Source organism: Nonomuraea fuscirosea, assembly GCF_035917475.1.
Lineage (GTDB): Bacteria > Actinomycetota > Actinomycetes > Streptosporangiales > Streptosporangiaceae > Nonomuraea > Nonomuraea fuscirosea.
This window is the reverse complement of the sequence record NZ_CP109074.1, coordinates 10,520,215-11,426,013: the sequence shown is the minus strand read 5'-3', so window position 1 is coordinate 11,426,013 and position 905,799 is coordinate 10,520,215. Positions and strand designations below refer to the sequence as shown.

General features: G+C 70.4%; 851 protein-coding genes, 9 tRNA genes, 3 rRNA genes, 6 pseudogenes and 2 riboswitches (2 of these 871 cut by a window edge). Of the genes and pseudogenes, 471 read left to right on the top strand and 398 right to left on the bottom strand.

Annotated elements, in window-relative coordinates; translation table 11 throughout:
- From OIE67_RS52745 to OIE67_RS52735, 3 genes are all read right to left on the bottom strand, one after another.
- Positions 1-1,090 carry the 5' portion of a DUF418 domain-containing protein gene (locus OIE67_RS52745; protein ID WP_326634730.1) on the bottom strand. 26 nt of this gene lie to the left of the window's left edge, so only the first 1,090 of its 1,116 coding nucleotides appear in the window; it begins with the start codon at positions 1,088-1,090; the stop codon falls past the left edge of the window.
- Positions 1,091-1,189: 99 nt separating this feature from the next.
- Complete coding sequence (locus OIE67_RS52740) at positions 1,190-4,462, bottom strand: BTAD domain-containing putative transcriptional regulator (protein ID WP_326634729.1); 3,273 nt, start codon at positions 4,460-4,462, stop codon at positions 1,190-1,192.
- A 12-nt stretch (positions 4,463-4,474) separates the two neighbouring features.
- Entirely contained in the window at positions 4,475-5,338 is an 864-nt protein-coding gene (locus OIE67_RS52735; protein ID WP_326634728.1) for a ketopantoate reductase family protein, read from the bottom strand.
- A gap of 67 nt (positions 5,339-5,405) precedes the next feature.
- Here OIE67_RS52735 and OIE67_RS52730 point away from each other — a divergent pair, with 67 nt between their 5' ends.
- Positions 5,406-6,029 carry a TetR/AcrR family transcriptional regulator gene (locus OIE67_RS52730; protein WP_326634727.1) on the top strand — a complete coding sequence of 208 codons (624 nt, stop codon included), beginning with the start codon at positions 5,406-5,408 and terminating at the stop codon, positions 6,027-6,029.
- Positions 6,030-6,056: 27 nt separating this feature from the next.
- Here OIE67_RS52730 and OIE67_RS52725 read toward each other — a convergent pair whose 3' ends face one another.
- The 3 genes from OIE67_RS52725 to OIE67_RS52715 form a co-directional block, all read right to left on the bottom strand.
- Positions 6,057-10,070, bottom strand: coding sequence for a DddA-like double-stranded DNA deaminase toxin (locus tag OIE67_RS52725; RefSeq protein ID WP_326634726.1), 4,014 nt, complete (start codon positions 10,068-10,070; stop codon positions 6,057-6,059).
- Positions 10,071-10,198: 128 nt separating this feature from the next.
- Positions 10,199-12,517: a S1 family peptidase gene (locus tag OIE67_RS52720; protein WP_326634725.1), complete on the bottom strand. Its 2,319-nt coding sequence runs from the start codon at positions 12,515-12,517 to the stop codon at positions 10,199-10,201.
- Between the two features lie 158 nt (positions 12,518-12,675).
- The gene (locus OIE67_RS52715) at positions 12,676-13,062 is read right to left on the bottom strand and encodes a VOC family protein (protein WP_326634724.1); all 387 of its coding nucleotides are present in this window, start codon (positions 13,060-13,062) and stop codon (positions 12,676-12,678) included.
- A gap of 109 nt (positions 13,063-13,171) precedes the next feature.
- Here OIE67_RS52715 and OIE67_RS52710 point away from each other — a divergent pair, with 109 nt between their 5' ends.
- The 3 genes from OIE67_RS52710 (at position 13,172) to OIE67_RS52700 (ending at position 19,826) form a co-directional block, all read left to right on the top strand.
- Complete coding sequence (locus OIE67_RS52710; RefSeq protein ID WP_326634723.1) at positions 13,172-15,385, top strand: hypothetical protein; 2,214 nt, start codon at positions 13,172-13,174, stop codon at positions 15,383-15,385.
- A gap of 26 nt (positions 15,386-15,411) precedes the next feature.
- Positions 15,412-17,595 (top strand): hypothetical protein, encoded by a 2,184-nt coding sequence (locus OIE67_RS52705; protein ID WP_326634722.1) that lies wholly within the window; start codon positions 15,412-15,414, stop codon positions 17,593-17,595.
- 110 nt (positions 17,596-17,705) lie between these two features.
- Positions 17,706-19,826 (top strand): hypothetical protein, encoded by a 2,121-nt coding sequence (locus tag OIE67_RS52700; RefSeq protein WP_326634721.1) that lies wholly within the window; start codon positions 17,706-17,708, stop codon positions 19,824-19,826.
- Positions 19,827-19,838: 12 nt separating this feature from the next.
- Here OIE67_RS52700 and sigJ read toward each other — a convergent pair whose 3' ends face one another.
- On the bottom strand, positions 19,839-20,753 hold the full coding sequence (gene sigJ, locus OIE67_RS52695; RefSeq protein WP_326634720.1) for an RNA polymerase sigma factor SigJ: 915 nt from the start codon (positions 20,751-20,753) through the stop codon (positions 19,839-19,841).
- A 93-nt stretch (positions 20,754-20,846) separates the two neighbouring features.
- On the opposite strand from sigJ, the gene OIE67_RS52690 reads away from it, so the two are divergent.
- Positions 20,847-21,239, top strand: a complete 393-nt coding sequence (locus OIE67_RS52690; RefSeq protein WP_326634719.1) for a hypothetical protein — start codon at positions 20,847-20,849, stop codon at positions 21,237-21,239.
- Here OIE67_RS52690 and OIE67_RS52685 read toward each other — a convergent pair.
- Both OIE67_RS52685 and OIE67_RS52680 read right to left on the bottom strand, forming a co-directional pair.
- On the bottom strand, positions 21,233-21,634 hold the full coding sequence (locus OIE67_RS52685; protein ID WP_326631886.1) for a hypothetical protein: 402 nt from the start codon (positions 21,632-21,634) through the stop codon (positions 21,233-21,235). The two genes, OIE67_RS52690 and OIE67_RS52685, sit on opposite strands and share 7 nt — an antisense overlap.
- Positions 21,635-21,765: 131 nt before the next feature.
- Positions 21,766-22,689 carry an AraC family transcriptional regulator gene (locus tag OIE67_RS52680; RefSeq protein WP_326634718.1) on the bottom strand — a complete coding sequence of 308 codons (924 nt, stop codon included), beginning with the start codon at positions 22,687-22,689 and terminating at the stop codon, positions 21,766-21,768.
- 87 nt (positions 22,690-22,776) lie between these two features.
- Between OIE67_RS52680 and OIE67_RS52675 the strand changes: the two genes are divergently transcribed.
- Positions 22,777-23,856, top strand: coding sequence for an acyl-CoA dehydrogenase family protein (locus OIE67_RS52675; protein ID WP_326634717.1), 1,080 nt, complete (start codon positions 22,777-22,779; stop codon positions 23,854-23,856).
- Positions 23,857-23,898: 42 nt separating this feature from the next.
- Here OIE67_RS52675 and OIE67_RS52670 read toward each other — a convergent pair whose 3' ends face one another.
- Complete coding sequence (locus tag OIE67_RS52670; RefSeq protein WP_326634716.1) at positions 23,899-25,032, bottom strand: FAD-dependent oxidoreductase; 1,134 nt, start codon at positions 25,030-25,032, stop codon at positions 23,899-23,901.
- 82 nt (positions 25,033-25,114) lie between these two features.
- On the opposite strand from OIE67_RS52670, the gene OIE67_RS52665 reads away from it, so the two are divergent.
- Positions 25,115-25,870 carry a TetR/AcrR family transcriptional regulator gene (locus OIE67_RS52665; protein WP_326634715.1) on the top strand — a complete coding sequence of 252 codons (756 nt, stop codon included), beginning with the start codon at positions 25,115-25,117 and terminating at the stop codon, positions 25,868-25,870.
- Between the two features lie 213 nt (positions 25,871-26,083).
- Here the strand turns inward: OIE67_RS52665 and OIE67_RS52660 are convergent, their stop codons facing one another.
- Positions 26,084-28,858 carry an AfsR/SARP family transcriptional regulator gene (locus tag OIE67_RS52660; RefSeq protein ID WP_326634714.1) on the bottom strand — a complete coding sequence of 925 codons (2,775 nt, stop codon included), beginning with the start codon at positions 28,856-28,858 and terminating at the stop codon, positions 26,084-26,086.
- Between the two features lie 133 nt (positions 28,859-28,991).
- Here OIE67_RS52660 and OIE67_RS52655 point away from each other — a divergent pair, with 133 nt between their 5' ends.
- The 4 genes from OIE67_RS52655 to OIE67_RS52640 all read left to right on the top strand — a co-directional run bounded on the left by OIE67_RS52655 (position 28,992) and on the right by OIE67_RS52640 (position 32,314).
- Positions 28,992-29,429, top strand: a complete 438-nt coding sequence (locus OIE67_RS52655) for a hypothetical protein (RefSeq protein ID WP_326634713.1) — start codon at positions 28,992-28,994, stop codon at positions 29,427-29,429.
- Between the two features lie 34 nt (positions 29,430-29,463).
- Entirely contained in the window at positions 29,464-29,778 is a 315-nt protein-coding gene (locus OIE67_RS52650) for a transcriptional regulator (RefSeq protein ID WP_326634712.1), read from the top strand.
- A 247-nt stretch (positions 29,779-30,025) separates the two neighbouring features.
- Positions 30,026-31,087, top strand: a complete 1,062-nt coding sequence (locus OIE67_RS52645; protein ID WP_326634711.1) for a pyridoxamine 5'-phosphate oxidase family protein — start codon at positions 30,026-30,028, stop codon at positions 31,085-31,087.
- A 57-nt stretch (positions 31,088-31,144) separates the two neighbouring features.
- On the top strand, positions 31,145-32,314 hold the full coding sequence (locus OIE67_RS52640; protein ID WP_326634710.1) for a GDSL-type esterase/lipase family protein: 1,170 nt from the start codon (positions 31,145-31,147) through the stop codon (positions 32,312-32,314).
- 54 nt (positions 32,315-32,368) lie between these two features.
- Here the strand turns inward: OIE67_RS52640 and OIE67_RS52635 are convergent, their stop codons facing one another.
- Entirely contained in the window at positions 32,369-33,022 is a 654-nt protein-coding gene (locus OIE67_RS52635; RefSeq protein WP_326634709.1) for an HNH endonuclease family protein, read from the bottom strand.
- 129 nt (positions 33,023-33,151) lie between these two features.
- On the opposite strand from OIE67_RS52635, the gene OIE67_RS52630 reads away from it, so the two are divergent.
- From OIE67_RS52630 to OIE67_RS52620, 3 genes are all read left to right on the top strand, one after another.
- A complete protein-coding gene (locus OIE67_RS52630; protein WP_326634708.1) occupies positions 33,152-33,556 on the top strand; it encodes an RNA-binding S4 domain-containing protein in 405 nt (134 codons plus the stop codon).
- Between the two features lie 83 nt (positions 33,557-33,639).
- Positions 33,640-34,329 carry a DUF899 domain-containing protein gene (locus tag OIE67_RS52625; protein WP_326634707.1) on the top strand — a complete coding sequence of 230 codons (690 nt, stop codon included), beginning with the start codon at positions 33,640-33,642 and terminating at the stop codon, positions 34,327-34,329.
- 91 nt (positions 34,330-34,420) lie between these two features.
- The gene (locus tag OIE67_RS52620) at positions 34,421-34,855 is read left to right on the top strand and encodes a GNAT family N-acetyltransferase (protein WP_326634706.1); all 435 of its coding nucleotides are present in this window, start codon (positions 34,421-34,423) and stop codon (positions 34,853-34,855) included.
- A 2-nt stretch (positions 34,856-34,857) separates the two neighbouring features.
- Here the strand turns inward: OIE67_RS52620 and OIE67_RS52615 are convergent, their stop codons facing one another.
- A complete protein-coding gene (locus tag OIE67_RS52615; protein WP_106253155.1) occupies positions 34,858-35,262 on the bottom strand; it encodes a DUF7144 family membrane protein in 405 nt (134 codons plus the stop codon).
- Between the two features lie 207 nt (positions 35,263-35,469).
- Between OIE67_RS52615 and OIE67_RS52610 the strand changes: the two genes are divergently transcribed.
- From OIE67_RS52610 to OIE67_RS52595, 4 genes are all read left to right on the top strand, one after another.
- On the top strand, positions 35,470-36,387 hold the full coding sequence (locus tag OIE67_RS52610; RefSeq protein WP_326634705.1) for an NAD-dependent epimerase/dehydratase family protein: 918 nt from the start codon (positions 35,470-35,472) through the stop codon (positions 36,385-36,387).
- Positions 36,388-36,641: 254 nt separating this feature from the next.
- A complete protein-coding gene (locus OIE67_RS52605; RefSeq protein ID WP_326634704.1) occupies positions 36,642-37,325 on the top strand; it encodes an RNA polymerase sigma factor in 684 nt (227 codons plus the stop codon).
- Entirely contained in the window at positions 37,322-37,642 is a 321-nt protein-coding gene (locus OIE67_RS52600) for a hypothetical protein (RefSeq protein WP_326634703.1), read from the top strand. The genes OIE67_RS52605 and OIE67_RS52600 overlap by 4 nt, the downstream gene beginning before the upstream one ends.
- Before the next feature lie 3 nt (positions 37,643-37,645).
- Positions 37,646-38,206, top strand: a complete 561-nt coding sequence (locus OIE67_RS52595) for a TIR domain-containing protein (protein WP_326634702.1) — start codon at positions 37,646-37,648, stop codon at positions 38,204-38,206.
- 46 nt (positions 38,207-38,252) lie between these two features.
- Here the strand turns inward: OIE67_RS52595 and OIE67_RS52590 are convergent, their stop codons facing one another.
- The 5 genes from OIE67_RS52590 to OIE67_RS52570 form a co-directional block, all read right to left on the bottom strand.
- Positions 38,253-38,546, bottom strand: coding sequence for a hypothetical protein (locus OIE67_RS52590; protein ID WP_326634701.1), 294 nt, complete (start codon positions 38,544-38,546; stop codon positions 38,253-38,255).
- 204 nt (positions 38,547-38,750) lie between these two features.
- Positions 38,751-39,221, bottom strand: a complete 471-nt coding sequence (locus OIE67_RS52585) for a phospholipase (RefSeq protein WP_326634700.1) — start codon at positions 39,219-39,221, stop codon at positions 38,751-38,753.
- Between the two features lie 171 nt (positions 39,222-39,392).
- Positions 39,393-39,743: a YdeI/OmpD-associated family protein gene (locus OIE67_RS52580; RefSeq protein ID WP_326634699.1), complete on the bottom strand. Its 351-nt coding sequence runs from the start codon at positions 39,741-39,743 to the stop codon at positions 39,393-39,395.
- An 86-nt stretch (positions 39,744-39,829) separates the two neighbouring features.
- Entirely contained in the window at positions 39,830-42,343 is a 2,514-nt protein-coding gene (locus OIE67_RS52575; RefSeq protein ID WP_326645764.1) for a polysaccharide lyase family 8 super-sandwich domain-containing protein, read from the bottom strand.
- Positions 42,344-42,436: 93 nt separating this feature from the next.
- Positions 42,437-42,844, bottom strand: a complete 408-nt coding sequence (locus OIE67_RS52570; RefSeq protein ID WP_326634698.1) for a hypothetical protein — start codon at positions 42,842-42,844, stop codon at positions 42,437-42,439.
- 74 nt (positions 42,845-42,918) lie between these two features.
- Here OIE67_RS52570 and OIE67_RS52565 point away from each other — a divergent pair, with 74 nt between their 5' ends.
- The gene (locus tag OIE67_RS52565) at positions 42,919-44,208 is read left to right on the top strand and encodes a cytochrome P450 (protein ID WP_326634697.1); all 1,290 of its coding nucleotides are present in this window, start codon (positions 42,919-42,921) and stop codon (positions 44,206-44,208) included.
- On the opposite strand, the gene OIE67_RS52560 is transcribed toward OIE67_RS52565, so the two are convergent.
- The gene (locus OIE67_RS52560) at positions 44,192-44,656 is read right to left on the bottom strand and encodes a MarR family winged helix-turn-helix transcriptional regulator (RefSeq protein ID WP_326634696.1); all 465 of its coding nucleotides are present in this window, start codon (positions 44,654-44,656) and stop codon (positions 44,192-44,194) included. The two genes, OIE67_RS52565 and OIE67_RS52560, sit on opposite strands and share 17 nt — an antisense overlap.
- Positions 44,657-44,746: 90 nt before the next feature.
- On the opposite strand from OIE67_RS52560, the gene OIE67_RS52555 reads away from it, so the two are divergent.
- The 3 genes from OIE67_RS52555 (at position 44,747) to OIE67_RS52545 (ending at position 47,605) form a co-directional block, all read left to right on the top strand.
- The gene (locus OIE67_RS52555) at positions 44,747-46,237 is read left to right on the top strand and encodes an MFS transporter (protein ID WP_326634695.1); all 1,491 of its coding nucleotides are present in this window, start codon (positions 44,747-44,749) and stop codon (positions 46,235-46,237) included.
- A gap of 15 nt (positions 46,238-46,252) precedes the next feature.
- A complete protein-coding gene (locus OIE67_RS52550) occupies positions 46,253-47,074 on the top strand; it encodes an SDR family oxidoreductase (RefSeq protein WP_326634694.1) in 822 nt (273 codons plus the stop codon).
- Positions 47,075-47,173: 99 nt separating this feature from the next.
- Entirely contained in the window at positions 47,174-47,605 is a 432-nt protein-coding gene (locus OIE67_RS52545; protein ID WP_326634693.1) for an anthrone oxygenase family protein, read from the top strand.
- Here the strand turns inward: OIE67_RS52545 and OIE67_RS52540 are convergent.
- Together OIE67_RS52540 and OIE67_RS52535 are read right to left on the bottom strand one after the other, a co-directional pair.
- Positions 47,599-48,012: a hypothetical protein gene (locus OIE67_RS52540; RefSeq protein ID WP_326634692.1), complete on the bottom strand. Its 414-nt coding sequence runs from the start codon at positions 48,010-48,012 to the stop codon at positions 47,599-47,601. The two genes, OIE67_RS52545 and OIE67_RS52540, sit on opposite strands and share 7 nt — an antisense overlap.
- 130 nt (positions 48,013-48,142) lie before the next feature.
- Positions 48,143-49,462, bottom strand: a complete 1,320-nt coding sequence (locus tag OIE67_RS52535; RefSeq protein ID WP_326634691.1) for an acetamidase/formamidase family protein — start codon at positions 49,460-49,462, stop codon at positions 48,143-48,145.
- A gap of 139 nt (positions 49,463-49,601) precedes the next feature.
- Here OIE67_RS52535 and OIE67_RS52530 point away from each other — a divergent pair, with 139 nt between their 5' ends.
- Positions 49,602-50,072, top strand: coding sequence for a PPOX class F420-dependent oxidoreductase (locus OIE67_RS52530; RefSeq protein ID WP_106250829.1), 471 nt, complete (start codon positions 49,602-49,604; stop codon positions 50,070-50,072).
- Between the two features lie 19 nt (positions 50,073-50,091).
- Here the strand turns inward: OIE67_RS52530 and OIE67_RS52525 are convergent, their stop codons facing one another.
- From OIE67_RS52525 to OIE67_RS52500, 6 genes are all read right to left on the bottom strand, one after another.
- On the bottom strand, positions 50,092-51,156 hold the full coding sequence (locus OIE67_RS52525; protein ID WP_326634690.1) for a VWA domain-containing protein: 1,065 nt from the start codon (positions 51,154-51,156) through the stop codon (positions 50,092-50,094).
- Between the two features lies 1 nt (position 51,157).
- Entirely contained in the window at positions 51,158-52,111 is a 954-nt protein-coding gene (locus OIE67_RS52520; protein WP_326634689.1) for a VWA domain-containing protein, read from the bottom strand.
- Between the two features lie 31 nt (positions 52,112-52,142).
- A complete protein-coding gene (locus tag OIE67_RS52515; protein ID WP_326634688.1) occupies positions 52,143-53,027 on the bottom strand; it encodes a DUF58 domain-containing protein in 885 nt (294 codons plus the stop codon).
- Between the two features lie 6 nt (positions 53,028-53,033).
- Positions 53,034-54,017 (bottom strand): AAA family ATPase, encoded by a 984-nt coding sequence (locus OIE67_RS52510; protein WP_106250821.1) that lies wholly within the window; start codon positions 54,015-54,017, stop codon positions 53,034-53,036.
- 34 nt (positions 54,018-54,051) lie between these two features.
- Entirely contained in the window at positions 54,052-54,873 is an 822-nt protein-coding gene (locus OIE67_RS52505; RefSeq protein ID WP_326634687.1) for a S1C family serine protease, read from the bottom strand.
- A 93-nt stretch (positions 54,874-54,966) separates the two neighbouring features.
- Positions 54,967-56,346 carry an FAD-dependent monooxygenase gene (locus OIE67_RS52500; protein ID WP_326634686.1) on the bottom strand — a complete coding sequence of 460 codons (1,380 nt, stop codon included), beginning with the start codon at positions 56,344-56,346 and terminating at the stop codon, positions 54,967-54,969.
- A gap of 186 nt (positions 56,347-56,532) precedes the next feature.
- Between OIE67_RS52500 and OIE67_RS52495 the strand changes: the two genes are divergently transcribed.
- Complete coding sequence (locus OIE67_RS52495) at positions 56,533-58,149, top strand: SMI1/KNR4 family protein (RefSeq protein WP_326634685.1); 1,617 nt, start codon at positions 56,533-56,535, stop codon at positions 58,147-58,149.
- 147 nt (positions 58,150-58,296) lie between these two features.
- Positions 58,297-59,745 carry an ankyrin repeat domain-containing protein gene (locus OIE67_RS52490; RefSeq protein WP_326634684.1) on the top strand — a complete coding sequence of 483 codons (1,449 nt, stop codon included), beginning with the start codon at positions 58,297-58,299 and terminating at the stop codon, positions 59,743-59,745.
- Between the two features lie 19 nt (positions 59,746-59,764).
- Here the strand turns inward: OIE67_RS52490 and OIE67_RS52485 are convergent, their stop codons facing one another.
- Together OIE67_RS52485 and OIE67_RS52480 are read right to left on the bottom strand one after the other, a co-directional pair.
- The gene (locus OIE67_RS52485) at positions 59,765-60,526 is read right to left on the bottom strand and encodes an MBL fold metallo-hydrolase (protein ID WP_326634683.1); all 762 of its coding nucleotides are present in this window, start codon (positions 60,524-60,526) and stop codon (positions 59,765-59,767) included.
- A 22-nt stretch (positions 60,527-60,548) separates the two neighbouring features.
- Positions 60,549-61,826 (bottom strand): NAD(P)/FAD-dependent oxidoreductase, encoded by a 1,278-nt coding sequence (locus OIE67_RS52480; protein WP_326634682.1) that lies wholly within the window; start codon positions 61,824-61,826, stop codon positions 60,549-60,551.
- Positions 61,827-61,978: 152 nt separating this feature from the next.
- Between OIE67_RS52480 and ligA the strand changes: the two genes are divergently transcribed.
- The gene (gene ligA / locus OIE67_RS52475; protein ID WP_326634681.1) at positions 61,979-64,066 is read left to right on the top strand and encodes an NAD-dependent DNA ligase LigA; all 2,088 of its coding nucleotides are present in this window, start codon (positions 61,979-61,981) and stop codon (positions 64,064-64,066) included.
- 51 nt (positions 64,067-64,117) lie between these two features.
- Here the strand turns inward: ligA and OIE67_RS52470 are convergent, their stop codons facing one another.
- Positions 64,118-64,537 carry a winged helix-turn-helix transcriptional regulator gene (locus tag OIE67_RS52470; protein ID WP_326634680.1) on the bottom strand — a complete coding sequence of 140 codons (420 nt, stop codon included), beginning with the start codon at positions 64,535-64,537 and terminating at the stop codon, positions 64,118-64,120.
- Positions 64,538-64,817: 280 nt separating this feature from the next.
- Here OIE67_RS52470 and OIE67_RS52465 point away from each other — a divergent pair, with 280 nt between their 5' ends.
- The 4 genes from OIE67_RS52465 (at position 64,818) to OIE67_RS52450 (ending at position 69,693) form a co-directional block, all read left to right on the top strand.
- A complete protein-coding gene (locus OIE67_RS52465) occupies positions 64,818-65,555 on the top strand; it encodes an MBL fold metallo-hydrolase (RefSeq protein ID WP_326634679.1) in 738 nt (245 codons plus the stop codon).
- Between the two features lie 170 nt (positions 65,556-65,725).
- A complete protein-coding gene (locus tag OIE67_RS52460) occupies positions 65,726-66,418 on the top strand; it encodes a restriction endonuclease (protein ID WP_326634678.1) in 693 nt (230 codons plus the stop codon).
- A 225-nt stretch (positions 66,419-66,643) separates the two neighbouring features.
- Positions 66,644-68,899, top strand: coding sequence for a hypothetical protein (locus tag OIE67_RS52455; RefSeq protein WP_326634677.1), 2,256 nt, complete (start codon positions 66,644-66,646; stop codon positions 68,897-68,899).
- A 110-nt stretch (positions 68,900-69,009) separates the two neighbouring features.
- On the top strand, positions 69,010-69,693 hold the full coding sequence (locus tag OIE67_RS52450; RefSeq protein WP_326634676.1) for a tetratricopeptide repeat protein: 684 nt from the start codon (positions 69,010-69,012) through the stop codon (positions 69,691-69,693).
- Between the two features lie 160 nt (positions 69,694-69,853).
- Here the strand turns inward: OIE67_RS52450 and OIE67_RS52445 are convergent, their stop codons facing one another.
- From OIE67_RS52445 to OIE67_RS52430, 4 genes are all read right to left on the bottom strand, one after another.
- Positions 69,854-70,972, bottom strand: a complete 1,119-nt coding sequence (locus OIE67_RS52445) for a serine hydrolase domain-containing protein (RefSeq protein ID WP_326634675.1) — start codon at positions 70,970-70,972, stop codon at positions 69,854-69,856.
- 69 nt (positions 70,973-71,041) lie between these two features.
- Positions 71,042-72,091 (bottom strand): tartrate dehydrogenase, encoded by a 1,050-nt coding sequence (locus OIE67_RS52440; RefSeq protein ID WP_326634674.1) that lies wholly within the window; start codon positions 72,089-72,091, stop codon positions 71,042-71,044.
- A gap of 56 nt (positions 72,092-72,147) precedes the next feature.
- Complete coding sequence (locus OIE67_RS52435; protein WP_326634673.1) at positions 72,148-73,035, bottom strand: LysR family transcriptional regulator; 888 nt, start codon at positions 73,033-73,035, stop codon at positions 72,148-72,150.
- A gap of 115 nt (positions 73,036-73,150) precedes the next feature.
- Entirely contained in the window at positions 73,151-73,948 is a 798-nt protein-coding gene (locus tag OIE67_RS52430) for a Clp protease N-terminal domain-containing protein (protein WP_326634672.1), read from the bottom strand.
- A 63-nt stretch (positions 73,949-74,011) separates the two neighbouring features.
- On the opposite strand from OIE67_RS52430, the gene OIE67_RS52425 reads away from it, so the two are divergent.
- From OIE67_RS52425 to OIE67_RS52410, 4 genes are read left to right on the top strand one after another with little or no spacing between them, the layout of a single operon-like run.
- Complete coding sequence (locus OIE67_RS52425; protein WP_326634671.1) at positions 74,012-75,493, top strand: serine hydrolase domain-containing protein; 1,482 nt, start codon at positions 74,012-74,014, stop codon at positions 75,491-75,493.
- Positions 75,483-76,682, top strand: a complete 1,200-nt coding sequence (locus OIE67_RS52420) for an AAA family ATPase (protein WP_326634670.1) — start codon at positions 75,483-75,485, stop codon at positions 76,680-76,682. The genes OIE67_RS52425 and OIE67_RS52420 overlap by 11 nt, the downstream gene beginning before the upstream one ends.
- A complete protein-coding gene (locus OIE67_RS52415; protein WP_326634669.1) occupies positions 76,675-77,868 on the top strand; it encodes a vWA domain-containing protein in 1,194 nt (397 codons plus the stop codon). The genes OIE67_RS52420 and OIE67_RS52415 overlap by 8 nt, the downstream gene beginning before the upstream one ends.
- A complete protein-coding gene (locus OIE67_RS52410) occupies positions 77,865-78,626 on the top strand; it encodes a hypothetical protein (protein WP_326634668.1) in 762 nt (253 codons plus the stop codon). The genes OIE67_RS52415 and OIE67_RS52410 overlap by 4 nt, the downstream gene beginning before the upstream one ends.
- Positions 78,627-78,682: 56 nt before the next feature.
- Here OIE67_RS52410 and OIE67_RS52405 read toward each other — a convergent pair whose 3' ends face one another.
- Positions 78,683-79,597 carry a LysR family transcriptional regulator gene (locus OIE67_RS52405; protein WP_326634667.1) on the bottom strand — a complete coding sequence of 305 codons (915 nt, stop codon included), beginning with the start codon at positions 79,595-79,597 and terminating at the stop codon, positions 78,683-78,685.
- Positions 79,598-79,700: 103 nt separating this feature from the next.
- On the opposite strand from OIE67_RS52405, the gene OIE67_RS52400 reads away from it, so the two are divergent.
- Together OIE67_RS52400 and OIE67_RS52395 are read left to right on the top strand one after the other, a co-directional pair.
- Positions 79,701-80,201 carry a cysteine dioxygenase family protein gene (locus OIE67_RS52400; RefSeq protein WP_326634666.1) on the top strand — a complete coding sequence of 167 codons (501 nt, stop codon included), beginning with the start codon at positions 79,701-79,703 and terminating at the stop codon, positions 80,199-80,201.
- A gap of 11 nt (positions 80,202-80,212) precedes the next feature.
- Complete coding sequence (locus OIE67_RS52395) at positions 80,213-80,710, top strand: pyridoxamine 5'-phosphate oxidase family protein (RefSeq protein ID WP_326634665.1); 498 nt, start codon at positions 80,213-80,215, stop codon at positions 80,708-80,710.
- 174 nt (positions 80,711-80,884) lie between these two features.
- Here OIE67_RS52395 and OIE67_RS52390 read toward each other — a convergent pair whose 3' ends face one another.
- The 3 genes from OIE67_RS52390 to OIE67_RS52380 all read right to left on the bottom strand — a co-directional run bounded on the left by OIE67_RS52390 (position 80,885) and on the right by OIE67_RS52380 (position 85,673).
- A complete protein-coding gene (locus OIE67_RS52390) occupies positions 80,885-82,708 on the bottom strand; it encodes an ABC transporter ATP-binding protein (RefSeq protein WP_326634664.1) in 1,824 nt (607 codons plus the stop codon).
- On the bottom strand, positions 82,708-84,540 hold the full coding sequence (locus OIE67_RS52385; protein WP_326634663.1) for an ABC transporter ATP-binding protein: 1,833 nt from the start codon (positions 84,538-84,540) through the stop codon (positions 82,708-82,710). The genes OIE67_RS52390 and OIE67_RS52385 overlap by 1 nt, the downstream gene beginning before the upstream one ends.
- Positions 84,541-84,815: 275 nt before the next feature.
- A complete protein-coding gene (locus OIE67_RS52380) occupies positions 84,816-85,673 on the bottom strand; it encodes a dioxygenase family protein (protein ID WP_326634662.1) in 858 nt (285 codons plus the stop codon).
- A gap of 350 nt (positions 85,674-86,023) precedes the next feature.
- Here OIE67_RS52380 and OIE67_RS52375 point away from each other — a divergent pair, with 350 nt between their 5' ends.
- From OIE67_RS52375 to OIE67_RS52365, 3 genes are read left to right on the top strand one after another with little or no spacing between them, the layout of a single operon-like run.
- The gene (locus OIE67_RS52375) at positions 86,024-87,949 is read left to right on the top strand and encodes a hypothetical protein (RefSeq protein WP_326634661.1); all 1,926 of its coding nucleotides are present in this window, start codon (positions 86,024-86,026) and stop codon (positions 87,947-87,949) included.
- A 3-nt stretch (positions 87,950-87,952) separates the two neighbouring features.
- The gene (locus OIE67_RS52370) at positions 87,953-88,531 is read left to right on the top strand and encodes a hypothetical protein (RefSeq protein WP_326634660.1); all 579 of its coding nucleotides are present in this window, start codon (positions 87,953-87,955) and stop codon (positions 88,529-88,531) included.
- A 4-nt stretch (positions 88,532-88,535) separates the two neighbouring features.
- A complete protein-coding gene (locus OIE67_RS52365; RefSeq protein ID WP_326634659.1) occupies positions 88,536-88,835 on the top strand; it encodes a hypothetical protein in 300 nt (99 codons plus the stop codon).
- A gap of 61 nt (positions 88,836-88,896) precedes the next feature.
- On the opposite strand, the gene OIE67_RS52360 is transcribed toward OIE67_RS52365, so the two are convergent.
- A complete protein-coding gene (locus OIE67_RS52360; protein WP_326634658.1) occupies positions 88,897-89,439 on the bottom strand; it encodes a hypothetical protein in 543 nt (180 codons plus the stop codon).
- Positions 89,440-89,910: 471 nt separating this feature from the next.
- On the opposite strand from OIE67_RS52360, the gene OIE67_RS52355 reads away from it, so the two are divergent.
- The 4 genes from OIE67_RS52355 to OIE67_RS52340 all read left to right on the top strand — a co-directional run bounded on the left by OIE67_RS52355 (position 89,911) and on the right by OIE67_RS52340 (position 95,006).
- Positions 89,911-90,549 (top strand): hypothetical protein, encoded by a 639-nt coding sequence (locus OIE67_RS52355; RefSeq protein ID WP_326634657.1) that lies wholly within the window; start codon positions 89,911-89,913, stop codon positions 90,547-90,549.
- Between the two features lie 88 nt (positions 90,550-90,637).
- A complete protein-coding gene (locus OIE67_RS52350; protein ID WP_326634656.1) occupies positions 90,638-92,053 on the top strand; it encodes a ParB N-terminal domain-containing protein in 1,416 nt (471 codons plus the stop codon).
- On the top strand, positions 92,050-93,870 hold the full coding sequence (locus OIE67_RS52345) for a DEAD/DEAH box helicase (RefSeq protein WP_326634655.1): 1,821 nt from the start codon (positions 92,050-92,052) through the stop codon (positions 93,868-93,870). Before OIE67_RS52350 ends, OIE67_RS52345 begins: the two co-directional genes overlap by 4 nt.
- A 209-nt stretch (positions 93,871-94,079) precedes the next feature.
- Entirely contained in the window at positions 94,080-95,006 is a 927-nt protein-coding gene (locus OIE67_RS52340; RefSeq protein ID WP_326634654.1) for a NaeI family type II restriction endonuclease, read from the top strand.
- 47 nt (positions 95,007-95,053) lie between these two features.
- Here OIE67_RS52340 and OIE67_RS52335 read toward each other — a convergent pair whose 3' ends face one another.
- Complete coding sequence (locus OIE67_RS52335; RefSeq protein ID WP_326634653.1) at positions 95,054-96,505, bottom strand: DNA cytosine methyltransferase; 1,452 nt, start codon at positions 96,503-96,505, stop codon at positions 95,054-95,056.
- 94 nt (positions 96,506-96,599) lie between these two features.
- Here OIE67_RS52335 and OIE67_RS52330 point away from each other — a divergent pair, with 94 nt between their 5' ends.
- The 6 genes from OIE67_RS52330 to OIE67_RS52305 all read left to right on the top strand — a co-directional run bounded on the left by OIE67_RS52330 (position 96,600) and on the right by OIE67_RS52305 (position 99,918).
- The gene (locus OIE67_RS52330) at positions 96,600-97,103 is read left to right on the top strand and encodes a very short patch repair endonuclease (RefSeq protein ID WP_326634652.1); all 504 of its coding nucleotides are present in this window, start codon (positions 96,600-96,602) and stop codon (positions 97,101-97,103) included.
- Positions 97,104-97,292: 189 nt separating this feature from the next.
- Positions 97,293-98,471: a helix-turn-helix domain-containing protein gene (locus OIE67_RS52325; protein WP_326634651.1), complete on the top strand. Its 1,179-nt coding sequence runs from the start codon at positions 97,293-97,295 to the stop codon at positions 98,469-98,471.
- A 148-nt stretch (positions 98,472-98,619) separates the two neighbouring features.
- Complete coding sequence (locus tag OIE67_RS52320) at positions 98,620-98,856, top strand: hypothetical protein (protein ID WP_326634650.1); 237 nt, start codon at positions 98,620-98,622, stop codon at positions 98,854-98,856.
- A complete protein-coding gene (locus tag OIE67_RS52315) occupies positions 98,853-99,107 on the top strand; it encodes a hypothetical protein (protein ID WP_326634649.1) in 255 nt (84 codons plus the stop codon). Before OIE67_RS52320 ends, OIE67_RS52315 begins: the two co-directional genes overlap by 4 nt.
- A 341-nt stretch (positions 99,108-99,448) precedes the next feature.
- The gene (locus tag OIE67_RS52310) at positions 99,449-99,631 is read left to right on the top strand and encodes a hypothetical protein (protein WP_326634648.1); all 183 of its coding nucleotides are present in this window, start codon (positions 99,449-99,451) and stop codon (positions 99,629-99,631) included.
- The gene (locus tag OIE67_RS52305; RefSeq protein WP_326634647.1) at positions 99,628-99,918 is read left to right on the top strand and encodes a hypothetical protein; all 291 of its coding nucleotides are present in this window, start codon (positions 99,628-99,630) and stop codon (positions 99,916-99,918) included. The genes OIE67_RS52310 and OIE67_RS52305 overlap by 4 nt, the downstream gene beginning before the upstream one ends.
- Before the next feature lie 142 nt (positions 99,919-100,060).
- Here the strand turns inward: OIE67_RS52305 and OIE67_RS52300 are convergent, their stop codons facing one another.
- Both OIE67_RS52300 and OIE67_RS52295 read right to left on the bottom strand, forming a co-directional pair.
- Positions 100,061-100,639, bottom strand: coding sequence for a DUF6461 domain-containing protein (locus tag OIE67_RS52300; RefSeq protein ID WP_326634646.1), 579 nt, complete (start codon positions 100,637-100,639; stop codon positions 100,061-100,063).
- 41 nt (positions 100,640-100,680) lie between these two features.
- A complete protein-coding gene (locus tag OIE67_RS52295) occupies positions 100,681-101,424 on the bottom strand; it encodes a DUF429 domain-containing protein (RefSeq protein WP_326634645.1) in 744 nt (247 codons plus the stop codon).
- Positions 101,425-101,865: 441 nt separating this feature from the next.
- Here OIE67_RS52295 and OIE67_RS52290 point away from each other — a divergent pair, with 441 nt between their 5' ends.
- The 3 genes from OIE67_RS52290 to OIE67_RS52280 all read left to right on the top strand — a co-directional run bounded on the left by OIE67_RS52290 (position 101,866) and on the right by OIE67_RS52280 (position 104,600).
- Positions 101,866-102,465, top strand: coding sequence for a DsbA family protein (locus OIE67_RS52290; protein WP_326634644.1), 600 nt, complete (start codon positions 101,866-101,868; stop codon positions 102,463-102,465).
- A 222-nt stretch (positions 102,466-102,687) separates the two neighbouring features.
- Positions 102,688-103,245, top strand: coding sequence for a hypothetical protein (locus tag OIE67_RS52285; RefSeq protein ID WP_326634643.1), 558 nt, complete (start codon positions 102,688-102,690; stop codon positions 103,243-103,245).
- Positions 103,246-103,307: 62 nt separating this feature from the next.
- The gene (locus tag OIE67_RS52280; protein WP_326634642.1) at positions 103,308-104,600 is read left to right on the top strand and encodes an ArsB/NhaD family transporter; all 1,293 of its coding nucleotides are present in this window, start codon (positions 103,308-103,310) and stop codon (positions 104,598-104,600) included.
- A 24-nt stretch (positions 104,601-104,624) separates the two neighbouring features.
- Here the strand turns inward: OIE67_RS52280 and OIE67_RS52275 are convergent, their stop codons facing one another.
- From OIE67_RS52275 to OIE67_RS52260, 4 genes are read right to left on the bottom strand one after another with little or no spacing between them, the layout of a single operon-like run.
- A complete protein-coding gene (locus OIE67_RS52275; RefSeq protein WP_326634641.1) occupies positions 104,625-105,083 on the bottom strand; it encodes a nuclear transport factor 2 family protein in 459 nt (152 codons plus the stop codon).
- 42 nt (positions 105,084-105,125) lie between these two features.
- A complete protein-coding gene (locus tag OIE67_RS52270) occupies positions 105,126-107,399 on the bottom strand; it encodes a xanthine dehydrogenase family protein molybdopterin-binding subunit (protein ID WP_326634640.1) in 2,274 nt (757 codons plus the stop codon).
- Positions 107,396-108,385 carry an FAD binding domain-containing protein gene (locus OIE67_RS52265; protein ID WP_326634639.1) on the bottom strand — a complete coding sequence of 330 codons (990 nt, stop codon included), beginning with the start codon at positions 108,383-108,385 and terminating at the stop codon, positions 107,396-107,398. The genes OIE67_RS52270 and OIE67_RS52265 overlap by 4 nt, the downstream gene beginning before the upstream one ends.
- Complete coding sequence (locus OIE67_RS52260; protein ID WP_326645762.1) at positions 108,382-108,840, bottom strand: (2Fe-2S)-binding protein; 459 nt, start codon at positions 108,838-108,840, stop codon at positions 108,382-108,384. The genes OIE67_RS52265 and OIE67_RS52260 overlap by 4 nt, the downstream gene beginning before the upstream one ends.
- Positions 108,841-108,960: 120 nt before the next feature.
- On the opposite strand from OIE67_RS52260, the gene OIE67_RS52255 reads away from it, so the two are divergent.
- Positions 108,961-109,689, top strand: a complete 729-nt coding sequence (locus OIE67_RS52255) for a TetR/AcrR family transcriptional regulator (protein ID WP_326634638.1) — start codon at positions 108,961-108,963, stop codon at positions 109,687-109,689.
- A gap of 125 nt (positions 109,690-109,814) precedes the next feature.
- Positions 109,815-111,416 carry a cellulase family glycosylhydrolase gene (locus tag OIE67_RS52250; protein ID WP_326634637.1) on the top strand — a complete coding sequence of 534 codons (1,602 nt, stop codon included), beginning with the start codon at positions 109,815-109,817 and terminating at the stop codon, positions 111,414-111,416.
- A 47-nt stretch (positions 111,417-111,463) separates the two neighbouring features.
- On the opposite strand, the gene OIE67_RS52245 is transcribed toward OIE67_RS52250, so the two are convergent.
- The gene (locus OIE67_RS52245; protein WP_326634636.1) at positions 111,464-112,477 is read right to left on the bottom strand and encodes a LacI family DNA-binding transcriptional regulator; all 1,014 of its coding nucleotides are present in this window, start codon (positions 112,475-112,477) and stop codon (positions 111,464-111,466) included.
- 219 nt (positions 112,478-112,696) lie between these two features.
- Here OIE67_RS52245 and OIE67_RS52240 point away from each other — a divergent pair, with 219 nt between their 5' ends.
- From OIE67_RS52240 to OIE67_RS52160, 17 genes are all read left to right on the top strand, one after another.
- Entirely contained in the window at positions 112,697-113,857 is a 1,161-nt protein-coding gene (locus OIE67_RS52240; RefSeq protein WP_326634635.1) for an ABC transporter substrate-binding protein, read from the top strand.
- Entirely contained in the window at positions 113,854-114,765 is a 912-nt protein-coding gene (locus OIE67_RS52235; RefSeq protein ID WP_106250741.1) for a carbohydrate ABC transporter permease, read from the top strand. The genes OIE67_RS52240 and OIE67_RS52235 overlap by 4 nt, the downstream gene beginning before the upstream one ends.
- Positions 114,762-115,526 (top strand): carbohydrate ABC transporter permease, encoded by a 765-nt coding sequence (locus OIE67_RS52230; protein ID WP_326634634.1) that lies wholly within the window; start codon positions 114,762-114,764, stop codon positions 115,524-115,526. The genes OIE67_RS52235 and OIE67_RS52230 overlap by 4 nt, the downstream gene beginning before the upstream one ends.
- Entirely contained in the window at positions 115,519-117,366 is a 1,848-nt protein-coding gene (locus OIE67_RS52225; protein WP_326634633.1) for a glycoside hydrolase family 127 protein, read from the top strand. The genes OIE67_RS52230 and OIE67_RS52225 overlap by 8 nt, the downstream gene beginning before the upstream one ends.
- 264 nt (positions 117,367-117,630) lie before the next feature.
- Positions 117,631-119,637 carry a sensor histidine kinase gene (locus OIE67_RS52220; RefSeq protein ID WP_326634632.1) on the top strand — a complete coding sequence of 669 codons (2,007 nt, stop codon included), beginning with the start codon at positions 117,631-117,633 and terminating at the stop codon, positions 119,635-119,637.
- A 99-nt stretch (positions 119,638-119,736) separates the two neighbouring features.
- Entirely contained in the window at positions 119,737-120,753 is a 1,017-nt protein-coding gene (locus tag OIE67_RS52215) for a LacI family DNA-binding transcriptional regulator (protein WP_106250737.1), read from the top strand.
- 11 nt (positions 120,754-120,764) lie between these two features.
- Positions 120,765-122,372 (top strand): FAD-dependent oxidoreductase, encoded by a 1,608-nt coding sequence (locus tag OIE67_RS52210; protein WP_326634631.1) that lies wholly within the window; start codon positions 120,765-120,767, stop codon positions 122,370-122,372.
- Between the two features lie 23 nt (positions 122,373-122,395).
- Positions 122,396-123,634, top strand: a complete 1,239-nt coding sequence (locus tag OIE67_RS52205; RefSeq protein ID WP_326634630.1) for an ABC transporter substrate-binding protein — start codon at positions 122,396-122,398, stop codon at positions 123,632-123,634.
- Positions 123,634-124,533, top strand: coding sequence for a carbohydrate ABC transporter permease (locus OIE67_RS52200; protein ID WP_106250732.1), 900 nt, complete (start codon positions 123,634-123,636; stop codon positions 124,531-124,533). Before OIE67_RS52205 ends, OIE67_RS52200 begins: the two co-directional genes overlap by 1 nt.
- The gene (locus OIE67_RS52195; RefSeq protein ID WP_219912357.1) at positions 124,523-125,347 is read left to right on the top strand and encodes a carbohydrate ABC transporter permease; all 825 of its coding nucleotides are present in this window, start codon (positions 124,523-124,525) and stop codon (positions 125,345-125,347) included. The genes OIE67_RS52200 and OIE67_RS52195 overlap by 11 nt, the downstream gene beginning before the upstream one ends.
- 12 nt (positions 125,348-125,359) lie before the next feature.
- Positions 125,360-125,629 carry a sulfurtransferase TusA family protein gene (locus OIE67_RS52190; protein WP_326634629.1) on the top strand — a complete coding sequence of 90 codons (270 nt, stop codon included), beginning with the start codon at positions 125,360-125,362 and terminating at the stop codon, positions 125,627-125,629.
- Between the two features lie 17 nt (positions 125,630-125,646).
- Complete coding sequence (locus OIE67_RS52185) at positions 125,647-126,675, top strand: LacI family DNA-binding transcriptional regulator (RefSeq protein ID WP_326634628.1); 1,029 nt, start codon at positions 125,647-125,649, stop codon at positions 126,673-126,675.
- Positions 126,676-126,947: 272 nt separating this feature from the next.
- On the top strand, positions 126,948-127,751 hold the full coding sequence (locus OIE67_RS52180) for an alpha/beta fold hydrolase (RefSeq protein WP_326634627.1): 804 nt from the start codon (positions 126,948-126,950) through the stop codon (positions 127,749-127,751).
- Positions 127,748-128,194, top strand: coding sequence for a YdeI/OmpD-associated family protein (locus tag OIE67_RS52175; RefSeq protein WP_326634626.1), 447 nt, complete (start codon positions 127,748-127,750; stop codon positions 128,192-128,194). Before OIE67_RS52180 ends, OIE67_RS52175 begins: the two co-directional genes overlap by 4 nt.
- A gap of 130 nt (positions 128,195-128,324) precedes the next feature.
- A complete protein-coding gene (locus OIE67_RS52170) occupies positions 128,325-128,651 on the top strand; it encodes a DUF3140 domain-containing protein (protein WP_326634625.1) in 327 nt (108 codons plus the stop codon).
- A 4-nt stretch (positions 128,652-128,655) separates the two neighbouring features.
- Positions 128,656-129,006, top strand: a complete 351-nt coding sequence (locus OIE67_RS52165; RefSeq protein WP_106250722.1) for a nuclear transport factor 2 family protein — start codon at positions 128,656-128,658, stop codon at positions 129,004-129,006.
- Between the two features lie 37 nt (positions 129,007-129,043).
- On the top strand, positions 129,044-129,256 hold the full coding sequence (locus OIE67_RS52160; RefSeq protein WP_106250720.1) for a hypothetical protein: 213 nt from the start codon (positions 129,044-129,046) through the stop codon (positions 129,254-129,256).
- Positions 129,257-129,453: 197 nt separating this feature from the next.
- Here OIE67_RS52160 and OIE67_RS52155 read toward each other — a convergent pair whose 3' ends face one another.
- Positions 129,454-129,903, bottom strand: coding sequence for a DUF6228 family protein (locus OIE67_RS52155; RefSeq protein ID WP_326634624.1), 450 nt, complete (start codon positions 129,901-129,903; stop codon positions 129,454-129,456).
- Between the two features lie 20 nt (positions 129,904-129,923).
- Entirely contained in the window at positions 129,924-130,535 is a 612-nt protein-coding gene (locus tag OIE67_RS52150; RefSeq protein WP_326634623.1) for a TetR/AcrR family transcriptional regulator, read from the bottom strand.
- A 125-nt stretch (positions 130,536-130,660) separates the two neighbouring features.
- On the opposite strand from OIE67_RS52150, the gene OIE67_RS52145 reads away from it, so the two are divergent.
- On the top strand, positions 130,661-131,608 hold the full coding sequence (locus OIE67_RS52145; protein ID WP_326634622.1) for a beta-ketoacyl-ACP synthase III: 948 nt from the start codon (positions 130,661-130,663) through the stop codon (positions 131,606-131,608).
- Between the two features lie 52 nt (positions 131,609-131,660).
- Here the strand turns inward: OIE67_RS52145 and OIE67_RS52140 are convergent, their stop codons facing one another.
- The gene (locus tag OIE67_RS52140; protein WP_326634621.1) at positions 131,661-132,344 is read right to left on the bottom strand and encodes a TetR family transcriptional regulator; all 684 of its coding nucleotides are present in this window, start codon (positions 132,342-132,344) and stop codon (positions 131,661-131,663) included.
- A gap of 65 nt (positions 132,345-132,409) precedes the next feature.
- On the opposite strand from OIE67_RS52140, the gene OIE67_RS52135 reads away from it, so the two are divergent.
- Positions 132,410-133,684 (top strand): FAD-dependent oxidoreductase, encoded by a 1,275-nt coding sequence (locus OIE67_RS52135; RefSeq protein WP_326634620.1) that lies wholly within the window; start codon positions 132,410-132,412, stop codon positions 133,682-133,684.
- Positions 133,685-133,705: 21 nt separating this feature from the next.
- Here the strand turns inward: OIE67_RS52135 and OIE67_RS52130 are convergent, their stop codons facing one another.
- Positions 133,706-134,935 carry an IS701 family transposase gene (locus OIE67_RS52130; RefSeq protein ID WP_326645176.1) on the bottom strand — a complete coding sequence of 410 codons (1,230 nt, stop codon included), beginning with the start codon at positions 134,933-134,935 and terminating at the stop codon, positions 133,706-133,708.
- A 204-nt stretch (positions 134,936-135,139) separates the two neighbouring features.
- On the opposite strand from OIE67_RS52130, the gene OIE67_RS52125 reads away from it, so the two are divergent.
- Complete coding sequence (locus OIE67_RS52125) at positions 135,140-135,877, top strand: hypothetical protein (RefSeq protein ID WP_326634619.1); 738 nt, start codon at positions 135,140-135,142, stop codon at positions 135,875-135,877.
- Between the two features lie 79 nt (positions 135,878-135,956).
- Here OIE67_RS52125 and OIE67_RS52120 read toward each other — a convergent pair whose 3' ends face one another.
- Entirely contained in the window at positions 135,957-136,511 is a 555-nt protein-coding gene (locus OIE67_RS52120; RefSeq protein WP_326634618.1) for a TetR/AcrR family transcriptional regulator, read from the bottom strand.
- A 97-nt stretch (positions 136,512-136,608) separates the two neighbouring features.
- On the opposite strand from OIE67_RS52120, the gene OIE67_RS52115 reads away from it, so the two are divergent.
- The 3 genes from OIE67_RS52115 to OIE67_RS52105 all read left to right on the top strand — a co-directional run bounded on the left by OIE67_RS52115 (position 136,609) and on the right by OIE67_RS52105 (position 141,774).
- Positions 136,609-137,187, top strand: coding sequence for a cupin domain-containing protein (locus OIE67_RS52115; RefSeq protein WP_326634617.1), 579 nt, complete (start codon positions 136,609-136,611; stop codon positions 137,185-137,187).
- Positions 137,188-137,542: 355 nt separating this feature from the next.
- Complete coding sequence (locus OIE67_RS52110; RefSeq protein WP_326634616.1) at positions 137,543-140,644, top strand: AfsR/SARP family transcriptional regulator; 3,102 nt, start codon at positions 137,543-137,545, stop codon at positions 140,642-140,644.
- Between the two features lie 110 nt (positions 140,645-140,754).
- Positions 140,755-141,774, top strand: coding sequence for a fatty acid desaturase family protein (locus OIE67_RS52105; protein ID WP_407674814.1), 1,020 nt, complete (start codon positions 140,755-140,757; stop codon positions 141,772-141,774).
- A gap of 63 nt (positions 141,775-141,837) precedes the next feature.
- Here the strand turns inward: OIE67_RS52105 and OIE67_RS52100 are convergent, their stop codons facing one another.
- Positions 141,838-142,059 (bottom strand): hypothetical protein, encoded by a 222-nt coding sequence (locus tag OIE67_RS52100; protein WP_326634615.1) that lies wholly within the window; start codon positions 142,057-142,059, stop codon positions 141,838-141,840.
- Between the two features lie 70 nt (positions 142,060-142,129).
- Here OIE67_RS52100 and OIE67_RS52095 point away from each other — a divergent pair, with 70 nt between their 5' ends.
- The 4 genes from OIE67_RS52095 to OIE67_RS52080 all read left to right on the top strand — a co-directional run bounded on the left by OIE67_RS52095 (position 142,130) and on the right by OIE67_RS52080 (position 146,105).
- A complete protein-coding gene (locus tag OIE67_RS52095) occupies positions 142,130-143,305 on the top strand; it encodes a sensor histidine kinase (protein ID WP_326634614.1) in 1,176 nt (391 codons plus the stop codon).
- On the top strand, positions 143,302-143,976 hold the full coding sequence (locus tag OIE67_RS52090) for a response regulator (protein ID WP_106250700.1): 675 nt from the start codon (positions 143,302-143,304) through the stop codon (positions 143,974-143,976). Before OIE67_RS52095 ends, OIE67_RS52090 begins: the two co-directional genes overlap by 4 nt.
- Positions 143,977-144,099: 123 nt before the next feature.
- Complete coding sequence (locus OIE67_RS52085) at positions 144,100-145,350, top strand: cytochrome ubiquinol oxidase subunit I (protein ID WP_326634613.1); 1,251 nt, start codon at positions 144,100-144,102, stop codon at positions 145,348-145,350.
- Between the two features lie 14 nt (positions 145,351-145,364).
- The gene (locus OIE67_RS52080) at positions 145,365-146,105 is read left to right on the top strand and encodes a cytochrome d ubiquinol oxidase subunit II (protein ID WP_326634612.1); all 741 of its coding nucleotides are present in this window, start codon (positions 145,365-145,367) and stop codon (positions 146,103-146,105) included.
- Here the strand turns inward: OIE67_RS52080 and OIE67_RS52075 are convergent.
- The 6 genes from OIE67_RS52075 to OIE67_RS52050 form a co-directional block, all read right to left on the bottom strand.
- Positions 146,102-147,856: a bifunctional metallophosphatase/5'-nucleotidase gene (locus tag OIE67_RS52075; protein ID WP_326634611.1), complete on the bottom strand. Its 1,755-nt coding sequence runs from the start codon at positions 147,854-147,856 to the stop codon at positions 146,102-146,104. The genes OIE67_RS52080 and OIE67_RS52075 overlap by 4 nt on opposite strands.
- A gap of 128 nt (positions 147,857-147,984) precedes the next feature.
- Positions 147,985-149,646, bottom strand: coding sequence for an alpha-amylase family protein (locus OIE67_RS52070; RefSeq protein WP_326634610.1), 1,662 nt, complete (start codon positions 149,644-149,646; stop codon positions 147,985-147,987).
- 28 nt (positions 149,647-149,674) lie between these two features.
- Positions 149,675-150,607 (bottom strand): nucleoside hydrolase, encoded by a 933-nt coding sequence (locus tag OIE67_RS52065; protein ID WP_326634609.1) that lies wholly within the window; start codon positions 150,605-150,607, stop codon positions 149,675-149,677.
- A 79-nt stretch (positions 150,608-150,686) separates the two neighbouring features.
- Complete coding sequence (locus OIE67_RS52060; protein ID WP_245956551.1) at positions 150,687-151,865, bottom strand: PucR family transcriptional regulator; 1,179 nt, start codon at positions 151,863-151,865, stop codon at positions 150,687-150,689.
- Between the two features lie 64 nt (positions 151,866-151,929).
- Entirely contained in the window at positions 151,930-152,130 is a 201-nt protein-coding gene (locus tag OIE67_RS52055) for an EF-hand domain-containing protein (protein WP_106250689.1), read from the bottom strand.
- A 31-nt stretch (positions 152,131-152,161) separates the two neighbouring features.
- On the bottom strand, positions 152,162-153,046 hold the full coding sequence (locus OIE67_RS52050; protein ID WP_326634608.1) for a LysR family transcriptional regulator: 885 nt from the start codon (positions 153,044-153,046) through the stop codon (positions 152,162-152,164).
- A 56-nt stretch (positions 153,047-153,102) separates the two neighbouring features.
- On the opposite strand from OIE67_RS52050, the gene OIE67_RS52045 reads away from it, so the two are divergent.
- Positions 153,103-154,083, top strand: a complete 981-nt coding sequence (locus tag OIE67_RS52045) for an aldo/keto reductase (protein ID WP_326634607.1) — start codon at positions 153,103-153,105, stop codon at positions 154,081-154,083.
- Between the two features lie 66 nt (positions 154,084-154,149).
- Here the strand turns inward: OIE67_RS52045 and OIE67_RS52040 are convergent, their stop codons facing one another.
- The 4 genes from OIE67_RS52040 to OIE67_RS52025 all read right to left on the bottom strand — a co-directional run bounded on the left by OIE67_RS52040 (position 154,150) and on the right by OIE67_RS52025 (position 159,594).
- Positions 154,150-155,340: a tetratricopeptide repeat protein gene (locus tag OIE67_RS52040; protein WP_326634606.1), complete on the bottom strand. Its 1,191-nt coding sequence runs from the start codon at positions 155,338-155,340 to the stop codon at positions 154,150-154,152.
- 52 nt (positions 155,341-155,392) lie between these two features.
- A complete protein-coding gene (locus OIE67_RS52035) occupies positions 155,393-156,778 on the bottom strand; it encodes an ATP-binding protein (RefSeq protein WP_326634605.1) in 1,386 nt (461 codons plus the stop codon).
- A gap of 189 nt (positions 156,779-156,967) precedes the next feature.
- On the bottom strand, positions 156,968-157,300 hold the full coding sequence (locus OIE67_RS52030; RefSeq protein ID WP_326634604.1) for a hypothetical protein: 333 nt from the start codon (positions 157,298-157,300) through the stop codon (positions 156,968-156,970).
- Between the two features lie 170 nt (positions 157,301-157,470).
- Entirely contained in the window at positions 157,471-159,594 is a 2,124-nt protein-coding gene (locus OIE67_RS52025) for an alpha-galactosidase (protein WP_326634603.1), read from the bottom strand.
- Positions 159,595-159,761: 167 nt separating this feature from the next.
- Between OIE67_RS52025 and OIE67_RS52020 the strand changes: the two genes are divergently transcribed.
- Genes OIE67_RS52020 through OIE67_RS52005 form a run of 4 tightly spaced genes read left to right on the top strand, consistent with a single transcriptional unit; the run spans position 159,762 to position 164,155 of the window.
- On the top strand, positions 159,762-160,913 hold the full coding sequence (locus OIE67_RS52020; protein WP_326634602.1) for an ROK family transcriptional regulator: 1,152 nt from the start codon (positions 159,762-159,764) through the stop codon (positions 160,911-160,913).
- Positions 160,914-160,942: 29 nt separating this feature from the next.
- A complete protein-coding gene (locus OIE67_RS52015) occupies positions 160,943-161,893 on the top strand; it encodes a carbohydrate ABC transporter permease (protein WP_326634601.1) in 951 nt (316 codons plus the stop codon).
- On the top strand, positions 161,893-162,771 hold the full coding sequence (locus OIE67_RS52010) for a carbohydrate ABC transporter permease (RefSeq protein ID WP_326634600.1): 879 nt from the start codon (positions 161,893-161,895) through the stop codon (positions 162,769-162,771). Before OIE67_RS52015 ends, OIE67_RS52010 begins: the two co-directional genes overlap by 1 nt.
- Positions 162,772-162,808: 37 nt before the next feature.
- The gene (locus OIE67_RS52005; protein ID WP_326634599.1) at positions 162,809-164,155 is read left to right on the top strand and encodes an ABC transporter substrate-binding protein; all 1,347 of its coding nucleotides are present in this window, start codon (positions 162,809-162,811) and stop codon (positions 164,153-164,155) included.
- A 108-nt stretch (positions 164,156-164,263) separates the two neighbouring features.
- On the opposite strand, the gene OIE67_RS52000 is transcribed toward OIE67_RS52005, so the two are convergent.
- Together OIE67_RS52000 and OIE67_RS51995 are read right to left on the bottom strand one after the other, a co-directional pair.
- Complete coding sequence (locus OIE67_RS52000; protein WP_326634598.1) at positions 164,264-165,550, bottom strand: hypothetical protein; 1,287 nt, start codon at positions 165,548-165,550, stop codon at positions 164,264-164,266.
- 185 nt (positions 165,551-165,735) lie between these two features.
- The gene (locus OIE67_RS51995) at positions 165,736-168,036 is read right to left on the bottom strand and encodes an MMPL family transporter (protein ID WP_326634597.1); all 2,301 of its coding nucleotides are present in this window, start codon (positions 168,034-168,036) and stop codon (positions 165,736-165,738) included.
- A gap of 190 nt (positions 168,037-168,226) precedes the next feature.
- On the opposite strand from OIE67_RS51995, the gene OIE67_RS51990 reads away from it, so the two are divergent.
- Positions 168,227-169,477: an MFS transporter gene (locus tag OIE67_RS51990; RefSeq protein WP_326634596.1), complete on the top strand. Its 1,251-nt coding sequence runs from the start codon at positions 168,227-168,229 to the stop codon at positions 169,475-169,477.
- Here OIE67_RS51990 and OIE67_RS51985 read toward each other — a convergent pair.
- The 3 genes from OIE67_RS51985 to OIE67_RS51975 all read right to left on the bottom strand — a co-directional run bounded on the left by OIE67_RS51985 (position 169,459) and on the right by OIE67_RS51975 (position 171,763).
- On the bottom strand, positions 169,459-169,944 hold the full coding sequence (locus tag OIE67_RS51985) for a hypothetical protein (RefSeq protein WP_326634595.1): 486 nt from the start codon (positions 169,942-169,944) through the stop codon (positions 169,459-169,461). The two genes, OIE67_RS51990 and OIE67_RS51985, sit on opposite strands and share 19 nt — an antisense overlap.
- 71 nt (positions 169,945-170,015) lie before the next feature.
- Positions 170,016-171,149, bottom strand: coding sequence for an NAD(P)/FAD-dependent oxidoreductase (locus tag OIE67_RS51980; protein WP_326634594.1), 1,134 nt, complete (start codon positions 171,147-171,149; stop codon positions 170,016-170,018).
- Positions 171,150-171,205: 56 nt separating this feature from the next.
- Positions 171,206-171,763, bottom strand: coding sequence for a hypothetical protein (locus OIE67_RS51975; RefSeq protein WP_326634593.1), 558 nt, complete (start codon positions 171,761-171,763; stop codon positions 171,206-171,208).
- Between the two features lie 131 nt (positions 171,764-171,894).
- Here OIE67_RS51975 and OIE67_RS51970 point away from each other — a divergent pair, with 131 nt between their 5' ends.
- The 12 genes from OIE67_RS51970 to OIE67_RS51915 all read left to right on the top strand — a co-directional run bounded on the left by OIE67_RS51970 (position 171,895) and on the right by OIE67_RS51915 (position 183,407).
- Entirely contained in the window at positions 171,895-172,524 is a 630-nt protein-coding gene (locus OIE67_RS51970; protein ID WP_326634592.1) for an IclR family transcriptional regulator, read from the top strand.
- A gap of 83 nt (positions 172,525-172,607) precedes the next feature.
- A complete protein-coding gene (locus OIE67_RS51965) occupies positions 172,608-173,780 on the top strand; it encodes a homogentisate 1,2-dioxygenase (RefSeq protein ID WP_326634591.1) in 1,173 nt (390 codons plus the stop codon).
- On the top strand, positions 173,759-174,544 hold the full coding sequence (locus OIE67_RS51960; protein WP_326634590.1) for a hypothetical protein: 786 nt from the start codon (positions 173,759-173,761) through the stop codon (positions 174,542-174,544). The genes OIE67_RS51965 and OIE67_RS51960 overlap by 22 nt, the downstream gene beginning before the upstream one ends.
- On the top strand, positions 174,541-175,644 hold the full coding sequence (gene fahA, locus OIE67_RS51955) for a fumarylacetoacetase (RefSeq protein WP_326634589.1): 1,104 nt from the start codon (positions 174,541-174,543) through the stop codon (positions 175,642-175,644). Before OIE67_RS51960 ends, fahA begins: the two co-directional genes overlap by 4 nt.
- A gap of 166 nt (positions 175,645-175,810) precedes the next feature.
- Positions 175,811-176,890 carry a L,D-transpeptidase gene (locus tag OIE67_RS51950; RefSeq protein ID WP_326634588.1) on the top strand — a complete coding sequence of 360 codons (1,080 nt, stop codon included), beginning with the start codon at positions 175,811-175,813 and terminating at the stop codon, positions 176,888-176,890.
- Positions 176,891-176,964: 74 nt separating this feature from the next.
- Entirely contained in the window at positions 176,965-177,396 is a 432-nt protein-coding gene (locus OIE67_RS51945; RefSeq protein WP_106250654.1) for an NfeD family protein, read from the top strand.
- Between the two features lie 3 nt (positions 177,397-177,399).
- On the top strand, positions 177,400-178,476 hold the full coding sequence (locus tag OIE67_RS51940) for an SPFH domain-containing protein (protein WP_326634587.1): 1,077 nt from the start codon (positions 177,400-177,402) through the stop codon (positions 178,474-178,476).
- Between the two features lie 211 nt (positions 178,477-178,687).
- Positions 178,688-179,776: an L-threonine 3-dehydrogenase gene (tdh, locus tag OIE67_RS51935; RefSeq protein ID WP_326634586.1), complete on the top strand. Its 1,089-nt coding sequence runs from the start codon at positions 178,688-178,690 to the stop codon at positions 179,774-179,776.
- Positions 179,776-180,945, top strand: a complete 1,170-nt coding sequence (locus OIE67_RS51930; RefSeq protein ID WP_326634585.1) for a glycine C-acetyltransferase — start codon at positions 179,776-179,778, stop codon at positions 180,943-180,945. Before tdh ends, OIE67_RS51930 begins: the two co-directional genes overlap by 1 nt.
- A 97-nt stretch (positions 180,946-181,042) precedes the next feature.
- Positions 181,043-181,945, top strand: a complete 903-nt coding sequence (locus OIE67_RS51925) for a LysR family transcriptional regulator (protein ID WP_326634584.1) — start codon at positions 181,043-181,045, stop codon at positions 181,943-181,945.
- 93 nt (positions 181,946-182,038) lie between these two features.
- Positions 182,039-182,185 (top strand): hypothetical protein, encoded by a 147-nt coding sequence (locus OIE67_RS51920; protein WP_326634583.1) that lies wholly within the window; start codon positions 182,039-182,041, stop codon positions 182,183-182,185.
- A gap of 22 nt (positions 182,186-182,207) precedes the next feature.
- Positions 182,208-183,407: an MFS transporter gene (locus OIE67_RS51915; RefSeq protein WP_326634582.1), complete on the top strand. Its 1,200-nt coding sequence runs from the start codon at positions 182,208-182,210 to the stop codon at positions 183,405-183,407.
- Positions 183,408-183,475: 68 nt separating this feature from the next.
- On the opposite strand, the gene OIE67_RS51910 is transcribed toward OIE67_RS51915, so the two are convergent.
- The 8 genes from OIE67_RS51910 to OIE67_RS51875 form a co-directional block, all read right to left on the bottom strand.
- A complete protein-coding gene (locus OIE67_RS51910; protein ID WP_326634581.1) occupies positions 183,476-185,152 on the bottom strand; it encodes a GTPase in 1,677 nt (558 codons plus the stop codon).
- Positions 185,149-187,023 carry a GTPase domain-containing protein gene (locus tag OIE67_RS51905; protein WP_326634580.1) on the bottom strand — a complete coding sequence of 625 codons (1,875 nt, stop codon included), beginning with the start codon at positions 187,021-187,023 and terminating at the stop codon, positions 185,149-185,151. The genes OIE67_RS51910 and OIE67_RS51905 overlap by 4 nt, the downstream gene beginning before the upstream one ends.
- A gap of 9 nt (positions 187,024-187,032) precedes the next feature.
- Positions 187,033-187,689, bottom strand: a complete 657-nt coding sequence (locus OIE67_RS51900) for a response regulator transcription factor (protein WP_106250847.1) — start codon at positions 187,687-187,689, stop codon at positions 187,033-187,035.
- 65 nt (positions 187,690-187,754) lie between these two features.
- A complete protein-coding gene (locus OIE67_RS51895) occupies positions 187,755-189,167 on the bottom strand; it encodes a sensor histidine kinase (protein ID WP_326634579.1) in 1,413 nt (470 codons plus the stop codon).
- Positions 189,167-189,859 carry a response regulator transcription factor gene (locus OIE67_RS51890; RefSeq protein WP_106250846.1) on the bottom strand — a complete coding sequence of 231 codons (693 nt, stop codon included), beginning with the start codon at positions 189,857-189,859 and terminating at the stop codon, positions 189,167-189,169. Before OIE67_RS51890 ends, OIE67_RS51895 begins: the two co-directional genes overlap by 1 nt.
- Positions 189,860-189,876: 17 nt before the next feature.
- Positions 189,877-191,067 carry an L-2-hydroxyglutarate oxidase gene (gene lhgO / locus OIE67_RS51885; RefSeq protein ID WP_326634578.1) on the bottom strand — a complete coding sequence of 397 codons (1,191 nt, stop codon included), beginning with the start codon at positions 191,065-191,067 and terminating at the stop codon, positions 189,877-189,879.
- A gap of 63 nt (positions 191,068-191,130) precedes the next feature.
- Positions 191,131-191,775 (bottom strand): HAD family hydrolase, encoded by a 645-nt coding sequence (locus OIE67_RS51880; protein WP_326634577.1) that lies wholly within the window; start codon positions 191,773-191,775, stop codon positions 191,131-191,133.
- A 62-nt stretch (positions 191,776-191,837) separates the two neighbouring features.
- A complete protein-coding gene (locus OIE67_RS51875) occupies positions 191,838-192,602 on the bottom strand; it encodes a glycoside hydrolase family 16 protein (RefSeq protein WP_326634576.1) in 765 nt (254 codons plus the stop codon).
- A gap of 288 nt (positions 192,603-192,890) precedes the next feature.
- Here OIE67_RS51875 and OIE67_RS51870 point away from each other — a divergent pair, with 288 nt between their 5' ends.
- Entirely contained in the window at positions 192,891-193,262 is a 372-nt protein-coding gene (locus tag OIE67_RS51870; protein WP_326634575.1) for a hypothetical protein, read from the top strand.
- Positions 193,263-193,323: 61 nt separating this feature from the next.
- Here the strand turns inward: OIE67_RS51870 and OIE67_RS51865 are convergent, their stop codons facing one another.
- The 4 genes from OIE67_RS51865 to OIE67_RS51850 form a co-directional block, all read right to left on the bottom strand.
- Positions 193,324-194,355 carry a hypothetical protein gene (locus OIE67_RS51865; protein ID WP_326634574.1) on the bottom strand — a complete coding sequence of 344 codons (1,032 nt, stop codon included), beginning with the start codon at positions 194,353-194,355 and terminating at the stop codon, positions 193,324-193,326.
- Positions 194,356-194,461: 106 nt separating this feature from the next.
- The gene (locus OIE67_RS51860) at positions 194,462-195,313 is read right to left on the bottom strand and encodes a helix-turn-helix domain-containing protein (RefSeq protein ID WP_326634573.1); all 852 of its coding nucleotides are present in this window, start codon (positions 195,311-195,313) and stop codon (positions 194,462-194,464) included.
- 11 nt (positions 195,314-195,324) lie between these two features.
- Positions 195,325-195,843 carry a DUF6879 family protein gene (locus tag OIE67_RS51855; RefSeq protein ID WP_326634572.1) on the bottom strand — a complete coding sequence of 173 codons (519 nt, stop codon included), beginning with the start codon at positions 195,841-195,843 and terminating at the stop codon, positions 195,325-195,327.
- Positions 195,840-196,052 carry a hypothetical protein gene (locus OIE67_RS51850; RefSeq protein ID WP_326634571.1) on the bottom strand — a complete coding sequence of 71 codons (213 nt, stop codon included), beginning with the start codon at positions 196,050-196,052 and terminating at the stop codon, positions 195,840-195,842. The genes OIE67_RS51855 and OIE67_RS51850 overlap by 4 nt, the downstream gene beginning before the upstream one ends.
- A 214-nt stretch (positions 196,053-196,266) precedes the next feature.
- Here OIE67_RS51850 and OIE67_RS51845 point away from each other — a divergent pair, with 214 nt between their 5' ends.
- Positions 196,267-196,404 carry a hypothetical protein gene (locus OIE67_RS51845; protein ID WP_326634570.1) on the top strand — a complete coding sequence of 46 codons (138 nt, stop codon included), beginning with the start codon at positions 196,267-196,269 and terminating at the stop codon, positions 196,402-196,404.
- A complete protein-coding gene (locus OIE67_RS51840; RefSeq protein ID WP_326634569.1) occupies positions 196,401-197,561 on the top strand; it encodes a methyltransferase domain-containing protein in 1,161 nt (386 codons plus the stop codon). The genes OIE67_RS51845 and OIE67_RS51840 overlap by 4 nt, the downstream gene beginning before the upstream one ends.
- 134 nt (positions 197,562-197,695) lie before the next feature.
- Here the strand turns inward: OIE67_RS51840 and OIE67_RS51835 are convergent, their stop codons facing one another.
- Entirely contained in the window at positions 197,696-199,030 is a 1,335-nt protein-coding gene (locus OIE67_RS51835) for an MATE family efflux transporter (RefSeq protein WP_326634568.1), read from the bottom strand.
- Between the two features lie 96 nt (positions 199,031-199,126).
- On the opposite strand from OIE67_RS51835, the gene OIE67_RS51830 reads away from it, so the two are divergent.
- Positions 199,127-200,095 (top strand): aldo/keto reductase, encoded by a 969-nt coding sequence (locus tag OIE67_RS51830; protein WP_106250633.1) that lies wholly within the window; start codon positions 199,127-199,129, stop codon positions 200,093-200,095.
- A gap of 433 nt (positions 200,096-200,528) precedes the next feature.
- Here the strand turns inward: OIE67_RS51830 and thpR are convergent, their stop codons facing one another.
- The 4 genes from thpR to OIE67_RS51810 all read right to left on the bottom strand — a co-directional run bounded on the left by thpR (position 200,529) and on the right by OIE67_RS51810 (position 204,625).
- Positions 200,529-201,086: an RNA 2',3'-cyclic phosphodiesterase gene (thpR, locus tag OIE67_RS51825; protein WP_326634567.1), complete on the bottom strand. Its 558-nt coding sequence runs from the start codon at positions 201,084-201,086 to the stop codon at positions 200,529-200,531.
- Positions 201,087-201,303: 217 nt separating this feature from the next.
- Complete coding sequence (locus tag OIE67_RS51820; protein ID WP_326634566.1) at positions 201,304-202,527, bottom strand: MFS transporter; 1,224 nt, start codon at positions 202,525-202,527, stop codon at positions 201,304-201,306.
- Positions 202,528-202,550: 23 nt separating this feature from the next.
- Positions 202,551-203,003 (bottom strand): MarR family winged helix-turn-helix transcriptional regulator, encoded by a 453-nt coding sequence (locus tag OIE67_RS51815; protein ID WP_326634565.1) that lies wholly within the window; start codon positions 203,001-203,003, stop codon positions 202,551-202,553.
- Positions 203,004-203,185: 182 nt separating this feature from the next.
- Positions 203,186-204,625, bottom strand: a complete 1,440-nt coding sequence (locus tag OIE67_RS51810) for an NCS2 family permease (RefSeq protein WP_326634564.1) — start codon at positions 204,623-204,625, stop codon at positions 203,186-203,188.
- Positions 204,626-204,709: 84 nt separating this feature from the next.
- Here OIE67_RS51810 and OIE67_RS51805 point away from each other — a divergent pair, with 84 nt between their 5' ends.
- Both OIE67_RS51805 and OIE67_RS51800 read left to right on the top strand, forming a co-directional pair.
- A complete protein-coding gene (locus OIE67_RS51805; RefSeq protein ID WP_326634563.1) occupies positions 204,710-204,922 on the top strand; it encodes a DUF2530 domain-containing protein in 213 nt (70 codons plus the stop codon).
- Between the two features lie 133 nt (positions 204,923-205,055).
- Entirely contained in the window at positions 205,056-206,546 is a 1,491-nt protein-coding gene (locus tag OIE67_RS51800) for an alpha/beta hydrolase (protein ID WP_326634562.1), read from the top strand.
- Between the two features lie 57 nt (positions 206,547-206,603).
- On the opposite strand, the gene OIE67_RS51795 is transcribed toward OIE67_RS51800, so the two are convergent.
- Entirely contained in the window at positions 206,604-209,639 is a 3,036-nt protein-coding gene (locus OIE67_RS51795) for a sacsin N-terminal ATP-binding-like domain-containing protein (protein WP_326634561.1), read from the bottom strand.
- Positions 209,640-209,704: 65 nt separating this feature from the next.
- Positions 209,705-210,505: a DUF3027 domain-containing protein gene (locus OIE67_RS51790; protein ID WP_106250621.1), complete on the bottom strand. Its 801-nt coding sequence runs from the start codon at positions 210,503-210,505 to the stop codon at positions 209,705-209,707.
- Positions 210,506-210,631: 126 nt separating this feature from the next.
- Here OIE67_RS51790 and OIE67_RS51785 point away from each other — a divergent pair, with 126 nt between their 5' ends.
- The gene (locus OIE67_RS51785) at positions 210,632-212,272 is read left to right on the top strand and encodes an MFS transporter (RefSeq protein WP_326634560.1); all 1,641 of its coding nucleotides are present in this window, start codon (positions 210,632-210,634) and stop codon (positions 212,270-212,272) included.
- A 14-nt stretch (positions 212,273-212,286) separates the two neighbouring features.
- On the opposite strand, the gene OIE67_RS51780 is transcribed toward OIE67_RS51785, so the two are convergent.
- Positions 212,287-212,682: a cold-shock protein gene (locus tag OIE67_RS51780; RefSeq protein WP_326634559.1), complete on the bottom strand. Its 396-nt coding sequence runs from the start codon at positions 212,680-212,682 to the stop codon at positions 212,287-212,289.
- A gap of 92 nt (positions 212,683-212,774) precedes the next feature.
- Positions 212,775-213,392 carry an HAD family hydrolase gene (locus OIE67_RS51775; protein ID WP_106250842.1) on the bottom strand — a complete coding sequence of 206 codons (618 nt, stop codon included), beginning with the start codon at positions 213,390-213,392 and terminating at the stop codon, positions 212,775-212,777.
- Positions 213,393-213,495: 103 nt separating this feature from the next.
- Here OIE67_RS51775 and OIE67_RS51770 point away from each other — a divergent pair, with 103 nt between their 5' ends.
- Positions 213,496-213,927, top strand: coding sequence for a hypothetical protein (locus tag OIE67_RS51770; RefSeq protein WP_326634558.1), 432 nt, complete (start codon positions 213,496-213,498; stop codon positions 213,925-213,927).
- A gap of 34 nt (positions 213,928-213,961) precedes the next feature.
- Positions 213,962-214,585, top strand: coding sequence for a TetR/AcrR family transcriptional regulator (locus tag OIE67_RS51765; RefSeq protein WP_326634557.1), 624 nt, complete (start codon positions 213,962-213,964; stop codon positions 214,583-214,585).
- On the opposite strand, the gene OIE67_RS51760 is transcribed toward OIE67_RS51765, so the two are convergent.
- Complete coding sequence (locus tag OIE67_RS51760) at positions 214,578-215,597, bottom strand: hypothetical protein (protein WP_326634556.1); 1,020 nt, start codon at positions 215,595-215,597, stop codon at positions 214,578-214,580. The two genes, OIE67_RS51765 and OIE67_RS51760, sit on opposite strands and share 8 nt — an antisense overlap.
- 45 nt (positions 215,598-215,642) lie before the next feature.
- Here OIE67_RS51760 and OIE67_RS51755 point away from each other — a divergent pair, with 45 nt between their 5' ends.
- Complete coding sequence (locus OIE67_RS51755; RefSeq protein WP_326634555.1) at positions 215,643-218,015, top strand: helicase C-terminal domain-containing protein; 2,373 nt, start codon at positions 215,643-215,645, stop codon at positions 218,013-218,015.
- A gap of 62 nt (positions 218,016-218,077) precedes the next feature.
- On the opposite strand, the gene OIE67_RS51750 is transcribed toward OIE67_RS51755, so the two are convergent.
- The gene (locus tag OIE67_RS51750) at positions 218,078-219,442 is read right to left on the bottom strand and encodes a hypothetical protein (protein WP_326634554.1); all 1,365 of its coding nucleotides are present in this window, start codon (positions 219,440-219,442) and stop codon (positions 218,078-218,080) included.
- Positions 219,443-219,792: 350 nt separating this feature from the next.
- Here OIE67_RS51750 and OIE67_RS51745 point away from each other — a divergent pair, with 350 nt between their 5' ends.
- The 3 genes from OIE67_RS51745 (at position 219,793) to OIE67_RS51735 (ending at position 223,572) form a co-directional block, all read left to right on the top strand.
- Positions 219,793-221,271 carry a class I adenylate-forming enzyme family protein gene (locus tag OIE67_RS51745; RefSeq protein ID WP_326634553.1) on the top strand — a complete coding sequence of 493 codons (1,479 nt, stop codon included), beginning with the start codon at positions 219,793-219,795 and terminating at the stop codon, positions 221,269-221,271.
- Between the two features lie 150 nt (positions 221,272-221,421).
- The gene (locus OIE67_RS51740; protein WP_326634552.1) at positions 221,422-221,781 is read left to right on the top strand and encodes a hypothetical protein; all 360 of its coding nucleotides are present in this window, start codon (positions 221,422-221,424) and stop codon (positions 221,779-221,781) included.
- A 138-nt stretch (positions 221,782-221,919) separates the two neighbouring features.
- Positions 221,920-223,572, top strand: a complete 1,653-nt coding sequence (locus OIE67_RS51735; RefSeq protein ID WP_106250604.1) for a DNA repair helicase XPB — start codon at positions 221,920-221,922, stop codon at positions 223,570-223,572.
- A 262-nt stretch (positions 223,573-223,834) separates the two neighbouring features.
- Here OIE67_RS51735 and OIE67_RS51730 read toward each other — a convergent pair whose 3' ends face one another.
- Positions 223,835-224,167, bottom strand: a complete 333-nt coding sequence (locus tag OIE67_RS51730) for a hypothetical protein (protein ID WP_146178559.1) — start codon at positions 224,165-224,167, stop codon at positions 223,835-223,837.
- Between the two features lie 122 nt (positions 224,168-224,289).
- Here OIE67_RS51730 and OIE67_RS51725 point away from each other — a divergent pair, with 122 nt between their 5' ends.
- Both OIE67_RS51725 and OIE67_RS51720 read left to right on the top strand, forming a co-directional pair.
- Positions 224,290-226,323, top strand: coding sequence for a HelD family protein (locus tag OIE67_RS51725; protein WP_326634551.1), 2,034 nt, complete (start codon positions 224,290-224,292; stop codon positions 226,321-226,323).
- Between the two features lie 63 nt (positions 226,324-226,386).
- Entirely contained in the window at positions 226,387-226,917 is a 531-nt protein-coding gene (locus tag OIE67_RS51720; RefSeq protein ID WP_106250599.1) for a YbhB/YbcL family Raf kinase inhibitor-like protein, read from the top strand.
- 64 nt (positions 226,918-226,981) lie between these two features.
- Here the strand turns inward: OIE67_RS51720 and OIE67_RS51715 are convergent, their stop codons facing one another.
- The 6 genes from OIE67_RS51715 to OIE67_RS51690 form a co-directional block, all read right to left on the bottom strand.
- Positions 226,982-227,218: a hypothetical protein gene (locus OIE67_RS51715; protein ID WP_326634550.1), complete on the bottom strand. Its 237-nt coding sequence runs from the start codon at positions 227,216-227,218 to the stop codon at positions 226,982-226,984.
- A gap of 149 nt (positions 227,219-227,367) precedes the next feature.
- On the bottom strand, positions 227,368-228,996 hold the full coding sequence (groL, locus tag OIE67_RS51710; RefSeq protein ID WP_106250596.1) for a chaperonin GroEL: 1,629 nt from the start codon (positions 228,994-228,996) through the stop codon (positions 227,368-227,370).
- 329 nt (positions 228,997-229,325) lie between these two features.
- Positions 229,326-229,526, bottom strand: a complete 201-nt coding sequence (locus tag OIE67_RS51705; RefSeq protein WP_106250594.1) for a cold-shock protein — start codon at positions 229,524-229,526, stop codon at positions 229,326-229,328.
- Between the two features lie 248 nt (positions 229,527-229,774).
- Positions 229,775-230,050, bottom strand: a complete 276-nt coding sequence (locus tag OIE67_RS51700; RefSeq protein WP_132331077.1) for a MoaD/ThiS family protein — start codon at positions 230,048-230,050, stop codon at positions 229,775-229,777.
- Positions 230,051-230,074: 24 nt separating this feature from the next.
- Positions 230,075-231,307: a threonine synthase gene (gene thrC, locus OIE67_RS51695; protein ID WP_326634549.1), complete on the bottom strand. Its 1,233-nt coding sequence runs from the start codon at positions 231,305-231,307 to the stop codon at positions 230,075-230,077.
- A 13-nt stretch (positions 231,308-231,320) separates the two neighbouring features.
- Positions 231,321-231,462: riboswitch (SAM riboswitch) on the bottom strand.
- A gap of 79 nt (positions 231,463-231,541) precedes the next feature.
- On the bottom strand, positions 231,542-231,997 hold the full coding sequence (locus tag OIE67_RS51690) for an RNA polymerase sigma factor (protein WP_245956561.1): 456 nt from the start codon (positions 231,995-231,997) through the stop codon (positions 231,542-231,544).
- A 206-nt stretch (positions 231,998-232,203) separates the two neighbouring features.
- On the opposite strand from OIE67_RS51690, the gene OIE67_RS51685 reads away from it, so the two are divergent.
- Both OIE67_RS51685 and OIE67_RS51680 read left to right on the top strand, forming a co-directional pair.
- A complete protein-coding gene (locus tag OIE67_RS51685) occupies positions 232,204-233,634 on the top strand; it encodes an alpha,alpha-trehalose-phosphate synthase (UDP-forming) (protein ID WP_407674813.1) in 1,431 nt (476 codons plus the stop codon).
- Between the two features lie 121 nt (positions 233,635-233,755).
- Positions 233,756-234,997, top strand: a complete 1,242-nt coding sequence (locus tag OIE67_RS51680; protein WP_326645754.1) for an MFS transporter — start codon at positions 233,756-233,758, stop codon at positions 234,995-234,997.
- On the opposite strand, the gene OIE67_RS51675 is transcribed toward OIE67_RS51680, so the two are convergent.
- From OIE67_RS51675 to OIE67_RS51665, 3 genes are read right to left on the bottom strand one after another with little or no spacing between them, the layout of a single operon-like run.
- Positions 234,975-235,595, bottom strand: coding sequence for a hypothetical protein (locus OIE67_RS51675; protein WP_326634548.1), 621 nt, complete (start codon positions 235,593-235,595; stop codon positions 234,975-234,977). The genes OIE67_RS51680 and OIE67_RS51675 overlap by 23 nt on opposite strands.
- Positions 235,596-235,630: 35 nt before the next feature.
- A complete protein-coding gene (gene otsB / locus OIE67_RS51670) occupies positions 235,631-236,419 on the bottom strand; it encodes a trehalose-phosphatase (protein WP_326634547.1) in 789 nt (262 codons plus the stop codon).
- A 21-nt stretch (positions 236,420-236,440) separates the two neighbouring features.
- Complete coding sequence (locus OIE67_RS51665; protein ID WP_106250585.1) at positions 236,441-236,740, bottom strand: DUF3263 domain-containing protein; 300 nt, start codon at positions 236,738-236,740, stop codon at positions 236,441-236,443.
- 137 nt (positions 236,741-236,877) lie between these two features.
- Between OIE67_RS51665 and OIE67_RS51660 the strand changes: the two genes are divergently transcribed.
- From OIE67_RS51660 to OIE67_RS51640, 5 genes are all read left to right on the top strand, one after another.
- Positions 236,878-237,684 carry an SAM hydrolase/SAM-dependent halogenase family protein gene (locus tag OIE67_RS51660; RefSeq protein ID WP_326634545.1) on the top strand — a complete coding sequence of 269 codons (807 nt, stop codon included), beginning with the start codon at positions 236,878-236,880 and terminating at the stop codon, positions 237,682-237,684.
- A 136-nt stretch (positions 237,685-237,820) separates the two neighbouring features.
- Complete coding sequence (locus OIE67_RS51655) at positions 237,821-238,552, top strand: hypothetical protein (protein WP_407674812.1); 732 nt, start codon at positions 237,821-237,823, stop codon at positions 238,550-238,552.
- Complete coding sequence (locus OIE67_RS51650; RefSeq protein ID WP_326634542.1) at positions 238,549-239,778, top strand: S8 family serine peptidase; 1,230 nt, start codon at positions 238,549-238,551, stop codon at positions 239,776-239,778. Before OIE67_RS51655 ends, OIE67_RS51650 begins: the two co-directional genes overlap by 4 nt.
- A 25-nt stretch (positions 239,779-239,803) precedes the next feature.
- Positions 239,804-240,208: a Zn-ribbon domain-containing OB-fold protein gene (locus OIE67_RS51645; RefSeq protein WP_326634540.1), complete on the top strand. Its 405-nt coding sequence runs from the start codon at positions 239,804-239,806 to the stop codon at positions 240,206-240,208.
- 97 nt (positions 240,209-240,305) lie between these two features.
- Positions 240,306-241,490, top strand: a complete 1,185-nt coding sequence (locus OIE67_RS51640) for a lipid-transfer protein (RefSeq protein WP_245956537.1) — start codon at positions 240,306-240,308, stop codon at positions 241,488-241,490.
- A gap of 171 nt (positions 241,491-241,661) precedes the next feature.
- On the opposite strand, the gene OIE67_RS51635 is transcribed toward OIE67_RS51640, so the two are convergent.
- From OIE67_RS51635 to OIE67_RS51615, 5 genes are all read right to left on the bottom strand, one after another.
- Positions 241,662-242,678 carry an ABC transporter ATP-binding protein gene (locus OIE67_RS51635; protein WP_326634535.1) on the bottom strand — a complete coding sequence of 339 codons (1,017 nt, stop codon included), beginning with the start codon at positions 242,676-242,678 and terminating at the stop codon, positions 241,662-241,664.
- The gene (locus OIE67_RS51630; protein ID WP_326634533.1) at positions 242,662-243,699 is read right to left on the bottom strand and encodes an ABC transporter ATP-binding protein; all 1,038 of its coding nucleotides are present in this window, start codon (positions 243,697-243,699) and stop codon (positions 242,662-242,664) included. Before OIE67_RS51630 ends, OIE67_RS51635 begins: the two co-directional genes overlap by 17 nt.
- A 14-nt stretch (positions 243,700-243,713) precedes the next feature.
- Positions 243,714-244,694: an ABC transporter permease gene (locus OIE67_RS51625; protein WP_326634531.1), complete on the bottom strand. Its 981-nt coding sequence runs from the start codon at positions 244,692-244,694 to the stop codon at positions 243,714-243,716.
- On the bottom strand, positions 244,687-245,631 hold the full coding sequence (locus OIE67_RS51620; RefSeq protein ID WP_326634529.1) for an ABC transporter permease: 945 nt from the start codon (positions 245,629-245,631) through the stop codon (positions 244,687-244,689). The genes OIE67_RS51625 and OIE67_RS51620 overlap by 8 nt, the downstream gene beginning before the upstream one ends.
- Before the next feature lie 129 nt (positions 245,632-245,760).
- Positions 245,761-247,398 (bottom strand): peptide ABC transporter substrate-binding protein, encoded by a 1,638-nt coding sequence (locus OIE67_RS51615; protein WP_326634527.1) that lies wholly within the window; start codon positions 247,396-247,398, stop codon positions 245,761-245,763.
- Positions 247,399-247,871: 473 nt separating this feature from the next.
- On the opposite strand from OIE67_RS51615, the gene OIE67_RS51610 reads away from it, so the two are divergent.
- Together OIE67_RS51610 and OIE67_RS51605 are read left to right on the top strand one after the other, a co-directional pair.
- On the top strand, positions 247,872-248,807 hold the full coding sequence (locus OIE67_RS51610) for an ABC transporter permease (protein WP_326634525.1): 936 nt from the start codon (positions 247,872-247,874) through the stop codon (positions 248,805-248,807).
- Entirely contained in the window at positions 248,800-249,666 is an 867-nt protein-coding gene (locus tag OIE67_RS51605; RefSeq protein ID WP_181308528.1) for an ABC transporter ATP-binding protein, read from the top strand. Before OIE67_RS51610 ends, OIE67_RS51605 begins: the two co-directional genes overlap by 8 nt.
- Positions 249,667-249,758: 92 nt before the next feature.
- On the opposite strand, the gene OIE67_RS51600 is transcribed toward OIE67_RS51605, so the two are convergent.
- Positions 249,759-250,994, bottom strand: a complete 1,236-nt coding sequence (locus OIE67_RS51600; protein ID WP_326634522.1) for a glycosyltransferase — start codon at positions 250,992-250,994, stop codon at positions 249,759-249,761.
- 46 nt (positions 250,995-251,040) lie between these two features.
- Between OIE67_RS51600 and OIE67_RS51595 the strand changes: the two genes are divergently transcribed.
- A complete protein-coding gene (locus OIE67_RS51595) occupies positions 251,041-251,649 on the top strand; it encodes a TetR/AcrR family transcriptional regulator (protein ID WP_326634520.1) in 609 nt (202 codons plus the stop codon).
- Between the two features lie 170 nt (positions 251,650-251,819).
- The gene (locus tag OIE67_RS51590; RefSeq protein WP_181308554.1) at positions 251,820-251,975 is read left to right on the top strand and encodes a hypothetical protein; all 156 of its coding nucleotides are present in this window, start codon (positions 251,820-251,822) and stop codon (positions 251,973-251,975) included.
- Between the two features lie 539 nt (positions 251,976-252,514).
- Here OIE67_RS51590 and OIE67_RS51585 read toward each other — a convergent pair.
- Together OIE67_RS51585 and OIE67_RS51580 are read right to left on the bottom strand one after the other, a co-directional pair.
- Positions 252,515-253,453 (bottom strand): hypothetical protein, encoded by a 939-nt coding sequence (locus tag OIE67_RS51585; RefSeq protein ID WP_106250565.1) that lies wholly within the window; start codon positions 253,451-253,453, stop codon positions 252,515-252,517.
- A 422-nt stretch (positions 253,454-253,875) separates the two neighbouring features.
- Entirely contained in the window at positions 253,876-255,192 is a 1,317-nt protein-coding gene (locus tag OIE67_RS51580; protein WP_326634513.1) for a KamA family radical SAM protein, read from the bottom strand.
- A gap of 177 nt (positions 255,193-255,369) precedes the next feature.
- Between OIE67_RS51580 and OIE67_RS51575 the strand changes: the two genes are divergently transcribed.
- The 5 genes from OIE67_RS51575 to OIE67_RS51555 all read left to right on the top strand — a co-directional run bounded on the left by OIE67_RS51575 (position 255,370) and on the right by OIE67_RS51555 (position 262,799).
- Complete coding sequence (locus tag OIE67_RS51575; protein ID WP_326634511.1) at positions 255,370-255,927, top strand: DUF1707 SHOCT-like domain-containing protein; 558 nt, start codon at positions 255,370-255,372, stop codon at positions 255,925-255,927.
- 219 nt (positions 255,928-256,146) lie between these two features.
- Positions 256,147-257,166 carry a phosphate acyltransferase PlsX gene (plsX, locus tag OIE67_RS51570; RefSeq protein ID WP_326634509.1) on the top strand — a complete coding sequence of 340 codons (1,020 nt, stop codon included), beginning with the start codon at positions 256,147-256,149 and terminating at the stop codon, positions 257,164-257,166.
- 42 nt (positions 257,167-257,208) lie between these two features.
- Complete coding sequence (locus OIE67_RS51565) at positions 257,209-259,620, top strand: HAD-IC family P-type ATPase (protein ID WP_326634507.1); 2,412 nt, start codon at positions 257,209-257,211, stop codon at positions 259,618-259,620.
- A complete protein-coding gene (gene argS, locus OIE67_RS51560) occupies positions 259,617-261,344 on the top strand; it encodes an arginine--tRNA ligase (RefSeq protein ID WP_326634505.1) in 1,728 nt (575 codons plus the stop codon). Before OIE67_RS51565 ends, argS begins: the two co-directional genes overlap by 4 nt.
- Before the next feature lie 162 nt (positions 261,345-261,506).
- Positions 261,507-262,799 carry a hypothetical protein gene (locus tag OIE67_RS51555; RefSeq protein WP_326634503.1) on the top strand — a complete coding sequence of 431 codons (1,293 nt, stop codon included), beginning with the start codon at positions 261,507-261,509 and terminating at the stop codon, positions 262,797-262,799.
- Positions 262,800-263,125: 326 nt separating this feature from the next.
- On the opposite strand, the gene OIE67_RS51550 is transcribed toward OIE67_RS51555, so the two are convergent.
- Positions 263,126-263,509: a cell division protein SepF gene (locus OIE67_RS51550; RefSeq protein WP_043633494.1), complete on the bottom strand. Its 384-nt coding sequence runs from the start codon at positions 263,507-263,509 to the stop codon at positions 263,126-263,128.
- Between the two features lie 168 nt (positions 263,510-263,677).
- Between OIE67_RS51550 and OIE67_RS51545 the strand changes: the two genes are divergently transcribed.
- On the top strand, positions 263,678-264,442 hold the full coding sequence (locus OIE67_RS51545; protein ID WP_326634497.1) for a PhzF family phenazine biosynthesis protein: 765 nt from the start codon (positions 263,678-263,680) through the stop codon (positions 264,440-264,442).
- A 2,349-nt stretch (positions 264,443-266,791) separates the two neighbouring features.
- Here the strand turns inward: OIE67_RS51545 and rrf are convergent.
- The 3 genes from rrf to OIE67_RS51530 all read right to left on the bottom strand — a co-directional run bounded on the left by rrf (position 266,792) and on the right by OIE67_RS51530 (position 272,020).
- Positions 266,792-266,908, bottom strand: a 5S ribosomal RNA gene (rrf, locus tag OIE67_RS51540).
- Between the two features lie 161 nt (positions 266,909-267,069).
- Positions 267,070-270,180 (bottom strand): 23S ribosomal RNA (locus OIE67_RS51535).
- Between the two features lie 318 nt (positions 270,181-270,498).
- Positions 270,499-272,020: ribosomal RNA gene (locus OIE67_RS51530) — 16S ribosomal RNA — on the bottom strand.
- The 16S, 23S and 5S rRNA genes sit together here, the layout of an rRNA operon.
- Positions 272,021-272,527: 507 nt before the next feature.
- On the opposite strand from OIE67_RS51530, the gene OIE67_RS51525 reads away from it, so the two are divergent.
- Entirely contained in the window at positions 272,528-274,618 is a 2,091-nt protein-coding gene (locus OIE67_RS51525) for a S9 family peptidase (RefSeq protein ID WP_326634495.1), read from the top strand.
- A complete protein-coding gene (gene mgrA / locus OIE67_RS51520) occupies positions 274,615-275,598 on the top strand; it encodes an L-glyceraldehyde 3-phosphate reductase (RefSeq protein WP_326634493.1) in 984 nt (327 codons plus the stop codon). Before OIE67_RS51525 ends, mgrA begins: the two co-directional genes overlap by 4 nt.
- 14 nt (positions 275,599-275,612) lie before the next feature.
- Here mgrA and OIE67_RS51515 read toward each other — a convergent pair whose 3' ends face one another.
- Positions 275,613-277,988, bottom strand: coding sequence for a lysylphosphatidylglycerol synthase transmembrane domain-containing protein (locus OIE67_RS51515; protein ID WP_106241951.1), 2,376 nt, complete (start codon positions 277,986-277,988; stop codon positions 275,613-275,615).
- 216 nt (positions 277,989-278,204) lie between these two features.
- Between OIE67_RS51515 and OIE67_RS51510 the strand changes: the two genes are divergently transcribed.
- Positions 278,205-280,211: a molybdopterin-containing oxidoreductase family protein gene (locus OIE67_RS51510; protein ID WP_326634491.1), complete on the top strand. Its 2,007-nt coding sequence runs from the start codon at positions 278,205-278,207 to the stop codon at positions 280,209-280,211.
- Here the strand turns inward: OIE67_RS51510 and OIE67_RS51505 are convergent.
- Positions 280,198-281,121 carry a GNAT family N-acetyltransferase gene (locus OIE67_RS51505; protein WP_326634489.1) on the bottom strand — a complete coding sequence of 308 codons (924 nt, stop codon included), beginning with the start codon at positions 281,119-281,121 and terminating at the stop codon, positions 280,198-280,200. The genes OIE67_RS51510 and OIE67_RS51505 overlap by 14 nt on opposite strands.
- A 77-nt stretch (positions 281,122-281,198) precedes the next feature.
- On the opposite strand from OIE67_RS51505, the gene OIE67_RS51500 reads away from it, so the two are divergent.
- On the top strand, positions 281,199-281,648 hold the full coding sequence (locus OIE67_RS51500) for a hypothetical protein (RefSeq protein WP_181307606.1): 450 nt from the start codon (positions 281,199-281,201) through the stop codon (positions 281,646-281,648).
- An 8-nt stretch (positions 281,649-281,656) separates the two neighbouring features.
- Here OIE67_RS51500 and OIE67_RS51495 read toward each other — a convergent pair whose 3' ends face one another.
- The 3 genes from OIE67_RS51495 to OIE67_RS51485 form a co-directional block, all read right to left on the bottom strand.
- Complete coding sequence (locus tag OIE67_RS51495) at positions 281,657-282,043, bottom strand: VOC family protein (RefSeq protein WP_326634486.1); 387 nt, start codon at positions 282,041-282,043, stop codon at positions 281,657-281,659.
- 31 nt (positions 282,044-282,074) lie between these two features.
- Positions 282,075-282,389, bottom strand: a complete 315-nt coding sequence (locus OIE67_RS51490) for a DMT family transporter (protein ID WP_106241944.1) — start codon at positions 282,387-282,389, stop codon at positions 282,075-282,077.
- 32 nt (positions 282,390-282,421) lie between these two features.
- Positions 282,422-282,483, bottom strand: a riboswitch (guanidine-III (ykkC-III) riboswitch).
- A 25-nt stretch (positions 282,484-282,508) separates the two neighbouring features.
- Positions 282,509-283,306 carry a class I SAM-dependent methyltransferase gene (locus OIE67_RS51485; protein ID WP_245955936.1) on the bottom strand — a complete coding sequence of 266 codons (798 nt, stop codon included), beginning with the start codon at positions 283,304-283,306 and terminating at the stop codon, positions 282,509-282,511.
- Between the two features lie 102 nt (positions 283,307-283,408).
- On the opposite strand from OIE67_RS51485, the gene OIE67_RS51480 reads away from it, so the two are divergent.
- From OIE67_RS51480 to OIE67_RS51470, 3 genes are all read left to right on the top strand, one after another.
- On the top strand, positions 283,409-285,214 hold the full coding sequence (locus OIE67_RS51480; protein WP_326634482.1) for an acyl-CoA dehydrogenase: 1,806 nt from the start codon (positions 283,409-283,411) through the stop codon (positions 285,212-285,214).
- A 95-nt stretch (positions 285,215-285,309) separates the two neighbouring features.
- Positions 285,310-286,260: an MBL fold metallo-hydrolase gene (locus tag OIE67_RS51475; RefSeq protein ID WP_326634480.1), complete on the top strand. Its 951-nt coding sequence runs from the start codon at positions 285,310-285,312 to the stop codon at positions 286,258-286,260.
- A gap of 38 nt (positions 286,261-286,298) precedes the next feature.
- Positions 286,299-286,556, top strand: a complete 258-nt coding sequence (locus tag OIE67_RS51470; RefSeq protein ID WP_326634478.1) for a hypothetical protein — start codon at positions 286,299-286,301, stop codon at positions 286,554-286,556.
- A gap of 34 nt (positions 286,557-286,590) precedes the next feature.
- Here the strand turns inward: OIE67_RS51470 and OIE67_RS51465 are convergent, their stop codons facing one another.
- The 4 genes from OIE67_RS51465 to pdhA all read right to left on the bottom strand — a co-directional run bounded on the left by OIE67_RS51465 (position 286,591) and on the right by pdhA (position 290,653).
- A complete protein-coding gene (locus OIE67_RS51465; protein WP_106241818.1) occupies positions 286,591-286,884 on the bottom strand; it encodes a Dabb family protein in 294 nt (97 codons plus the stop codon).
- A 143-nt stretch (positions 286,885-287,027) separates the two neighbouring features.
- A complete protein-coding gene (locus tag OIE67_RS51460; protein ID WP_326634474.1) occupies positions 287,028-288,527 on the bottom strand; it encodes a dihydrolipoamide acetyltransferase family protein in 1,500 nt (499 codons plus the stop codon).
- Between the two features lie 11 nt (positions 288,528-288,538).
- Positions 288,539-289,519: an alpha-ketoacid dehydrogenase subunit beta gene (locus OIE67_RS51455; protein WP_326634472.1), complete on the bottom strand. Its 981-nt coding sequence runs from the start codon at positions 289,517-289,519 to the stop codon at positions 288,539-288,541.
- Positions 289,520-289,561: 42 nt separating this feature from the next.
- A complete protein-coding gene (gene pdhA, locus OIE67_RS51450; protein ID WP_326634470.1) occupies positions 289,562-290,653 on the bottom strand; it encodes a pyruvate dehydrogenase (acetyl-transferring) E1 component subunit alpha in 1,092 nt (363 codons plus the stop codon).
- Between the two features lie 224 nt (positions 290,654-290,877).
- Here pdhA and purS point away from each other — a divergent pair, with 224 nt between their 5' ends.
- From purS to purL, 4 genes are all read left to right on the top strand, one after another.
- Positions 290,878-291,123, top strand: coding sequence for a phosphoribosylformylglycinamidine synthase subunit PurS (gene purS, locus OIE67_RS51445; RefSeq protein ID WP_106241811.1), 246 nt, complete (start codon positions 290,878-290,880; stop codon positions 291,121-291,123).
- A gap of 233 nt (positions 291,124-291,356) precedes the next feature.
- On the top strand, positions 291,357-291,743 hold the full coding sequence (locus tag OIE67_RS51440) for an ATP-binding protein (RefSeq protein WP_326645750.1): 387 nt from the start codon (positions 291,357-291,359) through the stop codon (positions 291,741-291,743).
- Between the two features lie 166 nt (positions 291,744-291,909).
- Entirely contained in the window at positions 291,910-292,593 is a 684-nt protein-coding gene (gene purQ, locus OIE67_RS51435) for a phosphoribosylformylglycinamidine synthase subunit PurQ (protein WP_326634466.1), read from the top strand.
- A 20-nt stretch (positions 292,594-292,613) separates the two neighbouring features.
- Positions 292,614-294,938: a phosphoribosylformylglycinamidine synthase subunit PurL gene (gene purL / locus OIE67_RS51430; protein WP_326634464.1), complete on the top strand. Its 2,325-nt coding sequence runs from the start codon at positions 292,614-292,616 to the stop codon at positions 294,936-294,938.
- Between the two features lie 305 nt (positions 294,939-295,243).
- Here the strand turns inward: purL and OIE67_RS51425 are convergent, their stop codons facing one another.
- A complete protein-coding gene (locus OIE67_RS51425; protein ID WP_326634462.1) occupies positions 295,244-296,125 on the bottom strand; it encodes a collagen-like domain-containing protein in 882 nt (293 codons plus the stop codon).
- A 195-nt stretch (positions 296,126-296,320) separates the two neighbouring features.
- Between OIE67_RS51425 and OIE67_RS51420 the strand changes: the two genes are divergently transcribed.
- Genes OIE67_RS51420 through OIE67_RS51400 form a run of 5 tightly spaced genes read left to right on the top strand, consistent with a single transcriptional unit; the run spans position 296,321 to position 301,100 of the window.
- Positions 296,321-298,345, top strand: a complete 2,025-nt coding sequence (locus OIE67_RS51420) for an adenylate/guanylate cyclase domain-containing protein (RefSeq protein WP_326634460.1) — start codon at positions 296,321-296,323, stop codon at positions 298,343-298,345.
- Between the two features lie 33 nt (positions 298,346-298,378).
- A complete protein-coding gene (locus OIE67_RS51415; RefSeq protein ID WP_326634458.1) occupies positions 298,379-299,041 on the top strand; it encodes a Crp/Fnr family transcriptional regulator in 663 nt (220 codons plus the stop codon).
- A 45-nt stretch (positions 299,042-299,086) separates the two neighbouring features.
- Positions 299,087-300,529 carry an MFS transporter gene (locus OIE67_RS51410; protein ID WP_326634456.1) on the top strand — a complete coding sequence of 481 codons (1,443 nt, stop codon included), beginning with the start codon at positions 299,087-299,089 and terminating at the stop codon, positions 300,527-300,529.
- Positions 300,530-300,558: 29 nt separating this feature from the next.
- A complete protein-coding gene (locus tag OIE67_RS51405; protein WP_326634454.1) occupies positions 300,559-300,783 on the top strand; it encodes a hypothetical protein in 225 nt (74 codons plus the stop codon).
- Positions 300,780-301,100: a type II toxin-antitoxin system PemK/MazF family toxin gene (locus OIE67_RS51400; RefSeq protein WP_326634452.1), complete on the top strand. Its 321-nt coding sequence runs from the start codon at positions 300,780-300,782 to the stop codon at positions 301,098-301,100. Before OIE67_RS51405 ends, OIE67_RS51400 begins: the two co-directional genes overlap by 4 nt.
- Here the strand turns inward: OIE67_RS51400 and OIE67_RS51395 are convergent.
- A complete protein-coding gene (locus tag OIE67_RS51395; RefSeq protein ID WP_326634450.1) occupies positions 301,093-301,842 on the bottom strand; it encodes a methylenetetrahydrofolate reductase in 750 nt (249 codons plus the stop codon). The genes OIE67_RS51400 and OIE67_RS51395 overlap by 8 nt on opposite strands.
- Before the next feature lie 10 nt (positions 301,843-301,852).
- Entirely contained in the window at positions 301,853-302,497 is a 645-nt protein-coding gene (locus OIE67_RS51390) for a TetR/AcrR family transcriptional regulator (protein WP_326645748.1), read from the bottom strand.
- A gap of 72 nt (positions 302,498-302,569) precedes the next feature.
- Between OIE67_RS51390 and OIE67_RS51385 the strand changes: the two genes are divergently transcribed.
- Positions 302,570-303,982, top strand: a complete 1,413-nt coding sequence (locus OIE67_RS51385; protein WP_326634448.1) for a DHA2 family efflux MFS transporter permease subunit — start codon at positions 302,570-302,572, stop codon at positions 303,980-303,982.
- On the opposite strand, the gene OIE67_RS51380 is transcribed toward OIE67_RS51385, so the two are convergent.
- Together OIE67_RS51380 and OIE67_RS51375 are read right to left on the bottom strand one after the other, a co-directional pair.
- Positions 303,943-305,823 carry an ABC transporter ATP-binding protein gene (locus OIE67_RS51380; protein WP_326634446.1) on the bottom strand — a complete coding sequence of 627 codons (1,881 nt, stop codon included), beginning with the start codon at positions 305,821-305,823 and terminating at the stop codon, positions 303,943-303,945. The two genes, OIE67_RS51385 and OIE67_RS51380, sit on opposite strands and share 40 nt — an antisense overlap.
- A gap of 34 nt (positions 305,824-305,857) precedes the next feature.
- Positions 305,858-307,933, bottom strand: coding sequence for a PhoX family protein (locus OIE67_RS51375; protein WP_326634444.1), 2,076 nt, complete (start codon positions 307,931-307,933; stop codon positions 305,858-305,860).
- 129 nt (positions 307,934-308,062) lie between these two features.
- Here OIE67_RS51375 and OIE67_RS51370 point away from each other — a divergent pair, with 129 nt between their 5' ends.
- Positions 308,063-308,485, top strand: a complete 423-nt coding sequence (locus OIE67_RS51370; RefSeq protein WP_326645746.1) for a sterol carrier family protein — start codon at positions 308,063-308,065, stop codon at positions 308,483-308,485.
- Positions 308,486-308,519: 34 nt separating this feature from the next.
- On the opposite strand, the gene OIE67_RS51365 is transcribed toward OIE67_RS51370, so the two are convergent.
- A complete protein-coding gene (locus tag OIE67_RS51365; RefSeq protein ID WP_326634441.1) occupies positions 308,520-309,569 on the bottom strand; it encodes a hypothetical protein in 1,050 nt (349 codons plus the stop codon).
- Positions 309,570-309,767: 198 nt separating this feature from the next.
- Here OIE67_RS51365 and purF point away from each other — a divergent pair, with 198 nt between their 5' ends.
- From purF to OIE67_RS51340, 5 genes are all read left to right on the top strand, one after another.
- A complete protein-coding gene (gene purF, locus OIE67_RS51360) occupies positions 309,768-311,204 on the top strand; it encodes an amidophosphoribosyltransferase (protein ID WP_106241782.1) in 1,437 nt (478 codons plus the stop codon).
- Positions 311,201-312,226 (top strand): phosphoribosylformylglycinamidine cyclo-ligase, encoded by a 1,026-nt coding sequence (gene purM / locus OIE67_RS51355; RefSeq protein WP_106241779.1) that lies wholly within the window; start codon positions 311,201-311,203, stop codon positions 312,224-312,226. The genes purF and purM overlap by 4 nt, the downstream gene beginning before the upstream one ends.
- Positions 312,227-312,724: 498 nt before the next feature.
- Positions 312,725-313,861 (top strand): serine hydrolase domain-containing protein, encoded by a 1,137-nt coding sequence (locus OIE67_RS51350; protein WP_326634438.1) that lies wholly within the window; start codon positions 312,725-312,727, stop codon positions 313,859-313,861.
- Positions 313,862-314,067: 206 nt separating this feature from the next.
- A complete protein-coding gene (locus tag OIE67_RS51345) occupies positions 314,068-314,499 on the top strand; it encodes a transposase (RefSeq protein WP_407674811.1) in 432 nt (143 codons plus the stop codon).
- Positions 314,500-314,590: 91 nt separating this feature from the next.
- The gene (locus tag OIE67_RS51340; protein WP_326634436.1) at positions 314,591-315,862 is read left to right on the top strand and encodes a sensor histidine kinase; all 1,272 of its coding nucleotides are present in this window, start codon (positions 314,591-314,593) and stop codon (positions 315,860-315,862) included.
- 530 nt (positions 315,863-316,392) lie between these two features.
- Here OIE67_RS51340 and OIE67_RS51335 read toward each other — a convergent pair.
- The 3 genes from OIE67_RS51335 to OIE67_RS51325 all read right to left on the bottom strand — a co-directional run bounded on the left by OIE67_RS51335 (position 316,393) and on the right by OIE67_RS51325 (position 318,805).
- Positions 316,393-316,824, bottom strand: coding sequence for a BP74-related protein (locus OIE67_RS51335; protein WP_326634434.1), 432 nt, complete (start codon positions 316,822-316,824; stop codon positions 316,393-316,395).
- Positions 316,825-317,349: 525 nt separating this feature from the next.
- Complete coding sequence (locus tag OIE67_RS51330) at positions 317,350-317,574, bottom strand: DUF3073 domain-containing protein (protein ID WP_326634432.1); 225 nt, start codon at positions 317,572-317,574, stop codon at positions 317,350-317,352.
- 151 nt (positions 317,575-317,725) lie between these two features.
- Complete coding sequence (locus tag OIE67_RS51325) at positions 317,726-318,805, bottom strand: Glu/Leu/Phe/Val family dehydrogenase (protein ID WP_326634429.1); 1,080 nt, start codon at positions 318,803-318,805, stop codon at positions 317,726-317,728.
- A 107-nt stretch (positions 318,806-318,912) separates the two neighbouring features.
- Here OIE67_RS51325 and OIE67_RS51320 point away from each other — a divergent pair, with 107 nt between their 5' ends.
- Entirely contained in the window at positions 318,913-319,776 is an 864-nt protein-coding gene (locus tag OIE67_RS51320; RefSeq protein ID WP_106241777.1) for a hypothetical protein, read from the top strand.
- Positions 319,777-320,098: 322 nt separating this feature from the next.
- Positions 320,099-320,302 carry a developmental transcriptional regulator BldC gene (gene bldC, locus OIE67_RS51315; protein WP_013133571.1) on the top strand — a complete coding sequence of 68 codons (204 nt, stop codon included), beginning with the start codon at positions 320,099-320,101 and terminating at the stop codon, positions 320,300-320,302.
- Between the two features lie 280 nt (positions 320,303-320,582).
- Here bldC and OIE67_RS51310 read toward each other — a convergent pair whose 3' ends face one another.
- The gene (locus OIE67_RS51310) at positions 320,583-321,233 is read right to left on the bottom strand and encodes a TetR/AcrR family transcriptional regulator (protein WP_245955933.1); all 651 of its coding nucleotides are present in this window, start codon (positions 321,231-321,233) and stop codon (positions 320,583-320,585) included.
- Positions 321,234-321,401: 168 nt separating this feature from the next.
- Here OIE67_RS51310 and OIE67_RS51305 point away from each other — a divergent pair, with 168 nt between their 5' ends.
- The 4 genes from OIE67_RS51305 to OIE67_RS51290 all read left to right on the top strand — a co-directional run bounded on the left by OIE67_RS51305 (position 321,402) and on the right by OIE67_RS51290 (position 325,387).
- Complete coding sequence (locus OIE67_RS51305) at positions 321,402-322,451, top strand: LacI family DNA-binding transcriptional regulator (protein WP_407674810.1); 1,050 nt, start codon at positions 321,402-321,404, stop codon at positions 322,449-322,451.
- Between the two features lie 121 nt (positions 322,452-322,572).
- On the top strand, positions 322,573-322,821 hold the full coding sequence (locus OIE67_RS51300) for a hypothetical protein (RefSeq protein WP_106241771.1): 249 nt from the start codon (positions 322,573-322,575) through the stop codon (positions 322,819-322,821).
- A gap of 149 nt (positions 322,822-322,970) precedes the next feature.
- A complete protein-coding gene (locus tag OIE67_RS51295; RefSeq protein ID WP_326634371.1) occupies positions 322,971-323,798 on the top strand; it encodes an N-acetylmuramoyl-L-alanine amidase in 828 nt (275 codons plus the stop codon).
- Positions 323,795-325,387: a beta-N-acetylhexosaminidase gene (locus tag OIE67_RS51290; protein ID WP_326634369.1), complete on the top strand. Its 1,593-nt coding sequence runs from the start codon at positions 323,795-323,797 to the stop codon at positions 325,385-325,387. Before OIE67_RS51295 ends, OIE67_RS51290 begins: the two co-directional genes overlap by 4 nt.
- Positions 325,388-325,396: 9 nt before the next feature.
- On the opposite strand, the gene OIE67_RS51285 is transcribed toward OIE67_RS51290, so the two are convergent.
- From OIE67_RS51285 to OIE67_RS51275, 3 genes are read right to left on the bottom strand one after another with little or no spacing between them, the layout of a single operon-like run.
- Positions 325,397-325,951: a GNAT family N-acetyltransferase gene (locus tag OIE67_RS51285; RefSeq protein WP_326634367.1), complete on the bottom strand. Its 555-nt coding sequence runs from the start codon at positions 325,949-325,951 to the stop codon at positions 325,397-325,399.
- 25 nt (positions 325,952-325,976) lie between these two features.
- Positions 325,977-327,029 (bottom strand): quinone-dependent dihydroorotate dehydrogenase, encoded by a 1,053-nt coding sequence (locus tag OIE67_RS51280; RefSeq protein WP_326634365.1) that lies wholly within the window; start codon positions 327,027-327,029, stop codon positions 325,977-325,979.
- A gap of 6 nt (positions 327,030-327,035) precedes the next feature.
- Positions 327,036-327,686, bottom strand: a complete 651-nt coding sequence (locus OIE67_RS51275; RefSeq protein WP_326634363.1) for a response regulator transcription factor — start codon at positions 327,684-327,686, stop codon at positions 327,036-327,038.
- A gap of 19 nt (positions 327,687-327,705) precedes the next feature.
- Here OIE67_RS51275 and OIE67_RS51270 point away from each other — a divergent pair, with 19 nt between their 5' ends.
- Together OIE67_RS51270 and lpdA are read left to right on the top strand one after the other, a co-directional pair.
- On the top strand, positions 327,706-328,080 hold the full coding sequence (locus OIE67_RS51270; RefSeq protein ID WP_326634361.1) for a tautomerase family protein: 375 nt from the start codon (positions 327,706-327,708) through the stop codon (positions 328,078-328,080).
- Between the two features lie 39 nt (positions 328,081-328,119).
- Entirely contained in the window at positions 328,120-329,499 is a 1,380-nt protein-coding gene (lpdA, locus tag OIE67_RS51265; protein ID WP_326634360.1) for a dihydrolipoyl dehydrogenase, read from the top strand.
- On the opposite strand, the gene OIE67_RS51260 is transcribed toward lpdA, so the two are convergent.
- Positions 329,489-330,370: a hypothetical protein gene (locus OIE67_RS51260; RefSeq protein WP_326634358.1), complete on the bottom strand. Its 882-nt coding sequence runs from the start codon at positions 330,368-330,370 to the stop codon at positions 329,489-329,491. The genes lpdA and OIE67_RS51260 overlap by 11 nt on opposite strands.
- On the bottom strand, positions 330,354-330,551 hold the full coding sequence (locus OIE67_RS51255) for a hypothetical protein (RefSeq protein WP_326634356.1): 198 nt from the start codon (positions 330,549-330,551) through the stop codon (positions 330,354-330,356). The genes OIE67_RS51260 and OIE67_RS51255 overlap by 17 nt, the downstream gene beginning before the upstream one ends.
- Before the next feature lie 249 nt (positions 330,552-330,800).
- Here OIE67_RS51255 and OIE67_RS51250 point away from each other — a divergent pair, with 249 nt between their 5' ends.
- From OIE67_RS51250 to OIE67_RS51240, 3 genes are all read left to right on the top strand, one after another.
- Positions 330,801-331,295 carry a hypothetical protein gene (locus OIE67_RS51250; RefSeq protein ID WP_326634354.1) on the top strand — a complete coding sequence of 165 codons (495 nt, stop codon included), beginning with the start codon at positions 330,801-330,803 and terminating at the stop codon, positions 331,293-331,295.
- A gap of 199 nt (positions 331,296-331,494) precedes the next feature.
- Complete coding sequence (locus OIE67_RS51245; RefSeq protein ID WP_326634352.1) at positions 331,495-332,301, top strand: hypothetical protein; 807 nt, start codon at positions 331,495-331,497, stop codon at positions 332,299-332,301.
- 153 nt (positions 332,302-332,454) lie between these two features.
- Positions 332,455-336,051 (top strand): S8 family peptidase, encoded by a 3,597-nt coding sequence (locus OIE67_RS51240; RefSeq protein ID WP_326634350.1) that lies wholly within the window; start codon positions 332,455-332,457, stop codon positions 336,049-336,051.
- 9 nt (positions 336,052-336,060) lie between these two features.
- On the opposite strand, the gene OIE67_RS51235 is transcribed toward OIE67_RS51240, so the two are convergent.
- Positions 336,061-337,038, bottom strand: coding sequence for a helix-turn-helix domain-containing protein (locus OIE67_RS51235; protein WP_326634348.1), 978 nt, complete (start codon positions 337,036-337,038; stop codon positions 336,061-336,063).
- A gap of 132 nt (positions 337,039-337,170) precedes the next feature.
- On the opposite strand from OIE67_RS51235, the gene OIE67_RS51230 reads away from it, so the two are divergent.
- The 4 genes from OIE67_RS51230 to OIE67_RS51215 all read left to right on the top strand — a co-directional run bounded on the left by OIE67_RS51230 (position 337,171) and on the right by OIE67_RS51215 (position 341,601).
- The gene (locus OIE67_RS51230) at positions 337,171-339,198 is read left to right on the top strand and encodes a cellulose binding domain-containing protein (RefSeq protein ID WP_326634347.1); all 2,028 of its coding nucleotides are present in this window, start codon (positions 337,171-337,173) and stop codon (positions 339,196-339,198) included.
- A gap of 119 nt (positions 339,199-339,317) precedes the next feature.
- Positions 339,318-339,557, top strand: coding sequence for a type II toxin-antitoxin system VapB family antitoxin (locus tag OIE67_RS51225; RefSeq protein ID WP_326634345.1), 240 nt, complete (start codon positions 339,318-339,320; stop codon positions 339,555-339,557).
- Positions 339,558-339,721: 164 nt separating this feature from the next.
- Positions 339,722-340,873 (top strand): sensor histidine kinase, encoded by a 1,152-nt coding sequence (locus OIE67_RS51220; RefSeq protein WP_326634343.1) that lies wholly within the window; start codon positions 339,722-339,724, stop codon positions 340,871-340,873.
- A gap of 95 nt (positions 340,874-340,968) precedes the next feature.
- Positions 340,969-341,601: a response regulator transcription factor gene (locus tag OIE67_RS51215; RefSeq protein ID WP_326634341.1), complete on the top strand. Its 633-nt coding sequence runs from the start codon at positions 340,969-340,971 to the stop codon at positions 341,599-341,601.
- Between the two features lie 32 nt (positions 341,602-341,633).
- Here OIE67_RS51215 and OIE67_RS51210 read toward each other — a convergent pair whose 3' ends face one another.
- On the bottom strand, positions 341,634-342,206 hold the full coding sequence (locus tag OIE67_RS51210) for a TetR/AcrR family transcriptional regulator (protein WP_326634338.1): 573 nt from the start codon (positions 342,204-342,206) through the stop codon (positions 341,634-341,636).
- Between the two features lie 92 nt (positions 342,207-342,298).
- Here OIE67_RS51210 and OIE67_RS51205 point away from each other — a divergent pair, with 92 nt between their 5' ends.
- Entirely contained in the window at positions 342,299-343,237 is a 939-nt protein-coding gene (locus OIE67_RS51205) for an SDR family NAD(P)-dependent oxidoreductase (RefSeq protein WP_326634336.1), read from the top strand.
- A 37-nt stretch (positions 343,238-343,274) separates the two neighbouring features.
- On the opposite strand, the gene OIE67_RS51200 is transcribed toward OIE67_RS51205, so the two are convergent.
- Positions 343,275-343,718, bottom strand: coding sequence for a hypothetical protein (locus OIE67_RS51200; protein WP_326634334.1), 444 nt, complete (start codon positions 343,716-343,718; stop codon positions 343,275-343,277).
- A 288-nt stretch (positions 343,719-344,006) separates the two neighbouring features.
- Here OIE67_RS51200 and OIE67_RS51195 point away from each other — a divergent pair, with 288 nt between their 5' ends.
- The 4 genes from OIE67_RS51195 (at position 344,007) to OIE67_RS51185 (ending at position 347,501) form a co-directional block, all read left to right on the top strand.
- A complete protein-coding gene (locus OIE67_RS51195; RefSeq protein WP_326634332.1) occupies positions 344,007-344,516 on the top strand; it encodes a DUF3885 domain-containing protein in 510 nt (169 codons plus the stop codon).
- An 81-nt stretch (positions 344,517-344,597) separates the two neighbouring features.
- A complete protein-coding gene (locus OIE67_RS51190; RefSeq protein WP_326634330.1) occupies positions 344,598-345,263 on the top strand; it encodes a DUF6000 family protein in 666 nt (221 codons plus the stop codon).
- Positions 345,169-345,552, top strand: coding sequence for a ClpX C4-type zinc finger protein (locus tag OIE67_RS55700; RefSeq protein ID WP_407674809.1), 384 nt, complete (start codon positions 345,169-345,171; stop codon positions 345,550-345,552). Before OIE67_RS51190 ends, OIE67_RS55700 begins: the two co-directional genes overlap by 95 nt.
- Positions 345,553-345,794: 242 nt before the next feature.
- Positions 345,795-347,501: an ATP-binding protein gene (locus OIE67_RS51185; protein WP_326634328.1), complete on the top strand. Its 1,707-nt coding sequence runs from the start codon at positions 345,795-345,797 to the stop codon at positions 347,499-347,501.
- 373 nt (positions 347,502-347,874) lie between these two features.
- Here OIE67_RS51185 and OIE67_RS51180 read toward each other — a convergent pair whose 3' ends face one another.
- The 4 genes from OIE67_RS51180 to OIE67_RS51165 all read right to left on the bottom strand — a co-directional run bounded on the left by OIE67_RS51180 (position 347,875) and on the right by OIE67_RS51165 (position 350,555).
- On the bottom strand, positions 347,875-348,303 hold the full coding sequence (locus OIE67_RS51180; RefSeq protein ID WP_326634326.1) for a hypothetical protein: 429 nt from the start codon (positions 348,301-348,303) through the stop codon (positions 347,875-347,877).
- A gap of 75 nt (positions 348,304-348,378) precedes the next feature.
- Entirely contained in the window at positions 348,379-348,714 is a 336-nt protein-coding gene (locus OIE67_RS51175) for a hypothetical protein (protein ID WP_326634324.1), read from the bottom strand.
- A gap of 164 nt (positions 348,715-348,878) precedes the next feature.
- A complete protein-coding gene (locus OIE67_RS51170; RefSeq protein WP_326634322.1) occupies positions 348,879-349,673 on the bottom strand; it encodes a barstar family protein in 795 nt (264 codons plus the stop codon).
- Between the two features lie 219 nt (positions 349,674-349,892).
- Complete coding sequence (locus OIE67_RS51165) at positions 349,893-350,555, bottom strand: TetR/AcrR family transcriptional regulator (protein ID WP_326634320.1); 663 nt, start codon at positions 350,553-350,555, stop codon at positions 349,893-349,895.
- 127 nt (positions 350,556-350,682) lie between these two features.
- On the opposite strand from OIE67_RS51165, the gene OIE67_RS51160 reads away from it, so the two are divergent.
- From OIE67_RS51160 to OIE67_RS51150, 3 genes are read left to right on the top strand one after another with little or no spacing between them, the layout of a single operon-like run.
- Complete coding sequence (locus tag OIE67_RS51160) at positions 350,683-352,119, top strand: aldehyde dehydrogenase (protein WP_326634318.1); 1,437 nt, start codon at positions 350,683-350,685, stop codon at positions 352,117-352,119.
- A gap of 15 nt (positions 352,120-352,134) precedes the next feature.
- Positions 352,135-353,157: an aldo/keto reductase gene (locus OIE67_RS51155; protein ID WP_326634315.1), complete on the top strand. Its 1,023-nt coding sequence runs from the start codon at positions 352,135-352,137 to the stop codon at positions 353,155-353,157.
- 16 nt (positions 353,158-353,173) lie between these two features.
- A complete protein-coding gene (locus OIE67_RS51150; RefSeq protein ID WP_326634313.1) occupies positions 353,174-353,575 on the top strand; it encodes a carboxymuconolactone decarboxylase family protein in 402 nt (133 codons plus the stop codon).
- Between the two features lie 397 nt (positions 353,576-353,972).
- On the opposite strand, the gene OIE67_RS51145 is transcribed toward OIE67_RS51150, so the two are convergent.
- From OIE67_RS51145 to OIE67_RS51130, 4 genes are all read right to left on the bottom strand, one after another.
- Positions 353,973-354,049: transfer RNA gene (locus tag OIE67_RS51145), tRNA-Phe, on the bottom strand.
- A gap of 5 nt (positions 354,050-354,054) precedes the next feature.
- A tRNA-Asp gene (locus tag OIE67_RS51140) sits at positions 354,055-354,129 on the bottom strand.
- A gap of 100 nt (positions 354,130-354,229) precedes the next feature.
- A tRNA-Glu gene (locus OIE67_RS51135) sits at positions 354,230-354,302 on the bottom strand.
- Positions 354,303-355,802 carry a metallophosphoesterase family protein gene (locus OIE67_RS51130; RefSeq protein ID WP_326634312.1) on the bottom strand — a complete coding sequence of 500 codons (1,500 nt, stop codon included), beginning with the start codon at positions 355,800-355,802 and terminating at the stop codon, positions 354,303-354,305.
- Positions 355,803-355,907: 105 nt separating this feature from the next.
- On the opposite strand from OIE67_RS51130, the gene OIE67_RS51125 reads away from it, so the two are divergent.
- Positions 355,908-356,258 carry a metallopeptidase family protein gene (locus OIE67_RS51125; RefSeq protein ID WP_393274861.1) on the top strand — a complete coding sequence of 117 codons (351 nt, stop codon included), beginning with the start codon at positions 355,908-355,910 and terminating at the stop codon, positions 356,256-356,258.
- Between the two features lie 109 nt (positions 356,259-356,367).
- A complete protein-coding gene (locus OIE67_RS51120) occupies positions 356,368-357,651 on the top strand; it encodes an MFS transporter (protein WP_326634309.1) in 1,284 nt (427 codons plus the stop codon).
- Here the strand turns inward: OIE67_RS51120 and OIE67_RS51115 are convergent, their stop codons facing one another.
- Positions 357,652-357,939, bottom strand: a complete 288-nt coding sequence (locus OIE67_RS51115) for a PspC domain-containing protein (RefSeq protein ID WP_326634306.1) — start codon at positions 357,937-357,939, stop codon at positions 357,652-357,654.
- 96 nt (positions 357,940-358,035) lie between these two features.
- Here OIE67_RS51115 and OIE67_RS51110 point away from each other — a divergent pair, with 96 nt between their 5' ends.
- A complete protein-coding gene (locus tag OIE67_RS51110; RefSeq protein ID WP_106241703.1) occupies positions 358,036-359,190 on the top strand; it encodes an acyl-CoA dehydrogenase family protein in 1,155 nt (384 codons plus the stop codon).
- Positions 359,191-359,239: 49 nt separating this feature from the next.
- Positions 359,240-359,312, top strand: a tRNA-Lys gene (locus OIE67_RS51105).
- 72 nt (positions 359,313-359,384) lie between these two features.
- On the opposite strand, the gene OIE67_RS51100 is transcribed toward OIE67_RS51105, so the two are convergent.
- From OIE67_RS51100 to OIE67_RS51065, 8 genes are all read right to left on the bottom strand, one after another.
- A complete protein-coding gene (locus tag OIE67_RS51100; protein WP_326634303.1) occupies positions 359,385-360,704 on the bottom strand; it encodes a tyrosine-type recombinase/integrase in 1,320 nt (439 codons plus the stop codon).
- Entirely contained in the window at positions 360,701-360,874 is a 174-nt protein-coding gene (locus tag OIE67_RS51095; RefSeq protein ID WP_326634301.1) for a helix-turn-helix domain-containing protein, read from the bottom strand. Before OIE67_RS51095 ends, OIE67_RS51100 begins: the two co-directional genes overlap by 4 nt.
- A complete protein-coding gene (locus OIE67_RS51090; RefSeq protein ID WP_326634299.1) occupies positions 360,874-362,481 on the bottom strand; it encodes a replication initiator in 1,608 nt (535 codons plus the stop codon). The genes OIE67_RS51095 and OIE67_RS51090 overlap by 1 nt, the downstream gene beginning before the upstream one ends.
- Positions 362,478-362,627 carry a hypothetical protein gene (locus tag OIE67_RS51085; RefSeq protein WP_326634297.1) on the bottom strand — a complete coding sequence of 50 codons (150 nt, stop codon included), beginning with the start codon at positions 362,625-362,627 and terminating at the stop codon, positions 362,478-362,480. The genes OIE67_RS51090 and OIE67_RS51085 overlap by 4 nt, the downstream gene beginning before the upstream one ends.
- Positions 362,624-364,042 carry an FtsK/SpoIIIE domain-containing protein gene (locus OIE67_RS51080; protein WP_326634295.1) on the bottom strand — a complete coding sequence of 473 codons (1,419 nt, stop codon included), beginning with the start codon at positions 364,040-364,042 and terminating at the stop codon, positions 362,624-362,626. The genes OIE67_RS51085 and OIE67_RS51080 overlap by 4 nt, the downstream gene beginning before the upstream one ends.
- Positions 364,043-364,128: 86 nt before the next feature.
- Positions 364,129-364,443: a hypothetical protein gene (locus tag OIE67_RS51075; protein WP_326634292.1), complete on the bottom strand. Its 315-nt coding sequence runs from the start codon at positions 364,441-364,443 to the stop codon at positions 364,129-364,131.
- Entirely contained in the window at positions 364,440-364,706 is a 267-nt protein-coding gene (locus OIE67_RS51070) for a hypothetical protein (protein ID WP_326634290.1), read from the bottom strand. Before OIE67_RS51070 ends, OIE67_RS51075 begins: the two co-directional genes overlap by 4 nt.
- Entirely contained in the window at positions 364,706-365,131 is a 426-nt protein-coding gene (locus OIE67_RS51065) for a plasmid replication, integration and excision activator (protein ID WP_326634288.1), read from the bottom strand. Before OIE67_RS51065 ends, OIE67_RS51070 begins: the two co-directional genes overlap by 1 nt.
- Positions 365,132-365,296: 165 nt before the next feature.
- On the opposite strand from OIE67_RS51065, the gene OIE67_RS51060 reads away from it, so the two are divergent.
- A complete protein-coding gene (locus OIE67_RS51060; protein ID WP_326634287.1) occupies positions 365,297-365,710 on the top strand; it encodes a hypothetical protein in 414 nt (137 codons plus the stop codon).
- 12 nt (positions 365,711-365,722) lie between these two features.
- Here OIE67_RS51060 and OIE67_RS51055 read toward each other — a convergent pair whose 3' ends face one another.
- Positions 365,723-366,454, bottom strand: coding sequence for a GntR family transcriptional regulator (locus OIE67_RS51055; RefSeq protein WP_326645742.1), 732 nt, complete (start codon positions 366,452-366,454; stop codon positions 365,723-365,725).
- A 254-nt stretch (positions 366,455-366,708) separates the two neighbouring features.
- On the bottom strand, positions 366,709-366,993 hold the full coding sequence (locus tag OIE67_RS51050) for a hypothetical protein (RefSeq protein ID WP_326634286.1): 285 nt from the start codon (positions 366,991-366,993) through the stop codon (positions 366,709-366,711).
- Positions 366,994-367,339: 346 nt separating this feature from the next.
- On the opposite strand from OIE67_RS51050, the gene OIE67_RS51045 reads away from it, so the two are divergent.
- Positions 367,340-368,635 (top strand): XRE family transcriptional regulator, encoded by a 1,296-nt coding sequence (locus tag OIE67_RS51045; protein ID WP_326634284.1) that lies wholly within the window; start codon positions 367,340-367,342, stop codon positions 368,633-368,635.
- A 112-nt stretch (positions 368,636-368,747) separates the two neighbouring features.
- Here OIE67_RS51045 and OIE67_RS51040 read toward each other — a convergent pair whose 3' ends face one another.
- A complete protein-coding gene (locus OIE67_RS51040) occupies positions 368,748-370,073 on the bottom strand; it encodes a hypothetical protein (protein ID WP_326634282.1) in 1,326 nt (441 codons plus the stop codon).
- 465 nt (positions 370,074-370,538) lie between these two features.
- On the opposite strand from OIE67_RS51040, the gene OIE67_RS51035 reads away from it, so the two are divergent.
- From OIE67_RS51035 to OIE67_RS55695, 7 genes are all read left to right on the top strand, one after another.
- Positions 370,539-371,168 carry an HAD-IA family hydrolase gene (locus tag OIE67_RS51035; RefSeq protein ID WP_326634280.1) on the top strand — a complete coding sequence of 210 codons (630 nt, stop codon included), beginning with the start codon at positions 370,539-370,541 and terminating at the stop codon, positions 371,166-371,168.
- Positions 371,169-371,176: 8 nt separating this feature from the next.
- The gene (locus OIE67_RS51030) at positions 371,177-371,728 is read left to right on the top strand and encodes a DUF6461 domain-containing protein (RefSeq protein WP_326634278.1); all 552 of its coding nucleotides are present in this window, start codon (positions 371,177-371,179) and stop codon (positions 371,726-371,728) included.
- A gap of 639 nt (positions 371,729-372,367) precedes the next feature.
- Entirely contained in the window at positions 372,368-373,120 is a 753-nt protein-coding gene (locus tag OIE67_RS51025; protein WP_326634277.1) for a zinc ribbon domain-containing protein, read from the top strand.
- A 695-nt stretch (positions 373,121-373,815) separates the two neighbouring features.
- Positions 373,816-374,871: an ArsR/SmtB family transcription factor gene (locus OIE67_RS51020; protein WP_326634275.1), complete on the top strand. Its 1,056-nt coding sequence runs from the start codon at positions 373,816-373,818 to the stop codon at positions 374,869-374,871.
- Positions 374,872-375,355: 484 nt separating this feature from the next.
- Positions 375,356-375,817, top strand: a complete 462-nt coding sequence (locus OIE67_RS51015; protein ID WP_326634273.1) for an RICIN domain-containing protein — start codon at positions 375,356-375,358, stop codon at positions 375,815-375,817.
- A 157-nt stretch (positions 375,818-375,974) separates the two neighbouring features.
- A complete protein-coding gene (locus OIE67_RS51010; protein ID WP_326645176.1) occupies positions 375,975-377,204 on the top strand; it encodes an IS701 family transposase in 1,230 nt (409 codons plus the stop codon).
- A gap of 389 nt (positions 377,205-377,593) precedes the next feature.
- Entirely contained in the window at positions 377,594-377,854 is a 261-nt protein-coding gene (locus OIE67_RS55695) for a JmjC domain-containing protein (RefSeq protein ID WP_407674939.1), read from the top strand.
- Here the strand turns inward: OIE67_RS55695 and OIE67_RS51005 are convergent.
- A complete protein-coding gene (locus OIE67_RS51005; RefSeq protein ID WP_326634271.1) occupies positions 377,830-378,930 on the bottom strand; it encodes an integrase core domain-containing protein in 1,101 nt (366 codons plus the stop codon). The two genes, OIE67_RS55695 and OIE67_RS51005, sit on opposite strands and share 25 nt — an antisense overlap.
- Before the next feature lie 866 nt (positions 378,931-379,796).
- On the opposite strand from OIE67_RS51005, the gene OIE67_RS51000 reads away from it, so the two are divergent.
- The gene (locus OIE67_RS51000) at positions 379,797-381,740 is read left to right on the top strand and encodes a hypothetical protein (RefSeq protein ID WP_326634269.1); all 1,944 of its coding nucleotides are present in this window, start codon (positions 379,797-379,799) and stop codon (positions 381,738-381,740) included.
- 129 nt (positions 381,741-381,869) lie between these two features.
- Here OIE67_RS51000 and OIE67_RS50995 read toward each other — a convergent pair whose 3' ends face one another.
- The 5 genes and pseudogenes from OIE67_RS50995 to OIE67_RS50975 form a co-directional block, all read right to left on the bottom strand.
- Positions 381,870-382,148: a hypothetical protein gene (locus OIE67_RS50995; protein WP_326634267.1), complete on the bottom strand. Its 279-nt coding sequence runs from the start codon at positions 382,146-382,148 to the stop codon at positions 381,870-381,872.
- The gene (locus OIE67_RS50990) at positions 382,138-383,238 is read right to left on the bottom strand and encodes an integrase core domain-containing protein (protein ID WP_326634265.1); all 1,101 of its coding nucleotides are present in this window, start codon (positions 383,236-383,238) and stop codon (positions 382,138-382,140) included. Before OIE67_RS50990 ends, OIE67_RS50995 begins: the two co-directional genes overlap by 11 nt.
- Complete coding sequence (locus tag OIE67_RS50985; protein ID WP_326645832.1) at positions 383,168-383,527, bottom strand: hypothetical protein; 360 nt, start codon at positions 383,525-383,527, stop codon at positions 383,168-383,170. Before OIE67_RS50985 ends, OIE67_RS50990 begins: the two co-directional genes overlap by 71 nt.
- A 202-nt stretch (positions 383,528-383,729) precedes the next feature.
- Positions 383,730-383,957: pseudogene (locus OIE67_RS50980) on the bottom strand (response regulator transcription factor); the annotation flags it as partial.
- Entirely contained in the window at positions 383,921-385,096 is a 1,176-nt protein-coding gene (locus OIE67_RS50975) for a sensor histidine kinase (RefSeq protein ID WP_326634264.1), read from the bottom strand. The gene OIE67_RS50975 and the pseudogene OIE67_RS50980, both read right to left, overlap by 37 nt.
- A 324-nt stretch (positions 385,097-385,420) precedes the next feature.
- Here OIE67_RS50975 and OIE67_RS50970 point away from each other — a divergent pair, with 324 nt between their 5' ends.
- From OIE67_RS50970 to OIE67_RS50960, 3 genes and pseudogenes are all read left to right on the top strand, one after another.
- The gene (locus OIE67_RS50970) at positions 385,421-386,734 is read left to right on the top strand and encodes an alpha/beta fold hydrolase (protein WP_326634262.1); all 1,314 of its coding nucleotides are present in this window, start codon (positions 385,421-385,423) and stop codon (positions 386,732-386,734) included.
- Positions 386,735-386,829: 95 nt separating this feature from the next.
- Positions 386,830-387,470, top strand: a pseudogene (locus tag OIE67_RS50965) (transposase); the annotation flags it as partial.
- A 1,130-nt stretch (positions 387,471-388,600) separates the two neighbouring features.
- Entirely contained in the window at positions 388,601-389,056 is a 456-nt protein-coding gene (locus tag OIE67_RS50960; protein ID WP_326634260.1) for a DUF4383 domain-containing protein, read from the top strand.
- Between the two features lie 79 nt (positions 389,057-389,135).
- Here OIE67_RS50960 and OIE67_RS50955 read toward each other — a convergent pair whose 3' ends face one another.
- The gene (locus OIE67_RS50955) at positions 389,136-390,212 is read right to left on the bottom strand and encodes an IS701 family transposase (RefSeq protein ID WP_326634258.1); all 1,077 of its coding nucleotides are present in this window, start codon (positions 390,210-390,212) and stop codon (positions 389,136-389,138) included.
- Entirely contained in the window at positions 390,209-390,532 is a 324-nt protein-coding gene (locus OIE67_RS50950; protein ID WP_326634257.1) for a transposase, read from the bottom strand. The genes OIE67_RS50955 and OIE67_RS50950 overlap by 4 nt, the downstream gene beginning before the upstream one ends.
- A 225-nt stretch (positions 390,533-390,757) precedes the next feature.
- Between OIE67_RS50950 and OIE67_RS50945 the strand changes: the two genes are divergently transcribed.
- Both OIE67_RS50945 and OIE67_RS50940 read left to right on the top strand, forming a co-directional pair.
- Positions 390,758-391,165, top strand: coding sequence for a family 20 glycosylhydrolase (locus OIE67_RS50945; RefSeq protein ID WP_326634255.1), 408 nt, complete (start codon positions 390,758-390,760; stop codon positions 391,163-391,165).
- A gap of 222 nt (positions 391,166-391,387) precedes the next feature.
- Positions 391,388-391,876 carry a tyrosine-protein phosphatase gene (locus tag OIE67_RS50940; protein WP_326645740.1) on the top strand — a complete coding sequence of 163 codons (489 nt, stop codon included), beginning with the start codon at positions 391,388-391,390 and terminating at the stop codon, positions 391,874-391,876.
- Between the two features lie 62 nt (positions 391,877-391,938).
- Here the strand turns inward: OIE67_RS50940 and OIE67_RS50935 are convergent, their stop codons facing one another.
- The 3 genes from OIE67_RS50935 to OIE67_RS50925 all read right to left on the bottom strand — a co-directional run bounded on the left by OIE67_RS50935 (position 391,939) and on the right by OIE67_RS50925 (position 394,460).
- The gene (locus OIE67_RS50935) at positions 391,939-392,088 is read right to left on the bottom strand and encodes a hypothetical protein (protein ID WP_326634252.1); all 150 of its coding nucleotides are present in this window, start codon (positions 392,086-392,088) and stop codon (positions 391,939-391,941) included.
- A 444-nt stretch (positions 392,089-392,532) separates the two neighbouring features.
- A complete protein-coding gene (locus tag OIE67_RS50930) occupies positions 392,533-393,264 on the bottom strand; it encodes a response regulator transcription factor (RefSeq protein WP_326634250.1) in 732 nt (243 codons plus the stop codon).
- Complete coding sequence (locus OIE67_RS50925) at positions 393,261-394,460, bottom strand: sensor histidine kinase (RefSeq protein WP_326634248.1); 1,200 nt, start codon at positions 394,458-394,460, stop codon at positions 393,261-393,263. Before OIE67_RS50925 ends, OIE67_RS50930 begins: the two co-directional genes overlap by 4 nt.
- A gap of 256 nt (positions 394,461-394,716) precedes the next feature.
- On the opposite strand from OIE67_RS50925, the gene OIE67_RS50920 reads away from it, so the two are divergent.
- The 4 genes from OIE67_RS50920 to OIE67_RS50905 all read left to right on the top strand — a co-directional run bounded on the left by OIE67_RS50920 (position 394,717) and on the right by OIE67_RS50905 (position 398,560).
- Positions 394,717-396,261 carry a hypothetical protein gene (locus tag OIE67_RS50920; RefSeq protein ID WP_326634246.1) on the top strand — a complete coding sequence of 515 codons (1,545 nt, stop codon included), beginning with the start codon at positions 394,717-394,719 and terminating at the stop codon, positions 396,259-396,261.
- On the top strand, positions 396,258-396,716 hold the full coding sequence (locus tag OIE67_RS50915; RefSeq protein ID WP_326634245.1) for a hypothetical protein: 459 nt from the start codon (positions 396,258-396,260) through the stop codon (positions 396,714-396,716). Before OIE67_RS50920 ends, OIE67_RS50915 begins: the two co-directional genes overlap by 4 nt.
- Before the next feature lie 25 nt (positions 396,717-396,741).
- The gene (locus tag OIE67_RS50910; RefSeq protein WP_326634243.1) at positions 396,742-397,911 is read left to right on the top strand and encodes a hypothetical protein; all 1,170 of its coding nucleotides are present in this window, start codon (positions 396,742-396,744) and stop codon (positions 397,909-397,911) included.
- Positions 397,912-398,026: 115 nt separating this feature from the next.
- On the top strand, positions 398,027-398,560 hold the full coding sequence (locus tag OIE67_RS50905) for a hypothetical protein (RefSeq protein ID WP_326634241.1): 534 nt from the start codon (positions 398,027-398,029) through the stop codon (positions 398,558-398,560).
- A 291-nt stretch (positions 398,561-398,851) separates the two neighbouring features.
- Here OIE67_RS50905 and OIE67_RS50900 read toward each other — a convergent pair whose 3' ends face one another.
- Positions 398,852-399,772: a hypothetical protein gene (locus OIE67_RS50900; RefSeq protein WP_326634239.1), complete on the bottom strand. Its 921-nt coding sequence runs from the start codon at positions 399,770-399,772 to the stop codon at positions 398,852-398,854.
- 400 nt (positions 399,773-400,172) lie between these two features.
- Between OIE67_RS50900 and OIE67_RS50895 the strand changes: the two genes are divergently transcribed.
- A complete protein-coding gene (locus tag OIE67_RS50895; RefSeq protein ID WP_326634237.1) occupies positions 400,173-401,165 on the top strand; it encodes a hypothetical protein in 993 nt (330 codons plus the stop codon).
- A 5-nt stretch (positions 401,166-401,170) separates the two neighbouring features.
- On the opposite strand, the gene OIE67_RS50890 is transcribed toward OIE67_RS50895, so the two are convergent.
- From OIE67_RS50890 to OIE67_RS50880, 3 genes are all read right to left on the bottom strand, one after another.
- Complete coding sequence (locus tag OIE67_RS50890; RefSeq protein WP_326634235.1) at positions 401,171-401,506, bottom strand: hypothetical protein; 336 nt, start codon at positions 401,504-401,506, stop codon at positions 401,171-401,173.
- A 74-nt stretch (positions 401,507-401,580) separates the two neighbouring features.
- Complete coding sequence (locus OIE67_RS50885; RefSeq protein WP_326634233.1) at positions 401,581-402,648, bottom strand: epoxide hydrolase family protein; 1,068 nt, start codon at positions 402,646-402,648, stop codon at positions 401,581-401,583.
- Complete coding sequence (locus OIE67_RS50880; protein ID WP_326634231.1) at positions 402,645-403,343, bottom strand: alpha/beta fold hydrolase; 699 nt, start codon at positions 403,341-403,343, stop codon at positions 402,645-402,647. The genes OIE67_RS50885 and OIE67_RS50880 overlap by 4 nt, the downstream gene beginning before the upstream one ends.
- Positions 403,344-403,429: 86 nt before the next feature.
- Here OIE67_RS50880 and OIE67_RS50875 point away from each other — a divergent pair, with 86 nt between their 5' ends.
- Positions 403,430-404,377 (top strand): helix-turn-helix transcriptional regulator, encoded by a 948-nt coding sequence (locus OIE67_RS50875; RefSeq protein ID WP_326634229.1) that lies wholly within the window; start codon positions 403,430-403,432, stop codon positions 404,375-404,377.
- Between the two features lie 51 nt (positions 404,378-404,428).
- On the opposite strand, the gene OIE67_RS50870 is transcribed toward OIE67_RS50875, so the two are convergent.
- Positions 404,429-405,250, bottom strand: coding sequence for an isocitrate lyase/PEP mutase family protein (locus tag OIE67_RS50870; RefSeq protein WP_326634227.1), 822 nt, complete (start codon positions 405,248-405,250; stop codon positions 404,429-404,431).
- A gap of 9 nt (positions 405,251-405,259) precedes the next feature.
- Positions 405,260-405,640, bottom strand: coding sequence for a nuclear transport factor 2 family protein (locus tag OIE67_RS50865; RefSeq protein WP_326634225.1), 381 nt, complete (start codon positions 405,638-405,640; stop codon positions 405,260-405,262).
- Between the two features lie 256 nt (positions 405,641-405,896).
- Here OIE67_RS50865 and OIE67_RS50860 point away from each other — a divergent pair, with 256 nt between their 5' ends.
- Positions 405,897-406,439 (top strand): GNAT family N-acetyltransferase, encoded by a 543-nt coding sequence (locus OIE67_RS50860; RefSeq protein WP_326634222.1) that lies wholly within the window; start codon positions 405,897-405,899, stop codon positions 406,437-406,439.
- Between the two features lie 24 nt (positions 406,440-406,463).
- Here the strand turns inward: OIE67_RS50860 and OIE67_RS50855 are convergent, their stop codons facing one another.
- The 6 genes from OIE67_RS50855 to OIE67_RS50830 all read right to left on the bottom strand — a co-directional run bounded on the left by OIE67_RS50855 (position 406,464) and on the right by OIE67_RS50830 (position 411,110).
- On the bottom strand, positions 406,464-407,102 hold the full coding sequence (locus OIE67_RS50855; protein ID WP_326634220.1) for a sigma-70 family RNA polymerase sigma factor: 639 nt from the start codon (positions 407,100-407,102) through the stop codon (positions 406,464-406,466).
- A gap of 344 nt (positions 407,103-407,446) precedes the next feature.
- On the bottom strand, positions 407,447-408,325 hold the full coding sequence (locus OIE67_RS50850) for an SDR family oxidoreductase (protein WP_326634218.1): 879 nt from the start codon (positions 408,323-408,325) through the stop codon (positions 407,447-407,449).
- Between the two features lie 557 nt (positions 408,326-408,882).
- The gene (locus OIE67_RS50845; protein WP_326634216.1) at positions 408,883-409,188 is read right to left on the bottom strand and encodes a DUF427 domain-containing protein; all 306 of its coding nucleotides are present in this window, start codon (positions 409,186-409,188) and stop codon (positions 408,883-408,885) included.
- Positions 409,189-409,388: 200 nt separating this feature from the next.
- Positions 409,389-409,703, bottom strand: coding sequence for a DUF6510 family protein (locus OIE67_RS50840; protein ID WP_326634214.1), 315 nt, complete (start codon positions 409,701-409,703; stop codon positions 409,389-409,391).
- Positions 409,700-410,521: an FAD-binding oxidoreductase gene (locus OIE67_RS50835; RefSeq protein WP_326634212.1), complete on the bottom strand. Its 822-nt coding sequence runs from the start codon at positions 410,519-410,521 to the stop codon at positions 409,700-409,702. The genes OIE67_RS50840 and OIE67_RS50835 overlap by 4 nt, the downstream gene beginning before the upstream one ends.
- Positions 410,514-411,110: a molybdopterin-dependent oxidoreductase gene (locus OIE67_RS50830; protein WP_326634210.1), complete on the bottom strand. Its 597-nt coding sequence runs from the start codon at positions 411,108-411,110 to the stop codon at positions 410,514-410,516. The genes OIE67_RS50835 and OIE67_RS50830 overlap by 8 nt, the downstream gene beginning before the upstream one ends.
- Positions 411,111-411,691: 581 nt before the next feature.
- On the opposite strand from OIE67_RS50830, the gene OIE67_RS50825 reads away from it, so the two are divergent.
- The 5 genes from OIE67_RS50825 (at position 411,692) to OIE67_RS50805 (ending at position 415,608) form a co-directional block, all read left to right on the top strand.
- Positions 411,692-412,609 (top strand): NADP-dependent oxidoreductase, encoded by a 918-nt coding sequence (locus OIE67_RS50825; RefSeq protein WP_326634207.1) that lies wholly within the window; start codon positions 411,692-411,694, stop codon positions 412,607-412,609.
- A gap of 73 nt (positions 412,610-412,682) precedes the next feature.
- Positions 412,683-413,108, top strand: a complete 426-nt coding sequence (locus tag OIE67_RS50820) for a GNAT family N-acetyltransferase (RefSeq protein WP_326634204.1) — start codon at positions 412,683-412,685, stop codon at positions 413,106-413,108.
- Between the two features lie 333 nt (positions 413,109-413,441).
- Positions 413,442-413,891: a hypothetical protein gene (locus OIE67_RS50815; protein WP_326634202.1), complete on the top strand. Its 450-nt coding sequence runs from the start codon at positions 413,442-413,444 to the stop codon at positions 413,889-413,891.
- A gap of 26 nt (positions 413,892-413,917) precedes the next feature.
- Positions 413,918-414,544 carry a TetR/AcrR family transcriptional regulator gene (locus tag OIE67_RS50810; protein WP_326645738.1) on the top strand — a complete coding sequence of 209 codons (627 nt, stop codon included), beginning with the start codon at positions 413,918-413,920 and terminating at the stop codon, positions 414,542-414,544.
- Between the two features lie 638 nt (positions 414,545-415,182).
- Positions 415,183-415,608: a DUF5709 domain-containing protein gene (locus OIE67_RS50805; protein ID WP_326634200.1), complete on the top strand. Its 426-nt coding sequence runs from the start codon at positions 415,183-415,185 to the stop codon at positions 415,606-415,608.
- A 381-nt stretch (positions 415,609-415,989) separates the two neighbouring features.
- Here OIE67_RS50805 and OIE67_RS50800 read toward each other — a convergent pair whose 3' ends face one another.
- Positions 415,990-416,934 (bottom strand): NADP-dependent oxidoreductase, encoded by a 945-nt coding sequence (locus OIE67_RS50800; RefSeq protein WP_326634198.1) that lies wholly within the window; start codon positions 416,932-416,934, stop codon positions 415,990-415,992.
- 625 nt (positions 416,935-417,559) lie between these two features.
- A complete protein-coding gene (locus tag OIE67_RS50795; RefSeq protein ID WP_326634196.1) occupies positions 417,560-417,934 on the bottom strand; it encodes a DUF4333 domain-containing protein in 375 nt (124 codons plus the stop codon).
- A gap of 446 nt (positions 417,935-418,380) precedes the next feature.
- On the opposite strand from OIE67_RS50795, the gene OIE67_RS50790 reads away from it, so the two are divergent.
- A complete protein-coding gene (locus OIE67_RS50790) occupies positions 418,381-419,349 on the top strand; it encodes an AraC-like ligand-binding domain-containing protein (protein ID WP_326634194.1) in 969 nt (322 codons plus the stop codon).
- An 83-nt stretch (positions 419,350-419,432) separates the two neighbouring features.
- Here the strand turns inward: OIE67_RS50790 and OIE67_RS50785 are convergent, their stop codons facing one another.
- The 8 genes from OIE67_RS50785 to OIE67_RS50750 form a co-directional block, all read right to left on the bottom strand.
- On the bottom strand, positions 419,433-420,860 hold the full coding sequence (locus OIE67_RS50785) for a DEAD/DEAH box helicase (RefSeq protein WP_326634192.1): 1,428 nt from the start codon (positions 420,858-420,860) through the stop codon (positions 419,433-419,435).
- Between the two features lie 357 nt (positions 420,861-421,217).
- Positions 421,218-421,424 carry a cold-shock protein gene (locus OIE67_RS50780; protein WP_106241661.1) on the bottom strand — a complete coding sequence of 69 codons (207 nt, stop codon included), beginning with the start codon at positions 421,422-421,424 and terminating at the stop codon, positions 421,218-421,220.
- A gap of 449 nt (positions 421,425-421,873) precedes the next feature.
- Positions 421,874-422,290 (bottom strand): hypothetical protein, encoded by a 417-nt coding sequence (locus OIE67_RS50775; RefSeq protein WP_326634190.1) that lies wholly within the window; start codon positions 422,288-422,290, stop codon positions 421,874-421,876.
- Positions 422,291-422,378: 88 nt separating this feature from the next.
- Positions 422,379-423,578: a fumarylacetoacetate hydrolase family protein gene (locus tag OIE67_RS50770; RefSeq protein WP_326634188.1), complete on the bottom strand. Its 1,200-nt coding sequence runs from the start codon at positions 423,576-423,578 to the stop codon at positions 422,379-422,381.
- Positions 423,575-424,756, bottom strand: a complete 1,182-nt coding sequence (locus OIE67_RS50765; RefSeq protein ID WP_326634186.1) for a mandelate racemase/muconate lactonizing enzyme family protein — start codon at positions 424,754-424,756, stop codon at positions 423,575-423,577. Before OIE67_RS50765 ends, OIE67_RS50770 begins: the two co-directional genes overlap by 4 nt.
- Positions 424,757-424,763: 7 nt before the next feature.
- Positions 424,764-425,594 (bottom strand): carbohydrate ABC transporter permease, encoded by an 831-nt coding sequence (locus OIE67_RS50760; protein ID WP_326634183.1) that lies wholly within the window; start codon positions 425,592-425,594, stop codon positions 424,764-424,766.
- Positions 425,594-426,538 carry a carbohydrate ABC transporter permease gene (locus OIE67_RS50755; protein ID WP_326634181.1) on the bottom strand — a complete coding sequence of 315 codons (945 nt, stop codon included), beginning with the start codon at positions 426,536-426,538 and terminating at the stop codon, positions 425,594-425,596. The genes OIE67_RS50760 and OIE67_RS50755 overlap by 1 nt, the downstream gene beginning before the upstream one ends.
- Positions 426,539-426,602: 64 nt before the next feature.
- Positions 426,603-427,853 (bottom strand): ABC transporter substrate-binding protein, encoded by a 1,251-nt coding sequence (locus OIE67_RS50750; RefSeq protein WP_326634179.1) that lies wholly within the window; start codon positions 427,851-427,853, stop codon positions 426,603-426,605.
- 135 nt (positions 427,854-427,988) lie between these two features.
- On the opposite strand from OIE67_RS50750, the gene OIE67_RS50745 reads away from it, so the two are divergent.
- The 4 genes from OIE67_RS50745 (at position 427,989) to OIE67_RS50730 (ending at position 432,940) form a co-directional block, all read left to right on the top strand.
- Positions 427,989-428,762, top strand: a complete 774-nt coding sequence (locus tag OIE67_RS50745; protein ID WP_326634177.1) for an IclR family transcriptional regulator — start codon at positions 427,989-427,991, stop codon at positions 428,760-428,762.
- Positions 428,763-428,986: 224 nt separating this feature from the next.
- Positions 428,987-430,399, top strand: a complete 1,413-nt coding sequence (locus OIE67_RS50740; RefSeq protein WP_326634175.1) for a glutamate decarboxylase — start codon at positions 428,987-428,989, stop codon at positions 430,397-430,399.
- Positions 430,400-430,404: 5 nt separating this feature from the next.
- Complete coding sequence (locus OIE67_RS50735; protein ID WP_326634173.1) at positions 430,405-431,589, top strand: cytochrome P450; 1,185 nt, start codon at positions 430,405-430,407, stop codon at positions 431,587-431,589.
- A 184-nt stretch (positions 431,590-431,773) separates the two neighbouring features.
- A complete protein-coding gene (locus OIE67_RS50730) occupies positions 431,774-432,940 on the top strand; it encodes an epoxide hydrolase family protein (protein ID WP_326634170.1) in 1,167 nt (388 codons plus the stop codon).
- Positions 432,941-433,027: 87 nt separating this feature from the next.
- Here the strand turns inward: OIE67_RS50730 and OIE67_RS50725 are convergent, their stop codons facing one another.
- The 3 genes from OIE67_RS50725 to OIE67_RS50715 form a co-directional block, all read right to left on the bottom strand.
- Positions 433,028-433,969 carry an SDR family oxidoreductase gene (locus OIE67_RS50725; RefSeq protein WP_326634168.1) on the bottom strand — a complete coding sequence of 314 codons (942 nt, stop codon included), beginning with the start codon at positions 433,967-433,969 and terminating at the stop codon, positions 433,028-433,030.
- Between the two features lie 70 nt (positions 433,970-434,039).
- Complete coding sequence (locus tag OIE67_RS50720; RefSeq protein WP_326634166.1) at positions 434,040-434,867, bottom strand: CPBP family intramembrane glutamic endopeptidase; 828 nt, start codon at positions 434,865-434,867, stop codon at positions 434,040-434,042.
- Between the two features lie 59 nt (positions 434,868-434,926).
- Positions 434,927-435,550 (bottom strand): NADPH-dependent F420 reductase, encoded by a 624-nt coding sequence (locus OIE67_RS50715; RefSeq protein ID WP_326634164.1) that lies wholly within the window; start codon positions 435,548-435,550, stop codon positions 434,927-434,929.
- Between the two features lie 149 nt (positions 435,551-435,699).
- Here OIE67_RS50715 and OIE67_RS50710 point away from each other — a divergent pair, with 149 nt between their 5' ends.
- Positions 435,700-436,170, top strand: coding sequence for a MarR family winged helix-turn-helix transcriptional regulator (locus OIE67_RS50710; protein ID WP_326634163.1), 471 nt, complete (start codon positions 435,700-435,702; stop codon positions 436,168-436,170).
- A gap of 66 nt (positions 436,171-436,236) precedes the next feature.
- On the opposite strand, the gene OIE67_RS50705 is transcribed toward OIE67_RS50710, so the two are convergent.
- Positions 436,237-436,821: a TetR/AcrR family transcriptional regulator gene (locus OIE67_RS50705; protein WP_326634161.1), complete on the bottom strand. Its 585-nt coding sequence runs from the start codon at positions 436,819-436,821 to the stop codon at positions 436,237-436,239.
- 145 nt (positions 436,822-436,966) lie between these two features.
- Between OIE67_RS50705 and OIE67_RS50700 the strand changes: the two genes are divergently transcribed.
- Together OIE67_RS50700 and OIE67_RS50695 are read left to right on the top strand one after the other, a co-directional pair.
- Positions 436,967-437,701 (top strand): SDR family NAD(P)-dependent oxidoreductase, encoded by a 735-nt coding sequence (locus tag OIE67_RS50700; protein WP_326634159.1) that lies wholly within the window; start codon positions 436,967-436,969, stop codon positions 437,699-437,701.
- A gap of 33 nt (positions 437,702-437,734) precedes the next feature.
- Positions 437,735-438,358, top strand: a complete 624-nt coding sequence (locus tag OIE67_RS50695; RefSeq protein WP_326634157.1) for an NADPH-dependent F420 reductase — start codon at positions 437,735-437,737, stop codon at positions 438,356-438,358.
- Between the two features lie 97 nt (positions 438,359-438,455).
- On the opposite strand, the gene OIE67_RS50690 is transcribed toward OIE67_RS50695, so the two are convergent.
- A complete protein-coding gene (locus OIE67_RS50690) occupies positions 438,456-439,109 on the bottom strand; it encodes a TetR/AcrR family transcriptional regulator (protein WP_326634155.1) in 654 nt (217 codons plus the stop codon).
- Between the two features lie 240 nt (positions 439,110-439,349).
- On the opposite strand from OIE67_RS50690, the gene OIE67_RS50685 reads away from it, so the two are divergent.
- The 3 genes from OIE67_RS50685 (at position 439,350) to OIE67_RS50675 (ending at position 441,626) form a co-directional block, all read left to right on the top strand.
- Positions 439,350-440,144 carry an alpha/beta fold hydrolase gene (locus tag OIE67_RS50685; RefSeq protein WP_326634153.1) on the top strand — a complete coding sequence of 265 codons (795 nt, stop codon included), beginning with the start codon at positions 439,350-439,352 and terminating at the stop codon, positions 440,142-440,144.
- A gap of 80 nt (positions 440,145-440,224) precedes the next feature.
- On the top strand, positions 440,225-440,806 hold the full coding sequence (locus tag OIE67_RS50680; protein WP_326634151.1) for a hypothetical protein: 582 nt from the start codon (positions 440,225-440,227) through the stop codon (positions 440,804-440,806).
- 124 nt (positions 440,807-440,930) lie between these two features.
- Positions 440,931-441,626 carry a CTP synthase C-terminal region-related (seleno)protein gene (locus OIE67_RS50675; protein WP_326634150.1) on the top strand — a complete coding sequence of 232 codons (696 nt, stop codon included), beginning with the start codon at positions 440,931-440,933 and terminating at the stop codon, positions 441,624-441,626.
- Positions 441,627-441,691: 65 nt separating this feature from the next.
- Here OIE67_RS50675 and OIE67_RS50670 read toward each other — a convergent pair whose 3' ends face one another.
- Positions 441,692-442,537 carry a helix-turn-helix transcriptional regulator gene (locus OIE67_RS50670; RefSeq protein WP_326634148.1) on the bottom strand — a complete coding sequence of 282 codons (846 nt, stop codon included), beginning with the start codon at positions 442,535-442,537 and terminating at the stop codon, positions 441,692-441,694.
- Between the two features lie 103 nt (positions 442,538-442,640).
- Here OIE67_RS50670 and OIE67_RS50665 point away from each other — a divergent pair, with 103 nt between their 5' ends.
- The 6 genes from OIE67_RS50665 (at position 442,641) to OIE67_RS50640 (ending at position 447,122) form a co-directional block, all read left to right on the top strand.
- A complete protein-coding gene (locus tag OIE67_RS50665) occupies positions 442,641-443,582 on the top strand; it encodes an SDR family NAD(P)-dependent oxidoreductase (RefSeq protein WP_326634146.1) in 942 nt (313 codons plus the stop codon).
- A 139-nt stretch (positions 443,583-443,721) separates the two neighbouring features.
- Complete coding sequence (locus OIE67_RS50660) at positions 443,722-444,222, top strand: hypothetical protein (RefSeq protein WP_326634144.1); 501 nt, start codon at positions 443,722-443,724, stop codon at positions 444,220-444,222.
- A gap of 72 nt (positions 444,223-444,294) precedes the next feature.
- Positions 444,295-444,483, top strand: a complete 189-nt coding sequence (locus tag OIE67_RS50655) for a hypothetical protein (protein WP_326634141.1) — start codon at positions 444,295-444,297, stop codon at positions 444,481-444,483.
- Positions 444,471-444,848, top strand: a complete 378-nt coding sequence (locus tag OIE67_RS50650) for a hypothetical protein (RefSeq protein WP_326634138.1) — start codon at positions 444,471-444,473, stop codon at positions 444,846-444,848. The genes OIE67_RS50655 and OIE67_RS50650 overlap by 13 nt, the downstream gene beginning before the upstream one ends.
- A gap of 94 nt (positions 444,849-444,942) precedes the next feature.
- Positions 444,943-446,115: a hypothetical protein gene (locus OIE67_RS50645; protein ID WP_326634136.1), complete on the top strand. Its 1,173-nt coding sequence runs from the start codon at positions 444,943-444,945 to the stop codon at positions 446,113-446,115.
- Positions 446,116-446,189: 74 nt separating this feature from the next.
- Positions 446,190-447,122, top strand: coding sequence for a LysR family transcriptional regulator (locus OIE67_RS50640; RefSeq protein WP_407674802.1), 933 nt, complete (start codon positions 446,190-446,192; stop codon positions 447,120-447,122).
- On the opposite strand, the gene fdhD is transcribed toward OIE67_RS50640, so the two are convergent.
- Entirely contained in the window at positions 447,119-448,033 is a 915-nt protein-coding gene (gene fdhD / locus OIE67_RS50635; RefSeq protein WP_326634133.1) for a formate dehydrogenase accessory sulfurtransferase FdhD, read from the bottom strand. The two genes, OIE67_RS50640 and fdhD, sit on opposite strands and share 4 nt — an antisense overlap.
- 288 nt (positions 448,034-448,321) lie before the next feature.
- Between fdhD and OIE67_RS50630 the strand changes: the two genes are divergently transcribed.
- Genes OIE67_RS50630 through OIE67_RS50615 form a run of 4 tightly spaced genes read left to right on the top strand, consistent with a single transcriptional unit; the run spans position 448,322 to position 453,378 of the window.
- Positions 448,322-448,792 (top strand): formate dehydrogenase subunit gamma, encoded by a 471-nt coding sequence (locus tag OIE67_RS50630; protein WP_326634131.1) that lies wholly within the window; start codon positions 448,322-448,324, stop codon positions 448,790-448,792.
- Entirely contained in the window at positions 448,789-450,339 is a 1,551-nt protein-coding gene (locus tag OIE67_RS50625; RefSeq protein ID WP_326634129.1) for a formate dehydrogenase beta subunit, read from the top strand. Before OIE67_RS50630 ends, OIE67_RS50625 begins: the two co-directional genes overlap by 4 nt.
- Positions 450,336-453,116, top strand: coding sequence for a formate dehydrogenase subunit alpha (gene fdhF / locus OIE67_RS50620; protein ID WP_326634127.1), 2,781 nt, complete (start codon positions 450,336-450,338; stop codon positions 453,114-453,116). The genes OIE67_RS50625 and fdhF overlap by 4 nt, the downstream gene beginning before the upstream one ends.
- Before the next feature lie 10 nt (positions 453,117-453,126).
- On the top strand, positions 453,127-453,378 hold the full coding sequence (locus tag OIE67_RS50615; RefSeq protein WP_326645736.1) for a formate dehydrogenase subunit delta: 252 nt from the start codon (positions 453,127-453,129) through the stop codon (positions 453,376-453,378).
- On the opposite strand, the gene OIE67_RS50610 is transcribed toward OIE67_RS50615, so the two are convergent.
- Positions 453,355-453,942, bottom strand: a complete 588-nt coding sequence (locus OIE67_RS50610) for a maleylpyruvate isomerase family mycothiol-dependent enzyme (RefSeq protein WP_326634126.1) — start codon at positions 453,940-453,942, stop codon at positions 453,355-453,357. The genes OIE67_RS50615 and OIE67_RS50610 overlap by 24 nt on opposite strands.
- Positions 453,918-454,997: an RNA polymerase subunit sigma-70 gene (locus OIE67_RS50605; RefSeq protein WP_326634124.1), complete on the bottom strand. Its 1,080-nt coding sequence runs from the start codon at positions 454,995-454,997 to the stop codon at positions 453,918-453,920. The genes OIE67_RS50610 and OIE67_RS50605 overlap by 25 nt, the downstream gene beginning before the upstream one ends.
- Before the next feature lie 395 nt (positions 454,998-455,392).
- Here OIE67_RS50605 and OIE67_RS50600 point away from each other — a divergent pair, with 395 nt between their 5' ends.
- Complete coding sequence (locus OIE67_RS50600) at positions 455,393-456,106, top strand: serine hydrolase domain-containing protein (protein WP_326645735.1); 714 nt, start codon at positions 455,393-455,395, stop codon at positions 456,104-456,106.
- Here the strand turns inward: OIE67_RS50600 and OIE67_RS50595 are convergent.
- Positions 456,023-456,607, bottom strand: a complete 585-nt coding sequence (locus OIE67_RS50595; RefSeq protein ID WP_326634122.1) for a hypothetical protein — start codon at positions 456,605-456,607, stop codon at positions 456,023-456,025. The genes OIE67_RS50600 and OIE67_RS50595 overlap by 84 nt on opposite strands.
- Before the next feature lie 74 nt (positions 456,608-456,681).
- Between OIE67_RS50595 and OIE67_RS50590 the strand changes: the two genes are divergently transcribed.
- Positions 456,682-457,482: a LytR/AlgR family response regulator transcription factor gene (locus OIE67_RS50590; protein ID WP_326634120.1), complete on the top strand. Its 801-nt coding sequence runs from the start codon at positions 456,682-456,684 to the stop codon at positions 457,480-457,482.
- Here the strand turns inward: OIE67_RS50590 and OIE67_RS50585 are convergent.
- The 5 genes from OIE67_RS50585 to OIE67_RS50565 all read right to left on the bottom strand — a co-directional run bounded on the left by OIE67_RS50585 (position 457,460) and on the right by OIE67_RS50565 (position 464,992).
- Positions 457,460-458,281 carry an ABC transporter permease gene (locus OIE67_RS50585; RefSeq protein WP_326634118.1) on the bottom strand — a complete coding sequence of 274 codons (822 nt, stop codon included), beginning with the start codon at positions 458,279-458,281 and terminating at the stop codon, positions 457,460-457,462. The genes OIE67_RS50590 and OIE67_RS50585 overlap by 23 nt on opposite strands.
- Before the next feature lie 336 nt (positions 458,282-458,617).
- Positions 458,618-459,595 (bottom strand): ATP-binding cassette domain-containing protein, encoded by a 978-nt coding sequence (locus OIE67_RS50580; RefSeq protein WP_326634115.1) that lies wholly within the window; start codon positions 459,593-459,595, stop codon positions 458,618-458,620.
- A 17-nt stretch (positions 459,596-459,612) separates the two neighbouring features.
- A complete protein-coding gene (locus tag OIE67_RS50575; protein ID WP_326634113.1) occupies positions 459,613-460,485 on the bottom strand; it encodes a hypothetical protein in 873 nt (290 codons plus the stop codon).
- Between the two features lie 43 nt (positions 460,486-460,528).
- Positions 460,529-461,713: a ThiF family adenylyltransferase gene (locus OIE67_RS50570; RefSeq protein WP_326634111.1), complete on the bottom strand. Its 1,185-nt coding sequence runs from the start codon at positions 461,711-461,713 to the stop codon at positions 460,529-460,531.
- 345 nt (positions 461,714-462,058) lie between these two features.
- Positions 462,059-464,992 (bottom strand): AfsR/SARP family transcriptional regulator, encoded by a 2,934-nt coding sequence (locus OIE67_RS50565; RefSeq protein ID WP_326634109.1) that lies wholly within the window; start codon positions 464,990-464,992, stop codon positions 462,059-462,061.
- 124 nt (positions 464,993-465,116) lie between these two features.
- On the opposite strand from OIE67_RS50565, the gene OIE67_RS50560 reads away from it, so the two are divergent.
- Positions 465,117-465,254 (top strand): hypothetical protein, encoded by a 138-nt coding sequence (locus OIE67_RS50560; protein ID WP_181307583.1) that lies wholly within the window; start codon positions 465,117-465,119, stop codon positions 465,252-465,254.
- A gap of 57 nt (positions 465,255-465,311) precedes the next feature.
- Positions 465,312-466,097 (top strand): AfsR/SARP family transcriptional regulator, encoded by a 786-nt coding sequence (locus OIE67_RS50555; protein ID WP_326634107.1) that lies wholly within the window; start codon positions 465,312-465,314, stop codon positions 466,095-466,097.
- Positions 466,098-466,106: 9 nt separating this feature from the next.
- Here OIE67_RS50555 and OIE67_RS50550 read toward each other — a convergent pair whose 3' ends face one another.
- Positions 466,107-467,507 (bottom strand): NAD(P)/FAD-dependent oxidoreductase, encoded by a 1,401-nt coding sequence (locus OIE67_RS50550; RefSeq protein WP_326634105.1) that lies wholly within the window; start codon positions 467,505-467,507, stop codon positions 466,107-466,109.
- Between the two features lie 171 nt (positions 467,508-467,678).
- Between OIE67_RS50550 and OIE67_RS50545 the strand changes: the two genes are divergently transcribed.
- Entirely contained in the window at positions 467,679-468,305 is a 627-nt protein-coding gene (locus OIE67_RS50545) for a TetR/AcrR family transcriptional regulator (protein ID WP_326634103.1), read from the top strand.
- Positions 468,306-468,362: 57 nt separating this feature from the next.
- Positions 468,363-468,827, top strand: coding sequence for a DUF3592 domain-containing protein (locus OIE67_RS50540; RefSeq protein WP_326634102.1), 465 nt, complete (start codon positions 468,363-468,365; stop codon positions 468,825-468,827).
- Between the two features lie 53 nt (positions 468,828-468,880).
- On the opposite strand, the gene OIE67_RS50535 is transcribed toward OIE67_RS50540, so the two are convergent.
- Complete coding sequence (locus OIE67_RS50535; protein ID WP_326634101.1) at positions 468,881-469,516, bottom strand: TetR/AcrR family transcriptional regulator; 636 nt, start codon at positions 469,514-469,516, stop codon at positions 468,881-468,883.
- Positions 469,517-469,599: 83 nt separating this feature from the next.
- Between OIE67_RS50535 and OIE67_RS50530 the strand changes: the two genes are divergently transcribed.
- The gene (locus OIE67_RS50530) at positions 469,600-470,301 is read left to right on the top strand and encodes an alpha/beta fold hydrolase (protein ID WP_326634099.1); all 702 of its coding nucleotides are present in this window, start codon (positions 469,600-469,602) and stop codon (positions 470,299-470,301) included.
- Here the strand turns inward: OIE67_RS50530 and OIE67_RS50525 are convergent.
- Genes OIE67_RS50525 through OIE67_RS50515 form a run of 3 tightly spaced genes read right to left on the bottom strand, consistent with a single transcriptional unit; the run spans position 470,298 to position 472,698 of the window.
- The gene (locus tag OIE67_RS50525; protein ID WP_326634097.1) at positions 470,298-471,353 is read right to left on the bottom strand and encodes a LacI family DNA-binding transcriptional regulator; all 1,056 of its coding nucleotides are present in this window, start codon (positions 471,351-471,353) and stop codon (positions 470,298-470,300) included. The two genes, OIE67_RS50530 and OIE67_RS50525, sit on opposite strands and share 4 nt — an antisense overlap.
- A gap of 41 nt (positions 471,354-471,394) precedes the next feature.
- Positions 471,395-471,730 carry a hypothetical protein gene (locus tag OIE67_RS50520; RefSeq protein WP_106241886.1) on the bottom strand — a complete coding sequence of 112 codons (336 nt, stop codon included), beginning with the start codon at positions 471,728-471,730 and terminating at the stop codon, positions 471,395-471,397.
- A 5-nt stretch (positions 471,731-471,735) separates the two neighbouring features.
- Entirely contained in the window at positions 471,736-472,698 is a 963-nt protein-coding gene (locus OIE67_RS50515; protein WP_326634093.1) for a DUF6772 family protein, read from the bottom strand.
- Between the two features lie 502 nt (positions 472,699-473,200).
- On the opposite strand from OIE67_RS50515, the gene nikB reads away from it, so the two are divergent.
- From nikB to OIE67_RS50430, 17 genes are all read left to right on the top strand, one after another.
- Positions 473,201-474,124, top strand: a complete 924-nt coding sequence (gene nikB / locus OIE67_RS50510; protein WP_106241553.1) for a nickel ABC transporter permease — start codon at positions 473,201-473,203, stop codon at positions 474,122-474,124.
- 2 nt (positions 474,125-474,126) lie between these two features.
- On the top strand, positions 474,127-475,050 hold the full coding sequence (locus tag OIE67_RS50505; RefSeq protein ID WP_326634089.1) for an ABC transporter permease: 924 nt from the start codon (positions 474,127-474,129) through the stop codon (positions 475,048-475,050).
- Positions 475,050-476,054, top strand: coding sequence for an ABC transporter ATP-binding protein (locus tag OIE67_RS50500; protein ID WP_326634087.1), 1,005 nt, complete (start codon positions 475,050-475,052; stop codon positions 476,052-476,054). The genes OIE67_RS50505 and OIE67_RS50500 overlap by 1 nt, the downstream gene beginning before the upstream one ends.
- Positions 476,038-477,051 (top strand): ABC transporter ATP-binding protein, encoded by a 1,014-nt coding sequence (locus tag OIE67_RS50495; protein WP_326634085.1) that lies wholly within the window; start codon positions 476,038-476,040, stop codon positions 477,049-477,051. The genes OIE67_RS50500 and OIE67_RS50495 overlap by 17 nt, the downstream gene beginning before the upstream one ends.
- Positions 477,048-477,698: a histidine phosphatase family protein gene (locus OIE67_RS50490; protein WP_326634084.1), complete on the top strand. Its 651-nt coding sequence runs from the start codon at positions 477,048-477,050 to the stop codon at positions 477,696-477,698. Before OIE67_RS50495 ends, OIE67_RS50490 begins: the two co-directional genes overlap by 4 nt.
- Before the next feature lie 15 nt (positions 477,699-477,713).
- On the top strand, positions 477,714-478,508 hold the full coding sequence (locus OIE67_RS50485) for an endonuclease/exonuclease/phosphatase family protein (RefSeq protein WP_326634081.1): 795 nt from the start codon (positions 477,714-477,716) through the stop codon (positions 478,506-478,508).
- Between the two features lie 21 nt (positions 478,509-478,529).
- Complete coding sequence (locus OIE67_RS50480; RefSeq protein WP_106241540.1) at positions 478,530-480,044, top strand: ABC transporter substrate-binding protein; 1,515 nt, start codon at positions 478,530-478,532, stop codon at positions 480,042-480,044.
- Between the two features lie 150 nt (positions 480,045-480,194).
- Complete coding sequence (locus tag OIE67_RS50475) at positions 480,195-481,388, top strand: phospholipase D-like domain-containing protein (RefSeq protein WP_326634077.1); 1,194 nt, start codon at positions 480,195-480,197, stop codon at positions 481,386-481,388.
- Between the two features lie 219 nt (positions 481,389-481,607).
- Positions 481,608-482,324, top strand: a complete 717-nt coding sequence (locus OIE67_RS50470; protein WP_326634075.1) for an SDR family oxidoreductase — start codon at positions 481,608-481,610, stop codon at positions 482,322-482,324.
- A gap of 49 nt (positions 482,325-482,373) precedes the next feature.
- On the top strand, positions 482,374-483,219 hold the full coding sequence (locus OIE67_RS50465) for an MBL fold metallo-hydrolase (protein WP_326634073.1): 846 nt from the start codon (positions 482,374-482,376) through the stop codon (positions 483,217-483,219).
- Positions 483,216-484,052, top strand: coding sequence for an alpha/beta fold hydrolase (locus OIE67_RS50460; protein ID WP_326634071.1), 837 nt, complete (start codon positions 483,216-483,218; stop codon positions 484,050-484,052). Before OIE67_RS50465 ends, OIE67_RS50460 begins: the two co-directional genes overlap by 4 nt.
- A gap of 109 nt (positions 484,053-484,161) precedes the next feature.
- A complete protein-coding gene (locus tag OIE67_RS50455) occupies positions 484,162-485,037 on the top strand; it encodes an alpha/beta fold hydrolase (protein ID WP_326634069.1) in 876 nt (291 codons plus the stop codon).
- A 37-nt stretch (positions 485,038-485,074) separates the two neighbouring features.
- On the top strand, positions 485,075-485,548 hold the full coding sequence (locus OIE67_RS50450) for a MarR family winged helix-turn-helix transcriptional regulator (RefSeq protein ID WP_106241532.1): 474 nt from the start codon (positions 485,075-485,077) through the stop codon (positions 485,546-485,548).
- Between the two features lie 206 nt (positions 485,549-485,754).
- Positions 485,755-486,831: an MBL fold metallo-hydrolase gene (locus OIE67_RS50445; protein ID WP_326634064.1), complete on the top strand. Its 1,077-nt coding sequence runs from the start codon at positions 485,755-485,757 to the stop codon at positions 486,829-486,831.
- A 46-nt stretch (positions 486,832-486,877) separates the two neighbouring features.
- The gene (locus OIE67_RS50440; RefSeq protein WP_326634063.1) at positions 486,878-487,354 is read left to right on the top strand and encodes a winged helix-turn-helix transcriptional regulator; all 477 of its coding nucleotides are present in this window, start codon (positions 486,878-486,880) and stop codon (positions 487,352-487,354) included.
- Between the two features lie 155 nt (positions 487,355-487,509).
- Positions 487,510-488,082 (top strand): RNA polymerase sigma factor, encoded by a 573-nt coding sequence (locus OIE67_RS50435; protein ID WP_326634062.1) that lies wholly within the window; start codon positions 487,510-487,512, stop codon positions 488,080-488,082.
- On the top strand, positions 488,075-488,929 hold the full coding sequence (locus tag OIE67_RS50430; protein ID WP_326634061.1) for a CU044_5270 family protein: 855 nt from the start codon (positions 488,075-488,077) through the stop codon (positions 488,927-488,929). Before OIE67_RS50435 ends, OIE67_RS50430 begins: the two co-directional genes overlap by 8 nt.
- A gap of 57 nt (positions 488,930-488,986) precedes the next feature.
- On the opposite strand, the gene OIE67_RS50425 is transcribed toward OIE67_RS50430, so the two are convergent.
- Positions 488,987-489,517 (bottom strand): TetR/AcrR family transcriptional regulator, encoded by a 531-nt coding sequence (locus tag OIE67_RS50425; protein WP_326634060.1) that lies wholly within the window; start codon positions 489,515-489,517, stop codon positions 488,987-488,989.
- Between the two features lie 92 nt (positions 489,518-489,609).
- Between OIE67_RS50425 and OIE67_RS50420 the strand changes: the two genes are divergently transcribed.
- Both OIE67_RS50420 and OIE67_RS55690 read left to right on the top strand, forming a co-directional pair.
- On the top strand, positions 489,610-490,317 hold the full coding sequence (locus OIE67_RS50420) for an MBL fold metallo-hydrolase (protein WP_326634059.1): 708 nt from the start codon (positions 489,610-489,612) through the stop codon (positions 490,315-490,317).
- Between the two features lie 26 nt (positions 490,318-490,343).
- Positions 490,344-490,852, top strand: a pseudogene (locus tag OIE67_RS55690) (universal stress protein).
- A gap of 52 nt (positions 490,853-490,904) precedes the next feature.
- Here the strand turns inward: OIE67_RS55690 and OIE67_RS50405 are convergent.
- From OIE67_RS50405 to OIE67_RS50355, 11 genes are all read right to left on the bottom strand, one after another.
- Entirely contained in the window at positions 490,905-491,909 is a 1,005-nt protein-coding gene (locus OIE67_RS50405) for a C-terminal binding protein (protein ID WP_326634053.1), read from the bottom strand.
- Positions 491,896-493,665: an IlvD/Edd family dehydratase gene (locus OIE67_RS50400; RefSeq protein ID WP_326634051.1), complete on the bottom strand. Its 1,770-nt coding sequence runs from the start codon at positions 493,663-493,665 to the stop codon at positions 491,896-491,898. Before OIE67_RS50400 ends, OIE67_RS50405 begins: the two co-directional genes overlap by 14 nt.
- Entirely contained in the window at positions 493,665-495,035 is a 1,371-nt protein-coding gene (locus tag OIE67_RS50395; protein ID WP_326634049.1) for a glucose-6-phosphate dehydrogenase, read from the bottom strand. Before OIE67_RS50395 ends, OIE67_RS50400 begins: the two co-directional genes overlap by 1 nt.
- Positions 495,032-496,861 carry a glycoside hydrolase family 15 protein gene (locus tag OIE67_RS50390; RefSeq protein ID WP_326634047.1) on the bottom strand — a complete coding sequence of 610 codons (1,830 nt, stop codon included), beginning with the start codon at positions 496,859-496,861 and terminating at the stop codon, positions 495,032-495,034. The genes OIE67_RS50395 and OIE67_RS50390 overlap by 4 nt, the downstream gene beginning before the upstream one ends.
- A gap of 405 nt (positions 496,862-497,266) precedes the next feature.
- Positions 497,267-498,493 carry a riboflavin synthase gene (locus tag OIE67_RS50385; protein ID WP_326634045.1) on the bottom strand — a complete coding sequence of 409 codons (1,227 nt, stop codon included), beginning with the start codon at positions 498,491-498,493 and terminating at the stop codon, positions 497,267-497,269.
- A gap of 248 nt (positions 498,494-498,741) precedes the next feature.
- Entirely contained in the window at positions 498,742-498,954 is a 213-nt protein-coding gene (locus tag OIE67_RS50380; protein WP_326634044.1) for a hypothetical protein, read from the bottom strand.
- Between the two features lie 346 nt (positions 498,955-499,300).
- The gene (locus tag OIE67_RS50375) at positions 499,301-499,579 is read right to left on the bottom strand and encodes a hypothetical protein (protein ID WP_326634043.1); all 279 of its coding nucleotides are present in this window, start codon (positions 499,577-499,579) and stop codon (positions 499,301-499,303) included.
- A 40-nt stretch (positions 499,580-499,619) separates the two neighbouring features.
- Positions 499,620-499,994: a VOC family protein gene (locus OIE67_RS50370; RefSeq protein WP_326634042.1), complete on the bottom strand. Its 375-nt coding sequence runs from the start codon at positions 499,992-499,994 to the stop codon at positions 499,620-499,622.
- Positions 499,991-500,284 (bottom strand): DUF1905 domain-containing protein, encoded by a 294-nt coding sequence (locus tag OIE67_RS50365; protein ID WP_326634041.1) that lies wholly within the window; start codon positions 500,282-500,284, stop codon positions 499,991-499,993. The genes OIE67_RS50370 and OIE67_RS50365 overlap by 4 nt, the downstream gene beginning before the upstream one ends.
- Entirely contained in the window at positions 500,281-501,042 is a 762-nt protein-coding gene (locus OIE67_RS50360; RefSeq protein WP_326634039.1) for an ArsR/SmtB family transcription factor, read from the bottom strand. Before OIE67_RS50360 ends, OIE67_RS50365 begins: the two co-directional genes overlap by 4 nt.
- Positions 501,043-501,082: 40 nt before the next feature.
- A complete protein-coding gene (locus tag OIE67_RS50355; protein ID WP_326634037.1) occupies positions 501,083-503,161 on the bottom strand; it encodes an alpha-N-acetylglucosaminidase in 2,079 nt (692 codons plus the stop codon).
- A gap of 109 nt (positions 503,162-503,270) precedes the next feature.
- Here OIE67_RS50355 and OIE67_RS50350 point away from each other — a divergent pair, with 109 nt between their 5' ends.
- Together OIE67_RS50350 and OIE67_RS50345 are read left to right on the top strand one after the other, a co-directional pair.
- Positions 503,271-503,900 carry a TetR family transcriptional regulator gene (locus tag OIE67_RS50350; protein ID WP_326634036.1) on the top strand — a complete coding sequence of 210 codons (630 nt, stop codon included), beginning with the start codon at positions 503,271-503,273 and terminating at the stop codon, positions 503,898-503,900.
- A gap of 2 nt (positions 503,901-503,902) precedes the next feature.
- Positions 503,903-505,168, top strand: coding sequence for an MFS transporter (locus tag OIE67_RS50345; protein WP_326634035.1), 1,266 nt, complete (start codon positions 503,903-503,905; stop codon positions 505,166-505,168).
- A gap of 50 nt (positions 505,169-505,218) precedes the next feature.
- Here OIE67_RS50345 and OIE67_RS50340 read toward each other — a convergent pair whose 3' ends face one another.
- The 7 genes from OIE67_RS50340 to OIE67_RS50310 all read right to left on the bottom strand — a co-directional run bounded on the left by OIE67_RS50340 (position 505,219) and on the right by OIE67_RS50310 (position 512,103).
- Positions 505,219-506,439, bottom strand: coding sequence for a cytochrome P450 family protein (locus OIE67_RS50340; RefSeq protein ID WP_326634033.1), 1,221 nt, complete (start codon positions 506,437-506,439; stop codon positions 505,219-505,221).
- Entirely contained in the window at positions 506,343-507,668 is a 1,326-nt protein-coding gene (locus tag OIE67_RS50335) for a cytochrome P450 family protein (RefSeq protein ID WP_326634032.1), read from the bottom strand. The genes OIE67_RS50340 and OIE67_RS50335 overlap by 97 nt, the downstream gene beginning before the upstream one ends.
- Entirely contained in the window at positions 507,665-508,243 is a 579-nt protein-coding gene (locus OIE67_RS50330) for a GTP-binding protein (protein ID WP_326634031.1), read from the bottom strand. Before OIE67_RS50330 ends, OIE67_RS50335 begins: the two co-directional genes overlap by 4 nt.
- Positions 508,224-508,574: a DUF742 domain-containing protein gene (locus OIE67_RS50325; RefSeq protein WP_106241491.1), complete on the bottom strand. Its 351-nt coding sequence runs from the start codon at positions 508,572-508,574 to the stop codon at positions 508,224-508,226. Before OIE67_RS50325 ends, OIE67_RS50330 begins: the two co-directional genes overlap by 20 nt.
- Positions 508,571-509,026 carry a roadblock/LC7 domain-containing protein gene (locus OIE67_RS50320; RefSeq protein ID WP_106241488.1) on the bottom strand — a complete coding sequence of 152 codons (456 nt, stop codon included), beginning with the start codon at positions 509,024-509,026 and terminating at the stop codon, positions 508,571-508,573. The genes OIE67_RS50325 and OIE67_RS50320 overlap by 4 nt, the downstream gene beginning before the upstream one ends.
- Before the next feature lie 7 nt (positions 509,027-509,033).
- Positions 509,034-510,695: a histidine kinase gene (locus OIE67_RS50315; RefSeq protein WP_326634028.1), complete on the bottom strand. Its 1,662-nt coding sequence runs from the start codon at positions 510,693-510,695 to the stop codon at positions 509,034-509,036.
- A 466-nt stretch (positions 510,696-511,161) separates the two neighbouring features.
- Positions 511,162-512,103, bottom strand: a complete 942-nt coding sequence (locus OIE67_RS50310) for a hypothetical protein (protein WP_326634026.1) — start codon at positions 512,101-512,103, stop codon at positions 511,162-511,164.
- 301 nt (positions 512,104-512,404) lie between these two features.
- Here OIE67_RS50310 and OIE67_RS50305 point away from each other — a divergent pair, with 301 nt between their 5' ends.
- The 3 genes from OIE67_RS50305 (at position 512,405) to OIE67_RS50295 (ending at position 515,281) form a co-directional block, all read left to right on the top strand.
- On the top strand, positions 512,405-513,253 hold the full coding sequence (locus tag OIE67_RS50305) for a peptidoglycan-binding protein (protein ID WP_326634023.1): 849 nt from the start codon (positions 512,405-512,407) through the stop codon (positions 513,251-513,253).
- Between the two features lie 74 nt (positions 513,254-513,327).
- Positions 513,328-514,230 (top strand): peptidase inhibitor family I36 protein, encoded by a 903-nt coding sequence (locus OIE67_RS50300; RefSeq protein WP_219911904.1) that lies wholly within the window; start codon positions 513,328-513,330, stop codon positions 514,228-514,230.
- Between the two features lie 103 nt (positions 514,231-514,333).
- On the top strand, positions 514,334-515,281 hold the full coding sequence (locus OIE67_RS50295; protein WP_326634019.1) for a SpoIID/LytB domain-containing protein: 948 nt from the start codon (positions 514,334-514,336) through the stop codon (positions 515,279-515,281).
- Between the two features lie 59 nt (positions 515,282-515,340).
- Here the strand turns inward: OIE67_RS50295 and OIE67_RS50290 are convergent, their stop codons facing one another.
- The 3 genes from OIE67_RS50290 to vanY-N form a co-directional block, all read right to left on the bottom strand.
- Positions 515,341-516,495 carry an NBR1-Ig-like domain-containing protein gene (locus OIE67_RS50290; protein ID WP_326634017.1) on the bottom strand — a complete coding sequence of 385 codons (1,155 nt, stop codon included), beginning with the start codon at positions 516,493-516,495 and terminating at the stop codon, positions 515,341-515,343.
- Between the two features lie 66 nt (positions 516,496-516,561).
- The gene (locus OIE67_RS50285; protein WP_326634015.1) at positions 516,562-516,927 is read right to left on the bottom strand and encodes a DUF4267 domain-containing protein; all 366 of its coding nucleotides are present in this window, start codon (positions 516,925-516,927) and stop codon (positions 516,562-516,564) included.
- A 90-nt stretch (positions 516,928-517,017) separates the two neighbouring features.
- The gene (gene vanY-N / locus OIE67_RS50280) at positions 517,018-517,575 is read right to left on the bottom strand and encodes a D,D-peptidase/D,D-carboxypeptidase VanY-N (protein WP_326634013.1); all 558 of its coding nucleotides are present in this window, start codon (positions 517,573-517,575) and stop codon (positions 517,018-517,020) included.
- A 236-nt stretch (positions 517,576-517,811) separates the two neighbouring features.
- On the opposite strand from vanY-N, the gene OIE67_RS50275 reads away from it, so the two are divergent.
- Genes OIE67_RS50275 through OIE67_RS50265 form a run of 3 tightly spaced genes read left to right on the top strand, consistent with a single transcriptional unit; the run spans position 517,812 to position 520,772 of the window.
- Positions 517,812-518,486 (top strand): response regulator transcription factor, encoded by a 675-nt coding sequence (locus OIE67_RS50275; protein ID WP_326634011.1) that lies wholly within the window; start codon positions 517,812-517,814, stop codon positions 518,484-518,486.
- A 7-nt stretch (positions 518,487-518,493) separates the two neighbouring features.
- Entirely contained in the window at positions 518,494-520,293 is a 1,800-nt protein-coding gene (locus OIE67_RS50270; protein WP_326634009.1) for a HAMP domain-containing sensor histidine kinase, read from the top strand.
- Positions 520,290-520,772 (top strand): GerMN domain-containing protein, encoded by a 483-nt coding sequence (locus OIE67_RS50265; protein ID WP_326634007.1) that lies wholly within the window; start codon positions 520,290-520,292, stop codon positions 520,770-520,772. The genes OIE67_RS50270 and OIE67_RS50265 overlap by 4 nt, the downstream gene beginning before the upstream one ends.
- Before the next feature lie 106 nt (positions 520,773-520,878).
- Here the strand turns inward: OIE67_RS50265 and OIE67_RS50260 are convergent, their stop codons facing one another.
- The 3 genes from OIE67_RS50260 to OIE67_RS50250 all read right to left on the bottom strand — a co-directional run bounded on the left by OIE67_RS50260 (position 520,879) and on the right by OIE67_RS50250 (position 523,486).
- Complete coding sequence (locus tag OIE67_RS50260; protein WP_326634006.1) at positions 520,879-521,514, bottom strand: hypothetical protein; 636 nt, start codon at positions 521,512-521,514, stop codon at positions 520,879-520,881.
- Between the two features lie 122 nt (positions 521,515-521,636).
- The gene (locus OIE67_RS50255) at positions 521,637-522,293 is read right to left on the bottom strand and encodes a response regulator transcription factor (RefSeq protein ID WP_326634003.1); all 657 of its coding nucleotides are present in this window, start codon (positions 522,291-522,293) and stop codon (positions 521,637-521,639) included.
- Entirely contained in the window at positions 522,290-523,486 is a 1,197-nt protein-coding gene (locus OIE67_RS50250) for a sensor histidine kinase (RefSeq protein ID WP_326634000.1), read from the bottom strand. The genes OIE67_RS50255 and OIE67_RS50250 overlap by 4 nt, the downstream gene beginning before the upstream one ends.
- A gap of 110 nt (positions 523,487-523,596) precedes the next feature.
- Between OIE67_RS50250 and OIE67_RS50245 the strand changes: the two genes are divergently transcribed.
- Positions 523,597-525,183: a DUF1349 domain-containing protein gene (locus OIE67_RS50245; protein ID WP_326633998.1), complete on the top strand. Its 1,587-nt coding sequence runs from the start codon at positions 523,597-523,599 to the stop codon at positions 525,181-525,183.
- On the opposite strand, the gene OIE67_RS50240 is transcribed toward OIE67_RS50245, so the two are convergent.
- The gene (locus OIE67_RS50240; protein WP_326633995.1) at positions 525,140-525,955 is read right to left on the bottom strand and encodes an SDR family NAD(P)-dependent oxidoreductase; all 816 of its coding nucleotides are present in this window, start codon (positions 525,953-525,955) and stop codon (positions 525,140-525,142) included. The two genes, OIE67_RS50245 and OIE67_RS50240, sit on opposite strands and share 44 nt — an antisense overlap.
- A gap of 78 nt (positions 525,956-526,033) precedes the next feature.
- On the opposite strand from OIE67_RS50240, the gene OIE67_RS50235 reads away from it, so the two are divergent.
- Positions 526,034-526,468, top strand: a complete 435-nt coding sequence (locus OIE67_RS50235) for a MarR family winged helix-turn-helix transcriptional regulator (RefSeq protein WP_326633993.1) — start codon at positions 526,034-526,036, stop codon at positions 526,466-526,468.
- 199 nt (positions 526,469-526,667) lie between these two features.
- Here OIE67_RS50235 and OIE67_RS50230 read toward each other — a convergent pair whose 3' ends face one another.
- From OIE67_RS50230 to OIE67_RS50215, 4 genes are all read right to left on the bottom strand, one after another.
- Positions 526,668-527,111, bottom strand: coding sequence for a hypothetical protein (locus OIE67_RS50230; RefSeq protein WP_106241451.1), 444 nt, complete (start codon positions 527,109-527,111; stop codon positions 526,668-526,670).
- A gap of 523 nt (positions 527,112-527,634) precedes the next feature.
- A complete protein-coding gene (locus tag OIE67_RS50225) occupies positions 527,635-529,812 on the bottom strand; it encodes a DUF6351 family protein (RefSeq protein WP_326633989.1) in 2,178 nt (725 codons plus the stop codon).
- Between the two features lie 81 nt (positions 529,813-529,893).
- A complete protein-coding gene (locus tag OIE67_RS50220) occupies positions 529,894-530,238 on the bottom strand; it encodes a hypothetical protein (RefSeq protein WP_326633987.1) in 345 nt (114 codons plus the stop codon).
- Positions 530,239-530,445: 207 nt separating this feature from the next.
- Positions 530,446-531,219, bottom strand: coding sequence for a glucose 1-dehydrogenase (locus tag OIE67_RS50215; RefSeq protein ID WP_326633985.1), 774 nt, complete (start codon positions 531,217-531,219; stop codon positions 530,446-530,448).
- A 227-nt stretch (positions 531,220-531,446) separates the two neighbouring features.
- Between OIE67_RS50215 and OIE67_RS50210 the strand changes: the two genes are divergently transcribed.
- The 5 genes from OIE67_RS50210 to OIE67_RS50190 are packed head-to-tail and all read left to right on the top strand — an operon-like array spanning position 531,447 to position 535,467.
- Positions 531,447-532,850 carry an ATP-binding protein gene (locus tag OIE67_RS50210; RefSeq protein WP_326633982.1) on the top strand — a complete coding sequence of 468 codons (1,404 nt, stop codon included), beginning with the start codon at positions 531,447-531,449 and terminating at the stop codon, positions 532,848-532,850.
- Positions 532,847-533,263, top strand: coding sequence for a roadblock/LC7 domain-containing protein (locus OIE67_RS50205; protein ID WP_326633980.1), 417 nt, complete (start codon positions 532,847-532,849; stop codon positions 533,261-533,263). Before OIE67_RS50210 ends, OIE67_RS50205 begins: the two co-directional genes overlap by 4 nt.
- Positions 533,263-533,619, top strand: coding sequence for a DUF742 domain-containing protein (locus tag OIE67_RS50200; RefSeq protein WP_326633978.1), 357 nt, complete (start codon positions 533,263-533,265; stop codon positions 533,617-533,619). Before OIE67_RS50205 ends, OIE67_RS50200 begins: the two co-directional genes overlap by 1 nt.
- Positions 533,600-534,196, top strand: coding sequence for a GTP-binding protein (locus OIE67_RS50195; protein WP_106241437.1), 597 nt, complete (start codon positions 533,600-533,602; stop codon positions 534,194-534,196). The genes OIE67_RS50200 and OIE67_RS50195 overlap by 20 nt, the downstream gene beginning before the upstream one ends.
- Positions 534,197-534,204: 8 nt before the next feature.
- Complete coding sequence (locus tag OIE67_RS50190; RefSeq protein WP_326633976.1) at positions 534,205-535,467, top strand: cytochrome P450; 1,263 nt, start codon at positions 534,205-534,207, stop codon at positions 535,465-535,467.
- A gap of 26 nt (positions 535,468-535,493) precedes the next feature.
- Here OIE67_RS50190 and OIE67_RS50185 read toward each other — a convergent pair whose 3' ends face one another.
- From OIE67_RS50185 to OIE67_RS50175, 3 genes are all read right to left on the bottom strand, one after another.
- Complete coding sequence (locus tag OIE67_RS50185) at positions 535,494-536,240, bottom strand: hypothetical protein (protein ID WP_326633974.1); 747 nt, start codon at positions 536,238-536,240, stop codon at positions 535,494-535,496.
- A gap of 152 nt (positions 536,241-536,392) precedes the next feature.
- Positions 536,393-537,412 carry an NADPH:quinone reductase gene (locus OIE67_RS50180; protein WP_326633973.1) on the bottom strand — a complete coding sequence of 340 codons (1,020 nt, stop codon included), beginning with the start codon at positions 537,410-537,412 and terminating at the stop codon, positions 536,393-536,395.
- A gap of 95 nt (positions 537,413-537,507) precedes the next feature.
- Positions 537,508-538,446 carry an aldo/keto reductase gene (locus tag OIE67_RS50175; RefSeq protein ID WP_326633971.1) on the bottom strand — a complete coding sequence of 313 codons (939 nt, stop codon included), beginning with the start codon at positions 538,444-538,446 and terminating at the stop codon, positions 537,508-537,510.
- Between the two features lie 93 nt (positions 538,447-538,539).
- Between OIE67_RS50175 and OIE67_RS50170 the strand changes: the two genes are divergently transcribed.
- Positions 538,540-539,133: a TetR/AcrR family transcriptional regulator gene (locus OIE67_RS50170; RefSeq protein WP_326633969.1), complete on the top strand. Its 594-nt coding sequence runs from the start codon at positions 538,540-538,542 to the stop codon at positions 539,131-539,133.
- A gap of 82 nt (positions 539,134-539,215) precedes the next feature.
- Here OIE67_RS50170 and OIE67_RS50165 read toward each other — a convergent pair whose 3' ends face one another.
- The gene (locus OIE67_RS50165) at positions 539,216-539,629 is read right to left on the bottom strand and encodes a hypothetical protein (RefSeq protein ID WP_326633967.1); all 414 of its coding nucleotides are present in this window, start codon (positions 539,627-539,629) and stop codon (positions 539,216-539,218) included.
- Positions 539,626-540,765 carry a molybdopterin-dependent oxidoreductase gene (locus OIE67_RS50160; RefSeq protein WP_326633965.1) on the bottom strand — a complete coding sequence of 380 codons (1,140 nt, stop codon included), beginning with the start codon at positions 540,763-540,765 and terminating at the stop codon, positions 539,626-539,628. Before OIE67_RS50160 ends, OIE67_RS50165 begins: the two co-directional genes overlap by 4 nt.
- Before the next feature lie 181 nt (positions 540,766-540,946).
- Here OIE67_RS50160 and OIE67_RS50155 point away from each other — a divergent pair, with 181 nt between their 5' ends.
- Positions 540,947-542,701 (top strand): MOSC and FAD-binding oxidoreductase domain-containing protein, encoded by a 1,755-nt coding sequence (locus OIE67_RS50155; protein ID WP_326633963.1) that lies wholly within the window; start codon positions 540,947-540,949, stop codon positions 542,699-542,701.
- 28 nt (positions 542,702-542,729) lie between these two features.
- Here OIE67_RS50155 and OIE67_RS50150 read toward each other — a convergent pair whose 3' ends face one another.
- From OIE67_RS50150 to OIE67_RS50135, 4 genes are all read right to left on the bottom strand, one after another.
- Complete coding sequence (locus tag OIE67_RS50150) at positions 542,730-543,245, bottom strand: peroxiredoxin family protein (RefSeq protein ID WP_326633961.1); 516 nt, start codon at positions 543,243-543,245, stop codon at positions 542,730-542,732.
- Between the two features lie 95 nt (positions 543,246-543,340).
- Entirely contained in the window at positions 543,341-543,562 is a 222-nt protein-coding gene (locus OIE67_RS50145; protein WP_106241409.1) for a hypothetical protein, read from the bottom strand.
- Positions 543,559-544,230: an RNA polymerase sigma factor gene (locus tag OIE67_RS50140; RefSeq protein WP_326633958.1), complete on the bottom strand. Its 672-nt coding sequence runs from the start codon at positions 544,228-544,230 to the stop codon at positions 543,559-543,561. Before OIE67_RS50140 ends, OIE67_RS50145 begins: the two co-directional genes overlap by 4 nt.
- Before the next feature lie 24 nt (positions 544,231-544,254).
- Positions 544,255-545,136, bottom strand: coding sequence for an SDR family oxidoreductase (locus OIE67_RS50135; protein ID WP_326633956.1), 882 nt, complete (start codon positions 545,134-545,136; stop codon positions 544,255-544,257).
- A gap of 87 nt (positions 545,137-545,223) precedes the next feature.
- On the opposite strand from OIE67_RS50135, the gene OIE67_RS50130 reads away from it, so the two are divergent.
- The gene (locus OIE67_RS50130) at positions 545,224-545,802 is read left to right on the top strand and encodes a TetR/AcrR family transcriptional regulator (protein ID WP_106241857.1); all 579 of its coding nucleotides are present in this window, start codon (positions 545,224-545,226) and stop codon (positions 545,800-545,802) included.
- A 58-nt stretch (positions 545,803-545,860) separates the two neighbouring features.
- On the opposite strand, the gene OIE67_RS50125 is transcribed toward OIE67_RS50130, so the two are convergent.
- The 4 genes from OIE67_RS50125 to OIE67_RS50110 all read right to left on the bottom strand — a co-directional run bounded on the left by OIE67_RS50125 (position 545,861) and on the right by OIE67_RS50110 (position 549,770).
- Positions 545,861-547,093: a sensor histidine kinase gene (locus tag OIE67_RS50125; RefSeq protein WP_326633952.1), complete on the bottom strand. Its 1,233-nt coding sequence runs from the start codon at positions 547,091-547,093 to the stop codon at positions 545,861-545,863.
- A 119-nt stretch (positions 547,094-547,212) separates the two neighbouring features.
- Positions 547,213-547,641, bottom strand: a complete 429-nt coding sequence (locus OIE67_RS50120; RefSeq protein ID WP_326633950.1) for a DUF5980 family protein — start codon at positions 547,639-547,641, stop codon at positions 547,213-547,215.
- A gap of 101 nt (positions 547,642-547,742) precedes the next feature.
- Complete coding sequence (locus OIE67_RS50115) at positions 547,743-548,654, bottom strand: alpha/beta fold hydrolase (protein ID WP_326633948.1); 912 nt, start codon at positions 548,652-548,654, stop codon at positions 547,743-547,745.
- Positions 548,655-548,819: 165 nt separating this feature from the next.
- Entirely contained in the window at positions 548,820-549,770 is a 951-nt protein-coding gene (locus OIE67_RS50110) for a GlxA family transcriptional regulator (protein WP_326633946.1), read from the bottom strand.
- A gap of 70 nt (positions 549,771-549,840) precedes the next feature.
- Between OIE67_RS50110 and OIE67_RS50105 the strand changes: the two genes are divergently transcribed.
- Positions 549,841-550,170 carry a cupin domain-containing protein gene (locus OIE67_RS50105; protein WP_326633944.1) on the top strand — a complete coding sequence of 110 codons (330 nt, stop codon included), beginning with the start codon at positions 549,841-549,843 and terminating at the stop codon, positions 550,168-550,170.
- A 6-nt stretch (positions 550,171-550,176) separates the two neighbouring features.
- Here the strand turns inward: OIE67_RS50105 and OIE67_RS50100 are convergent, their stop codons facing one another.
- Positions 550,177-550,500: an STAS domain-containing protein gene (locus tag OIE67_RS50100; protein ID WP_326633942.1), complete on the bottom strand. Its 324-nt coding sequence runs from the start codon at positions 550,498-550,500 to the stop codon at positions 550,177-550,179.
- 313 nt (positions 550,501-550,813) lie between these two features.
- Positions 550,814-551,203, bottom strand: coding sequence for a hypothetical protein (locus OIE67_RS50095; protein ID WP_106241391.1), 390 nt, complete (start codon positions 551,201-551,203; stop codon positions 550,814-550,816).
- Positions 551,204-551,696: 493 nt separating this feature from the next.
- On the opposite strand from OIE67_RS50095, the gene OIE67_RS50090 reads away from it, so the two are divergent.
- Positions 551,697-553,226 (top strand): PQQ-dependent sugar dehydrogenase, encoded by a 1,530-nt coding sequence (locus tag OIE67_RS50090; RefSeq protein ID WP_326633939.1) that lies wholly within the window; start codon positions 551,697-551,699, stop codon positions 553,224-553,226.
- A gap of 17 nt (positions 553,227-553,243) precedes the next feature.
- Here OIE67_RS50090 and OIE67_RS50085 read toward each other — a convergent pair whose 3' ends face one another.
- Positions 553,244-554,698, bottom strand: a complete 1,455-nt coding sequence (locus OIE67_RS50085) for a serine/threonine-protein kinase (RefSeq protein ID WP_326633937.1) — start codon at positions 554,696-554,698, stop codon at positions 553,244-553,246.
- A 257-nt stretch (positions 554,699-554,955) separates the two neighbouring features.
- On the opposite strand from OIE67_RS50085, the gene OIE67_RS50080 reads away from it, so the two are divergent.
- The 4 genes from OIE67_RS50080 to OIE67_RS50065 all read left to right on the top strand — a co-directional run bounded on the left by OIE67_RS50080 (position 554,956) and on the right by OIE67_RS50065 (position 558,758).
- Positions 554,956-555,861 carry a carbohydrate ABC transporter permease gene (locus OIE67_RS50080; RefSeq protein ID WP_245955939.1) on the top strand — a complete coding sequence of 302 codons (906 nt, stop codon included), beginning with the start codon at positions 554,956-554,958 and terminating at the stop codon, positions 555,859-555,861.
- Complete coding sequence (locus OIE67_RS50075; RefSeq protein ID WP_106241382.1) at positions 555,858-556,700, top strand: carbohydrate ABC transporter permease; 843 nt, start codon at positions 555,858-555,860, stop codon at positions 556,698-556,700. Before OIE67_RS50080 ends, OIE67_RS50075 begins: the two co-directional genes overlap by 4 nt.
- 26 nt (positions 556,701-556,726) lie before the next feature.
- Positions 556,727-558,121: an ABC transporter substrate-binding protein gene (locus OIE67_RS50070; protein WP_106241380.1), complete on the top strand. Its 1,395-nt coding sequence runs from the start codon at positions 556,727-556,729 to the stop codon at positions 558,119-558,121.
- 88 nt (positions 558,122-558,209) lie between these two features.
- The gene (locus tag OIE67_RS50065; RefSeq protein ID WP_326633933.1) at positions 558,210-558,758 is read left to right on the top strand and encodes a YciI family protein; all 549 of its coding nucleotides are present in this window, start codon (positions 558,210-558,212) and stop codon (positions 558,756-558,758) included.
- A 55-nt stretch (positions 558,759-558,813) separates the two neighbouring features.
- Here the strand turns inward: OIE67_RS50065 and OIE67_RS50060 are convergent, their stop codons facing one another.
- On the bottom strand, positions 558,814-559,581 hold the full coding sequence (locus tag OIE67_RS50060; protein ID WP_326633931.1) for an SDR family NAD(P)-dependent oxidoreductase: 768 nt from the start codon (positions 559,579-559,581) through the stop codon (positions 558,814-558,816).
- A 53-nt stretch (positions 559,582-559,634) separates the two neighbouring features.
- On the opposite strand from OIE67_RS50060, the gene OIE67_RS50055 reads away from it, so the two are divergent.
- The 5 genes from OIE67_RS50055 (at position 559,635) to OIE67_RS50035 (ending at position 562,455) form a co-directional block, all read left to right on the top strand.
- A complete protein-coding gene (locus OIE67_RS50055; RefSeq protein ID WP_326633929.1) occupies positions 559,635-559,994 on the top strand; it encodes an ArsR/SmtB family transcription factor in 360 nt (119 codons plus the stop codon).
- A gap of 130 nt (positions 559,995-560,124) precedes the next feature.
- Entirely contained in the window at positions 560,125-560,880 is a 756-nt protein-coding gene (locus tag OIE67_RS50050) for an SDR family oxidoreductase (RefSeq protein ID WP_326633927.1), read from the top strand.
- Positions 560,881-560,986: 106 nt separating this feature from the next.
- Positions 560,987-561,418 carry a cupin domain-containing protein gene (locus OIE67_RS50045; protein WP_326633925.1) on the top strand — a complete coding sequence of 144 codons (432 nt, stop codon included), beginning with the start codon at positions 560,987-560,989 and terminating at the stop codon, positions 561,416-561,418.
- Positions 561,419-561,440: 22 nt separating this feature from the next.
- Positions 561,441-562,199 carry a class I SAM-dependent methyltransferase gene (locus OIE67_RS50040; protein WP_326633923.1) on the top strand — a complete coding sequence of 253 codons (759 nt, stop codon included), beginning with the start codon at positions 561,441-561,443 and terminating at the stop codon, positions 562,197-562,199.
- 37 nt (positions 562,200-562,236) lie between these two features.
- Entirely contained in the window at positions 562,237-562,455 is a 219-nt protein-coding gene (locus tag OIE67_RS50035) for a hypothetical protein (protein WP_326633921.1), read from the top strand.
- Positions 562,456-562,512: 57 nt separating this feature from the next.
- Here OIE67_RS50035 and OIE67_RS50030 read toward each other — a convergent pair whose 3' ends face one another.
- Together OIE67_RS50030 and OIE67_RS50025 are read right to left on the bottom strand one after the other, a co-directional pair.
- The gene (locus OIE67_RS50030) at positions 562,513-563,106 is read right to left on the bottom strand and encodes a hypothetical protein (protein ID WP_326633919.1); all 594 of its coding nucleotides are present in this window, start codon (positions 563,104-563,106) and stop codon (positions 562,513-562,515) included.
- 71 nt (positions 563,107-563,177) lie between these two features.
- Positions 563,178-563,966 carry an FHA domain-containing protein gene (locus OIE67_RS50025; RefSeq protein ID WP_326633917.1) on the bottom strand — a complete coding sequence of 263 codons (789 nt, stop codon included), beginning with the start codon at positions 563,964-563,966 and terminating at the stop codon, positions 563,178-563,180.
- 194 nt (positions 563,967-564,160) lie between these two features.
- Here OIE67_RS50025 and OIE67_RS50020 point away from each other — a divergent pair, with 194 nt between their 5' ends.
- On the top strand, positions 564,161-565,495 hold the full coding sequence (locus OIE67_RS50020; protein ID WP_326633915.1) for an acyltransferase family protein: 1,335 nt from the start codon (positions 564,161-564,163) through the stop codon (positions 565,493-565,495).
- Here the strand turns inward: OIE67_RS50020 and OIE67_RS50015 are convergent.
- Entirely contained in the window at positions 565,383-566,489 is a 1,107-nt protein-coding gene (locus OIE67_RS50015) for a helix-turn-helix transcriptional regulator (RefSeq protein ID WP_326633913.1), read from the bottom strand. The genes OIE67_RS50020 and OIE67_RS50015 overlap by 113 nt on opposite strands.
- Positions 566,490-566,594: 105 nt before the next feature.
- On the opposite strand from OIE67_RS50015, the gene OIE67_RS50010 reads away from it, so the two are divergent.
- Entirely contained in the window at positions 566,595-567,017 is a 423-nt protein-coding gene (locus OIE67_RS50010) for a VOC family protein (protein ID WP_326633911.1), read from the top strand.
- 62 nt (positions 567,018-567,079) lie between these two features.
- Complete coding sequence (locus OIE67_RS50005) at positions 567,080-568,177, top strand: winged helix DNA-binding domain-containing protein (RefSeq protein ID WP_326633910.1); 1,098 nt, start codon at positions 567,080-567,082, stop codon at positions 568,175-568,177.
- 63 nt (positions 568,178-568,240) lie between these two features.
- On the opposite strand, the gene OIE67_RS50000 is transcribed toward OIE67_RS50005, so the two are convergent.
- A complete protein-coding gene (locus OIE67_RS50000; RefSeq protein ID WP_106241347.1) occupies positions 568,241-569,224 on the bottom strand; it encodes a helix-turn-helix domain-containing protein in 984 nt (327 codons plus the stop codon).
- Positions 569,225-569,351: 127 nt separating this feature from the next.
- Here OIE67_RS50000 and OIE67_RS49995 point away from each other — a divergent pair, with 127 nt between their 5' ends.
- The gene (locus OIE67_RS49995) at positions 569,352-570,485 is read left to right on the top strand and encodes a sialidase family protein (protein ID WP_326633907.1); all 1,134 of its coding nucleotides are present in this window, start codon (positions 569,352-569,354) and stop codon (positions 570,483-570,485) included.
- Positions 570,486-570,509: 24 nt separating this feature from the next.
- On the opposite strand, the gene OIE67_RS49990 is transcribed toward OIE67_RS49995, so the two are convergent.
- Both OIE67_RS49990 and OIE67_RS49985 read right to left on the bottom strand, forming a co-directional pair.
- On the bottom strand, positions 570,510-572,573 hold the full coding sequence (locus tag OIE67_RS49990) for a serine/threonine protein kinase (protein ID WP_326633905.1): 2,064 nt from the start codon (positions 572,571-572,573) through the stop codon (positions 570,510-570,512).
- Positions 572,574-572,673: 100 nt separating this feature from the next.
- Positions 572,674-573,243 carry a CGNR zinc finger domain-containing protein gene (locus tag OIE67_RS49985; RefSeq protein ID WP_326645733.1) on the bottom strand — a complete coding sequence of 190 codons (570 nt, stop codon included), beginning with the start codon at positions 573,241-573,243 and terminating at the stop codon, positions 572,674-572,676.
- Positions 573,244-573,320: 77 nt separating this feature from the next.
- On the opposite strand from OIE67_RS49985, the gene OIE67_RS49980 reads away from it, so the two are divergent.
- A complete protein-coding gene (locus OIE67_RS49980; protein ID WP_326633903.1) occupies positions 573,321-574,601 on the top strand; it encodes an MFS transporter in 1,281 nt (426 codons plus the stop codon).
- 10 nt (positions 574,602-574,611) lie between these two features.
- Here OIE67_RS49980 and OIE67_RS49975 read toward each other — a convergent pair whose 3' ends face one another.
- From OIE67_RS49975 to OIE67_RS49965, 3 genes are all read right to left on the bottom strand, one after another.
- Positions 574,612-576,453, bottom strand: coding sequence for a zinc metalloprotease (locus OIE67_RS49975; RefSeq protein WP_326633901.1), 1,842 nt, complete (start codon positions 576,451-576,453; stop codon positions 574,612-574,614).
- Between the two features lie 78 nt (positions 576,454-576,531).
- On the bottom strand, positions 576,532-577,134 hold the full coding sequence (locus tag OIE67_RS49970; protein WP_326633899.1) for a TetR/AcrR family transcriptional regulator: 603 nt from the start codon (positions 577,132-577,134) through the stop codon (positions 576,532-576,534).
- A gap of 29 nt (positions 577,135-577,163) precedes the next feature.
- On the bottom strand, positions 577,164-578,003 hold the full coding sequence (locus OIE67_RS49965) for an oxidoreductase (protein ID WP_326633897.1): 840 nt from the start codon (positions 578,001-578,003) through the stop codon (positions 577,164-577,166).
- A gap of 99 nt (positions 578,004-578,102) precedes the next feature.
- Here OIE67_RS49965 and OIE67_RS49960 point away from each other — a divergent pair, with 99 nt between their 5' ends.
- The 14 genes from OIE67_RS49960 (at position 578,103) to OIE67_RS49895 (ending at position 594,331) form a co-directional block, all read left to right on the top strand.
- Positions 578,103-578,681, top strand: a complete 579-nt coding sequence (locus OIE67_RS49960) for a TetR family transcriptional regulator (RefSeq protein ID WP_326633895.1) — start codon at positions 578,103-578,105, stop codon at positions 578,679-578,681.
- Between the two features lie 76 nt (positions 578,682-578,757).
- The gene (locus OIE67_RS49955) at positions 578,758-579,867 is read left to right on the top strand and encodes an aldo/keto reductase (RefSeq protein WP_326633893.1); all 1,110 of its coding nucleotides are present in this window, start codon (positions 578,758-578,760) and stop codon (positions 579,865-579,867) included.
- A gap of 97 nt (positions 579,868-579,964) precedes the next feature.
- Positions 579,965-581,098 (top strand): zinc-binding dehydrogenase, encoded by a 1,134-nt coding sequence (locus OIE67_RS49950; protein WP_326633891.1) that lies wholly within the window; start codon positions 579,965-579,967, stop codon positions 581,096-581,098.
- A 66-nt stretch (positions 581,099-581,164) separates the two neighbouring features.
- Complete coding sequence (locus tag OIE67_RS49945; protein WP_326633889.1) at positions 581,165-582,526, top strand: ABC transporter substrate-binding protein; 1,362 nt, start codon at positions 581,165-581,167, stop codon at positions 582,524-582,526.
- Entirely contained in the window at positions 582,523-583,407 is an 885-nt protein-coding gene (locus tag OIE67_RS49940) for a carbohydrate ABC transporter permease (protein ID WP_326633887.1), read from the top strand. Before OIE67_RS49945 ends, OIE67_RS49940 begins: the two co-directional genes overlap by 4 nt.
- Positions 583,401-584,231 (top strand): carbohydrate ABC transporter permease, encoded by an 831-nt coding sequence (locus OIE67_RS49935; protein WP_326633885.1) that lies wholly within the window; start codon positions 583,401-583,403, stop codon positions 584,229-584,231. The genes OIE67_RS49940 and OIE67_RS49935 overlap by 7 nt, the downstream gene beginning before the upstream one ends.
- 5 nt (positions 584,232-584,236) lie before the next feature.
- Positions 584,237-585,397 (top strand): mandelate racemase/muconate lactonizing enzyme family protein, encoded by a 1,161-nt coding sequence (locus tag OIE67_RS49930; protein ID WP_326633883.1) that lies wholly within the window; start codon positions 584,237-584,239, stop codon positions 585,395-585,397.
- A 13-nt stretch (positions 585,398-585,410) separates the two neighbouring features.
- Complete coding sequence (locus OIE67_RS49925; protein ID WP_326633881.1) at positions 585,411-586,082, top strand: GntR family transcriptional regulator; 672 nt, start codon at positions 585,411-585,413, stop codon at positions 586,080-586,082.
- Positions 586,069-587,487 (top strand): NAD-dependent succinate-semialdehyde dehydrogenase, encoded by a 1,419-nt coding sequence (locus tag OIE67_RS49920; RefSeq protein ID WP_326633879.1) that lies wholly within the window; start codon positions 586,069-586,071, stop codon positions 587,485-587,487. The genes OIE67_RS49925 and OIE67_RS49920 overlap by 14 nt, the downstream gene beginning before the upstream one ends.
- A gap of 32 nt (positions 587,488-587,519) precedes the next feature.
- The gene (locus OIE67_RS49915) at positions 587,520-588,509 is read left to right on the top strand and encodes a DUF2804 domain-containing protein (protein WP_326633877.1); all 990 of its coding nucleotides are present in this window, start codon (positions 587,520-587,522) and stop codon (positions 588,507-588,509) included.
- 100 nt (positions 588,510-588,609) lie between these two features.
- The gene (locus OIE67_RS49910; RefSeq protein ID WP_326633874.1) at positions 588,610-588,993 is read left to right on the top strand and encodes a YbaB/EbfC family nucleoid-associated protein; all 384 of its coding nucleotides are present in this window, start codon (positions 588,610-588,612) and stop codon (positions 588,991-588,993) included.
- Positions 588,990-589,289 carry a hypothetical protein gene (locus tag OIE67_RS49905; RefSeq protein WP_326633872.1) on the top strand — a complete coding sequence of 100 codons (300 nt, stop codon included), beginning with the start codon at positions 588,990-588,992 and terminating at the stop codon, positions 589,287-589,289. The genes OIE67_RS49910 and OIE67_RS49905 overlap by 4 nt, the downstream gene beginning before the upstream one ends.
- Before the next feature lie 7 nt (positions 589,290-589,296).
- A complete protein-coding gene (locus OIE67_RS49900; protein WP_326633870.1) occupies positions 589,297-593,628 on the top strand; it encodes a WXG100-like domain-containing protein in 4,332 nt (1,443 codons plus the stop codon).
- Position 593,629: 1 nt separating this feature from the next.
- Positions 593,630-594,331, top strand: a complete 702-nt coding sequence (locus tag OIE67_RS49895) for a hypothetical protein (RefSeq protein ID WP_326633869.1) — start codon at positions 593,630-593,632, stop codon at positions 594,329-594,331.
- A gap of 7 nt (positions 594,332-594,338) precedes the next feature.
- Here OIE67_RS49895 and OIE67_RS49890 read toward each other — a convergent pair whose 3' ends face one another.
- On the bottom strand, positions 594,339-595,400 hold the full coding sequence (locus tag OIE67_RS49890) for a 3-deoxy-7-phosphoheptulonate synthase (RefSeq protein WP_326633867.1): 1,062 nt from the start codon (positions 595,398-595,400) through the stop codon (positions 594,339-594,341).
- 291 nt (positions 595,401-595,691) lie between these two features.
- Between OIE67_RS49890 and OIE67_RS49885 the strand changes: the two genes are divergently transcribed.
- The 3 genes from OIE67_RS49885 (at position 595,692) to OIE67_RS49875 (ending at position 598,150) form a co-directional block, all read left to right on the top strand.
- Positions 595,692-596,645 (top strand): phage baseplate protein, encoded by a 954-nt coding sequence (locus tag OIE67_RS49885; protein WP_326633865.1) that lies wholly within the window; start codon positions 595,692-595,694, stop codon positions 596,643-596,645.
- Positions 596,646-596,747: 102 nt separating this feature from the next.
- Complete coding sequence (locus tag OIE67_RS49880) at positions 596,748-597,473, top strand: helix-turn-helix transcriptional regulator (RefSeq protein ID WP_326633863.1); 726 nt, start codon at positions 596,748-596,750, stop codon at positions 597,471-597,473.
- Positions 597,474-597,592: 119 nt separating this feature from the next.
- Complete coding sequence (locus tag OIE67_RS49875) at positions 597,593-598,150, top strand: hypothetical protein (protein ID WP_326633861.1); 558 nt, start codon at positions 597,593-597,595, stop codon at positions 598,148-598,150.
- On the opposite strand, the gene OIE67_RS49870 is transcribed toward OIE67_RS49875, so the two are convergent.
- From OIE67_RS49870 to OIE67_RS49840, 7 genes are all read right to left on the bottom strand, one after another.
- Positions 598,110-599,042 carry a glycerophosphodiester phosphodiesterase gene (locus OIE67_RS49870; RefSeq protein WP_326633858.1) on the bottom strand — a complete coding sequence of 311 codons (933 nt, stop codon included), beginning with the start codon at positions 599,040-599,042 and terminating at the stop codon, positions 598,110-598,112. The two genes, OIE67_RS49875 and OIE67_RS49870, sit on opposite strands and share 41 nt — an antisense overlap.
- A 233-nt stretch (positions 599,043-599,275) precedes the next feature.
- Complete coding sequence (locus tag OIE67_RS49865; protein WP_326633856.1) at positions 599,276-600,181, bottom strand: sugar phosphate isomerase/epimerase family protein; 906 nt, start codon at positions 600,179-600,181, stop codon at positions 599,276-599,278.
- Positions 600,182-600,190: 9 nt separating this feature from the next.
- Positions 600,191-602,302, bottom strand: coding sequence for a PQQ-dependent sugar dehydrogenase (locus tag OIE67_RS49860; protein ID WP_326633854.1), 2,112 nt, complete (start codon positions 602,300-602,302; stop codon positions 600,191-600,193).
- A gap of 197 nt (positions 602,303-602,499) precedes the next feature.
- On the bottom strand, positions 602,500-603,735 hold the full coding sequence (locus OIE67_RS49855) for a S1C family serine protease (protein ID WP_326633852.1): 1,236 nt from the start codon (positions 603,733-603,735) through the stop codon (positions 602,500-602,502).
- Between the two features lie 140 nt (positions 603,736-603,875).
- A complete protein-coding gene (locus tag OIE67_RS49850) occupies positions 603,876-604,172 on the bottom strand; it encodes a hypothetical protein (RefSeq protein ID WP_326633850.1) in 297 nt (98 codons plus the stop codon).
- A gap of 208 nt (positions 604,173-604,380) precedes the next feature.
- The gene (locus tag OIE67_RS49845) at positions 604,381-605,046 is read right to left on the bottom strand and encodes a response regulator transcription factor (protein WP_326633848.1); all 666 of its coding nucleotides are present in this window, start codon (positions 605,044-605,046) and stop codon (positions 604,381-604,383) included.
- Positions 605,043-606,215: a sensor histidine kinase gene (locus OIE67_RS49840; protein ID WP_326633846.1), complete on the bottom strand. Its 1,173-nt coding sequence runs from the start codon at positions 606,213-606,215 to the stop codon at positions 605,043-605,045. The genes OIE67_RS49845 and OIE67_RS49840 overlap by 4 nt, the downstream gene beginning before the upstream one ends.
- A gap of 207 nt (positions 606,216-606,422) precedes the next feature.
- Here OIE67_RS49840 and OIE67_RS49835 point away from each other — a divergent pair, with 207 nt between their 5' ends.
- The gene (locus tag OIE67_RS49835) at positions 606,423-607,670 is read left to right on the top strand and encodes a serine hydrolase domain-containing protein (protein WP_326633844.1); all 1,248 of its coding nucleotides are present in this window, start codon (positions 606,423-606,425) and stop codon (positions 607,668-607,670) included.
- A gap of 376 nt (positions 607,671-608,046) precedes the next feature.
- On the opposite strand, the gene OIE67_RS49830 is transcribed toward OIE67_RS49835, so the two are convergent.
- A complete protein-coding gene (locus tag OIE67_RS49830) occupies positions 608,047-608,703 on the bottom strand; it encodes a hypothetical protein (RefSeq protein WP_106241298.1) in 657 nt (218 codons plus the stop codon).
- Positions 608,704-609,014: 311 nt separating this feature from the next.
- On the opposite strand from OIE67_RS49830, the gene OIE67_RS49825 reads away from it, so the two are divergent.
- The 5 genes from OIE67_RS49825 (at position 609,015) to OIE67_RS49805 (ending at position 613,289) form a co-directional block, all read left to right on the top strand.
- Positions 609,015-610,004, top strand: coding sequence for a trypsin-like serine peptidase (locus OIE67_RS49825; RefSeq protein ID WP_326633840.1), 990 nt, complete (start codon positions 609,015-609,017; stop codon positions 610,002-610,004).
- Positions 610,005-610,067: 63 nt separating this feature from the next.
- Positions 610,068-611,312: a M20/M25/M40 family metallo-hydrolase gene (locus tag OIE67_RS49820; protein ID WP_326633838.1), complete on the top strand. Its 1,245-nt coding sequence runs from the start codon at positions 610,068-610,070 to the stop codon at positions 611,310-611,312.
- Positions 611,313-611,418: 106 nt separating this feature from the next.
- Positions 611,419-611,868 carry an RlpA-like double-psi beta-barrel domain-containing protein gene (locus OIE67_RS49815; RefSeq protein ID WP_106241291.1) on the top strand — a complete coding sequence of 150 codons (450 nt, stop codon included), beginning with the start codon at positions 611,419-611,421 and terminating at the stop codon, positions 611,866-611,868.
- Positions 611,869-611,881: 13 nt separating this feature from the next.
- Complete coding sequence (locus tag OIE67_RS49810; RefSeq protein ID WP_106241288.1) at positions 611,882-612,490, top strand: cell wall protein; 609 nt, start codon at positions 611,882-611,884, stop codon at positions 612,488-612,490.
- A gap of 10 nt (positions 612,491-612,500) precedes the next feature.
- Positions 612,501-613,289 carry a MauE/DoxX family redox-associated membrane protein gene (locus OIE67_RS49805; RefSeq protein ID WP_326633835.1) on the top strand — a complete coding sequence of 263 codons (789 nt, stop codon included), beginning with the start codon at positions 612,501-612,503 and terminating at the stop codon, positions 613,287-613,289.
- 208 nt (positions 613,290-613,497) lie between these two features.
- Here OIE67_RS49805 and OIE67_RS49800 read toward each other — a convergent pair whose 3' ends face one another.
- From OIE67_RS49800 to OIE67_RS49790, 3 genes are all read right to left on the bottom strand, one after another.
- On the bottom strand, positions 613,498-613,839 hold the full coding sequence (locus tag OIE67_RS49800; RefSeq protein ID WP_326633833.1) for a chorismate mutase: 342 nt from the start codon (positions 613,837-613,839) through the stop codon (positions 613,498-613,500).
- A gap of 43 nt (positions 613,840-613,882) precedes the next feature.
- Positions 613,883-615,055, bottom strand: a complete 1,173-nt coding sequence (locus OIE67_RS49795; RefSeq protein ID WP_326633831.1) for a 4-hydroxybenzoate 3-monooxygenase — start codon at positions 615,053-615,055, stop codon at positions 613,883-613,885.
- Between the two features lie 72 nt (positions 615,056-615,127).
- Positions 615,128-615,352: a hypothetical protein gene (locus OIE67_RS49790; protein WP_326633829.1), complete on the bottom strand. Its 225-nt coding sequence runs from the start codon at positions 615,350-615,352 to the stop codon at positions 615,128-615,130.
- Positions 615,353-615,518: 166 nt separating this feature from the next.
- Here OIE67_RS49790 and OIE67_RS49785 point away from each other — a divergent pair, with 166 nt between their 5' ends.
- Together OIE67_RS49785 and OIE67_RS49780 are read left to right on the top strand one after the other, a co-directional pair.
- Complete coding sequence (locus OIE67_RS49785; RefSeq protein WP_326633827.1) at positions 615,519-616,787, top strand: sensor histidine kinase; 1,269 nt, start codon at positions 615,519-615,521, stop codon at positions 616,785-616,787.
- Positions 616,778-617,425 (top strand): response regulator, encoded by a 648-nt coding sequence (locus OIE67_RS49780; RefSeq protein ID WP_106241276.1) that lies wholly within the window; start codon positions 616,778-616,780, stop codon positions 617,423-617,425. Before OIE67_RS49785 ends, OIE67_RS49780 begins: the two co-directional genes overlap by 10 nt.
- Before the next feature lie 41 nt (positions 617,426-617,466).
- Here the strand turns inward: OIE67_RS49780 and OIE67_RS49775 are convergent, their stop codons facing one another.
- Complete coding sequence (locus tag OIE67_RS49775; protein WP_106241274.1) at positions 617,467-617,724, bottom strand: hypothetical protein; 258 nt, start codon at positions 617,722-617,724, stop codon at positions 617,467-617,469.
- Positions 617,725-617,949: 225 nt separating this feature from the next.
- Here OIE67_RS49775 and OIE67_RS49770 point away from each other — a divergent pair, with 225 nt between their 5' ends.
- Positions 617,950-619,281, top strand: coding sequence for a hypothetical protein (locus tag OIE67_RS49770; protein ID WP_326633821.1), 1,332 nt, complete (start codon positions 617,950-617,952; stop codon positions 619,279-619,281).
- 48 nt (positions 619,282-619,329) lie between these two features.
- Here the strand turns inward: OIE67_RS49770 and OIE67_RS49765 are convergent, their stop codons facing one another.
- Positions 619,330-620,733 carry a hypothetical protein gene (locus OIE67_RS49765; RefSeq protein ID WP_326633819.1) on the bottom strand — a complete coding sequence of 468 codons (1,404 nt, stop codon included), beginning with the start codon at positions 620,731-620,733 and terminating at the stop codon, positions 619,330-619,332.
- A gap of 204 nt (positions 620,734-620,937) precedes the next feature.
- Between OIE67_RS49765 and OIE67_RS49760 the strand changes: the two genes are divergently transcribed.
- Entirely contained in the window at positions 620,938-621,636 is a 699-nt protein-coding gene (locus OIE67_RS49760) for a response regulator transcription factor (RefSeq protein WP_326633817.1), read from the top strand.
- Between the two features lie 17 nt (positions 621,637-621,653).
- Here the strand turns inward: OIE67_RS49760 and OIE67_RS49755 are convergent, their stop codons facing one another.
- Both OIE67_RS49755 and OIE67_RS49750 read right to left on the bottom strand, forming a co-directional pair.
- The gene (locus OIE67_RS49755) at positions 621,654-622,397 is read right to left on the bottom strand and encodes a hypothetical protein (RefSeq protein ID WP_326633815.1); all 744 of its coding nucleotides are present in this window, start codon (positions 622,395-622,397) and stop codon (positions 621,654-621,656) included.
- An 87-nt stretch (positions 622,398-622,484) separates the two neighbouring features.
- The gene (locus OIE67_RS49750) at positions 622,485-623,681 is read right to left on the bottom strand and encodes a cytochrome P450 (RefSeq protein ID WP_326633813.1); all 1,197 of its coding nucleotides are present in this window, start codon (positions 623,679-623,681) and stop codon (positions 622,485-622,487) included.
- Between the two features lie 170 nt (positions 623,682-623,851).
- On the opposite strand from OIE67_RS49750, the gene OIE67_RS49745 reads away from it, so the two are divergent.
- Positions 623,852-625,366, top strand: a complete 1,515-nt coding sequence (locus OIE67_RS49745; RefSeq protein WP_326633811.1) for an FAD-dependent monooxygenase — start codon at positions 623,852-623,854, stop codon at positions 625,364-625,366.
- Between the two features lie 149 nt (positions 625,367-625,515).
- On the top strand, positions 625,516-626,469 hold the full coding sequence (locus OIE67_RS49740; protein ID WP_326633809.1) for an NAD-dependent epimerase/dehydratase family protein: 954 nt from the start codon (positions 625,516-625,518) through the stop codon (positions 626,467-626,469).
- Between the two features lie 4 nt (positions 626,470-626,473).
- Here the strand turns inward: OIE67_RS49740 and OIE67_RS49735 are convergent, their stop codons facing one another.
- From OIE67_RS49735 to OIE67_RS49715, 5 genes are read right to left on the bottom strand one after another with little or no spacing between them, the layout of a single operon-like run.
- Positions 626,474-627,748, bottom strand: a complete 1,275-nt coding sequence (locus OIE67_RS49735; RefSeq protein ID WP_326633807.1) for an ABC transporter substrate-binding protein — start codon at positions 627,746-627,748, stop codon at positions 626,474-626,476.
- Positions 627,749-627,753: 5 nt separating this feature from the next.
- Positions 627,754-628,767, bottom strand: a complete 1,014-nt coding sequence (locus tag OIE67_RS49730) for a branched-chain amino acid ABC transporter permease (RefSeq protein ID WP_326633806.1) — start codon at positions 628,765-628,767, stop codon at positions 627,754-627,756.
- Complete coding sequence (locus tag OIE67_RS49725; protein ID WP_106241247.1) at positions 628,764-629,645, bottom strand: branched-chain amino acid ABC transporter permease; 882 nt, start codon at positions 629,643-629,645, stop codon at positions 628,764-628,766. The genes OIE67_RS49730 and OIE67_RS49725 overlap by 4 nt, the downstream gene beginning before the upstream one ends.
- Positions 629,646-629,649: 4 nt before the next feature.
- On the bottom strand, positions 629,650-630,366 hold the full coding sequence (locus OIE67_RS49720) for an ABC transporter ATP-binding protein (RefSeq protein ID WP_326633804.1): 717 nt from the start codon (positions 630,364-630,366) through the stop codon (positions 629,650-629,652).
- Positions 630,363-631,121, bottom strand: coding sequence for an ABC transporter ATP-binding protein (locus OIE67_RS49715; protein WP_326633801.1), 759 nt, complete (start codon positions 631,119-631,121; stop codon positions 630,363-630,365). The genes OIE67_RS49720 and OIE67_RS49715 overlap by 4 nt, the downstream gene beginning before the upstream one ends.
- 178 nt (positions 631,122-631,299) lie before the next feature.
- Between OIE67_RS49715 and OIE67_RS49710 the strand changes: the two genes are divergently transcribed.
- From OIE67_RS49710 to OIE67_RS49695, 4 genes are all read left to right on the top strand, one after another.
- Positions 631,300-632,664, top strand: a complete 1,365-nt coding sequence (locus OIE67_RS49710; RefSeq protein ID WP_326633799.1) for a PucR family transcriptional regulator — start codon at positions 631,300-631,302, stop codon at positions 632,662-632,664.
- On the top strand, positions 632,651-634,141 hold the full coding sequence (locus OIE67_RS49705; RefSeq protein WP_326633798.1) for a long-chain-fatty-acid--CoA ligase: 1,491 nt from the start codon (positions 632,651-632,653) through the stop codon (positions 634,139-634,141). The genes OIE67_RS49710 and OIE67_RS49705 overlap by 14 nt, the downstream gene beginning before the upstream one ends.
- 75 nt (positions 634,142-634,216) lie before the next feature.
- A complete protein-coding gene (locus tag OIE67_RS49700) occupies positions 634,217-634,966 on the top strand; it encodes a sulfite exporter TauE/SafE family protein (protein ID WP_326633797.1) in 750 nt (249 codons plus the stop codon).
- Positions 634,967-635,129: 163 nt separating this feature from the next.
- Positions 635,130-635,996: a hypothetical protein gene (locus OIE67_RS49695; RefSeq protein ID WP_326633795.1), complete on the top strand. Its 867-nt coding sequence runs from the start codon at positions 635,130-635,132 to the stop codon at positions 635,994-635,996.
- On the opposite strand, the gene rarD is transcribed toward OIE67_RS49695, so the two are convergent.
- Both rarD and OIE67_RS49685 read right to left on the bottom strand, forming a co-directional pair.
- The gene (gene rarD / locus OIE67_RS49690) at positions 635,890-636,852 is read right to left on the bottom strand and encodes an EamA family transporter RarD (protein ID WP_326633793.1); all 963 of its coding nucleotides are present in this window, start codon (positions 636,850-636,852) and stop codon (positions 635,890-635,892) included. The genes OIE67_RS49695 and rarD overlap by 107 nt on opposite strands.
- A gap of 17 nt (positions 636,853-636,869) precedes the next feature.
- Positions 636,870-637,898 (bottom strand): LacI family DNA-binding transcriptional regulator, encoded by a 1,029-nt coding sequence (locus OIE67_RS49685; RefSeq protein ID WP_106241230.1) that lies wholly within the window; start codon positions 637,896-637,898, stop codon positions 636,870-636,872.
- A 138-nt stretch (positions 637,899-638,036) separates the two neighbouring features.
- On the opposite strand from OIE67_RS49685, the gene OIE67_RS49680 reads away from it, so the two are divergent.
- The 5 genes from OIE67_RS49680 to OIE67_RS49660 are packed head-to-tail and all read left to right on the top strand — an operon-like array spanning position 638,037 to position 644,851.
- Complete coding sequence (locus OIE67_RS49680) at positions 638,037-639,401, top strand: ABC transporter substrate-binding protein (RefSeq protein WP_326633790.1); 1,365 nt, start codon at positions 638,037-638,039, stop codon at positions 639,399-639,401.
- A complete protein-coding gene (locus OIE67_RS49675) occupies positions 639,398-640,264 on the top strand; it encodes a carbohydrate ABC transporter permease (protein WP_326633788.1) in 867 nt (288 codons plus the stop codon). Before OIE67_RS49680 ends, OIE67_RS49675 begins: the two co-directional genes overlap by 4 nt.
- On the top strand, positions 640,261-641,103 hold the full coding sequence (locus OIE67_RS49670; RefSeq protein ID WP_326633786.1) for a carbohydrate ABC transporter permease: 843 nt from the start codon (positions 640,261-640,263) through the stop codon (positions 641,101-641,103). The genes OIE67_RS49675 and OIE67_RS49670 overlap by 4 nt, the downstream gene beginning before the upstream one ends.
- Positions 641,104-641,126: 23 nt before the next feature.
- A complete protein-coding gene (locus OIE67_RS49665) occupies positions 641,127-643,163 on the top strand; it encodes a glycoside hydrolase family 2 protein (RefSeq protein WP_326633783.1) in 2,037 nt (678 codons plus the stop codon).
- Positions 643,164-643,198: 35 nt separating this feature from the next.
- Entirely contained in the window at positions 643,199-644,851 is a 1,653-nt protein-coding gene (locus OIE67_RS49660) for a ricin-type beta-trefoil lectin domain protein (RefSeq protein WP_326633781.1), read from the top strand.
- Between the two features lie 59 nt (positions 644,852-644,910).
- On the opposite strand, the gene OIE67_RS49655 is transcribed toward OIE67_RS49660, so the two are convergent.
- A complete protein-coding gene (locus OIE67_RS49655; RefSeq protein ID WP_326633779.1) occupies positions 644,911-645,489 on the bottom strand; it encodes a TetR/AcrR family transcriptional regulator in 579 nt (192 codons plus the stop codon).
- A gap of 91 nt (positions 645,490-645,580) precedes the next feature.
- Between OIE67_RS49655 and OIE67_RS49650 the strand changes: the two genes are divergently transcribed.
- The 3 genes from OIE67_RS49650 (at position 645,581) to OIE67_RS49640 (ending at position 650,862) form a co-directional block, all read left to right on the top strand.
- Complete coding sequence (locus OIE67_RS49650) at positions 645,581-648,970, top strand: BTAD domain-containing putative transcriptional regulator (protein ID WP_326633777.1); 3,390 nt, start codon at positions 645,581-645,583, stop codon at positions 648,968-648,970.
- 141 nt (positions 648,971-649,111) lie between these two features.
- Entirely contained in the window at positions 649,112-650,254 is a 1,143-nt protein-coding gene (locus OIE67_RS49645; RefSeq protein ID WP_326633775.1) for an FAD-dependent monooxygenase, read from the top strand.
- A 32-nt stretch (positions 650,255-650,286) separates the two neighbouring features.
- Entirely contained in the window at positions 650,287-650,862 is a 576-nt protein-coding gene (locus OIE67_RS49640) for a hypothetical protein (protein WP_326633773.1), read from the top strand.
- Here the strand turns inward: OIE67_RS49640 and OIE67_RS49635 are convergent.
- Positions 650,852-651,670: an SAM-dependent methyltransferase gene (locus OIE67_RS49635; RefSeq protein WP_326633771.1), complete on the bottom strand. Its 819-nt coding sequence runs from the start codon at positions 651,668-651,670 to the stop codon at positions 650,852-650,854. The genes OIE67_RS49640 and OIE67_RS49635 overlap by 11 nt on opposite strands.
- A 266-nt stretch (positions 651,671-651,936) precedes the next feature.
- Here OIE67_RS49635 and OIE67_RS49630 point away from each other — a divergent pair, with 266 nt between their 5' ends.
- Entirely contained in the window at positions 651,937-652,122 is a 186-nt protein-coding gene (locus OIE67_RS49630) for a hypothetical protein (protein WP_106241211.1), read from the top strand.
- A 22-nt stretch (positions 652,123-652,144) separates the two neighbouring features.
- Here the strand turns inward: OIE67_RS49630 and OIE67_RS49625 are convergent, their stop codons facing one another.
- Positions 652,145-653,248 carry a serine hydrolase domain-containing protein gene (locus OIE67_RS49625; RefSeq protein WP_326633768.1) on the bottom strand — a complete coding sequence of 368 codons (1,104 nt, stop codon included), beginning with the start codon at positions 653,246-653,248 and terminating at the stop codon, positions 652,145-652,147.
- A 103-nt stretch (positions 653,249-653,351) separates the two neighbouring features.
- Between OIE67_RS49625 and OIE67_RS49620 the strand changes: the two genes are divergently transcribed.
- The gene (locus tag OIE67_RS49620; RefSeq protein ID WP_106241206.1) at positions 653,352-653,990 is read left to right on the top strand and encodes a TetR/AcrR family transcriptional regulator; all 639 of its coding nucleotides are present in this window, start codon (positions 653,352-653,354) and stop codon (positions 653,988-653,990) included.
- Here the strand turns inward: OIE67_RS49620 and OIE67_RS49615 are convergent.
- Complete coding sequence (locus OIE67_RS49615; RefSeq protein ID WP_326633765.1) at positions 653,971-654,774, bottom strand: N-acetylmuramoyl-L-alanine amidase; 804 nt, start codon at positions 654,772-654,774, stop codon at positions 653,971-653,973. The two genes, OIE67_RS49620 and OIE67_RS49615, sit on opposite strands and share 20 nt — an antisense overlap.
- Before the next feature lie 82 nt (positions 654,775-654,856).
- A complete protein-coding gene (locus OIE67_RS49610; protein WP_326633763.1) occupies positions 654,857-656,548 on the bottom strand; it encodes a carbamoyltransferase C-terminal domain-containing protein in 1,692 nt (563 codons plus the stop codon).
- A 325-nt stretch (positions 656,549-656,873) separates the two neighbouring features.
- Between OIE67_RS49610 and OIE67_RS49605 the strand changes: the two genes are divergently transcribed.
- The 3 genes from OIE67_RS49605 (at position 656,874) to OIE67_RS49595 (ending at position 659,803) form a co-directional block, all read left to right on the top strand.
- The gene (locus OIE67_RS49605; protein ID WP_326633760.1) at positions 656,874-657,512 is read left to right on the top strand and encodes a GNAT family N-acetyltransferase; all 639 of its coding nucleotides are present in this window, start codon (positions 656,874-656,876) and stop codon (positions 657,510-657,512) included.
- Positions 657,513-657,706: 194 nt separating this feature from the next.
- Positions 657,707-658,843: an alkaline phosphatase PhoX gene (locus tag OIE67_RS49600; RefSeq protein WP_326633758.1), complete on the top strand. Its 1,137-nt coding sequence runs from the start codon at positions 657,707-657,709 to the stop codon at positions 658,841-658,843.
- Positions 658,844-658,891: 48 nt separating this feature from the next.
- A complete protein-coding gene (locus OIE67_RS49595) occupies positions 658,892-659,803 on the top strand; it encodes an SGNH/GDSL hydrolase family protein (RefSeq protein ID WP_326633756.1) in 912 nt (303 codons plus the stop codon).
- A 68-nt stretch (positions 659,804-659,871) separates the two neighbouring features.
- Here OIE67_RS49595 and OIE67_RS49590 read toward each other — a convergent pair whose 3' ends face one another.
- Positions 659,872-661,062, bottom strand: coding sequence for a PucR family transcriptional regulator (locus OIE67_RS49590; protein WP_146178227.1), 1,191 nt, complete (start codon positions 661,060-661,062; stop codon positions 659,872-659,874).
- Between the two features lie 27 nt (positions 661,063-661,089).
- Positions 661,090-661,224, bottom strand: a complete 135-nt coding sequence (locus OIE67_RS49585) for a hypothetical protein (RefSeq protein ID WP_326633753.1) — start codon at positions 661,222-661,224, stop codon at positions 661,090-661,092.
- A 43-nt stretch (positions 661,225-661,267) separates the two neighbouring features.
- On the opposite strand from OIE67_RS49585, the gene OIE67_RS49580 reads away from it, so the two are divergent.
- Positions 661,268-661,507, top strand: a complete 240-nt coding sequence (locus OIE67_RS49580) for a hypothetical protein (protein WP_326633750.1) — start codon at positions 661,268-661,270, stop codon at positions 661,505-661,507.
- A gap of 46 nt (positions 661,508-661,553) precedes the next feature.
- On the opposite strand, the gene OIE67_RS49575 is transcribed toward OIE67_RS49580, so the two are convergent.
- Positions 661,554-662,021: a hypothetical protein gene (locus OIE67_RS49575; protein ID WP_326633748.1), complete on the bottom strand. Its 468-nt coding sequence runs from the start codon at positions 662,019-662,021 to the stop codon at positions 661,554-661,556.
- Between the two features lie 171 nt (positions 662,022-662,192).
- On the opposite strand from OIE67_RS49575, the gene OIE67_RS49570 reads away from it, so the two are divergent.
- The 8 genes from OIE67_RS49570 to OIE67_RS49535 all read left to right on the top strand — a co-directional run bounded on the left by OIE67_RS49570 (position 662,193) and on the right by OIE67_RS49535 (position 673,553).
- Positions 662,193-665,675 (top strand): ATP-binding protein, encoded by a 3,483-nt coding sequence (locus tag OIE67_RS49570; protein ID WP_326633746.1) that lies wholly within the window; start codon positions 662,193-662,195, stop codon positions 665,673-665,675.
- A 71-nt stretch (positions 665,676-665,746) separates the two neighbouring features.
- Complete coding sequence (locus OIE67_RS49565; protein ID WP_326633743.1) at positions 665,747-668,269, top strand: glycoside hydrolase family 9 protein; 2,523 nt, start codon at positions 665,747-665,749, stop codon at positions 668,267-668,269.
- A 94-nt stretch (positions 668,270-668,363) separates the two neighbouring features.
- Positions 668,364-668,783 carry a hypothetical protein gene (locus tag OIE67_RS49560; RefSeq protein WP_326633742.1) on the top strand — a complete coding sequence of 140 codons (420 nt, stop codon included), beginning with the start codon at positions 668,364-668,366 and terminating at the stop codon, positions 668,781-668,783.
- 81 nt (positions 668,784-668,864) lie between these two features.
- Entirely contained in the window at positions 668,865-669,548 is a 684-nt protein-coding gene (locus OIE67_RS49555; protein WP_326633740.1) for a TetR/AcrR family transcriptional regulator, read from the top strand.
- 4 nt (positions 669,549-669,552) lie between these two features.
- Positions 669,553-670,041, top strand: coding sequence for a cupin domain-containing protein (locus OIE67_RS49550; RefSeq protein ID WP_326633738.1), 489 nt, complete (start codon positions 669,553-669,555; stop codon positions 670,039-670,041).
- A gap of 53 nt (positions 670,042-670,094) precedes the next feature.
- Entirely contained in the window at positions 670,095-670,727 is a 633-nt protein-coding gene (locus OIE67_RS49545) for a TetR/AcrR family transcriptional regulator (protein WP_326633736.1), read from the top strand.
- A gap of 88 nt (positions 670,728-670,815) precedes the next feature.
- Complete coding sequence (locus OIE67_RS49540) at positions 670,816-672,135, top strand: MFS transporter (RefSeq protein WP_326633735.1); 1,320 nt, start codon at positions 670,816-670,818, stop codon at positions 672,133-672,135.
- On the top strand, positions 672,132-673,553 hold the full coding sequence (locus OIE67_RS49535) for a pyridoxal phosphate-dependent decarboxylase family protein (protein WP_326633733.1): 1,422 nt from the start codon (positions 672,132-672,134) through the stop codon (positions 673,551-673,553). Before OIE67_RS49540 ends, OIE67_RS49535 begins: the two co-directional genes overlap by 4 nt.
- A gap of 40 nt (positions 673,554-673,593) precedes the next feature.
- On the opposite strand, the gene OIE67_RS49530 is transcribed toward OIE67_RS49535, so the two are convergent.
- Positions 673,594-674,676, bottom strand: a complete 1,083-nt coding sequence (locus OIE67_RS49530) for a sensor histidine kinase (RefSeq protein ID WP_326633731.1) — start codon at positions 674,674-674,676, stop codon at positions 673,594-673,596.
- 54 nt (positions 674,677-674,730) lie between these two features.
- A complete protein-coding gene (locus OIE67_RS49525; RefSeq protein ID WP_326633729.1) occupies positions 674,731-676,692 on the bottom strand; it encodes a family 10 glycosylhydrolase in 1,962 nt (653 codons plus the stop codon).
- A 185-nt stretch (positions 676,693-676,877) separates the two neighbouring features.
- Between OIE67_RS49525 and OIE67_RS49520 the strand changes: the two genes are divergently transcribed.
- The 4 genes and pseudogenes from OIE67_RS49520 (at position 676,878) to OIE67_RS49505 (ending at position 682,676) form a co-directional block, all read left to right on the top strand.
- The gene (locus tag OIE67_RS49520) at positions 676,878-678,410 is read left to right on the top strand and encodes a golvesin C-terminal-like domain-containing protein (protein WP_326633727.1); all 1,533 of its coding nucleotides are present in this window, start codon (positions 676,878-676,880) and stop codon (positions 678,408-678,410) included.
- 91 nt (positions 678,411-678,501) lie between these two features.
- The gene (locus OIE67_RS49515) at positions 678,502-680,007 is read left to right on the top strand and encodes a sugar ABC transporter ATP-binding protein (RefSeq protein WP_326633725.1); all 1,506 of its coding nucleotides are present in this window, start codon (positions 678,502-678,504) and stop codon (positions 680,005-680,007) included.
- A gap of 272 nt (positions 680,008-680,279) precedes the next feature.
- A pseudogene (locus tag OIE67_RS49510) lies at positions 680,280-681,239 on the top strand (ABC transporter permease); the annotation flags it as partial.
- A 492-nt stretch (positions 681,240-681,731) separates the two neighbouring features.
- Positions 681,732-682,676: a D-ribose ABC transporter substrate-binding protein gene (locus OIE67_RS49505; protein WP_326633723.1), complete on the top strand. Its 945-nt coding sequence runs from the start codon at positions 681,732-681,734 to the stop codon at positions 682,674-682,676.
- Between the two features lie 272 nt (positions 682,677-682,948).
- Here OIE67_RS49505 and OIE67_RS49500 read toward each other — a convergent pair whose 3' ends face one another.
- Complete coding sequence (locus tag OIE67_RS49500) at positions 682,949-683,554, bottom strand: recombinase family protein (RefSeq protein ID WP_326645731.1); 606 nt, start codon at positions 683,552-683,554, stop codon at positions 682,949-682,951.
- A 356-nt stretch (positions 683,555-683,910) separates the two neighbouring features.
- Between OIE67_RS49500 and OIE67_RS49495 the strand changes: the two genes are divergently transcribed.
- The 6 genes from OIE67_RS49495 to OIE67_RS49470 all read left to right on the top strand — a co-directional run bounded on the left by OIE67_RS49495 (position 683,911) and on the right by OIE67_RS49470 (position 692,326).
- Positions 683,911-684,144: a hypothetical protein gene (locus OIE67_RS49495; RefSeq protein ID WP_326633721.1), complete on the top strand. Its 234-nt coding sequence runs from the start codon at positions 683,911-683,913 to the stop codon at positions 684,142-684,144.
- A gap of 108 nt (positions 684,145-684,252) precedes the next feature.
- The gene (locus OIE67_RS49490; protein WP_326628174.1) at positions 684,253-685,905 is read left to right on the top strand and encodes an IS4 family transposase; all 1,653 of its coding nucleotides are present in this window, start codon (positions 684,253-684,255) and stop codon (positions 685,903-685,905) included.
- Between the two features lie 81 nt (positions 685,906-685,986).
- Positions 685,987-687,212 (top strand): IS3 family transposase gene (locus tag OIE67_RS49485; RefSeq protein WP_326645367.1). Its coding sequence is split into 2 segments (ribosomal slippage): positions 685,987-686,299 and positions 686,299-687,212, totalling 1,227 coding nucleotides; the frame shifts between segments, so codons are not numbered across the junction.
- Positions 687,213-687,243: 31 nt separating this feature from the next.
- The gene (locus OIE67_RS49480) at positions 687,244-687,357 is read left to right on the top strand and encodes a CU044_2847 family protein (protein WP_326633719.1); all 114 of its coding nucleotides are present in this window, start codon (positions 687,244-687,246) and stop codon (positions 687,355-687,357) included.
- 16 nt (positions 687,358-687,373) lie between these two features.
- Positions 687,374-691,042, top strand: a complete 3,669-nt coding sequence (locus OIE67_RS49475) for an nSTAND1 domain-containing NTPase (protein ID WP_326633718.1) — start codon at positions 687,374-687,376, stop codon at positions 691,040-691,042.
- Between the two features lie 363 nt (positions 691,043-691,405).
- Positions 691,406-692,326 carry a transposase gene (locus OIE67_RS49470; RefSeq protein ID WP_326633716.1) on the top strand — a complete coding sequence of 307 codons (921 nt, stop codon included), beginning with the start codon at positions 691,406-691,408 and terminating at the stop codon, positions 692,324-692,326.
- A gap of 1,264 nt (positions 692,327-693,590) precedes the next feature.
- Here the strand turns inward: OIE67_RS49470 and OIE67_RS49465 are convergent.
- Positions 693,591-694,010, bottom strand: a complete 420-nt coding sequence (locus OIE67_RS49465) for an ATP-binding protein (RefSeq protein WP_326633714.1) — start codon at positions 694,008-694,010, stop codon at positions 693,591-693,593.
- 1 nt (position 694,011) lies between these two features.
- Positions 694,012-694,362, bottom strand: a complete 351-nt coding sequence (locus OIE67_RS49460; protein WP_043629845.1) for an STAS domain-containing protein — start codon at positions 694,360-694,362, stop codon at positions 694,012-694,014.
- 409 nt (positions 694,363-694,771) lie between these two features.
- On the opposite strand from OIE67_RS49460, the gene OIE67_RS49455 reads away from it, so the two are divergent.
- Positions 694,772-697,288, top strand: coding sequence for a DEAD/DEAH box helicase (locus OIE67_RS49455; RefSeq protein WP_326633705.1), 2,517 nt, complete (start codon positions 694,772-694,774; stop codon positions 697,286-697,288).
- A gap of 288 nt (positions 697,289-697,576) precedes the next feature.
- Here OIE67_RS49455 and OIE67_RS49450 read toward each other — a convergent pair whose 3' ends face one another.
- The 4 genes from OIE67_RS49450 to OIE67_RS49435 all read right to left on the bottom strand — a co-directional run bounded on the left by OIE67_RS49450 (position 697,577) and on the right by OIE67_RS49435 (position 702,501).
- Positions 697,577-700,153, bottom strand: a complete 2,577-nt coding sequence (locus OIE67_RS49450) for a hypothetical protein (RefSeq protein WP_326633703.1) — start codon at positions 700,151-700,153, stop codon at positions 697,577-697,579.
- A gap of 829 nt (positions 700,154-700,982) precedes the next feature.
- Complete coding sequence (locus tag OIE67_RS49445; RefSeq protein ID WP_326645728.1) at positions 700,983-701,342, bottom strand: Rv3654c family TadE-like protein; 360 nt, start codon at positions 701,340-701,342, stop codon at positions 700,983-700,985.
- Positions 701,343-701,344: 2 nt separating this feature from the next.
- Positions 701,345-701,761: a TadE family type IV pilus minor pilin gene (locus OIE67_RS49440; protein WP_326633701.1), complete on the bottom strand. Its 417-nt coding sequence runs from the start codon at positions 701,759-701,761 to the stop codon at positions 701,345-701,347.
- A 23-nt stretch (positions 701,762-701,784) separates the two neighbouring features.
- Entirely contained in the window at positions 701,785-702,501 is a 717-nt protein-coding gene (locus tag OIE67_RS49435; RefSeq protein ID WP_326633699.1) for a DUF4244 domain-containing protein, read from the bottom strand.
- Positions 702,502-702,994: 493 nt separating this feature from the next.
- Between OIE67_RS49435 and OIE67_RS49430 the strand changes: the two genes are divergently transcribed.
- Positions 702,995-703,753: a tyrosine-protein phosphatase gene (locus OIE67_RS49430; protein WP_326633697.1), complete on the top strand. Its 759-nt coding sequence runs from the start codon at positions 702,995-702,997 to the stop codon at positions 703,751-703,753.
- Positions 703,754-703,884: 131 nt separating this feature from the next.
- On the opposite strand, the gene OIE67_RS49425 is transcribed toward OIE67_RS49430, so the two are convergent.
- From OIE67_RS49425 to OIE67_RS49405, 5 genes are all read right to left on the bottom strand, one after another.
- Positions 703,885-704,712 (bottom strand): type II secretion system F family protein, encoded by an 828-nt coding sequence (locus tag OIE67_RS49425; RefSeq protein WP_326633695.1) that lies wholly within the window; start codon positions 704,710-704,712, stop codon positions 703,885-703,887.
- A 261-nt stretch (positions 704,713-704,973) separates the two neighbouring features.
- Positions 704,974-705,693 (bottom strand): type II secretion system F family protein, encoded by a 720-nt coding sequence (locus tag OIE67_RS49420; protein ID WP_326633693.1) that lies wholly within the window; start codon positions 705,691-705,693, stop codon positions 704,974-704,976.
- Positions 705,690-707,030: a TadA family conjugal transfer-associated ATPase gene (locus tag OIE67_RS49415; RefSeq protein ID WP_326633690.1), complete on the bottom strand. Its 1,341-nt coding sequence runs from the start codon at positions 707,028-707,030 to the stop codon at positions 705,690-705,692. The genes OIE67_RS49420 and OIE67_RS49415 overlap by 4 nt, the downstream gene beginning before the upstream one ends.
- A complete protein-coding gene (gene ssd / locus OIE67_RS49410) occupies positions 707,027-708,070 on the bottom strand; it encodes a septum site-determining protein Ssd (protein ID WP_326633688.1) in 1,044 nt (347 codons plus the stop codon). Before ssd ends, OIE67_RS49415 begins: the two co-directional genes overlap by 4 nt.
- Positions 708,071-710,128: 2,058 nt before the next feature.
- A complete protein-coding gene (locus OIE67_RS49405; protein ID WP_181307556.1) occupies positions 710,129-710,908 on the bottom strand; it encodes a Fic family protein in 780 nt (259 codons plus the stop codon).
- Between the two features lie 543 nt (positions 710,909-711,451).
- Here OIE67_RS49405 and acs point away from each other — a divergent pair.
- The 4 genes from acs (at position 711,452) to OIE67_RS49385 (ending at position 715,535) form a co-directional block, all read left to right on the top strand.
- Entirely contained in the window at positions 711,452-713,425 is a 1,974-nt protein-coding gene (acs, locus tag OIE67_RS49400; RefSeq protein WP_326633685.1) for an acetate--CoA ligase, read from the top strand.
- A gap of 307 nt (positions 713,426-713,732) precedes the next feature.
- Positions 713,733-714,176 (top strand): phage holin family protein, encoded by a 444-nt coding sequence (locus tag OIE67_RS49395; protein WP_326633683.1) that lies wholly within the window; start codon positions 713,733-713,735, stop codon positions 714,174-714,176.
- Positions 714,166-715,086: an alpha/beta fold hydrolase gene (locus tag OIE67_RS49390; RefSeq protein ID WP_106241121.1), complete on the top strand. Its 921-nt coding sequence runs from the start codon at positions 714,166-714,168 to the stop codon at positions 715,084-715,086. The genes OIE67_RS49395 and OIE67_RS49390 overlap by 11 nt, the downstream gene beginning before the upstream one ends.
- Positions 715,083-715,535 carry a DUF309 domain-containing protein gene (locus OIE67_RS49385; RefSeq protein WP_326633681.1) on the top strand — a complete coding sequence of 151 codons (453 nt, stop codon included), beginning with the start codon at positions 715,083-715,085 and terminating at the stop codon, positions 715,533-715,535. The genes OIE67_RS49390 and OIE67_RS49385 overlap by 4 nt, the downstream gene beginning before the upstream one ends.
- On the opposite strand, the gene OIE67_RS49380 is transcribed toward OIE67_RS49385, so the two are convergent.
- Positions 715,532-716,722, bottom strand: a complete 1,191-nt coding sequence (locus OIE67_RS49380) for a MarP family serine protease (protein WP_326633679.1) — start codon at positions 716,720-716,722, stop codon at positions 715,532-715,534. The genes OIE67_RS49385 and OIE67_RS49380 overlap by 4 nt on opposite strands.
- A gap of 82 nt (positions 716,723-716,804) precedes the next feature.
- Here OIE67_RS49380 and OIE67_RS49375 point away from each other — a divergent pair, with 82 nt between their 5' ends.
- Complete coding sequence (locus OIE67_RS49375) at positions 716,805-717,317, top strand: hypothetical protein (RefSeq protein WP_326633677.1); 513 nt, start codon at positions 716,805-716,807, stop codon at positions 717,315-717,317.
- 44 nt (positions 717,318-717,361) lie between these two features.
- On the opposite strand, the gene OIE67_RS49370 is transcribed toward OIE67_RS49375, so the two are convergent.
- Both OIE67_RS49370 and nth read right to left on the bottom strand, forming a co-directional pair.
- Positions 717,362-718,009, bottom strand: coding sequence for an NUDIX hydrolase (locus OIE67_RS49370; RefSeq protein ID WP_326633675.1), 648 nt, complete (start codon positions 718,007-718,009; stop codon positions 717,362-717,364).
- A 40-nt stretch (positions 718,010-718,049) separates the two neighbouring features.
- A complete protein-coding gene (nth, locus tag OIE67_RS49365; protein WP_106241112.1) occupies positions 718,050-718,772 on the bottom strand; it encodes an endonuclease III in 723 nt (240 codons plus the stop codon).
- An 85-nt stretch (positions 718,773-718,857) separates the two neighbouring features.
- Here nth and OIE67_RS49360 point away from each other — a divergent pair, with 85 nt between their 5' ends.
- Both OIE67_RS49360 and OIE67_RS49355 read left to right on the top strand, forming a co-directional pair.
- On the top strand, positions 718,858-719,313 hold the full coding sequence (locus tag OIE67_RS49360; RefSeq protein WP_326633673.1) for a protein kinase family protein: 456 nt from the start codon (positions 718,858-718,860) through the stop codon (positions 719,311-719,313).
- A gap of 202 nt (positions 719,314-719,515) precedes the next feature.
- Positions 719,516-720,196 carry a Crp/Fnr family transcriptional regulator gene (locus tag OIE67_RS49355; protein ID WP_106241107.1) on the top strand — a complete coding sequence of 227 codons (681 nt, stop codon included), beginning with the start codon at positions 719,516-719,518 and terminating at the stop codon, positions 720,194-720,196.
- Here OIE67_RS49355 and OIE67_RS49350 read toward each other — a convergent pair.
- The 4 genes from OIE67_RS49350 to OIE67_RS49335 form a co-directional block, all read right to left on the bottom strand.
- On the bottom strand, positions 720,178-720,969 hold the full coding sequence (locus tag OIE67_RS49350) for an MBL fold metallo-hydrolase (RefSeq protein WP_326633671.1): 792 nt from the start codon (positions 720,967-720,969) through the stop codon (positions 720,178-720,180). The genes OIE67_RS49355 and OIE67_RS49350 overlap by 19 nt on opposite strands.
- A 64-nt stretch (positions 720,970-721,033) precedes the next feature.
- On the bottom strand, positions 721,034-721,828 hold the full coding sequence (locus OIE67_RS49345) for an NUDIX hydrolase (protein ID WP_326645724.1): 795 nt from the start codon (positions 721,826-721,828) through the stop codon (positions 721,034-721,036).
- A gap of 56 nt (positions 721,829-721,884) precedes the next feature.
- Positions 721,885-722,343 (bottom strand): RidA family protein, encoded by a 459-nt coding sequence (locus OIE67_RS49340; RefSeq protein ID WP_326633669.1) that lies wholly within the window; start codon positions 722,341-722,343, stop codon positions 721,885-721,887.
- The gene (locus OIE67_RS49335; RefSeq protein ID WP_157549052.1) at positions 722,340-722,495 is read right to left on the bottom strand and encodes a DUF4177 domain-containing protein; all 156 of its coding nucleotides are present in this window, start codon (positions 722,493-722,495) and stop codon (positions 722,340-722,342) included. The genes OIE67_RS49340 and OIE67_RS49335 overlap by 4 nt, the downstream gene beginning before the upstream one ends.
- Positions 722,496-722,572: 77 nt before the next feature.
- Between OIE67_RS49335 and OIE67_RS49330 the strand changes: the two genes are divergently transcribed.
- Together OIE67_RS49330 and OIE67_RS49325 are read left to right on the top strand one after the other, a co-directional pair.
- On the top strand, positions 722,573-723,574 hold the full coding sequence (locus tag OIE67_RS49330) for an ArsA-related P-loop ATPase (protein ID WP_326633662.1): 1,002 nt from the start codon (positions 722,573-722,575) through the stop codon (positions 723,572-723,574).
- Complete coding sequence (locus tag OIE67_RS49325) at positions 723,571-724,698, top strand: ArsA family ATPase (protein WP_106241093.1); 1,128 nt, start codon at positions 723,571-723,573, stop codon at positions 724,696-724,698. Before OIE67_RS49330 ends, OIE67_RS49325 begins: the two co-directional genes overlap by 4 nt.
- Positions 724,699-724,748: 50 nt before the next feature.
- On the opposite strand, the gene OIE67_RS49320 is transcribed toward OIE67_RS49325, so the two are convergent.
- Positions 724,749-725,045, bottom strand: coding sequence for a WhiB family transcriptional regulator (locus OIE67_RS49320; protein WP_020542548.1), 297 nt, complete (start codon positions 725,043-725,045; stop codon positions 724,749-724,751).
- Positions 725,046-725,410: 365 nt separating this feature from the next.
- Here OIE67_RS49320 and OIE67_RS49315 point away from each other — a divergent pair, with 365 nt between their 5' ends.
- Positions 725,411-727,576 carry a transglycosylase domain-containing protein gene (locus OIE67_RS49315; RefSeq protein ID WP_326633650.1) on the top strand — a complete coding sequence of 722 codons (2,166 nt, stop codon included), beginning with the start codon at positions 725,411-725,413 and terminating at the stop codon, positions 727,574-727,576.
- Positions 727,577-727,930: 354 nt separating this feature from the next.
- Here OIE67_RS49315 and OIE67_RS49310 read toward each other — a convergent pair whose 3' ends face one another.
- Positions 727,931-728,389 (bottom strand): GatB/YqeY domain-containing protein, encoded by a 459-nt coding sequence (locus OIE67_RS49310; RefSeq protein WP_326633648.1) that lies wholly within the window; start codon positions 728,387-728,389, stop codon positions 727,931-727,933.
- A 68-nt stretch (positions 728,390-728,457) separates the two neighbouring features.
- On the opposite strand from OIE67_RS49310, the gene OIE67_RS49305 reads away from it, so the two are divergent.
- Both OIE67_RS49305 and OIE67_RS49300 read left to right on the top strand, forming a co-directional pair.
- A complete protein-coding gene (locus tag OIE67_RS49305) occupies positions 728,458-729,351 on the top strand; it encodes a metallophosphoesterase (protein WP_326633646.1) in 894 nt (297 codons plus the stop codon).
- A gap of 64 nt (positions 729,352-729,415) precedes the next feature.
- A tRNA-Pro gene (locus OIE67_RS49300) sits at positions 729,416-729,489 on the top strand.
- Positions 729,490-729,692: 203 nt separating this feature from the next.
- On the opposite strand, the gene OIE67_RS49295 is transcribed toward OIE67_RS49300, so the two are convergent.
- The 3 genes from OIE67_RS49295 to OIE67_RS49285 form a co-directional block, all read right to left on the bottom strand.
- The gene (locus tag OIE67_RS49295) at positions 729,693-730,727 is read right to left on the bottom strand and encodes a hypothetical protein (RefSeq protein WP_326633645.1); all 1,035 of its coding nucleotides are present in this window, start codon (positions 730,725-730,727) and stop codon (positions 729,693-729,695) included.
- 439 nt (positions 730,728-731,166) lie between these two features.
- The gene (gene selA, locus OIE67_RS49290; RefSeq protein ID WP_326633643.1) at positions 731,167-732,477 is read right to left on the bottom strand and encodes an L-seryl-tRNA(Sec) selenium transferase; all 1,311 of its coding nucleotides are present in this window, start codon (positions 732,475-732,477) and stop codon (positions 731,167-731,169) included.
- A gap of 45 nt (positions 732,478-732,522) precedes the next feature.
- On the bottom strand, positions 732,523-733,698 hold the full coding sequence (locus OIE67_RS49285; RefSeq protein ID WP_326633640.1) for a cysteine desulfurase family protein: 1,176 nt from the start codon (positions 733,696-733,698) through the stop codon (positions 732,523-732,525).
- A 43-nt stretch (positions 733,699-733,741) separates the two neighbouring features.
- Between OIE67_RS49285 and selD the strand changes: the two genes are divergently transcribed.
- The 9 genes from selD to OIE67_RS49240 all read left to right on the top strand — a co-directional run bounded on the left by selD (position 733,742) and on the right by OIE67_RS49240 (position 743,764).
- Positions 733,742-734,734, top strand: a complete 993-nt coding sequence (selD, locus tag OIE67_RS49280; RefSeq protein WP_326633638.1) for a selenide, water dikinase SelD — start codon at positions 733,742-733,744, stop codon at positions 734,732-734,734.
- Positions 734,735-734,803: 69 nt separating this feature from the next.
- Positions 734,804-734,897: transfer RNA gene (locus tag OIE67_RS49275), tRNA-Sec, on the top strand.
- A 79-nt stretch (positions 734,898-734,976) separates the two neighbouring features.
- A complete protein-coding gene (gene selB / locus OIE67_RS49270) occupies positions 734,977-736,713 on the top strand; it encodes a selenocysteine-specific translation elongation factor (RefSeq protein WP_326633636.1) in 1,737 nt (578 codons plus the stop codon).
- Positions 736,652-737,119, top strand: coding sequence for a rhodanese-like domain-containing protein (locus OIE67_RS49265; protein ID WP_326633634.1), 468 nt, complete (start codon positions 736,652-736,654; stop codon positions 737,117-737,119). The genes selB and OIE67_RS49265 overlap by 62 nt, the downstream gene beginning before the upstream one ends.
- Before the next feature lie 8 nt (positions 737,120-737,127).
- On the top strand, positions 737,128-738,972 hold the full coding sequence (locus OIE67_RS49260) for an AfsR/SARP family transcriptional regulator (protein ID WP_326633632.1): 1,845 nt from the start codon (positions 737,128-737,130) through the stop codon (positions 738,970-738,972).
- A 239-nt stretch (positions 738,973-739,211) separates the two neighbouring features.
- Positions 739,212-739,721, top strand: coding sequence for a thioredoxin domain-containing protein (locus OIE67_RS49255; protein WP_326633630.1), 510 nt, complete (start codon positions 739,212-739,214; stop codon positions 739,719-739,721).
- Complete coding sequence (locus tag OIE67_RS49250) at positions 739,718-741,571, top strand: ABC transporter ATP-binding protein (protein ID WP_326633628.1); 1,854 nt, start codon at positions 739,718-739,720, stop codon at positions 741,569-741,571. The genes OIE67_RS49255 and OIE67_RS49250 overlap by 4 nt, the downstream gene beginning before the upstream one ends.
- A 70-nt stretch (positions 741,572-741,641) precedes the next feature.
- Positions 741,642-743,438, top strand: a complete 1,797-nt coding sequence (locus OIE67_RS49245) for an AfsR/SARP family transcriptional regulator (protein ID WP_326633625.1) — start codon at positions 741,642-741,644, stop codon at positions 743,436-743,438.
- Positions 743,439-743,569: 131 nt separating this feature from the next.
- The gene (locus OIE67_RS49240; protein WP_326633623.1) at positions 743,570-743,764 is read left to right on the top strand and encodes a hypothetical protein; all 195 of its coding nucleotides are present in this window, start codon (positions 743,570-743,572) and stop codon (positions 743,762-743,764) included.
- On the opposite strand, the gene OIE67_RS49235 is transcribed toward OIE67_RS49240, so the two are convergent.
- A complete protein-coding gene (locus OIE67_RS49235; RefSeq protein ID WP_326633621.1) occupies positions 743,761-744,111 on the bottom strand; it encodes a hypothetical protein in 351 nt (116 codons plus the stop codon). The two genes, OIE67_RS49240 and OIE67_RS49235, sit on opposite strands and share 4 nt — an antisense overlap.
- A gap of 209 nt (positions 744,112-744,320) precedes the next feature.
- Here OIE67_RS49235 and OIE67_RS49230 point away from each other — a divergent pair, with 209 nt between their 5' ends.
- From OIE67_RS49230 to OIE67_RS49200, 7 genes are read left to right on the top strand one after another with little or no spacing between them, the layout of a single operon-like run.
- Entirely contained in the window at positions 744,321-744,836 is a 516-nt protein-coding gene (locus OIE67_RS49230; protein WP_326633619.1) for a MauE/DoxX family redox-associated membrane protein, read from the top strand.
- Positions 744,837-744,846: 10 nt separating this feature from the next.
- Positions 744,847-745,410, top strand: a complete 564-nt coding sequence (locus tag OIE67_RS49225) for a hypothetical protein (RefSeq protein WP_326633617.1) — start codon at positions 744,847-744,849, stop codon at positions 745,408-745,410.
- A 10-nt stretch (positions 745,411-745,420) separates the two neighbouring features.
- A complete protein-coding gene (locus OIE67_RS49220; protein ID WP_181308190.1) occupies positions 745,421-745,579 on the top strand; it encodes a hypothetical protein in 159 nt (52 codons plus the stop codon).
- A gap of 18 nt (positions 745,580-745,597) precedes the next feature.
- Complete coding sequence (locus OIE67_RS49215; RefSeq protein ID WP_326633615.1) at positions 745,598-746,140, top strand: hypothetical protein; 543 nt, start codon at positions 745,598-745,600, stop codon at positions 746,138-746,140.
- Positions 746,141-746,187: 47 nt separating this feature from the next.
- Complete coding sequence (locus OIE67_RS49210; protein WP_106247653.1) at positions 746,188-746,706, top strand: hypothetical protein; 519 nt, start codon at positions 746,188-746,190, stop codon at positions 746,704-746,706.
- Complete coding sequence (locus OIE67_RS49205; RefSeq protein WP_326633612.1) at positions 746,706-747,233, top strand: hypothetical protein; 528 nt, start codon at positions 746,706-746,708, stop codon at positions 747,231-747,233. The genes OIE67_RS49210 and OIE67_RS49205 overlap by 1 nt, the downstream gene beginning before the upstream one ends.
- Positions 747,230-747,562, top strand: coding sequence for a hypothetical protein (locus tag OIE67_RS49200; RefSeq protein WP_106247649.1), 333 nt, complete (start codon positions 747,230-747,232; stop codon positions 747,560-747,562). Before OIE67_RS49205 ends, OIE67_RS49200 begins: the two co-directional genes overlap by 4 nt.
- A 66-nt stretch (positions 747,563-747,628) precedes the next feature.
- On the opposite strand, the gene OIE67_RS49195 is transcribed toward OIE67_RS49200, so the two are convergent.
- Both OIE67_RS49195 and OIE67_RS49190 read right to left on the bottom strand, forming a co-directional pair.
- Complete coding sequence (locus OIE67_RS49195) at positions 747,629-748,405, bottom strand: maleylpyruvate isomerase family mycothiol-dependent enzyme (RefSeq protein WP_326633609.1); 777 nt, start codon at positions 748,403-748,405, stop codon at positions 747,629-747,631.
- A 157-nt stretch (positions 748,406-748,562) separates the two neighbouring features.
- Positions 748,563-748,754: a response regulator transcription factor gene (locus OIE67_RS49190; RefSeq protein ID WP_326633607.1), complete on the bottom strand. Its 192-nt coding sequence runs from the start codon at positions 748,752-748,754 to the stop codon at positions 748,563-748,565.
- On the opposite strand from OIE67_RS49190, the gene OIE67_RS49185 reads away from it, so the two are divergent.
- Complete coding sequence (locus OIE67_RS49185; protein ID WP_326633605.1) at positions 748,714-749,289, top strand: hypothetical protein; 576 nt, start codon at positions 748,714-748,716, stop codon at positions 749,287-749,289. The two genes, OIE67_RS49190 and OIE67_RS49185, sit on opposite strands and share 41 nt — an antisense overlap.
- Here OIE67_RS49185 and OIE67_RS49180 read toward each other — a convergent pair.
- The 3 genes from OIE67_RS49180 to OIE67_RS49170 all read right to left on the bottom strand — a co-directional run bounded on the left by OIE67_RS49180 (position 749,273) and on the right by OIE67_RS49170 (position 752,749).
- Positions 749,273-750,907 (bottom strand): hypothetical protein, encoded by a 1,635-nt coding sequence (locus OIE67_RS49180; protein WP_326633603.1) that lies wholly within the window; start codon positions 750,905-750,907, stop codon positions 749,273-749,275. The two genes, OIE67_RS49185 and OIE67_RS49180, sit on opposite strands and share 17 nt — an antisense overlap.
- Before the next feature lie 211 nt (positions 750,908-751,118).
- Complete coding sequence (locus OIE67_RS49175; protein WP_326633601.1) at positions 751,119-751,772, bottom strand: class I SAM-dependent methyltransferase; 654 nt, start codon at positions 751,770-751,772, stop codon at positions 751,119-751,121.
- Between the two features lie 29 nt (positions 751,773-751,801).
- Positions 751,802-752,749 (bottom strand): acyltransferase domain-containing protein, encoded by a 948-nt coding sequence (locus OIE67_RS49170; protein ID WP_326633599.1) that lies wholly within the window; start codon positions 752,747-752,749, stop codon positions 751,802-751,804.
- Between the two features lie 127 nt (positions 752,750-752,876).
- Here OIE67_RS49170 and OIE67_RS49165 point away from each other — a divergent pair, with 127 nt between their 5' ends.
- Positions 752,877-753,719 (top strand): aminoglycoside phosphotransferase family protein, encoded by an 843-nt coding sequence (locus tag OIE67_RS49165; RefSeq protein WP_326633597.1) that lies wholly within the window; start codon positions 752,877-752,879, stop codon positions 753,717-753,719.
- A 21-nt stretch (positions 753,720-753,740) separates the two neighbouring features.
- On the opposite strand, the gene OIE67_RS49160 is transcribed toward OIE67_RS49165, so the two are convergent.
- Entirely contained in the window at positions 753,741-754,634 is an 894-nt protein-coding gene (locus tag OIE67_RS49160; protein WP_326633594.1) for an NmrA family NAD(P)-binding protein, read from the bottom strand.
- A gap of 82 nt (positions 754,635-754,716) precedes the next feature.
- On the opposite strand from OIE67_RS49160, the gene OIE67_RS49155 reads away from it, so the two are divergent.
- The 3 genes from OIE67_RS49155 (at position 754,717) to OIE67_RS49145 (ending at position 759,316) form a co-directional block, all read left to right on the top strand.
- A complete protein-coding gene (locus OIE67_RS49155; RefSeq protein ID WP_326633592.1) occupies positions 754,717-755,496 on the top strand; it encodes a helix-turn-helix domain-containing protein in 780 nt (259 codons plus the stop codon).
- Positions 755,497-755,626: 130 nt separating this feature from the next.
- Positions 755,627-756,139: a DUF3592 domain-containing protein gene (locus tag OIE67_RS49150; RefSeq protein ID WP_326633590.1), complete on the top strand. Its 513-nt coding sequence runs from the start codon at positions 755,627-755,629 to the stop codon at positions 756,137-756,139.
- Between the two features lie 147 nt (positions 756,140-756,286).
- Positions 756,287-759,316 carry a GH92 family glycosyl hydrolase gene (locus tag OIE67_RS49145; RefSeq protein WP_326633588.1) on the top strand — a complete coding sequence of 1,010 codons (3,030 nt, stop codon included), beginning with the start codon at positions 756,287-756,289 and terminating at the stop codon, positions 759,314-759,316.
- Positions 759,317-759,402: 86 nt separating this feature from the next.
- On the opposite strand, the gene OIE67_RS49140 is transcribed toward OIE67_RS49145, so the two are convergent.
- Positions 759,403-760,587: an ROK family transcriptional regulator gene (locus tag OIE67_RS49140; RefSeq protein ID WP_326633586.1), complete on the bottom strand. Its 1,185-nt coding sequence runs from the start codon at positions 760,585-760,587 to the stop codon at positions 759,403-759,405.
- Positions 760,588-760,675: 88 nt separating this feature from the next.
- On the opposite strand from OIE67_RS49140, the gene xylA (OIE67_RS49135) reads away from it, so the two are divergent.
- The 8 genes from xylA (OIE67_RS49135) to OIE67_RS49100 all read left to right on the top strand — a co-directional run bounded on the left by xylA (OIE67_RS49135) (position 760,676) and on the right by OIE67_RS49100 (position 769,269).
- Positions 760,676-761,827 (top strand): xylose isomerase, encoded by a 1,152-nt coding sequence (gene xylA, locus OIE67_RS49135; RefSeq protein ID WP_326633584.1) that lies wholly within the window; start codon positions 760,676-760,678, stop codon positions 761,825-761,827.
- Positions 761,824-762,567, top strand: coding sequence for a sugar phosphate isomerase/epimerase family protein (locus tag OIE67_RS49130; protein WP_326633582.1), 744 nt, complete (start codon positions 761,824-761,826; stop codon positions 762,565-762,567). Before xylA (OIE67_RS49135) ends, OIE67_RS49130 begins: the two co-directional genes overlap by 4 nt.
- Positions 762,564-763,667 carry a Gfo/Idh/MocA family protein gene (locus tag OIE67_RS49125; RefSeq protein WP_106247621.1) on the top strand — a complete coding sequence of 368 codons (1,104 nt, stop codon included), beginning with the start codon at positions 762,564-762,566 and terminating at the stop codon, positions 763,665-763,667. The genes OIE67_RS49130 and OIE67_RS49125 overlap by 4 nt, the downstream gene beginning before the upstream one ends.
- 144 nt (positions 763,668-763,811) lie before the next feature.
- Positions 763,812-765,161, top strand: coding sequence for a S8 family serine peptidase (locus OIE67_RS49120; RefSeq protein WP_326633580.1), 1,350 nt, complete (start codon positions 763,812-763,814; stop codon positions 765,159-765,161).
- A gap of 46 nt (positions 765,162-765,207) precedes the next feature.
- Positions 765,208-766,830 carry a lysine--tRNA ligase gene (gene lysS, locus OIE67_RS49115; protein ID WP_326633578.1) on the top strand — a complete coding sequence of 541 codons (1,623 nt, stop codon included), beginning with the start codon at positions 765,208-765,210 and terminating at the stop codon, positions 766,828-766,830.
- On the top strand, positions 766,827-767,402 hold the full coding sequence (locus OIE67_RS49110; RefSeq protein ID WP_326633576.1) for an AAA family ATPase: 576 nt from the start codon (positions 766,827-766,829) through the stop codon (positions 767,400-767,402). Before lysS ends, OIE67_RS49110 begins: the two co-directional genes overlap by 4 nt.
- A 54-nt stretch (positions 767,403-767,456) precedes the next feature.
- Complete coding sequence (locus tag OIE67_RS49105) at positions 767,457-768,188, top strand: glycosyltransferase family 2 protein (protein WP_326633574.1); 732 nt, start codon at positions 767,457-767,459, stop codon at positions 768,186-768,188.
- A 118-nt stretch (positions 768,189-768,306) separates the two neighbouring features.
- On the top strand, positions 768,307-769,269 hold the full coding sequence (locus tag OIE67_RS49100; protein WP_326633571.1) for a ketopantoate reductase family protein: 963 nt from the start codon (positions 768,307-768,309) through the stop codon (positions 769,267-769,269).
- Between the two features lie 6 nt (positions 769,270-769,275).
- Here OIE67_RS49100 and OIE67_RS49095 read toward each other — a convergent pair whose 3' ends face one another.
- Positions 769,276-769,815: a DUF6886 family protein gene (locus tag OIE67_RS49095; protein WP_106247612.1), complete on the bottom strand. Its 540-nt coding sequence runs from the start codon at positions 769,813-769,815 to the stop codon at positions 769,276-769,278.
- 73 nt (positions 769,816-769,888) lie between these two features.
- Between OIE67_RS49095 and OIE67_RS49090 the strand changes: the two genes are divergently transcribed.
- A complete protein-coding gene (locus OIE67_RS49090) occupies positions 769,889-770,248 on the top strand; it encodes a hypothetical protein (protein ID WP_326633568.1) in 360 nt (119 codons plus the stop codon).
- 10 nt (positions 770,249-770,258) lie between these two features.
- Here the strand turns inward: OIE67_RS49090 and OIE67_RS49085 are convergent, their stop codons facing one another.
- Positions 770,259-770,684 (bottom strand): hypothetical protein, encoded by a 426-nt coding sequence (locus OIE67_RS49085; protein ID WP_326633566.1) that lies wholly within the window; start codon positions 770,682-770,684, stop codon positions 770,259-770,261.
- 62 nt (positions 770,685-770,746) lie between these two features.
- Here OIE67_RS49085 and OIE67_RS49080 point away from each other — a divergent pair, with 62 nt between their 5' ends.
- Positions 770,747-772,648, top strand: coding sequence for a sensor histidine kinase (locus OIE67_RS49080; protein WP_326633565.1), 1,902 nt, complete (start codon positions 770,747-770,749; stop codon positions 772,646-772,648).
- Here OIE67_RS49080 and OIE67_RS49075 read toward each other — a convergent pair.
- The 3 genes from OIE67_RS49075 to OIE67_RS49065 all read right to left on the bottom strand — a co-directional run bounded on the left by OIE67_RS49075 (position 772,607) and on the right by OIE67_RS49065 (position 774,084).
- Complete coding sequence (locus tag OIE67_RS49075) at positions 772,607-773,092, bottom strand: NUDIX hydrolase (RefSeq protein ID WP_326633562.1); 486 nt, start codon at positions 773,090-773,092, stop codon at positions 772,607-772,609. The genes OIE67_RS49080 and OIE67_RS49075 overlap by 42 nt on opposite strands.
- 101 nt (positions 773,093-773,193) lie before the next feature.
- On the bottom strand, positions 773,194-773,868 hold the full coding sequence (locus OIE67_RS49070; protein WP_326633560.1) for an MBL fold metallo-hydrolase: 675 nt from the start codon (positions 773,866-773,868) through the stop codon (positions 773,194-773,196).
- A gap of 75 nt (positions 773,869-773,943) precedes the next feature.
- A complete protein-coding gene (locus tag OIE67_RS49065) occupies positions 773,944-774,084 on the bottom strand; it encodes a hypothetical protein (protein WP_181308181.1) in 141 nt (46 codons plus the stop codon).
- A 401-nt stretch (positions 774,085-774,485) separates the two neighbouring features.
- On the opposite strand from OIE67_RS49065, the gene rho reads away from it, so the two are divergent.
- From rho to OIE67_RS49050, 3 genes are all read left to right on the top strand, one after another.
- Complete coding sequence (gene rho / locus OIE67_RS49060; protein WP_326633558.1) at positions 774,486-775,592, top strand: transcription termination factor Rho; 1,107 nt, start codon at positions 774,486-774,488, stop codon at positions 775,590-775,592.
- A gap of 61 nt (positions 775,593-775,653) precedes the next feature.
- Complete coding sequence (locus OIE67_RS49055) at positions 775,654-776,706, top strand: putative RNA methyltransferase (protein ID WP_326633556.1); 1,053 nt, start codon at positions 775,654-775,656, stop codon at positions 776,704-776,706.
- 144 nt (positions 776,707-776,850) lie between these two features.
- Positions 776,851-778,629 (top strand): S9 family peptidase, encoded by a 1,779-nt coding sequence (locus tag OIE67_RS49050; RefSeq protein ID WP_326633554.1) that lies wholly within the window; start codon positions 776,851-776,853, stop codon positions 778,627-778,629.
- Between the two features lie 277 nt (positions 778,630-778,906).
- On the opposite strand, the gene OIE67_RS49045 is transcribed toward OIE67_RS49050, so the two are convergent.
- Positions 778,907-779,998, bottom strand: a complete 1,092-nt coding sequence (locus OIE67_RS49045; RefSeq protein ID WP_326633552.1) for a PP2C family protein-serine/threonine phosphatase — start codon at positions 779,996-779,998, stop codon at positions 778,907-778,909.
- A gap of 570 nt (positions 779,999-780,568) precedes the next feature.
- Here OIE67_RS49045 and OIE67_RS49040 point away from each other — a divergent pair.
- The gene (locus tag OIE67_RS49040) at positions 780,569-784,762 is read left to right on the top strand and encodes a HAMP domain-containing protein (RefSeq protein WP_326633550.1); all 4,194 of its coding nucleotides are present in this window, start codon (positions 780,569-780,571) and stop codon (positions 784,760-784,762) included.
- A 3-nt stretch (positions 784,763-784,765) separates the two neighbouring features.
- A complete protein-coding gene (locus OIE67_RS49035) occupies positions 784,766-785,395 on the top strand; it encodes a response regulator (protein ID WP_106247597.1) in 630 nt (209 codons plus the stop codon).
- 154 nt (positions 785,396-785,549) lie between these two features.
- Here the strand turns inward: OIE67_RS49035 and OIE67_RS49030 are convergent, their stop codons facing one another.
- Positions 785,550-786,851: an NYN domain-containing protein gene (locus OIE67_RS49030; protein WP_407674792.1), complete on the bottom strand. Its 1,302-nt coding sequence runs from the start codon at positions 786,849-786,851 to the stop codon at positions 785,550-785,552.
- Positions 786,852-787,031: 180 nt separating this feature from the next.
- Positions 787,032-789,398 (bottom strand): sigma-70 family RNA polymerase sigma factor, encoded by a 2,367-nt coding sequence (locus OIE67_RS49025; RefSeq protein WP_326633547.1) that lies wholly within the window; start codon positions 789,396-789,398, stop codon positions 787,032-787,034.
- A 163-nt stretch (positions 789,399-789,561) separates the two neighbouring features.
- Here OIE67_RS49025 and pyrE point away from each other — a divergent pair, with 163 nt between their 5' ends.
- The gene (gene pyrE / locus OIE67_RS49020; protein ID WP_106247592.1) at positions 789,562-790,095 is read left to right on the top strand and encodes an orotate phosphoribosyltransferase; all 534 of its coding nucleotides are present in this window, start codon (positions 789,562-789,564) and stop codon (positions 790,093-790,095) included.
- Positions 790,096-790,175: 80 nt separating this feature from the next.
- Here the strand turns inward: pyrE and OIE67_RS49015 are convergent, their stop codons facing one another.
- The 3 genes from OIE67_RS49015 to OIE67_RS49005 form a co-directional block, all read right to left on the bottom strand.
- Complete coding sequence (locus tag OIE67_RS49015) at positions 790,176-790,661, bottom strand: hypothetical protein (protein ID WP_326633544.1); 486 nt, start codon at positions 790,659-790,661, stop codon at positions 790,176-790,178.
- 53 nt (positions 790,662-790,714) lie between these two features.
- A complete protein-coding gene (locus tag OIE67_RS49010; RefSeq protein WP_245956243.1) occupies positions 790,715-791,428 on the bottom strand; it encodes a DedA family protein in 714 nt (237 codons plus the stop codon).
- A gap of 67 nt (positions 791,429-791,495) precedes the next feature.
- Positions 791,496-792,695, bottom strand: coding sequence for an RNA-guided endonuclease InsQ/TnpB family protein (locus OIE67_RS49005; RefSeq protein WP_326633540.1), 1,200 nt, complete (start codon positions 792,693-792,695; stop codon positions 791,496-791,498).
- A 357-nt stretch (positions 792,696-793,052) separates the two neighbouring features.
- Between OIE67_RS49005 and fbaA the strand changes: the two genes are divergently transcribed.
- The 3 genes from fbaA to OIE67_RS48990 all read left to right on the top strand — a co-directional run bounded on the left by fbaA (position 793,053) and on the right by OIE67_RS48990 (position 795,903).
- Positions 793,053-794,075 (top strand): class II fructose-bisphosphate aldolase, encoded by a 1,023-nt coding sequence (gene fbaA / locus OIE67_RS49000; protein WP_106247585.1) that lies wholly within the window; start codon positions 793,053-793,055, stop codon positions 794,073-794,075.
- A gap of 34 nt (positions 794,076-794,109) precedes the next feature.
- Complete coding sequence (locus tag OIE67_RS48995; protein WP_219912189.1) at positions 794,110-794,520, top strand: DUF3151 domain-containing protein; 411 nt, start codon at positions 794,110-794,112, stop codon at positions 794,518-794,520.
- 99 nt (positions 794,521-794,619) lie between these two features.
- Positions 794,620-795,903 (top strand): adenylosuccinate synthase, encoded by a 1,284-nt coding sequence (locus OIE67_RS48990; protein WP_106247582.1) that lies wholly within the window; start codon positions 794,620-794,622, stop codon positions 795,901-795,903.
- Positions 795,904-795,946: 43 nt separating this feature from the next.
- On the opposite strand, the gene OIE67_RS48985 is transcribed toward OIE67_RS48990, so the two are convergent.
- On the bottom strand, positions 795,947-796,591 hold the full coding sequence (locus OIE67_RS48985) for a GNAT family N-acetyltransferase (protein ID WP_326633534.1): 645 nt from the start codon (positions 796,589-796,591) through the stop codon (positions 795,947-795,949).
- Positions 796,592-796,700: 109 nt separating this feature from the next.
- On the opposite strand from OIE67_RS48985, the gene OIE67_RS48980 reads away from it, so the two are divergent.
- Positions 796,701-797,606, top strand: coding sequence for a glycerophosphodiester phosphodiesterase family protein (locus OIE67_RS48980; protein ID WP_326633532.1), 906 nt, complete (start codon positions 796,701-796,703; stop codon positions 797,604-797,606).
- Positions 797,607-797,647: 41 nt separating this feature from the next.
- Here the strand turns inward: OIE67_RS48980 and corA are convergent, their stop codons facing one another.
- A complete protein-coding gene (gene corA, locus OIE67_RS48975; protein WP_106247576.1) occupies positions 797,648-798,757 on the bottom strand; it encodes a magnesium/cobalt transporter CorA in 1,110 nt (369 codons plus the stop codon).
- A gap of 383 nt (positions 798,758-799,140) precedes the next feature.
- On the opposite strand from corA, the gene purD reads away from it, so the two are divergent.
- The 5 genes from purD to OIE67_RS48950 all read left to right on the top strand — a co-directional run bounded on the left by purD (position 799,141) and on the right by OIE67_RS48950 (position 805,471).
- Positions 799,141-800,355 carry a phosphoribosylamine--glycine ligase gene (gene purD / locus OIE67_RS48970; RefSeq protein ID WP_326633528.1) on the top strand — a complete coding sequence of 405 codons (1,215 nt, stop codon included), beginning with the start codon at positions 799,141-799,143 and terminating at the stop codon, positions 800,353-800,355.
- Positions 800,352-801,188, top strand: a complete 837-nt coding sequence (locus OIE67_RS48965) for a phosphoribosylaminoimidazolesuccinocarboxamide synthase (protein ID WP_326633527.1) — start codon at positions 800,352-800,354, stop codon at positions 801,186-801,188. The genes purD and OIE67_RS48965 overlap by 4 nt, the downstream gene beginning before the upstream one ends.
- Before the next feature lie 78 nt (positions 801,189-801,266).
- Positions 801,267-802,532, top strand: coding sequence for a UDP-N-acetylglucosamine 1-carboxyvinyltransferase (murA, locus tag OIE67_RS48960; protein ID WP_106247573.1), 1,266 nt, complete (start codon positions 801,267-801,269; stop codon positions 802,530-802,532).
- Positions 802,533-802,733: 201 nt separating this feature from the next.
- Entirely contained in the window at positions 802,734-804,023 is a 1,290-nt protein-coding gene (locus OIE67_RS48955) for a GTP cyclohydrolase IIa (protein WP_106247572.1), read from the top strand.
- Positions 804,024-804,505: 482 nt separating this feature from the next.
- Positions 804,506-805,471 (top strand): EamA family transporter, encoded by a 966-nt coding sequence (locus OIE67_RS48950; protein WP_326633523.1) that lies wholly within the window; start codon positions 804,506-804,508, stop codon positions 805,469-805,471.
- Positions 805,472-805,575: 104 nt separating this feature from the next.
- Here OIE67_RS48950 and hisC read toward each other — a convergent pair whose 3' ends face one another.
- From hisC to OIE67_RS48920, 6 genes are all read right to left on the bottom strand, one after another.
- Positions 805,576-806,634 carry a histidinol-phosphate transaminase gene (hisC, locus tag OIE67_RS48945; RefSeq protein WP_326633521.1) on the bottom strand — a complete coding sequence of 353 codons (1,059 nt, stop codon included), beginning with the start codon at positions 806,632-806,634 and terminating at the stop codon, positions 805,576-805,578.
- A gap of 50 nt (positions 806,635-806,684) precedes the next feature.
- Positions 806,685-807,350, bottom strand: a complete 666-nt coding sequence (locus OIE67_RS48940; protein WP_106247568.1) for an NUDIX hydrolase — start codon at positions 807,348-807,350, stop codon at positions 806,685-806,687.
- Positions 807,351-807,507: 157 nt separating this feature from the next.
- Positions 807,508-809,310: a DUF4434 domain-containing protein gene (locus tag OIE67_RS48935; protein WP_326633518.1), complete on the bottom strand. Its 1,803-nt coding sequence runs from the start codon at positions 809,308-809,310 to the stop codon at positions 807,508-807,510.
- A gap of 37 nt (positions 809,311-809,347) precedes the next feature.
- Entirely contained in the window at positions 809,348-810,436 is a 1,089-nt protein-coding gene (locus tag OIE67_RS48930; protein ID WP_106247565.1) for a glycosyltransferase, read from the bottom strand.
- A 19-nt stretch (positions 810,437-810,455) separates the two neighbouring features.
- Positions 810,456-811,703, bottom strand: coding sequence for a nucleotide sugar dehydrogenase (locus OIE67_RS48925; RefSeq protein WP_326633517.1), 1,248 nt, complete (start codon positions 811,701-811,703; stop codon positions 810,456-810,458).
- A 133-nt stretch (positions 811,704-811,836) separates the two neighbouring features.
- Positions 811,837-813,519 carry a glycosyltransferase family 4 protein gene (locus tag OIE67_RS48920; protein WP_326633515.1) on the bottom strand — a complete coding sequence of 561 codons (1,683 nt, stop codon included), beginning with the start codon at positions 813,517-813,519 and terminating at the stop codon, positions 811,837-811,839.
- 56 nt (positions 813,520-813,575) lie between these two features.
- Between OIE67_RS48920 and wecB the strand changes: the two genes are divergently transcribed.
- Together wecB and OIE67_RS48910 are read left to right on the top strand one after the other, a co-directional pair.
- Complete coding sequence (gene wecB / locus OIE67_RS48915) at positions 813,576-814,706, top strand: non-hydrolyzing UDP-N-acetylglucosamine 2-epimerase (protein WP_106247560.1); 1,131 nt, start codon at positions 813,576-813,578, stop codon at positions 814,704-814,706.
- A gap of 54 nt (positions 814,707-814,760) precedes the next feature.
- On the top strand, positions 814,761-816,797 hold the full coding sequence (locus tag OIE67_RS48910; RefSeq protein ID WP_326633512.1) for a glycosyltransferase family protein: 2,037 nt from the start codon (positions 814,761-814,763) through the stop codon (positions 816,795-816,797).
- A 63-nt stretch (positions 816,798-816,860) separates the two neighbouring features.
- Here OIE67_RS48910 and OIE67_RS48905 read toward each other — a convergent pair whose 3' ends face one another.
- Complete coding sequence (locus OIE67_RS48905) at positions 816,861-817,541, bottom strand: hypothetical protein (protein WP_326633510.1); 681 nt, start codon at positions 817,539-817,541, stop codon at positions 816,861-816,863.
- A 348-nt stretch (positions 817,542-817,889) separates the two neighbouring features.
- Here OIE67_RS48905 and OIE67_RS48900 point away from each other — a divergent pair, with 348 nt between their 5' ends.
- From OIE67_RS48900 to OIE67_RS48875, 6 genes are all read left to right on the top strand, one after another.
- Entirely contained in the window at positions 817,890-819,416 is a 1,527-nt protein-coding gene (locus OIE67_RS48900) for an FAD-dependent oxidoreductase (RefSeq protein ID WP_326633508.1), read from the top strand.
- The gene (locus OIE67_RS48895) at positions 819,413-820,276 is read left to right on the top strand and encodes a PrsW family intramembrane metalloprotease (protein WP_326633506.1); all 864 of its coding nucleotides are present in this window, start codon (positions 819,413-819,415) and stop codon (positions 820,274-820,276) included. The genes OIE67_RS48900 and OIE67_RS48895 overlap by 4 nt, the downstream gene beginning before the upstream one ends.
- A 164-nt stretch (positions 820,277-820,440) precedes the next feature.
- A complete protein-coding gene (locus OIE67_RS48890) occupies positions 820,441-822,534 on the top strand; it encodes a sensor histidine kinase (protein WP_326633503.1) in 2,094 nt (697 codons plus the stop codon).
- A 13-nt stretch (positions 822,535-822,547) separates the two neighbouring features.
- The gene (locus OIE67_RS48885; protein WP_106247552.1) at positions 822,548-822,955 is read left to right on the top strand and encodes a roadblock/LC7 domain-containing protein; all 408 of its coding nucleotides are present in this window, start codon (positions 822,548-822,550) and stop codon (positions 822,953-822,955) included.
- A complete protein-coding gene (locus OIE67_RS48880; protein ID WP_106247551.1) occupies positions 822,952-823,314 on the top strand; it encodes a DUF742 domain-containing protein in 363 nt (120 codons plus the stop codon). Before OIE67_RS48885 ends, OIE67_RS48880 begins: the two co-directional genes overlap by 4 nt.
- Positions 823,295-823,867: a GTP-binding protein gene (locus tag OIE67_RS48875; protein WP_106247550.1), complete on the top strand. Its 573-nt coding sequence runs from the start codon at positions 823,295-823,297 to the stop codon at positions 823,865-823,867. The genes OIE67_RS48880 and OIE67_RS48875 overlap by 20 nt, the downstream gene beginning before the upstream one ends.
- 17 nt (positions 823,868-823,884) lie before the next feature.
- Here OIE67_RS48875 and OIE67_RS48870 read toward each other — a convergent pair whose 3' ends face one another.
- The 6 genes from OIE67_RS48870 to OIE67_RS48845 form a co-directional block, all read right to left on the bottom strand.
- On the bottom strand, positions 823,885-824,259 hold the full coding sequence (locus OIE67_RS48870) for a DUF742 domain-containing protein (protein ID WP_106247549.1): 375 nt from the start codon (positions 824,257-824,259) through the stop codon (positions 823,885-823,887).
- Positions 824,256-826,628: a sensor histidine kinase gene (locus tag OIE67_RS48865; protein WP_326633499.1), complete on the bottom strand. Its 2,373-nt coding sequence runs from the start codon at positions 826,626-826,628 to the stop codon at positions 824,256-824,258. Before OIE67_RS48865 ends, OIE67_RS48870 begins: the two co-directional genes overlap by 4 nt.
- Positions 826,629-826,685: 57 nt before the next feature.
- The gene (locus OIE67_RS48860; protein ID WP_326633496.1) at positions 826,686-827,360 is read right to left on the bottom strand and encodes a DUF998 domain-containing protein; all 675 of its coding nucleotides are present in this window, start codon (positions 827,358-827,360) and stop codon (positions 826,686-826,688) included.
- Between the two features lie 166 nt (positions 827,361-827,526).
- Entirely contained in the window at positions 827,527-828,951 is a 1,425-nt protein-coding gene (locus tag OIE67_RS48855; RefSeq protein ID WP_106247546.1) for a xylulokinase, read from the bottom strand.
- Positions 828,948-830,093 carry a xylose isomerase gene (gene xylA / locus OIE67_RS48850; protein WP_326633493.1) on the bottom strand — a complete coding sequence of 382 codons (1,146 nt, stop codon included), beginning with the start codon at positions 830,091-830,093 and terminating at the stop codon, positions 828,948-828,950. The genes OIE67_RS48855 and xylA (OIE67_RS48850) overlap by 4 nt, the downstream gene beginning before the upstream one ends.
- Before the next feature lie 57 nt (positions 830,094-830,150).
- Entirely contained in the window at positions 830,151-830,339 is a 189-nt protein-coding gene (locus tag OIE67_RS48845; RefSeq protein WP_326633491.1) for a hypothetical protein, read from the bottom strand.
- A gap of 167 nt (positions 830,340-830,506) precedes the next feature.
- Between OIE67_RS48845 and OIE67_RS48840 the strand changes: the two genes are divergently transcribed.
- The gene (locus OIE67_RS48840; RefSeq protein ID WP_326633489.1) at positions 830,507-831,016 is read left to right on the top strand and encodes a VOC family protein; all 510 of its coding nucleotides are present in this window, start codon (positions 830,507-830,509) and stop codon (positions 831,014-831,016) included.
- Positions 831,017-831,084: 68 nt separating this feature from the next.
- A complete protein-coding gene (locus OIE67_RS48835; protein ID WP_326633487.1) occupies positions 831,085-831,327 on the top strand; it encodes a hypothetical protein in 243 nt (80 codons plus the stop codon).
- A gap of 6 nt (positions 831,328-831,333) precedes the next feature.
- Here the strand turns inward: OIE67_RS48835 and OIE67_RS48830 are convergent, their stop codons facing one another.
- Both OIE67_RS48830 and OIE67_RS48825 read right to left on the bottom strand, forming a co-directional pair.
- Entirely contained in the window at positions 831,334-832,254 is a 921-nt protein-coding gene (locus OIE67_RS48830; protein ID WP_326633485.1) for a radical SAM protein, read from the bottom strand.
- A gap of 56 nt (positions 832,255-832,310) precedes the next feature.
- Positions 832,311-832,889: an NADPH-dependent FMN reductase gene (locus tag OIE67_RS48825; protein WP_326633483.1), complete on the bottom strand. Its 579-nt coding sequence runs from the start codon at positions 832,887-832,889 to the stop codon at positions 832,311-832,313.
- A gap of 86 nt (positions 832,890-832,975) precedes the next feature.
- Here OIE67_RS48825 and OIE67_RS48820 point away from each other — a divergent pair, with 86 nt between their 5' ends.
- Complete coding sequence (locus OIE67_RS48820) at positions 832,976-833,311, top strand: winged helix-turn-helix transcriptional regulator (RefSeq protein WP_106247537.1); 336 nt, start codon at positions 832,976-832,978, stop codon at positions 833,309-833,311.
- Between the two features lie 176 nt (positions 833,312-833,487).
- Positions 833,488-834,621 (top strand): MFS transporter, encoded by a 1,134-nt coding sequence (locus tag OIE67_RS48815; protein ID WP_326633479.1) that lies wholly within the window; start codon positions 833,488-833,490, stop codon positions 834,619-834,621.
- Here the strand turns inward: OIE67_RS48815 and OIE67_RS48810 are convergent.
- Entirely contained in the window at positions 834,615-835,070 is a 456-nt protein-coding gene (locus OIE67_RS48810) for a hypothetical protein (protein WP_326633477.1), read from the bottom strand. The two genes, OIE67_RS48815 and OIE67_RS48810, sit on opposite strands and share 7 nt — an antisense overlap.
- 205 nt (positions 835,071-835,275) lie before the next feature.
- Here OIE67_RS48810 and OIE67_RS48805 point away from each other — a divergent pair, with 205 nt between their 5' ends.
- From OIE67_RS48805 to OIE67_RS48780, 6 genes are all read left to right on the top strand, one after another.
- The gene (locus tag OIE67_RS48805; protein ID WP_326633475.1) at positions 835,276-836,388 is read left to right on the top strand and encodes a S1 family peptidase; all 1,113 of its coding nucleotides are present in this window, start codon (positions 835,276-835,278) and stop codon (positions 836,386-836,388) included.
- 307 nt (positions 836,389-836,695) lie between these two features.
- The gene (locus tag OIE67_RS48800; protein ID WP_326633473.1) at positions 836,696-837,100 is read left to right on the top strand and encodes an ATP-binding protein; all 405 of its coding nucleotides are present in this window, start codon (positions 836,696-836,698) and stop codon (positions 837,098-837,100) included.
- 61 nt (positions 837,101-837,161) lie between these two features.
- Positions 837,162-839,333 carry an NACHT domain-containing protein gene (locus OIE67_RS48795; protein ID WP_326633471.1) on the top strand — a complete coding sequence of 724 codons (2,172 nt, stop codon included), beginning with the start codon at positions 837,162-837,164 and terminating at the stop codon, positions 839,331-839,333.
- 144 nt (positions 839,334-839,477) lie between these two features.
- Complete coding sequence (locus tag OIE67_RS48790) at positions 839,478-839,840, top strand: hypothetical protein (RefSeq protein ID WP_326633469.1); 363 nt, start codon at positions 839,478-839,480, stop codon at positions 839,838-839,840.
- 204 nt (positions 839,841-840,044) lie between these two features.
- Positions 840,045-840,617, top strand: coding sequence for a TetR/AcrR family transcriptional regulator (locus tag OIE67_RS48785; RefSeq protein WP_326633467.1), 573 nt, complete (start codon positions 840,045-840,047; stop codon positions 840,615-840,617).
- A gap of 131 nt (positions 840,618-840,748) precedes the next feature.
- A complete protein-coding gene (locus OIE67_RS48780) occupies positions 840,749-841,318 on the top strand; it encodes a dihydrofolate reductase family protein (protein WP_326633465.1) in 570 nt (189 codons plus the stop codon).
- A 12-nt stretch (positions 841,319-841,330) separates the two neighbouring features.
- On the opposite strand, the gene OIE67_RS48775 is transcribed toward OIE67_RS48780, so the two are convergent.
- From OIE67_RS48775 to OIE67_RS48765, 3 genes are all read right to left on the bottom strand, one after another.
- On the bottom strand, positions 841,331-841,843 hold the full coding sequence (locus tag OIE67_RS48775) for a hypothetical protein (protein WP_326633463.1): 513 nt from the start codon (positions 841,841-841,843) through the stop codon (positions 841,331-841,333).
- Positions 841,844-841,932: 89 nt separating this feature from the next.
- On the bottom strand, positions 841,933-842,763 hold the full coding sequence (locus tag OIE67_RS48770) for a class I SAM-dependent methyltransferase (protein WP_326633461.1): 831 nt from the start codon (positions 842,761-842,763) through the stop codon (positions 841,933-841,935).
- Between the two features lie 16 nt (positions 842,764-842,779).
- Positions 842,780-843,589, bottom strand: a complete 810-nt coding sequence (locus OIE67_RS48765; protein ID WP_326633459.1) for a helix-turn-helix domain-containing protein — start codon at positions 843,587-843,589, stop codon at positions 842,780-842,782.
- A 118-nt stretch (positions 843,590-843,707) separates the two neighbouring features.
- On the opposite strand from OIE67_RS48765, the gene OIE67_RS48760 reads away from it, so the two are divergent.
- Together OIE67_RS48760 and OIE67_RS48755 are read left to right on the top strand one after the other, a co-directional pair.
- Positions 843,708-844,121: a hypothetical protein gene (locus OIE67_RS48760; RefSeq protein WP_326633457.1), complete on the top strand. Its 414-nt coding sequence runs from the start codon at positions 843,708-843,710 to the stop codon at positions 844,119-844,121.
- 44 nt (positions 844,122-844,165) lie between these two features.
- Complete coding sequence (locus OIE67_RS48755) at positions 844,166-845,170, top strand: zinc-dependent alcohol dehydrogenase family protein (RefSeq protein ID WP_326633455.1); 1,005 nt, start codon at positions 844,166-844,168, stop codon at positions 845,168-845,170.
- Positions 845,171-845,237: 67 nt separating this feature from the next.
- Here OIE67_RS48755 and OIE67_RS48750 read toward each other — a convergent pair whose 3' ends face one another.
- On the bottom strand, positions 845,238-845,630 hold the full coding sequence (locus tag OIE67_RS48750; RefSeq protein WP_326633453.1) for a hypothetical protein: 393 nt from the start codon (positions 845,628-845,630) through the stop codon (positions 845,238-845,240).
- A gap of 246 nt (positions 845,631-845,876) precedes the next feature.
- On the opposite strand from OIE67_RS48750, the gene OIE67_RS48745 reads away from it, so the two are divergent.
- Both OIE67_RS48745 and OIE67_RS48740 read left to right on the top strand, forming a co-directional pair.
- Entirely contained in the window at positions 845,877-846,350 is a 474-nt protein-coding gene (locus OIE67_RS48745) for a DUF4279 domain-containing protein (RefSeq protein WP_326633451.1), read from the top strand.
- A gap of 296 nt (positions 846,351-846,646) precedes the next feature.
- Positions 846,647-847,219, top strand: coding sequence for a DUF6461 domain-containing protein (locus OIE67_RS48740; RefSeq protein ID WP_326633449.1), 573 nt, complete (start codon positions 846,647-846,649; stop codon positions 847,217-847,219).
- Positions 847,220-847,337: 118 nt separating this feature from the next.
- Here OIE67_RS48740 and OIE67_RS48735 read toward each other — a convergent pair whose 3' ends face one another.
- Complete coding sequence (locus OIE67_RS48735) at positions 847,338-848,009, bottom strand: hypothetical protein (RefSeq protein ID WP_326633446.1); 672 nt, start codon at positions 848,007-848,009, stop codon at positions 847,338-847,340.
- 358 nt (positions 848,010-848,367) lie between these two features.
- Between OIE67_RS48735 and OIE67_RS48730 the strand changes: the two are divergent.
- A pseudogene (locus OIE67_RS48730) lies at positions 848,368-848,676 on the top strand (helix-turn-helix domain-containing protein); the annotation flags it as partial.
- Positions 848,677-848,678: 2 nt separating this feature from the next.
- Here the strand turns inward: OIE67_RS48730 and OIE67_RS48725 are convergent.
- From OIE67_RS48725 to OIE67_RS48715, 3 genes are all read right to left on the bottom strand, one after another.
- On the bottom strand, positions 848,679-849,242 hold the full coding sequence (locus OIE67_RS48725; protein ID WP_326633444.1) for a hypothetical protein: 564 nt from the start codon (positions 849,240-849,242) through the stop codon (positions 848,679-848,681).
- A gap of 166 nt (positions 849,243-849,408) precedes the next feature.
- A tRNA-Ser gene (locus tag OIE67_RS48720) sits at positions 849,409-849,497 on the bottom strand.
- 171 nt (positions 849,498-849,668) lie between these two features.
- The gene (locus OIE67_RS48715; RefSeq protein WP_326633442.1) at positions 849,669-850,232 is read right to left on the bottom strand and encodes a YceI family protein; all 564 of its coding nucleotides are present in this window, start codon (positions 850,230-850,232) and stop codon (positions 849,669-849,671) included.
- A 94-nt stretch (positions 850,233-850,326) separates the two neighbouring features.
- Here OIE67_RS48715 and OIE67_RS48710 point away from each other — a divergent pair, with 94 nt between their 5' ends.
- Complete coding sequence (locus tag OIE67_RS48710) at positions 850,327-850,860, top strand: MarR family winged helix-turn-helix transcriptional regulator (RefSeq protein ID WP_326633441.1); 534 nt, start codon at positions 850,327-850,329, stop codon at positions 850,858-850,860.
- Between the two features lie 17 nt (positions 850,861-850,877).
- On the opposite strand, the gene OIE67_RS48705 is transcribed toward OIE67_RS48710, so the two are convergent.
- The gene (locus OIE67_RS48705) at positions 850,878-851,369 is read right to left on the bottom strand and encodes a SigE family RNA polymerase sigma factor (RefSeq protein WP_106247503.1); all 492 of its coding nucleotides are present in this window, start codon (positions 851,367-851,369) and stop codon (positions 850,878-850,880) included.
- 217 nt (positions 851,370-851,586) lie between these two features.
- Between OIE67_RS48705 and OIE67_RS48700 the strand changes: the two genes are divergently transcribed.
- Both OIE67_RS48700 and OIE67_RS48695 read left to right on the top strand, forming a co-directional pair.
- Positions 851,587-852,534, top strand: a complete 948-nt coding sequence (locus OIE67_RS48700) for a hypothetical protein (protein ID WP_326633438.1) — start codon at positions 851,587-851,589, stop codon at positions 852,532-852,534.
- 5 nt (positions 852,535-852,539) lie between these two features.
- Positions 852,540-853,349, top strand: a complete 810-nt coding sequence (locus OIE67_RS48695) for a MauE/DoxX family redox-associated membrane protein (protein ID WP_326633436.1) — start codon at positions 852,540-852,542, stop codon at positions 853,347-853,349.
- A 103-nt stretch (positions 853,350-853,452) separates the two neighbouring features.
- On the opposite strand, the gene OIE67_RS48690 is transcribed toward OIE67_RS48695, so the two are convergent.
- Complete coding sequence (locus OIE67_RS48690) at positions 853,453-854,634, bottom strand: ATP-binding protein (protein WP_106247498.1); 1,182 nt, start codon at positions 854,632-854,634, stop codon at positions 853,453-853,455.
- Positions 854,635-854,899: 265 nt separating this feature from the next.
- On the opposite strand from OIE67_RS48690, the gene OIE67_RS48685 reads away from it, so the two are divergent.
- From OIE67_RS48685 to OIE67_RS48675, 3 genes are read left to right on the top strand one after another with little or no spacing between them, the layout of a single operon-like run.
- Positions 854,900-855,358 carry a MaoC family dehydratase gene (locus OIE67_RS48685; protein WP_326633433.1) on the top strand — a complete coding sequence of 153 codons (459 nt, stop codon included), beginning with the start codon at positions 854,900-854,902 and terminating at the stop codon, positions 855,356-855,358.
- Between the two features lie 34 nt (positions 855,359-855,392).
- Positions 855,393-855,884 (top strand): SigE family RNA polymerase sigma factor, encoded by a 492-nt coding sequence (locus OIE67_RS48680; RefSeq protein WP_326633431.1) that lies wholly within the window; start codon positions 855,393-855,395, stop codon positions 855,882-855,884.
- Positions 855,881-857,017 carry a TolB-like translocation protein gene (locus tag OIE67_RS48675; RefSeq protein ID WP_326633429.1) on the top strand — a complete coding sequence of 379 codons (1,137 nt, stop codon included), beginning with the start codon at positions 855,881-855,883 and terminating at the stop codon, positions 857,015-857,017. The genes OIE67_RS48680 and OIE67_RS48675 overlap by 4 nt, the downstream gene beginning before the upstream one ends.
- Before the next feature lie 7 nt (positions 857,018-857,024).
- Here the strand turns inward: OIE67_RS48675 and OIE67_RS48670 are convergent, their stop codons facing one another.
- From OIE67_RS48670 to OIE67_RS48650, 5 genes are all read right to left on the bottom strand, one after another.
- Entirely contained in the window at positions 857,025-857,312 is a 288-nt protein-coding gene (locus tag OIE67_RS48670; protein ID WP_106247493.1) for a hypothetical protein, read from the bottom strand.
- Positions 857,309-858,856 carry a radical SAM protein gene (locus OIE67_RS48665; protein WP_326633427.1) on the bottom strand — a complete coding sequence of 516 codons (1,548 nt, stop codon included), beginning with the start codon at positions 858,854-858,856 and terminating at the stop codon, positions 857,309-857,311. The genes OIE67_RS48670 and OIE67_RS48665 overlap by 4 nt, the downstream gene beginning before the upstream one ends.
- Positions 858,853-859,584, bottom strand: coding sequence for a prolipoprotein diacylglyceryl transferase (locus tag OIE67_RS48660; protein ID WP_326633425.1), 732 nt, complete (start codon positions 859,582-859,584; stop codon positions 858,853-858,855). The genes OIE67_RS48665 and OIE67_RS48660 overlap by 4 nt, the downstream gene beginning before the upstream one ends.
- A gap of 1 nt (position 859,585) precedes the next feature.
- Positions 859,586-859,792 (bottom strand): hypothetical protein, encoded by a 207-nt coding sequence (locus OIE67_RS48655; RefSeq protein ID WP_326633424.1) that lies wholly within the window; start codon positions 859,790-859,792, stop codon positions 859,586-859,588.
- A 1,217-nt stretch (positions 859,793-861,009) separates the two neighbouring features.
- Positions 861,010-861,360 carry a hypothetical protein gene (locus tag OIE67_RS48650; RefSeq protein ID WP_326633421.1) on the bottom strand — a complete coding sequence of 117 codons (351 nt, stop codon included), beginning with the start codon at positions 861,358-861,360 and terminating at the stop codon, positions 861,010-861,012.
- Between the two features lie 537 nt (positions 861,361-861,897).
- On the opposite strand from OIE67_RS48650, the gene OIE67_RS48645 reads away from it, so the two are divergent.
- From OIE67_RS48645 to OIE67_RS48630, 4 genes are all read left to right on the top strand, one after another.
- Positions 861,898-863,088 carry a sensor histidine kinase gene (locus OIE67_RS48645; RefSeq protein ID WP_326633419.1) on the top strand — a complete coding sequence of 397 codons (1,191 nt, stop codon included), beginning with the start codon at positions 861,898-861,900 and terminating at the stop codon, positions 863,086-863,088.
- Positions 863,085-863,717 carry a response regulator transcription factor gene (locus OIE67_RS48640; RefSeq protein WP_326633417.1) on the top strand — a complete coding sequence of 211 codons (633 nt, stop codon included), beginning with the start codon at positions 863,085-863,087 and terminating at the stop codon, positions 863,715-863,717. The genes OIE67_RS48645 and OIE67_RS48640 overlap by 4 nt, the downstream gene beginning before the upstream one ends.
- 278 nt (positions 863,718-863,995) lie before the next feature.
- The gene (locus tag OIE67_RS48635) at positions 863,996-864,355 is read left to right on the top strand and encodes a hypothetical protein (RefSeq protein WP_326633415.1); all 360 of its coding nucleotides are present in this window, start codon (positions 863,996-863,998) and stop codon (positions 864,353-864,355) included.
- A gap of 147 nt (positions 864,356-864,502) precedes the next feature.
- Positions 864,503-864,575: transfer RNA gene (locus tag OIE67_RS48630), tRNA-Arg, on the top strand.
- Positions 864,576-864,753: 178 nt separating this feature from the next.
- Here the strand turns inward: OIE67_RS48630 and OIE67_RS48625 are convergent.
- Together OIE67_RS48625 and OIE67_RS48620 are read right to left on the bottom strand one after the other, a co-directional pair.
- Positions 864,754-864,912, bottom strand: coding sequence for a hypothetical protein (locus OIE67_RS48625; protein ID WP_326633413.1), 159 nt, complete (start codon positions 864,910-864,912; stop codon positions 864,754-864,756).
- 278 nt (positions 864,913-865,190) lie between these two features.
- Positions 865,191-865,643 carry a hypothetical protein gene (locus tag OIE67_RS48620; RefSeq protein WP_326633411.1) on the bottom strand — a complete coding sequence of 151 codons (453 nt, stop codon included), beginning with the start codon at positions 865,641-865,643 and terminating at the stop codon, positions 865,191-865,193.
- 194 nt (positions 865,644-865,837) lie between these two features.
- Here OIE67_RS48620 and OIE67_RS48615 point away from each other — a divergent pair, with 194 nt between their 5' ends.
- A complete protein-coding gene (locus OIE67_RS48615) occupies positions 865,838-866,881 on the top strand; it encodes a questin oxidase family protein (protein ID WP_326633410.1) in 1,044 nt (347 codons plus the stop codon).
- On the opposite strand, the gene OIE67_RS48610 is transcribed toward OIE67_RS48615, so the two are convergent.
- Entirely contained in the window at positions 866,865-867,719 is an 855-nt protein-coding gene (locus OIE67_RS48610; protein ID WP_326633407.1) for a TIGR03564 family F420-dependent LLM class oxidoreductase, read from the bottom strand. The genes OIE67_RS48615 and OIE67_RS48610 overlap by 17 nt on opposite strands.
- 89 nt (positions 867,720-867,808) lie before the next feature.
- Here OIE67_RS48610 and OIE67_RS48605 point away from each other — a divergent pair, with 89 nt between their 5' ends.
- Complete coding sequence (locus OIE67_RS48605) at positions 867,809-868,684, top strand: LysR family transcriptional regulator (RefSeq protein ID WP_326633405.1); 876 nt, start codon at positions 867,809-867,811, stop codon at positions 868,682-868,684.
- A gap of 7 nt (positions 868,685-868,691) precedes the next feature.
- Here OIE67_RS48605 and OIE67_RS48600 read toward each other — a convergent pair whose 3' ends face one another.
- Positions 868,692-869,021: a winged helix-turn-helix transcriptional regulator gene (locus tag OIE67_RS48600; RefSeq protein ID WP_326633403.1), complete on the bottom strand. Its 330-nt coding sequence runs from the start codon at positions 869,019-869,021 to the stop codon at positions 868,692-868,694.
- 86 nt (positions 869,022-869,107) lie between these two features.
- On the opposite strand from OIE67_RS48600, the gene OIE67_RS48595 reads away from it, so the two are divergent.
- Entirely contained in the window at positions 869,108-869,986 is an 879-nt protein-coding gene (locus OIE67_RS48595) for a pirin family protein (protein ID WP_326633401.1), read from the top strand.
- 666 nt (positions 869,987-870,652) lie between these two features.
- Here the strand turns inward: OIE67_RS48595 and OIE67_RS48590 are convergent.
- Positions 870,653-871,189, bottom strand: coding sequence for a MauE/DoxX family redox-associated membrane protein (locus OIE67_RS48590; protein WP_326645719.1), 537 nt, complete (start codon positions 871,187-871,189; stop codon positions 870,653-870,655).
- 175 nt (positions 871,190-871,364) lie between these two features.
- Here OIE67_RS48590 and OIE67_RS48585 point away from each other — a divergent pair, with 175 nt between their 5' ends.
- From OIE67_RS48585 to OIE67_RS48570, 4 genes and pseudogenes are all read left to right on the top strand, one after another.
- Positions 871,365-871,724, top strand: coding sequence for a hypothetical protein (locus tag OIE67_RS48585; RefSeq protein WP_326633398.1), 360 nt, complete (start codon positions 871,365-871,367; stop codon positions 871,722-871,724).
- A 111-nt stretch (positions 871,725-871,835) separates the two neighbouring features.
- A complete protein-coding gene (locus OIE67_RS48580; RefSeq protein WP_245956236.1) occupies positions 871,836-872,219 on the top strand; it encodes a VOC family protein in 384 nt (127 codons plus the stop codon).
- A 136-nt stretch (positions 872,220-872,355) separates the two neighbouring features.
- On the top strand, positions 872,356-872,826 hold the full coding sequence (locus OIE67_RS48575; RefSeq protein ID WP_326633395.1) for a hypothetical protein: 471 nt from the start codon (positions 872,356-872,358) through the stop codon (positions 872,824-872,826).
- Between the two features lie 62 nt (positions 872,827-872,888).
- Positions 872,889-874,352: pseudogene (locus OIE67_RS48570) on the top strand (BTAD domain-containing putative transcriptional regulator); the annotation flags it as partial.
- 1,701 nt (positions 874,353-876,053) lie between these two features.
- Here the strand turns inward: OIE67_RS48570 and OIE67_RS48565 are convergent.
- Positions 876,054-876,890, bottom strand: coding sequence for an ABC transporter permease (locus OIE67_RS48565; RefSeq protein WP_326633393.1), 837 nt, complete (start codon positions 876,888-876,890; stop codon positions 876,054-876,056).
- Positions 876,887-877,897, bottom strand: a complete 1,011-nt coding sequence (locus OIE67_RS48560) for an ATP-binding cassette domain-containing protein (RefSeq protein ID WP_326633391.1) — start codon at positions 877,895-877,897, stop codon at positions 876,887-876,889. The genes OIE67_RS48565 and OIE67_RS48560 overlap by 4 nt, the downstream gene beginning before the upstream one ends.
- A gap of 227 nt (positions 877,898-878,124) precedes the next feature.
- Here OIE67_RS48560 and OIE67_RS48555 point away from each other — a divergent pair, with 227 nt between their 5' ends.
- Positions 878,125-879,309 (top strand): PucR family transcriptional regulator, encoded by a 1,185-nt coding sequence (locus OIE67_RS48555; RefSeq protein ID WP_326633389.1) that lies wholly within the window; start codon positions 878,125-878,127, stop codon positions 879,307-879,309.
- Positions 879,310-879,481: 172 nt separating this feature from the next.
- Entirely contained in the window at positions 879,482-879,871 is a 390-nt protein-coding gene (locus OIE67_RS48550; protein WP_326633386.1) for a hypothetical protein, read from the top strand.
- 68 nt (positions 879,872-879,939) lie between these two features.
- Here the strand turns inward: OIE67_RS48550 and OIE67_RS48545 are convergent, their stop codons facing one another.
- From OIE67_RS48545 to OIE67_RS48535, 3 genes are all read right to left on the bottom strand, one after another.
- Positions 879,940-880,752: an alpha/beta fold hydrolase gene (locus OIE67_RS48545; protein WP_326633384.1), complete on the bottom strand. Its 813-nt coding sequence runs from the start codon at positions 880,750-880,752 to the stop codon at positions 879,940-879,942.
- Positions 880,749-881,333: a TetR/AcrR family transcriptional regulator gene (locus tag OIE67_RS48540; RefSeq protein ID WP_326633383.1), complete on the bottom strand. Its 585-nt coding sequence runs from the start codon at positions 881,331-881,333 to the stop codon at positions 880,749-880,751. The genes OIE67_RS48545 and OIE67_RS48540 overlap by 4 nt, the downstream gene beginning before the upstream one ends.
- Positions 881,334-881,436: 103 nt before the next feature.
- Positions 881,437-881,652, bottom strand: a complete 216-nt coding sequence (locus OIE67_RS48535; protein WP_245956235.1) for a hypothetical protein — start codon at positions 881,650-881,652, stop codon at positions 881,437-881,439.
- A 236-nt stretch (positions 881,653-881,888) separates the two neighbouring features.
- Here OIE67_RS48535 and OIE67_RS48530 point away from each other — a divergent pair, with 236 nt between their 5' ends.
- From OIE67_RS48530 to OIE67_RS48515, 4 genes are all read left to right on the top strand, one after another.
- Positions 881,889-882,581 carry a PAS domain S-box protein gene (locus tag OIE67_RS48530; RefSeq protein WP_326633380.1) on the top strand — a complete coding sequence of 231 codons (693 nt, stop codon included), beginning with the start codon at positions 881,889-881,891 and terminating at the stop codon, positions 882,579-882,581.
- Positions 882,565-883,020: a hypothetical protein gene (locus OIE67_RS48525; RefSeq protein ID WP_326633378.1), complete on the top strand. Its 456-nt coding sequence runs from the start codon at positions 882,565-882,567 to the stop codon at positions 883,018-883,020. Before OIE67_RS48530 ends, OIE67_RS48525 begins: the two co-directional genes overlap by 17 nt.
- A 104-nt stretch (positions 883,021-883,124) precedes the next feature.
- Positions 883,125-884,195, top strand: a complete 1,071-nt coding sequence (locus tag OIE67_RS48520) for a DUF6745 domain-containing protein (protein WP_326633376.1) — start codon at positions 883,125-883,127, stop codon at positions 884,193-884,195.
- Positions 884,196-884,204: 9 nt separating this feature from the next.
- Complete coding sequence (locus tag OIE67_RS48515; protein ID WP_326633374.1) at positions 884,205-884,642, top strand: hypothetical protein; 438 nt, start codon at positions 884,205-884,207, stop codon at positions 884,640-884,642.
- A 3-nt stretch (positions 884,643-884,645) separates the two neighbouring features.
- On the opposite strand, the gene OIE67_RS48510 is transcribed toward OIE67_RS48515, so the two are convergent.
- The 3 genes from OIE67_RS48510 to OIE67_RS48500 all read right to left on the bottom strand — a co-directional run bounded on the left by OIE67_RS48510 (position 884,646) and on the right by OIE67_RS48500 (position 887,764).
- The gene (locus OIE67_RS48510; RefSeq protein WP_326633372.1) at positions 884,646-885,626 is read right to left on the bottom strand and encodes an LLM class flavin-dependent oxidoreductase; all 981 of its coding nucleotides are present in this window, start codon (positions 885,624-885,626) and stop codon (positions 884,646-884,648) included.
- 122 nt (positions 885,627-885,748) lie between these two features.
- Entirely contained in the window at positions 885,749-887,065 is a 1,317-nt protein-coding gene (locus OIE67_RS48505) for a glycoside hydrolase family 6 protein (RefSeq protein ID WP_326633370.1), read from the bottom strand.
- A 138-nt stretch (positions 887,066-887,203) separates the two neighbouring features.
- A complete protein-coding gene (locus OIE67_RS48500) occupies positions 887,204-887,764 on the bottom strand; it encodes a TetR/AcrR family transcriptional regulator (protein WP_326633368.1) in 561 nt (186 codons plus the stop codon).
- Positions 887,765-887,862: 98 nt separating this feature from the next.
- Between OIE67_RS48500 and OIE67_RS48495 the strand changes: the two genes are divergently transcribed.
- The 6 genes from OIE67_RS48495 to OIE67_RS48470 are packed head-to-tail and all read left to right on the top strand — an operon-like array spanning position 887,863 to position 892,450.
- Positions 887,863-889,674, top strand: a complete 1,812-nt coding sequence (locus OIE67_RS48495) for an MDR family MFS transporter (protein ID WP_407674938.1) — start codon at positions 887,863-887,865, stop codon at positions 889,672-889,674.
- A complete protein-coding gene (locus OIE67_RS48490) occupies positions 889,671-890,108 on the top strand; it encodes a hypothetical protein (RefSeq protein WP_326633365.1) in 438 nt (145 codons plus the stop codon). The genes OIE67_RS48495 and OIE67_RS48490 overlap by 4 nt, the downstream gene beginning before the upstream one ends.
- Positions 890,105-890,341, top strand: a complete 237-nt coding sequence (locus OIE67_RS48485) for a hypothetical protein (protein WP_106247439.1) — start codon at positions 890,105-890,107, stop codon at positions 890,339-890,341. The genes OIE67_RS48490 and OIE67_RS48485 overlap by 4 nt, the downstream gene beginning before the upstream one ends.
- Positions 890,342-890,354: 13 nt before the next feature.
- Positions 890,355-890,834, top strand: coding sequence for a universal stress protein (locus tag OIE67_RS48480; RefSeq protein ID WP_326633362.1), 480 nt, complete (start codon positions 890,355-890,357; stop codon positions 890,832-890,834).
- A 29-nt stretch (positions 890,835-890,863) separates the two neighbouring features.
- Positions 890,864-891,592, top strand: a complete 729-nt coding sequence (locus OIE67_RS48475) for a M15 family metallopeptidase (RefSeq protein WP_326633359.1) — start codon at positions 890,864-890,866, stop codon at positions 891,590-891,592.
- 12 nt (positions 891,593-891,604) lie between these two features.
- Positions 891,605-892,450: an NUDIX domain-containing protein gene (locus OIE67_RS48470; RefSeq protein WP_326633358.1), complete on the top strand. Its 846-nt coding sequence runs from the start codon at positions 891,605-891,607 to the stop codon at positions 892,448-892,450.
- A 96-nt stretch (positions 892,451-892,546) separates the two neighbouring features.
- Here OIE67_RS48470 and OIE67_RS48465 read toward each other — a convergent pair whose 3' ends face one another.
- Positions 892,547-892,873 carry an STAS domain-containing protein gene (locus OIE67_RS48465; RefSeq protein WP_326633356.1) on the bottom strand — a complete coding sequence of 109 codons (327 nt, stop codon included), beginning with the start codon at positions 892,871-892,873 and terminating at the stop codon, positions 892,547-892,549.
- 51 nt (positions 892,874-892,924) lie between these two features.
- Here OIE67_RS48465 and OIE67_RS48460 point away from each other — a divergent pair.
- Positions 892,925-893,011, top strand: a tRNA-Ser gene (locus OIE67_RS48460).
- A 1-nt stretch (position 893,012) separates the two neighbouring features.
- On the opposite strand, the gene OIE67_RS48455 is transcribed toward OIE67_RS48460, so the two are convergent.
- Positions 893,013-895,364 (bottom strand): nucleotide-binding protein, encoded by a 2,352-nt coding sequence (locus tag OIE67_RS48455; protein WP_326633354.1) that lies wholly within the window; start codon positions 895,362-895,364, stop codon positions 893,013-893,015.
- Positions 895,365-895,478: 114 nt separating this feature from the next.
- On the opposite strand from OIE67_RS48455, the gene OIE67_RS48450 reads away from it, so the two are divergent.
- Together OIE67_RS48450 and OIE67_RS48445 are read left to right on the top strand one after the other, a co-directional pair.
- A complete protein-coding gene (locus OIE67_RS48450; RefSeq protein ID WP_326633352.1) occupies positions 895,479-896,435 on the top strand; it encodes an NAD(P)H-quinone oxidoreductase in 957 nt (318 codons plus the stop codon).
- A 5-nt stretch (positions 896,436-896,440) separates the two neighbouring features.
- Positions 896,441-896,962, top strand: coding sequence for a bacterial proteasome activator family protein (locus tag OIE67_RS48445; RefSeq protein WP_106247429.1), 522 nt, complete (start codon positions 896,441-896,443; stop codon positions 896,960-896,962).
- Between the two features lie 15 nt (positions 896,963-896,977).
- Here the strand turns inward: OIE67_RS48445 and OIE67_RS48440 are convergent, their stop codons facing one another.
- Entirely contained in the window at positions 896,978-897,748 is a 771-nt protein-coding gene (locus OIE67_RS48440; RefSeq protein WP_326633349.1) for an HAD family hydrolase, read from the bottom strand.
- Positions 897,749-897,998: 250 nt separating this feature from the next.
- Here OIE67_RS48440 and OIE67_RS48435 point away from each other — a divergent pair, with 250 nt between their 5' ends.
- Together OIE67_RS48435 and OIE67_RS48430 are read left to right on the top strand one after the other, a co-directional pair.
- Positions 897,999-898,202 carry a cold-shock protein gene (locus tag OIE67_RS48435; protein ID WP_043619750.1) on the top strand — a complete coding sequence of 68 codons (204 nt, stop codon included), beginning with the start codon at positions 897,999-898,001 and terminating at the stop codon, positions 898,200-898,202.
- Between the two features lie 1,094 nt (positions 898,203-899,296).
- A complete protein-coding gene (locus OIE67_RS48430) occupies positions 899,297-900,631 on the top strand; it encodes a hypothetical protein (protein WP_326633331.1) in 1,335 nt (444 codons plus the stop codon).
- 589 nt (positions 900,632-901,220) lie between these two features.
- Here OIE67_RS48430 and serS read toward each other — a convergent pair.
- The 4 genes from serS to OIE67_RS48410 form a co-directional block, all read right to left on the bottom strand.
- On the bottom strand, positions 901,221-902,483 hold the full coding sequence (gene serS, locus OIE67_RS48425) for a serine--tRNA ligase (RefSeq protein ID WP_106247426.1): 1,263 nt from the start codon (positions 902,481-902,483) through the stop codon (positions 901,221-901,223).
- A gap of 854 nt (positions 902,484-903,337) precedes the next feature.
- Entirely contained in the window at positions 903,338-904,258 is a 921-nt protein-coding gene (gene pheA, locus OIE67_RS48420; protein ID WP_326633327.1) for a prephenate dehydratase, read from the bottom strand.
- A 151-nt stretch (positions 904,259-904,409) separates the two neighbouring features.
- Positions 904,410-904,829, bottom strand: coding sequence for a DUF4446 family protein (locus tag OIE67_RS48415; RefSeq protein ID WP_245956233.1), 420 nt, complete (start codon positions 904,827-904,829; stop codon positions 904,410-904,412).
- A gap of 22 nt (positions 904,830-904,851) precedes the next feature.
- Positions 904,852-905,799: the 3' portion of a glycosyltransferase 87 family protein gene (locus tag OIE67_RS48410; protein ID WP_326633324.1), read on the bottom strand. 258 nt of this gene lie beyond the right edge of the window; 948 of the gene's 1,206 nt are visible here — the last part of the coding sequence; the start codon falls outside the window, past its right edge — the gene reads right to left on this strand; it ends in the stop codon at positions 904,852-904,854.

Here is a 905,799-nt window from a genome sequence, read left to right as displayed (position 1 = left end):
GGATCTCGGCGGGCCCGCGGTGGCCCGTCCTGCGCATCACGTCGGCCAGCAGGATCGACGCGCCCCAGACCGCGACCGCGACGCCGAAGGTGGCCGGCAGGCTCAGGTCGTCGCTCAGGTCGAGCGTGAACGGGTAGAACAGCGCCACCCACACCACCGACTGGAAGAGGTAGAAGGTCAGCGACCGCTGCCCGAGCGCCGACAGCGCCAGCGTGACGGGCCCGCGGTCGTCGCCGATCCGGTACGCGACGAGCCCGACGAGGGCGGCCAGGCCGATGCCGCCGGCGTAGCCGGTCAGATCGTGCGCGAAGGCGGCCAGCCAGGCCACGGGGGCGGAGGTCACCGGCCACGCCCCGGCCAGCATCAGCGCGGCGGGGATCCGGGCCGCGGCGGCGACGCCCAGGCAGATCAGGGCGACGCGGCGGAGCAGTGTCAGGTGCCGCTCCGGCTCGTCGAGGATCCTGCGCCGGGCGGCCCAGAGGCCGGCCAGCATGCCAGGCACCACCATGATCGTGGGCACCGCGGTCTCGACCGGCCAGGTCGGGATGGCGGCGACCAGGTGCAGGCCCAGGCTCGGCTCCATGTACGCGGCCAGGGTGACCGGCGTGCCGGCCGCCGCCGCGATCAGCGCGTTCGCGCTCTGCCAGGTCAGCAGCAGGGTCGCCGGGAGCAGGGTCGCGCCGGCCGTCCACAGCAGCACCGAGTCCCTGGCCCGGACGATCGGCGCGAGGGCGAGCAGCGTCAGTCCGTACACCGCGACGATGTCGATCGGCACCAGGATGACCGTGTTCGCGAACCCGATGACGGTCAGCCAGAGCCCCCGGCGCCGCAGCAGCCCCTTGAACGAGCTCCACTCGGTCTGCCGCCTGGCGAGCTGCCCCAGCCCGTAGCCGAACAGGAAGACGAACATCGCGCGCGCCTGGTTGTCCGCGACCAGCGACTTGACGAACTTGAAGACGCCGTTCAGCCAGGCGGGCCCGGCGTCCCAGTCGGCGACGAGGGCCGGTGCGTGCGCCAGCGCGATCAGCAGCAGCATGAAACCGCGGGCGAGATCCGGTGCCAGCGACCGGGCGCTCACATTGACGGACATGGTGGACATGGGAGTCCTTCCGGGGGTGAGGGTTCTTCCGAACGCACCCACGATGTCCGCGGCGCCTGACAGCGACCTGATGAGCCGGCCTCGCGGCTGTCAGGTCAGCTCGGCCAGCCGGTTCAGCGCCTCCTGCCTGGGCATCTCCGCACCCCTCCGATACGCCGCACGATAATCCTGCTCGCCGAGGCGCGCGGTGAGCTCCGCCACCAGGTCGCGCAGTTCCGGCTCGCCCCGGTCGAACACGCCGCGAATGGCCTGGCTCGTCCCGAGCGCGGTCGCCGCGCCGGCCGGATCGCCCTCCAGCAGGAGCAGGCGGGCCAGGTGCTCCGCCGCCGACGCCGGGTCCCGTGCGGCGAAGGCCGCCAGGATCGCGGCGGGCAGCAGGTCGCGGGCCCACCCGGCCGCTCCGTCCGCCAGCCGGTCGGCCAGCCGGGCCGCGGCCACCCGCCCCGCGGCGGCCTCCGCGGGGATCGACATCTCCCGCGCGAACGCCTCCAGCCGGTCGAGCGTCCGCTCGGCCCGGTCCACCTCGCCGCCGCGGCGGTGCAGGTCGGCCAGGCGCAGCAGCAACTCGATCTCCGAGTACGGCTGCGCCCGCCGCACCACCCGCCGCCGCGCGGCCGCCACGTCCGCCGCCGCCCCCTCCTGGTCACCGCCCCGCATGCGCAGCCCGGCCAGCCAGGAGCGGTACATGACCTCCTCGCCGGCGCTGAACTCGGCGGCCAGGGCTACGGCGCGCTCGGCCATGGCGACGGCCGTGCCGTAGTCGCCCTCGACGGAGTGCACGCGCGCCAGGCTCATCAGCGTCATAGCCAGCCCGTACCGGTCGCCCACGCTTTCGAACAGGGCCAGCGTGACGGCCAGCCGCTCGGCTCCGCCGCGCCAGTCGCCGCGGTCGGTCAGGACGAAGGCGTCCACCCAGTGGGCCGCCGCCCTGGCCCACGGGTGCGGGTGCCGCATCGCCCGGGGCAGCTCGCGTTCGAGCAGGTCGTCGAAGCCGAGGAAGTACGCGGGCGCGATCGCGATCACGGCCAGCATCGGATAGCGGTCGATCGCGCCGGTGCGGTGGACGTCCTCGATCACCGCCCGCGCCTCGGCCGGATCGGGCAGCGACCCGCTGTTGTTGGCCAGCCGGTGCATCGCGGTGAAGGCGGCCAGGACCTGGCCGGGCAGCGCGTCGCCGAACTCCAGCACCTCGGCCAGGAAGGCCTCGGCGCGGGCGTCGAACCGGGCGTTCCAGTAGAGCCAGAGCGGGCCGAGCAGCCGCCAGGCGGAATCGGCGTCGCCGTCGTCGATGGACACGCGCAGCGCGGAGACCAGGTTGTCGTATTCGCCCTCGATGACGTCCTTGGCGCCTACCTGGGCGCCGGTGAGCAGCACCGGCTCCTGCTCCTCCATCAGGTTCCGGAAGAACGCGACGAACCGGGCGGAGGTCGCCGTCCGCTCGCCGGCCTGGCGCAGCCGTTCCGCCGCGAAGACCCGTACGGTCTCCAGCATCCGGTAGCGTCCGTCGCCCTGCACGATCGACTTCTCGACCAGCGAGCCGAGCACGTAGACGACGTCCTCGGCCGGCAGCGGCCCGTCGCCGTCCGGGTCGGCGCAGACGGCTTCCACGGCGGCGACCCCGGCCTCGTCCGGGAAGATCGACATGCGCCGGGCCAGCGCCTGCTCCGGCTCGCTCAGCAGCTCCCAGCTCCATTCGACCACCGCGGCCAGCGTGCGCTGGCGCGGCAGCGCGGCCCTGTCGCCGGACGTGAGCAGCCGGAAGCGGTCGTCGAGCCGCCGGGCGATCTGCCCGACCGGCATCGAGCGCAGCCTGGCCGCCGCCAGCTCCAGCGCGAGCGGCAGGCCGTCCAGCCGGCGGCAGATCTCCGCCACCGGCCCCGACGTGTCCGCGTCCAGCTCGAAGTCCGGCCGCACCGCCCTCGCCCGGTCCACGAACAGCCGCACCGCCGCCGGCTCCGCCAGCGGCGCCAGCCGGCACAGCGTCTCGCCGGTGACCGCCAGCGCCTCCCTGCTGGTCGCCAGGATCGTCAGGTACGGCAGGCGGTCCAGCAGCCGCCGCCCGAACCCGGCCGCGGCGTCCAGCAGGTGCTCGCAGTTGTCCAGCACCAGCACCGCCTCGTCCGCGCCGAGCAGGTCGGCCACCCGCTCCACCGGATCCGCCGCCCGCCCGGCCGCCCGCTGCCCGGGCGGGCCGGGGTCACGGGAGCTGACCGCGCCGAGCACCGCCTCAGCCAGCCGCTCCGACGCGCCGTGCATCGAGTCGGCCGGCCGCTCTGACGCGCCGAGCACCGCCTCAACCGGCCGTTCGGACCCACCGAGCACCGCCTCAGCCGGCCGTTCGGACCCGCCGAGCACTGCGTCGGCCGCCCGGCCCGGCGCGCCGGGACTTCGTTCCGGCGCTGCCACGCCGGCCAGTGGTACGAACCAGACCCGGCCGCGCTCGTACGCCCGGTGCCGGGTCGCCGCCTCCAGGGCCAGCCGGGTCTTGCCGGCCCCGCCGGGACCGACGACGGTGACCAGCCGGGCCGTCTCCAGCAGCCCGGCCAGCAGGTCGAGCTCCTCTTCGCGCCCGACGAAGCTGGTCAGCCGCGCGGGCAGCCGTCCGCGCGCCGCCCGCCCCGGCGGCGCGAACTCGCCGCGGAGCATCGCGAGGTGGGTCTCCCGCAGCTCGGCCGACGGGTCGACGCCCAGCTCCTCGGCCAGCGCCGTCCGGGTCCGCTCGTACGCGGCCAGCGCGTCGGCCTGCCTGCCGGCCGCGTACAGGGCCCGCATCCGCAGGCCGGCCAGCCGTTCCCGCAGCGGATGCCGCGTTCCCGCGTCCTCCAGCTCGGCCAGGACCTCGGTGTGCCGGCTCAGCCGCAGTGCCGCGTCGAACCGGTCCTCGGCGGCGTGGATCCGCAGGTCGGCCAGCCGCCGCGCGGCGGCGCCGGCGAACGGCAGGTCGGGCAGGTCGGCCAGCGCCTGGCCCGACCACAGGTCGAGCGCCTCGCCGAGCAGGCGGGCGGCGGCCTCCGCCCGCCCGGCCGCCAGTTCGCGCCCGCCGCCGGCGGCCAGTTCCTCGAAGCGGAGCGCGTCCACGTCCGCCGCCAGGACCGCCAGCCGGTAACCGCCGGGGACCGACTCCACGACGGCCACCCCGCGCAATGCCTTGCGCAGCCGCGACACCAGGGCCTGCAGCGCGTTGGCCGCGTCGGCGGGCGGCGCGCCGTCCCACAGGTCGTCGATGAGCGCGTCGGAGGTCACCGCCCGGCCGGCGTCCAGCGCCAGCCGGGCCACGAGCGCGCGCGACCGCGCCCCGCCCAGCATGACCCGGCGCGCGTCGTCGTCGAGGACGCGCACCGGCCCGAGCAGCGCGATCCGCACCGGCTCACCCTCTCAGACATCGGCCCCCAGTTGCTCGGCCAGGCGGTCGAGTTCGGCGGTCGTCGCGGGCGAGGCGGTGCTGAGCCCGCTGTGCACGGCCGTCGGGCTGCGCAGGAAACGCCGCAGCACGGCCACGAGCAGCCCTTCCGGCAGGGTCAGCAGCGCGGCGATCGCGCGGGGCACCGGCGGCCCCTGCAGGGCCGCCATGTTCCGCCGCATGAGGCCGATCATGCCGCGGATCGCGTCCGGATCGGTGGCCAGCGCCTGGGGGCCGCCCGCCGCGTCCACCGCCTGGCCGAGGGGCGCCGAGAACGCGGCGTGCGTCTTCAGCCAGGCGTCCATCCGCGGCTCGGCCTTGACGCCGACCCCGGCGGAGCGGAACGTGCGCACGATCCGGTCCAGTCGTGGGGTGGTCCGGCCGCCGGGTTCGCCGATCGGCATCGTGACCAGGCGGGTCAGCAGGCCGGCCGCACGGTAGCGGACCACGTCGCCGTCCATCGTGCCGCCGGAGGTGGGGAAGCCGAGCAGCACCCGCTCGTGGCCGATCACCGCGCCCAGCGGCCGCGCGCCGGCCGCCCAGTTGAGCATGAACAGCACGTCGCCGTCGACGTCCGCGAGTGACTCCAGCACCGCGTCCACCTGGTGGGTGCGGACGACGACGGCGATCAGGTCGTAGCCGCCGGCGGGGCGGTCGACCACCGGCACCTCCACCCGCCTGACGTCCTGGCTGTCCTGCTCGGCGATCCGTACGCCATGCCGGCGCAGGTCGGCCAGGCGCTCGCCCCTGGCGAGCAGCGCGACGTCGTGCCCGGCCTCGTGCATGCGGACGGCGAGCAGGGTGCCGCAGACCCCGGCGCCGTAGACGAGCAGTTTCATGGCGGTCCTCTTCCATGCGGTTCAGTCAAACGTTCGTTTCATTCAAACGACTGTATGCTACGTCCTCATGGCGTCACCCGACACCCGCACTCAGCTTCTCGACGCGGCCGAGCGCCTCTTCGCCGAACGCGGCTACCGCGGCACCTCGGTCCGCGCGATCACCGACCTCGCCGGGGCGAACCTGGCCGCCGTCGCCTACCACTTCGGCTCGAAGGCGGAGCTGCTGGCCGCGGTCGCCCGCCGCGTGATCGAGCCGATCAACGCCGCACAGTGCGCCGGGCTCGACCGGCTGCTCGCCAGGACCCCTGACCCGCCGGTCGCCGAGCTGGTGGCGGCGTTCGTGGGGCCGATGTACGACGAGATGCGGGCCGGGGACGAGGGCGGCGCGCGGACGTCCCGGCTGATCGTGACGATCCTCAGCGACCCGGCCGAGGAGGTGCGCTCATGGACCGGCCCGGCCGAGGACGCGGTCCGCGAGCGTTTCCTGGAGGCGTTCACCCGCGCCCTGCCCGACCTGCCCCCGCAGGAGCTGTGGTTCCGGATCCGGGGCATTCTCGCCGTGACGGCCGTGGACCGCGTCGAGGTGCACAACCGGCCGGCCGGGCTGCCACCGGTGGCGGGCGAGGCGGCCAAGCAGTGGGCGATCACGTTCCTGGCGGCGGCGATGAGCGCGCCACCGACCGGAACCTGACGATTCCGGCCGGCAGCGCAAGACCCCTCAGTCGAGCCAGCGGCCGACGCCCCGCACGGTGACTTCGAGGAGTTCGGCCGGATTGTCCGGGTCGGGATAGTAGATGATCATGGTCGTTCCGGCCGGCAGCAACATCTTGACCGCCTGCACGCAGCCGGCCACGGCCTGCCGCTGCCGATCGGGCCCCGTGCCCTCAGGCGGCACCGCGTCGCAGAATCCGCCCGGATTGTTCATGACGAGCCGGAGCGTGTCGTCCCGCAGCTTCACCTCCCGGGTGGCGACGCGGTAGGCGAGCTGCGTCTCAAGGTGCCAGGCCGGGGGCGCGATCGGCAGCCCGAACGCCTGCCCGTACAGCAGGGCGAGACGCTTCTCCAGGGCCGCCAGGTCGTCGTGCAGCCCGCTTTCGACCGTGTAGCGCGCCCACTTGTCCAGGTCGTCGATCGGCGGCAGGTTCGCGATGGGCAGGCCGCTCGCGTCGAGCAGCCGTCCCGACCCGTCGACGATGTAACCCTGGTTGTTCGTCTGCTTGAGCGACTCGCTCACGTTCCGCAGCTGCTGCGCGGTGTCCGCGAACGGGCACTCCCCGCCCTCCAGGACACAGCCGACCGGCAACGTCCGGCGCAGCGACGTCGCCAGGCTCGACTCGTAGAGGGCCGACAGGATGGTCCGGTCGGACAGGTGCCCGTGCAGGTACATCGGGCCCAGGACCGAGTTGTACTCGGCGAACCTGAGCTCCTCGGGGACGAGGGACTCGACGAAGGTCCCCTTCCACTGGCGCGAGTACTGGTTCCAGTCGGGATCGTCGGTCAGCTCCATGATCCCGGTGAAGCAGTCCGTGAAGTTCCAGGCCGTCCCCTTCCAATGGCTGCCGAAGCCGTTCTTGCACGCGCTGGCCGTCCCGTACTGGGACATGGCGTTGACCAGGTCCAGCGCGGTCAGGGTCATGTACTCCTCGCCGAGCCGGTGGGCCTCGCTCTCCTGGTCGGCGATCCCCCGCGCGGCGAAGTAGAACAGCGGGCTGAGGACGAGGGACATGCAGGCGTCCTGCGCCTTGCCGACGAACTGCCGCTTGCAGTATTCGACGCGTTCCTTCGCGTAGCCCTCCGGGTCGTGCAGCGGGCCCTTGGGGTCGTTGAGGATCTCCTCCACGTACGCGTTGCAGTCGTTGTAGCCGGGCAGGCCGTCCTCGGGGCCCCACTTGCAGTGGCCGTACCACTCGCCCTTGACCGAGTTCAGATACTTCTCCGCCTCATCGCGGTAGTGCTCGAACACCTCGGCGGCGATCTGGGCCGCTTCCGCCGCGCTCTTGTTCGCCCGCAGCGCCGAGGCGTACGCGGCGTCGTAGGCGGCGAAGGCGCTGCTCGCGTCCTTGGCCGCCGCGACGGCCGAGGCGCGGGCCCAGCGTGCCGAGAGAGACGCCTCCCTGGCCGACCGCTGCGCCTGCTTGGCCGCCGCGGCGGCGGTGCGGACCGCCTGCGCGGCCTTCTCCGCGGACGCGGCGGCGTCGCGGGCGTGGGCGACGGCCTGGGTGGCGAACGTCCGTGCCTGGTCGGCCGCCTTGCCGGCGTCGTTCGCGTAACCGACAGCCGCCTCCGCCGCGCCGCGCGCCTCCGCCGCCGCGGCCTGCGCGGTGCGGGCGAACTCGACGGCCTGCTGCGCGATCTGCGAGGTCTCGATCATCAGCGACGTGGCGATGTAGTTGTGCGTCGCGGTCGCGTGGTCGCGTTCCGCCGCGCGGTGCCGGTCCACCTCCAGGAACTCCGCCTGCATCGCCGTCGGGCCGGCCAGGGCCACCCGGGCGCCGTTACGGACCTCGGTCCCGTACTGGTCGTCCCCGGCTATCGCGGTGACCTGCGCCCTGACGTCGATCGCGTACGCGGTGTTGTGCGTGACCTCCAGGAACTTGGTCAGGTCGGCCGGGTCGTCGGAGCGCAGCGCGAGATTGGCCGCCGCCTCGGTCTCCGCGTGGCCGGCCCGGCGGGCCTCGGCCAGGATCCGGCCGACCTCCTCGCGTTCCTCACCGGCCCGCTCGGGATAGGCCGGGTCGTCGAGGAACGCGATGACGTCCTGCCACGAGCCGTCGAGCGCCCGCTGGCCGGCCGCTCTCCTGGCCGGGCTGCCGGTGACCAGGAGCCCGGTCAGGGTCGTCCGGTCGTCCTGCTCCTCGGCGGCGGCGAGCCCGCTTCTGACGAACTCGATCGCGAGGACGCGGTCGTCCGCACCGAGCGCGGCCATGGCGGCGGAGCTGGTCCACGTGCCGGGGATGGTCGCGAAGTAGCGCGCCACCTGCCGTACCTTGCCGGCCGCCACGGCGGGGTCGGCCTGAGGGTCGGCGGCCTGGGCGATCAGGGCGTCGATCTCGGGAGTGTGGTAGCGCCGCATCGACGCGCCGAAGCCGCGTGCCTCCCCCAGCCGGCCCTCGGCGGCCTGCTGGCCGATGTGGCGGGCGAAGGACAGTTCGAGCTCGTACTCGTTCTTGAGCCGTTCGTCGTCGGCCGCGCGCGCCGCCGTGTAGACGGCCTGCGCCGTCTCGGCCGCCCGTAACGCGTCCTCGGCCGCGCGATAGGCGTTGTTCGCGTGCTCCGTCGCCAGTTCGGCCGCGTTGACGGCGCCGCCCGCGTGACTCGCCGCGCTCGCCGCGGCGGCGGCCGCCTGCTCGGCGTAGGACACCGCGCGGGTGGCGGCGTCGCGTGCCTTGCCGGCCGCGTCCTTGGCGATGTCCGCGTGCCGGACCGTCTCCGCGACCGCGCGCTTCGCCCGCTCCGCGCTCGCTCCCGCGCGCGTGGCCGCGGCGAACGCCGCCCGCGCCTCGGCGCTGGACACGCCCGCGTAGTGGCCGGCGGCCTCGGCCGCGCGCCCCGCGGCCTCGGTGTTGGCCCGCGCCGCGTCGGCGGCGGCGATCGCGGTGTACGCCTTCTGGGTCACGTCGTTGATCTGGTTGATGGGCGAGAACCAGGCGGTGATCTGCGGGCCTATCTGCTGCATGGTCCGGTTGTGCGCCGCGGCCTCGTCGGCGGCGTTCGCGTTCAGCTCCGCCCGGGCCGCGGCCGCCCACGCCTCGTCGGACTTCGTGTGCGCCCGCGCCGCCGCGGTCGCCGCGCGTCCCGCCGCCCCGGCGGCGGCCCGTGCGGCGTCGGCCGCCGCCCGCGCGGCCTGTACGGCGACGCGGGAGGCCGCCGCGGCCCGGTCGGCGGCCTCGGCGGCGCGCTGGGCCTGCCGTCTGGCCTCCGCCGATTCCTGTCCGGCCAGCCCCGCGAGGCGCTGCGCCTCCTGCGCGTCCCGCAGGGCCGCTTCGGACTCCACCTTCGCCCGCTCGGACTGCGCCACCGCGGAGATCGCCTCGAAGGCCGCCCGGCGCGTCGCCTCGGCGGCGCTCGCCCGCAGGTCGTCCAGCGTCTGGTTCTCGTTGTCCCTGGCCTGGGCCACCCCCCAGTCGATGGCGACGAACCGCTCCTGCATCTCCTGGCTGCCGTCCTGGAGCGCCCGGTTCGCCGCGGCCTGCACCTCGGGGCCGCCGTCCGCCATCGCGCGGTTGACGACCGCGCGCAGATCCAGCCGGTACGGCACCCGCCACCCCGACTCGATGAACTTCCCGAGCTCCGCCGCGGACCCGTTGCGCAACACCGCGTTCGCGGCGGCCTTGACCTCCGGCCCACCGGCCGCCTTCATCTCGTTCACGCTGGCGCGCAGGTCGATCTCCCTGGCCCGGGCCCAGCCGCCGTCCAGGAACTCCGCCACGGCATCGGGGGCGTCCGAGATCAGCGCGGCGTTGGCGGCGGCGGACACCTCGGGTCCCCCGCGGGCCTTGATCCGGCCGGCCTGCTCGCGCTCGTCCTGCGCCGTGAGACGGGGCAACTGGGTGAGGAAGGCGCAGATCGCCGCCTCGTCCCCGAGCAGCGCCTGCTCGGCGGCCGGGCGGACGTTCACGCCGCCCGTGACCCAGGCCTCCAGGACCACCTGGCGTTCGCAGGCCGGCGGGTCCGCCGTCGTCGCGGCCCGTACCCCGCCGATCGGGGCGCCCATGAGGAGCAACGAGAGCACTACTCCGACGACGCCGGCCTTCTGCCGGCGAGCCCTGTTACATAACGCATTCATCGCCGTCGTTCCCGCCATTTCGGTCGATACTTAAGCAAGGAAAAGGCCGGCCGGGCGAGCCGACCGGCCGGTGATCAGCTGACGACCCGCAGCTCCAGCAGGGTCTCCCGGCAGTTGTCCGGATAGTCGGGATGGCCCTCGTCACAGGTCGTATCCGTACGTCCGAACTGCTCGCTCTCGTCCCGCTCGACGCGCTTGGTCCGCTCGGCGCCGGAGGCCACGTTCACCACGGTCGCGTCCACGTCGTGACCGGCTCCCGGTGAACGGCTGTCGCCCTGGACCTCGTAGACGTTCGGGATGCGGATCTTCACGTAGCCCGTGGGCGCGAGGACCTTGAAGCACACCGCCGTCACGCCGAGATGTGGCTCGCCGATCTCGGTCTCGCCGTTCAGCAGGCCGGGGAACACCTTGATCACGCCGATCCCGTTCTCCGGGGATGCGGTGCACGAGACCCAGATGATCCCGCCGTTCCCGGAGACCAGCTCGAAGTTCTTCGCCTCGGCCGCCTGGGTGCCCCAGTCGGCCTGCCCGGAGGTGCCGGCGTACTCGTGCCGGTAGGTCACGGGATAGGCGAACTTCTCCAGGATGGAGTCAGGGCGGACGACGGGCCGCATGGTGACCCTGGCCGGCACCGCGGGCCCGTAGTAGCGGCCCAGCACCCACGCGATCTGGCTGCCCGGCCGGTAGAGGAACAGGAAGCCCTGCCCGCCGGAGCTGCGGTGGTCCCAGGCGATGATGCGGTCGGCCGCCCTCTTCAGGTCGTAGCCGCCGATGCCGGCCGAGCTGTGGAACACCGCGCTGAACGAGTTCCCCGTGCCGTGCTTGAGGATCCAGGCGGTCGCCGCGCCCGGACGGTACAGCAGCAGGTGATCCAGCTTCCCCGTGTGCTCGTAGTCGTAGGCGACCACCTGGTCCCGCACGTCCTCCAGGTTGTAGCCGCCGATCCCGGCCGAGCTGTGGAACACCGCGCTGAACGAGTTCCCCGTGCCGTGCTTGAGGATCCAGACGGTTCCCGTGCCCGGGCGGTAGGCCACCAGGTGATCCGGCTTGCCCGAACCGTCGTAGTCGTAGGCGATGATCCGGTCGGCGGCGCTCTTCAGGTCGTAGCCGCCGATTCCGGTCGTCCTGTTCAGCACCGCGCTGAACGAGTTCCCCGCGCCGTGCTTGAGGATCCAGACCGTCTCCGCGCCCGGACGGTACAGCAGCAGATGGTCGAGCTTCCCCGTGTGCTCGTAGTCGAAGGCCACCACCTGATCCCGGGTGTCCCTCATGTTGTAGCCGCCGATCCCGGCGTCGGTCGAGGCGTAGACCGGCGTGAACGTGTTCCCGCTGCCGTGCTTGAGTATGTGCACCGTCCCGACCCCCGGGCGGTACAGCAGCAGATGGTCCAGCTTGCCGGAACTCTCGTAGTCGAAGGCGATGATCCGGTCGGCCGCCCTCTTCAGGTCGTAGCCGCCGATCCCCGTGGTCGAGGAGAAGACCGGGACGTAGGTACCGTCCGGGCCACGCTTGACGATGGAGACGCGCTGCCCGCCCGGGCGGTACAGCAGCAGATGGTCCAGCTTGCCGGAATGCTCATAGTCGAAGGCCACCACCTGATCCCGGGCATCCTTCAGGTCATAGCCGCCGATCCCCTCCACCTGGGACCCGTACGTGGCGAAGTCCGCGGTGGGCTCCCCCGCGACCACACGGACCCAGTCCGCCAGGTCGTCCACGCGCACCGCGTCGGCGCCGCGCGGCCCGTCGTCGGCCGCGCCGAGACAGCCGCCCTGCCCGGCGCCGATGCCGAGCCCGACGAGCTCGGGGCCGCTGCCACCCGTACGGAAGACCGGCGCGCCCGCGTCGCCCTGGCAGGCGCTCACGTCACTCGCGTCGGCGCCAGTCCAGCCGAACGAACCGGCGCTCACGGTCCCGGCCACGACCGGCGCGGCGTGCAGCCGGCGCGGCGCCCACTCCTGCGCGGTCCTGCCGAAGCCGGCGACCTGCAACGCGTCCCCCTCGGCCGGGGCGGTGGCGCTGACCCTGACCGGGGCGACGTCGATCACCCGCAAGGCCAGCCGGACCAGCGCCACGTCCCGGTCGCGGTGCGGGTGGATCCAGTCCACGGGCAGCACGCGCCCGCCCGTACCGAGCAGGTCCGTCCTGCCGACCGTCACGGTCGTCGCCAGCGTCGGCGCGCCGGTCGAGACGGACTGCCCCGCGGCGGCGAGGCAGCTGGCGGCGGTGAGCACGTACTGCGAGCTGACCAGGGCGCCGGTGCACCCGTGCAGCTCACCGACGGTCACCTTCGCCACGAAACCCCACGTGCCGTCGGCGACCTGGGTTCCGCCCCGCACCGCCTGGGCCGGGGTCGCCCCGGCCCAGAGCACGATCGACGAGACAGCCAGGGACAACGCAAGAGTGATGACGGATAAGAAGCGGAATGTTCGCTGGAGGTTCACGGCATGATTCTGGGAGCCGATCTTCGAGCGAACCAGGACAGCAACCGGTCACTCAGCGGGCACTTCGCGGGAAATGTCCGGGTCGTCGCGGTGGGCTCGGGTCTACGGGCTCAGGGCCAGGTCCTGGCCTCCGCGTCGAACAACGCGGCGTCGCTCTCCACGGGCAGCACGCACAGGAGATGGCCGCCGGGTGCGCGCAGCGTGCGGCACTCCTGCCACCGCCCCACCTCGCTCGCGCCCAGGTCGATCAGGCGCCTGGTCTCCGCCTCGACGTCGTCGGTCTCGAAGTCCACGTGGATGCGGGGCGCGTCGTCGACCGACTGCACGGCCACCAGCGGGGCGACCTCGGGCAGGGCGCCGTGCAGGGAGATGAACTGCTCCTCCGAAGGCAGCGGGCGGGCGGTGGCCCCCAGCGCCGCGGCCCAGAAGGCGGCGGCCGCCTCGGCCTCGGGTGCGGGGGTGTCGATCAGGAGGGCGTACACACGACTGCGATGCATGTGAATCATGCTAGGCACACGGCACGCTCCGGCCGGTACGGGATCCTGCCCAGACCTTTTCCGTCAGGTGAACGGCGGGCCTGATCGGACCCCTGCCACAGTCGGGCGGGTGGAAAGCGACGAGCTCATGGAGCGGCTGGCGCGCTTCGGGGTGCTGCGCCGCAGCTACGGCGACGCCGCCCGCCATCTGGTGCCCCTGCTCGCGCCGTGCGTGCTCGTGCTCGTGCCGCTGGGCCTGCTCGCCACGCCGGTCCTGATCCTCACGGTGAACGGCCAGGTCATCGTGGTCAACCAGGAGCCGGAACTGACGGCGGTGCCGGCCGGCGCCCTGGCGGCGTGGGCGGCGGTGGTGCTGGTCACCTGGCTCGTCCTGGCGGTGCTGGTCTTCCCCGCGGTCGTGATCGTCGCCGCGGGACGGCTGCTCGGCCGGCGGGTGCCGCCGGTGGCCGCGCTGCGGGCGGCGGCACGGCGGGCGCCCGCCCTGCTCGTCCTGGCCGGGGTCGCCGTCCTGCTGCTGTCGGTCGTCGTGGCGGTCGCGTTCGGGGTGCTGCTGGTCACCGGGCCGGTGTGGATGGGGATCGCCGGTACGGTGCTGGTCCTGGCCGCCATGCCCACGCTGATGGCCGTGCCGAGCGTCGTGCTGGAGGGCCGCTCGCCCTGGGCCGCCGTCGTGCGCGCGTACCGGCTGAGCGCCCGGTGGATGCACGTGACCGCGTTCACACTGCTGATCGGCACGGTCGCGGTGCCGGCGCTGGCCACGTGGGCGCTCGACCGGGGGGTGGACGGTCTGACCGGTTCCGCCCTGACGATCGTGTCCGGTACGGCGGGATTCGCCCTGTCACTGCTGATCGTGCCGTTCCAGGCCATGCTGGTCGCCCGCCAGTTCCTGTACCACCTGGCCGCGCCCCGCGACGCCGGCGCGTTCGGCGACCTCGCCGAACGACTGCCCGCCGGGCCGCCCGGTCCGGCCCGGCCCGTGCCCGTCCTGGTGGCGCTGCTCCTGCCCGGGCTGGCGTTCGGCGCCACCGTGCTGGTCAACCCGCTGGGCTGGCCGGAGGTGGCCGAGACGTACGCGCAGGAGGTGCTCGCCCGCGATCCCGCCTACTTCGACGAAGGCTCGGCGCACGTGTCCACGACGGAGCTGCGGGCCGCGTTCGCCGGGCCCGGCGAGGGCGTGACGGTGCTGACCGACTCCGGTTTCGACTCCGCCTCCAAGCTGCTGACCTGCTCCGACGCCCGGTGCACGCGCCTGTCGAACCGCTGGACCGGCCCGAATGAGGAGCTGCGCCAGGGCATCCGCCCGCCGGCGGCCGCCACCCGGCTGCCCGACGGGCGGCTCCTGCTGGTGCGGTGGGAGCCGACGGTGCGCGGGCGCGGGTGGCGGGCCCGGCTGCTGATCTGCGACGGGCGCGGCTGCGCGGAGGCGCCGGGCGGCCGGTACGTCACTCAGGTGCGGGATCCGTACCCGCGCATGAACCTGGCCCTGGCCGCGCGTCCCGGCGGCGGTGTGGTGCTCGCCCAGGCCGCCGAGGTGCCGTCCGGCGACCTCGGGCCGTCGACGACGGAGACGTTCTCGCTCGTCGTGTGCGACGACGTCGCCTGCACGCGGCCACGGACGAAAGCGGTCGCGCAGGTGGATTCCCGGGCGTTCGTCCGGGCTCCGCACAGCCTGGCCGTCGCCATGGGGCCGGACGGACGCGCGGTCGCCGTGCGCCTGGACAGCCTGACCGGCGCCCTGCACGTGATCTCCTGCGCGGACCCGGCCTGTGAGCGGGTACGGGTAAGGCGGCCGGTCCCCCCGATCCTGCCGGACCTGGACGCGGCGGAGCCGGGCGAGGTCAACCGGCTTTTCGACGAGTCCCGCGAGCACGGTGATCGGGCCGGGGCGTCGCTGGTCGTACGGGCGGACGGCCGGCCGCTGATCGCCTACCGCAGTACGGCCGGCGGCGCGGTGCTGCTGCTGGACTGCCGTACCCCGGACTGCGCGGCGGCCGGCTCGCGCACGCTCGCCCCCGCCGGAGCCGAGCACGCCGCCCCCGCGCTGGTCCTGGACCGGTCGGGGCGGGCGCTGGTCGCCTACCAGGACCTCGAAGGCCGCCGCCTCATGCTCGCCACCTGCGCGGGACTCGACTGCGCCACCACCCCGGTACGGAACATGCGCCACGGACCCGGCCCGGCCCTGGCCATGACGCTGGACGCCCGGGGACGACCCGCGATCGTGTGGACGGACGCCGGCGGGAGCACCGGCGCGGAAGTGGTCGTCACCGTACCGCTCAACCTGCCCTGGCCCCACCAGACCCGATCGTCGCGCGCCGCGCGGTGATCCCGGCGAACAGCCCGAGAGGGACGATGAGCCGACCGACCGATGAGAGACCCGCCGTCACGGCGGATCACGAGGACGCCCGGTACGACATGCGGCGGTTGGGCGTGCTCTGGCTCGCCTACGCCGCCGCCGCGCGGCACCTGGTGCGGCTGCTCCCACCCGTGCTGCTGATCTTTCCGCCGCTCGTCCTGCTCGCGGTGCCGGCGCTGCTCCTCGTCGTGGACGAGTCCTCGATGGCGGTGGTCAACGGCAGTTTCGCCCTGATCGGCCCGCCAGGACCGCCGGTGCTGGTGTGGTCGGCGGCGGTGCTGGTCGCCTCGACGGCCGGGCTGGTGGTGGCGCTGCCCGCGACGGTGCTGCTCGCCGCCGGGCGGCTCACCGGCAAACACGTCTCCACCTCGGACGCGCTGCGGATCACGGTCCGGCGCCTGCCCGCGATGGCGGCGCTGCTCCTGCGGAGCGCGGTCGTGGTCGCGGCGATCATGGCGGTCTGGTACGCCCTCTTCGTGGGGATGCGGGCGCAGATCGCGGCCTACGTCGTGATGACGGTGCTGTTCCTGCTGGCGATGCCGTGCCTGCTGGCCGTGGCGGTCGTGATGCTGGAGGGCCGGTCCGCGACGGGGCCGATCCTGCGCGCGTACCGGCTGGCGGGCGGCGCCACCTGGGGGACCGCGTTCACCCTGGCGTTCGGCGTCGTGCTCTTCCCCGTGCTGGCCACGCAGGCGGTGAGCTGGGCGGCGGCCGGCACTCCGCTGCTGCTGGCTGGTGCGGCCTCCGTCGTGGCGCTCGTCGGCGTGCCGTTCCAGGCGACCGTGATCGCCCGCCTGTTCCTGCACCGCCTGACCGAGAGGGGGGCGCCCGCCGAGTTCGACGCGATCGTGGACGGCCTGCCCGGGAGCGCGCCGCGCCCCATCAGGCCCGTGCCGCTCCTCGCCGGGCTGCTGCTGCCCGGCCTGCTGTACGGCGGCGCCGTACTCGTCAATCCGCTGGATCTGCTGGAGGTCTCCGAGACGGTCATCACCGTGAGCAGGTCGGGCGACCCCGACGTCACGGTGTCCACGGAGGGCGGGCGCTCGAAACCGACGCTCGAATGGTCCGAACTGCACGCCATGTACGCCGGCCAGGGCGGGCGCATGGTCATGCTCATGGACGGCTCCCGTGCGGTGAAGCTGCTGACCTGCGCGGACAGCCGCTGCGCCCGGGCCCGGCTCACCTGGGCCGAGCCGGAGGCCGTGGAAGGTGAGTACCCGGTGGCCGGCGCCCGGCTGGCGGACGGCCGCCTCGCCCTGACGACCTGGGCGATCGACGACATGTACCAGTGGGTGTGGGACGAGAACTGGAACGCCCGGCTCAGGCTGATGCTCTGCGACTCCGAGGCGTGCGCCCCGGCGGCCGGCGACCCGCCCCTCGCGAAGGTGACGCGGGCCGCCAGGAGCAGGGTGCTCGCCCTGGCGGCCCGGCCCGGCGGCGGCCTGCTGCTCGCCCAGCTCCGTCCGATTCCCACGTGGAAGGAGGAGGACGGCTTCACGGAGGTGCTCTCGGTCACCACGTGCGACGATCCGGCCTGCGCCCGGCGGCGCACCCAGGAGGTCGCCCGGCTGCCCGGCAACGAGGAGACGGAGTTCATGCGCCAACTCGTCGCCGCGGTGGGCCCGGACGACCGGCCCGTCGTCCTCGCCTTCGACCGCCACACCGGCTCCATGGTGGTGATCTCCTGCGACGACCCCGCCTGCACCCGTACCAGGACGGGCCGGCCGTTGCCGGACGAGTCGCTCCCCCGCTACCCCGACCGGGAGAAGCGGGCGCACGCCGCCCTGGCGATCCGGGCCGACGGCCGCCCGCTGATCGTCTACCGGGACGTGCAGAACGACGCCGTGAAGCTGCTCGACTGCCACGACCGCGCGTGCGCGAAGGCCGGCACGGCGACGCTCACCGAACCCGGCGACCACCACTCGAAGCCGGTGCTGGCGCTGAGCCGGGACGGACGCGCGTTCGTGGCCTACCAGAACCTCGACCGCGCCCAGGTCGTCATCGCCACCTGCACGGGAACGCGCTGCGCACGGACCCCGGTCGCGCGGATCCGGCACGACGGCGACCACGGCCTGACCATGGCACTGGACGACCGCGAGCGGCCGGTGCTCGGCTGGATCGACGCCACCGAGGAGAACGAGTGGGTCCTGGTCGTGACCACCCCGCTCACGCTGCGGTAGAGCACGCGACGTCGGTCATGCGTGATCGCCGGTCGCGCGGCCACCTCGGGCCAGACCATTTCCGGCAAGTGACAAGAAAACCCACGACATGCCCTGTCACCGTTCAACAGGTGACCTCGATGCAGCACGTCGAACGGTTACGCGCCGACCGCGTGCCGTTTCTGAGCCACCTGGACGCCGGACGCCACCTGGTACGGCTCGCGCTGCCCGGCGTGCTGGTGCACGTGCCGCTCGCCACGCTGACCCTGCTGGCGCTGACGGCGACGGCCGGCGGCTCGGCGACGGTGGTCGACCAGCGGCTTCAGCTGGTCGGGACCTCCGACGCCGCGCTGACGACCTGGATCGTCGTGGCGGCGGTGGTCGCGCTCGCGGGGCAGCTCGTGGTGTTCCCCGCCACGGTGGTCATCGCCGCGGGTCACCTGCTCGACCGGCAGGTGGCGCCGGTCGAGGCGCTGCGGGCGACGGTGCGGCGGCTGCCGTCCCTGCTCGTGCTGCTCGGCGTGGCCGTCCTGGCGTCCGGGGCGATCTGGGCGGCGAGGGCGGGCGTGCTGACGGCGACCGATGAGCGGTGGCAGGCCGAGGTGCTGCTGGTGGTGACCGTGTTCGCGGCGCTGCCCGGCCTGCTCGCCGTACCCGGCGTACTGCTGCACGGCTGCGGCGGGCTGGGCTCGATCGGCCGCGCGTATCGGCTGACCAGGCTGCGGTTCCTGCGGACCGCGTCGACGCTGGCCGTCGGCGTCGTGCTCGTTCCCGGCGCGGCGGCGTGGGCCCTGTCTCACGGGCTGTCCCTGCTCCCCGGCCCGCTCACGACCCTCGGATGGGGCCTGGCCGGAACCGTGTCAGCCCTGGCCGTCACGCCTTTCCAGGCCGCCGTGGTCGCGCGCCAGTTCCTGCACTGCATGGCCTGGCGTACCGAGGTGGACGACTCGGACCTGGCGCACGGCCTGCCCGACGGCGCTCCGCCGGGCCCGGTCAGGCCCGGCCTCGTCCCGGTGGCGCTGCTGCCGGGGCTGCTGTTCAGCGGAATCGTCCTGATCAACCCGTTCGGGTGGCCGGAGGTCGCCGAGAAGAACGTGACGGAATCCTGGGTACGCCAGGAGTTTCCCGTCCCCGCCCACGAGCGGCGGCCGGAGCTACGCCCCTTCGACCTGCAAGCCCTGCACACCGGACGCGGCGCGGGCCTGATCGTGGTGATGGACGGCTTCATGGACGACTCCAGCCTGCTGGCCTGCGCCGACCCCTCGTGCGTGCGGACGAGTTTCGAGTGGGCCGAACCACGCGGTTCCGGCACCCGCTGGGAGCCCGGCACGGCCAGCACCCGACTGCCCGACGGACGCCTCCTGCTGACCACCTGGACCTCCACCAGGCTCGAACTGCTCACGTGCGAGGCGACCGGGTGCGTACGGAGCAGCGGAGCCGTCGCGACGACGCGCTCACGGCCGGAGCGGGTGGGGGTGGCGCTGGCCGTGCGGCAGGGCGGCGGCCCGGTCGTGGCCTACGCCGAGGCGGATCCGGCGGGCGGTGACAGGCCGGCCCACGACGTCCTCTCCTTCATCTTCTGCGCGGACCCGAGCTGCGCGCACCCGGAGCGCAGGCGGATCGCCCAGCTGGAGACGACCCTGTATTCGGCCACGGACGACACCCTGGCCGTCGCCGTCGGCCCGGGGGACCGTCCGGTCGCCGCCCGGATCGACGCCGTCGACGGCCAGATCCATGTCATCTCCTGCCTGGACGCCGCCTGCCACCGGCCGACCGTGATCAGGCCCGTGCCACCCGCGCCGTCGAGCCTCGACGACCTGCCCTGGACGTTCGGCCTGGCCCTGGCGGTGCGCCCGGACGGCCGCCCGGTCATCGCCTACCGGGACCCGCGTGACCAGGCGAACAAGCTGCTCGACTGCCGCACCCCCGACTGCGCCCAGGCCGACGTGCGCACCCTGGGCGCCGGCGACGAGTACCACGCGATCCCGGCGCTGGCCCTGGACCGCTCGGGGCGGCCGCTGGTGGCGTACGAGAGCCGCGAGCACCAGCGGCTCATGCTCGCCGTCTGCACCGGCGGCCGCTGCGACAGCATCCCCGTGGCCGAGAACAGGAACGGCTTCGGCGAGCGACTGGCCATGACGATCAACGCCGACGGGAACCCCACGATCGCCTGGATCGACCACAACGCCGAGCCGACCGGCCTCGACTGGAACCTGCACGTCACCACCCCGCTCAACCTCACCCCGAGGTAGCGGGCGACCCTGTCACCCGTCCCCGGCGGCTACGTGCCGAGTCCAGGGGCGGAGTTTGCCGGGGTTGCGGACGGCCCAGATGCGGGTGACGCGGCCGTCGGCGACGTCGAACGAGGCCACGGTCGTGACCGTGCCGGCGACCTGGGCCACCAGGCCGGGCGTACCGTTGACGGATCGCTCCAGGAGTTCGATGCCCGGGCTTCGCTCGGCGATGGCGAGCAGGTACCGGGCGACGCGCGTGCCGCCTTCGACCGGGTGCAGGACCGTGCCGGCCAGGCCGCCGCCGTCGGCGGTCAGCACGGCGGCCGGGTCGAGGAGGTCGATCAGGGCCGCGATGTCCTTGGCCTCCCAGGCCCGCTTCACCTGCCGTACCGTCTCGGCCCGCGTGGCCGGCGGCACCGGGGTCCTGGTGACGCCCACCCGCCTGCGGGCGGAGGAGGCCAGTTGCTTGCAGGAGGCGGGGGTGCGGCCGAGGACGCCGGCGATCTCGGCGAAGGGGTAACGGAAGACGTCGTGCAGCACGAACGCCACCCGTTCCGCGGGCGTCATCGACTCCAGGACGACGAGGAAGGCCGTCGTCACCGATTCGTTCATGACCAGCTGGTCGGCGGGGTCGGCTCCGTGGCCGTGGTCCCGCTCGGCGGGGTCGGGCAGCGGCTCGGGCAGCCACGCGCCGACATAGCGTTCCCGCCGCGCCCGCGCCGAGCCGAGCACGTCCAGGCAGATGCGGCTGGTCACCGTCGTCAGCCAGGCGCCGGGGTTCGTGATCTCCTGCCGCCGGTCCTGCGGCAGCGCGTACCAGCGCGTGTACGCCTCCTGCACGGCGTCCTCGGCCTCGGCCGCCGAACCGAGCAGCCGGTAGGCGACGTTGATCAGGTGGCGCCGCTCGTCGGCTGTCTCGTCGGCGCTGGTCCCAGCCGTCCCCATGCCGTCGCCTTACCTTTCGCGGGCCCACGTCGTCAGGCAGGTGAGACCCTATCCACCGACGGCCCCACGGGGCGGAACAGGGGGGACCCTGACATGGCCACCCGCACGACGGCACAGCGCCGTTTCTCTCTCCTGCGGATCGCGATCGCGCTGCAGACTCTGACGATCTTCCTGCAGGCCGTCTCCGCCGGGCTGCTGCTGACCGCGCCCTACGGGGAGACGCTGCACAGCGCCGGAGCTCGCGTGATGTGGGGGTCGTCGCTGCTGTACGTGCTCGCCGCGGTGCTGGCGTGGAAGCCGGGCGGCGGCTCGCTCCGGCCGGTCTGGCCCGCGGCCGGATTCCTCGTCCTCGCCTCCGCCCAGGTCGTGCTCGGCATCGCGCACGTGCCGTCGGTGCATCTTCCCCTGGGTGTGCTGATGTTCGGGCTGAGCGTGCTGGCACTGGTCAGGCCGCCGGCATCCGGCCTCGTGCGGGCGGATCAGTAGATGCGGTACTTCTTGCCGCAGTTGTCGAACTTCCCGGCCCAGCAGGTGAAGGTGTAGACCTTCTTGACACCCTTGCCGCTCCAGGCGCCGACGACCTCGCCGTCCCAGGACTTGTTGAACCGCTTCCAGTGACCACCCTGGTACACCTCGAACCAGACCCAGCCCTTCTCACCACCGACCTTGTCCACCCCGTACCACTTCGTGAACACCTTGCCGTGCGACTCCCACGTCTTACCGAACGTGTACGCCTTGTGATCACTGGAGAAGAACTTCCCCCAGCTCGTCCCCGTATGAGCAGTCGTGGCGGTGCTCGCCTGAGCCGCAGCCGGGCTCAACGCCAGACCGGCCAGAGCCATCGAACCAGCCAGCGCCGCGATCGCGAAGGTCTTACGCATCTCGGGATCCTCCCCTTGTCCGTTCCGCCGGGGTGCTCCGGCAAGACAGACACTACGGAGACGCCACCCGACCATCTGTGGACGAATCCACACACCACATGTGATCGCCGCCACACAGCCGGCAGCCCCGGTCAGCCGGTGCCGGACGCGGCCTCCTGACCGCGGACGGCGGCCTGGCCGGCGCGGAAGCGGCTGGGTGAGACGCCGTACTCGCGGCTGAAGGCGCCCGAGAAGGCGAACTCGTTCGCGTAGCCGACCTGCCGCGCGATCGACGACAGCGGCGCGTCGGTCTCGCGCAGGAGCCGGGCGCCGCGGCTCAGCCGCCAGCCGATCAGGTAGCTCATCGGCGGCCGGCCGACCTCGGTGGTGAACCGCCTGGTGAACGCCGTTCTGGGCAGGCCCGCGACCTCACTGAGGCGCTCGACCGTCCACGGCTGCTCCGGGTGCTCGTGGATCTCCCGCAGCGCGGCGGCGATGGCCGGGTCGTGGGTGTCCGGCCAGCCGGCGGCACCCTGCTGCTCGTGCCACTGGCGCAGGACGTGGACCAGGACGAGGTCAAGCAGCGCGGGCAGGGTCGCCCCTGCGCCCATCTGAGCGCCGCCCGACCTGTCCGCTTTGAGGAGTTCGACCAGCGCCCGCAGTTCGGGGTGGGCGGCGTAGTCGGGTGACACCGCGATGAGGTCGGGCAGCACACGGAGGTACTGGGGCGCATGGCCGTGCTGGAGCTGGTAGCAGCCGCACAGGAACTCGAAGTCGAACGGCCCGGGCGCGGGCGGGAGCGGCCTCATGTCGACGAGCGGCAGGCCGGCGAGCGGATGCGGCACGCGGCTCAGCCCGTGGGCGGCGCCGGAGGAGGTGAGCACGACATCGCCGGGCCGCAACGCGACCGGCTCCTCGTCCTCGGTGATCAGCCAGCAGGAGCCGCGCAGCAGGATGTGGATCCCGCTGCCGTCGAAGGCGGGGAAGCGGATCCCCGTGGGGCCCGACTGCCTGATCACGCGGCCGGTCGCGCTGCCGACGCGTACGGTGCGAATCACCTCGCTGAGCAGGTCCACCCTGACGATGCTATCCGCACAAACGGGTATGGCCCGGCACGGTTCACGTATGGTCCCGCGCACGGGGACGGTGGTGGGATCGATGCCGTGATCGATGACTTCTCGCAGAGTGAGACCAGCGGCATCCTGCGCGCCCACGCCGGGAAGACGGAGCAGGACGACCGTCCCGCCGCGGAGAGCCTGGACGCCGTGCGCGAGCTCGGAGCTCTCAGACTGCGGACACCACCGAAGTACGGAGGCACCTGGGCGGGCGCGGAGGCCCTCGCCCGTGGCCTGAGCGACCTGGGCCGGGCCTGCCCGTCCACGGCCTGGGTCGCCGGCACCTGTGCGACGTCGAAGAACATCGTCGCCGGGGTCTTCTCCGGCGACGCGGTGCTGAGCGAGGTCTTCGCCGATCCGGACGCGCTGTTCTGCGGGAGCGGCGTTCCCGCCGCCACGGGCGAGCGGGTGCCCGAGGGGGTACGCGTCAACGGCCGCTGGCCGAACATCTCCGGGTGCGAGGACGCGACGTGGACCGTGCTCGCCCTCATGGTGGACGGCCGGTACTCCTTCGCCGTCCTGCCGGTGGCCGACCTGGTCATCGAGCGGAACTGGCACATGGCCGGCATGCGCGGCACGGGCAGCCACACCCTGGTCGCCGAGAACGTGCTGGTGCCGGCCGAGCGGGTGGCGGCGTCGGGCCCGTTCGGGAGCGGCGATCTGATCTTCTACACCATGACGGTGCTCGGCCCGGTCGTGGGCGCCGCGAAGGGTGCGCTCGACACGATCGACGCGATGTTCGCCTCGGACCGCAAGCCGTTCATGACCTCGTACACCAGGATGAGCGAATCTCCCGGCGCCCGGCACTGGCTGGCGGAGGCGACGCACCTGGTGCGGCGCGCGGAGAGCACCATGCTCGCGGTGGCCCGCGCGGCGGATGCGGACGGGGTGCCCGACGCCGACTTCCCCCGCCTGCGCATGGAGCTGGCCGGCGCCGGCCAGGACTGCCGCGCCGCGCTCGACCGGATGCTCGATCTGCACGGTTCGAGCGGATTCAACACGGCGAACGCGCTGCAGCGGTACTGGCGGGACGTCGCCGTGGGCAGCCGCCACCCGCACCTGAACCTGTACCTGGCGCTGGAGAACTACGGCTCGGCGCTGGCGGGGCCGCAGCCGACCGCCGGGTGAAGGGGTGGCCACTCAGGGCGGCGGCTCAGGCTCGATGGGGGCTCACGCCGAAGCCTGTTCGCCTTCGGCCATGTGGGCGAGCAGGCTGTGCGGCGCGTCGTCGCCGAGCATGACCGCGTACATGTCGTCCCCCGAGTCCGCGGCGGCGGCGCGGGCGAACATGTCCTGTTCGTACGCGGCGAGCGCGGCCTCCACGTCACCGGGATGCGCGGCGAGGGCCTGCCCGAGCCTGGCGCCGTCCTGCATGGCCAGGTTGGCGCCTTCGCCGTCCGGCGGCCTGAGGTGGGCGGCGTCGCCGAGCAGGGTCACCCCCGGCACACGGTCCCAGCGGTGCCCGGCCGGCAGCGCGTGCAGGCGGCGCAGGATCGGCGGGGTGTCGCTCTCCGCGATCAGCGCGGCGAGCTCGGGGGCCCAGCCGTCGTACTCCGCGACGACCCGCGCGGTCACGGCGGCGGCATCGTCGAGGTCGAGGTCGGCCAGCCAGTCCCGCGGCCTGCCGAGCTGCGCGTAGACGTGCAGCGTGCCACCGCCCTCGCGGTGGGCCAGCAGTCCCCTGCCCGGCGCGAGCGCGAACAGCGACCCGGCGCCGACCGCCTTCGCGGCGGCGGGATGGCGGGTGTCGCCGTCGAGGAGGAACGTCTCCACGACGCAGACGCCGATGTACCGCGGGAGGGCGGGCGACAGCACCGGCCGCACGCGTGACCAGGCGCCGTCGGCGCCGACGAGCAGGGACGTGACCAGCGTGGCCCCGCCGGCGAAGGCGACCTCGTGCCGTCCGCCGCCCAGGGCGCGCACGCCCGTGACCTTGTGCCCCCAGCGGACGGTGCCTTCGGGCAGCGCGTCGAGCAGCGTCTGCCGCAGCGCGCCGCGCGGCACCTCGGGGCGCGCGCCGGTGCCGTCGTCGGGCCGGTCGAGCAGCACGTTCCCGGTCCTGTCCATGATCCGGTACGCCTCGCGGCCGGGCAGGACGAGCCGGCGGAACTCCTCGGCGAGACCGGCCGCCTCCAGTGCCGGCTCGCCGTTCCACGGATGGATGTCGAGCAGCCCGCCCTGGCGGCGCGCGTCCGCCGAGGGCTCCGCCTCGTAGACCGCGGCCGGGATGCCGTGCACGTGCAGCACGCGGGCCAGGAGCAGGCCGCCCAGCCCCGCTCCGATGATCGTGATCGGTGTCGTCATGTCGAACTCCCAAGATTGGATCGTCAATCCAAGAAGCTAGCACGACTTTGGAGCGGCAATCCATCCGTGCCAGACTGGGCTCATGGTGAAGCGAACGGCGAAGCGGGCCCCACGGCGGACCGACGGGCTCTCCAGGGAGGTGATCGTCCAGGCCGCGACCGACCTGCTGGACGAAGGCGGCGAGAGCGCGCTGACGTTGCGTGCGCTCACCCTCCGCCTGCGCACCGGCTACGGGGCGATCTATCATCACGTCACCGACAAGAACGACCTGCTCGCGGCGGCCGCCGACGACGTGATCGCCCGCGTGCTGGCCGGCGCGGTCGTCGCCGCCGACCCGCGGGAAGCGCTGCGCGGTGTCGCGCTGGGCCTGTTCGACGCGATCGACGCCCACCCGTGGGTCGGCGCCGAGCTGTCCAGGCAACCGTGGCGGCCCGCGCTGCTCGACTTCTACGAGAGCGTCGGCAGGCTGCTGCACGCGCTCGCCGTCCCCGAGCGAGCGCGCTTCGACGCGGCCGGCGCCCTGGTGAACTACGTCCTCGGCGTCGCCGCCCAGAACGCCGCACGCCCAGGCCGGGGCCCGAAGGACACAGAGCGCGGCACAGGGCGGGGCACAGACCAGGAGACGGGCCGGGCGGACTTCCTGGCCGGCGTCGCCGAGCAGTGGTCAGAGCTGGACCCCGGCCGCTACCCCTTCGTGCACGAGGCGGCGACGCGCCTGCGCGAGCACGACGACCGCGACCAGTTCCTCGCCGGCGTCGACATCTTCCTGGCCGGCATCGCCTCACTGACCGTCTCACCGTTCGAACGCAGAGTTGATCATGATGCGGATCCTCCCTAGGGTTCCTGGCCGACCAGGCCGTCTCTCGCTGGAGGATCGCTGAAGACCCGCACTCTGGGTGCCGCGCTTCCGGTGAAGGCCCGAATCGTATGGAAATACACCACCGGAGCTGGCGCCCAGGCGCCTGGAGGAAGGACACCGGACACTCACTGCGTCAACACCACGACTCGCTACAACCAGTACGTCCACCCGGGGCGCTGACGCGCGGGCGGGTCAGAGCATGTTTCCGATCGGCCCGGGCATCTCGGGGACGGGCTGATCGAGCAGGTCGTCCACCTCCGCGCGGGTCAGGAGGCGGGCCTCCAGCAGGCTCGTGAAGCAGTCGCGCCAGACCCGGCGCGCCTCTGCGGACCGGCCCAGCTCGTGCAGGGTGTGGCCGCACCACCAGGCGGCCACCGCATGGCCGATGCGGTATCCGGCTTCGCGGAGGAGGGTCAGCGCGACCTGGAAGGTGTCGGCCGCCTCGACGAGGCGGCCCGCGTGCAGGTAGGCGCGGGCCAGGGTCTCGTGGGACGCGCCCTCCACGTACAGACTGCCGGTCCACTCCACGACGGCGGTCTTCGCCTGGGCGATGGCCTCCTCGAACCGGCCCTGCCGGTAGAGCAGGTGCACGCCGTTGTTGTGGATCGCGCTCCGCGCGTAGACGTCGCCCGTCTTCTCGGCGATCTCCGTGGCGCGGGCGAAGTTGATCCGGGCCAGGTCGAGCTGCCCCTGCAGGGTGTGGATGATGCCGAGGTTGTTGAAGGCGCCGATCCTCCGGTGCGGCAGACCGGCCTTCCCCCAGTACACGACGGCCTCTTTCAGCTGCTCGACGGCCTGCTCGTGACGTCCCTGGTCGCGGTAGACCCAGCCGAGGAAGGTCGCCGCCTGCGCCTGGCCGGCCCAGTCTCCGCACCGCGCCGCCACCGCGATCGCGTTCAGGTGGACGTCGGCCAGGTGGGTGACCCAGCCGCGGTAGTTGAACGGCCAGTGCAGGCTCAGCGCCAGCCCGATGGCGGTGTCCGGGTCGGCGGACTCGGCCGCCTGGTGCGCCACGGCGAGCAGGTTGTCGCGCTCGGCCTCGGTCCACTCACGGACCTCGTGCGCGCCGGTGAAGGCGACACCGGGCTGCTCCGCCGCGTAGTAGGGCTCCTGGACCTGGGAGTGCACGCGTTGCGTGGCGGTGTTGGCCGAGGCCAGGTAGTGGTGCAGCCCCCGGCGGAGGGCGGCGGCGCCGTCCTGGCCGGGCAGTTCGCCGGCCTGCTCGCGGGCGTACAGGCGGATGAGGTCGTGGAAGCGGTACCGGCCGGGCCCCGCGGACTCCAGCAGCCGGGCGTCGTGGAGCCGTTCGAGCGCCGCCTCCGCGCGGGCCTCGGGCCAGCCGGCCAGGGCGGCCGTGGCGGCCGGCGTGTGGGTGGGCGTGTCGAGCAGGCCCAGCAGCGGCAGTACGTGCGCGGCGTCGTGGCCGCCGCTCTCCTCGCGCAGGTGCTGGTGACTCACCGCGATGCCGGCGCGTACGGCCAGGTCGGCGTACTGCAGGGTGTCCAGGCGGTGGGTGGCGTCGGCCAGGCGATCGGCGAGGTCGGCGAGCCGCCGGCCAGGCCGCGCCGCCAGCCGGGCGCCCGCGATCCGGATGGCCAGGGGGAAGCCGCCGCACAGCTCGGCGATCCTGGCGGCGGCCTCCGGTTCGCGCTCGACGGGCTCCTGACCCGCGATCCTGGCCAGCAGCGTGACGGCGTCGCGGTCGCCGAGCCCGGAAAGGTGCAGGTGACGGGCTCGGTCGAGGGTGCTCAGCGCGGCGCGGGAGGTGATGAGGGCCCGGCAGTCGGCGCCCGCCGGGATGAGCGGCCGCACCTGGCCGGCGTCGAGCGCGTTGTCGAGGATGACGAGCAGCTCGCTCGCCTGGGTGAGCGATCGGTAACGGGCTGTCGCTCCGTCCAGATCGGCCGGTACGGCGGTGCCGTCCAGCCCCAGTGAACGCAGCAGGTGACCCAGCGCGTCGAGCACGGAGAGCGGCTGAACGCCGGGGGTCGCGCCGTTGAGGTCGACGTAGACGACGCCATCGCCGAATCGCCCGGCCATCGTGTGCGCGACGTGGACGGCGAGCGCCGACTTGCCCACGCCGCCGGGCCCGTCCACGACCGCCACGCCCGTGCTCAGCAGCGCCTCCCGCAACCACTCCGCCTCCTCCTGCCGGGCGGTGAAAGACTGGATGCCGGCGGGCAGCTCGGCGGGGACGATCGTGGCGGACTGCTCGGGTGTGCCGAGTTCGAGCGCGGGGTCGCCGTCGAGGACGGCCTGCCGCAGCCGGCGCAGCCGCGCGCCCGGTTCGAGGCCGAGCTCCTCCACCATGGCAACGTGCCCCTCCTGGTACACCGCGAGCGCCTCGGACATCCGGTCCGCCCTGTAGAGCGCCAGCATGAGCTGGGCCCGCGGCCCCTCCCGCAGCGGATGAGCCAGGACGTACGGGGTCAGGTCGGCCACCACCGCCTTCTGGTCTCCTCTGGCCAGCCGCAGCTCGATGTGGTCCTCGAAGGCGGCCATGCGCTCCTCCTCCAGGCGCTTGGCCTCGATCCGCGCCCACGGGTCGGCCAGTTCGGCCAGGGCGCTCCCCCGCCACAGGGCCAGCGCCCGCCGGAACAACGCGTCGGCCGTACCCGGCTCACGCTGATGGCGCGCCGCCCGCGCCTGGCCGGCCAGCCGGGTGAAGAGGTGCGCGTCGACCCGGTCGCGGGGCAGGTCCAGCAGGTAGCCGCCGGGCACGGTCGCGATGGTGTCGGGGGTGAGCGCGTCGCGCAGCTTCGACACCACGATGTGGAGCTGCTTGCCGGCCGTGGCGGTCGAGCTCTGTCCCCAGACGTCGGTGACGAGCTGCTGCATGGTGACGGGCCGGGCGGCGTCCAAGGCCAGACGCGTCAGTACGGCGACACGGCGCCGGCCCACCAGCCCCACCCGTCGCCCGCCCAGCGTGACCTGCCAGGGCCCGAGGTAACCGATCTCCATTGTCATCAACGGGGAGCCTACGAAGCGGCGGTATATCCCCGGTATGTCCAGGGGCTGCCCGGGCTCGTCACGCTGCGGAGGAACCGGAGACTTTCCCTCCCATTGACTTTCCAAGACGGAAAGTGATTGACTTTCCACCATGGAAAGTCATGACGGCCTGTCCGCCATCGCCGAGGTGCGCGCGGCTCTCGCCGACCGGCTGACCCCTCCCTGGTGGTATCACCCGAGCTTCGGGCTGCTGCTCGCGGGCTGCGTTCTCGCCGTCGGACTCGGCGGCACCCCGGTCAGGATCGGCGGCGTGGTGCTGCTCCTCGCCGGCTGCGCCGCGATCGCCGCCGCCTATCGCCGCCTGACCGGCTTCTGGGTGTCCGGGTTCCACGCGGGCCCCGCCGGGCGATGGATCGGCGCGACCGGCCTGCTGACGATCCTGTCGAACGTCGCGGCCTTCGGCGTCGGCTCCTTCACCGACCTGCGGTGGCCGGTGTGGTGCCTGGCCGTGGTGGCGTTCGCGGCCGTCATCTCGCTGGGGCGGCGGTTCGACGTCGCCCTGCGGGCCCAGTTGCGGGCCGGCGCGTGAACGGGCGGCTCGACGTGACCGCACGGGCGGGCGCATGAGTGCCGGCTTCGACGAGGTGATCCACGCGCCGAACCGGTTGCGCATCTGCGCGCTGCTCGCTGCCTCCTCCGTCGCCGAGTTCGCCGCGCTGCGCGAAGTGCTCGGCGTGGCCGACTCCGTGCTGAGCAAGCACGTGAAGGTGCTGCAGGACGCCGGCTACGTCACGGTCTCCAAGCCGACCGGGCGGGGCCGGGTGAAGACCTGGGTGAGCCTGACCGCCGAGGGACGGCGCGCCTACGCCGGGCACGTCCAGGCACTCAAGGCCCTGCTCGACACTCCCGGCCTGCCCGCTGGCGCGCCGCACGAGTGAGAACGCATTCTGACGGGTCCGCGCGAACGTGAGCCGACGCGGATCCGGGCTCTCCCCTGTCCCGATACCGCCGGCGAAAGGCTTCATCACCATGCACACAGCGCCCCGCCCCTCACCCTCGCCTGCGCCTGCGCCTGCGCCTGCGACGAGCGAATCAGGACCGCGCGACAACACCGCCGCGCGCCACCGGATCACGACCGCCGCCCAGCTCGAAACGATCATCGGACGGCCGGCGCCGCTCGTGCTGATGAAGGAACTGGCGGAGCTGGACGACGCCGCCAGGCGCATGCTCGACCTCGCGCCGCTGGCCGGCTTCGGTTACCGCGACGCCGACGGGCGTCCCCGGTCGACGGTGGTCGGCGGTGAGCCCGGATTCGCCGTGGTCGAGTCACCGACGCGGTTCGCCTTCGCCTGCGACGCGGACGCCTCCGGCCCGGTCTCCTTCGTCTTCCTCCTGCCCGGCGTCGGCGAGACGCTCCGGGTCAACGGCTCGGTCGCCGAACGCTCCAACGGCCGCATCGTCGTCGCCGTCAGCCAGGCCTACGTCCATTGCGCGCGAGCGATACTCCGTTCCCGCCTCTGGAAGCCGTCCGTCACCAGCAACCCATCGCCCGCCACAGGAACGCCGCTCAACGCCGAAGGACCACTGTCCGCTACGGGGAACGCCGAGGGAACGCCGGCCCGCGCCGACGCCACCGAAGGGCCGCTGTCCGGTACGGAGATCGCCGGGTTCCTGGCCGAATCGCCGTTCGCGGTGGTGTCCTCGTGGGACCTCGACGGCGGCAGTGACACGAGCCCGCGCGGCGACCTGCCCGGCTTCGTCCAGATGATCGACGGGCAGACACTGGTCATCCCGGACCGGCGCGGCAACAAGCGTGCCGACACCTTCCACAACCTCCTCACCGACGACGGGTTCGCCGCGGCGCTGCTGGTGCCCGGCCGTACCGACGTCCTGCACATCAACGGCACCGCCCTGGTCACCGACGACCCCGAACTGCTCGCCGGGATGGCGCTGGGCAGCGCCGTCCCGCAGGCCGCGCTCGTCGTCACCGTCGAGCGGGCCGAGGTGACGCCCAGCCGGGCCGTCGCCGCCGCGGACCTCTGGGACGACGCCGTCCGCGCCGACGCCGCCACCCGCTCCGAGCTGATGGCGCTGACGACCAAGCAGCTCGGCGCCGCGAAACCGGCCCTGCGCCGGCCGGCCCGCATGCTGGCCGTGTTCTCCAGGCTGCTCCGCCGGATCATGGATGCCTCCTACCGCCGGGCGCTCAGGAAGGAGGGGTACGGAGACGACCTTCCTAAGCACTAGACCTAATTGCCTAAACTTGTTAGGAAAGCAGACGTACCGTACGACAGGTTGAGGCGAATGAGCACCGAACCCGACTGGATCACCACCCCCGTCACCCCGGACCTCCTGCGCGGCCAGCTCGACGTGGAACCGACCGCGCACGGCCTGCTGCCGCACCGGCTGCCCGCACGGGCGCGCCGGCAGATCCCCGACGATCAGACGGCCACGGCGCAGGCGCAACCCTCCGGCGTACGGGTGGTCTTCCGCACCGCGGCCACCACCGTCGAGCTGGACACCCTGCCCACCAAGCGGGCCTACCGCGGCTTCCCCACCCCGGCGGACGGCGTCTACGACCTGGTGGCCGACGGCAAGCTGGCGGCTCAGGCCACGGTGACCGGCGGCAGGCTTCGTACGATCATCGACATGTTCACCCAGGCCGTCGAGCTGACCGAGGGGCCGCCCGGAACCGCCCGCTTCACCGGGCTGCCGGCCGGCGACAAGGACGTCGAGATCTGGCTCCCGCACACGGAGATCACCGAGCTGATCGCCCTGCGCACCGACGCCCCGATCGAGCCGGCCCGCGACAACGGGCGCCGGGTGTGGCTGCACCACGGCAGCTCCATCAGCCACGGCTCGAACGCCACCCACCCGACCGCGATCTGGCCGGTCCTGGCCGCCGCCGCGGGCGGGGTGGAGCTGGTCAACCTGGGGTTCGGCGGCAGCGCGCTGCTCGATCCCTTCACCGCCCGCGCGATCAGGGACGCCCCCGCCGACCTGATCAGCCTCAAGCTCGGCATCAACATCGTCAACGGCGACGTGATGCGGCTGCGGGCCTTCACCCCGGCGGTGCACGGCTTCCTCGACACCGTCCGCGAGGGGCATCCGGACACTCCGCTGCTGGTCGTGTCGCCCATCCTGTGCCCGGTGCAGGAGGACACCCCCGGTCCGCTGGCGCCCGACTACGACGGCACGACCCTGCGGTTCAAGGCCACGGGCGATCCGGCCGAGCGCGCCGCCGGGCGGCTGACGCTGAACGTCATCCGGGACGAGCTCGCGCGCATCGTCGAGCAGCGGGCGGCCGACGACCCGAACCTGCACTACCTCGACGGGCGTGACCTCTACGGCGAGAGCGACTACGCCGAGTTCCCCCTGCCCGACGAGGTCCACCCCGGCCCCGACGGCCACCGCCGCATCGGCGAGAACTTCGCCCGCCTCGTCTTCACCGGCAAAGGCCCCTTCACCCCCTGAACCGCCCGACCTCGTCCGACGCGTCCGACGTGAACGCCCGGAACCGTAACTCCCTCAGCAGGTGCGGAGCATGTTGAGCAGGGCGCGGCGCTCGTTCCTGGTCACGAAGAGCCGGTAGTGGTGTTTCACGCTGATCCAGGAGGTCGCGTACCGGCACCAGTAGGCGCGGCGGGACGGACGCCAGCTCTGCGGGCCCTGGCCGCCCTTGGCGATGTTGGCCGAGTGGCTGACGGTCAGCAGCTCCGCGCGGGTGAGGTCGTTGGCGAAGGCGTGCCGCTTGGCCGGGCTCCAGCGCTTGGCGCCGGAACGCCAGGCGTACGCGAGCGGCACCACGTGATCGACGTCCACCTGCCGCTCACTCTTCAGCCGCCTGCCGTCGTAAGGGCTGTACCAGGTCCCCTTGACCGGATGGCAGGCCGCGTTGCGGCGGACGCGGCGGCCGTCGCGGGCCAGGACCAGCTCGCGGGTGCTGCACGTGCCCTTGCGGTGCGGCCAGTGCGGGCGGAACTTCTGGCGGTGATAGCCCCGGATGGACAGGGCTCTGGCCACCTTGAGCTGCCCGAGCATGCGCTTGGCCAGGGCTGCTGACACCGTTTTGGGACGTTTGCGCGCCTCCGCGCCCGCCGGCGGCACGGTGAAGGCGGCGACGAGCGGAAGGAAGACCAGGGTGAGCATGGCGGCGTGGAACGCCCGCCTCAGGGGGACCATGACGGGATGCATCCCCCGCCGGGGCCGCGGTATTCCGGCCGCGTGGAACCTTCCAGCGATCGACGGCGGCGCTCCGGCCGGGCCTTCCGGCGATCGACGGCGTTCGACGGCGGTCAGTACAGTGGCAGGGTGGCAGAGGAGCAGGTGAGCGCGCGGGTCGACAGCTGGATCTGGTCGGTCCGGCTGACGAAGACCCGTTCCGTCGCGTCCGACGCCTGCCGGGGCGGTCACGTCCGGGTCAACGGGGTGCGGGTCAAGGCCGCGCACGCCGTCCGGGTCGGTGACGAGATCCGGTTGCGGCACGACGGGCGCGAACGCATCGTGGTCGTCTCCCGCATCATCGCCAAGCGGGTCGGCGCCGCCGTGGCCGCCGAGTGTTACGTGGACAAGAGCCCTCCGCCTCCGCCGCGCGAGGAGGTCGTGACGGTGGCCGTACGCGCCCGGGGCGCGGGCCGGCCCACCAAACGCGAGCGGCGCAGCCTCGACAAGCTGTTCGGGCGGCCGGGCGGGGAGGGGCGGGAGCGCCGGGAGTGATCCCGGCCGCCGCACCGATGAGTTTCCCAGTCCCGCCGGGTCTACCTCTTCGTCCGGACGACACGTACGAGGAGTGAGAACTCATGAGCACCAACGCACTACCGCCGGTCGTCGACGCCGAGACCTGGCAGAAGCAGCTCGACGAGCTGCGCGCCAGGGAGAAGGCGGCGACCCGCGAGCTCGACGCCATCGCCGCGCAGCGCCGCCGTCTGCCCATGGTGCGGATGCCGGACTACGTCCTCGACGGCGAGGACGGCCCGGTCCGGCTCGCGGACGTCTTCGCGGGCAGGAGTCAGCTGATCGTCTACAACCACATGTGGTTCCCGGGCAAGGAGTGGCAGTGCGGGGGCTGCACCGGGTACACCTCGCAGTTCACCCGGCTGGAGTTCCTCGACAACTACGACGCCCGCTTCGTCATCGTCACCCAGGGCCCGATCGACGAGGCACTCGCCTACAAGCGGCGGGTCGGGAACAAGATGACCTGGTACTCCACCGCCAACAGTCCGTTCGGCGCCGACGTCGGCGCGCCGCCCGGAGGGGGCTTCGCGGTCAACGTGTTCCTGCGCGACGGCGACACCGTGTACCGCACCTGGCACACCAGCGGGCGCGGCACCGAGCAGCTCAGTCACACGTTCGCGCTGATCGATCTGCTGCCGTACGGGCGGCAGGAGGAGTGGCAGGACTCGCCCGAGGGCTGGCCGCAGTCGGCCACCTACAGCCGGTGGCTCGAATCGGAGGGCATCGCCGCCTTCTACGGCCCGGACAGCGCCTGACCGGCCCGCACCCCTGACCCCGCCGGCCGGCCTGTCGCGGCGGGCGGGGCGGGGGCGGGCGTCGGTCCGAGGGGGCGTTAGGCTCGCCCGCATGCGGATCGTGGAACGTCCCGTCACGGACGCGGGCCTCGCCGCCCTGATCGACGCGGCCTTCGGCGAGCTGGTCGAAAAGTACGGGCCCGAGGGCCGTTCGGCCGTGCACGCCGAGGCGAGGTTCCTGGTGGCGGTGGTCGACGACCTCGCCGCCGGGTGCGGCGCCGTCCAGCCGGCCGAGGGCACGACCGGCGAGATCAAACGCATGTACGTCGCCCCCGGGCACAGGGGGCGCGGCATCGCCCGTTCGCTGCTGAAGGCGCTGGAGGGCCTGGCGGCCGAGATGGGCTACGACCGGCTGCGCCTGGCCACCGGCTTCCGCCAGCCTGAGGCCATCGCCCTCTACGAGAGCGCCGGCTACACGGCGACCGCGCCCTACGGCAAGTACGTGGGCGAGCCCCAGGTCTTCTGCTACGCCAAGGACCTCCGCTGAGCTCAGTCGAGCCTGGCCTCACGTCCGTGGACGATGAGCGCGTACAGGACGAGCACGTCGATCGCGATGACGGCGAGTGACCACCAGGGGTTCACCGCTATCCAGGTCAGCTGGGTGAGGGCGTTCAGCATCACCAGGACGACGCCGACGACCCTGGCCCAGTTCTGGCCGACCATGACGGCGACGCCGGTGGCCAGGACGAGCACGCCCAGGACGAGGTGTACCCAGCCCCAGGTGGTGACGTCGAAGATGAGCAGGCGGGCGGACGTCTGCACGTAGACGCGTTCGGCGAAGACCGCGGCCAGGCCGGTGATGACGTTGAACAGCCCGGCCATGATCATCATGGCCCCGCCGAACCAGACCCAGCCGACCCAGCCGGTCGCGCGGGGTGCGTGATGGTAGGTCATCGGAGAGTTCCCCTCTATCCGGGTTCCGCCTCGTGGAGGCGTCGTCCTTTACCTCGTCTGCCCGGGCGGGGACGAAGGAAAGCGACATATGCCCATATATAGGACGAGAGTGGCCCATCTTTTGAAATATGGGGATCCGTCGGGGTGGGGGCCGCTGATCATGGAGGTGCGCGTGTGACTAGGGTTGGCAACGAGGAGGCATCCGAAATGTCAGACCTGCACGTGGTTCTGGGCGCGACCGGCGCGATCGGCTCGGCCGTCGTCGCCGCACTCACCGCCCGCGGCCACCACGTCCGCGCCGTCAGCCGCCACGCCCCCTCGGGTGACGGCTTCGCCGCCGATGTCGCCACCGCTGAGGGCGCGGTGGCCGCCTGCCGGGATGCCGCCGTCGTCTACCAGTGCGCGCAGCCGAAGTACGAGCGCTGGGCCGAGGAGTTCCCCGCCTTCACCCGTACGGTGCTCGCCGGGGTCGAGGCCGCGGGAGCCAAGCTGGTCATGGCCGACAACCTCTACGTCTACGGACCCGTCACCGGCCCCATGACGGAAGACCTGCCCCACGCCGCCACCAACCCCCAGGGCCGCGCCCGCGCCGAGGTCGACGCGCTGATCCTCGACGCCCACCGCGCCGGCCGCGTCCGCGCCACCCTGGGGCGCGCCTCCGACTACTACGGCCCCGGCGGCACCAACACCACCATCGGCGCGACGATCTTCGCCGCCGCCCTGGCCGGCAAGACCGCCCGCTGGGTCGGCGACCTCGACCAGCCCCACACCGTCGCCTACCTGCCCGACATCGCCGCCGCCCTGGTCACCCTCGGCGAGCACGACAGCGCCGACGGCCGTGCCTGGCACCTGCCCGCCGCCGAGCCGATCACCGGCCGCGCCTTCCTCGACCTCGTCTGGGCCGAAGCCGGCGGCACCCCCAAGATCGCCGGCCTCGGGCGCGGCACACAGCGCCTCCTCGGCCTGGTCAACCCGACCGTGCGCGCGCTGGGCGAGACGTGGTACCAGCGCGACCGCCCGTTCATCGCCGACGACTCGGCCTTCCGCACGGCGTTCGGCCCGGTCGAGGTCACCCCGCACGCGACGGGCGTGGCCGCCACGCTCGACTGGTACCGCGCGCACTGAACCCACCCGCCGAATTCCGCCCGATAACGCGAAACACCCTTTTTATTGGGCGAAAAGCTTTTTTTGTAGCGTGTATTGCGGCTGGTACATGAATGCGACGCACCGAAGAAAGAAAAGTTCATCGATGCGTCACCTTCGGGTAGACGTTTCCCTGTCGCCGCGGACTCTATGGGGTGTCGGGACGATGTCGTCCCGTGGCCGAACGACCGCGGAGGGGTAACGCCCCGTACGCAAACACGCTAGGAGCGAGGAATTTGGCGGAAACAAGCGACGAGGCGACGGGCGACGACGTGGCGCCCGTCCTGCTGGCCACACCTCCCCGGGACACCGGTGGCCCGCGCCGGTCCGACGAACTCGACCTGCCGCGGACAATGGGCGCGTCGGATTCGCCGAGCGCTCATATGAGTTGTCTGCTCGGCGACTTCTCCACCTTCTTCAAGGAGACCTATCCGGCCCTGTTGGAGATCATGCGCCGGCGCACACCGGACGGCAACCTGGCCGCCGACATCTCCCAGGAGGCGATGGTGCTCGCGCTGCGCCACTGGCAGAAGGTGTGCGCCGCCGACCAACCCACGGCATACGTGATCGACATCGCCGCCAACCTCTTGCGGCGGCTCCAGTCGCGCAAGCTGGGCAAGGAGCAGGTCACCGATCTGACCCGGGAGGACGAGCCGCCCGGAGCCCGGCTCGCGCACGAGTTTCCCGACGAGCAGGTGATCGACGCGACGTTGGTCCGCAGGGCGCTGGACCGGTTGCCGCCACGCCAGGCGGAGGTGGTGATCCGCCACTACATCCTGGATCACGATGTCAAGAGCATCGCCGCGGCTCTGCGGATCAGCCAGTCGACCGTGCGCAGTCATCTGCAGAAGGCGCGGGCGAGTCTGCGCGAGCCGCTGCGGCCGCTGCGGCCGACAGGTGGAGGGAGGCACCGCGCGTGAAGAAGAAGATGAGCCCCCAGCAATTGCGTGACGCCCTGCGGCACATCTCCAACGCCGACCCCCTGGAGATGGAGATTCTGCTCAGCGTCATCGAAGCCAAGTCGAACAGCGCGACCCCCATCATCGACGACAAAGACCTGGAGGAGGCGCTCGACAAAACGGTGGACATTCTGGAGGAACGCAACAACGCGCTCTCCCAGCCGACGCCGGACTGGATCGAGGTGTTGTCGGTCAGCGAGACGAGAACGGGCGACCGAGGTGGCCCGAGCCTGAGTGAATTCATCTTTCCCGCCCAACCTCCGCGAAAAGGCCACTGACCCGTGAGATGGCGCAATCGCCGCAAGGTGTTTCTCGCGCACGGGCGCTGGTACGAAGCCGTGGACGCGATGAAGGTCTTCCTCGGGTCGTTGGGCGTCGAGGTGGTCGACTGGGACGCGGCCCGGCTGCGGGCGCGCCGGGAGGGGCAGCACGCCACGGACATCCTCGACGCGGGATTTCGGATGTCGTACGCGACCGTCGTGTTCTTCTCCCCCGACGACGTCGCCGCCCTGCATCCGGCGCTCGCGGAGGCGCCGGAGCGCCTGTCCGGCCAGCCGCGGCCGAACGTGCTGTTCGAGGCCGGGTACGCGTGGGCGCTCAACCGGCGGCGCACGCTGTTCGTCGACTTCGGGACGCTCAGGTGGCCGAGTGACCTCGCGGGGGTCGACCATGTGCTCTTCGACGGCTCCGCGAGGTCGCGCAGGCAGTTCGTCGACCGGCTGAAGAACGTCGGGGTGCCCGCCGACATCTCGGGCGCGGCCTGGCTGTCCGCCGGGCGCTTCCCGCGTCCCCTGCCGGAGGTCGGCGCCGCGCACCTCCGTACCAGAAGGAACCGCCCTTGAGCCGGCCCCCGCCGGGAGGCGGGGAGCCGGAGGACGCGGCGGCGGGTCAGCAGCTGCTGGCGCCGTCGAACGTCCTGACGCCCCGGGCGACCTTGGACCAGATCGTGCCGCCCGATTCGACGGTACGGCAGTCACCGTCGGTGCCGCGCGCCCAGATGATCTTCAGACGCAGGGTCTGGCCGCAGTCGTTGCGCGCGTATCCGGTCTTGGTGATTGTGCCGGCGGTCTGCCAGACGACCACACAGGAGGGCGCGTTGCCGGCCGGGACCGCCGCTTGGGCCGGGAGAGCCGGCGCGAGGGCGCAACAAGCGAGGGCGAGGCCGGTGAGAGCACGTCGCACGAGGTGGATCCTTCCTGCCGCGAACAATGACTCCACGATTAGTAATCGATTGACTACATAAAGTCAACATACGAGGATGGCGGGGTGCGCGGGCGGAAGGAACATGTCGCGAAACCTGTACAAAACGGACGATCGACCACTAACCTGGCATCGCTCCAGTGGGGGCAACTGGAGCACCAAACCTCCCACCGCAGGTGGCGGGGCTCAGGCGGCGGGGTCAGCCCTGAGGTCGAAGCCGCCCAGGCGGCGGACCGCCTGGTAGTACGACCAGGCGAGCCGGTCGCAGGCGGCCTTGCGGGCGCCCGCGTAGCCGGCGCACACCTGGTTCATGTCGTACAGGAACGCCTCGTCCACGTGGCCCTTGTTGGCCGGGAAGTGGTTGACGGCCTTGTAGTTGCGGTAGCCGAAGTCGTGGCGCGCGCACGGCATGCGGAAGTCGTACCCGAGCGGCTGGTCGGGGCTGCGCGAGCACAGGTCGGTGGACCAGTCGAAGCCGTAGGCCGTCCACGAGCCCGGGTCGGCCCAGGCGCCGTGCCAGGCCACGGCGCTGAGCGCGGTGGGCTGGGTGAACGCGGACAGCGCGGCGAGCCGCTGCTCCAGCGTCACCGCGTACGCGGGCGCGGGCCACGCCAGGACGCCGATCAGCGCGAAGGCGGCGGCGGATCGTCCAACCATGAGAACCTGCCTGTCTTGCCCGAGGCCGGAACCTGTCACGGCAAGCCTGGCCTCCGGCACCCGGCGACGAGCCGTCCTGCGGGGCAAGGTCGCCGCAGGACTTGGCCAAGGTTTCGCCCAGGGTCGAACGACGCTCCGGCGGCCGGGTCAGGCGGTGCTCCAGCGCCGGGGTCAGGTGGTGTGCCAGCGGCCGTCCGCCTGGGCCCGTTCGACCTCGGCGAGGCCGGCCGGGGCCATCCGGCCCTCCTGCCGCAGCCGCGCCACCCGCTCGACGTTCGTGCGCGACCAGCTGCTGCGCGGCCGGCGCGGCGTGTAGCGCTGGAGGTACGTGCCGGCGTCGCGGCGACGGGTCAGGCCGTCGATCCAGCCGAAGCAGAGCGCCTCTTCCAGCGCCTGCTCGTAGCCGAGGCTGGTCGGCTCCGTCGTGCCCTTCTTGGCCAGCACCACCCACGCCTCCGTCTCCGAGTCGTGGTGGGCGGCCAGCCAGGATCGCCAGACGGCGGCGTCGGGGAAGATGTGCATGGCTCCATCTTCACGCCGAGAAGTGCTCACCAAATGACTACTTATCCCGAGAAGTCCACGCGAAGGCCCCGGAGTCCCGTGAAACGTCAGCGCAGGGTGGCGGTGAAGGTGCGGCCGTAGGCGTGCCGGGTCGTCACCTGGATCAGCGTGCCGCCGGGCACCCGCTTCGCCGTCACCCCCTCGTCCGCCCCGTCGAGCCTGAGCGACGTGCCCAGCAGCATGACGGTGACGCGGTCGCGCTTCATCGTGGGGTCGGACACGGCGACCGTCGTACGCCCGCCGGACCTGCGCGGGTCGGACCGGACGATGACGGACGCGGGCCCGTCGATGAGCAGGCGGCCGGCATGGCGCGGGCCGCCGGTGAAGACGTTGGCGGCGACGATGCCGAGCAGCTCGTGCCTGATCGCCTGCACGTGCCGGTCGTTGGCCAGCACGGTCAGCGGCCCCCGGGCGTAGGCACGCAGGCGGGCCCCACCGGCGTTCGGCACCAGGACGTACGCGAGCGCGCTGACGCCGCCCTCCGCGGGATGCGCGACCGAGGCGGTGAAGACGTTCTTGGTCACGCTGGTGTCGGGGTTGGCGGTGCGGACGACCCTGCGGCTGCGGGTCACCGTCTCCAGCCCGGCGCTGACCGGCTGCCGGGTGAGGAAGGCGTAGCCGACGGAGGTGCCGCGGGTGCCGTTGGCGTAGCGGAGCCAGCGCGGCGGCGCGCTGTCGCCGAGCCGCCAGTCCCGGCCGGTCCACGCCTCGCCGGTGACCGTGACCGCGTCGCCGGGGGCGGCGATGCGGCTGTCCACGGTGGTGACCGCGTCGCGCCCGCCCTGCCCTGAGACGTCGGCCGCCAGCACCACGATCTCGTCGTCGAACAGGAACCACGACTTGGTGGCGCGGGCGTTGCGGTAGGCGACGAAGTCGTCCGGCAGGACGCCCTCCTGCTTGGCGGTGTAGGCGGCGTCGTCGCTCTGGACCATGCCGCTGACGCCGTACGCGCCGAGCGTGGCGCCGCCGGAGAAGGCGTTGCCCGAGACGGGGAAGTAGACGTAGGTGTTCTGGGACTCCGAGGAGGAGGTGAAGTTGAGCGGATGTCCCGGGTTCTCGTACCAGAGCCGGCCGCCGTACGACTCGGGGACCGTCTTCCGCTCCTCGACCGGCGCGGTCACCCCGGCCAGCCGGTACGGCGAGACGGTCGTGTAGTAGTCGACGCCGAAGACCTCGCGCTGGTCCTCCCCCGACAGGTAGAGGTAGTAGGCCCCGTCGCCCTGGAACCAGGGCATGAGGTTCTCGCCGCTCATGTACTCGTACTTGCTGATCCGGTCGGAGCTGCGCGCCAGCGCGAAGGCGTAGCCGGGACGGCGGTGCACGGTCCGGTCCATGGCGTTGAACGCCACGCTGCGCTCGGCCGGGTTGAGGTCGGCGGCCGGGACGGCCGCGTCGGCGCGGATGGCCGCGTAGCGGGCGATGCTGCCGGGAGAGACGAAGGCGGCCTGGTCGGCGGCCGGCAGGAACTTCAGGTACTTCTTCAGCGCGAGCGCGCCGGCGTCGTCCACGTGCTCGGTCAGGTCGGCGACGGCCTCGGCGATCACGCCGACGTCGGTGTAGCCGGTGGTGGTGCGGACGACCGCCCGGCCCTTGACGATCTCCATCATCCAGCCCTCGAAGATCAGCGGGGCGAAGCCGTCGGCGACCCAGCGGTAGACCACGCCGGGCAGGTCGTCCGAGGCGCCGCCGCTCACGCCTTCGAGCATCTTGAGCGTCTGCACCACGCGGCTCAGCAGGGCGCGGCCGTAGGAGCCGGTGTAGGCGACGCGGTGGTGCTGGATGAAGGAGCCGTCGCGGTAGTAGCCGTCGGTGACGCCGTGCTGGAGGTCGTACGGGTCGATCGTGGCGAAGACGGTGGCCTGGTCGGAGACGGCCTTGGCGACCCGGGCGTCGTCGCCGGCGAGCGCGCCCTGGAGGATCCGGTTCGCGGTGATGTCGGCCAGGTTGGCGCCGGTGTGGAAGCGGGAGTCGAGGTCGACGTCGCCGTCCTTGCCGCTGCGCAGGTAGGCGTCCATGGAGGCGATGTAGGTCGCGGTCAGGCCGTCGGGCACCTGGTCGCCGAGCAGGGCGAGAGTCCTGCTCACGTGGGTGGGGATGGCGATCTCCCAGTTGTGCCAGTTGCCGTAGTAGCCGGTGGACTGGTCGCCGAAGTAGCGCTCGTGCAGCCACACCAGGCCGTCGGCGGCCCGTCGCCGCACCGCCTCGTCGCCTTCGAGCGCGCTGCCGGGGGTGCGGGTGGCCAGCGCGATCTCGTACAGGTACTGGTACGCCTGACGCAGTTGGACGTCGTCGGTGCCGAGCCGCAGGCCCGCGAAGAGCTCGCCGTCGCCGGCCTGGTCCATGGCGGTCAGGCGCTGCCTGGCGGTGGCGAGGATCGAGGCGAGCTTGCCGGCCAGCTCGGGACGGGCGTTGACCTCGGGGGTGCCCGCGAGCATCGTCACGGTGTTGGCGAGCACGCGCGGATGGTCGACGGCCGCGGCGCGGGCGGAGGCGGAGGTGGGGGTGGCCGCGGCGACCAGGCCGGCGGCGGGGAGAAGGGAGAGAACTTGGCGGCGGGACATGTGCGGCACGGCGTGACTCCAGGCCGGTGGGGGGCTGCCCGGCTCACCTTACATGATCCCTTACGGCCCGGTCAGCAACCGCTTTCCAGCAGCTCAGTCGTCCGCGTACGACAGGATGACGGCCTCCGTCACGAGCGTCACCTGGTTCTCCGTGTAACAGTCGGCCTGGTGCACGGCCAGCTCGGCGCCGCAACCTTCGCAGACGAGGTTGGGCAGCCCGCCCTGCATGTTGATCCCGCAGCAACCCATTCGCCGGACGAGGTCGGGGTGCAGGCGCATGCCCATGGCGTCGTCGGGGTGGATGACCAGACCGGGCGGCTCGCCGGAGAACTCGCCCGGGCGGTGGTTGGCCGCGTACGTGCCGCGCGGCATCCGCGGCGCCTTGATCCGCTCGAACCACTCGGTCGCCCCCTCAGGGGACTCCTTCCACGGTGGCAGCGGGATCTTCCTGACGGATGCGGTGATCGTCCGGCGGCAGGCGAAACACAGGAAACGCGCCACGACGCGAGACTACTCCGGGGATGTGACGTGCGCGCGCCTTGCCAACGGCGCGGAGGCCGGGAGACCGTGACCTTGTGCGCGAGATTCCAGGACCCCCTGACGGCGGCGACGCCATCGGTGCCGCCGGCGGCCTGCACACCTACCAGTTGCGGCTGCACGAGCGCTACGGCCCCGTGGTCCGCTTCCAGCTCCCGGGCGGGCTGACGGCGGTCTCGGTGGCCGACCCCGTGCTGCTGGAGGCCACGGCCGCGGTCGACGAACGGCCGGACCAGCTGTTCGAGTTCCTGGCCCCGCTGTGCGAGGCGGGCAATCTGCAGACCCTGCCCGCCGCCGAGCACCGGCCGCTGCGCCGCGCCCTGCTGTCGGCGCTGGCCGGGCGGCGCTCGCACGAGGCCTGCTTCGACGGCTTCACCGCCCTGACCGTGGACCTGGCCGACCGGTGGGCGGGCCGCGCCGCCGACGGGCCCGTGGAGCTGCAGCAGGACCTGAGCGAGCTGTCGTTGCGGATGATCTGCCAGTACGCGCTCGGCGGCGGCATCGAGGACCCGGCGCGGGTGGTGAGCGCGTTCGAGACCGTGCTGACCGGCTATCTGGGCCGCCAGTACGAGCGCGGTGAGGACCTGTCGCGGGCGGAGCGGGCGCTGGCGTACCTGCGCGAGGTCGTGGACGGCGTGCTGGCCCGGGGAGACAGCGACCTGGTCGCCGCGCTGGTCAAGGAGGGGCTCGGCCCCGTCAGGGTGCGCGACACCGTACTGATGATCATGCTGGCCGCGCACCACACGACCGGGGTAGCGGTCTCCTGGACCCTGCACCTGCTGGCCGGGCATCCGGACCCGGCCGCGCGGGTGGCCGCCGAGCTGGACGAGGTCCTGTGCGACCGGGCCGCGCCCGCCTACGCCGACCTGCGCCGCCTGCGCTACCTCGACATGGCGCTGAAGGAGTCGATGCGGCTCTACCCGCCGGGCCCGTACGGCGCCCGCGAGACCACCGAGGACCTCACGCTCGGCGACCACCACGTCCCGGCCGGCACGACGATCTTCTACCCGTTCTGGGCCGTGCACCTCAACCCGCGCTACTGGCCGGACCCGCGGGCCTTCATCCCCGAGCGGTTCACCGCCGCCGAGCAGGCCAGGCGGCCCCGGTACGCGTTCATCCCCTTCGGGCTGGGCCCGCGCGGCTGCGAGGGGGCCGCGCTGGCCATGGTCGAGGCCGAGCTGGTGCTGGCGGTGCTGCTCAAGCGGTTCCGCTTCGAGCCGGTCGCGGGGCATCGCGTGGTGCCGGTCGAGCGATTCGTCCTGTGGGCCGAGAACGACATCCGCCTGCGCCTGACCGAGCGGCCGGACAGGGTCACTCCCGGGCAGTGAGGCGTTCGGCCTGGGCGCGGCCGACCTCGGCCGTGCGGCGCAGATAGTCGGCGATCAATTCCAGCTCCGCGTCGTCGTAGCGGCCCAGCACCTCGCCGAAGGCCGTGCCGGGGATGTCCCAGGCGTCGCTGATCCGCGTCCTGGCCCCGGGATCGAGGCTGACCAGGGCCCGCCTGCGGTCGTCGGGATCGGGCCGGCGGACGACGAGACCCGCCTTCTCCAGGCGGTCGACCAGGCGGGTGGCCGAGCCGGGGGTCAGGCCCGTCAGACGGGCGACGTCGCCCGAGCTCACCGGGCCGGGCTCCAGCTCCAGCAGGGCCACGCACTGCAGGTCGGTGGGGTGGAGGCCGAGCCGGTCGGCCATGGCCTGGTTGAACAGCGTGTACGCCGCGTAGTGGCGCTGGCTCTCCGCGATGACTCGCTGCAACGTCTCGGCTCGGTTTGACATGGGCGGCTCCGTGCTCCACATTAATTTGCGTCACACAATCTTTGTGCGGCGCAACCTTTGCGCGACGCCTTCATCCTATCCGGAGACTCCATGCTCATCCGCGCGTCCCCCGAGGCGCCCGCCCGGCCGTGGGCCGTGCTCGCGGTCGTCATCGCCGCCGCGGCCCTCGACCTGCTCGACGGGACCATCACCAACCTCGCCGCCCCCGCCATCGTCGCCGACCTCGGCGGCGGGCAGGCGCTCGTCCAGTGGCTCGGCGCCGGTTACGCGCTCGCCCTGGGTGTCCTGCTGGTCACCGGCGGACGCCTCGGCGACCGGTACGGCCGCCGCCGCGTCTTCCTGACCGGCCTGACCGGCTTCATCCTCGCCTCGATCGCCTGCGGCCTGGCCGCCGGCCCCGCCGTGATCATCGCCGGGCGGATCGTCCAGGGCGCCTTCGGGGCGCTGATGATCCCGCAGGGGTTCGGCATCATCGGCGCCGTCTTCCCCCGCGACCGGCTCGGCCGGGCCTACAGCCTCTTCGCCCCGGCGCTCGGCGTCTCCTCCGTCGGCGGCCCGATGCTGGCCGGGCTGCTCATCGAGGCCGACCTGCTCGGTCTGGGGTGGCGGGGCATGTTCCTGATCAACATCGTCCTCGGCGGCGGCACGCTGATCGCCGCGATCCGGCTGCTGCCCGCCGACGACGGCGAGCGGGACACCACCGTGGACGCGCCGGGCGCGGCGCTGCTCGGCGCGGCCATGCTCGGCCTGCTCTACGGCCTGATCGACGGCTCGGCCGCCGGCTGGTCGGTGCGCCCGCTGCTGTGCCTGGCCGCCGGGCTGGCCTTCGCCGCCCTGTTCTGCCTGCGCCAGGTCACGGCGCAGGCGCCGCTGATCGAGCCGTCGCTGCTGCGCCGGCGCGGGTTCACCGCCGGGCTCCTGCTGAGCGTCGTCTTCCACGCCGCCGTCGCGGGCCTGCTGTTCGTGCTGGCCCTGTTCCTCCAGTCCGGCCTGGGCTACTCCCCCGTACGGGCCGCGGCGCACCTGTCGCCCGTGGCCGTGGGCATCATCGTCGCCTCCGTGGCCTGCCACCGCCTGGTCGCCCGCCTCGGCCGCGTGCTCATCGCCGTCGGCCTGGGCATCACGCTCGCGGGGACCGCCTGGCTGCCGGTCGTCGTGTCCGGCGGGGGCTGGGCGCTCGTGCCGCCCGTGCTGGTCGTCGGCCTCGGCCTCGGCACCTGTTTCGCCACCGTCTACGACGTGACCTTGGGCGACGTGGACCAGCGCCAGGCCGGCAGCGCGGGCGGATCGCTCAGCGCCGTCCAGCAACTCGCCAACGCGGCCGGCGCCGCCGCAGTCACCACGGTCTACTTCCACACGGCCGGCCTCCACACCGCCGGCCAGGTCCCGACCACCGACCTGCACACCGCCGGCCAGCTCGCCACCACCGGCCTCCACGCCGCCGGCCAGGCACAGGCCGCGACCGCCGCCGCCGTTCACGCTCAGGCCGTCACGCACAGCCTCCTGGTCGTCATCGCGGCCACGCTCATCTGCTGCGCACTGGTGTGGCTGCTGCCACGCCGCGCGCACGCCCACCACTGAAAGGAACTCCGAAAGATGACCATCCTCGTCACCGGCGCCCGCGGCGCCGTCGCCACCGCCCTCATCGGGCTGCTGCGCGAGCGCGGCCTGCCCGTCCGCCCTGCTTCCTCCACCCCGGCCGACCCGTCGATCGTCAGGTGCGACCTGCGCGACCCGTCCACCTTCGCCGCCGCGCTCGCGGGCGCGAAATCCGTCTTCCTGTACGCCGAGCCCGCGCACGCCGGGGAGTTCGCCCGGGAGGCGGCCGACGCCGGGGTCGAGCACATAGTGCTGCTGTCGTCGTCGTCCGTGCTCACCCCGGATCCCGACGCCGACCCGCTGGCCAGATCCCACGTCGAGGCGGAGCGGGCCCTGACCGCCGCACCGGTGCCTGGCACGCTGCTGCGGCCCGGCGCCTTCTGCGGCAACGCGTTCGCCTGGGCGCGGCCGATCAAGGCCGGGGAGCCGGTCGCGCTGCCCTATCCCCAGGCGCACGTGGACGCCGTTCACGAAGCCGACCTCGCCGCCGTGGCCGCCGCCGTGCTCGCCGACCCCGGCACGCTCGGCGGACGGGCGTACACGGTGACGGGGCCGCAGTCGCTCACGTTCGCCGACCAGATCGGGGTGCTGTCCCGCGCGATCGGGCGCGAGATCGTGGTCAAGCGGATCAGCAGGCAGGAGTGGAAGGCGCAGGCGGGCCCGTACATGGAAGGCCCGGTCGGGGACGCGCTGCTCGACTACTGGGAGAGCCGCGACGGGCGGCCGGCCGAGCTGACGCCGGTGGTGGAGGAGCTGACCGGGCGGCCCGCGCGCACCTTCGCCTCATGGGTGGAGGAGCACCGGAGCGCCTTCCGCTGACCCACTCCAGGGCTCGCCGGGTGCCGGGTGGACTCTCACGTATGGGGTTGAGCGGGACGACCATGGACCGTCCCCGGCCGGCGCGGCCACGATATGACCATGCTCGCACTCGCGCTCATCACCCTCGTGCTGCACGGCGCCCTCACCGGCCTGTTCTACGCCTTCTCGATGTCCGTCATGCCCGGCCTGAACACCCTCGACCCCGCCAGGGCCGAGGAGGCGATGCGCGGCATCAACAGGAAGATCCTCAACCCGTGGCTGTACCTGGTGTTCCTCGGCTCGCCGGTGGCGGCGCTGGTGGCCGGGTTCGTGGCGTCGTCCGTCTGGTTCTTCGCCGCGGCGGCGGTCAACTTCGTCGGCTCGTTCCTGGTCACCATGGTGATCAACGTGCCGATGAACAACGCCGTCGACGCCGGGACCATGTCGTGGAAGGAGTACTCGCCGCGCTGGACCGCGTTCAACACGCTGCGGACGGTGGCCTGCGCGGCCGGACTCGTGCTGGTCGGCATCGGCCTGACCGCTCTTCAGTAGATGCGGTACTTCTTACCGCAGTTGTCGAACTTCCCGGCCCAGCAGGTGAAGGTGTAGACCTTCTTGACGCCCTTGCCGCTCCAGGCGCCGACGACCTCGCCGTCCCAGGACTTGTTGAACCGCTTCCAGTGACCACCCTGGTACACCTCGAACCAGACCCAGCCCTTCTCACCACCGACCTTGTCCACCCCGTACCACTTCGTGAACACCTTGCCGTGCGACTTCCACGTCTTGCCGAACGTGTACGCCTTGTGATCACTGGAGAAGAACTTCCCCCAGCTCACCACCGACTGAGTCGACGCCGTGGTCGTGGTGGTGGTGCTCGCCTGAGCCGCAGCCGGGCTGAGAGCCAGACCGGTGATGGCCATCGAACCAGCCAGCGCCGCGATCGCGAAGGTCTTACGCATCTCGGGATCCTCCCCTTGTCCGTTCCGCCGGGGTGCTCCGGCAAGACAGACACTACGGAGACGCCACCCGACCATCTGTGGACGAATCCACACACCACATGTGATCGGCGCCACATCGCGTAGACCCTGCTCAGAAGTGCTCCTTGCGGATGAGCCCGTGCACGCCGGTGGTGCGATCGACCACCTGAGAGATCTCGAAGTCGGTGGCGGCCGACAGGTAGGCGTAGGCGACGGCGCGGTCCATCCCCTGGTCGTGCTCCAGGAAGTCGAGGGCGTTGACGACGGCGCGGCGCATGGCCACGTCCAGGTCGTTCACCTGGCCGTTCCTGGAGCCGTCCGGGTCGGACAGGCCGATCGGCAGCCAGGCGTCCGCCGTCTCGCCGAAGGGGTAGCGGAAGGCGACAGAAGGGGCGTCCCCCGAGCCCTTCTTGCACACCGTCAAACGGAACGTGGCGCGCAGCGAGCCCTCCATCGCCGTCAGCGCCACCTCGCCGCCGCCCATCGCGTGGTGGGGGTCGCCGGTGTAGAAGAGCGCGCCCTCGGCGAAGACCGGCAGGTAGAAGGTGGCGCCCGCGCCGAGGTGGCTGATGTCGATGTTGCCGCCGCCCAGAGTGGGCGGAATGCTGTTGAGCAGCGGATCGGTCGGCCGGTCGGACTCGGCGAACGCGACGCCCATCACCCCCATGAACGGCTTCAGCGGGAACGTCACCTCCTTGCCCTGCCTGCCGCGCTTGAGCACGCCGCTGGCCACGCCCTTGCGACCGCGCCGGACCGGGGTGAAGACCGAGACGTTCCCGTACCTGAGCGGATCGCCTGTGGAGCGGCCGTCGGTGGCCACGGGCGGCATGACCTCCGCCGGCGTGATGCCGTCGGGGGCGCCGCCGTTCGCCTGCCGGGCCAGCGCGCCCTTGCCGTGGCGGCTGGACACCACCCCGTACGGGACGCGCGGCAGCATGGAGAGCATCTCGACCTTGAGCACGTCGCCCGGCCGCGCGCCGGCCACATGGATCGGGCCCGTCACGACGTGCGGGCCGTCGAGGTCGAAGTCCCTGGGCGTGCGGTCGTAGTCGCGGGCGATGGCGATGGCGTCCTGGAGCACGTCCGACCGGGATACGCCGTGCCGGGCGAAGTAGGCGACGGGGTCGCGGCCCTGGTCCTCCAGGATGCCCTCGTGCGAGACCGTGTCGACGGTGACCGTGTCACCGGACCTGACCCGCAGCACCGGCTCGCTGCCCAGTGCGGGCACGTACCCCCACGTGACCTGCTCCACCGTGGACGGGAGGTAGTGCCGGCCGTGGATCGGCCCCTTGCGGGGCTGGAGGATCTCCTTCGGCAGCGTCGGGGTGGCGGCGGCCCGCCCGGCGCCGGCCAGCGACGCGCCGCCCGCGCCGGTCAGGGCCGCCGCCACGCGCAGGAAGTTCCGTCGTCCGTACGTCTGCGACACGCTCATGACTCTCCTCGCGGGGTCGAACGGGGGCGGGGTGACACCGATCATGTAGGACGTCTGTTACGTCCCCGTTTCGGATCGGGTGTTCCTCGCGTCAGGAGTGGAAGGATCGAAGCCACGTCCGTAATGAAAGGCATGTGTCATGGCTCCCAGCATCGCGACCGCCCGCCGCGTCGAACTGCCCGAACTGCTTGACTTCCTCCGTCCCCGCCACCACGGCCTGCTGTCCACCACGCGCGCGGACGGCCGGCCGCAGCTCTCGCCGGTCTCCTGCGGCGTCGACCAGGAGGGCAGGATCGTCGTCTCGACCTATCCCGACCGGGCCAAGGCGGTCAACGCCCGCCGGGACGACCGCGCCTCGATCTGCGTCCTGTCCGACGACTGGAACGGGCCGTACGTGCAGGTGGACGCCCGTGCGGAGGTGCTGGACATGCCCGACGCGCTCGAACCGCTGGTGGACTACTACCGCTGCATCGCCGGCGAGCACCCCGACTGGGACGAGTACCGCGAGGCCATGCGCCGCCAGGACAAGTCCCTGATCCGGCTGCACATCGACCGCTGGGGCCCGATCGCGACCGGCGGCTTCCCGGCCCGCCTGGCCTCCGACGACTGACCCCTGTAATCAGCCCCGGTCAGCGGGTAGGCGTACGAGGGCGGTTCCACCAGAGGGAGAGCGACAGGGCGGCGATGACGAAGAGCGCGCCGCCGGCCGCGAAGGCGGCGGCGGTGTCGACCCGCCGGCTGACGACGCTGAAGCTGCCCGGCAGGGCTTCGAGCGCGGTCTTGAGCTCGTCGGCGTTCTCGGCGCGGTGGTAGGCGCCGCCGGTGGTCTGGGCGATCTGCTTGAGCGCGGGCTCGTCGATCATGCGGATGTTGCGTCCGCCCCGGTCGAAGCCGCCGCCACCGCCCCAGCCGCCGCCCCACCCGCCGAAGCCGCGGCCGTCGAACTGGGTGTTCTCACAGACCATGGGAGCCGGAGTCGTGGTGCCGAAGCCGATGGGGTAGACGCGGACGCGGCGCAGGGCCGCCTCCTGGGCGGCGGTCTGCGGGTCCACGCCCTGGGTGTTGGCGCCGTCGGTGAGCACGATGATCGCCGCGGCGGCGTGGCCCTCGCCCGAGCCGGGATCGGGGCTCGCGCCGGTGGGGGCGACGGACGGATCGACCTCCGCGATGGCGTCGAGCGAGGCCAGCATGGCCTGGCCGATCGCGGTGCCGCGGCCGACGGTGAGGTTGTCCAGCGCCTCGGTCAGCGCGTCGGTGTCGTCGGTGGGCGGGACGAGCAGGCCGGCGCTGCCCGAGAAGGTGACCAGGCCGATGCGCGGCCCGCCCTCCAGGGACTCGATGAAGTCGGTGGCGGCCTTCTTGGCGGCGGTCAGCCGGTTCGGGTCCACGTCCGTGGAGCACATGGAGCCCGAGGTGTCGAGCGCGAGCAGGATCGTCGCCGCCGTCTGCGGCACCGGGACCGACGCCTGCGGCCGCGCGGCCCCGACCGCGAGCAGGGCGAGCCCGGTGACGAACAACGCGGGCGGAATCTTGCGGATCCACCGGGTCCGGCCGGGCAGCGCGCTGCGGACGAGGGCGATCGAGGTGACGCGGACGGCGGCCCGCCGCCGGCGGCGCAGCGCCCACCAGCGGATGCCCAAGATCAGCGGGATGATCAGGATGGACAGCAGGGCCCACGGCCATGAGAACGTCATTTCAGATCACCCGTCCTGACCGGAGCACGGTGAGCGCCGCTCCCGCGGTGAGCAGCGCGAGGGCGAGCCCGATCAGCCCGCCGGCGAGGGGCAGCGGCTCGTCGGAGACGGTGAGCCGCAGGTCGATCGTGCCGGCGATCCCGTCGAGCCGCGCGGTGTCGGTGGCGGGGTGGTACTCGCCGCCGGTGGTCTGCGCGATCAGCGTGAGCGTGTCCTCGTCGAGCGAGGTCTGCAGGTTGTAGCCGTCCACCTTGACCGCGGTGCCCGCCGTGGTGCCGACGCCGACGGTGTGGATGTGCACGCCCGCCTGCTGGGCCAGGGTCGCGACCTGCTCTACGTCGTTGCCCTGGTTCTGGCCGTCGGAGAAGATCACGATCGTGGCGGACGGCCAGTAGCCGAGGTCGGGCGGCGGGGCGCCGTCGCGGCCGAGGGCGGCCTGCTTGCCGGTGATCGCCGTCAGCGAGGCCGTGATGGCCGCTCCCAGCGAGGTGCCGCCGGTGATCTTCAGCCGGTCGATGGCCTTGAGCGCGACGGAGTGGTCGGCGTCGGGCCTGGCGGTGGTGAGCGCGCCCCGTTCGAACGCGACGACCCCGATGTCGACGCTGTCCGGCTGCGCCGCCACGAACGCGCGGGCGGCCCGCTGCGCGCCCGCCAGCCGGGTGGGCGCGACGTCGTCGGCTCCCATGCTGTTGGAGACGTCGATGGCCAGGATGACGGTGCCCGCCGCTCGCGGGACCGGCACCATGGCCGCGGGGCCCGCGGTGGCGATGGCGAGCACGGCGACGCCGGCGATGGTCAGGCCGACTCCCAGGTACGCCCGGCGTCCGCCGGGCACGGCCAGGCCGGCCGCGGCGAGCGCGGTCCTCCTGCGGCGGGCCGAGACGACGGCGGCCCAGGCGAGCGCGGCCGTGACCAGCAGCCCGAAGATCAGCAGCAGCGGAGCCGACCACGTCATGGAGCCTCCCCCGCGAACGTGTCAGGCGCGGTCATGACGTCCGCTTTCCGGTTCTGGCGACGACCTCGACGAGCGCCTCCCCGAGGTCGCGGTCGGTGTCGATGCGGTGGACGGGCACCCCGGCCCGGCGCATGCCCGCCGTCAGCCGGGCGTCGCGGGCGTCCACGGCGGCGCGGAACCGTACCTGGAGCAAGGGGTCGGCGGAGTCGACGACGAGCTGCTCGCCCGTCTCGGCGTCCTCGACCACGATCAGCCCGGCCTCGGGCAGCACGTCGTCGGCGGTGTCCACGATGCGCAGCGCGACCACCTCGTGCCGGCGGGCCAGCCGCTGCAGGGAGCGCTCCCAGTCGCCCTCGCCGATGAAGTCCGACAGCACGACGACGAGCGCGCGCCGGCGCGCGAGCCGTCCGGCCGCGTCGATCATCTCCGCCAGGTCGGTGGTGCTGCCGCCGCGCGTCCCCGACGTGCTCTGGAGCTCGGCGGCGATCCGCAGCGCGTGCCGCCGCGAGGTGCCGGGCGGCACGACGCGCACCATCCCCGTGTCGAACAGCACGGCGCCGACACGGTTGCCACCCCGCCCGAACAGCCGGGTCAGGATGAGCGTGAGCTCGGCGAGCACGTCGTGCTTGCCGCGCCCCGGCCGGCCCGCCCCCATGGAGGCCGAGCGGTCGAGCACCAGCCACACGGTCAGCTCACGGTCCTCGGTGAACACGCGCAGGTGCGGCTCGTCCAGCCGGGCGGTGACGTTCCAGTCGATGTGGCGGGCGTCGTCGCCCTCGGTGTACGGCCGCAGCCCGGTGAAGTCGATCCCGGTGCCGCGGTACGTCGTCCTGTGGGCCCCCTGGAGCCGGCCGTCGAGCCTGCGGACGACCTTCCACTCCAGGCGGAGCAGCAGTTTCTCTGGGGCGGTGGCCATGGCGGCTCAGCGGTTCTGCAGGACGACGTCGGGCGCCCTGACGGCCCCGAGCACCCTGGTGATGATCGTGTCGGGGTCGACGTCGTCGGCCAGGGCCTCGTACGACAGCACCAGGCGGTGCCGCAGCACGTCGAGCGCGAGCTCGGCCAGGTCGTGCGGCAGGACGTAGTCGCGCCCGCGCAGGAAGGCCAGCGCGCGAGCTCCGGTGACGAGCGCGATGGAGGCCCGCGGGCTCGCCCCGTAGGTGACGTACCGCTCCAGCTCGCCGAGCCCGGCCGTCGCGGGGGAACGGGTCACGCCGACCAGCCGGACCGCGTAGTCGACGATGGCCGGATCGACGTACACCTGCCGGGCCCGCGCCCGCATGGCGATCAGGCCCTCGGGTGTCACCATCGGCTGCGGCGGCTCCGGCGGGCGCAGCGCCCTGGCCACGATCGCCTGCTCCTCGGCCTGCGCGGGGTAGTCGACGACCACCTTCATCATGAAACGGTCGACCTGCGCCTCGGGCAGCGGGTAGGTGCCCTCCGACTCGATCGGGTTCTCCGTCGCCATGACCAGGAACGGCTCCGGCACCTTGAACGTCTCGCGGCCGATCGTCACCTGGTGCTCCTGCATCACCTCCAGCAGGGCGCTCTGCACCTTGGCGGGGGCGCGGTTGATCTCGTCGGCCAGCAGCAGGTTGGCGAACACGGGACCCAGCTCGGTCCTGAACTCCCCGGAGTGCTGGTGGTAGACCCGGGTGCCGACGAGGTCGGCGGGCACCAGGTCGGGGGTGAACTGGACCCGCTGGAAGCTGCCGGACATCGCGGCGGCCAGCGACCTGACCGCGAGCGTCTTGGCCAGGCCGGGCACGCCCTCGACCAGCAGGTGGCCGTCCGCGATCAGGGCCACGGCCATGCGCTCCAGCAGCACGTCCTGTCCGACGATGGTGCGTTTGACCTCGAACAGCACCTGTTCGAGCGGGTGATCGGCCTGGTTGGTCGAGGTCATGCGGTGTTCCCTCTCGTCGGTTCCCTCTCGCCGGTCAAATCAGCGGCCCGTCGCCGGGCGGGCCGTCGCCGTCGGTGCCTCCGCCCAGGGCCACGCCGATCGGCACGGCGAACGCGATGCCGGCGAAGGCCTCGTCGCCTCCCGGGTCGGCGATCGAGACGACGATGCCGACGACCAGGCCGCGGGCGTCCAGGAGCGGGCCGCCCGAGCTGCCCGGGTTGACGGAGGCGTCGAACTGGATGAGCCCCTTGAGGTCGCCGTCCTCGGCGGTCCTGTCGGCGGTGCGGTTGAGGCCCGAGACGACGCCGGTGGAGACGCTGTAGGTGAGGCCAAGGGGGTTGCCGATGGCGACGACGGGCGCGCCCACGCTCACGCCGCCGCCGAGCGTCGCGGGGACGACGATCTCCGGCAGCTTGGCGGGTTTGAGGGTGGCGACGTCGAGCTTGGGGTTCGAGGACGAGACCGCGGCCTTGGCCTTGGTGCCGTCGGCGAACGTCAGGTTCACGTCCTTCGCGCCGTCGATGACGTGGTACGCGGTCAGGATCGTGCCGTCGTCGGCCGCGATCACCCCGGTCCCGAGCGACCGGCCGGCCTGGATGACCACCACCGACGGCCCGACCAGCTTGAACACGTCCGGCACCGTGAGCGTCGCGGTGGGCGTCGGCGTGGGGCTCGGCCTGGGCGCGGATCCCTCGACCTGCCCGCCGCGGCCGCCCAGCCAGTACGCCAGCACCGCCACGAGGACGAGCGCGGCGATCGCGGCGCCCCCGACGGCGAAGCGCCGGGCTCGCCCGGCCACGGCTCCCCGATCTGCCAGAGCCTCGGCCGCACCGGTCTCCTGCGGCGCGTGCCCCATCGCCCCATAGTCATAAATTTATGTTGAAAGTGCTACAAACTTCGCCTGAGAACTTCATGAGAACCGCGTCCGCGCAGCTCACCGGGGTCGGCGCTACACGACCATGGCCAGATAACCAGCGAGCTCGTCGGCCGAGGAGGTGGCGACGCCGACATGGCCGTCAGGCCGGATCAGCGTGTACCGCTCCCCTCCGTACGGCTCCGCCACCCGGTACGCCCGCACCTCCGCCCCCGACCCGTTCCACGGCTCGGCCGACAGCAGCGTGAAGTGCGTGCCTCTGAGCAGGTCGAACATGCGCGCCTCTGTCCCGTCCGCCAGCCGCACCCGGCCGTCGGGAACGCGGTCACCGCCGTGCCCGGCCAGGGAGCCGCCCCCGTAGGAGAGCGACAGCTGGTAGGTCTCCTCGTCCCGTTTGACCGATTTCTTGTCGTGCAGGTCCGTGCTGAGGCCGAGCATCCGGGCGGCGACGGGCCGCCGCTCCTCCTCGTAGGTGTCCAGCAGTTCCTCCGGCGCCCCCGCCAGCACCCGGGCCAGCTTCCAGCCCAGGTTGTACGCGTCCTGCACCCCGGTGTTGAGCCCCTGCCCGCCGGCCGGCGAGTGCACGTGGGCCGCGTCGCCGGCCAGGAAGACGCGGCCCGAGCGGTAGCGGTCGGCGAGGCGGATGTTCACCCGGTAGAGGGACGACCACAGCAGCTCGGTCAGCCGGACCCCGCGCAGCATCGACCGCTCGGCGAACAGCCGCTGGTACCAGGCCAGCGTGTCCTCCGGTGACACCCCGGGTTTGAGCGGGGCGAGGAGCTGGAAGGTGTCGGTGCCGGCCATCGGATACAGGGCCACGAAACCCTTGCCCGGCCGCGCCCAGGCGTGGATGTGGTCGCGGCCGAGCCCTTCCGCCCGCACGTCGGCCAGCGCGGCGCGTTCCTCCTCGCGGGTCTCGCCGGTGAAGCCGATGCCGAGCGACTTGCGTACCGGGCTCTTGCCGCCGTCCGCGGCGACCAGGTAGCGCGCCCTGACCGTCTCCCCCGTGCCCAGCGTGGCGCGCACCCCGTGGGCGTCCTGCTCGATGCCGGTCAGCGCGGTGCCGTACTCCACCTTTCCGCCGAGCTCCGCCAGGCGTTCGCGCAGCACCGCCTCCGTACGCCACTGCGGGTGCATCATCACGGTCGGGTACGGGACCGCGTCCGTCGGCCGGGCGGGCCTGTGCATACGGGTCTGCCACACGGGTACCCGGCCCAGCCGGAACCGCAGCGGCGGGTACGGCGTCGCCACGCCAAGAATGCGGCCGATCACGCCGAGGTCGTCGAAGACCTCCTGCGTACGCGGCTGCAGGCCCTTGCCCTTGGACCCTCCCGAGGGCTGCGCGGCCTGCTCGACGACGCGGCAGGAGACGCCGCGGCGGGCCAGGTCCACGGCGAGGGTGAGGCCGGTGGGACCGGCGCCGGCGACGATGACGTCCGTGGTGGGTTCGTTCATGAAAGGGACGGTGTCAGGCCGCTCTGCCGGATCGCTGTCAGCCGCTGCCGGGCGCTGTCAGCTGCGGATTCTCCCTCGGCGGCGATGGGCCTCCGGCAACCGGCTCGGGACCTCCCCGGAGCGTGTTAGAAAGGCTCATTGTCCGATGATGAGGTGTGCCGAGTGATTGACGATGTTCTCCGTGCCATGGCTGAGAAGATCACCGATGCGGCACCTCCGGGTTGGCGGCGCGCCGAGGTGCGGGGATACGCCACCGGCGACGGCGGATCCGGGCACCACGGCCTCCGGTTCGACCCGGCGGGAGACGGCGGCGACATCGACCTGCATCCGCAACTGTCCGCCGTGCACACCCACTACGGAGCCGGCGGCGACCATCTGTCGATCGAGCTGACCGTCGAGGCCAGGGGCCGGTTCGAGGCGGTGGTCAGCGAGTCGCTGGTGCGCGAGGACGACCGCGGCTTCCTGTACGTGCTGCGCCCCGGCGTCCTCCCGCCCGACCCCGGCACCTACCAGCCGGGCCCGTCGATGGCCACCCCGGCGGGCAATGCGCAGGAGGCCGTCGCCCTGCTCGGCGCGTACCTGCGCGGACGCGACCGCGCGCTGCGGGGCAAGGACACCTACGCGCCCCCGCCGGCGCTGCCCGAACACCACCGCCGGTGGCTGGAGGCGCGGCTGCAGGTCCCGCTCCCCGACGACCTCCAGGCCCTGTACGCCCACGTGGACGGCGACGGCGGCGAGGGACTGCTGGCCGACCACCACTGGTTCGGCCTCGAACGCCTCGAGAAGCTCAGCCGCCCGGAGAACCGCACGTGGGCGGCGGGCCGCGCCTGGCGGCACCACCTGCGCCGGCCGCTGGTCACCAGCACCGGCGGCCCGCCGCTGGCCGTGCGCCGCGCCGCGGACCACCCGCACTGGATCCCGTTCGCCACCGACCCCCAAGGCGACTTCCTGGCCGTGGACCTGGCGCCCGGCCCCGGCGGACGCCCGGGCCAGGTGATCCGCATGGGCAGGCACCACGACGACGGCCCCGTCTACGTCGCCGACTCGGTCACCGGCCTGCTGCGCCGACACGTCAAGGCGCTGCGGGCGGGCTCGTACGAGGTGGGGCAGGGCCGGCGGATCCGGATCGACATCGACGGCCAGGACGAGCCCGAGCCCGACAAGCCGGACGAACTCACGATCGCCGGCGCCGACGCCGCCTCCATGCGGGGCCTGCACCAGCACGTCCAGAAGCTCCACATCCGCAACGCCCCCTGGGCCGACCTCGCCCCAGTGCGCGGTGCGCCGATGTTGTGGCAGGTGAACGTCGAGAACTGCCCCGGCGCCGACCTGGCCCCGCTCCAGGACACCCCCGTGGAACTGCTCGACCTGGCCATGGACCGGATCGACCTGGCGCCGCTGGCCGAGCACGCCACGCTGCGCTTCCTGACCCTGCGCACCAGCCGTCCGGTGGACCTGGGGCCGCTGCTGTCGTGCCCGCGTCTGTACGCGCTCGACCTGTCCGAGGCGTCCGCGATCCGCGACCTCAGCGTGCTGTCCGAGCTCAAGGACCTGCTCTACCTGCGGTTGCGGCGCGGTCAGTGGGAGGAGTTGTGGGAGCGGTCCGGGCATCCGCCGGGGCTGGCGGCGGCGGGCCTCGCCGCCGAGCCGCCACGGGAGAAGGGCTGGTGGTGGTCGGGCGAGCACGCGGTCGAGCCGTCGTTGCGGACGGTCGCCGGGTGGGTGGCCGACCTGGCGGGCGACTCGACGGACGTCCGGCTCATCAAGGGCCGGCTCTCCCGGCGGCGCAGACGGTCTTTCTGACGAGGCGTATGCTGGTGGGCGGCGCTTTCAGGGCGCCCCCGGTCCGCGGGAAGGGCCAAGCCCACCTGATGATCCTCGCACCACCCGGCCCGACCTCTTTTCCGGCCTGAGCATGCGGACGGCAGGCCAGACGGAAAGGAGGCCATCGTGCCCGTCCATCGGCTGCCCGACAACCCCAGCCTCGAACGGCTCCGCAAGCAGGCCAAGACGCTCCTGCGCCAGGTGGAGGCCGGCGCCCCCGAGGCCCGCGGGCTGGTCGCCGAGTTCCATCCCCGGCCGCCGCACCCGTTCAGACTGTCGGACGCGCAGCTGGTCACGGCCCGGATGTACGGGTTCGCGAGCTGGCCCCGGCTGAAGGAGCATCTCGGCACCGTCGAGCGCTACACCCGCTCACCGCATCGCGTCACGCCTCGGGCGGAGCCGCCGGAGGAGTTCCTGCGGCTGGCCTGCCTCACGTACGGGGCCGACCATCCCAGGCGTACCGGTGAGGCGGCGCTGCTGCTGTCCCGGCAGCCCGCCATCTCCACCGCGAACGTCTTCACCATGGCCGCCACCGGCTCGGCCGACGCCCTGGCCGCGACCCTTGACGACGACCCGGGGCTCGCGCGCACGCAGGGCGGGCCGTTCGGCTGGGAGCCGTTGCTGTACCTGACCTACGCCCGCCTGCCCGCCACCCCGGGGCGGTACGTGGAGGCGGCCCGGGTGCTGCTCGGCCACGGCGCCGACCCGAACGCCGGCTTCCTGTGGGACGGTCTGACCTCCCCCTTCACCGCGCTGACCGGCGCGTTCGGCGGCGGCGAGCAGGACCAGCCGCCGCACCCCGAAGCGCTCGCCCTGGCCAGGCTGCTGCTGGAGGCCGGCGCCGACCCCAACGACAGCCAGACCCTCTACAACCTGGGCCTCGGCGGCTCCTTCACCGACGACACCGCGCACCTGCGGCTGCTGCTGGAGTTCGGGCTCGGGAAGGGCGGGAACGGGCCGTGGCACGCCCGGCTGGGGCCCACCCTGGGGTCGCCGCGCGGGCTGCTGCGGGAGGAACTGGCCACGGCGGCACTGCGCGGAGGGCCACGGCGGGTCCGGCTGCTGCTCGCGCACGGGGCCGAGGTCGACGGGATCGGCGGGCATCCGGTGTTCGGGGGGCGGACTCCGTACGAGCTGGCGCTGCTGAACGGGCACACCGAGGTGGCGGAACTCCTCGCCGCGGCGGGAGCGTCGGCGGTGCTGGAGGAGATGGACGCGTTCACCGCCGCCTGCATGCGCGCCGACGCCGCCGCGGTGGCCGCGCTCGGCCCGGACGTGCGGGCCCGGGCCCTCGCCCGGCACCCCGAACTGATCAACCGCGCCGCCGAGCAACGCAAACCCGCCGCGGTACGCCTGCTGGCCGGCCTCGGCTTCGACGTGAACCACCCGCACGGAGGCACCCCGCTGCACGCGGCCGCCTGGAACGACGACGTGGAGACCGCCAGAACCCTGCTGGACCTGGGCGCCGACCCCACGCTCAAGGACAACCGGTACGACGCCACCCCGCTCGGCTGGGCGGAGCACGGCGGCAAGGAACGCGTGGCCGCCTATCTACGCGACACGACCCTCCTCTAGTCCTCGCGGTGCGCCATCGTCATCGACTCACTGATCGCTTCTCCCCGAGCGGGACGGAGAGTCCTTCCTCGGCCGCCAGCACCTCCCCGCCGAACTCCTCCCGGGCGGCGGCCACGGAGGCGGCCCGGTCGTTGCCCGGCCAGAAGTGGGTGAGCATCAACCGGCGTGCGCACGCGCGGCGGGCCCAGTGACCGGCCTCCGTGGAGGCCAGCAGATTGCGGACGGGGCGATCGGCCTCGCCGTCGCGGTCGGTGGCCTCGACGATGAACAGGTCGGCGTCGCGCCCCAGTTCGGCGAGCGCGGGAGCCGGACCGGTGTCGCCGGTGTAGGCCAGGGCGACACCGTCGGCCTCCAGGCGGACGCCGGCGTTGGGCACGTGGTGCGGCAGCGGCAATCCGGTGACGGCGAACGGCCCCACCCGGTGACTGCCTGGCAGCGGATGCACGTCGAAGACCGCGTGGAGGTCGACGTCGGGCTCCAGCCCGCTGATCCGGTCGAGCACGCCCGGCGGGCAGTACAACGGCAGCCGTGGGCCACCGGGGTCGCCGTAGAACCGCATCCGGAACAACCCGTGCAGGTCGATGCAGTGGTCGGGGTGCTCGTGGGTGACGACGACAGCGTCCACCGCGCCGTCCGGCCAGTGCGCGAGCAGCCGCGGCAGGGTGGCGTAGCCCAGGTCGAGCAGCAGCCGGTAACCGTCCCAGTCCACCGCGAACCCGCTGCAGGCCCGGCCCGGCTCGGGAAACGCACCGCAACTGCCGAGGACGGTCACTTGGCGCATCCGTACAGGATGCCAGTTCCCCTCAGCGAATCGCCCGCTCAGCGGCCGCGCGGACGGCCTCGCGGCGCGACCTGAGGTCGGCGAGCACGGCGTCGGCGGCGCGGCGGCCGGAGACCAGGGCGCCCTGCTGCGAGCCGGTGTCGCGGTGGTCGCCGCACACGTACATCCCGCTGCTCAGACGCACGGGCCTGCGCAGCGGGTGCGGCGGGGGCATCGCGGGCAACGCCGCCGCGATCGGGTACGTGGCAATGTGCTCCCAGCCGGAGGTGTCGCCGTAGATCTCGTCCAGACGCCGCCGGACCGGCTCCTCGTCGGTGATCAGCCCCAGCACCGACGTGGACACCAGCGCCCGCCCGTCGGCCGAGTACTCGGGGGCGGCATCGGTGAGGACCAGGGTGTCGGTGATGACCCCGGTCGCGTCGATGATCTGGATCGGCTCACCGAGGGGTGAGCGCGGGGCCGCATGGTAGAAGGTGGTCACCGCACGCATCGGCGGCACCTCGATCTCGCTCAACAGCTCACCCGCCGCCCCGGGGTCCGCCGCCACGACCACGGCCCGCGCCTCGATCGTGGCCCCGTCCGCGAGCCGGACACCGTCGGCCGCGACCTCGCTCACGCGGGCGCCCAGGGTGATGGTGTCCGAGGGCAACCGGTCGGCGAGCTGGCGCGGGATCTGTCCCATGCCCAGCGCCGGCACCCCGATGGTGCCGCGCGCGAACGACCGCCAGAACAGGTGGAAGACCCGGCTGGAGGTCTCCAGGTCACGTTCGAGCAGCACGCCGGCGAGGAAGGGCCGCATCAGGCAGTCGATCATCTTCTCGGACATGCCCCAGGCGCGCAGCTCCTCGTCGGTACGCCGTTCGCGCCCGCCACGCAGCCGGGAAGCGGGCGCGGCGAGGTCGCGTGCCGTGACCGCGCCGAGCACGGCGGTGTCGCGCATCGTCCCGACCCCGGACAGCGGCCCGCTCAGCGCGTGCCTGGGGTGCCGCCAGGGCAGCATCACCCTGGCCCGGGCCGTGCTCCCCTGCACGATCATCCCTGAGGCGAACGGCCGCAGGTCGAGCGCTCCGATGTCGAGGACGTGGCGGGCCTCGGGGTAGGCGGTGTTGAACACCTGGTAACCCCGGTCGAGCCGGAACCCGTCGACCACGTCCGTACGCACCCGGCCGCCGACGTCGTCGGACGCCTCCAGCACCCGTACCGGCACACCGGCCTCGTGCAGCCGTAGCGCGCAGGCCAGCCCCGCCATGCCCGCGCCGACGACGATAGCGGGCGCACGCGTTCCCCGATCACTGTCCATGCCTGCGCCCCTACCCGCGTCCACGCAGCTCAGACGTACCCCTGCGAACCGGACGGTGGCCTGGGCAGCACCCGTCCTACGGAGATGAACCGTCGTCGCGTACCGGCGATCTGGGGGGCCGGATTGTCGGTGCGGGACGACATGATGGACCCATGACCGAGACACCCCCCATCACCACCCTGGCTGACGACACGGCCTACGCCGAGGCCGTTCAGCTGGCCGTCGACTCGGCCGCCGCCTACTACGCGGACGGCACCTCGACCCTCGACGACGACGCCTACGACCGGCTGGTCCGCGGCATCCAGGCGTACGAGGAGGAGCATCCCGAGTCGGTGCTGCCGTCGTCGCCGACCGGCAAGGTGGCCGGCGGGGCCGTGGTGGGCGACGTGCCGCACACCGTGCCCATGCTGAGCCTGGACAACGTGTTCGGCGCCGAGCAGCTGGCCGACTGGGCGGCGGGGCTGGAGCGCCGGCTCGGCCGGCCCGTCACGGTGTGGAGCGTGGAGCCGAAGCTCGACGGCCTGGCCATCTCGGCCCGCTACCGGCACGGCCGCCTGGCCCAACTGGTCACTCGCGGTGACGGCACCGCCGGCGAGGACGTCTCGCACGCCATCGGCACCATCGTCGGCCTCCCCGACCGGCTGGCCGACGCGGTCACGGTGGAGCTGCGCGGCGAGGTGATGATGACCGCGTCGCAGTTCGAGGACGCGTGCGCCAAGCGGCAGGCGCACGACGGCACCACGTTCGCCAATCCGCGCAGCGCCGCCGCCGGCACGCTGCGCGCGCAGGACCGGCCTTACGTGTGCGAGCTGACCTTCTTCGGCTACGGCGTGCTGCCGTCGCCCGGCGACGACTCCGAGCTGGCCACCCGGCTGCGCGGGCTACCGCACAGCGAGGTCATGGAGTGGGTGGCCACGCAGGGCGTGCAGACGACGGCCGTCACGCCGGTGGCGGGCATCGTGGCCGAGACGCTGGAGCGGGTGCAGGAGCGCGTCGGGGAGATCGCCGGCCTGCGGGCCACGCTGCCGTTCGGCATCGACGGCATCGTGATCAAGTGCGACCTCGCGACCGACCAGGCCGAGGCCGGGTTCAGCTCCCGCGCGCCCCGCTGGGCCATCGCCTACAAGCTGCCCGCCACCGAGAAGATCACCAAACTGCTCCGCGTGGAGTGGAACACCGGCCGCACCGGCATCATCGCGCCGCGCGCCGTGCTGGAGCCGGTCGAGCTCGACGGCAGCACCGTCACCTACGCCACTCTCCACAACGTCGCCGACATCACCCGGCGCGGCCTGATGCTCGGCGACAGCGTGACCGTCTACAAGGCCGGCGACGTGATCCCGCGGGTCGAGGCGCCGGTGGTGCACCTGCGCACGGGCGACGAGCAGCCGATCGCGATCCCGCAGGTCTGCCCGTCCTGCGGCGACGCCATCGACACCTCCCAGGAGCGGTGGCGGTGCGTGCGCGGGCGCGGCTGCCGGGCGATCGCGTCCATCACCTACGCGGTCGGCCGCGACACCCTCGACATCGAGGGTCTGGCCGAAAACCGCATCCAGCAGATGCTCGACACCGGCCTGATCGCCGACTTCGCCGACCTGTTCTTCCTGACCAAGGAGCAGCTGCTCGGGCTGGAGCGCATGGGCGAGACCAGCAGCGACAACCTGATCGCGGCCATCGAGCAGGCCAAGTCCCGCCCGCTCAGCAGGGTGTTCGCCGCGCTCGGGGTGCGCGGCACGGGCCGTTCGATGAGCCGCCGCGTCGCCCGCCACTTCGCCACCATGGACGCCATCCGGGCCTCCGACGCCGAGGCGATCCAGCAGGTGCAGGGCATGGGCCCGGAGAAGGCACCGGTCGTGGTGGACGAGCTGATCGAGCTCGCGCCGCTCATCGACAAGCTGGTCCGAGCCGGCGTCAACATGACCGAACCCGGCGCCACCCCGCCCTCGGCCGAGCCCCAGGAGCCATCGGCCGACCTCCCCCTGGTCTCGATGTCGGTGGTCGTCACCGGCACCATGACCGGCCCCCTGGCCCAGCTCTCCCGCAACGAGGTCAACGAGCTGATCGAGCGAGCCGGCGGCAAGGCCAGCTCCAGCGTCTCGGCGAAGACGTCCCTGCTGGTGGCCGGCGAGAAGGCCGGCTCCAAGCGTACGAAGGCGGAGAGCCTGGGGGTGCGCATCGTCAGCCCGGAGGAGTTCGCGGAGCAGGTGAACGCCTTCTTGTCGACCGACAACGTCAGCGCTTAATCCTCTTACGACACTTTCCGCAAGCAAGCAGCGGACAGACCACGCTCCTGGTCAGCCGCTCGTCACCGGGCCCGGGGAGTCGGCGGCGTCGTAACGCCGCTGGGCGGCCTCCAGCTCCTGGGTGTTGGCGCTGAACCAGCTCAGCAGCGCGCACAGCTGCTGCGCCAGGCTCTGCCCGAGTGGCGTCAGGCGGTAGCTGACCTGCGGCGGGACGGTCGGCTCCACCAGGCGTTCGACCAGTCCGTACCGCACCATCGACTTGAGGTGCTGCGACAGCACCTTCTGGCTGATGCCGCCGATGTGCCGGTGCAGGCCAGAGAAGCGCATCGGCCCAGGAGCCAGCGCAGCGATGATCAACGCGCCCCACCGGCCGGTCACCTGGGCCATCACCGGCCGCGTAGGGCAGTCCTTGTCGAAAGCCTCCGCCGGAAGCTGGGCGAGAACGTCCTTGAGCTGCTCACTCACCGTCATGTCATCAGCTTACAAAAAGGTACGTACTTACTAAAAGACACCGACGCTCCTAGAGTCGACCCACGGAACCACGAACAACCACGACGAAGGGACTCGGAGTGTCTACAAGCCGCATATCCCCGGCCTTCCTGGGCTGGGACCTCGGAGGCGTCGTCGTACGCCGCGTCGACGAGATCGACATGTCACCGGCGACCAGTCAATGGCTGCTGCCCGATGCCACACCGGAACAGTTGCGACACTCCTGGCTGCGACCGACTTCACGGACGGCACGGCCTTCGCGATGCACGTACACCTCTTCGCGATCGAGGCGAACGGCAGGCGCATCCTGGTCGACACCGGCATCGGCAACGACAAGCCCCGGCGGATACCCGACGCCGACAACCTGCGGACCCCGCTGCTGAACCGGCTGACCGCCGCGGGCTTCGCCCCGGACACCGTCGACCTGGTGATCACCACGCACATGCACGTCGACCACGTCGGCTGGAACACCCACCTGGTCGACGACCGCTGGACACCGACCTTCCCGAACGCCCGCTACCTCACCGACCGCAGGGAATGGGACTTCTGGACCGCCGCCGCCGAAAGCGACGAGGACGTCGCCCAGACGTACCGCGACTCCCTGCGACCCATCCGCGACCACGGCCTGTACGACCTGCTCGACATCCCCGCCTCAGGCCTTGAGGTGGCCGACGGCGTCCGCCTGCTACCGACCCGCGGTCACACGCCCGGCCACCTGTCGGTGAAGCTTATGGGCACCGGCCGCGACGCGCTGATCAGCGGCGACAGCCTGCACCATCCCGTGCAACTGGCCTACCCCGACATGGGCAGCGTCGGCGACGTCGACCCCACCGAGGCACGCACCACCCGCCACCGCCTGCTCACGGACCTGGCCGGCACCGACGACCTACTGCTGGGCACCCACTTCACCCACCCCACCGGCGGCCGCGTCCAGCAGCGGGACAGCCGATTCCGGTTGCTGACCGATTCCCCTGCTCTGCTCTCACCCGCCTCGTTCTGAACGATCGGGCTGTCCCCACCCCCAGCCTTTTCCCTTCTCTCATCGAAACACCTGAAATTTCCTCGCAAAAAGCCGGTTTGAAATACCGCCGGCCGTGTGCTCTTGGGCACGGATTCTGTCGGTGCCGTCGTTCATAATCGCCAGCGAGACCGACCTTCAGGGAGGGATTAATGGCGAGGCGACCGGGACGCTCAGGCCGTTCGGGGCGATCAGGGCACCGCAGACGCCGGCGGAAGACCGGCGGAAACGAGGGGTTGTGGCTGCTCGGCATCGGGGTCACGGCCATCGCGATCACCGCCGTGGTCAAATACGTCTCGGAAAACCCGGGCTGGGCCACGACCATCGCCCTCCTTACGGTCGCGGCCCTCTGCGGCGGCCTTTTCCTGCGATATCGGGCCATCCAAGCCCGTCGGGTGAAATTCCTGGCGGCCAACACCGAATTGGCCAAGGTCGACCTCATGACCGGCCCCCAATTCGAGCACCTGATAGCCGAACGCATGACCGCCGACGGCTTCCGCCGCGTCCAGCAGCGGGGAGGCAAGGGCGACGGCGGCGTCGACATCACCGCCACCGCCCCCGGCGGAAAGCCGTACGCCATCCAGTGCAAGCGCTACAGCGGCAACGTCGGAGCCCCGGAAGTCCGCAACTTCCTCGGCGCCCTCGCCAACACCTTCGCCGGCCACACCGGCGTCCTCGTCACCTCAGGCCGCCTCACCCGCCAGGCCCGCGAGGAGGCACTCAACGCCCGCCAGCCCCTGCTGCTCGTCGAACGCGACCGCCTCGCCGACTGGCTCCTCGGCACCCTCACCCTCCTCCCCCGCCGCCCTCTGCCGTTGGTCGAAGGCGAGGAGCCGGCCGGCTGACCCCAGCCCGCCCGGCGACGTCCCGCCGGGCGGTGGCTACCTCCGATTCGCCCGCCCTTCCCGCCGCCGCCCGAAGGAACCGGCCGAGTCGACCGGCCGAACCGAGCACCGCCCTCACCAGACGTCTGCCGGGCCAATTGATGATCGACTCGGCGAGGGCGGCTCCGTTAATCTTGGGCGTTTCGATCTTCCCCCTCTGCTCCTCCCCTGCCTCAGGAACCGCCCGTGCCCCGCCATGCCCTCGCTCGGATCGTCGTCGCCGTCTTCGCCGCTCTGGTCATCACAGCGGGTGTGGTGGCGGTGGTGTACGGCGACGCCCGGCTCCTCGTGCTGCTCGTCTACCGGGAGTTCGCCGAAGGTGCCGATGAACTCGTGGAATTCGACGCAGACCTGCTGGTGATGCTGGTGATGCTGGTCGGGATGGGGTTGGCGCAGGCCTGGGGGCTGGCGCAGATCCTGCCTGGACGGCGGAGCGGCGGGACGACGAGCAGGCACGCGCCGCCCGTCGCCGCTACCCGAGCACCCGGCGACGGCGAGGGGAGCGAGGGCGGCCGGAGTGACGAAACCCGCCGAAGCCGCGATCAGCTGCTGCTGCGGGCGGCCCTGTATGCCTTGATGGCGATCGAGCTGACCGACCATCTGCCTTGGCCCGACGACCTGCCCAAGGCCGTCGCGCGCATCGCGATCGTCGTGCTCCTCTACCGGGTGATGAGCACCGTCTCCCGGACGCTGCGACTGGTCGCGCTGGTGGTGGGGCTGTACCGGCCGATCCTGGCACTTGTCGCGATGGCGCTGGACCTGTTCGGGGTCGCGCGCGACGCCCTTCCGCCGGGCGGCAGCCTGGCGTGGGTGGTGTGGATGACGCTGATCGTGGTGGCGCAGGCCAGGGACGGCAGGTGGGGGCGGACGACGCTGTGGGCGGGGGCGGTGATGGCCGCAGGGCCGTTCCTCCTGCCGCTGGTCGCCTACCCGATCACCCAGACCTTCGTCATCTACGAGGCGAGCCGGATGCTCCTGGACGTCTTCACCGTGGTGTGGCTCGGCCGGTCCGCGATCGAGGTCGCGCGCCCGCCCAGGGCTCCGCGTCCGCGCGTGATGGGTACGTTCCGGTGGCGGCCGTGGGAAGTGGTCGCGGTCGGGCTGCCGTTGCTGCCGACCGCGGTCAACTGGACGAACGGCGTCTTCCTGTGGCTCGGACCCCAGGGGGCGATCGCGTCGTGGTTCGCGAGAACCGGGTGGTATCTGCAGGAACTCTGGCTGCTGATCTCCCTCGCCGGATGCGGCGGAGGAGCGGCCCTGGTGCTGGCTGTCGTGCTCCGGCACAGAAGGGCCGATGGCGAGGGCCGGGGCAGGCTGCGCCAGGGGGTCGTCGCGGCGTTGTCGCTGGCGGCGGTCGCTGGGGTGGTGGAGGCGGTCACCGGAAAGGACAGGCCCGCGCCGCCGTACGATGGTGTCCGGATATTTCCGGAACAGTTGCTCGACTCCGCACCAGGCATCTCCCCGCTCTGGCACAGCGCCGCCTTCACCGGATCCGCCCTCATCCTGCTCTTCCTGTACGGCGAACGACCCCGTCCACGGAAGCCGTATCAGGTGGCCATGGCGAGCCTGGCCACGGTCGCGCTGCTGGCCCTGGTGCCGGCGGCGGACCACACACCCGGCCGTACCACGACGAGAAGCGAGTGCGAGAACCCCTCGGAGGCGACCGGCGAGCGGGCCTTCGTCTGCGCCGTGCGGAGGCTGGACGCCCCGCCGTTCCGTCCGAGCATGCCCGACCAGCGGCTGATCGCGTACGGGCACCGCATGTGCGGCGTCTACACCCGCGGCGACGCCCTTGAGGCGGCGACCTTCAAGCTGACGTACGGCGTCCATCCGCGCGAGCAGAAGTACCTCCTGGAGGGCATCTGCCCGAAGGTCGCGGCGGAGTTCGACGCGGCGGTGGCCGAGGAAGAGGCCGAGATAGCGGCATGGAACGCCGAGCAGCAGGCCATGTGCGACCAGGCTCCCCGCCACCGGCCGAGGATCGAGCCGGTCCGGGCCGTCAGGGAGAAGAAGCCGGTGTGGACGGAGTTGCCGCTGGAGGCGTTCGACGAGGAGGCCGACCTGGACGACGATCTCGCGTGGCGGGCCAAGGAGGGTGACCTGGTGGTCACCGCACCCGGCCGCCTCGCCATCCTCGTCAACACCGAATTACGCATGTGCGTCACCACCGAGACCTACGACCACCGCCCGCCCGTCGAGACGAAGGGCTGGGACCACGTCGTCGAGGCCGGATACGAAAGCCGCGACGGCACACTCATCCTCGGCGACAGCCTGTCCGGCGTCACGCTCCCCGACCTGGCCGCACGTGGCAAGCGCCACTACCGCGTCCGCGTCCACTACGCCTGGCTGTCCTGGAAGGGCCAGCAGCAGGCCGGCCAGCGACTGCTCATCATGGCCTACCCGGGGCGCGGCGACGAGGTGATCGTCCACCGCAAGCCATGACCACGTCCTGGGATCGCGGCTACGTCCGGGCCGAAAGCTTGTCGAGATCGTCGGCGCACGGTCTCATGGACCGCGGACGAAGGGGTGTCGCCGAGGTGAGCGGAGCAGGCATGGACGGACCTATCGAGAGGGCCAAGCTGTCCTACGAGCGTGCTGTCTTCGCCGGTGAGGTCGGTGGGCTGGCAGCGGCGGAGCGGGAGCTGGACAAGGTCGAAGCCGATCTCGCCCTGGCCCGTGGGCGGATCCTGCACGCGCGGTTCTTCGACGACCGGCGCGAAGATCCGCGTGAGCTGGAGCTGTTCGAGCGGGCCACCCGCCTGTACCGGACGCTGGGCGAGGCGGCGGGCGAGGCGGAGTCGGTGTTCTGGGAGGGGTGCTTCCACCAGGTCGTACGGGGCGACCACGACCGCGCCGTTCCTCTCCTTGAGCAGGCGTACGAGCTGGCCACGGCGGCGGGCGACCCGTACACCCGGTCGGAAGCCCTCCGGCACTTGGGGATCGCCGACCATGCCGCTGGCCGGCTGGACTCCGCGCGAGAGCGTCTGGAGGCGGCGGCACAGCAACGCCGGGAGATCGGGTTGCCGGCCGGTGCTGCCGCCGACCAGGTAGGGCTGATCTACATCGCCGCCGCGCAGGGCCGGTGGGACGACGCGGTGGCGCTGGCCACTGAGGCGTACGCCACCGCCGAGGCGTGCGGGGCCCACCGCATCATGCGGCAGGTCGCGGAGGCGCGTGACCACGTCATGGCGCAGAAGGTCGATCATGGCGAGACCCGCGATCAGCGCGCACCTTGAGCCGCCGCGACTTCGCCGCCACCAACTCGCCGCATGGACGGCGCTGTCGCCGGTTCAACGCTCATGGTCACCGGGCAGCGGTCGGCTGCCCGGTGACGGCTCGGACCAGGAGCGGAGGGCGACGTCCGTCCCGGACGGCGGTCGGCTGCCCGGTTATGGCTCAGGACTTGGCGCAGAGGGCCGCGTCGAGGGCGGATTCGACGTGGTCGCGGGCCTCCTGGGTTTCCGGGAGATGGGTGACGGCGATGGCGGCGGCGCGGCCGTCGTCGGTGGCGGCGTTCGTCGTGTAGTAGCCGGGGATGGCGCCCCCGTGCCCCCAAGCCGTGCCCCCGCAGGACAGCTTGACGGCGCTGAGGCCGAGCCCGTATCGGCCGCCGGGGCCGAGTTCCGGCGCCTTGACCGTGGTGCGCATCTGCTTGAGCTGCGCGGGCTTGAGCAGCTTGCCGTCGAGCAGGGCGGAGAAGAAGCGGTTGAGGTCGCCGGGGGTGGAGATCATCTGCCCGGCGGTCCAGGCCTGGGACGGCTCGTACGTGGTGACGTCGGTACGCGGCTTGGCCGGGTCGTCGCGGTGGTAGCCCTTGGCGTGCGGCGTGCGCAGGGTCTGGTCGCCGACGTTCGGGAAGTAGGTGTGGGTCAGGCCGATCCGGTCGATGGTCCGCTTGGTGATCTCCTCGATCGCCGGCCGGCCGGTGACCTTCTCGATGATGAGGCCGGCGATGATGTAGTTCGTGTTGGTGTAGACCCATTTGGCGCCGGGCGCGAACTGGGCCTTGTTCTTCAGCGCCAGGTCGAGCAGTTCGCGCGGCTGGAAGTAGGTGTGCTGGTAGGGCAGGGCGCCCTTGGCCAGGAAGTCGGTGTACTCGGGCAGGCCGCTGGTGTGCTGGAGGAGCTGGCGCACGGTGATGCGGCGGCCGTCCACGCCCTTGCCGCGCAGCAGGCCCGGCAGGTACGTGTCGACCGGCCCGTCCAGCTTGACCTTGCCCTCGCCCACGAGCTGCAGCAGGGTCACGGCGGTGAAGGTCTTGGTGTTGCTGCCGATCCGCACGTACCCGTCGACCGGCACGTCGTCGCCCGCCGTGTAGTCGGTCATCTTGCCGTGGCGGTCCTGGACCGACGCCTGCACGGCGGGGAACTTGTCCTTGCCGACCAGGTCGTCCAGCACGTCCTGGAGCGGGGCCGAGGTGGCGTCGGCCTGCGCCGGGGCGATGGCCGGGCCGTAGAGGACGGCGAGGGCAAGGGCGGAGACGCCAGTCCACCGGCGAGTACGTACGGGGATCATGCGGTCAAATTTACGGAGATTCCCGGCAGGTGATCGATCCCGCTGCCGGGAGATCCTTGGTAGTGCCAGCTATACCAAGAGCGCGAGAACGGCCTGGGTGAACTCGTCCGTGCCGGCCGTCCCGCCCAGGTCGCGGGTGCGTACGTCGCCCTTGGCCAGCACGGTCGCGATGGCGGCCACGATCTGCTCCGCCGTTTCGGCGTGGCCCAGGTGGTCCAGCATCATGGCGGCCGACCAGATGGCCCCGATCGGGTTGGCCACCCCTTGTCCGGCGATGTCGGGAGCCGAGCCGTGCACGGGCTCGAACATCGACGGATATTCACGCTCCGGGTTGAGGTTGGCCGACGGCGCGATGCCGATGCTGCCCGTCACCGCCGCCGCCAGGTCGCTGAGGATGTCGCCGAACAGGTTGGAGCCCACGATCACGTCGAACCGGCCCGGCTCCAGCACCAGCTTGGCGCAGAGCGCGTCGATGTGCTCCTGGTCCCAGCGCACGTCGGGGTGCTCGGCCGCCCGTTCCTGGACCAGTTCGTCCCAGAACGGCAGCGTGTGCACGATGCCGTTGGACTTGGTGGCGGAGGTCAGGTATCCCCTGCGGCGGCCGGCGAGCCCGAAGGCGTAGTCGAGCACCCGCGTCACCCCGGCCCTGGTGAACACCGCCTCCTGCACGGCCATCTCGTCGGGGAAGCCGCGGTTCATCCGGCCGCCGATCTCGCTGTACTCGCCCTCGGTGTTCTCCCTGACGACCACGAGGTCGATGTCAGTGGCGCGTACGGGGGCCTCGATGCCGTCGAACAGGCGTACCGGGCGGAGGTTCACGTACTGCCGGAAAGCACGGCGAATCGGGATGAGCAGGCCCCAGAGAGAGACGTGGTCGGGCACGCCGGGGAAGCCGACCGCGCCGAGGAAGACGGCGTCGAAGCCGCGCAGCCGCTCCAGGCCGTCGGCGGGCATCATCGTGCCCTCGCGCAGGTAGCGCTCGCACGACCAGTCGAACTCGGTCAGCCGGAGCTCGAACCCGTGCCGCCGGCCCGCGGCCCGCGCCACCTCCAGGGCCGCCGGGGTGACTTCGAGCCCGATGCCGTCTCCGGGGATCACGGCGATGTCATGCGTCGTCATGGGTCCGATTCAAGCGGTGGACGGAGCATACGTCCAAGATGAGCCCCCGATCCGATCTATAGGCCGCGCCTATAAGCGCGAGCCGTCGCCAGGAACGCGGTGGCGGCCGGGGTGAGCCAGCTCTGCCTGCTGACCATGGCCAGGTGCAGCGAGGCCGGCGGGTCGAGGTCGAAGACGAGCGCGCCCGCCCGCTCCGCCAGCGTCCGCCACGCCTCGGCCAGCACGCCGACGCCCACGCCCTTGAGCACCAGCGGCAGGAACGACTCCCGGTGCTCCGACTCGACCGCGATCGACACCTCCACGCCCGACGCGCGGATCTCCTCCACCAGGCGGCGCAGGCCGGTGCCGTGCTCGCCGACGATCAGGCGCTGGCCGGCCAGGCGTTCGCGGGGCAGCGTGGAGGCCGGCTCGAAGGGGCCGTCCGGCGCGGCGACGAGCACGAAGCGCTGCTCCTCGACAGGGTGCAGGCGCACGTCGGAGACCATGGGCAACTCCCAGGCCGACAGCAGGCCGAGCTCCGTGACGCCCGTGCGTACCGACTCGATCACCGCCTGCGGCACCGGCGCGTCCCGCACGACGACCCGCACGTCCGGGTGCAGGCGGCGGAAGCGGTCGATCATGCTGCTCAGCGGCTCCACGGCCGGCGACGGCATCGCGGCGATGGCGACGCTGCCGCGCACCATCCCCTCGACGGCGGCCACGCTGGCCCTGGCCACCTCCATGCTGCGGACGACCTGCCTGGCCGGCTCGATCAGCGCCCGTCCCGCGTCGGTGAGCACCACGCGCCTGCCGACGCGGTGGAAGAGCAGGCTGCCCAGGTCCTTCTCCAGCGCCTTGATCGCCTGCGAGAGCGAGGGCTGCGCCATGAACAGCGCCCGCGCGCCCTTGCTGAATCCTCCGTGATCGACGACGGCGAGGAAGTATTCGAGCTGCCGGACGTCCACACGCTGCTCCGCTCCCATAGGCCCGACCTATCGATGACCCTAGCTCGTCGAACCTCCGCACCGCCTTCCGCGTCCCGACCCGACGGCGCGCGGAGAGGTCACCGTGACGATCGGATCAGGACTCCCTGGAACGCAGGAACGCCTCCAGAGCCGCGCGGACGGCCGCCCGCGTCGGCTCCAGGTCGATGCCGTGATCGCGCAGGAACGTGCTGGACCTGTCACGCAGCAGGCCCAGCAGCATGTGCTCGGTGCCGACGTAGTTGTGCCGCAGCTCGGCCGTCTCGGCCAGCGTGGCCGTCAACACGCGTCGGGTCTCGGGCCCGATGGGGATCGTCGCCTCGGAGCTCGTCCCTGTGGTCCCGGGCCCGGTGATGCTCGCGCCCGAAGCCCCGGACCCTGCGGGGCTCGTCGCCGTCGCCTCCGAGCCGGCGGTCAGGCCGCGGGCGAGTTCGACGCGGAGGGCGGACGGATCCACCCCCTGAGCGGCGATGGCGTGCACGGCCAGCGTGTCGGGGTCGTCGAGGATGCCGAGCAGCAGGTGGTCCACGCCGATGGCGGGCTGTTCCAGGCGGCGGGCGTGGGCCTCGGCGCGTTCGAGGGTCTGCTTGGCGCGGGCCGTGTAGCGGTCGAACGCTCCCGACTGCGCGAGGTCCGCGACGGTGAGGCTGGACCAGCGGCGGCCGTAACGCTGCTGGGCGGCCTGGCGGCTGATGCCGAGGTGGTCGCCGATGTCGGACCACGAGCAGCCTTCGGCCCTGGCCAGCTCGACCAGGTAGCCGAGCAGCCGGTCACCGATGCCCTGTAGATCGGACAGCACCCCTTCGGCCACGGTGAGGCGGCTGAGGGGGTCGGCGTCGGGGTCGCGCTCTTCGACGATCGACAGCAGGGCGGTGAGGTCGGGTAGCTCGGGCACCGTTCCATTATGCCGTCAAGGCTTGCCTTGACACTATCCGAGCGTCAATGCGAGCCTTGACGCATGGACATCGATGGCTTGGCCGAGGCGCTGGACGCGTTCGTGCCGGAGATCATGGATCACTGCGGCACGCCGGGGCTCTCGATCGCGGTGGGCGTCGGCACGGAGGTGGTGCTGACCAGGGCGTACGGGCACGCCGACCTGGCCACCGGCCGCCCCATGACGACGGACACGATCGGCCCCACGGGGTCGGACGCCAAGGCGTACACCGGCGTGGCCGTCCTGCAGCTCGTGGAGCGGGGCCTGATCGGGCTGGACGACCCGATCGACAAACACCTGCCGATCGTCAACCCGCACGGCCCGCGCCCGATCACGCTGCGCGACCTGCTGACCCACCGCAGCGGGCTGGGCATCAACCTGGGCAATTTCGACCGTGTGCCGCCTCCGCCGCTGGAGGAGCACTTGCGGCGGGTGTTCGCGGCCGGGCGATCCGACGCGTACGGGGGCGCGCTGACGCCGTTCTGGGCCGGGCCGGTGGGGGCCGCGTACCAGTACAGCAACGTCGGGATCGCCGTGGTCGGACGGCTCGTGGAGCTGCTGAACCCTGAGGGCGTCTCTTTTTCGGAGTACGTACGCGAGCACGTGTTCGCGCCGCTGGGCATGTCGTCGAGCGTCTTCCCCAGAGCGCAACATCCCGACTTCGTCCCGGCCGAGCTGCTCGCACGCCGTTCGACCGGGTACGCGACCCTGCCGGGCCTGCGCCTGCCGCTCCCCCAGCTCTACGCGGGCGACTACCCGGCGGGGTCCGCGCTGAGCACGCCGTCCGACCACGCCAGATTCGTGCTCGCCCTGCTCGGCGGCGGAGGCGGCGTACTGTCCGCCGGCACCGCCCGGCAGATGATCACGGCGCAGGCACCCGGCGGCACCCTCACCGGGCCGAGCCAGGACACCTCGATCGGCTTCGTCTTCAACGTCTTCGACGGCTCGGGCGGCTCGGGCGGCTTCGGACACCCTTATATCGGGCACGGCGGCGAGTACCCGTGGGGCTGGAGCCACTTCACCCGCGGCTGGACCGAGGACCGGATCGCGCTGGTGATCGCCGCGAACCAGCTGGACCTCGGCGACTTCGGCACCTCCGACCGCCCCAGTCACGCGGCCGCCCGGCTGGTCGCCGAGATCGTCACCACCTGGGTACACGGAGCCGACCCCCGCCGCCGCCACGCCCAGGACGGCCTCAGCTACCTGGCCGGACTGCTGACCGGCGACCGACTCACCACCCGGCTCGGCATCACCATCCGGCCTACCCCCGATGAGTTGGCCGGGATCGCGGAAGGCGCGGTCGTGGCTCCCGGCATTCCGTGGGATGCGCGGGCGTTCTCCGAGGCCGCCGGACAGGTACGGATGACGGATCATCCGCTGCGCGACAACGCCGAACTCGTCCGCCGCGAACTGCCCGCACACGAGCTGGAGCTGCTCAAACGGCAGTTGGGCGTGCCGGGACTCGGGGCGTTCTGGCAGGGGGAAGGCGTACGACGTGGCGTCTGACGAGCACAGCGAGCCGACGCCTGAGGAGCGGGACGAGACGACCGCTGACGAGCACAGAGGACCCGCAGCCGAGGAGTGGAGCGGGCCGGCCGTTGACGACTACGGCGGGACGGCGGCCGAGGCGTTGTCGATCGCGGTGTCGGCCGGAGTGCCCGCCCTGCTGTGGGGCAGCCCCGGCGCCGGCAAGACGTCCGCCGTCCTGTCCCTGGCCGAGTCACTGAACTGGCCGATCGAGGTCGTCATCGGCTCGATCAGGGAGCCGAGCGACTTCGCCGGCCTGCCGGTGATCGCCGACAGCACGGTACGGCTGGCCCCACCCGCGTGGGCCCAACGCCTGGCCACCGCCGGTCACGGCCTCCTCTTCCTGGACGAACTCACCACCGCGCCACCCGCCGTACAGGCGGCGATGCTCCGGGTGGTGCTGGAACGGACGGTCGGCGACCTACGCCTGCCCGACAAAGTACGCATCGTGGCAGCCGCGAACCCGCCCGAGGAGGCCGCCGACGGCTGGGACCTGGCCGCACCGCTGGCCAACCGCCTCGTCCACCTCGACTGGCCGGTGGACGGCAGGCGGATCGCCCGCGGGCTGGCCATCGGATTCCCCCGCCCGCCGCTGTCCGGCTTCGAGAGGCCGGCCTCGCCCGAAGAGGTCGCGCGGGCACGGGCGGTCGTGTCGGCGTTCCTGGAGGTACGGCCCGCGCTGGCGATCCAGGTCCCTTCGGGCGACGCCGCCGGCAAGGGCTGGCCCAGCCCCCGCTCCTGGGAGGCCGCCGCCCGCCTGCTCGCCGCCTGCCGATCCGCCGCCGTGCCGCCCGACGTGTTGGCCGTGCTCGTGGCGGGGGCCGTCGGGGAGGGAGCGGCGCTGGAGTTCCTGTCCTGGCTGGAACGCCTCGACCTGCCCGACCCGATGGCGGTGCTCGCCGACCCGGACGCGTTCGAGCTGCCCAGACGTGGCGACCGGGCCTTCGCCGTACTGACGTCGGTGGTGGCGGTCGCGGTGGCCGACGGCAGCGGCGACCTGTGGGACGCCGCCTGGCGCGTGATCGCCAAGGCCGCCAGAACCGCCCCCGACGTCGCCACCCTGGCCGCCCGCGCCCTCGCCCAACGCCGCCCGCCCGGAGCACGACTGCCGGTGGCGCTGCTGGAACTGACACCGATCCTGCGCGCGGCCGGACTGCTCCATGAGTGAGCCACTGTCCCCCGAGCTGTGGGAGAAGTGGGCAGCGGCCCGAGTATGGGCCGTGGCACGAGCACCGTACCTGAGCGGAGCACTGCTGGCCCTGGACCCGATCGTGGTGCCCGGCGAGATCAGGCGCTTCCCCGTCGACACGGCCTGGCACGTGTACGTCGGGGCAAAGGAGCTGGAACGGCGCAGCGTCCCCGAAGTGGGCTTCTGGCTGATCCACCACACCGGCCACCTGCTACGGGCCCACGCCCGCCGCTACCCGGGCACGAACGAACGCCTGGAACGCCGGAACTGGAACCTGGCAGCCGACGCGGAGATCAACGACGACCTCACCGACCTACCGCTACCACCGGACACGGTCACCCCGGCACGCCTGGAACTGCCAGAAGGCTGGACCGCCGAGCAGTACCACCAGGCTCTATCCGTACGGGTGCAGGAAGGCGACCGCCTCCGCGACGAACAGCCGGCGGACTGCGGGAGCGGCTGTGACGGTCAGCCCAGGCCGTGGGAGACCGACAGACCCGGGCTGTCCGCCACCGGCGCCCGGCTCACCGCGCTCGACACCGCCCGCCGCATCCGCGAACGCCTCGACGCCCGCGACGACGTCCCGGCCGGGTGGCTCCGCTGGGCCGACCAGGTGCTCGAACCCACCATCAACTGGCGACGCCACCTGTCCACCACCATCCGCCACGGCCTGGCCCAGGCAGCGGGCCGGGTGGACTACACCTACCGCACCCCGTCACGCAGGGCCGCCGCACTCCCCGGCATCGTGCTGCCGAGCCTGCACCGCCCGGCCCCATCGGTCACCGTGCTGATCGACACTTCAGGCTCGATCACCGAGGGCATGCTCGGACAGGCGTTGGCCGAGGTGACCGGCGTGCTGCGGGCCGTCGGCGTCGGACGGCGCAAGGTGACGGTGATCTCCTGCGACGCGCAGGCGTACCGCCCCCAGACCCTCGCCCGGATCACCGACCTACGACTCGGCGGCGGCGGAGGAACCGACCTACGGGCCGGATTCGAGGCCGCGCAAGCGTCGGGACCACCACCGGACCTGATCATCGCACTCACCGACGGACGCACCCCGTGGCCCGACCGTCCTCCCACCCGAAGCCGGGTCGTCGTCGGCCTGCTCGACAAAGGCGGGCAGGCACCTGCCTGGGCGCGAACCGTACAGATCGGAGAAGAATGACCCAGCACTTCGACCCGGCGCCCTACCGCGCGGCCGGCATCCCCGACGACGAGGGCTGTCGCTGGTGGGACTGGCGACTCACAGCGGGACAAGCCTCCGCGTGGCGACGGGCAGGGATCACCGACCCCGCACTCGCCACGCAGTGGACCACCGCCCGCATCACCCCAGAACGCATCGCCGCCTGCCGCGCCGCCGGGCTCGGCGCAGCGGAGGCACTGCTCTGGCACGAGTACGAGTTCACCCTGGACGAAGCGCTGACGTACCGGGAGAAGGGGTTCACCCCGGACCAGGCGTTCGACGTTGAACACGGCCGCGAGCCACGCCAGACGGACGACCCCACCGCGCCCGGCGACGCGTTCACCAGCCTGATGTCCTTCGGCTCCGACGACCCACGAGACCGCGTCCAGCGCTTCATCCGCCGCGCGGGCAACGCCGGGGTGCTGGTCATGTACAGCTACATCGACGCCGACTGGGTCGACGACGAAGCCATCGCCTGGGCCGGGTACGGCATCGACGCCTCCACCGCCCGCATGTGGCAGGAACTCGGCCTCCGGCCGGCCGAGGCGCGCCGCTACATCCAGCGGGGCCTCACCCCGATGGCGGTCGCCCGCGAGTGGTGGCAGGCCGGGATCCCGTACGAGGAGACCGCCTCCTGGGCAGGCGCCGGCCTCACCGCCCAGGAAGCCGTCGACCAGCGCGCCAGAGGAGTCACCGCCGAACAGGCCGAAACCCTCCGCGCCCTACGCGACGACTCCTGACCTCCGCGCCGTCAACGAGACACCACGCGCCCACCCACGCCGCCGCACTCCACGGGTCAATCCCCGTGCGGCAGTCGGGCCGCAACGGCTGGGGCCGGCTCGCCAGGCCGGATCTGCTCGACGGCGTGATGCAGCGCGCTGATGAAAGCCGTCGTCGCCGGCGGATCCGGCGGTTCGCCATAAGTAGCGAGATAGACCCGCCGCCGGAAGTCAGGCAGCACACTGACCTCGATGCCAGGCGCGTGGTGCGTACGCAACGTCAGCCCCGGCATGGTCGTCACCCCCATGCCCGCCGCGACCAGCGCCTGCTGAACGATGGTGTCGTCGGTGATGTACGCGATCGACGGAACGAACCCGACCATGGCGCACGCCTCAAGGAAGTCACGGCGGCAGTTCTCACACCCCGCGATCCAGTCGGCGTCACGATTGCCTTCCAGCGTCTGGCCAGGTTCGAGGCTGAGCAGATACATCGGGTCGTCGAACAGCAGCGTCGCGCGAACGTCGTCCGGAACCGCGTCGTCGTACCGGAAGCCGACCGCGACATCGACCTCCCCGGCCCGCAGCAGATCGAGCGCCACCCGCGGATGGGCCTCGACCAGGTGCAGCTCGATGCCGGGATGCTCACGGCGCAGGGTGCCCGCCGCATGCGGCACCAGCGCCGCGAGCGCCGACTGAAACCCGGCCACCCGGACCCGCCCGGTACGCAGACCCACCATCGCGGACAGTTCCGTAGCCGCGGTGTCCACCCGCCCGACGATCTCGGCGGCGCGACGGGCGAGGTGTTCGCCCTCGGGGGTGAGCCGGATGCCCCGGCCGACCCGCTGGACCAGCTTGGCCCCGGTCTCGGCTTCCAGCCTGGCCAGATGACGGCTGACCGCGGGCTGGGAGTAGTTCAGCTGTTTGGCGGCCTTGGTGACCGAACCCTGCGCGGCGATGGCCGCGAGCACCCTCAACCTCGGGATATCCAGCACATATACAGAGTACGCATGAATTACCACCAATATCATCATTAGACGTATAAGTCGCCGCTTGGGACCCTTAACAGGACGCACCCACTCGCAAGAGAAGGCGATCATGACCCAGACCCTGGCAACCCTCACCGATCTCGTCGCCGCCGTACGCCAAGCGGTCGACGTACGAACCGACTGGACGAAAACCGCGGAACTGGTCGCCGACGAACTCCGCACCCACCTCCCGGGCCCCGAACTCCTGACCCCCGACCAGCGCCTCGGCGAGCCCGACCGAGTCGCCGGCCACCTGCTGCACGTCGAGCCCGACGGCGCGTTCTCCATCCTCGGCCTGGTCTGGCGCCCCGGACAGACCACCCGCATCCACGACCACATCACCTGGTGCGTCGTCGGTGTGCTGGCGGGCGTCGAGCACGAGGAACTGTTCGACGAAGCCCTCAATCCCATCGGCGCGCGGGACACCCCGCCCGGCGAGGTCAGCGGCTTCGCGCCGCCCGGCGACATCCACCGCATCCGCAACATCGGCGACGAGATCGCCATCAGCCTGCACATCTACGGCACCGACATCTCGCGCGTGGGCTCCAGCGCCCGCCGCTACTACAACTGAAAGGTCAGCTCATGGACCAGCACGCCATCGACGAGGTACTGAACCGCCCGCTCAGCCAGGAACTGCTCGCCCGCGACCTGGCCAGGCTGGCGTTCGTCGCACTGGACGGCACCCCCCGGGCGATCCCGATCGGCATCTTCTGGAACGGCACGGAAATCGTCATGTGCACGGCCAAGAACGCGCGGAAACTGCCGGCGCTGCGGCGCAATCCCGCGGTCGCGCTGACGATCGACACGGAGTCACATCCGCCGAGGGTCCTGCTCCTCCGCGGCAACGCGGAGCTGGACGTCGTCGAAGGCATCCCGGAGGAGTACCTCCAGTGGAACGGCACGTACGAGATGACACCGGAGCAGCGGGCCGAGTGGGAGGTGGGCGTGCAGTCGCTCTACGACGGCATGGTCCGGATCGTGGTGAAGCCGACCTGGGCCAAGCTGATCGACTTCGAGACCACACTCCCCACCGCCATCGCGGAGCTCATGCAACGGCAGCAGGAACGCCAGAACTCCTGAACCCGCCCCCTCACGTCAACCAACCCGCACCTCGCATCCAGACGACCGAACCCGCTCCACCCCTCAACCCGAACCTGGCGCATCCTGACGACCCGACCGGCGCGGCCCCACCCCTCAACCCGAACAACCCGAACCTCGCGCATCCAGACGACCCGACCGGCCCCGCCCTGCCCCTCAACCCGAACTGACCGGAACGAACCCCGTCCCCGCCCGATAGTTGGGCGACTGGTGCCGGAAGTAGGTGTTGTAGACCTGGCAGTAGCGCCCACCCCGGGCCAGCAACGTGGCGTGATCCCCCTCCTCCACGATCTGCCCATGGTCCAGCACGATGATCCGATCGACATGCTCGATCGTGGACAACCGATGCGCGATCACAATGGAAGTCCGCCCGGCCAGCACCACGTCCAGCCCCTCCTGGATCTGCGCCTCGGTCAGCGGATCGACGCTGGCCGTAGCTTCGTCCAGCACCACGATCGCCGGATCCTGGATGAGCAGCCGAGCCAACGCGACGAGCTGCCGCTGCCCCATCGACAAGGCACGCCCGTGCTCACCGACATCGGTGGCCAGACCGTTCGGCAGCGCCTCGATCCAGTCACCACCGCCGACCGCCGACGCGGCGGCCAGCACCTCGTCATCGGTGGCCTCCGGCCGCGGATAGCGGATGTTGTCCGCGACCGTCCCGCTGAACAGGAACGGAGCCTGCGGCACCGCACCGATCTGCCGCCGGTAGGAGGCCAGGTCGAGGGTACGGATGTCGCGGCCGTCGATCAGCAGGCGGCCTTCCTGGAACTCGTAGAAGCGGGTGATCAACTTGCTCAGCGTCGACTTGCCCGCCCCGGTATGCCCGACGAGCGCGACACTCTCACCCGCCTCGATCCGCAGATCGAAGTCACGCAGAACAGAATGCGCGGCATCGTATCCGAACGTGACCCCCTCGAACTCGATCCGCCCGGCCAACTCTCCAGCCGGCTGTGAGTCGCTCTGCACCACCCGGGGCGGAGCGTCGATCAGCGCGAAGACCCGTTCCGCGGCTGACAGGCCCTGCTGGAACTGCGACCAGAACGCGGCGATGGACGTCAGCGGCATCCAGAAGAGCGCGATCCCTTGCAGGAACAGGTACCAGTCACCCGCCGACAGCCCCCGGGTCAGCACCGCCGAGCCGCCAAGATACACAAGGGCGACCGTGGCCAGCCCGGCCACGAAGAAGAGCACGGGGAAGATGCCGGAGAAGACGAACCCCTGCCGCAACGTGACCTGGTAACTCTGCTGGTTGATCGGCCGGAACTCGTCGTAGACCTGCTGCTCCTGGCGGAAGTTCTTGGCCACGGCGATGCCGCCCATGGTCTCCTGCAGATTGGCGTTGACCCGGCTCAGCGACCGCTGCGCACGCCGGGTGCTGGCCCTGGCCAGGCGCCGGAACAGCAACGCCAGACCCACCACGATCGGCACCACGAGCAACGTGAGCAGAGCCAGCTCGACACTGCGCACGAACAGCAGCACCGTCACGAACAACACCATCAGCACCTGACTGATCAAATCCATAGTCAGGCTAGATACGGTGGCGAAGTCGTCGGTGTCGGAGGTCACCCGGCTGACGATTCGCCCGGACGGCGTCTCGTCGTAGAACGACATGTCACGTTCGAGCACGGCGTCGAACGCGTCCTCGCGCAGTTGCAGCACCACGTCGCCGGTGACCCTGGAGCTGAACCACTGGCGGACGAAGTTGAACACCCATCCGAGCCCGCCGGCGAGCAGCACCCCCACCACGAACATCCAGCCGACCTGGGCGATCGTGCCATCAGCGACGGCGTCCACGACGTAGCTGACCAGCAGCGGCATCGCCGCGTTGCTCAGCGAGGCGGCCACGATCATGCCGGCGACCAGGAACATCGCCCCGGCCTTGGGCCGGAAGTAGGTGACGATCCGGCGCAGCAGGTCGCGGTCGTTGTAGGTGCGGTCGTAGTCCTCGGCGTCGAGCCCGTCCATGATGAAGCCCATCAGCGCACACCCCCCTGCTCACTCGCCAGAATCGGGGCGTCGTCTTCCTCCTGGACGCCGACCTCGTCGTAATGGGCGAAGATCCGCCGATAAAGCCGACTACGTTCGATCAGCTCGTCATGCGTACCGCAGTCGACCAGCTCGCCCCGCCGCAACAACAACACCTTGTCCGCCCACCGGATCTGGGAGAGCCGATGGGTGATCAGCAAGGTGGTGCGCCCGTCGAGGATGCGCCCGATGGCCTGCTGAATCTTGTCCTCGGTCGCGGAGTCGATGGCGCTGGTGGAGTCGTCGAGCACGAGGATCGCCGGATCGGTCAGCAACGCCCGCGCGATGGCCAGCCGCTGCCGCTGCCCGCCGGACAACGTCACGCCCCGCTCACCGATCACTGTGTCGTAGCCGTCGTCCAGCTCGCCCACGAACTCGGCGGCCTGCGCGTCCTCCGCAGCCCTGATCACCGCCTCCCGGTCGGCCCGCTGGCCGAGGCTGAAGGCGATGTTCTCGGCGACCGAGCGGGAGAAGAGCACGATGTCCTGCTCGATCGTGGAGATCTGGGAACGCAGCGAGTCGAGGTCCCAGTCGCGTACGTCGACGCCGTCGACCAGGATGCGCCCCGAGGTGACGTCGTAGATGCGCGGCACCAGCTTCGTCAGCGTGCTCTTGCCCGACCCCGTCTCCCCCACGATCGCCACCGTCTCGCCCGGTTTGACGGTGAACGACAGCCCGCGCACCGCCGGCTCGCCGCCGTCGTCGTAGCCGAACGTGACGTCGTCGAAGACGATCTCACCGGTGATCGGCGCGGCGTGACCGTCGTCGCGCTGCTGCAGCTCGGTGTCGGAGGTGACGATGTCGAGGATCCGGCGCGCGGAGGCGATGCCGATCTGGACCAGGGAGAAGGTGAAGATGGACATCTGGGTAGGGAAGCCCAGCATGACCACCAGCCCCATGAACGCCACCAGGTCACCCACCGAGATCGCCCCGGTGCTCTGCAGGTAGAGGCCGTGCCACAGCGCTCCGGCGACCGCGCCCGCGAACAGCAACGTCGGCAGATAACGAGCCTGCACCAGCCCGTTGCGGACGAACGAATCACGGTAGAGACGCGCGTACGAGCGGAAACGCCGGCGCTCCTGCCCCTCCTGCGCCATCACCTTGATCACCTCGATGCCCCGCACGGCCTGGCTGAGCCCGGCGTTGAGATCGCCGAACTGCTCACGCATGCGGGTCGCCACCGGGTTGAGCTGACGCATGTAGTGCCACAGCGCGAAGGCGAAGCAGACCGCGAAGAGGCCGGGCACCAGCAGCAGCCGCGGATCGATCGTGGCGATGAAGAAGAACGGCACGATCCCGGTCAGCCCCGAGTCGGCGATGAGGTCGATGCCCGGCGTGACCATGATCGACAGCTGCCTGATGTCGTTGGCGGCCCGCGCCATCAGATCGCCGACCCGCTGGCGGTTGTGAAAGGTCTGACTCTTGCCGAGCAGGCTCACGTAGAGCTCGTCGCGCGCGTCCCGTTCGAGCCGCTTGGCCAGCACCTCGCTCGACAGCCGCGCGACGACGTCGGTCAGCCCGCGCGCCACGATGACGACCAGCAGGATCAGCGCGATGAACCCCAGCACAGAAGCCGCGCCGCCACCCCCGCCGAGCACGGCGTCGAAGGCCGCACCGGTGAACTGCGGCACCGAGGCGTTGAGCACGGTGTTGACCAGCGTGCCACCGAGAAAGCCCAGCAGGACGACCGGATGACCGCGCATGTGAGACCAGATCCAGCGCACCGGGCCACGCCGGTTGTAACGCCGACCGGAGACGGAGAACTCCGAGCTGTTGCCGGTCACGACGGTGGCCTCCCCGATCAGGCGGTGAGTGGGCTTCGAAACTGTTTTCTATCACCGGGGTCCGACAGTTTCCCACCGCATTTCCCACGACCGGCCACCACGCCGCGCAGGCTCTCGAACCGACCTCGGGGCACGCTCTCAGCCCGCCCTCAACCGACCGATCCCCCGCCCCGCCAACCAGCCGGCGCGCGTCAACACCCACGATTCCTGTACGCCCCCGCACAGCTCCCGCAGATCACTTACCGCCACCCGTCACCCGCCAAACCCGCGAGACGTCACCCCCCGTCCTTCCACCCGACCGGCACCAGATTCACATCGAACTCGATCTCCTCGTACGGAACCTCCATCCCCCACCCCTCCGTACGCGCCCGCGGACGACGAACAAGCTCCTCCTTCACCGCGTAAGCCGCATCGGACCCCAGATAGGGATCCCCCGCTAGAAACACATGCGTGACCAACGGCCGATGCCCTTCGGCAGCGACCCGATAGTGCAGGTGAGCAGGCCGCATCGGATGCCGCCCGATACTCCGCAGCAGCACACCCCCCGTCCCATCAGTAGGAACGGGATAACTACTCGGCCGAATCGTCCGGAACCAGTACCGCCCATCGTCATCGGCCGTGAACACCCCACGCAGATTGCCGAGCTCCTGAGCGTCGTCCTGACTGTCGTACAGGCCGGCATCACTGGCCTGCCACACCTCCACGCTCGCCCCGGCGAGCGGCGTACCGTCACAGTCGAACACCCGCCCGTGCACCACGGTGGGCACCCCACGCTCCCGCTCGGGCCCATCACTGACCCAATCGCCCAACTCCCGCACAGGAGCAGGCGAGTGGAACGGCCCCTCCACAGACGACGGCGTCATGTTCGCGGGCCCGACGTGGTTGACGTCGTCCACGGCACTGGTCAGCCCGAGCATGTCGGACACCAGGATGAACTCGTTGCGATCGGCCGTGCACATCTTCCCCGTCTCGACGAGGAACGAAAGCCCCGCCAGCCACTCCTCGGGCGTCGGCCGCACCTCCTCGACGAAGGCGTGCAGATGACTGACGAGCGCGGAGACCAACTCGTTGACCCGAGGATCGGGCCCATCGATCTGATCCAGCACCTGACGCAGCAGCGGGTTCGCATCCATACCCCGGAGTCTCCCGCTGTCCACGTCCGGAGGAAACCCGCTCCTTCATCCGTCTCATGAACCAAGCCACAGCAGAGAGCGGAATCCCTCAATATGTTCAGCCATAAACCCCAATCACAACAGCCCGTATCGCCCTCACCCCGCTCCCCTATGCTTTTCGGAGAACATCCTGCCGAACCGAATAGCGGATCCACGAAACGCTGCTTGAACCGGAGCTCAGCGGTTCGCGTACTCCTGGTCGTCACTGCGATTACCATGCCGGTACCGCAGCAGTCCTCAGCCGAATGCCAAGGCGAGGTTAAGCTGATTGGCGGTCCGGACGTGTTCCCCGAAGATGCCGGAAATCCCCCATGACACAGCCGAGCGATCTACCGCAGAAGCCGTTCGACGATGAGTACTCCGGGATCCACCCGTCCTGGATGGATCAGTTCGAGAAAGCATTGAGCCGTGCCGGAGAACTGCTCCGCAGGAACGAGCCGCTGGTCCGGCGTGCGATGGAAAGAGTAGAGCTGGACGTCTCAGGACTGAGCGCCATGCGGGAGGTGGAAGGCTGGATCCGCTCGAAGAGTCCCGAGCTTCGGCGGCGGAACGATGCCATCCAGGCGATGAACGATACCTGGGGACCGCAGTCGAATGGGTTGATCCCCTTCGATGAGGAACTGCACAAGAAGGTCTCCTACGACGCCGACGCCTACGCGGCGGCGGCGCACCTCAACCGAGCCGCGGACGGCGAGAAGGTCGATGACAAGACGCTCGCTCAACTGGAGAAGCACGCGGGAGACACGGGCTTCGCGCTCAAGCTGATGAACGCCATGGGACCGGAGCGAGTCCGGCGACTGCTCGCCAAGGTCAACGGGCAGGACGACAAGCAATCCGAGCGCCTGCAAGCGGCACTGGGGAAGGCGCTGGGCAGCGCCAGCAGCCAGTTGAGCACGCAGTGGCGTAGAGACCTGACGTCCAAACTGACACGCGGCACTCAAGCGGGGATCGCCGCCGCGCTGAAACACGGCAGCTACAACACCTCTTTCCTAGTCGAGGTCGCCAAGGCTCTGGATACGTTCGAGCGAGGGCCGATGGCGCACCATGTGGTTGGGCGCCATCCCATGGCGGACGTGATGGAGGCGCTGAAGGGTAATCCCGAAGCAGCTCAAGAGTTCTTCGCGAGCGGCGACAGGCTCAAGTTCTACACCACCGTGCTCTCTTTGAAAGACGGAGGCAAGGCGGTGGGCCAGGCGCTGGAAGCGGCCACAATGAAGCTCAGGGATCGTGCGGGATCGCCTGAGCAGCCGTTCGCCGGCTATCGATCAGCTGATCTGGCGGCGAAGCTCATGGAGTTGCAGTACGAGCAGGTCAAGGCGGGCAAGCCGCAGGAGACGTTTGTCGCGCCGATTTCCATCGGGCGGATATTGGCGTCCTACATTCCGGACGTCAACCGAGCCGCTATGGGCGGAATAGAGCAACCCGGCGTCTACACGCAGGACCATCCTGGCGTTCCTGGCCAGGAGCCATGGGGTGCCAAGTTCAATCGGCAACACCTCATCAAGGTGATGCAGCATACTTTTGAGAAGGACGAGAAGGCGTTGGGAGTGGTCACGGCCGCCCAAGCGGCCTGGAGTGGCAAGCTCTACGATTTCGGTGCCGCCGAACTCGCCGCGAAACATGGCAAGGACGCGATGATCACTGCTACGCAAGAAGTCGCCGCAGGGTTCGGGTTGATCGCCTATTCCGGTGGTATCGCCAAAATAACCGAAGGGCGCGAACTCGACGAGGCTCAGAAGCGCAATATGAAGATGTTCATGGCAGTCATCAACACCGGACTGTCCTTCCCTCAGGCAGGGGCATGGCCGATCACCGCCAGCGTGGTGGGGTCCTGGGGGTCCGTGATCGAGGACAGCGTCCAGGGCACCGCCGAGAAGAACGCCGTGGAGTCGGCCAACTTCACCGCCGAATACACGCGCGAATTCGCCGGCCAGCTCGCCGCTCAGGCCATGTTCAACCACGGCCTGTTCGGCTCGCCGGATCCACCTGCCAAGTCCCATCCATGGGCGTCGCTGACCGATGTGAGACCGGGAGATGACCCACGCAAATCGCCTAACAACTTTCTCAAGGACGACGGCAAGACGCTGATGACGCTGGAAGAGATGATGAAGTCGAATCAGAACCCGTACGACGCTTATAAAGCGTGGCTACGTCGCCCGAACGACAACCCGTGGGTGGGCCTGGGAATGCAACAGACCATAGACCAGGCCTACGCCAACGGCTTCCCGAAGTTCTGAACGATGAAGAAGCCCGTCGCCGGAATGGCTGGCCTCCTCGCCTGCGCACTGATCTTGATAGCGGCATGCCAGCAAGACAGGCCGCCGGCCGTGGACACAGCTCCTCTGCCATCAGCGGCCGATCCTCCTTACCTTTGCAACCACGTACCAGAGGCTGCGGCCAGGCTGATGACAGGTGTGCGCGATCCCATCGTGGTCGGCACTCTCACGGAGCCGCGCGACGAGGCCGGCCACGGCACCTGCGGCCTGTACCAGCCGGAAGGTGAACGGGTACAGCTCCTGCGAATCACCCTCGATACCGGGGGGATCCGCGGCCAGGTCGATGAGTACCTCAAAGACGGCGGAAAGCCGCTACCTGCCATCGTGCCCGACGGCTACGGGGCCTACATCAAGGACCCCGAGCAGGAAACGCACATCGCCGCGATTCTCGTCAGGGGAAAGGCGCGCCTCTTGGTCGACCTCGGTCATGGATCCACCGGCAGGGACAACGCCGGCGACATGGTGGCATTCTTGAAGCTGATAGCTCCGAAGCTCCTCACCGGCACACCGTCATCCAGCCCTTCACAGAAGACGGGGAGCTGAGCCGATGTCCGAGATGGTGTCAAATCCGCTGCGTGAGGCGCTGCAGGACACGCTGAAGACGATCGAGCCCCTGCTCCATGAGATGAGAAACGCGCTCGATACGCCCTTCAAGAACTTCCACACCGGCAGGGTCTGGACGGGGCCGGTTGCGAAAGCCTTCGATGGCGAACTTGATCGCCACAACGGACGGGTCATGCATGCGAGCGAAACCATGCTGAATGATCTCCGCTGGCTGATCACACGCACCCCAGTCGAGGTATCCGAACAGCAGGCATTGGAGATCAACCGACGGTACGGCCTGTAGCCGCTTCGGCACTGAGCAGGCAGTGATCAGTGATCACCGAGAGCCGCAGGACCGGGACTGCCTACGCGGCCTGATTTCCTCCACGTATCTGTGCCAAGGTTCGAGCTTCTGGGAAGTTACCGGCGTCCATCAGGTGGCCGACTACTGCCAAGACGAAGTCCCCGGGCCTACTCGCGACCTTCCGAAGAAGGGTGTCCGTAGCCTCGGTAAGTCCCCGGCTGCTGCACTCTCGGATCGCGGCGGCAGCCTCTATCGCAGGTGCCTGGCCGCCGGCAAAGTCCAGCATGGCCACGACATGCTCGTAGCGGCCGCTGTCCAGGTGTCCCACGAACTCGTCGATCGGCCAGAGGACGTCGGCCGTCAAGTCGTTGCGCCGGTCCCCCTCAGCGGCGGGGACCGGCGCAACGTGCGGAGCGCCGGTCCCAGGTGCCGGAGGGAACCGGCGGACCGCGTGTGCAGGGAGATCGGCCGGCTCTTCAGCGTCGGTCTGGACCTCGTCCTCGTCCTGGGCTCGTTGCAGGAGGCACCGCAGATCCTCCTCACTCTTGGTCCCGGCAGGATTCTTGCACTCCGCGAGCTTGCGGAGTCCGAGGACCGTCCCCATGTCAGGGCTCTGTACCTGCCCCAGGAGAAGCCGACTGAGGGCGGAGCGGGAGCACGGGATCCGCGCTGCGACGCTGCGCATCGAGCCGCCAGCGCTACGGAACAGGGTGCGCATCACCAGCGTAAACTCACGCCGGGCCGGTGAAAGGGAAGCGGAAAGGGGCCTCATTTGCCCACTTGTTGGCACAGACAACTCCTTGCAATGGAGTCCCTCTGGGATAAGAGCTCCATATTGGCGGATGTCTACGACAGTTGTGAGGTTTTTCCGCACCAGCGGGACACAGCGGAACACAAACAGCAATCGGGACACGGCCGGGACAGAAAAGGCTTCCCGCGACGCATCGGCTTGCGCTTCTCTGGAGGGGTCAGCAAAACCGGCCCGCCTAGCCATCGGGCCGTCATCATCCGCAGACGAGAGGATCCGAGAAGCATGGTGGCAATACCTCCCTGGACGGACGAGAGCCTCGGCACCATGAAGCGCGTAGCCCTGTGGCTGGTGCAGGAGGTCGGAGTCGGCAACGTGTTCACCAAGGAGCAGCTGCGGACCACGTTCGACGGAGTCAGCCAGGTTGACCGCCGCATGAGGGACCTGCGCGACCACGAGTGGCAGATCGACACCAACCGGGAGGATCCCTCTCTCGACCCCAGGGAGCACCGGTTCGTGCAGCAGGGGCTACCGGTGTGGCAGCCAGGAGTGGGAAACCGCAAGACCACCGGGTCGGTGGGTGCCGTACAGCGTCGTGCTGTGCTGGTGAGGGACAACTACCTGTGCCGTACCTGCGGCATCGGGAACGGTGAGGCGTACGCCGACGACAGCGCAGCCACCTCTCAGCTGGACATCGCGCGCCGCCAGGTCAGTCTGCCCGATGGGAGCACCGAGGTGCAGTTGGTCACCGAGTGCAACCGGTGCCGCGTCGGCGGGCGAGACGCCGGCAGCGATCTGCGTGCCTTCAAGGCGGCTCTGGAGACGCTGTCGGCGTACGAGCGCAAGATGCTGTCCGCCTGGATGGAGCAGGACGCCCGGAGCTTCAACGAGGTCGAGAAGCTGTGGGGCGTCTACCGCACCCTGCCTGAGCCGGCGCGCGACCAGGCCCGCAGCATGGTTCAGTAGTCCCCTCTCCCAGTCCGCGGGTCAGGCACCGGAACTCGCACGTCGGTGCCACCCCTGACAACTTGTACCTACGTGAAGGAGCACTCACGTGTCGATCGACTTCGGCCAGCCCCGCGAGGCTGCCGGCAACCGCGAACTTGTGGCCCAGCGGCTGAAGGAGCTGCGCAACGGGCAGGGAGTGCCGGAGACGCTGACAGTCGAATGGCGGGGAAAGCCTACCCATGTCGAAGTCATCGACATGCCGGTCGAGGTCTTGCGCTACAACCCTGGCACACACCGCATCCGTGCCCAGCGAGCCTACGACCCGGCCCGTGACCGGACCTTGGCCGAGGACCCCTGGAGCCCTGAGAGCCAGGACTATCTCCACTCCCTGCTGAAGGCGTTGCCGGCTGACCCCGCAGTGATCGACAAGGCCTTCGAAGACCTGATGGAGAGTCTGCGCGAGTACCAGCAAAACGAACCCGGGCTGATCACTCGCGAGGGCATCCTCGTCAACGGCAACACCCGCCGCGCTGCCCTCAAGGAACTCGGGCGGCCCAGCATGCGGGTTGGCGTCCTGCCTGAAAGCTGCACGTGGAATGACATCCACGCTGTTGAGCTGTCCCTGCAGCTGCGCCCGGATACCCGCCGGGACTACTCCTACATCAACCACCTGCTCGCTCTGGAGGAGCAGGTGGCGCTCGGCAGGCCCCTGGCAGAAATCGCCCGGAACTTCCACACCACGACCCCGGCTTGTGACCGTGACCTGTGGATCCTGACCCAGTTGCGGGAGCTCATCAACCGCAGCACTGCTGGCACTGCCTCGCTGCGGCTCATGGACTTCGAGAACGCAAAGGAAAGGTTCTTCGAGCTCTACCGCACTTACAACACCGAATCCGCGCGTAACCGGGAGCGCGCCGACCTGATGAAGGAGGGCCGGCTGGCGGCCATCGTGCTCGAGTTCGCCAAGACGGATGTCCGCTTCATCCAGCCCGACTTTCATGAGCGTTTCCTGGATCAGCGCCTGCCAGCGGATCTCAAGCCCGCACCCGCGCAGAAGACCGCAGCTGTAACCATCCCTGGCCTCGGCCGCACTGTCCAAGCTGCCGGCGCGAGGGTCACCGCGGCCAAGGCGCTCACCGACTCCCTCCTACGAGCCAAGGCTGTCAGGGCGGCAGGCTCCGCCGTAACTGCTGAGGAGCGTAGGGCGGCGGCCGAGGTCTTCGACCGCGCACGCGTGGTCTTCAATGAGGCACTGGAATTCGCCGGCAGGGATTACCGACTCCGCAAGAAGCGCCTCGCTGCTCCCGATCGCGTCACAGATGCATGCAAGGACCTGGAGCAGTGTGTAACTGACCTCGTCCTCGCCCGCGGTAACGGAAGTCTGGATGAAGGCGCGTTCGACGACGCCCTTCTGCAGTTGCGCACCATCATGGAGCGCGTTGCTGTCGAGGCCGGCAAGAGCGTACCGCTCCCAGGCGAGGGCCTGACCTGGCTCAACGACGCTGTGGGGAGGCAGCGGTGACGGTGGCGGAGACGGAGCCGTCGCTGCGGATCGCACTCGACGTCTCGCGAACGCGCGTGGTTCTGCGCACCACACCCGGGCACGAGCAGGATTTCGCGGACCTCGCCGCGCGCATCGCGCCAGGCGGCCAGCGGGGGCCGCTGGTTGGCGAGTTCGATCTAGACGACTTCCTCGACCGCCTTATCGAGCTCGGTTCCTGGCAGCACGAGGGCGTCGAGTGGGAAGACGTCCTGCTCCAGTTGGTCAACGGCGTCCTCGATGACGCGGAGCGAGCAGAGCAGACACTCAGCGGTGGAGCAGACGCCGGTCAAAGCGCGATAGCGCCAGACGACGTGCTGGGACTGCTCGGAGAAGGCTGGATCGGAGACCTCACTCCTTTCCAGCTCCGGGACGCCGCACAACTGCTGTCGCTCGGTCACGGCGCAAATTTCAGCGTCCCCGGCGCCGGCAAGACCAGGGTCACACTCGCTGTCTACGCAGCCCTCCGCGAACAAGGGCTAGCCGAGCGGCTACTCGTTGTTGGGCCCAAGTCGGCTTACGAGGCTTGGCTGACAGAAAGCCAGCTCTGCTTTCGTACGCCACCGCGCACCGCTGTCATGAGCCGCACTCCGGACTACGGCGCCGAGGTGCTGCTGGTCAACTACGAGCGTCTTTCCCGGGCCGTGCCCAGCCTCGCTTCCTGGCTGGGGGCCGCGCCATCGATGCTCGTGCTCGACGAGGCCCACCGCATGAAGCTCGGCGCCAACGGAACCTATGGCGCGGCCTGCCTCGCGCTCGGGCCCGCCGCCGCCCGGCGGCTCATCCTCACCGGCACTCCGGCCCCTAATGGGGCCCGAGACCTGGAGAATCTGCTGTCGTTCGTCTGGCCCGGCCGTGGCAAGCGCGTGGTCTCTGATGCCGTACGCGGAGGCGACCTCGCCTACGCCAGCAGCGTCCTGCGTCCGCTGTTCACCCGTACCACCAAGAAGGAGCTGGGCCTGCCGCCGTTCGAGCCGAAAGTCCGCTACGTCAGCCTGCCGCCAATCCATCGGGAGGTGTACGAGGCGCTCAAGGGCAATTTCTCCGCGCGGGCTGAGGCATGCCGCGACGACATCGAAACTCTCGGCCGAGCAGCGTTGCGTCTGATCATGGCCGCTACCAGCCCAGCCCTGCTGATCGAAGGCAATAGCCCGTACGAACCGCTCGCCTACGGGCCTTCGCTCCTGGAGGCTGCTCCCGGAGACTCTCTATACAAACTGCTGCGCAATCTGCCCAGCTACGAACTCTCCCCCAAATACCAGGAGGCCGTTCAGATCGTCGCCGCCAATGCGGCGGCCGGTCGCAAGACGATCGTGTGGACCAGCTTCGTGCGCAACATCACCACTCTGACCGAGCTGCTCGCCCCCCACGATCCGGCCGTTGTCCACGGCGGCACGGCCGACCGGGACGAGGAGATCAGGCGCTTTCGCGAAGATCCCGACTGCATGGTGCTGATCTCGAATCCGGCCACCCTTGGTGAGGGCATCAGCCTGCACCAGGTCTGTCACGACGCCATTTACGTCGATCGCGACTTCATGGCCGGCCGGTTCCTGCAGAGTCTCGACCGCATCCATCGGCTAGGACTGGCTCCCGGGACAGAGACCAGGGTCACCGTTCTCGTCGCAGAAGGCACCATCGATGAAGTGGTGCAAATGCGGCTCCAGGCGAAGCTGGAGTTCATGGGCAGCATCCTGGATGACCCAGAGGTCCGCCAGCTCGCAGACCTCGTAGAAGAGCCCGTCGGGAGCTACGGCTTGGACCTGGCGGACATCCGCGAACTCCTCCGTCACCTGGGATAGAGCACTACTGGACCACGTAGACCCGCATGGCCATAGTGCAGCGGCCCTCATCGAGGATTATCCCGCTGAAGTCCAGCTTTCTCCTGAGCAGGTCTGGGATCGGTCATACAGTTGCCAAGGAACTACAGCTGCCTGGCCGGATGGCTGCCGCATGTCGCAACAAATCCGAAATGCTCGGCTCACTGCTGGGCGCTGAGAGGGAGCGATAGTTGACCGAACACGACTCCGCCCTTATGGCGGTCTCCTCACATCTGAGGATGCTGGACGCGGTGGGGCCGCGAATGGGTCAAGCCGTTCGCCGAACCTTCGACATGTTGCTCGACGGCCAGCACACAGGCCGGTACCGCTGGGAGCAGCTTCACAAGACTGAGAAGACACATTGTGGGACTCTGATTGAGATCAACCTGCAGCGTGAGTTCGGTTTTGCGGACGGCGAGGTGCTTGACTACTCGATCGCAGGCCACGAAGTCGATTGCAAGTATTCGCAGAAGCTTGCGGAGTGGATGATCCCGCCAGAGGCCGTCGGCCATCTGGTCCTGGGACTGTGGGCAAGCGACAAGAAGGGGCAGTGGAGCGCCGGACTGGTACGCGCGAGCGAGGAGAACCTCAACCCTGGAAGAAACAGGGATGTCAAACGAACCCTCAGCCGCACCGGCCGTGCAGCTATCCACTGGCTGTTCGAGAACGAGCCACTCAAGAAGAACATCCTCCTCGATCTCCCCACCCATGTCACGGATATCATCTTCCGATCCACGAGCGGGCAGACGAGAATAAATGAACTGTTCCGCCATGTCCAAGGGCTACCTATCAGCCGGAACACAGTAGCAACCGTGGCTATGCAGGAAGATTATATGAAGCGGGTCCGCAGCAATGGCGGCGCTCGCACGGTACTTCGCTCCGAGGGAATCGTCATCTTCGGCCAATATCAGAACCACGTCGACGCCGCCATAGCTCTCGTACTGCCTGCGTACGGCCGGGGAGATTCCATGAGCGTACGACTGGCACGGAAACGCCCGCATCATGCAGGCTTGCCATCTATCACCCTGGACGGCGAGCGATGGGTAGTGGCCGAACGAGATGATCCACCAGAGATGGCACCGCTGCTACCCGATATCGGCCCACTACCCAAGTCGTGACTGCGCTGCGACTGCCTGCGTGGCGTCAACAGCGCTCAACTGTTGCGTCAGCTGATTTTCGACCTGTACTTGCTGAACAAATCGTGCCGCTGGTGACTCTCCTGCCCAAGAAAGGCCTTGAACTCGCCAATCTTGTACGCGACATCGCCGTTGGACCGGGGGATCTCCTGGAGTTCGAAGTCGTGGCTGAGGTGATTGAGATGCCGTTCGACCTCTGACTGCTCCATCGACTCGTTCATTTCGGCGAGTTTCTCGACGATCTGCTCACCCGTCAGCGGCCGGGCACTGGCCAGGAGGACCTTGTATACCGGGTCGTGCACAACGTCAGTGTTCTCCACAAGTACCCGGCGGGGTCCGTCCTTGCGCAAGGCTTTCCTGATCGCCACGCCGAGCGCCATCGCGACGGGTGGCGGGAACGCGTTGCCGATCTGCCGGTAGCGCGAAGTCTTGCCACCGAGGAATTCCCAGTCGGCGAACTTATCGCCGTACCAGCCCTGAATACGAGCAACCATCTCAACGGTGAGCATCGGGTGGGGGGCACCCGCCACCCGGGGGTTGTTGGGTCCAGGCGGGCCATCCGCCACACCCTTGCCGTCAACCCCCATGGCTTCCCACGCGGCCTTGGCCCGGCTGGGGCCGAGGTCGGCACCACCGTGCTTCTTCGAGCCGCCGACGATGGTCGGCGCTATCTTGCTCGCCCCGCGAACCCACTCGTCGAGCTTGGCCTCGGACCAGTCTCCGTGCGCCATCAAATCCCGGAGGAGCTCACCAACCGATGGAGGCTTCTGGGCGTTCTTCTCTGGCCACTCGAAGTACTCCGCGTACTCGGACTGTAGAGCGATCAGCACGAACCGGGGCCGGAGCTGCGAAACGCCGTAGTCATCTGCTTGCAGCAACTTCCACTCGGCTATGTACCCATACTCGCTCAGCCGGTCGAGGACCCGCTGCCGGTAGGCCGTGAACCGGCTGCCAGCCAGGCCTTTGACGTTCTCCAGCAGCAGGGCCTTCGGTCTCATCCGCCCGCACAGCTCCACTGCCCACGCGAACAAGTCGCGCTCGTCTGTAGCGCCCAGCTGCTTGCCAGCGATGCTGAAGGGAGGGCACGGCACGCCACCCGCCAGCAGGTCCACGCCAACGTGTTCTTCCGGCTTCCACACCTCGGGATCGGCGACGTCACCGATCCTGACCGTCTCAGCAGCTTCCTTCTCGTCATATCCGAGCACTTTGACAAGGTTGTGACGGAGTGTCTCAGCGGCGTGCTTGTCGAGCTCTACGGCGAGCGCGTGCCGGAAGCCTGCCCGCTCCAGCCCGAGGGACTGCCCGCCGGCCCCGGCGCAGATCTCGACGACCTCAAGAACGTCCTCATCCATTGCCTCCGACCTGCTCAGAGCAGCAGCTCCAGCCGTCGGCTCAAGCTCTGAGCCGCCATCCTCCAGACCGACGGGCTGTTCGCCAGCTTCCGTGAGGTTCTCGATGACGTGAGGCTGCTTTTCGGTCACAAGGACCCCTTTCGTAGCCCGGATGAGGCAATGGACAAGCGGTCAACTGTATCTTCGCGGACGACACCATCAGTCGCACGCCTATCGGGATGACATGCGAGACAGCAAGAGAGCCCAGGCCCGGGAGCAGGCCCATGAGCGAGGCACGTATCCGGCGCCGCTCAACGCGGGCCGATCGCGCAACATGCAGGCCAACCGGCGTTCCGACACCAAACCCGAAGTCGTCCTTCGCAGCGCGCTGCACCGTATGGGGCTCCGCTACAGGAAGGACTTCCGCCTGGACCTGGGCGAGGTCAAGGTTCGCCCGGACATCGTCTTCACGGCGAAGAAGGTCGCGGTTTTCGTCGACGGCTGTTTCTGGCATGTCTGCCCGGAACATGGCCGTCAGCCCACCACGAACGAGTGGTACTGGACGCCCAAGCTTCGCCGGAACATGGAACGCGACCAGCGGGTCAACTCGGCGCTTGAGGCGGCCGGCTGGCAGGTGATCCGGCTTTGGGAACACGAGAGCCTCACCACAGCCGTGGAGACGGTGGTGGCAGCAGTGCAACCCGATGCCGAACATACGAGCGAGACTAGCGCGACCGGCCGACAGTGACCAAGCAAACGCCGCGTACCAAGGAGATGTTCCGATCTCACTGCGGAGCCGCACGCGACCATACCGGACATGCTGGTCAAGTCGCCGTCTCCTAGCGTCCCGAGCATCAAGATCTGCTCGGTTCCCATAGCTGCAGAAGACCCTGGGCCGTAGCCTGAAGGTGTCGCTGCTTCAGGGAGGTCAGGGCCCATGACCGACGCTAACTCGATCGGCGCACGACTCCGGGCCGCTCGCGGATCTCGCGGTCTCACCCAGGAGGAACTCGCTGAAGCGGCCGGCCTGTCAAGGGATCTGATAGCGAAGCTGGAACAGGGGCAGCGCAAATCCGCGAGGGTGACGTCGCTGGTCAAGCTGGCAAACGCTCTCGATGTGGAATTGAGTGCTCTCATCGGCAAGCGCGACCAACTCGGCACCGACCGAGACGGCGGCAGCGTTCTGGCCCTCCGCAACGTCCTGCTCTCACCCTCATTGCTGCCTGATCTCGACGACGGGCACGATGGCGAGCCCACGCCACTGCCGCAGATCACCACAGCGGTCCAGAACGCATGCTCCACCTACTGGAACGGCCAGTTCGCCAGCCTCATAGCGGAGTTGCCCGGCCTGATCACCGAAGCGCGGCTCACCCGCGAAGCTGTTGGCCCAGAGGCGACCTATCCGCTCGCGATGGCGTACGACCTGGCCGCCAGCCTGATGATCCACTTCGGCCGAGATGATCTGGCGGCAATCAGCGCGGAACGTGCTATCAACGTTGCCCGCGCCGGCAACGACGAGTTGCTGTGGGCCACGCTGCACGCCACCTACGCCTGGGTCTTGTTGCATCAGGCGAGACTGCCCGAAGCGGAGCAACTGGCCATCGGGATGGCATCCCGTATCGAGCCCTCCTTCAGCGCACCTGCTGAGCATGTCGCTGTCTGGGGCAATCTCCTCCTCTGCGCCTTCGCACCGACCGCAGCCGCCGGGCGCGACATCGCCGACTACGCTGCCATGGCCACCGCGGGCGCCGAACGGCTCCGGGGCACCGTGGAGATCTACAACTCCACTTTCGGGCCTGCGCGAGTCGCGGAACAGGAAACGCACGCCTACACCGTGCTGCAAGCCTCGGGGAAGGCGTTGGCCGCATCGCGCCGGGTCCGTCCCGGAGACCTCGCAGGTATTGCGTACGGCCGGCACCTGCTGGACGTGGCGCAGGCTCACCTGGATGCCCGGCACCGTAAGACCGCCACCGAGCGCCTTTTGCAGGCCCGCTCACAGTCAGCGGTGTGGTTCCGGCACCAGGCCGTCGCGCGCGACCTTGTGGAGTCCATCCGTGAGGAGGAGGCTCGGTCGTCCCCAGAGGTGAGGTCTCTGGCGACTTCGCTCGGCATCTGAGGAGTAGGACGCTGTGTCCTCATCTCCCCGCAGGGCGATTGCCCAGGTAGGACAGGGCGTCCATGTAACTCCGTCACGGACGGTAATAGCGTCGCTACATGGACATCAAGTGCCAGGAACGACCTCCAATTAGCCATGGAGTCTCGTCATGAACCGCGACGACTCCTTCTATGCCTGGGCGGCCCAGGACGCCACGCAGGGCTCCTGCGGCGTCACCGCGGAACCCGACTTGGCTCGGCACCGTATTCGGGAGGCATTGGCCAATCTTGCGCCGGACGCCGCCGGCCTGGTTGAGAAAGTGCGGCTCGACCGCTCCGCCCATCAGCCGTCGTACATCCGTCTGACGGTGCTGGGCCGGTATGGAGCGGCGAGCAGAGGCGTGTGAAGACTTTCACCGTGACCGTCGCCGGTACTGAGCGTTTCGACGGTGAGGCGCCTTACACGTGGGTTGTGGCGGCCTCCGATATCACCAGCGCGATCAGCAAGGCCACGGCATACCACGCGCTTTCTCTGGATCAACGGTTGTGCGATCTGGAGATCGACCACCTCCGCACTTATGAAGGCATTCCTCCCACCAACTGTGGCTACTACTGGAACGATCTGCGAACTGAGGAGTCTCGTGGCGTCGGTGAGTGACAGCGGTCATGTCATCACCGCGCACGCCCGGACCGCCATTTGCACCTGGGTCTGACCACATCCGAACGAGCGCGGTCATCCCTTCTCGGGCCAGACGTCCTTGGGCGCTACACAGGTCCCACGCCACTGAATCGACCACCCACCCCCTCCCCCTCAGCCCTTCCCCGGCTCTTCATACAGACCCGTCACGCGACAACACGGTAAGGACGTTCTGCCAGGACCGCACGTTGGATGCGGGACGTACGTGCTGGTCAAAGGACGTGTTCAGCGAAGCCAACGGGCCCGTCTCAGCGGGGCAAGCGCCAAGACGGGCCCTTGATCGGACGAAGGAGGTCCGACCCATGGGAAACACAACCACAGAAGTCCGGTTCACGCCCCTGCTGGTGGCAGAGGTGCGGTCCGTGTTGGAGAGGCACGGGTACCGGCTGCCGGACGAAGGCGATCACGTGCATGGGCTCGTCGTCGCGCGGGTCGACGCGGCGCTCAGGAACCTCGTCGAGGTCTTTGAGGGGAGGACCTGGTGAGCGTCTCCGACGAGGACCCGGACTATCACGGCTGGCATGTCCAGCCGCTCCAGCCTGACCACGCCCAGGTGGCCTGGTACGAGCCGCATCGGCGGGTGCCGCGGATCCGGGTTTCCGTGCACACCTGCGACTGCCAGTTGATCGTGTACGAGCTGTGTGCCGCTGGTGGGCAGGCGTTCGTCCGGCGTACGGATCGCAAGAGGAAGACCGTGCACGAGACCGCCTGGATGGCGACCGCTGCCGCGAGACGGATCTTCGAGCTGATTCTGAGCGGGAGAATCGCGTGACAGGGCGCGGCGGGCGGGCCTCCTGATTCGTCCGCCGCGTCTACGTTCTTGGTCGAGCCGTCCCCTGGGGTAGCGACCTTACGGGCTTGTACCGGAGCCCTGCTCAAGGGGATGCCGTCGTCGTAGTCCCGGTGGGCGCTGGTCACCAGGTCAGGAGGTCCTCCTCCTGGTCGGGGACGACGCCGTAGAGGTAGGCGGTCTGCTCCAGCAGGCTCGGGGTCAGTTTGATGCCGGTGAGGTGTTCGGCCAGGAGGAACATCGGGCCCTCGTGGGGGTCGGCGGAGTCGGGGTAGCGGGTGTCGAGTTCGCTCATGAGCGGTACAAGTTCGTCGGGCACCGGCTTCATATAGCCCTCCTGGGCGATGAAGCAGAAGCGGAGGTCGCCGTCTTCCAGCCAGTAGAAGTAGTCGAGGGCCTTGATGTCGAGGCAGTAGTGGGAGACGAGGCGGGTGCCGGCGGATAAGCGGGTGATGACGCTGCCCGTAAGGCCGAGCACCGTGTGCATCTCGACGATCATCGTCCAGTCGCCGATGGATGTGATGCCAAGGCTCGCTCCGGACGAGCCGGGGACTGTGTCGTACAGATCGTGGAACGGCGCCGAGGTGAAATCCTCGGGACGGCCGCCGAGTTTGATGATCACCTGCTTCGGGGTGAGGCCTCGGACGTAGGTGATGCAGCCGCCTGCTTCGGCGAGGGCTTCGTAGTCGTTGTCTGGTGTCATTTCGGCATGGTGGCAGGTGGGGCTGACAGAAGTGGCGCTGGTCAGGGAGCCTGGATGAGGCCGCTCAGGGGTGCAGTGGGGAGGGCGATCCAGCCCTCGGTGGCTGCGGTTTTTGAGTGTTCCGAGGGTGGGGTGGTTGCGAGGCCGAGGGCGGCGGCGCGGGCGGCCAGGGCGCAGATGACGGCGTCGGTGGCGTCGGCGGAGGTGCGGCAGAGGGGCTCGTGGTCGGCCAGGTCGAGCCAGGGGGCTGCTTCCTTGAGGCGGTCTACGAGCTGGCCCAGTTCGGTGGGGCGTTTGTAGCGGTTGTGCGGGAGGTCCCAGAGTTTGAGGGTGGCGGCTGGGTAGACCTCCACGGCCGCGCCCGTTCCGCGGCGGTCCACCGGGTGGCCCTGGGCGGCGAGGGTTGAGAGGAGGGCGGCGCAGCGCATCGTGGTGTGGCCGATGCGGTCGGCTGAGGCGCTCAGGGGACGGCGGCCGGTTCGGGCCTCCACCGCCTGGTCCGTGACGCGGTGGGTCAGGTCGTGGCGCCACACCAGGCCGGGTACGCCCTGGGGCACTGGGACGGCGCCTGTTCGGTGGGCGGTGATGAAGTCGATGAACTTGACCGGCCAGCCGAAGGGGCAGTCGATGCCGGTTTTGGTGGCTGTGGTGATGGCTTCGAGGAGGAGGTCGTCTTTTGCGCCGAGTTCGAGACGGGTGAGGTGGGCGCGGCCGGGTGGCCAGGTGAGCCAGGCCACGGCCGTGCGTGGGGGTTCTGCGGCGAGGTCGATGCCTGCTGTCAGCACCTCTCAAGGGTAGAGACGCCGGTTGTGGTTCAGGGGGTGACGGCCCGTCGGAGGTCGAGGTCTGAGGTACGGCGGTCGAGGGGTGCGGGCATGAGTGGGGATCTGGCCTAGCCCACGACGAGTGCGGGGCCTACACCGCAGGTCCATGGCTCAATGCCTGGGCCGCATGCCAGTAGCCGGTAAATCGAAGGTCTGGCGGTCGGAAGGGGGCCAGGGGCAGAGCCGGGGTTCCATGGCCCAGGCCGGGGGTCCGGGGGCCGGGAGGCCCCCGGCAAGGGGGTGTGGGGGAGCTCGGCTCCCCCACCAAGCGCAGCCCGCAGCCCCCAGGCGCGAAGCGCCCCCTGCGGAGGACCAAGCAGTTAGGGCTGAGGCGGGACGGGGCCCAGGTCCGGTGGCCGTTGGTTCCGGGGTGGGGAAGATCGGGGGTGGCATGCTGAGGTGATGGACGTCGCTGACTTCTGGTTCGATCCCTCCTGCCCCTACACCTGGCTGACCTCGCGCTGGTTGCTGCAGGTGCGGGAGGTGCGGCCGGTCGAGGTGCGCTGGCATCTGATGAGCCTGTCGGTGCTCAACGAAGGCCGCGACGACGATCCGGAAGGTGATCCGGAGGGCTATCTCTGGGTCCCTGTACGCGTCTGCGCGGCCACCCTGCGCGAGCACGGCCAGGAAGCGCTCGGCCGGCTGTACACCGCCCTGTGGACGACCGGCACCGGCGACTGGCTCGGCGACCTGCGGACGGCGCTGGCCGCGGCCGGGCTGCCGGTCGAGCTGGCCGAGGCGGGGATGAGCACCGATTATGACGGCGACGTGCGGGCTTCGCACGCCGAGGGCGTGGCCCTGATCGGTGGCGACCATGTGGGCACCCCGATCGTGGCGGTCACCCGTGACGGCGGCGAGCGGGTGGTGTTCTTCGGGCCGGTCGTCTCGCGCCTCCCGACCGGTGAGCAGGCGGGCCGGCTGTGGGACGGGACGCTGCTGGTGGCGGGCACTCCGGGGTTCCATGAGCTGAAGGGCAGGCCCCACGAGCAGCCGCAGATCTAGGGACCTCACTGAGGGCGATGGGTTTGCATGCATGGGTGATCGAGCCCCTTGGCGCGGAGCGCCGCCATGTGGAGGACCGAGCAGTTGGAGGTGGGGCTTCGGGTTAACGCGCTTACTCAGGGTAATGGGTTTGGGTGAATGGGTGATCTGGCGTGGTGGGGCGGGCTATCTTGGGTGCCTCGTGGCATCCGTACCGCCGGAACGAGAGCGCTGACACCCCTTATGGACGAGCATGTCATCAGCATCGGGTGGGTTGACGCACCCGACGAGATCGCCTTTCACGACTATGCCGAAGGGACCTACAACTCCTTCTCCTGCAGTTGCGGGCTGCCGCTGGCCGATCGGGACGCCGCTGCCAGGCATGCCGGTGAGTACGGGCGGTGCGTGATGTGTCTGGGCACCGGGGAGATCTCCATCAATCCTCGCGACAAGGGTGGTTGCGGGAGTTGTGGTGGGTCGGGGCAGGCCGAGCCGGGGGCCGGAGCGGAGGCGGGGAAGGGCCCGGTCATGGTGCATGCGCGGGTGACCGAGGGCTTCATCCGGGAGGTGGCGGAGTTGCTGCCTGAGGAGTTCGGGCTCACCGATGTGGTGGCGGTGCTGGAAGGGCAGATGCCGCCGGGGAGTGGCGGGGTCGAGGCGGTGCTGTCCGTGGCGGCGGGGCTGATCCGGTATCTGGAGGTCCGGGGGGAGATCGTGTTGTGTACGGCGCCCGATTTTCTGCCGGGGGATGGGGTGGAGCAGCGGTACGACGATCCCCGTTGGATTCGCGTTCCCCGATGACCTCTGAAGACGCCGTGTGGGTGGTGTGCGGGTCGCTGAGCGCTGGTTGATAGGTTGCGCGCGTGACGATCACGGCGTGGGTGGCGGTGGCCGTCTTTCTGGGCGCGTACACGCTGATCGCCACCGAAAAGGTGCACCGCGTGGCCGCGGCACTGGGCGGGGCGGGGATCATGTTGCTGATCCACGCCACCGACGCCGGCGCGGCGTTCTTCGACGAGCGGTCCGGCATCGACTGGAACGTGATCTTCCTGCTGCTCGGCATGATGGTCATCGTCGGCGTGCTGAAGCAGACCGGGGTGTTCGAGTTCCTGGCCATCTGGGCGGCCAAGCGGGCCAGAGGACGGCCGTACCGGCTGATGGTGCTGCTGGTGGTGATCACGGCCAGCGCGTCGGCACTGCTGGACAACGTGACGACCGTGCTGCTGATCGCGCCGGTGACGTTCCTGGTGTGTGAACGGCTGGCGCTGCCGGTGGCGCCGTACCTGATCGCCGAGGCGATGGCGTCGAACATCGGTGGCGCGTCCACGCTGGTCGGCGATCCGCCGAACATCATCATCGCCAGCCGCGGCGGCCTGACCTTCAACGACTTCCTCGTGCACCTGGCGCCGCTCATCGTGGTGCTGATGGTGGTGTTCGCGGTGTTGTGCCGGTGGCTGTTCAGGAAGTCGTTCCGGTACGACCCCGAGCTGGCCGCCGAGATCATGACGCTGAACGAGCGCGAGGCCATCGCGGACCGTCGGCTGCTGTGGCAGTCGCTGGCCGTGCTGGCGCTGGTGATGGCGGCGTTCGTGCTGCATCCCGTGCTGCACTACGAGCCGAGCGTGGTCGCGTTGCTGGGCGCCGGTGTGCTGGTGGCGGCGACGAAGGTGACGACCGAGGACGCCATCCGCGAGGTGGAGTGGCCGACGCTGGTGTTCTTCGCGGGGCTGTTCGTCATGGTGGGGGCGCTGGTGGAGACCGGCGTCATCGGCGAGATCTCGAAGGCGGCGGCGGAGGCGACGCACGGTCAGCTCGGGCTGGCGACGATGCTGCTGCTGTGGGCCTCGGCCGGGCTGTCCGCGGTGATCGACAACATCCCGTACGTCGCCACCATGAGCCCCATCGTCGCCGACCTCGTCCAGGCGAACGGCGGCGGCGAGCACGCCCAGGTGCTCTGGTGGGCCCTGGCGATCGGGGCCGACCTGGGCGGGAACGCTACGGCGGTGGGGGCGGCGGCCAACGTGGTGGTCATCGGCATCGCCGCCCGTAACGGCACGCACATCTCCTTCTGGCAGTTCACCCGTTATGGGCTGGTGGTCACGTTCGTCACCGTGGCGTTGTCGACGCCTTATCTGTGGCTCCGCTACCTCGCCTGAGCCTGCGAGCGCCGCAAGAACACCTCACCTGAGCGGCAGGACGTCCACACCGTGGTCCGACTCCGGGCGGGCGCCGAAGATGCGCCGCTCCGGCTCCGTGATCCGCACGTCGTTGATGCTGGCCTCCCTGCGCCGCATCAGCCCCGCCTCGTCGAACTCCCACTGCTCGTTCCCGTAGCTACGCCACCACTGCCCGGACGCGTCGTGGCACTCGTACTGGAACCGCACCGCGATGCGGTTCCCGAGCACGCCCCACAGCTCCTTCCGCAGCGCGTAGTCGAGCTCCCTGTCCCACTTGCGCCGCAGGAACGCCCTGACCGCGTCGCGGCCGGTCACGAACTCGTCGCGGTTGCGCCAGACCGTGTCCTGCGTGTACGCCATCGCGACCTTGTCGGGGTCGCGGGTGTTCCAGGCGTCCTCGGCGGCCTGGACCTTGAGCCGGGCGCTCTCCTCGGTGAACGGCGGGAACGGCGGACGTGACATGACGGGTGCCTCCTCGACGAGCCTCGACACAGCAGCCTAGAGCTACAGCAGCTTGTCGAGCGTGATCGGCAGGTCCGCCACGCGCTTGCCGGTCGCGTGCCGCACGGCGTTGGCCACGGCCGCGGCGACCCCCGTGATGCCCACCTCCCCGATCCCGCGCAGGCCCAGCGGCATGTTCGGGTCCGGCTCGTTCAGCCAGTCCACGTCGATGTGCGGGACGTCGGCGTGCACCGGCAGGTGGTACTCCGACATGCTCGGGTTGACGACGCGGCCGCTGCGCGGGTCGATCAGGGTGTGCTCCGACAGCGCCATGCCGAGGCCCATCACGATCCCGCCGCGCAGCTGGCTGGCCGCCGTCCTCGCGTTGATGATCGTGCCGGCGTCGAAGACCCCGAGCCAGCGCGACACCCGTACCTCCATGGTGTCGGGGTCGACCCGCACCTCGCAGAAGTGCGCCCCGGTCGCCGCCTTCACCCACTTCCTGCGCTCGCGCAGGAACTTGGCCATGAAGGCCAGCGTGCTCCCCTTGACCTCGGCCTCCACGTGGCCGCGGCCGGCGGCCGCGAGGATCTCCGCGTAGGTGAGGCCGCGGTCACCGGCGTAGAGGCCGCCGTCGCGGGCCCGCACGTCGGCGGGGCGGCTACCGCGCAGGGGTGAGCCGGGCGCGCGGCGCGCCAGGCCGGTCAGCGTGCGCTTCAGCTTCTCGCAGGCGGCGATCACGCTCGCCGCGACGCTCGCGGTCTGCGCCGAGCCGGCCGCCTGCGTGCCCGGCGGCAGGTCGGAGTCGCCGTACTCCACGCGTACCTTCTCCAGCGGCACGCCCAGCTCGTCGGCGGCGATCTGCGCCTGTACGGTCGCCGCCCCCATGCCCACCTCGTGCAGGCCGCTGCGCACCACCACAGTGCCGCCGGCCTCCAGCCGCACGGTCACGCTCGCCATCATCTGCAACGACGGATGGTAGGCCGTGGCCACCCCCATGCCGACCAGCCATCTGCCGTCGCGCATGGCGCCGGCCCGGGGATCGCGCGAGCGCCAGCCGAAGCGTTCCGCGCCCAGCGCGTACGCCTCCCGCAGCCGCCGTGACGAGAACGCCTGCCCGCCCAGCGGATCGCGCTCGGGCTCGTTGCGCATGCGCAGCTCGATCGGATCCATGCCCAGCTTCCAGGCCAGCTCGTCCACGGCCGACTCCATGGCGAAGGTGCCGATGGACTCGCCGGGGGCCCGCATGAACGTGTTGGCCAGCAGGTCGAGCGGGACGGTGCTCTGCTGCAGGTGGATGTTGGGCGCGGCGTAGAGGTGCCGGGAGGCGGCGGTGATCTGCTCTCCCCCGCCGCCGCTGCGGCCGATCCTGGACACGCTGGTGTGGATCAGCGCGGTCAACCGGCCGTCCGCCTCCGCGCCCAGGGCGACCCGCTGCGTGCTGGCGGTGCGCCCGCCGACCGTGTGATAGACGCTCTCACGGCTGAGCGCCAGCCGTACGGCGCGGCCGGTCACGCGTGCGGCCAGCACGGCGAGCAGCGTGCCCGCCCAGACCGAGGCCTTCCCCCCGAAACCGCCGCCGACGTAGGGCGACAGAATCCTGATCCCCTTCTCCTGGACGCCGAACCGCAGGGCCAGGTGCCGGCGCGTCCACGGGATGTTCTGCGTGCCCTCGTGCAGGGTCAGCCGGTCGCCGTCCCAGACCGCGGTGGTGGCGTGCGGCTCGATCGCGTTGTGGTTGTGCGGCGGCGTGGAGAAGGTCAGGTCCACCGCGTACGGGGCGGCGGCCAGCGCGGCCGGGGCGTCCCCCTTGTTCGCCGACGCCTCGGCGATCAGGCTGCTCTTCTGCGGGACGGCGTGCCGCTTCTCGGCCTCGAAGTCGGTCGCGGCGGGCAGCTCCTGGTACGCCGGCCGCACCAGCGAGGCCGCGTACCGGGCGGTCTCGGGCGTCTCGGCGACCACGACGGCGATCGGCTGGCCGTTCCAGTGCACCTCGTCGGTGCCCAGGTAGTTGACCGACGTGCCGGCCACCATCGAGCTGAGGTCGAGGACGCTGGGCTTGGGCGGCGGTTTCATGGCCGGGGTGCTCTCGTGGGTGAGCACGTCGATCACGCCGCGCACCGCCCGCGCCGCCGCCGTGTCGATGGCGGTGATCCGGCCCCTGGGGATGGTGGCGTGCACGAGCGCGGCGTAGGCCAGGTCGGGGTAGGAGTGCTCGGCGGCGAAGCGGGCCTCGCCCGTGGTCTTGGCGGGGCCGTCGATCCGGTCGACCGCGCGGCCGACGTACTTGGTCGCGTCGGTCGTCGCCGGCTCGGCCTCGGCGTACTTGATGCTCATCGCACGGCCCCTTCCTTGCTCAGCTCGCGCAGCGTGGCCACGATCGTGGCGGTGGCGAGGGTCGTCTTGAACGCGTTGCCGTCGCGGACGCTCGCCGCGGCCAGTTCGGCCTCGGCCGCGCGCCGGAACGCCGCCTCGTCGGCCGGGCCGCCGGTGAGCAGCCGCTCGGCCTCGCGGGCGCGCCACGGTTTGGGGGCGACGCCGCCGAGCGCCAGCCGGGCCAGCGTCACCGTGCCGTCGCTCACCTCCAGCGCGGCGGCCACCGAAACCAGGGCGAACGCGTACGAGGCCCGGTCACGGACCTTGCGGTAGCGGGAGTTCGCCGGGGCCGGCGGCAGCTCGACCGCGGTGATGAGCTCGCCGGGGGCCAGGTCGGTCTCGATCTCGGGGGTGTCGCCGGGCAGCCGGTGCAGGTCCGTCACCGGGACGCGGCGGGTGCCGCCGGTGCCGCGTACCTCGACGACGGCGTCCAGGGCGGCCAGCGCCACGCACATGTCGGAGGGGTGGGTGGCGATGCAGCTGTCGCTGACGCCCAGGATCGCGCAGCTCCGGTTGAACCCGTCGAGCGCGTCGCAGCCGCTGCCCGGCTCGCGCTTGTTGCAGGCGGAGGTGGTGTCGTAGAAGTACAGGCAGCGGGTGCGCTGGAGCAGGTTGCCGCCCACGGTGGCCATGTTGCGCAGCTGGCCGGAGGCGCCCGACAGCAGCGCCTGCGACAGCACCGGGTAGCGGTCGCGCACCCGGCGGTCGGCGGCCAGGGTGCTGTTGCGGACGAGCGCACCGATCCGCAGCCCGCCGTCCGGCAGGTCCTCCACCGTGTCGAACGGCAGCCCGGTGACGTCCACGACGGTCTGCGGCTGCTCGATGCCCTCGCGCATCAGGTCGACCAGGTTGGTGCCGCCGCCGAGGAACTTGGCGCCCGGCTCGGTGGCGGCGGCGTGCAGGGCGGCCTCGACGTCGGCCGGCTTGACGTAAGCGAACGGTTTCACCGGGCCACTTCCATGATCGCGTCCACGATGCCGTTGTAGGCGCCGCAGCGGCACAGGTTGCCGCTCATGCGCTCCCTGACCTCGTCCTCGGTCAACCCGCCCGGCTGACCGACCGCGCTGGGCATGCCCGCCGCGTGCTCGGCCAGCATGCCGATGGCCGAGCAGATCTGGCCGGAGGTGCAGTAGCCGCACTGGAGGCCGTCGTTGCGGACGAACGCCTCCTGCAGCGGATGGTCCACGCCCTCGATCGTGGTGATCTCCTGGCCGTCGTACTGGACGGCCAGGGCCAGGCAGGAGTTGATCCGCACGCCGTCGGCCAGCACCGTGCAGGCGCCGCAGGCGCCCTGGTCGCAGCCCTTCTTCGGCCCGGTCACGCCGAGGCGTTCGCGCAGCGCGTCGAGCAGGCTCACCCATGGCTCGACGTCGAGCGCGGCGACGTCGCCGTTCACCTTCATCCTGATCTCGGTCACTCGCCATCTCTTTTCTGTGCCGGTGTAGTCGGGACGCTAACAGAACACCGTACCCTTAACAAGTGAACGGTGTACCGTTAAGTACGCCAGTATGCTGGGACGGACATGACGAGGGCGGCATTTCGCCGGGCCAGGCGGCCCGAGCACAAGCAGCAGCGGCGCGAGGCGATCCTCGACGCCGCCCGCGAGCTGGCCCGCACCTCCGGCGTGCGCAACGTCAGCCTGGGCGCGGTCGCCGAGGCCGTCGGGCTGGTGAAGTCCAACATCGTGCGCTATTTCGGCACCCGCGAGGAGATCTACCTGGAGCTGGCCGGCGAGGAGTGGCGGCAGTGGGCCGAAACCGCCACTCCGCGCCTGCGCGCGGCCGTCGGAACGGGCGAGGCGGTGACCGTGCTGGCCGAGACGATCACGGACCGGCCGCTGCTCTGCGACCTGCTCGGGCACACCTCCACCAGCCTCGAACACAACGTCTCCGTCGAGGCCGCCCGCACGTTCAAGCGCGCGGTCATCACCATCGCCACCGAGCTGGGCGCCGAGGTCGCGGCCGTCACCGACCTCAATGAGCGCGAGGGCATGGAGCTGGTCGCCGCCGCGAGCAGCCTGGCCGGCACGCTCTATCCGGCGGCCAACCCGCCGCCCACGCTGATCCAGGTCTACGCCGAGGATCCCGAGCTGGCCGCCCTCTGCCCGGTGCTGCTGCCCACGCTCGTCCGCGCGCTCAGGGCTCTGGCGGCGGGCCTGCCGACGCTCAGGGACGAGCCGTCCACCCTCGGGGGCGAGCCGCCGTCCCGCAGAGGTGAGCCGCCGGCCCGCACCGACGAGCCGGTGAAGTGAAACTTTCACCCCGGTCCAGGCGTTCCTGACCGTCCTCGGCTGACTTTCTGGACGTCGCCGCCGATTCCGCAGAGCATGTGCCCGTGCAGAACCTAACCGGTTAACGGCAGTAGAAGGGCACCCTCATGACCCACCGACTCGGGCTCGCCACGGCGGCGCTCCTGTCGCTCCTGATCTCGATGCTCATCTCCCCGGCCCCCGCGCACGCCGCCGTCGGGTTGCGGGTCAGCGGCACGAGAATCGTGGAGGCCAACGGGAACGCGTTCGTCATGCGCGGCGTCAGCCACGCGCACACCTGGTACACCGGCCAGACCGGCTCGTTCGCCGACATCAAGGCCCTGCGCGCCAACACCGTGCGCGTGGTGCTGAGCGGCGGCCGGTGGCCGGCCAACGGGGCGGCCGACGTGGCCAACGTCGTCTCGCTGTGTCGGCAGAACCGGTTAATATGCGTGCTCGAAAACCACGACACCACCGGGTACGGCGAGCAGAGCGGGGCGTACCCGCTGGACCAGGCCGTCGACTATTGGAGCAGCGTCAAGAGCGCCCTCACCGGCACGGAAGACTTCATCGTGGTCAACATCGGCAACGAGCCGATCGGCAACAACAACGCCTCCTCCTGGACCGCCGCGACCACCGGCGCGATCGGCCGGATGCGCGCGCTCGGCTTCCAGCACCTGCTGATGGTGGACGCGCCCAACTGGGGCCAGGACTGGCAGTTCACCATGCGCGACGACGCCCAGACCGTCGCCGCCGCCGACCCGCAGCACAACACCGTCTTCTCCATCCACATGTACGGCGTCTTCGACACCGCCGCCGAGATCAACGCCTACCTGAACGCCTTCCAGAGCGCCGGCCTGCCGCTGGTCATCGGGGAGTTCGGGCACAACCACTCCGACGGCGACCCGGACGAGGACACGATCATGGCGCAGGCGCAGTCGCGCGGCCTCGGCTACATCGGCTGGTCGTGGAGCGGGAACGGCGGCGGCGTCGAATACCTCGACATGGTCACGAACTTCGACGCCGCCAGCCTGACCTCGTGGGGGCAGCGCATCTTCAACGGCGCGAACGGCATCGCCGCGACCTCGCGCGAGGCCACGTTCTTCGGCGGCGGCACCCCCGACACCACCGCCCCGACCACGCCCGGCACCCCCTCGGCGGCCGGCATGACCGCTACCGGGGCCACCCTGACCTGGACGGCCAGCACGGACGCGGGCGGGTCGGGACTGGCCGGGTACGACGTCTACCGCGAGCAGGGCAGCACCGACACGCTGCTCGGCCAGAGCGCCACCCCCACGATCGCCCTCACCGGGCTGAGCCCCGCCACGAGGTACGAGGTCTACGTCCGCGCCCGCGACGGAGCCGGCAACGTGTCGGGCAACTCGGCCACCACGACGTTCACCACCACGTCCGGCGGAGGTGGCGGCGGCTGCACGGCCACCGGGTCGGTGCAGAGCCAGTGGGGCGGCGGGTACGTGGTGCAGGCCACGGTCACCAACACCGGCACCGCCCCGGTCACCGGCTGGACGGTCACCTTCACGCTGCCGTCCGGGCACACGATCGCCGGCTCGTGGAACGCCACGCTGACGACCAGCGGGCAGACCGTGACGGCTCGGAACGCGGGCTACAACGGCAACCTGGGCGCGGGCGGCTCGACCGGCTTCGGCTTCCAGGTCACCCGTCCCGGCGGCACCGCCACCGTGAGCTCGTACACCTGCGCCGCCACCTGACGTACACCTGCGCCGTCTCCTGACCGGCCCATCCGCCTCCCGGAGTGTCAGGACACCCCGGGAGGTGAGGTGGAGTCGCGGATGACGAGCTGGCACGGCAGGGTGTGCACGCCCGGAGTCGCCCTGCCGTCGATGGCCGCGAACAGGTGCTGCGCCGCCGTCCGCCCCAGCACCTCCAGGTTCATGTCCACGGTCGTCAGCGCGGGCCGCGTCTCGGTGGACAGCACCTCCCAGTTGTCGTAGCCCACCACGGCGACGTCGTCGGGCACCCGCCGGCCCCGCTCGCGCACCGCCTCGACGAACCCGGCCGCGATCTGGTCGCTGCCGCAGAACACCGCGTCGATCTCCGGCTCGGCCATGAGCAGCATCTCCGCCGCGTGCCGCCCCCACCGCTGCGACCACACCCCGGACAGCGTCCGCCCCGCCTGGGCGACGCCGGCCTCGGCCAGCGCCTGGCGGAAGCCCTCCTCGCGGTCGCGGGCCGCCTTGTAGTCGCCGGGCCCGGTGACGTGGGCGATCCGCCGCCGGCCGAGTGCCAGCAGGTGGCCGACGGCCATCGCCGCCGCCCCGACGTCGTCGGGCACGAACGACACGTCGGCCGGGTCCTCCGACGGCCCGTACGCGTAGACGACCGGCACCGGCAGGTCCTTGCTGATCGACGGCCGCGGGTCGGTGCTCTCGCCCACCACGATCAGCCCGTCCACCCGCCGCGACAGCAGCGCCCTGATGTGGTGCTGCTCCCTGATCGCGTCGCCACGCGCGTCGCAGAGCAGCACGGCCATCTCCCCGGCGCCGAACGCGTCTTCCGCGCCGAGCAGCACGGGGATGCCGAACCGGCCGACGCTGTCGGAGGTGAGCAGCCCCACGGTCCGCGTCTGCCCGGACAGCAGCCCTCTGGCCAGGGCGTTCGGCTGGAAGGAGAGCTCGGCCGCGGCGGCGAGCACCCGCTCCCGCGTGGCCGCGCGCACGTCCTGGCGCCCGTTGAGCGCCTTGGAGGCCGTGGCGATCGACACCCCCGCCAGCGAGGCCACATCGTTGATGGTCGCCCGCTTAACCGCCATATGTCGAAACCCTTTTCGGTGAATGGTGAACCACAGAGCACCTTAGCACCCATTGACAGGGCCTCTTGTTTCTTCTACGTTTCCGAAAACCTTTAAGTCCAGGAGCACATCATGAGACGAAGGCTGGCCGGGATCTCCCTCCTAGGTGTGTTAGCGCTCACAGCCGCAGCTTGCGGCGGCGGAGGCGGCGCAGGCGGCGCCACGCCCGCGGACGGACCCGTGACGATCACCATGTGGACCCGCGCGGCCACCCAGACGCAGACCGAGCGCCTGGTCCAGGCCTACAACAGCAGCCACAAGAACCAGGTCAAGCTCACGGTCATCCCGACCGACAACTACCAGCCGCGCATCGCGGCGGCGGCCGGGGCCAAGCAGTTGCCCGACGTCTTCGCGGCCGACGTCATCTTCGTCCCGAACTACACCTCCCAGGGCCTGTTCATGGACGTCACCGACCGGATCGCGGCGCTGCCGTACAAGGACAAGCTCGCCCCCTCGCACATGAAGCTCGGCACGCTGGACGGCAAGCAGTACACGCTCCCGCACACCCTGGACCTGTCGGTCTGGTTCTGGAACAAGGACCTGTACGAGAAGGCCGGCCTCGACCCCGAGCAAGGGCCGAAGACGCTGAAGGAGTTCGCCCGGCACGCCACCACCATCCACGACAAGCTGGGCAAGGACGGCAAGGTCCACGGCACCTTCTTCGGCGGCAACTGCGGCGGCTGCTACGTCTTCACCTTCTGGCCGTCGGTCTGGGCCGCGGGCGCGCAGGTCATGAACGACGACGGCACGGCCTCGCTCAACGACCAGCCGGTCATGACCGAGGTGTTCCGGATCTGGCGCGAGCTGTACGAGAAGAAGGCCACCGGACCGACCGCCAAGGAGGAGCAGGGCCCGACCTGGACCGGCTTCTTCCCCAAGGGCGAGATCGGCGTCATGCCGATGCCCTCGACCACGCTCGGCCTGATGCCGAAGGAGATGAAGATCGGCGTCACCCCGATCGCGGGCCCCGACGGCGGCGAGTCCACGTTCGTCGGCGGCGACTCGGTGGGCGTCTCCGCCACCAGCGAGCACGCCGACGCCGCCTGGGAGTTCCTGTCCTGGACGGTCTCCGACGACGCCCAGATCGAGGTCATGGCCAAGAACAAGGACGTGCTCGCGCGCACCGACCTGGCCGACAACAAGTACTCCGCCGAGGACCCGCGGGTGGTGCTGATCAACTCGCTGGTGGCCAAGGGCCAGACGCCGTACGCGCTGCGCTTCGGCCAGACCTACAACGACCCGCAGGGCCCGTGGCTGCGCCTGGCCCGTGAGGCGGTGTTCGGCGACGCGGCGAAGGTCGCGCAGTTGAACGCCGAGATCACGAAGTCGCTGCAGCAATGACGCTGACGGTCACGAGATCCGGGCGGGCGGCACACGCGGCGCCGCCCGCCCGGTGGCGCGGCAGGAAGGTGCAGGGCTGGCTGTACGCGGCCCCGACGGCGGTCATCGTGGGCGTGCTGTTCCTCGCGCCCCTCGTGCTGGTCGTCTGGATGTCGCTCAACCGCTGGCCGCTGCTCGGCCCGGCCACCTTCAACGCCCCGGACAACTACCTCAAGATCGCCGACAACCCGCTGTTCGTGGACGCGGTCGTGTTCACGCTCAAGTACACGGTGATCACCACGGTCCTGCTGTCGGGCGTGGCGCTCGGGCTGGCGCTGCTGGTGCAGGAGCGCAGGCCCGGCATCGCCTTCTTCAGGACCGCGTTCTTCCTGCCCGGCGCGGTCGGCTTCGCGGCGGCGGGCCTGCTGTTCTACGGGATGCTGAACAACGACTTCGGCCCCATCGACCCCATGCTCCAGGCGCTCGGCATCACCGGCGAGCCGGTGAAGTGGATCGGCACCCCGAACATGGCGCTGTTCTCCACGATCACGCTGGTGCTGTGGCGCTTCGCCGGGTTCAACATGCTCATCCTGCTGACCGGCCTCCAGGCGATCCCCACCGAGGTGTACGAGGCCGCGAGGAGCGACGGGGCCAACCGGTGGCAGATCTTCACCAAGATCACACTGCCGCTGCTGCGCCCGACGCTGGCGCTGATGCTGATCCTCAGCGTCACCGGCTCGCTGCTGGCCTTCGACCAGTTCTTCGTCTTCACCAACGGCGGCCCGGACAACAGCACCGTCTCCATGGTCATGGTCGTCTACCGCGACGCCTTCTTCCGCTTCGACCTCGGCGGCGCGGCGGCCCTGTCGGTCGTGCTGCTCGCGGCCCTGGTCGGGCTCAACACGCTGATGATGAGGAGGCTGCGGTGAGCCGCTACCTCACCCTGTCCGCGCTGGCGGTGCTGTTCCTGTTCCCGCTGGTGTGGAGCGGCTACGCCTCGCTGGAGGAGCCGTCCAACTACCTGGAGATGGCCGGGTTCGGCGAGGGGCTGGACACGTACGCGACCAACAGCGTGCTGGTGTCCGTCATGACGGTGGGCGGCACGCTCGTCGTCTCGGCGCTCGGCGGCTACGGGTTCGCCCGGTTCGACTTCCCGGGCAAGAACCTGCTGTTCCTGGCCACGCTGGCGATCCTCATGGTGCCGTACGCGACGATCCTGATCCCGCTCTACGTCCTGCTCGGCTACCTCGGCCTGCAGAACTCCCTGGTCGGGCTGTCACTGGTGTTCGTGATGTTCCAGCTCCCGTTCGCGCTGTTCATGATGCGCAACGCGTTCGAGGCGCTGCCGCGCGAGCTGGAGGAGGCCGCGCTGGTGGACGGGTGCGGCACGTTCCGCGCCTTCTCCAGGGTGCTGCTGCACGCCGTGCGGCCGGCGCTGATCACGGTGGGGCTGTTCGCCTTCCTCGCCTCGTGGAACGACTTCTTCGCCCCGCTCATCCTGCTCAACGACGGCTCGTCGTTCACGCTGCCGGTGGCCGTGGTCAGCATGACGCAGCACACGTTCGGCGCCGTCGACTACGGCATGCTCCAGGCCGGCGTCATGGTCATGGCCCTCCCCTGCCTCATCCTCTTCATCGTGCTGCAGCGCCACTACGTGCGCGGATTCATGTCAGGAGCTCTGCGTGGCTAATCCCGTCCTGCCCTCATCGGGCGTCCTGTCCCCCATCGGCCTCGACGCGGTACGCCTCTCGCCCGGCTTCTGGGGCGACCGGGCCGCGCTCAACCGCGAGGTCACGATCGACCACTGCCGGGAATGGGAGGAACGAGAAGGCTGGATCGGCAACTTCAGGGGCGAGCGGCCTCGCAGGGGGCGGGAGTTCAGCGACTCCGAGATCTACAAGCTGCTCGAAGCCATGGCCTGGGCCGGCCATCCCGGGCTGCCCGCGCTGGCCGAGACGGTGGCGCAGGCCCAGGAGGGCGACGGTTACCTCAACACGCGCTGGTCCGGCAGCCGTTACACCGACTTCGAGTGGGGTCACGAGCTCTACTGCTACGGCCACCTCATCCAGGCGGGCGTGGCCCGGCTGCGCACCCATGGAGCGGACCTGCTGACGGAGGTGGTCGTCAAGGCCGCCGACCATGTGTGCCGCCGCTTCATGAACGGCACCGAGACCTGCGGCCACCCCGTGATCGAGATGGCGCTGGTCGAGCTCTACCGGGCCACCGGCACCGAGCGCTACCTGGAGATGGCCCGCCGCTTCGTCGACCGTCGCGGGCTGCCCGCCCTGGCCGACATCCCCTTCGGCCGCGGCTATTACCAGGACGACGTGCCGGTCAGGCAGGCGCAGGTGTTCCGCGGGCACGTTGTACGCGCGCTCTACCTGGCCTCCGGCGTGGTGGACGTGGCGGTCGAGACCGGGGACCAGGAGCTGCTCAAGGCGGTCGAGTCCCAGTGGGAGCGGACGGTCGCGCGGCGGACCCACCTGACCGGCGGCATGGGCTCGAGGCATGCCGACGAGTCGTACGGCGAGGACTACGAGCTGCCGCCGGACCGCGCCTACAACGAGACCTGCGCCAGCATCGCCTCCGTCATGCTGGCGCACCGGCTGCTGCTGGCCACCGGTGACGTCCGCTACGCCGACCTGACCGAGCGCACGCTCTACAACATGCTCGCGACCGGCGTCGCGCTGGACGGCCGCTCGTTCTTCTACGCCAACCCACTGCAGGTACGGGTGCCGGCGGTGCCGCACGACGGCGTCAACCACGCGGCGGAGGGCGGGCTGCGTTCGCCCTGGTTCGACGTGTCCTGCTGCCCGAACAACATCGCCCGCACGCTGGCGTCGCTGCCCGCCTACCTGGCCGCCGGGACCGGCGACGGGATCGTGCTGCACCACTTCACGCCGTCGGAGATCCGGCACGGGCGGCTGGCGGTGCGGGTGGAGACCGGCTACCCGTGGACCGGCTCGGTGCGGGTGCGGGTGCTGGAGGACGGCGCGGGCCGCATCGGCCTGCGCGTCCCCGCCTGGGCGGCGGACGCGACGCTGGCCCGCGTGCCCGTCTCCGCCCAGGACGCGCCGCTGCCCGAGGGGCCGGTCGTGCGGCCGGTGAGTCCCGGGTACGTGCACGCCGACGGGCCGTGGCGGGCCGGCGACGAGCTCCGTCTTGAGCTGCCGATGCGGCCGCGGTGGACGTTCCCCGACCGGCGGATCGACGCGCTGCGGGGCAGCGCGGCGGTCGAGCGGGGGCCGCTGGTCTACTGCGCGGAGTCGGTGGCCGACGAGCCGCCGCTGGGCGATCTGACGGTACGCGCCGAGCCGCCGGTCGAGCGGCCGGCGGGCGACGGGGCCGAGGGGGTGGTCGAGCTGGAGGTGGCCGCCTCGCTCGGCGGCTCCGGCTCCAAGGACGGGTGGCCGTACGGCGCGGCGGATGCTCCGGGGGACGGCGGTGACGTGCGGTTGCGGCTGGTTCCTTACCACCGGTGGGGCAACCGGGGGCCCGCCACCATGCGGGTCTGGCTGCCGACAAGGTAGTCGGGTAGCGCCTATTCTGTCCTGGCCCCGCCCGTTTCGCGGGGCCAGGATGGACGGGTACGCCGGGCTCGGGCGGGGAAGGCGGAGGGCAGCACGATGGCCGAACTCGCCGACACGACAGACGACCCCGGACCTGGCCCGGGGACCGGCCCGGACACCGACCCTGGAACCGGCCCGAAAGCCGGCATCGGAACCGCTCCGGAACCCGACACCGGCGTCGGGCCGGAAGCCGGCGTCGGAGCTGGAGCCGGGCGCGCACGGCGGATGAGCGGTGCGGCCGTGGTGGCGGCCGTCATGGCCGTGGCCTCCCCCGTGCTGGGGCTGGCCACGATCCTGGTCTGGCTCGGTCTGCCCGCCGAGTGGGCCCCCACGAAGACGGTCAGCCCGCAGTCCGCCGTCGTCTTCACCTTCCCGGCGGTCGGCGCGTTCCTCCTTTACCACCGGCCCCGCCTGAACATGGCCTGGCTCATGTGCTCGGGCGGGCTGGCCGCCGGGATCAGCGACGTGTCCAGCGCGCTGATGTTCCGCGCCGCCGCCGGCGGCGAGCTCGCCCTGGCCGGCTGGTTGCGGGTGCCGACGCAGCTCGGCTGGGCGGTGTGCGGGCTGGCGCTGACGATGGTGCTGCCGCTGTACTCGCCGGACGGCCGGCTGCCCTCCCCGCGCTGGCGGCCCGCGCTGTGGCTGGGCTGCCTGTCGATCACGGCCGCGACCGTGCACAACCTGTTCCGGATGACGCCGCCCCGCGAGGGGTACCCGTACCCGGAGGTCATCCCCAGCCCGCTCGGGATCCCCGCGCTGGCGCCGTACATGGAGAGCGTGAACGTCGTCGGCTGGGCCGGCATCTACACGGCGATGGCGCTGTCGGCGCTGTCGCTGCTGACCCGGATGCGGCGGGCCGACCCCGCCACGCGACGGCAGATCGGCTGGCCGCTGTTCGCCTTCGCCGGCTACATCGTCTTCCTGGTCCTGGCCGCGATCTGGCCGGTGTTCATGTGGCCGGCGATCGTGTGGGCGGCGGCGATCCCGTTCGCGGTGGCGTTCTCGGTCATGCGTTACCGGCTCTACGGGATCGACACCGTCGTCAGCCGGGCCCTCGTCGCGGCCGGCCTGGTGATCGTGGTCAGCGCCGTCTACTTCGGCGCGGGCGCGCTGTCCGGGCTGGTGGTCTCCGGCTACGACCAGGTGGCCGGGATCACCGCCGCGCTGTTCGCGGGCGCGTTCTTCCAGCCGCTGCGCCGCGCCCTGCAACGGGTCGTGGACCTGCTGCTGTACGGCGCGGTGGGCGACCCGGGCGTGCTGGCCGGGCGGCTGACCCAGGCCGTGCGCCGCGGCGATCCGGCCGAGGCGCTGACCTCGGTGGTCAGCGTGCTGCGTGACGGGCTCGCGGTCGAGGGCGTGGCGGTGGAGGTGGCCGACGGCGAGCCCCGCTACGTCGAGAGCGGGCGCGTCGGGCCGGCCGCGCGCGAGGTGCCGCTGGTCTGGCACGGGACCCGCGTCGGCCGCCTGCTCGTCGGCCCGCCGGGGCCGCGCCGCTTCCCCGCCGCGCACAACGAGCGCGTCCTGGCCACGCTGACCCCCTACGCGGCGGACGTGGCGCACGCCGTGCGCATGGCCGCCGACCTGCAACGTTCGCGGGAACGCATCCTGACGGCCAGGGAGGAGGAGCGCCGCCGGCTGCGCCGCGACCTGCACGACGGCCTCGGCCAGACCCTGTCGGCGATGGCCATGACCATCAACATGGCCCGCCTCAGCCTCAAGAGCTCCCCCGAGGCCGCCGACGAGCTGCTGCGCGAGCTGCACACCGGCATGGGCGCCGTCACCAGCGACATCCGCGAGCTCGTCTACGGCCTGCGCCCGCCCGCGCTCGACGACCTGGGGCTGGCCGGCGCGATCCGGGACCTGGCCGGCCGGTCGTCCTCAGGCGTCGAGGTCGAGGTGGAGATCGGCGGCGACCTGTCCGACCTGCCGGCGGCCGTGGAGGTGGCGGTCTACCGCATCGTCCAGGAGGCCCTGACCAACATCCGCAGGCACGCGGGCGCGTCGCGGGCCACGATCGCCGTGCACCGGGAGGAGGGGGTGCTGCGGATGCTGATCGGCGACGACGGCCGGGGGCTGCCCGAGTCGCACCGGGCGGGCGTGGGGCTCGGCTCGATGCGCGAGCGGGCGGCCGAGCTCGGCGGCATCTGCGTGGTGACCGGCGAGCCGGGCGCGGGCACCCGGGTCGAGGTCGCGCTCCCCCTCACCTCCACGCCACCGGTGATAATCCGCTAATCCGGATTAGCGCTGCGGGAACTCTTGACACCACGCGGCCGCGCAGCGAACAATTCCAGGCATCGCCCCGCGCTAATGCGCATTAGCTAGGATCACCGCATGCCTCCCCCAGTCCCGTCACGACGCCTGACCCAGCGCGACATCGCCCGGCTGGCCGGTGTCAGCCAGACCACCGTCTCCCTGGTGCTCAACAACCGCGCCGACGCCGAGTCCCGCATCCCGGCCGAGACCCGGGACCGCGTGCTGCGGGTGATCCAGGAGACCGGCTACGTCGCCGACCCGGCGGCCCGCAGGCTGGCGGCCGGGCGCAACCGCATCCTCGGCGTCTTCACCTACGAGCCCGTCTTCCCCAGCGCGACCGGCGACTTCTTCCACCCGTTCCTGATCGGCATCGAGGAGTGCGCGGAGCAGCGCGGCTGCGACCTGCTGCTGTTCACCAGCGCGCCCACGGTCGACGGGCGCAAGCGGGTCTACCACCAGGACCACCGGCTCCGGCTGGCCGACGGGTGCGTGCTGCTGGGCCGCGAGCTGGACCGCGAGGACCTGGCCAGGCTGGTGGCCGAGGACTACCCGTTCGTGTCAGTGGGCCGCCGCGACGACGCGGGCGGCACGGTGCCGTACGTCGGTGCCGACTATCCGGCCGCCGTCGGTGAGCTGGTCGCGCGGACGCGGGCGATGGGTCACGAGCGCGTCGCCTATCTCGGCCACGGCCGCGGCCCCGAGTCGTACGTGGACCGCTACCGCGGCTACGCCGAGTCCGTGCCCGAGCCGCTGCGGCTCGACCCGGGCGAGCCCGCGGAGATGGCCGAGCGGGTGCTGGCCGCGGGCGTGACGGCGGTGCTGGCCGAGGAGTACGCCGACGGCGTCGCCCTGACCGACGTGCTGGGCCGGCGCGGCGTCTCCGTTCCCGGCGACCTGTCGGTGCTCACGCTGGGCGATCCGACCCGGCCCGCGCCCACCGACGTCGACTTCACCGGCTTCCGCATCCCGCGCAGGGAGATGGGACGCCAGGCGGTGGAGGACCTGACCGAGCTGGTCGAGGGCGGTTCACCCGTCCAGCGGCTGCTGCCGTGCGAGTACACCGAGGGCGCCACGCTGGCGCCCGTACGCAGATGAAAGGACCGGATTTGCGCGAGTCGAGCACCGAGGTGCTGATCGTCGGGGGCGGCCTCGGAGGGGTCGCCGCGGCGCTGGCCGCCCTGCGGGCCGGCCGGAAGGTGGTGCTGACCGAGGAGTACGACTGGCTCGGCGGCCAGCTGACCAGCCAGGCCGTCCCGCCGGACGAGCACACGTGGGTGGAGCGGTTCGGCGTGACCGCGAGTTACCGGGCGCTGCGCGACGGCATCCGCGACTACTACCGGCGTCACTACCCGCTGACCGAGGCCGCCCGCGCGTGGGGTGAGCTCAATCCCGGCGCGGGCCACGTGAGCCCGCTGTGTCACGAGCCGCGGGTGGCGGTGGCGGTGCTGGAGGCCATGCTGGCTCCCTACCGGGGCGGCGGGCGGCTGACCGTGCTGCAGCCGTACCGGCCGGTCGGGGCGGAGATGGACGGCGACCGGGTGACGGCCGTGCGGCTGGCGCACCGCGACGATCCCGGCGACGAGATCTGGGTCGCCGCGCCGTACGTGCTGGACGCCACCGAGACCGGCGAGCTGCTGCCGCTCACCGGCACCGAGTACGTCACCGGCTTCGAGTCGCAGGCCGACACCGGCGAGCCCAGCGCGCCCGCCGCCGCCCAGCCGATGAACATGCAGGCCGTGTCGGTCTGTTTCGCCCTCGACCACGTGGACGGCGACCACACGATCGACCGGCCGGAGCGCTACGACTTCTGGCGGGCGTACCAGCCCGAGTTCTGGGGCGGGCCGATGCTCGGCTGGCGCAGCCCCAACCCGCGCACGCTGGAGATCTCCGAGCGTTCCTTCACCCCCAACCCCGGCGACGACGCGCTGCGGGTCCGGGCCGACCAGCGGCGCAACCCCGGCGACGGCAACCTGTGGACCTTCCGCAGGATCGCCGCCCGCGACCTGTTCGCGCCGGGCGCCTACGCCAGCGACATCACCCTGGTCAACTGGCCGATGATCGACTACATGGAGGGCCCGGTCATCGACGTGCCCGACGCGGCCGAGCATCTGGCGGCGGCGCGCGAGCTGTCCAGGTCGGTGCTCTACTGGCTGCAGACCGAGGCGCCCCGCCCCGACGGCGGCACCGGGTGGCCGGGGCTGCGGCTGCGCGGCGACGTGACGGGCTCGGCCGACGGCCTGGCCCAGGCCCCGTACGTACGGGAGTCGCGCCGGATCCTGGGCGAGTACACGATCGTCGAGCAGGACCTGTCGATGGCCGTGCGCGGCGACAAGGGCGCCGCCCGCTACGCCGACTCGGTCGGCATCGGCATGTACCGGATCGACCTGCACCCCTCGACCGGCGGCGACAACTACCTGGACGTGCCGAGCAGCCCGTTCGAGCTGCCCCTCGGCGCGCTGCTCCCCCGCCGCGTGCGCAACCTGCTGCCCGCGGGCAAGAACCTGGCCACCACCCACATCACCAACGGCTGTTACCGCCTGCACCCGGTCGAGTGGAACATCGGGGAGGCCGCGGGCGCGCTGGCCGCGTTCTGCCTCGACCGGTCCACGGCCCCGCACGCCGTGCGGGCCGACCCCGCCCTGCTCGCCGACTTCCAGGAACGCCTGGAGGAGCAGGGCGTCGAACTCCACTGGCCGGACGTGTCCGGCTACTGATCCCCCCTTTGTTAGGAGCGCCGATGCGCATCACCATGGCCGCCGCCGGGCTTGCGGGACTGCTCGTCCTGACCGCCTGTGGCTCGGGCGCCGAGCCCGCCGCCACCGGCCCCGCCACGCTGCGGATGACGATCTGGACCGGCAACGCCGAACACCTGTCCCTGCTCAACTCGATCGCCGACGAGTACAAGAAGACGCACCAGGACGTGGCGGCGATCAAGTTCGACACGCTGCCGATCGAGAACTACACGACGACCCTGACCACGCAGATCGCCGGCGGCAACGCCCCCGACCTGGCCTGGATCCTGGAGAACTCCGCGCCCGACTTCGTCGGCTCAGGCGCCCTCGCGCCGCTGGACAACCTGGTCCAGCCGGAGCAGCTCGCGCCCGCGACGACGAAGCTGTGGCAGCAGGAGGGCAAGCTCTACGCCTACCCGTTCTCCACCTCGCCCTTCGGTGTCTTCGTCAACCTCGACCTGCTGAAGCAGGCCGGGCAGAAGCCGCCCAAGGCGGGCTGGACGTGGGAGCAGGCCGTCGCGGCGGCCGCCGCCGTGAACAAGGAGAGCGGCAAGGCCGGCCTGGTGGTGCGCGACTTCGACTACAAGGGCTGGGACAACCTGGCCACCGTGTGGGGCGGCTGGGGCGCCGAGGCGTGGAGCGAGGACGGCAGGACCTGCGGCTTCGCCAAGCCGGAGATGGTCGAGGCGATGACCTTCCTGCACAAGGCGATCTTCACCGACAAGGCGCTGCCCGCGCCCGGCACCACCGCCGACTTCTTCGCCGGTGAGGCCGGGATGACGATCACCCAGATCTCGCGCGCCTCGCTGCTCAAGGACGCCACCTTCAAGTGGGACCTGATCCCGCTGCCCACCGGCCCGAAGGGCGCCTACAGCGTCATCGGCCAGGCCGGCATCGGTGTCATCAAGAAGAGCCCGAACGCCGCCAAGGCCGCCGACTTCCTGTCGTTCCTCTCCAACCCCGACAACTCCGCCAAGCTCGGCCAGTACTTCCCGCCGCCGCGCACCCAGCTGCTCACCGCGGAGAGCCTGGGCAAGAGCAACCCGCTGCTCAAGCCCGAGCAGCTCCAGCAGGTCGTCATCGACGGCATCTCCACCGGCCGGGTCAAGCCCAGCCACGCCGGGCAGGCCGAGCTGGCGCAGACCGTGCGGGCCCAGCTCGACCAGCTCTGGCAGCCGGGCGCGGACGTGACGAAGACGCTGGCCGGGGTGTGCACCGCGATCCAGCCGATGCTGGCCAAGTGATGCCCGACCGTACGACGTGGTGGACGGCGAGCCGCAGGGACCACCTGGTGGGGTACGCCTTCGTGGCCCCCCAGCTGCTCGGGAGCCTGCTGTTCGTCTTCCTCCCGCTCGGCCTGGTGCTCTACTACAGCCTGCACGAGTGGAACGTGCTGGCCGACACGTTCGAGTTCGTCGGCGGCGAGAACTACCGGCAGTTGCTCGCCGACCCCAACGTGCCCAAGGTGCTGGGCGCCACCGCGCTGTTCTCCGTCGGCCTGGTGGTGTTCAACCTGTCGCTGGCCATGCTGCTGGCGGTGCTGCTCAACCAGCGGCTGCGCGGCACGGTGGTGTTCAGGACGCTGTTCTTCTCGCCGGTGGTGGTCTCGCTGGTCGCCTGGACGATCGTGTGGGGCTTCCTGCTCCAGTCGAACGGCGGCGTCAACGCCCTGCTCCAGACCGTGGGCGTCGAGGGGCCCAACTGGCTGCGTACGGGGACGGGCGCGATGGTGTCGGTGATCGGCGTCCAGGTGTTCAAGAACGTCGGGCTCAACATGGTGCTGTTCCTGGCCGCGCTGCAGGGCGTGCCCAAGGAGCTGTACGAGGCCGCCAGGATGGACGGGGCCGGCGCGTGGACCAGGTTCGCCCGGATCACGCTGCCCATGATCAGCCCGACCGTGCTGCTCACCTCGATCATCACGGTGGCCGGGTCGCTGCAGGTGTTCGCCCAGATCGCGGTGCTCACCCAGGGCGGTCCAGGCACCTCCACGACCGTGCTGGTCTACTACCTCTACCAGCAGGCCTTCCAGTTCCACCACTTCGGTTACGGCGCCACGCTGTCGGTGCTGCTCTTCGTGATCGTGCTCGCCCTCACCGTGCTGCAGTGGCGAATGCGCAGGAGGTGGGTGTTCCTTGAGGCGTAAGACCCTCCTGTACGGCGTGCTGTGCGTCCTGTGCGTGCCCTTCGTCTTCCCGACCTGGTGGATGGTCACCTCGTCGCTGAAGCCGGTGAGCGACATCTTCGCCTTCCCGCCCTCGCTGCTGCCCGGCCGGCCGCAGCTGGAGGCGTACCGGCAGGTGTTCGAGCTGCAGCCGTTCGCCCAGCAGTACTGGAACAGCCTCTACATCGCCGCCGTCGTCACCGTCGGCACGCTGGCGGTGTCGTCGCTGGCCGGATGGGCGTTCGCGCGCATCCGCTTCCGCGGCTCGAACGCGTTGTTCCTGGTCATCCTGGTCGGCCTGCTGATCCCCAGCGAGGTCACGATCGTGCCGTTGTTCCGGCTGTTCCACTCGGCCGGGCTGACCGACACGCACTGGCCGCTGATCCTCATCCCGATCCTGGGCGCGCCGAGCGTGCTGGCCACGTTCATCATGCGGCAGTTCTTCCTGGCGCTGCCGAAGGAGCTGGACGAGGCGGCGGCGGTCGACGGGCTGGGGCGCCTGGCCACGTTCTGGCGGATCGGGCTGCCGCTGGCCAGGCCGGCGGTCGGCGCGGTGGCCATCTTCACGTTCCTGCACAGCTGGAACCTCTACCTGGAGCCGATCGTGTTCCTGTCCACGCCGGAACGGTTCACGCTGCCGCAGGCGCTGACCCAGTTCGTGGACGCCTACGGCGGGCCGATGTGGAACGTGCAGCTGGCCGCGGCCTCGCTGACCGCGCTGCCGGTGCTGGTGGTGTTCGTGGTGGCGCAGAAGCAGTTCGTGGAAGGATTGGCACATACGGGACTCAAGGGGTGATTTCCTAGAAGCATGCCTGATCTCGTGGTCGACGGCGGCGACAAGCTCTGCGTGCAGCTGCTCCTCGAACTGCGCGCCCACGTGCGCGCGGCCGGTCCCGGCGCGGTGATCCACCTGATCGCCGCCGATCCGGCCGCGCCCGTGGACCTGCCCGCGTGGTGCCACCTGACCGGGCACACCTATCTGGGCCCCGTCGAAGGGGCGGAACGGGCCACCTACGCCCTGCGCGTGGCCCCGGCCGCCAAGGAGACCCGGGAATCGAAACCCTGGCACGCGGCTTAAGCGGTTAATATCAAACGGTGAAACGCCCCACCATCGCCGACATCGCCAGCAGGGCGGGAGTGTCCAAGGTCGCGGTCTCCTACGCGCTCAACGGGCAGCCCGGGGTGTCGGAGGCGACGCGGGCCAGGATCGTCGCCATCGCCGACGAGATCGGCTGGCGTCCCAACAGCGCGGCCAGGGCGCTCAACGGCGCCCGCGCCAACTGCGTCGGCCTCGCGCTGTGCCGGCCCGCCCGCATCCTGGGCGTCGAACCGTTCTTCATGGAGCTGATCAGCGGCATCGAGGGCGTGCTCGCCGACCGCTCCTACGCGCTGCTGCTCCAGGTGGTCACCAGCCACCAGCAGGAGAGCGAGGTCTACCGGCACTGGTGGGGCGAGAGCCGCATCGACGGCGTCTTCCTCGTCGACCTGCACTACTCCGACTCCCGGGTGAGCGAGCTGGAGCGGCTCGGCATGCCGGTCGTGGTCATCGGCCATCCGTCGGAGTCGGGCTCGCTGTCGGCCGTCTGGTCCGACGACGGCGAGGCCGTCCGCGAGACCGTCGGCTACCTGGTGGCGCTCGGCCACCGGCGCATCGCCCGGGTGGCCGGGCTGCCCGAGCTGGTCCACACGACCGTCCGCGACCAGGCGTTCGCGCAGGCGTGCGCGGGCATTGGGGAGCACGCCGTCGAGCACGTCATCGTGCACACCGACTACACCGGCGAGGAGGGCGCCCGGGCCACCAGGCGGCTGCTCAGCTCGCCCGACCGGCCCACCGCCATCATCTACGACAACGACATCATGGCCGTGGCGGGCCTGTCGGTGGCCCAGGAGATGCGGGTGGACGTGCCGCGCGACCTGTCCATCGTGGCCTGGGACGACTCGCCGCTGTCGCAGGTCGTCCGGCCGCCGCTGACCGCGCTCACCCGGGACATCCCGGCGTACGGGGCGCACGCGGCGCAGCGCCTGCTCGCGCTGATCGCCGGCGAGAGCGTGCCTCCCTTCGAGGACCAGGCCGCCATCCTCACCCCTCGCGGCAGCACCGGCCCCGCCCGCCTCGCGACGTAAGCGGGGAGAACTCGCGGCGCGTGTCCGGGGCGGGGGCGGCGGCTGGCAGACCGCCGGCTCCTGGCCCGGACACGCGCCGCCCCCTCCTTCGCGGCGTCAAGCCCTTCGGGAGCCGTCCCGGCGTCCCCCGCGCGAGACGGCTCCAGATGTACCCGAGTGCCACATGCCTGCTTCGCGTACGCCCGTACCTAAATGAGATGGGAAATCCAGCGAATCGTGACCTGGCGGCCAGGTGTTGACAAATTTTTTTGTCGGCAACTACTGTCGACACCATGAGCAACGTCACGTCCGCGGACGGCACCCGCATCGCCTACACCCGCGCCGGCTCCGGCCCGGCGGTCGTCCTCGTGGACGGCGCGCTCAGCCACCGCGCCCAGAGCATCAACGCCGGCCTGGCCACCGCCCTGGCCGCGCACTTCACCGTCTACACCTACGACCGGCGCGGCCGGGGTGAGAGCGGCGACACTCCGCCCTCCATGCCCTTCGCTCCTGAGCGCGAGGTCGAGGACCTGGCCGCGCTCGTCGCCGAGGCCGGCGGCCCCGTGCGCCTCTACGGCACCTCGTCCGGCGCCGCCCTCGCCCTGGCCGCCGCCGACAGCGGGGTCCCGGTCGAGCGGCTGGCCCTGTACGAGCCGCCGTTCATCGTGGACGCCACCCGGCCACCCATTCCCGATGACTACCTGCGCACGCTGGACGACCTGGTCGCCGCCGACCGGCGCGCCGACGCGGTGCGTTACTTCATGCGCAGGGGCGTCGGGCTGCCGGGGTTCGTCGTGGTCATGATGCGCTTCATGCCCGCCTGGTCCACGCTCAAGGCGCTGGCGCACACGCTGCCCTACGACGCGGCGTTCGTCGCGCCGTACGAGCACGGCGCGCCCTATCCCGCCGCCGACTGGGCCTCGGTCAAGGCGCCCACGCTGGTCATGGACGGCGGCAAGAGCCAGGCCTGGATCAGGAACGCGGCCCGCGCGCTGGCGGAGCACCTGCCCGAGGCCACCTACCGCACGCTCGAAGGGCAGACCCACATCGTCAAGCCGGAGGCGCTGGCGCCCGTACTGGAGGGATTCTTCCGATGAGGTTCCGCACCACGGTCGAGTTGAACGGCAAGACCGCGACGGGGTTCGAGGTCCCGGCCGCCGTCGTCGAGGAGTTCGGCGCGGGCAAGCGGCCGGCCGTGACCGTCACGGTCAACGGCCACACCTACCGCAGCACGGTGGCCCCGATGGGCGGCCGGTTCCTGCTGCCGCTCAGCGCGGAGAACCGGGAGGCCGCCGGGGTGGCGGCGGGCGACGAGGTCGAGGTGGAGCTGGCCGCCGACACCGCGCCGAGGCAGGTCGAGGTGCCCGCCGACCTGGCGGACGCGCTCGACGACGCGCCGGAGGCCAAGGCGTTCTTCGAGAGCCTGTCGTACTCGGGCAAGCGGCGTTACGTGCTGGCCGTCGAGGCCGCCAAGAAGCCGGAGACCCGGCAGCGGCGCATCGCCGACACGGTCACCAAACTCACCGCCGGCCTCCGCTGAGCCACGCGCCCGGCTGACGTGAGGCGGCCGCGCGAATCCCGGCGGGCACGGGCGTACGGCGGCCGTGCGAATGCCGCTCGGGGCGGGTTTCAGGTGCGTAAGGCCCGGCCAGGCGGGTAGGCGGCCTGGCATGAGTGCAGGGTTCGAGGGTTTCGACACCGACATGTTGTGGGACGAGTTCCATCGTGTGGTCAACATGAGCTCCGAGGAACTTCGGGCCCACCTGCTCGCCGACGCGTCCGACGAGGAGGGGTTCCCTCCTGACCCGGATCTGGGCATCGACGAGCTGGGGCGCGCCGTTCTGCATGTCCTGCGCAAGCGGAAGGGCGACCTGACCAAGGTCGATCTCGACGTGATGCGGCAGGTCGTGGAGCTCGTCGAGACCATGGGCGACCATACGGACGACGGCTCGCGGCGCGAGCTGATGTCCGTCGGACACGATCCGCTGAGAGGTTAGACCGATGGTCGAGCCTCTTCCGTGGATCGAGGGATACGTGCGGGCGTGGAACTCCAACGATCCCGACGACATCGCCGCCCTGTTCACCGAGAACGCGGTCTATTACACCGAGCCGTACAGCTCGCCCTGGCAGGGGCGTGACGAGATCGTCGCGCAGTGGCTGGGACGGCAGGACAAACCTGGCGAGGCCACTTTCGAGTGGCATCCGGTGTGCGTGACGGACGACCTGAGCGTCATCCAAGGAGTCACGACATATCCGGATAAAACGTACAGCAACCTCTGGGTGATCCGCTTCGCTTCCGATGGGCGATGCCGGGAATTCACCGAATGGTGGATGCGGCACGATGCCAAGTGATGCAATGGGCCGAACCGTCTTCACCCGAGGAGATCCGTTGAGAGACAACCTCGACCTCGCCGCGAGCGCCCAGGAACTGGCCGACGCCGCCCCGACGGGATCGATCGACCGCGCCGCCGCCTCGTCGGTGGCGATCACGCTTGCCACCACCCGTGACATCTCCGACGCCAGGAAGACCCTGGACGGGCTCTCGCCCGAGGAGGTCAGGCAGGCGGCGCTGCAACTGTTCGACCGGCTCTCCTCGGCCTGACCCGCCCGACCGCTTCTCCTCGGACCGGCACCACCTGCAACCGGCCGCGCCACCAGCCCGCCGACCGGCGTCACCGGCACGGGCTCTTCCGGCGTGGGCTCTTTCAGCGCGGACCACTCAACGCTGCCCAACTGTCGCGCCGGCTATCTTCGCGCTGCCCGTTTTCGCGCTGCCCGTTTCGCGTCCCCCACCGACCTTCATGGCCGGGCGAGGAAGGCCCGGACGTCGGAGGCCAGGGTGGTCAGTTGCTGCCCGGCCTCGATCCAGGTGGTCGCGGAGACCTCCCACGTCGCGTCCTTGTCGAGGCCGGGGCGCATTCCCCAGCTCAGCTCGACGTGACCACCGGAGTGGAAGCCGGCTTCGAGCGTGAGCTGGTCGGTGTCCCAGGTCCGCGTTCCCGGCCAGCCGCGGAAGTCGTCGGCGAGCCCGCGCAGGAAGGCGGCCAGGTCACCGGCGAGGTCGTAGATCGAGACGGTCACCTCGGGGATCGTGGCATGCAGTCCATCGGCCGTGGCCTCGACGGAGAAGACGGTCTCGTCGTCGTCGATCCGCCGCCCACTGAGCCGGATCGCCACCGCGGGGTCCCGCGAACAGCGAACCAGCACATCGGACGGCACGTCCCGGCCCTCGTGACCTTCGTAGCCCACGCGAGCAGGATAGTCAGCGCTCAGCGTGTGGGGGTGCGGCCCAGGCGGGCTCGCATGGCCTGGCGGGCGTACGTGGCGGCGTGGGGGTCGCGGTGGAGCTGGACGGCGTGGTTGAGCGCCATGGCCAGGCCCAGGAGTTCGAAGGCGAGGAGGCCGGGGTCCGTGTCCTGGGGGAGATCTCCCGCGGCCACCGCTCTGCGAATCTCCTTGCCGAGACGGTCACGCCAGGCGTCGAACCGTGACTCGACCGCGTCCCGCACCGGGCCCGGGCGGCCGTCGAACTCGTGCGCGGCGGCCGTGAAGAAGCAACCGCCGGGAAAGACCTGACGTTCCAGGTAGGAGATCCACGCCTCGCAGAGCATCCGCAACCGGGTCAGGCCGGGCGCGGCCGAGCGGGCGGGCTCCCAGACCTCGGCGCGGAAGATCTCGTCGGCGCGGCCCAGGACCGCGAGCTGGAGGGCTTCTTTGGAGCCGAAGTGGCCGAGCACGCCCGACTTGCTCATGGCCAGTTCGGCGGCGAGGCGGCCGATGGTCAGCCCTTCGAGCCCGTCGTTGGAGGCGATGGCCACCGAGCGGTCGAGGATGGCCGCACGCGTGCCCATCGCCTCGGCCGCGGACCTGCGCGGGCTCATCCGAGCTCGCTTCCGGGCAGCGGTTGCCTGCCGCCGGTGTGCCGGTGGGTGAGCGGGGTCATGGGGCCAGGGTAGCGGGCCTCGATGAATTAGCGTACGAACGGTCGGTTGCTATAGTCCGCAACATGAATGGATCACGGCTTGTCGCGACTGGTCACTATCAACCGGCAAAAGTCCTGACGAATGATGATCTGGCGGCCATGGTGGACACCAGTGACGAGTGGATCACCAGACGGGTCGGGATCCGTACCAGGCACGTGGCCGCTGACGGCGAGAGCGTGGCGGATCTGGCCACGCACGCGGCCGCCAAGGCGCTGGCCGGCAGCGGGCTGGAGCCGTCCGAGATCGATCTTGTGCTGATCGCCACCTGCACCCAGACCGAGCGCGCCCCCAACGTGGCCTCCCACGTCGCGGGGCGGCTCGGCGTGCCTGAGGCCGCGCTGATGGACGTCGGCGTCTCCTGCTCGGGGTTCACGCACGCCCTCGCCCAGGCCGACCACGCCATCCGCGCGGGCGCGGCGACGAACGCGCTGGTCGTGGGGGCGGACAAGATGACCGCCGTGACCGACTGGACCGACCGGACGACGTGCGTGCTGACCGGCGACGGCGCCGGGGCCGCCGTGGTGAGCGCGGTGAGCGCGGCCGAGGAGCCGGGGATCGGGCCCGTCGTGTGGGGTTCCGCGCCGGAGCTGGGGACCGCCGTACGGATCGAGGGGACGCCCACCCGCTTCTCCCAGGACGGCCAGTCGGTCTACCGCTGGGCCACCACGCGGCTGCCCGAGCTCGCCCGGCGGGCGTGCGAGCGCGGCGGCGTGCGGCCGGAGGAACTGGCGGCGGTGGTCCTGCACCAGGCGAACCTGCGCATCATCGAGCCCATTGCCCAGAAACTCGGCGCGGTGAACGCGATCGTCGCCCGTGACGTGGTCGAGTCGGGCAACACCTCGGCCGCGAGCGTGCCGCTGGCGCTGGCCAAGCTGCTGGAGCGGGGCGAGGTGGCGAAGGGTGCGCCGATGTTGCTGTTCGGCTTCGGCGGGAACCTGTCCTACGCGGGCATGATCGTGCGCTGCCCCTGAGGATGGATTCAGGGGCCGGCGGCGGGCGGGTCGGCTGACGTGCGCGGCCGGCTCAGGGCGCGAGTTCCGGTTCCGGCGGCCCGGCTGATGGGTGCGCCTCACCCGGTCCTGCTCGGTCTGGATGGTGGCCACCATGTCGCCCGTCCGGCCCGCTCAGGTGGGCGACCAGTTTCTCGATCTGCTGGGCGTAGTGGTCGGTGAGCTCGGGCGCGGCCGGGTCCTGGTCCCAGACGGCGCGGACGAGCTGGGGAAACGAGATGCCCGCCGCCGCCATCGCGAAGAGCGCCACCAGGAGCGCGCCCGGGTCGAGGTCGGCGGGGAACTCGCCGGCCTCCTGGCGGCGGCGCAACTGCTCCAGGTCGCGCCGCACATCGGCGACGAACGCCGGGTCGGGTGCCGTGTCGTCGGTGAGGCCCTGCCAGAGCATCAGCCGGCCGTAGTCGCGGCGCTCCGCGTTGGCGCGGACGTAGGAGGCGGCCAGCTCGCCGAGTGAGGCCGACGGGTCGGCGAAGGCACTCTCCTCGGCCTGCCAGCGGGTGTTGAGGGCCTGGTAGAGCCCCTCCTTTCCACCGAAATAGTACGAAATAAGCTGCTTGTTCACCCCGGCCCTGGTCGCGATCTCGCTCACCCGCGCCCCCGCGAACCCCTTCGCCGCGAACTCCTCCAGCGCGGCCTGCAGAATCCGGGCCTTCGTGCGCTCGGGGTCGCGCTGCCTCTCCTCCGGTGCTCGCCTCATACTCGCCAGCTTATCATCCAACTGTTTGGTTGACAGTTTCATCCGATTGGTTGATAGTCGGAGGCATGACGACGCAGACGAAGCACATCGCGATCATCGGCGGCGGGGTCGGCGGGCTCTGCCTGGCCCAGGGGCTGCGCAAGGCAGGGCTCGACGTGACCGTCTACGAGCGCGACCGGACCCCGTCCGACCGGCTCCAGGGCTACCGCGTGCACATCGACCCGCACGGCGCCCGCGCCCTGCACGACTGCCTGCCCGCACCGCTGTGGCAGGCCTTCCTGGACACCACCGGACGAGGCGGGCAGGACTTCGGCTTCCTCACCGAGCGGCTGCGCACGCTGGCGCTGCTGGAGACGCCGGCCGCCGCCGACCCGGCCGACGACCACCACTCCGTCAGCCGCATCACGCTCAGGCAGGTGCTGCTGTCCGGCCTGGACGACGTCGTACGATTCGGGAAGACGTACGAGCGCTATGAACGGCTGCCCGACGGGCGGGTGCGGCTGTTCTTCGCGGACGGCACCGACGCGACGGCCGACATCGTGGTGGCCGCGGACGGCGGCAACTCCCGGGTGCGCAGGCAGTACCTGCCGCACGCAGAGCGGGTGGACACCGGGATCACCACCGTGGCGGGCAAGTTCCCGCTGACGGCGGAGACCAGGAAGCTGCTCACGCCCCGGCTGGTCGAGGGCCCCAACAACGTGATCCCGCCCCAGGGGATGGGGTTCTTCACCGCCCCGCACGACCTGGGCGCGGGCCTCGCGCGCGAGGATGGGATCGGCGGGACCGAGCAGGAGGGCGCGCTGATGGACAACGCCGGCAGCTATATCCTGTGGGCGTTCGGCGCGACGTCAGGACGGTTCCCCTCGAACCTCTCCGGGATGACGGGCGAGCAGCTCAAGGCCACCGTGGCGGGCATGATCGCGTCCTGGCACCCCGACCTGCGCAGGTTGGTCGACCTGTCCCACCCGGACACGGTCACGCTGCTGCCGATCCGTACCTCGATCCCGATCGAGCCCTGGCCGGCCGGCACGATCACCCTGCTCGGCGACGCCATCCACAGCATGACGCCGATGCGCGGCATCGGCGCCAACACCGCGCTGCGCGACGCGCGCCTGCTCTGCGCCGCTCTGACCGCCGGCCTGACCATCGGAGGCGACCCCGTCGCGGCCATCGCCCGCTACGAGGCGGAGATGCGGGAGTACGGCTTCGCCGCCGTACGCGACTCGCTGCGCTCGGCCGAGCAGTTCATCGGGGACAACCGGGCGGCGCGGGCCGGGTTCAAGACGTTCCTGCGGGTGGTGCAGCACGTCCCCGCGCTCAAGGCCAAGGTGTTCTCCTAGTACTCCAGTGACACTTCGCGATCATGGTTTGGATCTGCGCTGGTAGTGGCAGCGTCGGGCGATGGCTTGGTGCCGGCGGCGCCAGTCTGACCAGCGCAGAACATCGGTGGTTGATCGGTGCCGGGTCAGCAGCAGGGTGGCCAGTAGCCGGCGGATCTCGGGCAGTGTCAGCGGGATGCGGTCCTCTGTGGTGTCGGACGGCTGGACGGCGGCGATGGCCGCGAGTAGGGCCAGGGCGAGCATGGCCAGGGTGACGTGCCGATGCCAGGCCGTCCAGCCGCGCACCTGATAGTGATCCAGCCCGACCTGACCCTTGGCGGCTTGGAAAGACTCCTCAACCGCCCACCGAATCCCAGCGATCTTGACCAAGGCCATCAGCGGCTGCCGGGCAGGGGCGTAGCAGCGGTAGAACGCCAGCTCACCGGTGGTCAGGTTGCGCCTGATCAGCAGCCACCGATACCCCTGGGCCTCGCCTTCATCGATACGGGCCCACGCCCAGGCATACCAGCGCGGGCCCTTGGCTCCTTGACCGGCGCGGTAGCGGTGCCAGTGCCGATCGGCCACCCTGGCGGCGACCTCGGCCGCGCTCACCTGGACGCCCTCGAGTTCGATGCGCCGGTTGCCCGCGATCGCCAGTACGTATCCCATCCGGCGTTCCTCCAAGGCGGCGCGCAGGCGCGGGTCTTGGCCGTAGACCTCATCGCCGGTCAACCAGTGTGCGGGCACGCCGGCCTCCAGGGCGGCCAGCATCATCGCGGTGGCCAGGGCGGGCTTGGTGGCGAAGGCGATCTCGTCCGGGACGCCGGCCGCGCGGCACCGATCAGGATCGGCCATCCAGGTGTGCTCGGGCAGGTAGAGCCGCCGGTCCAGCAGTGCCCGCCCGGCCGGGGTGGCGTAGGCCAGGAACACGCCGATCTGGCAGTTCTCGATCCGGCCCGCGGTGCCGCTGTATTGCCGCTGCACCCCGGCCGAACCGGCGCCCTTCTTGAGGAACCCGGTCTCATCCGCGATCAGCACGCCGCCGGGGCCGAGCCGGTCGACGACGAAATCCCGGACGTCATCGCGCACCTTGTCGGCGTCCCAGCGGGCGGTGCGCAGCAGCCGCTGCAGCACCTGCGGGCCACCCAGCCCGGCGTGTTCGGCCAGGTTCCAGCAGTTCTTGCGGTCGAGGTCAGCCAGCAGCCCACGCACGTACGCGGTCACGGCGCGACGTGGCTCCACGCGGCCGAACCGGCCGGCGATCCGGGCCATCAGCTCGTTGAAGGTGACCATCCAGCCGTCAGGGTCTACGCTGTGGCTCGCGGCCACCGCATGATCTTTGGTTGTCTTCACAAACTCCGAATGATCTCGCGGTGGCCGTCGCTATGTGACCTCGCACTCCTCAAGATCGCGAAGTGTCACTGGAGTACTAGGTCGGCTGTTGCGCGGAGCGGGCCTGGCGAAGAATGTGGAGGCATGCCAGGCGTCGACACGCTGGACGGTCTGCTCAAGGCCGTCGCCGAATTCCGTACGGACGACTACGAACTGCGGGCCGAGCAGGGCGCGCTCGACCGCGCCAGGCGCTCGATCGAGGAGTCGGGGCTGCTGCTGCTCGGCGAGGTGCACGGCGTCAGGGAGAACCCGCTGATCATCCGCGCGCTCATGCGCGCGCTCGGGCTGACCCACCTGGCCCTCGAATGGCCCGGAGACCTCAAGCACCAGCTCGACGTCTATCTGAGCGAGGGTACGGGGCTGGACCACCCGCTGTGGTGGCTCGGCGACGGGCGCGTCACCGCCGGGCACCTCGCGATGCTCAAGGCCATCCCCGGGCTGTCGATCACGCTGTTCGACGGGGGCATGTTCACCGGCGACTGGTCGCAGCGGGACGCCCTGATGGCCGAGCGGGTGCTGACGGCGCACCTGGAGCCGGCGCTGGTCGTGGCCGGTCACGCCCACGCGCTCACCTCGCCGACGGAGCTGGGCCTGCCGATGGGGGCGTGCCTGGCCAGCGCGCGGCCGTCGCTGGAGAGCGTGCGGATCGACTACGGCACCGGCGGTTACTACGCCATCGAACCACGCCAGGCCAGGGGGTACTCCGCGCCCGACGGGCTGCGGGTGGTGGACGGGGAGCTGGTCGTGGGGCTGCCCGTGTTCCACGAGGCCACGGTGCCGCATCTACCGGTCGAGCTGCTGCGGGAGCGGCTCGGGCTCTGACCGTACGCCGCTGGGGCTGGCACACGCCGCGCCCGCCGGCGTGACGAGGGTCGGGGCTGACGCGACTGCGGCGGCCCGCTCACGGCAGGAAGATCGCGCTCGCCTCGTCGGCGAGCGCGGCGGCGTCGTGAGCGTCGGGGTCGGTCTGGGCGAGGTGGGACAGCCCGAGGATGGCCGCGTAGGCGACCCGCGCCCGCGACGCCGCCCGGCCGGGCGGCAGGCCGAGCTCCCGGTAGGTACGGGCCAGCAGGTCCAGCCGGGCCTGGTTCACGTGCCGGACGGCGTCCTTGACGCGGGGGTCGTTGCGATCACCGAGCAGGCTCAGGTGCACCGAGGGCGCCAGCGGCTGCACCGACTGCACCACGACGGTGAGCAACTCGCGCAGCCGCTGCGCCGGATCGGCGATCTCGGCGAACGCGGCGAGCCCCGCCTCCCCGTGGCCGCGCGCCCACTCCTCCAGGGCCGCCGTGATCAGCTCGTTCCGGTTGCGGTAGTGGGCGTAGAAGCTGCCCTTGGTCACGCCGAGCGTCCGGGCCAGCGGCTCGACCGCCACCGCGGCCAGCCCGCCGGCCGCGATCGCCTTGAGTGCGGCCAGCGCCCAGTCACGGGCCGACAGCCGGGTGTCCTTCACCACGCGCAACAGGATACGCCGACGTATTGACGATTCCACCGAAGGGAGCATACGGTGCCGTATTAATACGCAACCGTATCCATACGCCGGAGTATTGAAGATGAAGTCTGCGAAGATCCGCCGCGTGGTCACCGGGCACGACGCGGCAGGCCGGGCCCGCGTCGTCGACGATCGCGAGGTCGAGCCCATCACCACCGAACTCATGCCCGGCTGCGCGGCCTACCGGCTGTGGGGCCGCGACGAACGACCCGTCTTCCCCGACGACGGCGCGCCACGGCCCGCTGAGGCGTACTACCCGCCGCCTGACGGGTCCCGCTTCATGATCAACACGTTCCCGCCGGGCGACATCGTCCCGCCCGCCGGCCTCGACACCGCCGCCGCCCTGGACGAACTGGAGCGCCGGATGCCCGGCGCCATGGCCCGCACGGAACCCGGCGCCCCCGGCATGCACACCACCGACAGCCTGGACTACGTCCTCATCGTCTCGGGCGAGGCCACCCTGGAACTCGACGACGGCGAGCGGACGGTGCTGCGGGCGGGCGACGTAGTGGTCCAGAACGGCACCCGGCACGCCTGGCGCAACCACAGCACCCAACCCTGCACCATCGTCGGCGTCGCCATCGGCGCAGACCGGATCACTCATCACCCCCCGGTCGGGGAGCCCGCCAGAGGCAGGTAGGCGTCGGCCTCCAGCGGGCGCCGGACGGGTCTCCGCACTCCGCACGCGCCCTGAAGACATCGCCCGCCCGCCGCCCACCTGGCGGCGCCGAGTGCCCACCGGCCGTCAAGGGCGGTCGGGCGGCCCCGGGGTCGGAAGCGGCCGGAGGCGGCCGGATGGTTGGGGGTGATCGGAGCGGACGGGGTGGCCCGGGGCGGCCCTGGGTGGCCCGGATGTTCTGGGTGATCGGAGTGGACGGGGGTGGCTGTGGGCGGCCCTGGGCGGCCCTGGGCGGCCGGAGATGGTCGGGAGCGGCCGGGGGTGGGTTTGTGGGGTGGCGGTTAGGGTGGAGTGGGCGTGCGGTCGTGGAGGGCGGATGCGGGTCGGGATCCTGGGGCCCCTGCGGGTGGCGGGCGGCGAGATCGGCGGCGCCCGGGTACGCGCCCTGCTGGTACGGCTGGCGCTCGACCCCGGCCGCGTGGTGACCGCCGATCGCCTGATCGACGACCTGTGGCCGGACGACGCGCCCGCGCATCCGACGGCGGCGCTGCAGTCGCTGGTGTCCAGGGCGCGCAGGGAGGCTCCCGGGCTGATCTCCTCCCATCCGGCCGGTTACCTGCTCGACGTGCCGCCCGGCGAGGTGGACGCGTGGGTGTTCGAACGGCTGGCCCGCGACGGCGAGGCGGCACGGGCGCTGGCGCTGTGGCGGGGCCCGGCGCTGGCCGACGCGGTGGAGCTGCCGTTCGCGGCGGGGGCGGCGGCGCGGCTGGAGGAGCTGCGGCTGACGACCCTGGCCACCCGCATCGCCACCGACCTCACCGCCCTGCAGAGCACCGGCCGAAACGGCTCCCCGGACGCCGGTCTCGCTGCCCCCCGGAAGACCGGCCAGAACGGTTCTCCGGACGCCGGCCTCGACGCCGTCGGTGATCAGGGCACGGCCGAGCCGGTGACCGGCCTGGATGGGCTGGTGGCCGAGCTGGATGGGCTGGTGGCCGAGCTGGAGGGGCTGGTGGCCGAGCTGGAGGGGCTGGTGATGGCACATCCGCTGCGGGAGCCGTTCCACGCCCTGCTCATGCGCGCCCTGACCGCCGGCGGGAGGCGGGCCGGAGCCCTGACCGTGTTCGAGCGGATCAGGACGGCTCTGGCGACGGAGCTGGGCGTCGATCCCGGGCCCGAGCTGCGGGAGGCGCACCTGGCGGCACTGCGCGACGACGAGCCGGCCGCCGGCGGCAACCTGCCCGCACGGCTCACGAGCTTCGTCGGCCGCTCGGAGGACATCGCCCAGGTCACCCGGCAACTCGGCACGGCCAGACTGGTCACGCTGGTGGGCCCCGGCGGCGCCGGAAAGACACGCCTGGCCGTGGAGGTGGCCGCGTCGCTGGAAACGGGCGCGGAACTGGGTGCAGGCGCGGGACCGAGGGCGGGCGCGGAACCGGAGGCGGGTGCGGGGCTGGGCGTTGCTGGTGGTGTGTGGTTGGTCGAGTTGGCCGCTGTCACCGGGGTGCGGGCCGCGTTGGAGGCTGTGTTCAGGACCACCGACCTGGTCACGACGCTGCGCGGCCGCACGCCCCTGATCGTGCTGGACAACTGCGAGCACCTGATCGACGAGGCCGCGCGGGTGGCGCGGTGGCTGCTGTCCGAGGTGGCGGGGCTGCGGATCCTGGCCACCAGCAGGGAGCCGCTGGACATCCCCGGCGAGCGCCTGCACCAGGTCCTTCCGCTGCCCGAGGGGCCGGCCCGGGAGCTGCTCAGGGACCGGGCCGCCGCCGCCCGGCCGGGGCTGCGGCTGGACGACGCGGACGCGGCGCGGATCTGCGGCGAGCTGGACGGCATCCCGCTGGCCATCGAACTGGCCGCCGCCCGCCTGCGCACGATGCCGGTCCCGGTGCTGGTGGAGCAGCTCGGCGACCGGCTGGCCTTCCGTGGCGGGCGCACGTCGGAGCCGCGTCACCGCACGCTGCGCGCGGTCATCGACTGGAGCTGGAACCTGCTCTCGGAGCGCGAACGCGAGCTGCTGCGCGGCCTGACGGTCTTCTCCGGCGGCGCCACGTACGAGGCCGTCGCGAAGATCTGCGGCGGCGACCTCGACCTGCTCTCCTCGCTGGTGGACAAGTCGCTCATCGCGTTCACCGGCGACCGCTACACGATGCTGGAGACGATCAGGCAGTACGCCGCCGCCGACCTCCCCGGCCTGCGCCGGGCCCACGCCCGTTACTACACCGAGCTGGCCGAGACGGCGGAGCCGCACCTGCGGACCGAAGCGCAGCTCACCTGGCTGGCCGTGCTGGACGCGGAGCAGGGCAATCTGGACGCGGCGCTGCGCCACACCGACGACCCGCTGCGGGCCGTCCTGCCGCGCTTCTGGCCCTGGATCATGCGCGGCCGGCGCCGCGAGATCACCGAGCGGAGCGCCGAGGTGCTGGCCAGGGCGGGCGGCACGCCGCCGCAGGGACGGGAGCTGGCGTACGGGCTGTGCCTGGCGGCGACGGGCGGCGGGCTGAACGAGGCGGTGCGCGCGTCCGACCATCCGGCCGCGCTGAACGCGTGGGCGCTGGCCACCGTGATGGAGCCGCCCGAGGACGTGGTGGAGCTGACCGAGCGGGGCGTGACCGAGCTGCGCGGGCATCCCGACCCGTGGACCCGGTCGGCGGCGCTGCTGGTCGGCGGCATCGTCCGGTTCGAGTACGGGACGGTGGCCGGTGCGGAGGACCTGCTGGAGCCGGCGCTGGCCGGGTTCAGGGCCACCGGCGACCGGTGGGGGCAGTGGGCGGCTCTCTACTGGCTGTCGCTGGTGGCGGAGAACCGGGGCGACTTCGCGGCGGCCGTCGCGCTCGGCGAGGAACCCGAGCGGGCGGCGGCCGAGCTGTCGGGGCTGGAGACGCCGCTGGGGCCGATGACGTTCCTGCTGCGGCTCGGGCAGCTCAAGGCCAGGGCGGGCGACCACGAGGGCGCGGCGGAGACGCTGGCGCGGGCCTGGACGGCCGCCGTGCGCTCGGAGGACCAGGGCTTCATGGCCCGGGTCATGCACGCCAGGGGCGAGCTGGCCCGGCGCACCGGTGACCTCGATGAGGCGGCACGGCTGCTGGAGGCGGCGCTGGCGATGGAGGCGGAGGTGTCCACGCAGTGCCGGGCGTTCATGCACGTCGAGCTGGCCAGGGTGAGCCGTGCGCCGGCCGGGCCGCTGCGGCGGGCGCTGGAGCTGATGGCCGGCTGCTCCGACCGGACGGCGCGGGCCACCGTGCTGGAGGGCGTGGCCGAGCACCTGGAACCACGGCCGGCGGCCCGGCTGCTGGGCGCCGCGCGGGCGCTGCGCGGCATCGGCGAGTCCGCCGACCCGTACGTACGCCGCCTGACCCGCCGGTGCGAACAGGCACTGAACCCCGACGAATCGCAGGCGGCGCTACGGAAGGGACCGGCGCTGCCTGAGCCCGAGAAATACGCGCTGAGCGCGCTCGCGTCGGCGGCGGTCGAGCACTGACGTTCTCGGCCCGATCGGTGGGGTAGGTCACGCGGTCACTCGATGTTCTTCCAGTTTGGCGGCTGATACGCCATGGTTAGGGCAACTTGCACCGCGAGGTAAGGAGAGCAGTGGCCAGTCCAGGCACGATCGACACTCGAGGCAGTGACTTCGCCCGACTAGCCCATCGCATCACGGAGGCCGGTCTGCTCGACCGGCGTCCCGTCTACTACGCCGTACGCATGACCATCGCGGCCCTCGTCTACCTCGGCTGCTGGGCGTTGTTCGCCTGGGTGGGCGACTCCTGGCTGCAACTTCTCGTCGCGGTCCTGATGGCCGTGGTGTTCACGCAACTCGGCTTTCTCGCCCATGACCTGGGGCACCGGCAGGTCTTCAGGACCAGGCGGCCGAGCGACATCGCCGGCCTGATCATCGGGAACTTCGGCGTGGGGCTCGGCTGGGGCTGGTGGAACACCAAGCACAACCGCCACCACGCCAATCCCAACCACGAGGACCACGATCCCGACGTCTCCCCCGCCGTGATCGTCTGGTCCCAGGAGCAGGCGGCGAACAGCAATGGCTTGCCGCGATTTATCGCGAAATATCAAGCTTTCTGGTTCTTCCCGCTGCTCACGCTCGAAGCCTGGCACCTGCACATCGCCAGCTTCAAGGCGCTGCTCAACCCGGCCGCCAAGCGCCGCCGCCTGGAGCTGACGCTCCTGGTCACCCACTTCGTCCTCTACTTCGGCCTGATCTTCACGATCCTGCCGTTCGGCAAGGCGCTGCTCTTCCTGCTAGTGCACCAGGGACTCTTCGGGCTCTACCTCGGCTGCACGTTCGCCCCCAACCACAAGGGCATGCCGGTGCTGACCAAGGAGGACAAGCTCGACTTCCTCCGCAAGCAGGTGCTGACCTCGCGCAACGTGCGCGGCAACCTGTTCACCGACGTGGCGCTCGGCCAGCTCAACTACCAGATCGAGCACCATCTGTTCCCGCACATGCCGGCGCCGAACCTGCGCCGGGCCCAGCCGATCGTGGAGCGCTACTGCGCCGAGATCGGCGTCGACTATCTCCAGACCCGGCTGCTCACGTCGTACGGGCAGGCGTTGAGCCATCTGCACGAGGTCGGCGCGAACCTTCGGCAACGCTGAAAGGCACAACCCCGGCAACGCTGAACGCGGAACTCCGGCAACGCCGAACCACGCGGGGCGCCCCTACCGGGCGCCCTCTTCCTCCAGGCGCTGGATCAGGGCGTCGCGGCGGCGTTCGAGCCCGGCGATCAGCTCGACCTGCTCGTCCGCCTGGCTGATCACCGCCGAGATCTCCACCTGGTCGGTGGCGCCGATGTCGCGGATCTGGTCGCGGACTTCCTGATTCTCGGCGCGCAGCCGGGCCAGATCCTCTTCGACCTGCCGGAGTTCGTCCTTGGTGCTCATGCACCGGCTCTACCCAGGATGCGCGCCGCCAATTACCCCGTCATATGCGGATATGTAGACAATAGGAGTCATGAGCAGGCCGTCGACCAGCACGATCGTGACGTCCGTGACGATCGCCGTCGCGCTGATCGGCACCCTGGCGTCCTACGCCTTCTTCCCGCGCGTCAACCCGCTGAACGCGCTCGACCTCGTCCTGCCGCTGACCGCCGCCTGCGGGCTGCTGGTGCGGGAACGCTTCCCCGTCGCGGCGCTGATCGTCGCGGCGGCGTCGGTGGTCGCCTACTACCCGTGGGCCACGGTCGACGGGCCGATCCTCGTGCTGCTGTTCGTCTGCCTCTACTCCGCCGCCGACCTGGGGCACCTGACCGCGGCCATCGCCACCGGCGGCGCCTCGCTGCTGGCCATGGGGATCGGCGAGAGCGGCGGCGTCCGGCACGTGGACGACAGCCTGTTCCTGATGATCGCCGGGTGGGTGGTGGCCGCCATCGCGTTCGGCGGCGTCACCCGCAACCGCCGCGCGTACCTGGAGGAGGCCAGGCAGCACGCGCTGGACGCCGTACGCAGCAAGGAGGAGGAGGCCAGGCGGCGGGCCGGCGAGGAGCGGCTGCGGATCGCCAGGGAGCTGCACGACGTCCTGGGCCACAACATCTCCATGATCAACGTGCAGGCCGCCGCGGCGCTGCACGGGCTCAAGAAGCGGCCGGAAGAGGCCGAGACGGCGCTGCGGACGATCAAGGACACCAGCAAGGAGACGCTGCGCGAGCTGCGGACCACACTGGGCGTGCTGCGCCAGGTGGACGAGGACGCGCCGACCACTCCCCCCGACAGCCTGGCCCGGGTCGAGGCGCTGGTGCGGGACTCCGGCCTGGACGTGCGCACCGAGCTGTCCGGGCCGCTCGACGCGCTGCCCACCGAGGTGGACCTGGCCGCCGCCCGCATCGTCAGGGAGGCGCTGACGAACGTCTCGCGCCACTCCGGCACCGACCGGGCCACGCTCCGGCTCACCAACGCGTCCGGGCACGTCGAGATCGAGGTCGACGACGAGGGCCCCGGCGCCGAATACGACGAGGGCAGCGGCTTCGGCGTGCAGGGAATGCGCGAGCGCGCCGCCGCGCTCGGCGGCACCCTGGTCGCGGGCCCGCGACCCGAGGGCGGCTGGCGCGTCGCCGCCCGCCTGCCGCTGAACCCGCCCACGAACCTGCCGCTGAACCTGCCGCTGAACCTGCCGACGAACGGGGCTCGATGATCCGCGTACTGCTCGCCGACGACCAGACCCTGGTACGTGCCGGCTTCCGGTCCATCCTCAGCGACGAGGAGGACATCGAGGTGGTGGCCGAGGCCGCCAACGGCGCGCAGGCCGTCGCCGGGGCCCGCGAGCACCGGCCCGACGTGGTCCTCATGGACATCCGGATGCCCGAGCTGGACGGCCTGGAGGCCACCCGCCGCATCGCCGGGGACCCGGCGCTCGACGGCGTCCGGGTGATCATCCTGACCACGTTCGACCTGGACGACTACGTGTACGGGGCGCTGCGCGCGGGCGCGGCCGGATTCCTGGTCAAGGACACCGAGCCGGCCGAGCTGATCCACGCGGTCAGGGTCGTGGCCAGGGGCGACGCGCTGATCGCCCCGTCGATCACGCGCCGGCTGATCGCCGAGTTCGCCGGCCGGGTCAAGCGCCCCGAGCCGGGACCGCGGCTCAACGCGCTCACCGAGCGGGAGCGCGAGGTCATGACGCTGGTGGCGGCGGGCCTGTCCAACGACGAGATCGCGGCCAAGCTGGTGCTCAGCCCGGCCACGGCGAAGACGCACGTCAGCCGGATCATGACCAAGCTGTCCGTGCGTGACCGGGCGCAGCTCGTGGTCATCGCGTACGAGGCCGGCATGATCACCCCGGGCTGGCTGACCCCCGGAGCGTGATCACCCCCGGCCCCGCTTACCTCCTGAGTGGTACGCCGGGCCGGCCCATGACACCCGGGATGTACGCCGGGTGCCCGCCCGGGCATGACGCGGCGCGCGGTGTCCTGCCCGGAGGCTCGGAGCATGGACACCCTGGACCTCGCCCGCCTGCAGTTCGCCCTCACGGCGGGCGCGCACTTCCTGTTCGTGGCGCTGACGCTCGGCCTGGCGACGATCGTGGCGGTCATCCAGACCAGGGCCACGTTCGGCGGCAACCCGGTGCACCTGCGGATGACGCGGTTCTGGGGCCAGCTCTACCTGATCAACTACGCGATGGGCATCGTCACCGGGCTCGTGATGGAGTTCCAGCTCGGGCTGTCGTGGAGCGGGCTGACGAACTACGCCGGCGACGTGTTCGGCTCGGCGCTGGCGATCGAGACGCTGGCGGCGTTCTTCGTCGAGTCCACGTTCCTGGGCCTGTGGATCTTCGGCTGGAACCGGCTGAACCGGTGGGCACACCTGGCGGTGATCTGGGTGGTGACGCTGACGGCGTACGCGTCGGCGTTCTTCATCATGACCGCCAACGGCTTCCTGCAGAACCCGGTCGGCCACGTGCTGGAGGGCGACCGGCTCAGGCTGACGGACTTCGGCGCCATGGTGGCCAACCCGGCGGCGCAGCTCGGGTTCTGGCACGTGCTGGTGGGCGGGCTGATCACCGGGGCGTTCTTCGTGGCCGGGGTGAGCGCTTACCACCTGTGCCGGCGCACGTCCGAGCAGGACGTCTTCCGCAAGTCGCTGCGGATCGGGATCGGCCTGGCGCTGCCCGCCGTCTTCATGAACGCGGCGTTCGGCGGGATCTCGTTCCAGACCCTGCAGCCCGCCAAGACCGCCGCCTGGACGAACGACGCCGGCCGGCTGGCGGAGGCACAGGCCGAGATGGTGGCCCGGTTCGGGCCGGGTGACTATCTGCCGCCCGTGGGGTGGGTGCAGGCGGGCGGCATCACGATGCTGACGTTGTTCGCGGTCATGCTGGCCGTGGCCGGGCTGAGCTTCCTGCTCATGCTGTTCCGGCCGGTGGTGCGCGTGTTCCGGCTCTGGCACTGGCTGCTCGTCCTGATGATCCCGGTCCCGTTCGTGACCATGCTGAGCGGCTGGATCTTCAGGGAGATGGGCCGCCAGCCGTGGGCCGTGTACGGGCTGCTGCGCACCTCGGAGGCCATGTCACCGGTGACGCCCGGCCAGATGCTCTTCTCCCTGATCGCGTTCTGCGCGACGTTCGCCGTGCTCATCTCGGTCAACACCTGGCTGCTGGCCAGGCAGGCCCGGCGCGGGCCCGGCGCGGTGGCGCTGGGCGACCGGCCGGCCGACGCCCCCGTCCCCGTCCCTTCGTTCTAGAACCGGAGCCGATCATGGAGATCCTGATCCTGGCCTTCTTCGTCCTCGGTTACCTGGTGCTGGCCGGCGCCGACATCGGGGTGGGCATGGCGCTGCCGTACCTCGGCCGCTCGCCCGCCGAGCGGCGCGAGGTGATCGCCGCCATCGCGCCGTTCTTCCTGGGCAACGAGGTGTGGCTGGTGGCCGCGGCCGGAGTGCTGGCCGGGCTGTTCCCCCGGCTGGAGGGTGAGCTGCTGCACGGCAACTACCCGGTCGTGGTGACGCTGCTGGTGGCGTGGGTGGTGCGCGACATGGGGCTGTGGCTGCGCGGGCGGGTGCCGGGGGCGCGCTGGCAGGCGTTCTGGGACGGCGCGATCGTGGCCGGGAGCTGGGGGCTGGCGCTGAGCTGGGGCACGCTGCTGGCCCACGTGCTGCTCGGCATCCGGGGGCCGGCGGCGGCGCTGCCCGCGCTGGTGCCGGCCGCGCTGTTCGGCACGCACGGGCTGACGTTCGCGGCGCTGCGGTTGCGCGGAACGCTGCGCGAGCGGGCCGCCGTGCTGTCGGGCGGGGCCGGGGAGTGGCGCACGTACGCGCTGACGTCGGCGGCGCTCGTGGTGGTGGGGGTGCTGGCCGGGCTCCGGCTACCGCTGGAGCCCGGCTCGGCGGGGCCGCTGCTGGTGCCGGTCGTCCTCAGCCTGCTCCCGTTCCTGGTGGCCGCCCAGGCGTGGGTGTGGTGGACGTTCCGGCACCGCGTGAGCGGACCCTCCTACCTCTAGAAGAGCGGCTGGCCGTCCCTGGTCAGCTTCCAGTTGGACGCGGCGAAGTCCGCCGGGTCGATGGTGCCCTGCGCGGTGGCGTACTCGATCAGCGCCTGCCTGATCTCCACCTGGGCGTTGTAGAGGACCGGGGCCGTGGTCACGTGCGGGAAGCCGCCGCCGCCCGACTGGCGGTAGTTGTTGATCGCGACGACGAACTCCTTGTCGGCCGGGAGTGGCGCGCCCTCGTAGCTCAGGTCGGCGATGCGCTGCCCGGCCGGCTTGGCCACGTCGATGTCGTACGACACCCCGGAGAACTGGTCGTAGTTGTAGTCGGGGGTGTTGTTCGCGTTCGTCAGCGTGGCCGGGTCCACGGGGGCGCCGGGGGCGAGCTGGTTGAAGTACTTGGCGGAGTACTCCAGGTAGTCCTTGATCTGCGCGCCGGTCAGCTTCACCGCCAGCAGCGTGTTGTCGTAGACGTACAGGCCGGCCACGTCCCTGACCCGGATGTCGCCGGCCGGGAAGACGGCGCTGCGGCTGAACGGCGCGGCGATCGAGAGCACCGGCAGCGTGTTGTCCGGCAGCGCCTTCTTGACCGTCTCGACCTGGACGTGCTGGATGTAGTCGAGGATCGGCGTGTCCTTGTACGGCGACTCCGTGGCCGGCAGCTCCTGCGCCGACTGGGCGACGACCTTGTTGACGTAGCCGATCGTGGTGTCGTGCTGCGGCTTGAGCAGCCGGACGATCTTCGGGTCCTCCGCGACCGTGTTCGTGTTGAGCGTGGTGGCGGACTTGCCGGTGACCGTCCACTTTCCGCGCTGCTTGGCGAGCTGGAAGTCGAGCACCGACAGGCGCTGGCCCCACTTGCTCGGCTCGGTCAGCAGCACCTGCTCGCCGGTCGCCTTGTTGGTCACGAACCTCTGCGCGACCTCGTTGTGCGCGTGCCCGAACAGTACCGCGTCGATGCCCGGCACCTGCTCGGCCACCATCGCTGAGGCGTTCTCCACCGGCAGGTCGCCGCCGTAGGAGGACAGGCCACTGTCGCCCGCGTGCGCGGTCACGACGACCACGTCCGCGCCGAGGCCGCGGATGACCGGCACCCACTTCCTGGCCGTGTCGACCAGGTCGGTGAAGCGCAGCCTGCCCTCGACGTTGGCCTTGTCCCAGATGGCCACACCCGGGTTGGTCAGGCCGAGCACGCCCACCTTGATCGGCTTGTCGCCCTTGACCTTCATCGTCTTGATCACGAACGGCTGGTACGCCGGCAGCCCCGACCTGTCGCGGACGGCGTTCGCGCCGAGCACGGGGGCCTTCATCTGCTTGATCCAGGTGGCCAGCAGCGGCAGCCCGTAGTTGAACTCGTGGTTGCCCAGCGTCACGGCGTCGTAGCCGATGGCGTTCATCGCCTTGGCCATCGGGTGGGTCCTGCCGGTCTCGGTGATCGGCTCGACCTTGGCGTAGTAGTACGCCAGCGGGGTGCCCTGAATGGTGTCACCCGAGTCGAACAGCAGCGTACGATCCGCTCCGCGCTCGGCCCTGATCCGGTTGACCAGCGAGGACACCTTGGCCAGGCCGACGGCGTTGCCCTGGCTGTCGGTGTAGGCGCCGTCCTTGAAGTAGTCCCAGTTGAGCGCGTTCGCGTGGAGGTCGGACGTGCCCATGACCGTGACCGTGACCGTCTTGGCCGGTGGGCCGGCCTGCGCGGGGGGCGCCACCAGGGCCAGCGCGCACAGCGCGGCGGCTCCGGTGAGGGCGAGCTTCTTGGTCTGCATGCTGCTGGAGAGTAATCTCGACAAATTACTCATTGATTACGAAAGATGCTGATCAAGCTCGCCCTGACGGGGGCTCATCGCGACCGAAGCTCGCCGTGGCCGGGACTCACGGTGCCCTCACCGTGCCTTCACCGTGCCTTCACCGAGGCGTCCTCGGGGGCGACGTCCGGATGCGAGGCGCGCAGCCAGCGGCAGCCGTGCGGTTCCATCGTGATCCGCACCACGCCTCCGTCCGGCACCTCGGTGGTCCCGTCCACCAGTAGATCGGTGAGCCGGTAGCCGCCGAGGCCGTCCAGCCGCAGCTCCGCCTCCCGCGCCGTGTCGCTGAGGTTGTGCGCGACCACCACCGTGGCCCCGTCGGCGTCGCAGCGGTGCGCGAAGACGGCCGGCTCGCCCGTGTCCAGCACCGTGGACTCGCCCCACGCCAGCTCGGGGCACTCGCGGTAGCGCTCGATCAGCAACTGGAACCAGCGCAGCAGCGAGTCGGTGTCTCGTTTCTGGTCGGCCACGTTCACCCGCTCGGGGCCGAACGCGCCCTCGGGCACGGCCCGGGCCGGCTTCACCCGGCTGAACCCGCCGTCGCGCGACCACTGCATGGGGACGCGGACCGCCATCCGGCCCTCCGCCTTCAGGTTCTCCCCCAGCCCGATCTCCTCACCGTAGAAGATCACGGGCGTGCCGGGCAGCGAGAACAGCAGGCTGTAGGCCATCTTGATCCGGCGCAGGTCGCCCCCGAGCATGGTCGGCAGGCGGCGGCGCAGCCCGCGCCCGAAGATCTGCATGTCCTCGCTCGGCCCGAACGCCTGGAAGATCTCCTGCCGCTCGTCCTCGGTCAGCTTGTCCAGCGTCAGCTCGTCGTGGTTGCGCAGGAACACGGCCCACTGGGAGTCCTTGGGCGGCTTCGGCCGCTCGCGCAGGGCCTCCGACAGCGCCCCCGCGTCGCAGCGGGCCAGCGACAGCCAGGCCTTCTGCATCCCGATGAAGTCGAAGCACATCGTGATCTGGTCGCCGAGCCCGTCGCCGAAGTAGGCGACGAGGTCCTTGTAGGCCACGTTCACCTCGCCGAGCAGGATCGACCCGCCCATCCGCCGGGTCATGAACGCCCGCAGGTCCGCCAGGAACTCATGCGGCTCGGCCAGCTTCGGATCGACGTTCTCGATCAGGAACGGCACCGCGTCCACCCGGAAGCCCGACAGCCCCAGCTCCATCCAGAAGCCCAGAACCCGCGCGATCTCGTCCCTGACCGCGGGGTTGGCCACGTTCAGGTCCGGCTGGTGCCGGTAGAAGCTGTGCAGGTAGTACTGGCCCGAGCCCTTGTCGTACTCCCAGATGCTGTCCTCCTTGTCGGGGAAGACGACCTGGTCGGGGTTGTCCGGTTCGGGGGTGTCGGACCAGACGTACCAGTCGCGGAGCGGCGAGTCCTTGCTCGACCGGGCCTCCTTGAACCAGGGATGCTTGTCGGAGGTGTGATTGACCACGAGGTCGGCGATGACCCGCAGGCCGCGGTCGTGGGCGGTGCGCATGAACTCCACGAAGTCGCCCAGCGTGCCGAGCCGTGGATCGACGCTGTAGAAGTCGGTGATGTCGTAGCCGTCGTCCTTGTTGGGGGTGGGGAAGAACGGCATCAGCCACAGGCAGGTCACGCCGAGCCCGGCGAGATAGTCGATCTGCTGCGTCAGGCCCCGGAAGTCGCCCACGCCGTCGTCGTTGCCGTCCTTGAACGTCTCCACGTCCAGGCAGTAGACGACGGCATTTTTCCACCAGACGTCGGAGGTGTACGTCAGTCGCATCCACTCCCGCTACCCCCGGCGGGGCCGGTCATGACAGCGTGCGGACGGACGCTTCGAGCAGTTGCCAGAACCCCTCGACGTCCACGCCGGTGGCCACCCGCGCGTTGGGCTCGCGGCCGAGCTTGCCGAGCAGGTCGACGCTGGTCGCGCCGGCCGTCTCGGTGCCGTGCAGTTCGACGTCGATCCTGGTCTCGACCATGGTCAGCAGCTCCGGGCGGGCCACCAGGGCCATCGCGACAGGGTCGTGCAGCGGGCCGGCCGGCATGCCCTGGTCGCGCTCGTACGTGGAGTTGAAGAAGGTGAGCAGTTCGACGCCGAAGGCGGCCGTCCTGGTGCCGGCCGCGCCGATCCTGGCGACCACCTCGGGTGTGACGAGGACCTGGTGGGTGACGTTCAGGCCGATCATGGTGAATGGCAGCCCCGAGCCGAGCACGACGGCGACCGCCTCGGGGTCGGTCCAGGAGTTGAACTCCGCGTACGGGGTGATGTTGCCGCGCCCGGTCGACCCGCCCATCCAGACCACCTCCCCGACCAGGGGCAGCCGCTCGGGATGGGCCCGGACGAACAGGGCGATGTTCGTCAGCGGGCCGGTGGCCACGATCGTCACCGGTTCGCCGGCCGCGTCGAGGACGTCCCTGATCAGCTCGACCGCCGTGCGCGGATCTTCGTCCACGACCGGCTCGGGCAGCTCGGGGCCGCCGAGCGCGTTGGCCCCGTGGATCGACTCGGCCGGCGTCAGCACCCGGACCAGCGGGCGGGCGGCGCCGGGCGCGATCGGCACCCCCCTGATGCCGGCCAGCCCGGTCACCACCCTGGCGTTGTAGGTGGTGTGGCTGAGCAGGCCGTTGCCACCGACGGTGGTGATGGCGCGCAGGTCGATCTCCGGGTCGCCGGCCGCCAGCCAGATCGCGAAGACGTCGTCGTGCCCGGGGTCGCAGTCCAGGATGACCGGTTTCGGCATCCGCCCAGGTTATAGACCAGTTTGCGGTGGAACGCTGCGGGCGGTCGGCGGGCCTGTGGATCAGCCCGGCCGAGGCCGGTCAGCGGGCCAGGACCGCCTGTCGGGCGCGCAGGGCGATCTCCAGCTCGAACCTGATGTCGGGGTCGGTGAGCTGGTCGCCGTACAGCTCCTCCAGCTGGCGCAGCCGGTAACGCACGGTCTGCGGATGCACGTGCAGCTTGGCCGCCACCTCGCCCGCACCCCTGCCGTGCCGCAGCCAGGCCAGCAGCGTCTCCGCCAGCCGGTCCTGCTGCGTGGGCCGCAGGTGGGCCAGGGGCGCGAGCCGGACTTCGGCCAGCGCGCTGACCAGCTCCTCGTCCTTGAACACCACCAGCGTGGCCATGTGGTCCTCGCACCGCAGCAAGCCCCTGGGCAGCACGCCGCGCCGGGACAGCTCCAGCGCCTCGCCCGCCCACCGCAGCGAGGTCGCGGCCGAGGTCAGCGGGACGGCGGGGCCGATGGCCGCGTGGTGGCCGCGCAGGGCGTGCTCCAGCGTCTGGGCCTGGCCGGGGCCGGCCGGGTCGGGCACCAGCAGGCACGGCGCCGGCCGCTGGTGGCCGGTCAGCACGTCGGGCGGCAGCGGGGGCAGGCGGCGGGCGCCGTGCTGCTCGTCCAGCGCCACGCAGGCGACGGTCCTCGGCAGCCGCCAGCCGGCGGCCTTGGCCAGGTCGGCGATGGCCTCCTGACCGGCGGGCGGCCGGCTGAGGAGCAGGTCGAGCAGGCGGCTCCGGCGGCGTTCCATCTCGCCCGCCTCGTGCGCCCTGGCGTACTCGAAGCCCTCGGCGGCGGCGTCGGCGAGCTGGTCGAGGTAGACGAAGATGGCGTCGCCGAGGCCGTACAGGCACTGCGGCGACAGCCCGAGCGGGCCGGCCAGCTCGGTGAGCCGCCGCCAGCCGACCCGGGCGCCGAGCCGCATCGCCGCCTGGAGCGGCTCCAGGTTGCGTCCTTCCGCCGCCTCCCCCTTGCCGAGCATGCGGAACGGCTCGGGGTCCCAGGGTGCGCCGGGGTCTTCGAGGCGGTCGAGGAAGCCGTCGATGGCCTGCTCGACCGCCGTTCGCACGACTTTGACGTAGATCTCGTCCGAGGGCCGGGCGTATTCGGGGATGCGGGTCCTGATCTCCTCGATCACCTCATCGCAGACCCGGCCGATGCCCGACCTGAGCGTTCTGACGATCTCCGCGGGGATGCGGCTTTCGCTGACGTCACTCCTGATGGCCATCGTCCCTCCTGTCGCCATTGTGACCCAGGCAACAGAAGAATGTGAAGCAAGTGCTTGTTTTTTGTCACTTCTGGAGGAAGGCGCCGAACTCGTCGATGTCGATCAGCCCGTCACCGTCCTTGTCGAGCTTCTGCACACCCGCCTGCGCCGCCTCCAGCGTCACGGGCTGGCCGAGCACCTCCATCAGCCGGACGAGCTCGACCGCCGAGATGCGGCCGTCCTTGTCGGCGTCGATCAGTTCGAAGGTGGTCGCGTAGTCGCTCATGGTCACCCTTCCCGCTTGATCCGATATCGCGTCAGACCTTAGTCGTGACTTGTCGTAGCGCGTCAACGAATGCCAGTACTTGCGGGCCGGCATCCCCTTCGCGCCAGGCAATGGCGAGTTCCCCAGGAGGCAGCCCCGTAACGGGCCGGTAGGTCATTCCCGGCCGGTCGTACAACATCGCGTTCCCCTTCGCCACCAGGACGACGCCGAGTCCGCTGGTCACGGCCTCGAACACCTCCTCGGGCGTGTTGGCGGTCACCCCGATCACCGGTTCGTCCTCCCGCGCGTCGAGCGCGAGCCAGAAGTCCCGCAGCGGCCCGGCGGCCGGGGGCAGCGCGATGAACGGCTCGTCGCGCAGCTCCGCGAACGGGACCTCCGCCAGCCCGGCCAGCCGGTGATCGGCCGGCATGGCCACCCCGCGCTCCTCCCTGGCCAGCACGTACGTCCGCAGCCCCGCCGGCACCGGCAGCCAGATGAAGGCCACGTCGGAGGACCCGTCGGCCAGCCCGCCGCTGGGGTCGTCCCATCCGACCAGCCGCAGCGACACCTCCCACCCCGGCATCGCCGTACGGAAGCGCCGCAGCGCCTCCTGCTGCAGCCCCCTGCCCACGGCGGTCTGCATCCCGATCACCAGCGTGCCGGTGGGCGCCGCCGCCCGCGCCCGCTCCACCCCGGCGCCCCAGCGTTCCAGCAGGTCGCGGGCCGCCGGCAGCAGCGCCGCGCCCTGCCTGGTGAGCACCACTCCGCTCGGCACCCGGTCGAACAGCCGGAACCCGAGCTGCCGCTCCAGCACCCTGAGCTGCTTGGACAGCGCGGGCTGCGAGACGAACAGCCGCTCGGCGGCCCGCGTCACGTTCAGGTCGTCGGCCACCGCGACGAAGTACCGCAACTCCCGCAGATGCACGTCCATAGCCATCGGTTATAGCAAAAGGTCTTGGACTCGGCAGTTGTCCCGGGCGCAGGATCTAGCGCATGAAGACACGCGTACTCGGAAATCTTGAAGTCCCCGCCATCGGCTTCGGCGCGATGGTGCTCTCTCCCGGGGTGTACGGCGAGATCGACGACACCCGCGCCGAGGCCGCGCTCAAGGCGGCGCTGGACGCCGGCGGCACCCACGTGGACACCAGTGACGCCTACGGGTCTGACGGCCACAACGAACGCCTGGTCGGCCGGGCGATCAAGGGGCGCAGGGACGAGGTGGTGGTCGCGACCAAGTTCGGCCTGGCGATCCCTGAGGGCGAGCCGAGCCGGTCCTATCCTGTCGGCTACGCCTTCGGCGAATTGCGAGTGAACGCCGAGCCGCGGCTGGTGCGCGGCTACGCCGAGCGCAGCCTGCGCAATCTGGACACCGACGTGATCGACCTCTACTACGCCCACTACCCCGACCCCGGCGTCCCCATCGAGGAGACCGCCGGCGCGATGGCGGAGCTGGTCCGTGACGGGCTGGTCAGGTATCTCGGCCTGTCCAACGTCAGCGCCGCGCAACTGCGGGCGGCGCACGCCGTGCACCCGGTGACGGCCGTGCAGAACGAGTGGTCGATGTGGCGGCCCGTGGACGCCGACCTGCTGGCCACGGCCCGCGAACTGGGCGTCGGGATCGTGGCCTGGAGCCCGCTCGGCAACGGCTTCCTCACCGGTACGGTGCAGGCGCTCGGCGAGGGCGACTTCCGGCACAACGCGCCCCGCTTCTCGGCCGAGAACCTGGCGGGCAACAACGACCGCTACGCCCCGATCAGGTCCCTGGCCACGCACCTCGGCCTCACCCCGGCCCAGCTCGCCCTGGCCTGGCTGCTGCACCAGGACGAGCACGTGGTGACCATCCCGGGCAGCCGCACCCCCGCGCACATCGAGGAGAACCTGGCCGCCGCCGACCTGACCCTGCACCCGGACACGCTGGCCAGGATCGACGAGGCGCTGCGCGGGTTCGAGGTGAGCGGCGGGACGCTGCTGTAGCGGACCGGCCGGCTCACGGTCGTGAGCGCATCGACGAGTGGAAGCCGGCCGGCGACGCGCACGTGGTCAGAGACTGCCGGCCGGGCGGCCGCGGACGAGGGTGGCGAGCCAGACCGTGGCGAGGGCGGCGTACACGGCGAGCAGGGCGACCACCGGCTGCGCGACGATCACGGAGACGGCGGCGGCCAGGGCGAGCAGGCCGGTCCAGCCGTACAGGATCGTCCGCCCGCGCGGCGAGCCGGTGTGCGCGGCCTCCTGAAGCGGCGTGACCAGCGCCATCGCCGCCACGCCCGCCGTGCCGAGCGGCTCGGCGCCGAGCCCGATGCCCAGCCCGAGCAGGAGCCCGCCGGCCGCCAGCAGACCCCAGCACGCCACCGCCACCCGGGCCTCCGCGCCCTCGAACAGCAGCCTGGTCGCCTTGGCGCGGGCCAGCCGCAACGTGGTCCACGCCTCGGCGATCCAGGCCACCCAGTGCAGCACCGCGACGAGGATGAAGACCAGGATGACGGGCGGGACGGCGGGCAGCAGGAAGATCAGCCGCCGGCCGCCGGTGAACCGGCCGCGCAACCGCGAGAGCACCCGGTAGAGCGGGTTGCGCTGCTTGAGCGCCGCCACCAGGTAGTCCCTGGCGGCGCCGAAGCCGGGGTCGAGGCGGAGCACCTCACGGAACGACTCCGCCGCCCGCCTGGGCTCCCCGAACCTGAGCGCCGCCCGCCCCTGCACGAAGTGCGCGGTGGCGTCCTCGGGATCGAGCTGTACGGCGTGCGCGGCGGCGGCCGTCGCCTGCCCGCCGTCGCCCAGGTTGGTGCAGGCCAGCGAGAACAGGCTGACCAGGTCGCGGTCCTGCGGATCGATGCCGAGCCCCTGCCGGGCCGCGCCGGCCATCAGCTCCCACTCGCCGCGCAGCATGTGCACGCGGGCCAGCACCTCCCAGTTCGGGACGTGCTGGGGTTCCAGGCGCAGGGCCTCGCGGGCGGCGGTCATCGCCGGCTCCGGCAGCCGGGCGCGGTAGTAGACCTGGGCGGCGGCGTACTGGGGGAACCACTGGTCCGGCGCGAGCCGTACCGCCTCCTGGGCCGCCTCGACGGCCTCGCCCGCCTGACCCTGCTGGATCAGGGCGATGCCCAGCAGCGCGTGCCCGGAGACGTGCTCGGGCTCCTGGGCGAGCAGGCCGCGCAGCTCATGCTCGGCGTCGGCGGGGCGGCGGAGCCGGATCAGCGTGCGCGCCCGCTCGACCGGATCGGCGACCGTCACCACGTGCCTTCCCCGGCGCGGCCGAGATCGAGGCCGGGGCCGGGGCTGACCACGGTCACCACTTGCCCTTCACCCAGGGCATCAGCTCGTCCCAGGCGCCCGAGTCGTTGGCGTGCAGCACGTAGTTGCGGGCGGTCGCCATCCACTCGCGTACCGCCGTCGGGCGCAGCGTCTGGGCCGCGGCCAGCAGGTCCTGGGTGGACAGCGGGATGGGGCGGCCCGCGCTGATCGACTGCTGCAGCTTGGCCTCGACCGCCCGGTCCACCAGGCCCTTGAGGTCGGCGCCGACGAAGTGCTCGGTGACCCGCGCCACCGCGTCGAAGTCCATCTCGGCCAGCGGCTTGTCCCGGCACAGGATGCGCAGGATGGCCGCGCGGGCGGCGGCGTCCGGCGGCGGCACGAACACCGGCTGGTCGAGGCGGCCGGGGCGGCGGAAGGCGGCGTCCACGTACCAGGGGACGTTCGTGGCCGCCAGCACCAGGACGCCCTCGTTGGCGCTCTGGTCGACGCCGTCCAGCTCGGCCAGGAACTGGTTGACCAGCTGCCTGGTCTGCGCGTGACGCATGTCGGAGCGGCGGCCGGCCAGCGCGTCCACCTCGTCGAAGAACAGCACGCAGGGGCGGTTGCGGCGGGCCAGGTCGAAGGTGGCGTGCAGGTTGCGCTCGCTGGAGCCGACGTACATGTCGAGGATGTCCGCCAGGCCGACGTTGACGAACGCCGCGCCCAGCTCGCCCGCGGCCGCTCTGGCCAGGTGCGTCTTCCCCGCTCCCGGCGGGCCGTACAGCAGGACGCCGCCGCCGGCGCGCTTGCCGTACGCGGCGTAGAGCTCGGGCTGCTGGAGCGGGAGCAGGAGCTTGATCCGCAGCGCCTCCTTCACCGTCTCCATGCCGGCGACGTCGGCGAACGTCACACCGGAACGCTCGACCTCGGCCGTGGAACCGTTCGCCGGGGTGGCGGACATGGGCGGCGGGGAGCCGGACGGGGTGGCGGGCATGGGAGGCGGCGCGGCGGCAGGGGGCGGCCACGGGCTGCCGGGGCCGCCCGGGGTCAGGCGGCCGGCCAGGTCGGGATCGGCCAGGGAGGCGTCCCTGCTGATCGCCTCGAAGTACCGGTAGGCGGCCCGGCCCATGTCGCCCTCGCCCATGAGCGCCCTGGCCGCGAGGATGCCCAGCCTGGGCGGGTAGCCGGGCTCGGCCAGCAGCGGTTCGAGCGCGGCCAGCGCGGGTCCGTGCGCGCTCTGCCGGACGAACGCCTCGGCCAGGCCGGCGATGATGTCGGGGTGCTTGGGCGCGAGCACGAGTGCTGCGCGGAACTCGGCCTCGGCCTCGGCGAGGTACCCCTTGGCCAGGAGCTGCCCGGCGAGGTGCTGGCGCAGGGGGAGGTTGTCAGGAGACAGGCGCGCCGCCTCCCGGAGGGCCTGAAGGCCGGCATCGTCCGACACGCGCCGTTCCCTTCTGTCGCGATTTCGGTTCTGTCGAGTTACGCAAGATACCGAAATATCGCCTTACCTGCCGTTCCTCCGATCCACGGGCGCACCGATCCACGGGCGCACGGAGCCGCCGCACGACGGACGGGCCGGCGCCGCACGGCGGCCCCGGCCCGCGTCATCCCGCTTCGCAGGAGAAGACTCCTACGGGACGTCGAACGTCTTGCGGTTGTTCGCCCCGATGACCTCGATCCCCTTGGTGCCGAGGATGCCGTCGAGCGGCAGCGACACCGTGTAGGGAGCCGTGGCGGGCAGCCCGATGCCCGACAGCGACCCGACGACCTCGATCCCCCAGTACTCCGGCTGCTTGATGTAGATCAGCGGCGAGAGCGAGACCTTCAGGTTGAGGTAGGGCTTGGTGCCGCTGACGATCAGGATGAACGTCCTGGGCACGATGCCCGGCACGACCCTCGCCTCCTCGAAGTCGATCAGCCGCACGGACGCCGCCGGCGGGTTCTCGGCGAAGTTCTCGGTCATGGTGGATCCCCCTTCGTGAGATGGACATGAACCCCCGAAGGTCACGGCCGGAAGCTGCCTGCCGCCGTCCGTGACCTCGCGGGTTCGAAACTCTCACGCGCCTTGGGGGCGGGCAACGACCACTCCGGACGGTTACGGGACCCTGGCGGCAAAGTCATGCCCGAGGGGGTTTACACCTTCCTGAACACCACCAGTTCGCTGCGATAGTCAGGCCCGATCGGCTCCCACGCGGCGGGCCTGATGCCGGCGGCCATGAGGGTGGCGCCGTACCAGAGCGAGCCGTCCCGCTCCAGCTCGTACCGGGCCTCCGGGTCGAGCCCGGTCAGCCGCAGGCGCCGAGGGGCGCGCTTGGCGTTGCCGAGCGGGTTGTAGACGAGCACCGCCACCTGGTCGCCGTGCACGTACTGGACCGCCGACCGCTCGGCTCCCGGCGTGCCCGCCAGGCGGTACTGCCGTCCGTGCTGCACGGTCGCGCGCACGTGCTTGTACTGGGCGATCAGCTCGGCGGCCGCCTCCAGCTCGCCGGAGGTCCACTCCGCCAGGTTCCCGCCGATGCCGAGCACGCCCGCCATGGCCACGTGGAAGCGGTAGCGCAGCGGCATCGTGCGCCGGGTGGTCGGGTTGGGCGTGTCGGTGACCCAGGCGGACATGGCGCCGGCCGGGTAGAGCTGGGAGAAGCCGTGCTGGATGTGCTGCCGGTCGCGGGCGTCGGTGTTGTCGGACGGCCACACCTCGTCGGTGTAGCGCAGGATCCCGAGGTCGACCCGGCCGCCGCCGCCCGAGCAGGACTCGATCCGCAGGCCGGGGTGGCGTTCGCGGAGCCGGGCCATGACCTCGTAGACGCCGCGCGTGTGCTCGATCCAGATCCGGTCCTGCGACTGCTCCTTCTCCGGCCAGCCCGCCTGGGTGAACGGGCGGTTCATGTCCCACTTGAGGTAGTCGAGGTCGAGTTCGGTGACGAGCCCGTCGAGCCAGCCGACCGCCCACTCGCGTACGTCCTCGCGGGCGAAGTTGAGCACGAGCTGCTGGCGCTTCTCGTCCCTGCGGCGGTGCTCCAGGTGCAGGGCCCAGTCGGGATGGGCGCGGTAGAGCTCGCTCTCCTTGCTCAGCCCCTCGGGCTCGACCCACAGCCCGGTGCTCATGCCCAGGTCGCGGATGCCGTCGAACATGGAGCGCAGCCCCTCGGGGAAGCGCTCGCGGTGCGGGAACCAGTCGCCCAGCGAGGTGGTGTCGTCGTCGCGCCGGCCGAACCAGCCGTCGTCCATCACGAACAGCTCGACGCCGATCGAGGCGGCCGTCTTGGCCAGCGCCAGCTGGTGCGCCTCGGTGACGGCGAACGTGGTCGCCTCCCACGAGTTGTAGAGCACCGGCCGTTCCTCGGCGGGGGTGGGCAGCACGTGCCGGCGGGCGTACTCGTGCCAGGCCCTGCTGGCCGCGCCGAACCCGCCGTCGGTGTAGAGGCCCAGGACGGGCGGCGTGACCAGCTCCTCGCCGGGCGCGAGCGTCCAGCGCACGCCGTCGTGGCCGAAGCCGCCCGAGACGCTCACCCCGCCCTCGGGGCGGTGCGTGGTGGTCAGCCGCCAGCTTCCGCTCCAGGCCAGGGCGAGACCCCAGACCTCGCCGTGCTCCTCGGTCGTCTCCCCCGCGTCGATCATGATCCACGGGTTCGCGATGTGGCTGGTGATGCCCTGGCGGCTGGTGAAGACCAGCTCGCCGACCGGCAGCGGGCCGCGCTGGAGCTGGGACTCCTCGGCCCACGCGCCGAAGACACCGCTGTAGCGGTAGGCGTCGGCGTCGGGGACGAACCAGTTACCCGAGTCGAGCCGGGTGACGGCGGCGTCGGTGCCGGTCCGCACGGTGGTCCAGCGTTCGATGACGTCGGTGTCGGCGCGCACCCGTACGGACAGCACGACCTCGAACGGGTGGTGGGCGTCGGCCAGCACCAGGTCCAGCCGCTCGGCCCCGTCACCCTCGTCGCGGACCTCGGACCGGACGAAGCGCAGCTCCAGCGATCGCACGTGGCCGAAGGCGACCTGGAGGGACGGCGCCCCCCAGCGCTTGCCGCCGTCCACCGGCAGCAGCTCCTCGATCTCCGACGGCGTGGAGAAGCTGGAGACGTGCCGCCGCGGCGGGTCGGTCACCTGGCGGGCGGCCTCCGGTCCGAGCCGCGGCCCCCAGTAGGTCTGCCGCGGCGCGGCCTCACCGGTTTCCGGGTCGATCACCACGCCTATGACGTACGTGGAGCCGGGCGTGGTGAGCGCCCAGTGTTGATCGTCGAGCGGAATTACAGGCATCGGCGTCCCCCCGAGGCTGCTGGATCGATCAGGCCGCTGGAGACTAACCCGCTTTAGTGCACTCGGTCAATGAAAGCTGGGGACATCAACGGCCCCATACCGACTGTTCGTGATCTGTGCCACCCATTTACTTGACAGCATGAACATATAACCCCAACCATGGGGCCGTGTTCTCACACACCGAGACCGAGTCTGTGCGGCTCACCGACGCCATGCGATCGGTGTTCGTCGAGCTGCTCGTGCACGGCCCCCTGTCGAGGGCGGAGGCGGCGCGGCGGCTCGCCCTGTCGCCGTCCGCGCTCACCAAGCTGACCAAGCCGTTACTCGAAGCGGGCTACCTGCTGGAGGCGGCCGGCGAGGGTCCGGCGACCGTCGGGCGGCCCTCCCAGCCGTTGCAGGTGGACGCCTCGCGCATGTCGTTCGTCGGGATCAAGCTGACCGCCGACGAGCTGTTCGCCGTACGCACCGACCTGGCCGCCACCGTACAGGCGGAGACGTCGAGGCCGCTCGCGGACCACGAGATCGACCACGTGCTCGGCCAGATCGCCGAGGTGGTCGAGGAACTGGCCGAGCCCGGCCGGCCCCTGTCGGCCGTCGGGATAAGCCTGGCCGGCATCGCCAGTCCCAGCGACCCCGTCGTGCACACCTCCCCGTTCCTCGGCTGGAGCAAGCTCCCGCTGGCCACGCTGGTGGAGCGGGCCGTGTCCGTACCCACGGTGCTGGACAACGACGTCCGGGCGCTGACGGCCGTGCAGCAGTGGTTCGGCGAGGGCGTGGGCCACTCGTCGTTCGCGCTGGTCACGGTCGGAGCCGGGATCGGCTGCGGGCTCGTCGTCGGCGACCGGCTGGTCACCGGGCAGTCCGGCGCCACCGGGCTGGTCGGCCACCTCCAGATCGACGACCGCGGGCCCATGTGCGAGCGCGGCCACCGGGGCTGCGCCCGCGCGTACGCCACCTCCCCCTCCATCCGCCGCTCGATCGCCGCCACGCTCGACCGGCCCGAACTCACCTTCGACGACTGCCTGAGCCTGGCTGCCGACGGCCACCCCGTCGCGCGCCGCGTGATCGACGAGGCCGGGGCCGCCCTCGGCCAGGTGGTCGCCACCGTCGCCAACCTCACGGGCCCCGAGCTGGTCGTCCTGTCCGGCGAGTCGGTCCACATGTACGACGTCTGCGCCGGCGCCTTCCACGCCGCGCTGGCCCGGCACACCCACTGGACGGCCACTCCCGTACGGGTGGCCGTCAAGCCCTTCGCCTTCAACGAATGGGCCAGGGGAGCGGCCGTCACCGCTCTCCAGCATCTGCTGCTGCACCGCTGATCTACCGCCGGCGGGCACCTGGAGGTCTGATGACCAGTGATACCGTCCGCGCCGCCCCCCGCGCCACGCCCGGGACAGTGCCCGACCCTCCGCCTCGCTCACTCCGACAACGCCTGGGCGATCTGCCCGTCGCGATCATGTTCGTCCTGCCCGCGACCCTCGGTTTCGCCGTCTTCTACCTCTGGCCCGCGCTGCGCGGCGCCTACCTGAGCCTGACCAAGTTCAACGTCCTCACCCCGCCGACCTTCATCGGGCTGGAGAACTACGAGCGGCTCTTCGGCGACCGCCTGTTCTGGAACGCGCTGAAGGTCACCGCCGAGTACGTGGTGCTCAACATCGTCACCCAGACCGTGACCGCGATGCTGCTGGCCGTGCTGATGTACCGGCTGACCAAGTCGATGATCGTCCGCGGCGTCGTGCTGCTGCCGTACCTGGTCGCCAACGTGGTCGTCGCCCTCGTCTGGTACTGGATGCTCGACTTCCAGATCGGCGTGGTCAACAACGTGATCGAGTGGCTGGGCCTGGACCGGGTGGCGTTCTTCGGCTCCGACTGGGCCATCCCGACCATCGCCGGGATCAACACCTGGCGGCACACCGGCTACACGGCGCTGCTCATCTTCGCCGGCCTGCAGATGATCCCGCCCAGCGTCTACGAGGCCGCCTCCATCGACGGGGCCTCGGAGTGGAGGACGTTCTGGCGGGTCACGCTGCCGCTGCTGCGCCCGGTCATGGCGCTGGTCATGGTGCTCAGCGTCATCGGCTCGTTCCAGGTCTTCGACACCATCGCCGTCACCACGGCGGGCGGGCCGATCAACGCCACCCGGGTCATCTACTTCTACATCTACGACATGGCCTTCAACCGGTTCAACTTCGGTTACGCCGCCGCGCTGTCGTCCGTGCTGTTCGTGCTGCTCGCCGGGATCGCCTATCTCCAGTTGCGCCTCTCGCGGGCGGGCGAGTCGGATCTGAGGGGGTCGTGATGGGCTCGATCCGCTGGGGGCGGGTGGCCGGGTGGGCCGTGCTCGTCGTGGTCATGCTGGTGACGCTGTTCCCGTTCTACTGGATGTTGCGTACGTCCTTCTCCAACACCCGCGCGCTGGCCGGCGGCGCCTCCGACCTGCTGCCGGTGGACTTCACGCTCGGCGCCTACCGCCGGGTGCTGGGTCTGTCGACCACGGCCGAGGCGATCGCCGAGGGCGGGTCGAGCGGCACCGTCAGCTTCTGGCTCTACCTGCGCAACTCGATCATCGTCTCCACCGTGACCACGCTCGGTCAGGTCTTCTTCAGCTCGATGGCCGCCTACGCCTTCTCCCGGCTGCGCTGGCCCGGCAGGAACGCGCTGTTCACCGTCTTCGTCACCGCGCTCATGGTGCCGCCGATCTTCACCACGCTGCCCAACTTCGTGCTGGTCAAGGATCTGGGACTGCTCAACACCTATCTCGGCATCGTCCTGCCGCACCTGCTCATGACGCCGTTCGCGGTGTTCTTCCTGCGCCAGTTCTTCCTCGGCATCAACGCCAGCGTCGAGGAGGCCGCGCGCATCGACGGGGCCGGGCACGTGCGCACGTTCTTCCGCATCGTGCTGCCCATGAGCAAGGGCCCCATCGCCACGCTGGCCATCCTCACCTACATCACCAGCTGGAACGACTACTTCTGGCCGCTGCTGGTGGGCAAGGCGGAGAACGTCCGGGTGCTCACCGTCGCGCTGGGCATCTTCCGCTCCCAGACGCCGCAGGGCAGCCCCGACTGGGCCGGGCTCATGGCCGCCACCCTCTTCGCGGCGCTGCCGATCATGGTGCTGTTCGCCGTGCTCGGCCGCCGGGTCATCGACTCCATCGGCTACACCGGCGTCAAGTGAGCGCCGTCCCCCCACACCACGGAAGGTTGATGTTGTGATGAAGCGTTCTCTCGCCGTCGCCGGAGCGGCGGTGCTGCTGCTGACCGGCTGCGGCACCTCGGGATCGTCGGAGCCGGAGGCCGCCGGCGGCGCCGCCACGATCGACTACTGGCTCTGGGACGTCGCTCAGCAGCCCCAGTACCAGGCCTGCGCCGACGCCTTCCACCAGGCGAACCCGCAGTACACCGTCAAGATCACCCAGTACGGCTGGGACGACTACTGGAACACGCTGACCACCGCCTTCGTCTCCGGCACCGCCCCCGACGTCTTCACCGGCCACCTTTCGCGCTACCCGGAGTTCGCCGCCCAGGGCCAGCTCATGCCCCTCGACGACTTCGTCGCCAAGGACAAGGTGGACCTGTCGATCTACCAGGACGGCCTGGCCGACCTGTGGGTCACCAAGGACGGCAAGCGCTACGGGCTGCCCAAGGACTTCGACACCGTGGCCGTCATCTACAACACGGAGAAGCTCAAGGAAGCCGGCATCAAGCCGGAGGAGATGGCCGAGCTCTCCTGGAACCCGCAGGACGGCGGCACGTACGAGAAGGTCATCGCCCACCTCACCGTGGACAAGAACGGCAAGCGCGGCGACGAGCCCGGCTTCGACAAGACGAAGGTCGCCACCTACGGCATCGGCTCGAACGGCAGCGGCGCCGGCTTCGGGCAGACCGAGTGGAGCATGTACACGATGAGCAACGGCTGGCAGTACGGCGACCAGAACCCGTGGCCGACCAAGTTCAACTACGCCGACCCGAAGTTCAAGGAGACCATCAAGTGGTTCACCGGGCTCATCGACAAGGGCTACATGCCGAGCCTGGACATCGTGAACTCGGGCGTCGGGATGATCGACGCGTACGGGGCGGGCAAGTACGCCATGGTCACCGAGGGCAGCTGGAACACCAAGACCTTCTTCTCCCTCAAGGACGTCAAGTCGGCCATCGCGCCCACGCCGATCGGCCCGACCGGTAAGCGCGCGAGCCTGCTGAACGGCCTGGCCGACAACATCACGGCGGGCACCGACAACCCGGAGGCGTCCTGGGCCTGGGTGAAGTTCCTCGCCTCGCCGGCCTGCCAGGAGGAGATAGTGGCCAAGGAGGCCACCGTGTTCCCGGCCATCAAGACCGCGACGGTCAAGGCGGAGAAGGCCTTCGCCGAGGCCGGCATCGACGTCAAGCCGTTCACCATCCACGTGGACGAGAAGACCACCCACCTGGCGCCGATCGCCGAGCACTGGGCCGACATCACGGCCACGATGACCGAGACCATGGACTCGATCTTCTCCTTCAAGAGTGACGTCAACGCGCTCGACCAGGCCAACGCCACCGTCAACGGCCTGTTCGGCTGACGCGCCCACTCCCCGGGACACGCGCCGGCTCCCCGGGACAGGCGAAGGGGCCGGGCGCCGCTCTCCGAGCGGTGTCCCGGCCCCTCGCCGTGAGTCGGGTCGAGCAGGTCAGGCGGCGTGCAGGTACACCTGCCCGAAGACCTCGGAGAGGTTCTTCAGGTCGGTGGCCAGGTCCACCTCTGGGTTGGCCGGGTCGTAGACGGTGGCCAGGCGGGCCCGGATCGAGCCGAGCTTCTTAAGCTGGTCCCAGGTGGCGGTGGCGGCCCACTTCTCGCCGTAGACCCGGTTGACCTGCCCCTGGTCGTTCTGCCAGCGGCTCCACAGGGTGACCGTCTCGGCCGCGTCGTCCTGGAGCGGGGCGGCGATCCGCTCGGTGATGGCCTTGGTCGCCTGCTCCTCGGTGAGCTGCCCGGCGGTGAAGGCGGCGTCCTCGGCGGCGATCTGGGCGTAGGCGTCCCAGGCGCGGGCCCGGACCTGGATCCACTGGTTGCGCTGCGCCTCGGCGGCGTCGATCTTCCAGGTGGCGTACTCGGTGGCCAGGTGGCCGCTGTCCAGGGCGAGCTGGTCGATCGAGCCCTTGCTCAGCCAGGCGCCGATGCGCTCGGGGTCGAGCAGCGGGTACTTCTTGGTCAGCTCGGCCTTGCAGGCGTCGTTCGAGCCGCAGCCGAGCACCGGCACCACCGTGTGCGCGCTCAGCTTCTTGCCCGGCAGCAGCGTGCGCAGCGCGGCCGTGGTCTCGGCGACGAACGCGTCCAGCTCGTCGGCGGTGGCGAACGTCTGGTCGTAGCCGAGCTGGGAGGTGAACCTGACCCCCACGACGCCGGGCTGCGCGACGGCCAGCGCGGCGACCTTCTTGGCCGCCTCGTCGAGCTTGCCGGCCTTGTAGTCGTCGGCGAGCTCGGTCTCGATCCAGATCCGCATGCCCGTCGGCGCGACGACCTTCGTGGCCTTGCCGGTCGGCGTCTCCAGGGCGGAGGCCCGCTCGGCGGCGCTGATGCCGTTGCCGTCGACGAAGCACTGCTCGCCGTTCTGGCACTCGGGCGTGCCGCCGTCCTCGGCGCCGGGGACGTCGGGGTCGCCCGCCTCGTGGGCCTCGCCGTCGCCCTCCTGGCCCTCGGTCGGGCACTCGGCGCCCGGGGCGCTGCAGTCCATCGTGATCGGGTCCTGCGGGTCGGCGCCCTTCAGGTTCTCACCGTCGTTGTCGAGCCAGAAATGGGCGATCTCCAGGGCCTCTTCAGGAGTGGCCATCCAGGTGCAGACGACGTAGGCCGGGGTGTCGGCCGCCATGAGGTCGTTGCAGCTCCTGTCGTCGTCCTCCGACCACGCGGGAACGCCGATGCCGAGGAGCGAGAGGGTGAGTCCGATGATGAAGACCTGCCGTAGCCGCCGTCTCATGGCACCTTACTTCCAGGGGGTGATCGTGGGCATATGCACACTATCCGCACGATCAACAACGTTCAATGAGATCCGCCCCGTTCTTCACGCCGTCCTCGACGCGAAGTAGCCGTCTCAGTTGCGTGGCTTTTTCTCGATATTTCGCGCCATGATGAACAACAGACGTCCTTTCGGCGAACACCCATTCACTCGTCGACCCCTGCCCACGTCCATCCGCCGTCCGGATCGGGCCGCACCACCCGCGCCGGGCTCTCCTTGATCCGCACCCATCCGGGACGGGCGGCCGGACGCGCGGGCGCGGGCTGGGGCACGGGTTTCGGCGGGGCGGGGAGTGGGGTGGGTCGGCGGAGCTCGACCCGGCGGTGAAAGGGCCGCCACGACCACCAGTTCGCCCCGTCCAGCAGCCGCATCGACGCGGGCACGAGCAGCATCCTGACCAGGGTGGCGTCCACCACGATGGCCACGAACACGCCCACCCCGAGCAGCTTCACGATCGTGCTCCCAGCGGTGGACAAGGCTCCGGCCACGACGAGCGGCGGCAGCGCCGCGCCGGTGATGACGCCGCCGCTCTGCCGCAGGCCCGCCGCCACGGCCGCCGTGCTGTCCCCGGTACGCAGCCACTCGGCCCGCACCCGGGACAGCAGGAACAGCTCGTGGTTCATCGACAACCCGAACACCACGGCGAGGATCAGCACGGCCACGGTCGCCTCGACGGTCCCGGTAGGGGTGAACCCGAGCACCGAGGCCAGGTTGCCGTCCTGGAACGCCCACACGATCACCCCGAACGAGGCCCCGATGGACAGCACGCTCATCAGCAGCGCCTTGACCGGCAGCACCAGCGACCCGAACGCGGCGAACAGCAGCACCCCCACGACCGAGCCGGCCACCAGCGCCGCCCACGGCAGCCGGGCCGCCGAGCCGTCCTGGAGGTCCAGCCGCTCCGCGGTGGAGCCGCCGACCACCACCCGCCGGATGTCCGGCTCCGGCGTCATGGCCCTGATCGCCCGGACGAGGGCTCCGGCCTGGTCGGACAGGGGATCCAGGTCGTGCCGCACGGCCAGCCGCACCGCGCCGTTCGCCCGCGACACCCCGCTCACCTCGACCGCCGTGACGTGCGGCATCCGCTTCAGCCGGGCGGCGAAGGGCCGCACGTCGGCGGCACTGACCGGCGGCTGCCAGTCCGCGAGCGATTCCTGCTGATCGGGCTCGCCGGTGGAGGTGCGCGCGACCAGGACGTGCACGTCGATCGGCGTCATGACGTTCCTGGCGAAGTCCCGATCGATGGTCTCGGCGACCCGGCGTCCCTCGGAGGCGACCGGCAGCCCCCGATGGTCCGCCTCCCCGAACCTGACGTGCGCCAGCGGCAGCGCCAGCATGACCAGCACGACGCTCACCCCCACCAGGCACACCACCGGCCGCCGCGTCACGCTCGACGCCACGCCATGCCACGGCCCGCCCTCACCTCGCCCGAGGCCGGGGGCCAGGCGCAACGCGTTCACCCGCGACCCGAGCACGCCCAGCGAAGCAGGCAGCACGACCAGCGCCGCCACGGTCGCGGCCAGGGTCACGGCCGCTGCCCCGAGCCCGATCGAGCGCAGGAACGGCTGCGGGAACACCAGCAGCCCGAGCAGCGCCCCGGCCACCGTCAGCCCGGAGAGCGCGACGGCGCGCCCGGCCGTGGCCATCGTGCGGACGACGGCCCGCTCGGTGCCCGCACCGTCCGCGACGGCCTCCCTGAACGCCTTGAGCACCACCGACGAGTAGTGGACGGCCAGGACGAACCCGAGCAGCGCGACGACGCTCAGCGCGAAGACGGAGACCTCGGTCACCCCGGTGAGCAGCCGCAACACCACCAGGGCGCCGAGCTCCGCGAGCACCCACACGACCAGCGGCAGCCCGGCTGCCACCAGCCCGCCGCACACGAGCACGAGCAACACCAGCAGCACGGGCACGGCGACGGCCCCGGCGCGGACGAGGTCGGCCGCGATCCGGTCGTCCAGCTCCGCGCGCAGCGGCACCGCGCCTCCGACGGAGACGCGCAGGTTGTGGACGTCTCTGAGCTGCGCGGCGACGGCGGCGTAGGCGCGCCGCTGGTCGCCCTTGAGGGTGATCACCGCGTACGTCGCGTGCCCGTCCGCGGAGACCATCTTCTTCGACCGGCTCGTCCAGTACGTGACCATCGCACGCACGTGCCCGGCCGGCAGCGCCCGCAGCGAGTCGTGCACCGCCCGCCGGTACCGGGGGTCGCGCACCTTGACGGTGGGATGCCGGTAGAGGACCACCACGTCGGGGGTGTGGCCGCCATACCAGTCGTCGTTCCAGCGGGCGGAGGCGGTGGAGTCGGCGCGCGGGTCCTCGAACCCGCCGTCCGCCATCCGCCCGAACAGCTCCATCCCCAGCGGCACGACGAGCACGGCCACCGCCAGGGTCAGCGCGAGCAGCGTCCAGCGGCCCCGGTGGACGAAGCGGCCCGCCGTCTCGAGCATGCCTGGTCGTCCCCTCGCCGTCAGCAGCGACCTAGCAAATTACGGGAGATGCGAGTTCGATTCTTGCGAAACCCCGCACACATTCCGCAACCGGTCTTGTCGCCGGGGTGACAATAAATATGCGCACGACAAAGGGCCGGACCATGCGGCAAGATGGCGGGGTTTGGCCACTTTCAGGGGGTTTGCGCCGATGCACGACATCCTCGGCGATCTCGGGCTGCTCCGGGACCGGCGGTTCGCACTGCTGCTGACGGCGCGGACGATCTCCGTCCTCGGGTCGGCCTTCGCCCCCGTGGCGCTCGCCTTCGGCATCCTCGACCTGCCCGGGGCCACCGCCTCGACCCTGTCCGTGGTGCTCACCGCGGAGGCGGTGCCGATGATCGTGTTCATTCTGGTCGGCGGCGTGATCGCGGACCGGCTTCCGCGCCAGCGGGTGATGACGGCCGGCGAGATCCTGATGGCGGCGGCCTTCTTCGCGCTGGCGGTGATGCTGCTCACCGGCTGGACCCCGCTGCCCGCGCTGGCCACGGCGGCGGCGGTCGCGGGCGTGGCCACGGCGGTCACGTTCCCCGCGCTGACCGGGATCATCCCCGAGGTCGTCCCGCGCGACCGGCTGCAGAGCGGCAACGCGCTGCTCGGCCTGGGCGCGAACGCCTCACGGGTGGCGGGCGCGGTGCTGGGCGGCGCCACCGTGGTGCTGTTCGGCGGCGGCTGGGCGCTGATGATCAGCAGTGCGTTGTTCGCGGTGGCGGGCGCGCTGATCGCGTTGCTGCGGCTGAAGCCGGGCGAGCGGCCCCGCGCCGAGTCGCACTCCGTGCTGGCCGACCTGCGGGACGGCTGGCGGGAGTTCAGCTCGCGGCAGTGGATCTGGGTGGTGGTCGCGCAGTTCTCGCTGATGGTCATGGCCATCCAGGCCGGGCACGGCGTGCTCGGGCCGCTGATGGCGAAGGAGACCCTGGGCGGCCCCGCGGCCTGGTCGGCGTTCCTGACCGGCGAGGCCGTCGGCACGATCGTCGGCGTGCTGGTGTCGCTGCGGGTGCGGCCGCGCCGGCCGATCCTGGTGGCGGTGCTGCTCTGCCTGCCGACCGCGCTCCCGTACGTGCTGCTCGGGGTCGACGCGCCGCTCTGGGCGATCGTCGGCGGGGCGTTCGTGCTCGGCGTCTGCTTCGACGTGTTCGGCGTGCTGTGGCAGACCACGATGCAACGGGAGATCCCGGCGGAGGCGCTGTCGCGGGTCAGCTCGTACGACGTGCTGGGCTCGCTGATGTTCGGCCCGATCGGGCTGCTGCTGGCCGGACCGGCGGCGGCGCTGTTCGGCACCGAGGAGTCGCTGCTCGGCTGCGCCGTCATCGTCGTGGTGTCCACGCTGGCCGCGCTGCTCTCCCCCGGGGTGCGGAACCTGCGCGCCCCCGTGGCCCCCGCTCAGGCCGACCTGAAGTAGGCGCCGGCCCTGGGCTGGAACATCAGGGTCAGCGCCCCCAGCACGGCCACGATGTGCAGGATCCTGCTGGCCGCGAAGGCCCAGGCCATCGCGTCGGCCCCGGACACGGCCGCGGCGATCGAGCCGCCGTCCAGCAGCCACCGCACCGGCTCGATCACCAGCGAGAGCGTGCCGAAGACGCCGAGCGTGCCCGCCAGGGCCCAGCGGGCCCAGTTCGCCCCGGCCTTCAGCCGCAGCGCGAGGAAGATCGCCCCGGCGAACACGGCCAGCCGGAACCCGGCGCCCGGCAGCAGGTCCATCACCGCCGTGCCCTCGGACAGCTGCTCGCCGATCATCAGCGCGGCCTCGAACGCGCCGAACGCGACCGCCGAGAGCCAGAGCATGGCGGCGGCGTGCACGACGGGCGGCGGCGCGGGTGCGGTCGCGGGCTCGCGGGCTTCGGTGAGGGTGGTCATAGAGTGCTTCATGGGGACAAGTCTCCGCCCCGCACCTGGCCCGGATCATGCCCGCCGTCCCCCCAGTTCAGGTGAGGAGAGCCCTACCGGGGCCGGCCGCTGGTCCGCAGCTCACGTGCGGGGGTGCGCTCGTGCGGGCCGAAGCGCGGCTCCGGCTCGTACGCGCCGTCCAGCACGCCCGCCACGTAGCCGGCCAGCGCGGGGGCGTGCTTGAAGCCGTGCCCCGAGTCACCGCCCAGCAGCCACACCCCTGGCGCCGTCTCGGCCAGCAGCCATTCGGCGTCGGGGGTGAGCGCGTACTGGCCGACCTGGGTGAACAGCACCGGCGCCTGGGCCAGCGAGGGGAACCGCCGGCGCAGATAGGTCCTGGCCTGCTCGACGCCGGCCGGGTCCACGACGCGTTCGCCGTGCTCGGGCTCGTACGGCGGGCCCTCCCCGTCGGTGGTCGCCTTCATGCCCACGCCGTCCACGTCGCCGTGCCCGTAGGCCGCGGCCCCGTGGTCCACCCAGGCCGGTGTCTCGGGCAGCGACCACGCGGGCGGCACCGCGAAGTGCAGTGTGTCCTGCTTCGTCACGGTCATCGGCAGCCCGTCGAACAGCGCGGGCAACCACGCGCCGCACGCCCACACCACCCGGTCGGCATGCTGCCGCTCGCCGTCGATCTCCACCGCGCTCAGGTGGGAGCCGGTCTGCTCGTCCCGTACGGGCAGGGCCCGCGCCCTGACCAGCCGGACCCCCGCGTCGCGGGCCAGTGCGGCCGTCACCTGGGTGGCCCGGCGGGCCCTGATCACGCCCGCGTACGGCTCTCTGAGCAGGAAGCTGAGGTCGTCGCCGCGGAAGTCGGGGAAGAACCGGCCGCCGTCCGCCGGGTCCAGCACCTCACACTCGATGTCCAGATTTTTCAGGACCTGGGCGCTGGTGTGCTCCCACCCGTCCGGCGTGCCGGCGAACCAGACCATGCCCGCCTCCAGGTACAGCTCCTCCCCGGCCCGCTCCTCCAGCCGCCGCCAGCCGTCCCGCGCCTGCCAGGCGAGCCGGGTGTACCACTCGTCGCCGCCGTGCGCGCAGCGCAGCAGCCGGGTCTCGCCCGCGCTGGCCTGCCGTACGTGGCCCGGCCGGTGCTGCTCGACCAGTGTCACCCGCCATCCGTCGTCGGCCAGCCGCAGCGCCAGTGATGACCCCCAAATGCCCGCTCCGACCACGATGACCGATTTCATGGAACCACCGTGACCGGAAACCCCGCCCCACCGCAAGAGACACCAGATCAGATCTGTCACACGATGATGAGGCGGACGACGACGCCCGCGCAGTTGCCCGCCACGCAGATCCGCACCGGCACCTCGCTAATGCCCGCCTCCACCGGGACGCCGCCCACGTGGCCGTCGGGGCCGATGCTCACGCCGCCGGGCACCTTCTCGACGTCGGTCACCGTGAAGGTGGGCACCACCCCCGAGGGCCCGCCGTTGATGCCGATCTCGCCGTCGAGCGGCGTGCCCACCTTGCCGGGGAAGGTCAGCTCACGCGGCTCCCACGGCTCGTTGGCCAGCACCACGAGCGTCAGGTTGTGCGCCTGGCACGACCGGTCCATGCAGAGCTGGACCGGCGCGACGAACGTGCCGGGACGCTGCGGCCTGCCGGACAGGCGGCCGCCGGCGTCGACCCTGACCCCGACGGCGAGGTAGGCGGCGCGGAAGGTGACGCCCTTGGCGATCGGCAGCAGCTGCTGCCGCACCTCGATCCCCTGGGTGACGTAGAAGGTGTCCTCGACCAGGGCGCGCTCCGGCCGCGCGAGCGGCGTCTGGTACGCCATGGGCGTGGTGATGGAGGACATGGCAGGAGAAAAGGCGCATATTGCCACTCCGGCCAGCAGGAGCACCCACCAATGCCGCATCGTCACCCCCCGGCGGTTCTACGCCCATACGTACCCCCCTAACCGCGCGGCGTCACTACATAATCGGTCGCATGGCCGCCGAATCCGCTCAGACCCTCGAACGCGGGCTCCGCCTGCTCCGCCTGCTCGCCGACGGCAAGGGCGGCCGGACGCCGACCGAGCTGAGCGCCGAGCTGTCGCTGAGCCGGCCCGTGGTGTACCGGCTGCTGACCACGCTGCTGGAGGCGGGCTTCGTGCGTAGGGACGCCGAGGGCCGGGTGCACCTGGGGTTCGGCGTGCTGGCGCTGGCCCAGGCCGTGCAGCCGCTGTTGCGGGCGGCGGCGGTCCCGACGCTGCGGCGGCTGGCCGAGCAGGTGGGCGCGACCGCACACCTGACCGTGGCCGAGGGCGACGACGGGCTGGCCGTGGCGGTGGTGGAGCCGTCCTGGACCGACATGCACGTGGCCTACCGGGAAGGTTCGCGCCATCCGCTGGCCAGGGGCGCGGCCGGGCGGGCGATCCTGGCCCTGCGCACGGGCAGCCACGATTACTTCGTCACGGAGGGGCAGTTGCAGGAGGGTGCGCGTGGCGTCGCCGCGCCGGTCACCGGGCTGCCGTGGCTGGAGGCGTCGGTGGGGGTGGTGACGTTCGGGCCGCTGGAGGAGTCCACGGGCCCGGCGGTGGTGGCCGCCGCCGCCGAACTGGCCGCCGTGCTGGGTTGACATCTCCCGGCGGATGGCGGACGGTGGCTCACATATAGAGGACACTTCCGTCCGATAATCGGACAGATGTGGAGGGGGCCGGGATGCCGTACTACCGGGTCGTGGGAGAGGTGCCGCGCAAGCGGCACGTGCAGTTCAGACGGCCGGACGGCGGTCTCTACGCCGAGGAGCTGATGGGCGAGGAGGGCTTCTCGTCCGACTCCTCGCTGCTCTACCACCGGCACCTGCCCACGGCGATCGTCAAGGCCGAGGCGGTCACACCCCTCGGGGAGACGCGCCTTGAGCCCAACCTGCCGCTCTCCCCCCGCCACTTCCGCACCCAGGAGCTCTCCAGCGCCGGCGACCTGGTCTCCGGCCGCATGCCGCTGGCGGGCAACGCCGACGTCCGGTTGTCGTACGCCACCAGCGATCAGCCGAGCGAGCTCTACCGCAACTCCATGGGCGACGAATGCGTCTACGTCCAGCGCGGCCGGGTGCGCTTCGAGTCCACCTACGGCGTGATCGAGGCCGGCGAGGGCGACTACGTCGTCGTCCCGACCGGCACCATCCACCGGTGGGTGCCCGACGGAACCGTCAACGTGCTGGCCATCGAGGCGGCCGGGCACATCAGGCCGCCCAAGCGCTACCTGTCGCAGCACGGACAGTTCCTGGAGCACGCCCCCTACTGCGAGCGCGACCTGCGGGCGCCGGCCGAGCCGTTCACGGTCGAGGGCGAGGAGGTGCCGGTCCTGGTCCGCACGCGCGGCGGCCTGACCAGGCTCGTCTACCGTCACCATCCGTTCGACGTGGTGGGCTGGGACGGCTGCCTCTATCCGTTCGCGTTCAACATCGACGACTTCGAGCCGATCGTGAAGCGCACGCACGCGCCACCGCCGGTGCACCAGACGTTCGAGGGGCCCGGGTTCGTGGTGTGCTCCTTCTGCCCCCGGCCGCTCGACTACCATCCGGAGGCCGTGCCGATCCCGTACAACCATCACAACGTCGACTCCGACGAGTTCATGTTCTACGTGGGCGGCGACTACTCGGCCCGTCAGGGCTCCGGCATCGGCGTCGGCTCGATCTCGCTGCATCCGGCCGGGTTCACCCACGGGCCGCAGCCGGGGGCGGTGGAGGCGGTGATCGAGGCGGTGTCGCGCGGCGTCACCACGACGAGCGAGGTGGCCGTCATGGTCGACACGTTCCGCCCGCTCGACCTCGGCGGCAGCGCACTGGCCTGCGAGGATCCCGGCTACCCGTGGACGTGGGCGCGATCATGACCCTCTACGCCGCCCTGGTGGACGACGCGGGCCTGTTCCCGCCGACGTCTCTGCACATGGACGAGGCCCTGGCCCGCAACCGGCGCGACCTGGAGCAGGGCCACCCGGTGCTGACGCACCGCTTCCTGTGCCCGGCCGGCCGGCTCGACCGGCTGCGCGGCATGGACTACCTGCCTCAGCGCATCGGGCTGATCTGCGACATGGACGAGCTGCCCGACTTCGGCGACCTGCCCGTGGACTACGTCGAGACGAAGCTGCCGCCCGACATGTCGGTCGAGGAGCTGGCCGCGCGGCTGGATCTGCCGGACGGCGTGCGGCTGTGGGCCGAGGTCCCCGCGCGCAAGACGTCCATGGAGGTGCCCGAGGGCGCCGGGCTGAAGGTGCGCTGCGGCGGTGCGACGGGCGAGGAGTTTCCGCCGGTGGAGCACCTCGGGCAGTTCATCAGGTCCTGCGCGGAGAACGAGATCCCGTTCAAGGCCTCCGCCGGGCTGCACCACGCCGTACGCCACTTCGACCCCTCGCTCGGCGTGGACCGGCACGGCTTCCTCAACCTGGTGCTGGCCGTCTGCGAGGCCGTCGAGGGCCGCGACCCCGCGCCCGTCCTGCGCACCACCGACGTCGGCCACCTCGTCCGGCTGTCCACGGCCGTGCGCGAGGAGACCGCCAGGCGGGCCAGGAGGCTGCTGGTGAGTTACGGCTCGTGCAACACCACCGCGCCCCTGGACGACCTGCGCGCGCTCGGACTGGTCGAGGAGGACTCATGAGCTGGGGAGTGGACAACCTGCCCTACGGCGTCTTCTCCCGCCCAGGGCAGCGCCCCAGGGTCGGCGTGCGCTACGGCGACAAGGTGCTCGACCTGGCCGCCGCGCTGCACGACGAGGTCTTCGCCGCGCCCTCGCTCAACCCGTTCATGGCGCGGGGCCGCGCGGCCTGGCACGACACCAGGACCCTGATCCAGAACAAGCTCACCGACGACGTGTCGGTCACCGAGCGGCACCTGATCCCGCTCGACCAGGTGCGCCTGCACCTGCCGTTCGAGGTGGCCGACTACGTCGACTTCTACTGCTCTCTTGAGCACGCGAGCAACATCGGCCGGATCCTGCGCCCCGGCTCGGAGCCGCTGCAGCCGAACTGGCGCCACCTGCCCGTCGGCTACCACGGCAGGGCGGGCACGGTCGTGGTGTCGGGCACGCCGGTCAGGCGCCCCCACGGGCAGCTCGGGCCGGGCTCCTTCGGGCCGAGCGGGAAGCTCGACATCGAGGCGGAGCTGGGGTTCGTGGTGGGCGTGCCGTCCGCCATGGGGTCGCCGGCGGGGGCGTTCGAGGACCACGTGTTCGGGGTGACCCTGCTCAACGACTGGAGCGCGCGCGACATCCAGGCCTTCGAGTACGTGCCGCTGGGGCCGTTCCTGGGCAAGTCGTTCGCCACCTCGATCTCCCCGTGGATCACGCCGCTGGAGGCGCTGCCCCGGATTCCCGGCCCGGTCCAGGAGCCCGAGCCGGCCGCCTATCTGCGCCGGCGGGCGGACTGGGGGCTGGACGTCTCCCTGGAGGTGCTGCTGAACGGGGAGGTGGTGGCGCGGCCTCCGTACTCGGCCATGTACTGGACGCCGGACCAGATGCTCGCCCACCTGACGGTGAACGGCGCCTCGCTGCGTACGGGAGACCTGTTCGCCAGCGGCACGATCTCCGGCGCCGAGCCGGGCGAGCGCGGCTCGCTCATGGAGCTGACCTGGAACGGGACCGAGCCGGTGAAGCTGGCGGGCGGCGAGACCCGGGGTTTCCTGGAGGACGGCGACACGGTCGTCATCCGCGCCACCGCCGGTGACCTGACATTGGGCGAGGTGTCGGGAACTGTCGGATAAGTGACTCGACGTGCTTGCGCGATGACTCACCGCTACCCTGGGACCTCCCCTTCCCTCGGAAAGCAGGAGTCACATGCGCCGCGCCGTGATGTTCTGTGTCGCCTTTGTCCTGGCCTGTGGCGGTTGTAGTTCCGTCACGGCCGAGACCCCTTCGGCGCCTCCCGTCGTGCGGGTGTGGCCGCCGTTCGGCAGCAAGCACGCGCGGCCCGATCGCGGCCTGCTGGTCAACGCGCAGGGCGGCACGCTCAGCCAGGTCCTGGTCTACCAGGGCGGGGAGCCGGTGCCGGGGCGGCTCGACGAGTCGCGGACGACGTGGCGTACCGACTGGACGCTCAAGCCCGCCACCGAGTACACGATCACCGCCACCGCCGGGCGCGAAGGGGCGCCCGCCACCGTGGCCATGGGCCGGGTCCGCACCCGCGCCGCCGTCAGGACGTTCCAGGTGGCCGCGACCGCGCCCCTGCCGGGCGAGACCGTCGGCGCCGGCATGCCGATCGTGATCGACTTCGACACGCCCGTCGAGGACCGGGCGGCGGTCGAGCGCGCGCTGGAGGTCACCACGCAGACGCCGGTCGAAGGCGCCTGGCGGTGGATCAGCGACACGCAGGTGGTCTACCGCACCCGGCGGTTCTGGCCGGCCAGGCAGCGGGTCACGGTCAGCGCCCACCTGGCCGGCGTGCGCGCGGGCGCCGGCCTCTACGGCGCCGCCGACTCCACCTTCTCCTTCACCGTCGGCCGCCGGCAGACCAGCCTGATCGACGCGAAGACCCACCAGATGCTGGTCAGCCGCGACGGGCAGATCGTGCAGCGCATGGCCATCAGCGCCGGCATGGCCACCACCCACGAATACACCACGACCAGCGGCGTCCACCTGACCATGGACAAGGGAAACCCGGTCCGCATGGTCTCCCCCGGCCGGGAGAAAGGCGACCCCGGCTATTACGACATGATGATCGACCACGCGGTGCGCATTTCCAACAGCGGCGAATACGTGCACGCCAAGGACAACGTGTGGGCGCAGGGCCGGGCCAATGTCAGTCACGGTTGCATCAATTCCCGGCCCGACCAGGCCGCCTGGTTCTACGCCACGTCGCTGCGCGGCGACCCCGTCACCATCACCGGCACCGACCGGCCGCTCGAATGGAACAACGGGTGGGGTTTCTGGCAACTGCCGTGGGAGAAATGGCGGCTGGGAAGCGCGCTGGCGGAAACCGGGGCGGCGGGCGGCGGGGTGCCGAAGCGCTGAAATCGGCATTACGGTAGAGGAGGGGGGAACCTTCGGCGAGCTCAGGCCCGTTACCCCTTATAGGAGGGCCGGATATGGATGAATGGATCATCTGGGTAATCCTCGCAGTCGTCCTGGGCGTGGCCGAGATATTCACGCTCACGGCCTCGCTCGGCCTCCTGGGTGTCGCGGCGCTGCTGACCGCCGCCACCGCTGCCATCGGATTGCCCGTTCCCCTGCAACTGATCTTCTTCGCCGTCTCCTCGGCGGCCGGCCTGCTGGTGCTCAGGCCGATCGCGATGCGCCATATCAAACATCCGCCGCTGCAGCGGTTCGGCGTCGAAGCACTCGTGGGTAAGCCCGCTTACGTCGTGGCGGAAGTGACGGGCCGCGACGGCCGCGTGCGCATCGGGGGAGAGGAATGGTCGGCGCGCGCCTACGACGAGACCCTCGTGATCCCCACAGGGGCGACCGTCGACGTCATCGAGATCGAGGGGGCTACCGCCCTCGTGTATCCCCGGGAGTGACCCATGGATCCGCTGTTGCTGGTCGGACTGTTCGTCATACTTTTCGCCGTCATGACCCTGTTGAAGGCCGTACGCATCGTGCCGCAGGCCCGTGCCCGCAACGTCGAGCGCCTCGGCCGCTACCACCGCACGCTCAAGCCGGGCCTCAACTTCGTCATCCCCTACATCGACCGCGTCCACTCCATGATGGATCTGCGTGAGCAGGTCGTCTCCTTCCGCCCCCAGCCGGTCATCACCGAGGACAACCTGGTCGTCGAGATCGACACCGTCCTCTACTTCCAGGTCACCGACCCGCGGGCGGCGGCGTACGAGATCGCCAACTACATCACCGGTGTCGAGCAGCTGACCGTCACCACACTGCGCAACGTGGTCGGCTCCATGGACCTGGAGAAGACGCTGACCTCCCGCGACACCATCAACAGCCAGCTGCGCGGCGTCCTCGACGAGGCCACCGGCAAGTGGGGGCTGCGCGTCAACCGCGTCGAGATCAAGGCGATCGACCCCCCGAAAACGATCAAAGACGCCATGGAGAAGCAGATGAGGGCCGAGCGTGACAAGCGCGCGGCCATCCTGAACGCCGAAGGCCAGCGGCAGTCGCAGATCCTCACCGCCGAAGGCGACAAGCAGAGCCGCATCCTGCGCGCCGAGGGCCAGCGTACGGCCGCCATCCTGGAGGCCGAGGGCCAGTCGCGGGCCATCGACCAGGTCTTCCAGGCGGTGCACCGCAACGACCCCGACCCGAAGCTGCTCGCCTACCAGTACCTCCAGGTGCTGCCGCAGCTCGCGCAGGGCGACGGCAACACGTTCTGGGTGATCCCCAGCGAGGTCACCTCCGCGCTGCAGGGCGTCTCCAAGGCGTTCACCGAGGCCCTGCCGCGCTCGGCCGCCACACGGGACGAGATGCCCGAGACCTCCGCGGCGGACGAGGAGGTGGCCAAGGCCTCCGAGGCGGCGGCCGAGGCGGTCGCCGACGCCCAGGAGGCGGAGAGCCCGAACGGGCCCCGGCAGCTCACCCAGCGGAACGAGGAGCCGTCGCCGTTCCCCGGCCTGGACCGGAACCCGACGGAGGCCGATCGCTGACCGTCCTCCGGCGTTCGCCGGCCTGCCGTTCCCGGCGGGTTCCGGCCGTCTCATCGGCGGCCGGGACCCGCCGGAACGCTTTCCCGCCGCACTGTGGCGCGCTCTCCTGCCGCGTGAAGCGGAGCTGTGGGGGCACTTAAGAACTCCTCGATGGACACGTCCCGGGTCCTGCGGGCATGGTGCGTTAGGTTCTTAAGGGGGAAGTGAGGCCATGAAAGCGCTGGTCAAGGAGCGAGCCGAACCCGGGTTGTGGCTGACGGACGTGCCGGAGCCCGAGCTGGGTCCCGGCGAGGTGAAGATCCGGGTGCTGCGCACCGGGATCTGCGGCACCGACCTGCACATCCGCAAGTTCGACGACTGGGCCAGGCACACACTGGAGCTGCCGCTCGTCGTCGGGCACGAGTTCTCCGGGCACGTGGTCGAGGTGGCGCCGGGCGTCGAGGACATCTCCGTCGGCGACCTCGTCAGCGGCGAGGGTCACCTCGTGTGCGGCAAGTGCCGCAACTGCATGGCCGGCCGCCGGCACCTGTGCCGCAACACGGTCGGCCTCGGGGTCAACAGGAACGGCGCCTTCGCCGAATTCGTCACGCTGCCCGCCTCCAACGTCTGGGTGCACCGCGTGCCCGTCCACCCCGACATCGCCGCCCTGTTCGACCCGTTCGGCAACGCCGTGCACACCGCGCTGTCCTTCCCGCTGGTCGGCGAGGACGTGCTGATCACCGGCGCGGGCCCGATCGGCCTGATGGCGGCGGCCGTGGCCACCCACGTCGGCGCGCGCAACGTGATGATCACCGACGTCAGCGACGAGCGGCTCGACCTGGCCGGCAAGCTCGGCGTCTCCCTGGCCGTCAACGTCTCCAGGTCCTCCATCGCCGAAGGCATGCGGCAGCTCCATCTGCGCGAGGGCTTCGACGTGGGGCTGGAGATGTCCGGCAACCCGGCGGCCGTGCGCGACATGCTCGCCAGCATGACCCACGGCGGGAAGATCGCCATGCTGGGGCTGCCGGCCGAGGAGTTCGCCGTGGACTGGTCGACCGTGGTCACCTCCATGATCACGATCAAGGGGGTCTACGGCCGCGAGATGTACGAGACCTGGTACAACATGTCCGTCCTGCTGGAGAAGGGCCTCGACCTCTCCCCCGTGATCACCGACCGGTTCTCGTACCGGGACTTCGACGCCGCCTTCGAGACGGCGGCCGGCGGCAGGACGGGCAAGGTCATCCTCGACTGGAGCGACGCGTCCAGCTCGGGGGAAAGCGGCGGCGAGCCGGCCGGAGCCACCACGAACAGGAGCGCCTGATGTTCACGAACGTGCGCGAGCAGCTGCGTACGACGCTCGACGAGATCACCGAGGCCGGGCTGCTCAAGCCCGAGCGCGTCATCTCCACCCCGCAGAGCTCCCAGGTGAGCGTGGCCGGCCGCGAGGTGCTCAACTTCTGCGCCAACAACTACCTGGGCCTGGCCGACGACCCGACCGTGGTCGAGGCGGCCAAGCAGGCGCTCGACCGGTGGGGCTTCGGCATGGCCTCCGTACGCTTCATCTGCGGCACCCAGGAGGTGCACAAGGAGCTGGAGTCGCGCCTGTCGGACTTCCTCGGCATGGAGGACACCGTCCTCTACAGCTCCTGCTTCGACGCCAACGGCGGCGTGTTCGAGACCCTGCTCGACGCCCAGGACGCGGTGATCTCCGACGCGCTCAACCACGCCAGCATCATCGACGGCATCCGCCTGTCCAAGGCCCAGCGCTTCCGCTACGCCAACCGCGACATGGCCGAGCTGGAGGCCCGGCTGAAGGAGGCGTCGGAGGCGCGGCGGCGGCTGATCGTGACCGACGGCGTGTTCTCCATGGACGGATATCTGGCGCCGTTGCGGGAGATCTGCGACCTGGCCGACCAGTACGACGCCATGGTCATGGTCGACGACTCCCACGCCGTCGGCTTCGTCGGCCCGACCGGCCGCGGCACGCCCGAGCTGCACGGAGTCACCGACCGGATCGACATCATCACCGGCACGCTGGGCAAGGCGCTGGGCGGGGCCAGCGGCGGCTACGTCGCCGCCCGCACGGAGATCTGCGAGCTGCTGCGCCAGCGCTCGCGCCCCTACCTGTTCTCCAACTCCCTCGCCCCCGTCATCGCCTCCGCGTCGCTGCGCATCCTCGACCTGCTGGAGACCTCCAGCGAGGCCAGGGAACGGCTGCGCGCCAACACCGCCCGCTTCCGCGACGGGATGACCGCGGCCGGCTTCGACATCCTGCCCGGCGACCACCCGATCGTGCCGGTCATGATCGGTGACGCCGCCGAGGCGGGGGCCATGGCCGAACGCCTGCTCGACCTGGGCATCTACGTGATCGGCTTCTCCTACCCCGTCGTACCGCACGGCCAGGCCAGGATCAGGGTGCAACTGTCGGCCGCGCACTCCGAGCAGGACGTCGAACGCGCACTCCAGGCGTTCGCCCAAGCCAGGGGCTGAGCTCCAGGCGTTCGCGCAAGCTCGGAGGCGTTCGTGCGAGCCTGGGGCTGAGCTCCACGCGTTCGCGCGAGCCCGGGGGCTGAGTATCCTCGCTCGCGTGATAGACACGCGGCGACTGCGCACGTTGCGCGCGGTGGCCGACCACGGCACGGTCACCGCCGCCGCGGCGGCGCTGCACCTGACGCCCTCCGCCGTGTCCCAGCAGCTCGCCGCGCTGGAGCACGAGGTGGGCCACCGCCTGCTCACCCGCGACGGGCGCGGCGTGCACCTCACCGCGGTGGGCAAGATCATGGTGGCGCACGCCAACGAGGTCCTGGCCCAGCTCGAACGCGCCGGGGCCGAGGTGGCCGCGTACACGACGGGCGCGGCCGGCGAGGTGACCGTGGCCTGCTTCGCCACCGCGATCAGCGCCGTGCTCTCCCCCGCCATCGCCGCCCTCCGCCACGACGCCCCCGGCCTGCGTGTCCGCGTCCACGACGCCGAGGGCGACCACGGCCTGCTCATGCTGCTGGACGAGCGCGCCGACCTGACCATCGCGGTCGAATACCGCGGCGCCCCCGACGCCGCCGACCGCCGCCTGTCCCGCCATCCCCTGTACGCCGAGCCGTTCGACCTGGTGCTCCCCCGCGATCATCCGCTGGCCGGCTCGGCGACCCTCGTCTCACTGGCCACCGAGACCTGGATCGGCCCCCATCCCGGCAACCCGGTGCACGACGTGATCACGTTCGCCTGCCAGCAGGCCGGATTCACGCCCGACCTGGTGCACTGCTCCGACGACTTCCGCGCCGTGGTCGCCCTGGTCGGGGCGGGTGCCGGGGTGGCGCTGGTGCCACGGCTGGCGCTCCGGGACATGGCGCTGCCGGGGGTCGTGGTGCGGCACACGCCGGGTCCTGAACGCCGCGTCTTCGCCGCCGTACGCCGGGGCTCCGACGCCCACCCCCTCCTGCGCCCGCTCCTCGCGGCCCTCCGCGAAGTGGCCGGATCCCTCGGAACGGGCTGAAACACTCCGCCCGTATCCGGACATCTCCTCGGGTGTGTTCGCCGATCGGAAGGAAGGACCACTTCATGGGCCCCCTGAGCCCGAGCAACGTCGGTGCCCGGCGACTGGCACGTGGACGGCGGCTTCCTCACCGAGCCCGGCGTGGCCACCCTCTCGGTCTCGGAGACGCCGATGCCGGCGGAGGACATCACGTTCCAGAACGCGAAGTCGATGAGAACGTACGGCTGCCCGATCGGGTGATCTCCGGAGGTAGCCTGCGGCGGTGACCCGCGACGGGCCCGGCGGCCTCCCCCATCGCAGGCTGCTCGGCCTGCCCGGGGTCGCGGCGCAGGCCGTGCTCGGGTTCCTGGCGCAGCTCACGCAGCAGGTGGCGCCGGTCGGGCTGGTGCTCGTCGCGCAGCGCGCGAGCGGCTCGCTGGCTCTCGCCGGACTGACGGCGGCGGCGTTCTCCGTCGGGGCGGGCATGGGGCGGCCCGTGCTGGGACGCCTCATGGACCGCCACGGTCCCCGTCCGGTGCTGGCCGCCACGGCCCTCCTGCACGTGGCGGCGCTGCTGGCGCTGGTCGGCTACGCCCAGCCCGGCCGGCCGCAGTGGCCCATGGTGGCGCTGGCCTGGATCGTCGGGGTCGCGCTGCCGCCGATCTCCGTCAGCATGCGGCTCGAATGGGGCCGCAGGACGCCCGCCGAGGGGCGTACCGCCGCCTACAGCCTCGTCTTCCTGGTCCAGGAGCTGGCCATGCTGGCCGGGCCGCTGCTGTTCGGCCTGCTGATCGCGGTGGCCTCGGCCTCGCTGGCGCTGGGCGCGGTCGCGGCGGCGGCCGGGGCGGGCACGCTGGCCTACGCCCGGGCGCTGCGGACCGGCTCGGCCGTCTCCGCACGGGGCCGGAGACGGGTGTTCGCCCACCGCGGCATGTTCGTGCTGCTGCCGGTGGTGCTGCTGCTGGGCGGCTTCATCGGAGCGGTGCAGGTGGGGGTGCCCGCGCTGGCCGCCGCCCGCGGCCTGCCCGCCGCGACCGGGCCGCTGGTGGCGGCACTGGCGGTGGGCGGCATCATCGGCGCCATGGTGTACGGCTCCCGGCGATGGCGCTCGGCGGTCCCGGCCCGGCTCGCGGCCCTGCTGCTCGCCCTCGGCCTCCCCCTGGTGCCCCTAACCCTGCTCGACACTCCGGCGTCGGGGTCGCTGCTGTGGATGGGGCTGTTCTGGGCGGCCCTGTTCGCCGCCGGGCTGGCGCTGACCCCGGCGCTGACGACGTCCTCCCTGCTGGTGGACGTGTACGCGCCGGACGCGCAGGCGGAGGCGTTCGGCTGGGTCTCGACGGCCATCGGCACGGGCGGCGCGACCGGCGCGGCGGTCGCCGGAGTGGCCGGCGACCGGTTCGGCCCCACGGCCCCCTTCCTCACCGCCGCCGCCTTCGCCCTGATCGGAGCGGCCCTGGCCCTGGCGCTCCTCAGACGCCCTTGAACGCCGTCACGCTCCTCAGACGCCCATGAACGCCGTCACCGTCCGACGCTGACCCTGGCCGAGTGCTCTCAGGTCCTGCCGCGGGCCAGGTCCAGGGTCTCGGCGAAGCGGGCGTACGCCGCCAGCTCCGTCTCCACGGGCCCCAGCACGTACTCCCGCCCGACCTGCCCGATGGCCGTACGCAGAGCCTTGGCGGTACGGCGGGCCCGGCGCCGGCCGCCCGCCCAGGCCGCCAGCCGCGACAGCAGGGCGATCACCACGCCCGCCAGCGCCCCGCCCACCAGCAGCGCCGTCGGCCACGGCACCACGCCCACGGTCGGCAGCGGCGGCTGGGGCAAGCGCAGATAGTCCATCGCGAACAGCCCGCCCAGCCACAGAACGCCGGCCAGCATGGTCGCGAACACCAGCCACTGCAGCACGTTCACGGCCCGCCACCACCGGGGCCGCCTCGTGGCCCCGGCGGAGGTCGTGGCCACCGCCCGGTCCACCGCGTCCGTCAGCTCGCCGGCGCGCGACCTGCCCGCCTCACGCACCGACGCCGCCCACGGCCCCGGCAGCCCGGCCGCGGCCACCTCGCCGACGTCCCTGATCGCGGTCTCGACCTGCGCCCGCTGCACGGCCGAAGCCGCCGGTACGGAGGTGCGCCCGACGATCTGCCTGTCCTCCCGATCCCGCCGGTCGTGCGGGATGCCGCCGATGCGGAGTCTGCGCAGCGGGTCGGGCCGCAGCCTTCTGACCCAGCGGGTGAGCGGCCATCCGGTGGCGACCACGGCCCGATGCCGGTGCCCCTTGGCCACGGCCTGGACGACCAGCGGCACTCCGGCCGCCGTGCTGAGCGCCCCGGTGAGCGTCCGTTCCGCCCCCTGCATCCGCTTTGTGGCCGCGACGGGCTCCCCCCGCGCCTCGGGCGGGGCGAGGTGATCGGCGGCGGCCGTGATGTCGGCGGCCAGGCGGGCCGACCAGGACGCGCGTTCCGCGACCCGCTCACGCAGCAGCGAGCGCAGCTCCCGCACTCCCTGCCCCGTACGGGCCGAGACGGCGAGGACGGGGACGCCGGCCAGCCCGTCCTCGTCCAGCAGCCGGCGCAGGTCGGCCAGGCAGCGCTCCACGGCCGGGGCGGGCAGGCGGTCGATCTGGTTGAGCACGACCAGCATCACGTCCCGGTGCCCGGCCAGCGGGCGCAGGTAACGCTCGTGCAGCGCGACGTCGGCGTACTTCTGCGGGTCCACCACCCAGATCAGCAGATCGACCTGCTCCACCAGCCGATCCACCTCCAGCCGGTGCGACAGGCGGATGGAGTCGTGGTCGGGCAGATCAAGCAACACCAACCCGGACAGATCAGCCCCAGCGTCGGTGCCGGTGCGGGTGTCGGCGTGGTCCGCGTGGCCGTCGGCCGCATGACGTTTCGGGACGTCCAGCCAGTCGAGCAGCGGTCCCGCGCCGTCACCGTCCCACAGCGCCGCCTGGGCGGCCGAGGTCGTGGGCCTGGTGACACCGACATCGGCCAGATCCTGCCCGGCCAGCGCGTTGTAGAGCGAGGACTTGCCGCTGCCGGTGGCTCCGGCCAGCGCGGCGACGGTGTGCTCGATGGACAGCTCACGACGTACGCCGGCACGGTCGGCGACGGCCCGCGCGCCGGACACGACCTGCTCGGGCAGCCGCCCCTCCGCCAGCTCGGCGGCCTCCCGCAACGCGGCCAGCCGGGAGTCCAGCGACGGCCCCTCCTTACGCCGCAGCAGCTTCACGGCCTCTCCCCCGGCCCGTCCCGGTCCCCGGCCCACCGCGCGTCCGGTCCAGGTCCGGCGGGCGGCTCCGTTCCGGGCGCGTCCGGGTGGGGCGCGGGCAGTTCGGCCGTCGTGGCCGTGCCCGTGTCGCCGGCCGCGCCCGTGTCGCCGACCGTGTCCGCGTCGCCGACCGTGCTGGGGAGTTCGGCGCGGTGGTCGCGGATGCGCCGCGCCGCCGCGCGGAGCCCGTCCGCCGTGCCCCGAGCCGGCTCCATGCTCTCCAGCTGGGTCAGGAACCGCCCGGACTCCTCGTCCAGCAGCCCCCGCACCCGTTCCCGCAGATCCTCCCTGGCTCGCACGGTCAGCGTCCGTACGGCCTGGTCGCCGAAGACAGCCTCTAGGAGCTTCTGCGACAGCACGCTGGTCCCGCCCGCGATCCCCACCTCGATCCCGGTCAGCCCGCCGGTGGAGGCGAAGACGGCCAGCATGAGCAGCAGCCCGGCCCCGTTCACGCTGAAGGAGGCCACCCTGGCGGTGGTGCGCCGTTCGGCTCCTTCCTCGCGTACGAGATCGAGCACGTATTCCTGCCACCCCCGCACCGCCGCCTCGGCCCGCTTGCCCAGGTCGGCCGAGGCCCGGCCGAGGCGGGCGGACTCGACGGCGCCCAGCCGGTCGAGCAACCCTGGCCCGCCCGGCGCGGCCGACCACCCCTCAAGAGCACGCTCGGCGGCCCCGTCGGCGGCGCCCCTGATCAGCGCCTCCACCCCGCTCTCCAGCGCGTCCCTGAGCTGCGCCTCCGGCACCCGTCCGGTGAAGAAGCCGACGATGCGGTCACGCAGCCAGCCGACGCGGCTCTCCAGGGAGCGCATGAGGTCGCCGGTGCCGATGAAGTCCTGCCAGCGCGCCAGCACCTCGCCGCGCAGCAGCGAGCCGTCACGCATGCCCTCGTCGAAGTCGGCCATGCCGCCCGCGTACGCGCCCGCCACGATCGAGCGCAGCCCGTCGAAGGCGGCCTGCTGGCGTTCGACGGCATCGGCCAGCGACGGCACCCGCACGGCCAGGCTGTCGAGTGCTCCGGACAACGTCTGGCGGACGACGCGCGACCTCTCGGCGGCGTCCGAGGCCAGCCCGGTCAGCCAGGTGGAGATGGGCTCGACGGAGGAGGCGGGCAGCCGGGCCTTCTCGTCGGGCAGCGCGGCCTCGGGCACGGTGAACAGCCGGGTGCCTTCGAGACCGTTCTCGGCGAGCAGCCTGGCCAGGTCGCGGCTTACGGGCTCGACGGCCTCGGGCGGGGCGCGGTCGAGGACGACGGCCAGCGCGGTGCTGCGTTCGCGGGCCGAGCGCAGGAAACCCCACGGCACCTCGTCGGCGTAGCGGGCGGCGGTCGTGACGAACAGCCACAGATCGGCGGCTGCCAGCAGCTGGGCGGCCAGTTCCCGGTTGGCGGTCACCACGGAGTCGATGTCGGGCGCGTCGAGCAGGGCGAGCCCCGCGCCCAGCGCCGGCGAGTCCACCACGCGCAACGCGCCGGGGCCGCCGCCGGTGGCGCGGGACAGGCCCGGCAGCACGTTCTGGCCCAGGAACCAGGCGCGGTCGGCCGGGCTGACCACGAGGGTCGGCACCAGCGTGGTGGGCCGCAGCACGCCCGGCTCGGCCACGTCGGCCCCGACCAGCGAGTTGACCAGGGTGGACTTGCCCGCCCCGGTCGAACCGCCGACGACGGCGAGCAGCGGCGCGTCCAGGGCCCGCAGCCTGGGCAGCAGGTAGTCGTCGAGCTGCCCGGTCAGCTCGCGCAGCGCGCGCCTGTCGGCCTCCGCCTCGCCGACGGCCAGCGGGAACAGCTCCCGCTCCAGCGGTCGCCGCAGCGACTCCAGCGCGCCCAGCAGGTCCATGCTGTCAAACTAACCGGGCGGCGGCTCTCTAAGCACGTAACCGACGCTGCGCAGGGTGTGGATGAGCCGCGGCTCGACGTCGTCGACCTTGCGTCTGAGGTAGGAGACGTACGACTCGACCACGCCCGCGTCGCCGCCGAAGTCGTAGTTCCACACGTGGTCGAGGATCTGCGCCTTCGACAGCACGCGCCCGGCGTTGACCATGAAGTAGTGCAGCAGCTTGAACTCGGTCGGCGACAGGCGCACCTGACGGCCGCCGCGCCAGACCTCGCGGGCGTCCTCGTCCAGCTCCAGATCGGCCACCTTGAGCCGGCTGGCGGGCGCGGACTCGCCGCGCGTACGCCGCAGCACCGCCCTGATCCTGGCCTGGACCTCCTCCAGGCTGAACGGCTTGGTCACGTAGTCGTCCCCGACCCGCAGTCCGGTGATCTTGTCCTCGGTGGCCTCGCGGGCGGTCAGGAAGAGCACGGGCGCGTCGATCCGCCTGGCCACCTCGAACCCGTCCAGGTCGGGCAGCATCACGTCGAGCACCACCAGGTCGGGAGAGGTCCTTACGGCCACTTCGACGGCCTCCTCGCCGTCGGCGGCGGTCAGGACCTCGAACCCGGAGAAGCGCAGGCTGGCGGAGAGCAGATCCCTGATGCTGGGCTCGTCGTCCACCACCATGATCAACGCCTCGGGTTTCGTCACCTACTTAGAGTGACGCAGCAGCCTGAGGGTTAGCTGAAGGCTCACTCCAAGGCGAGTGGGAGTTCGACCCGGAAAGTCGAGCCGGCCTCGGGCGAGCTCTCCACGGTGACGGTGCCGTCGTGGGCCTGGACGAGGGCCTGCACGATGGCCAGGCCGAGCCCGCTGCCCCGGTCCTCGGCCGAGCGGCGGCGCGAGCGGGCGGAGTCGGCCCGGTAGAAGCGCTCGAAGACGTGCTCGATCTGCTCGGGCGTCAGGCCGGGACCGTGGTCGACGACCTCGACGAAGAGCTTGTCGCCGCTCGTCCCCGTGCGCACGATGATCGGGGAGCCGGGGTCGGTGTGCACGAGGGCGTTGGTGACGAGGTTGCTGATGACCTGGCGCAGGCGTACCTCGTCGCCGGAGACGATCAGGGCCGTGCCGCCGACCACGTCGAGCTTGATCGTCCGTTCGGGCGCGATGATCCGGGCATCCTGTACGGCGTCCGCCGCCAGCGCCAGCATGTCCACCGGCTGCATCCGCAGCGGCCGTTGCTGGTCCACCCTGGCCAGCAGCAGCAGGTCGTCCACCAGCACGCTCATCCGGCCGGCGGCCTGCTCCACGCGCTGCATCAGCTCGACGGGGTCGGCGCCCGGGTTCTGCCTGGCGTACTCGGCGAAGCCGCGGATGGAGGTCAGCGGGGTGCGCAGCTCGTGCGAGGCGTCGCCGACGAACTGGCGCATGCGGTCCTCGGAGCGCCGGGCCGCCTCCTCGGAGGCCGACCTGGCCGCGAACGCGCTCTCGATCTGGGCCAGCATCCCGTTCAGCGACCTGGCCAGGCCGCCCACCTCGGTGCGCGGGTCGCCGTCCGGCACCCGCCGGCCCAGCTCGCCGGCGGCGATGGCCTCGGCCGTACGTCCGATCTGGCCGAGCGGCCGCATGCTGTGCCGGACGATCGTGACGCCGGCCACGGCCAGGATGAGCAGGATCCCGCCGCCGCCGAGCAGCTCGATGAGCACTAACCGCCGGGTGATCGCGTCGACCTCCTCCAGGTCCACCGCGACCACCAGCGTGCGCCACCTGTCCACGGTCTCCAGCACCCGCCACTCGCCGGGGCCGCTCATGGCGGGCGCCGTATAGGCCTCGGTGCCGGGCGACGTCGACAGGACCGGCTTCGGCTTGGCGTCCACGTCCCGGTCGGTCAGCATCGGCACGAAGTCGCTGTTCGGCTCCTTGACCAGGGCGATGGCGTCGGACTCGATGAGGATCGGCCGTTCGGCCGTCTCCCTGTCCTTCCGCCAGTCGCTCCTGACCTTCTTCTCCATCCGCGCGCTGAGCAGGTGGAGCTGGCTGTCCACCCGGTCGATCAGGTAGCCGTGCAGCACGGACACGCTCACCAGGCCGATGAAGAACATGCCGAAGCCGAGCAGGGTCAGCATCGACGCGATCAGCTTGATCCGCAGCGGCAGGCCGCGCATCAGGGACTCGGTGGCAGACGCAGGACGTAGCCGACACCCCGCAGGGTGTGGATGAGCCGCGGGCTCCGGTTGTCGATCTTCCGGCGGAGCACGGACACGTACGACTCGACGATCCCCACCTCGCCGCGGAAGTCGTAATCCCAGACGTGGTCGAGGATCTGCGGCTTGGACAGGACGCGGCCGGCGTTCGTCATGAAGTAACGCAGCAACTTGAACTCGGTCGGCGACAGCGCCACGGCGTTGCCGCCGCGCCACACCTCGTGGCTCTCCTCGTCCAGTTCGATGTCGGCGAACGTGAGCCTGGGCGGCGCCGCCGGTGAGTCCCCGCTGGTCCTTCGCAGCACGGCGTGGATCCTGGCGACCACCTCCTCCAGGCTGAACGGCTTGGTCACGTAGTCGTCGCCGCCGAGCGTCAGCCCGCGGATCTTGTCCTCCGTCTCGTCACGCGCGGTGAGGAAGACCACAGGGGTGTGCACCCCGCCGCCGCGCATCCGCCTGACGATCTCGAAACCGTCGAGGTCGGGCAGCATGACGTCGAGCACGACGAGGTCGGGGCGGTGCCGTTGCACCGAGGCCACGGCGTCGAGGCCGCTCTTCGCCGTGGACACGTCGAAACCCGCGAACCTGAGGCTCGCGGCGAGGAGTTCGAGGATGTTCGGGTCGTCCTCGACTATCAGCAGGCGTGATTCCATCACCTCCAAGGATGCCCTCATCGGACGAGTGCTGGGACAATTCCGGCGATATGCCGGGCTATGGCCAGGCTTGAGGTGGCCGCGGGCGAGGGCGCGTTGCGGACGAGGACGACCTTGCCGTGCACGTCCACGACGAAGTCGTCGAGCAGGCGGCCGTCGCGGGCCACGGCCTGCGCGCGTACGCCGCCCGGAGCCCGTTCCAGGTCAGCGGCGGTGAGCTCGGGCACGTAGCGGCGAGCGTCGCCGACGAACGCGCTCTTCAAGAGCGAGCCGCGGACCTCTCTCAGGCCCGTCCGCCAGTGGGAGCGGGCCATGCGCAGGGTGCCCGGCCAGCTGAGAATTTGCCCGATATTACGGAAATTTCGCCATCTGTAGCCTTCGTAGGCGAGGGCGAGCACCGCGTTCGGCCCCACCAGCACCCGGCCGTCGACCTGCCGCGTCAGATGCACGCCGAGGAACGGGTAGCGCGGATCAGGCACCGGATAGACCAGTCCCCGCACGAGGTCTCGCGCCGCTCCCTTGAGCGCGTAGAACTCCCCCCGGAAGGGGACGATCCGCACGTCCCCTGGCGCCCCCGCCATCCTGGCCACCGCGTCGGTGCCCAGCCCGCCGCACACCACCAGCTGGTCGAAGACGTGCCTGCGCCGGCCCGCCAGCACCTCGACCCGGTCCGCCCGCTCCCTGATCGCCCTGACCGGATGCCCCAGCCGGACGGACCCGCCCAGCTCGGCCACGTCCAGCGCGAGCCGGCGCGCGACGGCGGGGAAGTCGCAGATCGCGGTGTACGGCGAGTGCACGGCGCCGACGCCGACCGCGTGCGGCTCGATCTCGCGCAGCGCCAGCGCGTCCAGCTCGGCGATGCCCGGCACGCCGTTGGCCCGCGCCCGCTCGGCCAGCGCGCTCAGCCGGGGCCGCTCGGCCCGCGTGCTGGCGATCACCAGCTTGCCCACCTCCTGGTAGGCCACCCCGTGCGCGGCGCAGTACTCCTTGAGCAGCGCCACGCCCTCCCGGCACAGCCTGGCCTTCAGCGAGCCCGGCGGGTAATAGATCCCCGCGTGCACGACGCCGCTGTTGTGCCCGGTCTGGTGGGCGCCGACGCGCCCCTCCTTCTCCAGCACGGTGACCTCGGCGCCCCTGACGCTGGCCAGCTCCCGCGCCACGGCCAGACCGACGATGCCCGCGCCCACGACTCCGATCTTCTCCCTCACACCTCCGATTTTCCGGCCATCCGCTCATGACCGCCATATCCCCGGAGACCCGGTCGAGCGGGCTCAGCCGTGTGCCGGGGAAAGTTCGCGAACCGCGGCGACCAGCTCGGGCATCGTCCCGGCGGCGCGGTGCGGTTCTCCTCCGGCGGCAGGCTCGGGGTGGGCGTCGGTGTCGTCGCTGCGGAAGAGCACCGTCCTCATCCCCAGGGAACGCGCGGGAGCGAGATTGACCGGCCGGTCGTCCACGAACACCACCTCCTCAGGAGCGAGGCCCAGCGCGCCGAGCACCGCCTCGTACGCCTTCTCGTCAGGCTTGCGGGCGCGCAGATCCGAGCTGATGAACCACCGCCGGACCTGCCGTTCCAGGCCGAAACGGCGGCGGACGAGCGCGGACCACGCCGCCGCGTCGTTGCTCAGGCAGGCGAGCTCCAGGCCGTCACCCGCCAGTTCGGCGAGAGCCTCCTCAGCGCCCTCGGTGAGCCGGTGCTCCTGGCAGTAGTCCTCGTCCCTCTCCTCCGGCAGCCCGGCCGCCGCCCAGAACTGCCCGGTCGTGATGCGCCCGAGCGTGACCGCCCGGTAGGCGGCCCGGATCTCGGCCTCGGTCCGCTCACATCCACGGGCCCGCAGGTAGGGGATCAGCACCCGGCCCTGAACATCGCCGTACCGGTAGAGGACTCCCATCGCGTCAAGGACGATCACACGGGGCATCACTCCATCATGCCTGGCCTGCTTGCGTTTCAAGGTTCCGCAGTCCCGCCAGAGAGCCGAACCTACCCAAGCGCGCCCCCCGCGGGGGGCGCTTGTGCGTAGCCGCGAACGTAGTCGACGGTGAATTCCTTCGGGTAGACGCCTCCCGGCTCGAATTCGAAGATGTTGAGCATGAGCTGCATCGGGTACGCCGGCGCCTGGTTTATGGTCCTGACGTGTTGCCCGTCAACGGAGAAGGACACCCGCCCGGGAGTCCAGTCGACGGCGTACACGTGGAACTCACGGGCGTCGATGGGCATGGTCTCCACCGTGAAGTCGTCCGCGATCGACGGATCACCGAAAGGATGCAACCCCATGCCGATCCGGGCCTCATCGGGGCCCACATCGCGGCCGAAGATCTCCGCGACGCAGATCTCGGCGGAGCGCTCCGGCTCGTCCTCGAAGCCGATCATCCACAACGCCACCATGCAGCGCGGGTCGTCGACGGCCTTGGCGCGCATCTCGATCCGGCCGTACAGCGGGGTGTAGAGCCTCAGTTCGGGATACTCCTCCTGAACTACCGCGCCGCGGCCATGCTGCCCGATGCGGCTGCCTGCCGGGCCGGAGAAGATGCCGGTCTGCAGCGACGAGACCCGCATGGCGCCTTCGGTCTCGGGATGCCAGGGCGGCTGCTCCTCTTCGATGAGCAGGCGGAGCAGGCCGTCGCCCAGCCGGTAACGGGCCGCCGCCGCTGTCCGCGTGGTCCACTGCGGCAAGTAGTAGGGGATCCACTTCGTCTCCTCGACACGATCGCCCTGGAAGGTGTCCTCGAACTCGAGCTTCCGCATGACCGTTCATCCTCCTGGACGACCAGACTGATCCCAACCCGATTGCCGAGACCGGCCCGCGACCGCTGATGGACGGTCTCGCGTGCGCGCTGCCAGGCGGTCTTGGTCCCTGTCCTGGACCGGCCTGTTCCCCGTCGGCACAACCAGCCGAAACCCTCCAAGGCCGGCCCCGGACGCCCCAAGGGCCGCACCAGCTCCACGGCACCCAGCCCTCAAGAAGGCTTCTTGATCACCTTGAAACGCAAGGCATGCTCACAGCCGGGAATCGAACGTGAGTACGATGGTCTCATGTATCTGCCGCCGGAGTGGCCGCCGGAGGTCCGGCCGCCCAGCGTGCCCGACTGGGAGACCACGGCCGTGGCCTGGCTGCTGGACGCGGTGCCGCCCGACTACCGGGCGTACGAGGTGCTCAGGCGGCACCCCGTGGCGCTGGCCGCCATGGCCCGCCACCACGTCACCTCGGCCGTCGAGGCCGCGCGCGCCGGCTACCGGGGGGCGGCCGTCGACCTCAAGGGGCATCTGCCGCCGCACGCCATCGAGGCGGTGCTCGACACCTACCGGCAGGAGGGGCCGCGACTGGTGCGGTTGTCGCGTTCGATCGAGGTGGTCGAACGCGCACTGAGAGGCGACCTCTTCACCGCCACCATGCGCCGCCCCTGACCGGGCGACATGCTCACCGCCGCCATGCGCCGCCCCTGGCCAACGCGCCCTCTCGTGCGGGTCAGCGGGTGCGGCGGGCCAGGAAGGTGATCACTCCGATGGCGGCCGCGGCGGCGGCCAGCCAGATGAGCACGTCCGTGACCGTCAGCCCGCCGCCCCCGGAGTCCGCCTGCGCGGCGACGGGCGAGCCGCTCTGCTCACGCTCCTCCGCCCCGGACGAGCTGGACGAGCTGGACGGGCTGGGCGTGGCGGTGGGACGCGCCCGGTCGGGAAGCGGCACGCGGTAGACGGGGCTGCCGGGGCCCTCCGAGCCGGTGAGCAGCGCCTTCCCGTCGGCCGTGTACGCGATCGACTCCGCCTGCTTCAGATCCGGCATCGTCACCTTGGCGATCGTCTCGCCCGACGGCTTGAACAGGGTGGCGGAGAAGTAGGTGCGCACGACGTAGGACGAGCCGTCGGGCGCGTAGGCGGCGTCCGTGGCCATGATGGGCGCGCCCCCGACCTTGCGCAGCACGTTCACCTTGTCGCTGCGCAGCTTCTTCGGCGCCGCGTAGACCGAGCCGGCGAACTCCTTGGAGACCACGTAGAGCCGCCCGGTCACCGGGTTGATCATGACGCCTTCGGCGTTGCGGGCGCCGTCGGCATACCGGAAGCGGTAGCGGATCGCGGGCAGCGTGGCGTCTCTGAGCGTACGCGGCTCCGTCACCTTGTAGACCGAGACGTTCGGCCACGCGCCGTCCAGGTTGTCGCCGATGTCGGCGAACCAGAGCACCCCCCGGCCGGTCGCCGGGTCCTTGGTGGCGGCCATGGCCTCCCAGTCGCGCGCCTCGGCCCCGCGTACCCGGAAGGTGGCCCGCGTGCGTCCCCGGCCGTCCACGGCGTAGAAGGTGGGCGCGGCGGCGCTGTCGTTGTGGGTGTAGTAGACGCCGTCGTGCGTCGGCGACACCGCGAGCCCGCTCGACTCCGTGATCCGCGGATCCTTGAAGACGAACAACTTCTCCGTGCCGTCGTCGTCCACCGCGAAGGCGGGCGCGGCGGGCAGCAGGAAAAGAGCCGCGACGGCGGCGAGCACCCTGGTCACGAAGTCCCCCACGCCGCCATCATGCCCCACGCACCGCCTCGGGCCCGCCTTCCAACGGCGTGGCGTCCATCAAGCTCGTGGCGGCGCGAACGGCCACTCATGCCCACGCGGTTGGGGACTACTCGTCGAGGGCGGCCACCGCCGCCGTTATGAGGGCGCGGGCTGCCTTGCCGTACACCGCTAGGTTCGCCAGTCTCATGAACACGTCGGCGTACATCCCGATCTCGTGAGGCCGCGTGATCGTCAGATGGCCGGAGACGAGTTCGACGGTCACCTCTGCCTCGTCGAACATGAAGAAGCCCTCGGTCGGCCAGATCGTGGACCGGTCGGCTCCCAGGGGGATGATCCCCAGGGAGATCGACGGCAGAATGCTCATGCTCAGGAGATGACCGAGCTGCGCGGCCATGATGTCCACGCCGCCAATGGGCTGGCGGAGCACGCTCTCCTCCAGAATGACCGCGATGCGCCGGCCGCCGTCGTGGATGATGTGCTGCTTGTCCACCCGGACCTGGACGGCCTCCTCGATGTCGTCAGGCAACCCCCGGCGATGCATGAGGGAGGTCAGCAATGCCTCGATGTAGGTGGCGATCTGCAGCGGGCCAGGGATGAGGTGGGAGGAGTAGATGCGGAAGTGCCGGGTCCGCTCCCAGGTGGGGATGACGGACTCCTGCGCGGCTTTCAACCCCGTGCGCTCCATCTCCTTCCACTCCACGAACATGCCCTCGATGGCCTCCAGAGAGGCCACCAGGTCTCCTGCCTGGTCGGGCACGCCGCAGCGCCCGCACCACACGCGGATGTCGGCGGTCGAGGGGGTACGGCGGGCGTTCTCGATGCGGCTGACCTTGGAGGGGTGCCAACCGGCCAGTTCCGCGAGGTCTCGGCCGGTCATTCCGGCGTCGGTCCGGACCTTGCGGAGCCTGGCTGCCAGCACATTCGCCGCGTGCTGGGCACTGGAGGACGAAAGGGGCATGGTCTATTTGATCAGGCGGGCTGGTACCGGTCGTGCGGAATGGCGCGTTGCCAGACGGCCTCGAACGCTTCGGCGCTGAATTTGATCACGTCAAGGTCGGTGACGTGCTCGACGTCCAGCCAATCCCCCTCGCCACTGAAGTGGTTGATCAGCAGCACTTCCCCGTCGAACAGCCAGAGGTCGTTGCCGGGGAGGGCGAGGTCGGAGGCTCTCCTGCGCGGCAGCCACCGGACATCCTCACCCGCCCGGATGTTGGGGAAGGTGATGTCGTACTCGTAGCGGATGTAGTCGCTGATGGGTTCGGACACGATGCGCGCCCGTCGTACCTGGACACCACGGGCGACAGCGTCGGCGATGTTCTGCAGCCACGGCCGCCACCACGATGATCGGTCTGTCTGATCGAGCCGGTGACCGGCCTGCCAGGCGTGGTAGTCGGGATCGTCGAGCATGTAGCCGTCGCGCATCTCCAGGTGGAGTGCGGAGCGACGGCACTGCCGCAGGGCCTCGTCGACGCGTTCGGCTGGGGTCACTGCTCGGCCTCTGGCAGGAATTGGAGCATCCGCAGCGGAATCCGGACCACAGCCTCCCCCGAGGGGATGTCTCCGACTTCCGCCACGGCTACGGGGTCCGTGAGGGTGTAGCCCTGCACGATGAGATCGCCCGTGTCCTGGTCCTGCCACAATGTGGGCGACCCGCCGCTCGGGCTGTCGGGATCCTTGCCAAGGAACCGGAGCATCATGGCAGTTCTCCTCCTGAGAGATCGAGTACCCGTGTGCCGTAGCTTGCGCGCAGCCGTACCCCGCCCTCAACAGGATTGCCAGAAATTGCCAAGGAGGCTCAGCACCGTCGTCCCGTGATACTGACGTGCGCAAGGCGCGGCAATGGCATTGAGCCGCGTCGCATCGGCTTCATACCTTCCCCTCATGCAGCCACAATCACGGAAGGATGACAACGTGGGCGGGAAGCACGAAGACCCCAAGAGCCCCGAGGACAAGGAGATCACCGGCAAGGAAGGCGGCACCGGCAGCACCAACGACCAGCACCAAGAGCCCAAGGGTGGCCACGCCGAGAGCAAGGGCAAGAAGAAGTGAGCGTCACGCCGCAGCGGCTGGCGCGGCTGCTCGCCGCCCTCGATCCCGAGGGCTCCGGCGACATCAGCGACCGCATCAAGTCGGCGGTACGGAGCGTGTCCCGGCACCTGTTCGTCCCTCCGATCGGCCTGGTCGTCGAGGACGGCGAGCCGTACCTGATCGACCAGGACAAGGACCCCGGCTTCTGGTGGGACACCGTCTACTCGCCCAGCGTCATCGTCACGCAGCTCGACGACGGCGCCACCGACCTGACCAACCTGAAGGGCGATTCCACGTCGTCGGCGTCCGCGCCCAGCACGGTCGCCGATCTGCTCAACCACTTGCGGGTGGAGCCCGGCCACCGGGTGCTGGAAGTCGGCACCGGCACAGGGTGGACGGCCGGGTTGCTGTCCCATCTCGTCGGAGATCAGGGGGAGGTGACCTCGATCGAGGTGGACGCGACGGTCGCTGAGCAGGCGGCGAAGAACCTGGGCGACGCCGGCTTCCATCCACGGCTGCTCGTCGGTGACGGCGCGTTCGGCTGCACGAACGGGGAACCGTACGACCGGGTGCACGTCACCTGCGGCGTGCGGAACATCCCCTACGCGTGGGTGGAGCAGACCCGGGCCGACGGCGTGATCGTGCTGCCCTGGCATCCCGGCTACGGCACCAGCCACGCGCTACGCCTTGAGGTGCAGAAGGACGGGACCGCGGTCGGGCGGGTGGTCGGGTACGCCGGGTACATGATGATGCGCTCCCAACGGCCCAAGCCGGGCGAGGACCCGCCGCCGGGCGAAGGGCGTCGGCACTACCGGACGGCGCTCGACCCTAGGGCGCTCGACCAGCTCGGCGCGGGCGCGGATCTGGCCATCGGCGCGCTGACGGGCCTGCTGTCGCACACCACCGAGGGCTCCGACGAGAACGGCCCGTACATGCGCAGGTGGGTCTACGATCCGGACGATACCCGCTCGTGGGCCGTGGCCACGTGGCGGCCGGGGAGCGTGGATCACGGAGTTCAGCAGGTGGGCGACAGGCCGGTGTGGGATGAGGTCCTCCAGGCGTACGCCCAGTGGGTGAGCTGGGGTGAGCCGCACTGGCGCCGGTACGGCCTCACCGTTGCCCCGGACGGCCAGTCGATCTGGCTGGATACACCGGAACGGATACTGACCAGCGCCTGAGCGCTGCGCGGCTCTTGCCTGCCGGGCTGATCCGGATGTCAGCCATGGTGCGGATGATCACCCGCTCGGCCGCGACGCCGGCGTCATGGCTGGCGGCTACCAGGCGCTGGGTGAGACGGTGTGCGCGGTGGGTGTCATGAGCGGCCGGGTGCGCCAGGTGGCTTCGTACGCGTGTCGGGCGTGGGCGGGGGATCTGTCTCTTCCGGGGTTCCAGGAGCGCCCAGCTTGGCGCTGTGGCGGCGGAAACCGGTGCCCTGCAGCACGACCAGGAGCCCGTTGGCCACCGCCATGGCCGCCCACAGGCCGGTGATGCCCCAGGTCCCGGCCACGGGCACGGCGGCCAGGAGCAGCAGGCCGTACCCGATCGCGAGGAACATCAGGCTGAACGACGAGCGCTTGAGCGCGGTGAGGCCCATGCCCTGCACCGCCTGCGCCGCGTCGAGCGCGGAGGCCAGCAGCATCAGCGGCAGCAGCCCGAGCACCCGGTCACGCACCGCCGCGTCGTCGCTGAACAGCACCAGAAGATTTTCCCCGAACCCGAGCAGCAGACCGGCCACCACAAGCGTCCCTGTTATGGCGAGCAGAACCGCGCCGCGATGGGCCCGCCGGGCCCCGGCGGTGTCGGTGGCGCGCGCCACATCGGGCAACGCGGCCGAGGCGATGGACAGGGAGGTCACCATCATGAAGCCGGTGAGCGTGGTCAGCACCGCGTGGGCGGCGGTGTCGCGGGTGCCGGTGGTGCTCGCGGCGAGGGTGACCACGCCGAGCACGGCGAATTTGATCAGCACGGTGCCGGCCAGCGGGATGCTGACCTTCGCCAGGGTGATGATCTCGCGGATCCTGGGCCTGGCCTGGCCGATGGCCCGGCCGAGCGCCCGGCGCAGGCTGAGGGCGGCCACCACCGCCGACACCACGCCCGCGGTCACCCAGGCCACGCCGACCCCGGTCAGCCCCAGCGCCGGCACCAGCACGGCGCTCAGCCCGCCCAGCAGCGCCGCGAACGACAGGGTCGGCCACATCACGCTCCCGCTGCGCCCGAGCGCGACCAGGATGGTGGTGGCGCCGCCGGTGGAGGCGAAGACGAGCAGATACACCGCCAGCAAATACGGCAGCGCCCCCATCTCCGCCACCACCTCGCCGGGCACCCCGGTGGCCCCGGCGAGCAGCGGCACGCAGGCGACGGCCGTGGCGCCGACCAGCCCGGTGGTCATGCTCAGCCAGCGGGCGTCCCTGATCACGGGCACCGCCGCCGCCGGATCGTCCCGGTACGGCGCGACGAACGGCCCGAGACCGCGCAGCGAGCCCTGCACGGCCGTGCTGGCAGGATTGAGCACGGCGGTCACCACCGCGAAGGCCGCCAGCGTGACCGTGGCATGGTTACCGAGCACCGAGGTGACCACGAGCGAGCCGAGCTGACCGGTGATCATGGCGAGAAAGAGCGGCACGGCGGCGCGAAGCAGGGCGATCATCGCGACCGATGATGCGCCCGTCAGGCGCCGGTGTCGACCGAGTTCACGAATCCACCCTCTGGCCTGGAGTGCACTCCAGCTATTTAGGGTGAAGTCATGGACTACGTCAATCTCGGACGCAGCGGCCTCCTGGTGAGCCCGCTCAGCCTCGGCACCATGAACTTCGGCCCGCGTACCACGGAGGAAGACTCCTTCGCGATCATGGACCGGGCTCACGAGCTGGGGCTGAACTTCTTCGACACGGCGAACGTCTATGGGGGCCAGAAGGGCGCGGGGATCACCGAGAACATCCTCGGCCGGTGGTTCGCCCAGGGCGGCGGGCGGCGTGAGAAGACGGTCCTCGCGACCAAGGTCTACGGCGACATGGGCGACTGGCCCAACGAACGCCGGCTGTCCGCCCTCAACATCCGCCGGGCCTGCGACGCTTCGCTGAAGCGGATGCAGACCGACTACATCGACATCTACCAGGCCCATCACGTCGACCGGGACACCCCGTTCGAGGAGTTCTGGGAGGCCATGGAGGTCCTGCGGCAGCAGGGCAAGATCATTTACGTGGGTTCGTCCAACTTCGCCGGCTGGCACATCGCCAAGGCCCAGGAGACGGCGGCCCGCCGCAACTTCACCGGCCTGATCAGCGAGCAGTCCCACTACAACCTGCTCACCCGGGCTCCCGAGCTCGAAGTGCTGCCCGCGTGCGAGGACTACGGCCTCGGCGTCATCCCGTGGAGCCCGCTGGCCGGCGGCCTGCTCGGCGGCGTGCTGCGCAAGATCGACAAGGGCCGCTCGGCCGCCGACAACATGGTCAAGCAGCTCGAACGACACCGCGACAAGATCGAGCAGTGGGAGAAGTTCTGCGACGAGCTCAACGAGGACCCGGCCAACGTGGCCCTGGCCTGGTTGCTCAAGCAGCGCGCCGTCGCCGCCCCGATCATCGGGCCGCGCACGATGGAACAGCTCGAAGGCAGCCTGCGCGCCCTGGAGATCGACCTCGACGAGGCCGCCCTGGCCCGCATCGACGAAATCTTCCCGGGCCACCGCACGGCCCCTGAGGACTACGCCTGGTAACACCGCATCCCGAGGCCCGGCTGCTCTTCCACCGGGCCTCGGCTTGCCCAGGGCGGTGCATGAGCGCGACCGCCACGGGGGCTGCGTAGGCGGGTTCGACACAGACGGCACGGCCGCCACCAGCGGGTGCGGCGTACCAGCGTGGTGCGTGCGGCCCGGCATAGGCGATACGGCTTTGCCAGGCTGTTGCGACCGTGGCAGGACAGTGCGTGCGGGTCCCATACAAGGGCAGCGCGGGCCTACCAGCGGGTGGCCGTACCAGGGAGTCGCGGGTGGCTCTTTCGAGCGCCGCACACCTCAGGCCACCGGATGCCGCGCACCTCAGGTTGGCCGGGCGGCTCAGCTCAGCCAGGCGCCGATGATCACGATCAGCAGGAGGAGGCCGAGCACGATGGGCAGCAGCCAGGGGCGAGGACGATCCACGACCTGGAGCCTAGCCCCGCTCGGCGGGTGCGAGCGCCCATTCGGCGAGTGACTCGTACCTCACCTGTGGCCCGGTGTGGCTCCGGACCAGGTGGACGTGCTCGGCCCGCCAGACGGAGCCGCTGAACCCGGCCAGCGACTCGACCAGGTCGCGGAGATCGAGCTCCGTCTTGGCCCTGGCCAGAGTGAGGTGCGGATGGAAACGCTTGTCGTCCGTCTCGGACGCCCCCGCCCGGCGCGCACCCGCCTTGACGGAGTCGGCCAGCCTGGTCATGGGGTCGCCGGTGACGCCCGCCCAGAAGACCCGCGCCCGGCGTACGGAGGAGAAGGCGCCGAAGCGGTCGAACGACAGCTCCGGCGCAGGGTGGCGAGCCACGGCCCGGGCCAGGCGCGTCTCCAGCTCAGGCAGCACCCCCTCGGGCACCTCGCCGAAGAACCCCAGCGTGATGTGCCAGGTCGCACGGTCAGGCCAGCGCAGGCCCGGCACCTGCCCGACGTGGGGGGCGATGGCGTGGGAGAGCTCGTCCAACACCTCATCAGGCGGAACCAAAGCCGCGAACAACCTCATGCCGGCGGTGCCGGAGGAGCCGTGAAGAGCTTCATGTCATGCGATTCTGCCCCGGCCTCGCCTCACCCGTCACACCGGCTCCCACCGCCGGTCCGCCCGGCCCCCTAGCTCCAAGCCCAGCGCCGTTCCCCATGCCCGTCGCCCTACGTCGACCGCTTCGGAGTTCGTCACCCTGTGGTCAAAGGGCGTCGCCTGGGCTTCGCGGTGTGTGAATGACTCATGCCACCGCGAGCGCCGGCCTGCCCACCCGTGAGCTGATCAGCCGTGTCACCACCACGGCCAGTCCCGTGCCGACGAGCACCAGGGCGCCGGACAGGATCACGCCCATCCGCGGCCCGCCCATTTCGGACAGCCAGCCGATCAGCGGTGCCCCGAGGGGAGCTCCGCCGGTGAAGACCAGCATGTAGATGCCCATGACCCGGCCCCGCATCTCAGGGGACGTGGCGATCTGGACGCTGGCGTTGGCCGCCGTGTTGATGGTGATCAACGCGATCCCGGTGGGGACCAGCAGCAGCAGGTAAACGGGGTAGAACGGTGCGATCCCGGTCAGGATCTGGAACAGTCCGAACCCGATCGCCCCAGAGAAGAGCACCTTCCGCGTCAGCCGCGCCCGCCGGGCCGCGAGCAGCGCGCCGCCGAACGCTCCCACCGCGAACATGCTGGAGGCCAGCCCGAACGAGGACGCCCCGGCCGCGAACACCTCGCGGGCCATGAGCGCGATCGACATCGAGAACGACTGCGAGAACATCGACACGAACGCGATCAGCAGCACCGGCATCAGCAGTTCCTCGTGCCGGAGCACGTACCGGAGCCCTTCGCGCAGTTGCCCCTTGGCCCTGGGCACCGGCTCGGAGAGGTTCAGCTCGGCCTTGCGCATGAAGACCAGGCTGGAGATGACGCCGCCGAAGGTCAGGGCGTTGATCAGGAACAGCGGCCCCGTGCCGCCCAGGACGTAGATCAGCACGCCGGCGAGCGCCGGGCCGAGCACGCGGGCGAGGTTGAAGATGGAGCTGTTCAGGGCGATCGCGTTGGGCAGGTCCTGGCGGCCGACCATCTCGACCACGAACGCCTGCCGCGTCGGCACCTCCACACAGGAGATCATGCCGAGCAGGAACGCCATGACGTACACGTGCCAGACCTGGGCGGTGCCCGTCATCGTCAGCAGGCCGATGGTCAGCGCGAGGCCGGCCATGAGCGACTGGGCGGTGATGAGGATCGGGCGCTTGGGGTAGCGGTCGGCGAGCACGCCGCCGAACATCCCGAAGAGCAGCATCGGCAGGAACTGCAGCGCGGTCGCCGTACCGAGGGCGCTCGCGCTGCCGTGGGTGAGGTCGAGGATCAGCCAGTCCTGGGCGGTGCGCTGCAACCAGGTGCCGACGTTGGACACCGCGCCGCCCGCGCTAAACATGCGGTAGTTACGAATCCTGAGCGACCGGAACATCCCGGTCTTGGGTTCTTCAGGCTCTATATCCTGCTGAGCTTCTCCAGCAGCGGTGCCGCCTGTCTGAGGATCGCCCTCTCTTCCGGAGACAGCTCCTTCAGGCGTTGCGTCAGCCACGCCTCCTTGCGGCGTCGCTCCTCCTTCAGCAACTTCTCGGCGGCCTCGGTCACCGAGACGGTCACCTGCCGCCGGTCGGTCGGATGCGGGCTGCGGGCGACCAGGCCGCGTTCCTCTAGCGCGGCGATCACGCGGGTCATCGAGGGCGGTTGCACCTTCTCGAGCTCGGCCAATTCGCCGGGGGTTATCCCGGAATGCCGTTCCACCGCGGCGAGCGTCGCGAACTGCGTGGGAGTCAGTGTGTGCGCTGCCGCCTGTCGTCGTAGGCGTCGGTTCAGCCTTGCGAGTGAAACGCGCAGGGCTGAAGCGAGACCCGCGTCGCTGCGCAGGTTCATCTTGGGCTGGGGTTTGGTTAGCATGAGTCATTACCTTTGCTAACTATACGGCATGATGGGATATTTCCGTACAGAACGTTCGTCTGATCCCTTGATACCTCGAAGCCGCCCCGCCTGCGCGGGACGGCCTCGATCGATCTCGACGGGCTTCGACCGGATCGACGTACGGGACGCGCCGACCGGATCGACGGGACTCGGGCGGATCGTCAGATGCCGAGCGCCACCCTGATCGGGCCGATCGCGAAGTAGAGCGCGAAGAGGAAGGCCACGCCCCACAGCAGCGGGTGGATCTCCCGCGCCTTACCGCGAACCACCTTGATCAGCACGTACGTGATGAAGCCCGCGCCGATGCCGTTGGAGATCGAGTACGTGAACGGCATGAGCACCACGGTGAGGAACGCCGGCACGGCGATCTCGAAGTCGGTCCAGTCGATGTCCTTGACCGCGGTCATCATCATGAACCCGACCAGCACCAGCGCCGGGGCGGCGGCCTCGTACGGGACCACCTCGACCAGCGGCGCGAAGAAGATGGCCAGCAGGAACAGCAGCCCGGTGACCACGCTGGCGAGGCCAGTGCGAGCGCCCTCGCCGACACCGGCCGCCGACTCGATGTAGGTGGTGTTCGACGAGACGGAGCCCGCGCCGCCCGCCGCCGCGCCGAGCGAGTCGATGAGCAGGATCTGCTTGGTACGCGGCAGCGTCCCGTCTTCCTGCACCAGGTCGGCCTGCCGCCCGACGCCCACGATGGTGCCCATGGTGTCGAAGAAGTCCGTGATCAGCAGTGTGAACACGAACAGTCCGGCGAGCAGCACGTCCACGCGGACGAACCCGCCGAACGGGTCGAACTCGGTGAAGAGCACGAGCGGGTTGTGGAAGCCGAGGATCTGGTCCGGCACGGTGGGCACGTTGAGCTGGAAGCCGCCGGGGTTGTCGGCCGAGGCCCGGCCCACCTTGGCCAGCAGTTCGACGATGACGGCCAGGATCGTGGTGCCGGCGATGCCGATGAGGATGGCGCCCTTGACCTTGCGCGCCACCATCGCGGCCGTGGCCAGCAGCCCGACGATGAACACGAAGATCGGCCACGACGTGAGGCTGCCGCCGATGCCCAGCTCCAGCGGCGTGCCGGCGCCCTTGCGCACGAACCCGGCGTCCACGAAGCCGATCAGCGCGATGAACAGCCCGATGCCCACGCTGATGGCGGTCTTGAGCTGGGCCGGGATGGCGTGGAACACGGCCGTCCGCAACCCGGTCAGCACCAGGATCGTGATGAGGACGCCTTCGAGGAAAACCAGACCCATGGCCTCCTCCCAGGTCATCACAGAGGCGATGCTGAAGGTGACGAAGGCGTTCAGGCCGAGCCCGGCCGCCATCGCGAAGGGCACCCTGCCGACGACCCCCATGAGGATCGACAGCACACCGGCCACGAAGGCCGTGCCCGCGGCGACGAGCGGCACGTTGGCCACCGTACCGTCACCGATGAACTCACCGGTGACATCTTTGCCGTTGGCCAGGATCAGGGGATTGAGTACCACGATGTAGGCCATCGTGAAGAACGTGGCCAAGCCTCCCCGTACCTCACGGGAGACGGTCGAACCTCGTGCGGAGATCGCGAAGAAACGATCGATTGCGTTACGTGTGTCGCTCACGACGCGAAGGGTGACAGTAGGTGGTGAACTGCGAAAAGAGCCAGTGATGAGATCGAGACCCGATTGGAAGCTAGGCTGGACAACGTGAAGCAGCAGTGGCATCCCGATCCGGAGCCCATCGAGACCAACGACACCGCCGCCGTCGCCATCGGCACGGCCGCCTGGGCCGTCGCGCTGGTCGCCCTGCTGATCTTCCGCCCCACCCCGGAGAACTCGTGGTGGATCTGGACCTGCGTGGCCGGCATCGGCTTCGGCCTGCTCGGCCTCTGGTACATCCGGCGCCCCAGAAACGGCTGATCATCAAAACCGCGTTGACTTCCGCTCCGTACGAGAGCTGACATTCGTCATCTCCAGCTGTTCGCCGAAGTCATCTACAAGTGGTGTTTCCGCCCACTACATCGGCATATGCCTGGCATCTCATCCTTGATGCATGAAGAAGCCCATAGTGACCCTCCTCCTGGGAGCCGCGGTCCTCACCGCCTGCGGCACCGGCGGCACTTCAGCACCCGCGGGCGACAGCGCGAAGCCCACGGCCACCAGCACGGGCACCGGCACCGGCACAGTGGCCTGGGGCGCGTGCACCGACCTCGTCGGACCCGACGGCAAGCCGGCCACCCCGGCCGCGGGCGTCGAGTGCGGCAAGCTCCCGGTCCCCCTCGACTACGCCAAGCCGGACGGCGACAAGATCGACCTGGCGCTCATCCGGATCAAGGCCACCGGCGAGCGCGCCGGCTCGCTCGTCTTCAACTTCGGCGGCCCCGGCGGCTCGGGCGTGGACACGCTGGCCATGGCCGCCACGGCCTTCGCCAGTCTGGGCAAGAGCTATGACCTGGTCAGCTTCGATCCCCGCGGCGTCGACCGCAGCTCGGGCGTCACGTGCGGCGACGAGATCGAGGAACTGCTCACCGCCGACCTCGACGCCGACCAGGACGCGCTGGCCAAGGAGTACGCCGACGCCTGCGCGAAGGACTCCGGCAAGGTCCTCCCGCACGTCGGCACCGTCAACGCGGCCAAGGACCTCGACGTCCTGCGGGCCGCGCTCGGCGACGAGCAGCTCAACTACTTCGGCTTGTCGTACGGCACCCACCTCGGCGCCGTCTACGCCACCCACTTCCCCAAGAACGTCGGCCGCTTCGTCCTGGACGGCGCCTTCGACCCGACCGTGACGTTCGAGGAGCGGGCCGTCATCCAGGCGACCGGCTTCGACCAGGCGTTCGCGGCGTTCGCCAAGGACTGCGTGGCCAAGGGCTGCGACCTGGGCGCCGACCCGGCGGCCGTGGAGAAGACGATCGAGGACTTCGTCGACGGGCTCAAGACCAAGCCGATCAAGGTCGGGGACCGCGAGCTCACCTACGGCCTGGGCCAGCTGGCCGTCATCACGCCGCTGTACGCGCAGCAGACGTGGCCGATGCTGGAGCAGGCGACCGCCGCCGCGATCAAGGGCAACGGCACCATCCTGCTCGCCCTGGCCGACGCCTACACCGGGCGCAGGGCGGACGGGACGTACTCGACGATGATGACGAGCCTGACGGCGATCAACTGCGCGGACAACACCGAGCGGCCGACCGCCGCCCACACCGCCCGGGTCAACGAGAAGGTGAAGAAGATCTTCCCGATCCTCTCCTTCGACGGGGCCACCGGGACGTGCGCCCACTGGCCGGTGCCCGGGGACGACGCGGCCAAGCGCATCGACGCCACCGGCTCGGCGCCCATCGTGGTCATCGGCGGCAAGGGCGACCCCGCCACGCCGTACCAGTGGGCCGGCAAGCTGATCAACCAGCTCAAGACGGGCGTCCTGGTCACCTACGAGGGCGAGGGCCACGGCGCCTATCTGACCGGCAACGGCTGCGTCATGAAGACGGTGGACGCCTACCTGGTGGAGGGCAAGGTCCCGGCGAACGGCACCACCTGCGCCGCCTGACCGGCGCCGCACGACGTACCGGGGAGGCCACACGGGGGCGCCTCCCCGGCCCCGCGCTCAGGACAGGTCGGCCTCGGCGAGCAGGAGGGGCACCGAGCTCGGGTCGCGCAGCAGCGCCGCCACCGCGAGCCGGTCGTTCCACTGCCCCGTGGCCCAGGCGAGCCCTCTGGCCAGCCCGTCGACCCCGGTGCAGTGCACGGAGCCCTCGAAGAACCGCCAGGCGCACTCCACCCCGTCGACCAGCAACTTCTCATGCTCCACGTACGTGCCCGGCGCGGTCGGCAGCAGCGACCTGACCTCGGCGGGCACGTCACGCCGGACCCCCTCTGAAGTGACCTCGCCCGAGGTGAGCTCACCGGCGAGCGGCAGGTCGAGCAGCTCGGACAGCGACTCGGCCAGGTCGTAGGAGGCCAGCACCAGCGGCCGGTCCTGGACGAGTTGCAGCAGGTCGGGCGCCTCCACCACGACGGCGTCGTCCGCGGCGGCGACCACGATGACCCCTTCGAGCACGGCCCGCACCCGCGACGGCGGCGCGACCCGCGACGGGTCCACGGCGGCCAGCGCGGTCCACAGGGCACGGAGCTGGGCCCGGTCGACCTCGATGGACTCGTCGGCCATCAGGTCGAGGAGCTCTTCCGGGCCGCCGTGGGAGGCCAGCAGCTCGGCCAGCGTCGTACGGACCCCGAGCATCGACAGCGCGGCCTCGTCGAGACCGGCGGGCGCGTCGGCGTAGAGGCCCTGCAGCAGCGGGTCGGCCCCGGGAAGGCGCAGCTCCAGCGGCTTGCGCCCGCCCAGCACGGCGTGGTTGGCCAGCCACCAGGCGGTGTAGGACGGCACCTCCACGCCCTCGACGCGCAGCGGATGGAGTGCGGCCCGCAGCGGCGGCGTGGTCAGCAGCCGGAGTGCGGCCGGCCAGTCGGCCACCAGCTCCAGGTCGCGCACCGCCAGGAACTCGGGCACCAGCGGCGGCACGTCGAGCTCGGGCAGCAGGTCGAGCACGTGGTCGAGCCAGTCGGCCTCGCCGTCGAGGTCGTGGTCGCAGTCGTCAGGGTCGAGCAGCACGTCGGGCTCGTGCACGACGGCGAACCCGTCGAGCACCCCGGCCGCCGCCAGCACCCGAGCGCCGTAAGCCTCCTCCAGCTCGGACGCGGCCACCCCGAGATGCGTGTCGGCCTCCAACAGCCCGGCCAGCGCTCCCTCGGCCAGCATGAGTTCACCGGCCGGGTAGAGCTCGCCGTCGCTGCCGCGCAGGGCCAGCTCGGCCAGCCACGGCGCCTCGCCGGGAGCCAGCCCGGACGCCTCCACCAGGGACAGCACGGCCCGCGCCACCGGCTCGGGGTCGGGGCTGTCGAGCGACTGCGCGACGGCGGCCTTGGTCAGCGGGTCGTCGAGCACGGTCCGCGGCGTGGCCTCGGCCGCGCCGAGGCGCAGCAGCGCGGGATGGGCCGCCTCGGGGTGCACGATGCGCAGCCCGAGCGGGGACAGGTCGAGCTCGGCCCCGCCGTCGGTCAGGATCAGCGTGCCGCGCGGGCCGCGGACGAGCCGGCCGTCGGTCAGCGGCACCGGCAGCGCGCCCAGCGACTCGGGGTCGTCGGCCGGCAGGACCTGATAGAGCGCGCGCCACCAGGACGGCTCGCGCGCCTCGGCGGCCTCACCGGACAGCAGGTCGACGACGTCGGACAGCTCCACCCGGCGCACGCCGAGCGCGGTCATGGCGGGGTGGCGGGCGGGCCAGCCGGCGGGCAGCAGGCCGGGTACGAAGCCGGCCACGGTGTCGAGCAGCTCGGCCGAGGCGGAGGCCACGACGGCCGCCTCGCGGCCCGGCACCACCCAGCCGTCGCCGTCGGGCTCGGGGGCGGGCTGCTCAACCTGCCACTCCGCGTCGGGCTCGTAGACCCGTTCGTCGGCGAAGGAGGGCGTCTGCACGACGGGGGCGGGCGCGGACAGGGCGGGCAGCAGCGGCGTGCCGGGCAGGCGCTGCAGCACGGCCCTGCGTACGCGGGCGTCGAGCTCGCCCTTGCCCATCAGCGAGGGCACCAGGTCGAGCAGCTTGGACGTGCGGGGCAGCTCGCGCAGCAGCCGGACGTAGGCGTCGGCGGCCCGCTCGACCAGGAAGTCGGTGAGCGGCCCCTTGGCCACGTGACGCCGGTCGGTGGCCATCGGGAACGAGGCGATGAGCAGCGCGGGCAGGTCGATGGGCTCGTCGCTGGGCGTCGGGGCGTGCACCACGGGCGGCACGGAGGCGGGCAGCGCGCCCGGCTCGCCGGTGCCGGTCACCGGAACGGCCCAGCGCAGCGACCAGAAGGGGCGGGCCCGCTCTTCCGTGGGCCGGTCGGCGAAGAGCCTGCCGACCTCCTCGGGGGTGAACACCCCGGAATCGGACACCACGTGCCAGCCGTCGGCGGCCACCGCGTGGGTGGAGCCGTCGACGTCGATCTCGATGCTCTCCAGCGCCGGCAGGCCGAGCAGCAGCGCGGGACTGGCCTCGGCCAGCATGCGCCGGACCGCCTCCACGCTCGCCTGGTCGCGCAGCGGAAGCCGGACGAGCGTGTCGAAGCCGTCGGGGATGTCGATGAGGGGCGGCTCGTCGAAGGGCAGCCGCAGCAGCGGCACGTGCCCGCCCCGGTCGGCCAGCTCGCCCGCCAGCGCGGGCAGCTCGGCCACGATGGCCGCGGTCTCCGTACGGGACCAGCGCACGGCGGGGGCCCCGCGCGAGCCGATCGAGGGCGAGTCGCAGACCGACACGACGGCCGCGAACCCGACGCCGAACCTGCCCGCCGCGCCGGCCTCGTCACGCTTGCCCGAGGCGCGCAGCGTGGACAGGCTCTCCACGCCGGTGGCGTCGAGCGGGGCGCCGGTGTTGGCGGCCGTCAGCACGTCACCGCGCAAGGTCAGCCGCAACACCCCTGGCACGCCCGCCCGCAGCGCCGCGTCGGCGGCATTCTGCGCCAGCTCGACGATCAGCCGATCGCGGTAGCCGCCGAGCGCGAAGTCCTCCTCCGCGTTGGCGTCTTCGCGGAACCGGGCGGGCGAGGCCGTCCACGCGGAGAGGACGGCTGCGCGCAACCGGTCAGTGCCGTAGGTGTCGCTCATCGATCACGATCCTGGTCGAGGGTAGGGGGCCACCGTAGGTTAGCGGCCCGCACCGACACTCAGGCTCAGGAATGCCCGAGCTCCTCGGAGGCGGATTCGTCGACCGAGCCGGCCTCCTCCTCCATCAGGTCGTAGCCCAGGTCGTCGAGGATCGGGATGGCCTGCTCCACCGGCGGCGGCAGCACCGCGGCCTCGGAATGGGCGCCGCAGCCGTGGTCGGCGGCGACGACCTTGCCGTCGTCGGGCGCGTACTCGTTGGCGCAGACCCCGAACGACAACCGGAGCTCACCCGCGAGCAACCAGTAGAAGCCGCAGGTGGAGCATTGCGCGGGAGCGGCGTGTGCGATCGGTGTGTGCGGCCCGTGCTCGCCCGCGTGCCAGCGTCTGGCAGCCCGGTCTCTGCCAATGGCCGAGAGCACACGGGCCCGGCCCAGGCCGTACTCGAAAACCATCTGTCTGTCGGTGTCGTCGTCGACTTCGGTGAAGCCCGGCGCCAGCCGGTCGTCGTCGTCCGCGGTCGGCAGCAGATCGCCCACGCCCAGGTCGCCCGGACGCAGCCGCTCGCTCCACGGCAGCCACTCGGGCGCCAGCAGCGCGCCGGTGCCGGGCAGCAGGACGGCCTCGCTGACGGTGACCTTCTTCGCCCGCGAGGCCCGGGTCACCGTGACCGCCCAGCGCCAGCCGCGATAAGCGCGGTCGAGGCAGGCGAAGTAGTGGGTGACGATCCGGTCGCCTTCGCTTTCGTAGCCGAGGTGCTCGCCGGGCTCGCCCGGCCGCGCCAGCTCCTCGGCCGCGGCGCGAGCCAGATCGACCGCGGCGACACAGGCCTGGTCGGGAGCGGAGACGCGGGCCCGGGTGCGGCTCATCGGGCCGGCTCCGCCGAAAGGTGCTGTTCGCTCACACTTCATTCTCACCCATCCCGGGACGTGCGGGGGCCCACAACGGCGGATCCGGCTCAGAGATCGCCCGCGAATCGGGTAAGACTGGTAGGCGTGGAGGGTGGCTGGGGCCGGGCACGGGAGGTCTCGCGGCGGATGGCGCGCGGCGCCGCCGACGCGGGCCGCGCCACCGTGCGCGCGGGCAGGGTCACGGCGAGCGGCACCGCGCGGGCGGGCAAGGCCACCGCGAGCGGCGCCAGGAAGGTGGGCCAGGCCACCCGCCGGCTCACATACGCCAACGGCGCCGGCCGCACCGGGCTCGGCCGGCTGATCGAGCTGTCGGCGGGCAACAGCGCCGGTGACGCGCTCGTCACGGTGGCGCTGGCCAGCACGGTCTTCTTCGGGGTGCCCGTCGGCGAGGCACGCGGCTCCGTGGCCCTCTACCTGGTCATCACGATGTTGCCGTTCGCGCTGCTGGCGCCGTTCGTGGGGCCGATCCTCGACCGGTTCAGGTCGGGGCGGCGCTACGTGATGGCGGGCACGCTGTTCGGGCGGGGGCTGCTGTGCTTCGCCATGGCGGCCGCTGTGGGGCCCGGTGACCTGCCGACGCTGTTCATCGGGGCGCTGGGCGTGCTGGTGCTGTCGAAGTCGTACAACGTGTCGCGGGCGGCGATCATGCCGAGCGTGCTGCCCGCCGACATCGGGCTCGTCTCGGCGAACGCGCGGGTGGCGCTGTTCACGCTGGTCGCGGCTGGGGTCGGGGTGCCGGTCGGCGCGGGGCTGACCGCCGTCGTCGGCAGCGCGGTGGTGCTGCGGGTGGCGATGGTGGCCTTCCTGCTGCTGGGCGTCGCCGCCGTACGCCTGCCGCGCCACATCGACTCGCCCGACCTGGAGGAGGAGGGCGCGCCGCCGCGCTGGCGCACCCTGCTCAAAGTGGGCCCGGCGGTGGCCGAGGCCGTCTGGGCGAACCTGGCGCTGCGCGTCTTCTCCGGCTTCCTGCTGTTCTTCCTGCTGTTCCTGGTGCAGGACGAGGCGGTGCCGTGGCTGGCGGTCGCCGAGCCGTGGGCGCGCGACCCGTTCTTCGACATCCCCAAGACGATCGCGCTGCTGGCGGGCGCGGCCGGGCTGGGCGGCCTGATGGGCGCCGCGGTCGCGAACTGGACCCGCAACAACTCACCGCAGCTCATCGTGCTGGTCACGCTGGCGGTGACCGCGGTGACGGCCGTCGTCACGGCCGTCTTCTTCGGGGTGTGGACCGCGCTGGCGATCGCCCTCGTCACGGCGTTCGCGCAGGAGCTGGGCAAGCTGGCGCTCGACGCGATCGTGCAGCGGGAGATCGGCGAGGAGGTGCGCTCGTCCACCTTTGGCGTGGTCGAGGCGGTGCTCCAGCTGGCCTGGGTGTTCGGCGGGCTGGTGGGCCTGGTGCTCTCGCTCACGCGGAGCAGCACGGCCGGGCTGGTCGCGCTGGCCGTCGCGCTCACCGCGGCGCTCGGCTGGCTGCTGGTCTCGCGCCGAGGCCGCGTACGCGAGACCGAACGCAAACTACGCCGCCAACGAGCCGAAGCCTCCCCCGACACTCAGCCCGACCCCCAGCCCGACACTCAGCCCGATCCCCGGCCTGACGCACAGCCCGACGAGCAGCCCGACCCGCGGCCAGATCCCCGGCCCGACCATCGGACCGACCACCGGCCCGGGCCCGGTGAGCAGCGGGGCACGGTGGATCCCACCAAGCCGCTCACCAACCCGCACGGCTGAGCGGGAACGGCGGGTCAGGCGTCGAGGTCGTCCGCGACCGCCCTGAGCACCTGCGCGATCTTCTTGGCGTGCGCCGCGTCCGGGTGCTTGCCCCGCTGGTAGGAGGTGGACACATCGTCGAGCAGCTTGATCAGGTCTTCGACGATGACCACCATCTCGTCCGGCTTCTTCCGCTTGCCCTTGGGCTTGGTCTTGGCCAGCGTCGGCGGCTGCTCCAGGATCCTGACAGAGAGCGCCTGCTGGCCCCGACGGCCCTCGGCCACGCCGAACTCGACCTTCTGGCCGGGCTTGAGCGGGCCCGCACCTGTGGGCAGCGCGGATGAATGCACGAAGACCTCACCGCCGTCGTCGCGGGTGAGGAAGCCGAATCCCTTGTCGGCGTCGTACCACTTGACCTTGCCACTCGGCACAGGAGGACCTCGTTCAAACAGTCGAAAGGAGGACGGATGGATGTAGGTTATGCCCCGCGACGCGCCAGGGCGACCGGGTAAATGCGGTGCATTTACCGGAGTTCATGATGCTCGCGCCATGTGCTGAACCAGGCGGCGAATTCGGTCAGGTCGCCCAACGTCACATCAGCTCCGTGATCACGCAGCTCTCCCACCGTGTAAGGGCCGGTCGCGACGGTCACGCTCACGGCGCCGCCGGCGCGTGCGGCCTCGATGTCGGCGACATGGTCACCAACATAAGCCGCCGCGCCGAAGCGCGCGAGTGCCGATCCCTTGGCCGCCGCGAAAAGCGAGCCGACCACTTCGTCCACGTCCAGGCCCAGCACCTTGAGGGTGCCGGCGGCGTCGCGGGGGTTCTTGCCGGTCACCACGATGACGCGGCCGCCGGCCGCGCGCACCGCTTCGACCGCCTCGTACGCGCCCGCCATCGCCGTGTGACTCGGCACCCCCATTTCCGGATATATCTCTCGATAGAGGTCGGCGGCTGCCTCGACCTCCTCAGCGGGCAGCCAGTTGGCCAGCTCCATCTCCAGCGGCGGCCCCAGTCGCCGTACGATCGCCGCGCTGTCGAATGGCACGCCCAAACGCACGGCCAGCTCGTCGAAAACGGCCGCTATGCCCGATCGCGTGTCCGCCAATGTCATGTCAAGGTCGAATCCCACCGAAGTCATCACCAGAGCAGGATCCCAAACCTCCCCCTACCCCGCGTAACGGGCCTTGTTCTGAGAGCATGGGAATGGGAAGAAAGGAATTACTTATCGGAGAGGAGTGGCCGTGACCGCCACCCCCCAGCCGCCGCACAGCGGAGACCGGCTCGTCGCCTCCTCGGCCCCACCCCAGTCGCAAGCCCAGGCACAACCCCGGCCGGAGCCCAGGCCGCACCGCCCGGCCCGCCCCGGCGGGCCCGTGCTGACGGTGTGGCAGCGCGTCGTGGGCGCGCTCGTCTACCTGGTACGGCTGGCCAGCAGGGTCGCCGCGCTGGCCCTGGTGCTCCACGCGGTCTTCACGGTGTTCAGCGCCAACCCGGCCAACGTCTGGTACCGGTTCGTCGAGACGCTCGCCACGACGCTCTCCCTCGGGCTGGCCAACCTCTTCCGGTTCGCCGATCCGCACTTGACCACCGTCGTCAACTACGGCCTGGCCGCGGTGGTCTGGTTGATCATCGGTTCCGCCCTGGCGAGCCTGATCCGGCGCGCTGCTCCCTAACGACTACTCTCCTTACGGAGGTATCAGCACAGACATGACCAGATCGACACGTGAGCGGATCATCGATGAGTCCCTGCGGCTGTTCGCCGAGCGGGGCTACGCCGCCACGTCGGTGGCCGAGATCGAAGCCGCCTCCGGGCTCTCGCCCGGAGCCGGAGGGCTCTACCGGCATTTCAAGTCCAAGTACGAGGTGCTGGCCGCGGCCATCAACGAGCACGCCAGCCGGACCCGGATCCAGGTGGCCGAGAGCCTGGCCGAGCTGAGCACCATGGAGGCCTCGGTCGACCTGGAGGAGCGGCTGTCCCACGTGTGCCGCGCCGGGCTGGCGAAGGTGCGCGAGGAGTCAGAACTGACCCGGGTCTTCTTCCGCGACCTGAGCCAGTTTCCCGAGCTGGTCACGGTCGTCCGCGAGGGGCTGCTCCAGCCCATGTTCGACGCCATCGTCACCTGGTTCAAGGCCCAGCCCGAGTACCACGACGCCCAGCTCGACTGGGCGGGCATCTCGACCGTGCTCGGGGGCTCGGTGGTGCACTACCGGCTCTTCCAGGAGACCGTGGGCGAGCTGCCGGGGCACGCGGAGAAGGACCAGTTCGTGGCCGCCTGGGTGCGGCTGGCCGTCGGGCTGCTCCCCAGCCCCAGCCCCGCGCCGGTCAGTTGACGTCGAGCAAGCGATAGGCCAGCCACAGCACGCCGGCGCCCGTACCGATCATGAACATGGTGCCGCTGACGTCGAAGAACTGCGTGACGAACGCCTCCATCCCGGCCTCGATCCCCACGCGCAGGCCGCCGATGAGCACACCGCCCACGGCGTAACCGAGCAGCGGCGCACCGGCGCCGACGAACCGGTCGCGTACGTTCCAGGCGTCGCTGAACAGCACCATCACCGCGCCCACGGCCCACACCACCAGGGGGATCTGGAAGATCGCCACCGCCGGCAGGTGGAACGGCACCAGCAGCGCCGCCAGCACCAGGATCACGAGCGCGGCAGTGTCGCGCGGGTACTCCTTGACGATGGTCCTGGCGTCCCTGCCGCCGGTGGCCATCGGGTTGGCACTGGACATGGCCGCCCTGCGCAGCCCGGCGAACGGCAGCCCCATACCCTGACGCCGGTCGAGGCTGTCCTGGGCGATCCCGCGATAGGCCCGCACGCCGGGCGGCGCCTCCTCGCCGTCCACGGCCGGCAGGGGCCGCGTGGCTCCCCCACCCGCACCAGCACCATCGGAAGGCCCACTGACCGGCCCACTGACCGACCCACCGACCGGCCTCGTGACGGCCCCGGTCCCCGCCGCCCCAGGACCCGCCGCCCCAGAGCCCGCCGTCCCAGGACCCGCCGTCCTAGGGCCCACCGTCCTAGGGCCCGCCGTTCCCGAACTCGTCCCCGCGCCACCCCCGGACGGCCTCGCGCCCACGCCGGCCGGGTCCCGCGCGGTGGCGACGCCCGCCTCGGCCAGCCGGCGCGCCTCGCGCTCGACGAGCGCGACCGGATCGCCGAACCTGGCCAGCACCTTGGCCACCTGGCGGGCGTTCTGGCTGCCGCCCCGCTCGACCTCGATCCTGGCCCGCAGCCGTCTGGCGAAGTCGAGCCGCTGGTCAGCCCTGAGCACGCCGTGGGCCGCGTCGGCGGCTTTCGAGACGTAGTTCAGCACCAATTGGTCCGCGCGCTCTATCACGCCTAGCCATGCTGCCCCAATCAGGGGGGACATACCATGGCAACGATGGAGTTCACGGAGTGGATCAGGGGACGCACCGACGCACAGCTGCGGGCGCTCGTCTCCGCGCGGCCAGAGCTGATCACTCCGGTGCCCGCGCATCTTGAAGGTCTCGCCTCACGAGCGGGCAGCCCGTCGGCGATCGGCCGCGTGCTCGACCGGCTCGACCGGTTCACGCTGGCGGTCGTGGAGACGCTGGCCGTACGCGACGGCCCGGTGACGAAGGACGAGCTGCGCGAGCTCATCCGGGCGGCGCTGGCGGGCGCCGATCCGGCGAACGCCGTGGCGACCGGCGAGGCGGGCAGCGCCGACCCCGAGCCGGCGCTGTCGGCCGCCCTCGACCGGCTGTACGACCTCGCGCTCGTCTACGGCCCCGACGACGCGCTCGACCTCGGCCCCGGCGTACGCAAGCTGCTCGACGACCCGGCCGGGCTGGGCCCGCGCGCCGTGGACGCGTTCCGGCACCACGCGCCCGAGCAGTTGGAGGAGATGGCCGACGACGTCGCGCCCGGCACCACGGGCTCCGGCAAGGAGCGGCTGGCGGCGGCGCTGGCCCGGCCGGCCGCGCTGATCGACCAGGTATCCCCGGAGGCCAGGGGCGCGCTCGACCAGCTCGTCTGGGGCCCGCCGACCGGCCGCGTGCCCAACGCCAGGCGCGAGGTGAGCGTGGCCTCGGCCCGTTCGCCCATCGAGGAGCTGCTGGCGCGCGGCCTGCTGGCGGCCACCGGCGAGGAGACCGTGGCGCTGCCCCGCGAGGTGGGCCTCCACCTGCGCGGCGGCCGGGTGCACCGCGACCTGCTGGCCGCGCCGCCGCCGCTGGAGGGGGCCGCGCGCGATCCCGAGCTGGCCGACCGTACGGCGGCCGGGCAGGCGTTCTCGTTCGTCAGGTCCGTGGAGGAGCTGTGCGAGCGGTGGAGCGTCGAGCCTCCTGGCGTGCTGCGTACCGGAGGGCTGGGCGTGCGCGACCTGAAGCGCACGGCGGGCGAGCTGGACCTGCCCGAGTGGGTGACCGCGCTGGTGATCGAGGTCGCGCACGCGGCCGGGCTGGTCGCCGCGGGCGGCGGTGTGGACGGCGAGTGGCTGCCGACCTCCGGCTACGACCTGTGGCGGGTCAGGGGCGCCGCCGACCGGTGGACGGCGCTGGCGCTCACCTGGCTGTCCATGGACCGCGTGCCCGGCCTGGTCGGAGACCGGGACGAGCGTGACAGGCCGCTGAACGCCCTGCACGCCGACCTGCGCCGCGCGTCCGCACCCGGCATCAGGGCGGCCACACTGGGCGTGCTCGCGTCGGCTCCGGGCCTGGCGCCCGCGCGGGACGCCGTGCTCGAACGGCTGGCGTGGGAGCAGCCGCGCCGCAGGGGGCCGCTGCGCGAGCAACTGACCGACTTCGCGCTGCGGGAGGCCGAGCAGGTGGGCGTGACCGGGCTGGGCGCGCTGTCCACGCACGGGCGGGCGCTCGTCGAGGGCGGCGACGCGGCCTCCGTGCTCGCCCCGCTGCTGCCGGAGCCGGTCGATCACGTACTGCTGCAGGCCGACCTGACCGCCGTCGCGCCAGGCCCGCTGACGAGCGAGCTCAACCGCTGGATGACGCTCACCGCCGACATCGAGTCGAAGGGCGGGGCCACGGTCTACCGGTTCAGCGAGGGCTCGATCCGGCGCGCGCTCGACGCGGGGCACGGCGGCGAGGAGCTGGTCTCCATGCTGGCCAGGCACTCGGCCACGCCGGTGCCGCAGGCGCTGTCCTACCTGGTGACCGACGTGGCCAGGCGGCACGGGCGGATCAGGGTGGGCACCGCGAGCGCGTACATCCGCTGCGACGATCCGGCGCTGCTCGACCAGATCACCGCCGACCGCCGCTCGTCCGCGCTGCGCCTGCGCAGGCTCGCGCCGACCGTGATCGCCTCGCGCTCGCCGCGGGCGGCGCTGGTCGACTCGCTGCGGGCCATGGGGTACGCCCCGGTGGCCGAGTCGCTGGACGGCGACGTGATCATCTCCCAGCTGGAGAGCCGCCGCACCGAGGGGCTGGCCCCGGTCCGCGCGGTCGCCTCGCCCAACGGCCTCGATCCCGAGGTCGCGGCGGCGGCCGTACGCGCGCTGCGGGCCGGCGACGCGGCGCACCTGGCCCGGCGTGAGCCCGTGGACGCGCCCGCCGGCCAGGTGCCGCGCGGGCCCGCCACCGCCACGATCTCGGCCCTCCAGGAGGCGATCAAACAGGGTGTACGGGTGTGGATCGGCTATCTCGACTCCCAGGGCAACGCCACCTCGCGCATCCTGGAGCCGGCCAGGATGGAGGGCGGCTACCTGACCGCGTACGACGAGACCAGGGCCGCCGTCCACCGCTTCGCCCTGCACCGCATCACCGGCGTCTCCGGCCTCTGACCAGCGACGGCGGGGAGGCCCGAGAGGGCCGGCGATGAGACGGGACCGGCCGAACGCCCGGGTCAGCCGTGCGGCACGGCCGTGAGCGACTGGGCCAGCGACTGGCGTGCCACCGCCGCGGCGGGCCCACCGGCCGACTCCAGCCGCCGCAGCTGCCGGTCGGAGTCGGCCGGATAGCGGACCGACAGCCCGCCGCCCAGCGCCAGGGCCGCCGTCGTGGCCCTGATGTCCGCGGGGTCCGCCGCCCAGCCCAGCGCGACCCCGAGCGCCCCGGGAGCGAGGGTGTCGTCGGCGCACATGTACGACAGCACGTTGGCCGCCGCCACCCGCTCGGCCGCGCTCCCCTGCCCCCAGACCTCCAGGAACTCCTGGCGCACCTCCTTCGGCGAGTGCCGGGCCAGCAGCGCCACCCCCTCCGCGGCGCGTACCTGGACCGCGGCCCCCTGCCCGGGCAGTGACAGCACCCAGGCGCGCAACGGCTGCCACAGCCAGAACCCGTAGCGCGTGACCAGCTCGCCCAGCACCCGCCCGCGCTGGTGGGCGGCGCGGAAGCCGGTGAGCCCGCCCTGGACGCCGATCAGCGGCCCGGAGGCGGACCGGTGGCCCTGCTCCTCGCACAGCTTCTCCAGCCGGGCGAGCTGCCGTTCGTAGACGGCCACGGTCAACCGGTGCGTGAACGCCAACGCCGCCACGGCCAGCACGTCGCGCACGGACGGCTTGGTGTCGAACCAGGCCGCCACCTCGTCACCGGCCGGCTCATCGCCCCGGGTCAGGCGCGTGGCCAGGCGCACGACCTCGGCGGGGGTGGCCAGGGTCAGGGCCAGGTCCCTGGCCCTGCTCACCTCGTCGCCGCCGAGCCCCGCGCGCCGGTCGAACGAGCTCAGGCACAGGTCGAACAGCTCACCGCGGTCCGGCACGGCCCACCGCTGCTCCACCTCGACCGCCTGGGAGAGCTCGCCGCCCCTGGTGACGACCAGGTAGGAGCCGAGTTCGGCCAGCTTGCGGGCCAGGTTGACCAGCTCGGTGCGGTCGGTGCTGGGCGTGATCCAGTCGTGCAGCAGGTAGGCCCGGCCCGGCTCGTAGTCGATGCCGCACAGCAGCTCGCCCGCCCGCGCCGCCGGGGACAGCACGGTGATCGTGCTCTCGGCCAGCGACATGCGCGACAGCAGCGCGAGCCCGCCTAATCGCCGGCCCGTCTCCTCCTCGCCGACGAGGACGAGCAGATGGCGGGTGGTCAGCCGGCGCACCGCCTCGGGGAAGCAGCCCGGCTCCAGGTAGGGGGAGAGCAGCGCGTCGGCCCGCCTCCGGCTGAGGTCTCCCGTGGCCGGACCGGCCACGGTACGCACATGGTCACCGACTGTTCTGAGACTTCCGGTGAGCGTTATGTTGTCGAGGTCGATCTCGCCCGGCTCAGGCGTTTCGGTCACGAAAGTCACCTCGGGATTAACGGGGAAGTTTTCTACAGGAAGCTTTCCTGCCCAACAAGTTTCTTCATTCACGTACAACAGGTCGCGCAGTGTCACCACGACCAGGACGACCTGCGGAAACGGTCACACAGTCAGGTCGAACCCGATACGCGGACGAACCTTTCCTCATCACTCAAGACCTCACGGTCCTCAGATCTTCCACCATTACACGATCCCGGCCAAACTGAAAACACAAATGACACTGAACGCGGATTAATACTCATTTACGGGCTACATGAAGACCGTCCACAATGACTAGTCAAGGCGGAGGAGGCTTGACTGCGCCTCATCACTCGCATCAGGTTGGGCATGTGACCGAGCAAACGCTGGGCCGTCTGGCCGAGGAGTCCTGGAACCGTTTCGACGACCACGACTCGGTGTTCTACGAGGGCGTCTGGCATCGCAGTCACACGCTCGCCGAGCGGGCGCGCCGGATGTGCGGCGGATTGGCCGAGGCGGGGATCCGGCCCGGCGACCGCGTCGCCGTGATGATGGCCAACTCCCCCGAGGTGCCGCTCATCTACCAGGCGGTGTGGGCGGCGGGCGCGGTGGTGACGCCGGTGGTGTTCCTGGTGGGTCCGGAGGAGCTGCGGCACATCCTGCTCGACAGCGGCGCCCGCGCGATCGTCACCTCGCCCGAACTGGCCGACACGGTACGAGCCGCCAACGTGGACATCCCCATATATGTGGACACGGTGGAACTGGAACAGGCGACCGGACGCGGCCCCGTGACCAGGTCTCCCGGTGACCTGGCCGCCCTGATGTACACCGGCGGCACCACGGGCCGGGCCAAGGGCGTCATGCTCAGCCACCGCGGCCTGTGGCAGGTCGCCAAGGACGCCTTCGAGCTGTCCCGCCAGGAGGGCCTGAACCGCGCGCTGATCCCCGTGCCGCTGTCGCACGCGTACGGGCTGATCGTCACCGTCGCCTCGATGCACGCCACCGAGCCGCAGCAGGCCGTGCTGATGCGCTGGTTCGACCCGAAGGCGTTCCTCGCGCTGGCAGCCGAGCACCGCGTCCAGTACGGCAGCGTCGTCCCCACCATGATCCACCTGCTGCTCGCCGAGCCGCTCGACGAGCACCCGCTGCCCGACCTGGCCTTCCTCACCTGCGGCGCGGCGCCGCTCGGCCGGGAGGCGCTGGCGGAGTTCGAGCGCAGGATGCCGGGCACGCAGATCCTGGAGGGCTACGGCCTGACGGAGACGAGCGCGGTCACCACCTTCAACCCGCCGGGCCGGCGCCGGGCCGGCAGCGTCGGCCTGCCGCTGGCCGGCTACTCGATCACCATCCGCGACGGCGACGGCGAGGCGATGGAGACGGGGGACGTCGGCGAGATCTGCGTCTCTGGCGAGTCGCTGATGCTCGGCTACTGGGGCGAGCACGAGCCCGACCCCGAGGGCACGGCGCTGGTCGGCGCGGAGCTGCGCACCGGGGACATCGGCTGCGTGGACGACGACGGCTACCTCTACATCGTGGACAGGAAGAAGGACCTGATCATCAGGGGCGGCTTCAACGTCTTCCCGCGCGACGTGGAGGACGCGCTCAACCGGCATCCGGACGTCGTGCTGTCGGGCGTCGTGGGCCGCCGCGACCCGCGTCTCGGGGAGGAGGTCGTGGCGTTCGTGCAGCTCAGGGAGGGCGCGGAGGTGACGGCCGAGGAGCTGATCGGATGGGCGCGTGAACGGGTGGGGCGGGTGAAGTATCCCCGCGAGGTGCGCTTCGTCGACTCCGTCCCGGTGACGAGCGTGCTCAAGCTGGACCGGAAGGCACTGCGGGAAAGGCTCGGCTGAGCGGCCCGCAAAAGCGACGGTGATCTCGCGCGACCGACGCCCGGAGGACCCGGCGATCCCGCACAACGTGCCCGGAGGCCCCGTGGTCTCGCACATCGGGTCAGGCCCCGGCCAATTCCGTGATAAGTGTTGACCTGTCTGGAGGTGAACATGAGTCAGGAAAACCCGTCGGGCTATCCGTACCAGCCCTATGGCGCCCCCTACGGCGACCAGCCGCCCCCGCAGTACGGCTACGGCTACGGCTACGGCACGCCTCCCCCGAGCAACAACGGTCCCAACGCCAACGCCATCGTCTCCCTCGTGCTCAACCTGCTCGCGGTCGTCTCGTGCTGCAACATCCTCGGCATTCCCGGCGCGATCCTGGCCGGCCTGGCCCTCGGCCGGGCCAACACCGACCCGCGCTCGGCCCGCAGCATGGTGATGTGGAGCTGGATCCTGTTCGGCGCGGGCTTCGTGCTCACCATCGGCGGCTTCGTCATCCTCGGGATCAGCGGCGCGTTCGACGACTGAGCCGGGCCGCCCGGCCGGCCCCGGCCGTCACCGTGGACTAATCCTGGCTCCACCGTTGTTGGAGAGGGGAAGCGGGGAAGCCGGGATCACGAGACGATGGTCCTGTCGCGCCGAGCCCCGTCTGAACCCCACGGAGAAATGCCAGTGAGCGATGGACCGCTGATCGTCCAGTCGGACAAGACGCTGCTGCTCGAGGTCGACCACGAAAGGGCTGACGCCTGCCGGAAGGCGATCGCCCCGTTCGCCGAGCTCGAACGCGCTCCAGAACACGTGCACACCTACCGCGTCACCCCGCTGGCGCTGTGGAACGCGCGCGCCGCGGGCCACGACGCCGAGCAGGTCATCGACGCGCTCATCGGCTTCAGCCGCTATCCGGTGCCCCACGCGCTGCTCGTGGACATCGCCGAGACCATGGCCCGCTACGGCCGGCTCCGGCTGGAGAAGGACCCGGTCCACGGCCTGACCCTCACCTCCACCGACCGGGCCGTGCTCGAAGAGGTGCTGCGCTCGAAGAAGATCCAGCCGATGCTGGGTGAGCGGATCGGCGCCGACTCCGTCGCCGTGCACCCGAGCGACCGCGGCAACGTCAAGCAGGCGCTGCTCAAGCTCGGCTGGCCCGCCGAAGACCTGGCCGGCTACGTCGACGGCGAGCAGCACCCGATCAAGCTGCTGCAGGACGGCTGGGAGCTGCGCCCCTACCAGCGCGAGGCGGCCGAGGCGTTCTGGAACGGCGGCTCGGGCGTGGTCGTGCTGCCCTGCGGGGCGGGCAAGACCATCGTCGGCGCGGCCGCCATGGCCCACGCCGAGGCCACCACGCTCATCATGGTCACCAACACGGTCTCGGCCCACCAGTGGAAGACCGAGCTGCTCAAGCGCACGTCCCTGACCGAGGACGAGATCGGCGAATACTCCGGCACCAAGAAGGAGATCCGCCCGGTCACCATCGCGACCTACCAGGTGATGACCACCCGGCGCAAAGGCGTCTACAGCCATCTGGAGCTGTTCGACGCCCGCGACTGGGGCCTGATCGTCTACGACGAGGTGCACCTGCTGCCCGCGCCGATCTTCCGGATGACCGCCGACCTCCAGGCGCGCCGGCGGGTCGGGCTGACCGCGACGCTGGTGCGCGAGGACGGGCGCGAGGGCGACGTGTTCTCGCTGATCGGTCCCAAGCGCTACGACGCGCCCTGGAAGGAGATGGAGAACCAGGGCTGGATCGCGCCGGCCGACTGTGTCGAGGTGCGCGTGACGCTGACGGACGAGGAACGGCTGGCGTACGCGATGGCCGAGTCCGACGAGCGCTACCGCTTCTGCGCCACCACGCCGTCCAAGACGCACGTGACCGAGGCGCTGGTCCGGCGGCACCTGGGCGAGCAGGTGCTGGTCATCGGCCAGTACATCGACCAGCTCGACGAGCTCGGTGAGCACCTCAACGCGCCGGTCATCAAGGGCGAGACCCGGGTCAAGGAGCGCGAACGCCTCTATCAGGCCTTCCGCGACAAGGAGATCCAGGTGCTGGTGGTGTCGAAGGTGGCCAACTTCTCCATCGACCTGCCGGAGGCCGCCATCGCGATCCAGGTGTCGGGCACGTTCGGCTCACGTCAGGAGGAGGCGCAGCGGCTCGGGCGGGTGCTGCGGCCCAAGGCCGACGGCGGGGGCGCGCGGTTCTACACGGTGGTCAGCAGGGACACGGTGGACCAGGAGTTCGCCGCGCACCGGCAGCGGTTCCTGGCCGAGCAGGGGTACGCGTACCAGATCATCGACGCCGACGACGTGCTCGGCGGGGTCTAGAGACAGTGATGCCCGGCCGCTCGCCCGAGCGGCCGGGCACTTCCGCGTGGTGTCATGTCCACGAGACTCCGCGGGCCGACGACATTCGAACCACCCCCCTCACCTGCGTACTATCACGCCGCCTGCGACATACCCCCATGATCCGACAAACCCACCTGAAATGCCCGATTTTTTCGGTGTTCCCAGGTTGGTTACGAACGTACGGATCTGTGGCAATTCGCGCAAGTTCAGCACGCACAACCATGCCCACTCAGCGCACCCTTCAGCGCACCAGCAGGCCCCCGAGGAAGAGCACGCCCTCCGCGACGACCCACGCCAGCACCCCGGCGCCCATCAGCCGGGCGAACGCCTGGGGATCGTGCCGGGGCCACGGGAACAGCCAGGCGGCCACCGTGCAGCAGGCGGCCAGCACGGCGAACAGCCCGGAGACGGCGGAGACCGTGGACAGGCGCTGCGAGCACAGTGAGGCGGCCTCCCCGCCCGCGCAGAACGCCTGCGCCCCCCACCCGGCGAACACCGACAGCGCCCACAGCGCGGCGAGCAGGAAGCTCGCGATCGTGGGGATGACCGGGGAGAAACGAAGCTGGACCCGCACCACCTCCTGTGCGTACCCAGACCGCCGCCGGTAAATGCTTTGGAGTCATGCCGGAGTCGCCGTTAAACTGGCCGATTCGCTGCCTTGACCACCTCCGAAAACCGACAAGGAGGCATTTCCGCATGCCCGCACACCAGCTGGCACCCGACATACCCCCCGACGCACCCGATGGCGCACCCACCGACGTGCTCGCCTCGGAGCAGGCGCACCTGGCCGAGTCCAGGGCCGCGCTGAAGGCCATGCGCGCCCACGCGCAGTCCCTGTCCGCCGACGCGGCCGGCGACTGGGTGTCGCAGCAGATCCTCCAGTCGCTGCTCGACCAGCGCGTCGCGGCCCTGGCCGACCATCCGGACACGCCGCTGTTCTTCGGCCGCCTCGACCGCGCCGGGGGCGACGACCTGCCCGGCACGATCTACGTCGGCCGCCGCCACGTCCACGACGGCGGCAGCAAGCCGCTGGTCATCGACTGGCGCGCCCCGGTGTCCCGCGCGTTCTACCAGGCCAGCCCGGCCGACCCGATGGGCGTCGTACGCCGGCGCCGCTTCGGCTACCACGGCGGCGCGCTCACCGCGTTCGAGGACGAGCCGCTCGGCGAGGGCGGCGAGATCGGCCCGTCGAAGATCCTCACCGAGGAGATCGAACGGCCGCGCACCGGCCCCATGCGCGACATCGTCGCCACCATCCAGCCCGACCAGGACGAGATCGTCCGCGCCACGCTGGCCCAGACCGTGTGCGTGCAGGGCGCGCCCGGCACCGGGAAGACCGCCGTCGGCCTGCACCGCGCCGCCTATCTGCTGTTCACCCACCGCGAGCGGCTGGCCAGGTCCGGCGTCATGATCGTCGGCCCCAACCGGGCCTTCCTGTCCTACATCTCCTCGGTGCTGCCCGCGCTCGGCGAGGTCAAGGTCGACCAGACCACGGTGGCGGGCCTGCTGGGCGAGCACGCGGCGCCCGAGGACCCGCTGGTGGCCGCGGTGAAGGGCGACGCCAGGATGGCGCCGGTGCTGGAAAGCGCGCTCTGGCTGCACATCGTGAAGCCGGAGGACGGCCTGGTGTTCACCAAGGGCGCCTACCGCCACCGGGTGGCCGACTACGAGGTCCGCGAGATCGTGGCCTCCCTGCGCGGCACCACCCGCTACAACCCCGGCCGGGCGGCCCTGGCGCAGCGGCTGGCGCACATGGTGCTGGTCAGGATGGAGCAGCGCGGCGAGTCGCCCGACGACCGGGTGCAGGACGCGGTGGCCAGGTCGAAGCCGGTCAAGCAGCTCGTGGACGCCGTCTGGCCCAAGCTGACGCCCGAGCAGGTGCTGTTCCGGCTGCTGTCCGATCCCGACTTCCTCGGCCGGGCCGTCAAGGCGGCCAAGTCGGATCTGTCGCCGGAGGAGCAGGAGCTGCTGATCTGGCGCAAGCCGTACCGGAGCTGGAAGTCGGCGAAGTGGTCCGCCGCCGACGCCGCGCTCCTCGACGAGCTGGGCGACCTCATGGAGCGCACGCCGTCGCTCGGCCACCTCGTGGTGGACGAGGCCCAGGACCTGTCCGAGATGCAGCTGCGGGCGCTCGGCCGGCGCTGCCGCAACGGCTCGGCCACCGTACTGGGCGACCTGGCCCAGGGCACGACGCCGTGGTCGACCACCTCGTGGGAGTCGGTGCTGCGGCACCTGGGGCAGCGCGAGGGCGAGGTGACGGAGCTGACGCTCGGCTTCCGCGTGCCGCGCGAGGTGCTCGACTACGCCGCCAGGCTGCTCCCGTCCATCGCCCCCGCCCTGGCCGCGCCGCGCTCGCTGCGCCCCGGCCTCGGCTCGCTCACCGTCAGTGAGGGCGGTTCCGTGGCGCGGGCCGCAGGGGAGGCGCTGGCCAAGGAGGGCTCGATCGGCGTGATCGTCCCCGACGCGCTGGTCGACGAGGTTTCGCGGGCGCTGGCGGAGCTCCCCCACGCCGTGCTCGACCCCGACGCCGCGCAGGGGCACCGCCTGCTGATCGTGCCCGCCACCCTGGCCAAGGGTCTGGAGTACGACCACGTCATCGTGGTCGAGCCGGCCGACATCGTCGCCGCCGAGCCCAGGGGCCTGGCCCGGCTGTACGTCGTGCTGACCCGCGCGGTGACCTCGCTGACGGTCCTGCACGACAAGGCGCTCCCGGCGCAGCTGACGGCGTGAGAGCGGCGGGCACGGCCGCTTCTAGGATGGCTGGGCAAGCAGCTCTCAACCTAGGAGGATGCCGTGCCCGCACCGCTTCCACACGAACACCTGCCGTCGGTTCCCGCGCTCACGGTCGAGAGTGACGACCTCCAGGACGGCGCGAGGCTCGCCGACCTCCACGTCTTCAACGACTGGGGCATGACCGGCGGGAACCAGTCGCCTCACCTGCGCTGGTCCGGCGCCCCCGAGGGCACCCTGAGCTACGCCGTCACCTGCTACGACCCCGACGCCCCCACGGGCAGCGGCTTCTGGCACTGGGTGCTGTTCGACCTGCCCGCCTCGGTGACGGAGCTGCCCGCGGGCGCGGGCAGCGCGCCCGACTTCAAGGGCCTGCCCGAGGGGGCGGCGCACGCGCGCAACGACTACGGCACGAAGGCGTACGGCGGCGCGGCCCCGCCTCCCGGCGACCCGCACCGCTACGTCTTCACGGTCCACGCGCTCGGGGTCGACCGGCTGGGCGTCGACGGTGACGCCAGCCCGGCCGTGGTGGGCTTCAACATCACCGCCAACACCCTGGCCCGCGGCCACATCGTCGCCCTCTACGGCGTCTGACCGCGTCAGGAGACGCCGAAGCGCCCCGCCGCGACGGCGGGGCGCTTCGTGTCGGCGACCGCTGTCAGTCGGACAGCGGGGTCTGGGCGCAGGCCATGAGCTGCGGCAGCAGCGCGTCCAGCACCGTGAGCCCGGTCCGCGAATTGGGCAGGCACAGCGGCCCCTTCAGCTCACGCAGCAGGGGGATGTCGGTCAGCGACAGGGAGCGCTGCTCGGCGAAGGCCGGGGCGGCCGGGGCGGTGGTGGCGGCGACGAGGGCCAGGGCGGCGATGCCGAAAATGCGCTTGCTGCGGGAAAACATCCTCATACTCCTTTGTGCAGGCGGTGTGGTGGCACCACCCTTCCTCACTTGGAGTAGCCGAGCAATTGTGAAACGTAATGGCAGTCAAACAAAACAAGAGCGGCCCGGAAAAGCCCGGACCGCTCTTCGTTCTTACGACGAGAAAAGACCTAGAAGTCCATGTCGCCGCCGCCGGGCATGCCGGCCGGCGCAGCGGGGGTCTTCTCGGGCTTCTCGGCGATGACGGCCTCGGTGGTGAGGAAGAGCGCCGCGATGGAAGCGGCGTTCTGCAGCGCGGAGCGCGTCACCTTGGCCGGGTCGAGGATGCCCACCTCGAACATGTTGACGTACTCGCCGGTCGCCGCGTTGAGGCCCTCACCCGGGGTGAGGTTGCGCACGCGCTCGACCACGACGCCGCCCTCGAGGCCGGCGTTGACCGCGATCTGCTTGAGGGGCTCCTCGAGCGCCTTCTTCACGATCGCCGCACCGGTGGCCTCGTCGCCCGCCAGCTCCAGCTTGTCGAAGGCCTTGGCGCCGGCCTGCAGCAGAGCCACACCACCGCCGGGGACGATGCCCTCCTCGACGGCCGCCTTGGCGTTGCGCACGGCGTCCTCGATGCGGTGCTTGCGCTCCTTGAGCTCGACCTCGGTCGCGGCACCGGCCTTGATCACGGCCACGCCGCCGGCCAGCTTGGCCAGGCGCTCCTGCAGCTTCTCGCGGTCGTAGTCGGAGTCGGTGCGGTCGATCTCGGCCCGGATCTCGTTGACCCGGCCCGCGATCTGCTCGGCGTCACCGGCGCCGTCGACGATCGTGGTCTCGTCCTTGGTCACGACCACCTTGCGGGCGCGGCCCAGCAGGTCGAGGGTGGCGGTCTCGAGCTTGAGGCCGACCTCCTCGGCGATGACCTGACCACCGGTCAGGATCGCGATGTCGTTGAGCATGGCCTTGCGGCGGTCGCCGAAGCCCGGGGCCTTGACCGCGACCGAGCGGAACAGGCCGCGGATCTTGTTGACGACCAGGGTGGCCAGGGCCTCGCCCTCGACGTCCTCAGCGATGATCAGCAGCGGCTTGCCGGACTGCACGACCTTGTCGAGCAGCGGCAGCAGGTCTTTGTTGGCCGAGACCTTGCTGTTGACGATCAGGATGTACGGGTCTTCGAGCACGGCCTCCATGCGGTCGGAGTCGGTCACGAAGTACATCGACGTCATGCCCTTGTCGAAGCGCATGCCCTCGGTGAGCTCGAGCTCGAGGCCGAAGGTGTTGCTCTCCTCGACGGTGATGACGCCTTCCTTGCCGACCTTGTCCATCGCCTCGGCGATGAGCGAGCCGATCTCGGGGTCGGCGGCGGAGATGGAGGCGGTGGAGGCGATCTGCTCCTTGGTCTCCACATCCTTGGCCAGCTTGGAGAGCTCCTCGCTGACGCGCTCGACGGCCGCCTCGATGCCCTTCTTCAGGGCCATCGGGTTGGCGCCGGCGGCGACATTGCGCAGACCCTCGCGCACCAGCGCCTGGGCGAGCACGGTGGCGGTGGTGGTGCCGTCACCCGCGACGTCGTCGGTCTTCTTGGCGACTTCCTTGACCAGCTCGGCGCCGATCTTCTCCCAAGGGTCCTCGAGCTCGATCTCCTTGGCGATGGACACACCGTCGTTGGTGATCGTGGGAGCGCCCCACTTCTTCTCCAGCACGACGTTGCGGCCCTTGGGACCCAAGGTCACCTTGACGGCGTCGGCGAGCTGGTTCATACCGCGCTCGAGACCGCGCCGGGCGTCCTCGTCAAACGCGATCATCTTGGCTGCCATAAGGCTAGACCTCCCAGATGCAGGGTGGCTTGTCGTGGACCGAGCCGACGCCCGCGACGGCATGGGCCCGCATCTCCGTTCGGCAGACCCCATCGTCTCGATCCGATGTTGGCACTCTGCTGCACAGAGTGCCAACGAACTGTTTAGCACTCTACCCTGCCGAGTGCAAGCGAACGCACCCGCGCCCGGTGTTCATCCCCAGGTCAGAAGTCAGTACGGCGAGCCGCCCGAAGCAGCCCGCCGTACGCGAGTCGACGATTGAGGGGGTGACGGTTCGCACGGACTGCGCTGCCGTGCGAGCCCGCCCGGTGCATACCAGTGATGTGACCTCAGACCGTGCGGACGGACTCCGCCTGCGGCCCCTTCTGGCCCTGCGTGATCTCGAACTCGACACGCTGACCCTGTTCGAGAGAGCGGTACCCGTCCATCATGATCGCTGAGTAATGGACGAATACATCCTTACCACCGTCTACCGCGATGAAGCCGTAGCCCTTGTCCGCGTTGAACCACTTGACGGTGCCCTGCGCCACTTCCGACTCCTCTTACTGGTCTCTCAGATCTCGCCCATTCCTCCGCGAGGCCTGTAATCGTCTGACATAACTTGAAAATCAGGCAGACGATCGCCCTCGACCATACCTGTGGCACGGGGTTTGGCAACAGAGTCAATCTGCAAACCAGGTATTTCTTCGCAGCGAACCTCGTACAACGTTGAATTAGCCCAGGAAAAGCAGAAGGCGCCCACAAGGGGCGCCTTCAACGGTCGGGGTTCGCGCGGCGCTCAGCCGCCGGCGACCGCGGGGATGATGGAGATCTGCGTGCCCTCTGGGGCGGGAGTGTCGAGACCCTGGGCGAAACGGACGTCCTCTTCCCCAACATAAACGTTGACGAAACGTCGAATCTTGCCCGATTCATCCAGAATTCTCGCGCCGATGCCGGGGTAGTCGGAGTCCAGCTTGGCGAGTACGTCACGAAGAGTCGCGCCTTCGCCACTCACTTCGGCGTTGCCCCCGGTGTAGGTGCGCAGAATGGTGGGAATCCGCACAGAAACGCTCATGGTAAATGTCGCCTTTCCTGGTTGTCAGACAGTCGCACGGAACGCGTCGAGGGAGGGCCGGATCACGGCCGTGGGCGCGGCGTCGTCGCTGATGGCGTCGAGCGTCTTGAGCCCGTCGCCGGTGTTCAGCACCACGGTCTCGGCCTCGGGATCGAGCCTGCCGCTCTCGGCCAGCTTCTTCAGCACGCCCACGGTCACCCCGCCCGCGGTCTCGGCGAAGATGCCCTCGGTGGAGGCGAGCAGCTTGATGGCGGCCACGATCTCGGCATCCGTGACGTCCTCGACGCCCCCTCCGGTGCGTCGTGCGATGTCCAGCACGTAGGGACCGTCGGCCGGGTTGCCGATGGCCAGCGACTTGGCGATGGTGTCGGGCTTGACCGGCTGGACGACGTCGTGCCCGGCCTTGTACGCGGCCGACACCGGCGAGCAGCCTTCGGCCTGCGCCCCGAAGATCTTGTAGGGCGTCTCCTCGACCAGCCCCAGCTGGATGAGCTCCTTGAAGCCCTTGTCGATCTTGGTGAGCTGCGAGCCCGAGGCGATGGGGATGACGATCTGCTCGGGCAGCCGCCAGCCGAGCTGCTCGGCGATCTCGTACGCGAGCGTCTTGGAGCCCTCGGCGTAGTAGGGCCGCAGGTTGACGTTGACGAAGCCCCACTTGTCGCCCATGGGGTCGCCGATCAGCTCGGAACAGAACCGGTTGACCTCGTCGTAGGTGCCGTCGATCGCGATCAGCCGCCCGCCGAACACGCGGGCCATGGCGATCTTCGCCGCTTCGAGGTCGGCCGGGATGAACACGCAGGCGTCGAGCCCGGCCCGCGCCGCGGCGGCGGTCACCGCGCCCGCGAGGTTGCCCGTGGAGGAGCAGGAAAGGGTGTGGAAGCCGAAGTTGCGAGCCGCCTCGACGGCCATCGCGACCACGCGGTCCTTGAAGGAGTGGGTGGGGTTTCCCGAGTCGTCCTTCACGTGCAGGGATTTGAGCCCGAGCGCCTTGCCGAGGTTTCCGGCCTTGACCAATTTGGTCCAGCCGGGGTTCATATTCGGCTTTTCGGTCACGTCCGTCGGAACGGGGAGGAGTGCGCGGTAACGCCAGATGTTGGCCGGACCGGACTCGATCTGCGCCCGAGTCACCGTGCCGAAGTCGTAGGCCGCCTCAAGCGGCCCGAAACACTCCAGACAGGCGAAACTGGGACCCAGGGGGTAACGGGCGCCGCACTCGCGGCAGGACAGACCGACAGCAGGACCAAAGTCGAGCGACATGAAGCGAGGCCTTCCCTCATCTTCGCCCACGGCCACCTTGACCGCGAACCGGAATTGGCACCTAGTCCCGGTCGGCCTCGCCAGGTCGCGAGTCGAAAGCCGGGAGGGTTGCCGGGGCTTCGCAGGGCCGGTCCCTCCACCCCTCTGGATGAGCAATATGAAGTTGTTGAACTGGACTCTACCCGCTCAAGTGGCCGAAACTTCCACCCGTCTCATCATGTGGGACGGGCGGTCTCAGCGATAGTCCTCGCCCAGGACGCCCTGAACGTACTTGCGCGCCTGGTGGATGCGGGACTTCGCGGTGCCGAGCGGAATGCCGAGCTGCTCGGCCACCTCGTTGTAGTCGAGCTGGACGATGTCGCGCAGCACCAGCGCCTGCGCCAGGTCGGGCTTGTCGGCCTCCAGCGCCTCCATCGCGTCGAGCAGGTCGAGCCGCGAGCCCGCGATCACGCTGACCCGCCGCACGTCCGGCTTCTGCATGGGCAGTTCGTCCGAGCTCTGCTCGGCCGCCCTGCGCTTGAGCGTCCGGTACGTCGTCCGCGCGCAGTTGGCGGTCACGATGTGCAGCCAGGTGCTGAACCTGGCCCGCCCCTCGAAACGCCCGATGTTGCGCGCCACGGCCAGCAACGTATCTTGCGAGGCCTCTTCCGCATCCTGGTGATAGGGGAGGATCCGGGCGCAGTGGCGCATCACATCAGGCTCGATCCGCGCCAGGAGCTCGCCAAGTGCGCGATGGTCTCCTCCGGCCGCGGAGCGGGCGAGTTCCTCGGTTAGCTCATCAAGCGCCATAGATGGGATCCTATGTTTGTGATCGATGGGAGCCTAGTTGACTTCCTCGCCCCTCCGCACGCGAGATGCCGCGGTCCGCGCGTCAATCCCGCGACTCGTGACCGAGGATGTCCATGAACAGCGTCCTGCTCGCCTCCAACAGAGGCCCGGTCTCCTTCACCGTCTCCGACGACGGTGAGCTGACCATGAGGCGCGGCGGCGGCGGCCTGGTCTCGGGCCTGTCGGGCGTGGCCAAGGACGACGGCGTGCTGTGGATCTGCGCCGCGCTGTCCGACGGCGACCGCAGCGCCGTGCGCCTGGCCGCCGGCGGCCGCATCGACCAGGCCGGCTACGACACGGGCCCGCTGCGGATGCTCGACATCGCGCCCGCCGTCTTCCACCGCGCCTACAACGCCGTGGCCAACTCCACCCTGTGGTTCGTCAACCATCTGCTCTACGACATCCCCAACACGCCCAATTTCGGCACCAGGTTCGAGCGCGAGTGGGAGTCCTACCGCGACTACAACGGCGCGTTCGCGCTGGCGCTGGCCGAGGAGGCCGGCCACGGCGCCCGCGTGATGGTGCAGGACTACCACCTGACGCTGACCCCCGCCATGCTCCGCGCCGAACGGCCCGACCTGCGCATCGCCCACTTCAGCCACACGCCGTGGGCGCCGCCGGAATACTTCTCCCTGCTGCCCGACGAGGTGGCGCGCGAGGTCCTGGAGGGCATCCTGGGGGCCGATCACGCCGGGTTCCTCACCGACCGATGGGCGCAGGCGTTCATGGACTGCTGTGAGCGCCTGCTGGGCGCGGAGGCCGACCGCGTCGGGCGCAGCGTCACCCACGAGGGCCGCACCACCCGCATCGGGGTGCAGAGCCTCGGCGTGGACGGCTCGGCGCTGTGGGAGCGGGCCTGCGAGCCCGACGTCGAGTCCCACATGACCGCGCTCAGGGAGCAGGTGGGCGACCGCAGGCTGATCGTCCGCATCGACCGCACCGAGCTGTCGAAGAACATCGTCCGCGGCCTGATCGCCTACCGCGAGTTCCTGGCCGCGCATCCCGAGTGGCACGGCCGGGTCGTCCACCTCGCCTTCGCCTATCCCAGCCGGCACGACCTGCCCGAATACCGCGAATACACCGCGTCGGTGCAGCGCCGCGCCCAGGAGATCGAGGACGAGTACGCCACCGACGACTGGGACCCGCTGATCCTCAACGTCAACGACGACTACCCGCGTTCGCTGGCCGCGTACCGGATGGCCGACGTGCTGCTCGTCAACCCCATCCGCGACGGCATGAACCTGGTCGCCAAGGAGGGGCCGGTCCTGTCGGAGCGGTGCGCGCTGGTGCTGTCGCGGGAGGCGGGGGCGGCGGCCGAGCTGGGCCAGCACGCGCTCCTGGTCAATCCGTACGACATCAGCGGCACGGCCGCGGCGCTGCACGACGCGCTGGTCATGCCGGAGGACGAGCGGCGCATGCGCCGCGACAAGCTGCACGCCGCCGCGACCGCCCTGCCGCCGCAGAAGTGGTTCGCCGCCCAGCTCGACGCCCTGACCTGACCCGGCTCGGTGCCCTGACCCGACCTGACCCGGCGCCGCCGCCCTGAGCCGGGCCGGTTCCGGGCGCTGACCTACTATGGGAGGGCGATCCCCTCACCGATCGGGAGGCTGCCGGGTGAGCATGGTCTTACCGCCCATCCGGCTGATCCGAGATCGCCCGACCTGGCTCATCTACCTCCAGCTCAGCGCGTTCGCCACCTACATGTACGGCCTGAGCGCCGCCCTGCCGCTGCTCCGCGCCGACCTGCGCGTCCCGGCCACCGTGGCGGGCCTGCACGGCACCGCCATGGCCGCGGGCACGATCGCGGCCGGGCTGCTGCTGCCGGCGCTCACCCGCAGGTTCGGCCGGCGCGCGACGACCTGGATCGGCCTGGCCGGGATGAACGCCGGCCTGCTCGTGATCGTCCCCGCCGACGCCCTGCCGCTGACCATGCTCGGGTACGGCGTCTCCGGCGGGTTCAGCGCGATCATGCTCTACACCGCCATGGCCGCGCTCAGCGACCACCACGGCCCGGCGGGACCGGCCGCGATCAGCGAGGCCAACGCCGTCGGCGTGGTGGTGGGCATGGGGATGACGTTCTGCCTCAGCGTGGTCGCCCAGACCGCGTTCGGCTGGCGCGCGGCGCTGCTGGTCACGCCGGTCGTGAGCGTGCTGCTGGCGCTGTTCATGGGCCGCGTCTGGCCCCCGCCGCCGCCCGGCCCGCACCAGGCCGCCGGGGCCGCCGGGGCCGGCGTGGACGCGAAGACGGTGGCCGGTCCGGGCGGGAGCCCGGGGCGAGCGGCCAGTGCGGATGGGGACGCGGAGGCGGTGGGCAGGCCGGGGTGGGGGTTCCATCTGGCGGGGCTGGTGCTGTTCTGCTGCGTGGCGATGGAGTTCACGTTCAACCTGTGGGCCGCCGACCTGTTCGCCGGCCGTACGGGACTCAGCGCGGCCGCGGCGGCCACGGGGCTGACGGCGTTCGTGGGCGGGCTGGCGGCCGGCCGGTTCGCCGGGGCGCAGCTGGCGCTGCGCCTGCCCACGGTGCCGCTGTTCGTGGGGGCGCTGGCGGTGGCGTTCGCGGGCTGGCTGCTGTTCTGGCTGAGCACCCACCCGGCACTCTCCTACGCCGGGCTGGTGGTCTGCGGGCTCGGCGCCTCGCTGCACTTCCCGCTGGCGCTGTCGGGGCTGATCGCCGGCGCGGGCGGCCGGGCCGACCTGGCGGCGGCGGCGTCGCCGATCTGGGCGGGAGCCGCCATCGCGGCCGGCCCGCTCGCGCTCGGCGCGCTCGCCGACGGCTTCGGCACCTGGAAGGCGTTCCTCCTGGTGCCGGTGCTCATCGGCCTGGCCGTGGCCGGGGTGCTCAGTTCCAGTCGGCGTTCCTGAGCGCGGCGGACAGGCCCGGCGTGCTCCACTGGTCGACGACGAGGATCCTCGTCTTCGGCAGGTACCACTCGCGCTGTGTGTAGCGCGACTTCACCTTGCCGTTCGCGTACGAGACGCAGCTCGCCCGCCACTCGCGGTAGGCCGCCTTGTGCCCGGGACCGAGCCGGCGCAGGCCCTTGACCTTGGCCGAGCCGAGGACCTGTCCCCACTTGCCGTTGCTCGGACACTGCTGCACGTCGGTCGCGGGGTAGAACGGCCTGGTCCCGTCGTAGGCGTGGAAGAGCTCATTGCCGTGCTTGATGGCCTTGGGGCCGAGCACCCAGAAGCCGCGGCAGCCGGGGGTGCCGTAACCGCCGGAGGGCTTGGCGCATCTGCCGGTGACCACGTGGATCCAGTCGGGGCTGACCCGGTGCACCGCCCATTTGATCGGCAGATGGAGCGTCAGCCCGCCCCTGAGCTTGAGGGGCTGAGTGGACGCGTCGCTGGTGGCGTTCGCGGCGTGCGTGCCGCTGGTGGCGTTCGCGGCGTACGCGGGGAAAGGTGCGGCCAGGAGGGTGATCGCGGTCAGGGTCGCGACGGCGAGATGGCGCTTGGACATGGGACCGACTCTAGGAAGTGCGACTTGCAGCCCGATCACGAACGACTGAACGCCGACCCCAGCTCACGCAGCAGCGCCACCACACCCTGCGGCCCGTCCACTACGATGTCGGCCCGTTCGGCCAGCGCCGTCACCTCGGCGGAGCCACTGCACACGGTCACCCCGGGCAGCCCGGAGGCGCGTACGGCGTCGAACGCGGCCAGATCGCCCAGGTCGTCACCCACGAACATCACCGACCTCGCCGCCTTCTCGGCCAGGAACAGGCTCAGCGCGTGTCCCTTGTCCATGCCTGGCGGCCGCAGCTCCAGCACCATGCGCCCCGGCTCGATCACCAGGTCGTGCTTCGCGGCCAGCTTGGCCAGCGGCTCGCGCAGCACGGCCAGCGCGCCCTCGGGGTCGGGGCTGCGCCTGGTGTGCACGGCCACGGCCCGGCCCTTGTCCTCGATGACGACGCCCGGCAGATCGAGCGTGCCGAGCAGCAGTTGCAGCTCCGCCTCGGCCCTGGGCACCCCTGGCGGGGGCGGGGGCGCGGAGACGCGGCCGTCCTCCCAGCGTTCGAAGCCGTAGTGCCCGAGCACGACCAGCCCCTCCACGTCGGCCAGGCCGGGGCCGAGCTCCAGCGCGGTGGCCGCGGGCCTGCCGGTCACGACGACCACCGCGAGGACGTGAGCGCCCAGGTCGGCGAGTACTTCGGGCGCTTCCGGGTGGATCACAGCCTTGGCCGGATCGGGCACGATCGGCGACAGTGTGCCGTCGAAGTCGAGCCCGATCACGGCGCCCGCCGGATCACGCAAGATCGCTTCGATTCCAGGGATGTTCTTCACGCGGCTGCCGTACCCAGCCGGTCAGGGGCGCATGCCAAACCTTCTGGCGGCGCGCTCGCGCTGGCGGGTGGAGCGTAGCCGGCGCAGCCTCTTGACCAGCATGGGGTCCTGCTCCAGTGCCTCCGGCCGGTCGATCAGTTCGCTGAGCAGCTGGTAGTAGCGCGTGGCGGAGAAACCGAAGCTCTCCTTGATGGCCTGCTCCTTCGCGCCCGCGTAGCGCCACCATTGGCGCTCGAAGGCGAGGAGCTCGATGTCGCGTTGTGAGAGGGGTTGTCGGGACGGTTCCTGGGCAGCATTGTCACCGCTGAGCGGTGCTCCCATGGTGTCCTCCTCGAAAGGGGCGAGCGTCGGTCACGTCGCTCGCACGCGGCCCGAGGCCATCGTATGTGCCGAGTGCGGCCGTTCACGGCGGATTGGCGGCTGTTCACGGTGGATTGCGGGACGTACAGTCACCAAATGTGACCTCTGTCATCACGCTCCTCACCGATTACGGGCTCGAAGACGGTTACGTGGCGGCCTGTCACGGGGTGATCGCCGGCATCGCTCCCGCGGCCCGCGTGATCGACGTGTGCCACCTGATCCCCTCCGGCGACGTACGGCGCGGAGCGGCGGTCCTGGCCCAGACGATCCCCTACCTGCCGCAGGGCATCCACATCGGCGCGGTCGATCCGGGCGCGGGCGGGGCCAGGCGGGCGGTGGCCGTGGAGGCGGGCGGCCGGGTGTTCATCGGTCCCGACAACGGGCTGCTGTCGTGGGCGGTGCACGCCAGTGGCGGGCCGGTGGCGGCGTACGAGATCAGCAACTCCGCGCACTTCCTGCATCCGGTCTCGCCCACCTTCCACGGGCGCGACGTGTTCGCGCCGGTCGCGGGGCGGCTGTTCGGCGGGCTGCGTACCGCGGACCTGGGGCCCGAGGTGCCGCTGGCCAGGCTGGTGTCGCTGCCCGAGCCGACCTCGCAGCTGCGCGAGGGCTCGGTGGAGGGCGAGGTGGTCTCGGTCGACCGGTACGGCAACACACAGCTGTCGATAGCGGCCGGCGACCTTCAGGCGCTGGGTGTGCGGGTGGGTGACACGCTGGGGGTGTGGCTGGGGCGGCGGCAGCTCGCGCTTCCCTTCCGTGAGACGTACGCGGCTGTGCCGCCGGGGGAACTGGTCGCGTTCGCGGACTCGGCCGGGCTGATCGCCATCGCGATCAACTCCGGTGACGCGGCCCAGCGCCTGGGGCTCCCGCCTGGGGCACATGTCCGACTTTCGCCCACACCGTAGGCGGAAAGCCATAGATCGGAATTACTCCGCGTATCGGTCTGTTTACCGAAGCGTCGGAATGTCTGAACGCTCTCGTGTCAGAATGCGGAACAGATCGGAGGTCCCTCCCCTCCCGTTCGAGGTTGACATGTTCCATTTGTCCCTTGTGCTGTTGTCCATCATGGCCGCGGTCTGGCCCTCATCGGCGCCGACCGTCTCAGAGCGCTGGCACGCGTGGCCGGTCGCCCGGGTCTTCCCCGACTCGGTGCCCGGCTCCAGCCCTTCGGGGGCGCGGGTCACGTACGTGCTGGCCGGAGTCGCCCCCGAGGCGCCCTGCCGGCGCGCCTTCCAGCCCGCCGCCGTACGTTCGAGTTGCCGCACGGCCTTACGCGCCACGTACGTGGACAGCACCCGCACCTTCGTCGTCACCGTCGGCATCGCCGTCCTCGCCAGCCGCACGACCACCGCCACCGATCCGGGGGCCGAGCGCACCGCCGGGTCGTCCGCCGACCTGGGATTCGGTCTCGCGGCCGGACCCTCGGCCGATCTCGCGGCCGGGTCTTGGGCCGGTGTGGTGGCCGGGTCTTGGGCCGGGACCTCGGCCGGTGTGGTGGCCGGGTCCGTGGCCGGTCCCGGAGTCGTTCTCGCCGACGCGGGGCGGCCCGCGACCGTGCGGCCGGTTGCCTTCCCCGGCGGAGCGGCCGAGCGGTTTGGCGATCGGCAGTACTTCACCGGCGTCGTGGTCGACTCCGACGAGCGCTATGTGGTGGCGACGGCCGCCGGATACGCCGACGGGCGGACGTACCGGCCGGGCGACGGCGCCGTGGCCCGGCTGCGCCACGCGGCCCGGCAACTGGCGACGGTCCTGCACCAGGCGCTGACCCGATGAGGCGGCTCATCGTCCCGACGCTGGTGACCGGCCTGGCGGCCGTCATCGCCGTCCCCGGCACCGCCGCCCACGCGACCAGCACCACCGACACGACCAGCACCGCCCACACGACCGGCATCGCAGGCGCGGCGAGCGTTGTCGGGGTGGCGGATGTGGTGGATGACGTCGGGGATCTGGGGGAGGCGGCGCGGGCCGGGCAGTGGCAGTTGGGCACGTTGCGGCTGCCCGAGGCGTGGCGGGTGAGCAAGGGCGAGGGCGTGGTGGTGGCCGTCCTGGACACCGGCGTCAACGCGCACCACCCCGACCTGCGCGGCGCCGTCATCGAGGGCCCCGACCTGACCGGCACGGGCGACCGGCCGTGGGGCCCGCACGGCACCGCCATGGCCAGCCTGATCGCGGGCCGCGGTCACGGCGACGGCAGCGGGATCATGGGCGTGGCCCCCGCCGCCACGGTGCTGTCGGTGCGGGTGACGCTGGAGAACGGCGACCCGCGGCGCGGCAGGCAGCTCTCCGGCTGGCGCGACGCGCTGGCCAAGGGCATCCGGTACGCGGCCGACCACGGCGCCGACGTCATCAGCATGTCGCTCGGCGGCGGCAGCGGCGCGTGGGAGGGGTACGCGGCGGAGGAGGAGGCCGTCCAGCACGCGATCAGCAAGGGAGCGGTGCTGGTGGCCTCCTCGGGCAACGACGGGGCCACCGCCAACAGGAAGAACTTCCCCGCCGCCTATCCGGGGGTGATCGCGGTGGGCGCGGTCGACCGGCGGATGAAGGTGGCCCGGTTCTCCAACAAGCAGGACTACGTCTCGGTGGTGGCGCCCGGCACGCAGATCGTCACGGCCGACGCGGGCACCTCGTACGTGGTCGGCGACGGTACCAGTTCGGCCGCCGCCATGGTCGCGGGCATCGCGGCGCTGATCAGGGCGGCGCATCCCGACATGTCGCCCTACCACGTGCGCCGGGCCATCGAGCTGGGCACCGGGCGGCGGCCGTCGGGCGGCTACAGCCCCGCCTACGGGCACGGCGTGGTCGACGCGCTGCTCGCCCTGCGGACGGCGGACCGGCTGGCGGTGCCGGTCACGGCCATGGCCGGCCCAGGGCCGTACTTCGGTGACGGGCCCGTGCCGGCCACCCGGATGCCGGTGGTGGGCGGCATGCTGATGCTGATGGCGGTGATGTCGGCACGGGTGGTGCTGCGCCGCCGCGGACGGCGAAGGGATGTAACCTAGCAAGCGCTTGTGTGATACTCCGGCTATGACGTACGCGATCGACGGCTGGTTCGCCATCGAGGAAGAGGGCGTCCGCCTGCTGGGCACCCGGTGCCCGGCCTGCGGGACGGTCTGCTTCCCGCCACGGCACGACTCGTGCCCCGATCCCCGGTGCACGAGCACGGACATGGAGGTGTTCCGGCTGCCCCGGCGCGGGCGCGTCTGGTCGTACACGAACGCCTGCTACCCGCCGCCGGCGCCGTACGTGGCCGCGCAGCCGTACGAGCCGGTCGCACTGGCTGCCGTCGAGCTCGACGAGGTCGGGATCGTGGTGCTCGGGCAGGTCAAGGGCCTGACGGTGGACGAGCTCACGGTCGGCATGGAACTGGAGCTGACCTCGGGCCCCCTGGCCGACGGCCCGCTCGTGTGGATGTGGGGGCGAGCGTCATGAGGGGCACACCGCTGGAGGCGAGCGTCATGAGGGGCACACCGCCGGAGGCGAACGTCATGAGGCCCGTGACAGTGCCGCACCGCTGGAGGCGAGCGTCGTGAGCGTGGTCGTGATGGGCACCGGGATGCACCCGTGGGGCAAGTGGGGCCGCCCGTTCCTCGACTACGGCGTGGCCGCCGCCCGCGAAGCGCTCAAGGACGCCGGCCTGGCCTGGACGGACGTGCAGTTCGTGGTCGGCGCGGACACCATCAGGAACGGCTACCCGGGCTTCGTCTCCGGCGCCTCCTACGCCAAGGCACTGGGCTGGTCGGGCGCCAGGGTCGCCTCCTGCTACGCGGCCTGCGCGTCGGGCGCCCAGGCGCTGGACATCGCCCGCGCCAGGATCCTGGCCGGGCTGTGCGACGTCGCCCTCGTGATCGGCGCGGACGCGACCCCGAAGGGCTTCTTCAAACCGGTCGGCGGCGACCGCCCCGACGACCCCGACTGGCTGCGCTTCCGCCTCCTGGGCGCCACGAACCCCGCCTACTTCGCCCTCTACGCCCGCCGCCGGATGGCCGTGCACGGCTCGACGCCGGCGGACTTCGCCGCCGTCAAGGTCAAGAACGCGCTCGCGGGCTCGCTCAACCCGATGGCCCGCTACCGCGAGCGGGTCACCGCCGAGCAGGTGCTGGCCTCCCCCATGGTGGCCGACCCGCTGCACCTGATGGACATCTGCGCCACCTCGGACGGCGGCGCGGCGGTGGTCCTGGCCTCGGAGGGGTATGCCCGCCGCCACGGCGGCACCCTGGTACGCCTGGCCGCCGTCTCCACGGTCACGCCCACCTTCCCGAACACGGTGCTGGAGCTGCCCGACTTCGCCACGGACTCCCGCGTCACCGAGCCCCCGCCCGGCCACCGGCCCTTCAGGGCCGCGATCGCGCACGCGGCCTACGAGGAGGCGGGCCTGGGCCCGCAGGACGTGTCGCTGGCCGAGGTCTACGACCTGTCCACGGCGCTGGAGCTGGACTGGATGGAGGACGTCGGCCTCTGCCCGCCCGGCGAGGCCGACAAGCTGCTCCGGGACGGCCAGACCGCGCTGGGCGGCCGCATCCCGGTCAACCCGTCGGGCGGCCTGGCCTCGTTCGGCGAGGCGATCCCGGCCCAGGCCATCGCCCAGCTCTGCGAGCTGACCGCCCAGCTGAGCGGCCGGGCGGGGCCGCGCCAGGTGGAGAACGCCCGCGTCGGCCTGGCGGCCAACCAGGGCCTGTTCGGCCACGGCTCAGCGATCATCGCCACCCGCTGAGCCCCGGAACGTGGTCCGGCTTTTGAACCACGTCACGGGGCCCACAGAGCGCCGTGACGGCGGCCCGCCACTGACGGGTTCAGCCGGCGTCTCCCTGGAGGGCCATCAGCCACGTACGGCGTCCGGGGCAACCCGGCGCCGCCGTAACAGATGGACCCTCCAGAAAAGAAATCAGCCTACGTGCACCACATCGTGGGTTTCGGCGAAATGGCAGGCGCTTTCGTGCGCCGTGCCCGGCCGGATCTGCAGCAGCGGCTCCTCCTCCGCGCAGATCTCCTGCGCCTTCCAGCACCGCGTGCGGAACCGGCACCCGCTCGGCGGGTTGGCGGGCGACGGCGGGTCACCCTGGAGGATGATCCGCTCCCGCTGCTCCCGGCCCTCGGGGTCGGGCACCGGCACCGCCGACAGCAGCGCCTGCGTGTACGGATGCGCCGGCCGGTCGTAGATCTCCGTGTCCTTGCCCAGCTCCACGAACTTGCCCAGGTACATCACGCCGACCCGGTCGGAGATGTGGCGCACCACCGACAGGTCGTGGGCGATGAAGATGTAGGCCAGGTTGAACTCGTTCTGCAGCCGTTCGAGCAGGTTGATGACCTGCGCCTGGATCGACACGTCGAGCGCGGAGACCGGCTCGTCGCAGACGATGATCTCCGGCTGCAGCGCCAGCCCGCGGGCGATGCCGATGCGCTGCCGCTGCCCGCCGGAGAACTGGTGCGGGTAGCGGTTGATGTGGTCGGGGTTGAGTCCGACCACCTCCAGCAGCTCCTGCACCTTCGTGCGCCGGTCACCCTTGGGGGCGACCTCGGTGTGGATCTCGTACGGCTCGCCGATGATGTCGCCGACGGTCATCCGGGGGTTCAGCGAGGTGTACGGGTCCTGCATCACCATCTGGATGTTGCGCCGCATGCGCTTGAGCTCGCTGCCCTTGGCCTTGGCGATGTCCCGGCCGTCGATCTTGACCGAGCCCGAGGTGGGCCGCTCCAGCGCCATCAGCACCTTGGCGAGGGTGGACTTGCCGCAGCCCGACTCGCCCACGATGCCCAGCGTCTCGCCCCTGTTCAGGTCGAACGAGACGCCGTCGACGGCCTTGATCGCGCCGATCTGCTTCTTGAAGAGGATGCCCTGCGTCAGCGGGAAGTGCTTGACCAGGTCGCGCACCTCGAGAATGCGCTCACTGCCGCTCGCCATCGAGGACCTCCCTCCAGTAGTGGCAGGCGCTGCTGCGCACGCCGCTGATCTCGTAGAGCGGGGGGGCGTCGGTCACGCAGTTGTCCTGCCGGTACGGGCACCGCGGGTTGAACGAGCAGCCCGACGGCAGGTCCAGCAGGTTGGGCGGCAGACCCTTGATCGCGTACAGTTCCTGGCCCTTGAGGTCGACCCTGGGGATCGAGTCCAGCAGGCCCTTCGTGTACGGATGCGCGGGCGCCTTGTAGATGTCGTACACGGGGGCGTTCTCCACGATGCGCCCCGCGTACATGACCGCGATCTTGTCGGCCACGTCGGCCACGACGCCGAGGTCGTGGGTGATGAGGATCAGGCCCATCTGGCTCTCGCGTTGCAGCTCGGCCAGCAGTTCCATGATCTGCGCCTGGACGGTCACGTCCAGCGCCGTGGTCGGCTCGTCCGCGATCAGCACCTCGGGGTCCAGCGCGATCGACATGGCGATCATGATGCGCTGGCGCATGCCCCCGGAGAACTGGTGCGGGTAGTCGTGCACGCGCTGCCTGGCGGCCGGGATGCGGACCCGGTCCATCAACTCGACGGCCTTCTTCATGCCGTCGGCCTTGGACATGCCCCGGTGCACCCGGAACATCTCGCTGATCTGCCAGCCCACGGTGAAGACCGGGTTGAGGGCGGAGAGCGCGTCCTGGAAGATCATCGCGATCCGCTGCCCGCGCACCTGCGTGCGGGCGTCCTCCGACAGCTTGAGCAGGTCGGTGCCCCTGAAGCGGATCTCCCCCTTGGGGATGACCGCCGGCGGCATGTCGAGGATGCCCATGATGGCCTGGGCCGTCACGGACTTGCCCGAGCCCGACTCGCCCAGCACGGCGAGGGTCTCACCCGCGCCGACCGTGTAGCTCACGCCGTTGACCGCGCGCACGACGCCCGCGCGGGTCTGGAACTCCACGTGCAGGTTGTCGACGGCGAGCAGCGGCCCGTCGCCCGGCCCTCCCTCGGCGGGCAACGCGTCCGGAGTCGTCTTCGTCACTTTGATCCTCCCTCCTACCTGAGCTTCGGATCGAGCGCGTCGCGCACGGCGTCGCCCATCATGATGAACGCCAGCACGGTGACGCACAGGAACACGGCCGGGAAGATCAGCGGCAGCGGCGCCTCCAGGAACCTGTTGCGCGCGTCGGCGATCATCAGGCCCCAGGAGATGTCCGGCGACTGCACGCCGACGCCCAGGAAGGACAGCGCGGCCTCGGCCGCGATGAATCCGCCCAGGTTGATCGTGGCCACGACGATGACCGGGGCCACCGAGTTGGGCAGCAGGTGACGGAACATGATCCGGCCCGCTCCCGCGCCCAGTGCCCTGGCCGCGACCACGAAGTCCTGGCTCTTCGCCGTGATCACGGCCGCCCGCATGATGCGGTACGTCATCGGCCAGCCGAGCACCGCCAGCGCGATGATGACCAGCAGGATGCTGTTGGCCCGGCCGCGGAACGTGGCCGCGATCAGCAGGGCGCCCAGGATCGGGGGGATGGCGAAGAAGACCTCGGTCAGCCGCGAGGAGACCGTGTCGACCATGCCGCTCTTGTAACCGGCGATGATGCCGAGCAGCCCGCCCACGAGCGTGGTGATGATCGTGGTCAGCACGCCGATCACGATCGAGTTGCGGGCCCCGTAGATCGTCCTGGAGTAGACGTCACAGCCGAGGCTGTCGCGTCCGAACAGGTGACCCGCGCTGGGCGTCTGCCGCGCCGTGGACAGGTCGCACGTCCTGGCGTTGAACGGGTCGACCGAGGTGAACAGCTGCGGCCAGAACGACATGACCAGCAGGATCAGGATGATGACCACCGACAGGATGAACATCGGCCGGCGCCTGAGGTCGTACCAGGCGTCGGTCCACAGGCTCGCGGGCTTGCCGCCCTTGGCCTGCTTGTGCTTGCCCTGACGGTGCGGCGCGGGCGCGGTCACCGTGTCCGAGACCATGGTCTGCGTCTCCGGGAGTCCCGGCCCGACCGGCGGGGTTGGGTTACTCATAGCGGATCCTCGGGTCTAGCACGGCGTACAACAAGTCGACGACCAGGTTGGCCAGGATGTAGACCAGCACCAGTACGGTGACGATACCGACGACGACGGGTTGTTCGCGCAGGTACACCGACGTGAAGAGCTGGTTTCCGATCCCCTGGAGATTGAAGATCGTCTCGGTGATCACCGCGCCGCCCATCAGGTTGCCGAGGTCGGCGCCCAGATAGGTGACCAGCGGGATCAGCGCGTTGCGCAGGCCGTGCCTGCCGACGACCCGGCGTCTGGACAGGCCCTTGGCCGTGGCCGTGCGGATGTAGTCCGCCCTCAGCGTCTCCGCCAGGCTCGTCCTGGTGAGCCTGGTCAGGTACGCGATGGACGTCCCCGCGAGCACGAAGCCGGGCAGCAGGTAGCTGCGCCAGCCCGCGAACGTGCCCGCCACGGGGAAGATGTCCGCTCCGGTCCACTGCTTGAGTTTCACACCCAGCAGGAGCTGCAGCACGAAACCGGTCACCAGCGTGGGCACCGAGATCAGCAGCAGCGTCGAGGCCAGGATCATGGTGTCGGTGGCCTTGCCGCGGCGCAGCGCCGCCCACAGGCCCAGGCCGACGCCGATGACGGCCTCCATGGCCAGGGCGGTCAGCGCGAGGTTCAGCGTGATCTGGAACTTGCCGGCCATGATCTGGGACACCGGGATGTCGGCGAAGTTCACGCCGAAGTCACCGCGGAAGAGGACGCCGCTGATGTAGTACCAGTACTGCAGCAGCAGCGGATCGTTGAGGTGGTACTGCTCGCGCAGCACCTCGGCGATCGCGGCGTCCGGGCGCTTGTCCCCGAACAGTGCCGCGATGGGGTCTCCGGGCAGTGCGAAGACGATGCAGAAGATGAGTAGCGTGGCGCCGAGCAGGACGGGTATCGCCTGGATCAGTCGCCTAATGACATATCGGCCCATTCAAGCCCTCCGGTACACACTTGGAGGCAGCCCCCGGAGTCCGTGGTTTACCCGGCTCGAGTGGCTGCCTCCAAGTTCAGCCATCCGACGGGTGGACGGCGGGAGCCGCCGCCCACCTGGCGAATGACGTCAGGCCTTCTCGATGTCAGCCCAGTTGATCTGGTTGAGCAGGTTGAGCTTGACGTTCTTGACCTTCGTCGAGTGCCCGAAGTTGCTCCGGTAGAAGTAGACCGGGATGTACGGAAGCTCCTTGAGCAGGATGTCGTCGGCCTGCTGGTAGAACTTCAGGCCCTCGGCCGAGTCGGTGGCCTGGTCGCCCTTGGCCACCAGCTCGTCGAAGTCCTTGTTGGAGTAGCCGCCGTAGTTGGAGCCGGTGCCGATGGCGCCGGTGCCGAAAATCGGGGTCAGGTAGTTCTCGGCCGCCGGGTAGTCGATCGCCCAGCCCATCCGGAACAGGCCCTTGTACTCCTTGGAGTCCAGAGCGTCCAGGATGCCCTGGAACTTCTCGAACGGCTTCGGAGTGACCTCGATGCCCAGGTTGGCGCGCAGGTTGTTGGCGACGGCCTCGATCCACTCCTTGTGGCCGCCGTCGTTGTTGTAGCCGAGCTCGATGGTCTTCGGACCGCCGGCGGCCTCGTACAGCTTCTTGGCCTCGGCCGGGTTGTACGTGCACGCCTCGCACGCGCCCTGGCGGTAGCCGGGGATGGCCGGGTTGATGAAGTCGTCGGCCGGCGAACGGGTGCCGGAGAAGACCGTGTCCGTGATCGTCTTGCGGTCGATGGCCATCGAGATGGCCTTGCGCACGTCGACGTTCTGGAAGTCCTTGTTGTACTTCAGCGGGGTGCCGATGTAGCCGATGGAGGCGTCGGGCTCGTCGAAGTACCGGTCACCGAGCACCTGCTTGGCCGTCGAGATGGCCGTGGCAGGCAGCGAGTCGTGGATGTCCAGGTTCTCGGCCTGCAGGTCGTTCCAGGCGGTCTCGGAGCTGGTGTAGACCTTGAACTGGAGCTTGGTCCAGCCCGTGGGCTTCTTTCCGGGGAACTTGTCGTAGACCGACAGCTCGATGGTCGGGTCGGTGCCCTTCTTGTAGGGCTTGTCCAGCTTGAACAGGCCCTGGCCGATCGGCTGCTCACCGAAGGCCTGAGTCACCTTGCCATCGGGGCCGATGGCCGACTTCGGCATGGGGTAGAAGGCGGTGTAGCCCAGCATCGTCTTGAACTGGGAGAACGGTGCAGCGAGGGTGACCTCTAGCGTGGAGTCGTCGACGACCTTGAGACCCTTCATCTCCTTGGCCGACGGCGTCTTGCCCTCACCCGGGTGCACGTCCTCGTACCCGTCGACGCGACCGAAGAAGTAGGACGAGCTCATGGCGTTGTCCTGGAGGGCGGCGAAGTTCCACGCGCGCGCGTAGTCCGCTGCGGTGACCGGCGTGCCGTCGTGCCACGTGTAGCCGGACTTCAGCTTGATCGTCCAGACCTTGCTGTCCGTCGTGGTGATCGACTCGGCGGCCTCTTCGACCGGCTGCTTGTTCTCGTCGTAACGTACGAGCGGCGAGAACACCGCGGCGAGGACCTCAGAGCCCTCGGTCTCGGTCGTGTTCTGGGGGTTCAGGAGCTCCTGGGGCTCACCGATCTCCATGCGGACCGGCGTCTCCCCGCCGCCCGCGGCAGTGCCGCCGCTGTCCGAGGCACCGCCGCCACACGCGGCAACCGCGAGGGCGAGCAGCGCGGTACCGGCGACGATCCGTGCGCCCTTAGTAACACGCATGGTGAAAGAATTCCTCCCTCTACAGGTGGGCGCCAAGCGCTGAGCTGCGGTGATCCGGAGCAGCCTGACGGGGGGTTCCTGGTATCCCCCCGGATTTGGCTGACATGGTCAAACCAGCCCGACGCCCTGCCAGTCGATCGCGACTATCCCTTACTACTTGCCACCAGGGAGTCTCTGGCGCATTGCAGTTCGGTCACACGTGTGCCTATCCACCGTCACGGGCATTCAGCCCAGAAACGTACAAACAGCCCAAACAACGATAGAGGGTAGAGCCCGGACGTGAACAGTCGATGAAAAATACCCCCTACACGACGGTGGTCGCGCCCTTGCCACCACACCCCGCCTCGCTGGGCTACGGTTGAGCAGGTCTTGACGACGCCTTGGAACCCGGCGTCGCCAAGCCCCGTCCAACAGACTGTCGCCGACCCGCGTGACAGGCACTCCACCGACCGGGATCCAATAGAGTCCTTGCCATGAGCCAGCCGGAATCCGCTGTAGCGGACGCCCAGGCGGGCGGCCGAAGCGGGCAGGAGCCGCTGGCCAAGCTCGCCAAGAGATACGGGCTTCGCCGTGCCATCGCACGGCCGAGGTTTCCTGTCTACCTGCGCCAGCTGTGGCAGCGGCGTCATTTCATCCTGACGTACGCGACCTCACGCAACGTCACGAAATACTCCAACTCCGCGCTGGGCCAGCTGTGGCAGGTGCTGACGCCCCTGCTCAACGCCGGCATCTACTTCCTGATGTTCGGCCTCATCCTGGGCGGCAACAAGAACATCGCCAACTACCCGGCCTTCCTGCTGACCGGGATGTTCATCTTCACCTTCACGCAGCGCACGGTCACCGCGGGCGCGAAGTCGATCTCCGGCAACCTGTCGATGATCAGGGCACTGCACTTCCCCAGGGCGTCGCTGCCGCTGGCCTACACGATCCAGGAGCTGCAGCAACTCGCCATCTCCATGGGCGTGCTGCTCGCGCTCGTGATCGCCACCCAGGAGTGGCCCACGTGGTATTGGCTCATGATCCCCGTGGTGCTCCTGCTGCAGACGATGTTCAACGTCGGCGCCGGACTGGTGGTCGCCCGGCTCGGCGCCACGATGCGCGACCTCAACCAGTTGCTGCCGTTCATCACCCGCACGTGGCTCTACGCCTCGGGCGTCTTCTTCTCGATCCAGGACAAGGTCGTCGACGCCGCGCAGCTGCCCCAGTGGGTGGCCAACGTGATGTATCTCAACCCGGCGGCCTCCTTCATCGAGTGGATGCGCGAGATCCTCATCGCCACCCACAACCCGGAGTACGGCCACCACCCGCCTCCGATGGTGTGGATGTCTTGCGTATTCTGGGCGGTGTTCGCACTCGGCTTCGGCTTCTGGTTCTTCTGGCGGTCCGAGGAGAGGTACGGGCGTGGCTGAACTGACCAAGGAGCTGTCACAGGTGAAGGGCGACAAGCCCGCCGTCCCCGGCAAGGATGTCAGAGTGCATCCCAACCCGGAGCCCCCGGGCAAGCGGCCCCTCGACGTACCCACGGGCACTCCCACCGTCATCGTCGACGACCTCCACATCGTCTACCGCGTCTACGGCGCCGCCTCGGACAACGAGAAGGGCAACGCGGTCAACGCCCTCACGCGCATCCTGAAGCGCCAGGGGCGGCCGCAGATGAAAGAGGTCCACGCGGTCAAGGGCGTGACCTTCGTGGCCTACCACGGCGACGCCATCGGCATCGTGGGCCGCAACGGCTCGGGCAAGTCCACGCTGCTGCGCGCCATCGCGGGCCTGCTGCCGCCGCACGAGGGCGCCGTCTACACCGACGGCCAGCCCTCGCTGCTCGGCGTCAACGCGGCCCTCATGCGCGAGCTGACCGGCGAGCGCAACATCGTCCTCGGCTGTTACGCCATGGGCATGACGCCCGCCGAGGTCAGGGAGAAATACCAGGAGATCGTCGACTTCTCCGGCATCGACGAGTTCGTCCAGCTGCCCATGTCGACCTACTCCTCCGGCATGGGCGCCCGCCTGCGCTTCGCCATCTCCTCGGCCAAGACCCACGACGTCCTGCTCATCGACGAGGCCCTGGCCACCGGCGACCGCGAGTTCCGCAAGAAGAGCGAGGGACGCATCCGCCAGATCCGCGAGTCGGCCGGCACCGTCTTCCTGGTCGCCCACGACCTGCGCGTCATCGAGGAGACCTGCAACCGGGTCATCTGGCTGCACAAGGGCAAGATCAAAATGGACGGCGACCCGAAAGAGGTCATCGCCGCCTACAACAAGGGCTGATCGACCAGCAGGCTCACGTCGGACGTCATCCGCCGCCGCCGGCCTGTCAGCAGGGCGGCTCACGTCGGACGTCACCCACCACCGCCGGCCCGTCATCCGTGCCGGCGGCCGGGCCCGTCGCCGGCCTGGAGCCGGTCCACCGCCTCGACCACGGGCGCCGCACCGTCCTCCGCCGAGACCCCGGCCGAGAGAGCCCGGGCCCGCTGCCGGTAACCCGGGTCGGTGACCGCCGCGGTGAGCGCGGCGGCCAGCCGCGCGGGCGTCAGGCGGCGGAACGGGATCGCGGCCGAGGCCACGCCGAGCGCCGTCAGCCTGGACGCCCAGAACGGCTGGTCGTTCATGACCGGCACGGCCACCGCGGGCACCCCCGCCCGCACCCCGCTCCCGGTGGTGCCGCCGCCGCAGTGGTGGGCGACGGCGGCCATCCGGGGGAACAGCCAGTCGTGCGGCACGTCGCCGACGCCCAGCACGTCGTCGGAGAGGCGCCCCCGCACGCCGGTCTGCAACACGCCGCGCAGCCCCGCCCGCCGCAACGCGTCCACGGCCAGTCCGGTGTGCTGCTCGGCCCGCGTACCGGCCAGGCTGCCGAAACCGACGAAGACCGGTGCGGGCCCCGACGCCAGGAAGTCGCGCAGCACCGGGTCCGGCTGCCAGCCCCGCGGCCGTGGCGGCCACCAGTAACCGGCGATCTCCAGCCCCGGCCGCCAGTCGGCGGGGCGCGGCAGCACCAGCGGGCTGACCCCGTGGAAGACCGGCCAGCGCGTGCTCTCCCTGCGCCGGTAGAGGGCGCGCGGGGTCATCGGGGGCAGACCCAGCCGGGCCCGCATCCTCACGCCCAGCCCGGCCAGCAGCGGGCCCGCGGCGGGCACCTCGAACGCCAGCCGCGCCGCCCTGCGGTTCCCCCACCGGCCGAGCGAGCGCTGGAGCAGGCTCATGACCGGCGGAAACTCCCCGGTGGGATCGACCGGCTGCAGGTGCACCCCCATGCTCGGCACACCCATCGCCTCGGCGACGTGACAGGCGGGCGCGCCCGCCACGCCGAGCAGGAGCACGTCGGCCTCCCGCTCGCTGAGCCCGGCCAGGCCTTCCACGAGCTGCTCGCTGTACTCCCTGAAGGCACTGATGGAGAAGCCGCCGGCCAGAGCGGTGAGCGGGTCTCCTGCAAGCGGGACGCACGCCAGGTCCGCATCGGTCACCAGCTCCGCGTAGGGTTCGTGCGCGGCGATCGTCACCTCGTGCCCGGCCTCGCGTAACCGCACCGCGAGGCCCGCGTACGGAGCCACGTCCCCACGCGTACCGATCCCGATGATCAGAACTTTTGTTGTCATACAGTCGCATGATAAAAGAACGTGCCGGTTTTTACCATGCACCCGCATGAGAAAGCGACGGAACATGCCGAAGATCGTCGACCACGACACCCGGCGGCGGCACATCGCCGAGGCCGTGCACCGCGTCATCCACGCCAGGGGCATGGAGAGCGTCAGCCTGCGGGAGGTCGCCGCCGAGGCCGGCATGTCCATGGGGGCGGTGCAGTACTACGTCACGACGAAGGACCAGATGCTGCTGCTGGCGCTGGAGCGCATCGCGATCTGGATCGGCGAACGGGTGGCGGCCGTCGCCGCGGACCGGACCACGCCGCTCGACGTGCTGCGCGCGACCATCCTGGAGCTGCTGCCGCTGGACGAGGAGCGCCGCTACCTCAACCGGATCGGGCTGGCGTTCCAGGCGAGCTCGGTCGTGTCCGAGGACCAGGCGGCCGCGATGCGGGCGGGGTACGCGGCCCTGCTGTCGTTCCTCACCGACCAGATCAGCGCCGCCCAGAGCGCCGGCCAACTCGCCGCCCACCTGGAGGCCGCCAAGGAGGCGAGCCTCCTCTACGCCTTCGCCCAGGGCATCGTCAACCCCACCCTGGTCGGCCACTACACCCCGGACGACGTCGCGGCGCTGCTCGATCACCATCTCTCGCGCCTTCGCGCGGAGTGATCCAGTGGCGCGCCGCCGCCACGCGAGCCCAGGCCCCCCGATCAGGAGTTCGATCTTGTGTACGAAACTCCCGCGACCCGAGGGGCAAAAGACTGACACCGAGCCTGCCGTTCCGATAGGATTCGAACGTCAATTCGATCCGAGGAACGGTGATGGAGTGGGGGCTCGCGATGGCAGAGCTTTCGGCCGCGATTGACCACCTGGCCACCGAGGAGGTGTCCGAGATCCCGAGGATGCAGCTCGCCGAGCAGCTTCTCGAGCTGCACTGGCAGATGGCCCGCCTGCAGGCCCAGATAGCCCGCCGCACAGGCGTCCGCCTCCCCTGACCCGCCTCCCCTGACCCGCCACGCCTTCAGAGCCGCTATGACGCCCCGGGAAGACCCCCCACGCCCCGGGGCCGAATAACCGCCCCTCGCGCCTTCCACGGCCACCACAGCCACCCTGAACCCGCGCCCAGGACGGCGAGACGAAGGGAGGGCATGTCCCCGTACAACGAAAAGCGCCGCCAACCACAAGGGGTTGGCGACGTGGGGCGGCGCCGCTGCCCTGCAGTAGCGGCGCCCGCGCCCTGGCCGTGGGCGCGTCCGCCCAGGCCCGTGATGAGGCGGCCCGCTCTCGCGGGAGCCTCGCAACCGTCGCGCGTCAGTGTCCCGGGCGCCCGGCACCTCATGGGAGCCCCGGCGACCTGCCGCGTCAGTGTGGCAGCATCCCGATGCGGGACCCGCCGTCAGGGAACAGCTGGGGCACGCGAGCGGGCCGCCACGTCGCCGGCGGGTCCGGTGCCCGGGCGTCGGCACCTAGGACGCCCGCGAACCGTACTGCCGGACTCGGGCCGGCCTCGCTCATCAGCGCCTCCGTCGCGGTCTTAGTCGCGAACCCAGCGGTCCCGCACCGAGCTCGTCAGCGCGTCGGTGGTCCAGCCGAGGGCGGTGATGACGTCGCTGTAGGAGCCGGCGGCCCTGGTCCCGCGGGCCTGGACGAAGCCCGCGCCCTCCTCGACGAGCGGGGCGAGGTCGTCCATGGCCGCGGCCTGGGAGGTCGCGGGCAGCGCCTCGACGACCGGCGCCATCTCGGCGGGCGCGACGTGCCCGATCATCGGGGCCAGCCCGCCGCCGGTGGCGTTCGGCAGGGCGCGCTGCGCGGCCTGGCCGAGACCGCCGAGGACGAGGTCGGCCGACAGGGACTGGAAGCCCTTGGTGGTGCCGGCCATGACGGTGCCGCTGTCGGAGGCCGGCAGCAGGCTGGTGGCGTGCAGCTGGGTCACCGCGCCCCCTGCGGGCGACCCGAGCAGGCCGGTGATCGCGCTCTGCGCGGACGTGCCGGTGGCCGCGGCCTCGCCGCGACCCTGCTTGCCCGCCTTGACCGACGGCGTCGCCGGCTGCGCCATGCGGGCCGCGCCCGACAGGACGGGCAGCGAGCCGGTGAGGCTGCTGCCGGTGGTGAGCGGGAAGCCGCCGACGATGGGCGACAGCTCGGGCAGCGGGCCACCGTCCTGGGTGATGTCCTCGAAGCCGTTCGCCGAGATGCCCTGCTCGGCCTGGTTCTCGGCGGCGGCGTCGAGCTCCGCCTCCGTCATCTGGGTGGGCGGCTTGGCGGCGGACTTGGCCTTGAGGCCGTCCAGCAGGCCGCCCAGCAGACCCTTGCCGGCCAGGCCGCTCAGGAGGCCGCCCAGCGGGCTGCCGGCTGCGGCGGTGCCCGCCCCCTGGCCGTCGATGGGAGCGTACCTGGCGATGCTGTATTGAACTTCGGCCTGCGCGGGCACGGCCATCGCCGCCGCGGCCAGACCGAATGCTGTGACGGCCATAGCCGTCTTGACTACTCGATTCATGATTGCCTTCCCGGCTCGTGATCGATCGCTCTCGAATGCGGTGGAAATGCGAATCGATAACCCCCGTATGCCGTGGCGTGCGCGCTATGGGCACCACACGAAGCGTGCCGCTACGGCTGAGCTACGCCAGCAGTTCTATCACTCGCATTGATCGGCCGCAGGCGCATGAATCCCCATGTAGCAGGGGTTTGCAGGCCGGTTACCGAGTAAAGGGGGAGCGTTGAGCGGAGAGACAAACCGGGAAATAGGAGGGCCTTGTTTCGATATTGTGCGCACGCGCGTGAACACGCGCGTGCGCACGGAGGACGCCCCCGCCGGCCCGCGAACAAAGGGTCGCGTAAAAAAGTCGCGGGCCGGGGGTGCGTTTCTTTCCGGTCGCGGTGGACGCGCGCGACCGGTCAGGCGGGAAGGAGCGCTTCGGCCGGCTCGAACGGAAAACGGTCGGCGAAGGCCGGGCGCAGATCCGTCAGCCAGACCGCGGACGGGTCGTAGCGCGCGAAGAACGGCCGGCCCACCAGCGACGGGTCGCGGGCCTGGATGAAGTGGAGCATGAAGACCTGCTCCCCGGCGATCTCCGTGACGCCGTCGACGCACACCTTGCCCGGCGTGGCCGACATCGAGGGCCCGCGCACCGTGCGGCACAGCCCCGATACGGACGAGTAGGCCTCCCTGAAGATCTCGTACCCGCGGGCCAGCGGCACCGCGAAGTAGTCCTGGGGCCCGGTGTCACGCTCGATGAACATGTAGTACGGGATCATCCCCATCCGGTGCTGCCGCCGCCACATGCCCGACCACACGGCCGGATCGTCGTTGATCGACCTGATCAGCGGCGCCTGGGTCCTGATCGTGGCCCCGCTGCCGAGGATGCGCTGGACGGCCGACTCGACCAGCGGCGACTCCAGTTCGCGCGGGTGGGAGAAGTGGGCCATGAACGCGAGGTTCTTGCCCGCCTCCACCACTTCCTCGAACAGGCGCAACGTGGCGTCGGCGTCGGGGTCGGTGGTGAACCGCTGCGGCCAGTAGGCCAGCGCCTTGGTGCCGATCCTGATGGATTCGAGCTGCTCCAGTTCGAGCAGCGGCTCCATGTAGCGCCTGATCACGGGCTCCCCCATGATCATCGCGTCGCCGCCGGTGATCAGCACGCTGGTGACCTCGGGATGGCGGCGGACGTAGTCGACCATCTGGCCGATGTCGTCGGAGGCGAACTTCAGGTCCGCGTCGCCGACGAACTGCGCCCACCTGAAGCAGTAGGTGCAGTAGGCGTGACAGGTCTGCCCCTGTTTAGGGAAGATCAGCACGGTCTCCGGATATTTATGCTGCAACCCGGGGACGGGCTCGTCGCCGATCCTCGGGACGTTGAGTTCCTTCTGACCCGCGGGATGCGGGTTGAGCTGGGCGCGAACGCGGTTCGCCTCGGCCTGGATCTCGGAGTTCGGGGCCTCGGCCTTCAGCAGGTCGGCCAGCCTGGCCACGTCTTCCGCGGGCAGCATGTCCGCCTGCGGGAAGACCAGCCGGTATATGGGGTCGTCGGTCGCGGCAGACCAATCTATGAGTTCATCGACGACGTAGGCGTTCGTCCGGAAGGGCAGCACCGTGGCGACCGCGCGGACCTTGAGCCGCTCGTCGTCACCCAGCCCTGCACGCCGCAGAAGCTCGTCAAGGTGCTTGGACGTGTACGCCTTGAAGCGTCGGGTGCCTGCCTGGTTCAAGATCACTAGGCCTTTCCCATCTTTTTTGTTCGATCGGGTGTAAACCTCACGACCCTGTCGCGCGTCTACGGTCCTTAATACCCGGACGCGCCCAGCGGCGTCACCGGTTCCGCTGGGCTCCAAGTTTTCCTTGAGGTTCGGGACACTCGCGACATATCGCGATCCGGCATAAACTCCTATACCGTGACCAACGATCCGCAGCTTCGCGCTTCCGACGCCGACCGCGACCGCGTGGCCGCGGTGCTCGGCGAGGCGCTCGCCACAGGAAGACTCACCAGCGTCGAGCACGCCGACCGCCTCGACGTGGCCTACACGGCCAAGACCGTCGGCGAGCTCGTCCCCCTCACCCGGGACCTGCCCGAGGTGTCCGCCTCCAGCCCGCCCGCCGGCATCGAACGGCAGGTCATCGACTCGAAGTTCAGCAAGATGGTGCGCAAGGGCCACTGGGTGGCCTCCAGGCACGTCAAGCTGTCGGCCAGGTTCGGCGCGCTCATCATCGACCTGTCCGAGGCCGTGCTGCCGGGCCGCGAGATCACCGTCGAGACGGACGCGCGGTTCAGCAAGGTGATCGTGCGCGTGCCCGACAACGCCAACGTGATCGACGAAGGCAACTCGATCTTCGGCAAGCGCAACGTGACGGGCGGGTCCCAGGGCGACGGGCCGCTGATCCGGGTGACCGGGTCCTCGAAGTTCTCCAAGGTGATCGTCACCCGCGGCAAGGATGACTGGAACCTGCACTAGCGGACGGCCGGCGCGAAGCCCCGGACCCGGCGCGCCGCCTGGACCGGACCCAGGACCGGGCCGCCGCCGGCCCGGACATGACTGGAACGTGCCCTCCAGGGAACCAACAGGGCCTACCCGCCGGTTAACCTGGCACCTGCCTCGCCTGCGATGCGGACATACCGAGCCCGCGTACCGGCCAAGCCGTGACGGCGGGCTCGATGCCGTACGAGGTGATCAGTGTCCGACAGCAGGCCCATCGCGCTCGACGCCATGGGCGGCGACCACGCACCCCACGAGATCGTGGCGGGTGCCGTGCACGCCGTACGCGAACGCGGCCTGGCCGTCGTCCTCGTCGGCTCCCCGCGCGTGCTCTACGAGGCGCTCGCCGACCACGACGCCACCAAGGAGGTCCCGATCGTCCGGGCCGAGGAGGCCCTGGCGATGGACGAGGGCGCGCTGGCCAGCCTGCGCCGCCCCCGTTCCAGCATCGCCGTCGCCTGCCACCTCGTCCGCCGCGGCGACGCCGCCGCGGTCGTGTCCGCCGGATCGACCGCGGGCATCGTGGCCACCGGCAGGCTCCGGCTCAAGGGCCAGCAGGGCGTGCTCAGACCGGCCATCGCCGTCGCGCTGCCCACGCTGCCCGCCCCCACCGTGCTCCTGGACGCCGGCGCCAACGCCGAGGTCAAGCCGGAGATGCTGGTGCAGTTCGCGCACCTCGGCGCCACGTACGCCGAGCTCGCCCACGGCATCAAGGACCCCAAGGTGGGCCTGCTCACGATCGGCAGCGAGGCGGAGAAGGGCAACAAGCTCGTCAAACGCGCCCACGAGCTGCTGCAGGGCTCCCCCGGCATCCAGTTCGCCGGCAACGTCGAGGGCCACGACCTGCTCACCGGCAAGGTCGACGTGATCACCACCGACGGCTTCACCGGCAACGTGGCGCTCAAGACCATGGAGGGCGCGGTCCGCTACGCGTTCACCGAGCTCAGGGAGAGCATCGGCGACAGCAGGGTGGCCCGGCTCGGCGCCGCCATGCAGCGCTCCCGCATCCGCGGCCTGCGCCGCCGCCTCGACGCCGAGGAGCACGGAGGAGCCGTCCTGCTCGGCCTCAACGGCACCGTCGTCATCGCCCACGGCGCCGCCAGGGCGCAGGGCATCAGCGCGGCCTGCCGCCTCGCCGCCGACCTGGCGCACGGCGGCGTGGTGCCGGCCATCGGCGAGACGGCCGCATCCCTAAGTCGCTCCCACAGATTGTGGTGAAGGCTTAGTGTGTGAGTCCGATCCACAGAAACGGGGGGTTATGTGGACGGGCTCACCTTGACCGCGCCCGGGCTGACGTCCGCACAGGTGGCGGGGGCGAAGGCCAACCACGTGCCACGCCGGTCGAGCAGGTCGCTGAGCGCGATTCTCCGGGCGAACGTCTTCACCCTGTTCAACCTGGTCATCGGCGTCCTGTGGGCACTCATCCTGATCTTCGGGGAGTGGCAGGACGGCGCGTTCGGGCTGGTCATCGTGGCCAACGCGCTGATCGGCATCATCCAGGAGGTGCGCGCCAAACGCACGCTCGACAAGCTCGCGGTGATCAACGAGGCTCCCGTACGCGTGCGCCGCGACGGCGAGGAACGTCAGGTCAGCCCCCGTGACGTGGTGCTGGGCGACCTCATCCTGCTCGGTCCCGGCGATCGGCTGCTCGTCGACGGCGAGGTCGTCCACGCGGAGGGCCTGGAGGTGGACGAGTCGCTGCTCACCGGCGAGGCCGATTCCGTGCACAAACAGCCGGGCGAGCAGGTCCTGTCGGGCAGCTTCGCGGTGGCGGGCTCGGGGGCGTTCGTCGCCACCAAGGTCGGCACCGACGCGTACGCCGTGCGCCTGGCCGAGGAGGCCAGCCGGTTCCACCTCGCCCACTCCGAGCTGCGCGCCGGGGTCGCGAACTTCATCAAGTACATCACCTGGCTGGTCATCCCCATCGGCGCGCTGCTGATCTACAGCCAGCTGCGCAACTCGGCCGACCTCGGCACCGCCATCACCGGCGCGGTCGCGGGCATCGTCACCATGATCCCCGAGGGGCTGGTGCTGACGACCTCCATCGCGTTCGCGGTCGGCGTCGTGCGCCTGGGCCGGCGCGGGTGCCTGGTCCAGGAGCTGCCCGCGATCGAGGGCCTGGCCAGGGTGGACGTGCTCTGCCTGGACAAGACCGGCACCCTCACCGCGGCCGGCATGGACCTCGACCAGGTCCTCCCCGCCCACCCCGACAGGTCCGCACCCGCTGTCCTTCCTCAGCCCGACGGCCGCCCGATCGATCCCGCGCTCGCCGCCGCCCTGGCCAAGCCCGACGGCCAGCCGATCGACGCCGCGCTCGCCGCCCTGGCCCACCTCGACAGCCGGCCGAACGCCACCGCCGAAGCCATCAGGGCCGCCCACCCCTCCGCCGACGGCTGGACGGCCGGCGCGACCGTGCCGTTCTCCTCGGCGCGCAAGTGGAGCGGGGCTGACTTCGGCGAGCACGGCACCTGGGTGCTGGGCGCGCCCGACGTGCTGCTCCAGGGCGGCGACTGCTACGACAGGGCCGCCGAGCTGGCCGCCACGGGAACCCGCGTCCTGGTGCTGTGCCGCGCCACCGGCCCGGCCGCCCTCACGGACACCGCAAGCACGCTCCCCGCCGGCCCCCTGCTCCCCGTCGCGCTCGTCACGTTCAAGCAGCGCATCAGACCGGACGCCCGCGACACCCTGCGCTACTTCGCCCAGCAGAACGTCAAGCTCAAGATCATCTCGGGTGACAACACCCAGGCGGTCTCGGCCATCGCGACCGGCCTCGGCATCCCCGGCGGCGAACGTGCCATCGACGCCAGGACACTCCCGCACGACGACCCGGACAAACTCGGCGAACTACTCGACAGCCACACCGTCTTCGGCCGGGTCACCCCGCGCCAGAAGCGGGAGTTCGTGACGGCGCTGCAGTCGCGCGGTCACACGGTCGCCATGACCGGCGACGGCGTCAACGACGTGCTCGCGCTCAAGGACGCCGACCTCGGCATCGCGATGGGCGCGGGCAGCCCGGCCACCAAGGCGGTCGCGCAGGTGGTGCTGCTCGACGACAAGTTCGCCACGCTGCCCCACGTCGTGGGCGAGGGCCGGCGGGTGCTGGCCAACATCGAACGGGTCGCCAACCTGTTCCTCACCAAGACCTTCTACGCGATCGTGCTGTCGTTGCTGGTCGGGGTGGCCGGGGTCGCGTTCCCGTTCGCGCCGCGCCACTCGACCCTGACCAACGCCCTGGTCATCGGCATCCCGGCGTTCTTCCTCGCGCTCGCCCCCACTCTTGAGCGCGCCGAGCCCGGGTTCGTGCCCCGTGTGCTGCGCTTCGCCGTACCGGCCGGAGTGCTGTGCGCGCTGGCCGTGCTGCTGTCGTTCTGGGCCGCGCACAACGGCGCCTCCTCCCTCCTGGAGGACCAGACCGCCGCCGTGATCACGCTCTTCCTCACCACCTGGTGGGTCCTCGTCCTGATCGCCAGGCCGCTCAACTGGTGGCGGGCGGCCATGGTCGCGGCCATGGCGGTGCTCTTCTGCGTCGGCCTGTCCCTGCCCTTCATCAGGGAGTTCTTCGCCCTCGAACCCGGCGACCCGAGCAACGATCTGATCGCCGTCGGCATCTCGGTCGTGGCCGCTTTTCTGATAAGCGTGTCGGTCAAGCTCGCCGGTACCCTTAGACCATGACCGACCCGCAGATTGTGCTCACCGAGCGCGTCCAGCAGGCGCTGGCCCGCGCGTTCGGCCCGGAGCACGCCGACGCAGATCCGCTGATCCGGCCCTCCCAGTTCGCCGACTTCCAGGCGAACGTCGCGATGAGCCTGGCCAAGCGTCTGCGACGGAGCCCGCGGGAGGTCGCCGAGGCGATCAGGGCGGAGCTGTCCGATTTCCCCGGCACGATCGAGGTCAGCGGCCCCGGCTTCCTCAACATCACCCTCGCCGACTCCTTCATCGAGTCCGAGGCCCGGGGGATGCTGGCCGACCCGCGCCTCGGCGTCGGCACGATCACGCCGTCGCAGACCGTCGTGATCGACTACTCCGCGCCCAACGCGGCCAAGGAGATGCACGTCGGCCACCTGCGCACGACGATCGTCGGCGACTCCCTGGCCCGCCTGCACGAGCACCTGGGCAACACCGTCATCAGGCAGAACCACCTGGGCGACTGGGGCACCCCGTTCGGCATGCTCATCGAGCACCTGCTCGACATCGGCGAGCAGGCCGCGGTCGCGCAGCTCGAAGCCGGCCAGGGCACCGAGTTCTACCAGGCGGCGCGGAGCAAGTTCGACGGCGACGAGGACTTCAAGACCCGCGCGCGGACGCGGGTCTCCACCCTGCAGTCGGGCGACCCCGACACGCTGCGGCTCTGGCACGTGTTCATGGACGCCACCGTGCGCTTCTTCAACAAGGTCTACGACCTGCTCGGCGTCACGCTGACCGACACCGACATCGCCGGCGAGAGCATGTACAACCCGATGCTCCAGAAGACCTGCGACGACCTCGAGGCGGCGGGCACGGCGGAGATGAGCGAGGGCGCGCTGTGCGTCTTCCCGCCCGGCTTCACCGGCTCCGACGACAAGCCGCTGCCGCTCATCATCAGGAAGAGCGACGGCGGCTACGGCTACGCCACCACCGACCTGGCGGCCATCCGCTACCGCGTGCACGACCTCAAGGCCGACCGCATCCTCTACGTCGTCGGCAACGAGCAGGCGCTGCACTTCCAGATGGTGTTCGCGGCGGCCCGGCTGGCCGGCTGGCTGCCCGACACGGTCGACGCCGAGCACGTGCGCATCGGCATGATGCTGGGCAAGGACGGCCGGCGGTTCAAGACCCGCTCCGGCGAGTCGGTCAAGCTGATGGACCTGCTCCAGGAGGCCGTCGACCGCGCCGCCCGGCTGATCGAGGACCGCGGCTACGACGAGGCCCTCAAGCGGGAGATCGCCCACGCCGTCGGCATGGCCGCGGTGAAATATGCCGACCTGTCCGTCAGCCACGACAGCGAATACGTCTTCGACCTCGACCGCATGGTGGCCACGACCGGCAACACCGGCCCCTACATGCAGTACGCGACGGCCCGCATCCGCTCCATCTTCCGCAAGGCGGGCATCGAGCCGGACGAGGCGAACGCCCCGATCGTGCTGGCCGCCCCGGCCGAACGCGCGCTCGGCCTCCACCTGCTGGGCTTCGGCGAGCTCGTCGCCCAGGTCACCGCCGCCTCCGAGCCACACCGGCTGTGCGCGTTCCTCTTCCAGACGGCCAGCCTGCTGAGCACGTTCTACGAGGAGTGCCCGGTCGTCAAGGAAGGCGTCGACCCCGAGACGAGAGACCAGCGGCTGGCCCTGTGCGCGCTCACGTTGCGCGTCCTGGAGACCGGGCTCGACCTTCTGGGCGTCCCTGTCCCCGAGCGCATGTAACAGGCAGTTGACTCAAAGTCTCCCGTTCCGTCATGGGCGCGCCTCCACCCGGTTGGCGCGCCCATGCGGTTACGCTTTACGCGGTCATGAACTGAGGCCGAATTGGGGGAGTTCTCTGCCTTGAGCACGGACCTGACTGCGAGCCCCCCAGCAGCGACCGAGTTGCATCGCTATGCCGAGGCGCTGCTGGCGCACCTCGCCGCCAAGGGCACCGCGCCTCCTGCCGCACCGAGCTTCCGCGACGTATCCGGCTACTGGCTGCCCCCGGCCGTCCAGGCGCTGGTCGCCATCCTGTCCGGCGACGACCCGCTGGAGCACCTGAGCAAGGCGGCCGGCCGCGACGAGCAACAGACGGCCCTCTTCCTCTGCCTGGCGCTGGCGGTGTCCGGTCAGGGCAGCCGCATCCACGCCTCCTGGCTCGGCACCGCCTTCGGCGAACTGTCCCTCGACCGCCCTGTCACCCACGGCCAGCGCTCGCTCTGGCTGGCCGCCGCCCGGGGGGCGTACGGCCCCGCCGGCAAGATCTTCGTGCTGCGCAAACTCGACGCGCTGGCCGTCCAGGACCGCGCCGACCCGCAGGAGTGGGTGCAGGCGCTCGTGCCCGGTGAGCCGGCCGTCGTCGTGCCGCCGTCGCTGGTCGACTTCCCCGAGATGGCCGAGATCCCCGCACTCGCCAGGCCCGCCGTGGCCGCAGCCCGCCTGGCCAGGCTGCGCGGCCGCTGCGCGGAGATCACCTCGGCCCGGCAGGCCGAACACGACTCCGCCGCCCCGCTCGACAACAGCTCCAACAGCCCCGCCGCCGCCTGGGCCGAGAACGAGCCGCTGGCCGTCCTGCGCTCGCTGATCGGCCTGGGCGGACCGGCCGGGCCGATGGCCTCACTCAGCACCTACCTGCTCGACGACCTGCGCCCCGGCGCCGACCCGCATCTCGCGGCCATCGCCCTGCACGTCGCCGCGCCCATCCTGCGCGCCGTGGCCGAAGAACTCGAAGCCGACAGCCGCCTCGACCCGCCGGAAACGCTGACCGTGCCGCTGCTCGGCCACCGCATCCACCTGCGCCCCGAGGGCCCCGACCAGGATTCCCTGGCGGCGGCGGAGGAGTCGATCGTCACCGACGGCATGGTGCCCCGCGGGCGCCCGTGGGCCGCCGTGGTGCTCACCGTCGCCGGCGTGGCCTGTCTCGTCGGCGCGGTCCTCGCCGCCCGTCTGCTCGCCGCGGCCGCCGTCGCCATGATCGGCCTGGCCGCCTGGCAGCTCTGGCAGCGCCGCAAACTCGCCGAGGCGGACGCCCGCTACGTGGCCTCCCAGGTCAACGAGCTGAGGGAGCTGGCGGAAGGGGCCGTCTGGGCGCTGCACGCGTACGCCCGCGAGTCGGACGCCCGAGCCAAGCAGGCCGCCGAAGACGCCGCCGAACTCACCCTCCTCATCCGCCGCGGCCCCCGCGCCGCCCACTGACGTAAGCCCGCGAAGTCCTCGGCCCGGCCACACCCAGCAAGCCGGCACCCGCCCCAACAGACCCCGCCCAGACGGAACCCGCCGAAACAGGGACGGCCCGCGCCAGAATCCGCCGGAACCAAACCGCCGGACAAACCCGCTAGGGCCGTTGCCGGCGCGCCTGACCGCCCAGCCCACGAACAGCCAGCACCATGCCGAACAGCCCTATGCCGGGCAGCCCTTGAACACGTGCTTCGATCGGAGGCCGGCCGCAGGTAGAAGACGAGCGGAGGGGGATAAGACGAGGATCATCTGGCGGTCAGCACGGCCTTCCTATATATGCGCGATCAGGTGGTCTCGATCTCCACGTGAGCCGGCGCGAGCAGGAAGACGCGCTCGGCGATGCGCTCGATCCGCCCCTCACACCCGAAAGCCAGCCCTGCGGCGAAATCGACCATCCTCGTCGCCTCGGACATCGACATGCCCGTAACGTCCATGATCACCGTTTGCCCGTCACGGAAATGCTGACCGATCAACGGCGCGTCGTTGTACTTGAGCGGCTGGACCATCACGATCCGCGACGAGTCGACGTTCGCGCGCCACCGCCGGGCGGCCCGCTCGGTCGCGGGGACGTACTCGTCCTCGTAGTGCTCGTCGTCGTCATAGCCCTCGTCGTAGTGATCGACCCCGCTCAGGCCAAGGTAGCTCACCACCTTGCGCACTGCCCCCATCGGCTTGTCCTTTCCTCAGGAACTCACCGTAATCGGCACGTCCCTACACATTGGACGGTAACCGACGATTCCGCATTCGCCACGCGACACGCCCAGCCCTAATTCCATTTTGTACGGCTTGCAGCCTGGTTGCAGCTGGATATCCGCCCCCCGTATACCCTGAGCCACATGCTCCTCTTCACCGTCGATGCCTTCACCGACACAGCTTTCAAGGGTAATCCCGCGGCGGTCTGCCTGCTGGACACTCCGGTTACTGAGCGGTGGATGCAGAGCGTAGCCAACGAGATGAGCCTCTCCGAGACCGCTTTCCTGCTCGGAGATTCGCTGCGCTGGTTCACCCCGACGGTGGAAGTCACACTCTGTGGCCATGCCACGCTGGCGACCGCACACGTCCTCTATTCGACCGGTGCGGCGACGGGACAGCTGGAATTCAGCACGGCGAGCGGGATCCTTACCGTGAATCGGCGCACCGACGGCATGATCACAATGGATTTCCCGGCCAAGCAGGTGACCCCTGTCCCCGTTCCCGAGGGCCTGGAGAAAGCGCTCGGCGCCACTCCGGTGCGGGTCGGAAAAAGCGCGCTCGACCTGCTGGTCGAGGTGGACTCGGCGGAAACCGTACGCACCCTTGGCCCCGATATCGAAGCCCTGGCCGCCGTGGACGCGAGAGGCGTCATCGTCACCGCTCCCGGCGAGGACACCGACTTCGTCTCCCGCTTCTTCGCCCCGAACGTGGGCGTCAACGAGGACCCGGTGACGGGCTCGGCCCACTGCGCCCTGGCGCCGTACTGGTCGGCCCGCCTCGGCCGCACCTCCCTGACCGGCGCCCAGCTGTCGGCGCGGGGCGGCACCGTACACGTCCGCCATGACGGCGACCGCGTCCACCTCGCCGGCCACGCCGTCACCGTGATGTCCGGCACGCTGCACCTCTGACCCTCGCCTCTCCCGGAAGTACGCACTCGTCCCTCTGCCACCAAAACCACGAAGTAGTCCCGAAACCTCACCACAACCCCCCAAACCCCAACCCACCCCAGCACCCGGCACCCCGACCCGCAGCCCCCTGCCCACACCCACCCCACACCAGGTCCCATCCCAGCGCCCCACACACCCCCTGAGCCCCACCCCCACGGGGCCAGCTCCCAGCCAGCCACCGCCACCCCTCCCACGCAACTCCCCCGGCTGCCCGCCCCTCACCCCATGCTCGGAACCTAGCCGACAGCCGCCGGCGACCCCGCCTACCCGCCAACGACGACGCGACCCGCCCCACCCCCGCAGCGGCACGACCTCCAAAAACCCGGCCACCAATCGACGCGCACAGACGGACACGAACCACCCGACGCCCGTCGCCCTCCCCCACAACGCCAAGCCTGCCACCGGCCCCGGCGATGAACGTCGACTCGCAGCAGACGCCCGTGGCATCGGCCTCCACGTCGAACGCCGACACCAGCCCTCCCACACCGAAGGCCACCGAGGCGTAACACTCCAGCCGCCCAGGCGGAGTCAACCCGCGCACACAAACACAAAGCCAGAAGCGTTCGTCAACCGACGTGATCATGAAGCCATGCTGGCAGGCCCCACCGACATATTCCCCTACGCCGAGACTGATCCCGAAATTCTCCAGAAACAGCCGCGAACAGCTCCGACCGCAACGAGGACTCCACCGAGCGAGTCGAACCATATCCGCTGGTGAACCATCGCAGAACGCCCGGTGGAGAGCGACCGCAGAAGCACCATTGTTTGTTCAGACCATCCCGAAGTCGTAGGTAGCCGTCTCGGGGAGGTGATCGTTGCAGGGCGACCAGGTCATGGAGCCGTTGAACTCGGAGGCCACAACACAGCCCATGGCGGAACGGTCGCGCTGATCAGCCGGGTCGAACGCTAACGGCCGACCACCCCGCTGCTACCACGCACCCTCGCTACTACCACTGTCGCCGCTGATGGCCGGCCGCCCCCACTGATCCTGACCGCCCCTGCTTCCACGGTTGCCAGCCAGCGAGACAATCGGCCAGTTCGGGACTCATGCAGCGGAAGCCGCGTGAACGCTATGTTCTGCGATGTGCCGTAGTGCGACTCTCCCATACGGGCAAGTGAGCATGACCGCCAGAAAGGAGTAATCATTGTCGAGCCCCGGCGAGAACACCGACGAGGCCCTCACCGGCGATGGCATCCACGCCGCTGCCCCAGGACATCGACAACCGAACTCGCCGACCACGTCGAGTTGGAGTCCCGACCGGGTCCACCCCAGCACCACTGACGCTCCCGGACAAGACCCGCAGCCGACTCGACCCAGACCACGGCACGCTTGGCTGCGCCACGACCGACGGCAACCAACAGCACATCCCCGCACAGCCCAGCAGCAAGCATCAGAGCCGACAAGCCACCGATCAGGTAAGTGCCGGCCGAGCTGACGGCCTCGACCGGGTCCCAAGCCGGTCCGGCCCCCAGACGCGACGCGCTGAGCTGTGCCGTGAGCGTGGCAAACTCCGGCGCGTCCCCGCGCTGCCCGGCGATGAGCACCAGGGGCCGTCAACCACTATTGCTGTTCATATGCCAAGTGCCGCATGGTCTACAGCCCACTGCGGGAATGCCGAGGGCATGACCGGCGCACTCAGGTCGTACAGCACACAGACCGCGGACCATATGCCGGGAGTCGTGCACCCCACCGCGGCGCTTCGCCCCAATCCTGCAGCAGAAGCCGTCTATCGGCTGACGTTTGCTCCATCGCGGTGCGGCGACTTGGACCCGCCAGCGGAAGCCGTCTCTTGGCTGACGCCTGTCCACCGGCGGGTTCGCAGACCCGGACTCGTCAGTGGATACCGTTGGTCAGCTGGTGCTTGCTCCATCGCGGTGCGCCGGCCCCGACCCGCCAGCGGATGCCCGTTCCATTGCGACGACCAACGAGGGCCTGAAGCTTACTGGTCGTAGTAGTTCCCGCCGCGCTTGCTGCGCATCGGTGACGGAGAATCGCCGCGTCACCGGTTAGGTGTTCATGAGGTCGCCGTTGTTCAAGCTCTTCTTGGTCTTTGATCCCTTTGGCGGAGACCTCTGCTTGTCCGGCTACTACACGACGTCGACCCGCACGAACCCCCACAGCAGGCCCGCCCAGGCAGGAGACCGTCCCCAGGAACGTCCTCAGCGAGGCCCACCCGAGCCCTCACAGGCCAGCAGCCCGCCAAGCTGCCCCGAAAGGCTGCCCGGCGGCAGGACCCTGAGAAAGAGTCCGGACATACAAGAAGAGGGCCCCGACGCTGTAAAGCGTCGGAACCCTCCTCGAGAAAGATTGTCCGGCGGTGACCTACTCTCCCACACCCTCCCGAGTGCAGTACCATCGGCGCAGAGAAGCTTAACTTCCGGGTTCGGAATGTAACCGGGTGTTTCCTTCCCGCCATAACCGCCGTAACCCTCTGAAACACACAAACAACACACGCTGTTTGCTGCCTCAGAATTGCTTAGTGGACGCGAGCAACACACTCCAAACCCATCGAGTGCGGCGCAGCTCTGGACCCGGCGAAGAGAACAGAACGCAGCACACACCCCACAGAGCAAAGAAGAGTTGCTTTGTGGTCAAGTCCTCGGCCTATTAGTACCGGTCAGCTCCACACGTTACCGTGCTTCCACCTCCGGCCTATCAACCCGGTCGTCTACCGGGAGCCTTACCCCTGTTACAGGTGGGAGACCTCATCTCAAGGCGAGCTTCCCGCTTAGATGCTTTCAGCGGTTATCCCTTCCGAACGTAGCCAACCAGCCGTGCACCTGGCGGTACAACTGGCACACCAGAGGTTCGTCCGTCCCGGTCCTCTCGTACTAGGGACAGCCCCTTTCAAGTCTCCTGCGCGCGCAGCGGATAGGGACCGAACTGTCTCGCGACGTTCTAAACCCAGCTCGCGTACCGCTTTAATGGGCGAACAGCCCAACCCTTGGGACCTACTCCAGCCCCAGGATGCGACGAGCCGACATCGAGGTGCCAAACCATCCCGTCGATATGGACTCTTGGGGAAGATCAGCCTGTTATCCCCGGGGTACCTTTTAGCCGTTGAGCGACACCGCTTCCACACGCCGATGCCGGATCACTAGTCCCAGCTTTCGCTCCTGCTCGACCCGTCAGTCTCACAGTCAAGCTCCCTTGTGCACTTACACTCAACACCTGATTGCCAACCAGGCTGAGGGAACCTTTGGGCGCCTCCGTTACTCTTTAGGAGGCAACCGCCCCAGTTAAACTACCCACCAGACACTGTCCCCGATCCGGATCACGGACCAGAGTTAGACGTTCAAAACGACCAGAGTGGTATTTCACCAATGACTCCACCCGAACTAGCGTCCGAGCTTCCCAGTCTCCCACCTATCCTACACAAGACGCTCCAAACGCCAATGTCAAGCTGTAGTGAAGGTCCCGGGGTCTTTCCGTCCTGCTGCGCGTAACGAGCATCTTTACTCGTAGTGCAATTTCGCCGGGTCTGCGGTTGAGACAGCGGGGAAGTCGTTACGCCATTCGTGCAGGTCGGAACTTACCCGACAAGGAATTTCGCTACCTTAGGATGGTTATAGTTACCACCGCCGTTTACCGGCGCTTAAGTTCTCACCTTCGCCCAGCCGAAGCTGAACTAAGCGGTCCCCTTAACGTTCCGGCACCGGGCAGGCGTCAGTCCGTATACATCGTCTTACGACTTCGCACGGACCTGTGTTTTTAGTAAACAGTCGCTTCCCCCTGGCCACTGCGGCCCCCACCAGCTCAGGATGCAAAACCCATCACCAGCAGAGGCCCCCCTTCTCCCGAAGTTACGGGGGCAATTTGCCGAGTTCCTTAACCACAGTTCACCCGATCGCCTTAGTATTCTCTACCTGACCACCTGAGTCGGTTTAGGGTACGGGCCGCCACAACACTCACTAGAGGCTTTTCTCGGCAGCATAGGATCATCCACTTCACCACAATCGGCTCGGCATCACATCTCAGGATACGCGTGAGGCGGATTTACCTACCTCACTCCCTACATGCTTACCCCAGGACAACCATCGCCTGGGCTGGACTACCTTCCTGCGTCACCCCATCGCTTACCTACTACCCGATCGGATCGAGCGTTCAGCCTCACACCAGTCCCGAAGGACCAGCGGACTTAAGGACTCTTAGCATCACGAGGTTCAGTATGGGCGCATTGAAGCGGGTACGGGAATATCAACCCGTTGTCCATCGACTACGCCTGTCGGCCTCGCCTTAGGTCCCGACTTACCCTGGGCGGATTAGCCTGGCCCAGGAACCCTTGGTCATCCGGCGCGAGGGTTTCTCACCCTCGATTCGCTACTCATGCCTGCATTCTCACTCGCACAGCCTCCACAACTAGATCACTCTGCTGCTTCGCCGGCTGCACGACGCTCCCCTACCCATCAACCCCCCTCGAAAGGAGGATCAATGCCACGACTTCGGCGGTGTACTTGAGCCCCGCTACATTGTCGGCGCGGAATCACTTGACCAGTGAGCTATTACGCACTCTTTCAAGGGTGGCTGCTTCTAAGCCAACCTCCTGGTTGTCTCTGCGACTCCACATCCTTTCCCACTTAGCACACGCTTAGGGGCCTTAGTCGGTGATCTGGGCTGTTTCCCTCTCGACTACGAACCTTATCGCCCGCAGTCTCACTGCCACGCTCTCACTTACCGGCATTCGGAGTTTGGCTGACGTCAGTAACCTTGTCGGGCCCATTAGCCATCCAGTGCTCTACCTCCGGCAAGAAACACGCAACGCTGCACCTAAATGCATTTCGGGGAGAACCAGCTATCACGGAGTTTGATTGGCCTTTCACCCCTACACACAGATCATCCCCCAGGTTTTCAACCCTGGTGGGTTCGGTCCTCCACCCAGTCTTACCTGAGCTTCAACCTGCCCATGCGTAGATCACTCCGCTTCGGGTCTACAGCATGCGACTCAAACGCCCTCTTCAGACTCGCTTTCGCTACGGCTCCCCCACACGGGTTAACCTCGCCACACACCATAACTCGCAGGCTCATTCTTCAAAAGGCACGCAGTCACATCACACACCAGCAAACTGATGTAAGCTCCTACGGCTTGTAGGCACACGGTTTCAGGTACTATTTCACGACCCCTCACCGGGGCACTTTTCACCTTTCCCTCACGGTACTCGTGCACTATCGGTCATCAGGGAGTATTTAGGCTTACCAGGTGGTCCTGGCAGATTCACACAGGATTTCTCGGGCCCCGTGCTACTTGGGATCCCCTCAAACAGTCGACAAGGTTTCGCCTACCCGGCTCTCACGGTCTACGGCGCCCCTTCCCAGAGGCTTCGACTACCCCACCGATTTATCACTGTTCACAGTCCCGGCAGAGACTGTAAGAAGGTCCCACGACCCCGGACATGCAACGCCCGCCGGCTATCACACACGCCCGGTTTAGCCTCATCCGCTTTCGCTCACCACTACTCACGGAATCACTCTTGTTTTCTCTTCCTACGGGTACTGAGATGTTTCACTTCCCCGCGTTACCACCAACCGCCCTATACATTCAGGCGGAGGCAACACCACATGACTGGTGCTAGGTTTCCCCATTCGGACATCCCCGGATCAACGTCTGGTTGGCGACTCCCCGAGGCTTAACGCAGCCTCCCACGTCCTTCATCGGCTCCTGATGCCAAGGCATCCACCGTGTGCCCTAAAAAACTTGGCCACAAAGATGCTCGCGTCCACTATGCAAATCTCAAACAACAAACAGCAACCGGCTCCCACCCCACAACCCGCAGGATGTTCACCGGCCCTGTACCGAGGTCAAACAAGCAAACCCAAAGGCTGCCCGTTTCCTCAGGACCCAACAGTGTGTCCAACCAGCTCACGCACCCGTGACCTCGTTCCCACTCCCAGCCCTCCCGAAGAAGAGCCAGACGGTACTAGCAGTCCAGTCACGCGAACCGGTTGAGTAGCCAGTGCTCCACTAGTGAGCTGTCACCCCACCACACATTCGGTAGTGACGGGTGAGAGTGCTCCTTAGAAAGGAGGTGATCCAGCCGCACCTTCCGGTACGGCTACCTTGTTACGACTTCGTCCCAATCGCCAGCCCCACCTTCGACCGCTCCCCCCAGCAAGCTGGTTGGGCCACGGGCTTCGGGTGTTGCCGACTTTCGTGACGTGACGGGCGGTGTGTACAAGGCCCGGGAACGTATTCACCGCAGCGTTGCTGATCTGCGATTACTAGCGACTCCGACTTCATGGGGTCGAGTTGCAGACCCCAATCCGAACTGAGACCGGCTTTTAGGGATTCGCTCCGCCTCACGGCATCGCAACCCTCTGTACCGGCCATTGTAGCATGTTTGCAGCCCAAGACATAAGGGGCATGATGACTTGACGTCATCCCCACCTTCCTCCGAGTTGACCCCGGCAGTCCCCCATGAGTCCCCAACCACCAAAACGGTGTTGCTGGCAACATGGAGCAAGGGTTGCGCTCGTTGCGGGACTTAACCCAACATCTCACGACACGAGCTGACGACAGCCATGCACCACCTGTCACCCAGTCCGAAGAAGGATCTATCTCTAGACCTGTCCGGGTGATGTCAAACCTTGGTAAGGTTCTTCGCGTTGCGTCGAATTAAGCAACATGCTCCGCCGCTTGTGCGGGCCCCCGTCAATTCCTTTGAGTTTTAGCCTTGCGGCCGTACTCCCCAGGCGGGGCGCTTAATGCGTTAGCTCCGGCACGGAACCCGTGGAAGGGTCCCACACCTAGCGCCCAACGTTTACAGCGTGGACTACCAGGGTATCTAATCCTGTTCGCTCCCCACGCTTTCGCTCCTCAGCGTCAGGTAAGGCCCAGCAAGCCGCCTTCGCCACCGGTGTTCCTCCTGATATCTGCGCATTTCACCGCTACACCAGGAATTCCACTTGCCCCTACCTACCTCTAGCCGGCCCGTATCCACCGCAGACCCGCAGTTAAGCTGCGGGCTTTCACGGCAGACGCGACCAGCCACCTACGAGCTCTTTACGCCCAATAATTCCGGACAACGCTTGCGCCCTACGTATTACCGCGGCTGCTGGCACGTAGTTAGCCGGCGCTTCTTCTGCAGGTACACGTCAACTTCGTCCCTGCTGAAAGAGGTTTACAACCCGAAGGCCGTCATCCCCCACGCGGCGTCGCTGCGTCAGGCTTCCGCCCATTGCGCAATATTCCCCACTGCTGCCTCCCGTAGGAGTCTGGGCCGTGTCTCAGTCCCAGTGTGGCCGGTCGCCCTCTCAGGCCGGCTACCCGTCGTCGCCTTGGTAGGCCACTACCCCACCAACAAGCTGATAGGCCGCGAGCCCATCCCCAACCGAAAAACTTTCCACCACCACCCGATGCCAGGGGCGGTCATATCCGGTATTAGACCCAGTTTCCCGGGCTTATCCCAGAGTCAGGGGCAGGTTGCTCACGTGTTACTCACCCGTTCGCCGCTCGAGTACCCCGAAGGGCCTTTCCGCTCGACTTGCATGTGTTAAGCACGCCGCCAGCGTTCGTCCTGAGCCAGGATCAAACTCTCCAAACAATGTCTGGAAACAATCCCAACAAAAATCCATCAAGTACAAATGACTTGACGAGGTGTTGCATGAAAATCATGCACTGGCTTTTAACACACTGTTGAGTTCTCAAGAAACGGACGCGTACATCCGCACCGAAACCACTTCCGTGATCCCCGCTCGGAGGCGTTCACTCCGTTCGTTCTTCCGTTGTGTCTTAATTCTTTCAGCCGTTCAAGTCCCTGTCAAATTGACCGGACTCGCTCGACCTGCGGGAATTAAGCTCTGCCCCCTTTCGGAGACAACCCCTCTAACTTACCAGCCGTTCGGCCGTTCTGCGAATCGATCTCCGGACCGGCGCGTCAGACGGGTTTGCCGACAAGCGTGACACAACAGACCAAAGTCACCTGAGTGAGAGAGGAGGGTTGCGCCGCACCGCGTCGGCTCCTAAAGATTAGCAGCGCTTCCGAGCCCTCGTGCCGCTTCGCCGTCTTCTCCGGCAACAGAACGATCACGACCGAACATAGACTCCCCACGTGAGCAGCAACACGCCGCCAGTGGCGAAGAAGGTTCCCACGAAGCGCATCCATCACGGCGACACCGTCATCGACGAGTACGCCTGGCTGAGCAACAAGGAAGATCCCGACACGACCGCCTATCTGGAGGCGGAGAACGATTTTCTCAAACAGCAGACCGCTCACCTCTCCGACCTCCAGGAGCAGGTGTTCCAGGAGATCAAGGGCCGCACCCAGGAGACCGACCTGTCGGTGCCGAGCCGTAAGGGCGCGTGGTGGTACTTCTCGCGCACCGAGGAGGGCAAGCAGTACGCGGTCTCCTGCCGGGTCCCGGCCGACAGCGACGCGCCCCCGAAGATCACCCCGGGCGAGCGCCTCGACCGCGAGCAGGTGATCCTCGACGGCAACGAGCTGGCCGGCGACAGCCCGTTCTTCTCGGTCGGCGCCAGCTCCGTCAGCCCCGACGGCACGATGCTGGCCTTCTCCACCGACTACAAGGGCGACGAGCGTTTCACACTCAAGTTCAAGAACCTGACGACCGGTGAGGTCCTCCCCGACGAGATCACCGACATCTTCTACGGGGGCGCCTGGTCGGCCGACGGGTCGACGTTCTTCTACACGCGGGTGGACGACGCCTGGCGCCCGTTCCAGGTCTACCGGCACGCGCTGGGCACCCAGGAGGACGTGCTCGTCTACGAGGAGTCCGACGAGCGCTACTGGGTCGGCATCGGGCTGACGCGCAGCGAGAAGTACCTGGTGCTGGGTGCGGGCAGCAAGATCACCAGCGAGGTGCGGATCCTCGACGCGAACGACCCCGCGGGCGAGTTCAGGGTGGTCCGCCCGCGGACGACGGGCGTCGAGTACGGCGTCGAGCACGCGGGCGACTTCTTCTACGTGCTGCACAACGAGAACGCCGAGAACTTCGAGCTGGCCACGGCCCCGCTCGATGACCCCGGCACCTGGACGCCGCTCATCGCGCACGGGGAGGACACCAGGCTGCTGGAGATCGACGCGTTCTCCGACCACGCCGTGGTGCACCTGCGCCGCGACGGCCTGACCGGGCTGCGCGTGCTCCCGTACGGCTCGGCCGGCGGCACCTGGCGCGAGCGGGTCGAGGCGTCGGAGCGGAACGCGTACGAGATCGACTTCCCCGAGCCGCTCTACGACGTCGGGCCGGCCGGTAACCCGGAGTTCACGACGACGCGGCTGCGGCTGGCGTACACGAGCATGATCACCCCGCCCAGCGTGTACGACTACGAGCTCGACAGCCACGAGCTGATCCTGCTCAAGCAGCGCCCGGTGCTCGGCGGCTACGACGCGGGCGACTACGAGCAGTTCCGCGAGTGGGCCACGGCCGAGGACGGCACGCGGATCCCGGTGTCGATCGTCAAGCGCAAGGACGCGGCCAAGCCCGCCCCGACCCTCCTGTACGGGTACGGCAGCTACGAGACCTCGATCGACCCCGGCTTCTCGGTCCCGAGGCTGTCGCTGCTCGACCGCGGGTTCGTCTTCGCGATCGCGCACGTGCGCGGCGGCGGTGAGATGGGCCGCCGCTGGTACGAGGAGGGCAAGCTCACCAGGAAGCGCAACACGTTCACCGATTTCGTGGACGCGGCCAGGCACATGAAGGCGTCGGGCTGGAGCGAGCGGATCATCGCGAGGGGCGGCTCCGCGGGCGGCCTGCTGATGGGCGCGGTGACGAACCTGGCTCCCGAGCTGTTCGCGGGCGTGGTGGCCGAGGTGCCGTTCGTGGACGCGCTGAACACGATCCTCGACCCGTCGCTGCCGCTCACCGTCATCGAGTGGGACGAGTGGGGCGATCCCCTGCACAACCCGGACGTGTACGCGTACATGAAGAGCTATTCGCCCTATGAGAACGTTGACGGCGGGCCGTACCCGCCGATCCTGGCGATCACGAGCCTGAACGACACGCGCGTGCTGTACCACGAGCCGGCCAAGTGGATCGCCCGGCTGCGGGCCTCCGCGAGCGGCGGGCCGTTCCTGCTGAAGACGGAGATGGGCGCCGGTCACGGCGGGCGCAGCGGGCGTTACGACGCCTGGCGGGAAGAGGCGTTCGCGCTGTCGTGGATCATCGAAAGGGGCACAGCATGACCTATCAGGCCGACGAGGGGCGTTACGAGCGCCAGCCGTACAACCGCAGCGGGCGCAGCGGGCTCAAGCTGCCCGCGGTCTCGCTGGGGTTGTGGCACAACTTCGGCGACAACCGGCCGATCGAGAACTCGCGGGCGATCCTGCGCCGCGCGTTCGACCTCGGTGTCACGCACTTCGACCTGGCCAACAACTACGGCGTGCCGTACGGCTCGGCGGAGCGGAACTTCGGCCGGATCTTCAGCGAGGACTTCGCCCCCTACCGGGACGAGCTGATCATCTCCACCAAGGCGGGCTTCGACATGTGGCCGGGCCCGTACGGTGAGTGGGGCTCGCGGAAGTACGTGCTGGCCAGCCTGGACCAGTCGCTGGGGCGCATGGGCCTCGACTACGTGGACATCTTCTACAGCCACCGTCCCGACCCGGAGACGCCGCTGGAGGAGACCATGGGGGCGCTCGACCGGGCCGTGCGCTCGGGCAAGGCCCTTTACGCCGGCATCTCCAACTACTCGGCCGAGCAGACCGCGCAGGCCGCGCGGATCATGCGGGAGCTGGGCACGCCGCTGCTGATCCACCAGCCGTCCTACTCGATGGTCAACCGGTGGGTCGAGGACGGGCTGCTGGACGCGGTGGAGGAGGCGGGCATGGGCTGCATCGCGTTCTCGCCGCTGGCGCAGGGGCTGCTGACCGACCGTTACCTCGACGGCGTTCCCGCCGACTCGCGTGCGGCGACCAGCAGGTTCCTGAACGCCGAGCAGATCGACGTGAATCTGGCGCGCGACCTCAACGAGATCGCGCGGACCCGGGGACAGACGCTGGCGCAGATGGCGCTGTCGTGGGTGCTCAGGGACTCGCGGGTGACGAGCGTGCTGATCGGCGCGAGCAGTGTCAAGCAGCTGGAGGACAACGTGGCGTGCGTGGACGGGCCCGCGTTCACGCAGGACGAGCTCCAGGCCATCGACAAGATCACCGGATCGGCGTAAGCGCGAGGCCGGGCTCAGAGGGCTTCGTGCCGCTGGAGGTAGGTGAAGGAGGCCCAGCCGGGCAGGACCGGGAGCCAGAACGTGAGCAACCGGTACAGCAGCACGGCCGAGGTGGCCAGTTCCTTCGGCACCCCGGCCAGCACCAGGCCGCCCACCAGCGCCAGTTCGACCGCGCCCAGACCACCCGGTGTGGGCGCGGCCGAGCCGATCGCGTTGGCCGTGAGGAAGACGACCGCCACGGCGGTGAAGCTGATCTCATGGCCGAAGGCGGCGATGCAGGCGTGCAGGCACAGCACGAACATCAGCGTGATCATGAGCGTGCCGACGCACGCCTCGATCATCTTGCGCGGCGACTGCAACACGTCGAGCAGCCTGGGCAGCACGTTGGAGAACAGCTTGCTCATCCGCGTGGTGAGCAGCCGGCGCAGCGGCGGGATGCCGAGCACCGCCACCACCAGCACGGCGACCGCCAGCATGACCAGGACGAGGCCGCGTGACGGCGTGAACGAGGTCGCGGTGGTGGAGCCGGTGATGTAGGCGAACAGGGCCAGCAGCGAGATGTGGAAGACGAGCATGATGAGCTGCGAGGCGCCCACGCTGGCCACCGCGCTGGCCGGCGGGATGCCGCGTTTCTGCAGGTAGCGCGTGTTGATCGCGACGCCGCCGACGGCGGCGGGCGCGACCAGCTTGACGAACGACGACGCGAACTGCACGAGCACCGTGCGCCAGAGCGGCAGGTGCTCGGGGACGAACCCGCGCAGCATGAACGCGGCGGCCACGAAGCTGGCGAAGGACGCCACCAGGGCGAGTCCCGACCAGGCCCAGTTGGCCGTGGTGACGACCTGGTAGACGTCCACCTGGCTGAGCTGGTAGAGCACGATGTAGGCGGCGATGGCGCTGGCGATGATCGTGATCAGGGTGCGTGGCCGGAACCGTTCGAGGCGGACCTCCTCGACCTTGCTCTGCGGCTTGAGCGCGACGATGTGCTCGCGGATGCCGGGCAGGACGTTCTTGGCCTTCGACAGCGCCGAGCGGGTCTCCCTGGTCAGCGCGATCTGCTGGAGCAGCGGCATGGCGGCGGCCAGCGCGTCCGGGCCCATCACGGCGGACGCGGCGCGCACGGAGCGTTCGGGGCCGACCCGCAGCGCCAGGTAGGTGAGCAGCTGGGCGACGTCGAGCCGCAGGAGCAGGTCTCCGGCGGCGACCTCGCCGCTGCGGGCGTCGGTGAGGATCACCCGGCCCGCCCCGTCGACGTGGATGCTGTCGCCGGTGAGGCGGCGGTGGGCCAGGCGCTGGATCTGCAGCAGTTCGACCTGCTCCCAGATCTGGGCGAGCAGGTCGTCGCCGATCTCCTCGTCGGGGACCTCGTCGAGCGGGCGGGTCTCGATGTGCTCGTAGGCGAGCAGCGCGGCCTCGGTGCCGATCTCGCTGGTGCCGAGCAGGCGGGGGGTGCTGGCGCCGGCCGCCTGGGCCGCGTACGCCATGAGCGCCTCGCGTTCGAGCTCGGCCCGCAGCGACCTGATCGCCCGCCGCCTGGTCTCGGAGTTGAGCCGGAAGCGGCGCCACAGCCGGTAGGGGAGCCCGGCCACCTGCCGGTCGCGGTCGAGCACGGTCACGTCGAGGCTGGAGCCGTCGCGCAGGCCGATGGCGTAGCGGCGGCTGCCCTGGTGGTCGTCCTCGATGCGGCGGGCGGAGACCGGCGAGAACGACAGCTTGCGCAGCGCGGCGACCACGGCGCTGCCGGCCGGTCTGGTGTTGGGGCTGCCGACGCCGTAGAGGGTGGCGTAGCCGATGGCCATGCCGACGAGGACGGTGACGATGGCGCTGGGGATGGTGATCTGGCGGCCGGAGAAGAAGGCCAGGATGTACAGGGCGATCGTGGTCCACATCAGCATGCGCCAGGTGGGGCGGCGGGAGATGCGGACGGCGGTGGCGTAGGCGATGACCGAGGTGAGCAGCGTGTTGAGCGGCTCCATCTCGCGCCCGCCGGTGAGCAGGACGCGCAGGTCATTGGCGTTGCCCCCGACGAGCCACTGCCCGAGCAGGAACGAGCCGGCCATGCCGACGATGGCGGCGATCAGCCCTTCGGCGACACGCAGCCCGTCGCGGTGGAAGACCCGCTCGACCGCGAAGGCGGCGGGCACGATGAGGACGGCGGCGCCGCCGAGGAAGGCGGCGATCCTGCTGAGCAGGGGGACGAGCTCCGCGCCCTCCTTGACGTCGGCCTCCAGCCCGATCAGCGTCTGCTTGGCGACCAGCGCGAGCAGGACGACGGCGGCCAGGACGAGGATCGTGGCGATGAAGCGCAGCAGGTCGGAGGGCCGGCGCAGGCGCTGGGGCAGCAGCGGCTCGACGACGTAGACGTCGTTTTCCTGGCGCGACTCAGCCACGGCTGGATCCTCCTCGGTGAGGTCCTCCGTGTTGTCTCGTTCCCTGATATCGGCCACCGAGAGAGATTCTGCCCCTTCCCGTGCCGGACCGTACGATCTCCGCCCCCCAGTGTCGTCGATCGTTCTCCAGTCGTCGCAGGGGGCAGGCTACACGCTGAAGTTCCCACCCTTCATCTCCGATTTCCCGGCGCTCCCCTGGGACGTAGGCTGTTTCTCATGCCGGGTGAATTGAGTGTTTTGGGAGCATGTCCGCTTGACTGTCCGGATACCTGCTCCTGGGTGGTCACCGTGGAGGACGGCGCGGCGGTGAAGCTGCGGGGCAACCCCGACCAGCCCTACACCAGGGGCGCGCTGTGCGTGAAGGTCAACCGTTACCTGGAGCACACCAGGGCGGACGACCGCATCCTCCATCCGATGCGCCGGGTCGGGCCGAAGGGCTCGGGACAGTTCGAGCGGATCACGTGGGAAGAGGCGCTGGACGAGATCTCCGTACGGCTGCGGGGCATCGTCGAGGAACACGGCGGCGAGGCGATCTGGCCTTATCTGGGCACCGGCTCGCTGGGCTACCTGCAAGGGTGCGAAGGCGTGGCGGGGCGGCGGTTCTGGAACATGCTGGGCGCCTCCAAGCACTGGCTCAACATCTGCTCGGCGGCCGGCAACAGCGGCCTGCGCCGGACGAACGGGACCGCGGGCGGCATGGACCCGGAGAACTTCGCGCTGTCGAAGCTCATTCTGCTCTGGGGCACCAACACCCTGACCACCGGGCACCACCTGTGGAAGTTCATCCAGGACGCGCGGGCGGACGGCGCCCACGTCGTCGCCATCGACCCGATCCGCACCAGGACCGCCGACCAGGCCGACGAGCACCTCGCGATCAGGCCGGGCACGGACGGGGCGCTCGCGCTCGGGCTGCTCAACGTCGTGCTGGCCGAGAACGCGCAGGACGAGGAGTATCTCGCCGAGCACACCGAGGGCTGGGCCGAGTTCCGCGAGGAGATCCTGCGCTACCCGGTCGAGCGGGTGGCCGAGATCACGGGGATCCCGGCCGAGGCCGTCCACAGGCTGGGGATGAGGCTCGCCCACACGCGCCCGACCGCGCTGCGCGCCACGCACGGCCTGCAGCGGCACGCCGGCGGCGGCGCGGCGCTGCGCACGATCGCCGCCATCCCCGGCGTCACCGGCGACTGGCGCCACCCCGGCGGCGGCCTGGCCTTCTCCACCAGCGACCACGTGCACCTCGACGTCGACCGGCGGGACGACCTGCTGGCCAAGCCCGTGCGCACGCTGGTGATGACCAAGCTGGCCTCCCAGCTGGAGTCGGTGAAGTGCCTGTGGGTGTACGCGGCCAACCCGGCCGGCTCCTCCCCCGACGCCAACGCGATCAGGCGCGGCCTGGCCCGCGAGGACCTGTTCACGGTGGTCATGGAGCACTTCCCGACCGACACCGTGGACTACGCCGACATCGTGCTGCCCGCGACCATGCAGACGGAGCACCACGACCTGCACGCCGGGTACGGGCACATGTACCTGCTGTGGAACGAGCAGGCCGTGCCGCCCCCGGGCGAGTGCCTGTCCACCACGGAGACGTTCCGGCGGCTGGCGGCGCACATGGGGATGACCGAGCCGTCGCTGTTCGACTCGGACCTGGAGCTGGCCGAGCAGCTGCTGAGCAGCGGGCATCCGTCGCTTGAGGGCATCACCCTGGACAGGCTGCGCAAGGAGGGCTGGATGCGGATGAGCTACCCGCGGCCCTTCACGCCGTTCGCCGAGGGCTTCCCGACGCCGTCGGGGCGGCTGCGCTTCCCTCCCCCGGGGCAGGCGTACGTGCCGTCGCACACGGCCGCCGCGGCGGGGGGCTCGCCGTACCCGCTGACGCTGATCACGCCGGCCTCGCACACGTTCCTCAACACGACCTTCGGCAACAACCCCGAGCTGCGCCGCCGGGCCAAGGACCCCGTGGTGCTGGTCAACCCGGCCGACGCGGCGGCGCGCGGGCTGGTGGACGGCCGGCGCGTGCGCGTGCACAACGACGGCGGCGAGTTCCTGGCCGACGTGGAGGTCAGCGACCGGGTGGCGGCCGGGGTGGTGGCCTCGCGGAAGGGGCACTGGCCCAAGCTAAGCCCCGGCGGCGCGGGCCCCAACGCGGTCGTGGCCGAGCGGGACGGCGACATGGGCAGGGGGCCGGCCTTCCACGACAATCTGGTCGAGATCACCCCAGTGTGAGCTTGTATCCCTCGTGGGAGGCGGTGAAGCCGAGCGAGTCGTAGAAGCGGTGCGCGCCCGTACGGGACTTGTCGGAGGTGAGCTGCACCACCGCGCACCCGCGCGCCCGCGCCCGGTCGATCGCCCACGTGATCATCTCGCGGCCGAGCCCCTGGCCGCGGGTGGAGGCGGCGACCCTGACGGCCTCGATCTGGCACCGTTCGGCGCCCAGCCGGGACAGCCCGGCCAGGTAGGTGAGCTGCATCGTCCCCACCACCTTGCCGTCCCGCTCGGCCACGATGAGCTCGTCGTGGGGGTTGGCGTCGATCCGGTCGAAGGCGGCGAGATAGCGCTCGTCGTTCGGATCGCCCTCGCGCGCGGCGCCGAGATGGTCGTCGGCCAGCATCGCCACGACGGCGGGCACGTCCTGCCTGCGGGCCTGGCGGAAGACGAGGTTCAGCACGTAGTGGGACTCCATCAGCGCGGGGTTGGACGGCAGGGCCATGATCTCACCGCTGGGGGTGAAGCCCTTGCGGGTGTAGAGGGCTCTGGCGGCGTGGTTCTCGTCCACGGCCCACAGGCCGATCCGCCCGGCTCCCGTGCCCCTGGCCCACTCCACGGCCTCGTCCACGAGCCGGGAGCCCACGCCGGCGCCTCTGGCCTCGGGGGCGACCCACATGGACAGCAGGTGCGCGCCCTGCTCCTCCAGCAGCACGCACACGAGGCCGACGTCCTGGCCGGCGCGGGTGGCCACCCACCAGCGCGACTCCGGGTTCGCCAGTCGTTCCGCCCAGGTCTCGGGCTCGAACGCGAGCTCGCGGTCGTACGAGGAGCCGAACGCGTCGGGTGAGTCGCGCAGCGCGCGTAGCCGCACCTCACGCAGCCGGGGCCCTTCGGCGGGGCCGAGCCGCACAATGTCGATGTCCTGCATGCCGGAAATCATGTCAGGGACAGCTCAGGGTCCGTCCCCGATGCCCCCAGGGTGGGACAAAAGGCAGCATTGCTGACATGAACGAAATCAGTCGACGCGATGAGGTATCGCTCTCCGGCGCCGCTCTGCGTGGCGCTCCTTGGAAGGCCGCCGCGGTCGGCGGCGGTGTCGCGGCCGCGGCCGGCTTCGGCGTGAGCCTGCTCACCGAGGGCGGCGACCCGGTGTGGGCGCTGGGGCTGGGCATCAGCCTGTTCGCCCTGATCGCCGCCATCGGCGCGGTGTCCAAGCCGGAGGTGGGCGACCGGGTCACCCGCCAGGCCCGGCTCTGGTCGCTGCAGCATCCGTGGCGCTTCTCGCTCCTGCCCGCCGCCATCGTGGCCGTACTCGACTACCCGGTGCAGCTCGTCCTGGACGGCGACGGGGTCTTCGGCTCGGCCTGGGACGCCGCGTGGCACGGCGCGCTCGTCTACCTGATCTCCGCCGTCCTGACGCTCACGATGCAGGGACGCGCGCGATCGAGCCGGTGAGCCCCGGCTCAGCCGGCGGTGGCCTCCCGCTCCGCCTGGCTCCTGCAGACGCAGAACTCGTTGCCCTCGGGGTCGAGCATGGTGACCCAGCCGGTGCCGTCCGGCTTGCGCAGGTCGTCGAAGATCGTCGCGCCCAGCTCGACCAGCCGCTCGACCTCCTGGTCACGAGTCCTGCCCTCGGTCGCGTTGACGTCGAGGTGCAGCCGGTTCTTGACCGTCTTGCCCTCGGGGACGCGGATGAACAGCACGAACGGGTCCTGCTTCGTGCGCAGCATGATTTCGTCGTCGCCGGGCTTGTCACCCTCGCCCAGAGGCAGCCCGGTGGCCTTGCTCCACCAGGTGGCGATCTCGTACGGGTCGTGGGCGTCGATGGTGACGGCATGAATTTCGATCACGCCGCCACCCAACCCGACACCACCGAAGACGTCAAGCCAGTGTTCGCAGGCCGATGACCCCGGCCAGGATCAGGGCGATGGAGACGAGCCGGGGCCACGACACCTCGTCGCCCATGGCGATCATGCCCAGGATCGCGGTGCCCGCCGCGCCGACGCCGGTCCAGACCGCGTAGGCGGTGCCGACCTCCAGCGTCCTGAGCGCGTACGAGAGCAGGCCGAAGCTGAGCACGGCGGTGAGCAGGAACGACAGCGTCCACCACAGATGGGTGAAGCCGCTGCTGAGCTTGAGTGACAGGGCCATGGCGACCTCGAAGACGCCGGCCAGCACCAGGATGATCCACGCCATGATGACGAACCCCTCCGGAACGAGACTGACTCGGTGCGTCGTCTTCGCTTTCCGGGTACGGCGCGTCTCGTCCGGGAGCCGATCGCGGCTCATCTAAGCCAACGGCGCCCGCACGGGGGTCATTCCCACCAGATCGTGACCCAGCGGTCGCGCGGCAACGGCCACATGCCCAGCTCGGCCGCCGTCTGCCCCACCTCCTCGGCCCTGGACGGATCGAGGCAGACCCGCCTGACAGCGCTGGCTGCCAGCTCGTCAAGTGAGCTGAAACGTTCCAGCGGAGCCTCCCTCTCCTCCACCCGCACCGCGAACCCGAGCGCCGCGACCAGCGCCACGCAGTCTTCCGCGATAGGCCGCACGGGCCGGTCGACGCCGTGGAAGTGCTGCCAGAGCGGCGTCATCCAGCTCATGGGGTGGCGGTGCGGCAGCTCCAGCACCACCCGCCCATGGGTGCGGGCGTCGAGCGCGCGCAGGAAGCCGGCCAGGTCGGGCACGTTGTAGACCACGTGCGCGGCCACCGTGACGTCGGCCGTCGGCACCTGGTCGGCGACGTCCGGCCAGCGGCCGTGGACCGTCGTGACGGGCACGCCCAGCTTCTCCGCCCTGGCCGCCAGCCCCTCCAGCATGGAGGCGGAGCTGTCGACCGCGTAGAGGTGGCCGATGCGCTTGTGCAGCGGCAGCGAGGCGGCGCCGGGCCCCGATCCCACGTCGAGCAGGGTGCCGTGGTCGGGCAGGGCCTCGGACAGGCGCGTCATGGTGGGGCCGTCGTCGGGCTCGGCCAGCGCCCTGTCGGTACGGGTGCCGAACCTCTCAGGCGAATGACTCCACGGGTCCACCGGAGCCTTGGCCAGGATCTCGTCCGGAATCGCCCAGGATTCGAGTCGCTCTCGCCACCTGGCGGCGAGTTCTTCGGCGTCCATGGAGACGAGCATGCCATGCATGGCGCGGGTTACCCGCGGGTAGCATTTCAGAGTAAGGTTACCCGCCAGTACAGATGTCTCGGTTCAAGGAGATCGACGCCCATGGGCCACTACAAGAGCAACCTGCGTGACCTGGAATTCAACCTCTTCGAGGTCTTCGGGAGAAGCGAGATCCTCGGCACGGGGCCGTTCGCGGAAGTGGACGAGGACGTCGCCCGCAGCGTCCTGGACGAGATGAACCGCCTGGCGACCGGCGTGCTGGCCGACTCCTTCGAGGAGGGCGACCGGCATCCGCCCGTGTTCGACCCGGCCACCGCGTCCGTGACCGTTCCCCCCGGCTTCAAGAAGTCGTACAAAGCGCTGATCGACGGCGGCTGGGCGCACCAGGACCTGCCCGCCGACCTGGGCGGCCCTGGCATCCCCAGGACGCTCGCCTGGGCCACCGCCGAGATGGTGCTGGGCGCCAACCCCGCGCTCTACATGTACGCGGCCGGCCCCAACTTCGCCTACACCCTGTGGCAGGTGGGCACGCCCGAGCAGAAGCGCTTCGCCGAACTGGCCATCGAGCGCAACTGGGGCGCCACCATGGTGCTCACCGAGCCGGACGCCGGCTCCGACGTGGGCGCCGGGCGCGCGAAGGCGGTGCGGCAGCCCGACGGCACCTGGCACATCGAGGGCGTCAAGCGCTTCATCACCAGCGGCGAGCACGACCTGACGGAGAACATCTTCCACCTCGTGCTGGCCCGCCCCGAGGGCCACGGCCCCGGCACCAAGGGCCTGTCGATGTTCCTGGTGCCGAAGTACCACGTGGACCTGGAGACCGGCGAGCTGGGCGAGCGCAACGGCGTCTACGTCACCAACGTCGAGAAGAAGATGGGCCTGAAGGTCTCCACGACCTGCGAGCTGACCTTCGGCGACAGGCACCCGGCCGTCGGCTGGCTGGTCGGCGAGGTGCACGAGGGCATCAAGCAGATGTTCATGGTGATCGAGCACGCCCGCATGATGGTCGGCACCAAGGCCATCGCCACGCTGTCCACCGGCTACCTGAACGCCCTGGAGTACGCCAAGTCCCGCAAGCAGGGCGCCGACCTGGCCAAGATGGCCGACAAGAGCTCGCCCAGGGTGAGCATCACCCACCACCCGGACGTGCGGCGCGAGCTCATGCTGCAGAAGACGTACGCGGAGGGAATGCGCGCCCTGGTGCTCTACACGGCCACGTACCAGGACACGCTGCTCATCGACCCCGCCGACCGGCACGCCCACGCGATGAACGACCTGCTGCTGCCCATCGTCAAGGGCGTGGGCTCCGAGCGGTCGTACGAGCTGCTCTCCCGCTCCCTGCAGACCCTGGGCGGCTCCGGCTACCTGCAGGACTACCCGATCGAGCAGTACATCCGCGACGCCAAGATCGACTCCCTGTACGAGGGCACGACCGCGATCCAGGGCCAGGACCTGTTCTTCAGGAAGATCCTGCGCAACCAGGGCGCGGCGGTGGGCGCGCTGCTGAGCGAGATCACCGAGTTCGCCGGCTCCGACGCGGGCAACGGCCGGCTCAAGGAGGAGCGCAAGCTGCTCCTTGAGGCCGCCGCCGAGGTCAAGGCGATGGGCGACACCATGGCGGGCTGGGCGCTCGGCTCGCTGGACAAGCCCGAGGAGATCTACAAGGTCGGCCTGAACACCACCCGGCTGCTGCTCGCGCTGGGCGACCTGATCATCGGCTGGCTGCTGCTGCGTCAGGCCGAGGTGGCGCTGGCCAGGCTGGCCGCGGGCGAGGACCCGTTCTACCTCGGCAAGGTCGCGGGCGCCTCCTTCTTCGCCAAGACCGTGCTGCCCCGGCTGTCCGCCGAGCGGCGCGTGCTCGACTCCACCGGGCAGGAGCTCATGGAGCTGCCGGAAGAGGCCTTCTAGGCCCCCTCCCGTCCAGGAACGCCCGCACCTCCGTGCGGGCGTTCTGTCGTCGGGGACACAGCCCGCCGGCCCGCCGGGCAAGTAGGTTCCCCGGCATGAGCTCATCCCCGCACGACGACCACCAACCGGCCGCCCTGCCGCCGCCGCGGGTCGAAGAGGTGTCGGACGGCGTGTACGCCTACGTGCAGCCCGACGGCAGCTGGTGGATCAACAACACCGGGTTCCTGGCCGGGCGGCACGGCGTCGTCGTCATCGACGCCTGCTCCACCGAGCGCCGCACCAGGGCCTTTCGCGAAGCGATCGGCAAGGTCAGCGACCGGCCGATCACCACGCTGGTCAACACCCACCACCACGGCGACCACACGTTCGGCAACTGGCTCTTCCCCGAGGCCACGATCGTCGGGCACGAGGGCGTGCGCGAGCAGATCATCGCCGACGGGATGCCCGCCTACCGCGCCGCCTGGTCGCCCGAGGTGGAGTGGGGCAGGCTCGAACTCGCGCCGCCGTTCCTCACCTTCACCGACCGGATCACGCTGCACTCCGACGACCTGCGCTGCGAGGTCAGGCACGTGGGGCACGCGGCGCACACCACCAACGACTCCTACGTGTGGATCCCCGGGCGGCGGCTGCTGTTCTCCGGCGACCTGGTCTTCAACGGCGGAACGCCGTTCGTGCTCATGGGCTCGGTCGCCGGGACGCTCCAGGCGCTCGAACAGCTCAGTGAGCTGGGGGCCGAGACGGTCGTGCCGGGGCACGGGGAGGTGTGCGGGCCGGAGGCGTACGAGCCCGTGGCGGCCTATCTGCGCTTCGTCCAGGAGACGGCCAGGCGCGGGCGCCAGGCGGGGCTGACGCCGCTGGAGGCGGCCAGGGAGAGCGATCTGGGCGAATGGGCGGGGCTGCTCGACTCCGAGCGGATCGTGGGCAACCTGCACCGCGCCTACGCCGAACTCGACGGACAGCCTCTCGGCGCCCCGATCGACGTGGTCACGGCCGTGCTCGACATGATCGCCTACAACGGCGGCCGGCCACTGTCGTGTCTCGCCTGACGAGTGACGGGTGTGATCGGCTATACCCGGGTATGACCGTGGCTGTACTCGCCGTTTGCCTGGAGGTCGTCATGGGTGTCGGGGTCAGCATCTTCTTCCTCACGCTTGGCGCCATCCTGAAATTCGCCATCGAGCCCGACGTGTTCGGTGAGTCCGTCCACATGGACATCATCGGCGTGATCTTCATGATCGTCGGCGGCGTGGGCGTGGTGCTGAGCATCGTGCTGGCTCCCCGGCGGGGCCAGACGTCCGACGGCAGGCTGATGCACCGCGAGAACAACCCGCCGGACCTCTGACGGGGCTTCGCCCGGCGAGAGGCCCGGGTGCGGGTCAGACGCTCATCTGCACGGCCGCGCGGCCGGCCACGATCGGCTTGATGTGCTCGGCGATCACGGCCTGGTGGCCGGGGTCGTCGCGGTAGACGAGGTAGTCGTCCACGTTGTCGAAGTCCGCCACCACGGCGAAGTCCCACGTGCCCTGGTTGACACCCACGTCGGCGCCGGCCGTGTAGGAGCGCAGCTGGGGGATCTGGCCGGGCAGTTTGCCCAGCTCGGTGACCACCCTGGCCTTCTGCTCGTCGGTCGCTTCTTCGGTCCAGGTGAACAGCACGATGTGGCGAATCATGAAAGCCACTTTAACCGTGTATCAAATCCGGGCCCCGGCCGCTCTGACGTGTTCGGGGTGCGGGCGTCCCCACCGTACGGCGATCGCCGGGAGAGGGGTCCCCCCGGCGATCGCCGTACCGGTCTCGCGGCCTGTGGGGGGGTTCAGCTCCAGGCGAGCATGCGGACGGGGTCCTCCAGCATCGCGCCGACGTCGCGCAGGAACATCGAGCCGAGCTCGCCGTCCACGATCCGGTGGTCGAACGAGAGCGACAGGGTCGCCACCTTGCGCACCGCCAGCGCGCCGTCCACCACCCACGGCATGTCTCTGACCTGACCGACGGCGAGGATGGCCGATTCGCCGGGGTTGATGATCGGGGTGCCGCCGTCCACGCCGAACACGCCGACGTTGGAGATGGTGATGGTGCCGCCGGACATCTCCGCCGGCTGCGTACGGCCCGCCCTGGCCGTCTCCGCCAGCTGGGCCAGCTCCCTGGCCAGGCCGGGGAGCGACAGCTCGTGGGCGTTCTTGACGTTGGGCACCACCAGGCCGCGCGGGGTGGCGGCGGCGATGCCCAGGTTGACGTAGTGCTTGACCACGATCTCCTGGGCCTCCTCGTCCCAGGAGGAGTTGATCATCGGGTGACGCCGCGCCGCCGTGAGCACGGCCCTGGCCACCAGGAGCAGCGGGGAGACCTTGACCTCGGCGAACTCCGCCATCGTCCGCAGCCGCTGGACCGCCTCCATGGTGAGCGTCATGTCCACCTGGAGGAACTCGGTGACGTGCGGGGCGGTGAAGGCGCTGGTGACCATGGCGCGGGCGGTCATCTTGCGGACGCCCTTGACGGGGACGCGCTCCTCGCGCTGCTCCCCAACGGGCCTCTGCCCGGGCACCTGGACGGGCGCCTGAACGGGCGCCGCCTGCTCCTCGGCACTGGCCGCCGCCTGGATGTCGTCCCTGGTGATCGAGCCCTGCGGGCCCGTGCCGGTGACGGCGGTCAGATCGACGCCCAGGTCCTTGGCGAGCTTGCGTACCGGAGGCTTGGCCAGCACGGCGACCCGGGCGGGCGTGGGGGCGGCCGGGGCCGCCTGAGGGGCGGGCTGAGGAGCCGTCTGAGGGGCGGGCTGGGCCGGTGGGGTGTCCAGCTCCACCCTGGACGGGTTGGCGACCGGGTTTGCGGGGATGCCCTTGCGCGGGCGGCGCTTGGTGGTGCCGGTCTTGACGCCGTAGCCGACCAGGACCGCCTGGCGCTCCTCCTTGGGGGCGGGGCTGCCGTGCGCGCCCGGCTCGACCGCGCCCTCGGCCGGCGGCTTCGGCACCAGGTCGTCGGCCAGCGCCTCGACCGTGCTCCTGGCCGGGGCTCCCGCACCCGTGACGGCCTTCGGCCGCGCGGCGGTCGTCTCCCCCGGGCCGCCGGCGCCGGGCTCGGACGTCTCCACGGCGATGATCGGGGCGCCCACGTCGACCGTGTCGCCCTCACCCGCCATGAGGTCCGCCACCACGCCGTCCCACGGGATCGGCAGCTCGACGATCGACTTGGCGGTCTCGATCTCGACCACGATCTGGTTGACCTTGACGTCGTCGCCGGCCTTGACGTGCCAGCGGACGATCTCCGCCTCCGTCAGCCCCTCGCCGACGTCGGGCAGCTTGAACTCGCGTCGCATCGACAACCCCCTCAGTACCCGAAGACCCGGTCGACGGCGTCGAGCACCCGGTCCAGGTCGGGCAGGTAGTGCTCCTCCAGCTTCGACGGTGGGTAGGGGGTGGAGAAGCCGCCGACCCGCAGCACGGGTGACTCCAGGTGGTAGAAGCACTCCTCGGTGATCCGCGCCGCCAGCTCGGCCCCGAGGCCGCTGTTGACCGGCGCCTCGTGGACCACCACGACCCGGCCCGTACGGCGTACGGACTCCATGATCAGCGGCTCGTCCAGCGGGTTGAGCGAGCGCAGGTCGACGACCTCAAGCGAGCGCCCGTCGTCCTCGGCCGCCGTGGCGGCCTCCAGACAGGTCTTGACCATGGGCCCGTACGCCAGCAGCGTGACGTCGGCGCCCGGCCGCACCACCTTGGCCGCGTGCAGCGGCATCCACCAGTCGGTGGCGGCGGTGTCGATGTCGGCCTTCTCCCAGTAGCGGCGCTTGGGCTCGAAGAACACCACCGGGTCGTCGCTGCGGATGGCCTGCTGGATCATGGTGTAGGCGTCGGCCGGGTTGGAGCAGGAGACGACGCGCAGGCCCGCGGTGTGGGTGAAGTACGCCTCGGGCGACTCGCTGTGGTGCTCGACCGCGCCGATGCCGCCGCCGCAGGGGATGCGGACGACGACGGGCAGCTTGATCGCGCCCAGCGAGCGCATCGGCATCTTGGCCAGCTGGGTGATGATCTGGTCGGCGGCCGGGAAGACGAACCCGTCGAACTGGATCTCGCACACCGGCCGGTAGCCGCGCAGCGCCAGCCCGATCGCGGTGCCGATGATGCCCGACTCGGCCAGCGGCGTGTCGATCACACGGTCCTCGCCGAAGTCCTTCTGCAGGCCGTCGGTGACCCGGAAGACGCCGCCCAGCTTGCCGACGTCCTCGCCCATGATGAGGACCTTGGGGTCGTCCTCCATGGCCTTGCGCATGCCCTCGTTGAGCGCCTTGGACAGGCTCAGGATCGTCACGACGCCTCCTTCGCGACCGCCACCACGGCCGGCCGGTACGACTCAGTCACGGAACCCCTCCAAGTACCCGGCGAACTGGGCGCGCTCCCGGTCGATCAGGGAGTGGGGCTCGCGGTAGACGTGGTCGAAGATGTCGAGCGGCTCCGGGTCGGGCATGGCCAGGCAGCGCCTGCGCAGGTCGGCCCCGAGCTGGTCGGCCTCGGCGTCCACGGAGTCGAAGAACGCCTGGTCGGCCAGCTCGTTCTTGAACAGGTAGGACTTGACCCGCTCGATCGGGTCCTTGAGCTTCCACGCCTCCAGCTCGCTGGCCACCCGGTAGCGGGTGGGGTCGTCGGTGGTGGTGTGGGCGCCCATCCGGTACGTGAACGCCTCGATGAGCGTCGGCCCCTGCCCCGTACGGGCGGCTTCGAGCGCCTTGCGCGTCACGGCCAGGCAGGCGAACACGTCGTTGCCGTCGACCCTGATGCCGGGGAAGCCGAAGCCCGAGGCCCGGCGGTAGAGCGGGATGCGGGTCTGCTTCTCCAGCGGCTCGGAGATGGCCCACTGGTTGTTCTGGCAGAAGAACACGATCGGCGCGTTGAACACGCTGGCCCAGATGAACGACTCGTTGACGTCGCCCTGCGAGGTGGCGCCGTCACCGAAGTAGACGATCGTGGCGGCGTTGGCGTCGTCGCGCTGGATGCCCATGGCGTAGCCGACCGCGTGCAGGGTCTGGCTGCCGATCACGATCGTGTACAGGTGGAAGTTGTGCTCCTCGGGGTCCCACCCGCCGTGGTTGACCCCCCTGAACAGCCCCAGCAGCTTCACCGGGTCCACGTCGCGGCACCAGGCGACGCCGTGCTCGCGGTAGGTGGGGAAGGCCATGTCGGAGTCGGTCAGAGCGCGGCCCGAGCCGATCTGGGCGGCCTCCTGGCCGAGCAGCGAGGCCCAGATGCCCAGCTCGCCCTGGCGCTGCAGCGCCACGGCCTCCAGGTCGATGCGCCGGACGAGCGTCAGGTCGCGGTAGAGCGACCGGACCTCCTCCGGGCTCAGGTCGATGTCGTAGTCGGGGTGCTCGACCCGCTCGCCCTCGGGGGTGAGCAGCTGGACGAGCTCCGGAGGTGCTTCGGCACCACGAGAGGCGTCGGTTGTCATGCCACTCCTGCTGGTCGGGGCTGGTGTCGATGGGGTTGCCACCTTAGGCCAGCCTTCTTCGCGGCGAACCGTTAGGTGGTGGTTCGCCCGCTGTCGGGGCCATCGTGGCAGACGTCACAGCCCTGTGCGCAAGCCCCATGTCCTCCCCGTTCCCGTTGTGTCGGCAGCCACACGCGCCGGTAGGCTGTGCTTCCCATCCACCACCCGCTTCCAGGAGGAACGCAGTGGCCCGCGTCATCGTGGACGTCATGTTGAAGCCCGAGATCCTCGACCCGCAGGGCCAGGCGATCGCCAGAGCGCTGCCGAGGCTCGGCTTCTCCGGCGTCTCCGCCGTGCGCCAGGGCAAGCGTTTCGAGGTCGAGATCGAGGGCCCGGCCGATGAGGCGGCGCTCGCGGAAGTGCGCAAGATGGCCGAGACGTTGCTGGCCAACACGGTGATCGAGGACTACGACGTCCGGGTCGAAGCCTAGGTCAGAGCCCCTGAAGGCACTTTTGCCGCCGGATTTCCCCCGCGGCGGTTAAAGCCGGGTTCGGCCGTGCCACAATGCCACGGGCTTGCCAACAGTAAATAACAACAACGTGATTTTGCGGTTAGCCCCGTTTTCTCAGGGAAACCTACTCCAGGTGACATTCCGGAGCCCGGAGGAGTCCGGTGGATATTGAGTTCTCGTTGGCCCTGCCTCGGGATGCGATCGGCATACCGATGGTCAGGCGGGTGCTAGGCGACGCCATGCGTTCACTCAACGTGAGTGAGACGTGCATCGCCGACATGCTGCTCGCCGTCTCCGAGGCGTGTTCCAACGCGGTCCGGCACGGAGGGCCGGCCAACCGCTACGAGGTGACGGCCGCGATCGGCTCGGACCACTGCGACGTACGCGTGGCCGACAACGGCGCCGGCGTGCCGTCGATGCCGCGCCAGTTCCCTCCTCCCGACACCGAGAACGGCCGCGGCCTGCTGATCATGCGCTCCGTGGTCGACGAGATCTCCTTCGGCATCACGCCAGGGCGGGGCACGACCGTCCACCTGCGCAAGCTGCTCGACAGGGACGAAGAGGCACAAGCCCGTCCGCGCGAGCTGGCCGCGGTCTGAGCCGCACGTCCGCTCGTGGCAGAGCCGGCGCGGAGCACTCCGGCCGGTGCGTCCGCTCGTGGCCGAGCCGATGCGGACCATGGGGAAGCACCCGATAACCTGGTGAGACCGCCGTCCACCCCGATCGGACGGTGGCGCGCGCATTCCTCCGGAGGGGACGACTGTCATGAGCGCTGCCCGTGTGGGCGTTGTCACGTTTCCAGGGACTCTCGACGACCAGGACGCCGCCAGAGCCGTGCGCCTCGCCGGCGCGCAGGCGGTTCCGCTGTGGCACGCCGACCACGACCTGAAGGGAGTCGACGCCGTCTTCCTGCCCGGTGGCTTCTCCTACGGCGACTACCTGCGCTGCGGGGCCATCTCGCGCTTCGCGCCGCTCATGGACGAGCTCGTTCCCGCCGCGAAGGCGGGGCTTCCGGTGATCGGCACGTGCAACGGGTTCCAGATCCTGTGCGAGGCCCATCTGCTGCCCGGCGCGCTGACCCGTAACGCCTCGCTGCACTACGTCTGCCGCGACCAGCGGGTCAGGGTCGAGCAGACCGCGACCGCGTGGACCAACTCGTTCGCGTCCGGCCAGGAGATCCTGCTGCCGGTCAAGCACGGCGAGGGCCGCTACGTGGCCTCCGACGAGACGCTCGCCGCGCTGGAGGCGGGCGGTCACGTGGTCTTCCGCTATGTGGGCGGCAACCCCAACGGCTCGCTCAACGACATCGCCGGCATCCGCAACGAGGCGGGCAATGTGGTCGGCCTCATGCCGCACCCGGAGCACGCCGTCGAAGAGCTGGTCGGGGCCCCGAGCACCGACGGTCTGGGCTTCTTCACCTCCATCCTGAAGAATCTGGTGAACACGTGAGCGAGGGAGCCGGCAGGCACATGGCCGACAGCGTGAAGCGGGCCGCGGAAACCCCCGACGAGCCGATGCCCTTCGCCGAGCTGGGGATGAAGTCCGACGAGTACGACCGGGTCAAGGCGATCCTGGGTCGCCGTCCCACCGGCTCCGAGCTGGCCATCTACAGCGTCATGTGGTCCGAGCACTGCTCGTACAAGTCCTCCAAGGTGCACCTGCGGCAGTTCGCCACCAAGGCGCCCGCGTCCGAGGCGCTGCTGGTGGGCATGGGGGAGAACGCCGGCGTGGTCGACATCGGCGACGGCTGGGCGGCCACGTTCAAGATCGAGTCGCACAACCACCCCTCCTACGTGGAGCCGCACCAAGGTGCGGCCACTGGCGTCGGCGGGATCGTGCGCGACATCATGTCGATGGGCGCGCGCCCGATCGCCGTCATGGACGCGCTGCGCTTCGGCGCCGCCGACGCCGTCGACACCCGCAGGGTGCTGCCCGGCGTGGTCGAGGGCATCAGCAGCTACGGCAACTGCCTGGGCCTGCCCAACATCGGCGGCGAGGTCGTCTTCGACCCCTGCTACCTGGGCAACCCGCTGGTCAACGCCCTGTGCGTGGGCCTGCTGCGCAAGGACCAGATCAAGCTCGCCACGGCTCCCGGGCCTGGCAACAAGGTCGTGCTGTTCGGCGCGTCCACCGGCCCCGACGGCATCGGCGGCGCCTCGGTGCTGGCGAGCGCCACGTTCGAGGACGAGTCGCAGGCCAAGCGGCCGGCCGTGCAGGTGGGCGACCCGTTCATGGAGAAGCTGCTCATCGAGTGCTGCCTTGAGCTCTACGCGGCCGACGTCGTCGTGGGCATCCAGGACCTCGGCGCGGCCGGCGTCTCCTGCGCCACCACCGAGCTGGCCGCCAAGGGCACCGGCGGCATGACCGTCGACCTCAACCTGGTCCCGCTCCGCGACCCCTCGCTCAGGCCCGAGGAGATCCTCATGAGCGAGTCGCAGGAGCGGATGATGGCCGTGGTCCGGCCCGACGACATCCCCGCGTTCATGGCGATCTGCCAGCGGTGGGACGTGCCCGCCGCCGTCATCGGCGAGGTCACCGACACCGGCCGCCTGGTCATGACCTGGGACGGCGAGGTCATCGTGGACATCCCGCCGGGCACCGCGGCCGACGATGGCCCGGTCTACGAGCGGCCCTTCCACGAGCCCGCCGGGCAGGCCGCGCTCAACGCCGACACCCCCGACCGGCTGGAGCGGCCCGGCGACCTGCGCGAGACGCTGCTCAAGCTGCTCGGCTCGCCCAACCTGGCCTCCAAGGAGTGGGTGACCAACCAGTACGACCGCTATGTCCGCTCCAACACCGTGCTGGCGCAACCGGCCGACGCGGGCATGCTGCGGATCTCCGAGGTCATCGAGCCGGAGCGCAGGAGCTCGGCAGGAGAGAGCGAGCCTGCGACGCCAGCGGATGCCGAAGCGGGCGCGACCATCGAACACGCCGAGCCGACGACGCGGGGCATCGCCCTCGCCACCGACGGCAACGGGCGTTACGCCAAGCTCGACCCGTACGCGGGGGCGCAGCTCGCGCTCGCCGAGGCCTACCGCAACGTGGCCGTGACCGGCGCCAATCCGCTGGCCGTGACCAACTGCCTCAACTTCGGCTCCCCCGAGGACCCCGAGGTCATGTGGCAGTTCGCGGAGGCCACGCGCGGGCTCGCCGACGCCTGCCGGACCCTCGGCGTGCCGGTGACCGGCGGAAACGTCTCCTTCTACAACCAGACGGGCTCGACCGCCATCCACCCGACGCCGGTCGTGGGCGTGCTCGGCGTGATCGACGACGTGGCCGCGCGGGTGCCGACGGGGTTCGTCGCCGAAGGGCTGCGGGTCGTGCTGCTGGGCGACACCCGTGACGAGTTCGGCGGCTCCGAATGGGCGCACGTCGCGCACCGCCACCTGGGCGGGCTGCCGCCCCAGGCCGACCTGGAGGCGGAGAAGGCGCTGGCCACCGTGCTGGTCGAGGCGGCCCGGCGCGGGCTGCTGGCCGGATCCCACGACCTGTCGGACGGCGGGCTGGCCGTCGCGCTGGCCGAGTCCTGCCTGGCGCGGGGCGTCGGGGCGACGGTGGAGCTGACCGGTGACGCCTTCACCGACCTGTTCAGCGAGTCGGCGTCGCGGGCGCTCGTCGCGGTGCGGCCCGAGGCCTACGCCGAGTTCGCCTCGCTGTGCGGGCGGCACGACGTGCCCTGCTACGGGCTCGGGACGACCGGCGGGAACGCGCTGGTGGTCAAGGACGTGTTCGAGGTTCCCGTCGAGGAGCTGCGGGAGACGCACACGGCGGCGCTGCCGGCGCTGTTCGGCTGAGGATCAGCTTTCAGAGCCGATCTTTCGGGGCCGGTCCTTCGGGGTGGGTCCTTCGGGGTGGGTCTTCCAGGGCCGGTACGGAGATCCGTACCGGCCCTGTCACCCACGACCGCATTCCCGCACGTGCCGGCGTCTGCCTGACGGGCGTCATGCGCCTGTCCGACGGTCACCACTTGTGCCTGCCACCGTCCGACGGCCGCCACCCACAGCACCTGGGTGCCGGCCTGTGCCCGGCGGGCGGCACGCGCACGTGCGGGCCCCTTCCTTCTGGTCGTGAGGCGCTTGGACGCCTGCCGGCGTGGTCGTTACTTCTTCTCCAGGCAGACGGCGTAGACCGTGCCACCGCCGCTGCCGCCGCCCGACATCTGCGAGCCGGACGGGCCGTCGGCCTTGACGTCAGCCTTGGTGATGGCGACCGACCAGCCGCCGCTCGTGGGCATGCTGCTGGTCACCTGGTAGCGCGAGTCCACCTGGAAGCCGCCGCCGGTCACGGCGTCACCCTTCTTGCAGGTCGCCGTGCCGGAGTTGCCGTTGAAGCGATCGGTGACGACGTAGGTGGTGTAGGCCGCGCCGCCGCCGGGCTCACCCTTCGGGCCCTGGGGTCCCTGCGGGCCGCGATCGCCCTTCGGGCCCGGGGTGCCGGGCCTGCCCGGCTCGCCCTGGGTGCCCTGCTTGCCCGGCTCGCCCTGCTCACCCTTGACGCCCTGGTCGCCCTTCGGCCCCTGCTCGCCCTTAGGGCCCTGTTCGCCCTTGGGACCCTGCTCGCCCTGCGGTCCTTGCGGGCCCTGAGGGCCTGCCACGCCCTGCTTGCCCTGCGGGCCGGGCCGTCCGGGCCGTCCGGGCATGCCCCGGTCGCCCTTGACGCCCTGCGCCCCCTGCCGGCCCGCGGGACCTTCGGGGCCCGCCGGGCCCTGGCTGCCCGTCTCGACGGTCGTGGACGTGCCACCCCCGCCGATGAGCACGCGCACCTCGGTCTTCCTGCACTTGGCCGTGGCGTTGACGATGCGGGCGTAACGCGACTTCCGGTGCACGCAGGCGACTACCGTGCCGGCCGTGGCACCCGCCGAGACGGCGGCGGAGACGGCGGACGAGGCGGTGGCGACGCCGCCCGTGGCGAGCAGCGAGGCGGCGAGCGCCCCCACGGTGGCGAGCGTGAGCGTACGTCCGCGGCGAACCTGGCTAGGCACGATTCCCTCCAGAGGGTCCGGTGATGCGCATGGGATGCATGAGATTCACGCATCAAACGTTCCAATGGATGACAGTGACTACGTAACGTATTGATCACAGAACAGAGGGTTACTGATGATATTGACGATTTGTCGGCGACCGTGGTGAGTAAAACGACGCAGTCGCGACAGCGATCGGGCGTGGATAATCGGTCTGTGCCAACCCCCGCTCCCGCGTCCTATCTCCCGCCCGCCACCCAGCCCGTGCGCGGCGTGGTGTGGGGAATCCACCTCGTCGTGCCCATGCTCGGGCTCTGGCTCCTGCTCGCCCAGCCCCACCTCAACGTCCCCTGGCAGCACAACGCCAGCCACTTCTGGATGATCATCCTGGTGGCCGGGGTCAACGTCGTGCTCGGCGCCCTCATCAGCGAGGCCTCGCGCCGGCGCCAGGACGCGCGGCTGTTCCTGGTCTCAATGGTCTTCCTGACCAGCGCCGGGTTCTTCTTCCTGCACGGGCTGTCCACCCCCAAGGTGATCCTCGAATCCGGTTCCGTCGGGTTCGACATCGGCCAGCAGGTGGGGCTGTCGATCGCGGCGCTGTTCGCGTTCGCCTCCGCGCTGCCGCTCGGCGAGCAGCAGGCCAAGACGGTGCTGGGCGCGCAGCACTTCGTGCGCGCCGCGCTCGTCGGCATCATGGCGCTCTGGGGTGTGACCTCGCTCGTGCCCGGCCTGACCTCGCTCAGCGAGCCGCCGCTGGAGTCACCGATGTCCTGGCTGGCGTGGGCGTCGGTGCCCGGGCTGCTGCTGTACGCGGCGGCCAGCGTGATGATGTTCCTGCTCCACCGCCGGCGGCCGTCGGCCATGCTGATCAGCCTGATCACCGCCTACGCGCTGCTGGCCGAGTCGATGATCGCGGGCATGTCGCAGCTCAACTGGCACCTGTCCTGGTGGGAATGGCACGTTCTGCTGGTGTTCGCCTTCGTCTTCGTGGCCTACAGCTCCTACCTGCAGTTCCGGCGGGAGGGGTCGAGCGCGGGGCTGTTCGACTCGGTGGCGCTGTCGGCGACCGTGCGGCGCATCCAGCGCGACTACGACAAGGCGCTGGAGGAGATGGTCGAGCACGTACGCAAGGGCGAGCCGCTGGCCGCGACCCGGCTGTCGGGCAAGTTCCGGCTCAACGAGGGCCAGGCGGCGGTGCTCGACCGGGCGGGCGAGGCGCTGGCCAACGAGCGGGCGCTGTCGGAGCGGCTGGCCGCGCTGGTGTCGGTGAGCGCCCAGACCAGGATCGGGCTGCCGGAGGACCAGTTGCTGACCTCCTCGCTCGAACGGGTGCGGCAGGCGTACGGCGACGTCAAGATCGCGCTGGTGGCCGACGGCAGGACCCAGATCGGCTCGCGCGACTACCAGTTCGCCGACGGCAACCCGATCAAGCGTGACCAGCTGCTGGCCTTTCCGCTGACCGTCAAGGGCAACCTGGCGGGTGTGCTGGAGGTGCCGATCGGGCGGACCAACCAGGACGAGGCGCTGGCCGCCACGCTGGCCGGGCAGTTGTCCATCTCGCTGGAGAACGCCCGCCTCTACCAGGAGCTGCACACGCTCTTCCACCAGTACATGTCGCCCGACGTGGCGCACGCGCTGCTGGCCGACCCGCGGCAGGCGGCGCTGGGCGGCGAGCTGAAGGAGCTGACCGCGCTCTTCGCCGACCTCAAGGGCTTCACCACGTTCTCGGAGAAGGTCACGCCGGGCGAGATCGTCGAGATGCTCAACCGCTACCACACGGTCGCGGTGCCGTGCATCCTCGACAACGGCGGCACGATCGTGCAGTTCGTCGGCGACGCACTGCTGGCCCTGTTCAACGCGCCGGCCACGCAGACCGGGCACGCGCGTTCCGCCTGCAAGGCCGCTCTGGCGATGCAGCGGGCCGCGTCCGAGATCGCCGAGGAGATGTCCTGGAAGCGGGAGGACGACATCGAGTGGCCGACGTTCCGGGTGGGCGTCAACACCGGTCCCGCGCTGGTCGGCAACATCGGCAGCCCGGAGCTGCGCGGCTTCAACGCGATGGGCGACTGCGTCAACGTGGCCGCCAGGCTCCAGGGCGTGGCCGAGCCCGGCACGGTCGTGATCGGCGAGACGACGCTGCGGCAACTGGGCGATGACGTTTCGGTGACGCCGCTGGGAAGGCTCAGCCTCAAGGGCAAGGAAGAGCTCGTCGAGGCCTATGTTCTGACCGAAATGACATAGAACGGTGATAGCGGTACCGACATAATCAGGCGCATGGATCCAGAGCCCGGTGAATTTCTTTCCATGCTGACCTCGGAGGAGGTCGACGCCCTGCGTTCGGCCGGCCGGCCGCGGCGCTGGGATCGGGGCACCACCATCATGACCGAGGGCGACACGTCCGACTGGGTGCTCCTGCTGATGGAGGGCCGGGTCAAGTGCTCCTCCCACACCAGCGGCGGCACCGAGGTGGTGCTGGCCGTCCGCGGTCCCGGGGCGCTGCTCGGCGAGCTCTCGGCCATCGACGGATCCCCCCGCTCGACCACCGTGACCGCGCTGGAGCCGATCTCCGGCATCGTGGTGCGCGACTTCTCCACGTTCCTGGAGGCCCACGGGCGCGTGGCCGTGCTGCTCATGAAGCTCGTCAGCGGGCGGCTGCGCGACGCCGACAGGAAGCGGATCGAGTACGGCGCGTTCGACACCACGGGGCGGGTCGCCACCCGGCTGCTCGAACTGGCGGAACGCTACGGCGAGAAGACCAACAGCGGCGTGCGCGTCGCGCTGCCCCTGTCGCAGGACGAGCTGGCCGGCTGGACCGGCGCCTCCCGCGAGGCGGTCAGCAAGGCGCTGCGGACGCTGCGCGACCGGGGCCTGATCGAGACCGGCAGGCGGCGCGTGGTGATCCACGATCTTGAGGGGTTGCGCAAGCGGGCCAGGTGACCCCTGGTACAAATCGGACGTACGTCGTACGTCATAGTGGAGGGCATGGCCGCCGTCACCCCCCAGGACGACACCCGCCTGCGTTACGCCTGGCGCGTGTGCGCGGTCACCAGCCTGGGCATCGTCCTGATCGGCGTGGCCGGCAGCACGCTCAACGTGGCGCTCCCGACGGTCGTGCGGCACTTCGGGGCGGACGCGCTGGAGTCGACCTGGATCCTGCTGGCGTTCCTGCTGGTCAACACGGCGAGCCTGGTGTTCTTCGGCCGCGTGGCGGACCTGCTCGGCCGGCGTGAGGTCTATCTGACGGGGTTCGCCCTGTTCACGCTCGCCTCGCTGCTGGCGGGGCTGTCGCCGGACGTGTGGTTCCTCATCGGGACCCGTGCCTTACAGGCGATCGGCGCGGCCATGATCCTGGCGAACGGCACCGTGATCATCACCGACGCGTTCCCGCCCGACCGGCTCAGCCAGGGCATGGGCGTCTACATCGGCACGCTGTCGGTGGCTCAGCTCGCGGGGCCCACGCTGGGCGGGCTGATCGCGGAGACGGCCGGCTGGCAGTGGATCTTCTGGCTGAACGTGCCCGCCGGGCTGATCGCGCTCGGCGTGGGGGCGGGGCTGTTGCGCAAGATGCCCAGGCGGCCGAAGGCGCCGGTGGACGCGCTGGGCAACGTGCTGGTGTTCGCGGCACTGTCGGCGCTGCTGCTGGCCCTGTCAGAGGCGGGCTCCAGCGGGGTGTCCAGCCCCGTGTTCCTGATCGGGGCGGGCCTCTTCGTGCTGCTGGTGCCGCTCGTCGTCTGGACCGGGCGGCGCTCCCCCAGTCCGGTGCTGGATCTGCGGCTCTTCGGCGGGCGGCTGCTGGCCTGCGCGAACCTGGCCTCCTTCTGCAACGCGCTGGCCCGTTCCGCGCTGATCCTGGTCGTGGCGCTGTACTTCCAGGCGGCCAAGGGTCTGGACGCGTTCGCGGCGGGGCTGAGCGTGCTGCCGGTGCCGGTCGGGATCGGGCTGGCCTCGCCCGTCGTGGGCATGCTGGGGCGGCGGGTGTCGCCGTACGCGCTGTCGATCGTGGGGGCGGCGATGAGCGCGGCCGGGCTCGGCGTGCTGGCGCTGGCGGCCGATCCGGCGACGCCGTACTGGGTGATCGGGGGCGGGCTGTTCGTGGCCGGCTGCGGCAGCGGAACGTTCCTGACCGGGAACACCACGCAGGTCATGCGGGCGCTGCCGGCCGACAGCCTGGGGGTGGTCAACGGCTTCCGGGTGATGGTGATGAACGTCGGCATCGTGATCAGCGTCGGCCTGTCCCTCAGTGTCCTGACCGCGTCGGTGGGCCCGGCCCTGCGGGCGCAGGTGTACGCGGGCACGCTGTCCACCCTCTCGCCGGTGGCGGTGGGGCAGCTGATGGAGGGGTTCCAGCGCGCGTACGGCGTCCTGTTCGCCGTAGCCCTCACCGGCACAGCCCTCGCCGCCCTGGCCCGCTCACCCCACCGCTGACGTATTACAAATCGTGTTACACTTAGGTCATGGGAACGCTCAACGTACGCACTGACGAAGCCATGGAGACGGCCCTGCGTGCGCTCGCGGGAGAGACGCGAAGCCGCTCTGAGGCGGTTCGTTATGCCCTGCTCCACACCTATAAGGAAATGCTGCTCAACCAAGCCGCGGCGGATGCGGACCGACTGCGCGACGACCTTGACGATCAGGCCGAGATGCTGGCGATCCAGCGCTTCATGGGCGTTGCCGAGTGATATTTCGGGGCGCGATCTACGAGCTCAAGGCTCTGCCGGGGGCCAGGGATCACGAGCAACAGGGACGGCGCTACGGTGTGATCATTCAGTCGGACCGCTTCACCACGAGCACGCTGACCATTGCGATGACCTCAACGAGCGCCGGGCCCGCCGTCTACCGGCCGGAGATCGATTTCAACGGCACGAAATCCCGAGTCCTGACGGATCAAATCTATTCCGTGTCCCCGTCAAGGCTCGGGGAGTTCAAGGGCGCATTGGAAGCGCATGAGTGCGCCGATCTTGATCGAGCGCTGATGTTGAAGCTCGGGCTTATTTGAGGGCCGGGGCCAGTCTGGATTCGACGTCGCGGTAGCGGGAGACCGGGATGAGGTGGACGCCGGCGAAGGCTCCTGAGTCGCGCAGGGCGAGGACCTGTTCGCAGGCCGCCTCCACGCCGGCCATGCGGTCGGCGCCCACGCGGCGCACCAGGTCTTCCGGCAGGGCGATGTCGGGGATGGCGGCGGCCAGGGTGCGGGCGTGCCGTTCGCTGGCCAGGACCATGACGCCGGCGTAGACGGGCAGGTCGGCGGGGTGTTCTTCGCGCCAGCGCACCTGCGCCTCGACCGAGTAGCTGACCTGGCTGAACAGGAAGTCGGCCGAGCGCTTCCATGCGGGCAGCGGGCGCAGCGCGGCGGCGGCGCCCACGCGGAAGCCGGGCGAGAACTCGCGCGCCTCGGCGATCATCGAGCGCACCGTCAGATCGCTGGTGCGGTTGCCGCTCGTCGGCTTGTCGCCGTAGACGAACAGGAACCGCTCGACCCCGTACGCCGCCGCCGTGAGCAGGTCGCGGCGGAAGCCGAGCAGGTTGCGGTCGCGCGAGTTGAGGCAGGCGATGCCGCGCCCGCCCATGGACTCGACCTCGTGGGCGACGGCCACGCTGGAGACCGTGGCGCGGCCGATGTGGTTGTCGGGGATGAGGAACGAGTGGGCGATCGTGCTCATCGTGCCGATCTGGTGCCTGACGTGCTTCAGATCGGGCTTGGTCGGGGGTTCGATCTCGCAGATCAGCTCGAAGGTCACGATCATGACCCTAACGCCTGGCGGCCAGCGACTCGATGCCGGACAGGACGAGGTCGACGCCGAAGGTGTCGTACAGGCCGGGAGGCGTCCCCCCGGCCAGCGCGCGGGCGCTCTGCACCAGGTGGGGGTAGCGCTGCACGGGCAGTGACGAAAGGCCCACCTGCTTGATCCGCACCTGCTCCTCCCAGTTGCAGTCGGCCCTGACGTGGACGGGCGCGTCCGCGATGGCGATGGCGCTCTGCAGCAGGTATTTGGTGATCAGGCAGCTCTCGTCCACGCTGAAGCCGGCCGCGCGGGCCAGCCCGAGTGCGCGGTCCCAGACCACCAGGAAGTGCTCCACCTCGACCGGGTCGATCTGCTCGATCACGCTCTTGGCGCAGGGGTGGGTGCGCAGCGTCCTGATCAGGCCCTCGATCAGGTCGCGGAGCTGGTCCTGCCAGGGGCGTTCGTCGGCGGGCTTGGGCGCGAAGCCGCCGATCAGGTGGTCGGCCATGCCGACGAGCAGTTGCTCCTTGTTCTTGAAGTGCCAGTAGAGGGCCATCGGGGTCACGCCGAGGTCGGTGGCCAGGCGGCGGATCGTCACGGCTTCGAGGCCCTCGGCGTCGCCGATCTCCAGGGCCCGCTCCGCGATCGCCCGCGCGGTCAGTTTTCCCATCACGGTTGACAACTATACGACGTACAAGTTCAACTATACGGCGTACAAGTACGCTGTATAGGAGGAGATCTCATGCGATGGTGGGCCCTGGCCGCGGTGACTCTGGGCACCTTCATGACCTACCTGGACAACAACGTGGGCAACGTCGCCCTGCCCACGATCCAGCGCGACCTGGGGCTGACGATCTCGGGGCTGGAGTGGATCGTCAGCTCGTACATCCTGGTCTTCGCCGGCCTCATGCTCGTCGGCGGGCGGCTGGCCGACGTGTACGGCGCCCGCCGGGTCTTCCTCGGCGGCCTGACCGTCTTCACCCTTGCCTCACTGGCGGCCGGCCTCGCCACCTCGGGCGGCATGCTGGTCGCGGCGCGAGCCGTCCAGGGAGTCGGCGCGGCCCTGCTCACCCCCACGGCGCTCGCGCTGATCAGCCAGATCTTCCCCGACCCCGCCGAGCGCGGCCGGGCCGTGGGCGTCTGGAGCATGGCGGGGGCGCTGTCGATGGCGCTCGGGCCGGTCGTGGGCGGGTTCATCAGCGAGAACCTGCACTGGGGCTGGATCTACCTGGTCAACGTCCCCATCGGCGTGGTGACGGCGGGGCTGGCGCTGTGGGCGGTCAGGCCCGCGTTCGAGCGGGTGCGCCACCACCTCGACGTGCCCGGCCTGGTCACCTCGGCGGTGGCCCTGTTCGCGCTGACGTACGCGCTCATCGAGGGCGAGAGCGCCGGCTGGACCTCCCCCGAGATCCTCGCCGCGGCAGGCGTGTTCGTGCTCGCGGCCGTGGCGTTCGTGCTGGCCGAGTCGCGCGCGGCGGAGCCGATGGTGGCGGTGTCGCTGTTCAGGTCACGGGTGTTCAGCGGCGGGCTGCTGACCAGCGGGATCTGGTCGTTCGGGGTGTTCGGGATCTACTTCTTCAGCGCCCTGTGGCTGCAGAACGTGCTCGGCTTCACCCCCACCCAGGCGGGCGCGTCGTTCGTGCCGATGGCGCTGACCATGGCCGTGGTCGCGCTCCTGTCGCAGCGGATCAGCGCCGCGCTCGGCATCGGCCGCACGGTGGCGCTCGGGATGGCGCTCATGGGAGCGGCGATCTTCCTGATCTCCCGCGTCGGCGCCGACGGCGGCTTCGCCGACGTCGCCCCCTGGTTCCTCCTGTACGGCCTCGGCGGCGGCCTGCTCGTCCCGCTGACCTCCGCCGTGCTCGGCGGCATGCCCAAGGCCCGCGCCGGGGTGGCGTCGGGCGTGCTCAACGTCTCCCGCGAGGTCTTCGGGCTGCTCGGCATCACCGTGCTGGGCGCGTTCCTCAGTTCCAGGCAGAGCGGCAGCGACCTGCCGCCGCTGCCCGCCTTCCTGGACGCCTACCAGTTCACGCTCGTCATCGCGGCCGCCGTGGTGGTGGCGGCGATCCCGATCGCGCTCTACTCGCTGCGCGACCGGGCCGAGCCGGACGAGCCTCAGGCCGCCGCCCCCGTCACCGTGGGGTCCTCGAACTGAGTGCGGTGGAGCTCCTCGTAACGGCCGCCGGCGGCGAGCAGTTCGGCGTGCGTGCCACGCTCGACCACCCGCCCGTCCTCGATGACGAGGATGACGTCGGCGGCCCTGATCGTGGAGAGCCGGTGCGCGATCACCACGGCGGTCCGGCCGGCCAGCGCCTCGCCCAGCGCCGCCTGCACGGCCGCCTCCGAGGTCGAGTCGAGCGCCGCCGTGGCCTCGTCCAGGATCACCACCCTGGGCCTGGCCAGCAGCAGCCGGGCGATCGTCAGGCGCTGGCGCTCGCCGCCCGACAGCCGGTAGCCGCGCTCGCCGACGACCGTGTCGAGCCCGTCGGGCAGCGACTCGATGAGAGCGGCCAGGCGAGCGCGGGAGAGCGCGTCCCAGATCTCCTCCTCGCTCGCCTCCGGCCTGGCCAGCAGCAGGTTGGCGCGGATGGTCTCGTGGAACAGGTGGCCGTCCTGGGTGACCATGCCGAGCGTGTCGCGGATGGAGTCGGCGCTCAGGTCGCGGACGTCCACCCCGCCGAGCCGGACCGCGCCCGAGTCGACGTCGTACAGTCGGGGCAGCAGTTGCGCGATCGTGGACTTGCCCGCTCCCGACGAGCCGACCAGCGCCACCATCTGACCGGGCTCGGCTCGGAACGAGACGCCGTGCAGCACCTCCTCGCCGCCGCGCGTGTCGAGCGTGGCGACCTCCTCCAGCGAGGCGAGCGAGACCTTGTCGGCCGAGGGGTAGGCGAAGCGCACGTCGTCGAACTCGACCGACACCGGGCCCTCCGGCACCTCGCGGGCGTCCGGCCGCTCCTGGATGAGCGGCTTGAGGTCGAGCACCTCGAAGACGCGCTCGAAGCTGACGAACGCGCTCATGACGTCCACGCGGGCGCTGGCCAGCGCGGTCAGGGGCGCGTAGAGGCGGGTGAGCAGCATGGCCATCGACACCAGGGCGCCGGGGGCGAGCTGGCCGCGCAGGGCGTAGAAGCCGCCCAGGCCGTACACGAGGGCCAGGGCCAGCGCGGACACCAGCGTCAGCGCGGTGACGAAGGCCGACTGGGTCATCGCCGAGCGCACCCCGATGTCGCGCACCCGGCGGGCCCTGCTCGCGAACTCGGCCGACTCGTGCGCGGGCCGGCCGAACAGCTTGACCAGCGTCGCGCCCGGCGCGGAGAAGCGCTCGGTCATCTGCGTGCCCATGGCCGCGTTGTGGTCGGCCGCCTCGCGCCGCAGCCGGGCGATCCTGGTGCCCATCCGCCGGGCCGGCAGCACGAAGACGGGCAGGAGCAGCAGCGCGAGCAGGGTGATCTGCCAGGAGATGCCGATCATCGCGATCAGCGTCAGCACGAGCGTCACGACGTTGCCCGCCACGCCCGACAGCGTGTCGGTGAAGGCCCGCTGGGCGCCGATCACGTCGTTGTTGAGCCGGCTGACCAGCGCGCCGGTGCGGGTCCTGGTGAAGAACGCGATCGGCATCTTCTGCACGTGGTCGAAGACGGCCGTGCGCAGGTCGAGGATGAGGCTCTCGCCCAGGCCCGCCGACAGCCACCGGTTCACCAGCCCGAGGCCGGCCTCGGCGACGGCCAGGGCGGCGATCGCCAGCGCCACCGTGACGACCACCTGGAGCGGCTCGCCGGTGAAGATGGCGTCGACCACCCGGCCCGCGAGCAGCGGCGCGCCCACCGCCAGGCCCGCCGTCACGACGCTGAGCACCAGGAACCAGGCCAGCCTGCGGCGGTGCGGGCGGGCGAAGCCGCCGATGCGCCGCAGCGTCTCCCTGGAGACGCTGCGGCGCTGCTGCTGGTTGTTCATCGAGTACAGCTGGTGCCAGGCGGTCATTTCCATGCTCATGGCATGGACCCTATGACCTCAAGTTAAGCTGAGGTCAAGCGCCGATCTTCTTGCCCTGCCCGTGCCAGACCACCGCGACCGAGGGGCGCGGCTGGTCGCCGTCCGGCCAGTGGCTGCTCGGCGCGTCCGGGCTCGCTCCGTCGGTCTCGCCCGGGTGCTGCACCGCCACGAAGACGCTGCGCTGGTCCGCCGTGACGAGCGGGCCGCAGGTCTCGGCGCCGACCGGCACGGTGAGGAACTGGCGCAGGTGGCCGCGCTCCCTGCCCTTGACCGGCATCACGAACAGGCCGTCGTTCGTGCCCAGCGCGTTGCCGTCCGTGGAGATCCAGAGGTTGCCGTCCTTGTCGAACGTGACGTTGTCCGGGCAGGAGATCGGCGAGACCTTGCTCTTGTCGTAGCCGGCGAAGTAGGTGGCGGGGTCGTCCGGATCGCCGCAGACCAGCGGGATCGACCAGGCGAACCTCTTCTCGCCGGCGTCGCCGCGCCGCTCCACGATCTCCAGGACGTGGCCGTGCTTGTTCGCCGAACGCGGGTTGGCCTCGTCGGCCTCGGCCGCGGTGCGGTTGGTGTTGTTGGTCAGGGCCACGTACACGCCGCCGGTGACCGGGTTGCGCTCGATGTCCTCGGGGCGGTCCATCTTGGTCGCGCCCACCTTGTCGGCGGCCGAACGGGTGTGAACCAGCACCTCGGCGGCGGACATGCCGTCCACGTACGACCTGTCGCCCGAGACCAGCGGGATCCACTCGCCCGAGCCGTCGAACTCGCCGTCGGCGGGCGCCTTGCCGGAGCCGTCGATCTCGGCGGCCGGGCTGTCGCCGGTGAACTTGGCCACGTACAGGGTGCCCTCGTCCAGCAGCGTGCGGTTGTGCCGGTCGAAACCGGGCTTGTAGCGCTCCTTGGAGACGAACTTGTAGACGTACTCGTAGCGCGAGTCGTCGCCCATGTAGACGACCAGGCGGCCGTCACGGGCCAGCGTGGTGTTGGCGGCCTCGTGCTTGAACCGGCCGAGCGCGGTGCGCTTGACCGGCGTGGAGTCGGGGTCGAACGGGTCGATCTCCACGATCCACCCGAACCTGTTGGCCTCGTTCGGGTGCTTGGCCAGGTCGAAGCGCTCCTCGACGCGGTCGAACCTGCGACTGCTCGACGGGACACCGGTCTGGATCGTGTAGCGGGTGATGTACGGCTTCTGCGCCGCCGGCACCTTGTCGCCGTTGACGAAGTACTGGTCGAAGTTCTCCTCGGCGGTCAGCACCGTGCCCCACGGAGTGGTGCCGCCCGAGCAGTTGTTCAGCATGCCGACGGGGCTGACGCCCTTGGGGTCGGCCGCCGTCCTGAGCAGGGCGTGCCCGGCCGCCGGGCCGCTGAAGCGCATCTTCGTCTGGGCCGTGATGCGCCGGTTGTAGCGGCGGCGGCCCCTGGTGACCAGCTTCCACTCGCCCTTGCCGCCGGAGCGCTCGATCTCCACGACCGAGCCGCCGTGCGCGGCCAGCCCGATCCTGATCTGCTCCTCGGTCGCCTCCGCGCCGCCGGTGTAGCCGCGGAACATCAGGCTCTCGTCGGTGTACTCGTGGTTCACCCAGAGCAGCGCCCGGTCCCTGCCCATGGGCAGCAGCGTCACGTAGTCGCAGTTGTAGCCGAACTGCTTGCTCTGGGCGTCGGCGCTCTGGCCGTCGAAGTCGAACTCCGGCGCTCCGGGCAGCACCGGGTCGCCCCAGCGCACCACCACGGAGGAACGGTAACCGTCCGGGATGCTCAGCTTGTCGTCCTTGTTCGGCGGCACCGGGGTGAAGCGGAGGTCGGCGCCGCCGTGCCCCCTGCCCCTGGCGGCGGCCTCCGCCGGCTCATCCGCGAAGGCCGGAACGCCCGCGCCCGCCACCCCCGCCACTCCCGCGCCGGCCACGAGGGCGCCGAGCGCACCGGCCCGCAGCACGCCGCGCCGCGACAGCGCCTCACGCACCACGTCGCCGAAGTAGGCGTTGGCGGTGGTGTTGGCCACGTCATGCGCGCACGCGTTGCCGCAGCGGAACTGACACGTCAGCGCGGATCGGCCACCTTGGTGCGGAGCGGACAGCAACGGCAGCAGCCGCCGTCCCGCGTTGGGGTTCGCCACAGGTCCTCCAAGAATGTGCGCAGTTGTACGGCGGGGACGCTACGGCCACTGTCGAAACCGGAGGTGAACGACGACCTCCGTCTCGATGAACGCTTCCCGGGAGACAATGGTGGGGTGCCACCACGGAAGATGGACCGGGAAAAGCTGAGATCGGCCCTCGACGCCCAGCTCGTCGCCCTGGACGAGCCGCCCTACGACGGCCCGGCGTCCGCCCTGCCCGGCGCGCTCGTGGCCGCCGTGCTGGCCGCCTACGACCGGGGGCTGCGGCCGGAACGTGAGGCGGCCAGGCAGGCCGTGCGCCACCTGCTCGACAGACTGGCGACGGCCGCGCCGGGCCGCACCGTCGAGGTGCGCGTGCCCCCTTACGCGGCCGTCCAGGCCGTCGCGGGGCCCCGCCACACCCGCGGCACCCCGCCGAACGTGGTCGAGACCGACGGGCGGACCTGGATCGAGCTCGCCCTCGGCCGGCTGACCTGGGACGAGGCCATGGCCAAAGGCGCGATCTCCGCCAGCGGGGCGCGCGCCGACCTGTCGGCGCACCTGCCGCTCTGACGGCGCCGGCTGACCTGCCGGCGCAGCCGCCGCTCTAGCGGCTGCCGTTCATCCAGGGGAACTTCGACTCGAAGCAGCGGTCGGCGAGCTGGCCCGGCAGGTGGGCGCACTCCTGCACCACGTTCCAGAACCAGATGGCCACGATCGCGAACAGGATCAGCGACAGGACGCTGATCACGATGCCGGCGATGGCGCGGCCCCTGCCGACGTGCCTGACCAGGGCCACGCAGCCGAAGGCGATCGACAGGATGGCCGTGATGAGGCCGGTGAAGCAGACGAAGACCAGGAACGGGCTGGCCACTCCCAGGACGAGCGAGGCGGTGGCCAGGCCGCTGCCGGGGGCCGGCTGCTGGTATCCGCCGTACGGGGACGGCTGGGCGCCGTAGGGGGATCCGGGGGGCGGGGGGTAGCCGGGCGGGCCGCCGTACGGGCTGGAGGGCATCGTGCCCGGCACGGCCTGGTCCTGCTCCCGTGCCGTCCCGCCCTGGTACGCCGGCGGGGCCTCCTGCCCGCCGTACGACGGGCCCTGAGGCGGGCCCTGGGATGGGCCCTGGGATGGGCCCTGAGATGGACTCTGCTCGTAGCGTGAGGGCGCCTGCCTGGGCGGCGGCTCCTCCTCGTGCGGCGTGCCGCTCCAGCCCGGATACGACGGGGTCGCGCCGGGCACCGGGAACACCTGGGTCGACTCGGCGTCCGCGCCCGCGGCGGGCGGCGGGGTCTCCGGCGAGGTGGGCAGATCGGGATGGGACGGCCCGTCGCCCGGCCGGGGCTCGTGCACCGGCGGCGTGTCGGGCTCCGGCGCGTCCGGCCGCGGCGTGTCCGGCCGCGGCGCCACCGGCGGCCTGGGCGCGATCGGCTCGCCGCCCGGCCGCGGCTCCTCCCCCTGCGCCGGCTCGCCGCCCCTGGACGGCTCGTCACCACGGGACGGCTCCTCCGGCGGCCTGCCCTCGCTCCGCTCACCGCCCCTGGACGGCTCCTGCGGCGGCATGCCCTCGTTCCACCACGCGGGCTCGCCCTCGTCGTGGCGGCCTTCGCGCGGGTCCTGCCCCTGGCGGGGCTCGTTCGGGTCCCCAGGTGTGCTCACGTCTGCGTCTCCCGCCGGGTCAGCATGCCGGATACTTCACCCTTTCGCGGAAGCGGTCCGCTAAACCGCGCGACACGGTAATACCGTGCCCAACCTTGGGCCACCATGTGCCAAAGTTCCAGGTCGGAGGCGGCCCGGGGGCCCCGATATCGGCCCCGGGTGTGCGAGCACGGAAGCCGCCGACCTAGACTGAGGCATGTGCTGAAGGGCGACGGCCGGCTCGGCCATGACCTGGACCCCCACGACCGCGCACCTAAAGACGCCTGTGGCGTCTTCGGCGTCTGGGCTCCGGGCGAGGAAGTTTCCAAACTCACCTACTACGGGCTGTACGCGTTGCAGCACCGCGGGCAGGAGTCCGCGGGCATCGCGGCCAGCGAGGGCAGCCGCATTCTCGTCTACAAGGACATGGGCCTGGTGGCCCAGGTCTTCGACGAGTCGGTGCTCAGCACCCTGCGCGGCCACCTGGCGATCGGTCACTGCCGCTACTCCACCACCGGATCCAGCGTGTGGGAGAACGCGCAGCCCACGCTGAGCTCGACCGACGTGGGCGGGCTCGCGCTGGCCCACAACGGCAACCTGATCAACACCCCGGAGCTGGCCCAGCGGCTTGAGCCCGGCTCCATCCGCGCGACCACCGACACCGAGGTCCTGACCACGCTGCTCGCGCAGGACCGCACCCGTTCCGTCGAAGACGCGGCCGCCGAGCTGCTCCCGCAGGTCAAGGGCGCGTACACGCTGGTCTTCATGGACGAGAAGACCCTTTACGCCGCCCGCGACCCGCAGGGCATCCGCCCGCTGGTCCTCGGCCGCCTGGAGCGCGGCTGGGTGGTGGCCTCCGAGACGGCGGCGCTCGACATCGTCGGCGCCACGTTCGTCCGCGAGGTCGAGCCGGGCGAGATGCTCACCATCGACGAGCGCGGCGTCAGGTCGCGCCGCTTCGCGCTGGCCGAGCCCAAGGGCTGCCTGTTCGAGTACGTCTACCTCGCCCGCCCCGACACCACCATCGCCGGGCGCGGCGTGCAGGTCACCCGGGTCGAGGTGGGCCGCGTGCTGGCCCGCGAGCACCCGGTCGAGGCCGACCTGGTCATCCCGACGCCCGAGTCCGGCACGCCCGCCGCCGTGGGCTACGCCGAGGAGAGCGGCATCCCCTACGGCCAGGGCCTGGTGAAGAACTCCTACGTGGGCCGCACGTTCATCCAGCCGTCGCAGACCATCCGCCAGCTCGGCATCCGGCTCAAGCTCAACCCGCTGCGCGAGGTCGTCGAGGGCAAGCGGCTGGTGGTCGTGGACGACTCGATCGTGCGCGGCAACACCCAGCGGGCCATCGTCAAGATGCTGCGCGAGGCGGGAGCGCGTGAGGTGCACGTACGCATCTCCTCCCCGCCCGTGCAGTGGCCGTGCTTCTACGGCATCGACTTCGCCACCAGGGCGGAGCTGATCGCGGGCTCGCTGTCGGTCGAGGAGATCAGGGCCTCGCTGGGGGCCGACTCGCTCGGCTACATCTCCCTGGAGGGCCTGACCAAGGCCACCACCATCCCGTCCGAGCGCCTGTGCAGGGCCTGCTTCGACGGCACCTACCCGATCCCGATCGACCAGGACAACGTGGGCAAGTTCGTGTTGGAGAGCAAGGCGTGAGCACCTACGAGGCCGCCGGGGTCGACATCGAGGCGGGCGAGCGGGCCGTGGCCCTGATGAAGGACAAGGTGGCGCGCTCGCGGCGGCCGGAGGTGGTCGACGACGCCAGCGGCTTCGCCGGGCTCTTCGACGCCTCCGCGCTGCTGCGCTACCGGCGTCCGCTGCTGGCCAGCTCGACCGACGGCGTCGGCACCAAGGTCATGATCGCTCAGCGGTACGGCAAGCACGACACGATCGGCATCGACCTGGTCGGCATGGTCCTCGACGACCTGGTGGTCTGCGGGGCCGAGCCGCTGTTCATGACCGACTACATCGCCTGCGGCAAGCTGGTGCCCGAGCGCGTCGCCGAGATCGTCGGCGGCGTGGCCGAGGGCTGCCGGCTGGCCGGGGCCGCGCTGGTGGGCGGCGAGACGGCCGAGCACCCGGGGGCGATGGGCCCGGACGAGTACGACCTGGCGGGCGCGGGCACCGGCGTCGTGGAGGCGGCGGCCATGCTCGGCCCCGACCGCGTGGCGGCCGGTGACGTGGTGCTGGCGCTGGCCTCGTCGGGCGTCCACTCCAACGGCTACTCGCTGGTGCGTCACGTGCTGCGCGAGGCTTCGCTCTCGCTCGACACCGTGCTGCCCGAGCTGGACCGGCCGCTGGGAGAGGAGCTGCTGGAGCCGACGCGGATCTACTCGCTCGACTGCCTGGAGCTGGCCCGCGCGGTCGACGTGCACGCCTACGCGCACATCACCGGCGGCGGGATCGAGAACAACCTGTCCAGGTCGCTGCCGGCCGGCCTCGACGCGCTGCTCGACCGGTCGTCCTGGACGCCGCCCGCGGTCTTCGGGGTGCTGGCCGGGCACGGGAAGATCGCCCAGCGGGACATGGACCGCACGTTCAACCTCGGGATCGGCATGGCGGCCGTCGTGGCCCCCGACGTCGCCGACGCGGCGATCAGGCTGCTGGCCGGGCGCGGGCTGGACGCCTGGGTGCTGGGCGAGATCGTGCCCGGCACCGGCCAGGCCCGCTACCGCTGACTGCAAGCCCCCCATGGGGACGCTTGACTGCAAGGTCTTCCATAGGGGGCGCTGCACGCACGGGATTTCAGGCAGCGCCTCCCAAGGGAGGCTCCGCCCCCCTTTCGAAACCCCCCGAAAAGCACGTTCGCTTGCGCTCGCCGAACCCGCCCGGGCCCCGATTACACGGTGGGCTCGGTCGCGTGGACCGACGCCGACCACCGCAGGGCGAAGGGCAACGGATCAGTGTGGTTCACCGGCAGCTGGTCCGGCACGAAGTGCCAGAACCCGGTACGGAGGCCACCGCCATGGCAGTCTGCCGGTGGAAGTACCCCGACTGCGCCTACGCCGTGGGTGAATGTCCGGCCAACCCGTTCACCCATCACTACCTGCCAGCTGTCTTGATCGGTAGCGCTAGCTGTACCGACAGACTCCAGCCCTCGGGATCGAGGAGGTGATCACCCCGGCGACATGCTTTGGGGGTCAGCGAATGACCGCCACCCCTCCTGAGGAATCCTGATGAACAAGCCCCGCCGGACCGCCCTGCTCGCCCTCGGCGCCCTCGCCTTCACCCTGACCGCACCAGCCGTCTCGGCACCCGCCCAGGCCGGGACCGTCAGGCCGCTACAGAAGGCGCTGGACGGCCTCGTCAAGAAGGACAAGTTCCCGGCCGCGCTGGCCACGGTGCGGGACGAGTACGGGCAGGAGCAGTTCTACACCGCGGGTGTGGGAGACCTGAAGACCAAGAGTGAGGTCCCACAGGACGGCCGCGTACGCATCGCCAGCAACACCAAGATGTTCACCGCCACCGTGATGCTGCAGCTCGCCGGCGAGGGCAAGATCAAACTGGACATGCCGATCGAGAAGTATCTGCCGGGACTGGTCCGCGGCAAGGGCGGCGACGGCCGCAAGATCACCGTCCGGCAGATCCTGCAGCACACCAGCGGACTGCCCGACTACGACGAGGTGGTCTTCCAGGACTTCCCGAAGTCGCTGCACACGTACTGGAAGCCGCAGCAGCTGGTGGGCTACGCGCTGAAGAAGAAGGCGCTGTTCAAGCCGGGCAAGGGCTGGAGCTACAGCAACACCAACTACGTGCTGGCCGGGCTGATCGTGGAGAAGGTCACCGGCCGCTCGATCGGCGACCAGATCACCTCGCGGATCATTACGCCCCTCGGCCTGCACGACACGTACTGGCCGGACGCCCGCGACCAGGGCATCCAGGGCCCGCACCCGCACGGCTACCTGGCGACCAGCCCCAAGCAGCCCTGGACCGACGTCACCACTTTCGATCCCTCCTCGGGCTGGGCGGCAGGGGAGCTGATCGGCACCCCCGGTGACCTCAACCGCTTCATGGTCGCGCTGGTCAACGGCGCCCTGCTCGAGCCCGAGCAGCTCGCGGAGATGAAGAAGACGGTCGCCGCGCCCACCTTCGACATCACCGGCAGCGCGCGCTACGGCCTGGGGCTGGGCACGTTCAAGCTGAGCTGTGGCGGCTTCGCCTGGACCCACGGCGGTGATGCCCCCGGCTACACCACGCGCAACGCCGTAACCAAGGACGGCAGGGCGGCCGCCGTCGCCGTCACCGGCGGGCCCCGCTCCATCAAGGCGGCCAAGAACGTGGAGAAGGCCCTCGACACCGCCCTGTGCGACTGACAGTGATGATGGAGGTGAGCGCTTCCCGCCAGGGCCTGACCCAGCGACTGACTGACCTCGAGGTCCTCAACGGGATCTGTCCGCCCTGGCAGGGAAGCGCTCATGTGCACTCACCGGACGCGGCACCTGTGAGCCCGATCGCAAAACCCGTCGCTTCCAGGGCAAGTCCGACCCGATCGACGCCATCGCCGCCGCCAAGGCCGCTCTTGCCGGCGACCGCACCGGCACCCCCCAAGCAACGCGACGGCCGCATCGAAGCGCTGCGCAACCTGCGCATCGCCCGGCGCAGCGCGATCGACCAGCGCGCCGACACCCAACGCCAGATCAAAGCCCTGATCGTCACCGCCCCCGACGCGCTCCGCCGGCGCCTGCGCGGCCTGACGAGCACGAAACTGCGCCTGACCGCCGTCCACGGCGTCGGCCCGGACACCGCCGGGCAACTCCTGGTCACCGCCGGCGAGAACTACGACCGCATCCACAGCGAGGCCGCCTTCGCCATGCTCTGCGGCGTCGCGCCGATCCCCGCCTTCTCCGGCAAGACCACCCGCCACCGCCTCAACCGCGACGGTGACCGCCAAGCCAACGCAGCTATCTACCAGCCGAGGACATCGGGATTCGCGAGTAAATCCACCTTTTGACAATAATCCTGACGAACCGACAAGTTCGGTATAGCCTGCTGTACCTCCGGTGATGATCCATAACGGCCTGTAAGCGGCCGAGGAGGTACGGATGGCGGCCGGTAATGGCCAGATCCTTCGGCGATGGCCGGCACGGTGGGACCTGCTCGCCCGTGGCCGACTCACCCTCGACGCGCTCGAACACCTCGTCAGCGGCATGGGCACGGGCGTCCTGGCGCTGGTGGCGCTGCTGTCCTTGGTCCTCACCGCCCTGATCTGCCTGGTCGGCGTCGGGCTGTTCCTGGTGCCGGCCGCGCTGCGCGGGCTGCGCGCGGTCGCCAACCGGGAACGGGCCCGGCTCTCCCGCTGGGGAACTGAGGAGATCATCGCTCCGCTCCCACCGCCGGCCGGGCTGCGCGCTGCCCTCGCCGACCCGGCTGTGCGCCGCGAGCTGGCCTGGGTCGTCACGCACGCCTCCGGAGGGCTGTTCCTCGGCGTGCTCGCCCTTACTCTCCCCATCCACGCCGTGCAGGACGCCACCTTCTCGTTGTGGTGGTGGCTGTTGCCGCCAGGCGAGGCCTCCGACGCCACCTACGGCTTGTGGGCCGTGAATGACGCGCCCAGCGCTCTCGCCGTCGCCGGGCTGGCCCCGATCGAGATCGCCCTCACCATGATCTTCGCGCCTCGCATGGCCCAGCTGCAGGCCTGGACAGGCCGCCGGCTGCTGCGGCCAGGGCCCGACGTCGATCTGACCCTCCGGGTGGCGCAGCTCACCGCGACCCGCGCCGCCGCCCTCGACGCACACGCCGCCGAACTACGACGGATCGAGCGGTCGCTGCACGACGGGACGCAGAACCGCCTCGTCGCAGTCAACGTGCTGGTCGGGGCGGCGCTCCGGGCCCTGGAACGCGATCCCGCCTCCGCCAAGGCTCCGCTGGAACGGGCGCAGACCGCCGCCGAGCAGGCACTCGGTGAGCTCCGGGGCGTCGTACGCACGATCCTGCCGCCCGTGCTGACCGACCGCAGCCTCGCCGAAGCGCTCACGGGCCTGGCCGCGGCCTGCCCAGTGCCCTGCAGGATCGACGCCGACATCCCGGTCAGGGCCGCCGCGTCCGTCGAGGCGACTGCCTACTTCGTGGTGGCCGAGGCGCTGACCAACATCGCCAAGCACAGCCAGGCCCGGCATGCCGTCGTCAACGTGCGCCGCCGGGACGGCAATCTGCACGTCCAGGTCGTGGACGACGGCCGAGGCGGGGCGAACGAGGACGGCTCCGGGATCGTCGGTGTCCGCCGGCGGATCGAGGCGCATGACGGGTCGTTCACACTGAGCAGCCCGCCCAGCGGGCCGACCATCCTCAACGTGACCCTGCCCTGCGGAACATGAGGCCCCATCCTGAAGGGCTCCTCAAAACTCGAATCACTGGCAGCCTCGTGTTTCGCAGTTTTTTTGATCGCGTGCCGATGGCGAAGGGGATGTTTCCGCGTACTCTCGCTGGTCTGCGGGGCGGAGGTGGAGAGGCGGGAGGAGCATCGGCGGTGACTGAAACACCCTGGTAGAAGGTGAATCCGCCGATGCTCCCTGATGGCACGTTACCGTCGCTGGCCGCGCTGCCGGCGGACTTCCGGTCCTGTTTGACCGCGCCAGGTCACCGCTCGTTCGCCGCTTTGGTGGTGGGGTTGATCGCGCAGACGCGGCGGCGCACGGTGTGCGGCTGGGGGCTCGCCGTTGAACGCCTTCCAGATCGCCTTCGAAGGCCGCCTCACCCCAGCCAACCTCTGAACACTTCAACAACCAAGATCAGCCGTTAAGTTGACGCTCCCGCATGGCCCGTGCTCGTGGGGCCGTCCCGGCACATGGGTCCGGCCCCCGGAGCTGGTTGTCCGGGGCCCGCGACGCAGGTTGGCGTCAGGCGGCTACGGGCTCGGGAGTTCGCGCACGAGCCTGGAAGTCCAGGGGCACCAGACGAGGCCGGGCAGGAACGCTCCGCCGGCCTCGTCCAGGTGATCTTCGACGTAGGGGATGGTGGCGTCGCAGACCTCGATGGCGACGTCGAAGAAGTCGACTGTGTCGGGGTTCAGGTTGTAGCTCCAGCGCGGGTTGTAGGGAGCGGTTCTCTTGAGGATGCGCCCGTAGACATGCGGCCTGTCCGTGGTGGTGCCGCTGAGTAGGTCGCGGGCGTGCTGGATCTTGACCGGGTCGGTGAGCTGGACGACGAATTGTTCGCGGGTGATGTCGGTCATCACGAAGTAGGCGGGGCCCGCCGCCTGGGCGGGCGCCGGGGCGGCGACGCTGAACGTCGCCATGACGGTGAGGACGGCGAGGAGCTTGGTCAGGATGCGGTGCACGGTGACCCCATTTCACTGCGCGCGATTACTTTTAGTCGCGCTTTGCAAGCGCTAAGTAATCACGGGAAGATTAGAGGAGCCCCTTACGTCATAGTGACAGCAGCGTCACCGTCAGCAGCGGACAGCCGCGCTGATCTCCCCCAACCGTGCCGCAACGACACGATTCCGCGTGACTCTCCCGAAGAGTCACCGGTGTGGGGGACTCCCGAAGCCCCAATCCGAGCGACAGCTCCCAGCAGGATCCCGCTGCCCCCCTTGCAACCAGGGCCGGACGTGGATCTTCAGATGGGCATAGGAACCGGCCCACGAGTGGGCGCTGGGCGAGCGGTAGCGAGCGGGGTTCGAAAGGGGGCGAAGCCTCCTTGGGAGACGCTGCCTGGAACCCCGACGCGCGAAGCGCCCCCCGTGGAAAGCCGTGCAGTTAAGGGCTGTCAAGGAACGCAACGAAAGCCCCACGGTTGCCCGTGGGGCCCGACGAACGTGTACGAGGAGCCGGCGCGGTGAGACGCCGGGCCCTCGGCCACATCAACCCGGAGAACGGCCGTCGTCGTCTTCTCCGGCGCCATAGTCATCGGCGTAATCGGCATAGCGATCCGCCAGCTCATCATCGCGGTCGTCGGCGTCGTCATTGCTGCCGGGGTCGCCGACCCCGAGTTCGTCGCGAAGACGGTCAAGATCCGTGCCACCGCTGTTGTACTTCAGCTGGCGAGCAACCTTGACCTGCTTGGCCTTTGCTCGGCCGCGCCCCATTGGCTCGACCCCCTCGTGTGGGGTCGTCCCCGACCCCTCGTCGCTAACGCACCACACACTGACGCCGCCTGACTTTGGGCGTCAGCCTATCGTTCGCCTATTACCGTACCTGTTTTGTGCCCAGCTCGGTACGTCGTATGGACGTGGGGCGTCAGCGGCCCAGCCAAATGCCCCTAATCCGCCCGACTTCCGACATTCTGCGCTCGGCCAGCCTATCTGCTGCCACCGCCGGCGGAACGCCCTCCTCGGCGGCGATTCCGTAGATCTTCAGAGTCGTGTCGTAGATCTGGGTCGCCTTCGACCTGGCTCGTTCCATGTCGAAACCGTCGATCTCGTCAGCGACCTGAATCACACCGCCGGAATTGACGACGTAGTCGGGCGCGTACAGGATGCCGCGTTCGGCGAGTTGTTTCTCGACGCCCGGATGGGCGAGCTGGTTGTTGGCCGCACCACAGACGATCTTCGCCTTGAGCGCGGCCACCGAGTCGTCGTCGAGCGCGCCGCCCAGCGCGCAGGGCGCGAAGACGTCGATGTCGGCCGTCGTCAGCGCACGCGCGTCGGCGACCACCTCGACCTCGGGATGACGCTGGCGCACCCGTTCGACCGCTCTCGGGTCGACGTCGCAGACCACGACGTCGGCGCCGTCCTCGCGGAGCAGCCCGACCAGGCGGTGGCCCACCTTGCCGACCCCCTCCACGCCGACCCGCCTGCCGTGCAGCGACGGCGTGCCGAAGACCCGCTCGGCCGAGGCCCGCATGCCCTGGAACACGCCGAAGGCGGTGAGGATCGAGGAGTCGCCGGCCCCGCCGTGGGCCAGGGTGCGGCCGGTGGCGAAGCGCGTCTCGCGCGCGACGATGTCCATGTCCTCGCTGTAGGTGCCCACGTCGCAGGCGGTGATGTAGCGCCCGCCGAGCGACTGGACGAACCTGCCGTAGGCGCGCAGCAGCGCCTCGCTCTTGTCGCGCGCCGGGTCGCCGATGATGACGGCCTTGCCGCCGCCCAGATCGAGGCCCGCCAGCGCGTTCTTGTACGCCATGCCCTTGGCGAGGTTGAGCACGTCGGCCAGGGCCGCCTGCTCGCTCTCGTACGGATAGAACCTGGTGCCTCCCAGTGCCGGCCCCAGCGCCGTGTTGTGGATGGCGATGATGGCACGCAGGCCGCTCTGCTCGTCGGCGCAGAACACGACCTGCTCATGGACGTCCTTGTGGGACGCTCCGAAGACGTCGGTCACGGTAGTGACTCCCTGTCCGGTCCACCGCACCTTCGCGGCGGAGATCACCTCACAGAGTAGTAAGCCTCGACGGTGCGCGCAGGATCGCTTCGTGACACGATGCCTCCGTGCTGCCCTATGCCGCCTACCTCCGTGTCTATGAGCCACTGACCGCGTTCGCCGAGTCCGAGCGCAAGGTGTGGGCCGACTACGCCGACTCACGGGACCGCCCGCGCCGCGCGAACGCGCTCAATGCGGAGCACGGCGAGTCCGTCACGCGCCTGCTCGGCATGCCCCCTCAACCCGTTCCCGCCCAGGAGAGCCCCAACGCCTATCTCCGGCGTGTCGAGGACCGGCTCTATGTGTGTCCCTGGCAGACCCGGCTGCGCTCGTGGCTGGCGTTCTCACGGCTTCGTGGCACCACGCCCGTGAAACTGATGGACCACCTCGTGCCCAAGCCGATCGCCGAGCAGACGGCCGACGACTTCGACCGCTACAAGCGGAGGGCCGGATCGTCGGCGCTGCGCACCCACATCCGCACCACGGCGTGGCATGTGCCGCCGTCGTGGTTCGTGCCGTTTGATGGGAACGAGCGCTGGCTGGTGCTCGGCTCGGCCAATCCGGGGCAGGACGTGACCACCACTACGGGGCGTAACTTGATCTACGTCACCTCCATGGCGCAGGCCAGGAGGCGGGCGGCGCGCGCGCTCAACGTCCTGCGCCGCCATCTGGGCGACGTGGCCTCCAACTTCGACGTCGAGGACATCGCCAGGTGGCTGGAGGACTTCCACCCCCACAGCCTGGTCGAACTCGACTACGGCGGGCTCGTGCACCTCATGGACGACGACGCGCTGCAGGCGGACCAGTCCGTCGCGGAGCTCTCCGCGGCCCTGACGGGCCTGGACACGGGTCAAGAAGAACTTGCCTACGCCATGTACCAGAGGGTCATCCTCCGGTGGAAGTCAATGCAACTACTGGAATCTGCCAACTGAACCCCAATACGGCCGTCTGACCTGCATGAGTAGGTCACGTCTCGCGGCTGCTCTCTTCTGCGAACTGAGTAGTTTGCCGTTTTCACTGCGATACCACGAAACGTGTCGCTAGAATCACCGAGCGTGACATGGCCACGGGGGCGGGCAGTTGGGTCAAAGAAGGGCTCGCCAATCGCTCTGCGTGGCGGTATGGTCACATCGGGTGATGCCGCATATGGCTCGGAAAAGCCGCACGCTCTGCGCCATAGGGGGACATCCGTGACACGCGCAAAGGCAGTCACAGGATCGCTAAGCCGGTCCACACGGAGGAGAGGCCGCACAAATGTCAGCTCGTACACCCGAGGCCGAGCCGCTGCTCACGCCCGCTGAGGTCGCGACCATGTTCAGGGTCGACCCCAAGACCGTTACGCGGTGGGCCAAGGCGGGCAAGTTGACGTCGATTCGTACCCTCGGCGGTCATCGGCGTTACCGGGAGACCGAGGTTCGAGCACTGCTCGCGGGGATTCCGCAGCAGCGCTCCGAGTAGCTGGAGGGGTCGTCACGGACCTCAGGGGGGTTTGAAGGGGTGGACCAGGCCGGCACCGGCCCGGTCCACCGCTGTGACGACATGACGTCGCACGGGAAGTTGGCGCCGCCCGCCCGGCGCCACCTCCCCGGGGCACGCCGTCCCGCCGTCGCGCGCTGCCGCGACGACGACACACGGTGACGAAAACGGTGACGGCACGCGGGAACGAGACCCGCGGACGCCGTCGCGGGAACGACGCCTCAGGCACGTCACCTTCAGCGAGGCAGCCGACCCGAGGCTGTCACGCCAGCCGCTCGAGCAGCCTGGCGACGTCACCGTCATGGGCGGCGGCGACGCCGAGCAGCGCGATCATGTGATCGACGAGCAGCTTCTCGAGTGTCGGCCGCTCTATGTCGCGATACTCGAGCCAGTCGAGGCCGGCCGTCTCCACGGAGGCGATCCACGACCGCAGGGTCGTGCGCAGCACCGGGCTGGGATCCTCGACGCCCATCTGCTTCTGGATCAACCGGAAGAGCCGGCGGCGCACGCCGTCGACGATCTCACCGACCTCGCCGCTCCTGTTGGCCGGGCCGCCGCGCAGCAGCGCCGCGAAGCCCGCCGCGTGTTCCTCGACGAAGTCGAAGTAGCGACTGAGCCCGGAGGCCAGCTCGTCGAGCGGCCTGCCGCCCCCGTGGGGCCGCAGCCGGGACTCCAGCTGCTCCGCCGCGCTCCGCAGCGCGGCCACGTAGAGCTCCTGCTTGCCGCCGAAGTAGTGGTAGACCAGCGCCCGCGAAGCTCCCGCCGCCGAGGCCACGTCGTCGATCGAGACGTCTTCCGCGTCGCGGGTGCTGAACAGCTCCAGCGCCGCCGCCATCAGCTCTTCCCTGCGCCGGTCCACGCTGAGCCTGCGCCGCGCCGGCCGAGCCGTCTCGGCTGCCTTCCCGGGTGTCACACCTGCACAGTATCCGACGGCCTGCCCAATAGCGGACGCGCGACCGCCCAGTCAACACCGACCTCGGGGTGAGCAAGGTTGCGCCAATCCGTAACGAAGGCCGTACCCTGCGGCTAACTCGATCGTTTGGTGAGACAGGTGCCCATATCCGCATCGCGGGGGAGACACATGTCAGGACCGCCCGTCAACTCTTCAACCATCGCCGAGCTCAGAGAGGTAGACACACTGCCTCGGCCCAGACCGACCATCCGTAACGTCGCCGAACGAGCCGGCGTCTCGAAATCGCTGGTCTCTCTCGTGCTGCGCGGATCCCCGCACGTGAGCGAGCACCGGCGCCAGGCCGTGCTGCAGGCGGCCCGCGAGCTCGGCTACCGGCCGAACGCGGTCGCGCGCAGCCTGGTCGAAGGTCGTACGCATCTGGTGGGCGCGCTCGTCGCCGACCTGCACAACCCGTTCTACGCGGAGTTCCTCGACGGACTGCAGGAGAGCCTGCACGGCGACGGCCTGCGCATGCTGATCGGGAACAGCCAGTGGGACCCGGCGTTCGAGGACGAGGCCGTGGAGGCCTTCCTCGAATTAAGGGTCGACGGGCTGGTCCTGCTCGGCATCGCGCCGACCAACGAGACGCTGATCGAGGCCACCGCGTACACCCCCACGGTCGTCGTAGGGGAACGTGACATCGAGCTCGACGGCGTCGACATCGTGGTCGACGACGACCAGCTCGGCGCCCGGTTGGCCATCGATCACCTGGTCGAACACGGCCACAAGCGGATCGCGCACATCGAGGGCCGGCGCTCGTCACGCTGCGAGGGTTATCTCGTGGCGATGCGCAGGCATTCGCTGGCGCCGTACATCATGGTCGAGGCCGCCGACTCGACGGAGGAGGGCGGCAGGGACGCGGCCGTCGCGCTGCTGACCCGCGACCCCAGGCCCACGGCGATCTTCGCCGCCAACGACGTGGTCGCTCTCGGCGTGCTGTCCGCCGCGAGCGAGCTGGGCCTGCGCGTGCCCGAGGACCTGTCGGTGGTCGGCTACGACAACACGCACCTGTCGGCCTCCCACCACATCTCGCTCACCTCGGTCGACCAGCCGCGCCGGGCCATGGGCCGTTCGGCCGCCGCGCTGCTGAGCGACCGGATCGGCGATCCGGGCAAGGTCGCGCGACTGAGGGAGGTACGCCCTGAGCTGATCGTGCGGCGCAGCACGGGCCCGGCTTAAGAGCGGGCCAAGCCTGGGTCAAGCCGTGTGGAGACGCGGCCGCACGGCGGTTTACTCGTCAGGGTCATGCTAATTGTGGCCGGATTCGGTCCGGTCACGATCTGATCCGGGGGGAACAGTCATGCGTGATCCGGAACTGGTGTCCTGCGCCCAGCGCGCCGCGGCCGAGCTAGAGCGCGCTTGGGGGCAATGGCGAGCGGGCAGGGGACGGGGCACCGATGGCGGCGCCGAGTCGGTCGCCAGCTACGTCGCCCACTCGCTGGACCATCCGTGGGGCCGCCCCCGTGTCGTTCTCGGGCTCGACGCCGAGGACGCGCGGGAGCTGGCCGCCCTGCTCGAACGGCAGGAGGTCGGAGAGCGCGTCTGGTGAGGCGCGCCCGGTGACACGCCTCTGACGGCGGCGTGTCCGATGAGACGCCTCTGACGGGGCGTGTCCGGTGAGGGCTGACGGCGTGCCGCCTTGCGCCACGCTTGGCATAAGACAGGCTTGAGCTCCTGGTTTGCCGTAAGTTGGACGGCATGCGTGCTCTACCAGCCACAGTCCTCGCCGTCTGCGGCCTGATCGCCTCCGCGTGTGGCGGCACCGGCTCCGGTGACGCCGCGGCAGGTCAGGCCGCCCCCGCGACGCCGGCGGGGCAGGCTTCCTCCTCCTCCGCGCCCGCGAAGGACGCGCCGCCGGAGGCCAAGCCGCTCGACGGCAAGGTCATCGTCATCGACCCCGGCCACAACGGCGGCAACTACCGCAATCCCACGGCGGTCAACCGCAAGGTCAACGTGCTGACCAAGTGGAAGCCCTGCGACACGACCGGCACCGCCACCAACGACGGCTACAGCGAGGCCGCCTTCACCTGGGACGTGTCCAAGCGGATGGTGAAAATCCTCAAGGGCCGGGGCGCCACGGTCAAGCTGACCCGCGGCGACAACAACAGTGTCGGGCCGTGCATCACGCAGCGGGCCGCCATCGGCAACAAGGCCAGGGCCGACGCCGCCATCTCCGTGCACGCCGATGGCTCGGGCCCGGCCAACCACGGCTTCCACGTCATCATGCCGAAGAAGATCAAGGGCCCGGTGGACAAGGTCGTGGGCGCGTCCAGCAGGCTCGGCATCGCCGTACGCGACGCCTACCGCAAGGGCACGGGCCTGCCCTACTCCACCTACATCGGCACCAAGGCGCTCGACTACCGCAACGACCTGGGCGGGCTCAACCTGTCCACGGTGCCGAAGATCTTCATCGAGACCGGAAACATGCGCAACGCCGCCGAGGCGGCCAAGTTCAAGGACCCCGCGTTCCGGCAGCGGATCGCCCTGGCGCTGGCCAACGGATTGCAGCACTATCTCGAAGCATGATTCCTCGCCCGCAGTTGTTCAGTGATCTGTCCGCCTCCTCTGTGCTGACCTCTGGCGTGACGGTGTCCGGCGACCTGGTCGACCCCGTACGCACGGCTCTGGCCGGGCTCGACCCGCTCCCGGGCGACTCCGGTGAGATCGACGTGCGCCGCGATCCCGCGCTGGGCGAGGAGGCGTACCGGCTGACGACCGGGTCGCGGGGCGTGGAGATCGTGGCGGGCGGCCCGGCGGGCGCGTTCTACGCGGCGCAGTCGCTGCGCCAGCTGCTGCCCCCGGCCTCTTTCCGGTTCTCGGCCGGCGCGTCGTGGCCCATCCCGGGGGTGCGGATCGAGGACGCGCCGCGTTTCGCCTGGCGCGGGCTGCACCTCGACGTGGCCCGGCACTTCTTCCCCAAGCGGGAGATCCTGCGGCTGATCGACCTGATGGCGCTGCACAAGCTGAACCGGCTGCACCTGCACCTGGTGGACGACCAGGGGTGGCGGGTGGAGAGCCCGGCCTATCCGCTGCTGCACGAGGTCTCCTCGCACCGGCCGCGGACGGCGACGAACTTCCACCGCGAGCCGGAGAGCTACGACGACCTCCCGCACGGCGGCTACTACACGCTCGACGACCTGGCCGAGATGGGCGCGTACGCCCGCTCGCGGCACGTCACGATCGTCCCCGAGATCGACGTACCCGGGCACGCGTCGGCGATCCTGGCCGCCTACCCGGCATTCGGCGTCACCGGTGAGCCCTACGACGTGCTCGACCGCTGGGGCATCTCCCCGGCCATCCTGTCGCCGCTGCCGCCGACCGTGGAGTTCCTGACCACGATCTTCGACGAGATCATCGGGGCGCTGGGCGAGACCCCCTTCGTGCACATCGGCGGCGACGAGGTCGTGCTCGACCACTGGGCCGAGTCGGCCGAGATCGGCGCCTACCGCGACTCGCTCGGGCTGGAGAGCGTCAACGACCTGCAGGCATGGTTCCTGCGCCGGCTGGCGGACGCGCTGGCCGAGCGGGGCGCCCGCGCCGTGGTGTGGGACGAGGCGTTCGTCAGCGGGCGGCTGCGGCAGGACACCGTGGTGATGCCGTGGCGCGGCATGGGCGTGGGCCGCCGGGCCGCCGCCGCGGGACACGACGTGGTGGCGACGCCGGTCTTCCCGCTCTACTTCGACTACGCCGAATCCTCCTCGCCCGACGAGCCGATGGCCATCGGGGACGCGACCACGGTCGAGGACGTGGCCGCCTTCGAGCCCGCCCCGGCGGACTGGACGGAGGAGGAGCGGGCCCGCGTCCTGGGGGTGCAGGCCCAGCTCTGGACCGAGCGGGTGCCCGACGCCCGTACCGTGGACTACCGCCTGTGGCCCAGGGCCTGCGCGCTGGCCGAGGTGGCCTGGTCGGGCACGGCCTCCCCCGACTTCGACGGGCGGCTGACGGAGCACCTCGCCCGGCTCGACGCGCTCGGCGTCGAATACCGGCCCGCGGCTGGGCCGCACCCGTGGCAGCGCCGCCGGAGGCACCGTCCGGGCCGGGTGCCCGTCACCGAGGTGATGGCCAGGATCGACGCCATGACGTACGACGCGGAGTCGACCCGGCCGAGCCTGTGATCAGGACCGTCAGAAGGCCGGCCGGTCGTTGAGTATGCGCTGGAACAGCCGGTGGTCCTGCCAGCGGCCGTCGATCTCCAGGTAGCGCGGGGCGGTGCCGTACGCCTCGAAGCCGGCCTTGCGCAGGACGCTCTGGGAGGCGGCGTTGTCGAGCAGCGTGCTCGCCGCCACCCGGTGCAGCCCCACCTCCTGGTCGGCCATGCGGCACACCTCGCGCACGGCCAGGGTGGCCAGGCCGCGGCCGGTGTGGCCGGCGTCGGTCCAGTAGCCGAGGTCGCCGCTTAGCCACGGGCCCCTGACGATGTTGCTGAGCGTCATGCGGCCCACCACGCTCTCGCCCTCGGCCAGCACCCACGCCACCGCCTGACCCGCGGCCTGCTGCTCCAGCAGGCTCGTGAGCCGCCTGGTCTGCCCCCGCTCGGTGAAGAACTCCTCCGGCCTGCGCGGCTCCCAGCGCCGCAGGTGCTCGCGGTTGCGCAGGTAAGCGTCCAGCAGGGGCCGCGCGTCGTGCTCGGTGACGGGGCGGAGCACGACGTCGCCGGCGAGCTTGACTTCTTCGATCACCGCTCCACGATAGGCCGACACGTCGTCACGCCGTGCGGCCGACGGCCTCCGTGACGGACTTGAGCCCGTGCCGGTGCACCCGGCGCAGCAGCTGGCGGTGGATGCGCGCGGCCCACAGCGGGCCGCCGTAGATCCAGCCCGTGTAGCCCTGGACCAGGGTCGCGCCGGCGAGGATGCGTTCCCAGACGTCGTCCACGTCCTCGACCCCGCCCGCCGACACCAGCGTCAGGCGGTCGCCGACCTTGGCGCGCAGGCGCCGCAGGACCTCCAGCGAGCGCTCCTTGAGCGGGCGGCCCGACAGGCCGCCGGTCTCGCCGCCGTGCCTGATCGTGGTGTTGGTCGCGATGATGCCGTCGAGGCCCAGCTCCAGGGCCAGCTCGGCGACCGCGTCGACGTCCTCGTCGGCCAGGTCGGGCGCGATCTTGACCAGCAGCGGGGTACGCCGCGGCGTCGCGTCGGCGACCTGCTTGACCGCCGTGAGCAGCGGGCGCAGCAGCGAGACCGCCTGCAGGTTGCGCAGCCCCGGCGTGTTGGGCGAGCTGACGTTGACCACCAGGTAGTCGGCCAGCGGGGCGAGCTTCCTGGCGCTGGCCACGTAGTCGGCGGTGGCCTCGGACTCGGGGACGACCTTGGTCTTGCCGATGTTCACCCCGACGACCACGGGGATGCCGCGAGGGCGGCGCAGCCTGCGCGCGGCGGCGTGGGCGCCGTCGTTGTTGAAGCCCATCCGGTTGATCACTGCCCGCTCGCGGACCAGCCGGAACAGGCGGGGGCGCGGGTTGCCCGGCTGGCCGTGCGCGGTGATGGTGCCGACCTCGACGTGGCCGAAGCCGAGCGCGGCGATGCCCTCGGCGCACGCGGCGTCCTTGTCGAAGCCGGCCGCCAGACCGAGCGGCCCGGGGAAGTGCACGCCGAACGCGCTCACCCGCAGGGCCGGGTCGTGCGGCGCGAACGCCCGGTGCAGCAGCCGCTTGAGCAGCGGCAGCCGCGCGAGGAGCGCGAGGGCGCTCACGGTGAGACGGTGCACGGCCTCGGCGTCGAAACGCCGCAAGACCTGCGAGAACACGAGGCGATACATCACGCGTCAGGCTATCAAGCCGGCCTCGTGGGCGATGATCGCGGCCTGTACGCGGTTGCGCACGTCGAGCCTGGTCAAGATGGCGCTCACGTACGCCTTCACGGTGCCCTCCACGATGTGCAGCCTGCGGGCGATCTCCGCGTTGGACATCCCTGCGCCGAGCAGGGCGAGCACCTCGCGCTCGCGTTCGGTGAGCGCCGCGATGCGGTCGCGGGCCGCCGCGCCCCTGGCCATCTTCCCGCCCGCGAGCTGGGTGATGACGCGCTGGGCGACCTTCGGAGACAGGTACGCCGCCCCGTCGGCCACCGCGTGGATGCCGGCGATGAGCTCGCGCGGGTCACCCGACTTGAGCAGGAACCCGCTGGCCCCCACGTCGAGCGCCTTGGCGATGTAGTCGTCCTCCCCGAACGTGGTCAGCATCACCACCGCGGTGCCCGGCGCGACCCTGCGCAGCTCGGCCGCGGCGGCCAGCCCGTCGAGCCTCGGCATGCGGATGTCGAGCAGCGCCACGTCGGGGTGGTGGCTGATGGCCAGGTCCACCGCCTGCCTGCCGTCTCCCGCCTCCGCCACGACGTCCAGCTCGGGATCGGACTGGAGGATCGCCCGGACCCCCGCTCTGATCATGGCCTCGTCGTCGGCCAGCAGTATGCGGATCACGCCCTCTATATTGGCCGACATGGCTCAGGTGAAGGTGTACGGGCGCAGGGACGTGTGGGCGGGACGGCAGCGGGAGGTCTCCGACCTCATTCAGTCGTGCCTGGTGAGCGCGTGGGGGCTGCCGGAGGACAAGCGGTTCCACCGGTTCCTGCTGATGGACGCCGACGACTTCGTCTGCCCGGCGCGCAGCGAGCGCTACCTGATCATCGAGGTGATCTGCTTCACCGGCCGCAGCGAGGCCGCCAAGCGGGCGCTGATCAGGGAGATCTACGCCACCTCCGGTTACGACCCCCAGGACGTCGAGATCACGATCATCGAGATGCCCCGGGCGAACTGGGGGATCAGGGGTGTCCCCGCCGATGAGCTCGACCTGTCGTACAAGGTAGAGGTCTGAGGTCGGGGACAGGTACGGCCGGGCGGTATGGTCCGACTCATGAGCACTCACTATGACGTCGTCGTTCTCGGCGCGGGTCCGGGAGGATACACGGCCGCGGTCCGCGCCGCCCAGCTCGGACTGCGCACCGCGGTCGTCGAGGAGAAGTACTGGGGTGGCGTCTGCCTGAACGTGGGCTGCATCCCGTCCAAGGCGCTCCTGCGCAACGCCGAGCTGGCCCACATCTTCCACAGCGAGGCCAAGACCTTCGGCATCAGCGGCGAGGTCACCTTCGACTACGGCGCGGCCTTCCAGCGCAGCCGCAAGGTGGCCGACGGGCGGGTCAAGGGCGTTCACTACCTGATGAAGAAGAACGCCATCACCGAGTACGACGGCCGGGGCACCTTCCTCGACGCCAACACGCTCCAGGTGAACGGCGAGACGATCACGTTCTCCCACTGCATCATCGCCGCGGGCGCCACCACCAGGCTGATCCCCGGCACGCAGCTGTCGGAGCGGGTGGTGACGTACGAGGAGCAGATCCTCACCGAGGAGCTGCCGTCCAGCATCATCATCGCGGGCGCCGGCGCGATCGGGGTCGAGTTCGCGTACGTGCTGCACAACTACGGCGTGAAGGTGACGATCGTCGAGTTCCTCGACCGGGTCGTGCCGCTGGAGGACGAGGAGGTGTCGGCCGAGCTGGCCAAGCGGTACAAGCGGCTCGGCATCGAGGTGCTGACCTCCACCCGCGTCGACGGCATCGAGGACACCGGCTCCTCCGTCAAGGTCACCGTCACCCGCGGCGACCAGACGCAGGTGCTGGAGGCCGACAAGGTCATGCAGGCCATCGGGTTCCAGCCGCGCGTCGACGGCTACGGGCTGGAGAAGACCGGCGTGGAGCTGACCGACCGGGGCGCCATCGCGGTCGACGGGCGGTGCCGGACGAGCGTGCCGCACATCTACGCCATCGGCGACGTCACGGCCAAGCTGATGCTGGCCCACGCGGCCGAGTCCATGGGCATCATCGCCGCCGAGACGATCGCCGACGCGGAGACCATGGAGCTCGACTACGTGATGATCCCGCGGGCGACGTACTGCCAGCCGCAGGTGGCCAGCTTCGGCTACACCGAGGCGCAGGCCCGCGAGCTGGGTTATGACGTGAAGGTGGCGAAGTTCCCGTTCACCGCGAACGGCAAGGCGCACGGCCTGGGCGACTCGGCCGGCTTCGTCAAGATCATCAGTGACAACACGCACGGTGAGCTGCTCGGGGCCCACCTGATCGGGCCCGAGGTCACCGAGCTGCTGCCGGAGCTGACCCTGGCGCAGCAGTGGGACCTGACGGTGCACGAGGTGGCGCGCAACGTGCACGCGCACCCGACGCTCGGCGAGGCGGTCAAGGAGGCCGTCCACGGGCTCGCCGGACACATGATCAACATGTAGCGGACCCTTCGATGCCGCCGTCCGGGTGCGGACCCGGGGCGTTGCCCGCGCGTAAGCCGGCCGCGCCCGGTCCTGAGGCGTCGTCCGTGTGCAGGCCGGCGGTCAGGGCGGCGGCCTCGGCCGTGAGGGCGCGCAGGTCGGAGATGTCGTCGGCGCGGGCCAGCAGGTCGAGATACCGGTCGTCGCTCCTGCGCAGGTCACCGGCGCGCAGCGCGGAGTCGGCCGCGCGCACCTGGTCCGCGTACGCCTCCAGCTCCCGCACCCGCTCGGTGACCGCGGCCACCGAGCGGCGCAGCGCCTCCTGCTGGGGACGCAGCACGGCGGCCAGGCCGGGGGTCATCACCTCGCCGAGCGCCTCGGCCTGCTCGGCCCGCAGGTCAGCGTGGACGCGGACGAGGCCGGCGATCTCCCACAGGTGCCGGGGCAGCACGACGTCGTTGGCGACGGCGTCCAGCAGGCCCAGGCGCTGCGCGCGGGAGCCGGACACGTCCCCGACGGCCCGCCTGGCCCGGGCGAGCAGGTCGAGTGCGGGGTCGTCGAGGGTGGCCGGGATGACGTAGCGGCCCGCGTACCGACGGGACAGCCGCGTCCCCTCGTGGGAGCGGGCCACGCCGGTGCAGACGATCGCGACGAACAGCAGCATCATGGCGGCCAGCATCGCGCTCCCGCGGCCGGTTCCCCCCGCCACCCCGGCCAGCGCCACGGCGGCCGTGGCCGACAGGACCGCCCCGGCGGCGAACAGACGGCGCACCCATCGGGGCGGCTCCGGATCGGGCCGGGCGAGCAGCGCCGGCAGCGCGACGGCCAGCCGCCGCCGGTCCCCCTCGGGGATCTCCGGATCGACGATCGGCTGCTCAATCCAGTTCTCCACCCGGCGTCACCCACCTCATCAAGAACGTGTAGTGATCGACCCGCCAGCCCTCCTTGTCGAGGTCCCGATGGGCCACGACCTCGGCGCCGAACCCGGCCGCGCGCGCCGGCGAGCGCAGCTGCTCCAGGTCACCCGAAGTGCCGGCGGACATCAGCGGGCGGTGACGGCTCTGCTCGGTCATGGGGTCACTCTCCCTCCGGCGAGCGTCGAGAGCACGTGACTTCCGTGGCGCGACGGCGTACGTTCCGAGCACACCGCGCACGGCCGTTCCGTTCTACCAGGCCGGTGTGCGGATGTCGTGAAGATCTCGTGCAGCCGTACGCGGGGGCGAGTTCTCACCAGATCTTCAGAATTCGCTGAGACTCCTCTGAGGATGCCTGGAGACGTTGGAGGCGGACGAAGACCCCTCGCACGGACGGTGGTCCCGCACATGACCTCTACTCCCCCTGAAACGACCGAGCGGCCGACCCGCCGCCGCGCACCGGCCGGCACCACGATGCTGCGGCTGGGGCTGCTGGCGCTGGTCGTGATCGGCGTTCTGGGCGCCGCTCTCGAACTCGCCTTCGAGCGTCACTGGCAGACCCCCACCCAGCTGATCCCCTGGGCCGCGCTGGCGCTGCTCGTGGTGGCGCTGATCCTGCTGGCGGTACGCGACTCGGGCAGCGCGTTGACCGTGGCGCGCGTGCTGGCCGCCGTCGTGCTGGTGGCGTCGGCGTACGGCGTGTTCGTGCACGTGTCGGTCAACCACGGCATGGGCGCGGTGGACGCCGGCTGGGACGCCTACTCGCCGCTCACCCAGTGGTGGTACGCGCTGACGAAGTCGGTCGGGGCGGCGCCGCCGCTCGCGCCCGGCATGCTGGCCCAGAGCGCGCTGCTTCTGCTGCTGGCCAGCGTGACCCCGAAGAGGCGGCAGAACCTCACCTGACCGCTCCGGCTCCGCGCCGGCGTCCCTCCACGGGGGCGCCGGCGTCGCCTTTTCAGCCGGCGTCCGTCCCCGGCACCCGCGTCTCTGAACACCAGCTAGACGATTTCGTACTTTTCCGAAACTTCCCGGCTGTTATCCGCGTCACATTGAGGCAAGCTTTGTGACAACTGAGGCTGGTGAAGTTGTGGCATTACGTCGCATGGTCATCGCCGCTGCCGTCATGGCAGCCACCGCGATCAGCGCCGACGGGGCCGCCGCCAAGGTGGCGGCCGGTCCGGCGATCCGGGCGGCTCCTGTGGTGCCGGCGGTCCAATCCGTCGGAACCGCTCCCCCGGCCGCGACCGGCACGCCCATCGCGGCTCCCGTGGCGGCGGCCAAGGCGGAGGCGGAGCCGGTGTGCGCGCGGCTCAAGGGGGTCGAGGCGTGCGTGGGGCCCGACAGCAGCAGCCGTCCGGGGGTCACGGTCGAGGACACCCGGGACGACCACATGCATCCGGCGGTCGAGTACTACCTGAACGGCTACCTGGGCACCAAGTACGTCATCCACAACCTGGGCCGCAAGGGCGAGGTACGCGGCAGCCGGGAGATCGGCAAGGTCGTGACCTTCCGGGCCGCCCTCTACCGGGGTGACCGCCGGGTCGGCTACGGCCGCTGGAAGACCGTACGAAATGTCGCGAAATATCCCGTCAAGCGCGACTCCCGCACCACCCCCGCGGCCGCCCGCGCCAAGTCCGAGGTGTGCACCGCCACCAAGGGCGCGGCGAGCGTGTGCTTCGCCGAGCGGCACACCTTCGTCTACGCCTGCGACACCGGCGCCGACCGCTACCAGGCCCGCGCCGAGTACTTCGTGGGCGGCGACCCGACCACCCGTTACGAGATCCACCAGCTGGCCGGCGCCGGCACGTGCGGCAAGGCCGAGCACGGCGACCTGTCCATCAGCATGTACCGGGCCTCGCTGTTCGACGAGAACCACCGCAAGGGCACGCGCCTGTACAAGTACAACTGAGCCACCGGCGGGCAGTGGGCGGGCGCATCGCCCGCCCACGAGCTGTCGTGTTCATGACATGTCGCCCTTTGACCAGGACAAAAGACTCCTCCGCGCGCGCGTGATCCCTCATTCTCATGAGCGACTGAAGCAGCACGACAGATCGGTTCGCTCATGAGATGGATCCCCCGCCTCGCCGCCGCCGGCGTGGGCCTGGCGATGCTCGCCGTCCCGGTGCCCGCGCAGGCCGCGGAGCCAGGGCCCGCGCAAGGCGGAGAGCTGCACCGGGTCACGCTGATCACCGGTGACGTGGTGACCGTACAGGAGTTCGCCGGCGGAAAGCGCGCCGCGACCGTGGAACCCGGAAAGGGAAGGGAGGCCGTCAGGTTCTTCACCAAGGAGGAGAACGGCGACCTGATGATCACGCCGGCCGACATGGTTCCGTACCTGTCGCGCGGGCTGATGGACGAGCGGCTGTTCTCGGTCGGTGAGCTGATCGAGCAGGGTTACGACGACGAGAGCAGCGACGTGCTGCCGCTCATCCTGGCCTACAAGGACCGCGGCGCCGAGGCCGTCACCCTGCACAGCGTGAACGCGCGCGCGATGCGGGCCGACAAGGACGCCCTGCCCACCCTGTGGAGCGACGGCGGCGAGCCGAAGCTGCGTGACGGGCTGGCCAAGGTGTGGCTGGACGGCAAGGTGAGCGCCTCGCTGGAGCACAGCGTGCCGCAGGTGGGCGCGCCGCAGGCGTGGCAGGACGGCTACGACGGCAAGGGCGTCAAGGTCGCGGTGCTGGACACCGGCATCGACGAGACCCACCCCGACGTCGCGGGCAAGATCACCCAGACCCGGAACTTCACCGCCGACCCGTCGGCCAAGGACGAGCACGGCCACGGCACCCACGTCGCCGCCACCGTGGCGGGCACCGGCGCGGGCTCGAACGGCCTGCGCAAAGGCGTCGCCCCCGGCGCCGAGCTGCTGATCGGCAAGGTCCTGGACAAGCAGGGCAGCGGCTCGGAGTCACAGGTGCTGGCCGGCATGGAGTGGGCGGCCCAGGAGAGCGGCGCCGACATCATCAGCATGAGCCTCGGCGGCGGCGCCACGGACGGCACCGACCCGCTCAGCGTCGCCGTGGACACGCTGACGGAGCAGACCGGCACCCTGTTCGTCATCGCGGCGGGCAACGAGGGCGACGCCTACACGGTCGGCTCCCCCGGCGCGGCCAGCTCTGCGCTGACCGTCGGCGCGGTGGACGGGAACGACGCGCTCGCGTCGTTCTCCAGCCGCGGCCCGCGCCTGGACGAGGCGATCAAACCGGACATCACCGCGCCCGGCGTCGGCATCACGGCCGCCAGGGCCGCGGGCACCGGCATCGGCACGCCCGTGGACGACTTCTACACCAAGCTCAACGGCACCTCCATGGCCACCCCGCACGTGGCGGGCGCGGCGGCCATCCTGGCCCAGCGCCACCCCGACTGGAAGGCCGGGCGACTCAAGGACGCTCTGGTGTCCACGGCGAAGACGATCGCCGGTCAGACGCCGTTCGAGCAGGGCGGCGGACGCCTCGACGTGCCGCGGGCCCTGCGCCAGGCGGTCACGGCCACCGCCTCGATCAGCATGGGCGTGCACGAGGACGGTGACACCGGCACCCCCGGCGGCACGATCACGTACACGAACTCGGGTGAGTCCCCCGTGACGCTCACGCTCGCCCCCGTGCTGACCAACCTGGACGGGACCACCCCCGGCGAGGGCGCCGTGACGCTGTCGGCGACGACGCTGACGGTCGAGCCGGGAGCGAGCGCGACCGCGCGGCTCAGCGTGGACCTGGCCAAGCTGAACCACGGCCGGCACGCCGGCTACGTCACCGCCACCACGGCCGACGGCGCGGCCGTCGCACACACCACGATCGCGCTGACGCGCCGCGGCAAGACGCGCACGGTGCACTTCACCGGTGTCGAGCGCGACGGCAACGCCGCCCGGGTGCCGCTCATCGCCCTGTACGGCGCCAGCAGCCTGGACGACGCCTACGGCTACATCCTCAAGGAGAACGAGGGCTGGACGGTGGAGGTGCCTGAGGGCACGTACCACATGCAGGCCATCATGGGGGAGACGCACGACGAGCTGCCCGTCGACTCCCTCGTCGTCGTCCCCGAGCTGCGGGTCGACAAGGACCTGGAGGTCGTCCTCGACGCCAGGACCGCCGTGCCGATCGAGATCAGGACCTCGCAGCCGGTGGCGCAGGACGGCATCGCCACCTACTTCACCCACCGCGAGTACGGCAACCGCAAGATCAGCCTCGGCGCCATGAACTTCCCCTCGGTCGAGCAGCTCGCGGTCACCCCCACCAAGCCGGTGACCAACGGCACCTTCGAGTTCGCCTCCCGCTGGCAGCTGGCCGCGCCCCGCGTGACGGCCAAGCTCGGGCGGGACGATCTGGTGGTGCGGCCGACGATCAGGTCGCCGCGGATCGAGGGCACCAAGCGCCTGCCGCTGGCGGACGGCGCGGCCGGCACCAAGCTGAAGGGCAAGGCCGCGGTCATCACCAGCGAGTCCTTCGGCGACTGGACCGGCAAGCTCGACGCGCTGGCCGCGGCCGGCGCGGCGGCGGCGGTCGTGGTCGGGCCCGACGGGCGCGCGATGTGGCAGCCCTGGCAGCCGACCGGCGACCGGGACCCGCTGCCCACGCTGATGATCACCCATGACCGTGGTCAGGAGCTGCTGAAGCAGGCGCGGGCGGGCCGCGGCACGCTGGAGGTGAAGGGCGCGTTCGACACCCCGTACCTGTACGAGGTCATGCAGGTCGCCCAGGGCCGGGTGCCCGCGCGCATCGTGCACGAGGTGAACTGGCGCAACACCGCCCTGGTGAGCTCCGGCTACCACGAGTCGGGCGGCGAGCGCTACGGCAAGGACCAGCGCTTCGGCTGGCGACCCTGGCAGGGGTACGACCTGGGCCTGCAGATGGAGACCCAGCGCATCGTGCCGACGCCGCTGAGCAGGGCCGAGTACGTCAGCTCCGGCGACACCCAGTGGCAGCACGTCGTCCAGCACATGCTCACCTGGGAGTCCAGCAGCCGGCTGCGCGGCGGCGTGACCGACGCGCCGCGGTCGTACCGGGCGGGCGAGGTCGTCAAGGAGAACTGGTTCGGCCCGGTCGTCCGCCCGGCGGCGCTCGAGTCCACCCGCATGGGCGACGTGCTCTCGCTGCACGTCCCCGAGTTCGTGGACAGGAACGGCCATTACGGCTACACCGGCGGCAGCGGCGACAAGGACACCAGCACGGCCCGCATCCTGCGTGACGGGCAGCTGGTGGAGGAGCGCGCCAACCTGCGCGGCACGTTCGAGACCGTCGCGCAGAACGCCGAGTACCGCCTGGAGCTGGCCACGACCAGGACCTCGGAGGAGTGGCGCTACGCCACCGCCACCCGGTCGGCGTGGACGTTCAGGTCGGCCCGCACCGAGGGAGCCAAGGCGCTCCCCCTGCTCGGCGTGGACTACGACGTGCCCGCCGACCTGGAAGGCAGGGTGCCCAGGACGCTGCCCGTCCCGATCGGTTTCACCGCCCGCCAGGCGCGCAAGCTGACGGCCGAGCTGTCCTACGACGACGGGAAGTCCTGGCACCGCCTGGCGCTCGTCCCGCTCGGCCAGGGCCGCTACACGACACTGGTCGCGCACCGCGCCACCTCGGCCGGGGTGTCCCTGCGGGTCACCGCGACGGGCGCGTCGGGCGAGAAGTTCGAGCAGACCGTGACCCGGGCGTACGGGGTCAAGTAGTCAGATAGGTCACAACCAGCGCTCGCGGGCCGCATGCCAGGCAAGTTGCATCCTGGTCTGCGCGCCCGCGAGCCGCATCAGGTGGTAGACGCGGCGCTGCACCGTACGGAGGCTGAGCCCGAGCTGGCTCGCGATCGTCTTCTCCGGCACGCCCGCCACCAGCAGCGACAGCAGATAGAGCTCGTCGGCGTCCAGCGGGCAGGGCGGCGCCTCCGTGACCCGGCCGTCCTCCAGGAACCTGATCGGCGTGGCTCGCTCCCACTGGGCCTCGAACAGCGCGATCAGCGCCTCCAGCAGGCTGCTGCCGCGCACGAGTGCGGCCGTGGGCTCGGTCATCCCGCCCGCGTGCTGGACCAGCGGCAGCAGCGCGGTGGCCCGGTCGGCGATCATCATCCGCACCGGCAGCACCCGTACGGCGCGGGCCTGCTCGCCTAACTGGATCCCGTAGGCGACGTTGGCCACCATCCCCGGCTGCTCCAGCAGGGCCCGCTCGTAGATGACGCGGTAGCTCACGCCCCGGCCGAGCGCCTCCAGCTCCTCGGTGTTGTCCTCCGACGGCATCACCACGTGGCCGGCCCGGCAGAAGTAGAGGACCTCCTCCTTGGCGCTGTCCTGGAGGTGCCTGACCTGCTCGCGCAGCGCCTCCCTGCTCGGCAGCACCTCCACCAGGCCGTCGGCGTCCCTCCTGCGGGCGCTGGCCCGGTATTCCTCGGCCAGCTGCTCCACGGCCTGCCTGGCCCAGTCGATCGTCTCCTGCCGGCGTACGAGTCTGGGGCCGAGCGCCACATCCGGCGCCACCGGCGCGAACCTGCCGGGCGCCACCTCGCGGGCCAGGCCCGCGCTCCGCATGCCCGTCAGCGCCGCCTCCGCCGCCTCCTTGGTCAGGCCCAGTTCCTCGGCCAGGCCCGGAGCGTCCGCCTCGCCCGCCCGTACGAGCAGCCGGTACGCCCGCTCCTCCAGCTCACCCAGTCCGGCAACCTCCAACATGCCGTCCATCATGACAGCCGGCCTTTACTTGAAAGTTTCAGGCTTGATTGACGGGTTCCTGGTGCTCCCCTCAGGATCATGGTGCTTCGCACGAATCCCCCCGTTCCTGTGCGTTCATGGTGAGGTGCGCCGATGCGTAGAACCCTCGTACGAGCCCTGTCAGCCGCCGTCCTGACACTGGCCACCCTGAGCACCCCGGCCGCGCACGCCGACGGGGACGCGCCCGTCGAGGTCACCGTCAACGCCCGCGCCGCGCTCGCCACCGTCCCCGAGACGGGCCTCGGCGCGAACCACGCGATCTGGGACGCGAACCTGGGCACGAACGACACCGCCGACCTGCTCAAAAACGCGGGCATGAAGCTGCTGCGCTATCCCGGCGGCTCCTACTCCGACATCTACCACTGGGCCGACCACACCGCTCCCGGCGGTTACGTGGCGCCCGGCACCGACTTCGACACGTTCATGAGCGGCGTACGGCGGACCGGGGCGCAGGCGATGGTGACCGCCAACTACGGCACCGGCACCGCCGCGGAGGCCGCCGCCTGGGTGCGCCAGGCCAACATCGTCAAGAAGTACGGCGTCAAGTACTGGGAGATCGGCAACGAGAACTACGGCAACGGCCACTACGGCACCGCGTGGGAGGCCGACGAGCACGCCGACAAGAGCCCGGCCGAGTACGCCCGCCACGTCGTGGCCTACGCCGACGCGATGAAGGCCGTCGACCCCACCATCAAGATCGGCGCGGTGCTGACCACCCCCGCGAACTGGCCCGACGCGATCGTCGCCGAGGGCGACAGCGGCAGCTGGAACGAGGTCGTCCTCGCCACCGCCGGCTCGAAGATCGACTTCGTCGTCCTGCACTGGTACCCCGGCGCCCTCGACCGGGCCGGCCACGTCCCCGACATGATCCAGCTCACCCGCGAGCAGATCGCCCGGCACGCCGGCCCCGGCTCGGACCGGATCGGCATCGCGATGACCGAGTTCAACACCGGGAGCAGCAGCAACGGCAGCAACACCCAGCCCGGCGCCCTGGCCGCCGCCGACGCCTACGCCACGCTGCTGGCCGCCGGCGTGTTCACCGTCGACTGGTGGAACGTGCACAACGGCATCGGCGCGGTCACCGAGGTCGAGGGTCACACCGACTACGGCGACTTCGGCCTGCTGTCGAGCGCGGCCTGCACCTCGGACGGCAGCGTCTGCGAGCCCGCGCTCAACACCCCCTTCGCGCCGTACCACGCGCTGCGGATGATGAGCCGGTTCGCCCGCCCGGGCGACCGCTTCATCCGCGCCGCGACCGACCGGCCGGAGGTCACCGCTCACGCCGTCCGCCGTCCGAACGGCGACCTGGCCGTCCTGCTGATCAACACCTCGTCCACCACCTCCCACCCCGTGGCGATCGACTACGCCGGCTTCACCCCCGCCGCCGGCGCCCCCACCGTCCTGACCCACACGAACGGCGCCACCTCGATCACCACCACGACCACCGGCACCGCGACGAGCCAGACCCTGCCGCCGCTCTCCCTCACCACCGTCCTCCTGCGCCCGGCCACCCCACCCACCGGCCTGCCCGCCACCCCCGGCAAACCGTCCGCGACCGCCGTCACGGACACGACCGCCACGATCACCTGGCCCGCATCCAGGCCAGGGATCAAGTACGAGGTCCACCGCCAGAACGGAGCCGTCACCGAGCAGCTCGGCGAGACCACCGGCACCACCCTCACGGTCCGCAACCTCAAGCCCGGCACCCGCTACACCGTCAATGTGATCGCCAGGAACGCCGCCGGCGCCCAGTCGGAGCCCTCACCCCCGCTCACCTTCACCACCGGCACCCCCGCCACCAGCTCCTGCTCCGTCCGCCTGACCATCCAGACGGACTGGGCCAGCGGCTACGTCGCCGCCCTCGACCTCACCAACCACGGCGCCCCGGTCAGCGGCTGGACCCTGACGTTCGACTGGCCGCGACCGTGGCAGAAGCTGAGCAGCGGCTGGAGCGGCGTGTGGACGCAGACGGGCGCACAGGTCAAGGTCGTCAACGAGCCCGGCAACGGCACCCTCCCCACGGGCGCCACGACCACGATCGGCTACGTGGGCGACTACACCGGCCCGAACGTCCTCCCCAAGATCTTCACCCTGAACGGCGACACCTGCACCCTCCACTGACAGCCCGCCGATGCCGGCCGTTACTCCCCGGTGACGGCCTCCCCGCGACTACTGCCCAGTAGCAGCTTCCGCTGCGAATACACTGCCCCGACTTCGTACAGACGAGTGAGGTGCCCGCCATGGCGAAAACCGTGATCGACCTCGATGACGAGGCCCTCGCCGAGGCCGCGCGTCTCCTCGGCACCGCGACCAAGAAGGACACGGTGAACACGGCCCTGCGTGAGGTCGTCGAGCGGCGGGGGCGAGCGGAGGCCGTGGCCCGCATGCGTGCCATGGTGGCGGAGGGCGAGATCCTCGTCGAGATGGGCGCCTCACCGCCCCGCACGCGGACGGAGACTTCGACACCATCGCCCGCCTGACCGGGCAGCCCGTGCGCCGGATCGGCTGACCGGCGGCGGGCAGGTCAGCCGATCGGTGGATGCCCCGATCGCCGCCCGCCGACGACGCTCGACCTGTGACGTACATCGACCCCTGTGGCCGTCCCGGCTCCCCCGGTTACGCTGGAGATCATGAGGCTCCGGTGGTGAGGCGGTGGGACCGGGTCCAGGCCGCGCTGCCGTACGCGCTCATCCTGCTGCCCGCGCTGTTCTCCCTCCTGCGCGAGTGGCGGCCCGAGGTGCTGGCGCTGGCGTTGTTCGCGGCGGCGTGGCACTGGCTGCTCGTCACCGCGCACCCCGACCGGCTCGCCCGCCCCTGGGCGCTGGCCGGCTACTTCGCCGTGCTGCTGGCCGTCGTCGCGGCGCTGGTCAGGATCGACACGGTGTTCACGGTGACCGGCGTGGGCACGTTCCTCCAGTGCTTCGCCCTGCTGCCCGGACTGTGGGCGTACGGCGGGGTGGCGGTGACGGTGGGCGTGCTGGTCGCCGCCCGTCCCGTCGCGGGCCGTACGCCGGCCGAGCTGGTGACCTCCGCCGTCGTCGGGGTGCTGATCGCGTCCATGACCGGGCTGGTCTTCCACACGATCAGCGACCAGAACCGGCGGCTGAAGGAGAACGGCGCCCGGCTGGCCGCCCTCGCCGAGGAGAACGCGAGCCTCCAGGCCCGGCTGCTCACCCAGGCCCGCGAGGCGGGAGTGCTCGGCGAACGGCAGCGGATGGCCAGGGAGATCCACGACACCATCGCCCAGAGCCTGACCGCCATCCTCACCCAGCTGGAGGCGCTCGGCGACGTGCCGCAGGCGCGCGAGCGGCTGGAGACGGTACGCGCGCTGGCCAAGGAGAGCCTGACCGAGGCCCGCCGCTCGGTGCAGGCGCTGCGCCCGGCGCCGCTGGAGGAGGCCCAGCTCGGCGCGGCGCTGTCCGGCATCGCCGAGCGATGGTCACGGGTGTCCGGGGTGCCCGCCTCCGTGTCCGTCACCGGCGAGCCGCGCCCCCTGCACGGGGAGGTGGAGAGCACGCTGCTGCGGGTGGCGCAGGAGGCGCTGGCCAACGTGGCCAAGCACGCCTCGGCCGGGCGGGTCGGCCTGACGCTGTCGTACATGGAGGACGTGGTGGCTCTGGACGTACGCGACGACGGAGCCGGCTTCACCCCGGGCGCGTCGGACGGCTTCGGCCTCGTCGGCATGCGCCAGCGCGTGACCCGGCTGGCGGGCACGTTCGAGCTCGAAACCGCCCCCGGTCAGGGCACGGGGATCTCCGCCACCGTACCCGCCATCCCCGCCGACCCGAGGCCGTGACCCATGCCGATCAGGCCGCGACCCCATGCCGACCCCTTCGCGACCCTCTGCCGATCAACGATGACGACCCCACACCCGGCGGAGGCCGTATCCCCATGCCGATCATCCGTCTGATCATCGTCGACGACCACCCCATCGTCCGCGACGGGCTGCGCGGCATCCTCGACACGGACGACTTCGAGGTCGTCGGCGAGGCGGCCGACGGCTCCGAGGCGCTGGCGGTCGCCCTCCGCACCGCCCCCGACGTGGTGCTCCTCGACCTGCGCATGCCCGGGATGAGCGGCGCCGAGGTCATCCGCCGCCTGCGCGAGCAGCAGCCCGGCGTCCACGTCCTCGTCCTGACCACCTTCGACGACGACGCCGACGTGCTGCCCGCCATCGCGGAGGGCGCGACCGGCTACCTGCTCAAGGACACGCCACGGGACGAACTGCGCCGCGCGGTGCACGCGGCGGCCCGGGGCGAGACCGTCCTGTCCCCCACGGTGGCCGGCATCCTCACCCGCAAGGCCCGCGAGCCGGAGCCGCGCACGCTGAGCCCGCGCGAGCTGGAGGTGCTGCGGCTCATCGCGCGGGGGGCGACCAATCGGGAGGTGGCGGGCAGACTGTTCATCACGGAGGCGACCGTGAAGACACACCTGCTGCACGTGTACGGCAAGCTCGCGGTCAACGACCGGGCGGCGGCCGTCGCGGCGGCGTACGACCTGGGCCTCCTCGACCGCCAGCGCTGAGCCGCCCGCGCCGGCCGAAATGAGGGCGTCCGTCACGTCGTGGGCCAGCCCGATTCGAGCAGGTCGAAGACGGCGTTCATGGCGGCGAGCGGGTCCGGCTCCGCGCCGGCGAGCTCGGGGATCTCCAGCACATAGCGGGCGAGCGCGCGAACCGTCATGTCGGAGGAGTCGCGGCCGCTCTCGGCGGCGATGGTCTCGGCCAGCGCCGCCGCGCCGGCGATCCAGAGCTTGCGCGAGTATTCCCGCAGCGCGGGCGTATTGACGATCAGGTCGCGCTTGCGGCGCTGGCCGGGCGGGAGATCGCCGGCGAAGGGCCCGCTGCCGGCCAGGCAGCGGCGCAGCGCCTCCAGCACGGACTGCCCGCTGGGCCGCTCGCGGACGGCGGCGGCCAGCCAGACGTGCCGTTCGGCGCCGTCGTCGAAGATCAGCGCCTCTTTGCCGTCCGGGACGTGCGCGAACAGGGTGGCGATCGAGACGTCCGCCTCCTCGGCGATCTGCGCCACGGTGACGCCGTCGTAGCCACGTTCGCTGAACAGCCGCAGCGCGGCATCGGACAACGCCTGCCTGGTCTGTGCCTTCTTGCGCTCGCGGCGCCCCGTCGCCATGCGCCTCATCCTAGCGAACTTGGAACGACTCTGATTCTGAAGTGACTATACTTTCAGAGTCATTCCAACTATCTCCCGACGAGGAACCGACCATGTCCTTTCGCTCCACCCACCCCTGGGACGTACGGCGCCTCCCCGCCGCCGACGGCAAGAACTTCCTCATCACCGGCGGCAACGGAGGCATCGGCTACTTCGTCGCGGAACAACTCGCCGGCACCGGCGCCACCGTCGTCCTGGGCAGCCGCGACCCCGCCAGGGCCGAGGCCGCGCGGGCCTCGATCCGGGCCCGGGTCCCCGGCGCGCGCGTCCAGCACGTCCGCCTCGACCTCGCCGACCTCTCCTCCCTCAGCACCTCGGTGCGGGCCCTGCGCCTGGACCGGCTCGACGCGGTCGTCTGCAACGCCGGGGTGCTGCTCGACCGCCCGCCCCGGCGCGAGACCCGGGACGGCCACGAGCTGATGTTCGCCACCAACCACCTCGGCCACTTCGCGCTGATCTCCCGGCTGGCGCCCCTGCTCGCGGCCACGCCCGCCGGCCGCGTCGTCACCACCGGCAGCTTCACGGCCAAGTCCGAGACCGTCGACCTGGACGACCTGCAGAGCACGCGCGACTACCGCCCGAAGCGCACGTACGCGCGCTCCAAGCTCGCGCAGATGCTCTTCGGTTTCGAACTCGACCGCCGCCTGCGCGCTGCCGGCGGCACCACGCTGAGCGTGGTGACTCATCCGGGAGGCGCGCTCGACTCCCTCACTCCGGCGCGCCCCGGAGTCCACCACCGCACCACCGCAGAACGACTGCGCGCCCTGCCCGCCGGCCTCCTCCTCCAGGGCAAACAGTCCGCCGCCTGGCCCGCCGTCCGCGCCGTCCTCGACCCTTCGGTACGGGGCGGCCAGCTCTGGGGCCCCCGCACGTTCGGCATCCGCGGCCTGCCCATCCTCGAACCCGTCCGCGGCCACCTGGCAGACGCCGACCTGGCGGCCCGCATATGGACCGCCAGCACAACCCTCACCGGCCTCGACCCCTTCGCCTGAAACTCAGTACGGCGTTCCCGGCGCGCCTAGCGAGCAGTCACGCAGGACACCGGTACCCATCGGCATCCCAGCAGTCATCAGCCGCGGAGACCCAAATGTCCACGTCCGTCGACCCCTCAAGACTCACGCCGACAATCCGCTCCCCGACCTTCTTGCTCAGCTCATACGCCCGGCACCACCCGACACAGTCCCGACTGCGCTCAGAGACCGGCCCGCCACTCCACCCCGCCCGCACAAAGGCGGCCACGACATCCTCCGGCTCCGCATTCGCCACATGGACAGAGACATACGACCCGTAGGACGACGAATCACAGTCATCCTGATCTTCCATGGACCCGCCCATCCCCATCTGGGCCAGAACCGGACTCAACGCGTCACGGACCAGCGCGTTCTCGTAATCCGCCCGTTCCTTGCATAAACCCTCACGAGCGATCACCTCCCACAGCCCTCCGCACCCCGAGCCGCAGAGCACGACGACCACCGCCACAAGCAAGGAGACACACCACCGACCCACCCAAGATCACCTCACCCCATCCTGCCGCAGCGCCTTCAGCCCGATGATCATACGAGCGCACAGTGCCATCGCCGCCGCCTCAACCGGCCCCCGCCGATCGACAAGCCTGCCGCTCCACCGAAAACAAGATCGCCACACAGACTCCTGGGCCCTACTCTGAGCCGCATGCCCGCGCACGAATTACCGGGTTCGGCCCTGCCCGAACTCTCGGCTCTGTGGCGATCCAGGTGGCCGGACTGCCCGCCCATCGGCCACATGCTGTTCGGCGACCCGGATCGCTGGGTGCGTTTCCACAGCCTGCCGAACTCCAAACGCTACGCGCATTCAGAAGCCGAATATCGGACGGTGCTCCACCGCTACAACACCGTCCTGACCGAATTGTTCGCCGGCCAAGAGGTGTACGTCACCACGATCACGTACGTCATGGACGAAGGTTTCACCGACCTCGCCCCCTTCGACGCCCACGCCCTGAATCCCGGCTCCCGCCCCTGGACCCGAGTCCGCGAAGACGACGACTCCGACCCCGGCTGCACCCTGCACATCCACATCGGACGTCACCAGTGGAAGCCAGGCCTCCTCGACCCGCTGCTACGAGCGGTCGCCGACGACGAATGCGGGGACGGCCTCATCATGGACACCGACCTACGCCGCCTCTACCACCCTTACGACGGCGGCGCCGATGTCATCCTGGCCGATTCCCAAGAACGCGACATGCTGAAAGCCGCCCACGCCGACTGGCTCTCCAAGCATCCATCCGGCCTCTGACCTCACCTTCGAACACCAAGCGGTTCAGGCCGAGCTGGGGAGTCTATGGGCAGGCCCGTACGACGCCGCCATGATGAACTCATGCGCCTGCCGCTCTCACCCGACCTCAGGCAAATGCTCCTGGCACGCCGCTACGTCGCCAAGGGCAGAGGCCCGGTACGCCGGTACCTGATGTTGCATGGCAGCGGGTTCATGGTGCTGCTGCCGGATCGGCAGGTGGTGCGCTTCGGCAGGTCTCTGGCGAGGGACGCGCGGCGGATCACCGATCATGATCTCAAGCTGCTGCTGGACTTGGAGTGGCGGTCAGGATTGACCGCGGCATGGTTGATCGGCATGGACCGGCGCACCCGCTTCCGTGACCAGCTCGGCGGGATGCTCCTGGAAAGCCAGGGCTCCTACGCGGCGGACGGCTACTGTTTCGCCCTTGCCCGATTCGGCGAGGACGAAGACGCGGCGATCCTGTCCGCCTATCTGGACCGCTACTTCGCGCGGCCGGACCACGATCACTATCAGACCGATGCGATGGGCGCGCTTCTCCACCTCGATGCCCAGCGCGGCACCGACCACGCCGCTCGCTTCCTTGTTCCAGACGGCCCTTGGGCCCGATCCCCCATGCGCGATGGGGATCCCGCCGAGCAGAAGCTGTACATGGATGAGCGTTGCGCCTTCGCCGACGCCTGCATGTCCGGCCGGACCAAGCAGTGGCTACCGCGACGACGGCATTTCATGGATCACGTCTGGGATTAGCCGACGTACAGCCGGACAGGCGCTTCCTCGTAGACCCCCATCGACAAGGCGGTGCTCGCCTGCTGATCCCACCAGCGTCGCCCTGGCCCACGAGGTCCTCCACCAGACACAGCCCGGTTCCATCTCGCGAACCCACATCGATCCGCTACCGGCAGAAAGCCCACTGCGCTGCTCCTTCTGCCACAAGCCCGCCGACCCTGGGAAGACTCTCGCGGCGGGCCCTGGAGTCCGCATCTGCGACGAGTGCGTACGGTTCTGCAGCGAAGTCCTCGCAGCACGTCCCGAGTAACCCTGAGCAGGCGCTTGGACTGTCACTCCGAGCGTTCACTGTTGCCCGAGCATGGCTATCGCGGTCGACCATCGCTCTGGGCGAGGCCGACAACCCAGGCGGCCATGCCGGGACAGCCGGAGTCGAGGGCACCGAAGGCGATCTGGAGGCACTCATGTGTCGACTGCCTGCGCTGTCGGCGGTCGCACTGAGCGTAACTGAGAAGTCTGGCAAGAAGAGCACTTCTCAGTTACGCTCAGTGCATGGATCATCGGGAAGCGTCGGCGGCGTTGGCGGCTGTGGGAAACGGCATGACAGCAGATGCCCTGGAGACGGAGACACTCGACTTCAAGCTTCCCGGCGAGTCTCACAAAGCTACCTACAACCTCCTGGCCGACGCTCTCGTGTGTTTTGCGAACGCCCATGGCGGGACGGTGGTTCTGGGCGTCGACGACAAAGCGACGAACCGCCATGACGCGCTCCGAGGGGTACCGACGGCTTACAGCTTGGATTCGATCCGAAAAGGCATCTTCGATCGCAGTAGACCCCCGATCACGCCGTTTGCCGAAGAAGTCACCGTCGACGATGTCCGACTGATCCTTGTCTCCGTGCCGCCGGGCGTCATGCCACACAGCAACGCCGCAGGGCTGTCGACCCGCCGTTTGGGGAAAGAGTGCCTGCCCTATCCGCCCGACCAGCAGCGCGAGGTGATGATCGCACGTGGTCAGGTGGACTGGTCAGCCGACGCTTCCAGTGTCGGCCTTCCGGACCTCAGCGCTGTCGAATTCGAAAGACTGCGGCAGATCCTGGACGCCGGCGGCCGCGACCACTTGACGGACCTCCCGAACCAGCCCCTTCTGGAGTCGCTCAGGTTGATAGCGCCCAATGGGAGCGTGACAAACGCGGGCGTCCTCCTGCTGGGGGACGAATCTCTTATCGGCAGGGTCGTCCCGAGCTACGGGTACTCGTATCAGTTCAGGCCTACCACCGGTAGCGAGGCGACCGGCAGGATACGCGGGAACCGTCCACTCATAGCGGCTGTCCAAATTCTGACGGAGGCCATAGAGGCACGTCGGGAGATCCACCCGCTCAACCTGGTCGGTGGGGTACAGCTCCCGCTCACCGATTATCCCAGCGAAGCCGTCAGAGAGATCATCATCAATGCGTTCATCCACCGCTCCTACGAAACCAGCGGAACGGTCGACATCGAGCACTCGCCGGAGCGTCTGGTCATCACGAGCCCAGGTGGCCTGGTAGCAGGAGTGACTCCGGCGAACATCCTCACCTACCCCTCCACCCCACGCAACAGGTTGCTGACGGAGACCGTGTCCATGCTCCAGCTGGCAGAGCGGACAGGACAAGGAGTCGACAGGGCGTACCGTGAAATGCTCCGCATAGGAAAGGAACCACCGCAGTTCGAAGACAAGGGAACCCTGGTTCGAGCGACGCTCGCCGGAGGGATCGGCAACAAGACGTTCGCGCGGTTTGTCAGCGATCTGCCGGCGAGAGCGGGCCGGGATCTGAACGTCCTTCTCACGTTGTCGCATCTACGGCACAGCAGCAGCATAAACGCCCTGAAGTTGGCGGGCATCATCCAACGAACACCGCCAGAGGCGCAAGAAGTACTCGCCGCCATGGAGGATGAATATGGCCTCGTCGAGGCAACGAGCCGTACCGTTCGGCGCCCCTACCCGACCTACCGGCTGCGATCAGAATCCCTTGCGGCGATGTCCCGGTCGGTCACTTACCGTCGACGTTCCATCGACGACATTGATCAGAAGGTCATCGAGCATGTGAAGGAGTACGGCTTCATCACCAACCAGACCGTCCGCCGCCTATTCGACCTCCACGTCTACGCTGCCCGCGACCTGATCAACAGTCTTCGCGACCGCCATGTTCTGGAGAAGATCGGGGATGCGAAAGGCGGGACGGGGGTGCGTTACGGCCCGGGAGCCAACTTCCCCAAGTGACCACCACCGTCGTCCCCGCAGTACCGACACGTCCAGCCGAGCAGGGCGGTCCGCGGTGGAGGGAGCAGCACTGAGACCCAACTGAGAAGTGCGCATGGGATGATACTTCTCAGTTGGGTCTCCGTGTGTCTACCGCCCGCATGTCCACCAGCAGCGTAAGGGCGAGCCCAAGACGTTCTCCTGAACCGACTACCGGGACCTGATCGTGGCCACTGTTCCACGACTTCCGGCAAGCGTGCCGCCACGTTTTCCAGGCAAGCCGACCGGAGGTATGGCGCGCATTTCGAATACGCGATGAACGCTTGACGCGCGCCATTCCCCAGCGTTTAACCAGCCGAGAACTCCGTCTATGGCCGGCCGCTTGTCGCTCCGGTCAGGTCCTTCCCCCGCTCTGCGTGTGGCAGACCTTCGTCGATGAGCTGGAGGTGCACACCTTCACGGAGACCGCCTTGCCTTCGTCGTAACTCCGGTCCCGGAGACCCGCGCCTTCGAACCTCGCCGTTCCCGAGCCTGACACGGTCAGGTACGCCACCACACTGTTGGGGTCGCTGCCGTGGTGGTCCTCGAGCTCCAGCGTCTCCTTGTACGCCCGGAAATACGCCCGCACCCACTCGTTGCCCTTGTGGCACTCGGCCCAGACGTCTCTGCCGCCGTTGTCCGAAGTCGAATCGGAGGAACCGCTGAGGCTGGTGCAGTTCCATGCACTCGCCGACTGAGCTGCCGCCGGCGCGGCCGTCGACAGGAGCGGCCCGGCCATCGCGACAGCCGCCAGTGCGACAGCCGTTGATCTCGACAGTTTCATGAGCTGAATTCTCCCCCGTGGTGCCGTTGCGAACTGTTTTCCTTTCGTGCGTGAACCACGGTAGCGAGCGTCGCTTTAGATCTGCTTTTGAGCCCATTTATTGCATTGAACGGCCGGCGGCTCTTCGCGTTTTTGACGCCATTCGGAGCGAACGGTCCCGCTGCCTTCTCTGTGTGGAGGCCCTGCGGGAACACCGAAGGGAGCTGCTTCACTCTTGGCATGGCCCAAGCTCTTGACCTCGTCGTCCGATTCGCCGCCGGCGGCCGACTCGGACCCCTGCACTGCGGCATGCCCTTGCAGGAGGCGGAAACCCTGATCGGGCCATTCCACGACCGCATGCACGACTCCAAGCCGCGCCGATGGCGGCCCCGTCTTCACTTCTGGGACGACCTTGAGGTCCTGATCTGCCATGGGCTTGTGATCGATATTGGAGTTCCCCCCTGTTCAGGAGACACGCGTCTGCACAAGATCTACAGGTCGGACGACCACATGGACCTGAACGATCATTCGCCGCGGCAGGGACTTGCCACTCGATGAAGCGGCGAAGTCGAACTGCCGGCGCATGAGGCTGACGCTCACCTCAACACGACGCTCACATCGTGCTCGGCGAAGATCGTCTGAATAAGGTCGAAAAGAGGCGGAGCGTCGTCCGTCTCCTCCCAGACCCCTCTCAGCGCCTTCCGCGCAACGTGGGAATCGCTCCAGATCAGAGTGAACGGCGTCCTAGCTCCGAAGCGCCCATACATACAGTCGTCCAGCGCATCGAGGTTCCAGCCGAAATAGCCACCAGGCCCGTTGATGGCTTCTCCGATCGCAAGATAGAAGGAGGTCTCATCGGTGACGTGGGTTCCATCGAGGTGATAGACGCGTCCTGCCGGACGATCGACGCCATCGGCCCTCCGGAAGCGGCTGCGACCGACGATGGTCAGCCATTCCCGCCTGCCTTCCGGCCCATACACGGCCCACTGGGCGGCCTGATCAGGTCGAGCCGAACGCCAGCGCTCCCAGACGTCCCGCGCGCCGGCCGACGGACTGTCGAATCCCCACAGAGCGACGATGTCCACCCGCTCAGGATCGAGTCGCGAGGGCCGCCACTCGATGATCTCGCCCACGCAGAAGTCCACGAGCGGCTCTGCTGCCTCGTCGAGCATCCGAAGCGATAGCGAGTCCAAGGGATTCCTCTGGCGATAGCGTTTTGAACCCGCAAGGTAGTCGCGTAAGCGCGGAGCAAGAAGGCATCCCAGGATCTCCACCGTGAGCTCCTCATCGCTCTCCGACGGCTCGATGAAAATGCCCTCAGCATCGAGACACACCCCAAGAACCTGATCATCCTCATCAATCAGAAGGAACTTCGGCTCGGCGGAATCCATGCACCCCATCCTCACCCACGATCAATGACGTTGCTGTCGCCGTTACTGTCAGGAGACATGAAAAAGCCCCGAACGATGATCCGTTCAGGGCGTTCTTGCTGGTGAAATCTTGTGGTCAGGGGCAGGGTCGAACTGCCGACCTTCCGCTTTCAGGCGGACCGACCGCCCTGGTATCCGTGGTGCCGCCCAAGGCAAGCGGTCCGCTGAACCAGGGGCGGGTCACGCTCGGGCGAGCAGACCGGCGAGGGTGGTCTGCAGGATCTCCCCGTACATGGTGGCGAAGTCCACCCGGGAGCCCGCGAGCCGGGGGTCGGACGTGGCCTCGACGATGGTCGGGGTCGGGTTGCTGAACGACCACAGGCCCACCAGCGCGACGACGGCGTACTCCGTCAGCGTGAGAGCGTCACCCGCGCCGAGGGCCGGCACCCGCTCCCTGACCAGCCCCGCCAGCCGGGTGCGGTGCTCCAGGTCGGTGAACTTGTAGGCGCGCACGGTGCCGGCGGAGACGTTCCGCTCCAGGACGGTCGGCAGCAGGCTCCACAGCTGGCACAGGACCGGCCGGGCGGCGAGCGAATCGGCCCAGGCCCGCATCACCTGGTCGGGCTCGCACGGCGCGGCCGGCCACTCATCCGCCAGCGCGTCGAGCCAGGCCAGCCGGAGCCTGGCGAGCAGCCCTAGGAAGACGCCCTCCCGGCTCTCGAAATAGCGCACCACATGCGTCTTGGACACCCCGAGCCGGCGCGCCAGCTCCCGGAGGCTGATCTCGTCGGCGGGCATCTCGGCCAGCAGTGCCTCGGCGGCGTCCAGGATCTCCTGCTTGCGGAGCTCCCGGTGCTCGGGCCGCCTGGCCCGCTGGAAGGACGGCGCCTCCATCTCGTCCATCGAACCTCCTCGCGCACCGCGGATCATGGCAGCTCCCACATTAGCGGTCCATCGGACATTTGATACGTGTCCACTGGACCGCTATAGTCATAAAGGTCCAGTGGACACGCATATGAGGAGCCTTTCCGTGATCACTTACCCGAACCTGTACGTCGGCGGCCAGTGGGTCGCCCCGGCCACCGCGGACGTCCTGGAGGTGCGTTCCCCGCACGACCGCTCGCTGGTCGGGACCGCGCCGCACGCCGCCCCCGCCGACGTCGACCGCGCGGTCGCCGCCGCCCGCCGGGCGTTCGACGAGGGCCCCTGGCCCCGGATGAGCCCGCAGGAACGGAGCGCCGTCATGGAGCGGTTCTCCAAGCTCTACGCGGTCCGCGCCGAGGAGTTCGCGGCCCTGGTCGCCGCCGAGAACGGCTCGCCGCTGTGGTTCACCCACTGGACGCACCTGCAGTCCCTCCCGGAGATGACGGAGGCGTACGTGCGCGCCGCCGCCGCTCTCGGCTGGGAGGAGGAGGTGGGCGCCGTCGGCGACGCCACGACGCGGCTGCGCCGGGAACCCGTCGGCGTGGTGGCGGCGGTGATCCCGTGGAACGCTCCACATCAGTCGGCCCTGGTCAAGCTGGTTCCCGCGCTGCTCGCCGGCTGCACGGTCGTCCTGAAGGCCTCCCCGGAGACGGCGCTGGACGCCCTGGCGCTCGCCGAGGTCTTCGACGCGGCCGGGCTGCCCGAAGGCGTGGTGAGCATCCTGCCCGCGGGCCGCGAGACCAGCGAGTACCTGGTCGCCCACCCCGGCGTCGACAAGATCGCCTTCACCGGCTCCACCGCGGCCGGCCGGCGCATCGCCTCCGTCGCCGGGGAGCAGCTCAAGCGGGTCAGCCTGGAGCTGGGCGGCAAGTCTGCCTCGATCATCCTTGAGGACGCCGACCTGACGGCGGTCGTGGCAGGCCTTAGGGCCCTGTCGCTGGGCAACAACGCCGAGAACTGCGTGGCCCACACCCGCATCCTCGCCCCGCGCAGCCGCTACGACGAGGTCGTCGCGGCGCTGGCCGCCATGATGGAGGACGTCCGGGTCGGCGACCCCTCCGACCCCGAGACCTTCATCGGGCCCATGGTCCGCGCCGACCAACTGGAGCGGGTGCGCTCCTACATCGAGCTCGGCATCGCCGAAGGCGCCCGGATGGTGACCGGCGGACTCGAGACCCCTGACGGGCTGGAGGGCGGGTACTACGTCCGCCCGACGCTGTTCGCCGACGTCGACAGCGGCATGCGGATCTCCCGTGAGGAGATCTTCGGCCCGGTCCTGGTCGTCATCCCGTTCGACGACGAGGACGACGCGGTCCGCATCGCCAACGACTCCGAGTACGGCCTCGGCGGCGGCGTCTGGGCCGCCGACCGCGAGCACGGCATCGAGGTCGCCCGCAGGGTCCGTACCGGGTGGATGATCGTCAACGGCGCCGCGCCGACCTTCGACGGCGCCTTCGGCGGCTACAAGAGCAGCGGCATCGGCCGCGAGTTCGGCGTCGCCGGCCTCGCCCAGTACGTCGAGTACAAGACCATCGCAGCCTGACGAGGAGGAACCATCATGCGGGAAGCCCGTGTCACCCTTGGACACACCGACATCTCCGTCCGGCCGATCGGCCTGGGCTGCATGGGGATGTCCCAGTTCTACGGCGACGCCGACGAGGCCGAGTCCGTCGCCACGATCCACGCCGCAGTCGAGGCCGGCATCGACTTCTTCGACACCTCCGACATCTACGGCGCCGCCGGCGCGGCCACCGGCCAGTCCCAGAAGGGCTTCGGCCACAACGAGGAACTGCTCGGCCGCGCTGTGCGCGGCCTGCGCGACCGGGTGGTGCTGGCGACCAAGTTCGGGGCGCGGCCCTTGGAGGAGGGCGGGGTGGTCTACGACGGCCGCCCGGAGTACGTGGCCGCCGCCTGCGAGGCCAGCCTGCGCCGCCTCGGCCTCGACCACATCGACCTCTACTACGTCCACCGCCACGACACCACCGTGCCGATCGAGGACACCGTTGGCGCGATGGCCGAGCTGGTGACCGCGGGCAAGGTGCGCGCGATCGGGCTCAGCGCGGTCGGTCCGGACATCCTGCACCGGGCGTCTGCCGTGGCGCCGATCTCGGCCCTCCAGAGCGAATACTCGCTCTGGGCCCGCGAGGTGGAGCAAGAGGTGCTGCCCGCCTGCCGCGAGCTGGGCATCACCTTCGTCCCGTACAGCCCCCTGGGGCGGGCCGCGCTCGCCGGGCGCTTCACTCGCGAGACCGCGTTCACCAGTGACGACTTCCGCTCGACCCTGCCCAAGTTCCAGATGGAGAACTTCGCGGACAACCTCCGCCTCGTCGAGGGGCTGAAGGCGTTCGCCGACGAGCGGGGACACGCCCCGGGCCAGGTCGCCCTGGCCTGGCTGCTCGCCCAGCCGTACGACATCGCGCCCATCCCCGGCACGAAACGGGCGGAGTACGCGCGCCAGAACGCCGCCGCCACCGCCGTGCCGCTGAGCGCGGACGACGTCGCCCACCTGTCGGGCCTGTTCGCCCCCGCGCGGGTACGCGGCGGGCAGTACGGCGAGCTCAGCGCGCGTCCCCAGCACTGATCCGGAAGGCATCACCATGACCGACACCCTGCGGGAACCCGGCTACGAGGCAGCGCTCGACACCGCCGCGCACCTGCTCGGCAGGAGACTGGAGCCGTTCCTGAACCCCGGTCCCGGCGAGCCCGCCAACGCCGCCGACTTCATGCGCCTGGCCACCCGGCACACCTTCGGCGACGCGTGGCCGCGCACCGACGTCCTCGACACCCGCACCCGCGCCCTCGTCTCCGTGACGATCGCCGCGACCCTGGGCACGCTCGAGCCGCTGCGCGGGCAGCTGCGCATCGCGCTCAACAACGGCGTCACCCCGGAGGAGATCGTGGAGGCGTTCGTGCACATCGAGGCGTACGCGGGCGCGGCCCGGGCGTTCGACAGCTATCGCGTCGCCCGTGAGGTCTTCCAGGAGGCCTGCGGAGCATGAGCCCGTTGACGGGGGCGCCTCATGATCACGCTCTACAAGTAGAGCACGGGCGAACACCCGGGCCAGTTCGGCTCTGCGTGAGCAGGTCCGATCTTGGTCCGGGGTTAGGGGTAAGTGCAGCCACTTACCCCTAACAGCAGCTGACGGCCTGTCCTGTGATCTTGAAGCTGGTCGCATTGGTCAGCTCGGCTTGTGAACCGCACTTGGAGACACGCCGCCTCCGCTGGCTCAGCGCCTGCCACAAGTCGATCTCCAACCAGGCGGGTAAGCGTGGGCCTTACTTCGGCCCTTCAGATGAAAGCCCTCAGGTGCTTCCCACGTGCTGTCACTGTTGCTGTCAGCGAAAACCAAAAGCCCCGAACGATAAGCCGTTCGGGGCATTCTTGCTGTTCAATGCTGGTGGTCAGGGGCAGGGTCGAACTGCCGACCTTCCGCTTTTCAGGCGGACGCTCGTACCAACTGAGCTACCTGACCCAGAGCGGTCCTGACGGGACTTGAACCCGCGACCTCCACCTTGACAGGGTGGCGAGCACTCCAAACTGCTCTACAGGACCTTGCGTGGTGTTGCGTTTCTTGCTGTTTGCGCTCGCTTAGCTTACCAGCTCTTCGGTGGCCTTAGACCATCCGTTTTGCGGGTGCGCCAGGCGCTCGCAGTGCCCCCAACGGGATTCGAACCCGTGCCGCCGCCTTGAAAGGGCGGTGTCCTAGGCCGCTAGACGATGGGGGCTCAGGATTCCCTGTCGCCTTCCGTCGGAGACCTCTGAAGCATAGGGGACGATCGCCCCTGATGCCAAAGCGGCGGGCCCGCGGCCGGTGACCGGGCGCCAGTGATCGTTCCCGTTGGCGACGGGGCGGTCGTTGGCTCTGGGGAAATCATACGTTGTGGGTCGGGCTCCACGTGACGTTGGATGTAGACCGACTGCTCCCCGAGCCCGCCGAGAGTGATGTCGTCCCACGCCTGCAGCCGTTTGGTCTCCTTGTCGAAGTACAGGACGGACGCCTGTACGGGGGTCGGCTGGGCGTGTTCGAGCGCGCGCAGGCCGGCTCCGCCGGTCGAGCCCTGGATGAGCATGCGGGTGCCGGTCGGGAACATGTTCGTCCGGCGTTCGTGGGTGTGTCCGGCCAGGATCATGGGGGCCGCGCCCGAGAAGCCCTTGCCGACCTCCCCGTCGTGTACGGCGATCACGTCCGCCTTCTTGACCTTGGGCACATGGGAGCGGCCGAAGCGGGCCAGCGCCTGCGGGTCGCCGGCGACGTTGACCGATTTGTCGGGGGTGAAGCGGGGGTCCCCGAGGCCGTAGATGGTCAGGCCCGCCACCTTCCTGGTCTGGTCGTCGAGGACGATGGCGTTCTTCTGCTTCTCGACGGCCTTCTGGGTCGTCATCGAGTCGTGGTTTCCGCGGATGAACACGTACGGGACCTTCAGCGTGCCGATCTCGTCGACGAACTTGTTCTCCGCCTTGGTGCCGTGGTCGGAGATGTCGCCCGTGTCGACGATCAGGTCCACGGCGAACTGGTCCTTGAGCGAGCGGATGACGTTCCAGGCGATGGGGTTGATGTGGATGTCGGAGACGTGCAGGACGCGGATGGTCTTGGGGTTGGCGTCGTACAGGGGCAGGTTCGAGACGGTGTCGTAGAGCTTGGAGACGTTCGTGACGAGTTTGGTGAGCTGCGACCGGTACGACTCGAACTTGCTGACGATCGACTCCGCGCTGCCCACGAGCGAGGGCGCGGCGGCGATCAGGCCCGAGTAGCGCGGCTCGACGAGCGAGTTCGGGCGGAACGTGAGCGCGGCGAGGGCTCCGGTGACGGCCAGGGCCACAGAAGCCGCCAGAAGGCCCATCAGCGCCACTTTCGGACGTCTGAAGACCATCAGCACGGCGAGCAGGGCTCCGGCCCCGGCACAGAGCAGCGAGCGGATGACGAGGGCGCGCACGCCGTCGAGGAGATCGTCCTCGATCACGCCGGGCAGGCGGTCGGCCAGGCGCGGGTCCTCCAGGAGCGATTTGGCACGTTCCTGGTCGATGTTCTCGAGCGTGATGCGCAGCCGCAGTGGCGCGTCATGGGTGCGGAAGGTGAGGGTGCCGAGCGGGCTGGCGTCGACGACCGTCTCGCCGCCCCAGGCCGGCCGCAGCGACATTCCGGTCTCCACCGGACCCACCTGCGTACGTACAGTGCCGCTGAGGAAGATGCCGAGCCAGGCGCCCACGGCGGCCACGAGGAGCACGGCGGCGATCCTCGCCGCCCGTGACGCCCCTCGTGAGCGAATGACTGCCTTTGCCCTGTGCGCGAACTTCATACAGATTCTTGCTTACCCCACCGGCGGGGCAGAATGGCAAGTGTGATCGAGGTTTCGCGGGAGAGATTCGAGGAACTCGTGGCCGAGGCATTGGACACGATCCCTCCGGACCTCACGCGCGCCATGAGCAACGTCGTCGTCACGGTCGTCGATGACCCGCCGGAGCCCCACCTGCTCGGCCTGTACACCGGTATCCCCCTCACCGAACGTGGCGACTGGTACTCCGCTGTCCTGCCCGACCGGATCGAGATCTACCGCAATCCGATATGCCAAATATGTGCTACCGAAGAGGACGTGATCGACGAGGTCCGCATCACGGTCGTGCATGAGGTCGGGCATCACTTCGGCATCGACGACGCCCGGCTTCACGAATTGGGCTGGTAACCCTTTGCTTTTGGTTGGCTGCTTTGGGTTGCGGCCGACCCTATGTTCGGGCACCTTAGGTGACATAGCGAGCACCCTGCGTCAGGTACAGCGGAGTCCAATGGGGGCCATGCGGGCGAGACGGCCGCCGGGACGGCATCGCCGTGCCGGACAAGAACGACAAGTCACATATCGAGAGGTCATCGCCGTCAGGGAGTTCCGGGCGCTCTGGTACGGCCAGGGCCTCTCACTCCTCGGCGACCAGCTCGCGCAGGTGGCGCTGGCCGTGCTCGTCTACGATCGCACGGGCTCACCCCTGGCCACGGCCGCCGTCTACGCGCTGACCTATCTGCCCGGCATCGTCGGCGGGCCGCTGCTGGCCGGCCTGGCCGACCGCTTCGCGCGCCGGGGCGTCATGCTGGCCTGCGACCTGCTGCGGGCCGTGCTGGTGGGCGTGATGGCGGTGCCGGGCGTGCCGTTCTGGGCGCTGTGCGCGCTCGTCTTCCTGGTGGTGCTGCTCAGCGCCCCCTTCTCGGCCGCGCGGGCGGCGCTGCTGCCGGAAGTGCTCGAAGGCGACGCGTACGTCATGGGCTCGGCCCTGCAGAACATGACCAACCAGGCCGTGCAGATGCTCGGTTTCGCGGCCGGCGGAGCGCTGATCGCCACGATGGGCCCGTACCGGGCGCTGGCCCTCGACGCGGCCACGTTCCTCGGATCGGCGCTGATCCTGGTCTCGGGCGTACGCCGCCGCCCCGCCGCCCAGCCCGATGGCGCCAAGCCGTCCATGTGGACGATGACCAAGGGCGGAGCCCGGCTGGTCTTCGGGTCGCGCAAACTGCGCACGCTGGTGCTGTTCGCCTGGCTCTGCGGCTTCTACATCCTGCCCGAGGGCCTGGCCGCCCCCTACGCCGCCGCCCTGCACACCGGCGCCCTGCCGGTGCCCGTGATCACCGGGCTGCTGATGGCGGCCATGCCGGCCGGGACGGTGGTGGGCGCGTTCCTGTTCAGCAGGTTCGTCTCGCCGCCGAGGCGGCTGCGGCTCATGGGGTGGATGGCCATGCTGAGCTGCGCGCCCCTGATCGTCACCGCGATCCGGCCGCCGCTGGCCGTGGTGCTGGCGGCGTGGGTTCTGTCCGGGATCGGTGGGGCGTACCAGCTCGCGGCCAATGCGGCTTTTGTTCAGTCCGTACCGCCTGAGCGTCGCGCTCAGGCGTTCGGCCTCGTGCAGTCGGGGCTGATGACCGTGCAGGGGATCGGCATCCTGGTGGGCGGTTTCGCGGCGGAGAGACTCGGCCCCGAGCCGGTGGTCGCGCTGGCGGGGATCGCCGGGGTGATCAGCGCGGCCGTGCTCGCCATGGTCTGGACCGAGTCTCGTGACAAGGCCGCCCGGATGAGTGCCCAGGCCACCGCCTGATCACTGCTGGGGCTTCTGCTCGCCGCTCCAGTCCGTCGCCGACCGGTTGGCCTGCTGCTTGTTGATCAGGTCCTGGACGATCGAGGTGTCGTGGTCCTCGTCCGGCATGAGGAGCCAGCCGACCGCGTAGACGCCGACGCCGAGGCCGCCGAACAGGGTCGCGATCGCCAGCGCGATCCGTACCAGGTTGGCGTCGATCCCGACGTACTCGCCGATGCCCGAGCAGACGCCCGCGATGATCCGGCCCTTGTGCGTCCGGCGCAGCTTCTTGACGTTGTATTCGCTCATGCCTCAAGACTGCCCGCCGGGCCGGTGTTCGCACATCAGGATTGCCCCTGGTACAACCCTGGTAGCCCCCTATGTACGAGGGAGAGGACCCAACCCATGGACGACCTGCTGCGCCTGGACGACCGCCTCGGCCCTGACCAGCGGCTCATCCGCGACACGGTCAGATCCTTCGTCGCCGACCGCGTCCTTCCGCACGTCGGGGACTGGTTCGAGGAAGCCGTCTTCCCCGCGCGCGAGCTGGCGCCCGAGCTCGGCTCGCTCGGCCTGCTCGGCATGCATCTCGAAGGGTACGGCTGCGCGGGGACGGACGCGGTGTCGTACGGCGTGGCCTGCCGCGAACTGGAGGCCGGCGACTCGGGCCTGCGCTCCTTCGTGTCGGTGCAGGGCTCACTGGCCATGTTCCCCATCTGGCGGTACGGCTCCGACGAGCAGAAGGACGAGTGGCTGCCCCGCATGGCCGCCGGTCAGGCCATCGGCTGCTTCGGCCTGACCGAGCCCGACCACGGCTCCGACCCGGCCGGCATGCGGACGTACGCGAAGAAGGACGGCTCCGACTGGATCCTGAACGGCGCCAAGATGTGGATCACCAACGGCTCGATCGCCGACGTCGCCGTGGTCTGGGCCCAGACCGACGAGGGCGTACGCGGCTTCGTCGTCCCCACCTCCACCCCCGGCTTCTCCGCCCCTGAGATCCACAAGAAGCTGTCCCTGAGGGCCTCGGTCACCTCCTCCCTCTACTTCGACGACGTACGCCTGCCCGCCTCCGCCGCGCTCCCCGGCGTCGTGGGCCTGCGCGGCCCGCTCTCCTGCCTCTCCGAGGCCCGTTTCGGCATCATCTGGGGCGTCGTCGGCGCCGCCCGCGCCTGCCTGGAGGCGGCCGTCGAATACTCGAAGACGCGCGTCCAGTTCGACAAGCCGATCGGGGCGTTCCAACTGACGCAGGAGAAACTCGCCTGGATGTACGTCGGCATGACCCAGGCCGGCCTCACCGCCCTGCACCTCGGCGAACTGAAGGACGCGGGCACGCTGGAGCCGCGGCAGATCAGCTTCGGCAAACTGGCCAACGTACGGGCCGCCCTCGACATCGCCCGCCAGGCCCGCTCGATCCTGGGCGGCAACGGGATCACCCTGGAGTACCCTGTGATCAGGCACATGAACAACCTGGAAAGTGTGCTGACGTACGAAGGCACCCAGGAAGTGCACACTCTGGTGCTCGGGGAGGCGCTGACGGGGCTGGCGGCCTACCGGTGATGGAGACGTCGCGGACAGGGCGGTAATCTCTGTACCCTTGCTGGTGCGAGGGGCGTTAGCTCAATTGGCAGAGCTGCGGACTTTTAATCCGTAGGTTCCGGGTTCGAGCCCCGGGCGCCCTACCCTAAATGACCTGGGCGGACTCCTCGATCTTCATGATCAAGAAGTCCGCCCGGTTGCATTTCCAGTTGCAGTTAGCCCCAGAGGGCGCGGCCCATTCGAGCTGCTGCCTCGGTTGAGAGCGTCGCCGTGATGTGGGTGTAGCGCTTGGTCGTGGTCAGTTGTGAGTGGCCGAGGATTTCCTGGACGACGCTGATGTCCACGCCCTGCTCTATGAGGAGCGTTGCGGCGGTGTGGCGAGCGTCGTGGACACGGGCGTCCTTCTCGACTCCAGCCAGGCGCAGGAGTTCCTTCCATTCGTCCCAGTCCTGGCCGGCGTCGATGGGGCGGCCGTCGGGGTGGCACCAGACGAGGTCATAGTCCTGCCACCGCTCCCCCATCGTTTCCTTCTCGGCCTGTTGGGCCTGCTGGTGGAGCTTGAGGAGCGGAATTAGCGGGGGCGGGATCATGACGGTTCGCTTGCTCTTGCCCTTGGGCTTCACGAAGATCCAGCCGCCTACGCGTTCGGGGCAGGAGGGCGCGTGCTTGGTGCAGTCCGGTGCGCAGTAGCTCTGTCCTGGCTTGTTGCACACGTGCTTGCGGCCTGAGGTGCGCTTGGCCTTGGGGCAGTCCTTGGGGCACGGGTAGCGGTGGAGGCGTTCGCCGCAGGTGTGCGGGTCCCTGCAGCCGTGGCGGTAGCGCTGGTGCTTGATCTGCCAGAAGACGCGGATGACGCCTCGCTTGAGGTCCACGTACTTCCAGCGCAGGCCCAGCGCCTCACATTGCCGAAGACCAAGCGCGAGGGCCACGGACCAACGGGTGCCGTTCCTCTGGCTGTTTGCCACGTCGAGGACATCGCGGGCCTCGTCGGCGTCGAGGGGCTCGATCTCCACGTCCTCGGCGGTAGGCGCGTCGATCAGGGTGCAGACGTTGCGGGCGACCTTCTCACGCCGTACCGCGATCTTTAGCGCGCGGGAGAGGATCCGGTGGATCTGCACAATGGTGTTCTGGGCAAGGCCCTGCTGTGCGAGGTAGGCATAGAAGGCGTCCAAGTGCTCCGGGCGCAGCCGGTCGAGGCGGTGAGCACCGAGGCGCGGGATGATCCAGTGCTCGGCCTTGGGCCGGTAAGTGCTTTCCAAGGTGCGGTCGCTGACCTTGAGAGGCGCGATCTCGTCGAGGTACGTGCGCATCCACTCGGCGACCGTGGGCGCGAGCCCCGGCTGGTCGGACTTGCCGGAGTCCCGCTTCCGCTCCAGCTCGCGGACCTTCTTGGTCACCTCGGCCTCACTGTCGCCAACCCGGTGGCGGCGGTCGGGCGTGCCGTCGTCCTTGACGCCCATGGTCACGTAGCCGTGCCACTTGCCGTCCTTGCCCAGGAAGATCGAGGAGCGGCCGTTGGGCTTGCGCGTCGTCACGCCGCCTCCAGGTCACGGGCGAAGTCAAGCAGAGCGGCAGCAGGGATCAGGCGGTATCCGTCGCGCTTGATCGATCGAAGCTCACCTGTCTTGATGAGTCGGAACACCGCCGTACGGCTCATGCCCAGGACCGTGGCTGCGTCGTTCGGTCGGTAGAAGAGTCTTTCCATTACGCCGCCCTCCCTTCAGTTGCCGAAAGTTCTTGGCCGTTCGCTCTGGCTTCCAGTTCGCGGAGGTGGGCTCGCCAGCGTTGGCGTTCGTGGACTGACCGGAGGAGTCGGACGGAGAGGGGCGGCACGTTGGCGTCTCCGGCCGGGACGGGGCGCCAGATGTAGCGGTGCGGGTTGGTGGGTTCGTCGGGTTGGCCGAGGGCTTCCAGGACCCAGGTGCGGCGGTCCTGCTTGTGCTCGGCGAGAGTCTTGTTCGACCACTTGCGCGAGACCAGGATGCGGCGTCCGGCGTAGCCGAGGTGTTCGGGCTTGTGGGCCTTGCCTCGGCATCGGCCAGGGTGCATGCCGGGCTTGGCGTCCTTGGGCTGGACGCCGTAGCGCAGCCAGTTCGGGCAGGTGGGTGAGCAGGGTTCGTAGCGAAGGGCGCCGAGCATGCGGGTGGCGTGCTCACGCTGGGCCTGGCCGCCGTCGAGAGTGTCGCCGATGGACTTGGTGAGGTACTTGGACAGGTAGCGGATGCACTGGTCAGCGTCCGGGGTGCCCGCGAGAACGCCTTGAACGTCGACCTGTTCGCCGAAGCGGATCGCGTGGAGGGGTTCGGTGTCCTCGTCGAGGGCGTCGAGGGCTTCGTCCCAGGTGGGCAGGACCTCTCCGGTAACCGGGTCGAGGTAGCCGGCCTCGTCCTGCCAGACGGGCATGTGCTCGCCCTCGAAGACGACTTCGTCGGCCTGGGGCCACCAGACCTGGTGGTAGGTGGCGGCCGCTATCTGCTTGATTTCGGCTCGTGGGAGCGTTCCACGGATGGCCATGTGTAGATGTGGCGCGAGGCGCTTCTGAGGCTCGACGGAGGCGAAGTACTGCACGTCGTAGCCTGCGACGCGGCGCAGGTTCTGTACGAAGCGATCGACGAGCTTGGAGAAGTGCAGCGCGTCCCGGGCGGCGCGCCGGTAGTCATAGGTGTCGGGGTCGATGGGTGCACCGTCGCGAACCTTGCCGTACGAGGGCAAGGTGAGCGTGATGAACAGTGACGGCCGGTAGATCTTGCCATCCGTGCCCTGGAAGGTGCGTCCAAGAGTGGTGCTGGTCATCTTGCGCTTGGGCAGGTCGGGTGCGTCCTGCCGTCGCCGGGTGGAGCGGGAGCGCTTGGACGCCGTACGGCCCAGGACGTTGCCGCGCATGCCTGCGGCGTTGATCTCCTCGTCCAGGCCGGTGATGATCGCATCCAGTTCGGTGGTGTCGTCGCCGGCCTTTTCGGCGGCGTCGCGCTGGGCTTGGTAGTCGGCGCGGAACTCCACCAGCCAGCGTTGTTCGTCGTTGGCCTTGTCGGGTGTGATGGCGGGTTCTTCGTCGAGGTGCCAGCCTTCGCGGCACTGGGCCTTGCGGAGCTGCTTGTTGCGCTTGGCACACGGCGGGCACTTGCTGTCGAGGGTGGCCCCGCAGGGTACGTCGATGATCTCGGACTTGCCGGTGACGACGTCGAGGCGCTTGAGCGGGATGGGGCGGATGCAGACGCCGTGCTGCTTGGCGACTTCTACGAGTACGTCGCGGGCCATCGGCATGGCCTGTCGGATGGCACGGGGGAGGGCGCGGTCGTGCGCTTGGGTCATGCGGTCCTCCCTTCGTCGGGGTCGGTGACGATGAGCGCGGTCTGGCCGCACTCGGAGCACTCGACCAGGCCGCGGACGGGGTCGAGCCAGAGAACGTTCAAGGCGAGACAGGTGGCGCAGCGCAGGCCGTGGAGCAGGTGAGTCATGCGGCCTGCCCGTAGTAGGTCACCATGGCGCGGATGTCGGTGTCGGAGACGTAGGCGGCGCGAACCCGGATCGGTTCGGGTGAGGTCTCCAGGCGCATGTACGCGACGCCCGCTCCCAGTTCCGGGACGGGTGAGATGTGGTCGGCGAGTGCGCCCCGGTCGCGTGCGCCGTCGCCGAGGACCATGTCCACCTGCTCGGACTCGTCGAGCCTGAGGGCGATCTTGTCGGGGAACAGGTTGCGAATGTTCATGACTTCCTTGCGTGGGTCTTGGAGGGCGGCCATGACGCCGACTCCGACCGAGCGCCCTTGAGTGGCGAGCGTGGCCAGGGCGGCGGAGATGCGCTGCCGGAGTTGCTTGTCGGGCTGGTAGGCGGTCAGGAACGCCACCTCGTCCACGAGCACCAGGACGAACGGGTCCTCAATGGTCGGGACGTGGGAGCGCTGGAGACCGGCGAAGCGAGCCGCCCGCTTCTGCATGACGGAGACGGCCTCGTCGAGCAGGTCGGCGCAGTCGGCCGGATCAGCGGCGTAGCGGCCTTGGAACAGCTCGCGTCCGAAGGACAGCTCCATCAGCTTGGGATCGAGGGCCCAGACTTCGGCCAGGCCCGCCCGCATCGCGGGGAGCAAGCCGCGGATGGTGTCCCACAGGAACGAACCCTTGCCCGCCCCGGTCGCGCCCGCGATCAGGACGTGCGTGCCGTGGACCTTGAGCCGGAGCGGTCGGCCGTCCTCTTGCTTGCCGATCTCGACCGGTCCGACCGATGGTTCGTCCGGGATGGGAAGGGCGGGCATGGGCGCGGCGAGCGGATCGCTGCGCGGGAAGGTCAGCAGCAGTCGGCCACCCTTGACGAGCGCGACCCGGCAGGAGGTTGCGCCGAAGCCTTGGGCGAGGTTGTCGATGCGGTCGGACCAGTCTTTGACCGCCTGGCCGCCGAGCATCCGGACCGTGATGCGGTCGGCCCAGCCGTCGCAGGTGACGCGGAGCAGACGCGGCATGTAGACGCGACCGTTGATGCGCTTGGCCAGTCCGGAGACGTCCATGACGCCATGCCAGTGACGCCGGTAGACCGACACCAGCCGCCACAGGGCAAGCAACCGGAAGCCGACGATGCGGGAGAAGAGATCGCCGTCGGTGCAGGCCCAGGCGAGCATGGACAGGACGACGAAGCCAAGGGTGGATGCCGCAGCAGGCCAGCCGTAGCAGGTCCACATGACGCCCAGGGCGACCGGCACGGCGACCGCGACCGGATGCCGCCAGGTGGTGCGGACGAGGGCGGCCAGGAAGCGCCAGCCGTAGACGAGGAAGGTGATGATGGCGGGTGTCTTGAGCACGGCCGGTCGGAAGACGACGGCCGTATCGGGCGTGGTGGAGACGAGGCTGCGTGCCTCATCCCCAGGCAGCCGCTTGAACATAAGCTGGGAACCTCTCGTGATGTGGAGTCAGGGGAGAACCGAGGGGCCGCCGGAAGTTGCCGCTTCCAGCGGCCCCGCCTCTTGTGTCAGGCCGCCGGGTCGGTGGCGTCCTTGGCCGACTGTTCGGCGTGCAACTGCTCGCAGTCGGCCAGGTAGCGAGCGGCAGCGTTAAAGATCTCGCGGGCGGTGGCCAGGTCGTCGTCGGTGACTGGCCCGGCCCCGGTGGTGGAGATGTGCACGTTCGCCTCGTGGGAGGCGAAGTCCAGGTACGGGCGCGGGTTGCTGAGCAGGATTCCGGCACGGACCTTGAGGCGCGGGGTGTGGAAGGAGACGCCGACGTGCGGCGCTGAGTCGGGTTGCATGGACAAGGTGACGTAGGTGTAGGGCCGGTGCTCGCTCACGCCGCCATCCCCTTGCCGTCCGGGAGGCCGTAGAAGCTGCGCTCCAGGGAGCGGGCGAAGCGGTGCGCCGCGTGGGCGAGCTGGCGCGCGAACTCCAGGTCCTCCGCCGTCACGGGACCGCTCGTGGTGACCAGGACGGAGGTGGCGCCGAAGTCGAGCGCCAGGACGGGCTCACGGCGGGCGAACGGGTGGTTCATGGTGCGGGCGGCGTGCCCGGTGGTCAGCCGGATCACACTGTTGCGCGGGGTACGGCGTCGGGTCATCAGGCGGCGTCCTTTCCGGCCGTGGCCTTGCTCTGGGCGGGCTGGATGGTCTGGCGGGGCGCGTGCATCTCGCGGACCTTGATCGAGTACGCGAGGCGACCGGCGGCGTTGACGTACGGCGTGATCGTGATGCCGTCGAACTCGACCGGTGTGAACGGCAGGCCCGGCATGGGTTGCGGGGGCACCGGCTGGACCGGAGCGAGGATCTTGACCGCGACCGTCTTCTGGGCGGGCTTGAGGGTCGGGTCACCGTCCATGACCGCGACCTGCCAGACCAGCTCGGCGGTCTGCTTGTCGCGGGCCTGCACGAACTGGCCGCCGGCGGAGGCGTCGAAGTCCTTGACGGGCTCGACCTCTCCGACGATGTAGCAGCCGTGCGGAAAGACCATGGCGAAGGTGACGGGGATGGGGCCTTGCAGAGCCATAACGTTGGTTCCTCTCTTGGATGACAGGCACTCGACCTATCAAGTAGTTAGACCGTAACCCTGCGTATCTTGCTAGGTCAAGTGACTAGGTGCGAGGTGACGGGCGTGTCACCTGTGCGATAGACAGTCGCCCAAGCTGATGGCCCGACATCTGAGGAGGATCTGGTGCGAATCCTGTGGGGCTGCTTAGCCGTGGTCGTGATCGCCCCGCTGGTCGGGCTGTTCCTGCTGATCATGATGCCGGTGTGGCGCGACGATGCCCGGCTCGACGACTTCCATGAGCGAGTGCTGGCCATCCCGCTGCCGCCTGAGACACGCAGCAATGGCGACAGCGAAGCCGAATTCGACAAGAACCCCGGTGGTAGTGGCGACTACTGCCACTACGAGATCCGACTGCCTCTCAGTACCGGACTGTCGGCGGGGGAGATCGGCGCCTACTACCGCAAGACCGCAGTCACCGGAGTGGATGACGAGGCTCACGTCGGTCTGGACTGGGGCGAGGACACCGAAGACGGCAGAGCCGTCGTTGTGGTGTTCAGCGACCTCAGCTCCAGCGATTGGGACTTCCGCTGCACATAGTCGGCAGCCTCATCAGGTGATCGGGTAGGCGTCTTCCAACTCGTGCCGGTCGGCAGGTAGCAAAACCTCGACGACAGCAAGGGGCCGGCCGGAGGCATCACGGACAGCGCCGAAGACCGCCAGGAGCGGGACGTTCTTCGGCATGCTCAGTTGCTTGGCCTCGCCGGCCGAGGGCATGCGCGCGGTGATCTGCTCCACGATGTGATCGAACCTGACGCCCTTGCGCGCTTGGAGATGCTCGCGGAAGCCCTGCCGCAACGGCTCACCGCTGGTGAGATCCGTACCGCCGGAAAGATCCAACGGCAGCCACAGCGACACCAACTCGGTCGGCTCGCCATCACGCACGATGAGCCTCCGGCGCACGAACACCTTGCTCTTGGGCTGCACGTCGAGCAGCACACCGATGCGGTTCGGGACGGCCACGGCGCCCACTTCGACGACCTCGCCGGTGGTGTCCGTCTCAGGCTTGGTCAGGTATGCCTGGCCGGGCCGCTTCTGCTCAACGGAGGCCATGGCCGGACGGCCGCGCACGAAGCGTCCCTTGCCCTGCTGGGACTCGATCCAGCCCTGCTCACGGAGCACGCGAAGGGCGGCGACCACGGTGGGACGGGAGACGCTGAACTCTTGGATGAGCTGGTTCTCGCTGGGGAGAAGGGTGCCCGGTGGGTAGTCTCCGGCCTCGATGCGCCTCTGGAGAGTCTGGACAAGCTGCGCATACTTAGGCGGCACGGACTCTAGCGACATCATGACCGTCCAACAGCCGACAGGTTGTTTTACCAAGTTTGAGCGTATCGGGAGAACTACAGCCTGTCCATGTCGTTGACGCAAGCCGCAGCCGTACGCAAGAAGACCGGCAGGCACCACAGCGGCCGGGCGGGGAAAGGACGCCGCGGGGGCCACCGCTGCCACTGCCTGCCGGGAGCGGCGCGACGAGACAAGGCGGCGGCAATCCCCACCCCCCTTTGGCAGGGAGCGCACTTGTCTCGCCGCGCCGGTCATCACCTGGCGAGGTACTCAGCCAGGACGTTCGCCGCGCCCTGCGGGTCGTTGGTGGGATGCCGCTGCTCGGCGTTCTGCCACGAGTAATAGGCCCCGCCGAACCCGACGAACACCCACACCGGCATCCCCGGCTCCCGCTTGTGCACCATGAGCGCGGTGTTGTTGTCGCGCAGCTCGGCGTTGACACCGAGGTTCGTGAGCTGGTCGCGCAGCCGGACGAGCATGTCGCCCTCTTCCTGGTTCTGCGGGAAACCGGCCATCGCCGCCTGAATGATCGAGTTCATTTCCCGTTCCCTTCGGCCTGGCCGCCTCCGAGGCAGTCGAGACACTCTCGCTCCTCACTAGGGGTCTGATCTGTGTCGCTGTCGCCGATGAGGAGCGCACGGCGCGAGTCGCGCAGCTTGATCCCGCGTCCCCGGCAACCGGGGCACGGCGACGTCTTGCTCATCTCGTCTGGCCGGATCACCGTCGCCATCTCCTCGTTCATCCGGCGTTCCCTGTGGCGGGAGGCCGCGTGACGTACCGTGGTTGACTGATGACAAGTCCACCGGCAACCGAGTCTGAGCAGGACCCCTGAACGGCCCCCCTCATTTCCCCTTTCGAGCCCCCAGCCGGGAGGAAGACCCGAAGATGCCCGACTACATCCCGAACGTGAGGCTTCGTGCATGGCGCAATGAGCGACGGCTGTCCCGCGCGGAGATGGCCGACCAGATCAACGCCACACCCATAGGCGTTGCCGAACGACTGGTATGCGACGAGGAACGGGTACGCCGCTGGGAGGCCGGCGAAGTCCGATGGCCACGCACCCCCTACCGGCTGGCACTGACCCAACTGACCGGCCGGGAGCCGGAAGCACTCGGGTTCACCCAGACCAAGCAGACCGGCAGCGGCCTCATCGAGGCCCGCGTGATCCCCGTCGACGCTCTCCGCTCCGAGGCCGACCTGTACGGAACCATGGAACTCGCCCAGCAACTCCAGGCGTCAGATGTCGGGGCCGGGACCCTGGAGGCCCTTGCCGAGGCCGTCGATCTCCTGTGCCGCGCCTATCCCGTTGTACCCGCGAGCACCCTACGAGACCGAACGCAAAAGCGCCTGGCGCAGATCAACCACCTGCTCGCCGGACGCCTCACCCTAGACCAGCACCGCGAACTGCTCGTCATCACCGGCTGGCTCACCGCCCTTCTGGGCTGTGTCCACTACGACCTGGGCGAGAGGGAAGAGGCCGAAACCGCCCGACGCGCCGCCTTCGAGATGGGCCGCCAGGTCGGACACGGCGAACTCATGGGCTGGGCACATGAGATGTCAGCCTGGTTCGCCCTCGTCGAAGGCCGGTACGAAGACGTCGTCACTGCCGCCCGCATGGGCCAAGCTGTGGCTGGCACCAGCAGCGCCATGGTCCAACTCACTCTCCAAGAAGCCCGCGGCCTTGCCCGCATCGGAGACCGCCGCGAAGCCGACCGAGCCCTGACCCGCGGAGCCGAAGTCCTCGGCAGCCTGCCCATACCCGACCACCCAGACCACCACTTCGTCTTCGACCACGCCAAATGGGTCTTCTACGCCGCCACCTGCTACACCTGGCTCGCCGACGACGACCGCGCCGAAGAACACGCCCGCGAAACCATCCAGATGCATACCCGCCCGGACGGCACCTCCAACGCCCCCATGCGCGTCGCCGACGCGCAGATAGACCTAGGCATAGTCCACGCCCGACGTGGAGACCTCGATGCAGCTGTCAACGCAGGTATGGCCGCCTTCGACATCGACCGACGATCCCTTACTGACCTTGTTAACCGTGCCGGAGATCTCGACCGTGTACTACGGCAGCGCTACCGACGAGAAGCACTAGCCGACGAATTTCATGAGCGCTTCGTTACAGCCCGACGTGCTCTTGGAGACCGTCGCCCAGAGCTACTAGATGGAGCGTGACGAGCTGCTGCGGTGTGCTGCATATGTGTTTTCGACCGAAAACATCGGCTTAATTGACGATCAGGCGGGTCTTGCATTTGGGCTGTTACCTAGTTCAGGCGCTGCGATAGGTTCAGCGACCTTGGCTTTCATGGATGACCTCCATCGCAAGAAATCTGATCAACTGTACGTCGGGGCCCAGAGAATCGGCTTCTCGGCTTTCAGGCATTAGAACCTTGGAGTCTCCGTATTTCGGCTCATCTTTCGCATGCACGATCCGATTGCGGAGCTTGTAGACACGTTCCGCCACTTGGTCGATTATGCCGGTAGTTTTATCTTTTGCATTTAAGGCTCTTACTCCGCGTATCGGTCCCTTGTTTGAAAAGTGGCCGTTCCATGAGCCGTTTTCGAGGAAATCCTTGAGGAGTTCTTCTCGGACGCCCTCCTTCAGTAGAGTTCGTAGATGTTTGGCCTCAAGTCCTAGAAGACTTTCTTCAACGATGTCGATGAGCTTCAGGACGGATGCGTCTCGCTTCTCATCGAACTTCCTGTCGAAGAGCTCGGATCGTACGTCACGTATTATCGCACGTCGTATCATGCTGAAAAGAAAGTATTCCAAGATCTGATAGTAGGAGAGAAAGGCTAGAGTAGGATTTCCAGTGGCTTGCGTGGCGAAGCCAAAAAGCGTAGCGATCTCTGGACTTATAGATGTGATTGGAAATCTCGCCGATCCGACGGCTGACCTTGCGGCACGCATTCGAGGAGGATCGACATCTGTTTGCATCGGCCAACGTATAGGGCTAAGTATCACTCCGTTTCGCGAGTTTAGCTCGTATAGAAAGGAGTGGAGTATCTCATCGCTCTGCTCTAGCAAATCTTCTTTTGGTTGACGGTTGTCAAGATATAGTTTGATTGAGAAGCGTGGCCTCTCTTGTGCGCGCATGATGAATGGCACAACAAGAGGGCTGCAATTCGATAGCTCTATGCAGGCGCTTCCATCCCGCCGCGTGAGATGAATCCGCGCCGCTATTCGAGCTTCGCGATCATCGGCATCGCGGATCCTCTGAATGATTTGCCCATCCTGCAAGATTGGAAGCCATGAATTGTCCATCGCATGCTTGCATTGCGTTTCAATGTTTCTCAGGATTCGAGAGATTTGAAGGGGGAACCCAGGAAGTCCCATTCCTCTCACAAGGCCGATCTCAACAACGCCAGGTGAGGGTGCAATGTAGCCTGCATACTGTGGATGATCGGAATGGTCCCAACCAAGCTGATCTCTCAGGGAAGCGAACATAGAACGAGGAACGGATGATTCGGTGCGAAGGTAGCTCCTGGGGCCACGCATAGCGATCGTCAGCCCTTCGTTCGCGATCGCCGCTGAATCGTACCCCTTTGACAAGAGGGCGTCCCGCAGGGCTTCATCCTCGCTCACCGCTTGGGGTTCCTTGTCTTCGGCCATCTCTGCTCCTTAGGCGGCCTGCGAGAGTTCCTGTGGTCGGGCTCATTGCTGCGGGAAACCAAGGCAAGTGCCTGATGAGTTGCCGAATTGTTCTCATACCTATCAAGCGGCGGCGCGGCGCGCCGCCGTACCCCGGCCCTCCGCCCGCCCGCCGTCCGGGCGTGCGGCCTGGGGGCCGGTCCCGGACGGCGGCGGGACACCGGGCCGGGCACCGCACGCCGCCCCCGCCGTACCGACCGAACGCACCGACCAGGGTTGCCACGCCGCCGCACAGATACAGCCCTACGATCGCCACAGCATGGCCGGCCACCGTATGTGCTTGGGGGCGATCGACGATCCGTGCTTCGTTCCTCAGCACGGCTCACCGAACAACCTGGTTGCGGTCCGCTTCCGGGCTTCCCGGTCTTCGTTGCTCAGCGTCAGCTTGGCCACATCGTCCTGACCATCCGTGACATCCTTTGGTCCATGGTAATCAAGGCTCTGCTGTTCGATGTCGATGGGGTGTTACTCGACTCCAGCGCAACGCACCGACGCATCTGGGATGCCTGGTCAGCCATGCGGGGACTGGACAAGGACCTGGTATGGAGCCTCACCCACGCCCGTCGCCCCGAAGACACCGTCCGCGAGGTCGCCCCTGGCCTCGATCCCCACGCCGAACGCAAGGTGTTGAACCAACTGATGTTCAAGGAAGGCGATGCCTTCCCGGCAGCGCGTGGGGCGATAAGCCTGCTGCGCGAACTGGACCGGCGCCCTTGGGCATTGGTCACTTCGGGCAGCCGAGCCCACGTCCACCAGCGCTTCCAGCTTGCTTCGCTTCCGCTGCCGCGAGTGCAGATCTATGGCGAGGACGTCGAACGATCGAAGCCCCATCCGGAGAGCTATCTCAAGGCGGCCGAACTTCTCTCAGTCGAGGCGGGCGACTGCATCGTGGTAGAGGATGCACCCCACGGAATCACCGCAGGGAAAGCAGCGGGATGCACAGTGATCGCTGTAGCCACGACCCACTCACCCCATGAACTGATCAAGGCGGATGCCTGCTTCTCATCGCTCGAGGCAGCAACTCCCCACCTCCTGGCGGCGATCCGGACGGCATAGGGGTGCGCATGGGTGGGGCGACAGCGGCAGACTACGCCTGGTTGAGCGAACGGTGGACCGATGGTGTCGGTACCACCGTCTTGTGCATCACCTTCGTCCGTGATCTATCCCCTGCGGACGCTCTGCGGCGGATCAAGGTCACCCCAGGTACTCTCGGCGAGTTCAACGTTGCCGCATACGCCGCTCAGGGCGGAACCGTCCTGGCCGACACCGGATGGGGGACTAGGTACGTCACCAACGTGGCCGAGCCGTTGTCATTGGATACGGCCGTGGCCACGGTGTTCGCCAATGTCGAGAACTCCGACTTCACCTTCAGGTTGAACGATCGACTGATTGCCACGTTCGGCTTGTACGGCTACCGCTACCGGGAGGGCGACGACCCCGATCGGCTCCTCGCGGATGTCCGTGACCTGGGCCTGTACGGCGACGGATACCGCGAGGACCCCATCGCCAGCGCTCTGGCTCTCGCCTCCCGCGCTACCGGCGTACACCTATCTCGCGCCCACTACGCCAGACCAGCCCTAACCGGTTCGACTGATCATCTGCAAGCCACCTGGTGAGTTGGGGAGAGGCCCCGCGATCCAGCACACAGCTGGGAGCCACCTGGGGAGCCACCCAGTCGAACGATCATGAACTGTGGCGGACTACCGCGAACGCGGTGACATCCAGCGACCAGCCCCGCGAACGCGTCCGGACGGCGGCGGAGGTCGTTTGGGGACCTTGTAAACAGAAGGTCAGGCCGTCCGTTCGTGGTCGTCAGCGAGCCGCCAGGGTTGCAGTTCGGGTTGCAATACGAGGCCGTTCACAGCCGTTCAGTGCGGACCTGGCAGGCCCTCTGACCTGCATTGAACGATCTGGAACGGCCTGAACTGGATCTTTTAATCCGTAGGTTCCGGGTTCGAGCCCCGGGCGCCCTACCACTCCACACCCCATCCGACCTGCACTTTCTCGATCTCGGACGCCTTCTGCGAGGCGAAGACGGCCGAGTTCATGCTCGTCACATGCTCTTCGGCACACGTCCGGCACATGCCTGGACACGCCGGTTCCCCATTTGACCCCAGTTCGCCAAGAGCAACCCGCAAGAAGATCAAGGGCGACCCGAACCGGAGCACCTGGCGGCCATCGCGTTCCACGTCCCACCTAGTGACGGGACAAGAACCGGTCAAGCTGCTCGCCGTGCGGGTAGGGCAGTTTTCACGATGACCAATAGGTTGGGCGTCCGCATCTACGAAGAGAGAGTCGCCCCCCAGCGGGAGTGTTGCCAGCGGATCGAAAATCTCCCACCTCACGGTTCGCCTCCCGATAGAGTGCTGTTCCCGACTTCTTCCCCTCGAAGGGCAGCCTTTCGTGATGGCAGGCGTGCCGCGGCCCCCGCCCGCAAGGGACCCGCTCTGCTCCAAGGGCTGGCCATCTGCGGAAAATGCGGCCAGAAAATGACCGTGCGCTACCACCTCCGCCACGGCATCGAACATCCCGACTATGTCTGCCAGCGCGCCAAGATCGAACATAACGAAGGGATCTGCCAGACCCTGCCCGGCACCGACCTGGACGCCCACATCAGCCAGCTGCTGCTCGACACGCTCACCCCGCTGGCCATCGAAGCCGCCCTCACCGTCGCCGCCGAACTCGCCCACCGCGCCGGCCAGGCCAACCAGCAACGCGCCGCCCTCGTCGAACGCGCCCGTTACCACGCCGACCTGGCCCGCCGCCGCTACCTGGCCGTCGATCCCGGCAACCGGCTGGTGGCCGACACCCTGGAAGCCGACTGGAACACCGCGCTGCGCGAACTGCGCCAGGCCCAAGACGCCTACGACACCGCCGCCGCCACGGCCGACGGCCCGCTCACCGACGCACAAAAGACCCGCATCAGCCGGCTGGCCGGCGACTTCCCGCTATCTGGAACGACCCGGCCACCCCGCAACGCGAACGCAAACGCATGGCCCGCCTGCTGATCAGCGACGTCACCATCATCCGAGACGACCAGGCGACCACCTGCCACGTCCGCTTCACCGGCGGGCAAGACCACACCTTCGCCCTTCCCCTCCCGAAACCCGCCTGCAGCCGCAGAACCAGGCTCGGCATCGCCGACGTCGACGTCGGCACACCGGTCAGAACAGTGCCATCTACAGCGAGATCGGCATGGGCGCGCTCCACCTCGGTCACCAGGGACACGTTCCGGTAGACGGCCCGCGCCCATGCATCGGGATCCGCGGCACCGTCGCGTACCTGCCAGACACCCCACGGCTCACCTTCGGGAGTGCACCACCAGCGCGGCACGAGCCGGTGTCTCGGGACCGCCGCAACGACCGGCCGCCACCGGGAATCCTCCGTAGTGACCTCCGCAGCGAGTCGCCTGCTGTGCTCCCGCCACCGCATGCGATCTCCCCCTCCGCAACCCGGCGTGGCCTACGTGGCCGCTTGCTGCAGCTTACCCAGTATCCCACCAGGGCCAGGGCCCCTCCTCGGGATCCGGCCGCCAGGCCTTTGTTCTTCAGCCGGCCGAGAATCATCTGGCGGTCGATCGGCACCCGAACCGAAATCAAGTCGTCAATGTCACGATATCGGTCGTGTCTTGCGGGCTTGTGTTCCTCATGCGAACGTTGATCCCCAGCCGCTTCCATGGGTGTAGCCAGTGCCGTCCCGGGAGATGTTCATGCTGCGGTTTCACCTGACGTCCGATGACCTGACCCACGTGCGCATGGCCGGACAGCCGCTCGCGCTCTGGGACATCATCTTCAGCCTGAACCTGCTGCAGAACCGGCAGGCCGCCCTGGTGTTCGATCCCTGGCGCCACGCGGTGCGCCGGCAACTGGAAAAAGCGCGGTTGACCAGCGCGGTGGCCATGCTCTCCCGGCTGTACTTCGAGGGGGGTCACGCGCCGGACTTCTTGGTCGCCACGCCGGACGTGGTCGATCTGGACAGCGCTCTCGATGCAGTGCTGTCGACCCCGCGGATGGCGCTGCGCGGCCAATTGACCGAGCTGGTCCGGCTTCGCCGCCGTCCGCTGCCCTCCTGGAGCCGCGACCTGGCCGAGGGCGATGTGAAGGCGCTGAAATCACTGGGGGCGGTGCTGCGTCGCTACTACGACATCGCCGTCGCGCCCTACACCGCCCATATGCGGGAGGCGTTCACCGCCGAACGTTCCCGCTGCGCCGAACTCGCCATGTCCGACGGCGTGGACGGCTGGCTGGCCGGCTATCCCGCACACGTCATGCGGTGGGAGCAGGGGGTCTTGGCCACGAACCATCCCTTCGAGGCGGATTACCAGCTCGAAGGGCGGCCCTTGACGTTCATTCCCTCGTTCTTCGCCGCGGATGTGCCGGTGGCGACAGGCGAGCAATGGATTCCTCCTGTGATCGCCTATCCCATCGCGCACCGGCTGGGGTGGCTCACCAGCGGCGCGCAGAGCCCTGCCGCGCAGCAGAGCGGTTCGGCCTCGCTCAGCCGTCTCATCGGACCAGCACGAGCGGTCGCGCTGGACGCGCTGGGAAACGCGATGACCACCACTCAGCTCGCCCAGGCACTGAGCTTGTCTCTGCCCATGGCCAGCAGGCACGCCACCATCTTGCGCGAAGCCGGCCTCATCGTCTCGCAGCGCCGCGGCCAGGCCGTCGTCCACACCCGTACTCCGCTGGGTGAGGCTTTGTTGAACGGCGAATCGGCTATCGCCGTTCCGCCCTCCGGTCCCTGCTGCCCTTCCTGATCTGCTCCGCGGGCCGTGTTCTGCCGGTCGGGCGAAGCGGGACCTTTGCGCCAGAGTGCAAGGGCTTCAGCCGCCGGTAGCCGCTCATCCAGAATCAGCGGTGTTCCGTCATCCACCACGAACGGGGACAAGTCATGTCACGATGGTCCATCGCCGCCACTACTTGAAGTACGTGACGCATGACCGAGGGTCACCAAAGATAGCCGCCGCCTATTCATCGGGGCGGGATATGAATTCCGTGAGCGTTCTGCCAGCTCGCCCGCAGAAAGGGCCATCGGCCTCCGTCACCGCCACCACGAAAGCACGAGGAGAAATCATGCGACGCCCAATCGGAAGGCTTCTCGCCACGCTCGCCCTGACCTCGGTCATCACCATGGGTGTTGCCGCACTGGCCAACGCGACGGCTCCAGCGTCGGCCGCCACCTGCAATCCGTGGGAATGCTGAACTATCGGATCGGTCTGCCGAGTCAACAAGGAGGTATCCATGCAAGACTCTGTCAAGAGGGTGCTTGCCGCTTTGAGCATCGCTGCGACGGGCGTAGCATCGACGCCTGCGCCTGCCGCCGCGGGAGCGGAATTCAGCCTTAAGGTTCAGGGCACGGGCCAGTGTCTGGACACGCCGGGCAACAACATGACTGTTGTCACGAAGAACTGCTCCACTGCCTCGACACAGCTGTGGTTCACGGATTCTACCGGAATTCTGAAGAATTACAAAACCGGCCTGTGTCTCGATGTCAATACCAGCAGTAAGGTCGTCTTCGCCAACACCTGCAACGGGCACCTGAATCAGAAGTGGTCGTTCAGGAATGAGGGGGACGGCGCCTACAAATACCGCATCTATAATAGAGGGCAATACCGCTATCTCTACGCCGACCGCTACGGGGCCGTGAAGGTCGACGTCGTCGGCAGCACAGCGATGGCATTTAACTGGCAGCGATTCTCCTAATACTCCAGTGACACTTCGCGATCTTGAGGAGTGCGAGGTCACATAGCGACGGCCACCGCGAGATCATTCGGAGTTTGTGAAGACAACCAAAGATCATGCGGTGGCCGCGAGCCACAGCGTAGACCCTGACGGCTGGATGGTCACCTTCAACGAGCTGATGGCCCGGATCGCCGGCCGGTTCGGCCGCGTGGAGCCACGTCGCGCCGTGACCGCGTACGTGCGTGGGCTGCTGGCTGACCTCGACCGCAAGAACTGCTGGAACCTGGCCGAACACGCCGGGCTGGGTGGCCCGCAGGTGCTGCAGCGGCTGCTGCGCACCGCCCGCTGGGACGCCGACAAGGTGCGCGATGACGTCCGGGATTTCGTCGTCGACCGGCTCGGCCCCGGCGGCGTGCTGATCGCGGATGAGACCGGGTTCCTCAAGAAGGGCGCCGGTTCGGCCGGGGTGCAGCGGCAATACAGCGGCACCGCGGGCCGGATCGAGAACTGCCAGATCGGCGTGTTCCTGGCCTACGCCACCCCGGCCGGGCGGGCACTGCTGGACCGGCGGCTCTACCTGCCCGAGCACACCTGGATGGCCGATCCTGATCGGTGCCGCGCGGCCGGCGTCCCGGACGAGATCGCCTTCGCCACCAAGCCCGCCCTGGCCACCGCGATGATGCTGGCCGCCCTGGAGGCCGGCGTGCCCGCACACTGGTTGACCGGCGATGAGGTCTACGGCCAAGACCCGCGCCTGCGCGCCGCCTTGGAGGAACGCCGGATGGGATACGTACTGGCGATCGCGGGCAACCGGCGCATCGAACTCGAGGGCGTCCAGGTGAGCGCGGCCGAGGTCGCCGCCAGGGTGGCCGATCGGCACTGGCACCGCTACCGCGCCGGTCAAGGAGCCAAGGGCCCGCGCTGGTATGCCTGGGCGTGGGCCCGTATCGATGAAGGCGAGGCCCAGGGGTATCGGTGGCTGCTGATCAGGCGCAACCTGACCACCGGTGAGCTGGCGTTCTACCGCTGCTACGCCCCTGCCCGGCAGCCGCTGATGGCCTTGGTCAAGATCGCTGGGATTCGGTGGGCGGTTGAGGAGTCTTTCCAAGCCGCCAAGGGTCAGGTCGGGCTGGATCACTATCAGGTGCGCGGCTGGACGGCCTGGCATCGGCACGTCACCCTGGCCATGCTCGCCCTGGCCCTACTCGCGGCCATCGCCGCCGTCCAGCCGTCCGACACCACAGAGGACCGCATCCCGCTGACACTGCCCGAGATCCGCCGGCTACTGGCCACCCTGCTGCTGACCCGGCACCGATCAACCACCGATGTTCTGCGCTGGTCAGACTGGCGCCGCCGGCACCAAGCCATCGCCCGACGCTGCCACTACCAGCGCAGATCCAAACCATGATCGCGAAGTGTCACTGGAGTACTAAGAGAGTTTTCGCACCAATGAGGAATGCGCTCTGCTCTGATGGGAGGAGGTGCTCTTGCCTCAGAGCAGATCCGTTCCGCCGTTACACAGGTCAATTCGTAGAGTCGGTCATGGTTTCGTCGGGGTGTCGAGGGTGAGGGCCAGGGCTCCGGCATAGTAGAAGAACATGCCGGAGTGTCCGTTTCGCCCCGACGCTCGACTGGGGTTTCGACACGGATCGTCACGGCTCTCAGCCTCAACCCCAAGCCTGACGAATCGGACAAATCTCTACTTCGCCGGAGCCCTGCTACGCCGACGACGACCAGCCGGGGATGCCCCGGCGGTGAGCGGTCCGGGCACACCTCGACAACGGCGGGACGCTCTCCCTGCGTGACCTAGAGACCTTCAAGCCGTCGATCGCTGAACTACGCGCCGCCTTGACCCACGAACTCGGCTACCGCGTCCGCACCAACACCTACCTCACCCCTGCGGGCGGCCAGGGCCTCACCTACCACTACGACCCCTACCTGACATTGATCGACCAGCTTCACGGCCGCAAAGCGTGGCCCATGCACGCCGCGTGCATCGACAGTCCGCCTGCCGATAATTCCATCCGTGCAGGTCAAGCGGCATGTGAGTACTCGTGAAGGACGCTGCCAAGCCGGTCCTGCCGGCGTATGCTCAGGTCGGTGATTCGCTCTGGATCCGTAATCGGATCGGGGACGCTGCGCAGCGGGGCGGCTTGGTTCAGGGCTTGGTGGGCCTGGTGCTGGTTGTAGAAGTGTTCGTACTCGCGCAGGGAGTGCCGCAGGTGGCGTTCGTTCCAGATCAGGCAGCGGTCGAGAAGCTCGTGACGGCAGGACTGCACCCACCGCTCCATGATGGAGTTCATCCGCGGCATCCGGATACCGGTGAGCACCGTCTTGATGCCGGCTTCGGCGAGGACCTCGTCCATGAGGGCCAGGAACTTCCCCTCTCGGTCTCGGATCAGAAAGCGCGCCCGGCAGCCCGCATCGTCCAGATCCATCACCAGATTCCTGATCGCCTGGATGACCCAGCTCGCGCTCGGGTGAGCGGTGGTGCCGAGCACACGGACACGCCTGGTGGCGTGCTCGATCACCGCCGGAATGTACTGGCGTTGCCCGCTGAGAGTGACGGTCTCGATGAAATCGCACGCCAGCACGGCGTCGGCTTGTGAGCGCAGGAAGTCGGCCCACGTGGTGGACGCTCGCTCGGGCGCCGGATCAAGCCCCGCCTGCTTGAGGATCTCCCACACCGTGGACGGCGCGACCTTGATGCCGAGTGTGGTGAGCTCACCATGCACCCGCCGGTAGCCCCAGCCGGGGTTCTCTCGAACCAGGCGCAGGATGAGAGCGCGGATGGACTGGACGGTGGGTGGGCGGCCAGGCCGCTTCAGCCTGCAGGTACGGGCGTGACGCCGTTTCATCAGATCGCGGTGCCAGCGCAGAACCGTGTCCGGGCGGATGAGGAGCCGCAGCCGGCGCAGGACCTCGCGCGGCAGCGACGTCAGGAGCGCGGCAAGGAAGGCTCGGTCCTCAGGCGCGAATCTCACTCTGATGTCGGCGCCGAGTTGGCGTTCAAGGACGGTGATTCGGTGACGCAGGACGAGAATCTCCACGTCCCTGTCCCAATCGCCCACGGGCAGCAACCGCAGCGCGGCGTAAGCGTTCGTGACGGTCAGGTAGGCCAGGCGAAGGAGCACAGCGGATCATCCTGCCGTACGCGCTTCCCTCTCCCGGGTGACCGGAGTTCGCGTACGCCACGCGAAGCCCTCGCAGAGTCATGACCTGGGTGGATGTAATTATCGGCAGGCGCAGGCTTGGCCGTAGTGCAGCTTGTGCCCGGAGCAGCCGCGTAACACAGGACGACATTCATCGAGACGATGCGCTGTACAAGGCGGCAGGGGCTACCTTAGAAAGGACTTCCAAGACACGAGGATTCCACCAGCGTTCCGACGGTTGAGCGCCTATCCAGTCGTAGACGAAGAGGAGTCGCGTGGAGCCCCGCAGTGCAGGCGCCTTAGGCCGAGATTTCCCCTACAACCTTAAGACCGTGTGCTATATCGAGGTATTTGAGGATGGCACGGTATCTCACGGTCGAGATACGGGGACATACGAGCGTGCGCGGAGCGGAAAATCTCGATTGTTCGCTGTATGGCCGGGTGAGTGGTCCAGTCACCTCTTTGTGATTGACGATCTCGATGAGTACGCCAGAGCCCACGGTCTTGTTCACGATGAGGAACGCACCGGGCTCGCCGATCATGTGCACGTGGTTCGCTGGGAGCTGGATCCCAGCGAGGACAAGCCCATGGGGACCTACATCACGATCCGGGTCCAGCTGGACTGTGGATGCTCGATCCGTGACCGGCGGGTGTTCGCGCAGCAAATGCGTGAGCAGCGAGGTGGGAGATCAACACGTCCGGGGGCTGGGGTGGGAGCAGCGGCCATGGCTACCATTTGCGCGTGCGCCGCAAAAGCCTGACCACCGGCTAGATCGGTTGTCTTCGTCCACCCAGCGGAACTTTCGTGGTGTGCAGGTGGAGAGTGGAACGATGTAAGGGGAGACTGCGTGCCGCACCTCGGAAAGATCACGATTTCCAGCCCCGACCCAGGAACGATAGATACAGATCGTTTAATGGATGCGGTCGGCGCGGCCATCCAGGCAGGCTGGGAATCGCCGCGGGTCCTATCAGAGGATGAGGGTGACGACGAGCATCAGGGAGGAGGCTCGGTTGAGGATTACCGAGTCCTAGGCTACCCCGGCGGTGCGATCGTCTATGTGCTGCTGGTGGGGGGTGAGCTCGAACAGGTTGCACTCGCAGTAACTGCGCTGGGCCGTCACCTGACTACGTGGAGCCCTGACCTGCTGGCCTATTCGGTCGATGAGGTCGGCGTCTCCCGATACGACGAGCCGTACGATGCCGACAACTGGCTACCACTCTTGGATCACGATGAGCAGCCGCAGCCGCACTGGTCTCCCGAGGAACTCCTAGACCAGAACCTCATGGCGCTCAATGCCCGATATATTCTCGCCGGCGCCGTTAGGTCACTATGGGAACCAGGTCGACGCGTGGGCAGTCCGGCGGTCGATCCATACGATGTCGCTGCCGGCGCCGCCGAACATCCGTGGGGAGGCGCATTCGTCCGAGCACTGGGAACCTTGCTGATCCGCGCCGCGCGACTCGACGCTCAGGCAGGCGCTCAGTCCAAGCTGACCGCCCAGGGAGCCGGCGACCCCGCGTTGACGGCCGATCTATTGCAACGGGCTCGTGCCACAGCCCAGCAGAGTGAGACTGAAGGCTGGACGGACGACAAGATGCGCGGTCACGTGCTCGTCACGAGATTCACAGAAGATCATGGACTCGACTGGAATCAAGTCCGTGACGGGGAGTCCACCGAGCAGACCGACACGCGAAGCGCCGACCAACTGTGGCAGTTGCTGTGGGCCGGCCTCAAGACGCTGGCAACCCTCGCTGCCCCTCTCGCTCATGTCAGCAGTGCCTGGCAACTGTTGGATGATCTCGGCGATGACGAGGTCGTGGCGCTCATAGCCGAGCGGGAGAATGAACGTATCGACGCGGTCACTGAACACGATCGGCAGGAGGTGGATGCCGCAGCGGCAGCACACGCCGCGCTCTGGCTCGCGATCAACAGGCCAGAACTGTTGGCCACAGGCCAGTGCCGGTGGCTCATCTCCGTCGTCGCGAGCGACGTCGACACTTTCCACCAACTCGTCTACTCGGCCATGGTGATGGCCGGAACAGGCCCTGTCCGGGCTGCGGTCGACGACGTCGAGATGCCCGCGACGATGCATGCGGCAATGACGGAGTTCGTCGAGGCGCAAGCCCTGACTGACCCGGACGGCATCAGCCCGCGTCCCGGCGATGAGGAGGTTGGCGATGCATACGATGACATGCACCATGCACTTGAAGCGGCTCTCACCGACAATGGCGACCTATCCAGGCGAGTACGAGGACTTTTGACTGTCGTCGGCCGGGCGGCTGAGTTGACAGCGACGGACGTGAACACCCATCTCGGCCAGGAACGCCACATCTGCGCCCCACGCGAGTTGACCAGAGAACTGCTTGAACGCGCAGCAGAGCATGCTGCCGTCATCATCAGCGATGAGGAGCCTGATGATGACGGCAGTGTCCGGCTCAACGCTCTGTCCATGCTCGCCCAGATTGCTCCTGACGCGGCGGGCGCGATGGCGGCAGACTTTCCCGACCTCAGCAGCGATGATCCTCGTGATGAGCCCGCGGCCCGGACACGAGCACGCCAGTGGGTTGCAGATGCAATGCGAGTCGTGCGCGAACATCAGGAAAGCGATCAACTGGTGCCGGGGATGGCCAGCCCAGACGCCGAACTGGTACTTGGCGCCGTCGCGGCTGAGCAGGAACTGCCCCAATGGCCGATTCAACGGGTCGTGGCCGCTTCAGCCGAAGCAGCGGCAACCTTGCTTCACACCGCCTCCCTCACCACGTTGGCAGCGGATGTCTTTACGAGAACCTGACGCCTCACGACCGCTTGTAGCAACCGAGCCGAAGGATAACCCTGTAGCAAACGCCATCACCCACTGGCAAGAAAAGGCAAATAGGGTACTCCCCTCCGCCGCTGTCCGAATTCGGCACAGATCGAACCGTCAAGAGCGCACAATGGTGGCCGCATCGCGGGGCCGCGTGCTCATTACGTGCTCTTCGGCCATCGGTACCCACGGATACGCGCCGACATTTTCAGACATTTCAAATGCGGTAAAATTCGACAGAGCGACATAATTGAATACGGGGAGACACCGCTCGGCATAGAAACTGTCGACTTTTAATCCGTAGGTTCCGGGTTCGAGCCCCGGGCGCCCTACCACTCCATACCCCATCCGACCTTGCGCCTGCCGATAATTCCATCCATGCAGGTCAAGCGGCATGTGAGTATTCGTGGAGGACGCTGCCGAGCCGGTCTCGTCGGCGCACGTTCAGATCGGTGATTCGCCCGGGATCGGTGATCGGGGCCGGGGCGGGACGCCGCGGCGCTGCTTGGTCCAGGGCTTGATGGGCTCGGTGCCGGTTGTAGAAGTGTTCGTACTCGCGCAGGGCGTGCCGCAGATGGTGTTCGTTCCATACGAGGCAGCGGTCGAGGAGCTCTCGCCGGCACGACTGCACCCATCGCTCCATGATCGAGTTCATCCGCGGCATCCGGGCACCGGTGAGCACCGTCTTGATGCCGGCCTCGGCGAGGATCTCGTCCATGAGGGCGGGGAACTTCCGATCCCGATCTCGGAGCAGAAAGCGAGCCCGGCAGCCCGCATCCTCCAGGTCCATCGCTAAATTCCTGATCGCCTGGGTGACCCAGTTCGCACTCGGGTGCGCGGTGGTGCCGAGCACTCGGACGCGCCTGGTGGCATGCTCGATGACCGCAAGGATGTACTGGCGTTGCCCGCTGAGAGTGACGGTCTCGATGAAATCACAGGCCAGTAGGGCGTCGGCTTGCGAGCGCAGGAAGTCGGCCCACGTGGTGGAAGCCCGCTCGGGCGCCGGATCAACACCTGCCTGCTTGAGGATCTCCCAGACCGTGGACGGCGCGATCTCGATGCCGAGCGTGGTGAGCTCTCCGTGGACCCGCCGATAACCCCAGCCAGGGTTCTCCCGGACCAGACGCAGGATGAGGACACGGATGGAGCGGACCGTGGCCGGGCGCCCACGCCGCTTCGGCCGGCAGATACGGGCATGACGCCGTTTCATCAGATCGCGGTGCCACCGTAGGACGGTGTCCGGCCGGACGAGCAGCCGTAGCCGGCGCAGAACCTCGCGGGGTAGCGAGGTCAGCAGAGCCGCAAGCAAGGCCCGGTCCTCGGGCGCGAATCTGACTCTGATGTTGGCATCGAGTTGACGTTCAAGGACGGTGAACTGGTGACCCAGGATGAGAATCTCCACATCCTTGTCCCGATCACTCATGGGCAGCAACCGCAGCGCGGCGAACGCGTTCGTGACGGTCAGGTAGGCCAGGCGAAGGAACACAGCGGATCATCCTGCCGTACGCGGTCCCGCCTCCCGGGCGACCGGAACTCGCGTAGGCCACGCGAAGCCTTGGCAGAGTCATGACCTGGGTGGATGTAATTATCGACAGGCGCACCCACTCGGTGCGGGTGCTGGTGGAGTAAGGGTTCGCCCAGGTGCTGCGGGAGTTTACCGACACCACCCGGTACGGCAGCCGTTCCGGCCGCAGGCCGGTGACGAGCAGATGGTCGTAGGGCGCCTCGCCCAGCAGGGTGTCTCCCTGATAGAGCTTCAGGAAGTTGGACACCATGCTGTTGAGGAAGGTGCCGCCTACGTACCCGGCTCCCGTGCAGGACGACCTCGGGGCCGGGCTTGGCGTCGTCCAGGCGGCCGAGCACGGCGCGGGCCTGCCAGCGCAGCACCCGCACATGATCCAGGCCCAGCGTGGCCGCCGCCCGGCGGGGCGACCAGCCGCCTGCCGTGCCGCGACCTCGACGAGGTCCAGCAGATCGGCCTTGACGCTCCCGTCTAGCCTGGATGACCGCGCGCAACCCGTCGTCGGTGAACGTCGGCGGCAGCCGTACGTCGACGACGGCGACGTCGGGCCGGTGCCGCAGCAGAGAGTCCAGCAGCAGCGGGCCGGTGGCCACAGCCTCCACGACCTCGAAGCCGTGCGCGGTCAGCAGCCGGATCAGGCCGTCTCTCAGGAGAGTGTGATCTTCGGCGACGACAACCCGCACGGCACCTCCACCAGGATCTCTGTCGGCCCGCCCGCCGGGCTGCTCACGGTGAGGGCGCCGTCGAAGACAGATAGGCGGCGCCACACCCCGGCCAGGCCGGTGCCACGGTCAGGGCAGGCGCCACCCGTGCCGTCGTCACCGACGACCAGGCTCAGCACTCCCGCTTCGTGCGACAGCCGCAGCCAGGCCGTCGTCGCCGAGCTGTGCTTGGCGATGTTGGTCAGGGCCTCGACAGCGGCGAAGTACATCGCCGACTCCACCGGCGGCGAGGGGCGGCCGGGAATGCCCACCGCGACCCGCACCGGGATGGGGCACAGCAGCGCGGCGGCCTCCAGGGCACCGGGCAGGCCGCGATCGGCGAGGACGGGCGGCATGACGCCACGGACCAGATCACGCAGCTCGGCCAGCGCCGTGGTCGCCGACTCCCTGGCCTCCACGACGAGCTTGCGCGCCTGCTCCGGGTCGCCGGCGATCGAGTCCTCGGCCATTCCCAGGCTCATCGTGAGCGCGACCAGCCTCGCCTGCGCGCCATCGTGCAGGTCACGCTCGATCCGGCGCAGCTCGGCGGACTGCGCGTCGACGGCCGTCGAGCGAGAGACGGTCAGCTGGGCCACCCGTGCGGCCAGGTCGGCACGATCGGGCTCAGCCAGCAGCCGGAACGTGACCAGGGCCTGCATGCGGGCCAGCCAGGGCAGCAGCAGCCACGCGACCCCGATGAGCAAGAGGCCCGCCAGCCCCTCTGCTACCCGGCCGGCCGGGTCTTTCGGCTTGCTCGCGATCGCCACGGCGGCGAGGACGAACCCGGCGGGCACCAGCGTAGTGACGGCCACGATCGGCACGAGGACGGCCAGCCACCGCAACTCACGCCCCCTTTTGTGCAGGTCCGTGGGTAGGGCGATGCCGTACCCTGGCACGAAGCGCTCGCCGAGCACGCGCCCCGCCCAGTCGCCGTGCGAGCGGGCCAGCAGCCGGACAGCAGCCAGCGCCTGCGCCAGGATCGGCAGGCCGAGACCGGCGATGGGCACCAGGATCAGCCCCGCCAGCAGGATCGCCACCAGGAGCAGTGCTGCGGCGGCGGTGAGGAGGCCGCGTCCAAGGCTGGCTGCGGCCTCCACCCGGTGCCGGGTATCCGCGCGCAAGCGCTCAACGATCACTTCGTCCCCTTTCGTGACGGCCCATTCTCCCAAGCCCGGCCTGCGGGCGCAGTGGACCTAGATCCCCAACACGTTCGACGGTCCAGGCCCATGGCCGCCTCCCCCTCGCGCCGGAGACCATGTGAGGCCCGACGAAGGAGGTCAATTGTGATCACGAAGATGGTGGCGATCGCCGCCGTATCAGTCCTCACGGCGGTGTCCTGTCCGGCGATGCCCGTCTCCGCAGCGACACTGCGCTGGGGGCCGTGTCCAGCCGATGGCGCGCCAACCGGCGGGTGGCCGGCCAAGGCTGAGTGCGCGACCCTGCAGGTGCCCCTGGACTACGCGAAGCCGCGAGGACGGACGCTCGGCATCGCCATCTCCCGGGTGCCCGCCACCGGTCCCGCAAGGCGGGGCGTCATGCTGTCCAACCCCGGTGGCCCCGGTGGCCCGGGCCTGGGCAGCACGGTGGGCTTCTCGCGGATCGGCCCGCCGCCGGTGAAGGAGGCGTTCGCGCAGTACGACCTGGTCGGCTTCGACCCGCGCGGAACCGGCCGCAGCAACCCGATCTCCTGCGGCCTGACCGACGAGCAGATCATCGCCGCGCAGGTGCCGTTCCCGTTCCCCGGCGACGCCGCCATGGCCAGATCGATCGCGGCCTCCTGCGGCCGCAACGCCGGAGACCTGCTCCGCCACCTGACCACCGCGAACGTCGCCCGGGACATGAACCTGCTGCGCCGGGCGCTGGGCGAGGAGAAGATCTCCTTCTACGGCAACTCCTACGGCACCTACGTGGGCATCGCCTATGCCGGGATGTTCGCCCGCCACACCGACCGCGTCACGTTGGACTCCAACGTCGACAGCGAGCACGGCTGGTATCACCAGAATCGGCTGATCGGGCGGGCCACGGAACGGCGTTTCGACGACTTCGCCGCCTGGGCCGCGGCCAGGGGGTTCAGCGGTGCCCGCGCCCGCTTCCTGGCACTGGGCGCGCGGCTGGACAAGCGACCCGAGCGCGTCGGCGCTCTGACGGTCGACGGGCGCCGGCTGCGGATGGCCACCTACGCGCTTCTGCGTTCCGACGCCACCTTCCCCTCCCTCGCCGGTCTGATCCAGTTCCTCGACCGGCTCCCCGGGGCACCCGCCGAACACGCCATGGAGACGCTCCTGAACACGCTGTCGAAGGCCGCTACCGCAGAGGGCGACCGGGAGGCATCGGCGTACCTGGCGGTCCAGTGCGCCGACACCCCCTGGCCGAGCGACCTGGCGATCTATCAGCGCAACACCCGCATGGACGCCAGGCGATACCCCATCACCCAGGGTGGCTTCGCCAACGCCAACGCCTGCACCTTCTGGACGGGCGCGCCCAACGACCGGCCAGTCACAGCCGACCCTCGTGGCCCCCGCAACATCCTTATGCTGAACAACACCCGTGACCGGATCTCCGACCTCGGCGGAGCTTTGGCCACACGGCGCGCACTGGGACCGCGGGCAGCGTTCGTCACCGTGGAGGGCTGGAACCATGGCATCCTCGGCAACGGCAACACCTGCGCCGACACGTTCATCGCCGAGTGGCTCGGCAAGGGTGTCCTGCCGGACAAGGACACCTATTGCCCACCGCCCACGCTCAACAGCCTGCACTAACCTGCGGCTTTCACGGCGAATATGAGCCAGCTTGATCGTTCACATAGGAAAAGTGCCCTTGAGCTGGGAGGATCGGATGGCTCACCCGCCCCGGACGATGGCTGAAGTACTCCATCGGCTTCACCATCACCGACGACATCGCCGCCGCCATCGGCAAGCTCCCGGCCACCGCCTGGACCCCCGCCTACAACGCCGACCGCCAACCGCGGCCGGGTGCCTGGGTCGCCGAGCCCACCGGCCTGCTGAAGCCAGCCGGCCGGCCCAGGGGCATGCGCGTCATCGTCCGCAAAGAACGCCCGCACCCCGGCGCCCAGCTGCGCTTCACCGATCTGGACGGACACCGCTTTCACCTGCTTCGTCACCGGCACCCCCGGCGGCCAGCTTGCCGACCTGGAACTGCGCCCCCGCCGCGGCGCCCGCGCCGAAGACCGCATTTGCACCGCCAAGGACACCGGCCTGCGCAACCTCCCCCTGCACGACTTCACCCAGAACCAGATCTGGCTCGAAATCGTCGCCCTGGCCTGCGAACTACTCGCCTGGACGCAGATGCTCGCCCTGGACGACACCGACGCCCGCCGCTACGAGCCCAAACGCCTGCGACTGCGCCTGTTCGCCGTGGCCGGCCGGCTGGTACACGGCGGCCGCCGCCTGCATCTCCGTATCCCGACACGATGGCCCTGGGCCCACCAGATCATCACCCCTGACCCGTCTGCACGCTCTGCCGGCACCGACCTGACCAGCACCAACCCGACCCACGATCAGGAAAGGAGACCCGCGGGCCCGTGGAATCCCGCCCACCCGGCGCGACAGCCGGGCACCCACGCTGACCACAACGAGGAAATCGACCTCCGGCCGGACCCTTCAGCCGACCGGCTCAAGGTCGAGGAAGATCGAGGTTAGAGGATCTGCGCTGGTATCTGGAGGACTATCTGCGCTACCCGTTCGCGGTGTATTCCGACCGCGGTGGCGATATCGCCGCGAAACTACCCGGCTGGGGGGAAGTGTTTTCGAGGCGATATTCGGTGCGGCGCCGGTACGGGCCGCGTACGCGACAGTGCGGGCGCGTGGCCATCCGGTTGAGGTGGTGCTGCAGTCGACGACCGCGCAGCGGCTGGGGTTGCCGTGGGAGCGGATGCGAGATCCCGCGGGGCCGGCCGCTGGTGCTGGATCAGGTGGCGCTGACCCGCAGCCTGCCCGCGGCCGACTTGAGCGAGGCCTTCCCCACGGGCGGCAGCCGGCTGCGGGTGTTGATGGTGATCTCCCGGCCGGCCGGTGAGTGTGATGTGGGCTATCAGATGATCGCCCGGCCGCTGCTGGAGCGGCTTGAGGCGGTCCGCGGCAACGTCGATCTGCTCGTTGCGGCCGCCCACTCTGGACCGGCTGCAGCAGGTCCTGGACGAGGCGGTCGCGGCGGGTGGGCCGTTCCAGATCGTGCACTTCGACGGGCACGGCGCCTTCGGCGGCGGGCACGCCCCGGTTCCGGGGTGGGCCATCAGCGTGCGCAGATCGCACTCCATGCGGGAGGCCGGATCCACCTTGAGCAGCCGCGCCATCTCCTCCTGGTCGTCGCTCTCGACCCAGAGGGCACAGCAGACTCCTTCTTCCGGGAACCAGGCTTCCCCAGAGATCAGGTGTCCACCAAACCGGGGCAGCTCCAGGCGATCGACGAACACGACTCCGTCCCCTTTGCGCGTGTTGACCAATTCGACGGAAGGATGACCAAGGGGTTGGGGTGCCCTGAACTTACGTGTCATATGCCGCCACACCACAAGGATCCTTGCCTGACCTCCTGTAAGTCACCGTGCGTGAGGGCCGCCCTGGGGGGTAGGCGCAGATGACTATCACCAGTACGACAAGGGAGGCGCCATGAGCGGCGTTCTTTCCTCCGCCACCAAGACCCCCGTTCAGCTGGCGGCGCTCATCGTCGGCGCCGTGTTCCTGCTGATCGGCATTCTCGGGTTCATCCCCGGCATCACCACCAATTACGGTCAGATGCAGTTCGCCGGCCACGAGTCGGGCGCCATGCTGCTGGGCCTGTTCCAAGTGTCGGTCCTGCACAACATCGTCCACCTGGTGTTCGGGGTCGCCGGCGTCCTGCTGGCCAGGACGTGGGCGGGGGCACGCGGGTTCCTGCTCATCGGCGGCATCATCTACCTGGTGCTCTGGCTCTACGGTCTGTTCGTCCCGCACGGCGGCGGGGCCAACTTCGTCCCGTTCAACACGGCCGACAACTGGCTGCACCTGGTGCTGGGGGTCGTGATGATCGCGCTCGGGGCGATGGCGACGCGTGCCCGGCTCCAGCACCGCCTGGACACTCACTAGCGGTAGTCCGTTGAATCAAGGTGGGGTGTAGAGGTAGAGGCCATGACCTGCGGTGACAGCGTCGATCATCGCCTGGAGTTCAGGTGGTGGGGGCGCGGTGGACCAGGCTTTCCACCAGCGTGACAGCGCGATGGCCGGGGTCAGCCAGCTGCGGACGGCGCGTAGCGTGTGGGGCCGGCTGGGTGCCGATGGGACGGGTAAGACGGAGAGCTGTGGATGGGATCGGGCCTGGCCGCCCCCTCTCGAGCTCGGTGTCAGACGCCGGCCCAGGTGGAGCGGAGCCTGAGGTTGGGTCGTTGAACCAGGTGGTCCAGCAGAAGCTGAACGCGCAGTGCACCAGGCTCTGGTGGCGGCGGATGGCGATGTCGGAGCGGACCTGGAAGTCGGCCCAGCCCAGTTCGTCCTTGACCTGTTTGTAGCCCTGCTCGACCCAGTGCCGCAGGCCGTAGAGGCGCACGATCTCGGCCAGGCCGACGGGTGGATGCGGGCTGTCGCCGCCGCAGGCGGGGTCGTGCGGGCCGCCGGGGCGGGGCAGGTTGGTGGCCAGGTACCAGGTGGCCTTGTCCGGCAGGACGACCGGATCGGTGGTGACGACCACCAGCCGGGTGAGCCCGTCGGGTCCCCAAAAGCCCAGCGACGCCTCGGCCGCCCACCACATCTCGGTGTGCCCGTCCCGGAAGCGGCGCTCGACTGGCTGCCAGTCGGCGGGTTTCTCCGGCCCGCGCCACCTCAGCCGGGCGGCGGCGTCGCGGGGAGTATGCGCATCGGTGCCGTAGGCCCAGGTGCCCCGCTTGGGGCGGACCGCCACCACCCAGCCCGCGCCCGCCCGCCGCAGCTCACCCCGGAAATCGTCCAGGTCGCCGTAGGCGCAATCGGCCACCACCGCGCGGAAGGCCACCCCGGCCGCCACCGCCTGAACGGCCAGCTCGACGGCGATCCGCCACTTGGTCCGAAAAGCCGGGTCACTCTTGCCCCGGGCGAAATGATGAGCCGGGGTGTAGGGCCGGGCATGCAGCGGATAGTAGATCCGCTCATCGGCCCACAGCGTGCTCACCGTGACGATGCCGTTGTCGGTCTTACCCAGGCGGCCCAGCCACTGGCGGCCCACATGCGCGGTGGCCCTGCCGTCCTTGCGATCCCCGCTGTCATCGATCACCAGCACCCCTCCGGATGGGGCGCGGTCGCGGCCTCGGCCAGCAGCAACTCCAGCCGCCGGGCGTTGACCCGCTCGGGATCCCAGCACGACTCGGACAAGAAGTACTGCACTCGCTGCGCGGCCGCGCTCTTGGACCCGGCCCCCGGCTCGGCCCCGGCCAGCGCCGCGGCCGTCTTGTTCCGTTCCCGCGGCGTCAGCAACCCCGTCACATACTCCCGGAACCCGCGTCGCTGCCCCAGATGCGTGAACAGATCATCGAACCCGGCCGCGTACCCCTCCAGCGCCCCTGGCGCGGGCGGAACCGGTTTGAGCTTGGTCATCGCCTGGCCTCCTCATCGGAAGCCCCGCGACACCATCCCTGCCCAGCCAGAATCTTGATCTAACGGACTACCGCTAGTGCTGCGACCGGAAACGATCACCGGGTTGGGTGAGGTTCAGGCCGCGGGTTCGAGAGGGTCGCCCTCCCCCAACGGATCCCCTTTTCACTGCGGACGCGGGCTCGTTCGCGGCGTTGGGCGGCCAGCACGTCGGGATGGCGGGCATGAGTGTTGTGCCCGTTCGGCACGGTGCTGACGCTGGACGACGTCTACGCCTTCGAGCCGATCCCGGCCGATCTGCGGGGCGACCCGGCGGCCCGGCACATCCTGGGCGCGCAGTGCGGGGTCTGGACCGAGTTGATCGACAACGGCCGGCACGTCGACTACATGACCTTCCCCCGGCTCGCTGCCTTTGCCGAGACGGTCTGGAGCCCGGCCAAACGGGACCTCGCCGACTTCAGTGCCCGCCTCGCGGTGCACCTGCGGCGGCTGGAGGCGGTGGGCGTGGAGTACCGGCGCGAGGAGGGGCCGCTTCCCTGGCAGACGCGGCCAGGCGTGTCGGGGCGTCCTGAGGACCCGGTGGAGTGGCAGGCCCAACTCGCCGCCTGGACCAGCAATTTGCGGGGCCTGGCGTGAACAGCGTGGAACGTATGCTGCGCTGGCCCGGGTGCGCCAACGTGCGGGACCTGGGCGGGCTGCCCGTCGCCGGGGGCGGCCGGATCCGGCGGGCGTCCTGGTACGGGGCGACCGGCCGCGGCAGGCGAGCGTGCCCGCGATGTACGGGCACGGCGTACGGCTCGTCGTCGACCAGCGTTCACAGGCCGAACGCGCCGCCGACCCGGGCCGTCCGAGCCGCGCATCGCCTGGCACCACCTGCCGGTCCTGCGGGAAGAGGACGCCGTGCTGGAGGAGATGGCCGACACGCTGACCGGCATCTACCGACGCATCCTCGACCACGGCGCCCGCAGCCTGGCCGCCGTCGTCTCCGCGATCGCCCACGCGCCGCCGGGCGCCACCCTGGTGCACTGCCACTCCGGCAAGGACAGGACCGGCCTGGCGATCGCGCTGACGCTCACCCTGGCCGGGGTGGCGTCGGCCGACGTCGCCGCGGACTACGCCGAGACCGCCGCCCGCATGAGCCTCGACGCCCACCTGGCCGCCCTGCCCGGCGAGGCGGAGCGGGCCAGATCCCGCCGGCTGTTCACCGAGGTCCGCGCCGACACGATGCTCGCCACTCTCGCCCACCTGGACGACCGGTACGGCGGAGCCGACGCGTACCTGCGGGAGGGCGGCCTGCCCCCCCGCGGACCTGGCCCTGCTCCGTACCGCCTGACAACCGACGCCTGACGCCACGGCCGCCCGCCCGCTGCCCTTCTGGTTCGCCGATCAGCATCGGCGCGGTTGACTCTTCACCCTGCCCCATCCGCAAGCGCGCGGCTGGTGAGCGCCTCGGTGATGGCGTAGGCGGTGTCGACGAAGGACTCCGCCTGCTGCTCCGTCAGGTTCCGCACGGAGGTCTCCTCCAGGGTCTGCCACAGGGCTGCGATGGGTTCGCGCATGGAACGGCCCTTGTCCGGGGGTCGGTAAGACTGCTGCCAGTGCGCCATGGAAAGCGCTGTTTGTCCGAATGGAAGGGAAAGGCCACCGTCGCCCGGCCGTCGTAGCGGTGGGGTGAAGCTGGAGGCAGCCTGATCCGGGGATCTGCGCCTGCCGAAAACTAGGTCCGTGCACGTCAAGCGGCATGTGAGTATTCGTGGAGGACGCCGCCGAGCCGGTGTGTCGGCCGGGCAGGACATCGATCCGCTCGCTGGTCTCGGCGTCGGTGAGGATGGTGGCATCCCGGTGCCGGCGTTTGAGTGCGAAGTCATCGACGCCTGGCACGCGCGGGATCCGCGGCGCGCAACGGTAGCCCGCATCAGCAGGCGCAGTTGCCGTGGGGGCCGGTGCGCCCGCCCGTCCCCCCGGAGGAGACGTTGGCGGACGAATTCGGGTCCTGTCCGGGATCAAGGATCGTGGCGGGTTCTCTCTCTGCCGCGCCTGCCCCGGCCGGCCTGGTCCTCGCCGGGATCGGGATGAGCAGGGGCCTGACCGATGAGGCCATTGAGGTGGGCGTAGGCCACCGCGTGCACCCGGTCCCGCAAATTCAGCTTGGTCAGGATGCGCGACACGTGCGTCTTGACGGTCTCATCGCCGATCCCGAGACGGTCGGCGATCTCGGCGTTGCTGTGCGCCCCGGCGAGCAGCAGCAGTACCTCGCGTTCCCGCGCGGTGAGGAGATCCAGGTCGGTCGGGAGCGGAGGAGGGGCAATGCCGTTGGCGAGACGGGTGCTGAGGCGGCGTGTCACTGAGGGGTCGATGAGGGCGTCGCCGCGGGCGGCGACCCGGACTGCCGCGATCAGTTCCTCCGGCGGGAGGCTCTTCAACAGGAATCCGCTGGCTCCTGCCCGAAGGGCGCGGTGGACATAGGCGTCGTGGTCGTAGGTGGTCAGCAGGATGACCTTGGTGGCGTTGGCCGGGTCTGCGAGGATGTCCTCCGTGGCGTGCAGGCCGTCGAGCCCAGGCATGCGGATGTCGATGATGGCGACGTCGGGACGCAGTCGGAGCACCTCGCTCACCGCAGCCCGGCCATCCGACGCCTCGCCTACACAGGTGAGGTCGGGCTGGGTGCCCAGGACGGCGCGCAGACCGGAGCGGAACATCGCATGGTCATCGGCGATCAGGACGCGCAAGGTCATAAGGGGCTCACGGGGAACGTCGCGGTAGTGGTCCAGGTCTTGCCGTCGGGGGCGGGTCCGTAGCTGGTGGAACCGGAGAACACGGCGGCACGGCTGCGGATCCCCTGCAGCCCCCGGTGCGGCGAGTCTGACCAGGCGCGCGCCCGCGGGCCGAGAAGGTTGGAGGTGGTCACGGTGAGGCTGGAGGGAGCGTGGCGCAGTTCGACCTCCGCGGCACCGTCGGCGCCGTGCCGCAGGGCGTTGGTGAGCATCTCCTGCACCACCCGGTATACGGCGATGTCCAGTGACTCCGGTAGCGGAGACGGGACGCCGTGGACGGTCACCCGCGCCCGCAGGCCGACGACGCGGAGGCTGTCGAGGAGTTCGGGGAGGTTGTCCAGCCCGGGCTGGCTGTCCTCTCCGGACGGGTGGCCGTGCAGGACGTCCAGCAGCCGCCGCAGGTCGAGCATCGCCGCCCGGCTGGAGGTCTCCACGGCGGTCAGCGAGTCCGCCAGGTCGGAAGCGCTCGGCGCCGCCGCGGCCCGCAACCGGGCCACCCCGGCGTGGACGCCGATGGCGCTCACGTGGTGGGAGATCACGTCGTGCAGGTCGCGGGCGATGCCGGTGCGCTCCTCTGCGATGGCCGCGGCCAGGGCCTGCCGCGCCTCTGACTTCTCCCGCTCGGAGCGCTGTTCCAGCTCGGCGATGTAGGCGCGTCGGGCGGTGGTGTACCGACCAACGAGCCAGGGCAGCAGTGCGCTGGCCGTTGGAGCGAGCAGGAGGAGCTCCGGCGCGAAGTTCGCCTCGCTGAGGACCGGACTCGCGAGAGTCCCCGCCACCAGGAAGAGCAGGGACACCACCGCGGGCCACCGGTCCAGCCAGGCACCCGCCCGGTAGGCGGAGATGAGCATGCCCGCGCTGTTCAGCGCGGGCGGCAGTTCGGTCTGGGGGCATGACAACGTGCCCGCTACCCGGACCGCCGCCTGAGCGACGGCCACCACTCCCGACAGCCGCGGTGCGCTGGCCAGGCCGGCGTCCACCATGATGATCGCCGCCAGCATGGCCCAGCGCCATCCCGCCGGAAATGCGGGGGAACCGGTGGAGTGGGCGAAAGTGAAGGCGTCCACCACCAAGGTGACCGCGGCGATCACGATCGCCTGACGGGTCAGCGGCCCGTTGACGTCGCGGAGCCCGTCATGTTCCTCCCTGCCGGGCACCGGCACCCCCTTTCTCGTTCACGACCTCCCATAATGCCCGGCCGGCGCCGGGGCGGAGTCCCCCGTCCGGGGGACCCTTGTCCCCTGGCGCCGTGACGACAGCGGCGGGCGGCCTGCCTAGGCTGCCCGCACGATGAACGATTCCGCCGCTCCAACGAGGGAGTGGGACACGTTTCCGCGCACGGCTCCTGATCCCCGGCACCGCCTCGGTGCCGCGCTCGCCGTCGTGCTGACCGCCGGAGCCCTGATACTCGCCATGAGTTCACCGGCAGGGGCGGACTCCAACGACGGCGGCGACGTGCAGGTCGCCCAGACGCTCGGCGACCGGGAGCTGACCGTCATCCTGCGACGGGTCACCGGGGTGCCCGGACCGCTGCACGTAGATGTGTTCACCCACGCGGGCACGCCCGCCGGCACCTTGCACCTCGCGGTGACGCCCACCGGGGTCTCCACCTCCGCCTCCGCCGCCTCGGCTTCCGGCACGGTCGCCGACACCGCCGTCGTCATCTTGGGTGTCCGGCCGCGGACCTACTCCGCCCAGTTGAACGTCACCCAGGTCGGCCCGTGGGAGCTGTCGCTCGGCGACGGGGAGAGAACCGCGACGATTCCCTTCATCGTCCCCGAACAGACCACCTCACCGGCGGAGACCGCCGCCTACCTGGGCTTCTCGGGCGCTGGGGCGCTGATCCTCGTCACCGTCCTGGTCGCCGTACGGGCGCGGCGCGGCTGGTGGACGCTGGTGCCGGGCGGCGGGCTGGTGGCCTGCCTGACCGTGGCCGTCACCGGCGCGCTCCTGTCGTCCCAGCTGCCGCTCCCGCCGTCTCAGGGCGGCCAGGTGGACGCCACCATCGACGGCGTCAAGGATCCCTACGCCTCCGTCGGGCAGCGCACCGGCGACTACTCGCGCCCGCCCGCCACCCTGCTGCTGTCGTCCTCCACGGAGCGGGCGGGTGAGGTCGCCGAGCTGCGGCTGACCCTGTCGGACGCCGCCACCGGACTGCCCCTGGACGACGTCGTCGTGCACGACGGGGCGCTCATGCACCTGCTGGCCATCGGCCCCTCGGGACAATTGTGGCACCTGCACCCCGTACGGACCGGACCCGGCGCATTCGAGGTCCCCTTGTCGCTGCCCGAGGCAGGCCACTACGCGGTCTCCGCCGAGTTCGCCCGCCGGGGCGGCGGCGTCCAGCAACTGCGCTCCGCCACCGGCATCGACGCGGTGTCCCGATCCGGCGCGCAGAGCACGGCCGGTGACGCTCCGGCGCAGGCGGGGACCGGTTCGCGGACCGTGGCCGGGGTCGAGGTGCGGCTGACCGCGTCGTCGCTGGTGGCGGGCAGGGCCACCGTCCTGACCGCCCGCGTGGGGGACACGGCGACCTTGCAGCCCTGGCTAGGCATGCTGGGCCACCTGATCGTCGTCGGTCCGCTCTCGCCCACGGCGGCGGTGGGGGCGGAGACGCAGAAGGCCCAGCTGTGGGCCCACTCCCACTCCATGGGCGCGGTGCCGGACAGCGCTCACGAGGCGAGCGGCACGCAGGAGACGCCGCACAGGGGGCCGCACTCGCCGCCGCCGACGTCGTCGGCCTCCTCCTCGCAGCTGCATTCGATGAGCGGGCTGACCTCCGTCAATGGCGATGGCATCGCCGATGAGACCGTCGCCGCCTACGGCCCCGACGTCGCCTTCGTCTACACCTTCCCGGCCGCCGGCCATTACCGGGTGTGGGTCCAGGCCGAGCGCGACAACACGATCCTGACCGTCCCCTACCTGCTCCACGTCACCGGCACGGAGAAGACTCCGTGAGCCCATCCGGTCGGCGGTTCCTGGTAGCCGCGGTGCTCGTTGCGGCGATCCTGCTCACCGGACTGTCGGTTCATGCCCTGTGGGCGCCGTGGTCAGGTGGGGCGCGGCCCGCGTCCGACTCCGTCCCGCGGGGCGCGGTGACCCTCACAGGTGGCACCGCCCACGATGTGGTGACCCTGACGGTTTCCGCGCCCGTCACCGGAGTCACCGCGGTCGATGTCCGGGTGGTGGCGCGTGACGCGGCCGTCCGGTCAGCACCGGTCGTCACGGTCTCCGCAGTGCTGCCCACCGCGGGACACGCGGTACCCGACCTCCCCGCCACACGCGTCTCCGACAACAGCTACCACGTGGCCGGCGTTCCGCTGATGATGCCCGGCCGGTGGGAGTTCCTGGTCGCCATGGACGGCGACGGCCATCGCGACCGGCTCGTCTTCCCGCTCACGGTCTCCCCCTAGCTTCTTCCCGAGAAAGGCATGTCCGATGGATCCTGTTCCCGCATCCGCGCCGATCGGCCCAGGCGGGCCCACTTCGTCCGACCGGCCGGCGACCGGCCTGGTCGGCGCGTACACCGTGCTGGCCGGAACGCTGATGTCCACGGCGGGCGTCAGCTGGGACGTACAGTGGCACATCGAGGTCGGTCCGGACACCTTCTTCACCCTGCCCCACCTGATCCTGTACTCCGGCAGCGCCATCGCCGGCATCGCCAGCCTGGTGATGGTGCTCCGCGCCACCTTCGCCCAACGGGCCGGGCGCCCCTCCGACCCCGCGGTCGGCGGCAGTCCGGTCCGGGTTCTCGGCGGCACGTTCACCGCGCCCCTGGGATACCTCGTCGCCGGGACCGGCGGCGCGTTGTTCCTGCTCTACGGCCTGCTCGACCTGTGGTGGCACTCGCTGTACGGCTTCGACGCCGTGCTGGACTCCCCGCCACACGTCGCCCTGTTCATCTCCATCAGCCTGACCATGGTCGGCAGCGTCATCGTCTTCGCCGCCGCCCGCGCGCAACGCGGGGGGCGGATCGGGCTCATCGTCAGCATCCCCGTGCTGATGACGTTCGCCCCGATCACCACGTACGCCTTCCAGAGGATGCCTCTTCCTCTCGACCCCAAGCTCGCGGGCACCGTCTTCTTCGCCGTCTGCTTCGTGCTCATGGGAGCGATCACCCTGCGGCACCGACAGGTGACTCTGTCCATCGCGGTCGTCCTCGGCGCCATGCAGCTGTTTCTCTGGTGGTTCTCCCCGTGGGCCTCGAGGGCATACGCCGACTACGTCGAGCTGCCTCTGCGGGACAACCTCATGGGCGTGGCGCCTCAGCTTCCGGCCGGCATACCGATGTTCATGCTAGCCGCGGCCCTGGTGATCGAGGGGCTGCTCCGGCTGGGGCGCGGGCGGGGCTGGTCGGCCCGCTGGCTGCCGCAGCTCGTCGGCGCCGCCGGCGGCGGCGTGGTGAGCCTGTCCATGCTCGTGCAGACGTCGATGCTGCGCGCAGGGGCGGGGAGAGGGCCGATGGGCCAGACCACCACATCGGCGACCACAGTGCTGATCGACGTGCTCCTTGGGCTGGCGTTCGGTGCCCTGGCCGGGTACCTCGCCGCCCGCTTCGCCGTACTGCTGCGCCTCAACACCCCCGCCGCCGATCTGGAAGGCCGCTGACCCGATGCACGTCCGAACGTACCTGCTGCCACGGCCGCGACCGGCCCGCGCCACGCGCCACGCGCCGAAGCACCGCGCCCGCAGTCTGCTTCTCGCCGTGTGCATCATGGCGGCTGTGATCCCGGTCTCTGCCCCGTCCGCCCAGGCCTACGCGCCGGCGGAGCCCGAGCAGGCGTACGCGCCGGTCGAGGTTGTGCACACCGAGCAGGTGCAGGCCGGCCCGTACCACCTGACCGTGGGCTTCTCCACGTGGCCGCTGCGCGCCATGCAGTCGCTGGACTTCACCTTCGCCCCTGACGGGGGACTGACCGGCAAATCCGGCACCCTCAGCATGACCGGCCCCGGCATGAAAGGGAGCAGGCGCGGGGCAGGCCCGCTGTCTCGCCATCCACGCAAACGCGACGTCTGGGGCTTGGACATCCAATCGCTGTCCACGGCCGGAAAGTGGAGCTTCACCTTCGCCATCAACGGACCCAAGGGGCAGGGAACAGGCACTCTGGACAACGTCACGGTCCTCGACCAGCCCGGCCCGCCGCTGGCACTGAGCTGGGCCCTCTGCACCCTGCCCGTCCTCGGCCTGATCGCCTTCCTGGCCATCGCCTGGCGACGCCATCGTCCCTCCCGCCACCTCGCTGCGCTGGGCATCTGACGAGGCGGCTCTTTTGATCCGTAGGTTCCGGGTTCGAGCCCCGGGCGCCCTACCACCCAGACCTGCAGATTTGTCCACCTCTTGATCAACGAATCAAGCGGTGGGTCATACCTGGGTCAGGTCAACGCCACGGGAGCTTCCAGCTCGCGCTTAGCGTGATGCCTGGTTCGTGGGGCGACGCCGGAGTGTCCGTTTCCACAGCTGGTGACCTGTTCTTCGTGCTGTGGTGAGTACCAGGCGTCTCCATCAAGGCGGTCACTTCGCCGACCGCCGGGGGATGATCGCGCCGGCTCACCGAAAGAAGTCGGTGATGTCGTCCCCAAAGGGCACCCGCTTGACCCGCATTGCGGTCGGCGCCGTGACAGCGGCCTTGGCGTCCCAGCCGTACCGGGTCGCCGAGACCACATTCCCGATCTCGAGATCCGTGTCTTCCTTGCCCGTCCTCAGAACTGTCTGGACGACGATCGGACGTCCGCTCAGGTCGGCGGAGATTCCCCACATGAGGCTGAGGTTCCGCATCCTCGGGTGGAGCGGGCCACCAACCATCTCGCGGAAGGCAGGCGACAGCTTGAACAACTCAGTCAGTGTGATCGTCCCCCGGATGGTCCAGGACTTCTTGACCACCGCTCGGTTGTCGACACCGACAATCGCGCCGGAGGGCCTGTTGATGGTGGCCTTGGCGATCAGGGCCTTCAGCGTGGGCTGTTCGAAGATGTCGATGACCTGGTCACCGTGCAGCCCGGCTCCGCCTGGTGCCTTGCCCAGATTCACCCACCCCTTCTGTCCATACGCCGGCCCGTTGGCATACTGCACGCCGCCGACCGTCCGCAGCCGCTGCGGACGGGTGAACACCTTCACCAGGTCCGCGTCCCGTCGATCACCGTTGGCGGCATCCTCCTTGAGGAAATGCACGTGCCAATAGTTCGCTTTGACCTCCCGCCGTAGGTCGGAACTCACGATGCCCGAGCGGCCAAGCCGCAAGATGCCCCTGGTGTGGACGTGGAACGAGGTGCTCGGGAACGAACCGCGCGGCAGATCGTCCATTCTGGGATCATGCGGCATCGCCGCACTCGCGAACTGCCAGACCCGCCCTGCGGCCCCGGCGGCGACCAGCTTCTCGACCGCCCTCACCACATCCACCGATGCCGCCTGGGCTGGGGCAGCCGGGATGATCACGACAGCCGCCATCACGGCCGTCAAAGATTTCTTCATGGGAAAGATTATCGAGGCACCAACCGACAGAACATTTCAACGTCGGCCGGCATCTTGCGGCAGTCTGGCGATGCGTTCGGCCGATTCCGCGCTGTCCCGATCCCATGGGCGACGGCGACCGGGTAGAGGGCGTGCTGCTTGCGCATGGTCGTCTCTGTGATGCCGGGCGGCAACTGCATGAGACGAAGCAGCCTGCTGACGCGTTCGAGCGCGGCGCGTACGTCGTCGGCGGAGACAGTGCTCCCCGTCGGCGTCGAAGGCGTGAAAGTCAGCTCCACACACCGCCTGGTCGGCCCGGAGATCTTCACGACCGCCGACGTGGACCGCCTGACTATGGCGTTCGCAGCTTGGTTGGGCGTCGACTCTCAAAAAGTGACATTCGGTGGCGAACATATGTTGGATGTTGCTTGTGAAGGCCATCAAGGCCGGTGTGTTCGTCCTGGAGAAGACCGCGGGCATGCAGATAGGCAAGGCGTGGGACGACCCCGCACTGGGCGCGATTCTGCGCAAAGTACGCTCGGGACGGCTCGAACCAGGCCTTGAGCTCATCAGGCAGGCCCGCGAGGACCACCAGCTACGCGCGCTCCGCGTGGACAAGCTGGCCGATGCGGCCAAGTCGCACACTGAGGCGCTGGCCAGGCTTGCGGGAGGTGACCCCGATGGCCTGCTCTGGCTCGGCGCCGCGCGCATCCAAGAGGCCTGGGCGATCCGCGGCGGCTCGTACGCCAAATACGTGGGCGAAGAGCGTTTCACTCGGTTCTTGCAGGTTCTGGGTACGGCTGAGGAGCCGCTACGGCGCGCAGCCGACCTGCTGCCCGCCGATCCCGTGCCGTGGAATGTACTCCAGTGGCATGCCATCGGCATGGGCAGCGGCAGGACTGAGCTGGATCGTCTCTGGAAGGAGCTGATCGCCAGGAACCCTGGCCTGTACGCCGGCCATCACAGCCGCACCCAGGCCCTGTGCGAGAAGTGGTACGGCTCTCACGCGGAGTTGCTGGCCTTCGCCGCCGAGACGGTGGCGGCAGCCGAGCCGGGTGACCCGGTGGTCTCGGTACTGCCCATGGCGCACATCGAGATCGTCATCGCCCAGCAGCGTGACAGGGAAGGCCTATTCGACGAGAAGCTCGTAATGGCCCACTTCAGCGACCCGGCAGTGGCCGAGCCGCTGATCGAGGCGTCGGACAAGTGGCTGTCCAGGCTCCAGCCGCACCCGCTGGCCCTTGAGGCCAGGCATCTGTTCGGTGCGGCGTTCTATTACGGCGGTCATCTCTCGCGCGCTCAAGGCCTGCTCGCAGGGGCGGGCAGGCGCATGCCCGACAACCAGCCCTGGACGGTGGCCTCGCTCACCCCGGCCCGCCGTTATGCCAAGGCCCGGCGTGAGCTCGGCCTGTGAGGGATTCAGCCGCCCTGGGGTGCCCGGCGGCGCGGACCGCGTCGCGAGACGTTTCGACCGGCAAGCCGAGCGCGATCGCGTTGATGCGATGGGCAGCCTCCGCCACCGGTCGCGGTACGTGGAAGGGCCGCCTGCAGAACGCCCTCAGCCACCGCCGCCGGAGCCTGCCGCAGGTGGTGTTCGTTCCACAGCAGGCAGCGGTCGAGAAGATCGCGGCTGCATTCGCCGGTGTCCTCTTGGAAGACCGAGGGGAGACCGCCAATTCGGGAGACCGCCCTCGGAACGATCGCGGCGCTCGCCTCGGTCATGTTCCGGTAGAAGACAACGAACACGGTCGGCATGCGCTGTGTTCCCCATTTGTGTTCCCCATCGGGTGAAGACCACCGGTCCCGGGCCGGCGCGCTTGCCGGCGACGTCATCGGCAGAGGGTGAAGAACATGCGGAGGTCGTCGGCGAGGAGTTGGGGTTCTTCTTGCGCGGCATGGTGCCCGCCTTTGTCGTAGGTGTTCCAGTGCACGATGGCGCTGTGGTCGCGTTCGGCGAGCGGGCGGATGGAGGGGAAGAAGTCATCGGCGAAGCAGGCAAGACCCAGCGGGATCGATGACGGCCCGGCAGGCGGCCTGTTGCCGTGATAACCGACCAGGGCCGAGCTGCCGGCGGTGTCGGTCAGCCAGTAGATGGCGGCGTTGGTGAGGATGTAGTCGTCGCTCACCGCGCCGCCGAACAGCTGCAGGTTCCAGGCCAGCTGGCCGGCCGGGGAGTCGGCGAGCGCGTGCGCCAGGGTCTGCGGCTGGGTGGACTGGAGGGCGAGGTAGGCGCTCCGGTCGGCCATGAAGCGCTCCAGGGCGGCCAGCTTCGCCCGATCGTCCGGTTCCAGCAGGGCCCGCTCCGCCGGATCGCCCGAGGGCAGGGAGAAGATCTGGGTGACGTGCACCCCGACGACGCGGTGCGGATCCAGGCGTCCGAGCTCGATGGAAATCAGGGAGCCGACGTCGTTGCCGTGCGCGCCGTAACGTTCGTAACCGAGCCGGCGCATCAACTCCGCCCACGCCGTGGCGACGCGGCGGCGGTTCCAGCCCGGCTCCCGCGGTACGCCGGAGAACCCGAAGCCGAGCACCGAGGGGATGACGAGGTGGAAGGCATCGCTCAGCCGGTCGATCAGCGGGAGGAACTCTACGACCGACATGGGCCAGCCGTGGGTGAGGATGAGCGGCAGGGCGTCATGCCGGGCCGAACGGATGTGCAGGAAGTGCACGTCAAGCCCGTCGATCTCGGTGATGAACTGCGGATGGACGTTGATCCGCCGCTCCCAGGCGCGCCAGTCATAGCCGTCGCGCCAGTACTCGACCAGGTGCCGGACGCGGTCGGCGGGCACGCCGAGCCCATGGCCGGGCAGCGGGCGGGTGAAGCGGGTCGCGGCCAGCCGGGCGGCCAGGTCGTCCAGCGCCTCTTGCGGAATCTTCACCCGGTATGGCCGCATCATGACCGGACCACCTGGTCCAGCACTCGGGCCAGCTCCGCCGGTTCAGTGATCATCGGCCAGTGCCCGGCGTCCAGCGTGATCACCTCCAGACCCGGCAGGCGCGGTGGGCCGCCCCGGTCGGCCGCGCAGGCGATGTAGGTACGGGGCAGTCGTTGTGCCGCGCTGAGGTCGGCCGGTGCCGGGTCCTGGTAGGTGCCGACGGGCTGGCCGACGCCGCGTGCCCGCAGCCAGGCCCGGTCCTCGGGGGTGAGCCCGTGCTCGCCGAAGTTGGCGTCGATGACCTCGTCTGTCATCACCGGGATTCGCCCGTCCTGAACGGTTTCCATGATCGCTTCGACGACGGGCGCGGGTGTGATGTCGAACAGGCTCTTGCCGGGCTCGGGCAAGAGCGCGGCGAGGTAGACCAAGCGGGCGATCCGCCCGGGAATCGTGGTGGCGGCGATCGTGGCCGGGGCTCCGCCGTAGGAGTGCGCCACGAGCACCACCTCGCGCAGCCCGGCGTACTCGATCGCCGCCGTGATGTCGCGGGCATGCGTGGTGAGCGTCGTGTCCGGCGAGCCCAGATGCGCGCGGTCGCCGAAACCGGTGAGCGTCAACAGATGCACCTGGTGACCATAGGCGGTCAGCAGCGGCGTGACGCGCTCCCAGGCCCATGCCCCCAGGAACGAACCGCCGACAAGAACGATGGTCGACACCGGGTCGACTCCTTTCTATCGCCTTCTTACCGGGGCAAGGCTAGGGAGGATTGTGGACGCTTTCTGCCCTCATTAAAATCGCTACCGTGTCCCGTCCCGCGACCCGCGTCCTGGCACTGCTGGAGCTCCTGCAGGACCGCGGCCTGGTGTCGGCCGACGAGCTCGCCCGGCGCTTGGACGTCGACGCCCGCGCCGTTCGCCGCTACATCACCGCCCTGCGTGACATGGACATCCCCGTCGAGTCCGTCCGCGGACGCTACGGCGGCTACCGGCTGGCCCGCGGCGTACGCCTGCCGCCCCTGATGCTCGCCGATGACGAAGCGGTCGCCGTCGCCGTCGCGCTGGCCACCGGCAAGCAGCACGAACAAGCGGGAGAGCCCGGCTCGACCGACCGGGCGCTGGTCAAACTCAACCGCGTCCTGCCCGCGCCGCTGCGCCGACGCGTCACCGCGTTGATCGCCGCCACCTCGGCGACGGCAGGCCCGCTGACCCCTGAACCTCACCTGACGCTGACGCTGGCCGCGGCCGTCCATGCGCGGCACACCGTCCGGATCGAGCACACCCGCGGCGCACGCGAGGTGGACCCGTACGGGCTCGTCGTGCACGCACGCCGTTGGTACCTGGTCGGACACGACCATCTCCGCGCCGCCATCCGCATGTACCGCCTGGACCGGATCAGCGACGCCACCGAACTCTCCGGCACATTCACCCCACCCGACGGTTTCGACCCCGTCACCCACGTCCTGGACATGTTGACGCTCGGTGCCTGGACCCACCGCACCGAGGTGTGGCTCGATACGGACCTGGACATCGCCCGCGACCATCTGCCGGCCACCTTCGGCGATCTGCACGCCTGCCGCGACGGCGGCGTGCTCCTGGTCGGCGGCGCGGAGAACCTGCCCGCCATGGCGCGCATCCTCACCGGCCTGCCCTGGCCCTTCACCGTCCGCAATCCGCCCGCGCTGGTCGCGGCGCTCGCCGAGCACGTCACCGCGCTCACCCTGGCCGTCGCCCGCTCCCGCCCCGCACCGTAGCCGTCGGCGTCGGCGTCGGCGTCTCTCACCCGCTGTGCGGCGGCGCAGGTGTCAGCCCGTGATGAGGTCGATGATGTGGCCGAAGTCGAGATCTGATGCGAGTGCGGTCAGGTCTCCCTTCGCGAGCTTCGCCGCAGCTGCCTGTGTCGCTCCGAGAGCGTGCGTGTAGGGGTCGACCCCGAGGCTGATCCGGCGGACACCGATCGTCTGGAGGCCCGCGAGGGTAACCGCGTCTTGGGGACCGACCAGGACGTTGACCGGCTTGGGGGCGACAGCCCTGACGACTGCGCCGATGGAGACCAGGTCCGGCAGGCCCGGCGCGTAGAGGACGTCGGCTCCTGCCTCCGCGTAGGCGCAGAGGCGGCGGACGGTGTCATCGAGGTCGGAAATCCCCCACAGGAAGTTGTCCGTCCGTCCGGTCAGAACGATCCGTCCGTGCGCAGCCGCGGCGGCGGCCTCCATGCGACGGACCGCGTCGTTGAAGTCGCGAATCGGATTGGAGGGGTCACCAGTGGTGTCCTCGACGCCGATGCCGGCGAGACCGCGGCCGACGGCAGCGTCGACAGTGGCGCGGACCTCTACGTGAGTCTCGCCGTAGCCGTCCTCGAAGTCGCCGTTGATCGGCAGGCCGCTCACGAACGTGAGCAGGGCGGCATGGTTCAGGTGCTCATCACGGCTGACGGCGTGGATGCCGTCGAGCCGGCCCAGGGTAGCGGCGAGAACCGCTGAAGAGGTCGCGATGGACCTGAACCCGGCCTCCTTGAAAAGCAGGGCCGAGGGGCCGTCCCATGCGTTGGGCATGATGAACGTGCCAGGGCCACGGTGGAGTTCGGCGAACTGTTCGTAGCGCGCCTGGGCCGCAACGTCGGACATGGCGGCGGGTCAGGCGCCCGGGGCGATCGCGCAGGCGGAGACGCAGAGCCAGACGCCCTCACGCTTCTGGTACACGTCCGTGTACAGCGCGTCGTGCTCCACCCCATCGGCGATCGTGGTGTACGTCACCCTGCCGTGGATCAGCGCGACATCGCCGAGGATTCGGATCTTGGCTCCGTGCAGCACTTGATCCTTGAAAGGCCGGGGCTTGGCGATGTCTTCGAGGTACTCCTCACGGTTGCGGGTGACACCCGGCGTCTGCACGATGAAATCCTCAGCGAGGAATTCACCGAGGCGCTTGGCATCGCCGGCCTGGTCCGAACGGTTGTAGTCAAGGTTGAGCTGCTCGAGGATCGCCAGATCTTCGGCCGACGACTTGGTGTCGTTCATCTCTCGCTCCTTCTTCATGCGGTTCGGCGTTCACCGCGGCTGGGTCGTCGTCTACGCGGTACTAGCCTGACCGATATCCACTTAGGACTATATAGTCCAAGCTAGATTACCGCTCCACCGCTAGGCAAGCGCTGAAGCCAGGTGCTGAAGAAGCTTGACTCACAGTTTAAGTGGACGACTTCGTCCGATTGTGCGTAGTGTCATCAGCCCCTGGCCGCCCCGCTGGGCGTGCTCCGTCCCCCGTCGAGGAGCAGCGTTGTCTCACGAGGTCACCATCGTTGGCTCGACCATCAGCACACCACGGTTGCGGCTGCGTCCGTGGCATCAAGCAGACGCAGCGGAGGCGCTCGACATCTACGGCAGCTCGGAGGTCTCCCGGTGGCCGGCTCCGGCCATGGATCGTGTCGACGATCTCGACCAGATGCGGGCGGTGATCACCGGATGGATCGCCGCACCCCCGGGATCCGATGGACGCCCGAGTGGCCGGTGGGTGATCGAAGAGGCCGAGAGCGAGCGTGTCGCCGGCTCGGGACAGATCCTTCCGCTGCCGCCGGAGGGTGAAGACCTGGAGCTGGGCTACCAACTCGCTCCCTGGGCGTGGGGCCGCGGGCTGGCGGCCGAGGCGGGTCACGCTCTGGCCCACTATGCCTTCAGCAACGGCGAGGAAGAGGTCTTCGCCGTCGTACGGCCCAAGAACGACCGCGGTACACGCGCCGCCCGTCGCATCGGGATGGAGTGTCGGAGAAACGGAGAAGTACTACGAGCTGCGCCTTCAGGTCTTCCGGCTCCGCAAGGGTGACTTGGACACCTCCGCGCTCGACCCTCAGGCCGACCGAATCGCAGGTGCCTCAGGCAGGTAGCCATCGGCCACCAGCGCGATACGGAGCTTCTTCCTGGCGTCGAAGAGCACCTTGTACAGCGCATTGTGGGTCGAGCCCAGTTCGTCGGCCAGAACATCCATCGGCATGCCGTTGAGAACCGTCGCAACGAACACAAGTCGCTGGCGATCGGACAGGTTCTCGTCCACCGCGGCCGAGACGGCGGCCGCGAATTCCCGGACCTGTGCCTCACCCTCAGGGCCGGCGTCGAACCGACAAGCGAGCTTGGACCAATCCTCTTGCTCGTAGGGGATCTCGTGGCGACGCCAGAAGTGGCGATTCATCTTCGTGGCCACGTTGAGGATCGCGAACTTGCTCGCCCATGTGGTGAACCGGGCCTCACCCCGAAACTTGTCCAACCGGTCGGTGATGGCCATCAGCGCGTCGGCGGCGGCCTGGTGGGCGATGTCCTCGAGTTCCGGGCCGTCCAGCTTGAGGAGGGAGGCGCGTCGACGAGCCTCAGAATGCGCGACGCGGAGCAGCAAGGGATACAACTCGGCGCATGTCGCCTCTCTCCGTGGGCCTGCGGCGCCGAGATCCCGTACCCATCGGCGATTCTCCTGATCGATCTCCGCGTCGTCCACCGCAAACCTCTTTCGTCAGAGCGGCACAAACCGTGTACGCGCTGGTCGAGTCGCTCCCGACATCACCTCTACGCCCACCACATACTGGACTATAAGGTCTCTACAAACGCTCGTTCACCTGTGGGAGCGCGGTGATTTTCGGACTTTATAGTACGATTTGTTGAGCTACGGCCAGGCCGAGATGAGGCCGGCCCTGTGAGCGCCGACAGCAGGCCGTCCAAGTCCCGGGCGCATGGACCGCAGGCCAGAAGGTGCGCATGGATGCCCGGAAACCGCTCGCTCGGTCGTTGCGCACTGCAGGCAGCTCCGCGTAGACGTCCAGCCTCGCCGCGGCGGCGATTCGGTCAGATGGCCAAGCCTGCGCCTCCGGACACGACGATCTCTTGCCCGGTGACGTACGCGGCATCGTCCGAAGCCAGAAAAGCGACCGTCCCAGCAACGTCTTCCGGCGTCCCGAGGCGGCCGAACGGGTTGCGCTCGGCCATCGCCGTCATCGTCCCTGCGACGTCTTCGGTTTCCGTCCGGATCGAGGCCCGGGTCATCGGGGTGTCGGTCATTCCCGGGCTGACCGCGTTGATGCGGATGCGGCGCGGCGCGAGCTCGAGGGCCAGAGTCGGGATCATGGCCAGCATCGCGCCGTGGGACCCGGCAGCGACGCTGCTACCCGTCAGGCTGCGCGTTGCTCCGATCCCCACGGTGACAATGACCGAAGCACCGTCGGACAGCAGCGGCAACGCCTTGACGAGGGTGAAGAACACCCCTTTGGTGTTGACGGCGAACACATCGTCGTACGCGGATTCGTCCCAAGCCTCCAGCGTCATCGGATGGTTCACGCCGGCGTTCAGGAACAGCGTGGTCAGATTGCCGAATCGCGCTCCGACTTCGGACACGACCCGGTCAGTGTCCGAGAGCGACCGTGCGTCAGCTTGGAGGACCAGGACATCGTCGGGCAACTCCTCCCGCGCCCGAGCGACGCTCTCCTGACGATGTCCGGTGACAGCGACGCGGTAACCGCGCTCGTGCAGAGTCCGCGCGGCCGCCTTCCCGATTCCGCTGGTGCCGCCCGTGATCAGGACTGTACGTGTCGACATGACCATCATTCCATCCTCGTTGTCGGCTCGACCGGACAGCCCAATGGCATCGCGCAGGTGCCTGGTATGCAGGAGAACTTGCCCGCAGTCACTGAGCTCGCAGGCCGGCGAGACAGTTTCTGCCCTCACCATGTACCTGAATGTCTAGCCGGTCCGTCCAGAGTACAAACCTATACTGGACTATACAGTCCAAGTTTGTCAGGAGGGTGTCGTGACCATGACCCGTACGGGGAAGTGTGCGACCAAGGAGCAGCATGCAGCTGCTGAGTACTTGGGCTCGCTCGACGACTCACTCGCCCGGTGGATGCAGTCGACCGGCCCGATCGATGCCTACGACGCGCATCTGCCCGTTACGGTGGGCAGGCCGCTCGAATGGTTCTCCTTCGCCGTCACGTCGCGGCAGCTCAGCAGAGCATCCAGCTTGGCGATCTATCATCGGCTGGTCGCGCGATTCGGCGGCGTCATCACTGCAGAGCGTGTCGTCTCGACCGACGAACAGACCCTGCGCGACGTCGGGTTGTCTCGGCCGGTGACCTTGCCGTGCGCAGAGCGATCACCGGACTCGATCAACTGGATGGACGCGCCGCATCCCCGCCAGGGTCACGCCTTGCGCCGGCCAACGCGATGCCTGTCTGAGGCCTTGGCCTCCGCAGACAACTCGCCGTCAGAGGGCTCCTCACGACCGACGATCAGATCTCGATCCGAACCTGGCGCCCGTCGAAAGCGACATAGCCGCTGAAGTCGCGGCCTACACGGGCCACCGCCGACTCGTTGACGGCCGGGTAGGACCAAGCCCCGTCATTGAGCACCGTCTTGCCGACCAGGACGTCGTGATACCGCGCCCTTCCCTTCCAGGGACAGGTGTAGGGCGTGGGGCTGTCGCGGAGCACGCCGGCCACAACCGAGTCCGGTGGGAAGTAGACATTTCCCTCCATTCTGACAACCGTCTCGTTCGGAGCCTCGGCCACGACGGTCTCCCCGGCCACTGCCTTCATTCCGTTTCCCCTCATTGATCCTTTACCTGGCCGGCTCCGCCCTCGTGACCGGCCCAGGGTGGGCACCAGCACGCACCCACCTCGTACCCTTCAACGGCCCTTCAATGGCCCTTCCAAGTCGAGGCCACCGGCGGAGGCGACGGCACCGTACCCGGGCGTTCGAGTTGGGGGCCGGAGCCAGCTTGCGCATGGCTAGACGTTCATGCTGGGGTGGACAGAAACAACCATGAGCTGGAGCCCGAGAGGTCGAGCCACGTGCCCTGTGGTGTCTTGGCCACGCGGGCGACCATCGCCTCACACTGGCGACAGCGCAGCACAGTTCCCGGTCCGCCCAGGTATGCCAGCAATTGTCCGAATGCTTGTGTGGAACCGCAGCTCCCGCAGCTGACGGTGACGGTGGTCGGGTCGCTTGCGAGGATCCCGGCGAAGTCGCCGGCAGCGGCGTTGCCGTCCAAGACCGCGCCTGACTCGGCGTCGCCATCGGGCGCGGCGGGGGTGGAGCGGTACGAGGTCATCGATCGACTCCTGTTGGTCCGAATCGTTCCGTGCGTATGCGATCGTCGGGGTACCCCGCCTTGCGGAGCAGTCCGGTGGCGTGGTCAACAAAGCCAGAGGAGCCGCACACGTAGACCCGGACCGCCAAGGGCTCCGGCCACGCGGACGGAGGTTTGATGTCCTCGACCACGAGGTGTGAGGCTGGACGGGGGTGCCCGTAGGGAACCTTGCGCGTATAGACGAGGCGCACTTCGGCGGACCCTGGCGCGGACAGATCAGCCGACATCTCTTCCAGTTCAGGCCCGTACATGAGGTCGCGAGGGCCGCGAAGCGAATACACGAGCATCGTCGGCGTCGAATCCCCTGCTTCCTTCCGGGCTCGCAGCATGGTGACCAGCGGTACCACCCCTGATCCGCCGGCGATCAGAAGTACCGGGCCGTCCCCGATGGATGGGTCCCCCGGCTCCCAGACGAACCATCCACCGATGGGCCCGCGCACATCGAGATCGTCACCGAGCTCCATGTTCTCCACCAGGTACGGCGAGACCTCACCGTGGGGCAGGAGGTCGACGGTGACGGCGACGCGGTTGGGCGAGGCGGGCTCCGCCAACGAGTAGCTCCGTTGGGCCGAGTAGCCGTCCGCGGCAGTGAGACGTATGTCTACGTGCTGACCGGGCAGATGTCCGGCCCAGCCAGGGACGTCCAGAGCGAGTGTCCGGGAATGCCAGGACTGCGGCTGCAGACCGATGAGCGTTGCTTTGCGCCAGTGATTCCCTGCTGGCGGAGTCTCCTCCGCAGAGCTGCCGGCCTGACCCTCGGTCGTATTCGTGTCAGTCACCGGCGTAACGCTCCTCGCGCCACGGGTTCCCGTAGTTGTGATAGCCGAAGTTCTCCCAGAAGCCCGGCTCGTCGAAGCGCTGCATCGTGATGCCGTTCACCCACTTCGCGGACTTCCAGAAGTAGAGATGCGGCACCAGCAGCCTGGCCGGGCCACCGTGCTCGACGTGAAGCGGCTCGCCCTCGTACTCGTACACGATCCAGGCCTTGCCCCCGACAAGGTCCTCCAGCGGGAGGTTCGTGGTGTAGCCCCCGTACGAATGCGCCATCGCATATTCGTAGTCGGTCTCGATGTCCTCGAAGAAGGTGTCGAGCGCCACGCCCCGCCAGTGGGTCCTGAGTTTCGTCCACCGGGTCACGCAATGGATGTCGGCGTTGATCTCCTCGGAGGGCAAGGCCATCATTTCGTCCCAGCTCCACCGCCTCGGCTTGCCGGTCTCAGGCGTGATGGTGAAGCTCCACACCTCCGTCGAGATCAGCTGTGTTGGCCCAGCCGTCAGCACGGGGAATCCGTGGGTCAGATGCTGACCGGGCGGCAGATCGTCGGCACGCGGATCGTGCCGGCCGAAGAAGCCACGCGAGATTGTCACCCTGTGCTCTCTTTCAGATTCAACGATCTCTGGTGGTGGGCGTCTCACAGTTGGGGTCGATGGCGACAGCAACCCTAGAATGGACGATTTAGTCCAACATAGGATCCCGCCGTGGCCTGTGTCAACGCGCACACAGTCCGTCGCGCACATCCCGCTCTTCCGCCAGGCCGCTGAACGTCACCCTGCGCCGCGGTGGGCCATGCCGTTAGGCAGGGTCGAGGGCTGAGCGGCCCATTTCGTCGACGTCAAGATCTTGTCGGTGGTGTCATCGACGTGGGTGATGTTGCGCAGGGACGTAACCGCCCAGCCGCGGCCGCGCAGCCAGCGCTCCAGGACGTCGATGTCGATCGGCGAGGGGCACCTGGCCGACGCGGGGTTCCGACTACACAGAAGACCACAAGTCCCTCGCCCCGACCACCACGAGAGGGCCGTTGCGAGCGTGTTCTCTCGTCGCCGAGCATGCGGGACGCCCGCCGGGCGGACGTCTTCCGCTCAGCCGGGTAAGACCTCGACGCCTGACGTCACCAAGGGGAAGAGCCGAAGTTTCGTGTCGGCGAGCGACTGATCAGGAAGGCGTACCGATGAAGGCGATTGTGGTGACGGATGAGGCTGCGGGAACGGCTGGGATGACGCTGGCGGAGCGGCCGGAGCCGGAGGCGGCAGGAAACGATGTTCTGGTTGCGGTTCATGCGTCGGGTTTCACCCCCGGTGAGCTGACATGGCCCGGAACCTGGACCGATCGCCTAGGCCGGGACCGCACGCCGTCGATCCCTGGCCACGAGGTGGCCGGCGTGGTCACCGCGCTCGGCTATGGCGCGAGGGGGCTGTCGGTGGGACAGCGGGTGTTCGGTCTCGCAGAGTGGACTCGTGACGGCACCCTGGCCGAGTTCGTGGCCGTCGAGGCGCGTAACCTCGCGCCGCTGCCGGGCGACGTCGACTTCGCGGTGGGGGCGAGCCTGCCGATCTCGGGCCTGACCGCGTGGCAGGGGCTGTTCGTGCACGGCCGCTTCGAGGCGGGTCAGAGCGTTCTCGTGCATGGTGCGGCCGGCGGAGTCGGCTCGATGGTGACTCAGCTCGCCAAGGAGGCCGGCGCCTACGTCATCGGCACCGGACGTGCCACCGACCGGCAGACGGCGCTCGACTTCGGCGCGCAGGAGTTCGTCGACCTGGACAACGACGCCCTGGACGACATCGGTGGGGTCGATCTGGTCTTCGACGTGATCGGCGGCGACATCGCCAGGCGGTCCGCGGGCCTGGTCCGCGCCGGCGGGATGCTGGTGACCATCGCCGGCCCTCCCGAGGCGCAGCCGGTCGAGGGTCTGGCGGTCGACTTCGTGGTCGAGGCCGATCGCGCGCAACTGGGGGAGGTCGTCCAGCGGGTCCGGGACGGCCGGCTGCGTACGAACATCGGTAACGTGGCGACTCTCGACGATGCCGTCGCCGCCTTCAACCCGACTGAGCGGATCAAGGGAAAGACGATCATTCGCGTTCGTCCCTGAAGGACTCGGCACACCCAAGAACAAGTATGAGCGGCCCCCGCCGACGAACGAGTAATCAATGAATGGGCATCCCATGACCGAGCCAAACCGCTACACCTCTGAGAACCCCGAGGGGAAGAACACCCTCAATGAGGATCAGGCCGTCCTCATCGACGAGGTCATCGACGATCCACATGCTCCCACGTTCGACTTCACAGTCGTCAATGACGAGAAGGCCGGCATCTACGCGGCCATGCTGGGCGACCGCGAGATCGCCGGGCTGCCCTACAACGTCGCCGGCCGCGGCCGGCTCGTACTGCTGGCGATCTCGGTGTTCCCCGAGTACCGCGAACAGGGCATCGCCACCGAGCTCATCAGACGCGTCCTCGACGACGTGCGCGCGCGAGGCAAGACGGTCACCATCATGTGCCCGGTCGTACGCACCTTCATCGAGCACAACCCCGAGTACACCGACCTCATCGACCCCCAGCACCCTGGAGTAGCCAAAGGCCACCGATGACCTTGGTTACTCCGGGCCGTCAGCGGTTGGTGGCGCAGAGGTGGCCCTTGTGAGGAGGGATGCGGACGGATTGCCTTCGTGCTCGCGACGAACCGGGAGACCGGCTCCGCCAACCTATGGCGCCGCGTCCCGCTCGCGCGGATCCACCCCCACGACCTAGCAGGCGCGAAGGCACCCGAGACGGTGGCAACGCTGGGCTGATTCTTCGACTTCGCGCGCGGTCTCCGACGATCAGCGGCCCTCCGACACCATCCGGATCACTCACGAAATTGGACTTTTTAGTCCCATAACATGGCAGAATGTAGGAGCGGTTCGACTGGCCGGGAGGGATTGATGACGACACACTTCGCGGAAGTCTTGGCCCGCGAAAGCGCTTCTCTGTCTGGCGTCACCGACCGGGAAAAGCTGGCCGGCTGGCGTCGCCGCGTCGTCAAGGAGCTCATGACCCCGCGATCACCGTACGTTCTGGCACTGCGAAAAACGGGTGACGTGCCCGAGCGAGCCGATTTACTCGATCGCTGGCGCGAGCTCATCGCCGAGGCTTTGGACCGGTTGCTGCAGTCCGGCGCTACAGGAAACCCGCGCTGCTCTTCCGCGCAGACCTCGAGAGCCGATATCGACGCCCAGAAAACTGCCGTGCTGATCCTTGCAGCGCTTTATGGAGGCAGCACCCTGAGTCAGGTCGCACGAGACCCTCGGCCGCTCGACGCCGCGCTCGACATGGCGCTCGCGCCCTTTGCGGCGGCCGAGGATGACAGCCCCGCAAGGGCGGGGAACGAGTAGACCGATATCAGTAACATGAATGCGTGATGACGATCGCTGACTCGCACACTGGCAGACGCCTGACGGCGCGTGGCGCAAAGACGCGGGCAAGGATCGTCGCCGCAGCGGCCGACCTGATGTACGTCCAGGGAGTCGGGGACACCACGCTCGACGACGTGCTCGCGGCAAGTGGAGTGAGCAAGTCGCAGCTGTACCACCACTTCGACGGCAAGGAACCGCTCGTGCGCGCCGTCATCGATCACGTGGGAGAACGCGTCATCGAGCGTGAGCGCGATGCGCTCGGCCATGTCTCGACGATCGCAGGTCTGCGACGCTGGCGGGATGCGTTGGTACAGAACAACGCGCTGCGGCATGGTGCCTACGGCTGTGCGCTCGGCACGCTGGCCTCCGAGGTCTCCGACCAGGACGACCTCGGGCGCCTGGCCTTGTCACAGCTTTTCAGCGAATGGCAGGAACTCCTGGCGCGCGTGTTGCGCCGGCTTCAGGACAAGGGCACGCTTCCGGCCGAGGCGCCGATCGACCAACTCGCGACCGGCCTCATGGCCGCCCTCCAGGGCGGATACATGCTGGCCCAGACCGCGCGCGATGTCACACCGATGGCGACCTCCATCGACATGGCGCTGGCGTACATCGAGAGCCTGTCTGCCGGTTGAGCTGGCGTTGGCGGCATGAGATCCCGGAGCGGGGCCCCTCTCCTTGAGCCCGCCAGCCAAGCAATCTGGTGCCGTGGCCCCTCACGGTCCCCATGATCGGCTGCGCTGGATTGACAGTACTGATGGCAGGCGTAGGCACGAAGGCGCGGCCTCCCTCCACGCTGGAAGGGTGAGCCGATGAGCGGCGAAGAACAGGTACCGGTGACCGAGGTGTGATCGACAACACCGATCAGGGGCGGTTCGAGCTTCACCGCGACCGCGATCTGGTCGGCTGGCTCTGCTACACCCGCCTGAAGCCCAACCGGTACGCCCTACCGCACACCGAGGTGTAGTCGAGCCATCAGCACCAGGGCGTGGCGAGCGCAATGGTGCGGCAGGTGCTCAACCAGATCCGCGCCAGCGTTGCTCACTGCCTTCGTCACCGGTCTGCCTGCGACCGTACCCGGCCGCCTCCTTGGCCAGCGACCCGATCGAGCCAAAGACACTGGTCTAAATCGTCCATTTTTTCTCCGACAACGCTACGATACCAGGGCGAACACGAGCCTCCTGCGGAAGCGCACGTACCCGACAGCGGCACGATTCGGGAGGACACCCGCGGGCACATGTTGTCCGACCCAGCCAACCCACTCATAGGAGAGATGATGGACGACTACGTCCCCGGACTGCTGCCCCCAGAGGAGAGTCTCGATGACGAGGAACTTGGTGAGGACGGCGACGGCCCGGGCTATCTGCCAGCGGATCGCCCGATCGGAAGCCTGGCCTGGGGGCTGACCGCCGACGAAGCTCGCACCCACGAACCCTTCAGCCAGAGACTTGCCCATGAGGTTCCCGACTTCGCAACTGAAGAGTCCGGCGACGGGATCGGTGATGCATCCGATACTGACGGCGAACTCATCGACGACCAGGTCGGATATCTGAGGGCAGGGCGGCTCGTCTCGGCCACCCAAGATGCCGGCGACCCGTCATCGGACCTTTGGGCCGAGGACATCGGCATCGACCGTGCGGGCGCCTCCGCAGAGGAGGCTGCGATTCATATCGTCTCCGACGACCAGTTCGAAGTGTAGGTGGTTCAAGGACCAGTTCTGGCTCCATCCTCCAGGAGCCCTGTCCGACGCACCTTGGTCAAGCAACACCCACAGGGTCAGGTGTTGCGATCACCCCGAGTTCCCAAGTCCGGAGGCGAGCCTCAGTCTCACGCGCCTTCCGGTACGGGGGTTGGAGTACCGGATGCCAACCATGTCCGGTGGCGGTTCATGGCTGACGCCATCCATCGAGCAACCTCACGGTCGCCGAAAATGCTCAGGGCCGCTTCAACCGTCAGTCGGTGCGTTTCAGGTCGTGCGCGCGCAGGTCGGTCACACGAGCCGACGTCCGGGTGAGACCGGTTGCGAACCGTCGCGGCTCGCCGCGCCGATCCTTCGCCCGGCGATCATGCCGCCGGCTCCTCAGGGGCGAACGCGGATGATGGTCTTTCCCTTGGGCCGCTCGGCCGGGTTGAAGGCGGCGACGGCATCGTCGAGGGTTGCGATGTTGCCGATGTTCGTCCGCACTCGCCCGTTACGGACACGCCGGACGATCTCCCCCAGTTGAAGGCGATCGGGCACGACAACGAAGTCGACCGCCAGGCCATCGGTGGGCCGCGCCTCGGGCGGGCCGGCGATGGTCACCAGCGTCCCTCCGGCTCGAACCAGACCCGCGGACCGGTTCCCGATGTCTCCGCCGAAGATGTCAAACACCAGATCGACTCCACCGATCTCTTCCAAGGTGTCGTTCTCGAGGTCGACGAACTCCTGTGCGCCGAAGTCGAGGGCCGTCTGCCGGTCGGCAGCGCGTCCAGAGCCGAGGACATACGCGCCCGACTCGCGGGCGAGCTGCGTCGCCATCGAGCCGACTGCACCGGCCGCACCGTGCACAAGGACGCTCTGCCCCGCCCGAAGGCGGCCGTGCTCGAACAGCCCCTGCCACGCGGTCAGCCCCGACATCACGACGCTCGCGCCTACCGCGAAGTCGACGTCGCCCGGGAGTGGCGCAAGGTTGCGCGCCTCGACGACTGCGTACTCCGCCAGCGTCCCGTCACGAGTCCAGTCCGTGAGGCCGAACACCCGCTGGCCCACCGACAGCCCCGTCGTGCCATAGCTGAGGGCGCTGACCACTCCGGCCAGTTCGTGGCCGGGGATCGACGGCGTCCGGTCACGGCCGAGGCGGTCGGTCCAGGTCGAGGGCCACGACAGCTCATCCCAGGTGAACCCGGACGCATGAACCTCAACGACGACATCGCCGTAGTTCGCGCCCGAGAGGCTGGCGAGCCTAGCCGCCTGCGGTTCGGGCCGCTCCACCAGCTTCATCCCAGCCGTTCCGGCAAGCCGGTCCGTCACCACGATCGCTTTCATCCGGTGCCTCCCTGCATCCAGTCCTCGCCGCAAGTCTCTTAATGCCTTATGGACTATATCGTCCATCATGATTTCGACGAGACACGGTACGCCAGATGCGGACACACGGACATGAACTCTTGATGTCCCGGACGAAATAGTCCCATTACAGCCAGACTGCCGACGTTCCGCTCCGTCGGGCCGGCCCCCGTCGTAACCCGAGAACAAGAGCGCGCATGTCGACATCAAGTTCAATCATCGGTGCCGTAGATCTGATCCCCGCACACCGACACGAGCGTGACCCCACCGCGGTCGGCCATCGAGTCGGCGGCGGAGGATCTGGTTCTCCTGACGGAGCATCGGCAGCTCAACGTCCCTGGACAGATCAGCACGACCAGCAGGCCGAACAAGTCACTCACCAATGGGTAGGCCAGCGACGACAGCACCCCGAAACGGTCGCAGCAACCGCCCTGATCATGCAGCAAAACACCAGCTCACAGCACGACACCGAATTGACGAGCGGGACACCGAAGCGACAGCCCCGGTTGCCGTGTCGCGCCTTCCGCTTCCGGGGACCGGTCCCCCGAAGGGACCGGATCTCCGACCTGAGTCTTTCGTTTCCCGAACGGTCGCGCGAGCTCTGTGTTCACCCGACGTTGTCGTCGACCTTGAAGTTGTAGTTGACCTGCTTGCCGCTGACCGAGGTGGCAGTGACGGTGACACCGAGGATGTCGCTGCCGGCAGTGAGCTCGCAGCGGATCGTGGCGCCGACCCGGGCCGGGAGGTGCTCAGGACAGGTGACCCTGTCGGGACGCTTGCCGGAGTTCGCGGCGAGCTTGTCGGAGATCGTCTGCGCGACTCGGGCCTTGTGGACGGCCCCGCCCTCGCTGACGCCCGCGTCCTCGGGCTTGGCGGGGTCGTCACCGACTCGCTGCTCCTCAGGCGTCTGCCGCTTCTCGGTGGGGGCCTCCTCGGCAGCGGCTGCTTCCTCGCTGGCCGTCGCCTCACTCTTCTTCCCCACGTCGCCGAAACTGATGGAGCATCCGGTGGCGAGAAGCACCGTCAGTGCGCCCAGCGCCGCCGCGGCCGCAATCCTCTTGTTACGCTCCGTATGCCACATGAGTTCCCCTGTTTGTGGGTGATGAGAAAAGGATCAGGATGCCGGGGGACGACCGCGTGCTCGCTACGGCGACGGCGCAAGCTCCGCTCGACGCCGTGGACGCCAGGCGATCGCGTCGGTGGAAGGCAGCCTGCGCGGCGTTCTCCCTTCCCTGACCTCGTCCATAGACCTTAGGGTCATCGTGGGCTTCGGACTTTGTCATGCATGCTGGGCACTTTGTCAGTGGTGCACAGCTTCAGGCGCCGTATCAGGCGAGGGCCCTACCGTGTCGAGGGGAGTCTTGTGAGGGAACGGGTCGAGGTATCGCCAGGCCGGCTCTGTGATCGACGCGGACGAAGGTCCGCCTCATGAGCCCGGTCCTCGACACCGCGTTCATACCGCCGCGGGACCGGGAGGAAGTGATCCGGAACGCGGTGTGGGAATCCATGGTGGCAGTCGACATCGACCACGGTCCGCCGGCTGAGGACATCGCCGTTCGCATAGGGCTCGGCGCCGTCGGGCCCCTCAGGGTCTGTTCGGCCCAGGCGACCGCGGTCACGCTCCGTCGGACGGAGCGGCTCGCCCGGGAGGATGAGGAGCCGGCCGTCACCTTGGGTGTTCAGATGACGGGCAGCAGCATGGTGGTGCAGAACGGTCGCGAGTGCCTGCTGAGGCCAGGAGACTGCGCCGTCTTCGAGTCGGTCGATCCCTACACACTTCTCTTCGACGAGGGAGTCGACCACCGCTTCATCCGCTTCCCACGCGCTGCACTCGCGCTCCCCGACAGGTTGCTGAGAGACATCACCGCGGTCCCTCTGGGATCCGGCAACCCCATCGCGCGTCTCGCCTTCACCTACTTCTCCCAACTGGCCGTCACCGACGAACTGCACCAGGGTGTGCACGCCGACGCCGCCGTGCAACCCAGCGTCGAACTCCTCCGTGCCGTCCTGACGTCCCAGCACGGCAACTCCGGCTTGGCCAAGGCGCCGCTGGAGGCGACGCTCAGCCTGCGGGTCACTGGTTACATCCGCGAGCATCTGGCCGATCGGGATCTGTCGGCGGCGCGGATAGCCGCGGCGCACGACATCTCCGTACGCCATCTCTACGCCGTGCTGTCTCGCTCGGGAATCAGCCTCGGAGACTGGATCCGCACACGCCGCCTGGCCGAATGCAGGCGGGAACTGGCCGGCCCTAACGGGCGGCTGCGGACCATCGCGGCGATAGGGCGGAGCTGGGGCTTCGCGGACGCGACCCACTTCAGCAAGGTGTTCAAACAGACGTACGGGATCTCACCGCGGGCCTGGCGCGAACAGAACCACCCCCGCGCCTCCACGTGATGGTCAGACCCCAACTGCAGCGACTCTTGCCAACAGCCCGAAAGCCTCGACTACCTGGCCTTGGGCGAGCCCCCCATCCGCTGCTACCGGTATCGTCTGCCGTTCCGTCCCGATCGACGACTGGCAGCCGGTGCGGTGATGGTCACGGGGATGCCTGAGGGAGCCTGGGCGCCCGTGATACGCCTCAGCTCGGACTCGCCCGAACGGACCTCGCTGGTCTGCGGGACGATACCGGCGTCGGCCAGCAAGCGGGTCATGTCACGGCGCTGATTGGGCAGCACCAGGGTGACGACGCTGCCGGACTCGCCGGCGCGGGCGGTGCGGCCGCCGCGGTGCAGGTAGTCCTTGTGGTCGCTCGGCGGGTCGACGTTGACGACGAGGTCCAGGTTGTCGACGTGGATGCCGCGGGCCGCGACGTTGGTCGCCACCAGCGCCGTGACGTGGCCGCTCTTGAACTGGGCGAGGGTGCGGGTGCGCTGGGGCTGGGACTTGCCTCCGTGCAGCGCGGCGGCGCGCACTCCGCTGTTCAGCAGTTGATCGGTGAGCCGGTCCACAGCGTGCTTGGTGTCCAGGAACATGATCACCCGGCCGTCGCGAGCAGCGATCTCCACCGTGGTGGCCTGCTTGTCGGCACCCTGGATGTGCAGCACGTGGTGCTCCATCGTGGTGACCGCGCCCGCCGAGGGGTCGACCGAATGGACCACCGGGTCGCTCAGATAGCGACGGACCAGCAGATCGACGTTGCGGTCCAGAGTGGCGGAGAACAGCATCCGCTGGCCGTCCGGGCGCACCTGGTCGAGCAGGTGGGTGATCTGCGGCATGAAGCCCATGTCGGCCATCTGGTCCGCCTCGTCCAGCACGGTGATGCCGACCTGGTCCAGGCGGCAGTCGCCGCGCTCGATGAGATCCCTGAGCCGTCCCGGGGTCGCGATGACGACCTCGGCACCGCCGCGCAGCGCATGGGCCTGGCGGCTGATCGGCATGCCGCCGACGACCGTGGCCAGCCGCAGCTTCAGTGCCTGGGCGTACGGCGTGAGCGCATCGGTGACCTGCTGGGCCAGTTCCCTGGTGGGGACGAGGATCAGGGCGAGCGGTCGCCGCGATTGTGCCCGCTGTCCGAAGGTGCGGGCGAGCAGGGCCAGGCCGAAGGCGAGTGTCTTGCCCGACCCGGTGCGCCCCCGCCCCAGGACGTCCCGGCCGGCCAGGGAGTTCGGCAGCGTGGCCGCCTGGATCGGGAACGGTTCGTTCATGCCCAGGCTGGTGAGCACCTTCAGCAGTGCGGGCGGCATGCTCAGCTCAGCGAATGTCGCGGCCGCCGGCAGAGCCGGAGTCACGGTGACCGGCAGCGCGAACTCTCTCTGGAGCGCGGCGGGACGCCGCCCGTTGCCGGACCGGCTGGAGGCGCCTGAACGGCCCTGAGCCGGAGAGCTGAATCGGCCGCCCCTGCCTCGGGCGGAGCCGCCCGTACGGGCCGAAGAGTTGCGATCGTGCGCGCGAGTTGCGTGGTTCATGCAGAACCTTCCTCAATGCGGCACGTGTCAGGTGGTTCTCGGGGCGACAAGCGGCACAAGAACAGCGAGCACGAGCCGAAGAAAAGACGAGCCGAACCGGCGGAGACAGCCTGGGCTCGGACGTCGAAATGGTCGGCTTTCGCCGGAAGAAACGGCGGCTGTGATGCCGCGCCGTAGAACTGGAGCGGGCCTGATGCCCGAACCGGAGCCATCGGTGGCGCATCCGGTGTGCGGCGGAAGAACAGACACGCTGTGCTTCTCGGGTTGTGAGGTCATCACGGCACGATGGATGCCACAAAAGCAACGCGCCGGGGACCGCGCCCTGCGGCGCGGGCCCCGGCTACGTGGTGCGCGGTGTCAGGCGGGAACGATGTTCTCGGCCTGCGGGCCCTTCTGGCCCTGCGTGATGTCGAAGGCCACCTTCTGGCCCTCGCGCAGCTCACGGTAGCCGCCGTTGGCGACGATGTTGGAGTAGTGGGCGAAGACGTCGGCGCCGCCGCCGTCCTGCTCGATGAAGCCGAAGCCCTTTTCCGCGTTGAACCACTTCACGGTGCCAGAAGCCATGCTGATCTCCTTCGATGGGTGCAAAGCCGGAATCCGCATCGAACGGATTCCGCGTCGCCGCGATAGGACCACACACCCGGAAATGACCGGAGAACAAAAAATGCACCCGAGGCTACATACCGTCAGGTGCACACAAGTCTTTATGGGTACCACAACTGCAACTGATCCCAATCTAGCACATGCGCCGTCGTGCATGACCAACATGGGCCCCGCGACCGATCCGAACAGGTGCCGTCGCCGGACGATACGGAGATCGAAGGCCTACCCGCGGCGCCGGCCGGCGCCGAAGCCGACGGCGGCGAACTGCTTCGCCGCCGGCGCGCGTTCAGGGTGGGTGAGCCACTGCGAGGCAAGCCCGACGAGCAGGGCGAGGTAGTGGGACCCGGTCGCGTGGACCTCGTCCGGGTCGCTGTCCGGGCCGAGGCCGGCGAACGCCCGCGCCAGCGCCGCTACCGGCCGCCGGTGAAGGAGGCGGCGGGGACGAACAGCTCGTGCCCGGTGCCGAAGCGGACCTGTACGCCTTCCGGAGTCCACTGTGTGGACCGCACCGGCTTGTCGGCGATGCCCGGGAGGTCGACGTCGACGAAGTGGCCGTAGCGCAGCGACGGATCGCGTCCCGCGTACAGGCGATAGGAGTCCTCCAGCAGCGAGTGATCGCGAATGAGCGCTATCACGTGCGCGGAGCCGTCGTCGTACGCGACCGTGCCCGGCTGCTTGTCGGTGTAGAGGGTCTGCTGGGCGGGCCAGCGCATCGCGATCATCGCCCCCGCACACAGCACGACGCCCACGATCAGGCCGACCACCAGGGGGCCGAGCCGTCCCGGCCGACGTGCGGTGCCGGATGGCGCAGGGGTGTGGACCGTCATGGTCACCTCTCTCTCAGAGACGTGACGACCCTTCCAGCCCCGCCTTTCACTCCCCTTTCTCGCCGCTTGAAGGGACGCGGGACAGTGCTCACAACAGTCCTCTGCCGTGGAGATTTCCCATGAGGTCGCGGATCCCGAAGCTCCAAGGCGTACAGTCCTCGGCGTTCTGGACGCGGTTGACGAGGGTGCCGAGTGCGGGAGAGCTGATCCGCACCACGTCGCCGGTCTTGTGCGTGAACCCCTCGCCAGGGTGGTCGCGGTCCTGGATGGGCGCGAACATCGTGCCGAGCATGAGGACCGCGCCGTCGGGGTAATGATGCTGCGGGCCGATCAGCTGCCGCACCAGCGCTTCCGGATCACGCGAGATCTGCGACATCTCCGAGACCGCCTCAAGGCGGAAGCCGTCCTCGCCTTCGACGTCCAGCCGCACCGCGAGGCCGCGTACCTGTTCCAGGTCGAACCGCTCGTCGAAGAGCCGGATGAGGGGGCCGAGCGCGCAGGACGCGTTGTTGTCCTTCGCCATCGGCAGCAGGAGCGCGGATCGGCCTTCGACGTCCCGGAGGTTGACGTCGTTGCCGAGCGTCGCCCCCACGATCCGGCCACTCGACTGGACGATGAGTGACACCTCGGGCTCCGGGTTGTTCCAGGTCGAGGCGGCGAGCACCCCGACGGGCACCGCGGTTCCCATGGCGGACAGGATCTGGCCCTTGGTGAAGATCTCGGCATCAGGGCCGATCCCGACCTCCAGGTACTGGCTCCACATGCCTTCGGCGACCAGCGAGGTCTTCAGCCGCGCCGCCTCCTCGGAGCCCGGCGAGAGCTCGTGAAGGTCGGCGCCGACGCCGGCGAGCATCCGGCGGCGGATGTCCGCCGCGAGTGCCATGTCGCCGCCGGCCCGTTCTTCGATGACGCGCTCGATCATCGAGACGGCGAAGGTCACCCCGGCGGCCTTGAGCGCCTGGAGGTCGACCGGTGCGAGCAGCCAGGGCCGGGTACGGTCGCGGGCGGGGGACCCGGTGTTGGCGAGCACGTCCCCGAAGGCGCCGACGTGCCGGCCGTTCAGCCCGGCGACCACGGCAGCGGGTTCCGGCAGCTCGCAGATGTCGCGGACCGTCGGGAACTCCGCGCTGATGTCGATGACCTCTCCGTCGCGGACCACCACGGGTGACGGCCCTTCGACGAGGGGATCCCAGATCCGGCCGATCAGGACGGCGTCCGCGGCATCGTCAGGCAGCGCGTTCGCGGCCGTCCCGTACCAGGCGGGCTCATCGGACGATGACAGGTTCATTCGCCGTCTCCCAGGTTGAAGAAGGACCGCTCGTCGGGTGGCCTGATGTCGAAGACGGCGTCCTGGAACAACCGCATGGGGTGGGGGGTGAAGGGATGCCGGACGATCGCCTCCAGGTCGAGCTCGATGCCGAGACCGGCCCCGGTCGGGATGAGGATGTCACCCTCCTCCGTCAGCACGAGTCGCTCGTTGGTGATCTCCGGGCGCCAGGGGACGTCGGTGGCCATGATCTCCAGGTAGCGGAAGTTGGGCAGGGCGGCCCCGAGCTGCAGCGTCGCCGCCGTGCTCAGCGGTCCGCTGGGATTGTGCGGCGCGAACCCGACGTAGCCGGTCGCGGCGAGCGTCGAGATGAAGGCCAGCTCGGCGATGCCGCCGGCGTGCGTCACATCGGGCTGGACGAAGTCGACCGCCTGGCGGGCGAGCGCCGGCGCGAAGCCCTGCCGTCCCAGCCATCGCTCCCCCGCGGCGATGGGCACCGGCGATGCCCGGCGGATGTCGACGAGAGCGTCGAGGTTGTCCGGCGGGCAGGGCTCCTCGAAGAACACCGGATCGAACTGCGCGATCTCCCGCGCGATCTTGATGGCGTGGGTGACGTCGAACCGGCCGTGGCCCTCGATGAACAGCTCGACGTCGGGCCCGACGGCGGAGCGGACGGCGTCGATCTGCGTGAGCACGCGGTCCAGCTGCCGGGAGGTGATCGTGAGGTCGTAGTTCTCGAAGGGATCCCACTTGAGACCGCGAAAGCCGCTGTCGACGGTCCTCTGCGCGGCGGCCGCGTATTCCTCGGGCGTGGCGGCTCCGGAGAACCAGCCGTTGGCGTACGCGCGCACCCGGTCGCGGGTGGCGCCGCCGAGCAGGCGGGAGACCGGGACGCCGAGCTCTCGTGCCGAGATGTCCCACAGCGCCATCTCGAACGAGCTCAGCGCGGTCATGATGACGGGGCCGCCGCGCCAGTACCAGTCCCTGGCCAGCTCGTACAGGATGCCGGAGATGCGCGTGGGGTCCAGCCCGGTCACGGCCTCGGCCAGTTCGGTGATGGCGCCCTGGACGGCGCGTTCCTTGCCCTCCAGGGTCGCTTCACCCAGTCCGACGATTCCCTCGTCCGTCGAGACGCGGACGATCACGAGGTTGGTGCGGTAGAAGTCGACGACGAGGGTGTCGACTGAGGTGATCTTCACGTGCGGCTCAGCCCTTCACGGCGCCGGCGGTCATGCCGGCGACCACATACTTCTGGACGAACAGGTAGAAGACGACGGCCGGTGCCGTGAACAGGAAGGAGACCGCCATGACCGTCTGGATGGGCGTGCCGAGTTCGCCGATGAAGCCGGCGATGCCGACCGATGCCGGCTGCGTCCCGGGAGTGAAGATGAACGTCACGGCGAACACGTACTCGTTCCAGGCGTGGAAGAACGCGATGACCGCGCTGGCGGCGAGCGAGGGGGCGATCAGCGGCACGTTGATGCGGGTGAGCACGGTGAGCGGTCGTGCTCCGTCGACCCGCGCGGACTCCTCGATCTCACGGGGCAGGCCGTCGAAGGCGCCCTTGAGGATGAGTGCGACGATCGGCAGGACGAAGGCGGAGTTGACCAGGATGAGCCCGCCGAGGGAGTCGAGGAGGTCGAATCGCCGGAAGAGTGCGAACAGCGGCACGACCATGAGCGCCTCGGGAAGCATCTGCGTGAACAGCAGCACGACGGTCATGAGGACCTTGCCCCGGAACGAGAATCGCGAGAGGGCGTAGCCGAGCGGGATGCCGAGACCGATCGACAGGACCGTCGTGCCCGCGGCGATCACCAGACTGTTGCGCAGCCAGGTCGCCGCCTTGCCTTCGGCCAGCGCGTCGATGAAGACTCCGAACTGGGAGAAGTCGGGGACGAGCCGGGCCTTGGCCGCGAAGAGCTCCGAATCGCCGGACAGCGCGGTGACGAACATCCAGTACAGCGGGAAGACGGCGACCCCGAGCACGACGAGAACACCGACGATCCGCAGGGTCAGACCGATGTGGGGCAGCCTCATCAGCCGGCCTCCCTTTCAGCGGCGCGGGCGACGAACCGGCTGCCGGCGATGACGATGAGCGAGACGACCACACCGACCATGCCGACCGCCGCAGCCGAGCCGAGTTGCTTGGAGTCGAAGGCCTGCGAGTAGAGGTCGATGACCAGCGTCTCGGTCGCGCCGACCGGTCCCCCCTTTGTCATGAGCCAGATGAGCTCGAACCGCCGTAGCGACCAGATGGTCATGAGGAGGGCGAGCAGGCCGACGGTCGGCTTGATGGACTGCCAGGTGACGGCGCGGAAGGTCGACCATCGTCCCGCGCCGTCCATCATCGCGGCCTCGGTGAGGTGCGACGGGACGGCCTGCAGCGCGGACAGCAGGACCACCGAGGTGAACGGGAACAGCTGCCAGATGGTCGTGACGAGGATGGCCGGGAGGGCGTATCGCGGGCTGTCGAGGATGGCGCCGCCGGGGACGCCGAGGCCGACCGTGTCGAGGAAGCGGTTGACGATGCCGTAGTCCGGGTTGAGCATCCAGATCGCGATGAGCGCGACCGCGATGCCGGGCGCCGCCCACGGAATGGTCACCAGTGCCCGCGCCACCCCCCGGCCGCGGAAGCCCTTGTTGAGCAGCAGGGCGACCGCGAGCCCGGTTCCCACGGCGGCGACGACGCACACGACGACGTAGATGAGGGTGATGAGGAGGGTACGGCGGAACTCCGCGTCGCCGAAGATACGGGTGTAGTTGTCGAGCCCCACCCAGGTGCTGCGTGTGGGGTTCAGCAACGAGGTTCGCGTGAAGCTCAGAAAGACTTCCTGCGCCAGCGGAACGACCTGGAAGACCAGGATGAAGAGGGCTGCGGGGGCCAGGAAGAAGTAGGGCGTCCACTTGCTCCCCAGAGGGCTGCCTCGACGCCGGGTCCCGGTTCGAGGCCCTGGAAGCTGCTGCTGTTCCAGCGCGGTCATCGAATGTGGTCCTTAGAGAATAGGACGCCGCCGGCGGAAGGGGCTCGCCGGCGGTGTCGTCCGGTCAGCCGACCTGCTGGGTCGCTTGTTGCTGAGCGCGGTCCAGTGCGGTCTTGAGGTCGACCGTGCCCTGGAGCGCCGCGATCACGTTCTGCACGACGATCTTGCGGATGTCCGGGGTCTTCGCCTCGAATCCCTGGACGATCTGCGGCAGGCTCGTCTCGGTGAGGTCGTCGAAGACGGTCAGGAACGGCGTCTCCTTGAGCTGCTCAGGGCTTCGCTTGGTGACCGTCGCCACGCTGCTGGCGCCGAGGATCTCCTGCAGCTTGACCTGGTTCTCCGGCTCAAGCGTCCACTTGATGAAGGTCGCCGCCGCCTCCTTGGCCGGGCTCGCCTCGTTGATCACGATGGGGGCGAGGATCGCGCCCTGCTTGCGGACCGGGAACGGGATGGGCGCGACGTTGAAGTTCAGATCGGCGTTCTGGCCGCGGGTCGCCGTCACGTAGCCGCCGTTGTTGAGCTCCATGCCGACCTTGCCCTCGGCGAACATGCGGCGGAACGTCGCCGCGTCCGTGCCACGCGGGATCACCTTGGCGTCGTACAGGTCCTTGAACGCCTGCAGACCCTTGAGGTTCGCGGGCGAGTTGATCGTCAGCTTCTGGCCGTCCGACCACGCGCCGCCGAAGCCGTAGACGTAGTTGAAGATGTCCTGCCACACGCCGGCTTCCTCGGCCTCCGTCTGGCGGAACGCCAGGCCGTAGGTGTCGCCCTTGGTCAGCGACTTGGCCGTCTTGACGAACTCCTCATAGGTCGTGGGCGGCTTCTTGATCAGATCGGCGTTGTAGAACATCGCGTAGTTCGACGCCTCGAAGATGATCCCGTGACGCTGGCCGTTGTGGACCATGAACTGGTCCGGCTGCTTGATCAGGTCGTACTTGCTGACGTCGACGAGCTCGTCGAGCGGTGCGATGAGGCCGGCATCCGCGGCGGACTCGAACTCCGGCATGTCGAAGCGGATCAGATCGGGCCCTTTTCCGCTGCCCATCTGGGTCAGGACGGTCTGGCCGAACGTCGGGTACGGCACCGCCGCGGGAGCGACCTGGATCTTGTTCTGGCTCTTGTTGAACTCCTCGAGCCATTTCGTGAGTAGCGGGCCCCGGCCGGGGTCGCCGAGGGTCGAGGCGGCGAACGTCAGCTTGGTCACGCCGCCTTCGGATCCGCCATCGTCGGAGCCGCAGCCGGTCAAGAGGGCGGCGGCCATACAGGTGACGCCGGCCGCCGCGACCATGCTCCGGCGAACGCGATGCAGCCTCATTTGTGCTCCAGAATGGTGACTCGTTACTTCCCGTCGGAATTGCAACGATCGTAGCGACATGTGCAACGCTGTCAAGTGACGATTGCGCAGGTCATGCGCTACATTGCAACATACGCAACGAGAAGGAGGCGTTAGGTGGCGCAGACGATCCGGCGCGCGATCGACCTGATCCGCTTGACCGCGGAGCATCCGCTGACCCTCTCAGAGGCCGCGGACGTGCTCGGCGTCCACAAGTCCACGGCCCTCCGCATCCTCCATACGCTGGAGGACGCACGGTTCGTGCGCAGGACGGGAGCCGGGACGTACGTGTTCGGCAGCGGGCTCATCGAGCTGTCGGAGCTCGCGCTCGGCTCCATGGACCTACGTCAGTTCGCATCCCCGCACCTCCGTGCGCTTCAGCGGCAGACGGGCCATACCGTGCACCTGGCACAGTTGACCGGCGACGAGATCATCTACGTCGACAAGGTGGACAGCCCCGCGTTCGACGCGGTGAAGCTGCCGTCACGGATCGGCCGCGCCGTCTCGATCCACGCGAGCGCCGTGGGCAAAGTGATCCTCGCCCATCTCTCCCGGGAGGAACGTGATCGCCTGCTCTCGCACGTCACCTTCGAGCGGCACACCGGCACCACCCTCGCCGACCGCGAATCCCTTGAGGCCGAGCTCACCCGCGTCGCCGAACGCGGCTGGGCCGTCGACGACGGCGAGCACGACGCCTATGTCATGTGCGTCGCCACGCCGATCAGGGATTCGCGCGGACAGGTCATCGCGGCCGTCTCCGTGACCGCGATCGAGGTGATCGCGAGTTTGGAGCAACTGAAGGAGAAGCTTCCGCTCCTGCTGGAGACCTCGGCGCTGATCTCTCAGGAACTCGGGTTCACCTCCCGGCCCTCACCTGATCCGGCGAGCTGAGACGCTCCACGAGAGGCTCCAGGAGCTGCGCGTGCATGGCACGGCTCTGCTCGGCGATGGTGTCGCCCGGCACGACCTCGGCGAGGACTCCCATCCACCGTCGACAGAACGCGATCGCAGCGGCCCAGCACCTCGTGATCGTGGGTGATGCATTGACTCTTGGTAATCATTTGCCTACCGTAAGTGCTTGACGTGGCCAAAAGCTCTTGCGAGGGGTGAAGCTCATGCTCAGGCGAGTCGAAGCCGACCGGTGGCAAGAATCACTCGATGTCAATCCCCTTTACAACGGGCTGGTGCCGGACGGCGGCGTGCCCCGGTTCAAGATGCCGGCCGGCCCGATGAGTCCCACGGCGGCCCAGGCGCTCATCCGCGACGAACTCCTGCTCGACGGCAACGCCCGGCTCAACCTGGCCACGTTCTGCACGACCTGGATGGAACCCCAGGCCCGCGAGCTCATCGCCGAGACCCTCGACCGCAACCTCGTCGACCACGACCAGTACCCGCAGACGGCCGACATCGAGGCGCGCTGCGTCAACATGCTCGATCACCTGTGGGGCGATCCGAACGGCGCCAGCGTCGGCTGCTCCACGGGCGGCTCCAGCGAGGCGGCCATGCTCGGCGCGCTGGCGATGAAGTTCCAGTGGCGCGAGCGGCGCCGGGCGGCCGGGCTGCCCACCGCCAACCCCAACCTCGTGATGGGCACCGCCGTCCACACCTGCTGGCCGAAGTTCTGCCAGTACTGGGACGTCGAGCCACGCTGGATACCGATCGAGGAGCCCGCCTTCACCCTGAACCCGGCCCGGCTCGGCGAGTTCTGCGACGAGAACACCATCGGCGTCATCGGCGTGCTCGGCTCCACCCAATGCGGCAAGTACGACCCGATCGAGCAGATGTCGGCCGAGCTGGACCGGCTGGAGGCCGAGCGCGGGCTGAGGATCCCGCTGCACGTGGACGCGGCCGTGGGCGGCTTCATCACCCCGTTCCTGGAACCCGACATGGTGTGGGACTTCCGGCTGCCCCGGGTGCAGTCGATCAACACCTCGGGGCACAAGTTCGGCCTGGTCTACCCCGGCGTCGGCTGGATCGTCTGGCAGGAGCCGGACGCCCTGCCGCAGGACCTGGTGCTCTCCTGCGACCTGCTCGGCGGCAACATGGACACCTTCACGCTCAACTTCTCCCGCTCCGGCGCCCCGGTCGTCGCGCAGTACTACAACTTCCTGCGGCTCGGCTTCGAGGGCTACCAGGCCGTCCAGCAGACCTGCCGGGACGTGGCGACCTACCTCGGTGCGGAGATCGCGAAACTCCCCGAGCTCTCGCTCATCGCCGACGGCTCGGAACTGCCGGTGCTCGCCGTGCGGACCGCCCCCGGCTACGACGGTTTCACCGTCTTCGACCTGGCCGCCCGGCTGAAGATGCACGGCTGGCAGGCCCCGACGTACTACCTGCCGCCTGACCTGGAGCACATAGCCGTCATCCGTTTCGTCATCCGCAACGGCTTCAGCCAGGACACCGCCGCCAAGCTGCTGGCGAACCTGCGCACCGAGGTGGAGCATCTGCGCGGCAATCCGGTCCCACGCCCTCGCCATGGCGGCGACGAGGCGGCCGCCGAGCAGCCCGGTGTGCCGATGGGAGGGTGAGGCCGATGAACGACTTCGCCGCGTCCATCACCTTCGACCAGCTCGTCGGTGACCCTTATCCGATCTTCGCCAGGCTACGCCGCGAGGCGCCGGTCGTCCTGCTGCCGAAGCTCGGCCTGTGGATGGTCACCCGCTGGGATGACGTGCGCCAGGTCCTCAGCGCCGGCGAGTCGTTCACCAGTGCCTTCCCCTCGATGGCCACGCAGATCTTCGGGGAGCGGTCCGTGCTCAAGGTCGAGGGTGACGCCCACGCCGAGCTGCGCGCCGCCGTGGACACGCGATTCGCCCCCGAACGCATCGAGCGGGCCACCACACTCACCCGCGAGGCCGCGCTGCCGTACGCCGGCGGGCTCGGCAGCCGGGACGAGCTGATGTCCGGCTACTTCGAGCCCGCCGCGAGCACCGCCCTCGCCCGTTTCATCGGCCTGCCGGACGTGGACACCGACGCGCTCATGCGCTGGGCCCGCGACCTCACCGCCGGGATGAGCAACTTCACGGCGGACCCGGCCGTACACGAACAGGCGATGGCCACCGCCGCCGAGATCCGCCGGACGATCGAGCCCTGCGCCCGCAAGACCGCGGACCGGCCCGACGGCTCGGTCCTGTCGCAGCTGCTCCACAGCGGCTGCCCGCCCGATACCGTCCGATCCGCCGAGCACGTCGTGCCCACCTTCATCGAGATCCTCTCGGCGTTCCTGGAACCGGCGGCCGGCGCCGGGCTCACGCTGCTCGCGCTGCTCCAGCACCCCGCGCAGATGCGGGCCGTCCGCGAAGATCCGCGCCTGATCCGCAAGGCCGTGCACGAAACGCTGCGCTGGCTGTCACCGAACGGCGCGCTCAGCCGCCGCGCGACCAAAGACGTGCTCCTCGCCGGGCAGATGATCCCCGCCGGAGCGACCGTCATGGCGGTCATCGCCTCGGCAAGCCGGGACGAGAGCGTCTTCACCGACCCGGACACCTTCGACATCAACCGAGATCCCTTCCCCAACCTGGGCCTCGGATACTCCCGCCACGCCTGCCTCGCCGCCCCGGTCGTCGGCGCCATCATCGGGGCCCTGCTGGACGTGTTGATCGAGCAACACCCACGGCTCTCCTTGGACCCCGAAAAGCCGCATGACCTGCACGGCTGGAAGTTCCGCGTGCTGACGAACCTGCATGTCCGCATCGGCGATCCGGCCCGAGGGAGCTGAATCGCCGGTCGTCTCCCTCTCTGTCATGTGTTCGGTGCCGGGCCGCCGGTAAGGATGAACGCTGTGGACGACGATCGCGTCCGTCGCTCACCAGGCGGGCCGCCCGGTTGCCGCAGGTGATTCGCGGCGGCGCGGGAGCGCGGCTGAGGTGAGGGCCGCGTACGCAGCACAGCGAGGAGAGCCCATGCCGAATAGCGCACCCGTGATCGCGGTCGGTGACGCGGAACTGAACGAGCTCCGCGCTCGGTTGACGTCCACGCGATGGCCCCGGCCCTGGCCGGGGAACGGCTGGGAGGCCGGTACCGACGCCGTGGAGCTCCGCCGCCTCGTCGCCTACTGGGCCTCCGGCTACGACTGGCGGGCTCACGAGGCCGCCATCAACGCCCTCCCGTCCCATTTCGCGGACCTCGACGGGACGGCGGTGCACTATCTCCGCTTCGACGGCGAGCACCCGGACGCGTTGCCGATCATCATCACGCACGGCTGGCCCAGTTCCTTCCTCGAACTCGTCCCCCTCGCCGACCGGCTGGCCACCCCCTCCCGGTACGGCGGGGCAGCGGCGGACGCCTTCACCGTGATCGTCCCCTCACTGCCCGGATTCGCCTTCTCGCCCCAGCGGCCCGCACTCACCGGCGCGGAGCAGACGCACGACCTCTGGCACCGGCTGATGCGCGACGAACTCGGCTTCGAGCGGTACGCGGCACACGGCGGGGACCTGGGCGCCGGCGTCACCTCACGGCTCGCCGAGGCCCACCCCGAGGCGCTGGCCGGCATCCACCTGCTGGCCGTGGCGCCCCCGTCCGGCTACGACCCGGACGGCCTCACCCCGCAGGAGCAGGACCACCTCGCCTCCGTGGCGGCCTGGCAGGCGGAGGAAGGCGGCTACCAGCACCAGCAGAGCACCCGTCCCCTCACCCTGGCCCCTGGCCTGGCCGACTCGCCCGCCGGGCTGCTCGCCTGGATCGTGGAGAAGTACCGTGCCTGGTCCGACAGCGGAGGCGATCTGTCCTCGCGCTTCAGTGACGACTTCATCCTCACGCAGGCGTCCCTCTACTGGTTCACCGGCACGATCTCCACCTCGTTCAGGCCCTACTACGAGTACGCCCACGGCCTGACCAGGCGCGTGGAGCGGGTGAGCGTGCCCACAGCGGTCGCCCTGTTCCCCGCCGACCTGAGCCGGCCCCCGCGGAGCTGGGCCGAGCGCACCTACAACATCGCGCGCTACACGCACATGCCGCGCGGTGGCCACTTCGCCGCCCACGAAGAACCCGACCTGCTGGCCCACGACATCATCGAGTTCTTCCGCGCCCACCGTCCTTCCGCACGGTCAGCCCCTCGATCCGATGCCTGAACCTCCGACAGCGGTCGACGGGCACGCCGAAGATGACCGCGTTGCGACGGTCGGTGCCGCGCGGATGGCCTGCCTGGGTCCCTGCCGTCAGCGGGCGGAGAAGTAGTGGCCGTTGTCCAGATCGGCGAGCAGACTGGGCTGGACGGGCTCCCAGCCGAGCGTCCGGCGGGTGATGAGGTTGGACGCCGGGTAGTTCTGCGTGACTATGTTGGCGAGAAACCCGAAGTATCCCGGCACCATCAGTTCGTCCACCGGAACGCTCACAGCGGGCAGGCCCAGACGGCTGCCGATGGCCTCGGCAATCTCGCGGAACGGGACGGCCCCGTCCCCGACCGCGTGCCAATATCGGCCGGCCGGCCCCTTCTCCAGCGCCAGGCGGAACAAGGAGGCGACATCGCGGGCGTGCACGGCGTTCCACAGGTTCGCGCCGTCTCCGGGATAGCCGACGAAGCCCTTCTCCTTCGCGAGCGCGATCAGCGTGGGGAGGAATCCGGCACGGTCGGTCGTGCTGTGCGCGATGTTGGCGATCCGCACGACCGAGGACCGCACACCTCGCTCGGCGAGGCCGATTACGGTGGTTTCCACGATGTTTCGAGCCCGCAGGGTCCCCTTGTGCTCATCGCCGCTGGGAAGGGCCGGGTCCTCCTCGGTGGCCGTCCGGCCCAGGAATCCCTGCCCGGGCGAGCCGATGCTCCCCGCCGCGACCAGCGGCTTTCCGGTTTGCGCGAGTGCCTCCCCGTAGGCGAGCATGATCGGGAGCTCGGCGGCGGCCACGGCGTGGATCCCGCCGGAGGGAAGCAGGTCCTGCCGGTGCGCGACGTGGATGACGCCGTCGGAGTCCGCGGCCGCTTCCTTGAGCCCGTCGAGATCCTGGAGTTCACCGCGGCGCACCTTCGCGCCGAGCGCGGACAGCGCCGCCGCGGCCGTGTCCGATCGGGCCAGGCCGGTGACCTCGTGCCCCGCGGCGATGAGCTCGGGGATGATGTACGAACCGGAATGGCCGGTCCCGCCAGTGACGAAAACGCGCATGCTGATGATCCTTGTGATTGATGTGGCGCGAGAAGTGGTGGTGCGGGCGTGCTCAGGCAGAAGGGCCCGCTCAGGCAGAAGTACCGACGTCCGCCCGGGCCGAGCGGCGGACGGGGACCACGTGACCACGCCGGTGTGCCAGCCACATGAACACGACGGTGGCCACCACGCCGAACACCACGGCGTACACACTGCCCTCCGGTCCGAAGTCGCCGCCCGTGACCAGCGCGGGACCCGACATCGTCGCGTCCAGCAGGCCCTGCGGGGTGTTGCTGCCGGACACCTTGGTGCTGAAGACGGCGCTCGCGGCGATGTTCCAGCCGAAGTGCAGACCGATCGGCACCCACAGCTTGCGGGTGGCGATGTACGCGGCGGTCAGCATCCCGCCTGCTTCGATGGCGATAGCGATGGCGCCCCACAGGGTGGCATTCGCGTTGAGCAGGTGGATCAGGCCGAACAGCGAGCCGGTCAGCACGAGCGCGATCCAGGTTCCGGTCCACTGCTCGACGTTCCGGAACAGGACACCGCGGAAGACCAGTTCCTCGGTCACGGCGGCACCCGCCATGATGCCGAGCAGGCCGACGGCGCTCGCCGGCGTGCCCAGGCCGTTGATCGTGTAGTCGCCTAAGAAGGCGATGTTCGCGATGACTGCCCCGAACAGCGCGATGCCGAGCAGCGTGCCCCAGCTGATCCCCGCGCCTGCTCCCTCCAGCGACACCTCGACGGGGGCCCGGTGCTCGGTGCGCCGCACCACCCAGCCGTAGACCAGGACCGCGACGACGGCCGTCAGCAGGCCGGCGACGAGCGCCAGCCAGGGGTTGTCCTTCATCGCCGCAGTGCCCAGACTGCCGGGGATCCAGACCGCCACAACCGCCAAGAGCTGCCATATGAGACGCACGATGACTCCTTCGTGAGGATCCGCGGCGGGAGCGCCGCGGGCTACTTGCAGGGGTGCAATCAGCCGGGGAGGTCGACGCCGAGAGCGATGTCGAAGGTCCCCGCGCCGTTGCGGGCCAGGCCCATCAGCAGCGGCCCGACTCCTTCCAGCCAGCGGGCCATCTCCAGGCCGCCGACATCGAGCGGGCGCAGTCCGAGGCTCTCGATGAACGCCGACACCTCAGCCTTGGCCCGCGCGTCGTCTCCAGCGAGGAACACGTCCAACGGACGCCCCTGGGCCAGCACGTGGCCGAAGACCGTGTTGAACGCCTTCACGACGTGCGCGCTCGCCGGAACTGCCTTGGCGATCTCCTGCGCACCGGACGTGCCTTCAGGGATGACGAGCCCGGTGGCGTCGGCGTTGAACGTGTTGGAGACGTCGATGATGAACTTGCCGGCCAGTGCATCCCCGTAGTGGGCGACGACCTGCACGGCGCTGGCGTATGGCACGGCCAGGACGACGATGTCGCCGGACGGGACGGCGCCGAAGGTCCCGACCGTGGCCCCGCCGCCGAGCGCGGCGGCCAGGTCCTCGGCCTTGGCCGCGTCGCGACCGACGACCTCGACGGCGTGGCCGCCCTCGACCGCGCGGGCGCCGATGGCGCGGCCCATACTCCCCAGGCCGATGATGCTGACGCTGCTCATGGGTGTGCCTGCTTTCTGGAACTGGAGAGGACGCCATGCCCACCGCCGTCGTCAACGGCTGTGTCATCGACACCCCATTTGGTTAACGTGTGAACCAGAACGTACGCCGCATTTGGTTAACATGTCAACCAGACGGTAAAGTGACGTGCGTGACCGAGCCGCGGTGGTTGGACGAGCGAGAACAGCAGGCCTGGCGCAGCCTGATGAAGATGCAGGACGGGCTGTCGGAGTTCCTCGAACGGCAGTTGCGCAACCGGTGCGGGCTGTCCTCCGCCGACTACCAGGTCCTGGCCCATCTTTCTGAGACACCCGAAGGCCGGCTGAGGTCGTTCGAGCTAGGCCGGCTGTTGCGCTGGGAGAAGAGCCGCCTGTCGCAGCACCTGGGCCGGATGCAGAGTCGCGGCCTGGTGTCCCGCGAGCGGTGCCCCACCGACCAGCGGGGGGCGGTAGTCGTCATCACCCCCCGGGGCAGTGAACTGATCAAGGTCGCGGCTCCGCAGCACGTGGCCGACGTCCGCGACGTGCTCATCGATCATCTGACCGCGGCGGAGATGGCCGCGCTCGTCACCATCGGCGACAAAGTGGGCGAACGGCTGGCGGCGCTGGAACGCGAGCAGTGACACCCGACCCCGGGCCTCATGGCCATCCGCGCGACGGTGGCGAGCCGCTCGGCGATCTCCCGCAGGTCAGTCGCCGGCCGTGGCGGGGATGGCGTTGTCGATGAGGACGGCGGCGATGGCGGCGGCCGTGGGGAAGGCGTCGGCGTTGAGGACCCGGGTACGGGCCGCGGCGCCGTCGAGGAGCAGGGCTAGCTGCTCGCCGAGCTGTTCAGGGTCGACGGCGCCGGCCTCGCGGGCGGCGTCGGCGAGCCGGGCGGCGACGGCCTTCTTGTAGTCGCGCGCGTACTGCGACGCGGGGTGCTGGGGGTCGTGGAGTTCGACGGCGGCGCCGATGTAGGGGCACAAGGGCGTGGCGGGCGGGATGTCGAAGGCGGCGAGGAGCCGTTCGCGGGGCGTGAGGTCGGTGCGGTCGAACACGCCGGACAGAACGGAGGGGTCGAACCGGCGCAGGTACTCGGCGACGAGTTCGTCCTTGCCGGCGAAGTGCTGGTAGGCCGTGCGCTTGGACACCTGGGCCGCCGCGCAGAGCTGGTCCATGCCGGTGCGGTTGATGCCCTGCTCGCGAAACAGCTGCTGGGACACGCTGAGGATGCGCTCGCGGGCGCCCCGGCCGCGGCGGCGGCCCGTGGGGCCCTTCTCCAACTCCGTCATGAGCCTCATGCTACCCGAGTTGGGTAACGACCGGTGTACATAGTTGCGCCCCCGCCGCCCGGCGGCTAGCTTAAGGACACAGATCTGTTTACATAACGCCGTCACCCCAAGCGCGCCACGGCACCACCGACCTCTGGGAGAGACCATGGGAAAGCTCGACGGCAAGGTAGCGGTCATCACCGGCGGCACCACCGGCCTGGCACTGGCCGGCGCGAAGCTGTTCGTCGCCGAGGGAGCGCACGTCTTCATCACCGGTCGCCGCCAGGACGCCCTGGACGAGGCCGTGCGGCACATCGGCCGCAACGTCACCGGCGTCCAGGGCGACGCCGCCGACCTGGATGACCTGGACCGCCTGTACGACACCGTCAAACGGGAGCAGGGCAGCATCGACGTGCTGTGGGCCAGTGCCGGCATGGGCGCGCCCGCCCCGCTCGGACAGATCACCGAGGCCCACTTCCACGACGCGTTCTGGCTCAACGCCCGCGGCACCCTGTTCACCGTCCAGAAGGCCCTCCCGCTCTTCAACGACGGCGGCTCCATCCTCATGACCGGCTCCAACGCCTCCCTCGGCGCCTTCCCCGGCTGGAGCGTCTACGCCGGCAGCAAGGCCGTCCACCAGGCCTGGGCCCGCGTCTGGCTCAACGAACTCAAGGACCGGCGCATCCGCGTCAACGTCCTGACCCCCGGCCAGGTCGCCACCGCCAAACAGGAAGAACTCTTCGACGAGGCCACCAAGCGCCAGTTCGAGTCGCTCATCCCCCGCGGCCAGATGGGCCGCCCCGAGGAAATCGCCGCCGCCGCGCTCTTCCTCGCCTCCGACGACTCCAGCTACGTCAACGGCATGGAACTCGTCGCCGACGGCGGCACCACCGCCATCTGAACCGAACCACCCACCACCACGACAGGACATCTCATGAGCAGCATCACCATCATCGGCACCGGCAACATGGCCCGCACCCTCGGCGCGCGGGCGGTGGCGGGCGGCAACACCGTCGAGGTCATGGGCCGCGATCAGGCCAAGGCCGACGCCCTGGCCAAGGCGCTCGGCGGCGGCGCCACGACGGGCAGATGGGGCACCGCTCCAGCCGGCGACATCGTCATCCTGGCCCTGCTGTACGAGGGTGTCGTGCCGGCCGTCGCCCAGTACGGAGACGCTCTGGCGGGCAAGGTCATCGTCGACATCAGCAACTCCTTCAACGCCACGTTCGACGGGCTGAACCACCGCGGCGAGACCTCGACTGCGCAGGAGGTCGCCAAGGCGGCCCCGGCCGGCGCCGGCGTGGTGAAGGCGTTCAACACCATCTTCCGTCACGTCCTGGAGCAGGGCCGGCCCGACGTCTTCATCGCCGGCGACGACGCGCGGGCCAAGGCACGTGTGGAGACGTTCGTCGAGAGCCTCGGGCTGCGTCCGCTGGACGTCGGCGGACTGAAGATGGCGCACTGGCTGGAAGGAGCGGGCGCGCTCACGATGGGCCTGGCCAACCACGGGGTGGGGAACTTCGACTTCTCCCTCGGCGTCACCGAACTTCCCGGCTGAGCACACCCGGGTCACCGGAAGGGGCTCGCCCGGCCCGCGACCCCGGCACGTCGAGCCGCCGGGACAGCGAGGTCCTCGGCCCGGCGGCGTGCGAGCGTCAGGCGTTGGGCGTGGGCGGGCTTGTCGGGCCGGGCTGTTCGCTTCGCCGCTGGGCCAGGGGGATGAAGAGATCGTTGATGATCGAGTGGATGCGTTCGGGTTCCAGGGGTCTCAGGTCCATGAGCAGATCGTGGCGTACCAGGTCGAACGGCATGGAGAGCACGGCGGGCGGGACGCTGTCCAGGTCGATCTCCCCGCGGTCGTGCGCGCGCTGATAGACGACCCGGGCGATGGCGAGCGGTGCGCCACCGAGGATCTTGTCGCGTAGCTCCGCCGGCGTCAGGGCGGCGTCGGCGAGCAGGCCCGAGAACGCGGTGGCCGCCGCGATCGCGAAGAAGGTGGCGCGGGCCTCGCTCATGCTGGTCAGCAGCGCCAGCAGGTCGCCGGGCAACGAGCCGGTGTCGGGGACGGCGACCTGACGGCTGTTGCGGTAGTGCTCGATGGCGGCGAGCACCAGCTGGTCCTTGTTGGCCCAGCGGCGGTAGAGCACGGCGATCCCGGTCCGCGCCCGCGCGGCGACGGACTCCATGGTCAGCCTCGCGTAGCCGACCGCGACCAGTTCGTCCCACGCCGCGGAGAGCACGGCGTGCTCGAGTTCCACTCCCCGGCGCCGTTGCCTCACCCGGTCGGCGTCACCTTCGACAGCACTCACCCACCCATCATAAGAGAGGTTTGCATTCCTTGTCGCGTGGCTGTACTTTGAGCGCAATAAGGAATGAATCCATTTCTTAAAGTGGGGTGGGCGCATGATCGACGTCGTCGTCGTGGGAGCGGGACCGGTCGGGCTGCTCCTGGCCCGCGAGCTCAGGCCGCCGGGATCCGGCCTAGTGATAAGCGCGTCGCACATATCTGGGCTCGCGCAGGGGCAATCGACCCGAGGTGGGAATCGGCAATGGGATTCGAATCAGTCAGGTTCGCCGACGTGCCGCTCGGCAAGGTGGCCTACTACGAGGCGGGCACCGGAGAGCCGCTCCTCCTGCATCATGGCGGTGAGGGGAGCAAAACCCAGTACGCCGCCGTCGTGCCCCATCTCGCCGAGGGGATCCACGCGATCTCCTTCGACCAGCGCGATGTCGCCGGCAGCTTCCGGTCCGCCGATCCGTACACCATGGCCGACCTGGCCGACGACTCCGCGCGGCTCCTGGACGCGCTCGGGATCGACAAGGCGCACATCCTGGGGACCTCGTTCGGCGGCGCTCTGGCGCTCAACGTCGCCGTACGCCATCCGGATCGCGTGCGGACGCTGACCGTGGCGGTTGCGCCCGTGACGTCGGCGGCGCTGTCCGAGTCCACCAGGAGACTCACCGAACTGCCGCGCGAGGAGTTCGTCGAGGCGTTCGCGCGGGCCGCTTTCAGCGACGAGGCCCTGCGTGACCCGAACACGATGGCGTTCGTCCGCAGAGCCATGTCGGCGGTCGTCATGGGGCAGGACTCGCATCGACGAGCCGCGATCGAGACGCACGACGTGTCCGCTCAGCTCGCCTCGATCACCGCTCCGACGCTCCTGCTCTACGGAAGCGACGACCCCCTCGTTCCGGTCGAGCACGGTCAGCGGTTGGCCGCCGGCATCCGGGACTCCGAACTCGTCGTGTTCGAGGGTGCGCGGCACGGTCTCTTCTCCGAGTTCAAGGAACGCGCGGCGGGTCACGTGAACGCTTTCGTCCTCGCTCATTCCCTTTCCGGCTGAGGCGGCCCAGGCCCGGGGACCAGGTCGGCCGGCCGCGCCGTGGTCGCCCGACGCGCGGCCTCCGAGAAGGGTAGGGCTTCATGGTCCGGACGATTGGGCGGGTTGCCGCCATCGGCACGCTCTTCATCGCCAGCCTCACCGTCACCCCCACGACCGGTGCGTGGGCGGCGTCCGCCTGTTCCTCGCCGCAGGAGAAGACCTTCTCGCTGCCCGGCAAGCCGGACGTGTGGGTGGGCGCCGAAATGTGCATCTACACCAGGGGGTCGGGCAACAATCAGAAGACGGCCATGCTCAGCATCAACTGGTCCGGGTCGTTCCTGGCCGGCAAGCGGTTCGACAAGTTCGTCGCCGAGGCACGCGTCGAGCGCAACGACACCGTCTACGCGAACGAGCAGTGCAACTGGACGAGCGATCTCAACAACATCAGCGACTCCGAGGGCCAGATGTGGGACTGCCTCGCGTACTACAGCTCGTCTCTCAACGGCGGATGGACCGCCGACGGGAGGATCATCTACAACATCAACAACGACGGCAAGGGCGACTACGTCTGGAACCTCACCGGCTCACCCCGGGTCGCCATAGCGCCGGACGGCACCGAGACCCTGGTGCCCTCGACCGAGGTGTCCTCGATCGAAGAGGCGCCCGACGATCCGACCTCCTGAGCCTGAACCGGGTGGCCCGAAGGACCTCACCTCCGGGCCACCCCAGCATCGAACGCCCTCTGAGAGCCGCCGTCAGCCGATATACGGCCCGGCCTGACGTGCCGGCACGGCCCATACTGAGGCCATGGAACGATCTCTGCGCGTGGCGGTCATCGGCGACCACGACCCCGCCGCTCCCACGCACGTGGCCACCGACGACGCGCTGCGGCACGCCGCCGCGCACCTCGGCGTCGGGGTGGACGTCCGCTGGCTGGCCACGGAACCGCTCGAAACCGACCTGGGCGAGGTCGAGGCCGCCGACGTGTTGTGGTGCGCGCCCGGCAGCCCCTATCGCAGCCTGGACGGCGCCCTCGCCGCACTCCGGCACGGCCGCGAGCACGGCGTCCCCACCCTGGGGACGTGCGGCGGCTGCCAGCACATGATCATCGAGTACGCCCGCCACGTGCTCGGCATAAAGGACGCCCAGCACGCGGAGTACGACCCGTACGCCTCCACCCTCTTCGTGTCGGAACTGACCTGCTCACTGGTCGGCAAGACCATGCCCGTCACCCTGGCCCCCGGCACCCGGGTGGCCGCACTGTACGGACGCACCGAGGTCGAGGAGGAGTACTACTGCAACTTCGGCCTCGACCCCGGCCGGCGCGACACCCTGCACGACGGCGGCTTCGCCGTCACCGGCGTGGACGCCGACGGCGAGGCCCGGGTGCTGGAGATTCCCGGCCACCCCTTCTACGTGGCCACCCTGTTCGTCCCGCAGGCCCGCTCCCGCCCCGAGACCCCGCACCCGCTGGTCGTCGGCCTGCTGCGCGCGGCGCTGTGACCTCCACCGCGAAAGGGCGCTGACGACTCCCGGCAGGGCCGTCCACCTCGATGGCGGCCCGCCCGTCAGAGCTGGAGTGACTGGGTGCCGAGGACGATGGCGAGGGCCAGCCGGTCGGCGTCCTCGGTGCCGGGCTCGGCGGTGTAGACGGTGACGCGCAGGTCGTCCAGGGCGACGAGCAGCGTGTCGCAGTCGAGGGTGATCGGGCCGACCGCCGGGTGGTTGATCGTCTTTTGCCGGGACGTGTCAGTGAGGGGTGGTGGTGTGTCGGCGTCCCAGAGCTCGGCGAAGCGCGGGCTGCCGGCGGCCAGGTCGGTGATCAGGCGTCGCAGGGTGCGGTCGGCGGGGTAGCGCGAGGCCGTCAGACGCAGGTCGGCCACGAGCCGGGCTTCGTGCTCGGACTGCTCCCGCGGGGTGTGCGCGACCCGCGAGGGCAGCCGGGCGACGTTGCGCCAGACGGCGTTGCGTTCCAGGCCGCGCCAGGTGGCCGTCTCGCCCATGAGCGCGTCGTAGGGTGCGTTGGCCAGCACGAGGGTCCAGCTGGCGTCGTACACGACGACCGGGGTGTGCGACAGCCGGTCGAGCAGCCGTTGCACGCTCGGGGGGACCCGCGACGGCACGATGTCCGGGCCGGGCGCGATCTGCCCGGCCAGCCGGTACAGCAGGTCGCGTTCGGGGTCGGACAGGCGCAGCGCTCGCGCCAGCGACTCCACGACCTGCGCCGACGGCGCGGCCGCGCGCCCCTGCTCAAGGCGGGTCAGGTAGTCGGCCGAGATGCCGGCCAGCGCGGCCAGCTCCTCGCGGCGCAGCCCGCCGGCCCGGCGTCTGCGGCCCACCCGCACGCCGACTGCCTCGGGTGCCAGCCGGTCGCGCCAGCGGCGCACCGTCGGGCCGAACTCCCACGCTTCCACGCTCTCCATTCTGCGGGTAGCCGCACGGGTTGTCCTGGCCCTGGCTTTCCTATGACAACCTGACGACTGGTCGCGGCCGGACCGTACCCGCAAGGCTCGGGCCATGACCGAACCCGGAACCGTTCTGATCACCGGCCCGACCCGCAACCTGGGCCGTCACGCCGTGCTGGCCATGGCCGACCGCCCGGACGGCCGGCGACCCGACCTGCTGCTGGTCGGGCGGGCCGGGCGGGACCTGACGGCGGTCGCCGACGAGGCCCGCGCGCGCGGCGCCGCCGTCCGCGAGATCGGCTGCGACCTGTCGCGCCTGGCCGACGTCCGTGCCGCCGCGGCCACCGTGCGCGGCCTGCTCGCCGCCGGCGCCGTACGGCCGCTGCGCGCGCTGGTCGCCAACGCCGGCACCATGTCGGCCGACACCCGGCGGGCCTCGCACGACGGCTACGAGCTGACCTTCGCCGTCAACCACCTCGCCCACGCCCAGCTCATCGGCGACCTGCTGAGTTCGTTCACGGCCCCGGCGCGGGTCGTCCTGCTCGGCTCGAACACCTACCACGCCAACGTCTGGCGCAAGCTGCTGGGCGTGCCCGAGGCCAGATGGGCCGATCCGGTCGAGCTCGCCCGCCCCGCCACCGGCGCGCGGGCCCCGGGCATGGCCGCGTCCGGCGTCGCCTACTCCAACGCCAAGCTGGCGATCCTGTACTACGCCCATGAGCTGCAGCGTCGCGCCGGTGCCGGGATCAACGTGTCGGTGTTCGAACCGGGCTGGATGCCCGGCACCGCGCTGGGCCGTGGCGCTCCCGAGGCGCTTCAGGCGATGAGCCGCGCCCTGGGCCGGGTGCCCGGCGTGTCGACGCCACGACGTTCGGGGCCGCTGCTGGCCGCGGTGGCCCTCGACGACGCGTGGGCGCATTTGCGCGAGGGCGCGTTCGTGGTGAAGACCAAGCTGACCGAGGTGCAGCCGGTCGCCCACGACCGCGACCGGGAGCGGCGCCTGTGGGAGGCGACCATCGAACTGCTGGAACGCGCGGGCGCGTCGCGTCAGTAAGTGCTCTTGCTGGGCACGTGCCGCCAGCTGCCCGGCAATGCACCATGGTGCAACTATTCGCTCGGAACGGGTCCAAACCACACAAGATCACGCTAGGGTGCGGCAGATCATTTCCACCGCAACAGGAGCCGCTCTCTTCATGCCGAACGTAGAAACCCTGCGCACAGAAGCTTCCCTGACCGCCCCTCGCCGGAAGCCACGGTTCCCGCTCGTCTCCACCGCGGTCGCCGTGTCCGTGGCAGCCGGTGTCCTCGTCGGAAGTGCTCCCGCGACGGCGCAGGCCGCCCCGCGGCCGGTGGCCGCCCGGTCCGCCGCGGCGGCCGGCTCGTTCTCCCTCGCCTACGTACGGGTCGCCGGCGCGTCCAGGATCAACCAGGACGGGGTCACGTGCTACTCGGGCCCGGTGAGCTTCGGCATCGGCCTGGACGGGCCTAAGCCGGGAGCCAGGTTCTCCTACCGGTGGATCGTGGACGGCAAGGTCTTCAAGAAGGGCAGAAGAAAGCTGCCGTCGTACGGGCGGAGCGACTACTTCGGCTCCAAGAAGCAGGTCACGATGGACCTGGGCACCGCGCACAAGGTCGTCTTCCAGCTCACCTCGCCGCAGCGGCGGTCGAAGTCGGCCACCTGGGTCATGTGCTGACGCCCTGACCCACTCTCCACCCCGTGCGGCGCCGGTCTGTCCGAGGCCTCCGCAAATTGCGACAATCGCGGCGTGACGGTGACGGCGGCGGATCATCTGGAGTCGGTACGGGGGCGCGTCGAGCGGTTCACCCGTACGAGCGACAGGCAGGACCTGTGTGACGCGGCCGGGCTGCGGGACGCGGCGGCGTTCGAGGACTTGGAGGACGCCCTCGCGACCATGCGTGAGGTGGCGGAGCGGACCTTGCCGTGGGCCTGCTGACCGAGGCGGTCACGACCACCGCCGACGACGAGATGATCTCGGTCGCCGCCTCCCGGCTGGGTCTGCTGCAGCAGGCGACCCTGGCCAGGTATCACCTCCGAGGGGACCCCGACGACCTGGGCAGTGCTCTGAGCATGGCCGAGCAGGCGTGGCAGGCCACCCCGCAAGGGGATCACAACCTGCTCGAACGCGCCCTGGACCTGAGCCGGACGCACCTGGCGGCTCTCCGGCACACCGGCGCCGCCGGGCACGCGGACGCCGCGAAACAGCTGGCCCGGCAGATCGTGAAGGCGACACCCGAGGAGCTGGCAGAGTACCAAACGGCCGGCGCCATCCTGGAGGAGTTGCGGCGGCTGGGAGCATGATCGCCAGGGTATGGTGCTGCTGTGACTCGCCGGGCCCCTGATGAGCATGTGGATGAGATCAGCGAGCAGGCGATCGGCCGGGCCGGGTGAGAGCGTGAGCGAATACCAGTACTACGAGTTCCTGGCGATCGACCGGCCGCTCACCGGCCGGCAGCAGGCCGAGGTGCGGGCGCTGTCCACCCGGGCGCAGATCACCGCCACCAGCTTCACCAACGAGTACCACTGGGGCGACTTCCGCGGCGACCCGTCCCGCATGGTGGAGCGTTACTACGACGCCCACCTCTATCTGGCCGGCTGGGGCACCCACCGGGTCATGGTGCGGCTCCCCAAAGCCGTGCTCGATCCCGAGCTGGCCGAGCGGTACTGCGTGGGCGAGCAGGTGAGTGCCTGGACCAGCGGTGAGCACCTCATCCTCGACTTCACCGGCGAGGCGGAGGAGGAGTCCTCCGAGGACGACGTCGAGCGCTCGCTGTCGGCGATCGCCGGCATCCGTGCCGAGCTGGCCGGCGGTGATCTGCGGCCGCTCTATCTGGCCTGGTTGTCGGCGTATGGGACGTGGGAGCGCGACGAGGACGCCTTCGACTACGAGGAGGAGGACGTACTGGAGCCGCCCGTCCCACCGGGCCTGGGCTCGCTCAGCGCGCCGCAACGGGCTCTGGCCGATTTCCTGCGGCTGGACGACGACCTGCTCGCGGCCGCCGCCGAGGCCAGCCCGCCGGCGCGGCCCGTACAGCATGATCGCAAGGCGCTGGCCGCCTGGATCGGCGCTCTGCCCGCCAAGCGGAAGAACGCGCTGCTGCTCCGGGTCGTCGAGGACGACGGCGCGAAGGTGCGGTGGGAGCTGCTGCGGGAGTTCGACGGCGGCGGCACCGACCAGGAGACGGAGCTGGGGACAGAACGAACGGTCGCCGAACTGCTGGACGGTGCCGCCGCCCGCCGTCACGGCCGTGAACATCAGGAGGCGGCCCGGCGCGCCGAAGAGCGGGAACGGCGGGAACAGGAGCGGCGGCGGGAACAGGAGCTTCACCTCAACCGGCTCGCTCAGGACCTCGAAGCGGCGTGGGGCCGGGTGGAGGACTCCATCGGCACGAAGAAACCCCGCGAATACGACCAGGCCGTGCAACTCCTGCGTGACCTGCGCATCCTGGCCATCCGCGACGAGCACGCCGGCGTCTTCGCGCAACGCCTCGCCCACCTGCGTGAACGGCACCAGGGCAAGCCCAGCCTGATGAAACGGCTCAACGACGCGGGCCTCACGACCGAGTAGCCGGCCGCAGCTCATCCCCTTCTCCCCGAAGATCGGGGATGGACGCGGCGAGGGCGCGTGGGCGATCCTTTAGCGTGCTGTTGCGCCAGTTGGAGTACCTGGTGGTCCTGGCCAGGGAGCGGCATTTCGCCCGTGCCGCCGCGACCTGCCACGTCTCCCAGCCGTCCTTGTCGGCGGCCATCCGTAAGCTGGAACGCGAGCTGGACGTGCCGCTGGTCCGGCGCGGGCAGCGGTTCGCGGGGCTGACCCCGGAAGGCGAGCGGGTGCTGCTCTGGGCGCACCGCATCCTCGCCGACGTCGACTCCCTGCGCCAGGACCTGTCCCGTATGCGCGAAGGGCTGTCCGGCACGTTGCGGATGGGCGCGATCCCGACCACGCTGACCGCCGCCTCGCTGCTGACCACGCCGTTCTGCGAGCGCTATCCGCACGTACGAGTGCTGCTGACCTCTTTGTCGTCACGGGAGATCGCCCGCCGGCTGACCGAGTTCGAGATCGACATGGCGATGACGTACCTCGATGACGACGAGGAGGAAGACTGGGGCGAGGTACGCGTCAGCCCGCTCTACCAGGAGCGTTACCTGCTGCTCACCCCGGCCGACGGCGAGCTGGCGGACCGGCAGGTGGCCCGGTGGGCCGAGGTGGCCGCGCTGCCGCTGGCCCTGCTGGCCCCCGAGATGCGCAACCGCCGGATCCTGGACGCCAACTTCCGGCACGCCGGCGCGGTGGCGGTGCCGGCGATCGAGACCGACACCGTCTCGGCGCTGTTCGCGCACGTGGCCACCCACCGCTGGTCGAGCGTCATCTCCCATGCGTGGCTGCACATGTTCGGCGTGCCCGAGGGGATGCGGGTCGTCCGGCTGGAGCGGCCCGCCCGGGAGCCGCGGGTCGGGCTCGTGCTGGCCGGTTCGAGGCCGGAGTCGGTGATCGCCAGTGCCGTGCTGGACGTCGCCCGCGACCTCGACCTGCGTGAGGTGTTCGACCGGCTCGCCGCCCAGCACCTGACCTAGCCGGCGACCCGCTCCCCGCCCGCGTAGACGTTGCAGCGCTCGTCGCGCAGGAAGCCCACCAGCGTGATCCCGAACTCCCTGGCCAGGTCGACCGCCAGGGACGACGGCGCCGACACCGCGCACACCGCCGGGATGCCCGCCGACAGGGCCTTCTGCATGATCTCGTAGCTGGCCCGGCCGCTGACCATGAGCACATGGTCGCTCAGCGGCAGCCGGTCGCTCATCGCCGCCCAGCCGACCAGCTTGTCGACGGCGTTGTGCCGGCCGACGTCCTCCCGCGCCGCCACGAGCGTGCCCGAGGCCGTGAACAGCCCGGCGGCGTGCAGGCCGCCCGTCTTGCCGAACCCGGCCTGGGCGGCGCGCAACGCGCCGGGCAGCCCGTACAGCAGGCCGGCGGTGAGCTGCAGCTCGCCCCGAGGGAGGGGGCGGCAGCGGTCGTGCAGCGATTCGAGGCTGGCCGAGCCGCACACGCCGCACGCGCTGGAGGTGAGGAAGTGACGGTCGAGCGCGGGCAGGTCGGGGACGGGCCCCCTCAGGTGCACGGTGACCGTGTTGTAGCGGGCCTCGGGCGGGAGGTCGTCGTCGGTGCAGTACGCGATCGCGGCGAGGTCCTCCGCCCCCGCCAGCCCCTCCCCGCTCATGAACCCGGCCGCCAGCTCGAAGTCGTGCCCCGGCGTCCGCATGGTGATGGCCACCGTCCGGCGCGAGCCGTCAGGGGCGGACACGCGGATCTCCAGCGGCTCCTCCGTGGCCAGGTCGTCGCGGCGGTCCCTGGCCGTCGAGCCGGACAGCTGCCTGATCCGCATCGGGGTGGTCGGCCCCGGGCGCACCTTCACCGCGCCGACCCGACTGCGCGGACCGGTCGGCCGCACGCCGTGTGCCGGGAGTCGCGCGGTCTCCTCGTACGTCATCGTCACTCCTGCTCAGGAAAACACCCGGCATCGGCCGGGGCTGCACGGCAGGACGGCGACGGCCTGCGGCGTTCCGCGAACGTTCAGATCCATGAGATACCCCGTTCCGGCGGGCCGATCAAGACCGCGAGCTGGGCGATTACCCGTCGCGCACTCGACGCCGCCGACGGGACCTCAGCGGCCTGCCCTGATAGAAGCCGCCTATCGGATGAGAGAAAGAAACGATTGGACGCCCCGCCCGCGGATGAACGACCGTGCAGAGAGATCCCCCCGACCGAAAGGCTGGTCATGACGTCGCCGGCGCTGTCTTTTGCAGATCAGGTGCGCTCGGTCGTCGCGCGGCACCGTGACGACCGGGGCGCGCTGTTGCCCATCCTGCACAGCCTCATGGAAGAGCTGGGCCACATCGATCCGGCGGCGATCCCGATCCTGGCCGACGAGTTGAACCTGTCGAGAGCCGACGTACACGGCGTCGTCACCTTTTATCATGACTTCCGGCAGACGCCGCCCGGCCGGACGAAGGTCCGGATCTGCCGGGCGGAGGCGTGCCAGGCGGTGGGCGGGGACGAGCTGGTCGAGCGGGCGAAGAGCCGGACCGGCGTCGGACTCGGGGAGACCACGCCGGACGGCGCGATCACGCTGGAGCAGGTCTTCTGCCTCGGCAACTGCGCGCTCGGCCCGTCCGTCCAGGTCGGCGACCGGCTGTACGGCCGGGTGGGGGCGCAGCAGCTCGATCGCCTCCTGGAGGGCGCCGCGTGACGAGCGAGCCGACGACCGTGTACGTCCCGCGCGACTCGGCCGCCCGTTCCGTCGGCGCCGACCAGGTCGCCGAACGCATCGCCGAGACGGCGGGGCCCGGCGTCCGCGTGGTGCGGAACGGGTCCCGCGGCATGTTGTGGCTGGAACCGCTGGTCGAGGTGGCGACCCCGGCCGGGCGGGTGGCGTACGGACCGGTGAGCCCGGACGACGTGGACGGCCTGCTCGCCGCGGGACTGCTGGACGGCGCCGAGCACCCCCTGCGCCTCGGCCCGGCCGAGGAGATCCCGTGGCTGCGCGACCAGACGCGGGTGACGTTCGCCCGGGTCGGCGTGGTCGACCCGCTCTCCCCTGACGACTACGTCGCCCACGGCGGGCTGGCCGGGCTGACGCGCGCCCTGTCACTCACCCCCGAGCAGGTGGTGGCCGAGGTCACCGACTCCGGGCTGCGCGGCCGCGGCGGCGCGGGCTTCCCCGCGGGCATCAAGTGGAAGACCGTGCTCGGCGCCGCGTCGGAGCTCAAGTTCGTCTGCTGCAACGCCGACGAGGGCGACAGCGGCACCTTCGCCGACCGGATGCTGATGGAGGGCGACCCGTTCACCCTCATCGAGGGGATGGCGATCGCCGCCTGGGCGGTCGGGGCGAGCGAGGGGTACGTCTACGTCCGCTCGGAATATCCCGACGCCGTGGCGACGCTGCGTACCGCGATCGACGCCGCCTACGAGCGGGGCTGGCTCGGCAAGCGGGTCCTCGACCGCGACTTCAGTTTCGACCTGTTCGTCCGGGTGGGCGGCGGGGCGTACATCTGCGGCGAGGAGACCTCCATGCTGGAGAGCCTGGAGGGCAAGCGCGGCATGGTCCGCGCCAAGCCGCCGATCCCGGCCCTGGAGGGCCTGTTCGGCCGACCCACCGTGGTCAACAACGTGCTCACCCTGGGCTCGGTGCCGATGATCATGGCTGCCGGCGCGGCGGCGTTCGCCGGGCTCGGGGTGGGCCGCTCACGCGGCACCCAGGTCTTCCAGCTCGGCGGGAACGTCGCCCGCGGCGGCATCGTGGAGACCGCGTTCGGCATCACTCTCGGCGAGCTGGTGGAGGGGTACGGCGGCGGCACCCGATCGGGCCGGCCGGTGCGCGCCGTGCAGGTCGGCGGGCCGCTCGGCGCCTACCTGCCGACGTCCAGGTTCGACCTGCCCATGGACTACGAGGCGTTCGCGGCGGCGGAGGCGATGGTCGGCCACGGCGGCGTGGTGGTGTTCGACGACACCGTGGACATGGCGGCGCAGGCCAGGTTCGCGATGGAGTTCTGCGCCGCCGAGTCGTGCGGCAAGTGCACCCCGTGCCGGATCGGCGCGGTGCGCGGCGTCGAGGTCATCGACCGCATCGTCGCGGGCCGGGACAGGACCCGCGACCTGAAGCTGCTCGACGACCTGTGCCACCTGATGACCGAGGGGTCCCTCTGCGCGATGGGCGGTCTGACGCCGATGCCGGTGCGCAGCGCCCTCACCCACTTCCCCGGCGACTTCGGAGCGACGACGGAGGAACGGCGATGAGCCTGATCAAGGAGCAGGACTACGGCACTCCGGCGCGCTCGGGCGAGGCGACCGTGGCCGTGGAGATCGACGGCAAGCAGGTACGGGTCCCGGAGGGAACCTCGGTGATGCGCGCCGCGTCCGAGTGCGGCATCGACATCCCCAAGCTGTGCGCGACCGACAGCCTGGAGCCCTTCGGCTCGTGCCGCATGTGCCTGGTCGACATCGACGGCCGCAAGGGCTCGCCGGCGTCGTGCACCACCCCGGTGGCCGAGGGGATGAAGGTACGCACCCAGACGCCGGAGCTGGCGGAGCTGCGCCGCGGCGTCATGGAGCTGTACATCTCCGACCACCCGCTGGACTGCCTGACCTGTCCCGCCAACGGCGACTGCGAGCTGCAGGACATGGCAGGACAGGTCGGACTGCGCGAGGTCCGCTACGGCTTCGACGGCGAGAACCACCTCGACCTGCCGACCGACAGCACCAACCCCTACTTCGACTTCGACGCGAGCAAGTGCATCGCCTGCTCGCGCTGTGTGCGCGCCTGCGGTGAGGTGCAGGGCACGTTCGCCCTGACGATTGAGGGGCGCGGATTCGACTCGAAGGTCGCGGCCGGCGCCGGCGGCACGTTCATGGAGTCCGACTGCGTCTCCTGCGGCGCCTGCGTGCAGGCCTGCCCGACCTCGACGCTGCAGGAGCGGTCCGTGGTCGAGCTCGGCATGCCGAACCGCACCGTGCTCACCACCTGCGCCTACTGCGGCGTGGGCTGCTCGTTCAAGGCGGAGCTGCGCGGGGACGAGGTCGTGCGCATGGTGCCGTATAAGGACGGCAAGGCCAACGAGGGACACTCCTGCGTCAAGGGCCGGTTCGCCTTCGGCTACGCCTCGCACCCTGACCGGCAGCTCAAGCCGATGGTGCGCGAGCGGATCACCGACCCCTGGCGGGAGGTGGAGTGGGAGGAGGCCATCGGCCACGTCGCCGGCCGGATGCTGGAGATCCAGGCCAGGCACGGCGCCGGCGCGATCGGCGGCATCAGCTCCTCCCGGTGCACGAACGAGGAGGTGTACGTCGTGCAGAAGATGGTCCGCGCCGCCTTCGGCAACAACAACGTCGACACCTGCGCCCGCGTCTGCCACTCACCGACCGGCTACGGGCTCAAGCAGACGTACGGCACGTCGGCCGGCACCCAGGACTTCAAGTCCGTGGAGAAGGCCGACGTCATCCTGCTCATCGGGGCCAACCCGACCGACGCCCACCCGGCGTTCGCCTCGCGGATCAAGCGCCGGCTGCGCCAGGGGGCCAAGATCATCGTCGCCGACCCGCGCCGGATCGACCTGGTCAAGTCCCCGCACGTCCAGGCCGAGCACCACCTGCAGGTGCGGCCCGGCACCAACGTGGCGCTGATCAACGCCATGAGCCACGTCGTGGTGACCGAGGGCCTGGTGGACCGGGAGTTCGTCGCGGAGCGCTGCGAGGACTTCACCGATTGGGAGCGGTTCATCTCCGCCCCCGAGCACAGTCCCGAGGCGGTCGAGGAGATCACCGGCATCCCCGCCGCCGAGCTGCGGGCGGCGACCCGCCTGTACGCGAGCGCGGGCAACGCCACCATCATGTACGGCCTCGGCGTCACCGAGCACAGCCAGGGCTCCACCATGGTGATGGGCATGGCGAACCTGGCCATGGCCACCGGCAACATCGGCCGCGAGGGCGTCGGGGTCAACCCGCTGCGCGGCCAGAACAACGTGCAGGGCTCATGCGACATGGGCTCGTTCCCGCACGAACTGCCCGGCTACCGGCACGTCTCCGACGACGTCGTACGCGGCACGTTCGAGACGCTGTGGGGCCGGGTGCTCGACCCCGAGCCGGGCCTGCGCATCCCCAACATGTTCGACGCCGCGATCGACGGCACGTTCCTGGGCCTGTTCGTGCAGGGCGAGGACATCGCCCAGTCCGACCCGAACACCAAGCACGTCACCGCCGCCCTGTCGGCGATGGAGCTGGTGGTCGTGCAGGACCTATTCCTCAACGAGACCTCGAAGTTCGCGCACGTCTTCCTGCCGGGCACCTCGTTCCTGGAGAAGAACGGCACGTTCACCAACGCCGAGCGCCGGATCAACCGGGTCCGCCCGGTGATGGCGCCGAAGACCGGCAAGCACGAGTGGGAGATCGTCTGCGAGATCGCGCAGGCGATGGGCTACCCGATGAAGTACGACGACTCCGCGCAGATCATGGACGAGATCGCGATGACCACGCCCACCTTCGCCGGGGTGTCGTTCGCCAAGCTCGACCAGGTCGGCAGCGTCCAGTGGCCGTGCGACGACGCGGCGCCGGAAGGCACCCCGATCATGCACATCGACGGGTTCGTCCGCGGCAGGGGCCGGTTCGTGCTCACCGACTACGTGCCTACCCAGGAACGCAGCACCCGCAAGTACCCGCTGATCCTGACGACCGGGCGCATCCTGTCGCAGTACAACGTGGGCGCCCAGACCCGGCGTACCGGCAACACCGCCTGGCATCCCGAGGACGTGCTGGAGATGCACCCGCACGACGCCGAGGTGCGCGGCATCCGCGACGGCGACACCGTCGCGCTGACCAGCCGGGTCGGGGAGACCGGCCTCCGGGTGAAGATCGACGACCGGATGCCGGTCGGGGTCGTCTACACGACGTTCCACCACCCGGTGACCGGCGCGAACGTCGTCACCACGGAGAACTCCGACTGGGCGACCAACTGCCCCGAGTACAAGGTGACCGCGGTCCAGGTGACGCTCAGGCACCCGGCTCCGGCGGGGATGGTGTGAGCACGTGACCATGACGCGGACGCCTCCGCACATCCGCATGGCGAACGAGATCGCGGTGCAGTTCAGGCACCGCGACCCGGCCTGGGCGGCCGAGCGGATCGCCGAGCACATCCGGGCCTTCTGGGATCCCCGGATGCGCTCCATGCTGGTCGCCGACGCCACCGGCGCCACCGACGGCCGCCTCGACCCGCTCGTCTTGGCCGCCGCCGCGCTGCTGTCCCCGGCGCCCGGCCCGGGGTCAGGGCAGCGGTCGTCGTCCTGAGACGGTCAGCAGGATGTCCTTGACCGGCAGCTCGACGGGCTCGCCCGTACCGAGCTCGATGTCGGCGTCGGTGCCGCGCAACCGCACACCTGTCAGATCGACGCCGAAGTAGGACAGGCTCCGGTCGTCCGCGCTCGCCAGCACGAGGGCGACGCGTTCGGCCGGAGGCGCGGGCAGTCCCAGCGGCTCGGTCATGTCGAGGCCGTGGATGATGTCGTGACTCAGCGCTCCGGCGAGCCCGCCGCCGGGTGGCCGCCACTCGTTGGTGACGTTCTCGCGCAGGCAGGCGAGGAGGGCGGCGTCGGGCATCCGGGTGGTGTCCTTGCGGGCGGCCCGGTCGGCGTACCGGTCGAAGGAGAAGCGGGCCGCCGCCAGTCCTGCCACGAACCGGGGCAGGCTCGTACGGAACGGCGCCGTCATGTGGGCGACGACCTCACGAACCCGCCACCCCGCGCACAGGGACGGGCTGTCCCAGCTCTGGGCGGGGAGGTCGGTGAGCAGGCAGGTCAGTCGTTCTCTCTCGGCGTGGATGTGCTGCTTCAGTTCCGCGTCGGTCGATGACATGGGTGTGGCCTTCGGGTCGTGGTGGACATGTCGCCTCTTGTACGACCGAAGGCAGCCGGACTCATCGGTCCTTCCTGATCAGCTTCGGGCACGTCAGGCAGGCCGAACTCGGCGAAACGGTCACCCCAGCCCAGGAACGTGACGACCTCGCTGATCCGCCCGTCCCTGAGTTCGAGCACCAGCAGGGCGAACGGCACCAATACCCCGTTCTCGTCCGGCCGGTACTGACCGAGCGTCCAGCACCCGTTGGCCGGTTCGCCGAAGATCAGCCGGTCGTCGCCACAGGCGTCCGACGCCGACATGACCGCGGCGATGTGCGCCGCCCCGTCCAGCCACCACGCGAAAGGCGGCATCCCCGACCGCGCGTCGTGCGCCAGCACGGCGACGAGTTCCTGCACGTCGTGCGCCTGGAACGCCTTGACGTAGCGGTGCAGGAGGTCGAGCTGAGTCACGTCGTCCAGCCGCGGAGTGTCGGCCGGGTGCGGCCGGTGCCGGTCCAGCGTCGCCCGCGCCCGCTGCAGCGCGCTGTTGGCCGCCGCCACCGACGTCCGCATGACCTCGGCCGCCTCGACGGCGCTGAACTCGAGCACGTCCCGCAGCACCAGCGCGACCCGCTGCCGCGGCGGCAGCCGCTGCAGCGCGGCGATGAAGGCCAGCCGCAGCGTTTCCCCGCGCATCGCCAGGGCGGCCGGGTCGGCGGTCCCCATCACCCGGGAGTCCGCCAGCGGCTCCACCCACCGTGCCGCCGGCAGCGGAACGCCGAGGTCGGCGCCGCCGCTCGACGCGGGCCCCATGTCCCACGGCAGCGCCCGCCGCTGCGCGCTTCTGAGCATGTCGAGGCAGACATTCGTGGCGATCTTGTGCACCCAGGTCGAGAGTGCCGCCCGCTCCGGGTCGAAGCCGTCGATGGCCCGCAACGCGCGCATCATCGTCTCCTGCACGGCGTCGTCGACGTCGCTCGCGGAACCGAGGATGCGGTAGCAGTACCCGGTCAACGGCCCCCGCAACGACTCCAGCATCGCCGGCGGGACATCGGATCCATCCTTCACAGCCACCCGCCCATCATGACGTCTTCGACATCCAGGACATAAGCGATCAGGCACTCGCGGTTCCTGCGCGTCGGTTTCGAGACCATCAATCTGCGCCTGGCCGGCTCAGGCTCGGCGACGTGCCGGGAAACGGCCCGCCGTCGTCGGGCCTGAGCCGCCTCGGCCGAACGAACTGGGAAATCCCATGGATGTTTCTTCCAACCCGGAATTCGAAAAGGCAGGAAATGGCGGGAGCGACCAGTCCGCCGTCAGGGCGCTCCAGGGTTTTCGCCCGATGAGCAGCGTGATCGACACTTCGGGAATGGGCATCGAAGTGCGGGTCGAGCTCAAGAAGAGCGTGCAGTGCTTCGATTGGCACATGATGTTCGCCCTTTACGGGGTACCGGTCAAACTACGGCCATCTGATCGGCGAGCTGGTGTTCCGGCTGACCGGGCTGTCCCTGCGCGCGTTCGTCCGGCAGCACCTCGCCGGGCCGCTCGGCGCCGACTTCCAGCTCGGGGTGCGCGACGAGGACCTCGGCCGGGTCGCCGACGTCATCCCGCCGGCGGCCGGCCTCGACCTTTCCGCGCTCGACCCCGACAGCGTCGCCTACCGGACCTTCTCCGGGCCCGCGGCCGACGCGGCGGCGGCCAACACGCCGGCCTGGCGGGCCGCGGAGCTCGGCGCGGCCAACGGCCACGGCAATGCCGGGTCGGTGGCCCGAATCCTCGCCTCGTCCGCGCGGCTCCTCAAGCCGGCCACCCTCGACCTGATCTTCGCCGAGCAGTCGAACGGGCCCGACCTCGTCAACGGGCTGCACCTGCGGTGGGGCATCGGATTCGCACTGCCGGACCGGCGCACGCTGCCGTGGCTGCCGGACGGCCGCGTCGCGTTCTGGGGCGGATGGGGCGGATCCATGGCGATCATGGACGTCGACCGGGGTGTGACGATCGCGTACGTGATGAACGACATGGGCGCCGACATCCTGGGCTCCGCCCGCTCCGCCGCCTACGTCCAGGCCGTCTACCGCGCGCTCGATGGATCCGCCGGATCAGTCCGCCCAGTGGAACCAAGCGTCGAACACGGTGTACGGCGGATCCCCGAGAACGGTGTCCACCTGAAGCCCCCGCTCTAACGGCAGGCCGAGTAGCCGAGCATCGAGCAGGCCGAGGTCGTGCCGATCGAGCACCTGACGGATCTGCCGGTATTCCGCCGCCCATCCCGGCGGAGCATCGTCCGCGACCAGCGGCAGCTGCGGCAGGCCGCGGCTACCGGCGCCGTCCGGCCCCGAGGATTGACTGCCGGGCGTGAAGAGCACCGCCACCGGCGCGAGCCGGCAGAGCGCCAGCGGCAGCCCTTCGACCTCCGTCCAGCCGTTCGCGGAGCGGCACGCCGAGCCGTCGCGTCTGGTGACGAAGACGTCGACGTACGACGCGTAGCCCGAGCCGTAGTTCCCGAACTCGGCATGGTGAACGCGTAACGCCGGCATGCGGTCGAGGTCGGCGACGACCCGCCGGAGGAACCCTTCGACCGAGGCAGCCCCGCCGGCCCAGGCTCCCGCCGTGCTCGCCGGTTGGTCGGTCACCGCGTTCCGGAGAGCTGCCGGATCGAGCGCGGCTTTTTCGGGTCCGGTCATCGCCTAAAGCCTAGTTAAAGCAGCCGTCGCTAGCGTGCTCCACGCGACCTGCCATCGACTTGCGGAAGGTGAACATGCCGGGCCAGTCTTCCCACTCCCGCGCCGCGCGGCTGCGCACGCTGATCGTCGATCATGACCACGCGACGCGTGCCCAGCTGGAGCGGCTTCTGTGCCGCCACCAGGAAGTCGAGCTGGTGGCCGCGTGCGCGACGGCGCGGGCGGCGGCTGAGGCGATGAAACGGCGCCGACCGGATCTGGTCTTCCTGGATCCGGGGCGGCCGGAGGAGGGCGGCTTAGAGGTGTTCGACGTTCTCCGGGGCCGTCGGCGGCCGGCTGTCGTGCTGATGGCGGCGGCAGGTGCGCCTCTGCCGGGTGCCGCGGAGGTTCATGAGGTCGATCGGCTGGTCAAACCGTGCGACCGGGTCGCGCTCCAAGACGCGCTGGCCCGGGTGGTCAGCCACCTGGCCGCTGATGGGCGATCGGCCGGGACGTCGCCGCTGGACCGCTTCTCCGGCGGTGAGCGGGTGGCCGGGCCGCCGCCGCTGAGCCGGCTGCCCATCGAGGGCGCCGGTCGAATCCAGTTCCTCGACCTGGCCGCCATCGACTACATCAGGGCCGAGGGCAAGTACGCGCGCATCCACGTCGGCTCCCGGACTCACCTCGTCCGCGGCACGCTCACGCTGCTCCAGGAGCGGCTGGATCCGCGGACGTTCCTGCGCGTGCACCGCTCGCTCATCGTGCGCCTGGACCGGATCCGCGAGGTCGAGATCCTCCGGCACGGCGAGCTGCGCCTCTTCCTGTCCACGGGCGACAGCCTCATCTCCGGGCGCACCTACCGTGACCAGCTCCGCCTTACGCTCGGCCTGCCGACGTAGGCCGTGACCGGCCGGCGGTCCGCCGCTGGTAGACGTGCACCGACCAGGGCAGGAAGGTCGCGATGAGAACCGCGCACCAGCCCAGCGCCAGCATCGGGGCGTGCTCCTGCGGCCAGCCGCCGGCCGCCGGGGCGCCGTCGCCGAGAAGGGCGCGCACCGTGGTGGTGACCGCGCTCATCGGGTTCCACTCCGCGATCAGTCGTACGGGCATCGCCATCCGGTCCGTCGGGACGAACGCGTCGGACACGAAGGTCACCGGGAAGAGCCAGGCGTAGCAGGCCACCTGCGCCGCCTCGGTCGAGCGGACGGCGCATCCGATCGTGACGCTGACCCAGCTCATCGCCAGGCCGAAGAGCATCAGCAGCCCGAACGCGGCCAGCGACCCCGCGAGCCCCCCGTGGGGACGCCACTGCAGGAGCAGCCCGCAGCCGGCCGTGACCGAGATCCCGAGCGCGCCCGTGATCTGCTGGGACAGGACGCGGGCGATGACGATGCTGGCGCGGGGCACGGGCAGCGATCGGAACCGGTCGACGACGCCGCGTTCGAGGTCCTCGGCCATGCCGATGCCCGCCAGAGCCGAGCCGAACACGACGGTCTGCACCAGCACCCCCGTGACCAGGAACGCCTGGTAGTCGCCCGCTGGCACCTGGATGGCGCCGCCGAGGACGAAGCCGAACAGCAGCACGAACAGCACGGGCTGCACGGCGACGACCGCGATGAGGTCGGGTGAGCGGCGCAGACGCAGCACGTTGCGCGCGCCGATCACGCGCGTCGCGCGGACGAGCGACGGTGCGGTCATCAGATACCTCCGAGGAAACCCCCGCCTTCAGGCGGGGGAGGAATCGGACCCCTGCGGAGCAGGACAGGAGCAGCCGGTTCGCCGTCAGGCGAACCGGCGTCAAAACGCCGCGCGACACGGCACGGTTCGTTAATCTGTTCGGCGGTGGCGACAACCAAGCCGCCGGACGAACGATCAGGAACACCCTCGCCGCCGGGCTGGCGGAGAGGCAAAACGCCTGTGGAGCTGGTGTAAGACCTCAACGAGAGTTTCCCTTCTCGGGCGGGCGACCGGCAGTGAAGCAGGAAGCCTCACGGGCGACCGTGGGAATCCCCCTCCTTTCGGAGGGGGAGGATGTCAAGTGAACGATCTCTCTTCCTGCCGGTGCTTCCTCGGCTCGCTGGTCAGGGCCACGAAGACGTCCTCTAAGGACGGGCGCCGCAGCGCCAGCTCCTCGACCTCGACGCCGGCCGAGGCGAGGGCCCGCACGGCCGTGCCGAGCAGCGCCAGCGGGTCGGTGGCGGCCAGGTGCGCCACGATCGCGCGGTCGCCGGTGGTGATCCCCGACAGGGCGAGCGTCTCCAGAACGGACAGCACCGGGCGGCGCTGGTCCGGATGCCGGAGGACGATCTCCAGCCGGGGCCCGCCCGCCTGCCGTTTCAGTTCCCCGGGAGTGCCGTTCGCGATCAGCCGGCCGTCGCGCAGCACGCTGACCGCGTCGGCCAGCCGTTCGGCCTCGTCGAGGTGCTGCGTCGTGAGCAGCACGGTCGTGCCGGCGGCGACGAGCTCGCCCACCAGCTCCCACACGTCCAGGCGGGCGACGGGGTCGAGGCCGGTGGTGGGCTCGTCCAGGAAGAGCACGCGTGGTCTGGCCAGGAAGGCCGCGGCCAGGTCGATCCGCCGGGCCATGCCCCCGGACATGTCGGCGACCGTCTTGCCGGCGAAGTCCGCGAGCCGGAGCCGCTCGGCCAGCTCGCCGGTCCGCTCGCGGGCCGCCGCTCTGCTCAGCCCGGCGAGCCGGCCGAGCATGTGCAGGTTCTCCCTGCCGGTCAGCCGGTGGTCGAGCGCGGCGTGCTGGCCGCACAGGCCGATGCGCTCGCGGACGAGGTGGGGGTGCGTCCGCAGGTTCGCGCCCGCCACGAGGACGTGGCCGCTGTCCGGGGCCAGCAGGGTGGCGAGGATGCGTACGGTGGTCGTCTTGCCCGCGCCGTTCGGCCCGAGCAGGGCGTGTACGGTGCCGCCGGGGACGACGAGGTCGAGGCCGTCCACGGCCGGTCTGCCGTGTTCGTACCGTTTGCGGAGCCCCTCGATGACGATGGAGCCGGACGCTGTCATCGTTTCCTCCCGGAGCGTCAGAGCCCGGTGACGGCGGCGATCCACCGCCAGAGCCAGCCGTACAGCAGGACCAGGTCGAGGCACACGCCCAGTGCGGCGAGGGCCGCGAACAGCCGGCGCACGCGCGGCGACCCGGCCTGCCGCGGCGAGGGGCTGTCGAGGACGGCGGCCACCGCGAAGTAGACGTCGGTACGGCGGTGCGTCCCGCCCTGCCAGATCAGCCGGGCCACCAGCACCGCGACGACGAGCCGGGGGAACCAGCCGCCGCCGAGCGCGGTCCAGCCAGCGAACGCGGCCAGCACGGCAAGATCGACGGCCACGCCGGCGCCGAGTGCGGCGAGTTGATGGGGTTTGGCCCACCCCCACGTGTGGGTCAGGTCGGCCGTCGTGACCGCCCGCCACCAGCGCAGGCGTACCCTCGGCAGCGGGCCGCCGCGCGGACGTCCCGTGAGCACGTGGGCGCTCTCGTGCAGCGCCGTCGTGACGACCGCCACCAGGACGGCGACGGCGGCCGCGAGCAGCGGGGGTACGCCCGGCGGGGCGAAGGCGCCGCCCGCCGGGACCGTTCCCGCGACGAGGAGCGCGGACGCGGAGAGCACGAGACCGGCGAGCGCGATCGGCGCGACCGCGCGCAGTAGCGCCGGGTGCGCGGGATCCGTCAGTTCGAGGTCCCTCGCGTGTTCCGCGCCGTCATCGACGATCCTGGCCAGTTCCTCGGCGTCCGCCGGGGTCAGCCAGGGCAGCGTTGCCGGCAGTTCGTCAGGGGTGATGCCCTGCTGGAGGTGCCGGGCCGCGTCTGCGGTGCGGGCGTCCACGATGAGCGGGCCGTCCCGGGAGGCCAGCGCCCACGCGTCCGGCCCGCGCCGGCGCAGCGTCACCGCCGGAGCCACAGCCGGAGTCGCTGTTGAGGCCGCTGCTGGGGTCGCCGCTCGGCTAGGCGCCTTCCCGGTACTCACGGAAGACCTCCCAGTCCGACTCCGTGCCCGTGCCGCAGGTCGGGCAGAGCTCGGGCAGCCGCGGCCAGTCGTTGAGGTGGAACGCGGTGCCCTCCTCGTAGTCGATCTCGAACTGCACGCCGACGGAGCGGGGCGGGGCGTAGCCGGTCAGGACCCGTACGGCCTCGTCCACGGCCACCGCCGAGAGCTGGAAGAGGGCGGGGGCGTAGGCGATGGACGGAGCCTCCCAGCCGCTGCGCATGAACCCGCGGAACTGCGCGACGAACACCGGGTCCTTCTGGCTGTAGTTGATGTTCAGGCAGTCGAAGCAGCCGGAGACGCCGGGGACGACGGTGAACACGCGGCCCCTGGTGACCTGGGACAGTCCGTAGACGCACGGGACGTTCCGCGCGACGCAGGCCGCGTTCACCCGGCGCTGGGCGATGAACGGCGGCTCGTCGATCGCGCAGATCACCAGGTCGACGCCGTCGAGCAGATCGGTGACGTCCTCGGCGGAGTCGACCTTCCGCACGTGCGGGCGCACCTCGACCCTGGAGTTCATCTGCCCGAGGGCGTCGGCGGCGGCGGTCGCCTTCGGCACGCCGATGTCCTTCTCGCGGTAGAGAAGCTGGCGGCCGAGGTTCGCCGCCTCCACGGAGTCGTGGTCGGCCACGATGACGCGGCCGACGCCGACCCCGGACAGCAGGGTGAGGAAGTTCGAGCCCGCGCCGCCCAGGCCGAGCAGCAGCACGGTGGAGTCCTGAAGGCGCTGTTGCGCCCGGTAGCGGTTGCCCGCTATCCCCTCGAACCGGCTGAAGTAGCGGATGTTGGGCAGCAGGCGGGCGTCGAAGTCGTCCTCGGTGTGCCCGCCCGGTGCCGCCGACTCGACGAAACCCTCGTGGTCGAGGGTGGCGATGCCGTCCAGCACGTCGGACACGCTCAGGTGGGGATGACGTCGCCGTACGGCCGCCACGACCTCCGGCACCGGCCGTCCGTCGAGCGACTCCGCGAGGTCCCACACCTCACCGCCGGCGTCGTCGAACTCCGCGGTGATGCCGAGCTGCGCGCCGATGCGGAATCGGCGGTCGTCGAGCCGGTAGCGGGGGTAGATCTCCTTGATGCGCGGATTCCCGTCGGCCGCGGGCTCCGCATCGGTCGTCTGGTTCGCAGGATGACCGGCCATGTCGCCTTTCGCTTTCCGTGAGATGTCAGCTGTCCTTCGGGGTCGGCAGCGTTCCTGAGATGCCGACGGGGAAGCGCGCCCCAGGCGGCCGTGTGGCCGCCCGGGGAGCGCTGAACCGTATGGCGTGGATCAGGCGACGATCCACCAGGCGGTGGCCTCGATCTTCTCGGGACGACGGATGACGATGCGCATGTGAAATCACCTCCATTCCTGGGACTTCGACCCCTTTCGAGCGGGTCTGATCTCATGGTGCGGAGTTCTCGGCGCCGCACGGCAGGTGGAGGTCACGAACGGGTGCAAGGGGACATCGAACGGGAGAGAACCCGGGACGACTCGGTCGGCGGCTCAGGTGGTGGAGCCGCGGACCTCGTTCAGGAGGTCGGCGGCCCGGGTCTCGATGGGCTTGGTGCCGATGGTTCTGGCGATCTCCACGGCCGTCTCCAGCTGGGCGGCGGCCTCCGTGGGCCGGCCGGCCACGTGGTAGAGCTCGCCGAGTGACGTCCGCACGCGGGCCTGGATGAGCCGGCTCTTCAGGCTCCGGGCGATGTCCACCGCCTGGGTCAGCACGACCTCAGCCTCCTCCAGCAGGCCCTGCCGCATGCTCGACTCCCCCAGCCCGTGCAGGGCCAGCGACTCCCCCACGCGGTCCCCGATCGTGCGGGCGCCGGCCAGGGTTCTGGTGAAGGCGTCGCGGGCCTCGTCGTACCTCTTCTCCCGCAGGTCGAGGCTGCCCAGCCAGTAGAGGGTCTGCGCGAGGCCGCGCGGGGTGTCCAGCGGCTCGTAGATCGCCAGGGCGGCCTCGAAATTGGTCCTGGCGAGCTGGAGCCGGTCCTGGTCGAGGTGGATCTGCGCGATGTTGCGCAGGACGAACGCCTCAGTGCCGAGGTCGCCCGCCGCTCTCAGCTCGTCCAGGGCCTGCTCGTAGCGGCTCATGGCCTGGTCGAAGTGGCCCACGAAGCGATCGACCATGGCCAGGTACGTGCGGGCGATGCCCTGGCCGTGCACGTCCCCCGCCTGCCGGAACAGCTCCAGCGAGCGGTCGTAGTCGGCCCGCCCCAGGTCGTAGAGCGCCTTGTCCACGTGGAGCATCCCCCGCCGCTGCAGCACCGCCGCCATGCCCCGGACGTCGCCCGCCCGTTCGGCCGCCGCGTAGCCGGTCTCCAGCATCGTGTGCTGGTCGTCGAGGTATTTCAGCAGCGAGAAGAAGATCGCGGTCGTGCAGGCCAGGTCCCAGCAGAGCTCCTCGTGCCCGGTGCTCGCGGCCAGGTGCACCGCGTCGACGATGGTCAGCCGCTCGGTCTCGAACCACTCCACCGGATCGGCGACCAGCTCCTCGACGTAGTCGGCGGGCAGGCGCGGGCGTCGGGGGGAACCGCGGACGATCTGGTGCTCGCCGCCGTACAGGACGCTGTACGCCTGTCTGCTGACCGACAGCAGGCAGCTCAGCAGGCGTTCGACGGCCTCCCTGCGTACCTGGGCCGAGTCCTCGGCCTCGCCCGTCTCCCGTGAGAAGAGCCGTACCAGATCGTGGAAGAGGTAGCGGGTCCGCCCGGCCGAGTCGGTCGCGGCGACTTGCAGCAACTGGGCGTCGACCAGGGTTTCGAGCAGCTTGTCCGCTTCGGGCACGTCGACATCGAGCAGCGCGGCGGCGGCCCACGAGGCGAAGCTGGTGGCCTCGATGAGCCCCAGCCGCCGGAAGGCGCGCTGCTCGTCCGGCTCCAGGCCCTGGTAGCTGAGCGCGAACACGGCCCGCACGTGCAGCGGCCCGTAGGCGAACTCGTCCAGTCTGCGTCGCTCGTCGCTGAGCAGCGACACCAGCGTGGTGGCGGTCCAGTGCCGCTTGACCGCGAGGCGGGCGCCGGCGATGCACAGCGCCAGCGGCAGATAGCCGCACAGCGAAGGAAGCTCCTGAGCCGCGGCGGGATCCCGGGCCAGCCGATCCTCTCCCACGATCCGTTCCAGCAGTGTGGTGGCCTGCGCCGGGCTCAGCACGTCGAGATCCACCTGCCGGGCGCCGGTCAGCGACCCCAGTGGCCTGCGGCTGGTGACGACGACGGCGCAGGACGGGCTTCCCGGCAGGACCGGCATGACGTGGGCCGTGTCGGCCGCGTTGTCCAGGATGATCAGGGCTTTGCGGTCGGCCATCTGCGTACGGAACAGCTCGGCCCGCTCGTCGAGCGTCGGCGGGATCGAGTCGCCGCCCACGCCCAGGATGCGCAGGAACCGGCTGAGCACCTCGGCCGGATCGACCGGCTCGGTCTGGGTCCCCGTGCCGTGCAGGTCCATGTAGAGCTGCCCGTCGGGGAACTCCGCCCGCAGCTCGTACGCCAGATGCAGGGCGAGCGCGGTCTTCCCCACGCCGCCCATACCGGCGATCGCCGCGATCGCCACGGTGTTCCGGCCCGGGTCGCACAGGTGGCGCCGCAGCTCCCGCCGGATCTCCTCGCGCCCGGTGTAGTCCGTCACGTCCGGCGGGAGCATGTTGGGCACCGCCGGGCGGGCCGGTTTCCGGCCGGCGGCGCGGGACTCCTCCGCCAGCAGCGCGGCGTGGGCGTCGCGCAGCTCGGGCGAGGGGTCCACGCCGAGCTCGTCGGCGAGCCTCTTCCTGGTGGCCTCGAACCAGCGCAGCGCCTGCGCCCTGCGGCCGGACGCGCCGAGCACGGTGATGAGGCGCGCGTGCAGGCGTTCGTCGTAAGGGTGCCGCCCGGCCAGGCGCACCACGTGATCGACGGCGTCCTGCGGCCGGTCGAGGGCGAGCGCGAGGTCGGCCACGTCCAGCACGGACGTCAGTTGCGCCGTGTCCAGCCGGTGCGCCTCGGGGCAGTCGCGCAGCCGTTCCGGGGCGCCGAGCAATACCGGGCCGCGCCACTCCGCCAGCGCCCGCTGGAGCAGGCCGAGCCGGCGCTCGGCGTCGCGCTCGGCCGCGGCCTCCTCGGTCAGCTCCGTGAAACGCGCGGCGTCCAGCCGGACGCGGGCGAGGTCGAGCCGGTAGCCCTGCGGGGTCAGCTCGATCGCGCCGGGCAGCGACATCCGGTCGCGCAGCCAGGTGCGGATGCGGGAGATCCCCGTACGCAACGCGCCCACGCTCGCCCCGGACGGCCCCCACACCCACTCGGTCAGCTGGTCTTCCGAGATCGGACGGCCGCCTCCGAGAGCCAGCCCGGCCAGCAGCCAGGGACCGTTGCGCCCGGGGACGGTCACCTCGCGGCCCAGCTTCCGGATCTCCAGGCCCCCGAGAACGCCGATCGCGAGCATGGCGCGTTCGTCCTGGTGAACCATACGTCTCCCCCCGGTACAGCCGTCCGCCAGGGTGACTGACACCCTCCACGCCTTCTGTAAACGGACTGAAATCGGATTCTGGCAGCATCCGTACTGATCACAGTCGGCAGGGAGGAAATACCACATGTTCCAGCGGAAACTCGCGATTCTCGTGCTGGCGCTCTCCACGCTCACGGGGGCGAGCGTCGGGACGGCCGCCCAGATCGACGCTCAGCAGCAGGCGCCTGTCAGTGTTCAGGCAGGTGAGTGCGAGTGGTGCTGACCACCGTACGGCGGGTCGTGCCGCCGTGCACGGGACCGGGATCGGGGGATCGTCGTCATGCACGAAATCATCGCCGCGCCTGTGGCACCGGCCGCCGCGACGCGGCCGGACACCTGGTTCGGCATCCTGGGGCCGCTCATGGTGACCATCGGGAGGCGGCCGGTCCACATGGGCGGGCCGCGGGCCCAGGCCACCCTCGCGGCGCTGCTCCTGGCCGAGGGGCGGATCGTGGCCATGGAGCGGCTCATCGACCAGGTCTGGGGGGACGATCCTCCGTCCTCCGCGCGTAACCAGGTGATGATCGCCGTGTGCGCGCTGCGCAAGGCGCTGCGTACCGGCGGCGGCGATCCCGATCTGATCGAGACCGTGCCGTCCGGCTACCGGATCCGCGCCGTCGACCTCGACGCCCATCAGGCGGAGGCCAACCTCGACCAGGCCCGTCAGGCGCCGCCCGCCAGGAGGGCGGCGCTGCTGCGGGAGACGCTCGGGCTGTGGCGCGGTCAGGTCCTCGCCGGGATCAGCAGCCAGCCGTTGCGCGCGGTCGCCGGCCGCTGGGAGGAGCTGCGGCTGAGCGTGCTGGAGGACTGGGCCGAGGCGGAGCTGGCCCTCGGCCGGCACCGCGAGCTGGTGGGGGTGCTCGGCGTGGCGGTGGCCGAGCACCCGCTGCGGGAACGGATCCGGGCCCAGCTCATGCTCGCCTTCCACCGGTCAGGACGTCAGGCGGACGCCCTGCACGTCTACCGCCGGGGGCGTGCCGTGCTGGTGGAGGAGCTGGGGCTGGAGCCGGGTCACGTGCTGCGCACCATGCACACGGCGATCCTGCGCGACGAGCCCGCCCTGTGACGCCGCTTGTCACCCCACCTCGTGCGCGTGCAGGAGTTGTTCGAGGCGGGCGTTCTGTTCCTGGAGCATGGTCAGGGACTGGCGGGCGAAGGCGGCTCGTTCGGCCGGGTCTTCCGGCATCGGCGGGGCGATGTTCGGTTGCAGCCGGGACGTGCGCAGCCAGGTGTCGAGGTCGTCGTCGCCGGCCCAGCGCAGCGCCTCGGCGTTCGCGGACAGGGCGAAGCGCAGCCAGTCCACGTCGGTTCTCGGGTTCGGCGTGACGGGGCACAGGTCGTTCTTCACGGTGTCGTCCGGATAGGCCGCCTCCACGTGCGCGATGAGGGCGGCGCTGAACACCGGCTGGCAGACGCGGACCGACTGCAGGGTGATGAGGCCGTCCTGGAAGATCGGGACGACGGGGAGCTGTTTGGCGGCGTCGGCGGTGCAATCCACGTGCAGCGCCCCCGGGCCGACGGGGACGGCGCCGCCGTCGAGTTCGATCTCCGTCTCGGTGATGCGTTTCACCCGGCCAAGGCGCACGACGTCTTCGATCCGGCGTAGTCGTTCCAGCTCGGCCTGGGAGACGGTGGCGCAGCGGAAGGCCGTCGGCCGGTCGTCGGGGAAGATCTTCAGCAGGGCGCCGGCGGCGTTGAGCCGGTCGAAGAGGTCGGGCAGGGATGCGGCGCTCATGACGGCTTCGTGTTTGGCCAGGAAATCCCGCCCGATGTCCTCGGCACGGCGGAGCGGGATCGGCTGCACGGTGACGCGGTCGATGAGCCAGGGCGCGCGGGGCATGATCCACGTCAGGCGTTCAGGGGCCAGGCCCTGCTCCAGCAGCCAGAGGCAGGCGTCGATCCCGGTCTTGCCCGCGCCGACGACGACGTACCGCTCATAGGGGTCGCGGATGGCCGGCAACGCGTTCGGCGGCACCACCTGGACGCCGGCGGCGACCGGGAACTCGGGCGGGCGCATCGCCGGGACGGTCACGCCCTGGTAGGTGGTGTCCACGACCCTCCGGCGTACGGTCACCTCGTACGCGTCGCCGGAGGTCGTCAGGTGGAAGCGGCCGGCGCCGTCGTACTCGGCCATGGGGAAGTACGACACCCGGCCTGAGGGCAGGAACGTCTGCCGCATGACCTGGTCGTAGTAGCTGCACACCTCGGCGGCACTGGCCAGTTCGTAGAAACCGGCGTTCAGGCCGGTCCGGTCGATCGTGTCGTCGCCGAGGGGGCGGGAGTTCACGCCGTACATGGCCGACGGCTGATGCAGCCGTACGTACGGGTAGGCGACGGTCCAGTGGCCGCCCGGCTGGTGGTAGCGGTCGACCATCACCACGGTCGCGTCCGATTCGCTCAGCAGCGTGTCCACGAAGGCCATCGCCGTCGCGCCCGCGCCGATCACGAGGTAGTCGGCCTCGATCCTGGTCGTCATCAGCTGCTCCTGTTCTGGGAGTTCAGTTTCAGTCTGAGAGTTAACTCGCAAAATCGGAGGTTACACCACGATTTGAGCGGGCGCGGTTCTCCCAGGCCAGCGGGCGTCGCGCAGGCGAGGCGTACGATGACCGCTGCAGCTGTGACCGTGCGTTGAGGAGCGAAGCGCGACGTGGTGACGAGTGAACAGCCCGGAAGCCGATCGTCCGGAGGAGCCTGGGAACGCAAGCGGGCCAGGACCAAGCAGGCGATCCAGCGGCACGCACTGCGGCTGTTCGGCGAGCAGGGCTATCACGCGACCACGGTGGAGCAGGTCGCGGCCGCCGCGGATCTCGCGCCGAGCACGGTCTTCCGCTACTTCCCCACCAAGCACGACCTGGTGGTGCTCGACGACGACCTCCTGATGATCAGGCCGTTCATCGCGGCCTTCCGCGAGCAGCCGCCGGAGCTGGGGGTGCTGGCCGCGCTGCACAACGCCGTACGCACCGCTTTCGACGAGACCGGCGCCGCCCGCTCCGAGCACGTGGAGATCCAGGACCGGGCCCGGCTGGTGGTGACCATTCCGGAGGTGTGGGCGGCGAACATGGGCAGCCTGGCCTCCAGCATGCGCGGGATGGCCGAGCTGTTCGCCGAACGGGCCGGCCGCGACGCCACCGACCCGGAGATCCTCAGCCTCACCAGGATGCTCTGCGGATCCATGACGATGGCGTGGCTCGCCGCCGGCAGCGGCGGCGCGTTCGACCTGCCCGCCGTGCTGGAAGAGACCGTCGCCCGCCTGCGGACCGGCTTCCAGCTGTGACCTCGCGTGCTGCCCGCCAGGTCCGGCGCGATCATCCCTGTAGGACACACTTGTCCCATGCATAACGAACGGCTCATCACCCGCGTCGGCGGACTGTTCGCTCTGGTCGGCCTGGTTCTGCTGGGCGTCACCCTCGTGCTGGCCGCCTCCACGGCGAGCTTCCTGGCCTCGGCGCAGCGAACGGACGGGACCGTGATCGAGCTGACCGCCCGCACCAGCACGACCCGGGATTCCGACGGTCGTCATCGCCGCAGCACCACGTGGTACCCGACCGTCACGTTCACCGTCGCGGGCAGGCAGTACTCGTTCGAGAGCTCCACCGGCAGCAACCCGCCGGCCTACGCGGAGGGCGAAGCCGTACCCGTCGCCTACGACCCGGCCGATCCGCGCGACGCGCGGATCTCCTCGTTCTGGTCGGCCTATCTCGGCCCGCTGATCACCGGCGGCCTGGGCGTGGTGTTCACGCCGCTCGGTCTGCTCCTTTTCGTGCGCGGACGGCGGATGGCCCGGCGGCGAGCCTGACCGTGGCCGCGGTCCCGGACGCCGGGTCGCCGGCCGTCGCGCCCGCAGGGGAGCTAGGCGTCCGAGCCGTTCAGCAGGGCGTGGTGGAGTGAGTCGCGCAGCCAGCGCTCGGCCTTCTCCAGCGACCAGCCGTTGTCGTCGGTCAAGGTGAAGTAGGCGTTGTTGTTCAGGTAGAACCAGAGCGTCTCCGCGGCTTCCTCCGCGTCGGCGCCGGGTCGCAGGGCGCCCAGTTCGGCCAGGCGCCGGGCGGTACGGGTGAGGCCGTCGCGGAGGCTGGCCTGCGCGGTCCGTAGCGCCTGGGCGGCGCCCGCGTCGTGCGGGGCGGTGTCGGCGACCACCCGCATCAGGTCGCGGGAGTGCTCGAAGCGGACCCGGGTGGCGTTGACGATGAAGCGCACCAGTTCGGCCGCGTCCGTCGCGGCGGCGATGTGGGCGTGGGTCTCGGCCACGTCCGGCGCGGTGGTCCTGGCCTCGATGATCGCCTTGAGCAGGCCCTGCTTGCCGCCGCCCACCGCGTACACCGTGGCCGGCGCGACCCGGGCGGCGGCCGCGATGTCGTCCACGGTGGTCGCGAAGTAACCCTGGGCGCTGAACAACTCCCGCGCGGCCTCGTGGATCGCCCGGCGGGTCGCCGCGGCGTACTCCGCCCGCCTGCTCGCTCCGGCGCTCTTCGATGACCTGGTCGGCACGGGAGGCATGCTACCCGCCCGGTTGATCAGAGTTAGACTCTGATGAGCAGAGCATGTCTCTATTCATAGGCTTGGAGTCGCAGGTGAACTACGTTTTCGTTCCGGGGGCCTGGCACGGCGGGTGGTCGTGGCATCCGGTGGCCCAGCGGGTGGCCGACGCCGGTCATCGGGGCATCGCGCTGACCATGCCCGGCCTCTCGGCGGGTGACGACGCGCGTGAGCCGCGGCTGGCCGACGCGGTGACGTACCTGGTCGATGAGGTCGAGCGCCGCGACCTCACCGACGTCGTGCTGGTCGGCCACAGCTGGGGCGGCATCCCGATCGCCGGCGCCGTACCGCGGCTGCGCGGCCGCCTGCGCGGGATCGTCTTCGTCAGCGCGTTCGTCCCGCGTGCCGGTGAGTCGATGGCCGACGCGATGGGCCCGGAGGTGGGCGCCTTCCTCCGTTCGACGATCGCCGCGTCACCCGACCACACCGTCTCCGTGGACTTCGAGTCGTTCCGTCAGTCCCTCATGCAGGACGAGCCGGAGCAGGTGCAGCGGCTCGTGTACGACCTGCTGGTCCCGCAGCCGGGGAACTACATGCTCGACGCGCTGGACACCGTGGACTTCGCGGGCCTGCCGATCGCCTACCTCCTCGCCGAGAAGGACCGGGGGCTGGCCGCGCCAGGCGCCGAACTCGCCGCCCGCGTCGGCGTCGAGCCGGTGCCGCTGCCCGGCACCCACGAGACCATCCTCACGCACCCGGACGACGTGGCGAAGGCCCTGCTCGCCGCGCTGGACTAGCGTTTCCTGGCGGTCGAGTCGCGTTCCACCAGCGTGGGGGCGATCAGCTGCTTCAGCGGACGGGCGCTGCGCCCGCCCGCGATCTCCTCAAGGAGCAGATCGGCGGCGATCTCGCCGACCTCCTCGGCGGGCAGCCGGACCGTGGTCAGCGACGGCGACAGGAACGCGGAGAACGGATGGTCGCCGAAGCCGATCACCATCAGGTCGTCCGGCACCTTGAGCCCGTGCTCCGCCAGCGCGCGATACAGGCCGAGGGCGAAGTAGTCGTTGCCGACCACGACCGCGTCCGGCAGCCTGGCCCGGCGTAACATGCGGCGGGCCACCTGGTAGGCCTGCTGCGGCTGCCACGGCAGGGCGGCCTGGTCGTGGCGGCGGGTGGGCACCCGCATGACGCTGCCCCGCGGCATGGACAGGCCGGCCTCGGTCATGGCGCGGCGGTAGCCGGCGATCCGGTCGGCGATGGTGGTGATCGGCAGGTCCTCCTCCAGCACCACGATCGAGCGGGCGCCGCAGGCGATCGCGTGCGCGGTCGCCCGATAGCCGCCGAGCTCGTTGTCGGTGCCGACGAAGCGGTAGCCCAGGTCGGGCAGGTCCCGGTTGAGCAGCACGGTGGGCACGCCGACCGCGCCGAGCCGCTGCCACGGATCGGCGCCCGCCTGCACCGGTACGACGATCGCCCCGCTCACCGACGACCGCAGCAGCGACTCCGCGGCCCGCGCCTCGTTCTCCGCCGATTCGTCGGTCACCGTCAGCAGCAGCGAATAGTCGTGCTCCCGCGCGCGTAACTCGATGCTGGAGATCAGCTGCGCGTAGAACGGGTTGGACGGGTTGGTGATGACCAGGCCGAAGGTCATCGCGGAGCCGGTCACGAGCGACCTGGCCATGCTGTTCGGCACGTAGCCGACCCGCTCCGCCTCGGCGCGTACCAGCGCCCTGGTCTTCTCCCCGATGCCGTCCTTTCCCGACAGGGCACGCGAAACGGTGTTGACCGACAGATTCAACGCCGCGGCGATGTCCCGCAGCGTGTGACGCCGGCCCCCGGCCCTGCGCATGCCCTGCTCCCGCTCGCTCCCGTGCCTTCTCCCGGTCGCGCTCAGCTCTTGGCGGTGAGATAGATGCGCAGCTTCGCCGACGGATTTCCGCCGGTCACGGTGCCGCGCAGCCGCAGCCACTGGCCGAACCGCTCGACCGGCCAGGTCACCAGGCCGGGACCGGTGACCACGTGCTCGTGGCCGTCGAGGTCGCACCAGGTCAATCCGTCCGGCGAGATCTGGGTGACCAGCCGCACCGCGACGTCCTCGCCGGACGCCGAAAGGGTGTGCACGAACCACCGCGCCTCACCGGCCCACGCCACCTCGTACGGTTCCGTCGCGAAATCGGCGTCGAAAGTCGTGTCCCGTTCGAGAACCGCCGTCTGCACCTGCCGCATGAACGTCACCACTCCGTGGAAATGAGAACCGAGTCGAGGAACAGGAAGTTGCGCACCGACGAATGGGTGCGCACCGAGAAGTAGAAGTTCAGCAGGTTCTCGAGCGAGTCGTAGCGCTCCTCGTACGGCGGCACTGGAATCGAGGACATGTCCATGACCCGGTCGTTGACCTGCAACTCGACGCTGCGCCGGGCGCCGGTGTCGATGACCCAGCGCAGGTAGTGCCAGTTGACCTTGGTCGGCACCTCGTTGTAGCAGAGCTCCTGCGGCTCGCCGAACGGCTGCCAGTCCTCCGGGTTGGGCGCGGTGAAGTCGGCCCCGTAGGCCAGTTTGACCTTGCCCTCAAGGTGCTCGCGCGGCGTCGGCTCCGGCACGGTCGGATAGACCCACTGCCGTGACAGCGTGTTGTCCAGCGTGGTGTTCAGGTAGCGGGCCACCGTGTGGTAGCGCAGGCCGCCGTCGCCGCAGAGGTCGGTCGCCACGGTGAAGCAGCCGAACTGCGCCTCCGACGGGTGCAGGTTGCCGTCCCAGGTGACGTCGCCGAACTGGTCGCCCGTGCTGCCGTCGATGGTCGCCTCGGCCTTGAAGGTGAAGTACGCCTCGATCTGCAGCAGGCCGCGCCCGCTCATGGTGAGCCGCCTGATGGCGGTGGCGGTGTGCCCCTCGTAGGGCCGGGTGGCCAGTTTGAGGGCGTACGAGCCGGTCATCGCCCCGTGGCTGCCGATGTCGAAGAACGAGCAGTTGGACAGCTGCGGCGGCCGGAAGTCGCGCATGTGGTCGTCGACCGTGGACAGGTCGCCGTTGCCGTTGTAATTGCCCAGCAGTTCGGTCCAGCCATGGGCGCCGGAGTTGAAGTCGTCGTAGGTGAGGATGCGCCGAAGCGGGGAGAACTTCGACAGCCTCGGGTCCGCCGACAATATCGCGGCGCGAAGTTCTGCGGCCAGGTCTGGCCGCTCCGTCATGGTCATGCCGGAGGCTCCTGGAAAAGGTTGAGGCCATACGGAAATGGCGAAGGTCCACGCCCGGCCGATCGACCGGAGCGGATCACACGGTTGGCCCGGACATTAACGTTCATGTTGAACGGACGTCAACCCTGCGGGTGACCGCCTCACGTCCCGTCCGATGACATGGTGAATCACATATGCGCAGGTCAAAGCAGAGAAGTCGAGATCGTTCAGGACGGTGTCAAGCGGAAAAGCCGATCCCGACCCTTGACGCCCACGATCCTCAGTCCTAGCATCAGCCACCAATCGCATTAACGTTAATGTTGCGAGCCGGTCATCCTGCCGCTCCCCTGCGGCCGACGGCTCGCCGCCTCTGTGGACCACCCTCCGAAGTCCGGCCGGCTCGCCTGCCGGCCCTCCTCCACCCTCAAGCCGTCACCGCCAGACGCCCGCCGCGTCCTGGCTCACCCAGGAGTTGCCTGGCGATGCTGAAACGGGACGCCGACCGACCGCGATCGGACCGGCCATGACCGCGTACTTCATCCGGCGCGCGCTGTTCGCCGTCTTCGTGCTGTGGGGCGCCGTGACCATTGTGTTCCTGGTGCTCCGGCTGGTTCCCGGCGATCCGGCCCAGCTCATCCTCGGCTCCGACGCCACCCAGGCCGAGATCGCCCAGTTACGCGAGCAGATGGGGCTGAACCGCCCTTTGGCGGTGCAGTACGGGATCTACCTCGGCGACGTGGTCCGCTTCGACTTCGGCGACTCCTACCGCTACCACAGTGACGCCATGGGCCTGGTGACGGAGAAGTTCCCGCTCACCCTGCAACTGGCCGTCGTGGCGATGGTGATCGGCCTGGTGCTCGGCGTCGCGCTCGGCGTGCTCGGCGCCCTGCGGGTGAACCGCCTGGCCGACCGCATCGTCTCGGTGTTCGCGCTGCTGTCCCAGTCCATGCCGTCGTTCTGGATCGGGATCATGTTCATCCTGGTGTTCGCCCGGCAGCTGCACGTGCTGGCCAGCGGCGGGCACGGCGGCTTCGACCGGCTGATCCTGCCGGGGGTCACGCTCGCCCTGCCGCTGGTCGCGGTGCTGATCCGGCTGACCCGCAGCGGCCTGCTCGACGTCGTGCACGAGAACTACATCCAGACCGCGCGGGCCAAGGGCCTTTCCGAGCGGCTGGTCATCTCCCAGCACGCCATCCGCAACGCGCTGATCCCGATCGTGACGGTGGCCGGGCTGGAGTTCGGCAAGCTGCTCGGCGGCGCGGTCATCGTGGAGACGGTCTTCTCCTGGCCCGGCGTCGGGCGGCTGCTCATCGACTCGATCTCGGCCCGTGACTACAACGTGGTGCAGGCCGCGATCCTGCTCATCGCCGGCGGCTTCGTCCTGATCAATCTGGTCGTGGACGTCCTGTACGGCTACCTCGATCCGCGCATTCGGCTGGGACGGTGACGATGAACAGGTCGACCGAGCAGGTTCTGCCCCAGAGCGCCGACGACTCCACCCCGCCGGCCGGCGAGGTCCGCCCGGCGGGCAGGAGCCGGGTCAGGATCGGACGGCTGCGCATCATCGTCTCGCTGGCGGTGGTCGCCTTCTACGTCGTCGCCGCCGTCGTCGGGCCGATGCTGCTGGCGTTCGATCCGGTGGCGACGGACCTCGGCTCCCGGCTGAAACCGCCCGGCTTCGTCCTGCCGGACGGGCACACCGCGATCTTCGGCACCGACCAGGTCGGCCAGGACGTGCTCGCCCAGATGTTGCAGGGCGCACGAGTGTCGATCACCGTCGGCGTGGCGACCCTGGTCCTGGCCGGCGTCATCGGCGTCGCGGCCGGTGTCGCCGCCGGGTACTTCGGCGGCTGGCTCGACATGGTGCTGATGCGGCTGGCCGACATCCAGCTCACCTTCCCGTCGATCCTGCTGGCCATCTTCATCGCCTCGATCCTCGGGCCCAGTGTGGTGAACGTCGTCATCGTCCTGTCCATCTCCAACTGGGTGACGTTCGCCCGGGTCACCCGCAGCCAGGTGCTCGGGCTGAAGAGCCGCGACTTCGTCGACGCCACCCGCACGCTCGGCGCCCGGACCTGGCACCTGGTGACGCGCAGCATCCTGCCGTCGGTGACGGCGCCGATCCTGGTGGTCGCGACCGTGGAGCTGGGCCACGTGATCCTGGCCGAGGCGTCCCTGAGCTTCCTCGGCCTCGGCACCCCGGCCAGCACGCCGAGCTGGGGGCTGACCATCGCCAACGGCCGGGACTACCTGTCCAACGCGTGGTGGATCTCCACGATCCCCGGCATCGGCCTGGCCGTCCTGGTGATCAGTTTCGGCGTGCTGGGCGACGCGCTGCGCGACCGCTTCGACCCGCGGCTGAGGAGCATGTGATGGACGATCCACTGTTGTCGGTACGGGACCTGACGGTACGGTTCCGTACCCGGGCGGGCACCGTCACCGCCGTCGACCGGGTGAGCTTCGACCTGGCAGAAGGGGAGACCCTGGCCATCCTGGGCGAGACCGGCAGCGGCAAGAGCGTCACCGCCCAGGCCCTGATGGGGCTGGTCCCGCGCCCGGCGGGCGAGGTGACCGGCGGCCGGATCGTGTACGCCGGCACGGATCTGCTGACCCGCCCGCGCTCAGAGCGCCGCCGGCTCAACGGCACCGACCTGGCGATGGTCTTCCAGGACCCGCTCAGCTCACTCAACCCGGTGTTCCGGGTCGGCGCGCAGATCGGCGAGCTGTTCCGGCGCCGGCGCGGCGCCTCCCGTGCCGAGGCGCGGCGCCAGGCGATCGAGCTGATGGACCGGGTCGGCATCCCGGCGGCCTCCCGCCGGGTGGACGACTATCCGCACCAGTTCTCCGGCGGCATGCGGCAGCGGGTGATGATCGCGATGGCGATCGCGCTCCAGCCGCGCGTGCTCATCGCCGACGAGCCCACCACGGCGCTGGACGTCACCGTCCAGGCGCAGGTCATGGCGTTGCTCGCCGAGCTCAAGGCGGAGCATCGGATGGCGATGATCCTCATCAGCCACGACCTGGGCGTGGTGGCCGGCGTCGCCGACCGGGTCATGCTCATGTACGCGGGCCGCGTGGTGGAGACCGGCGGGCTGCGCGAGGTCTACGAGACGACCGGGCATCCGTACACGCGCGGCCTGATGGCCTCGATCCCGGCGCTGGACGGGCCGCGCGAACGGCTGACGCCGATCAAGGGCTCGCCGCCGGACCTCACCCGGCTGTCCGTGAGCTGCCCGTTCCAGCCCCGGTGTGACTTCGCCACCGACGTCTGCGGCACCGAGCGGCCGGAGCTGGCCCAGGTGCCCGGCCGTCCCGGGTCGCACCGCGCCGCCTGCCACCACGCGAAGGAGGTCGCCGCCGATGTCGTCCCCCACTGACCCGCTGCTGTCGGTACGGGATCTGCGCACCAGCTTCCCGATCCGCTCCAGCGTGCTGCGGCGCAAGGCGGGCGCCGTCCAGGCCGTCTCGGGCGTCTCGTTCGACCTGCCCGCGGGCCGCACGCTCGGCCTGGTCGGCGAGTCGGGCTCGGGCAAGACCACGCTGGCCAGGACCGTCATCGGCCTGGAGCCGCCGGAGTCCGGCCAGGTGGTCTTCGACGGCCAGGACCTGCTGACCCTGCCTCCGGCCGAGCTGCGGCAGGTGCGCCGGCAGATCCAGATGATCTTCCAGGACCCGTACGCGTCGCTCAACCCCCGCCTCACCGTCGAACAGATCATCAGCGAGGCGTGGCTGATCAACCCCGGGGTCGTGCCCCGCGACCGGTGGGCCGCCGAGGTGAAGGACCTGCTGGCCAGGGTCGGGCTGAACCCGGACCACGCCGACCGCTACCCGCACCAGTTCTCCGGCGGGCAGCGCCAGCGGGTCGGCATCGCCCGCGCGCTGGCGCTGCGGCCCCGGCTGGTGATCTGCGACGAGGCGGTGTCGGCGCTGGACGTCTCGGTGCAGGCGCAGGTACTGAACCTGCTCGTCGACCTGCAGCAGGAGCTCGGGCTCAGTTTCCTGTTCATCGCCCACGACCTGTCCGTGGTGCGGCACATCAGTGACGAGGTCGCGGTGATGTATCTCGGCAAGGTCGTGGAGACGGGGACGACGGCGCAGATCTTCGCCGCTCCGGTGCATCCGTACACGCAGGCGTTGTTGTCCGCGGTACCGGTGCCCCGCCCCTGGGCCGCGCCGCCCCGGCAGCAGATCCTCCTCAAGGGTGACATTCCATCGCCCGTGTCGCCGCCGTCCGGCTGCCGGTTCCGTACCCGGTGCTGGAAGGCGCAGGATCGGTGCGCCACGGAGGAGCCGGCGCTGGCCGTCCGGCTGGGCGAGCACTCGTCCGCGTGTCACTTCCCCGAGCTGCCGGTCGCCGCGGCGGGTGCGCGATGACGGGCAGGGTGCGCCTGGTCCTCGTCCGGCACGGCGAGTCGGTGTGGAACGTCGAGGAGCGCTACCAGGGACAGTCCGACTCGGGGCTCACCGCCACCGGTCGCGAACAGGCCGAGGTGGCCGCGGCCGCGCTGCTGGCCCGGTTCGGCCGGCCCGACCTGGTGGTCTCCAGCGATCTGCCCAGGGCCAGGGACACGGCGAACGCGTACCTACGGCACTTCGACCTCGAAGCCAGGCTGGACGCCCGGCTGCGTGAGGCGGACATCGGCTCCTGGGCCGGCCGGCCCTTCACCGAGATCGCGGCGGAGTACCCGGACGTGCTCGCGGCCGTCGGGCGCGGGGAGGACGTGCGGCGCGGCGGCGGCGAGACGTTCGCCGAGCTGCGCCGGCGGGTGTGGCAGGCGCTCGTCGACGCGGCCGGCGACGTGGCCGGGGACGCGACTGTCGTGGTGTTCACCCACGGCGGCCCGATCCGGGTGGCCGCCGCAGCCGCGCTGCGCCTGCCGGTGCCCGGCCACCTCAGCTTCGCCCCGCCGGTGAACACCTCGCTGACCGTCATCGGCTACGCGGGCGAGCGGCGGAACCACGCGGTGGTCGAGTACAACGCGCCGACCACCTGGGCCGCGCAGGCCGCGCGGGCCGACTGAATCGAAAGGATCAGCATGCTGACCGGATCGTTCACCTTCGTCGCCATGACCTACAACCTGTGGGGCGACTGGGAGCTGGAGCAGCGCGAGCCGGCGATCCGCGACCTGTTCACCACCCGGCCGCCCGACCTCCTCGCCACCCAGGAGCTCCGGCCGCGCTCGCGCGCGGTGCTCGATGAGGCCATGCCGGGGCACGCGCGCGTCCACGACGACTTCCCCGGATGGGGCACGCAGAGCAACCTGTGGTGGCGGGAAGAGCTGTTCGACCTGGTGGAGTACGGGGCCACGAACGTCGGCATCCTCGCCCCCGACGCCAGGTTGTTCTGGGTCCGGCTGCGCCCCAGGATCGACGGCGCCCGGCCGCTGGTGTTCGCCACCGCGCACCTGACCTGGCCGGGCCACGAGCGGGAACAGGAGGACCGCCGCAACCTGCGCACCGGGCAGGCGGAGCAGGTGGCCGCCGCCCTGGACGAGCTCGCCGGCGACGGGGCCTGCCTGTTCACCGTGGACATCAACGACATCGGCCAGCCGCTGTGGGTGCTCGGCAACAGCGGCTTCCTCGACTCGTTCACCGCCCTGGGACGCACGTCGCCGGTCACCCACCCCGTGTCGCCGCTGCCGTTCGTCACCGAACGCGGCACGCGCCTGTCGCCGCTGGGGTCCCCGTCCAAGGCCATCGACTGGATCTTCGCCAAGGGCCCGATCGCCACCCGGGCCAGCGAGGTCGTCGACTTCTTCTCAGCAGGCACCGCCCCGTCGGACCACAAGCCCGTCGCCGCGACCTTCACCCTGCCGTCCGTGACGGCGTAGAACCAAGCAAGGAGACAGGCAATGATCGCACGTTCCCGGGCCAAGGGCGGCCTCGTCGCGATGGCCCTCGTGCTCGGCCTCGCGGCCTGCGGCGGCTCCGGCGGCGGCGCCGCCGACGGCGGTGAGCAGGTGCTGCGGTACGCGCCACAGCTGTTCCCCGTGTCGCTGGACGTCCAGCAGTTCCCCGCGGAAGAGGCCGTCCAGACCACCGTCCAGCAGGGGCTGGAGACGCTCACGGTGATGAAGGACGGTCAGCCGGCCCCGAAGCTGGCCACGTCATGGGAGAGCCCCGACGACAAGACGTGGGTGTTCCACCTGCGCGAAGGGGTGAAGTTCAGCGACGGGACCCCCTTCACCGCCAAGGACGTCAAGGGGTCCGTGGAGCGGCTGATCAGCCTCAAGGGGTCGCTGGCCCCGCTGCTCGCCTCCATCACCGGCGTCGACGCCACCGACGACCGCACGGTGACGTTCCACACCTCGGCTCCGCTGGGCACCCTGCCCAGCACGCTGTCCCTGGTGTTCATCGGCCAGGGCGACAAGGTCGCCGACGACGCGTACTGGCAGCGGCCGATCGGCACCGGGCCGTTCACGTTCACCTCGTTCAGCCCCGACGACAAGGTGGAGCTCAGCCGCAACGACACCTACTGGGGCGAGAAGGCCAAGGTGGCCAAGCTGGAGATCCTCAACATGCCGGAGGTCTCGGCCCGGATCACCGCGCTGAACAACGACGAGGTGGACGTGCTCGCCTCGATCCCGCCGGACCAGGTGGCCGAGGTGTCCGGCGTGGACGGCATCACGTACGGGACCGGCCCGAGCTTCAACTACTACTTCATCTGGTTCAACCAGAACAACAAGCCGTTCGACGACGTCAAGGTACGTCAGGCCATGCTGCACGCGATCGACGTCAAGGGCGTCGTCGGCAGCCTGTTCGGCGACCTCGGCACGGTGGCCCGGTCGCCGATCACGCAGGCGGTCTTCGGCTCGACCCAGCTCGAACCGTACGCCTACGACCCGGAACGGGCGAAGAAGCTGCTCGCCGAGGCCGGGCATCCCGACGGGATCACCGCCACGATCCAGTGGCCGCTGGCGGGCGGGCCGAACATCCGGGCCATGGCGCAGGCGTTCATCTCCTCCTGGGAGAAGGTCGGCATCAAGGTGCAGCCGCAGGAGAAGGAGCGGGCGACCTGGCTCAAGGACTTCACCGCCCTGAAGTGGGACATGAACCTCCAGACCAACACCACCGGCACCGGCGACGCCGACTTCACCCTGAACCGGCTCTACACCTGTGACGCCAAGCGCATGGGCTACTGCAACAAGGAGCTGGACTCGATCCTGGCCAAGGCGCGCGGGTCGCTGGACCAGGACGAGCGCAAGACGTTGTACGCCCAGGCCAGCAAGATCATCTGGGATGAGGCGGTCGGCATCTTCCCGGTGGACCTGAAGAACAACTACGCCGTCCGCGACAACGTCAAGGGGCTGGAGATGCCGGTCAGCGGACGGCCGGACTTCTCACGAGTCTCCGTCGAACAGGGCTGACGCCCATCCGCCAGGTGTCCTTCGAACCGCGCTGAAGCCCTTCCACCAGGTGTCCCTCGAACCGCGCTGAAGCCCTTCCACCAGGTGTCCGCCGAACAGCGCTGAAGCCCTTCCGCTCACCCTCAGCACAGCAAGCACAAGGAAACGCCCATGCCTCGAATCCGCCCCGCCCTCCTGGCCGGGCTCGCCGCACTGACCGCCTTCGCCGTGTCCGCGATCAACGTTCCCGCCGCGCAGGCCGCCCTGCCGGAGCCGGCCCGCAGCGCCTGCCGTAACGCCGCCGAGGTGCCGGTCACGACCGGCGCCGCCTTCAACGACCCCGTCGCGGGCACCCCGACCGCGGTCGTGGAACGCATCTGCTCGCTGATCAAGCAGGCCCCGGCCGGGTCGTCGATCGAGATCGCCGAGTTCGTCATCTCGGGCGACGCCGGCGCCGACTACGTGGCGGTGCTGCTCGACGCGTACCGGCGCGGCGTCCAGGTGCGCATGGTCATCGACGGCTACCAGATCGACAACCCCGCCGCCGAACAGCTGATCGCCACCCTCGGCACCGACAAGTCGGCCACCTCGTGGGTGCACGTCTGCAGCCACATGAGCCCGGAGGGCAACACCACCTCCTGCCAGGGCACCAAGGGCATGCACAACAAGATCTCGCTCTTCTCCGAGACCGGCGGCCGGCGTGACGTCGTCGTCCAGGCCTCGAACAACCTCACCGACGTCAACTCCACCAGCTACTGGAACAACCTGGTCGTGCTGCCGGGCAACCGCGAGCTGTTCCAGGGGTACGGGAAGTACTTCGACGACCTCGCCGCCGAGGTGCAGAACCCCGACTACGACACCGTCGTCACCGCCGGCGGGCGGGGCGGCCGGATCACCGCCCAGTTCTACCCGGTCGCCGACCGCGACCCGATCGAGCAGCGGCTCGGCCAGGTCCGGTGCGCGCCCAGGAACGGCACCCGGGTCGAGATCGGCCAGTCCGAATGGGACGACACCCGGCTCGCGATCGTCGACCGGCTCGCCGCGCTGGTGAGGGCCGGCTGCCAGGTGCGCGTGGTGCACGGCCCGGCCGACGACGCCGTCACCACCGCGCTGGACGCCGCCCACGTCGGGCGGCGGGTGCTCGACGGCTCGACCCCCGCCGGGCGCATCCACTCCAAGTACATCGTGGTCACCGACCGGGCGCCCGGGCGGAGCTGGGTGATGACCGGCAGCCACAACTTCAACGCCACCTCGCTGCGCCGCAACGACGAGGCGATGGTCGAACTGTCCGAACGCTCCGTCGTCCGGGCGTACGCCGCCAACTTCGCCCGGGTGTGGGAGGTCGGCGCGATCCCGGCCGGGTGACACGAACCCGGAGGCCCAGGCCGGGTGACACGAACCCGGAGGCCCAGGCCGGGTGACACGGAGACGACGAGGAACGGCGCCGGAACTCTTCCGGCGCCGTTTTCTTTGCGCGTCTGGCTTGCTCCCGCAATAGTCAGAGGCTAACTTGTGTTGAGATAAGTCAGGTCGCCGCCTCCCGATGGGCGGCGTCCGACGGTAGACGACTTTGGGGGAGCTGCCATGCGAATCCGTAATTCCGTCGCGCTGGTCACCGGCGCCAACCGGGGTCTCGGCCGGCACCTGGCCGCCCAGCTGGTCGAACGCGGTGCGGCCAAGGTCTATGCGGCGGCCAGGGACACCGCCACCATCGACCTGCCCGGCGTCGTACCGCTGCGGCTGGACATCACCGACCCCGACGACGTGGCCCGCGCGGCCGAGGTGGCCGGCGACGTCACCCTCCTGGTCAACAACGCCGGCATCGGCGCCCGCGAATCGGTGCTCACGGGCGACATGGCCCGCATCCGCGCCTTCATGGACACCAACTACTACGGCACCCTGAACATGTTGCGGGCCTTCGCCCCGATCCTGACCCGCAACGGGGCGGCGGCGGACGGCGCAGGAGTGCTCAACGTGCTGTCGACCGCGTCGTGGCTGCACCTCGCCGCACAAGGCGGCTACAGCGCCTCGAAGACGGCCGGGCTGGCGCTGACGGACGCCGTACGCGAGGAGCTGCGGCCCGACGGCGTGCTGGTCACCGGGCTGTTCGTGGCCTTCATGGACACCGACATGGCCGCCCGGGTGCCGGCCGACGCGAAGATCGACCCCGCCATCGTCGCGGCGCGGGCCCTGGACGGCGTCGAGTCCGGGCACGAGGAGGTCCTCGCCGACCCCCAGACCGCCGCGGTCAAGGCCACGCTGTCGATGCCCGGCCCGGTACCGATACCGGTGCTCCCATAGCAACGCCGGCCCGGTCCGCTCCTAGGTACGCAAGAAAGGTCAAGCAGTTATGTCACTCAGTTACGACGTGTTCATCGCCGAGCCCATTCCGCTCAACGTGAGGGAGCGGGTACCCAACGGCGACGAGCGCAGGTTCTCTCCCCTGTCGATCACGCTGGTGTACGGCGACCGCGACGCCGTCCTCGTCGATCCGCCTCTGACGCGGAACCAGGCGGACGACGTCGCGCGGTGGGTCGAGGCCACCGGCAAGAACCTCACCCACATCTTCGCCACCCACGGCCACGGTGATCATTGGTTCACGGCGGGCCTGCTCGCCGAGCGCTTCGACGCCCAGGTGGTCGCCTCGGCCGGCACGATCGAGCAGATGCGGCGCAACGTCGCCATCCGCCCGCAGTTCTGGGACGCGCTGCTGCCCGGCCAGATCCCTGACGCGCCCGCCACCGCGACCGTCCCGGACGGGAACCGCATCGACCTCGAAGGCCACGAACTGCGCATCGTCGAGGTCGGCCACAGCGACACCGACGAGACCAGTGTCCTGCACGTGCCCGACCTCGACCTGGTCGTGGCGGGCGACGTCATCTACAACGGCGTCCACCAGTACCTCGTCGAGTCCAAGGACGGCGGCGTCGACGCCTGGCGCAAGGCCATCGACATCGTCGAGGGCCTGCGGCCCCGTTTCATCGTGACCGGCCACAAGAACAAGGACCTCGACGACGACGCCCAGCGCGCCATCGCCGAGACCCGTCGCTACCTCGACACGGTGGACGAGCTCCTCCCGCAGCACGAGACCGCTCGCGGCTTCTTCGACGCCATGCTCGAACGCTTCCCCGCGCTGCTCAACCCCGGCGCCATCTGGAGCGGCGCGCTCGCGCTCCGTCCGGAGAAGACTCCATGACCACCACGTACGCGGCCGACCAGGCCGAGACTCGCTACGTCACCTCCGCCACCGCCACCTACGGTTATCGCCGGATGGGGCCCGCGGGAGGCGTTCCGCTGGTCATGGTGCTGCGCTTCCGCGGCACCATCGACTACTGGGACCCGGCGCTGCTGGACGTCCTGGCCGCCGAGCGCGACGTCATCGTCTTCGACAACCGCGGCCTCGGCCACTCCACCGGCGAGCCGGCCGACTCCGTCGAAGGGCTGGCCGACGGTGTCATCGACTTCCTCGACGGGCTCGGCCCGCGCGAGGTCGACCTGCTGGGCTGGTCTTTGGGCGGGTACGTCTCCCAGGGCGTCGCTCTGCGCCGGCCCGATCTCGTCCGGCGCCTCGTCATCGCGGGCAGCGGGCCGGGCGGCGCGATCCCCGGCATGCCGCGGATGAGCGAGCGGACGTGGCAGACCGCGACCAGGCCGGAGAACGTGGACGACGACTTCCTCTACCTCTTCTTCCCCGAGGACGAAGCGGGCCGGGCGGCGGGGCTGCGGTCGCTGCGCCGCCTCGACGCCCGGCTGAGCGAGACCAAGGCGAGCGTCACTCCGGCCGCTCTGGCCGCGCAGATGCGGGCGGCCGCCACTTTCGGCGGCTACTGGGACCGCGTCGAGGGACTGACCCTGCCGATCCTGGTGGCGAACGGCGCGCACGACGTCATGATCGACGCCTGGGGCAGCTGGGTGATGTCGCAGAAGCTGCCGAACAGCAAGCTGGTGATCTACGGCGACGCCGGTCACGGCTTCCTGTTCCAGCACGCCGCGGACTTCGGCCGGGAAGTCCTGGCCTTCCTAGCCTGACCGAAGCGCCTGACCGAAGCGTCTGACCCAAGCGCCTGACCGAAGCGGCCGACCGGCGCGGCCGACCGGCGCGGCCGACCGGCGCGGCGGGCCAGTTGAAGGGAGCAATATGCGTGGCTTATCGCGCAAAGTCAGCAGTTTCCTGACGTTCACCACGCTGCGGGCGACATTCGCGGTCCTGGAGCGGGTGGCGCCAGGGCCAGGTTCGGCGCTGGCGGAGCGGCTGTGGTGCACCGTGCCGCGCGGAACGGTCAGACCGCCGAACGTCCTCCCGGGCAGACGGATCACCGTTTCCGTGCACGGCCGGGCCGTGGCCGCGGAGATATGGGGTGACGGGCCCGCCGTCTACCTGATGCACGGCTGGGGCGGCTCGCGCGGCTGGTTCGAAAAGTTCATCCCTGCGCTGATGAAGGCCGGCCACCGCGTCGTCGCTCTTGACGCGCCCAGCCACGGCGGCTCCGCTCCGGGCGTGCACGGTCGGCGGCGGGCGGTGGCGGCCGAGTTCGCCGCAGCGCTCGAGGGCGTGGTCTCCGAGTGCGGGCCGGCGTACGGGATCGTGGGGTATTCGCTCGGGGGCGCCGCCGCCGCGCTGGTCGTCCTGGACGGCGTGCCTGCGGACCGCGTCGCTCTCGTCGCGCCCATGGTGAGCCCGCTCGCGTTCGCCGGCACGTTCGGCCGCGTGCTCGGCCTCGGCGAGCGCGTCCAGGCCGGGATGCTCGAACGGGTGGAGCGCCGCAACGGCCGGCCGATGTCCGACCTCGACCTCGCGGCCCGGGCCACGACCAGGAGCGACCTCCCTCCGCTCCTGGTCGTGCACGACCAGGACGACCTGGTCGTGGACCTGGCCGGTGCCGAGGCGATCACGAAAGCCTGGCCGCGAGCGGAACTGCTGCGCACCGAGGGGCTGGGCCACCAGTGGATCCTGCGCGATCCCGAGGTCGTGCGGCAGGTCGTCCGCTTCCTCGCCGCCGCTCCTCCGAGATAGTTGCGGGCGGACGCAACCGGGAAGGTAACCTGCTCGGATGACGACCCCGGTGACCGGCCTGGACCGCGAAGAGGAGATCCTCTGGCGATCCCTCATCGAAGTGCTCGTGCGGCTCCCCCGCCTGCTCGACGAACAGTTCACCAGGGAAGCTCAGGTGGGGATGACCGAGTACTCGGTCCTCGTCGCGCTGTCCGAGGCTCCGGACGGCGAACTGCGCATGGGGGAGCTCGCCCAGGCGACCGCGCTGTCCCGCAGCCGGATCAGCCGGGTGGTCGACGACCTGGTCCGCCGCTCGTTGGTGACGCGGCGGAAGTCCGAGCAGGACGCGCGCAGTTCGCTCGCGGCCATCGCCCCGGCCGGCGCGGCCGTGCTGGCCGCCGCCTATCCGGGGCATCTGGCCCGGGTACGTTCGCTGGTCTTCGACCATGTCACGAGGAGTGAGATGCGGGCGATGACGGAGGCGCTCTCCCGCGTCCTGGTGGCGCTCCGCGAGGCCGCGGGCGACGACTGACCAACACGAGCGGGCCTGTGCGGCTTGATGCTGCGCGCCGAATAGTTGCTTGCGTCCGCAATTAATCTGACGCATACTGTCGATCGTGACGCCAGCCTCATCTTGAGAGAGAGCCGCTTCAAGGCAGCTTTCGCACAGCAGAGCCAAACCTGGCGACTCACCCATGGGCCACGAATATTTTACTACGCAACCATTTGGAGCGCATCATGACCTCCTCCTCCGCCTCCGATCGGCGCGCCTTCCTGCGCCGGGCCTCCGTCGCGGCCGCCGTGCCCGCCGCGGCTGGTCTCCTCGGCCTCGGTCTGCCCCGGGCCGCCTCGGCCGCGGCGGACGACCTGCCGGACTACGCGCCCGTGCCGGCCGGCGCGCTGGGCCCCGCGGTCAACGCGTCCGGATATTTCGTGGATCGCGTACGCGGGAACCTGTACTGGGTCACCGACGGCTTCTACCAGTCCATGTTCCTGACCACCACCGAAGGCGTCGTGGTCGTCGACGCGCCGCCCACCATCGGCCGGAACCTGCTGCGGGCGATCGAAGAGGTCACCCGGGCCCGCCGCCGGCCCGGCCGCGTGACTCACCTGGTCTACTCGCACTCGCACGCCGACCACATCGGCGCCGCGTCCATCTTCGGCAGCGGCGTCACCCGCGTCGCGCACGCGGAGACGAAGCGCCTGCTCAAGGCCGCCAGGGACGGCAACCGCCCGCTCCCGACGGTGACGTTCGACGACCGGCATGAGCTGCGGGTGGGCGGCGAGCGGCTGGTGCTCAGCCACCACGGCCCCAACCACAGTCCGGACAACATCTTCATCCAGGTGCCGTCCGCGGCGACGCTGATGGTGGTGGACGTGATCTTCCCCGGCTGGGTGCCGTTCAAGAACCTGGCCGAGTCGCAGGACGTCCCGGCGTGGATCGCCGCCCATGACACCGTGCTGGCGACCTCGTGGAGCACGCTGATCGGCGGGCATCTCGGCCGCCTCGGCACGCGCTCCGACGTGACCCTGCAACGCGACTACATGCGGGACCTGTCCGCCAGCACCCGCGCGACCCTGAGCAAGCTGGACGCCACACCGTTCTTCGCCGAGTACGGCCCCACCGGCAACGCCTGGGCCGTCTTCAAGTCCTACCTCGACGCCGCCGCCGAGCAGGCCGCCGCCCCGGTGATCGCCAAGTACAGCCGACTGCTGGCCGGCGCGGACGTCTTCACCACCTCCAACGCGGCGGCGCTGGTCAACTCCGCCCGGATCGACCAGGGCGTCCTCGGCCCCTTCGGCATCCATCCGTAGCCAGCAGACTATCTCCAACGCAAGCCAGCCCGGTACAATCAAGGGCATGGGAAGTGTGCTGGAGAATCGGGACGCGTGGTCGATGGAGAACTGCTCGATCGCGCGGGCGTTCGACGTGATCGGCTCGCGTTCGGCGGTGCTGGTGCTGCGGGAGGCGTTCTTCGGCGCCCGGCGGTTCGACGACTTCGTCCGCCGGGTGGAGGTAGGCGAGCCCGCCGTGGCGGCGCGGCTGAAGGAGCTGACGGCGCTGGGGCTGCTGGAACGGGTGCCGTATCGGGAGCCCGGCCAGCGGACGCGATACGAGTACCAGCTGACCGGCAAGGGCCGGGCCCTGTTCCCGGTGATCGCGGCACTGCGGGAATGGGGGGACGCGTGGGCGGCCGACGCCGCGGGCCCGCCGGTGCGGTCGGTGCATCGGGGATGTGAGGCGGACGTGGGGGTCCGGCTGGTGTGCGCGGAGGGTCATGAGGTGACGCTGGAGGAGATGGAGGTCCGCGCGGGCCCGGGCCTGATCTCCTCCTGAGGCTCGGGTCAGGCGTTCCTCGGCGTAGGGCCAGTGCTCTCCGGCGCAGGAACGGGCGCTCCTCGGCGTACGGGAAGACGATTCCGGCCTGCGGCGAAGGATGGGTGATCGCGACCGCTGACCCGGAAGGCCGGCCCCATGCAGAAGACGAGAACGTGAGCACCGACGTGGGCGAAGAGGCGACCGACGCCGAGCTCGCCGCCCGCTGCCGGCGCGACCCCGACCTGTTCACCGCCGTACACGACCGCTATCACCGCGACATCTACCTGTACATCGCGGGCCGCCTGGACACCCAGATCGCCGAGGACCTGGCCGCCGAGACGTTCCTGCTGGCCTTCGACCGGCGCGACCGGTACGACCCGGAACGCGGGGAGCTGCGGCCCTGGCTGTTCGGCATCGCCACCAATCTGATCGCCAGGCATCGCCGCAAGGAGACCCGCCGCTACCGGGCGCTGGCCAAGCTGGACCCCCAGCCCGTCGTGGAAGGCCACGAGGACCGGGTCGTCACCTCCGTCGCCGCCGAGCGCATGCAGCCGCACCTGGCCAGAGCGCTCGCGGCCCTGACCGGTGGCGAGCGCGACGTGCTGCTGCTCGTGGCGCTCGGCCAGCTCAGCTACGACGAGGTGGCGCAGGCGCTCGGCATCGCCGTCGGCACCGTGGGCTCCCGGCTCAGCCGGGCCCGTACCAAGATCATGGCCCGCATCGACAAGGGGAACGTCCGTGGATGACCTGAAGAACGCCGTCGCGACCCTGCTGGCCACGCCCGAGCCGCCCGCCGAGGCGATCACCCGCAGCAGAGGACGGCTGCGGGACAGAATGGCGCGAGGCCAGGCCCGCCCGCGCCGCTTCCGGCTGCTGCCGGTGATGGGCATGGCGGTCGCCGCCGCGGTGGCCGTCGCCGTGATCGTCACCAGCGTGCTCCAGCCCGCCGCCGCGCCGCTCTCGGGCCGGGACGTGCTGCTCATGGCCGCGGCCAGCGCGGAGCACACCCCCCAGGGTGCGGGGACGTACTGGCACATCACGCGGACGTGGCAGGGTCCGGACGGGCCCATGGCCGAGGAGAGCTGGACCACCCGCGACGGCCACCGCTGGTCCAGGAACGAGCCGCAGGCCGCGCCCGGCGCCGTCGTCGAGGCTCCGGCCCCGTTCCGGCTCATGGGGGTGGAGATCGGGTTCGCCGAGCTCGAAGGGCTGCCGTCGGACCCTGAGCAGCTGAAGGAGCGCATCGCCGGGTTGCCGCGCAATGACAACGCCCTGATGCTCTCCGATCGGGAGGGCGCGCTGGTCAGCCCGCTGATCACGCTGATCACCGAGTTGCCGACGCCGGCGCAGGTCCGTGCCGCGGCGTTCGAGGCGCTCGCCGTGACGCCGGGGGTCGAGAACGCCGGGCCGGTCGAGGACGGGCAGGAGCTGCTGATCCCGCTCTCCGGAAAGCTGAAGGTCAGGATGGTCGTCGATCCCGAGGCCGCCCGGGTGGCCCGCGCCAACGTCCTGCTCACCGCCGAAGGTGGGGCGGCGATCAGCAGCTCGTACGTCACGGTGACCACCGAGTGGACGGACGAGTTTCCACGGTGAGAACGGCGCCGGCGCCCCTTCTTGAGTGTGGGGCGCTTGGCGACGGCCCTGCCCTGCCTAGCGATCGGGCGCCAGCGCGCGGCGCATGCCGGCCAGGCCGTACTCGAAGGCCTGGTCGACATCGCCGCCGAGCCTGAAGGCGCCGAGCAGTTCCATCTCGACGAAACCGGTGATCCAGGCCGTCAGCAGGCGTGCGGCTTCGAGCGCATGTCGTTCGCCCACGAGTTCCCTGGAGACGCGCAGCACCGGAGCGGACACGCGGGCGCGGGTCTCAGGCGCCACGTCCGCGGTGAGCATCAGCCGGAATCCGGCCGGCCAGTCCTGGGCAAACTCGCGATAGCTGCGCGCCAGCCCCTCGATCGACCCGTCGGTGGCCTCCATCCGGGCGATCAGGTCGTCGATGGTGGCCTCGGCGACGGCGGTCAGCAGGGCCGCGTGGTTGGCCACGTGCTTGTACAGGGACGGGGCGCGCACTCCGACCTTCGCGGCGACGTTCTGCATCGTCAGCTTCTGGCCGCCGCCCTCCTCCAGCAGGTCGCGTCCGGCCGCGACGATCCTGTCGAGCGAGGTCTTCACTGGAGTGGGCACCGTCGATCCTCCCGATGGGATAGCTATTGACGTTAGCCATCATAGCTAATTATCGTAGCTATCAACAGCCCCTTCCGAGATCGGGAAGATCCATGAAACTCGCGCCCAACCTGCACCGCCTCGGCAATGATCTGGTGGCGTGCTACCTCGTCGACACCGCCGACGGCATCACGCTCATCGACGCCGGACTGCCCGGCCACTGGCGGGACCTGCAGGACGAGCTGCGCTCTCTGGGCAAGTCGGTCGAGGACATCCGCGGGGTCGTGCTGACCCACGGCGACTCCGACCACATCGGCTTCGCCGAACGCCTGCGGCGCGATCACGGCGTGCCGGTGTTCGTGCACGCCGCCGACGCCGTCCGCACCCGTACGGGTGAGAAGCCCAAGGTCCCGCTCGGCCCCATGCGCATCGGCCCGCTGCTCGGCTTCTTCGGCTACACCCTCGGCAAGAACGGCCTGCGCACCCAGTACGTCAAGGAGGTCATCGAGATCGGCGACGGCGACGTCCTGGACCTGCCGGGGAGCCCGGTGATCATCGGCATGCCGGGGCACTCGCCGGGCAGCGTGGCGGTGCACGTGCCGGTGGCCGACGCCGTCTTCGTCGGCGACGCCCTGACCACGCGGCACGTCCTCACCGGGCGCGAGGGCCCGCAGCCCGCCCCCTTCACCGACGACCCGGCGGAAGCGCTCGCCTCCCTCGACCGGATCGCCGGGCTGAAGGCGTCCTGGGTGCTCCCCGGCCACGGCGCCCCCTGGCGCGTCTCACCCGCCGAGGTGGCCGAGGCGATCAGGACGGCTTGAGCCGGGCGCGGCGGTCCTGCGCAATCATGCCAATCCGTTGGCCTACGCCTGGCCACGCCGCCTGCCCGGTCGTGATCGTACGCGGGTCCACCGGCACGGAACACGGCCGCGTGGTCGTCGGCGACGACGGCTCCCCGTGTGCCAAGGCCGCTCTGGCATACGCCGCTGAGCAGGCGCGCGCCCGCGGTGTGCCCATGCACGTCACGTACGCCTGGCAGATGCCGGTGACGCTGTCGTACCCCGCGGGCTACGGCGTGCTGCGGGCCAACTGCTGCGAGCAGGAGCTCCACCTGGCGGCCGAACGTCTGTCCGTGTGGCGCCAGGAGAACCAGGACATCGAGTCACCGGCGAGCAGGCCGTCGGCCATCCGGCTCAGGCGCTGATCAAGGCCGGTGAGACGGCCGATCTGGTGGTGGTGGGCTCACGCGGCCTGGGCGGGTTCACCTCCGCGGTGCTCGGCTCCGTCAGCCGTTCGGTGCTGCAGCACGCGACCTGCTCGGTCGCCGTGGTCCGGCCCCGGCCGGGCCGGACGTGAGGACCCGGCCCCGTCGCGTCACCGGCCGATCGACGAGGGCGTCGCGTGCCGGTCAGAGCCGGGCCGGCACCTCGTTGACAGGACTGCGGGCATTCTGCCCGGTCAGGACCCGTACGGCCTCCTCCGCGGCGATGCGCCGCACCGCCGTGACGGCCTGCTCGGAGTAGTAGGCGGCGTGCGGGGTGACGATCACGTTGGGCAGCGAGAACAGAGGGTTGTGCGGACGCCAGCCACGCTGTTTCGCGGGCTCCTCCTCCAGGTCGTCCAGGGCCGCGCCGGCGATCCATCCTTCGGTGAGCGCCTGGTACAGGGCCGCGTCCTCCACGATCGGGCCGCGCGCGGTGTTGATCAGGATGGCGGACGGCTTCATCCTGCGGAGCGTCGTACGGTCGAAGGCGTGATGGGTGCCGGGAGTGAGCGGCGCCTGGATCACGAGATGGTCTGAGCCCTCCACGAGTTGGTCGAAGGAGACCGGCCGTACGTGACGTGAGCGCAGCTCGGACTCGTCGAGGAACGGGTCGTGCGCCCACACTTCGACGCCGAACGCTCTGGCGCGTTCGGCGACAAGCTGGGCGATGGCGCCGAAGGACAGCAGCCCGAACACCTGTCCCCGCAGCCGCCAGATCGGCTGCCCGCTCTGCCACTGCCAGGTCCCCTGCCTGGTCGCCTGGTCGTAAGCGCAGATCTTGCGGGCCGCGGCCAGCCAGAGCGCCACGGCGTGGTCGGCGACCTCCTCGGCGCACCAGTCGTTCGGCGCGTTCGTGACCTGGATGCCCCGGCGGGTCGCGGCGTCGACGTCGACGATGTCCACGCCCGTGCCGTAGCGGGCGATCACCCGGCACCGGGTGAAGGCGTCGATGGCGCGGGCTCCGATCCTGGCGTACTGGGTCAGCACGCCGTCGGCGTCCCGGCCCCGCTCGATCACCTCGTCCTCGTTCTTGCACTGTGCGGCGAGGAGCTCGAATCCGGCGTCCTCGACGATCTCGCGTTCGATGTCCACATCGCCGAAGTCGGAGTCGGCGATCATGATGGTGCCTCTGGCGTCAGTGCGAGTCACGAGGAATCCCCTTGGTGTGGACGAGATCCTGATACTTCAGGGCGAGCTCCAGACAGGCTCCGCTGTCCAGTTGCCCGACCGTGGAGCGGTAGATCTCCTGCCATGGTGTCTGGTTGTCCAACTCCGGCGGCGTGTGGTCGGCCCACCGGGCGGCGATCTCGTCATCCGGCAGCAGGACGTCGACGCGGGCGTCGTCCAGGTCGATGCGGATGCGGTCGCCGGTGCGCAGGATGGCGAGATTGCCGCCGACCGCCGCCTCGGGCGTGGCGTTGAGGATCGACGGCGCGTCCGAGGTGCCACTCTGGCGGCCGTCGCCGAGTGTCGGCAGGGTGGTGACGCCCCGCAGGAGCAGCGCGGCGGGGACCTCCATGTTCACGACCTCGGCCGAGCCCGGATAACCGATCGGCCCGGTGTAGCGGATGACGAGGATGCACTCCTCGTCCAGGCCGAGGCCGGGATCGTCGATGCGGGCGTGGTAGTCCTCCGGCCCGTCGAAGACGACGGCGCGGTAGTCCGACACCGCGCGGAGGCCGGGGGTGAGGACTGAGGTCTTCATGACCGCGGAGTCGAACAAGTTGCCCGTCATGACGAGGAGCCCGCCGCGCTCGGCGATCGGCTCGTCGAAGGGACGGATGACGGTCGGGTCGGCGGGTGGGGCGTCGGCCAGGTTCTCGGCCACGGTACGGCCGGAGACGGTGACGACGTCGCCGTGCAGGCGCCCGGCGGCCAGCAACGACCGCATGACGGCGGGCACTCCGCCGGCGCGGTAGAAGTCCTCGCCGAGGAACTCACCGGCGGGGGCGACGTTCGTCAGCACCGGGATGCCGGCTCCGACGCGCTGCCAGTCCTGGATGGTCAGGGGCACCCCGACATGTCGCGCGATGGCGTTGATGTGGACGGGCACGTTGGTCGAGGCGGCGATGGCGGAGGCGACCGTGATCGCGTTCTCGAAGGCCCGCATGGTCATGATCTTGCGCGGGGTGAGGTCCTCGCGTACGAGGTCCACCGCCCGGCGGCCCGTGTCGTAGGCCATCTGCCCCCGCCGGCGGTAGGGCGCCGGGATCGCCGCGCAGCAGGGCAGGGACATGCCCAGGGCTTCGGCCAGGCTGTTCATCGACAGCGCGGTGCCCATCGTGTTGCAGTGGCCGATGCTGGGCGCGGAGGCGGCCACGCGCGCCAGGAACTCGGGGTAGTCGATCTCCCCTGTGGCCAGCAGCCGCTTCGACTGCCAGATCACCAAGCCCGAGCCCGACGCGGCCACCCGCTCGCCCTGCCGGTAGCCGTTGAGCATCGGCCCGCCGGACAGGACGATCGCCGGGATGTTCACCGTCGCCGCCGCGGCCAGGCACGCGGGCGTGGTCTTGTCACAGCCCGTCGTCAGAACCACTCCGTCGAGGGGATATCCGTAGAGCACCTCGACCAGCCCCAGGTAGGCGAGGTTGCGGTCCAGCGCGGCGGTCGGGCGTTTGCCGGTCTCCTGCAGCGGGTGGACGGGGAACTCGAGCGGTATGCCACCGCCGTCGCGGATCCCGTCCCTGACCCGGTCGGCCAGGGCCAGGTGGTGGCGGTTGCAGGGAACGAGGTCGCTGCCCGTCTGCGCGATGCCGATGATCGGCCGGCCGGACTGGAGCTCGGCCTGGGTCAGCCCGAAGTTGAGATAACGTTCGAGATAAAGAGCCGTCATCTCCGGATTGCCGTCGTTGTCCCACCAGGCCTGGCTGCGGAGACCTCCCGTGGCGTGCTCCTTCGGCGACATCAGCCGCTCCTCACCGTGTCAGGCCCGTCCGATCCGGCCGGATAGCCGGCCAGCGGCACCACGTCTCTGGACCAGGCCGACATGACCGGTTCGAGGACGCGCCAGGACTCTTCGGCCTCGTCGCCGCGGATGGACAGGGCGGCGTCACCGTGCAGCACGTCCAGCAGCAGCCGACCGTAGGCGGGAAGCTCGGAGCCGGTCGGCAGCGCGGCGAGGGTGAGCGGGGCGAGGGTGTGGGAGCCGGTCCCGACGCCGGTCAGCGCCAGGGTCATGCTCTCCGGCTCCAGCCCGAAGCGCAGCACGTTGGGCGCGGCCTCCTCGTCGAAGCCGGCGGGCAGATGCGGCACGGAACGGAAACGTACCGCGACCTCCTTGCGCTCACGTCCGAGCGCCTTGCCGGTGCGCAGCCGGAAGGTGGTGCCGGACCAGCGCCAGCTGTCGAGTTCCAGCTCCACCTCGGCGAAGGTCTCAGTGCCGCGTTCCGGGTCCACGCCCTCCTCTTCTGTGTAGGCGGGAACGTCGCGGCCGCTGGCTCGGCCGGCCAGATAGCGGGCCCGGCGGGTGCGGCGTACGACGTCGTCGTCCGTGAGCGGGCGTACCGAGCGCAGCACGTCGATCTTCCGGTCCCGCAGGTCGCGCTCGCCGAGGCTGAGCGGCGGTTCCATGGCCACCAGGCACAGCACCTGCAGCAGGTGGTTCTGCACCATGTCCTTCAGCGCCCCGGTCCCGTCGTAGTAGCCCGCCCTGCCCTCCAGAGCCAGCGACTCGTCCCAGACGATCTCCACCTCGCGGATGTGCGCGCTGTTCCAGATGGGCTCCAGGACTCGGTTGGCCAGGCGGCTGCCGAGCACGTTCTGGACGGTCGTCATGGCCAGGAAGTGGTCGACGCGGAACACCGCCTGCTCGGGCACGATCCCCGCCAGCAGCCGGTTCAGCTCGACCGCGCTGTCCAGGTCCACGCCGAACGGCTTCTCCAGCACGATCCTGCTCCCCCGCGGCAGGTTCGCGGCCCCCAGGGCGGCGACCGTGGCGGGGAAGATCTCCGGGGGAAGGGCGAGGTAGAAGGCCACGGGTCCGTCGCCGGCGACGACCGACGCGACGTCGGCGGCATCGGTGGCGTCGATCCGCCGGTAGTGCGCGCGGTCCGCGACGGCCGCCCTGGCCTCGGCGGGCGAGTCGAGGCCGTGCCGGTCGAGCTGATCGGCGGCCCAGCTCCTGAAGTGCTCGCCGGTCCAGTCGGCCCGGCCGGCGCACGTCAACGTGAAGCGGTCGTCGAGGTGTCCGGCCGCGCGCAGGGCGGTCAGTGCCGGCAGCAGGTAGCGGGCGTTGAGGTCGCCGGTGGCACCGAAGATGACGAGCCGGTTGATCATCCCGTGTGGCCTGCTCTCGCTCGTGCCAGGTTGACGCCGCTGGCGATGATGCCGATGTGGCTGAACGCCTGCGGGAAGTTGCCGATGAACGTGCCGGTGGACGGGTCGATCTGCTCCGGCAACAGGCCGAGCGGGCTGGCGCGGGCGCACAGGGACGCGTACAGGTCCTCGGCTCGTTCGAGGTGACCTTGCAGAACCAGGTTGTCGACCAGCCAGAAGCTGCACAGCAGGAAGGCGCCCTCGTCGCCGGGCAGGCCGTCAGGCGAGCGCTCGTGCAGGTACCGGTAGACGAGGCCGTCACCGGCGGACAGGCGTTCGGCGATGGCCGCGGTGGTGGCCGCCATCCGCGGATGGCGGGGCGGGACGACCCGCCGCAGCGGCAGCGCGAGCAGGCTGGCGTCCAGGCTTCCGCCTCCGTCGAGATGCTCGCTCAGGCATTGAGCCTTCTCGTCCCAGGACTGGTCCAGGATGAGCCCGCGCAGCTTCTCGGCCTCGGCGCGCCATCGCGGCATCGGTCCCGGCAGACCGAGCCGATCGCCGATCGCCGCGGCCCGGTCGAGGGCGACGTGGCACATGCCGGCCGAGTAGGTGAAGAGCCGGCCTTCGCCGCGGACCTCCCAGATGCCCTGATCCGGCTGCCGCCACATGGTCGCGGCGGACTGGGCCAGCTCGGCCAGGCCGGACCACAGCGCGGGCTGGAGCTCACGGCCGGGACGCAGCCACTGGTCGGCGCAGTCCAGCACCTCGCCGTAGACGTCGTGCTGGCGCTGGTCGGCCGCCCCGTTGCCCCATCGCACCGGAGCCGAGCGCCGGTAACCCTCCAGCTCGGCGTCCGCGATCTCGTCGGGCACGGGAGCGCCGCCCAGGGTGTACATGATCCGCGGATGATGGCTCTGCTCGAAGGCGTCGAGGACCCAGCCGAGAAAGGCGTCGGCCTCCTCCCCGAAACCCACCCGGCGCAGGGCGAACACGGCATAGGCCGCGTCCCTGATCCAGGTGTAGCGGTAGTCCCAGTTGCGGACACCCCCGACCGGTGCGGGCAACGAGGACGTGGGGGCCGCCACCAGCGAGCCGTTGATCCAGTCGTCACACAGCTTCAACGTGATCACCGAACGCCGGACCAGCGCCTCCTGCGGGCCGGCGTAAGCGCACGTCGCCATCCAGCGGCGCCACGCGTCGGCGGTGTCCCGCAGCATCGCCTCGGGAGCGAACCGGTGGTGGCGGTGGATGCGCCCCCAGGACAGCACCAGATCGAGCCGGTCGCCCTTCTCCAGGTCGTGCACCGTGCGCAGATCGGTCAGCGGCCGGTTGGAGCGCAGGTGCAGGCGCAGGTCGGGCCGCCGCAACGCCCGTACCTCCAGGCCGCTGCCGAGGGCTCTGGCCTGTCCGCCACCGCGCGGCTCCAGCTCCGCCCGCAGGCGCACGGTCCCGTCCAGGACGACGGCGCACCGGACGAGCTCGGCCCGGCCGGCGCCCGCGTCGTCGCTGAGGTCGGAGCCCGCGCGCAGGGCCAGCGCGTCGGTGATCCTGACCAGGCCGGTCGGGCCCTGCAGTTCGGTCACCAGCACCGCGGTGTCGGGTTCGTAGAACTGCCGGGCCGCGCGCAGATCGTCCAGCGTCAGCGCGAACTCGCCGCCCCGCGCGTGATCCAGCAGGCCGCACAGCAACGGCTCGTCGTCGAAACGCGGCAGGCACAACCACGGGATCGAACCGTCCAGGCCGACCAGAGCCGCCGTCGCACCGTCGCCGATCAGGCCCAGGTCTTCCAGGGGCAGGTAGCCGTCCCGGCGGCGTACCGGGCGAAACGGTGGATCAGGATCGAGCATTGCCGAGTTCTCTTCCGCTGGGCGCGCCATATGACGAGACTCGCCCGGTCGTGGTCCTGGAAGGTGCTGATCACCTTCCAGGACGTCCTGCCGGCCGTCGCCCGCACGCACCGGAATGCCTGCACCGCCGACGGCCGCGTGGCATCCGTCCTCCCGTCCGCCCTCGTATGCGCGACAGCGTCAGCGAGAAGTAATGCCACGATTACCCACCGTATCTACCCGGGGACGCTCACCGCGGAACGCCTGCTCCGCCATCCGGCCGGCAATGACTTGTTGCCGGACAACGGGTCGTCCTATTACCAGGACGAGAGCCCACGGCCGGGGACCCGTCCTTCGAACGGCTGTGCCCGCGGCACGCGTCGGCCAGCTCCACGGTGAGCGTGCGGGCGGCGGTCATGTCGCGACTCACAGCCAGGTGCGGAGCGCGTCCATGTCGACCAGCGGCAGCCCCCAGCGCAGGGCGGACGCCTCCAGATCGGCCGCGCCGGCCATGACGCCGTCGCGCCGCATCACCTCGCAGCACACGCCCACCGGCGGCAGGCCGGCCGCCACGCACAGGGCGACCGTCGCCTCCGAGTGCCCGGCACGCTCGCGCAGCAGGCCGGAGCGGGCGGCGATCGGCACGACGTGGCCGGGTGAGACGAAGTCGGCGGGCCTGGCCTCGGGGTGGGCGAGCCGCCGTACGGTGGCCGCGCGTTCCGCGGCGCTGACCCCGGTGCCGGTGGCGGCGGCCAGGTCCACCGGCGTACGGAAGGCCGTGCCGTGGCGGTCCCCCTCGCCGGACAGCGCCGGGATCTCCAGCCGGTCCAGGACCTCCGGCGCGCACGGGACGCACGGGTAGCCGCACACCTCGGTCAGCAGGAACGTGAAGGCGGCCGGGCGCAGGTTCTCGCCGGCGAAGATGACGTCGCCCTCGACCTCGCGATCGGGGTCCCACACCATGACCGCGCCCCCGGCGGCGATCTGCCGCACCGCCTTCTCCACGCCGACCCGGCCCGAGAGGTGCCCGGCCCAGCCCAGCGCCGCGACCGCGCGGGCGACGTTCGCGCCGGCGGACGCGGGCCCGGCCTCGGCCAGGCGGCTCACCAGGTCGGATTCGAGGTTGACCCGGTCGCCCTCGGTCAGCCCGGCCAGGGTCGTCCCGGCCAGCGTGGCCGGGATCAGCGCCACCGAGAACCGGTCCTTGACGATCTCGGCCACCGTCAGGCTCACGCCCTCGACCGCGACCGACCCCTTGGCCGTGATCCTGCTCAGGAACCGGTCCGGCGGGCGGATCCACAGCCGCCGCCCCCTGCCGGGTTCGTCCTCCACGCGGACCACCTTGCCGACGCCGTCCACGTGACCCTGCACCAGATGCCCGTCGAGCGGGTCGCCGACGGCCAGGGGCGTCTCCAGGTTCACCCGCCGTCCGGGTGCCGGGGGTTCGTCGAACGTCGTCCGCCGCCGGGTCTCGGCGCTGATCGACGTACTGATCAGGTCGTGCTCCACGCGTTCGGCGGTCACGCAGACCCCGGCGACGTTGAGCGACCCGCCGGGCATCAGCCGTCCCGCGCTCTTGGCCGCCCGGATGCCGAGGCCGCTCGCGTCGGCGTACTCGATCACGCCGATCTCGTGGATTCTTCCGGTGAACATGCCCATTCCTCTCGTGCCGGCCTCGGCCGCGTCCGTCGCGGCCGGTGGCGTCAGGGACCGTCATGGGGTCCGAGAGGGGGCGGGGTATCACCGCGTGGCTCCGGAATCACACCGGATCGTTCCTCCCTGGGGAGAAACCGGGGGCTGTCACCACCGCACCTGGAATTGCACCACTTTCACGATAACCGGCGAACCATCCGATGGGAACAGCAGCCGATCATCCACGGACGCGGGCGATCCCGGGCGGTCTACTCCTTGACGACGGCGTCGCGGGGACCGCCGTAGACAGGGTTCCTGGTGAGGCGATGGTCGGTGACGAGCAGGCGGACCCGCCCCGGTTCGCGGGCAGGCTCCGCCCCACCACGATGCCCGCAGACGATCTGCTGCCGGTCCACCTCTTGGTCGGCGTCGAGTTCGACGCTGAAATCATGGAGAAGCCGCACGCGGAAGATCGCGTCCAACCTGAATGAGATCCTTTCGCATGATCCTGGCGGCTGCTCTCATCGCTGTGGGGGCCGGATGCGGCGGCGGCGCGCCCTGAGGGCGATCATCACCGCTACAGGAGAACGCCGACGGGCTCGGTACGGCAGTGCGCGACGAGCCCGGGAAGATGGCGGGAGAACTCGACATATGCCGCGTTGGCCTCGGGAATGCCGAATCACGACGGCAACTGACCGATCAGTCCTGCTGTGACGTCCGCCAGCTCGGTCGAGCCGCTCACCTCGGTTGTCCGGAGAGCCGGGCCATCGTCCACGCCCGGATCGTGTCACCGCCGATTGCCGTGACGCACCTCGTTTTCCGTTCCCCTCACGCTCGGCCCTGGTTCGGCGGCGCGGGCGTGTCAGCGGGTGAAGTCGCGTCGGCAGGGTGGTCGCCGACGTCGATGATCAGGCCGTCGTTCATCGTCACCGGGAGGTCGATCCGGCGGACGGGCTTGAAGAGCAGTTCGATGTGCGGCGCGGCCGGGTCGAACTCCGTCCGCAGGACGAGCTCGCTGTGTGCGGGTACGTAGCTCCACATCCTGAAGCGGCGGCCCGGGAAGCTGAGCGGGAGCACGAGCCGGCCCGGGTAACGATCGTCGCCCACGGAGAGAGGCTACCCGGCAGGTTCTGCCGGTTGCGGGTGGTCAGGTTTCCGTGATGGAGAAGGTGTTGCCGTCGGGGTCGCGGAAGGAGAACATCGGGGGGACGCCGGGCCAGGTGAGGAGGTCGTCGGTGTCGACGCCGGCGGCCGTCAGGGCGGTGTGGGCGGCGGACGCGTCGTCGGTGGTGAAGCGGATCATGATCGGGCCGCGGGTGACGTCCGTGGTGGTGTGGTCCAGGGTGACGATGACGTCGTCGGTGCCGGGGGCGAGTTCGATCCAGCGGCCGGTCGGGATCGGGGCGTCGCGCAGCACGGTGAAGCCGAGGGTGCCGGTGTAGAAGCGCAGCGCCTGGTCCTGGTCGGTGACGGGGACGCTGACGGTTCTGATGCCGGTGATGACCTTCGCCGGCGCGCTCATCGCGAGATCCGCTCGTCGAGGGTGACGGTGACGGTGTCGCCGGCCTGCTTGCCGATGCGGGCGCGGGTGCCGGCGGTGAACGCGAGCTTGTGGGTGCCGTCGCCCAGCGCCATGAACGAGCCCTGGAACGGCTCGCCGTCGACGCGGCCCCGGACCTTCACCAGGCCGCGGGTGCCGAAGAAGTCGGCCGAGCCGGGCATCACGACATAGGTCCAGCCGCCCTTGGCCGGGCTTTTGAGCAGGGTGGCGGTGAACGTCCTGTCCAGTTCGGTGCTTGCTGGTGCGGTCATGAAGGGTCGCCTCCGTACATGAGTGAGCCGGGTGTGGTGAGTTCGGTGCCGGTCTCCAGCCAGGTCTTGAGCCCGGACATGATCATCGGCCAGCCGCCGTAGAGGTGCTCGTCGGCGTCGGCGGGGAGCTGGTCGTGCCGGACGACGAGCCGGCAGCTGTCGCCGACCTGCTCGATCTCCCAGGTCACCCGGCTGGTGCCCTGGGCGGCGATGTCGTCGTCCCAGATCGCGTGGTAGCTCTGCACCAGCCGCCACGGCGGGTCGACCTCGAGGTTCTCACCCTCGATCAACCCGCCGGCGCCCTCGTGCGTGATCCGGTACGCGGATCCGGCGGTCCAGTCGGAGTCCACGCGCGCGCCGAACTGGAACCGTGCCCGCGTCTCCGGATCCGTGATCGCCTGCCACAGCCGCTGCGGCGTGGTGCGGATGAAGATCTCGAACACCTTCTCCACGCGTGCCTCCAGTTGTCGTTTGAGGTCGACGAGGCCGGCGGCCCAGGTCGAGGTGTATTTGCTGACCCATCGGTCATGGACGAGGCGGATCGGCACGGCGTTCAGGAAGTGCAGCTTCTCCCTGCCGCGCCGGTCCGACACCACCAGGCCGGCCTCCTCCAGCAGGCGAAGGTGCTTGGCCACGGCGACCCTCGTCATCGCGAACCGGCTCGCCAGCGCGCTGAGCGACTGCCCGTCCCGTTCGAACAGCTCGTCGAGCAGCTCGCGGCGGGTCGGGTCAGCCAGCGCCTTGAAGACCAGTTCCACGCGCACCACTATAGGAAACCATTTGGTTTCATGTCCAGCCCTACGGAGCCTGAAGGAGTTCGGAAGCGATCTCGATCGGGTCGCCGTGCGGTTCTGTCGGGTACGCGGTGAGCCGGTCGGCCCACTCCTGGCCGTAGGCGTTCCAGTCGATCGGGCCCTGGTCGAAGAAGGTCTGCCAGCGGGCCCGGTAGTAGTCGCCCATCAGGCCCGCCCAGTTCCGGTTGGCGTACTCGGTGAGGATCGCGGCGTCCGGGCCGCCCCACACCGTGACGAGCCGCTTGGCCGCGCGTTCCAGCAGGCGGCTCTCCTCCTCGTCGGCGCCCCAGCGGCGGGCGTCGCGCAGCCAGCGGCCGAGGAGGTGCTCAGAGCGGGTGGCGAGCAGCCGGTCCTGGAGGTCGATCAGGTGCAGGAAGCGCCGCTGGGCGTCCGCCGAGGCGAGCTGGAGCACGAGGGCGCGGCCCCGGTCGTCGATGACCTGGCGGGTGACGTCGACCAGATCGTGCCGGTACGTGTCGGAGTCGCGCAGGCGCGGCGCCGCTTTGAGCAGCAGCCGCCAGGCGGCCTCCACCTGCGCCGGGTCGTAGTGCAGCCGGTGCGGGCCGACGGCGGAGGCCTGGTCGGCGGTGAAGGAGGGGGTGGCGGCGAAGACGCTGTCGGTGCCGGCGTAGACCTTGAAGTCGCTCAGCTTCTCGTCGAAGTCGTCGAACTCCTCCTCTACGGCGATCGTCCCGCCCCAGGTCGCGTACGCCGACGAACGCAGCAGGCGCCACGCGGCCAGGGCGTCGGGATCGGCGGCGCCGTAGCGGGCGTGGACCCAGTCCGCCAGCCAGGCGTCCAGGTCGACGGGCTCGCTGGTCCAGGTGAGGTCGGCGAACAGGTCCCAGACCACCGGGTTGGTGTGCACGCCTTCGGCCATGTTGGTCAGCGCGACGAGTTCGCCGGAGGCGAGCGGGCCGGCCAGTTCGCCGGGGGCGGCGGCGATGTCGGGCAGGGAGCCGTACAGGCCGTGGCGGCCGCCGTAGTTGGGCAGGATGCCGAACCCCCACGGCGCGCCCCAGAACCCGCCCTCGCCGCGCCAGGCGTCGCCGGTCAGGTCGAGGACCAGCATCCGGTCCCGGTCGCAGGCGTCGAACAGTTCCTTGCGGGGGTTGCCCGCCCACGCCTGCACCACCCACAGGTAGTCAGGGTCGGCCGCGCGCATCGCCCGTTCGACGCCCGAGGCCGCGTCGGCGAGCGAGGTGCCGCCGATCCGGCCGCCCTCGTGCAGCAGGTCGACCGCCCAGGTGCCGCTCTGGCCGAAGCGTTCGCGCTGGCGGCGGTAGAAGGCCTCGGCGACCCGCGCGTAGTGGGGTGTGGAGGTGTCGAGCCAGTCGGGGCGGGCCGGGCCGGCCACGTCCATGAACCACAGGCCCTGCGGGACGACGGTGGCGCCGGGGTTCCGGCCAGCGAACCCGCCGGGGACGGTGCCGGAGAAGCCGGGCAGGATGGGCCTGATGCCGAGTTCGCGCATGCGCGCCAGCACCCGCAGGGCCAGCGACGCGCGGCGTTCGACCAGGTCACGGGTGGTGCCGCCGCCGAAGCTGTGGATGTTGTTCAGCCACTGCCACGGCTGGTGCGACGGCGGCACGATCCAGGCCAGCAGTTCGTCTTCCGTGTAGCCGAACTCGCCGAACGCCTCCAGCCACACGGCCTCCTGCCCGAGCGTGAGGTGGGCGGCGTTGACGCCGGCGGCGGCGAGCAGGTCGAGCTCGCGTTCCCACTGGTCCCAGTCGTAGAACGGCGTCGTGTACCCGGCGACGGTGAGGTTGTAGGCGACCCGGTACCGGTACGGCGACGTCGCCGCCAGCGGCTGGGCGGGTGGCGGCGCGCTGGCCGGGAGGTTGTCACCCCAGCGGCCGACCTGGCCGCGGCCCACGTGCCGGAGGTAGTGTGCGAACGCGCTGGTCACGGCGACCGGACCGGTGCCCGCGAGCACCGTCCTGCCGTTCTCCGCCCAGATCTCGAAGCGGTCCCCGGCGTCCACGCCGGGCAGTGCGCGGACGTCGAAGGCGCCGGCGAGCGGGCCGGCGAGCCGGCGCAGCGACTCCTCGGCCGCGGGGATCCATTCGGGCGTGAACATCGCTGACTCCAGACGTCGAAGTGTCCCAATGGGACATTTTATAGCGCATCGGAAAATTTCCCGCTGAGCCTACTGTCCCAATGAGACACTTTTGCTCTACCGTGGCCCCATGACCAGCGGCGAGACGTCCAAGGGACTACGAGAGCGCAAGAAGGCCGGTACCCGCCGCGCCCTCATCGAGGCCGCGCTGAGCCTGTTCGAACGGCAAGGCTTCGACGGCACGACAGTCCAGCAGATCGCCGACGAGGTGCAGGTGGCACGGCGGACCTTCAACCGCTATTTCACCTCGAAGGAGGACGTCGTCCTCGCCCACGAGGACCAGGTCATGGAGGACCTGATCACCGCGATCGACGACCGCCCGCGCGGCGAGTCGCCGGTCACCGCCCTGCGCGCGGTGTTCCGCACCCTCCTCGCCGATCCCCACTGGCGCCGGCACGGGCTGCCCCGGATGCAGCGCGTCCAGCTCCTGCTGGCCGACAATCCCGCGCTCATGGGCGAGAACATGCGGCGCTTCGCCGTACGCGAGGAACTGCTCGCCCACCACCTGGCCGAGCGTTCGAGCGCGGGTCACTGTTTCCACGCCCGGCTGCTGGCCTCGACGGCCTTCGCCGCCCTGCGCATCGCGTTCCAGGAGTGGGCCGGGTCCCCCGACGCCGACCCCGACTCCTGCGCCCGCCTGGTCGACGAAGCCCTGCGGCGACTGGACCTCGGGCTGGACCTTCCCCCTCTCATGGAGTAGGCATGACCATCACCTCCGGCCGAGACGGCCGAGACGGCCGGGGCGCCGCCGGTGCCCGTACGGGCCGTCTCGGCGCGCTCTTGGGCGCGATGTTCCTGTTCAACGTCGCCGGCTACGCGGCCGTCGGCGCCGCCCTGCAAGTCCTGCTTCCCTCCCAGGTCGAGGCGGCCGACCCGGTGGGCAAACTCTCGGCGTTCGGCCTGGTGACCGGCGTCAGCGCGATCGCGTCGGTGTGCGTGCCGCCGATCGTGGGCGCCCTGTCCGACCGTACGCGCGGGCGCTGGGGCCGCCGCTCCCCCTGGATCCTGTACGGCGGCGTGGCCACCCTCGCCTCCCTCGTCCTGCTCGGCTGGATGTCCACGGTCGCCGGCCTGCTGATCGGCTGGTTCCTCGTGCAGGGCACGGTCAACATCGGGCTGAACATCCTCATCGCCGTGGTGGCCGACCAGGTGCCGAAGGACCGGCGCGGGCTGGCCTCCACCGTCGGCGGCCTCGGGGTGCCGGTGGGCTCACTGGCGGGCACGGTGGTGGGCGCCCAGGTCCACTCGGCGCTGCTCGCCTACACGCTGTTCGGCGTGGTGTTCCTGGCGGCGTCCGTGCTGCTGGCGCTGCTCAGCCGCGAGCGGCTCACCGGCGCGGAGTCCGCGGAACGGGTGCCGCTGCGCGTCCAGTTCGGGTCGGCGCTGGCCGGTCTCCGCTCGCGGGACTACGCGTGGGCGTTCAGCTCGCGGGCGGTGATGTTCCTCGGCTACTTCGCCGTCTCCTCCTTCAACCTCTACATCCTCAGCGACTACATCCGGCTGCCCGCCGGGCTGGACCCGAAAGACGCGCTGGCGCTGCAGGTGACGGTCCAGACGGTCTCCCTCGTCGTCGGGACGATCATCGCGGGCCCGCTGGCGGACCGGCTGAGGCGGCACAAGTTGTTCGTGCTCATCTCCTCGCTGATGGTCACCGTGTCGGTCGCGCTGCCGCTGGTCTCACCGACCTGGACCCAGCAGCTGGCCGCCGCGGTCATCGGCGGGGTGGGCTTCGGCGCCTATCTCTCCGTGGACCAGGCGCTGGTCACGCTGGTCCTGCCCGCGGCCGAGGACAGCGGGCGCGATCTCGGCGTCTTCCACATCGCGTTGAACGCGCCGCAGGTCGTGGCCCCGTTCGGCGGCTCGCTGGTCGTGGCTCATCTCGGTGGCTATCCGGCCCTGTTCGTGACCGGCGGCGTGCTCGCGCTCGTCGGAGCGCTCATGATCCTGCGGGTACGAAGCGTCCGATAGCAGGAGACGGGCGTGTCCTCCGACAAGGAGGAGACGCCCGTCTGCGCGGGTCAGCGGTGCAGCGTGAGCGGCAGGGTGCTCCACCCGTGCGCGATGAACGACGGCACGTGCCCGACCTCGCCCGCCTCCACGGCCAGCCCCAGCTCGGGGAACCGGGCGAACAGCGCGGGCAGGGCGGTCAGCGCCTCCTGGCGGGCCAGCGGAGCCCCGATGCAGCGGTGCACGCCGATGCCGAAGGCCAGGTGCTCGGCGAAGTCCCTGGTCGGGTCGAACCGGTCGGCGTCCGCGCCGTGCTGGTCGGGGTCGTGCCCGGCCGCCATGTAGCTGGTGATGATCGCGTCGCCCGCCTCGATCCGGGCGCCGCCGATCTCGATCGGCTCGATGGCGAAGCGCAGCGGCAGGTTGGCGATCGACGGCGCCCAGCGCAGCGTCTCCTCGATCACCGCGTCCCAGGAGATCTCCCCCGCCAGCACCCGGCGCAGGTGGTCCGGATGGGTGAGCAGGGCGTGCACGGCGTTGCCGATCAGGTTGACCGTGGTCTCGTGCCCGGCCGCGATCAGCAGCAGCAGGGTGTCGCAGAGCTCGGTCTCGCTGAGCGAGTCACCGCTGTCACGGACGTTGATCAGCTCGGTGGTCAGGTCGTCGCCCTGGTGCTCGCGCTTGTAGGCGACCAGGGCGGGCAGCACCGTGCCGATCTTGGCGGCGGTGGCCGCCGCCTGCTCAGGGGTGGCCGTGGTGTCCATGATGGCCTCCATGACCTGGGCCATCTCCTCCCGCATGTGCGCGGGAACGCCGAACAGCTCACAGATCACCCGCATCGGCAGCGGGTGGGCGTACGCCGCGCGCAGGTCCACGGGCTGACCGGGCGGCTGCGCGGCCATCGCGTCCAGCAGCTCGGCGACGATCTGCTCGACGATCGGCTGCATGGCCTTGCTGCGCCGCGCGGTGAAGCTGGGGGCGATCAGCTTGCGCAGCCGGCGGTGTTCGTCGCCGTACGCGCTCAGCATGTTGGACACGCCGATCCAGGTGATGATCCAGGACCAGCCCGGCGTGGTGAGCGCCCGGTCGAGCTGCCCCCAGTGCCGCTTGTCCTTGCTCACCCGTGGATCGAGAATGAGCTGCTTGAGCAGGTCGTGCCGGGTGACCGCCCAGGCGGGGATGCCTCCGGCGAGCTCTACGAGGACCAGGGGGCCGAGGTCGCGTAGTCGCCGGACCTCCCCTGGTAGGTCGGTGCCGAAGGGGTCGAGGACGACGGGGGCTGAACTGCCCAAGGGGATTCTCCTGGCTGATCAGGTCGAATGGGGGTGAAACGCACCGGCAAATGAGCCAGCGCGCGGTGGAACGGGCCGGGCCGCCACGAGAGCTCCTCGCGCGGCACGGTCAGTTCGAGGTCACACAGGTGCGAGGTCAGGCGTTCGATCGCGGTCATCGCGATGATCATGGCCGGGTCGCTGGCCGGGCAGCGGTGCGGCCCGGCGCCGAAGCCCAGGTACGCGCCGCCGTCGGAACGCAGCTCCTCGGGCACGTTGGTGGGCTCGGTGTTGGCCGCGGCGTAGGAGACGAGGACCAGCTCGGCCGGCTGGATCCACGTCCCGTGGAAGTGCACGGGCTGACGGACGAAGTAGGGCCCGTAGTTCGACATGGCGGGCTCGGCACGCAGGGCTTCCATCAGGGCGTCGTACGTGCCGAGCGCGCCGTTGGTCAGCGAGCTGTAGTAGCGGTCGTCGCTGACCATCCGGGAGATCGTGTTGGAGATCAGGTTGGCCGTGGGCTCGTACGCGGCGGCCATCACGAGCACGAGCGTCTCGGCCAGCTCGTTGGGCTGGAGCGCGGCCGGATGATCGATGAACCAGGACGTCAGGTCGTCGCCCCGCTGCGCGTGCTTGGACTGGACCAGCTCGCCGATGTAGCGGCTGAACGCGTCGCTGCCCTGCTTGCCCGTCTCTCCGTCCGCCTCCATCATGTCCGACAGAGCCTGGATCAGGCCGGCGCTGTCGGAGTCCGGCCGGCCGAAGAGCGCGTTGAAGATGCGGCCGGGAATGGGCTTGGCGAATTCGCCGACCAGGTCCGCCTCGCCCTTCGCGGCGAACTGGCTGATCAGCGAGTCCGACACCTCGATCACCGTCTGGCGCAGCTTGTGCGGCTGGACCAGGTCGAAGCAGTCGGAGATCACCTTGCGGAACCGGGCGTGCTCGGCTCCGTCGGACATCAGCGCGTTCGGCCGGTAGCCGAGCATGGCGACGGGTCCGGCGGCCTCGGGGGTGTCGGGGACCCGCGCCTGCCAGGCGGTGCCGTTCTTGATCCAGACGCCGCCGACGTTGGTGAGCACGTCGAGCGCGGCCTGGTAGCCGATCACCAGGTGGGCCTCGATGCCGGGGGCGATCTCCACGGGCGCGACCGCGCCGTGCCGCTTGCGCAGCTCCGCGTAGACGGCCTGCGGGTCCCTGGCGTACTCGGGACCGTAGAGGCGGCCCGCGTCGGGCATGTAGCGCATGGTCATGACAGCACCAGCTCCTTGATGTGCTCCACCAGCGCGATCAGCGAGGCGCGGGCGGAGACGGGGTCGCGGGCGTCGCACACCACCAGCGGCGTGCTCGCGTGCAGGTCGAGCGCCTGGCGCAGGGCGTCCGGCGGGTAGTCCGGCGAGTCGGGGAAGTGGTTGACGGCCACCGCGTAGCGCAGGCCGGCGCTCTCCACCAGGTCGAGGACGGCGAAGCTCTCGTCGATCCTGCGGGTGTCGGCCAGCACCAGGACCCCCAGCGCGCCGCGGACCAGCTCGTTCCACAGGACCTGGAAGCGGGTCTGTCCCGGCGCGCCGAACAGGTACAGCACCACCCCGGGCATGGTGAGGCGGCCGAAGTCGATCGCGGTGGTCGTGGTCGTCTTCTCGTTCACCCCGGTCAGGTCGTCCACCAGCGTGCCCGCCTGGGTGAGCACCTCCTCGGTGTTGAGGGGCTTGATCTCCGAGAGAGCGTCCACCAGGGTCGTCTTGCCCACGCCGAACGGCCCGGCGATGACCAGTTTGACCGGTATGTGTTCGGTACTGATACGGCTTTCAGAGAGCGCGGAGGCCACTGAGCACCAACTCCAAGATCTCAATGTCGGGCAGGTCGGTGGCCGGCGGATCGCGGGTCAGCAGCGTTCCGCTTCCGACCAGCCCGGCGACCAGCAACCGCACCACGCAGTACGGCAGGCCCAGGTGCGCGGCGCACTCGTACACCGACAGGGGCCCGTCCCGCAGCAGGGTCAGCAGATGCGATCCCGGGGGGTCGAGCCCGTTGGTGGCGGCGTCGGGCGCGATGTAGACCAGAGTCGTGCGCTCGACGTGGACGTTCTCAGGTACGGTCAGTCGCGCGGCGGCCATGTAGTCCGGAACGACCCGCCGCCGTTGTCGTCCGGAGGTCATGCCCGGACGCCTGGCGTCCTGGCCGCACTGGCCTCGTCGAGAGCCTTGATCAGTTTCTGTACCTGGAGCTGCACCTCGTACGCGAGCGTGCCGATGTTGACGCCGCCGGTGGCGGCGACCACGATGGCGGCGCGGTCGCCGGCCGGGGCGACGTAGTAGTAGCCGCTGCCGGCGGAGATGACGATGTCCACCACCTCGTCGTCGGCGCCGTTGCTGAGGCCCGCGCACAGGGCGCGCGCGGCCCCGAGCACGGAGCTGGTCATGGCGGCGGCCCGCTCGCCGCTCTCGGTGGTCACGTTGGCCGAGCCGCCGAGGATCAGCCCGTCCCGGCTCAGCACCACGCCGCTGGCGACACCGGGCAGCGCGAGCAGGGGTGAAAGGACCCAGGACACGTCGAGGGGCAACGGGCGACCCTTGGCCTGGACCCGGCCGGAAGCGCTGTGAGCGTCCATGGAACGGTCATTTCCCTTCGGTTGCGTCGTGCTGCTCGGTGGGGAGCGCTTCGCGGCGGCCCGCTTCGGCTCCGACCTGGAAGTCACCCCATCGTTTCTGGGCCTCTTCCGGGGTGGTGAGCAACCTGCCGCCCGTACCGCCGGAGCCGCCGCCCGCGGGGGCCGGCGGAGGGCTGGTGTCACGCGGCTGCTGGCGGCGGCGCTGCGGCAGCGGCGCGAGTTCCTCCGCCGTCCGCTGCAGGGGCGCCGTGACGGGCTGGGGCCGCGCGCTGGACGCGGCCGGTTCCGGCCGGGCGGCGGAGGCGACCGGCTCGGGCCGTGCGGCCGGGGCGACCGGCTCGACCCGGGGCGCCGGCGCGACCGGCTCGACGCGAGGGGCCGCCGCCGGCTCGCGCCGGGCGGTGGGCACGGACACCGGCTCCGGCCGGGCGGCCATGGAGGCGGGAATGGGGTCCCGGCGGATGGCCGTGGCGACGGTTGGGGCGACCGCGCGCACCGGCTCGGGCGCGAGCACCGAGGGCCGGCTGTCCTCCGGCATCTCCACCAGCAGCGCGCCGGGGATGTTCAGCACGGCCTGCACGCCGCCGAAGGCACTCTTCTTGACCGTGACCTGCATCCCGTAGTGCGCGACCTGACGGCCGATGGCCGCCCACCCGGTGCGGGGAGGGTTGCCCAGGTCGACCAGGCGGACCGGGTGGTTGCCGCTGAGCAGGCGGCTCGCGCGGGCGTACTGGTCCTCGTTGAGGCCGACGCCGGCGTCGTCGATGACGATGGCGGCGCCGTTGTTGGTCTCGTGCACGGCGATGGTCACCTTGAGCGTGCCGTGGGAGTGGTGCACCGCGTTGGCCAGCAGCTCGGCGGTGATGAACAGGATCGACTCGGCGGCGCGGGCGGCGACGCCGATCCGGCGGCGCAGGTGGTTGGCCGGGCCGTCGATGCGCAGCTCGAAGTTCTCCACCCGCGAGACGGCGCCCACCACCAGGTCCACCAGGTAGGTGTCGTCACGCGACAGGCCGGGGGTGGCGCCGCAGGCGATGCCGGTGACCTGCATCCGGCGGATGATCAGTTCGTTGAACATGTCGAGTCCGAGCACCTCGCGCAGCAGCGCGGTGTGCTCGTCGCCGCTGTAGCGCTGCTGCACGCCGGCGAGCAGGTCCTGGGCCCGCAGGGCCTGGCTCTGCACGCGCGACATGGCGCCTCTGATGACGGCCTGGGCGCTCTCGTCGATGCGCTCGGCCTCGTCGCGGATGCCGCGGGTGACGGCGTCGAGTACGGCGCGGTGCTGCCGGTCGACGTCGGTGCCGGCGAGCGCCTGGTTCTGCATGCCGGGCACGATCACGTGCGGGGCGCGCAGGTGGGACAGCAGGGCGGGGATCCGCTTGTTGATCAGATGGTCGGTCTCGGCGCGGACGAGGTCGTGCTGGGCGCGGGCGTCGCGCACCTGGTCCGCGTGCTCCTGGACCTTGCGCTCCGCCTGGAGCAGGCGCTGGCTCCAGGCACTGGACTCTCGGGTCAGGTGGTCCTGTACCTGACGGTTCTGCGCGAGTTGCCCGCGGGCCTGGGCGAGCTGGCCGCGTACGCGCAGGTAGAGGATCAGGACGCCCGCGAGGGCGAGCACGAGGACGGCGATGCCGATCACCGTCGGGACGCTGAAGGAGTCTGGCGGCATGAAAATCCTGGGGTCGGGGGGAGTCGTCGGGATCTGTCGACCGCTGCGAAAGGCTGCGCTAGCGGTGAGTGCCGGTCCCGTCCGGTGGCCGGTCGGAGCCGCGCCGATCTGGCGCGTGCCTTTCCTCGTCGTCCGGGTCGTCCGCGGCGCCGGCAGCCTGGTGCGGCTCTGCCCGGTGCGGCTTCGCCTGATACGGCTCCGCCTGGCGTGGCTCCGCCTGATACGGCTGTGCCTGATACGGCTCTGCCGGGGGCAGCGCGAGGCCGAACGACGACATGGGAATCCTCGTCTCACTAGAACGACGGCCCAATCGGGTGACCAGTATTCCGCTTAAGTCGCGTTAGTCAACTGTGTGTAGTTCCGTCACTCCGCTCACAGCACCCCGGCGGACGGGTGCGGCGCTCCGCCCCGCGTCCGCCGCCCGCTCACTACCTGCGCGTCCTCGCCCGGCGGGTCCGACGAGGCGTCAACTACTTACCTGACCGGGTGTCGTGGAACCAGTTCGCGAAACCCAGCCGCGGAAGACCCCTTCGGGGCTGTGCGCCGCCAGCGCCGCCGCGATCGAGCCGTGCAGGGCGGCGTCGTCGGGCAGCCGGAGGCGGCGCGCGTCCGGCTCGTCGTAGAGGGACAGATCGAGCCGGGCCGACCGGTGCCGGCGGACCCCGTTCACGACCTTGGCCTCGCCCTTGTACGACAGCGCCACCGAACGGACCCTGGACCACGGATGCTCGTCGAGGCGCCGATCGGTGACGGTCAGGACCCCCATCGCCCTGGCCCGAACATCGATCCAGACGTATCCGGCAATTCCCGCAAGCACCACCAGCACCACGCCTACCATGAAGGCGATATAGTCCGGGGCGTTCGTTCCCCGGTCCGCCGGCAACGTCGCACCGATGGCGCCGACCACGAGCAGCATGAGCACAGTGACCACGATCATCAGGCAGCCGAACTTGCCCCTGCTCTGCCGGAGCGCGGCGGAACGCAGGTCGAAGGCTGTCCCGTCGGGCGGCTGGCGGACCACCCGTACCGCGACCGTGGCCAGGCTCCACCGCTGGACCTCGCCGCGCATGAGCAGCACCCCGGCGAAGATCCCGCACACCGCGACCGCGAAGGCGACCAGCTGCGACGGATACACCTCGCCGCCGCCGATCCCGATGGCCAGCCCGGTGGCGAAGATCAGGATCGGGCAGAGGCCGAACAGCGCCTTGCGCATCAGCCCGATCGCCATCGGACCGCCCAGCCAGATCCGGGCGAGCCAGAAGAACCAGACCAGGCTCCAGAACGCGCCCGCGAAGATCTCGAAGGGGGCGGCGTCGTCCTGCCAGACGAGCGCGATGCCGCCCATGAGACAGAGCCAGACGACGACGAGCAGGCCGACGGCCGACACGTGGGCGAGGGGGCGCTGCATGCGCGGCATCCTAGCCCCGCCGTCGGACCGCCAGGACGGCCACACCCGCTCAGACGTGGCCCTGCCGCCAGGCCCCCAGGACGGCCACTACCGCCCGGTCCGCCGGGCCCGCGGGTGTCAGACGCGTCGTGTCCGAAGGCGTCACGTCCGCCGGGGAAATGCCGGCCACCTGCGCTTATGCCCGTAAGGGGAGTTCGTCGAACAGGCTGACAACACCGATCTCCTGGCGGACACGCGAGGCGGTCCGCCAACGTTGGACTCCGCCGCACCGGCACCGCCTCAGCCTTTCGCACCAGGAGTGATGATGAAGTTGCCCGCATACGCCGCCGCCCTCATGCCGAGCGTCCTGATCGCTTCGCTGAGTGGCACGTTCGGGGCGTCGGCGGCGCAGGCGGCCGAGTTCCGGGGCCTTCCGAGCGTGAACATGGAGGCCACCGTCAAGGCGGCCCAGATCGACCCGCGGCGGCCGGACGACACGCTCACCCCTGGCGCCAAGGCCGGCGTGCTCCTCGTCGAGCAGGCGCTGCGCGACCGGAAACTCCTGGACGCCAAGTGGGTCGACGGCTACTTCGGCACCACCACGGTGGCCGCCTACGGCAAGTACCAGAAGTCCCTCGGCCTGTCCGGACTGGACGCCAACGGCCTGCCGGGCAAGATGTCGCTCAGCAAGCTGGGGGCCGGCCGCTTCAAGGTGACCGGCGTGCTCGATCCGGGGCCCCGGGTGTCCCTCGGCCGCTTCGTCGTCAACTCCCGTACGCGGGACATGCTGGCCGAGGCGAAGCGGCTGTTCAAGCGGGACCTCAAGCTGGATCAGGGCTCGTACAACCCGGGCGGCGATCCCACCTCGGCCGGCACCCACGATGGCGGGGGCGTCGTGGACATCTCGGTCAAGGGGATGAGCGCCGCCGACCGGACCGCGGCCGTCCGCGCGCTGCGCCTGGCCGGCTTCGCGGCCTGGGTGCGCAACCCCGAGCAGGACGACTGGCCGTGGCACATCCACGCCGTCGCCATCAGCGACACCAGCCTGTCCGGGCAGGCGCAGCACCAGGTCGGTGACTACTACCTCGGCCTGAACGGCCTGGCCGGCCGCGCGCCCGACGACGGCCCGAAGGTGACCATCCGCACCTGGGAGGAGCGCCGGCGCCGCTGACCCCTCGTGCTCCGCTTCTACACCCGAACCTTCACCACCCTTCGCACGACGAACTCCGCAGACAGGAGAACAGCATGACCATGCTCACCAAGATCCTCACCGCGACGACCGCCACGGTGGCGCTCGGCGGCTCGCTGCTCGCCACCGCGGCGCCGGCGTCGGCGGCCGCCCGTGACGGCGTCTGCCAGAGCGGCGAATTCTGCTACTACTTCAACAGCAACACCCAGGGATCGCTCTCCGACTTCACCACCTCGGTCCCCAACTACAACACCACCCAGCCCACCTGCTACGACTACAAGGGCCCCGGCAACGGCAAAGGCAAATGCATCAAGAACGCCGCCGCCTCCGCCTGGAACCGCAGCGGCAAAACCGTCCGCGTCTACTTCAACAGTGGCTACAGCGGCGCCTACCAGGACTTCGCCCCCGGCGCCAAAGCCAACCTGAAGTCCGGCCTGAAGAACCAGAACGCCTCGCACGAGTTCGGCCCGGGGTCGGGTTCCGGTTCCGGGTCGCGTAAGGCCATGTCGACCTCGCTCTACTCGGCCAGCGGCACGATCACCTGCGGTTTCGACGGCTACAAGAACACCGCAGGACGGCACGAGGGCATCGACATCGCCAGGGGCGTGGGGGCGAACGTCTACGCCCTGACGGCGGGCCAGCTGATCAACGTCGCGCGCGGCAGCACCGGCCGGTCGGGGCTGTCCACGATCGCCGTCTACAACTCCTCGCTGAACAAGACGGTCATCTACCTGCACTCCGCCCCGCTGTCCTCGCTGCGCGTGGGCCAGACGATCCGCAAGGGCCAGGTCATCGCCAAGGAGTCGTGGCACGGCGTGTCGAGCAAGGGCGCCGCCCACACCCACGTGGAGATGCGCCCGGGCCGGCAGACGCGGGCGGCCAAGAGCGTCGGCGACTCGCGCCTGGAGAACCCGAACCCGACCTCGTTCTGGAACTCCCAGGGCTACTCCGTGCGATGACACGGCCTCGGCAGTGCCGGAGCGCCGCCTCAGGCACCCTCTCGGCGCCACTTCGGCACTGCCGCTGACCACCCTGGACCTCCGGACGGAAGGAAGACTCCTCGTGTCTGAACGAACGGCACGGCTGATCTCGCGACTCGGCGCGGCGAGCGTCGCGGCGGCGCTCGGCGGGACGTTACTCGCCGCCGGGGCGCCCGCCTCGGCCGCTGCCCGTGACGGCGTCTGCCAGAGCGGCGAATTCTGCTACTACTTCAACAGCAACACCCAGGGATCGCTCTCCGACTTCACCACCTCGGTCCCCAACTACAACACCACCCAGCCCACCTGCTACGACTACAAGGGCCCCGGCAACGGCAAAGGCAAATGCATCAAGAACGCCGCCGCCTCCGCCTGGAACCGCAGCGGCAAAACCGTCCGCGTCTACTTCAACAGTGGCTACAGCGGCGCCTACCAGGACTTCGCCCCCGGCGCCAAAGCCAACCTGAAGTCCGGCCTGAAGAACCAGAACGCCTCGCACCAGTTCGTGACCTCAGGGTCGCCGACCGGATGCAAGACCGACGGCACGGACACCCGGCTGCCCACGACGATCCTCGTCTACCGCAAGTCGCTCGATCGCGTGGAGCGGGTGGAGTTCAAGAGCTACGTCAAGGACGTCCTGCCCAATGAATGGGTCTCGAGCTGGCCGGCCGAGTCGCTCAAGGCCGGGGCGATGGCGGTGAAGAACTTCGGCTGGTACTGGGCGCTGCACTCCAACCGCAAGACCCCGGACGGTCGGTGCTTCGACGTCTACGACCACACCTCCAGCCAGGTCTACAAGCCCGGTTCGGCCAGGGCGTCGACCAGCGCCGCGGTGGACGCCACCTGGGGCATGCGGCTGACCAGGAGCGGGAAGATCTTCCGGGCCCAATACTGCTCCACGACGACGGCGTGCGGCAACTGGACCGACGGCGACTGGATGTCGCAGAAGGGCTCGCGCGACAAGGCGAACGCGGGCTGGAACTACGCGCGCATCCTGCGGAACTACTACACGGGAATCGCCATCGGTTCCTGATCGCCGGGGGTCGTCCCGGCGCCTGAAATTCCCCGTCGTGTGCCGCACGGCGGGGATTTTCAGCTTTCGGCGACGATGAGCTGGAAATTGATCGGCCGGTTCCCGGGGAACACGACCTCTCCCGAGGCGTCCACCATCTTGAAGCGCACGTAACACAGGCCCGGTTTCTTGGGCGTGGTGACCACGGTCTGAATGTCGACGATCTCGCCCGGCATCGTGTCCTTGATCGGCACGTCGGGAATCGTCTGGCACTGGTCGGCCTGCTGCGTGGGATGGTCGAGGCGGCGCAGCGAATAACCCTTCCACGCCACCGACCCGGCGTTCTTCAGCCGCCACACCTTGGTCATGGTCTGGTCGGCGCCGACGCGCGTGCAGTCGGAGAGCGTGACGTCGGTGATGAACTCCGCCTTGTCGTCCTCGTACAGCGGCGGGGCCCAGGGCGGGTTGGTCGAGCGCACGGGGCAGTCGGCCGGGGTCAGCGCGGCGGGCGACGCGCCGCCGGTCGGGCTCGGGGCGCGTCCAGCCGGCTCGGAGCCGCTGTTGACCACGGTCACGACGAGGACGGCCGCCCCCGCGACGACGACGGCCGCTGCCGCGAGCGCGACCGGGCGGGTCAGCCATCGCCGCCCCCGGCTCCCCGGCGCGGGCGGCGACTGCTGCCCGTCGCCCGCGTGGCCGGAGGGCGGCCGTGCGTCGTTCGCGTGACCGGATGGCGGGGGTACGTCGCCCGCGTGGCCGGACGGCGGCTGCGTGTCCCTCAGCGGCGCGTGGTTCGTGTGGCCGGGCGGCGACGGCGGGAAGTCGGGGGCCTGGGTCTCGCCGGTCGGCCGGGTCGCCGGTGACCCGGTGGCGAGGTGTGCGGCGCGAAGGTCCTGGCCACCCGCGGCGGAGGCCGCGAGCTCACCGGACGGAGGGGCCGCCGGGGCGCGCGTAGCGGGATCCCCGGTGCTCACGGATCTGACCGTACGGTTCGCCGCCTCCCAACGCTCCCGGTACGCGGCCGGGTCGGCGTCGCAGGCCTTGACGAACTCGACGGTGGTCTCCCAGCTCGGGAGCCGGTTGCCTTTCGTGGCCTCGTGCAGGGTCGTGTGGGAGATCGCCCCTGACTTGCCGGACATCTCACGAAAAGGTGGGTTGCCGACCGCGTTGCGCAACTCCCGCAGAGTCGCCGCGAAGCTCTCGATCGCCTCCGCTCGTGCACGCCTGTCGTCCACCGTGCGAAGGTAACAGCAGCCGCTGCCTCGCTCAACCGATACCGGCGGGATCACCGGGTCACAGGGTCAGAGAGCGAAGAGCAGGGCGGCGCTGATCAGGACGAGCACGGCGGTCGCGAAGTGGATGCCGAACGCCACCGCCTTCGTGCCGCCGTTACGCAGCACGATCACGGTGTCGGCGAGCGGCGCGAGGGCCACGACGAGCATGAACCAGGCTTCGGCGTAGGCCCCGACGAAGATCAGCAGGGCCAGGCCGACCAGCCCGTACGTGCCGTCACGCACGCCCTTGATGGTCAGATAGGCGCGGTCGTCCTTGGCCGGGACACCGTACCCCGTGGCCGCGGCCACCGGCGCGAACAGGAAGCGCAGACCGATGAAAAGGATCATGAGGTTGAGCGCGATGGCAAGGCCGTAGGCGATGACGGTGAGCATGAACGTCTCCAATATCTAGCGCCGCTAGGAACAAGAACAAAGCTAACATAGCTGCGACATTCACGCTAGCGGCGCTAGATTCCGGAGCGCTCAGAGCGGCCCGCTGATCACGCCGGGGTGCGGCAACCGGGGTGGCGGAGTGCCGCCGCGGCCGGGAAGGTACTCGAAGTGCCACCACTCGTTGTCATAGACGCGGTAGAGGTCGTAGCGGCCGCCGTGCTCCTCCAGCCAGCGCGCGCCCTCGTGCGGGCGTACGTCCAGGGCGAGGCCCCTGACGTGTGGTGACAACGCCGGTGGCAGCACGAGCATGCGGGCCGAGGCGGTCGAGCCGGAGCGGCGTACCTCCTCGTCGAAGAGCCGCTGCTGGGCGGCGGGATCGCGGTAGCCCGAGGTGAGGCCGATGAGCTGGCCGTGACGCCAGAGCGCCTCGGTGCGCGCCGCCGTGAACGCCGCCAGGGCGCCGGCGGTGAGCCCGGTCAGATCCTCGGCGGGGAAGCGCAGCCGCAACGCCCAGCGACAGGCCACTTCGCGGGCGCGGCCCGCGTCGCGAACGAGCGCCGCGGGCAGCAGCAGCACGGCGAGCACCAGCGTGACCACGGCATACACCCGATCTCGGGGCCGCGGGGGAATCATGCGGGGTTCGTCCATGCCGATTACGATTGGTGGCGAATGTGCGCGCGCCGTCCGCCGCATGTCACCGTTTCTCGACGGCGGCCACCGTCATGGGCCGCCGTCATGGCCCGCTCGCGCGGCCGCGACCGGGCCATGACGGGGCTGTGACACGACCATGACATCGCGCGGACGAGGCGGAGACACGGCCGGCCGACAATGGACGGGGGTTGACCGGCGGACGAGTTACGGAGCGTGTGGTGAAACTCGGCGGCGTGTCGCGAGTGTTGCTGATCGAGGACGACCCGGCCGTGCGTGAGGGCCTTGAGCTGGCCCTGAGCCGGCACGGGCACCGGGTGCGCGCGGTGGAGTCCGGCGAGCTGGGGCTCGACCGGCTGCGGGCGGACGTTCCCGACGTCGTCGTGCTCGATCTGATGTTGCCCGGCATGGACGGGTTCGAAGTCTGCCGGCGCATCCGGGCCATCGGTGAGGTGCCGATCATCATGCTGACCGCGCGCGGCGACGACATGGACGTGGTGGCCGGGCTGGAGGCGGGCGCCGACGACTACGTGGTCAAGCCGGTGCAGCCCAGGGTGCTGGAGGCGCGCATCCGCGCGGTGCTCAGGCGGATCGGCCGGGACCAGGCGGAGCTGGAGCGCTACCGGGATCTGACCATCGACCGGGCCGGGCTGGTGGTGACCAACCGCGGCGAGCCGGTCAGCCTCGCCCCGACCGAGCTGCGGCTGCTGCTCGAACTGTCCGGCACGCCCGGCCGGGTGCACAGCCGGCAGCAACTGCTGGAGTCGGTGTGGGAGCAGGACTACTTCGGCGACTCCCGCCTGGTGGACGCCTGCGTGCAGCGGTTGCGCGCGAAGATCGAGGACGACTCGGCGGCGCCCGTCTACGTGCAGACCGTGCGGGGGTTCGGCTACCGGTTCGGGCCGGTGTGAGCGGCCCGTGAGAGCACGGCCGAGCCTGGGGTTGCGCGCCCGGCTGCTGTTCGCGTTCGCGCTGCTGTGCGTGGTCACCGCGGCGGCGGTGGCCGGCGGGAGCTACGTCAACGCCCGCAACGACATCCTGCAACGGGCCCAGGACGCCGCGGTGGAGGCGATGCGGAGCCGGCTGGAGGCGCTCTACCCGTTGCGCACCGCGACGCCGGGGCAGGCCGAGCTGGACGAGATCGCCCGCGCCATGACCGAGGGCAACACCTTCACGGTCGCCGTCTATCACGACATGTACGCACCATCCATGCTGCGACCCGCCCACCCACCACCGGACCACCAGTCCCAGGACCGCCGGCCCCAGGACCGCCAGCCCCAGGACCGCCGGCTCCAGGACGACCCGCTAGGGGACGACCCGACCCAAGACGGCCCGCCCCAGGACGGAACGCCGGAGCGCCGGCGGCCGGCCATGCCACCGGACGCGCCGGTCGCCGATCTTTCCATGATCCCGGGCGGGCTGCGGCAAACGGTGGCCGGCGGCCAGATGGCGTGGAAACGCCTGGTGTGGCATGGGCAGCCCGTTCTGATCATCGGCGCCCCGCTGCTGATCGCCGACACCGAGGCGGACCGGACGCCGCGCGTGTCCGGCATCGAGGTCTACACCGCGCTCAGCCTGCTTCCCGAGCAGCACAGCATCGACGAACTCGCCACGTACGCCTGGATCACCGGCGGGGCTGCGCTGGCGTTCGCGGTCCTGCTCGCCTCGCTGGCCACCCGTGGCGTGCTGCGTCCGGTGCGCGAGCTCGGCCGGGCGGCCCGCCTGCTGGGCGAGGGCGAGCTGCGCACCAGGATCGAGGTCCGCGGCTCCGACGAGCTGGCCGACGTGGCGCGTACGTTCAACCACACCGCCGCGGAGCTGGAACGGCACGTCGCGCAGCTGCGTGAGATGGAGGCCGACGCCCGCCGGTTCGTGGCCGACGTGTCCCACGAGTTGCGCACGCCGCTGGCCGCGCTCGCCGCCGTCGCCGACGTCCTCGACGAGGAGGCGGCCGGGCTGCCGGAGCCGGCCGGCCGGGCCGCCAGGCTGGTCAGCCAGGAGACGCTCAACCTCACCGGGCTGGTGAACGACCTGATCGAGATCAGCAGGTTCGACTCCGGCGTCGCGGCCCTCGCGCTGAACGAGATCGACATGGCCGAGCTGGTCCGCGCGACCCTGCGGGCCCGGGGCTGGTCGGAGTCGGTGCGGACCGAGCTCGCCTCGGGGGTGACGGCCCGGCTGGACCCGCGCCGGGTGGACGTCATCCTCGCCAACCTGGTCGGCAACGCCCTGCGGCACGGCGAGCCGCCGGTGTCGGTGCGGCTGCGCACCGACCCGTCCTGGGTCACCGTCGAGGTGCGCGACCACGGACCCGGGCTGGACGAAGCGGCGCTGCCGCACGTGTTCGACCGGTTCTACAAGGCCAGCGCGACCAGGGCCAGGTCGGAGGGCAGCGGTCTCGGCCTGGCCATCGCACGGGAGAACGCGCGCCTGCACGGGGGCGACCTCACCGTCGCCAACGCCCCGGACGGCGGCGCCGTCTTCACCTTGCGCCTCCCCCGCCAGGCACCCGACCCCGACGAACGGACCGAACGCCCGGCGACCGGCTCGGACAGCCCCGACGAACGGACTGGACGCCCGCCACAGCCGGCGGACGGCCCCGACGAGCGGTCCAGACTCTCGCCACGACGGGCGACCGGCCCGGACAAGCGGACCGGACGCCCGCCACGACCGGTGGACGGCCCGGATGAGCGGATCGACGTGGGAGGTTCCGAGTGAGGAGAGGGTTTGCCTGCCGTGTGCTCGCCGCCGGCCTCGTGTCGCTCGTCGCCGTGGCCGGCTGTGGGGTGCGGCCGAGCGACGTCATCCCCGTCGGTCCTCCGCCCAGCGGAGCCGTCGTACCGGCCCGGCCGGTCACCCTCTACCTGGTGGAGAAGGGTCGCCTCAGCCCGGTGACACGACCCGGTCGCCGGCTCTCCCAAGCGGACACGCTCGCGCTGCTGGCGGCCGGGCCCTCCGCCGCGGAACAGGCGCGCGGCCTCACCACCGACATCCCGCTCGAAGCCGACCCGTTCTCGGTGATCACCGGCCCGAACGGCCGCGTCGTGGTGACCCTGTCAGCGAGGGCCGGCGAGCTGTCCAAGCGGGCGGTCGAGCAGATCGTCTGCACGGCCGCCGCCGCGACGCCCCAGGGCCGCGCCGAGGTCACCGTCACCGGCACCGCCAAGCACGTCGACCCCCGGAACTGCCCCGCATAGCACCGCGATCATCCCGGAACCGCCCCGAGCAGCACGACGCTCATTCCGCGTCCGGTGCCGACCAACACGGCGATCATTCCACGCCCAGCGCCGAGCAGCACGGCGATCAATCCGCGTCCGGCGCCGGCCCGATCTGCGGCGGCGTGGCGGAGCCGGCGGTCAGCTCGCGTCCCTGGTTCAGGGTGTGGTCGAGCTGCCTGGCCAGCAGCGGAAGGGTCGCCGGAGGAAGATACGCGTCGGCGCCGGCGTCGAGCAGCCGGCGTACCGGGCCGTGGTACCGGACCCCGAGTTCGGGATCCTCGATCTCGGTGACGACGACCCGCGCCCGCGGAAAGCTCGACCGCAGCGCCGCGATCAGCTGCGGGCTGCCGGCGGGCACCAGCAGCACATCGGCCGTGGCCGGGGCCGCGTGCAGGTCGAGGACCACGTAGTCGGCCCCGAGCTGGGTGGACAGCGCGAGCCGGGCCGCCTTCGACAGCTCCATGGCGGTGACCACGACCGTCACGCCGTCGTAGTCGGGCGGCGCCTGTTCGCCGGGCTCGTCGTCCGGGGCCGCACGATCGACGACGGCGCCCTCGACCACGTCGATCGTGCTGGAGATCGTCGCGATCGACGCGCCGTCACGGGTGAGGATGATCTCCGCACCGGGCTCAAGGGCGTCGACGAGCGCCACGACGTCGTCGGGAAGGCGCGTCACCTCGACCCGCGGGGTGGCACGTGGGGTGCGTTTGCGGATCATCATCCCTTTTGGATGCATCCGCACGGCCGCAGGTTCGGCACCGCGCCCGACTTTCCCGTACGCGACCGTGCTGAAGGAACCGCCGCCGCGAGCCGTACATCGCGCCAGGAACCGATGCGAGGTGATCAGGCGATGCGGTAGCCGACCCCTCGGGCCGTCGTGATCGCCGGGGGGTCGCCGAGTTTGCGGCGCAGGCGGCCGACCGTGACCGTGACGGTGTTGGTGAAGCTGTCGGCGTTCTCGTCCCACACCCGTTCCAGCAGGGTCTCCGCGCTCAGGAAGCCCGGGCTCGCCCGCAGCAGCGCCTCCAGCACGGCGAACTCCTTCACCGAGAGGTCGAGCTGCCGCCCGTCGCGGACGACGGTACGGCCTACCGGATCCAGCACGATCCCGGCCACGTGCAGGGTCCGGGGCCGCGCGTCCGGGCGGCGGCGGGCCAGCGCCCTGATGCGCAGGATCAGCTCGGGGAAGTGGAAGGGCTTGGCGAGATAGTCGTCCGCGCCCAGGGTGAGCCCGCTGACCCGGTCGCCGGGCGCGCCGGCCGCGGTCAGCATCAGCACCATCGGCCGCTCCGCCCGTTCGGTGAGCAGCCGGCACAGGATGTCGCCGTGCAGCCCGGGCAGGTCCCGGTCCAGGACCACCACGTCGTACGCGGTGAGGTCCGCCTTCGCGGCGGCGCTGAGCCCGTCGTACGCCAGGTCGACGGCCATCCCCTGGTCGCGCAGCCCTTCCGCGACGACCTCGGCGAGGGCGTCGTCGTCCTCGACCACGAGAATCCTCATGATGCCCCGACCGGCGCCTTCGCGACCGGCGCTCCAGCGACCGGCGCTCCAGCGACCGGCGCTCCAGCGATCGGCGCTCCAGCGATCGGCAGGGTGATCGACACGCGCAGGCCGCCCTCCGGCCGGGCCAGCAGGTCGAGCCGGCCCCCATGGGCGGCGGCCACGGCGGCCACGATCGACAGGCCCAGGCCGGAGGAGCCGGTACGTTCGCCGCCGAGCCGTTCGAAGGGCCGCGCCAGCCGGTCCACCTCCCGCTGGTCGAACACGGGCCCGCCGGTCTCGACGACGAGCACCGTCTCCCGCGAGTCCACGGATCCGATGATCCCGATCCAGCCGCCGCTCTCGTTGTGGGTCACGGCGTTGTCGACGACGTTGCCGACCAGCCGCGCCAGCAGCGCCGGGCTCCCCACGACCGCCGTCTCCCGCGGCACGTCCACCGAGACGCTCAGCTCCTTGCGCCCGACGTCCGCGGACCTCTCCCGCAGCGCGGCGTCGACGAGGTCGCCGAGGTCGACCGGCGCGGTGTCGGCCGGCGGGCCGTGCTGCGCCCTGGCCAGCACGAGGAAGCCGTCGAGCAGGTGGTCGAGCCGGTCGAGCTGCCGGCGTACGCGGGCCGCGAGCGCCACCGTCGAGGGGGGCGGGTCGGGCTTGGCGATCGCGACGTCCAGCGAGGCCCGGATCGTCGCCAGCGGCGTACGCAACTCGTGGGAGGCGTTCGCGACGAAGCGCCGTTGCGCGGTGAACGACGCCTCCAGCCGTCCGAGCAGCTCGTCGATGGTGTCGGCGAGGTCCTTCACCTCGTCCGCCGGGCCGGTGACGGCCAGGCGGCGATCCAGGTTGTCGGCCGAGATGCGCCGGGTGACGGCCGTGATGAGCCGCAGCGGCCGCAGGACGCGCCTGGCCAGCACCCGGCCGAGCAGCACCGAGACGGCCGCCATCACGATCAGCGCGAGCAACGAGCCGACCAGCAGTTGCCGGGACTGCTGCGTGTGCACCGCGGCCAGCTCTCCCTCCAGCTCCCTGATGCGCTGGTGTGCCGCGGTGAGGCCACCCTGGCCTGGCGGACCTCCGGCCGAGCCGGCCGGGGCGGTCTCGGTCAGGCTGCCGCCGGAGAGCAGGAAGGCCAGGGCCAGCAGCCCGACGCCCGACAGAAGGAACACAACGGCGTACAACATCGTGAACCGTGCGCCCACGGTCCCACTGCGCGGCCCGACCATGCTCCCAGCATGCCCTGGGGAACCTAACAGCAGCATGACGGGGCCGATTCGGGCCGTGTTACGCGCGCGGACGTACAACCGACCGCATGTCGACCACCGAACTGCTCCGGCGGGAATGGAACGCGTTCCGCCGCCCGGGGCGGCTGATCGCCCTGGCCTGCGCGGCCGTCACAATCGTCGCGCTGGGGCTGCTGCTCGCGCTGAACAACCGTTCGTCCTGCCCTGGCGCCTGCCCGGCCGTGCCCGTCGCCGCCGACGGGTCCGTGGTCAGTGACACGTTCTGGTTCCTCCATCGTGACCTGGGCCGCGAAGGCTCGATCACCGTGCGGATGACCTCGATGACGGGGACGATCACGTACCCGCCGCCGAAACACGACCGGATCGTGCCCGGGCTGGTGCCGTGGGCGAAGGCCGGGATCATCGTCAAGGACGGCACGCGGCAGGGCTCGCGGTACGCGGCGCTCATGATGACCGGCCGCCACGGCGTGCGCTTCCAGCACGACTACCGGAACGACGTCGCCGGCGGCCCCGGCGGAGTCTCCGCACGCTCTCCCCGCTGGCTGCGGCTGACGCGTTCCGGCGACGTGATCACCGGTGCCGAGTCCACCGACGGCAACCGGTGGCACACCGTCGCGACCGCGACGCTCGACGGGCTGCCGGACACCGTGCGGGTCGGCCTCTTCGCCGCCTCCCCCGGCGACCTCACGCTGCGTGAGACCGGACTCGGCGGGGCGATCGAGGAGGTCAGGTTCACCCAGGCGGTGGGCGTCTTCGACCATGTCACCGTCGAGGGCGGCGCCGCCGGGGCGTGGGACAGCGACGCGGTCGGCTCCATGAACCACACCGACTGGGAGAAGCACCACAACGCGTCGGGGGCCGTGGTGAAGGACGGCGTCATCACGATCAGCGGCACCGGCGACATCGGGCCGGTCAGCGAGGACGGTGCGCGGGCCGTCGACAACACGCTGCCCGGCCTGCCGATCGCCCTGATCATCCTGGTCGTCATGGCCGCCCGCTACGGCACCCGCACGGCCGGCGAACTGACCGGCCGCTACGGCACCCGCACAGCCGGCGAGCTGACCGACCCCCACGGCTCGGCGGTGTCGCGGCGGGTGGTCGTGATCCGGGCGCTGGTCCTCGCGGGGGCCGTCTTCGCCACCGGGCTGGTCGCGGTCGGCGTCGTCCTGCCCACCGGCCTGGCGGGCATGAAGGGGAACGGCATCGTGCTGCCGCCGCTGCCGGTGCTGACCGGCGTCCGGGTGGTCGCCGGTCTCGCGGCGGTGCTCGCCCTCTGCGCCGTCGTCGCGTACGGGATCGGCGTGCGGTTGCGCCGCGGGTGGACGGCGATCGTCGCCGGCGTGTCACTGATCGCCCTGCCGTACCTGATCACGGCGTTCCCGCTGCTGCCCGACACGGTCTCCGACTGGCTGCTGCGGCTCACGCCGGCGGCCGGGTTCGCGGTCAAGCAGACTTTGGTGGAGTATCCGCAGGTGACGCAGCACTACGCGCCGTCGGCCGGGTATTTCCCGCTGCCGTGGTGGGCCGGGCTCACCCTGCTCTGCGCGTACGCGCTGATCGTCTCGCTGATCGCCGCCCGTTCGCCGATCGGCGGCGACCGTGAGCAGCCGGTCAGACGAGGTCGACGGTCTCGTGCAGGCGCATCCGGCGGTTGAGCGCGGCGGCGAGCCGCACCACGGCGGTGCGCGGCAGCAGGCGCGCGGGCCACGTCATGGCCCTGGTCACGGCCCGGCCCGGGTAGGAGACCGCGCGCCGCCTGGCGTAGTCGTCCAGCGTACGGGCCGCGATGCCCTCCGGCGTGTCGGCCACCCGGGAGTCGATCGTGGCGGAGGTGCCGTCGAAGAAGCCGGTCGCGATCGCGCCGGGGTGCGCGGCCATGACGTGCACCCCGGTGCCGCGCAGCTCTTCGGCCAGCGCCTCGCTGAAGGAGAGCACGAACGCCTTCGTCGCGGCGTAGCTGGCCTGGTAGGGCAGGGGCTGGAAGGCCGCGGTGGACGACACGTTGATGATGCCGCCTGAGCCGCGGGCGACCAGCTCGGCCCCGATCGCGTGGGTCAGCGCGAGCAGGCCGCTGACGTTCAGGCTGACGGAGTTCAGCTGCGGCTGGAGCGGGCGGGTGAGAAACGGGCCCGCGCTGCCCATGCCGGCGTTGTTGAGCAGCAGGTCGACGGTCAGGCCGCGGTCGTGCAGCTCCCGTACGATCCGTTCGGGACCGTCCTGGGCGGTGAGGTCGCCGACGATCACCTCGGTGTCCTGCCTGCCCTGCGCCTCGTCGATCTGGGCGGCGAGCTCGCGCAGGTCCGCTTCCGAGCGGGCCAGCAGGATCACCCGCGCGCCCCGGCGGGCCAGCTCCAGCGCGTACGCCCGCCCCAGCCCCTTGGACGCGCCGGTGACGAGCGCGGTGACGCCTCGATAGTCGTCTCTCATCCGAACCTCCATTGCTTCGAGCCTCGAAGCAAAAGCTAGCACGATACTTCGATACTCGAAACGTCGTAGGATGGCGGCATGACCGCGCACGAGCTCACCGCAGTGGTCACGGCGACCTACGAGATCTGGATGCGCACCAACGCCCTGATCATGGAGGCCCTGGCCGGGCACCGGCTGACGCCGGCGACGTTCCAGGCGTTGTGGGCCATCGACCCGGACGAACCGCCGCCGTCCATGAAGGTGATGGCCGAGCGGCTCTACTGCAACGCCCCCAACCTGACCTTCATCACCAACCAGCTCACCGAACGGGGCCTGGTGGAACGCGCCGTGGACCCGTCCGACCGCCGCTCCCGCGTCCTGGTCATGACCCCCAAGGGCCGCGAGGTCCGCGCCGAGCTGCTCAGGACGACGCTGGAGAAGACCCCGCTGGGGGTGCTGTCGGAAAGCGAACTACGCCAGCTCATGACCCTGCTGAGCCGCGTCGTCCAACCCACGACACCCATCTCCGGCTAGAGGACCGGGCGTACCGGGATCAGGCGTACACGCCGCCGTCCACAAGCAGAACCGGCCCGATGACGTAGGAGGCGCGGTCACCAGAGAAGCCAGCAGCGGCCTGCGTGATCTCATCCGACGCGGCGCAGCGGGGTACGGGCGTTCGCCTACGCACAACGAAAGGCCCACCTCGGCGAGGCCCTTGGCGTTACGGGTGCGATCAACTGACAGGCTGGACTTTGCGCAGCGTCTCAGCCGCGTCGGTGCCGCGCTCGATCTTCGCCAGCACGGCTTCCATGATGTTGGGGTAGAGGTTCGATCCTGGTTCCAGGGGACCCAGGACGTGGGCCATCTCCAGGCGGTCGCCCACGGCGAGAGCCGCTACCAGCGGCACGCCTTTGAGGGTCCGGTCGACTGTCGTGGCGAACTCCGCGCCCTCGGCTGCCGTCAGCTTCTCGACCTGGTCTTCGGTGACCTCGACGTAGGCCCAGACGTTGACGTCCCAGGCGTGGCCCTCGATGCAGTCGAAGAGGAATGTGCGCCCCTGCTGGTCGATGAGCCCACAGGTCGGCCGGTCATGCTTGTCGTACACCGCGATGACCCTGGAGGTCTCGGAGGGCTGCCAGGGCTTCGCGCCGAACTGGAGACTTACCAGCTCACGCATCGCCGTCCTCCATCCAGACTGGTTGGCCGAAACACTCACTGAAACGTGCACTCTCATCGTCGGTCCAATCAGTATCCCCGTCCAGGCAGACAGACACATGGTCAGGGTTTCTTTTGCCCCCATCCAGGACAATCAGGAAGCCTGCCGCTCGCAGTTCGCCGGCCGTCGTGTGCCGGACCCCGTCATGCATGCTCGCGCTCCGTCGGCCGCGATACATCAAGTCAACCATCTCCTTGACGCTTCGCTCACCGATCGTGAGGGACAGGCCCTTCTCTCCTATCCGGAGCTGACTCCGGAAGGGAAAGATGCAGAATCCTGGGTTGAGTATGTTGCCGAACTGGGTCAGAACGGCATCGTCCGGAAGCCCGGCGTTGGACGGCCGGGGATCGGGCGGGCGGCTCGCTGGCATAGTTGACCATCATGCCCGCCAGCCCCGACAGGCACGGGGTTTCCGGCGGATCGGGTGCGGTAGGCGAAGGGGCGCCTTGTCGCCGGTGGACGAGGCGCCCCCGTCGAGGGGTCGTCAGAAGGACTGCCAGGTGCCGGCGAGGGGTTGTTGCTGGATGCCGGACGCGGACCAGTCGCAGACGCCCTTCGGGAAGAGGCGCTTGAGGCGGGTGAGCTGGGGGGCGGTCAGAGGGGTGCCGTAGGCGGTGGGGTCCACGGGGCGGAGGCGGCACTTGACGATGTCGCCGGCCATCGGGCTGCCCGCCACGAGGCGCGGTGAGGTCCACACCGGGTAGAGCGTGTTGCAGGTGGTGGTGCCGCTGCCCGCGACCTGGGGTTCGGTGATCTTGCGGGGGGTGGCGTCGCGGGTCCAGCAGGCGTCCGTGAGCTCCTGGGGCTTGTTCCTGACGACCTTGGCGCCGGGGTGGCCGGGGCGGTGGTCGGCGGCGATGGCGGTGAGCCACTGGTCCATCCGGGTCAGCGCCTCCATGAGGACGGGGCTCGACAGCGAGAAGCCGCCGTAGCGGTTGTCCTCGACGAGCATGACCTGGTTGGCGTACGTGCCGTTCGCCTTCTGCAGGCGTTCGCGGGTGGCGAAGGAGTGGAAGCGCATGTGGATGTCGCCGCCCGGCGCGTCGTCGGTGTAGGCGCGGTAGTCGATCATCGGCATGCTCGCCAGGCCCGCGCCCGCGTTGAGCAGCCGCCCGCTCCGGTACGCCGCCCGCGTCGCGGCCAGGTCGGCCCGCGTCCGCTCCGCCACGTGGTTGGCGTCGGCGTCGAAGCCGCCGATCCCCTCGTTGAGGTCGAGGAACTGGTCGACGGTGATCGTCTGGTCGCGCAGCGAGCCGAGCCCGTACTGGACACCGGTGTTGTCCAGAGGCCGCCGGGCGAAGCCGGTGTGCGGGTCGCGGCCGTAGACGTTCACGGTGTGGTCGTACACATCGCACCGCGCGCCGGCCGGGTTGGTCTCCGGGTGGTAGCGGAGCGCCGCGGGAAGCTGGCCCGGGCAGAAGATGCGCGGGTCGATCCGGCCGCCGCCCGCGGCGAGGTTCGCGATGCTCTCCCACCGGCCGAAGCCGGAGATCGCCTGCTGCTGCTCCTGGCTGAAGGCGCCGGGCGCGACCTCGCGGAAGTAGTGGTCGAGCAGGCGCGCGTCGGTGATCGCGTTCACGGTGGCGAAGCCGACCTCGGGGAAGCTGCATCCCGAGACGATGCCGTCGAGCAGGCCGGGGTAGTTGTCGCCGATCTGGTGCGTCTGGTACGACCCGCCCGAGCAGCCCCACCCGATCGTGAACGCCGGCGCCCCGTACGCCTCGACGAAGCGTTCCTTGACCATGCTCGTCGTCTCGGCGGCCAGCAGGTCGTTGCAGTTGTTGCCGAAGACGTTGAGCGACGACGACGCCACCGCGTACCCCTGGCGGAGCATCCTGTCGTCCATGACGGAGCCGGTGTTGCGGCCCTGGACGTACCATCCGCCGGTGCAGCCGCCGCCGAAGGTGTAGATCAGCCGGCCGTTCCAGCCGGGCGAGCGCCGCCACGGGTCCGGCGGCTCGGCGGCGGGGTCGGCCAGCATCGACATCTCGTAGACGGCCCGGTTGACGGTGCCGGTCTCCACCCGCACGATGTACGGCACCCGCTGCCCGGCGCTCGTCGTCGTCCAGGCGAGGTCGGCGGGGCGGGTCTCGTTCGCGGGCAGCGGCGCGAACCTGCCCGCCGTGGTGCGGTACACGTGGTCGACCCGGGTGGCGATCGAGCAGTCCGCGTCCGTGGGCGGGCCGAGCTTGTCGCCGGTGACGGTGGTGAACGCGGCCGTGTCGCAGATGAACGGCTGCTCGTGCGGCCCCGAGAACACCGGCCCCGTCACCGGGTGGTCGTCGAGGACGAGCCGGGCCCTCCCGGTGCCGGGGGCCGTCGCGGTGAGCACGTTGCGCCCGGCCCGCAAGCCCGTGACCAGCCCTTCGAGCGCGCGGCCCGCGTCGACCCGCCGGAGGCTCCCGGTCACGTCCGTGCCGTCGCGTTCGACCCGTACCTTCGCCACGGGCACTCCCGCCGGGAGCTCCAGGCGGATGAGAGCGTCGTGCGCGGAAACGACCTGCGGGCGGGACGACAGCACGGTGAAGGTCAGGCCGCCGCCATGCGCGACAGCGCCTGCCGCCGTCGCCGGTAAGGCGCCGTTCGTGGCCGCCGCGGACGGGCCGGCGATCGCCGTGGAAGAGGCGAGGACCACCGCGACCACTCCGGTAACGGACAGCAAGCGCGTACGACGCACAAACGATCTCATAGGGGGTTTGTACGTCAAAAACGATCTACAAGCCAGAGCCGATCCGCCCAGGGATCACCACTTACTGGAGCAGACCGAGATCCGGCGGGTGGAGAACTTCCCGATCTTGATGGACTTCTTCTTCGGCGCGATCCGGCCGTTGGCCAGGCGCTCCACCTTGAAGACGCCGGGCCGGCCACGGAAGTAGCTCGTGCCGGTCACCTTGCGGGCGGAGCCCGCGATGCCCGGCCCCTTGACGGTGACCGTCACCGCGCCCACGCGCGAACAGTTGAAGGTGAACTTGACGAGCGCGTACGGCGGCGTCGCCGAGGCCGAGGAGGGGGCGAACCCGATGGCGGCCAGGGCGACCCCCATCGCGAACGCGCTGGTGAGCACGGAACGTCGGACGGTGCGCAACATAGTGATCCTTTCCCGATGATCGCGGTCACCCTAGCGGTATCGCCGTCGCGGCATCCCCCTGGGGCCTCACCTCACGACTGACGCTCTTCGCCGGAAAACGCGCCCAGGATCCCTTTTCAGGTTGTTATTCGGGAATTGTCCACATAAGGAGATTCTCCGGTGCCGACGGGGCGGTGAAAGAGAAATCACCGCCCCGGCGACTTTTCGTCAGCGGGCCGTCATGGCCCCGTCCACCGCCATCGGCAGCCCGGTGACGAACGAGGCGGCGTCGGAGCTGAGCCAGGCGATCGCCTCGCCGATCTCCGGCGGGTTCGCGTAGCGGCCGACCGGGTGGTAGGCCGCCGTCTGCTCCAGCGTCATGATGCCCTGCTCGATGAGGTCGTCCACCATCTGCGTCCGCACCGCGCCGGGGCACACGGCGTTCACCCTGATGCCCGAGGTGGCGTACTCCAGAGCGGCCGCCTTGGTCAGCCCGACGACGCCGTGCTTGGCCGCGATGTACGGCGACACGAACGGCGCCTCGATGCCCACCAGCCCGGCCACCGAGGCCACGTTCACGATGGAGCCCGAACCCTGCGCCACCATCTGGGCCAGCTCGTGCTTCATGCACCACCAGACGCCCTTGAGATTGACCTCGAACGAGGCGTCGAAGGACTCTTCGCTCACCTCGTGGAAACGGCCGTCGCCCGCCGTGTCCACGCCGGCGTTGTTGACCGCGCAGTCCAGGCGGCCGAACCGCTCCACGGTGAAGGCCACCATGTCCCTGACCTCGCCGGAGCGCCGTACGTCCGCCCGGACGAAGGCGGCCTCGCCGCCGATCGCCTCGACCTCGGCGACCGTACGCCGGCCGCCTTCCTCGTTGATGTCGGCGACCACGACCTTGGCCCCGTGGCGGGCGAACACCAGCGCCGTCGCGGCGCCGATGCCCGACGCCGCGCCCGTGATCAGTGCCGCTCTGCCGTCAAGGAGAGAACCTGCCATTTGCGAGCGACTCCAAGATTGTTCCTAAGGACAGAAAGGGGCACCGTACTTCGAGCTGATCAATATGTCGAGAATGTAGGCAACCAGATGACCACATGGAGTGAAATGTCGTAAGATCCGGTGTCACTCGCCCCGCGATCATGGAGGTCGGGAACCGGTCGTCGCTACGCGTTCGGCCCCGTCGGGTTCGCGGTGACCGTGATCCACTCGCCGACGAGGAACTCAAGATGTCAGCATCGGTACGTACTCGCCATCGCGCGGCACATCCGCGGCTGGGTGATCCCCTGGTCGTCCTGGCGGTCACGGCCGCCGTCACGGGGGCCGCGTCGCTGACGGCGGTCCTCACCGCCCCGGACTCCTCGCGCGGCCACCTGGCCTGGGCCCTCGGCGTCGCGGCCGTCCTGGTCTGCGCCGCGATCACGTTCGCGGCCTCGAACAGACGTCAGATCCAGCAGCTCAGAGGCCGGATCGCGGTCGGCGACGCCGAACTCACCAGGCTCGCCGCCGAGACGCTCCCCGAGACGGTGCAGCTCATCCGCACGGGGATGTCGGCCGAGTCCGTCCTCGCCAAGCTCCCCCGTCCCGCGAACAAGGCGCAGCAGCAGATCCTGCGCTCGTTCGTCAGCGAGGTGAGCAGGGAGGGGCGCGTCCGCGCCGCCACGACCTCCGCCTGCGCCAGCGCCGCCGGCCGGGTGCAGGCCCTGGCCACGAGCATGCTGGCCGACCTGCGCGAGATGGAGGACCGGCACGACCAGATCACGCTCGGCGACCTGCTCAAGCTGGACCACACGACCGCCCAGGCGGGGCGGCTCGCCGACAGCATCGCCGTCCTGACCGGGGCGCGCTCGGGACGGCGCTGGACCAAGCCGATCGTGATGGAGAGCATCCTGCGCGGCGCGATCGGCCGGATCAGCGCCTACCAGCGGGTCCGGGTCCACTCCACCAGCACGTTCGCCATCGCGGGGCACGCCGCCGAGGGCGTCATGCACGCCCTGGCCGAGCTGATGGACAACGCCACCAGCTTCTCCCCGCCGACCGAAGAGGTCCACGTCTACGTGGAGGAGGTCACCGCGGGCGTCGTGATCACGATCGAGGACTGCGGCCTGGTGATGAGCCCGTCCGCGCTGGCCAGGGCGGAGCGGGCCGTCTCGGCCGAACCGCTGGACTTCACCACGCTGTCCGGCTCCCGGCTCGGCCTCGCGGTCGTCGGCTGCCTGGCCCGCAAGCACGGGCTCACCGTCTCCTTCCGCCCGTCCTCCCGCGGCGGCACCGGGCTGGTGGTGATGATCCCGCAGCAGCTCATCAGCCAGAACGTGCCGGCCCCGCAGCCGGTGCCGGCGCAACCCGCCAAGCCGGCCCAGGTCAAGCAGGCCCAGGCCAGGCAGGAGATCCCCGCGCAGGTGTCCCCCGAGCCGGACGGGGAGTTGCACGGCCTGCCGCGCCGCCGTCGGGGACAGACGTTCGCGGCCGCCTCGTCCGCGCAGACGCCGTCCCGTCCGGCCCCCGCACAGGAACCGCGGCGGGCCCCGTCGGACGCCGGCAACAAGTTCAGCGCCTTCCACCAGGCCGGCAAGGCACGACAGAGTCAGGCGAGCGAAGCACGACAGATGGGTGAGGAAGAGACTCGATGAGAACATCGGACCAGGAACTCGCCTGGCTGCTCGAGAACCTCCTGGAGAGGACTCCGCAAGCCAGGTACGCCGTGGTGCTGTCGAGAGACGGCCTGCGACTCTCCCACACCGCCGCGCTGTCCGTGGACCGCGCCGACCAGCTCGCCGCGATCGCCTCAGGGATCCAGAGCCTGTCGTACGGCGCCTCGATCGAGTTCGGCGACGGCACCGGCGGCCTGCGCCAGTCGATGACCGAGTTCCACGGCGGCTTACTGTTCATCGTGGAGGCCGGAGAGGGCGCGCACCTCGCCGTGGTGGCCGGTGACGAGGCCGACCCCGGCGTCATCGGTCACAACATGAACGAACTGGTGGAGCAGATCGGCGAACACCTGACCGCGCCACCTCGTGCGCCACAGACGAGCAGCCGGCACTGATGGCCCCGCGCCTGGAGGACGAGAACCCGGACCGCCTCTACATGGTGACCGGCGGGCGCAGCAACGTGGCCGACGACGGCCTCGACCTGGTCACGCTCATCGTGAGCGAGTGCGACCCCACTCCAGGCATGCAGTCCGAGCATGTCCGGATCCTGCGGATGTGCACGAGTCCGACGGCGGTCGTGGAGATCGCGTCCGAGCTGCGGCTGCCGGTCAGCGTGGTGCGCATCCTGCTCTGCGACCTGCTCGACACGGGACGCATCACCGCGAGGAACCCGCGTCCGGCGCCGGCCGAGTCGCGTCTGCCCGACCCCGACGTTCTCAGACAGGTGCTCGTTGGACTCGAAAATCTCTGAAGCGGCCGCGCGAACTCCCCTGGCGAGCTCCGCGACCACCGGACTCAAGATCGTCATCGTCGGCGGGTTCGGCGTGGGGAAGACCACCATGGTCAGGTCGGTCAGCGAGATCCGCCCGCTGAGCACCGAGGAGACCCTGACCCGGGCCGGCCAGGACATCGACGACCCGCGCGGCGTGGAGTGGAAGTCCACCACCACGGTCGCGTTCGACTTCGGCCGGATCAGCCTGAACCCGGAGATGGTGCTCTACCTCTTCGGCGCGCCCGGCCAGGAACGCTTCTGGTTCCTGTGGGACCGCCTGTTCACCGGCACGCTCGGCGCCGTGGTCATGGTGGACACGCGGCGCCTGGCCGACTCGTGGTACGCCATCGACCGGCTGGAACACCACCGCATGCCGTTCGTCGTGGCCCACAACCGGTTCGGCGAGACCACGCACACCCTCGACCAGATCCGCGAGGCGCTCGACCTCTCCCCTGACGTGCCGCTGGTCTCGTGCGACGCGCGGCAGCGGGACTCCAGCAAGGCCGTGCTGATCACCCTCGTCAACCATCTCTACGCTCTGTCCTCCGCCCGGTAGGTGACCTCATGACTGACTTCACGCAATCCTCCTGGTTCGCCAACCCAGCGGAAGGACCCGACCAGAACGCCTTCGAAGGCGCGTTCCCCATGTACGGCCGGGCCTACCACCAGAACCCCGCCGCCGCCTTCGACGAGATGCGCCGGCACGGGCCCGTGGTGCCGATCCTGCTGGAGGGCGACGTCCCCGGCTGGCTGGTGCTCGGCTACCGCGAACTGCGTTACGTGCTCAGCAACCCGAAGCTGTTCGTCCGTGACTCCCGCTACTGGAACCAGTGGGACAACATCCCGCCCGACTGGCCGCTCATGGCGTACGTCGGCTACCAGCCGTCGATGTTGTTCGAGATCGGCGAGGCCCACGAACGCCGGGCCGGCGCGGTCAGCGAGGCGCTGGCCGCGGCCGACCAGTTCGAGCTGCGCGCCAACTGCGAGCGGGTCACCGAGGGGCTGATCAACACGTTCATCGGCTCGGGCCGGGCCGACCTGATGGCGCAGTACGCCAACCCGATCCCGCTGCTCGTGCTCGGCTCGATGCTGGGCCTGCCGGACGCCGACACCCGCGCCCTGGTCGGCGAGGTCGCCACCACGCTGAACGGCGGCCCGGCCGCCATGGAGGCCTACGGCCGGGTCCAGGCCATCATGACCGGCCTGCTCGAACTCAAGCGCCGCGAACCCGGCCCCGACCTGCCCTCCCGGCTGCTCGCCCACCCCGCGAACCTCACCGACGAGGAGCTCATCCAGGACCTGCTGCTGACCATGACCGCGGGCCACGACCCGACGGCCACCTGGATCGGCAACACCCTGCAGCTCATGCTGACCGACGACCGGTTCGCCATGACCCTGTCGGGCGGCCGGCGCAGCGTCGGCCAGGCGCTGAACGAGGTGCTGTGGAAGGAGGCCCCGGGCCAGATCGCCATCGGCCGCTGGCCGATCATGGACACCCAGGTCGGGGGCCGCCGCATCAAGGCCGGCGACCTGCTCGTCTCCGGCCTGGCCGCGGCCAACCTCGACCCGAAGGTGCGCCCCGACTTCCACGAGGGCTCCGTGGGCAACCACGCGCACATGTCGTTCGGCTACGGCGCGCACGGCTGCCCGCATCCCGCGCCGGAGATCGCCGAGATCATCGCGCACATCGCGGTGGAGACCCTGCTCGACCGGCTGCCCGACGTGGTGCTCGCGGTGCCGCAGTCGTCGCTGGAGTGGCGCTCGTCCATCCAGATGCGCAGCCTGGAGTCACTACCGGTCGAGTTCACCCCCGGCTACCGCATCTGACCCCGTCTCACCGGGCCGGCCGGGGATCAGGGGGCGCCCGTGGTGGTGACCTTGAGCGCGGTCCCGAGGGTGGGGGCCGCCTTCTCGGCCAGTTCGCGGGCGCGGGCCAGGTCCGCCTGCTTCGCGACCACGATGGCGGCTCGATCGGGCATCAGGGTGGCGGCGGCGACGGCGTACCGGGCGGCCACCGCCTGGTAGGCGGCGAGCGCCTCGGTGGGGCGGGCGCCGTCGAAGTCGGTCCCGACCGAGAGCCCCGGCCGGGTGTCGCGGCCCGTGCCGACCTTCAGCGACACCACGTCCGACAGGGGCCGGTGCCGCCCGCCGTCGGTGAGCAGGTCCTCGAACAGGGTCGTCGCGGCGGCGGCGTCGGTCGCGGTGAGCTCGACCCGCCAGCGGACGACCCCCTTCGTGGGCGCGTCGTGCAGGTCGCCGCTCAGCAGCCGGCGGTCGGCCGTCAGTGACCGCCACAGCGCCAGTGCCTCGTCGGCGCGGCGGCGGTCTGCGACGACGGTGAAGGTGACGGTGCCCGCCGCGATCCGGCCGGTGACGTTCCCGTGCTCGGTGACGTACCGCCTCAGGTCGTTCGCCAGCGCGCTCACCCGGTCGGCCGGCGTGCCGTCCCTGAGGGTCAGGGTGCCGGCGGCCGAGCCGGCGAAGGGCAGCGTGTTGTTCTCCGTCGTGTCGATCGTCGTGACGTCCGGCGTTCCGGCCCAGTCCGCGTCGAAGCCGGCGGCGAGTGCGGTGCCCTTGTCGATGGCGCAGCCGCTGGGCATGAGCAGGCCCAGCGCCAGCGCGATGATCGGAAGGGACCGCCTCGGTCCGTCTCGTCGCAGGGTCTCTCCTTCTGGCGGTGAGCCGACCGGACGATCTCCAGCTCGTGGAGGAGCACCGTAGCAGGTCCCCCGTCATGACGATCGCGAGGCCGTCACGGGGTGATGTCCACCAGGACCTTGCCGACCGTGCCGGCCTCCACCGCGCGGTGGGCGTCGGCGGTGCGGTCGAGGGGGAAGCGGACCAGCGGCAGGCCGTGGTCCTCGCCGACCGGCAGGACGCCGTCGCGGACGGCGGCGGCGACGTCCTCGGCGGCCGCGGTGAGCGCCTGCGTGCCGACCGTGTAGAGCACCAGGAACTGGTAGCGCGTGTTCAGCGTCATGTTCTGCCGCACATCCAGGTTGACCGGCTTGTCGCCGTCGTTGGCGTACGTCGCGATCGTGCCGCGGGTGGCCAGGACAGCCAGGTCCAGGGCGAGGTTCGCCCCGAGCGCCACCTCGGCGACGATGTCGACGCCGTCCGGGGCGATCTCCCGGATCCGGGCGGCCACGTCGCCCTCGCGGTAGTTGATCACGTGGTGGGCGCCGGCGGCGGTGGCCAGCCGGGCCTTCTCCGGGCCGCTGATCGTGCTGATCACGGTGGCGCCGGCCCACCGGGCGAGCTGGATCGCCGCGTGCCCGACCGCCCCGGCCCCGCCCGCGGCGAGCACGACCTTGCCGTCGAGCGCGCCAGGACCCAGCCGGCGCGGCCCGTCCTCGGCGACGGTGAGCGCGCGGTGCGCGGTGAGGGCGGGGACGCCGAGTGCGGCGCCGACGTCGAACCCGGCCGCGTCGGGCAGCGGCACCGCCTGCTCGGCGGACACGACGGTGAACTCGGCGGCGGTGCCGACGGGCCGGCCGACGGTGGCCATGTACAGCCAGACCCGCTGGCCGACCCGGCTCCGGTCGACCCCCTCGCCGACGGCGTCGATCACGCCGGCGCCGTCGAGGTGCGGGGTGACCTCGGGGAAGCTCTTCCTGCTGGTGGCGCCGGAGCGGCTCTTCCAGTCGGTCGGGTTGACCCCGGACACGGCGACCCGGACGCGTACCTCGCCGGGGCCGGGCTCGGGCACGTCACGCTCGACGAGCTGCAGAACGTCGGCGTCGCCGTGGTCGCGGTAGATGATGGCCTTCATATGATGTCTCGTCCTCGTCCTCGGTCTCGTGATCGGTGCGCGCCCCTCGGGCACGGTGATCGTCCGGTGCCTATGTCTTACCCGCCCTGCTCCGATCAGCCGAGCGAAACCTGGCTGGAACGGGATTCGACGGCGTCGAGGGCGGCCAGGGCGGCGGCGTCCAGGGTGATGTCGCCGACCGCGAGGTTGGCCTCCAGGTGGGCGGGGTCGCCGGTGCCGGGGATGAGCAGCACGTTCGGGGCGTGGTGCAGCAGCCAGGCGAGGCCGACCTGGGAGGGCGTGACGCCGAGCGACTCGGCCACGGCGCGGACGGCCGGCGCGTCGGTGACCTTGGGCATGCCGGGGAAGACGTTCCCGCCGAGCGGGAAGAACGGCACCCAGGCGATGCCCTCGGCCGCGCACAGCCGCAGCAGGTCCTCGTCGTCGCGACAGACGAGGCTGTAGGCGTTCTGCACGCAGACGATTCCGGCGGGAACGGCCCGGCGCAGCCCGTCGAGGCCGACGCCGCTCAGCCCGATGCCGCCGATCTTGCCCTCGTCGCGCATCGCGGTCATCTCGGCGAGCTGGTCGTCGAGGTCGACCACCTGATCGCCCTCGGGCGGCAGCCCTGGGCCGGAGTCCGAGCGGCGCAGGTTCACCACGGGGATGTGGTCCACGCCGAGGGTGGCGAGGTTATCCTCGACGCCGGCGCGGAGCTCTTCCGGCCGCTGGGCCAGCCGCAGCGGGATCGGGCCGCCGGGGTTGGCGGTGGCGCCGACCTTGCTGACGATCATGACGTCGTCCCCCGGCCCGACGGCGTCACGGAGGATCTCGTTGGCGTAGCCGTCGCCGTAGAACTGCGCGGTGTCGATGTGGTCGACGCCGCGCTCGATCGCCCGGCGGACGAGCGCCAGGGCCGTGGCACGGTCGCCGCGCAGGCGATCGAGCTGCAGGGCGCCGTAGCCGATGCGCGACACGGTACGGCCGGCGAACGGAGCGGCGCCGCCGGGCCGCGGCGCGGTGTCCGTCTCGCCGGGAGAACTGGTCGAAGGCATGGGTATCCCGTCCCGAAGTAGGATGTCGGAGATAGCGGAGGATCCTCCGTTATCTTTCCCCGACTATAGGGCAATACCGGAGGTTCCTCCACTTTGGCCGCGCTCGAACCGACGCCCGGACCCCAGCGCCCGCTGCGCGCCCACGCCCAGCGCAACCGCGACAAGCTGGTCGCCGTCGCCCGCTCCGCGTTCGCGGCGTCCGACGACACCGTTCCGCTGGAGAACATCGCCCGCGAGGCGGGGGTCGGGATCGGCACCCTCTACCGCCACTTCCCCACCCGCGAGGCGCTCGTGGAGGCGGTCTACGCGGCCGAGCTCGACGAGCTCAGCGCGTGCGTCCCCGACCTGCTCGAACGACTCCCGCCGCAGGTCGCACTACGCGCCTGGATGGAGCGGTACGCGGCGTTCGCGGTGATGAAGCACGGCATGGCCGACGCGCTGCGGGCCGGGCAGGCCGCGGGCCGCATCCCGACCGCCACCACCAGGGAACGCATCACCGCCGCCATCACGGCGTTCCTCGACGCGGGCGCCGCCACGGGCGCGCTGCGCGCGGACGTCGACCCCGAGCAGGTCACCATGATGATCCTCGGGATCTTCCTGGCCACGGCGGCCCTCGACACGCCCGGGCAGATCGGCCGGCTGCTCGACCTCCTCGTGGACGCCCTGCATCCCCAGCCGGCCCGCTGACCCCTCCCCACGGCCGATCGGCATCGCGGTACGCGCGACGTCGTCGCCGGTGGGGTCTCGCGCCGGAAGGGAGCGGACGGCGTCAGCGATCCGGATCGGACGGCTCGGGCGTACGGCCCCCGCTCTTGGGCCGCACCGCGTTCCACAGCCGGGGAGCCAGTGCGGCGAGAGCGAGCAGGCCCAGGAGGAGCAGCAGGTTGCGGACGTAGTCGAGGGGGAGGATCGACGGGTTGTCGGCCCTCCGGCCCAGCGCCAGCACGGTCGGCAGGGTCGCGAGCGTCACCGTGCCGGCCACGATCGCGGCGGCCCGCGCCGCCCGGCCCGTCCGGCGCAGGGCCAGGCCGATCAGCAGGACCACGGGAGCCAGGATCCCGTCATGCGCCACCGCGACGCCGCCGAACCACAGGGCCCAGCCGATCGGGGCGCTGTCCAGGAACAATCCGGTGAAGCCCAGGCCCACCAGGGCGGCGCCGGCCGCGTACAGGACCCACCTCATGCGACCCTCACCGTGCCGATCCACTTGGTCTGCATGACGCCGGGCCGGTTGGGCGCGATCAGCCGCACCGGGTAGCCGTGGTCGGCGTCCAGCGTGCGGCCGTTCAGCTTGAGTGCCAGGAGGGTCAGCGGGTCGTTCCAGTGCGGGGGGCGTACCTCGCTGGTGCGGTAGTAGCCGCTGCGTTCGAGGGACTCGACCGTCAGGAACGCGTCCGGCGCGGCGCCCGCCCGGGTGATCAGGTCACGCAGGCGTACGCCCGTCCACTCGCACTCCACGCTCCAGCCCTCCACGCAGGCGATCGGCAGCCGTACCGTGTGCTGGGGCAGGGCGGCGAGGTCGGCGTAGGCGAGCGACAGCTCCGTCCGCACGGCTCCCGTCACCACCAGCCGGTACGCCGGATCGCCCGGCGCCACCGTCACCCCCGCCGCCACGGCCGACCGGTTGACCGGCACGCCCTGCGGCCCCGCGTCCGGATCGCGCGGGGCCAGCACCGCCAGCCCCTTCAGCGGCGTGACCGCCTCGCCCACCGTGACCAGCGCCGCCACGCCGCACGCGGCGGCGACCGTGCCCAGGAAACGGCGCCGGTCCGGGTCCTCCACGCGTACCCACAGATGCCGCCGCACCTTGGACCACTCGTTGACGGCGTGAACGACGAGCGCGCCGTAGACGATGAAGGCGGTCCAGTAGTGCGCCTGGACGAACCCGAACGGCCACGGGTAGGTGTAAGCGATGTTCAGCAGCCCCGTGACGAGCTGGAACAGCGCGCCCGCGACCAGCAGCAGCACGAACAGCCGCTCGGCCGCGTGTCCCGCGGAGCGGAACGGCGGCCACTGCCACAGCTTCGGGTAGACCGTCCACAACTTGGCCAGCAGCAGCGGGACCGTGGCGATGCCGCCGATGACGTGCAGACCCTGCGTCACCCGGTAGAGGTTGACCGGCCGCGACGGCCACAGCAGCCACGCGGGCGGATGCTGGGTGAAGTGGCTGAAGAGGCCGGTCGCGAAGGCGACGGTGAAGCTGATCCCCAGCCACATCCCCAGCTTGGCCGCCACCCGTTCCGAGCGCAGCCGGCTGGTGAACCTGCCGGGCAACGACCGGCCGAAGGTCACCGCGATGCTTGTCAAGCGCCTGCTCATGTCTCGAAGCCTGACACCGCCGGGCGCTCCGGTGGCCGTCCCGGCCGGTACCGTCCGCGGTCCGTAAGAAGTGCGTCCGGGGCCGCCGCCGGTCCAGCGTGGCGGTCGCGGTCGCCGGGCGGCCGCTGGTTAGTGTGGAGGTGAACGGCCACGTGGGGTGGACGACACCACAACGAGGATCATGACGGCGAAGCTCTTGTCGGTGAACGTCGGGATGCCGAAGGACGTGTCCTGGCAGGGCAAGACCGTGCACACGGGCGTGTGGAAACATCCCGTCACCGGCCCGCGCCTGGTCCGGCGGCTCAACATCGACGGCGACGGCCAGGGCGATCTCCAGGGGCACGGCGGCGAGCAGCGGGCCGTGCTCGTCTACCAGATCCAGTCCTACGCCCACTGGCAGGAGCACTTCGGCCGCTCCGACTTCGAGTACGGCCAGTTCGGGGAGAACTTCACCGTCGACGGGCTGCCCGACGACGAGGTGTGCGTCGGCGACCGCTACCGCATCGGGGAGGCGGAGTTCGAGGTCACCCAGCCGCGGGTCACCTGTTACCGGGTCGGCATGCGACTCGGCGAGCCGGAACTGCCCGCCCTGCTCGTCTCCCATCATCGGCCGGGCTTCTACCTGCGCGTCATCACGGAGGGTGTGGTGCGGGCGGGGGACGACATCGTCAAGACACGGACCGGGCCCGGGGCGCTCAGCGTGGCCGACATCGACGCGCTGCTCTACCTGCCGGGTCGCGACCCGGACCACCTTCGCAGAGCACTCGCCGTCCCGGCGCTCAGCCCGGGCTGGCAGCAGTCGTTTCGCGACATGACCGCCGCCGGGACCGCTGCTGGGGCCGGCGCTGGAGTCGGGGCGCGGGCCGAGGCGTGGCCGGGGTTCCGGCCGCTGCGGGTCACCGGGCTCGTGCACGAGACCCCGTCCGTGCTCTCCGTCGAGCTCGCAGCGGACGACGGAGGCGCGCTGCCCGCCGCCGAGGCCGGGCAGTACCTCACGCTCAGGGTCGGCGGGGCAGGCGATCCGCCGCCGGTACGCAGTTACTCCCTCTCCTCCGCGCCCGGTGCGGCCGCGTACCGGGTGAGCGTGAAACGGGAGGAGTTCGGCCTGGTCAGCCGTTACCTGCACACCGGCCTGCGGGTCGGCGCGGTGCTGGAGGTGGCGGCTCCGCGCGGCGACTTCGTCCTCGTCCCCGAAGCCGGGCCGGTGGTCCTCGTCTCGGCCGGCGTCGGCGCGACCCCGGTCATGGCGATGCTGCACCGCCTGGCCGCCGAGCACACCGCGCGGCCGGTCTGGTGGATCCACGCGGCACGCAACCGCGGCGAGCACCTCTTCGCCCGCGAGGCCCACGCCCTGCTGCACGGCCTGCCCGAAGCCCACGAACACGTCTTCTACACGGCGCAGAACGACGCGACCGACGATGGGGACGGGGTGCGGGCCGAGGTTCATCGGGGACGTCCCACGCTGGAGAGCATGGCGGCGCTCGGGCTGCCCGCCGACGCCACCGCCTACCTGTGCGGTCCCGCCCCGTTCATGGCCGCCATGCGCACGACGCTCACCACGATCGGCCTGGCGGACGACCGCATCCACACCGAGCTGTTCGGCGCGCTCGCCGCGATCAACCCGGGCCTCACGGCCAGGCCGGCGGTGGCGCCGCACCAGCCGCCGGGTGAGCCGGGCACCGAGCCGCTGATCACCTTCGCCCGCAGCGGCCTGTCGGTCCGCTGGTCACCGCGCCACCGTTCCGTGCTCGATCTCGCGGACGCCTGCGACGTGCCGACCCGCTGGTCCTGCCGTACGGGGGTCTGCCACACCTGCACGACGCAACTCCTGGCCGGGGACGTGGAATACGCCCCCGACCCGCTGGAGCCACCGCCCGCCGGCGAAGTCCTCATCTGCTGCGCCAGGCCGCGCCACGACCTGGTGCTCGACCTCTGACGCAGTGACGCTGAGGTACGGCGGCGGATCAGCCCGCCGCGTGCTCGCGGATGTAACGGATCATGCCGGCGACGTCCTCGGGGACGAGGCGGCCGATGGCCCCGCTGGAGTACACGCTGACGATGACCCTGCCGTCAGGGCCGAGCACGAAGCCGGTCGAATCCAGGTAGACGGGATCGGTGTGCACGAACGCGCCCGTCGCCGCCGCGAACGCGGCCGCGTCGGCGCTGTGGCCCACCGGGAACGTCAGGCCGTGCTTGGCGACCAGCTCCTTGGTGGTGGCTTCGTCGTCGACCGAGACCGCGACCACCTTGACGTCCAGCTCGGCGAGCTTGTCCAGCGACCGCTGGAACGCGCGCAGCTGGGCGTTGCAGTACGGGCACCACGAGCCCCGGTAGAAGAGCACCACGCCGAAGCCGCCGGCGAGGGCGTCGGGCAGCCGGAGTTCGTCGCCGCCGGGCAGCGACAGCGTGAGTGCCGGAAATGCGTCACCTGGGTGCAGCAGGCTCGCCGGAGCGGCCTTGCCGTTGACTGAATCGGTCATACCCGGTTGGCGGCGGCCACCGGCGAAGTCTTACCCCTGTGTGACGCTCATCACAGCGATGCCGCCGACCGGACGCCGGCGACATGGCGGTCGGCTCAGTCGTCCTGACCGGTGACCGCGGCCAGCAGGCCCTCGAAGTCGTCCGAGCACGGGCCGCACGCGCGCAGGTGGGCGGCGATGCCGGGGTGGCGCCGTTCGGCCCCGGTGTCCTGCGCCACCAGCTCGACGTAGACGTGGAGCAGTTCCATCGCCTGCGCGCAGCCCACGTCACGCGGGTCGGTCCGCAGGAAGCGGTCCAGCTCAGCCCAGCCGTTCACGATCGCCTCACCATGCCGTCGTCCATGAGACCGTCCGCGGCGAGCGCGGCCCGGAGCTTACGCCTGGCGTCGAACATCGTCTTGTAGATCGCGTTCCGGTTGGTGCCGAGCTCGGCGGCCAGGGCGTCCGGCGGAACCCCGGTGAGCACCAGCGCGACGAAGATGCGGCGTTGCCGTTCGGTCAGCTTCTCCTCGACGGCCCGGCGCAGCGCGACCACCAGATCGCGCCATTCGGACTCGGCGGCCGGGTCGAGCCCGAACCGGTCGGGCAACCGCTCCCAGTCGTCGGTTTCGAGTGGCACACGGGGATTGCGCCAGAAATGCCGGCTGACCTTCGCCGACACCTCCAGAATGACGAACTTGTAGGCCCAGGTCGTGAACCGGCTCTCACCGCGGAAGTCGCCGACCTTGTCGATGATGGCCAGCAGCGCGTCGGCCGCGGCCTGGTGGGCGAGGTCGTCGAGCTCGGGGCCGGTGACGCCGAACCGTGCGCTCCGCCTGCGCACCTCGCTTCTGCCGATGCGCAGGAGCAGCGCGTGCAGCCGCTCGACGGCCGCCCGCCGATCCGGCTCCGAGCCGCGCAGCGCGCGCAGCCACCCGGCCGACTCGGGATCGAGCGAGACGGGGCCGGTCGTGCTCTCGCCTGTCCGGTCGTGTGCCGTCGCCACGCTGCCATGGTAACGGCCCGGCCCTCAGGGCTGAACGTTCTCCAGGTCCGCGAGCAGGCTCGGGTGCTTCGGCTCCCAGCCGAGCGCCTGCCGGGTGTGGGCGCTGGACGAGGGCTGGTCGGCGGCGAAGATCGAGCCGAGCGGGCCGTAGGTCTCCGGCGGCACCGACTCGACCGGCAGGCCCAGCCGGCGGCCGATGACCGCGGCGATGTCACGTACCTGGTCGCCCTCGTCGGCCACGGCGTGCCAGGCCGTGCCGGCCGGCGCCGTCTCCAGGGCGAGCCGGAACAGGACCGCCGCGTCGAGCGCGTGCACGGCCGGCCAGCGCTGGGTGCCGTCGCCCGGGTAGCCGGACACTCCGCTCTGGCGGGCGATGCCGGTGAGCAGGCCGGCGAATCCGCCCGTGCCCTGGTTGTGCACCGTACGCGGCAAGCGTACGGCCGTGCTGCGGACTCCGCGCCCGGCCAGGCCCAGGACCGCCATGACCGCGCGACCGCGACCGCCGACCGGTCCTTCGGTCCACACGGAGTCGGTCTCGGTGGACGCACGGCCCGGCACGTGCGGCGTGCCCGAGGCTACGACGAAGGGACGGTCGCTGCCGGCGAGTTCCTCCCCGAGGGTGGTGAGGGCGGCGCTCTCCTCGGCGACCGCCCGCGTGAGGGCGTCGGCGCTGCTGAAGTCGTTGGCGAAGGCCAGGTGGATCACGCCGTCGGCCTGGCCGGCGCCGGCGCGCAGGACGTCCAGATCGGCGAGACCTCCCCGCAGCGGCTCGGCGCCCGCCTCCTTGGCGGCCTGCGCCGAGGCGTCGGAGCGGGCGAGGGCGAGGACGGTGTGGCCGTGGCCGAGCAGTTCGGCGACGACGGCGGAGCCGATCAGGCCGGTGCCGCCGGTGATGAAGACGCGCATGGAACACTCCCGCAAGTGATGGGACTCTTGTCTCATCACTCTAGCAGGGTGATGGGACCAAGGTCCCATCGCGTTACGATGGAGCACATGGGCCGATGGGAACCAGGTGCGCGCGAACGCCTCGTCGTGGCCGCCGTCGACCTGTTCACCGAGCAGGGATACGACGCCACCACGGTCGCGCAGATCGCCGAGCGCGCCGGAGTCACCAAGAGCACCTTCTTCCGCCACTTTCCCGACAAACGGGAGCTGCTGGTGGCCGGCCAGGAGACGCTGAGCCGGCTGCTGGCCGAGGGGATCGCCGAGGCACCCGCCGACGCCAGCCCGCTGGAGGCGGTCGCGGCCGGTCTCCGGCGCGCGTCGAGCACGATGGGCCCGGCGAACCGCGAGTTCGCCCCCCGGCTGAAGGCGGCCATCGCCGCCAGCGGCGAGCTGCAGGAACGTGACGCGCTCAAGTCCGTCAGCCTCGCGGCCGCGATGACCACCGCACTGGTCGCGCGCGGCGTGCCCGACCCGATCGCGGCGCTCGCGGGCGAGCTGGGCGTGCTCGCCTTCAAGCGCGGCTACCAGGAGTGGTCGGAGGGCGAACGCGACGGCGACGACGACCTGGCCGGCTACGCCCTGGCCGCCCTGGACGACCTGCGCGCGGCCAGCGCGGCACTGGGCTGACCCGCTCGCCTGACGCGGCGTCGCCGACCGGAAGCAACCACGCCGCCGAACGGGGCGATCACCGCCGGCTGTGCGCGCCGGCGACGCTGGTGGCCCGTTCGTCCCGGCACGCGACCGGGTCCGCTTCCGCCGACTCCACCGCTTCCGTCGCCGTGGGGACGTGAGCCCGTACGGCGAAGCCGCCGTCCGTCTGCCGGTCCGCGCTGAACGCGCCGCCCAGGGCCTCGACCCGGTCGCGGAGCCCGGGCAGGCCGCGCCCGCTTCCGCCGGGCGAGCCGGACCGCGAGCCGGTGCCGTCGTCGGCGACCTCCACCTCGATCGCCTGCGCGCCATGGCGGACGCGAACCGCTGTGGGGGCGCCGTGGGCGTATTTGAGGGCGTTCGTCAGCGACTCCTGCACCACCCGGTAGATCACGAAGTACGCGCCGCCGGACGGCTCCGCGGCCGCGCCCTCCTCGGTGAACTCCACCGGCTGCCCGGCCTGGCGCGTCTGCTCCACCAGGGCCCGCAGGTCGCCGGCCGCCGGCGTCTCGGCGCCGGAGTCGTGCTCGGGGTCGAGCACGTCGAGCATGTGCCGCAGGTCGGTGATGGCCCGCCGGCCGGTGTCGGTGACGGCGCCGAGGATCTCGTCGAGCCGGTCTGGCGCGCCGGTCAGGTAGCGGGCGGCCTCGGCCTGGACGACGATCGCGGTCACGTGGTGGGTCACCACGTCGTGCAGCTCGCGGGCGATGCGGGTGCGTTCGGCGGTACGGGTGGCCTCGGCGACGTGGCGACGGCGTTCGGCCTCGACGGCCCTGGTGTTGCGCAGCCAGGCGCCGACGCCCCAGGCGAGCACCATCGACAGGTAGAGCAGCGCGTGGTTGGCCGGCGTCTCCTGCCCGCCGGCCAGGTCGAGCGCGTACGCGAACCCCACGTACGCGAGCGACAGCAGAACCATCGTGACACGCCGCCCCCGGCGCAGATGAGCCCCCGCGCTGACGAGCGCGAAGGGCAACGCGGTGCCCCCCAGCGAGTGGAAGGCGAAGACCTGGTCCAGGGTGAAACCGATGGACACCAGGGCGACACAGACGACCGGCCACCGGCGGCGCACGGTCAGCGGCAGGCACTCCAGGGCGACGACCAGGATGGCCAGCGCGTCATAGGGCCGAGTGGGCAGGCTGCCGATCTGGGTGCCGTTGCCCTGGAACTCCGGTAGGAGCGGGACCACGGTCAGGAGCAGCGCCACCGGGAAATCTCGTGCCGTGACGTCGCACCGCCGCCACAGCTCCTTGACTCGCCGCGTATCGATCACTGGTCGAGCCTAGTAAAGAAGTGGTCAAGTGAGGGAGCGGACGGCGTTGTTCACCGGTTTCGGTCGCCCCTCTCGGCGTCAGGGGTGTGACCCGATCAAGGGCCACACCCCCAAGGCTCCTAGCAGCGCGTCTGCGAGGTGATCGTGATGGGGACGGACTGGGTCTCCTTCCCGCTGTAGGCGACCAGCGTCGGGGTGTAGACGCCGACCGGGAGCGGGGCGATCGAGATCTGCAGCCAGCCGTTGATCGTCGTCGCGCCGTTCTCAGGGTTGGGGTAGTTGGAACCGGGCGGGATCGCGTCGTCCGTGCTGGTCGTGCCGGGCGGCAGGTTCCGCAGCCCGACGTGGACCGTCTTCGACCACTTCCCGACGACCGCGGCCACGAAGTACGTATTGGGGTGGCCGAAGTCCGACGTGACGCACATCCGCTGTTCGAGGTCGCGCAGCTCCCAGCTCGACGCCGAGGCGGGGGTGCTGCCGGCCAGCGCCAGCACCAGCCCGGCCGTCGCGCCGATGGCGAGCTTGGCGGCTCGGTTGCTCGTTCTCACGGCTGCCTCCTTGGTGCTTGTGCTGTGGATGGCTTACGTGTGAATTATTGAGCGTTTGACGATCTCTGTAAAGTTTCTCTTTTCGAGCGAAACTTTCGGAGTCAGCCGGCCAGCGCCGCGACGCTCTCGATGGCCTTGACGGCGACCTCGGGCTGGTCGACGTAGATGTAGTGCTCGCTCTTCTCGGCCGTGGTCAGCTTGCTGCTGGTGGACAGGGCGAGCCAGCCCCGCTGGCCCGCGGACCAGGCCTTCTCCAGCTTCGGCCCGTACGTGGGCAGCGCGGCGAGGTACGGCTTGCCGTGCTTGATCACCTCGACCGGGATGTCCCCGGCGGACTGCACCTTCCCGTCCGGGACGACGAGCTTCTCCGGGTTCTGCCCCGCGAAGACGGCCAGGTTCTGGGCGCGAAGTTCGGCCGCCGGGCCCTTGGCGGAGGCCGGGATGGCCTTCCTGATGTCGGCGGACATCGTGGACGGGGTGGCGTCCATCAGCACCAGGCCCTTGATCCGGTCCTTGTGCTCGGGGGCGTACCTGGCGGCGATCAGACCGCCCAGCGAGTGACCCGCGAGCACGACCGGCGCCTCCCCGGCGACCCGGTCGAGCACCCCGGTGAGCACCTTTCCGCTGCTCGCGAAGGTCTGCGGGTCGTCGGGCTGGTCGCTCGCCCCCGAGCCCAGCCGGTCGTAGGAGCAGACCCGGTTCTTGCCGCTCAGCGTCTTCTGCAGCGCCGCCAGCTTGTCCACCCCGTCACCGGCCCCGTGCAGCAGCACGACGACAGGCTTGCCCTCGGCCGCGTCGCCCGCGCACGACACGTTCACCGACTTGCCCTCGATCTTGATCTTCTGGGTGCCGTCGATCAGGTCGGCGCCGGCCTTCTTCTCGCCGTCGGCCTTCTCGGTGCCGGCGAGGGGGTCCCAGTCGTCCATCGCGTCGCTCTCGCAACCGGCGAGCCCCGCGCCGATCGCGGTGCAGCAGAGTGCGACGACAAGGGACCGCTTGATCTTGCGGAGCATTCGAGTCCTCCAGGGAGAGAAGTGACACCGGGACGGTTCACACGGCGGTGGGATCCGGCCGGAGCGCGGCGGCCATGCCGCTACGCTACGGATCCGGCCGCCCCGTCAGCGTCACCGCACGGTGGACAATCGCCGGTAGCTCGCACGGGGGACAGCCCCGCCGCCTCAGCCCCGCTTGGCGCGGAACGTCCTGCGATAGGCGCCCGGCGTCGTGCCGAGCAGGTTGACGAAGCGCCGGCGCAGGTTGACGGCCGAGGAGAGACCGACGCGTCTGGCCACGGCGTCCAGCGGCAGATCGGAGGATTCGAGCAGGTCCTGGGCCGCCGCGACGCGCCGCGACAGCAGCCACTGCCCGGGGCTGATGCCGAGCTGTTCGATGAAACGCCTGGTCAGGGTGCGCGCCGAGACGCCCGCGTGCGCGGCCATGCTCTCCACGCTCACCGCCTCACAGAGCCGCCCGCTCACCCAGTCGAGCAGCGGCGCGAGCGTGCCGTCGATCTGCGCGGGACGCGCGGGCGCCGAGTACTGCAACTGGCCGCCCTCGCGGTGGGGCGGCATCACCATGGTGCGCGCGACGTGCGCGGCGTAGCGGGCGCCCAGGTCGTGCCGGACCAGATGCATGCACAGGTCGAGGCCGGCGCCCGCGCCGGCACTGGTCGCGACGTCGCCGTGGTCCACGTACAGGACGTCGGGCTCGACCCGTACGTACGGGAACCGCGCCGCGAGCTGGTCCGCCAGCGCCCAGTGCGTGGTGGCCCGGCGTCCCTCCAGCAGACCGGCGTGCGCGAGCGCGAAGGCGCCCGAACAGATGCTGACCATTCGCGCCCCGCGCGCGTGCGCCCGGCGCAGGGCCGCGACGACCGCCGGCGAGGGCGGCTCGGTGGCCGGCAGCCAGCCGGGGACGATCACGGTGTCCGCGCCGTCGAGCGCGTCGAGCCCATCGGTCACGAGCATGTCGTAACCGGCGTGCGTCTCGACCGGCCCGGGACGCTCGGTGCACACACCGAAGGCGTACCGGGTGGGCAGCCCGGCCCGCTCGATCCCGAACACCTGGGCCGCGCAGGCGAGCTCGAAGGTGGACTGTGGTGGCCGGACCAGCGCCACTACCCGGTGCATGTCAGAAAAGTACCTCATGATGTCTTTCCTGACACTCGGCCGGGCGGCCACCTTTCGCCAGGCTGGCACCATGACGACAGAACAGCAGGCGGACGCCTACGTGTGGTCCGCCGTCCAGGACGCCCCCGTCAGGGAGCTCTTCCCCGGCATCCGGCTACGCCCGCTGTGGAGCGCCGGCGACGCGAAGGCGTACGTGCTGGAGATGGACGCGAACACGTGCTGGCAGGGCATCGACGTGCACGACCCGGGCCCGGAGGAGGTCTTCGTGGTCTCCGGTGTCTTCAACGACGGCGACCGGGACTACCCCGCCGGCACGTTCATCCACGCACCCGCGGGCTCCTCGCACGTCCCGCAGACGACCACGGGATGCACGCTCTTCCTCTTCTACCCGGAGGGATAGGGCCGCTCAGGCCGGGCGGCCGAAGTGGCGGGCCAGGCCGGTGATGTGCAGCAGCCGGGTCATGAAGGGGGGCACGCCGGCCAGGGTCAGCGTGATGCCCAGCGCGCGGGCGCGGGCCTGTACGCCGAGCAGCACGCCCAGTCCGCCGGCGCCGCAGAAGGTGACCTGGGACAGGTCGAGGACGAGGCTGCTGGTGCTGTGGCTCAGGGTGTTCAACAGCCGCTGGCGCAGCTGGGCGGTGTTGAAGATGTCGATGTCACCCGACAGGTGGACCACGGTGGGCTTGGGGGTGCTCGCTTCGAGCGGCGCTACGGCTTCGATGACGGTCATTCGTCTCCTCTTCGGAACGACGGGAAGGGAAAAGTCGGTGGTGGAGCGGCCGTCCGGCAGCACGGCGATGCTCTCGTGGCGGCCCTGGCCCAGAGCCGATCGGGGAGTTCGCGGACGTGGCACCGCTGAGCGGTGGGCGCGGATCGGTTTCGGCGTCATGGTCGCTCACCCTGTCCAGGCCCGCTGAGAGGGGCCGATGGTGTGGTTCGCCGGGGCGACGCTGACCTGAGTGCCGACGCTCGATTTGTCCTCGGTGGCTTCAGTCTACCTCATGGCCTTCCGGCGGCCCTTGGGGCCCGGTGCGCCGCGCCGGTCAGGGGGCGATGACGGCGCGGATCTCCGTGACGGTGAACGCGTCGACGATGTGCCGGTTGCCGACCAGGAAACCGACCAGGCCGGCGATGGCCTCCGCGCTCGTGGCGGCCCGCGCCTGGCCGCTGAGGAGATAGACGAGCGGGGTGGACGGCTGGTCGAGCGCGAAGTGGCGGCCGTGACGGCGCACGTCCTTCAGCACCCTGATCGGCATCGGCCGCTCCGAGGTGAACCACACCGCGATCCGCCACAACGGCAGCGCCGGGTCCGCCTCGGTCGCGGCCTCGTAGCAGGCGACGCAGCCCTTGGCCGCGTGACGTCCGTGGGGGCACGTCCAGCGGACGGCGTCGGGGGCCGGTTGGCCGCGTGCGCTCAGCTTCGCCTCGCTCACGTGGGGGCGTACCCGCCGGGCCGGCTCCTCGGACGGGGGAACGGCAGGAATGGCGATGGTCGGTGTCCCTTCGTCGAGGTGGTGCGCCGGCAGGTACGGAGGTGCTCGGCCAGGAAGCGGGCGTCGTGCTAGGAGAGGCCGGGTGCGGCCGGGGCGACGCCGACGCCGTTGTCGGGCAGGCGGAAGATCCCAGTCCACCCACCATACGCCGCCCGCTCCCGCGCGCCCCTGTCCCACACGGGCGGCGGGCGAACCGATGTCGTCGGACGCGGGCCCCGGCAGGGCGCGCGAACCCGGGCGGGCGGTAAGCGGCGAATGTACGTTTCATCGATCGGCGCCGGGCCCGGCATGGGCGTGCGCGCATCGTCACAGGTCAGCGGCCCGGGGCCGGCGCACCGGGCGGACGCGGTGATCGCGGATCTGGTTGGGGCGGCGGGTGAGCTTATACCGTCCGGTCTGCGGATCCCGACGATGCCCCGGTCTGGAGTTCGACATGCCAGGAAGACGCTGGGCGGCCCCCGTGCTGCTCGCCCTGTCCCTGCCACTTCTCTCCCCGCTGAGCCCGCCATCGGTCGCCGCCGCGACCGGCTCGCCCACCTCGCCCGCCGCCACGGTGCCGCTGGAGGAGATCAACGCGGTCACCACCCAGGTCGCGTTCGGGCTGCGCCGCCCCACCGCCATCGCCGCCCCCGACGACGGCACGAGGCGGCTGTTCATCACCGAGAAGCGCGGCACGGTACGCGTCTACCATCCGGACACCGGCCTGGCGCAGACGCCGATCATCGACATCACGGCCTCCGTGGACGAATCCGGCAACGAACGGGGCCTGCTCGGCATCGCCCTCTCCCCCGACTTCGCCACCAGCCAGGACCTGTATCTCGCCTACACCGCGCTGCCGGACGGCGCGGTCACCCTGGCCAGGTACCGGCTGGACGACGCCCGCCTCGAACCCCTGCTCGCCCAGGAGCACGCCGAGAACAGCAACCACAACGGCGGCCAGATCACCTTCGGCGCCGACGGTCACCTCTACATGAGCATCGGCGACGGCGGCGGCGCCGGTGACCCGTTCGACAGCGGCCAGCGCGTGGACACGCTCCTGGGCAAGATCATCCGGATCGACGTCAGCAGGAGCTGCGGCGAGCTGGCCTACTGCGTTCCCGCCGACAACCCGTTCGCCGGCGTGGCGGGGGCGCGCGGGGAGATCTGGCTCTACGGCGGGCGCAACCCCTGGCGCTTCTCCGTCGACCACGCCGACGGCTCGATGTGGGTCGCCGACGTCGGCCAGGGCCGGTGGGAGGAGATCAACCACCTGCGGAAGGGACGGCAGGCCGGGGCGAACCTGGGCTGGTCCTGCTACGAGGGGCTGGAGGTGTTCGACCAGGCCCAGTGCCGCACCGGAGCCGCGTACACCGCGCCCGTCTTCACCTACTCCCCGCACACCGGCGGCTGCGCGGTCATCGGCGGGCAGGTGTATCGCGGCAAGCAGTTCGCCGACCTGGTCGGCGGCACCTACCTCGCCACCGACTACTGCTACTCCACCGTGTGGGCGCTGCGCGAGGACGGCTCCGGCGGCTACGCCCAGGCCGAGATCGGCCAGACGCCCACGCAGGTCACCGCGTTCGGCGCGACTCCTGAGGGCGAGCTCTACGTCGTGAACGACCTGCCCGGCGGGCTGCACCGCGTCTCGTTCGAACGGGCGAAGCCTGCCTGCCGGATCGCGTACACCACGCGGACCTGGGGCGGCGGCATGACCGTCGACCTCACCGTGACCAACACCGGCGCCACCCCGATCGACGGCTGGACGCTGCGCTTCCCCCTCGCGCGGGGGCAGAGCGTCATCGGGGACTGGAACACCGACCTCACCCAGAGCGGAGACATGATCACCGCGGCCGACGCGGGCCACAACCGCTCCATCGCCCCGGGTGGCAGCGTCACCCTGGGCTACCTGGTCAGCCACACGGGCGACGCGTCGCCGCCGGCCCGGTTCTCGCTCAACCGGGACGCCTGCGCGGTCGTCCGCTGAGCGGCTCCGCTACCGGCTCAACCGGCGGTCCAGGTGACCTTGTTCGACACGATCCGGTGGCCGTCGGGTGCTTCGGCGACGATCCACACCTGCTGGCCGGTGGCGTTGCAGGGGAACCTGTCGTCGCTGTGCTGCTCGCCGTTCTCGTCGGCGCTCAGGTCGGCGCCCGGGTTGAACGCGCCCCAATTGCTGGTGTACGGCTGGAAATGGTATTCGGTGCCTGGCTTGAGGCCGGTGGCCAGGAACTCGACGAAGGCGCAGTTCTCGCGGCAGCTCCTGCCGTAGGTCGTCCGCGCGCCCTTGGAGGCGACGATCCGCGCCTCGCTTCCCGCGGACGGCGAAGAGGCGGGCGGCGAGCCGGACCGCGTCACGGGCTGTGTGACGGGCGGCGAGGCGGGCGATGAGACGGGCGGTGAGAGGGACGGTGAGAGGGACGGTGAGGCGGACAGCGGGAGTGGGGCGGTGGTGGCCGGGGATCCGGTGAGCCAGACGGTCGCGGACCCGGCCAGCGCCAGGGCGGCCACGGCCCCGGCCGGCACCGGCCACCGGCGTGCGACCAGCGCCCGCCACCCGCGTACGGCCGTGTCGCGCGCCTTGCGCCACAGCGGCGGCGGATCGGCGACGTCGCGCAGGGCGTCGCGGGCTCCGGCGGCGGCCGGGCGTCGCTCCGGCTCGGCGCGCAGCATCGCCGCCAGCACCGGGCGTAACGGCCCGACGTCCGCCGCCATCTCGACGACACCGTGGTGCGCGGCCCGCCCGACGATCCGCGCGTCGTCGACGGACCCGCCGCCGTCCGCCTCGTGCGAGGCGGCACCGGAACGGCCGCCGTCCGCTCGGCGCGCGGCCGCGCCGGAGCCGCCGCCGTGGGCCCAGGGGCGGGGTGGGTGGCCGGTGACCAGGGCGTAGACGGTGGCGCCGAGGGAGAAGACGTCGGAGGCCGCGGCCGGGCGTCCGCCGACGAGTTCCGGCCCGGCGTAGTCGGGCGTGTAGGAGATCGGCCGGTCGGGCGAGATCGTCTCCACGCCGCCGATCCGCCACACGGCGTCGAAGTCGGTGAGCTTGGCCGTGCCCTCGGCGTCCATGACGATGTTGGCGGGCTTGACGTCGCAGTGGACCAGCCCCTTGCGGTGCAGCGCCGCCAGCGCGTCGGCGATCTGCGCGCCGATCCTGGCCGCCTCCCGGGGGGCGAACGTCCGCTCCGACAGGCTGCCGTTCGGCATCCGTTCGAGGACCAGCCACGTGCCCGCCCAGGAGCCCTCGCCGACGGTCAGGACGTCGTGGACGGTGACGATGTGCGGGTGGGTGAGGCCGGCCAGGGCGCGCGCCTCGGCCGGATCGGTGCGCTTGAGCACGACGGAGCGGCCGAGCTCCTCGTCGTAGGCGAACAGCACCCTGCCCCTGCCCTCGGCGACGGACGTCTCCTCCGCCACGCGGAAGCGCGCGCCGAACCTGCTTCCCGGCTCTCCATCCACCTCATCCGCCTCCCTGTGGGCCCGAGCGGCCGCGTCGTCACGTGAGGTAGCCGACCGGCCACGAGAGTAACAAGAAGCCCGCCAGGTCGCCCCCGAACGTGCACAGCGCACCAGGTCAGGAGGGCCGTCGCGGATAACGTTCCGCGAACGTTCGTTGTGAGGTCACTGGTCAGACCTACCGCAAGCTGACCTGGGTAGGCAGAATCCAGCAAGCACGAATGTGAATGACCTGTGAACGAAAGTAGGACGGCACGACGATGGAAGCCCGCGCTACCAGGGAACGGGGACCGACGGGCGAGCGCCGGTTATCGCTGCTGTACCTGGCGCCCTCGCTGCTCGTGTTCGCGATCTTCGTCTTCTACCCGCTGGGCAGGACCTTCTACCTGTCCACGATGGGCACCGACATCATCGGCCGGGCCAACAAGTTCGTCGGTCTCGACAACTTCACGGCCATGTTCGGCGATCCCGGGTTCTTCAAGGCGCTGGGGACGACCGCGCTCTTCGTCCTCTTCACGGTGGTTCCCGCCATCGCCGGGGCTCTCGTGGTCGTGCTCCTGCTGGAGTCGCGGATCAGCGGGCAGCGCATGTTCCGCACGGTGTTCGCGCTGCCGTTCGCCTTCTCGGTGGCGACCGCTTCGGTGATCTTCGCGCTGATCTACAACCCGGCCGTGGGCATGGCCAACGGCGTGCTCAGCTACCTCGGCGTGGACCGGATCGGCTGGCTCACCGAGCCGGACCTGGCGCTGATCTCCATCTCGATCACCACGGTCTGGATGACGCTGGGCTACAACGTCCTCGTGCTCTCGGCGGGTGTCGGCGCGATTCCGACCGAGGTGGTGGAGGCGGCCAGGCTCGACGGCGCCACCGGATGGCGGCTGCACAGCCGGATCACCATCCCGATGCTGTCGCCGCAGCTCTTCTTCCTCATCGTGATCTCCACGATCCACGCGCTGCAGAGCTTCGGGCAGATCCACATCCTGACCAAGGGCGGCCCCGACGGGGCCACCTCCACGCTCGTCTACTGGATCTACGAGAAGGCCTTCAGCTACGGCTCCTCCGACTTCGGCACGGCCAGCGCCGCGGCGATCGTCCTGCTGGTGATCGTGCTGGTCTGTACGGGCATCCAGTTCGGCGTGCTGGAAAGGAAAGTCCACTACCGATGAGCAGATCCGCCACCTCCTCAGTCACGAGCAAGATCATCGTCTATCTCGTGCTCATCGTGTGCGCCATCCCCGTGGTCTTCCCGCTGTACTACGCGTTCGTCGGCGGCATCATGACGCCGGGCGACCTGGCCAGCTACCCGCCGAAGCTGCTGCCGACGGCGATCGACCTCGGCAACTTCACCTCGGCGCTGGACACGATCCCGCTGGCCAGGCAGTACCTCAACTCGGCGATCCAGACCGGCATCGTCACCATCTGCCAGCTCCTGTCGAGCGTCCTGGCCGCCTACGCGTTCGCGTTCCTGCGGATGTGGGCCAAGACGGCGATGTTCGCGCTGTTCATGGTGACGCTCATGGTGCCGTGGGAAGCGATCATCCTGCCGAACTACCTGCTGATCTCGGACCTGGGCCTGACCAAGGGGCCGCTCACGTACCTCGGCCTCACGCTGCCCTTCCTGGCCCACGCCTTCGGCACGTTCCTGCTGCGGCAGTCGTTCCTGCAGTTCCCGGTCGAGGTACGCGACGCCGCGGTGATGGACGGCTGCGGGCACCTGCGGTTCCTGTGGCGGATCCTGCTCCCCCTGTCGAAGCCGGCCATCGCGGCGGTCGGCGTCTACGTGTTCATGACCACGTGGAACCAGTACTTCTGGCCGCTGATCCTCGGCAACGACGACCAGTACAAGACGCTGCAGATCGGCGTGTCCATGCTGAACGACGCCGAGTCGTCCAGCCCGACGCTCATCCTGGCCGGAGTCACCCTCGCGCTGATCCCCACCCTCGCGCTGGTGATCTTCGGACAGCGCTTCATCATCCGCGGGCTCACCGCGGGCGCGGTGAAGTGATCGTGAATCAGAAACGGAGTTCCCCCATGGCACTACCCCGATCCCGGCGGACGCGCGGCGCACTGGCCGCGGCGGCCGCGCTGTCCCTCACCCTGGCGGGCTGCGGCGGCGACGGCGGCTCCAGCGAAGGCGGTGAGGCCGCCACCGCGCCCGGCGCGGACGCGATCACCGAACCGGTCGAGATCGAGTTCTGGCACTCCATGAAGGAGAAGAACGAACTCGCCATCAAGGCCATGGTGGACGACTTCAAGAAGGCCAACCCCAAGATCACCGTCAAGCCGGTGTTCAAGGGCGACTACGACCAGATGGTCGTCGCGTACAAGCAGGCCGTCCAGCAGGAGTCCACGCCGCCGCTGGTCCAGATCTACGACATCGGCTCACGCTTCATGTACGACGCCCAGCAGGTCGTGCCGATGTACAAGTTCATCGAGGCCGACAAGTTCGACCAGAACGCCAACATCGAGCCCAACATCGCCAGCTACTACACGATCAAGGGCAAGCTCTGGTCGATGCCGTTCAACTCCTCGGCGCCGCTGCTCTACATGAACGCCGACGCCGTGAAGAAGGCCGGGCTCGACCCGGACAAGCCGCCGGCGACGCTCGACGAGATCGGCGAATGGGCCAAGAAGCTCACCGTCAAGGAGGGCGGAACGGTCAAGCAGTACGGCTTCAACGCCGCGCTCTACGGCTGGTTCGTCGAGCAGCTGACCGCCCAGGACGGCGCCGAGTACTGCGACAACGGCAACGGCAGGAACGGCCTGGCCACCAAGGTGAACTTCGGCACCGGCGCCGGGCCCAAGTTCGCCCAGTGGCTCGGCACGCTGGTCAAGGAGGGTTACGCCACCAACACCGGCCGGCCCACCGACCAGGCCCAGAACGCGTTCAAGACCGGGACCGTGGCGCTGCACCTGGAGTCGACCTCCGCGCTGGGCGGCTACACCGCGGCCGCCGAGGGCAAGTTCGAGCTGAAGACCGCGCCGTTCCCCAAGCCGTCCGCCTCCTCCAGCGGCGGCACGATCATCGGCGGCGCCTCCCTGTGGATCAACGCCGCCGGTCACAGCGACGCGGAGAAGCGGGCCGCCTGGGAGTTCGTGAAGTTCTCCAACACGCCCGAGCAGCAGGCGAAGTGGCACGCGGCGACGGGTTACGTGCCGGTCAACCCGCAGGCCAAGTCGAACGACAACCCGAACTTCCAGGTCGCGGTGACCCAGCTGCGCTCGCAGCAGCCGTCGGCGGCCACGTCGGGCTGCCTGCTCGGCATCATGCCCGAGGCCAGGAAGGCGGCCGAGGTCGGGCTTGAGCAGGCCGTGCCGGCGGGCGAGGGCCAGGAGCCGAAGACGTCGGCGGAGCAGGCGATGCAGACGGCGGCGACCGGGCTGCAGTCTGCCATCCAGAAGTACAACGCGAACGTCGGGCAGTAACCGCCGACGTGGCTGGTGCGCGGGTGTCCCTGCAGGGGGACGCCCGCGCACGGACGCGGGTGGCCGGGCGGGTGGGAGACTGCGCGGCATGGGGTTCTTCTGCTACCACCGTGACCGGACCGGCTCGCTGCCCCTGCGTGAGGAGCTGGTGGAAGCGCACTGGAGCTACATGGACCGGTACGCGAAGGAGCTGATCGCCCGGGGCCCGACCATGACCGACGACGGCGAGACGCCCACCGGCAGCGTGCACGTCGTCGACCTGCCCGATCCCGCCGCCGCCCGCGCGTTCGCCTTCGACGAGCCGAACTACCAGGCCGGCGCGTACCGGGACGTGCTGCTGCGACGGTGGCGCAACACGCTGGGCCGTACCATGTGGGACTTTCCCGGCGGCCGGGAGGGCGGCAACCGCTACCTGGTGCTCGGCCTCGGCGCGGGAGAGCCCGCCGACCTGGCCCCGCCGCCCGGCGAGGACGCGCTGATCGCCTACGGGCCGCTGTCGTCCGACGACGGGACCGCCTGGCTGGGCACGGCGGCGCTGGTCCTGGCCCCGGACCCGGACACGGCCCGTGCCGTCCTGACCGCCGACCGGTACGCGGACATCGAGGTGCACAACTGGCAGTTCGGCGGCCGCTCCTGACCCTGGACGTCCACAGCACAGTGCCTTCCTGTGACCGGCACGGCGACGCCGGGCGTCAGCCGGTGAGGTCCAGGCCGCCGTCCACGGTGAGGATCTGGCCGGTGATCCAGGTGGCGGCGGGGTCGGCGAGGTGGGCGATCCAGGCGGCGACCTCTTCCGGCCGGCCGCGGCGGCCGAGCGGGATGCGGCCGGCCTCGTCCTGCTTGATCTGCTCCACGGTCGCCTCGGGCAGCCCGGCGGCGCTCAGGGCCTCGCTCTCCGTCGGCCCTGGGGCCACGGCGTTGACGCGGATGCCGTCGGAGGCCAGCTCCAGCGCCCAGCTGCGGGTCAGCTGCTCCACGGCGGCCTTGCTCGCGGCGTAGTGGGCGGCGCCGGGCAGGGGGCGATGGCCGTACGTGCTGGAGACGTTGATGATCGTGCCCCGGCCGGCCCGCAGGTGCGGCAGCGCGGCCTGGGCGAGCAGGCTGGGCGCGACGACGTTGAGGGCCAGCAGGCCGGTGACGCGCTCGGCGTCGGTGTCGGCCAGCGACATGACGGCGGTCGCGCCGGCGTTGTTGACCAGCACGTCCAGCCGGCCCCAGCGATCGACGGCCGCCTCGACGACGGCCCGTGGGACCCCGTCGGCGGTGATGTCGGCGGGCAGGGCGACGATGCCGGGGTGAGCGGCGGCGGTCTGCTCCAGGGCCTCGGTGCGGCGTCCGACGCCGAGGACGTGCGTTCCGGCGCGTGCCAGGGCGAGCGCGGTGGCGCGGCCGATCCCGGAGCCGGCCCCGGTCACGATCGCGACGCGTTCCCGCTCATGGGTGATGGGTTGTGCGGTCATGTCACCCTCATTGTTCGATGTTCGTGAAATGTCGAACAAGCTACCATGGACAAATGAGACAGGTGCACCACCCCGAAGTCGGCGAGATCTCGCTCACGGCGGTCATGGGAGCGCTCAGCGATCCGATCCGGGTCGGGCTGGTGCGGGTGCTGGCCGACGGACGCGAGCGCGGGTGGGGCGAACTGCGGGCGCCGGTGGCCAAGTCGACGCTCAGCCACCATCTGCGCGTGCTGCGCGATGCCGGGCTGACCCGCACCCGGCAGGAGGGTACCCGCTGCTTCGTCACCTTACGCGTCCATGACCTGCGGGAACGCTTCCCCGGCCTGCTCCGCGCGGTGCTGACCGCGGCCGACGAGCAGGACGTCGGACTCCAGGTGAGCGTGCAGGAATCCCCCCGGGCCGCCGTCTCCTGAACGGGAGCGGCTGTCGCTTCTGGGGTGTCTTGCGAAGAATTTAACGGCGGCTGTCACAAGTGAGGAAGGCGTCCTGTCTTAGCTGGCGACCGGAGGGCACAAGATGCCCCGGCGGCAGAAAGGGGATGTCATGAAGGTCGTCGTGATCGGCGGGACCGGCCTGATCGGGTCGAAGCTGGTGGCGAAGCTGGGCGAGCACGGCCACGAGGCGGTGGCGGCCTCCCCGCGCACCGGCGTCAACACGCTCACCGGCGAAGGGCTGGCCGAGGCGATGGCGGGCACGCAGGTCGTGGTCGACGTGTCGAACTCGCCGTCGTTCGAGCCGGCCGCGGTGATGGAGTTCTTCGAGACCTCCACCCGAAACCTGCTCGCCGCGGAGGCGGACGCCGGGGTCGGCCACCATGTCGCCCTGTCGGTGGTGGGCACGGAGCGCATGCCGGAGAACGGCTACTTCGCGGCGAAGATCGCCCAGGAGCAGCTGATCCAGAAGTCGGGGATCCCGTACTCGCTCGTGCACGCGACGCAGTTCTTCGAGTTCGTCCGCGGCATCGCCGACGAGGCCACGCAGGACGACACCGTACGGATCGCGCCCGTGCTCTTCCAGCCCATCGCGGGCGACGACGTCGCCGCCGCGGTCGGCCGGGTCGCGGTGGGCCGGCCGCTGAACGGCCGGATCGAGATCGCCGGGCCCGACCTGTTCCGGATGGACGAGTTCTTCCGCGAGACGCTGGCCGGCTGGGGCGACCCGCGCCAGGTGGTCACCGACCCGCACGCGCGTTACTTCGGCGCGGAGCTGAAGGAGCGGTCGCTGGTGCCGGAGGACGGCGCGACGCTCGGCACGATCCGCTACGCCGACTGGCCCGGCCGCGACGCCACCGGCCGCTGAAGCGACCGCCGCTCGCCCAGGACCGCCGCTCGCGCCGCGGCGCCGGCTCTCCGGCCTTCGCCATGAGCCGACCGGCTCGTACGGGCCGCAACGAAAGGTGAATCTCATGTCCGACAACCCATCGCAGACCCGCGAACCGCGCTCGACCGCCTGGCAGTCGGCGCTGACCCTGCTCCAGGAGGTCGAACCGCCGTTCATCCCGGCCGGGGCGCACGCGATGACCATCGTCATCGAGTACCCGCCCGGCGACCCGGGCACGCCGCCGCACCGCCACTCGGGGCCCGCGTTCGGGTACGTGCTGGAGGGCGAGATGCGGTTCGAGCTGGAAGGCGAGCCCGAGCGGGTGATCCGGGCGGGAGAGGTGTTCTGGGAGCCGGGCGGCGACGTCATCCACTACCAGGACGGCAACAACCGCGACGACATGCGGGTCCGGTTCACCGTCACCATGCTGTGCGAGCCGGGCAAGCCGATGCTCGCCCTGGTGGACGAGGAGGAGCTGGCCCAGCGCAGGGACCGCCGCGCTCCCCGTCCCGCCTGAGCACCCGGCCAGGAGGCGCCTTGTGAGCGCATCGGCGATGTCCGCCGAGTTCGACGACGTCCCCGGCTGGACCGCCGAGGCCGTCGAACAGCTCGGTGAGCGCCACGCCATTCCCGCCGCCTGCCGTGGCAGCGCGAGCCCGGCGGCGCTGGCCTGGCTGGCCGAGGCGTGCGAGCTCGCGCCGGGGATCAGGCTGCTGGACGTGGGCGCGGGAGCCGGCGGCCCGGCCGCCTGGGCGGCGGAGCGGTTCGGGGTGGCGCCGATCCTGCTGGAGCCGATGCCGGCCGCGGGCCGGGCCGCCGTCCGGCTGTTCGGGCTGCCGGTCGTCGCGGCCGACGGACGGCGCATCCCGCTCCGTACGGCGTCGGTGGACGCGGCCTGGTGCCTGGGAGTGCTCTGCACCGTGCGCGACAAGGCGGCCATGCTGGCCGAGATCCACCGGGTGCTCACGCCCGGCGCCTCCCTGGGACTGCTGGTGGTCCTCGCCAGAGGGCCGCAGGTCCTGCCCGCACCCGACGGCAACCACTTCCCCACCGGCGGCGAGCTGCTCGGGCTGCTGGCCGGGGCCGGGTTCGAGGTCGTCGAGCAGATCGACCAGCAGACCGGCGCGCCGCTGTCCTGGACGCGACGGGCCGAGCAGGTCGCCGCGGTCGTGGCCAGCCGCCACCGGACCGACCCCGCCTTCCGGCTGGCCGCCCACCAGGGCGAACGTTTCGCCCGCCTGTTCGCCTCCGGCCAGATCGCGGTGCGGCTGATCCACGCGGTCAGCCGGCCCGCCTGACCCCCTTTCGAAGTCACCCCTGAAGTAGGAGATGAACGTGCCGAACGGCGAGGACGACGTCCTGTACGAGCTGCGGGCCGAGGTCGAGATCGAGCTGATCACGGCCGAGGCGAGCCGTCCCGAGGAGGAGATGGAGCTGCCGGTCACCGACTGGCTGTTCGACCCGACGGACGTCGAACGCGAGGAGATCGGCCTGCGCGGCCTGATCGACGCGGCGGAGGAACTGGAGGGCGGGCACGGCGGCCAAGGAGCCTGACTCTCCATGACGGCCGAGAGTCCTGACCCTCCATGACGGCTGAGGAGTCCGATCCTCCTATCCGACGATGAACGTGCCGATCACCCCGGTCGCGCTCAGCAGGCCGATCGCGGTGAGCACGGCCACCGCGATCCCGGCGCCGGCCAGCCACCGGCGCCGCTGCGTTCCCGCGTCCAGGCTCGTCAGCGCGAGCGCCGCCCACAGCAGGCCCTCGATCAGGAACCACGGCTCGTTGAACAGCAGATCCTGCAGGTCGGCCGTGCGCCGGTCGAGGGTGCGCCAGAACGGCAGCTCGATGTGCAGCAACCCGGCCAGGCTCAACGCTCGTTGCACGCTGTCGACCAGGGCGTGCATGACGCACCCCACCGCCGCCACCCAGCAGAGGGCCAGCATGGCGCGCCGTCCGGACCGGTGCCGCCACAGCGGCAGCGTCGCCGGCGGCAGCACGGCGGCGACGAGCAGGATTCCGGCTCCGACCGCGTTGATCGCCAGCCACTGTGTCTGCGAGACCGGCGTGCCGAACATGCCGGCGGTCCCGCCCAGCGCGTAGTAGGCCCGGTAGGCGCTGTAGAGCAGCCCCCACACGGCCAGCGCGACGCTGATCCGTACGCGCGTGCTCATCCCGCCGCCGGTCTGTACGCGCGCGGTCATCGCTTCCCCTCCATCACGGCAACGTCAGCGACAAAGCGTACGCAATGCGTAGATTCGTCCTCGCGGCCGGGTCACCTGGCGTGGTGGATGTGCAGGCGGTAGCCGAGGGTGGGGACGGTCTCCAGGACGACCGGGTTGCCCGGCTCGGGTTCGACACACTTGCGGACCGCGTACACGACGGCGGCGACGTCCGAGTTGTCGTACGTGCGGCCCACCGGCCAGTCCTCCCGCGGGCCCCACAACGCGGTGATGAGCTCGGCGTGGTCGCAGGCGACCTCGTCGGAGGACTGGCTGCGGCCGCGGCCGACCATGAAGCGCAGCAGCTGGTGACCCTTGGGGCGCAGCCCTTCGATGAGCGTCTCGGCGCCGGTCTGGTCCACCCGGTACGCCCGGCTGGCCACCCAGTCGTAACGCAGCCGGGACCGTGGCGCGGGCAGGTCGAGCCGCGCGGGAGTGGTGGTGGTGTACCACTGGTGGGCGGGCAGGGTGCGCTCGTCGGCGTCGATGTAGACCAGCCGCCAGTGTTGCGGGATGTCGCCGTCGGCCATGTCACCGATGATCAGCAGGGTGTCCTGGTGGTGCAGCATCTGGCGCCCGCTCACCGCCTGCGGCCCGCCGGGGGTGTCGTCGCGTTCGATGAGGGTGCCGTTGCGGGCGTGGTCGGTCACCCACCAGCGGCCGTGCTCGTAGTCGAGGATGCAGTGCAACCGGCTGATCCAGCCCTGCGGGTCTGGTTCGAGCACGATGTCGGGGCGGTGGTCGGCCACGGCGCGGCCGATCGTGTACTGCGTGCGCGTCAGGTCGTATCGATGGGATTCGCCCGAGGGCGAGATCACTTTGAGTACGGCCGTTCGCGACATCGCTGCCTCCGGTCCTGCGGGGAAGATCCGCGCTCGTCCCGATGTAGCCACAGCCGCCGGACACGTGTCAACCGGCTGGAATCGGCGGTTGACCAGTGAACTTGACAACGCCTTCCGGCCGCAAGCGCACGCTCGTCCATGCTGCCTGAGCAGACCCCAAGGTTTCGCTCAGGTTGACCGCATAGCCTGACACGATGCCCATCGACCTGGCCGCTCGTGAAGACGGCGGTGAGCTGCGGACCGGACACCCGACCAGGACGGCCCAGGCGGCCCCGCCGGCCCGCCGGCAGACCTGGTTGGACGCCCTGCGCGGGCTGGCCGTGCTCGCCGTGCTCTTCGAACACCTCCTCGACCCCCTCTTCCCCGAGGTCCGCACGGGCGCCAGCCCCTGGTTCGACTTCGGCCAGTACGGCGTCATGCTGTTCTTCATCATCAGCGGCTACGTGGTGCCCGCCTCGCTCGAACGGCGGGGCAGCGTCACCCGGTTCTGGATCGGCCGGGTGTTCCGCATCTATCCGCTGTGGATGGTGGCCGCGGTCATCGGCACCGCGTTCGCGCTCGTCCCCGTCTACACGGAGCTGCCCGACCAGCTGGGCGAGCATCCGGTGCTGGCCGGGCTGGCGCACCTGACCATGCTCCAGGACTTCCTCCAGGTGGTCAGCGTCGTCAACGTGTTCTGGACGCTGTCGTACGAGATGGTGTTCTACCTGCTGGTGACGGCGATCTTCGTGGTCGGGGCACGGCGCGTGCGCACGACCGGCGTGCTCGCCGTCGCGGTCGCGGGCGTGCTCGTCGGCGGTCTGCTGCCGGCCGGCGCCCTGTCGCGCGCCTTCGGCTCCGATGTCGTCGTGCTGGTCGTGACCGGGGTGATGGTGGCGGGGCTGGCCGCGGTCCTCGCCGGAGCCCATCGTGTACGGCTCTGCGGCGCGGTCGCCGTGGCCGGCATGGCCCTCGTGCTGCTGGTGGTCAACAGCCGGATCGGCGCCTGGCAGAGCCTGGCCGTGGTCGCCACGATGTTCGCCGGGACCGCGCTCTACCGGCTGGATCAGGGGCAGGTGCGGCGGGGCGTGACGGGGTGGTTGATCGGGCTGGTGCCCGTCGTGTCCGTCGGCGCGGCGGCCTGGTTCGGGCCCGGCTGGTCCATGGCCCACCAGCAGGCGGTGGCGTTCCGGTGGAGCTGGTCCACCGCCGTCGCGGCGGCGTGGCTGACGTTCCTGATCGGGCGGCGGCTGCGGTCGTCCGTCTGGCCGGCCCTCATCGTGCGCCTCGGGCTGATCAGCTACTCCGTCTACCTGCTGCATCCGCTCCTGATCCAGGTGCTGCGGCGGTCGATCCCCGATCCGGTGCCGGTCCCGCTCGGCTGGCGGATCACCTGGTTCTGGGTGCTGCTGGCGGCGGTGGTCGCCTGTGCCCTCGTCAGTCACCGTTACATCGAGCTGCCCGGACAGGGGGTGGGCCGGCGTCTGGCCCGCTCCGACCGGCTGCGGCGCCTGCGTAGCGTCGTGCCAGGCGGGCGAACGCGTCCCTGAGCTCGGGCGGGCCGACCACCTCGATGTCGGCGTCGAACCTGCCGATGGCGGCGACCAGGGCGGGCCACGACCACGAGCCCATGACGAGCCGGCAGCGGCCGGGGCCGAGCTCCTCGACGAGCCCGTCACGGACGTAGCGGGACACCTCTGCCGCGGGCAGGCCGAGGATCACCTCGCCCTGGCAGGGCCAGTCGCCGGTGCCGCCCGAGCCGCGGAACTTGCTGGTCACGTACGCGGTCACGTCGCCTCCCGGCAGCTCGCGCGGGGTGAAGCGGGGGCCTGAGAGGGTGCGGGGGGTGATGCGGTCGGCGCGGAAGGTACGCCAGTCGGCGCGGTCGAGGTCCCAGGCGATGAGGTACCAGCGCCCGCCCCAGGTGACGAGGTGGTGCGGCTGCGCCCGGCGCGGCGGCTCCGTCTCGCCACCGCCGGAGGCCGAGCCGCGGGCGAAGGCCGAGCCGCCGCCGGAGGATGCGTCGGTGTCCTGGGACGGGCTGGCGTCGGGGGATGCGCGGGCGTAGTCGAAGCGCAGCACCTCGCGGGCGTGGACGGCGGCGCTCAGCGTCATGAGCACGCCGCTGTCGACCTGGACGTCCGGCCGGGAGGTGGGCCGGTCGACGGCGGTGACCTGGAAGGTGTCGATCCGGTGCCGCAGCCGGGCGGGCATGACCTGCCGGACGGTGTGCAACGCGCGGGACGCGGCCTCCTCGATGCCGGCGCCCGTTCCGGTGGCCATCTGCAGCGCGATGGTCAGCGCGACGGCCTGCTCGTCGTCGAACAGCAGCGGCGGCAGCTCCGTACCGGCCTCCAGCCGGTATCCGCCGTCGGGGCCCTTGAACGCCACGATGGGATAGCCGAGCTCGCGCAGGCGGTCGACGTCGCGACGCACGGTGCGCGGGCTGATGTCCAGCCGCTCGGCGAGCAGCGCTCCCGGCCAGTCCCGGCGGGTCTGGAGCAGGGAGAGCAGGGCCAGCAGGCGCGCTGAGGTTTTCGGCACGAATTCCATCCTGCCGCAAGTAGAGGCCACAACCTGGCCGCTACTCCTGTGAGAGTTCCTTGCGGGCGCCACCCCGGCGTCCGCTGAAGGCTCAGGAGTAGCGATATGTCAGTCAAGTCCGTTCTTCATGTGAACTTCCGTGGCGAGGCCCGCGCGGCGCTGGAGTTCTACCGGTCCGTGTTCGGGGGTGACCTCGGCATCGTCACGTACCAGGACGCGGGCAGCGTGGCGGACCCGGCCGAGGCGGACCACGTGATGTGGGGCCAGGTCGCCGCCGCGAACGGCTTCCACGTGATGGCGTACGACGTGCCCGCGGCCATGCCGTACGAGCGCGGCGAGAACTCCTTCTTCGTCTCGCTGACCGGCGAGAGCGCGGAGGAGATCACCGCGTACTGGGAGAAGCTGTCCGCAGGGGCGGACGTCGTGCAGCCGCTGGAGCCCTCGCCGTGGGCGCCGCTCTACGGGATGCTCAAGGACCGCTTCGGCGTGGTCTGGGCGGTCAACGTGGCCAGCACCTACCACGGCTGAAACGCACAGATACCGGAGGGAACCACCATGACCACGCGGCTTCTCGATCCGCAGGCTCGCGCATGAGCGTCCTCAGCGCCCGGGCGCTCAACCGCGCGACGCTCGCCCGGCAGTTACTGCTCGATCGCTCCGGCCTGCCGGTGCTCGACGCCGTCGCGCACGTGTGCGGGCTGCAGGCGCAGGAGCCGCAGGAGCCGTTCGTCGGGCTCTGGTCGCGGCTGCGCGCGTTCGACCCGGCGGCGCTGTCCGACCTGGTCACGGAGCGCCGCGTGGTGCGCACGCACCTCATGCGCCGTACGGTGCACCTCCTCACGGCCGACGACGTCGTGGCCTGGCGGGCGCGGCACGACGGCATGCTGCGCCAGCGGGTCCTCGGGACCTACCGCCGCGAGCTGGCCGGGGTGGACCTCGACGAGCTGGCCGCGGCGGGCCTGGCGGTCATGGCCGACGGCGAGCCCCGCTCGATGGGCGAGCTCGCGCGGGCGGTGGCCGGGCGCTGGCCCGCGCCGGGGCCGCGGCCGCTGGGCGAGATGCTGGCCGCCGCCCTCATCCCGACGGTGCAGCTGCCGCCGCGCGGGCTGTGGCGCAAGAAGGCGGGGGTGCGTTACGTCCCGATCGCCGCCTGGCTGGGACGCGAACTGGACCCGCCGGCCCAGGACGGCGCCGACCCGGTCGGGCAGGAGCTGGTGCGGCGCTATCTGGCCGCGTTCGGGCCCGCCACCACGGCCGACCTGCGGGCCTGGTCCGGCCTGGCCGGGCTGCCCGTCGCGGTGGCCGCCGTACGCGCGGAGCTGATCTCCTTCCGGGACGAACGGGGCCGGGAACTGCTGGACCTGCCCGACGCGCCGCGCCCGGACCCCGGCACCCCCGCCCCGGTACGGTTCCTGCCCGCCTTCGACAACGCGATCCTCGGCTACCAGGACCGCGGCCGGATCATCGACGACGCGCACCGCAACCTGTCGGTGAGCGGCGCCCGCGTCGCGCTCGTGGACGGCCGGGTGGCCGCGACCTGGCAGGTCGAGGACGACACCGTGACCGTCACCCCGCTGGGCCGGCTCTCCCGGGAAGAGCGGGAAGCGGTGGCCGAGGAGGGCCGGTCGATGGCGTCGTTCCTGTCCGACGGCGCCTCCGACCGCGTCCGCGTCACCGCGTCCCCCTGACCGGCCCCCTGACCGGCTTCAGTGCTGGTTCTGCTCGGCGTCACGGTCGAGCCCCGGGGCGTATCAGGCCGAGTCGGGCCAGCCGCGGCGGGCGGCGAGCAGGCCGGCCTGGAAGCGGGTGCGTGCGCCGAGCAGGTCCATCAGCTCGCTGACCCGCCGGTGGATCGTGCGCAGGCTCACCCCGAGCTGCCGCGCCACCGCCTCGTCCTTGAGCCCCGCGGCGAGCAGGGTGAAGAGCTCGGGATCGGGCAGCTCGGGATGCCCGGTGGAGGGGGCGGACGGCAGCGGCAGCGCCGCCCGCCACAGGACTTCGAAGAGCGTGACGAGCGCGTCGAGCAGCGTGGAGGAGTGCACGATGACCGCGCTGTCGGCGTGCGCCGGCTCGGTGGTGCTCAGCGGCAGGATCGCGCTCTTGCGGTCGGCGATGGCCAGCTTCATCGGCACCTCGGGGCTGATCCTGGCCTGCTCGCCGGCCGCCGCCGCCTCCTGGGCCAGGCGCAGCTTGCCGGGGATCTCCAGGGCGGAGACGTCGTAGATGCCGCGCACGAGGACGCCGTGCGCGAGCCGGTTCATCTCCTCGGCGTTCTGCTCGGTGGGGTTCTGGGCGTAGGGAGGGCGGTCCAGCACCAGGAGCTCCTCGGTCGCGGTCTGCTGCAACTGCGTGAAGCGCTGCACCACGGCCGCCTGGCCCTGGACGACCTCGACCAGCTCCTCCGGCGACTGGTTCTCCGTCCGCGGCGTCTCGGCGAGCAGCGCGATCGAGGCCAGCCTGGCCTGGGCCAGGCCCTCCTCCCTGCGCGAGATGAGGGCGGCCACCGCGACGTCGGGCCTGGTCGCCAGGAACCGGGCCGGGCGGCCCGCCATGCGGCTGACCAGCCCGAGCGCCTCCAGCCGGGTGAAGGCCCGGCGCAGCGCCACGGTGGTGCGGCCGGTGTGCTCGGCCAGCTCCGGCAGGGTCGCGCGCGGGCGGCGGAGCAGGTCTCGGTAGACGCGTTCGTCGTCGGCGTCGACGCCGACGGCCGAGAGTGCGTTGTCGTCGGCGTTCATCGTCTGTGGCTGTGTCCTCTTCATGAAATGTCACAAATCTGCCAGTGCTTTGCCTAGCCTAGGCGATTCTCCGCCCGGTAGGACGGACGACGGGATGTTCCCGTTTGAGCCTGTCATGGAGGCAGTCGTGCGAAAGATGATCACCTTGGGAGTCGCGGCCGCGTTCGCGGTCCTGTCGGCGGCGACGCCGGCCGTGGCCGCCGACGACCCGGCGGCGGCCGGCCTTGACGGTTTCGGCCGCTGGCACCAGCCGCGCTGCGAGACGGTCACCGGCGACGGGACGGTGACCTTCACCCGTGACGAGGGCAAAACGCTCACGCCGACCAGCCAGGCGCCGAAGCCCGTCGTCTACACCCGTGGCCTCGTCGCGCTCGACCGTCCCGACCACTTGCTGGCCCTGTCCAACAACGTGCTGCTGACCTCGAAGGACGCCGGTTGCAGCTGGACGCAGGTGGGCCAGGTGAACGGCGCCAACCTCACGCTGACGGCGGCCCGCGGCGGCCGGGCCTACGCCTGGGACCAGAACGGCCACCTGTCGCTGGTCACGCCCGACGGCATCACGCCGCTCACCGCACCGGCGGAGGACGTCGCCGGGCTCGGCGTCGACCCGCTGCGCGGCGACCGGCTGCGGGTGGCGGACGGCGACGGGCAGCTGCGCGAATCGCGTGACGGCGGGCAGACCTGGAAGCCCGTGGGCCGGCCCGCCTTCCCCGAGACCGAGCTGCTGATGATCTACACGGCGGCGTTCGACCCGTACAACCTGAACCACGTGGTGCTGGGCGTGGCGACCGAAGGCGCCCGCGTGACCTACGACGGCGGGCGGACCTGGCGCGCCGCCACCGGCCTGAGCAGGACCGGCACCCGGGTCAACGTGTTCAGCGCGACCATCTCGCCCGCCGCGCCGAACGTCGTGTACGCGATGGGCCTCGACCTGGCGGAGAAGGACGAGCAGGTGCCGTCCGACGGCCGGCACATCTACCGCTCGTTCGACGGCGGCCACCACTTCACCCCGGTCGTCGACCAGGGCGACGGGATCACCCTGCCCAACGGCCCGCTGCTCGCCGCCCATCCGAAGAACCCGCTGGTGCTCTACTTCGCGTGGGGCACCGGCTGGTCCAACCTCGGCACCGACCTCTACCGGTACGACGCGCTGCGCGGCCGGGTCACCATCAACCACAACCCGCACGACCGGGTCACCTCGATCGCGTTCAACCCGTCGAACCCGAAGGTGATGTACCTGGGTCTGGCCGAGGAGTCCTGACGGCGGCGGGTGCGGACCTCCGGCTCACGTCTTCTCGGTGTACGTCAACGTGAGCCGGGGGTAGTCGTCGGTGTCCGCGAGCTTGCGGACGAACTTCCCCGTGAAGTCGATGACCTGGATCGTCCCCTTCTGCGCCACCTTGGCGTAGCAGTAGAGGTGGGCGTCGTCGTACCAGCCGAGGAGGTCCGCGCACTCGGTCCTGAACTGGTGCGCGGTCTTCCCGGTCACGACGTCCGAGATGCAGTAGCCGCCGCTCGGGCAGTCGGTGAGCACGAGAGCGCCGGAGGGTGAGAAGTCGTCCCAGGTCTTCTCGGTGCGGGCGCCGACGCCGAGCAGGGCGTGATCCATGTTCCCGTTCTCGTCGAAGAAGCGGATCACCCCCTTGCGCTCGTTCACCACGCCCCGGTCCTTGTTGTCCCAGGTGAAGGCGGAGGTGGCGGTGTACTCGTCGGTGGGCTCGACCTTCTTGATGGTCTTCTTCGCGACGTCGATGATGGCGAATCCGGAGTAGCGCGTCTCGTCGTTCCTGGTGCGGCTCAGGTTGAGCAGGATGCGCGAACTGTCCCGCGACCACTCCACCATCGTCCCCGCCTGCGGCTCCTTCACGCTCTTGAGGGTGAACCTGCGCCCGGTGCTCCGCTCCATGACGGTGACCGAGTCGTAGCCGTCGTCATCGTACGTCGACTTCCTGGTCGCCACGTAACGGCCGTCGGGCGAGACGAGACCCTCGATGAGTTCGGAGTGGTAATCGAAGAGGCCGGACGTCGTCGGCAGGTAGACCCTGACGTCGTCGTCGGTGACGTCCAGCTGGTAGCTGGTGAGCGCGATGGGCTGGTCCGGGTATTCGTACACGGTGGTCCTCGTGCCCGGCAGGGGCCGCCCGGAGGGAAGCTGCGCCGAGGCGGACGGACGCGCCGGCGGGGGCGTGGACGAGGCGTTCGTCGCGCCCAGCCGGCCCCATGGGACGGTCACGCCGACCGTGACCAGGGCCGCCGCCGACAGCGCGGCGAGCACGCTCTTCCTGCGCCGGCGCCAGGCGGTGGTGTGCCACAACGACGACAGCGAGGTGGACGGCGACGAACCGGCCGGCGTCGAGGCAGCCTGCGGAAGGACGAACGGGGGCGAGGCGGACGGCGGCAAGGTGTCCGGCGACGATACCGACGACGCCGATGGGGCGGACGGCGGGGAAGTGGACGCGGGCCGGCCGGAGGCGGGCGCCGCGGTGCTCGCCGGACCCGGCATGGAGGCGCGACCCGCCCGCGCGGGCCCGGAGGCCGCGGCCGGGCCCTGGAGCAGACGGCGGGTCGCCTGGTCGAGGGTGGGCCGGCGGGTGGGATCCTTGCTCAGGCAGTCGATCACCACCTCGCGCAGCGGGCTGTCGAAGCCGGGCACCTCCGGCGGGTTGTACAGGATCCTGGCCAGCACGGCCGGCACGCTGTCGTCGCCGAACGGCGGCCGCCCGGTGGCGGCGTAGACCATGGTCGAGGCCCAGGAGAACAGGTCGGCCGCCGGTTCCACCGGCTGCCCGAGGAACTGCTCAGGCGACATGTACGCGGGCGTCCCCATCACGGACGAGGTGAGCGTCGACGTGGCGTCGAGGGCGCGGGCGATACCGAAGTCGACCACCCTCGGCCCGTCGGGGGCGATGATCACGTTGGACGGCTTGAAGTCGCGGTGCACGATGCCGGCCTGGTGGATGGCCGCGAGGGCGGTGAGCGTGCTGACGGCCAGCCGGTGCAGACTGCCCCCGGTCCTCGGCCCGTCCTTCTCGATCACCTGCCGCAGCGACGGGCCCTCGATGTACTCGCTGACGATGTACGGCCGACCGGCCTCAACGCCGGTGCTCAGGACCTGGGCGGTGCAGAACGCGGCCACCCGCTCGGCCACCCGCGCCTCACGCAGGAAACGCTGGACGATGTCCGGATCGAACGAGACCTCGGGGCGCAATAACTTGATCGCCACCTGCTGGTCCGACTCGGACGCCGCCAGGTACACGACGCCCTGTCCGCCCTCTCCCAGCCTGCCCAGAAGCTCGTAGTCCGCGAGCCGCCTGGGGTCCTCTGGTTTGAGTGGTGCGTACAGCGACATGAGGGAATTGTGTCGTCCATCTCCGCCCGAAACCAAACAACGGCGAAGACGGGCGCGTCAGATCAGGCGGCACACCGGGGCGCATCAGATCGGAGGCTGCTCAAGCCGGTGGGCGGGCGGCGGAGCGGGCGCGGAAGGCGGCCGCCTTCGTCCGGCTCTGGCAGGAGCGGGAGCAGAACTGGCGCACCGCGTTGCGGGAGACGTCCACGTACACACGGTCACACCCCTTGGCCTGGCACACACCGAGCCGGCCGCCGAGGTCGCTGCCGATGGCCAGCGTCAGCGCGGAGGCGAAGCCCGCGCTCCACCCCACCGACAGCGTGTCGTCGGCCCCGTGGAAGTGCATCTGCCAGGGCTCGCCCGGCACCCGGTTGAGCTGAGGGCGGGCACCCGTGCTGATGACGAGCGCGTTGACGATCCCGGCCGCGTCGTCGTCGCGCCCGCCGTCCATGGCCTCGAAGACGCGCCGGACCTTGAGCGTGGTGCCGGCCAGGTAGAGGGCCTCCTCCATGGAGACCGCCGGCTCACCAGGCAGCACGGCGCCGATCGCCTCGGGCAGCGCGTCCGCCCTGGGTGCCGTGTACGGCCTGCCCCGGTCGCCGCCGTCGGTCAGCACGTTCACGAGCGCGGCGGCGGTGTCGAGCAGGATCGCCACGTGACTATCGAACATCACTTGACTGGTCACTCCTAGCGTCGTAGTGTCCGTGACCAACGATAGCAGTTTCGTTGGTCACGGAAGGAGCGCGCATGCCGGTCCTGGGCCTCCCGCGTACCGTGTGGTGGCTCGTCCTGGCCCGGGCGATCAACCGGCTGGGCGCCTTCTCCATGGCGTTCCTCACCGTGCTGGTCACCGCCGGCTTCGGCGCGGACACGGTGACCGCCGGTCTGATCTCCGCCGCCTTCGGCCTGGCCACCATCCCGTCCCGCCTGCTCGGCGGCGTCCTGGCCGACCGCTTCGGCCGGCGCCGCACGATCGTGGCCGGGCTGGCCGGGTGCGCGCTGGCGCAGGCGGGCATCGCGATGTCCGGGTCCGTGGCGATGGTGGCCGTGTTCGCCGTCCTGCTCGGGCTGGCCTTCGAGATCTACGAGCCGCCGTCCCAGGCGATGGTCGCCGACGCCGTACGGCCGGAGCGGCGGGCGCAGGCGTTCAGCCTGTTCAACACCGCCCTGGCGGTGGGCGGCATGGGAGCCGGGCTGATCGCGGCCGGGCTGGGGCGATGGGACCTGCGCTGGCTCTTCGTCGTGGACGCCGTCACCTGCCTGGCCTGCGCCGTCGTCATCCACCTCGTCCTGCCCGCCGACTCCCCCGCCCGGCGAGCCGCCGACCTGCCGGTGGACCGGCCCGCGGACCGCCCCGTTCAGCGGCTCGTCCGGCGGGTCTTCGCCCCGTTCAGGGCCGAGGCCGCAGGGGCGGAGGCCCGGGCGGTGTGGCGGGATCGGTCGCTGCTGGTGCTGCTGGTGTCCGGGACGTTCTTCGCGCTGATCTACATGCAGGTCATGATGGCGCTGCCGCTGGCGCTCACCCGGCGCGGTCTGGAGGCCGCCGACGCCGGGCTGCTGTCGACGCTCTCGGCCGTCGTCATGGTGCTCTGCCAGCCGCTGCTGCGCCGGACGGCGACGACGCTGTCCCACCACGCGGCGATGGCCTGCGGCTACCTGCTGCTCGCCGCCGGCCTCGCCGGTTACGCCGTGGCGGACGGCCTGCCCGGTCACCTCGCCGCCACCGTGGTCTGGAGCGTCGGGGACGTGCTGATGTTCGGGCGCAGCTACGCGCTGGTGGCCGACATCGCGCCTGAGCACGCCCGCGGCCGTTACCTGTCGGTCTTCGGCACCTCCTGGGGCATCGCCACCGTCGTGGCCCCGCTGTGCAGCACCCAGCTGCTCGACCGCGCCGGACCCACGGGGCTGTGGAGCGGCCTGGCGCTCACCTGCCTGCTGCTGGCCGCCGCCCAGCTCACGGTGATCAGGCCCCTGCTCGACAGGAGCGCCGCCGGCGCGGTGCCGGCGGCGCGGTCTCCTGAAGGATGACGCGAGGGCGCTACCGCTCCGCCGCGTCGCGGTAGCGGTCGGCGAGGGCGGCCGTCTGCTGGGCGGTGTAGGGGTCGAAGGTGCGCAACGCCTCCGCGCCAAGGCCGTCGAGCAGCCGCGCGGCCTGCTCCGGGTCGCCGTCGTGGCGGACGAACTCACGGTCGGTGAACCGGATCGAGGGCCGGGCGGCGTCGAGCGCGGCGGTCCGCGTGATCGCCGCGACGACCGGGTCCCCCGTCCCCGCCTCCGCCTGGCGGCGCTCACGTACCTCCGCCAATGCCTGCTTCGCCGAGCCGAGCGCGTCGCTGCCGCCGAGGGCGAACCACGCGCCGACGTCCGCCGTCCGCAGCACCTCGGCGTCGCGTTCCTCGGCGACGCCCTGCGGCGGCGCGACGCGGACGCGCAGCGGCTCGCCCGAGACCAGCCACTGGACGGGCTCGCCCGCCGGGTCGCGGCCCGGGATGGCGAGGACCGGGGTGATGTCGTACTCGCCGGGTTCGGCGAAGGTGAAGCCGGCCGAGCCGAAGGTGAGGTTGACGTTGTTGCTGAGGGACGCGCCGGGCGGCAGGGTGAGCGTGGCTTCGGCGTCCATCGCGGCCATGCACCGCTGGGCGATCGGGGTGAACGCGGCCGTCTCGTCCTGGGGCGCGCCGCGGCGGCGTACCAGGAGCTCCAGCGGTCCTGCCTTCGGGTCCAGCACCCAGCGCTCGACCCGCAGCTCCTTCGCGGTCCTGTTCTCCAGGGTGACCTTGAGGAACACGGGCTGCCCGAAGGCGAAGACCGGCCCGGCCTCGGGGGCGGTGAGCGCCAGCCGGTACCCGTCGAACGGGATCTCCGGCGCGTACGGCGAGTGCCCGCCCGCGCCGTCGGCCCAGTACCGCACCGAGTGGAACGGCTCGCCGCCCGGGATGAGCGACGTCAGCGGCCCGTGCCGGAGGAAGGCCAGCTCGTCGGCGTCGAAGGTGAACGCGAAGTTCCGCCAGTAGTCCGCCTCGTGCCCGCCGCCCAGGTAACGCCAGTCGTAATTCATGAACGAGGTCGAGTCGGCCCGGCCCACCGCGCGCTCGAAGCGGTGCGCGAGGTTGAGCGCGTGACCCAGTTCGTGGACGATCGTCCTGATGATCCGCTGGTCCCTGGCAGCACCCGCGAACCCGGCGGTGAAGACGGCCGCGCCCTGCCGCTGGAGCAGGCCGTCGGCGTCGAACATCACCCCGGCCAGCCCGGGGATGGCCGCCCGCGACAGCAGGAGCAGGTGCAGCTCCCACGCCCGGCCCCGGAGCGAGGCGTCCCCCGTGATGAGCATGAGATCGCTCAGCATGGTGTAGAGCAGGGAGTCGTCCCAGGCGCCGGCGATCCCGGCGGGGATCGAGCTCTGCCGTCCGATCTCCTGGACCGCGAAGCCCGCGGCGCGCAGGCAGCCGCCGACCGTGCGCTCGATGCCCTCGACGACCACCGGGCTCGGCGCGGGGACGCCCTGCTCCAGCTCGATCTCCAGGCCGAGCGGGCGCAGCGCGTCGTCCTCGTGCTCGACGGGGACGATCACGCCGGTGCGCGCGGGCAGCCCGTTCAGCGGGGCGTCGAGGACGAACGTGGCCGACACCGTGCCGTCCGCCGCCGAGTCCAGGGCCAGCGAGCCCGTCGTCTTGTTCGCGGGGCTCGCCTGCCAGACGGCCGGCCACCTCCCGTCGTCGAGCGCCACCTTGGCTCCCGGCGCGGTGCGCGCCGATGCCAGGTAGCGCCGTCCCTCCGTGCGGAACACGTCCGCGCTGATCACGCCCGAGCCGTCCGCGTCCACCCGCAGCGTGACCGAGAGGTCGCCGCTCTGTCCCTCGTAGCGCCCGTCCCTGATCATGGGACCTCCTCGACCGTCGAATACGCCGGATCCCCACGATGGGGGCGAGGGGCGGAGCGGGCATGAGTACCCCCGTACTCAGACAGCGGCCGGGCCTCCGAGGTGGGCGATGGCCATGTCGAGCGCGGCCTCCAGGTGCGTGATCTCGCCGGTGGACAGCTGGATCAGCACCCCGCCCTGGATGCAGGCCAGCACGGCCGCCGCCGCGCGGTCGGGGTCGAGGCCGGGGTCGATCTCGCCGATGGCCTGCATGTGCCGTACGCCGGCGCCGATCTCGCGCTGCCACCGGCTCATCAGCTCGGAGACCACGGCCTGGGCGGCGGGCGTGGTGTTGCCCAGGTAGGACATGACCGAGTTGAGCGGGCAATGACGGCCCTGCCGGCGGTAACGTTCGACCACCTTGTCCCGCCACTCCCGCCACGCCTGCCAGGAGGTGAGGTAGCCGAGCTGGGGCTGCTGGTCCTCCAGCACGCGGTCGGCCTCGAAGCGGGCCACGGCCAGCAGCAGCTCCTCCCGCCCGCCGGGGAAGTAGTGGAACAGCTGGCTCTTGCTGGTCGCCGTCCTGCTCAGCACGTCGTCGAGGGTCGTGGCGGCCACGCCGAACTCGCGGATGTGGGCGGCCGCGCCGTCGAGGATGCGTTGCCTGGTCGCGGCGCCCTTGCGGGTCAGCGTGGGCATCATTCCTCCCAAAATGGACTCAGCGGTCCATACTACTCACCCGGCGGGAAGTCGGCCGAGCGGCTGACCTCGGCCCAGCGTTCGGCCTCGGCGGCGCGGGCCCTGGAGGAGGTCTGCGCCATCTCGACCGCCTGCGCGCCGAGCAGCAGCCGCAGCGGCGGCTCGGCCAGCTCGGCGAGGTCGGTGATGATCCGCGCGGCCCTGACCGGGTCGCCGCGCCAGGTCGCGACGGTGGATTCGCGGTAGCGGTTCATCTCGCCGACCGTGGCCTCGTAGTCCGCGCCCACCGGCAGGGCGGTCATCGACGAACCGCCCCAGTCCGTACGGAATCCGCCGGGTTCGATGATGGTGACCTTGACGCCCAGCGGCTTCAGCTCGGCGTTGAGCACCTCGGAGAAGCCTTCGACGGCGAACTTGGCGCTCTGGTAGGCGGCCAGGCCGGGCGATCCGCCGACGCGCCCGCCGATGGAGGAGAACTGGATGAAGTGGCCGGAGCGCTGCCGGCGCAGGGCCGGCAGGGCGGCCCTGGTCACGTTGAGCACGCCGTAGAAGTTCGCCTCCATCTGAGCGCGGAACTCCTCGTCCGGCATCTCCTCGATGGAGGCGCTGGTGGCGTAGCCGGCGTTGTTGACGACGACGTCGAGCCGGCCGAACGCGTCGAGCGCGAGCCGCACGGCGGCCTCGGCCGCCGCCGCGTCGGTGACGTCGAGCGCCGTGGTGCGGACGCGGTCGCCGTACGCGCGGACGAGGTCGTCGAGCTGCTCGGGGCGGCGGGCGGTGACGACGGCACGCTGCCCGCCGTCGAGCACGGCGCGCGCGAGCGCCAGGCCGAAGCCGCGCGAGCCGCCGGTGATGAGCCAGATCTTGCTCATGGAACGTCCCTGCTTCCGTTCTAACTAAACAGTCATTTATATGCTGCGTCCCGCCGGACGAGTTGTCAAATAAACGGTTAGTTGCCATAAACTGAGGGCATGTCGCAGCGACCCCGGCCCGCCAAGATCCGCGACGCCGAGGCGACCAGGGCCCGCCTGCTCCAGGCGGCCACGGCGGAGTTCGCCGCCCACGGCATCGCCGGCGCCCGCGTCGACCGCATCGGCGCCGCCGCCGACGCCAACAAGGCGCTGATCTACACCCACTTCGGCAACAAGGAGCAGTTGTTCGACGCGGTCATGGACGCGCACGTGTCCCGCGTGCTCGACCAGGTGCCCTTCACCGCCGACGACCTGCCGGGCTACGCGGGCCGCCTGTTCGACTACCTGCTCGCCCACCCCGACCAACTGCGCCTGGCCACCTGGCACCGCCTCGAACGCTCGGGCACCGGCCACGAGACCGAGGGGCTGCGCGCGTCGATGCGGCAGAAGACGGAGACGATCGCGGCCGCCCAGGCCGGAGGACGCGTGCCGGCCGCATTCACCCCCGAGGACCTGCTGGCCTTCACCCTGGCCCTCACCAACGCCTGGATGCCGACCAGCCCCGTCGCCGCCGCCGGCGAGGACGCAGAGCAGCACCGCGCCGCGGTCGTGGAGGCCGTCCGCCGCCTCGTCACCTGACCGACATTTCTGGACTTGCCGGTCCATTTTCTGATGTGCAGGCTGAACGCACCCCATCAGAAAGAGAGACACGGCCATGTCCATGGACCGCTACTACCTGCTCGGACGCTCCGGGCTACGGGTCAGCCCGCTGGCGCTGGGCACGATGAACTTCGGCACCGGCGGCTACCACGCCGCGTACGGCAAGACCGAGGAGGAGGCCCGCCCGATCTTCCGCCGCTACCTCGAAGCCGGCGGCAACCTCATCGACACCGCCGACTTCTACACGGCGGGCGAGAGCGAGACCATCCTCGGCCGGCTCATCGCCGAGGCCGGCGTGCGCGACCGGGTGGTGCTGACCACGAAGTACACCAACAGCGTCGATCCCGGCGATCCGAACGCGGGCGGCAACGGCCGCAAGCACCTGATCAGGGCGGTCGAGGCGTCGCTGCGCCGCCTGCGCACCGACCACATCGACCTGTTCCTGCTGCACACCTGGGACCGCATCACGCCGGTCGAGGAGGTCCTGCGCACCTTCGACGACCTCGTCAGGGCCGGGAAGATCCGCCACGCGGGTCTGTCGGACGTGCCCAGCTGGTACGCCGCCCGCGCCCAGACCTACGCCGAGGCCCACGCCCTCGAACCGATGGTCAGCCTGCAACTGCCCTACTCCCTCGTCGACAGGGAGATCGAGCGCGAGCACGTCCCCATGGGGCAGGCGCTGGGGCTCGGCGTCACCGCGTGGAGCCCGCTCGCCGGCGGCTTCCTCACCGGCAAGTACCGGCCCACCGGCCAGGGGCTGGCCGGACCCGGACGGCTCAGTGGCGAGACACCGGAGTGGTCCGAGCGGGAGTGGGGGATCCTGGCGGCGGTCGAGAGCGTGGCCGAGAAGCTGGGCGTGCCGATGGCCCAGGTCGCGCTCAACTGGGTCGCCACCCAGCCGGGCATCGCCTCCGCGATCGTCGGCGCCGGCAGCGCGGCGCAGCTCGACGCCAACCTGGCCGCGCTCGACTTCGAATTGCCCGCCGAGCTGCGGGCCGAGCTCGACCAGGCGAGCGCGGAGCCGCCTCGTTCGCTCTACCGGATGTTCACCGGCGGCTACCAGAGCCTGCTGGTCAGTCCGGGCGTCAAGGTCGGGGACAAGCCCGCCGGATACGCCCCCGTCATCCGCAACTGGGGAGAGGAGCAGGGTCCCACCGGGTCGTGACCTGCGAGGAAACGTTCCGGTAACAGCCCCTTGACCCGGCAAACCGGACAAACTAGCCTCTTCTGCATTCTATAGAATCCAGAATCCGGAGGCGGGGATGAGCGGGACGGCACGTGCGGCCATCGTCACGAGCGTCGCCGGTGACGTGCAGATCCGCTCCTACGACCTGCCCGCGCCCGGCCCCGGCGAGTTCGTGCTGGAGGTCGAGCTGTGCGGCATGTGCGGCACCGACGCCCACATCTACCGCGGCCGGCTGGCCAGCGTCCGCTTCCCCGCGCTGCTCGGGCACGAGATCGTCGGCCGGGTGGCGGCGCTCGGCGACGGTCTCACCGCCGACCACGCGGGCCGGCTCGTGCGGATCGGTGACCGGGTGGGCGTCTTCCCCGCCCTGAGCTGCGGCCGGTGCTACGAGTGCACAGTACGCGGCCGGCCGGGCAACTGCCCCGACCGCCGCCCCTCCTACGGCTTCGCCTCCCCCGCCGACCGCCCGCCGTACCTGACGGGCGGCTTCGCCACCCACCTGTACGCCTCGAACGCCGGCACCGTCTTCTACCGGACCGACCTGCCCCCGGCCACGGCGGTGCTGCAGGAGCCCCTGTCGGTCGCCCTGCACGGCGTGGAGCGCGCGGGACTGCGGATCGGCTCGACGGTCGTCGTCCAGGGCGTCGGCGCGATCGGGCTGATGGCGGTGCTCGCCGCCAGGACGGCGGGCGCGGCCCGGATCGTGGCCGTGGGCGGCCCCGCCGCCCGGCTGGAGCTGGCCGCGGCGCTCGGCGCGGACGAGACCGTCGACCTCGGGCGCGTGCCCGACCCGGCCCGCCGCGGCCGGGCGATCCGCGACGCGCTCGGCGACGACCGCGGGGCCGACGCCGTGATCGGCACGGCCGGCTCGCCGGAGTCGTTCGCCGAGGGCGTCGGGCTGGTGGCCGACGGCGGCGTGCTGGCGGAGCTGGGCAACTTCACCGACCGCGGCGCGATCCCGTTCAACCCCTACGCCGACCTGCTCAAGCGGGACCTCACCATCACGGGCGTCTACGGCGCGGGCCCCGACATGCAGCGCCGCTACCACACCGCGCTCACCATCCTCGAACGCGGCGGCGCGCCCTTCGACCGGGTCGTCAGCCACCGCCTGCCCCTGTCCAGGACCCGGCAGGCCCTGGAGGCGCTCGGCGGCGGCTACTCCGTCGACGGCAGAGACGTCGTGAAGCTGGCCATCGACCCCACCGCCTGAAACCTGAAGCCCGAGCGGCGCCCGCGCAGGGCGCCCGACCCCCACCCCTGAAGGAGAAGCCGGTACATGCCCAGAAACTTCCGCCTCGTCGCGGCGGTGGCCGCGACCGGGCTCGCGCTCGCCGCCTGCGGTTCGGCCGCGGAGGAGATCCCAGCGGACGGCGGCGGCCTCGGCAGCGCCGGCAGCCCGGTGTCGATCCGCGTGATCGCGAACGACGCGTTCGCCAAGCAGTGGCAGGACCAGCTCGTCCCCGAGTTCACCAAGAAGTACCCGAACATCAAGGTCACCGTGGACGGGGTGCCGTACAACGACCAGCTCGCCAAGACGATGCTGGAGCTGACCGGTACGACCGCCACCTACGACGCGGTGCTGGCCGACGACCCCTGGCTGCCGCAGCTGGCCAAGACCGGCGCGCTGTACGACCTCAAGGGCCCCGAGCTGGCCAAGTGGAACGCGGCCGACTACGACTGGGACGACCTCAACCCGACGCCGCTGGCCGCCGGGCAGTGGGACGGCAAGCAGTACGCCGTGCCCGTCCGCTCGAACCTGCTGCTGATGTTCTACAACAAGAGCCTGTACAAGAAGGCCGGGGTCGAGGAGCCGGGCCCGCAGACTACCTGGGAGGAGTACTTCGCGGACGCCAAGAAGCTGGTCCAGGACACGAACGGGGACGGCAAGCCCGACTCGTGGGCGGTGGGCACGTACTTCACCAAGGACCCGCTGACCCCCACCGTCTGGCAGACCGTGCTCAACTCGAACGGCGGCAGGCTGCTCGACGACAAGATGCGGGTGACCTTCAACGACGCCAACGGCGTAAAGGCGCTGCAGACGCAGGTGGACCTGCTCAAGTACGCGCCTCCCGGGGCGAGCACGTACCAGTTCAACGAGCCGCTGGAGGCGTTCAGGCAGGGCAAGACGGCCACCATGTTCATGTGGGGCAGCGTCTTCAAGGGCACCGCCGTGGACAAGGAGACGACCACCCTGACCCCGGACGAGGTCGGGATCACCACGCTGCCGGCGGGCTCGGCGGGTCCGGGAGCACACCGCGGCATCTGGACGGCGGGCATCTCCAAGAAGTCCGAGCACCCGGCCGCGGCCTGGACGTGGCTGCAGTGGGTCACCTCCAAGGAGGGCGAGCAGTTCACCGCCAAGGCGTTCGGCACCTTCCCCGCGCGTAACTCCACCCTCGACGGCGAGCCGCCCGCGGACTGGGCCAAGCCCGTGTACGCCGCGCTCAAGGAGGGCTACGACGTCGTCAGCAAGAACGAGATGTGGCGGCCCCGCCTGCCGGAGTCGGACGCCGTGCAGCAGGTGCTGGCGTTGCAGACCAGCCGGGCGATGTCCGGCCAGGCCACCGCGCAGCAGGCGATCGACGAGGCCGCGAAGGAGATCACCGAGCTGCTGAAGTCCAAGGGCTACAACCCGTGAGGCGAGCACGGCTGGGAGAGCCGGGCACGGCCTGGCTCTTCCTCACCCCCGCGCTGGTGCTGCTGGCCGGCATGCTGCTTTACCCGATCTTCTACACGGTCTGGGTGAGCGTGTCGGACTTCGAGCTGGCCACGTTCCAGCCGACCGGCTTCGTCGGCCTGCGCAACTACACGGCGGTGCTGAACGACGCCGGCTTCCTCGAATCGCTCAAGGTCACCGGCGTCTACCTGGTGATCGCGCTGCCGCTGCAGATGGTGCTCGGGTTCGCCATCGCGTTCCTGCTGAACGTCGAGTGGCGCGGGCGCGGCGTGCTGCGCGCGCTGTTCCTGGTGCCCATGGTCGTCGCGCCGGTCGTGGCGGGCGGCGTGTGGCGGATGCTGCTCGACCCGCTGTGGGGCGTGGTCAACTACGTGCTCGGCCTGGTCGGGATCGGCCCGGTCGAGTGGATCGGCGATCCCACCCTGGCCATGGCCAGCGTGATCATCATCGACACCTGGCGGTGGACGCCGTTCGTGGTGCTGATCGCCGCGGCCGGCATCATGGCGCTGCCCGGCGACGTGTACGAGGCCGCCAGGTCCGACGGCGCCGGCCGCTGGCAGATCCTGCGCCGCATCACGCTGCCGCTGCTGGTGCCGGTGATGGCCGCCGCGTTCATCGTGCGCTGGCTGGGCGCGGTCAAGATGTTCGACATCGCGCTGGCCGCGACCAGGGGCGGGCCCGGCAACGCCACGAACGTGGTCAACCTCTACATCTACGAGAAGGGGTTCCGGAGCCTCGAGTTCGGCTCGGCCTCCTCGATGGCCACGATCGTGCTGGTCGTCACCATGCTCCTGACCTTCGTCCTGTTCCGTGTCAGCCACCGCCTGGAGAACCGATGGTGAGGTCGTCAGCGGGGCGCTACGCCGCCATCGCCGGAGCCGTCCTCGTGACGCTGCTCTTCCTGCTTCCTGTCGTCTACATGGTGAGCATCTCGTTCAAGCTGCCCAAGGACATCTTCACCGTCCCGCCGCGCTGGTTCAGTGAGCTGACCTTCGACAACTACACCAGCTACTTCGGGCAGGCCCGCATCCTGCCGCGCATGATCAACACGATCATCGTGGCGACGGGTGCCTCGGTCATCTCGATGGTGGCGGGCTCCATGGCCGGGTACGCGCTGTCGCGGATGAAGATGCGCGGCGCGGGCGTGGTCGGCGGCCTGATCCTGGCCTCACGCGCGGTCCCGCCGATCGCGCTGGTGGTGCCGCTGTTCCTGGTGGCGCGCAAGCTCGGGCTGACCGACCAGTACATCACCGTGATCCTGGCCTACGTCACATTCCTGGTGCCGTACGTGGTGTGGCTGATGCGGGCCTTCTTCCGCAACCTGCCGGTCGAGCTGGAAGAGGCGGCCATGCTCGACGGGTGCTCCAGGTTCGGGGCCTTCTTCCGGATCATCGTGCCCACCAGCCTGACCGGGCTGATCTCCACGCTGATCTTCTGCATCATCCTGGCCTGGGAGGAGCTGCTGTTCGCGCTGATCCTGACGAACGACAGGGCCGTCACCATCCCGGTCGCCATCGCGGGCATCGCCGCCGACACGGAGAAGGGCGGGCTGTGGGGGCCGCTGGCGGCGGTGGGCGTGCTCACCGTGCTGCCCGTGGTGATCTTCGCGCTGCTCGTGCAGAAGTATCTGATCAAGGGTCTCGCCGACGGCGCGACCAAGGGGTGAGGCGGATGAGGATCACAGACGTGCGCGGCCGGGTCATCGACATGCCCTACCCCCGGCCCTTCGTCCCTTCCTGGGCGCCCGAGGGCGCGCACCCGTCGATGTCGGCGGTGATCGTCGAGGTCGAGACCGACGAGGGCGTGGTCGGCGTGGCCGGCGGCGACATGGGCCACGGCACGGGGCCGATGCTGCTGGAGGCGATCAGGGGCTGGATCCGGCCGCAGCTCGTCGGCCTCGACGTCTTCGCGACCACGCACGTGGCCAACCGGCTGCGGTACGTGGCCGAGTACGTCTTCCCCCGCCCCTGGGTGGTGGGCGTGGCCGTGTGGGACGCCGTCGGCAAGGCGTGCGGCCGGCCCCTGTACAAGCTGTGGGGCGGGCACGCGGGATCGGTCCGCGCCTACGCCAGCTTCGGTGAGGTGCGCAGCCCGGCCCAGCGGGTCGAGGACAGCCTGCGGGTGGTTGAGGAGGGCTTCCACGGCATCAAGCTGCGCGTGCACGCGGCCACGATCGCCGAGGACGTGGCCCAGGTCGCGGCCGTGCGCGAGGCGGTCGGGCCGGACGTGGCCCTCATGGTGGACGCCAACCAGGCCGCCGCCCGCTGGCGCTACGCCCCCGACGGCAGCCGGCTGATCTGGGACTACGACCGGGCGCTGGCGACCGCCAAGGAGCTGGCCGGCCTGGACGTGGCCTGGCTGGAGGAGCCGCTGCCCCGGCACGACTACCGGGCGCTGTGCGAGCTGACCGCCGCCTCCCCCATCCCGATCGCGGGCTGCGAGCACAATCGGGGCATCGGGCAGCTCGTCCGGATGCTGGAGGACGGCTGCTTCGACATCTTCCAGCCGGACGCCAACGAGAGCGAGGAGATCGGCGCGCTGCGCGACTTCGGCGCGATGGCCGCGGCCAGGCAGCGCCGGGTGATCCCGCACGCGTGGGCCACCGGGCTCGGCGTGGCCGGCAACCTGCAGCTTTGCGCGTCGCTGCCGAACTGCGACTGGCTGGAGTACCCCTACGATCCGCCGGTGATCGTCCCCGAGGTGTTCCATTCGATGCTGACCAAGCCGCTGCTGCCCGATTCCACCGGTTTCGTAGGCGTTCCGGATGGTCCGGGACTCGGTGTAGAGCTGGACTACGCGACGATCGAGTCGCTCACCGTCCAGCAGGTCTGAAGGGGCTCCCACCATGGCCGAACCGCGCTCCCCGTTCCGCACCAAGGCCGACCTCGCGGCGGACCACATCAAGCACCTGATCATGACCGGCGAGGCGCCTCCTGGAACGAAGATCATCACCCGGGTGGTGGCGGAGGCCGTCGGCATCAGCGAGACGCCGGTGCGCGAGGCCATCAAACAGCTCTGCTCGGAGGAGTGGCTGGTCGAGCGCCCGCACGTGGGCGCCGTCGTGGCCGCGTTCAGCGTGGACAACGTGCGCGAGCTCTACAGCGTGCGGGCCGCGCTCACGGCGCTGGCCCTGCAACTGGGCGGCGAGCCGCTGACCGGGGCGCGACTGGAGGCGGTGGACGACGTCCTCGCGCGCTCCGAGGTGGCCGTGCGTGACGGCGACGTGGCCACGTTCGCCACGCTCAACCGGCGCTTCCACTCGCTGCTGTGCGACACCGAGCACAGCAAGCTGACCCACCGCATGCTGCAGGGCCTGTGGGCGCGTACGGAGACCGCCCAGCGCGGCTTCCACCTGGTGCCCTGGCGGCTGCCCGAGTCGCACGCCGAGCACGTCGCGATAAGGAACGCGCTGGTGGCTGGGGACATCGAGCTGGCCAGCGAGCTGCAGCACGCGCACGAGACGGCCGCGATGAACGCACTGATCGACGGAATACGGGAGCACGATGCGAAGGGCTGAAGCGCTGATCGGCGGCACCTGGCACGAGGAGCAGGACGGGACGAGGTTCACCGTCCACGACCCGGCCACCGGAGCGGCGCTGGCCGAGGTGGCCGACTGCGGCGCGGAGCTGACCCGGCTGGCCGTGGACGCCGCCGCGGCGGCGCTGCCGTCGTGGCGCGCCATGGCGGCGCACGAGCGAGCCGAGCTCATGCGCCGGGCCGCGGCCGAGCTCACGGAGCGGGCCGGGCTGATCGGCGAGATCATGACGGCCGAGCAGGGCAAACCGCTCGCCGAGTCCACCGCCGAGGTGCGCGCGGGCGCCGAGCACCTGCTCTGGGCCGCCGAGGAGACCCGCCGCCTGTACGGGAGCACCGTGCCGGGAGCGGGCGCCGACCACCGCGTCTGGCTGCTGCCCGAGCCCGTCGGCGTGGTGGCGGGCATCACCCCGTGGAACTTCCCCGTCTCGATGATCACCCGCAAACTGGGCCCGGCGCTGGCCGCCGGCTGCACGGTGGTGCTCAAGCCCGCCGAGCAGACGCCGCTGTCGGCCGTCGCCGTGGCCGAGGCGTTCACCGCGGCCGGGCTGCCGCCCGGGGTGTTCAACCTGGTGCCGACGTCCAGGCCGGCGCTCTTCGCCGAGACGGTGATGGCCGACCCGCGCGTGCGCAAGGTGTCCTTCACCGGCTCGACCGAGGTCGGCAGGGAGCTCATCAGGCGCAGCGCGCAGGACGTCAAACGGATGAGCGTGGAGCTCGGCGGGCACGCGCCCGTGCTCGTCTTCCCCGACGCCGACCCGGTGGCCGCCGCCGCGGCCGTGGCCCGCGCCAAGTTCCTCAACGCCGGCCAGGCGTGCACGTCGCCCAACCGCGTCTTCGTGCACCGCGACGTGGCCGCGCCCTTCACCGCCGCGCTGGTCGAGCGGGCCGAGGCGATCACCCCCGGCGTGGACATGGGGCCGCTCATCGACGCCGCCGCGCTGGCCAAGGTCGAGCGGCACGTCGAGGACGCGCTCGCGGGCGGCGCCACGGCGCTCACCGGCGGCCACCGGCTCGACCGGCCCGGCGCCTTCTATCCGCCGACCGTGCTGGCTGGGGTGCGGGACAACATGCTCGTCTGCCGTGAGGAGACGTTCGGGCCGGTCGCGCCGATCATCGAGTTCGACGACGTGGACGGGGTGGTGGCCAGGGCCAACGCGACGCCGTACGGGCTGACCGCCTACCTGTGGACCGCCGACCTGAACCGGACCCTGCGGGTGGCGGAGGAGCTGGAGTTCGGCATGGTCGCCGTGAACGGCGGGCCGCTGGCGCCGCCGCAGGCGCCCTTCGGCGGGATCAAGAACAGCGGGTACGGCCGGGAGGGCGGAAGCCTCGGCGTGGCCGACTACCTGGACTACAAGTACCTCAGCGTGGGGCTGGGGCGATGACGGGGAGCGCCATGCAGACGAGTCCGCACGCCGTGAGCGAACGTGAGATCACCACGAGGGTGGATCTGTGCCTGCCCGACGGGCGGCTCGATCCGGCGGCCGTCGGCTGGAGCCGGGTGCCGCTGCACCGGGCCAACATCCGCGGCTGGGGCCGCACCATGCGCTGGGACTACTGGTGCGTGACCAGCGAGGAGATGGTGTTCGCGTTCAGCGCGAGCAGCCTCGACTACCTGGCCGGGGAGTCGGCCTGGTTCCTGGACCGGCGTACCGGCGAGCAGGTGTCCAGCCGCGGTCTGCTGGTGCCCGCCAGGGGCGTCTCCTTCTCCGAGCGCTGCGGTGAGGGCAGCGTGCGGATCGGCGCGGGCCCGGTGCGGATCGCCGTGGACGAGACCGCCGCCGGCACCCGGCTGCGGCTGAAGTCGGCCGAGTTCGAGGCCGATCTGCTCGTGCACCGCGTGCCAGGCAGGGAGAGCCTGTCGCTGGTCGTGCCCTGGTCGCCGCGGCGCTTCCAGTACACGGTCAAGGACGTCGGCCGGCCCGCCGAGGGCACCGTGCGGGTGAACGGCAGGACGCGCACGTTCGCCGCCGGGGCCCTGGCCACCCTCGACCTCGGCCGGGGCCGCTGGCCCTCGCCCATCCTGTGGAACTGGGGCGCGGGAGCCGGCCGGCCCGGCGGCCGGGACGTGGCCGTCCAGGTCGGGGGCAAGTGGACCGACGGCACCGGCAGCGTCGAGAACGCGCTCATCCTGGACGGCCGCGTCCACAAGATCAGCGAAGAGCTGGTCTGGCGGTACGACACCTCCGACTGGTACGCGCCGTGGCGGATCACCGGCGAACGGGCAGACCTGGAGTTCGTCCCCGAGCACGTCAGGCTGGCCGACGTGCGCCGGGCGGTCTACATGCGCAGCCGGGAGGCGCAGGCCTTCGGCCACTACCGGGGCACGGTGGTGGCCGACGACGGGGAGTCCGTGGCGATCGACGGCCTGTACGGCTGGGCCGAGGAGGTCTTCCGCCGCTGGTGACCTGCGCCTTCACCACGCCTATTCATCGCTTGTGTTAAAAATCTTCATCATTGAGTAATGTGATGCCGGTTTGTTTCAGATGGTGCGGCAGGGGCAACTGATGACGGATGTTTTCCGGGCGACGGTCGAAGAGCTGGCGGGGCAGGTCGACCAGCAGGTACGGCGGGTGCGGGAGGCGTACCAGGCGCTCAACGCGATCGAGTCCACGATGACCTCCTCCGACGGCATGATCCAGGTCACCGTGGGCCCGCAGGGCCAGGTCCGCTCCATCGACCTCAACGCGCGCGTCTACCGCAGGCTCTCCACCGCCGAGCTGGCCGACACGCTCATGCGGCAGATCAACCGCGCCACAGCCGACGTCACCGAGCGGCGCCGGCGGCTGATGGAGCCGCTCATGCCGGAGGGCCTGCCGTACGAGCAGGTCTTCGGCGAGGACGTCACGCTCGACGCGTTCCTGCCGCCGCCCGTGGACGCCGGCGCGTGAGCGGCTACCATGTCCGCCCCGCCACGCTGCGCGGCCAGACCCCCCGCTACGAGGAGCAGCGCAACCACGTGGAGCAGGTACGCGACAACCTGAGCGCGGCCTTCGCCCGCGACAGGAACACCCTCGGCCACGACGAGTACGGCGCCGAGCTGGCCAAGAAGCTGCCCGCGATCGAAGAGGCCGTCTTCACGGCGCTGCAGAACCTCATCACCGAACTGGACGACACCTCCACCGGCCTGCACGTCACCGCGCGCGCCTACGAGCTGGCCGACCGGCCGCGCCAGCCGAACTCCTGACGCGGCCATGAGCTTCGACGGGTTCCTCGTGCCCGACTGGGCCAAGCCGTACGTCGGCTGGGTCGTCGGCATGGACTGGCCGGAGGGCGACGAGGACGGCTGCTTCCGGCTCGCCGACGCGTGCGTGACCGCCGCCCACGGCGTCGTCGCGGGCACCGACGCCGACCAGCCGTGGAGCGCCGGCAAGATCGGCCCCGACTGGGACGGCGCCGCCCACCTGGCCTTCGCCGAGCATGTGCGCGCGATGGAGGACAAGCGGATCGCCGACCTGGTCGAACGGCTGATCAACACCGCCGTCGGGCTCAACGGGGTGGGCGTGCAGATCCAGTACGCCAAGTACATGATCGAGGTCACCGTCTGGCTGCTGATCGCGCAGCTGGCGTACCTGCTGGCGGCCGCCGCCGCCAGCGGCGGGGCGAGCCTGGCGCTCATCCCGCCCCGCGTCCAGCTCGCCCGCATGACGGTCGCGCGGATCGCCACGACGACGCTGCGCAACATCCTGCTCTTCGCCGGGATCGTGGCCGGCATGGACGGCGGCATCCAGGCCCTGCAGCTGGCGAAGGGGCGCAGGGACGAGCTCGACCTGCGGCAGCTCGGCGTCTCCGCGCTGAGCGGGGGCGCGATGGGCGGACTCATGGGGGTGCTCAGCGGCGGGCTCACCCGGCTGGCCACGCCCGTCCTGCGCGCGGGGCTGACCAGGGCGGAGATGACCACCGCCGAGCGACTCCTGTCCGCCGCCAGCTCTTCCCTGTACGGCCAGGCCGCCCAGTACGCCCTCACGGGCGGCCTCACGACGGCCGGGACCCTGATGGCGGAGGGCAATTTCAGCTGGGAAATGCTGGCCAAGGGCATCACCTCCAGCGCCCTCGGCGCCGACGGCCAGCACCTCACCACAACCCTGCCAAGCCGCAGCGCCCCACCATCCCCCAACGGCGCTCCCCACCCAACCCCAACCCCGCCACACCCGGACCCCGGCCCACCTCCGGGCTCCGGTTCAGACCCGGCCGCCGGCTCACCTGCGGACTCAGGCTCCCGCCCGGACACCACCCCACACCCGGACACCACCCCACACCCGGACTCCGGCTCCCGCCCGGACCCCGGCTCAACTCCGCACTCCGATTCACGCCCGGCCGCCGGCTCACCTGCGGACTTAGGCTCTCGCACGGACTCCGGCTCGCCATCGGACTCCGGGTCGCGCCCCGACCTCAGCACGCGCCCGGACGCCGAGCCGCGTCCGGTGTCGGAAACCCGGGGCGGCGCCGATCCTTCGCCCGGACAAGGCCGCCCCGGCGACACCACGCTGAGCCAGGCGACGTCCGACACCAGCCCCGGAGCAGGCCCCGGCACCGCCCAGGGCACCGGACCCGAGGCCGCCCGCCAGAGCACCGCCCCGCAGGGCCTGCCGGACCGCTCGCCACAGGGGTCCGACACCGAAGCCCGCCCCCAGCAGGGCCCGGCCCCCGTTCCCACCGACACACCACGCCCCCGCACACCCGATCCCACCCCGGCACCAACGCCCGGCGGGGAGCCGCCGCGCCCTCGCACGACCGACGCGGGCGGGCGCGGGGCCGAGCCGGCGGCGTCCACGCGGCAGTCCGGCGAGACGCCGCCGGTGAGCAGGATCGAGCGGCTGCTCAACCACGCCCCCGAAACCGAGACCGCCACCCCACCCACCCGCACGGCCGCCCGCACCGACCAGCCGGGCGAAGGCGCACCCCCACCACGGCCGACAGACACCACGCCCCCACCCACCCAGGCAGCCGGCAGCACACCTCCACCACCCCGAGCAGGCGAAGGCACGCTTCCACCGAAGGCACCGGATGGCACGCCACCGGCGCGACTCAGTGACACGTCAGAACCACCGACGCCACCGGGTAACGCGTCAGAACCACCGGCACGACCGGGCAACCGGCGCGAGCCGCCAGGACGACCCGGCGACACTGCCGAACCGCCGACACGACCGGGCGACACGTCGGAACCGGCGACACGAGCGGGCGAGACGTCGGAACCGGCAACGCGGCCGAGTGAGGGCGCTGAGCCGGCGGCGCGAAAGTCGGGGCGGGTTCCGTTTGACTTTGAGCGGTTCTACAACGATCCCCGCTGGTCAGCCGAGGCGACGCGGTTCGAGCAGCGGCTGGGTGCGCACTACTTCAACGACCCGCAGACCGTGGACGCCGCCCGCGTCGCGCTGGGCAAGCTGCGAGACGTTCTCATGGACCTCACCCCGAGACAGCCGAAAGAGAGCCAGGAAGCGTTCGCCCGCCGCGTGGAGAGTGTCTTCTTCAAGGACGACCCGACCAGCGCCGGTCAGGCCGGTACCCGCGCCGGTGTCACCGTGGACGACCTGATCGCGCACGGAAACCTGCGCGAGCTGGTCACGGCGTTCTACAACGGCGCCTACTACAACCGCGCCAACCCGCATATCTTCGGCAACGCCCTGCTCGACATCATGGACACCGGCGGCTGGGACCGCGCCCGCGCGGCGGGGCTCGACGTGGACGTGGTGCGGCGGGCTCAGCACCAGCTCGACGAGCGGCTGCACCGTCCGGTGCTCGGAGGGCTGGAGGCCAGGTTCCTGACCGACATGTACACCTTCAACCGCGACCCGTTCGGCACCGGCAACGTCGGCATGCTCTCAGAACGGGGCGCCAGGGACGTGGCCGAGATGGTCAGGAGCCAGCTCAGCCGGCGCGACCGTTCGCACACGGAGATCCAGGAGCTCAACCTCAACACCACCCCCGGCCACTACGACCGGCTGAGCGCGCCGCTGGGCCGGTTCGAGCGAGCGTTCGTGGAGGAGCATCTCAACCGGCCGGCCGACGCCGACACGCCGCTGCCCTGGCGCGAGGGCGTGACCATGCACGACACGGCGGGCAGCCGGTGGGCACGCAAGATCGTCGGTGACGGGTTCCCCGTGGTCGACGGCGTCTCAGGCACCACGGTGAAGATGCTCACCGCGGTCAAGTTCCTCGGTCTGGGCCCGGGGACGACGGAGAGGTTCCTGGGCGCGCTCATGGGCTGGATGCTGCCGGGCCAGGACCACTCGCTGTTCGAGATCGCCAGGGGCGCGCAGATCGCGGACGTCGGCGGGATGCGGCTGGAGCCGGGCTCCCGGCCGGGCGCGGTGGACTTCTACCGCAGCCTGCCCGGCCTGGATCTGGCCACGCTGCGGCGGGAGATCCTGCCCGGCGGCATGTTCCCGCACGAGTCCCGCTACGCCGCGAACGCCCTGGACCGGGCCGGTTTCTCGGAGACCCAGCATCCGGTGGTCCGCGAGACCGTGGACCGCCTCTGGCCGCAGCTGGAGAGCGGCCGCGTCGTCGATCCCGACCTGGCCGCCTGGCTCGACCGCTCGGGCGTCGACCCGGGGAACCCCGCCGCCGTACGGGCGCTGAGCGATCGGCTGTCGCCCGCGCACGTGATGGCGCTGACTGTCTACACCAGGCACAGCCACTACCTGATCAACAACGTGACGCGCACCCAGCTATGGACCGGTGGGGTGTCGGAGTCGGTGGTCAGGAACGGCATGGTCGGCAAGATCAACACCCTGGTGAGCAACTACCTGAACAACCTCGCGGCGGCGGCCAAGGCCCTGCCGCTGCCGCTGGCCCTGCGCCCGCTGCTGCACCTGGGCGAGGGTCACCTGAAGTCGGACGCGCCGCTGAATCCGCTGAGCGACGCCTACGTCGACGCGGTCCGCCGTACGGACGAGGCGAAGGGACGCTTCGAGCTGGCCAGGGAAGAGGGCGACAAACAGCAGGCCAGACAGGCCGGCGACGACCTCAGAACGGCCCGTAAGGACGCGAAGGCGGCCTGGAAGGCGCTGGAGGAGCACCTCGGCCGGGTCACGCCGCGCCTGTGGGACGAGATGCGCTGGCACGCCGACATGGTGCACGACGCGATGGCGCAGCTCCCGGCGGTGGGCTCGCCCGAGCAACCGGTGCGGGCGTACCGCGGGGACTGGATGACGCCGGTGCACTCCCCCATCTACGGCTCCAAACTGCACCCGCACGGGGTGGCCCGCGAGTTCCTCAGCGTCAGCAAGCTGCTGGAGGTGGCGATCAGGTTCATGGCCGAGAACCCGGCCGGTGACCGCAAGGTGCTCGTGGCCTACCAGCTCACCGGGCAGCAGGCCAGGGACGTCTCCGTCTTCTCCTCCTTCTCCGAGGACCAGGAGGCCGTCTTCCCGCCGCACTCGCGTACACACCGGGTCGACGACCCCGAGCTGACCGCACGACTGCGCGAGGAGGTGGACGCGCTGGCGGCGGACATGGTCGCCCGCGGCGTCATCCCGGAGGCGCCGCGCTCGTATGAGATCATCGTGATGGAGGAGGGCTGACGTGAGCGCCGACTGGGCCGACGACTGGGCCGAGCTCGACGATCGGGGCCTGCGGCTCTACACCGGCCTGCACCGGATGCTGCTCCGGCTGGCCGGGCAGCTGCCCGACGAGCTGATCAGCCGGGCCCGCGCGCTGCTGGCCGAGGGCGAGCTGGCCTACCTGCCCGACGCGGTGACGATCGCCGCGGCCGAGGCCGGGGTGGCGCTGACGGCCGGGGAGATCGAGGTGCTGCGCGAGGTGTTCACCGCGCTCGGCCTCGACGGCGAGCCGGCGGCGGCCGGCGAGGTCACGCTGACGACGACCACTCCGGCGACCGGCCACACCTTCTCCCCCGATTCGGTGCGGCCCCCGCGCGTGCCCGCCGGGATCGACCTGTCCGGCGGCGTCCCCGGCGAGCTGGCCGAGCTGGAGGACGACCTGTTCGACCTCACCGACCATCTCGTGGTGGACGCGCTGAGCGAGCGTCCCGGCGTCGTCGCGGTGCGGCGGGCCTGGCGCGACGGCTCGCCTGGACCGCGCCGGGTCTTCCTGGTCGAGGTGGATCCCGGTGTGCCGGCCTGGGAGGCGGCGCTGGAGGGCCAGACCGAGGCGGAGCAGCTGGGCGAGAGCGATCCGCGGGTCGAGGTCTACTGGACCGGCGACGACCTGCCCCCCTACCACCGGGCCGCGATCGAGGCCGCGGCCCTCCTGTGGCGTCGCTGACAGCTGATCAGCCGGCGGTGGCGCGGCGGGCGCGGACGGCCTCGGCCAGGACGTCGAGCAGGCGTTCCGTCTCGTCCCAGCCGACGCAGGCGTCGGTGATGCTCTGCCCGTACGTCAGCGTCTCGCGCGGGCCCGGCTCCTGGCGGCCCGGCACGATGAAGCTCTCCACCATCAGCCCGGCGATCCCGGTGTCGCCGGCGGCGATGCGGGCGGCCACCTCCCTGACGACCTCGGCCTGCCGTACGTGGTTCTTGCCGCTGTTGCCGTGGCTGGCGTCCACGACCAGCCGCTTCGGCCGGTCGGCCTTGGCCAGCAGGGTGAGGGCGTCGCGGACCGAGTCGGCGTCGTAGTTGGGGCCGCCGCGACCGCCGCGCAGGATGATGTGGCAGTCGGGGTTGCCGGTGGTGCTGACCACCGCGGAGCGGCCCTCGTCGTCGATGCCGAAGAAGACCTGCGGGTGCGAGGAGGCCTGCACGCCGTCGATCGCCACCTGCACGTCGCCGTCCGTGGCGTTCTTGTAGCCGACGGGCATGGACAGGCCCGAGGTGAGCTGCCGGTGCACCTGGCTCTCCGGCGTACGGGCGCCGATCGCGCCCCAGGTGACGGCGTCGGCGATGTACTGCGGGCTGTTGGGTTCGAGGAACTCGCAGCCGACCGGCAGGCCGAGGCTGAGCACGTCGAGCAGCACCGTACGGGCCGTGCGCAGGCCGCGCCGCACGTCGTGGCCGCCGTCGATGTCGGGGTCGTTGATGAGCCCCTTCCAGCCGATCGTGGTACGGGGCTTCTCGAAGTAGACGCGCATGACCACGAGCAGGGCGTCGTCCATGTCCCTGGTGGCCTCGGACAGGCGGCGGGCGTAGTCGAGCGCCGCCTCCGGGTCGTGCACCGAGCACGGCCCGATGACGAGCAGCAGCCGGTCGTCGGCGCCGGTCAGCACCTCACGGGCGGCGCGGCGGCTGGCGGCCACCAGCGCGGCGCGTTCCTCGCCCAGCGGCTGTTCCGTGCGCACCTCTGTCGGCGTCGGCAGGGCCTCGAACGAGGTGATGCGCAGATCGCTGGTTTCGGTCATGGGTCGTGTCCCTCGTGCTCGACGGCGGTACGGCCCACGCCCAGATCTCCGGAACCGACCGCCTAAATGACGAAAAGCAGAGACGGGTCGTCTCTGCTTCGTGGCTCCGGATGATCAGTAAGTCAGCGCATGTGACTCTGGGCCCCACCCGGAGCCGGCACATAGCGCCAAAATCGACTGATCAACATGGCCCGAACGGTACCAGGGCGGTGCGGAAATCTCCAAATCAGCACGTCGGTCCGGACTAGGGTGTGTTGATCAAGACATGACTCCCCGTTGGAAGGACGGCAAATGACCTCCCACCTGCCGATGTCCCGCAGGGGCCTGCTCAAGCTCGGCGCCGGCGCCGCCGCGACCGTCGCGCTGGCGGCGCGCCCCGCCGCCGCCGCCGAGGGCCGCTTCGAGCTGACCGCCCCGGCGTCGCCGCTGATCTGGAAGAAGGGCCTGTACGACGAGACCGTCCTGCAGTCGCTCGCCTTCGACAACGTCCACGGGCACATCTACACGCTCCAGGTGAAGAACGGCACCGGCCAGAACGCTGCGGGCAACCTGTGCCTGACCAAGCTCAGCCTCACCGGCACGGTGCTCGGCCACATGTACCTCATGGGCTTCGGCCACGGCGTGCAGTTCGGGGTCGAGCCGTCCGGCTCGTCGGCGTACCTGTGGACGGAGACGGACGGGGTGAGCGACGGCACCAGCTCCAGGGGCAGCCGGCTGGCCAGGTTCAAGTTCGCGAACGGCCAGACGCTGACCACGTCGTCCCCGGCGCTGACCAAGTTCAAGCCGATCTCCGACGCGGAGAACACCACGTGCGCGATCGATCCGTCGACCAACCGGCTGATCATGCGGTACGCGGACGGGAGCAGCTTCCGTTACGCCGTCTACTCGCTGCCGGCGCTCAAGGCGGGCACGGCCAGACCGCTGTTCGAGATCGCCCAGCCCACGGGCCTGGGCGTCTTCCAGGGGTACGCGGCGTACGGGAACTTCGTCTACATGCTGACCGGCGAGGCCTACAGCGAGGCCAACCCCGCGCCGGGCAACACGTACATCACCTGCCTGGACCTGCGGACGGGTGAGCAGGTCCAGCGGGCGCGCACCGAGGCGGGCCGGTCCCTGGACTACCGCGAGCCCGAGGGCATGGGTATCCAGCTCGTCTCCGGCGCCCCGCGTCTCTGCCTCGGCCTGGCCTCGGGCGTGACGGGCGCGCGCAAGGCCAGCATCTTCTACAAGTCCGCGCTCGTCTGAGTCCAGCCGTTGAGTCCAGCCGTTGAGTCCGGCCGTTGAGTCCGGCCGTGAATGTCCCTGGCTCCTGGCAGGATCGGTCGGTGAGGGGAGGAGGAGCGGAGCGTGGAGGAGAGCGTCTCGCTGGCGCGGCTGGCCCGCCGGCTGGAAGAGGTGGTGGGTGACCTGCGCGGCATCCCCGTCGAGGTCGAGCGGGTGGAGGACAACGATCTGGTCCGCCGGCTGATCGCGCAGGCCGCCGACTCCTCCCGCGAGCTGCGGGCCATGCAGCCGCTGGGCGCGACGGAGACGGGCCGCGACGAGCAGCGGAGCAGGCGTCACGTGCTCGACGCGCTGCGGCAGGGCCTGTCGATGCGGACGATCATCCATTCGAGCGTGCTCGACGACCCGCGCAAGGCGGCCAGGATCAGGGAGCTGCACGCCGCCGGGGATCTGCACCGCCTGATCGACGAGCCGATCCAGCAGTTGCTGGTCTTCGACCGCTCGGTGGCGTTCGTCCGGATCACGCCCGTCGCCTTCGCTCCCGGCGCGCTGGTGATCCGCCAGCAGAGCCTGATCACGACCCTCATCGACCTGTTCGAGCAGACGTGGATCAGGGCCAGGGAGGTCACGGAGCCGGGGCAGCGGCTGACCCCGCGCGAGCGCGAGGTGCTGGCGCTGATCGCGGAGGGCCGCTCCAACAGCGCCGTCGCGCGTGCCCTGTCGATCTCGGAGGCGGCCGTCGGCAAACACGTGGCCAGCGTGTTCACCAAGCTCGACCTGCCCGCGAGCGAGGACGACAACCGGCGGGTGCTGGCGGTGCTGGCCTATCTGCGGGGCGCGGCCAGGTAGGGCTAGGCGCTGAGGGCCCCTTGAAGGGTGCGACCGGGTAGGGCCAGGTCTACCTCGGCCTCGCGCCACCCCCAGTGCGAGTGGGGGCGAATGACCGCTTAGATAGGGTCATGCAACGAATGTCTGGTTTGTTGGTGGGCGCGATTTTCGGCGCGGTCTTCATTCTCGTCAACGCGCAGAGCCCGTTGAGCGCGCCGGTGGCGCTCGTCCTGCGGGTGGCCGCCTGCCTGGCAGCCGCGGGTGTGATCGCCATGTGGTTCATGACGGCCAGAAAAGAGCGGTCGGCCGTACGGGGGGAAGGGGCGGCCGGGCAGGAGGAGCGGCCCGGGAACATGTTCGGCCGGGGATACCTGATCGTGGTCGCCGCCGAGGTCGTCCTGCTCTTCGGCGGGCTGCGGGTGATGGCCGCCCTGGGCGCGCCCGCGCAGGCCAACGTGGGCTGGGTGGCGCTCGTGGTCGGCGTGCACTTCATCGCGCTGGCGCCGGTCTGGAAGGACTGGGGCATCGCGGTGCCCGGCGTGGTGCTCACGCTGCTCGGCGCCGCCGGGCTGGTGCTGGCGGCCACCGGATCCGCGCTGGCGTGGGTGCCGATCATCAGCGGCGTGCTGTCCGGCGTGGTGCTGCTGAGTGGTTCGCTCACCTTCGGCTGGCGGAACGTGCGGGCCTCGGCCCTGTGACCTCGTGGAGGCGGTCTGGCCTGTTGGTCATGATGCCGTCCACCCCGTACGAGACCAGCCGGCGGATGAGGGGCGACCGGTCCGCCGACCAGGTGTAGACCCGCATGCCCCGCTTGTGGGCTTTCCTGACGTAGGCCGCGGTGAGCCCGGCGTGCGGCACGGTGAGCCCGTCGGCGTAGTGGGCCAGCTCGGTGAGCCGGTCGGCGGCGGGCTTGCCGAGCAGCGCGATGGGCAGGCCGGGCACCATGTCGCGCAGGACCCGCATCGACTGCCAGCCGAACGCCTGCACGGTCAGCCGTTCGCCACTCCAGAGCTCGCGGGCCTCCTGCAGTTCGGCGGCCACCCGCCGGTCGATGTCCGGGCGGTAGGGCGGGTGCTTGACCTCCACCAGCAGCCTCGTGGCGGTGCCGCGTACCGACTGCAGGGCCTGCGTCAGCGTCGGCACCCCCTCGCCCCGGTAGCGCGGGGAGAACCAGGAGCCGGCGTCCAGGCGGCGGATCTCCGCGAGGGTGAAGTCCGCGACCCGCCACGGGGCGCGCCCGGGGAAGACCTTCTCCACGTTGGTGGTGCGCTCCAGTGTCTCGTCGTGCATCAGCACGAGCCGCCCGTCCTTGGTCTGCTGGACGTCGAACTCGCACATGTCCGCCCGCTGCGCCCTGGCCAGCGCGCAGGCCGCGATGGTGTTCTCCGGCGCGTGCGCGGCACCGCCCCGATGCGCGATGTTGTCGACGCGATGGGCGACACGGGGGGCGGCACGATGGGCGGCACGGGGGGCGGCACGGGGAGCGGCACGACCGACGCGGTCGGCGAGGTCGTCGCGCGGTGACGCGAGGGCGGGGGTGGCGGTGAGGATCAGGGTGACGGCGGTGGCGACGCCGAGCGAGCGGTACATGGTCCTCCCCAGGCGTGCTCCCCATGTCGAGTTATGCGGAAATGTGCCCAGAAAGGCGTCAAAGACCGCTTTCAGCGGAGATCCGGACGAAGATTTGGGAGAGACACGACGAGCCACCGGTCGGTCTCGCCGCAGGGGGGACCGACCAGCGCCGAGCCCGGCCCGCGCAGTGCGGGCCGGGCTCGGGTCACGTCAGTCCGGAACGGGCTCGGGTCACGTCAGTCCGGAACGGGTCAGAACCGGAGCTTGCGCAGGTAGCGGTAGCCGATCTCCGACGTACGCCGCGGCGTCACGTCCGGGCTGTCGTTCTCCACGATGTACTCCCGCACCTGGTGGGCGTCGAAGACCCGGCGGAAGTCGATCATGCCGGTGCCGAGGTCGGCATGGTCGCCGTCGAGGTGCCGATCCTTGACGTGGTACTGCAGCACGCGCTGCGGCGCCCTGCGGATGACGTCGATGGCGAACTTGATCGGATCCCTGGCGCCGCGCCCGACGCCGCCGGTGACCGCCCAGTAGATGTCGATCTCCAGGTGGACCAGGCGCGGATCGAGCTCACGGGTGAGCACGTCCCACGGCGTCACGCCGCCCCCGAGGTCGGTGGTGAACTCGTGGGCGTGGTTGTGGTAGCCGTACCGCAGCCCGGCCGAGCGGGCGGCCCGCGCCTCTACGTTCATCCGCTCGGCCCAGCCCTTCCACTCGTCCAGGCTGTCGGACTGCAGGAAGGGCACGACCATGTACGTCTGGCCGAGGGTCAGCGCGTTCTGGATCTTCGTGTCCAGGGCGGCGTCGTCGGGGCTGATGCCGTCGTGGCTGGAGCTGGCCTGGATCCCGAGCCCGTCGAAGAACGTACGCAGCTCCTGCGCCGTCCGCCCGAAGTAGCCGAGCGCGACCTCGACCTTCGGGTAGCCGATCTTGGCCAGGTAGGTCAGCGTGGTGTCGTAGTTCTGGGCGAGGTCGTCGCGCACCGTGTAGAGCTGCATGCTGATCTGGCCCGGCGGGACACGTCGCTTGGGGTGATGGTGGTGGTGCGGCGGCGTGGCCGCGGCGGCGGCGGGAGACGCGGCGGCCAGCGCGGCCGCCCCGAGCCCGAGGCCCGCGGCGAGCAGGGAGCGTCTGCTCGGCTCATAGCCGTAACACATGGTGATCTCCTAACTCGTGGGCTGGAGCACGACCTCGGTGCTGCCGGTCAGCCCCGGCAGGTCGCCGGTGCCGGGGTCGGTGTAGGTGGCGACGAAGACGCCGGTCAGCTCGTCGTTCTCGGGGTCGTGGCCGCTCGGCACGGTGGTCTGGATCGAGCCCGTGCAGCCGCGCGCCGTGGTCTGCGGATGGCCGTGGTCGTCGTGGCCGAGGATGTAGTTCACGGCCACGTTCGCGCAGTTCACCGGCTGGTCGTCGGTGACGCGCACCTCGAACTCGATCAGGTCGCCGAAGCTGAACGGCTGTCCGGCGACGGGCCTGACCAGCTCGACGACCGGGACGGCGTTGCCGATGACGATCCGCACCGACGTGGAGGCCGACATGCCGGCGTCGTCGGTGACCCTGAGGGTGGCCTGGTAGAGGCCGTTCTGCCGGTAGGTGAACGACGCCGAGGGGCTGCGTGAGTCGACCCTGCCGTCGGCGTCGAAGTCCCACGCGTAGCGGAGCCGGTCGCCGTCGGGGTCGCTGGTGCCGGTGCTGGTGAAGGAGACGGTCAGCGGGGCGAGCCCGCCCGTCGCCGACGCCTGCGCCGCCGGGATCGGCGTGCGGTTGCCGGTGTGGCCGGTGAAGTCGATCCTGGCCAGCTGGGCGTCCGGGTTCTCGCTGAAGTAGCCGTCCCCGTACTCCAGCACGTACAGCGCGCCGTCGGGGCCGAACTCCATGTCCATCGGGTTGTCGAAGACGATCGAGGGCAGCACGCTCTCGATCCGCTGACCACGGTTGAACATCGCCTTGACGTAGTCGCGGGTCCACTCGTAGAACAGCGGGACGCCGTCGTAGTACTTCGGCCAGGCCACGGCGCGGGGGCCGCGGGTGTCGGCCGGGTCGTAGTCGTACGCGGGCCCGCCCATCGGGCCGATGCCGCCCGTGCCCAGGGCGGGGAACTCGGCCGACGTCCCGTACGAGTACCAGACGTCCGGCTGCGTCACCGGCGGCAGCCGGCGCAGCCCGGTGTTGTGCGGCGACTCGTTGACCGGGGCCGCGCAGTCGAACGTGGCCCCCGACGCGCCGGTGCCGAAGTCGTAGTCCACGTATGGCAGCCGCGCCGTCGCGCAGTAGGGCCAGCCGTAGTTGCCCGCCTTGCGGATCGTGGTCCACTTGCCGGTTCCCGACGGGCCGCGCTGCGGGTTGGCCTGCTGCTGGTCGGGCGAGTAGTCGCCGACGTACAGGTCACCGGTGCGGCGGTTGAGCTCGATGCGGAACGGGTTGCGCAGGCCCATCGCGTAGATCTCCGGCCGGGTGTTCTTCGTGCCGGGCCGGAAGAGGTTGCCGTGCGGGATCGCGTAGGAGCCGTTGTCGCGGACCTTGATGCGCAGGATCTTGCCGCGCAGGTCGTTGGTGTTGCCCGCGCTGCGCTGGGCGTCGAACGCCGGGTTGCGGTCGGCCCGCTCGTCGATCGGGGTGTAGCCGTCGGAGAAGAACGGGTTCGTGTCGTCTCCGGTGGACAGGTACAGGTTGCCCGCGGCGTCGAAGACGATGTCGCCGCCGACGTGGCAGCAGATCCCGCGATCCACCGGCACGTCGAGGATGCGCTGCTCGGTGCGCAGGTCGATGGTGCTGCCGCTCCAGCGGTACCGGGACAGCCGGATCAGGCCCTTGAAGGGCGCGAAGTCCTGCGGTGTCCCGGTGAACGGGGCATCGCCCTCGTTGACGTTCGGCGTGGCCGGGTCGTCGACGGGGGTGTCGAGCGGCGGCGAGTAGTAGAGGTAGACCCAGTCGTCCTTCTTGGAGCCCTTGCCGAAGCCGGGGCTGAGCGCGATGCTCTGCAGGCCCTCCTCGTCGTGCCGGTAGACGTCGAGCTGAGCGGCGAGCGTGTTGAGGCCCGTCTTGGGGTCGTGTAACCAGACCTCGCCGGGTCTGGTGGTGTGTAAGACCCTCGAATCGGGTAACACCGCCAGGTCCATCGGCTCACCGGGGTTGTCGTTGAGCGTCACCTTCTGGAACTGACTGTCGGGCGGCGGGGCCGCGGCGCCCGAGGGCGCGCCGGCGCCGGCGGCCAGTGCGGCCTGCGGCATGAGGATCGCCGCAGCAGTCAACGCCACGATCGTGCTTCTCACTCGCATGCCTCTCTCCTTCGGTTTACTCGGGTGTGTAAGAGAGGGCAAAGTAACGTGAATGTAACCCGAGTTACGCCGATCGAGGAGGGCCTAATCGCCACCGATCGCTCACCTTTCGCGGCTCATCGCACTAAGTGCCGACGCGAACGCGGATCGCCCCCTGCCCGCGGGGCGCGGACAGGGGGCGATCGGGAGCCTTCGGTCTAGTTCTTCTTCTCCTGCATGGTGACGGTCACGGTGCTCTCCTTGCCGTCACGCTGGTAGGTGATCTCGACCCGCTGGCCGACCTTGTAGCCGCGGACCTGGCCGACGACCGTGTCGCCGCCCTGGACCGGCGTCACGCCGATCCTGGTGATCAGGTCGCCCTCCTTGAGCCCGGCCTTCTCGGCCGGGCTGCCCGCCGTGATCTGGCGGACGAGCGCGCCGGACACGTCTCCGGCGGCGTCGGTGACGCTCACGCCGAGGTACACGTGGCTCACCGTCCCCTTGCTGATGAGCTGCTCGGAGACGTGCTTGGCGGTGTTGACCGGGATGGCGAAGCCCAGGTTGACGCCGTCGGCGGCCACCGCGCTGTTGATGCCGACCAGTTCGCCGGCCGCGTTCACCAGGGCGCCGCCGGAGTTGCCGGGATTGATCGCGGCGTCGGTCTGGATCATGCCGCCGAGCGTGGTGGTCTCCTCCTGGCCCTGCTGCCGGCCGCCCCAGCCGGGCGGGAGCTGCTGCTCGTTCGGGGCGTTGCCCGAGGTCACGGTGCGGTCGAGCGCGCTGACGATGCCCGAGGTCACCGTCCCGTCCAGGCCCAGGGGACTGCCGATGGCCAGCACGTCGTCACCCACCTTGAGCTGGTCGCTGTCGCCGAGCGCCACCTTGGCCAGCCCCGAGACACCCTCGGCCTTGATCACGGCCAGGTCGGTGGCCGGGTCGGTGCCGAGCACGGTGGCCTTGGCCGTCTTCCCGTCGTTGAACTTCACGGTCAGGCCGGCGTTCTGCCCGGACACGACGTGGTTGTTGGTCAGGATCCGGCCGTCCTCCGACAGCACCACGCCCGAGCCCTCGCTCGTCCGCCCCTGGATCATCACCACGGACGGCTGCACCTTCGCCGCCACCTCCGCGACCGTGTACTGATCGGCCGCCGTGTGGAACACCGGGCTCGGGTTCGCCGGCGTGGCGGTCACCACCGCCGGGCCGTTTCCTCCCGCGAGGGACGCGCCCACCGCGCCGCCGCCCAGCGCCGCCACCGACATCGCGGCGACGGCGGCCAGGGCGAGGCCGGCGATCGCCTTGCGGGTCAGCACGAAACCCGTCCTGGGTGGCGCCGGGGGCGACGGCGGCATCGGCGGCGGAGGCAACGGGCTCGTCGGCCGGGTGAACCCTCCGGTGGTGGGCGGCCTGTCGCCGAACTGGCTCCAGCCACCGGTACGAGGCTCGTTCGCGTCCATGTCATCTCCTAGTGTCCCGATGACACCAGGTTGGCCAACACCATGTAAATCCCGGCTAAGCAGGCGATCCCCCGGCCGCGGCGGCCCTGACACCTGCCTTATCGCCCCTGGCAGGAGCGATCATCACCGCCGGAAAAAATCTAGGGCGCGGTGTCGCAGTACGGCCCCGGCGGCACCTCCGGAGCGGTGATCGCCAGGCACATCACGTCGCCGGGGACCAGCGGCGGGTAGGGCTCGTACCAGCCCTGGACGTAGTCGTCGCCGGTGAAGTGCGTGAGGCTGCCGGTGACCGGCGTGCCGTTGACCGTGGCGTCCACCGCGAGCGTGGTGGGCCGCGGCCGGATCGTGAAGGCGAAGCGGCCGTCGTCGAGGCCCGCGCACACCTGGGTCTCGGGCAGGCACACCGGGACGTCCGCGCGGGCGGGCGGCGCCGCCACGAGGAGGGCGAGCGGGACGGACAGCCCCAGGAGCAGGCGGGTGATCGGTTCGGCGTGGATGGCGCACTCCCGTCGGTCGCGTGGTCGTTCGCGGGTCTCGCGAAGCGATCCGACCCTAGCCCGATCACCAGGTCAGGTCCACGGGTGAAGATCTCAGCCGGACCGGCCGACCCTACGACTCAGCCGGGCTCGCCGACTCCATAAGGGCTCAGGCGGGTTCGCCGGGGATCGCCAGCCCCGTCTCGTATGCGACGATCACCGCCTGGACCCGGTCGCGCAGCCCGAGCTTGGTCAGCACGTTGCTGACGTGCGTCTTGACCGTGTGCTCGCTGACCACCATCTCCCGCGCGATCTCCGCGTTCGAGAGCCCGCGCGCGATCATCCGCAGCGTCTCCCGCTCGCGCCCGGTCAGCACGGCCAGCCGCTCCGAGGGCGGCGCGGCGGGTCTGGGTCCTCGCGAGGTGAAGTCGGCGATCAGTCGCGTGGTGACCGAGGGGGCCAGCAGCGACTCGCCGGCCGCGACCACCCGTACGGCGTGCACGAGGTCGTCCCTGCGCACGTCCTTGAGCAGGAACCCGGCGGCGCCCGCCCGCAGCGCGTCGTAGACGTAGTCGTCCAGGTCGAACGTGGTCAGCATGAGCACCCGGCAGTCGCCGTCCGCGCACACGATCCTGGCCGCCTCGATGCCGTCCATGACGGGCATGCGGATGTCGAGCAGGAGCAGGTCGGGGCGGTGCTCGCGGACGGCGGCGACGGCCTGCGCGCCGTCCCCCGCCTCGGCGACGACCTCGATGTCCGGCTGGGCGTCCAGGATCATGCTGAACCCGGCGCGTACCAGCTCCTGGTCGTCGGCCACGACCACGCGGAGCGTCATGACACCGCCAGCGGGAGCAGGACGCGCACCCGGAAGCCGGGCCCGTCCTCGCGCGGGCCGGCCACGGCGCTGCCGCCGCAGGCCGCGGCGCGCTCGCGGATGCCGATCAGGCCGTTGCCCCCTGAGGGCAGCTCCTGGTCCCGGCCGCTCGCGGCGGAACCTCCGTCGTCGGTGATGTCGATCATGAGTGCGTGGTCCTGCCAGGCGAGGGAGATGGCGGCGCGAGCGGCGCCCGCGTGCTTGACGATGTTGGTGAGGGCTTCCTGGGCGATCCGGTACGCGGCCACCTCCGCGTCAGGCGACAGCGCTCCCGGCTCACCGGACGTGGAGCAGGTCACCCGCACCCCGGCGGCCCTGACCTGCTCGGCCAGGGCGGGCAGCGCGGCGATGGTCGGCTGCGGCCCGCGTGGCCCCTGCTCCTCCTTGAGCACGTTCAGCATGCGGCGCAACTGGTCCATGGCGTCGCGCCCGGCGGCGGCGATGGCGTCGAAGGCGGCCACGGCCCGGTCGGGGGCGGCGGCCACCGCGACGGGCCCGGCCTCGGCCTGGACCACCATGACGCTGACCGCGTGGGCGAGGATGTCGTGCATGTCGCGGGCGATCCTGGCCCGCTCCCGCTCGGCGGCCCGCTCCGCCTCGGCCTCGCGTTCGCGGGCGAGCTGAGCGGCGCGCTCCTCCAGCGCGGCGGTGTGCGCGCGGGAGGCGGCCGCGGCCCGGCCGATGGCGTACGCGGCGACGAAGAGCACGATTCCCCGCAACGCGGTCTCGGACGAGCCGACGACGAGCAGGCCGCCGGAGATCGTGACGACGAACATGAGCCGGCGGATCCACCGGGCGCTGTGGGCCGCCACGGTGTAGAAGGCGACCAGGCTGCCGTACCAGATGGGCTGGCGCACCACCTCGTCCACGAAGTCGTAGCAGCCGGTCGGGACGAGCACGCCGAGCAGCACGGCCACGGGCGCGCGGCGGCGCCAGATCAGCGGGATGGCGGCGGCGACCACCACGGTGTAGCCCCACCAGTGCCACGGGCGGCCCCACGGGTTGTCCGCGCTGACGAACGGCCACAGCTGCGCGGCCAGCACGAGCGCGGCGAGCACGCCGTCCACCAGCGTCGGGGGCAGCGTGGCCACCCAGCCGCGGAGCCGGGTGACATACCGCGGTTCGGTCACAACGCCCCATTTTGCCCGTCCGGCCGGGAAGGCGGATCCAGCGCTCATAGTGCGACATCTTCCTCGCGGGCCGGAGGAAGGGCATCGCCGGTGAGAGGGATCCGGCGGCTCCCTCTCGGGGGCGAGCACGAATGGCTCGTACCGGCGATCCGCGGAGAGGGGTGCGCGCAGCAGGCTTGCCGCATCCCACAGCACCTGGAGTTCACCATGATGAAGACCGCTGCCGCCGGCCTCGCCCTCGCCACCCTGCTCGTCGGAGCACCCGCCCAGGCCGCCACACCCACGTCCACGCCCACACCGACGCCCACATCGACGCCATGCCCGGCGCCGACCGCCGGCCCGGCCCACCCGAGTGCCCCGCCGGCCGACCCGCCGGTGCAGGTGCCGCCGATCAACGAGGCGGCGCTGCGTGAGTCGATCGCCGGGCTGCCCGCGGCCGACGCCACGGCGGCGATCGTCCGGGTGGGCGGCCGCAAGGGCTCGTGGCGGGCGGTGCGCGGGGTGGCCGACCTGGCGACGAAGCGGAAGGCCACGGCCGGCGCGCGCTTCCGGGCGGGCAGCGTGACCAAGATGTTCACCACCGCGGTGGTGCTGCAGCTCGTGGCCGAGCGCAGGCTGTCGCTCGACGACACGGTGCAGGACCGGCTGCCCGGACTGCTGCCCGCCTCGTACCCGGAGGTGCGCGTCGGCCAGCTGCTCAACCACACCAGCGGCCTGCCCGCGCCGGCCGTGCCCGGCACGCTGGAGTACGCCTACCGGACCAGGTTCAAGAAGTGGACCCCCAAGGAGTACGTGGCCCTGGCCGTGCGCAACCCGATCGAGTTCGCCCCCGGCACCGCACAGCACTATCTCAACACCAACACGTTCGTGGCGGGGCTGCTGATCGAGCGGGTCACGGGCAGGTCGTACGAGCGCGAGGTCACCACCCGGATCCTGCGCCCGGTGGGCATGAAGGACAGCTACCTGCCCGGCGCCTCGGTCCGCGTCCGCGGCCCGCACCACGAGGGCTACCAGTCCGTGCCCGAGGGCTTCGACGACGCCGTCCCGTACGGCGACGGGTATGTGGTGAACATGACCGAGACCAGCGTCACCTCGACCTGGGCCTCGGGCGACCTGATCTCGACGGCCGCGGACCTGGAGAAGTTCGTCAGGGCGCTGTTCTCCGGGAAGGTGGTGCCGCCGGCCCAGCTGGAGCCGATGTTCACGGTGCCGGACGTCACGATGTTCGGCGCGTGCGACCAGCCGACCGTCTACACCTCGGGCATGACGAGGTTGGTGCTGCCCGGCGGGCTCGTCGCGTACGGCAAGACCGGAGCCCGTTACGGCTACTCGGCCGGCGTCGGCGCGACGCGCGACCTGGAAAGGACGCTCGTCTACTCGGTCAACTCCACGGACGCCAAGGCTTCGGGCCAGAACCAGCGGGCTCTGGGCATCGCGGTGGCGGCGTTCTCCTGATGAGAACACGGCCGCGTTCTCCCGACCGAGATGGCGGAAGCATCCGGCGGGAGCGGCAGCGGCCGAGAAGCCAGAGGTGAGGGCGGACGCCCTCACCTCTCCAGCGCTGTCGGCTCAGCGGCGGCGACGGCGCCGGCGCCGCGCGCGGCTGAAGCTCTCGTTCTCGCCGCCCGGAGGCGGCTCCGGGAACCGGAGCATGGGAAGTCGGAACGATGTGAGACCCAGATATCGCTGGATGGCCATGGTGTTCCCCCTCATGAAGTCCGTGAGGTTCGGCGCACCGGACGGCTGCGCGTCCGGTCACTACCGGACTGAGTCACGCTCTACCCGGAAACCCACCAGCTATCCCCGCTGACCTGCGCCTCAGCCTCTCCCCCTACTTGACGGACAGCTTGCGGCGCTTGAACATCGGGTGCTTGGTCTCCCAGTAGCGCCAGCCCTCGACGCGGGACGGCACGCTGGCGATGCCCGCCGCGACCTTGTTGCGCTCACAGGTGCCGAGCACCGACCAGGCCGACCAGCCGACGCGGTAACCGAAGACCCGGTACCACATGTTGCCGTACATGCCGTCGCTGATTTCCTTGGTGTATTCATGGCCGGAGAAGACCATGTGACGCTCTTCCAGGTGCGGCAGCCCGAGCCGGCGCAAATGGTCGACGACGGTTTTCGTGTCGATGGTCTTGGAGAAGTCCTTGCCCTTCTCGTTTTCCGTCTCGAGGAAGGCGGTGATTTCCGCCTCACGGGTGACCGACACCGTCATGGAGCCGCCGGGGCCGTCGATGTAGCGGGTGCGGGGCAGGTAGAAGTTCCGCGGCGACATCTGGTGGATCCGGAAGAAGGTGCGTGGCCTGCAGTTCCTTCCCCCGTCGTCGTCGTCATCGTGGTGATCGACGAAGCCTCTGTCACTGGTGCGGTGGTGGTGGTCGTCGTCCTTGGAGTCGGCGCTCGCCGCCGGTGCCATGGTGACCGCCAGAGTCGCCGCGAGGAGACCGCGCAGGGCGGGCTTCGCCATTTCGCTCAGTGGGGTGAACATTACCGTTCCTTTCCGCATGCGACCTATAGTCGCCAGACCGGTACGATGCTTACAGTTGCCGCGAGCGAGGTGACAACGCCACGCCGTAGTCGAATTTCCCGTACCGGGAAAAGAGTGGCCAAAAAGCGTCAACAATCGACGCCTATTCGGCAAAGAAAGAACAGGACCCGGGCGGCGAACCGGAACTCACCCTCTGTGCGCGACTGCTTTCGTACAGGTATGTCGCCATATCTAAATGTGCATGCGTTGAGGCGGATGGATCGCGCCGTACGTACCTCCCTACGGCAGATTCCGCGTTTCAGGAGGTACGTATGCACCGCAGAGTCGCCCTGCTCTCCACTTTCGTGCTCGCCCTGGCGGGCTCCCTCGTCCCCGCGGGCGCCGCCAAGGCCGACCCCAGCAGGCCCGTCACCTGGTCGGCCACGGATTCCTGGTCGGAGCGCAGGTCCGTCTCGCAGTACTGGACCCCGCGTCGCATGGTCGCCGCGCAACCGCTGGAGGCGCCCGCGCCCCGGCGTGGCGTCCGGACCCGCACACCGTCCCAGGGCAGACCGTGGGCCACCCGCGGCACCACGGGCAACAGCAACGGCAGGCTGCAGGCCGCGGTGGCCAACAGCCCCGGCCTGCAGTGGACCGACGGCGGCGCCGTCGTGCGCACCACCGGCCGGGTCTTCTTCACCACCGCCGACGGCCGCAACTCCTCCTGCTCGGGCTCGGCCGTGACCAGCGCGAACGAGAGCGTCGTGATCACGGCGGGACACTGTGTGAAGCTGAACGGCGCGGCGCACCGCAACTGGGCGTTCGTCCCGGCCTTCGACGACGGCCGGCGCCCGTTCGGCACCTGGGTGGCCAGCGAGATGTTCACCACGCCGCAGTGGAACGCGCGCGAGGACATCAACTTCGACGTGGCCGCGGTGGTGGTCGCGCCGCTGAACGGCCGCACGCTGACCGACGTCGTGGGCGGGCAGGGGGTGGCGTTCAACCAGCCCAGGCAGCGGCAGAACTTCGCCTTCGGCTATCCGGCGGCCGATCCGTTCGACGGCTCCGAGCTGATCTACTGCAGCGGGCGCGCGTTCAACGACACCGTCTCCACCAACGACCAGGGGCTGCGCTGCAACATGACGGGCGGATCCAGCGGCGGGCCGTGGTTCCAGGGCTTCGACCCGGCCACCGGGCTCGGCTGGCTGAACTCGCTCAACAGCTTCACCTACAACTTCGCCCCGAACTTCATGTTCGGCCCGTTCTTCGGGAACGAGGCGATGGCCGTCTACCAGACGGCGCAGAACTCGCAGGCCACCTGAGCTGCGCGGGGCCGCCGGGAAGCGGTGCGGCATGATGGGCCTGGATCCCCCAGGAGGCCCGCCATGCCGCCCGTCGTGCCGCCCGTCGTGCCACCCGACGTACCGCCCACCGGCCCACCCCCAGGACCACCCGCCACACCCCCCACCGGGTCACCCGCAGGACCGCCCTCCGGCGATCCGATGCCGCTGCTCGAACGCCTCATCGCCGTCGACTCGGTCAATCCCGACCTTTCACCCGGCGGCGCCGGCGAGTCGGCGGTGGCCGACCTCTGCGCGCAGTGGCTGGGCGAGCGCGGCTTCGAGCTGCACCGTCTCGAACGACGGCCCGGCCGCCCGTCCCTGGTCGCCGTGGCGCGCGGCACCGGCGGCGGGCGGTCGCTGATGCTCAACGGCCATCTGGACACGGTCGCGTACGGCACGTACGACGGCGACCCGCTCACCCCACGCGTCGAGGACGGCCGGATCCACGGCCGCGGCGCGTTCGACATGAAAAGCGGCGTGGCCGCGATGATGGCCGCCGCCGCCCGCGCCACCGCCGCCGGCCCCCTGCGCGGTGACGTCATCGTGGCCTGCGTGGCCGACGAGGAGCACGCCAGCTCCGGCACCGAGGAGGTGCTGGAGAGCTTCACCGCGGACGCGGCGATCGTGACCGAGCCGAGCCTGCTGGAGGTGACGCTCGCGCACAAGGGGTTCGCCTGGTTCGAGATCGACGTCCTGGGCCTGGCCGCCCACGGCTCGCGCCCCGATCTGGGCGTGGACGCGATCGCCAAGGCCGGTCACTTCCTCGTCGCGCTGGAGGAGCTGGGCCTGCGCCTGGCCGCCTCGGGCGGGCACCGGCTGCTGGGGCCCGGCACCGTGCACGCCTCGCTGATCGAGGGCGGGGAGGGCCCTTCGACATATCCGGCCAGGTGCCGGATCACCGTCGAGCGGCGTACCGTTCCCGGTGAGAGCGCCGAGACCGTACGGGCCGAACTGGCCGCGATCCTCGACCGGCTGGCCGCCACCGTCCCCGGTTTCCGTTACGAGCTGCGCGGCGGACTGCACCGCGACCCGTTCGAGGCCGATCAGGAATCCCCTATCGCCCGGGTGCTGCTGCGGCAGGTGGAGCGGGCGCTCGGCCGGCCGCCGGTGATCCGCGCCGAGCCGTTCTGGACCGACTGCGCCCTGCTGGCCCGCGCCGGGATCCCGTGCCTGCTCTTCGGGGTGGACGGCGGCGGCGCGCACGCCGACACGGAGTGGGCCGAGATCGCCTCCGTCGAACTGGTCACGGACGTGCTGGCCGCGACGATCACCGAGTTCTGCGCCTGAAAATCGGGCATTGACGAAAAATCCTTACATGGTAGTTGTAGATCGAGTCGGAAAGCTTCACACCCCTCGCTGAGATCGTCCAGAGCTCACCCAAGGAGGACGCGCCATGGCGCGAAGCACCGCCCCCGACCCGCCCGCCGACTTACTCGGCCCCGTCCAAGGAGAGGTCTCCTGGTTCTGCTGCGGCACCGCATGGGGCCCATGCAGCAGCACCGGAAAGGGAGCCTGCGGCACCTGCAACTCCGGCAACCTCCAGCACGCCTGGCCCAACACCTCCGACGCCTGCTGGGCCATCACCCGCCCCGACAGCTGCGGCGTCGGCCTGTCCCGCCGTACCTGCGGGTTCCGGCACCGGATCACGGCCCTGTGCAGCGGGTCCAGCGTCGTCACCGCCATCGCCGACTGCGGCCCGCAGACGGACCTGTTCTGCGGCGAGCGCAGTTGCTGCGGCGCGACCTGCGCCAGCAACCGGCTGATCGACCTCACCCCCGCCGCCTACAGCCAGATCGCCAGCCTCTCCTCCGGCCTGCGTCCGGCCGAGATCTCGACGGCCTGAGGAGGCGGGGCAGATGCGCAGCAGAAGAGATGTGCTCAGGTCCGCCGTGCTCGGCGGAGGCGCGAGCGTCGTCGCCGCCACCGCGATGGGCTCACTCGGGCCCGAGGCGGCGTTCGCCGCCACCGCGCCCGCGCCCGCGCAGAAGGTCGAGCCGGGCGCGCCCGACCCCGACTTCGCCGAGGGCCGGATCCGCTCGATCAAGGAGAACACGCTGCTCGTCCTGGGCTCGAACCTGGTCTTCCACACCATCAGGGTGGTGGACGGCACGAGCCTGTGGAAGCTCGGACCCGTCGCGTTCGACCAGGCCAAGCCGGGCGACGGCCTGTACGCCAGGGGTGTGCGCATGCCGGACGGAATGCTGGCCGCCGAGTCGGTGTGGCTCAACATCGTCAACATCAAGGGTCACATCAAGAACATCACCGGACAGACCCTCCACCTCGACCACAACGGCCACGAAGTGCTGTGTCACGTCGTCGCCGGCAAGTCGGTGGCCATCCACTCCGAGTCGCCGCCCACCGAGGACCTGTCGATGCTGAAAGTGAGCCAGCACGTGCAGATCCTGGGCGCCTGGCGGCCGGACACGAACGAAGTGGACATCGCAACGGTCTTCTCCCCGCACTAGGAGGCAGTTCGTGAACGGGATCGCCGCGTCGCAGCCGTACGTGATCGCTTTCTTCCTGCTCTGGGCGGGTCTGATGAAGCTGCTCAGCCGGCGGATGGGGGCACAGGCCGGCCAGACCGCTCTGGCCCGGCTCACCGGCCCGGCGCGCGCGGTCCCGGTCCTGCGGCTCGTCGGCCTGGCCGAAGTCGCCGTGGCCACCGCCCTGCTGCTGCCACCCACTCACCTCTTCGACGGGGTCGCCGCCGTGCTGCTGTCGGCCGGGTTCCTCGCCTATCTCGCCTACGCCCACGTGGCCGCGCCCACCGCGTCGTGCGGCTGCCTGGGCACTCATGCCAAGCCCGTGGACGCGCGGTCCTTCGCCCGCGCCGGACTGCTGCTGGTCGCCGCGCTGGTCACCGTGCTGCTCGCGGCCTCGCCCAGCCTGCTCCCGGCCGTCACGTTGCCCGCCGGCCTGCCGGCGGTCGTGGTCCTGGCGGAGATCGCGGCCCTGCTGGCTCTGTCGTCGGAGCTGGACCGCTACTGGCTCGTCCCGCTGCGCCGCCTCCTGGTCCGCCTGCGCCGGCCGCTCGCGCTCGCGCCCACGGGGAGCGTTCCGCTGGAGGCGTCGCTGCACCTGCTGCGCCGCAGCCCGGCCTACTGCTCGGCCTCGGCCCAGCTCACCTCGGACGTGCGCGACACATGGGACGAGGACGGGTTGCGCTTCGTCGTGTACGGCGCCCGCGACCGCACGGCCGTCTTCGCCGTCCCCCTCGTCGGCGACGACCCGCGCGCGGTCAAGGTCGCCCTGGTGAACGCCTGAGGCCGGGGCCGGCGCCTGAGCCGTGGTCCGCGTCTGAGCCGAGGCCAGCGTCTGAGCCGTGGTCCGCGTCTGAGCCGAGGCCAGCGTCTGAGCCGTGGTCCGCGTCTGAGCCGAGGCCAGCGTCTGAGCCGTGGTCCGCGTCTGAAGCCCGGGGCCTGGGGACGCTCAGGACCCCTGGGCGCTCGGGGAGCGGGCCCCGTGTCGCGGGTCAGTTGTCGCGGGCCGCGGCGTGGTTGCTGGCGATCAGTTCGTGGTGCCGGACGACCTCGGCGATGATGAAGTTCAGGAAGCGCTCGGCGAAGACGGGGTCGAGCTTCGACTCCTCGGCCAGGGCGCGCAGGCGGCGGATCTGGGCCGCCTCCCGGTCGGGGTCCGCCGGAGGAAGCCGGTACTCGGCCTTGAGCCGGCCCACCTCCTGCGTGCACTTGAAGCGTTCGGCCAGCAGATGGACGAGCGCGGCGTCGAGGTTGTCGATGCTGTCGCGCAGCCGCTGCAGTTCCTTGCGGATGTAGATTTCCTGATCAGGCAGATCTTGAGAGGTTTTATCCACAAATATCCCCACATAGTGCAACATGACCCTAGAAGGGGAAATGTTACCCGCCGGCCATCAGGTCGGCGAAGGCCCGAGCCGCGGCCCCCGAGCTGAACAGCCGCTCCAGCCGCGCCCTGGCCAGCTCCCGCCGGAACGGCCCCGCCAGCGTCGCGTCACCGGATTCGTGGGTCATCTCGGTCAGCCAGCGCGAGAACTCCTGGTGGTTCCACACCCGTTTGAGACACGTGGCCGAGTACGCCTCCAGCGGCCCGTCGTCCCCCTCGCGCAGCACCGCCCGCAGCGCGTGGGCCAGCACGTCCGCGTCGGCGATGGCCAGGTTCATGCCCTTGCCGCCCATCGGGGTGATGATGTGGGCCGCGTCCCCGGCCAGGAAGAGGCGCCCGTACCGCATGGGGTCGACGACGAAGCTGCGCATGTCCACCACGGCCTTCTCCGTGATCGGCCCCTCGGGCAGCCGCGGGTCGCCGAGGCGCAGCCGTAACTGGGCCCAGATCCGGGCGTCGTCCCAGCCGTCGAGCGCGTCGCCGGGCGCGCACTCCAGGTAGAAACGGCTGGCGTGCGGCCCCCTCGGGAAGTGGGCGGCGAAGCCCGCCGAGTGGATCGCGAACATCGGGTGCCGCGGCGGCGGCACGTCGGCCATCACCGTGAACCAGCCGATGCCGTGGTCGTAGGTGTACGTCGTCAGCGCCTGCTCGGGGACGCTCGCCCGGCTGACGCCGTGGTGGCCGTCGCAGCCGGCCACGTACGAGCAGGCGATCTCGCGTACGGTGCCGTCCTGATCCCGGTAGGAGACGACGGGGGCGTCACCCTCGACCCCGCGCGGGCTCACCTCGGCGGCGTCGAAGCGCAGGTCTCCCCCGCCCGCCTCGAAGGCCGCGATGAGCCGGCCGACGAGGACCTGCTGCGGGACGATCCGGCCCGATCTGCCGTCGGCCAGCGCGACCACGTCGAGGAAGCGCGGCTCGCCGTCCACCCTGATCTCCATCGTGGAGTCCCGGTGCGTGCCCGCCAGCAGGCTCTCGGCCAGGCCCCAGTCCTCGAAGACGCGCGTCGCCGCGTGATCGAGCACGCCGGCGCGCTGGCGCCGTTCCACGTGGGAACGGCTCTGCCGCTCCAGCACCACGCACGCGACGCCCGCCTGCCGCAGCAGGTTGGCCAGGGTCAGGCCGGCCGGGCCGGCTCCGATGACGACGACCTCGGTGCGCTCCGGCATGCTCGGCCCCTCCGGCGAAATCGGTACTTGTCGTCCGGCATCCGACACCAGGATCGGCCGATCCGCAAGTCCTCAGTTCCGCCCGCCCCTGCGGGTCTCGTAGTGCTGGGCGATCAGCGCCGCCGCGCACCCCAGGGTGGCCAGGCCGAACCCGACCCCGATGAACACGTTGACGTCCGCGATGGACGACACCGCGTTGCAGACCGCGAAGACGGCCAGCAGCAGCCAGAGAACGGGGCGGCGCACGCGGGCGAGGGCGCCGGCGGGACGGGTCTCGGTGCCGTGCTCGGTCATCATGCCCTCCTTGGTCGGTTTGTCATGCCGAGAACGCTACGGAGCGGCGCGAGCCGCGACGATCCCAGCAGCGGGACAGTCGGAGGTACAGCCAGCTGTACTTTTCGGCCGGCGATTGCCCGATGCAGCACCTCTTGTCCTAGGGTCTGAGCGGACGAAGGAGGTGCGGATGCAGGCCCAGGACCCGGCGACCGGGCAGCGGCGGGCCCGTTCGTGGGACGTGTTCGCCCGCGCCCGCACCACCCTCGACGGGCTGGAACACCTCGTGGGCGGCATGGGCACCAGCGCCCTGGCCCTCATCGCGCTGATCGGGCTGGCCGCCGTCCTGCCCTTCTGCCTGACGGGCGTGGGCCTGCGCCTGGTGCCGACCTCCCTGCGCGGCCTGCGTACGGTCGCCAACAGGGAGCGGGCCCGGCTGTCCCGCTGGGGCCCGGAGATCATCAACCCGGATCCGGTGCCCGCCGACTGGCGGACGGCCATCAGGCAGCCCGCCACCGGCCGCGAGCTGCTCTGGCTGGCCTGGCACGCCACGGTGGGGCTGCTGCTGGGCGCGATCGGGCTGACGCTGCCGTTCCGTGCGGCGCTCGACCTGGTGTTCCCGCTCTACTGGCCGCTGCTCGGCCCGGAGGACCGGGCCGGCGCCATCCTGGAGATCTGGCCGGCCGACGACCTGCCGAGCGCACTCCTGGTGAGCCCGATGAGCCTGTTCTGGCTCGGGCTCGCCCTGGCCCTCATCCCGGGCATGGCCCGGCTGCAGGCGTGGCCCGGCCGCCGGCTGCTGGCCGCCGATCCCGGCACCGACCTGGCCCTGCGGGTGGCCCAGCTGACCGCCACCCGTGCCGCCGCGCTGGACGCGCACGCCGCCGAGCTGCGCCGGATCGAACGGTCCCTGCACGACGGCACCCAGAACCGGATCGTGGCGGTCAACGTGCTGCTGGGCGCGGCCCGCCGCGCGCTGGCACGTGACCCGTCCACGGCCGACGCCGTGCTCGAACGGGCCCAGGACGCCGCCGAGCAGGCGCTGGCCGAGTTGCGCGCGGTCGTGCGCAGCATCCTGCCCCCGGTGCTGGCCGATCGCAGCCTGGCCGACGCGCTGAGCGGCCTGGCCGCGGCCAGCCCCGTGCCGTGCGAGGTCGACGCCGACGTGCCGGGGCGCTGCCCGGTCTCCGTCGAGGCCACCGCCTACTTCGTGGTGGCCGAGGCCCTCACCAACATCGCCAAGCACAGCAAGGCCCGGCGCGCCACCGTGACCGTGCGACGGACCGACGACCGGCTGCGCATCCAGATCGTGGACGACGGCCGCGGCGGAGCCGTGGAGGACGGCGGGTCCGGGCTGGCCGGGATCCGCCGCCGTACCGAGGCGCTTGACGGCACCTTCACGCTGACCAGCCCCACGGGCGGGCCGACCACCATGAATGTGAGCCTTCCATGCGGATAGTGATCGCCGAGGACGACGCCCTGCTGCGCGAAGGGCTCGCGCTGCTGCTGCGCGCGGAAGGGCTCGACGTGGTGGCCACCGCCCCCGACGCCGCCGGGTTCCTCGAAGCCGTGGACACGCACAAGCCGGACGTCGCCATCGTGGACGTACGCATGCCGCCGACCCACACCGACGAGGGCATCGTGGCCGCCGTCGAGGCCAGGCGGCGACTGCCGGGGCTCGCCGTGCTCGTGCTGTCGGCGTACGTCGAGCAGGCGTTCGCCACGGATCTGCTCTCCCACGGCAGCTCCCGCCTCGGCTACCTGCTCAAGGAGCGGGTCGGCCGGGTCGGGGAGTTCCTGACGGCGCTGCACCGGGTGGCCGACGGCGGCACCGCCATCGACCCCGAGGTGGTCGCGCAACTGCTGACCCGCAGCCGCCCGGACAACCGGCTGGAACGGCTGAGCCCGCGCGAGCGCGACGTGCTCGCCCTGATGGCGGAGGGGCTCGGCAACGCGGCCATCGCCGAGCGGCTGTTCGTCACCGACGGCGCCGTGCACAAGCACATCCGCAGCATCTTCGCCAAGCTCGACCTGGCCCCGACCGACGGGACGGACCGGCGGGTGGCGGCCGTGCTGCAGTACCTCGAAAGCGCCTGACCACCCGCCGCCACCCACCCGATCCGCGGACGCCCCCGTTCTCAGGCGCCCAGGTCGCGGACGACGTTGTCGAGCCGGATGGCCAGCCGGTCGAGCTCGTCCTCCGTCGGCTCGCCCGCCGGCAACTGGGCGATCACCTCGTCACGCCGCGCGATGACCAGGCCCCTGTGCGCCTCGTCCACGTCCGATGCGGGCAGCACCACGCAGTCACCGCGGACGAACACCAGCGTGGCGTCGGGATGGCCCGATTCGAGCAGCTGACGGACGCACTCTTTGTCGATCAAGGACATGGAAGACATCGAGACTCCTCCCCGGTCGGCCCCTCCACGCAGCCGCCTACCCCCGTGCGGGGAGCAGGAACCCCGTCCCTGTCGGGCCTGGCCGTCATGGGCCGCCGTACACCCGCTTGACCTGCGAAAACACCCTAATGCGGCATCACGTGTCGTCCGCGGCCAATCACGGAGAGTGACCGTATGGTGAGCTCAGTGGCCCCAGGTGGCCCCTCCGCAAGCGAGAGGATCGAAATGCCGCAGGAACCGAGAATCGATGTCGAGACCAGAGCCCACGGGATCGAGAGCAGCCTGTCCGCCGAACAGGTCGAGCGGATCGCCGAGGCGCTCGGCCACCAGGGCGTCTGGTTCGCCGCCCCGCCGGAGCGCTCCGGTCAGGCCCGCCCGCCCGAGCAGGTCTGGGAGCTGGTCGGCGACAGCCCGCACCACGGCCGCCTGGCCACCGGCCGCGCCGCCGTGCACCTGGCCGAGGGGCACGACGCGCTGACCAGGCCGCTGATCCTGGCCGACGGCTTCAACTACGGGCCGAGCGACCTCGACGAGCTGTGGCGGCACTTCAACAAGCCGTACGCGCCCGGCAAGCCCGGCTTCCTCGACCAGCTCAGCACGCTGGGCATCGACGTCATCCTGCTGGGCTTCGACCAGCGGCACATCGCCATCCAGGCCAACGCCGCCGTCGCGGTCACCGCCGTGCAGCGCGCCATCGACGAACGCTGGGGCGACGACCAGCTCGTCGTGGGCGGCGTCAGCATGGGCGGCCTGATCACCAGGTACGCGCTGGCCCGCATGGAGAACGAGCGCATCGACCACCAGACGGAGAAGTACTTCTCCTACGACAGCCCGCACCTCGGCGCCTGGATCCCGCTGGTGCTCCAGCAGCTGGCCTACCTGCACGAGGCGCTCGACCCGCGCTCCGACGGGCCCGGCCAGGCCGAGCTGATCCGCAGCCCCGCCGCGCAGCAGCAGCTCTGGGGCTGGGTCCAGAACGCCGACTACTCGGGCCCGGTGACGGACAACGCGCTGCGCCAGGAGTGGATCGAGGATCTGCGCAGGGTGGGCTGGTTCCCGATGCGCCCGTACAAGCTGGGCATGGCCAACGGCACCGGGCACGGCGTCGGCAACGGCCTGCCCGCCGGCACCCCGGTCTTCGACCTGAACCTCGACGCGCTGCAGCTCGTCGCCCGCTTCCAGCCGGACATGGGTGAGCTGCAGAACATCGGCACCGTGCGCTTCGGCGCCCCGGTGTGGACGAGCGCCACCTCGCACGTCCCGGCGTTCGACGGAGCGCCCGGTGGCACGCTCGACGCGTGGGGCCGGCTCGCCGACGCGATGGGGCTGACGATCGAGCCGCGCTTCCGCAGCAGCTGCTTCGTCCCGGCGGTCAGCGCGGTCGCCCTGGCCAGGGACCCGTACCAGTGGCAGTCCGACCTGCACCTGGACCTCAGCGACCTACCCAAGGACGAGACGCAGCTGGACGCGTTCTGCTGCGACACGACCGACACGGAGCACAGCGCGGTGTCCGCGCCGCTGATCGAGTGGTTCCTGGAGCAGCTGGCCGGCTGGTAGAGCGGCGAAGGAGAGTGCCGGCTCGCCGCGCGAGCCGGCACTCGGCGTTCAGCGCACGCCGCGGTGCACGCACAGGAGCTGGTCGCGGGTGGCGTTCTTGTCGCGGTAGGCGATGACGGCCGGGCCCTCGGCGCTGTGGTGGTCGGGCAGCCGCTCGTCGGGGAGCCAGCCGGAGCCGTTGAAGCTGCTCCACCACAGGCTCTGGTCGGAGGCGCCGCGGTGCACGCAGTAGAGCCGGTCCTTGTAGACGGTCAGGGCCGGGCCCTCGGTGGTGTGGTGCGCGGGCAGCTTCTGGTCGGCGCTCCACTTGCCGCCGTCCCAGCGGGTCCACCACAGCGCCGTGTCCCCGCCGGCGCCGCGGTGCACGCAGTAGAGATGGCCGCGGTAGGTGGCCAGCGCCGGGTTCGAGCGCGAGGAGTGGCCGGGCAGCCGCTGGTCCTGGCTCCAGCGGGAGCCGTCCCAGCGGGTCCACCACAGCGCCTCGTCCGCGCCCGCGCCTCTGTGCACGCAGAACAGCTGCCCGTCGTACGCCGCCAGCGCCGGAGCCGTCCGGCTGAAGTGCTGCGGGAATCGCTCGTCGTCGCTCCAGCTCGCCCCGTCCCAGCGGGTCCACCACAGCGACTCGTCCGCACCGGCGCCCCTGTGCACGCAGAACAGCTGCCCGTCGTACGCGGCCAGCGCCGGGGCCGCGGCGCTGAGGTGCCGGGGGAAGCGCTCGTCGTCGCTCCAGCCCTGCTCGGCGTCGTAGACCGTCCACCACAGGTTGGAGTCGCCCGCCTTGCCGCGGTGCGCCAGGAAGAGCCGGTCCTGGAACTGGGCCAGGGCGGGGCTCGACCCGCCGAAGTGGTCGACGAAGCGCTGATCGCGGCTCCATCCCTCGCCGGGCTCGTGCACCGCCCAGCGCAGGCCGGCCTCACCGGCGGGCCTGCCGTCCTGGCGGGCCGGTACGAGCATGCCGGGCGCGGTCCACGGCGAGACGAGCCGGACCCCGTACGGGCGGGCGATCGAGGCGATCCACTCCGACCTGGCCCGCACGGAACGCTCGACGATCGGCGCCAGCCAGGAGCCGATCACGGTGCCCGCGCTCTCGCCGATGAGCTGCGGCAGCTCGGCGGCCAGCAGCGCGGCCGACTCGTTCAGGTGGATCTCGTAACCCCACCACCTGGCCACCGGCCAGACGTCGGCGCCCATCGTGCGCAGCTCACGCTGGATCCGCTGCACCCGCTCCTGGTCCTTGGGGGTGAGCGCGGCGATCTGCCGCTCGCTCTCCCGCCTGGCGTCGGCCACCTGACGGGCGGGGGCGTCGTCGAGCAGCTCCGTCTCGACGGCCGCGTCGACCGCGGCGGAGGCCACCGGGTCGTCCTGAGAGTGCAGCAGAACGGCCTCACCGTCGAGCGCCGACTCCTCGGCCGTGTCGGTCCCGACCTTGCCGGCCCGGGTCTCGTCAGTCATTTTCCAGCCCCCTGGAGTGATAGATGAGCGAACTTCGCCATCGTAACGTTGGGTAGTGATTCGATTACTCTAGGGGTGGATTGTTCCGAGTAAAGCCCGCCGGGCGGCCCGTCATGAAGGCGCGGAGGGTGCCGGTCGCGGTTCACAGCGGATTACTAAGCGACGTTCATCGAACGCTCATGCAAGGGCGTCATCGTCACGAGCATGCACACGTCCAGCGCGAACGTTTCCGCCCAGCCCGTGCGCCGGCCCGGCGGCGGTGCCGCCGACATCCTCGTCGTTGCCGGCGAGCCCGCACTGACGAGGCTCCGCTCCACGCTGGCGCGGCAGGCGTCGTGGCGGGTCCGCGGCGCGTACGACGGCGGCGCGGCCGCCCGCGCGGCCCGGTGCGCGCGCCCCGACGCGGTCGTGCTCGACGCCACCATGCCCGGCGCGGCCGACGTCAGGCTGCCCGGCGTGCCCGTCCTGTACCTGACCACGACGGACCGCCTGGCCGAGGGGCTGGCCGGGCTGCGCGCGGGGGCCGGCGACTACGTGACGAAACCGTTCACCGCGGAGGAGGTCGTCCTCCGGCTGCACGGCCTGCTGCGCCGCCCGCCCGCTCTCCGGCTCGTCGTCGGGGACCTCACCCTTGACCAGCGGACCCGGCGGGCGCGGCGGGACGGCGTGGACATCCGGCTCTCGCCCACCGAGTACGAGCTGCTGCGCCTGCTGATGCGCAGCCCCGGCCGGGTGCTCAGCAAGGCGCACATCCTCGACCGGGTCTGGTCCTACGACTTCGGCGGCCGGGCCAACGTGGTCGAGCTGTACATCTCGTACCTGCGCAGAAAGATCGACGCCCGGCGCGAGCCGATGATCCACACCGTCCGCGGCGTCGGCTACACCCTGCGCCCGGCCGCGTAGGGCCCCGCCTGCCACGGTCAGCGGGGCTCCGGCCAGGGGGTTCTGTCGGTCCGCGCGTGGCTGAAGGTCCATCTGACGTAGTAGCCGGCGTAATCCGGCCGGGCCTCCCGTGTCCGGAACCGGTACAGGCGGGCGTAGCGGCGGTCGCGGGCGCTGGCGAGGCGGTCGAGCAGGCTGGCGTGGCGGTCGTGGGCGCCGTCCTGCCGGTCGCGGGCGCTGGCCCGGCGGTCGTCCGCGCTCGACGAGCGATCCAGCGCGGCGACGCGCCGCTCCTGTCCCTGCTCGCGTTCGAGCTGGACCCGGTCGTCGCGCAGGGCGGCCAGTTCGGCGCGGATCGCGGCGCGGTCGAGCCGGTTCCGCTCCCGGTCGGCCGCCGCCGAGTCACGGTCCAGGGCCAGCAGCCGCCAGAGCTCGTCGGTGCCCTCGCCCCGCTCGGCCTGCGCCCGGTGCCGGTCGGCGGCGGCCCGATCGCGTTCCTCGGCCGCGCGGTCGCGGCGCTCGGCCTCCCAGAGCAGGTCGTGCACCCGGCGGTCGTGCTCGTCGTTCTCCTGGCGGAGCCGCTCCAGCCGCCGGACGCGCGGCAGCGCCTCCTCGTCCCTGGCGGTGGCCCGCAGGTCGCGCCGCCGCGCCGCCTCGTCGCGTTCGGTGGCGGCACGGTCGCGCGTGCCGCCCTGCTCGTCGCGCTCCCGTGCACTGAGCTCCCGGGCCCGGGGCCGGTCCCGCCTGGACACCGTCGGCTGCCGGCCGTCTTCGCCTGTCATCGCCGTCTCCGCTAAGAGCCGCGTGCCTACATTGACAGTGTTCCCCGAAGTGCCGCCGCTAAGTGCGGGCCCGCCGAAGCGTCCGCGTCACCAGGCCACCTCCAGGGAGGCCATGCCGTACACGATGCTGGACGTGCGGAACTGCGGGGTGTTGTCCGTGGTGCGCAGCCCGGGGAAGCGGCGGAGCAGGGCGGGCAGCGCGGTGCGCAGCTCCATGCGGGCCAGCGGGGCGCCCAGGCAGTGGTGCACGCCGTGGCCGAAGGCGACGTGGCCGGGGGCGCCGCGGGTGAGGTCGAACGTGTCCGCGTCGGGGATGAGCCCCTTGTCCCGGTTGGCGGCGGGCAGGGAGACGAGGACCAGGTCACCCTCCGCGATCGGCTGCCCGCCGATCTCCGTGTCGGCGGTCGCGACCTTGGTGGTGCCCGAGTTGACGATGCTGAGCCAGCGCAGCAGCTCCTCGACCGTGGCGTCGATCCGCTCCGGCTCCTTCCTGAGCAGGTCGAGCTGCTCGGGGTGGCGCAGCAGGGCGAGCGTGCCCAGGGAGAGCATGTTGGAGGTGGTCTCGTGCCCGGCGAACAGCAGCAGCCCGCCGATCCCGACCAGCTCGTCGGTCGACAGGTCGTCGCCGTGCTCGCGGACGAGCATGCCCAGCAGTTCCTCACCCGGGTCCTGCTGGATGCGGGCGACCAGCCCCTCCATGTATGAGCGCTGCTGGAACTGGAGCATCATCCGCTCCTCGCCCGGCACGCTCATGTCGAGCATCCGGTTCGTCCGTCGCTGGAAGTCTTCCCGGTCCTCGTACGGCACCCCGAGCAGCTCGCAGATCACCAGCGCCGGGATCGGCAGCGCGAACGCCGGCACCAGGTCGGCGGGCGACCCGGCGGCCTCCATGGCGTCGAGGTGGTCGTTGACGATGGCGTCGATGCGCGGTTCGAGGCGGCGCATGCGGCGGATGGTGAACTCGGGCGTCAGCATCCGGCGCAGCCGGGTGTGCTCGGGCGGGTCGAGGCCGAGCAGGTTGCCCGCGCGCACCTTGGCGAGCTGCTCCTCCGTCATCGGCGGCGCTCCCGGCAGCCGCGCGATGGTCTGCGGGGCGACCTTGAACCGCTCGGCGTCGCCCAGCACCTCGCGTACGTCCGCGTACCGCGTCACCAGCCAGGCGTCGGTTCCGAATGCCGTCTGTACCCTCTTGACCCGCTCCTCGTCGCGCGCGGCCGCCAGCTCCGGCGCCGGATCGAACTCCACCCGCCGCATGTGCAGCGGCATCGTCGAGGTCTCGCTCATGCAGTCCCCTGGATGGTCCCGGTTTTTGCTAGCACGCTACTGATCGGGACCCGGGTCCTCTAGTTGCGATCTTCAATCGTTGTGCGGTCGTACCAGAATCATGGCCGCATTGACGCGGGCCGTACGGCGTCAGGAATATACCTCTCATCATCCTGACGAATAGGACATCCATGGACCTGGTTCGGCACGTGCCCGACTCCGTACCGGTGCTGGTGGCCGGAGGCGGGCCCGTCGGCCTGGCCACCGCCGTCGAGCTGGCGTACCAGGGCGTCGAATGCCTGGTCGTCGAGCCGCGCGAGCAGGTGTCATGGCTGCGCCCCCGCGCGAAGACCACCTCCGCCCGCTCGATGGAGCTGCTGCGCAGGTGGGGGCTGGCGGAGACGCTGCGGGCGCGGGCGCCGCTGGCGGTGTCGTGGTCGGACCAGGCGGTGTTCGTGGACAGCCTGCTCGGCCGGGAGATCACCAGGATCGGCGGCTGTTTCGGCCTCGACCTGGTCGGCTCCGACCTGGCCGCCGAGTCCGGCCAGCAGGCGCCGCAGCCGCTGGTCGAGGAGGTGCTGCGCGAGGCGGTCGGTGACGCGCTGCTGACCGGCCGGCGGGTGACCGGCCTGCGCGAGGACGCCGACGGGGTGACGGTGCGGATCGCGTCGCCGGACGGCGCCGAGCAGGAGGTACGCGCCCGGTACGTGGTCGGCTGCGACGGCCCGCGCAGCGTGACCAGGGCGGCGATCGGCTCCCGGTACGAGGGCCGCCAGGACGCCAGGCCCAACTACAACATCGTCTTCCGCGCCCCCGGCCTGGCCGAACGCATGCCGCACGGCCCCGCCGTGCACTACTGGGTGCTGAACCCGGAGCAGCCCGGCATGGTCGGCCGCCTGGACCTGAAGGAGACCTGGTGGTGCATCGCGCAGGGGGTGCGGGAGCAGGACGCCGACCCCGTCCGGCTGGTGCGGAACCTGGCCGGGGCCGACATCGAGGTGGAGATCCTGGCCACCGACCCGTGGACCGCCCGGATGCTGCTGGCCGACCGGTACGCCAGCCGGCGCGTGTTCCTGGCCGGTGACGCGGCGCACCAGAACCCGCCCTACGGCGGGCACGGCTTCAACACCGGCATCGGGGACGCGGTCAACCTCGGCTGGAAGCTGGCCGCCGTACTGCGCGGGTGGGCGCCGGAGGCGCTGCTGGCCACGTACGAGAGGGAGCGCCGCCCCATCGCCGCCGACACGATCGAGACCGCCGCCGCGAACATGTCCACCCTCGCCCCAGAGCTGGCCGATCCGGCGCTGATGGGCCCCGACGAGGAGTTCGAGCGGGTGCGGCCGGCCGTGGCGGAGGCGGTGCGCAGGACCAAGGACAGGGAGTTCCACAGCCTGGACCTGGTGCTCGGCTACACCTACGCGGGCTCCCCGATCGTCGCGCCCGGCTGCGGCGAGCGCCTGCCGCACCGCTGGCTCACGCCGGGCGAGTCCCTGTACGACCGGCTCGGCCCCGTGTTCAGCCTCGTCGGCGACCGCGGCGCGCCGGGCGCGGACGTGCTGGCGGCGGAGGCGCGGGAGCTGGGCGTGCCGCTGCGCGTGGTGGACCTGCCCGGCGAGCCGCTCGCCCTGGTCCGCCCCGACCAGCACGTGGCCTGGCGCGCCGGCCACCCCTCGGGCGCACTGCGGATGGCGCTCGGACACGCCTGACCGGCGGCTCGCGGATGGCGCTCGGACACGCCTGACCGGGGATCGCGGGTGACGCTCGGGTTCCCCGACCGACCTCACGCTCACGCGCACGGGGGTCGCGCCGAGCATGGGCCTGACGTCCGTTCTGTCCTGAGGTCTACGCTGTTCGCATGCGCGTAGTGGTGATTGGCGGCAGCGGACACATCGGCACCTACCTCATCCCCCGGCTCGTCGCCGCCGGCCACGAGGTGGTCAACGTCAGCCGGGGGCAGCGCGAGCCCTACAGCCCCCACGGCGCCTGGCAGCAGGTCGCCACCGTCACCGCCGACCGCCAGGCCGAGGAGGCCGAGGGCACGTTCGGGCGGCGGATCGCCGAGCTCGACGCCGACGTGGTGATCGACCTGATCTGCTTCACGGAGAGCAGCGCCCGCGCGATGGCCGACGCGCTCAGCGGGCGGGTGCGCCACTTCCTGCACTGCGGCACGGTCTGGGTGCACGGCCCGAGCGCGCAGGTGCCGACCACCGAGGACGCCAGGCGGGAGCCGTTCGGCGAGTACGGCGTCCAGAAGGCCGCCATCGAGGCGTTCCTGCTCGACCGGGCCCAGCGTGACGGGTTCCCGGCCACGATCATCCACCCCGGCCACATCACCGGGCCCGGCTGGGTGCCGGTCAACCCGGCGGGCAACGTCGATCCCGGCGTGTTCCAGGCGCTCGCCGAGGGCGCCGAGGTCACGCTGCCCAACCTGGGCATGGAGACCGTCCAGCACGTGCACGCCGACGACGTGGCGCGTTTGTTCATGGACGCCATGGCCGCCCGCTCGGCCGCCGTCGGCGAGAGCTTCCACTCCGTCGCCACCACCGCCCTGACGCTGCGCGGCTACGCCGAGGCGGTGGCGGGCTGGTTCGGCAGGCCGGCCAGGCTGGCGTACCTGCCGTGGGAGCGGTGGCGGGAGACGGTGTCCGAGCACGACGCGCAGGTGACCTACGACCACATCGCGCACAGCCCCCACTGCAGCATGGCCAAGGCCGAGCGGATGCTCGGGCACCGGCCCCGCCACACCTCCCTGGAGGCCATCCGCGAGGCGGTCGACTGGCTGGTCCGAGCCGGCACCATCAAGCCGTAGGAGATCAGCCGGTCAGCGGGCCGAACTCCTTGCGGGTGTCGATCACGTCGCCGAACAGCTCCCACCGCTCTCCCTTGAACGTCATGAGCTGCATCGACTCGATCGGGAACCCGTCGCCCTGCGCCGTGTCGAGCGTGACCCCGGGCAGCAGCATGTCCACCTGGACCCCCTTGAGGTTGCGTACGGAGTCACGCAGCCCCTCACGGGTCGGGCACGCGGCCGCCTCCATGGCCTTGTGGAAACTGCTCGCCACGGCCCAGCCGAACGTGTGGTACGGCACGTTGGGGTCGGCCCCCGGCGCATACTGCCGCATCTTCTGCTTGTAGAGCGTCATCTCGGCGTCGCTCGCCCACGTCGGGTCGTTCGGGTCCTTGTAGTACGTGGACGACACGACGCCCTGCACGTTCGGGAACCCGACCGGCTTCAGCACGGTGATCGAGGCGGCGACGTTGTTGACGATGTGCAGCGGGTTCCACTTGGTGTTCTTGGCGTCGGCCGCGAGCGCCTGCGAGCCGAACTTGGGCGTGGTGACGTTGAGGAGGACCTCCGCCTTCGACTCGGCCAGATTGCGCATCTGCGGGTCGACGCTCGGGTCGGTGACCTCGTAGCTCTGCTCGGCCACCACCTTGACCTGCGAGCCCTCGATCGCCCGCTTGAAGCCGCCGAGCAGGTCCTTGCCGAAGTCGTCGTTCTGGTACAGGACGGCGACCTTGGCCTCGGGCTTCTCCTTCTTCAGGTAGGCCGCGTAGACGCGAGCCTCGGAGATGTAGTTGGGCTGCCAGCCGATGGTCCACGGATGCGCGGTGTCGGAGCCCCACTTGGAGGCGCCGGTGGCCACGAAGATCTGCGGGACCTTGCGCTGGTTGGTGTAGTCCCAGGTCGCGGAGGTCGAGGGGGTGCCGAGCGTCTGGAACAGGGCGAAGACCTGCTCCTGCTCCACCAGCCTGCGGGCCTCCTCGACGGCCTTGGGCGGCTGGTAGCCGTCGTCGCGGACGACGAACTCGACCTTGCGCCCGCCGATGCCGTTCTTCTCGGCGTTGACGTAGTCGAAGTACGCCTTGATGCCCTTGGGGATGTCGCCGTACGCGGAGGCGGGGCCGGACAGCGGGTAGATGCCGCCCAGTTTGATGCTCTTGTCGGTGATGCCGGTGGTCTGCTGTCCAGCACACTGGCCCGACGCGGCCGTGCCTCCGGTGGTGGCACCGCCGCCGTCCCGTCCCCCGCAGGCGGCGACGGCAAGCAGGAGCAACGCCGTGCAGCCGATCGCGGTTACTCGCATACCTCTTACTCCTTCCGGGGAATCTTCTTGACCAAGCGCCCAGCCAGGCGCGCTGCCAGGCCGGCCAGCCCCGTCGGGGCCACGTACATCACCACGATGATCAGCAGGCCGAAGATGACGCCGGGCGCGGCGTCGTTGACGTCCTGCGAGATGCTCGGCACGAACATGACGAACAGCCCGCCCAGCACCGGCCCCGACAGCGAGCCGAGCCCGCCGACGACCAGCCCGGCCAGCAGGGTGATCGACAGGTTCACGGTGAACGAGTCAGGCGAGACGAAGCCGATCACCCACGTGTAGACACAGCCCGCCGCACCGGCGAACATGGCGCTCCAGGCGAACGCGAGCGTCTTGTAGAACGACAGCCGCACGCCCATCACCTCGGCCGCCGTCTCGTTGTCCCTGAGCGCGTGCAGCGCCCGGCCCACGCGCGAGCGCAGCAGCCCGGCGGCCAGCAGGAACGCGGCCACGGCGACGATCAGGGTGAGGAAGTACAGCCACTGGTCCTCGGCCAGGCCGCTCCAGGCGGGCGGCGCGGGCTTGGCCAGCGTCAGCCCCATGGAGCCGCCGGTCACCGCCTCGAACCGCTTGAGCAGCGGCACGAGGAAGATCGCGATGGCCAGCGTCACGAGCGCCAGGTACAGGCCGCGCAGCCGCATCGCGGGCACGCCGAGCGCCAGCCCCAGCACGAACGCCACCCCCGCCGCCACGGGCAGGGTCAGTGGGTACGGCAAATCCCAGCGGTCGAGCAGGATGGCCCCCGAGTACGCCCCCACGGCGAAGAACGCGCCGTGCCCGAGCGAGATCTGCCCGGCGTGCCCGACGAGCAGGTTGAGCCCGAGCAGCGCCACCGCGTACACCAGCACCATCGTGAGCTGGAAGACGTGGAAGGGCACGAGCTGGAAGGGCGCGTAGACGGCGGCGGCGAGCAGCAGGGCCAGCCCGGCCCACCGCCATCTGGGGTCGGGCGGGCGCCGCTCGCGCACGGGAGCCGGCTCGGTGACGACCTTGGTGGCGCTCATGCCCGCTCCACCACCGCTCGGCCGAACAGCCCCTGCGGCCGCAGCAGCAGGACACCGAGAATGATCACCAGCGGCACCCCCACCTTGAGGTCGGATCCGATGACGCCGACGTACGCCCCGGCGAGCGTCTCCGCGACGCCCACGATGAGCCCGCCGGCGACCGCCCCGAGCGGGCTGTCGAACCCGCCGAGCGTGGCCGCCGCGAACGCGTAGATGAGGACGCCGCCCATCATGTTCGGCTCCAGGAACAGCAGCGGCGCGACGAGCACCCCCGACACCGCGCCCACGGTGGCGGCCAGGCCCCAGCCGAGCGCCAGCGTCCGGCCGACGCGGATGCCGACCAGCCGCGCCGAGGCCGGGTTGGTGGCCACGGCGCGCATCCCGAGCCCGATCTTGGTGTGCTGGAAGAGCAGGTAGAGCAGCCCCATGACCGCCGCGACCACGCCGAGCACGCCGAGCGTGGAGAAGCTCACGCTGACCCCGGCCGCCTCCAGCGCGCCGCCGGGGAAGGGGTTGGGGAAGTCCTTGATGAGGAACGTCCAGATCCACCCGGCCGCCGCGTTGACGAAGATGAACAGGCCGACGGTGACGATCACGATGGTGAGCTCGGGAGCGCCCTCGACCGGCCGGATGATCACCCGTTCGATGAGCATGCCGCCGGCGAACGACACCGCCAGCGTCAGCACCAGGGCCAGCCAGAACGGCAGTCCCGCCGCCACGCACTGCCAGGCGATGTAGGTGGAGAACATGGCCAGCTCGCCCTGGGCGAAGTTGACGATGCCGGTGAACTGGTAGATCAGCACCAGGGCCAGCGCCAGGCTGGCGTAGATGGCGCCCGCGCCGAGCCCCTCGACGACCTGCTGCACGAATCCGGCCATCGCGCTACACCCGGTACCCGAGGTAGGACTGCGCGACCTGCTCGTCGGCCCTGATCTCCGCGGCCGTGCCGGACAGCACGATGCGCCCGGTCTCCAGGACGTGCGCCTGCTGGGCGATGCCGAGGGCGAGATGGGCGTTCTGCTCGACGACGACCACGGTGGTCCGCTCCTCTGCGTTGATGGCCTGGACGATGCGGAACAGCTCCCGGGTGACCAGCGGGGCCAGGCCCAGCGACGGCTCGTCGAGCAACAGCAGCCGGGGGCGCAGCATGAGGGCACGGCCGAGGGCGAGCATCTGCTGCTCGCCGCCGCTCAGGCTGCCCGCCGCCTGCTTGAGCCGGGTCTTCAGGACCGGGAAGTAGGTGTAGATGCGGCCGAGGTCCTCCTCGACCTCCGCTCCGCCACGCCGGACGTACGCGCCGAGGCGCAGGTTCTCCTCGACGGTCAGCGGCATGAACGTGCCCCGGCCCTCGGGCACGTGGGCGACGCCGTGCCTGGCGATCGTGTCGGGTGAGCGGCCTGCCAGCGTGGTGCCGCCGAGCGTGACCGTGCCCCGGGCCCTGACCACCCCCGACAGGGCGCGCAGCAGGGTCGTCTTGCCGGCGCCGTTGGGGCCGAGGATGGCGCAGACCTCGCCCTCGCGGACGGTGAAGCTCACGCCGTGCAGCACCCGCGCGTCCCCGTAGCCGGCGACCAGGTCCGCCACCACGAGGTCGCTCATGCCGCCGTCCCCAGGTACGCCTCGATCACCGCGGGGTCGCGCTGGACCTCCTCCGGCGGGCCCTCGGCGATCTTGCGGCCGAAGTCCAGGCAGACGATGCGCTCGCAGATCCCCATGACGAACCCCATGTGGTGCTCGACCACGATCACGGTCAGGTCGTGCTCGGAACGGATCGCGCCGAGCGTGCCCGCGAACTCCTCCACCTCGGCCGCGTTCAGGCCGTTCACCGGCTCGTCGAGGAGGAGCAGGCGGGGCCGGCCGATGAGCGCGCGGGCCAGCTCCACCCGTTTGAGGGTGCCGAACGGCAGCCCAGTCGCCGGATGGCCGGCCACCTCGGTCAGTCCCAGCCGCTCCAGCACCGCGTCCGCGTCGGCGCGCAGCTCGCGTTCCTCGCGGCGCACGCCCGGCAGCCGCAGCCCGGCCGACAGGAAGCCGGCGCGGCCCCGGTGATGCGCGCCGACCAGCACGTTGTCGCGCACCGACAGGCGCGGGAACAGGCCCAGGTTCTGGAACGTCCTGGCGATGCCGAGCGGGGCGATGGCGTACGGGGCCATGGCGGTGAGGTCACGGCCCTCGTACGCGATGGTGCCGGAGTCGGCGTCGTAGCGCCGGGTCAGGCAGTTGAACAGGGTGGTCTTGCCGGCGCCGTTCGGCCCGATGAGTCCCACCATCTCGCCGGCCGCCACCTCGAACCCCACGCCGTCCAGCGCGGTGATGCCGCCGAAGCGAACGGTAAGATCATGCACCTCCAGCATCCGGCCTCCTGGAGAACAATGTTCTGAAGTTGCGCTCAGCGTAGGAGCCGCTCGTCAGGAGCCGCATTGGGCACGGTGACCCAAGATGTTTCCGGCAAGTTGTCCGCTGAGCACAGGGAGGGTCTCGGACCGGTTACGACCCGTTGACCGCCCGGCCATGGGCATGGATCATCCCGGCATGTCCACCGGTTCGAGCACCGTGGCAGCCGCCGTCCGCGCGGAACGCACCCGAATCCTGTCCGAGCTGCTGAGCGACCTTCCCGAGCTGGCGGTTGTCGCCCTGGCCACCATGCTGGAGGAGATCCCCGCCTACGCGGCGCAGGACGCGACCTTCCGCACCGACGTGCGCGACCAGGTGGTCAAGCACTACCGGGCCAAGCTGGGCGTGCTGCTGGAGGAGCGGACGGTCACCTTCGAGGACATCTCCTTCACCCGGCGCGCCGCCATGCGCCGGGCCAGGGCCGGGGTGGCGCTGGCCGACTACATCAACGCCTTCAGGGTCGGGCAGCAGGTGTTCTGGGAATCCGTGGTCGAACGGGCCGGGCACACGTACGCGGGGCGCGAGGCGGCCCTGTCGCTGGCCGCGCCGCTGATGCGGTACTGCGACTTCGCCAGCACGCACGCGGCGAACGCGTACATGGAGTTCCAGCAGTACGCGGCGGCGGAGGCCGTGCGGGAGAGCCGCGACCTGCTGGAGACCCTGCTGGCCGGCGGCCTGCCCACCCGGGGCAGGGAGCTGGCCGCGGCGCAGGCGCACGGCCTGGGGCCGGACGCCCGCACGCCGCTGCTGGTGGTGATCGCGGTGCTCGCCGGGCCGGCCGCCCCGGTGCCGAGCGGCCCCGACCAGGGCGCCGACGCGCTGCACGCGGCGTGCGCGGCCATCGCCAGGACCGGCGGGAACGGCGTGCGCACGCTGTCGGTCGTGCGCCAGTCGGAAATCGTGGCCATCCCCGTGCTCGGCTCCCCTCATGGCGCGGAGGAGTTGTGCGACCGGCTGCAGGGCGTGCTGCGCGGCCTGACCGCCGAGGGCATCAGGCTGGCCATGGGTGTCAGCACCGTGGCGGCGGGCGCCGCGCAGCTCCCGCAGGCCTACCAGGAGGCCAGGGCCGCGCTCGACTTCCTGCCCGAGGAGGGCGGGGTGGCGGCGCTGCCCAGGATCACGCCGTTCCAGTATCTGGCGCTCAAGGCCGACGACACGGCGCGCAACCTGGTGGACGCGCGCATCACCGCGCTGCTGTCGGAGGACCGGGCCCGCGGCGGCGTGCTGACCGCCACGATCAGGGCGTTCGCCGAGGCGGACCTGAACCTGCGGATGGCGGCCGAGCGGCTGCAGATCCATCCCAACACCGCGCAATACCGGCTGCGGCGGATCCAGGAGCGCACCGGGCGCAGCCTGCGCTCGATCAACGATCTGGTCGAACTACTGGTCGCCATAGCCCTCCAGGACACACTTCCCACCAATACCGGGCGGGAAAGACTGGGCACCACGACCAATGAGGGGCGCGGGAGAGCGGACGTACCTTCTTTCCATGAACCTCGCTGACCGGCTCCACGCCGCCGCCGACCGGCTGGGCGGCAGAGCGGTGCTCACGCTGGACGAGGCGGAGCTGACCTACGGCGCGCTGGAGGAGCTGAGCGCGCGGCTCGCCGGGCTGCTGCGGTGCCGCGGGATCGGCCCCGGCGACCGGGTCGCGATCATGTTGCCGAACGTGCCCGAGTTCGGCGTCGTCTACTACGGGGTGCTGCGGCTCGGGGCCGTGGTGGTGCCGCTGGACCCGCTGCTCAAACGCCGGGAGATCTCCGCCTACCTGGGCGACTGCGGAGCCACGCTGCTGATCGCCTGGCACGCGTTCGCGGAGACGGCGGAGGCGGGCTCGGCGGGCACGAAGGCGGACTGCTTCTTCGTGGTGCCGGGCGAGTTCCGGCGGCTGCTGCGGGGCGTGGCGGCCGAGCGCGAGATCGCCTCCATGGCGGCGGACGCCACCGCGGTGATCCACTACACCTCGGGCACCACCGGCCGGCCGAAGGGCATCGAGCTGACCCACGCCAACCTGGGCGGCAACGCCGCGACCGTGGCCCGCATGCACGCGCTCGGCGTGGACGACGTGGTGCTGGGCGCGCTGCCGCTCCACCACACGTTCGGCCAGACCTGCTCGCTGAACGCGACCGTGCACGCGGGCGCGCGGCTGACGCTGCTGCGCCGCTTCGAGGCGGGCCGGGCGCTGGAGGTGGTCAGGCGCGACGGGGTGACGGTCTTCCAGGGCGTGCCGACCATGTTCATCGCGCTGCTCGACCATCCCGGCGCCTCCGACCTGTCGATGTTGCGGGTCTGCGCGTCGGGCGGGGCTGCGCTGCCGCTGGATGTGCTGCGCGCGTACGAGGCCAGGCTCGGCTGCGAGATCATCGAGGGGTACGGGCTCAGCGAGACCTCCCCTGTCGCCGCGACCAACCGGGGCGGCCGGCACCGCAGGCCCGGCTCGATCGGCTGGCCCATCAGGGACGTCGAGATGAAGGTGGTCGGCGAGGACGGCCGCGAGCTGCCCGCCGGCGCGATCGGCGAGATCGTGGTACGCGGCCCGAACGTGATGAAGGGCTACTGGAACGACCCCGAGGCCACCGCCGAGGCCGTCCAGGACGGCTGGTTCCACACCGGCGACCTGGGCCGGGTGGACGAGGACGGCTACTTCTTCCTGGTGGACCGGCGCCGCGACGTGATCATCAGAGGCGGCTACACGGTCTATCCGCGCGAGGTGGAGGAGGTGCTCTACGAGCATCCGGCGGTACGGCAGGCCGCGGTGATCGGCGTGCCGCACGCGGGGCTGGGCGAGGAGATCGAGGCCGTGGTGGCCCTGCGCGCGCCGGTGACCGGGGAGGAGCTGCGCGACTTCGTCCGGGAGCGGGTGGCGGCGTACAAGTATCCGCGCCGGCTGTCGTTCGTGGACGAGCTGCCGATGAGCCCGACCGGCAAGATCCTCAAGCGGGCGCTCCTCCGCCCGGCCACCGGCGGGCGCTCCGGCTGAGCGTGGGAGCGATATATCTCACATAACGGGATAAATCATCTTATTCTATAAGATGATGATCTAAAGTGCCCAGACATGACACCCTGGGAAATGGTCGCGGTGCTCGTGGCCGGCCTCGCGGGCGGAGCCATCAACACCGTGGTCGGCTCGGGATCGCTGATCACCTTCCCCACGCTGCTCGCGGTGGGCCTGCCGCCGATCACCGCCAACGTCTCCAACAACATCGGCCTGGTCCCGGGCGGGCTGAGCGGTGTCATCGGCTACCGGACCGAGCTCAAGGGCCAGCGCGATCGGCTGCTCCGGCTCGCCCCCGCCTCCCTGGCCGGCGCACTGACCGGCGGTCTGCTGCTGCTCAACCTGCCCGAGGCCACGTTCACGGTGATCATCACCGTGCTCATCGCGCTGTCGTGCACGCTGGTCGTGATCCAGCCCCGGCTCAACCGGCTGCTGGCCGCCCGGCCCCGGCGCGCGCACGGCGGCCCGTGGTTGTGGCTCGGCGCGCTGGGGGCGGGCGCCTACGGCGGCTATTTCGGCGCCGGCCAGGGCATCCTGCTCATCGGCTTCATGGGCATCCTCATCGACGAGGAGCTCCAGCGGGTCAACGCGGCCAAGAACGTGCTCGTCGTCGTGGTCAACGGCGCGGCCGCCATCCTGTACGCCCTGGTCGCCGACGTGGACTGGCTCGCGGTGCTGCTGGTGGCCCTGGGCTCGACGGCCGGCGGCTTCCTCGGCGCCCGGCTGGGCCGCAGGCTGCCCGCCTCGGTCCTGCGCGCGGCGATCGTGGTCATCGGCGTCGTGGCCATCGCCAAGCTCCTCCTCGGCTGAACGCGACGCGGCCGGCCCGCGCCCGCCTTCTCAGCGGCGGAACGTGCGGCGGCCGGCCCGCGCTTGATCAGGCGTGGGGGAAAGCGGGTACATCCACCGACGGCTCCCGGGGTCCCTCACGCGGGGGCCGCCGGTCGTGTCGTGCTCGTCCCTCAGGAGTTCCATGCCCAGGCCCGGCAAGAAGCCGCATCCGCTCGCCCTCGACCCCGTCCTGATCATCGGCACCGCCCTGTCGGTCCTGCTCGGTGTGATCTTCTACGTGCGCGAGGACACCGCGCAGGGGCTGGCCCTGGTCGCCGGGCTGATCGGCGGCGTGATCACGTTACAGGTGCAGACGCTGCTCAGGGAGAAGCGCCGGGTGGACCACGAGACGAAGGTCGGGCAGATGGTGGCCACGATCGAGAAGATCCCCTGGCTGCCCGACCTCATGCTCCCCATGTTGCGCGCGGCCAAGCACGTCGAGCGCGAATACGCCGGCACCCCGGCCGTGGACGCCTGCCGGGTCGCGTTCGAGGACTGCCTGCGCACGCTCGCCGACCTGGAGCGCGGCCACTTCCGCACCCCGTACGGCGACAACGCGGTCTTCCAGCGCCTGATCGGCCAGACGAAGCACACGATGTGCGCCACCAGCGTCCCCTCGGTGGACCTCGACTGGTGGAACGAGCCGGTCGGCAGGCAATACTGGCAGGCCCAGCTCGACGCGCTGGCCAGGGGCGTGACGATCCGGCGGGTGTTCATCTACAAGGAGTGGACGGCCGAGCTGGACTCGCTGGCCCGCGAGCAGCTGGCCGCCGGCGTGAAGGTGCGCAAGGTGCGGGCCGAGCGCCTGCCGCCCGCCCTGCGCGTGATCAGCGGGCTGTGGGACGGCACGTGCGGCCACGAGCTCAGCTACACCGCCGCGGGCGAGGCGGTGTACGACACCTTCACGGTGTCTCCCCCTGATCTCGAACGGCTGATGACGCAGTTCGAGATGATCGAGCGGAGCGCGGTGGAGATCGGCGAGCCGAAGCTGCCCGACTCCGTCTCCTGAGACCCTCACCGGTGAGCACCGCCAGCGCGGCCCACAGCAGCGCGAACGCCATCCACCGGGCCGCCGGCATCACCTCACGGAACACCAGCACCCCGAGGAGGAACTGCACGACGGGCTCGATGAACTGCAGCATGCCCACCAGGCTGAGCGGGATCCGCGTGGCCGCCGCGTTGAACAGCAGCATCGGCACCATCATGACGAACCCCGAGCCGACGCCGAGCAGCGTGTTGGCCACCGACACGTGGCCGAACGTGGCCTGGCCCGAGGTCTGGAGCCAGATCGTGTAGGCCAGGGCGAACGGGAACAGCACGGCGGTCTCCACCATGAGCCCCTCGGCCGCGCCGACGTCGAGCCGCTTCTTGATCAGGCCGTAACCGCCGAACGTGGCGGCCAGGCCGAGCGCGATCCAGGGGAGGCCGCCGTACTCGACCGTGAGCAGGCCGACGGAGAGCGCCCCCAGGCCGATCGCCGCCCACTGCCAGGCCCGCAGCCGCTCCCGCAGCACCACGACGCCGAGCGCCACGCTGAGCAGCGGGGTGATGAAGTAGCCGAGCGAGGCGTCGACCACGTGGCCGTTGGTCGTGGCCCAGATGAACAGCGCCCAGTTGGCCGAGGTGAGCAGGCCGGCCAGGGCGAGCATGCCCAGGTCGCGGGGGCGGCGCAGGATGGCGGCCACCTTCCCGGTGCGGCCGGTGGCCACCAGCAGGAGCCCGACCGCGACGGGTGACCAGAGCACGCGCAGGGCCAGGATCTCGATCGCGCCCGTCGGCTGTACCAGCGGCCAGTAGAGCGCCGACAGGCCCCAGAGCAGATAGGCCGCCACGCCGAGCAGGACACCTTGGCGAGCGACGGGCATCCCCTCACTCTTCCCGATCAGATCGACGGCCGAACCTCGCCCGCGCTGCTCTCTCTGACGATCAGCCGGTGCGGCACCACGATCTCGGGTGGTGCGCCCATTTCGCCGCGGATCGACTCCAGCAGGGTGTCCACCGCCCGGCGGGCGATCTCCCCCTTGTCGGGGGCGACCGTGGTCAGGCTGGGCGTGCTGTACTGGCCCTCCTCGATGTCGTCGAGACCCACCACGGCGACGTCCTCGGGGATGCGGCGGCCCGCTCTGATCAGCGCCCTGATCGCGCCGAGGGCGAGCAGGTCGTTGTAGCAGAAGACGGCGTCCGGCGGATCGGGCATGGCCAGCAGCCGCTCCATGGCCTCGGCGCCCAGCCGCCGGTGGAAGTGCGTGGTGGGCACGATCAGTGCCTCGTCCACCTCCAGGCCGTGCCTGGCGTGGGCCTGCCGGTAGCCGGCGGTGCGGAGCTGGGCGGTCTCGCCGGTCGCGTACGGCTGGTCGCCGATGGCGGCCACCCGGCGGCGGCCGAGCCGGAGCAGGTGCTCGGTGGCGTCGCGGGCGGCGGCCACGTTGTCAATGGCCACGTGGGGGAAGCTGCCGTTGAAGATGTGCTCGCCGAGCAGCACGATCGGGACCCGGTTGCCCCGGCCGCGCAGCTCCTCGGCGGTGACCGACAGCGGGCTGAGCACCAGACCGTCGAACATGGTGGCCCGCGAGTCGCGGCCGAGCAGCTCGCGCTCCCTGTCGCCGTCGCCGTCGGTCTGGTCGATCATGACCACGTAACCGCGCGTCCTGGCGGCGGTGATCACCTCGCGGGCCAGCTCGGCGAAGTAGGGCACGTCCAGCTCGGGCACCACGAGGGCGATCATCCCGGTGCGCCCCTGTTTGAGGTTGCGGGCGATGAGGTTGGGACGGTAGTCGAGCTCGTCGAGCACCGCCTGCACCCGGGCGCGCAGCTCGTCGGAGACCGGCGCGTAACCGTTCACCACGTTGGACACCGTGCGGATGGACACGTTCGCCCGCTTGGCGACGTCACGCAGGGTTGGACCGGCCATGCGTCTCCTATACCTCCGACCGCTCGTGCTTGGGAAGATCCTAAGCCCGGTCTTGCATCGTTGCAGACAAGTATGCATGATGTCTGCATCGTTGCAGAGCCTTCACAACGCCATTTCCCGTCCGGCGAGGAGTCGCACATGTCCACACCCCCTCTTGGCCGTCGTGGGTTTCTCCAGGGAGCCCTGGGCATCGGCGCGCTCGCCGCCACCGGCTCCCTCGCCGCGTGCGCCCCCGGCGGCACGGCCACCCAGCCCAGCAAGCTCGCCGCGCCGAGCGCGTCCACCTCGGCGGCCAAGGGCGAGATCACCATCTGGAACCGCTCCGGCGACCTGTTCAAGGTCTTCGACGCGGCCATCGCCAAGTTCCGCGCGGCCTACCCGAACGTCAAGGTCAACCACCAGGCCGTCGACATCGACGCCAAGCTCGCCAACACCCTCATCAGCGGCACCGACGTGCCCGACGGCAGCTTCTGGGACGACGCCAAGATCGGCGGGCAGGCCGAGCACCTCTTCGACCTGACCGACCTGATCGCGCCGTACAAGGAGCAGACCTCGCCGTACAAGCTGTCGGTGAACACCGTGGACGGCAAGATCTACGGCGTCCCGTGGGACCTCGACCCGGGCCTGCTGTGGTACCGCGAGGACATCCTGGAGAGCGCCGGGGTCGACCCCGCGAGCCTGGCCACGTACGACGACCTCATCACGGCGGCCAGGACCGTCAAGGAGAAGGACCCCGAGACCCGGCCCATCCACCTGGAGAAGACGCCGTTCCTGAGCCAGCTCTGGCTGGAGATGCTGGCCGGACAGCAGGGCACGAGCCTCACCGACGCGCAGGGCAAACTGCGCCTCGACTCCGAGGAGTACCGGCGGATCTTCACCTGGATCCAGACGGCGGTCAAGGACGACCTGGTCACCCACGCCCCCTACCTGGAGCCGGCCGACGTCAAGTCGCTCGACGACGGCAGGCAGGTGTTCGTGCCGTGGGCGATCTGGTGGTCGTTCGCGCCGCAGCAACTGCTCAAGGCCACCAAGGGCAAGTGGCGCGCCGCGCCGCTGCCCGCCTGGACGCCGGGCGGCGCGCGCAGCGGCGCCATGGGCGGCAGCAGCTTCGTCATCCCGGCCAAGGCCAAGAACCCCGAGCTGGCCTGGCTGCTGTACGAGTTCCTGTGCTTCAAGGAGCCCGGCTACACCGCCGTGTACGGCCCCAACGACGTCTACCCCGGCGGCCTGTCCACCTCGATCCCCAGCTACACCCCGGCGGCCGACCCGGCCAAGCCCCTGTTCCAGCCCATCGAGGCGCTCGGCGGCCAGGACCTGTGGAAGGTCGCCGTCGAGGCCGGCGCCACCATCCCGGCCGCCACGCCGATCCCGTGGTGGTGGGCCCAGTCGGTGGACTACCTCGGCAACAACATGCAGCGCCTGATGGAAGGCAAGATGTCGCCCGACCAAGTGATCTCGGAGTCGGCCGAGAAGATCCAGCGGAACCTGATCGACCGCTCATGAGGTCAACTCGGCTTTCGCCGTACCTGTTCATCGCCCCGTTCTTCGTGGTCTTCGCCGCGTTCGGGATCTATCCGCTGATCTATGCCCTGCAGCTCAGCTTCATGCGCTGGCGCGGCGCGGGCGCGGCCCGCTGGGTCGGCGTCGACAACTACCTCTACCTGCTGACCAGCCCGGACTTCTGGGCCTCGCTCGGCAACAGCGCCGTCATGTGGGTGCTGATCGTGCCGCTCCAGGTCGTGGCCGGGCTGGGCGGCGCCGTGCTGCTGGCCAACGCCAAGCTGCGGCTGCGCGGGTTCTTCCGGGTGGCGTTCATCGCGCCGTTCGTGACCCCGCTGGTGGCCATGGCGCAGGTCTGGATCGTGGTGTTCGACCAGGACTACGGCCTGATCAACTACCTGCTCAACCTGGCGGGGCTGCCCGACGTGGCCTGGCTGACCTCCACGACGTGGTCGAAGCCGACGCTGGCGCTGCTGTTCCTGTGGAAGACCACCGGGTTCGCGATCATCATCCTGCTGGCCGGCCTCCAGGCCGTCCCCGGCGGCGTGTACGAGGCCGCCGCGCTCGACGGCGCCTCCCGCGCCCGCCAGTTCTGGTCGATCACCGTGCCGCTGGTGCGGCGGAGCATGGCCTTCCTGGTGGTCATCCAGACGCTGGCGGTCTTCCAGATGTTCGCCGAGCCGTACGTGGTCACCCAGGGCGGCCCGTACGGCTCCACCACCACCGCGGGGCTCTACCTGTACAACCACATCACCGCCTCCGACCTCGGCACCGGCGCCGCGAACTCGTTCCTGCTGGTCCTGCTCGTCTTCGGGCTGTCGCTGGTGTCGGTCAGGCTGCTGCGCCCGAAGGACGAGGTGTCATGAACAACACCAGACCGGGCATCGCGCAGTACGCGGTGCTGGCGCTGCTCGCGATCGTGTTCCTGTACCCGATCTGGTGGGCGCTCAGCTCCTCGTTCAAGCCCGCCGCGGAGATCATCACGAGCCCGCTGTCGATCGGCGAGCTGACGCTGGGCAACTACCGGGCCATGTTCGCCGACGTGCCGATCGGCACCGGCTTCGCGAACACGGCGCTGGTGCTGCTGGTCAAGGGCGCGATGACGATGTTCTTCGCGCCGCTGGCCGGCTACGCGTTCGCCAAGTACGACTTCCCGTTCAAGAACCTGCTGTTCGGGACGGTGCTGCTCACGCTGATGCTGCCGACGCTGGTGCTGATCATCCCGCTGCTGCTGGAGATGAGCGCGCTCGGCTGGGTGAACACCTACCAGGCGCTGATCCTGCCGGGCAGCATCGACGCGTTCAGCATCTTCTGGATGCGGCAGACCATCGCCGCCATCCCGAACGAGCTCATCGACGCCGGACGGGTGGACGGGGCCGGCGAGTTCGGCATCTTCGCCAAGGTCGTGCTGCCCGTCATCAGGCCGGGCCTGGCGGCGCTGGCGGTGCTGACCACCATGAACGTCTACAACGACTTCGTCTGGCCGGTCGTCGCCGTCAACGACACCTCCCATCAGACCCTCCAAGTGGTGCTGTCCACGCTGGCGCAGAACGTCACCGGCAACCGGATCGGCGCCGACTTCGCCACCGTCTGGGGCGAACTGCTGGCCGCCGGAAGCATCGCCATGCTGCCGCTGCTGGTGATCTTCGTCCTGCTGCAGCGCCACTTCATCAACGGCATCCTCGCGGGCAGCGTCAAGGGCTGACCCCGATCATGAAAGAGAGCACTATGTCGCCGCGTGCGGAATACCCCCGGCCCCACTTCGACCGGTCGCACACCTGGTCGAGCCTCAACGGCGACTGGGACTTCCGGGCCGACACCGAGCCGGGCTGGGACCGGACCATCACCGTGCCCTTCGCCTGGGAGACCCCCGCGTCGGGCATCGAGGCCCACTGGCTGCCCGTGGCCTGGTACCGCCGCTCCTTCACCGTGCCGGCCGGCTGGGCCGGGCAGCGGATCGTGCTGCACTTCGGCGCCGTGCACCACGAGGCGACCGTCTACGTGAACGACGTCGAGGTGGCCTCCCACCGGGGCGGCTACACCCCGTTCGAGGCCGACGTCACCGACGCGCTGGACGGCACGGGCCCGCAGCAGGTCGTGGTCCGGGTCTCCGCCCCGCTGGACAAGCGGGAGATCGCGCACGGCAAGCAGCGCAGCATTCCGCGCGACGACTTCGACGGCGTCTGCTTCACCCCGTCGTCGGGCATCTGGCAGAGCGTCTGGATGGAGGCCAGGCCGGCGACGTACCTGGCGGCGCTGCGGCTGCGTCCTGCTGCCGGGCTCGACGCCATCGAGGTCGAGGCCGAGGTCGCGGGAACGGCACGGGCCACGCTCGTGCTGCGCCTGCGCGGCACGGACACGAGCGTCACGGCGGACGTCGAGAACGGCCAGGTCAAGGCCGTGATCCCGGTGGCCGGGCCGCGTCTGTGGTCGCCGGAGGACCCGCACCTCTACCACGTGGACGCCACCCTCACCTCGGCCGACGGCACCGACACCGTCGGCGGCTACACCGGGCTGCGCCGGATCGAGGCGATCGGCGAGAACCTCTACCTCAACGGCGCCCGCCTGTTCGTCCGCGGCGTGCTCGACCAGGGGTACTGGCCGCGCACCGGCATCACCGCGCCCGACGACGCCGCGCTGCGCCGGGACATCGAACTGGCCGCCGCGGCCGGCTACAACCTGGTGCGCAAGCACCTCAAGCTGGAGGACCCGCGCTTCGTCCACCACGCCGACGTGCTCGGCATGCTCGTGTGGGCCGAGCCGGCCGCGACCGGCCGCTTCTCCGCCGACTCGGTGGCGGCGTTCGAGGAGCAGGTCGCGCCCATGGTCGAGCGGGACGGCAACTCCCCCGCGATCGTCATCTGGGGCCTGTACAACGAGGAGTGGGGCCTGGACTGGGACATCCCCGGCGACCCGGCCAAGCAGCGGGCGGCGGCCGCGGCGTACGACCTGCTCAAGTCGATCGACGCGAGCCGGCCCGCGGTGGAGAACTCCGGCTGGACGCACGTCAAGACCGACCTGCTCGACTGGCACTACTACGACGAGTCCGCCGCCTCCTGGGGCCGGACCGTCGCCGCGCTGCTCAACGGCGACCAGGACGACTTCCCCGTCGGGCTCGGCCCCGGCTTCGTCGTGCGCAAGAAGCTGGCCGGGACGCCCGAGCAGACGCTGCGCGGCCTGCCCAACCTCAACAGCGAGTACGGCACCGGCTTCACCTCCGTCGAGCGGGGCTGGCAGCTGCGCTGGCAGACCCAGGAGCTGCGCCGCCACGACCGCGTGGCCGGCTACGTCTACACCGAGATGTACGACATCGAGCACGAGTCGGCCGGGCTGCTGGACTTCGAGCGCCGGCTCAAGGACCTGGGCGGCGTCGCCCCCGCCGACGTGAACGCCACGACCACGCTCGTGCTCGACGTCGTCCCTGTGGCGCCGGGGCGTGACCTGCTCAGCGAGTCGGGCGAGGTGAGCGTGCCGGTCCGGGTCTCGCACCACGGGAGCGAGCCGGTCAGCGGGCACCTGCGCACCGCCTGGACCCCCGTGCTCGGCGCCACCCTCACCCGTCTCGACGCCTTCACCGGGGACGGGCCCTGGGTGGAGGCCAAGCCGTTCCTGCTCAGCGGCCCCGCCGAGGTCCGCGCCGCGCTGCCGGACGGGTGGAGCAGCGGCCGGCTGCACGTCGCCCTCGTCAGCGACGGCACGGTCGTGGCCCGCTCGGCCGTGGACGTGGACACCTTCACCGGCCGCGTCATCGGAGACCAGCACTGACCGATCCAGCCGACCAACCCTGAGGAGAGCAATCAGTGCGATTCACACCCCCCACCCGGATCCTGTCCGCCTTAGCCCTGACCGCCGCCTGTCTCGTCGGGCTTAGCGGCCCGATGGCGGGCACCGCCTCGGCCGCGCCCGCCGGCCAGGTGCTCTACTCCCCGAACCTGTCCGCCTTCCCCCAGGGCGACGCCAGCTACCCGAGGGCGATCCGGCTGGACCATGACGGCTCGCCGAACGAGACCATGCTGGCCACCTACGCCCGCCGGGGACACAACGCGCGCGCGTCGTTCCCGATCCACCGCAGCACCGACGGCGGGCGTACGTGGTCGGCGAACCCCATCTCCACGATCACCTCGAACACGCCGGGCTGGGACCTCGGCGCCCCCGTCCTGTACGAGGTGCCGCGCACCGCGAACGGCCTCGACCAGGGCGACCTGCTGGCCTCGGGCACGGCCTGGGCCGAGGGGAACTTCACCGCCCAGAAGGTCGAGGTGTTCAAGAGCACCGACCACGGCGTGACGTGGACGTACCTGTCGAACTGCACCCAGACCAGCGGCCAGCCGAACAGCATCGGGCACGGCATCTGGGAGCCGTGGTTCCTGCTGACCCCGAGCAACACGCTGGCCTGCTTCATCTCCGACGAGCGGCCCGCGAACTCCCCCACGAACAACCAGGTCATCGGCCACTACACCTCCGGCGACGGGGGTCAGTCGTGGAGCGCCACGATGACGCAGGACGTCGTCTTCCCCGCCGACAACCTGGCCAGGCCCGGCATGTCGATCGTGGCGGCGCTGCCGAACGGCACGTTCCTGATGGCGTACGAGCTGTGCCGGGACGCCACCAACGCCGACCACGCCTGCGAGGTCTACACCAAGACCAGCTCCAACGGCTTGTCCTGGGGCTCGGGCGCGGGCACGCTCGTGCGTACGTCCGACCAGCGTGAGCTGCTGCACACCCCGTACGTCGCCTGGCTGCCGGGCGGCGGGGCCAACGGCACGCTGCTGCTGTCAGGACAGCGCGTCGTCGCCGGTCCGACCGGCAACAAGACCGTGCTCGGCGAGTCGGGCCAGGTCCTGTTCGCCAACACCAACCTGGGCGCCGGCGCGTGGACCGAGATCGAGGCGCCGGTGCACATCTCGCCCACCGGCGGTTACGCCCCCGGCGTGCCGTCCTGTCCCGGCTACAGCTCTCCGATCGTGCCTTCCGCGAACGGCACCGACTTCCTCTACCTGGCCGCCACCCACCTCACCGGCAACCAGTGTCAGGTCAGGTACGGCATCGGCACCCTGCCGGGCCGGGCGGGCCAGATCACCGGCCCGGCCGGCGCCGGCAAGTGCCTGGACGTGGACACCAACACGAACGCCAACGGCAACGCCGCCCAGCTCTGGGACTGCGGCGTGGCCACCGGCCAGCGCTGGTCCAGGCACCCCGACGGCACCTTGCGCGCCTTCGGCAAGTGCCTGGACATCGACGCCAACGGCACCGCCAACTTCACCAAGGTGCAGCTCTGGGAGTGCAACGCCAACGGCGGCCAGCGATGGGTGCCCCAGGCCGACGGCTCGCTGCTGAACCCGCAGTCGGGCCGCTGCCTCGACGCGCCCAGCGGCGCCACCGCCAACGGCACCAAGCTGCAGATCTACGACTGCAACGGCCTGGACCCGCAGAAGTGGAACCTGCCGGCCTGACCCGTTGAAGGACCCTCACCCTTTGTGGTGGGGGTCCTCGTGGTGAGGGTCCTCGTGCGTCAGGCGAACGGCTGGGCGATCTGGTCGAGTGTCTCGTCGATGACCTCGCGCAACGTGCGGGCCTGCTCCTCCTCGGTCCACACGTGCGTGGCCAGCCGGAGCCCCACCAGGAAGGCCGCCGCCAGCACCTGGGGCGAGACCGGGCAGAACCGCTCGGCGACGGCCGCCGAGAGGTCTCGTTCCAGGGCGGCGTGGTTCGCCAGCTGCCGGGCGAGCAGCGAGGGGTGCCGCTTGGCCAGCCGGGTCCGCAGCGCCCACTCGCGCTCCGGCTCCCCCTCCTCCCGCTGCAGTTCCTCGATCGCCACGCGCAGCGCCTGCCAGGCCGGCATCCCCTCCGGCTGCGCCCGCACCCGCACCACCAGGGTCAGGATGCGCTGCTCCTCGCCGTAGAGCAGGGCGTCCTCCTTGCCGGAGAAGTAGTTGGAGAACGTCCGCCGCGAGATGTTCGCCGCGTCGGCGATCGACTCGACCGTGACGGCGTCGAGCCCGTGCTCGACGACCAGCCGCAGGGCCGCCTCGTGGACGGCCTGGCGGGTCTCGGCCTTCTTGCGTTCGCGCAGCCCCAGCGTGCTTTCCATGATGCGGGTCAGCTTACCCCGGACGATGTCTACATCTGTAGACAGCAAGCGGGTTTCCCTTTCCGCCGGTGACGTGCGGGACAATCGGGGCGTGCAGTTCGGCGTTCTCGGCCCGCTCGTGGTCCGGCAGCCCGCCGGTGACCCGCTCGCCGTCGGCGGGCCGCGTCCGCGTGCGCTGCTCGCGATGCTGCTGCTCGACGCGGGCCGGCTGGTCAGCATCGAACGTCTCATCGACGGCCAGTACGGCGACCGGCCCCCTTCCGGCGCGGCCAACGCCGTCCAGGCGCAGGTCTCCCGCCTGCGGCGCAATCTGCCCGCGGACCTGATCGAGTTCCACGGCTCCGGCTACCGGCTGGCGGTCGACAGGGACAGCGTGGACGCGCACCGGTTCGAGCGGCTGTCCCGCGAGGGGCGCGGGCTGCTGGCCGCGGGCCGGCACTCGGCCGCCGCCGCCGTGCTCAGGGAGGGCCTGGAGCTGTGGCGCGGGCCGGCGTTCGCGGACGTGGCCGAGGCGCCGTTCGCGCCGCCGCAGGCCGTCCGGCTGGAGGAGCTGCGGCTGGCGGCCACCGAGGACCTGTTCGAGGCCGAGCTGTCCCTTCCCTCGGCCAGCCCGGTGGGCGGGCTGCGTGAGCTCGTGGCCGCGCAGCCGCTGCGGGAGCGGGCGCGCGGGCTGCTGATGCGCGCGCTGCACGCGGCCGGACGGCAGGCGGAGGCGCTGGCGGTCTTCGACGAGGGCCGGCGGCTGCTGGCCGACGAGCTGGGCGCCGACCCCTCGCCCGAGCTGGCCGCCCTGCACCTGGAGATCCTGCGCGGGGAACGGGAGAGCAGCGCGCGGGTGCCGCCGCCGGCGCAGCTCACCAGCTTCGTGGGCCGCGAGGCGGAACTGGCCCGCCTGGACGCGCTGCGCGAGGCCCGCCTGGTGACGATCGTCGGGCCGGGCGGCACCGGCAAGACCCGCCTCGCCATCGAGTCCGCCACCCGCTCCGCACGCGACGGCGGGCCGGCGTTCGTGGACCTGTCGATCGCGGACGGCGGGGCCGGGCAGGCGGCACCAGCTCAGGCGGCGTCACCTCAGGCGGCGTCACCTCAGGCGGTTCAAGGGGCGCAGGCGGTTCAAGGGGCGCAGGCGGCCGAGGCGGCTCAGGCCGTTCAGGTGGCACAGGTCGCTCAGGCTGTGCTCGGCGCGCTCGGGTTGCGCGAGTCCGCGCTCAAGCCGCCCGCCGCCGGCGGGCCCGACCCCGCGGACCGCCTGGTCGCCGCGCTGGCCGAACAGGACGTGCTGCTCATCCTGGACAACTGCGAGCACGTGATCGCCGGAGCCGCCGCGCTCACCCGCCGCCTGCTCGCCCGCTGCCCCGGCCTGCGCGTCCTGGCCACCAGCAGGGAGCCGCTCGGCCTCACCGGCGAGCAGCTGGTCCCGCTCGCGCCCCTCCCCACCCCGCCGCTGGGCGAGGCCGACCCCGCCGGCTATCCGGCGGTCCGGCTGTTCGCGGACCGGGCGGCGGCCGTACGGCAGGGGTTCACGCTCGATGCCGGCACCCTGGCGGCGGTGCTGCGGATCTGCGCGGCGCTCGACGGCCTGCCCCTCGCCATCGAGCTGGCGGCGGCGCGGGTGCGCACGTTCGGCGTGGCGGAGATCGCCGACCGGCTGGCCGAGCACGGCCGGTTCCGGTTGCTCTCGCGCGGTGACCGTACGGCGGCGGCGCGCCACCAGACGCTGCACGCGGTCGTGGAGTGGAGCTGGAGCCTGCTGGACGCCAGGGAGCAGGCGCTGGCCAGGCGGTTCTCGGTGTTCAGCGGCGGCGCGACCCTGGAGGCGGTCGAACACGTCTGCGCCACGCGCGCACCCTGGCCCGCCCAGGTGGTCGAGCCGGTGGAGCCGGAGGACCTGGCCGAGGTGCTGGCTGATCTGGTGGACAAATCACTCGTCGAGACCGACGGCGAGCGTTACCAGATGCTCGACACCATCCGCCTGTTCTGCGCCGGACGGCTGGCGGAGGCGGGTGAGGAGGAGGCGCTGCGGCGGGCGCACGCGGCCTGGTTCCTTGCGTACGCCCGGCGCGCCGACGACCACCTCCACCGGGCCGAGCAGCTGGAGTGGCTGGCCCGGCTGTCCGCCGACAACGCCAACGTGCAGGCGGCGCTGCGCTGGGGCGTCGAGCACGACAGGCCGACCGCGTTCCGGCTGATGACGGCGCTGGCCATGTACTGGTGGCTGAGCGGGCGGCGCGGCCAGGCCACCCGGCACGCCGAACGCCTGCTCGACGGCCCCGAGCCGGGGGACGAGCTGGCCGAGGAGTACGTGCTGGCCGTGCTGCACGCCGTACCCGCTGCCGGCTCGCCGCACTGGGAACGGGCGCGCACCATCGTCGAGGCGCTCGACCGGCCGCTGCGGCACCGGTTCGGCGTGGCGCTCTGGGGCATGATCGCCGGCCCGCCCAGGAGTGGGGTGGGGGCGGCGCGGGATCGGCGGATCTCGCGGGCCGACCCGTGGAGCCGGGCGCTCGAACAGCTCGGCCTGGCCCTCATGGCCCTGCACGACGGCCGGCTCGCCGAGGCGGAAGGCGAGATGGAGGAGGTGCTGGCGAACTTCGGCGCGGTGGGCGAGCGCTGGGGCACCGGGCAGGCGCTCGACTGGCTGGCCCTGCTCGCGAGCTGGCGCGGCGACTGGGGCCGGGCGATGGAGCTGTGGGACCGGGCGCTCGCCATGGTCGCGGAGCTCGGGGCGCTGGACGAGCTGGCGGACATCCTGCTCAGACGCGGCAACGCGCACTGGCGGTCGGGGAACGCCGAGGCGGCCCGCGCCGACTGCGAGCGGGCGGGCGAGCTGGAGCGCCGGCTGGGCCGGCCGGAGCTGCTGGCCTGGGTGCGGCTGGAGCTGGGGGACATGCTGCGGCTCCAGGGCGACCTCGCCGGGGCGGCCGAGCGGCTTGAGGCGGCGCTGTCCGGCTCGGACGCCGGGACGTTCACCGCCGGCGGGACGACGTCACGCGTGCACACGGCGCTGGGCCGGTTGGCGACCGCCCAGGGCGACGGGGAACGAGCGGCGCGCATGCACGCCGAGGCCGTGGCCATCGCGTTGCGCTCGCCCTTGGCCAACGACCTGGCCGAGGCGGCGGAGGGCCTGGCCGGGCACGTCCTCACCGCCCGCGTACCCGACCAGGCGGAGGGCCTGGCTGGGAACGTCCTCACGACCCACGTACCCGACCCTGGCGGCCCGACGGCGGACGCCGGCGTGGAGCGGGACGGGGGCGATGAGGTCGTCGAACGGCGGCGGGCGGCGGCACAGGCGGCGGTCTTGCTCGGGGTGGGAGCGGCGGTGCGGGGCATGGCCGTGGTCGGCGACCGCGACGTCGCCGCCACCGCCGCCGAGGCCACCCGCGTCCTCGGCCCTGACGCGTTCGCGGCCGCGTACGCGAGCGGCGCGGCCATGAACAGGGACGAAGCCATAACCCTCCTGCGCAGCACCACCTGCCGGTAGCGACCGCCACGCGCGACGTCATCGGCCGGTGGCCGCCGCCCGGCGTGGCGCCACCGGCCGACAGGGACCGCTGACGGCGCGGGGCAGGGCTGTCAGCCGGGTGTCGCCGGGTTGTCAGCGGGTGCGGCGAGGCTTCCTGGCATGCGAAACGTGAACGTCCTCATCTCCGGCGCCAGCATCGGCGGCCCCGCCCTCGCCCACTGGCTCATCCGCTACGGCTTCAAGGTCACCGTCGTGGAGAAGGCCGGGACCCTGCGCGAGGGCGGCCAGGCCGTCGACTTCAAGGGCGAGACCCACGAGACCGTGCTGACCAGGATGGGCATCCTCGACGACGTCCGCCGCCTGCAGACCGGCGGCGCCGACCAGGAGATCGTGGACGCGAACGGCCGCGTGCTGGCCGTCATCCCCGGCGAGTTCACCGGCGGCGACCTGGAGATCAGGCGCGGCGACCTGTCCAGGCTCCTCTACGAGCGCACCGCCCCCCACTGCGAGTACGTCTTCGGCGACTCGATCACCTCGCTCACCGAGACCCCGGCCGGCGTGCACGTCACCTTCGAACGTGCCGCCCCCCGCACCTTCGACCTGGTCGTGGGCGCGGACGGGATCCACTCCAACGTGCGCCGCCTGGCCTTCGGCCCCGAGGCCGACTTCGTCAAGTTCCTCGGCCACTACTACGCCCTGGTCGAGCTGGGCGCGGACTTCGGGCAGTCGGCGACCATGTACAACGAGCCCGGCCGGATGGTCACGGTCGGCGGGACCAAGGCGACCGCGTTCTTCGTGTTCGCCTCCGGCCCGCTCGAGTACGACCGCTACGACGCCGGGCAGCAGAAGGCCATCCTGGCGCGGCGGTACGAAGGCATGGGCTGGCGTACCTCGGAGGTCATGAAGGCGGTGAGCCAGGCCGAGGACGTCTACCTCGACTCGCTCAGCCAGGTCAGGATCGACCGCTACAGCGCGGGCCGGGTGGCGCTGCTCGGCGACGCGGCGTACGGCAACACCCTGGGCGGTTTCGGCACCGGCCTGGCCATGGTGGGCGCGTACGTGCTGGCGGGCGAGCTGGCCGCGGCGAACGGGAACCACCGCGCGGCCTTCGCCGAGTACGAGCGGCAGATGCGCCCGTACGCCAAGATCGCGGAGAACGGCAACGCCGGCCCCTTCCTGGCTCCCGGCGGCGGCGCCAGGATGTTGCTGCGCAACTGGACGTTCAAGTCGAAGTTCCTGCTCGGGATCATGATGAAGATGACCGACAAGTACGCCACGCACATCGAACTGAAGTCGTACTGAACCTATCCCGGCATGATCACGTCCAACCAGGCATGAAGAACACGCGCCTGCCGGCCGCCCTCTCCGCGGGCACCGTCGCCGCCGCCTTGATCGCCCTGCCCGCCCAGGCCGAGACCCGTCCCTCCTGCCCGGCCCCGCCCAAGGCCGCGCTGGCGAAGGCGCTCAAGCCCGCCGAGCCCGACCGGCCGGCCAAGGGGGCCACCGCGATCAAGGGGGTCCGCGTCGGCCACCTGCCCAAGGGCTTCGTCCACGGCGAGGTGACGGCGTCGAAGCACCACGGCCTCACCGAGTACGGCTACCGCTGGTCCGACGACCGTGACGACGTCGACCGCGCGCACCGGTCGTTGTGGGTGCGGGTGGTGTGCTGGCCGAAGGCCGGGAGCGGCACGCAGCTGAAGAAGGTCCCGCTGGTGGAGGGCAGATTCACGGGCGGAAAGAAGAGCATGAAGATCGGCGAGCGCCGGGTGCTCGTCAGGCGGAGCGACGGCGCGCTCGGCACCGGCCGGTACGCGGGATGGGTCGAGCGCGGGGGCGTCATCGTCACGGTGCACGCCAGCGAGGGCATCCAGACCGAGCTGATCAAGATCGTGCAGGGCATCAAGCTCTGACCCGGCCGACCCCGCCCTCCACGAGCAGGTGCGGCGGGGCGTCCATGAAGGGCACCCGCACCTCGGCGGGATCGGCACACCAGTCCTGGACCGGTACGAACCCAGGCCCGATCAGCTCGAACCCGTCGAAGAAGCGCAGCACCTCCGCCCTCGTGCGGAAACTGGACTGCGCCGGCGAACCGGCCGTGGCCTTCCGCAGCTGGGCGACGGCCTCGGGTGCGCTCTCCGCCATCGCGTGCGAGAGCACCAGATGGCTGCCCGCCACCATGTGCTTCCTGAAGGCCGCCACGATCCCCAGGGGATCCTCCTGGTCCATGACGAAGTGGAGCACCCCGACCATGAGCACGCACACCGGCTGGTCGAAGTCGATCAGCCCGGTGACGTGCGGGTCGGCCAGGATCTCGGCAGGACGGCGCAGGTCGGCCTCGACGGCGGCGACGCCGGGGGCGTCGGCCAGCAGCACCTGGGCGTGCCTGCGGACCACGGGGTCGTTGTCCACGTAGATCACCCGGCAGGAGGGGTGCACCGCGCGGACGGTCTCGTGGACGCTGGGCGCGGTGGGGATGCCGGTGCCGAGATCGACGAACTGCCTGACGCCCCGCTCGGCCAGATGACCGACCGCCTCGATCTGGAACCGGCGGTTGGCCCTGGCCACGAGGCGGGTGTCGGGGGCGACCGCGAGCAGCTTCTCGGCCACGGCGCGGTCGACCGCCAGGTTGTCCTTGCCTCCGAGGAGGTAGTCGTACACCCTGGCCGAACTCGGTATCCTCGGGTTGACGCCGGGCGGAACGCGTTCTAGCTCGGTCACGGTGTTTCGCCCCCTCCGCCGCGAACAACTTGGACGTCATATTACTCGCCGATGACCGAGGATCTCCTTCGGTTGCCCAGACAGGCGAAATAGAACAAGTTCTCGCGCGGTTGACCAGGCAGGAGGTCCGGCGCCCGAACATCCTCCCCAGGACGGACCGGAAATACAGCCGCCGGACCGATGCGCGGAGGGCCCGAGCCTGTGCATCCTGGTGGTGACGGGTCCGGTGCGGGCCTCGTTCCGGACCTGAGAGGAGTCACGAGGGCATGGACAACGCGGCAGGCCGCCCCACCGTGATCTTGGACAACGGCGTCGTCGGCAGGGTCGTGCTGGCCCATTCCCACCGGCGCGACCTCGTGCTCGTGCTCGGAATGGACGGCACCCTGCTGAGCTGCGAGCTCGACGACATCGCTTGCGTGGTCGGCGGCTCACCGCTCTGCCGCGACGGCTGACCAGCAGGTCGGCGAAGCTCGGTCAGGAAGCGCGGGAGACCAGGTCGGCGAAGAGGCCGGCCGCGGTGAAGTCGTTGGTGAGCCGGTTCTTGGTGAGCGCGAACGCCGTGCCCGTGGCCGTGTCGGCCCAGGCCGCGCTGCCGCCCGCGCCAGGCACCCCGAACACGCTCGGGCTCCGCTCCGCCGTCGAGGCGGGCCCGCCGATGCCGTACCCCAGCCCCCACGTCACCGGCATGCCGAACACCTCGTCCGTCCCGCTCGACACCACGGCCGTCGCCTCCCGCAGCCGCTCGGGCGTGATCAGCCGCACCCCGTCCACCTCGCCGAGCAGCGCCGCGTACATGCGCGCGATGGCCCTGGCGGAGGTCTTGCCGCCCGCCGGGATGTCGGCCGACAGATAGTCGGAGCGGCTGCCCAGCTCGGCGCTCGGCATCAGCGTCATCGGCCCGGCCTTGAACATCGGCAGGTCCGCCGGCATCTCCCCGAAGGCCGACATGTCCACGGGAGCGTCCTCCAGCCTGGCCAGCCGGGCGTGCTCCGTCGCGGGCATCCCGAAGTAGAGCTCGCCGGCCACGCCCAGCGGCCCGGCCACCTGCTCCTTCAGCACCTGAGAGATGGGCTGACCCGTCGCCCGCCGGACGATCTCGCCGACCAGGAACCCGAACGTGTAGGCGTGGTAGCCGACCTTGCTGCCCGGCTCCCACCACAGCTCGGCGTCCTCCAGCGCGGCGGTCATCCGGCCCCAGTCACAGATGTCCTCGGGCGTGGTGTCGAGCGGCACGCCGGGCACGCCCGCCGTGTGCGAGAGCACGTGCCGCACGGTGACGCCCTGCTTGCCGTGCCGCGCGAACTCCGGCCACAGCTCGGCCACCGGCGTGTCATAGCCGAACAGCCCTCTCTCCACCAGCACGTGCGCGACGGTCGCGGTGGCGCCCTTGCCGATCGAGAAGTTGTAGAAGGGCGTGTCGGAGGTGACCGGCCGGCCGGTCTCGGGGTCGGCCACCCCGGCGACCACGTCCACGATCTGGACGCCGTCCCGGTAGACGGCCACCTGGAGCCCGCGCTCCTCGCCGGACTCGACCAGCTTGTCCGCGGCTTCCTGCACCTGCCGCTGAAGGTCACTCATGGTGTTCTCATCCCCGTTCGTCGTTGGAACTAGACGGTACAGTACTGACAGCAGTACGGAACTGTCTAGTACTGTGTCTCCGTCGGACGACGAGAGGGCGGTCATGGCAGCGGAAGAGGACACCCGGACGGCACGCAAGCGCAGGCAGATCATGGAGGCCGCGCGCCCGGTCTTCCTGCGCAACGGCTACGTGGGCGCCAGCATGGACGAGGTGGCCGCGCTGGCCTCCGTGTCGAAGCAGACCGTCTACAAGCACTTCACCGACAAGGAGCAGCTGTTCACCAGCATCATCATGGACACCACCGGCCAGGTGGAGGGCCTGGCCAAGATGGTCACCGCGACCCTCGACGACAGCGACGACCTGGACAAGGACCTCGGCGAGCTGGCCCGCCGCTTCCTCGGCGAGCTCATGCGTCCCGAGGTGCTGCGGCTGCGCCGGCTGGTGGTCGCCGAGGCCGACCGCTTCCCCGACCTCGGCCGCACCTGGTACGAGGCGGGCTTCGAACGCTCGCTGCGCACCATGGCCGCCAGCTTCGCCCGGCTGGCCGAACGCGGCCTGCTGCGCACGGACGACCCGGAGCTGGCCGCGCAGCACTTCGTCGGCCTGCTGCTGTGGATCCCGGTGAACAAGGCGATGTTCTGGGGCGGCGCCGACCACTACACCGAAGCCGACCTGGAGCACCTCGCGCAGGCCGCCGTCGCGGCGTTCCTGCGCGCGTACGCTAGCTCAGGAAGTTCCTGACCCCGTCGGCCAGGGAGGCGGCCATCCGCTTGCGGAAGGCGGGGCTGGACATCTTGGCGGCGTCGCCCGGATTACGCATGTTGCCGCACTCGATGAAGATCGCCGGCTGCGTCGACAGGTTGAGCCCGCCCAGGTCGACCCGGGTCTGCAGGCCGTTGCGCGCCACGTAGTCGGCGTACGGCATGCCCGTGCCCTTGCGGTAGGCGTCGCGGACGGCCCGGCCGAGCCGGCGCGAGGGCTTCACCACGGCGTCGTTGTGGCCGGGCAGCAGCCCCGGCATGATCACGTGGAACCCGTGCCCGCTCGGGGCCGCGCCGTCGCCGTGGATGGACACGACCGCGTCGGCCCTGGCCTCGTTGCCGATCGCGGCCCGCTCGGTGACGCAGGGGCCCACACCCTTGTCGTTGGGCCTGGTCAGCACCACCTTCGCGCCCATCTTCTCCAGGATGGGCCGCAGCTTGCCGGCGACGTCCCAGGTGAAGGCGTGTTCGGGAAAACCGGCGTCGGTCTGGGTGCCGGTGGTGTTGCAGGGCTTGCGACCGGTGATGACGTCGACCAGCCGGTTGATCTCCTCCGGATGCGCGGCGTTGCCGCCGTTGTGCCCCGGATCGATCACCACGGTCTTGCCCGCCAGCGGGAGCCCCGGAGTGGCGGCCGGCGGCGGGGACGCGGGCGGCGCCGCCTCACGGGCGGCGGGCACGGCCGCGCCGCCGCATCCGGCGCTCAGCGCGAGCAGCGCGGCCAGGGTGAGCTGGGTCACGGATCCGGCTCGGTAGACGCGCATGGGATCGACCGTACCGGGACCGGGACGACAATCCCAAGACCTGTCTGACCTGCGCCGTCGTGTCGCGCGCCGAGCCCGGCGATCACGCTCCCGGCAGTGGCGGCTCCGCGCGTTTGCGGATGAGGTACGGCGGCATCGCGAGCGCGTGCAGGCCCGTCTCGCGCAGGGTCTGGATCGCGTGCTCCGGCGTCTCGGCCGGCGGCTCCCCCGGACCGGAGAGCGTGGCGTTGGCCAGCACCGGCGTGCCCGTGCGCGCGTGCCAGGCGGTCAGCAGGGCGTGCAGGAACGGCGTGGTCTCCCGTTCGACCGTCTGGGGTGTGGCCGTGCCGTCCACGTGGGTGATGCCCGGTAGCAGGTCACGGTGCTCCGGGCGGACGTCTGCGGCGTACTGCGTGAACGGGGACGGCCGATCCAGCTCGAAGATCCGTTCCGCGTGCTCGGCCGGCACCACGGGCGCCAGCGGCCGGAACCACTCGCGGCCCTTCACCTCGAAGTTGACGTAGTCCTGGAGGTCGGGGTCGCGCGGGTCGCCGAGGATGCTGCGGTGGCCCAGCGCCCTCGGCCCCGACTCGCTGCGCCCCTGGTACAAGCCGACCACCCGGCCGCTCTCCAGCAAGGTCACCAGGGTCGCCGTCAGGTCGGCGGGCCGCTCGACGTACAGGTCGCCGGGCACACCGCGGACGGCGGCCTCGATGTCGTCGTCGTCCCGGTCGGGGCCGAGGAAGTCGTCCGTCCAGCGGAATCCCGGCCGCACCCCGAGGCAGGCGGCCAGCCCGTACAGCGCGCAGCCCACGGCCGTGCCGCCGGCGTGCGGAGCGGGCGGGACGAACAGCTCGCGGAACGGCGACTCACGGGTCAGCCGGCCGTTGGCCGAGGCGCTCAGCGCCGTACCGCCGGAGAACGCCAGCGCGTCCAGGCCGGTCTCGGCGTGCAGCCACGCGACGACCTGGAGCAGCGCCCGCTCGAAGGCCCGCCGACCGGCGGCGGCCAGATTCGCCGCCCGCCGGAACTCCTCACCACCCGGCTCGTACGCGAAAGCACCGGCCCGCCGGAACTCCTCGCGGCCCGAGGCGCCCCCGAAGGCACCGGCGCGCCGGAACACGTCGTCTCCCGGCTCCTCCCCGGGCGCGCCGGCCCGCCGGAACAGGTCCGTCCAGGCGGGCGGGATGTGCACCTCGTGACCGCGTACGTCCAGGTCGGGCAGACCCAGCGCGTCCGGGTCGCCGAACGGGGCCAGCTCCATCACCTTGGTCCCGTCGCCCTCGCTGCCCGGCCACGTCATCTCGGCCAGCAGCGCGTAGAAGCAGCCGAGCCCGGCGGGCCTGGCCCAGTCGCCGTCCCAGAACTGCTTGGCCAGGCACTCGATCCCCCCGCGCGTGCACCGGTAGTAGGAGGCCACCTCCAGCAGGTCCTCGTCCGCGTCGGGCGGCAGCTCGACCTGCTCGACGAGGTCCCCGATCCGGCTGCCCCGCGCGTCGATCACCAGCCCCGCCGCCTCCGCGAACGGCGAGGGGTGGAACGCGCCGTAGACGTGGGACAGATGGGAGGAGACCATCACGATCGGCGTCTCGTCCCCGAGGCCGAGGGCCTGACGGGTCTCCTGCTCGTACGCCCCCGCGTGCTCGATCTCGGTGTCGGCGGCGTAACCCTCCACGACCAGGTCGACCCGCTCCTTCAGCAGCGGCATCGCGGGCACGTACCGGTCCGGCAGGTCACCGAGGCGGCCCCAGTGGTGCTCGCGGCGGCTGACGCGTTCCTTCTGCAGGCTGTACATGCCCGACTCACCCACCGCGACGGCGATGGAACCATCCTGCGTGCGATTTATACCGACAACAATGGGAAAGTCCGCCATCGCGGTGCCTCCTGATCGTGATCCCGGGCACCGATTACCCCAGGCCAGAACAAGTGGATCTCCCAACCACGTAAGAGACCCGTCAGCCGGGCGGCCGAGCGCGTGCCGCACGCCGCGCGATCGGCCGGGGCGGACCCTCGTGCTGCGCTCCCGACCGCGCTCCGTTTACGCTGCGATGGTGGGGATGGACGCCGAGGCGGCCACCGCCCAGGACACCGCACCACTGATGAGAGGAGACCTGGGCCTCGTGAAAGAGACATTCGAAGCATGGCCGGTCATCGACCGCACATCAGGAGGACCCTTCGCGCTGCGGGTGACCGTCCGCAGGGCCACGGCCGACGACGGAGCGGCCGCCGCCGAACTGATCGCGACCGCGTTCGCCGGGCTGAGGTGCTCGACCTACCTCGTGCCCGACCGCCGGTCGCGGCACCGGATCCTCGCCGCCGACTATCGCATCTTCGTCGAGCACGCCCTTGAGCACGGTGAGGTCCATCTCGCCGACGACGGCCAGGCGGTCGCCGTGTGGTTCGAGCGGACGGCCGAGCTGCCCGCGCCGACGGACTACGACCGGCGGCTGAGCGAGGCCACCGGCGAGTGGGCCGACCGTTTCCGCACCCTTGACCAGTTGTCCGAGCAGAACCGGCCGCAGCCTCCGTACCACCATCTGGTCTTCCTGGCGGTCCATCCCGACCGGCAGAACCAGGGGCTGGGCACGGCCCTGCTGCGCTACCAGCACGCCCGGCTGGCGGGCGCGCCAGCGTACGTGGAGGCCAGCGACCCGCGCAACCGCGACCTGTACGCACGGCACGGCTACCAGCCCCGGCAGCCGTTCGCGCTGCCGGACGGCGCACTGTACTGGCCGATGTGGCGGCCGGGCGACGCCTGACGCGCTGGTCCGGCCGCTGTGCCGGCCAAAGCCGGCGCGGCGGCCGGGCGGCACCTGACGCACAGTTGCGCCCGGCCTTTTGTGAGGCGTCACAGATTTGACCGCTCACATTTACTCCACGGTCCAGTTCACAGAATGACGAGCATGGCTCATCGTTTGTCTGCGAATCGAACCGCGACCAGTGGGGAGCCGTCATGCGCCGCCGTACCTTCCTCGTGTCCGTGCCGGTGGCGGTGGCGTTCTCGGGGGCGGTGTGGCACGAGGCGGCGGCGTCGATCTCGTCGGTGTCCGCCGGGGCGAGCCCGTACGGGCCGCTCGGCGCCCCCGACGCCAACGGCATGGCGTTACCCGCCGGCTTCACCGGCCGCGTCGTGGCCAGATCGGGCCGGCTGGTCGGCGGCACGCTGTGGCATCCGGCCCCCGACGGCGGCGCCTGCTTCGCCGACGGCGCCGGCTGGATCTACGTCTCCAACTCCGAGGTGCCGCTGATCGGCGGCGCCTCGGCGATCAGGTTCAGGGCCGACGGGTCCGTGGAGCGCGCGTACCGGATCCTCAGCGGCACGAACATCAACTGCGCCGGCGGCGCGACCCCGTGGCAGACCTGGCTGTCGTGCGAGGAGATCTTCCGCGGCCGCGTGTACGAGACGTACCCGCTCGGCGGCACGACGGCCCGCGCCCGCCCGGCCATGGGCCGCTTCAAGCACGAGGCCGCCGCGTGCGACCCCGACCACCGCGTGATCTACCTGACCGAGGACGAGAGCGACGGCTGCTTCTACCGCTTCACGCCCACGACCTGGGGTGATCTGTCCAGCGGCCGGCTCGACGTGCTCTGCGGGCTCGGCGGCGGTGCCGTGGAGTGGCGCCAGGTCCCCGACCCCTCGCCCGGCGTGCTCGAACGCCAGACCAGGCACCAGGTGGCCGCGGCCAGGCACTTCAACGGCGGCGAGGGCTGCCACTACGCCGCCGGCGTCTGCTACTTCACCGCGAAGGGGGACCGCAGGGTCTGGGCGTACGACACCGCCCGCCAGACCGTGACCGCGATCTACGACGGCACGGGCACCCTCGACGGCGTCGACAACATCACCGGCCGGCCGTCGGGCGATCTCTACGTGGCCGAGGACGGCGGCAACATGGAGATCAACATCATCACGCCGGACGGCGTCGTGGCCCCGATCATGCGCCTGGACGGGCACGCGAGCTCGGAGATCACCGGCCCCGCCTTCTCCCCCGACGGCACCCGGCTCTACTTCTCCTCCCAGCGCGGCACCAGCGGCGAGTCCGCCGGCACCGGAGGCATCACGTACGAGGTGACCGGCCCCTTCCGCCACTGACCGCCCCACGGATTCCGCACCCCCCACCCTCTGCCCGAAGGAGTCCTCATGGCGCGAACGGTCAGCCTGCCACGAACGGCCCGGAGCACGGCCCGGCGAAGGGCGCGGAGAACGCTCAGTGTCCTCGCCGCGGCCTGGTTGGTCCTCAGCCTCACCCCGCCACCCGCGCACGCCGCCCTGGCCGAGGTGTACGTGGCGCTGGGCGACTCGGCCGCCGCCGGCCCGCTGGTGCCCAACCAGATCGGCCCCGACTACGGCTGCCTGCGCTCCGACCGCAACTACCCCCACCTGACCGCACGGGCCATCGCCGCGAACACGTTCCGCGACGTGACGTGCTCGGGCGCCAAGACCACCGACATGTACGAGTCGCAGGACACCGAACTCGGCGACGTGGCGCCCCAGCTCGACGCGCTCAGCCAGAACACGACGCTCGTCACGGTCCAGATCGGCGCCAACGACGTCGGGCTGACCGACTTCATCGAGGACTGCCTGAACCTGCTGCCGCCCCCGATCGGCGACGCCTGCAACGACGACTACAACGCGGGCGGCCAGGATCAGTGGCGGGTCGCGACCGACGCCCTGCGCCCCCGCCTGACCGCCCTGGTCTCCGACATCCGCGCCCGCGCCCCCCAGGCCCGGATCTTCGTGGTGGGCTACGCCACGTACGCGCGGCAGAACGGCTGCTACCCGCGCGTGCCGATCATCCGCGCGGACGCCAACTACATCAGGGCCACGCTGATGTACTTCAACCAGATGCTGGCCGAACAGGCCGCCTCGGCCGGAGCGGGCTTCATCGACCTGCAGGCTCCGAGCGCGGGACACGACCCGTGCGCGTCGCCCGGCGTGCGATGGATCGAGCCCTACGTCCCGGCCGCCCCCGCCGCCCCGTTCCACCCGAACGCCCTCGGCATGCGCAACTTCGCCACCATCGTGACAACAGCGGTCACCGGCGCCCGCTGAACCCCAGCAGCAGCCTTACGGGATCCCGTGAAGCAGCGGCCCTACCGACATCAACCGGGGCGGCAGCCTTACCGGGATCCGGTGAGGCGACGGGCGGCCAGCGCGGCCCCGATCCGCTGCAGATGGGCCGGATCCATCGGATCGAGCCCGGTCAGGGTGGCGGCCCGGCGCAGCCGGTAGTCGACGGTGTTCGGATGCACGTGCAGCAGCTCGGCGGTGCGCCGCCGGTCGAGCCCGGTGTCCAGGTACGCCGTGAGCGTCCGCAGCAGGTCGGGATTGTCGAGCAGCGGGTCCAGCAGCCCCGCGAGCAGCGCCGTGGCCTGACTCGACCGGGTCAGCTGGTATTCGAGCAGCACGTCGGCCAGCCGGTAGGCGCCCGGCGGCTGCTCGAAGACCCGGGCCACCTCCAGCACCTCCTCGGCCAGCCGCGCCGCCGCCGGCACGTCGTCCGGCGGCGCCGGCTCGGCCGCCAGCCACACCGGCACGCCCGCCGCCCGGCCCGCCGCCTCCGCCAGCTCCTCGACCGCCGGATCGCCGGCCTCCTGCAGCGGAAGGAGCACGAGCCCGCCCGAGGTGTCCAGCGCGGGCAGCACGGGCTCGGTCACGTGCCGCTGCAGGGCGCTCCTGATCCGGTGCAGCTTGCGCCGCCCCGCCACCGCCCCACCCGGCCCGTCCTCGTCCGGATGCCGCCCCACCGCGATGGCCAGCACCAGGTAGCGCGGCGCCAGCCGGATCCCCGCCAGCGCCGCCCGGTCACCGCCGAGCAGCGCCGCCACGGTGGCGTGCATGGCGTGCTGCTCCTGGCTGAGCACACTCTCCCGCTCCTCCAGGTACGCCGTGCACACGGCGGCCGTCACGGACTCCATGTACCGCAGGATGATCCGGTTCGCCTCCAGCACGTCACCCAGATCGTCCGGCCGCGCCTGCGCGAACAGCCGCTCGCACACCATCCGCGCCCCCAGGTGATAGGCCGCGAGCAGCGCCTCCAGCGGCACCCCCTCCTGCGCCCGCCGAACCGCCGACACCCGCAACGGCGCCAGATCAGCCCTGGCCGGCGGCCGCCGATCCCGGAACACCCGGGCGATCAGCCGCAGATTGTGCTCGGTGATGACCGTGATGTCCCCGTCAAGCTCCTCCTGCGGCAACCGCCGATAGACGGGAATCTGCTCGGCGAACCCACGCACGAGCAGCCGGGCCAGCTTGGCGGACTGCCGCTCAAGCAACTCGTGCACGGGGCACCCGGCCAGAGTGAGAGCCACGCTCGAACACTCCCAGATCGAACGCCATCAATAAAGGCCCCCGAAGCCGCCGCACCACCCGGTACGCCTGCCCTGGCGGTGCGTGGCGAGGCGGCGCGCCGCCTCATCGATCGTGCTCTCACTGATCATGAAGAAATCTGAAGCAATCTCATTGAGCTTCACCGCACACTGACCGTAGCGTTCCGGTTGTGGAGAGCGGTTCGCGGTGTACGTCCGCGACCCCGCCGATCCGGGCCGGTGGGCGGCGGCCGTGCACCGGCCCGGCGAGCGGGTGCACCAGGTGTACCAGGTGGGCGACCGGCCCTTGTGGGAGGAGCTGGTGGACGCCTACTTCCGGTGGGTGTCGTGGGGCGAGCCCGGCCACGAGCGGTTCGGCATGACCGTCTCCCCTGAGGGCGGTCAGTCGATCTGGCTCGACTCGCCGGAACGGGTGCTGACGCCGTGAGCCGATCGGCCACCTCGGCGGCGGCCGATCGGCGGGAGAGGATCGGTTACTGGCCGGTCAGCTTGAGCCTGACCGTGTAGGCGTACTTGTTGCTGGACAGGACGGTGTCCTCGATGTGGATGTCCCCGACGCCGAGGTCGTCGCAGTCGTAGCCGAAGGCCCACGCCTCGCCCAGGTTCTGCCCGCCGGTGATGACCGGCGGGTCGACCTCGCGCAGTTCGAAGTACTTGTTCTCGTGCCGCTGGACGATGGTCGACGGGAAGCCGAAGTCCGCCGGGTCGCCGTCCGGCCGCGCGGTGCTCATGTCGAAGTGGCCGTTCTGCGGGAACCAGTTCCCGTCGACCTTGAAGCGGAGCTCGTCGACGCCGTCCTTCTCTCTGGGGTTGCTGAGGTCGATGTCGTAGAGCGTCACGACGCACGAGGACGCCATGGCGTAGGCCGGCGCGGCGGCCACCGCCGGCCCGGCCAGGCCTGCGACGAGAGTGAGTGCGGCGATCAGTTGAGGAGTGCGCATGCTCTGTCTCTCCTTGATGTCGAACGCCCCGCGAAGGTCGCGGAGCGCGGCATCAGAGTGGCCAGGCCACCGTGAGCACACCGTTAACGCGCAGGTGAGTCACGCAGAACACACCCCGTATGTGCCTTTTCGAACAGTCATCCGGCCGGCTCGCGCCTAGCCTGCTCGGCTATGAGGCAGTCGCTGACCATGCTCCTGCTCGGCTCACCGGACCTGTCCGTCGGAGGGACGCCCCTGCGCGTCCGCTCCGCCAAGACACGCGCGCTGCTCTGCTACCTCGCCACCACGACCGGCCCTCAGCCGCGCTCCGCGCTGGCCACGCTGCTGTGGGGCGAGCGTCCCGAGGCCAACGCCAGGGGCAGTCTGCGGCTGGCGCTGTCCGAGTTGCGCGCGGAGGTGGGCGGCTGGCTGGAGATCACCCGTGGACACGTACGGTTCCGCGACGCCGGCGAGTGCTTCGTGGACCACCGGGTGTTGTCCGGGGCCCCGGCCGTGGCCACGGCGTTGCGGCTGTGGCGCGGGGACTTCATGGACGGGGTCGGGTTCTGCGACGCGCCGGCGTTCGGCGAGTGGGTGGCCGCGGAACGGCAGCGGATGCGCACGCTGCTGCGCTCGCTGCTCCCGCCACCGGGGTCGGGGGCGTCCGACGAGGTGACGCGGCTGGCGCGCATCATGACCGGGCTCGATTCGTACGACGAGGAGGCGTACCGGGTGCTCATGGCGTCCCTGGCCGGGACGGGGAACCGGGCCGCCGCCCTGGCCTGCTACGACGAGCTGCGCCGGCGGCTGGCGGACGAGCTGGGCGTCGCCCCCGCGCCGCGGACCCAGGCGCTGCGGCGGGAGCTCGCGCCCCGCGCTCCGGCCCGGCCCGGCCCGCCTCTGCCCGGTACGGAGCTGATCGGCCGGGACGCCGAGGTGGGCGCGCTGCGGGCGCTGCTGGCGCGCGAGCGGCTGATCACGCTGCTCGGGCCCGGCGGTATCGGCAAGACCCGCCTCGCCATCGCCGCCATCGCCCCGGATCCCCGTACCGACATGACTTCGAAGCCCAGAGCCGGCCCCACGACCCCGCCGGACGCCGGCGGAAACGGCTCACTCGCGAAGACGGCCGGCGAAAACGGCTCTCCCGGCGGGAACGGCTCGCCCGGGGAGACGGTCTTCGTGTCGTTCGCCGGAGTGCGGGCCGAGGCGGCCGTGACCACGCTGGCGCGTCGCCTGGACGTCGATCTCGCGCCGCCGCGTCCCGCCCTGGACCTGCTCCTGGCCGACCTCGCCGCCCGCCGCCGGCGACTCCTGCTCGTCCTCGACAACCTAGAACACCTGCCCGCCTTCGACGCGGTCATCGGCGCCCTCCTGCGCGCCGGCCCCTCCGTACGGGTGCTCGCCACGAGCAGGCGGCGGCTGAGCCTGCCCGGCCAGGCGACGGTCACCGTGGAAGGGCTGCCGGGACCGGCCGCCGAGGCGCTGTTCGCGGTACGGGCACGGGCGGCACGACCGGCGTTCGACCCCGATCGCGAGGCGGCCCCGGTGGCGGCGATCTGCGCGGCCACCGGCGGCCTTCCCCTGGCCATCGAGCTGGTGGCCGGCCTGCTGCGCGCCGTGCCCTGCGCCGACCTCGCCCGGCGCCTCGGCGCGGACCCCGGGCTGCTGTCGGCCGCCGGACCCGCCACCCGGCCTCGGCACGCCTGCATGCGTACGGTCTTCGAGACCTCGTGGCGGCTGCTCGACCCGGACGGGCAGCGGGCGCTGGCGGCGCTGTCGGTGTTCGGCGGCGGGTGCACGCTGGAGGCGGCCCTGGAGGTGGCCCGCACCAGCCTCGGCGTGCTGGTCCGCCTGGTCGATCACAGCATGATCCGGCTGACCTCCTCCGGCCGGTACGTGATCCACCCCCTGATCCAGCAGCTCGCCGCCGAACACCTGAGCCCGGCGGACCTCCTGGCCGCGCGCAGACGTCACGCCGCCTGCTTCGCCGGCCTGCTCGACCGGCACGCGGACGCGTTGCAGGACGCCTCCGACACCGAGGTCACCGCCGTGCTCGGGGCGGAGCTGGACAACATCAGGCCGGCCTGGACCGTGTCCGGTGATCCGGATTTCCTGGACCGCTACTGGACGCTGTGCCTGCGGTTGCACCTGTACGAGGAGTCGAGGGCCATCCTGCGCCGGCACCTCGACGGCACCCACGAGAACCGGCTGCTCCGGGCCCGGCACCTGTGGATGGCCGGGACGAGCGAGCACCACCTGGCCAACGACCTGGACGCCACCCGGCTGGCCAGAGCGGCACTGGACACGCTGGGCGAGCCGCTGCCCGAGTCGCGTACCGGCCTGATCGTCACCTGTCTGACCGCGGCCACCCGCCAGACCGCGCACCGCCTCACCCCACCCCTGCTCAGCCTCGGACGCGAGCGGGAGGACGGTGGGCGGGAGAACGGTGGGCGGGAGGCCGCGCAGGCGCTGACCATGCTGGCCAGGCTCGCGTACCACCAGCAGGACCTGCTCACGATGCTGGCCGCCTCGTTACGCCAGCTCAACGCCGCCGAACGGACCCGGGATCCCGCCCTGCGCGCCGAGGCCCACGCCAACGCCGCCACCATCGCCCGCGTCGCCGGCCTGCACCGGACCGCCACCCGCTACGCCACGCTGGCGGACCGCGCCCTGGCCGAGGTCGGGCACGCCGCGGAGACCGCGCACCGGGCCCGGCTGGCTCGCGGGCTCGACCAGCTTTATGCGGGGGCGTTCGAGGCGGCCAGGCGTTCGTTCACCGAGTGCCGCGCCAGGACGCTGACGCCGCGCGTGGCGGAGAACTGCACGGGCATGCTCGCCGAGACCGCGCTGTGGCAGGGGGACTTCGAAACGGCGGCCGAGCTGTTCGCGGACACGGCCGAGCAGGCGGCCAGGCGCGTGGGCGGGGACGACATCGGCCGGCACTGGTGCCTGACCGGCCAGGTCGAGGCGATGCTGCGGATCGACGGGATGGCTCCGGAACGGATCCGGCGGGTGCTGGAGGCGGCCCGGGCGTCCACCGAGCGCCGCCGTACCCGACAGAAGGAGCTCGGGCTGCGGGACGGCCCGGTCATGCGCACCATTCAGGACATGCGCCTGCGCACCGCCACCGCCCGCCTGCACCTGCGCACCCACCACCCCGACGACGCGTTCGGCCCGCGCGCTCGTGCCCTGAGCGGCGCGCCCCTGGTGACGGAGGACGCGGTGGCGGTGCGGGAAGTGGTGGCCGAAGTGCTGGTGCTGGCCGGGCGGTTGCCGACGGGGCAGCGCGGCATGCTGGAGTGCTGGGCCGGGCTGGCGGAGCTGCTCTGGGCGCTGCCCGGCCCGCCGGACCGGGCGTCCGCGCGGCTCCTGCACGGCCACCTGTCCAGGTACCAGGCCAGGAATCCGGGGGCCGCGGCCAGGATCGGCTGGGCCCGCGCGCTCGTGCTGGCCGTCGCGGGCAGAAACGGGCCGGCCGAAAAGGCGGCTCACCGCGCGCTGGCCGCCGCCGACCGTCTGGCCGCACCGTACGACCGGGACCGGGCCGAAGCGGTCATCCGGCACCTCACCCGCACCGCCACCAGGCAACCGTCCGTCCCGCACCCGGAGACCGGTGCCAGGAGCGGCGTGTCACCGTCACGAGAAAGTTTCAGCCGGGATTTCCGCGCCCGTTGACGCGGCGGCGAGGGGAATGGAGGATCGGGGTCGCTCCATTGGGAGCGCTCCCACACCCCCTAAGGACCTCCATGACCCGACGCCGGGCCGCCTTACTGGCCCTCTTCACCATGGTCGCCCTGTCCCCCGCCCCAGCGGCCCAGGCCGCCGACGAGGGACCCGAGCAGATCGTGAACGGCACTTTCGACACCGGCACCGCCCCCTGGTGGGGCACCGGCAACGTCACCCTCGCGGTGGACGAGGGCCGGCTGTGCGCCGACATCCCCGGTGGCACCGCCAATCCGTGGGACGTGATCATCGGCCAGAACGACCTCCCGCTCGTGGCGGGCGAGACGTACGCCTACCGGTTCTTCGCCACCGCGACCCCGGCCAGGGTCGGCCGGGCCCTGATCCAGCTCCCCGTGGACCCCTACACGCAGTATCTGTCGGCCGCGCCGGAGATGAGCGTCTCGGGCAACTCCTACTCCTACACGTTCACCGCCCCCGTGTCGCTGCCCGACGCCCAGGTCGCCTTCCAGCTGGGCGGCAGCGCCGAGCCCTGGAGGTTCTGCATGGACGACGTGTCGCTCAAGGGCGGCGCGGAGCCCGAGGTGTACGAACCGGACACGGGCCCCCGCGTGCGCGTGAACATGGTCGGCTACCTCCCCACGGGCCCGAAGAAGGCGACGGTGGTGACCGAGGCGACCACGGCCCTGGCATGGGAGCTCAAGAACGCCAGCCAGGTGACCGTGGCCCGGGGCAGGACCACCCCCAGGGGCGTGGACGCCAGCTCGGGCCAGAACGTGCACACGCTCGACTTCGGCTCCTACCGCAAGCCGGGCAAGGGGTACACGGTGACGGCGGACGGCGAGACGAGCCGGCCGTTCGACATCGCGGCCGACCTGTACGAGCAGCTTCCGGCCGACGCGCTGAAGTTCTACTACACCCAGCGCAGCGGCATCGAGATCCTCGACCGCCTGCGCCCCGGCTACGGCCGGCCGGCGGGTCACGTCGGCGTCGCGCCGAACCAGGGCGACGTGAGCGTGCCGTGCCAGCCGGGCGTCTGCGACTACAGCCTGAACGTCAAGGGCGGCTGGTACGACGCCGGCGACCACGGCAAGTACGTCGTCAACGGCGGCATCTCGGTCTTCCAGCTCATGGCCGCGTACGAGCGCGACAAGACCGCGTTCAAGGACCGGCAGCTGAACATCCCGGAGAGCGGCAACGGCCGGCCGGACATCCTGGACGAGGCCCGCTGGGAGCAGGAGTTCCTGCTGAGCATGCAGGTGCCGGACGGCAAGCCGTACGCGGGCATGGCGCACCACAAGATCCACGACCAGAACTGGACCGGCCTTCCGCTGCTGCCGCACCTGGACCCGCAGCTGCGCGAGCTGCACCCCACCTCCACCGCCGCGACGCTGAACCTGGCCGCGACGGCGGCGCAGGCGGCCCGGCTGTTCGCCCCGTACGACGCCGCGTTCGCCGCCAGGAACCTGACGGCGGCGCGCAAGGCGTGGGCGGCGGCCAGGGCGAACCCGGAGCGGTACGCCGACCCGAGCGACGGCACCGGCGGCGGCGCCTACAACGACAACGACGTGAGCGACGAGTTCTACTGGGCGGCGGCCGAGCTGTACCTGACCACGGGTGAGCGCGAGTTCATGGACTTCGTGCTGGCCTCGCCGCACCACACCGGCGACATCTGGCGCGAGCGCGGCTTCGACTGGGGCAACACGGCCCAGCTCGGCCGCCTGGACCTGGCGACGGTGCCGAACGCGCTGCCGGACCGGGCCCGGGTCCGCAGGTCGGTGGTCGAGGGGGCCGAGAAGTATCTGGCGGTCCAGCGGGCGCACCCGTACGGGCTGGCGTACAACCCGCCCGACTTCGACTGGGGCTCCAACAACCTGGTGCTGAACAACATGGTCGTCATGGCGACCGCGTACGACCTGACCGGCGAGGAGAAGTACCGGTCGGCCGTACAGGAGGGCATGGACTACCTCCTCGGCCGCAACGCGCTCAACCAGTCGTACGTCACCGGCTACGGCGAGGTCGCCTCGAAGAACCAGCACAGCCGCTGGTACGCCCACCAGCTCGACCCCGCGCTGCCCAACCCGCCGCGCGGCACGCTGTCGGGCGGCCCGAACTCCAGCATCCAGGACCCGCTCGCGCAGCGGCTGCTGCAGGGCTGCAAGCCGCAGTTCTGCTACGTGGACGACATCGAGTCGTGGTCGACGAACGAGCTGACCATCAACTGGAACTCCCCACTGGCCTGGGTCTCCGCCTTCCTGACCGACGACGGCGGGCGCTCGGACTGCCGGGTCCGCTACTCGGCGCACGGCTCGCACACGTTCACCGCGCAGGTCGTGATCGAGAACGCCGGCAAGCACAGCGTGGACGGCTGGGACCTGCGCTGGTCGTTCCTGAGCGGCCAGCGCGTCCGTGACGGCCGGGGCGCGGCGCTGTCGCAGTCGGGCTCGGTGGTGACGGCGAAGGCGCTGGGCGGCCACGGCCGGATCAAGCCGGGCAAGTCGGTGACGTTCGGCTTCACCGGTACGAACGCCTCAGGCCCCAACCCGGATCCCGAGGTGTTCCACCTCAACGGCGCCCGCTGCGGGTAGCCGTGAGGGAGCCCCCTGGGCGTCGCGGGACACCCCGCACGCCTAGGGGACGCGTTCCGGTGAGCCGATCGCGGCCGGCGTACGTCGTAGGGGCATGAGGATCTGGCGAATAGTGCTCCTGCCCGTGCTCCTCCTGGCGCTGAACACGTCCATGGCCCCGGCGCAGGCGGAGGTCGCGCCGAAGCGGGCGCTGGTGGACTTCCGCAAGCAGGGCGGCTTCGCGGGGCTGAACGACCGCGTGATCGTGTACGGCAGCGGGTGCGTACGGCTCAGCCGGCGGACGGGGCCGACGATCGACAAGTGCCTGACCGCCAAGGAGCAGCGCAAGCTCCGCGGCCTGCTGCGGAGTCTGCGGATCGGCAGCTCGGAGCGGCCGCCGCAGGGGGCGGACTTCATCAAGTACACGCTCGCGTACGACCACCGCAGGGCCGCCCGCTACCGGCTGCCCGGGAGCTGGCAGCCCGTGGTGCGGCTGCTCGATCAGATCATGGAGAAGTACTGGGCGCCGGACTAATTACGAAACCCCGGTTGCGTAATACGCCTCTCACGGGGTAGCGTCTTTTTCGCTACCCGAGTTTCGAAAGAGAGGCGTGACATGACCCCGCGAGGCCGGCCGCGCAGGGCCGACGTGGACGAAGGCGTGCTCAGCGCGGCCACCGAGCTGCTGCTCCAGCGCGGCTACGCCGGCCTGTCGCCGGACGAGGTGGCCGAGCGGGCCGGGGTCGCCAAGACCACGCTCTACCGCCGCTGGCCCACCAAGGACCACCTGGCCCTGGCCGTGGTGGCCAGGCTCCAGGCGGGCGACGAGATCACCGACAGCGGCGACATCCGCCGCGACCTGCCCGCGTACCTGGAGAAGATCGCCGCCGGTCTCAACCGCATGCGTGCGGCCGGCCGCGGCGCTGCCTCCGCCGGCGACCAGCCCGACGACCGTCCGGGCGACCAGCCCGACGGTAAGGCCGGCGACCAGGACGAACCCGACGACGGTCGGGGCGCCGGCACGGTGGCCGAGCTGGTCGCCGCCGCCGCCCGCCATCCCGACGTCGGCGCGCTCGAACGCCGGATGTACGCCGAGCGCAACGCCCTGGCCCATGCCCTGCTGCACCGAGCCGTCGAACGCGGCGAGCTGCGCCCGGACCTCGACGTCGAGGCCCTGTTCGACCAGCTCGCCGGCGCCCTCTACTACCGCGTCCTGATCACCGGGCTGCCGGTCGATCGCGCCTACGCCGAACGCCTGGTGGACACCGCGCTGCGCGGTGCCGCCGTACCGAAGGAGTAAGACCTTGACGATCTTCGACCCCGCCACCGCCGCCGTGATCCGTTCCGTGGACGCCGAGGTCATCGGCGGGCCGCCGAGCACGGGCCGCATGCTGCTCGACTCCAGCGCCACCGGCGGCGCGCTCAGCACCGTGCGCATCACCCTCGGCGAAGGGGCCGACGGCGCGGTGCCGCACACCCACACCACCGCCTCCGAGCTGTTCTACGTGCTCGACGGGCGGGCCCAGGTGCTGGCCGGCGAGAAGGTGGTGACCCTGGAGCAGGGCGACGTGGCCGTGGTGCCGCCCGACGTCGCCCACGCCTTCGCCGCCGCCCCCGGCTCGGAGGCCGACCTGCTGATCGTGATCACGCCGGGCGTCGAGCGCTTCGAGTACTTCCGCCTGCTGGCGCGGCTCAAGACGGGCGAGGCCACGCTGGAGGAGCTGCTCGAGTCCCAGGAACGCTTCGACAACCACTTCCTCGACAGCCCGGCCTGGAAGCTCGCGCGGGCCTGAGGTCTCCATCAAGCGATTGACCGAGAAGGGGTGACCGAACTACCTTCGGTGGTATGACACCCGGCGAAAGCACCCAGGCCGGCCTGATACTCAAGGTGGCCACACACCTGTTCGCGGCGCTCGGCTACGACGGCACCTCCACCCGGCAGATCGCCGAGGCCGCCGGGCTGAACATCGCCACCGTCAACTACCACGTGGGCGGCAAGCGCGAGCTGTACCTGGCCGTCATGGAGCGCGCCCACCAGGCGGAGAAGGCGGCGCTGGAGACGGCGCTCGCCCGGCTGCCCGGCGCGGCCGACCCGGTCGCCGCCATCCACGGGCTCACCGACGACTACCTCGACTTCTGCGTGGACAACCCCGAGGTGCCCGCGCTGTGGATGCACCGCTGGCTCTCCGACGCCAGCGACATCACCGAGCTGGAACGCCAGTACGTGCAGCCACTGCTCGCCACCGTGACCGGCGCGCTGCGGCCCGCGGTCGAGGCCGGGCTGATCTCCGGCGAGGTCGACCTGGAGTACACCGTGTGGACGGTGATCTGGTCCGTGCACGGCTTCGCCAAGGGCGGGGTGCTGGACGCCGAGGGCCGGCGCAGGGGCTCGGGCGACCGGGCCGCGCTGCGCCGCTTCCGCGCCCACCTGCACACCAGCCTGCACCGCACCCTCGGCCTCCCCGGCGACCCCAGGTGAGCCGACCCGACCGGCCGGTGGTGCGGCCCGACCGGCTGGTGATGCGGCCCGGCGAGAACCTCAGGCCCGGCCGGCGCCGGCGCCCGCGGTGAGCCGGCTCGGGAGGGGCCGGCTGCTCGGTTACGGCGTCGGCTCCGTCGGGACCGGCGTGTTCTCGGCGGTTCCCGGCCTGCTGCTCCTGTACTACCTGACCGACATGCTCGGCGTCCCCGCCGCCGTGGCGGGCGCCGTGCTGGTCGCGCCCAAGATCTGGGACGTGCTGCTGAACCCCCTGGTGGGCGCCGCCAGCGACCGCGAGGCGGTGCGGACCGGCCGTAGGACGCGCCTGCTGACGGCCGGCTCGGCAGCGCTGCCGGTGGCGTTCGCGCTGATGTTCGCGGTGCCGGGCGACGTTCCCGGGGCGCTCTGGGCCGGGGCGGCGTTCCTGCTGGCGGCCACGGCCTTCGCCTGCTTCCAGGTCCCGTACGTGGCGCTGCCGGCCGAGATGTCGCCCGATCCGGGCGAGCGGACCAGGATCATGTCCTGGCGGGTGGTGTGCCTGACCGTGGGCATCCTCGTGGCCGGCGGCCTGGCCCCGGCCGTGGTCGATCTGGCCGGGGGCGGCCGGGCCGGATACGCCGTGATGGGCGTCACGATCGGCGCGATCATGGCGGCGGCGCTGGCCGGCTCGACGCTGGCCACCCGCTGGGTGCCGTCCAGGCCGGGGCCCAGGCAGCTCGGCCCCGTGGCGGCCTTCCGGCTGGCCAGGGGAAACCGGCCGTTCTTCGTGCTGCTGGCGGCCTTCGTGACGCAGGCGCTGGCCGTGGCGGTGATGCTGGCGGGCGCGCCGTACGTGGCGTCGTACCGGCTGGGCGACTACGGGCTGACGTCGGTGATGTTCGTCTGCCTGGTCGGGCCGAGCATGCTCGCGGTGCCCGGCTGGGCCTGGCTGGCCCGCGTGCACGGGGCGGTGCGCTGCTACCTGGCCGCCTCCGTCGGCTTCTGCGGCGTCGCGGTCGCGCTGATCCCGGCCATCGCCTCGGGCGGGCTGATCGCCACGCTGGCGCTGACCGCCCTGGCCGGGGTCTGTTACGCGGCGCTGCAACTGCTGCCGCTGTCGCTCCTGCCCGACACCGTGCACGCCGACGCCGCCCGTACAGGACATGCCCAGTCCGGCGCGTTCACCGGCCTGTGGACGGCGGGCGAGACGGCCGGCCTGGCACTCGGACCCGGGCTGTTCGCGCTGGTGCTGACCCTGTCGGGATTCACCTCGGCGCCGACCGAGGCGCCGGTCGCGCAGCCGCCCGGCGCGCTGACCGGGCTGCTGCTCGGCTTCACCGCGCTGCCCGCCCTGCTCATGCTGATCAGCCTGCCGTTCGTCGTCAGGTACGGAAGGCTCACCCCCACGAGAACGAAGGAGGCCACGTGAACCTGCCTCCGGCCGGAAGGACCACGGAAGACCTGCTCGCCGAGGTCGCCCGGCTCAAGGAGCACGACCTGCCCGTACGCGGCGGCCAGGTGACCGCCTACGTCTACGACACCGGGCGGGCCGAGGTGAACGACGCCGCCACCCGGGCCTACCTGGAGATGCTGGAGGTCAACTGCCTCGACCCGACCGCGTTCCCCAGCGTGGTCGAGATGGAGCGGCAGGTCGTCGGCGCGGTCGCCGACCTGCTCGGCGGCGGCCACGGCATCTTCACCAGCGGCGGCACCGAGTCGATCATGCTGGCCGTCAAGGCGGCCCGCGACCAGGCCGGACGCGACCGCCCCAACCTGGTCCTGCCGGTCACCGCCCATCCGGCCTTCCACAAGGCGGCGCACTACCTCGGGGTCGAGGTCGTCGCCCTGCCGGTGGACCTGTCGACGTACAAGGCGCACGCCGACGACGTCGCGGCGGCGATCGGTCCGGACACCGTCCTCGTCGTCGCCTCCGCGCCGTCCTACCCCCAGGGCGTGATCGACCCGATCGAGGAGGTGGCCGCCGTGGCGTCGGCGGCGGGCGTGCCGTTCCACGTGGACGCGTGCGTGGGCGGCTGGCTGCTGCCCTGGTTACGTGAAGCGGGGGCGACGGTGCCGCCGTTCGACCTGTCGGTCCCCGGGGTGACCTCGATCTCCTGCGACCTGCACAAGTTCGGCTACGCGCCCAAGGGGGCCTCGGTCCTGCTGTTCGCCGATCCCGCGATGCGGCGGCGGGCGTACTTCGCCTCGGCCGCCTGGCCCGGGTACACGATCATCAACGCGACCGTGCAGAGCTCCCGGTCGGCCGGCCCGCTCGGCGGCGCGTGGGCCACCCTTCAGGCGCTGGGCCGGCAGGGGTACGCGGAGCTGGGCCGGGCCACGCTGGAGGCGACGACCAGGCTGCGCGCCGGCCTGGCCGCCATCCCCGGGCTGCGGGTGCTCGGCGAGCCCGAGTCGTCGCTGGTGGCCTTCGCCGGCGACGGCGTCGACGTGTTCGTGCTGGCCGACGAGGCGCGGGCGCGGGGCTGGTTCCTGCAACCTCAGCTCTCGTACGCCGGCATCCCCGCCAACCTGCACATCACGGTCACCGGGGTCACGCTCGCCGGGGTGGAGGCCATGCTCAAGGTGATCGCCGAGTCGGCCGAGGCGGCCAGGGAACGCGGGCCCGTCGTGCTGCCGGAAGGGCTGGTCGAGCTGGTGGCGGGGCTGGACCTGGACACCATCGACGACGCGTCGTTCGCCGAGCTGAGCGCGTCGGTCGGGGTGGACCTGCGGCCGGGGGCGGGGCAGCCGGAGATGGCGATGGTCAACGCGGTGCTGGACGCGCTGCCGCCCGCCTCGCGGGAGGACGTGCTGGTGCGCTTTTTGTCGGTGATCTACAGCTCCTGAACGCCCACCGCTTCAGGCGGCCGGGAAGGGCGGCGCCGGTTCAGGCGGCCGGGAAGGTGGCCTCGACGTGGAAGCCGCCGTCCTCCAGGGGCCCGCTCTCCAGCGTCCCGCCGGCCACCTCCACCCGCCGCCGCAGGTCGGTCAGGCTCGGCCCCGGCCCGGCGACGCTGACCCAGGCGCCGGGCCGCCCGGCGGAGTTGCGCACGCCGATCCGCACGTAACCGGGCGGGTAGCGGACGCGCACCCGCACGTCCGCCCCCGGCGCGTGCTCGCGCACGTTGGCCAGGGCCGCCTCGACCACCAGGTACGCGCTGCGCCCCACCGGCCCGGGCACCGGCACGGGCGTGCCCTCGACCGACAGCTCGACGGGCACGCCGGCCTGCGCCGAGTCGATCACCAGCGGCCGCAGGTCCGGCAGGGGCAGCCCCAGGTCGAAGCCCTCCCCGGTGCCCCGCCGCAGCAGCGCGGTCATGTGGCGTAACTCCTCCAGCGTCTCGGAGCCGGTCGTGCGGATGTCCTCGGCCGCCGCCCTGGCGCGTTCGTCGCCGGCCGCCAGGGCCATCGCGCCGGCCTGGAGCACGATGCGGCCGATCCGGTGGGTGACCACGTCGTGCAGCTGGCCGGCCAGGCGCTCGCGTTCGATCCGCTGCGCGCGTTCGGCCAGCTCGGCGCGGAGGCGTTCCCTGACGGAGACGTACAGGCCGTACAGGACGGCGAGCGCGATCACCGCCTCGGACCTGGCGACGAGCCCGAACCGGTCGGGCAGGGAAAGGACGCCGAGGGCCAGCACGAGCACCGGCAGCCGGCGGCAGAGCGGGCGGCTGTCGCGGGCGCAGGCCACCGCGGCGTAGGCGGCGAACGGCCCCAAGGGCGGCCAGAGCAGCGTGTCCGGCGGCGGAAGGGGCACGACGGACGGCGCGAGCAACGACAGGGCGGGCACGGCGACCGCGATGCCGGCTCCGATCCAGGCCACGACCAGGGGCGCCCGGCGCATCCAGAACACCGGCAGCGCCCCTGCCAGCAGGAGCACCAGGCCCGTGCCCGAGTAGCCGGCCACAGGCGTCAGACCCGCCGCGGCCAGGGCCGCGACCGCGTCGATCGGCCGCGGGCGGGCACCGTCCACGGCCTCATCGTACGATCACCCGCCGTACGTGCCCACCCCTACTTTCGTAGCCGGTCAGAGCCGGGTGATCCGGACGGCGTCCGCGATGACGTACCCGGTCGTGGCGGTCCAGCGGCTCACCCCGACCACGTTGTACGTGCCCGCGTCCAGCCGGTACGTGCCCAGGCTGCGCCAGGTTCCACCCCCCGTACGTTGGTCGAGAGTGACCGTCCGGTTCCCACCGGAAGCCGCGACGATGTACGGAGTCGCGCTGTTGTAGCCGGGATCGGCCGGATGCCACACCTCCACCCGATAGTCGCCCGCGCTCGGGACGGCCGCGCTGAACCAGGCCGGATCGCTCGCCGCGACGGGTTCGGCGAAGCGGTAGTCGGCGCCGTGGAGCTGCGGGGAGTAGGTGGAGGTGCCCCAGGCGGAGCCGGCGGCGAACCCGGGCCCGGCGTTGTCGATCACCACGCTGAACGCGCCGCCGCCGCCCTGGCCGACGGCCTTGCCCGCGCTGGGCGCGCTCTCCTGGTGGGTGCGATTGAGCGCGGCCACGTAGTAGGTGTAGGCCGATCCGCCGGCGCCGGCGTCGGTGAACGTCTTCTGCCGGGTGGTCCCGACCAGGTTGCGGGCGTCGGCGAAGAAACACGGATCGGCGCTCGTCGGGCTGCCGTCCACCCGGTAGACCGCGTACGAGGTGGCCGAGCCCGTCCACGCGAGCTGGACGCCGTTCGAGCCCCGCGTGGCCGAGGTGATCGACGGCGCGGCGGGGGCGGCGGCCGTGCCGCGGGCCGGCAGCAGCGCGGGCCTGGTGTAGTGAGCGTTGACGACCCTGGTGAACGCGCCGATCCGGTCGGCCCGCACGTCCTTGGCGCTGAAGAAGATGTCGCCGGCGACCTCGGGATGTTGCCGGTTGTCGTGCAGGTGGTCGCTCAGCTCGGCCGGGTCCTGCCAGGCGGCGTCCTGCCCGGAGGCGCCGGCGCGGTAGGCGGCCTGCCCGACGACGAGCTGCACGCCCGTGCCCCGCACGACGTCGGACCACCAGGCGGTGAGCACCTCGTAGGGGGCGGTGGCGAAGCCCATGTGCCAGTAGATCTGCGGCGCGAGGTAGTCCACCCAGCCCTGTTTGACCCACTTCCTGCTGTCGGCGTAGATCGCGTCGTACGACTGCAGCCCCGACGTGCGCGAGCCGAGCGGGTCGGTGCCGTTGTTGCGCCAGATGCCGAACGGGCTGATGCCGAAGGACACGTGCGGCTTGGCCGCGTGGATGCGCTGGTCGAGCTCGCGGATCAGCAGGTTGACGTTCTCCCGCCGCCAGTCGCCGACGTTGGAGAACGAGCCGCCGTACTGCGCGTACGCCGCCGCGTCGGGAATGGCCTGGCCGCTCACCGGATAGGGGTAGAAGTAGTCGTCGAGGTGCACGCCGTCCACGTCGTACTTGGAGACCGCGTCCATGATCGCGTCCTCGATGAAGTCGCGTACCTCCGGAATGCCCGGGTTGTAGTAGAGCTTGCCGCCGTAGGCGAACCGCCAGCCGGGATTGCGCCGGGCGGGATGGCTGGAGATCAGCCTGGACGGGTCGTCGTGGTTGGCGATCCGGTACGGGTTGAACCAGGCGTGGAACTCCAGGTTCCTGGCGTGGGTCTCGGCGACCATGAAGGCCAGCGGGTCGTAGCCCGGGTTGCCGCCCTGGGTGCCGGTCAGCCACTGCGACCACGGCTCGTACGACGAGGGCCAGAACGCGTCCGCCGTCGGCCTGACCTGCACCACCACGGCGTTCATCCGCTTGGCCACGGCCAGGTCGAGCCAGGCGCGGAACTCGGCCTGCTGCGCCGCCACGCTCAGCCCGGTGCGGCTGGGCCAGTCGATGTTGGCCACCGAGGAGATCCACATGGCCCTGAGCTGGCGCTTCGGGGTGGCGGGATCGACGGCGCAGGCGGCTGCGGCGGCGGGGGTCGGCTGGGACGGGGCCACGATGCTGACGAGTGCGGCGGCGGTGAGCGCCGCCATGAGGGTACGCAGGAGCGCGGTCACGAAGGGAAGTTTCAGTGCATTCGCCGACGAGCGCAATAGTTTTCAGCAGTTTCACGGGGCCCAATCTCGGACGCCACATGACAAGGCGAAAAGTTTCACCTAACTCAGAGTTAATGTCAATTATCGACATAAGTCAGAAGCTGCCGTAAGTTGCACCCGTCACCTGTGAACGAGGAGCACCTCACATGACTCTCGCCCGCACGCGATTAGCAGCCCTCGCCACCTCGATCCTCGCCGTCATCCTCGTCGCCGCCGGCCAGCCCGCCTGGTCTCAGGCGAAGGAGCCCGCACTGCCGGCCGCGTTCGCCAAGGCCGCCGCCGCGCACGACGTACCCCGTGACCTGCTCGTCGCCCTCGCCTACGCCGAGACGCACCTCGACGGCCACGCCGGCGAGCCCAGCGCCAGCGGCGGCTACGGTGTGATGCACCTGGTCAGCAACCCGACCAACCACTCGCTCGAACGGGCCGCCGACCTCACCGGGCTCCCGGCCGACAAGCTCAAGTCGGACGACGCGGCCAACATCCTCGGCGGCGCGGCCGTGCTGCGCGCCCACGCCGACAAGCTCGGCCTCGACGAGAGCGCCAGGAAGGACGCCGGCCGCTGGTACCAGGCCGTCGCCCAGTACGGCAACGCCTCCTCCCCCGAGCTGGCCCGCCTGTACGCCGACGCCGTCTACGAAGGGCTCGGCCTCGGCATCGACCTGCGCGGCGTGCGGGTCAAGCCGCAGGAGGTCACCGCCGACCGCGGCGACCTGGCCAAGGCCCGCGACCTGAACGCCCGCGGCGTGGACGCCCAGGCCGCCGTGGCCAGCCCCGACTACCCGCCGGCCGCCTGGGTCGCGGCCAGCTCCAGCAACTACCGCGTCTCCAACCGGGAGACCAGCTACAACATCGACAAGGTCGTCATCCACGTCACCCAGGGCTCGTACGCCGGCACCATCTCCTGGTTCCAGAACCCGAGCGCCCAGGTCTCCGCGCACTACGTGGTCAAGTCCTCCAACGGCGCCATCACCCAGATGGTGCGCGACAAGGACGTCGCCTGGCACGCCGGCAACTCCTCCTACAACAACCGCTCGATCGGCATCGAGCACGAGGGCTTCGTCAACGACGCCTCGTGGTTCACCGACGCCATGTACCGGGCCTCCGCCGCGCTCACCCGCGCCCTGTGCGACAAGTACGGCATCCCCAAGAACCGGACCGGCATCATCGGCCACAACGAGGTCCCCGGCGCGACCCACACCGACCCGGGCTCGCACTGGAACTGGACCACGTACATGAACTACGTGACCGGTGGCGGCGGCACCCCCTCGTGGACCACCACGGTCGACAACGCCACCGCGGGCCAGTTCACCGCCAGCGCCAACTGGGGCACCTCCACCTACTCCAGCCAGCGCCACGGCGCCGACTACCGCTTCGCCGACCCGGTCTCCGCCAGCGACCCGGCCTGGTACTCGGCCACGATCCCCAGCGCCGGCACCTACCAGGTCGAGGTCTGGTACCCGGCCGACGCCGGATACAACAGCTCGGCGCCGTACATCGTGGCGACGGCGGGCGGCAACCAGACCGTCTACGTCGACCAGCGCTCCGGAGGCGGGGCCTGGCGCAGCATCGGGACGTTCTCCCTGAACGCCGGCACACAGAACGTCGTCGGCGTGAGCCGGTGGACGTCCGGCACCGGTTACGTCATCGCGGACGCGGTCCGCATCAGCAAGCCCTGACCACCCCTCGGTGACACGGCCCGCGCCCGACACCTCCCGGGCGCGGGCTCTCCGATGATTCGCCACTGTCCGTAACGGATAATGACATTATGTGAGCGGGGAGGAAGTTCTCAGAGCGGAAGGCCTGCGTAAGGTCTTCCCCGGCGTCGTCGCGCTCGACGGCGTCGACCTGAGCCTGCGCACCGGCGAGGTCCACGTCCTCCTCGGCGAGAACGGCGCCGGCAAGAGCACCCTCATCAAGATCCTCTCCGGCGCCTACCGCCCCGACGGCGGCCTGGTCCGCATGGACGGCCACCTCGTGCACCCGCACTCGGCCGGCGACGCCCAGCGGCTCGGCATCGCGACCATCTACCAGGAGTTCAACCTGGTTCCGCAGCTCACGGTCGCGGAGAACCTGGCGCTCGGCCGCCCGCCACGCAGATTCGGCTTCGTGGACGTCGCCCGCATGGAACGCGACGCCGCCCGGCTGCTCGACCGGGTCGGCGTGGACGTACACCCGCGCACCCCGGTCGCCCGGCTCGGCATCGCCCGCATGCAGATGCTGGAGATCGCCAAGGCCCTGGCGCTGCACGCCCGCGTCCTCATCATGGACGAGCCCACCGCCGTCCTCACCACCAGCGAGGTCGCCAAACTCTTCACCATCGTGCGGCAGCTGCGCGACGAGGGCGTCGCGATCGTCTTCATCACCCACCACCTGGAGGAGATCGCCGAGATCGGCGACCGGGTGACCGTACTGCGCGACGGCAGGTCCGTGGCCGAGGTCCCGGCGAACACCCGACGCGACGAACTGGTCGGGCTCATGGTCGGCCGGCCCATCGACCAGCAGTACCCGCGCCGCCCGTCCCCTCGCGGCGAGCCGCTGCTGCGGGTGTCCGGGCTGACCCGCGCGGGCGCGTTCGACGACGTGTCGTTCGAGGTACGCGCGGGCGAGGTGGTGGGCCTGGCCGGGCTCGTGGGCGCGGGCCGCACCGAGGTGGCCCGCGCGGTCTTCGGCGCCGACCGCTACGACTCGGGCGAGGTCGTCGTCCGCGGCGAACGGCTGCCGCCCGGCGACGTGCACGCCGCCATGGAGGCGGGCCTCGGCCTGGTGCCCGAGGACCGCAAGGGCCAGGGGCTGGTCCTGGGGGCCGGCATCGGCGAGAACCTCGGCCTGGTCACCATGCGCGACGCCACCCGCGCCGGCTTCGTGGACCGGACCCGGCTCCGCACGGCCGCCGCCCAGGTCTCCGAACGGCTCGGCATCCGCATGACGGGCCTCGACCAGGAGGTCCGCACCCTGTCCGGCGGCAACCAGCAGAAGGTGGTCATCGGCAAGTGGCTGGTGGCCGACGCCCACGTCCTCATCCTCGACGAGCCGACCCGGGGCATCGACGTCGGGGCCAAGGTCGAGATCTACCAGCTCGTCAACGCCCTCACCGACTCGGGGCACGCGGTGCTGATGATCTCCAGCGACCTGCCGGAGGTGCTCGGGATGAGCGACCGGATCCTGGTCATGGCCCGAGGCCGCCTCGTCGGCGAACTCCGCGCCACCGAGGCCACCCAGGACGACGTGATGGCCCTCGCCGTCACGGAGGTGGAGGGCTCCCGTGCCCACTGACACGCATCCGCTCACGCACCGGCCACCAGCCACCACCAGGCCGAACAACGCGACACCACCGAGGCGGGACGATCCCCTACCCACTGACACGCATGCCCTCGCGCACCGACCATCGACCGCCACCTGGTTGAACGACGTGACGGCACCGGCCACCACCGAGGCGGAGGATTCCGTGCCCCCTCACGCACTCACGGCGGAGACTCCCGCACCCGCTCACGTACCCACGACGGAGACTCCCGCGTCCGCTCACGGACTCGTGCTGGAGGGACCCCATGCCCACTGACGCACACGTGCTCGCGCGGCGGTCACCAGCCGCCGCCTGGCTCGCCGAGAACGGCGCTCTGGCGGCGCTCGTCGTGCTGGTCGTGGCGCTGTCACTCCTGTCGTCCGACTTCCTCAGCGTGACGAACCTGCTCAACGTGGGCGTCCAGGCCGCCGTCACCGCGATCCTGGCATTCGGATCCACGTTCGTGATCGTGACCGGCGGCATCGACCTGTCCGTCGGCTCGGTGGCGGCACTGTCGGCGATCACGCTGGCCTGGACCGCCACCGCCGCCGGGCTGCCGTGGCCGCTGGCCACCGTGATCTCGCTGGAGGTGGGCGTCGTGTGCGGGCTCGTCAACGCGGCACTGATCGCGTACGGGAAGCTGCCGCCGTTCATCGCCACGCTGGCCATGCTCGGCATCGCCCGCGGCCTGGCCCTGGTCGTCTCGCAGGGCAGCCCGATCGCGATGCCGGAAACCGTCTCCCACCTCGGCGACACCATCGGCCTCTACCTGCCGATCCCCGTCATCGTCATGGTGATCATGGGCGTGATCACGGCCGTGATCCTCAACCGCACCTACCCCGGCCGCGCCATGTACGCCATCGGCGGCAACGCCGAGGCCGCCAGACTCTCGGGCATCAAGGTGGACCGCCAGCAACTGGTCACGTACGCACTGTCCGGCGGCTTCGCGGCGGTGGCCGGCATCGTCCTGGCCAGCCGCCTGGCCTCAGCCCAACCACAGGCGGCGGCCGGCTACGAACTCGACGCCATCGCCGCCGTCGTGATCGGCGGCGCGAGCCTGTCCGGCGGCAAGGGCCGCGCACTGGGCACGTTCGTCGGCGCCCTCATCCTGGCCGTCCTGCGCAACGGCCTGAACCTGCTGTCGGTGTCCGCGTTCTGGCAGCAGGTCGTGATCGGCGTCGTCATCGCACTGGCAGTCCTCGTCGACACCCTCCGCCGCCGAACCACCACTTAGGAGAAAGTCATGCGCCATCCCACACCAACCCAACCAACACGAAACCAGCCCACAACCAGCCACCCCACACCAGACCGGCCCACGCCAGGCAATCCCGCACCGAGCCAGCCCACGCCCGTCCAACCCACACCCAGCCAGCCCACACTGGACCAGCCCACACCTGACCAGCCCGCACCCCACCAACTGCCGCCCGACCTGGCCGCATCCCACCACCCTGCGCCCAACCCACCCACGCCTTACCCAACTGCCGCACTCCAGCAGGCCACGACCGACCCGGTCGCGCCCTGCCGCCCCGTGTCCGACTCGCCCGCATCTCACCAGCCCGCGCACCACCAGGCCGTGCCATGTCCCGCCGCACCCCGGCAGCAACAACCCGCACCCCCCAAGCCCGCGCTCGACCACCCCGCGCCCTCTCTGGGCGTACAACCCGGAACCCCTCGGGGCGTACAACCAGGGACCCATCGAGGCGTACTCCGCCTGACCATGCTCTCCCTATCCGCCCTATGCCTCGGCCTGGGCCTGGCGGCGTGCGGCACCTCCGGAGGCGGTGACGGTTCCACCGCCTCCCCAGGCGCGGGCGCGGGCGACATCAAGATCGGCATGTCGGTGTCGACGCTCAACAACCCGTACTTCGTCCAGCTCCGTGACGGCGCCCAGGCCCAGGCCACCAAGCTCGGGGCCGAACTGACCGTCACCGACGCCCAGAACGACGCCTCCCAGCAGGTCAACCAGGTCCAGAACTTCACCAGCCAGAACATGAAGGCGGTCATCATCAACCCGGTAGACTCCGACGCCGCCGCTCCGGCGGTCAAGGCGGCCGAACGGGTACGCATCCCGGTGGTCGCCGCAGACCGGGGCGTCAACGGAGCCGAAGTGGCCCAGACCGTCGCCTCCGACAACGTGGCGGGCGGAAAACTGGCCGCGCAGGAGCTGGCCAAGCAACTCGGCGAAAAGGGCACCGTGGTCGTCCTCCAAGGCACCCCCGGCACCTCCGCCTCCCGCGACCGAGGCCAGGGCTTCACCGAAGGCATCGCCGCCTACCCGGGGATCAAGGTCGTGGCCAAACAACCGGCCGACTTCGACCGCACCAAGGGTCTGGACGTGATGACCAACCTCATCCAGTCACACCCCGACGTGACGGGCGTCTTCGCCGAGAACGACGAAATGGCCCTGGGCGCGATCAAAGCACTCGGTGCCAAGGCCGGGCAGCAGGTCAAGGTGATCGGCTTCGACGGCACCCCGGACGGCATAGCCGCAGTCAAGGCCGGCACGATGGCCGCCTCCATCGCCCAGCAACCCCGCCTGCTGGGCCAGGAAGCGGTGGACGCGGCCGTCAAACTCGCCAAGGGCGAAACCGTCGAGAAGACGGTGGCGGTCCCGGTGAAGGTGGCGACCAAGGAGAACGCATCAGAATTCCAGACGTCATGACGGCCGGCCGCAGGGAGCCAAACCACCGCCCATCCATCCCTCACGGCTTGCCAATCCCACCCCGCATACAACTGCGGATCACACGAGCAGCATGTCCGCAAGCGGCTCAACTCAGCCCGTACGAGCACTCCGAGCCCACCCATACGAGGACGTGTGACGTGCCACGGTTAATGTCGTTGATTCTGCCGCGCTCTTGTCGGGTCCCACAGGAAGAATGATCTTGCTAGGGACCGCGACGGGCAGAACCGGGATGTGGGTGGGATAGCGGCTGGTCAGCCTCGCGCGAGTGCTGCGTAGGCGGTGGAGCGGCCGATTTTGAGAGTGCGGGCGGCTTCGGTGACCGAGGTGCCATCGTTGACCAAGCGGCGTAGGGGGGTCAGTTCAGCGGGGCCGATGACGCGCGGCCGGCCGGTCTTCTTCTTGCCGGGCAGCATGGCGCCGGTGGCCTCGCGGCGCTTGGCGGCGGCGATTCCCTCGGCCTGGCGTTCGGCGCGCAGTTCCAGTTCGTACTCGGAGGCCGCGGCCAGGACCGCGAACATGAAGCGGCCTTCTTTGGTGTCCAGGTCGAAGTTCTCGGTCAGGGACACGACCTTGACGTCGCGCTCGCGCAGCTCGGTCACCACGGTCAGCACGTGTGCGGCTGAGCGGCCCCACCGGTCGGATTTCCAGAACTTCAGCGTGTCGCCGGGGCGCAGGGCGGCCAGGGTGGCGGCGAATTCGGGACGGTTTCCGCGCAGGCGGCTGGAGATCTTCTCCTGGAACAGGACGTCGTAGCCGTCCGCGGCGAGGCGTCGAGCTGGAGCTGCGGGTTTTGGTCGCGGGTGGAGACCCGCGCGTAGGCGATCGTGCGGCCCATCGGTTTCTTCGGGGTGTGTGATGGAACGGCGGGGTCAGGGCGCCTGGAGGTATTCGTCGAGGGTCGACAGGTCATCCGGCGGGGTCTGGCCGACGATGAGAGACAGTTCCGACGCCCACCGGGTGAGGCCGCCCTGCCAGGAGGAGAAGTAGATCGCCCCTTCGGAGTCGTCTTGATCGGGAAGCAGGACCTAGTTGTCCTTGCCGTCGACCCGTGCTTTCAAGACCTTCGGCCGCTGGCCGTCGTAGATGAATGTCATGAGACCCCGTCCAGGAACGTGTACGTTTCCGGGCAGGCGTTGAGTGGCAGCACCTATTGCCCACACTTGATCATTCTGGTCTCATGGCTTTCGTTACCCGCTGATCCCCAGGAGGGCCCATGGCCAACCTCGCACGGCTGTCCTTGGAAGACGGAAGCACGATCCTGGTCGAAGCTGATGGGACGCAAGGTGACGGACCGGTCCAGATAGGGCGTGGCGGTGATGCGATCAAAGATCTGCCGGTGGCCTTCCAGAAGGTCATGAAGCCTGTGGCGGAGATGGCCAGGGAGGCGATCGACCAGCTGCGCGCGGCGGCCCCGGACGAGGTGGGGCATTCCCCCAAGGCCAGGTAGTTAAGGCTTCTGTGGTGCCGTCAAGGGCGTGGGTTCTCAGGACATGAGGACGGAGATCCAGTAGAACGGTGATCTTCCACAACCAGCCGTCGAAGAACTGGATCTCCGTTGATTGCCGAGTATGCCAGCTCTGCTGTTTCCCGCGCTGTCGAGACGGACTCTTCGTCCCGCTCGGCAGCCGGGCGATTGTTCGCTCCCGGGCATTTGGGTGAGCTGACCGGGCTCGTGCCGTTCGAGCTCGTCGATGCGGTCCTTGATGAGACACGCAGCGTGCAGCGTCGTCTGCGCGCGCTGCCCTCGCGTGTCGGGGTCTACTTCCTGCTGGCGATGTGCCTGTTCCCCGAGGTCGGCTACCTGCTGGTCTGGCAGAAACTGACGGCCTCGCTGACCGCCCTGCCTGTCGTGACCCCCACCGCCAAAGCCCTGCGAGACCTGCGCCGCAGAGTCGGCGGCGCACCGATGCAGCGCCTGTTCGAAGTGCTGAGCGGACCATTGGCCCAGCGCACGACGCCCGGAGCACGGTTCGGGGCCTACCGCACCGTCTCCTTCGACGGCTGCAGCTCGCTCAAGGCCCCCGACACCATCCGTAACCGGGCCTGGCTGGGCAGCCCCGGCCACGGCGGCTACCCACTGCTGGAACTGATGACGCTCGCAGAGACCGGAACGCGGGCCCTGATCGGCGCGGTCTTCGGCCCCACCAGCGAAGGCGAGACCGGCTATGCCCGGCGCCTGCTGCACCTGCTGACGCCCGACATGCTCGTGTTATGGGACAAGGGCTTCGACAGCAACGCCTTCCTCGCCCAGGTCAGCGCCACCGGCGCCCAGGTGCTCGGCCGGCTGCGCAGCAACCGGCGCACCCCCGTCCTGGCCACCCTCACCGACGGCTCCTACCTCTCGATGCTCGGTAACCTGAAGATCCGCATCATCGAGGCCCGCGTGACCGTGACCTGCACCGACGGCACCACCTTCACCGGCACCTACCGTCTGGCCACCACCTTGACCGACGCCCGCCGCTACCCGGCCGCCGCCCTGATCAAGCTCTACCACCAGCGATGGGAACACGAGTCGGCCTACTACGCACTCCGCCACACCATCATGCAAGGACGGATCCTGCGCTCAGGCGACCCCGCCGGCCTGGAACAGGAGATGTGGTCGGTGCTCACGCTCTACCAGCTCCTACGCACGACGATGGTCGACGCCGCCGAGTCCCGGCCCGGGACCGACCCCGACCGCTGCGGCTTCTCCACCGCCCTGCACGCGGCCCGCGACCTGGTGATCCGGCCCGGCGACAACCCAGGCACCACCACCGGCCTGGTCGGAACCATCGGACGCCGTGTCCTGGCCGCGCTGCTGCCACCCCGCCGCCCGCGTGTCAGCACCCGCAAGGTCAAATCACCCATCTCCCGCTACAACGAACGCCTCGACGACGGCAGACCCGACCACAGCCGCACCATCACCGACCTCGACATCACCCTCCTGCCACCCCCGCCCACGTTGCCCACCGCGTCCCGAGACGAGCGGCCCATCGCCCCGGCCGACCGCCGCAGACAACAACAAGTCCTGGCCCTCCTCCACCAAGACCCCAACCGCTCCTGGAGGGCCCGCGACATCGCCCATCACCTCGGCGATGTCGCCCTGAACACCATGTATCGGCAGCTGTCGCGCTGGGCCGACAGCCAGCTCATCCGCAAAATCCGGCCGGGTGTCTACACTGCCGGGCCGCTCGCCCCGGCGCTCTTGCCAGCAGCCCAGAAACCTTAACTACCTGGCCTTGGGCATTCCCCCTTGAACGAGGACACCTCGGAGACTGGATCTTGAGATCCAGGGGAAGAGATGTCACTGATGGTGATGAAGAACTACCCGCCCGAGTTCAAGGCCGACGCGGTGGCGTTGGTGTTGTCGAGGCCGGACCGGACGATCACGTCGATCGCGAGGGACCTCGGAGTCAGCCGCGAGACGCTGCGAGTCTGGGTGCGCGCCGCGCAGGCCAGGGGCGAAGGCGGACAACGTGGAGCCGGCGCGGCCCCGGCAGGTAAGGCCGCGTCGGGCGGGCACGTACCCTCGGACGACGTGCTAGAAGAGGAGAACAAGCAGCTCAAGGCGCGGATCCGGGAGCTGGAGCAAGAGCGGGACATCCTGCGCAAGGCGGCCAAGCTTTTCGCGGGCGAGACGAACTGGTGAACCGCTTCCAGTTCGTTGAGGATCACAAGGCGCTCTACGGGGTGAAGCGGTTGTGCCGGGTGCTGCAGGTGTCTCGCTCGGGCTTCTACCGGTGGCTCAAGGGCGCTGTGGCACGGCTGGCCCGCCGCCAGGCCGACGCGCAATTGGCCGAGCGGATGCAGCGAATCCACGCCGAGCACGACGGCACCTACGGCTCGCCCCGGATGACGGCCGAGCTGCGCGCAGCAGGGATGAAGGTCAACCACAAGCGGGTGGAACGGGTGATGCGCGAGCACGGCATCGCCGGGCTACGGCTGCGCAAGAAGATCCGCACCACCATCCCGGAGCCGGACGCGGCCCCGGTGCCGGACGTGATCCAGCGCGACTTCACCGCCGCGCAGCCGAACACCCGCTACGTCGGCGACATCACGTATCTGCCCGTCGGCGGCGGCCGTTTCCTGTACTTGGCCACGGTCGTGGATCTGTATTCGCGCCGGCTGGCAGGCTGGTCGATCGCCGGCCACATGCGCACCGAGCTCGTCATCGACGCGCTGCAGGCAGCCGCGCATACCCGGGGCGGCCGCCTGGACGGCGCGGTTTTTCACAGCGACAACGGGGCGCAGTACTGTTCGCGGGAGTTCGCCCGGGCCTGCCGCCAGCTCGGCGTCACCCGCTCGCGCGGCGCGGTCGGCACCAGCGCCGACAACGCGCTGGCCGAGTCCTTCAATGCCACCCTCAAACGCGAGACGTTGCAGGGTGCGCACCACTGGCCCGACGCCCGGACCGCCCGCCTGGCCGTGTTCCGCTGGATCACCCGCTACAACACGGTCCGACGGCACTCCCGCCTCGGCCAACTCAGCCCGATCGCCTACGAGATGATGGCAGATAGTCTGGGGCCTGCCGCCTGAAATTGGTGTTCGCGTTCATGGGGGAAGCCCCGTGGAAATCGAGTTCGGAGTGAACCTGTCAGCCCAGGCTGGAGCGGTGATCGCCAAGGTCGATTCCGGCTGTCACGTGAAGGTGACAGCCAAGTGGCAGCGTGCCCAGTCCTGAGGAGTTCCACCGGAGTGTGGCGCAGGTACTCTCCGACGGCGGTGTGGTCTGCGGCGCCGGGTTCCTCGTTAGCTCCGACGAGTTGGTCACCTGTGCGCATGTAGTGGCGCAGGCGGGTCACGGGCCGGGCAGCAGGGTGAGTCTGGCCTTTCCCGGGCTTGGCGAAGACGCGAATACCGTCGGGGTTGTCCTCTCGGAAGGGTGGCGCGAGCCGGACGCCGAGGACATCGCCTACCTTCGGCTGGTTGATGTTCCTGCTGGTGCCAGGGCTTTGAGCCTGAGCACTGCCACCGGATGCCGCGATCACGCTGTGCGCTCCTTCGGCTATCCGGCGCAAGCCCCGCCGGGGGGTCATTTCGGGTACGCCAAGGTGGGCGATCTCCTGTCGGGCCAGGGCTGGCTGCAGCTCACCGAGGCCAACAGCCTGACACAGGGTTTCAGCGGGGCGCCCGTCGCCGATGAGTCGACCGGTCTGGTGATCGGCATGATGACCGCCATCACCCAGCCGGATGGGTTCGTTAGAGGCCTGTCGGTCGCCTACGCGACCACCGCGGATGTCCTGAGGTCGGTTCGGCCTGTTGTCTTCGCGGCGCCCGAGAACCCCTTCCGGGGACTGGAGGTGTTCAGCGCCGAGCATGAGTCGCTGTTCCGCGGCCGTGACGCGGCGGTGGAGGCGGTCCTGAACCGATTGCGGGGACCGCGTCGGCTCCTGCTGCTTCTCGGCCCTTCAGGCGCCGGAAAATCGTCGCTGGTCCAGGCCGGCGTGCTGCCTGCGCTCGCGCGCGGTGCGCTGCCGGGTAGCGATCGGTGGCGGCAGGAACTGGTTACCAGGTCCGGCCAGGAGCTTCCGGCTGTGCCCGGCCGGGGAGAAGATCACTTGTTGCTGGTCGTCGACCAGTTCGAGGAGTTCCTGATCGACCGCGAGGCCATCGACCGCATCACGGAGTTGGTCGGTTCGCGCGCTGCGGTGAGCGTCATCCTCATCATGCGTAACGACTTCTTCCCGCAACTGGCGGCCGAAGCGCCGGATCTGCTGGAGTTGGCGGCCGACGGACAAGTCAACGTGCCGACGACGCTCGGCAGGAGCGATCTGAAGGCGATCATCGAGCGCTCCGGGGTTGCGTTCGACCGGGACCTGATCGAACGCATCATCGCCGATGTGATGGAAGGGGGAAGCGCGCCGATCACGGCGCTGGCTCCCCTTGAACTGGCCCTCACCCAGCTGTGGGAGCGCCGGCAGGACGGTCGTCTCACCCATCGGGACTACGAGGCGATCGGCCGGGTCACGGGAAGTCTGGCCACCTGGTGCACGACGGCCCTCAGCCACCTGTCGGATCAGCAGTTCGCCGTCGCCAGAACGATCCTGACCGCTCTGGTACGTCCTCCCGAGCCGGAACGCAGTATCCCCGCCACCCGCCAGCGGCATCCGATCGGCCGCCTGCGGGAGCTCGCCGGGCCGGGCGCCGATGAGGTTCTCCGGTCGCTCGCGCGGGACCGCGTCATCACGACATACTCCGCATCGTCGCAGCCGGATGCGGACGATCGTGTGGTCGAACTCGCTCACGACACCCTCACGCGCGACTGGGGCGAACTGCGTGAGTGGGTGAGACAGGACAGCAAGTTCCATACCTGGCTCAACCGTGTCCTCGCCGCGGAGGCTCTCTGGTCGCCGAACCACAGTCCAGGGGACCTGCTCCACGGCACCGACCTGGCCGAAGGCCTGGCCTGGCAGAAGGATCGGGTGCTCTCCAGCGGGGTGAACGCGTTCGTCAACGCGAGCCGGCGCAACCAGCAGTCTGCGGTCCGGCAAGCCAGAAGAATCAACCTCATTCTGGCCTGCGCACTCGTGGTCGCGCTCGCGGCTGGGGGAATCGCCGTCTGGCAGCAGCAGGTTGCCGCAGGCGGTGAGCGGCAGGCTCAGTCGGGACAGTTGGCCGCGGTGGCCGGCAATCTGATCGACAGCGAGCCGGACACCGCCGCCCTGCTGGCGGTTCGCGCCTACCAGACCTATCCCGACGCACGATCGCTCGCCATGCTGCGCACCGCCGGTGGGTTGCCGCTCCATCGCAGGTTCGTGGCCGCCGGTCCGGTGACCGCGGTCGCCTTCAGCAGAGACGGGCAGATCGTCGCGGCTGGCGCTGGGCGATCAGTGCAACTGTGGGACGTGCAGACGGGCGCTGGGCGCTCCCGGCGCGATCTGGGCGGCGACGTCACCGCGATAGCGCTGAGTCCTGACGGCGGGACCCTCGCGGCCGGGGCAGGGAAGACGGTGTCGGCGTGGGGTGAGGCCACGGTGGACGAGCAGGTGAACTCCATGGAGTTCAGCCCCGACGGGAACCTGCTCGCGATTGCCACCAACCGCTCGACCTGGTTGTGGCGCAAGGGGGACACGAAGCCGGATCCGCTGCCCGGCCAAGGGCTTGCTTGGTCGCTGTCCTTCAGCCCCGACGGCCAAACCCTGGCCATCGTCGACTCGACGGACAAGATCCGGCTGCGAAACCTGGCCACCGGGCAGACGAACATCCTGAGCCGGACAGGCCTGATCTTCAAGGCGGTACGCTTCGGGCCCACGAACGACACCCTCGCCACAGTGAACGACGATGATTCGATCCGGCTGTGGCAGGTGGGGAGCCGGCAAGACCGGCTGATCGCGGACGATGCGACCGGCGCCGATCGGATCGACGCTCTGGCGTACAGCCCGGACGGCCGGACTCTCGCCGTCGGGGACGGCGACTTCGGCTCGTCGATCTGGCTGCTGGACACGGCGACGGGGGGTGTTCGCGCCATTGTCACCGGCCACGCCAACGCCATCACCTCGCTGGTCTTCAGCTCCGACGGCCGCACATTCGCCAGCGGGAGCACCGACGGTACCGTCCGGGTGTGGGACACCACGATCGGCCGGCCCCTGCCCGGCTCGGCCCCTGGCGGGCAGCCGCAGGAACAACTCACCGCGCGCAGCCCCGACGGCCGGACCCTCGCCGTCACGGACAGCAAGGAGTTGTGGCTGCGTGACAAGGAGACCGGACGACAGCGGCTCATCCGACATGATCTGACCACGATCACGTCGCTGGCCTTCAGTCAGGACGGCCGCACGCTCTCCGCGGGAGGCGTCGGCGGAGACATCCGGCTCTGGGACGTGGCGAGCGGCGCCCAACGCTCCGGAGGGCCGCGCTTCACCAAACGCGAAATCCCGGGCCTGGCCTTCGTCGGCGACGTTCTGATCGCACTCGACGTGACCGGGCTGGTCTGGTCGTGGAACCGGGTGACCGGGCAGACGAGTCGCTTCCACGTCACGGCCACCCAGTGTGAGAATGAACCGGGCGATGGCCCGGCCGTCGCCGAGGCCGCTTTCGATCCGCTCGGCCGGACGCTGGCCTTCGCCGACAACTGCGGCGCGATGCGTCTGTGGGACGTCACCTCCGCCCGGCACCTCATCACTTTCGCCGGCAGGCAGGACAACACGGCCTTCATGCTCAACGGTCGGCGCACCTTGGTGTTCAGCCCTGATGGCACGACCCTGAATCGGGGCAACCTGACGTGGGACATCAGCCTGCTCGCCCGCCTCGCGGATCCGGCTTTCGCCATCAAGCGCATCTGCGCGGCCGTGCGGCGGGATCTCACCGAGACCGAACGCGACTCCTACCTCATCGGTCAGGACGCGACTCCGACCTGCCCTGGAGCTTGATGGATATCGGGGAAGGGAGCGTGCAGTGCCACACTGCCCGGTTCCGACTCGGGCCCCACCTCGCCAAGACTCTCCACATCCCACCTCGCCTGTCCCCAAGCCGGGCTCGGCCTGGGTGAAGCTGCCACGCCCGGCCGCCGCCGGCGCCGAGCCGGTCCGGGCACATCTGGATCGGGTATGCCCACGCTTCCACCGTCCGCCAGTCCCCTGGGCACCCTGCGAGTCCCTCACCGCGCCAGGTGCCACCCGGATCTTCGCGGAGAAGATCTCCACCCCGCGCCACCAGCCGCCCCGAACTCGGCAAGGTCGTCGGCCTGGCCGGAAAGCTACGGACCTCCGGGGCCACAGTCACCCTTGCCGTCCATGAGTACAAGCGCCTCGGCCTCGCCATGCGCCATCGCTGGCTACGCCGTCAACCTGGAAACACCCTCGGCGTTGACCACCGCGCTGGCCTTCCGGCCCGCGATCTGGCGCAAACCCGAACCGGACCGGCACGTGTGCGGCATCCCGTCGGTGTTCCACCTCGACCATGGATCCGGCTTCACCTCGGCGCATCTGGAACAGGTCATGGCAGATCTGCGGGTCCGGCCCGTCTTCTCGCTCAAGGGCCAGCCGCACGGCCACGGCAAGATCGAGTGGCTGATCGAGACGATCAACCAGATGTGCCTGGCCCACCTGCCCGGCTACGCGCCCCGCGGCACCCCCGACCGTGCCGGCCAGGCCAAGCTGACCCTGGCCGAACTGGACGCTGCGGTTGGCCGGTTCATCCGCGAGGTCTACAACCTACGCACCCACAGCGAGACCAAGACACCCACGCAGACCCGGTGGGAAGCTGGCGGGTTCATCCCGCGCATGCCCGACTCGCTCGAACAGCTCGACCTGCTGCTGCTCACCGTCGCCAAACCGCGCGTCATTCACACCGACGGGATCCACTTCCTGTCCCTGCGCTATCTTGATCCTGTTCTGGACTTCTACATTCGGGAACAAGCCACCATCCGCTACGGCCCCCGCGACATCACCGAGATCCGCGTCTACCTCCGCCTGCCCGACGGCGCCGAGGAATTCCTGTGCCGGGCGATCTGCCCCGAACTCTCGGGCGCCACGATCAGTCTCAAAGAAATCACCGCCGCCCGCAACGCCCGCCGCAAACAGCTCCGCGGCCACCTCACCAGCCGCGACGCCGTCGTCGATCGGCTGCTGGCCGCCCACAGCGAACCCCTGCCCACCTCCCTGGCCGACGCCGATCTGGCCAACCCTCACCCGACCCGACGGTGGCGAGGGTGACGGCGCTCTCACCAGTCCCAGCACACCCACCTAGAAATCGCGCGCCACCACATGACATCCCTCAAGCCGTTGCCCGGCCCCAAGGACTCGGGGGCCGGGCAACGGCCTTCATAACGCCCGCCACTCCATCGGCCAATCGCCCAACTGCCGAGCCGGCACGACAAGAGCACGGCAGAAACAACGACATTAACCGTGGCACGTCACAACGAGGACGGCATCCACTACGACCTGCACAGCCTCATACGGGCACACGCACTACCGGGGTAGTCCGCTCACCGCCGTACAAACGCAGACCCTCTACCAACCCCACCCACCCATGCACACGCACGAGCTCTAGGGGCAGCTCAACCCGGCATGGGCGCATTTGTCCGCAAGGCCCCGACCCGTACAAGCAGGATCCCTCGAAAGCCCAGGCAACCCCCGCATGGACAGACATCGGGGATGAACCACTCAAGCCCCCACAGGTACAGATCCACAGCGGCCGCGCACAACCCGTACAGGCACGTGTCCCCAGCGGCCCCGCTCAACCCGTACCAACGCAAGCTGTCCGGAACCCCGCTCCACCTGCACGAGCGCGTGTCCGCTGTGCTTCCGCTCACCCCTAGGCAAACCGCCTACACACGTGGCCGTGATCCGCCCTGTACCAGGCGCCCGCCACCCGAGGCCGGTGTCTGCCATCCGCGACCCCGCGCGGCCCCGTACAGCAATTCACCCCGCACATGCCCCAGTCCGCCCCGCCCTCGCTCAGCCCTTCGACCTCGCTCAAGCCCGCGCGAAACCGCCCGCCCGGAACCAACCGCCGTGAACCGGCTCACTCGAACCAACCGCCAGTTCCGGTCACCCGAAACCACTCACCCGGAACCGGCCACGCAAGACCAGGCCAACGCACTTCAGCAGAGGGACGAGACAAGGCTGGAACGCCGCGGAGAAATCCTCACCAGGCCCCCCGAAACCGCCCGCAGTACCGCCGAACAGCCGACTCCCCGACCAACAGACGCACAGAGCCCCGAACAATCGGGCAGCCGAACAGTCGATCATGGAACCGCTGCACCAACCAACTGACCAACCAACCGCCGACCACCAGGTGGCTCCCCAAGGGCACCATGTTCAGCCAGCGATCAAACGCCGACCACCCACCGACCTGACGGCTCTGACCGATCCACCGAAGAACCGACCCAAGCGACCCGACCACCCAGGCGACCCGACCGACCCCACCCGGCCGACCCAGGCGACCCGACCCACCCGGCCGATCCGTCAGACCTCGTCAGACGCCGACAGCCGCCGGCCAGCTCATCCGGATGTTCGTCCCCTTGGGGCTGGGGAACACCTCGACGTCATCAGCCAGACCCTCGATGACCGCGATGCCGAAGTTCGACATGAAGGAGTCGGAGAGCATGCCGAGGTCGAGGGGCTGTTCCTGCTTGATCTCATCGCTGGGGGCCAGGTCACTGACCGTGACCTCGAATCGCCCGGAGTCGTCACGTAGCTCGATGCGGATGGGCTCGCCCGGACAGTGCACACGATGCGCCTCGACTGCCCGGGAACACGCCTCCCCCACAGCGAGCCTGACTTCGTCCAGCAGGGATTCCTCCACACCGGTGCGCCGGGCGATCGCCGTGGCGACCAGCCGGGCGGTCCGCACATGTGCGGGAAGGGCGCTGAACGTCAGCTCGACGGTAGCCATGCTACTTGTCTTTGCCGTGAGCTTCCTTGGCCTCGTCGACCGAAGCGTAGATCCCGAAGACCTTGGTCAGACCGGTGATCCGGAAGATCTTGAGGATGCGCTCCTGCGTGCAGACCAGCTCCAGGGAGCCGTCGTGCGCGCGTACCCGCTTGAGCCCCCCGACCAGGACCCCGAGGCCCGTGGAGTCGAGGAAGTCGACCTTCTCCATGTTCACAAGAAGGTGGAAGTTGCCCTTGTTGACCAGGTCGATGAGAAGCTCACGCAATCTCGGCGCCGTGTAGACATCGATCTCACCCTCGACCTCCACGATGGTGAGTCGATCTTCGGTGCGGTGATCCAACTTCAGATCCACAGATCCTCCAGCGCCTCGCCTGCGAAAGTACTCTTGCGGGCCTGGCAATCTGGAGCGTGGCCCCAGACTGTCCGACCCTGACGCGCGGCATTCAACCACGCGCCTGGCTTGTGTCTATACGAAATCACGATTCCCGGCGACTCTGCCCACCGATGCGAGACTGGAAACAGTGACTTCCTCCGGATCCTCCCCACAACAGGCAGGTCCACTCCTCCAGCACCTGCTCGGCGTTCCCGCACGTCACGAGCGTGTCACCCATGTGGAGCATGTTCCAGCACGTCAGGCGGGTCAAGTCCAATGGCCTGATTGGACGCCTGAAGTACTTGTTACGCGCTTGGCGAACCGCGGGGTGACAGGACTCTGGCCTCATCAGTACGAAGCGGCCGACCTGGCATTCCGTGGCCGAAACGTGATCATTTCTACGGGTACGGCGTCGGGGAAATCCCTGGCGTACCTCACTCCGGCGATCGCCTCGTGTCTCGACGGCGGCACCGTCCTGTACCTGACGCCGACCAAGGCCCTGGCCGCCGACCAGCTCCGCGGCCTGCGCGAACTGCGCATCACCCAGGTGCGAGCGGCCTGCTTCGACGGCGACACACCGTTCGAGGAACGCACCTGGGTGCGCCAGCACGCCAACTACGTCCTAACAAATCCCGACATGCTGCACCGCGGCATCCTGCCCCGCCACGCACAGTGGTCGTCGTTCCTGCGTCGGCTGCGCATGGTGGTCGTGGACGAGTGCCACGGCTACCGCGGCGTCTTCGGCTCGCACGTGGCCCAGATCCTGCGCCGCCTGCGCCGCGCCTGCGCCCGCTACAACTCCCACCCCACGTTCCTGCTCGCCTCCGCGACGGCCAGCGAGCCCGGGGCGTTCGCGATGAGGCTGACGGGGCTTGAGATGGACGAGGTGACGGTGGACGCCTCACCCAAGGGGTCGACCACCATCGCGCTGTGGGAGCCGCCTCTGACGGAGCTACGGGGCGAAGGAGGGGCTCCTGTACGACGGACGGCCACGGCCGAGGCGGCGGACCTCCTGGCGGACCTGGTCCTCGCCGACGTACGCACACTGGCCTTCATCCGCTCTCGCCGAGGAGCCGAAACAGTCGCCCTGTCCGCCCGCGCCAAACTGGCCGACGTAGCCTTCTCCATCTCCCCGTCCTTCCCCACCCCCAACACACCGCCCGTCCCCCTCCCAACCCCCACAAACGCCCCCACCCCCACGCAAGCCTCCGGCGCACCGGACCTCACTCCTGAAGACCCTCAAGACCACCTTCAGGACCCCCGAAGCCCGCAGGATCCCCAGGACCCGCAGAACCCTCGCGACCGCCGAAGCCCGCAGCATCCTCAGAGCCGGCAGAACCTTCAGGACCGCCGAAGCCCGCAGCATCCTCAGGATCTTCAAGACCCGCAAGACCCTCAGAACCTGCAGGACTCGCAAGGCGCGCAAAGCACCCAGAGTCAGCGAGACCTGCGCGACGACCCTCAAAGCGCGCAAACTCAACAAGACCAGCACAACATCATCACCCCGCAAGGCCCCCTGACCTGGGCGATCCCCGACGCTCCCAACCTCCCCTCCAGCCTCGACTCCGACCTGACCGACCTCCCCAACAAGATCGCCGCCTACCGAGCCGGCTACCTCGCCGAAGACCGCCGTCTCCTGGAGAAGGCCCTGCGCGCGGGCACCATCATGGGCCTGGCCACCACGAACGCCCTCGAACTCGGCGTCGACGTCTCAGGTCTCGACGCCGTCCTGATCGCAGGCTGGCCGGGCACCCGAGCGTCCCTCTGGCAGCAGGCAGGCAGGGCGGGCCGCGACGGACAGGACGCCCTCGCCGTACTGATCGCCAGGGACGACCCGCTCGACACCTACCTCGTACACCACCCCCAGGCGCTGTTCGGCCAGCCCGTGGAGGCGATCGTCCTGGACCCGGGCAATCCGTACGTCCTGGGCCCGCACCTCTGCGCCGCCGCCGCCGAGATCCCACTGACCGAGGACGACCTGCCGATCTTCGGCCCGACCACGCCGGACGTGCTCGCGGACCTGGTGGCGCAGAACCTGCTCAGGCGGCGTCCGGCGGGCTGGTTCTGGACCAGGCGCGAGCGCGCCACTGACCTCGCCGACATCCGCGGCGGCGGGGGCGCCCCCATCCAGGTCGTGGAGTCGTCCACGGGCCGTCTTCTAGGCAGCGTGGACGAACCTTCCGCGCACACTACGGTCCACACCGGCGCGATCTACCTCCACCAGGGCGAAACGTTCCTGGTGGAGCTCCTGGACCTGGAAGCCGGCGTCGCGCTGGTCTCCAGCGCGAATCCCGACTACACGACGTTCGCGCGCGACATCACCGACATCTCCATCCTCTCCACAGAACGCTCCACGGCTCTCGGCTCCGGCACCCTGCACTTCGGCGAGGTCGAGGTGACGCGCCAGGTGGTCTCGTACCTCAAACGACGCCTCCAGTCGGGCGAGATGCTCGGCGACGAGCCCCTGGAACTGCCACCCCGCACCCTCCGCACCCGAGCCGTCTGGTGGACACTCCCCGCCTCCGCGGTGGCCCCACTCGCCGAAGCCGGCATCGACCTCGGCGGCGCGGCCCACGCGGCCGAGCACGCCTCCATCGGCCTGCTCCCGCTCTTCGCCACCTGCGACCGCTGGGACATCGGCGGCGTCTCCACCGAACTGCACGCTGACACGGGCCTGCTCACCGTCTTCGTGTACGACGGCCACGAGGGCGGCGCCGGCTTCGCCGAACGCGGCTACGCCCGCGCCACGGACTGGCTCACGGCCACGCGCGAGGCGATCCTGTCCTGCGAGTGCGAACGGGGCTGCCCGTCCTGCATCCAGTCCCCGAAGTGCGGCAACGGCAACGAACCCCTGCACAAGCGAGGCGCCGTCCGCCTCCTCGACACCCTCCTGCCTCCTCGATGAACCCCGAACCAAGCACACCGACAAGAGCCCGTCGCTTTCCGAGTCACCCATGACCAACACCGGTCGCGACCTCGGCGAAGCCCGGGTGGGCCGGCTGATCGCCATGGCTACACCGGTGACCACGACCCGTCGAGCATCAGGGACTTAAGCGCGGAAGGAAGGCCACGCCTACGCCAGAAGCGGAGCAAGCTCAGGTTCGACGACCCTCTGATTTCGGATGTCCGTCAAACCGAATCAAGCCCACGCCCCCTCGAATCTGACCAACGCCTCCCCACACCGGCAAACCTGCTAACTATCGCCCCCTGAATGCCGACGTCCCGCGAAACTCCGCGATCCGCCCTTGTCATCACCTTCAGCCGCATCATCATCAGCAGCCCAGAAATCACCCGCTCCTGGCTGCGGACGCTCCCAGAACCCGCTGTCCTCCATGGACCTGGGCGCGGGCGGCAGATAGTCGTCCCAACGCTCCTCAAGTCGCGCCGGAAGCGCCGCCGCGGCCGACTCGGGCACATCGGTCACCGCCGAACGAGGAAGGGCAAGCCGCACCGCCACCCCGTGCGCCTCCTGCCCTCCCCGCCCCTCGTCCCGCGCCCGTACACGCTCCACATCTTTCGTCCGTACGTGCTCCACATCGACGTGAACCGAGAACGCGTCGGCCACATACGGCGACGGAGCCGCGACCCGCGACGACGGCCCCGGCAGGTAGAAGTCCGAGTCAGCAAGATGAGCCGACCGACGAGCACCATCCGGCCTCGAACCCGCCGCACGCGACCGCACCGCCTCCTCACCGCACGACGACCGCCCTGACTCGCCGTCGTACGACGACCGCATCACGCCCTCGCCGTACGACGACCGCCCTGACTCGCCGTCGTACGACGACCGCGCCACGCCCCCTCCGTTCGACGCCGGCTCCCCGCCGTTCAACGACTGTTCAGCGCCCGACGACAGACGCTGCCTCCGAGAGCTGTACGGCGGCTCACCAACGGTCCTCACCTGCCGCCCGCCAGCCCCTGAAGGCACCTCACCAGCCGCCTCCCGCTCCCGCTCTCGCCCACGAGCATCGGACGGCAACCGCCCAAGAACCCCCGACTCCTGCTCACGAGCATCGGACGACAGCCGACCAGCCGCCCCATCCCTTCGGCTACGGTCGTCGGACGACAATCGACCAGTCGTTTCCTCCTCAGGCATACGAGCACCAGCCGACGAACGACCAGTCGTCTCCCCTCCCTGCCTACGAGCATCGGAGGACGGACGATCAACTCGTTCCCCCTCATGCACCGGACCCTCCAACGACGACCCGTCGGCGGCATCCAATTGACGCTCATGCATCTCCCACGGCAGCTCACCGGCCACCGCCTGCTGCCGTCCCCGAGCGTCCTGCGGCGTTTCCACGCCCGCCGCCGCCAACAGCGGCGTCTGCACATCGAGGTCGGCGTCCGGGTCCAGCTCCGGTCGTGCGGTTCTGGACGGATCCGCCTCGGGAACGCGGGTTTTGGCCACCGCCAGGATGACGGCGGGACGACGCCGCACCGACACCGCCGGCGATGAACCGCCCACCGCCTGAGCACTATCCGCCCCGGTAACGACCCTGGCGGCCGGCGACACCACGCCGATCGGTGCGCTCGCCTGGGCAGCGGCCGCAGATGGAGGCGTGGAAGCGACCCCTTCCGTGGCGAGCGCGCGCCGCCGTGCCCAGGCACCCGCATGGGCACCGAGCAGAAGCAGGACGATTCCTCCCGCCACGTAGAGCCCGTACTGCCCGATGTTCCCGATCGGCGACTCACTCGACTGGGCCTTCACGCCGTCGCTCTGTACCGGAGCCGAATCGTCGCCGCCCTTGGCGTCCGCCGGAACCAGCCCACCGTTCTCGCCCTGCTGGTCTGCGTCGGGGATCGGCAGATTCCCGTTCGGATCGGCATCGGGGATGCCAGGGAGCTTCGTCGTCGCCGGCTTGCGGGTCGTCGGCTTGGCCGAGGGAACGGCCTGTCTCTTGGAGGGCAGGGTAGGCAGCGCTTCGACGCCCCTCGGGTCCCTACTTCTCGTCGTCTGCCGACTGTCGGTCGTCTTCTTCTTCGTCGGCTGGGCGGACGGCGCGGCGGGGAAGGCGATGTACGCCGCCGCCGAGTCGTCGGAGGCGATCGACCCGCCGTCGCCGTCCCCTCGGAAGGCCTTCACCGTGAAGCCGACCCTCTGCCCCGCCGCCTTGGCCGGCACGGCGAGCACCGCCTTGCACGAGGAGCCGGAGCACGCGCTGTCGGCAGGCAGCCTCCCGACGACGCCGGACTGGGTGCTGGAGACCTCGTAGGACTGCAGGTCGGGCTCGGATCCCTTGCTCCAGGTCACGGCGACCTTCTCGGTCCCCTGCTTGCTCGCGTGCACGTTCCCCGGCGCTGCGGCGGGCCGGCGCAACTTGAACGTGCTGCTCGCGTACCTGGTCCCGGTGAGCTCTCCCTTGAGAATCACGGTGAACGAGCCGTTGGGTGCGTCACCGGCCTCGAACGTCCCGGAGATCGTCTGGTTGGCTCCGCCGGCGGCGACCTTCTGGCTGGGCGTGGAGGGCCCTTCGACGTACAGCCCCACCGTCAACTGCATCAGGTCCGTACGCGCCGAAACAGTGACAGAAGAGCTCGACACCACCTGGCCGTCAGAGGGCGAGGTGATCTGCCCCGCTGAGCCGGCCCGCCAGATCGAGCTGGCCATGCCGGTAGCACCGGCTCGCCACACCGACTGAGCCCAACCGGCGCTAGCGCCATGTCCCGCAAGACCCGTTTGTCGTGTCACGACGGCCGCATGGGCGGAACCGCAAAAGGCGAGGAATCCGACCGCGATCGTCCCTGCGGCCACCATTCTGCCGACTACCGTCACGACGCTTCCCTCCAACGAGAGCCTCGCGCCGCCTGAGCACCCTCGGGGCGTTCACGCGACGACCGGAAGTGCAGTGCGCCGGCCGATACGGTCACCGACCGTCCCTGGACCCGCACCTTAGCGACTGCGTTCCTGCTCTCCCAGACTCCCTGTCACATACGGCATGGACCGAGGGTAAGCGGAACCTTACGGGACATAACCAATTCTTGGACACCACGTCCAAGAAGTCGTGACTCGATTGCGACCTAGCACCGTAGGCCCCATTCGTCACATGACGTGGGGCATTTTCTGGCCCGCGCCCTGCCCTGACAGGTCGACGTCCTCCGTGCCGACGCGGCCTGGCGGAGACCCGGATATGAACTCGGCCCGCCCCGCTCTGGCCCGCCCCGCTCTGGCTCGGGCCGCTCTGGCTCGGGCCGCTCTGGCTCGGGCCGCTCTGGCTCGGGCCGCTCTGGCTCGGGCCGGTCCAGCCTGACCCGCCTAACGTGGCTCGATCGGGTTTTCTGGCCCTGCCTGACCTGGCCCCACACAACTCGGGCCGACCTGACTCGGGCCGACTGAAGCGACCTGCTCGGCCGGGCCCGGCTGGGCCCGGTCCGACAGCAACAGCAACAGCGAACTGACGCGCCCCCTAGCGCGATCTCCATCTCCGTCTCCCCGTTCACCCACATCGACACGAGCTTGGCCAGCTCGGCCAACCAGCGTGAGCGCCCAGGATCGTCGAAGCCTCTTGAGCGATGGCGGGCGGCGGAGGGCTACTTCTGCTTTCTGGCCTGTGCCGCGCTGTTCACAGCGCGGCACCTTTAGCTCGTACGTGAATGGTGAGGGTTCACGTTGGGGTGGGGTCTGCTGGGCCGGCGCGTGATCTGCCCGTCAGGGTGCGGGTGCCTAATAACGGGAGTGAGATCGGGAGCACGGTCCAGACATCGGCGACGTCGTCGTTCACCACGCATCGCGTTAACTCGACGCCGTTCTGGGCGGCCACTGCCGAAGCTCTGCCGCAGGCGTTCTCTGGATCGATCAGCGCCAGCTTGGCGGCGGCCAGGGCGCTGAGGTCCGCTGCGCCGTTGACGCGGTGGCGGGCGACGCGTACGGAACCGACTGTGGCGAGCACCGTGGCGATCGCCATCAGCAAGCCCATGAGCGCCACGCCCCAGAGGGTGGCCGAGCCTCGTTCGTGCTGCTTGATGGTCAGCTCCTGTCTGTCGAGGGTGGCAGTTCATGGCTGGGGCCGGGAGCATCGCCGTGCTGGGTCATGGTTTCGGTGCTCGCGGTGGCCGTGGCTGAGACATTGACTGCCGGGAGGGACTGGGCCCAGGAGGGGCGTACTTCTACGGTGATCTGCACCTTCGTGAACTCTGTGTCGCGGGTTATGACCACTTGGGCGTTCGGGCTCGTTGTTGCTCGGGCGAGTTCGTGGACCTGGTCCAGTGCCTCACCCCTGGCTGCGGCTCGGGCGGCGGCGCGGGCAGCGTCCACGCATTCGAGTTGGACGCTGACCGTCTGAATGGCCCACAGAGCGGCCGCCAGGACGACCATGAGCGCGGGCAGCATCGCGGCGGTCTCAGCAGTGACCGAACCCCGCGATGCCGTCCGCTTGGCACTCATGGAGGCCCCCGTGTGGCGGGGTGTCATTCCTTGGTGGTGTTGAGTGCTCGATTGATGAGGGCTGTCAGCATTTCCTGCACTTCAGGGCTGCTTACGACTTTGAAGAGGAGTGCGGCGAAAGCGCAGGCTGCGATGGTTCCTACCGCGTATTCGGCTGTGGACATGCCGCGCTCTCGATTGACGGCCGCATAGTGGACCCACTTGCTGAAACGTGGCCACGTGATTCGGGCGGGCCGGCTGGGCACAGGGCTGTGAACTGGTGCTGATGCGGGATCAGGGGCTGACGCTGACGCTTGGACAGGAGCTTGAGTGGACGCTCGATTCGAGGTCCGAGCGGACGTCCGAGTCGGCGGCTTGGCTGACGCATGACGTGATGCTTTGGCTGTCGCTGGGATGAGGTTTTGGGCCGAGGCTGGGGTTGGGGCTTGCGTTGAGATTGGTGCTTGCTGTCGGACTGAGGGTGACCTGCGGGTTTGGGATGGATTATGCGTTTCGGCTGAGGGTCGCACTTGCGTTGGGGCTTGGACGGCGGCGGCTTGAGGGGCTGTGTGGGGTTTGTGGGCCTTGGTGATGAGGCCGGGTGTTTCGGCGCGTGTCGTTGTGGGTTTCGGATTGGGGCGCGAGGGTGGGGTGGCTGTCGGGCTGCGGATGAAGTGGCGGCGTGGATGAGCGGACGTGGTGAGGTAGGCGTGGTCTGGCGTGGCTTCGATGTCGTCTGGCGTGGTGGCGGGACTCTGCATCTTGCCTCCAGGTGTTGAGGGCCGGCGGCTTGTCCGGCGGGAGTCCAAGGGTCGCCGAACCGGGGTTGAGGCTGGGGAGCCGAGCGGCGTTCTGTGGATAAGGGCAGCACTGGAGTGCTCGGTTGTGGATAACTGGGTGGCGCTCGCCCGGGGGTCAAGGTCACCGTTTTTGGTGGACGGCTTTGGGCGGGCAGCTTTGGGCGGGCAGCTTTGGGCGGGCAGCTTTGGGCGGGCAGCTTTGGGCGGGCAGCTTTGGGCGGGCAGCTTTGGGCGGGCAGCTTTGGGTGGGCAGCTTTGGGTGGGCAGCTTTGGGTGGAACGCTTCGGGTAACCGGCCTTGAGCGATCGGCCTTGGATGACCGGCCCTGGCGACCGGCCCTGCGTGATCGGCCCTGCGCGATCGGCCCTGCGCGATCGGCCCTGCGTGATGATCGATGGGAGACAACAAAGGTCTGCGACGGCGCGTCTCAGAATGCATGAATGAATCCACGCAAATGCCCGAGTTGCGCGTGGTTTCTGCAGGTGAGGGCTCGGAAGACGTTGTACGGCATCTCGAGTGGGAGGGATGCTTCAATGTGCGGGATCTTGGTGGCATACCGGTGGCCGGGGGCGGCGCTATTCGTGGTGGGGCCGTGGTTCGTTCGGACAACCCGGAGAGGCTGACTTCGGAGGGATGGTCGGCGCTCGTCGAGCACGGAGTTCGGACCGTGGTTGATCTGCGCAACGACGACGAACGCCGGGAGGATCAGTGGGATCGGCCGGCCGGTCTGACCACCGTGCGCGTACCGCTGGATGATGCCGCGGACACCGCGTTCTGGAACTACCTGTGGGACAACCGGCTCGATGGTTCGCCGCTTTACTACCGGGTCTTCATCGAGCGGAAGGCGCGGCAGTGCGTGGCGGCTGTCGCGGCCGTCGCTCGTGCGCGGCCGGGAGGAGTGCTCGTTCACTGCGGGCTTGGACGTGACCGCACCGGGCTCGTCGTGATGTTGTTGCTGGCCCTGGCCGGGGTGGCGCCTGCTGACATCGCGTCGGATTACGAGCTGAGCACTGAGCGTCTGCCTCCGCTGTTCGAGGTGCTCGGTATCGATGACCAGACCGAGGAGATCCGGGACATCCTCGCTAGCAAGGACACGACTGCCCGGGCAGCGCTACTGGGCGTGCTGGATGGGTGGGATGTGGAGGCTCATCTGCGTGGGCACGGGCTGGAGGACTGGGATATAACCGCGCTTCGGAGTCGGCTCGTGCAGTAGGCGGGCACGGTGCCTGTGGACACGGCGACACCCTGGGCCATGCCGGCCTGCGGAGCCCCCGGGGATTCGGAGGCGGGGCTGGAAGGTTCGAGGCCCGGGGTTCGGGAGTTCACGTGTTCGGGTGGGTGATGTCAGGGGAGGGTGATGGTCGACGCCAGACCTGCTATGACCGGGATGATGCCGAGTAGGACGAAGGCGGGGAGGAAGCACAGGCCCAAGGGGGCTACGGCTTTTACGCCTACGCTTCTTGCTGCGGCGACGGACGTGGCTCTGGCTGCTTCGCGGGCGTCGTCTGCCAGACGGGTCAGGACGTCTGCGACGGGAGCGCCGCTTTGAGCTGCCCGGCCCATGGCTCGGGACAGTTGGCCCATGGCGGGATCTGCGGCCAGGGCTGCCCAAGTAGGTTCGGGGTCGGCTCCTAGACGTAGTTGGCTGCTCACCCAGGTCAGGCGTTCGCCGAGAGGGCCGCCTATCGCGGCGGCGGTGATTTCGGTGGCGGCGCTCACGGGGCGGCCTGCTCGTAGGCAGGCGGTCATCAGGTCTGCGGCGAAGGGCAGGTCGGTGGTGATGCGGCGGCGATCGTGGTGGCTTTGCTGAGGCTCCTTTTTGTGGAGGATGAAGGCCGTTGCCGGGGTGATGACGATGACGGCTATGACGCCGGTGTAACCGCCGATCAGGAGTCCTGAGATCGCTCCGGTGCAGGTGGCCGTGAGCAGGGTTTTGCGGCTCGGGCGGCGGCGCGGGGCTTGGGTGGTGAGCCAGGGAGGGGGCTGGTTGCTGTCTGGGGTCTGGTTGGACTGGTTGCTGAGGCTTTGGGGCTGTTGGGGGTGGGGAGTGGCTGGGGTTCGGGACGCATCGGTTTGTGGGTGTAGGCGGGCGAGGCGCTCTGTGGGGGTCTTCGAGGAGAACCAGAGCCAGGCGGCCATTCCGGCGCATAGAGCGGACAGCAGTTGGATCATCGTGGACTCGGCGCTCTCGCTCTCTTGGTGAGCGGATGTGGGTTACACAGAGGACGGTTGAGGGTCGGGACGTGCCTGGTCTGAGTGGTCATGCAAGGCCGCGCCTGGGCCTAGGAGGCCATGGGGGTCCGCGCCTTGCCTTGAGCAGGCCGACGCCTTGGCATGGGTGGCCACGTAGTTCCACGCCTGGGCATGGGTAGCAACGCGGGTCCGCGCCTTTGCCTTGACCGGGGTCGCCTTGGTTTGGGTGGTCATGCGGAGTCAGGTTTGGGCTTGGGTGGCCATGCGGTTGGTCCACCACAGGCCGCAGGCGTCGAGGGTGATGCCTGCGATCAGGCACATGAACCCCGGGAGGCTGCCGAACAGGAAGTCCAGGGGATGCATGTTCAGGGCTCCTGCCATGAGGAGGCCGAGAGCGGGGAGCAGGGCCAGCATTCTGGCTGTCGTGCGCGGTCCCGCCAGTTGTGCCGCGACGTCCTGGCGGTGGGCTTGGGCCGCTCGTAACGTGTGCGCCACCCGGTCGACCAAGGCGGCCATGCTGGCACCGACCGTGGTGCCGACTTCCCAGCAGGCGGCCAGCTGACGCAGGCCCTCGCCTCCCTGGGGTGGGGCTGACGAGGTCAAGGCTGCTGGTACGTCGCCGCCGTCCCTGGCTGCGGCGATGATCGGGCGGAGGAGGTCGGGGTCGGGGAACTCCACCGCCGTGATGGCTCTGGTGAGGGCTTCGCCTGGAGTGCGGCCGGCGGACAGCTCCGCCGACAGGGATTGGCACAGCTCGATCGAGGCTCGTCGCCAGGCTTCGGCGCGGCGGGCAGGGCTGGGGCGGGTGAGGACCTTGGACAGGGATTGGTTGTGAGGCCGCCGGTTGAGGTCGTGTGAGGGCGTCAGGAGTTTGCTCAAGCGGGTGGTGGCCACGGTCGGGCCTGTCCACAGCCAGATGGCGCAGGCTGTGGACAGTGCGGCCAGGAATGCGCTGGTCATGAGGGCTCGGCTCGGTTGGAGTCGCGGGGGCCGGCAACAGGGTTGGAGTGCGCAGCGAGGGTTGCGGCTGAGTGCTGCGGTGTGAGCTTTCGACCTACCGCCGGAGCGGTGGTGAGAGGCGTGGGACGGGTTGTGGACGGAGCCCGGTGGGTGGTGGTTTGGGTTGTCAGGCGGTCGTAGGCGGGGCCGGGGTGGGGGTGGCCGGCGGTGGTGAAGGTCAGGGCTGGGATCGACTCGACGAGGCCGGACGGCGTTCTGGAGAGTAGGCAGATCTCCGCGATGCGTCTGCGGCCGTCCGAGCGGTTGCGGGTGAGGTGGATGACCGCGTCCAGGGCTGCTGCCAGTTGGCTGTGTACGGCTTCTCTGGTCAGGCCGGCCGCACAGCCCAGGGCTTCGAGGCGCGGGGGTACGTCGGCGGCTGTGTTGGCGTGGAGGGTGCCGCAGCCGCCCTCGTGGCCGGTGTTGAGGGCGGCCAGGAGGTCCACCACCTCGGCGCCTCTCACCTCTCCGACCACCAGGCGGTCGGGGCGCATGCGGAGCGCCTGGCGTACGAGATCTCGCAGCTCCACCCCGCCGGCGCCCTCCAGGTTGGCTGGGCGGCTTTCCAGGCGGACGACGTGCGGGTGGAGGGGGCGGAGCTCGGCTGAGTCCTCCACCAGGAGGAGGCGCTCGCCTGGGTCGGCGAGGGAGAGCAGGGCGGACAGGAGCGTGGTTTTTCCTGTGCCGGTGCCCCCCGTTACCAGGAAGGCCAGTCTGGCGGTGACCATGGCCGTGAGCAGTGGAATCGCGGCTGGGGCGATGGTGCCGGCGGCGACCAGGTCCGTCAGGGTGAAGGTGCGACGTGGTGGCAGGCGCAGGGAGACGCAGGTACCGCCGGAGGCTACTGGCGGGAGCACGGCGTGCAGGCGTACACCTCCTGGAAGGCGCGCGTCCACGTAAGGGGAGGCGTCGTCCAGGCGTCTGCCGGCGGCGGTCGCGAGGCGTTGTGCCAGCCTGCGGACGGCTCCGTCGTCGGCGAAGGCGACGGAGGTGCGGCGCAGGCCGGCGCCGTCGTCGATCCACACCTCCCGGGGGCCGTTGACCAGGACGTCCGTTACGTCGGGCCGGGCCAGGAGGGGCTCGAGCGGTCCCGCGCCGATCAGGTCGGCGCAGAGGGCCCGGGCCACGGCGAGGATCTCCGCGTCGCCGTACACCGACTTCTCGGCTCGCAGAGCCACGGCCACCTGGGCGGCGCTGGGTTCCACGCCGGTACGGGCCAGGCGGATGCGGACTGCTTCGACCAGGTCCGGTGAGACGACGCCTTCGGGGGGCTCTTGGTGGGTGCTGGGAGTCGTCATGTCGCCGGGAGCAGGTCGCGCAGGAGGGAGGTGCACAGGGCGCCGAGTACGGTGCGGGGGCCCAGCCTGGGGAGTTCGCCTCGGTTGAGGGTGGCGGTGAGCCGGGGCTGGTCGGGGAGGGTGCCGGCGGACGGGATGCCCAGGGAGATCATGACCGTGTCGTCGTCGACCACGCCCGGGCGCAGGACCGCGCGGACGTCGGCGGTGTGCTTGCGTACCTCGGACAGGATCTGGACCGTCGACAGGACACCGCGCACGTCGGCCGTGGCCACCGTCAGAGTGGTCTTCGCCCTCGTCAGGGCTTCGATGGCGGCCGGGTCGAGGTGCCGGGGGAGGTCGACCACGACGAGGTCGAAGCCCCGTCTGCCCGCTTCGAGGACCGAGCGCATGGCTTGGGCCGGGATGGCCGGCACCTCGCCTCGGTGGAAGGACAGCACGGCCAGGTCGCCGAACGCGGGGAGCGCCGCCTGCAGTGCGCTGGCATTGATCCGGCCCTCCCTTGCCACCAGGTCTCCCCAGCGGGCGCCCGGCGCCTCCTCGTGGCCCAGCAGGGCGTCTATGCCTCCGCCCAGGCGGTCGGCGTCCACGAGGAGGGTACGGAGGTGGTCGGCCGAGGCTCTCAGTGCCAGGCAGGCGGCGAGCACGCTGGCACCGGCTCCGCCCCGGCCGCCGATCACGCAGATCACGGCCCCTGAGCGAGGATCGGGGTCCATGGCGTCCGCGAACAGGTCGACCAGTCTGCGTTCGTCGGTGGGGAGGGCTACGACGGACTGAGCGCCTACCGCCACGCATTTTCGCCAGCTGTCCTGGTCCTCCGGATCTCGGGTGACGAGAAGGACCTGGTCGCGGGTCGGGGGTGAGGTCGCGGCCACCGCGTCCGCCTGGTCGGCGCCGATGGCTACGAGTGGGGCCAGGTTCCAGAAGGGGCGGGCGTGGGCGGGGACATGGGCCACGTCGAGCTGGGCGCCGGCTGCGGCGGCTATGCGGACGAGGTCGTCTAGCAGGGCATGGTCTTCGGTGATGACCAACGGACGGTTCAAGGTCGGCCTCCCAGCAGCCTGAAGGGGGGTGGGTGAGTCAGTGGCTCGGATGAGTCAGTGGATCGGCGGATCGGTGTGTCGGTCCGTTGATGGGTCGGTGGGTGGACGGGTGGATGGGTGGATGGTGGGGCGCGGTCGGGAGGGCAACTCTGGTGGAGGGGTGGGAGGTGGAGGGGCTCCGAACGCGGTTCTGGGGATAACGGGTGGGAGGGTGGTGGGGTCTGTGGATAACGGGCGGCGGGCGGCACGGGAGAAGCCAGCGGCTCGGCTGAAGCTGGCGAGGAGTGAGGGGTGGGAGCAGGGCGGGGGTGGCGCAGAGTGAAGGTGATCATGCAGGGAAGCGGGCTCAGGACAACGTGCGAGCTGGTGCGGGCGGGTGCGAAGCAGGAGGCGGCTCCAGGCTGCGGCTGACGGGCCGGAGCAGTCGGTACGGGGTACAGGTGCGTGCGGGAACAGGCCGGTACGGGGAACGGGCGGGTAGCAAGTCAGGGCGGATCGGTACGAGTAGCTGATCGGGGGCAGGTCGGTGCAGGTGGCTAGTCGGGCAGGTCGGGACGGTTCACGGGCGCAATGCGGATCGGTGCGGGTTGCAGGCCACAGCCGACCGCGCGGGTGCAGGTCACAGCCGGTCGATGTGGGTTGCGAGCCAGAGCAGGTCGGGCGCGGGCTACAGGCTCAGTGCGGATCGATGCCGGTTCCTGGCCCGGGCGCGCCTCAGGACGAGTGACAGGCCGGCGCGGATCGCTGCAGGTAGCAAGTCAGCGAGTCGGTACGGGTAACAGGCTGCGGTGTTGGACCGGCCGATGAGGGAGGCCAAGTCGAGGGCGGCCGGACTGACTTGCGGCACTTAGTTGGGCTGGCGTACAGGGCGTGGAGACGACCCCCGCAGGGCAAGGTGTGGCAAGCGGCTCTGACGCGCGGTTGGGGTAATCCGACTGATGGCGCTGGGCGTCGACGGCATGAGTGGGGTGGTCTCCCACATTCGACAGCGTGAGTAGCCGGCCTCCCACGACGAGAGCGTGAGTGGCGGGTCTTCCACGACAAGAGCGTGAGTGGCGGGTCTCCCAGCCCCAGCTCCCGGCCTTCAAGCCCTCAGCTTCCAGCCCTGGCCTCACCCCTCAGCCCTCAGCCCTCGGCTCTCGGCTCTGTGGCCTCGGCTCTGTGGCCTCGGGCCTCAGCCCCTGGCTCCTGGCTCCTGGCTCCTGGCTCCTGGAGAAGGTCGCTGCGGAAGCACGTGTGGGAGGCGGCGAGGAAGTGGGTTCGTGGAGGGAGGTCCTCAGGTCGCGCCATGGTGGTTGCGCAGGCAGGGCACCCGATGGCTGTGGAGCGGGGAGACGCGTACGGCCGTAGGGCGCAGGCCGAAGGGAGGAGGGAGCAGGACCTAACGACCAGGTCGTAAGGAGGCGGCCGTGGTCGGGGAGGTGGGGAAAAGGGGCGACCCCCGCCGGGGGGGAGAGCGGGGGTCGCCTGATCGGTCCGGCTCCGGGGGGGTAGAGCCGGTCCCGTTTCAGAAGAAAGCTTTCATCACTACACCGGAGCCTGGCAAGGGACTCGCAAAGGTAACCCCCGCACGCTCGCTCCAGTTACTGGCGATACCCACGTATGCTGCCCGATCCACTCAAGTTTCGTCGAGGAGCAATCTCGTATTTTCGCCAAGTTTTTTCGTAACGCCATAACGATCACATAAAGGCGATCACGGAGAGTGATCGTCACGGGTTGATAACCGACCTGAGCGAAGCGGCCAGGACCCCGGTCAGGACGCGAGGGTCCACGGGTGGGTAAAGGTCTTGACCCGAGGGGTTCCCATCAGGGCGAATCCGACGTAGAAAGGTGTCACCGGACTACTTGTCCGGGTGCATCAGCCGGGCACCCACGTGCGACCAGCCGCGGGAGGCGCGTCGTGACGGGCTTGACCCGCTCCGACGGATTGAGGTGCACGCCTGGTAACCCGGTGTGATGCACTGCAGACGGCGTCTCATGACTGAGACGCCGTCAGCTGTGTCAGATTTCTTCCGGTAGGGGCGTTCAGCCCCGGTATGTCAGCCCGCGAAGCGCCGGTCAGCCCCTCTGCATGGCCTCACAGATCGCAGTCGTCTCGCGTACTCCCAGGGTTACCGCAGAGGCACAGTGTTGTACCCAGGCCGCCACGCCCTCCGGCGTCCCGCTCAGGTACGCCCGCAGTGCCTCCCCGTACGGCAGCTCCAGATGCCCCACCTCCACCGCCACCAGCGACTTCGGATCGAGCCCGTACTCCACCAGCGTCAGCCGCCCGGCCGAGCGGGCCACGATCCCGTCCGCCGTTCCGAACGGCCTGAGCACCGCCAGCTCGGCGTGCACCACGGCGGCCAGCACCACGGCGGGGGCCTTCGTGGGCTGTTCCAGCAGCCCGAGCAGGCCCTCCATGCGGCTCGCGGCGTCCGCGGCGGCGGGCGCGGGGCCCAGGGACAGGGGGTCGGGGGCCTCGTCGAGCGAACGGGGACGGCCCAGCTCCTCCTGGGGCGCGAGGCCGGCCGCGGCCACCGCGTGCAGCCTGGCCAGCACCTGCCGAGGCGCGGCACGCCAGGTCGAGCCCATGCGTCCCATCTCCGCCGAGGCCCGCAGCGCCCCCTGGACGAGCGGGTCGTGCGCCTCGTCGCGGCGCAGCGCGTCGAGCGGCACGTCCACGCCCTCGATGGCCGCGGAGGCGCGGGCCCCGCGCAGGGACGACTCCGTGGAGACGGCGGGGCTGGCCCGGCGCAGGACGCGGTGGCGGTAGAGCCGGTCCACCGCCTGGCGGGCCTCGTCCACCGCTTCCGGTACGCCGGGGAACTGGGCGATCACGGCCAAGGGGTCACTCACGAGACCTGACCTTACCCATGGGTAAGGCCGGGACCGGCGTATGGGTAGCCGGGCCCATGGGTCAGGCCCATGAGTCGGGGTCCCTGGACAATGCCTACGGGCCGGGGCCCTGGGCAACGCGTACGGGTCGGGCTCATGGGCAAGGCAGGGCGGGCCACCACGGGTGGTGGCTGTCTGTGTCGGCATCGGCACGCGGGCCCGCCACCCCGGAAACGACAGCCCGGCATCCGGCAAAACGCCCGCCCGCCACGCGGAAAGCACCCGCCCGACACGCGGAAAACCACGAAAGACACGGCGATTTGGGCCGAAGGCCGCCGGAGGATTCGCACGTACGCGCTATCGATCATCCGCCCATAACGCGCCCCACGACATAACTCCATTTCAAGATGACAACGTTTCAATAGCGTTTGTCATTCACCTGGATAAGATCGCGATCGGCCCGCACACACGGTACAGACCTGTCTAGACCTCTTGTGTACGGAGGCCGTGAGCTGGTGAAGTGGGACACGAACCTGTCCAATCTGGCCATAGAAGGAGCATGAGGTGGCCCCGGAGCCCGCTGGTAACGAGACCCAGGCGCTGTCCAACCTGCTGAAGGAGAATCGCCGGTTCGCGCCACCGGCTGAGCTGGCGGCCGCCGCCAACGTGACCTCGGCCGCGTACGCCGAGGCCGCCGCGGACCGCCTCGCCTTCTGGGAGCAGGCGGCCGACCGGCTGACCTGGACCAAGCGCTGGGACACGACGCTCGAGTGGAATCCCCCCTTCGCCAAGTGGTTCGTCGGCGGCGAGCTCAACGTCGCCTACAACTGCGTCGACCGCCACGTCGAGGCGGGGCGCGGCGACAAGGTCGCCTACCACTGGGAGGGCGAGCCCGAGGGCGACAGCCGCACGCTCACCTACGCCGACCTCCAGCGTGAGGTGAACAAGGCCACCAACGCCCTGCTGGAGCTGGGCGTGCGCAAGGGCGACCGGGTCGCCGTCTACATGCCGATGATCCCCGAGCTGCCGATCGCCATGCTGGCCTGCGCCCGGATCGGGGCGATCCACTCGGTGGTGTTCGGCGGGTTCTCGGCCACCGCGCTGAAGAGCCGGATCGACGACGCCGACGCCAAGCTGGTCATCACGGCCGACGGCGGCTACCGCAGGGGCAAGCCGTCGGCGCTCAAGCCGACCGTGGACGAGGCCGTCGCCGAGTGCCCGCAGGTCGAGCACGTCCTCGTCGTCCGGCGCACCGGCCAGGACGTCGCCGCCGGCGACAAGGACGTGTGGTGGCACGACGTGGTGGATCGCCAGAGCGACCAGCACACCGCCGAGTCCCACGACGCCGAGGACCCGCTGTACATCCTCTACACCAGCGGCACGACGGGCCGGCCGAAGGGCATCCTGCACACGACCGGCGGCTACCTGACGCAGACGGCCTACACCCACGACGCGGTCTTCGACCTCAAGCCGGACACCGACATCTACTGGTGCACGGCCGACATCGGCTGGGTGACCGGTCACTCCTACATCGTGTACGGCCCGCTGGCCAACGGCGCCACCAGCGTCATCTACGAGGGCACCCCGGACACGCCGCACCGCGGCCGCTTCTGGGAGATCGTGCAGAAGTACCAGGTCACGCTGCTCTACACGGCGCCGACGGCGATCAGGACGTTCATGAAGTGGGGCGACGACATCCCCGCCAAGTACGACATGTCCAGCCTGCGCGTCCTGGGCTCGGTCGGTGAGCCGATCAACCCCGAGGCGTACGTCTGGTACCGCGAGCACATCGGCGGCGACCGCTGCCCCGTCGTGGACACCTGGTGGCAGACCGAGACCGGCGCGATCATGATCAGCCCGCTGCCGGGCGTGACCGCGGCCAAGCCGGGCGCCGCCATGCGCCCGCTGCCGGGCATCAGCGCCGACGTGGTCGACGACCAGGGCAACAGCGTCCCCGACGGCGGCGGCGGCTTCCTCGTCGTACGCGAGCCGTGGCCGTCCATGCTGCGCACCATCTGGGGTGACGACCAGCGCTACATCGACACCTACTGGAGCCGTTTCGAGGGAATGTACTTCCCCGGCGACGGCGCCAAGAAGGACGACGACGGCGACCTGTGGCTGCTCGGCCGGGTCGACGACGTCATGCTGGTCTCCGGCCACAACATCTCCACCACGGAGGTGGAGAGCGCGCTGGTCAGCCATCCGAAGGTGGCCGAGGCGGCCGTCGTGGGCGCGACCGACCCGGTGACCGGCCAGGCCATCGTGTCGTTCGTCATCCTGCGCGGCTCTGCCGAGGAGAGCGACGACATCGCCGCCGACCTGCGTAACCACGTGGCCAAGACGCTCGGCCCGATCGCCAAGCCGCGCCAGATCCTGGTGGTGCCCGAGCTGCCCAAGACGCGCTCCGGCAAGATCATGCGGCGCCTCCTGCGCGACGTGGCTGAGAACCGCAGCATCGGCGACGTCACCACGCTGGCCGACAGCACGGTGATGAACCTCATCTCGGAGAAGCTCCCCTCCGCCAAGTCGGAGGACTGACGACCGGCGACGCACCCCAGGAGGCCCCAGGTCCCGAAAAATCGGGACCTGGGGCCTCCTGGATACCCGGGAGCGCGCTGGAAAGCCGTGCCCGGAGACGTACGACACACTCCCCGGGAAAGCCTCGGCCCCCTCATGGTCATGCCCGCCGGGTCGAGCCGGGGCGCGATCTCCTCTCATCGGGTAGTCCTGAGAGTGCTGGCGGGACTCGTGCCAGATAAGTTCGGCGGTGCCTGGCTGTCAGTACGCCGCCGCATCGCGCTGGATGATGTTTGACACGGCCACCGAGCCCCGATAGGAGACGTTCATGCCGCAGACTCCCGAGGAAGAAGAATCGCTGGGCTCGCTGGTCGCCCAGGCGAGCAGCCACATCTCGTCATTGGTCCGCTCGGAGATCGAGCTGGCCAAGGCCGAGTTCAGATTCGACGCCAAGCGGATCGGCATGGCCGGAGGGCTGTTCGCCGCCGCCGCCTTCATGGCGCACCTGTGCCTCATCCTCGCCTCGTTCACGATCGCGTACGCGCTGGCCCAGGTCATGCCCACCTGGCTCGCCTTCCTCATCGTGACCGTGTTCTACCTGCTGGTCGCGGGCCTGCTGGTGTTCATCGGGATCCGCAGGCTCAAGGGCCTGGCCGGGATGAAGCGCACCGCCAGGTCGATCAAAGGGCTCAAGGAGATCGCCACGCCCGACGAGCAGGCGCCGCCAGCGCTCGACCCGGATCGCGAGCCGGTGACCCGCGATGGCACCTGACGAGTCGGTCGTCGAGATCCAGGGGCCGTGGACGCACCGCGCGGTCCACGCGGGCGGGACCCGCTTCCACGTCGTGGAGGCCGGTTCGGGGCCGCTGGTGCTGCTGCTGCACGGGTTCCCTCAGTTCTGGTGGACCTGGCGGCATCAGCTGACCTCGCTGGCCGGGGCCGGGTTCCGGGCGGTGGCGGCCGACCTGCGCGGCTACGGCGGCAGCGACAAGCCGCCGCGCGGCTACGACCTGCCCACGCTGGCCGCCGACGCGACCGGGCTGATCAGGGCGCTGGGCGAGACCGGGGCGATCGTGGTGGGCCACGACTGGGGCGGGCTGCTGGCCTGGACGATGGCCGTGCTCGACCCCAAGTGCGTGCGCCGGCTGGTCGCCGTGTCGGCGCCCCATCCGCTGCGGCTGCGCAACGCGCTGCTGACCGACCCCTTCGGGCAGCTCAGGGTGAGCGGGCGCAGGCTCGGCTTCCAGCTTCCGCTGCTGCCCGAGCGCCGGCTCACCCGCCATGACGCGGCGCTGGTCGGCCGGCTGCTGGACACCTGGTCGCGGCCGGGCTGGCCGGAGCCGGAGGAGTCGCGTACGTACCGGGAGGCGTTCATGATCCCGGCGGTGGCGCACTCGGCGCTGGAGTACCACCGCTGGTTCGGCCGCTCCCAGCTGCGTCCCGACGGCCGCCGCTACGCCAGGGCGATGCGTACGGAGGTCGAGGCCCCCACCCTTCACCTGCACGGAGCGCTCGACCCGAGCGTCCTGCCCCGTACGGCGCAGGGTTCGAGCCGCTACGTGGCGGCACCCTACCGGTGGCGGCTGCTCGAAGGAGCCGGCCACTTCCCCCATGAGGAGATTCCCGACGTGTTCGACACCGAGCTGCTCGGCTGGCTGAACGATCCGGAGCCCGACCGATGAGAGATCGCGACCCCGAGGGCCGGCCGCGCAACGCCAGGCCGCGCGACGCGTATGGCAGGCCGCTCCCCTACGGCTCCGCCGGCCTGCCCAGGGTCCCCGACGAGTACGCCCCCACCACCGAGCAGGCGCTCGCCGACGGCCGCCGCTTCCTGGAGGAGGGCTTGCCGTTCAACGCGCACGAGGTGTTCGAGGGCCGCTGGAAGTGCGCTCCCGAGGAGGAGCGGGAGCTGTGGCAGGGGCTCGCGCAGATCTGCGTCGGGCTGACGCATCTGCAGCGTGGCAACGGGCGCGGCGCGGTGACGCTGTTCAGCAGGGGGGCGGCGAGGGCGCAGTCGTACGGGGGCGCGTACGACCCCGTCGGCAAGGCGGCCTCAGGTCTGACCCAGGACAGCGACCCTGGCGAGGCCATCGCGCTCATCCTGGGCAAACTCCCTACTGGAAACGGCTAGTCGCACTCCTGGGTGCTGGCCGGGCTGGTGTCGTTGCGGCCCGCCGAGGCGTCGGGGGCCACTTCTTCGGCGGTCAGCACGTAGCCGGTCTGCTCCTCGTTGATCGCGGCGGCGAAGATCACGCCGTAGACCCGCCCGCTGACCGTGAGCAGCGGCCCGCCGGAGTTGCCCGGCAGCACCTGGCCCCTGATCGCGTAGACCTTCCTGCGCACGGTGTTCTCGCGGTAGATGTCGGGGCCCTCGGCGTCGAGCTGGCCGCCGATCCTGGCCGGCTCGGCGGTGAACCCCTTGCCCTTCGGGAAGCCGGCGATGATCGCGCTGTCGCTGCGGCTGCCGTCGCCGTCGAAGCTGAGCTGCGGCAGGCGCAGGCCGGGCACGTAGAGGACGGCGATGTCGCGGCGCGGGTTGTAGCGCACCACGGTGGCGTTGTGGCGGACGTTCTCGGAGTCGATGACCTGCAGGTCGCGGGTGACGCCGGCGACCACGTGGGCGTTGGTCATGATCCGCCCTGGGGCGTAGACGAAGCCGGTGCCCTCGATGTGCTTGTTGCAGCTCTCCGCGTTGCCCTGGACCTTGACGATCGCGCGGCGGGCGCGCTTGAGGTTGGGCCCCTGGAGCACGCTCTGGTCGGGCGGCTGCACGTCGATGAGCTGCCCCGCGCCGATCGCGTCGAAGACGGGCGGGAACTCCGAGCGGTCGATGAACTTCTTGAACGGCTGCTGCCAGTTGCGCGCGCCCTGCGGGATGGCGTCGTCGACCGTGGTCAGCAGCGCGGAGTTCTTGACCTGGTCGACCAGCGGGTTGAACGAGGTGGAGACGATCAGCGAGCCGATCAGCCAGGCGATGACCAGCACGGACAGCGCGCTGGCGAACGTGCCGCCCACCGCGTCGGCGACCTTGGCGGGCTCCCAGGTGACGTGGCTGCGCACGACGGCGCCGAGCGTCGAGGAGGCGAACTGGCCGATGGTCGCGGCCAGGAAGACGATCACGATGGCCAGCAGCGCCTGCGGCGTGTCGCCGTCGACGACGGCCTTGGAGATCGGGGGCGCGATGAAGACGCCCAGCACGGCACCGCCCACGAACCCCACGAAGCTCATCGCCCCGATGATGAAGCCCTGCCGGTAACCCGAGATGCCGAAGGCGATCACGAGGCCGATCAAGATGAGGTCAAGCAGATCACCGCGCACGATTCAAAGGTAACCAGCGATACGGTCAAGTGTGCACGTCTTCGATCAGGACGGCGTCACCCTGCTGGCTATCTTGAGCGGTATGCCGCCGGACGAGGGAACAGTGCAGGATCTCATCCAGGCTGCTCTGGGCGACACCGATCCCGACGGTCCCCTGCGCTGGCACGTGATCTCCTTGCTGCGCCAGCGCAGTGACCTGGAGTCCTTCATCGAGGCGCGGCGGTTGTGCGCCGCGGACACGGTCGCCGAGCGGCTGCTCGGCGTGGACATCATGGGCATGTTGCGGCCGTTCGCGGACCGTACGCTACCGGTGCTGCGCTTTCTGGCCGCCAGCGAGGACGACGCGATGGTGCTCTACTCGGTGCTGATCGCGTTCGGGCATCTGGCCGACCCGCGTTCGCTGCCGTCGGTGATCGACCTGGCCGGTCATCAGGACGCCAGGGTCAGGTACGGGGCCGCGTACGCGCTTCAGCACGTGCTCGGCGAGCCTCCCGACCGGGCAGGGCTGGAGACGCTGCGCACGCTGGCCTGCGACAGCGACGCCGACGTGGCCGGCTGGGCCGCGCTCGGGGTGGCGCTGCGATCCGCCCGCTGAGCGCTGCAAGCTGCCCGCTGTGATCCGCCCGTTGAATCCCGGGCTCAGCCGCGTGCGGCGAGGGCGACGACCTCGGGCGGCAGGTCCTCGACCTGCTCGGGGTCCCAGGGCTGTTCGAGCCCGCCCTCACGCAGCACCGTGTCGAGCAGCATCGCGGTGAACCCCCACACCAGCATGCCGCGCACCCGGAAGGCCGGCCCCGCCGTGCCCCTGGGATGCCGGAGCGTGACCCGGTTGGCCGGATCGACCAGCTCGGCGATCGGCACCCGCTCGACGGAGTCGACCTCGTCGGGCGAGGCGGCGTGCACGGCCGACGGCTCGCGCCACCAGGCGATCACCGGCGTGACCCGGTTGTCGCTGTGGGTCAGGTAGAGCTCGGGCATCGTGCACAGGACGTGCACCCCGCGCGGGTCGGCGCCGGTCTCCTCCTCGGCCTCGCGCAGCGCGGCCTCGACGGGCCCCGCGTCCTCGGGATCGACGCCGCCGCCAGGGAAGGCCGGCTGGCCGGCGTGCCTGCGCCCGCGGGTGCTGCGCTGGATCAGCAGCACGTCGGGCCCATGGGGACCGTCGCCGAACAACATCAGCACCGCCGCGGAGCGCCCGCGCCCGGCGGGTGGCCGGAGGATGCGGGGCACTCGGATCCGCTGCGCTTGCGCCGCCAGGGTCTCCAGCCAGTCGGGCACTTCAGTCACGAATCCTCCAACACGCGCGATCCCCGATGACTTCCCGCGTTCAGGAGAAGGGTCCCGGCCGGACGAGTTTCTCCGCCTGAACGGGGTCCGTGGGGCCGGTCCCGTACGAGGGGCAGAGCGCGGCCAGCGGGCACACGCCACACGCGGGCCGCCGAGCGTGGCAGATGCGGCGGCCGTGCCAGATCACCCGATGGGAGAAGATCGTCCACTCGCGTCTGGGCAGCAGCTCGGCCACGATGTGCTCGATCTTGACCGGGTCGGTCTCCTCGGTCCAGCCGAAGCGGCGGACGAGCCGCTGGAAGTGGGTGTCGACGGTCAGTCCCGGCACGTCGAAGGCGTTGCCGAGCACCACGTTGGCCGTCTTGCGGCCCACTCCGGGCAGTGTGACCAGGTCTTTCAGCTTGCCGGGGACCTCGCCGCCGTAGCGCTCGCGGACGGCCCTGGCCATGCCGATGATGCTGTTGGTCTTCGCGCGGAAGAAGCCGGTCGAGCGGATGATCTCTTCCATCTCCGACGGGTCGGCGGCGGCATAGTCCTCCACCGTGGGATATTTCGCGAAGAGGGTGGGGGTGACCATGTTGACCCGCTTGTCCGTGCACTGGGCGGACAGGATGGTCGCGATCAGCAACTCCAGCGGGGTGCGGAAGTCGAGCTCGCAGTGGGCGTCAGGGTAGGTCTCCGCCAGGATGCGGTTCATCTTGCGCGCGCGCCGCACCAGTGCGAGCTGGGTCTCCGGCTTGCGCCCCGCCGCGTTCGTCGCCATGCGGCAAGAGTAGAAGCTTCGGCGAACGGTTGAACCCGGGACGCCTTCGGCGGCGTACAACCTGACGCGTGGAAGGGGGTCGGCCGTGGGCGATCAGGGAGCGACGCTGGCGGAGTTCGTCAGGACGGGTGGGCCGCTGCGCGGTCAGGCGCTGCACCGGCTGGCCGTGAGCTGTGTGGCGGCCATGGCCAAGCTGCACGCCCACGGCACCGCGGGGCTGCGGCTCAGCCCCGAGAGCGTGGCGCTGGGGACGCGCGGCCAGGTGCTCATCGGCTGGCGGACCGGCGACGACGACGGCGCCGACCTGCCCGAGGCGCGGGACGTACGCGACTGGGCCGACCTGGTGGTCTTCGCCGCGACCGGCGACGGGCACGGCGACATCGCCGCGCTGACGCCCGCGCTGCGCATCGCGGTCGAGCGCTGCCGCCACCCCGACCCCGCCTCCCGCCCCAAGTCCGTGGACGTGCTGCGCGTGCTGCTCAGCCGCTCGATGTCCGCGGCGGTGGCCTCGGTGGACGGCCTGCTGCGCACCGCGGGATGAAACTGCCGCACACCGCCGGATGAGGCCGCCGCGTACCGCGGGATGAGACGGTTCGGTGCCGGTCACGGAACAGGCACGGCCATCCTGTACGTTTCCCCCGGGACGCCACGCACCGGGGCATGCCGTGAACACTCCGGCATTCCCATAACCTGTGTGTGCCGCCCGGAGTGGGGTGAGTCACAATGGCAGCAGAGGAGGCAGAGTGAACACCGAAGATGTGCTGGGCAAGGCCCCCCTGTTCGCCGCGCTGGACCGTGAGAGCGCCGCGGCGCTGCGCACGAGCATCACCGAGGTCCAGCTGTCCAAGGGACAGACCCTCTTCCACGAGAACGAGACGGGCGACCGCCTCTACGTCGTGCTGGAGGGCAAGATCAAGCTTTCCCGCACCTCTCCCGACGGGCGCGAAAACCTGCTGAGCGTGCTGGGGCCGAGCGAGATGTTCGGCGAGCTGTCGCTGTTCGACCCGCGGCCGCGTACGGCGACGGCGACGGCGCTGACCGAGGTGCGCCTGGCCGGCCTCGGCCACGACGACCTGCGGCCCTGGCTGACCGGCCGGCCCGAGGTGGCGCTCCACCTGCTGCGCGCGCTCGCGCAGCGGCTGCGGCGCACCAACGACGTGCTGGCCGACCTGGTCTTCACCGACGTGCCTGGACGGGTGGCCAAGCAGTTGCTCGACCTGGCCGAGCGGTTCGGCACCAAGACCGACGACGGCACGCGGGTCCACCACGACCTGACCCAGGAGGAGCTGGCGCAGCTCGTCGGCGCCTCACGGGAGACGGTCAACAAGGCGCTGGCCGACTTCGCCCAGCGCGGCTGGCTGCGGATCGAGGCCAAGGCCGTGGTGATCCTCGACATCGACCGGCTCTACAACCGGTCCAGATAGTCGAGCTGGGCCGCCACCGACATCTCGGCGGCGGGCCAGAGCGAGCGGTCGACGTCGGCGTAGACGATCTTGACGATCTGGCGCGGCGTCTTCGCTCCCTGTCGCCTGGCCGCCCTGATCTGGTCGAGCCGCTGCCGCCGGTGCGCGATGTAGCCGTCGAGCGCGCCGATCGGGTCGGGCAGCACCGGGCCGTGTCCCGGCAGCAGCGCCCGCGCGTCCAGGCTCTCGGCCGCCGCCCTCAGGCGGTCGAGGCTGCGCAGATAGTCGGCCAGGCCGCCGTCGCGGGCGATGATCGTGGTGCCCCTGCCGAGGATCGTGTCGCCGGTCAGCATCGCCCGGTCCTCGGGCAGCCAGAAGCACAGCGAGTCGAACGAGTGGCCCGGGGTGCCGTACACGTGGATCTCCAGGCCGGCCACGGTCACCACGTCGCCGTCGGCGAGCCCCTCGTCGCCCAGCCGGTGGCGCGGGTCGAGGGCGCGCACGGGCGCGTCCACCATCCCCGCGAAGCGCTTGGCGCCGCCGCTGTGGTCGAAATGGCCGTGGGTGAGCAGAATCTGGGTGACCCGGCGCTCCCCCAGGTGGCCGGCCACGCGGCGCAGGTGCGACTCGTCCTCGGGGCCGGGGTCCACGACGATCACCTCGTCGCCGGCTCCGATCACCCAGGTGTTGGTGCCGTCGAGAGTCATCGCCGACGGGTTGGGGGCGAGCAGGTTCTCGGCGTGCGTCGTACGGGATCCGTCGGGCGTGTCGATCGGGATGTGCAGCCCGCTCATGTCAGTTCCTTCCGCGGCCGCCCGCTCATCGCGTCACCAGCCCGATCGACATGCGCGAGCCCGCTCATCGCGTCACCAGCCGCATCTCGCCCTCGATCTCCACAGCCCTCGGCATGATCGTCTCGATCTCCCGGTGCTCGGCCAGCACGCCGGCCACGCCGTCGTACCCGCTCAGCTCGCTCAGCGTCGTGTACGTCGGCGGCATCAGGAAGATCTCCCCCTTGTGCGCCTGCTCGATCGCCTCGCCGGGCCGCTGCCAGACGACCTGGTCGGCCTCGCCGCCCACGTCGCGCGTGCGCTGGCCCTCGGGCAGCACGGCGACGAAGAACCGGGTGTCGAAGCGCCGGTGCTCGATCTCGGGCGTGATCCAGTGGGCCCACGGCTTGAGCAGGTCGGAGCGGAGCACCAGGCCGCGCCGGGCGAGGAAGTCGGCGAAGCCGAGGCCGCGGTCGATCAGCGCCAGCCGGTCGGCCTCCCAGTCGTCCCCGGTCGTGTCGGCCACCACGGAGTCGGGCCCGGGGCCCGCCAGCAGCACGCCCGACTCCTCGAACGTCTCCCGTACGGCCGCGCACACGAGCCCCCTGGCCAGCCGCTCGTCGGCGCGGAAGCGCTCGCCCCACTCGGCCGGGGACGGCCCGGCCCAGGCGACGGCCTGGTCGGTGTCGCGGGCGTCGACGGAGCCGCCGGGGAAGACGTACGCGCCCGCGGCGAAGGCCATCGTGGCCTTGCGCCGCAGCAGGTAGACCTCCGGCCCCGGGCGCAGGAGCACCACCGTGGCGGCGTCCCGCGCCGGCACCGGCTGGACCCGCCCGGCCAGGACGTCCCGAGCCCGGGCGGCTAGCTCGGCTGGAAGCGGCAATCCAGTCACATGACCTCCTCCTAGAACATCACTCGGTCATGGTGACATATGCCCACTTAGCCGACTTCGGCGATCAGCTCCACCTCGACCGGCGCGTCCAGCGGAAGCGCGGCCACCCCCACCGCGCTGCGCGCGTGCTTGCCCTGGTCACCGAAGACCTCGGCGAGCAGGTCGCTGGCCCCGTTGGCCACCTGGGGCTGCTCGGTGAAGCCGGGCGCGCTGGCCACGAAGACCACGACCTTGACGATCCGCCGTACCTTCGACAGGTCGCCCAGCTCGCCCTTCAGCGCCGCCAGCGCGTTGAGCACGCAGATGCGGGCCTGCGCCCTGCCCTCGTCGACGCCCAGGTCGACGCCGAGCTTGCCGGTCTGGTGCAGCTTGCCCTCCAGCATCGGCACCTGGCCGGAGGTGTAGACGAGGTCGCCCGTACGGACGGTGGGCAGGTAGGAGCCCACCGGCGTGACCGGCTCGGGCAGCGTGAACCCCAGCTCCGCGATCTTCTGCTCGGGCGTCACGGCTTCTCCCTCTTGAAGTAGGCGACGAGCTGCTCGGGCGTGGCGCCCTGGACGATCTGGACCAGCTCCCAGCCGTCGGCCCCGAAGTTGTCGAGAATCATCTTCGTGTTGTGGATCAGCACGGGGGCCGTGAGGTACTCCCATTTCTTCATGGGGATCAGCGTAGTGTGAGCAATCTCAAAGGATGGTCGTCGGCTTACGACAAGTGACCGTTCGGTAGCCTCGAGACGTGGACTCTCCGGACACGGACTGGACCGACGTACGACTCCACGTCGTCACCGGCAAGGGCGGCACCGGCAAGACGACCGTGGCCGCCGCGCTCGCTCTCGCCCTCGCCTCGGGCGGCCGCAAGGTGCTGCTCGTGGAGGTGGAGGGCCGGCAGGGCATCGCGCAGATCTTCGACCTGCCGCCGCTCCCCTACGAGGAGCGCAAGATCGCGGTCGCGCCCTCGGGCGGCGACGTCTACGCGCTGGCCATCGATCCCGAGGAGGCCATGCTCGAATACATGGAGATGTTCTACGGGATGCGCAGGGCCGGGCGGGCGCTGACCAAGATGGGCATCGTCGACTTCGCCACCACCGTGGCCCCCGGCTTCCGCGACGTCCTCGTGACGGGCAAGACCACCGAGGCGGTGCGCAGGCGCGGCAGGAACGGCCGCAGGATCTACGACGCGGTCGTGCTCGACGCGCCGCCCACGGGCCGCATCACGCGCTTCCTGAACGTCACCCAGGAGGTGGCGGGCCTGGCCAGGGTCGGGCCGATCAAGAACCACTCCGACCTGGTCAGCGGCGTGGTCAAGTCGCCGGAGACGGCCGTGCACTTCGTCACCCTCCTGGAGGAGATGCCGGTGCAGGAGACCCTCGACGGCCTGGCCGAACTGCGCGCCGCGGGCCTGCCCGCCGGAGGCGTCTTCATCAACATGGTGCGCGAGTCACTGCTGCCGCGGGCGACTCTTGACACAGCTGTCAAGGGCGGGTTCGACGCCGGTGAGCTCGCGCTCGGCCTCAAGGCGAGCGGCGTGGCCGACGGCGCGCAGGCCACCGCGCTGGCCGAGGCGCTCGCCGAAGAGGTCGTCGAGCACGCCCGCCGCACCGAGCTGGAGCGCGCCGAGCGCGAGACGCTGGCCGGGGCGGAGCTGAAGAGCTACGAGCTGCCCCTCCTCGCCGACGGCGTCGACCTGGCCGGCCTGTACGAGCTCGCCGAGAGCATGCGCATCCAGGGAGCAGCGTGAAGAAGCCCGCCAGACTCGACGTCGACGCGATCCTCGACGACCCCGGCACCAGGATCATCGTCTGCTGCGGCGCCGGCGGGGTGGGCAAGACCACGACCGCCGCGGCGCTCGGCCTGCGGGCCGCCGAACGCGGCCGGTGCGCGGTCGTGCTGACCGTCGACCCGGCCAGACGGCTGGCGCAGTCGATGGGGCTGACCGAGCTGGACAACACCCCGCGCCTGGTCAGCTCGCCCGAGGGCGACGGCCAGCTCTACGCCATGATGCTGGACATGAAGCGTACGTTCGACGAGATCATCGAGGCGCACGCCGACCCGGTCCGGGCCAGGCAGATCCTGTCGAACCCCTTCTACCAGTCCCTGTCGTCCAGCTTCAGCGGCACGCAGGAGTACATGGCGATGGAGAAGCTCGGCCAGCTCCGCCGCTCGGACGAGTGGGACCTGATCATCGTCGACACGCCGCCCTCACGCTCGGCGCTCGACTTCCTCGACGCGCCCGAGCGACTCGGGCGCTTCCTGGACGGCCGGTTCATCAAACTGCTGACCGCTCCGGCCAAGGCCGGAGGGCGCAGCGCGTTCCGGCTGCTCAACGTCGGGTTCGGGTTGATGGCCGGGGCGATGACCAAGCTGCTGGGCGCCCAGGTGATCAAGGATCTGCAGACGTTCGTGTCCGCGCTCGACGCCGTGTTCGGCGGGTTCAGGCAGCGGGCCGAGATGACGTACCGGCTGCTCCAAGCCCCGGGCACGGCCTTCGTGGTGGTGGCCGCGCCCGAGCGCGACGCGATGCGCGAGGCGTCCTACTTCGTCGAGCGCCTGGCTGAGGAGCGCATGCCCCTGGCTGGCCTGGTGGTCAACCGGGTGCACGAATCTCCCGCCCCGGCGCTCTCGGCCGCCCGCAGCGCCGCCGCCGCGGAGGACCTTGAGTCGAGGGGCGAGCACGAGCTCACCGCCGCCGTGCTGCGGCTGCACGCCGGGCGGATGCAACTCGCCGCTCGTGAGAGCCGCGAGCAGGAGCATTTCGTCTCGGCTCACCCCACGGTGCCCGTGGTCCAAGTTCGCGCCATGTCGGAGGACGTCCACGACCTGTCGGGTCTGCGACAGATCGGGACTCTGCTGGCGACCGCATAGAAGTACGGCCGGCGTGCGGCGCCGGCCGTACGACGGTCGCCGGGCTGGGGTCAGCCCGCGATCAGCTCGTTGGTTCGTTCGTACTCTTCCTTGGCGGACTCGAGCAGCTCGCGCCACGAGTCCACGTCAGGTCGCCGTCGAAGCAGCGCACGTCGTTCCCGTTCGGTCATACCGCCCCACACCCCGAACTCGATGCGATTGTCCAGTGCATCGGCGAGGCATTCGGTACGGACCGGGCAACCCCGGCAGATGAGCTTGGCTCTGTTCTGCGCGGCGCCCTGCACGAACAGGGCATCCGGATCCGCACCCTTACAGGCGGCACGGGAGGTCCAATCCGTGATCCACATTGTTCGACCCCACTCCCCTTAGGTGGTCAGTCGTCATTTGGGGCCGACGGGCGCGGGCGCCGAGCCTCCGTATTCAGTTGCCGCAGGGAGAACGTACGCAACTAGACGTTCGGGCCGACAGACCCCAGAGGACCAATTTCTCGCAGCAGTCTTGACCGGGAATGACTAGTCACCCCCGTCAGTCAAGGCGAAATGGTGTCGTGCTACCGGATAGGTCAGTCTTTCGACGTACCCTTGGTAGCGTGCAAGCGCAGCGCAAAGATCGCTCTAACCCCGTACTCAACGTCCTGCGGCTCGTCATCGCCGGGGCCGCGGCGGGGGTGCTCGCTGCCGCTGTGGCTCTGCCGGCGATCGGCGGAGCAGGCATGTCCACCAAGACCGCGGTCGAAGGGCTCAACCTCAAGCCCGAGAACCTCGACGAACCTCCTCTGCCCGAACGCACCGAACTGTTCGACGCCGACGGCAAGCAGATCGCGCAGTTCTACTTCGAGAACCGGCAGGTCGTCCGCCTCGATCAGGTCGCCCCGATCATGCAGACCGCACTGATCGCGATCGAGGACTTCCGTTTCTACCAGCACGGGCCGATCGATGTGGAGGGAACGGCCAGAGCGCTCGTGAAGAATGTCACGAGCGGCGGCGTCATGCAGGGCGGATCGTCGATCACCCAGCAGTACGTCAAGCAGGTGCTGGTCAACGCGGCCGAGACGCCCGAGGAGAAGGCCGCGGCCATCGCCCCCACCCTCTCGCGCAAGCTGAGCGAGCTGCGGTACGCGATGGCGATCGAGAAGAAGTACGACAAGAACCAGATTCTCGAGAAATATCTCAACATCGCCTACTTCGGCGCGGGCGCCCACGGGGTTCAGGCGGCGGCCAAGCGCTTCTTCGACAAGCCCGCCTCCAAGCTCAACCTGGTCGAGGCCGCCACGCTCGCCGGTGCGGTGCAGAACCCGGCCAGGACCGACCCCAACGTCGGCGCGGACGCCCGCAAGCGGCTGCTGGAGCGGCGCAACCTCGTCCTGGACCGGATGGCCGAGATCGGCAAGATCACCGTCCAGGAGGCCGCCGCGGCCAAGGCGAAGAAGCTGGGCTGGAAGGACGTCAAGGTCCCCGGCGGCTGCGAGGCCAGCAAATATCCGTACTTCTGCCTCTACGTTCAGTACGAGATCCTCAACAACGAGGACTTCGGCAAGAACCAGGAGGAGCGCAGGAAGCTGCTCCAGCGCGGCGGCCTGAGGATCAAGACCACGCTCGACCGCGACATGCAGGCCGCCGCCGAGAAGGCGATCAAAAAGTACGTCAGCTCGAAGGACAAGCCCGTGGCCTCGCAGGCCATGGTCGTCCCCGGCACCGGCGAGATCAAGGCGATGGCAGCCTCGCGGAAGTTCGGCCGCAGCAAGAAGAAGAACGAGATGAGCTACAACATCGTCGCCGACGGGGCGCACGGTGGCGGCCGCGGCTTCCAGCAGGGCTCGACGGCCAAGGTCTACACGCTGGCCACGGCCCTGGAGGAGGGCCTCAAGTACGGTGACGGCTTCCCGGCGCCTTCCGGGTACAAGGCCGGCTCCTACAGCTCGTTCAAGAACTGCAAGGGCCAGAACGTCGGCGACCCGAGCCACACCGTGCGCAACTCCAGCGAGGGCGGCGGCGGCTTCAAGACGCTGGAGAGCGGCACCTGGGGCTCGGTCAACACCTTCTTCGTCAAGCTGCAGCAGAAGGTCGGGCTCTGCGACGTGGTCAAGATGGCCAAGAAGCTCGGCGTCAAGCGGGCCGACGGCCAGAAGCTGCAGGAGGTCGAGACGTTCACGCTCGGCGTCAACGAGGTCGACCCCGTCACCATCGCCAGCTCCTACGCGGTCTTCGCCTCGCGCGGCCAGTACTGCAGGCCGCTGGCCATCACCGAGATCAAGGACCGGGACGGCAAGGCCAAGCAGTACAAGCCGAAGTGCTCCCAGGTGCTGGAGGAGGAGGTCGCCGACGCGGTCAACGGCATCCTGTCCGGCGTCTTCACCAAGGGCACCATGCAGGACGTCGGCGGCATCGGGCGCGACGCGGCCGGCAAGACCGGCACGACCGACGACTACATGTCGGCCTGGTTCTCCGGCTACACCCCCAACCTGGCCTCCGCCGTCAGCCTGGGCGACCCGCGCGGCACCTCGGCCCACAAGCTGATCGGGATCACCATCGGCGGCCGGTACTACCCGTACGTGTACGGCTCGTCCATCTCCGGGCGCATCTGGAAGGACTCCATGCTCAAGGCCCTCAAGGGGGTCGAGGCGCCCAAGTTCGCCTCCGTGGACCGGTCGCGGTTCGGCGGGTGCACCGACAACTGCGCGCCCAAGCCGCCCAAGAAGAAGAAGGACGGCGACGGGCCGCGCGACCCGTTCGACATCTTCGACTTCGGCAACGGGGACGGGCCGCGCGACGGGCGCGGCCCCGACCGGTTCGGCGACGGCCCCGGCCGCGGTCGCGGCGGCGACGCCGGCCCGATCGCCCCGGCCGGCGACATCGGGCCGATCACACCCGGCCGCTGAAGCCGCTGAGGCCTCCGCCCACGGCGTGGGAGGAGGCCTCGACCTGGCGGGCGACCAGGAGAGCCCCACAGGCCCGCACAGAAGCCCTCAGGCCCTCCGGGGCGGCGGTGCGATGCGTCAGGTGCGATGCGTCCGGCACTGACCCACGACGCAGCACAGCCCCGCTTGGCCGAGCCAGCTGAGTGAGCCGGATCAGCTTGGCCGAGTCAGCTGAGTGAGCCGGATCAGCTTGGCCGAGTCAGCTGAGTGAGCCGGATCAGCTTGGCCGAGTCAGCTGAGTGAGCCGGATCAGCTTGGCCGAGTCAGCTGAGTGAGCCGGATCGGCCGATCGCCATCAGCGCAAACAGTTCGGGTCTATCCGGCGGCCAGTCTGGCTCGGACCGCTGCCGCCACCCGGCCGCCCTCGGCCCGCCCGGCGACCTTCGGGTTGACGGCCTTCATGACCTGCCCCATGGCCTGCGGCCCCGAGGCCCCGGTCTCGGCGACGGCCGCGTCGACCAGCGCGGCCAGCTCCTCGTCGGAGAGCTGCGCCGGCAGGTACTCCTCCAGCACCGCCTGCTCGTCCAGCTCCGCCTGAGCCTGCTCGGCCCGCCCCGCGTTGCCGAACGCCTCCGCCGCCTCGCGCCGCTTCTTCGCCTCCTTGGTGAGGACCTTGACGACTTCGTCGTCGCTCAACTCGCGGGCCTGCTTGCCGGCGACCTCCTCGACGTTCACCGCGGCCAGGGCCATCCGGATGGTCCGGAGGCGTACCTCGTCCCGGCTCTTCAGCGAGGCCGTCAGATCGGCCTTCAGCTTGTCCTTCAATGCGCTCATGCGCTCCATCTTGCCGTCTGCGCGGACCGCCAGGTCGCCTCGCGCCGGATCTCGGGCATCATGAGTACGTGAGGAAAGCCGTCGCACTGCCCCTGTCCCTGCTCGGGCTCGGCCTGGCCGGGCTGGGCTACGCCTCCGTGGTGGAGCGCAACTGGTTCCGTCTGCGCCGTTTCGACGTGCCCGTGCTGGAGCGCGGTCAGCGGCCCGTACGCGTCCTGCACCTGTCCGACCTGCACCTGACGCCAGGCCGGACGATGCTGATCAACTGGGTCCGCTCCCTGGGCGCACTGGAGCCCGACCTCGTCGTCAACACCGGCGACTCCCTCGCGCACCCGGAGGCCGTGCCCTCGCTCCTGCACGCCCTGGAGCCGCTGCTCTCGCGCCCTGGCCTGTTCGTCTACGGCAGCAACGACCTCTACGCCCCGCAGCCGAAGAACCCGGCCCGCTACCTGTGGCGCACCTCCAAGAACGACCGCCGCCAGCACGTGCCCAACTTGCCCTGGGAGGAGCTCGGGGCGGGCATGGCGGCCGAGGGCTGGCTCGACATGAACAACACCACGGCCCGCATCAAGGTCGGCGACCTCGACGTGGCCGTGGCCGGCATCCACGACTCCCACATCAACCGCGACCGCTACGACCTCGTAGCCGGCCCCGCACCCGCCGACGCGGACCTCCGCCTGGGCGTCATGCACTCCCCCGAGCCCCGCAACATGACCCGCTTCGCCGCCGACGGCTACCAGCTCCTGCTCGCCGGCCACACGCACGGGGGCCAGCTCTGCATCCCGTTCTACGGCGCCCTGGTCACCAACTGCGGCATCGACCGCGCCCGGGTCAAGGGCCTCAGCCACCACGACTCGGCCTGGCTCCACGTCTCCGCCGGCCTCGGCACCTCCCCCTACGCCCCGGCCCGCTTCGCCTGCTTCCCGGAGGCCACCCTGCTGACCCTCGTACCCCGGCGCTAAAGGCGGTCACAACCACCCTGGAAGTCCGCTAGACTTTTCCAAGCACGCGCACGACGGCGTGCACCGGGGTGTAGCGCAGCTTGGCAGCGCGCTTCGTTCGGGACGAAGAGGTCGTGGGTTCAAATCCCGCCACCCCGACAGTATCGCCGCAGGTAGAAGGCCGCTTCCGAAGATCGGAAGCGGCCTCATCTGTCTCCTGAGTGACTACCCGGCTCTTCTGAGGCCTGACCGCCCCAGGCTTGCGCTTGAGCCACGGGACCACGCAACGTCGCAGCGGCCGTTCACGGTCGCGGTGGACGCCGTGGGGTCGGGGGCAGTCAGGGTCATAACCCGGCGGGTGGTCAAAAGGTGGCTTTGAGGTACCAGAAGTCGACCTGAGCGAGTGCTTCGACGGACGTTCCCGGGGCGATGGTGCCGTACCCGCTGCCGTGGACCCACTTTCCGACCAGGCGGGGAATGTAGCGGCTGGACAGGTTGGTCGTTTCGAAGATGAGGCGGCATGGCTTTTCCGCGCGCCAGAGCGTTTGGGCGAAGGTGGCCATGACCCCTTCGGCGTGCGTCGCTGAGGCTTTTGTGCTGTTGGCGAGGCCGTAGAAATAGATCAGGTTTTCGTTGGCGGCGGCGGTCTGTTCTTCGAGGCTTGCGCGGAATGCCGGGGAGAGCCAGTCGCAGGCGGCCAGGCTGGACATGAACAGGCCGATGCAGACCGGCCGGCCCTGCTCGAATGTCACCAAGGTTTGGGTGTCGCGGTGGAAGAGGGCCGCGTTGAAGGTGGACTGTGACTCCTCCATGGAGAGAGGGTGATGTTTTCCCAGCCAGTCGAAGCGCTCGCTGTAAAGCGCCCATAGTTGGTCCGCCAGGTGGGGATCGGCGCGTAATGAGGTGGCGTTGAGGATTGTGGCGTTCGCTTCTGCCGGGGCGCTGGGAGCCGGGTTTCTGTGGAGGGTGGCCGAGTAGGCGGTCAGGGAGGCGGCGCTGCCTCGGGCGCGTGGATCCGGGAAATCGCAGGCGACGGCTCCAGGGAGGTGTTCCGTCAGTTCCTTCTTCAGGTGATCAGTGTCGCGATGGTCGTTCTCCACGAGTGCGGCGTACTGGGTGGGTAGCGTCCCTTTCCGTTGTCTCTGGAGATATGCGGGTGGCAGCGACAGGAGAAGCGTGTTCTCCTGTGCGGTCAGCTCGCGCGTACGCTGGGCGTCATATCCGGTCGCGTACTCGATCGGGCAAAGAGCCGGCACCATCTGGTCGTCCACCGGGACGAGGACCGTCCGGGTGTCCTGAATGGCCGCGGCATACTGCGCTTCGGTCAGCAGGCCGAGTCTGCGGAAGCCGATGTTCTCCCGGTCACAAAGGCTGCGATAGAACGGGAAGTTGGTCATGCGACCACCCTGCCACGGGACGTGGTGAATCGTCCGTGGTCGACCACACCGCGCCGTATCGTGCGGCAATCGGTGTCCTGGGGGCGCGAATGTGGCTTTCAGTTATCTCGCCAACGGCGATGCGGCCGAAAGGCCTGCCGCCCGCGTTCGCGCTATTCGCCGATCTTCTTGGCGTACAGCGTGATGAGCGTGTCCGTGCTCCCCTCCGGCCGGCAGCGGGTGACTGCTTGGTCACGACCCAGTTGCGGTCGAACACCTGCAGCCGGTTCTGTCCGGTGGCGTCCTTGTCGTTGAGGATCTGTGATCGGGTTGTCACGGATTGCTTTCCTGTTGAGGCTCGCGAAATCTCCTCGCCGGGGCTTCGCGGAGGATCAGCATCGCGCCGCGGACATCAAGGATGTGCGCGCCGAACTCGACGCACTGACCAGCGGCAGAGTGCTCAGCTCGCCGCCAGCACGGCGTGAACGCTCGCCAGCAGCGTGTCGTCGTGATCGGCCGGCACCGCGCGCAGGTCGAGCAGGCACAGGCCGTTCTCCACGCGGGCGAGCACCGGCGGCCGGCCCCGGCGCAGCGCGGCGGCCGCCCGCTCGTCCAGCGCGACGGCGGCGCTCGGCAGCGACACCCCGGGCGCGCCGCCACCGCCGACCACGCTCCGGCTGTCCACGGGCTTGGCGTCGATCCCCTTGTCCCGCAGCCGGTCGGCCAGGTGTTCCGCGCGGGACCACAGCGTGGCCTGGTCGGCGTGCAGGCTCTCCCAGGTCGGCGTCGGCGGGCCGGCGACCGTGGCCTCCAGTGCCGCCAGCGTGACCTTGTCCACCCGCAGCGCGCGGGCGAGGGGATGGCGGCGCAGCCGGTCCACGACGTCGGCGCGGCCGAACAGCAGCCCGCACTGGGGGCCGCCGAGGAGTTTGTCGCCGCTGGTGGTGACGAGGTCGGCGCCCTCGTTCAGCCAGCTCGTCACGTCTGGCTCGCGGGGCAGCAGCGGCTCGGGAGCCAGCAGCCCGGAGCCGGCGTCGGCGACGAGCGGGATGCCGCGCTCGCGGCACAGCTCCGCCAGCCGCGCCACCGGGACGTCGGCCGTGAAGCCCTCGATCCGGTAGTTGGACGGGTGCACCTTCAGCACCATGCCCGTCCCGGGCCCGATCGCGCCGGCGTAGTCGGCGATGGCGGTGCGGTTGGTCATGCCGACCTCGCGCAGCCGCGCCCCCGTGGAGACGAGCAGGTCAGGCAGGCGGAACCCGTCGCCGATCTCGATCAACTCGCCCCTGCTGATCACGATCTCGGCGCCGGCTGCCAGCGTGGTCGCCGCCAGCACGAGCGCGGCCGCGTTGTTGTTCACCACGTGCACCGCCTCCGCCGCGGGGACGGCGGCGGCCAGTGTGGCCAGCGCGGTGCGCCCCCGCCTGCCCCGGCCGCCCGTGGCCAGGTCGAGCTCGACGTCGGTGACCCCGGCGGCCAGCTCCACCGCCTGGCGGGCGGCCTCCGACAGCGGAGCGCGGCCCAGGTTGGTGTGCAGCAGCACGCCGGTGGCGTTGATCACCGGCAGCAGGCCGGCAGCGGAGCCGGGCAGCGTCTCCAGCACCGCCGTCAGGACCTCTCCTGGCGCGAGTTCGCCGTCCCTGGCGCGCTGCTGCGCCGCGACGATCGCGGCCCTGACCCGGGCGCGGCCGAGCCGCCGCACCGCCTCGACCAGCGCTGGCTCGGCGAGCAGGGCATCCGTGCGCGGGATGAGTCGACGATGATCTGCCACGCTAAGGACGTCCTATCACGGGTCTCGTACGGGGCTGGTCACGCATCATACGATCACCCGGGCCGCGTCGATCAAGGCGGCCGCGGCCGTCTCGACACAGGTCTCGGTGCTCCAGCGGCCCAGCGACAACCGCACCGCGCTCAGCGCCCTCCCGGTGTCCAGGCCCATGGCCGACAGCACGGGCGACGGGGTGTGGGCGCCGCTGTGGCAGGCCGAGCCGGTGGAGGCGGCCACCCCGGGCGCGGCGGCGAGCAGGTCGGATCCGGGCACGCCGTCGATGCCGAGGTTCAGCGTGTTCGGCAGGCGGTCGCGGGCAGGGCCGTTGAGGTGGACGCGGTCGGGCAGCGCCTCGGCCAGGCGGCGGTGCAGGTCGTCGCGCAGGCGGGTGAGGCGTGCGGGGGCGCCGGTGGCGAGGTCGTGGGCGGCCAGGCCGGCGGCGGCGCCGAGCGCGACGGCCAGGGCGACGTTCTCGGTGCCGGCGCGCAGGCCGTGCTCCTGCCCGCCGCCGTAGACGACCGGCTCCAGCGGCACGCCGTCGCGTACGTACAGCGCACCGATGCCCTTGGGCGCGTACATCTTGTGCCCGGCCACGGTCAGCAGGTCCACGCCCAGGGCGCGGACGTCGATCGGGATCTTCCCGGCGGCCTGGGCGGCGTCGCAGTGGAACAGCGCGCCGCGGGCGTGGGCCCGGGCGGCGAGGTCGGCGATGGGCTGCAGGGCGCCGGTCTCGTTGTTGGCGGCCATCACCGACACCAGCACCGTCTCGTCGGTGAGCGCGGCCTCCAGCGTGCCCGCGTCGAGGAGTCCGTCGCCGTTCACCGGCAGCGTCGTCACGCGCGCGCCGTGCAGGCGTGCGAGCGCGCGGCAGGTCTCCAGCACGGCCGGATGCTCGGTGGCCTGGGTGACCACGTGCGGGCGCGGCCGGCCGGCGGCCAGCACCGCGCCGCGCAGGGCGAGCAGGTTCGCCTCGGAGCCCGAGGCGGTGAACACCAGCTCGGACGGACGGGCCCCGATCAGCTCGGCGACCTGGACGCGTGCTGCCGCCAGGGCCTGACGCGGCCGCTCGGCGTAGCGGTGAGCGCTGGAGGGGTTGCCGAACCAGGTGGTCAGGTACGGCGTCATCGCCTCGGCGACGCGCGGATCGACGGGGGTGGTGGCGTTGTAGTCGAGATAGACGGGCCCGTCGGAGAGCCCGGTGGCGTCGTTACGGGGATCAACCACGAAAAATCCAACCAAGAGGCCTATGCCACCTTAAAGTGCGATCATGAAAAGGCTTACACAGTACGCCCAAGGCGGCGGCTGCGCCTGCAAGATCCCCGCGGGAGACCTGGAACGGCTCCTGGGCAGCGCGAAGATGCCCCGTCCACGAGACCCCGCGGCCGAACTCGTCGTCGGCCTGGAGACCGGCGACGACGCCGCCGTGGTCCGCACGCAGGACGGGGCCGTGATCATCAGTACGGCCGACTTCTTCACCCCGGTGGTCGACGACCCCTACGACTGGGGCCGCATCGCCGCGGCCAACGCCCTGTCCGACGTCTACGCCATGGGCGGGCGCCCGGTGGTCGCGCTCAACCTGCTGTGCTGGCCCCCTGACCTGCTGCCGTACGAGCTGGCCTCCGAGGTGTTGCGCGGCGGCGCCGAGGTCGCGGCGCAGGCCGGCTGTCATCTGGCCGGCGGGCACAGCGTCACCGACGCCGAGCCCAAGTACGGCCTGGCCGTCACCGGCACCGCCGACCCCGACCGGCTGCTCCGCAACGACACCGGCCGCCCCGGCCTGCCGCTGTCGCTGACCAAGCCACTCGGACTGGGCGTGCTCAACAACCGGCACAAGAGCACCGGCGAGGTGTTCCCCCACGCCGTGGAGACCATGACCAGGCTCAACGCGGACGCCTCCCGCGCGGCCCTGGCCGCCGGCATCGGCTGCGCCACCGACGTCACCGGCTTCGGCCTGCTGGGTCACCTGCACAAACTCGCCCGCGCCTCCGGGGTCACCGCGGTGATCAACGCCTCGGCCGTGCCCGTGCTGGACGGCGCGGCGCAGGCCCTGCGGGAGGGGTTCGTGCCCGGAGGTTCCCGGCGCAACCTCGACTGGGTGGCCCCTCACCTCGACCGCGGCGACGTCCCGGAGGAGACCCTGTTGCTCCTGGCCGACGCGCAGACCTCTGGCGGACTGCTGGTCGCGGGGGAGATTCCCGGCGCTCCCGTGATCGGTGAACTGATCGAGAACACCGGGCACACCCTCATCGTCCGGTCCTGACCTGCGCCTCCAACCGGACCGGCCGAAGGACGTGCTTTACGCCCGATTCACCGGTCTATGATCTCTGCCGGAGGCGTTTGGGCGTCTGGTGACCCTCCTGGTCTTCAAAACCAGTGGCGCCGAGCATCTCGGCGCGGCGGGTTCGATTCCCGTCCGCCTCCGCTGATCTGCGCATCGGGAGATGGATCGCGAGTGGATCGACGCAGTTCTGTACGACGGGCCTGCCCCGCCGAAGGGCGCGCATGCACGTGATCGCGACCGCGGGCCATGTGGACCACGGCAAGTCGACGCTGGTACGAGCGCTGACCGGGATGGAGCCCGACCGCTGGGCCGAGGAGCGCCGCCGCGGCATGACCATCGACCTCGGGTTCGCCTGGACCACGCTCGGATCCGGCGAGCGGATCGCGTTCGTCGACGTCCCGGGGCACGAGCGGTTCGTCACCAACATGCTGGCCGGGGTGGGGCCCTGCCCCGCGGCGATGTTCGTCGTGGCCGCCGACCAGGGCTGGCAGTCCCAGTCGGCCGAGCACCTGGCGGCGCTGGAGGCTCTGGGCGTACGGCACGGCCTCGCGGTCGTCACCCGGGCCGACCTCGCCGATCCGGAACCCGCCCTGGCACAGGTGCACGGCCACCTCGGCAAGACCGGCCTGGCGGGGATCGACAGCGTCGTCGTGAGCGGCAGGACCGGGAAGGGGCTCGACGAGCTGGAGAGCGCCCTGGCCCGGCTCGCCACCACGCTCCCCGAGCCGGACACCGAGGAGGCCGTCCGGTTGTGGATCGACCGGGTGTTCACCATCACCGGGGCGGGGACCGTCGTCACCGGCACCCTGACCGGGGGAACGCTCAGCGTCGGCGACGAACTGGAGGCGAACGGGAACCGGGTCAGGATCCGGGGGCTGCAGACGCTCGGCGAGAAGGCGGAGCGGGTCACCGCCACCGCCCGCGTCGCCGTCAACCTGCGGGGAGCCGACCGCGCCGACCTGTCACGCGGCACGGCGCTGGTGACACCGCGGGCGTGGTTGCCGGCCCGGGTCGTCGACGTCCGGCTTAACCCGGCCGGGAACCTGCGTGGGGAGACGGCGATCCTGCACCTGGGATCGGCCGCCGTACCCGCCAGGATCCGCATGCTGGGAGCCGGCACCGCCAGGCTCACCCTCGACCGTCCCCTGCCCCTGCGGACGGGAGATCGGGGCCTGCTCCGCGACCCCGGCAGGCGGGAGATCGTCGCCGGGCTCCTCGTGCTGGACGTCCGGCCCCCCGCGCTGCGGCGCAGGGGCGCCGCCGCGGCCAGGGCGGCGGCGCTCGACGAGGTGACCGTGCCCGACGCGGCGGCGCTGCTGCGCTGGCACGGCCTGCTGACGGGCGGCGAGCTCAGGGCGATGGGCTGCCCTCCCGCCGGGACGCCGGTGGCCGGCGACTGGTACGCCGACCCGGGGCACTGGGCCTCGCTGACCCGCCGGCTCGCCGACCACGTCGCGCGACGGCCCCCGCACGACCCGGGGATCACCGTGGACGCCGCGGCCCAGCTGCTCGATCTGCCCGACCGGCGACTCGCCGAAGCACTCGTCGCACCGCCGCTGGTGGTCGAGGGCGGGCGCATCCTGCCCGCCGCCAGGTCGCTGCCGCCCGCGATCGCCAAGGCGGTCGCGCGACTGACCGCGGACCTCGCCGAGCACCCCTTCAACGCTCCCACCGCCGAACGCCTGGCCGAGCTCGGCCTCACGGGCAAGGCGCTGGCGGCCGCGCTGCACGCGGGGGCGGTGCTGTCGATCGGGAAGAACGTCGTGCTCCTGCCCGACGCGCTGGACCAGGCCGCGAACACGCTCGCGGAGCTCCCCTCACCCTTCACCGTCAGCGACGCGCGGGTGGCCCTGGCCACCAGCCGCCGCGTCGCCCTTCCCCTCCTGGAGTGCCTCGATGCCCGCGGAATCACTCAGCGCGTCGACAACGACCGGCGAGCCTTACGCCCGCGCGGCTGAGATCGACGCGCTGCTGGCGCGGGCCCGCGCGGGATACCGGCGCCTGCGGCCCGCCGAGGCGTGGTCCGCCGTGGGCCGTGGCGCGAAACTCGTCGACACCCGGCCGGAGCACCAGCGCAGAGCCTCGGGAGAGATCCCCGGAGCGGTCGTGATCGAGCGCAACCACCTGGAATGGCGGCTCGACCCCACCTGCGCGGCCCGCATCCCCGAGGCGAGCTCCCTCCACACCCAGTGGATCGTCATCTGCGCGGAGGGATACTCCTCCTCGCTGGCCGCGGCGGCGCTGCGTGAGCTCGGGCTGCACAACGCCACCGACGTCATCGGCGGGTTCGACGCCTGGACGGAGGCCGGCCTGCCGACGGTCCGCCCCGCCCGGCCGACGCCGCCGCGCGGGCCGGGCGAGTGAGGGCCGCTTTGCGCTTTCAGCTCCTCGGCCCGATGCGGATCCAGTCCGGCGTCACGCCGCTGCGCATCGCGGCGCCCAAGCAGCGCACGCTCCTCGCCATGCTGCTCGCGCACGCGGGGCGGCCGGTGCCGGTCTCCTCGCTGGTGGCCGAGGTGTGGGACGAGCGGCCTCCGTCCTCGGCGGTGGCGAATCTGCGTACGTACCTCATGCGGCTGCGCCACCTGCTCTCCCCCGACGGCCACCCGGAGGAGGAGCGACTGGTCACCGCCGACGGCGGCTACCTGCTGCGGGTGGAGCCCGCCGAGTTCGACCTCGCCCGGTTCGAGGCGGCGTCCGTACGCGCCCGCCGGTTCTGTGAGCAGGGGGAGCTGGAGGCGGCGCACGACGAGTTCGCCGCGGCCCTGGCGCTGTGGCGGGGGACGCCGATCGAGGACGTGCCGCTGGGGCCGGCCCTGCGTGAGGTCGCCGCCCACCTGACCGAGCGGTACCTGAACACGGTCGAGGAGTTCACGGAGGTGCAGTTCGCGCTCGGCAGGCACGCGGCGGCGGCCGAGCGGCTGCGCGCGCTGACGGTGCGCCACCCGCTGCGGGAGGGGTTGCGCGGGCGGCTCATGGTCGCGCTCTACCGGTGCGGCGACGTGGCTGGGGCACTCGACGCCTTCCGTACCGCCCGCCAGGCGCTGGCCGACGAGCTCGACGTGGAGCCCGGCCCTGAGCTGCGCCGATTGCACCAGGCGATCCTGCGCCGGGAACCGGACGTGGCGCCGCCGGGCGCCTCCGTCCTCGGCCGCCGTCCCCGGCCCCAGCCCCGGCAGCTGCCCAGGGAACCGGCGGTGTTCACGGGCCGCTCGGCCGAGCTTTCCCTGGCCGGCCAGGTCCTGGGCCGCGACGACCCTCCGCTCCGTACGACCGGCCCCGCCACGCCGCCGCCCTGGGACGCCGGGGGAGGCTCGCGCGTGCTGGCGCTGCACGGGCCGGCCGGGGCCGGGAAGTCGGCGCTGGCGTTACAGGCCGCGCACCTGGCCGCCGGGCACTACCCCGACGGCCACCTCTACTCCGACCTGCAGGGTTGCGCCCCCGGGCTGGCCCCGCTGCGGCCCGAGGAGGTGCTCGGCCGGTTCCTGCGGGCGCTGGGCGTGCCGCCCGGCGACGTGCCGGCCGGCCAGGCCGAGGCGGCGGCGGTCTACCAGTCGATGCTGGCCGACCGGCGGGTGCTGGTGTTCCTCGACAACGCCGCCGACGCCGCGCAGGTGGCGCCCCTGCTGCCGGCCGGCGGTGGGTGCGCGGCGGTGGTGACGAGCCGTCCCATGCTGAGCACCCTGGACGCCGCGCACGTCTCCGTCGGCATGCTCGGCCCGGCGGAGTCCGTACGCATGCTGGCCCTGCTCACGGGCGAGGCCCGGGTGGCCGCCGAACCGGCCTCCGCGGCCGACATCGCGCTCCTGTGCGATCATCAGCCGCTGGCGGTGCGCATCGCCGCCGCCCGCCTGGCCGGCCGCCCCGACTGGTCGCTGGCCCGCTTCGCCGAGCGGCTGCGTGACCGCGGGCGCAGGCTCGACGAGCTGCAGACGGCCGGGCTGAGCGTGCGCTCCTCCTTCGAGGCGAGCCTGGCCGCGTTGCGGGAGTGCCCTGACCAGGACGTCGCGCTGCGCGCCTTCCGCCTGTTCGGCGCGGCCGACCTGCCGGAGATCGGCCTGGCGCGCGCCGCCGAGCTGCTCGGCGTCGCCGCCGAGGAGGCGGAGGCCGCCCTGGACGAGCTGATGAAGGCTCGCCTGCTGGAGCTGATCGACGCGGACCGGTTCCGCATGCACGAACTGCTGCGCATCTTCGCCGGCGAACTCGCCGCCCGCTGAAGCGGCCGGGTCGCGGGAAGCCGCCCGTGTAGTGCGGTTGTATCTCTTTTGTAGATCCTTTTGTAGGCCCTCTCCTTACCGTTGCGACCGACTCGCTACGGCGGAAGGAAAGGCGCTTTCCTCATGACGGCGAACCTGCGCGTCCTCGGCGACCGGGGGCTCGAACGCTCGTCGTACGGCTCGGTGATCTCGCGGCTCCTTCCTCCGCTCCCTCCCACGCCCGGAAGTGAGATCGCCCGATGCCCTACCTGATCGCCGCTGTCGTCCTGGTCGGCGCCCTGTGCCTGTTCGACCTGCTGCTGACGTTCGCCGTGCTGCGCCGGCTGCGCGAGCACACCGCGGAGCTGGCGCGCCTGGCCGGTGAGCCGCGGACGCTGCCCTACGACCCGTCGTTCCTGATCGGCCGCACGCTGCCGGGGACGGCCGCGGACACCGAGGCCCGCCCGCGGCTGGTGGCGTTCTTCGACGCCGGCTGCGACAGCTGCCACGAGCACGCGCCGGTGTTCGCGGCCGCGGCCCGGCCGGACACGGCCCTGGCGTTCGTCACCGGCGCGGACCCGCTGCTGCGCGGCCTGGTGGACGCGATCGGCGACGCGGCCCCGGTGGTCTCGGGCGACGACGCGGACGCCGTGGTGGCCGAGCTCGGCATCCAGGCGTTCCCCCTGTTCCTGCGGCTCGACGCGGACGGACGGATCACCCAGGCGGAGCTCGCCCTGGAACGCCTGGCCGAGACGGCCGCGACGGCATGAGCGCGGCGACCGCCGGCGGCCTGCCGGGCCGGCCGTGGCGGCACATCGCCACGGTGGCGCTGCTGGCCTGGCGGGCGGCGCCGGGACCGGCGGCGTGCCAGCTGGCGATCACGCTGGTCACCGGCCTGCTGCCGGCCGGGACCGTGTGGGGGACGAAGCTCCTCGTCGACGGGCTCACCGTCGCGGACGCGGGCGCGGCCTTCCGCGCGGCCGGCCTGCTCGCCCTGCTCGGGCTGGCGGCGGGGATCGTGCCGCATGTCACGGCGTACCTGCGGGCAGAGCTCGACCGGCGGCTGGACCGGCGGCTGCAGGACCAGCTCTACGCCTCCGTCACCGGTTTCCAGGGTCTGTCGCGTTTCGAGAGCCCGGCGTTCCACGACCGGCTGCGGATGGCGACGGAGGCGACCGGCGGCGCTCTCACCCCGTTGACCTCCGGCCTGTTCGACGCGGTACGCAACGTGCTCGCGCTGGTCAGCCTGCTGATCAGCCTGCTGGTGCTGAGCCCGGCCATGGCGGGGCTCGTGACGGCGGCGGCCGTGCCCGCCCTGATCGCGCGGACGGCCATGGTCAAGCGGCGCGTCGGAACGCTGGCGGGCCTGTCGGCCACGGCGCGGCGGCAGATCCTGTACTCCTCGCTGATCACCGACGTGAAGGCGGCCAAAGAGGTCCGGATGTTCGGGCTCGGCGGCTTCCTCAAGTCCAGGGTGCTCGGCGCGCTCGCGGCGGCCCAGGAGGGTGAGCGGCGGCTCGACCGGCGTGAGGCGCTCACCCAGTCGCTGCTCGCCCTGCTGTCCACCGCGGTCTCCGGCGCGGGCCTGCTGTGGGCGGTGTTCGCCGCGCTGGACGGGCGGCTGAGCCTGGGTGACGTGACGGCGTTCGCCGCCGCCGTGGCCGGGACGCAGGCCGCGCTCGTCGGGCTGGTCGAGACCGTGGCCGGCGCGCATCACGCGCTGCTGCTGTTCGGGTACCACGCCGACGTCACGTCGCTGCCGGACGACCTGCCCTCGCCGTCCCGCCGGTCCGCCGGGCTGCCCGCGCTGCGGCGCGGCATCGAACTGCGCGACGTGTGGTTCCGCTACGACGACGCCCATCCGTGGGTGCTGCGCGGCGTCACCCTGACCATCCCGTACGGCGCCACGGTGGCGCTGGTGGGCCTCAACGGCGCCGGCAAGAGCACCCTGATCAAGCTGCTGTGCCGCTTCTACGACCCCACTCGCGGCTCGATCCGCTGGGACGGCGTGGACCTGCGCGAGGTGCCGCCCGCCGAGCTGCGCCGCAGGATGGGCGTGCTGTTCCAGGACTACATGTGCTACGACCTCACCGCCGCCGAGAACATCGCCATGGGCGAGATCGAGGCGCTGCACGACCGGCCCCGCATCGAGGACGCGGCCCAGCTGGCGGGCGTGCACGACGTCGTACGAGCGCTGCCGCGCGGCTACGAGACGATGCTGAGCCGCATCTTCTTCCACGAGGAGGAGGAGACGGACGAGGCCGGGGTGGTGCTGTCCGGCGGCCAGTGGCAGCGGCTGGCGCTGGCCCGCGTCCTGCTCCGCGAGGGCCGTGACCTGCTCGTCCTCGACGAGCCGAGCGCCGGTCTGGACGCCCGCGCCGAGCACGAGATCCACACCCGCCTGACCCGGCTCCGCGCGGGACGCACGAGCCTGCTCGTGTCCCACCGGCTCGGCGCGGTACGGGCGGCGGACCTGATCGTCGTCCTGCGCGACGGGGAGATCGCCGAGCGGGGCACGCACGACGAGCTGATGACCGCCGGCGGCGGCTACGCCGAGCTGTTCGAACTGCAGGCCAGGGACTACCTCGCCGGCACCGAGGCGCACGAGGGGTCGCGATGAACGCGGCCGGCCGGGTGCTGTGCGGGGTGCCCTCGGCGGGGCTCGTACCGACCGGGCTCGCGCCGGCCGGGTGAGGTTCCAGCTGCTCGGGCCCCTCCGCGTCCAGCCGACGGGGACACCCGTCCGGATCTCGGCGCGCAAGCAGCGCACCGTCATCGCCATGCTGCTCGCGCACGCCGGACGCGCCGTGCCGATCCGTTCGCTGGTGACGGAGGTCTGGGACGGCCGCCCGCCGCGCTCGGCGGTGCCGAACCTGCACACGTACGTCATGCAGCTGCGTCACCTCCTGTCGGCCGCCGATCCCCCGGCGGCCGACCGGTTGGTGACCTCCGACGGCGGCTACCTGCTGCTGGTCGAGCCGCCAGAGCTGGACCTGTTCCGGTTCGAGGAGCAGCTCGCCCGGGCCAGGAAGGCGTGGTCCGGCGAGAACCTCGGGGCGGCGGAGGCGGCGTACGCGCGGGCCCTCGGGATGTGGCACGGCACTCCCGCCGAGGACGTCCCGCTCGGCCCGGCCCTGCGCAACGTGGTCGCCGACCTGACCGACCGCTACCTGAGCACGGTCGAGGAACACATAGACGTGCAGCTGGCGCTCGGCGCGCACCGGGCGGCCGCTGAACGGCTCCACACCCTGACCGCCCGCTACCCGCTGCGCGAGCACCTCCACGCCCAGCTCATGCTGGCGCTCCACCGCTGCGGCGACCGGCCGGGAGCCCTGGCGGCGTTCGCGGCGGCCCGCCACGCCCTGGCGGAGGAGCTGGGCCTGGATCCGGGCGCCGAACTCCACCGCCTCCACCGGATGATCCTCGGCCATGACGTGGACCCGGGCGGCTCGGTCGTCACCCTGCGCGGCGCCCGACGCCTCCTACCCCCGGTCCCACCGGCCTTCGTCGATCGCCCCCGGCTGTTCACGCTCGCGACGACCGCTCTCAGCGCGCCGGCGGGCCAGGGCGGGGTGCGGGTGGTGGCGTTGCACGGAGGCGGGGGCAACGGGAAGTCGGCGCTGGCGCTGCGGGTGGCGCAGCGGGTGGCCGGGCGGTACGCCGACGGCGTGCTCTACGCCGACCTGCGGGGATGGAGGGTCGGCGTGCCGCCCGCGCGGCCGGTCGAGGTGCTCGGGGAGCTGCTGCGCACGTTGGGTGTGCCGGGTGGTGAGGTGCCGGTGACGGAGGCCGAGGCGGCGGCGCTGTACCGGTCGGTGCTGGCCGGTCGCCGGGTCCTGGTGGTGCTGGACAACGCGACCGGAGCCGCGCAGGTGGCGCCGCTGATCCCGGCGGGCGACGGGTGTGCCGCGCTGGTCACCTGCCGGGGACTGCCGGCGACCCTGGACGCGGTGCCGATCGCGGTGGGCCCGCTGGAGGAGGCGGAGGCCGTACGGCTGCTGGCGTCGCTGGCGAGCGAGCCCCGGGTGGCCGCCGAGCCCGAGGCGGCGGCGGAGGTGGTCCGTTCGTGCGGCTGCCTCCCGCTGGCGGTGCGCGCGGCGGGCGCCCGGCTGGCCGGGCGCCCTGACCTGCTCCTGGAGACGTTCGCGGTACGCCTGCGGGACCGGGGCGGCCGCCTGGATCTGTTGCCGGGGGTGCGTTCCTGCGTCCGAGCTGGTTACGATCAGCTGTCCGGCCGATCGGACGCGGCGCGGGCCTTCCGGTCACTGGGCGCGCTGGACCAGCCCGAGGTCGACGTGGCGGTGACGGCGGCGCTGCTGGGCGTGCCGCGGACGGCGGCGGAGCGCGCGCTCGACGTGCTGGTCGAACTCCGCCTGCTGGAGCCCGCTCCCGGTGGCCGGCTGCGCATGCACGACCTGGTCAGGCTGGTGGCGGCGGAGCTGAACCATCGAGAAGCGACAGCGTCACGCGGCACGGACAGCGGGTGACGCCCACGTCGCGGCCGGACCCCACCACATCGGACGACCACTCGCGACCGCGCTGTAGCGCGGGTATACGGGCGGCTGTATGCGGTGCCGATAACTTTCAGGTAACCCCCCATCCGAAGGAGACCATCGCCATGACAGGCGTCCTGGAACGACTCGGCGACCGTGTGCTCAGCAGGCTCGTGCCCCAGGCCACGGCGAGCGCCGACACGTCCTACTACGTCACCTGCTCCTGCAAGAACTTGGTGCGCAAGCGCAAACTCTGCCACGTCGTCGGCGGCATGTCCGGCTGCACCGGCTGCACCTACGTCGACGTCTGGGTCTGCTAGCGCAGGGTGTAGGCGAAGCAGCCCGCGGCGCGGCCGATGCCGACCGTGATGCGCACATGCCCGTCGGGCGGCAGCAGGATCTGGCCAGGGTAGATCTTGTCCTCGGACGGCGAGCCGTCGTCGTCGAGCACGGTGGAGGTCGCGGAGGCGTCGCGCACGTAGTAGGCGACGGTCCCCGACTCGACGTGCTCGACCCGGATCAGCGCCTCGGCCCGCCCCTTGTCGGGATCCTGTGCCACCCACAGTTTGGCCACGCCGCCGCGCTGCTCGCGCAGAACCGTGCCGAACGGCCCGGCCCGTACGCCGCCCGCCGCCGCGCCCTCGTCCCCGGCGCGGTCCGCGTCCACGCAGGGCACCCCGTCGCCGGAAGGAGTCGGCGGCGGCGAGACGGAGGTCGTCCAGCCCACGGTGCTCGGCGGCGATTCCCGGGCCGCGGCCTGTTTCTGCGCGGGTGGCCCGGCGGAACAAGCGCACAACAGCAACACCAACGCCGAGAACGGAAGAAATGCCGACCTTCTCATTCGTCAAAGTATTACCAGCGTCCACGATGATGTCCATGGATGCCGCGGATTTCGCCGGAATAGCCTGCGGATTGCTCGCCGCGCTTTTTCTGGCCAGTGGCGTGCCGAAAATCAGGCGGCCGTTCGGATTGGCGCTCGCGTTGATCCGCTTCGGCATCGTCAAGCGGGTACGGCCCGGTCTCGGCCGGCTGCTCGGCGTCGTGGAGGTGGCGGCGGGCGTGGCCGTGGCGGTCAGCCCGGTCCTGTTCCCGGCCGCCCTGGCCGCGCTCGCGCTGCTGGTGGCGTTCACCGCGGTGGTCGTACGGTCGGTGCTGGCGGGGCAGAGCGTGGAGTGCGCCTGCTTCGGCACGGGCGAGACGACCTCGTGGGCGACGGTGGCGCGCAACCTCGTGCTGATCGCCGTCGCGGCCTTCCTCGCCGCCGTGCCGGCCGTCCCGAGCATGGAGCAGCGAATTTCGGGATTGCTCATCGGCGGGGCGATCGCAAGTGGATATCTGCTGATTTCCACGCTGGCCGAGCTCAAGCCTTTCAGCGTCCGTATCGACGGGTGAATGGAACGTCATGGGATACACCGCGTTGTTCGTCGTGTGCGCCGTCTGGCTCATTCTGCTTCTGCTCGGCCTTTTGGTCGTACGCCGTGAATTGTCGATTCTGCAGGACCGGGTGGCGGTGAGCGGGAACGCGCCGGCCGACGGGCTCGCCGTCGGAGCGGTCGCGCCGCCCTTCCCCGGGCTGCGTGACAACGACGTGGTCATGTTCTTCTTCGGTGACTGCGAGCCCTGCCACGAGGTGGCCACGGAGGTCGCGCGTTCGGCCGACCCGGCCGGGTTCGCCTGCGTGGTCAGCGACGGCACCATGCCGGGGTCGGCGGAGGGTTTCCGGCGGATTCTGCACGCGGACTCGCGCGCGCTCATCGGCGCGGAGGGCGCGGCCGTCCGGGAGCGGTACAAGGTGCACTCGGGCCCCTTCGGCGTCGCGGTGTCGGGCGGTCTGGTGGTGGCCAAGGGCGTGCTGCGCTACGCCGACGACATCGAGCAGCTCTACCACGCGGCCTACGGCCCGGCCCGGGTCAGCCCGGCTTCGGCCGGTCAGACTTCGGCAGGCCAGGCTTCGGCCGGCGAGTGAGGAGACACCGATGCCCGACCTCCTGACCAGCCCGCGGACCAGACCGGCACTGGCGCTCCCGCCGGCCGTGCTGGGCCTGCTCGCGGGCCATCTCCTGGGGCTGCAGCCCTGGGCGCTGCTGGTCGTGGCCGCACTCGTCGTGGGGATCGCGCAGCAGACCCTCCCTTGAGGCCCCAACGTGATCATCATGATCACGCGCGCCCGCGTGTCCGGGTGCTTCGGTTCCTCGGTGGTGGCCGGTGCCGTCCTCGTGCTGTCGGCGATGACGGGCGCGGCGCTCTCCGGGGCTTTCGCCGGTCTCCTCGGCGCGGCCGTGGAGCCCTCGCTGCGGGCGTTGCTCGCGCTGGCCGCGGTCACGGTGTCCGTCGCCGGTGCGGCGTTCAAGGCGGTCCCCTGGCAGCTGGACCGGGAGACCGACACCCGCTGGCTGGGCTACAACGACTGGCGCACCGCCGCCTACAACGGGTTCGCGCTCGGGCTCGGCTTCACCACGCGCATCGGCTTCTGGCTCTGGTACGTGGTGCCGCTGGCCGCCTTCGTCACCGCCGACCCGCTGCTCGGCGCGGCCGGTTACGTCGTCTTCGCCCTGACGCGAGTGGGCCTGTCCGCGCTGCTCACGTCGATGGACGTGTACATCTCGGGCGGCATCGCGCGTGCCCGCATGATCACCGATCCGCTGGCCGTCGCCGCGCTGTGCGCGCTCTACCCCGTACTCACATCTCTGCTGTAACCCACCGATGAGCCCCCGTAGTAACCCCCCAGAGAAAGGAAGCAGTAATGAAGGAGGAATCGACCAGACGCGGGCTGTTCGCCGGCATCCTCCGGGATCCGGCCGGCTCCACGCCGCTGCCCCCGTCCGACGCCCCCATCGCGGTCCTGGTCAGCGGCGCCGGCCAGGACGTGACGGTGCGCCGTTACGGCGCCTCGGCCGGCCGCACCGCGGCCGCGCCCGTCGCGGCGAAGGCGGAGGAACTGCCCTACGGCTGGACACTGCGGCCCGGCGACCTCGTCGTCATCGACGAGTCCGCGCCGGGATCGCCCGTGGCGGTCGCCCTGCACCGCAACGTGCACGGCACCGTGGCGGAGGTGTCCGAGAACCGCATCACGGTCGGCGGGCAGGTCTGCCTGCTCGACCCGCGCACGCTGCACTACGAGGGCATGGAGGGCGAGCCGTCCGCCAGGCCGCTGGCCCAGCCGCTGAAGCCGGGCGACCGGGTCGTCCTGGAGTGCTTCGACAACCGCGTGGACGGCACCCTGACCGTGCACTTCATGCGCCGGCTCAGTCAGGCGGCCTGATGGAACAGGTTCTGGCCGTGGTGCTGGTGGCGACCTGTGTCGTGCTCACGGTGGCCTTCCTGGCCTGTCTGCGGGGAATCGCCGAGCTCCGGCTGCGCCTGACGGGGCGCGGCATGGATCCCAGCGCCCAGCTGATCATCGGCAGGAAGCTCCCCGAGAGCCTGGTCGGGCTGATCCCCGACGCGACGCAGGACACTCTGGTGCTGTTCATGTCCAGCACCTGCGGCACGTGTCACGGCCTCGCGGCGAGTCTGGGCGAGTTCAGCGGCCGGCAGACGGTGGCGATCATCGCCGGCGACTCCGCCTCCGACCTGCTCACGACGCTCCCGCCGCACGTCGCGGCCTTCGACGGCGAACAGGCCAAGGCCGTGGACGCCGACCTGCCGATGGCCTTGTTTCCCACCGTGCTCCTCCAGCGCGACGGGTTCCTGGTCGCCTACGCCAGTGGCAGCGACGCTGACAGCGCCGCGGACCTCGAAGTGCTGTGGGAACAGAGATTGGACGTACCAGAGGGGATGAGCGCATGATCGTCGAGCACGTGAAGAAGACGCGGCTGACGCGGAACAAGTTCCTCGCCGTCGCGGGCGCGACCATCGTCGGGGTCGCCAGCAACGCCTGGTTCCCCGGCCGGGCCGAGGCGGCGCCGGACGGCTGCTACGGCTATCCGGGCTGCAGCTGCTGCTCGGCCACGACGTGCTGCGCGAGCGGCTGCTCCAAGCGGTACAGCTGTGGTGGCAAGCAGTGCTGGACGACGTGCGCCTACCTGGGCAGCACGCTGTACCGCTTCGACTGCTGCGACTTCACCAAGAGCGGCGCAGGCTGCATCTGCCGGGTGAATCACCGGACCTGCAGCTGACTCCGGGCTCGGTGCGGTGGGCGGCCTCGCCGCCCACCGCACCGACCTGGCAGGCGTCTCGGAAGGTCAGTCGTCGGTGACCCAGTTCATGTGCTCGATCCAGAGGTCGAACATGGCCCGATCGCCCTGTACGTCCAGCGAAGAGGCGGCCAGCGGCCGGCGTCGGCTGTTGACCAGGAGCAGATCGGTGGCCGGCCCGCTCACCACGACGTCCGCCTCCGCGTGCGTCCGCTCCAGTGCGACCTCGTCCGGCTCCCGGCGGGCCACCCACTCCCCTGGGGCGTCGGTGGCGTGGAAGTGCAGAGTCTGGCCGTTCCCGCGCAGCGCGTCGGCGAAGTCCGGCCGGTTCTCCCAGTAGCCGCGGGACGTCATCGTGGCCAGCCAGTCCTCGGTCGCCTCGACGGCGAGCTCCGGAGCCAGTTCGTACGGCAGACCGAGCGCCACGGCCGCGTCCGCACGATGCACGCAGACCTCCCCGAACAGCCGCCGTGACCAGAACGGCACCCCTGCCGCGGCACCGGACGGATCCCACACGGGCGTGTCGTCGCCGACCTCCGCGAACGCACGCCCCGCTTCAGCCGCGCCGTCACGCAGCCAGGCCCGCCACTGGCTCGAATCAGCCGGAGCCGGGACATAACGAGCGAACGCGCTGTCCGGCTCGCTCAACTGCTCACCGACGAGCATGGCCACCATGCGCTGCGTCGACCCGACGTGATCGACCAGATCGGCCAGGGTCCACTTGGGGCAGGTCGGCACCGGAGCCGTCGCATCCCTGCCGTCCACCCAGTCGGCGAACGTGTCGGTCTGCTCGACCACGGCCTGCACGTATGCGGATGTGTCCATCTGCACCTCCTGGCTGCGGGGTTTGCGCAGTGATACTTCCTTACGGATGTCTCAGGTGACCAGGCTTTTCCTTCGGACATTTGCCGGACATTTGGCCCCCTGCGCGGGTCAGCGGTGTACTCGTCCAGCAGCGACCAGCGCGCGCCTGGATCCGTGATCATGAGATCATGATGCCGCTTTCCCACGCCCAGGCGGCGATGTCGACGCGGTTGCGGGTGCCGAGCTTGTTCTGGATGCCGGCGATGTGGTTCTTCACGGTGCCGGGTGAGATGAACAGGATGGTGGCGATCTCGGCGTTCTTTCTGCTGGTGTTCGTCTTCACCGGCGTTCCAGGACCGCAGGAGGGCATCGGGGACATCCTGTACTGGCACCGGACGAACCTGATCGTCCTGTTCGCCATCGGCGTCCTGTGGGCCCTGACCACGCTCGCCTACCAGCGGCGTAACAGGCAGGTCTGCGCGCACTGCGGCCGGGGCGACTCGGCGGTCGCGCGCTGGACCACTCCTGAGGCGGCGCGCCGCTGGGGCCGGTGGGCCGTGTACGTGGCCTGCGCCGCGCCGGTCCCGTACGAGATCACCCGGATCGCCTGGTACGCCGGCCTCCCGCTCGGCATCACCGACGACTTCCTCCGCATGATGCGCGAGACGCCCGGCATGCTGGAGGTGGGACTCGGCTGCGCGCTCGCCTCGATCGGCGGCGCCGTGCTGACCCACGGGCTGATCCGGCGCTGGGGTGAGGTCTATCCGCGCTGGATCTGGTTCAAGGCGGGCCGGCGGGTGCCGCCCGCGCTCGCCGTCGTCCCGGCGACCCTCGTGGCGCTCGCCGCGATCCCCGCCGGCTTCATGAACCTGCGCATGGTGCGGCCGTTCACGACTTCAGCTTGAGCTTCTCGCGCGACGTCCCCGGGAACACGACGACCAGATGCTCCTCCGCCGCGTCATTCACCCGGATGTAGACGCGGAGCCGGTAACGGCCCTTGCCCTTGATCGCCAGGTTCGGCATCGGGGCGCCCGCGCCCACCTCTCCCTCGCCCATCTCCGGCACACTGAGCCGGCCACTGCGGCTGATGAGGGGGACCTCGCTGACCTGGTCCCAGCCCGCCGTCCGCGCGGGCGGCGCGGTACGGAAGGCCTTCACCGTCAGGCAGAGGTCGGAGACGTCCTCGACGTGACCGACGAGCGCCGCGCTGCCGGCCACCCCGATCATGGTGCTGTCGTCGTAGACCCGATCCGTCGCCTGCTCCGCCTCCTCCTCGAACGCCGCGTCCCCAGGGTCGTGGACCAGGTAGCCGTGATCCCCGTCGGCGAACAGGAAATAGTTGGCCGTGGCTCTGACGACGCCCTTCATCCGCGGCCACGGGTCGCGGCACTTCGCGTTCGCCTCGGCGATGTAGTCGGCGTAGTCCTCCTGCGTCTCCGCGGTCGAACGCAGCAGGTCGGGACGGGTCGCGCCGACGGTCTCCGGGCAGACGTAGACGAGGTCCCACGCGTCCACGCCCCAGGCGGCCCGCTCGCTCCCGGCGCGGGTCAGGATCGCCTGCTGCTCGTCGCGGTCCTCCGTCCGGCACAGCACCCGCCCGTACGCGAGGACCGCCTGGTCCGACATGCTCTCCGGGAACATGGGCGGAACCCCGCCGTCTCTGCCGCGCGCCCGGCAGAGGAACGTCGCGTCACGTTCCGACGACTTCAGGTCGCCGAAGGCCGGCTGGGCGTAACACTCCGTCGACCCGCTGCTGTACGTGAGGTGCGCGGCCTGCTCCGGCTGGATCAGTCCGGTGAGCGGCAGTACGGTCACGGCCGCCACCAGAACCCGGTTCACCCGCCGCCGCACGGGAGGGGGACCGTCCGCCGGGCGGTCCTCGACGGCCAGTTCACGGGCGGTCGCCGCATGCCACACGCTGCCCACGAGCACGGCCACGTCGAAGAAGATCAGCATCACCACAGCGCCTTCGCCACGGAGGCCCTTGGTGATCAGCGTGAGCGGGAGGATGAGCGTGTACACGCCTATCGACGACCACCCCGCGATCAGCGTGCCGCGGCTCCACCGGCCGTCGCGCCACTGCCCGACGACCGTAAGGAAGGTCGCCGCCACCACGCTCAGCGTCGAGGCCATGGAGAAGAGGCCGCTCGATCCGACCTCGTACAGGTCCAGCCGGTCGAGGGCGTCCTGGACGAACAACGCCAGACCGACCGCGAACACCGCTCCGGCCATCGCGCGCGACGTGGGGGACCGCCAGCGGATGACGAGCAGGTAGAGCACGTGGATCGCGGTCCACAGGACGAGGGTCAGCACCTCGTCCACCGCGTCGGGGAGCAACCCGATCGGGTGCCGCAGCACGAGGGTGCAGGCCACCGTCACGTACAGGAGCGTCCGCAGCGCCTTCGCCCGGCGGTCCAACGTCCCTCGTACGGGGGTACGCAGGATCAGCCACAGGAACGCGGCCTTCACCAGGGCGGCCACGATCAGCGCCACCGTCGTCGGGGTGTCGAGTCCCCCGTTCACGGAGAGACCGCCAGGCGGCGACCATTCGACGGCCGCCCAGAGCCAGGCGTCTCCCAGAACGAGGCCCGCGACCGCCGCCGCGAGAACCAGACCTACCGCTCCAAGTCTGATGATCCGCCATAAACCATCCGAAGACATGGAACGCGATCTTAGTGCGCCGCCGCCGCGACGCTACCGGATGCGCCTCAGCACGCGCAGGCTGGTCCAAGCATCAGCCCGTGGCGGCGGCCTGCCTGCGCATCAGCAGATGGCCGCGGCGGAAACGTTCGTCCTCCAGCGGCTCGCGCAACATCCGTCCCACCTCGACGAACTCCTCCTTGCCCGCCAGTTCGGCCAGCTCGTCGATCGGCCACCGGTAGGCCGGCGTGACCTTGTGGTCGAACTCCTCCACCGGGCCGCCCCCGGACTCGAAGAAGCCGATCAGCAGGTGACCGCCAGGGGCCAGCACCCGGCGGAACTCGGCGAAGTACGCCGGCATCTCCGGCGGCGGGACGTGGATGGCGGAGTACCAGGAGAGCAGGCCGCCCAGCTCGCCGTCCGGCACGTCGATGGCGTCCATCGAACCGAGCTCGAACCGCAGGCCGGGATAGTCCTTGCGGGCGATGTCGAGCAGCGCGGGCGACAGGTCGATACCGTAGGCGTCCAGGCCGAGGTCCCGTAGGTGCGCCGTCATGTACCCGGGCCCGCAACCGGCTTCGACGACGGGCCGGGGTCCTTCCTTCCGTACGAGCTCGGCGAACACGGAGACGATCGCGCGGTCCAGAGGGAGGCGGTCGAGCGAGTCGCGGACGAGATCGGCGTAGAGCTGGGCGACGGCGTCGTAGGCGTCCGCCGTCGCGGTCAGGTAGGAGGAGGATTCGGCCATGGCGGACGACTGTAGCCCATCGATCGGCGTCAGCGAGCTGTCCGGTACGGCATCCAGCCGGTGCGTGCCCGCCAGTTGCGTCCGGAGCGGAGGTGGGCCACGTACGCTCGCTGCAGGGACGTCTCCTGGGGCAGATCCGCGAGCCGGCTTTCGGTGACCGGCTCTTGCCGGCTCGGCTTGCTGAAAAGGTATTCCAGCAGGTCACCGTCCGCGCAATCCGCGTCGCCCGACGTCCGCGGCTTCAGGGTGAAGCGGCGCAGGAACCGCACGATGTTCGACCGCTCGGGGAGATATTCGGCGAGTTGCGGGTCGAGCAACCAGGAATGACAGGCGAAGTGGGAGACCGGCTCATCGGGGAAATGGCGCTCGAAGAACGTCCGCGCCAGGTCGAACGATTCGTCGCAGGAATCCGGGGACAACGGCGTGCCGGACGGGATGTGCAGGTGCAGGACGTATCCGGTCATGCTGTCCGGGCGTTCGCCATGGCCGCGGTCGTACTCCAGGCGGCCGAGCTTGTATTCGGTTCCCCGGAATTTCAACGGCGGGCACCACTGGTCGAATCCGCCCACGCCACCGAGCCCGTGCACGGACCGGTGCTCGGCCATCATAGGCCCGAGCGTGGACAACGTCTCCCATGACGTTCGTGGGTCGATGCCGCGCTCGGCGTGGTAGCGGAGCGTCCGCGGCAGGACGGCGAGATAAAGCCAGACGTAAAGATGAAGCGCCACCGGGCCGGCCTCTGCGGGGAAGGCCGGTAAAGCGCGATAACCGTCGGCCGGGAGCGCCGCACCTAGGTGCGAGGTCAGGTCCCGGTAGCACCGCTCCAAGCTCCGCCACAGCTCCGGGTGCTCCTGGGGGTCAGGCCGCGCCGCCAGCGTCTCGTCCCGATCTCGGGACGAGACACCCAAGCGCTCCAGCAGTCGCGCCGCTTCCACGTCCGAAGGAAGGTCGATCATGCGACTGAGGGCTTTTTCCATTCGACCCTCCGTTTCCTGGCTTCGGTGATGTGCGAGCATGTCATCCCCCCTCCGGTCGGCGTGCCGGCCTCGTCCGCTACGTCGAAACCGCCCGGAAGTCCGCCTCGACCTGAATGTACGTGAGGGCATGACCGATGATCTCGCCGCCGGTGAACTGCTGGAGATCGCCGCCGCGCTCCTGCCCGGACACTCCCTGGCGGACGCCCGGGTCAGCGGGGGCAATCTGCATCACGTCGTGCTCGTTCCCGGTACGGCCGCCGTGCGGGTGAGCAGGCGGCCGTCGTCGGCGCGGGAGATGCCCCGTCGCATGGAGGTGCTGCGGGAGGTGGCCGGGGCCGGGCTGCCGTTCGACGTGCCCGAGCCGCTGACGCCGGTGACCTGGTTCGGCGCGCGTGCGGCGGTGGCCGTGTCGTGGGTCGAGGGCGCCGAACTGCCCGAAGGGCAGGGCGATCCCGGTGAGATCGGGAAGTTGCTGCGCGCGGTGCGGGAGGTCGGCGTCACTCCTCGGCTGAGAGGGCTGCTGCACGCGCCGAGGGCGGCGAAATGGGCTGAGGCGCTGCTGGAGGAGGTGGTGCCGGAGTTGCCCGAGCGGTGGCGGGACCGGTGCCGGCGGCGGCTCGAAGCGGCGCGGGATCTGGAGCCCGTACCGGATGCGCTGGTTCATGGCGATATGTGTGCTTCGAACGTGCACTGGAGCGCCGACGGCCGCCTGATCGGGGTCCTGGACTGGGATCAGGCCCACCTGTTCGACCCGGCGATCGACGCCGCCCTGATGGCCTGGCACGGCTGGGACAACGTCAAGGCGGCCGTGGACCCCGAGACCTACCGGCGGGCCCGGATCTATGACGCTTCGATCGGCGTCGGGCATCTCGTCGGGGTGCTCGACGGCCGCCCGCTGACGAACATCGACGTGTTCGTCCGCAGCATCGTCGCCTGGCTGGACGAAACCTCGAACGACGAGATCCCGTAAGCCGTCCTGAACGACGGGTGGTCAGGACGGGGCGAGGTGGGCGCGGATGGCGGCGGCGCCCGATTCGGTGAGCCAGTCGGCGAACGTCCGCAACCCTGGATGGATCACCCGCAGCGCCTCGATGTCGGCGCGCCAGCGATGCCCGGCGATCCACCGCTTCCTGGTCTGGGCGACCTCGGGACCGACTGCGGCGGCCTCGTCCTCGCTGAGCTGCTCGTACCGGATCGGGATGCCGGTGGCCGCGGTGATCGCGGCGGCGGCCTCGACGGGGGTCGGCTGGTCGCCGGCCAGCTCCAGCGTCCTTCCGGCGAACCGTTCCGGCTCCGCGAACGCGAGCGCGGCGAACTCGGCGATGTCCTCCAGCGCGATGAGCTGCATGGGCTTGTCCGGCGGGAACAGGTGCCGGTGCACGCCGTCGGCGAGGCCGTCGAGGGCGAACCTTCCGTCGCTCAGGTAGTTGGTCATGAACCGGACGGGACGCAGCACGGTGGACAACCGGATGCGTTCGTGCAGGTACTGCTGGATCATCGCCTTCCCCGCCATACCCGGCGAAGCGGTCGAGGCCCCGGCGACGGTACTGAAGACGACCTGCTCGACTCCGGCGGCGGCGGCCGCGTCGATCAGCGCCCGGCCGCGGGCCACTTCGAGCGCCGTGTCGGTCCCGGAGGGCGTGTACAGCGCGGGCGGTACGCCGAACACGGCGGTGACGCCGTCGAGCGCCGGCGGCAGGCCGGCCGGATCGTCGAAGTCGCCGCGTACGAGCTGGGCGCCCGCGGCGGCCAGCGCGGCGGCGGCGGGTGCGGCCGGGTCGCGGACCAGGGCTCGCACCGGCCGCCCCACGGCGAGCAGCCGCCGGGCGGTGGCGCCGCCCTGCCGGCCGGTGGCGCCGGTGACCAGGATGAGGGAGTCCGTCATGGCGTCCCTTTCTGAGACGGTGGATACTGACACGATCCGGAATGCTCCACCCCCTTTCCGCCGCAGACAAGGATTACGTGACATGACAGCAGCACCGGGCGCGGTGGTCGCCGGGCGCTCCGACGCCCGCAGGAATCGGGAGATCGTGCTGCGCACCGCGATGCGCGTGTTCACCGAGGAGGGCCTGGAGGTGTCGCTCGGCCAGATCGCGCAGCGCGCCGGGGTCGGCGCGGGGACCGTCTACCGGCACTTCCCGAGCAAGGAGATCCTGGTCGAGGCGGTGCTCGCTGAACAGGTCCAGGGTCTCGTGGCCACCGCCGGCGAGTGGGCCGCCCGCGCCGCGCCGGGGAACGCGCTGTTCGGGTTCCTGCTCGACGTGATCGAGAAGTCGGCCGGCCGGGGGCACGTCTGCGACGCGCTCACCGCCGACCGGAGCTGGCCGCGCGCCCTGCTGGCGGCCGCGGCGCAGCGGTTCCAGGAGGCGCTTGAGCGCCTGCTGCACGACGCGAAGCAGGCCGGCGCGATCCGCGCCGACGTGCGGGTCGAGGACCTGACCGCGCTGACCGTCGGCGCCGCCGCGCTGCGGGCGGCGCACCGGGACCGGGCGCGGGGCACCCAGCTGGTACGGGTGCTGCTGGACGGACTGCGCACCCCGGCCGTCACGGAACCCTCCGCGTTTCGTGACCCGCGGGCCCTCCAGCGTCACGAAACCGACGGCGGCCACTGCGTGGAGTGCGGCGCCCGGCTGCGCGCCAGGACCACCGGACGACCGGCCCGCTACTGCGGCCCGACCTGCCGTCAGCGCGCCCGCCGCCGCCGTGTCGCGGCCGGCGTCGGCGACGGTGAAGGCGGCGGCGTCTGAGCGAGCGGCGGGCCGTATCCGCTGATCAACACGTATGACGGGCGGAAAAGTCGGCGGGTGACGCAAACCTCTGTGGCCCCATGAGCCTCTAAGAGAACAGAACGACTCGAGGGGGTCCGCGGTGCAAGGCGTGTTCGAGTACTTTCCGCTCCTGTTCGTGGCTTTCGGCATCGTCGCCATCATGATGTCGGTCAAAGGGCTGGTCGGCTTCCAGCGGTTCGCGCAGCGGGCGCTGCGGGTGCCGGGCGTCGTGAGTGACGTACGCACCACGTTCGCCGGGCGGGGCGAGGGCCTCAAGGCCACGCACCGGCCGGTCCTGACGTTCACCACCGTCGACGGGCGGGAGATCACCACCGAGGCGTCGACCGCTTCCGACCTGGGCGTCGGCAACGCCACCGAGGTGCTCTACGACCCGCAGGACCCGACCAGCGCCATGCCCGCCCACGACACGGCCGCCGGTTACGGCGGGATCGTCGCCGGCGTCATCGCGCTCGGCATCGGCCTGGCCTTCTTCTCGGCGTTCTCCGGCGTCACGGACGTCACGCCGGGCATCGACGACGGCCCGGCGCAGTGCGAGCTCCGCCAGCCCGACGGCACCTTCCAACCCGCCCCCTGCCCACCCGGCCTCGACCTCGACCACTGACCCCGACCCGACGGGGAACGCGCTTCCGGCCGGACGAGCGGTGGCGCGAGACGGGGGCTGGTGCGGCGTTCGGGGGAGGGGTGAAGATTTTTCCCTGCTTACTCGGACGTTCATCGTCTGGTTAAGGTGGAGCAGTGTGATCACGAGGTGTTCTCTCCCCGCTCGTGGCTCGCCGCCGCGACAGCCGGTTCGCTTCTCGTCGCCGGTCTCGCCGTGCCCGCAGCCGCCGCTCCCCCTCTCACCGACACCGCCGGCCCGGCCCGGACGGGTCCCGCGAAGGTCACCGATCCCGTACGTCACGTCGATCCGCTGATCGGCTCGGCGGGTGGCGGCAACACCTACCCGGGTGCCGTCACACCGTTCGGGATGATCTCGTGGAGCCCCACCAACACGGCCGGCGACCAGACCAACGCCGCCGGCGCCAACGGGTACGCCTACAACACGCCACGGGTGCGCGGGTTCGCGCTGACCCACGTCAACGGCGCCGGCTGTCATCCGGGAGCGGCGGGTGACGTGCCGATCATGCCGTTCGCCGGTGAGGTCACCTCGTCGCCGACAGCGGACACGAAGGACACGGTGTACGCGAGCGGCTTCAGCCATGACCGCGAGAGCGCCCGCCCCGGCCGCTACACGGTCACGCTGGACTCCGGCGTCAAGACCGACCTGTCGGTGACCACCCGCGCGGGCGTGGGCGAGTTCACCTTCCCGAAGGGGTCGCCGGCCAGCCTGCTGTTCCGGGTGTCGAACTCGCTGAACGGCAGCGAGGACGCCGAGATCACCATCGATCCGGCCCGGCGTACGGTCACCGGCTCCGTCCTGACCGGCGCGTTCTGCGGCCGGCGCGCCAACGGCGGCGTGAACAACCGCAAGAGCTACTACCGCCTGCACTTCGCCGCCACGTTCGACCGCGCCTTCGCCGGCACGGGCACGTGGGTGGACGGCGAGCTGCGGCCGGGGACGACCACGGCGAGCGGCGGCGAGGGGTACGCGACCGGCGCCGACCGCGCCGGAAAGGGCTCCGGCGGGTACGTCAGCTTCGACACCGCCTCCGACGCCGACGTCCGGATGAAGGTCGGCATCTCCTACACCAGCCTGGACGCGGCCAGGCGGAACCTGGACGAGGAGGTGTCGCGGCACGACGACGTCGCCTCGGTGGCGGCCAGGGCCACCCGCGCCTGGAACGAGCGGCTGCGCTCGATCGAGGTGGCGGGCGGTCCGGCCGACCTGCTTACCACGTTCTACACCGCGATGTACCACTCCTACCTGCAGCCGAACGTCTCCAGTGACGTGGCGGGCACCTACCTCGGCAGCGACGGCAAGGTGCACCGGCTGGCGCGCGGGCAGCGGGCCCAGTACGGCAACTTCTCCGGCTGGGACCAGTACCGCGCCCACACTCAGCTCCTGGCCCTGCTGGAACCGGACGTCGCCGGCGACTACGCCCAGTCCCTGTACAACCTGGCCCGGCAGAACGGCGGCGTCTGGGACCGGTGGGTGCACGTCAACGGCCCCACCCACGTCATGACCGGCGACCCCTCGGCGCCCGCGCTGGCCGGTTTCCACGCGCTCGGCGTGCGCAACTTCGACGTGAAGGGGGCCTTCGACTCGCTGTACCGGCAGGCGACCGTCCCGCACGAGTCCGGTCTGTCCGACAAGGGATGCCCAGGCCAGTGTGCGGGCCAGCGGCCGAACCTGGCCGAGTACCTGCGCCTGCACTACGCCCCGCAGGACACCTGCCACTGCTGGGGCGGCGCGGCGGAGACGCTGGAGGACGCGACGGCCGACTTCGCGCTCGCCGACTGGGCCGGGCGGATCGGGCGCGGCAAGGAGCGGGCCGCGCTGCTGCCGCGGGCGAGCTGGTGGCGTAACACGTTCAACCCGCAGGCCGGCGTGGAGGGCGGCTACCAGCAGGCGCGCAGGTCGGACGGGAGCTGGCACTGGCCGTTCGCGCCGACCTCCGACTCCGGCTTCGCGCAGGGCACGAGCGCGACCTACACGTGGATGGTGCAGCACGACGTGTCGGGCCTGGCCGCGGCGATGGGCGGCAGGGAACGGGCGGCCGCGCGGCTGGACGCGTTCTTCCACCGCGCGGACGGCTCGTGGGCGACCGGCGGCGACGGCTTCCGCTACGACCCCACGAACGAGCCGGGCATCCACGTCCCGTGGCTCTACAACGCGCTCGGCCGGCCATGGCAGACGCAGGAGACCGTACGCGCGATGGCCTCCCTGGTCTACAAGACCGGCCCCAGTGGTCTGCCCGGCAACGACGACCTCGGCACCATGTCCGCCTGGTACGTCTTCGCCGCCCTCGGCATGTATCCCCAGGTGCCCAGCCGGGCGGAGATGCTGCTGTCCAGCCCGATGTTCACGATGGCGTGGATCAACCGCGGAAACGGGCGCACGATCACGGTCAGCGCGCCGCGGGCGTCGCAGGAGGCGGTCTACGTCCAGGGCGTCCGGGTGAACGGCCGGCCGTACGGCCGCTCGTGGCTGCCGGAGTCGCTGCTCAACCGGGGTGGCGAAGTGGTCGTCGACGTGGGCGCGACGCCGAACACGTCGTGGGCCACGAGCGCGGCGGACCTACCGGTCGATCACGTGCCGGCCGCGCAGGCCCCGATCCCGAACCTGCCAGGGCCGTGCGAGCCGATCGGCGCGGCCTGCGCCCAGCGGCTCCAGTACGACGTGGACGGCGTGGCCACCGCCGACGCCAAGGCGCAGGGCAACCTGGACGGCAAGGGCTGGAGCTTCCCCGCCGAGCAGTTGCCGGCGCCCGGCGCGCACGACGGATTCCTGATCCCCGACACCAGGGGCACGGCGGGCAACTTCCACAGCCTGCGCGGCCAGCGCACCTACCTCACGAAGGGCCGCTACCAGGCGTTCGACCTGCTGGTCACGGCGGTGAACGGGGACCAGCAGACCGAGCTGACGATCACGTACGCGGACGGCACGACCTCCACGGCCCCGCTGAAGGTGACGGACTGGGCCGCCGCGTCAGCCCACTTCGGGGAGACGGCGGCGCTCACGGCCGACACGCGCTACAACGTCAACGGCACGGCGGACGGCCGCAAGGTGACGATCTGGCGGGTCTCCGTGCCGGCCGATCCGGCCCGCGAGGCGGTCTCGTTCACCAGCTCCGCGACCCCCAATCTGAAGGTCTTCGCCCTAAGCGCCAAGTCCTGAGGACGCCGGACCCGACGCACCGGCCCTCACCCGCCGGATCCAACCCACCGGCCCCCCGCGCACTGCCCTCGACCCGCCGGCCGCGCTCACAGCCCGAGCAGCTGGGCCGGGTCGGCGATGATGCGCTGGATGACCGACCCGGCCGCCCCGAGCACGGCGGCGTCCGGGCCGGTCCCGGAGACGACGAGGGCGGGCGGTGTGCCGCGCATCTGCGCCAGCCTGGCCCCCAGCCCTTCGGACACCGGCCCCTCCAGCCAGCGGTAGAGCGGCGCGTAGATCCCGCCGAGCACGATCAGGCCGGGGTCCAGCAGGTGCACGGCCGAGGTGAGCGCGACGCCGAGGGCGTGCCCGGCCCGCTCGCAGGTCCGCACGGCCTCGGGATCACCCGCCTCCAGCCGCGCGACCAGCTCACCGACCGAACCAGCCGAGCCGGCCGCACCAGCCGGATCGGCCGCGTCAGCCGAACCGCCCGAGCCGGCCGGCCCGGCCGACCCGAGCGCGCCCAGCAGGGTGTCCTGGCCGGCGTACACCTCCAGACAGCCCCGCCCCCCGCACCGGCATGCGGGCCCGTCCGGCACGACGACCACGTGCCCGAGCTCCCCCGCCAGCCCGTACGTACCCCTGAACACAGCCCCGTCGACCACCAGGCCAGCACCGATGCCGATCTCGCCCGACACGTACAGAAAGTCGCTCTCCCGCGACCCGAACCACAGCTCACCCAGCGCCGCCAGGTTGGCCTCGTTGTCGATCTCGAAGGGCAGGTCCACCAGATCGGGCACGCGCACGTCACGCCACCCCAGGTGGGGTGCGCTGCGCAGCACCTCGCCCTCGACCGTGCCGGGCACGGCCAGCGCGGCCCCGATCACCCGCAGCCCGCCCGCCTCCGCCTCGGCCGTGATCTCCTTCGCCAGGACGCGCAGCCCGTCGAGGATCGCGGCGGGGTCGGAGTTGCGGTTGTCGGCCGGACGCGTGCGCCGCAGCCGTACGGTACGGGTGAGGTCGACCACGCACGCGGCCAGATAGTCGATGTTGATCTCCAGCCCCAGCGCGGCCACGCGACGCCCGCTGAGGCTCACCGCCACGCCCGGCCTGCCCCGCTCGCCCTTCTGCACGGCGCCGCTCTCGCTCACCACCCCGGCCTCGATCAGGTCGGCGACCAGGCTGGACACGGTCGTCTTGGTCAGCCCGGTCCGCTCAGCCAGCTCGGCGCGGGTGTGAGGTCCTGATCGGTGAATGGTCGCGAGGACTACGGCCAGGTTACGGGCGCGCATGGAATCATGCCGGACCCCTCTTGACGACACCCCACTCACCTCCTCAGGATTATGTACAGATTATGGACTAAAGGAAGAGGCCCAACAAATGCCCGCATACACTCCCACCCCGGACGACCGCTTCACCTTCGGCCTCTGGACGGTCGGCTGGCAGGCCCGCGACCCGTTCGGCGACGCCTCCCGCCCGGCGCTCGACCCGGTCGAGAGCGTGCACCGCCTGGCCGAGCTCGGCGCGTACGGCGTCACCTTCCACGACGACGACCTGCTCGCCGTCGAGCCCGACCGCGACAAGGCCATCGCCGCCTTCAGGAAGGCCCTCGACGAGACCGGCATGAAGGTCCCGATGGCCACCACGAACCTGTTCACCCACCCCGTCTTCAAGGACGGCGCCTTCACCAGCAACGACCGCGACGTCCGCCGCTACGCGCTGCGCAAGGTCATGCGCAACCTCGACCTGGCCGCCTCGCTCGGCGCGCGCACCTACGTCTGCTGGGGCGGGCGCGAGGGCGCGGAGTCGGATGCGGCCAAGGACGTCAAGGCCGCCTTCGACCGCTACAAGGAGGGCCTGGACCTCCTCTGCCAGTACGTCATCGACAAGGGCTACGACATCCGCTTCGCCCTGGAGCCCAAGCCGAACGAGCCCCGAGGCGACATCCTGCTGCCCACGATCGGCCACGCCCTGGCGCTGATCAACGACCTGGAGCACCCTGAGATGGTGGGCCTCAACCCCGAGGTCGGCCACGAGCAGATGGCCGGGCTCAACTTCGTGCACGGCATCGGCCAGGCGCTGTGGCACGGCAAGCTGTTCCACATCGACCTCAACGGCCAGCATGGACCGAAGTACGACCAGGACCTGATCTTCGGCCACGGCGACCTGAAGAGCGCGTTCTTCCTGGTGGACCTGCTGGAGAACGGCGGCTACGACGGCCCCCGCCACTTCGACTACAAGCCGCTGCGCACCGAGGACGCCGAGGACGTGTGGGTCTCGGCCGCGGCGAACATGCGCACCTACCTGATCCTGAAGGAGAAGGCGCGCGCCTTCCGCGCCGACCCCGAGGTCCAGCAGGCCATCAGCGCCTCGCGGGTGGACGAGCTGGCCCAGTCCACGCTGGCCTCGGGCGAGACCTGGCAGGACCTGGCCAAGGACGACTTCGACCCCGAGGCGGCCGCCGCCCGCGGCTTCCACTTCACCCACCTCAACCAGCTCGCGCTTGAGCACCTCATGGGGGTACGCGGATGACTCGACCGATCAGTGTCCAGCTCTACACCGTCAGGGAACCGCTGGCCGCCGACCGTGATGCCGTGCTGCGGCGGATCGCGGAGATCGGATACCGGGCCGTCGAGCCCTACGACCCGTTGAACGACCCGAAGGGCTTCCGCCAGGTCGCCGACGACCTGGGGCTCAGTGTGTCGGGCACACACGCGGGCGCGCTGCTCAGCAGGGAGCCGGCCGAGGTCTTCGACGCGGTCGCCACGCTCGGGACCGACCAGGTGATCGTCCCGGCCGGCATCGCGCCCGAGCAGTTCACCACCCGCGACGGCATCCAGCGCGCCGCCGACCTGCTCAACGGCCTGGCCGAGCAGGCGGCGGGCGCCGGGATGCGGATCGGCTACCACAACCACTGGTGGGAGCTCGAACCCCGGGTGGAGGGCCGGCACGCCATCGAGGTGCTGGCCGACCTGCTGGCGCCCGAGGTGTTCCTGGAGATCGACACCTACTGGGCGGCGGTGGGCGGCGCCGACGTGCCCGCCCTGCTCGGCCGCCTCGCGGGCCGGGTGGAGGCCCTGCACGTCAAGGACGGCCCCGTCGTCAAGGGCGAGCCTCACACCGCGGTGGGCGCGGGCGTCATGCCCGTGCCCGAGATCCTCGCCGCCGCGCCGGACGCCTGGCGCGTCGTCGAGCTCGACGAGTGCGCGACCGACGTCTTCACCGCGCTAGCGGACAGCCACGCCCACCTCACCTCCTTGGAGCGCTCTTGAGCAACGGCCCGGTCGGCGTCGCACTGGTCGGCGCCGGAGTCATCAGCGGCCAGTACCTCCGTAACCTCAACTCCTTCCCCGACGTGCGCGTGGTCGCCGTCGCGGACCTCGACACCGACCGGGCCGCCACCGTGGCCAGGGAGCACGACGTACCGGTGTCGGGCACCCTCGGCGCGGTGCTCTCGCTGGCCGAGGTCGAGATCGTGGTCAACCTCACCGTCCCCTCCGCGCACGCGGCCGTCGCGCTGGAGAGCCTGCGCTCCGGCAAGCACGTGTACGGCGAGAAGCCCCTGGCCATGAACATGGACGAAGCGGGCAAGGTGATGGCCGAGGCCGCCGACCGTGGCCTTCGGGTGGGCGGCGCCCCCGACACCTTCCTCGGCGCCGGGCTGCAGTCGGCCCTGCACGCCCTGCGCTCCGGCCTCATCGGCACGCCGGTGGCGGTCACGGCCGCCACGCAGAGCATGGGGCCCGAGTCCTGGCATCCGAACCCGGAGTTCTTCTACCAGCCGGGCGCCGGCCCGCTGTTCGACCTGGGCCCGTACTACCTGACCGCCCTGGTGTCGCTGCTCGGCCCCGTCGCGCGGGTGGCGGCCGGCACGCGCAGGGCCCGCGACCAGCGCAGCGTGGGATCGGGGCCCAAGGCGGGCACGCTCTTCCCCGTCGACGTGCCCACCCATGTCAACGCCCTGCTGGACTTCCCCGGCACGGCGACGGCGGCGGCCACGTTCAGCTTCGACTCGGCCGTCAACCGCCGCATGATCGAGATCATCGGCAGCGAGGGCGCCCTGTCGCTGCCCGACCCCAACACATTCGAGGGCCCGCTGCTGGTCCGCGGGCCGAACGACGCGGACTGGCGGGAGCTGCCGGTGACCGGGACCACGGCCGGGCGCGGCATCGGCGTGCTCGACCTGGCCAGGTCGATCAGGGCGGGCACACCGCACCGCGCGTCGGGCGAGCTGGCCCACCACGTGCTGGAGCTCATGTCGGCCATCACGGAGTCGGGCGAGCGGTCGGAGTTTCGCGCGATCTCCTCCTCCGTCACCGCGCCCGAGCCGCTGCCGGCGGACTGGGACCCGCACGCGGCCACGCTGACCTGACGCTCTCGCCGGCTGGGCGGCGGGGACCTCCTCCGCCCAGCCGACGGAAAGTCACATACCCGTTTCACCTAGGAATCCCCACGGGACGACCGGGCATTACTACATTGAGTAATCACTCGGTAACAGCTCTCCCCAGGGGAATCCATGCGCGTACTCATCCAGCTCCGCCCGGCTCCCGACGTCGTGGCGTCCGTGCTCGATCCAGGCGTCCGCAGTGCGGTGGCCGACGTCGTCACCGATCTGCCCGGCGTCCTGCTCGACGACGCGTACCCGCCGGTGCCGGTGCCGCGGCCCGTCTCCGCCCACGGCGCGCCGCTGTCGCTGCACCAGCGGGTGGGGTTCTCGCACGCGCCCGAGGACGCCTCCGTGCTCGTGCGCGGCGAGATCCCCGACGACGAGCTGTCCACGCGGTCCGTGCTGCTGTCCTCCTCCGTACGCGAGGTCGCGGGCATCTTCGCCGACCCCGCCATCCACCCGCACCCGGCCTGCGGCGGCGACGGCCCCGTCGGCGACTGGGAAGAGGTCAGGCGGCTGCTGCACGCGTCCGAGCTGTGGGCGGCCGGCCATGACGGCGAAGGCGTGTGCGTCGCGGTCGTCGACACCGGCGTCAACGCCGACCACGTCGCGACGCGCATCGGCCACGACGTGGCCGTGGACGCCGGTCGGAGCTGGAGCCCGCCGGGAGTGGGTAGGACCCCGGGCCGTTACCCGGTCTCCCACGGCTCCATGTGCGCCTTCGACGTGCTGCTCGCCGCGCCCAAGGCCACCCTGCTCGACATCCCGGTCCTGCTCAGCAGGCAGCCTGGGGCCGGGGTCGACGGCCTGCTGTCCGACGCCGTCGCGGCCTACGCCCATCTCGGCTCCGTCATCAGGGCGATACCCGCCGAGTCCAGGTCGCTGGTCGTCAGCAACAGCTGGGGGCTGTTCTCGCCGGACATGGACTTCCCGCCCGGCCATCCGGGCAACTACTCCGACAACCCGGCGCACCCGTTCAACGTGATCGTCGGCAGCCTGGAGAGCGAGGGGGCCGACATCCTGTTCTCGGCGGGCAACTGCGGCGGCGACTGCCCCGACGGCCGCTGCGGCTACACCGGCCGGACGATCGTGGGCGCCAACTCCCACCCGCGCGTGCTGTCGGTCGGCGGCGTCGACACGCGGGGCGAGCGAGTCGGCTACTCCTCGCAGGGGCCGGGGCGGCTGTCGGACCGCAAGCCCGACCTGTGCGCGTACACGCACTTCGCCGGCTCGCGGGCCGTCGGGGACGCCGACACCGGCACCTCCGCCTCCTGCCCCGTCGCCGCCGGGGTGGTCGCGGCCGTGCGCACGCGCAGGTCCGCGGCCGAGCTGTCGCCCTCGCAGCTGCGCACGCTGCTGCACCGCACGGCCGACGACCGCAGCACGGTCGGCTTCGACCACGACTACGGGTACGGCGTCATCGACCCGCCCGCCGTCCTGGCCGCCCTCGGCCGGCAGAACCGCACCCGCGCCGCCTGACCCCAACGCGTTGGCTTGTGCTCGGCGGAACCGCAAGAATGGCGCGATGGACAGTGCCGAGACCGACTGGGTCTCCAGGTTCGCCGACGACGTGATCGCCGAGGCCGATCGCCGCGCCCCGGGCAAGCCGATCGTCTGCGCCTCCGGGCTGAGCCCGTCCGGCCCGATCCACCTGGGCAACCTGCGCGAGGTCATGACGCCTCACCTGGTCGCCGACGAGATCAGGCGGCGCGGACGCGAGTGCGTCCACCTGCTGTCGTGGGACGACTACGACCGCTTCCGCCGGGTGCCGGCGGGCATCGACCCGTCGTGGGCCGAGCACATCGGCAAGCCGCTGACCTCGGTGCCCGCCCCTCCCGGCAGCTCGTACGCCAACTGGGCCGAGCACTTCAAGTCCCCGATGACCGCCGCGCTGGCGGAGCTGGGCGTCGAGGTCCGCGGCATCAGCCAGACCCAGCAGTACACGTCGGGCGCCTACCGGGAGCAGATCCTGACCGCGGTGCGCGAGCGGGCCAGGATCGACGCCGTGCTGTCCCGCTACCGCACCAAGCAGGGCTCTCGGCAGGCTTCCGAGCCGGTCGAGGACTACTTCCCGTACAAGCCCTACTGCGACCTGTGCGAGCGTGACCTGACCACGGTCACCGCCTACGACGACGAGACGACCGAGCTGGCCTACACCTGCGAGTGCGGCTTCGGCGAGACCGTGCGCCTGGCCGAGCACGACCGCGGCAAGCTGGTGTGGAAGGTCGACTGGCCGATGCGCTGGGCCCACGAGGGCGTGACCTTCGAGCCGTCCGGGGTCGATCACCACTCGCCCGGCTCGGCGTGGATCGTCGGCGGCCAGATCGTCGGCGAGGTGTTCGGCGGTCAGCAGCCGATCGGCCCCATGTACGCGTTCGTCGGCATCACCGGCATGGCCAAGATGAGCAGCTCCAAGGGCGACGTGCCGACCCCGTCCGACGCGCTGGCCATCATGGAGGCGCCGGTGCTGCGCTGGCTGTACGCCCGCCGCAAGCCCGCCCAGTCCTTCAAGATCGCCTTCGACCACGAGATCCAGCGGCTCTACGACGAGTGGGACGCCCTGGGCCGCAAGGTCGCCGCCGGGCAGGCGCAGCCGGCCGAGCTGGCCGCCCACAACCGGGCGGTGCGCACCGCCGCCGGCCCGCTGCCCGCCACCCCGCACCCGGTGTCCTACCGCACGCTCGCCTCCGTGGCCGACATCACGACCGGCCACGCCGAGCAGACGCTGCGCATCCTGCGCGATCTCGACGGCGTCGAGACGCTGGAGACGGCCCGGCCCCGCCTCGACCGCGCGCAGCGCTGGGTGGACGATCACGTGCCCGCCGACCAGCGCACCCGCGTACGCGAGTCGCCTGACCAGGAGCTGCTCGACTCGCTCGGGCCCGGCGAGCGCGAGAGCCTGCGGCTGCTCGCCGACGGCCTCGACGACTGGACGCTGGAAGGGCTGACGGCGCTGGTGTACGGCGTGCCCAAGCTCCAGGCCGGGCTGCCCGCCGACACCAAGGCCACCCCGGAGCTGAAGACGGCGCAGCGGGCCTTCTTCGCCCTGCTCTACCGGCTCCTCGTCGGCCGCGACACCGGCCCCCGGCTGCCGACGCTGCTCATGGCGGTGGGCGCCGACCGGGTCCGCAAGCTGGTGGGCGCGTGAAGGGCGTCGTCCTGATCACGGGGGTCTCGGCGGCCGGCAAGTCCACGGTGGCGCAGGCGCTGGCCGAGCGGCTGCCGCGCTCGGCCCACGTACGCGGCGACACGTTCCGCCGGATGGTGGTCAACGGACGCGCCGACATGACGCCGGACTCAGCAGGCTCGGCAGAGGCGGCGGGCGCGGCGGACGAGTCGGTGCGCCAGCTTCATCTGCGCTACCGAATTGCCGCTACTGCGGCGGACATGTATTTCGATGCCGGATTCACACCAATAGTTCAAGACGTAATTATTGGACCGGATTTGGAACGGTTTACGAAGATGGTCCATTCGCGGCCGCTGCACGTGGTCGTCCTGGTTCCCGACCCCGCCGCCGTGGAGCTCCGCGAGCGGGCCCGCGCCAAGACCGGCTACGGCAACGGATGGACGATCGCCCAGCTAGACGCCGTGCTGCGGAAGGAAACGCCGCGCATTGGACTATGGCTGGACACCTCTCGACAAAGCGTCGAGGAGACCGTCGCGGAGATCCTTTCCCGGATGGAAGAAGCGAAAATCCCTCTGGATCCCCGATTAACGTGATCTATGCAAGGCGCTGTCAAGCGGACTGCATGCGTTCGGGAGATCCTTACTTACATGAACAAGCAGCCTTTCGCCGCCAGCGTCAGTGTCATCGTCCCCGCGATGAACGAAGCCGAGAACCTTCCCCACGTCTTCGCCACGCTGCCCGATTGGATCGACGAGGTGATCCTGGTCGACGGCAACTCGACTGACGACACCATCGCCGTGGCGCGCAGGCTGCGCCCCGACCTCAAGGTCGTCGTGCAGACGCGGCGCGGCAAGGGCAACGCGCTCATCGAGGGCTTCCAGGCCGCCCGGGGCGACATCATCGTGATGATCGACGCCGACGGGTCCACCGACGGCAGGGAGATCCGCTCCTTCGTCGCCACGCTCATGAACGGCGCCGACTTCGCCAAGGGCTCCAGGTATGCCCCTGGTGGCGGCTCGGACGACCTCAGTCCGATCCGCTCGCTCGGCAACAAGGTCCTGACCGGGATCACCAACGTCCTCTACCGCACCCGCTACACCGACCTCTGCTACGGCTACAACGCCTTCTGGGCCCGCCACCTCGATGTCCTCGACCTCGACTGCGACGGCTTCGAGATCGAGACGCTGATGAACGTGCGCGCCGCCCAGGCCGGCCTGGTCATCCGCGAGGTCCCCAGCCACGAGCGCTCCCGCATCCACGGCGTGAGCAACCTGCACGCGGTGCGCGACGGCTGGCGCGTGCTCAGGACGATCTGGCGCGAGCGCACCCGCGGGACCGCCGTGACGGCGCAGGCCGCCCAAGTGGCCCTCGCCAAGTGAGGGCGCCAGGCCCGGGCGACAGCGGCCGGGTGACGGTCCAAGGTCCAGGCGACATCCGCCAGGTGACGGTCCGGGGCCCCGGTGGCACGCGGCAAGTGAGGAGTGACATCCTCGGGTAATGCGTTACATAGTGATCGGAGCAGGAGCAGTCGGGGGCACGATCGGAGCCCGGCTCCACCAGGGCGGGCATGACGTGCTGCTCATCGCGCGAGGGCCTCACTACGAGGCCCTCAAGCATGAGGGGCTGCGACTGATCACGCCCGATTCCGACGAGACCCTCCGCGTTCCCGTCGCCGACGGCCCCGTGCCCACGCGCGATGACGACGTGCTGATCCTGGCGACCAAGTCACAGGACACGATCGCCGCGCTGGCCCCCTGGCCCTCCGACCTGCCCGTGGTGTGCGCCCAGAACGGCGTGGCCAACGAGCGCATGACCCTGCGGCGGTTCGAGCGGGTCTACGGCATGTGCGTGTGGCTGCCGGCCCAGATCCCGCATCCCGGCGCCATCGCCGCCTCCGGGCACCCCTACTCGGGGATGCTGCACGTCGGCCGTTATCCACAGGGTGTGGACGACCTCGGCGAGCAGATCGTCACCGACCTCGGCAAGCACGGCCTCCTGGCCCGCAGTTCGCCCGACGTGATGCGCTGGAAATACGGCAAGCTGCTCAGCAACCTGGGCAACGCCGTCGAGGCGCTCGTCGGCCAGGCGCCGGAGCGCACCGAGGTGGTCCGGCTGGCCAGGGCCGAGGCGAGGAACGTGCTGGAGAGCGCCCGCATCCCGTACGCCACCCCCGAGGACGAGGCCGAGATACGCGGCCACAACGTGGACATCCGTCCCATCGACGGCATGGAGCGCGCCGGCGGATCGTCCTGGCAGAGCCTGGCCAGGGGCAGCGGCTCGATCGAGACCGACTACCTCAACGGCGAGATCGTCCTCATCGGCCGCGAGCACGGCGTCCCCGCGCCGGTCAACGAGGTGCTCAGGCGCGAGGCCAACCGGGTCGCCCGCGAGAAGCTGCCGCCCGGCTCGATGTCCGCGCAGAGCCTGCTCGCCCTCATCGGCGAGCGTTCTCCGGCCTGATCCCGCTCACACCGATCCCGCCCGGCGCGCGTTGCGCAGTCTGATCCCGCTGAACTCCAGGGTGCTGGCCGTCACCTCGTTCCAGAACGGCCACAGGTTGTCCAGCACCCTGAGCTGGATCCCCGCCTCCTCGTGCAGCTCGAACAGGTCCCCCACGGGCTCGGGCGGGCCCAGCGGCCGCACAGGGACGGTCGAGACCACCGCGTGCGGCGGGTCCCCGATGGGCGCGAAGCCGTCGGCGGGCAGGCGGTAGGCGAACAGCCGCACGTCCATGATCGCCTTCAGCCAGCCGTACTCGACCGCGTGCACCCGCTCGCCGCACCCCGAGCCGACGATCCTGACCCGGTCGTCCTCGGTGGTGCGGGCTCCGACCCAGGCCATCGCCCGCGGGCAGGCGCGCGGGAACCAGTAGTCGGGGCAGCGCTCCCCGTCGACCGCCCACACGTAGGGCTCACTGCGGACGCTGGTCGGCGCCACGTGCGGAACGAACCGTTCGATGGTGGGGTCCTCGGAGAAATGCAGGACTTCCCCCTGCTCAGGTCTCATGGACGCCATCTTCGCGCATGGAGCGTCGATCTACGGGCAGGGGAAACCCCTCTTACGACAAGGGGTGAGTTGGATGATCGTACTGGGACTGATCCTGATCCTGCTCGCCGGCGGTGCCTTCGCCCTGGTGCTCACGGAAGAGAGCACCAGGTACATCCTGTTCGGCTACACCTTCGAGTTCAACCACGTGGGCATGTTCCTGGCGGGGGCGGCCGCTGCGGCGGTCCTGCTGCTGGGCCTGTGGCTGATGGGCTCGGGTTCGCGCAGGACCGCCAGGCAGCGCCGCCGGCTGCGCAGCGCCAGGGCCGAGACCTCCAGCCGGGTGGCCCAGCTGGAGGAGGAGAAGCGCGACCTGGAGCGGAAGCTGGAGCGCGAGCACACCGCGTCCGACGGCGACCAGCTCGTGGCCCGCGGCGCGCACGAGCGCCCATAGAAGGACGGCACTAGGCGTCGGCGACCTGGCGCGAGGGCAGCAGCTTGCCCTCGCGCCAGAGCGCGATCCCGGTGATCACCGCTCCCAGCCCCTCCCAGAGCCCGACGCCGAAGAACTCGGCGGGCGCCGCGCCGGTCACCACCAGCGTGGTGAAGACGGTGAACGTCACCAGCCGGAACGGCACCGTCCAGCGGAAGAACGGCGTGTAGTCCGCCGCCGCGGCGAAAACGTAGTAGACGCCCATGTTGACCGCCGCCATGGACGAGGCGGCCATATAGACCAGCGTGTAATCCCCGGCGGGCCTGACGTCGAGCACCTCGAAGCCCAGCATGACGAGCAGGGTTCCGGGTGAGATCAGGCCGAGCAGGCCGAGCGCGAAGGCGAGCACGCCAAAGACCCACATGGTCCAGCCGGAGAAAGAACGCGGAAGACGCACAGAAATCCTTCCAAAGGGGGGTGTACTCTGCGAGGCGATCTCATCATGCACCCGGAGGTCGCATGCCCCCCACGCGTGGCCGTCCCATCGCACTCAAACTCCTCATCCTCCTGCTCGTCCCGCTGCTGTCCCTGGTGGGTCTGTGGGCGTTCGCGGCCGGTCTGACCGGCGGCGACGGCGTCCGCCTGCTCACGATCAACGAAATGGCCACGAATCTGGCCGCACCGTCCGAGCGGGTCACCATCGGCCTGCAGAACGAGCGGCTGGCCTCGGTGGAGTTCCTGGTCACCGGTCAGGGCGCGAACGAGATGGCCAGGGAGCGCGGCAGGACCGACCGGGCCGTGGCGGCGTTCCGCGAGCTGGCCAAGCAGCAGCACGAGCTGACGCCCCAGATGACCATGCAGCTCAACGCGCTGATCGGCAAGCTCGACCAGCTCCCCGACGTCCGCCGCGAGGTGGACGGCACCGTCGTCGCGCCGCTCGACGTCATCGACGGCTACAGCCAGATCGTGGACGCGGCCTTCCGCATGTACGACGCCATGGTCCTGGTGCCCGACATGGTGCTCTACCAGCAGGCCAGGGCCGTCACCATGATGGGCGAGGCCAAGGACCTGCTGTCCAGGGAACGGGCGCTGATCGCGATCGCGCTGGCCAAGGGCAGGGTGGAGCCCCGCGAGCGGGAGGCGTTCACGGGGATGGCGGCCACCAGGCGGCTGCTCTTCACGCAGGCGCTGTCGCACCTGGACGGCGACCTGCGCGGCCCGTACGAGAGGCTGTCCACCGCCCCCGTCTACACCGAGTTCATGGCGACCGAGGACCAGATCAAGGGGCCCGCGACCGTCGACGGGCTGCCCGCGAGCGCGGCCACCTGGCCCATCGACGCCCAGAACCTGTGGAACGCCGTCGAGCGCGACCAGGCGCTGGCCGTGCGCGGCATCACCCAGCGGGTGACCCCGACCGCCATCGGCATGCTGGTCAAGCTGGGCGTCGCCGGAGGCGTGGGCCTGATCGCGGTCATCGCCTCCATCATGATCTCGCTGCGCTTCCGCAAGCGCCTGGTGCGCGAGCTGGCCGGGCTGCGCGACGCCGCCACGGAGCTGGCCGAGGTGCGGCTGGCCGGGCTGGTCAAGCGACTGCGCGGCGACGCGGGGCCGCCCACGGCCGAGGAGGTGGCGCCGCTGGAGGTCAAGGCGCAGACATCGGAGATCGTCGACATCGTCAAGGCCTTCAACGACGTCCACGCGACCGCCGTGGAGGCCACCGTGGGCCAGGCCAGGCTGCGCCACGGCGTCAGCCAGGTGTTCGTGAACCTGGCCAGGCGCAACCAGTCACTGCTGCACCGGCAGCTGCTGCAGCTCGACAGCATGGAGCGGGCCACCGAGGCGCCGGAGACGCTGGCGGACCTGTTCAAGCTCGACCACCTCACCACCCGCATGCGCAGGCACGCGGAGAGCCTGATCATCCTGTCCGACCAGACCCCCGGCCGGGGATGGCGCAACCCGGTGCCGATCCACGACGTGCTGCGCGCGGCCGTGGCGGAGGTGGAGGAGTACGAGCGGGTCGAGGTGATGCAGCCGCCGCCGGTCGCGCTGCTCGGCGCGGCGGTCACCGACGTGGCCCACCTGATCGCCGAGCTGATCGAGAACGCCACCCTCTTCTCACCGCCCCAGACCCGGGTGGACGTGCGCTGCGGCAGCACCCCGCACGGGCTCATGGTGGAGATCGAGGACCGCGGTCTCGGGCTGCCGCGCACCGAGCTGGACGAGCTGAACGACCGGCTCGCCAAGACCCCCGAGTTCGACCTGGCCCAGAGCGACCGGCTCGGCCTCTTCGTGGTCTCCAGGCTGGCCGCCAGGCACGGCATCAAGGTCACCCTGGCGCCGTCGCCGTACGGCGGCCTGGCCGCGATGGCCGCCCTGCCGTCAGCTCTCCTGGCCGACCAGCCCGCGATGGCCGGGCGGTAGGTAGGTCAGCCCGCCGGAGGCGCGGGCGGCGGCGGTGGCCAGCAGGCGTTCGTACGCGTGGCCGGCCAGCAGCCCCTCCGCCTCCTCCAGCGTGAAGAAGCCGTAGTCGTCGAGCTCTTCGGCCTGCAGCGAGATCGGCGTGTCCGACGGGACCTCGCCGCAGTCGAACATGAAGGTGACCACCGGGTAGGGCACGTTGGCCAGCCCGTCGACCCAGCTCACGGTCAGCAGCCTGCCGACCTCTACCGAGAGCCCCACCTCCTCGGCCACCTCCCTGGCGCACGCCTGCGCGGGATGCTCGCCCGCGTCGACCATGCCGCCGGGGAACGACCAGTGCTCCCTGTAGTTGGGATCGACCAGGAGCACGCGGCCGTGCTCGTCGGTGATGTACGCCGACGCCCCCGCGATCGCGCGGTGCACCGTGGACCAGAAGTCATCGCTCACACAGGCACTATGGCAGAGCGGGTGGCGACGCCCCTCGCTTCGCCGTGGCGGGTCGCGAGTTCCGTGGTCAACCCCGCCGGGCCCGCTCCCAGGCCGCCCTCTCAGAGACGGAGGAACGGCTCGCTGAAGTGGGCGGTGGCGAGAACGGCGTGTTCGGCCCTCAGCCGGTCGAGCACCTCGGTCCTGGTGCGCGCGGCCGCCTCCTGGTCGTCGTCGTACAGGTAGCGGATACCGGGATCGGCCAGCTGCACGGGGTGCAGGATCAGGTCGCCGGTCATGGCCACCTCGCCGACCCGGGCGATCTGGTGGCCGGGCGTGTGCCCGGGGGCGGCGTGGACGTGGACGCCCGGCGCCACCTCGGCGTCGCCCTCGACGACGTGGAGCTGTCCCTTGATGGTGGTGACGACCTCGTCGAGCATCCGGCCGTTCGCCGCGTCCAGCTCGGCCCGCTGCAGGACGTAGCGGGCGTTCTCGAACGCCGGCCTGCCGTCCGCGACCGTGCCAGAGGCGTGGTCGCTGTGCAGGTGGGTGAGGATGACGGTGGTGACCTCGGCGGGCTCGACGCCCGCGGCGGCCAGCTCGCCGGTCAGGGTGCCGGGGACCGGCGCCCAGCTCGCGGCCGGGGAGTCCGCGGCGCCGATCCCGGTGTCGACCAGGGTCAGCCGATCGGCGGCGTCGCGGATGAGATAGCAGTGGAAGTGCAGGACCCACGGCTCGTCGGGAAGAGCGGACCCGGCGAACATCGTCGCCGGCGGGCGGCGGATCGCCGCTCCCATGGGACCTACGGCGTCACAGAGTGGCGTCACCTCGACGCCGGACACGGTTATCGACTTGTGCGGCACCTGGCCAGACTAGGCGGCGACGGGCTGACGCGGAACGTACTCGTTCTCGACGTCGGCGGCGTAGACGGCGCGGCAGCAGTGTGCGCACCGGTACATGATCGGGCCCTCGTCGAGTTCGTGGTGACAGCGCGGGCAGTTGACGGTCTTCATGATGCTGCTCCCCCAAGGAGTTTTCTGTCGGTCCTATGGAACCCTCATCGAGTTGCAGGGATCCTGCATGCCACTTGACACGATGACGCCGCGTCGATGGGGGTTCTGCGCCTTTCGGTACACCGGAGTGCGGTAATTTTCCTCGCCGTCCGGTGCCGAGAAGAACACTGTCACGCCCCTGCCCGTGAGACGCGGCTCAACACACCAGAACCGCCCGGGAATAGCTCAAGAGGGCTAGGCGTTGTATGGACCGGAAGATGTGGTAGCTTGCCACCAGGCGTAGAGCTTCAAGCTCCGCCGGTCTTCATCAGGTTCGACCCCGTTTCCTCGGGTCCAGCCGTCCTCATCATTTCGCCGGGCCTTCACCTGGCCCAGGCGCGTTTCCCCTGAGGGGTTCCATCATGTCTGTGCAGACCATTCCGCGGCAACGTGATGCCGTACCGGTTCAGCAGGTCAGCGGCCTGCTCGACCTGCGTGACAAATCAGCTTTCATCCGGGCGGGGCAGCTCCCCGGCCCCGGCGACATGCGGGTGCAGGCCGACAAGGCCCGCCAGTACGGCCTGCGGCCCGGCGACCATGTCGTCGCCTCCTTCGCCGGCAACAAGCTCCTCGGCGTCGAGTCCGTCAACGGCTCCGCCGACTGGCGCGGCCGGCCGCACTTCGCCGAACTCACCCCCGTCCATCCGACCGAGCGGCTCAACGTCGAGACCGAGTCGCTCAGCACCCGCGTCATCGACCTCTTCGCCCCCATCGGCAAGGGCCAGCGCGGCCTCATCGTGGCGCCGCCGAAGGCCGGCAAGACGATGGTCCTCCAGGCGCTGGCCGCCGGCATCACCCGCAACCACCCCGAGGCGCACCTGATGGTGGTGCTGGTGGGCGAGCGGCCCGAGGAGGTCACCGAGATGCGCGCCTCCATCAGCGGCGAGATCTTCGCCTCGACCTTCGACCACCCCGACCGCGACCACACCGCCGTCGCCGAGCTGGCCGTCGAACGGGCCAAGCGGCTCGTGGAGGCGGGCCGGGACGTGGTCCTGCTGCTCGACTCGCTGACCAGGCTGGGACGGGCCTACAACAACGTGGCGCCCAGCGGCGGGCGCGTGCTCACCGGCGGCATCGACGCCGCCGCCCTGTATCCGCCCAAGCGCTTCTTCGGCGCCGCCCGCAACGTGGAGGGCGGCGGCTCGCTCACCATCCTCGCCACCGCGCTCGTGGACACGGGCTCGCGGATGGACAACAGCCTGTACGAGGAGTTCAAGGGCACGGGCAACATGGAGCTGCACCTGACCCGCGAACTGGCGGAGCGGCGGCTGTTCCCGGCCGTGGACCTGGACGCCTCGGGCACCCGGCGCGAGGAGATCCTGCTGCACAACGAGGAGCGGCAGGTCATCTGGCGGCTGCGGCGCACGCTCACCTCGCTGGAGAAGCGCCAGGGCCTCGAAGCCCTGATCGAGCGGCTCCGTTCCACCCCCTCCAACGCCGCGTTCCTCCTTGAGGCGCGGGCCGCCTGAGCCCGCCTCACGTGTGTCCGTACGAGACGGTGTACGACAACGGTGCACGACAATGGGCCGCATGCTGGCTGACATCGTCGACTACCTCATCTGTCCCGTGTGCCGCGCCGACGTAGGGCTCGACGGGAGCACGCTGCGATGCGCCGCCGGCCACTCCTTCGACGTGGCCAAGCAGGGATACGTCAGCCTGCTGGTCGGAAACAGGCCGCCGGGCACCGCCGACAGTCGGGAAATGGTGGCCGCGCGGGCCGCTTTCCTCGACCAGGGTCACTACGCGCCACTCATGGAAGCAGTGGCGGAAGCAGTGGCGGAAGCGGTGCGGGCATATGCGACAAGCGACAACGTTCCCAAAAAACATGAGTCCTCTACCGAAACGAATGACGACGGGGAGTTGAGGGCGTACCGTGTTGCGGGAGTGGAGGCCGGTTTCGGCGTGGGACGAGGTGGTCCCGGGCAAGAGCCGGGTTTCGTCGAAGATCGTCGCGTGGAGGGCAGGGCCGCGCCGGTGATCGTCGACGCGGGCACGGGCACCGGACACTATCTGGGGGCCGCGCTCACCGCGATCAACGATGGCATCGGGATGGCGTTCGATGTGTCGAAGCACGCTGTACGCCGGGCGGCACGAGTGCATCCGAGGGCAGGGGCGTTCGTGGCCGACGTGTGGCGTCCGCTTCCCATCAGGAGTGGGGTGGCCGACGTGGTGATCGACGTCTTCGCGCCCAGGAACGGGCCGGAGTTCCGGCGGATCCTGCGTCCTGACGGCGTCGCGGTCGTCGTCACCCCCGCACCGTCGCATCTCAGCCCGCTGGTCGGGGAACTCGGCCTGCTCTCGGTCGATGAGGAGAAAGAGCGCAGGGTGGCTCGCAGCCTGGACGGTTTCGCGGAGTCGGATCGGCGCTCGATCGAGTTCGAGATGGAACTGGAACATGGCGACATCGCCAAAGTCGTCGGGATGGGACCGAATGCATGGCATAACGAGCCAGCCGGGCTTGATGAGCGAATCGCCGCATTTGTCGCTCGAAACGGCGCAGCAGGACAGCGAAAAGTGGTGACGCGCGCGGCCTTCCAGCTGTCTATCTTCGAACCGGTCCCCCGATCAAGACCCGTTACTTGACGGGCATGAGCGACTGGTGTTACTGATGGGGCATTTAGTCCGAAATTCCCCCACATTCTTGGAGTATTTCCCCGACGCAGGCGCAATACTGGACGGCATCCCGCGCCGGGAGGCGCGAGTCACTCAAGGGAGGGGGCGCGTCGGATGAAGGCGGAGGAACGCTGGCAGGCCAGGTTCCGGGCCTCGCGCATGACGCTGCCGTCCTGGGCGCGTCAGGCCCCGAACCGCTCCATCTATCGCTCCAACGCCACCGGCAAGTGGGAGGTCTACGCCTGGGACCGGCTGACCGGCGCCACCCGCCAGGTCACCGACCGGCCCACGGGCACCGCGTACGCCGCGATCGACCCCACCGGCCAGTGGATCTACTGGTTCGCCGACACCGGCGCCGACTTCGGCGAGTGGCGGCGCCAGCCGTTCACCGGCGGCCTCGACGAGCCCGTCGCCCCCGACCTGCCGCCCGGCCAGCCCGGCGGTATCGCCCTGTCCACGACGGGCGTCGCCGCGATCAGCCTGGCCGCGGAGCGGGCCTTCCGCGTCCACCTCGTCCGCGCGGGCGAGCCCACCGAGCTGCTGTACGAGCACACGGAGGCGGCGTGGGTGGCCGCCATGTCGCTCGACGGCTCCCTGATCGCCATCAACCACGGCGAGTACGGTGACTTCCGCCACCCGGCCCTGCGCGTCGTCCGCCAGAACGGCCGCACGGTCGGCGAGCTGCACGACGGCTGCGGCAAGGGCGTGACCGGCCTCGCCTTCGCCCCCGTCGTCGGCGACCGCCGCCTGCTGGCGCTGCACGAGCGCCGCCGGCGTCACGAGCCCCTCGTCTGGGACCCGGTCACCGGCGAGCAGCGCGAGATCTGGCTGCGCGACTCCGGCGACCTGAACGCCGAGTGGTACGACGACGGCCGCGGCCTGCTCATCCTGCGCGACGACCGCGGCCGCAGCTACCTGCACCGCTACGACCTCGCCGGCGGCGGCCTGACCCTCATCGACACCCCGCACGGCGTGATCGAGGAGGCCGCGCCCCGGCCCGGCGGCCAGGTCGAGTACTCGTGGTCGAGCGCCTCGCGCCCGCCGGTCATCCGGTCCAGCACCGGCCAGGTCGTGGTCAACTCCAACGGCCCGCCCGCCCCGCCGAGCGTCCCCGTCGAGGACGTGGACGTCGAGGGCGAGGGCGGCCGCATCCACGCGCTGGTCTCCAGGCCGGAGACCGGCGTGGCGCCCTATCCCACCGTGTTCCTGCTGCACGGCGGCCCGACCTCCCATGACCGCGACGCCTTCTCCCCGGAGGTCGCGGCCTGGGTGGACGCCGGCTTCGCCGTGGTGCGGGTCAACTACCGGGGCTCGACCGGCTACGGCTCGGCCTGGCGCGACGCGCTGCACGGCGACGTCGGCCACATCGAGCTGGCGGACGTCGCGGCCGTCCGGCAGTGGGTGGTCGACCACGGCATCGCCGATCCGGCCAGGACGGTGCTCTCCGGCTCGGCGTGGGGCGGCTATCTGACCCTGCTCGGCCTCGGCACCCAGCCCGAGCTGTGGGCGTGCGGCATCGCCGCGGTGCCGATCGCCTGCCACCAGACGTCGTACGAGGACGAGGCCGAGAGCCTGCGCGCCTTCCACCGCGCTCTGCTCGGCGGCTCCCCGGAGGAGCAGCCGGAACGGTACGCGGCCAGCTCCCCGATCACCTACGTCGACCGGGTCAAGAGCCCGCTGCTGATCCTGGCCGGCGACAACGACGCGCGCTGCCCGCTGCGCCAGATCGAGAAGTACGTGGCCAAGCTGGCCGAGAACGGCCTCGAACACGAGGTCTACATGTACGACTCGGTCCGGGGCGCCCTCGTGGTCGCGGAACGGCTGGCCCAGACGGCACTGCAGCTGGAGTTCGCCCGCAAGCACGTGAGCACGGCCTGGCGACCGGTCTGCTGACCCTCCCGGGCCCCGCACGCCGGGCGACGTTCCTCCCGGGCCCCGCACGCCGGGCGACGCTCCTCCCGGGCCCCGGAGGCCGGGCGACGCTCTTCTTGGCCGCGCGCCTCCGGGTGAGGTCCCCCCGCCGCGCGCTCCTTGGCCGCATCCCCTGACTGGCCTCTTGACCTGCGGCCGTTCCGCCTGTCATCATCACGGCCACCCGCAAGTAGCCGGAGGGCACACATTGAGCACCACCCGTGAGGGCCCCTGGTCGGCGACGTCCCAGGACCGGGCTCTAGCGGGCGCGCAGGACCACGATGGCCAGGTCGTCGGCGCTGGGCTCGGAGGCGAAGTCGGCCGCGCCCCTGCGGATGCGCTCGGCCACCGCCCTGGCCGACAGCCCGGCGCACTCGGCCAGCAGCTTGGCCAGGCCCCCGTCGTCGTCGAGGAGCCGCCCGCCCGAGCGCCGTTCCGTCACCCCGTCCGTCACCGCCAGCAGCACGTCACCGGGATCCAGATGGATGGTGTCGGCCTCGAACATGACCTCGTGGAAGACCCCGAGCAGCGACTGCGGCGTGGTCACGGCCTCGACCTTGCCGCTCGCCCTGAGCCGCAGGGCCTCGGGATGACCGGCCGAGACGAGGCGTACCTCCAGCCCGTCGGGCACGGGCGTGATGTCGCCGTGCAGCAGCGTGAGGAACCTGGCCCGCTCACCCTCCTCCAGGATCGCCTGGTTGAGCCGGCCGAGCACCGCCGCCACACCGTAACCCTCGCGGGCCAGCAGCCGCAGCGTGTGGCGGGCCAGCCCGGTCACGGCGGCGGCCTCCGGGCCGGTGCCGCAGACGTCGCCGATGGCGAAGCGCCAGGAGTCGTCGCCCGCCTTGAACAGGTCGTAGAAGTCGCCGCCGACCTCGTTGGCCTCGCCCGCGGGCTCGTAGATGACGCCGTAGTCGAGCCCGGGGACCTCGGGCTCGTTGGGCGGGAGCAGGCTGCGCTGCAGCGCCCGGTTGGCGGCGGCCTGCTGGGCGTAGAGCCTGGCGTTGTCCATGGCGAGGGCGGCGCGCCTGCCGATGTCCTCGGCGAACTGGATGACCTCGTCGGGGAAGCGGTCGGGCCGGCCCAGGCACATCATGCCGAGACCGCGCCCGCGCGCGGTCAGCGGCACGGCCAGCACCTGCGAGTCGGGCAGGTGGATCGTGGAGGTGACCCGGGTGTCGGCGGCGTCGATGTCCATCTCGGCGAGCTGCTCGCGCAGGCCGTCGATCCTGGCCTCGTCGGCGTGCCAGAGGTAGACCAGCCGCAGCGGCCCGGAGTGGTCGGAGGTGTAGACGGCGCACCAGTTGGCCAGGCGCGGCACCACGACCTGGGCGATGATGGCCGGCACCATGTCGGGGTCGAGCGTGCCCGCCAGCAGGTCGCTGGCGTCGGCCAGGAACCCCAGCCAGTGGGGCCCTCTGCTGCTCTCCTCCAGCCATTCGGCGGCGACCCGGTCCGCGGAGCCAGGTAGCGTGAGCCTAGCCCAATGGACACGGGAATCACCCGCAAAGGTGACTCCCCATTCCTCTACGTTGACAGAAGGGGGTTTCGGATCGCCCTGGGAAAGGTTTCGCTGCCGCAACTCCACTTGGACTGCGTCCCCGAAATGCTTCCAAATCACCTCAAACGGCTCGTCAGCGACCTGTTCGGTCAGGTCTCCTGCGACCTGCTCGGCGATATGGAGCACGCCTCCGGTGGCCCACGCGGTCATCACCTCGCGCGTGAACCTCATCGCAGACGTCACAGCGGTATCGCCGGGCGCGAACGTCGCAGCGAGCACCGCATGGGGAGAAGCAGTCATCCACACGTGCCTACCACACTTCCCGCTGACTTGGGGTAAATCCAAGGGCAGGACTACGAGCTACTCATCGTGACAGACTTGAATCACTCGCCGGAGCCAGGTGCGAGTGAAGGAGGCCCCATGACCACGGCCAAGGCCGCGCCAAGCCCGGAGGAGAGGACTTACACCGAGTCGGATCTCGTGCCCATCCTGGAGACTCTCTTCTCCTGGCGTGACGGCGACTTCCGGCGGCGGGTTCCTCATGCGCCTCCCGGCATTCTCAGCGAGGTGCGGCTGCTGCTCAACGAAGTGGCCGACCGTCGCGAGCACCTCGCCAACGAGCTGGTACGCGTGCGTAAAGAAGTGGTCAAGGATGGCCGCTTCGGCGAGCGGCTGACGCCCGGCCCCGGTGTCGGCGCGTGGGCGGAGAGCGTCGAGTCGGTCAACATGCTGATCGACGCCCTGGTGAGCCCGGTGAGTGGCGCGGCCGACGTCATCGACGCGGTGGCCAAGGGAGACCTGTCCCGGCGGATCGACCTCGACCGCTCAGCCCGCGGCGAGGTGCGCCGGCTGGGCAAGGCCATCAACGGCATGGTCGACCAGCTCGCGCTGTTCAACTCCGAGGTCACGAGGGTGGCGCGCGAGGCGGGCACCGAGGGCCGGCTGGGCGGCAGCGCCAACCTGCGCGGCATGTCCGGCAGCTGGCGCGACCTCACCGAGGCCGTCAACACGATGTCGTCGCGCGTGGCGGCCCAGGTGCGCGACATCGCCGTGGTGACCACCGCGGTGGCCAAGGGCGACCTGAGCCGCAAGGTCACGGTCGACGCCGTGGGCGAGATGTTCGAGCTGAAGAACACCGTCAACACGATGGTCGACCAGCTGTCCGGCTTCGCCGAAGAGGTGACCCGCGTCGCCCGCGAGGTCGGCACCGAAGGGCAGCTCGGCGGCCAGGCGCAGGTGACCGGCGTGTCGGGCGTCTGGAAGGACCTGACCGACAACGTCAACTTCATGGCCAACAACCTGACCTCCCAGGTACGCAGCATCGCGACCGTGGCGACGGCGGTGGCCCAGGGCAACCTGTCGAAGAAGATCACGGTGGACGCACAGGGCGAGATCCTGCAGCTGAAGGACACCCTCAACACCATGGTCGACCAGCTGTCCTCCTTCGCCGACGAGGTCACCCGCGTCGCCCGCGAAGTGGGCACCGAGGGCAAGCTGGGCGGCCGGGCCGAGGTGAAGGGCGTGTCGGGCGTCTGGAAGGACCTCACCGACAACGTCAACTCCATGGCGAACAACCTGACCTATCAGGTCCGCAACATCGCCCAGGTGACCACGGCCGTGGCCAACGGCGACCTCACCCGCAAGATCGACGTCGATGCCCAGGGCGAGATCCTGGAGCTCAAGTCGACCATGAACACGATGGTCGAGCAGCTGTCCTCGTTCGCCTCCGAGGTGACCCGAGTCGCCCGCGAGGTCGGCACGGAGGGCCAGCTCGGCGGCCAGGCGCAGGTGCGCGGCGTGTCCGGGGTCTGGAAGGACCTCACCGACAACGTCAACTCGATGGCCAACAACCTGACCTCGCAGGTGCGCCAGATCGCGGCGGTGTCGTCCGCGGTGGCGCAGGGCAACCTGTCGAAGAAGATCACGGTGGACGCGCAGGGCGAGATCCTGCAGCTGAAGGACACCCTCAACACCATGGTCGACCAGCTGTCCTCCTTCGCCGACGAGGTCACCCGCGTCGCCCGCGAGGTCGGCACGCAGGGGCAGCTCGGCGGCCAGGCCAGGGTGAAGGGCGTGTCGGGCGTCTGGAAGGACCTCACCGACAACGTCAACTCCATGGCGAACAACCTGACCTATCAGGTCCGCAACATCGCCGAGGTGACCACCGCGGTGGCCAACGGCGACCTGACCCGCAAGATCGACGTCGATGCCCAGGGCGAGATCCTGGCCCTCAAGACCACCGTCAACCGGATGGTCGACCAGCTGTCCTCGTTCGCCTCCGAGGTGACCCGAGTCGCCCGCGAGGTCGGCTCCGACGGCCAGCTCGGCGGTCAGGCCCGGGTCGAGGGCGTCGAGGGCACCTGGAAGCGGCTCACCGAGAGCGTCAACGAGCTGGCCGAGAGCCTCACCACGCAGATCCGCGCCATCGCGACCGTGACCAGCGCCGTCGCCCGCGGCGACCTGACCCGCTCGATCGCCGTCGAGGCGCAGGGCGAGCTGGCCGAGCTGAAGGACAACATCAACTCGATGGTGGGCAGCCTGCGCGAGACCACGCAGGCCAACCAGGAGCAAGACTGGCTCAAGTCCAACCTGGCCCGCATCTCCCGGCTCATGCAGGGCCACCGCGACCTGCTCGAAGTGGCCAAGCTGACGATGAGCGAGCTGACCCCGCTGGTCTCGGCCCGCTACGGCGCCTTCTACAGCATCGACCCCGAGGGCGACCACGAGCTGATCCTGATCGGCGGCTACGGCGTGCGTCCCGACCGGGGCCCGCGCCAGCGCTTCGGGATCGGCGAGGGCATCGTCGGGCAGGCGGCGGCCGAGGGCCGGCACATCGTCCTCGACGACGTGCCGCCGCAGTTCATCACCATCGACAGCGGGCTCAGCCGCTCGACGCCGGCGCAGATCGTGGTGCTGCCGATCCTGTTCGAGAACCGCGTGCTGGGCGTGCTGGAGCTGGCCTCGTTCACGCCGTTCGGCGAGGTGCACCTCGACTTCCTGACCCAGCTCGTCGAGACCATCGGCGTCACGATGAACACCATCATCGCCAACTCCCGCACCGAGGACCTGCTGACCGAGTCCCAGCGGCTCACCCGCGAGCTGCAGGAGCGCTCCGACGAGCTGCAGCGCCAGCAGGAGGAGCTGCGCAGGTCCAACGCCGAGCTGGAGGACAAGGCGGCGCTGCTGGCCAAGCAGAACCGCGCGATCGAGATCCAGAACTTCCAGATCGAGCAGGCCAGGCGGACGCTGGAGGAGCGGGCCGAGCAGCTCGCGGTGTCCTCGCGCTACAAGTCCGAGTTCCTCGCCAACATGTCCCACGAGCTGCGCACGCCGCTCAACAGCCTGCTGGTGCTGGCCAAGCTGCTGACCGAGAACGCCGAGGGCAACCTGACCTCGCAGCAGGTCGAGTTCGCCAGGACCATCCACAGCGCGGGCTCGGCGCTGCTCCAGCTGATCAACGACATGCTCGACCTGTCGAAGGTCGAGGCGGGCCGGATGGACATCCATCCGATCCAGGTGTCGCTGCCGAAGATGGTCGACCTGCTGGAGGCCGCGTTCGCGCCGCTGGCCCAGGACAAGGGCCTGTCGTTCAGCGTCGACGTCGACTCCGACGTGCCGCACGAGCTGCGCGCCGACGAGCAGCGCCTGCAGCAGGTGCTGCGCAACCTGCTGTCCAACGCGGTGAAGTTCACGCCGCGCGGCGAGGTGAAGCTGCGCATCACGAAGCCGCCGGCGGGGGTCGAGTTCGACGACGACACCCTGCACGAGGCCGACGACCTGATGGCGTTCCAGGTGATCGACACCGGCATCGGCATCGCGCCCGACAAGCGCGACGTCATCTTCGAGGCGTTCAGGCAGGCCGACGGCACCACGAGCAGGAAGTACGGCGGCACCGGCCTGGGCCTCGCGATCTGCCGCGACATCGCCCGGCTGCTCGGCGGCGAGATCCACGTGGACAGCGAGCTGGGCAAGGGCAGCACGTTCACGCTATACCTGCCGGCCTCCTACACCGGTCCGCTGGCCGCGACCGACGGCGGGGCGGCGACCCGCCGCCAGCTCATGGCGCCGCCGTCGGACGACAGCTCCGCCGCCACGCCCGAGCCGCCGCTGCCGCTCGACCTGCCGATGCCCGAGCTGGTCGAGCCGCCGGTCGAGACGCCCAGCCAGTGGCAGGGCGACGACCCGCTCAGCGGCGCCAAGATCCTCATCGTGGACGACGACATCCGTAACGTCTTCGCGCTCACCAGCGTGCTGGAGCGACACGGCTCGACCGTCGTCTACGCTGAAAACGGACGGGAGGGTATCGAGCAGCTCGAACGGAACGAGGATGTCGCGCTCGTACTGATGGACATCATGATGCCGGAGATGGACGGCTGGGCCACGACCTCGGCCATCCGCCGCATGCCGCAGTTCGCGGACCTGCCGATCATCGCGCTGACCGCCAAGGTCATGCGGGGCGATCGGGAGAAGAGCATCGCCTCGGGCGCGTCCGACTACGTGCCCAAGCCGGTCGACGTGGACCGCCTGCTCGAACGCCTGCGCGGCTGGCTCAGCCGCGGGCGGGGTTCCGCGTCCGAATCCTCGCCGTCCGCCTCGTCAGCCGAAGGGTCGTGATCGATGCCGGATCGTGCCAAGATCCTCCTCGTCGATGACCGCGAGGAGAACCTGATCGCGCTTGAGGCCATCCTCAGCTCCCTCGATCTGGTGCCCGTACGCGCCAGGTCGGGCGAGGAGGCGCTCAAAGCGCTGCTCAACACCGAGTTCGCGCTGATCCTGCTGGACGTGCGCATGCCCGGCATGGACGGTTTCGAGACGGCCGCGCACATCAAGCGGCGGGAGCGCACCCGCAACATCCCGATCATCTTCCTGACCGTGGTCGACAGCGCTCCCGACTACGCCTTCCGCGGTTACGCCGCGGGCGCGGTCGACTATCTGACCAAGCCGTTCGACCCGTGGGTGCTGCGGGCGAAGGTGTCGGTCTTCTCCGAGCTGTACAACATGAACAAGCGCCTGGCCGAACAGGCGAGCCTGCTGCGCGACCGCGTCAACGGCGAACTGCCGCCGGGGGCGGGCGACCACGCGTCGGTGCTGCCTGAGCTGTCGCGGCGGCTGACGGCGGTGGAGGACGAGCTGGCCCGGGTCAGGGAGCTGGCCCGCAAGTCCCAGGATCCGGCGCTGTCGGTGCCGCTGGCCGACCTGAACGAGCGCCTGGGTCATCTGCGCGCCGGCTTCGACGCGCTCTCCTGATCCCTCCCGCTCCGCCCCCGGGACATCCGCCGCCCGGGGGCGCTTCCGTGTGCCGGGTCAGGCGGGCCTCAACGACGGGGCGGGGCCGATCCGCGGGCGCGGTCCTCAGCGACGGGCGACGTCGCTCTCAGCGGCCTGCGGGGCGCCCGGGGCGTTACTGACGGGCGCGTTCCAAAGCGTCCCAGAAGCCGCGTCGCAGGGCGTGGCGTACCTCGTCGTGCAGCAGGAAGTCGATCGGCAACGACGATCCCTGCAGCAGCCGCGCCTCCAGATCGGACGGCATGCGCGGTTTGCGCGCCAGGACCGCCTCCAGCCACAGCGCGGGCGCGTCGCGGGCGACGGAGTCGCCGAAGTCGTGGCCTTCGCGGTGGGCGGCCTTGACGGCGTCGGACAGCGTGGTGGCGCCCGCCGTGGCCGCGGGCTGCGCGACGGGGGCCGGCTGCGGCCCGGTGTAGGGGCCGAGCTGCGCGGGCTGGTAGGCGCCGCTGGACGAGGTGGAGAACTGGCCGGTGGTGGGGCTGGACTGCTGGGACTGCGCCTGGATCGGCCCGGTGGCCGGGGCGGCGGGCGGCGGCTGCTCCTGCGGGTAGGCCGGCTGCTCCTGCTGGTAGGAGTAGGTCGGCAGCGCGGGCGGCGGCGTCTGCGCGCGTCCGCCGGAGTGCCCGTTGGACGACGGCTGGCCGTTGTGGGCGGCCGAGCCGGCCGCGTGGCTGCCCGAGTGGCTGCCGGTATGACTGCCAGTATGACTGGTCGTGTGGCCGCCGGTGTGGCTGCTCGTGTGGCCACCCGTGTGGCCGCCCGTGGTGGAGGGCAGCGACGAAGGGGGCAGGGACGGCTGCGGCGCGGGCGGCAGCGAGTGGGAGCCGTGGCCGTTGCTCGCGGGCTGGTGGTGGCCGTTGGACGACTCGGTGATGCCGGTCAGCGTGCTGACATAGGGGCGCAGGTGGACCGCTCCCAGCTCGACCAGGTCGTCGCACTCCTGCCGGAGCGAGCGCGAGACGGCCCAGCCGCCGTCGGCCGCGATGTGGATGACGCTCACCCTGATGCCGAGGTCCTGGGCGTCGCACACGACCTGCGCCAGGTCCTCGTCGCCGCTGACCACGACCGCGTCGCAGATGGCGTTGTTGCGGGCGAGCGTCATGAGGTCGCGGTGCACCTGGGCGTCGACGCCCTCGCGCCGGCCCGGCCGGATGCGGGACAACCTGAGCTTGAGGCCCGGTATGTCGGCCAGCGCGTCGTGCTCGGGAGTGCGCCGGCCCTCGACCGTCGCCTCATACCAGTAGCATCGCAGCAGCGGCAGGCCGGTGCGTTCGCGCGACAGGTTGGTCATCAGCTGCAGCAGCCCTGGATAGTCCCAGGAGACCGCTTCGCGATGCCGTGTGCCGTGCACGGCCATCGCCCCGTCCGCCAGCAGATAGCCAGCGTCCACGAACAGCGCACAGCGATCCACTGACACCGCCCCTTTCCTGGTGGTCCGACCTTGCTGGCTCTGCACCGTCAGAGACCGGACTCGGCGGCCCTCTCTCAGGGTAATGAAAGCAGGTGATCGCGCGAGGGTTAATCCCGACGATTCGGCCCTCGCTCATAGCCGCGCCTGACCAATCAGGCAGACCGTACCAGTTTGTCCCATTCGCGGTCACGACCTCGCCCGCACACTCAGCGCGGCGACCCCGAACAGGACCACGTCCTTGTCCGTGACGATCGTCAGCGCGGGGTCCACACCGAGCTCCGCGCCGACCGTGTCGACGTCCACGCCGAACGTCATCTCCGCCACGCCGTTCGACGAGCCGTCGAAGACGTTCGACAGGGCGCGCTCGCCGCCGGCGGGGGTCAGCGCGCCGGACCCGAGCGCGACCTTGTCGCCCTTGAGGTCGGCGTCGCCCTCCCAGGTGACCAGCTCGACCCGCGCGGGCGCGGCCGCCGGGCGCAGCCCGCCGAGCGGGATCCGCAGCCGCCGCGCGCCGCCGCCGACGACGGCCGCCGTGTCCAGCACCACGGCCTGGCTGTACGACTCCGCCGGATCGGTCACGATCAGCACCAGGCTCCATCCCGCATGGCGTGACACCCCTTCCTTCATGGGGGCGTCGGCCGCCCACCAGGTGCCGTTCGCGCGTGCGTCGCCGACCAGCTCGCTCACGTCGGCGAACGCCTGGTAGACGGGCCCCAGCGGCAGCTCGCGCACCGTCACCTGGCCGGGCCGCACGGTCAGGTACTTCTTGCGCCCCGGCGGCCGGAGCTTGATCGGCCCGGCCTGCTCGCCCGTCGCCGACCAGTAGAGCCCGGCCCACACGACCTCGCCGCCCTTCGGCACGGACAGCTCCGCCCGGCTGGAGGAGGCGGTGTCGGAGCGGTCGTCCTGGTCGAGCGCGGTCATCGGCCACAGGTCGTTGTCGCGCTGGGCTCCCTCGCGCCGCCTGGCCTCCAGGCAGCCCGCGCGCTCCTGCGGGCAGCTCAGCAGCGCGTTGCCGATCGCGCGTACGGTCACCTTGCCGTCGGTGGCGAACCTGGCGGGCGCGCCCGACCCGCGTACCCCCGTCTCGGCTTTGGCCAGCACCCGCAGCGGGCCCGCCGCGATCCGGACGGCCGGCCCCGGGCCCTGCGGCGCCTCGTCGGCCACCAGCACCCGCAGGAACACCGTGGTGCCCTGCCCGGCCGCCAGGGCCTTCCTGGCGCACCGCGCGCCGCCCTCCGCCGGGCGGCAGGCCCAGCCGTCCACCGTCCCCACCGTGCCTCCGGTGCCCGCGAGCGCCGCACTGTGGCCGCGTCGCGCGGAGGGCACGAGGGTGACGCCGGGCGGGAGGTCCACCTGCGCGGCCAGCTCCGCGCTGGGGGCGTCGCCGTAGTTGCGCAGGCGCAGGGCGAGGATGCCGGGCTGGGCGCGGACGAGGGAGCCCAGCGCGTCGATCGTGGCCCGCAGCCGGGCCCGTCCCGGCCGGTCCTTCCTGACGGGGGGCGGCACCTGGGCCGGCCGCTCGCTCGGCGGCGGCACCCGCACGCGTACCCGGGCCGGGTCGTCCTTGGCGGGAGGCTGCGCGACCCGCGGCGCCTCGGAGGAGCGCACGACCGGCCGCTCGCCGGAGACCGGCAGCAGCACGGCGGCCGCCGCCACCGCGGCCGCCACGCCCATCGTGAGGCCGGCCGCCGCCGCCTGCCGCCCCTTCGGCGCCCGCCGCAGCCACCCGAGCGCCCGCAGCACGCCGCCCGCTCGGCCGCCCGCGAGGGACGTCCTGGCCAGCGCCGCCGCGTAGCCGCCGAACAGCGGCCCGGCGATGAGGGGCCCGACCATGACGCGCAGCCCGCGGTTGACGTCGGTCAGCTCCAGCAGGACGCCGTGGCACTCCTCGCAGCCGTCCACGTGCTCGTCGATCGCCTTGGAGTCGCGCCTGGCCAGCCCGCCGCGCACGTAGGCACCCATCTTGGCCAGCATCGGGCGGCATTCGTGCTCCGGCAGCGTCCCCAGGTGCAGCTGCAGGTACGCCTGCCGCAGCCCCTCCCTGGCCCGGTAGGCCAGCGCCGCCACGCCGTTGGCCGACAGCCCCAGCAGCGGCGCCACCCCGGCCGGCTTGAGCCGCTCGACCTCGGTGTGCCACAACACCGCCCGCCAGCGCTCGGGCAGCGACAGGAAGGCCCTGGCGATCAGCGACTTCTCCAGGCCGACGAGCGCGGGGTCGACGAAGGGCACGCCCGGGTCGTACAGCTCGATCTCGCCCGTGGTCACCTGGCGGCTCTCGACCCTGGAGCGGTCGTAGACCGTGCGCCGCACGACGGTGAGCAGGTAGGTGCGGAACCCGGAGTCGGGGCCGCCGCCCCTGCCCACGAGATCGAGGATCTTCGTGAACGACTCCGCGACCACGTCCTCCACCTCGGCGCCCCTGACGAGCTGCCGGGTCAGCGCGCGGGCGGCGGCGACGTGGCGCTCGTAGAGCTCCCCGTACGCGGCGGCGTTACCCGCCCTTACCGCCTGAAGCAGCTCTGCATCGCTCTGCGGCGTTTCGACACCCATAGTGACCTCACGATTACGCGGGGTTGCCCCGCGCAATCATTCCGCATTCCCCGTCATGACTAAACCGCGTCGGCGGCTTTACTCGCGGAGCGGCCGGGGACGGCCTGGCCGGAGGCGGCAGGGGGCGGGCGTCGGCGCTGATCAGGACCATAAGCTTGGACCCATGACGGATCGCGACAACCTCCTGGCCGAGATCAAGCGCAAGGCCATCGTGCACGGCAAGGTCATCCTGTCCTCGGGCAAGGAGGCCGACTTCTACCTCGACCTGCGGCGGATCACGCTCGACGGGGTGGCCGCGCCGCTCGTCGGCAACGTGATGCTCGACCTGACGGCCGACCTCGACTACGAGGCGGTGGGCGGGCTCACGATGGGGGCCGACCCGGTGGCCGCCGCGATGCTGCACGCCGCGGCGGCGCGGGGGCGTGCGCTGGACGCGTTCGTGGTGCGCAAGGCGCAGAAGGCGCACGGCATGCAGCGCCGCATCGAGGGGCCCGAGGTCAAGGGGCGGCGGGTGCTGGCCGTCGAGGACACCTCGACGACGGGCTCGTCACCGCTGACGGCCGTGGAGGCGCTGCGTGAGGCGGGCGCCGAGGTGGTGGCCGTGGCGACCATCGTCGACCGGGGGGCCAGGGAGCGGGTCAACGCCGAGGGCCTCGACTACCGCACCGCCTACACCCTGACCGACCTCGGGCTCTGAACTCGGGCTCTGAACTCGGCCTCTGACCACGGGGACTCGCCGACCAGGAGGGCCGGGCGGCAGGGGCGGCCGGACGGCGATCAGCCGGAGTCGGAGTCGGACTCGGCCGGGGTGGCGGGCTTTTTCGGGCCCCGGACGGTGAAGGCTTCCCGGGCACCCGGCTTGCCTTGTTCGCGTAGTTCGCCGTTCTCCGTGACGCGCACCGTACCGGCGTCGCTGAGCACCACGTCGAGCTCCGGCTCGAAGTAGCTGACCTCCTCGCCCCTGCCCATCTCCCGGTACTGCAGCACGTCGCCGCCGGGCACCCGGACGGTGACGAGGGGGCAGGTCTCCGCGAGGCATTCGATCCGGACGGTCGGCGCCTGCGCGGTGGCAGCCGGTTCCGCGGCCTCGGCGGTGGTGTCCGTGGCCGGGGCTGAGGCGGGCTCACGCTCGGGCGGTGCCGTGGCGTCCGAGCCGACCAGCGCGACACCGCCGATGACCAGCAGTGTCACCACGACCCCCGCCCCCACCAGGAGGAGCGCTAATCGGGCGATGCCCATCGGTTCTGAGCTGTGGCGTCCCACAGTGGGCAGCGTACCCGCTGATGATCCTCCGCCCCACCGCCGTCGGCGCCGGCTCAGAGCTGGTTGTCGCCCGCCTGGCCCACGCGGTGGTGCTTGCCGTTGGGCACGGGGAGCGACCTGGCCGCTCTGCGGTGCTTGATCGCCTCCACGAAGATCGGGATTAGCGAGATGAACACGATCACGAACACGCCCGGCAGGATGTACTTGTCGATCTGCTTCGGGTCGACCTGGCCGCCGAGGAAATGGCCGAGCAGGATGAGGCCCTCGACCCAGACGACGCCGCCGACCACGTTCCAGATGAAGAATCGCCTGGAGCTCATCTCCAGCACGCCCGCGACCGGATTCATGAACGTGCGGACGATCGGCACGAACCTGGCCAGGATCACCGCCTTGGCGGGCCCGAACTTCTCGAAGAACTCCTCCGCCCGCAGCACGTGCTCCTTCTTGAACAACCGCGAATCGGGTTTGTCGAAGAGCCGGCGGCCGAACCGGGCGCCCAGGAAATGCCCGAGCTGGGCGCCGGCGACGGCGCACAGCGGCGTGCCGATCAGCAGCACGGGCAGGGACAGGGGGGCGATGTTCATTCCCGCCGCCACCGAGGCCGAGCTGAAAATCCCCGCGGCCACGAGCAGCGAGTCGCCGGGCAGGAAGAACCCGAGCAGCAAACCCGTTTCGGCGAAGATGATCGCGAGAACGCCGATGGTGGCGAATGCACCGAGAATGGTGAGCCACCATGTCGGGTCGAGGAGATTCAAGAGCCAGTCCACGCCGAGAGCCTACTATTGACGAGCTCTTCTGGCTGAAGCCCGAAGATTCTGGCCTGTGCCGCCCCGTTCACGCGGCGGCACTGCCGTGGCTTCCTGCTTCGCGGGGCTGTGCCATCCCGAAGGATGGTCTGACCGGCCCTCCACAGGCGTTTAGCCTGTCCGCCCGTCCGGCGGCCAGGATGTTGATCGCAGCGTTGATGTCGCGGTCGTGAACCGCGCCACACGCGCAGGTCCATTCCCGGACCCGCAGAGGCATCGCCTCGGTCACGGCTCCACACGCTGAACACAGCTTGGAGGATGGAAACCATCGGCTGACCTTGGCGAAGGTCCTGCCGTACAGTATCGCTTTGTACTCCAGCATGTTCACGAACGCCGACCACCCGGCATCGTGCACACTCTTGGCCAGCCTTGTGCGCGCCAGCCCGCCCACCGCCAGGTCCTCCACGAACACCGCTTGGTTCTCGCGGATGATCTGCGTGGAGAGCTGGTGGTGGAACTCGCGGCGGGCGTCGGCGATCCGTGCGTGCGCGCGGGCGACCTTGTGCCGGGCCTTGTCGCGGTTCTTGCCGCCCTTCTCTTTCCGGGACAGGACGCGTTGAGCCTTCTTCAGCCGTTTCTCCGCCCGGCGCAGGAAGCGCGGAGAGCCGATCTTCCTTCCGTCCGGCAGGACGGCGAAGTGCCCGAGCCCGAGGTCGATCCCGGTCTCGGCTTCGATGCCGGGCAGCGGTTGCGCGGTGACCTCGACCACGAAGCTGGCGAAGTACCGGCCCGCGGCGTCCTTGACGACCGTGACCGAGGACGGGTCGGCAGGCAGGTCCCGTGACCAGCGCACCGCGATCTCGCCGATCTTCGGCAGGACGAGTTTCCCGTTCTGGCTCACCTTGAACCGGGCATTCCTGGTGAACCGGATCGCCTGCCGGTTGTCCTTGCGGGACCGAAACCGGGGCGGGGCGAGCTTCGGGCCTCTGCGTTTGCCCGACACCGATGCGAAGAAGTTCTGGAACGCCGTCGTGCAGTCGGCGAGCGCCTGCTGCAACACCACGGCCGACACCTCGCCCAGCCACGCCCGATCGGGGCGTTTCTTCGCCTCGGTGATGACCCGGCGCGACAGCTCGGCGTCGCTCACGAACGGCAACCCGTTCTCATGGGCGTCGTTGCGCATGCGCAGTGCGTCGTTGAACACCGTCCGGGCGCACCCGAACGCCCGGCCCAGCGCGATCCGCTGGGTGGGGGACGGGTCGATCCGGTAGGCGTACCGCAACTGCACCCGATCACCATACAGTCGGGTTATGGCCGGCTACGGCGATATCAGAACAGGCAGACACCGCGTTTTCGCGCTCCACGCCCATCTGCCGACCAGTGTCCTGCGCCAGTACATCGAGTAGCAGAACCGACCCGTCTGAGCGGGTGGACGCCGGTCCGCCCGGCGGCGAATCGGCTGCTCTTACCCCGCTACGCGGGACGGTCGGCTCCACCCCGGGCTGAAGCCCGGAGCACTGCCGACAATTCTGGTAGCGGGCATGCGCGACATGACCATCCGAGGGGCGTTGTCACTACCACAGCGGGTAGGGAGCCGGGATACTGGGCCCTGGCGCGAAGCCGTAACTTCTCAGGGAGATGAATCATGCCTATTGCGACTCCAGAGGTCTACGCTGAGATGCTCGACCGGGCGAAGGCCGGCGGATTCGCCTACCCGGCGATCAACGTGACCTCCTCGCAGACCCTGAACGCCGCCCTGCGCGGCTTCGCCGAGGCCGAGAGCGACGGCATCGTGCAGGTCTCGACGGGCGGCGCCGAATTCCTCTCGGGCGCGACGGTCAAGGACATGGTCACGGGCGCGACGGCACTGGCCGAGTACGCGCGGGTCGTGGCCGCCAAATATCCCGTGACGGTCGCCCTGCACACCGACCACTGCCCGAAGAACAAGCTCGACGGCTTCATGCGGCCGTTGATCGACATCTCGCTGGAGCGGGTGGCCAAGGGCCTCGACCCCCTGTTCCAGTCGCACATGTGGGACGGCTCCGCCGTACCGCTGGACGAGAACCTGGAGATCGCCAAGGAGCTCATCGACAAGTGCGCCAGGGCGCGGATCATCATGGAGATGGAGATCGGCGTCGTCGGCGGTGAGGAGGACGGCGTCGTCGGCGAGATCAACGAGAAGCTCTACACCACGGCCGAAGACGCGCTGGCCACCGCCGAGGCCGTGGGCATCGGCGAGAAGGGCCGCTACATGCTGGCGGCCACGTTCGGCAATGTGCACGGCGTCTACAAGCCCGGCCACGTCAAGCTGCGGCCGAGCGTGCTCAAGGAGATCCAGGACGCGGTGGGCGCCAAGTACGGCAAGGACAAGCCGTTCGACCTGGTCTTCCACGGCGGCTCCGGCTCGCTGCTGGAGGAGATCCAGGAGGCCATCTCCTACGGTGTGGTCAAGATGAACGTCGACACCGACACCCAGTACGCCTTCACCCGCCCGATCGCGGACCACATGTTCAAGAACTACGACGGCGTGCTCAAGGTCGACGGTGACGTCGGCAACAAGAAGGCCTACGACCCGCGCGCGTACGGCAAGTCCGCGGAGGCCGGGATGGCCGCCCGCGTCGTCGAGGCGTGCCAGAGCCTCAAGAGCAGTGGGACGAAGATCTCCTAGCCAGTTCAGCGGCTCGGCGGGTATGACTTGTCCTATGGATAACCTTCTCGCCGGGCCGCCCCCGACTCACCTGCCGGACCTGCCCGAGGCCAGGGAGGCGCTGGAGTCCGGGGTCAAAGCCTCCGACATCGCCGCTCGTTTCCCCGCCTACCCGGCGGCGTGGGCCGCGCTCGCGGAGGAATACTTCGCGCAGGGCCACGCCGTCACCTCCTACGCCTTCGCCCGTACGGGCTACCACCGCGGGCTCGACGCGCTGCGCCGCAGCGGCTGGAAGGGCCATGGGCCCATCCCGTGGGAGCACGAACCCAACAGGGGCTTCCTGCGCTGCCTGTACGCGTTGTCCCGCGCCGCCCAGGCGATCGGTGAGAAGGACGAGGCCGAACGGTGTCTGCAGTTCCTCAAGGACAGCACGGAAACGGGGTTCGACGCGCTGACCAAGGGATAGCTCTTGGGACGAATAGACACGTTCGGGTAGTCTCTCTACGCAAGAGCCCCTGCCGCGCTTGCGTCAGGGGTTTTCGTTTTGTGCTCGGGAGACTGAACCATGCCGGCTGCCGTTCTCGTTGGTGCCCAGTGGGGCGATGAGGGCAAGGGCAAGGCCACCGACCTGCTCGGTGGCGACGTCGACTACGTCGTCCGCTATCAGGGTGGCAACAACGCGGGACACACCGTGGTCATCGGTGACCAGAAGTACGCGCTGCACCTGCTGCCCACCGGGATCCTGTCGCCGGAGGTGGTCCCCGTCATCGGCAACGGGGTGGTGATCGACCCCGGCGTGCTGCTCAGCGAGATCGACGGGCTGGCCGAGCGGGGCATCTCCGCCGAACGCCTGCTGATCTCGTCGAACGCGCACCTGATCATGCCGCACCACAAGGCCCTCGACAAGGTCACCGAGCGCTACCTCGGCAAGGCCAAGATCGGCACCACCGGGCGCGGCATCGGTCCCGCGTACGGTGACAAGATCGCCCGCATGGGCGTGCGCGTGCAGGACCTGCTCGACCCGGGCATCCTGGCCAAGAAGATCGAGGTCGCCCTGACCGAGAAGAACCAGGTGCTCACCAAGGTCTACAACCGGCGCGGGATCGACCCGGCGGCCGTCCTGGAGGAGTACCTCGCCTACGCCGAGCGGCTCAAGCCGCACATCGCCGACACCTCACTGGTGCTGGCCAAGGCGCTGGACGAGGAGAAGTTCGTGCTGCTGGAGGGCGGGCAGGGCACGCTGCTCGACATCGACCACGGCACGTACCCGTTCGTCACGTCGTCCTCGCCCACGTCGGGCGGGGCGTGCGCGGGCGCCGGCATCCCGCCGAACCGGCTGACGAAGATCATCGGCATCCTGAAGGCGTACACCACCCGCGTCGGCTCCGGCCCGTTCCCGACCGAACTGACCGACGAGATGGGCGAGTGGCTGCGCCAGACCGGCGGCGAGTACGGCGTCACGACCGGCCGCAACCGCCGCTGCGGCTGGTTCGACGCGGTGATCGCCCGGTACGCGACCCGGATCAACGGCGTCACCGACTACTTCCTGACCAAGCTCGACGTGCTGTCGGGCCTGGAGCGGATCCCGGTGTGCGTGGCGTACGAGGTGGACGGGGTCCGGCACGACGAGATCCCGATGACGCAGACCGACTTCCACCACGCCAAGCCGATCTACGAGGAGTTCCCGGGCTGGCAGGAGGACATCACCAGCGCCAAGTCGTTCGACGACCTGCCGCCGAACGCGCAGGCGTACGTGCGGACGCTGGAGGAGATGAGCGGCGCCCCGATCTCCGCCATCGGCGTCGGCCCCGGCCGCGACCAGACCGTCGTGGTCCGCCCCCTGGTCTGAGGGCTCCCCTGGCCGCCGGTGATCCCGGCGGCGGGTGGGAGGGTCAGGTCAGGACGGCGGCGGTTACCGGGGTGTGCAGGTGCCAGCCGAGGGTTTCGTACAGGGCCTGGCCCTGGGCGGTGGCGACCAGGACGCCGGTGCGGGCGCCTCTGAGGGCCGCCGTGGCCGCGAGCGTCTTCATGACGATCGTCCCGAGGCCGCGGCGGCGGTGGCCGGCCGCCGTCTCCACCTGGTCCACGACCGCCGTCGTGCCGGCGACCGCGAACTGGCCCCGCGCCGCCACCTCCCCCGCCTCCGTGAGCAGGCGGGCGGCGGTGACGCCTGAGCGGGTGGTGACGGCCAGGGTGTAGCCGGGGGGAACGGCGGGGGCGTCGCGGACGAGCGGGGTGGTCATCATGAACTCGGGGTCCTGCACGGCCCAGCCGGGCGGCAGGTGCGGGGCGACGGACTCGACCGGGGCGCACAGCTTGAGCCAGGTGCCCGGCACGGTGAGGGTGCCCGTCAGGTGGCCGAGGATCTCGGGCGTCGGGGCGGCCAGGACGTGGCGGGCCACGTGACCGGGCAGGCCGACGTCCACGCGCAGGCCCCACGGCTCGCGTACGGGCCGGGGGACGCTGCGGGAGATGACCCACCCTTCAACCCATGCCCGAACTAGGGGGAAATGGGCCTGTTTGAGAACCTCCGTCATAGAGAACAGCCTATTGTCTGCCCAGATTCATCCGACCGGGCGTAGCAGGATAAAAAGGACACGGCGTGGCGGCGCCTGGTCATGCCCCGAGCCAGGTAGGGTCCCGGTTGTGCGCGTTGAGATACATGGTCACCGGGGGGCTCGCGGCCTCTGGCCGGAGAACACCCTGCCGGGCATGAGCCGCACGATGGAGCTGGGCGTTCATGCGCTCGAGCTCGACGTCGCGCTCACCGCCGATCGGCGCCTCGTGCTCACGCACGACCTCACGGTGTCCGCCGTGACCAGTGCAGACCGGCGTCCGATCTACGCCGGCGACCCGCTCTACCCGTACGTCGGCAAGCCCATCAACGCGCTGACCCTGGCGCAGTTGCGCACGCTCGACGTCGGCGTACGGCTGCCGCGCCACCCCGACGACCCGTTCGCCCTGACGCAGGTCCCCATGCCCGAGACCCGGATGCCGACGCTCGGCGCGGTGCTGGGTCTGGTCAACGCCTACGAGGCGGAGAGCGTACGGTTGCACGTCGAGCTGAAGTCCGACCCGACGCGGCCGGAGCTCACCGCCGACCCCGAGCAGTTCACCGAGCTGGTCGTCGAGGAGCTCGACCGGCACGGCCGGCTCGACAACGTTGCCATCCTCAGCTTCGACTGGCGGATCATCAGGCACGCCGCCGAGCTGGCGCCGGGCACGCGGCGCTTCGCACTGATCGAGCTGGACACCCTGCACTGGAACGACGGCGTGGGCGACGACGTGCCCGCCGCGGCGCGCGCGGCCGGGGCCACCACGCTCTCGCCCGAGCACATCATGGTGGACGAGAGCCTGATGGCGCAGGCCGAGGCGGCCGGGCTCGACGTGGCGGTCTGGACGGTCAACCAGCCCGAGCTGGCGGCCAGGATGCTGGACCTGGGGGCGGCCGGGATCGTCACCGACTATCCCGACCGGATGCGGGAGTTGTGGCGGGAGCGGGGGCTGGAGCTGCCCCTGCCGGTCGCCCCGCTCAGGCCCGTGAGTGTCTGAGGCTCCGCCGGTTCATCGAGGTAGGCGCGAAAGCCCCGGGGTCAGAGCCAGCCGTTGCGGCGGAAGCCGCGGTGCAGCAGGACGCAGGCCGTGATCATGACCGCGAGCACGGCCGGATAGCCCCAGATCTGCTTGGTCTCCGGCATGAAGTCGAAGTTCATCCCGTAGATGCCGGCGATCATCGTGGGCACGGCCAGGATGGCCACCCAGGAGGAGATCTTGCGCATGTCCTCGTTGGCCAGCGCGTTCGAGCGGGCCAGCGCGGCCTGGAGGATCGAGCTGCACAGCTCGTTGGAGGCCTCGACCTGCTCGCACACGCGCGACAGGTGGTCGCCGACGTCGCGGAAGTATTCGCGCATGGCGGAGGGGACGACCCGGCGCTGGGGCAGCGCCGACAGCGGGGCCTGGAGCGGGGTGACGGCCCGCTTCATCTCCAGCATCTCGCGCTTGAGCTGGTAGATCCGGTTGATGTCACGGGAGCTGACGTCGGCGAACACGGTCGCCTCGACCTCTTCGAGCTCCAGCTGCATCAGGTCGGCCACCTGGAGGTACTGGTCGACCACGTGGTCGGAGATGGCGTGCAGGACACCGGCCGGGCCCCGGTCCATCAGCTTGGGCTCGTCTTCGAGACGCTCGCGGACGCCGGTGAGCGGGCAGTGCTCGCCGTGCCGCACCGTGACCACGAAGTCCACGCCGAGGAACACCATGATCTCGCCGGTGGCGATGATCTCGCTGTTGGCGGTCAGCTCGTCGTGATCGAGGTAGGCGATGGTCTTGAGCACCATGAACAGCGACTCGCCGTACCGCTCGACCTTCGGCCGCTGGTGGGCCTTGACGGCGTCCTCGACGGCCAGCGGGTGCAGCCCGAAGACCTCGGCCAGCCACTCCACCTCGGGGGCCTCGGGCTCGTGCAATCCGACCCAGACGAACGCGTTGACGCCGTCGGAGCTCTTGTTGTGCTCGCGGACGAGGTCGAGCGCCTCGACGATGCCGGTGGCGGCGATCTTCTCGCCTTCTACGTAGGCGCCGAACTCGACTATCGAGTCGACGGGAGGCACGCACACCTCGCGTACGGTCTTGCCGAGCTGGTGTGGAACCCGCGAAGGCACGGGGTGCCGGTTGATGCGACGGAAAAGGGTGGACGAGCGCATGGCAGTCCCTTTCCGCCCGACCAGGGACGCTCCACGCGCGATGAAGTCACCTCAATCAACACGGATTGCGTGGAGGCACGATCAGGCTGCCGAATTGGAGTGGTCGGGGGTAAGCACGTCGTACGTGTGCGAGCACGTACTGCTGGGATCACCAGGATTCATCCCGGACCACCTCCAATCACACGGGGACGCCGCGAAGCCGCCTCAAGCTACCACAGGCGGGTGAACCTCAATGACGATACCCGCCAGGAGAGGTTCCGCTCAGGTAGAACTCCACAAAGTTTCTTACCTATTCCGGCAGATGCCGTCATCGGCTTCCGGCGGCGGGCCGTCCTCGGCGACCGGAGCGTGCGTCAGGCGGCGGGCCTGCGACAATGGAGCGCGTGCGCGTTCTAGTCATTGGATCCGGTGGGCGTGAGCACGCCCTGTGCCGTTCTCTCAAGCTCGATCCCCAGGTCAGCGAGCTTCACTGTGCGCCAGGCAATCCTGGCATCGAGGAGGTCGCGACCGTCCATCCGATCGATCCGCTGGACCCCGGGCAGGTGGCCGGGCTGGCGGCGCGGCTGCGGGTCGATCTCGTCGTGGTGGGGCCTGAGGCCCCGCTCGTGGCGGGGGTGAGCGACGCGGTGCGCGAGGCGGGCTTCGCCTGCTTCGGGCCCTCGCGGGACGCGGCCATGATCGAGGGGTCGAAGGCGTTCGCCAAGGAGATCATGCGGGCGGCCGACGTGCCGACCGCGCGGGCCAGGACGTGTGAGACCGAGGAGGAGGCCGCCGCGGCGCTCGACGAGTTCGGCGCCCCCTACGTGGTCAAGGAGGACGGGCTGGCCGCGGGCAAGGGCGTGGTCGTCACCGACGACCGGGACAAGGCGCTCGCCCACGCGCGGGCCTGCGAGCGGGTGGTGATCGAGGAATACCTCGACGGGCCCGAGGTGTCGCTGTTCGCGCTGTGCGACGGGAGCACGGCCGTGCCGCTGCAACTCGCGCAGGACTTCAAGCGGGCCTACAACGGCGACGCGGGCCCCAACACCGGCGGCATGGGCGCCTACACGCCGCTGCCGTGGGCGCCCGAGGGGCTGACCGAGCAGGTCATGCGGGAGGTCGTGCATCCGACGATCGGCGAGCTGGCCCGGCGCGGGCTGCCGTACCAGGGGGTGCTCTACGTGGGGCTGGCACTGACGGCGAAGGGGCCGAAGGTGGTCGAGTTCAACGCGCGCTTCGGCGACCCGGAGACGCAGGTGCTGCTCGACCGGCTGGAGACGCCGCTGGCCGGGCTGCTGATGGCGAGCGCGACCGGTGAGCTGGGGCTCGACCCGGTCTTCCACGACGGCGCGGCCGTGACCGTGGTGATCGCCGCCGAGGGCTATCCGGAGTCGCCGGTCAAGGGCGACGTGATCACGGGGCTGCGGGAGACCGGGAACGCGTACGTCATCCACGCCGGCACGAAACGGGCGGGCGACGACATCGTCTCCAGCGGCGGGCGGGTGCTCAACGTGGTGGGCCACGGGCCCGACCAGGAGAGCGCGCGCCGGGCGGCCTACGACCTGGTCGCCGGGATCGAACTGCGCGGCTCCTTCCACAGAACGGACATCGCCCGATGAAGCGTGTGCACTCCGGCAAGGTACGCGACCTCTACGAGACCGACGAGGGCCTGCTCCTCATGGTCGCCTCCGACCGGATCTCGGCCTTCGACTACATCATGGAGCCCGACATCCCCGACAAGGGGGCCATCCTCACGCAGATGTCGCTGTGGTGGTTCGACCAGCTCAAGGACGTCGTGCCCAACCACGTCGCGGGCCGCGGCGACGACTCCCGCAGTGTGCTGTGCAGGCCGCTGAAGATGGTCCAGGTCGAGTGCGTGGCCAGGGGTTATCTGGCGGGCGGCGGGCTGAACGAGTACCGCGCGGGCGGCACGGTGTCCGGGGTGGCCCTGCCGGCCGGGCTGGAGGACGGCTCGCGGCTGCCCGAGCCGATCTTCACGCCCTCGACGAAGGCGCCCCAGGGCGAGCACGACGAGCCGATCTCCTACGAGCAGGTCGTGGCGCAGGTCGGCGCGGAGACGGCCGCGGAGCTGCGGCGGATCACGCTGGCCGTCTACACGCGCGGCGCGGAGATCGCCCGCGAGCGGGGCATCATCGTGGCCGACACGAAGATCGAGCTGGGCTGGGACGCAGACGGCGTGCTGACGCTGGGCGACGAGGTGCTGACGCCCGACTCGTCGCGATTCTGGCCGGTCGACGAATGGAAACCCGGCCGTTCCCAGCCGTCTTTTGACAAGCAATTTGTACGCGATTGGCTAGTATCGCCCGAATCGGGATGGGACAAAGACTCCGGAAACCCCCCACCTCGGCTGCCCGACCACATCGTCGAGCTGACCAGGCAGCGATACCTAGAAGCGTATGAGCGCATCACGGGGGCTTCCTTTAGCGGATGATTCGGCTGGGTCATGTGGTGTGAGCGACTACTGTTGGCCCGATCGAGCCTCACCGCCGGAAATCAAGGAGCCGCACGAATGGTCCGTTACCGCGTGCGCGGTGGCAACGCACTGCGTGGAACCGCGTTCATCCAGGGCGCGAAAAACGCCGTGCTTCCCATGATCGGCGCGGCTCTGCTCGCCCCGAAGGGCCGCACCGTCCTGCGCAACGTGCCGATCATCGAGGACGTCCGCCGCGCGGTCGAGCTGGCCGAGGCGATCGGCGCGTACGTCGAGCTGCACGAGTCTGAGCGCACGCTGGTCATCGACGCCTCCAAGGTGAACAGCCCGATCCTGCCCGCCGAGATCGCCCGTCGTTTCCGCGGGTCCGTGCTGTTCACCCCCGCCCTGCTCCACCGCCTCGGCGAGGCGATCGTGGAGGGGGTCGGCGGCTGCAACCTCGGCAGCCGCAACCTCGACTTCCACTATCTCGGCTACAAGCGGCTGGGCGCGATCGTGGACGAGGGCGAGACCGTCATCCACGTCAAGGCCTCCGGCCTGACCGGCGCCACCCTCTACCTCGACACCCCCTCCCACACCGGCACCGAGAACCTCATCATGGCCGCCGCCCTGGCCAAGGGCACCACCGTGATCGAGAACGCCGCGCTGGAGCCCGAGGTGCTCGACGTCATCGACATGCTCACCAAAATGGGCGCGCGCATCAGCGGCGGCGGCACCGGCTTCATCACCGTGGAGGGCGTCGAGGAGCTGCACGCGGTCGAGCACACGGTCATGCCCGACCGCCTCGACGCCGGCGTCTTCGCGATGGCGGCGGCGATCACCGGGGGCGAGGTCAGCCTCGTGGGCACCGGCCTCGACCTCGGCGTGGTCCGCTACAAGCTGGAGCAGATGGGCGTGGAGTTCCACCGCCAGGGCGCCGTGCTGCACGTGGGCTGCGAGGGCCCGTTGCGGCCGATCAACATCATCACCGACACCTATCCGGGGTTCGCCACCGACCTGCAGTCCCCGATGATGACCGTCGCGGCGCTCGCCGACGGCACCAGCTACATCCATGAGCGCATCTTCGACGGCCGCTTCGCGCTGGCCGGCGAGCTGAACAAGATGGGCGCCAACGTGGAGGTCGAGGGAAGCAGGGCCGTCGTCCGCGGCCGCACCCCGCTCACCGGCACCCAGGTGACCGCGCACGACCTGCGTTCGGGGATCGCGCTGGTGCTCGCCGGACTGGCCGCCGAAGGGGAGACCCAGATCGACTCGGGATACCTGATCGATCGCGGCCACGCGCATCTCGCGGCGCGAATGCGCGCGCTCGGCGCGGACATTACACGAGAGATTTCAGAGCGCTAAAAAACGCGAGAAAAACCGCTTTGAGCTGCCAGAACATCATGTCGGGCGGTCAACCAGAACGGCTTTCCGGAAAAGTCGGGCGTGACATTACGGCCCCCGCGAGCGATCGTTCCAAAAGAGAACACTGCAACGGACGGCAGGATGGGACGAACATTGGTCGAGAGGGCCGAAGAAACTCCCCGAGTGTCACGCCCGGGCGCTATGACACCGGACCTCACCATCGGCGTGGTCGGACCCCACGACCTGGTCGAGCGAGTCATGCTGATGGGTCACGCCGCGGCGCCGCTGCCGTGTCGCCTGGTCGCGGCCGCGTACCGCGATGAACAGGAGGCGCCCGACAAGGTGACGCGGCTCGGTCCCGGTGTCGACGCATGTCTGTTCGCCAGCCCGGTCCCCTACGACCTGGCCAGGCGATCCGGCGTGCTGACGATGCCCGCGACGTACGTGCAACTCGGCGGAGCCGCACTGGTGGCGGCGTTGGCCAAGGCCGCGCTGGACACCCGCATGGATCCCCAGAAGGTCAGCATCGACGTGGTCAGCAGGGCCGATGTCGAGGAGGCGTACACCGACCTCGGCATCCCCGCCGCGGACGTGCACAGCCGCGACGAGCCGGGAGCCACCGGCACGATCGCGGCCTACCACGAACGCCTGGCCCGTCAGGGAGCCACCACGGGAGCGCTGACGTGCCTGCCCGCGGTGGCCGAACGCCTGCACGCCGCGGGCGTACCGGTCATCAGGATCAGGCCGACGTCGGCCGCGGTCCGTACGGCGCTGCACACCGCGGCGCTGCTCGGGGCGCATCACCGGCTGGAGGAGTCACAGCTCACGGTCGTGCTGGTGGAGGTGCCGACGCTGCGCGAACCCGTGCGCCGCGCCGCGCCCCGCTACTGGCGGGACGAGCTGCGGCTGTCGCTGCACCGGCTCCTGGTCCAGGAGGCGAACCGGATCAACGCCACCGTCTGGCCCATCGACGATCACAGCTACCTGGTGACCGCCACCAGGGGCTCGATCGCGGCGGCGACGGACGGGTTCAGGGTGTTGCCGTTCGCGGCCAGGATCAGGGACGAGCTGGGGCTGGCGGTCGAGGTCGGCGTGGGCATGGGGCGGACGACGCACGACGCGGAGTCACACGCCAGGGCCGCGCTCGCGCGGACCCAGGCGGGCAAACAAGCACAGGGATTCGCGGTGGATCGCGAGGGGCGGGCGCTCATCCCGGCCCCCCGGATGCCCCCTACCGGGGCCACCGCGCTCAAGCCGAAAGGAGTGGAGGTACTGGCCAGACTGGCGGCGAAGCTCGAAGGCGGCGACACCGTGGTCGATGCCGAGGGCGCGGGCAAGATGCTCGGCGTCACGCCCCGTACGGCCAGGCGGTTGCTGCGCACGTTGGTTGACGAGGGACTCGCGTGGCCGCTTCCGCCGAACCGTACGCCGCAACCCGGGCGTCCCAGGCAGCTGTACCGGCTGATCGTGGAGAAGCTCGGGCCGCGCTGATCTTGGGGCTGACCTGGGATGGAACGATGGCCCGCCGTGTCGCGGCACGGCGGGCCCGCACCCTCGCGTGACCACCGCATTGACGGAAGGTGTCAGGAGAGCCGACAAGCACGTTGACTCTTGTGAACTAATTGGTTGACGCGGGTGGATGGGGGGTATGTTCTCCCACGCCCCCGATCGACGCGATTCGGACGGGGGCACCAAATCCCCTCTCCCATGAGCGCTCGCCGGTGCCGGAGCACGGCCGGGCGACCGCCTTCGGCGGGCATTTCGCGCCTTTCGGGCCACCTCTCCTCGTTGAAGGACTGCTGCGCGGGGCTGTGAGGGAGCTGGGAGCGCTTCCGTGGCGGCAGTGGCTCCAGGTTCTGCGGACGCATCGAAGGCTCGCCGTCGAGGCTGTCAGCCCTCGCGGAGACAGCCCTTTATGCCGGGTCCGATACCCACTGGGTTTCTGTCGGAGGCACTCGATAGAGTCACGAGCCATGAGTGCAAACGCTACTGACAGCCGGTCTCCACTCCTTGTCTGGGGCGCGCTGGCGATCGTCTACGTGGTGTGGGGCTCGACCTACCTCGGCATCAGGATCTCCATCGAGACCCTGCCGCCGATGCTCCAGGGCACCCTGCGGTTCGTGACGGCCGGGCTGCTGCTCGGCGGGTTCCTGCTGGTCAGGAGAGGCCGGGCGGCGTTCAGGATGTCCTGGCGGCAGGCCGGCGGCGCCGCACTCGTCGGATTGCTGCTGCTCACCGGCGGCAACGGTATGGTCGCCGTGGCCGAGCAGCACATCTCCTCCGGCCTGGCCGCGCTGCTCGTGGCCGCCGTGCCGCTGTGGCTGGTGGTGCTGCGGCTCGCCTTCAGAGACCGGCCGGAGGTGCTGACGCTGGCCGGGGTGCTGGTCGGGTTCTGCGGGGTCGCGGCCCTGTCGCTGAACGGCGGCGGCGAGGCGGCCGACACCAGCGGGATCGTGGTGATCCTGCTGGCGTCGCTGTCGTGGTCGGTCGGCTCGTTCCTGTCCGGCCGGATCCCGATGCCCGGCGACGCCTGGACCGCCAGCACGATCGAGATGCTGGCCGGCGGCATCGGGCTGGCCGTGGCCGGTCTCTCGCTCGGCGAGCGGCTCGACCTGGCCGCCGTCTCCGGGCGGTCGTGGCTGGCGCTGACCTACCTGGTGCTGGTGGGCTCGCTGGTCGGCTTCACCGCCTACACCTGGCTGCTCGGCAACGCGCCGATCTCGCTCGTCTCGACGTACGCCTACGTCAACCCGATCGTGGCCGTCGTCCTCGGCGTGCTGGTGGTCGACGAGCACGTGACGACGCAGATCCTGATCGGCGGCCTGGTGATCCTGGTCGGCGTCGCCCTGGTGGTCTCCACCGAGCGACGCGGACGATCCAGGGCTCCTGCCGTCACCACGACGGAACCCGCGCCCGTGACCAGCCCGACCTCTCCTTGACGGCGGGCGGCCGCCACGGCACGGGCGGCCGCCTCAGCAGGGCCCAGCAGCAGCGGCCGGCAGCGGCAGCACGGCTCAGCGGCAGCGGGGCCCAGCGGCAGGGCTCAGCGCCGGAACGCCTGAGCCGCGGCGAGGAAGGCGTCGTTCGCCTCCGGCGAGCCGATCGACACCCGCACCCCCTCCGGCTGGAACGGGCGCACCGCCACGCCCTCCACCGCGCAGGCGGCGGCGAAGTCGAGCGTCCGCTCGCCGAGCCGCAGCCAGACGAAGTTCGCCTCGGTGGGCGGCACCGTCCAGCCCTGCGCGATGAGCGCCTCGCGGACGCGGGTGCGCTCCTTGACCACCCGCTCGACCCGGTCGAGCAGTTCGTCCTCGGCCTTGAGCGAGGCGATGGCGGCGACCTGGGCGAGGTGGTTGACGGCGAACGGGATGATCGTCTTGCGTACCGCCGTGGCCACCGGCTCGGGCGCGATCAGGTAACCGACGCGCAGCCCGGCCAGCCCGTACGCCTTGGAGAACGTGCGCAGCACGCAGACGTTGGGCCGGTCGCGGTAGACGGTGAGCCCGTCGGGCACGTCCTCGTCGCGCACGTATTCGTGGTAGGCCTCGTCGAGGACCACCAGCACGTCCTCAGGCACCCGGGCCAGGAACGACTCCAGCCCGTCGCGGCGGATGGCGGTGCTGGTCGGGTTGTTGGGGTTGCACAGGAACACCATGCGGGTGCGGTCGTTGATCGCCGCGGCCATGGCGTCGAGGTCGTGGTCCTCGCCCGCCAGCGGCACGGTGACCGAGGTGACCCCGGCCAGGTCGGCGAGCAGCGGGTAGGCCTCGAAGGAGCGCCACGCGTAGACGACCTCGGCCCCGGGCTCGCCCACCGCCTCGAACAGCTGCTGCGCCACGGTGACCGACCCCGCGCCGAGCGCGATGTGGTCGAAGGGCACGCCGAACCGCTCCGCGATGGCCTCGGTCAGCTTGACCGCGCCGGGGTCGGGGTAGCGGTTGATCTCCCGCGCCGCCTCGGCGATGGCCTCGACCACGGAGGGCAGCGGATCGTACGGAGATTCGTTGGAGGACAGCTTGTAGGACCGCCCGTCGGGAGCGACGACCGCTTTGCCCGCCTTGTAGGCAGCCATGGAGTCCAGGATCTGGCGGAAACGAGGCATGCCCTCACCTTAGAAGGCAGGACGCGATGCGGCATCCTCCGGCCCGCCGCTCACTCCTTGAGGCTGCGCAGCATGGGCGGATGCAGCAGCTCGGCGGGGCCGCGGCGGTAGAGCTTGGCGGGCCGGCCGCCGTCTCTGGTCGTCGTGCCGCCGGTCTCCAGCAGGAAGTCCTTCGCCTTGGTGACCTTGCGGTGGAAGTTGCGCGGGTCGAGCGCGCGGCCCCAGACGATCTCGTAGACCCGCCGCAGATCGGCCACCGTGAACTCCGGCGGGCAGAACGCCGCCCCCAGCGAGGTGTACTCCAGCTTCGCCCGCGCCCGCTCGACCCCGTCGAGCATGATGCGCCGGTGGTCGAAGGCCATCACCGCGAGCGAGCCGACCGCCTGCCAGCTCATGTGGGCCTTCTCCGAGGCCGGCAGGTCGGGGGCCAGGCCCAGGTAGGCGACGCTCAGCACGCGCTGGCGGGGGTCGCGGTCGGGGTAGCCGTAGGTCTGGAGCTGCTCCAGGTGCACCGGCGCGCCGGGGAGGCCGGCCCGCTCGGCCAGCACGCGGTGGGCGGCGGCGGGCAGGTCCTCGTCGAGCTGGATGAAGCCGCCGGGCAGCGACCAGCGGCGCAGGAACGGCGGATTGTCGCGACGCCACACGAGGGCGCTCAACGCCTGGTTACGCACGGTGAGCACGACCAGGTCGACACTGACCGGGATGCTCGGGACCATGGCAGGCACGTTACACGCAGTCGTGGGCGGGCAGCGAACCGTGCGCCGCGCGGCCCGCCAGGTGCCTCGGCCCGCCGACTACACGGCCGTCAGGTGCCCCGACCCGCCAGGTGCCGTGCCCCTCCAGGTGCCGTGCCCCTCCAGGTGAACGCGGCCGCTAGGTGACGATGCGTACGTGCAGCGGCTCGGTGGCCGCGCGCCCCGACGGCACCTTGACCCCGATCCTGACCCACTCCCCGCCGGGCACCTGGCTCCAGTCGAACGGCACCCACGCCGTCGCCATGCCCTCGGGCAGCTCCTCCTCGAACGGGTCCTCGTCCAGCCAGCCCACGGCCGAGACCACCATCTCCTTGGTGCCGCCCGACCAGGTGAGGGTGATCGTGCTGTCCTTGAGGTTGTAGCCGCGTACCTCCACGCCGTCCTGGACGTCGCGCGAGCGCCTGATCGCGTCCACCGCGATCGGCCGCTCCCAGTCCTGCGCGATCTCCTCTTCCAGCGACGGCCGGCCGCAGGTCATGAAGTCGCTCCACATGTAGGAGACGACTTTCTGGACATAACGCCCGGCCATCGTGACCGCCTGGTCCAGGCGTTTCTTGTCGGTCTTGCCGCGGGTGCCCTGCGGGGCGCAGGGCTCCTTGCCCGAGGGCTCGAAGGCCTCCACGTTCGCCCAGAGCTGCACGTGGTAGCCGGAGTCGATCATCTCCTGGCGGGCCGCGGCCATCTCGCGATAGTAGTCGCGGGTGGACCCGTGGTACGCCTCGTCGTACGTCGCCTCGCCCACCCCGCGCACCGGCCGCAGCCGTTCGTCCACCTCGTCGTCGCGCTCGTCGGGCCAGAACAGCCCCACCTTGCCCGTGCCCCGGCTGTCCTGCGGCGCGATGATGCCGACCCCGGCCTTCACCAGCGCCTTGAAGCCCTCGGCCACCTGCTTGGGTGTCTGCCCGAAGGCGACGTCCTTGCGCGCGTCGAGATAGGGGCTGATCAGGATGGGTTTGCCGGACAACTCCTGCTCGACGATCATGTGCTGGTCGGCGTACACCTCCAGCGTCGGGTTCGTGGCCAGGGTGGACGACATCTGGACCTCGAACGGCTGGTAGACGCCGCCCAGCGCGTCGCGCTCGCCGAAGCGCGCGCCGTAGTCCTGCAGGATGCGCCGGGTCAGCGTGGTGAGCGTGCCGAGGTGCCGCTTCTCGGCCCTGATCTGCGACTTGGAGTCGCGCGGGGCCAGCGGCAGGGCGGGGAAGACCCGCATGCCGAACTGGTCGGCCAGGTCGAGCAGCTTGGTCAGGCTGTCGGTCGTGGAGCCGGCGATCAGGATCATGTCGTACGAGCCGGGCTTGCCGGTGAAGTCGCAGGTGGCGTCGTCGGAGCCGTCGGCCTGGGTGATGAGCCGGTAGTAGATGCGCTTGCCGGCCACGATGGGGTGCTCGATCTGGGGGCAGCGGAACAGGTCGGGGCCGAACGACTCGTCGGTGCGGTAGACGTACATGCGGCCGATCCGGTTGTCCGGGTTGGCCTGCTGCAGGTCGTGCAGCGCCGCGTCGTAGCAAGTCAGCTCGTCCTCGACGCAGCCCTTGTAGAGCGAGTCGACGGAGCCGTCCTTGGCCTTGACCTGCCCGGTGTCGGTGACGGTGCGGAACTGCAGGCCGTAGCCGATCCTGATGATCGTGTCGCCGCCGACGCGGTGGATCTCCTGCAGCTGCTTGCGCCACGTGCAGGGGTTGGACTTGGGGGTGATCCAGTAGCCGGTGACGGCGTAGGGGGCCTTCTCGCCGGTGTCGAACGTTCCACAGTCGTCGGTGAACGCGCTCACCGCCGGCGTCGGCGCGGCCGTCGTCTTGACCGGCTTCGACGCGACGGCCGTGGGGGTCGTCTTCTCCGCGGAGTCCGGCAGCACGATGATCACCGCCGCGACCACGGCCAGGATGGCGGCGCCCACGACCAGGAAGAGCCAGCGCACGTTCAGGAACCTACCCGCCCTAGTGAGTTCTCGTGGGTTACGGCTTGACCCCGGCCCAGGACTCCAGCTGCGTCACGAACCGCTTGGCGGAGTTGGGCCAGTGGTGGTTGGCCCGGGCCGCCGCGTAGCCCCGCGCGCCCTGCGCCCGCCGTTCCCTGACGTCGTCGCGCAGGGTCAGCACGGCCTGCGCGACCGCCTTGGGGTCCTCCCACGGCACCACGACGCCGCTGTCATAGCGCTCGACCAGCTCGACCGCCCGCGGTGACGGGGTGGTGATGACCGGGATGCCGTGCGCCATGTACTCCACGATCTTCGTGGGCATCGAGTGCCGGTAGTTGGGCTCGTCGTGCAGCAGCGACAGCCCGGCCAGCGCCCCGTCGAGCCGCTTGAGCGCCTCGTCGTTGGGCATGAAGTCACGCCATTCGAGCAGGCCCTCGGTGACGGCCTGGTTGAGCACCGGGCGGCTCTGCGGATCGGCGTACCCGATCAGCTCCACCGTCACCCGGTACGGCTGCAGCAGCTTGGCCACCTCGATGGCCTCGAACACGCCGCGCGCCCTGGACAGCCAGCCGAGGTAGACCACGCGGTCCTCGCCCGGCGGCGTCACGGAGTCGGGCACCCAGGTCTCGTTCGGCACGATCAGGTGGGCGTCCTTGAACCTGCCCGCGTAGGCCGTCTCGGCCAGCAGCAGGTGCATGTGCCGCTCCGCGGTGCCCTCCAGCATGCGCGCCAGGAAGCGCACCGGCGGCCGCAGCGGCGCGGGCAGCCACGGCTTCAGCGAGAGCGTGGCGGGGGTGTCCTCGTGCACGTCCCACACCACGGGCGGGCTGTGCCGCATGCCCCACACCGCGAACAGCAGCTCGGGGTCGTGGATGAGGACGAGGTCGACCTTGTCGCGCATGCGCTTGAACAGCCGCCGCGCGGCCCACACCGCGGCCATCCGCTTGCGCTGGGCGGCCCTGGGCAGATCCACACCGGTGACCCACGGTCGGGGCACGACGCCGTGCGCGGTGAACGACGCGGCGTACGTGACCTCATGACCGGCATCCACAAGGGCACGGATCTGCCGATGCAGAATTCTCGCGTCCTCGGGGTTATGCACCACCGTCATGACGAGCACGTGCACTGCGCGCAACCCTCCGTCGCTACAGCCGCTCGACGCGTTCACCCTCGGCGAGGACGCCGCGGGTGTCCAGCACGAGCCTGGCCTTGGCCTCGACCATGTCGAGGTCGAACGCGGCGTGCTGCTGAAGCAGCAGCGTCACGTCCGCGTTGATCACGGCCTCGGCCAGATCCTCCTCACGCGGCACCGGGGTGCCGTCCACCGACCACTCCTTGACGTACGGGTCCGCGAACGAGAGCTCGGCGCCCAGCTCCAGCAGCGCACGCGCCACGGGGAGGGCCGGAGTCTCACGCTCGTCGGCGATATCCGGTTTGTAGGTGACGCCGAGCATAACGACTTTGGCGCCGTTGACGGCCTTTTTATGCCGGTTGAGCAAGCGTTGTGCGCGGGCGACCACGTACGAGGGCATCCGCTCGTTGATCTCCTGCGCCAGCTCCACGAACCGGAACGGGTAGCCGAGCTTGCGCACCGTGTACGACAGGTACGACGGGTCGACCGGGATGCAGTGCCCGCCGACCCCGGGCCCCGGCAGGAACTTGTGGAAGCCGAACGGCTTGGTGGCCGCCGCCTCGATGGACTCCCACAGGTCGATGCCGAGCTCGTCGCAGAAGATCGCCATCTCGTTGACGAGGGCGATGTTGACGTGCCGGTAGGTGTTCTCCAGCAGCTTGGCCATCTCGGCCTCGCGGGTGCCGCTGACCGGCACCACCTGCTCGATGAACTGCCCGTAGAAGGCCGTGGCCCGGTCGCGGCAGGCCGGAGTGAAGCCGCCGACGACCTTGGGGGTGTTGCGCAGCCCGAACTTGGGGTTGCCCGGGTCGATCCGCTCGGGCGAGAAGGCGAGCTGGAAGTCCTCGCCGGCGACGAGCCCCGACTTCTCCAGCAGCGGCCTGGCCACCTCGTCGGTGGTGCCCGGCCACGTGGTGGACTCCAGGACGACCAGCGTGCCCTTGCTCAGGTTGCGGGCGACGGCCATGGTCGCGCCCTCCACCGCGGACAGGTCCGGGCGGTGGTCCTCGTCGAGCGGGGTCGGGACGCAGATGACGATCGTGTTGCTCCCGGCCAGGACGCTCTCGTCGAGCGTGGCGCTGAACCCGTTGGCCAGCATGTGCTCAAGATCGGCGTCCGTCAGGTCGTCGATGTAGGACCGCCCGGCGTTGAGCGCGTCGACCTTGGCCGGGTCCACGTCCACGCCGACGACCCGCAGGCCGGCGGCCACTGCCTCCTTGGCGAGAGGCATGCCGACGTAGCCCAGACCGATGACAGCCAAGTCGATTTCTGTCACAGCTGTGCCTTGGGGAGCCGGAAACAACACTTCATGGTCGCAAAGGTTATCTCAAGTCCACCTAGCTCACGCCTAATGCGACCGAACCCGTCGTAAGAGACAGCCAACACGAAGGTCATCATTCGGCAAGGGACCGGTATAGAGCTTGATAAGTCTCGGCAACGCGGCTCCAAGTCCGCTTCGCCGCCACTTCCGCACGTCCCGCCTCACCCATCTCAGCCCGCCGCGCCGGGTCCTCCCGGAGTCCGGCGATGGCCTTGGCCAGCTCGGCGGGATCTCCGGGCGGGACGAGCAGGCCGGCTCCGTCGGAGCCGACGAGCTCCGACAGCGCGGGCAGATCGCTGAGCACGACGGGCTTGCCGAGCGCCATCGCCTCGACGGGTTTCAATGGCGTAACAAGTCGGCAGACGCGCAGATCCTCACGCGGGCAGGCGAAGATGTCGATCGCGTCCTGCGCCTGCAGCGCCTCGTCCGGGCCGACCCGGCCGGGCAGGATGGCGTCGCGCAGGCCCAGCTCCCCGACGAGTTCGAGCAGGGTGTCGCGCTCGGTGCCGTCGCCGACGATCAGCACGCGCACGGGGGTGTTCTGGTCGCGCAGCAGCGCGGCGGCGCGCAAAAGGGTGGCGAAGCCCTCGTAGGCCACGATGCTGGACACCGAACCCACGACGATCTCGCCGTCGGCGATGCCGTAGGCGTTCCTGAACGAGGCCCCGTCGTAGTGAGCCGACAGCAGCTCGTCGTCCACGGCGTTGGGCGCCAGGTGGATCCGCTCGCGCGGCACGCCGCGCTCGACGATCTCGGTGGCCATCGTCTCGGCCAGCGTGACGACCGCGTCGGCCTCGCGCATGAGGAACGACTCCCGCTCGCGCTGGAGCACGTGCCGCTGGCTGCCGACCCGGATCGGGTCGCGCGAGGCCCACGTCTCCTCCAGGAAGCCGCGCACCTCGTAGACGAAGGGCGTGCCGGTCCTGTCGCGCACGGCGTGGGCGACGGAGCCGTTGCGGTGGTCGGTGGCGGCGTGCAGGACCTGCGGCCGCAGCTCGGTGACCAGCTTGGTGACCCGGTCGGCGCCCTTGATCATGCGCCCCTGCATCTCGAACGGCACCTCGCCGTGAGCGCCCGGCAGCAGCCGGTAGTAGGGGATGCCGTCGATCTCCTCGTACGGCGGCGCGTCCGCGTGCCCCTGCAGCATGGGCCAGCCCCAGCTGGTGACCACGTGCGGGTCGATGCCCGCGGCCTTCTGCGCGGTGACGATGCGGTGGGTCCTGACGGTGTAGCCGGCCTGCGTGTACGGCAGCGCGTTCGTGACCAGGTGCAGCACGCGCCCCTTGACCCGCTCCAGGATGGCCACCTTGGGCCCCGGCGGGATCGGGTCGGGACTGATCGCGGCCAGCTCGCCCCGGTAGTAGGCGGCCCTGCGCTTGACGAACGGGTATTTGGCGTGGGCGTCCAGCACGGTGGAGGCCTCGCTGACCCGGCCGGCGTCCCAGAGTTCCTTGGCCTCGTTCCACGGCCCCTTGACCACGCGCATGCCGAACTTGCGCACGATGCGCCTGGCCCTGCGGGCGGCCGGCCAGGCGACGCTGCCGACGATGGGGCGCAGCGCCGGCGGCAGCGAGTCGGCGGCGGCCTGCGCCACGCGGACGGGGTCGGACTTGACCTTCGTCACGACCACGCGGGAGACGATGATCGGGTGCTGGACGAAGCCCTTGAGAAGTCCACCGACGCCGGCACGGGCGGACTTCGCGGAGACCCCGTCAGATCTGCGGGAGGAGTCTTGACGACTGGCGTCGGATGCCACGCAGGGACCGTACCATAGGCAGCGTTTTTTCCCTTCCGCTATGAAAGGCGAGGTCAATGAGGGAAAACCCCCTGGTCCTGCACGTATTGGGCGCTCGTCCCAATTTCGTGAAAGCGGCCCCGGTGGTGCGGGCACTCGGCGAGCTCGGCGTGCGGCAGGGCATCATCCACACTGGTCAGCACTACGACGCGCTGATGTCCGACGTCTTCTTCGCCGATCTCGGCCTGCCCGAGCCGGTGGCCAATCTCGGGGTGGGCTCGGGCAGCCACGCCAAGCAGACCGCCGCCCTGCTCGTCGGCCTTGAGGAGGTCGTCCAGGAGCAGGAGCCCGACCTGGTCGTCGTCTACGGCGACGTGAACTCCACGCTGGCCGCGATCCTGGTCTGCGCCAAGCTGGGCGTGCCGACCGCGCACGTCGAGGCGGGGCTGCGCTCCTACGACCGCGGCATGCCGGAGGAGGTCAACCGGGTCGTCACCGACGCGCTGGCCGACCTGCTGTTCGCCACCTCGCCGGAGGCGCTGTCGTACCTGGCGGGCGAGGGCGTGCCCGCCTCCAAGGTGCACCTGGTGGGCAACCCCATGATCGACAGCCTGTACGCGGCGCTGCCCTCGCTGGACCCGGCCCCGGTGGTCGAGCGGCTGGCGCTGCCCGCGCGCTACGCGGTGGCCACGCTGCACCGCCCGGCCAACGTGGACACCCCTGAGGCCGCCAAGGAGCTGGTGGACGCGGTGCTGGAGGTCTCGCGCCAGCTCCCGATCGTGGTGCCGATCCATCCGCGCGGCAAGGCCCGGCTGGCCGAGGCGGGCCTGGTCGACGGTGACTCGATCAAGGTGGTCGACCCGCTGGGCTATGTGGACTTCCTCTCACTCGTCCGCGGCGCCGCGCTGGTCGTCACCGACTCCGGCGGCGTCCAGGAGGAGACGACCATGCTCGGCGTCCCCTGCCTGACCGTCCGGCCCAACACCGAGCGGCCGATCACGATCACCCACGGGACGAACCGCCTGGTCACCCCCGCGCTGCTGCCCGCGGCGGCGGAGAAGGCGCTGGCCGACGGCGCGGCCACGCCGGCCGGTGAGCTGCCGGTGCTGTGGGACGGCAAGGCCGGGCCGCGCATCGCCACGGTGATCGCCGCCTGGCTGAAGGGGGACAACCTCGCCCCTGCCTCTCAGGGCAAACGCCGCGAATAGCGGCATTGTCCGCCGTACTATGAGTTCCCTCCGCTAAGCGATAGGCGTACCACCATGGCCGATACTCCAGAAGAGCCCACCTACCAGCGTCTCGGCCCCGTCAACTGGCTGCCCGAGGAGCGCAAGCTCGTCGAGCGGTACGAGGCGGAGGTCACGGAGCTGCGCCGGCGGCTGGAGATCGCCGAGGCGAAGGCGGCGTACGCGACCTGGAAGCTGGAGGCGACCCAGGCCAAGCGGACGTTCAAGCTGGGCGAGGCGCTGGGCTCGAAGAGCCCGGGGCGGATCGTCGAGGCGGTCCGCTCGAAGGAGCGGGCGCCCAAGCCGCCGCTTCCGGTCAGCGAGGCCGCCGCACTGGCCGGGAACCGGCCGCCCATGGTCGAGGTGCCCGCGGTGAAGTGGCCGAGCGGCCCGGTGGCCCGGCCGGACCTGAAGGTCGCGGTGATCCTCGACGACTTCTCCAGGATGGCCTTCCGCTACGAGTGGGACCAGATCGAGTTCGGGCTCAAGGACTGGCCGGAGATCTTCGCCGACAAGCGGCCCGACCTGCTGTTCTGTGAGTCGGCCTGGCACGGGAACCAGGGCCGCTGGCGCTACCAGATGACCGGCACGAACGCTCCGAAGGAGCCGCTGCGCGAGCTGGTGGCGTGGTGCCGACAGGAGGGCATCCCGACGGTCTTCTGGAACAAGGAGGACCCGCCGAACTTCGACTTCTTCATCGACACGGCCAAGCTGTTCGACTACGTGTTCACCTGCGACGGTGACATGCTGCCGAAATATCGGGAAATTTTGGGACATGATCGGGTGGACGTGCTGCAGTTCGCCGCCCAGCCCCGCGTGCACAACCCGATCCAGCAGCCCAAGGGCCGCCTGCACGACGTGGTCTTCGCCGGGATGTACTTCAGGGACAAGCATCCCGAGCGCCGCGAGCAGATGGAGACCGTGCTCGACCCGGTCAGGGAGCTGGGCCTGCACATCTTCGCGCGCAACGGCGAGGTGGACGAGAAGTACGCCTGGCCGGAGAAGTACCGGCCGCACATCGTGGGCGAGCTGCCCTATGACCAGATGCTGGCCGCGTACCGGATGTACAAGGTCTTCCTCAACGTCAACTCCGTGCTCGACTCCCCGACCATGTGCGCGCGCCGCGTCTTCGAGCTGTCGGCCTGCTCGACCCCCGTCGTGTCGGGGTGGTCGCGGGCGATCGAGGAGACCTTCGGCGACCTGGTGCCGATCGCGCGCGAGCCGATCGAGTCCTACAACCAGGTGCTGCACCTGATGAACAGCCCCGAACTGCGGGCCAGGATGGGTCACCTGGCGATGCGCGAGGTGTTCGACAAGCACCTCTTCTCGCACCGGGTGGACCAGATCCTCCAGGACCTCGGGCACCACGTGGAGCCCAGGTCGCGCTCGATCTCGGTCGTGCTGCCCACCAACCGCGCCGCGCAGATCGAGCACGCGATCTCCTCGGTCGCCCGGCAGCGCCACCGGCCGCTCCAGCTGATCATGGTGCTGCACGGCCTGGACATCGACCCCGTCGTGGTGGCCGACAAGGCTCGTATGGCGGGCATCTCGGACGTCGTGGTGCTGCCCGCCGCCGCCGAACTGTCGCTCGGTGCCTGCATGAACCTGGGCATCGACGCCGCCGAGGGCGAGCTGATCGCCAAGATGGACGACGACAACCTGTACGGCGAGCACTACCTGTCGGACCTGGTCAGGGCCTTCGACTACTCCGACGCGGAGCTGACGGGCAAGGGCGCGCACTACGCGTACTTCGAGGGCAGCAACACCACGATGCTGCGCCTGCCCGGCCTGGAGCACCGCTACTCGTGGCTGGTCCAGGGCGGCACGTTCCTCGGCAAGGCGGACCTGTTCCGCACGTACCGCTTCGCCGACATCACCAGGGGCGAGGACACCCATCTGGTACGGCGCCTCAAGGAGGACTCCGTCAAGATCTACTCGGCGGACCGCTTCAACTTCGTCTACTGGCGCAGCGCCGACACGGCGATGCACACCTGGCAGGCCGACCACATCAAGCTGACCAGGAACGCCCAGTTCTCCTTCGTCGGCCGCCCGGACGATCACGTGCTGATCTGACCGCGCCGGGGAGTCCCATGGGCGTCCCGGCCGGGTCCGGCACGCCCTCGGCGGATGCGCCCGCTATCTGGTCACGCGCGCCAGGTTCTGGTCGGCGAGGTCGGCCAGCTCGTACAGGCCCTGCGGCTTGACCCGCTGGCCGACGACGAGCATCGACATGATCAGCGTGCCGCGCCTGATCATGACGGAGCCGATCTGCGCGTTCTTCTTGTCCCCCGACGCCGTGGTGAGGTAGGCCCGCGACTGGTCGCCCTTGGCTGGCATGCCGAGCGTGCGCGTCTTGTAGCTGACCTGCGTACCGGCGACGTCGGCGGTGTAGGAGACGCACTGCTTGGGCAGCGGCTCGGGGAAGGCTTCGGCCGGCAGCGACACCACCGCCTGCGTGATCGAGCCCCGGTCGGCCGAGAACGCGATCACCGCGGCGGGCGACTTGGCGACGTCGGGCCGGTCGGCGTCGAGCTGGGCGGCTCCCGCGCACTCGGGATGCTGCAGCTTGGCCTGGCGCACGGCGGCCAGACCCTGCTGGGTGGACTTGAGCGAGCCGAACGCGCCCAGCTCGGGCCCGTAGGCGATGCGCATGCCCTTGGGCGCCGGCAGCAGGGCCGCCCGCAGCCTGGCGTCGGCCGCGGACGACGGCGTCGCGGCGGCGGGCGCGGGGGCGGCGGCCTTCGGGCTCGCCTCCGTGGATGAGCATCCGGCGATGACCAGTGTGCTCAGAAATATGCCGGGAATTGCTTTGTGCATGGGATCTCCATTTCACTCCGTCAGCATTTCTGGAAACGCTAGAGGAAGCGGCGAGTAAGGGGCCGAGTAACGTCGCTATTCGCGGTAATCAGCGGCTTCACGAATGATTTCCGGTTCGCCCGTGGCGGGGTTCCGCCCTCCGGCGCCGGCCCGGCCGGGCGCCCGTGGTGATGATCTTCCTCGTTCGCGCAGCTTGAGCGGGGTCTCCCGGGGGCGGGCGAGGAGCCTCACACCACGGCCGGCGCGAGGGTGCAAACGGGCATTCGCCGTAATAGGGCACGCAAAATGTTTCCCGAGGCGCTGCGCGCCTGGGCGCGGCTTTTCTCCTGACCTGCCGATGATCGCGCCATGAGCTTGACTCCGCGCGATCTCGGGATGGATGTCACCATTTCCCGCAGGGACCTCTTCGACGGCGTGGCCCTGGGATGCGTGATCTCGGGCGGCGCGCCGGGGCGGGCAGAGGCGGCCCGGAAGGCCCTGAGTGAGCCGGCGGGCTTCGTGGTGCGCGGGGACACCAGTGCGGCGCTCAGCGTGCCGCACGCGCTGCGGGACGGGCGGTTCTGGGAGCATGCGGGCCCCTTCGTCCCTACAGGCGAGCGGCACGACCTCGTCGTGGTCGGCGGCGGGCGCGGCGGGATCAGCGCCGCCTCCGAGTGGCTGCGCCGCCGTCCGCACGACCGGGTCCTCGTCCTCGACAACCACGACGGCACCGGCGGGCACGCGCCGCTGTGCCGGCGGGCCGGGGCCGACGCGGTGATGTGCGACGAGGAGAGCTTCGGCGCCGACACCCTCGTCCGGCTCACGTCCCCCGGCTGGATCGGCCGGCTGCCGATCTCCGTGCGGGCCCGGCGGGACCTGCTCATGCTGCACGACGACCCGCCCGACTGGCTGCCGGGCCTCCCCGCCCAGGCCAAGCAGGAGCGGCTGGCCGAGCTGACGTACGCGCAGTTCCTGCGCGAGGTGTGCGGGGTGCACAAGGACGTGGAGCGCTTCTCGCGGACGATGTCCTGCTCCGGCTGGGGGTACGACACCCGGGCGTTCGGGGCGATCGACGCCTGGGGGACCGGGTATCCGGGATTCGCCGGGCTCGGGCTCGACCGTGACCAGCCCTCCCGGTTCAACTCGCCCACCGTACGCAGGGAGTGGCACGGACCCGCGCCCGCCGCCGCACCCTCGCGTGACGAGCGGATCTCGGTGCGGACGTCCAGCCCCGTGGTGTCGGTACGCGACGGGGTCGTGGGCTACTTCGACGGCCACCGGGTGCTGACCGTCGAGGCCGGGGCGGTGATCCTCGCCTGCCCGAGCGCGGTCGTCCCGTACCTGGTGCCCGACCTGCCCGCGGGGCGGCGGGCCGCGCTCAGCAGGGCCGTACGGGTGCCGCTGCTGGAGGCCGTGGTCCGCCTGCGCGATCCCGGGGTGTGGCGGCGGCTGGGCGTCGGGCGGGTGCGGTGGACCGGCGCGTACTGGAACGAGTCGGCGTTCGTGCCGCCCGACGGCGTCCGGCTGCTGGCCACGCCGTGCCGGTCGGAGCTGGGGCCCGGCGCCGGGTCGGCGGCGGGGCGGCGTGAGCTGTTCGCGACGCCGTACGAGGTGCTGGAGCGGACCGTACGCGACCAGCTGGCCCGGCTGCTCGGCCCGGTCGGTTTCGACCCCGGCCAGGGCATCGAGGCGATCGAGGTACGCCGATGGGGGCACGCGCTGTCGCCGGAGTACTGTCGGCCGTGGGACGCGTTCTACCCCGACGGCCCCTTCCCCTCCGACGCGGCGCGGGGGCCGTTCGGCCGGATCGCCATCGCGGGGTCCGACAGTGAGCCGGCCGCGCGCGGCGAGGCCGCCGTGGTGGCCGCGATCAGGGCTGTGGAGGAGCTGACGTGATCAGGACACTATGGCTGCGGATCTTCCTGACCGGGTTCGTGCTCTGGCTGGCCACGGTGGCCGTCACCGCCTGGACCGGGAACTCCAACCTGGTGCCGACCGTGGTGCTGTTCGGCAGCTTCCTGGTGCCGGTGACGTTCGTGGTCTGGGCGTACGGGCGGGGCCGCTCGCCGGGGGTGACGGTCGAGCTGCTGTTCCAGGCGTTCGTGGTGGGCGGCGTGCTGGGCGTGCTCGGCGCCTCGCTGCTGGAGAGCTGGCTGCTGCGCCCGTCGATCCTCATGTACGTGCTGGTCGGCCTGATCGAGGAGGGCGTCAAGCTGGCCGCCCTGATCATCGTCACCCGGCACATGACCCGGCATTTCACCAGGGACGGCCTGGTGCTGGGCGCGACCGTCGGCTTCGGCTTCGCCGCCTTCGAGAGCGCGGGTTACGCCTTCAACTCGCTGTTCACCGCCTCGGGGCTGTCGCTGGCCCAGCTCGTGGAGACCGAGGTGCTGCGGGGCATCCTGACGCCCGTCGGCCACGGCCTGTGGACCGCCATCGCCGGCGGCGCGCTGTTCGCGGCGCGCGGGCGGCTGACCGGCACGGTCCTGCTGAGCTACCTGGGCGTCTCGCTGCTGCACGCGCTGTGGGACTCGATGAGCGCCATCGCCATCGCCATCACGCTGGCACTGACCGGGCGGCCGTGGCAGTTCGAGCTGCTGCGGATCGGGCGCGTGCCGAACGTGACGCAGTGGCAGATACACGTCTACACGGTGCTCAACTGGACGGGACTCATCGCGATTTCGCTGGTAGCGCTCCTGTGGCTGTGGACGATCGCCGTCGCATCCCGCCGCGAACGCCCGATCTTGTCCCAATAATCACGGTAATGAACGCCTTGCTCCCACTGCGCCGGAAGCATAATCGGTGCTAGTCTCCTGTGCGATCTTCCGGAGGTGTATTTACACAAGGTGTGGAAATGCCCCCGACTCGAGGTTGGGACATGGGCTCGCGAAACCGGTCAATTCGGTTCAAGATCTTTTTATTGCTACTGCTACCCCTCCTGTCTCTGAGCGCGCTCTGGGGTTTCGTCCTCAACCTCACCATGGGCGACGCCCGATCACTACTCCGCGCGAACACCCTCTACCGGACCATCGGCGTCACCTCCACCGACCTGGGCCTACAGCTGCAGGCCGAACGCGCCCGCTCCTCCGAGGCGCTCACTACGCGTGAGCTGACCGAGGCGCTCGGCGCGCAGCGCGCCCGCACCGACAGGTCGGTGACCGAGTTCCGCCAGGCCGTCACCGAGGCCGGCGACTCCGCCGACGGCAACCTGCGCCAGCCGCTGCGCGGCCTCCGGGCGGCCCTCGACCGCCTCGGCGCGATCCGCTCCGACATCGACCGCGGCGTCAGCTCGCGCCTGACCGGGCTGAACGAGTACAACCGCATGCTCGACTCGATCTTCCTCGTGTACGACCACCTGGTCTCCGTCCCCGACCTGACGATCTTCCAGCAGGCGTCCTCGCTGCAGGCCATGGGCATGGCCAGGGAGTACATCGCCAGGGAGCACGCGCTCGTCATCGGCGCCCTGTCCGACAAGCGGCTCACCGCGCCCGAGACGGCCGCCTTCACCGAGTACGCGGCCTCCAGACGGTTCCTGCACTCGCGCGGCATGGCCGGGCTCGACGTGGCGCTGCGCAGGCCGTACGAGCAGATCTTCGCCACCGAGCCGTTCCTGAGCTTCGCCACCATGGAGGCGCGGGTCGTCAAGACGGGCACGCCGCCCCCCGACGGCGACGCCTGGCACGAGGCCGTCGACCGGCTCACCGCGCGCCTCGACGTCCTCGGCGCGAGCGCCACCAGCACCCTGGCGACCCGTACGTCGGAGGCCGCCACCTCCACCGTGGTCAAGATCTCCGTCGCGGGCGGTCTCGGGTTGATCGCCGTGCTCGCGTCGATCATCATCTCTGTACGCTTCGGGCGCCGCCTGGCCGGAGAGCTGGCCGGGCTGCGTACCGCCGCGGTCGAGCTGTCGCAGCGCCGGCTGCCCGACATCGTGGCCCGGCTGCGCAGGGGCGACGACGTCGACGTACGGAAGGAGACCAAGGCCATCAAGGTCAGCGGTTCCGCGGAGATCACCGACGTGGCCAGGGCGTTCGGCTCCCTGCAGCGCACGGCCGTGCGCGCCGCCGTCGGCCAGGCCGCGCTGCGCCACGGGGTCGGCCAGGTCTTCCTCAACCTCGCCCGGCGCAAGCAGGGCCTGCTGCACCGCCAGCTCGCGCTGCTCGACGGCATGCAGCGCCGTACGCACGATCCCGACAGGCTGGAGGAGCTCTTCCGCCTGGACCACCTGACCACCCGCATGCGGCGGCACGCCGAGAGCCTCATCGTCCTGTCGGGCGCCGCCCCCGGACGCGCCTGGCGCAAGCCGGTGCCCGTGATCGACATCGTCCGGGCCGCGGTCGCCGAGGTCGAGGACTACACCAGGATCGCCGTGGAGGCGATGCCGGTCAGCGCCATCGACGGGACCGTCGCGGCCGACCTGACCCACCTCGTGGCCGAACTGGTCGAGAACGCCACCATCTACTCGCCCCCCGACACCATCGTGCAGGTGCGCGGCGACCTGGTGAGCAACGGCTACGCCATCGAGGTGGAGGACAAGGGGCTCGGGCTGCCGCCCGCCGACTACGCCAGGGTCAACGCGCTGCTGGCCGATCCGCCCGAGTTCGACCTGGCCGACAGCGACCAGCTCGGCCTGTTCGTGGTGGCCAAGCTGGCTCAGCGGCACGGGATCAGGGTGCTGCTGCGCCGCTCTCCGTTCGGCGGCACCACCGCCATCGTGCTCGCGCCCCGCTCGATCGTGACCGAGCAGAGCGCGCTGGAGGCGGCCGGCGGGGACGGCAGGGCCGACCTGCCCAGCCGTACGCGCAAGAAGGCGCTCGCGGTCGTGTCGTCGGGGACGCACGCCGGGCTGCCCAGGCGGGTGCGTCAGACCCACCTGGCGCCGCAGCTCAAGGAGGCGCCGCCCGAGCCTGAGCCGCAGCCGGAACGCTCTCCCGACGAGGTACGCGACCTGTTCTCCGCGTTCCAGCGGGGAACGCAACGCGCCCGAGAAGAAGCCTCTGAGGAGGGGCCATGAGCAAGGGGGAAGCATGAGTGCGCCTACGACCAACACCGGTGAGCTGAACTGGCTGCTGGACGACCTCGCCACCAGGGTCGCCGCCGTGCGCCAGGCGGTCATCCTGTCGACCGACGGCCTGGCCGTGGGTTACTCCAAGGGGCTGACCCGCGAGGACGCCGAGCACCTGTCGGCGGTGGCGGCCGGCTTCCAGAGCCTGGCCCGCGGCACCGGCCGCCATTTCGGCGGCGGCGACGTGCGGCAGACCATCGTGGAGATGGAGTCGGCGTTCCTGTTCGTGACCGCGGCCGGCCAGGGCACCTGCCTGGCCGTGATCGCCGAGGCGAACGTGGACGTCGGCCAGATCGCCTACGAGATGGCGATGCTGGTCAAGCGGGTGGGCCAGCACATCACCACCAACCCGCGCGCTGGAGCGTCATGAGCGATAGCCCGCAGTGGTTCGATGAGGAGGCGGGTCCGGTCGTCCGGCCCTATGCTCTCATCCGCGGTCGCACCCGCTCCTCCGGTGACGGGTTCGACCTCGTGGCCACCGTGCGCGCCGTGGGTGACTCCCCCGGCGAGCTGGGGCCGGAACAGCAGCTCATCCTGCGGGCAGCCCGTAGTCCGATCTCGGTGGCCGACCTGGCCGTCGAGCTCGACCTGCCCGTCGGCGTCATCCGGGTGCTGCTCGGTGACATGCGTGACCACGGCCTCATCTCGGTGACGTCGCCCTCCGCCGGAGGGTCGCGGTCGAATGAGCGCATTCTCAAGGAAGTGATCAATGGACTCCGTGCTCTCTGACGACCCTGTCGCGCTCAAGATCCTGATCGCGGGAGGGTTCGGCGTCGGCAAGACCACGCTGGTCGGGTCGATCAGCGAGATCAGGCCGCTACGCACGGAAGAGGTGCTCTCCGACCGCGGCATCGGCGTGGACGATCTCGACGGCGTCGAGGCCAAGACCACCACCACCGTGGCGATGGACTTCGGCCGGATCACCATCCGCGAGGGGCTGGTCGTCTACCTGTTCGGCACTCCCGGGCAGGAGCGGTTCTGGTTCATGTGGGACGAGCTGTCCTACGGCGCGCTGGGCGCGGTCGTGATCGCCGACACCCGGCGGCTCACCGACTGCTTCCCGTCCGTCGACTACTTCGAGCAGCGCGGCACGCCGTTCGTGGTGGCCGTCAACTGCTTCGACGGCGCGGACCGGCACAGCGTGGACGACGTGCGCATCGCGCTCGACCTGGACGAGGACGTGCCGGTCATGCTGTGCGACGTGCGGCGCAGGACCTCCGCCAAGGAAGTCATGATCACGCTGGTGGAGCACTCCCTGCGGACGCTCACCTCGGCGAACTAGCCCTCCGTGCGCGCGGCCTAGAGCGCGCGCAGGCCGTTGATCACCTCGCGGAGCAGGCTCTCCGACGGGGTGGCGGCCTTGTCGCGCGGCGGCCTGATCGTCACCAGGCCGTGCTCAAGCAGGTCCCCCAGCAGCACGCGGACGACGCCGACGGGCAGGCCGAGATCCGAGGCGACCTCGACGACCGGCCTGTTCTGCCCCGACACCAGGGACAGCAGCCGGCGGTGCTGTGTGCTCAGCTCGGCCTTGGACGGGGCCGGCAGCCCCGTGGAGACGACCGTCGCCAGCAGGTCGACCTCGGAGGAGGCGGACCTGGTGCGCCCGCGCGCGACCGCGTACGGCCGGACGACCGGCCCCGCCTCCTCGTCGACCCACTCGTGCTCGCGGCTCACGACTCAGATCCCCCATCCTGCTCACTCTCCTGCCGCCCGCGCTGCCAGCCGGACTGGAGCGAGGAGAGCAGCGCCCTGGTCTCCTCGGGCGAACGCTCCTCGGCCGGCTGCACGGGCGGCGGCGCCTGCTTGAGCCGCTGCGGCAGACCGGCCTGCCGCTCCCGTTGCGGCAGCCCCCCGGACCGCTCGCGCTGGGGCAGCCCCCCGCTCCCGTCACGCTGCGGCGGCTCTCCGGCCCTGTCCCGTTGCTGGGGCAGCTCCCCTGGCCGCTCCTGAGGCGCCTCGGCGGGCCGCTGAGGCGCGTCCTGGGTGTGCTCGCGGCGCGGCAGTTGCTGCGGCGGCCTGATCGCGTCGTCCTGCGGTGAGCTCTGCTGCGGAACGGAGGGAGTGGCGGCCCGCCTGCTGGTCCGCACGCGCCGGGGCAGCTCGCCCGGCCCGGTGTCCTCCCTGACGACCGACACGGACACGGGCTCGAACTCCACCGGCCGCACCGGGGCCGTCATCGGCTCGACCAGCGAGGCGGGGATGAGCACGATGGCGGTGGTGCCGCCGTACGGGGAGGGCTTGACCGTGACCTTCACCCCGTGCCTGCCGGCGAGCATGCCCACCACCGCGAACCCCAGCCGCTCGGTCTGCGACGGGTCGAACTCGGGCGGGCTGGCCAGGCGGTCGTTGATGGCCCTGCGGGTGGCCTCGTCCATGCCCAGGCCGCGGTCCTCCACCTCGACCGCGAAGCCCCTGCCGACCATCTCGCCGCGGACGGAGACCTCGTTGCCGGGCGAGGAGAAGGTGGTGGCGTTCTCGATCAGCTCGGCGAACAGGTGCATGAGGTCGGCCACGGCCGCGCCGGAGACGCCGCACTCGGGCATCGGGTAGACGCGGACCCGCGTGTACTCCTCCACCTGCGCCGCCGCGCCGCTCAGCACGTCCTCGGCCGGGATGACCCCGCGCCACCTGCGGCCCGCGGTGCCGCCGGAGAGCAGCACCAGGCCCTCGGCGTGGCGGCGCATGCGGGTGGTCAGGTGGTCGAGCCGGAACAGCCGCTCCAGCGCCTCCGGCTCCTCCGTCTGGCGCTGCATCTCGTCGAGCAGCCGCAGCTGGCGCTGCAGCAGCGACTGGCTGCGCCGGGCCAGGTTGCGCAGCGCCTCGGAGACGCCCTCACGCATCCTGGCCTGCTCGACGGCCGCGTCCACGGCCGTGCTCTGCACGCTGTCGAACGCCGAGGCCAGGTCCCTGACCTCGCTGGTGGACTTCTGGTCGACGGGGATGCGCGGCGCCTCGGTGGCGAGGTCCACGCTCTGGCCCTTGCGCAGCTTCTCCACCACGTCGGGCAGCCTGATCTCCGCCAGGTCCAGCGTCGTACGGCGCAGCGCCCCCAGCTCGCGGGTGAGCTTGCGGCCGACCCGGACCGAGATGAAGATCGAGAACACGACCGCGATCAGGCCGAGCGCGCCGGCCACGCCGGCCCGGACCACGACGGCGACGCCTTCGGGCTCCATCCTGGCCAGCAGCTTGTCACCGGTGCGGGAGACCGCCTCGCGGTACTGCTGCTGCACCTGGCCGTAGACACCCCGCCACAGGTCCACGTCGAGCGGCTGGCCGCCGATGTAGCTCTCGACCAGGTTCTCCATCGTGACGTAGCGCGGCGAGTAGAACAGCTTCTCGAACGGGGCCCGCAGCTCGGTGTCGAGGTTGGCCAGGGCCTTCGGGAACAGGTACGTCCTGGATCCGTCGATGGCGGACAGCATGTGGACGTCGTGCATGTTCGCCCGGCCGTTCGAGGCGATGATCAGGGCGTGCTCGCGGGCCAGCAGCTCGCGGACCTCGTCGGCGGCGATCAGGCCCTGCGCCTGGAGCGCCAGCTGAAGGTCCGTGCTGATGGTCAGGCGGGAGTAGAGGAGGTGCACCTCGTCGGCGACCTTGGCGTACTCGGTGATGAGGGCGCTGGGGGTGAGCCGGCGGCCGTCGACCTTGCCGCGGATGTCCGGCAGCCGGTCGATGGTCTCGAACACCGTCTGGAGCTGCGTCTTCATGTCCTGCGTCAGCGCGGACTGGGTGTCCTCGGCCAGCGCGTGCGTGCGCAGCAGCTTGACGCTGTCGTCCACCTTGGTCCGGGCCTTGGCCAGCGCGTCGGGGTCGCTCACGTCGCCGGCGATCCGCTCGGCGGAGGCCAGGCGCTCGGTCTGGACGTCGGACACCAGGCGGTCGGTGTTGTTGATGACCCCGGTCCAGATGGTCTCGACCTTGAACAGGCTGAGCGCCTCTCCCGTCGTGGTGCCCGCGGCGAAGCCCCACAGCGCGATCAGGGAGATCAAGGGGATGACGAGCAGCGTCGAGATCTTGAACCTGATGGATCTGCCCGATGCCATGACAACCCGCTCCCGGATAGAAGATCGCGGGAGAGAATAGCACCGAAACAGATGGTTTTAAGATCGATTAGCGATAAATCTGTGGTATGTCGGGAAATTGAGCGCCGCTGAGGTGGCCCGTCCCCACGTCAGCCGCATGAGCCAGACGGCCAGCACCGCCAGCAACGCCACCTCGGCGCCGAGGAGCAACCGCTCGACGAGCCCGATCATCACCCGCTCGCCGGGCATCGCCACGTACGTGATCGCCAGCAGCCCGAACCCGCCGGCCAGGGCCACCCACTCCACGGTACGCGCCACGGGCTTCCAGGCGGCATCGGCGGTCAGTCTGGGGACCAGCAGCGCGCCGGCGGCGGGCAGGCTCACGAAGGCGGCGACGGAGACGTACCGGTGGATCTGGGCCGCGAGGTCGAGGTCGTGGCCGATGGGTGTGGTCGGGATCACCGCGGCCACGACCAGGGCGCCCGACCACACCATCAGCAACCGCTCCGGCAGCCCCCGCACCGGAGCCCCCGCCGACCGCAGCCCCAGGAGCAGCGCCAGGGACCCGATCCCGAGCACCGCCATCGCGATCTCCGTGACGCCCCCGCGGTCGGACACGGCGTACTCGCTGACGGTGACGTTCATGGGGTCGAGGTAGGGGTCGGGGCCGAACTGGCCCGCCACCACGGCGACCACCGAGAACAGGATCGAGGCACAGGCGATCAGGGGGTAGAGCCTCTTCGCTGCGGTCATGGGGCCTACTCTCCCCGTGCGGGGGGATGCCTCACATCCGGCCCCTGCCCCGATACGTCCCTGACCCGACCCTTAGATCCCTGGGGCGGTGCCCTGAGGAGGGGCGCGCGGGAACGAACGCACCCCTGGGAGCCGGGGCTCTCAGGGGTGCGTCAGAAGGCGGGGATCAGTCGAGGATGTGACCGGTGGCGCGGGCGTAGCGCTCGCGGATGGCCGGGACCGCCTCGCCCTCGTAGGTGGCCGTGTCGCCGGAGCGCCAGTCGGGCGCGCTCGTCACCAGCGTCGCCGCCTGGTAGGCGGCCCCGTCGGCGACGTATTCGGCCGGCGGCGGGACCGTGATCGGCACGCCGAAGATCGTGGGGGCGATCCGTCGCACCGCCTCCGAGCGCGCGGCGCCGCCGATCAGCAGCACCCGCTCGGGCCGCAGGTCCAGCGCGTCGAGCGCGTCGGCCAGCCCGCACAGCATGCCCTCGACCGCCGCCCTGGCCAGGTGCGCCGGGGTCGAGGTGGCCAGGGTCAGCCCGTGGATCGAACCGGTGGCCGTGGGCCGGTTGGGCGTGCGCTCGCCCTCCAGGTACGGCACCAGTGTCAGCCCGCCGGCCCCCGCGGGAGCCTCCAGCGCCAGGGCACCGAGCTCGTCGAGGCCGACCCCGGTCATGCGCGCGGCCGCGTCCAGGACGCGGGCGGCGTTGAGCGTGCACACCAGCGGCAGGAAGCGCCCGGTCGCGTCGGCGAACCCGGCGACCGCTCCCGTGGGGTCGGCGCTGGGCCGCTCCGCGACCGCGAACACGGTGCCCGACGTGCCGAGCGAGACCACGACGTCGCCGGAGCGGGCCCCCACGCCGAGCGCGGCGGCCATGTTGTCGCCGGTGCCGGGACCGATCAGCACCGGCCCCGCGACGTCGGGGACGGCCTGCGCGGGCTCCAGCACCCTGGGCAGCAGCGGCAGCGCGCCGATGGCCGCCTTGAGCAGGTCGGGACGGTACGCGCCCGTCGCCGGCGACCAGTAGCCGGTGCCCGAGGCGTCACCCCGGTCGGTGACGAGCCGGTCGAGGGGCGGCAGCGGCGCGTCCTCCCAGGCCGCGACGCCGAACGGGACGCCGGACCCGAGCGCGCCGGCCAGCCGCCACGTCAGCCAGTCGTGCGGCAGGCAGACGGCGGCCGTGCGCCGCGCGTGGTCCGGCTCGTGCTCGGCCAGCCAGCGCAGCTTGGTGACGGTGAAGGAGGCGACCGGCACCGAGCCGACGGCGTCGGCCCACGCCTGCGGCCCGCCCAGCTCGGCCGTCAGATCGGCGGCGGCCTGCGCGGAACGGGTGTCGTTCCACAGCAGGGCGTCGCGGACGACCTCTCCCGACTCGTCGAGGCAGACCATGCCGTGCTGCTGCCCGCCCACGCTGATGGCGGCCACGCCGTCCAGCCCGCCGGCCTGCTCCAGGGCCCGCAGCAGCGCGCTCCACCAATGGGACGGATGCACCTCGGTGCCGTCGGGATGCGCGGCGCGGCCCTGCCGCACCAGCTCTCCCGTCTCCGCTTCTCGAATGACGACCTTGCAACTCTGCGTGGAGGAATCGACCCCAGCGACCAGCGTCACCCACGAACTCCTAACAAGTGCTCCAGCGCAAGCTGGTTCAGATGGGTGAAATGGTATCCGTGCCGCGAGGCCGCGTCAGGATCGAAGTCGTCCGAGGCGAGGTCGGCCAGCGTCTCGCCGCGGTTGAGGGTGGGCAGGCCCAGCTCGTCGACGCGGGCGGCGCGCAGTGCCTCGCGCACCTCGGGATCAGCCCGGAAATTTCGGGCTTTTTCGCGAAGGATAAGGTATGTGCGCATATTGGCGGCGGCTGAGACCCAGACGTCGCCGGAGTCCTCCGTACGCAGCGGCTTGTAGTCGAAGTGGCGCGGCCCGTCGTAACCCCCGTGTTCCAGCAGGTCCACCAGGAAGAACGCGCTCATGACGTCGCCGTGGCCGAAGACGAGGTCCTGGTCGAACCGGGGGCCGTGCTGGCCGTTGAGGTCGATGTGGAACAGCTTGCCGTGCCACAGCGCCTGCGCGATGCCGTGCACGAAGTTGAGCCCGGCCATCTGCTCGTGGCCGACCTCCGGGTTGAGGCCCACCATATCCGGATGTTCCAGCTCGCCGATGAAGGCCAGCGCGTGGCCGATCGTGGGCAGCAGGATGTCGCCGCGGGGCTCGTTCGGCTTGGGCTCAAGGGCGAAGCGGATGTCGTAGCCGCGCTCGCGTACGTACCCGCAGAGCAGGTCGATGGCCTCCTTGTAGCGGCCGAGCGCGGCCCGCACGTCCTTGGCCGCGTCCGACTCGGCCCCCTCGCGGCCGCCCCAGCACACGTAGGTGGAGGCGCCCAGCGAGGCGGCCAGGTCGAGGTTGCGGGTGACCTTGCGCAGCGCGTAACGCCGCACGTCGCGGTCGTTGCTGGTGAAGGCCCCGTCGCGGAAGACGGGATGCGTGAACAGGTTCGTGGTGGCCATGGGCACTTTCAGCCCGGTCTCGGCGAGTGCTTTCCTGAACGACGCGATCGCCCGTTCGCGATCGGGTTCGACGGCGAGCAGGTCGTCATCGTGGAAAGTGACACCGTAGGCCCCCAGTTCGGCCAGACGGTGCACGCTCTCGACGGGATCGAGGGGCGCCCGGGAGGCGTCCCCGAAGGGATCGCGCGCCTGCCAGCCGACCGTCCACAGACCGAACGTGAATCGATCGTCAGGGGTTGGCTCGTACATGATTCGATGCTCCCCTGGCGATCAGTTGTCCACAAGCACTCGTTCACAAGCACTCGTTCACAACCCTGAGGGATCACGTCCCACGCTGATCTCCTCCGCGATCTTGCGAATCTCCGTCACCTCGAGGCCGGGAGCCTTGGGCAGGTCGCGCAGCAACGCGTCCATCACCACCGGAACGGGCTGGCCGGCCAACCGGCCGGCGATGCCGTGAACCGTCCTGAACAGCGCCTCTTCGGTGTCGCGCATCGGCCTCTCCTCGGTCGGGGTCAGATACCCGGAGAACGCTACGGCCTGGGCCCGACACTTCGCGCGCTCCCCCTCCAGCGTGTTGCCACGGCGGCCGGCGACGCACCCCCGGAATTTAGTTGAAGGCTCATATACTTACCCTGGGACACCGCTGAAAGGGGCTGACCATGCCGGTCCAGCGACTCAACCACGCCGTCCTTTACGTCCGCGACGTGGAGCGCAGCGTCGCCTTTTACCGGGAAGCCCTCGGCTTCGAGGTCGTCATGGGCATGCGCGGAGCCGCCTTCCTCCAGGCCCCAGGCTCCTCCAACGATCACGACCTGGGCCTGTTCCAGGTCGGCGCGAACGCGGCCCCCTCGCCCGCCGGGCGCACCTCCGTCGGCCTCTACCACCTGGCGTGGGAGGTCGACACCCTCGACGAGCTCGAACGCGTCCAGGCCAAGCTCGCCGAGCTGGACGCGCTCGTCGGCGCCTCCGACCACAGCACCACCAAGGCTCTGTACGCCCGCGACCCCGACGGCCTGGAGTTCGAGGTGTCCTGGCTCGTCCCCGCCGCGCTGCTGACCGAGGAGCTGCTGGCCGACCGGGCTGCCATCCGTCCCCTCGACCTGGAGGCCGAGAAGCGCCGTTACGGCGCACAGACCCGAGGCGGCGTGGGCGTGTCCGTCCCGGTCTGACGTACCGTGGAGGTATCGACCCCTCCCGCGGCGGAGGACCTCCACGGCTGACTCCACGGAGAACGGTCATGCCAAGCGATCCTGACCATGTGCTCGACGCCATCGACGGTGTCGTCGACGAGTGGGAGACGCTGAGCGCGGACGCCATGCGCTGGGCGCCTCCCGAGACCAAGACCCCTGATCTGATCACCGAGGTGAGCGAGATCTTCGGCCCGCTCGTCAACGCGTTCTCCCAGGCGCTGCGCCCGGTGGGCGACGCGCTCGAACGCGTGCTGAACTCCCTGGAGGAGCCCGACGGCCCCCGCGAATGAAGCCCTTCAGGTGGTGCGGCGGCGACGGGTCCTGCGGGGGTAGGCCCTGGCCGTCTCGGCCAGCCGTACGGCGTGCTCGGCGTCGCGCCACGGCGTGCCGGGCAGCGGCATGAACGGGTGGGTGTGGATGCGCGCCCCGAGGTCGGCCAGGTCGGCGGCGAGCGTCAGCGACCGCGCCTGGCCCTCCTCCGACTCGCCGGCCAGCAGCTCCTCCACCGCGCCGAGGTCGGGATCGGGGCCAGGGGAGCCGTAGGACAGCGAGGTCGGCGTGATGAACCGCACGTCGCGCATGCCGCGCCCGGCCATCTCGCGTACGTGCTCGCGCACGCTCGCCACCGACCGGTGCCGGAACTGCCCGCCGAACATGAACGGGGTCTGGCAGAAGCGGCAGGTGTAGCGGCAGCCACGGGTGATCTCGATGGGCCCGTTGCGGCCGGTGAACGAGGGGAAGGCGTCGAGCGGCAGTTGCGGCGCCGGGGCCGTGCGCAGCGCGACGCCGTCGGCGTCCCTGACCGCCAGCCCGGGGACCGAGGTGAGCGGCCGGTCCTCGCGCAGCGCCCGGACGAGGGCGATGATCGTGCTCTCGCCCTCACCGATGCCGGCCAGGTCCCAGCCGGCGTCGATGACCTGCTGCGGCTCGGCGGTGGCGTGCACGCCGCCCGCGATGTGCAGCCCCCTGCCGCCGCTCAGCGACCTGACCGTGGCCAGCTCGGCCGCCATGGCCTCGGTGTCGGGGGAGTAGAACGACCAGAGCACCAGCACCCGGTCGGCCCCGCTGTCGCGGATGTGCCGGGCGGTCTCCCCGGGGGTGGTGCCGAGTCGCAGGTCGTGCTCGACCCGCGCGCTGTCCAGGGCGGCGAGCAGCGCGTGCACGCCGTAGGTCACCGCCTTGCGGTATCGGACCACCACGCTCACTGCCAGTGCCACGTCCGGCAGCGTAGCCCAGGCCCCCGACATCACGCCCCCGAGTCACTCCCCCGGCATCACGCCGCCGACAGCCGCATCGCGCGCAGCGCGCCGGTGAGCTTGGCCAGCTCGGCCAGCATGTCGGCGGCGGCCGTCTCGGAGATCTGGTTCGGCCGCAGCACGCCGTCCTCGACCGGCAACTGCCACACGAACGGGATGTTCACCGCCTCCAGCACCGGGACCATCTTCAGCGTGCTGACCACCTGGCGCAGCCCCTGCACGGCGCGGGTGCCGCCGGAGATCCCGCCGTAGCTGACGAACCCGGCCGGCTTGTGGTGCCACTCGTGGTGCAGGTAGTCCAGGGCGTTCTTCAGCGGGGCGGAGAAGCTGTGGTTGTACTCGGGCGTGACGAACACGAACGCGTCCGAGCGGTCCACGATGGCGCTCCACTCCTTGGTGTGCGCGTTCTCGTACTGTCGCAGCCTGGGGTGGTTCGACTCGTCCATGAACGGCAGGTTCAGCTCCGCCAGGTCGGTGAACTCCACCTTGAACGCGCCGAACGCCTCGGCGCTGCCGCGGAACCAGTCGGCGACCGCTCGTCCGACGCGCCCCTTCCTGGTGCTTCCGACGATGATCTGCAGAACGGGTTCGGTCATGACTGCTCCCAGTGTTGTGCCAAGCGGTTGAATCCTCAACATTATTGAGTAACTACACAATGTTTAGCAAACGCTAGGATGTCCTCATGAGCCTCGACCAGGTCTGCACCCGCTTCCACATCGCCTTAGAGCTGATCGGCGCCCGCTGGTCCGGAGCCGTGATCCACATGATCTTCAAGGGCGCCCACCGCTACGCCGACCTCAAGGCGGCCATCCCCGGCATCAACGACACGATGCTGGCCAGGCGCCTGCGCGAGCTCGAAGCGGCCGGCCTGGTCGAGCGGCGGGTGCTGGCCACCTCGCCGGTGCGGGTCGAATACCACCTGACCGAGATGGGCCAGGAGCTGCGGCCCGCGCTCGACCAGCTGGTGGACTGGTCGCACAAGTGGATCCCGCTGCCCGAGGCGGCCGAGTCCGCCTGACCGCTGCGGGAGGCGGAGCGCCGCGATTTTCGGAAGCGCGCCGGGGACGTCTCCCCGTAGACTTCATCGCATGACCTGGCGACATTGATCCATAACCAGGGGCCGGCGCGGGACGCGCGGGCCTCCGGGGCGACAACACGCCCCCGGAGTCCCTGCTCGTTCCCCTGGAAGGCCTCATGCTCGTCATCACGCTCTACGCGTACGCGTTCCTCAGCGAATTCGTGCTGCTCTATCCGGTGTACGCGCTGCTGTTCGCCGACACCGGTCTCTCCGTCGCCCAGACCTCCACCCTGTTCGTCATCTGGTCGGTGACGGGCATGGTGCTGGAGATCCCGTCGGGCGCCTGGGCCGACACCGTCTCCCGGCGGCTGCTGCTGTGCCTCGGGCCGCTGCTGATCGGTCTCGGCTTCGCGATGTGGACCCTTTTCCCCTCCTACTGGGTGTTCGCCGCCGGCTTCGTGTTGTGGGGGGCCGGGGAGGCGCTCGTCTCGGGCTCGTACGAGGCGCTCGCGTACGAGGAGCTGGCCCGGCGCGGCCAGGAGGGCCGCTACGCCGGCGTGATGGGCCGGGCCACCTCGCTCGGCCTGGCCGGCAGCGCGACCGCGATCGCCCTCGCCTCCCCCGCCCTCGCGGTAGGCGGCTACCCCCTCGTGGGCGCGGCCAGCGTGCTGGCCTGCGTCCTGTGCGCCGCGACGGCCCTGACGCTGCCCGAGCACAGGACGCGCGGCGAGGCGCCCGGTTACCTGGCGATCCTGCGGGAGGGGCTGGCCCTGGCCCGCGGGGATCGGCGTGTGCTGCGCGCGGTCCTGCTGGTCGCGTTCGTGACGGCGGTCTGGGGGGCGCTGGAGGAGTACGTGCCGTACCTGGCGGTCGAGACGGGCGTGGCCAGGCCCACCGTTCCGCTGGTCATCCTGCTGGTCTGGGTCGGCGCCACCGTCGGCGGCCTGCTGGCGGGTCCCGCCGAGCGCCTGCCGGCCCGCGCGTACGGCCCGCTGCTCGTCCTGGCGGCGCTCGCCATGGCCGGCGGCGCGCTCAGCGGCAGTCCGGCCGGGTTCGTCGCCGTCGCGCTGGCCTTCGGGGCGTTCCAGCTCGCCCAGGTGCTGGCCGACGTGCGGTTGCAGGCCCGCATCAGCGGCCCGGCGCGGGCCACCGTCACCTCGGTCGCGGGGCTGGGCACGAACGTGGTGACGGTCGGGGTCTTCGCCGCGTACGGGGCGGCGTCGTCGTACGTGCCGCACGGGGTGACGTTCGCCCTGCTGACCCTGCCGTACGTGCTCGTCGCGCTGCTGACCAGGAGCGCCGATCAGTAACGGGACGGGATCCGCTTGGGCAGCGGCGGCGGCTCCTGGACCTTCACCTCCTCCTGCGGCGCGGGCGGCTCGGCCGGCTCAGGCGGCTCGGCCGGCCGTGGGGCGCCCCGCCAGCGGGAGGGGAAGAGCGAGGCGACCACCAGCACGCACGCCACCGGCAGGGCCCAGCCGGCGAGCAGCGCCCGATACCCCGCCTCGTACGGGAGCGGCACCCCCCCGGGCGGCGTCACCCAGGGCGCGCCGGCCAGGAAACCCCCGGCCAGCACCCCGAGCACGAGTCCCGGCAGCAGCGAGGCGAGCGGCGAGATCCTGGACCCCGCCAGCGCGCCGATGACGACCATGAGCCCCGCGAGCAGGCTCGTGGCGATCCAGCCGTCCAGGCTCGCGTGAGAGACGAAACCCGCCGCGATCAGCGGCGTGGCCAGCAGTCCTGCGCCGGCGCCGAGCATATGACGAACACCATTACGCACAGAGAACACCTCCAGCCTCGGGACACTACTCACCTCTCACCGCCTTCGCCTTATAGGCGGCGAATCCGGCATGAAGGACTAGGGCCAAAACAGCCCCATAACACCGAAATAGGGCCTTATTGGTATCTGAGCAGGACCCCCTACCAACCGTTAGCTTGACAGCACCCCCACCCGAGGAGTGCACATGTTGAGTAAACGCTGTGCGCTGACAGGCGCGATCATCCTCGCCGCCTGTGTGGCCACCCCCCTCAGCCCAGCAGCAGCCGACCCCACACCCAAGGCGCCACCCGCCATGGTGGACGCGCTCGAACGCGACCTCGGCCTGTCCGAGGAGCAGGTCATCACCCGCCTGGCCAACGAGGAGCGGGCCACCGCCGTCGAAGCGAACCTGACCACCGCACTGGGCGGGTCGTTCGGCGGCGCCTGGCTGAACGACGACGCCTCCAAGCTCATGGTCGCCACCACCGACCCGGCGGCCACGAAGACCATCGAGGCGCAGGGCGCGCAGCCCGTCGTCGTCGCCCGCTCCATGGACCAGCTCAACGGAGTCATGCGCCAGCTCGACCAGGCCCCGCAGGGCGCCAAGGCCGGCGCCGCCCTCTGGTTCGTCGACGTGACGACCAACCTCGTCTCCGTCCAGGCGCCGACCGTGGAGGCCGCGCAGGCCCTCGTCGCCGCGGCGGGCGTGGACAAGAGCGCCGTCACCGTCTCGGCCACGGCCGAGCGTCCGTCGACGTTCATCAACATCATCGGCGGCGCGGCCTACTACATCGGCGGCAGCCGGTGCAGCGTCGGCTTCCCCGTCACCAGGGGCAGCACTCCCGGCTTCACCACGGCGGGACACTGCGGCCGGGCCGGCTCCAGGACCACCAGCCCGACCGGCACCTTCCAGGGCTCGTCCTTCCCGGGCAACGACTACGCCTGGGTCGCCGCGCCCAACAACACCGCCACGCCGTACGTGCGCGGCTCCGGCGGCGCGAACGTGACCGTCCGCGGCTCCACCCAGGCCGCCGTGGGCGCGTCCATCTGCCGCTCCGGTTCGACCACCGGATGGCGCTGCGGCGTCATCAGGCAGCACGGCGCCAGCGTCACCTACCAGCAGGGCACCGTCTCCGGCCTGACCCGCACCACCGCGTGCGCCGAGCCCGGCGACTCCGGCGGCTCGTTCATCTCGGGCAACCAGGCCCAGGGCATGACGTCCGGCGGCTCCGGCAACTGCTCGGTCGGCGGCACGACGTACCACCAGCCGGTCAACGAGGCTCTGAGCGTGTACGGTCTCACGCTCAGGACCGGCTGACCTTCGCACCCCCGCGGCGCCCCTCCATCCGGGGGGCGCCGCGCCGCCGTTCCATGGCCGTCACGGTGGTTGAGGCTGATCACGACGTCGAACTCGGACCGCGCGACGGCCATCACCCGCTCCTCGATCGCCTCCACCGTACGTCCCGCGCCCGCGCCCCCGCGGAATCGAAAAAAGTAGCCGCAACAGGTAAAATTTCGCCTTTCGTCTCGCCAAGACATGGCCATTCCACCCGGTCAATCTTGATTGTGTATCCACACAAATACAGTTGAGCTATGCACGCTCCGAGGCGACCATGCGAATAACGGTGTCCGATCCCCTGCACGAATGCGTCAAGGTGTGGGCCACCCGCGAGGTGGGGCCGGAACGCGTGCCCTCGCTCGCCCGCAAGGAACTCGCGAAGTGGCTGGGCGCCGGCCATCCGGCCCTGCCCGATCTCCAGGAGATCGCCTCGGAGCTGATCACCAACGCGATCCTGCACGCCGACGCCGAATGGGTCCGGTTGAGCCTGTCGCGGGAGCCGTACGCCTGGCAACTCACCGTGACGGACCCCGGCGCCGCGGGCAAGGCGGCGCCGCCCTCGCGCCAGTCCCGGTCGAGCGACGAGCGGGGCCGCGGCCTGCTGATCGTGGACGCGCTGACCGAGGGACGCTGGGACACCACCGTCAACGCGGCGGGGGAACGCGTCGTCTGGACCCAGCTCCGCCGCTGATCATGACCGTACGGAATCAAATCATTACCTTCCGCACACGAAGTGCGGCATCCTTGGGGGCGTGCGAAGCCGACGTGACCGTTCCCCGCTCACCGTGGCGGCGGTGGCCGTCATGGCCGGCGCCGGGCTGCTCGGGCTCGGCGCGGTGCTCCTGCTGCGCGGCCCCGGGGCGGCCGACGAGTGGGCGGGCGTGGCGTCGGCGTGCGTCGCCGTCGTGGGCGGCGCGGCGACGCTGATCGGCTGGCTGCGCCGCGACGACGGCGCCGGCGACGACCGCGACGCGGCCCGACGGGAGCGCCGGCTGGACTGCCTGGCCGAAAGGATGGCCGGCCACTGCACCACCGAGGAGGAGCAGCGGCGGCTGCTCGATCCCTATCCGCTGCCGGTGACCTGGCACACCCTCGGCCCGCCGTCCGCCGACCACTGGTCGGTGATCCGCCAGGGGGCCGGCGACACGCCGCTGCGGCTCGACGGCACCCTCGACGACCTGCACCGCGTCGTGCGCACGACGGTGCCGACCGGGCGGCTGGTCGTGCTCGGCGGGCCCGGCTCCGGCAAGACCAGCCTGGTCGTCCGGCTCGCCCGCGCCTGCCTGACCGCCCGTGCGTCCGGCGCGGGGCCCGTACCGGTGATCCTGCGGTTGTCCACCTGGGATCCGGCCGCCCGCTCGCTGCGGCGGTGGATCACCGAGCAGGTGGAGCGCGACCACGGCGTCGCCGGCGTCACCTGGGACGCCGGGCTGCTGCCGGTGCTGGACGGGCTCGACGAGATGCCGCCCGCGGCCCGCGGCGCGGCCCTGCGGGCCGTCAACACCACGTTCGCGCCCGGTCTGTCGCTCGTGGTGACCAGTCGCGGCGAGGAATATCACGAGGCGGTACGCGACGCCGACGTGCTCACCGGGGCCGCCGTGATCGAGCTCGACCCGCTCACCCCCGGCGTGATCCGCGACTACCTGACCACCGCCACCCGCTCCGACCGGGGCGCGGCCTGGAACGAGGTCTTCGACCGGATGAGCGGCGAGCCGGCGGGCCTGCTGGCCCGGACGCTCTCGACCCCGCTCCACCTGTCGCTGACCCGCCTCACCTACGCCGACGGCCCCGGCGACCCCGGCCTGCTGCTGCGCCTGCCCGGCACCGCCGCCCTGCGCGGCCACCTGCTCGACCAGCTCATCCGCGTCCTCTATCCTGACCTGCCCGATCCCGCCGGCGGGCACTCCTGGAACCGCCGCGACGCGCACCGCTGGCTCTCCTTCCTGGCCCGTCACCTGCACCGCCGCGACGCCTACGACCTGCCCTGGTGGGAGCTGGCCAGGGCGGTGCCGCTGCGGGCCAGGACGCCGATCTGGGCCGTCGTGGTCGCGGTCGTGTTCGGCGCCGCGAACGTGCTCGCCGGCCTGCCGTGGCACCTGGCCGGGCCGGACCCCGTCGCCGGCATGGTCGCCGACCTGCGCTGGGGCGTGGGCGGCGGGCTGCTGCTCGGCGCGGTCAACAGCCTGTGGACACCGCTGTTCCCCAGGGCGCCGCGGCTGCGCCGCCACACCGTCCGCCGCACGGGCCGGCCGCTGTGGTGGCGGCTGTGCCGCGCCCTGGGCAACGGGCTGTGGCGCGGCGTGACCCACGGGGCGAAGAGCGGCGTGCCCGTCGCGTTCATCGTCCTCGCGATCGTCGCGGTGGCCGTGCCCACCCCCGGGTCTGGCGAGCGCGCGCTCTTCCTCGTCTTCACCGCCCTGTACGCCTTCCTGTTCGGCTTCTGCTGCGGCTTCGTGTACGGGCTGGCCGTGGGCTTCGCCGCCGAGTTCGTCACGATGTTCCACGACGTCGAGGCGGGGCACGGCCGGCCACCCGACGAGGTGCTGCGCGCCGACCGGGCCTGGACCGCCGTCACCGCGCTGGCCGGCGGCCTCATCACCGCGGCCGTCACCCCGCTGTTCGTGACGGTCGTCTTCGGCGAACCGCTGGACTGGCGGCTGCTCCCGCCCGCCGTGCACATGGGCGTCGCGGGCGGGCTCGGCTCGTGCCTGGCCACTGCGTCCACGCAGTTCCTGCTGGCCCGCATGTCACTGTCGGTGGCCGGCCGGATGCCGTGGCACGCGATGGCGTTCCTCCAGGACGGCGTGCGGCGGGGCGCGTTGCGTCAGGTGGGCGGGGCCTTCCAGTTCCGCCACGCGCTGCTGCGCGACCGCCTGGCGGGCGTCCCGGTGGCTCTGGAGAATGGCCAATCATTTCTCAAATGAGCGGCCAAGAATCGCCGGAGAATGTTTTTCCCGGGCGAAACCCGTTCCGTCCTGAAAAAGAAACCAGGCACCGCGCCTTGACGATTCCCGAGAGCGAGGCGGCACGATGAAATGACGCAGGGAGGAACACCAGCGGGAGGATCCATGCTGAAGGAAGCATGCGCGGCCGGCGTTCTCGCGGCCGCCGTATTCGCTCCGACGTCCGCCTCCTCGGCCCCGGTCACGGCTCCGGAAGTGACCGCCAGGACCGTCACCACCGGAACCTGCACGTCCGCCGTCTGCAAGTGGATGGAGGAGGGCAAGAAGCGCTGCTACTACTGCAAGCAGAAGAAGAAGCGGGGCGGTGGCTGGAAGCGCCAGTACTGCGAGAAGAAGGCCAAGGAGAAGGCCCCGGTGGAGCTCGAGTGCACCTCGGCCGCGGCGCCGACCACGAGCAACCCGAAGCGCGTCTGCGAGAAGTGCGTGGACCAGAAGACCGGCCGACTGGTGTCGACCAAGTGCGGCTAGCGGTCCGGCACCCACGCAACTCATCATCTGTCTCGTGACATTTGCATCTGTTCGCTCCGGGCGCTCACGCGGAGGATCGGGTCCACGTCACCCACCTCAAAGGGAGCAGCCATGACCGTCTCACTCGAGACCCAGAGCGTCCGGATCGAGCCTCGCTTGAAATCCTAGCCTCGACAGAATGCCAAGCATTGCTAGGATGTCGTCATGTCCACCATCAGCGAGCGCCGCGAACGTGAACGCGCCCAACGCCACCAGCTGATCATCACAGCCGCGCGCGAACTGGCGGAGTCCGAGGGCTGGGAGGCGGTGACGACCCGCCGGCTGGCCGAACGCGTCGAGTACAGCCAGCCGGTGCTCTACAGCCACTTCAACGGCAAGGACGCCATCGTCAGCGCCGTCGCCCTCGACGGCTTCACCGAACTCGCCGCGCACCTGCGCCGCGCCCGGCAGTCCGCCCCCGGCCCCGGCCAGGCCGCTCTGCGCGCCGTCTGCCACGCCTACCTGGAGTTCGCCACCGAGCGACCCGCTCTCTACCAGGCCATGTTCATCCTGCCCACCGACCTCAAGTTCGCCAGCAGCGAGACACCACCCGCGCTCCGGGCCGCGTTCGACGAGTTCGTCGACTGCTTCGACCCGGACAACAGGCGCCGCGAACTCTACGCCGAGGTCACGTGGAGCGCGCTGCACGGCATGGCGGTTCTGTCCGACAGCGGCCGCATCCCCCTGGAGCCCCAGGAGGAACGCCTCGACTTCCTCGTCACCCAGATCACCCGCTGATCCAGCCACAGGCCGATGAGTTTCGGGCGGCGGATTCGTCTAACGCATCAGCGTCAGGTCACAGTCACCACAACCACACGCGGCTGTGCCCTGGCACGCACGATCGCCCCGAGACCCCGGAGCCCCCCATCATGCGAAAGCTGATAGCAACAGTCTTCAACTACTCCCTCGACGGTCTCCTCGCCGACGAGGGGACCGACTTCTGGAAGTTCTGCTTCGACCTGCCCGAGAACCGCGAACCCGCCGACCAGGCGCACCTCGACTTCCTTCGCGGCGCGTACGCCCACGTCATGGGCCGCACCGCCTACGAGGGCATCTCCGCGGGCATGCAGGCGTCCACCGACCACCCGTTCGCCGACATCCTGAACCCCGGCCGCAAGATCGTCTTCTCCCGCACCCTGAAGACAGCCGACTGGACCAACACCACCATCGCCGGCGGCGACACCACAGAGGAGATCGACAAGCTCAGGCTGGACGGTGACGGCCACATCATCGTCTGGGGCGGCGTCACCCTCTGGCGCTCACTCATGCGCCTCGACCTGATCGACGAACTCCGGCTGAGCATGTTCCCCTACGTCTCAGGCGCCGGCACCCGCCTGTTCGACGGCGTCCCGGAGTCGTACCAGCTCGACCTGGTCTCCAGCACCCCCTCCAGCAACGGCATCGTCTACCTCCGCTACCAGCGCCCCCGCGACCTCTGAAGCCCGGACCGCTCACAGACAACTCCAGCAGTAGAGCAACTGACCTTCGTCACGGGCCCGCCGGGCCAGCCCACGCAACTCGCCGATCAGCTCGGCCAGCTTTGCCGGCTCGGCGCCGAACATGGACTCCTCGCCACCCTCCGCCCACCGCTCACCCAGCTCGATCAGCCTCTCATCGGGAACGTCGGCGAGCGTGTCACGCACATCCACCGGCAGCTCCTCGATGCCCGGCCCGATGAAGTACGGCGAATCCTCGGGAAGGGCGCCCCACTCCTCATCGGTCGTGGGCGCGCCTTCCGGAGGCGGATGGAGAACGACGGTCCGTACGAGGTCATCGGCGGAGGGCACGTCCCTGACCAGCGCGACCAACTGCGCCAGCGCCTCCCACGGACTGATCCACTTGGTCTCCACCGCATCGAAGACCGGACGCCCAGGCGGGGGATCGTCGACCGCGCGGGGGTACTCCGGCATGATCACCGCAGCAGCCCGATCCGCGGCGCGGTAGTACTCGTACGCATTGCCCACCAGGGTCCTCCGTGCTGAGTGGTCCATCCCCGAACGGCGACAGATTAGCGTCGTCACGCCAACCACAGCCGGGTTTCCGCTCGCGGCGGTTACGGCTTGACGGCCCGGGTGGCGAAGTAACCAGGCATGTACCGGGCGGTGGCATCCGCGTGGTGCGGAGCCTCGTCGAAGTGGGTCAGCGTGAAGCCGGCCGCGAGCTGACCGCCGATCTGTCCGGCGAGTGAGTGGCTGTATTCGATCGGCCCGTTCCCGTACGAGCGCTGCCGCTCGGCGTCCGGGAGATCAAGGCTGCTGAACGGGAGCGGATGGCGCACTCTGAGCTCACCCCGCTCCTCCATCGCCGTGACATCGAAGATGAAGACGTCGGGGTTCAGGAACCCGGCCATCAAGATTCCACCCGGACGCAGCACGCGAAACGACTCCCGCCAGACCGGTGCGAGATCGGGGCAGAACACGTTTGACACCGGATTGAAGACGACGTCGAAGCCGGCGTCGGGAAACACGCTCAGGTTGCGCATGTCGCCGAGCACAGTACGCACGGCCAGCCCCTCGCGGGTGGCGACCTCCTGATCGCGGCCCAGTTGCTGCGGCGAGTTGTCCAGCACCGTCACGGCCGCGCCCGCCGCAGCCAGCACCGGCCCCTGCTGCCCTCCACCGGAAGCCAGGCACAACACCTCGACACCGGCCAGCTCAGCCGGAAACCAGTCACGCGGCACCGCCTCGTGGCCGATCAGGACGACGGACCAGTCACCGGCCCGCGCCCTGGCGATGACCTCCGGCCCGACCGGCTGCGTCCATTCGTTACCGTTCTCCACCTCGCGGTCCCAGGCGGCACGGTTGTACGCCACGGGGTCAAAGCTGTCCGTCACAACGGCACAGCTTAGGGGCCGGCACAAGGGCACCCGATGCGGGCTGGACACTGCCCCAGGCTCTGGCTCAACCGTCCCCGGGTGCGGCCCGTCCGAGTTCGGCGAGGGCGGAGGCGGTCGCCGCGTCGGCCGGGAGGAAGGCCTCCATCCGCAGCTCGGCGACGGTGACGTCGACCGCGGTCCCGAAGTGGGTCAGCGTGGTCAGGAGCCGAAGCTCTCCGTCTCCGAAACGGAGCCGCAGCGGGACCGCGAAGCCGAGGTGATCCGGTCCTGGTTGCTGCGGGCGCTCGGGTACCAATTTCCTGAGCTCGGCGACCAGCGCCTCAAGCCGGTCATCGGGATTGCGAGCCGCCTCTTGCCGGATATGGTCGATCACGTGCCAGGCCCATACGTCCAGGTTGATGATCCGCGGTGCCATTCCTTGCGGATCTAGCAACAAGCGGGGCACGTTGGCGGGCGGCGTAAGGAGATGGGGCGCGGAGCCCTCGGTCAGCATCCAGAACGCGTCATTGGCCGAAACGAGATCACCGCGCCGATCGACGATCACCGCGGGATACGGGTGGTGCCCGCGCAGGACGCCTTCCAGCGCGGTGCGGACCGGTTCGAGCTCGGGGTCGTCGAACCGGGTTTCCGGGTAGGCGGGGGCGTAGCCCGCGGCCAGCAGCAGCGCGTTCCGCTCCCGGAGCGGCATCTCCAGCGACTCGGCGAGCCGTACGACCATGGCTCTGCCGGGGATCGACCGTCCGCTCTCGATGAAGCTGACGTGCCGCTGCGTGGTTCCGGCACGCAGAGCGAGGTCCAGCTGGCTGACGCCGCGGCGTCCGCGCCACTCGCGCAGGGCGCCGGCGAACCCGCCGCGTTCCGAAGTGATGGTCACCTGACCTTGTCTAACGCAGTGAACGGCGGAGGGCCATTCCCTCCAGGGAATTGCCGGGCCACGGCGTCGCGCCCAGGATCGGCAGCGTTCACGAACACCTCACGACGCAGGAGAAGCCGTGATCGATATCAGGGAACTGGTCGACCGCTACGTGGCGGTCTGGAACGAACCGGATGCCGGGCTGCGCCGTAAGGCCGTCGCCGAGCTGTGGACCGAGGACGGTGTCCAGCTGCTCCAGCCACCGCAGGACATCCGGGAGGCGGCCGCCGCGCTGGGCGTCACCCCCGTCCTCGAAGCGCGCGGACATGAGGCACTCGAAGCGAGAGTGACCAGCTCGTACGAGAAGTTCGTCGCGCCCGGGGAGTTCTTCTTCAGGCCGCGGGACAACGCCGACCGTCTCGCCGACATCGTCAAGTTCACCTGGGAGATGGTGTCCACGGACGGCGGTGAACCGGCGGGCGCCGGACTTGAGATTCTCGTCCTCGGCGCGGACGGCCGGATCCGGACCGACTACCAGTTCATCGAAGGATGACCACTCAGACGGCACCAGGCCGGACGACCATGCGTTGTTACCGTTTGGAGAAGGGCGGCCACCTCGACGGGATCGTGCCGCGTGAAGAGCCGATACCGACGCCGAAACCGACCGACATCCTCGTCCGCGTCCACGCGGTCTCGCTCAACCGGCGCGACGCGCTCATCCTGCACGGGCGCTACCCCTTGCCGTCGGCACCGGACGTCATCCCGATCAGCGATGGAGCCGGTGAGGTCGTCGCCGTCGGTACGGAAGTGACCCGTTTCCAGGTGGGCGACAGGATCGTCGGCGGCTACTGGCCCCGGTGGCACGACGGCAGGCTGAGGCCCGAACTCCTCGACCAGCCCGGCTGCACCTTGGACGGCATGCTGACCGAGTACGCGCTCCTCGATCAGCAGTGGGCCGTCCACGTGCCGGACCATCTGAGCTGGGAGGAGGCGGCGACCCTGCCCTGCGCCGGCGTGACCGCGTGGAACTCGATCGTCGGCGGCGAACCCCTCCGCCCCGGACAGACCGTTCTCACCCTCGGCACCGGAAGCGTTTCTCTCTTCGCTCTCCACTTCGCGAAGATGCTGGGCTGCCGCGTCATCTCCACCACATCCAGCGAGATCAAGGCCGGCCGGCTCAAAGCACTCGGCGCAGACCACGTCATCAACTACATCGACACCCCCGAATGGGGACAGGCGGTGCGCGAGCTCACCGATGGGCGCGGGGCGGATCTCATCGTCGAGACCAACGGGCCCGCCACCATCGAGCAGTCGGTCAGAGCCGCCGCCCTCTACGGGCAGATCGTGCTGCTCGCGGTATCCGCCCCCACCGGCAGGTCTCACATCGAGATCTCCGGCGAAGCCTACGGATCCACCCTCGCGACCATCAGACGCATCTTCGCCGGCAACCGCGCTGATCACGAGGCCATGAACCAGGCGATCAGCGCACACCACCTGCGACCGGTCATCGACCGCGTGTTCGGCTTCGCCGAAACGCACGACGCCTTCACCTATTACCTCGACAGCAAGCCCTTCGGAAAGGTGATCATCCGAATCGACTGACAGGCGACGCCCTGCTCTCGTGGTTCGCGGGGCGTGCCTCCAGATCCACGGCCTAAGGGGCCATCGCTCATCGCCGACCCACCGAGTCGACACGCGCGTGCTCGCTGCTCGACTCGTGGAGGCGGCTTCTCAGACATTCCCGGTGCGCGACGACGGCGTGGCTGCCAGGGCCGCCGGCGCTCCTGACATCCATGACCACGCCGTCACCTCCCGGGCTGAGGACGGTGGGCGTACCGCAGAAGTCGCATAGCCACTGAAAGCTGCGCAGGTCCTCAGCTCGAATGGTCAGACGCACCCACGCCGGCGGGCTCCATCGACGGATCTCCTGCACCACGGCGTCCATCTCCGTCCCGACCGCCGGATACTCGCCCAGCCACGCCCGACCAGTACCGGAGGGACTGTCGATCGCCGCACCATCGATCGACGCACCGATGCCCTCATCACCGAGGATCTCCACCATGACACCCCACCGGTGCTGCTGGGTCACTCGGACCCGGACCCGTTGACCAGGGACCAGCTCGGCTCCTGCTGCATCGAATCGCTGCACGAGATCATTGTGTCGCAGGGGGGCTTGAACCGTTCGCCTACCTCTTGAGCCACCTTGAGGGGCCTTGGCTCGGGCTCGACCCATCGGTCTAGCAGGCTACTACTGGCGAGGCTTGCGCATCCCACCCTGCTTAAATCGGGGATTGTTTAGAGTCACCGCATGCAGGTCGATCAGTATGTCTATTTCGCGCTCAAGAGTGAGCGTGTGTCCGCTGCGGAGATGGCGGCACGGCTCGGCCTCGAGCCTGACGTGGCCACGGTCCGAGGCAGTAGAAAGCTGGAACCGCCCCGCCCTGCCGTTCATATTTGGCAGGTCAATGGTCCACGATCCTCAGCGCTGCCAGTGGATGACATGATCTTGACCCTGGTTGACCGGCTGGAACCCTATGCCAAGGTGATCGGCACGGTGGTTGAAGAGTTGGATCGGCATGAACCTGGACACACGGCGACCCTACAAGTGGTTCGATTCTTTGGCGATGAAGAGGACGAGGTCGCGGCCCTGGAGGTGTCAACGCTTCCTAGCATCCCGGCTCGGTATCGGCCACTGGGGTGGCATCTGGATCGACGTGTCCTGAAATTCTTGCAGATCACACATGCCGAGCTCGACGTCGACGAGTACGGAGACAAACTGTAGTGGAGCGTTGGGAAGCGAGCCCGCGCTGTCAGCTTGGGAATTGCTGTGATCGCCGGTCCCTGACCACGGGTTGCCTGGTCAGCACGGTTGCCGGTGTGGTCGTGAGTGTCCGTGGTTGACCCCTCGTTGCCGGGGTTGATGGCACGCTAATGGCATGACGATCACCAGGAGTTAATGCCATGACTGCGTTGCGCAGGCGGTGCCCGACGAATGCCTGGGGTCGTCCCAAGCGGGCAACTGCGGCCTCGAACTGCCGGGAGTCTGCGACTGTCGGTGGCGGCTGGCAGCATGGCGCCATGACTACGCATCCCCTTGACCTCTCCTGGCTCTGCGGAGAGTACACCGCGTATAGCTACAGCTTCATCTACGTCCGTGACGCACCCGAGCAGGTAATCGCTCGCCTTGGCGGTCGATGGGAGGACTTCACGCCCGGCCCATTCCCCAGCAACCCCGACAAGTTCCCATTCCCCGGCGACCCGATCGGCATCGCCTCCATCGGCGAATGGTCGTTCATCGTCGAATCTGGCTCGCTTGGCACCCGCGAAGAAGACGTACTTCCTTCGCTGTCCAAGGGCACCCGCCTCGTCTCCCAGTTCGCGCTCAGCATCAAGGGCTTGGACTACTTCTACTGGTTCGAGGACGGAGAGATCAGATTCGGCTTCTGGGCACAAGAGGGATACATGATGGAGACACCGGACGAACTCGTGGACACCATGGCGGAGATCGACAGGCTCTACCCCGGGTTACCCTATCTCTACGAAGGGCCGGCCTTCCTGCTCGCCGAGCGCCTCACCGGGATAACGCTGACCCAGCAACTGTTGGCAGATACCACCTTTTACTGGGGAGTCGTGCCAGAACCACCCCTATAGCCGTCGCTGATGGCAGCGTAAGAAGCCAGTGACCTGCGGTTTTGTCACCGCACTGCGCGCACCTGCCCTGCCTGATCATCCCGTCTGCCACCTACGGACCTCAACCCCGGCACGGGGATCATCCCGGAGCCGGAGCGCCCCCGCCGAAGGCATGGGTTCGAGGGTCACCGGCGCTATGTCCCGTCGGCGGAGTTGACTCCTCATTCCAGTTGTCGAGGATGATGACGGGTGCCTCTTCTACCTCCAGCCATTCGCTTTCAAGGCGCATGCCGGTGGCTGCCTCGATGAAGGCGAATGCCGCGCTGAGCTTGCCGCGGTAGTCCTCCGGGTGGAGGCTGTCGAGCATGGGCAGGAAATCGGCCAGGATGTTGGGGTCGCCCTGCTGGATGCGGTGCTCGGCGAAGATGAAGTAGCCCATTTGTGCCTTGATCTCGCCGTCGGCTGCGTTGAGGATCGTGTATCCCCCGAAGTTGTGCCAGGTCGTCATCCATACCCGTGACGTCTTGCTGAGTTCGACGAGGATGTGATCGGGTGTGGCGTAGCCGTAGCTGAACTCCAGGAAGCCGTAGGTTCCTTCGCCCTCGAAGGCGAAGAGCACCGGCTGGCCCTCCGTATAGGCCTCTTCCGTGGGATATTCCATGGTGCGTTGTTGGGGATCGCGGCCTCCGTTCAGCAGCCGCAGGAGGTCGTCCATTGTGATCTCTTCGTCCAGGGGTTGCACAACAGTCCAGCAGAGCGCGTGCTCTAACCACTGGTGCCGGTCGAAGAGGTTGCGGTAGTGATCGATCACGGTGCTGATTGTCGCGGACAATGCCAGGAGGCGGCGTGGCAACCGCGCTCGGAGCGTTCGGTCGGTGCGGCGGGGCCGGCGTGCAGCGCCCGGCCCGGTGTCCCACCGCCGTCCGGGACCGGCCCCCAGGCCGCACGCCCGGACGGCGGGCGGGCGGAGGGCCGGGGTACGGCGCCGCGCCGCGCCGCCGCTTGATCCTTATAGGCGTTATTCGGCAACGATCGGCCGAGCCACATGTCCTGTCTCGCTTGATGGTTGACACTCTGGCCTCGCTTGATGCTTGACACCGTGATCGTTATCTGTGCCTGCTCGTGGCGTTATCGGCGCTTCGGGGGAGGCTCGGGTGGCATTGGTGGAGTTGAGCGTCGTGGAGCAGCGCTATCACGCGGTGATCGAGGTGTTGTCGGGGGCGAAGGTCACCGACGTGGCCGGCCGTTACGGGATCTCGCGGCAGTCGGTGCACGTCTGGGTGCGCCGGTATCAGGACGGCGGCCTGGCGGGGCTGGCCGATCGGTCGCATGCGCCCAAAGCGCACCCGATGCAGACACCGGCTGCAATCGAGGCGTTGATCTGTGAGCTGCGGCGGGCGCATCCACGGTGGGGGCCGCGCACCCTGTTGTGGGAGCTGGGCCGGCGTGGGCCCGCCGCTAGCCAGCCGGCCCCAGCCGGTTAGCCGACAGAGGGAATGCCTACCTTGGCCGCGAGCTCGGCATTGAAGACGACCATGACATCGTCGGTACCCAGACGGTAGACCTCGGTTGGCAGCCACTCCGCCGGGCTCCCGACGGCTATCCACACGGCCTTCTCCCGCGAGCACAACCTGATCGCGCTCGGCGTCCGGAGGTCGCTCTCAGGGTCTTGGGACCAGGCGATGTCGACGCAGGTGAGTTTTCTGCCGACGAGGCTCGACCAGTGTGGGTGATCGGTCACGTCCACCGCCGCCGACCCGCCTGGCTCCCCGATCATCCGCAGGTGAGCGGTCATCGGCTCAGGGAAGACTTCAAGCCCGAAGTGGTCGAAGCTGCTGCCCCACACAGCCGAGAAGCAAGCACCATCGTCGGTGGACAGCTCCACCCCCATGGTGGGCTGGTGCCACGTCCCGAAGTCCCACTCCTCGACGTCGCAACCGTCCTCCCCGCCCATCAAGGGGTAGTAGACGACCCTGTGGATACGCCTGGCTCGCAACATGGCAGCCGTACGTTCATACTCCACCGCGGTCAGCAACGACGACACCGGTACAGCATCACCCGAGACGGACATCTCGGGCCATCGCATTTCTGCTGTCCACAGCTCGGCCGACCGGTCACAGCACGGGCCGTTGCAACCAGCACTGCAACCATGACGCCACCGAAGATCGAAAGGCCCTCTCCCCGAGATTGAGGAGAGGGCCTTTCACGTGCGGAGGATCGGGGATTTGAACCCCGGATGGTGTTGCCACCAAACCGCATTAGCAGTGCGGCGCCATAGACCTGACTAGGCGAATCCTCCTGGAAGCCATCGCGGCAAGCACAGCGTACCGGCCTTCTGGCGAGGCGGCAAAGCGATTGCGCGGCACGCCTTCGCCAAGAGTTATCAACAGCCTGTGGGTAACTATCTGTGGATGAAGCCCGCCCAGAGCTAGGGCGGGCTTCCGGCTTGTGGATAACCCCGAGATGACCGTCAGGCGGCCGGGTTGGCCTCGCCCTCGATCTCGATCTTGACCTTCTTGCCCACCAGCACACCGCCCGTCTCCAGGGCCTGGTTCCAGGTCAGGCCGAAGTCCTCGCGGTCGAACTCCGTGGTGATCGTGTAGCCCCAGACGGCCTGGCCCCACGGGTTGGTGCCGGCGCCACCGTACTCGACCGTGAGCTCGACCTCCTTGGTCACGTCACGGATGGTCAGGTCGCCGACGACGGTGAACTCGTCGCCCTTGTGGCCGGCCACGCGGGTGCTCTTGAAGGTGATGGTCGGGAACTTCTCGACGGACAGGAAGTCGTCGCTGCGCAGGTGGCCGTCGCGGTCGGCGGCGCCCGTGGTGATGCTGTCCGTCTGGATGGTGAGCTCGGCGGCCGACTCCAGCGGGTTCTCCGCGATCGTGACCGCGCCCTCGAACGTGTCGAAACGGCCGCGGACCTTGCTGACCATCATGTGCTTGACGACGAAGCCGATGCTGGTGTGCGCTACGTCCAGGTTGTACGTTCCGGCGGCCGGGATGGTCAGGGATTCCCAGGTGCGGGTGGTCATCGGAGGCTCCTATGGAAGATTGTCGTGCGGATATCTGCGGCAACAACTTTCTACCTGAGGAATATTCCGCGCGTCAACTATCGTCGTCTAAGGTATGAGTGTGATGAAGTTCGACGACCCCCGAGTGGACGGCCACCAGCTGTACGACGACTCCCGGCTGACGGCCATCGGCCTGTTCGCCGAAGTGCACGCGGGCCTGATGAGCAGGTTCTCGCCGGTGATGAACGCGGCAGGGCTGTCGGAGGTCGACTTCGAGACCCTCATCCGTTTGGCACGTTCCCCCGGGCAGAGGCTGCGGATGAGTGATCTCGCCGCGCAGACCGGATTGTCCACGAGCGGGGTGACCCGGGTGGTGGACCGGCTGGAGCGCGAGGAGCTGGTGCAGCGGGAGGCCTGTGCGAGCGATCGGCGGGCGTCCTACACCGTGCTCACCGTGGCGGGGGCCGAGCGGCTGGAGCGGGTGCTGCCCCAGCACCTTCAGGACATCGAGAATCTCTTCACCGGGCTGCTGGGCGCCGAGGAGCTGGAAGCGTTCCTGGACACTCTGCGCAAGATCAGGACCGTCGTACGGCCGTGCGCCACCGCGGGAGCCGAGACCTCCCCGGACAAGACCCCCTGCGAGTCCTAGGCAGAGTCCTAAAAGGCCTAGGAGAGGCCCAGCGACGTCCTCAGCTTGGCCATGGCTCGCGACACCGTGCTCTTGACCGTCCCCACGCTGATCCCCAGCGTCCTGGCGATCTCCGGCTCGGTCATGTCCTCGTAGTACCGCAGCACGATCGCGGCCCGCATGCGCTCGGGCAGCTCGCGCAGCGCCTGTTCGAGGGCCTCGTGGATCTCCGGGGCCGGAAGCGGGTCGTGGGCAGCCGGCTCGGGCAGCTCGTCCGACGGGTACTCCTCCAGCTTGCGCCGCCGCCACTGCGAGATGTTGATGTTGACCATGGCCCGCCGCACGTAGCCGTCCAGCGCGTTGCGGTCCTCGATGCGGTCCCAGGCCAGGTACGTCTTGGTCAGCGCGTTCTGCAGCAGGTCCTCGGCGTCGAGCGGATGGCCGGTCAGCTGATGGGCCGCGCGCAGCAGCGCGGGACCGCGCGCCGTGACGTACTCGCGGAACTCGTCTTCCCAGCTCGTGGTCTGCATCGTGGCCAGAATCGCAGCCTGATGCCCGTTTGTGCCGGAACCACAATTCAGGTTTCGGCCCGCCGACGATAAAGGTCCGTATAGGTCGGTGGCGGTTTGTACGCCGCCGTAGGTGAACTCCCTTCCCCAGGGATGGGTATTTTGCTCCCATCTGATCTACTACGGTGTGGCCCGCCCTCAAGTCGTGTGAATCTAGTACCCGACGAGGGAGGGGTTCATGGGTCATCCGAGCGTCGAGCGCCGCCGGGTGCTCGCCGCGGCCGTGCTCGGCCGTGCGGGCGCCGTCCCCGGTGCCGACCCCGGCGACGAGGAGCCCCTGCGGGCCGTCGTCGGCGAAGTCCTGGACGTCAGCCCGCACCTGATCACCATCGAGACCCCCGGCGGCGTCCAGGAGCGGCTCGTGATCGCGCCGTGGGCCACCGCATGGAACGGCTCCGACACCACGCCGGGCGACCTGTCCGTAGGCTCCATGGTGCTGATGCGCACGCTGCGCGACGGCCGCGTGGTCGAGCGCATCTGGGCCGACACCACCCGCATCACCGGGACGATCCTCTCCATCACCGGCAAGAAGGACCTGACGGTCGAACTCGACTGCGGGCCCCATCGCGGCCACCGCTCGGTGGTCATCCCCTACCGCGCGTCGGGCCGGCTGCAGGTGCGCCATCCCCAGTTCGAGCCCGGCTACCTGTTCGACGCGATCGGCATCAGGCGCGACGGCGCCAACCTGGCCCTGCTGCCCGCGACCTCGCAACCGCCCTACCCGGCCCGGTCCGTGCCACCCCCGCCGCCCGCCTACGCGGGCACGCTGTCACGCATCGCGGGCACCGCGACCTGGTCGGACACGTTCGACGAGGAAGAGCGCGGCGCGGCCTACCCCATGCTGGAACGTACCGACACCGGCTGCCCCAAGACCGGCGTCTCGTGCGCCGGCCTGCCGTATCTGGCCGTCGGCTCGCTGCTCCAGGTCAGGAACGTCTGCTCCAACCGCTCCGCCAACGTGCCCGTGGTCGCCTGCGGCTGCATGGCGGGCCGCTTCTGCGACCGCTGCGTCGAGTGCGACACCTCGCCGCGCGGGCGGATCGCGGAGCTGTCGCCGTCCTCGTACGTGGAGCTCGGCGGCGAGTTGATCAAAGGGTGCTTCAACGCGCAGATCGGATTAGGGTGACGCTCGTGCTGGAATCACAGCTCCCGCTCCTGATCGTCATGCTCACCCTGGGGACGGTGGCGAAGGTGCGCACCGTCGGCTCGGGGGGCGAGCCGGGGGCGCTGTCCAGGCTGGGGCCCGCGGTGCTGGTGCCCGGGCGCATGCAGGCTCCCGCGCTGCTGGTGTGCGCGGCCGGCGAGCTGGTGCTGGCGGCGGGGCTGCTGGTCAGCACGCATCCGTTCTTCCGCTGGGGTACGGTCGCGTTCTTCGCGATGTCCACGTACGTGCTGCTGGAACTGCGCCGGCGCCGGCCCGACGCGGGTTGCGGCTGCTTCGGCGAGGTGAGCTCGGCGCCGGTCGGATGGCGTTCGATCGGCCGGACGGTCGCGCTGACCGGCCTGGCCACCGTGTCGGTGTGGTCCCCGGTGACGGGGTGGGCGGCCGCGGCGGGATGGGTGACCGCGGGCCCGCCGCTCTGGTACGTGGCCGCCGGGGTGGCCCTGCTCGCGCTGCTGTCGCCCGAGATCGAGGAGCTGATCGACCGGGTACGCTACCGCGCCCCCTGCGAGCAGCGCCACGGTCCGGCCGAGTCGGTGACCCTGTCCAAGCTGAGGTCCAGCGGCACCTGGCGGGCCCACCACCAGGACCTGGTATCGGCGGAGCCGTACGACAGCTGGCGGGAGCTGTGCTGGCGTTTCTTCGCCTTCCGCAACCACGGGGACGACGACGTGGTCTTCGCCGTCTATCTGAGCGGTCGCCGCCCGGCGGTGCGGATGGCCGTGGTCAGCCGGGAGGGCAGCGACTCTCTGCCGGACTATATCCCCGTATCGGCCTGACGCTAGAGAGCACTAGATTTCCCTCGACAGGCATGGCGATACAGCTCTATTGGGCTGTCTAGCTTCCCCACTAGACAGCCCAATAGAGGTCTAGGGGCGTCGCTCAGATCGGCTGAGCGCGCAGGAATCTCCCGAAATGCGGCACCGTGAACGCGATCAGGCCGCGTTCGGCGCTGTAGATGAGCCCTTTCTTGATCAGGCTGTCGCGGGCGGGTGAGAGGCTGGACGGCTTACGCCCGAGGGCGTCGGCCACCTCGGCGGTCGCGACCGGCTCGTCGCCGATCTGCGCCATGGCGTGCATGTAGTCGCGCTCGGCCGGGGTGGCCCGCTCGTAGCGGCTGCCGAAGAACCCGACCGCGAGCTCTTCCTCGGCCTCCGGCGCGGAGACCTTGACGTCGTCGATGGTGATCGGGCTGCGCGGGGCCAGGTCCCAGGCGACCTTGCCGTACGCCTGCACGAAGTAGGGGTAGCCGTCGGCCGCCTCGTAGAGGGCGTCGAGCGCCTCCTGGGTGAACTCCACCTCTTCCTCCCGCGCGGGAAGGATGAGCGCGAGGTCGGCCGCGTCGCGGTCGAGCTTGTCGATGCGCGCGTAGCGGAAGAGCCGTTCGGAATAGCTCTTGCTCGCCGACAGCACGCTCGGCAGGTGCGGCAGGCCGGCCCCGACCACGATCAGCGGGCCGCCCGACTGGGACAGCTCGTGGCAGGCCGCGCAGAGCGCCGAGACGTCGGCGGCCTGCACGTCCTGCATCTCGTCGATGAACAGCGCGATGCCCACCGCCAGGTCGGTGGCCACGCTCGCCGCGTCGACGAACAACTCGGTGAGGTCGATCTCCAGATCGCCCGAGTCGGCGCGCCCGCGGCTGGCGGGCACCTCGATCCCGGGCGACCAGTGGGAGGTGCCCTTGGCCGCGGCCGGATCGCGCATGGCGAACGCCTTGAGCACGCCGAGGAACTCCTCGATGCGCTCGGGCGCGCGATGCCGCGGCGCCAGCTCGCGGATGGCCATGTGCAGGGCGGCCGCCACCGGCCGTCTGATCGACTGGTCGGGCCGGGCCTCGATCTTGCCCGTGCCCCACAGCCGCTGCATGGCCATGGACTTGAAGGTGTTGAGCAGGACGGTCTTGCCGACGCCCCGCAGGCCGGTCACGACCATGCTGCGCTCGGGACGACCACGGGCCACCCGCTCCAGCACGACCTCGAACTGCTGCAGCTCGCGGTCGCGCCCGGCGAGCTCCGGCGGGCGCTGCCCGGCGCCTGGAGCGTAGGGGTTTCGCACAGGGTCCACGCTCTCGGACTTTATTGCCGGATATAGCGGCCGTCTTAGATTTGGGAAGAAAGTGCTACGGCGTGTCCGAGCAGGGGCGAGCGCGAGCACCGTCATCCGGACACACCCCCTCTCACCAGGCCGAACCTCTGTTCGATTGCGGTACCTAAGACTGTAGCGCGGACTCGAACACCTATGCGATGGTTTCGAGTAAAGATCTTCGTGACGAGTCCGGGAGAGACCCGAACTTGGCACCCGTCCCGCGCGCGCAATAGCGTTCGACACCATGCGGACCTTCGCGAACGTTCAGGAGCTCAAGGCGGCCGTCGGCGAGTCGTTCGGCCCGACCGAGTGGCGCACCGTCACCCAGGACCAGGTCAACCTCTTCGCCGACGCCACCGACGACCATCAGTGGATCCACGTGGACGTGGAGCGGGCCAAGGAGGGGCCGTTCGGCGGCACGATCGCCCACGGCTACCTGACCTTGTCGCTGCTGCCGTCGTTCATGTTCGCCCTGATCAAGGTGAATGGCATCGCGATGGGCGTCAACTACGGCCTCAACAAGGTCCGCTTCCCGCGGCCGGTCCCGGTCGGCGGCCGGATCAGGGCGCTGGGCGAGCTCACCGACGTCAAGGGCACCCCGGCCGGCTACCTGGCCAACCTCAAGGTGACGATCGAGATCGAGGGCGAGAAGCGGCCGGCCTGCATCGCCGAGACGCTCAGCCTGTACGTCCCCGCGCCGTAATCTCCCTCCCGCGTGCAACAGAAGCCCGCGTGACGTGATCCCTGGGTTCGTGGAGGATTTCGACGAGTTCGTCCGGACCCGGGGTGACGCGCTTCTCCGGTACGGCTACGTGCTGGCCGGCAACACGGAGGACGCGGCCGATCTCGTGCAGGAGGCCCTGGCCCGGCTGGGTGACGCCTGGTCCCGCGTGCGCAAGAAACACGACCCCGAGGGATACGTGCGCACGACCATGGTCAGGCTGCACATCAGGTCGTGGCGACGGCGGCGCAGGGAGGACCTGGTCGCCGCCGTGCCCGAGCAGGGCGAACACGACCGTTACGGCGACGCCGACCTCTGGGCCGAGCTCCAGGAGCTCCCCCGCAAACAGCGGGCCGTCCTCGTGCTGCGTTACTACGAGGACCTGCCGGACCGCGACATCGCCGAGATTCTCGGCGTTTCACGTGGAACGGTACGCAGCCAGGCGGCCCGCGCCCTGGACAAGCTCCGGATCAAGCGAGAGACACCTGTGCCGCGGGAGGCGCGATGAGAAGCGAAGAGGACCTGGTCCAGACCCTGCGGACGGCCGCCGCGCAGGCCGGTCCCGTCGACCTCGCGAACGGCGTGGCCGGGCTGCGGCGGACCCGGCGTACCCGGCGCAGGATGGGGACGGCGCTGGCCGCCGCCGCGGTGGTGCTCGTCGCGGGCGGCACGACGGCGTTCCTGCGGCAGCAGGAGCCCGCGCAGGTGGCCTCACCGGTGCCCGGCGCGATCGAGCCGGTCGCCTCGGTGTGGCCGCGGGCGCTGTCCCAGGTGCCCGCCGTGGACGCCGACGGCTGGCGGACGACGCCGGTGACCGCCGTCAGCGCCACCGAGCTGCTCATGTACGCCATGCCCGGGGAGGGGAGGGCGGAGCGGCTGGAGATCTACGACACGGCGAGCGGCCGGACCCGCGTGCTGGGCGCCGTACCGTACCCCGAGAAGGACTACTACCCGCAGTCCCTCGACGTCGGCGAGAAGTACATCGCCTGGCACGCCGAGAAGGGCGCGAACCGCGAGCGGGCCGACTTCTGGATCATGCCGAGGGAGGGCGGCGAGGCGCGGCGCGTCGGCGAGGTCGCCGCGGACGTGGACAGGACCGGCATCGCGGGCGACCACCTCGTCTGGTCGCTGGAGAAGGGCGGCGGCGTCTACCGGATGCCGCTGACCGGCGGCACGCCGGAGCGGCTGCCGGGCAGCGATGGGCTGCATCTCTCCTCCTGGCCCTGGGCGCACGAGGGCGAGACCGGTCTGAACATGACGAAGATGGTCAACCTGGAGACCGGGCGGGCCTCCGCCGTGGCGGTCCCGGAGGGCGTCGACATGATGCAGTGTCATCCGCAGTGGTGCGCGGGGATGCGGGACAGCCGGCTGGTCGTGCAGCGGGTGGACGGGTCCGCGCAGCGCACGCTGCCCGGCACGCTCGTCCGTACGGGCTTCAAGTGGTTGTACGGCGACCGTTTCGCGCTCTTCCTGCTGAACGCTCCCGACCGGCAGCAGCCCGTCCTGTACGACCTGAGCACGGGGACGATGGCCGCGATCGGGCCCGTCCAGCCGCACGACACCTCCTCCAGGCCGTCGAGCGCGCTCTTCTGGGGCGACGGCGCGAAGCGGACCGTCCTCAACCTCAAGGCCATCCCATGACGATCGCTCAGCCTGACGGCCACCCCAGGACGATCGCCGCCAGCGCGGCGAGGCCGATGAGGCCGAGGTAGGCCAGCACGAGCCGGGTGTCGCGCAGGAAGCACTTGCTCCTGGTCAGCCCGGCTCGCCGCGCCCGCCAGTAACCGGCGAACCCGAGCGCCGCGAACCCCAGCACCGCCCACGGCCCGAGCAGCCAGGCGAGCAGCGCGACGGTCGCGTACACGCACAGGCGGAGCGGATCGTACGGCTCCTTCGCCGCACCACCCCGAACGGCCTTCTGGACGTCTTCCTTCACAGCACCACCTCGAACGGCCCCCTGGACTTGGAGGCCACCGCCGACAGCCGCTGCCCGGACAGCTGCGGCCACGCCTGCACGGCGCAGAACGGCGCGCACTGGTCCTGCTCGGCCCGCGTGCCCACATGCACGCAGCACTGCGTGAGCCGTTCCTCGATCATGGTGGACAGGTCCATGAACGGTTTGACGGTGATGCGCACGACCCGCTCCCCGAGCATCGCGCGCAGCTTTCTGCGCCGGCCGGGCAGGGCCGAGGAGGCGAGGGTGAGCAGGGTGGCGACGCCGAGGTCGCAGTTCTCGCAGATGGTCCGCCACAGGTCTCCGACCTGCGGATGCGACAGCGACGACTGCTCGGACAGCAGGCCGAGCAGCGACTCCTGTACGGCCAGGCGCAGCTCGCGCGGGATCTCGCTGTCGGCGATGCGGTTGGAGACCAGGCCGAGGTTCGCCTTGAGCCGGTCGTGGCCGATCAGCTCGGTGAGCGAGCGCCAGCGGGCGGAGTCGTCGCGGATGAGGTAGCCGACCGAGCAGCAGTGGGGGTGTGAGCAGGGCAGCGCGGTCAGGTCGCGCCAGGTCACCAGGCCGTCGGTCTGCGGGCCGAGGCGTTTGAGCACGCCGGTGTGGGTGAGCCGGTCCTGCTCGTCGATCGGGGCCGACCGGCCCGAGCCGAACTGGGGCTGCAGGGACACGCCGCCGACGTACGGGGTGTCCAGGGCCAGGCGGACGACTTCGCCGATCTCCCCGTCGTTCACGCCGAGCGCGGCGGTCATCACCAGGGTGGTGAAGATCTCCCGCTCGGACAGGCGTCGTACGGCGCTCGCCTTGATCCGGGTCAGGTCGCCGCCCCGGTGGTGTCGCGACGCCTCGGCCGAGCTGCCGTCGTACTGGAGGTAGACCTCGACCCGCTCCCTGTGCGCGGTGAGGAGGTCGAGCAGGGCGTCGTCCCTGGCGACGCGGACGCCGTTGGTGTTGATCAGGATGCGGGTGATCGGGCGTTCGGCCAGCTCGGCGAGGAGTCTGTCGAGCTCGGGGTGGAGGGTCGGCTCGCCGCCGCTCAGCATGAGGACGTCGAGCTTGCCGTTCTCCCTGGACAGGCGCTGGTCGACGTTCGCCAGGACGTCCTCGACGGGGACGATGCCGGTCAGGTCGGGCGAGCTGTCGGCGAAGCAGGTGGGGCAGCGCAGGTTGCAGGCTTCGGCGATGTCCTCAAGGAGGATGCAGGTGTGCTGGGTCTGCAGCTCTGGCAGGCCGCGCAGGTAGGCCTGGGGTACCGGATCAAAATTTCCGGATATATCCGGTACGTGCTGCTTCGTCGGGGCGGTCCACTCCTCCAGGTACGCCAGGATCTCCGGATCCTCGTCGTACAACGTACGGACGAGACCGTGCTCGCGGCACCCGCGCTCCAGCCACACGCGGCCCTCACGCTCGGTCAGATACCCGCTCAGCCGCTCCACCTGCGACAGGTCGCGGTCGTGGCAGCGCGGGCAGAACGCGTTGACGTACCTGAGGATGCGGTCACCCCGCAGCCCCATCCCTGCACTCATGTCATGGCCTTCCGCTCGAAAAGGGGATCGTAGTAGCCGTGCCGCCAGCCGTACGCGAGCCGGACGCCGAGCAGCAGCAGCCCGGGGATCAGGAACCACTGGGGCCTGGTCAGGTCGAGCCAGACCGTCTCGTTGGCCCTCGTGAACTCCACGAGGAAGCGGAAGGCGGCGTACCCGGCCAGGTAGAGCGTGAACAACTCCCCCGGCTGGGTGAGCCGCTTACGTGCCCAGAGCAGCGCGGCGAACGCGGCCAGCTGGAAGACGATCTCGTAGATGAACGACGGGTGCATGGCCTGACCGGTCAGGCAGCCCGGGCACTCCGGGATGGCCGGCGGGGCGTGCACTCCCCACGGCAGGTCGGTGGGCCGGCCCGGCGCCTCCGTCAGATGACAGCCGATCCTGCCGACGGCCATGCCGAGCGCCACCGCCGGGGCGAACAGGTCGCCGGTCCGCTCCTTGTAGCCGATGATCCGCTTGGCGACCATGACGCCGACGTACGCGCCGGTGAGGCCGCCGAGGATGCTGCGGGAGCCGTACAGCCAGAGGTCTTGCAGCTCCAGGGTCTCCAGCCAGCCGGCCAGCCGCATCCCGATCGCGCCGCCGACCAGGGCTCCGGCCACCGCGATCAGGGACTGCTCGTTGAGCGCGCCGCGCCTTCTGGCCTCCCTGACGAAGACGACGGAGGCCACGAGGACGCCCAGGCCGACGAAGATCTCGTGAAAGGGCATGTCAGCCGTACAGGCCCGGGTTGATGCCGGTGCAGAAGCCGGCGGAGAGGATCGACCAGAGCGCCCAGCCGATCATCAGCCCCAGCCCCAGGCCTCTGCTCCAGGTCTTACGGACGAAGCACAACCCGATCCCCGCGCCCAGCCCGGCCAGGGCCAGGGCTATGGCGCCTGTGGCCAGGTAGGGGGTGGAGTTGGCGGGGGTGCTCATGGCGGCGAAGAAGACGAAGAAGCCGATGACGATGTTGAGGGCGCTGTAGGCGGCGATGCCGGCGAACAGGAAGCCGATCAGGGCGCCTGTGTTGCCGCCGCCGGAAGGGGGCGGGGTGGGACGGGGGCCGGGAGGTGGGGGGCCGTACTGCGGGGGGCCTTGAGGAGGCGGACCACTGTACGAAGGCCGGCCGCCGTGAGGAGACGGACCGCCGTGCGAGGGCGGGCCTCCATGCGGAGGCGAACCGCCATGTGAAGGGGGGCCACCGTGAGAAGGCTGGCCTCCATGCGGAGCCGAGCCACCGTGAGAAGGGGGGCCACCGTGAGAAAGCGGGCCGCCGTGGCCGGCCGGGGGGCTGTAGCCAGGCGGGGGTCCGTACTCCGGCGGGCCTTCGTGACCGGGCGGTGGCCCCTGCGGCGATTGCCCCTGACCTCCTGCGACATTTCCCGAATATCCGTACGCCGATTGCCCTTGCTGCGGACCCACCTGCCCCGGCGTCTGCCCGCCCGAACCCGGCTGCCCCGCCGACGAGGGCTTCACCACGGGCGCGACGAAGGACGGCCTCCCCGCACCGGGCGGAATGCCTGGCCCCCGCGCGGCCGGTGACGAAGCGCCACCCGACTGCCCAGCCGACGATGACGCCTCACCCGGTTCCCCGACGGCTCCGGACGACGACGCCCGGCCCGGTTGCGCGGGTCCCGGAACCTCCCCAGAACCGCCGCCCCCTTCCTCACGTCCAGCGCCCGTTCCCCCTCCGCCCGCCGCCAGAAATCTCGGCCGGCCGGCAGGCGGCGGCAGAGGCACCGGCCGCCCCGTCGGCGGCGGCGGCAGAAGCGACGGCTCACCACTGGGAGGCGGCACCGACGCCGGCACCCGCTCACCGATGGCAGGTGGCGACACCTTCTCCCCGGTCGGAGGCGGTAGAAACTCCGGCTCCCCCTCCTGCCCCGATCCCGACCCCGCCCCCAGCCCCGACACCGACTCCGGCCCCGGCTCCGATCCCGACTGCCGCTGCGGCCCCGACCCTGACTCCAGCCCAGACCCGGCCCCCTGCCCCGGCTCCTCCGGATCCCCGGACGACGACGGCGGTGCAGGCGGCGTGGGTGGTCTCGTACTCATGCGCTTCGCTCTACCCCCTAGTCGCGATCAGACCAGGAGCCGAGCCCGCGACCGACATCCGCTCAACACCGTCATCACACGTACAACAGTTCGTAGGCCTACGTATACATCTCAGGGTTGAGCCCCGTACAGAAGCCCGCCGACACGATCGACGCCAGCCCCCACCCGATCATCAACCCGAGTCCCAACCCCACCGACCACGACCTCCGCAGCCGGACGAGCAGCACCCCGGCCCCGATCCCCAGAACCGCCAGCACCCCCGCCCCCACCCCGATCGCCACCGTCGACTCCAAGCTCAGGGCGACGACCCCCACGACCACGTTGACCACGAGATAACCGAGGACCCCGACCAGGGCCAGCCCGACCACCACCCCCGTCCGCCGAGGCGACGGCTCACCGCCAGAGGACGAGGGCGAGGACGAATCAGACGGCGGCGGCATTTCGCTCACCCACTCACAGTACGGCTTACCCGCACTCTCTACCCGAACAAGCTCCGGGGGCATCCCCTCCAGCCAGGAGTACACCTCGTCCGGTCACCGGAACACACAGATCCTCAACCTGTGGATACATCGAACGGTGTATCCACAGGCGGACCTCCGCAGGAGGAAAACGCCGACCAGAGGTGATGGGATGAAGCCTTGACACCCTCCCTCTCCTGAAGGAGGGGATTCCCACAGTCGCCCGTGAGGTTTCCTGCTTCATCGCCGGTCGCCCGCCCGAGAAAAGGATCTCTCGTTGAGGTCTTACACCAGCTCCACAGGCGTTTCACCTCTCCGCCAGCCCGGCGGCGAGGATATTTCCGATCCGTACTCCGGCGGCTTGGTCATCACCGCCGTCGAACACACTGCCGAACCACGCGGCATCGCGCCGCGTTTCGACGACGGTCCGCCTGACCGCGAATCGCCTGCCCCTGTCCTGCCCCGCAGGGGTCCGATTCCTCCCCCGCCTGAAGGCGAGGGTTTCCTCGGAGATTTCTAATGAACCGGGTGACGCTGGGAGCGGCGCTGGCCTTCGCGATGGGCGCGCTGCTCATCGCGGGCGGGTCGTACGTCCATCGCGACACGCCCACCTGGCTGCTGTTCGTGCCGCTGACGCTCACCTGCGCGGGAGTCCTGCTGCGGACGCGGGCGCCGCTGCTCTGCCTGGCGCTGGGGGTCGTCGGGATCGCGATCGACGGGCTCGTGGGCCCGTCCCTGGGGACGGTACTGGTCTTCACCGACAACCTGTACGCGGCCGCGCTCTACGGCCCGGCCGGCCTGTCCCGCATCCTGCTGGGCACCACCTCCGTGCTGGCGGTCGGGGCGGGCGCCACGGCCGGGTTCCTCGCCGCAGACTGGCGCGCGCCGGCCGTGATGGGCGTGCAGGCGGGGCTGGTGCTCGTCACGCCCGTCCTCACCGCGGTCTACCTGCGCGAGCAGCGAGATCGTGCGGCGGCGGAGCGGGCGCGGGCCGAGCAGGTGGCCCGCCTGGCGGAGCTCGACCGCCAGGCCGCCATCACCGCCGAACGTACCCGGATGGCTCGCGAGCTGCACGACATGATCGCCAACCACTTCAGCGCCATCGCCATCCAGTCCACCGCCGCGCTGTCGCGCAAGGATCTCGATCGGGAGACGGTGCGGAAAGTCATGGAGTCCGTACGGGAGAACAGTGTGGCGGGCATGGCCGAGATGCGAGCCATGATCGGCCTGCTGAGACAGGAAGGCGACGAGGCCGAGAGCGAACCGACCCGCCCACGCCTCGGGGACGCCGATCCCCTGGTCGAACGGGTGCGGCAAGCAGGCATGGACGTACGGACGCGGGTCGAGGGCGAGCCCCGCGACCTGCCCCCGTCCGTGGATCTCGCCGGCTACCGCATACTCCAGGAAGCGCTCACCAACGCCCTGAAACACGGCGAGTCTCCAGTCTCCGTGGTGCTCGGCTATGAGCCCGACCAGGTCGTCGTCCGCGTAGACAACGCGCTGAGTCTCGACCGGCGAGGCGGGCTGCCCGGCGCCGGCGCCGGCCTGATCGGCATGCGCGAACGAGCCACCCTGGTCGGAGGGCGGTTCGAGGCCGGAGCGGCCGACGGGGAAGGCTGGCGAGTCTCGGTGGCCCTGCCGACGACGACCGAGATGGACACGAGAGACGCCGGGTCCGATCCGGCGGCCGAGAAGAAGAACACTGGAGGCGGACGGTGACCATCAGGGTGCTCGTGGCCGATGATCACGCCGCGGTCCGGGCCGGAATCGTGCTGATCCTGGACGGAGCCGACGACATCGAGGTCGTGGGCGAGGCCGAGGACGGCGAACGCGCCGTCGCCATGGCAGAGGAGCTGCGCCCCGACATCGTCCTGATGGACGTACGCATGCCCCGGCTCGACGGCATCTCCGCCACGCGCGCGCTGGCGGGAGTCTGCGACGTCCTCATCCTCACCACGTTCGACGTCGACGAATACGTCTTCGGCGCCCTCCGGGCCGGCGCGGCCGGCTTCCTGCTGAAGAACACCGACGCCGAATCCCTGGTGGAGGCGGTCCGCGTGGTGGCCCGCGGCGAAGGACTCATCGCACCAGGCGTCACCCGCCGCCTGATAGCCGCCTTCGCCGAACAACTCCCCGCCCGCAGAGAACCGGCAACCGACCCAGCCGGCCTGACCCCCCGCGAACAACAAGTGCTGGCCTGCATCGGACGGGGCCTGTCCAACGCCGAGATCGCCCGAGAACTCGACATGGCAGAAGCCACCACAAAGACCCACGTAAGCCGCGTGCTCAACAAACTAGGCCTGAAAAGCCGCGTCCAAGCAGCCATCTACTACTCAGAGGGCACGTAGAGGCACGCCACCCCAAGGCCCCGGAGCACAGCTCACCCTCTCCCGCGTTTTGCCTGCTCTTGCCGTAGATGCCACCTTCACCACCCACCCCCCGAGCAGAGAAACGCACCCAGCGGTGATCTCCACTACACCCCCGGGAGAAAGTCTTCACCCCGCCCACCCATCACGGTTTCCCACTTCCCCCCACACCTTGCAACCATGTGCTCACAGTACGTGGGACCCACGAGCGCACACCCTCGCAAGCGGATCCCTCCCAACTACCGCGAAGGTAGAGGTACGTGGACATCGAGACGGAGATTCGCCAACTGAAACTCCGCGCGGACGCCCTGGAGGCCACCGTACGTACCGGCGACCCGACCCTCAGCCCCCTGAGACCTCGACGCCGACGGCGCAGACACCCCCGCACCCAGCCGGGAGACCCGCACACCGACCCAAGAACCCAGGTCAAATGCCTACAGGCGGAGCTGAACCAAGACTTCTCCGCCCTCAACGACGAGATCGAAAGCTTCCGCAGGCACACGACCGACCAGCTCACCAAGATCCGCGTCCAGACCCACGACCAGTACGCCCTCATCCTCCGCAGACTGACCGACATGGCCATCCTGCTCGACGTCCTCCTGAACCAAGCCGACCCGTAAGCCCGCACCCGGAGGACCCACGAGCTCCCCTGCTCAAACCCCCTCACACCACCCCACACCCACCCAGCCCCCGAACCAACCCCAGCCATAACCCCGTATCCGGTTCGAGGCACTCCCGAAAACCCGCTATGCTTGCTTACGCAGCGAGCGGCCGTAGCTCAATGGATAGAGCATCTGACTACGGATCAGAAGGTTACGGGTTCGACTCCTGTCGGCCGCGCACAGCACAAAAGGCCCGCCACCAGGGATCCCCTGGAGCGGGCCTTTCTGCTTGTCAGGACAATCGCGCGATCTGGCTGACACCCCTGCTAAGGCGGGTCCGCCTCACTCACCGATCGCCTCCGCGAAGATGCCGGCGGCTGAGGCGCGCTGGCGAGCAAGGTTGACGACGGTTGAGGTCAGCTGCCGTTGTCGGCCTTGGTCTTCCACCAGGACTTGTCATCGATCACTACGCATGGTGCGACCTGGCCGGTGATCAGCGTCCCGGTCAGCCGCCACAACAGGCGGTGCTCCTTCGTCGCGGCCTTCCCCATCACCCCGGCAACCTGGTCAAGCACCGCACTGTCCAGCATGAGCTAGCGCCGGGCGCGGTCGGGGTACAGCCGAGCGTTGGGCGGCTTCAGGCCGTCGTCACCGCTGGGTTGCGATGAAGCCTTGCAACAGCAGCGACTCCGGCCAGAGAGCCCTTGCCCTGCATCAGCAGTCCATCGAGAGGGTGGAGCGCGACCTACTGGTGACACCCGCCATATGCATCACTCGACGGTCCCCGACGGCTCGCAGCATCAGCGATCGCGGCTGAATGCGAAGACGTAACATGCCCAGGCCAGGATTGCCCCTAAGAAAGTGCCAGGAAGGCGCAGAACAGAAAGAAGAGGGCCAGAACCAAACTGCGCCCCCGCCACGACAGGCGCGGCGAGCTCACCAGGGCGGCCAGTGGATAGGCGAACGTTCCGGCCATCACGCTGAGCGGCACTTCGGCGAGCTCCCAGATCGGCACCAGGAAGAAGGGCGCCAGCACGGCGACGGGCCACGCCGGGCGCACGCGAAAGAGGTGCAGCAGTGGCCAGGCGAGCACGATCGCCGCCCAACTACCCACTTTCCACGCGTCGGCCAGGAGACCGACACAGCCGTAGTGGCCGCAACGTGAGTCGTCGGACAGGGCGGCCAGCAGCAGCAACCCGCCGAGCGGGACGAGAATCAGCATGGTGCCGGCGAACGCGGCGGCTACCGCCCGCTCGGCCAGCCGTCCCTCGGCGGCAGGTGAGACACTCACCTTGCTCGCATCCACACCTGCAAGCATCAAGTCCGGCCGTCTCACGACGCACACGCATTGATCACGATTCATGGGGCGCTCAGCCATCCGTGCCGGAATGGCCCAGCGGCAGCGCTGAGCCGTACGCGGAAACCTAGGTCCAAAGCAGTAGAGCTTCCCGGTCGGAGGGCCGAGGTGTGGGGTGGTGGGAGCTACTAGCGTCCGATGGCATGAATGACACCGGGACTTTGGACGAAGCGTACGGACGGCTGCACACGACCGGCCCCGAGTTCGACGGGTGGCTGTCCAACCACGGTCCGATGGCGGTCGAATCGATGGTCAGGCACGGGTACGGGCGTGAAGTGCACCGTTGGCTCGACACGTACGTCGGACGGCTGGATGAGCTGCCGCGCGGCAGCTCGCCGATCGAGGCCGGGGAGTGGCGGGAGGCGCTCGGGGATCCGCGCCGGCTCGGCGACTGGCTGGCGTACTTCGACAGGGAGCTGCGGGAGCAGCCGTGGCGGGCCGTGCTGGGGACCTGGTGGCCACGGTTGCTGCCGGGGATCGCGGCCGGAGCCACGCACGGGGTGATTCGCACGGGGCATGCGATTCATGCGTTGTTGCGGCAGGAGGACGAGACGCGGCTGGCTGAGCTGGGGCAGGCGCTCGGGTACTGGGCGGCGCGGTGGCAGGCCATCGCGGGGTTCGACGCGCCGTCTGGTACGGCCGGGCCCGAGCGTGCTTTCGCGGGAGTGCCCCGTGTGCCGGACCAGAGTGCGGGGATCAATCATCGCCTTGAACAGCTGGGTGAGCTCGCCGAGTGGAGGTCCTCGCTCGCCGCGCTCAAGCCGGCCGCCGACCCCGAGCAGGCGCGTGCGTACCTGACCGAGCTCGCGGACGCGGCGACCCTGCGGTACGCCACTCACGCGCACGGCAATGCCGTCATGCTGGTCCACACCGCGACGGCGCCGACGGCGGTGCTGCGGGCGCTGCCCGCGTTGCCGGCCGAGATGTGGGTGGCCGGCATGAACGCGGCGTGGGCGGCAGGTGCTGCGGTGACCGCCGCCTATGCCCCCGATCAGCCCGTTCCCCGCCAGGACCTGCCCGCTGTCCCCGGGGCGGCGGAGGAGGTGTTCGAGCTGGCGGTGCGGCACGGAGACGAGCACGTGATCAAGCTGGCCGACACCGCGCTGGACGTCCACCGGCGCACCGGCGATCCTGATGCCCTCGCCGCGGTGGTCCGCGCGACCGGCCTGATCAAGCCTTTGCGGTGAGGTCCAGGGTGCGGCTTCTTTCGTTGAGGGGTGAGACGACCAGGTCGGTCACCCCCGCGTCCTGATACCGCTTCAGTGCGTCCGTGATCGTCGTCTCGTCTCCGATGACGATGGTGTCGGCGGGGTTGTCGAGCCCGGCGCGGCCGAGGGAGGCGCGGTACGCGGGCATCTGGCCGATCGCGGCGAGTTGTTCGGCGACGGCGGCCCGGGCGGCGTCGGGGTCCGGGCTCAGCAGGGTGATGAGCTGGGCCACGATGCGGGCGCCGGGAGCGGTGTGCGGGGCGATGTGCTCGGCGATCATCTCCGGGGTGATCCAGGTGACGACCACCCCGTCCGCGAGGTCGTACGCCACCTCCAGCATGCGCGGTCCGAGCGCCGACATCAGCAGACTGGGCGCCGGGGCGGTGATGTCAAGGCGGGTGTCGACGGTGAAGAACTCGCCCGTGTGCCGGACCGGTTCGCCGTGCAGCAGGGGGCGCAGCACGGTCAGATATTCGCGGGTGTGCCGCAGCGGCGACGTGTAGGGAAGGCCGAGCTGGTCCTGGACGTACCAGGCGTGGCTCGGGCCGACGCCCAGGGCGAGCCCGCCGCCCGCGGCGGCCTGGAAGGTCAGCGCCTCGGTCGCGGTGGTCACCGGGTGACGGGGGTAGGTGGCCAGGATCGCCGTGCCCACCTCGGCCGGCCGGCGGCCGAGTGAGGCCAGCAGCATGAGCGGGTCCCAGCTGCCCGGGTTCTGGTTGGTCCAGAAGGTGTCGAGTCCGCGGTCGGCGGCGTCGGCCGCGGCGGCCGCCACGTCCGCGGGGGACGTGGGGTTGATCAAAGCAGTGCCATAGTGCATGTCTCCATCCCAGCCGTCCTGTACCCGGCGGAACCAGCCCCAGTTAGACTGTTCAGCGATTACTTTTTGTCATCGTAGGAGCGTGGGACGTGGAGCTGCGCGCGTTGCGCTACTTCGTGACCGTCGCCGAGGAGCTCCACTTCGGCCGGGCCGCCGAGCGGCTCAACATCGTGCAGCCGGCCGTCAGCCACCAGATCGCCCGGCTCGAACGGGAGCTCGGCACCCGCCTGTTCGACCGTTCCCCGCGGCACGTCCGGCTCACCCCGGCCGGCCGGCGCGTGCTGGAGGCGGCTCAGGAGACCCTCGCCGCCGCGGCCCGCGTGCGCGTGGTGGCCGGAGAGCAGGCGGCCCTCCTGCGCATCGGCGTCGCCCCCGGCCTGACCGCGCGCCTGGAGCGTGGCGCGGAGCTCCTGCACGAAGGGGAACGGCCCGCCGAGGCGATGCTGGTGGACCTGCCGGTGCCCGCGCGGCTCGCCGCGGTCAGGGACGGTGAGCTGGATCTCGCGCTGGTACGCGGTCCGGTGGAGGCCACCGGCGTCCGCGTCGTACGCGCCTGGTCCGAGTCGCTGCTGGCCGTGGTCTCCGACCGGCACCCGATGGCCGGCCTCCCCGTGGCCAGGCTCGCGGACCTGGACCGCGCCGCGCTGCGCCTGCCCGCGCGCGAGGAGGACCCGGCGCTGCACGAAGCGGTCATCTCGGCGTTGCACCAGGCCGGAGGGGGATCGACGGGCCGGTCGGGCGGCTCACTGCTCACCGTCCTGATCGAGATCGGCGCCGGGCAGGGCGCGTGGACGCTGCTGACCGCCGAGCAACTGACCGGGTACGCCGCCCGCCGGATCCGCGCGTTGCCGCTCGACCCGCCGCTGAGCATCGACGGGCACATCGTCGCCTCGCTGGCGACTCCGGACGTCTGCGTGTCCTCGTTCGTCCGGGCGTTCACCGACCCGCCCCAAGCGGCACAGTGACCCGCCGTCAGCTCGCCCGGTGCCGCTCGCTCCAGTGCGCCAGCGGCTGAAGTGCGGAGATGAGTTCTTCGGCGCCGGGCGTGAGGGCGTACGTGATCTGAACCGGCGTGCTGGGGATCACCGTGCGTTCGATCAGCCCGCGGTCCTGTAGTTGCTTGAGCCGCAGCGTGAGCTGCGGATCCGAGATGCCCGGCACCAACGCGCGGTACTCCTTGAACCGGCGGGCGCCGCGGGCCCCGGCGAGGAGGATCGGCCCGACCCAGCGGACGCCGATGATGTCGATCGCGTGCAGGATGCGGTGGCAGCTTTCCTCGTCCACCGGAGTGTCGCTGGTCACTTCTCGAAAGTAAGTAACTTCGCTGACGTTTGTCAATGCTGATCGGCGGACGGATACTTCCCCTGACCGACAAAAGGGAGGTCATCATGACGACAGTGAGCCGGCGGGTGGACCGGGTTCTCGACAAGCTGGACATCGGTCCGACCCCGATGTCCGATCACAGTGCGATGATCATCGCGCCGGGCCAAAACGCCTGGACCGATCCGTTCCTGGTGATGGGGGAGGAATTCGTCAACCAGCCCGGGTTCGAGTGGCATCCGCACCGTGGGATGGAGACGGTGACCCTGATCCTGAACGGGGCGCTGGAGCACGGCGACAGCATGGGCAACGCCGGCGTGCTCGGGCCGGGGGACGTGCAGTGGATGACCGCGGGGCGGGGCATCATCCACCGTGAGGTCGCCGCCCGCGCGGAGCAGGCGCATGTGATCCAGTTGTGGGTCAACCTGCCGGCGCACCGGAAGCTCGTACCCACGCGCTATCAGGACCTGCGGGCCGGTACGCACGCCGTACACACTGAGCCTGGCGTGCTGGTCCAGTTGATCTCGGGGGAGGTCGGGGAGGCGCGGGCGCTCGCGCTCAATCACTGGCCGATCCTGGGCCTGGTGATCACGCTCGATCCGAAAACTGCGTACCGGCAGGTGCTCGACGGGGACCAGCGCGCGTTCGCGTACGTGCTCTCAGGACAGGCGGAGATCGGCGGCCGGACCGTGCACGCCGGGCAGATCGCCTGGTCGGATCCGGTGTCCCGGCCGGGCGACCCGACCACGCTGGCCCTGAACACCGGTGACGGCGACGACCAGACCAAGGTGATGCTGTTCGCCGGGCGGCCCATCGGTGAGTCCGTGTACGCCAGCGGCCCCTTCGTGATGAACACCCGCGCCGAGATAGAACAGGCCTACCGCGACTTCCACTCCGGCAAGTTCGGCAGCATCCCCCGGCACACCCGCCTGCCCTCCGGCACGTGATCCACGAGCGCGGCGCGGTTTCCGGCGTCAAGCAGCCTGGATGATCAACTCCGGCCAAGGTACGGATGACCGTCGATCGAGTGGGGGCTCCTTCCGGCGGGCGTTTTCCCGGTGCCCTGCTCGAAGTGGCCCGGGTCGAGAGATTTCGCCATGACATCGCCGCGGTCATGCGCGCGAGCGCCATACGCGTCACGCGGAAGGAGCGTGATCGTGGTGTTCAAGGTTCTGGGTCCGTTGCGGGTCCGGTCCGGCGAGGTCGTCCCGGCCCTGGGGCCGCGCAAGCAGCGGCTCCTGCTCGCCGTGCTGCTTGCGCGGCCATCCGCATGGCAGCTTCTCCGCCGACTACCTGGTCGACGCGCTGTGGGGGTCCGCGCCTCCGCCTTCAGCCGCGGCCAACCTGCGGCTGTACACGCGCGGCCTGCGGGTGACTCCTCGGGCCCGATCGGGTGCTGCGTGAAGGTGGCGCCGGGTACCGGCTCGACGTCGACTGCGCCGAGGTCGACGTCCCCGATGTCCCGGCCGGGCCGCCGGTGCCGGCTCAGTTACCAGGGAGCCCGCTCGGATTCGTCGGACGCGACGACGAGATCGACCGGCTGAACGAGATCACCGGCCTTCTCGGTACGCACGGGGCGAGCCGACCGTCACCGCCCGACGGCGGGCTGACCGTCAGCGTCCGACGGGGGCAGGACGGAAGAGCTCGGCGATGTCGTCGAGCCGAACGACGACCAGCACACACACCGCCGCCGCCACCGCAGCGATCACGACCCCAGGAAGCTCGACACCACCCGACGTCCCAGCGAACGTCGCCCCCATCGCCACCAGAGCCACCCCGATCAACACCACGTTACGGATGACGTGATGCCGGCCGACGGGCTTCTCAGACGCCCCAAAACAGCGACAGGACGCCCCCTTCCCCCTCCCCATGGCACGAACCAGCGCATACCCGAACCCACCCAACGTGACCGCCGCCAGCGCGAACCCCACGGCTACGGTGCCCGGCACGGCGACCAGCACCACGATCCCCACCTCCGCCACCACCGCGAGCGAACCGAGCCACCGCGCCCACCTCCGCTCCACGGCCAGCAACGTGCCGGTGGCCATGAGGAACTCCCGAAACGCCTGACGGCCGCGTACCTTGCCGGCCAGCGAGACCAGAAAGATCCCCAGCACCAGCAGCCGACCCCAAACAACCACATAGCCCATCACGGCAACTCCGTACCAGCAGTGATCATCCCGGCTCTCATTATCAAACGAACCCCTCAGACCAGAACAGATCACCCACCATCCCGCCTGCTCACAGCCCTCCCCGCCAAAATGGACAGAGGTAGCAAATATGTACAAAACTCTGTGTTGAGGGTGGGGAAGGAGACATCCCTTCGTGGGAGCAAGTGAAAAGGATCCCGAGATCCCTGACCCCCAGGTACGCGAGCGAGCTGTTGCCCGCCGCTACACCGCCGCCTACAAGGCCCGGATCCTGGAGGAGTACGAGCGGCTCGACAAGGCCGGCAAGGGCGCGTTGCTGCGTCGCGAGGGCTTGTACTCCTCGCTGATCTCTAGTTGGCGAACAGCTCGTGACCATGGCGCGGAGCAGGCGCTGGCCCGTCCGGTTGGCCGGCCGAAGGCCGACCCGCGGGACAGGCAGATCGATGCGCTACAGGCGGAGGTCGAGCGGCTGCGCGTGAAGGGGACGCCCGCTCCAGCCGGCGCTGTGGGCTGGGGACAGTGTCTCAAGAAGTGATGATCGATTCCCGGGCGAGCGGCAGTTCCTCTTTCCGGAAGCGGATCGTCCGCAACCGGCGCTAGCGTGCCTCCACCACCGACATCGGCGCTCACGCGAGAAGGTGCACCAGTGCGATCACGAACCAAGGGCATGTGGTGGGGCACCGCGATCGAGGCCCCCGACCCCGCCGCTCTGGCCCAGTTCTACTCCGACCTGCTCGGATGGCCCATCGGCCATCAGGAGCCGGGAACCACGATTCTCGCCGCTCCCGAAGGCTCCATCTACATCGTGTTCCAGCAGGCGACCGATTACCAAGCCCCCGTCTGGCCGCCCGCCGCCGGGCAACAGCGCCCGATGATGCACTTCGACTTCCAGGTCGGCGATCTGGACTCAGCGGTCGCCGAGGCAGTCGCCCTCGGAGCCTCGGTCGCCACGGAACAGCCACAGGACAACGTCCGCGTCCTCTTCGACCCAGCCGGCCACCCCTTCTGCTTGTGCCGCGACGACGGCTGATCACGCGATCCGCTCATCGGCAGCAGCGGCTGAGGCCATCGGCCCAGTATCACTCTCTTCGTCGGTACGCGGCCTGTCCCGGAGGCGACAGCGTGGTGCATGATGTGGGCTGTCGATCTTGTGCGGGAGGTGGCTGATGCGCTTTCTGCGTTGGTGGGCGGCCTCGCTGGTGGTGTGTGTTCTGACGTTTCTGCTGCTGTTGTCGCAGCGGTACGTTCCCGGCGGGGAGGTGTGGTGCGCCGGGCCGCTTTCGAGCTTTCCTGAGGATACGTGGGTCGAGCAGTTGCGGGCTCGCGTGCTGAACACCATTGAGCGGGTCCTGCTGGCGAACGCGCTGCCCTCCGTGTGCGCACTGCTGTCGGGCGTGGTGGCGGTCTGGGCAGGGCGGCGGGTCGGTGTGGTGGTGGGGGTGCTGGCTGGGTCGGTCATGCTGGTGGTCACGCTCATGCAGGTGCTGGAGATGATCTCGTTCGTCAGGTTGCTCGACTGCGCCGGCTGGGACGGGAGGCTTCCGTGGCTGGCCCTGCTTGCGTCGCAGCCGCTCGGGTACGGCGTTGCCGCCGGGTTGCTGGGTGTGGGGGTTCGGGTGCGGTGGAGGGCGGGGTGAGGATCAGGGTGGAGGGGGCGTGGTCGCGCGCCTCGGCGGGCGGTCGTCCGTAAGCTGTGGGTATGTCCCCTGCCCTGGTCCTGCTGAACGGCGTTCGCTGGCGGGGTGTGCGCGTGGTCGGGGATCGCGCCCATACGCTGCTGGCCGTGCTCGCCCTGCACGGACGCGCGGGGGTGAGTGACGAGCGGCTGGTCGAGGAGTTGTGGCCGGAGGAGGCGCCGGCCAATCCGACGAAGGCGCTGCAGGTGGTCGTGTCGCGGACGCGGGCGGCGACCGGGGCCGACGTGGTGGTACGGATGCCGCGGGGGTACCGGCTCGGGCTGCCCGCCGACCAGGTGGACGCGTTGCTGCTCGGCGGGCTGGTGGAGCAGGCGCGGAAGGCGCTGGCCGAGGGTGACATGGTGCTGGCGCGGCGGCGGGCCGATGAGGCCATGGCGATGACGGTCGGTGGGCCGGACGGGGCTGTGGGGGCGTTGGCTGAGTTGCGGGAAGTGGCGGCGGCGTGGGTGGGTGAGGCGCGGCGGGTGGCGGCGGTGGCCCTGAGCCGGAGCGGCGCCCATGAGAGCGCGCTGCCCCTGCTGGAGGAGGTGGCCGCCGGGCGGCCGCAGGACGAGGAACTGCTCGCCTGCCTGCTCCGCAGCGAGGCCGCCGTACGAGGTGCGGGGTCCGCGCTGGAGCGCTACGGGCGGTATCGCGCCGGGCTGGTCGCGCGGCTGGGCACCGAGCCGGGGCCCGAGCTCGCCCGCGTCCACGCCGAGCTGCTGGCCGCGGATCGGCCGGTGCGTCAGGGCATCCTGTACGACGGTTCGTCGCTGCTCGGCCGGGACGGTGACATCCGCGCGGTGCACGCCCTGCTGCACACCCACCGGGTGGTGTCGATCATCGGCCCCGGCGGGCTGGGCAAGACGCGGCTGGCTCATGTGGTGGGCAGGAACGCGGCCCAGCCCGTCGCTCATTTCGTCGAGCTCGTGGGCGTCTCCTCGCCGGAGGGCGTGGTGGGCGAGGTGGGCTCGGCGCTGGGGGTGCGCGACTCGGTCAGCGGGCGCCGGGTGCTGACCGCCGAGCAGCGTTCGGACGTACGCGCCCGGATCGCCCGGCATCTCGACCAGGCTCCCGCGCTGCTGATCCTGGACAACTGTGAGCACCTGATCGAGGCAGTCGCCGATCTGGTGGCGTTCCTCACCGTGACGACCCGCGACCTGCGGGTGCTCGTCACCTCGCGCGCACCTCTGTCGATCCCCGCCGAACGCGTCTACCTGCTCGGCGAGCTGCCGGCCGGTGACGCGGTGGAGCTGTTCCGCCAGCGGGCCACGGCGGCGAGGCCGGACGTGCGGATCGACGAGCGGGTGGTCGGGGAGGTCGTCGCCCGCCTGGACGGGCTGCCGCTGGCGATCGAGCTGGCCGCGGCGCGGGTGCGGGTGATGTCGGTGGAGGAGATCGCGCGGCGGCTGGCGGACCGGTTCGCGCTGCTGCGCGGCGGCAACCGGACGGCCCCCGACCGGCATCAGACGCTGCTCGCGGTCATCGACTGGTCGTGGAATCTGCTGGACGATCCGGAGCGGCGGGCGTTGCGCTGGTTGTCGCTGTTCGGCGACGGGTTCACGCTGGCCGCGGCGGAGGACGTCCTCGGGCCTGACGCCCTGCCCGTCGTGGACGCGCTGACCGAGCAGTCGATGCTGAGCGTCCGCGAGACCACGTACGGCCTGCGTTACCGGATGCTGGAGACCGTCAGGGAGTTCGGGCGGATGCGGCTGAGGGAGGCCGGCGAGGAGGAGCCCGCCCGCGCGGCGCAGCGGGCGTGGGCGACGGCGTACGCGCTCGAACACGCCGCCCGGTTGTTCAGCCCGGAGGAGTTCGCGGCGGCCGACGCGTTGCGCGCGGAGGAGAGCAACCTCGCCGACCTGCTCAGGCAGGCTCTCGGCGAGTCCGATCCGGCCACGACGGTGCGCTTGCTCACGGGCATCGGCGCGCTGTGGTCGATCCGCGGCGACCACGCGCGCGTCCTCGTCCATCGGGACGCGATCAACCAGGTGCTGTCCGGCTGGAAGCCGCCTCCCCACCTGGTCGAGGTGACCCGGACCGCGCTGCTGGTCGCGCTGGTCAACATCATGATCATCGTCGACGATCGCGGGGAGGCGGTGCGCCGGCTGCTCCGTTCGCTGCCCGTCTCGGAGGCGACGGATCCCACCGTCGCGGCGCTGTGGCGGGTGATGCTCGAATGTGATGGTCTCGACGGCCCCGAGATGCTGCGGCGGCTGACGGAGCTGGCGGAGAGCCCCGACAAGGCCGAGGCCTTCGCGGCGACGCGGCAGATCGCCCACATCCTGGAGAACGCGGGTGACGTGCGCGGAGCCATCGCGGCCGCCGAGCGGACCCTGGAGCTGGTCCACGGCGACGAGGGTTCGTGGCTGATCGCGATCATGCACGCCATGCTGGCCCACCTGTACCTGAACCTCGGCGAGCGCGGCCGGGCGGTCCGGTACGCGCGGCTCGCCATCCCGGTGCTGAGCCGGCTCGGTGCCGCCGACGACGAGGCGCAGCTGCGCGCCGTGCTGGTGGCCTGCGCCATCGCCGGAGGCGACCTGGACGGCGCGGAAGCCGAAATGGCGGCGGTCTCCAGGATCAACGACAGCGAGGCGGTGATCGGCGGGATGGCGATCGTCTCGTTGTGCGCCGCCGAGCTCTCCCTGGCGCGCGGCCGGACGACCGTCGCGCTGGCGGAGTATCGGCTGGCCGTCCAGCGGGCGCGTGACCTGCGCATGCCCGGGGTGCCGCGGCTGGAGCGCGCCCCGTGGACGGTGATCTCGGAGTCGATCGCGCTGACGGCGTACGCCTACCACGCCGCGCCGGAGGACCTCCCGTACGGGGAGGAGTTGTTCGCCTGCGTCAGAAGGTACGACCTGCTGACCCCTGACAACCCCATCCTCGACTACCCCATGTGCGGTTCGATGCTCTTCGGGCTCGGCGCCTGGGGGCTGTTGCGGGGGGCCATGGACCCTGAGGCCGCGATCAGGTTGCTGCTGCTGGCCGAGCGGTTCGCGTACAACGCCACCATGCCCGTCATGTCCATCGAGCGGATCGAGCCGTACGCGGAGCGGATCGCGCCGGGGACGTTCGCCGCGGTGCGGGCCGAGTACGGCGCCCGCCGCGGCTCCGACCTGCTGGACGAGGCGATGCGGCTCGTCGAGCAGACCGGCGGAGGCGGCGCGGACAGGCCGGCGTGCAGCTCACATGTGCCGCTTGTAGCTGCGTACCGACAGGGGCGCGAAGATCGCGATGGAGATCAGGCCGGCGACGAGCGTCCAGGCCACCTCTCCGGTGACGAGGCCGCCGTTGGCGAGGTCGCGGGCGGCCGTGACCAGATGTGAGACCGGGTTGATCCGGACGAACGCCGCCAGCCAGTCCGGCAGGGACTCGACCGGGACGAACGCGTTCGACAGAAACGTCAGCGGGAACAGGATCATCATCGAGATGCCCTGCACGGCCTGGGCGCTCCTGGCGATCGTGCCGATCCAGGTGAAGATCCACGCCAGCGACCAGCCCGTGAAGATGGCCAGCAGGATCGCGGCGAGCACGCCGCCCGCCCCGCCGCCCGGGCGATAACCCATCACGATGCCCATGCCGAAGGTCAGCGTGGCCGCGATCGCGTACCGCAGCAGGTCGGCGACCATGGGGCCGGCCAGGGGCGCGATCCGGGCGATCGGCAGCGACTTGAACCGGTCGAAGACGCCCTTCTCCATGTCCTCGCGCAGTTGCGTGCCGGTGGCCATGCACGTCGTGAGCACGGTCTGGGCGAGGATGCCGGGGATCATCAGGGGCAGGTAGCTCTCCACGTCGCCAGCGATGGCACCGCCGAAGACGTAGGCGAACATCGCGGTGAACAGGATGGGCTGCAGCGCCACGTCGAAGAACTGTTCCGGGTTGCGGCGCATCCGCTTCAGCGCCCGCCAGGCCAGCGTCATGGTCTGGCTGAACGTCTCGCCGACGGTGACGCGCCGCCGGGCGGTGGCCACGCGGTCGGTGGCGCGGACGCTCTCGCGGGCGGGTGCGATCGTGGTGCTCATCGGTTCTCCTCCATGGTGCCGGCAGCCTTCCCGGCCTCGTCGCCGTCCGTCTCGTGGCCGGTGAGGGCGAGGAACACCTCGTCCAGGCTGGGCTTGGCCACGCTCACCGAGGAGATCGACACCCCGGCGGTACGCAGCGCGATCAGCACCTCCGCCGCCAGGTCGGCCTGGTCGAGCGCGACGTTGAGCCGGCCCTGCTCCGGGCTGAGCACCGGCTCTGAGCCGAGCACGCGCCGCACCACCCGCACGGCCTCGGGTACGTCGTCCGGCCGGGCGAGCAGCAGCTGGAGGGTCGAGTTGCCGACCGCCGTCTTGAGCTCGTCGGGGGTGCCCTCGGCGACCTTGCGGCCGTGGTCGATGACGGCGACGCGGTCGGCGAGCTGGTCGGCCTCGTCCAGGTACTGGGTGGTCAGCAGCACGGTGCAGCCGTCGGCGACCAGGCCGCGGATGGTCTCCCACATCTGGCCGCGGGTACGCGGGTCGAGCCCGGTGGTCGGCTCGTCCAGGAAGATCAGCGGCGGCCTGGTGATCAGGCTGGCCGCCAGGTCGAGGCGACGCCGCATGCCGCCGGAGAACTGCGCGATCGGCTTGTCGGCGGCCTCCTCAAGGCCGAACTGCTCCAGCAGCTCGGCGGCGATGCTCCGGGCTCGCGAGCTGGCGACGCCCTGGAGCCGGCCGAACAGCCAGAGGTTCTCGCGGGCGGTCAGGCTCTCGTCGACGGAGGCATACTGTCCGGTGACGCCGACGAGCTGGCGGATGACGTGCGGCTGATCGACCACGTCGACCCCGAAGATCTCGGCCCGGCCGGCGTCGATCTTCAGCAGGGTGGCCAGCATCCGCAACATGGTGGTCTTCCCGGCCCCGTTCGGGCCGAGCACGCCGAAGATCTCGCCGGTCCGCACGTCCAGGTCGATCCCGTCGACCGCGCGATGGCCGCCGAACGTCTTCGCCAAGCCCTGGGCGCGTACGGCCACGTCGGGGGGCGGGTCGAGTTCTGTGATGCTCATGGTGCCACTCTCGGCGGCGCCGGTTTCACGGTGCCCTCGACCGGGTTTCACGGGACGCCGGCGGCGTGAAACTTTCACCGTGAAACGGCGGGCCGATATTCATGTGGCCTGGTCTCCGGCACATTGTCAGCGGCGCGCGAAATTCTTCTGATACGCGGGCGTCCCTCCGGCGAATACGGAACTGCGCGTTTCATGGAGACACGGCGACGTCACGGGGAGAATTCGACATGGGGGACCTCTTCGGCATGCTCGGACGCCGGGCCGACGACAATGCCAGGAAAGTGGTGGACGCCTGCGCCCGGGAGATCGCCGGCTTCCAGGCCGTCGAACCCAGGGCGCGGGCGTCGATGCTGGAGTTCGCGGTCGTCGTACGAAGGCGGACAGCCGAGCTGGCCGCGTCCGGCGAGCCGCTGCTGGACAGCGACCTGGCCTTCATCGAGTCGGTCGGCGAGCAGCGGGGCGGGCAGGGCGTGGCGCCCGCCTGCCAGCGCGGCGCGCTCGCGCTGCACGCCGCCTTCACCCTGCGGGAGATCGCCGAGGCGGCCGGGCCGGGCGACCTGGCCGAGACGATGCGCCTGATCGACTGGCTGGGCCGCAACGGCCCGACGGCGCAGGCGGCCTACACGCGCGGCTATTTCCGCGGGTACGAACGGTTCCTGCCGACGGCCTCGCGCGTGCACCTGCTGGCCACCATGATGCTGCACGACGACCCGATGGCCGCCGAGCTGGCCGATCACCTCGGGGTGCCGACGGCCGAGCACTACCTGGTCACGGTCGTCCGGGTGGCCTCGGCTCCGCCGCCGAAGCGCAGGGAGGAGGTCGTGTGCGCGCTGCTGCGGCGGCACCGGGTGCCGTTCGGCTGGCAGGAGCCGGACGAGTTCGTGGCGCTGGTGCCGTATCACGGGACGCGGCCCGAGCACCGTACGGCGGCCGAGGAGGCGGGGCTGGCGCTGGCGCGGACGGTGGCCGAGATCGCGGGGCGGCCGTGCTCGACCGGCACCGCGCACGGCCGCCGCCACACCCTGGGGCAGGCGGCCGCGCTGGCGCGGAAGGTCAGCAGGGTGGCGCCGATGGAACGGGTGCCGCGCAGGTTGTACGGGGTGGCGGACGTGTTCGCCGAGCTGGGCGCGGTGGAGACGCCGCAGGTGGACCAGTGGCTGCGGGAGACGGCGCGCCGGCTCGGGGACGGGCCCGACCTGGTCCCGACGCTGGACGCCTACTACCGCCACGACATGAACCGCCTGCGTACGGCCGAGTCGCTGCACATCCATCCGCGCACGCTCGACTACCGGCTGCGGCGGGTGCGGGAACTGGTGGGCATCGAGCCCGGCTCCACCCACGGCGTCCGGGTGCTGAGCACCACCGTGGCCAGACTGCTGGCGGGCGCGTGGACCGAACACACCCTTATCTGACCCTGTCCGAACCCTTTACCGGCCCTGTTTTGACACGAGTGACAATCGCCGCCGCGCCGCCGTCGCGGTGTTTCTCGTGAAGTGACGATGACCGGAAGTCCCGGGCTCGGCGAAAGTAGCGGCGCAGGGCTCGGCCGGGCCGAAATGGAAACCAGCGAAAGGTTTCGACGACATGGCAGTACATGCGAGAAGAATGCTCATCGGCGTGCTCAGCGCGATCGCGGCGTTGCTGTTCTCCGTCGCACTGCACACCAGTACGGCCACCGCGGCACCGGAACGCGGCTTCACCGACCAGTCGACCTCGGAGCTCGCGGACACGCCGGGCAAGGACGGCGGAGCGTCGGTGAACGCCCAGTACTCGTGCTCCCGCCGAGTGCCCATCCCCGCGTACTACATCGACATCGACTGCTCGGTGTTCAGCGGGGCGATCAGGATCCTGGTGACCTGCTCCGACGGTTACCAGTTCGCCAGCCCGATCATCTTCGCCGGTAACCGGTTCACCGGGCGCGGCACGTGCGGGCCGCCGTGGACCGTGCGCTCCGCCAACGTCCAGGAGGTCTGACCCCCGATCCGCCCCTTACCGAGCCACCCGGGTGTGCCCCCGGGTGGCTCGCCGGCGTACCGGGCGGGTCAGGCGCGCAGGATCTTCCTGAGCAGCTCGGCGAACTCGGCGGGGTGCGTGGTCAGGCCCGTGTGCCCGCCGGGGAAGTGCACGAGCTCGGCGCCGAAGCGCTCGGCCAGGTACGCGGCCGGGCGGTAGGGCAGCTCGCCGCGCGAGTCCTGGCCGCCGGCGAGCACGAGCCGGTCCGACAGCGCCGCCAGCCGGTCGACGTCCGGCGCGTACGACATGAAGCTCGGCACGATGCGGCCGACGAAGAACGGCAGGCCGGCCATCGTCTGCTCGGCCCGCGCCGCCGCCTGCGGCGGCAGCTCGGGCTGGGCGGGCTCACCGTCCTTGCTCAGCCCGGCCGCGAACACCGCCATCGCGGGCATGAGCCCCTCGGTACGGAACGTCTCGCCCACGCGGGCGACGAGGGCACGATGAACCGCGGCGTCCGGAAGCACCTCCACCACCGGCGGCTCGTGCGCGACCACCCGTTCGAGGCGTTCCTGATGGGCGGTGAGCAGGTGCAGGGCGACGATCGCGCCCGAGCTGGAGCCGAAGACGCGGGCCGGCACGCCGGGGGCCAGCAGGTCCAGCAGGCGCAGCGCGTCGCCGGCGTGCTCGGCCACCCGCTGCCCGGCCTCCGGGTCGTCGAGCGGGCTGCGGCCGAGGCCGCGCGGGTCGTAGGTCACGACCGTGTACTCGGTGGCCAGATCTTCGGCGACGGTCTCCAGAGAGGCGGCGCCGCCCGTCCCGCCGGGGATCATCAGCAGCGGCGGCCCCTCGCCGCGCACCTCGTAGTGCAGGGTGGCGCCGCGCACCCGCAGACTGCCGTTCATCCGGACTCCCCTTCCGGCCAGTGCTCCAGGAGGACGTGCAGGGCGTCGAGCGTGCGGGCCCAGGTCTGCTGCGGGGTGCGCGCGTGGGCGAACCCGCCCGCGGCCTCCAGGGCGACGAACCCGTGGAAGGTGCTGCGCAGCACCCGTACGGCGTCGGTCAGGTCGGGCTCGGCCAGCCCGTACGCGCGCAGCATGCTGTACGTCAGCTCGACCGCGCGCCGCGGCCCCGTCGCCTTGGCGGCCAGCTCGGGATCGATCCTGATCGGCACCTGCGTCGCCATGTAGCGGCCCGGATGCTCGTGGGCGAACTCCCGCCACGCGTTCGCGTACGCGACCAGCGCGTCCTTGCCCGCCAGCCCGGCGGTCGCCTCCGCGATGCGCACGGTCTTCTCGTCCGCGGCCAGCAGCGCGATGCGCCCGCGCAGGTCCTCGACGTTGCGTACGTGGGTGTAGAGGCTGGCGTCCTTCACGCCGAGCCGCCGCGCGACCTCGGACATGGTCACCTGGTCGAGTCCGACCTCGTCGGCGAGATCGGCGCCCGCGACCGTCACCCGCTCCGCCGTCAGCCCGGCCCGCGCCATGCGTCCTCCTCATTTCCAAGACTTCCTAGGCACATCCTAGGGCCTCTCGGAAACTAGCGGGACACTGCTGCTGAGCGGGACGGGTGCGGGACGGGACTGAAGGTCAGGCGGCCTCTACACGCTGCTGGTCCTGGAGCAGGTCCACGACCGCGTCGATGTCGTTCGCGCTCACCGTCTGATGCAGGCCGCGGTGTATCTCGTCGTCATCCAGCCGGACACCGCGCCTGGTCGCGTACAGGACACCCTCGTCGCTGTAGAAGAAGGACCAGCCGGGGAACGCACTACGCAGCGCATCAATGTCGTAACCCAGAGTAGTCATGCGGCCACTCTAACGAGCCGGGTGGCAGCCGGTCCAGCCCTCGATTCCCCGGCCCCCGTTCCACCGGAAAACCCGCTCGGCGGAGGTTACGATAAGGCCATCTAGGACTAACTATATGTATTACCCTGGCAACCGTGAGTAACGGAGACGCCGTCAGAACAGCTTTATTCCGCCGCGCCCTGCACCGCATCGGCCGGCGCGGCGCGTCGCTCGCCTTCGTCGGCCTGCTGGGCGAGGTGATCGCCGCCTCGCTGGCGTTCGCGCCGCCCTCCCAGCGGGCCACCTCGGGCTACACCACGCTCGCCTCCGTCGCCCCGCTGAACGTCTGGGCGCTGGCCTGGTTCCTCGTCGGCACCCTGTGCCTGGTGCAGATGTTCATGCGCTCCGACCGGATGGCGTTCGCCGCCGCCACCGCGCTGCTCCTGCTGTACGGGCTGGTGCACATGGTCTCCACCGTGACCGGCGCCAACCAGCGCGGCTGGGTGGCCGGCGCGGTCTGGCTGGCGTTCGGCAGCTGGATCGCACTGATCGCCACCTGGCCGGAGGCGCCCAGGCCGCCGGGACGGCTGCCCGGCACCCTGCCTCCGGCGGCGGCCGTGGTGGTCGCCGACTCCGCCGGCATCATCCAGTCGTGGAACCTCCAGGCGGCCGACCTGTTCGGCTGGAGCACCGAGGAGGCCGTGGGGCGGCCGCTGACGATGCTGATGCCACGCCGTCTGCGCGAACAGCACTCCGCCGGGCTGCTCCGGGTAAGCTCGTCCGGCCGGTCCGAGCTGGCCGGGCGGATCATCCCGCTGGTGGGCCTGCGGCGCGACGGCACCGAGTTCCCGATCGCCCTGACCGTGAACGCCTGGCATCACGAGGACGGGATCGCCTACACGGGCGTGATCCGGCCCGTCGGAGGAGGTGGCGATGCCGAGCCTGACTGACATCCTCATTCAGGTCGCCGTGGGCGCCGTTCCGCTCGGAGTGGCGTACATGGCCTTCCGGTCGGCCACCGACGCCAACAAGAAGACCCAGGAGACCTCGCTGCTCCAGGTGGAGCGCCAGGCCGAGCTGGAGCGTTCCAAGGTGGACGCCGAGGCCTTCATCAGGGCCAAGACGATCTACGAGGACGCGCTCAGCCAGCTGGAGAGACAGCTGGTCCGGATGCAGACGCAGGCCTCCCAGGTGAGCACCGACCTGGCCACCGAGCAGAGCGCGTCCACCGCGATGCGCGACCAGATCAACCGGCTCCAGGCCCAGATCAGGGCTCTGGAGCGGACGGTCGTCACGTTGCGCACGCAGCTCATCTCGGCCGGCCTGGCCCCGGCGCCCGCGTCCGAGACGACCGGCCCCTACCAACTCCGGCACCCCCGGAAGGAATGACCCCGGGTGGCACCCGGCAAGAAGGGTGGTGGACAACCGTCGCTCGCGTCTGTCACCATTTATCGCATGATCATGCGAAAGGAGGGCGCTTCCGCCCTCAACCGGTGAACGCGCTCGTGCAGCGGGAAGCTGCCGCGATTCGCCAGGAATGGCTGGGCCGGGCGCTGTCGACGCTCCCCGCCGACCGCCCTGCCGTAGAAGCCGCCGTCTCCGCCCTCTACCGTCTGGCAGGGCTCTCCCCACCCCGGTTCCACTGGGTCGCCTCACCGCTGGCGGCCCTGGCGACCGTCCCTCCAGGTCTGTCGCACTCGCCCGAGCATCCGGACCGATGGCCGCTCCTGACCCGGTTCGCCAAGCTCAAGGACGAGTGGTGCCGGACCGTCGAAGCGGGCATGCGCAGGCCGCACTGGGCGCTCGACCGGATCGTCCAGCAGGAGGTGTTCCTCCCGCTGCAGCGCTCGATCAGCAGTTGCCTGCTGCCACCGCTGCGGCGGGCGCACAGCTGGGGGGCGCCCGGCTGGATGCGCTGGGACCGGACCCACTACGTCTCCCGGATCGCCCGTTACGACGCGCTGCGCCGCACCGCCGGCCTGGTGCTCGACGCCGAGCAGGAACGGCGGTTCGAGCTGTGGGCGGCCGTGCTCGGCTCGTGCCACTGGTGGTGGCCGGACGAGCACGTCTGCGTCGTCTCCGAGCGGCCGGTCGCCCTGCACACCGAGGTCGCGGGCGACGACGGCGAGGTGAGACCGCACCACGCGAGCGGCCCGGCCGTCCGGTACGCGGACGGATGGGCCGTGCACGCCTGGCACGGCACGCAGGTACCGTCCTGGGTGATCGAGAACCCGACCGTCGAACGCATCGCCGACGAGGTCAACGTCGAGGTCAGGCGGTGCGCGATCGAGCGGCTCGGCTGGGGCGCCTACATCGAACAGGCCGGGCTGCGCCTGGTCTCCCGCGCACCCGACCCGGGCAACCCGGGCTCCGAGCTGCGGCTCTACGACGTACGCCGGGGCACGAAGGTGCTCCTCGCGGTCAACGGCTCGGTCGAGCGCGACGGCCACCGCCGCCGGTACGGGCTCACCGTGCCCGCCTATCTCAACGATCCGATCGAGGCCGCCGGATGGACGTACGGGCTGTCCGGCGAGCAGTACGCCACACTTCTCCGCAGAACATAGGTGATGCCCATGACTGTCACACTCGCCTCTCTCAGCCGGCGGACCGGACTCGCGGTGCTCGACCACCTGGAGCAGTCGGTACGCATCCCCGTCGTCGACGGCCTCCAGGCCCAGGGCGACCTCATCGTCATCCCGCTCCCGCTCGTCGCCACGTCGGTGACCCTGATTGCAGAAGACCGATGGGAGCCGGTGCCGGCCGAGGGCGTCGAGCTGCTGCGCGGCGCGGCCGGCGGCAACCCGCACACCCTCGTCGCCGACCCCGGCACCTGCCGCTGGACCACGCACGTCGCGGACTCCCAGGGCCTGGCGATCGGCGTCTTCACCGCCTCGGCCCCGGTCTACCTGCTCCATCCGGAGCACGGGGGCTCGGGCTGCGCGCCGGGCACGTACGTGGTCAGGCGCCAGCGCGAGCACGAGGGCACCAGGGCCCGGCTGGTCGCGGACTGAACCTCAGTCCGAGTACGCCTGCGCCAGCAGCTCGGCCGACCGCATCCACGCCTTCCTGTCGGGCGCGGCGAAGGCCACGATGAGCTCGTCGGCGCGGGCGTGCTCGGCGAACCTGTCCACGTACTCCTTCACCTCGGCCGGGTCGCCGACGGCCGAGTATTTGGCCATCTGCACGATCTGCTGACCCGCGGGCGACTGCAGGATCATGTCGGCCTCCTCGGTGGTGAACGTGCGCCCCCTGCCGAGGAACCGGGTGACCCGGAGCCGCTTGGAGTCGAGGAACTGCTCCTGCGCCTCCTCCGTCGTCTCGGCCGCGATCACGTTGAGCGCCGCGATGACGTGCGGGCGGTCGAGCTGGGCGGAGGGCTTGAACTCCTGCCGGTAGATGGCGACGGCCTCCTCCAGCGCGGCGGGCGCGAAGTGGGAGGCGAACGCGTACGGGAGCCCCAGTGCCGCGGCGAGCTGCGCGCCGAACAGCGAGGACCCGAGGATGCACAGCGGCACGTTGGTGCCCTTGCCCGGGGTGGCGTCCACTCCGGGGATGCGGGACTCGCCCGCCAGGTAACCCTGCAGCTCCAGCACGTCCTGCGGGAACGAGTCCGCCGACGCGGGCGAGCGCCGCAGGGCCCGCATGGTCTGCTGGTCGCTGCCCGGCGCGCGGCCGAGCCCGAGGTCGATGCGGCCCGGGTGCAGCGTCTCCAGCGTGCCGAACTGCTCGGCGATGGTCAGCGGCGAGTGGTTGGGCAGCATGACGCCGCCCGCTCCGAGGCGGATCGTGCGGGTATGGGCGGCCACGTGGGCGATGAGGACGCTGGTCGCGGAGGAGGCGATGCTCGGCATGTTGTGGTGCTCCGCGTACCAGACCCGCTGGTATCCGAGCTCTTCGGCCCGCTGTGCCAGGGCGACGCTGGCGGCGAAGCTGTCGCCCGCCGTCTCGCCCTCGCCGATGTGCGCCAGATCGAGGATGGACAGCGGCAGAGCCATGAGTACGCGCCTTTCGCAGAGCGGTGTGACCAGCTCTGTGCAACAGCCGCGAATGCGGTGTTATTTCATGGCTGATCCCCCACGGCGCTGCCGTGGGGGATCAGGAGGCGCTCAGGAGGCGCTCAGGAGGCGGTGCAGGAGAGCGTGGCGGGAGTGCCGTTCTGCCCGGAGTGTCCGCCGAGGAAGCCGAACGTGGCCGTCGCGCCGGCGCCGACCGCGCCGTTCCAGTCGAGGTTGGTGACGGTGACGGAGCCGCCGCCCGCCGTCAGGTTGCCGTTCCAGAGCTGGGAGATCGTCTGGCCGTTCGGGAACGTCCAGCCGACCCGCCAGCCGTTCAGCGGCGACGTGCCTGTGTTGCGCACGGTGACCTCGGCCTGGAAGCCGTTGTTCCACTGACTGGTCACCTGGTACGTCGCCGCGCACCCGCCGGGACCGCCCGTCGGCGTCACCGTGGGGGTGACCGTGGGAGTGGTGGGGGGCGGCGCGGCGATGGCCAGGTCATAGGCCCGCTGCGGCACGAACTGCCCCGCCTGCGCGATGCACCCGTCGGCCTCGCCGGGTGGCTTGACCCAAAGGTAGGCGTCGATCGCGGAGTCACCCGTGTTCGTGGTGCTCCAGGTGCCGGTGGCGCGGCCTCCCGGGTCGCACCATTCGCTGCCGGCCGGGCCGTTGCCGTTACGGCTGGTGTCGATGACCGCCTTGAGCCGGGAGACGCCGGTCGCCGAGATGATGCTCTTCGCGTACGACACCAGCCCCGCCGTGGCCCGGTAGTTCGAGGTGTTGACCGCGATGCCGTCGGCGCTGTTGGCCACGTCCGCGCCGTTCAGCCTGGAGGCGGCCTCCGAGGGGGACAGCCAGGCGTCGTGCCCGATGTCGAAGTAGACCTTCACCTGCGACGACGTCCCCTTGAGCTTCTTGCCGGCGTAGGCCATGGAGGCCTTCACCTCGGCCTGCTCGGAGGAGTTCATGCAGTTGGTCATGATCGCCAGGGCGTCCGGTTCGAGGACGACGGCGGCAGGCCGGCCGCCGAGCCCGGCCGCGATCTGGTCGATCCAGGCCCGATAGGCGGAGTGGTCGGGCGCGCCGCCCGCGCTGGGGCCGCCGCAGTCGCGGTTCGGCATGGCGTACACGGCCATGATCGGGATCTTGCCGGCCGCGGCGCCTGCGCCGACGTAGGCGTCCACCTGGCCGCGCACGGTCGTGGGGTTGTAGGTGGCGAACCAGCGGCCCTGCGGCACCGCGGCGATCCGGTCCCTGATCACGGCGGTACGGCTGTCGTTCGGGTTGGCCGCCACCCATTTGGCGGCGTTCGTCTGGGGATCCACGTAGAAAGCGGAGTCGGCGGCCTGAGCGGTGGAGGAGGAGAGGACGACCGCTCCCGCCACGGCCGAGGCGGCCGCCGCGACGAGCACCGCCAGCACGGGCCTGCTGCGAGACATGTGGATAACTCCGTCCGTCATGTGGGAGCGCTCCCACCGGCACTCCGGATGCTAGGGAGCCCGGCTCGCCGGACAAAGACATCGGATCGATCCTTTAGCCATCGCCGCAGGTCAGACCCAAGTAATCGGGTGAAACTTTCACTCCGCCAGGCAGGCCTCGAAGACGGCGGTCAGCCGGTCGACGTCGGCCGGCGTGGGCTCCTCCGGGCCGAGCCTGCGGCGCGTCGCCCCGATGCCGAGCAGGATCGCCGCGGCCATGCGGGCCCTGGCCCGGGCGTCCGGCCCGGAGAGCCTGGCCTCCAGCGGGATCAGCACCGCCGCGATGAGGCGCTCTCTGGCCACCGCCTGCACCTCGGGATGGCGGGCCGAGCGTTCGAGCGTGCGCAGGATCGGGCTGTCCGGCGGCTGCCGCATGCGCTCGGCCGCGTATTCGGCCAGCCGCCTGGGCAGCCCCTGCTCGTCGCCCTCGAACAGGGCGCTGAAGACCGGCTCGCCCTCAAGGACCGCCGCGAAGAGGCCGGCCTTCGAGCCGAAGTACCGGCCCACCAGGGCGATGTTGGCGTCGGCCGCCGCCGCGATCATGCGTACGGTCACCTGCTCATAGCCCTGCTCGCCGAACAAGGTGCGGGCGGCCCGCAAAATCCGCTCCCGAGTGGCCTCGCGGTCGCGTGGCCTGGCCTCGGTCACCTGGGGACTCATGCCCGCACTCTACTCAACAGACACCCCACTAACCGCACGGCTAGTAAACAGGCGTATACTCAAGTCGGTTAAGACGGTAAGAAGGGGATGTGGGAGCTTTGGTAGCTCAGGCGCAGGCCGCATCTCCCACGAAACGGCACTATTCCCACCGCGAGATCCTCGAGATCATGTCCGGGCTCATGCTCGCGATGCTCACGTCGATGATCTCGACCTCTGTGGTGGGCACCGCGCTGCCGACGATCGTGGGGGAACTAGGCGGTCAGGACCAGTACTCATGGGTCGCGAGCGCGACCATGCTGACGATGACGGTGTCCACGCCGTTGTGGGGCAAACTATCCGATGTCTTCGGACGCAAGCTGCTGTTCCAGACCGCGCTGGGGCTGTTCGTCGCGGCCTCGCTGGTGGCCGGCCTGTCGCAGAACATCGGGCAGCTGATCGCGGCGCGGGCCATCCAGGGCCTGGGTGTGGGCGGATTGTCGGCCTTGTCGCAGGTGATCCTGGGGGACATCGTCTCCCCCAGGGAGCGCGGCCGCTACTCCGGCTACATGGGTGCCGTCTTCGGCATCTCCACGGTCGCGGGCCCGCTGCTGGGCGGTTTCATCGTGGACGCCGACTGGCTGGGCTGGCGCTGGTGCTTCTACGTGGTGGTGCCGTTCGCGGTGGTGGCCTTCGTGGTCATCCAGAAGGTGCTGAAGCTGGAGCGGATCAAGCGCAGCACGTCGATCGACATCTGGGGCGCCACGACGATCACGGCCAGCGCGAGCGCGCTCATGCTGCTGCTGACGCTGGGCGGCGTCGAGTTCGAGTGGAACTCGTTCTGGACCTACGCCCTGTCCGCGACCGCGCTGCTCATGCTGGCCCTGGCGGTGCTGTCGGAGCGCACCGCGCGTAATCCGATCCTGCCGCCGCGGCTGTTCCGCAACCCGACGTTCGTGCTCACCAGCCTGGCCTCGCTGTTCGTCGGCATGGCCATGTTCGGCGCGATGATCTACCTGCCGCAGTACCTGCAGATCGTCAAGGGGCTCAGCCCGACCAACTCGGGTCTGATGACGCTGCCCATGGTGGTGGCGCTGTTCCTGTCCGGCGTGATCTCCGGCAAGATCGTCACCCAGACCGGCAGGTGGAAGGTCTTCCCGGTCGCGGGCCTGCTCATCGTGGCGATCGGCCTGTTCCTGCTGTCCAGACTGCACGTCGACTCCAGCCTGTGGCTCATCGGGTTCGACGTGGGCGTGCTGGGCGTCGGCCTCGGCCTGTCCATGCAGATGCTCATCCTGGCCGCCCAGAACGGCTCCGAGCTGCGCGACATGGCCGCGACCACGTCGGGAGTGTCGTTCTTCAGGTCACTGGGCGGCGCCGTCGGCGTCTCCGCGTTCGGCGCGATCCTGACCGGCCGGCTCAAGGACGAGATGGCCGAGATGCTACGAGCCGCGCACATCTCGGTGCCGGGCGGCGGGGACGTCAAGCTCGGCAGTCCCGACGCCATCCAGATGTTGCCCGCACCGATCAAGAACATCGTCCTGGAGGCGTTCACCCGCGGCCTTGAGACCGTGTTCCTGGTGGGCGTGCCCATCGCCCTGCTCGGGTTCCTGGCCACGCTCTTCCTCAAGGAGCTGCCGCTGCGCGGCACGAGCGCTCCGGCCGAGCCCGTCGCCGCCAAGCCGCTCAGCAAGGACGACCTGGTCCTGGCCGGTCTGCTACTCGAACTCATCTCCCAGCGCATCGAACGGGTGAACGGCGAGCCCTCCGCGCTGCTGAGCGCGGTCGCCAGGCTGGCCCCGCCCGACGAGCGCTCCGAGCGCGAACGCGCCCGATCGGTCGTGCACAACGTGCTGCGGCCCACCTCGCGCACCCTGATCGCGCAGGCCACGCCGCCACAGAAGGACCTTGTAACAGGAGGAACCTCCCGATGATTCGCAAGTTCGTGGGCGCCGTCGCGGCGGCCCTGGCCGTGCTGGCCGGGCTGTGGCTGATGATCGCGCCCTTCGCCCTCGGCACCCAGCCCGAGGACGCCGATTGGACGAACGCCACGCAGTCCGAGTTCTTCACCGGGCTCGGCGTGGCGGTCGTGGGACTGGTCGGCGCCATCGCCTTCGTACTGGCCATCCGCGAGGAACTCGTACTGCGCGGGCTGGTGCAGCCCAGGCCGCGCAAGGCCGAGCCCGAGCCTGAGCCCGAGCCGGTGCCGGTCCCCGCGCCGCAGGCGTCGTCCGCGGAGCTGGCCAGCCTGCTGGCGCCCCTCGTCGAGGCGCTGCGTGAGGACCTGAGCACCGGAGCCCGTCCCGGCGGCGGCGAGCACCGCCAGAACGGCAAGACGTCCTTGGTCGGAGTGGAGGAGAACCGATGATGGCGAAACTGGGCGTATCCGCCCTCGTCCTGCTGTTCCTCGGCGGCCTGTGGCTGGTCGCCGCGCCGTTCGTGGTCGGCTACCAGCCCCGCGGCGGGTCCTACGCGGACGCGACGGTCAACGATTTGTGGCTCGGCGGCGGGATCGCCGCGGTGTCGTTCGTCAGCCTCGTCGTCTTCGCCGCCGACGCCCTGCGCGAGCTGGCCTCGCGCGGCAGGCACGCCGAGTCCTGACGCGAGACATGCCGTGTTCGGCAGTGGGACAGACCCCCAGGGGGAGCCGCTGGAAGGCAACAGGCTCCCCGAAGGGCGGTTCGAGATCGGCAAGGACGGCGCCAGCCTGCTCGTCGTGGGCTTCGACGGATCGGGCCCGAGCCGCAACGCGCTCGCGTACGCGGCCGGGCTCGCCCGCAGGGACGACGCCGCGCTGCTCGTCGCCTTCGTCGAGGCGCTGAACGCCACCCCTCTCTGGTTCTGGGCCGGGTCGCCGATCATCCCCGACTCGGCCAGTGACCTGGCCGAGGAGCTCAGGGACGAGTTGCGTGGCGCCGGGGTGCCGTGGCAGTTCGTCAGCATGCGGGGTGACGCGGCGCGCGAGCTGGAGACGCTGGCCAGTTCGTACAAGGCCGACGCGATCGTCGTGGGCCGCTCACGCAGGTCGTGGTGGAGCTCGGTTTCCTCCGGGCTGGCGAAGCGGGCTCGCCGTACTGTGCTGATAGTCCCTTGACCAGGGCGGATGTCGCATATGGTGGCGAGATGAAACGTGCTGCCGCCATGGCGTTCGTGGTGCTCGCGTCCGTTTCGTGCGGCGCGGGGGAGCCGGTCGCCTCGCCCGCTTCCGTCCACGAGACGCCCGGATCGACCACGCCCGTGTCCGCCTCCGACTCCACCAGCCCCAGCCCCAGCCCCACCGGGCCGCCGCCGTTCAGCGCGAAGGTCTCGCGGGTCGCGCGCGACCAGCTCCCCTACTCGTGGCGTCCCGGCTGCCCGGTCCACTACCGGGACCTGCGGCTGGTCACGCTGACGTACTGGGGCTTCGACGACAAACCGCACACCGGCCGGCTGGTCGTGCGCAAGACGGTGACCGACGACATCGTGACGGTCTTCAAGAGGTTGTACGGGTGGCGCTGGCCCATCAAGCAGATGAAGCTGGTGGACGCGTACAAGGGCGACGACTACGACTCGATCGACGCCGACAACACCTCGGCCTTCAACTGCCGCCCGGCGACCGGGTCGAGCAACTGGTCGAATCACGCCTACGGGGAAGCGATAGACATCAATCCCCGCGAGAACCCATATGTCACCGCAAGTGGCAGCACCGCACACCAGAATGCGAAAAAGTTCGCCAAACGGCCAGTTAGCGGTAAAGGTGTAGTAAACCCTGGTGACAAGGTCGTCAAGGCCTTCTCCCGCGTCGGCTGGGAGTGGGGCGGCTACTGGTCGGGCACCAAGGATTACCAGCATTTCTCCAAGGGCGGAGGCTGAGACAATCCCGTCATGGCAGCTAAGGACGGCGACGGCTGGACCGAGTGCGCGCAAGGGCACCGGCACTGGGGCGTCCATGGAGCCTCCGGGCTGCTGGTCGTCCACCACGACGAGCTCGGCGTGCCGTACGTGCTCATGCAGAAACGCTCGTGGTGGAGTCACCACGGCGGCACCTGGGGGCTGCCCGGCGGCGCCCGCGACAGCCACGAGGACGCCGTCACCAGCGCGCTGCGCGAGGCCCGCGAGGAGGCGGCGCTCGGCGGCGAAGGGCTGCGGGTGCAGGGGGTATACCTCGACGACCACGGCGGGTGGACGTTCGAGACGGTGATCGCCGCCTCGGCCGAGCTGCTGGCCGCCGCGCCGGCCAACGGCGAGAGCACCGAGCTGCGCTGGGTGGCGCTGCCCGAGATCGCCGACCGTGAGCTGCATCCCGGCTTCGCCGCCACGTGGACCGACATCCAGGGCGCGATCAGGCCCGAGACCCTGGTGCTCGACGTGGCCAACATCGTCGGGGCGCGGGCCGAGCGGGGCTGGTGGAACGACCGGCTCGGAGCGGCGACGCGGCTGCTGAACGACGTGTCCGGGCTGCGGCTGGCGCATCCCGTGCTGGCGCAGTGGTATCCGCGGATGGTGGCGGTCGTGGAGGGGGCGGCTCGGAGCGCTCCGGCCGTACCAGGGATCCAGGTGGTGGCGGCGACGGGGAGCGGCGATGACGCCATCGTCGACGTCGTACGCGCGGCCAAGCCGTGGGAGCGGGTGCTCGTCGTGACGGCGGACCGGGGGCTCAAGGAGCGGGTCGGTGAGCTCGGCGCGGAGACCGTGGGCCCCAAGTGGCTGCTGTCGCAGCTCGGGAGCTGAGGTCGGCGGCTCGGCTTTGGCTCGGCGGCTTGGCTCGGCGGCTGGCTTCGCGCGGTCGGAGCTCCGCGGGTGCGTTCGGCGGCTGATTCGGCCTGTTCAGAGCTCCGCGGGGACCACGCGGTCGAAGGCGGCCTTGAGCCCTGTCACGTCGAGCACCCGCTGTAAGACGCCGTGCACGCCGACGATGCCTAAGCTCCCGGCGTGCGCGGACAGCCTGCGCTGGTGCTCGACCAGCACCCACAGGCCGCTGGAGTCGCAGAACTCCAGCTCGGCCGCGTCGACCACGATCTCCACGCGCCCCTCGGCGAACAGCGCCACCAGGCAGTCCTTCAGCAGCGGAGCCGTGAGCTTGTCGAGGTCACCGCTCAGGCGCACGAGCGCTTGGCAGGCACCGCGCTGCACCTCGACGTTGAGATCCGCCACCTCCTGAACGTACACCCCTGCCACCACAGCCGCTATCGTGGTTTCCGCACGGGAGGGTTCGCATAGTGGACGAGTGCAGCCGCCTTGAAAGCGGCCAGGTCAGCGATGGCCTCGTGGGTTCGAATCCCACACCCTCCGCTCACTCGCGGGTCCCCGCGAAGCCGTCGCCCACGCTGGCGGCGAGCTGCAGGTAAGCCTCCCTCGTCGCGTCCTGGAGCCGGTCGAGGTCGATCTCCGCGCCCTCCTCCAGATGCGGGTCATAGGGCACCCTGATCACCGCGCGGCACCGGGCGGCGAAGTGGGCCTCCAGCTTCTTGATGTCGACCGCCGACTTCGACCTGGGCCGGACGCTGCACAGCACCACGGTGGCGTTCTTGACCAGGTCGGCGTAGTGGTGGGCCTCCAGCCAGTCGAGCGTCGCCGAGGCCGCCCTGGCGCCGTCGACCGACGGGGAGCTGACCAGCACGATCTGGTCGGCCAGCCCGAGCACGCCGCCCATGGCGGAGTGGAGCAGGCCGGTGCCGCAGTCGGTGATGCAGATCGAGTAGAAGTTCTCCAGGACCTGGGAGACGTCCTGGTAGTCGGAGCCGCTGAACGCCTCGGAGACCGCCGGGTCGCGGTCAGAGGCCAGCACCTCCAGCCGCGAGGAGGCCTGGGAGGTGAACGCCCTGATGTCGACGTAGCGCTTGACCTGGTCACGCTCGTTGAGCAGGTCGCGTACGGTGGCCGAGGTCTCCAGGACGAGCTTGTCGGACAGTGTGCCCCGGTCGGGGTTGGCGTCGACGGCGATGACGCGGTCACCGCGCACCGAGGCCAGCGTGGCGCCGAGGCCGACCGTGGTCGTGGTCTTGCCCACGCCGCCCTTCAGGCTCAGCACGGCCACCCGGTGGTGCCCGGCCGTCACCGGGGTGCGGGCCCTGGTGAGCAGTTCGCGGCGGCGGCGCACCTCCGGGGGCTCGCCCGGCTTGATCCAGCCGCCGGACGCCTTGTAGACGATGCGGCGCCAGCCCTTGGAGGGCGCGTTACGCCGTCCGCGTAGCAGGGACTCCGGGTCGAGGCTCTCCGCCGTCGGACGGCCGGTGACCGGGGGCCTGGGCGGGGCGGTGAAGACGGGGATGGGGGCCGGGCGGCGGCGTGGCCGCGTCTGGGGCGGGATCTCGCGTTCGGCGGGCCGCCATTCCTGCTGGTCGGCCCACTGCGGCTGGTCGGCCCACTGGGGCCGCTCGGACGGCTCGCTCCTGGCGGGGCTCTCGGGCTGCTGCGCCCTCCGCGAACGCCGCGGCTCGTCCCGCTGCGGCTCCTCCCGCTCCTCCCGCTCTTCCCGCTGAGCACGCTGGGGCTCGTCCCACGGGGAACGCTGCGGCTCGTCCCATGGAGAACGCTGGGGCTCCTCCTGCTGGGAACGCACCGCGTCACCGGAGGAACGCTCGTCGTCCCGCTGAGACCTGTCGTCGTCCCGCTGCGGCTGCTCGTCGTCCTGCTGAGCACGATCCTCCGACCAGGAGGGCCGCTCGGCGGACCACGCGGACGGCTCGTCGGACCACGTGAGCCGCTGCTCATCGCCCCACTTGGGGGCCTGCTCGGTGCTCCACGGCAGACGCTCGGGCTCCGCGGCCTCGTCACGCTCCTGAGACCCGTGAAGCGGCGTACGCAGCGACGGGGACGACTCCTGGGAACGCGGCTCGGGGTCGCCCCACTGCGGGCGCTCGCTCCGGGGCAGCGTCTCGGACGGCTCGGCCCACTGCGGCCGGTCGGCGGCCGAAGGCGTCTCCGCCGTGCCCGCCTTGGCGGCCGGCTTCTCGCCGGGCTGGTCCTGCGCCCACGACGGGGCCTCGTTGCCCGGCTGGGTGTCCGCCCACGAGGACTTGGCCTCCGTGACGACCGGCTCGTCACGCGCGGGCTCGACACGTGCGGCCTCGGCACTCGCCGACTCGGTCCGCGCCTTCTCGTCGTCCGCGGGCTCGGCGGCGGCCTCGGGACGCCGCGTCTCCTCGCTCTCCGTGGACTCCCGCGCCCAGTCGGGGATGTGCGGCCACGGTTCGTCCTCCGTCGCCTCGGCCTTGCTCCCGGCCGCCTCAGGCTTGCTCGCGGCCGGCTGCGGCGGGGTGAGCGGCAGCGAGAAGGCGTCGGTGTCGTCGGGGCGCGGCAGCGGCTTCAGCGGGCCGTGGAAGGGGTCGTCGGCGCTCGGGGCGGGCTTCTCCTGCAGCGCGGCCCGGTCGAGCCACTGGGTGGCCTCGCTCTCCGCCTGAGGGAGGTCCTCGGCGGCCTCGGGGCCATACACGGAGTCGACCGCCGCGCGGAACAGCGGCGGCGTCGGCGTGTCGTGCTGCGGCACGTGCTGCCATGGATCCTTGGGGTACGGCGAAGCGACCGGCTCGTCGGCGACCGCGGCCGAGGCGCTGACCGGAACGGGCGCCTCCTCCGTCTCCTTGATCGCGTCGAGCCAGGCCAGCTGTTCCTCGAGAGATTCTTCTCGATCGTGTCTTGCCACCGTGTTCCCCCTCGGGTGGGTCTAAAGGGGCAGCAAATACATTGCAGGTTAACGCCACATGGTCCGGCGCAGCTCGGCAACCCAGAACTTCTTTGCCCGGCTACCGTGGTTCGCATGCGAGCCATTGAGATCGTCAAGCCGGGCGGACCGGAGGTCCTGGAGTGGCACGAGGTGCCGGAGCCGAGCGTCGAGCGGGGCGACGTGCTCATCGACACGACCGCCTCGGCGGTGAACCGGGCCGATGTCCTGCAGCGGATGGGATTCTACGAGCCGCCTCCCGGCTCCTCACCGTACCCGGGACTTGAGGTCTCGGGGGTGGTGACCGAGGTCGGGGCGGACGTGGAGCAGTTCAAGCCGGGGGACGAGGTGTGCGCGCTGCTCGGGGGCGGCGGTTACGCCGAGCGCGTAGCCGTACCGTGGCAGCAGGTCATGCCCGTCCCCGAAGGGGTGGCGCTGCGCGAGGCCGCCGGGCTGCCCGAGGTGGCCTGCACGGTCTGGTCGAACGTGTTCATGGTCGGACGGCTGCGCAGGGGCGAGACGCTGCTGATCCACGGCGGCGCCAGCGGCATCGGCACCTTCGCGATCCAGCTCGCCAAGGCGCTCGGCGCGCACGTCGTCACCACGGTCGGCTCGGACGCCAAGGCCGAGCGCGTCAGGGAGCTCGGAGCCGACCAGGTGATCAACTACCGCGAGGAGGACTTCGCGGACAAGGTTCACGCCGACGTCATCCTCGACATCATGGGCGCGAAATACCTGGCAGGAAACGTGCGCGCGCTCAAGACCGGCGGCCGGCTGGTGGTCATCGGGCTGCAGGGCGGGCGCACGGCCGAGCTCGACCTCGGCGCCCTGCTCGCCAAGCGCGCCTCCGTGCACGCCACCGCGCTGCGCTCGCGTCCCGTGGACGAGAAGGGCGTCATCGTCCGCAGCGTCGTCGACAACGTCTGGCCCCTGGTCGGAGCCGGTGCCGTACGTCCCGTGATCTACGCGGAGGTGCCCATGGCGGAAGCCGCCGAAGCCCACCGAATGTTGGATTCCGGAGAGCACGTCGGCAAGATCCTGCTAGTACGGTGAGTGTTATGAATGCTGAGGACAACAACACCCCCCACATCGTGGTGGTGGGCCCTGACTTCCAAGGTCAGGGCGATAGTGGCGAGGACGACCGCTCGGTCACCAACCTGGTCGAGCAGCCCGCCAAGGTGATGCGCATCGGCAGCATGATCCGCCAGCTTCTCGAGGAGGTCCGCGCGGCTCCCCTCGACGAGGCCAGTCGCAAGCGCCTGAAGGAGATCCACGAGTCCTCCATCAAGGAGCTTGAGGACGGCCTGGCGCCGGAGCTGGTCGACGAGCTGGAGCGGCTGTCGCTCCCGTTCACCGACGAGAACGGCACGCCGCCGAGCGAGGCCGAGCTGCGCATCGCGCACGCCCAGCTGGTCGGATGGCTCGAAGGTCTCTTCCACGGCATCCAGACCACGCTGTTCGCGCAGCAGATGGCCGCCCGCGCGCAGCTGGAGCAGATGCGCAGGGCGCTGCCCGGTGTGCCGCAGGGCGACGACGGCGGCCCCCAGCGCCCTCACGGCGGTTCCGGCCCCTACCTGTAGCCCCCGTCGCGGAGGTTATGCGTAGAGCTCCTCGATCACCCGTGCGACCCCGTCGTCGTCGTTGGTCGCGGTCACGTGATCGACCGCCGCCAGCACGGCCGGGTGCGCGTTGGCGACCGCGTACGACGTGCCTGCCCAGCTCAGCATGGGCAGGTCGTTCGGCATGTCACCGAACGCGACGGTCTCAGCAGGCTTGACCTCGTGCTGCCCGGCGAGCGCCGCCAGGGCCGTCGCCTTCGTCACGCCCTGGGCGCTCATCTCGATCAGGCCCCTCCCGCTGGAGTGCGTGGCCGTCACCAGATGCCCCACCAGTTCCTCCACCGTGGCCTGAAGCTCGTCCGCGCCCATGGCCGGATGCAAGGCCAGCAACTTGGCGCACGGACGCGAGGTCATCGAGGCGATCCCGACGGCTCCCGGGCGCCGGTCCTTGGCGCTCAGGAGGAAATCCGACTCATGCGCAAAACCGGCTTCGTACTCGACCGAAAATACGAGGTCCGATACGTTCGCTCTTAGCTGAGCGACGACTTCCTCGAGTACCTCGACCGTGATCAGGTGAGATTCCACTATCCGTTCGGTATGGAGATCGTAGATCAGCGCTCCGTTTGCACAGACGGCCAGCCCGCGGTGACGTACCGCACTCGCCACACCGCCCATCCACCGGGGCGGACGCCCCGTCACGAACGCCAGGACGGCCCCGGATTCCTCGACTTTGCCGAAGGCGGCGACCGTGCGGGGAGACACGGTTCCGTCGGTGCGCAACGCGGTACCGTCGAGGTCGGTGGCCACTAGGCGCGGTGCTGGAAGGCTCTGCATAACAGGTTCCAGTTTGCCCGGTGATGCCGCCTGACAGAAATCTTCGTTGGGACGGGAACACCAACGCGCCAGAATGGTGTTAGATGTGATGGCGTTGTATTAGCTGATCCCGTAGTGAAAACCAGCATGACTTTGTCTGAGCCACCCCGGGTGCTTGCTGTACGACACACCGGGACCCACGAGGTGTGGGTCCCATAGATTCACATCCTGAGGGAGAGCTTTTATGGCTCAGGGAACCGTCAAGTGGTTCAACGCCGAGAAGGGCTTCGGCTTCATCGCCCCGGACGGCGGTGCGCCGGACGTGTTCGTGCACTTCTCCGAGATCGTCGGCAACGGCTACCGCAGCCTTGAAGACGGCCAGCGGGTCGAGTTCGAGATCACGCAGGGCCAGAAGGGGCCGCAGGCCTCCCAGGTCCGAGCCATCTAACCTGTAGCAGCGAGATAGACCGGAGTTCGCTTCCAGCGGGCTCCGGTCTTTTGCTTGTATCGGGACCGGTCTCGCCCATGTCGAGGCCGGTCCCGCTGGTGTCGCGGGCGCTGTCGCTCAGCCCGGGTCAGGCCCAGCCAGGCCGTGCCCGATTGATCCCGCTGGTGTCGAGGCCGATTCCGCTGGTGTGGGGGCTGATCATGCTTGCGGCAGACCCGTCCTGCCGGCGTGCCGGGCCCATCCCACCGGCATCGGGCCGATCCTGGCGGTGTCGAGGCCGATTCCGCTGGTGTCGGGGCTGATCACACTTGCGGCAGACCCGTCCTGCCGGCGTGCCGGGCCCATCCCACCGGCATCGGGCCGATCCCGCTCGCGCCGGACCGGCCCCGGCCGAGGTTCGGCCCAGGCCCACCCGTGCCGAGTCGATCCGCCGGCATTAGGACCCGCTCACGCTGAGGTCCGGGTCGTCCAGCTGGAGCCCGACTGCCCCGCTGAAGCTTGGCTGGTCCTGCTGGAGCCCGACTGGCCCCCTGGAGTCTGGCCCATCACGCCTACCTTGGTTGCGCCGTTCTCGCTCGCGTCGGGCCGGTCCCGATCTGCGGCGGGCGGTCCCGACCTGCGGCGGGCGTTCCCGCCGGCGTCCAGGCCGGTCCGCCCGTCGTCCACGCCGATCATGCCTGCGTCTGGCCGGTCCCGCCGAGGTCGAAGACCACCGGCAGGCCCTGGGCGAGGTCGTAGCGGCACATCCAGACGCGACCGCGCACCGTTCCAGCGCAGTCCCACCGAAGTCGGGCGGATCCCGCTGAGGTGCACCGATCTCGCCGAGATCGGACGGCCGCCACTGAGGTCAGGGCCACTTCGCAGGCCCTAGGCGGAGGTCGTAGCGGCGCATTCAGAAGCGGCCGCGTACCGTCCCCGGCGCGGCTCCCACTGAGGCCGGGACCTGCACCACTACGGTCGTGACGATCACGCTTGTCTGCTTCTGTGCTGGTGTCGGGTTGGTCACGGCTGTGACTCGACTCACGTAACCGTTGAACCACCGGAGGCCCGCAGCGGTCGTCCTGTGTATGAGGTACGCGTGGTTGTGTCACCCCGTGACCGTTGCCGGGGTGCTCGTGCTGCTGATCAACGACCACCTGCTCAAACACACCTGGCCGGGATTCGTCACGGGCAAGCTCAGCGACGTCGCGGGCCTGGTCGTGGCGCCGGCCCTGCTGGCCGTGCTGCTGCGGCGCCGGGCGGACCTGGCGGCGACCCTGGTGACGGGGGTGGCCTTCGCGCTCGTGAAGACCACGGAGACGGGCGCTGAGCTCGCCTCCCAGGCTTGGACCTTCGTCGCGGGCCCTTCGCGCGTCCTGGCCGATCCTACGGACCTCCTGGCGCTGCCCGCCCTCGCCCTCGCCTGGTGGGTACGCGCCCGCAGCCTCAGCCGTCCTTCCTCGCCCCGGTGGCGGATCATCGTGACGATGCCGCTGGCCCTGCTCGCGGTCACCGCCACCTCCTCCGCGACGCCCCCGTATTCGGCCGAGTCCGTCGAGGTGGATTCGGGCGGCCGGATCAGCGTGCCCACGTACGGGAGGACCACGTGGATCTCCGACGACGGAGGGCTCAGCTGGTCGGAGATCACCAGCGACAGCCACCCCAGACCGGCCCAGAGCGCCCAGTGCGTACCCGGGCAGGCCACGAGGTGCTACCGGATCACCGCCGGCCGACTGGGCGTGGAGCAGTCGGACGACGGGGGACGTACATGGCGGCCCTCCTGGGAGGTCACCGGCGACGCGCTGGAGCGGGTGACCAGGCAGTACGGGGGTCAGGCCCCAGACTTGCGTTCCAGGGCCCTGGCCGTCCAGGCGCGGCCCGGCGGGCACGTCGTCGTCGTGGCGAACGGCGTGGACGGGCTGGCGATCCGCGACACGTCGGGCACATGGCGGCGAATCGGCTGGCCGGGGCTCCGGACGCCCGAGGTGGACACGGGCCCCGAATGGGGCGTGGCGCTCTTCCTCGCCGCCTGCGTGCTGTTCGGTGGAGTGGGGGCGGGGCTGCGCCGGTACACCCGCGCGTACACGGGCTCCGCGGTGGCCGCCTGCCTGGGCCTGCTGCTCCTGCTCAACGGCTGGCCGACGCCGTCCGACGACATCTCGTTACCGCTCCGCGTCCTCGGCTTCCTCGCCGTACTGACGGGCGGGGTGATCTGCGTCGTCCTGGCGGTGGGCCGGACCCGACCAGTGGCGACGGCTGTCGGGGTGCTGGGGGCACCACTGGTGTACGGGAACGTCTACCTGCCGTTCGCGGGGTGGGCCGAGGGGACGCCCGAGTCGTACTCGGTCGCGGTCGCCATCGCGTCCCTGTTGACCGCCGTCGTCGTACTGACGAGCGCCGCCCTCATCCGACACGACACCCGCCGACCAAAGCCCTTCCCAGACGAGTAACCGTTCCGGCCTCACCGCCCACTTCAATCCGGTCCCCCGAATCTGAACCTCGCACGGCCGGCTCCCTCTGAACCGGTCATTCGAAGCCCCGGAGCCTGTGACCGGAATCCGGTGCCCAGCGATCCGGCGACTCGGGCCGATGATCCGGTGACCGGGGTCGGGGATCCGGTGACTCTGGCCGGGGATCCGGTGCCCAAAGGCGGTAGCCCGCTGGCCCGGGCCGGTAACCCCCGCTGGCCCCGGGCCGGTGACCCGCCGACCGGTGGCTCCAGGCCGGTGACCCCAGGCTGGTGACTCCGGGTTGGTGACCCCAAGCCAGTGACCGCAGGCCGGTGACCCGGTGACCCGGGGCTGGTGACCTGGGCCCGTCACATCGATCCGGCAGCGCGGATCCGCGTACCTGGAACTGAAGGCCCGGGTTGGGTCATCTGGATCCGCGTACCTGGAACCGAAGGCCCAGGTACGGTCATCCGAAACCGCTCGCCCGGAACCGGCCACGCGGACCAGCCGCCCTTGTCCAATCACTGGGAACAAGGTCAGCCCGTCACGCGGGGCCGGTCACCTGGACACCGTCACGTGGCTCAGTTGATCACTTGCCAGGAGTGAGCACGTCGAGCCCCACGTACGGGCGCAGCGCCTCGGGAACCACCACGGAGCCGTCGGCCTGCTGGTGGTTCTCCAGGATGGCCACGATCCAGCGGGTGGTGGCCAGGGTGCCGTTGAGCGTGGCCAGGTGCTGGGGCTTGCCGTCCTTGTCGCGATAGCGGACCGCCAGCCTGCGCGCCTGGAACTCGGTGCAGTTGGAGGTCGAGGTCAGCTCGCGGTAGCGGCCCTGGGTCGGGATCCACGCCTCGCAGTCGAACTTCCGAGCCGCCGACATGCCGAGATCGCCCGCGGCGGTGTCGATGATCCGGTACGGCACCTCGATCTTGGCCAGCATCTCCTTCTCCCAGTCGAGCAGGCGCTTGTGCTCCGCCTGGGCGTCCTCAGGACGCACGTAGGAGAACATCTCGACCTTGTCGAACTGGTGGACGCGGATGATGCCCCGGGTGTCCTTGCCGTACGAGCCGGCCTCGCGCCGGAAGCACGACGACCAGCCCGCGTACCGCAGCGGCAGCTCGTCGGCGGCGAGGATCTCCTGGGCGTGGTAGCCGGCCATCGACACCTCCGACGTGCCGACCAGGTAGAGGTCGTCGTCGGGGAGCCGGTAGATCTCCTTGTCGTGGGCGACGTGGAAGCCGGTGCCCTGCATGGTCTCCGGCTTGACGAGCACCGGAGTGATCATCGGGATGAACCCGGCCTCGATCGCCTGCTGCATGGCCATGTTGAGCAGGCCGAGCTGCAGCCGCGCGCCGACGCCCTTGAGGAAGAAGAACCGCGAGCCCGACACCTTGGCGCCGCGCTCCATGTCGATCGCGCCGAGCGCCTCGCCCAGCTCCAGATGGTCCTTCGGCTCGAAGTCGAACGTCCGGGGCTCGCCGTAGGTCTCGAGCACCACGTAGTCGTCCTCGCCGCCCTCCGGTGCCCCCTCCTCGACGATGTTGGGCACCGTCTGGAGCACGCCGTCCAACTCGGCGGCCAGCTTCTCCGCCTCGGACTCGGCGCCCTTCACCTGACCCGCGAGGTCCTTGGCCCGCTGGAGCAGCGCGGCCTTCTCCTCGCCCTGCGCCTTGGAGACCGACTTGCCCATACTCTTCTGCTCGGCGCGCAGAGACTCGAACGAGGTCAGCGCGGATCGGCGGCGCTCGTCGAGGTCGAGCAGCGTGTCGACGATCGAGTCGTCCTCACCGCGGGCACGCTGCGACGCCCGTAGCCGGTCGGGGTCCTCACGAAGGGTACGCAGGTCAATCACAAACAAAGGCTACCGGCGTACGGAGGCGTTCCGCCCCTGCTTTCCCACCCGCGCCACCGAACACCCACCCGACCCCGACCCTGAACCCGAATGCCTCCTCCCCGGGTCAAGACCAGCTCCGGTCGGCAAGTGGTCCTCGAACGATGGCTCGGACCCGCTTTCGAGGGCCAGTTCCTGCTTGCTCGCTGGAACGAGCCTGAAGCCCGGGGAGGCGTCCTGGTGGGCGGGTCGGGCTGGCGGTCGGGAGTGGTCCCAGGTCGGCGGGTCGGGCTAGCGATGGGCAGCGGTCCCAGGTTGGCAAGTCGGACGTTGTTCGGCGGGACGGCGTCCACGTCGCTGAGACGGCCCCGAGCCCGGGGAGTCGTTCCGGTAGGCGAGCCGGACCTAGCTCGGTGGGACGGCGTCCACGTCGCTGGGCCAGCCTTGAGTCGGAAGGCGTCTCGTCAGGGGGCGGGCCAGGTTGAGATGTGTCCAGTTAATCGGACTCAGGTGGCAAAGCCCCTCCGATCGGCGAATCGGACTCTGGGCGAGGAGCCATCCCGCCCGATGAGTCGAACGCAGACCGGACAGCCACCCGCCCGATGAGCCGAGCTCAGGCCGGACAACCATCCCGCCCGATGAGTTGGACTCAGGGAGGACACTCCCCCTGCTCGTATGAGTCGAGCTCTGGCCGGAAAGCCATCCCGCTCGATGAGTCGAGCTCAGGCCGGAAAGCCATCCCGCTCAATGGGTGGGGCTCAGGCCGGGCACCCATCCCGTTGGCCGGTGGACTCGAAAGGGGGAATCGGCTGCCTGGTGAGCCACCGATCTGGAGCCACCTCCGGCCCGAAGACCGAGCGTCCCCCGGGCAACGCTCAGACCTTGCCTGCTCGAACCCTGGCCAGCCAGTCGCCAGCCTCCGTGAACTCGGGGTCGGAGGTGCCCGGTTTGATCTGGGGTGCGAGGCCGTCAGCGCGCGGGTAGCTGCCGAGAAAGCGCACCTCGCCGCAGATCCGGTGCAGCCCGGCGATGGCCTCTCCGACGCGGGCGTCGGCGACGTGACCCTCGAAGTCGAAGTGGAAGAAGTAACGCCCGATGCCGCCCCCGGTCGGCCGCGACTCGATGCGGGTCAGGTTGACCCCGCGCACCGAGAACTCGGTCAGCATCTCCAGCAGGGCGCCGGGGTGGTCGTCGGCGAGGAAGACGACGAGAGAGGTGCGGTCGGAGCCGGTCGGCTCGGGCAGTGCACCAGGGCGGGCGACGCGGACGAACCTGGTCACGGTGTCGGATCTGTCGCCGATGTCGGTGGCCAGCGGCACCAGCCCGTAGTGCTCGCCGGCGATGCGGGCGGCGATGGCGGCGTCGTACGGCGAGCCGGGCAGCGAGACCTCCTGCGCCGCGGCGGCGGTCGAGGGCGCGGCCACCACGACGGCGTCGGGCAGCTCGCGCGCGAGGAAGGCGCGGGTCTGGGTGATGGCCGCGGGATGCGTGTAGACCCGCTTGATGTGCGGAATCTCGGTGCCCGGGGGCGCCAGCAGCGAGAACTGCACCGGCAGCAGCAGCTCGGCGGTGATCAGCAACGGCTCGCCCCAGGCGAACTCGTCGAGCGTCGTGGTGATCGCACCCTCGATCGAGTTTTCCAGCGGCACCACCGCGCCGTCGGCGTCACCCGCGCGGGCGGCGTTGAGCGCCGCGCTCACGGTGGCGCAGGGCAGCCGCTCGGCGGTGGGGTCGAGCAACCGCAGGGCCTCTTCGGTGAAGGTCCCTTCCGGCCCGAGGTAGGCGAGTCTGGGCATGCGTCCAGGGTATCCGCAGGCGGACAGCACCTGTGGCCGTTTCTTCCCACGGCGTATCCGCAGGTCAGATGCCCCGGGCGGGCGGTCAACAGCTCTCGGAAGGAAGTCGGTCAGCGTGACCGACACCTTCAGGCGGTGCCTGCGCCGGTGGTCAGTAGGTCTCGGAGGGGCGGGGCGTGACGAAGGGGCCCAGGCCGAGACGGGCGGCCCGTACCGCGTCCTCCTCCTCCGGCGACAGCGGCTGCTGCCCCCGCCCGCCGACCACAGGCCGTACGTACGTGCGCGTCTCGCTGCGCCCGTTGATGGACGTCAGCACGATCCCGTCGCCCAACCCGTTGATCATCGCCACCGAGAACGACAGCCGCCCGGTCATCTCGGACAGCGCGTCGTACCGGCACACGGCGACGTCCCGGATGGCCTTGAGATCGCTCAGGCCCTCACCGCTCTGCCGGGCGAGCAGCCGCCGGCACTCCTCCATCGTGGCTCTGGCCTGCCGCAACGCCAGAAAGCCGATCGACACGCCGCTGACCCCGGCGACAACGCCCACGATCACCCATGTGGTAACGAGCACGGCACAGAGGGTAATGGCTGAGTCAAGCCGGCTCCCGGCGTTTCGGCAGCCAGGACACCAACAACCACACCAGGGCCAGCGCTCCGAGGCCGAAGCCGTTCTGCACGATCTTGCCCAGCACCAGGCTGACGCCCGGAATGTCGGCCGCCTTGAGGGAGACCCCCCACCACGGGACCGGCACCACGTAGTACAGCCACACCCCCGCGGCGACGCGCAGCCTGACCGGGTCGCGGCCGTCGCCCACGATCGCGGCCAGCACCACGACCACCCAGGCCAGGTGGTGGATCCACGCGACCGGCGACAGCAGCACGGCCATCAGCCCCACGAGCGCGACCGCGGTGAGCGATTCACCCGTCCGGTACGCCTCCCGCGCCCCCTTGAACCCGTACCACCCGACGGCGGCCACGACCACCACCCAGATCACGGAGGTGAGCAGGTCGGGCCAGTACAGCCGGATCAGCATGCCCCTGATCGACTGGTTGGTGGTGGCCGCGTTCGCGCCGAGACGTTCGGGATCGAGCAGCGCCGAGAACCAGAAGTCGGCCGCGTCCTGCGGAATCACCGCGAACGGCAGCAGCGTGAGCACCGCCGCCGCGAACGACGCCATGAAGAACGTCCGCCACTGCCTGGTGATCAGCAGATAGATCAGGAAGACGCCGGGAGTCAGCTTGACCGCCGTGGCCAGCCCGATCAGGAACCCGCGCGGCCACCACGGCCGCCTGGCCACGCAGTCGGCCACGCACAGGGCGACCAGCAGGATGTCCACCTGCCCGAACCGCACCTGGTCGCGGATCGGCATCAGGTACGCGCACGCCACCATGATCAGCCCGAACACCCACGGCGCGTACTTCCGCAGCCGGGGTCCCTCCAGCACCTGCCGGAACGAGAACCCGACCGTCACGGCCAGCGCCACGTAGACCCCGACCGTCCACACCCACTGCGCCGTGGCCCACGACATGCCGGCCAGCGC

Bases quoted from the DNA above. Each gene is read 5' to 3' on its own strand.
- OIE67_RS49560 (WP_326633742.1), top strand. From the start codon at position 668,364: ATGAGGATCTGGCGAATAGTGCTCCTGCCCGTGCTCCTCCTGGCGCTG.
- OIE67_RS51340 (WP_326634436.1), top strand. From the start codon at position 314,591: ATGGCGGCCGGTAATGGCCAGATCCTTCGGCGATGGCCGGCACGGTGG.
- OIE67_RS52060 (WP_245956551.1), bottom strand. From the start codon at position 151,865: ATGGCCATCAGGAGTGACGTCAGCGAAAGCCGCATCCCCGCGGAGATC.
- OIE67_RS50420 (WP_326634059.1), top strand. From the start codon at position 489,610: ATGAAACTCGCGCCCAACCTGCACCGCCTCGGCAATGATCTGGTGGCG.
- OIE67_RS49170 (WP_326633599.1), bottom strand. From the start codon at position 752,749: ATGGAAAAAGCCCTCAGTCGCATGATCGACCTTCCTTCGGACGTGGAA.
- OIE67_RS51170 (WP_326634322.1), bottom strand. From the start codon at position 349,673: ATGGATTCCGCCGAGCCGAAGTTCCTTCTGATTGATGAGGATGATCAG.
- OIE67_RS52190 (WP_326634629.1), top strand. From the start codon at position 125,360: ATGCCTGATCTCGTGGTCGACGGCGGCGACAAGCTCTGCGTGCAGCTG.
- OIE67_RS50215 (WP_326633985.1), bottom strand. From the start codon at position 531,219: ATGGCAGGTTCTCTCCTTGACGGCAGAGCGGCACTGATCACGGGCGCG.
- OIE67_RS49785 (WP_326633827.1), top strand. From the start codon at position 615,519: ATGCAGGCCCAGGACCCGGCGACCGGGCAGCGGCGGGCCCGTTCGTGG.
- OIE67_RS50665 (WP_326634146.1), top strand. From the start codon at position 442,641: ATGACCGAACCCGGAACCGTTCTGATCACCGGCCCGACCCGCAACCTG.
- OIE67_RS52400 (WP_326634666.1), top strand. From the start codon at position 79,701: ATGACCCAGACCCTGGCAACCCTCACCGATCTCGTCGCCGCCGTACGC.
- OIE67_RS52045 (WP_326634607.1), top strand. From the start codon at position 153,103: ATGAAGACACGCGTACTCGGAAATCTTGAAGTCCCCGCCATCGGCTTC.
- lpdA (WP_326634360.1), top strand. From the start codon at position 328,120: ATGAGCACTCACTATGACGTCGTCGTTCTCGGCGCGGGTCCGGGAGGA.
- OIE67_RS50480 (WP_106241540.1), top strand. From the start codon at position 478,530: ATGATCGCACGTTCCCGGGCCAAGGGCGGCCTCGTCGCGATGGCCCTC.
- OIE67_RS52355 (WP_326634657.1), top strand. From the start codon at position 89,911: ATGAAGCGCGTAGCCCTGTGGCTGGTGCAGGAGGTCGGAGTCGGCAAC.
- OIE67_RS49435 (WP_326633699.1), bottom strand. From the start codon at position 702,501: ATGCAGAGTCCCGCCACCACGCCAGACGACATCGAAGCCACGCCAGAC.
- OIE67_RS49065 (WP_181308181.1), bottom strand. From the start codon at position 774,084: ATGAAGACCGTCAACTGCCCGCGCTGTCACCACGAACTCGACGAGGGC.
- OIE67_RS51280 (WP_326634365.1), bottom strand. From the start codon at position 327,029: ATGTATCGCCTCGTGTTCTCGCAGGTCTTGCGGCGTTTCGACGCCGAG.
- OIE67_RS49255 (WP_326633630.1), top strand. From the start codon at position 739,212: ATGCCCTACCTGATCGCCGCTGTCGTCCTGGTCGGCGCCCTGTGCCTG.
- OIE67_RS50760 (WP_326634183.1), bottom strand. From the start codon at position 425,594: ATGAGGCTGCCCCACATCGGTCTGACCCTGCGGATCGTCGGTGTTCTC.
- OIE67_RS49025 (WP_326633547.1), bottom strand. From the start codon at position 789,398: ATGGGTGTCGAAACGCCGCAGAGCGATGCAGAGCTGCTTCAGGCGGTA.
- OIE67_RS50175 (WP_326633971.1), bottom strand. From the start codon at position 538,446: ATGCCTTCGACCAGTTCTCCCGGCGAGACGGACACCGCGCCGCGGCCC.
- OIE67_RS49595 (WP_326633756.1), top strand. From the start codon at position 658,892: ATGGCGCGAACGGTCAGCCTGCCACGAACGGCCCGGAGCACGGCCCGG.
- OIE67_RS51755 (WP_326634555.1), top strand. From the start codon at position 215,643: ATGGAGTTCACGGAGTGGATCAGGGGACGCACCGACGCACAGCTGCGG.
- OIE67_RS52510 (WP_106250821.1), bottom strand. From the start codon at position 54,017: ATGACCTCGACCAACCAGGCCGATCACCCGCTCGAACAGGTGCTGTTC.
- OIE67_RS52050 (WP_326634608.1), bottom strand. From the start codon at position 153,046: ATGGCTATGGACGTGCATCTGCGGGAGTTGCGGTACTTCGTCGCGGTG.
- fdhF (WP_326634127.1), top strand. From the start codon at position 450,336: ATGAGCCTGATCAAGGAGCAGGACTACGGCACTCCGGCGCGCTCGGGC.
- OIE67_RS51620 (WP_326634529.1), bottom strand. From the start codon at position 245,631: ATGGGCCGATATGTCATTAGGCGACTGATCCAGGCGATACCCGTCCTG.
- OIE67_RS50315 (WP_326634028.1), bottom strand. From the start codon at position 510,695: ATGCCGCCAGACTCCTTCAGCGTCCCGACGGTGATCGGCATCGCCGTC.
- OIE67_RS51940 (WP_326634587.1), top strand. From the start codon at position 177,400: ATGGATCCGCTGTTGCTGGTCGGACTGTTCGTCATACTTTTCGCCGTC.
- OIE67_RS49670 (WP_326633786.1), top strand. From the start codon at position 640,261: ATGAACAACACCAGACCGGGCATCGCGCAGTACGCGGTGCTGGCGCTG.
- OIE67_RS52730 (WP_326634727.1), top strand. From the start codon at position 5,406: ATGGCGTCACCCGACACCCGCACTCAGCTTCTCGACGCGGCCGAGCGC.
- OIE67_RS52465 (WP_326634679.1), top strand. From the start codon at position 64,818: ATGCACGTACACCTCTTCGCGATCGAGGCGAACGGCAGGCGCATCCTG.
- OIE67_RS49945 (WP_326633889.1), top strand. From the start codon at position 581,165: ATGCCCAGAAACTTCCGCCTCGTCGCGGCGGTGGCCGCGACCGGGCTC.
- OIE67_RS51985 (WP_326634595.1), bottom strand. From the start codon at position 169,944: ATGAAGCACTCTATGACCACCCTCACCGAAGCCCGCGAGCCCGCGACC.
- OIE67_RS52010 (WP_326634600.1), top strand. From the start codon at position 161,893: ATGGGCTCGATCCGCTGGGGGCGGGTGGCCGGGTGGGCCGTGCTCGTC.
- OIE67_RS51905 (WP_326634580.1), bottom strand. From the start codon at position 187,023: ATGGACCTGCTGGGCGCGCTGGAGTCGCTGCGGCGACCGCTGGAGCGG.
- OIE67_RS49620 (WP_106241206.1), top strand. From the start codon at position 653,352: ATGGCAGCGGAAGAGGACACCCGGACGGCACGCAAGCGCAGGCAGATC.
- OIE67_RS51150 (WP_326634313.1), top strand. From the start codon at position 353,174: ATGACCGACACCCTGCGGGAACCCGGCTACGAGGCAGCGCTCGACACC.
- OIE67_RS51350 (WP_326634438.1), top strand. From the start codon at position 312,725: ATGAACAAGCCCCGCCGGACCGCCCTGCTCGCCCTCGGCGCCCTCGCC.
- OIE67_RS51385 (WP_326634448.1), top strand. From the start codon at position 302,570: ATGCGATGGTGGGCCCTGGCCGCGGTGACTCTGGGCACCTTCATGACC.
- OIE67_RS48715 (WP_326633442.1), bottom strand. From the start codon at position 850,232: ATGACCACCCGCACCTGGGAATCCCTGACCATCCCGGCCGCCGGAACG.
- OIE67_RS52580 (WP_326634699.1), bottom strand. From the start codon at position 39,743: ATGCACATCTTCCCCGACGCCGCCGTCTGGCGATCCTGGCTGGCCGCC.
- OIE67_RS50780 (WP_106241661.1), bottom strand. From the start codon at position 421,424: ATGGCTTCTGGCACCGTGAAGTGGTTCAACGCGGAAAAGGGCTTCGGC.
- OIE67_RS52495 (WP_326634685.1), top strand. From the start codon at position 56,533: ATGGCTGAGAAGATCACCGATGCGGCACCTCCGGGTTGGCGGCGCGCC.
- OIE67_RS50700 (WP_326634159.1), top strand. From the start codon at position 436,967: ATGGGAAAGCTCGACGGCAAGGTAGCGGTCATCACCGGCGGCACCACC.
- thpR (WP_326634567.1), bottom strand. From the start codon at position 201,086: ATGAGGTTGTTCGCGGCTTTGGTTCCGCCTGATGAGGTGTTGGACGAG.
- OIE67_RS52175 (WP_326634626.1), top strand. From the start codon at position 127,748: ATGAGGTTCCGCACCACGGTCGAGTTGAACGGCAAGACCGCGACGGGG.
- OIE67_RS52620 (WP_326634706.1), top strand. From the start codon at position 34,421: ATGCGGATCGTGGAACGTCCCGTCACGGACGCGGGCCTCGCCGCCCTG.
- OIE67_RS48780 (WP_326633465.1), top strand. From the start codon at position 840,749: ATGCGAAAGCTGATAGCAACAGTCTTCAACTACTCCCTCGACGGTCTC.
- OIE67_RS49100 (WP_326633571.1), top strand. From the start codon at position 768,307: ATGCGTTACATAGTGATCGGAGCAGGAGCAGTCGGGGGCACGATCGGA.
- OIE67_RS52660 (WP_326634714.1), bottom strand. From the start codon at position 28,858: ATGACAATGGAGATCGGTTACCTCGGGCCCTGGCAGGTCACGCTGGGC.
- OIE67_RS48555 (WP_326633389.1), top strand. From the start codon at position 878,125: ATGGGGGACCTCTTCGGCATGCTCGGACGCCGGGCCGACGACAATGCC.
- OIE67_RS49710 (WP_326633799.1), top strand. From the start codon at position 631,300: ATGTCCACCGGTTCGAGCACCGTGGCAGCCGCCGTCCGCGCGGAACGC.
- OIE67_RS51250 (WP_326634354.1), top strand. From the start codon at position 330,801: ATGACCTCTACTCCCCCTGAAACGACCGAGCGGCCGACCCGCCGCCGC.
- OIE67_RS52095 (WP_326634614.1), top strand. From the start codon at position 142,130: ATGAGCAGGCCGTCGACCAGCACGATCGTGACGTCCGTGACGATCGCC.
- OIE67_RS49930 (WP_326633883.1), top strand. From the start codon at position 584,237: ATGAGGATCACAGACGTGCGCGGCCGGGTCATCGACATGCCCTACCCC.
- OIE67_RS51080 (WP_326634295.1), bottom strand. From the start codon at position 364,042: ATGTTCAAGCGGCTGCCTGGGGATGAGGCACGCAGCCTCGTCTCCACC.
- OIE67_RS49495 (WP_326633721.1), top strand. From the start codon at position 683,911: ATGGCCAACCTCGCACGGCTGTCCTTGGAAGACGGAAGCACGATCCTG.
- OIE67_RS52380 (WP_326634662.1), bottom strand. From the start codon at position 85,673: ATGGATGCGAACCCGCTGCTGCGTCAGGTGCTGGATCAGATCGATGGG.
- OIE67_RS51680 (WP_326645754.1), top strand. From the start codon at position 233,756: ATGGTCTTACCGCCCATCCGGCTGATCCGAGATCGCCCGACCTGGCTC.
- OIE67_RS52540 (WP_326634692.1), bottom strand. From the start codon at position 48,012: ATGCGTAAGACCTTCGCGATCGCGGCGCTGGCTGGTTCGATGGCCATC.
- OIE67_RS52165 (WP_106250722.1), top strand. From the start codon at position 128,656: ATGGTCGAGCCTCTTCCGTGGATCGAGGGATACGTGCGGGCGTGGAAC.
- OIE67_RS52360 (WP_326634658.1), bottom strand. From the start codon at position 89,439: ATGGGGACGGTCCTCGGACTCCGCAAGCTCGCGGAGTGCAAGAATCCT.
- OIE67_RS51800 (WP_326634562.1), top strand. From the start codon at position 205,056: ATGAAGAAGCCCATAGTGACCCTCCTCCTGGGAGCCGCGGTCCTCACC.
- OIE67_RS51290 (WP_326634369.1), top strand. From the start codon at position 323,795: ATGATTCCTCGCCCGCAGTTGTTCAGTGATCTGTCCGCCTCCTCTGTG.
- OIE67_RS49575 (WP_326633748.1), bottom strand. From the start codon at position 662,021: ATGCGCACTCCTCAACTGATCGCCGCACTCACTCTCGTCGCAGGCCTG.
- OIE67_RS52535 (WP_326634691.1), bottom strand. From the start codon at position 49,462: ATGAGCGTGTCGCAGACGTACGGACGACGGAACTTCCTGCGCGTGGCG.
- OIE67_RS50565 (WP_326634109.1), bottom strand. From the start codon at position 464,992: ATGGTTCACCAGGACGAACGCGCCATGCTCGCGATCGGCGTTCTCGGG.
- OIE67_RS50845 (WP_326634216.1), bottom strand. From the start codon at position 409,188: ATGAAGGCAGTGGCCGGGGAGACCGTCGTGGCCGAGGCTCCGAACGAG.
- OIE67_RS48590 (WP_326645719.1), bottom strand. From the start codon at position 871,189: ATGGGCTATGTGGTTGTTTGGGGTCGGCTGCTGGTGCTGGGGATCTTT.
- OIE67_RS50470 (WP_326634075.1), top strand. From the start codon at position 481,608: ATGCGAATCCGTAATTCCGTCGCGCTGGTCACCGGCGCCAACCGGGGT.
- sigJ (WP_326634720.1), bottom strand. From the start codon at position 20,753: ATGGGGACGGCTGGGACCAGCGCCGACGAGACAGCCGACGAGCGGCGC.
- OIE67_RS52300 (WP_326634646.1), bottom strand. From the start codon at position 100,639: ATGACACCAGACAACGACTACGAAGCCCTCGCCGAAGCAGGCGGCTGC.
- OIE67_RS49950 (WP_326633891.1), top strand. From the start codon at position 579,965: ATGAGCGGGACGGCACGTGCGGCCATCGTCACGAGCGTCGCCGGTGAC.
- ligA (WP_326634681.1), top strand. From the start codon at position 61,979: ATGACCGAGACACCCCCCATCACCACCCTGGCTGACGACACGGCCTAC.
- OIE67_RS49095 (WP_106247612.1), bottom strand. From the start codon at position 769,815: ATGAGACCTGAGCAGGGGGAAGTCCTGCATTTCTCCGAGGACCCCACC.
- OIE67_RS50740 (WP_326634175.1), top strand. From the start codon at position 428,987: ATGCTCAGGCGAGTCGAAGCCGACCGGTGGCAAGAATCACTCGATGTC.
- OIE67_RS52520 (WP_326634689.1), bottom strand. From the start codon at position 52,111: ATGACGTGGTCGGCTCCGCTGCTGCTGATCTTCGGGCTGCTGGTCACG.
- OIE67_RS50220 (WP_326633987.1), bottom strand. From the start codon at position 530,238: ATGTTGCGCACCGTCCGACGTTCCGTGCTCACCAGCGCGTTCGCGATG.
- OIE67_RS52135 (WP_326634620.1), top strand. From the start codon at position 132,410: ATGACGACGCAGACGAAGCACATCGCGATCATCGGCGGCGGGGTCGGC.
- OIE67_RS50045 (WP_326633925.1), top strand. From the start codon at position 560,987: ATGTCCGACAACCCATCGCAGACCCGCGAACCGCGCTCGACCGCCTGG.
- thrC (WP_326634549.1), bottom strand. From the start codon at position 231,307: ATGTCGCTCGACTTTGGTCCTGCTGTCGGTCTGTCCTGCCGCGAGTGC.
- OIE67_RS52000 (WP_326634598.1), bottom strand. From the start codon at position 165,550: ATGAGACGGCGGCTACGGCAGGTCTTCATCATCGGACTCACCCTCTCG.
- OIE67_RS49430 (WP_326633697.1), top strand. From the start codon at position 702,995: ATGCCCGAGTTGCGCGTGGTTTCTGCAGGTGAGGGCTCGGAAGACGTT.
- OIE67_RS49080 (WP_326633565.1), top strand. From the start codon at position 770,747: ATGCCCCCCACGCGTGGCCGTCCCATCGCACTCAAACTCCTCATCCTC.
- OIE67_RS48790 (WP_326633469.1), top strand. From the start codon at position 839,478: ATGCTGAAGGAAGCATGCGCGGCCGGCGTTCTCGCGGCCGCCGTATTC.
- OIE67_RS50920 (WP_326634246.1), top strand. From the start codon at position 394,717: ATGAGTTCACCGGCAGGGGCGGACTCCAACGACGGCGGCGACGTGCAG.
- OIE67_RS49120 (WP_326633580.1), top strand. From the start codon at position 763,812: ATGCGCGTACTCATCCAGCTCCGCCCGGCTCCCGACGTCGTGGCGTCC.
- OIE67_RS50155 (WP_326633963.1), top strand. From the start codon at position 540,947: ATGACGGCGAAGCTCTTGTCGGTGAACGTCGGGATGCCGAAGGACGTG.
- OIE67_RS49055 (WP_326633556.1), top strand. From the start codon at position 775,654: ATGCTGGCTGACATCGTCGACTACCTCATCTGTCCCGTGTGCCGCGCC.
- OIE67_RS50160 (WP_326633965.1), bottom strand. From the start codon at position 540,765: ATGAGCAGGCGCTTGACAAGCATCGCGGTGACCTTCGGCCGGTCGTTG.
- OIE67_RS50080 (WP_245955939.1), top strand. From the start codon at position 554,956: ATGGAAGCCCGCGCTACCAGGGAACGGGGACCGACGGGCGAGCGCCGG.
- purQ (WP_326634466.1), top strand. From the start codon at position 291,910: ATGAGCGCTGCCCGTGTGGGCGTTGTCACGTTTCCAGGGACTCTCGAC.
- OIE67_RS52170 (WP_326634625.1), top strand. From the start codon at position 128,325: ATGAGTGCAGGGTTCGAGGGTTTCGACACCGACATGTTGTGGGACGAG.
- OIE67_RS49770 (WP_326633821.1), top strand. From the start codon at position 617,950: ATGCCGCAGGAACCGAGAATCGATGTCGAGACCAGAGCCCACGGGATC.
- OIE67_RS48865 (WP_326633499.1), bottom strand. From the start codon at position 826,628: ATGGCATCGGGCAGATCCATCAGGTTCAAGATCTCGACGCTGCTCGTC.
- OIE67_RS49395 (WP_326633683.1), top strand. From the start codon at position 713,733: ATGCCGCAGACTCCCGAGGAAGAAGAATCGCTGGGCTCGCTGGTCGCC.
- OIE67_RS50705 (WP_326634161.1), bottom strand. From the start codon at position 436,821: ATGACGGAGTTGGAGAAGGGCCCCACGGGCCGCCGCCGCGGCCGGGGC.
- OIE67_RS51765 (WP_326634557.1), top strand. From the start codon at position 213,962: ATGACCAGATCGACACGTGAGCGGATCATCGATGAGTCCCTGCGGCTG.
- OIE67_RS48785 (WP_326633467.1), top strand. From the start codon at position 840,045: ATGTCCACCATCAGCGAGCGCCGCGAACGTGAACGCGCCCAACGCCAC.
- OIE67_RS52530 (WP_106250829.1), top strand. From the start codon at position 49,602: ATGGCTCCCAGCATCGCGACCGCCCGCCGCGTCGAACTGCCCGAACTG.
- OIE67_RS48710 (WP_326633441.1), top strand. From the start codon at position 850,327: ATGAGTGTGATGAAGTTCGACGACCCCCGAGTGGACGGCCACCAGCTG.
- OIE67_RS49570 (WP_326633746.1), top strand. From the start codon at position 662,193: ATGAGGCAGTCGCTGACCATGCTCCTGCTCGGCTCACCGGACCTGTCC.
- OIE67_RS52180 (WP_326634627.1), top strand. From the start codon at position 126,948: ATGAGCAACGTCACGTCCGCGGACGGCACCCGCATCGCCTACACCCGC.
- OIE67_RS51370 (WP_326645746.1), top strand. From the start codon at position 308,063: ATGGACCGGGAAAAGCTGAGATCGGCCCTCGACGCCCAGCTCGTCGCC.
- OIE67_RS49040 (WP_326633550.1), top strand. From the start codon at position 780,569: ATGACCACGGCCAAGGCCGCGCCAAGCCCGGAGGAGAGGACTTACACC.
- OIE67_RS52640 (WP_326634710.1), top strand. From the start codon at position 31,145: ATGAGCACCGAACCCGACTGGATCACCACCCCCGTCACCCCGGACCTC.
- OIE67_RS51185 (WP_326634328.1), top strand. From the start codon at position 345,795: ATGGATCATCGGGAAGCGTCGGCGGCGTTGGCGGCTGTGGGAAACGGC.
- OIE67_RS48705 (WP_106247503.1), bottom strand. From the start codon at position 851,369: ATGCAGACCACGAGCTGGGAAGACGAGTTCCGCGAGTACGTCACGGCG.
- OIE67_RS52070 (WP_326634610.1), bottom strand. From the start codon at position 149,646: ATGCGACTGACGTACACCTCCGACGTCTGGTGGAAAAATGCCGTCGTC.
- OIE67_RS52370 (WP_326634660.1), top strand. From the start codon at position 87,953: ATGAAGAAGCCCGTCGCCGGAATGGCTGGCCTCCTCGCCTGCGCACTG.
- OIE67_RS49795 (WP_326633831.1), bottom strand. From the start codon at position 615,055: ATGCCGGAGCGCACCGAGGTCGTCGTCATCGGAGCCGGCCCGGCCGGC.
- OIE67_RS52145 (WP_326634622.1), top strand. From the start codon at position 130,661: ATGAATGGATCACGGCTTGTCGCGACTGGTCACTATCAACCGGCAAAA.
- OIE67_RS49900 (WP_326633870.1), top strand. From the start codon at position 589,297: ATGAGCTTCGACGGGTTCCTCGTGCCCGACTGGGCCAAGCCGTACGTC.
- OIE67_RS49425 (WP_326633695.1), bottom strand. From the start codon at position 704,712: ATGATCCAACTGCTGTCCGCTCTATGCGCCGGAATGGCCGCCTGGCTC.
- OIE67_RS51860 (WP_326634573.1), bottom strand. From the start codon at position 195,313: ATGCCCCTTTCGTCCTCCAGTGCCCAGCACGCGGCGAATGTGCTGGCA.
- OIE67_RS52065 (WP_326634609.1), bottom strand. From the start codon at position 150,607: ATGCCGAAACCGGTCATCCTGGACTGCGACCCCGGGCACGACGACGTC.
- OIE67_RS50995 (WP_326634267.1), bottom strand. From the start codon at position 382,148: ATGCCGCTTGACCTGCATGGATGGAATTATCGGCAGGCGCAAGGTCGG.
- OIE67_RS50060 (WP_326633931.1), bottom strand. From the start codon at position 559,581: ATGACCGCACAACCCATCACCCATGAGCGGGAACGCGTCGCGATCGTG.
- OIE67_RS52670 (WP_326634716.1), bottom strand. From the start codon at position 25,032: ATGACGACACCGATCACGATCATCGGAGCGGGGCTGGGCGGCCTGCTC.
- OIE67_RS50205 (WP_326633980.1), top strand. From the start codon at position 532,847: ATGAGAACATCGGACCAGGAACTCGCCTGGCTGCTCGAGAACCTCCTG.
- OIE67_RS50025 (WP_326633917.1), bottom strand. From the start codon at position 563,966: ATGTCGCGAACGGCCGTACTCAAAGTGATCTCGCCCTCGGGCGAATCC.
- OIE67_RS48860 (WP_326633496.1), bottom strand. From the start codon at position 827,360: ATGACCGCAGCGAAGAGGCTCTACCCCCTGATCGCCTGTGCCTCGATC.
- OIE67_RS48745 (WP_326633451.1), top strand. From the start codon at position 845,877: ATGCAGGTCGATCAGTATGTCTATTTCGCGCTCAAGAGTGAGCGTGTG.
- OIE67_RS48445 (WP_106247429.1), top strand. From the start codon at position 896,441: ATGAATGCTGAGGACAACAACACCCCCCACATCGTGGTGGTGGGCCCT.
- OIE67_RS51040 (WP_326634282.1), bottom strand. From the start codon at position 370,073: ATGGCCGAAGACAAGGAACCCCAAGCGGTGAGCGAGGATGAAGCCCTG.
- OIE67_RS48550 (WP_326633386.1), top strand. From the start codon at position 879,482: ATGGCAGTACATGCGAGAAGAATGCTCATCGGCGTGCTCAGCGCGATC.
- OIE67_RS50865 (WP_326634225.1), bottom strand. From the start codon at position 405,640: ATGAACGACACCAAGTCGTCGGCCGAAGATCTGGCGATCCTCGAGCAG.
- OIE67_RS51210 (WP_326634338.1), bottom strand. From the start codon at position 342,206: ATGGCGACGGGGCGCCGCGAGCGCAAGAAGGCACAGACCAGGCAGGCG.
- OIE67_RS48595 (WP_326633401.1), top strand. From the start codon at position 869,108: ATGACGACAGTGAGCCGGCGGGTGGACCGGGTTCTCGACAAGCTGGAC.
- OIE67_RS52445 (WP_326634675.1), bottom strand. From the start codon at position 70,972: ATGATCCCCGTACGTACTCGCCGGTGGACTGGCGTCTCCGCCCTTGCC.
- OIE67_RS51405 (WP_326634454.1), top strand. From the start codon at position 300,559: ATGGGAACGCTCAACGTACGCACTGACGAAGCCATGGAGACGGCCCTG.
- nikB (WP_106241553.1), top strand. From the start codon at position 473,201: ATGACCGCGTACTTCATCCGGCGCGCGCTGTTCGCCGTCTTCGTGCTG.
- OIE67_RS50255 (WP_326634003.1), bottom strand. From the start codon at position 522,293: ATGAGGATTCTCGTGGTCGAGGACGACGACGCCCTCGCCGAGGTCGTC.
- OIE67_RS51300 (WP_106241771.1), top strand. From the start codon at position 322,573: ATGCGTGATCCGGAACTGGTGTCCTGCGCCCAGCGCGCCGCGGCCGAG.
- OIE67_RS52125 (WP_326634619.1), top strand. From the start codon at position 135,140: ATGCCAGGCGTCGACACGCTGGACGGTCTGCTCAAGGCCGTCGCCGAA.
- OIE67_RS51690 (WP_245956561.1), bottom strand. From the start codon at position 231,997: ATGCGCCACTGCGCCCGGATCCTCCCCTATCACCAGGATGCGGAAGAG.
- pyrE (WP_106247592.1), top strand. From the start codon at position 789,562: ATGACGGATCGCGACAACCTCCTGGCCGAGATCAAGCGCAAGGCCATC.
- OIE67_RS51645 (WP_326634540.1), top strand. From the start codon at position 239,804: ATGACGTACGCGATCGACGGCTGGTTCGCCATCGAGGAAGAGGGCGTC.
- OIE67_RS51205 (WP_326634336.1), top strand. From the start codon at position 342,299: ATGTCCTTTCGCTCCACCCACCCCTGGGACGTACGGCGCCTCCCCGCC.
- OIE67_RS48910 (WP_326633512.1), top strand. From the start codon at position 814,761: ATGGCCGATACTCCAGAAGAGCCCACCTACCAGCGTCTCGGCCCCGTC.
- OIE67_RS52075 (WP_326634611.1), bottom strand. From the start codon at position 147,856: ATGCAGACCAAGAAGCTCGCCCTCACCGGAGCCGCCGCGCTGTGCGCG.
- OIE67_RS51415 (WP_326634458.1), top strand. From the start codon at position 298,379: ATGGATCCAGAGCCCGGTGAATTTCTTTCCATGCTGACCTCGGAGGAG.
- OIE67_RS50030 (WP_326633919.1), bottom strand. From the start codon at position 563,106: ATGACCGCGCGCGTACAGACCGGCGGCGGGATGAGCACGCGCGTACGG.
- OIE67_RS50065 (WP_326633933.1), top strand. From the start codon at position 558,210: ATGGGGTTCTTCTGCTACCACCGTGACCGGACCGGCTCGCTGCCCCTG.
- OIE67_RS52390 (WP_326634664.1), bottom strand. From the start codon at position 82,708: ATGGGCTTCATCATGGACGGGCTCGACGCCGAGGACTACGACCGCACC.
- argS (WP_326634505.1), top strand. From the start codon at position 259,617: ATGACCGACCCGCAGATTGTGCTCACCGAGCGCGTCCAGCAGGCGCTG.
- OIE67_RS50805 (WP_326634200.1), top strand. From the start codon at position 415,183: ATGATGGACGACTACGTCCCCGGACTGCTGCCCCCAGAGGAGAGTCTC.
- OIE67_RS52100 (WP_326634615.1), bottom strand. From the start codon at position 142,059: ATGAGCACCAAGGACGAACTCCGGCAGGTCGAAGAGGATCTGGCCCGG.
- OIE67_RS49980 (WP_326633903.1), top strand. From the start codon at position 573,321: ATGCCGGTCCTGGGCCTCCCGCGTACCGTGTGGTGGCTCGTCCTGGCC.
- OIE67_RS48815 (WP_326633479.1), top strand. From the start codon at position 833,488: ATGCTCGTCATCACGCTCTACGCGTACGCGTTCCTCAGCGAATTCGTG.
- OIE67_RS50325 (WP_106241491.1), bottom strand. From the start codon at position 508,574: ATGACCTCCGGACGACAACGGCGGCGGGTCGTTCCGGACTACATGGCC.
- OIE67_RS52290 (WP_326634644.1), top strand. From the start codon at position 101,866: ATGGACGTCGCTGACTTCTGGTTCGATCCCTCCTGCCCCTACACCTGG.
- OIE67_RS49045 (WP_326633552.1), bottom strand. From the start codon at position 779,998: ATGGTGCCGGCCATCATCGCCCAGGTCGTGGTGCCGCGCCTGGCCAAC.
- OIE67_RS52550 (WP_326634694.1), top strand. From the start codon at position 46,253: ATGACCATCCTCGTCACCGGCGCCCGCGGCGCCGTCGCCACCGCCCTC.
- OIE67_RS50525 (WP_326634097.1), bottom strand. From the start codon at position 471,353: ATGCGCAGGGCCGGGGGCCGGCGTCACACGCTGCGGGACATCGCCGCG.
- OIE67_RS50585 (WP_326634118.1), bottom strand. From the start codon at position 458,281: ATGACCGCACCGTCGCTCGTCCGCGCGACGCGCGTGATCGGCGCGCGC.
- OIE67_RS49700 (WP_326633797.1), top strand. From the start codon at position 634,217: ATGACACCCTGGGAAATGGTCGCGGTGCTCGTGGCCGGCCTCGCGGGC.
- OIE67_RS51255 (WP_326634356.1), bottom strand. From the start codon at position 330,551: ATGACCGAGCAGAGCCGTCACCGCCCGCTGATGTCCGCCGGCACTTCG.
- OIE67_RS49320 (WP_020542548.1), bottom strand. From the start codon at position 725,045: ATGTGGATCACGGATTGGACCTCCCGTGCCGCCTGTAAGGGTGCGGAT.
- OIE67_RS49865 (WP_326633856.1), bottom strand. From the start codon at position 600,181: ATGTGTTACGGCTATGAGCCGAGCAGACGCTCCCTGCTCGCCGCGGGC.
- OIE67_RS48985 (WP_326633534.1), bottom strand. From the start codon at position 796,591: ATGACGGAGGTTCTCAAACAGGCCCATTTCCCCCTAGTTCGGGCATGG.
- OIE67_RS52375 (WP_326634661.1), top strand. From the start codon at position 86,024: ATGACACAGCCGAGCGATCTACCGCAGAAGCCGTTCGACGATGAGTAC.
- OIE67_RS48880 (WP_106247551.1), top strand. From the start codon at position 822,952: ATGAGCGATAGCCCGCAGTGGTTCGATGAGGAGGCGGGTCCGGTCGTC.
- OIE67_RS51175 (WP_326634324.1), bottom strand. From the start codon at position 348,714: ATGGCAGATCAGGACCTCAAGGTCGTCCCAGAAGTGAAGACGGGGCCG.
- OIE67_RS48660 (WP_326633425.1), bottom strand. From the start codon at position 859,584: ATGCCCTTTCACGAGATCTTCGTCGGCCTGGGCGTCCTCGTGGCCTCC.
- OIE67_RS51165 (WP_326634320.1), bottom strand. From the start codon at position 350,555: ATGGACGAGATGGAGGCGCCGTCCTTCCAGCGGGCCAGGCGGCCCGAG.
- OIE67_RS52245 (WP_326634636.1), bottom strand. From the start codon at position 112,477: ATGGCGGTTAAGCGGGCGACCATCAACGATGTGGCCTCGCTGGCGGGG.
- OIE67_RS52665 (WP_326634715.1), top strand. From the start codon at position 25,115: ATGGTGAAGCGAACGGCGAAGCGGGCCCCACGGCGGACCGACGGGCTC.
- OIE67_RS50300 (WP_219911904.1), top strand. From the start codon at position 513,328: ATGACCATGCTCACCAAGATCCTCACCGCGACGACCGCCACGGTGGCG.
- OIE67_RS50240 (WP_326633995.1), bottom strand. From the start codon at position 525,955: ATGAGAGACGACTATCGAGGCGTCACCGCGCTCGTCACCGGCGCGTCC.
- OIE67_RS52090 (WP_106250700.1), top strand. From the start codon at position 143,302: ATGATCCGCGTACTGCTCGCCGACGACCAGACCCTGGTACGTGCCGGC.
- OIE67_RS49740 (WP_326633809.1), top strand. From the start codon at position 625,516: ATGCGCGTAGTGGTGATTGGCGGCAGCGGACACATCGGCACCTACCTC.
- OIE67_RS51965 (WP_326634591.1), top strand. From the start codon at position 172,608: ATGCCGTACTACCGGGTCGTGGGAGAGGTGCCGCGCAAGCGGCACGTG.
- OIE67_RS51245 (WP_326634352.1), top strand. From the start codon at position 331,495: ATGGTCATCGCCGCTGCCGTCATGGCAGCCACCGCGATCAGCGCCGAC.
- OIE67_RS52015 (WP_326634601.1), top strand. From the start codon at position 160,943: ATGACCAGTGATACCGTCCGCGCCGCCCCCCGCGCCACGCCCGGGACA.
- OIE67_RS50335 (WP_326634032.1), bottom strand. From the start codon at position 507,668: ATGACCATGCGCTACATGCCCGACGCGGGCCGCCTCTACGGTCCCGAG.
- OIE67_RS49685 (WP_106241230.1), bottom strand. From the start codon at position 637,898: ATGGCCGGTCCAACCCTGCGTGACGTCGCCAAGCGGGCGAACGTGTCC.
- OIE67_RS48545 (WP_326633384.1), bottom strand. From the start codon at position 880,752: ATGAACGGCAGTCTGCGGGTGCGCGGCGCCACCCTGCACTACGAGGTG.
- OIE67_RS48820 (WP_106247537.1), top strand. From the start codon at position 832,976: ATGAGCCTCGACCAGGTCTGCACCCGCTTCCACATCGCCTTAGAGCTG.
- OIE67_RS51700 (WP_132331077.1), bottom strand. From the start codon at position 230,050: ATGAGCGTTTCTGTGCGGATTCCCACCATTCTGCGCACCTACACCGGG.
- OIE67_RS52575 (WP_326645764.1), bottom strand. From the start codon at position 42,343: ATGTCCCGCCGCCAAGTTCTCTCCCTTCTCCCCGCCGCCGGCCTGGTC.
- OIE67_RS50900 (WP_326634239.1), bottom strand. From the start codon at position 399,772: ATGAAGAAATCTTTGACGGCCGTGATGGCGGCTGTCGTGATCATCCCG.
- OIE67_RS50185 (WP_326633974.1), bottom strand. From the start codon at position 536,240: ATGCCCAGCGGCTGCGCCATCGACAAGGGCACCGCACTCGCCGCCGGC.
- OIE67_RS50350 (WP_326634036.1), top strand. From the start codon at position 503,271: ATGACCAGCGGCGAGACGTCCAAGGGACTACGAGAGCGCAAGAAGGCC.
- OIE67_RS48500 (WP_326633368.1), bottom strand. From the start codon at position 887,764: ATGAGTCCCCAGGTGACCGAGGCCAGGCCACGCGACCGCGAGGCCACT.
- OIE67_RS51820 (WP_326634566.1), bottom strand. From the start codon at position 202,527: ATGTTCCGGTCGCTCAGGATTCGTAACTACCGCATGTTTAGCGCGGGC.
- OIE67_RS50870 (WP_326634227.1), bottom strand. From the start codon at position 405,250: ATGTCCGACGTTGCGGCCCAGGCGCGCTACGAACAGTTCGCCGAACTC.
- OIE67_RS51835 (WP_326634568.1), bottom strand. From the start codon at position 199,030: ATGATCGCCCTGCTTCGCGCCGCCGTGCCGCTCTTTCTCGCCATGATC.
- OIE67_RS49200 (WP_106247649.1), top strand. From the start codon at position 747,230: ATGATCGTCGAGCACGTGAAGAAGACGCGGCTGACGCGGAACAAGTTC.
- OIE67_RS51675 (WP_326634548.1), bottom strand. From the start codon at position 235,595: ATGTCCAAGCGCCATCTCGCCGTCGCGACCCTGACCGCGATCACCCTC.
- OIE67_RS51990 (WP_326634596.1), top strand. From the start codon at position 168,227: ATGCACGACATCCTCGGCGATCTCGGGCTGCTCCGGGACCGGCGGTTC.
- OIE67_RS52270 (WP_326634640.1), bottom strand. From the start codon at position 107,399: ATGAGCATCAAGTACGCCGAGGCCGAGCCGGCGACGACCGACGCGACC.
- OIE67_RS50345 (WP_326634035.1), top strand. From the start codon at position 503,903: ATGACCATCACCTCCGGCCGAGACGGCCGAGACGGCCGGGGCGCCGCC.
- OIE67_RS48610 (WP_326633407.1), bottom strand. From the start codon at position 867,719: ATGCACTATGGCACTGCTTTGATCAACCCCACGTCCCCCGCGGACGTG.
- OIE67_RS49860 (WP_326633854.1), bottom strand. From the start codon at position 602,302: ATGCGAGTGAGAAGCACGATCGTGGCGTTGACTGCTGCGGCGATCCTC.
- OIE67_RS52525 (WP_326634690.1), bottom strand. From the start codon at position 51,156: ATGACGTTCTCATGGCCGTGGGCCCTGCTGTCCATCCTGATCATCCCG.
- OIE67_RS52705 (WP_326634722.1), top strand. From the start codon at position 15,412: ATGAGCCGACCGACCGATGAGAGACCCGCCGTCACGGCGGATCACGAG.
- OIE67_RS49315 (WP_326633650.1), top strand. From the start codon at position 725,411: ATGTCCACCAAGACCGCGGTCGAAGGGCTCAACCTCAAGCCCGAGAAC.
- OIE67_RS51740 (WP_326634552.1), top strand. From the start codon at position 221,422: ATGAGTCAGGAAAACCCGTCGGGCTATCCGTACCAGCCCTATGGCGCC.
- OIE67_RS49725 (WP_106241247.1), bottom strand. From the start codon at position 629,645: ATGGCCGGATTCGTGCAGCAGGTCGTCGAGGGGCTCGGCGCGGGCGCC.
- pdhA (WP_326634470.1), bottom strand. From the start codon at position 290,653: ATGACAACCGACGCCTCTCGTGGTGCCGAAGCACCTCCGGAGCTCGTC.
- OIE67_RS49745 (WP_326633811.1), top strand. From the start codon at position 623,852: ATGGACCTGGTTCGGCACGTGCCCGACTCCGTACCGGTGCTGGTGGCC.
- OIE67_RS48950 (WP_326633523.1), top strand. From the start codon at position 804,506: ATGAGTGCAAACGCTACTGACAGCCGGTCTCCACTCCTTGTCTGGGGC.
- OIE67_RS49465 (WP_326633714.1), bottom strand. From the start codon at position 694,010: ATGGCTACCGTCGAGCTGACGTTCAGCGCCCTTCCCGCACATGTGCGG.
- OIE67_RS50165 (WP_326633967.1), bottom strand. From the start codon at position 539,629: ATGAGGTGGGTCCTGTACGCGGCCGGCGCCGCCCTGGTGGGCCTGGGC.
- OIE67_RS50440 (WP_326634063.1), top strand. From the start codon at position 486,878: ATGGGAAGTGTGCTGGAGAATCGGGACGCGTGGTCGATGGAGAACTGC.
- OIE67_RS49730 (WP_326633806.1), bottom strand. From the start codon at position 628,767: ATGAGCGCCACCAAGGTCGTCACCGAGCCGGCTCCCGTGCGCGAGCGG.
- OIE67_RS51815 (WP_326634565.1), bottom strand. From the start codon at position 203,003: ATGCTAACCAAACCCCAGCCCAAGATGAACCTGCGCAGCGACGCGGGT.
- OIE67_RS51790 (WP_106250621.1), bottom strand. From the start codon at position 210,505: ATGAGCCGCACCCGGGCCCGCGTCTCCGCTCCCGACCAGGCCTGTGTC.
- OIE67_RS50790 (WP_326634194.1), top strand. From the start codon at position 418,381: ATGAGCCCGGTCCTCGACACCGCGTTCATACCGCCGCGGGACCGGGAG.
- OIE67_RS52560 (WP_326634696.1), bottom strand. From the start codon at position 44,656: ATGTCAAACCGAGCCGAGACGTTGCAGCGAGTCATCGCGGAGAGCCAG.
- OIE67_RS49220 (WP_181308190.1), top strand. From the start codon at position 745,421: ATGCCCGACCTCCTGACCAGCCCGCGGACCAGACCGGCACTGGCGCTC.
- OIE67_RS52545 (WP_326634693.1), top strand. From the start codon at position 47,174: ATGCTCGCACTCGCGCTCATCACCCTCGTGCTGCACGGCGCCCTCACC.
- OIE67_RS51390 (WP_326645748.1), bottom strand. From the start codon at position 302,497: ATGGGAAAACTGACCGCGCGGGCGATCGCGGAGCGGGCCCTGGAGATC.
- OIE67_RS50715 (WP_326634164.1), bottom strand. From the start codon at position 435,550: ATGAGCAGCGTCAGCATCATCGGCCTGGGGAGTATGGGCCGCGCCATC.
- OIE67_RS51485 (WP_245955936.1), bottom strand. From the start codon at position 283,306: ATGGACGCCGAAGAACTCGCCGCCAGGTGGCGAGAGCGACTCGAATCC.
- OIE67_RS50010 (WP_326633911.1), top strand. From the start codon at position 566,595: ATGTCAGTCAAGTCCGTTCTTCATGTGAACTTCCGTGGCGAGGCCCGC.
- OIE67_RS50235 (WP_326633993.1), top strand. From the start codon at position 526,034: ATGACCGCGCACGAGCTCACCGCAGTGGTCACGGCGACCTACGAGATC.
- OIE67_RS51995 (WP_326634597.1), bottom strand. From the start codon at position 168,036: ATGCTCGAGACGGCGGGCCGCTTCGTCCACCGGGGCCGCTGGACGCTG.
- OIE67_RS52130 (WP_326645176.1), bottom strand. From the start codon at position 134,935: ATGGCCCGGATCGCCGGCCGGTTCGGCCGCGTGGAGCCACGTCGCGCC.
- OIE67_RS49385 (WP_326633681.1), top strand. From the start codon at position 715,083: ATGAGAGATCGCGACCCCGAGGGCCGGCCGCGCAACGCCAGGCCGCGC.
- OIE67_RS50100 (WP_326633942.1), bottom strand. From the start codon at position 550,500: ATGACCGTCATCGAAGCCGTAGCGCCGCTCGAAGCGAGCACCCCCAAG.
- OIE67_RS51440 (WP_326645750.1), top strand. From the start codon at position 291,357: ATGGTCAGGCGGGTGCTAGGCGACGCCATGCGTTCACTCAACGTGAGT.
- OIE67_RS52615 (WP_106253155.1), bottom strand. From the start codon at position 35,262: ATGACCTACCATCACGCACCCCGCGCGACCGGCTGGGTCGGCTGGGTC.
- OIE67_RS50985 (WP_326645832.1), bottom strand. From the start codon at position 383,527: ATGGTGTCCAACTTCCTGAAGCTCTATCAGGGAGACACCCTGCTGGGC.
- OIE67_RS51095 (WP_326634301.1), bottom strand. From the start codon at position 360,874: ATGGAAAGACTCTTCTACCGACCGAACGACGCAGCCACGGTCCTGGGC.
- OIE67_RS51880 (WP_326634577.1), bottom strand. From the start codon at position 191,775: ATGCCCCGTGTGATCGTCCTTGACGCGATGGGAGTCCTCTACCGGTAC.
- OIE67_RS50500 (WP_326634087.1), top strand. From the start codon at position 475,050: ATGGACGATCCACTGTTGTCGGTACGGGACCTGACGGTACGGTTCCGT.
- OIE67_RS51065 (WP_326634288.1), bottom strand. From the start codon at position 365,131: ATGGCTCTGCAAGGCCCCATCCCCGTCACCTTCGCCATGGTCTTTCCG.
- OIE67_RS49440 (WP_326633701.1), bottom strand. From the start codon at position 701,761: ATGAGTGCCAAGCGGACGGCATCGCGGGGTTCGGTCACTGCTGAGACC.
- OIE67_RS50815 (WP_326634202.1), top strand. From the start codon at position 413,442: ATGACGACACACTTCGCGGAAGTCTTGGCCCGCGAAAGCGCTTCTCTG.
- OIE67_RS51195 (WP_326634332.1), top strand. From the start codon at position 344,007: ATGCTGTTCGGCGACCCGGATCGCTGGGTGCGTTTCCACAGCCTGCCG.
- OIE67_RS50110 (WP_326633946.1), bottom strand. From the start codon at position 549,770: ATGCACCGGGTAGTGGCGCTGGTCCGGCCACCACAGTCCACCTTCGAG.
- OIE67_RS48435 (WP_043619750.1), top strand. From the start codon at position 897,999: ATGGCTCAGGGAACCGTCAAGTGGTTCAACGCCGAGAAGGGCTTCGGC.
- OIE67_RS50910 (WP_326634243.1), top strand. From the start codon at position 396,742: ATGGATCCTGTTCCCGCATCCGCGCCGATCGGCCCAGGCGGGCCCACT.
- OIE67_RS52500 (WP_326634686.1), bottom strand. From the start codon at position 56,346: ATGAACGAACCCACCACGGACGTCATCGTCGCCGGCGCCGGTCCCACC.
- OIE67_RS51330 (WP_326634432.1), bottom strand. From the start codon at position 317,574: ATGGGGCGCGGCCGAGCAAAGGCCAAGCAGGTCAAGGTTGCTCGCCAG.
- OIE67_RS50630 (WP_326634131.1), top strand. From the start codon at position 448,322: ATGACGTCGCCGGCGCTGTCTTTTGCAGATCAGGTGCGCTCGGTCGTC.
- OIE67_RS51240 (WP_326634350.1), top strand. From the start codon at position 332,455: ATGAGATGGATCCCCCGCCTCGCCGCCGCCGGCGTGGGCCTGGCGATG.
- OIE67_RS52655 (WP_326634713.1), top strand. From the start codon at position 28,992: ATGGAAAGTCATGACGGCCTGTCCGCCATCGCCGAGGTGCGCGCGGCT.
- OIE67_RS48485 (WP_106247439.1), top strand. From the start codon at position 890,105: ATGATGGCGAAACTGGGCGTATCCGCCCTCGTCCTGCTGTTCCTCGGC.
- OIE67_RS50750 (WP_326634179.1), bottom strand. From the start codon at position 427,853: ATGAGGCTGCATCGCGTTCGCCGGAGCATGGTCGCGGCGGCCGGCGTC.
- OIE67_RS48810 (WP_326633477.1), bottom strand. From the start codon at position 835,070: ATGCTCGGCGCCGGCGCAGGACTGCTGGCCACGCCGCTGATCGCGGCG.
- OIE67_RS52555 (WP_326634695.1), top strand. From the start codon at position 44,747: ATGCTCATCCGCGCGTCCCCCGAGGCGCCCGCCCGGCCGTGGGCCGTG.
- OIE67_RS48900 (WP_326633508.1), top strand. From the start codon at position 817,890: ATGAGCTTGACTCCGCGCGATCTCGGGATGGATGTCACCATTTCCCGC.
- OIE67_RS51270 (WP_326634361.1), top strand. From the start codon at position 327,706: ATGGCTCAGGTGAAGGTGTACGGGCGCAGGGACGTGTGGGCGGGACGG.
- OIE67_RS49630 (WP_106241211.1), top strand. From the start codon at position 651,937: ATGGACAACGCGGCAGGCCGCCCCACCGTGATCTTGGACAACGGCGTC.
- OIE67_RS48490 (WP_326633365.1), top strand. From the start codon at position 889,671: ATGATTCGCAAGTTCGTGGGCGCCGTCGCGGCGGCCCTGGCCGTGCTG.
- OIE67_RS50230 (WP_106241451.1), bottom strand. From the start codon at position 527,111: ATGCGTGAGCTGGTAAGTCTCCAGTTCGGCGCGAAGCCCTGGCAGCCC.
- OIE67_RS48995 (WP_219912189.1), top strand. From the start codon at position 794,110: ATGGATAACCTTCTCGCCGGGCCGCCCCCGACTCACCTGCCGGACCTG.
- groL (WP_106250596.1), bottom strand. From the start codon at position 228,996: ATGGCAGCCAAGATGATCGCGTTTGACGAGGACGCCCGGCGCGGTCTC.
- OIE67_RS51020 (WP_326634275.1), top strand. From the start codon at position 373,816: ATGTTCATGCTGCGGTTTCACCTGACGTCCGATGACCTGACCCACGTG.
- OIE67_RS50150 (WP_326633961.1), bottom strand. From the start codon at position 543,245: ATGACCGATTCAGTCAACGGCAAGGCCGCTCCGGCGAGCCTGCTGCAC.
- OIE67_RS48615 (WP_326633410.1), top strand. From the start codon at position 865,838: ATGAATGACACCGGGACTTTGGACGAAGCGTACGGACGGCTGCACACG.
- OIE67_RS51235 (WP_326634348.1), bottom strand. From the start codon at position 337,038: ATGTTGGAGGTTGCCGGACTGGGTGAGCTGGAGGAGCGGGCGTACCGG.
- OIE67_RS50130 (WP_106241857.1), top strand. From the start codon at position 545,224: ATGGGCCGATGGGAACCAGGTGCGCGCGAACGCCTCGTCGTGGCCGCC.
- OIE67_RS49190 (WP_326633607.1), bottom strand. From the start codon at position 748,754: ATGCCCTCCTGCGGTCCTGGAACGCCGGTGAAGACGAACACCAGCAGA.
- OIE67_RS49035 (WP_106247597.1), top strand. From the start codon at position 784,766: ATGCCGGATCGTGCCAAGATCCTCCTCGTCGATGACCGCGAGGAGAAC.
- OIE67_RS49295 (WP_326633645.1), bottom strand. From the start codon at position 730,727: ATGACCAACTTCCCGTTCTATCGCAGCCTTTGTGACCGGGAGAACATC.
- OIE67_RS52325 (WP_326634651.1), top strand. From the start codon at position 97,293: ATGACCGACGCTAACTCGATCGGCGCACGACTCCGGGCCGCTCGCGGA.
- OIE67_RS51870 (WP_326634575.1), top strand. From the start codon at position 192,891: ATGTATCTGCCGCCGGAGTGGCCGCCGGAGGTCCGGCCGCCCAGCGTG.
- OIE67_RS48835 (WP_326633487.1), top strand. From the start codon at position 831,085: ATGCCAAGCGATCCTGACCATGTGCTCGACGCCATCGACGGTGTCGTC.
- OIE67_RS52320 (WP_326634650.1), top strand. From the start codon at position 98,620: ATGAACCGCGACGACTCCTTCTATGCCTGGGCGGCCCAGGACGCCACG.
- OIE67_RS48965 (WP_326633527.1), top strand. From the start codon at position 800,352: ATGAAGCGTGTGCACTCCGGCAAGGTACGCGACCTCTACGAGACCGAC.
- OIE67_RS50590 (WP_326634120.1), top strand. From the start codon at position 456,682: ATGCCGGGCCAGTCTTCCCACTCCCGCGCCGCGCGGCTGCGCACGCTG.
- OIE67_RS49265 (WP_326633634.1), top strand. From the start codon at position 736,652: ATGCCCGCGGAATCACTCAGCGCGTCGACAACGACCGGCGAGCCTTAC.
- OIE67_RS49350 (WP_326633671.1), bottom strand. From the start codon at position 720,969: ATGAGCGGGCTGCACATCCCGATCGACACGCCCGACGGATCCCGTACG.
- OIE67_RS50465 (WP_326634073.1), top strand. From the start codon at position 482,374: ATGTCACTCAGTTACGACGTGTTCATCGCCGAGCCCATTCCGCTCAAC.
- OIE67_RS51510 (WP_326634491.1), top strand. From the start codon at position 278,205: ATGCCGGGTGAATTGAGTGTTTTGGGAGCATGTCCGCTTGACTGTCCG.
- OIE67_RS49230 (WP_326633619.1), top strand. From the start codon at position 744,321: ATGGATGCCGCGGATTTCGCCGGAATAGCCTGCGGATTGCTCGCCGCG.
- OIE67_RS48565 (WP_326633393.1), bottom strand. From the start codon at position 876,890: ATGAGCACCACGATCGCACCCGCCCGCGAGAGCGTCCGCGCCACCGAC.
- OIE67_RS48655 (WP_326633424.1), bottom strand. From the start codon at position 859,792: ATGAGCACCCCCGCCAACTCCACCCCCTACCTGGCCACAGGCGCCATA.
- OIE67_RS51190 (WP_326634330.1), top strand. From the start codon at position 344,598: ATGCGCCTGCCGCTCTCACCCGACCTCAGGCAAATGCTCCTGGCACGC.
- OIE67_RS50055 (WP_326633929.1), top strand. From the start codon at position 559,635: ATGAGACAGGTGCACCACCCCGAAGTCGGCGAGATCTCGCTCACGGCG.
- OIE67_RS50450 (WP_106241532.1), top strand. From the start codon at position 485,075: ATGACGACCCCGGTGACCGGCCTGGACCGCGAAGAGGAGATCCTCTGG.
- OIE67_RS52425 (WP_326634671.1), top strand. From the start codon at position 74,012: ATGGACATCGATGGCTTGGCCGAGGCGCTGGACGCGTTCGTGCCGGAG.
- OIE67_RS52690 (WP_326634719.1), top strand. From the start codon at position 20,847: ATGGCCACCCGCACGACGGCACAGCGCCGTTTCTCTCTCCTGCGGATC.
- OIE67_RS51125 (WP_393274861.1), top strand. From the start codon at position 355,908: ATGGCAAGTGTGATCGAGGTTTCGCGGGAGAGATTCGAGGAACTCGTG.
- OIE67_RS51050 (WP_326634286.1), bottom strand. From the start codon at position 366,993: ATGAACTCGATCATTCAGGCGGCGATGGCCGGTTTCCCGCAGAACCAG.
- OIE67_RS52480 (WP_326634682.1), bottom strand. From the start codon at position 61,826: ATGGACAGTGATCGGGGAACGCGTGCGCCCGCTATCGTCGTCGGCGCG.
- OIE67_RS49845 (WP_326633848.1), bottom strand. From the start codon at position 605,046: ATGACGCTCCGCGTGGTCGTGGCCGACGACCAGGAGCTGGTACGCGCC.
- OIE67_RS49810 (WP_106241288.1), top strand. From the start codon at position 611,882: ATGCGCAGCAGAAGAGATGTGCTCAGGTCCGCCGTGCTCGGCGGAGGC.
- OIE67_RS51055 (WP_326645742.1), bottom strand. From the start codon at position 366,454: ATGTCGCTAGAGTCCGTGCCGCCTAAGTATGCGCAGCTTGTCCAGACT.
- OIE67_RS49640 (WP_326633773.1), top strand. From the start codon at position 650,287: ATGAAGAACACGCGCCTGCCGGCCGCCCTCTCCGCGGGCACCGTCGCC.
- OIE67_RS49375 (WP_326633677.1), top strand. From the start codon at position 716,805: ATGCCGCCGGACGAGGGAACAGTGCAGGATCTCATCCAGGCTGCTCTG.
- OIE67_RS52205 (WP_326634630.1), top strand. From the start codon at position 122,396: ATGCGCATCACCATGGCCGCCGCCGGGCTTGCGGGACTGCTCGTCCTG.
- OIE67_RS51230 (WP_326634347.1), top strand. From the start codon at position 337,171: ATGCGTAGAACCCTCGTACGAGCCCTGTCAGCCGCCGTCCTGACACTG.
- OIE67_RS50355 (WP_326634037.1), bottom strand. From the start codon at position 503,161: ATGTTCACGCCCGAATGGATCCCCGCGGCCGAGGAGTCGCTGCGCCGG.
- OIE67_RS52025 (WP_326634603.1), bottom strand. From the start codon at position 159,594: ATGCCTGTAATTCCGCTCGACGATCAACACTGGGCGCTCACCACGCCC.
- OIE67_RS49520 (WP_326633727.1), top strand. From the start codon at position 676,878: ATGACTCTCGCCCGCACGCGATTAGCAGCCCTCGCCACCTCGATCCTC.
- fbaA (WP_106247585.1), top strand. From the start codon at position 793,053: ATGCCTATTGCGACTCCAGAGGTCTACGCTGAGATGCTCGACCGGGCG.
- OIE67_RS52030 (WP_326634604.1), bottom strand. From the start codon at position 157,300: ATGACCGAGAACTTCGCCGAGAACCCGCCGGCGGCGTCCGTGCGGCTG.
- OIE67_RS50460 (WP_326634071.1), top strand. From the start codon at position 483,216: ATGACCACCACGTACGCGGCCGACCAGGCCGAGACTCGCTACGTCACC.
- OIE67_RS50730 (WP_326634170.1), top strand. From the start codon at position 431,774: ATGCCGAATAGCGCACCCGTGATCGCGGTCGGTGACGCGGAACTGAAC.
- OIE67_RS50485 (WP_326634081.1), top strand. From the start codon at position 477,714: ATGCTGACCGGATCGTTCACCTTCGTCGCCATGACCTACAACCTGTGG.
- OIE67_RS52410 (WP_326634668.1), top strand. From the start codon at position 77,865: ATGACCCAGCACTTCGACCCGGCGCCCTACCGCGCGGCCGGCATCCCC.
- mgrA (WP_326634493.1), top strand. From the start codon at position 274,615: ATGACCTATCAGGCCGACGAGGGGCGTTACGAGCGCCAGCCGTACAAC.
- OIE67_RS49855 (WP_326633852.1), bottom strand. From the start codon at position 603,735: ATGGACGCGAACGAGCCTCGTACCGGTGGCTGGAGCCAGTTCGGCGAC.
- OIE67_RS52440 (WP_326634674.1), bottom strand. From the start codon at position 72,091: ATGACGACGCATGACATCGCCGTGATCCCCGGAGACGGCATCGGGCTC.
- OIE67_RS49470 (WP_326633716.1), top strand. From the start codon at position 691,406: ATGAGTACAAGCGCCTCGGCCTCGCCATGCGCCATCGCTGGCTACGCC.
- OIE67_RS49750 (WP_326633813.1), bottom strand. From the start codon at position 623,681: ATGAGCGAGACCTCGACGATGCCGCTGCACATGCGGCGGGTGGAGTTC.
- OIE67_RS51480 (WP_326634482.1), top strand. From the start codon at position 283,409: ATGGGCCACTACAAGAGCAACCTGCGTGACCTGGAATTCAACCTCTTC.
- OIE67_RS48750 (WP_326633453.1), bottom strand. From the start codon at position 845,630: ATGGTGGAGATCCTCGGTGATGAGGGCATCGGTGCGTCGATCGATGGT.
- OIE67_RS51380 (WP_326634446.1), bottom strand. From the start codon at position 305,823: ATGAGCATGGAAATGACCGCCTGGCACCAGCTGTACTCGATGAACAAC.
- OIE67_RS49160 (WP_326633594.1), bottom strand. From the start codon at position 754,634: ATGACGGACTCCCTCATCCTGGTCACCGGCGCCACCGGCCGGCAGGGC.
- OIE67_RS48700 (WP_326633438.1), top strand. From the start codon at position 851,587: ATGGGTCATCCGAGCGTCGAGCGCCGCCGGGTGCTCGCCGCGGCCGTG.
- OIE67_RS51635 (WP_326634535.1), bottom strand. From the start codon at position 242,678: ATGGCGAGCGGCAGTGAGCGCATTCTCGAGGTGCGCGACCTGGTCAAG.
- OIE67_RS50660 (WP_326634144.1), top strand. From the start codon at position 443,722: ATGCCGAACGTAGAAACCCTGCGCACAGAAGCTTCCCTGACCGCCCCT.
- OIE67_RS48505 (WP_326633370.1), bottom strand. From the start codon at position 887,065: ATGTCTCGCAGCAGGCCCGTGCTGGCGGTGCTCGTCGCGGCGGCCGCC.
- OIE67_RS48525 (WP_326633378.1), top strand. From the start codon at position 882,565: ATGCCGAGCCTGACTGACATCCTCATTCAGGTCGCCGTGGGCGCCGTT.
- OIE67_RS51890 (WP_106250846.1), bottom strand. From the start codon at position 189,859: ATGGAATCACGCCTGCTGATAGTCGAGGACGACCCGAACATCCTCGAA.
- OIE67_RS52150 (WP_326634623.1), bottom strand. From the start codon at position 130,535: ATGAGCCCGCGCAGGTCCGCGGCCGAGGCGATGGGCACGCGTGCGGCC.
- OIE67_RS50695 (WP_326634157.1), top strand. From the start codon at position 437,735: ATGAGCAGCATCACCATCATCGGCACCGGCAACATGGCCCGCACCCTC.
- OIE67_RS50050 (WP_326633927.1), top strand. From the start codon at position 560,125: ATGAAGGTCGTCGTGATCGGCGGGACCGGCCTGATCGGGTCGAAGCTG.
- OIE67_RS50825 (WP_326634207.1), top strand. From the start codon at position 411,692: ATGAAGGCGATTGTGGTGACGGATGAGGCTGCGGGAACGGCTGGGATG.
- OIE67_RS51945 (WP_106250654.1), top strand. From the start codon at position 176,965: ATGGATGAATGGATCATCTGGGTAATCCTCGCAGTCGTCCTGGGCGTG.
- OIE67_RS49815 (WP_106241291.1), top strand. From the start codon at position 611,419: ATGGCGCGAAGCACCGCCCCCGACCCGCCCGCCGACTTACTCGGCCCC.
- OIE67_RS49505 (WP_326633723.1), top strand. From the start codon at position 681,732: ATGCTCTCCCTATCCGCCCTATGCCTCGGCCTGGGCCTGGCGGCGTGC.
- OIE67_RS49935 (WP_326633885.1), top strand. From the start codon at position 583,401: ATGGTGAGGTCGTCAGCGGGGCGCTACGCCGCCATCGCCGGAGCCGTC.
- OIE67_RS50200 (WP_326633978.1), top strand. From the start codon at position 533,263: ATGGCCCCGCGCCTGGAGGACGAGAACCCGGACCGCCTCTACATGGTG.
- corA (WP_106247576.1), bottom strand. From the start codon at position 798,757: ATGCGCTCGTCCACCCTTTTCCGTCGCATCAACCGGCACCCCGTGCCT.
- OIE67_RS50385 (WP_326634045.1), bottom strand. From the start codon at position 498,493: ATGTTCACCGGAAGAATCCACGAGATCGGCGTGATCGAGTACGCCGAC.
- OIE67_RS52310 (WP_326634648.1), top strand. From the start codon at position 99,449: ATGGGAAACACAACCACAGAAGTCCGGTTCACGCCCCTGCTGGTGGCA.
- OIE67_RS50725 (WP_326634168.1), bottom strand. From the start codon at position 433,969: ATGCGCGTTTTCGTCACTGGCGGGACCGGCCATTCCGGTTCGTACATC.
- OIE67_RS52395 (WP_326634665.1), top strand. From the start codon at position 80,213: ATGGACCAGCACGCCATCGACGAGGTACTGAACCGCCCGCTCAGCCAG.
- OIE67_RS51595 (WP_326634520.1), top strand. From the start codon at position 251,041: ATGAGAAAGCGACGGAACATGCCGAAGATCGTCGACCACGACACCCGG.
- OIE67_RS49140 (WP_326633586.1), bottom strand. From the start codon at position 760,587: ATGCGCGCCCGTAACCTGGCCGTAGTCCTCGCGACCATTCACCGATCA.
- OIE67_RS51735 (WP_106250604.1), top strand. From the start codon at position 221,920: ATGCCAGTGAGCGATGGACCGCTGATCGTCCAGTCGGACAAGACGCTG.
- OIE67_RS50850 (WP_326634218.1), bottom strand. From the start codon at position 408,325: ATGGTGAGGGCAGAAACTGTCTCGCCGGCCTGCGAGCTCAGTGACTGC.
- OIE67_RS50800 (WP_326634198.1), bottom strand. From the start codon at position 416,934: ATGAAAGCGATCGTGGTGACGGACCGGCTTGCCGGAACGGCTGGGATG.
- OIE67_RS49070 (WP_326633560.1), bottom strand. From the start codon at position 773,868: ATGGGAGCGGCGATCCGCCGCCCGCCGGCGACGATGTTCGCCGGGTCC.
- OIE67_RS52215 (WP_106250737.1), top strand. From the start codon at position 119,737: ATGCCTCCCCCAGTCCCGTCACGACGCCTGACCCAGCGCGACATCGCC.
- OIE67_RS51490 (WP_106241944.1), bottom strand. From the start codon at position 282,389: ATGGCGTGGATCATCCTGGTGCTGGCCGGCGTCTTCGAGGTCGCCATG.
- OIE67_RS50580 (WP_326634115.1), bottom strand. From the start codon at position 459,595: ATGACAGCGTCCGGCTCCATCGTCATCGAGGGGCTCCGCAAACGGTAC.
- OIE67_RS52635 (WP_326634709.1), bottom strand. From the start codon at position 33,022: ATGGTCCCCCTGAGGCGGGCGTTCCACGCCGCCATGCTCACCCTGGTC.
- OIE67_RS51610 (WP_326634525.1), top strand. From the start codon at position 247,872: ATGAGCCAGCCGGAATCCGCTGTAGCGGACGCCCAGGCGGGCGGCCGA.
- OIE67_RS50960 (WP_326634260.1), top strand. From the start codon at position 388,601: ATGAGCGGCGTTCTTTCCTCCGCCACCAAGACCCCCGTTCAGCTGGCG.
- OIE67_RS50400 (WP_326634051.1), bottom strand. From the start codon at position 493,665: ATGTCGCCGAAGGAGCACGCCACGGGAGGTCTCCGCAGCCAGGCCTGG.
- OIE67_RS50595 (WP_326634122.1), bottom strand. From the start codon at position 456,607: ATGACCGGACCCGAAAAAGCCGCGCTCGATCCGGCAGCTCTCCGGAAC.
- wecB (WP_106247560.1), top strand. From the start codon at position 813,576: ATGAGGGAAAACCCCCTGGTCCTGCACGTATTGGGCGCTCGTCCCAAT.
- OIE67_RS50950 (WP_326634257.1), bottom strand. From the start codon at position 390,532: ATGACCAAGCTCAAACCGGTTCCGCCCGCGCCAGGGGCGCTGGAGGGG.
- OIE67_RS52505 (WP_326634687.1), bottom strand. From the start codon at position 54,873: ATGGGGCACGCGCCGCAGGAGACCGGTGCGGCCGAGGCTCTGGCAGAT.
- OIE67_RS49890 (WP_326633867.1), bottom strand. From the start codon at position 595,400: ATGACCGAAACCAGCGATCTGCGCATCACCTCGTTCGAGGCCCTGCCG.
- OIE67_RS50260 (WP_326634006.1), bottom strand. From the start codon at position 521,514: ATGATGATCCGCAAACGCACCCCACGTGCCACCCCGCGGGTCGAGGTG.
- OIE67_RS50135 (WP_326633956.1), bottom strand. From the start codon at position 545,136: ATGCGCGTCTTCATCACCGGCGGCACCGGCCTGATCGGCTCCGCCGTC.
- OIE67_RS52255 (WP_326634638.1), top strand. From the start codon at position 108,961: ATGACGAGGGCGGCATTTCGCCGGGCCAGGCGGCCCGAGCACAAGCAG.
- OIE67_RS50680 (WP_326634151.1), top strand. From the start codon at position 440,225: ATGGTCCGGACGATTGGGCGGGTTGCCGCCATCGGCACGCTCTTCATC.
- OIE67_RS51500 (WP_181307606.1), top strand. From the start codon at position 281,199: ATGAACGAAATCAGTCGACGCGATGAGGTATCGCTCTCCGGCGCCGCT.
- OIE67_RS50810 (WP_326645738.1), top strand. From the start codon at position 413,918: ATGACGATCGCTGACTCGCACACTGGCAGACGCCTGACGGCGCGTGGC.
- OIE67_RS49875 (WP_326633861.1), top strand. From the start codon at position 597,593: ATGTCTGGTTTGTTGGTGGGCGCGATTTTCGGCGCGGTCTTCATTCTC.
- OIE67_RS49615 (WP_326633765.1), bottom strand. From the start codon at position 654,774: ATGCGCGTCTACCGAGCCGGATCCGTGACCCAGCTCACCCTGGCCGCG.
- OIE67_RS51180 (WP_326634326.1), bottom strand. From the start codon at position 348,303: ATGAAACTGTCGAGATCAACGGCTGTCGCACTGGCGGCTGTCGCGATG.
- OIE67_RS50775 (WP_326634190.1), bottom strand. From the start codon at position 422,290: ATGACGGTCCACACCCCTGCGCCATCCGGCACCGCACGTCGGCCGGGA.
- OIE67_RS49390 (WP_106241121.1), top strand. From the start codon at position 714,166: ATGGCACCTGACGAGTCGGTCGTCGAGATCCAGGGGCCGTGGACGCAC.
- OIE67_RS50285 (WP_326634015.1), bottom strand. From the start codon at position 516,927: ATGCTCACCGTCATCGCCTACGGCCTTGCCATCGCGCTCAACCTCATG.
- OIE67_RS50505 (WP_326634089.1), top strand. From the start codon at position 474,127: ATGAACAGGTCGACCGAGCAGGTTCTGCCCCAGAGCGCCGACGACTCC.
- OIE67_RS50310 (WP_326634026.1), bottom strand. From the start codon at position 512,103: ATGCAGCGCCCCCTCGCCCACGTGTCGGCCGTCGGCCTGCTCGTCGTC.
- OIE67_RS50770 (WP_326634188.1), bottom strand. From the start codon at position 423,578: ATGAACCTGTCATCGTCCGATGAGCCCGCCTGGTACGGGACGGCCGCG.
- OIE67_RS49050 (WP_326633554.1), top strand. From the start codon at position 776,851: ATGAAGGCGGAGGAACGCTGGCAGGCCAGGTTCCGGGCCTCGCGCATG.
- OIE67_RS50685 (WP_326634153.1), top strand. From the start codon at position 439,350: ATGGGATTCGAATCAGTCAGGTTCGCCGACGTGCCGCTCGGCAAGGTG.
- OIE67_RS49420 (WP_326633693.1), bottom strand. From the start codon at position 705,693: ATGACCAGCGCATTCCTGGCCGCACTGTCCACAGCCTGCGCCATCTGG.
- OIE67_RS51970 (WP_326634592.1), top strand. From the start codon at position 171,895: ATGGCCGCCGAATCCGCTCAGACCCTCGAACGCGGGCTCCGCCTGCTC.
- OIE67_RS51795 (WP_326634561.1), bottom strand. From the start codon at position 209,639: ATGAGCGACACCTACGGCACTGACCGGTTGCGCGCAGCCGTCCTCTCC.
- OIE67_RS51650 (WP_326634542.1), top strand. From the start codon at position 238,549: ATGAGGCGGCTCATCGTCCCGACGCTGGTGACCGGCCTGGCGGCCGTC.
- OIE67_RS48905 (WP_326633510.1), bottom strand. From the start codon at position 817,541: ATGCACAAAGCAATTCCCGGCATATTTCTGAGCACACTGGTCATCGCC.
- OIE67_RS50390 (WP_326634047.1), bottom strand. From the start codon at position 496,861: ATGCTCGATCCTGATCCACCGTTTCGCCCGGTACGCCGCCGGGACGGC.
- OIE67_RS52365 (WP_326634659.1), top strand. From the start codon at position 88,536: ATGTCCGAGATGGTGTCAAATCCGCTGCGTGAGGCGCTGCAGGACACG.
- OIE67_RS49960 (WP_326633895.1), top strand. From the start codon at position 578,103: ATGTCGCAGCGACCCCGGCCCGCCAAGATCCGCGACGCCGAGGCGACC.
- OIE67_RS51475 (WP_326634480.1), top strand. From the start codon at position 285,310: ATGAGCTCATCCCCGCACGACGACCACCAACCGGCCGCCCTGCCGCCG.
- OIE67_RS50890 (WP_326634235.1), bottom strand. From the start codon at position 401,506: ATGCCGACCGTGTTCGTTGTCTTCTACCGGAACATGACCGAGGCGAGC.
- OIE67_RS52330 (WP_326634652.1), top strand. From the start codon at position 96,600: ATGCGAGACAGCAAGAGAGCCCAGGCCCGGGAGCAGGCCCATGAGCGA.
- purL (WP_326634464.1), top strand. From the start codon at position 292,614: ATGGCCGACAGCGTGAAGCGGGCCGCGGAAACCCCCGACGAGCCGATG.
- OIE67_RS52470 (WP_326634680.1), bottom strand. From the start codon at position 64,537: ATGACGGTGAGTGAGCAGCTCAAGGACGTTCTCGCCCAGCTTCCGGCG.
- OIE67_RS50885 (WP_326634233.1), bottom strand. From the start codon at position 402,648: ATGATGCGGCCATACCGGGTGAAGATTCCGCAAGAGGCGCTGGACGAC.
- OIE67_RS49555 (WP_326633740.1), top strand. From the start codon at position 668,865: ATGACCCCGCGAGGCCGGCCGCGCAGGGCCGACGTGGACGAAGGCGTG.
- OIE67_RS52080 (WP_326634612.1), top strand. From the start codon at position 145,365: ATGGAGATCCTGATCCTGGCCTTCTTCGTCCTCGGTTACCTGGTGCTG.
- OIE67_RS52285 (WP_326634643.1), top strand. From the start codon at position 102,688: ATGGACGAGCATGTCATCAGCATCGGGTGGGTTGACGCACCCGACGAG.
- OIE67_RS52685 (WP_326631886.1), bottom strand. From the start codon at position 21,634: ATGCGTAAGACCTTCGCGATCGCGGCGCTGGCTGGTTCGATGGCTCTG.
- OIE67_RS51875 (WP_326634576.1), bottom strand. From the start codon at position 192,602: ATGCGGAAGCTCGAGTTCGAGGACACCTTCCAGGGCGATCGTGTCGAG.
- OIE67_RS48560 (WP_326633391.1), bottom strand. From the start codon at position 877,897: ATGAGCATCACAGAACTCGACCCGCCCCCCGACGTGGCCGTACGCGCC.
- OIE67_RS50935 (WP_326634252.1), bottom strand. From the start codon at position 392,088: ATGCGCGAACCCATCGCAGCCCTGTGGCAGACCCTGGAGGAGACCTCC.
- OIE67_RS48540 (WP_326633383.1), bottom strand. From the start codon at position 881,333: ATGGCGCGGGCCGGGCTGACGGCGGAGCGGGTGACGGTCGCGGGCGCC.
- OIE67_RS49105 (WP_326633574.1), top strand. From the start codon at position 767,457: ATGAACAAGCAGCCTTTCGCCGCCAGCGTCAGTGTCATCGTCCCCGCG.
- OIE67_RS51550 (WP_043633494.1), bottom strand. From the start codon at position 263,509: ATGGGGGCAGTGCGCAAGGTGGTGAGCTACCTTGGCCTGAGCGGGGTC.
- OIE67_RS49985 (WP_326645733.1), bottom strand. From the start codon at position 573,243: ATGTTCGATAGTCACGTGGCGATCCTGCTCGACACCGCCGCCGCGCTC.
- OIE67_RS49655 (WP_326633779.1), bottom strand. From the start codon at position 645,489: ATGGAAAGCACGCTGGGGCTGCGCGAACGCAAGAAGGCCGAGACCCGC.
- OIE67_RS49775 (WP_106241274.1), bottom strand. From the start codon at position 617,724: ATGTCTTCCATGTCCTTGATCGACAAAGAGTGCGTCCGTCAGCTGCTC.
- OIE67_RS50840 (WP_326634214.1), bottom strand. From the start codon at position 409,703: ATGACCTCGTACCGCTCCACCCCCGCCGCGCCCGATGGCGACGCCGAG.
- OIE67_RS49175 (WP_326633601.1), bottom strand. From the start codon at position 751,772: ATGGCCGAATCCTCCTCCTACCTGACCGCGACGGCGGACGCCTACGAC.
- OIE67_RS50190 (WP_326633976.1), top strand. From the start codon at position 534,205: ATGACTGACTTCACGCAATCCTCCTGGTTCGCCAACCCAGCGGAAGGA.
- OIE67_RS50320 (WP_106241488.1), bottom strand. From the start codon at position 509,026: ATGGACGCTCACAGCGCTTCCGGCCGGGTCCAGGCCAAGGGTCGCCCG.
- OIE67_RS48675 (WP_326633429.1), top strand. From the start codon at position 855,881: ATGAGAAGCGAAGAGGACCTGGTCCAGACCCTGCGGACGGCCGCCGCG.
- OIE67_RS49920 (WP_326633879.1), top strand. From the start codon at position 586,069: ATGCGAAGGGCTGAAGCGCTGATCGGCGGCACCTGGCACGAGGAGCAG.
- OIE67_RS52585 (WP_326634700.1), bottom strand. From the start codon at position 39,221: ATGGTTGGACGATCCGCCGCCGCCTTCGCGCTGATCGGCGTCCTGGCG.
- OIE67_RS49780 (WP_106241276.1), top strand. From the start codon at position 616,778: ATGCGGATAGTGATCGCCGAGGACGACGCCCTGCTGCGCGAAGGGCTC.
- OIE67_RS50755 (WP_326634181.1), bottom strand. From the start codon at position 426,538: ATGACCGCGCTGGAACAGCAGCAGCTTCCAGGGCCTCGAACCGGGACC.
- OIE67_RS48470 (WP_326633358.1), top strand. From the start codon at position 891,605: ATGGCAGCTAAGGACGGCGACGGCTGGACCGAGTGCGCGCAAGGGCAC.
- OIE67_RS49695 (WP_326633795.1), top strand. From the start codon at position 635,130: ATGCCCAGGCCCGGCAAGAAGCCGCATCCGCTCGCCCTCGACCCCGTC.
- OIE67_RS50820 (WP_326634204.1), top strand. From the start codon at position 412,683: ATGACCGAGCCAAACCGCTACACCTCTGAGAACCCCGAGGGGAAGAAC.
- OIE67_RS51615 (WP_326634527.1), bottom strand. From the start codon at position 247,398: ATGCGTGTTACTAAGGGCGCACGGATCGTCGCCGGTACCGCGCTGCTC.
- OIE67_RS49335 (WP_157549052.1), bottom strand. From the start codon at position 722,495: ATGAAGAAATGGGAGTACCTCACGGCCCCCGTGCTGATCCACAACACG.
- OIE67_RS52220 (WP_326634632.1), top strand. From the start codon at position 117,631: ATGAGCGGTGCGGCCGTGGTGGCGGCCGTCATGGCCGTGGCCTCCCCC.
- OIE67_RS51025 (WP_326634277.1), top strand. From the start codon at position 372,368: ATGACCAATAGGTTGGGCGTCCGCATCTACGAAGAGAGAGTCGCCCCC.
- OIE67_RS48665 (WP_326633427.1), bottom strand. From the start codon at position 858,856: ATGAGTGCAGGGATGGGGCTGCGGGGTGACCGCATCCTCAGGTACGTC.
- OIE67_RS51010 (WP_326645176.1), top strand. From the start codon at position 375,975: ATGGCCCGGATCGCCGGCCGGTTCGGCCGCGTGGAGCCACGTCGCGCC.
- OIE67_RS52115 (WP_326634617.1), top strand. From the start codon at position 136,609: ATGAAGTCTGCGAAGATCCGCCGCGTGGTCACCGGGCACGACGCGGCA.
- OIE67_RS51090 (WP_326634299.1), bottom strand. From the start codon at position 362,481: ATGACCCAAGCGCACGACCGCGCCCTCCCCCGTGCCATCCGACAGGCC.
- hisC (WP_326633521.1), bottom strand. From the start codon at position 806,634: ATGCCTCGTTTCCGCCAGATCCTGGACTCCATGGCTGCCTACAAGGCG.
- bldC (WP_013133571.1), top strand. From the start codon at position 320,099: ATGTCAGCTCGTACACCCGAGGCCGAGCCGCTGCTCACGCCCGCTGAG.
- OIE67_RS50895 (WP_326634237.1), top strand. From the start codon at position 400,173: ATGTTGCTTGTGAAGGCCATCAAGGCCGGTGTGTTCGTCCTGGAGAAG.
- OIE67_RS49645 (WP_326633775.1), top strand. From the start codon at position 649,112: ATGCGAAACGTGAACGTCCTCATCTCCGGCGCCAGCATCGGCGGCCCC.
- rho (WP_326633558.1), top strand. From the start codon at position 774,486: ATGTCTGTGCAGACCATTCCGCGGCAACGTGATGCCGTACCGGTTCAG.
- OIE67_RS51715 (WP_326634550.1), bottom strand. From the start codon at position 227,218: ATGTTTTCCCGCAGCAAGCGCATTTTCGGCATCGCCGCCCTGGCCCTC.
- OIE67_RS50675 (WP_326634150.1), top strand. From the start codon at position 440,931: ATGGAACGATCTCTGCGCGTGGCGGTCATCGGCGACCACGACCCCGCC.
- OIE67_RS49965 (WP_326633897.1), bottom strand. From the start codon at position 578,003: ATGAGCAAGATCTGGCTCATCACCGGCGGCTCGCGCGGCTTCGGCCTG.
- OIE67_RS51035 (WP_326634280.1), top strand. From the start codon at position 370,539: ATGGTAATCAAGGCTCTGCTGTTCGATGTCGATGGGGTGTTACTCGAC.
- OIE67_RS49910 (WP_326633874.1), top strand. From the start codon at position 588,610: ATGACGGATGTTTTCCGGGCGACGGTCGAAGAGCTGGCGGGGCAGGTC.
- OIE67_RS51015 (WP_326634273.1), top strand. From the start codon at position 375,356: ATGCAAGACTCTGTCAAGAGGGTGCTTGCCGCTTTGAGCATCGCTGCG.
- OIE67_RS49765 (WP_326633819.1), bottom strand. From the start codon at position 620,733: ATGACTGACGAGACCCGGGCCGGCAAGGTCGGGACCGACACGGCCGAG.
- OIE67_RS51045 (WP_326634284.1), top strand. From the start codon at position 367,340: ATGCCCGACTACATCCCGAACGTGAGGCTTCGTGCATGGCGCAATGAG.
- OIE67_RS48740 (WP_326633449.1), top strand. From the start codon at position 846,647: ATGACTACGCATCCCCTTGACCTCTCCTGGCTCTGCGGAGAGTACACC.
- OIE67_RS49870 (WP_326633858.1), bottom strand. From the start codon at position 599,042: ATGTACCGCTCGCTCGGCGTCGCCACCGCCGTCACCCTGATCCTCACC.
- OIE67_RS52450 (WP_326634676.1), top strand. From the start codon at position 69,010: ATGGACGGACCTATCGAGAGGGCCAAGCTGTCCTACGAGCGTGCTGTC.
- OIE67_RS51850 (WP_326634571.1), bottom strand. From the start codon at position 196,052: ATGATGCTCCGGTTCCTTGGCAAGGATCCCGACAGCCCGAGCGGCGGG.
- OIE67_RS52415 (WP_326634669.1), top strand. From the start codon at position 76,675: ATGAGTGAGCCACTGTCCCCCGAGCTGTGGGAGAAGTGGGCAGCGGCC.
- OIE67_RS49195 (WP_326633609.1), bottom strand. From the start codon at position 748,405: ATGGACACATCCGCATACGTGCAGGCCGTGGTCGAGCAGACCGACACG.
- OIE67_RS49165 (WP_326633597.1), top strand. From the start codon at position 752,877: ATGACCGATGATCTCGCCGCCGGTGAACTGCTGGAGATCGCCGCCGCG.
- OIE67_RS51975 (WP_326634593.1), bottom strand. From the start codon at position 171,763: ATGTCCTCCATCACCACGCCCATGGCGTACCAGACGCCGCTCGCGCGG.
- OIE67_RS51110 (WP_106241703.1), top strand. From the start codon at position 358,036: ATGGACGACCTGCTGCGCCTGGACGACCGCCTCGGCCCTGACCAGCGG.
- OIE67_RS48955 (WP_106247572.1), top strand. From the start codon at position 802,734: ATGACACCGGACCTCACCATCGGCGTGGTCGGACCCCACGACCTGGTC.
- OIE67_RS50070 (WP_106241380.1), top strand. From the start codon at position 556,727: ATGGCACTACCCCGATCCCGGCGGACGCGCGGCGCACTGGCCGCGGCG.
- OIE67_RS50610 (WP_326634126.1), bottom strand. From the start codon at position 453,942: ATGTCATCGACCGACGCGGAACTGAAGCAGCACATCCACGCCGAGAGA.
- OIE67_RS49600 (WP_326633758.1), top strand. From the start codon at position 657,707: ATGCGCCGCCGTACCTTCCTCGTGTCCGTGCCGGTGGCGGTGGCGTTC.
- OIE67_RS51155 (WP_326634315.1), top strand. From the start codon at position 352,135: ATGCGGGAAGCCCGTGTCACCCTTGGACACACCGACATCTCCGTCCGG.
- OIE67_RS55700 (WP_407674809.1), top strand. From the start codon at position 345,169: ATGAGCGTTGCGCCTTCGCCGACGCCTGCATGTCCGGCCGGACCAAGC.
- OIE67_RS48845 (WP_326633491.1), bottom strand. From the start codon at position 830,339: ATGCGCGACACCGAAGAGGCGCTGTTCAGGACGGTTCACGGCATCGCC.
- OIE67_RS50105 (WP_326633944.1), top strand. From the start codon at position 549,841: ATGACGACAGAACAGCAGGCGGACGCCTACGTGTGGTCCGCCGTCCAG.
- OIE67_RS48450 (WP_326633352.1), top strand. From the start codon at position 895,479: ATGCGAGCCATTGAGATCGTCAAGCCGGGCGGACCGGAGGTCCTGGAG.
- OIE67_RS50005 (WP_326633910.1), top strand. From the start codon at position 567,080: ATGAGCGTCCTCAGCGCCCGGGCGCTCAACCGCGCGACGCTCGCCCGG.
- OIE67_RS48575 (WP_326633395.1), top strand. From the start codon at position 872,356: ATGCGCTTTCTGCGTTGGTGGGCGGCCTCGCTGGTGGTGTGTGTTCTG.
- OIE67_RS52085 (WP_326634613.1), top strand. From the start codon at position 144,100: ATGGACACCCTGGACCTCGCCCGCCTGCAGTTCGCCCTCACGGCGGGC.
- OIE67_RS50520 (WP_106241886.1), bottom strand. From the start codon at position 471,730: ATGCGGCAGGTGCAGACGGCGGTTCTCGAACGGGACACGACTTTCGAC.
- OIE67_RS50020 (WP_326633915.1), top strand. From the start codon at position 564,161: ATGCCCATCGACCTGGCCGCTCGTGAAGACGGCGGTGAGCTGCGGACC.
- OIE67_RS50180 (WP_326633973.1), bottom strand. From the start codon at position 537,412: ATGAAGGCCATCATCTACCGCGACCACGGCGACGCCGACGTTCTGCAG.
- OIE67_RS50075 (WP_106241382.1), top strand. From the start codon at position 555,858: ATGAGCAGATCCGCCACCTCCTCAGTCACGAGCAAGATCATCGTCTAT.
- OIE67_RS51830 (WP_106250633.1), top strand. From the start codon at position 199,127: ATGGACTACGTCAATCTCGGACGCAGCGGCCTCCTGGTGAGCCCGCTC.
- OIE67_RS52735 (WP_326634728.1), bottom strand. From the start codon at position 5,338: ATGAAACTGCTCGTCTACGGCGCCGGGGTCTGCGGCACCCTGCTCGCC.
- OIE67_RS49225 (WP_326633617.1), top strand. From the start codon at position 744,847: ATGGGATACACCGCGTTGTTCGTCGTGTGCGCCGTCTGGCTCATTCTG.
- OIE67_RS49680 (WP_326633790.1), top strand. From the start codon at position 638,037: ATGTCCACACCCCCTCTTGGCCGTCGTGGGTTTCTCCAGGGAGCCCTG.
- OIE67_RS50550 (WP_326634105.1), bottom strand. From the start codon at position 467,507: ATGACGACCAGGATCGAGGCCGACTACCTCGTGATCGGCGCGGGCGCG.
- OIE67_RS49250 (WP_326633628.1), top strand. From the start codon at position 739,718: ATGAGCGCGGCGACCGCCGGCGGCCTGCCGGGCCGGCCGTGGCGGCAC.
- OIE67_RS49885 (WP_326633865.1), top strand. From the start codon at position 595,692: ATGACCTCCCACCTGCCGATGTCCCGCAGGGGCCTGCTCAAGCTCGGC.
- OIE67_RS51665 (WP_106250585.1), bottom strand. From the start codon at position 236,740: ATGGGAGCACCGCTCAGCGGTGACAATGCTGCCCAGGAACCGTCCCGA.
- OIE67_RS48825 (WP_326633483.1), bottom strand. From the start codon at position 832,889: ATGACCGAACCCGTTCTGCAGATCATCGTCGGAAGCACCAGGAAGGGG.
- OIE67_RS49715 (WP_326633801.1), bottom strand. From the start codon at position 631,121: ATGCTGGAGGTGCATGATCTTACCGTTCGCTTCGGCGGCATCACCGCG.
- OIE67_RS52055 (WP_106250689.1), bottom strand. From the start codon at position 152,130: ATGAGCGACTACGCGACCACCTTCGAACTGATCGACGCCGACAAGGAC.
- OIE67_RS49755 (WP_326633815.1), bottom strand. From the start codon at position 622,397: ATGACAGGCGAAGACGGCCGGCAGCCGACGGTGTCCAGGCGGGACCGG.
- OIE67_RS49835 (WP_326633844.1), top strand. From the start codon at position 606,423: ATGATGAAGACCGCTGCCGCCGGCCTCGCCCTCGCCACCCTGCTCGTC.
- OIE67_RS52260 (WP_326645762.1), bottom strand. From the start codon at position 108,840: ATGAAGGTGAACGGCGACGTCGCCGCGCTCGACGTCGAGCCATGGGTG.
- vanY-N (WP_326634013.1), bottom strand. From the start codon at position 517,575: ATGGACGAACCCCGCATGATTCCCCCGCGGCCCCGAGATCGGGTGTAT.
- OIE67_RS51590 (WP_181308554.1), top strand. From the start codon at position 251,820: ATGGCAGAGCTTTCGGCCGCGATTGACCACCTGGCCACCGAGGAGGTG.
- OIE67_RS51545 (WP_326634497.1), top strand. From the start codon at position 263,678: ATGCTCCTCTTCACCGTCGATGCCTTCACCGACACAGCTTTCAAGGGT.
- OIE67_RS48840 (WP_326633489.1), top strand. From the start codon at position 830,507: ATGCCGGTCCAGCGACTCAACCACGCCGTCCTTTACGTCCGCGACGTG.
- OIE67_RS50000 (WP_106241347.1), bottom strand. From the start codon at position 569,224: ATGAACGCCGACGACAACGCACTCTCGGCCGTCGGCGTCGACGCCGAC.
- OIE67_RS50930 (WP_326634250.1), bottom strand. From the start codon at position 393,264: ATGACCTTGCGCGTCCTGATCGCCGATGACCATGCGATGTTCCGCTCC.
- OIE67_RS50305 (WP_326634023.1), top strand. From the start codon at position 512,405: ATGATGAAGTTGCCCGCATACGCCGCCGCCCTCATGCCGAGCGTCCTG.
- OIE67_RS49675 (WP_326633788.1), top strand. From the start codon at position 639,398: ATGAGGTCAACTCGGCTTTCGCCGTACCTGTTCATCGCCCCGTTCTTC.
- OIE67_RS52625 (WP_326634707.1), top strand. From the start codon at position 33,640: ATGAGCACCAACGCACTACCGCCGGTCGTCGACGCCGAGACCTGGCAG.
- OIE67_RS51120 (WP_326634309.1), top strand. From the start codon at position 356,368: ATGCGGGCGAGACGGCCGCCGGGACGGCATCGCCGTGCCGGACAAGAA.
- selD (WP_326633638.1), top strand. From the start codon at position 733,742: ATGAAAAGGCTTACACAGTACGCCCAAGGCGGCGGCTGCGCCTGCAAG.
- OIE67_RS49565 (WP_326633743.1), top strand. From the start codon at position 665,747: ATGACCCGACGCCGGGCCGCCTTACTGGCCCTCTTCACCATGGTCGCC.
- OIE67_RS48940 (WP_106247568.1), bottom strand. From the start codon at position 807,350: ATGGTCCCGAGCATCCCGGTCAGTGTCGACCTGGTCGTGCTCACCGTG.
- xylA (WP_326633493.1), bottom strand. From the start codon at position 830,093: ATGTACGAGCCAACCCCTGACGATCGATTCACGTTCGGTCTGTGGACG.
- OIE67_RS49665 (WP_326633783.1), top strand. From the start codon at position 641,127: ATGTCGCCGCGTGCGGAATACCCCCGGCCCCACTTCGACCGGTCGCAC.
- OIE67_RS49415 (WP_326633690.1), bottom strand. From the start codon at position 707,030: ATGACGACTCCCAGCACCCACCAAGAGCCCCCCGAAGGCGTCGTCTCA.
- OIE67_RS49090 (WP_326633568.1), top strand. From the start codon at position 769,889: ATGATCGTACTGGGACTGATCCTGATCCTGCTCGCCGGCGGTGCCTTC.
- OIE67_RS50455 (WP_326634069.1), top strand. From the start codon at position 484,162: ATGCGTGGCTTATCGCGCAAAGTCAGCAGTTTCCTGACGTTCACCACG.
- OIE67_RS52250 (WP_326634637.1), top strand. From the start codon at position 109,815: ATGACCCACCGACTCGGGCTCGCCACGGCGGCGCTCCTGTCGCTCCTG.
- OIE67_RS49610 (WP_326633763.1), bottom strand. From the start codon at position 656,548: ATGTACAGCCTGCAGAAGGAACGCGTCAGCCGCCGCGAGCACCACTGG.
- OIE67_RS49210 (WP_106247653.1), top strand. From the start codon at position 746,188: ATGAAGGAGGAATCGACCAGACGCGGGCTGTTCGCCGGCATCCTCCGG.
- OIE67_RS49760 (WP_326633817.1), top strand. From the start codon at position 620,938: ATGCACACGTCCAGCGCGAACGTTTCCGCCCAGCCCGTGCGCCGGCCC.
- OIE67_RS49735 (WP_326633807.1), bottom strand. From the start codon at position 627,748: ATGCGAGTAACCGCGATCGGCTGCACGGCGTTGCTCCTGCTTGCCGTC.
- OIE67_RS52235 (WP_106250741.1), top strand. From the start codon at position 113,854: ATGACGCTGACGGTCACGAGATCCGGGCGGGCGGCACACGCGGCGCCG.
- OIE67_RS49130 (WP_326633582.1), top strand. From the start codon at position 761,824: ATGACTCGACCGATCAGTGTCCAGCTCTACACCGTCAGGGAACCGCTG.
- OIE67_RS52140 (WP_326634621.1), bottom strand. From the start codon at position 132,344: ATGAGGCGAGCACCGGAGGAGAGGCAGCGCGACCCCGAGCGCACGAAG.
- fdhD (WP_326634133.1), bottom strand. From the start codon at position 448,033: ATGACGTACGAGGAGACCGCGCGACTCCCGGCACACGGCGTGCGGCCG.
- OIE67_RS50365 (WP_326634041.1), bottom strand. From the start codon at position 500,284: ATGACCGCACCAGCAAGCACCGAACTGGACAGGACGTTCACCGCCACC.
- OIE67_RS49790 (WP_326633829.1), bottom strand. From the start codon at position 615,352: ATGATGACCGAGCACGGCACCGAGACCCGTCCCGCCGGCGCCCTCGCC.
- OIE67_RS48805 (WP_326633475.1), top strand. From the start codon at position 835,276: ATGTTGAGTAAACGCTGTGCGCTGACAGGCGCGATCATCCTCGCCGCC.
- OIE67_RS50445 (WP_326634064.1), top strand. From the start codon at position 485,755: ATGACCTCCTCCTCCGCCTCCGATCGGCGCGCCTTCCTGCGCCGGGCC.
- OIE67_RS51295 (WP_326634371.1), top strand. From the start codon at position 322,971: ATGCGTGCTCTACCAGCCACAGTCCTCGCCGTCTGCGGCCTGATCGCC.
- OIE67_RS50245 (WP_326633998.1), top strand. From the start codon at position 523,597: ATGTCGACCACCGAACTGCTCCGGCGGGAATGGAACGCGTTCCGCCGC.
- OIE67_RS51585 (WP_106250565.1), bottom strand. From the start codon at position 253,453: ATGGCCGTCACAGCATTCGGTCTGGCCGCGGCGGCGATGGCCGTGCCC.
- OIE67_RS51225 (WP_326634345.1), top strand. From the start codon at position 339,318: ATGGCGAAAACCGTGATCGACCTCGATGACGAGGCCCTCGCCGAGGCC.
- OIE67_RS49205 (WP_326633612.1), top strand. From the start codon at position 746,706: ATGGAACAGGTTCTGGCCGTGGTGCTGGTGGCGACCTGTGTCGTGCTC.
- OIE67_RS50560 (WP_181307583.1), top strand. From the start codon at position 465,117: ATGTTCCAGCGGAAACTCGCGATTCTCGTGCTGGCGCTCTCCACGCTC.
- OIE67_RS51410 (WP_326634456.1), top strand. From the start codon at position 299,087: ATGGCCGCCGTCACCCCCCAGGACGACACCCGCCTGCGTTACGCCTGG.
- OIE67_RS49830 (WP_106241298.1), bottom strand. From the start codon at position 608,703: ATGTTCACCCCACTGAGCGAAATGGCGAAGCCCGCCCTGCGCGGTCTC.
- OIE67_RS52715 (WP_326634724.1), bottom strand. From the start codon at position 13,062: ATGCATCGCAGTCGTGTGTACGCCCTCCTGATCGACACCCCCGCACCC.
- OIE67_RS50490 (WP_326634084.1), top strand. From the start codon at position 477,048: ATGACGGGCAGGGTGCGCCTGGTCCTCGTCCGGCACGGCGAGTCGGTG.
- OIE67_RS52650 (WP_326634712.1), top strand. From the start codon at position 29,464: ATGAGTGCCGGCTTCGACGAGGTGATCCACGCGCCGAACCGGTTGCGC.
- OIE67_RS49970 (WP_326633899.1), bottom strand. From the start codon at position 577,134: ATGATGCCCACGCTGACCCGCAAGGGCGCCGCGACCAGGCAACGCATC.
- OIE67_RS48875 (WP_106247550.1), top strand. From the start codon at position 823,295: ATGGACTCCGTGCTCTCTGACGACCCTGTCGCGCTCAAGATCCTGATC.
- OIE67_RS51030 (WP_326634278.1), top strand. From the start codon at position 371,177: ATGGGTGGGGCGACAGCGGCAGACTACGCCTGGTTGAGCGAACGGTGG.
- OIE67_RS49990 (WP_326633905.1), bottom strand. From the start codon at position 572,573: ATGTCGCTGTACGCACCACTCAAACCAGAGGACCCCAGGCGGCTCGCG.
- OIE67_RS51775 (WP_106250842.1), bottom strand. From the start codon at position 213,392: ATGACTTCGGTGGGATTCGACCTTGACATGACATTGGCGGACACGCGA.
- OIE67_RS48885 (WP_106247552.1), top strand. From the start codon at position 822,548: ATGAGTGCGCCTACGACCAACACCGGTGAGCTGAACTGGCTGCTGGAC.
- OIE67_RS50615 (WP_326645736.1), top strand. From the start codon at position 453,127: ATGACGCGGACGCCTCCGCACATCCGCATGGCGAACGAGATCGCGGTG.
- OIE67_RS51625 (WP_326634531.1), bottom strand. From the start codon at position 244,694: ATGAGTAACCCAACCCCGCCGGTCGGGCCGGGACTCCCGGAGACGCAG.
- OIE67_RS49240 (WP_326633623.1), top strand. From the start codon at position 743,570: ATGACAGGCGTCCTGGAACGACTCGGCGACCGTGTGCTCAGCAGGCTC.
- OIE67_RS50115 (WP_326633948.1), bottom strand. From the start codon at position 548,654: ATGCTCCGCAAGATCAAGCGGTCCCTTGTCGTCGCACTCTGCTGCACC.
- OIE67_RS52200 (WP_106250732.1), top strand. From the start codon at position 123,634: ATGCCCGACCGTACGACGTGGTGGACGGCGAGCCGCAGGGACCACCTG.
- OIE67_RS48990 (WP_106247582.1), top strand. From the start codon at position 794,620: ATGCCGGCTGCCGTTCTCGTTGGTGCCCAGTGGGGCGATGAGGGCAAG.
- OIE67_RS51115 (WP_326634306.1), bottom strand. From the start codon at position 357,939: ATGAGCGAATACAACGTCAAGAAGCTGCGCCGGACGCACAAGGGCCGG.
- OIE67_RS51725 (WP_326634551.1), top strand. From the start codon at position 224,290: ATGCCCGCACACCAGCTGGCACCCGACATACCCCCCGACGCACCCGAT.
- OIE67_RS51305 (WP_407674810.1), top strand. From the start codon at position 321,402: ATGTCAGGACCGCCCGTCAACTCTTCAACCATCGCCGAGCTCAGAGAG.
- OIE67_RS50785 (WP_326634192.1), bottom strand. From the start codon at position 420,860: ATGAACCACGCAACTCGCGCGCACGATCGCAACTCTTCGGCCCGTACG.
- pheA (WP_326633327.1), bottom strand. From the start codon at position 904,258: ATGCCCAGACTCGCCTACCTCGGGCCGGAAGGGACCTTCACCGAAGAG.
- OIE67_RS49625 (WP_326633768.1), bottom strand. From the start codon at position 653,248: ATGAGTGACCTTCAGCGGCAGGTGCAGGAAGCCGCGGACAAGCTGGTC.
- OIE67_RS49705 (WP_326633798.1), top strand. From the start codon at position 632,651: ATGAACCTCGCTGACCGGCTCCACGCCGCCGCCGACCGGCTGGGCGGC.
- OIE67_RS48535 (WP_245956235.1), bottom strand. From the start codon at position 881,652: ATGACTACTCTGGGTTACGACATTGATGCGCTGCGTAGTGCGTTCCCC.
- OIE67_RS50555 (WP_326634107.1), top strand. From the start codon at position 465,312: ATGCACGAAATCATCGCCGCGCCTGTGGCACCGGCCGCCGCGACGCGG.
- OIE67_RS48510 (WP_326633372.1), bottom strand. From the start codon at position 885,626: ATGGCTCTGCCGCTGTCCATCCTCGATCTGGCGCACATCGGCGAGGGC.
- lysS (WP_326633578.1), top strand. From the start codon at position 765,208: ATGGACAGTGCCGAGACCGACTGGGTCTCCAGGTTCGCCGACGACGTG.
- OIE67_RS52610 (WP_326634705.1), top strand. From the start codon at position 35,470: ATGTCAGACCTGCACGTGGTTCTGGGCGCGACCGGCGCGATCGGCTCG.
- OIE67_RS48475 (WP_326633359.1), top strand. From the start codon at position 890,864: ATGAAACGTGCTGCCGCCATGGCGTTCGTGGTGCTCGCGTCCGTTTCG.
- OIE67_RS51505 (WP_326634489.1), bottom strand. From the start codon at position 281,121: ATGCAGGACATCGACATTGTGCGGCTCGGCCCCGCCGAAGGGCCCCGG.
- OIE67_RS51070 (WP_326634290.1), bottom strand. From the start codon at position 364,706: ATGACCCGACGCCGTACCCCGCGCAACAGTGTGATCCGGCTGACCACC.
- murA (WP_106247573.1), top strand. From the start codon at position 801,267: ATGGTCCGTTACCGCGTGCGCGGTGGCAACGCACTGCGTGGAACCGCG.
- nth (WP_106241112.1), bottom strand. From the start codon at position 718,772: ATGGCGACGAACGCGGCGGGGCGCAAGCCGGAGACCCAGCTCGCACTG.
- OIE67_RS51600 (WP_326634522.1), bottom strand. From the start codon at position 250,994: ATGACAACAAAAGTTCTGATCATCGGGATCGGTACGCGTGGGGACGTG.
- OIE67_RS49545 (WP_326633736.1), top strand. From the start codon at position 670,095: ATGACACCCGGCGAAAGCACCCAGGCCGGCCTGATACTCAAGGTGGCC.
- OIE67_RS49215 (WP_326633615.1), top strand. From the start codon at position 745,598: ATGATCACGCGCGCCCGCGTGTCCGGGTGCTTCGGTTCCTCGGTGGTG.
- OIE67_RS52275 (WP_326634641.1), bottom strand. From the start codon at position 105,083: ATGTCACGTCCGCCGTTCCCGCCGTTCACCGAGGAGAGCGCCCGGCTC.
- OIE67_RS51460 (WP_326634474.1), bottom strand. From the start codon at position 288,527: ATGCGACGCGAGTTCAAGCTGCCCGACGTCGGCGAGGGGCTGACGGAG.
- OIE67_RS49155 (WP_326633592.1), top strand. From the start codon at position 754,717: ATGACAGCAGCACCGGGCGCGGTGGTCGCCGGGCGCTCCGACGCCCGC.
- OIE67_RS48515 (WP_326633374.1), top strand. From the start codon at position 884,205: ATGACTGTCACACTCGCCTCTCTCAGCCGGCGGACCGGACTCGCGGTG.
- OIE67_RS51900 (WP_106250847.1), bottom strand. From the start codon at position 187,689: ATGGTGGTGGACGACGAGCCCAGCATCAGGGATCTGCTCTCCGCCAGC.
- tdh (WP_326634586.1), top strand. From the start codon at position 178,688: ATGAAAGCGCTGGTCAAGGAGCGAGCCGAACCCGGGTTGTGGCTGACG.
- OIE67_RS51895 (WP_326634579.1), bottom strand. From the start codon at position 189,167: ATGCGCGGCCTGCCGCTGCGGATCAAGCTGATCGCGTCGATGCTGACC.
- OIE67_RS51465 (WP_106241818.1), bottom strand. From the start codon at position 286,884: ATGATTCGCCACATCGTGCTGTTCACCTGGACCGAAGAAGCGACCGAC.
- OIE67_RS49925 (WP_326633881.1), top strand. From the start codon at position 585,411: ATGGCCGAACCGCGCTCCCCGTTCCGCACCAAGGCCGACCTCGCGGCG.
- OIE67_RS50395 (WP_326634049.1), bottom strand. From the start codon at position 495,035: ATGATCAACCGGCTCGTCATCTTCGGTGCCACCGGCGACCTCAACGCC.
- OIE67_RS50370 (WP_326634042.1), bottom strand. From the start codon at position 499,994: ATGAGCGCGCCGGCGAAGGTCATCACCGGCATCAGAACCGTCAGCGTC.
- OIE67_RS49955 (WP_326633893.1), top strand. From the start codon at position 578,758: ATGTCCATGGACCGCTACTACCTGCTCGGACGCTCCGGGCTACGGGTC.
- OIE67_RS50735 (WP_326634173.1), top strand. From the start codon at position 430,405: ATGAACGACTTCGCCGCGTCCATCACCTTCGACCAGCTCGTCGGTGAC.
- OIE67_RS50570 (WP_326634111.1), bottom strand. From the start codon at position 461,713: ATGGCCGGTCATCCTGCGAACCAGACGACCGATGCGGAGCCCGCGGCC.
- OIE67_RS51930 (WP_326634585.1), top strand. From the start codon at position 179,776: ATGTTCACGAACGTGCGCGAGCAGCTGCGTACGACGCTCGACGAGATC.
- OIE67_RS51085 (WP_326634297.1), bottom strand. From the start codon at position 362,627: ATGACTCACCTGCTCCACGGCCTGCGCTGCGCCACCTGTCTCGCCTTG.
- OIE67_RS52485 (WP_326634683.1), bottom strand. From the start codon at position 60,526: ATGCGCCAAGTGACCGTCCTCGGCAGTTGCGGTGCGTTTCCCGAGCCG.
- rarD (WP_326633793.1), bottom strand. From the start codon at position 636,852: ATGCCCGTCGCTCGCCAAGGTGTCCTGCTCGGCGTGGCGGCCTATCTG.
- OIE67_RS48685 (WP_326633433.1), top strand. From the start codon at position 854,900: ATGCGGACCTTCGCGAACGTTCAGGAGCTCAAGGCGGCCGTCGGCGAG.
- OIE67_RS52645 (WP_326634711.1), top strand. From the start codon at position 30,026: ATGAAGGAACTGGCGGAGCTGGACGACGCCGCCAGGCGCATGCTCGAC.
- OIE67_RS49720 (WP_326633804.1), bottom strand. From the start codon at position 630,366: ATGAGCGACCTCGTGGTGGCGGACCTGGTCGCCGGCTACGGGGACGCG.
- OIE67_RS52005 (WP_326634599.1), top strand. From the start codon at position 162,809: ATGAAGCGTTCTCTCGCCGTCGCCGGAGCGGCGGTGCTGCTGCTGACC.
- fahA (WP_326634589.1), top strand. From the start codon at position 174,541: ATGAGCTGGGGAGTGGACAACCTGCCCTACGGCGTCTTCTCCCGCCCA.
- selB (WP_326633636.1), top strand. From the start codon at position 734,977: ATGCACGTGATCGCGACCGCGGGCCATGTGGACCACGGCAAGTCGACG.
- OIE67_RS49825 (WP_326633840.1), top strand. From the start codon at position 609,015: ATGCACCGCAGAGTCGCCCTGCTCTCCACTTTCGTGCTCGCCCTGGCG.
- OIE67_RS50475 (WP_326634077.1), top strand. From the start codon at position 480,195: ATGCCTCGAATCCGCCCCGCCCTCCTGGCCGGGCTCGCCGCACTGACC.
- OIE67_RS51980 (WP_326634594.1), bottom strand. From the start codon at position 171,149: ATGAAATCGGTCATCGTGGTCGGAGCGGGCATTTGGGGGTCATCACTG.
- xylA (WP_326633584.1), top strand. From the start codon at position 760,676: ATGCCCGCATACACTCCCACCCCGGACGACCGCTTCACCTTCGGCCTC.
- OIE67_RS50210 (WP_326633982.1), top strand. From the start codon at position 531,447: ATGTCAGCATCGGTACGTACTCGCCATCGCGCGGCACATCCGCGGCTG.
- OIE67_RS49820 (WP_326633838.1), top strand. From the start codon at position 610,068: ATGCCGCCCGTCGTGCCGCCCGTCGTGCCACCCGACGTACCGCCCACC.
- OIE67_RS52110 (WP_326634616.1), top strand. From the start codon at position 137,543: ATGCGGGTCGGGATCCTGGGGCCCCTGCGGGTGGCGGGCGGCGAGATC.
- OIE67_RS49310 (WP_326633648.1), bottom strand. From the start codon at position 728,389: ATGAGCGCATTGAAGGACAAGCTGAAGGCCGATCTGACGGCCTCGCTG.
- OIE67_RS50090 (WP_326633939.1), top strand. From the start codon at position 551,697: ATGCCAGGAAGACGCTGGGCGGCCCCCGTGCTGCTCGCCCTGTCCCTG.
- OIE67_RS49975 (WP_326633901.1), bottom strand. From the start codon at position 576,453: ATGATCAGGGACGGGCGCTACGAGGGACAGAGCGGCGACCTCTCGGTC.
- OIE67_RS51685 (WP_407674813.1), top strand. From the start codon at position 232,204: ATGTCCATGAACAGCGTCCTGCTCGCCTCCAACAGAGGCCCGGTCTCC.
- OIE67_RS50515 (WP_326634093.1), bottom strand. From the start codon at position 472,698: ATGACCATGACGGAGCGGCCAGACCTGGCCGCAGAACTTCGCGCCGCG.
- OIE67_RS52460 (WP_326634678.1), top strand. From the start codon at position 65,726: ATGGCGAGGCGACCGGGACGCTCAGGCCGTTCGGGGCGATCAGGGCAC.
- OIE67_RS50495 (WP_326634085.1), top strand. From the start codon at position 476,038: ATGTCGTCCCCCACTGACCCGCTGCTGTCGGTACGGGATCTGCGCACC.
- OIE67_RS51215 (WP_326634341.1), top strand. From the start codon at position 340,969: ATGCCGATCATCCGTCTGATCATCGTCGACGACCACCCCATCGTCCGC.
- OIE67_RS52515 (WP_326634688.1), bottom strand. From the start codon at position 53,027: ATGGCCACCGCCCCAGAGAAACTGCTGCTCCGCCTGGAGTGGAAGGTC.
- OIE67_RS50540 (WP_326634102.1), top strand. From the start codon at position 468,363: ATGCATAACGAACGGCTCATCACCCGCGTCGGCGGACTGTTCGCTCTG.